Annotated in this window: 711 protein-coding genes, 1 tRNA gene, 3 pseudogenes, 2 riboswitches and 1 other annotated feature (2 of these 718 cut by a window edge); of the genes and pseudogenes, 598 read left to right on the plus strand and 117 right to left on the minus strand. The window is 45.9% G+C overall.

Translation table 11 applies throughout. The features are described from left to right. Positions 1-117, plus strand: the 3' portion of a protein-coding gene (locus MKY92_RS10120; protein ID WP_017689382.1) for a DUF1499 domain-containing protein. 276 nt of this gene lie to the left of the window's left edge; only the last 117 of its 393 coding nucleotides appear in the window; the start codon falls outside the window, past its left edge; it ends in the stop codon at positions 115-117. 72 nt (positions 118-189) lie between these two features. Here the strand turns inward: MKY92_RS10120 and tpx are convergent, their stop codons facing one another. After that, positions 190-708 carry a thiol peroxidase gene (gene tpx / locus MKY92_RS10125; RefSeq protein ID WP_339300510.1) on the minus strand — a complete coding sequence of 173 codons (519 nt, stop codon included), beginning with the start codon at positions 706-708 and terminating at the stop codon, positions 190-192. A gap of 148 nt (positions 709-856) precedes the next feature. Between tpx and MKY92_RS10130 the strand changes: the two genes are divergently transcribed. Then, positions 857-1,483: a rhomboid family intramembrane serine protease gene (locus tag MKY92_RS10130; protein ID WP_036609651.1), complete on the plus strand. Its 627-nt coding sequence runs from the start codon at positions 857-859 to the stop codon at positions 1,481-1,483. 69 nt (positions 1,484-1,552) lie between these two features. Then, entirely contained in the window at positions 1,553-2,464 is a 912-nt protein-coding gene (locus MKY92_RS10135; protein ID WP_036609648.1) for a LysR family transcriptional regulator, read from the plus strand. 43 nt (positions 2,465-2,507) lie between these two features. On the opposite strand, the gene MKY92_RS10140 is transcribed toward MKY92_RS10135, so the two are convergent. Both MKY92_RS10140 and MKY92_RS10145 read right to left on the minus strand, forming a co-directional pair. Then, on the minus strand, positions 2,508-3,188 hold the full coding sequence (locus tag MKY92_RS10140) for a zinc metallopeptidase (RefSeq protein WP_036609646.1): 681 nt from the start codon (positions 3,186-3,188) through the stop codon (positions 2,508-2,510). A gap of 28 nt (positions 3,189-3,216) precedes the next feature. Next, positions 3,217-3,645 carry a MerR family transcriptional regulator gene (locus MKY92_RS10145; RefSeq protein WP_076209500.1) on the minus strand — a complete coding sequence of 143 codons (429 nt, stop codon included), beginning with the start codon at positions 3,643-3,645 and terminating at the stop codon, positions 3,217-3,219. A 352-nt stretch (positions 3,646-3,997) separates the two neighbouring features. On the opposite strand from MKY92_RS10145, the gene MKY92_RS10150 reads away from it, so the two are divergent. The 3 genes from MKY92_RS10150 to MKY92_RS10160 are packed head-to-tail and all read left to right on the plus strand — an operon-like array spanning position 3,998 to position 7,259. Next, positions 3,998-5,398 (plus strand): ammonium transporter, encoded by a 1,401-nt coding sequence (locus tag MKY92_RS10150; protein ID WP_221823363.1) that lies wholly within the window; start codon positions 3,998-4,000, stop codon positions 5,396-5,398. A gap of 38 nt (positions 5,399-5,436) precedes the next feature. Then, positions 5,437-6,525, plus strand: a complete 1,089-nt coding sequence (locus MKY92_RS10155) for a DUF294 nucleotidyltransferase-like domain-containing protein (protein WP_339300511.1) — start codon at positions 5,437-5,439, stop codon at positions 6,523-6,525. Then, on the plus strand, positions 6,522-7,259 hold the full coding sequence (locus MKY92_RS10160; RefSeq protein ID WP_339300512.1) for an exonuclease domain-containing protein: 738 nt from the start codon (positions 6,522-6,524) through the stop codon (positions 7,257-7,259). Before MKY92_RS10155 ends, MKY92_RS10160 begins: the two co-directional genes overlap by 4 nt. Here MKY92_RS10160 and MKY92_RS10165 read toward each other — a convergent pair. Next, positions 7,245-7,736 (minus strand): M67 family metallopeptidase, encoded by a 492-nt coding sequence (locus tag MKY92_RS10165; protein ID WP_339300514.1) that lies wholly within the window; start codon positions 7,734-7,736, stop codon positions 7,245-7,247. The genes MKY92_RS10160 and MKY92_RS10165 overlap by 15 nt on opposite strands. Before the next feature lie 226 nt (positions 7,737-7,962). Between MKY92_RS10165 and MKY92_RS10170 the strand changes: the two genes are divergently transcribed. Next, positions 7,963-8,514 carry a TlpA disulfide reductase family protein gene (locus MKY92_RS10170; RefSeq protein WP_339300515.1) on the plus strand — a complete coding sequence of 184 codons (552 nt, stop codon included), beginning with the start codon at positions 7,963-7,965 and terminating at the stop codon, positions 8,512-8,514. Positions 8,515-8,596: 82 nt separating this feature from the next. Here the strand turns inward: MKY92_RS10170 and cimA are convergent, their stop codons facing one another. Further along, on the minus strand, positions 8,597-10,216 hold the full coding sequence (cimA, locus tag MKY92_RS10175) for a citramalate synthase (RefSeq protein ID WP_339300517.1): 1,620 nt from the start codon (positions 10,214-10,216) through the stop codon (positions 8,597-8,599). A 532-nt stretch (positions 10,217-10,748) separates the two neighbouring features. On the opposite strand from cimA, the gene MKY92_RS10180 reads away from it, so the two are divergent. The 3 genes from MKY92_RS10180 to MKY92_RS10190 all read left to right on the plus strand — a co-directional run bounded on the left by MKY92_RS10180 (position 10,749) and on the right by MKY92_RS10190 (position 14,071). Next, complete coding sequence (locus MKY92_RS10180; RefSeq protein WP_339301749.1) at positions 10,749-12,050, plus strand: DNA polymerase IV; 1,302 nt, start codon at positions 10,749-10,751, stop codon at positions 12,048-12,050. A 117-nt stretch (positions 12,051-12,167) separates the two neighbouring features. After that, a complete protein-coding gene (locus MKY92_RS10185) occupies positions 12,168-12,410 on the plus strand; it encodes a ferredoxin (RefSeq protein ID WP_090924741.1) in 243 nt (80 codons plus the stop codon). Positions 12,411-12,628: 218 nt separating this feature from the next. After that, positions 12,629-14,071 (plus strand): L,D-transpeptidase family protein, encoded by a 1,443-nt coding sequence (locus tag MKY92_RS10190; protein WP_339300518.1) that lies wholly within the window; start codon positions 12,629-12,631, stop codon positions 14,069-14,071. 42 nt (positions 14,072-14,113) lie between these two features. On the opposite strand, the gene MKY92_RS10195 is transcribed toward MKY92_RS10190, so the two are convergent. Then, entirely contained in the window at positions 14,114-14,251 is a 138-nt protein-coding gene (locus MKY92_RS10195; RefSeq protein ID WP_017689367.1) for a hypothetical protein, read from the minus strand. 254 nt (positions 14,252-14,505) lie between these two features. On the opposite strand from MKY92_RS10195, the gene MKY92_RS10200 reads away from it, so the two are divergent. The 3 genes from MKY92_RS10200 to MKY92_RS10210 all read left to right on the plus strand — a co-directional run bounded on the left by MKY92_RS10200 (position 14,506) and on the right by MKY92_RS10210 (position 17,022). Continuing rightward, the gene (locus MKY92_RS10200) at positions 14,506-15,603 is read left to right on the plus strand and encodes a quinone-dependent dihydroorotate dehydrogenase (protein WP_339301751.1); all 1,098 of its coding nucleotides are present in this window, start codon (positions 14,506-14,508) and stop codon (positions 15,601-15,603) included. A 134-nt stretch (positions 15,604-15,737) separates the two neighbouring features. Beyond that, positions 15,738-16,553, plus strand: a complete 816-nt coding sequence (locus MKY92_RS10205) for a GTP pyrophosphokinase family protein (RefSeq protein WP_036609636.1) — start codon at positions 15,738-15,740, stop codon at positions 16,551-16,553. Then, entirely contained in the window at positions 16,540-17,022 is a 483-nt protein-coding gene (locus tag MKY92_RS10210; RefSeq protein ID WP_339300520.1) for a DUF309 domain-containing protein, read from the plus strand. The genes MKY92_RS10205 and MKY92_RS10210 overlap by 14 nt, the downstream gene beginning before the upstream one ends. A gap of 220 nt (positions 17,023-17,242) precedes the next feature. Here the strand turns inward: MKY92_RS10210 and MKY92_RS10215 are convergent, their stop codons facing one another. Then, the gene (locus tag MKY92_RS10215) at positions 17,243-17,791 is read right to left on the minus strand and encodes a thioredoxin family protein (RefSeq protein WP_339300522.1); all 549 of its coding nucleotides are present in this window, start codon (positions 17,789-17,791) and stop codon (positions 17,243-17,245) included. Positions 17,792-18,011: 220 nt separating this feature from the next. Here MKY92_RS10215 and MKY92_RS10220 point away from each other — a divergent pair, with 220 nt between their 5' ends. The 6 genes from MKY92_RS10220 (at position 18,012) to MKY92_RS10245 (ending at position 24,415) form a co-directional block, all read left to right on the plus strand. After that, positions 18,012-19,709 carry an RsmB/NOP family class I SAM-dependent RNA methyltransferase gene (locus MKY92_RS10220; protein WP_339300524.1) on the plus strand — a complete coding sequence of 566 codons (1,698 nt, stop codon included), beginning with the start codon at positions 18,012-18,014 and terminating at the stop codon, positions 19,707-19,709. Further along, a complete protein-coding gene (locus MKY92_RS10225; RefSeq protein ID WP_339300526.1) occupies positions 19,706-20,452 on the plus strand; it encodes a pseudouridine synthase in 747 nt (248 codons plus the stop codon). The genes MKY92_RS10220 and MKY92_RS10225 overlap by 4 nt, the downstream gene beginning before the upstream one ends. Positions 20,453-20,497: 45 nt before the next feature. Next, positions 20,498-21,301: a Cof-type HAD-IIB family hydrolase gene (locus tag MKY92_RS10230; RefSeq protein ID WP_076209498.1), complete on the plus strand. Its 804-nt coding sequence runs from the start codon at positions 20,498-20,500 to the stop codon at positions 21,299-21,301. A gap of 96 nt (positions 21,302-21,397) precedes the next feature. Then, positions 21,398-22,438 carry a hypothetical protein gene (locus MKY92_RS10235; protein ID WP_339300529.1) on the plus strand — a complete coding sequence of 347 codons (1,041 nt, stop codon included), beginning with the start codon at positions 21,398-21,400 and terminating at the stop codon, positions 22,436-22,438. Between the two features lie 106 nt (positions 22,439-22,544). After that, complete coding sequence (locus MKY92_RS10240; RefSeq protein ID WP_339301752.1) at positions 22,545-23,093, plus strand: GNAT family N-acetyltransferase; 549 nt, start codon at positions 22,545-22,547, stop codon at positions 23,091-23,093. 191 nt (positions 23,094-23,284) lie between these two features. Next, complete coding sequence (locus tag MKY92_RS10245) at positions 23,285-24,415, plus strand: glycosyltransferase family 4 protein (protein ID WP_339300530.1); 1,131 nt, start codon at positions 23,285-23,287, stop codon at positions 24,413-24,415. A 135-nt stretch (positions 24,416-24,550) separates the two neighbouring features. Here MKY92_RS10245 and MKY92_RS10250 read toward each other — a convergent pair whose 3' ends face one another. Next, complete coding sequence (locus MKY92_RS10250; protein ID WP_237176053.1) at positions 24,551-25,606, minus strand: hypothetical protein; 1,056 nt, start codon at positions 25,604-25,606, stop codon at positions 24,551-24,553. A 203-nt stretch (positions 25,607-25,809) separates the two neighbouring features. Here MKY92_RS10250 and MKY92_RS10255 point away from each other — a divergent pair, with 203 nt between their 5' ends. From MKY92_RS10255 to MKY92_RS10270, 4 genes are all read left to right on the plus strand, one after another. Then, entirely contained in the window at positions 25,810-26,391 is a 582-nt protein-coding gene (locus tag MKY92_RS10255; RefSeq protein ID WP_036609617.1) for a xanthine phosphoribosyltransferase, read from the plus strand. A 97-nt stretch (positions 26,392-26,488) separates the two neighbouring features. Next, positions 26,489-26,818, plus strand: coding sequence for a hypothetical protein (locus MKY92_RS10260; RefSeq protein WP_036609615.1), 330 nt, complete (start codon positions 26,489-26,491; stop codon positions 26,816-26,818). Positions 26,819-26,937: 119 nt separating this feature from the next. Next, positions 26,938-27,156, plus strand: coding sequence for a hypothetical protein (locus tag MKY92_RS10265; protein ID WP_036609613.1), 219 nt, complete (start codon positions 26,938-26,940; stop codon positions 27,154-27,156). A gap of 142 nt (positions 27,157-27,298) precedes the next feature. After that, positions 27,299-27,628, plus strand: coding sequence for a carboxymuconolactone decarboxylase family protein (locus MKY92_RS10270; protein ID WP_017689352.1), 330 nt, complete (start codon positions 27,299-27,301; stop codon positions 27,626-27,628). Positions 27,629-27,701: 73 nt separating this feature from the next. Here MKY92_RS10270 and MKY92_RS10275 read toward each other — a convergent pair whose 3' ends face one another. Continuing rightward, on the minus strand, positions 27,702-28,166 hold the full coding sequence (locus MKY92_RS10275; RefSeq protein ID WP_036609611.1) for a C40 family peptidase: 465 nt from the start codon (positions 28,164-28,166) through the stop codon (positions 27,702-27,704). Between the two features lie 5 nt (positions 28,167-28,171). After that, positions 28,172-28,303: riboswitch (cyclic di-AMP (ydaO/yuaA leader) on the minus strand. Positions 28,304-28,721: 418 nt separating this feature from the next. On the opposite strand from MKY92_RS10275, the gene pelA reads away from it, so the two are divergent. Both pelA and MKY92_RS10285 read left to right on the plus strand, forming a co-directional pair. After that, entirely contained in the window at positions 28,722-29,684 is a 963-nt protein-coding gene (gene pelA / locus MKY92_RS10280; RefSeq protein ID WP_339300532.1) for a pectate lyase, read from the plus strand. Positions 29,685-29,858: 174 nt separating this feature from the next. Further along, positions 29,859-29,943: transfer RNA gene (locus MKY92_RS10285), tRNA-Leu, on the plus strand. A 145-nt stretch (positions 29,944-30,088) separates the two neighbouring features. On the opposite strand, the gene MKY92_RS10290 is transcribed toward MKY92_RS10285, so the two are convergent. Beyond that, complete coding sequence (locus MKY92_RS10290; protein ID WP_339300534.1) at positions 30,089-31,774, minus strand: carbohydrate-binding protein; 1,686 nt, start codon at positions 31,772-31,774, stop codon at positions 30,089-30,091. 418 nt (positions 31,775-32,192) lie between these two features. Between MKY92_RS10290 and MKY92_RS10295 the strand changes: the two genes are divergently transcribed. Beyond that, on the plus strand, positions 32,193-33,032 hold the full coding sequence (locus MKY92_RS10295; RefSeq protein WP_339300535.1) for a divergent polysaccharide deacetylase family protein: 840 nt from the start codon (positions 32,193-32,195) through the stop codon (positions 33,030-33,032). Here the strand turns inward: MKY92_RS10295 and MKY92_RS10300 are convergent. Continuing rightward, complete coding sequence (locus MKY92_RS10300; protein ID WP_339300537.1) at positions 33,007-33,750, minus strand: N-acetylmuramoyl-L-alanine amidase; 744 nt, start codon at positions 33,748-33,750, stop codon at positions 33,007-33,009. The two genes, MKY92_RS10295 and MKY92_RS10300, sit on opposite strands and share 26 nt — an antisense overlap. 194 nt (positions 33,751-33,944) lie before the next feature. Between MKY92_RS10300 and MKY92_RS10305 the strand changes: the two genes are divergently transcribed. Beyond that, positions 33,945-34,163, plus strand: a complete 219-nt coding sequence (locus MKY92_RS10305) for a YqzE family protein (protein ID WP_036609606.1) — start codon at positions 33,945-33,947, stop codon at positions 34,161-34,163. Between the two features lie 133 nt (positions 34,164-34,296). On the opposite strand, the gene MKY92_RS10310 is transcribed toward MKY92_RS10305, so the two are convergent. The 3 genes from MKY92_RS10310 to MKY92_RS10320 all read right to left on the minus strand — a co-directional run bounded on the left by MKY92_RS10310 (position 34,297) and on the right by MKY92_RS10320 (position 38,418). Further along, positions 34,297-35,247 carry a hypothetical protein gene (locus MKY92_RS10310; RefSeq protein WP_339300539.1) on the minus strand — a complete coding sequence of 317 codons (951 nt, stop codon included), beginning with the start codon at positions 35,245-35,247 and terminating at the stop codon, positions 34,297-34,299. 210 nt (positions 35,248-35,457) lie between these two features. Next, positions 35,458-36,651: a YqhG family protein gene (locus tag MKY92_RS10315; protein ID WP_339300540.1), complete on the minus strand. Its 1,194-nt coding sequence runs from the start codon at positions 36,649-36,651 to the stop codon at positions 35,458-35,460. Between the two features lie 3 nt (positions 36,652-36,654). Next, a complete protein-coding gene (locus MKY92_RS10320) occupies positions 36,655-38,418 on the minus strand; it encodes an SNF2-related protein (RefSeq protein WP_339300542.1) in 1,764 nt (587 codons plus the stop codon). A gap of 342 nt (positions 38,419-38,760) precedes the next feature. Here MKY92_RS10320 and MKY92_RS10325 point away from each other — a divergent pair, with 342 nt between their 5' ends. Continuing rightward, positions 38,761-41,400 carry an adenosylcobalamin-dependent ribonucleoside-diphosphate reductase gene (locus tag MKY92_RS10325; RefSeq protein ID WP_339300543.1) on the plus strand — a complete coding sequence of 880 codons (2,640 nt, stop codon included), beginning with the start codon at positions 38,761-38,763 and terminating at the stop codon, positions 41,398-41,400. Positions 41,401-41,482: 82 nt separating this feature from the next. Here MKY92_RS10325 and catA read toward each other — a convergent pair whose 3' ends face one another. Next, complete coding sequence (gene catA / locus MKY92_RS10330) at positions 41,483-42,130, minus strand: type A chloramphenicol O-acetyltransferase (protein WP_339300544.1); 648 nt, start codon at positions 42,128-42,130, stop codon at positions 41,483-41,485. A gap of 231 nt (positions 42,131-42,361) precedes the next feature. Between catA and MKY92_RS10335 the strand changes: the two genes are divergently transcribed. The 9 genes from MKY92_RS10335 (at position 42,362) to MKY92_RS10375 (ending at position 55,546) form a co-directional block, all read left to right on the plus strand. Beyond that, entirely contained in the window at positions 42,362-42,922 is a 561-nt protein-coding gene (locus MKY92_RS10335; RefSeq protein ID WP_339300545.1) for a flavin reductase family protein, read from the plus strand. A 574-nt stretch (positions 42,923-43,496) separates the two neighbouring features. Continuing rightward, positions 43,497-45,590 (plus strand): acyltransferase family protein, encoded by a 2,094-nt coding sequence (locus MKY92_RS10340; RefSeq protein WP_339300547.1) that lies wholly within the window; start codon positions 43,497-43,499, stop codon positions 45,588-45,590. Positions 45,591-45,848: 258 nt separating this feature from the next. Beyond that, complete coding sequence (locus tag MKY92_RS10345) at positions 45,849-47,162, plus strand: extracellular solute-binding protein (RefSeq protein WP_076208995.1); 1,314 nt, start codon at positions 45,849-45,851, stop codon at positions 47,160-47,162. 105 nt (positions 47,163-47,267) lie between these two features. Continuing rightward, a complete protein-coding gene (locus MKY92_RS10350; RefSeq protein ID WP_339301753.1) occupies positions 47,268-48,149 on the plus strand; it encodes a sugar ABC transporter permease in 882 nt (293 codons plus the stop codon). Positions 48,150-48,185: 36 nt separating this feature from the next. Continuing rightward, positions 48,186-49,040 carry a carbohydrate ABC transporter permease gene (locus MKY92_RS10355; RefSeq protein ID WP_339301754.1) on the plus strand — a complete coding sequence of 285 codons (855 nt, stop codon included), beginning with the start codon at positions 48,186-48,188 and terminating at the stop codon, positions 49,038-49,040. A gap of 30 nt (positions 49,041-49,070) precedes the next feature. Continuing rightward, on the plus strand, positions 49,071-50,852 hold the full coding sequence (locus tag MKY92_RS10360; protein ID WP_339300549.1) for a sensor histidine kinase: 1,782 nt from the start codon (positions 49,071-49,073) through the stop codon (positions 50,850-50,852). After that, positions 50,849-52,435: a helix-turn-helix domain-containing protein gene (locus tag MKY92_RS10365; RefSeq protein WP_339300550.1), complete on the plus strand. Its 1,587-nt coding sequence runs from the start codon at positions 50,849-50,851 to the stop codon at positions 52,433-52,435. Before MKY92_RS10360 ends, MKY92_RS10365 begins: the two co-directional genes overlap by 4 nt. 90 nt (positions 52,436-52,525) lie before the next feature. Then, on the plus strand, positions 52,526-55,102 hold the full coding sequence (locus tag MKY92_RS10370) for a glycoside hydrolase family 2 protein (protein WP_339300552.1): 2,577 nt from the start codon (positions 52,526-52,528) through the stop codon (positions 55,100-55,102). Between the two features lie 216 nt (positions 55,103-55,318). Further along, complete coding sequence (locus MKY92_RS10375) at positions 55,319-55,546, plus strand: hypothetical protein (RefSeq protein WP_047842410.1); 228 nt, start codon at positions 55,319-55,321, stop codon at positions 55,544-55,546. 113 nt (positions 55,547-55,659) lie between these two features. Here MKY92_RS10375 and MKY92_RS10380 read toward each other — a convergent pair whose 3' ends face one another. Continuing rightward, positions 55,660-56,775 carry an FAD-dependent monooxygenase gene (locus MKY92_RS10380; RefSeq protein ID WP_339300553.1) on the minus strand — a complete coding sequence of 372 codons (1,116 nt, stop codon included), beginning with the start codon at positions 56,773-56,775 and terminating at the stop codon, positions 55,660-55,662. Positions 56,776-57,043: 268 nt separating this feature from the next. On the opposite strand from MKY92_RS10380, the gene MKY92_RS10385 reads away from it, so the two are divergent. Beyond that, positions 57,044-57,526: a MarR family transcriptional regulator gene (locus MKY92_RS10385; protein ID WP_076208988.1), complete on the plus strand. Its 483-nt coding sequence runs from the start codon at positions 57,044-57,046 to the stop codon at positions 57,524-57,526. A 97-nt stretch (positions 57,527-57,623) separates the two neighbouring features. Here MKY92_RS10385 and MKY92_RS10390 read toward each other — a convergent pair whose 3' ends face one another. Further along, positions 57,624-57,923, minus strand: coding sequence for a hypothetical protein (locus MKY92_RS10390; protein WP_339300554.1), 300 nt, complete (start codon positions 57,921-57,923; stop codon positions 57,624-57,626). Between the two features lie 214 nt (positions 57,924-58,137). On the opposite strand from MKY92_RS10390, the gene MKY92_RS10395 reads away from it, so the two are divergent. The 5 genes from MKY92_RS10395 to MKY92_RS10415 all read left to right on the plus strand — a co-directional run bounded on the left by MKY92_RS10395 (position 58,138) and on the right by MKY92_RS10415 (position 63,087). After that, positions 58,138-60,162 carry a Na+/H+ antiporter gene (locus tag MKY92_RS10395; RefSeq protein ID WP_339300556.1) on the plus strand — a complete coding sequence of 675 codons (2,025 nt, stop codon included), beginning with the start codon at positions 58,138-58,140 and terminating at the stop codon, positions 60,160-60,162. Between the two features lie 108 nt (positions 60,163-60,270). Further along, positions 60,271-61,209: an aldo/keto reductase gene (locus MKY92_RS10400; protein WP_339300557.1), complete on the plus strand. Its 939-nt coding sequence runs from the start codon at positions 60,271-60,273 to the stop codon at positions 61,207-61,209. Positions 61,210-61,275: 66 nt separating this feature from the next. After that, on the plus strand, positions 61,276-62,064 hold the full coding sequence (locus tag MKY92_RS10405) for a polysaccharide deacetylase family protein (RefSeq protein WP_339300558.1): 789 nt from the start codon (positions 61,276-61,278) through the stop codon (positions 62,062-62,064). 214 nt (positions 62,065-62,278) lie between these two features. After that, entirely contained in the window at positions 62,279-62,485 is a 207-nt protein-coding gene (locus tag MKY92_RS10410) for a YwbE family protein (protein ID WP_339300560.1), read from the plus strand. 2 nt (positions 62,486-62,487) lie between these two features. Continuing rightward, positions 62,488-63,087: a DUF4269 domain-containing protein gene (locus MKY92_RS10415; protein ID WP_339300561.1), complete on the plus strand. Its 600-nt coding sequence runs from the start codon at positions 62,488-62,490 to the stop codon at positions 63,085-63,087. Between the two features lie 184 nt (positions 63,088-63,271). On the opposite strand, the gene MKY92_RS10420 is transcribed toward MKY92_RS10415, so the two are convergent. Then, the gene (locus MKY92_RS10420) at positions 63,272-64,714 is read right to left on the minus strand and encodes a hypothetical protein (protein WP_339300562.1); all 1,443 of its coding nucleotides are present in this window, start codon (positions 64,712-64,714) and stop codon (positions 63,272-63,274) included. A 342-nt stretch (positions 64,715-65,056) separates the two neighbouring features. On the opposite strand from MKY92_RS10420, the gene MKY92_RS10425 reads away from it, so the two are divergent. From MKY92_RS10425 to MKY92_RS10520, 20 genes are all read left to right on the plus strand, one after another. Further along, positions 65,057-66,856: a sensor histidine kinase gene (locus tag MKY92_RS10425; protein ID WP_339300563.1), complete on the plus strand. Its 1,800-nt coding sequence runs from the start codon at positions 65,057-65,059 to the stop codon at positions 66,854-66,856. Continuing rightward, on the plus strand, positions 66,831-68,444 hold the full coding sequence (locus MKY92_RS10430) for a helix-turn-helix domain-containing protein (protein ID WP_339300564.1): 1,614 nt from the start codon (positions 66,831-66,833) through the stop codon (positions 68,442-68,444). Before MKY92_RS10425 ends, MKY92_RS10430 begins: the two co-directional genes overlap by 26 nt. 185 nt (positions 68,445-68,629) lie before the next feature. Next, positions 68,630-69,616 (plus strand): ABC transporter permease subunit, encoded by a 987-nt coding sequence (locus tag MKY92_RS10435; RefSeq protein WP_036670214.1) that lies wholly within the window; start codon positions 68,630-68,632, stop codon positions 69,614-69,616. A gap of 17 nt (positions 69,617-69,633) precedes the next feature. Continuing rightward, the gene (locus MKY92_RS10440) at positions 69,634-70,542 is read left to right on the plus strand and encodes a carbohydrate ABC transporter permease (protein WP_017689303.1); all 909 of its coding nucleotides are present in this window, start codon (positions 69,634-69,636) and stop codon (positions 70,540-70,542) included. A 133-nt stretch (positions 70,543-70,675) separates the two neighbouring features. After that, positions 70,676-72,205 carry an ABC transporter substrate-binding protein gene (locus MKY92_RS10445; protein ID WP_339300565.1) on the plus strand — a complete coding sequence of 510 codons (1,530 nt, stop codon included), beginning with the start codon at positions 70,676-70,678 and terminating at the stop codon, positions 72,203-72,205. Positions 72,206-72,386: 181 nt separating this feature from the next. After that, positions 72,387-73,085, plus strand: coding sequence for a hypothetical protein (locus MKY92_RS10450; RefSeq protein WP_339300566.1), 699 nt, complete (start codon positions 72,387-72,389; stop codon positions 73,083-73,085). A 297-nt stretch (positions 73,086-73,382) separates the two neighbouring features. Continuing rightward, positions 73,383-75,137 carry a sensor histidine kinase gene (locus tag MKY92_RS10455; RefSeq protein ID WP_339300567.1) on the plus strand — a complete coding sequence of 585 codons (1,755 nt, stop codon included), beginning with the start codon at positions 73,383-73,385 and terminating at the stop codon, positions 75,135-75,137. 73 nt (positions 75,138-75,210) lie between these two features. Further along, on the plus strand, positions 75,211-76,839 hold the full coding sequence (locus tag MKY92_RS10460; RefSeq protein ID WP_339300568.1) for a response regulator: 1,629 nt from the start codon (positions 75,211-75,213) through the stop codon (positions 76,837-76,839). A gap of 123 nt (positions 76,840-76,962) precedes the next feature. Further along, positions 76,963-78,654, plus strand: a complete 1,692-nt coding sequence (locus MKY92_RS10465) for a sugar ABC transporter (RefSeq protein ID WP_339300570.1) — start codon at positions 76,963-76,965, stop codon at positions 78,652-78,654. A gap of 192 nt (positions 78,655-78,846) precedes the next feature. Beyond that, entirely contained in the window at positions 78,847-79,737 is an 891-nt protein-coding gene (locus MKY92_RS10470) for an ABC transporter permease subunit (RefSeq protein WP_076326911.1), read from the plus strand. A gap of 29 nt (positions 79,738-79,766) precedes the next feature. Next, positions 79,767-80,645 carry a carbohydrate ABC transporter permease gene (locus MKY92_RS10475; RefSeq protein WP_091032085.1) on the plus strand — a complete coding sequence of 293 codons (879 nt, stop codon included), beginning with the start codon at positions 79,767-79,769 and terminating at the stop codon, positions 80,643-80,645. A gap of 32 nt (positions 80,646-80,677) precedes the next feature. Next, a complete protein-coding gene (locus MKY92_RS10480) occupies positions 80,678-81,763 on the plus strand; it encodes an arabinogalactan endo-1,4-beta-galactosidase (protein ID WP_310334245.1) in 1,086 nt (361 codons plus the stop codon). A 131-nt stretch (positions 81,764-81,894) separates the two neighbouring features. Beyond that, on the plus strand, positions 81,895-83,967 hold the full coding sequence (locus tag MKY92_RS10485; protein ID WP_339300572.1) for a beta-galactosidase: 2,073 nt from the start codon (positions 81,895-81,897) through the stop codon (positions 83,965-83,967). Positions 83,968-84,177: 210 nt separating this feature from the next. Then, positions 84,178-85,617 (plus strand): NAD-dependent malic enzyme, encoded by a 1,440-nt coding sequence (locus MKY92_RS10490; RefSeq protein WP_339300573.1) that lies wholly within the window; start codon positions 84,178-84,180, stop codon positions 85,615-85,617. Position 85,618: 1 nt separating this feature from the next. Next, positions 85,619-86,341, plus strand: a complete 723-nt coding sequence (locus MKY92_RS10495) for an HD domain-containing protein (RefSeq protein WP_339300574.1) — start codon at positions 85,619-85,621, stop codon at positions 86,339-86,341. A gap of 300 nt (positions 86,342-86,641) precedes the next feature. Further along, complete coding sequence (locus tag MKY92_RS10500) at positions 86,642-87,709, plus strand: aromatic acid exporter family protein (RefSeq protein WP_017689291.1); 1,068 nt, start codon at positions 86,642-86,644, stop codon at positions 87,707-87,709. 286 nt (positions 87,710-87,995) lie between these two features. After that, positions 87,996-88,487, plus strand: a complete 492-nt coding sequence (locus tag MKY92_RS10505; RefSeq protein ID WP_339300575.1) for a pyridoxamine 5'-phosphate oxidase family protein — start codon at positions 87,996-87,998, stop codon at positions 88,485-88,487. Between the two features lie 244 nt (positions 88,488-88,731). Next, entirely contained in the window at positions 88,732-91,107 is a 2,376-nt protein-coding gene (helD, locus tag MKY92_RS10510) for an RNA polymerase recycling motor HelD (protein WP_339300576.1), read from the plus strand. A 311-nt stretch (positions 91,108-91,418) separates the two neighbouring features. Then, on the plus strand, positions 91,419-93,278 hold the full coding sequence (locus MKY92_RS10515; RefSeq protein WP_339300577.1) for an adenine deaminase C-terminal domain-containing protein: 1,860 nt from the start codon (positions 91,419-91,421) through the stop codon (positions 93,276-93,278). A 385-nt stretch (positions 93,279-93,663) separates the two neighbouring features. Next, complete coding sequence (locus MKY92_RS10520; protein WP_339300578.1) at positions 93,664-94,584, plus strand: hypothetical protein; 921 nt, start codon at positions 93,664-93,666, stop codon at positions 94,582-94,584. A gap of 155 nt (positions 94,585-94,739) precedes the next feature. Here the strand turns inward: MKY92_RS10520 and MKY92_RS10525 are convergent, their stop codons facing one another. Further along, positions 94,740-95,660 (minus strand): AraC family transcriptional regulator, encoded by a 921-nt coding sequence (locus MKY92_RS10525; protein WP_339300579.1) that lies wholly within the window; start codon positions 95,658-95,660, stop codon positions 94,740-94,742. Between the two features lie 172 nt (positions 95,661-95,832). Between MKY92_RS10525 and yicI the strand changes: the two genes are divergently transcribed. The 4 genes from yicI (at position 95,833) to MKY92_RS10545 (ending at position 103,669) form a co-directional block, all read left to right on the plus strand. Next, entirely contained in the window at positions 95,833-98,151 is a 2,319-nt protein-coding gene (gene yicI, locus MKY92_RS10530) for an alpha-xylosidase (RefSeq protein WP_339300581.1), read from the plus strand. Between the two features lie 75 nt (positions 98,152-98,226). After that, entirely contained in the window at positions 98,227-99,237 is a 1,011-nt protein-coding gene (locus MKY92_RS10535) for an aminoglycoside phosphotransferase family protein (RefSeq protein WP_339300582.1), read from the plus strand. A 19-nt stretch (positions 99,238-99,256) separates the two neighbouring features. After that, positions 99,257-102,208, plus strand: coding sequence for a glycoside hydrolase family 3 C-terminal domain-containing protein (locus MKY92_RS10540; protein WP_339300583.1), 2,952 nt, complete (start codon positions 99,257-99,259; stop codon positions 102,206-102,208). Positions 102,209-102,367: 159 nt separating this feature from the next. Then, a complete protein-coding gene (locus tag MKY92_RS10545) occupies positions 102,368-103,669 on the plus strand; it encodes an MFS transporter (protein ID WP_339300585.1) in 1,302 nt (433 codons plus the stop codon). Positions 103,670-103,827: 158 nt separating this feature from the next. On the opposite strand, the gene MKY92_RS10550 is transcribed toward MKY92_RS10545, so the two are convergent. Then, a complete protein-coding gene (locus MKY92_RS10550; RefSeq protein WP_339300586.1) occupies positions 103,828-105,141 on the minus strand; it encodes an MFS transporter in 1,314 nt (437 codons plus the stop codon). 30 nt (positions 105,142-105,171) lie between these two features. Continuing rightward, on the minus strand, positions 105,172-105,594 hold the full coding sequence (locus MKY92_RS10555) for a MarR family transcriptional regulator (RefSeq protein ID WP_076208963.1): 423 nt from the start codon (positions 105,592-105,594) through the stop codon (positions 105,172-105,174). A 255-nt stretch (positions 105,595-105,849) separates the two neighbouring features. Between MKY92_RS10555 and MKY92_RS10560 the strand changes: the two genes are divergently transcribed. Further along, positions 105,850-106,323, plus strand: coding sequence for an RbsD/FucU domain-containing protein (locus MKY92_RS10560; protein WP_339300587.1), 474 nt, complete (start codon positions 105,850-105,852; stop codon positions 106,321-106,323). 4 nt (positions 106,324-106,327) lie between these two features. Here MKY92_RS10560 and MKY92_RS10565 read toward each other — a convergent pair whose 3' ends face one another. From MKY92_RS10565 to MKY92_RS10580, 4 genes are read right to left on the minus strand one after another with little or no spacing between them, the layout of a single operon-like run. After that, on the minus strand, positions 106,328-107,446 hold the full coding sequence (locus MKY92_RS10565) for a GerAB/ArcD/ProY family transporter (RefSeq protein ID WP_339300588.1): 1,119 nt from the start codon (positions 107,444-107,446) through the stop codon (positions 106,328-106,330). A 15-nt stretch (positions 107,447-107,461) separates the two neighbouring features. Beyond that, on the minus strand, positions 107,462-107,668 hold the full coding sequence (locus MKY92_RS10570; protein WP_339300590.1) for a hypothetical protein: 207 nt from the start codon (positions 107,666-107,668) through the stop codon (positions 107,462-107,464). A gap of 36 nt (positions 107,669-107,704) precedes the next feature. Continuing rightward, the gene (locus MKY92_RS10575) at positions 107,705-108,853 is read right to left on the minus strand and encodes a Ger(x)C family spore germination protein (RefSeq protein WP_339300592.1); all 1,149 of its coding nucleotides are present in this window, start codon (positions 108,851-108,853) and stop codon (positions 107,705-107,707) included. Further along, positions 108,850-110,295: a spore germination protein gene (locus MKY92_RS10580; RefSeq protein ID WP_339300594.1), complete on the minus strand. Its 1,446-nt coding sequence runs from the start codon at positions 110,293-110,295 to the stop codon at positions 108,850-108,852. Before MKY92_RS10580 ends, MKY92_RS10575 begins: the two co-directional genes overlap by 4 nt. Positions 110,296-110,537: 242 nt before the next feature. Between MKY92_RS10580 and MKY92_RS10585 the strand changes: the two genes are divergently transcribed. After that, positions 110,538-110,996 (plus strand): GNAT family N-acetyltransferase, encoded by a 459-nt coding sequence (locus tag MKY92_RS10585; protein ID WP_339300595.1) that lies wholly within the window; start codon positions 110,538-110,540, stop codon positions 110,994-110,996. A gap of 85 nt (positions 110,997-111,081) precedes the next feature. Beyond that, positions 111,082-111,702 carry a TraX family protein gene (locus tag MKY92_RS10590; protein WP_339300597.1) on the plus strand — a complete coding sequence of 207 codons (621 nt, stop codon included), beginning with the start codon at positions 111,082-111,084 and terminating at the stop codon, positions 111,700-111,702. Positions 111,703-111,788: 86 nt separating this feature from the next. Here MKY92_RS10590 and MKY92_RS10595 read toward each other — a convergent pair whose 3' ends face one another. Together MKY92_RS10595 and MKY92_RS10600 are read right to left on the minus strand one after the other, a co-directional pair. Further along, positions 111,789-115,496, minus strand: a complete 3,708-nt coding sequence (locus MKY92_RS10595; RefSeq protein WP_339300599.1) for an amino acid adenylation domain-containing protein — start codon at positions 115,494-115,496, stop codon at positions 111,789-111,791. A gap of 46 nt (positions 115,497-115,542) precedes the next feature. Continuing rightward, positions 115,543-117,285, minus strand: a complete 1,743-nt coding sequence (locus tag MKY92_RS10600; RefSeq protein ID WP_339301755.1) for a methyl-accepting chemotaxis protein — start codon at positions 117,283-117,285, stop codon at positions 115,543-115,545. A 505-nt stretch (positions 117,286-117,790) separates the two neighbouring features. On the opposite strand from MKY92_RS10600, the gene rpiA reads away from it, so the two are divergent. The 13 genes from rpiA to MKY92_RS10665 all read left to right on the plus strand — a co-directional run bounded on the left by rpiA (position 117,791) and on the right by MKY92_RS10665 (position 131,905). Further along, the gene (gene rpiA / locus MKY92_RS10605) at positions 117,791-118,462 is read left to right on the plus strand and encodes a ribose-5-phosphate isomerase RpiA (protein ID WP_339300601.1); all 672 of its coding nucleotides are present in this window, start codon (positions 117,791-117,793) and stop codon (positions 118,460-118,462) included. Positions 118,463-118,487: 25 nt separating this feature from the next. Beyond that, on the plus strand, positions 118,488-119,087 hold the full coding sequence (locus MKY92_RS10610) for a GNAT family protein (protein WP_339300602.1): 600 nt from the start codon (positions 118,488-118,490) through the stop codon (positions 119,085-119,087). Between the two features lie 15 nt (positions 119,088-119,102). Beyond that, positions 119,103-119,564, plus strand: coding sequence for a MarR family transcriptional regulator (locus MKY92_RS10615; protein WP_017689273.1), 462 nt, complete (start codon positions 119,103-119,105; stop codon positions 119,562-119,564). A 285-nt stretch (positions 119,565-119,849) separates the two neighbouring features. After that, positions 119,850-120,938, plus strand: a complete 1,089-nt coding sequence (locus MKY92_RS10620) for a cobalamin-dependent protein (protein ID WP_339300603.1) — start codon at positions 119,850-119,852, stop codon at positions 120,936-120,938. A gap of 15 nt (positions 120,939-120,953) precedes the next feature. Further along, entirely contained in the window at positions 120,954-122,663 is a 1,710-nt protein-coding gene (locus tag MKY92_RS10625; RefSeq protein WP_339301757.1) for an ATP-binding protein, read from the plus strand. 36 nt (positions 122,664-122,699) lie between these two features. Then, complete coding sequence (locus tag MKY92_RS10630) at positions 122,700-123,680, plus strand: alpha/beta hydrolase (RefSeq protein ID WP_339300604.1); 981 nt, start codon at positions 122,700-122,702, stop codon at positions 123,678-123,680. Between the two features lie 132 nt (positions 123,681-123,812). Continuing rightward, a complete protein-coding gene (locus MKY92_RS10635) occupies positions 123,813-124,526 on the plus strand; it encodes a class I SAM-dependent methyltransferase (RefSeq protein WP_339300605.1) in 714 nt (237 codons plus the stop codon). A 116-nt stretch (positions 124,527-124,642) separates the two neighbouring features. Next, positions 124,643-125,581 carry a BadF/BadG/BcrA/BcrD ATPase family protein gene (locus MKY92_RS10640; RefSeq protein ID WP_339300607.1) on the plus strand — a complete coding sequence of 313 codons (939 nt, stop codon included), beginning with the start codon at positions 124,643-124,645 and terminating at the stop codon, positions 125,579-125,581. 63 nt (positions 125,582-125,644) lie between these two features. Then, positions 125,645-126,082, plus strand: a complete 438-nt coding sequence (locus MKY92_RS10645) for a GNAT family N-acetyltransferase (RefSeq protein ID WP_339300608.1) — start codon at positions 125,645-125,647, stop codon at positions 126,080-126,082. A 219-nt stretch (positions 126,083-126,301) separates the two neighbouring features. Continuing rightward, a complete protein-coding gene (locus tag MKY92_RS10650) occupies positions 126,302-126,760 on the plus strand; it encodes a MarR family transcriptional regulator (protein WP_221824248.1) in 459 nt (152 codons plus the stop codon). After that, a complete protein-coding gene (locus MKY92_RS10655) occupies positions 126,757-129,924 on the plus strand; it encodes an MMPL family transporter (RefSeq protein WP_339300610.1) in 3,168 nt (1,055 codons plus the stop codon). Before MKY92_RS10650 ends, MKY92_RS10655 begins: the two co-directional genes overlap by 4 nt. A gap of 198 nt (positions 129,925-130,122) precedes the next feature. Beyond that, entirely contained in the window at positions 130,123-130,749 is a 627-nt protein-coding gene (locus tag MKY92_RS10660; protein WP_339300612.1) for a GDSL-type esterase/lipase family protein, read from the plus strand. A 91-nt stretch (positions 130,750-130,840) separates the two neighbouring features. After that, positions 130,841-131,905, plus strand: coding sequence for a phosphotransferase (locus tag MKY92_RS10665; protein WP_339300614.1), 1,065 nt, complete (start codon positions 130,841-130,843; stop codon positions 131,903-131,905). Positions 131,906-132,018: 113 nt separating this feature from the next. On the opposite strand, the gene MKY92_RS10670 is transcribed toward MKY92_RS10665, so the two are convergent. The 3 genes from MKY92_RS10670 to MKY92_RS10680 form a co-directional block, all read right to left on the minus strand. Then, positions 132,019-132,696, minus strand: coding sequence for a tetratricopeptide repeat protein (locus tag MKY92_RS10670; RefSeq protein ID WP_339300615.1), 678 nt, complete (start codon positions 132,694-132,696; stop codon positions 132,019-132,021). Positions 132,697-132,710: 14 nt separating this feature from the next. Next, positions 132,711-134,699: a translation factor GTPase family protein gene (locus tag MKY92_RS10675; protein WP_339300617.1), complete on the minus strand. Its 1,989-nt coding sequence runs from the start codon at positions 134,697-134,699 to the stop codon at positions 132,711-132,713. 141 nt (positions 134,700-134,840) lie between these two features. Then, positions 134,841-135,767: an AraC family transcriptional regulator gene (locus tag MKY92_RS10680; RefSeq protein ID WP_339300618.1), complete on the minus strand. Its 927-nt coding sequence runs from the start codon at positions 135,765-135,767 to the stop codon at positions 134,841-134,843. A gap of 141 nt (positions 135,768-135,908) precedes the next feature. Between MKY92_RS10680 and MKY92_RS10685 the strand changes: the two genes are divergently transcribed. Then, entirely contained in the window at positions 135,909-137,426 is a 1,518-nt protein-coding gene (locus MKY92_RS10685; protein WP_339300620.1) for a tagaturonate reductase, read from the plus strand. Continuing rightward, complete coding sequence (locus tag MKY92_RS10690) at positions 137,423-138,937, plus strand: altronate dehydratase family protein (protein ID WP_339300621.1); 1,515 nt, start codon at positions 137,423-137,425, stop codon at positions 138,935-138,937. The genes MKY92_RS10685 and MKY92_RS10690 overlap by 4 nt, the downstream gene beginning before the upstream one ends. A gap of 101 nt (positions 138,938-139,038) precedes the next feature. Here MKY92_RS10690 and MKY92_RS10695 read toward each other — a convergent pair whose 3' ends face one another. From MKY92_RS10695 to MKY92_RS10705, 3 genes are all read right to left on the minus strand, one after another. Continuing rightward, positions 139,039-139,758 carry a hypothetical protein gene (locus MKY92_RS10695; protein WP_339300622.1) on the minus strand — a complete coding sequence of 240 codons (720 nt, stop codon included), beginning with the start codon at positions 139,756-139,758 and terminating at the stop codon, positions 139,039-139,041. 1 nt (position 139,759) lies between these two features. Further along, entirely contained in the window at positions 139,760-140,716 is a 957-nt protein-coding gene (locus MKY92_RS10700; protein ID WP_339300624.1) for a YafY family protein, read from the minus strand. A gap of 440 nt (positions 140,717-141,156) precedes the next feature. Continuing rightward, positions 141,157-143,184, minus strand: coding sequence for a beta-galactosidase (locus tag MKY92_RS10705; protein WP_339300625.1), 2,028 nt, complete (start codon positions 143,182-143,184; stop codon positions 141,157-141,159). A 128-nt stretch (positions 143,185-143,312) separates the two neighbouring features. On the opposite strand from MKY92_RS10705, the gene MKY92_RS10710 reads away from it, so the two are divergent. The 16 genes from MKY92_RS10710 (at position 143,313) to coaD (ending at position 163,358) form a co-directional block, all read left to right on the plus strand. Further along, entirely contained in the window at positions 143,313-144,146 is an 834-nt protein-coding gene (locus tag MKY92_RS10710; RefSeq protein WP_339300627.1) for an AraC family transcriptional regulator, read from the plus strand. A gap of 143 nt (positions 144,147-144,289) precedes the next feature. Then, positions 144,290-145,078, plus strand: a complete 789-nt coding sequence (locus tag MKY92_RS10715) for an alpha/beta hydrolase (RefSeq protein WP_339300628.1) — start codon at positions 144,290-144,292, stop codon at positions 145,076-145,078. Positions 145,079-145,162: 84 nt separating this feature from the next. Continuing rightward, the gene (locus MKY92_RS10720) at positions 145,163-145,828 is read left to right on the plus strand and encodes an SGNH/GDSL hydrolase family protein (protein WP_339300630.1); all 666 of its coding nucleotides are present in this window, start codon (positions 145,163-145,165) and stop codon (positions 145,826-145,828) included. A gap of 12 nt (positions 145,829-145,840) precedes the next feature. Beyond that, positions 145,841-146,722, plus strand: coding sequence for an SMP-30/gluconolactonase/LRE family protein (locus MKY92_RS10725; protein WP_339300632.1), 882 nt, complete (start codon positions 145,841-145,843; stop codon positions 146,720-146,722). A 433-nt stretch (positions 146,723-147,155) separates the two neighbouring features. Continuing rightward, positions 147,156-150,206, plus strand: coding sequence for a X2-like carbohydrate binding domain-containing protein (locus MKY92_RS10730; protein ID WP_339301758.1), 3,051 nt, complete (start codon positions 147,156-147,158; stop codon positions 150,204-150,206). 271 nt (positions 150,207-150,477) lie between these two features. After that, entirely contained in the window at positions 150,478-152,025 is a 1,548-nt protein-coding gene (locus MKY92_RS10735; protein ID WP_339300634.1) for a response regulator transcription factor, read from the plus strand. A gap of 18 nt (positions 152,026-152,043) precedes the next feature. Further along, entirely contained in the window at positions 152,044-153,813 is a 1,770-nt protein-coding gene (locus MKY92_RS10740; RefSeq protein ID WP_036670305.1) for a sensor histidine kinase, read from the plus strand. A gap of 349 nt (positions 153,814-154,162) precedes the next feature. Further along, the gene (locus tag MKY92_RS10745; RefSeq protein WP_256719978.1) at positions 154,163-155,446 is read left to right on the plus strand and encodes an extracellular solute-binding protein; all 1,284 of its coding nucleotides are present in this window, start codon (positions 154,163-154,165) and stop codon (positions 155,444-155,446) included. A gap of 141 nt (positions 155,447-155,587) precedes the next feature. Beyond that, positions 155,588-156,478, plus strand: coding sequence for a sugar ABC transporter permease (locus MKY92_RS10750; RefSeq protein WP_036610887.1), 891 nt, complete (start codon positions 155,588-155,590; stop codon positions 156,476-156,478). Then, the gene (locus tag MKY92_RS10755; protein ID WP_036609483.1) at positions 156,471-157,301 is read left to right on the plus strand and encodes a carbohydrate ABC transporter permease; all 831 of its coding nucleotides are present in this window, start codon (positions 156,471-156,473) and stop codon (positions 157,299-157,301) included. The genes MKY92_RS10750 and MKY92_RS10755 overlap by 8 nt, the downstream gene beginning before the upstream one ends. 157 nt (positions 157,302-157,458) lie before the next feature. Continuing rightward, entirely contained in the window at positions 157,459-160,506 is a 3,048-nt protein-coding gene (locus MKY92_RS10760; protein ID WP_339300635.1) for a glycoside hydrolase family 2 TIM barrel-domain containing protein, read from the plus strand. A gap of 171 nt (positions 160,507-160,677) precedes the next feature. Next, entirely contained in the window at positions 160,678-160,983 is a 306-nt protein-coding gene (locus MKY92_RS10765) for a hypothetical protein (protein WP_339300636.1), read from the plus strand. A 184-nt stretch (positions 160,984-161,167) separates the two neighbouring features. Beyond that, positions 161,168-161,377 (plus strand): hypothetical protein, encoded by a 210-nt coding sequence (locus MKY92_RS10770; RefSeq protein ID WP_339300637.1) that lies wholly within the window; start codon positions 161,168-161,170, stop codon positions 161,375-161,377. A gap of 127 nt (positions 161,378-161,504) precedes the next feature. Then, a complete protein-coding gene (locus MKY92_RS10775; protein WP_339300638.1) occupies positions 161,505-161,939 on the plus strand; it encodes a hypothetical protein in 435 nt (144 codons plus the stop codon). Between the two features lie 302 nt (positions 161,940-162,241). Continuing rightward, entirely contained in the window at positions 162,242-162,850 is a 609-nt protein-coding gene (gene rsmD / locus MKY92_RS10780) for a 16S rRNA (guanine(966)-N(2))-methyltransferase RsmD (protein ID WP_339300640.1), read from the plus strand. A gap of 1 nt (position 162,851) precedes the next feature. Next, a complete protein-coding gene (gene coaD / locus MKY92_RS10785) occupies positions 162,852-163,358 on the plus strand; it encodes a pantetheine-phosphate adenylyltransferase (RefSeq protein ID WP_339301759.1) in 507 nt (168 codons plus the stop codon). Here coaD and MKY92_RS10790 read toward each other — a convergent pair. Beyond that, entirely contained in the window at positions 163,336-164,673 is a 1,338-nt protein-coding gene (locus tag MKY92_RS10790; protein ID WP_339300642.1) for a nucleoside recognition domain-containing protein, read from the minus strand. The genes coaD and MKY92_RS10790 overlap by 23 nt on opposite strands. A gap of 251 nt (positions 164,674-164,924) precedes the next feature. On the opposite strand from MKY92_RS10790, the gene MKY92_RS10795 reads away from it, so the two are divergent. Then, positions 164,925-165,965, plus strand: coding sequence for a SepM family pheromone-processing serine protease (locus tag MKY92_RS10795; RefSeq protein ID WP_339300644.1), 1,041 nt, complete (start codon positions 164,925-164,927; stop codon positions 165,963-165,965). Between the two features lie 283 nt (positions 165,966-166,248). Here the strand turns inward: MKY92_RS10795 and MKY92_RS10800 are convergent, their stop codons facing one another. Further along, entirely contained in the window at positions 166,249-167,481 is a 1,233-nt protein-coding gene (locus MKY92_RS10800) for a nucleotidyltransferase (RefSeq protein WP_339300645.1), read from the minus strand. 288 nt (positions 167,482-167,769) lie between these two features. Then, on the minus strand, positions 167,770-169,005 hold the full coding sequence (hmpA, locus tag MKY92_RS10805; protein WP_339300648.1) for an NO-inducible flavohemoprotein: 1,236 nt from the start codon (positions 169,003-169,005) through the stop codon (positions 167,770-167,772). A gap of 463 nt (positions 169,006-169,468) precedes the next feature. Here hmpA and MKY92_RS10810 point away from each other — a divergent pair, with 463 nt between their 5' ends. From MKY92_RS10810 to MKY92_RS10910, 21 genes are all read left to right on the plus strand, one after another. Continuing rightward, on the plus strand, positions 169,469-169,975 hold the full coding sequence (locus MKY92_RS10810) for a DUF177 domain-containing protein (RefSeq protein ID WP_221824203.1): 507 nt from the start codon (positions 169,469-169,471) through the stop codon (positions 169,973-169,975). 187 nt (positions 169,976-170,162) lie between these two features. After that, positions 170,163-170,336 carry a 50S ribosomal protein L32 gene (gene rpmF / locus MKY92_RS10815; protein WP_017689233.1) on the plus strand — a complete coding sequence of 58 codons (174 nt, stop codon included), beginning with the start codon at positions 170,163-170,165 and terminating at the stop codon, positions 170,334-170,336. Positions 170,337-170,708: 372 nt separating this feature from the next. Then, the gene (fapR, locus tag MKY92_RS10820; RefSeq protein ID WP_047842457.1) at positions 170,709-171,257 is read left to right on the plus strand and encodes a transcription factor FapR; all 549 of its coding nucleotides are present in this window, start codon (positions 170,709-170,711) and stop codon (positions 171,255-171,257) included. Further along, on the plus strand, positions 171,254-172,249 hold the full coding sequence (gene plsX / locus MKY92_RS10825; protein WP_017689231.1) for a phosphate acyltransferase PlsX: 996 nt from the start codon (positions 171,254-171,256) through the stop codon (positions 172,247-172,249). The genes fapR and plsX overlap by 4 nt, the downstream gene beginning before the upstream one ends. Before the next feature lie 8 nt (positions 172,250-172,257). Next, positions 172,258-173,247 (plus strand): beta-ketoacyl-ACP synthase III, encoded by a 990-nt coding sequence (locus MKY92_RS10830; protein WP_036610885.1) that lies wholly within the window; start codon positions 172,258-172,260, stop codon positions 173,245-173,247. Between the two features lie 25 nt (positions 173,248-173,272). Next, on the plus strand, positions 173,273-174,214 hold the full coding sequence (gene fabD / locus MKY92_RS10835) for an ACP S-malonyltransferase (protein WP_339300650.1): 942 nt from the start codon (positions 173,273-173,275) through the stop codon (positions 174,212-174,214). A gap of 248 nt (positions 174,215-174,462) precedes the next feature. Continuing rightward, positions 174,463-175,212, plus strand: coding sequence for a 3-oxoacyl-[acyl-carrier-protein] reductase (gene fabG / locus MKY92_RS10840; RefSeq protein WP_017689228.1), 750 nt, complete (start codon positions 174,463-174,465; stop codon positions 175,210-175,212). A gap of 152 nt (positions 175,213-175,364) precedes the next feature. Then, complete coding sequence (acpP, locus tag MKY92_RS10845) at positions 175,365-175,598, plus strand: acyl carrier protein (RefSeq protein ID WP_024630176.1); 234 nt, start codon at positions 175,365-175,367, stop codon at positions 175,596-175,598. Between the two features lie 163 nt (positions 175,599-175,761). After that, the gene (gene fabF, locus MKY92_RS10850; RefSeq protein WP_062833763.1) at positions 175,762-177,000 is read left to right on the plus strand and encodes a beta-ketoacyl-ACP synthase II; all 1,239 of its coding nucleotides are present in this window, start codon (positions 175,762-175,764) and stop codon (positions 176,998-177,000) included. A gap of 13 nt (positions 177,001-177,013) precedes the next feature. Further along, the gene (gene rnc / locus MKY92_RS10855) at positions 177,014-177,718 is read left to right on the plus strand and encodes a ribonuclease III (RefSeq protein ID WP_036670338.1); all 705 of its coding nucleotides are present in this window, start codon (positions 177,014-177,016) and stop codon (positions 177,716-177,718) included. A 218-nt stretch (positions 177,719-177,936) separates the two neighbouring features. Then, the gene (gene smc / locus MKY92_RS10860) at positions 177,937-181,506 is read left to right on the plus strand and encodes a chromosome segregation protein SMC (RefSeq protein ID WP_339300651.1); all 3,570 of its coding nucleotides are present in this window, start codon (positions 177,937-177,939) and stop codon (positions 181,504-181,506) included. Between the two features lie 108 nt (positions 181,507-181,614). After that, the gene (gene ftsY / locus MKY92_RS10865) at positions 181,615-182,628 is read left to right on the plus strand and encodes a signal recognition particle-docking protein FtsY (RefSeq protein WP_339300652.1); all 1,014 of its coding nucleotides are present in this window, start codon (positions 181,615-181,617) and stop codon (positions 182,626-182,628) included. 147 nt (positions 182,629-182,775) lie between these two features. Then, a complete protein-coding gene (locus tag MKY92_RS10870; protein ID WP_221824199.1) occupies positions 182,776-183,423 on the plus strand; it encodes a hemolysin III family protein in 648 nt (215 codons plus the stop codon). A 262-nt stretch (positions 183,424-183,685) separates the two neighbouring features. Then, the gene (gene ylxM / locus MKY92_RS10875) at positions 183,686-184,036 is read left to right on the plus strand and encodes a YlxM family DNA-binding protein (protein WP_339300654.1); all 351 of its coding nucleotides are present in this window, start codon (positions 183,686-183,688) and stop codon (positions 184,034-184,036) included. A gap of 62 nt (positions 184,037-184,098) precedes the next feature. Beyond that, positions 184,099-185,478 carry a signal recognition particle protein gene (gene ffh, locus MKY92_RS10880; RefSeq protein ID WP_339300656.1) on the plus strand — a complete coding sequence of 460 codons (1,380 nt, stop codon included), beginning with the start codon at positions 184,099-184,101 and terminating at the stop codon, positions 185,476-185,478. A gap of 53 nt (positions 185,479-185,531) precedes the next feature. Beyond that, positions 185,532-185,804 carry a 30S ribosomal protein S16 gene (rpsP, locus tag MKY92_RS10885; protein ID WP_017689219.1) on the plus strand — a complete coding sequence of 91 codons (273 nt, stop codon included), beginning with the start codon at positions 185,532-185,534 and terminating at the stop codon, positions 185,802-185,804. A 23-nt stretch (positions 185,805-185,827) separates the two neighbouring features. Next, a complete protein-coding gene (locus tag MKY92_RS10890) occupies positions 185,828-186,058 on the plus strand; it encodes a KH domain-containing protein (protein WP_017689218.1) in 231 nt (76 codons plus the stop codon). A gap of 301 nt (positions 186,059-186,359) precedes the next feature. Beyond that, positions 186,360-186,872 carry a ribosome maturation factor RimM gene (gene rimM / locus MKY92_RS10895; RefSeq protein ID WP_047842461.1) on the plus strand — a complete coding sequence of 171 codons (513 nt, stop codon included), beginning with the start codon at positions 186,360-186,362 and terminating at the stop codon, positions 186,870-186,872. Between the two features lies 1 nt (position 186,873). After that, on the plus strand, positions 186,874-187,641 hold the full coding sequence (gene trmD, locus MKY92_RS10900; protein ID WP_339300659.1) for a tRNA (guanosine(37)-N1)-methyltransferase TrmD: 768 nt from the start codon (positions 186,874-186,876) through the stop codon (positions 187,639-187,641). A 186-nt stretch (positions 187,642-187,827) separates the two neighbouring features. After that, positions 187,828-188,202: a VOC family protein gene (locus MKY92_RS10905; RefSeq protein WP_339300661.1), complete on the plus strand. Its 375-nt coding sequence runs from the start codon at positions 187,828-187,830 to the stop codon at positions 188,200-188,202. 154 nt (positions 188,203-188,356) lie between these two features. Next, on the plus strand, positions 188,357-189,604 hold the full coding sequence (locus MKY92_RS10910) for a hypothetical protein (protein WP_339301760.1): 1,248 nt from the start codon (positions 188,357-188,359) through the stop codon (positions 189,602-189,604). Between the two features lie 3 nt (positions 189,605-189,607). Here the strand turns inward: MKY92_RS10910 and MKY92_RS10915 are convergent, their stop codons facing one another. Then, entirely contained in the window at positions 189,608-190,573 is a 966-nt protein-coding gene (locus MKY92_RS10915) for a polysaccharide deacetylase family protein (RefSeq protein ID WP_339300662.1), read from the minus strand. Between the two features lie 350 nt (positions 190,574-190,923). Here MKY92_RS10915 and rplS point away from each other — a divergent pair, with 350 nt between their 5' ends. The 9 genes from rplS to MKY92_RS10960 all read left to right on the plus strand — a co-directional run bounded on the left by rplS (position 190,924) and on the right by MKY92_RS10960 (position 199,641). After that, the gene (gene rplS / locus MKY92_RS10920) at positions 190,924-191,265 is read left to right on the plus strand and encodes a 50S ribosomal protein L19 (RefSeq protein ID WP_017689212.1); all 342 of its coding nucleotides are present in this window, start codon (positions 190,924-190,926) and stop codon (positions 191,263-191,265) included. 304 nt (positions 191,266-191,569) lie between these two features. Continuing rightward, positions 191,570-192,190 (plus strand): signal peptidase I, encoded by a 621-nt coding sequence (lepB, locus tag MKY92_RS10925; RefSeq protein WP_017689211.1) that lies wholly within the window; start codon positions 191,570-191,572, stop codon positions 192,188-192,190. A 30-nt stretch (positions 192,191-192,220) separates the two neighbouring features. Then, positions 192,221-193,084 (plus strand): ribosome biogenesis GTPase YlqF, encoded by an 864-nt coding sequence (gene ylqF, locus MKY92_RS10930; protein WP_017689210.1) that lies wholly within the window; start codon positions 192,221-192,223, stop codon positions 193,082-193,084. Between the two features lie 464 nt (positions 193,085-193,548). Beyond that, on the plus strand, positions 193,549-194,250 hold the full coding sequence (locus MKY92_RS10935) for a ribonuclease HII (RefSeq protein ID WP_091017327.1): 702 nt from the start codon (positions 193,549-193,551) through the stop codon (positions 194,248-194,250). A gap of 60 nt (positions 194,251-194,310) precedes the next feature. Further along, positions 194,311-196,338 (plus strand): DNA ligase, encoded by a 2,028-nt coding sequence (locus MKY92_RS10940; protein WP_339300665.1) that lies wholly within the window; start codon positions 194,311-194,313, stop codon positions 196,336-196,338. After that, on the plus strand, positions 196,335-196,646 hold the full coding sequence (locus MKY92_RS10945) for an EscU/YscU/HrcU family type III secretion system export apparatus switch protein (RefSeq protein WP_036609395.1): 312 nt from the start codon (positions 196,335-196,337) through the stop codon (positions 196,644-196,646). The genes MKY92_RS10940 and MKY92_RS10945 overlap by 4 nt, the downstream gene beginning before the upstream one ends. Next, positions 196,640-197,038, plus strand: a complete 399-nt coding sequence (locus MKY92_RS10950; RefSeq protein WP_339300667.1) for a YraN family protein — start codon at positions 196,640-196,642, stop codon at positions 197,036-197,038. Before MKY92_RS10945 ends, MKY92_RS10950 begins: the two co-directional genes overlap by 7 nt. Positions 197,039-197,581: 543 nt before the next feature. Next, positions 197,582-198,805 (plus strand): carboxypeptidase-like regulatory domain-containing protein, encoded by a 1,224-nt coding sequence (locus MKY92_RS10955; protein ID WP_339300668.1) that lies wholly within the window; start codon positions 197,582-197,584, stop codon positions 198,803-198,805. A 284-nt stretch (positions 198,806-199,089) separates the two neighbouring features. Continuing rightward, the gene (locus MKY92_RS10960) at positions 199,090-199,641 is read left to right on the plus strand and encodes a nitroreductase (RefSeq protein ID WP_221824188.1); all 552 of its coding nucleotides are present in this window, start codon (positions 199,090-199,092) and stop codon (positions 199,639-199,641) included. A 239-nt stretch (positions 199,642-199,880) separates the two neighbouring features. Here the strand turns inward: MKY92_RS10960 and MKY92_RS10965 are convergent, their stop codons facing one another. Continuing rightward, positions 199,881-201,491, minus strand: a complete 1,611-nt coding sequence (locus MKY92_RS10965) for a YifB family Mg chelatase-like AAA ATPase (RefSeq protein ID WP_339300670.1) — start codon at positions 201,489-201,491, stop codon at positions 199,881-199,883. Positions 201,492-201,972: 481 nt separating this feature from the next. Between MKY92_RS10965 and MKY92_RS10970 the strand changes: the two genes are divergently transcribed. From MKY92_RS10970 to MKY92_RS11485, 104 genes are all read left to right on the plus strand, one after another. Beyond that, positions 201,973-202,428 carry a MarR family transcriptional regulator gene (locus tag MKY92_RS10970; protein WP_076208912.1) on the plus strand — a complete coding sequence of 152 codons (456 nt, stop codon included), beginning with the start codon at positions 201,973-201,975 and terminating at the stop codon, positions 202,426-202,428. Positions 202,429-202,671: 243 nt separating this feature from the next. Then, entirely contained in the window at positions 202,672-203,832 is a 1,161-nt protein-coding gene (gene sucC, locus MKY92_RS10975) for an ADP-forming succinate--CoA ligase subunit beta (protein ID WP_036609384.1), read from the plus strand. A gap of 63 nt (positions 203,833-203,895) precedes the next feature. Then, positions 203,896-204,825 carry a succinate--CoA ligase subunit alpha gene (sucD, locus tag MKY92_RS10980; RefSeq protein WP_074094556.1) on the plus strand — a complete coding sequence of 310 codons (930 nt, stop codon included), beginning with the start codon at positions 203,896-203,898 and terminating at the stop codon, positions 204,823-204,825. 243 nt (positions 204,826-205,068) lie between these two features. Next, positions 205,069-206,199 (plus strand): DNA-processing protein DprA, encoded by a 1,131-nt coding sequence (dprA, locus tag MKY92_RS10985; RefSeq protein ID WP_339300671.1) that lies wholly within the window; start codon positions 205,069-205,071, stop codon positions 206,197-206,199. Positions 206,200-206,315: 116 nt separating this feature from the next. Beyond that, the gene (topA, locus tag MKY92_RS10990; RefSeq protein ID WP_339300672.1) at positions 206,316-208,415 is read left to right on the plus strand and encodes a type I DNA topoisomerase; all 2,100 of its coding nucleotides are present in this window, start codon (positions 206,316-206,318) and stop codon (positions 208,413-208,415) included. Between the two features lie 57 nt (positions 208,416-208,472). Then, positions 208,473-209,810 (plus strand): FADH(2)-oxidizing methylenetetrahydrofolate--tRNA-(uracil(54)-C(5))-methyltransferase TrmFO, encoded by a 1,338-nt coding sequence (trmFO, locus tag MKY92_RS10995; protein ID WP_339300673.1) that lies wholly within the window; start codon positions 208,473-208,475, stop codon positions 209,808-209,810. A gap of 26 nt (positions 209,811-209,836) precedes the next feature. Further along, positions 209,837-210,379 carry an ATP-dependent protease subunit HslV gene (gene hslV / locus MKY92_RS11000; protein ID WP_017689194.1) on the plus strand — a complete coding sequence of 181 codons (543 nt, stop codon included), beginning with the start codon at positions 209,837-209,839 and terminating at the stop codon, positions 210,377-210,379. Positions 210,380-210,495: 116 nt separating this feature from the next. Further along, positions 210,496-211,896 carry an ATP-dependent protease ATPase subunit HslU gene (gene hslU / locus MKY92_RS11005; RefSeq protein ID WP_047842474.1) on the plus strand — a complete coding sequence of 467 codons (1,401 nt, stop codon included), beginning with the start codon at positions 210,496-210,498 and terminating at the stop codon, positions 211,894-211,896. Positions 211,897-212,878: 982 nt separating this feature from the next. Continuing rightward, the gene (gene flgB, locus MKY92_RS11010) at positions 212,879-213,286 is read left to right on the plus strand and encodes a flagellar basal body rod protein FlgB (RefSeq protein ID WP_076208905.1); all 408 of its coding nucleotides are present in this window, start codon (positions 212,879-212,881) and stop codon (positions 213,284-213,286) included. A 6-nt stretch (positions 213,287-213,292) separates the two neighbouring features. Then, positions 213,293-213,742, plus strand: a complete 450-nt coding sequence (gene flgC, locus MKY92_RS11015; RefSeq protein WP_017689191.1) for a flagellar basal body rod protein FlgC — start codon at positions 213,293-213,295, stop codon at positions 213,740-213,742. A gap of 57 nt (positions 213,743-213,799) precedes the next feature. After that, complete coding sequence (gene fliE, locus MKY92_RS11020; RefSeq protein ID WP_017689190.1) at positions 213,800-214,111, plus strand: flagellar hook-basal body complex protein FliE; 312 nt, start codon at positions 213,800-213,802, stop codon at positions 214,109-214,111. A gap of 137 nt (positions 214,112-214,248) precedes the next feature. After that, positions 214,249-215,832, plus strand: coding sequence for a flagellar basal-body MS-ring/collar protein FliF (gene fliF / locus MKY92_RS11025; RefSeq protein ID WP_076208903.1), 1,584 nt, complete (start codon positions 214,249-214,251; stop codon positions 215,830-215,832). 11 nt (positions 215,833-215,843) lie between these two features. After that, entirely contained in the window at positions 215,844-216,860 is a 1,017-nt protein-coding gene (gene fliG, locus MKY92_RS11030; protein WP_036609368.1) for a flagellar motor switch protein FliG, read from the plus strand. After that, the gene (locus MKY92_RS11035) at positions 216,853-217,716 is read left to right on the plus strand and encodes a FliH/SctL family protein (RefSeq protein ID WP_221824183.1); all 864 of its coding nucleotides are present in this window, start codon (positions 216,853-216,855) and stop codon (positions 217,714-217,716) included. The genes fliG and MKY92_RS11035 overlap by 8 nt, the downstream gene beginning before the upstream one ends. After that, on the plus strand, positions 217,703-219,022 hold the full coding sequence (gene fliI, locus MKY92_RS11040) for a flagellar protein export ATPase FliI (protein WP_036609365.1): 1,320 nt from the start codon (positions 217,703-217,705) through the stop codon (positions 219,020-219,022). The genes MKY92_RS11035 and fliI overlap by 14 nt, the downstream gene beginning before the upstream one ends. Before the next feature lie 11 nt (positions 219,023-219,033). After that, complete coding sequence (fliJ, locus tag MKY92_RS11045) at positions 219,034-219,486, plus strand: flagellar export protein FliJ (protein WP_076208901.1); 453 nt, start codon at positions 219,034-219,036, stop codon at positions 219,484-219,486. Positions 219,487-219,529: 43 nt separating this feature from the next. Beyond that, on the plus strand, positions 219,530-220,471 hold the full coding sequence (locus MKY92_RS11050) for a DUF4088 family protein (protein ID WP_221824181.1): 942 nt from the start codon (positions 219,530-219,532) through the stop codon (positions 220,469-220,471). A gap of 39 nt (positions 220,472-220,510) precedes the next feature. Then, positions 220,511-221,899, plus strand: a complete 1,389-nt coding sequence (locus MKY92_RS11055) for a flagellar hook-length control protein FliK (RefSeq protein ID WP_339300674.1) — start codon at positions 220,511-220,513, stop codon at positions 221,897-221,899. Positions 221,900-221,918: 19 nt separating this feature from the next. After that, on the plus strand, positions 221,919-222,476 hold the full coding sequence (locus MKY92_RS11060; protein ID WP_221824179.1) for a flagellar hook capping FlgD N-terminal domain-containing protein: 558 nt from the start codon (positions 221,919-221,921) through the stop codon (positions 222,474-222,476). After that, complete coding sequence (locus tag MKY92_RS11065; protein ID WP_047842481.1) at positions 222,473-222,856, plus strand: TIGR02530 family flagellar biosynthesis protein; 384 nt, start codon at positions 222,473-222,475, stop codon at positions 222,854-222,856. Before MKY92_RS11060 ends, MKY92_RS11065 begins: the two co-directional genes overlap by 4 nt. Positions 222,857-222,937: 81 nt before the next feature. Next, positions 222,938-223,753: a flagellar basal body rod protein FlgG gene (gene flgG / locus MKY92_RS11070; protein WP_339300676.1), complete on the plus strand. Its 816-nt coding sequence runs from the start codon at positions 222,938-222,940 to the stop codon at positions 223,751-223,753. A 69-nt stretch (positions 223,754-223,822) separates the two neighbouring features. Continuing rightward, positions 223,823-224,044, plus strand: a complete 222-nt coding sequence (locus MKY92_RS11075; protein ID WP_076208897.1) for a flagellar FlbD family protein — start codon at positions 223,823-223,825, stop codon at positions 224,042-224,044. After that, entirely contained in the window at positions 224,044-224,505 is a 462-nt protein-coding gene (locus MKY92_RS11080) for a flagellar basal body-associated FliL family protein (protein ID WP_211081647.1), read from the plus strand. Before MKY92_RS11075 ends, MKY92_RS11080 begins: the two co-directional genes overlap by 1 nt. Positions 224,506-224,545: 40 nt before the next feature. After that, positions 224,546-225,544, plus strand: coding sequence for a flagellar motor switch protein FliM (fliM, locus tag MKY92_RS11085; protein ID WP_339300679.1), 999 nt, complete (start codon positions 224,546-224,548; stop codon positions 225,542-225,544). Then, positions 225,534-226,817, plus strand: coding sequence for a flagellar motor switch phosphatase FliY (gene fliY / locus MKY92_RS11090; protein ID WP_339300681.1), 1,284 nt, complete (start codon positions 225,534-225,536; stop codon positions 226,815-226,817). Before fliM ends, fliY begins: the two co-directional genes overlap by 11 nt. A 28-nt stretch (positions 226,818-226,845) precedes the next feature. Beyond that, positions 226,846-227,211: a response regulator gene (locus MKY92_RS11095; RefSeq protein WP_017689175.1), complete on the plus strand. Its 366-nt coding sequence runs from the start codon at positions 226,846-226,848 to the stop codon at positions 227,209-227,211. Between the two features lie 11 nt (positions 227,212-227,222). Then, positions 227,223-227,759 (plus strand): flagellar biosynthetic protein FliO, encoded by a 537-nt coding sequence (locus tag MKY92_RS11100; protein ID WP_100529395.1) that lies wholly within the window; start codon positions 227,223-227,225, stop codon positions 227,757-227,759. After that, positions 227,756-228,511, plus strand: a complete 756-nt coding sequence (gene fliP, locus MKY92_RS11105) for a flagellar type III secretion system pore protein FliP (protein WP_036609355.1) — start codon at positions 227,756-227,758, stop codon at positions 228,509-228,511. The genes MKY92_RS11100 and fliP overlap by 4 nt, the downstream gene beginning before the upstream one ends. 25 nt (positions 228,512-228,536) lie before the next feature. Beyond that, positions 228,537-228,806: a flagellar biosynthesis protein FliQ gene (gene fliQ / locus MKY92_RS11110; RefSeq protein WP_017689172.1), complete on the plus strand. Its 270-nt coding sequence runs from the start codon at positions 228,537-228,539 to the stop codon at positions 228,804-228,806. A 10-nt stretch (positions 228,807-228,816) separates the two neighbouring features. Beyond that, positions 228,817-229,605 carry a flagellar biosynthetic protein FliR gene (fliR, locus tag MKY92_RS11115; RefSeq protein ID WP_036609353.1) on the plus strand — a complete coding sequence of 263 codons (789 nt, stop codon included), beginning with the start codon at positions 228,817-228,819 and terminating at the stop codon, positions 229,603-229,605. 23 nt (positions 229,606-229,628) lie between these two features. Beyond that, the gene (gene flhB / locus MKY92_RS11120) at positions 229,629-230,711 is read left to right on the plus strand and encodes a flagellar biosynthesis protein FlhB (protein ID WP_179088479.1); all 1,083 of its coding nucleotides are present in this window, start codon (positions 229,629-229,631) and stop codon (positions 230,709-230,711) included. A 25-nt stretch (positions 230,712-230,736) separates the two neighbouring features. Next, positions 230,737-232,770: a flagellar biosynthesis protein FlhA gene (flhA, locus tag MKY92_RS11125; protein ID WP_339300684.1), complete on the plus strand. Its 2,034-nt coding sequence runs from the start codon at positions 230,737-230,739 to the stop codon at positions 232,768-232,770. Then, a complete protein-coding gene (flhF, locus tag MKY92_RS11130; RefSeq protein WP_339300686.1) occupies positions 232,767-234,119 on the plus strand; it encodes a flagellar biosynthesis protein FlhF in 1,353 nt (450 codons plus the stop codon). The genes flhA and flhF overlap by 4 nt, the downstream gene beginning before the upstream one ends. Then, entirely contained in the window at positions 234,116-235,003 is an 888-nt protein-coding gene (locus MKY92_RS11135; protein ID WP_076208891.1) for a MinD/ParA family protein, read from the plus strand. Before flhF ends, MKY92_RS11135 begins: the two co-directional genes overlap by 4 nt. A gap of 32 nt (positions 235,004-235,035) precedes the next feature. Beyond that, positions 235,036-236,478, plus strand: coding sequence for a chemotaxis response regulator protein-glutamate methylesterase (locus MKY92_RS11140; protein WP_339300688.1), 1,443 nt, complete (start codon positions 235,036-235,038; stop codon positions 236,476-236,478). Positions 236,479-236,510: 32 nt separating this feature from the next. Beyond that, on the plus strand, positions 236,511-238,598 hold the full coding sequence (locus tag MKY92_RS11145) for a chemotaxis protein CheA (protein WP_339300690.1): 2,088 nt from the start codon (positions 236,511-236,513) through the stop codon (positions 238,596-238,598). A 41-nt stretch (positions 238,599-238,639) separates the two neighbouring features. After that, complete coding sequence (locus MKY92_RS11150; RefSeq protein ID WP_036609340.1) at positions 238,640-239,101, plus strand: chemotaxis protein CheW; 462 nt, start codon at positions 238,640-238,642, stop codon at positions 239,099-239,101. Between the two features lie 10 nt (positions 239,102-239,111). Continuing rightward, positions 239,112-239,732, plus strand: coding sequence for a chemotaxis protein CheC (locus MKY92_RS11155; RefSeq protein ID WP_091034987.1), 621 nt, complete (start codon positions 239,112-239,114; stop codon positions 239,730-239,732). Next, a complete protein-coding gene (locus tag MKY92_RS11160) occupies positions 239,725-240,222 on the plus strand; it encodes a chemotaxis protein CheD (protein ID WP_017689162.1) in 498 nt (165 codons plus the stop codon). The genes MKY92_RS11155 and MKY92_RS11160 overlap by 8 nt, the downstream gene beginning before the upstream one ends. A 4-nt stretch (positions 240,223-240,226) precedes the next feature. Further along, positions 240,227-240,670, plus strand: coding sequence for a hypothetical protein (locus MKY92_RS11165; protein ID WP_339300692.1), 444 nt, complete (start codon positions 240,227-240,229; stop codon positions 240,668-240,670). 15 nt (positions 240,671-240,685) lie between these two features. Next, positions 240,686-241,474 carry a FliA/WhiG family RNA polymerase sigma factor gene (locus MKY92_RS11170; RefSeq protein ID WP_339184077.1) on the plus strand — a complete coding sequence of 263 codons (789 nt, stop codon included), beginning with the start codon at positions 240,686-240,688 and terminating at the stop codon, positions 241,472-241,474. A 62-nt stretch (positions 241,475-241,536) separates the two neighbouring features. Then, a complete protein-coding gene (locus MKY92_RS11175; RefSeq protein ID WP_133384327.1) occupies positions 241,537-242,946 on the plus strand; it encodes a FapA family protein in 1,410 nt (469 codons plus the stop codon). A gap of 52 nt (positions 242,947-242,998) precedes the next feature. After that, positions 242,999-243,313, plus strand: coding sequence for a hypothetical protein (locus MKY92_RS11180; RefSeq protein WP_339300693.1), 315 nt, complete (start codon positions 242,999-243,001; stop codon positions 243,311-243,313). A 65-nt stretch (positions 243,314-243,378) separates the two neighbouring features. Next, positions 243,379-243,963, plus strand: a complete 585-nt coding sequence (locus MKY92_RS11185) for a hypothetical protein (protein WP_339300695.1) — start codon at positions 243,379-243,381, stop codon at positions 243,961-243,963. Between the two features lie 3 nt (positions 243,964-243,966). Next, positions 243,967-244,593, plus strand: coding sequence for a hypothetical protein (locus MKY92_RS11190; RefSeq protein ID WP_339300697.1), 627 nt, complete (start codon positions 243,967-243,969; stop codon positions 244,591-244,593). Positions 244,594-244,889: 296 nt separating this feature from the next. Continuing rightward, positions 244,890-245,588: a 30S ribosomal protein S2 gene (gene rpsB, locus MKY92_RS11195; protein ID WP_017689155.1), complete on the plus strand. Its 699-nt coding sequence runs from the start codon at positions 244,890-244,892 to the stop codon at positions 245,586-245,588. A 115-nt stretch (positions 245,589-245,703) separates the two neighbouring features. Continuing rightward, positions 245,704-246,354 (plus strand): translation elongation factor Ts, encoded by a 651-nt coding sequence (gene tsf / locus MKY92_RS11200; protein WP_036609326.1) that lies wholly within the window; start codon positions 245,704-245,706, stop codon positions 246,352-246,354. Positions 246,355-246,586: 232 nt separating this feature from the next. Beyond that, positions 246,587-247,315 (plus strand): UMP kinase, encoded by a 729-nt coding sequence (gene pyrH / locus MKY92_RS11205; protein WP_076208883.1) that lies wholly within the window; start codon positions 246,587-246,589, stop codon positions 247,313-247,315. Further along, positions 247,315-247,869, plus strand: coding sequence for a ribosome recycling factor (frr, locus tag MKY92_RS11210; protein WP_017689152.1), 555 nt, complete (start codon positions 247,315-247,317; stop codon positions 247,867-247,869). The genes pyrH and frr overlap by 1 nt, the downstream gene beginning before the upstream one ends. Before the next feature lie 89 nt (positions 247,870-247,958). Then, positions 247,959-248,726 carry an isoprenyl transferase gene (locus MKY92_RS11215; RefSeq protein ID WP_017689151.1) on the plus strand — a complete coding sequence of 256 codons (768 nt, stop codon included), beginning with the start codon at positions 247,959-247,961 and terminating at the stop codon, positions 248,724-248,726. A gap of 16 nt (positions 248,727-248,742) precedes the next feature. After that, entirely contained in the window at positions 248,743-249,537 is a 795-nt protein-coding gene (locus tag MKY92_RS11220) for a phosphatidate cytidylyltransferase (RefSeq protein WP_339300699.1), read from the plus strand. 70 nt (positions 249,538-249,607) lie between these two features. Beyond that, complete coding sequence (locus MKY92_RS11225) at positions 249,608-250,747, plus strand: 1-deoxy-D-xylulose-5-phosphate reductoisomerase (RefSeq protein WP_339300701.1); 1,140 nt, start codon at positions 249,608-249,610, stop codon at positions 250,745-250,747. Positions 250,748-250,860: 113 nt separating this feature from the next. Further along, the gene (gene rseP / locus MKY92_RS11230; RefSeq protein ID WP_339300703.1) at positions 250,861-252,132 is read left to right on the plus strand and encodes an RIP metalloprotease RseP; all 1,272 of its coding nucleotides are present in this window, start codon (positions 250,861-250,863) and stop codon (positions 252,130-252,132) included. Positions 252,133-252,194: 62 nt separating this feature from the next. After that, a complete protein-coding gene (gene proS, locus MKY92_RS11235) occupies positions 252,195-253,649 on the plus strand; it encodes a proline--tRNA ligase (RefSeq protein WP_339300705.1) in 1,455 nt (484 codons plus the stop codon). A gap of 152 nt (positions 253,650-253,801) precedes the next feature. Next, positions 253,802-258,121: a PolC-type DNA polymerase III gene (locus MKY92_RS11240; protein ID WP_339300706.1), complete on the plus strand. Its 4,320-nt coding sequence runs from the start codon at positions 253,802-253,804 to the stop codon at positions 258,119-258,121. Positions 258,122-258,377: 256 nt separating this feature from the next. Beyond that, complete coding sequence (gene rimP / locus MKY92_RS11245) at positions 258,378-258,839, plus strand: ribosome maturation factor RimP (protein ID WP_047842499.1); 462 nt, start codon at positions 258,378-258,380, stop codon at positions 258,837-258,839. 123 nt (positions 258,840-258,962) lie between these two features. Then, positions 258,963-260,060: a transcription termination factor NusA gene (gene nusA, locus MKY92_RS11250; protein WP_047842500.1), complete on the plus strand. Its 1,098-nt coding sequence runs from the start codon at positions 258,963-258,965 to the stop codon at positions 260,058-260,060. 25 nt (positions 260,061-260,085) lie between these two features. Continuing rightward, the gene (locus tag MKY92_RS11255; protein WP_339300708.1) at positions 260,086-260,391 is read left to right on the plus strand and encodes a YlxR family protein; all 306 of its coding nucleotides are present in this window, start codon (positions 260,086-260,088) and stop codon (positions 260,389-260,391) included. Next, positions 260,384-260,713 carry a ribosomal L7Ae/L30e/S12e/Gadd45 family protein gene (locus MKY92_RS11260; protein ID WP_017689142.1) on the plus strand — a complete coding sequence of 110 codons (330 nt, stop codon included), beginning with the start codon at positions 260,384-260,386 and terminating at the stop codon, positions 260,711-260,713. The genes MKY92_RS11255 and MKY92_RS11260 overlap by 8 nt, the downstream gene beginning before the upstream one ends. Then, the gene (gene infB, locus MKY92_RS11265; RefSeq protein WP_339300709.1) at positions 260,706-263,291 is read left to right on the plus strand and encodes a translation initiation factor IF-2; all 2,586 of its coding nucleotides are present in this window, start codon (positions 260,706-260,708) and stop codon (positions 263,289-263,291) included. Before MKY92_RS11260 ends, infB begins: the two co-directional genes overlap by 8 nt. Positions 263,292-263,316: 25 nt before the next feature. Further along, entirely contained in the window at positions 263,317-263,676 is a 360-nt protein-coding gene (gene rbfA / locus MKY92_RS11270; RefSeq protein ID WP_017689140.1) for a 30S ribosome-binding factor RbfA, read from the plus strand. 19 nt (positions 263,677-263,695) lie between these two features. Beyond that, a complete protein-coding gene (locus tag MKY92_RS11275) occupies positions 263,696-264,673 on the plus strand; it encodes a bifunctional oligoribonuclease/PAP phosphatase NrnA (RefSeq protein WP_074094582.1) in 978 nt (325 codons plus the stop codon). Beyond that, on the plus strand, positions 264,667-265,590 hold the full coding sequence (gene truB / locus MKY92_RS11280) for a tRNA pseudouridine(55) synthase TruB (RefSeq protein WP_339300712.1): 924 nt from the start codon (positions 264,667-264,669) through the stop codon (positions 265,588-265,590). The genes MKY92_RS11275 and truB overlap by 7 nt, the downstream gene beginning before the upstream one ends. 82 nt (positions 265,591-265,672) lie before the next feature. Further along, positions 265,673-266,599 carry a bifunctional riboflavin kinase/FAD synthetase gene (locus tag MKY92_RS11285; protein ID WP_339301762.1) on the plus strand — a complete coding sequence of 309 codons (927 nt, stop codon included), beginning with the start codon at positions 265,673-265,675 and terminating at the stop codon, positions 266,597-266,599. A 159-nt stretch (positions 266,600-266,758) separates the two neighbouring features. Beyond that, positions 266,759-267,028, plus strand: a complete 270-nt coding sequence (gene rpsO / locus MKY92_RS11290; RefSeq protein WP_339300714.1) for a 30S ribosomal protein S15 — start codon at positions 266,759-266,761, stop codon at positions 267,026-267,028. Between the two features lie 259 nt (positions 267,029-267,287). Then, the gene (pnp, locus tag MKY92_RS11295) at positions 267,288-269,390 is read left to right on the plus strand and encodes a polyribonucleotide nucleotidyltransferase (protein ID WP_339300717.1); all 2,103 of its coding nucleotides are present in this window, start codon (positions 267,288-267,290) and stop codon (positions 269,388-269,390) included. A 175-nt stretch (positions 269,391-269,565) separates the two neighbouring features. Next, positions 269,566-270,561 (plus strand): polysaccharide deacetylase family protein, encoded by a 996-nt coding sequence (locus MKY92_RS11300; RefSeq protein ID WP_339300719.1) that lies wholly within the window; start codon positions 269,566-269,568, stop codon positions 270,559-270,561. Between the two features lie 99 nt (positions 270,562-270,660). Then, on the plus strand, positions 270,661-271,944 hold the full coding sequence (locus MKY92_RS11305) for a pitrilysin family protein (RefSeq protein WP_062833834.1): 1,284 nt from the start codon (positions 270,661-270,663) through the stop codon (positions 271,942-271,944). Continuing rightward, on the plus strand, positions 271,904-272,350 hold the full coding sequence (dut, locus tag MKY92_RS11310; RefSeq protein WP_339300721.1) for a dUTP diphosphatase: 447 nt from the start codon (positions 271,904-271,906) through the stop codon (positions 272,348-272,350). Before MKY92_RS11305 ends, dut begins: the two co-directional genes overlap by 41 nt. Positions 272,351-272,507: 157 nt before the next feature. After that, the gene (gene dpsA, locus MKY92_RS11315) at positions 272,508-273,407 is read left to right on the plus strand and encodes a dipicolinate synthase subunit DpsA (protein WP_076208873.1); all 900 of its coding nucleotides are present in this window, start codon (positions 272,508-272,510) and stop codon (positions 273,405-273,407) included. Next, a complete protein-coding gene (locus MKY92_RS11320; RefSeq protein ID WP_076208872.1) occupies positions 273,404-274,000 on the plus strand; it encodes a dipicolinate synthase subunit B in 597 nt (198 codons plus the stop codon). Before dpsA ends, MKY92_RS11320 begins: the two co-directional genes overlap by 4 nt. A 303-nt stretch (positions 274,001-274,303) precedes the next feature. Next, complete coding sequence (dapG, locus tag MKY92_RS11325) at positions 274,304-275,521, plus strand: aspartate kinase (RefSeq protein ID WP_017689129.1); 1,218 nt, start codon at positions 274,304-274,306, stop codon at positions 275,519-275,521. Between the two features lie 47 nt (positions 275,522-275,568). Further along, on the plus strand, positions 275,569-276,447 hold the full coding sequence (gene dapA, locus MKY92_RS11330; protein ID WP_221824148.1) for a 4-hydroxy-tetrahydrodipicolinate synthase: 879 nt from the start codon (positions 275,569-275,571) through the stop codon (positions 276,445-276,447). 475 nt (positions 276,448-276,922) lie between these two features. Beyond that, entirely contained in the window at positions 276,923-278,602 is a 1,680-nt protein-coding gene (locus MKY92_RS11335) for a ribonuclease J (RefSeq protein ID WP_076208870.1), read from the plus strand. 292 nt (positions 278,603-278,894) lie between these two features. Then, positions 278,895-279,596, plus strand: a complete 702-nt coding sequence (locus MKY92_RS11340) for an ATP-dependent Clp protease proteolytic subunit (RefSeq protein WP_339301764.1) — start codon at positions 278,895-278,897, stop codon at positions 279,594-279,596. Then, complete coding sequence (locus MKY92_RS11345) at positions 279,593-279,823, plus strand: YlzJ-like family protein (RefSeq protein WP_339300723.1); 231 nt, start codon at positions 279,593-279,595, stop codon at positions 279,821-279,823. The genes MKY92_RS11340 and MKY92_RS11345 overlap by 4 nt, the downstream gene beginning before the upstream one ends. Before the next feature lie 90 nt (positions 279,824-279,913). Continuing rightward, on the plus strand, positions 279,914-282,652 hold the full coding sequence (locus MKY92_RS11350; RefSeq protein ID WP_339300725.1) for a DNA translocase FtsK: 2,739 nt from the start codon (positions 279,914-279,916) through the stop codon (positions 282,650-282,652). 198 nt (positions 282,653-282,850) lie between these two features. Then, entirely contained in the window at positions 282,851-283,678 is an 828-nt protein-coding gene (gene sleB / locus MKY92_RS11355; protein ID WP_339300727.1) for a spore cortex-lytic enzyme, read from the plus strand. Between the two features lie 126 nt (positions 283,679-283,804). Further along, positions 283,805-285,085: a pitrilysin family protein gene (locus tag MKY92_RS11360; RefSeq protein WP_339300729.1), complete on the plus strand. Its 1,281-nt coding sequence runs from the start codon at positions 283,805-283,807 to the stop codon at positions 285,083-285,085. A gap of 3 nt (positions 285,086-285,088) precedes the next feature. Next, the gene (locus MKY92_RS11365) at positions 285,089-286,369 is read left to right on the plus strand and encodes a pitrilysin family protein (protein ID WP_339300730.1); all 1,281 of its coding nucleotides are present in this window, start codon (positions 285,089-285,091) and stop codon (positions 286,367-286,369) included. A gap of 1 nt (position 286,370) precedes the next feature. Continuing rightward, entirely contained in the window at positions 286,371-287,141 is a 771-nt protein-coding gene (gene fabG / locus MKY92_RS11370) for a 3-oxoacyl-ACP reductase FabG (protein WP_150367656.1), read from the plus strand. Between the two features lie 163 nt (positions 287,142-287,304). Continuing rightward, entirely contained in the window at positions 287,305-287,568 is a 264-nt protein-coding gene (locus tag MKY92_RS11375) for a DUF3243 domain-containing protein (protein ID WP_076208865.1), read from the plus strand. Positions 287,569-287,765: 197 nt separating this feature from the next. Beyond that, positions 287,766-288,533 (plus strand): DUF3388 domain-containing protein, encoded by a 768-nt coding sequence (locus MKY92_RS11380; protein WP_024630282.1) that lies wholly within the window; start codon positions 287,766-287,768, stop codon positions 288,531-288,533. A 66-nt stretch (positions 288,534-288,599) separates the two neighbouring features. Continuing rightward, positions 288,600-289,661, plus strand: a complete 1,062-nt coding sequence (locus tag MKY92_RS11385) for a RodZ domain-containing protein (protein ID WP_339300732.1) — start codon at positions 288,600-288,602, stop codon at positions 289,659-289,661. A 67-nt stretch (positions 289,662-289,728) separates the two neighbouring features. Further along, positions 289,729-289,899, plus strand: coding sequence for a hypothetical protein (locus MKY92_RS11390; protein ID WP_017689116.1), 171 nt, complete (start codon positions 289,729-289,731; stop codon positions 289,897-289,899). A gap of 156 nt (positions 289,900-290,055) precedes the next feature. After that, positions 290,056-290,547, plus strand: a complete 492-nt coding sequence (locus tag MKY92_RS11395) for a YajQ family cyclic di-GMP-binding protein (protein ID WP_339300733.1) — start codon at positions 290,056-290,058, stop codon at positions 290,545-290,547. Positions 290,548-290,867: 320 nt separating this feature from the next. Continuing rightward, a complete protein-coding gene (pgsA, locus tag MKY92_RS11400) occupies positions 290,868-291,455 on the plus strand; it encodes a CDP-diacylglycerol--glycerol-3-phosphate 3-phosphatidyltransferase (RefSeq protein ID WP_221824136.1) in 588 nt (195 codons plus the stop codon). Positions 291,456-291,562: 107 nt separating this feature from the next. Next, the gene (locus tag MKY92_RS11405) at positions 291,563-292,819 is read left to right on the plus strand and encodes a competence/damage-inducible protein A (protein WP_091017238.1); all 1,257 of its coding nucleotides are present in this window, start codon (positions 291,563-291,565) and stop codon (positions 292,817-292,819) included. A 243-nt stretch (positions 292,820-293,062) separates the two neighbouring features. After that, complete coding sequence (gene recA / locus MKY92_RS11410; protein ID WP_036609261.1) at positions 293,063-294,127, plus strand: recombinase RecA; 1,065 nt, start codon at positions 293,063-293,065, stop codon at positions 294,125-294,127. Positions 294,128-294,410: 283 nt separating this feature from the next. After that, positions 294,411-295,148: a regulatory protein RecX gene (locus tag MKY92_RS11415; RefSeq protein WP_074094594.1), complete on the plus strand. Its 738-nt coding sequence runs from the start codon at positions 294,411-294,413 to the stop codon at positions 295,146-295,148. A 310-nt stretch (positions 295,149-295,458) separates the two neighbouring features. Beyond that, positions 295,459-297,000, plus strand: coding sequence for a ribonuclease Y (gene rny, locus MKY92_RS11420; protein WP_036670418.1), 1,542 nt, complete (start codon positions 295,459-295,461; stop codon positions 296,998-297,000). Between the two features lie 154 nt (positions 297,001-297,154). Next, a complete protein-coding gene (locus tag MKY92_RS11425) occupies positions 297,155-297,949 on the plus strand; it encodes a TIGR00282 family metallophosphoesterase (protein ID WP_017689109.1) in 795 nt (264 codons plus the stop codon). 117 nt (positions 297,950-298,066) lie between these two features. Then, complete coding sequence (locus MKY92_RS11430) at positions 298,067-298,327, plus strand: stage V sporulation protein S (protein ID WP_007430104.1); 261 nt, start codon at positions 298,067-298,069, stop codon at positions 298,325-298,327. 85 nt (positions 298,328-298,412) lie between these two features. Then, entirely contained in the window at positions 298,413-299,414 is a 1,002-nt protein-coding gene (locus MKY92_RS11435) for a dipeptidase (protein WP_339300735.1), read from the plus strand. Between the two features lie 194 nt (positions 299,415-299,608). Further along, a complete protein-coding gene (locus MKY92_RS11440; protein WP_017689107.1) occupies positions 299,609-300,181 on the plus strand; it encodes a phosphate propanoyltransferase in 573 nt (190 codons plus the stop codon). Positions 300,182-300,492: 311 nt separating this feature from the next. Next, positions 300,493-302,049: a tRNA (N6-isopentenyl adenosine(37)-C2)-methylthiotransferase MiaB gene (gene miaB, locus MKY92_RS11445; RefSeq protein ID WP_339300736.1), complete on the plus strand. Its 1,557-nt coding sequence runs from the start codon at positions 300,493-300,495 to the stop codon at positions 302,047-302,049. Between the two features lie 274 nt (positions 302,050-302,323). Beyond that, a complete protein-coding gene (locus tag MKY92_RS11450) occupies positions 302,324-302,773 on the plus strand; it encodes a YlbF family regulator (RefSeq protein WP_091031814.1) in 450 nt (149 codons plus the stop codon). Positions 302,774-302,982: 209 nt separating this feature from the next. After that, entirely contained in the window at positions 302,983-303,387 is a 405-nt protein-coding gene (locus MKY92_RS11455; protein ID WP_339300737.1) for a PaaI family thioesterase, read from the plus strand. Between the two features lie 78 nt (positions 303,388-303,465). Beyond that, the gene (locus MKY92_RS11460) at positions 303,466-304,269 is read left to right on the plus strand and encodes an NUDIX domain-containing protein (RefSeq protein ID WP_036609248.1); all 804 of its coding nucleotides are present in this window, start codon (positions 303,466-303,468) and stop codon (positions 304,267-304,269) included. Between the two features lie 67 nt (positions 304,270-304,336). Then, positions 304,337-304,894: an isochorismatase family cysteine hydrolase gene (locus MKY92_RS11465; RefSeq protein WP_339300738.1), complete on the plus strand. Its 558-nt coding sequence runs from the start codon at positions 304,337-304,339 to the stop codon at positions 304,892-304,894. 197 nt (positions 304,895-305,091) lie between these two features. Beyond that, positions 305,092-306,546 (plus strand): nicotinate phosphoribosyltransferase, encoded by a 1,455-nt coding sequence (locus MKY92_RS11470; protein WP_091017227.1) that lies wholly within the window; start codon positions 305,092-305,094, stop codon positions 306,544-306,546. A gap of 274 nt (positions 306,547-306,820) precedes the next feature. Further along, positions 306,821-307,474, plus strand: coding sequence for a hypothetical protein (locus MKY92_RS11475; protein WP_339300739.1), 654 nt, complete (start codon positions 306,821-306,823; stop codon positions 307,472-307,474). A 111-nt stretch (positions 307,475-307,585) separates the two neighbouring features. After that, positions 307,586-308,605, plus strand: a complete 1,020-nt coding sequence (locus tag MKY92_RS11480; protein WP_339300741.1) for an oxidoreductase — start codon at positions 307,586-307,588, stop codon at positions 308,603-308,605. A 74-nt stretch (positions 308,606-308,679) separates the two neighbouring features. After that, positions 308,680-309,234, plus strand: a complete 555-nt coding sequence (locus MKY92_RS11485) for a hypothetical protein (protein WP_339300742.1) — start codon at positions 308,680-308,682, stop codon at positions 309,232-309,234. Between the two features lie 75 nt (positions 309,235-309,309). Here the strand turns inward: MKY92_RS11485 and MKY92_RS11490 are convergent, their stop codons facing one another. Further along, complete coding sequence (locus MKY92_RS11490; RefSeq protein ID WP_339300744.1) at positions 309,310-309,828, minus strand: MogA/MoaB family molybdenum cofactor biosynthesis protein; 519 nt, start codon at positions 309,826-309,828, stop codon at positions 309,310-309,312. 170 nt (positions 309,829-309,998) lie between these two features. Here MKY92_RS11490 and MKY92_RS11495 point away from each other — a divergent pair, with 170 nt between their 5' ends. The 8 genes from MKY92_RS11495 to MKY92_RS11530 all read left to right on the plus strand — a co-directional run bounded on the left by MKY92_RS11495 (position 309,999) and on the right by MKY92_RS11530 (position 316,809). Then, positions 309,999-311,102 (plus strand): GTP-binding protein, encoded by a 1,104-nt coding sequence (locus MKY92_RS11495; RefSeq protein WP_339300746.1) that lies wholly within the window; start codon positions 309,999-310,001, stop codon positions 311,100-311,102. Between the two features lie 73 nt (positions 311,103-311,175). Further along, a complete protein-coding gene (locus MKY92_RS11500) occupies positions 311,176-311,511 on the plus strand; it encodes a four-helix bundle copper-binding protein (protein ID WP_036609230.1) in 336 nt (111 codons plus the stop codon). Positions 311,512-311,633: 122 nt separating this feature from the next. Further along, a complete protein-coding gene (locus MKY92_RS11505) occupies positions 311,634-311,768 on the plus strand; it encodes a hypothetical protein (RefSeq protein WP_339300747.1) in 135 nt (44 codons plus the stop codon). A 279-nt stretch (positions 311,769-312,047) separates the two neighbouring features. Then, the gene (argS, locus tag MKY92_RS11510) at positions 312,048-313,778 is read left to right on the plus strand and encodes an arginine--tRNA ligase (protein WP_339300748.1); all 1,731 of its coding nucleotides are present in this window, start codon (positions 312,048-312,050) and stop codon (positions 313,776-313,778) included. A 6-nt stretch (positions 313,779-313,784) separates the two neighbouring features. Beyond that, positions 313,785-314,840 (plus strand): ATP-binding cassette domain-containing protein, encoded by a 1,056-nt coding sequence (locus MKY92_RS11515; protein ID WP_339300749.1) that lies wholly within the window; start codon positions 313,785-313,787, stop codon positions 314,838-314,840. Beyond that, positions 314,837-315,547, plus strand: a complete 711-nt coding sequence (locus MKY92_RS11520) for a hypothetical protein (RefSeq protein WP_339300750.1) — start codon at positions 314,837-314,839, stop codon at positions 315,545-315,547. Before MKY92_RS11515 ends, MKY92_RS11520 begins: the two co-directional genes overlap by 4 nt. 99 nt (positions 315,548-315,646) lie before the next feature. Beyond that, positions 315,647-316,192: a hypothetical protein gene (locus MKY92_RS11525; RefSeq protein WP_053061520.1), complete on the plus strand. Its 546-nt coding sequence runs from the start codon at positions 315,647-315,649 to the stop codon at positions 316,190-316,192. After that, positions 316,189-316,809: a YdcF family protein gene (locus tag MKY92_RS11530; RefSeq protein ID WP_339300752.1), complete on the plus strand. Its 621-nt coding sequence runs from the start codon at positions 316,189-316,191 to the stop codon at positions 316,807-316,809. Before MKY92_RS11525 ends, MKY92_RS11530 begins: the two co-directional genes overlap by 4 nt. Before the next feature lie 190 nt (positions 316,810-316,999). On the opposite strand, the gene MKY92_RS11535 is transcribed toward MKY92_RS11530, so the two are convergent. After that, complete coding sequence (locus MKY92_RS11535) at positions 317,000-319,090, minus strand: ABC transporter ATP-binding protein (protein ID WP_339300754.1); 2,091 nt, start codon at positions 319,088-319,090, stop codon at positions 317,000-317,002. 12 nt (positions 319,091-319,102) lie between these two features. Beyond that, complete coding sequence (locus MKY92_RS11540) at positions 319,103-320,848, minus strand: ABC transporter transmembrane domain-containing protein (protein ID WP_339300755.1); 1,746 nt, start codon at positions 320,846-320,848, stop codon at positions 319,103-319,105. Between the two features lie 486 nt (positions 320,849-321,334). On the opposite strand from MKY92_RS11540, the gene MKY92_RS11545 reads away from it, so the two are divergent. Further along, a complete protein-coding gene (locus MKY92_RS11545) occupies positions 321,335-321,631 on the plus strand; it encodes a HesB/YadR/YfhF family protein (protein WP_036609218.1) in 297 nt (98 codons plus the stop codon). Between the two features lie 99 nt (positions 321,632-321,730). Continuing rightward, a complete protein-coding gene (locus tag MKY92_RS11550) occupies positions 321,731-322,180 on the plus strand; it encodes an NUDIX domain-containing protein (RefSeq protein ID WP_210107808.1) in 450 nt (149 codons plus the stop codon). A 99-nt stretch (positions 322,181-322,279) separates the two neighbouring features. On the opposite strand, the gene MKY92_RS11555 is transcribed toward MKY92_RS11550, so the two are convergent. The 3 genes from MKY92_RS11555 to MKY92_RS11565 all read right to left on the minus strand — a co-directional run bounded on the left by MKY92_RS11555 (position 322,280) and on the right by MKY92_RS11565 (position 324,617). Further along, positions 322,280-322,792: a hypothetical protein gene (locus MKY92_RS11555; RefSeq protein WP_036609214.1), complete on the minus strand. Its 513-nt coding sequence runs from the start codon at positions 322,790-322,792 to the stop codon at positions 322,280-322,282. A gap of 377 nt (positions 322,793-323,169) precedes the next feature. After that, positions 323,170-323,613: a DUF441 domain-containing protein gene (locus MKY92_RS11560; protein ID WP_036609212.1), complete on the minus strand. Its 444-nt coding sequence runs from the start codon at positions 323,611-323,613 to the stop codon at positions 323,170-323,172. 5 nt (positions 323,614-323,618) lie between these two features. Then, positions 323,619-324,617, minus strand: coding sequence for a YpdA family putative bacillithiol disulfide reductase (locus MKY92_RS11565; protein ID WP_339300756.1), 999 nt, complete (start codon positions 324,615-324,617; stop codon positions 323,619-323,621). Positions 324,618-324,795: 178 nt separating this feature from the next. Here MKY92_RS11565 and MKY92_RS11570 point away from each other — a divergent pair, with 178 nt between their 5' ends. From MKY92_RS11570 to MKY92_RS11595, 6 genes are all read left to right on the plus strand, one after another. Next, positions 324,796-325,389 carry a metalloregulator ArsR/SmtB family transcription factor gene (locus MKY92_RS11570; protein ID WP_083669797.1) on the plus strand — a complete coding sequence of 198 codons (594 nt, stop codon included), beginning with the start codon at positions 324,796-324,798 and terminating at the stop codon, positions 325,387-325,389. A 342-nt stretch (positions 325,390-325,731) separates the two neighbouring features. Further along, the gene (rsgA, locus tag MKY92_RS11575) at positions 325,732-326,949 is read left to right on the plus strand and encodes a ribosome small subunit-dependent GTPase A (RefSeq protein WP_339300758.1); all 1,218 of its coding nucleotides are present in this window, start codon (positions 325,732-325,734) and stop codon (positions 326,947-326,949) included. 56 nt (positions 326,950-327,005) lie between these two features. Continuing rightward, positions 327,006-327,344, plus strand: coding sequence for a L,D-transpeptidase (locus MKY92_RS11580; RefSeq protein ID WP_076249779.1), 339 nt, complete (start codon positions 327,006-327,008; stop codon positions 327,342-327,344). A gap of 162 nt (positions 327,345-327,506) precedes the next feature. Further along, positions 327,507-328,046, plus strand: coding sequence for a GNAT family N-acetyltransferase (locus tag MKY92_RS11585; RefSeq protein WP_339300759.1), 540 nt, complete (start codon positions 327,507-327,509; stop codon positions 328,044-328,046). A 168-nt stretch (positions 328,047-328,214) separates the two neighbouring features. After that, complete coding sequence (locus MKY92_RS11590) at positions 328,215-329,690, plus strand: aldehyde dehydrogenase family protein (protein WP_339300760.1); 1,476 nt, start codon at positions 328,215-328,217, stop codon at positions 329,688-329,690. Positions 329,691-329,880: 190 nt separating this feature from the next. After that, positions 329,881-330,087 (plus strand): hypothetical protein, encoded by a 207-nt coding sequence (locus MKY92_RS11595; RefSeq protein WP_339301957.1) that lies wholly within the window; start codon positions 329,881-329,883, stop codon positions 330,085-330,087. Between the two features lie 122 nt (positions 330,088-330,209). Here MKY92_RS11595 and MKY92_RS11600 read toward each other — a convergent pair whose 3' ends face one another. Next, the gene (locus tag MKY92_RS11600) at positions 330,210-330,449 is read right to left on the minus strand and encodes a hypothetical protein (RefSeq protein WP_074094612.1); all 240 of its coding nucleotides are present in this window, start codon (positions 330,447-330,449) and stop codon (positions 330,210-330,212) included. A 422-nt stretch (positions 330,450-330,871) separates the two neighbouring features. Here MKY92_RS11600 and MKY92_RS11605 point away from each other — a divergent pair, with 422 nt between their 5' ends. The 11 genes from MKY92_RS11605 to MKY92_RS11655 all read left to right on the plus strand — a co-directional run bounded on the left by MKY92_RS11605 (position 330,872) and on the right by MKY92_RS11655 (position 345,596). After that, positions 330,872-331,192: a hypothetical protein gene (locus tag MKY92_RS11605; RefSeq protein ID WP_074094613.1), complete on the plus strand. Its 321-nt coding sequence runs from the start codon at positions 330,872-330,874 to the stop codon at positions 331,190-331,192. 54 nt (positions 331,193-331,246) lie between these two features. Then, positions 331,247-335,251, plus strand: a complete 4,005-nt coding sequence (gene essC / locus MKY92_RS11610; RefSeq protein WP_339300762.1) for a type VII secretion protein EssC — start codon at positions 331,247-331,249, stop codon at positions 335,249-335,251. Between the two features lie 16 nt (positions 335,252-335,267). After that, the gene (locus MKY92_RS11615; RefSeq protein WP_339300764.1) at positions 335,268-336,098 is read left to right on the plus strand and encodes a hypothetical protein; all 831 of its coding nucleotides are present in this window, start codon (positions 335,268-335,270) and stop codon (positions 336,096-336,098) included. Positions 336,099-336,104: 6 nt separating this feature from the next. Then, positions 336,105-336,653 carry a WXG100 family type VII secretion target gene (locus MKY92_RS11620; RefSeq protein WP_017689072.1) on the plus strand — a complete coding sequence of 183 codons (549 nt, stop codon included), beginning with the start codon at positions 336,105-336,107 and terminating at the stop codon, positions 336,651-336,653. A 189-nt stretch (positions 336,654-336,842) separates the two neighbouring features. Continuing rightward, positions 336,843-337,118: a WXG100 family type VII secretion target gene (locus MKY92_RS11625; protein ID WP_017689071.1), complete on the plus strand. Its 276-nt coding sequence runs from the start codon at positions 336,843-336,845 to the stop codon at positions 337,116-337,118. Positions 337,119-337,276: 158 nt separating this feature from the next. Further along, positions 337,277-339,355 (plus strand): hypothetical protein, encoded by a 2,079-nt coding sequence (locus MKY92_RS11630; RefSeq protein ID WP_339300766.1) that lies wholly within the window; start codon positions 337,277-337,279, stop codon positions 339,353-339,355. 34 nt (positions 339,356-339,389) lie between these two features. After that, positions 339,390-340,142, plus strand: a complete 753-nt coding sequence (locus MKY92_RS11635; protein WP_017689069.1) for a vWA domain-containing protein — start codon at positions 339,390-339,392, stop codon at positions 340,140-340,142. A 10-nt stretch (positions 340,143-340,152) separates the two neighbouring features. After that, positions 340,153-340,995, plus strand: a complete 843-nt coding sequence (locus MKY92_RS11640) for a hypothetical protein (RefSeq protein WP_221825183.1) — start codon at positions 340,153-340,155, stop codon at positions 340,993-340,995. Positions 340,996-341,178: 183 nt separating this feature from the next. Next, entirely contained in the window at positions 341,179-341,985 is an 807-nt protein-coding gene (locus MKY92_RS11645; protein WP_339300770.1) for an SDR family NAD(P)-dependent oxidoreductase, read from the plus strand. 153 nt (positions 341,986-342,138) lie between these two features. Next, positions 342,139-344,658, plus strand: coding sequence for an ATP-dependent helicase HrpB (gene hrpB, locus MKY92_RS11650; RefSeq protein WP_339300771.1), 2,520 nt, complete (start codon positions 342,139-342,141; stop codon positions 344,656-344,658). Between the two features lie 332 nt (positions 344,659-344,990). Next, positions 344,991-345,596: a general stress protein gene (locus tag MKY92_RS11655; protein ID WP_339300772.1), complete on the plus strand. Its 606-nt coding sequence runs from the start codon at positions 344,991-344,993 to the stop codon at positions 345,594-345,596. Positions 345,597-345,767: 171 nt separating this feature from the next. Here the strand turns inward: MKY92_RS11655 and MKY92_RS11660 are convergent, their stop codons facing one another. After that, positions 345,768-346,160 (minus strand): DUF202 domain-containing protein, encoded by a 393-nt coding sequence (locus MKY92_RS11660; RefSeq protein ID WP_339300773.1) that lies wholly within the window; start codon positions 346,158-346,160, stop codon positions 345,768-345,770. A gap of 72 nt (positions 346,161-346,232) precedes the next feature. On the opposite strand from MKY92_RS11660, the gene MKY92_RS11665 reads away from it, so the two are divergent. The 7 genes from MKY92_RS11665 to MKY92_RS11695 all read left to right on the plus strand — a co-directional run bounded on the left by MKY92_RS11665 (position 346,233) and on the right by MKY92_RS11695 (position 352,630). Next, a complete protein-coding gene (locus tag MKY92_RS11665) occupies positions 346,233-347,381 on the plus strand; it encodes an acyltransferase (RefSeq protein WP_339300774.1) in 1,149 nt (382 codons plus the stop codon). A gap of 501 nt (positions 347,382-347,882) precedes the next feature. Beyond that, positions 347,883-348,257, plus strand: coding sequence for a helix-turn-helix transcriptional regulator (locus MKY92_RS11670; RefSeq protein WP_105598241.1), 375 nt, complete (start codon positions 347,883-347,885; stop codon positions 348,255-348,257). 2 nt (positions 348,258-348,259) lie between these two features. Then, entirely contained in the window at positions 348,260-349,267 is a 1,008-nt protein-coding gene (locus MKY92_RS11675; RefSeq protein ID WP_339300775.1) for a Gfo/Idh/MocA family oxidoreductase, read from the plus strand. Positions 349,268-349,535: 268 nt separating this feature from the next. Further along, positions 349,536-349,976 (plus strand): ribonuclease, encoded by a 441-nt coding sequence (locus tag MKY92_RS11680; RefSeq protein ID WP_289392080.1) that lies wholly within the window; start codon positions 349,536-349,538, stop codon positions 349,974-349,976. Positions 349,977-349,990: 14 nt separating this feature from the next. After that, positions 349,991-350,266 (plus strand): barstar family protein, encoded by a 276-nt coding sequence (locus tag MKY92_RS11685; RefSeq protein WP_339300776.1) that lies wholly within the window; start codon positions 349,991-349,993, stop codon positions 350,264-350,266. A gap of 248 nt (positions 350,267-350,514) precedes the next feature. Continuing rightward, entirely contained in the window at positions 350,515-351,804 is a 1,290-nt protein-coding gene (locus MKY92_RS11690) for an MFS transporter (protein WP_339300777.1), read from the plus strand. A gap of 133 nt (positions 351,805-351,937) precedes the next feature. Next, positions 351,938-352,630 (plus strand): helix-turn-helix domain-containing protein, encoded by a 693-nt coding sequence (locus MKY92_RS11695; protein ID WP_339300778.1) that lies wholly within the window; start codon positions 351,938-351,940, stop codon positions 352,628-352,630. Between the two features lie 191 nt (positions 352,631-352,821). Here MKY92_RS11695 and MKY92_RS11700 read toward each other — a convergent pair whose 3' ends face one another. After that, complete coding sequence (locus tag MKY92_RS11700) at positions 352,822-353,388, minus strand: TraR/DksA C4-type zinc finger protein (protein ID WP_036609176.1); 567 nt, start codon at positions 353,386-353,388, stop codon at positions 352,822-352,824. Between the two features lie 199 nt (positions 353,389-353,587). Here MKY92_RS11700 and MKY92_RS11705 point away from each other — a divergent pair, with 199 nt between their 5' ends. The 22 genes from MKY92_RS11705 (at position 353,588) to MKY92_RS11810 (ending at position 371,127) form a co-directional block, all read left to right on the plus strand. Beyond that, positions 353,588-353,965, plus strand: a complete 378-nt coding sequence (locus MKY92_RS11705) for a DivIVA domain-containing protein (RefSeq protein ID WP_017689054.1) — start codon at positions 353,588-353,590, stop codon at positions 353,963-353,965. Between the two features lie 42 nt (positions 353,966-354,007). Continuing rightward, complete coding sequence (locus tag MKY92_RS11710) at positions 354,008-354,442, plus strand: Rrf2 family transcriptional regulator (protein ID WP_339300779.1); 435 nt, start codon at positions 354,008-354,010, stop codon at positions 354,440-354,442. A 256-nt stretch (positions 354,443-354,698) separates the two neighbouring features. After that, positions 354,699-355,196, plus strand: coding sequence for a metallophosphoesterase (locus tag MKY92_RS11715; RefSeq protein WP_339300780.1), 498 nt, complete (start codon positions 354,699-354,701; stop codon positions 355,194-355,196). Positions 355,197-355,536: 340 nt separating this feature from the next. Further along, positions 355,537-356,451, plus strand: a complete 915-nt coding sequence (locus tag MKY92_RS11720; RefSeq protein WP_339301765.1) for a sugar phosphate isomerase/epimerase family protein — start codon at positions 355,537-355,539, stop codon at positions 356,449-356,451. After that, complete coding sequence (locus MKY92_RS11725; protein WP_339300782.1) at positions 356,448-357,620, plus strand: Gfo/Idh/MocA family oxidoreductase; 1,173 nt, start codon at positions 356,448-356,450, stop codon at positions 357,618-357,620. The genes MKY92_RS11720 and MKY92_RS11725 overlap by 4 nt, the downstream gene beginning before the upstream one ends. A gap of 62 nt (positions 357,621-357,682) precedes the next feature. Next, positions 357,683-358,780 carry a Gfo/Idh/MocA family oxidoreductase gene (locus tag MKY92_RS11730; RefSeq protein WP_339300783.1) on the plus strand — a complete coding sequence of 366 codons (1,098 nt, stop codon included), beginning with the start codon at positions 357,683-357,685 and terminating at the stop codon, positions 358,778-358,780. 327 nt (positions 358,781-359,107) lie between these two features. After that, positions 359,108-359,737 (plus strand): DUF1643 domain-containing protein, encoded by a 630-nt coding sequence (locus tag MKY92_RS11735; protein ID WP_339300784.1) that lies wholly within the window; start codon positions 359,108-359,110, stop codon positions 359,735-359,737. A 298-nt stretch (positions 359,738-360,035) separates the two neighbouring features. Continuing rightward, the gene (locus MKY92_RS11740; RefSeq protein ID WP_339300785.1) at positions 360,036-360,374 is read left to right on the plus strand and encodes a hypothetical protein; all 339 of its coding nucleotides are present in this window, start codon (positions 360,036-360,038) and stop codon (positions 360,372-360,374) included. Between the two features lie 221 nt (positions 360,375-360,595). After that, positions 360,596-361,315 carry a ferritin-like domain-containing protein gene (locus MKY92_RS11745; RefSeq protein ID WP_339300786.1) on the plus strand — a complete coding sequence of 240 codons (720 nt, stop codon included), beginning with the start codon at positions 360,596-360,598 and terminating at the stop codon, positions 361,313-361,315. 236 nt (positions 361,316-361,551) lie between these two features. After that, on the plus strand, positions 361,552-362,196 hold the full coding sequence (locus MKY92_RS11750) for an HAD hydrolase-like protein (RefSeq protein WP_339300787.1): 645 nt from the start codon (positions 361,552-361,554) through the stop codon (positions 362,194-362,196). A gap of 211 nt (positions 362,197-362,407) precedes the next feature. Then, positions 362,408-362,812 carry a DUF4259 domain-containing protein gene (locus MKY92_RS11755; protein ID WP_036609153.1) on the plus strand — a complete coding sequence of 135 codons (405 nt, stop codon included), beginning with the start codon at positions 362,408-362,410 and terminating at the stop codon, positions 362,810-362,812. A gap of 184 nt (positions 362,813-362,996) precedes the next feature. Beyond that, complete coding sequence (locus MKY92_RS11760; RefSeq protein ID WP_339300789.1) at positions 362,997-363,623, plus strand: Type 1 glutamine amidotransferase-like domain-containing protein; 627 nt, start codon at positions 362,997-362,999, stop codon at positions 363,621-363,623. Positions 363,624-363,680: 57 nt separating this feature from the next. After that, on the plus strand, positions 363,681-364,448 hold the full coding sequence (locus tag MKY92_RS11765) for a nucleotidyltransferase domain-containing protein (protein ID WP_339300790.1): 768 nt from the start codon (positions 363,681-363,683) through the stop codon (positions 364,446-364,448). Positions 364,449-364,568: 120 nt separating this feature from the next. After that, on the plus strand, positions 364,569-365,033 hold the full coding sequence (locus MKY92_RS11770) for a VOC family protein (protein ID WP_339300792.1): 465 nt from the start codon (positions 364,569-364,571) through the stop codon (positions 365,031-365,033). Positions 365,034-365,210: 177 nt separating this feature from the next. Beyond that, on the plus strand, positions 365,211-365,843 hold the full coding sequence (locus MKY92_RS11775; RefSeq protein ID WP_339300794.1) for a hypothetical protein: 633 nt from the start codon (positions 365,211-365,213) through the stop codon (positions 365,841-365,843). 162 nt (positions 365,844-366,005) lie between these two features. Beyond that, a complete protein-coding gene (locus MKY92_RS11780; protein ID WP_339300795.1) occupies positions 366,006-366,395 on the plus strand; it encodes an inositol monophosphatase family protein in 390 nt (129 codons plus the stop codon). A gap of 380 nt (positions 366,396-366,775) precedes the next feature. Then, positions 366,776-367,896 (plus strand): IS3 family transposase gene (locus MKY92_RS11785; protein ID WP_339298637.1). Its coding sequence is split into 2 segments (ribosomal slippage): positions 366,776-367,025 and positions 367,025-367,896, totalling 1,122 coding nucleotides; the frame shifts between segments, so codons are not numbered across the junction. Between the two features lie 56 nt (positions 367,897-367,952). Continuing rightward, positions 367,953-368,414 carry an NUDIX domain-containing protein gene (locus MKY92_RS11790; protein WP_339300797.1) on the plus strand — a complete coding sequence of 154 codons (462 nt, stop codon included), beginning with the start codon at positions 367,953-367,955 and terminating at the stop codon, positions 368,412-368,414. A gap of 227 nt (positions 368,415-368,641) precedes the next feature. Beyond that, positions 368,642-369,184, plus strand: a complete 543-nt coding sequence (locus MKY92_RS11795) for a GrpB family protein (protein WP_339300798.1) — start codon at positions 368,642-368,644, stop codon at positions 369,182-369,184. Between the two features lie 266 nt (positions 369,185-369,450). After that, the gene (locus MKY92_RS11800) at positions 369,451-370,131 is read left to right on the plus strand and encodes a lysozyme inhibitor LprI family protein (protein ID WP_339300799.1); all 681 of its coding nucleotides are present in this window, start codon (positions 369,451-369,453) and stop codon (positions 370,129-370,131) included. Positions 370,132-370,368: 237 nt separating this feature from the next. Next, on the plus strand, positions 370,369-370,590 hold the full coding sequence (locus MKY92_RS11805; RefSeq protein ID WP_179086413.1) for a helix-turn-helix transcriptional regulator: 222 nt from the start codon (positions 370,369-370,371) through the stop codon (positions 370,588-370,590). Between the two features lie 135 nt (positions 370,591-370,725). Continuing rightward, positions 370,726-371,127: a GNAT family N-acetyltransferase gene (locus MKY92_RS11810; RefSeq protein ID WP_150367609.1), complete on the plus strand. Its 402-nt coding sequence runs from the start codon at positions 370,726-370,728 to the stop codon at positions 371,125-371,127. Positions 371,128-371,274: 147 nt separating this feature from the next. Here MKY92_RS11810 and MKY92_RS11815 read toward each other — a convergent pair whose 3' ends face one another. Further along, positions 371,275-371,562, minus strand: coding sequence for a hypothetical protein (locus tag MKY92_RS11815; RefSeq protein ID WP_339300800.1), 288 nt, complete (start codon positions 371,560-371,562; stop codon positions 371,275-371,277). A 171-nt stretch (positions 371,563-371,733) separates the two neighbouring features. Between MKY92_RS11815 and MKY92_RS11820 the strand changes: the two genes are divergently transcribed. The 16 genes and pseudogenes from MKY92_RS11820 to MKY92_RS11895 all read left to right on the plus strand — a co-directional run bounded on the left by MKY92_RS11820 (position 371,734) and on the right by MKY92_RS11895 (position 383,415). Continuing rightward, positions 371,734-371,937 carry a helix-turn-helix transcriptional regulator gene (locus MKY92_RS11820; protein ID WP_339300801.1) on the plus strand — a complete coding sequence of 68 codons (204 nt, stop codon included), beginning with the start codon at positions 371,734-371,736 and terminating at the stop codon, positions 371,935-371,937. Positions 371,938-372,142: 205 nt separating this feature from the next. Continuing rightward, entirely contained in the window at positions 372,143-372,667 is a 525-nt protein-coding gene (locus MKY92_RS11825; protein ID WP_339300802.1) for a DNA topology modulation protein FlaR, read from the plus strand. Positions 372,668-373,006: 339 nt separating this feature from the next. Next, entirely contained in the window at positions 373,007-373,318 is a 312-nt protein-coding gene (locus tag MKY92_RS11830; protein WP_339300803.1) for a hypothetical protein, read from the plus strand. Positions 373,319-373,610: 292 nt separating this feature from the next. After that, positions 373,611-374,897 carry an IS110 family transposase gene (locus tag MKY92_RS11835; protein ID WP_339301766.1) on the plus strand — a complete coding sequence of 429 codons (1,287 nt, stop codon included), beginning with the start codon at positions 373,611-373,613 and terminating at the stop codon, positions 374,895-374,897. A 409-nt stretch (positions 374,898-375,306) separates the two neighbouring features. Next, positions 375,307-375,708 (plus strand): NUDIX hydrolase, encoded by a 402-nt coding sequence (locus tag MKY92_RS11840; RefSeq protein ID WP_339300804.1) that lies wholly within the window; start codon positions 375,307-375,309, stop codon positions 375,706-375,708. 222 nt (positions 375,709-375,930) lie between these two features. After that, entirely contained in the window at positions 375,931-376,458 is a 528-nt protein-coding gene (locus tag MKY92_RS11845) for a YfiT family bacillithiol transferase (protein WP_339300805.1), read from the plus strand. 125 nt (positions 376,459-376,583) lie between these two features. Continuing rightward, positions 376,584-376,856, plus strand: coding sequence for a hypothetical protein (locus MKY92_RS11850; protein ID WP_339300806.1), 273 nt, complete (start codon positions 376,584-376,586; stop codon positions 376,854-376,856). Between the two features lie 126 nt (positions 376,857-376,982). Continuing rightward, positions 376,983-377,534: pseudogene (locus MKY92_RS11855) on the plus strand (helicase). Between the two features lie 40 nt (positions 377,535-377,574). Then, positions 377,575-378,231, plus strand: coding sequence for a hypothetical protein (locus tag MKY92_RS11860; RefSeq protein ID WP_339300807.1), 657 nt, complete (start codon positions 377,575-377,577; stop codon positions 378,229-378,231). A gap of 30 nt (positions 378,232-378,261) precedes the next feature. Then, positions 378,262-378,744, plus strand: a complete 483-nt coding sequence (locus tag MKY92_RS11865; protein ID WP_339300808.1) for a DinB family protein — start codon at positions 378,262-378,264, stop codon at positions 378,742-378,744. Positions 378,745-378,798: 54 nt separating this feature from the next. Further along, positions 378,799-379,317: an AAA family ATPase gene (locus MKY92_RS11870; RefSeq protein WP_127546045.1), complete on the plus strand. Its 519-nt coding sequence runs from the start codon at positions 378,799-378,801 to the stop codon at positions 379,315-379,317. 590 nt (positions 379,318-379,907) lie between these two features. Continuing rightward, positions 379,908-380,294, plus strand: a complete 387-nt coding sequence (locus MKY92_RS11875; RefSeq protein WP_339300809.1) for a DUF5662 family protein — start codon at positions 379,908-379,910, stop codon at positions 380,292-380,294. A gap of 134 nt (positions 380,295-380,428) precedes the next feature. Next, the gene (locus tag MKY92_RS11880; protein WP_339300810.1) at positions 380,429-381,229 is read left to right on the plus strand and encodes an AAC(3) family N-acetyltransferase; all 801 of its coding nucleotides are present in this window, start codon (positions 380,429-380,431) and stop codon (positions 381,227-381,229) included. Between the two features lie 38 nt (positions 381,230-381,267). Continuing rightward, positions 381,268-381,747 (plus strand): DinB family protein, encoded by a 480-nt coding sequence (locus MKY92_RS11885; RefSeq protein ID WP_339300811.1) that lies wholly within the window; start codon positions 381,268-381,270, stop codon positions 381,745-381,747. 87 nt (positions 381,748-381,834) lie between these two features. Next, a complete protein-coding gene (locus tag MKY92_RS11890; RefSeq protein WP_339300812.1) occupies positions 381,835-382,770 on the plus strand; it encodes an acetamidase/formamidase family protein in 936 nt (311 codons plus the stop codon). Between the two features lie 48 nt (positions 382,771-382,818). Continuing rightward, the gene (locus tag MKY92_RS11895; RefSeq protein WP_339300813.1) at positions 382,819-383,415 is read left to right on the plus strand and encodes an HAD-IA family hydrolase; all 597 of its coding nucleotides are present in this window, start codon (positions 382,819-382,821) and stop codon (positions 383,413-383,415) included. 39 nt (positions 383,416-383,454) lie between these two features. Here the strand turns inward: MKY92_RS11895 and MKY92_RS11900 are convergent, their stop codons facing one another. Together MKY92_RS11900 and MKY92_RS11905 are read right to left on the minus strand one after the other, a co-directional pair. After that, positions 383,455-383,904: a DUF1569 domain-containing protein gene (locus MKY92_RS11900; protein ID WP_339300814.1), complete on the minus strand. Its 450-nt coding sequence runs from the start codon at positions 383,902-383,904 to the stop codon at positions 383,455-383,457. A 41-nt stretch (positions 383,905-383,945) separates the two neighbouring features. Beyond that, the gene (locus MKY92_RS11905; protein WP_076216291.1) at positions 383,946-384,419 is read right to left on the minus strand and encodes a MarR family transcriptional regulator; all 474 of its coding nucleotides are present in this window, start codon (positions 384,417-384,419) and stop codon (positions 383,946-383,948) included. Between the two features lie 347 nt (positions 384,420-384,766). On the opposite strand from MKY92_RS11905, the gene MKY92_RS11910 reads away from it, so the two are divergent. From MKY92_RS11910 to MKY92_RS11930, 5 genes are all read left to right on the plus strand, one after another. After that, a complete protein-coding gene (locus MKY92_RS11910; RefSeq protein WP_339300816.1) occupies positions 384,767-385,594 on the plus strand; it encodes a methyltransferase domain-containing protein in 828 nt (275 codons plus the stop codon). Between the two features lie 34 nt (positions 385,595-385,628). Beyond that, positions 385,629-386,576, plus strand: a complete 948-nt coding sequence (locus MKY92_RS11915) for a hypothetical protein (RefSeq protein ID WP_339300817.1) — start codon at positions 385,629-385,631, stop codon at positions 386,574-386,576. Between the two features lie 173 nt (positions 386,577-386,749). Next, positions 386,750-387,196 carry a GNAT family N-acetyltransferase gene (locus MKY92_RS11920; RefSeq protein ID WP_339300818.1) on the plus strand — a complete coding sequence of 149 codons (447 nt, stop codon included), beginning with the start codon at positions 386,750-386,752 and terminating at the stop codon, positions 387,194-387,196. 45 nt (positions 387,197-387,241) lie between these two features. Then, positions 387,242-387,565 carry a hypothetical protein gene (locus MKY92_RS11925; protein ID WP_339300819.1) on the plus strand — a complete coding sequence of 108 codons (324 nt, stop codon included), beginning with the start codon at positions 387,242-387,244 and terminating at the stop codon, positions 387,563-387,565. A gap of 38 nt (positions 387,566-387,603) precedes the next feature. After that, positions 387,604-388,128 (plus strand): GNAT family protein, encoded by a 525-nt coding sequence (locus tag MKY92_RS11930; protein ID WP_339300821.1) that lies wholly within the window; start codon positions 387,604-387,606, stop codon positions 388,126-388,128. A 135-nt stretch (positions 388,129-388,263) separates the two neighbouring features. On the opposite strand, the gene MKY92_RS11935 is transcribed toward MKY92_RS11930, so the two are convergent. Genes MKY92_RS11935 through MKY92_RS11945 form a run of 3 tightly spaced genes read right to left on the minus strand, consistent with a single transcriptional unit; the run spans position 388,264 to position 392,628 of the window. Continuing rightward, positions 388,264-389,229: a substrate-binding domain-containing protein gene (locus MKY92_RS11935; protein ID WP_339300822.1), complete on the minus strand. Its 966-nt coding sequence runs from the start codon at positions 389,227-389,229 to the stop codon at positions 388,264-388,266. Further along, positions 389,222-390,811: a response regulator gene (locus MKY92_RS11940; RefSeq protein WP_339301767.1), complete on the minus strand. Its 1,590-nt coding sequence runs from the start codon at positions 390,809-390,811 to the stop codon at positions 389,222-389,224. Before MKY92_RS11940 ends, MKY92_RS11935 begins: the two co-directional genes overlap by 8 nt. A gap of 5 nt (positions 390,812-390,816) precedes the next feature. After that, positions 390,817-392,628: a sensor histidine kinase gene (locus MKY92_RS11945; protein WP_339300823.1), complete on the minus strand. Its 1,812-nt coding sequence runs from the start codon at positions 392,626-392,628 to the stop codon at positions 390,817-390,819. 243 nt (positions 392,629-392,871) lie between these two features. Between MKY92_RS11945 and MKY92_RS11950 the strand changes: the two genes are divergently transcribed. The 32 genes from MKY92_RS11950 (at position 392,872) to MKY92_RS12105 (ending at position 422,622) form a co-directional block, all read left to right on the plus strand. Beyond that, positions 392,872-393,894 (plus strand): ABC transporter substrate-binding protein, encoded by a 1,023-nt coding sequence (locus MKY92_RS11950; protein ID WP_017689009.1) that lies wholly within the window; start codon positions 392,872-392,874, stop codon positions 393,892-393,894. An 84-nt stretch (positions 393,895-393,978) separates the two neighbouring features. Beyond that, a complete protein-coding gene (locus tag MKY92_RS11955; protein ID WP_339300824.1) occupies positions 393,979-395,490 on the plus strand; it encodes a sugar ABC transporter ATP-binding protein in 1,512 nt (503 codons plus the stop codon). A gap of 4 nt (positions 395,491-395,494) precedes the next feature. Then, a complete protein-coding gene (locus MKY92_RS11960; protein WP_339300825.1) occupies positions 395,495-396,538 on the plus strand; it encodes an ABC transporter permease in 1,044 nt (347 codons plus the stop codon). Continuing rightward, positions 396,528-397,502 carry a galactofuranose ABC transporter, permease protein YjfF gene (gene yjfF, locus MKY92_RS11965; protein ID WP_017689006.1) on the plus strand — a complete coding sequence of 325 codons (975 nt, stop codon included), beginning with the start codon at positions 396,528-396,530 and terminating at the stop codon, positions 397,500-397,502. Before MKY92_RS11960 ends, yjfF begins: the two co-directional genes overlap by 11 nt. A 109-nt stretch (positions 397,503-397,611) precedes the next feature. Then, the gene (locus MKY92_RS11970; RefSeq protein WP_339300827.1) at positions 397,612-398,664 is read left to right on the plus strand and encodes an ABC transporter substrate-binding protein; all 1,053 of its coding nucleotides are present in this window, start codon (positions 397,612-397,614) and stop codon (positions 398,662-398,664) included. A 219-nt stretch (positions 398,665-398,883) separates the two neighbouring features. Continuing rightward, complete coding sequence (locus tag MKY92_RS11975) at positions 398,884-399,948, plus strand: polysaccharide deacetylase family protein (RefSeq protein WP_339300828.1); 1,065 nt, start codon at positions 398,884-398,886, stop codon at positions 399,946-399,948. A gap of 191 nt (positions 399,949-400,139) precedes the next feature. After that, positions 400,140-400,664 carry an AAA family ATPase gene (locus MKY92_RS11980; protein ID WP_339300829.1) on the plus strand — a complete coding sequence of 175 codons (525 nt, stop codon included), beginning with the start codon at positions 400,140-400,142 and terminating at the stop codon, positions 400,662-400,664. Between the two features lie 25 nt (positions 400,665-400,689). Continuing rightward, on the plus strand, positions 400,690-401,175 hold the full coding sequence (locus MKY92_RS11985; RefSeq protein WP_339301769.1) for an N-acetyltransferase family protein: 486 nt from the start codon (positions 400,690-400,692) through the stop codon (positions 401,173-401,175). A 12-nt stretch (positions 401,176-401,187) separates the two neighbouring features. Then, entirely contained in the window at positions 401,188-401,718 is a 531-nt protein-coding gene (locus MKY92_RS11990; protein WP_339300830.1) for an AAA family ATPase, read from the plus strand. A 121-nt stretch (positions 401,719-401,839) separates the two neighbouring features. Further along, positions 401,840-402,385, plus strand: coding sequence for a GNAT family protein (locus MKY92_RS11995; RefSeq protein ID WP_339300831.1), 546 nt, complete (start codon positions 401,840-401,842; stop codon positions 402,383-402,385). Positions 402,386-402,951: 566 nt separating this feature from the next. Continuing rightward, positions 402,952-403,830: a methyltransferase domain-containing protein gene (locus tag MKY92_RS12000; RefSeq protein ID WP_339300832.1), complete on the plus strand. Its 879-nt coding sequence runs from the start codon at positions 402,952-402,954 to the stop codon at positions 403,828-403,830. A gap of 34 nt (positions 403,831-403,864) precedes the next feature. Further along, the gene (locus tag MKY92_RS12005) at positions 403,865-404,224 is read left to right on the plus strand and encodes an NIPSNAP family protein (RefSeq protein ID WP_339300833.1); all 360 of its coding nucleotides are present in this window, start codon (positions 403,865-403,867) and stop codon (positions 404,222-404,224) included. Positions 404,225-404,247: 23 nt separating this feature from the next. After that, positions 404,248-404,745 (plus strand): GNAT family N-acetyltransferase, encoded by a 498-nt coding sequence (locus MKY92_RS12010; protein ID WP_315936194.1) that lies wholly within the window; start codon positions 404,248-404,250, stop codon positions 404,743-404,745. Positions 404,746-404,747: 2 nt separating this feature from the next. Then, positions 404,748-405,290, plus strand: a complete 543-nt coding sequence (locus tag MKY92_RS12015) for a GNAT family protein (protein WP_339301771.1) — start codon at positions 404,748-404,750, stop codon at positions 405,288-405,290. A 504-nt stretch (positions 405,291-405,794) separates the two neighbouring features. Further along, on the plus strand, positions 405,795-406,310 hold the full coding sequence (locus MKY92_RS12020; RefSeq protein WP_339300834.1) for a GNAT family N-acetyltransferase: 516 nt from the start codon (positions 405,795-405,797) through the stop codon (positions 406,308-406,310). 91 nt (positions 406,311-406,401) lie between these two features. Continuing rightward, a complete protein-coding gene (locus MKY92_RS12025; RefSeq protein WP_145147046.1) occupies positions 406,402-406,878 on the plus strand; it encodes a GNAT family N-acetyltransferase in 477 nt (158 codons plus the stop codon). An 82-nt stretch (positions 406,879-406,960) separates the two neighbouring features. After that, positions 406,961-407,794, plus strand: coding sequence for a serine hydrolase (locus MKY92_RS12030; protein ID WP_339300835.1), 834 nt, complete (start codon positions 406,961-406,963; stop codon positions 407,792-407,794). Positions 407,795-407,814: 20 nt separating this feature from the next. Beyond that, a complete protein-coding gene (locus tag MKY92_RS12035; RefSeq protein ID WP_339300836.1) occupies positions 407,815-408,282 on the plus strand; it encodes an NUDIX domain-containing protein in 468 nt (155 codons plus the stop codon). A gap of 354 nt (positions 408,283-408,636) precedes the next feature. Next, complete coding sequence (locus MKY92_RS12040) at positions 408,637-409,176, plus strand: GNAT family N-acetyltransferase (protein ID WP_339300837.1); 540 nt, start codon at positions 408,637-408,639, stop codon at positions 409,174-409,176. An 80-nt stretch (positions 409,177-409,256) separates the two neighbouring features. Next, positions 409,257-409,808 carry a hypothetical protein gene (locus MKY92_RS12045; RefSeq protein WP_339300838.1) on the plus strand — a complete coding sequence of 184 codons (552 nt, stop codon included), beginning with the start codon at positions 409,257-409,259 and terminating at the stop codon, positions 409,806-409,808. Positions 409,809-409,858: 50 nt separating this feature from the next. Beyond that, positions 409,859-410,887: an alpha/beta hydrolase gene (locus MKY92_RS12050; RefSeq protein WP_339300839.1), complete on the plus strand. Its 1,029-nt coding sequence runs from the start codon at positions 409,859-409,861 to the stop codon at positions 410,885-410,887. Positions 410,888-410,913: 26 nt separating this feature from the next. Continuing rightward, a complete protein-coding gene (locus MKY92_RS12055; protein WP_339300840.1) occupies positions 410,914-411,330 on the plus strand; it encodes a hypothetical protein in 417 nt (138 codons plus the stop codon). A gap of 208 nt (positions 411,331-411,538) precedes the next feature. Beyond that, positions 411,539-412,726, plus strand: a complete 1,188-nt coding sequence (locus MKY92_RS12060; protein ID WP_339300841.1) for a glycoside hydrolase family 5 protein — start codon at positions 411,539-411,541, stop codon at positions 412,724-412,726. A gap of 204 nt (positions 412,727-412,930) precedes the next feature. Then, the gene (locus tag MKY92_RS12065; RefSeq protein WP_339300842.1) at positions 412,931-413,470 is read left to right on the plus strand and encodes a GNAT family protein; all 540 of its coding nucleotides are present in this window, start codon (positions 412,931-412,933) and stop codon (positions 413,468-413,470) included. Between the two features lie 164 nt (positions 413,471-413,634). Continuing rightward, positions 413,635-413,910: a hypothetical protein gene (locus MKY92_RS12070; protein WP_339300843.1), complete on the plus strand. Its 276-nt coding sequence runs from the start codon at positions 413,635-413,637 to the stop codon at positions 413,908-413,910. Positions 413,911-413,921: 11 nt separating this feature from the next. After that, on the plus strand, positions 413,922-414,722 hold the full coding sequence (locus tag MKY92_RS12075) for a phosphotransferase (protein WP_339300844.1): 801 nt from the start codon (positions 413,922-413,924) through the stop codon (positions 414,720-414,722). 237 nt (positions 414,723-414,959) lie between these two features. Beyond that, positions 414,960-415,841, plus strand: coding sequence for an AraC family transcriptional regulator (locus MKY92_RS12080; RefSeq protein WP_339300845.1), 882 nt, complete (start codon positions 414,960-414,962; stop codon positions 415,839-415,841). 22 nt (positions 415,842-415,863) lie between these two features. Further along, positions 415,864-417,135, plus strand: a complete 1,272-nt coding sequence (locus MKY92_RS12085; protein WP_339300847.1) for a sugar ABC transporter substrate-binding protein — start codon at positions 415,864-415,866, stop codon at positions 417,133-417,135. A 90-nt stretch (positions 417,136-417,225) separates the two neighbouring features. After that, a complete protein-coding gene (locus MKY92_RS12090; protein WP_339300849.1) occupies positions 417,226-418,131 on the plus strand; it encodes a sugar ABC transporter permease in 906 nt (301 codons plus the stop codon). Next, the gene (locus MKY92_RS12095; RefSeq protein WP_339300851.1) at positions 418,131-418,955 is read left to right on the plus strand and encodes a carbohydrate ABC transporter permease; all 825 of its coding nucleotides are present in this window, start codon (positions 418,131-418,133) and stop codon (positions 418,953-418,955) included. The genes MKY92_RS12090 and MKY92_RS12095 overlap by 1 nt, the downstream gene beginning before the upstream one ends. Before the next feature lie 53 nt (positions 418,956-419,008). Continuing rightward, positions 419,009-421,516 (plus strand): hypothetical protein, encoded by a 2,508-nt coding sequence (locus MKY92_RS12100; RefSeq protein ID WP_339300853.1) that lies wholly within the window; start codon positions 419,009-419,011, stop codon positions 421,514-421,516. A gap of 35 nt (positions 421,517-421,551) precedes the next feature. Further along, positions 421,552-422,622, plus strand: coding sequence for a glycoside hydrolase family 88 protein (locus tag MKY92_RS12105; protein WP_339300855.1), 1,071 nt, complete (start codon positions 421,552-421,554; stop codon positions 422,620-422,622). 59 nt (positions 422,623-422,681) lie between these two features. Here the strand turns inward: MKY92_RS12105 and MKY92_RS12110 are convergent, their stop codons facing one another. Next, a complete protein-coding gene (locus MKY92_RS12110; protein ID WP_339300856.1) occupies positions 422,682-424,931 on the minus strand; it encodes an FAD-dependent oxidoreductase in 2,250 nt (749 codons plus the stop codon). Positions 424,932-425,083: 152 nt separating this feature from the next. On the opposite strand from MKY92_RS12110, the gene MKY92_RS12115 reads away from it, so the two are divergent. From MKY92_RS12115 to MKY92_RS12175, 13 genes are all read left to right on the plus strand, one after another. Beyond that, a complete protein-coding gene (locus MKY92_RS12115; protein WP_339300858.1) occupies positions 425,084-425,851 on the plus strand; it encodes an AraC family transcriptional regulator in 768 nt (255 codons plus the stop codon). Between the two features lie 198 nt (positions 425,852-426,049). Next, positions 426,050-427,870 carry a histidine kinase gene (locus MKY92_RS12120; protein ID WP_339300860.1) on the plus strand — a complete coding sequence of 607 codons (1,821 nt, stop codon included), beginning with the start codon at positions 426,050-426,052 and terminating at the stop codon, positions 427,868-427,870. Between the two features lie 182 nt (positions 427,871-428,052). Then, the gene (locus MKY92_RS12125; protein ID WP_339300862.1) at positions 428,053-428,904 is read left to right on the plus strand and encodes a helix-turn-helix domain-containing protein; all 852 of its coding nucleotides are present in this window, start codon (positions 428,053-428,055) and stop codon (positions 428,902-428,904) included. 169 nt (positions 428,905-429,073) lie between these two features. Then, the gene (locus MKY92_RS12130; RefSeq protein WP_339300865.1) at positions 429,074-430,390 is read left to right on the plus strand and encodes an extracellular solute-binding protein; all 1,317 of its coding nucleotides are present in this window, start codon (positions 429,074-429,076) and stop codon (positions 430,388-430,390) included. 208 nt (positions 430,391-430,598) lie between these two features. Next, complete coding sequence (locus tag MKY92_RS12135; protein ID WP_074094700.1) at positions 430,599-431,480, plus strand: sugar ABC transporter permease; 882 nt, start codon at positions 430,599-430,601, stop codon at positions 431,478-431,480. An 82-nt stretch (positions 431,481-431,562) separates the two neighbouring features. After that, positions 431,563-432,393: a carbohydrate ABC transporter permease gene (locus MKY92_RS12140; protein WP_036671041.1), complete on the plus strand. Its 831-nt coding sequence runs from the start codon at positions 431,563-431,565 to the stop codon at positions 432,391-432,393. 279 nt (positions 432,394-432,672) lie between these two features. After that, positions 432,673-433,041 carry a hypothetical protein gene (locus tag MKY92_RS12145; RefSeq protein ID WP_339300866.1) on the plus strand — a complete coding sequence of 123 codons (369 nt, stop codon included), beginning with the start codon at positions 432,673-432,675 and terminating at the stop codon, positions 433,039-433,041. A 140-nt stretch (positions 433,042-433,181) separates the two neighbouring features. Continuing rightward, complete coding sequence (locus MKY92_RS12150; RefSeq protein ID WP_339300867.1) at positions 433,182-433,730, plus strand: glutathione peroxidase; 549 nt, start codon at positions 433,182-433,184, stop codon at positions 433,728-433,730. 65 nt (positions 433,731-433,795) lie between these two features. Next, positions 433,796-434,659 carry an AraC family transcriptional regulator gene (locus tag MKY92_RS12155; protein ID WP_339300869.1) on the plus strand — a complete coding sequence of 288 codons (864 nt, stop codon included), beginning with the start codon at positions 433,796-433,798 and terminating at the stop codon, positions 434,657-434,659. 136 nt (positions 434,660-434,795) lie between these two features. Further along, positions 434,796-435,050: a hypothetical protein gene (locus MKY92_RS12160; RefSeq protein ID WP_339300870.1), complete on the plus strand. Its 255-nt coding sequence runs from the start codon at positions 434,796-434,798 to the stop codon at positions 435,048-435,050. 148 nt (positions 435,051-435,198) lie between these two features. After that, entirely contained in the window at positions 435,199-435,798 is a 600-nt protein-coding gene (locus tag MKY92_RS12165) for a nitroreductase family protein (RefSeq protein ID WP_074094703.1), read from the plus strand. 215 nt (positions 435,799-436,013) lie between these two features. Continuing rightward, positions 436,014-437,645, plus strand: a complete 1,632-nt coding sequence (locus tag MKY92_RS12170; RefSeq protein ID WP_339300872.1) for an S-layer homology domain-containing protein — start codon at positions 436,014-436,016, stop codon at positions 437,643-437,645. Between the two features lie 181 nt (positions 437,646-437,826). Then, positions 437,827-438,744 (plus strand): NAD(P)/FAD-dependent oxidoreductase, encoded by a 918-nt coding sequence (locus MKY92_RS12175; RefSeq protein ID WP_339300874.1) that lies wholly within the window; start codon positions 437,827-437,829, stop codon positions 438,742-438,744. 112 nt (positions 438,745-438,856) lie between these two features. Here the strand turns inward: MKY92_RS12175 and MKY92_RS12180 are convergent, their stop codons facing one another. Then, positions 438,857-439,072 carry a hypothetical protein gene (locus tag MKY92_RS12180; RefSeq protein WP_076216209.1) on the minus strand — a complete coding sequence of 72 codons (216 nt, stop codon included), beginning with the start codon at positions 439,070-439,072 and terminating at the stop codon, positions 438,857-438,859. A 246-nt stretch (positions 439,073-439,318) separates the two neighbouring features. Between MKY92_RS12180 and MKY92_RS12185 the strand changes: the two genes are divergently transcribed. The 5 genes from MKY92_RS12185 to MKY92_RS12205 all read left to right on the plus strand — a co-directional run bounded on the left by MKY92_RS12185 (position 439,319) and on the right by MKY92_RS12205 (position 442,697). Next, a complete protein-coding gene (locus MKY92_RS12185; RefSeq protein WP_036609024.1) occupies positions 439,319-439,672 on the plus strand; it encodes a DUF3243 domain-containing protein in 354 nt (117 codons plus the stop codon). Positions 439,673-440,208: 536 nt separating this feature from the next. Continuing rightward, positions 440,209-440,775 carry a hypothetical protein gene (locus MKY92_RS12190; RefSeq protein WP_339300875.1) on the plus strand — a complete coding sequence of 189 codons (567 nt, stop codon included), beginning with the start codon at positions 440,209-440,211 and terminating at the stop codon, positions 440,773-440,775. Positions 440,776-440,932: 157 nt separating this feature from the next. After that, positions 440,933-441,790, plus strand: coding sequence for a heme o synthase (gene cyoE, locus MKY92_RS12195; protein WP_339300876.1), 858 nt, complete (start codon positions 440,933-440,935; stop codon positions 441,788-441,790). A 197-nt stretch (positions 441,791-441,987) separates the two neighbouring features. Continuing rightward, the gene (locus tag MKY92_RS12200; protein ID WP_339300877.1) at positions 441,988-442,470 is read left to right on the plus strand and encodes a tetratricopeptide repeat protein; all 483 of its coding nucleotides are present in this window, start codon (positions 441,988-441,990) and stop codon (positions 442,468-442,470) included. A 29-nt stretch (positions 442,471-442,499) separates the two neighbouring features. Beyond that, entirely contained in the window at positions 442,500-442,697 is a 198-nt protein-coding gene (locus MKY92_RS12205; RefSeq protein ID WP_339300878.1) for a hypothetical protein, read from the plus strand. Positions 442,698-442,742: 45 nt separating this feature from the next. Here MKY92_RS12205 and MKY92_RS12210 read toward each other — a convergent pair whose 3' ends face one another. Beyond that, positions 442,743-443,618 (minus strand): LysR family transcriptional regulator, encoded by an 876-nt coding sequence (locus MKY92_RS12210; RefSeq protein WP_339300880.1) that lies wholly within the window; start codon positions 443,616-443,618, stop codon positions 442,743-442,745. Between the two features lie 164 nt (positions 443,619-443,782). Between MKY92_RS12210 and MKY92_RS12215 the strand changes: the two genes are divergently transcribed. The 10 genes from MKY92_RS12215 (at position 443,783) to MKY92_RS12260 (ending at position 455,769) form a co-directional block, all read left to right on the plus strand. Continuing rightward, positions 443,783-444,730 (plus strand): DMT family transporter, encoded by a 948-nt coding sequence (locus tag MKY92_RS12215; protein WP_339300882.1) that lies wholly within the window; start codon positions 443,783-443,785, stop codon positions 444,728-444,730. Between the two features lie 187 nt (positions 444,731-444,917). Then, on the plus strand, positions 444,918-445,949 hold the full coding sequence (locus MKY92_RS12220) for a LacI family DNA-binding transcriptional regulator (protein WP_339300883.1): 1,032 nt from the start codon (positions 444,918-444,920) through the stop codon (positions 445,947-445,949). A gap of 247 nt (positions 445,950-446,196) precedes the next feature. Beyond that, positions 446,197-448,746 (plus strand): glycoside hydrolase family 2 protein, encoded by a 2,550-nt coding sequence (locus tag MKY92_RS12225; RefSeq protein ID WP_339300884.1) that lies wholly within the window; start codon positions 446,197-446,199, stop codon positions 448,744-448,746. 167 nt (positions 448,747-448,913) lie between these two features. After that, on the plus strand, positions 448,914-449,339 hold the full coding sequence (locus MKY92_RS12230) for a stalk domain-containing protein (RefSeq protein ID WP_339300885.1): 426 nt from the start codon (positions 448,914-448,916) through the stop codon (positions 449,337-449,339). A 77-nt stretch (positions 449,340-449,416) separates the two neighbouring features. Continuing rightward, positions 449,417-450,121 carry a response regulator transcription factor gene (locus MKY92_RS12235; RefSeq protein ID WP_074094715.1) on the plus strand — a complete coding sequence of 235 codons (705 nt, stop codon included), beginning with the start codon at positions 449,417-449,419 and terminating at the stop codon, positions 450,119-450,121. After that, a complete protein-coding gene (locus MKY92_RS12240; RefSeq protein ID WP_339300886.1) occupies positions 450,118-451,158 on the plus strand; it encodes an ATP-binding protein in 1,041 nt (346 codons plus the stop codon). The genes MKY92_RS12235 and MKY92_RS12240 overlap by 4 nt, the downstream gene beginning before the upstream one ends. A gap of 34 nt (positions 451,159-451,192) precedes the next feature. Then, positions 451,193-451,918, plus strand: coding sequence for a cytochrome c biogenesis protein CcdA (locus tag MKY92_RS12245; RefSeq protein ID WP_339300888.1), 726 nt, complete (start codon positions 451,193-451,195; stop codon positions 451,916-451,918). A gap of 18 nt (positions 451,919-451,936) precedes the next feature. After that, positions 451,937-452,518 (plus strand): redoxin family protein, encoded by a 582-nt coding sequence (locus MKY92_RS12250; protein ID WP_339300889.1) that lies wholly within the window; start codon positions 451,937-451,939, stop codon positions 452,516-452,518. 16 nt (positions 452,519-452,534) lie between these two features. Next, positions 452,535-453,623: a peptide-methionine (R)-S-oxide reductase MsrB gene (gene msrB / locus MKY92_RS12255; protein ID WP_339300890.1), complete on the plus strand. Its 1,089-nt coding sequence runs from the start codon at positions 452,535-452,537 to the stop codon at positions 453,621-453,623. 235 nt (positions 453,624-453,858) lie between these two features. Further along, positions 453,859-455,769: an AraC family transcriptional regulator gene (locus MKY92_RS12260; protein ID WP_339300891.1), complete on the plus strand. Its 1,911-nt coding sequence runs from the start codon at positions 453,859-453,861 to the stop codon at positions 455,767-455,769. Positions 455,770-455,899: 130 nt separating this feature from the next. Here the strand turns inward: MKY92_RS12260 and MKY92_RS12265 are convergent, their stop codons facing one another. Then, on the minus strand, positions 455,900-456,571 hold the full coding sequence (locus MKY92_RS12265) for a hypothetical protein (protein WP_339300893.1): 672 nt from the start codon (positions 456,569-456,571) through the stop codon (positions 455,900-455,902). Between the two features lie 43 nt (positions 456,572-456,614). Further along, on the minus strand, positions 456,615-457,136 hold the full coding sequence (locus MKY92_RS12270; protein ID WP_339300894.1) for a hypothetical protein: 522 nt from the start codon (positions 457,134-457,136) through the stop codon (positions 456,615-456,617). A 228-nt stretch (positions 457,137-457,364) separates the two neighbouring features. Between MKY92_RS12270 and MKY92_RS12275 the strand changes: the two genes are divergently transcribed. The 5 genes from MKY92_RS12275 to MKY92_RS12295 all read left to right on the plus strand — a co-directional run bounded on the left by MKY92_RS12275 (position 457,365) and on the right by MKY92_RS12295 (position 461,393). Beyond that, entirely contained in the window at positions 457,365-458,042 is a 678-nt protein-coding gene (locus tag MKY92_RS12275; protein WP_091016984.1) for an SOS response-associated peptidase, read from the plus strand. Positions 458,043-458,229: 187 nt separating this feature from the next. Then, positions 458,230-459,360: an NADH-dependent flavin oxidoreductase gene (locus tag MKY92_RS12280; protein ID WP_339300895.1), complete on the plus strand. Its 1,131-nt coding sequence runs from the start codon at positions 458,230-458,232 to the stop codon at positions 459,358-459,360. A 137-nt stretch (positions 459,361-459,497) separates the two neighbouring features. Further along, positions 459,498-460,265 (plus strand): DeoR/GlpR family DNA-binding transcription regulator, encoded by a 768-nt coding sequence (locus MKY92_RS12285; protein ID WP_036608860.1) that lies wholly within the window; start codon positions 459,498-459,500, stop codon positions 460,263-460,265. Positions 460,266-460,285: 20 nt separating this feature from the next. After that, on the plus strand, positions 460,286-460,744 hold the full coding sequence (locus MKY92_RS12290) for an OsmC family protein (RefSeq protein WP_338594104.1): 459 nt from the start codon (positions 460,286-460,288) through the stop codon (positions 460,742-460,744). A 58-nt stretch (positions 460,745-460,802) separates the two neighbouring features. Further along, entirely contained in the window at positions 460,803-461,393 is a 591-nt protein-coding gene (locus MKY92_RS12295; protein ID WP_074094725.1) for a DUF2062 domain-containing protein, read from the plus strand. Here the strand turns inward: MKY92_RS12295 and MKY92_RS12300 are convergent. Beyond that, positions 461,371-462,300, minus strand: a complete 930-nt coding sequence (locus tag MKY92_RS12300) for an AEC family transporter (RefSeq protein ID WP_339300897.1) — start codon at positions 462,298-462,300, stop codon at positions 461,371-461,373. The two genes, MKY92_RS12295 and MKY92_RS12300, sit on opposite strands and share 23 nt — an antisense overlap. A 214-nt stretch (positions 462,301-462,514) precedes the next feature. On the opposite strand from MKY92_RS12300, the gene MKY92_RS12305 reads away from it, so the two are divergent. The 13 genes from MKY92_RS12305 (at position 462,515) to MKY92_RS12365 (ending at position 478,568) form a co-directional block, all read left to right on the plus strand. Then, positions 462,515-463,597 carry a lactonase family protein gene (locus tag MKY92_RS12305; protein ID WP_339300898.1) on the plus strand — a complete coding sequence of 361 codons (1,083 nt, stop codon included), beginning with the start codon at positions 462,515-462,517 and terminating at the stop codon, positions 463,595-463,597. Between the two features lie 381 nt (positions 463,598-463,978). Further along, positions 463,979-464,611 carry a 3-hexulose-6-phosphate synthase gene (hxlA, locus tag MKY92_RS12310; RefSeq protein WP_036670570.1) on the plus strand — a complete coding sequence of 211 codons (633 nt, stop codon included), beginning with the start codon at positions 463,979-463,981 and terminating at the stop codon, positions 464,609-464,611. A 4-nt stretch (positions 464,612-464,615) separates the two neighbouring features. Continuing rightward, on the plus strand, positions 464,616-465,179 hold the full coding sequence (gene hxlB / locus MKY92_RS12315) for a 6-phospho-3-hexuloisomerase (RefSeq protein ID WP_145318341.1): 564 nt from the start codon (positions 464,616-464,618) through the stop codon (positions 465,177-465,179). 267 nt (positions 465,180-465,446) lie between these two features. Continuing rightward, positions 465,447-465,806: a helix-turn-helix domain-containing protein gene (locus tag MKY92_RS12320; protein WP_062833989.1), complete on the plus strand. Its 360-nt coding sequence runs from the start codon at positions 465,447-465,449 to the stop codon at positions 465,804-465,806. 366 nt (positions 465,807-466,172) lie between these two features. Then, entirely contained in the window at positions 466,173-467,975 is a 1,803-nt protein-coding gene (gene pepF / locus MKY92_RS12325; protein ID WP_339300899.1) for an oligoendopeptidase F, read from the plus strand. 112 nt (positions 467,976-468,087) lie between these two features. Next, a complete protein-coding gene (locus tag MKY92_RS12330; RefSeq protein WP_339300900.1) occupies positions 468,088-468,603 on the plus strand; it encodes a DUF2500 domain-containing protein in 516 nt (171 codons plus the stop codon). Between the two features lie 235 nt (positions 468,604-468,838). Beyond that, complete coding sequence (locus MKY92_RS12335) at positions 468,839-470,332, plus strand: rhamnulokinase family protein (RefSeq protein ID WP_339300902.1); 1,494 nt, start codon at positions 468,839-468,841, stop codon at positions 470,330-470,332. Between the two features lies 1 nt (position 470,333). Beyond that, positions 470,334-471,095 (plus strand): DeoR/GlpR family DNA-binding transcription regulator, encoded by a 762-nt coding sequence (locus MKY92_RS12340; RefSeq protein ID WP_339300903.1) that lies wholly within the window; start codon positions 470,334-470,336, stop codon positions 471,093-471,095. Between the two features lie 270 nt (positions 471,096-471,365). Beyond that, positions 471,366-472,094, plus strand: coding sequence for a (Fe-S)-binding protein (locus tag MKY92_RS12345; RefSeq protein ID WP_091031478.1), 729 nt, complete (start codon positions 471,366-471,368; stop codon positions 472,092-472,094). Continuing rightward, complete coding sequence (locus MKY92_RS12350; RefSeq protein ID WP_339300905.1) at positions 472,091-473,611, plus strand: LutB/LldF family L-lactate oxidation iron-sulfur protein; 1,521 nt, start codon at positions 472,091-472,093, stop codon at positions 473,609-473,611. The genes MKY92_RS12345 and MKY92_RS12350 overlap by 4 nt, the downstream gene beginning before the upstream one ends. Continuing rightward, positions 473,601-474,326: an LUD domain-containing protein gene (locus MKY92_RS12355; protein WP_339300906.1), complete on the plus strand. Its 726-nt coding sequence runs from the start codon at positions 473,601-473,603 to the stop codon at positions 474,324-474,326. The genes MKY92_RS12350 and MKY92_RS12355 overlap by 11 nt, the downstream gene beginning before the upstream one ends. A 216-nt stretch (positions 474,327-474,542) precedes the next feature. Beyond that, positions 474,543-475,097, plus strand: a complete 555-nt coding sequence (locus MKY92_RS12360) for a glutathione peroxidase (RefSeq protein ID WP_339300907.1) — start codon at positions 474,543-474,545, stop codon at positions 475,095-475,097. A 297-nt stretch (positions 475,098-475,394) separates the two neighbouring features. Further along, positions 475,395-478,568 carry a bifunctional cytochrome P450/NADPH--P450 reductase gene (locus MKY92_RS12365; protein WP_339300908.1) on the plus strand — a complete coding sequence of 1,058 codons (3,174 nt, stop codon included), beginning with the start codon at positions 475,395-475,397 and terminating at the stop codon, positions 478,566-478,568. A gap of 199 nt (positions 478,569-478,767) precedes the next feature. On the opposite strand, the gene MKY92_RS12370 is transcribed toward MKY92_RS12365, so the two are convergent. Then, the gene (locus MKY92_RS12370) at positions 478,768-479,190 is read right to left on the minus strand and encodes a hypothetical protein (RefSeq protein WP_339300910.1); all 423 of its coding nucleotides are present in this window, start codon (positions 479,188-479,190) and stop codon (positions 478,768-478,770) included. Between the two features lie 124 nt (positions 479,191-479,314). Between MKY92_RS12370 and MKY92_RS12375 the strand changes: the two genes are divergently transcribed. Continuing rightward, positions 479,315-479,659 carry a hypothetical protein gene (locus MKY92_RS12375; RefSeq protein WP_215075235.1) on the plus strand — a complete coding sequence of 115 codons (345 nt, stop codon included), beginning with the start codon at positions 479,315-479,317 and terminating at the stop codon, positions 479,657-479,659. A 173-nt stretch (positions 479,660-479,832) separates the two neighbouring features. Here the strand turns inward: MKY92_RS12375 and MKY92_RS12380 are convergent, their stop codons facing one another. Continuing rightward, a complete protein-coding gene (locus MKY92_RS12380; RefSeq protein WP_307537314.1) occupies positions 479,833-481,122 on the minus strand; it encodes a Gfo/Idh/MocA family oxidoreductase in 1,290 nt (429 codons plus the stop codon). A 127-nt stretch (positions 481,123-481,249) separates the two neighbouring features. On the opposite strand from MKY92_RS12380, the gene MKY92_RS12385 reads away from it, so the two are divergent. The 18 genes and pseudogenes from MKY92_RS12385 (at position 481,250) to infC (ending at position 500,203) form a co-directional block, all read left to right on the plus strand. Further along, the gene (locus MKY92_RS12385; protein ID WP_339300911.1) at positions 481,250-482,152 is read left to right on the plus strand and encodes an AraC family transcriptional regulator; all 903 of its coding nucleotides are present in this window, start codon (positions 481,250-481,252) and stop codon (positions 482,150-482,152) included. After that, the gene (locus MKY92_RS12390) at positions 482,149-482,595 is read left to right on the plus strand and encodes a RidA family protein (RefSeq protein WP_339300912.1); all 447 of its coding nucleotides are present in this window, start codon (positions 482,149-482,151) and stop codon (positions 482,593-482,595) included. The genes MKY92_RS12385 and MKY92_RS12390 overlap by 4 nt, the downstream gene beginning before the upstream one ends. A gap of 8 nt (positions 482,596-482,603) precedes the next feature. Next, a complete protein-coding gene (locus tag MKY92_RS12395; RefSeq protein WP_339300913.1) occupies positions 482,604-483,194 on the plus strand; it encodes a GNAT family N-acetyltransferase in 591 nt (196 codons plus the stop codon). Between the two features lie 13 nt (positions 483,195-483,207). Further along, positions 483,208-484,041 carry an aminoglycoside phosphotransferase family protein gene (locus MKY92_RS12400; protein WP_339300915.1) on the plus strand — a complete coding sequence of 278 codons (834 nt, stop codon included), beginning with the start codon at positions 483,208-483,210 and terminating at the stop codon, positions 484,039-484,041. 30 nt (positions 484,042-484,071) lie between these two features. Next, positions 484,072-486,294 (plus strand): class I SAM-dependent methyltransferase, encoded by a 2,223-nt coding sequence (locus tag MKY92_RS12405; protein ID WP_339300916.1) that lies wholly within the window; start codon positions 484,072-484,074, stop codon positions 486,292-486,294. Positions 486,295-486,314: 20 nt separating this feature from the next. Further along, positions 486,315-486,869 (plus strand): histidine phosphatase family protein, encoded by a 555-nt coding sequence (locus MKY92_RS12410; RefSeq protein ID WP_339300917.1) that lies wholly within the window; start codon positions 486,315-486,317, stop codon positions 486,867-486,869. Positions 486,870-486,929: 60 nt separating this feature from the next. Further along, on the plus strand, positions 486,930-487,592 hold the full coding sequence (locus tag MKY92_RS12415; protein ID WP_339300919.1) for a 3'-5' exonuclease: 663 nt from the start codon (positions 486,930-486,932) through the stop codon (positions 487,590-487,592). A 22-nt stretch (positions 487,593-487,614) separates the two neighbouring features. After that, positions 487,615-487,989 carry a hypothetical protein gene (locus MKY92_RS12420; RefSeq protein WP_076249601.1) on the plus strand — a complete coding sequence of 125 codons (375 nt, stop codon included), beginning with the start codon at positions 487,615-487,617 and terminating at the stop codon, positions 487,987-487,989. A gap of 177 nt (positions 487,990-488,166) precedes the next feature. Continuing rightward, positions 488,167-489,165, plus strand: a complete 999-nt coding sequence (locus MKY92_RS12425; RefSeq protein ID WP_339300921.1) for an ABC transporter substrate-binding protein — start codon at positions 488,167-488,169, stop codon at positions 489,163-489,165. A gap of 213 nt (positions 489,166-489,378) precedes the next feature. Then, complete coding sequence (locus MKY92_RS12430) at positions 489,379-490,932, plus strand: helix-turn-helix domain-containing protein (RefSeq protein ID WP_339300922.1); 1,554 nt, start codon at positions 489,379-489,381, stop codon at positions 490,930-490,932. A gap of 128 nt (positions 490,933-491,060) precedes the next feature. Further along, on the plus strand, positions 491,061-491,378 hold the full coding sequence (locus MKY92_RS12435; RefSeq protein ID WP_339300924.1) for a hypothetical protein: 318 nt from the start codon (positions 491,061-491,063) through the stop codon (positions 491,376-491,378). 89 nt (positions 491,379-491,467) lie between these two features. Then, positions 491,468-491,650, plus strand: a pseudogene (locus MKY92_RS12440) (hypothetical protein); the annotation flags it as partial. Positions 491,651-491,911: 261 nt separating this feature from the next. After that, positions 491,912-494,257 (plus strand): putative PEP-binding protein, encoded by a 2,346-nt coding sequence (locus tag MKY92_RS12445; protein WP_339300926.1) that lies wholly within the window; start codon positions 491,912-491,914, stop codon positions 494,255-494,257. A 115-nt stretch (positions 494,258-494,372) separates the two neighbouring features. Then, positions 494,373-496,310: an LTA synthase family protein gene (locus MKY92_RS12450; RefSeq protein ID WP_339300928.1), complete on the plus strand. Its 1,938-nt coding sequence runs from the start codon at positions 494,373-494,375 to the stop codon at positions 496,308-496,310. Positions 496,311-496,545: 235 nt separating this feature from the next. Then, positions 496,546-497,553, plus strand: a complete 1,008-nt coding sequence (locus MKY92_RS12455) for an LLM class flavin-dependent oxidoreductase (protein WP_339300930.1) — start codon at positions 496,546-496,548, stop codon at positions 497,551-497,553. Between the two features lie 99 nt (positions 497,554-497,652). After that, a complete protein-coding gene (locus MKY92_RS12460; protein WP_339300932.1) occupies positions 497,653-498,405 on the plus strand; it encodes a metallophosphoesterase family protein in 753 nt (250 codons plus the stop codon). Positions 498,406-498,659: 254 nt separating this feature from the next. Next, positions 498,660-499,592, plus strand: a complete 933-nt coding sequence (locus MKY92_RS12465) for a manganese-dependent inorganic pyrophosphatase (RefSeq protein ID WP_076217128.1) — start codon at positions 498,660-498,662, stop codon at positions 499,590-499,592. Positions 499,593-499,711: 119 nt separating this feature from the next. Continuing rightward, on the plus strand, positions 499,712-500,203 hold the full coding sequence (infC, locus tag MKY92_RS12470; protein WP_017688902.1) for a translation initiation factor IF-3: 492 nt from the start codon (positions 499,712-499,714) through the stop codon (positions 500,201-500,203). A 183-nt stretch (positions 500,204-500,386) separates the two neighbouring features. Here infC and MKY92_RS12475 read toward each other — a convergent pair whose 3' ends face one another. After that, positions 500,387-501,211: a protein-glutamine gamma-glutamyltransferase gene (locus MKY92_RS12475; protein ID WP_339300933.1), complete on the minus strand. Its 825-nt coding sequence runs from the start codon at positions 501,209-501,211 to the stop codon at positions 500,387-500,389. Between the two features lie 210 nt (positions 501,212-501,421). On the opposite strand from MKY92_RS12475, the gene MKY92_RS12480 reads away from it, so the two are divergent. Next, positions 501,422-504,169: a PAS domain S-box protein gene (locus MKY92_RS12480; RefSeq protein ID WP_339300934.1), complete on the plus strand. Its 2,748-nt coding sequence runs from the start codon at positions 501,422-501,424 to the stop codon at positions 504,167-504,169. Between the two features lie 50 nt (positions 504,170-504,219). Here the strand turns inward: MKY92_RS12480 and MKY92_RS12485 are convergent, their stop codons facing one another. Both MKY92_RS12485 and MKY92_RS12490 read right to left on the minus strand, forming a co-directional pair. Beyond that, positions 504,220-504,432, minus strand: coding sequence for a hypothetical protein (locus MKY92_RS12485; protein ID WP_339300936.1), 213 nt, complete (start codon positions 504,430-504,432; stop codon positions 504,220-504,222). Between the two features lie 117 nt (positions 504,433-504,549). After that, positions 504,550-505,305, minus strand: a complete 756-nt coding sequence (locus tag MKY92_RS12490) for a hypothetical protein (protein WP_339300937.1) — start codon at positions 505,303-505,305, stop codon at positions 504,550-504,552. Positions 505,306-505,910: 605 nt separating this feature from the next. Here MKY92_RS12490 and MKY92_RS12495 point away from each other — a divergent pair. From MKY92_RS12495 to MKY92_RS12565, 15 genes are all read left to right on the plus strand, one after another. Continuing rightward, positions 505,911-507,605: a M3 family oligoendopeptidase gene (locus MKY92_RS12495; RefSeq protein ID WP_339300938.1), complete on the plus strand. Its 1,695-nt coding sequence runs from the start codon at positions 505,911-505,913 to the stop codon at positions 507,603-507,605. 244 nt (positions 507,606-507,849) lie between these two features. Further along, positions 507,850-509,001, plus strand: coding sequence for an iron-containing alcohol dehydrogenase (locus MKY92_RS12500; RefSeq protein ID WP_339300939.1), 1,152 nt, complete (start codon positions 507,850-507,852; stop codon positions 508,999-509,001). A 574-nt stretch (positions 509,002-509,575) separates the two neighbouring features. After that, the gene (locus MKY92_RS12505; protein WP_339301772.1) at positions 509,576-510,745 is read left to right on the plus strand and encodes a glucose-1-phosphate adenylyltransferase; all 1,170 of its coding nucleotides are present in this window, start codon (positions 509,576-509,578) and stop codon (positions 510,743-510,745) included. A gap of 26 nt (positions 510,746-510,771) precedes the next feature. Beyond that, complete coding sequence (gene glgD / locus MKY92_RS12510; protein ID WP_339300940.1) at positions 510,772-511,875, plus strand: glucose-1-phosphate adenylyltransferase subunit GlgD; 1,104 nt, start codon at positions 510,772-510,774, stop codon at positions 511,873-511,875. A gap of 336 nt (positions 511,876-512,211) precedes the next feature. Next, positions 512,212-514,644 carry a glycogen/starch/alpha-glucan phosphorylase gene (locus MKY92_RS12515; RefSeq protein WP_339300941.1) on the plus strand — a complete coding sequence of 811 codons (2,433 nt, stop codon included), beginning with the start codon at positions 512,212-512,214 and terminating at the stop codon, positions 514,642-514,644. Between the two features lie 264 nt (positions 514,645-514,908). After that, positions 514,909-515,778 carry an AraC family transcriptional regulator gene (locus MKY92_RS12520; protein WP_339300943.1) on the plus strand — a complete coding sequence of 290 codons (870 nt, stop codon included), beginning with the start codon at positions 514,909-514,911 and terminating at the stop codon, positions 515,776-515,778. A gap of 41 nt (positions 515,779-515,819) precedes the next feature. Then, positions 515,820-516,278: a VanZ family protein gene (locus MKY92_RS12525; RefSeq protein WP_339300944.1), complete on the plus strand. Its 459-nt coding sequence runs from the start codon at positions 515,820-515,822 to the stop codon at positions 516,276-516,278. Between the two features lie 372 nt (positions 516,279-516,650). Continuing rightward, positions 516,651-518,342 (plus strand): alpha-glucosidase, encoded by a 1,692-nt coding sequence (locus tag MKY92_RS12530; RefSeq protein ID WP_339300945.1) that lies wholly within the window; start codon positions 516,651-516,653, stop codon positions 518,340-518,342. A 98-nt stretch (positions 518,343-518,440) separates the two neighbouring features. Continuing rightward, positions 518,441-519,133: a metal-dependent hydrolase gene (locus tag MKY92_RS12535; protein ID WP_339300947.1), complete on the plus strand. Its 693-nt coding sequence runs from the start codon at positions 518,441-518,443 to the stop codon at positions 519,131-519,133. 238 nt (positions 519,134-519,371) lie between these two features. After that, positions 519,372-520,727: a C4-dicarboxylate transporter DctA gene (gene dctA, locus MKY92_RS12540; RefSeq protein WP_339300949.1), complete on the plus strand. Its 1,356-nt coding sequence runs from the start codon at positions 519,372-519,374 to the stop codon at positions 520,725-520,727. A 374-nt stretch (positions 520,728-521,101) separates the two neighbouring features. Then, positions 521,102-522,823, plus strand: coding sequence for an alpha,alpha-phosphotrehalase (gene treC / locus MKY92_RS12545; protein WP_339300951.1), 1,722 nt, complete (start codon positions 521,102-521,104; stop codon positions 522,821-522,823). A 28-nt stretch (positions 522,824-522,851) separates the two neighbouring features. Further along, positions 522,852-524,870: a PTS system trehalose-specific EIIBC component gene (gene treP / locus MKY92_RS12550; protein WP_339300952.1), complete on the plus strand. Its 2,019-nt coding sequence runs from the start codon at positions 522,852-522,854 to the stop codon at positions 524,868-524,870. 225 nt (positions 524,871-525,095) lie between these two features. Next, positions 525,096-525,944, plus strand: a complete 849-nt coding sequence (locus MKY92_RS12555; RefSeq protein WP_339300954.1) for a chemotaxis protein — start codon at positions 525,096-525,098, stop codon at positions 525,942-525,944. Positions 525,945-526,039: 95 nt separating this feature from the next. Beyond that, positions 526,040-526,303, plus strand: coding sequence for a YkgJ family cysteine cluster protein (locus tag MKY92_RS12560; protein WP_237175690.1), 264 nt, complete (start codon positions 526,040-526,042; stop codon positions 526,301-526,303). Positions 526,304-526,385: 82 nt separating this feature from the next. Beyond that, entirely contained in the window at positions 526,386-526,550 is a 165-nt protein-coding gene (locus MKY92_RS12565; protein ID WP_339300956.1) for a hypothetical protein, read from the plus strand. A gap of 166 nt (positions 526,551-526,716) precedes the next feature. Here the strand turns inward: MKY92_RS12565 and MKY92_RS12570 are convergent, their stop codons facing one another. From MKY92_RS12570 to MKY92_RS12580, 3 genes are all read right to left on the minus strand, one after another. Then, positions 526,717-526,875: a hypothetical protein gene (locus MKY92_RS12570; RefSeq protein WP_339300958.1), complete on the minus strand. Its 159-nt coding sequence runs from the start codon at positions 526,873-526,875 to the stop codon at positions 526,717-526,719. Positions 526,876-526,900: 25 nt separating this feature from the next. Continuing rightward, positions 526,901-528,211, minus strand: a complete 1,311-nt coding sequence (locus MKY92_RS12575; protein WP_339300960.1) for an MFS transporter — start codon at positions 528,209-528,211, stop codon at positions 526,901-526,903. Positions 528,212-528,289: 78 nt separating this feature from the next. Then, complete coding sequence (locus tag MKY92_RS12580) at positions 528,290-529,000, minus strand: O-methyltransferase (RefSeq protein WP_339300962.1); 711 nt, start codon at positions 528,998-529,000, stop codon at positions 528,290-528,292. A 132-nt stretch (positions 529,001-529,132) separates the two neighbouring features. On the opposite strand from MKY92_RS12580, the gene MKY92_RS12585 reads away from it, so the two are divergent. Beyond that, positions 529,133-530,029, plus strand: a complete 897-nt coding sequence (locus MKY92_RS12585) for a LysR family transcriptional regulator (RefSeq protein ID WP_339300963.1) — start codon at positions 529,133-529,135, stop codon at positions 530,027-530,029. 117 nt (positions 530,030-530,146) lie between these two features. Here MKY92_RS12585 and MKY92_RS12590 read toward each other — a convergent pair whose 3' ends face one another. Both MKY92_RS12590 and MKY92_RS12595 read right to left on the minus strand, forming a co-directional pair. Next, a complete protein-coding gene (locus MKY92_RS12590; RefSeq protein ID WP_339300964.1) occupies positions 530,147-530,863 on the minus strand; it encodes a YoaK family protein in 717 nt (238 codons plus the stop codon). Positions 530,864-530,949: 86 nt separating this feature from the next. Continuing rightward, the gene (locus MKY92_RS12595) at positions 530,950-531,834 is read right to left on the minus strand and encodes an alpha/beta fold hydrolase (RefSeq protein WP_339300966.1); all 885 of its coding nucleotides are present in this window, start codon (positions 531,832-531,834) and stop codon (positions 530,950-530,952) included. 245 nt (positions 531,835-532,079) lie between these two features. Here MKY92_RS12595 and MKY92_RS12600 point away from each other — a divergent pair, with 245 nt between their 5' ends. After that, positions 532,080-532,823, plus strand: coding sequence for a GTP pyrophosphokinase family protein (locus tag MKY92_RS12600; protein WP_036608962.1), 744 nt, complete (start codon positions 532,080-532,082; stop codon positions 532,821-532,823). A gap of 6 nt (positions 532,824-532,829) precedes the next feature. Next, positions 532,830-534,065 carry a multidrug effflux MFS transporter gene (locus MKY92_RS12605; protein ID WP_339300967.1) on the plus strand — a complete coding sequence of 412 codons (1,236 nt, stop codon included), beginning with the start codon at positions 532,830-532,832 and terminating at the stop codon, positions 534,063-534,065. Between the two features lie 137 nt (positions 534,066-534,202). On the opposite strand, the gene MKY92_RS12610 is transcribed toward MKY92_RS12605, so the two are convergent. Next, on the minus strand, positions 534,203-534,853 hold the full coding sequence (locus MKY92_RS12610; protein WP_339300968.1) for a hypothetical protein: 651 nt from the start codon (positions 534,851-534,853) through the stop codon (positions 534,203-534,205). A 232-nt stretch (positions 534,854-535,085) separates the two neighbouring features. Between MKY92_RS12610 and MKY92_RS12615 the strand changes: the two genes are divergently transcribed. The 6 genes from MKY92_RS12615 to MKY92_RS12640 all read left to right on the plus strand — a co-directional run bounded on the left by MKY92_RS12615 (position 535,086) and on the right by MKY92_RS12640 (position 543,049). Beyond that, positions 535,086-536,084, plus strand: coding sequence for an ABC transporter substrate-binding protein (locus MKY92_RS12615; RefSeq protein WP_339300970.1), 999 nt, complete (start codon positions 535,086-535,088; stop codon positions 536,082-536,084). Between the two features lie 166 nt (positions 536,085-536,250). Further along, the gene (locus MKY92_RS12620; protein ID WP_076217035.1) at positions 536,251-536,871 is read left to right on the plus strand and encodes a flavin reductase family protein; all 621 of its coding nucleotides are present in this window, start codon (positions 536,251-536,253) and stop codon (positions 536,869-536,871) included. A gap of 234 nt (positions 536,872-537,105) precedes the next feature. Continuing rightward, positions 537,106-538,260 carry a type III polyketide synthase gene (locus MKY92_RS12625; RefSeq protein ID WP_339300971.1) on the plus strand — a complete coding sequence of 385 codons (1,155 nt, stop codon included), beginning with the start codon at positions 537,106-537,108 and terminating at the stop codon, positions 538,258-538,260. 108 nt (positions 538,261-538,368) lie between these two features. Then, a complete protein-coding gene (locus MKY92_RS12630; protein WP_339300973.1) occupies positions 538,369-540,615 on the plus strand; it encodes an MMPL family transporter in 2,247 nt (748 codons plus the stop codon). A gap of 190 nt (positions 540,616-540,805) precedes the next feature. After that, a complete protein-coding gene (locus MKY92_RS12635) occupies positions 540,806-541,825 on the plus strand; it encodes an alpha/beta hydrolase family protein (protein ID WP_339300974.1) in 1,020 nt (339 codons plus the stop codon). 108 nt (positions 541,826-541,933) lie between these two features. Continuing rightward, positions 541,934-543,049: a GDSL-type esterase/lipase family protein gene (locus MKY92_RS12640; protein ID WP_339301773.1), complete on the plus strand. Its 1,116-nt coding sequence runs from the start codon at positions 541,934-541,936 to the stop codon at positions 543,047-543,049. Positions 543,050-543,176: 127 nt separating this feature from the next. Here the strand turns inward: MKY92_RS12640 and mnhG are convergent, their stop codons facing one another. From mnhG to MKY92_RS12670, 6 genes are read right to left on the minus strand one after another with little or no spacing between them, the layout of a single operon-like run. Then, positions 543,177-543,569 (minus strand): monovalent cation/H(+) antiporter subunit G, encoded by a 393-nt coding sequence (gene mnhG / locus MKY92_RS12645; RefSeq protein ID WP_339300976.1) that lies wholly within the window; start codon positions 543,567-543,569, stop codon positions 543,177-543,179. After that, on the minus strand, positions 543,553-543,837 hold the full coding sequence (locus MKY92_RS12650) for a Na(+)/H(+) antiporter subunit F1 (protein WP_017688855.1): 285 nt from the start codon (positions 543,835-543,837) through the stop codon (positions 543,553-543,555). Before MKY92_RS12650 ends, mnhG begins: the two co-directional genes overlap by 17 nt. After that, positions 543,837-544,313, minus strand: coding sequence for a Na+/H+ antiporter subunit E (locus MKY92_RS12655; RefSeq protein WP_339300978.1), 477 nt, complete (start codon positions 544,311-544,313; stop codon positions 543,837-543,839). The genes MKY92_RS12650 and MKY92_RS12655 overlap by 1 nt, the downstream gene beginning before the upstream one ends. 6 nt (positions 544,314-544,319) lie before the next feature. After that, entirely contained in the window at positions 544,320-545,798 is a 1,479-nt protein-coding gene (locus tag MKY92_RS12660; protein WP_339300980.1) for a Na+/H+ antiporter subunit D, read from the minus strand. Continuing rightward, complete coding sequence (locus MKY92_RS12665; protein WP_036670645.1) at positions 545,791-546,129, minus strand: Na(+)/H(+) antiporter subunit C; 339 nt, start codon at positions 546,127-546,129, stop codon at positions 545,791-545,793. Before MKY92_RS12665 ends, MKY92_RS12660 begins: the two co-directional genes overlap by 8 nt. 1 nt (position 546,130) lies before the next feature. Then, positions 546,131-549,085: a Na+/H+ antiporter subunit A gene (locus tag MKY92_RS12670; RefSeq protein ID WP_339301775.1), complete on the minus strand. Its 2,955-nt coding sequence runs from the start codon at positions 549,083-549,085 to the stop codon at positions 546,131-546,133. Positions 549,086-549,386: 301 nt separating this feature from the next. Between MKY92_RS12670 and MKY92_RS12675 the strand changes: the two genes are divergently transcribed. Together MKY92_RS12675 and MKY92_RS12680 are read left to right on the plus strand one after the other, a co-directional pair. Next, positions 549,387-551,027: a diguanylate cyclase gene (locus tag MKY92_RS12675; RefSeq protein WP_339300982.1), complete on the plus strand. Its 1,641-nt coding sequence runs from the start codon at positions 549,387-549,389 to the stop codon at positions 551,025-551,027. Positions 551,028-551,098: 71 nt separating this feature from the next. Beyond that, positions 551,099-551,620, plus strand: a complete 522-nt coding sequence (locus tag MKY92_RS12680) for a hypothetical protein (RefSeq protein WP_076217028.1) — start codon at positions 551,099-551,101, stop codon at positions 551,618-551,620. A 103-nt stretch (positions 551,621-551,723) separates the two neighbouring features. Here the strand turns inward: MKY92_RS12680 and MKY92_RS12685 are convergent, their stop codons facing one another. Beyond that, positions 551,724-552,863 carry a GGDEF domain-containing protein gene (locus MKY92_RS12685; RefSeq protein ID WP_339300983.1) on the minus strand — a complete coding sequence of 380 codons (1,140 nt, stop codon included), beginning with the start codon at positions 552,861-552,863 and terminating at the stop codon, positions 551,724-551,726. A 233-nt stretch (positions 552,864-553,096) separates the two neighbouring features. Between MKY92_RS12685 and MKY92_RS12690 the strand changes: the two genes are divergently transcribed. The 7 genes from MKY92_RS12690 to MKY92_RS12720 all read left to right on the plus strand — a co-directional run bounded on the left by MKY92_RS12690 (position 553,097) and on the right by MKY92_RS12720 (position 564,956). After that, a complete protein-coding gene (locus MKY92_RS12690; protein ID WP_339300985.1) occupies positions 553,097-559,807 on the plus strand; it encodes a hypothetical protein in 6,711 nt (2,236 codons plus the stop codon). Then, a complete protein-coding gene (locus MKY92_RS12695) occupies positions 559,804-561,495 on the plus strand; it encodes a hypothetical protein (RefSeq protein ID WP_339300987.1) in 1,692 nt (563 codons plus the stop codon). The genes MKY92_RS12690 and MKY92_RS12695 overlap by 4 nt, the downstream gene beginning before the upstream one ends. Before the next feature lie 153 nt (positions 561,496-561,648). Next, positions 561,649-561,906: a YolD-like family protein gene (locus MKY92_RS12700; RefSeq protein ID WP_036608707.1), complete on the plus strand. Its 258-nt coding sequence runs from the start codon at positions 561,649-561,651 to the stop codon at positions 561,904-561,906. A gap of 100 nt (positions 561,907-562,006) precedes the next feature. Continuing rightward, entirely contained in the window at positions 562,007-562,126 is a 120-nt protein-coding gene (locus tag MKY92_RS12705) for a hypothetical protein (RefSeq protein WP_017688846.1), read from the plus strand. Positions 562,127-562,282: 156 nt separating this feature from the next. Next, positions 562,283-562,786: a ferritin gene (locus tag MKY92_RS12710; protein ID WP_017688845.1), complete on the plus strand. Its 504-nt coding sequence runs from the start codon at positions 562,283-562,285 to the stop codon at positions 562,784-562,786. A gap of 473 nt (positions 562,787-563,259) precedes the next feature. Continuing rightward, positions 563,260-564,000, plus strand: coding sequence for a polysaccharide deacetylase family protein (locus MKY92_RS12715; RefSeq protein WP_339300990.1), 741 nt, complete (start codon positions 563,260-563,262; stop codon positions 563,998-564,000). 44 nt (positions 564,001-564,044) lie between these two features. Beyond that, positions 564,045-564,956 (plus strand): hypothetical protein, encoded by a 912-nt coding sequence (locus tag MKY92_RS12720; RefSeq protein ID WP_339300992.1) that lies wholly within the window; start codon positions 564,045-564,047, stop codon positions 564,954-564,956. Positions 564,957-565,135: 179 nt separating this feature from the next. Here the strand turns inward: MKY92_RS12720 and MKY92_RS12725 are convergent, their stop codons facing one another. The 3 genes from MKY92_RS12725 to MKY92_RS12735 all read right to left on the minus strand — a co-directional run bounded on the left by MKY92_RS12725 (position 565,136) and on the right by MKY92_RS12735 (position 568,026). Then, entirely contained in the window at positions 565,136-565,735 is a 600-nt protein-coding gene (locus MKY92_RS12725; RefSeq protein ID WP_036608692.1) for a response regulator transcription factor, read from the minus strand. Then, positions 565,732-566,880 (minus strand): sensor histidine kinase, encoded by a 1,149-nt coding sequence (locus tag MKY92_RS12730; RefSeq protein WP_339301776.1) that lies wholly within the window; start codon positions 566,878-566,880, stop codon positions 565,732-565,734. The genes MKY92_RS12725 and MKY92_RS12730 overlap by 4 nt, the downstream gene beginning before the upstream one ends. 87 nt (positions 566,881-566,967) lie before the next feature. Continuing rightward, the gene (locus MKY92_RS12735) at positions 566,968-568,026 is read right to left on the minus strand and encodes a fatty acid desaturase (RefSeq protein WP_091016855.1); all 1,059 of its coding nucleotides are present in this window, start codon (positions 568,024-568,026) and stop codon (positions 566,968-566,970) included. A gap of 374 nt (positions 568,027-568,400) precedes the next feature. Here MKY92_RS12735 and MKY92_RS12740 point away from each other — a divergent pair, with 374 nt between their 5' ends. The 11 genes from MKY92_RS12740 (at position 568,401) to MKY92_RS12790 (ending at position 583,259) form a co-directional block, all read left to right on the plus strand. After that, a complete protein-coding gene (locus MKY92_RS12740) occupies positions 568,401-569,240 on the plus strand; it encodes a YitT family protein (protein ID WP_017688839.1) in 840 nt (279 codons plus the stop codon). A 661-nt stretch (positions 569,241-569,901) separates the two neighbouring features. Next, entirely contained in the window at positions 569,902-571,107 is a 1,206-nt protein-coding gene (locus MKY92_RS12745; RefSeq protein ID WP_339300994.1) for an ROK family protein, read from the plus strand. Between the two features lie 35 nt (positions 571,108-571,142). Next, the gene (locus tag MKY92_RS12750) at positions 571,143-572,195 is read left to right on the plus strand and encodes an ROK family protein (RefSeq protein ID WP_339300996.1); all 1,053 of its coding nucleotides are present in this window, start codon (positions 571,143-571,145) and stop codon (positions 572,193-572,195) included. 49 nt (positions 572,196-572,244) lie between these two features. Continuing rightward, entirely contained in the window at positions 572,245-573,468 is a 1,224-nt protein-coding gene (locus MKY92_RS12755; protein WP_339300998.1) for an MFS transporter, read from the plus strand. Positions 573,469-573,489: 21 nt separating this feature from the next. Then, positions 573,490-575,733 (plus strand): helix-turn-helix domain-containing protein, encoded by a 2,244-nt coding sequence (locus MKY92_RS12760; RefSeq protein ID WP_339301000.1) that lies wholly within the window; start codon positions 573,490-573,492, stop codon positions 575,731-575,733. A 234-nt stretch (positions 575,734-575,967) separates the two neighbouring features. Continuing rightward, complete coding sequence (locus MKY92_RS12765) at positions 575,968-576,342, plus strand: hypothetical protein (protein ID WP_339301002.1); 375 nt, start codon at positions 575,968-575,970, stop codon at positions 576,340-576,342. A 395-nt stretch (positions 576,343-576,737) separates the two neighbouring features. After that, entirely contained in the window at positions 576,738-578,339 is a 1,602-nt protein-coding gene (locus MKY92_RS12770; RefSeq protein ID WP_339301004.1) for an extracellular solute-binding protein, read from the plus strand. Positions 578,340-578,451: 112 nt separating this feature from the next. Continuing rightward, positions 578,452-579,354: an ABC transporter permease subunit gene (locus MKY92_RS12775; RefSeq protein ID WP_062834078.1), complete on the plus strand. Its 903-nt coding sequence runs from the start codon at positions 578,452-578,454 to the stop codon at positions 579,352-579,354. A gap of 38 nt (positions 579,355-579,392) precedes the next feature. Beyond that, entirely contained in the window at positions 579,393-580,265 is an 873-nt protein-coding gene (locus MKY92_RS12780; RefSeq protein WP_339301006.1) for a carbohydrate ABC transporter permease, read from the plus strand. A gap of 22 nt (positions 580,266-580,287) precedes the next feature. Beyond that, on the plus strand, positions 580,288-582,006 hold the full coding sequence (locus tag MKY92_RS12785) for a hypothetical protein (RefSeq protein ID WP_339301008.1): 1,719 nt from the start codon (positions 580,288-580,290) through the stop codon (positions 582,004-582,006). 287 nt (positions 582,007-582,293) lie between these two features. Further along, positions 582,294-583,259, plus strand: a complete 966-nt coding sequence (locus tag MKY92_RS12790; RefSeq protein ID WP_339301010.1) for a TIM barrel protein — start codon at positions 582,294-582,296, stop codon at positions 583,257-583,259. 588 nt (positions 583,260-583,847) lie between these two features. On the opposite strand, the gene MKY92_RS12795 is transcribed toward MKY92_RS12790, so the two are convergent. Further along, positions 583,848-584,432: an AAA family ATPase gene (locus MKY92_RS12795; protein WP_339301012.1), complete on the minus strand. Its 585-nt coding sequence runs from the start codon at positions 584,430-584,432 to the stop codon at positions 583,848-583,850. A 283-nt stretch (positions 584,433-584,715) separates the two neighbouring features. Here MKY92_RS12795 and MKY92_RS12800 point away from each other — a divergent pair, with 283 nt between their 5' ends. Together MKY92_RS12800 and MKY92_RS12805 are read left to right on the plus strand one after the other, a co-directional pair. Beyond that, positions 584,716-585,051, plus strand: a complete 336-nt coding sequence (locus MKY92_RS12800) for a helix-turn-helix transcriptional regulator (protein WP_017688825.1) — start codon at positions 584,716-584,718, stop codon at positions 585,049-585,051. Beyond that, positions 585,048-586,397 carry an FtsW/RodA/SpoVE family cell cycle protein gene (locus MKY92_RS12805; protein ID WP_339301014.1) on the plus strand — a complete coding sequence of 450 codons (1,350 nt, stop codon included), beginning with the start codon at positions 585,048-585,050 and terminating at the stop codon, positions 586,395-586,397. The genes MKY92_RS12800 and MKY92_RS12805 overlap by 4 nt, the downstream gene beginning before the upstream one ends. 61 nt (positions 586,398-586,458) lie before the next feature. On the opposite strand, the gene MKY92_RS12810 is transcribed toward MKY92_RS12805, so the two are convergent. After that, the gene (locus tag MKY92_RS12810; protein WP_339301016.1) at positions 586,459-588,243 is read right to left on the minus strand and encodes an ABC transporter substrate-binding protein; all 1,785 of its coding nucleotides are present in this window, start codon (positions 588,241-588,243) and stop codon (positions 586,459-586,461) included. Between the two features lie 134 nt (positions 588,244-588,377). Here MKY92_RS12810 and MKY92_RS12815 point away from each other — a divergent pair, with 134 nt between their 5' ends. From MKY92_RS12815 to MKY92_RS12880, 14 genes are all read left to right on the plus strand, one after another. Beyond that, complete coding sequence (locus MKY92_RS12815; protein ID WP_339301018.1) at positions 588,378-589,997, plus strand: DUF4173 domain-containing protein; 1,620 nt, start codon at positions 588,378-588,380, stop codon at positions 589,995-589,997. Positions 589,998-590,088: 91 nt separating this feature from the next. Beyond that, positions 590,089-590,439, plus strand: coding sequence for a hypothetical protein (locus tag MKY92_RS12820; protein WP_336759800.1), 351 nt, complete (start codon positions 590,089-590,091; stop codon positions 590,437-590,439). Continuing rightward, positions 590,376-591,257 (plus strand): membrane protein insertase YidC, encoded by an 882-nt coding sequence (gene yidC, locus MKY92_RS12825; RefSeq protein ID WP_339301021.1) that lies wholly within the window; start codon positions 590,376-590,378, stop codon positions 591,255-591,257. Before MKY92_RS12820 ends, yidC begins: the two co-directional genes overlap by 64 nt. 370 nt (positions 591,258-591,627) lie before the next feature. Further along, positions 591,628-592,464 (plus strand): undecaprenyl-diphosphate phosphatase, encoded by an 837-nt coding sequence (bacA, locus tag MKY92_RS12830; RefSeq protein WP_256704411.1) that lies wholly within the window; start codon positions 591,628-591,630, stop codon positions 592,462-592,464. A 169-nt stretch (positions 592,465-592,633) separates the two neighbouring features. Beyond that, positions 592,634-593,377: a hypothetical protein gene (locus tag MKY92_RS12835; RefSeq protein WP_221824842.1), complete on the plus strand. Its 744-nt coding sequence runs from the start codon at positions 592,634-592,636 to the stop codon at positions 593,375-593,377. A 15-nt stretch (positions 593,378-593,392) separates the two neighbouring features. Continuing rightward, positions 593,393-594,073, plus strand: a complete 681-nt coding sequence (locus MKY92_RS12840) for an MBL fold metallo-hydrolase (protein ID WP_339301023.1) — start codon at positions 593,393-593,395, stop codon at positions 594,071-594,073. A 20-nt stretch (positions 594,074-594,093) separates the two neighbouring features. Next, positions 594,094-597,387, plus strand: coding sequence for an ACP S-malonyltransferase (fabD, locus tag MKY92_RS12845; RefSeq protein ID WP_339301025.1), 3,294 nt, complete (start codon positions 594,094-594,096; stop codon positions 597,385-597,387). A gap of 29 nt (positions 597,388-597,416) precedes the next feature. Continuing rightward, positions 597,417-601,373: a beta-ketoacyl synthase N-terminal-like domain-containing protein gene (locus MKY92_RS12850; protein ID WP_339301027.1), complete on the plus strand. Its 3,957-nt coding sequence runs from the start codon at positions 597,417-597,419 to the stop codon at positions 601,371-601,373. After that, a complete protein-coding gene (locus MKY92_RS12855) occupies positions 601,370-607,579 on the plus strand; it encodes a type I polyketide synthase (protein ID WP_339301029.1) in 6,210 nt (2,069 codons plus the stop codon). The genes MKY92_RS12850 and MKY92_RS12855 overlap by 4 nt, the downstream gene beginning before the upstream one ends. A gap of 47 nt (positions 607,580-607,626) precedes the next feature. Continuing rightward, complete coding sequence (locus MKY92_RS12860) at positions 607,627-614,319, plus strand: beta-ketoacyl synthase N-terminal-like domain-containing protein (RefSeq protein WP_339301031.1); 6,693 nt, start codon at positions 607,627-607,629, stop codon at positions 614,317-614,319. Between the two features lie 13 nt (positions 614,320-614,332). Beyond that, positions 614,333-626,005, plus strand: a complete 11,673-nt coding sequence (locus MKY92_RS12865) for an SDR family NAD(P)-dependent oxidoreductase (RefSeq protein ID WP_339301032.1) — start codon at positions 614,333-614,335, stop codon at positions 626,003-626,005. Next, entirely contained in the window at positions 626,002-636,027 is a 10,026-nt protein-coding gene (locus MKY92_RS12870) for an SDR family NAD(P)-dependent oxidoreductase (RefSeq protein ID WP_339301034.1), read from the plus strand. Before MKY92_RS12865 ends, MKY92_RS12870 begins: the two co-directional genes overlap by 4 nt. A gap of 111 nt (positions 636,028-636,138) precedes the next feature. Next, a complete protein-coding gene (locus MKY92_RS12875; protein ID WP_339301035.1) occupies positions 636,139-656,142 on the plus strand; it encodes an SDR family NAD(P)-dependent oxidoreductase in 20,004 nt (6,667 codons plus the stop codon). A gap of 10 nt (positions 656,143-656,152) precedes the next feature. After that, positions 656,153-668,347: an SDR family NAD(P)-dependent oxidoreductase gene (locus tag MKY92_RS12880; protein WP_339301037.1), complete on the plus strand. Its 12,195-nt coding sequence runs from the start codon at positions 656,153-656,155 to the stop codon at positions 668,345-668,347. An 80-nt stretch (positions 668,348-668,427) separates the two neighbouring features. On the opposite strand, the gene MKY92_RS12885 is transcribed toward MKY92_RS12880, so the two are convergent. Beyond that, complete coding sequence (locus tag MKY92_RS12885) at positions 668,428-669,663, minus strand: cytochrome P450 (protein ID WP_339301777.1); 1,236 nt, start codon at positions 669,661-669,663, stop codon at positions 668,428-668,430. 222 nt (positions 669,664-669,885) lie between these two features. Between MKY92_RS12885 and MKY92_RS12890 the strand changes: the two genes are divergently transcribed. The 10 genes from MKY92_RS12890 (at position 669,886) to MKY92_RS12935 (ending at position 721,116) form a co-directional block, all read left to right on the plus strand. Further along, on the plus strand, positions 669,886-685,719 hold the full coding sequence (locus tag MKY92_RS12890; RefSeq protein ID WP_339301039.1) for an amino acid adenylation domain-containing protein: 15,834 nt from the start codon (positions 669,886-669,888) through the stop codon (positions 685,717-685,719). 170 nt (positions 685,720-685,889) lie between these two features. Next, positions 685,890-693,701 (plus strand): amino acid adenylation domain-containing protein, encoded by a 7,812-nt coding sequence (locus MKY92_RS12895; RefSeq protein ID WP_339301040.1) that lies wholly within the window; start codon positions 685,890-685,892, stop codon positions 693,699-693,701. A 69-nt stretch (positions 693,702-693,770) separates the two neighbouring features. Continuing rightward, positions 693,771-712,994: a non-ribosomal peptide synthase/polyketide synthase gene (locus MKY92_RS12900; protein WP_339301042.1), complete on the plus strand. Its 19,224-nt coding sequence runs from the start codon at positions 693,771-693,773 to the stop codon at positions 712,992-712,994. A 192-nt stretch (positions 712,995-713,186) separates the two neighbouring features. Further along, positions 713,187-713,894, plus strand: coding sequence for a response regulator transcription factor (locus MKY92_RS12905; RefSeq protein ID WP_076214661.1), 708 nt, complete (start codon positions 713,187-713,189; stop codon positions 713,892-713,894). Beyond that, positions 713,887-714,927, plus strand: coding sequence for a HAMP domain-containing sensor histidine kinase (locus tag MKY92_RS12910; protein ID WP_339301045.1), 1,041 nt, complete (start codon positions 713,887-713,889; stop codon positions 714,925-714,927). The genes MKY92_RS12905 and MKY92_RS12910 overlap by 8 nt, the downstream gene beginning before the upstream one ends. An 86-nt stretch (positions 714,928-715,013) precedes the next feature. Then, entirely contained in the window at positions 715,014-715,931 is a 918-nt protein-coding gene (locus MKY92_RS12915) for an ABC transporter ATP-binding protein (RefSeq protein WP_076214666.1), read from the plus strand. Further along, entirely contained in the window at positions 715,924-716,661 is a 738-nt protein-coding gene (locus MKY92_RS12920; RefSeq protein ID WP_076214667.1) for an ABC transporter permease, read from the plus strand. Before MKY92_RS12915 ends, MKY92_RS12920 begins: the two co-directional genes overlap by 8 nt. Before the next feature lie 334 nt (positions 716,662-716,995). Further along, on the plus strand, positions 716,996-718,963 hold the full coding sequence (locus tag MKY92_RS12925) for an AraC family transcriptional regulator (RefSeq protein ID WP_339301046.1): 1,968 nt from the start codon (positions 716,996-716,998) through the stop codon (positions 718,961-718,963). A 117-nt stretch (positions 718,964-719,080) separates the two neighbouring features. Next, positions 719,081-720,106: an iron ABC transporter permease gene (locus MKY92_RS12930; RefSeq protein ID WP_339301048.1), complete on the plus strand. Its 1,026-nt coding sequence runs from the start codon at positions 719,081-719,083 to the stop codon at positions 720,104-720,106. Beyond that, the gene (locus tag MKY92_RS12935; RefSeq protein ID WP_339301049.1) at positions 720,103-721,116 is read left to right on the plus strand and encodes an iron ABC transporter permease; all 1,014 of its coding nucleotides are present in this window, start codon (positions 720,103-720,105) and stop codon (positions 721,114-721,116) included. The genes MKY92_RS12930 and MKY92_RS12935 overlap by 4 nt, the downstream gene beginning before the upstream one ends. A gap of 236 nt (positions 721,117-721,352) precedes the next feature. Here the strand turns inward: MKY92_RS12935 and MKY92_RS12940 are convergent, their stop codons facing one another. Then, a complete protein-coding gene (locus MKY92_RS12940; RefSeq protein ID WP_339301051.1) occupies positions 721,353-722,462 on the minus strand; it encodes a LuxR C-terminal-related transcriptional regulator in 1,110 nt (369 codons plus the stop codon). Positions 722,463-722,591: 129 nt separating this feature from the next. Between MKY92_RS12940 and MKY92_RS12945 the strand changes: the two genes are divergently transcribed. The 11 genes from MKY92_RS12945 to MKY92_RS12995 all read left to right on the plus strand — a co-directional run bounded on the left by MKY92_RS12945 (position 722,592) and on the right by MKY92_RS12995 (position 734,608). After that, entirely contained in the window at positions 722,592-723,299 is a 708-nt protein-coding gene (locus tag MKY92_RS12945) for a class I SAM-dependent methyltransferase (protein ID WP_339301052.1), read from the plus strand. Continuing rightward, a complete protein-coding gene (locus tag MKY92_RS12950) occupies positions 723,283-724,380 on the plus strand; it encodes a saccharopine dehydrogenase NADP-binding domain-containing protein (protein ID WP_339301054.1) in 1,098 nt (365 codons plus the stop codon). Before MKY92_RS12945 ends, MKY92_RS12950 begins: the two co-directional genes overlap by 17 nt. A gap of 74 nt (positions 724,381-724,454) precedes the next feature. Further along, positions 724,455-724,748, plus strand: coding sequence for a hypothetical protein (locus MKY92_RS12955; RefSeq protein ID WP_307537158.1), 294 nt, complete (start codon positions 724,455-724,457; stop codon positions 724,746-724,748). A 78-nt stretch (positions 724,749-724,826) separates the two neighbouring features. Continuing rightward, entirely contained in the window at positions 724,827-726,119 is a 1,293-nt protein-coding gene (locus MKY92_RS12960) for an amidohydrolase (protein WP_339301055.1), read from the plus strand. Positions 726,120-726,384: 265 nt separating this feature from the next. Continuing rightward, complete coding sequence (locus MKY92_RS12965) at positions 726,385-728,349, plus strand: ATP-binding cassette domain-containing protein (protein WP_339301057.1); 1,965 nt, start codon at positions 726,385-726,387, stop codon at positions 728,347-728,349. A gap of 29 nt (positions 728,350-728,378) precedes the next feature. Beyond that, the gene (locus MKY92_RS12970) at positions 728,379-729,047 is read left to right on the plus strand and encodes a response regulator transcription factor (protein WP_339301058.1); all 669 of its coding nucleotides are present in this window, start codon (positions 728,379-728,381) and stop codon (positions 729,045-729,047) included. After that, complete coding sequence (locus MKY92_RS12975; protein WP_339301060.1) at positions 729,044-730,387, plus strand: HAMP domain-containing sensor histidine kinase; 1,344 nt, start codon at positions 729,044-729,046, stop codon at positions 730,385-730,387. The genes MKY92_RS12970 and MKY92_RS12975 overlap by 4 nt, the downstream gene beginning before the upstream one ends. Positions 730,388-730,600: 213 nt before the next feature. Further along, the gene (locus tag MKY92_RS12980) at positions 730,601-732,436 is read left to right on the plus strand and encodes a UbiD family decarboxylase (protein WP_339301061.1); all 1,836 of its coding nucleotides are present in this window, start codon (positions 730,601-730,603) and stop codon (positions 732,434-732,436) included. A 276-nt stretch (positions 732,437-732,712) separates the two neighbouring features. Then, positions 732,713-733,798: an HD domain-containing phosphohydrolase gene (locus MKY92_RS12985; RefSeq protein WP_047842713.1), complete on the plus strand. Its 1,086-nt coding sequence runs from the start codon at positions 732,713-732,715 to the stop codon at positions 733,796-733,798. 160 nt (positions 733,799-733,958) lie between these two features. Beyond that, on the plus strand, positions 733,959-734,414 hold the full coding sequence (locus tag MKY92_RS12990) for an SRPBCC family protein (RefSeq protein ID WP_339301062.1): 456 nt from the start codon (positions 733,959-733,961) through the stop codon (positions 734,412-734,414). A 32-nt stretch (positions 734,415-734,446) separates the two neighbouring features. Beyond that, positions 734,447-734,608 carry a hypothetical protein gene (locus tag MKY92_RS12995; RefSeq protein WP_169481673.1) on the plus strand — a complete coding sequence of 54 codons (162 nt, stop codon included), beginning with the start codon at positions 734,447-734,449 and terminating at the stop codon, positions 734,606-734,608. 1 nt (position 734,609) lies between these two features. Here the strand turns inward: MKY92_RS12995 and MKY92_RS13000 are convergent, their stop codons facing one another. Further along, entirely contained in the window at positions 734,610-735,830 is a 1,221-nt protein-coding gene (locus MKY92_RS13000; RefSeq protein WP_339301063.1) for an MFS transporter, read from the minus strand. Positions 735,831-736,116: 286 nt separating this feature from the next. On the opposite strand from MKY92_RS13000, the gene MKY92_RS13005 reads away from it, so the two are divergent. After that, positions 736,117-736,698 carry a TetR/AcrR family transcriptional regulator gene (locus MKY92_RS13005; RefSeq protein ID WP_339301065.1) on the plus strand — a complete coding sequence of 194 codons (582 nt, stop codon included), beginning with the start codon at positions 736,117-736,119 and terminating at the stop codon, positions 736,696-736,698. 79 nt (positions 736,699-736,777) lie between these two features. Further along, complete coding sequence (locus tag MKY92_RS13010) at positions 736,778-737,746, plus strand: D-2-hydroxyacid dehydrogenase family protein (RefSeq protein ID WP_339301067.1); 969 nt, start codon at positions 736,778-736,780, stop codon at positions 737,744-737,746. A 140-nt stretch (positions 737,747-737,886) separates the two neighbouring features. Here MKY92_RS13010 and MKY92_RS13015 read toward each other — a convergent pair whose 3' ends face one another. After that, entirely contained in the window at positions 737,887-738,924 is a 1,038-nt protein-coding gene (locus tag MKY92_RS13015) for a LacI family DNA-binding transcriptional regulator (RefSeq protein WP_339301069.1), read from the minus strand. A 387-nt stretch (positions 738,925-739,311) separates the two neighbouring features. Between MKY92_RS13015 and MKY92_RS13020 the strand changes: the two genes are divergently transcribed. The 14 genes and pseudogenes from MKY92_RS13020 to MKY92_RS13085 all read left to right on the plus strand — a co-directional run bounded on the left by MKY92_RS13020 (position 739,312) and on the right by MKY92_RS13085 (position 756,213). After that, positions 739,312-740,361 (plus strand): 2,3-butanediol dehydrogenase, encoded by a 1,050-nt coding sequence (locus MKY92_RS13020; RefSeq protein ID WP_076249528.1) that lies wholly within the window; start codon positions 739,312-739,314, stop codon positions 740,359-740,361. A gap of 181 nt (positions 740,362-740,542) precedes the next feature. Further along, complete coding sequence (locus tag MKY92_RS13025) at positions 740,543-741,856, plus strand: hypothetical protein (protein WP_339301070.1); 1,314 nt, start codon at positions 740,543-740,545, stop codon at positions 741,854-741,856. Positions 741,857-742,124: 268 nt separating this feature from the next. Continuing rightward, positions 742,125-742,909 (plus strand): annotated as a pseudogene (locus MKY92_RS13030) (IS30 family transposase). A gap of 190 nt (positions 742,910-743,099) precedes the next feature. Then, a complete protein-coding gene (locus tag MKY92_RS13035; RefSeq protein WP_339301072.1) occupies positions 743,100-744,203 on the plus strand; it encodes an NADH:flavin oxidoreductase in 1,104 nt (367 codons plus the stop codon). 399 nt (positions 744,204-744,602) lie between these two features. Then, positions 744,603-745,931 carry a beta-N-acetylhexosaminidase gene (nagZ, locus tag MKY92_RS13040; protein ID WP_339301073.1) on the plus strand — a complete coding sequence of 443 codons (1,329 nt, stop codon included), beginning with the start codon at positions 744,603-744,605 and terminating at the stop codon, positions 745,929-745,931. A gap of 41 nt (positions 745,932-745,972) precedes the next feature. Further along, the gene (locus MKY92_RS13045; protein WP_339301075.1) at positions 745,973-746,677 is read left to right on the plus strand and encodes a response regulator transcription factor; all 705 of its coding nucleotides are present in this window, start codon (positions 745,973-745,975) and stop codon (positions 746,675-746,677) included. Continuing rightward, positions 746,674-747,657, plus strand: a complete 984-nt coding sequence (locus MKY92_RS13050) for a sensor histidine kinase (RefSeq protein ID WP_339301076.1) — start codon at positions 746,674-746,676, stop codon at positions 747,655-747,657. The genes MKY92_RS13045 and MKY92_RS13050 overlap by 4 nt, the downstream gene beginning before the upstream one ends. A 312-nt stretch (positions 747,658-747,969) precedes the next feature. Continuing rightward, a complete protein-coding gene (locus MKY92_RS13055) occupies positions 747,970-748,740 on the plus strand; it encodes an ABC transporter ATP-binding protein (RefSeq protein ID WP_339301078.1) in 771 nt (256 codons plus the stop codon). Further along, complete coding sequence (locus MKY92_RS13060; RefSeq protein ID WP_339301080.1) at positions 748,715-750,673, plus strand: ABC transporter permease; 1,959 nt, start codon at positions 748,715-748,717, stop codon at positions 750,671-750,673. Before MKY92_RS13055 ends, MKY92_RS13060 begins: the two co-directional genes overlap by 26 nt. A gap of 173 nt (positions 750,674-750,846) precedes the next feature. Next, on the plus strand, positions 750,847-752,292 hold the full coding sequence (locus tag MKY92_RS13065) for a 4-hydroxyphenylacetate 3-hydroxylase N-terminal domain-containing protein (protein ID WP_339301081.1): 1,446 nt from the start codon (positions 750,847-750,849) through the stop codon (positions 752,290-752,292). Between the two features lie 234 nt (positions 752,293-752,526). After that, positions 752,527-753,234, plus strand: a complete 708-nt coding sequence (locus MKY92_RS13070; protein ID WP_339301082.1) for a response regulator transcription factor — start codon at positions 752,527-752,529, stop codon at positions 753,232-753,234. Continuing rightward, positions 753,212-754,669, plus strand: coding sequence for a HAMP domain-containing sensor histidine kinase (locus MKY92_RS13075; RefSeq protein ID WP_339301083.1), 1,458 nt, complete (start codon positions 753,212-753,214; stop codon positions 754,667-754,669). The genes MKY92_RS13070 and MKY92_RS13075 overlap by 23 nt, the downstream gene beginning before the upstream one ends. A 36-nt stretch (positions 754,670-754,705) precedes the next feature. Further along, positions 754,706-755,785, plus strand: a complete 1,080-nt coding sequence (locus MKY92_RS13080; RefSeq protein WP_339301084.1) for an AI-2E family transporter — start codon at positions 754,706-754,708, stop codon at positions 755,783-755,785. A 29-nt stretch (positions 755,786-755,814) separates the two neighbouring features. After that, positions 755,815-756,213: an Asp23/Gls24 family envelope stress response protein gene (locus MKY92_RS13085; RefSeq protein WP_339242167.1), complete on the plus strand. Its 399-nt coding sequence runs from the start codon at positions 755,815-755,817 to the stop codon at positions 756,211-756,213. 79 nt (positions 756,214-756,292) lie between these two features. On the opposite strand, the gene MKY92_RS13090 is transcribed toward MKY92_RS13085, so the two are convergent. Next, positions 756,293-757,138, minus strand: coding sequence for an AraC family transcriptional regulator (locus MKY92_RS13090; RefSeq protein ID WP_339301085.1), 846 nt, complete (start codon positions 757,136-757,138; stop codon positions 756,293-756,295). Between the two features lie 201 nt (positions 757,139-757,339). Here MKY92_RS13090 and MKY92_RS13095 point away from each other — a divergent pair, with 201 nt between their 5' ends. The 3 genes from MKY92_RS13095 (at position 757,340) to MKY92_RS13105 (ending at position 761,528) form a co-directional block, all read left to right on the plus strand. Further along, on the plus strand, positions 757,340-758,344 hold the full coding sequence (locus MKY92_RS13095; protein WP_339301778.1) for an aldo/keto reductase: 1,005 nt from the start codon (positions 757,340-757,342) through the stop codon (positions 758,342-758,344). 268 nt (positions 758,345-758,612) lie between these two features. Then, positions 758,613-760,211, plus strand: a complete 1,599-nt coding sequence (locus tag MKY92_RS13100) for an acyl--CoA ligase (protein WP_339301086.1) — start codon at positions 758,613-758,615, stop codon at positions 760,209-760,211. Between the two features lie 72 nt (positions 760,212-760,283). Continuing rightward, the gene (locus MKY92_RS13105; RefSeq protein ID WP_339301087.1) at positions 760,284-761,528 is read left to right on the plus strand and encodes an aminopeptidase; all 1,245 of its coding nucleotides are present in this window, start codon (positions 760,284-760,286) and stop codon (positions 761,526-761,528) included. A gap of 88 nt (positions 761,529-761,616) precedes the next feature. On the opposite strand, the gene MKY92_RS13110 is transcribed toward MKY92_RS13105, so the two are convergent. Next, positions 761,617-762,075 carry a GyrI-like domain-containing protein gene (locus tag MKY92_RS13110; RefSeq protein ID WP_339301088.1) on the minus strand — a complete coding sequence of 153 codons (459 nt, stop codon included), beginning with the start codon at positions 762,073-762,075 and terminating at the stop codon, positions 761,617-761,619. A gap of 167 nt (positions 762,076-762,242) precedes the next feature. On the opposite strand from MKY92_RS13110, the gene MKY92_RS13115 reads away from it, so the two are divergent. Next, positions 762,243-763,403, plus strand: a complete 1,161-nt coding sequence (locus MKY92_RS13115; protein ID WP_339301090.1) for a leucine-rich repeat domain-containing protein — start codon at positions 762,243-762,245, stop codon at positions 763,401-763,403. A 273-nt stretch (positions 763,404-763,676) separates the two neighbouring features. Here the strand turns inward: MKY92_RS13115 and MKY92_RS13120 are convergent, their stop codons facing one another. From MKY92_RS13120 to MKY92_RS13130, 3 genes are all read right to left on the minus strand, one after another. After that, on the minus strand, positions 763,677-764,309 hold the full coding sequence (locus MKY92_RS13120; RefSeq protein WP_076214767.1) for a nitroreductase family protein: 633 nt from the start codon (positions 764,307-764,309) through the stop codon (positions 763,677-763,679). 504 nt (positions 764,310-764,813) lie between these two features. Continuing rightward, a complete protein-coding gene (locus MKY92_RS13125; RefSeq protein WP_339301091.1) occupies positions 764,814-765,587 on the minus strand; it encodes a M15 family metallopeptidase in 774 nt (257 codons plus the stop codon). A 458-nt stretch (positions 765,588-766,045) separates the two neighbouring features. Next, positions 766,046-766,408: an iron-sulfur cluster biosynthesis family protein gene (locus MKY92_RS13130; RefSeq protein ID WP_017688778.1), complete on the minus strand. Its 363-nt coding sequence runs from the start codon at positions 766,406-766,408 to the stop codon at positions 766,046-766,048. Positions 766,409-766,575: 167 nt separating this feature from the next. Between MKY92_RS13130 and MKY92_RS13135 the strand changes: the two genes are divergently transcribed. The 7 genes from MKY92_RS13135 (at position 766,576) to MKY92_RS13165 (ending at position 773,352) form a co-directional block, all read left to right on the plus strand. Further along, positions 766,576-767,160 (plus strand): TetR/AcrR family transcriptional regulator, encoded by a 585-nt coding sequence (locus MKY92_RS13135; protein ID WP_339301093.1) that lies wholly within the window; start codon positions 766,576-766,578, stop codon positions 767,158-767,160. Between the two features lie 130 nt (positions 767,161-767,290). After that, a complete protein-coding gene (locus MKY92_RS13140) occupies positions 767,291-767,737 on the plus strand; it encodes a nuclear transport factor 2 family protein (RefSeq protein WP_339301095.1) in 447 nt (148 codons plus the stop codon). Then, positions 767,727-768,587, plus strand: coding sequence for an ergot alkaloid biosynthesis protein (locus tag MKY92_RS13145; RefSeq protein ID WP_339301096.1), 861 nt, complete (start codon positions 767,727-767,729; stop codon positions 768,585-768,587). The genes MKY92_RS13140 and MKY92_RS13145 overlap by 11 nt, the downstream gene beginning before the upstream one ends. 220 nt (positions 768,588-768,807) lie before the next feature. Beyond that, entirely contained in the window at positions 768,808-769,782 is a 975-nt protein-coding gene (locus tag MKY92_RS13150) for an ABC transporter ATP-binding protein (protein WP_339301098.1), read from the plus strand. Beyond that, complete coding sequence (gene opuFB, locus MKY92_RS13155; RefSeq protein WP_339301100.1) at positions 769,775-771,289, plus strand: osmoprotectant update ABC transporter permease/substrate-binding subunit OpuFB; 1,515 nt, start codon at positions 769,775-769,777, stop codon at positions 771,287-771,289. The genes MKY92_RS13150 and opuFB overlap by 8 nt, the downstream gene beginning before the upstream one ends. A gap of 50 nt (positions 771,290-771,339) precedes the next feature. Beyond that, entirely contained in the window at positions 771,340-772,686 is a 1,347-nt protein-coding gene (locus MKY92_RS13160) for an NAD(P)/FAD-dependent oxidoreductase (RefSeq protein ID WP_339301779.1), read from the plus strand. Between the two features lie 57 nt (positions 772,687-772,743). Beyond that, on the plus strand, positions 772,744-773,352 hold the full coding sequence (locus MKY92_RS13165) for a DUF1349 domain-containing protein (protein WP_339301101.1): 609 nt from the start codon (positions 772,744-772,746) through the stop codon (positions 773,350-773,352). A gap of 224 nt (positions 773,353-773,576) precedes the next feature. Here MKY92_RS13165 and MKY92_RS13170 read toward each other — a convergent pair whose 3' ends face one another. Further along, complete coding sequence (locus MKY92_RS13170; RefSeq protein WP_339301103.1) at positions 773,577-774,050, minus strand: SET domain-containing protein; 474 nt, start codon at positions 774,048-774,050, stop codon at positions 773,577-773,579. A gap of 196 nt (positions 774,051-774,246) precedes the next feature. On the opposite strand from MKY92_RS13170, the gene MKY92_RS13175 reads away from it, so the two are divergent. From MKY92_RS13175 to MKY92_RS13195, 5 genes are all read left to right on the plus strand, one after another. After that, entirely contained in the window at positions 774,247-775,803 is a 1,557-nt protein-coding gene (locus tag MKY92_RS13175) for an ABC-F family ATP-binding cassette domain-containing protein (protein ID WP_017688769.1), read from the plus strand. Between the two features lie 454 nt (positions 775,804-776,257). Then, positions 776,258-781,483: an S-layer homology domain-containing protein gene (locus MKY92_RS13180; RefSeq protein ID WP_339301104.1), complete on the plus strand. Its 5,226-nt coding sequence runs from the start codon at positions 776,258-776,260 to the stop codon at positions 781,481-781,483. A gap of 340 nt (positions 781,484-781,823) precedes the next feature. Next, the gene (locus tag MKY92_RS13185; protein ID WP_339301106.1) at positions 781,824-783,659 is read left to right on the plus strand and encodes an assimilatory sulfite reductase (NADPH) flavoprotein subunit; all 1,836 of its coding nucleotides are present in this window, start codon (positions 781,824-781,826) and stop codon (positions 783,657-783,659) included. A gap of 53 nt (positions 783,660-783,712) precedes the next feature. Continuing rightward, a complete protein-coding gene (gene cysI / locus MKY92_RS13190; RefSeq protein WP_339301108.1) occupies positions 783,713-785,434 on the plus strand; it encodes an assimilatory sulfite reductase (NADPH) hemoprotein subunit in 1,722 nt (573 codons plus the stop codon). A gap of 279 nt (positions 785,435-785,713) precedes the next feature. After that, positions 785,714-786,430 carry a YebC/PmpR family DNA-binding transcriptional regulator gene (locus MKY92_RS13195; RefSeq protein WP_036608916.1) on the plus strand — a complete coding sequence of 239 codons (717 nt, stop codon included), beginning with the start codon at positions 785,714-785,716 and terminating at the stop codon, positions 786,428-786,430. Positions 786,431-786,516: 86 nt separating this feature from the next. Here the strand turns inward: MKY92_RS13195 and MKY92_RS13200 are convergent, their stop codons facing one another. The 4 genes from MKY92_RS13200 to MKY92_RS13215 all read right to left on the minus strand — a co-directional run bounded on the left by MKY92_RS13200 (position 786,517) and on the right by MKY92_RS13215 (position 789,505). Continuing rightward, complete coding sequence (locus MKY92_RS13200) at positions 786,517-787,005, minus strand: DMT family transporter (protein WP_339301110.1); 489 nt, start codon at positions 787,003-787,005, stop codon at positions 786,517-786,519. 14 nt (positions 787,006-787,019) lie between these two features. Continuing rightward, complete coding sequence (locus MKY92_RS13205; protein ID WP_036670692.1) at positions 787,020-787,718, minus strand: cyclic nucleotide-binding domain-containing protein; 699 nt, start codon at positions 787,716-787,718, stop codon at positions 787,020-787,022. Between the two features lie 45 nt (positions 787,719-787,763). Continuing rightward, positions 787,764-788,189 (minus strand): DMT family transporter, encoded by a 426-nt coding sequence (locus MKY92_RS13210; RefSeq protein WP_036608521.1) that lies wholly within the window; start codon positions 788,187-788,189, stop codon positions 787,764-787,766. Positions 788,190-788,707: 518 nt separating this feature from the next. Beyond that, a complete protein-coding gene (locus MKY92_RS13215) occupies positions 788,708-789,505 on the minus strand; it encodes a Nif3-like dinuclear metal center hexameric protein (protein WP_339301112.1) in 798 nt (265 codons plus the stop codon). A 340-nt stretch (positions 789,506-789,845) separates the two neighbouring features. On the opposite strand from MKY92_RS13215, the gene MKY92_RS13220 reads away from it, so the two are divergent. The 18 genes from MKY92_RS13220 (at position 789,846) to MKY92_RS13305 (ending at position 825,370) form a co-directional block, all read left to right on the plus strand. After that, a complete protein-coding gene (locus MKY92_RS13220) occupies positions 789,846-790,439 on the plus strand; it encodes a biliverdin-producing heme oxygenase (protein WP_339301114.1) in 594 nt (197 codons plus the stop codon). A 314-nt stretch (positions 790,440-790,753) separates the two neighbouring features. Next, positions 790,754-792,331, plus strand: coding sequence for a TerB N-terminal domain-containing protein (locus MKY92_RS13225; RefSeq protein ID WP_339301115.1), 1,578 nt, complete (start codon positions 790,754-790,756; stop codon positions 792,329-792,331). Positions 792,332-792,337: 6 nt separating this feature from the next. Next, on the plus strand, positions 792,338-793,681 hold the full coding sequence (locus MKY92_RS13230; RefSeq protein ID WP_339301117.1) for an ATP-binding protein: 1,344 nt from the start codon (positions 792,338-792,340) through the stop codon (positions 793,679-793,681). Further along, a complete protein-coding gene (locus MKY92_RS13235; RefSeq protein ID WP_339301119.1) occupies positions 793,678-795,897 on the plus strand; it encodes a DEAD/DEAH box helicase in 2,220 nt (739 codons plus the stop codon). The genes MKY92_RS13230 and MKY92_RS13235 overlap by 4 nt, the downstream gene beginning before the upstream one ends. 147 nt (positions 795,898-796,044) lie before the next feature. Then, positions 796,045-796,155, plus strand: a riboswitch (purine riboswitch). 106 nt (positions 796,156-796,261) lie between these two features. Beyond that, positions 796,262-797,215: a DMT family transporter gene (locus MKY92_RS13240; RefSeq protein WP_017688752.1), complete on the plus strand. Its 954-nt coding sequence runs from the start codon at positions 796,262-796,264 to the stop codon at positions 797,213-797,215. Between the two features lie 432 nt (positions 797,216-797,647). After that, positions 797,648-798,073, plus strand: a complete 426-nt coding sequence (locus MKY92_RS13245) for a cupredoxin domain-containing protein (RefSeq protein ID WP_165980157.1) — start codon at positions 797,648-797,650, stop codon at positions 798,071-798,073. A 96-nt stretch (positions 798,074-798,169) separates the two neighbouring features. Next, the gene (locus MKY92_RS13250) at positions 798,170-799,192 is read left to right on the plus strand and encodes an SDR family oxidoreductase (RefSeq protein ID WP_339301121.1); all 1,023 of its coding nucleotides are present in this window, start codon (positions 798,170-798,172) and stop codon (positions 799,190-799,192) included. A gap of 155 nt (positions 799,193-799,347) precedes the next feature. Next, a complete protein-coding gene (locus tag MKY92_RS13255; RefSeq protein WP_339301123.1) occupies positions 799,348-806,850 on the plus strand; it encodes a fibronectin type III domain-containing protein in 7,503 nt (2,500 codons plus the stop codon). Between the two features lie 125 nt (positions 806,851-806,975). Beyond that, positions 806,976-807,686, plus strand: coding sequence for a trehalose operon repressor (gene treR, locus MKY92_RS13260; RefSeq protein ID WP_076249494.1), 711 nt, complete (start codon positions 806,976-806,978; stop codon positions 807,684-807,686). Positions 807,687-807,859: 173 nt separating this feature from the next. Next, complete coding sequence (locus MKY92_RS13265) at positions 807,860-811,195, plus strand: DUF5107 domain-containing protein (RefSeq protein ID WP_339301124.1); 3,336 nt, start codon at positions 807,860-807,862, stop codon at positions 811,193-811,195. 51 nt (positions 811,196-811,246) lie between these two features. Beyond that, on the plus strand, positions 811,247-813,574 hold the full coding sequence (locus tag MKY92_RS13270; RefSeq protein ID WP_339301125.1) for a beta-galactosidase: 2,328 nt from the start codon (positions 811,247-811,249) through the stop codon (positions 813,572-813,574). A 383-nt stretch (positions 813,575-813,957) separates the two neighbouring features. Continuing rightward, a complete protein-coding gene (locus MKY92_RS13275) occupies positions 813,958-814,938 on the plus strand; it encodes a glycoside hydrolase family 5 protein (protein WP_339301126.1) in 981 nt (326 codons plus the stop codon). A gap of 182 nt (positions 814,939-815,120) precedes the next feature. Next, complete coding sequence (locus tag MKY92_RS13280; protein WP_339301129.1) at positions 815,121-817,190, plus strand: bifunctional aldolase/short-chain dehydrogenase; 2,070 nt, start codon at positions 815,121-815,123, stop codon at positions 817,188-817,190. Positions 817,191-817,209: 19 nt separating this feature from the next. After that, positions 817,210-818,481, plus strand: a complete 1,272-nt coding sequence (rhaA, locus tag MKY92_RS13285; protein ID WP_339301131.1) for an L-rhamnose isomerase — start codon at positions 817,210-817,212, stop codon at positions 818,479-818,481. Between the two features lie 152 nt (positions 818,482-818,633). Next, complete coding sequence (locus MKY92_RS13290; RefSeq protein ID WP_339301133.1) at positions 818,634-820,313, plus strand: ribonuclease J; 1,680 nt, start codon at positions 818,634-818,636, stop codon at positions 820,311-820,313. Between the two features lie 242 nt (positions 820,314-820,555). Then, positions 820,556-821,539 carry a LacI family DNA-binding transcriptional regulator gene (locus MKY92_RS13295; protein ID WP_339301135.1) on the plus strand — a complete coding sequence of 328 codons (984 nt, stop codon included), beginning with the start codon at positions 820,556-820,558 and terminating at the stop codon, positions 821,537-821,539. A 346-nt stretch (positions 821,540-821,885) separates the two neighbouring features. After that, positions 821,886-823,361 carry a sucrose-6-phosphate hydrolase gene (locus MKY92_RS13300; protein ID WP_339301137.1) on the plus strand — a complete coding sequence of 492 codons (1,476 nt, stop codon included), beginning with the start codon at positions 821,886-821,888 and terminating at the stop codon, positions 823,359-823,361. A gap of 26 nt (positions 823,362-823,387) precedes the next feature. Then, entirely contained in the window at positions 823,388-825,370 is a 1,983-nt protein-coding gene (locus tag MKY92_RS13305) for a sucrose-specific PTS transporter subunit IIBC (RefSeq protein ID WP_339301139.1), read from the plus strand. A 186-nt stretch (positions 825,371-825,556) separates the two neighbouring features. Here the strand turns inward: MKY92_RS13305 and MKY92_RS13310 are convergent, their stop codons facing one another. After that, positions 825,557-826,456, minus strand: coding sequence for a manganese catalase family protein (locus MKY92_RS13310; RefSeq protein WP_101313990.1), 900 nt, complete (start codon positions 826,454-826,456; stop codon positions 825,557-825,559). A gap of 128 nt (positions 826,457-826,584) precedes the next feature. Further along, positions 826,585-828,312, minus strand: coding sequence for a cellulase family glycosylhydrolase (locus MKY92_RS13315; RefSeq protein ID WP_339301141.1), 1,728 nt, complete (start codon positions 828,310-828,312; stop codon positions 826,585-826,587). Positions 828,313-828,572: 260 nt separating this feature from the next. On the opposite strand from MKY92_RS13315, the gene MKY92_RS13320 reads away from it, so the two are divergent. The 5 genes from MKY92_RS13320 to abc-f all read left to right on the plus strand — a co-directional run bounded on the left by MKY92_RS13320 (position 828,573) and on the right by abc-f (position 836,611). Further along, entirely contained in the window at positions 828,573-829,403 is an 831-nt protein-coding gene (locus MKY92_RS13320) for an amidohydrolase family protein (RefSeq protein ID WP_339301142.1), read from the plus strand. Between the two features lie 464 nt (positions 829,404-829,867). Then, positions 829,868-831,310, plus strand: a complete 1,443-nt coding sequence (locus MKY92_RS13325; RefSeq protein WP_339301781.1) for a 6-phospho-beta-glucosidase — start codon at positions 829,868-829,870, stop codon at positions 831,308-831,310. A 424-nt stretch (positions 831,311-831,734) separates the two neighbouring features. After that, on the plus strand, positions 831,735-832,565 hold the full coding sequence (locus MKY92_RS13330; RefSeq protein ID WP_215075086.1) for a PRD domain-containing protein: 831 nt from the start codon (positions 831,735-831,737) through the stop codon (positions 832,563-832,565). Positions 832,566-832,776: 211 nt separating this feature from the next. Further along, on the plus strand, positions 832,777-834,666 hold the full coding sequence (locus MKY92_RS13335) for a beta-glucoside-specific PTS transporter subunit IIABC (RefSeq protein WP_339301147.1): 1,890 nt from the start codon (positions 832,777-832,779) through the stop codon (positions 834,664-834,666). Between the two features lie 475 nt (positions 834,667-835,141). Continuing rightward, positions 835,142-836,611 (plus strand): ABC-F type ribosomal protection protein, encoded by a 1,470-nt coding sequence (abc-f, locus tag MKY92_RS13340; protein WP_339301149.1) that lies wholly within the window; start codon positions 835,142-835,144, stop codon positions 836,609-836,611. Between the two features lie 145 nt (positions 836,612-836,756). Here abc-f and MKY92_RS13345 read toward each other — a convergent pair whose 3' ends face one another. Beyond that, positions 836,757-837,347, minus strand: a complete 591-nt coding sequence (locus MKY92_RS13345; RefSeq protein ID WP_339301151.1) for a biotin transporter BioY — start codon at positions 837,345-837,347, stop codon at positions 836,757-836,759. Between the two features lie 112 nt (positions 837,348-837,459). On the opposite strand from MKY92_RS13345, the gene MKY92_RS13350 reads away from it, so the two are divergent. The 6 genes from MKY92_RS13350 to MKY92_RS13375 all read left to right on the plus strand — a co-directional run bounded on the left by MKY92_RS13350 (position 837,460) and on the right by MKY92_RS13375 (position 843,459). Continuing rightward, positions 837,460-838,314 (plus strand): ATP-binding cassette domain-containing protein, encoded by an 855-nt coding sequence (locus MKY92_RS13350; protein WP_339301152.1) that lies wholly within the window; start codon positions 837,460-837,462, stop codon positions 838,312-838,314. Next, entirely contained in the window at positions 838,299-840,068 is a 1,770-nt protein-coding gene (locus MKY92_RS13355) for an ATP-binding cassette domain-containing protein (protein WP_339301153.1), read from the plus strand. Before MKY92_RS13350 ends, MKY92_RS13355 begins: the two co-directional genes overlap by 16 nt. A 155-nt stretch (positions 840,069-840,223) precedes the next feature. Beyond that, positions 840,224-840,523, plus strand: coding sequence for a hypothetical protein (locus tag MKY92_RS13360; RefSeq protein ID WP_017688728.1), 300 nt, complete (start codon positions 840,224-840,226; stop codon positions 840,521-840,523). 164 nt (positions 840,524-840,687) lie between these two features. Continuing rightward, positions 840,688-841,263, plus strand: coding sequence for a GNAT family protein (locus MKY92_RS13365; RefSeq protein ID WP_339301154.1), 576 nt, complete (start codon positions 840,688-840,690; stop codon positions 841,261-841,263). Between the two features lie 121 nt (positions 841,264-841,384). Continuing rightward, positions 841,385-842,842 (plus strand): S8 family serine peptidase, encoded by a 1,458-nt coding sequence (locus MKY92_RS13370; protein WP_339301156.1) that lies wholly within the window; start codon positions 841,385-841,387, stop codon positions 842,840-842,842. 35 nt (positions 842,843-842,877) lie between these two features. Next, a complete protein-coding gene (locus MKY92_RS13375; RefSeq protein ID WP_339301157.1) occupies positions 842,878-843,459 on the plus strand; it encodes a GNAT family N-acetyltransferase in 582 nt (193 codons plus the stop codon). Between the two features lie 115 nt (positions 843,460-843,574). Here the strand turns inward: MKY92_RS13375 and MKY92_RS13380 are convergent, their stop codons facing one another. Then, positions 843,575-843,934, minus strand: a complete 360-nt coding sequence (locus MKY92_RS13380; RefSeq protein WP_150367413.1) for a MerR family transcriptional regulator — start codon at positions 843,932-843,934, stop codon at positions 843,575-843,577. Between the two features lie 103 nt (positions 843,935-844,037). Between MKY92_RS13380 and MKY92_RS13385 the strand changes: the two genes are divergently transcribed. Continuing rightward, positions 844,038-844,748, plus strand: a complete 711-nt coding sequence (locus MKY92_RS13385; RefSeq protein ID WP_339301160.1) for an SDR family NAD(P)-dependent oxidoreductase — start codon at positions 844,038-844,040, stop codon at positions 844,746-844,748. Positions 844,749-845,006: 258 nt separating this feature from the next. Then, positions 845,007-845,477, plus strand: a complete 471-nt coding sequence (locus MKY92_RS13390; RefSeq protein ID WP_339301162.1) for a GNAT family N-acetyltransferase — start codon at positions 845,007-845,009, stop codon at positions 845,475-845,477. A 271-nt stretch (positions 845,478-845,748) separates the two neighbouring features. On the opposite strand, the gene MKY92_RS13395 is transcribed toward MKY92_RS13390, so the two are convergent. Together MKY92_RS13395 and MKY92_RS13400 are read right to left on the minus strand one after the other, a co-directional pair. After that, complete coding sequence (locus MKY92_RS13395) at positions 845,749-847,266, minus strand: ATP-binding protein (protein ID WP_339301164.1); 1,518 nt, start codon at positions 847,264-847,266, stop codon at positions 845,749-845,751. Continuing rightward, positions 847,266-847,949 carry a response regulator transcription factor gene (locus MKY92_RS13400; RefSeq protein ID WP_339301166.1) on the minus strand — a complete coding sequence of 228 codons (684 nt, stop codon included), beginning with the start codon at positions 847,947-847,949 and terminating at the stop codon, positions 847,266-847,268. The genes MKY92_RS13395 and MKY92_RS13400 overlap by 1 nt, the downstream gene beginning before the upstream one ends. Positions 847,950-848,153: 204 nt before the next feature. Here MKY92_RS13400 and MKY92_RS13405 point away from each other — a divergent pair, with 204 nt between their 5' ends. The 6 genes from MKY92_RS13405 (at position 848,154) to asd (ending at position 855,599) form a co-directional block, all read left to right on the plus strand. Further along, positions 848,154-850,340 (plus strand): glycosyltransferase family 39 protein, encoded by a 2,187-nt coding sequence (locus MKY92_RS13405; protein WP_339301167.1) that lies wholly within the window; start codon positions 848,154-848,156, stop codon positions 850,338-850,340. Between the two features lie 277 nt (positions 850,341-850,617). Continuing rightward, complete coding sequence (locus tag MKY92_RS13410; RefSeq protein WP_339301169.1) at positions 850,618-851,604, plus strand: glycosyltransferase family 2 protein; 987 nt, start codon at positions 850,618-850,620, stop codon at positions 851,602-851,604. Beyond that, positions 851,597-851,992, plus strand: a complete 396-nt coding sequence (locus tag MKY92_RS13415; protein ID WP_339301171.1) for a GtrA family protein — start codon at positions 851,597-851,599, stop codon at positions 851,990-851,992. The genes MKY92_RS13410 and MKY92_RS13415 overlap by 8 nt, the downstream gene beginning before the upstream one ends. 17 nt (positions 851,993-852,009) lie before the next feature. Then, the gene (galU, locus tag MKY92_RS13420; protein WP_339301173.1) at positions 852,010-852,882 is read left to right on the plus strand and encodes a UTP--glucose-1-phosphate uridylyltransferase GalU; all 873 of its coding nucleotides are present in this window, start codon (positions 852,010-852,012) and stop codon (positions 852,880-852,882) included. A 148-nt stretch (positions 852,883-853,030) separates the two neighbouring features. Beyond that, positions 853,031-853,876, plus strand: a complete 846-nt coding sequence (locus MKY92_RS13425) for a class I SAM-dependent methyltransferase (RefSeq protein WP_339301174.1) — start codon at positions 853,031-853,033, stop codon at positions 853,874-853,876. Positions 853,877-854,068: 192 nt separating this feature from the next. Next, positions 854,069-854,345: a binding site (T-box leader), on the plus strand. Positions 854,346-854,513: 168 nt separating this feature from the next. Continuing rightward, entirely contained in the window at positions 854,514-855,599 is a 1,086-nt protein-coding gene (asd, locus tag MKY92_RS13430; RefSeq protein WP_100528950.1) for an aspartate-semialdehyde dehydrogenase, read from the plus strand. A 219-nt stretch (positions 855,600-855,818) separates the two neighbouring features. On the opposite strand, the gene MKY92_RS13435 is transcribed toward asd, so the two are convergent. Next, positions 855,819-856,787 (minus strand): bile acid:sodium symporter family protein, encoded by a 969-nt coding sequence (locus MKY92_RS13435; RefSeq protein WP_339301176.1) that lies wholly within the window; start codon positions 856,785-856,787, stop codon positions 855,819-855,821. 135 nt (positions 856,788-856,922) lie between these two features. On the opposite strand from MKY92_RS13435, the gene MKY92_RS13440 reads away from it, so the two are divergent. The 5 genes from MKY92_RS13440 (at position 856,923) to MKY92_RS13460 (ending at position 865,203) form a co-directional block, all read left to right on the plus strand. Continuing rightward, positions 856,923-857,399, plus strand: coding sequence for a DUF6376 family protein (locus MKY92_RS13440; RefSeq protein ID WP_076211738.1), 477 nt, complete (start codon positions 856,923-856,925; stop codon positions 857,397-857,399). Positions 857,400-857,695: 296 nt separating this feature from the next. Beyond that, positions 857,696-858,451 (plus strand): SDR family NAD(P)-dependent oxidoreductase, encoded by a 756-nt coding sequence (locus MKY92_RS13445; RefSeq protein ID WP_339301178.1) that lies wholly within the window; start codon positions 857,696-857,698, stop codon positions 858,449-858,451. Positions 858,452-858,939: 488 nt separating this feature from the next. After that, the gene (locus tag MKY92_RS13450) at positions 858,940-859,737 is read left to right on the plus strand and encodes a sulfite exporter TauE/SafE family protein (protein ID WP_339301180.1); all 798 of its coding nucleotides are present in this window, start codon (positions 858,940-858,942) and stop codon (positions 859,735-859,737) included. 186 nt (positions 859,738-859,923) lie between these two features. Further along, positions 859,924-862,305 (plus strand): polyprenyl synthetase family protein, encoded by a 2,382-nt coding sequence (locus MKY92_RS13455; RefSeq protein WP_339301181.1) that lies wholly within the window; start codon positions 859,924-859,926, stop codon positions 862,303-862,305. 270 nt (positions 862,306-862,575) lie between these two features. Next, positions 862,576-865,203 carry a PAS domain S-box protein gene (locus tag MKY92_RS13460; protein WP_339301183.1) on the plus strand — a complete coding sequence of 876 codons (2,628 nt, stop codon included), beginning with the start codon at positions 862,576-862,578 and terminating at the stop codon, positions 865,201-865,203. Positions 865,204-865,281: 78 nt separating this feature from the next. Here MKY92_RS13460 and MKY92_RS13465 read toward each other — a convergent pair whose 3' ends face one another. Further along, entirely contained in the window at positions 865,282-867,048 is a 1,767-nt protein-coding gene (locus MKY92_RS13465) for an ABC transporter substrate-binding protein (protein WP_339301185.1), read from the minus strand. 145 nt (positions 867,049-867,193) lie between these two features. Between MKY92_RS13465 and MKY92_RS13470 the strand changes: the two genes are divergently transcribed. The 3 genes from MKY92_RS13470 (at position 867,194) to MKY92_RS13480 (ending at position 872,544) form a co-directional block, all read left to right on the plus strand. Then, complete coding sequence (locus tag MKY92_RS13470) at positions 867,194-868,429, plus strand: MFS transporter (protein ID WP_339242305.1); 1,236 nt, start codon at positions 867,194-867,196, stop codon at positions 868,427-868,429. A gap of 603 nt (positions 868,430-869,032) precedes the next feature. After that, entirely contained in the window at positions 869,033-870,778 is a 1,746-nt protein-coding gene (locus MKY92_RS13475) for an ABC transporter ATP-binding protein (RefSeq protein WP_339301186.1), read from the plus strand. After that, positions 870,775-872,544, plus strand: coding sequence for an ABC transporter ATP-binding protein (locus MKY92_RS13480; RefSeq protein WP_339301188.1), 1,770 nt, complete (start codon positions 870,775-870,777; stop codon positions 872,542-872,544). Before MKY92_RS13475 ends, MKY92_RS13480 begins: the two co-directional genes overlap by 4 nt. Positions 872,545-872,660: 116 nt before the next feature. On the opposite strand, the gene cyoE (MKY92_RS13485) is transcribed toward MKY92_RS13480, so the two are convergent. Beyond that, the gene (gene cyoE / locus MKY92_RS13485) at positions 872,661-873,590 is read right to left on the minus strand and encodes a heme o synthase (RefSeq protein WP_339301190.1); all 930 of its coding nucleotides are present in this window, start codon (positions 873,588-873,590) and stop codon (positions 872,661-872,663) included. Between the two features lie 469 nt (positions 873,591-874,059). On the opposite strand from cyoE (MKY92_RS13485), the gene MKY92_RS13490 reads away from it, so the two are divergent. The 3 genes from MKY92_RS13490 to MKY92_RS13500 all read left to right on the plus strand — a co-directional run bounded on the left by MKY92_RS13490 (position 874,060) and on the right by MKY92_RS13500 (position 878,961). Further along, complete coding sequence (locus MKY92_RS13490) at positions 874,060-874,980, plus strand: NAD(P)/FAD-dependent oxidoreductase (RefSeq protein WP_339301191.1); 921 nt, start codon at positions 874,060-874,062, stop codon at positions 874,978-874,980. Between the two features lie 296 nt (positions 874,981-875,276). Continuing rightward, complete coding sequence (locus MKY92_RS13495) at positions 875,277-878,510, plus strand: cytochrome P450 (protein WP_339301192.1); 3,234 nt, start codon at positions 875,277-875,279, stop codon at positions 878,508-878,510. 136 nt (positions 878,511-878,646) lie between these two features. After that, the gene (locus MKY92_RS13500) at positions 878,647-878,961 is read left to right on the plus strand and encodes a hypothetical protein (RefSeq protein ID WP_339301194.1); all 315 of its coding nucleotides are present in this window, start codon (positions 878,647-878,649) and stop codon (positions 878,959-878,961) included. A gap of 112 nt (positions 878,962-879,073) precedes the next feature. Here the strand turns inward: MKY92_RS13500 and MKY92_RS13505 are convergent, their stop codons facing one another. Continuing rightward, positions 879,074-880,633 (minus strand): collagen-like triple helix repeat-containing protein, encoded by a 1,560-nt coding sequence (locus MKY92_RS13505; protein WP_339301196.1) that lies wholly within the window; start codon positions 880,631-880,633, stop codon positions 879,074-879,076. 259 nt (positions 880,634-880,892) lie between these two features. On the opposite strand from MKY92_RS13505, the gene MKY92_RS13510 reads away from it, so the two are divergent. The 4 genes from MKY92_RS13510 to MKY92_RS13525 all read left to right on the plus strand — a co-directional run bounded on the left by MKY92_RS13510 (position 880,893) and on the right by MKY92_RS13525 (position 885,038). Further along, a complete protein-coding gene (locus MKY92_RS13510) occupies positions 880,893-881,480 on the plus strand; it encodes a TetR/AcrR family transcriptional regulator (protein ID WP_339301198.1) in 588 nt (195 codons plus the stop codon). A gap of 69 nt (positions 881,481-881,549) precedes the next feature. Next, entirely contained in the window at positions 881,550-883,031 is a 1,482-nt protein-coding gene (locus MKY92_RS13515; RefSeq protein ID WP_339301782.1) for a DHA2 family efflux MFS transporter permease subunit, read from the plus strand. 296 nt (positions 883,032-883,327) lie between these two features. Continuing rightward, positions 883,328-884,155: a lipase family protein gene (locus tag MKY92_RS13520; RefSeq protein ID WP_076211769.1), complete on the plus strand. Its 828-nt coding sequence runs from the start codon at positions 883,328-883,330 to the stop codon at positions 884,153-884,155. 37 nt (positions 884,156-884,192) lie between these two features. Beyond that, complete coding sequence (locus MKY92_RS13525; RefSeq protein ID WP_339301200.1) at positions 884,193-885,038, plus strand: lipase family protein; 846 nt, start codon at positions 884,193-884,195, stop codon at positions 885,036-885,038. Between the two features lie 80 nt (positions 885,039-885,118). On the opposite strand, the gene MKY92_RS13530 is transcribed toward MKY92_RS13525, so the two are convergent. Continuing rightward, positions 885,119-886,096, minus strand: a complete 978-nt coding sequence (locus MKY92_RS13530; RefSeq protein ID WP_339301203.1) for an alpha/beta hydrolase — start codon at positions 886,094-886,096, stop codon at positions 885,119-885,121. Between the two features lie 200 nt (positions 886,097-886,296). Between MKY92_RS13530 and MKY92_RS13535 the strand changes: the two genes are divergently transcribed. Then, on the plus strand, positions 886,297-887,274 hold the full coding sequence (locus MKY92_RS13535) for an MBL fold metallo-hydrolase (protein ID WP_339301205.1): 978 nt from the start codon (positions 886,297-886,299) through the stop codon (positions 887,272-887,274). A 51-nt stretch (positions 887,275-887,325) separates the two neighbouring features. Here MKY92_RS13535 and MKY92_RS13540 read toward each other — a convergent pair whose 3' ends face one another. Further along, the gene (locus MKY92_RS13540) at positions 887,326-887,907 is read right to left on the minus strand and encodes a LysE family transporter (RefSeq protein ID WP_339301207.1); all 582 of its coding nucleotides are present in this window, start codon (positions 887,905-887,907) and stop codon (positions 887,326-887,328) included. Between the two features lie 131 nt (positions 887,908-888,038). On the opposite strand from MKY92_RS13540, the gene MKY92_RS13545 reads away from it, so the two are divergent. After that, positions 888,039-888,593 carry an XRE family transcriptional regulator gene (locus tag MKY92_RS13545; RefSeq protein WP_339301209.1) on the plus strand — a complete coding sequence of 185 codons (555 nt, stop codon included), beginning with the start codon at positions 888,039-888,041 and terminating at the stop codon, positions 888,591-888,593. A gap of 137 nt (positions 888,594-888,730) precedes the next feature. Here MKY92_RS13545 and MKY92_RS13550 read toward each other — a convergent pair whose 3' ends face one another. Next, positions 888,731-891,142 (minus strand): family 43 glycosylhydrolase, encoded by a 2,412-nt coding sequence (locus MKY92_RS13550; RefSeq protein WP_339301211.1) that lies wholly within the window; start codon positions 891,140-891,142, stop codon positions 888,731-888,733. Between the two features lie 385 nt (positions 891,143-891,527). Here MKY92_RS13550 and MKY92_RS13555 point away from each other — a divergent pair, with 385 nt between their 5' ends. Continuing rightward, positions 891,528-895,265, plus strand: coding sequence for an alpha-L-arabinofuranosidase C-terminal domain-containing protein (locus tag MKY92_RS13555; RefSeq protein ID WP_339301212.1), 3,738 nt, complete (start codon positions 891,528-891,530; stop codon positions 895,263-895,265). A gap of 137 nt (positions 895,266-895,402) precedes the next feature. Here MKY92_RS13555 and MKY92_RS13560 read toward each other — a convergent pair whose 3' ends face one another. Together MKY92_RS13560 and MKY92_RS13565 are read right to left on the minus strand one after the other, a co-directional pair. Further along, positions 895,403-896,800 carry a TrkH family potassium uptake protein gene (locus tag MKY92_RS13560; protein WP_339301214.1) on the minus strand — a complete coding sequence of 466 codons (1,398 nt, stop codon included), beginning with the start codon at positions 896,798-896,800 and terminating at the stop codon, positions 895,403-895,405. After that, positions 896,784-897,449: a TrkA family potassium uptake protein gene (locus tag MKY92_RS13565; RefSeq protein WP_339301215.1), complete on the minus strand. Its 666-nt coding sequence runs from the start codon at positions 897,447-897,449 to the stop codon at positions 896,784-896,786. Before MKY92_RS13565 ends, MKY92_RS13560 begins: the two co-directional genes overlap by 17 nt. Positions 897,450-897,757: 308 nt before the next feature. Between MKY92_RS13565 and MKY92_RS13570 the strand changes: the two genes are divergently transcribed. The 5 genes from MKY92_RS13570 (at position 897,758) to MKY92_RS13590 (ending at position 905,070) form a co-directional block, all read left to right on the plus strand. After that, on the plus strand, positions 897,758-898,663 hold the full coding sequence (locus MKY92_RS13570; RefSeq protein WP_221819504.1) for an ABC transporter permease subunit: 906 nt from the start codon (positions 897,758-897,760) through the stop codon (positions 898,661-898,663). A gap of 15 nt (positions 898,664-898,678) precedes the next feature. Further along, positions 898,679-899,569: a carbohydrate ABC transporter permease gene (locus tag MKY92_RS13575; RefSeq protein WP_127545810.1), complete on the plus strand. Its 891-nt coding sequence runs from the start codon at positions 898,679-898,681 to the stop codon at positions 899,567-899,569. Positions 899,570-899,651: 82 nt separating this feature from the next. After that, positions 899,652-901,400 carry a histidine kinase gene (locus tag MKY92_RS13580; protein ID WP_339301217.1) on the plus strand — a complete coding sequence of 583 codons (1,749 nt, stop codon included), beginning with the start codon at positions 899,652-899,654 and terminating at the stop codon, positions 901,398-901,400. A 4-nt stretch (positions 901,401-901,404) separates the two neighbouring features. Beyond that, entirely contained in the window at positions 901,405-903,084 is a 1,680-nt protein-coding gene (locus MKY92_RS13585) for a response regulator (RefSeq protein ID WP_339301218.1), read from the plus strand. A gap of 342 nt (positions 903,085-903,426) precedes the next feature. Beyond that, positions 903,427-905,070 (plus strand): extracellular solute-binding protein, encoded by a 1,644-nt coding sequence (locus MKY92_RS13590; protein ID WP_339301220.1) that lies wholly within the window; start codon positions 903,427-903,429, stop codon positions 905,068-905,070. A gap of 81 nt (positions 905,071-905,151) precedes the next feature. Here the strand turns inward: MKY92_RS13590 and MKY92_RS13595 are convergent, their stop codons facing one another. Continuing rightward, positions 905,152-905,412: a hypothetical protein gene (locus MKY92_RS13595; RefSeq protein WP_047842808.1), complete on the minus strand. Its 261-nt coding sequence runs from the start codon at positions 905,410-905,412 to the stop codon at positions 905,152-905,154. A 95-nt stretch (positions 905,413-905,507) separates the two neighbouring features. Continuing rightward, the gene (locus tag MKY92_RS13600; RefSeq protein WP_339301222.1) at positions 905,508-905,636 is read right to left on the minus strand and encodes a DUF4023 family protein; all 129 of its coding nucleotides are present in this window, start codon (positions 905,634-905,636) and stop codon (positions 905,508-905,510) included. A gap of 205 nt (positions 905,637-905,841) precedes the next feature. On the opposite strand from MKY92_RS13600, the gene MKY92_RS13605 reads away from it, so the two are divergent. From MKY92_RS13605 to MKY92_RS13620, 4 genes are all read left to right on the plus strand, one after another. Then, positions 905,842-906,594, plus strand: coding sequence for a TrmB family transcriptional regulator (locus MKY92_RS13605; RefSeq protein ID WP_169479612.1), 753 nt, complete (start codon positions 905,842-905,844; stop codon positions 906,592-906,594). 126 nt (positions 906,595-906,720) lie between these two features. Next, on the plus strand, positions 906,721-907,884 hold the full coding sequence (locus MKY92_RS13610; RefSeq protein WP_339301224.1) for an MFS transporter: 1,164 nt from the start codon (positions 906,721-906,723) through the stop codon (positions 907,882-907,884). A gap of 228 nt (positions 907,885-908,112) precedes the next feature. Further along, entirely contained in the window at positions 908,113-908,679 is a 567-nt protein-coding gene (locus tag MKY92_RS13615; protein WP_339301225.1) for a sugar O-acetyltransferase, read from the plus strand. A gap of 155 nt (positions 908,680-908,834) precedes the next feature. Continuing rightward, complete coding sequence (locus MKY92_RS13620; RefSeq protein WP_339301226.1) at positions 908,835-909,173, plus strand: DapH/DapD/GlmU-related protein; 339 nt, start codon at positions 908,835-908,837, stop codon at positions 909,171-909,173. A gap of 218 nt (positions 909,174-909,391) precedes the next feature. Here the strand turns inward: MKY92_RS13620 and MKY92_RS13625 are convergent, their stop codons facing one another. Continuing rightward, complete coding sequence (locus MKY92_RS13625) at positions 909,392-910,825, minus strand: glycoside hydrolase family 1 protein (protein ID WP_339301228.1); 1,434 nt, start codon at positions 910,823-910,825, stop codon at positions 909,392-909,394. A 346-nt stretch (positions 910,826-911,171) separates the two neighbouring features. Here MKY92_RS13625 and MKY92_RS13630 point away from each other — a divergent pair, with 346 nt between their 5' ends. Together MKY92_RS13630 and MKY92_RS13635 are read left to right on the plus strand one after the other, a co-directional pair. Then, complete coding sequence (locus tag MKY92_RS13630) at positions 911,172-912,140, plus strand: LacI family DNA-binding transcriptional regulator (protein WP_339301230.1); 969 nt, start codon at positions 911,172-911,174, stop codon at positions 912,138-912,140. A 204-nt stretch (positions 912,141-912,344) separates the two neighbouring features. Continuing rightward, a complete protein-coding gene (locus MKY92_RS13635; protein ID WP_076212121.1) occupies positions 912,345-912,638 on the plus strand; it encodes a DUF3817 domain-containing protein in 294 nt (97 codons plus the stop codon). Positions 912,639-912,717: 79 nt separating this feature from the next. On the opposite strand, the gene MKY92_RS13640 is transcribed toward MKY92_RS13635, so the two are convergent. Continuing rightward, positions 912,718-912,855, minus strand: a complete 138-nt coding sequence (locus MKY92_RS13640; protein ID WP_339301232.1) for a hypothetical protein — start codon at positions 912,853-912,855, stop codon at positions 912,718-912,720. 119 nt (positions 912,856-912,974) lie between these two features. Here MKY92_RS13640 and MKY92_RS13645 point away from each other — a divergent pair, with 119 nt between their 5' ends. The 6 genes from MKY92_RS13645 to MKY92_RS13670 all read left to right on the plus strand — a co-directional run bounded on the left by MKY92_RS13645 (position 912,975) and on the right by MKY92_RS13670 (position 919,580). Beyond that, on the plus strand, positions 912,975-913,319 hold the full coding sequence (locus tag MKY92_RS13645) for a thioredoxin family protein (RefSeq protein WP_339301233.1): 345 nt from the start codon (positions 912,975-912,977) through the stop codon (positions 913,317-913,319). Between the two features lie 180 nt (positions 913,320-913,499). Next, positions 913,500-914,522 carry a LacI family DNA-binding transcriptional regulator gene (locus MKY92_RS13650; protein ID WP_339301235.1) on the plus strand — a complete coding sequence of 341 codons (1,023 nt, stop codon included), beginning with the start codon at positions 913,500-913,502 and terminating at the stop codon, positions 914,520-914,522. 115 nt (positions 914,523-914,637) lie between these two features. After that, positions 914,638-915,627: an ABC transporter permease subunit gene (locus MKY92_RS13655; RefSeq protein ID WP_200868492.1), complete on the plus strand. Its 990-nt coding sequence runs from the start codon at positions 914,638-914,640 to the stop codon at positions 915,625-915,627. Positions 915,628-915,642: 15 nt separating this feature from the next. Beyond that, positions 915,643-916,530: a carbohydrate ABC transporter permease gene (locus MKY92_RS13660; protein ID WP_017688674.1), complete on the plus strand. Its 888-nt coding sequence runs from the start codon at positions 915,643-915,645 to the stop codon at positions 916,528-916,530. Positions 916,531-916,567: 37 nt separating this feature from the next. Beyond that, a complete protein-coding gene (locus MKY92_RS13665) occupies positions 916,568-918,211 on the plus strand; it encodes a sugar ABC transporter substrate-binding protein (protein WP_339301237.1) in 1,644 nt (547 codons plus the stop codon). A gap of 22 nt (positions 918,212-918,233) precedes the next feature. Continuing rightward, on the plus strand, positions 918,234-919,580 hold the full coding sequence (locus MKY92_RS13670; RefSeq protein ID WP_339301238.1) for a glycoside hydrolase family 30 beta sandwich domain-containing protein: 1,347 nt from the start codon (positions 918,234-918,236) through the stop codon (positions 919,578-919,580). Positions 919,581-919,693: 113 nt separating this feature from the next. On the opposite strand, the gene MKY92_RS13675 is transcribed toward MKY92_RS13670, so the two are convergent. Beyond that, on the minus strand, positions 919,694-920,101 hold the full coding sequence (locus tag MKY92_RS13675; RefSeq protein ID WP_339301239.1) for a hypothetical protein: 408 nt from the start codon (positions 920,099-920,101) through the stop codon (positions 919,694-919,696). 209 nt (positions 920,102-920,310) lie between these two features. Here MKY92_RS13675 and MKY92_RS13680 point away from each other — a divergent pair, with 209 nt between their 5' ends. Beyond that, a complete protein-coding gene (locus tag MKY92_RS13680) occupies positions 920,311-921,402 on the plus strand; it encodes a hypothetical protein (RefSeq protein WP_339301240.1) in 1,092 nt (363 codons plus the stop codon). Positions 921,403-921,463: 61 nt separating this feature from the next. Then, positions 921,464-922,549: a glycoside hydrolase family 99-like domain-containing protein gene (locus MKY92_RS13685; protein ID WP_339301242.1), complete on the plus strand. Its 1,086-nt coding sequence runs from the start codon at positions 921,464-921,466 to the stop codon at positions 922,547-922,549. Between the two features lie 26 nt (positions 922,550-922,575). Here the strand turns inward: MKY92_RS13685 and MKY92_RS13690 are convergent, their stop codons facing one another. Next, on the minus strand, positions 922,576-922,746 hold the 3' end of the coding sequence (locus tag MKY92_RS13690; protein ID WP_339301244.1) for an AraC family transcriptional regulator. The gene runs 675 nt beyond the window's last position; only the last 171 of its 846 coding nucleotides appear in the window; its start codon lies beyond the right edge, outside the window; it ends in the stop codon at positions 922,576-922,578.

Raw genomic sequence — 922,746 nt, forward strand, 5'->3', positions numbered from 1 at the left:
GATATGTATTCAGCTTCACGTGGATCACTTGGAGACTTGGGTTCCAATTATCGCACGATTATGAACTTATTCTCTGTACTGGATAAAAAGCTAAGCAAGTATAAAGCAAATGATTGAAATAGATGATAAATAACAAAAAGCGAGTGAAGGTTAACCTTCCTCGCTTTTGTTCTGAACGTATGACAACTTCTACAGCAGAGCTTTTACAGCAGCAATCGCTTGTTCGAAGTTAGGGGAGTCTGTCATTTCAGGCAAATACTCCACATATGTAATCCGGTCTTCGGCATCCAAAACAAAAATGGAGCGCATGTCGAGTTGGAATTCTTTGATCAGAACGCCGTAGTCTTCACCGAAAGAACGTGTTTTGTAGTCTGACAATGTAACTACGCGGTCAACACCAGCTGCTCCACACCAACGAGCCTGAGCAAACGGAAGGTCAACGCTTACTGTCAAGACAACAACATTGTCTCCGAGTTCTCCGGCTTCCACGTTGAAACGACGAGTTTGCGCATCGCATACGCCAGTATCCAGGGAAGGAACAACGCTGATTAATTTGATTTTGCCTGCGAAGTCTTTCAGGGAAGCATCCTCAACCAGGTTCTTGCTCAGTGTAAAATCAGGTGCTTGATCGCCCACTTTCAGTTCGGGTCCGATCAATGTAATAGGGTTGCCTTTAAATGTGGCTACGCCTGTACGTTCTTGTGTCATAATAATGTTCCTCCTTATAAATTGGTGATCCGTGCCAAAATCCATTATAATCTTTTATGAAAGGCATTGTCCAATTCGGACATGTACCATTACGATGGATCAGAGATGTGAGTCCGATCTGAACAGGGTGGAGTGAAAGAAGAAATTTATGATATTTATTCGCTATGAAAACTGGAAAGGTTATTTGAAGTATTTCCCTTTGACGTCGCTTTTTTTAATTGCCAATGTAGTCATGTTTATTGTGTTAACGGTGAACGGTGGATCAACGAACAATATGGTGCTGCTGAAATTTGGGGCACTTACGAATCATGAACTGTTCGCACATGAGTGGTGGCGTTACATCACATCCATGTTCCTGCATGCGGGCTTCAGTCATTTATTGTTTAACAGCTTTGCGTTAATCGTATTTGCACCACCGATGGAGCGGTTGCTCGGGTCGGTAAGGTATGGTGTATTGTACCTGGGTGGTGGTGTATTGGGTAATATTCTTGCTGTTGCGTGGTACAACTCGGTTGGGAGTATTACGATCTCGGTAGGTGCTTCAGGAGCGATCTATGCCGTCTATGGTGCATTCCTGTATGTAGCGCTGTTCCAGCGAACGATGATGGACGAGGCTTCGCGCAAAACGATGTACACATTGCTTTTGTTCGGGATCATATTCTCCTTCGCCATGTCAGGCATCAACTGGATGGCTCACCTTGGCGGATTGTTGGGTGGATTCTTTATTTACGGACTGTTGATCAGATTGTGGAAACCCCGCAGCTTAAAGCGGTAGTCAGAACGTTCTCAAGATGGAATGCAATCAAGGATAAGTAGGGTATAACAGATTGGAGCGATCAGGCAAGTGGAATTAAGACAGTTGCATTACTTTTTGAAAGTGGCACAGAAGGAACATGTAACACAGGCTGCTGAAGAGTTGCATGTGGCACAGTCGGCGGTGAGTCGTCAGATTCATCAGCTGGAAGAAGAACTGGGCGTGGACCTTTTTATGCAAAAGGGACGAAACCTGCAGTTGACTGCAGTAGGGCAGCTTTTTTGCAAACGAATTGAAGGTATATTAAAGGATTTGGACAAGGCGGTCGGGGAAGTTCATGAGTTTTTGGACCCGGAGCATGGAGAGATTCGAATTGGATTTCCGCATAGCCTGGGGATTCATCTCATTCCTTCCGTGGTGGCTGCTTTCCGTCAGCGCTACCCCAACGTGAAATTCAGATTTAAGCAGGGGATGTTCCCTACGCTGATTCGTGATGTGTTATCCGGAGAGGTAGACTTGGCATTCATTTCTCCTTTTCCAGAGAAGCATGATCAAGTAGATGGCGATATTGTACTCACGGAAGAATTACATGCCATCCTTCCTCCTAATCACCCGTTAGCTGGTGAGGAGACAATTGCGCTTGAACAGCTCAAGGATGATAAATTTGTATTGTTTAGCAAAGGTTATTCTCTTCGTCCTATTGTGTGGCATGCCTGTCTGGAAGCTGGTTTTACACCCAAGATCGCTTTTGAAGGGGAAGAGACCGACACCATCCGCGGATTGGTCGCTGCGGGCATGGGGGTCAGTCTGCTGCCTGAGATGGCGTTATTCCAGACGAACCCTTTGCAACCGGCACATGTGGCTATCTCCCATCCAAAAGTAACGCGAACTATCGGGTTAATTCATCGTGCACATGATAAACTGCCGCTGGTTGCTCAGTCTTTTCGTTCATTCTTGCTTGATTATTTCGGTTTACAACAAAACAATACCCCATCCGATTAACGGTGGGGTATTGTTTTTTGTTTTTGTTGTATTAGGTATCCAATTAATCGCGGCTGTTGAAGATTCCGATGTAACGAATCAACTCAAGCAGTGAAATCAACGCTGCAGCAACGTAAGTCAAGGCTGCGGCATTCAGAACTTTTGCAACACCTTTTTCTTCTTCATTACGGATGTACCCTTCGGATACCATAATCTCTCTAGCACGATTACTTGCATTGAACTCAACCGGTAAAGTGATGAGTTGGAATGCTACAGTTACGGAGAAGAAGATGATACCGATACCTACAAGGTTCATGGCATTGAAGATGAATCCTGCAATCAACAGGAATGGAGCTAATCCGGATGCAAAGTTCACAATGGGGAAGATCCGGTGACGCAGTGCCAGCATAGGATAACTTTCTTTATGCTGAATGGCGTGGCCAACTTCATGACACGCTACCGAAACAGCTGAGATTGAGTTTTCGTAATATACTGGTTCTGATAAACGTACAACCCGATTGATCGGATCATAGTGGTCAGAAAGCGTGCCGCGTACAGGTTCAATTGGAACATCATGCAGGCCGTTAGCATCAAGCATCTGGCGAGCGGCATCGTAACCAGTCATTCCGTTCTGGTTCGGTACCTCCGACCAACGTCTAAACGTACCTTTAACGCGAAATTGCGCCCATAAAGAGAGCAAAAAGGCGATAATGATCAATACGAACATACCGTTATTAAAACTCATATTCATTCCTCCGCTTTCTAAAAGTAAGCTACATCATGGTGTTCTCAAGCAAGATTTTTAGTGCCTCCATTGTACCGGCACTTTTGGTGAGGAGTCCTGCCATCATTTTACGTGCTTGTACAGGTTTCATCTCTCCAAGTAGCGGCTTGAGCTCGTTAACCTCTCGCTCAAGTTGTTGTACATGAAGCTCCAACGTTGTCAATTTGCTGGCAACTTGTTCTTCTGTACTAACCAGACGCCACTTCTCAAGAGATTGCTTAATCTCGTCGAGACTATACTTCTCTTGTTTCATCTGTACAATACGTTCAAGCCTCGTTAAAGTTTCATTACTATAGAGACGATAATTTTTTTGTGTACGTTCTTCGGGAGAGATTAGTCCAAGCTTTGTGTAATAATCAATCGTCCGTTCACTAACACCAGCGGTCTTGGCAAGTTCGCCAATCCGAAAAAGTTTCATATCCCCAATGATATTCACCTCGCTTGCAAGTTCAAATGTAGGGAATTGTAGTTTCCACTTGTGAATTTCTAGACTACGCCCAATTTTTCTTACTAATAAGTATGATACATGATCTTTAACCGTACAGTCAAACGTTATGCTTTGGCAATCAGCATACTGCATTTCTATATCTATGTACTCATAGAATGTGATTATGTACTTAAGTGCAAGAAAAAGACGTATGACTTTATTCCCAGAAATAATTTTCAGTTTTGATGAAAATACTCTTGTCAACTTTCCTCTCTTCTGCTTATAATGACATTAAGAGTTTCACGTTATGTGAAGAAACTTAACATAAGAGGGAGTGGGGTATATGAGAAAGAAATGGTTGGTTTCCGTGTTAGTAATGCTTACTTTGTTCGCTTTTCCGGTCAGCGCATTTGCGGCTGCGGAGGGTCCGACTAACATTGAACTTCAAAGTGGTTTGAACTCAGCCTTTACGTTTTTGGCTGTTGTACTCGTGTTCTTGATGCAAGGGGGATTTGCTTTACTCGAAGCGGGTTCAACACGAATGAAGAATGCAGGACACATTGCGGGTAAGACCATCCTGACATTGGGGATTTCAGTTATTGCCTTCTGGGCTTTGGGCTTCGGTCTTGGTTTCGGTAATGGTAACAGCTTCTTTGGAACAACAGGATTCTTCCTGAGTGGTGACAAGATGGCTGCTTCCTTCGAATCACTGGCTTTCTCCGATGTTCCACTGACTATTAAATTCGTATTCCACCTCGCTTTTGCGGCGGTATCTCTGGCCATTGCCTGCGGTGGTATGGCTGAACGTGCAAAGATGAGCGTATATATTGTTTTCGGTACACTGTATACCATTATCATGTATCCGGTTGTTGCTCACTGGGTATGGGGCGGCGGCTGGTTGGCTGAGCTGGGTATGCAAGACTTTGCAGGATCGACAGTTGTTCACTTGACTGGTGCGACTGCAGCATTGGTAGCGACCATCTTGTTGAAACCACGTATTGGTAAATATAATAAAGACGGCAAACCTAACATCATTCCAGGTCACAACCAAGTGTATTCCGTACTCGGGGTTATCATCCTCTGGATCGGTTGGTTCGGATTCAACCCAGGTAGTACATTGTCTGCCATGGGGGATGGATTCTTCGGTTATGTTGCATTAACTACTAACGTAGCTGCTGCAGCCGGTGGTGTTGCTGCGCTGTTGATCTCATGGGCAGTACTTGGCAAGTCCGACATTCCTAGCATGTTAAACGGTGTGCTTGCGGCACTCGTTGCGATTACAGGAGCATGTGCATTCGTTGAACCTTGGGCAGCGCTGGTTATCGGTGCTCTGGCGGGTATCATCACATTCTTCACAGCACAGTACTTCGATCGTAAAGGAATTGACGATCCAATCTACGCTTTCTCTGTACACGGTATTGCTGGTATGTGGGGTGCGATCTCCACGGGCTTGTTCGCTACTCCTGAACTTGCCGAGAATGCGGGTGTAGGTCAAGCGGGTCTGTTCTATGGCGGTGGATTCCACCAATTGGGTGTACAACTTTTAGGTCTGGCAGGTGCTTTTGCCTTCGTACTGGTAATGTCCTTCATTATTCTGGGCGGGATGAAAGCGATCATGGGCATCCGTGTTACTGAAGAAGAAGAAACAATGGGTCTGGATATCAGTGAGCACGGTACTTACGGATACCCTGAACAAATGAAAAATGCAGATTCTAAATCCAATGGTGGTACGTTCAGCTCCTGAAGTGAATGATGCTGAATCATGCTTCAAGGAGGCTGGACATGATGGAACCCATCTCGTATACAAACTATTCCTGGTCTTATCAGGGAATGGATGGTGCGGTGTCTTCTCAAGAGCTGCGCCAGGCACGTGTGATATTACAGAACGAGCTCCAGGAATTGTTGTCCGCTTCCTTGTCGCCGATCGAGTGGTACCAAACGGTAAATGAACTGCATGACCGGATTGCACGGAAAGCAGTAGAGTTATGCATTCAGGGGATGGTTGAGGAAGGCTTCGGCCAACCTCCCGTCCCCTATGCCTTTATCGTATTTGGCAGTTCCGGCAGGGAAGAAGCAACGTTATGGAGTGATCAGGATAATGGCATGATCATTAGCGATATTCCGCATGAAGGGAAAGAGGAATATTTTGCTCAGCTCGGACAGCGTATGACGGATATGTTGGAAGAGCTTGGTTACGCCAAGTGCGAAGGCAAAGTCATGTGCTCTGAGCCCCTCTGGAGAAAAACGCTGGCGTCATGGAAGCAACAATTAGCAGATTGGAGCTCGGATCTGAATTGGGAGCCTGTTCGTAATCTGATTATTGCTTCAGACATGCGTTTTGTTGCAGGTGAGCAAAGTCTGGCGGAGGAATGGATCACTATTTTTTATGAACAGTTCAGACTGGTTCCTGAACTTTCGGATGCCGTTCTTCGCAATACGGTTAAACATAAAGCTACATTAAATGTACTTGGACGTGTGGTCACAGAACGATTTGGTGAACATGCAGGCGGATTTGATGTCAAGTATGGTTTGTACATTCCGCTGGTGAACAGTGCCCGTTATTTGGCTTTGCAACATGGGATCAAGGAGTCATCGACGTTAAAAAGAATGGAGAGATTGACTTCACTTGAAGCTGTTCCATTTACATTACTGGATGCATGCCAGCGGGCCTTCTTAGCTGCTTTGAAATTTCGCAGAAGTACACCGGTTGTCATCCAAGGGGAATTGCAACATAGTAGTGGGTTCCTGGATGAGAAACAGATGAAACAAAAACAGATTCATTATGAGCTCAGGGATACGCTCGGATTGGTACGACGAGTGCATCGAGCTCTGCAAAGACAGTTGCGTTTTGCAGAAAGGAGACGTCCATGAGAGAGCCGGCAAGGGGCAATACAGGATTCTGGAATTCGCTGCGTCAGGGAGGGGTTCCTTCCGCCATCGCTTCCATTATGGGAGCCCCTACGGCGCAACACATGGCGTTTATCCGCTCTATGATGAGAGAACAGCGCAGACCTGAGGTTCTGCATACACCTCTAAATGAGCTGGACGCAGTTGTATTTGACCTGGAAACGACGGGTTTTTCGCCCCAGCATGGGGATGAGATTATCTCATTTGGTGCGGTCCGTATACATGGTGGTGTGGTAGTGGAAGGGGAGCAGTTCTATACGGTGGTGCAGTCCAAGACTGCGGTTCCGGAACATATTACTGAACTTACAGGTATTACACAGGAGATGACGTTGGACGCACCAACTTTGCTGGAGGGACTGCATGATTTCATGTCTTTTGTAGGTGGAAATGTTCTGATTGCACACGCGAGTGCGCATGACCGAGCCTTTCTGAATGCTGCTCTGTGGCGGACTTCAAAAGTAAGGCTGACACATCGTTTAATTGATACGATGATGTTGGCCCGCTGGCTTGAACCAAGCAGGCCGGGGTATGGTCTGGATGAATTGCTGGAATCCAGAGGAATTCCGATCTATGGGCGTCACCATGCACTGGAAGATTCGAAAATGACTGCGCAGTTATGGTCCTGTTATCTGGAGGATATGACTCGTAAAAATGTGGAAACCTTGGGTGATCTGTATACCCAGCTAAGTCACGCATAACGGAACGGGAAGCAGATTGTATGAAGGTACAACGCGGTGTGCCGGATCCTGCGATTCCATCGAGGATTCAATCAGATAACCGTTCAGCTGCATATGAGATCGCAACCCGCTTGTTAGGTCAGGTGAGCCGATGAGGTACATTTGAAGCAAACCGGCGAAGGCCGGAAGAGCTTGCATGTCCTCTAAGGAAGGAACAGGACTTGTCTGCGGATGAGAATGGAAGATGCCAATGAGCTTAGGCTCGGAGAATACGCACCGAATCCATTCGGCATCGTCCAGGGTAAAATGGTGCAGCGGGTCAGGTGCTACGTTACGAATGGGCTGAAACCGACTGATTCGTATACCGCCCGCTGCGGTTTCACCCAGCATAACCCCGCAGGCTTCTTGCGGCAGCGAAAGGAACATGTGCTTTGACATCTCTTGTTCTACGGAAGAAGGGATGTAGAAGGTGTTTTGCTGCCCATGAAGTGCTGCCATTTGTATTCACCCCTCTCTCTTTGGCTCCTGCTATGGCAGGAGTCCTTTTTCATTTTATTTTCTGTAATGCGGATTGTAAAATTTTAAAGGAAAAGGGTACAATAATAAAGAGAACATTGGGGAATCAGGTTCTGGTGAACTGTGATAGAGCATGATAAACACTTAGCATGTGCAGAAATTACGGTTTCAGTTTCAATATGCTAATTATATAAAAGGGTGGCGGGTTATGAAACGAAACATATACATACTCCTTGGTGTTGTCTTGCTGGTTGGTATTGCACTGGCCCAGAATGCGGGTGACGGCATTGCAGCCGTCTTTAAGCAGGAAGAACCCATGCCTACAGAGACGGGACCTCGTGCGGGTCTTCTGGCGCCTGCTTTTTCTCTGACAGCAATGGATGGAAAGACGTACAGTGTGGGTGGTGCCAAAGATAAGGCCACGTTTGTCAGTTTCTGGGCGTCCTGGTGTGAGCCGTGTAAGCAGGAAGCACCAGAGCTGAACAGAATGGCTGCGAAATACAAGGATAAGCTTGACATGTATGGGGTTAATGTAACATCATACGATAAACTCAAAGATGCTAAAGCTTTTGTGGATGAGTACCAACTGACGTTCCCTATTCCCTTGGATGAGAAGGGGATAGTGTATGCTCAATACAATGGGGTGGCTTTTCCAACGAATGTTCTGATTGACTCCAGAGGAGTTATACAGGAGATTGTTCTGGGCATTTTGCCCGAGAAAGAGTTGGAACGTAAGATTAAAAAGTTAATTGCGAATTAATTTTCATGTAAACAAAGAAGCCTTTGCATCCATGAATCATGGGTACAGAGGCTTCTTTATATTTTCCGGGAAATAAGCGTTATTAGTGGTTGCTTATCCCATGAGCAGGAATAGGGAATGTGCCCGGCTCATCCTGCAATTTTTCTTGAAGCAAAGCATAACGGAAACTGTGTACGAGTGCTTCCCAACTTGCTTCAATTACGTTCTCGGATACACCAACAGTGTTCCATGTGTTCTCCGTATTTTTGGATTCGATCAATACACGAACTTTGGCGGCTGTGGCATCTTTCTCATCCAGTACACGTACTTTGTAGTCCGAGAGGTGCATATTGGCAAGTGAAGGGAAGTATTGCACCAGTGCTTTCCGAAGCGCGTTATCGAGTGCGTTAACTGGACCATTGCCCTCAGCAGCGGTATAAGCGCTTGTTCCAGCGATATTCACTTTGACAAAAGCTTCAGAAACAACGGATTTGCCTGCCGTTTTCTCCACAAGCATTTTGAATGATTCAAACGTGAACAATTCTTTCATGTCACCGTTTGCTTCACGAATCAACAATTCGAGCGAAGCATCTGCGCCTTCGAACTGGTAACCCTGATGCTCCAGATCTTTGATCTTCTCAATAATCTGACGTGAATTGGCACTGCTTGGATCGAACTCAAGCCCCAGTTCCTGTGCTTTGGATACAATGTTACTTTGTCCGGCAAGTTCCGAGACCAGCACACGTTGCTTGTTACCGACCAGTTCGGGCACGATGTGTTCATAGGTACGTGAATCCCGCAGGATGGCAGAGACGTGAATCCCACCTTTGTGAGCAAAAGCAGCATTGCCGACGTAAGGCTGATTAATCGGCATATTCACATTGGCAATCTCGCTAACATAACGAGCTACGTTTGTAAGTTGTCTCATGGAATCCTCAGTAACACATTCATAGCCGAGCTTCAGTTGCAAGTTCGGGATAATGGATGCGAGATTGGCGTTACCGCAACGCTCTCCATAACCGTTCATCGTTCCTTGAACCTGACGGGCTCCGGCTTGTACAGCGCTGAGTGTGTTGGCCACAGCCAGTTCACAATCATTATGTGTATGGATGCCGAGATGTGCGTGAGGCAGGCTTCTATGCAGTGTGGATACGATCTCGTGTACCTCGTTTGGCATCGTCCCGCCGTTGGTATCACACATAACGAGCCAGTCCGCTCCAGCTTCATGAGCTTTGGTCAAGACCGCTTGAGCATACTCCGGGTTATGTTTGAATCCATCAAAGAAGTGTTCTGCATCAAAGATTACTTCCATACCATTTTGTTTCAGATAGGCGATGGAATCATAGATCATGGACAAGTTTTCTTCCAATGTAGTCTGCAAAGCGGTGTGCACATGGAAGTCCCATGATTTACCAACCAGAGTTGCAGCCTGAGCACCAGATTCGATCATGCGCTTCAGGTTGGCATCTTCACTAGCAACACTGCCTTTACGGCGTGTACTGCCAAAAGCAACAACCTTTGCGTTCAGGTTTAATTCCTTGACTCTTTTGAAAAACTCAATGTCCTTGGTATTGCTGCCGGGAATTCCGCCTTCAATATAATGGACACCTAGGTCATCAAGCTTCTTGGCAATTTTGAGTTTGTCGTCTGCCGATAAGCTGACACCCTCCCCTTGTGTGCCGTCACGTAAAGTCGTATCGAAGATGGAAATGGCCTTTGACATGAAGATCCTCCTTTGAGATAAAGCGCTCTTTTAAAAGATTGGATTGTAAGTTGGGAAAAGCTGTTAAGTACGTTAGTGGACGAATCCTTCGATTCGGCAACGCTACACTGTGTTAAACTCGATGCGCTGATTTGTCCTAATGTCGTCAATTTGTATAATTAATTATTATAGCACCATTATAGCCAAATGCTACATAGAAATCGCAGTTTCATGTAACAATTAACGGATTTTAGAGAAAAAAGAAGGATGTTAATCATAAACCGGATGTATGTTATAATCTATAATTGAGTTTTATTTGGAATATATGGAAGAAAAGGAGGGGTGATTTTGACTTTTTTATGGGGAAATACGATTATTGCCCTGATTACTTTGATACTATTTGTGAGTGTAGGATGGTTAATTATTCGATCTCTGATCAGATCTCGGAGAAAATAAAAGCCGGTGACTGAATTAACATAACAGGTTTGATATACTATAGAAGAAAGTGATTTAGTTTCATTAATTAGTTTGCATGAAAGGGCGGGGGTTCATGATGTCTTCAGACGGCAATCCTCCAGCAAATGTGGATCAATATTACCCTGCAGCCGGACGAGTGATTCTGCATGTCGATATGAATGCTTTCTACTGCTCTGTACATGAAGCCGAGGAACCAGATTTATATAGAGGAAAAGCAACGGCCGTTGCGGGTAGCAGTGAACTGCGCAAGGGTGTCATTGTAACCTGCTCATATGTTGCTCGTAATCGAGGCATCTCAACAGGCATGGTTGTACACCAAGCCATGAAAAAGTGCCCTGATCTCATTGTGATTCGTCCTGATTTTCATTTATATCGTCAATATTCAAGAGCTTTCATGCAGATTGCGTATAGTTATACCCCTCAACTTGAGGCAACATCCATTGATGAATGTTATCTTGATATCACAGGTTCAAGGCAATTCGGGAATCCAATGGAGATTGCGGAGAGCATTCAGCGTAGAATCAAGGATGAATTGGGGTTGCCATGTTCCATTGGCATTGCGCCCAACAAATTATTGGCAAAAATGGCTTCGGATCTGAAAAAACCGAACGGTATTTCCATTTTACGCATGAGGGACGTACCCCGGATTCTTTGGCACAGACCATGCAACGAGATGTTTGGCATTGGCAAAAAAACGGCTGAAAAGTTGAAAAAACTGGGCATTGAAACGATTGGTCAATTGGCCAAGTCGGATGAGAACATGTTGACCGAACTATTCGGAGTTAATGGAGCATGGCTCAAAAATTCCGCGAATGGCATTAACCATTCCGCAGTTCACGCGGAACGTGAGGCCAATAAATCCATTGGGCATACAACCACTTTACCGGCGGATGTATCGGATATGAATGAGATTCATCGGGTATTCCTCAATATAAGTGACCAGGTAGCCAGAAGATTGCGCAAGCACGAAATGTTCAGCCAGGGGATTCAGATTACGATCCGCACACCGGATATGAAGACAATCACCCGATCACGTCTAATGGAAGTTCCTACGGAGGATGCAACGGTCATATACCGTGAGGCCTGTAAACTATTTGAGAAGCATTGGGGTAATGGCAAGCCTGTACGCATGCTGGGTGTGACACTTCAGAACCTGATTCCAAGAGAAGAATCCGCTGTACAGATGGACTTGTTTGAATATGAGCAGAAGCCCAAGAAGGACAATCTGATTCGGATTATGGATCAGTTACGTGATAAATTTGGTGAGAATGCTGTTGTGACCGCAGGCATGCTTGGAGATGATCCTTCCGTACTGCTTCGTAATCATAAAGTGCGCGGTACTTCCCTGCAAAAAGATAACTTGCAAAGTCTTGATTAAATAAGGGATAATAAAGACTTGTGGTTGCAAAATGATTTGTAATTATCCTTACTTTGGTTTAATATGTTTCTAGATAAAAACACTGTACGTTTCGAATTTTAGGAGGAGAGAATGTAAATGAGTAAATATACTTGGGTTGAAAAAGACACATGCATCGCATGTGGCGCTTGTGGAGCAACGGCTCCAGACATCTACGATTATGATGATGAAGGTTTGGCTGAAGTTATCTTTGACGGCGATGCTAACAAAGGGATCAAAGCGATTCCAGACGACTTGTTTGACGATATGCAGGATGCATGCGATGGCTGCCCTACAGACTCAATCAAAGTAGCGGACGAGCCTTTCAATAAAGAGGGATAAGTATTTCTCACTTGAACAAGAGCACTTTCTTTTGTCTTAACGACAAGGGAAGGTGCTTTTTTTGTCTTCATTCAACTGTGATGATCTGATCAGTGGATCAAGGACGAACATTGTCGAAACCCCCTTTTTCCACCGGGTACTCAAGTCCTATGGATTCAACGCCTGGTTATGCCGATATATAATGATATACGGAAAAAGGCGAAATAGTGGAGGATCGGATGCAAAATACTCATCTAAGAACATATGTCAAGAAACATCCAGACAATAAAATGGCTTGGTACTTGCTCGGAAAGGAGTACTTGGGCGAAGGGCAGGAGGCCAAAGCCAACTATTGCTTTCAGCAAGCGGGCGAGGTTTACGAGGCATTTGAACGCAGTAAAGCTCCTGCGGACATCTGGGTGGACTATCAGGAAAAATTGGTGGAGATGTCTGAGCAAAAAGAGAAAAAACAACGTAGACGCAAAATGTGGCTTACGTTGTTCATGCTGCTGGTGCTGGCAGGTCTGCCACCTGCGGACGCTCCGGGTTTTAGTCGTGAAGCAGCCGACGCACTGTCAGCAGCACTGGAATCCACAGAGGATATCGCAGCGCCTGTAGAAGCGGATCAACAGGCTGGGACTGCATCCATTGCGCCAAGCAATGTGTTCACCGCTGCGGCATTTGGTGGAGGCAACCATGGCGAGGGTGCGCTCGCAGCTGCCTGGTCCGGGTCTGGCCCGAAAGTAGAGACCTCTGCTGTACTGGGTATGCAAACCTCGGATGACTGGTCTTTATGGAAGCGAAATATGCCTGTGAAATACATAGTACAAACCAATACAAGCGGCAAATTAACTGCACAGAGTTATGATGCAAAGCAATGTAACTGTGAACCTCCTGAAATTACACCGAAAATCAAAAAGATGGCCTTGGCGTGGACCGCCAGGCAGGAAGCTGCTGCATCATTATCAAGTGCAATCGTGGCCTATCGCAAAAAAAATGATGCTTGGCCCAAGAGTGTAACGCAAATGGCCCAGCCATTTCCGAACAATATTCTGGGAGAGACTGCGCCAGGGATGACCGAGATGTTTCCGAAGCTGTTAGCTCTGCATCAGAGAAAGGCACAAGAAGGAAAGAGCGATTCAAATGGTAAAGAGAGCGGTTCAACATCTTTGGATTCGTCTCAAGGCAAAAATACCGCTTTTGCAGATACGCTGGGAGGTCAGCCTTTTTTGCAGGAACCGCTGGAGATTGTCATTGATAAGGATAAACATAAACTTGCATTAATCAGTGGGGATACCATTGTTCGTATGTATGATGTGGGACTTGGAGGTAATCGAACACCGGAGGGTTCATTTGTCATCACGGATAAAGTGGTCAATCCGAATGGGCGCTCGAACGGTGAGTTTGGAAGCAGAGGTATGCAGCTCTCGAATACGAATTATGCCATCCATGGGACCAACGAGCCAGACAGTATCGGACTGGATGAGTCCCTTGGATGTGTGAGAATGCGTACAGGAGATGTAGAAGAGTTATTCGCTCTTGCTCCGCAAGGCACTCCGGTACGCATTGGAGAAGATGTACTGCCAGATCTGACGCTTGTTCCAGAAGCAAAGCAGCGTTATCAGCATACACTTGTTCCAAAGCAGAATAATCCGAACAAAACGTATCACTGGCTGAATTGATCTGTTTGATATGTAGAATCAGATGGATTCAGCCTGAATCATCTACATGTTGGCAATAATGATAAGAGCACCGATGATGATGATCAAGCCGCCTACACTGGCTGCTGTCCATGCAATGGCTTTGCGATTCACTTCTTCTTTCTTTTGCTGTAATGCAGGTGGTTTACGTTTGGGAGCCATGAGTTATTCCTCCTTATTTGGAATAGAACTGGTGTAGAGTAACCATGCTCTCATTGTAAAGAATTCAACTCGTCATTACCAGTGGGCGGGTGGATTTCTTGTGAGCATTTTGTATTATTCGATTTGTGCTGTCTATGCGCAAACTACTTTCCTTTTTAATAAGAAACAGATAGACTTGTGTGTAGAGTGTTTTTTACATATGAAAAGACGGAAAGCGGCTTTTTGGCGTACCGGACCAGAACGGAGTGAGTGATTTGTTATACAGAAGTCTTGCTAAACCTTTGTTGTTCAAAATGGACCCTGAACAGGCCCATCATCTGATTATTGGCGGCCTTAGTGGCGTGGGTAGCATCCGTCCGGTTCCTTCCGGACTGCGAGTGATGTACGGCGTTCGTGAAACGTCTGATCTGGCTGTTGACATGTTTGGGTGTCATTTCCCTACACCTGTTGGTCTGGCTGCGGGTCTGGACAAAAACGGACAGGCCGTAACGGGCTTTTCTTCCATCGGATTTGGATTCATGGAAGTGGGAACCGTGACACCACTTGCACAACCAGGTAACGATCAGCCACGGCTGTTCCGTTTGCCACCAGATGAGGCTTTGGTGAACCGAATGGGCTTCAACAATCTTGGTGCGGAAGCGATGGCAGGTGAATTGGCACGTCTACAGGATCGGCGAATTCCAGTGGCTGTTAACATCGGCAAGAATAAAGCAACGTCTAATGAGGAAGCTCACTTGGACTATTCGAAGTGCATTCAGGCACTATACGATTATGCTGATCTGTTCGTGGTTAATATCAGTTCACCAAATACTCCGGATTTGCGTAATCTGCAACATGGGAATGAATTGAAGGAACTGCTCGCTGCGGTTATGAACGAGATGAACGTGCAGCATGCACGAGCGGGTGGAGCGACCAAATCCGTTCTGGTGAAGATCGCACCGGATGTGAATGATCAGGAACTTGAATATATGGTTCGCACAATTGCAGATAGCGGTGTTGCTGGCATTATTGCAACGAACACAACCATCAGTCGTACAGGACTTTCCCACCAACATGCAAAAGAGACTGGCGGTCTGAGCGGTAAACCTCTGCGTGAGCGTTCTACGGAGATTATTCGCCAGATCTATCATCAGACCGAAGGCAAACTTCCGATCATCGGTTCAGGTGGTATTTTCACAAGTGTGGATGCATACGAGAAAATTAAAGCCGGAGCAAGTCTGGTCGAAATATATACAGCATTGATCTACGAAGGACCTGAGGTGAATCGGCGTATTCATGCCGGACTGCGTGAGTTACTTCGCAAGGACGGTTATCGTCATATCTCTGAAGCGGTTGGTGCGGAGCATCGTTAAGAAGGAATGTGGATCCCCGGATTGAAAATATAGAAGCATGGAAGAGCGTAAAATGGTTCAGGACTCTTCCCCCCACCAAACATCATGTATAATGGAATAGAACAGGGGACGCTATAGAGACAGGAGGCATAAGCATGGACGGTAGAGACTGGGGTACATTTTTACTTCCTTATGAACAAGCGGTAGAGGAATTAAAAGTCAAGTTTAAGACAATGCGGGCGGAGCTGAAAAAACGGGAAGAGTATGCCCCGATTGAATTCGTTACCGGTCGTGTCAAAAAAATATCCAGTATTCTGGAGAAATCCAGACGACTGAATGTGTCGCTTGATGACGTGGAAACAGGCATTGAGGATATTGCAGGTATCCGCATTATGTGCCAGTTCGTGGATGATATCCGTCGGGTTGCCGAGTATATTCGAGGTCGTAAGGATCTCACGGTACTCATTGAGAAAGATTACATTACGAATTTCAAAGAGAGCGGCTATCGCAGCTTCCATATGATTATTGAGTATCCCGTTCAGACGGCTCTTGGACAAAAGAAAGTTTTGGCCGAGATACAGATCCGGACGCTTGCCATGAACTTCTGGGCTACCATTGAACATTCGCTGAGTTACAAGTTTAGGGAAGGGTTACCTGATGAGATGAGAACCAGGCTGAAAAAAACGGCTGAGGCTGCGTTTATACTGGACAACGAGATGTCTGCAATTCGTCTACAGATTTTGGAGGCGCAGAAGGCATTTGAGGATGATTCCAATATCGTGTCAAGAACATTGAATATCATTCATCAATTATACTTCTACCATCTTGTCAGTGAAGCAATTGAAGCACAGAAGCGATTTAACGATTACTGGGAACGGCATGATATGGAAGGGCTCAAAGACTTGCTGGATGACGTGAAGAAACTTCTGAACAACGCCAGAAAGGGCGAAAACCCGGATGAGCATCTATGAGCCACTGTACGTTGACTACTTAATCTACTTCAATCGTGATCAGGATTATTTCGAGTGCCATGAGGTGCTGGAAGAATTGTGGCTTGAATGTAACCGGGATTCTCTCTATAAAGGGTTGTTGCAAATTGCAGTTGGTTTGTACCACTTCAGGAATGGCAATCTCCGCGGAGGAACGATGATGTTACAGAGCTCACTTGATCTTCTGGAACCTTATCCTGCTACGATTCTGGGCATAGACCTAGGGGCTTTGGTACGGGATGTACAGGAAATCGTGAAGCAACTGTCCCAATCAGATGTTCAGTCTGTGACTTACAGGGATTTGTCCATACGAATTGTTGATGAGGTCTTGGAACAAGAGATATCTAGAAGATCGCTTGAGCTAAAACCTAATATTCCGCAGCGCCGGAGTCCTACCAGAGGGCGAATATACGAAGAGAAGATGAAGGCGATGGATCAGAGTAAAAGTTGAACCGTAATCTGCGTTAACATTCAAATGAGCATCCCATGGATATGAAGTTACATGGTTATGAAACACCCCGACGATTCCTGTAAAGGGAAAGATCGGGGTGTTTTTGAATGTTGCGTCATATTCAGATGATTGCATGTGGCACAGCCTGTCCTTCAACAGAACAGTGTCTGGTGATACAAGTGCCTGATTGTAGATACTTGTGGAAACGGACCTAGAGCAGTTAGCTTGCCGAAGGAGCGGTACTGCCTTTATATTTTTGGAAAAATTGTTTGTAATCATCCAGTGTGTAGCCTTGGTCACTGCCATTCTCTTTCAGTCCGCCAACCATACGGTCTTTCTCGACACCAGCCTCATAATAGACGAGTGTAGGCGTGAACTCGATATTGTAATCGGTCCATCCTGCTTCGAATTCACGCAGATTGAACTGTGGAAGCTCAATACCTTCACTGTCAACCAGTGGCATCAACTGAGGTGTTGTGGCACGGCAGTGCGAGCAGTCGGAAGCAAAAAAATAAACAAAAAAGCTGTCTTTGTTATCGATTTTGGCTTTGAGATCAGTGGGAACAATAATTTGTTGATAGTTGGGATCACTAAGTAGCTCCCTTGTAGCTGGATTAAGCTTGGAAGCAGCGATGCCATAAGCATTTTCCACTGAATCCATCTGTTTCTTGGATTGCTGGTCTACGACAACCAGTGCTGCAATCATAATGATTAAAATACCCAGGAAAATAAGGATCGCAGCACTTTTCTTTTTCTTCTTGGATTTCATTGGACATCCCCCATCGATCATATCGAAATATAGTTTGGGCAAAAATAAGGTTGGGATAATATGCATAAACACCCGAATTTTTGCTCAGGAATCAATCTACTTGCCATTATACTACATTACACGCTGTAGTGGAATAGATACGATATGATAGGAAAGCAAAGCTTGGATATGATAAAATAAAACGATATTGCAATCTTACCAAGACAGGATGAGTGGGAATATGGGTGTAAAGTTACCTTTGATATTTGCTGAGCGAATGAAAAGTTTGCTGGGCGATGAGTTTGAACAATTTATGAAATCTTATGAACAGTCTCCTCATGCGGGACTGAGAGTGAATACGCTAAAAATATCGATGGAACAATTCGATGAGATTACTCCGTTTGATCTAAGACCTATTCCGTGGTGTGAGACAGGATTCTATGTACCTCATGGTGTTAAACCGGGGCTGCACCCTTATTATCATGCAGGCTTGTATTATATACAGGAACCAAGTGCAATGGCTCCCGTTGAATTATTGCAGGTGGAGCCTGGGGATCGGGTGCTTGATCTGTGTGCTGCTCCGGGAGGAAAAACAACACAGATTGCTGCAAAGCTGCAAGGCAAGGGTGTGCTTGTCACGAACGATATCCATGCGGAACGCACCAAAGCGCTGGCCAAAAACGTGGAATTGTACGGGGTGCGTAACGCCGTTGTTTTGAATGAGTCGCCAGAGCGGATCGCGAATGCATTTCCTCATTATTTTGACAAAGTATTAATTGATGCGCCTTGCTCAGGTGAAGGCATGTTCCGCAAGGATGAAGACATGGTGAAATCGTGGGAACATCATTCGGTGGATAAATGTGTGTTAATGCAGCGTGATATTCTCGAAACTGCGGCACGATTGCTAGCCCCGGGAGGAACCATCGTATATTCGACATGTACCTTTGCGCCGGAGGAAAACGAAGCGATGATTGCGGAGTTCCTGAATGTAAACCGTGATTTCGTAGTCATGGACATTCCTGAAGAGACAGGATTTGCTCCGGGACGTCCGGAATGGGTACGTCAGATGATGCCGGAGAAGGCTGAAGAGACGGAAGCTATACTGGATCAAACGCGTGGCACCGCAAGATTGTGGCCTCACCTTTTGGAGGGAGAGGGACATTATGTCGCTGTATTGCAGCATCGTGCAGGGCAAGGATTAGAAACAGATCAACCTGGAGTAGTTAAAGAAGGAGCAATGGAGTATGGACAGGTCGTGGATGTGTCCAGGATTGAAGTAGAAGGGAACAAGGATCACTCTATTGCTGCTTCTTCAATTGCTATGACCAAGGCTGATCGCAAAAAGGAACGTTTGTTGCGAATCGAATCCAGAGAGTCCCATGACAGGCAGGCTGGTGGCGGCAAGAATTCGGGTAGACAGAGCAAAAAAGGTAAAGATCACGGTGGACGCAAATCGGAACGGGGTCAGGGACGCGGAGCTGATCCGGCAAGTATTGATCCGGTTGCGATCTATACTCAGTTTATGAAAGAACAATTGGAGATTGAGTTAACTGGAGAGACGGTATGTTATGGAGATCGTGTGTATCAATCATCGGTTGGTGCAGCTCGGTTGGAGGGACTGAAAGTCATTCGTCCAGGCTGGTTTATGGGCACGATCAAGAATGGACGATTTGTTCCGTCCCACCCGCTTGCGTGTGCTCTGAATGCATCTGAAGCACGGCGAAGCGTAAATCTGTCATCCGCTGATGGCGAAGCCGTGAGATACCTCAAGGGTGAAACATTAAATATGGCAGAAGAACGAGTGGTGCTCAAGGCGGATACGATTGCCAAAGGGTACGTTCTTGTATGTGTAGATGGTTATGCTGCTGGCTGGGGGAAATGGCTGGATGGTGTACTGAAGAATGAATATCCGGCAGGGTGGAGGTGGACATCGGTATGAGTGGAAAAGGCAAACAAACGCTGCGTCTGGATAAAATATTAAGCCATATGGGTGTGGGAACACGGAGTGAACTTAAAAAGATGGTGAAACAAGGCAGAATCCATGTGGACGGCAAAGCGGTGAAAGACAGCGGTGTACAGGTGAACCCTGAGGTCAACGTCATTGAAGCCGATGGCGAGCGGATTGTGTATCGGGAGATGATCTATCTCATGCTGCATAAACCTCCGGGTGTCGTGTCTGCTACCGAGGATAACAGAGATAAGACGGTACTGGATCTGCTGCACAAAGAGGATCGGGTGTTCAATCCTTTTCCTGTGGGACGACTGGATAAGGATACGGAGGGACTGCTCATTCTCACGAATGACGGTCCACTTGCCCATGATCTGTTATCTCCACGCAAGCATGTGCCCAAAACCTATGAAGCCCGTGTACTGGGAGACGTGGATGAAGCGGATGTGCAACGTTTCAAGGCGGGCATTCAATTGGATGACGGATACGAGACGCTGCCGGCCGAACTGACTATACTTGGTCAGGAAGAAACGGAAGAAGGTACGATCTCGTCGATCTCGCTTATTATTCACGAAGGGAAGTTTCACCAAGTGAAACGTATGTTTCAGGCGGTAGGAAAGCGAGTGATCTATCTGAAACGCGTTGCCATGGGTGAGCTGGAACTAGCTTCCGATCTTACTATTGGAAGCTATCGTGAACTAACTGCAGATGAGTTGAGCCTTCTGCGGAAGTAAGGTTTTGGGTGGGTGCGACTACTAACAGATGAGGATGAAGCCAGAATGACTTATAAATTAATTGCACTTGATGTAGATGGAACACTGCTGAATGATCATCATGAACTTACCGAATGGACTCAGGAGACCTTGATCCAAGCTTCCCGTCAGGGAGCAGAGATTGTCCTGTGTTCAGGTAGAGGTCCTGCCAACACGATTCCTTTTATGGAGCAGATGGGACTGGATGGATATGTGATTACGCATAATGGCGCCGTTACCGCGCAAGTCGATACCCGTGAGGTGGTTCATCATTTTGCATTAGATGGACAAGGACTGGAGCCAATCATATCCTACTGCCGAACCAATGGAGTACATTTTGACATCAATACAGCATTTGGTCTGTATGTGGATCAACCGGAAGGTTTGGGTTTGCAGGTGCGCGAGATGTATTACAACTTTATGGCAGAGCCACTGAAGTTACCCAAGTGGGTTGACATGACAGAACCGCTGGCGAAGTTCACTGCATTTGGTCCGATTGAACAGATGGATGCAGTACTTCAGGAATGGTCTACCTGGAATCTGCCTTATTATATGACACGGAGTGGTGACTTTTTTATTGATCTGATGCATCCCGAAGCGTCCAAAGGCGCTGCGCTTAAAAGGCTTGCCGAATCGAAGGGAATCATGCCCTCGGAGATCATGGCGATTGGCAACTACTTCAATGATATTACGATGCTGACCTTTGCGGGCAAAGGCATTGCCATGGATAACTCACCGGACGAGGTGAAAGCTGCTGCGGACGAGGTTACACTCTCCAATAACGAGCAGGGTGTGGCACACGCAATCCAAAAATATGTGTTATCCATCTAACCTACATCTTATTTTTGAAATGCACGCTTCCCTCATAATCTACCGTCTTTAGGGGCATCCTAAGAGAATAACGTTAGGAATGAAGGAGGACATGTGATGAATTATGATGTGGAATTGGTTGCAGACCTGCGGACATCAGGTGGAGAAGTACAGGACGTGATGGTCAATGGACAATATGCAGGCTCACTTTTCCTTGTGTACAGAGAAGGAGATCGTTTATCAGGTAGTCTTCAGATCGAGCAGGAGTCTCTGCCAGATGGTACAGAGGAACGTATCGTGGAAAAAGTGCATGCCTATGTCCGATCTCTTGCAGATGCGTTGGAAGCTGCTTATTTTGAAGTGCTGGTTAGTTGTGGTTCATTACACTCGGTTCTGCATAAGCCTGAGTCAGAGACCGTGTGGCCGTCTGAAGATATGAATCATGACGAAGGCAGTTATGACGATATAGACAGCAGTGGAAGTAAGCTAATCCCTGTTTCACAAGCCGAATCGTTTACATATGAAGATCGGGATCAGGTTCTGGAGATGGAAATGGTAAGCGCGGGACGCAACATATCGACGTATTTATTCAACGATGTCGAAGGGCAGGAACTAGCAGAAGCTTCCTTAAAACAATATGGCGCTGATGTACAAGGTGAAATACACTGGTATGACGAGCCGGAAGAGAATCAATTGGAAGCTGCGGCAGAGTTGCTGGTCAGAGAGCTGGATGAAGATATCATCGATACGATTACGATCCGCATGTGGCATCAGGGCAACGAACTCGAGACGCTAGAGTGGGTACATCGCGATTTCTCCGAGGATTTTGAGGATACCGATGAATCGGATCTGGATGAGCTGGAAGCTGCTGAAGAAACATGTTATGTCATGCTGAAGCGTAAGGATCGGGAGTTCCGGGTATATGAGCTGTTTCTTCAGGAACGAGGTGGATTACCTGTGGGAACAGCAACAATAGACACTTCTCATTCCGATCTGACGGGATACATTGATTACGAGGTTCCTGGTACCAGCATTCAGCGAAAGAGCCTGGTCGAAGTGTTGATGCAGGAGTTGGACAAGGAAATGGAGTTTGATACCTTGCACCTGACGATGTTGTATCGAAATCAGATTATTGATGAAGCCAGAATAGATGGGTAAAGGGCAACCGCCTTTTACCTTTTTTTATGCTCATTTTGACGAAAAATTCATTTCCCGGTATAGTACCATTAGTTTAACAGAGATCAGGAAGCGGAGGAGAACAATGATGCACTCATTCAGGATCAGTAGCGAATATATTAACGATGGTTTTCAAGCGGTTCAGGCGAAGCCGGAAGATACGGAGGATGTGATGTCGCTGCTGGTGGAGACAGCCGAATGGTTACAGAGCCAAGGTTCTTCCCAATGGAACGCTTTGCTTAAAGGTGAAGATTCACATGATACGGCAGGGGCAATCCGGCGTGGGGATGTGTTTGTATTTAAAAAAGGAGCGGACGTAGCGGGAATGGTCATCCTTTTGGTTCAGCCAAGCCCTTGGGATATTCATCTTTGGGGTTCAAAAGCTCATGCCGAGGATGGTGCAATTTATCTGCATCGGCTAGCGATTCGAAGAAAATATGCTCAGAGCGGTCTGGGACGGTCCATTTTGCAATGGTCCAGCAGCGGCATACATTTTGAAGGCAAACATACTGTTCGGTTAGATTGCGGAGCGAGCAATGCTACGTTGAACGCCTTTTACGCGCGGAACGGGTATACTTTTTTGGGAGAGACCGATGGTTACAGTACATATGAGAAGCCCGTGGAGCTACGGAGCTGAAATTCTGGTTATCCATTGAATATGTTGACGACAACGCGAGCGATTGACTGCTGGATTAAAGCTTTTACTTCTGAGGGGAACGTTTCATGAATATGTTGTATATACGAGTTATCGTAATATAGATGTTCCGGCTTCCCTATGTCATAATGGATAGTAGAGCAGTACGTAAGTTAGAAAGGGGGAAACTAACGGTGAGATTGCTGCAGGCGCTTTTCTTTCCTCCGGAGCAGCCCGGAGGTGTATCCTCTATGATTCCGTATATGCAAGAGAGATTTACAACCCCGAGGTGGGAAATGGAACTATTCTCGTTGCCAAAGCGAATTCGCAATAAGGGCAGAGAGGAAGTTCAGTTCGAAACGTTTGACTGGACGGAATATCAGGATAGTCCTGTTGTCCAAAAATATATTCAAACCTATCGTGATTATCTATGGTGGACCAAACTGCGTATTCAGAAGCCTTATGATCTGATCCATGCCCACCATCCAATTGCAGGACTTGCGATGAAAACGGTTTTCCCGGATACACCTCTCATTCAGACGATACACTCCAGTTATGAACGAGAATTAATCCTTAATGGACGCATTGAAACGGATGGACCGGAGCATCGATTCCTGCTTGCGATATATGGTGAGCTCGAACACCAGGCAGAGCGCCTCTTAACGGTGTCAGATTCGTTCCGTCGTTATCTGGCTCCCTACGTGAAGGAACCTGATGTCATCGGTGTGATTCCTAATGGATTTGATGAGAAGCGGTTTAAGCCGATTCCTCATGATAATGCGATACCACAACTGGTCACGGTATGTCGGCTTGTTCCGGCAAAAGGGTTGGATATTCTTTTCAAAGCTTGTGCTGAACTGAAGGGCCGAGGTCATGATTATGTGTTACATATTATTGGAGATGGACCGATTCGTCCTGATCTGGAAGAATTGGCGCAACGATTAGGGATCTATAATGAGACCATTTTCTATGGTTATACACTGCACCCTGAGGAATTCATGCCATTCTTTGATATTTTTGTACTTCCTTCACGGGCAGAAGCATTTGGTTCTGTCTTCGCTGAAGCGGCACTGAGTTGTCTTGCCCTTGTGGGTACGGATGTAGGTGGTATACCTGAACAGATCGAGAACGGTAGCAATGGGTTGCTTGTACCGGCAGAAGATCCTTCTGCATTAGCTGAAGCGCTTGAAAAGGTGATGCTGGACCCGGCTTATCGTTATGAACTTGCCCGTTCGGCGTGTGAAAAAGCCAAAACACATTACTCGCTTGGCAGATCGGTCAATGAGTTAAAAAAGATGTATCTACAGTTTCCTAGCAAAGCTTAAAACGTAGAGCAAAAAGTGCGAGCCGCTGTGATAAACAGCGGCTTTTTGTCATGTTTAAGGAAAGAGTACCTGCGATGACTTGTGGTTATGAGGCACACAGATGCTCATATTCATGAAGTACATGGACCGTGAGATTTATATATTGTTGCGTCTACGAAAGGCGCCCCAGCGGTTCAGTACCAATTTGGCAGCCCAGATTAATGCCATACTTCCAAAGATGGGGTAAAGGATGGACAGCAGGGAACTGAATCCAAACTGACTGAGTGAGTAACACAACAGCATAATGGTTAATGTAATGAAACGGGGATGAACACGTATATGTTGCCTGAGTTGCAAGGTCATTCCATAGATATCGGCTACAAAGGTACTGAATATTTCCATGAAAATAAGGGATACATATACAGATTGCACTGCCCATCCAAGTTGAAAGGCAATGCTGCCCATCGGGATTTCGAATTGAATGATGCCGGGCATCTGGGCTGACATGGCAAAATGAGCTGCCATCAGCATGAAACCTACGCCAATTCCACCCAATACTCCACCCCACTTCAGCACATTCCGACTACGAATCTGGTTACCTACAGGCACAAGAACAGCTTGAGCCAACACCAGATTGAATGAAGTATACAACAGTGGAGACAGCCACACTTGAATAGGGTTTGAATCTGTCGTCAGTGTGATGAATCGGGAAGCACCTGGATGATGGATGGTACTGGTGATCATGAGCAGAGATAACAGGAGCATCATGGGCACGACAATGCTATTCATTTGTAGGATGGCCTGAATGCCTCGACCGAGAAGCAGATATGACCCTACAAGTGTGACGATCAGACCTGTCTGATAATGCAAACCCAGATGTTCAACAAAAACGGAACCTGCTCCGGCAAGCATGACACTGTTCACGCCAATGAGAATGAGAAGGGTCACCCAGGTGATCCATTTGCCCGCCTTATGGCCGAATAAATGTTTGTTCAGATCCTCATAAGAGCGGGACCCGGTATCGTGAGCGATCAGCATCATTTTGGTACCTAACCAGACAAAGAGCATGGTGGATAAGCCTATGGTGATGGTGGCCCATTTGCCATACTGGGTAAAAAACTGCAAAATTTCCTGCCCTGTAGCGAAGCCGGCTCCGACAACCGTTCCGATGTATGTAAATGCGATCTGCAGCACCCGAAATGCCTGTTTCATGTGTTTCCCCTCTCAGGCCCCTGTATAGTTTGGACATGCGGGTACCATGGTACAAGGTATGCTTGACCCACGAAAGTCATGACAATCGATAATAGCTTTGGCTTGAAATGCGTCCCAAGGACAGCGCCCAGGCAATTTCGCTTGAACTTATAGATAGATATATGATACTTTTACCTCATAGGATAGGCTTGGGAGGTCAAATCATGGAATTATTGAAACAACGAATTTTACAAGAAGGTGTGGTTATCTCGGATCAAGTATTAAAGCTGGATGGTCTGTTGAACCACCAGATTGATCCTGCATTAACGATGGAGATGGGACGTGAGTTCGCTGCCCGTTTTCGTGAAAGTGGAGTAACTCGGGTAATCACGGTAGAATCCTCAGGCATTCCGGTTGCTTTTGCAGCAGCCTATGAACTGGGGGTGCCCCTTGTATTCGCCCGTCGTAAAAAAACACTTCTGGCTGATCCTGATGCTTACTGTGAACGTGTACCGTCCTTTACCAAAGGAATTGTAACTGACATTATGGTATCCCGCGAGTTCATTCATGAGAATGACCGCATTTTGTTCATTGATGATATTATTGCCAATGGAGATGCCGCTCGTGGCGTCATCAAAATTATCGAGCGTTCCGGTGCGGAACTCGTCGGATTCGGCGTTGTGGTCGAGAAAAGTTTCCAGGCAGGAGCACGCACAATTCGTGAACAGGGTATTCCGGTGGAAGCCTTGGTACGCATTCGTTCCCTGAACGATGGAACAGTACAATTTGACGATAACGAAATGTGACATTTTAAAGGAATAGGGCCTATTTTTTGAACTATGCCTTTGCATGACCGCCGATTTCATTTATAATGGGGTTATGTTAGGGAGAGGAGGCAACACCATGGGGAACCAACCGGCAACAGAACAATTTTTTAATGATAAGCTGGCGGAATCGAAAGTTCATTTTGAACGTGCCCTGGATTGTAAACATACGGAATTCGATGACCTTTATCCCTATATGATTGAACATCCTCAATTTTTCTGGTACAAACGCTATGTTGCCTGGTCAGAATTACTGACGATTGTAGGCTTGTGCGAAGAGTTGTCCTTCTCTTGGAAAGAACAATTTACACCGCATCAAGTGGAGTACCTTGAAGAACGTGTGATGTCCGCCAAAGTGCTTGATTTTTGGTTCGAGAAGAACGACAGCAAAGAGCACGCGCAGCGGTAACTTTCAGTCGGGACATAATTTCGAATGACATAACAGTCCAATACAGTCACGTGAGACCTAAATGACATTTCATTTAGGTCTCTTTTTGTAAATAAATTTGAAATATAGGAGCCATGAAGATGATTAGTGATACAGAATTGGACGCCCTGCGTCTGTCAGGTGAGAAAGTAAGAGTCGTACGGGACGAGCTGGAATCGAACGACGTGAAGGGGATTGTGGTTGCCTGGGATGGCGAGCAGGTACTTATCCGTCGTCAGAATCGACGTGTCGTTAAGCTGGACCGAGGTTACAGCTATCAGCTGTTCAGCGAGCCGCGCCAGAGTCCACTTAGTGAGTAACAGCTTATAATTATGGCAGTGGCCATGAGCGTTAAATGTTTGGAATTACCATGATTTCTTGGCATAATTGGCTCACTCGGGAGAGAAGATAGGTACAGTGAGGAAGATCTGTAACTATAGCCGAGAGGGTGTGCTACAAGCCATGACATTGATGAATGATAAAGTTCATGCCTACAAGGATCAGATTGGAGCATTAAGCGATGTGCTGCCAGGTGTGGTGAAGTCCTATCATGAGTTTACCGGAGAATGCTTCCAACCTGGCGTGATTGATGCGAAGACAAAACAGTTAATTGCGCTTGGGATTGGATTATTCGCCAACAATGAGGTATGTACCTTCTACCATGTAGAAGAAGCCCGTGCTAAGGGCGCAACAGATCAGGAGATTATGGAGACCGTAGCCGTGGCTGGAGCTGTTGGTGGAGGACATGCCCTGTCTCAAGGTGCGATGCGAGTGCAGAAGGCGCTGCATTAGTAAGCAATGCAACATACATTTTTAAGTGCAAAAAAGGCATCCGGTTAATAACCGATGCCTTTTTGTATGTGAATCACATTTTACCTAACATTTTATCATACATAAACTGTCCAGTTACCCGACGTGCTGTTACGTAACGATCATTGAAGTATGGATTCGATAACTTCGTGATGCTTACACCTTTACTGCTGGAGGCATGAGCGAATTGTCCGCCGCCGATATATACACCTGTATGTGAAATGCCTTTGCCTGTTGTATTAAAGAACACCAGATCACCTGTCCGAACATTGCTCTTAGATACGGGAGTACCTGCTTTGGCTTGCTGCTGCGAAGTACGTGGTAATTCAATGCTGTATTTGTTGAAAAGATATCTCATAAAACCAGAACAGTCGAAGCCGGCTACAGTTGTGCCACCCCATTTGTAAGGAATACCTGTCATGTTGTTCACTACGGAGTTGATACTGCTTGCCTCTGTGCTTGTTGCCCCGGATGTAAATAATACAGCTGCTCCAAAAATGGAGATAATCAGTTTTTTCAAAATCAATGTTCTCCCTTCGATGCCTACGGAGTTAGCTAAGGGTTCGGTAGAAGGTTCCCTATATTTCCTATGTATAAGAATAATTCACCCAAATTGGTTCCCCCGTTTTCAAACATGAAACTCGGCAATGAATAATTAAGTTTTTGTAACTATTTGAAACTATATTGCATAAATGCGTAATTGTCAAACCTATTTAAAACCCTTCGTAATACCTCAATGTTAGCGGAATTAAGGTTTTTATATGAAAGAAGGGATCAAGTTTGGGTATCATTCATGACAAAAACGTCATTATTGATTCGTTTAAGACGAATTTGGATAAATAAATAGGTTTGTCATGAGTTAAAAGAACTATCCCGTTATGTAGAATTAGAGAGATTATATTCATTAAGTTGCATATATTGACAATGATCGATTTTTTGCATATTATCTGATTATCCAATCCACATATTGGATTAAAATTGATTTTATTATGAGATAAATACAAATAAAGGAGGTTTAAGGACGCGTATCATAGGTAAGCAGAAGTGGAAGATTTATAAAAACAAACATAGGAGAGTGTTACATTTGAAAGCGAAGAAAATAATTACTTTTGTCCTGGCATGTACGATGGTGTTCTCAGCAGTTGGAATGGCAGTTCTTCCTGTAGGGACGGTATCTGCTGCGGATGCATCGGGTACTACAGCGAGTATTTCTGATATTTTGAAGAGCCAGCTGCCGGATGGGGGTTGGAGAAAAGATTATAAACAGACAAGTGGAGAGTGGGCGAAGTCCACGATCGACAACAAGGCTACATACTCAGAAATTAGAAGATTGGCGAAGGAATTTAAAAAGACGAATGATCCGCGTTACTCCACAGCTGCAATCAAAGGAATTAACTTTTTGATCAACATGCAGTATTCAAACGGCGGATGGCCACAAGTTTACCAAAGCTCCGGATATCACAAGCACATCACTTACAATGATGATGCCATGATTAATGTAATGATCATGTTGGATGAAGTAGCGGCACGTAAAGGTGATTTCTCGTTTATCGACAGCACTCTTGCTAACCGCAGTAAAAACTCAGTTGCCAAAGGTGTGGAGGCAATTCTGAATACACAGGTTGTTTCAGGCGGTAAGCTGACAGCATGGGGACAACAACATGATTCCAGTTCTCTTAAACCGGCAAGCGCAAGAATCTATGAAGTACCATCACTGACGGCTGGAGAGAGTGTAACGATTGTTAAATTCCTGAAAACCAGACCTGCTACCGCTAAAATTACGGCATCCATTAAGGGAGCTGAGGCATGGTTTAACAAAGTGAAGATTACGGGTTACAAGTATGAAAGAGCAAACGGAGACAGCAAAATTATCGCTGATTCCAAAGCTGCACCGATCTGGGCTCGTTTCTACGAAGTGGGAACGGATAAACCGATCTTTATTGGTCGTGACGGGGTCGTTAAATACAAACTAAGTGATATTGATAAAGAAAGAAGAGGCGGTTATGCATGGTATGGCAACTGGCCTTCCAAGCTGTAACTTGAAGTATGCTTCCGTTATAATGAACTAAACTATTAGCTGTTAAAGGTAAAGCCCGAAAACGACATGGACGTCTGGTTCGGGCTTTATTGTTATTATTTTCAGTGTTGACATGATAGATTTCACATGATATATTATCTCTTGTCGCCGATATTGATCACGGAGATACAATATGCGGTCGTGGCGGAATTGGCAGACGCGCACGGTTCAGGTCCGTGTGGGCTAACCCCCCGTGGAGGTTCGAGTCCTCTCGACCGCATCTAAAAAAAGACTCCTTAAGCTAACGCTTAAGGAGTCTTTTTTTGCATTTTTTGATATAACACTAACTTTAGACTTGAGTATCCAAGAGGTTAGTGCTTAGCTGCACGTACAGCAAATGGTCTTCCATCAGCCATACGGAACGTTTATTGCGCTGCGGTAACATTAATGCTGTCAATATTCGGTCCTTCCGATCCAGTGGTGACCACTTTCAATGTATTGGTCCCCGTGTTCATGGGGACCTGTATTGTTTTTTCAACCCAAGTGGACCAGCTTCCCGTAGCTGGAAAGGGCTCGTTGCTGATGACTTTGGTTCCGTTCACAAAAATGTCGAGGTTCCGAGTGCCGCTTTCCAGCGCATAACGAAACTTTACGTTTTTGGTACTTGTTGTAGTGTTATTAATGCTGTTCCATTGAATGGCCGAACCAGTCATCGCATTGAAGTTAACATACCCGGAGCCAGTGTAACCGGGGTAGATTGTTTCAATGGCAGCTTCCGTAAGTGACGTTCCGGTCTCGGCTTCATACGTAGTGCCACTGCCTGTATTCCCGCCGTTATTTCCGCCAGTAACGTTGGCAACAAACGTTGTTACGCTCTGAGGCGGGAGCTGTGCCGTGAAGGCTCCATTGGATACGGTAAGCGGGGTTCCGCTTGCCAGGTTTCGACTGCTGTCCGTAATCCATGAGGACACAGTGGAGGCATTACCATTCTGCAGAACGAATTTTTGGCTTGTGGCTGAAGTTCCACGGTTAATTGCCACAACGACGACTTTGTTATCACCTTTGTAGGCTGAGACAAATGTGTTCGTATCCGGATTTTTCGTTGCATCGACTCGCAGGTAGCCTGGACGCACGAATTTAGAGAAATGAGCCATATTATACCCGCGTTTGCTTATGGTACCGTCCTCTTTCATCGGACCATACTGTCTGCGGATGTACCACCACACATAGGCCTGGAAATCACCTTCTACCATGGCATTGTGCATGTGATAGGAAACGTCTAGTGCTTCAGGCCAGCGATCTGCTGAGTTGTTGTCACTATTCGGAACATACACCTCAGTCATCCACAGTTCTTTACCGGCTCCTTTTTGTTTAAAGAGAGGGTAGGCAAAATTCGAAATCTGTGTTCCATACGTATGCGCTCCCAGAATGTCCATGTTGGCAAGCGCCTGCGGATCATTCAGGATTGGGTCGGATATGTTCTTTAAGTACTGGAAGGATTCAGGCGCCATGACTTTGGTACCTTGAATGGACCCGGCATTTTCTTTCATGAATCGAAGGATCTCTTGTGGAGTCCACCAGGTCCAGTCATGAGCATAATCCGGTTCATTCTGCACAGAAATGGAATATAAATCTACGCCGTTATTTTTCATGTAGGTTACAAAGTCGTTCAGATGTTGCGCATAGGCGGCATATTTGTCGTATTTCAGGCGTTTGGCATTGGTGTCCCCATTGCGGTTGAATGTTTCAACCATGCTGCTCGGAGGATTCCATGGGGATGCGAATACGATAGCACCCTTTTCGATAGCCCGTTTGGCTGTGGCAACTTCACGGTACCAGTTATTAGAATCTGGATCGACGTAAATCCTGAGAATTGAGAAGCCTAACTGATTCTGATCGTTACCAAAAGCAGTTTCACGTTGAGCGGGAGTCAGATCACCAATCCAGGCAGGAAGGTTAATGCCCCCAAAGCCCTTGATCAGCTGTTTTTCCGAGGACAAATTAATGTTTGCATCGCTGGCTGCTGACACATTTGTCGGGGTTAACATCAAAGGCAGGGCTGTTAAACAGGCCAAAAGAACATTAATCGTCTTTTTTAGTTTGAATTTCACTACTTTCATCCTCCTCGATAATGGTAAATGTTACATAGAGAAACCGCGACCAGGGATAACAAACAAGAATAGCGGATTGTCTGGCATTTATTTTATGTAAACCCTTTCAAAACCTCCTTCCATAAATCATAGGAATGAAATGAAGCACATAACCTCTTTCATTTGTTGATTCTACTAAATAACTCCTAAACTGAAAACCTGACAAATTACAGTATTTTTTCTAATTAATCTCTATTTTCTTAACTGTTCAATGACAGTTCTTGTCTGAATGCAAAGGAGAAAACGGGAATGATGAGGATCTTCGCTTGAGACAGAGGTCTCCAATGGCGGGGATATTGTTATTAAGGAAGGCTTTGGCTTACATAATCCTCCCTTCATTATCAAACAATGAGATCACAGAAGTTACGGGGAGGGAATCATGATGAAGGAACAGAGAAAGAATTATCGATTCATTGCAGGTATCATGGCATTTTTGATTGTGTTTTACGCAGGCATATCGGCAGGAGGGCCTACAGCGGCAGCTTCAGAGTCCCCATCGAATGACAAACGGTTAGCGATTATCATCGATGATGTTGGTAATGACATGAGGGGTACGGCAGAGATCCTGGCGATGCCAGTTAAACTAACGGTAGCGGTCATGCCTTTTTTGCCAACAACGAAGAAAGATGCGATAGCTGCACATGAAAAGGGGATGGATGTGATTGTGCATATGCCCATGGAACCCAAGAAAGGACGACCTGAATGGCTGGGCCCGGGTGCAATCACATCCAGTCTAACAGATGAAGAAGTCCGCTCACGCGTGGAGAAAGCGATTGATGATGTGCCCCACGCCATTGGCATGAACAATCATATGGGTTCCAAAATTACTTCGGACAAACGCATCATGTCCATTGTGCTCGATGTATGCAAGGAGCGGGGCCTCTTCTTTGTAGACAGCCGTACGAACTTTCGCTCCGTGGTGGGGGAACTGGCCGTATCCAAAAATATGCCACCTGTAGGTAATGACATTTTCTTGGATGATCAAAATTCTAAGCAACACATTCGCAAACAACTGGATCTGGCTGCTCAGCGTGCGATCGATAAGAATATCTGTGTTGTCATTGGTCATGTCGGTCATTCGGGGATGAACACATCCGCAGTCATTCGTGAATCCGTCTCCCGTCTGCAAGATCAGGTTCAATTTGTAGGGATCGGTGATCTGGTTCGAGATGTGTGGCAATGGCATTCTGCTCCTACACTACCGACAGATAATAAATAATGCCATTGGCAATGGACTGGGCGATTCGTTTTTGCTCAGCGGGATCACTCATTCTGACTCGATCTGTCGTATTGCTCAAAAATCCGGTTTCGACGATAACGGCAGGTTGTTTCACGTAATTCAATAAATAAAAGGGCTTGCCCCATACGACCCTGTGCTCCGTTCCGTACAACTTGTTCATGGCATCCTGAATGGATTGGGCCAGCAAATAACTCCTGCCTTCCTTCTGGTGTAGTACCACCGGGCCGTGTACATTCGATCGGGGACTCCAGTTCGCATGAATGCTGACCACGATATCTGTACTTACTTCTTCGCTAAGGCTTTTACGTTGGGCAAGATCTCTGGTATGACGTGAGCGGCTGTTCAGCCAGCGGTTCTCATCACTAAGTGCATAATCACCAAGTCGATTGATGATAACGGCATAACCTTTGCTGCGAAGCAGCAGATAGACCTTTTGGCTAATGGCCAGGTTGATATCTTTTTCCAACACACCTTGGGCTGACGTACCACCGTCAATACCGCCATGGCCTACATCGAGCAGGATAACTGGTGCTGCAAAGGCATGATGACTTGAGCGATATGCATCTCCATCGGTCACTGGCAGCATGGATGGACTGTTCTGGGACGGGGCTGCTTTTCCATAAGCCACATGGGGCAGCATGAGAAGGCAATGGAAGCTGATTAGCAAGGCTACCGAAGCGGTCAGCAACTTATACATGGGAATACACACTCCTTCATGGAATAGGTATCGAATTTCAGATTAATGACTCGATGGATACCTTTGGCATTAGACTGTGCATTCTGAGGGTTTTCATACTTCTTTCAATAAAAAATGTTTAACCAGTCCACATCCTGCACACAATAGAACTATCGTAAGCTCCGCAAATGTGCAGGAGCGAAGGAGGCAGAATTATGGCCAAAAGTGATGAGTTGGTAAAATACATTACGCAGCGTGTTGTTCATTATATCGATACACCGAAGGATGAGCGGAAAGGTCGCACCAAAAGGAAAGAGCCGTGGGCGATGAAGTGGTTTGGTATGATCCCTTTTGCTGTATCTCTGTGGGTGGGAAAAAAGGAAAAAGAATTCGATACACAGTCTCATAAACGAAGTTCTTCGGGTAAAGGGTGACTATCGCTTACCTATTTCACTAATGGTAAACCAAAAGACGCAATCCCTTAATATAATGGGAAGGCGTCTTATTTGTTGTGGATGTGTATAGTTTTACAGGTTATCTGACTGTATGTTAAGAATTTGCTGATGATCAAGGATTTACGATGTAAAAATGGCCATCTTGCTGCAATTTGCTCAAAGGGACAAATCGTTGAATGGATGATTTTCCACCTAGCGCTACATATAGAATAGACTCTGCTTCCTGATCAGTATGCCACAGCTGATAACCGCTAACAGGTAGAGGACCGCCATATACAACGTTACGATCACCCGCTGAGAAAACAATCTCTTGATTCTCCCCGTGTTGTATCACATCTTTTGCCCGGTCGGCAGCAACAGGTTTGGAGGTAAGCCACAACAGATTGTCAGCCGGATTGAAGACGGGTCGGAGATGAAGTGGGTCGACTGATAAAGATGGCGTTGTGGATAAATCAGTTATGCTGACAGAGTTCTGTTTGGAATCAGCCTCCAGCAGGTTCAGAAACTCTGACGGTAGTACATCTCCGTTGGTAGCATCAATATAAAGTGCAGGATGATTAGGTTGTTCCACTTTCCAATAAGCCAGCAGGGGAAGAGCATAACCAAGATGAAGCTCTCCTCCGCCAGCAAGTAATGCCTCAAGGTTCATATGTTGTCGATCCAAGGCTTGTCCAAGAAGTTCATTGTTGTATGGTGACTGTTCTCCATGACCGTATTCACTAAGCATCAACTGGCCCTGCTCTGTGGCCGTAATAATCATATATCCGATAGGTTTGTCTTCAAACTCAGCTTGCACGAGCCAGCTATGTGTACCCGGCCCCAGAGGGTAGAAGTTCAGGTCGGCGTTCTTCCAATGCGCTTCGCCGTTAGCTGTACCAAGTGTAACAGCTTGTTGCTCTGCAAACCGTTGTACAGCAGCTGGAGCTAGCATGTCATTCTGAATGGCATGATGTTCGGGACCATACTCTGTTGATGATGCAGGAAATAGTGAAGACGTTTCTTGTTCCTCTGCATTGGCTATCGACCAAAAAGAGAATAGGGCAAGACAACTGAGCAAGCCCAAGGTTATAAAGGTTGTTTTCCGAGCGTTGTTCCAACACGTATGAAAGAATCGTTTCAAATTTACACCTACTTTTCATTTATCCGTTACCTGAGCGGGTCCTAGTTTCATTCTAGGGGACAGGCTATGCAAAGGTTGCCGCAACCTGTCGGGCAGCCGATCATAAATAAACACTACTTTTGCCAGCATTTGCAGGAAAAGTAGTGTCTTCGTCTATCTTAAGTGAAACATGCCGCTGCTAATGGCAGTCACTTTCACTTTGGGTTCATATTGCCAGATCATCTCGGTACGGCGTGTCTCATACTGCAATTTCATAGCTTCACGATCGATTACCGCCTGTTTTGCTTTTTCTTCTTCGGCATCTGTCTCGAAGTCGATCGGTACTGCGGCTTCTGCCGCCAGTTCTACATCTGCTCCAATGGGTTTAGCGTTAGTGATATCCAGAACTTTTTTCAGTGGTACAGGTGGCGTGCGGTTAGAATGGACATTCTCCGTGTCTGAGGTTATCTTACTTGGTGATTCTACCTCAGGCGTATCTTCTCGGAGTACCGCTTCATAGTAGGTGTCCAACACGTCCAGCTCCAGATCAAGCCGCTCTTGGGCTTTCTCGGCCCAGCTATAATCGAGTTCCAGCAAGCGGTTCGTCAAATGAGATTCCAGAGCAGCTCCGGCGTCAAAAATCGAAACTTTAGCTGTCTGCACATGCATGTTCTCCGCAAGTCTCGGACTGAGATCACGTCGGTTCAGCTTGGTGCCGAATTTTTCTATAATTTCACCCGAGCGAAGGGAGATGCCGAGAAAATGCAATTCCTCCCGTTTCAAATCACAGGCGAATTCCACCTTGAAACACACACCAAGCCAAGGCTCATATACGGCTGGCGCTGTAGCCCGCAATTGCCGTTTGGCAGCCTGTTCGAACAGGTTCACGAAGGCACCGCCTTCACGGGCAGCGCCGAAAATCTGCTGGAGTCTGCGACTGCCGTACACCACTTCTTCACGTAATATTCGTCCTGGCCCCAGCTGTGGCAGTGATGGCGTAATACCGAAGTAACGGCCTAGAATAGTTTCTTTTGGTGGCTCGCCTTGAGGACTGCCGTTGGTTATGCCATTCGTTTCAGCAGGGTTAGGCACAACAGGAGGTGATGCTTGCGCAGCTTTGGCTTCTGCTGCTTCAATGGCCTGCTGATACCTGTCAGGATCAAATATAAATGTAAAGGACATCGTCTCAGCGGGTGCTCCGGTTCGTTCCACGAATCCCCAATAATAGGGACGATTGGTCAACGCTTTGTCCGCCTCAGGCGAGAGTTTGACTGTAACATGGGCAGGGGAACGTTCCATGATCTGACAATCGAGTGCTTCCAGATAGGTGAGAACATATGCCTGCACTTCATGGGGAGACATGGTCATGAGTTAGCTTCCTCCTTTGCGAAGATCTAACAACCCGGATACGGCAGGGCCTTCATCGGCAACCTCACGTTGAATGGAGTTCAGCGATTGTCCAAGTGAGTCCATTTTACTGCGAATATCTTCATCAGTTTGTGATTCCAATATGATTTTGTACAAACTTTTCTCAATAGACTCCTTCTTCTCCAGCCGTTCGAGAATGACATCCAGCCCGCCGATCACCATTTCAAACATATTGATCTTCTCATGCAGCAGACTCAGAATATGTTCCTCAATGGTTCCAGTCGTAGATAAATTGAAGATGTTCACGTCATTTTGCTGCCCAAGCCGGTGTACCCGGCCGATCCGCTGCTCTACCCGCATAGGGTTCCAAGGCAGATCAAAGTTGATCATATGATGGCAAAATTGCAAATTGATGCCTTCACCACCTGCTTCGGTTGCAATCATGGCCTGCACACGCCCGCGGAAGAGATCCATCATCCAGTCTTTTTTGCCACGATTCATGCCACCCCGATAAGGTACAGCCGTAAGCCCGTTGTTGCGGAAATAGTTTAGCAGATACTCCTGCGTGGCCCGGTATTCGGTGAAGATAATTACTTTTTCATTCATGTTCCGAATCAGTTCCATTGTTTTCTCGGCTTTGGTATTTTCCTTGATCGCTTTAATATGGGCAACGAGTTCCCAAATCTTGTCCCGAAGGGGAGAGTCCAGCGGAAGTTTCTTCGACAGATTAACCAGCGTCACGAATACAGCATCCCGACTGCTGCACACCTCACGCTGCAATGTAACAAGGGAGAGCATGCTGCTCAGATTGCCGCCAGCTTCCTGGTACTGGTCTTTGACAAAGGAAGTCACACCATCATAAAGTGCTTGTTCTTCGGGCGATAATTGCAGATTCACGTTGGAGACGTTCCGTTTGGTAAATTGGACGGGGCCTTCGCCGCGGCGGTTACGAATCATGACTTTGGATAACTCGTTCTTAAGCTGTTCCTGATTTTTCGGAACCCGTTTGTCTACAACAAAGTTGGCCGCAAAGTCACCCTGACGACCCAGTTGACCGGGCTTCAACAGGTTGATCAGATTGAACAATTCACTCATATCGTTCTGCACAGGTGTAGCTGTGAGCAGCAGACAATACTTTTTGCGCAATTTCAGCATGAATTGATAGTTGGTTGTTTTCTTGTTTTTGAGCTTATGAGCCTCGTCAATAATAATCATGTCGTAATCGGTATTCAGCAGCATATCTTTGTGCGGGTCCCGTTTGGCTGTATCCATGGAAGCAACAACCACTTCATTCTGCCAGGAATAGGCCTTTTTCTGGGCAATAGCAGGGATGCCAAATTTCGAATTCAACTCCCGTACCCATTGCAGCACAAGAGACGCTGGCACGAGAATGAGTACCTTGGATACGAGACCTCGAACCATATATTCTTTCAGAATGAGACCGGCTTCAATGGTTTTGCCAAGACCCACCTCATCGGCGAGAATGGCCCGGCCTGACATTTCAAATAATACTCTGCGTGCAGTGTCCATCTGGTGAGGAAGTGGAGTAAGGCCTTGTAGATGCTTCAAACACTGGATCTCGTCAAAATTGGGAATCAGATTGGTTTCTTCGGCTTGAATGCCCAGTTGAAAGAGTCGATAATCCCCCCAAGGACCTCCTTTATCCAGTCGTGATTCCAACTGACTGATCCAGCTCCGATCAAATTCTAACGGAACGGGCAGTTCGGCTACAGGTTGATTCGTGTGGTGCGGGTTTTTCCGGTTCATGGTGTTTCCTCCCCTGCCATACGTGATGACGTTTTATTCGTAGGTAATAGTATGGACGAATGAGAGTCAGTTCATAACTATGTGGGTTCAAATAAGGAATATTTACACTTGTCACTCCGATGACAGAACAACCTTCCAATCGCTGTTATCCCCAGATTTTTTTGATTCCCTTCTCCAAAGGGGAAAACCCAGGGGGTCTATGAAGATGGACTGTGATAAAAGTCTTATGGAAAATCAATATATGGTGTAATATACTGGTTTTATATCACTATATGTGGTGTTTTATCATAATTTACTCTTATAGTGAAAATGGAGATTTATTTCGGGAGGTTGAACGTAGCGATGAAATCGAACCAACGATCGTACCCATTAGAAGGACTCAGCGAAAAAATATTTCTGGACCGATACGCCTGGAAGGACGCTGATTCGAATCATGCCAAGGTCGGAGATGTGGTATTGGTATTAACGAAGGATGATCCGAAGTTCCCAACCAAGGAAGTGGGCGAAATCATAGAACGTAAGGGTCAGCTTGTACAGGTAAGAACTCGAAGCGGAGAGATGATCGAGACAAACGTGGAGAAATTGACACTCAACATAGAAAAAACACCGGAAGAGATGTGGGACCGTCTTGCCAAAGCGATGGCTTCTGTCGAATCCACAGCGGATCAGCGGGCAACGTGGGAGTCCAAGTTCCGCTCCGTGTTGGAAGATTGGAAGTTAGTACCCGGAGGCCGCATTGCTGCGGGCGCGGGGGCAAGCGATGAGTTGACACTTTTCAATTGTTATGTCATTCCGTCTCCACAAGACAGTCGGGGTGGCATCATGAGAACCTTGACCGAGATGACGGAGATTATGGCACGAGGGGGAGGCGTGGGTATTAATCTGTCCTCTTTGCGTCCTCGCCGAGCGGTGGTGAAAGGTGTCAACGGATCATCCAGCGGTTCCGTATCGTGGGGCGGATTGTTCAGTTATACGACTGGACTGATTGAACAGGGCGGAAGCCGCCGGGGTGCGCTCATGCTCATGATGAATGACTGGCATCCGGATGTGCTTGATTTTATTACCGTGAAACAAACGATGGGGCAGGTGACCAATGCCAATCTGTCTGTATGTGTGAGCAACGCATTTATGGAGGCTGTCAAGCAGGACAGTGATTGGGACTTGGTTTTCCCCGATACAAACGATCCAGACTATGATACCGAGTGGAACGGGGATATGCAGCAATGGAAAGCCGCAGGTCATTCGGTGGTACACTATCGTACACTGAAGGCTCGCGAAATCTGGCATACCATTATTGAATCAGCATGGAAGTCGGCAGAGCCTGGTGTGGTATTCATGGAGTACTATAACCAGATGTCCAACAGCTGGTACTTCAATCCGATCATCTGTACTAATCCGTGCGGGGAACAAGGCCTGCCTGGCTGGGGTGTATGTAATCTGTCTGCGATCAATCTGTCCAAATTCTACGATGAAACAAATCATGATGTGGCATGGGATGAACTGGCGGAAACCACTCGCATCTCGGCTAGATTTTTGGACAATGTCATCGATGCAACACCATATCATTTTGAGGAAAATAGACTGAATCAGCAGCGTGAACGCCGGGTTGGGCTTGGCACGATGGGACTGGCAGAGCTGATGATTAAGCTGCGTATTCGATACGGCAGTCCTGAATCTCTTGCATTTCTGGATAAACTGTATGGATTCATGGCGAAGGAGGCCTATCTGGCATCGGCAGAGATTGCAGCAGAGAAGGGGGCTTTCCCAGCTTTCGAAGCTGAACCGTACTTACAGAGTGGATTCATGAAAAACATGGTTGCGACGTACCCTGAAGTGGGAGAGGCCATTCGTAAACAGGGCATTCGAAATGTCACACTGATCACACAAGCGCCAACGGGAAGTACAGGTACAATGGTTGGAACATCAACAGGTATTGAGCCGTACTTCGCCTTCAAGTATTTCCGTCAAAGCCGTCTAGGTTATGATGAACAGTTCGTACCGATTGCACAAGACTGGCTGGATGAACATCCGGGTGAAGCTTTACCAGATTATTATGTGACGGCAATGGATCTGTCGGCTGAGAATCACATACGGGTGCAGGCTGCCATTCAGCAATGGGTGGATAGTTCGATCTCGAAGACCGCCAACTGTCCGGCTGATTTTACAGTGGAGGATACGGCTGAGCTGTACGAACTGGCCTTCGACCTTGGCTGCAAGGGAGTAACGATATACCGCGACGGTAGCAGGGATGTGCAGGTGCTGTCCACGTCGAAGAAGGAAGCGACCCAGGCTAAAGATCAGAACACGGCTGAAGCTGAAGAGAAGACAGTCGTATCTGCAATAGAAAACCCGAATAATGTTGAAGTGCAGGCAAGTGATGGGAATTTCAATAGCCAGGTTGGTGTTAGCACGCATTCTTCCGATCAACCCCCTTCCTCTTCTACAGTGCTGGATAAACAATATAGAAGCCGTCCTCAAGTACTGCGCGGTGCGACATACAAAATCAATACGCCATTCGGTATGGCTTACATTACGATCAATGATCTGGAGGGAACCCCGGGTGAGATCTTCCTGAACGTGGGCAAAGCGGGATCGGACGTGTTTGCCATGGCTGAGGCACTCGGTCGAGTATGCTCTCTGTTCCTTCGATACGGAGATCATGGGCACAAGGTTGAACTGTTGATCAAACATCTCAAGGGAATCGGTGGTTCGGGAGCGATTGGCTTCGGAGCCAACAGGGTTGAATCGATTGCTGATGCAGTCGCCAAAGCATTGGAAAGTCATGTACAGAGCAGTGCTCTGGAGAACGAAATTGGAGCAGTACAAGAACAGAACCAAGTGGAGAGCACGTATCCCAAAGTGGAGGATCAGAAAACCTTTATCGAATCGAGAGATTTATGCCCTTCATGCGGCTCGGCATCCCTGATGAATGTGGAAGGATGCAAAACATGCAGCAACTGTGGGTACAGTAAGTGCAATTAAATAGCATTTGGAAAAAGTAAAAAAGAAAAGGCATTCCTGACTCCATTACGAAGTCAGGAATGCCTTTTTGTCATTTAGCTAATTAACACCAATCCTGGCATCGATCTGCAAGTGATTGCAATTCATTAAATAAAACGCCAGCATGGTAGCCGTCGCACACGGCGTGATGTAACTGAATGGATAAGGGAAGATAAACTTTATCGTTTTGTTGAACATATTTTCCCATCGTGAATATAGGCAACAAGTAGGTTCCCTCATTGTAAATATTCAGATTAAATCCCGTAAAGTTCACCCAGGGAATACTGGAAACGGGAAAAGTATTTGGTGGTTCATCAGGTTTGGCAACAAATTGTTTGTAATCTTTGTAATTGTTCATATCTTCCAGATAACGATTGTGGAACGTCTCAAAATCTTCATGGAATGCTGTCCAGATCGTTGAGAAACTTTTGTCGTCCTCATGAAAAATCGTATAACTCGGAGACATTTCGTCCCAGTAGCCCAATCTCCCCTCGGCATCAAAACAGGTTCGAAACTCCCTATGTGCATTGACGACTGTAGAGATCATATGAATAAGAGCCGGATAGAACTTCAATCCTTTAAACTTGAGTTCGGTGATCAATAGCGTGATATCCAGATTAGCAGTTATGCTGTAGGTACATCTGACCTGATTCAAGTAGTGGTCAAAGTATGGCTTTCGATCCCACTGATCTAACACGATTGAATTAAACATAAGTTATAACCTCCTAAATTTGAATAATGTCTTTATTTAGGAGGTATATTTGACTGATTTGACCATATCCTATCACATTCCCAGTATCGTATTTTTAGAAATTGACCATCTCAGTATAACATGATACTGAATGTGTCGCTTATAGCGAAATCCTCTGCAAAACGCTTTTTCAACCTGCTTCTTTACTTTATAATTAAAATTGTCTTTATAACGAAGAAGAGAGGGGATTAGATGCGTCAGCCGATAGAAGAACCTATATTTTATTCTTATCCTGGAATGGTAGCGGTAGTGACTTCACGTCATGAGGGAGTTCAGAATGTGATGGCGTCCGGATGGCATACATACATCGGATCATTACCAGGTGTATACGGCATCTCCCTTCGTAAGGAAACATACTCCTATGAACTCATCGAGAAGAGTGGCGTATTCGGTGTTCATTTCCTGCCAGGTCATCGATCGGAGTGGATTCAAGCTGCAGGAACGTTCAGTGGAAGAGATACGGATAAATTCACAAGATTCGGCATTCCATATGAGGAAGGAATCAAAGTGAGTGTACCCATTTTGACAGACGCTTATTTTGCCTATGAATGCAAGGTTATGGAGATTACGACATATGGTGACCATGAATGGATTGCAGGCGAAGTGTTGCAGCGATATCAGGATCAGAAGTACTTTCTGGAGAATGGAATGGTTGATCTGGAGAAGTTACAAATCCCAATGTACACAGGGCGTTCAGCATACCGGATCATGGATGCGAGGACAGAAGAAAAGATTCACCCGTTCCACCTCTAGGGTCCTAGGCAAGAAGAAGCAATTATAAGCAAAACTTTCAATCCGGTCTGACATAGGTTTATAATGGATATTGGCTGCTGAGCAAGTCGGCAGCCTTTTGTTATGAATTCAATTGTTTCAATCGATGTGTGCGTGGGTATGCTGGTTTGCGCAAGCGGGACAGGTAATTTTAGCCACTCGATGAAAAGTACTATATTTAACGACAAAATTAGAGTATGATTTTACAGCTATATGAGCTGGCAGGAAAGGTTACATCGGTTTAATCGTTTGTAAATATTCCTGTAAAGTATGAGGCTTATTTCGGGCGTATAATGCTAAACGTGAACTCACGAATGAATATAAAGAATATTTTAATAATTAAACTTAATGGACAGGCAAATCGTCTTCTTTAAGATTATAGAATTCACACAGAATGTAGCATCATCAGATCGTGCTTCAAACAGAGGCTTTTCTTATGTTGTAAATGAAAGATGGAAGGTGCAATACGTATGTTAATGACAACCAGAACGATCAGGAGTTCCTTTATGCCCCCAACACCGATGTTGTTGACTCACAGTAACAAGGAGGGGCATGCATGTCACAATCGTTAAATCGTAAGAGACATATGAATGGACTTGACGGCTTGCGAGCCCTCGCTGTACTTGCGGTAATCGCGTATCATCTGAATTTGGATTTTATTCCGGGTGGACTGCTCGGTGTAGGTATATTCTTTGTTCTCTCGGGATATTTAATTACAGATATTCTCGTGTCACAGTGGCAGGAACATGGACGCATTTCACTCGGTGATTTCTGGGTAAGACGGGTAAGGCGTTTGCTTCCAGGCATGCTGACCATGACAGCTGTGGTGATGATCTGGTTAGCGTGTACAGACCCATCCCGGCTTGCTGCGCTTCGTGGTGATATCGTTTCGGGTGTATTATACATAAGCAATTGGTGGTATATCTTTCACAACGTTTCCTATTTCGAAAGTTTTGGCCCTCCATCACCGTTTGGACATTTCTGGTCGCTGGCTGTGGAAGAGCAATTTTATCTTATATGGCCTCTTCTACTGATCGCAGCAATCGTAGTGTTCAAAAGAAAGGGATGGCTGGTCGTTTTCATTGTCGTCGCAGCTGAATTATCTGCTGGCGCAATGGCCATCATGTATAATCCGGATTTGGACCCGAGCCGTGTATATTATGGAACAGACACGCGGGCATTTGCACTGCTTGCTGGTGCTGCTCTTGCCGTGGTGTGGCCTAGTCGCAAGTTGTCGAGCTCTCTGTCTGGCTTGAACCGGCTTGTGCTCGATGTGTCGGGACTTGCTGCGCTTGCTATGTTAATCTACATGATGCTGAACAGCAGTGAATATGATCCGTTTCTGTATCAAGGGGGCATGGTGCTTCAGGCTGTTGCAACAACGTTGCTGGTAGCGGTGTTGGCTCACCCATCGTCTTTCCTGGCACGTATCATTGGCGCGAAGCCATTACGCTGGATCGGAGAGCGATCCTACGGATTATATCTGTGGCATTATCCTGTTATTATGCTAACCAATCCCGCGGTGGATACGGGAGGAGCACATCCTGTACGAATCATTTTACAGGTTGCTGCAACGGTTGTACTGGCCTCATTGTCTCTTAAATATATCGAAAATCCGATTCGGTACAACGGATTCCGTGATTCTTGGTCCCGATTATGGGGAAGAGGACGGTCATCGATCGGTATACGTAATGTATGGTGGAAGCGTGCAGGTCTGTTGATGACGATTCTGCTGTTGTCCTATACGGTATCTCAGATGATGGTCTCACATGCAGCGAACTCCGACTCCCATTCGGTATCGATGTCCAACACATTGAATGGAGAGAATTCCGTAGCGGAGGAACAGGGACAGGATGTGTTGCCAGCTATTACAGCAACGTCAGGCTCTGGCCAAAAGAACGATGCTCATACCCATAAACCGGAAGCAGGAACGAAAGATGATCCGGGGAAAAATGAGAAGCCAACAGGAGAGCCTGCACCAGATTCAAAACCTGACGAACAAGACAATTCAGTGAATCCTGGCAAAGACGGTCAGTCTGAAGATAAGCCGGCTGATGAATCCGTGACGAACGAGAATGATACACCGGATGACGCCGGGGCGAATCAATCCGATGACACGGATCATACGGAAGACACACCTGATTCATCTCAGGACAATGAAGAAACGGCTCCTCCTGCCCAGGATGGCAAGGTTCATTATACCGTCATTGGAGATTCGGTGATTTTGGATGCAAAACCGTATCTGGAGCAAAGTATATCGGGAGTGTATGTGGACGGACATGTCGGTCGTCAGATGTGGCAGGCAGGTGATGTATTGGAAGGTCTGAAGCAAAACAACCAAATGGGCAGCAAAGTGGTGCTGGAGCTCGGGACGAATGGTTCCTTTAACTCCAAAAACTTGAATGCTGTGCTTGATTATCTGAAGGATGAGGATCGGGTATATCTGGTTACCGTGCGCGTACCTCGTCCGTGGGAACGAACGGTGAACAGGGCTTTGAATGAGGCTGCATCCAAGTACAGCAATGTCTCGTTGATTGACTGGAACAGTGCAAGTGAGGGACATGACGAATATTTTGAAAAAGATGGCGTACATCTCACTACGCAAGGGTCCGAAGCTTTTGCAGAACTGGTGAAGAACAGTATCCAATAATACGCAATCCATATTTAATACGATTTAGCACTTATTCATTATATATAGCCTGGGGTGAAGCTGCCGACGGCTGCAACAAGAAAGAGCTCTCATTATGAGGGCTCTTTTTATATGTTGTGAACAAATAAGTCAGCAAAGTAAGTTCCAAATAGGGGAACCGATATTTTTCACCCCTGCATCCGTGGATCGTCACCTTACGGTATGATAGCGTTACCATTTACAATAAGTGTATTCAAATCGCCGAGGGGGATTATAGAGATGTTGAAAAAATGGCTTTCGGGTTTCCTGGCAATAACATTGTTCTCCATTATTCTGGCTGGCTGTGCTGGCGGGGACACTTCAGAAGGAGGCAGCGGCAACGACAAAGTAACCGTCACACTCTGGCACAACTGGACCGGACAGGACGCAAAGGCGGTTGCGATGCGCAAAATAATTGAAGATTTTCGCGCGGCGCATCCAGATATTGAAGTTGTGGATGAAGGCTTGCCAACAGATGGTCTCAAAACCCGACTTCGCACGGTGGCAGCTGCCAATGAGATGCCAGATCTGTTCGTGATGTGGCCGGATGCCATGACTAAGGAATTTGTCAAAGGGGATCTGTTACAGCCCATTAATGCAGAGCTGGATGCAAAGCCGGAGTGGAAAGACAACTTTATCCCGAATGCACTGGACGGATACACCGTAGACGGGAATATCTACTCCGTGCCCATGAATCTGGCGCCAAGTTCCTTCATTTATTACAATGAAGCTCTTTTCAAACAGTACAATGTGAAAGTGCCTGAGACGTGGGCGGAACTGGAACAAGCGATTGCTACTTTTAATCAAAATAAAGTCATTCCCATGGCACTTGGCAACAAGGCCAACTGGGTAGCTCAATCAACGATATTCAGTACACTGGCTGATCGGATTACCGGTACGGACTGGTTCCTGAAAGCGGCAGCACAAGATGGTGCAAGTTTTACCGATCCGCAATTTATTGAAGCCTTGAACAAGATGCAAGAGCTTGGCAACACCAAGGCATTCCAGGATGGATTCAACAGTATCGATGAGACACAGATGATGCAGCTTTATTTCCAAGGTAAGGCAGCGATGGTCATGAACGGCGGATGGGCCTTGGCTAATCTGGTGAACAATGCACCTGAAGAGGTATTGAACAACACACATATTACGATTCTTCCTCCAGTGGACGGAGGTCAGGGTGAACCGAGAACAACATCCGGTGTTGTAGGAACCGGGTTGGGTGTAAGTAAAAAGCTGAGCGGCGCACAAAAAGAGGCAGCGATGGAGCTGTTCTACGCACTGGCAGGACCTGATGGTCAGAAGGCCACATTGGATAGCAGCACATTGGTGAGTTACAAGATTGATCTGGACAAAACCAAGGCGCATCCATTGTTCGTTGAATTATATGATCTGATGCAGGAAGTGAAAATCACGCCAGTATACGATTCCAAGTTGGGATCGGCGACGGTTGAGGTTATTAATAATGCATTGCAAGAGCTACTAATGGGCGGCAAGGCCGAAGACATCGCAGCCAAAATTCAGGCGGCTCAAGCCAATGCAGTTAGTCAGTAATCATTCGTTAGAACCCCTTCCCGGCAGGGGAGGGGTTTTGAGTCTGGACGAGATAGTCAGTTGCAAGTTGAGAAAGGCATTCATTCAAGGAGGGGAAGTGAACAGATGAACGCACTGCGAAGTCGGCGTTTTATTATGCTGGGGCTGGCCCCGGCAGTCATCATTTATGCATTGTTTGTATTTGTACCGGTCGTGTGGTCAGCGTACTACGGGTTCTTCAATTGGTCCGGCATCGGGGCATCCAAATATATTGGTGTGGATAATTACATTGAGATATGGCATGATCCTATATTTTGGCGGGCACTGAAAAATAACGTTATTTTTGTGCTGGCATCGGTTTTTGGACAAATTCCGTTAGCGCTGATGTTGGCGGTCATCTTACACAAAAGCAATCCATTACAGCGGTTTCTGCGTTCAGCCGTATTTCTGCCGATGGTGTTATCCACTGTAGTTATCGGTATGATCTGGCAATATATTTATCATCCGCAGATCGGGATATTGAACTTTCTGCTGGACGCACTGGGGCTGGAGAGTTGGAAGCTGCAATGGCTGTCCGATGACAAGATTGCAATTTTCTCATTGGTACCGCCGCTGCTCTGGAGCTTTGTCGGGTTGTATCTGATTATCTTTATCTCGGCACTACAGAATATTCCAGGCGAGATTCATGATGCTGCCAAAATAGATGGTGCTTCAGGAATCCGGAAACTGGTATCCGTTTCTCTGCCCATAATCTGGGGTACGGTTCAGGTTGCGATTATTCTATGTATTTCGGGTAGTCTGAAATCATTCGATCTGGTCTACATCATGACCAAGGGTGGTCCGGCACATGCGACGGAACTGCTTGCAACGTATATGTACAATTCAACCTTTACAACATACCGATATGGTTTTGGTAGTGCAATCTCAACAACCATCGTATTGATCTCCCTGCTGCTGATCGGAACAAGCCAATGGGTGACCAGTCGCAAACGAAAAGAGAATCAATAGAGAGGAGGAGTTATCATGCGCGTGACACCTGTATCCATGCCATCACCACAAAGCGGCTCGGGCCATCCGATTCGCCGTCTCCGTAGCGGAATTGTTTGGACGCTGCTAACGGTCTATGGTATTTTAACATTGTATCCGTTCTACTGGCTCGTGATTAGTGCATTCAAAACAAATGAAGATTTCTATAGCAGGCCCTTTGGTCTGCCGGAAAACTGGAATGTTGCCAATTTCAGCAATGCATGGGAAAGCTCCAGGCTGGGGACCGCTTTTGGCAATTCACTAATCGTATCGGTGGGGTCACTTATTCTGATGCTGTTTATTGCAGCGCTGGCTTCATTCATCCTGGCTCGTTTCCAGTTTCGTTGGAAAGGGTTAATCATGACCTTCTTTGTTGTGGGGATGCTCATTCCGATCCATAGTACACTTGTCCCCTTATTTATTTTAATGAAACAGATGTCCCTGCTAAATACGTACTGGGCATTAATCTTACCCTATACGGCTTTTGCACTGCCTACGGCAATTTTTGTGCTTACGGCTTATCTGACAAGTGTTCCACGTGACATTGAAGAGGCGGCTTTTATTGATGGAACAGGCCTGTGGGGGCTGTTTACCCGAATTATGCTGCCGATGTCTGTCCCTGCATTGTCCACGGTTACGATCCTGAGTTTCCTGCATGCGTGGAATGACTTTTCATTTGCACTTGTGTTCATCAACAAAACTGGATTGAAAACGTTACCGCTGGCCATTGCGAACTTTGCGGATGGATATCAGACGGATTACGGATTAACGCTTGCTGCCATGACCCTGTCGGTCATTCCAACCATTATTCTGTATCTTATATTCCAGGAACAGGTTATGAAAGGCATGACCGCAGGAGCTGTTAAAGGGTAAGCGAAAGCGCATCCAGAGGAGGAGAAACGTTTGGCACGCTGGCTCACATCTTCGTTACAAAGGAAGCTATCCGTCGTTGTGACGGCTTCAATGATTGTGCCTTTGCTGGCCTTGGGCCTGTTCGCCTTTCTGATCTCTTCCCGCATCACAGAGCAAAAAACAAAGCTGTCCGGCATGGATACGCTGAAACAGGTAGAAGCAAATCTTCGTTATATGCTGCAGGATGCCGAGAATCTCTCCATTTTCCTGATTGGAGAACGGGACATCCAGCAGTATCTTAGCCACAATGAAGATCATGAGCTGGACCGGGTGGATATCCTGGGCAGGATGACCAATCTGGCGGCTTCCAAGAAATATATCGCCAACATCGCCATATATCCGGGACGTTTTGATGCTATATTGTCAACCGCTACCTGGTATGAATCCAATGAATCGAACCTTTCGTATCCCTCTGTTCCCAGCGGTGAAGCAGTCAAACAATGGACGGGAGTATACCCGGTTCAGAATTACGCGGGTATTCAAAATGTGATCACATTGGTTCGGCCGATTCGTAGTATCCATGATTATCGACCCATCGGCTGGTTAGCCATTAGTCTGGATGAGAAGGCCATATCCAAGGGATGGGCCGCTCTGGGATTAGGCAGAGGGCAAGGCAGACTGGAACTCATCGGCAGTTCTGGAGAGATTCTGTCTTCGATGGACAAATCCCGGCTTGGGCTTAAGCTGGAAGGTGTCGAACCAGGGATTACAACGTTGATTCAGGATGGCGGTAGCGGAACCACCACGTATGGCAGTGGTGACGATAAACGGACGCTGCTCTATTACCCGGAAGAACTGACGGGGTGGACGTTGGTTGGAACGGTTCCTTATGACCAGTACAAGTCGGAGAATCGGTACATTCTTATTCTAACTGGCTGCGCCGTTGCCATGTCTGCTGTGATCAGTGCTGGATTGGTCTGGTTTACGGTACGGCGTGTGACGAGGCCGCTTCGTGTACTTACCCGGCATCTGTCTCGAATTGACCCGGAACGCCCGCTTCCTTTGTTTCGATCAGAAAGTGATGACGAGATTGGCAGGCTTGGGGAGAGTTACAATCTGCTCGGTGCACATATTCAGTTATTGAAGGAAGAGGTTATTCGAGGTGAAGCTCGCAAAAAAGAAGCGGATCTTCGGGTGCTTCAGGCGCAGATTAACCCGCACTTTCTGTATAACACACTCTCTTCAATTCATTGGATTGCCTTGATGTCTGAAGAGAAGCGGATCGCGGATATGGTTGAGGGCTTGAGTGACTTTCTACGCATCAGTTTAAACAATGGTCAGGATTATTGCCTTGTGGAACAGGAGATTGCTCATATTCGCCATTATGTGCGTGTGCAGTCGATTCGTTTCCCTGATCAATTTGTTTTGCATTATATCGTAGATCCAGCGCTTGAGAAGCGAATGATGCTGAAGCTATTGCTGCAACCGCTTGTTGAGAACGCCATGATTCATGGCATTCAGCCGAAATCAGGCGTGGGCACCATTACCATAATGATTCGCAAGGACCCGGATAATGAAAAGATGAATGTGCTCGTGCTGGATGATGGTGTCGGCATGGAGCCGGACAGGCTGGAACAATTAAGGATAAGCATTAGGGAATGGAAGGGAAAACAGCCGGAAAAACAGCTGAACCAAGGCGGTTATGGGCTCTGCAATGTGAATGAGAGGCTGCTGCTCCATTATGGAGCGGATGCACAGCTTGAAGTAGACAGCAGGGTTGGGGGAGGTACCCGGATTTCGTTTTCCATTCCAATCTTGGAGGGTTCGCCATGAGACTATTAATTGTTGATGATGAAGTGATTATCCGTACAGGGCTTGCCAGCGTTATCGCTTGGCATGACCTCGGAATTGAACTTCTTCAACCTGCTGCCTCGGCAGAGGAGGCGTTAACACGCATGGCTGAGGAACGTCCACATATCCTGATGACGGATATTCGGATGACAGGCAGATCGGGACTGGAACTGGCAGAAGAGGGCTTGCAATTGCTACCTGAGCTGGAGGTCATTATTTTGTCCGGATACGATGACTTTTCTTATGCGCAACAGGCGATTCGCCAAGGCGTCACAGATTATCTGCTCAAAACAAGCAAGCCGGAAGAGATCATCAAGACCGTATTACAGGCCAAACAGCGAATCACGGAACATTGGGCAGAGAAGTCCAGAGAGGGCCAGCTTATGCGGGAGAATCGGGAGCGGTTATTTGCCGGGTGGATCATTGATGGTGATACCGCTTCGGGACATTTTCCTTCATTCTTGCGATCTGATGCTGGAAAAGAGGCAGGGGTTGGTGGCCTTGATGATGAACAGATTCTCAGACAAGTCATTATTCTTCGAGCGGAGGGTTGGGATCGATCCTCGGATGCGCTATTACGATTTGCGGTGCAGAATACTCTGGAGGATATGTTACCTGGTGCCATTGCTCATGTAGAGAAACAGCAAATTATTTGTGTAGTTTCATGGCCGCCGGTGGAACATGAAACTACGTTCAGGCTGGAGAGTGCATTACGTCGGGTGGAGCAATTATTGAAGTGCACCCTGCGCGCAGCCGTAGGTCTGCCTGTGCGTGGATATGCAGATCTGCACGAAAGCTACAGAACTGCTTCAGCTGCATTCCGATATCGGGGTTTGATGAATTACAAAGTATGGCATTATGAGCACGTTCAGGTTCGCCAAGGCGGTAAAACTGTACTTACGCACGAAGAGGAGACCAGACTTGGTACAATATTGCTGGATAATGATTCAGTCACGTTAACGACATGGACGCGGGAACTTGTGGCTAATCTTGTTACGGAACCGGAGGTCACACCAGAATCGTTCAGTGCTTGTTTGCACTCAGCCGTCATTGCAGGTCATCGCTGGCTAACTCGCACAATGCGAGCCACAGGGCGTGAAGAACCCGCAAGGCTCGAGCCCTGGTTGCCGGAACCGGATGCCGAAGCTGCGGATCTCGGGGATATGTTGTTCCATCATCTGTATGGTCTGATGCATGTCTATCATAGCCGAATGGGTCAGGGACAGGCTGCCCATGTGCAGAAGGCTATCGGTTATATTGAATCTTCATTGGCGCAGGATATTAATCTGCAGCAGGTAGCTGGACATGTTCATTTGCATCCGGGTCACCTCAGTGAACTGTTTAAAAAAGAAATGGGTGTGACCTTCGGAGATTTTGTCATCGATATGCGTATACGAAGAGCGATGGATATGCTCGCGGTGTCTCCAGCGAAGGTCAGTGAAGTCGCTGCCATCAGCGGCTACGAGGACGTGAAATATTTTAGCAGGCTGTTCAAAAAACATACGGGTAAAACCCCGAGTGAATATCGCGAGGAGGCAATGTCGTTTAAGCCTTCGGGAAGTTAGAAATGAGGAGATTGGGAAACATGTCTTGCATTTCTGCAAACGTTTTCGATATGGTATTACTCAGAGATATTGGAGAGTGAGGGCATACTGATGAAGACCCATAGTTCAAGTCAGGATTTATCGGGACAATGGAAGATACAGCATTTTGAAGTTGGAGAGAAGCGGGCAATGGATGTGGCAGCAGCTACACTGGATGACCGTTTCTGGATTGGGGCTGAAGTGCCTGGCGATGTACACGCTGCACTGGTTGAACGCAGTATCATTGATCCGCCCTATTACGGACATAATGATGCCAAAAGTCGCTGGATTGAGCAAAAGGAATGGTGGTACCGCACAACCTTCAATCTGGTGAAAGATGCAGAGACCGAGGAGCACTTTGAATTGGTGTTCGAAGGATTGGATACGTTTGCAACGGTATATGTCAATGGCCATGAAGTTGGGAAAACGGCCAATATGCTTATGTCACATACGTTTAATGTAACGTCTCTGGTACGCAGCGGCTGGAATGCGATTGCTGTCAAGTTTGATCCGCTTCACCTGCATCACCGGGACAAAGAAACCTTCGACTGGTCCTCGTATACGAAGGAACGACCATGGTTGCGCAAAGCAGCGATGAACTTTGGCTGGGACTGGGGTCCACGTATGGTTACGGTGGGGATCTGGGGTGCTGTACGGCTGGAAAAACGAACAATCGCCAAGCTGGAAAGTGTGTATGCTCGTACGGAATCAGTCAGTTCAGAGCTTGCTGTATTACGCGTCACGGCGGATGTGAAGTCGGTCTTGTCTTACCGTAGCAGACAGAAACGTGAGCAGGCTGTGGTTGCGACCTGTAATATTCGTCTGTTGGATCGGAGCGGACACGAAGTGGCATGTGCCACTGAACTACCTCTAGAAGGTGGTAAGGCAGATACCACATTAAACGTTACGTCACCTCAGTTATGGTGGACTCATGATCTGGGTGAGCCGTATCTGTATACCCTGGAGGTTACATTATACGCAGATGGCATTGAGGTGGATCGTTATAACGAGCCTTATGGGTTACGAACGATAGAGCTGGCTCTTCACAATGAACAGGGTGAAGATGCATTTACTTTTATTCTGAACGGAGTCAAAGTATATGCCAAGGGTGCCAACTGGATTCCGGCTGATCATCTGATTGGAGCCATCCCAACCTCCCGATATCGTGAGCTTGTGGAGCTGTCGGTGGAAGGTCATATGAACATGCTGCGTGTCTGGGCTGGTGGTATATATGAGAAGGATGTCTTCTACGATGAGTGTGATCGGCAAGGGGTGCTGGTGTGGCAGGATTTTGCATTCGCGAACGCATTGTTCCCGGATTTCAATCGTGATTTCATGGATAATGTACGGCAAGAGGTAGAAAACAATGTCTTGCGCCTGCGTAACCGTGCCTCGCTTGCCATCTGGTGTGGGAATAACGAGATTGACTGGCTCTATGATATGAAGTCGGCGAGTGGAGATATTACCAGTCCGTTCTACGGCGAACAGATATATCATGAGCTAATCCCTGAAGTGCTGGAGCGCTTGGATTTGTCTCGTCCGTACTGGCCTTCTTCGCCGTTCGGGGACAGCAACGGTCAGGATGCGAATGACCCGGATGTGGGGGATCGTCACAACTGGCAGGTATGGCATGGTTCGGTCTATCCAAGGAAGCATGGAGAGCCGCCGTTGCTGGACTACAGTATTGAAGGTGTAACGTTCAAAAATTACAAAAACGATCATGCGTTGTTCAGCAGTGAATTTGGCATGCATGCCTCGGCCAATCGTTACACGCTGGAGAAAAATATGCCTGCAGGGCAGTTTTACTGGGGTAGTCCGGAGATGGCCTATCGTAACAAGGATACCAATCACCAGAAAGGCATTTTGCTAATGGAGGGTTATACAGGGATTCCGCAAAATATAGAGGAATACATGAACTATTCCATGCTGACTCAAGCAGAAGGATTGCGCTATGGAATTGAACATTTCCGACGTATTAATCACCGTAACAGCGGTGCGCTTGTGTGGCAATTGAATGACAGTTGGCCAGGGACAAGTTGGTCCATGATTGATTATGAACTGCTGCCGAAGGCATCCTTTTATTACGGGAAAATATTCTTTCATCCTGTCCTGTTGTCACTGGAGCATGAGCCGGGGGAGCCGCTTGCGTTGTGGGTTGTGAACGATACACGTGACGTCTTGAAGGGGGAGCTTCGACTCAATGTCTATGCATTGAATGGAGAGAAGATCTACTCCAGCTCACATGCTGTTGAGGTAACATCCCAATCCTCACGGTGTATTGCTGAATTAACTGAAGTAGAGGTGTTACAGGGCAGACGTGCGGAGGAAGTAATGGTTGAGTTGGTATCTGAAGGGTTTGCGGCACCGAGCAATCGATACTTCTTGCGTGATCCCAAGGATGTGACGTTGCCAGAGTCGCAATTGAGCGTACATGTGAACGAAGAGGAGCAGTCTGTAACGGTTACGGCCAGTGGAGCGATTGCACGATTGGTGAAGCTGGAGCTTCCCCTTGGGCGTGTCCGATTCAGTGACAATTATTTTGATCTGCTCCCTGGTGAGAGTCGAACAGTAAGGCTTGGTCATCCAGAGCAGTCGTCTCTGCCTCTGAAGGAACTTCGAGTGAGTGCCATGAACGGCAGAGAAGGATAAAATAATAAGAATAGACTTCGAATCTTATTCGAGGTTCAAGGTGGTGATCCTGAACAGGGATGCCACCTTTTTTACTTTTGCAGCAGGTGAGATCATGTCGTCGTGTCAAGGTAGTTTTGTCCTTAGTCCACAAGTGGTACTTCCCATCGGGTTCACATCTTGGATCATTAAGGGTAGAATGATAGAAAGAAATCGTTTTCAAAAGGAGGTGGATTCATGTCATTTGTCTTTTATCCCGAAATGGTCATATTCATTCTGATGTTGATCCTGCTGATTATTGGTATTGTATATATCGTTCGTAAAAGCAAACAAGTATTGCGCCGCTTAAGCAATCTGGAGAAAGCAGTATATGAAAAAGATAACATCTCATCCTATCCGAAGGACGTCGATACTGTACAAGAAGCACCCAGAGAAGACACGTTTGCTCCACGCAAACGAAAATGAAGATACGGAATTACATAAAAAAGATAAACCAACAAGCCAAACAGCCGATTCTTCTCTATGAGGGAGTGATCGGCTGTTTGGGCATATAGGCATTTAATCCGTATTAACTGGGATTAGAGAAAGGATTCATAACGCTGTTGGAAAGAGGATTCCATCTCCACTTGCCGAGCAAGCTGCTGCTGTACCTTTGCACCGCGAATCGTCTGAAGTTCCTGAAGTTGTGCAGTGGAACGGAATTGATCTGCAGCCATTTGGACAAGTAATTCGGAGAGCACATCCGCATCTTCGAGCGCAGCATTAAGTCCAAACGCACCGGTTGGTGTCATGGTATGAGCGGCATCACCAATGAGTACAACATTGTCCTGTGCCCACGACTTGCAATAGCTGCTTTCAACAGATAACAGAACAAAATCACTCCAGCTCTGGATGTTGGCTGCTACTGAATCAGACAGGCAAGGAAAAGCAGATACAAGTTTATCTACAAAAGGAGCAATCGGCTGCTCTCGCAGCTTGGAGTAAGCCCCCTCGGGAATGTTCCATCCAATCTGAACATAACCGCCGAACTGTGAGAACAGGGCGAGCTGTTGACCATCCATGCTGGCCATTCGAACAGCGGGTTCCCAGCCTACGGGTGCCGGAATGCGCGCCCAGAGCAGATCATACCCGTGCTTGCGAATCTCCGGGGTCATATCGGAATGTTTGCGTACAGCAGAGTATCTGCCATCAGCACCCACAATAACAGATGCCTCAATGGAGGCAGGAACGCCGTTCTTCCGAATGTTAATACCCACGACCTGGCCGTTCTTGTCTCGTAACAAACCGGTCATAATCGTATTGAACAGTACTTGTTCATATGAACTGTGCTGCTGAGCATGCGACACGATGGCTTCCAGGAGATGATCTTGGGGTACATGAATACCAACATGAGATTCTCCATTGCCCGGTGATACCGTATGAATAATCTGCCCATTTTCCCAATACTGAATCTGTTCCAAGAGCAGTGCTCCGCGTTCCTGGATGAGGGAATAGAGGCTGTGTTTATTTAAAATGGCTTCGCCGTCCACATTGAGCAACTCCCCGCGAAATGACTTGTGCAGATGGGGCTGCCGTTCAATGAGCATCGTGGAGATTCCTTTTTGATTCAGTAAATAAGAAAGCAAAGCACCGCCAGGTCCAGCGCCGACGATGCAAACATCTGTTTTGAGTTGAGATTGTATATTCTGATTCATGTGCATAAGTCCCTTGCAGTATAATGGTGATGCTTTATTTACTTTATAACAACAGATTTATTAAAATCATTAAGTAACTAAAAGTAACTTTAGATATAGGTTATTATAAACAAACCCGTTGCCATAATGCAATAGATGAAACCCAAAATAAAACAAGAGTCATGCAGTCAACGATAGGGTGTCGGATACAAGCGGATTTTTCACAAACATCATAGTGTAAATATGTTACAATATAAGGTAGGTTATGATGAAAGGCGGAGGAACGTTTATGAGCCCGGATACGGAGCGAAACTCTCAATTGGCAAATGTAGATCAATTGTTGGAGGCCTTCTTCAGATATAAAAACAAAGTATTGGATCAGCAGCAGAAGACCGAAACCAACTGTAAACTGAATCCGACAAAAAGTCATATATTGGGCATGATTTTACGTGAAAAACGCTGCATGGCGGTTGATGTGGCCAGACAACTCAGTTTGTCTTCCGGCGCAACCACCATTGTACTGAATCAACTGGAGACGGAAGGGTTGATCCAGCGGGTGCGCAGTGAAGAAGATCGGAGAATTGTGTGGCTGTCCTTAACGGATGAAGGCGTGCAGCTTGCCAAGACACTTAATGCGAATCGCGGCCGAATGACGTGGGAATTGTTGCAAGCACTTTCCGAAGAGGAGCAACAGCAGATGTTTGGCATGCTGAAGAAAATTGAACTGAAACTGCTGGAGAACATGAAGTCGTTTGAGCAGATCCACCGGTAGTCCATATATGACTTGATCCTTGAAGACGTCAGTCCTCATGAGTTCGTCCCTAATTGCGGGGGGATGAACCCTTGAAGACTGGCGTTTTTGAGTTGGTTTACAAATGAAAGCGAACCACATGATCCGTAAAGCCTTCCTGGATCAAAACTTCTTTTTGTTTGCTGCCCATCAGGTCAAAGTGGGGAAATGGCTGCCGCCGATGAATGTATCGCGGGTTCAGCGCATGATCATTGCACCAACGCTCGAGACGTTCCAGATCTGCACAGCCAACTTTGGTGACACTGGTGATACCAGGGAATCGGTTGTCAATCCAGAAATGAGTGAGGTACGCAATCTCACCACGAGCCACTTGTTCCTTCCACGCAGCAAGCTCCTGTCGTTTAATTCCAAATGCCATAGATGCAAGTTCCTTTCCAAACGGGTATTGTCCTGAGCATATTGTAACATCTTATATACAGAATCCATCAGAAATCTTTCATTCAGAGTGGTCTGAGGGCAGTTGAATGGGAATATGAATATGACAACATTTCTATAACAAAGGTTGGATTATGTTAAAATAAACCTATACAACAAAGGTTTCACCACTTCTATAGCGGAAAGGGATTGTCATCATGGAAATATTTATTGCCGTACTTGTGTTACTGGTCCTGATTGGTTTATCCAATATTTTAAACCGGTTTGTACCCTTTATTCCCATTCCGCTCATTCAAATCGTGCTTGGTGTAGCTATAGCTTTGCTTCCCGCAGGTGTTCACCTGCCGTTGAATCCGGAATTGTTCTTTGTACTGTTCATCGCACCTTTGTTATACAACGATGGTAAACGAACGCCAAGGAATGAATTATGGAATCTGCGCGCACCGATACTTCTGCTTGCACTAGGGCTTGTATTCGTGACGGTGGTTGTGGCGGGATATGCCATTCACTGGCTGATTCCTTCAATTCCGTTACCTGCTGCTTTTGCTCTTGCAGCCATACTGTCGCCGACAGATGCAGTTGCCGTTGGCGCCATGGCAGGGCGGGTACATTTGCCCAAAGGCATACATAGGCTTCTTGAAGGTGAAGCGTTAATGAATGATGCATCCGGCTTGGTCGCCTTCAAATTCGCGATTGCAGCCACGGTTACAGGTGTGTTTTCCCTGGCGCAGGCAACCTTCAGTTTTATTCTGATTGCGATTGGTGGACTTCTTGTCGGGGCATTGTTATCTTTTCTGTTAATCAGGCTCGGGGTATGGATCCGTAGACTGGGCATGGAAGATGTGACCATTCACATGTTGCTTCAAATCCTGACGCCATTTATCATCTATCTGGTGAGTGAAGAAATTGGGGTATCAGGTATTCTTGCGGTAGTGGCAGGCGGTATTATCCACGCCATTGAGCGTGACCGCGCTGAATCGGTTCAGTTGAAAATGCAGGTGGTATCTGCGAGCACTTGGTCAGTCATTTTATTTATACTAAATGGTCTGGTGTTTGTTATTCTGGGTGTACAGGTCCCGGATGTGTTGAGTACCATTTTTGAAAATGTTTCGTTTAATAATCTGCAGGTGTTGGGATATGTGGGCTTGATCTCGGTGTTACTGCTGGTTCTGCGCTTCCTCTGGATCTATCTGTTCTGGCAAGGGAATGAATTGCTGCGTACGAAATCCTCTATTGGCAGGCCCAGATTCAAGGATATTACGATCATTTCCCTCTCTGGGGTGCGGGGGGCTGTAACATTGGCGGGTGCGTTCTCCATTCCTTATGTGCTTCAGGATGGATCACCTTTCCCTGAACGGGATCTGATTATTTTCCTGGCGGCAGGGGTTATCCTCTTCTCTCTGATTGCGGCGAGCGTGTTTCTTCCAGTTCTGGCCAAGGACGATGGGAAATCCACAGAAGAAACACCGCAGAAGTCAGAACGAAAAGCGCATGACATTATGCTGAATGCGGCAATACGAGCTGTCAAATCCGAAATGAACGATGAGAACAAAGCTGCGGCACTCGCGGTCGTCTCAGATCTGTCCAAATACATCAGGCAGGCCGCAGGTCAGCTCACCGCCGGTAAACGCAAAGATATTCAGAAACAAGAAACGGCTATTAACCTGATTGCCACCCGGGCGGAGCGTAAAGAAGTTGAAGTAATGCTGGACGAAAATGCAATTGCTTCTGATGCGGCCTTCAAATGTGACAGCTGGCTGGATCGCAAGGAAATGATGCTGGCGAATCGGGCAAATACTCAGTTCATGACGTCGATCAGCGAGATCGGGCGTGTGTTAGGACATCTGTTCACCAAACGGTCCCAGAAACCGAATCAACCATTTATGCTTGAAAATGCAGAACTGTTTCGTCAGGTGAAGCTGCGCACCTCTGAAGCAGCCATTAAGGCCATTCGTGCCCATATGAATGATGGGAATCGAGTCGTCGCACTGTCGGTCATTGCCAAGTATGAGCGTGTAATTGCCAAATTGCGTACCTGGAACCAGGGGAAAACGGAAGATCCGTTTAATCAGGAGAAGCTGGAGTTGCAGATGGTGGCCATTCAGGAGCAGCGCAATACGGTTCAGCAACTGTATGAGAACGGCGAAATCACACGTGATGTGGCTGCCAAACTGCGCCGGTTTATTAACGACGTTGAAGCGACTGCGCTGAAAAATACCTAATCCGATAAATCCGATATTTTATATATGCTAAGCGGTTTGATATAATATGGACAAGAAAGACGTCACAACTAAATTGTACTTATTCGATCAGTGAAGGAGAGATGAGACATGGCAGAACAACAAATTCGGTTGGGCAAGACGGATCTGATCGTGAATCCCATTGGATTGGGTGCGAATGCAGTAGGCGGACATAATATCTATCCGGAAATGCTGAATGATGAGACGGGTAAGGAAGTGGTTCGTACAGCTTTGAAACAAGGCATTAACTTTGTGGATACGGCATACATCTATGGACCTGAGCATTCCGAACGACTGATTGGTGAAGTACTGAAGGAAACCGGTCAGCGGCAGAATACCATTATTGCAACCAAGGCAGCTCATAAATTAGTGGATGGCAAGATTGTCATGGATAACTCACCTGCTTTTCTGAAAACATCCGTGGATGAGGCGTTGAAACGTCTGCAAACCGATTACATTGATCTGTTCTACATCCACTTTCCGGATGAACATACGCCTAAGGATGAAGCGGTAGATACGTTAAAACAATTGAAAGACGCTGGCAAAATTCGTGCCATTGGTGTATCCAACTTCTCCATCGATCAGTTGCGTGAAGCCAACAAGGACGGGCATGTAGACGTACTGCAATCTGAATATAATCTGTTCAAAAGAGATGCCGAGAAAGAGCTGTTGCCGTATACGGCTGAGCATGACATTTCTTTTGTGCCCTACTTCCCACTGGCTGCGGGACTGCTGGGTGGTAAATACAATCGTAATACAACCTTTCAGGATGGACGGGCAAAGAACCCGCTGTTTACAGGTGAAGCTTTTATTGGAAATCTGGATAAAGTTGAGCAACTGCGTAGCATAGCACAATCCAAGGATGTTGAGGTCGCTCATCTGGTTCTGGCCTGGTACCTGACTCAGCCTTCTATTGATGCATTGATTCCGGGTGCCAAGCGACCGGAGCAGGTCATTAACAATCTGCAAACATTAAATGTGGAATTAACTGCTGAGGAAATTGCAGTCGTGGATCAGATCTTTCGTTAATGAGTTCGGGTGAATCGGGAAATGCTAACAGGGAGTTTACGTATGAAGACAAAGTGAGGACACCACATGAACCTGAAGGCAGCCCGAGTCATCGGAATGTTCACGCTAATTATTTTGCTGGGTAGCAGTTCTGCCTATGCAAAGCCTGTACAGAAGAACCGTCAGTATTATGAGGAACGAGGAGAGATCGTGTGGGAAGTTCCCACACAGGATAAACTCATCGCCCTTACCTTTGATGATGGACCAGATCCGATTCAGACTCCGCAGATCCTGGCTTTGCTTCAGCAATATCATGCCAAAGGAACTTTTTTTGTACTTGGCAAATGGGCAGATAAATTTCCTGAACTGATTAAGCAGGAACAGCTCGAAGGGCATGAAATCGCCAATCATACGTATGCGCACACGTATGCAGTTCGATCAACTAGTGCGGACAAGTACATGAAGGATATGAACGAAGCAGAAAGTTCCATCATTGAAGCAGGTGCGGAGCGTCCCCTGTTGTTCAGGCCACCGGGCGGCTATTACAATGACATGGTCATCCAAGCTGCCAAACAAAAAGGGTATACGATTGTACTCTGGTCTTGGCATCAGGATACACGGGACTGGGCTTCTCCAGGTGTATCGGCCATTGTTAAAAAAGTACTGAATAACGCGCGAAATGGGGATATTGTACTCTTCCACGATAAGGTGGAGGGCAACTCCCATACGGTAGCTGCACTCAAAACAATCTTGCCGAAGTTACAGCAGCAGGGATATCAATTCGTGACGGTGTCTGAGCTGCTTGCTGTGAAGGCACGCGAAGCTGCGAAGGATGGAACTTCGCCTTCGTCTATTTTGAAGCATGTGCAGCCCTGAACATGGTAATCCAATTAGAAACCGTAGGTCTCAGATGAAGAGACCTGCGGTTTCTTTATCTTGGTCTTCATATCAACCATGGAACCAGCCTTAGGAGGTTATTGCCGTGTCCCTTTTGTTTTGAAACCAAAACGTCTACAATAGATGGAGCTTTGTGTTTAAGGGTTATATAGTATACAAGATATGAATTACGACATAGAGGAGAGTGAACATAATGAATGGACAACAACGCGTAAATATTAAGCCAGGTCTGGAAGTGGACATTGTGCTGAAGCAGGACCAAGCTACAGGAAAGCTGACACGTGGCGTTGTGAAGGATCTGTTAACCAAGTCACCTACGCATCCACACGGAATTAAAGTACGACTGACGAGCGGTCAAGTGGGACGTGTGAAACAGGTCATTACAGGAGGCTCGAACTAACTATGGCCCAAGGCGGGGAGATGAGTACTACCGCAGAAGTAATGGCACATCTGGCTTCGGGTAATGCACGTCAGCAGGACGCCTATCATGTGTTACAGAGCAGTGGCTTGCTCGATATATTAGCTGACTATCACCCATATCCATCAGGAACGGTACCGATTGATATTGATGTTCCGGGCAGTGATCTGGATCTGCTGTGTTATGCAGAGGATCTGGATATGTTTGAAGCCGAGATATACAATCGAATCGGAGCCGTTGCTGAGTTTCAATGTTTACGTGGTGGTGATCTTCCAGACCAACGTCCTTATGTGACTTGTAATTTGCAAGTGGGACATTGGCCTGTGGAGATTTTTGCCCAATCCGTGCCAGTTAACAGGCAGAATGCATACCTACATATGATCGTAGAGTGGAGATTGTTGCAACTGTGGGGAGACGCAGGACACCGTGAGATCCGCAGACTCAAACAGGCAGGGTGGAAGACGGAGCCTGCATTTGCTTCTGTACTTGGATTACAGGGAGATCCATATGTGGACATGCTGCATCTGGCCGAGATGAAACGTGAAGATCTCTGGAACTGGGCACGTTCACGCACGTCTTTTTAAAATGTCTATTTGAGATGAACTAATTATTTACACGATAACGGAGAGGACAGAAAAAACCTGAAAAAGCGAAGCGTTCGCCTTTATTACCGGATTTCCCCTTGGGAAAGGGGATCAAAAAAATCTGGGAATAACAGCGATTGGAAGGTGCTTCTGTCATCGTAGTGTCAGTGTAAATAACCTTTGGTCAGATTAGAAAGATGGCTACAATTGTTGTTACCGTAAGTCCCAGCAGTACAGGCTTCAGGTTGCGTCTTGCAAGTTCAAAAGGATTGACTCCGCAGATTGCAGCAGCAGGAATCAATGCCCATGGAATCAAGGTTCCGCCACCTACCCATATGGCTGCAACCTGACCTAATGCTGTCAGCACAGGTGCGGAATCTTCCGATCCTGCAAACATGGACGCAATCGAGCCAACCAGGGATATCCCCGAGAACCCCGAACCATCCATTCCTGTGACCGCTCCGGTCACCGTCATTGTAATGGCCCCCACCGTATCATTCAATGGCACCAGTCCAGCAAGCGCAACCCCAAGATCATTCACGATCCCGTGTGAACCTTCAGGAAGAGGATTGATGAACAACTCCGTAATCGCAGCATCTCCCAGATAAAAAAATGCGGCTATGGGAATAACCGGTCCAAACACCTTGAAACCAAACTGAAATCCTTCTATTAAATAATTGGTCGTTTCCTCTGGTCCCGCATGTCGGTGTGCGGCAAGGGTAACGGCGATCAGTATAACCACAGCGGTTCCGCCAATCAGAGCTGTTGCATCGCCGCCTTGCAACTTCAATACAAACATCAGAATCACATCAACTGCGAATAACAGAGGGATAAGTAGAGCGAACGCCTTTTTCAGACGGGGCGACATGACTTGACGTTCAACAGGCAAATTGCCAGGTTGAGAAGTGGACACAGCCTCTGATGAGGAAGAAGGTTCCGTGCTCATGGTACCTGATATAACGTTTGGGGAATGAACAGGTGAGCCTGATTTCATCTCTTTGCGCAGCATCCAGAAGGCTGTGAGTGTAGATACGGTTCCCATGACAATGACCAGAGGAATGCTGGCCGTCATGACGGAAGTAACGGGTAGACCCGCTGCATCAGCTGTGAGTTTGGGAGCCCCTTGGATAATGTAATCCCCCGACAGTGCAATCCCATGTCCGAACAGGTTCATGGCAATGGCAGCTCCAATCGGAGGAAGACCTACACGCACGGCTACAGGAAGCAGTACTGCACCGACGAGTGCTACGGCTGGGGATGGCCAGAAAAATAGTGATACTACCATCATGATCAATCCGATACCCCAATACGCGACCTGAGGAGAACGGATAAACCGGGTAACGGGTGTTACCATGACCTCATTAATGCCTGTTCTGATCAGAACACGGCTCATTGCCACAATAATCGAGATGATGAAGATCGTACTTAACAATTCTTTTGTTGCATAGATAAAACTGCTGAAGATCCCAGCAACTGACCCGCTTAAGGTTTCGGTTGCCAGAAGTCCAATGGTCATAATACCCGCGACACAGATGATGGTGGTGTCCCTGCGCCGGATCATTACAGCGATGATCAAGACGATAAATGCCAGATAGATATAGTGTAACGCAGTGAGTTGAATATTCATCGAACAGGCCTCCCTACATCCTGGTGACTAACCCGAGGAGTGATATATCGTATGCATGTCAAGATCGGGCGTTCGTGGAGTCCGGGGCTTGCCGCAGCATTTATTTCTAGGGAGAAGCTTCTGAGTTATAAATGAAGGATTTATTTTACAACTGGAGAATTTATTACAACATGAAGCTTGTTACTCTTGAAATTGGAGCGGATGAAAGTCACCAGAATTGATATGTGAAGGTCACGTGACCCCATAGACAATGGCAAGCAGGGGTGATTACAATAAACATGCCATCATAAGGAAGAAAATAGAAAAACTATGTTGAACTAAAAGGGCGGGAATCCATAATCCATGAATTTTATCCGTTCACTTCGTTTTAAATTTATAGTGGGTCTTACATTGATCATGCTGCCATTATTCTTGCTGCTTTATTACAACAACGTCTACGCCATGAAAGTTGTACGTGACAAAGTATCTCTCACCAATATGAATCATCTCGCCAAGAGTGTGGAGCAAAATGAACGTGTATTACAGGAGACGAATCGGTATTTATATAGTCTGGGCGAGCGGGACCCGGATATTATCTCTCTGTTTTTTCTGAAATACGGTAGCGGTGATTATATCATTGCAAAGCAACGGATTATGAACAAATTCATGACAGATATCGGTTTTTATAATCTAATCGATTCTTTTTTTCTATACGATGCCGTGAATGATGATCTGCTGCTCGCCACTTCAGGCAATTATGATGTCAAAAAGTCGGTTGTGCAGGAGAGTATGCCAGTCCAGATGCAGCAATTGGAAGGGGATATCCAGAAGCCTGAATGGAGCATCGTGCGTGGTGGGACGTGGAATGCGCTGGTGAAAACGGTGCGAATCAACCAGCAGTTCTATGCAGGTGCACTTGTTGATATGAATGCACTGAATCATACACAACAATTCACTGAATCCGGAGATCGGGGAGGCGCAGTCATTGTTGGAACAGACGGTGGGGCACTCTCGGATTCCACATTAAATACTGCACAGATTCAGCTGGCTGCAGCGCATATTCCCGGCCTAAAGAATCCGTATCAGGTTATCTCTGAAGTTGTGAACAAGGGAGAGGCACGTCAATATTTGATGTTAGGTATTGCCTCGGCCATGTCCGAGATGAATTATATCGTGCTGCTGCCTGAGGAAGACATGATGCGTAACCTCCCGTTTTTCCAGCAGATCATTCGTCTGCTTCCCATTGGTGCGGCAGTAATTCTGGTTACTGCACTGATCTTTTTGCGGCATCTGTTATTCCGCCCGATGAATGCGTTAATCCGAGGCATGAGAAGGGTGAGCCGTGGAGATCTCGATGTGAAGCTGGACCCGCCATCTTCTTCGGAGCTTGAATTTATGACACGAAGTTTCAATCAAATGACCAGTGAGATCAGGCATCTGAAGATTGATGTGTATGAGGAACAACTCCGGACGCGGGAGGCAGAGTTCAAACAACTGCAGATGCAGATCAATCCTCACTTTTACCTGAATTCACTCAATATTATTCATAGTCTGGCTTCCTTGCAAAAACATGAGTTGGTGCAGCAGATGGCTGGTCATCTGGCCGATTATTTTCGATTCAGTCTGCGTGCAGGCAAACGTGTTATTCGTCTGGATGAAGAGCTCGAGCACATTCGTCATTACTTAGAAATTCAAAAGCTGAGGTTTCCAAGCAGATTCGATTTTGAACTGGATGTTGAGCCGAATCTGGGACATTATGTGATTCCGCCATTAACCATTCAGCCTTTTGTGGAGAATGCCATTATTCATGGATTTCAGCGCCGGACACAAGCCTTTGTCATTCGGATCGTGGCGCGCCTCGGTGAGAAGTCGTCCGGTCAGGTCGATGGGACGGTGCTTCAACTGATGATTGTGGACAATGGTGTCGGATTTGAAGAGGAATTGTTGGGGCGTCTGCAACATGGACAATACGCTGAAGACCCGAGTGGACAGCATATCGGTATATGGAACGTGGCTCATCGGCTTTTAGTGAAGTATGGTGATCAAGCCAGTTTGCAGTTTGGCAATGAGGTGGATCATGGCGCCAAAGTCATCATTGATTTACCCGCTCAGACCGAAGAGGAAGAAGGGGGAGCCTATGCGGAACCTGTTGATCGTGGATGATGAAGTGTATGCATTACAAGCAATGGTGGAAGGAGTCGATTGGCAAGCAGCAGGCATTGACCAGGTATACAGTGCTGGTGATGCCGAAGAGGCACGAAAGATTTTAAAGGCTAATGCTATTGATATTATGATCTGTGATATCGAGATGCCTGGTGAAACAGGGCTTGACCTGCAAAGTTGGGTGTTAAAACATGATCCAGGCATACTGACCATTTTCCTGACAGGGCATGCTTTATTCGATTATGCTCAGACAGCCATTAAGCTAAACAGCTTTGATTATGTGTTGAAGCCGGCTCCAGCGGATCAATTGATTAAGGTAGTCACCCAGGCGGTGGAGAAGATCAAGGATGGAGAGCAGCGTACCCGTACCAACGAAGTTTATGAGACCGTATACAAACGCTGGAAAACCCATAAACCGCTACTGACGGAACGCTTCTGGAAAGATGCCATCTCTCAGCGTATCACGTTAACCGAACAACGGTTGCAAGAGCTCGCAGAACTGTATGGTGCCGAGATTGATCCGCAGGCTCGTGTGTTACCCATTGTGATCTCAGTAGAGGAATGGGTGCGTGATTTTGATTTGCGTGACGAAGAGGTATTGGAATATGCCCTTCGTAATGCAGCCAAAGAGATGCTGCTTGGCGACAAGCCCGGTGAGGTGTTTCAGGATCAAAGTGGATTAAATATTGTGCTTGCTTATGAGCAAGATGGCATCATTCCGAGTGCGAGCGAAGTGGCACAACGTTGTCAGGGGTATATTCAGGAATGTGGTACGTATTTCTACTGCCGGTTGTCCTGTTATGTTGGAGCCCCGGTTGCTGTAACTGAGCTGCAAGGCATGTTAAATGAACTGATGGATATGGAGCGGCGCAATATTAAGGAGCTTGAAGAAGTTTTTGTCTATGATGAGCGGGGAAGAGATCAGGAAGATCGCTTTTTGCCTATTCCATGGTTTTCGGAATTATCTATTCTTTTTGAGACGGGTAAAGTAGGGGATTTGCGAGAACGTGTGGATGAGATTTTTGAGTTGCTTGCTGCCCAGGAGGGTTTGTCTCCTGAAATGCTGCATCTCTACTATCATGCCATGCTGCATGTGGTCTATCCGTTGCTTCATCAGAAAAACGTGTCCATACGCAGTCTGTATCCGGGTGAACGGGAGCCGGAAGAGAGTATGGTGACAAGGTCGTTGCCGCAGTTGAAGCAGTGGACGTCTGATCTGATTGATCGTGTTATCCCGGTGTTGTACCCGGACGATCATAGCCCCATGACCATTGTGGATCAGTTGTGCGTTTATATTGAAACTCATATTGGTGAAGAACTTATGCGAGAGGAACTTGCAGCTTTTGCCGGATTCAATCCCGCTTATCTATCACGTCTGTTTCGGAAAGAAAAGGGGATGTCCCTATCTGAGTTTATCCTGCAGGGCAGAGTAGCCAAAGCGAAGACATTGTTGTCCCAGTCCACCGTCAAGGTGACGGATATCGCTGGCAAGGTGGGGTACTATAATTACTCGCATTTCACCAAAATGTTCAAAAAGTGCACGGGTATAACGCCACAGGAGTTCCGAAAACAGTCACGTACCGTATAGTTCAGGGCGCAGCATGCTGCGCCTTTTGATTTGTTTATTTTGGCACTAAAGTCATAATTTGATAAGTCAACAGGTCACCACAGCAGATAGAGGTCTTACTCGCCCCGCCGTATACTTGAACCACAGGAGCCGCAACGGAGCTTCATCCTGAGGAAGAATTCAAGAGGAGTGAGGGAGAACAAGTTATGAAGACACAACCCCAGGCGGGTAAGGGAGTACGGATATCGGAAATACCGGGAGAAACAGTCCGAAAGCGCAAGTCGGTGTGGCACAATCTTGGCAAATTCAAGGTGCTGTATCTCATGTTCTTGCCAGGTGTCCTGTTCCTGCTGGTGAACAACTATATGCCGATGTTCGGCGTTCTGATCGCATTCAAAAATGTAAACTATGCTGATGGTATTTGGGGTAGCCCATGGAGTGGATGGGACAATTTTAAATATTTGTTCTCAACCAGTGATGCATGGGAAATTACCCGAAATACACTCGCGTATAACACGGTGTTTATTGCACTAAATCTCTTAGTAGGTGTCGGGCTTGCTATTCTGCTCAATGAAGTGAAGAACAAGGCAATGTCCAAGTTATATCAATCACTTATGTTATTACCGTATTTCCTGTCCATGATTGTGGTCAGTTATCTGGTACTGGCTTTCCTGGGCAAGGATTCAGGCTTCATGAACTCAACGGTTCTGCAGATGTTCGGCGGTCAGCCGATCGACTGGTATTCAGAGCCGAAGTATTGGCCGTATATTTTGCCACTGGTGAACACATGGAAGAATATTGGATATTATGCCGTCATTTATCTGGCAGCTGTCGTGGGCATCGATGAAGAATATTATGAAGCAGCTGTGCTCGATGGAGCAACCAAATGGCATCAGATACGCTTCATTACCATTCCGTTTCTCGTGCCATTAATCGTCATTATGACGTTATTGCAAATTGGTCGTATATTCTATGCAGACTTCAGTCTGTTCTATCAGGTTCCATTGGAATCGGGAGCGCTGTTCCCTGTAACGAATGTACTGGATACCTACGTATATCGTACGTTCCTTATCGGTGGAGATATCGGGATGTCATCAGCAGCCGGTCTATACCAAGCAATCGTTGGATTTGTGCTGGTTCTTGTATCCAATACCATCGTAAGGCGAATAGATAAAGATAATGCATTATTTTGAGAGGAGGCAAGTCAGCTGTGAAATCACGTGATCCACTAGCCGTATCGAAGCGTTCCGCATCCGTTATTCATGCGATGTTTCTATTCTATGCCATTGCCTGTATCGTGCCGATCCTGCTTGTCTTCGCCATCTCATTTTCGGACGAGACAACCGTAATTGCCAATGGATATAAGCTTATTCCAGAGAAATTCAGCCTGACGGCTTATGAGTTTCTGTTCAGAGATATGGATCAGATCATTCACTCGTATGGTATATCCTTTATCGTTACCGTTGTAGGCACCATTACAAGTGTTGCGCTGACTGCATTGTATGCGTATCCGCTCTCACGGAGAGATCTGCCTTACCGTGGCTGGTTCGCCTTTTTCATCTTCTTCACAATGTTGTTCAATGGGGGTCTGGTACCTTGGTACCTGGTCTATGTCAACGTATTGGATCTGAAAAACTCCCTACTGGCACTCATTATGCCGCTACTGCTATCCCCTTTCTTTGTACTGGTCATGCGTACATTCTTCGCGAACTCCATTCCGGTGTCTATTCTGGAATCGGCTCGGATTGATGGTGCGGGAGAATTGAGAACGTTTGCACGTATTGTGCTTCCGCTCTCTCTTCCCGTAATGGCAACCGTCGCGTTGTTCAGTACACTGAATTACTGGAATGACTGGTACCTTAGCATGATTTTTATATCAGATAACCGGACGATCAGCCTTCAGTACCTTATGTACCGGACGCTGCTCGATATTCAATATTTAACAACCAACTCCAACGTCTCTTCACAGATTTCGTCGCAGGGTGGATTGCTGAATCTGCCTAACAAAACTCTGCAAATGGCGATGGCTGTAGTCGGTATTGGTCCAATTGTACTGGCATATCCGTTCTTCCAGCGTTATTTCATCAAAGGTCTTACGGTTGGCGCTGTGAAGGGTTAACTCTGAACCGGTTAGCGGAGTGGGCAAGGTAAATGAAGATGGACTGAAAGGGCATATACAGAAGTAGTTATCGGTTTAATTGTGAATTGGGGAATTCGGTTGTATGGTTCAACACATGACAGGAGGGGTTCAATTGGTTAGAACATTAAAGGTATGGTCACGCATGATGGCAACGGTGATGACGCTGAGCCTGGTGCTGGCAGCTTGCTCATCAGACAAAGGTGGAACAACAACACCTGGCGCAGAAGGCGGAGGAGCAAGTGAAGGTGGGGGCAAACCCTATGAAGTGACACTGTTCTACCCAGGGACACCACAGAAGGATGTCGCTCTGGTGGAAGCCGAGATTAACAAAAAGATGGAACCAAAGATCGGAGCCACGCTTAAGATCAATGCGATTGACTGGGGACAGTGGGATAACAAGCTGAATCTCATGATTTCCTCAGGTGAAAAATCAGATATTATCTTCACAGCAGCTTGGCAGAACTACACGGTGAATGTAGCTAAAGGCGCATTCTTGCCGTTGAATGATCTGCTTGATGCACATGGTCAGGATATCAAGAAAAACCTGGACCCTGCCTTTCTGGAAGGTTCCCAGGTGGACGGCGTGAATTACGGCGTTCCTACGAATAAGGAACTCGCTGCCACACGTGGTGTGTTGGTACGTAAAGATCTGGCTGACAAGTATAAGCTGGACCTGACAGCTGTAAAGACATGGGCTGATCTGGAGCCCCTGCTCAAAACAATCAAGGAAAACGAGCCAGCCATCACACCATTCTATATGTCCAATACCAACGGTAACGGGCTGTTGGAAAATCTGGATTGGGATTATCTCGGTGATGCTTCCGTACCTGGAGTCATCTCCAAAACAGCAGGCGGAACAACGGTGCTGAATGAAGTGGAGACCCCTGAATTCAAAGAAGCGGCTGAACTCGCTCGCAAGTGGTATCAAGCGGGATATATCAACAGTGATGCTGCTACGTCCAATGTGTTCCCGAAAGACCAGGCGAAGGCTGGAAAAGCGTTTCTCTGGACAGATGGCATGAAGCCAGGCAAGGATAAAGAAGAAGAAGGGTATGTGGGTTTCCCACTCACTCAGATCGAGATGACACAGCCAACAATCACGACGGGTGATGCGTCTGGAGCGATGCTTGCAATCTCCCGTTCTTCCGAGCAACCGGAGAAAGCGATGCAGGTCATTAACCTGCTGCATTCGGACAAGGAAATTAACAACTTGCTAAACTTCGGAATTGAAGGTACACATTATGTGAAAAAAGACGGACAGGATAATATCATTGCTCTCCCTGATGGCGTAGATGCCAACAGTCGTACCTACAATCCAGGTGCACAATGGCAACTGGGTAACCAATTCCTGAACTTCCTCTGGGATAATGAAGATCCACAGAAATGGGAGAAGTTCAAAGAGTTTAACGCCAAAGGTGTGAAGTCGCCAGCACTGGGCTTTACGTTCAACAGCCAATCTGTCAAAAATGAAATTGCTGCGGTCAACAACGTAAACAAACAGTTCAAGCCGGGTATGACATCGGGTGCCGTTGATCCAAATGAGATGATTCCGAAATATCTGGAGAAATTGAAAGCAGCGGGTATTGATAAAATTATTGCAGCCAAACAGGAACAACTTGATGCATTCTTGTCTAAGCAATAAATGATCGTCAGCCATGACAGAGAGACCTGTGTTACTACAAGCTCTTGTCAACGGTGAAAATGGAGGACGTTTTCGGTGAATAACCGAAGACGTTCTTTTTATTGTTGTTTTTTGATTTGGATTGTTAATCATAAATAGGAAAAATATGATATAATAAGGTGGTTGATTAGGGGGTGTTCGTGTGTCGAGAACCAGACTTGTGTTCTCAGGGGCTTTATTGCTATTTGCTATCATCTTTACATTTAACCATCATCTTGGTTTTTCTGTTGGGGATACCATGCTGTCAGCAATAGGTATATCACCGTATACTACGTCTTATTTAAGTGGTGTACATATCACACTTTTCCTCGGATTGGGGATCTTCGCCTGCGGCTTCTACCTTACACGCAAAGAAATCGGGAAATCATTCCCCGGTCTTGCAAAAGGGTTATGGATCGTAGTTATCGCTATCATTCTCAGTTATTCGTACATGACGGACAAATTCATGTATGTAGCCAAGTGGGGAGCTACAGGCATTGATGCGGTATCCTATGTACAGAATGCAAGCTCCTGTACCTTTAACGTGCTGAAAACGGGTGAGACCCGAGCCACCTGTGACCTGACACTCAAAAATTACGGCAGAGATTCCGTATCCGCCGTGTTATTGCCTGATCTCGCACGCAGTTATAAGTTTAAGGACGATCCACTGTTGGAAGCCTTGCAGTCTGTCCAGTTAAGGCCGGTACATGTTGAGATTGAACCCCATGGAACGTTTACAGGCAAGTTGGAGTTTTACGGGAAAGCGGAATCCCCTCTGTTCGTCAATGGGAAACTTATGGATATTGTGCTGGATGTAGGCGTGGATGGAGCGAATACGGTATTTGATTATGATATTCCATAGTTGATATTTTTATAGTAAAAAAGAATAATTACATAAACAGAAGTGGAATAAGGTTTGAGTAGAATAGAAAGATCAAAAGCATATACTGAAATTAGAGAGAGCTGGCTAATCGCTGGCTCTTTTTGTGCGTGGAAGTTGCAATTAGTGCAGAAATGTTGGTTTTATCTCCTTCCCCCTTGAATTGGGAACGCTTACGCTAGATAATGAATCGGTTTGTCTCAAAAAAATAGTTGGTCTTTAGTGCTTACATCATTACAATTAATGTCACGACAAATTTAGACAAGGTGAGATGAAAAGATGTCATACCGGACAAACCTGTTTTCCAAAATGGTCATTCTTATTCTGATTATGCTGATTCCTGTAGTGCTTCTGTACTGGTACTCCAATCACAAAACAACAGCTGTTCTCAGAGATGAGTTGAATCGTTCGAATAGTAACCAGCTTGAATTTTTCCAAAATCAAGTGAACACACACATCGAACTGTTATCCTCATGGCCGAATCTGCTCATACATGATCCTGATATTGCCAGCTTCCGCCGAATCTATGCGGACAGTAATTATTTTGACCTGGATGCGATCAACCTGGTCAAACGTATTCAGAATAAGCTTAGTATTCAGGAAAGCTCATCCAATTGGGCCACGAAATTATATCTGTACTCCCCTTCGCTAGGCAGGGTAGTTTCCGAAAGGGACGCACGTTCTTACGATAAACAAGCGTTAAGGGAGAATATCAGTTCCGGCTGGGATGTACGCAAAATTCAGGATGGGGAAGATGATCGGTTCATGTTTAGCTGGATTACGGTATCTCCGTACGGCATTAAAGACCCGGCTAATCATGCTGAAACGATTATTAAACTGGAGTTTGATAGTGACAACATTCGAGATATGCTCGACAAATTCAAAGACGATGGCAGGCATGATCCCTTCTATTTCCGAGAAGAGTCGGGGGTTATCTATAATCGGACTTCAGATCGTTTATTAACGAATCAGTTGATGGAGGAACTGTCCGCCCATAAACTTCAGGACGTTGATAATCGTACAGTAGTGATTGGGAACGAGCCCTACATGGTCAATACCGTGAAATCCAGTACAACAGGCTGGTATTTGGTGGACTACATGCCCCTGTCAGATATTCTGAAGCCCATTCATCAATCCAATATGCTGTTCTATTCTTCCATGATTTGTTTGTTGTTAATGAGTTTTGGTGTGGCGTACTTGTTCTATGTTCAGGTGCAGGTACCAGTGAAACAACTCATTCGCGGGTTCCAGCGGTTGAAGCAGGAAGATTATTCCGTGAGGATTAAGCCAAAGGGCCGCAATGAATTCAGTTTCCTGTCCGAACGTTTCAACTTGATGGTGGAGCAGATCCAGCAGTTGTTTGAACACGTTTACTTGGAACAGATTCATGTGCGTGAAGCCCGGTTGAAGCAGCTGCAATCGCAGATTAACCCGCACTTTTTCTATAATTGTTTCTCCTTCATTACGAGTATGGCGAAGCTGAAGCGTATGGACGCTGTTGTAGCGATGTCGCATAACCTATCGCGATATTATCGGTATACGACAAGACAGGAGCGGGACGTGGTACCGTTGACAGAAGAGATTGAATTTGTCAGCTGTTATCTGGAGATCCAACGGATGCGTATGGACCGGATTCATTACAAGATTGATCTGTCTGATGAGATGTTAAGACAGGAGGTACCGCCACTCATCGTGCAACCATTGGTGGAGAATGCAGTGATTCACGGCATCGAAGCGGACGCGGAAGCCGGAGAAATAAGAGTATCCGGGGAAAAACAGGGCGGTGTCATGGTTCTTGTGGTAGAGGATGATGGGCAAGGCATGACGCAGGAGGCACGTGAGGCGCTTCTGAATAAGCTTAGGGGAACGATGGATCAGGAGATGGGCTGTGGCCTGTGGAATGTGAATCAGCGACTCCAGCTTCGATATGGGGAGCAGGCTGGGCTTGATATAACGGAATCGGAACTTGGCGGGTTACGCGTTACACTGTCATGGCCTGCCGAGCAGGAGTTTCTTCTGGAGAATGAAGGATAAGCACTTGGAATGTGTAGCGCATGATGCACGATGGAATCCATTGGCAGAATGAACGAAATAGGGAGTGAATCACTTGATTGATATATTGCTGGTAGATGATGAGACATACGTAACAGAAAGTCTGGAACTTACGATCCCCTGGGGAGAGCTTGGAGTAACGACCGTGCTGCGTGCCGCATCCGGTAAGGAAGCGTTGGAGATTATGGAGGAAAATGCAGTAGACATCGTAGTTACCGATATTCGTATGCCTGGCATGTCCGGACTGGATCTAATTGCAGAGGTAAGCAAGCGCTGGTCTCATATCCGCTGTATTTTACTAACGGGTCACAGCGATTTTGATTATGCTAAAAAAGCCATTCAATTGCAGGCAGCGGATTATATCCTGAAACCCGTAAACGATGATGAGTTTATGGGATCGGTGTCGGCAGCCATCACATCTCTTCGCGATGAGTGGGATGAATTCGATAAATATCACCGGCTTTTATACAGTCGGAAGTCTGACTATAAAATTTTACGGGAAAATCTCATGCATGATCTGCTGCTGGGGCGTGAGATTACGGCGCGGGCACTTCGGGAACAACTGCAACAATATGAGATTCATATCGATCCAGAACAATCGGCTGTGATGATGCTGATTCGTCTTACAGGACGCTTCTCATCAATGGACCAGCAGTCTCTGGATCTGATGGATTTTGCGGTAGGTAATATTGCAGAGGAAGTACTCGGAGAGCAATTTAACGTGTGGTTTGGTCGCGGACCCCATGAGTGTCTTGTTATGTTCTTGCAGAATCAAGATCAGATCGGAGCTCCGCAGATGGACTTGGAGACGTTGAGAATCTCAGCTGAAACTTTCCGTGAGCATGTCATTCGATATTTACAGGGAGATCTATCCATGGTAGTTACACCGTCATTTCCCTTTAATGAGTTGACAGCAGCTTATCGAAAAAGTCTGGGTTCGCTTGTCCTTTCAGGACCGGAAGAACACAAGATTATATATATGGACGTGGATCAGGCACTCAGCAAAAGACCGGAGAATGATGCAACGCAGGCGCTCGAAGAGCTGTATAAACCACCTGTACTTCCGCAATTGCTTGAGACCAAGCAATGGGAAGCGGCAGCGCGTAAGCTGAACATGGTCTTTGACGCGGCAGAACAGGTACGGTTGTCCAGAGAACATGTGTATGAGATGTATCTGTCGGTAACTAATGCATTTATGTATATCGCCCATAAACAGGGGCATCTGGTGCATGAGATTGATCATGCGGGATTTGATCTGCTCCTTGCTCACCAGTTGATTCAATCCCCCGAGAAGCTGCGGCGTTGGGCCACCGAGATGCTGGCGAAGCTTCAGGAAGAGTTGTCCGATCAGGAAGGTGTGCAGAGCCGCAGACATGTGATCAAGCAGGTTCAGGAGCTGGTGACAAGAGATACAGGACAGGATCTGTCGGTGAAGATGATTGCGGACAAGGTATATTTACACCCTGTATATCTATCGAAAATTTACAAGGCAGAGACAGGGGAAGGTCTTGGGGATTACATGATTCGTATGCGCATGGAGCGTGCTCTGTATCTGCTTAAAAATAGCAACAAAAAAATATACGAGATTACGAGTGAGCTTGGCTATCAAAATCCGCAATATTTCAGCAAAATGTTCAAAAAACATTATGGTATGACACCAAATGAATTTCGGGATCAGGCATAATTACAACAACATTCCAGAATATAGGTTGGCAAAGGTGCAGAAATCTTGATTTCGTATCATAGGCTCAAAGGCCTGGTCAGCCTATAATGAAAGGGTAACCAAAACGATTTAAGGGGGAACAACATGAGAGCGCAATCAACGAAAAAGAGATTCTTGACGCTTCTCGCTACAACGCTGAGTCTAACTGTCGTTCTTGCAGGATGTTCAGGAGGCAGTGGGGGCGGAGATAGTGCAACACCAAGTACATCTGGAACCCAAAACGAATACAAAGAAAAGTATGATCCGGCAGTTACCATTACTACAGCATGGGGAATCGATCCTGAGTTGAAATTTAAAAATGGCGAATCCATGGAAAATAACGTGGCAACCAAGTGGGCCAAGGACAAATTCGGAATTGAAATCAAATCCTTGTGGTCCGTGACAGATACGAACAGTGCATTTGCGACCAAGCTTCGTCTTGCTATGTCCTCCGGCCAAGAAATGCCGGATATTGTGACAATAGGGCAGCCGGATAATTTAGTTGCTCAAGATTTAATTGACTCCGGTATGTATCAGGAAGTCGGACCACTGTTCGACAAATACGCTTCCGACACATGGAAAAAAGCAATGGAGCAGGACCCTAATGTATGGAACCCGTACAGTCGTGATGGCAAAAGAATGGGTGTCCCTGTTCTGGACTATGCCTACAACAATGACTACCTTCTCTGGATTCGTCAGGACTGGCTGGACAAGCTGAACATGAAGGCACCAAAAACCATCGACGAACTGGAAGCAGTGATGGAAGCATTTAAAAATAATAACCCTGACGGCTTGGCTCCAGATAAAGTCACTCCGCTCAGCGTTGGCTTCAAAACATCCATGAATACATGGATGGGAGATGTATCCTGGATCTTTGGTGCATATGGCACCTTACCTCAACAATGGAATCTGGCTGCGGATGGCAAGCTGGAGTATGGTTCTATCAATCCAGGTATGAAGCCAGGTTTGACCAAATTGAGCGAATGGCTCACAAAAGGTTATATCCCGCAGGAAGCAGCGTTGTGGGATGAAAACAAAACGGCAGAGCCAGCAGTTGCAGGCACAGCTGGCATTATCCCGGGTCCATACTGGATGAGCGGATGGCCGCTGAAGGATACGGTAAAAAATGCCCCAGGTGCGGTTTGGAAACCGATTGAAATTCCAACTGGCCCTGAAGGCAAAGCGATGCGTCATGGTACACATTTTGTTAATGGTGTAACATTGATCAAGAAAGATATGAAAAATCCGGAAGCATTCTTTACTTACCAAAACTACCTTTATGATAAATACGCAGACCCGCAACCAGGAAGTGAATATGATAACGGTCTATTTGCAGGCTATGACTATCAATTGGATGGAAATGGTAAACAAATGCCGATTGAAGAAATTGATGGCGGTTATGTAAACGTTGTGCGTTATTTGCTCGTGCGTGATGGCGCTCGTATTCCGGACGCCCAGATGAAAGCTCTGATGAATTTGGCGGACGGCAAAGAGCCGGAAACCAAGCTCGAAAAAGATGTTGCCGTGAACTATGGTAAGGAAACCCCTGCTGCTGCGAAAGTATTGCTGAGCCAAGAAGAAATTTCCTTCAAAAACATGTTCACAGGTCCAACAACGCAGACGATGAAATCCAAGCTGGACTATCTGAACAAAATCGAGAATCAAGCATTTAACGAAATTATCTATGGCAAAAATCCAGCGGATGCGTTTGATACGTTTGTACAAACGTGGAAATCCGGTGGCGGTGACCAGATCACTCAAGAGGTCAATGAATGGTATGACGGTGTGAAAAAATAGTTTTAAACGGCGCACAGACGGTACTCGTCTGTGCGCTTTTTTTTATGTGTATTTAGGATGAAGGGAAGTGGTTGAATTTGTGCCATTTATATTGCTTTTATGTGCTGTTTGGACCCCGTAAAAGGTTGATATAATCGCATTATAAGCCACTCAGGGAGTACTTGAGTAGGAAGAAATACAGGGGGAGCAATCATGAGAACTTTGAAACGCACTTGGCCATTCCACGTTATGCTGTTGCCAGCCATTATCTTTCTGATCATTTTCAGTTATGTGCCCATGGGCGGGATCGTTATGGCATTCCAGAACTACAAGCCATGGCTTGGGATTAGCGGTTCTGAATGGGTTGGACTGGACAACTTTAGATATCTGTTTGAACGTGAAGACAGCTTACAGGTCATCTGGAACACATTGATTATTGCTGTACTTAAACTGATTTTCAATTTATTTGTTCCATTTGTTTTTGCCATTCTTTTGAATGAGGTTCGCAAGATGGCTATACAGCGAACGATTCAAACACTCGTATATTTACCTCACTTCTTGTCCTGGGTCATTCTGGGCGGGATTTTGATAGATCTGTTGTCAACAGGCGGCTTGGTTAACCGGGTTCTGGGAACCTTCGGACTCGGGCCATATTTCTTCCTGGGAGATAACAGTTGGTTCCGATCTACGGTCATTCTGACAGATGTGTGGAAAGAATTTGGCTATAACATGATTGTCTTTCTGGCTGCCCTTGCCGGAATTAATCCAGCATTGTACGAAGCAGCGGAAATTGACGGAGCAGGACGCTGGAAACAGACACTGCACATTACAATCCCTTCGCTTGTGCCGATGCTGATGGTTGTAGGAACACTGGCGCTTGGTAACGTACTGAATGCCGGATTTGACCAGATATTCAACTTGTATAACCCGCTCGTATATCAAACGGGTGACATCATTGATACATTCGTATATCGTTCCGCAATGCAGAATGGTGAGATGGGCTTTGCAACCGCGATCGGATTATTCAAATCGGTCATTAGTATGATCTTGATTCTTGTATCGTACAGCTTAGCCAAAAAATACGCTGGATATCGCATATTCTAAACGAATGAACAGAGAAAGAAGGGACCACGATGTATCATAAATCATTGCCTTATCGCGTGTTTAATATAGTCAATACCTGCTTTCTGATTTTGATCGCCATTATGTGTATCATACCGATGGTTCATGTACTGGCTGTATCCTTTAGTACGAAGGCAGCTGCCGACGCCAATCTGGTCAATCTCTGGCCCGTAGGATTTTCACTTGAGGCTTACAAAAAAACGATGAACAATCCAATTTTCTTGAACTCGCTCTGGATCTCACTTCTACGTACAGTAATTGGTACAGCTATTACCTTGCTGATTACGTTCCTGGCAGCGTATCCGTTGTCCAAAGAGAATAGTGAATTCAAAGGCAGAACGATCTACTCCTGGATTTTTGTATTCAGTATGATTTTCAATGGGGGACTGGTGCCATTCTATATGGTTATCCAGAAGATCGGGTTGATGGATTCCTTCTGGGTACTGGTACTCCCAGGAGCAGTTAACACATTCCTTGTCATTCTGATGCTGAACTTCTTCCGCGGTATTCCAAAAGAGCTGGAGGAAGCGGCGCTGATGGATGGAGCTAACCATTTCAGAACATTGTTCAGTATCTTCCTTCCCATTTCGATGCCGTCCATTGCAACAATTGCATTGTTCAGTATGGTGTTCCACTGGAATTCCTGGTTTGATGGATTGCTCTACATGAATAACGCCAAGGATTACCCACTTGCTACATTTATGCAAACCGTCATTATTGGACGTGATATGAGTAGCATGAGCATGAATCCAAAAGAAATGGAAGCTCTCTCTCAAACTACGGTAAGGGCAGCTCAGATTTTCATCGGAAGTGCACCAATCTTGATTGTGTATCCTTTCCTGCAACGTTTCTTTGTTAAAGGTATGACGTTGGGCTCAGTTAAAGGCTGAGCCTGTACCCCAAATTAATGGAGGTTGATACAGTGAGCAACTTGACGGAAAAGACATTCATTCTGGGAATGGATGTGTCCTTTATGGATGAAATCGAACAGCATGGCGGGAGTTATAGTGATGTGGATGGCAAGGAACAAGACTTGCTGTCCATCCTGAAGATTAATGACGCTAACGCGATACGACTTCGAATCTGGAATGATCCTGTTGGTGGATTCTGCAATCTGGAGCGGACGGTGGAGGTAGCCAAACGGATCAAGGAACAGGGATTGAAATTTTTGCTTGATTTCCATTATTCCGATCGCTGGGCTGATCCAGCCAATCAATGGAAGCCGAAAGCATGGGAGAATCTGTCCTATGAAGAGCTTCAACGTGCGGTATGCATGTATACGGCTGACGTTCTGAGAACGTTGAAGGAACACGATGCGCTTCCGGACATGGTGCAGGTGGGCAACGAGATTACACCAGGCATGTTATGGAATGAGGGACGTGTCGGTGGAGAAGAGCATGATACGGATGAACAGTGGGAGCGTTTTGCGGGGCTCGTGAAGTACGGAATTGCTGCGGTCAAATCCGTTGACGCGGATATTCAGATTATGATACATATTGATCGTGGTGGAGATAACGCCGAGAGCCGCAAGTTTTACGATCGCTTTGAAGCACTGGGTGTGGAGTTCGATATCATTGGTCTCTCGTATTACCCTTGGTGGCATGGCACACTTGATGCGTTACGTGACAATCTTCATGATCTGGCTGAGCGTTATGGCAAACCGATCAATGTAGTTGAAACCGCTTATCCCTGGACGCTGGAGCAGCCGGAAGGCATTGAATGGATTTTGAATCAGGAAGATATGTTGTTACCAGGATACCCTGCAAGTGTAGAGGGACAGACCAAATATCTGAAGGATCTATTGCAGATTATTCGCGAAGTTCCTGGTGGTTTGGGGCACGGATTCTATTATTGGGAACCTGCCTGGATACCAAGTAAAGAAGAATGGTCCGTCGGACATCCGAATAACTGGGGCAACCTCACCATGTTTGATTTTAAAGGTCGCAAGTTGGAATCGTTTACAGCGCTCGCTACTGCAGAAGAATCAGATGTCGTGACATACGTGTAATATCATACAGGTTCGCAAGTTGTATCTGATAAAACACGTGAAGTCATGCAAGATGATGGTTTCTAATTTGAGCCTTGAATATTGTTGTATTAAATAAAAATTGTAATTCAAAAAGCAAGGGAGTTGTCCTTATGACATACAAATTTCCACCTGTAAGTTCCAAAGCCCCACACATGTTGCATGGCGCAGACTATAACCCGGAGCAATGGCTCCGCTATCCTGAAGTTCTGGAAGAAGATATTCGCTTGATGAAGCTTGCCAAGTGTAACGTGATGTCCATTGGTATCTTCTCATGGGTATCCCTTGAGCCGGAAGAGGGCGTATACACGTTTGAATGGCTGGATCAGGTGTTGGATCGTTTTGCAGCAAACGGTATCTATGCATTCCTCGCTACACCAAGTGGTGCTAGACCTGCCTGGATGTCCGCGAAGTACCCGGAAGTGCTCCGCGTATCCGAGAAGCGTGTCCGCAATCTGCATGGTTTCCGTCACAACCATTGTTATACTTCCCCGGTATACCGTGAGAAGGTTACTGCGATCAACACAAAACTGGCAGAACGTTATTCGGATCATCCGGCTGTAATCGGCTGGCATATCTCGAACGAGTTCGGCGGAGACTGTCACTGTGATTATTGTCAGGAAGCGTTCCGTGGTTGGGTTCAGAAGAAGTATAAAACACTCGATGAACTGAATCATTCGTGGTGGACCACATTCTGGAGCCATACGGTTACAGACTGGAGTCAAGTGGAATCTCCGGCTCCACACGGTGAGACACAGGTACACGCGATGAATCTGGATTGGCGCCGTTTCGTTACAGATCAGACAGCTGATTTTATCGTGCATGAAACAAAACCGTTGAAAGCTCAGAATCCCGATCTGCCAGTCACAACCAACCTGATGGAATTCTATGGCGGTCTGAATTATTGGAAGTTCGCCGATATTCTGGATTTCCTCTCTTGGGACAGTTATCCGACTTGGCATGATGCAGATGACGACGCGAAACAGGCATCCCGGATCGCCATGATGCATGACATCGTTCGTTCCATCAAAGGCGGTCAGCCGTTCTTGTTGATGGAGAGTACTCCAAGTTCGACGAATTGGCAAGATGTCAGCAAGCTGAAAAAACCGGGCATGCATTTGCTCTCTTCTCTCCAGGCTGTGGCACACGGCTCTGATAGTGTTCAGTACTTCCAATGGAGAAAAAGCCGGGGGTCCAGTGAGAAACTTCATGGTGCGGTGGTAGACCACGTAGGAACGGAACACACTCGAGTGTTCCAAGATGTCACCGACGTAGGAACGGCTCTTGAAGGTATGGAAGCTATTGTAGGAACAGCGGTTCCGGCAGAAGTTGCAATCATTTTTGATTGGGAAAACCGCTGGGCCGTTAATGATTCCCAGGGTCCGCGTAATATCGGTGTGAAGTATGAGCAGACCGTGGAAGAGCATTACGAAGCGTTTTGGAAAAAGGGAGTCGCTGTAGACGTTATTGATATGGATGCAGATCTGTCCAAGTATAAGTTGCTGATTGCTCCAATGCTCTATCTGGTACGTGAAGGTGTCGGGGAACGCATTGAGAAGTTTGTAGAACAAGGCGGTACGTTTGTAGCAACTTACTGGTCTGGAATTGTTAACGAAAACGATCTGTGTTTCCTGGGTGGATTCCCAGGCCCACTGCGTAAGACACTTGGCATCTGGTCCGAGGAAATTGACGGATTACATGATCGTGATCTGAACGGAATTATCCCGGAGAAGGGTAATGAGCTTCAACTCAATACAACGTATGATGCAATTGAACTGTGTGATCTGATTCATCTGGAAGGCGCGAAGTCCCTGGCTACGTACCGTTCTGACTTTTATGCCGGACGTCCGGCATTGACGGTCAACCAGTTGGGTTCAGGGAAAGCATATTATGTAGCGACACGTCTGAAAGCACCATTCTATGACGATTTCTATGCGAAACTAATCGCTGACCTCAACATTGAGCGTGGACTTGAAACAGAGCTGCCTGCCGGAACAACGGCACATACGCGTACAGATGGTACAGCTGACTATGTGTTTGTACAGAACTACACACCAGATGAGAAGCTGGTTGAACTAGATGGACAGTCCTATACCGATCTGCTCAGTGGTGATGCTGTGGAAGCAAGACTCAGCTTGAAGCCATATGACATTTGTGTTCTGCGCAGACCGGCTGCCCGGAAATAATATAGATTTTATATGTTACTAAATAAATGAAGTTAGTATTAAGAAGAGATTGCCCTGAACGCCTGCATTGGTGTTCAGGGCATCTTTTTTATTTTATGTATTTGGCTGTTGAACCACTTTTTCTGGACAAGATAAAGGATAAACGTGTCCGCGCAGCGAAGACAAACACGTAACATGTAACTCAAGACTTGCAGTCTGGGAGGAATGGAAATGAATCAAAGAAATCTGGATGGTAACAGCATTATTATTCGACTGGAAATGACAACTAAGGATATCAAGTTTGGCGAAGTGGCTTCGGCCATCTCGGAAGCTGGGGGAGACATCATTGCCATCGACGTGATTTCCACCAATCAGGATGTAAGCGTGCGCGACTTGACGGTCGCAGTTACAGATGCACAAGATAACAGTAAAATTATAGAAGGGGTGCGCCAGCTTAAAGGTGTGTCCATTATTAATGTATCGGATCGGACGTTCCTGCTTCATCTGGGCGGTAAGATCGAAGTAACACCAAAGACCCCGATTCAAAACCGGGAAGATCTGTCACGTGTGTACACTCCGGATGTGGCTCGTGTATGTTCAGCCATTTCAGAAGAACCCGGCAAAGCCTTCTCATTGACAATCAAACGGAATACAGTGGCCGTCGTATCTGATGGCAGTGCGGTACTTGGACTGGGCAACATTGGTCCCCGTGCAGCAATGCCTGTCATGGAAGGTAAAGCGATGTTATTCAAACAGTTTGCAGGTGTGGATGCTTTCCCAATCTGCCTGGACACACAGGATACCGAGGAAATCATACGTACTGTGAAAGCGATATCACCTGGTTTTGGCGGCATTAATCTGGAGGATATCTCGTCACCGCGTTGTTTCGAAATTGAACGTCGTCTGAATGAGGAATTGGACATTCCTGTATTTCATGATGACCAGCATGGCACAGCGGTTGTGTTATATGCCGGTCTGATCAATGCGCTCAAACTGGTGGGCAAGTCCATTGAAGATGTGAAGATTGTGGTCTGTGGTATCGGTGCAGCAGGTGTAGCATGCAGTAACATCTTATTGTCCGCAGGAGCCAGTCGACTTATAGGCGTCGATCGTGAGGGTGCGATTGTACGGACACAAACCTATGAGAATGAAGTCTGGAGTGACTATGCAGCTCGCACTAATCCTGAACTGGAGACTGGCTCGCTGCGTGATGTCATTCGCGGAGCCGACGTGTTCATTGGCCTGTCCCGAGGGAATCTGTTGACTCGCGAAGATGTGCAGACCATGGCGGAAGATCCAATCGTGTTTGCAATGGCAAACCCGGTACCAGAGATTATGCCTGCCTTGGTGGAAGACATTGTGGCTGTAATGGCAACAGGACGATCCGATTATCCGAATCAGATCAACAACGTATTGTGTTTCCCGGGCATCTTCAGGGCAGTTCTGGATTGCCGAGCTACCGAAATTAATGAAGAAATGAAGCTGGCAGCCGCTCAAGCGATTGCTTCGGCCATTACAGATGAAGAGCGTACACGCTATTATATTATTCCGAGTGTGTTCAATGATAAAGTGGTCAAATCGATGCGCAGTCGCGTGATTGAAGCAGCTGTTAAGACGGGTGTAGCTCGGCGTATTCCTCGTGAACAGGCCCGTGAAGGCGGGGAATCGTAAGATGCCAGAGAACCCTCTTCAACCTGGTGGGAATCTGCAAGAATCAGGGCACATGCATAATATAGATGGAATAACGGCAGGAGAGGCTGTTCTGCGCGCCGCCCGATCCTTTGTTCAAGGGGACTTATCCAAGCATAGTGATGGTCATGACTGGCCGCACATTGAACGGGTAACGGCACTTGCGGTTGAACTCGCTCACCGCATGGGTGCAGATCCATTTGTCTGTGAACTGGTTGCATTATTACATGATGTACCGGATGAGAAGCTGAATGAGAGCTTGGAAGCCGGGATGGCCAAACTGAATGACTGGATGGATACCCAGCCTCTTGACCCGGATATTCGTAATAAGGTTGTGGGTATTATTAGCACCATCTCATATGCGGGAGGTGAGCGTCCTGCGGTCAGTTCGCTTGAAGCACAGGTTGTTCAGGATGCAGATCGACTGGATGCACTGGGTGCGATTGGGATCGCGCGAACCTTTGCCTTTTCAGGAGCCAGAGGGCGCGAGATGTACGATCCGTCCCTTCCCCCACGGGAGCAGATGACCCGTGAGGAATATCGCAATGGGCGTAGTACAACGATAAATCACTTTTACGAGAAGTTGTTCAAGCTCAAGGATCTGATGAATACCTCCTATGGCAGGGAGCTGGCGGAACAGCGTCATGATTATATGGTGCAGTTCGTGGACCAGTTCAAAAGGGAATGGGAGGGCACGGACCGTTAGGCAGGCATAATAAGCATGAGTATTCCACAGGGGTACAATTAGTAACCGAGGCGAATCTTTGAAGTGGCGAAAATCCATTTTGAAGATTTGCTTCTTTTTGGGTTAATAATGTGTATTAACATACATAAAGAAATCAATTTCACAATAGCTCTGACTTATGACATGGCAACGGAAGACCTTACATGGTACAATAAATCGTTCTCCTGAATGAATTCAGGCAAAAAAAGAAATATGGGGTAATAATGAACATGATTATCAAATGTAAAATTTCAGGTTCGGTAAAGAGGAGGGGTCATCACCATGTCGTTTGGTGCACGTGTACTTAAGACGGGGATCGCGGTCACGCTTGCCTTGTACCTAAGCAGCCTGTTCTTGAACCCGCAATCTCCCGTGCCTGCCGCAATCGCGGCTATATTCGCCATGCAGCCTTCCATCTATCGTTCCTGGAAATACTTCCTGGATCAATTGCAAACAACCACGCTGGGAGCTATTGTGGCCCTGGTGGGGGGCATGGTGTTGTCCAATGAGCCAATCGCTGTTGGATTAATTATTGTACTTGTCATCATGATCTGTCTTAAATTGAATATGGGGGAGACGGTTGGCCTGACACTGGTCACGGTTGTATCCATTATGGAAGCATCGGGTGACTGGCATTTTGCACTCAATCGTTTTCTGTTGACACTGGTTGGTATTGTATCGGCGTTTCTCATCAACATTACGGTATTTCCTCCGAAACCGAAGGTTCAGTTCGTGAAGCAGATCCATAGTGTATTCAGCGGTATGTCGTTGCTTCTGCGAACCTCGATCTCGGATGAGATCAAGGAAGTTGTATTCCGGGAGGAGAAAAGCAACCTGGGCGGTTCAATTAAGTCTTTGTCCGACAAGTATAACTTGTTCGAAGAGGAACAGAAAAAGATGAAACGTTCGAAATTCAGCGAAACTCGTCAGATGGTGGTCTACAAACAAATGCTGCTTAGTCTGCAAAAAGGGTATGAGGTGCTGGATTCGGTGGAACGCCACTATTTCCAGGCACCGCGGACAACGGCCATGGATCAGTTTTTTGACTCACATCTTGAACTGGTTATCAAATTCCATGAGCATGCACTGCTCAAGTTCGAGGATAAGCTGAAGCCTAATGGGGAAGAGGCCGCACAGTTTGTATTGGATAATGACCGTTTCATGGAGCAGGCGATCACGCAGTTTGATATCGACAAGGAAGGGATGTTACGATTGTCCATCGTGGCTGCTGCGATCTATGATTACGGATATCAACTGGAACGTTTGAATCGACTTGCCGAACATGTGCACAGCGCAAGTGAAGACAAAGAATCACAGGATAAAATTTTGAATTGGCTTAAGTGGCCTTAAATTCAAGTTCAAAAAGTCTGGTTTTCAGTACCAAGAAGATGGAATGAAGATAGAAATGGAGTAGCGGAGCGTAGGAAAACTACGTGAGCAACGGACATTTCGGCTGAATTTCATATTCGATGCTGATGATGCCGTTAGGCATGATTCGTAATCAAAATTAGACTTTTTGAACAACCTCTAAGTGCGAATTGCGCATCTGCTTGGCGATCATATACAATGTAGTTACAACATTGCCCGGACCATCGTGTCCGGGTTGTTTTGTCATACATACGGCTGAAGGGCATGAATGAATATTAACGAACTGAGGGATAGAGACATGATTATTGAGGAATTGGACGCTGAACTAATGGAATGGTTGAGTGGGACAAATCTGGCGCATAAACAGCATGAAGCCATGCAACTGCTGACCGTATCCGAGGATCAGTGGCCGCATCAGGCGATGATCAGTATGGGGGAAGTGATTGCGATAAATCCGCATCAGCTTAGAATGGCTTTATGGCAGGGTACACAGACAAGTATGAACATGAGCAAAACAGGCAAGGCTACCTTGATTGCGGTTCAAGGACATCGATTGCTGCATATCCGTATAGAAGTAGAACGGCTGCCTGAGATTAAGGGGGCTGTTCATCCGAGAGATCGTTTTGAAGCACAAGTGCTTCAAATACGTGTGGATCAGGCACCATATGCGGAGATCACTTCAGGAATAACCTTTCAATTAAAAGATGAACTTGGAGCAATTACACGCTGGAAAGAGACGATTGAAGAATTACGAAAATAGGCAGAAGTAGCTAAGTCAGATGAGGGCCCGGTGATTGGGTAATAATGAAGAAGAAAACAACAAAAAACGCCTCTGCTTGCATCGGGACGTTGTCACTGGTACAATAAAAAATGGTTTTCAGAAAATTAGAACTAATTAACATATAATTAAAATGTTTACTTTCTAATAATTATACCATTGCCTTTTCGGGCTTGTCAAATGGGATTTTGAGGACACAATCCGGGGAAAGAGGGGCTATTAACATATGAGTACAGAGCAGCAGTGGAGTGAAGAACAACAACGGGTCAACACGGTGACCGATCAGATTGAGCGCAAGATCACAACGTTGGAAGATGAAGTAGGTTCCTTCCGGGACGAAGTGGTTGGCATGAGAAAAGACTTCTGGGACGAAGTTACGATGAACTTTAGCGAAGCGGATGATGTCGGGGAGACTTCAACCAGTATGCGGCAGCAGTCACAGGTACTGTCCGATCGGGAGCGCAGTCATCTCAATACAGCGGCTGCGTTGGACAAAATGAAACGACTGCATCATTCACCGTATTTTGGCCGCATTGATTTTAAGGAAGACGGGTATCCAAATGCAGAACGCATTTATCTGGGCATTGCCTCGTTGCTGGATGAGAAGGAAGAATCCTTTCTGGTCTACGACTGGCGTGCACCAATCTCTAACCTGTATTATGACGGAGCGCCGGGTCCAATTACGTACCAGACTCCAAGCGGGGAGATCAGCGGTGATATAGAGATGAAGCGGCAGTTTGTCATTCGGGACGGACGTATCCGTTTTATGTTTGACACGGGGGTTACGATTGGTGATGAGTTGTTGCAGGCCGTGCTCAGTCGAACTTCGGATGCACAGATGAAGAGTATTGTAGCGACCATTCAGAAGGAGCAAAACCGGATTATCCGTAATGACCGGACACGTATGCTCATTGTGCAAGGCGCAGCCGGCAGTGGCAAAACGTCCGCGGCGCTCCAGCGTGTGGCATATCTTCTCTATAAATACCGCGAGTATCTGCAAGCGGATCAGATGGTTCTTTTTTCACCAAATCCCATGTTCAACAGTTATGTCTCCACGGTACTGCCTGAGCTTGGGGAGGAAAACATGTTGCAAACGACCTTTCAGGAGTATCTGGAGCGTCGTTTGGGTCGTGAATATCAACTGGAAGATCCGTTTATTCAACTCGAATATGTACTTACGGGGACGGAAGATCCCGATTACGATGTGCGTATGTCCAGCATTCGCTTCAAGTCATCCGAATCTTTCCTGAAAGTTATTACACGTTATAAGGAGAGCATGTTGTCAGGTGGTATGAAATTCAAGCCAGTACGCTTTCAGGGCCGAGCGATTGTCACCTCAGAGGCTATGGCTGAGAAGTTCTACAGTTTCGAGTCGTCCGTCAAGCTGGTGAGTCGACTGGAGATGTTGCGGGACTGGATGCTGAAAGAACTGTCTGCCTTTGGTAAAGGTGAACTGGATGCGCCTTGGGTGGATCAGCAGCTTGATCTGATGGAGCCGGAGGATCTGCAACGAGCGTATCAACGGTTGAAGCGCAAGCAAAAAGGAAAGACCCATACGTTTAATGACTTCGAGCAGGAAAGAGAAATTCTGGCACGTATGGTGGTCAGTGACCGACTCAAACCGTTGCGTAAATGGATTAAGTCCTTACGATTCGTTGATATAAGACAATTATATGCACAGCTATTCAACGATCAGGCTCAGATGGAGCGATTGCTGGGTGACAAAGCGTTGCCTGCTCAATGGAATGAAATCTGTAAGATGACTTTACGCAGATTGAAGCTTCAGGAGTTGGCATATGAAGATATTACGCCATACTTATACTTGCGTGAGCTTATGCTTGGATTCCATATTAACTCGAATATTCGCCATGTCATCATTGATGAAGCCCAGGATTATTCTGCGTTTCAGTTGGCATTTATGAAGAGGTTGTTCCCACGGGCGAAAATAACAGCACTTGGTGACTTTAATCAGGCAATCTATGCCCACTCTTCAGTACTTAGTGGAACAGGACCCTTGACTAACCTGTACGGGCCAGACAACACGGAAGTCATTGAGCTGACCAGAAGTTATCGATCTACCCGGGAGATCGTGGAGTTTACCCGTGGCATGGTGCCTGGTGGGGAAGAGATTATTCCATTTAACCGTAGCGGCGAGAAACCTAAAGTTATCGTTTCTTCTGATTCCGAGCGTCATATAAACGTCATCACGACAGACTTGAAGCACTTGATTAAGGAAGGGTATGAATCGGTTGCAGTCATCTGCAAGACCGCCGAAGAGAGCAGAAACGTCCATGCTGCATTGAGCAAGGCACTGCCCACAGCACCGAAGTTAATCAAGAAAACGACGCTGGCTTTTGAGCAGGGTGTTCATGTCATCCCGGCGTATCTGGCCAAAGGCGTGGAGTTCGATGCTGTTCTGATCTATGACGGCTCTGCGGAGCAGTATGCCCAGGAGCATGAACGCAAGTTGTTCTACACGGCTTGCACACGAGCGATGCATCTGCTTCACGTTTACTGTGTCGGCACACCGAGTCCGTTTATTACTGCCCAGTCGGAAGAATGGTATGATCTTGGCAAGGTGTCTGCTGCGCAAGTGGACTGATCTAACACTCATATGCATGAAGAAGGCTTCCGTTCAATGGAACGGGAGTTTTTCTGTATATGATACATATCTCGGGAAGAAGCTAGCTTAGCGAGACAAGTGTACATGATGAGGTTTCGGCCATATATAGTTGATCGTATGAAATGGAAATACCTAACGTGAATCCGTAAGGATTGGGTCCCGTGAATAAATACGACAGCATAATTTGTATTGAAGCACAATGGATGTGATTTTTCTTTACACATGAGGTCCGGACTCATATAATCGTAACAATATATTTTTTTGGATCGTTTATTAAAGGAGGCAACAAAATGAACAAACTATCATTTGAACGGCCACTTATGGCCGATTGTGTACCTGAACTGGTCGCTACAGCACGGGGAGATTTGCCAGCGACTTTGGTCATTCGGGGAGGTACGCTGGTAAACGTGATATCGGGTGAGATTTTGCCTGAGATGTCCATAGCTGTACAGGGGGCTCGAATCGCTTATGTCGGTAAAGATGTAAGCCACACCATAGGAGAGCATACCCGGATTATTGAAGCGAACGGTAAGTATATCGCTCCTGGTCTGCTGGATGGACACTGCCATATCGAAAGTACACAGATGAAAGTAACCGAATTTGCGAGAGCGGTGTTGCCTTCAGGCACGACCGGAGGTTTCTTTGACCCTCATGAGATTTCTAACGTGCTTGGTCTCAAAGGACTGAGACTGATGCTGGATGAAGCACGGACCACACCGATGGCTGCTTATATGCAGGTGGCTTCCTGTGTGCCTTCCACTCATCCAGGACTGGAGACAACAGGTGCTTATATCGGGCCTGAAGAGGTAGCGGAGGCTCTTTCCTGGGGTCCGGACATGATTGGTCTTGGTGAAGTGATGAACTTCCCTGGGGTAGTCTATGGGGACGAGACGATGATCGGTGAGATACAGGCGACCCTCCGGGCAGGTAAAGTGGCAGACGGTCATTTCACCTGGGCTGCAGATGACTGGCGTCTGCCAGCGTATGCAGCGAGTGGCGTTACAGGGGATCATGAATGTGTGACCAAAGAAGATGTGGTTGAACGTCTGCGACTCGGAATGTACGCGAAGATGCGCCAAGGTTCGGCATGGCATGATGTAGCAGAGACGATCAAAGCTTGTACTGAGCTGGGTCTGGATACACGCCGGATGATGCTTGTGACCGATGACCGAAGCTCTGAATCCCTGCTCAAAGAAGGACATATGGATTTTGTTGTGCGTCTCGCAATTTCCCAAGGGGTGAGGCCGGTTACGGCTTTTCAGATGGCAACCATTAACACGGCTGAGCGCTTCGGAGTTGCGCGCGACATTGGTGCGGTCATTCCGGGCAATATAGCCGATATTATTCTGCTGGACGGCCGGTTGGCGGATGTACGCGTGGGCATGACGATTGCTGCCGGGCAAGTTGTAGCTGAGAATGGGAAGATGACGGCGGTATGGGACAGCTTCACGTACCCTGAGGAAGCGTTGAACACGGTGAAATTAGAAGCTAATATTCAGCCGGAAGATCTGGAGTTGGCTGCACCGATTCAAGAGGGGATGATTGGTGCCAAAATCATTCATGTCACAGAGAACCATGTGGATACAAAGGAGAAACATCTGCCTGTTACCGTAGAGAACGGCAAGGTTGTGGTTTCAACTTCAGGGGAAGTATGCAAAATTGCGGTATTGGAGCGTCACAAACAAACCGGGAATCGAGCGGTAGCGCTTGTTGGAGGCATCGGCTTCACATCACCTGCAGCGATTGCGATGACGGTTGCTCATGATAGTCACAACCTGTTGATTATCGGTAATGATGATGCCCTGATGGCCGAAGCCGGTAACCGTGTCATTCGAATGCAAGGTGGGGTGGCCGTGGTAACGGCAGCAGGTGTAACCGAATTTCCGCTGCGAATTGCAGGTTTGATGTCAACCGAGCCATTCGAAGTCGTTGCAGCCCAATCGGCAGCAGTCAGTGAAGCTTTACAGTCGGCAGGATGTACGTTGAATAATGCGTTCATGACGCTTTCGTTGCTCGCGCTGGTTGTGATTCCAGAATTACGTTTGTCCGACAAGGGGCTTGTGCGGATCTCGGCAGAAGGTATTGAACTGGTTTCTCTTTTCGATAAAGTGGTTGACAATACACTGGTAGCTCCATCGGGTAATGAATGAACGGAAATGTCGACTAGACATCATTATATAGGGTTCCATATAAAGCCGCCTTAGGGCGGTTTTTTGGTGTGTTTTGAGAGAAAACGCTTTCTAGGTCTTCTGGAGCTTGGTGTACATATGGCAATAATGACTGAAGTCATGCTGAAATAAGGATTGAATTTGAAAATAATGAATAATTGTGACTTTTGAACTATACATACAGAACTACGAATTCCCGAAATATAGTTATATGATTCTTTCGTCGTAAGTCTTAAAGATGATATTGCATATAAAAGCAATCCAAATACGTCGTACCTAATAAGTATCCATTAAATGAATATGAAACGACACAATTTCATCCAGATTTGCACGTCAGAGCTGATAACTTCAGAGGGAGTGTACAAATATGAAAAGCAAAAGGGGTTACCGTTTTATCTTATTACTGAGTTGTTTGATCCTGTGTGTGAGTACAGCCTGTTCTTCCAAAGCCATTGCGGATGGTTCAGTCGACAGTTATGCAACGATTCATGGAGAACTTGATGTGCCGGTGAGAGCGACTTGGGTGTGGGATACGACCCAGATCCGAAGTAATCCTCAAGAGGTGTTAAATTACGCTACAGCGAACAAGATCAATACGATCTATCTGCAGATGAACCGGGATATAAAGATTCCTGAGTATAAAAGTTTTATCCGCCAGGCGAGAGCCAAGAACATGGCGGTTGACGTCATGGACGGAAGATCAGCCTGGGGTTTGACGGAAAACCGGGAGCAGATTGCTTCTTTCCTGGACTGGATCGAGGCATATCAGGCGCAGGCGTTGCCTAATGAGAAATTTGCTGGTATCCATCTGGATATTGAGCCACATGTGCACCCGCAGTGGAAAATCAATCAGGCTAGTGTGATTACGCAGTGGCAAGGCAATGTGGAGTACATTGTTGAGCGAGCATCACGGATGAAGATGCCGGTAGCGGCTGATCTGCCTTTCTGGCTCGATAACTACAAAATCCCGGGTTCCACGATGGCCGTAAGCAGTTGGATGATTCGCAAATTTGACTCCATCACCATTATGGCTTACCGCGATACAGCTGCTGCAATCTATAGTGTAGCGAAGGATGAACTTGCAGAAGCAGCTCTGCTTGGCAAGACGATCTCAATCGCCGTGGAAACTAAGCAAAGTAAGGAAGGCGACTTCATTACTTTTTATGAGGAGGGATCTGCTTATATGGAAACACAATTAAAGTTGGTCGAAAAAATGGCTTCAGTTCATACGTCCTTTAACGGTTTCTCCGTACATGAGTACACTTCATGGAAAACCATGAAAAAGTGAGACACCAATAAGCTCCTTAGCGCAATGCTTGAGGTGATATATGAAAGAGTTCTAACTGAGAGACGTGTCTCAGAGCGTTACGTTGTTAGTTCTTGGGAATTGGAAGTTGATAAAGAAGGTGTTTGCAGTTGAATAGCTGCGAGCACCTTCTTCTTTTACACCTGAACCAGGGCAGAATCCATGGCCACGTTCTCATAGAACATTTTGCGATACTGTGAAGGTGTGGTGGCTTTATGCTTTTTAAATGTAGTGATGAAGTAGCTTAGATGCTCAAAACCCACATCCATGGCGATATCAACAATCTTGTGATCCGTATTCTCAAGCTGAACGCAGGCCTGTTGAACACGGTAATAGTTAATGTAATCTACAGGGGTTTTCTGCACCATCTGTTTGAAAAAACGGCAGAAGTGTCCCTCGCTCATATTGGCTTCATCGGCCAGTTCTTTCAGCTTTAATGGTTCAGGATAACGTTTGTGGATATAACCGAGCACGGATTTCAGGCGCTCTACCTTGTCATGACTCCCTGTAGCCACGGTGCCTTTGAGCGGAGCAGGTCTCATATGTTCGAACATTCGGGAAAATATGAGGTACAGGTACGCTTTTGTTGACATTTCACACGTTTTGGTTCGGGTAGCATGGTCTGCGAATATACGTTTCAGGAGATCCAGAATTTCTTGTCCCCAATCCTCATCTGCCTTGATATGACTTGGGGGAATCACGTTTTTGCGTACCAGTGGACCGATGAATTTCTCTTGAACCGTATCGAAGGTACGGCTGCCAAGCAACTCGGGATTAAATACAATGGAAGAGAATACACAGGGAACATCGCCCTTCAGATACCCCGCATGAATCTCGCCTCTATTGATGAAAATGGCTTCTCCAGCTTGTACCTCAACGGTGTTCATATCAATCTGGAAGACGGCGCAGCCCTTGGTCACCATGGTGAACTCCATCTCATCATGCCAGTGGCAATCGAGAATGCTATCCCCGTTCAGTTGTTGAATATCCGGGTACACACTGACGGGATACATGGCATTGCCGTGAATCCGGTCTTCCCGTAATCGTTCACGTTCCATATCAGATTCTCCTTTTGTATCATTATTAATGTAATCGTTTCCATAGATTGGTGTTGATGTTCAAGAATCGGATGGTTATTATCAAAATCGTGATATATTTGGTCAAAATAAGACAAGAAATTCGTTATTAATATCAATATTATTATAATATAACCAAAGGGGGAAAGAAAACATGAAATTTACTGATGGATTCTGGATGACTCGTGAAGGGTACCAGATTCAAAACCCGACTGACATTCGTGATATTGTACAAAAAGACAATTCTGTGACCGTATATGCGGCAACTAAATATATTCGTTCCAAAGGCGACACGTTGAACGGTACTTTGCTAAAAGCAACGTACAGCTCACCAATGCCTAACGTTATTCGTGTAACCTTGAATCATCATAAAGGCGGAGTGAAAAAAGGGCCTGTATTTGAGCTTAACACACAAGAAGCCAACGTTGAGATCGCAAAAAATGAACAAGGTGCTGTTTTGAAAAGCGGCAATCTGGAAGTTCAAATCGACAAAACAAATGGTTGGGACATTAGCTTCCTGTATGGAGGAAAACGGATTACAGGAAGCGGTCAAAGAGCTGCTGGTTATATTACAGGTCCAAGCAAGGAAGCATACTTCCGCGAGCAGCTTGATCTCGGTATTGGTGAATACGTTTACGGACTTGGTGAGCGCTTCACGCCGTTTGTTAAGAATGGCCAAATCGTCGATACCTGGAATGAGGACGGCGGTACAAGCAGTGAGCAGTCTTATAAGAACATTCCGTTCTATTTGTCCAATAAAGGATATGGCGTATTTGTAAATCATCCTGAACGCGTATCATACGAGATTGCATCCGAGAATGTATCCAAAGTGCAGTTCAGCGTAGAGGGCGAGACGTTGGAGTACTTCATTATCGGCGGTGACAATCCTAAGGATGTACTTGATAATTATACAAAATTAACAGGTAAACCAGCGCTTCCACCGGCATGGACATTTGGTCTGTGGCTGACAACATCATTCACAACGGATTATGACGAAGCAACGGTTAACCATTTTGTAGATGGCATGGCTGAACGTGATCTTCCGCTGTCTGTATTCCATTTTGACTGCTTCTGGATGAAGGAATACCAATGGTCTGATTTCGTATGGGATGAAGCGATGTTCCCGGATCCGGAAGGCATGCTTGCACGTCTGAAAGAAAAGGGTCTTAAAATCTGTGCTTGGATCAATCCATACATTGCAGAAAAATCCTACTTGTTCGATGAAGGTATGGAGAACGGTTATCTGGTCAAAACAGCCGATGGTAGCGTATGGCAATGGGATATGTGGCAAGCAGGTATGGCTCTGGTTGATTTCACGAATCCGGATGCTGTGAATTGGTATAAGAGTAAGCTTGAAGTCCTTCTGGATCAAGGTGTAGATTCCTTCAAGACCGACTTTGGTGAAAGAATTCCGACTGATGTTGTGTACTTCGATGGCTCTGATCCGGTTAAAATGCACAACTACTATACACAGCTCTATAACAAAGCTGTATTTGAATTGCTTGAAGAGAAGATTGGCAAAAACGAAGCTGCCCTGTTTGCTCGCTCTGCAACAGCAGGTGGTCAACAGTTCCCGGTTCACTGGGGCGGTGATTGCTCTTCCACGTATGAATCCATGGCTGAATCACTTCGCGGTGGCCTTTCACTGGGTCTTTCCGGTTTCGGATTCTGGAGCCATGATATCAGTGGTTTTGAAAGCACGGCGAGCCCTGACGTATACAAACGCTGGGTACAATTCGGACTTTTATCTTCTCACAGCCGCCTGCACGGAAGCACTTCGTATCGTGTGCCTTGGTTGTTTGACGAGGAATCCGTGGACGTTGTTCGCGACTTTACCAAACTCAAAATCAGCCTGATGCCGTATCTGTACAATTCTGCGGTGGAGTCAACGGTAAAAGGGATTCCGATGATGCGCGCTATGCTGCTGGACTTCCCAGAGGACCCAACAACATACAGCCTGGATACGCAATATATGTTTGGTGATTCGATTCTGGTGGCTCCAATCTTCAACAAGGAAGGCGATGTTCGTTACTACCTGCCTGAAGGAACTTGGACGAACTATCTGACAGGAGCGAAAGTACAAGGTGGACGCTGGATCAGTGAAAACCATGACTTCAAAACACTGCCCATGATGATTAAACCAAACAGCCTGATCGCTGTAGGTGCGGTGGATAGCAAACCGGATTACGACTTTGCGAGTGATGTGTCCTTGCACTTGTTCGAACTGGCTGATGGTCAAACGGCTCAAGCTGTCGTTGTGAACCAAGCGGCTGAACAGGAGCTGACAGTTAACGTTACACGTAATGGATCAGTGCTGGATGTTCGTGCAGAAGGTGCGGGCAAACCATGGAGCTTGGTGCTTCGCGGCATTGAGAGTGTATCCAGCGTTGAAGGCGGTTCCCAAGTGTCTGGTGCAAATGGTGTTGTCGTTACGGCAGCAACAGGCTCAAACGCGCTTACAATCCAACTGTAACATGATATAGTAGAAGAAAAGGACGGTGCCGAAAGGTGCCGTCTGTTTGTCTACGATGATAGGAGATTGAATGAAATGAGTACAATAAATTCGGGTTTACACTGTACGATATCAGCAGAGATGCTGCATCAACTGGTAGAAATTCATTTTGGAAGCGATACCAAAGTGAAGGAGTTTGGTCTTCTGCAAGGTGGACTTTTTAATACAACCTATCGGATTCACCTTGAACATACATCCTATACGGATGTGATTTTACGTTTGGCTCCAGAGCGGGGAGAGATGGCGGCTGGTTCTGCAGGTGATCCACTATTTTCGTTCGAACGCACGATGATGGCGGCTGAACCGATTGTATATGAATATTACCGCAAGGCAGGCATTCCTGCTCCCAACATTATCGCCTGTGATGACAGCGGGTCCATCATTCCAAGAACGTACATGTTTATGGCGTTTATCCCGAGTAAGCAGCTGGATCACGCATCAATTTCAGACATAGACAAAGAGCGATTGTATCATCAGCTTGGCGAGTATACCGCCATCATGCATCAGATCGAGGGTACATCGTTTGGCTGGCCGCAGGGGGATGGGACGATTAAAGGCTCGGATCAATGGTCCGAGGTGCTGCACTCTTTTGCAGAAGAAACGGCACTAAAAGCGGCACAAGCCGAGTATATGCCAGGTGTAGGGGAAGAGATCGCCGCTATTTTCATCAAAAATAAAGACTTATTTGATCAAGTGACCCGCCCGGTGCTCGTTCATAATGACCTCTGGGAAGCGAATGTACTTGTTCATCAGGAAAAGAGTGAGCTGAACATTGCGGCAATCATTGACGGGGATCGATCCATGTTTGCCGACAGGGAGTTTGAAGCCATATTGTCGACAGAGTCGGTGGCTTTCCATGAAGGATATGATCGTCCTCTGGACTCATCTATTGAAGGACAGGCACGCAGGCTTGCCTACCGAATACTGTCTTCGTATTTTAATGCCTACGTTCATGAACATCAGGTTAATCAACCTGAAGATGGTCAGAAGTATCGCCAGCGCACGCTGGATTTACTGGAGCAATGGAAGCAACTTGGACTTAACTAATTCGCAGGGGGAATGAAGGATGAAGGAGTATCATCAATACCCGATGTGGGATGCGTCACTTTCACTTGAGGAAAGGTTGGATGACCTGATTGCACGATTGACAACGGAGGAGAAGATCCGACTAATTCCTACACGCGAAGCAGCTGTACCAAGACTGGGCATTCCAGCCTACAACGTTGGGGGCGAAGCTGCCCACGGGGTTGCATGGAAGGGGGAGGCAACGGTATTTCCGCAACCTCTCGGTCTATCCAGTACCTGGAATACAAGGCTCATGCGGGAGATTGGTTCAGTCATTGGCGATGAAGCGAGGGCATATCATCACCGTGATCCTGAAGTTCACGGATTAACACTGTGGGCACCAACGGTTGACTTGGAACGTGACCCACGTTGGGGCAGAACAGAAGAAGGGTATGGTGAGGACCCAGTCCTCACGGGAGAAATGTCGGCAGCTCTCGTCAAAGGAATGCAGGGAAATGATCCTTTTTATCTGAAAATGGTCGCGACATTGAAACACTTTTTTGCCAATAATAATGAGAAAGATCGGCTGAATTGTTCATCCAGCATCGATCCGCGGAATCTGCGGGAATATTATTTGAAAGCATTTGAGACGCCATTTGTAGAAGGTGGAGCCTTGTCCATGATGACAGCTTACAATTCCATTAATGGTACACCTGCTATTGAAAGTCCATACGTGAATGATGTGGTTAAGGGTGAGTGGTCGATGCCAGGTTTCATTGTATGTGATGGTGGAGACCTGTCACAGACGGTTAACTATCATGGTTATCACACCAGTCATGCCGAATCAGCAGCAGGTGCGTTGAAGGCAGGAGTGGATTGTCTTACAGATGAAGTTGATCTTGTTGTATCTGCTCTGGAGGAGGCTCTTGACCAGAATCTGTTGGAAATAACTGATTTGGACCGAGCGATTCGTAACATCTTTGGTGTGCGGATGCGACTTGGACAACTGGATCAGTCGGGGAAAAATCCATATGCGTCTATTCCCGAGTCGGTATTATGTGCACCGGAGCACGCCAAACTCAGTTATCGTGCCGCTGCCGAATCCATTGTTTTGCTCCAAAATGATGGATTGCTTCCATTGCAGCCAGAAGCGTTGCAGAAAATCAGTGTGATTGGACCACTTGCGGATGTTGTCTATACCGATTGGTACAGTGGCACACTGCCTTATCGTGTATCCGTCCTCGATGGACTGCGTAATCGACTACCTCAATCAGACATAACGTATGCAGATGGGAATGACCGTATTCAGCTGAAGACAACAGATGGACAAGTTGTAACTCTTGGTGCGCAAGGTACACTCGTCGCTGTACCGGAAGCCAGTGCACCTCCAACCGCCGAATTTGTACATCAGGATTGGGGTTGGGGAAGTCATACGCTGAGAAGTGTGAACAATAATCGATACGTTAGCTTAACCGAGCAAGGTATCTATCAGGCAAATGCACCGGAGATTGGTGGCTGGTTCGTGAAGGAAGTTGTTCGCATAGATCCTCTAACGGATGGAAGTAACACCTTGCGGGCGTGGAACGGTATTCCTGTTGGGCTGAGCGAATATCAGGGACAGTCTGCTGTATCTCCACTCCGGCCACAAGGAGAACAGACTACAGCTACAGGTACAACTCCGAATGATATTGGTGACTCTGGACACGCAAGTCAATCACCTGGCAATACACAGATACCTTCTGCATTCAATATTGAAATTGTGACAAGCGGAATACAACAAGCTGTAGAAGCTGCACGTAGCAGTCAGGCATCTGTCGTTGTTGTTGGCAACAGCCCATACATCAACGGCAAAGAAGAAATTGACCGCCCAAGTCTGCTGCTTCCGCCGAGTCAGGTCGAACTTGTCAAAGCTGTGTGTGAAGCCAATCCCAATACAGTGGTTGTCATTATGGGCAGTTATCCATTTGCCTTGCAGGAGTTGAAAGGTATTGCCCGCGCAATCGTTTATATGACACATGCAGGTCAGGAATTGGGGAACGCGCTTGCAGATGTGCTGTTAGGTCATTATGCCCCAGCAGGCAGATTGAACATGACATGGTATGAAGATGAATCACAGCTTCCTGACATGATGGATTATGACATCATTCAGAATGGCATGACCTATATGTATCATGAAGGACCGGTTCAATATGCATTTGGTCATGGCCTGACGTATTCGGAATTCGAATACGAAGCGATTCGTGTAAGTCGCAGTGCTACAGAGGAATCCACGACCACAGATCAATTGAAAATTGAAGTGGAGGTACACAATACAGGTCAACGTGACAGTGATGAAGTCGTACAGATCTATGGATCTTCGCATACCTCCCGAGTGAAACGTGCTCAGAAGCAACTCCTTGCTTTCCGCCGTGTTCATGTCAAAGCAGGGACACGTGTTACGATAAGTCTAGAAGTCCCTGTTCAGAAGCTGGCGCTATGGGATGTTACCCGAGATCGATACTGCCTGGAGACAGCAACCTGGGCCATCCTGGCAGGGCGCTCTTCCGCAGATATACGTCAGTCGGCTGATACTGAAATTGAAGGTGAGACGATTCCTGATCGTCCGCTGCACTTGCTTACCTTTGCTGAGAATTACGATGCTTGTGCAGGTGTTCTACTGGATGAATGTCTGGAAGGGCGTTCGGCAGTTCGGGCAATCATTCGGGAAGAACCCTTATATCAAGAGACTCAGTTGTCCTGGATCGCTTTCAACCATAATGCTGTTCAAAAAGTACAAGGATTTGAAGCCAGAGTGGCAGCTTTTGGGGAAGAGGGCAGTCTGGAGATTCGTTCCGGAGGACTGGAGGGCGAACTGCTCGGTGTATGTGAAGTTTCTGGACCTGGAGGCAGTGTGAATGGGAAAGATATCAAGTGGACAACAGTCCAGTGTTCACTTGAGGCGCCACATAAGGTGAATGAGCTGTATATTATTTTCAAAGGTGGAGCAGCGTTACGGCACTTTAGATTGTTGTAGTTGTAGCCATCAGTGAACCGAAGAAGCTGTCTTGCACGAATACGTGCAGGCAGCTTTTTGGTGTGAGAAACGGTAACATCCAACATGTCCTGAATAATCAACCTTCGAAACAAGCACAATAATGCTGTTGTGTGTAGAATCTGTAAAGGTGGTTGTGGTATGAATGATAAAAAGTGGGACCTCGTCGCACTTGCTTCCATCCCTTTAATTATGACCTTGGGTAACTCCATGCTTATACCGATCTTGCCACAGATTGAACGTGAATTGAAGGTATCTGCATTCAAGGTCAGTATGCTTATTACAGTCTACGCTGTAGTTGCCATCCTGCTTATTCCAATCGCAGGGTATTTGTCTGATCGTTTTGGCAGAAAAGCAGTCATTATTCCCAGCCTCATCATTGCAGCCGTCGGGGGTGCTGTAGCTGGTGTAGGTGCATGGATGCTGGATGGAAATGTAGCTTACTGGACCATTTTGGGTGGCAGGTTATTACAGGGGGTTGGAGCAGCCGGCGCATTCCCTATTGTCATTCCATTGGTTGGGGACATGTTTAATGATGAAGATCAGGTTAGCAAAAGCCTGGGAATCATTGAAACCTCGAATACATTTGGTAAAGTGTTAAGTCCGATTTTGGGTGCAGCACTGGCTGTTTGGCTATGGTTTTTACCATTTATGGCTATTCCTGTATTGTGTTTAATCTCGGTGATTCTGGTTATTTTCCTGGTGAAGTCTCCCAAGAAAAAAGAAAAGCCACCCACCTTTACGGAATTTGTGGCTTCCATTCGGGACGTATTGAAAGAAAAAGGTCGATGGTTATACGCCTTGTTTGCAATCGGTGGAATTTGCATGTTTATTCTTTTTGGTGTGCTTTATTATCTATCCGAGACGTTGGAGAGCGAGTTCGGCATGAAAGGGGTCGTAAAAGGTCTTGTACTTGCGATTCCGTTGGCAGCCTTATGTCTTTTTTCCTTTTTCGGAGGAAAGTGGATTGGAAAGAGTAAGCCTCGCATGAAATGGCTCGGATTCGCAGGACTAGTTCTTGTAACCGTTTCGCTGGGTGTTATTGGGATTTTCGATAATATCTACGTTGTGTTGGGACTGTTCACATTAGGAAGTGCCGGAGTAGGAGCAACCTTACCATGTCTGGATGCTCTTATTACTGAAGGTGTGGATAAGAAACAGCGTGGTACAATTACAGGTTTGTTCAGCAGCATGCGATTCATCGGTGTATCGCTTGGTCCTCCTGTTGTGTCCCTGTTGATTGGCACACAACATTTTTGGCTTTTTGGTGTGCTCGCCGCATCTGGAGCTATAGGGGCATTGCTCACCTTATTTGCGGTCAAACCCAATAAGGGAGACCAACCTACTTCAGGAAGCGGACATAAACAGGATGAACGGCATATCGATCGGATTGAGACGAGTCGAGGTTATGCTCCTATACGGCGCAAGAAAAGTCCACTCTAGGTGGATGGTATTAGCCGACAAATCATTCTTATCTTTAATTGAATACCATAAACCATAAAAAACGCGTTTACGCCTGAGAAAGTATGCATCCTCGGTGTAAACGCGTTTTCTTGATCATGAGAATAAACCACGTAATCGTGTCACTCCCATTGACGGGTTTATTTTTTATTTTTGGTATCTTGCGTATCGTGTTCCGAATCCTTGGGCTGACCTGTATTTGTTGCAGGTATATGCGTATGAGCGAGCAGAGCATGAGGTTCTATGGAGAAGCTGCCGCTTCGTTTTCCCTGAATCAGATAGATAAGCAAGAACAGAATCATAAACATCACGGAATATCGGTACATATCGGTATAACTGGTTATGGCCGCAATGGCGCCAAGAAGAAGGGCACCGGTTGCGATACCCAGATCCAGCGAGTTCAAAAACATACCGTTAGCCATACCCCGCTGAGATGGAGATACAACTTGAATCATCCAGGTCTGCAGAGATGACTGCATGGAACCATAGCCGATCCCGTAGATAAAGGCAGCAATGAACAAGATGGACATGGAGGTTGCATACGAGAGCAGAAAGAGGCCAACAGCAACGAATATTGCCCCTGGAATAAGCAGTGCTTTTGGACCCTTAGTGTCATAGATCCGTCCTGCAAAGGGTCTAACCAATAACACGGCGAGTGCATTGAACAAAAAGAACAGCGCAGGATTGGCCAGATTGGCTTCCTTGCCATACAGAACGATGAATCCGACAAGTCCACCATAGGTGATGGATAACAGGCAATTCAGCACACTGGGCAGAATCAACTTGCGGTTGAAAGGTGTCTTCTGTTTTGGGTTGGACCCTGAAGCACTTGTTGTGGCTTGTGGCATGATGGTTGTACTGTTATCGGTTCTGACTGCTTTCTTGCGTGTCAGCGAATAACTCAGTGGATAGATCACAGCGAGGACACCCGCAGTACATAACATGAGGGTTACAAATCCAGCACCCTGTAGCAGAGTGACCCCAATAATTGGCCCCATAGACATAGCCAGGCTAGTCGATAGACCAAAGTAACCCATACCTTCACCCATTCGTTTGACGGGCACAATGTCCGAGGCCATCGTTGGAAAAGCGGTACTGCTCATACCAAACCCGATACCAAACAACATTCTCAGCAACAAGAGCACAGCTATACCGGCAGCAAAATAATAGCCGAGCGTTGCCAGCAGGGCTACGGACAGGCCTATATAGATCATGGCGTTACGAAGGCCCTTCTCCAGTGCTTTCGCGGAATAGAGACGGGCTGCAATGGCACTTAGTGCAAACAGACAGGTGAATAAACTTACTTCAAAAGCATTGGCGTGAAATCGCTCCTGAACGTAGGACGGAAGCGGAGAGACGATCATGTGCAGTTGCAAGAACAACAAGAAGTTGCACAGCATCAGCAGAATAAAATCGGTGGTCCATAGTCTAACTTGTGTAGATTGTTCTTTCATGATGATGTATTCCCCCTGAGTTGTGATTCATTACAAGTTGCGGTTAATGAGGGAAAGAGTATGTTTAAATGCTTCCATCTGGTCTTCGGGTATACCTTCAGCAAGTTCTTTATTCATTTCTCTTTCAATCGGAACGAGGATATCAATTAACGCTTTGCCTTCTGTGGTGAGATATAACAGATAGGCTCTGCGATCCTGTTCACTGGTCCGGCGTTCTACCCAGCCTTTTTTCTCAAGCAGATCAATAATCCGCGCAGTGGTGGGTTGGTCTTTGAAGACACGTGCAGCGAGCTCCTTCTGATTCACACCTTCACCGCGGTCAACATTAAAGAGAACAGAAAATTGCTCTGTCGTAATATCATAAGGTTTGAATCGCGTTGCAAGTAAAGCTACAGCTTTACGATGTGTGAAACCCAGCATGAATCCAACAGATTGTTCCAGTGTATAGTCCATGTGATTGCTAGACCTCGCTTCCTTAATAAAATGTTCCAATCAATTAGTTGTTATAACAACTATATGTTAAACAAGTATTTTTGTCAAAATGAAATATTCTCATATTGAACGTACGGGTGCGCTGTGCAATGATCCGAAAATACTGTTAGAATAGTAATGAAACCGCTTTTATGGAATCGATGTCTTGCGTGCTTGAAAAGTGTAGAAAACCAATTTGCTCTAACTAATGTTGGAGATGACCAAGGAGAGCTGTGCATGCTAAAGAATATACCCGCAATAATACCTCCAGAGTTACTCAAAATCATGTCCGAAATGGGCCATGGAGACGAGTTGGTTCTGGCGGATGGCAATTTCCCCGCAGCCAGTCATGCCAAGAGACTGGTACGCTGTGATGCACTGGGAGTCGTTGAACTGCTGGATGCCATCCTGCAATTATATCCACTGGACACCTATGCTAAGCGTCCCGCTGCTGTCATGCAGGTTGTGGAAGGGGACCAGGTGATCCCGATCATATGGGAAGACTATCGCCGGTTGATTGAAGAATATGAAGGCATAACGGATGCTTTTGATCATGAAGAGCGATTTGATTTTTATAAACGTGCTTCGAATGCCTATGTGATTGTTGCAACTGGTGAGCGAGCGCAATATGCCAATCTGATTTTGAAGAAAGGTGTCATTTTCCCCGATGCTGATCCTGGTCAGGAACAGCAGAATGCTGAATCGAACTGAATAATTACGGCGACGGAGCAGTGGATGCTCTGGTCGCCTTTTTATTTTTACCATTGCGGAGCCAGTATACCAGAACGTACAGAATGGGCATGGATTCGATAAGTACCGTGTACAAAGGTACAGCGTAAGAGCGGATAGCCAACTCGTAAGAGGCGGCATCTCTGGCATATTGAAGTACAATGGCAGCAGCCGTTCCCCCAATTAGATACACAACAGATTTTTGCTGCCTGATCCCGCTGAGTTTGGAGAGACAGACGGAAGCGACATACAACAGAAATGAGCTGCGAGTGAACATCGTTGTTGACCAAATTGCGATCAGAACAGGGTCCAGATTATCCAGAAAATCTCCGTATCGCGCAAAGCGTACCATCTCAAGTAAAGGATAGCGAAGCCCGGCGGCAACATACGGACCAAAATTCATCAAGATGAATATCCAGAATACAACGATGAATATAACAACGGTGATGCCGGCAAATAACATGCTTTTCAGCATAGGACGCCTGAAAGCAACGACCGGTGCGAGGAAGAGGAAAAACATCCATTCGGAGAACCATGGCATGGTGGACAAAGAACCCATCATGATCTCACCCAGATCATGATGGGTTGCCATCGCAAGCAGCATGCCAGTATTGCCCCCACCCCCAACCGCCGGAATAAGTAAGCCGGAAGTGAGAAGCTGTACCAGAAAAATACCTTCCGACATAAATACAATGGTAACCAATCCTGAACGCGCAGTCAGGCAGATGCACAGCAAAGTGAGGGTTGATGTTAACCATATCGGAGTCTGTGGCAGATACATCGATTGCAGGAAGATAATGAAATTCTCCACATCAATGGACAACAAGTAGATACACAACATTAGAATTAACCCGATATAAAAGCGATGCACAACCTTGCCCACGATATCTTCTCCATAGGAAATCCAGGGTTTGTCGGGGTTAATGGAACCCAAACGGTATGTAAAGAACAGAAAAATCAGACTGAGTAAAAAGCCGCCGATGGTTGATAACCATCCCTGATAGCCACTCATTTTGAATAAACGTTGCAGAAGAAAGGCAATGGGTTCGGAATACAGGTAAACAAACATGAAGCGGTAAGCCTGCCCCGCAGTCAGATGGTTCATGGTTAATCTCCTTTCTTATTTAATCATGTGATCAACCCAGCCAAAGACCAACTGGATTACATCATTGGGATTAGGCCATGCTGACCAGCTTACAGCGAGCGTGTTCCATACGAGAAATAGGCCGAGCAGTATGAAATAGGCACGTCTGATTGCTTTTTTGCTTGTTTTTACAGATGACCAATCCAGTAAATACAGTCCCGCAAATACTAAAACGGCTAACACGTATGTAACCTCCTTAAAAAGCCATTCCCGTGCAAGCTAGAAGCTTGACTCCGAGCCAACAAATTGAATGTTGATATTTGTGTTGACAGAAAACTGAAGATCATTCTTTACATAGTTGATCCATGTAGGCCGCAGCTTCTTCCATACCTTCGGATATCTCCATTCGAGCCGATATCCAAGCATGAGTATGTCGGAGCCTTGGTGTTTCGCGGTTTGAATGGCCTGAGTAAGATGAGCACTCACTTTTTCATTAGCAGCTTGTTCAATGTCCTTAATCCCAACAATATCTTCGGCCTTTAATACAGGAATGACCGAATTCAACTCCGCTTTGCCCGACAAATTGATTACAAAATGTGGTTCACCATTCTGGAGCTTTACATGTATATCCGAATGCATGCGGTATAACTTCATGCTTGCTTTTTGTTTTTTGGTTCTAACCGAAATGGTCATCGAATCCAGGTTTTGTCCTGCCCAGGCAACAGCGCGTGCTTCATCCGCCGAGAGTGTTCCAACCATCCGCATCTGACTGAATATGGAGCCACCGATTTGACTGACCCACTTTTTGGATTCTCCCTCTTCGCTGACCATGTTGGTTTGTTTGCTGCCTAACATCGATGAGGCAAATCCCTGATTCATTTTATCGGATGTAAATATGCTTAACACCTGGGTTTTTAATAGGTTTTCCTCGGTGGAGAATTCCCGAAGCACGTCACTTGGCGTTTCTTCGAATACCGGAGTCAGATCAGAAACGTCCTTGGCTTTGCCATTCGCAACCATTACGTAGCTGCTCAGGTGGAAAAGGGGCTGACGTGCAATCCATTCCATCGTGTCTTCAATCCCCTCACGTGCATAAGCTTGGCCAAAGACAATCACTCGCGTATGTCCCCAAGATATTTTACGTGTCAAGTCTGTCTGGATACGCTCTATCGCATCGGCAATTGTCGGTGCAGTTGCCGAAACCGCTGCATATGGATCTTTGCCTGTACCACCACCTTCTGGAGAAAGACGATTGGGGAGCGGCATGCTGAGGGTGACCTCGATCTCTCCAGGGGTATCTGCTTTGTCCACGTACATGGCCGTAATAAAGGTGCGCTCATTAATCTCGACTTTCGACCAGCATCCGGTACATAACAGACAACAAATAATGACGACCATAAGTGGAAGGCGAGACTTTCGAAATATCATGATGTATCCTGCCTCCTTTCATTATCGGTCGCATAGGCTTTAGTTCGTTTTTTCATCAAGAACCAAGGTACCCGAATAAACGTATCCTTAAAATCACGCAGGACGAGTGGGGCAAAAGGCTGCATGTACGGAACACCAAATGAACGCATGCTGACCATATACCAGTACAACAGATAGATAGAAATGACTACACCGAATAAGCCCAGTGTTCCTCCCATCAACAGAACAGGAAAGCGGAGCAGTCGGAAGGCCAGACCTAACTCGAAATGCGGAATAATAAAGGCTGCAATGCCTGTAATGGACACCACAATAACCAATGGAGCAGAGACAATACCTGCCTGTACAGCGGCTTGTCCAATGACTATACCGCCAATAATAGAAACCGTCTGTCCAAGCGGCTTGGGAATACGTATTCCCGCTTCACGTAATCCTTCGAAGGTAATCTCCATGATGAAGGCTTCAATTAATGCCGGAAAAGGAATGTTCTCTCTCGCGGAGGCAATTGTAATGAGCAGATTGGTTGGAATGATCTCGGGATGAAATGTAGTAACTGCTACATATACGGAGGGCAGCAGGAGAGCAATGACGGCAAACAGCAAACGGATAATCCGGATAAATGAAGCCGAATGGAACCGCTGATAATAGTCCTCGGACGACTGCATCAAAGAGAAAAATGTGACTGGAATAAGCAGGGAGAAGGGTGTTCCATCCTGCATGACCCCGATTCGTCCTTCTACGAGAGCAGCTGCAACGGTATCTGGTCTTTCGGTATATTGATACTGTGGAAATGGAGAAAGCGGATGGTCTTCCAGAAACTCTGATAGATAGCTGACCCCAAGACTGCTGTCCATATCAATCTCACCCAGACTGGTTAATACATTTTCCAAAATCTCAGGTTTGCATAATCCTTGAATGTAAATAACAAAAACTTCGGTTTTGGTATATTTGCCGATGGTAAATTTGATCATTTTAAAATCGGGATGTTTGATTTTGTGTCGCAGCAGAGACATATTTACATTAATATCTTCGATAAATGCTTCCTGGGGGCCAACGACGACGACTTCATTTGTTGATTCAGGTACGGAGCGCTTCTGATAATTTTGAATTGAAAAAATGATCATGCCAGACATGCCTTCGATATAGAGTGCTGCGTTACCGGTTACGATATCATCTACCACCGTTTCCGCTGAATCCCTGTGCTCGTTTTCAAGAGAAAAAAAGGTTCCGCTCACGACTTGCGTAATGAAATCGGGACCGACCTCGTTCCGTGCAGCCTCCTCGAGCAGGGGCTTCACAATAGCTTCGCGCATGATCTGTGTATCAACAATGGATTGAATATAGAGCAAAGTGCAATGGAGCGGCCCGATCTGAAGGGGTTGATAGATCATATCTGCCACGCCGATTAGACGTGATTGCACCTGTATCAGAATGCTTTCTTTCATAGATCCCTTCCTCCTAAATCAATGAATGGTTCAGTTCCCTGTCCGCTGAGCGATACTATAGTGTGCAACGCTTCGACTGAAATATACTCCGAACGATGAATGTTCGGTATCTCTAGAGAAAAGTTCCTGGATACTACAAACTTTGATACAGATGATGAATGGGGAAAGGGAGGGGACTGTTTTACAATTGAAGAAATACAAACGATGAGACGATGGTCTCCATCCCAGAGGAGTTGAGTGAAATGCAGCATCGAATCAGACAAGCGGGTCTTTCAGATTGTAACGAAGTGGGACAATTGTTCAATGAGTACAGGATGTTCTACAACCAAAATGCTGACATTGAGGCAGCACGTCAGTATATTAGAGAACGAATGGAACGCCATGAATCGGTGATTTTGGTAGCAGAAAAGCCACTCTCGGATGGCTTAATTTGTACTGGATTCGTTCAGTTATATCCCAGTTTCAGTTCGGTATCGATGGGGCCTGTCTGGGTGCTAAATGATCTATATGTGCATCCGAATTATCGTCAGCAAGGCATTGCGAGGAAGCTCTTGCAAGTAGCCAAGCAATTGGCATTTGAGCGTGGAGTTCTTCGTATATCACTCTCAACTGAGTTAAGTAACAGGCAAGCCCAAGCTTTATATGAATCCGAAGAATATGCACAGGATACCAAATTCATGTATTATGAACTTAATGTATAAAGGGATGCTCCAAAAGGCGCAATATATAAGCACTATATAGATGAATGGCAGACTCGTGTCGTCGGGAACAAGGGGGAGTCGCAACATGATGCAGTGGATTGCCATGATCACGATGTTAATTGATCATATAGGAGCTGTCTTTTTTCCGCATATTATAGAGTTGAGGATCATAGGTCGTATCGCTTTTCCAATCTATGCATTTGCAGTGTATATTGGGTATAAACATACACGAGACGTGCAAAAATACATATGGCGGCTGTTCTGGCTCGCGATCATATCACAGGTGCCGTTCATGGCTGCGTTTAATCATTATTCTCTGAACGTGGTATGGACATTATGGTCAGCCCTTTTGGTATTATTCGTTATCGATAAATTGCCATCCCGCCTACTGGGTATTCCGATTGTAATTGGAGCAGGTTGGTTCATGGAAATTAGCCAAATGGATTACGGGATGTACGGGTTGGTATTGGTCCTGTTATTCCGTTATTTCCAGGGTCCTGTACTTGTCGTGGCACATGTCTTGTTAAATGCACTATATCTTCTGCTGCATAACAGCTCTGTGCAAATGTATAGTGTGCTCGCAACCGCCGGCATTGCTATTGCTCAGTATTACCAAGCGGGATTCCGTATGAAGGGGCCACGTTGGGTGTGGCGCTATTTCTATCCTGCGCATCTCGCCATTATTGCAATTATCCGATGGGTCTAAAAGAATGATCCAAAAATGCGAAGTAAAGAAGCCATCTTATCGTCAGTGAGTGACGATAGATGGCTTCTCTTCGTGATAGTGTGAACTTACTCCATTGCTGTAGAAGTGCCGTTATGGTGGCGGATTGCAGACGGGAAATATCCAATCTGAACGGCGTAGTCCAACATGGCGGAGATGAAGCGATCATCTGTTCTCGCACATGAGATTCCGGCAGGCTCCACATAAGCCGTTGTGACAGGGCAAGCATAGACATATGCTGAATCCTTCGCACCGTCGCCTTCAAGCTGTGCAATAGCCAACTGAAGAGCTTCCGGCTCCTTGCTGATGCTCGAGTCGAACAACCAGCGTGTGTAATCCGCGAATGGTAGCGTCTCGACTTCGTAACCAGCCCGATTCACAGAACGGATCAGCTCATCATAGCGGATAGGCTCCGGATTACAGATGTGGAATACACGACCGGCGGTATCCTGACGTAAGGCCAGATGAACGATCGCTTCACTTGCATAGTTAATCGGTGTGAAATCAACCATCCAGTCTGCCGCAGGAGCCTTGCCGAGCAATAACATCGCTTTGATCATACGATAGAAGGCGTTGCTGTCAATATTGGACTGGAAGCGTCCAGTCTCAGAGTGGCAAGTGAGGTTACCTGCACGATAGATGCTGACAGGTACTCCTTGCTCAGCGGCAATCATGAGCACTTTCTCGGCTTCAAGCTTGCTGTCCGAATACAGGTTGTCCACATGCAAGTCAGCCGGGAACCGATCATATTGCAGGGAAGATTCCCATTGTCCGCTGAGTGCCAGATCTTCCGGAATACCCATCGTGGATACATGGTGGAAGGAAGCACCTGGTTTGCTGCGAATCAAGTCTAACAATGCGACCGTTCCTTCCACGTTTGTTTTGGCGAACTGATCGGCATCTCCGAAATGACGTACGTCTGCAGCGCAGTGGATAACACGGTCAATTCGATCCTGTACATAAGCCGTTTGTTCAGCGGACAGACCGAGATTAGGTTGTTCGAGATCCCCTTCAATAATCTCCACACGAGTGGAGAGCTGGTCAGTCAGTTGTTTGCCAAAATAACCTTCCAGTACGTTAGTCAAACGTTCCATTGCAGTTATTCCATTGGATGGTCGACGAACAAGGGTGTAGATTCGTGTACTGGAATTCAGAATTAACTGTTGCAGCACATGAGAGCCCAGATAACCAGTTGCTCCGGTCAGTAACACATGCTCAGGTTCACGAATGAGCGGATACCCCAACTGGGATGTTAGCTCCACAGGGTGTTCGGATAATTGTGTAATCATACCATCGGTCACCACTGAATCCGTAACTTCTCCTGCACTGAGGGACAATACTTCCACACGACGAGCGAGAGCGCGGACTGTTTTCTCGGCAAAGAAGTCGGCAATTTTCAGTTGCGGATAATGTGGCTTCAGAATGACCAGTACATGAATGACTCGGAGTGAATCCCCACCGATATTGAAGAAGCTGTCTTCGACACCGAAGTCATCATGCTGAAGGATTTCTTTCCATGCGTCCAGGATGATGGATTCCGTCTCCGTCTCAGGCATGACCCGGTCAGGACGATCTTCATGTCGTTCCACATGAGGCAGGGATACCATCGCTTTGCGATTGATTTTCCCAGTCGGTGCAATCGGCATTTCATCCAGCTGACAGATCCACTTCGGTACAAAATAAGAAGGAAGTTTCTCCGTCAGTTCTGCCTTGATGTCCGAAACAGAGAGGGTACTGCCATCTTTCGATGTAAAGTAACCAACCAGCATATTTTGTCCGTCGGATTCTTTCTTCGGAATGACGGCAACGTTCTGGATCTGATCAAGCCGTGCAAAGTGATCTTCAATCTCCCCAATCTCAATCCGGTGACCGCGAATTTTTAGCTGTGAGTCACTGCGACCAACATATTCAAGCAACCCGGAATCCAGCAATTTGGCAATATCGCCAGATTTGTAGATTTTCTCACCTATCGCAAACGGGTTCTCAATGAATGCTTGCTCTGTACGTTCTGGCTGATTCAGATAACCTTTGGCCAGTGCAGGGGTAGAAATATATACCTCACCAGGTACACCTGCGGGACAGAGCTGTTGTTCTTCATTTACAATGTATACTTTGTAGTTATGAATCGGTTTACCGATAGGGATGTTCACCACATGTTCGGGAACCTGCTCACTGATGCGGTGAGTAGTTGTGGCTACTGTACATTCGGTAGGTCCGTACACATTAACAATATCAATCTGGTTTCCAAATTTACGCTGGAAGGCACGAACTTGTTCACCATATAACGCTTCTCCGGCTACAGTAATGATTTTGACTTTGGCCAGCTTGTGGAAACCTTCATCGGATAAGTAGGAAGCAAGCTGATTGAAGAAAATCGTAGGCAGTATCGTAATGATGGTTGTTCCTGTCCGTTCAATTGCACTTGCGAACTCTTCAACGGATACACGTTCTTCCGCAGACAACAGATATAATTCTGCTCCATAGAACAAGGCGCCAATGGTATCCCACACGGATGCATCAAAGCTGTATGTAGCAAACTGGGTTAATACATCACCTGGTTGAATGTCACAATCACGCTGAACCACACTGCCAAGATTGGTTACACCCCGGTGGGCAATCAGTGCACCTTTGGGTTTACCGGTCGACCCTGACGTATAGATAATATACGCAAGATCATCTGGGTGAATATCTAGATTGGGATTACTTGCTGCAAATCCGGCTAAACGACCATCCACAGCGAGAATCTGACGGACCGTAGCTATACTGGAGAACAAGCTGGAAGCTTGGGCATAAGAAGCCTCCGTTGTCAGCACGAATGAGGACGCCGTATCTTCCACGATATAACTGTTACGTTCTTGTGGATGCTCAGGGTCGATCGGAACATATGCACCACCTGCTTTCAGAATACCAAGCAGAGAGATGATGGTCTCCAGACTTCGATCCATAAAGATACTGACGAATTCACCTTTCTGCAATCCATTGGATAACAGAACACGTGCAACCTGATTAGCTCGTTCATTCAATTCCCTGTACGTATAACTTTTGGATGGCGATGTTATCGCCGGTGAATCCGGATATGCCGCTGCCGTTGCTTCGAACCAGCCATGAACCGTTTGGTTCTCTGGTTCGAGAACAGAAGTATCGTTCATTTCACGGTAAAGCAATCGATCTGAGGCGGAAAGAATATCTACCGTACCGATTGCTTTTTCACCGTCACGCACTAGGGCGAGTAGAAGAGTCTGGTAATATTCTGCATATCTCAGCACGGTAGACTCTTTCAACAGTGAACTATCATAGAACAGATCGAGAATGAGCATGTTCTGATCATCTCGAACGTTCCAGTTTAATATTTGAGGAGCTTGAGGCAACTGCACACTATTCAGCATAAAAAACGTTTCAGGGTATCCACCGTTTTGCAACGTGTATTCAATCTTGAGCTGCTCTGACACCTCATGACATAGTTGGCTGAAGGTCAATTTTCCCTGAATCTGCAATGAAAGATAGGAAGCTGCCTGATCTGGGGAAAGTATACCTATGGCAAGTTCCTGTTCAGCTGACAATCGGAATAACAAGGCTGCATAAGCTGAGAGGAGTACCGGGTACACCATCTGTTCTCCATACTTCTGTTTAAGTTCACGGCTCAGAGAAGCATGTAATGTGATTTGAGCAGACTGATAAGAGAATGATTGTTGACGTCGCCCAAAATCCAGTGGAATCTGCAGAACTGGCAAGCTAGATTCCGTGGAATGGGAAGAAGATGCTTGGTTTTCAATCACTTCAGTTATTCCTCCTTGGTTCAAACCGAATGTTTGTGGATTTGAATTATTGTTTGCTTACATTGAAATGAGAGATCAATTCTTGGAGTTCCTCAGACATGCTGTTAAGACGTGTGGAGGAGTCTACCAGTGTAATCAAAGATGCTTTTTGCTCATCAACAGATGAGGAAATCTGTTCACTGCTGTTTGCTGTCTTACTTACGCTTGAAGACAAGTCGTCTGCTGTAGCGGTCATTTCCTCCGTACTCGCAGAGATTTCTTCCGTCGCGCTTGATACTTCCTGAATCTGATTAGATACCTTTTTCGCTGCTTCTAAAATATCTTCGAACAGTTGTCCTGTTTGATCGGCTACGCTGAGCCCTGTATCTACTTCTGAAGTACCTTGTTCCATAGCACGTACAGCTTGTTTAATTCCAGCTTGAATCTCTTGGATCAATACGCCAACCTGGCTGGTTGCTTGTTCAGACTGCTCGGCAAGTTTGCGTACTTCACCTGCAACAACTGCAAATCCTCTTCCTTCTTCACCAACACGAGCTGCTTCAATGGATGCATTAAGAGCAAGCAAGTTGGTCTGGCTGGAGATTCCCGAGATGATATTGAGAATATCGCCGATTTCCTGTGAACGACTCTCCAGAACCTCAATGGCAGAAGCGGTATTCTTAACCGATTCCGTAATCAGATTCATCTGTTCAGATACCTGACGGACAACGCTGTTACCTTGTTGTGAACGACGTTCCATCTCATAGGCTTCATCCGCTACACTTGCCGAGCTGCTGGCAATCGTCTGGATTACGGTAGCCATCTCGGACATGGCACGTGCACTATCCCGGGTTGCCTGTTCCTGTGAACGAATGTTGGAAGTAATTTGAGTCACATTATTATTAATAGAATCTGCATTCTCACTGTTGCGCTCGGAAACTTCATATAGCTCTTTGGCAGACTGATTTACTTCTTGTGATGTGATTTGCACTTTTACGATCGTATCGTTGATTTTGCGAACCATGGTGTTGAACTTCTCGTTAACGAGTCCCAGATCGTCTTTGCCTGTCGGAATGTTGACATTCAAATTACCCCGACTAACGTCATCAATTCCTTTGATCAAGTGACGGATAGGGGAAAGTGTGTTTTTAACGACAAGGTATTGGATAATCAGGAATAACAGCAAGAAGGCCACAAGGATGATAATTCCGTTTTTGAGCAAGGAGTTCAGTCCCGCGGGTACGGCTGATGCATCTGCATCAACGGCAAAATATGAGAAAATCTTACCGTTGCTGTCTTTGATAGGATATGCAATGGTTGTCCATGTACCGAAATCATCAGAATAAAATGTTGTGAATGTTGGGCGATCTGTATTAAGCATTTCTTTCAGTGCATTGGCTACAACGACTGGCTGCTCATACATGTCACCAATATTTACGTTCTCACTTTGAAAAGCCTCTCTTAGGTTGGTCGGCATCGCTACAAGGGAAGTTAATCTCTTGTTATCGCCACCGAGCTCAACACCGAAGATGTAGGCTTGTGCAATGTTAGGATAATATTCTTGCATTTCATCGAAATACGCTCGTAATTTCGTTTGTGTTGCTCCATCATAGCTACCTTCCGTAATAGCAGCTTGTACCTCGGCAGGATTGATATCTTCAGCCCACTTCTTGGTAATTTGCTCCACCTGTCCATGCAGTTGATCAACAAGAACTGTTTTTTGAAAATAGTAACTGCTTGCGATAAGTGCTACCCCGATGATAACGATATTAGTAAATGAGAGTAACAAATTTTTGGAGAAAAACGACATGCTTTTCCAACTTAATGATTTCACTAAATTCCACTCCTGATCTTCTTTAAATTAAGAAACGTTAGCTTTGGTACAGTGAACTAGATCATTCCTTGATCCCCTCCAAAGGAAATTTATGCGACCATGGTCTTGGTTTATCAGTCGCTTTCGTAGAGACTTATGTACCGTATGAACCATAGGTGTCTAATTATTAAAACACATCTATAATTAATATGTCGTATAAAATGTCGTTAAATTGAATAGTATCGTTAAAATTTTTTTAATATTTTACGTATTTATGGACATATCAGATGGTTTATAGGTATTTAGAACTGTTTATTTTAAAATTTCCCATTTTTTAGCTTCATTCTGTATTCTATAACATGGTGGGTAAAAATACATCCTTCAACCAAACAAAAATATGTTGGCAAAGATGCAACAGAAGGCACGGATATACATCGGAAGCGGTTTTATCTATAATAACTACATATGCATTTCTCAAATTATGAGCAGCGGGGGTTTATAGATGAATCTTAAACAGATAGCAGCAGAGCGTGCGGCAGAATATGTTGAGGATGGAATGAAGGTTGGATTGGGTACAGGTTCAACAGCTTATTATGCCATCTGCCGAATCGGTGAGCGGGTACGCGATGGATTGAACATTCAAGCGGTTGCCACTTCAGAGGCTTCGGACAAACTTGCCCGTGAATGGGGGATTCCCATCGTCCCATTTGACCAGATTGGGCGTCTGGATCTGACCATTGATGGCGCTGATGAAGTAGATCCCGAATTTAACCTGATTAAAGGGGGGGGCGGGGCTCTTTTGCGTGAGAAAATCGTGGCAGCCAATAGTGACAAATTGATTATTGTGGCGGATGGCAGCAAAGCTGTGCAAAAGTTGGGGAAATTCCCGCTTCCAGTTGAGGTGGTTCCATTTGCTTCTGAGTGGACCTTCCAGACGCTCGAAAAATTGGGGTGTCATCCACAGTGGCGGATGGATGGACAGCAACGTTATCTGACAGACAACGGAAACCTGATAGCAGATTGCCACTTGGAGGCGATTGATCACGCTGCGGATCTTAATGTTCAATTGAATATGTTACCAGGTGTTGTTGATAACGGACTATTTGTGGATATGGCTAGTACAGTCATTCTTGCCAATGCGGACGGAAGTATCGAAGAGCTTCATCGTTCTTAATATGGAAGAGGGTGCTTTTCATCGTATGAAAGAACTGCCAATCGTTGATGGTGAACTTGTAATCAGGTGTGTGGAGAAACAGGATCTGAAAGAACTCTATGAATTGATCTACAGTGATGACGTACCTGAATGGAAGCAATGGGATGCACCCTATTACCCACTTAAACACGAAAGTTATGAAAGTTTTGAACAAGGTATGCTCAAACGTATGGACGTAGATCCAGGCGATTCCAAACCCGTATCAATCCGTATCATTGAATCCGACAGACAAATTGTGGGTACAATCAGCTATTACATAGAAGATGAGTTATCCATGTGGCTGGAAATGGGGATTGTAATATACAGATCTGTTCAGTGGGGACGTGGGGTTGGCACACGTTCACTTGTCATGTGGTCAAGTCATTTGTTCGAACAGCTGCCTTTGGTTCGGGTTGGATTGACTACTTGGTCTGGTAATGAACGAATGATGCGTGCGGCTGTGAAAGCCGGATTTCAGGTGGAGGGGCGAATGCGGAAGTGTCGTATCGTTCGTGGGCAGTACTATGATTCAATTCGTATGGGGATGCTCCGTGAGGAGTGGGAGCAGAAGCTGGCCCCCCATACGAGCCGAAATGTAAACAACTGATGGAGGATTATTGAAATGCTGAACACGGAGGACAACCGGGAACTGTCTTTACAATTATTCGTGGTTCTTGTTCGGGCCTACAATTCTGTGACCTCACGTTCCAATCGGGACATCCAGAGTCACGGACTGAATACGACAGAATTTGGTGTGCTTGATTTGTTATATCATAAGGGACCGCAGGCATTGCAAAAGATTGGTGAAAAGGTCTTGATGTCCAGTGGTAATATTACGTATGTTGTAGATAAGTTGCAAAATAAAAATCTGCTGTTTCGTCGACCATCCAAGGAAGATCGGCGTGTCATTTACGCTGAGTTAACCGAGGAAGGAAGAGAATTGTTCACACAGATATTTCCTCAACATCATCAGGTCATCATTGATGCTTTGGAAGGACTTGATCCTTCTGAGAAAGTGGATGCGATTAAGATGTTGAAGAAGCTGGGACTGGCTGCAGAAGGGAAAACTGACTTGCGTTCATAACGCAGGTCAGTTTTTTTGTGGAACTCGAAAAGTACAGGCATATACTGGCTGACTGACTTGCAAGGCCCTCCATAATATAGGAAGATTGTTCTATACATCCATCGTGTGTAAAAAATGATTATCGAAAGTTCATGTATAATGGAACAGAACAATTAAGAGCGGAATGGATGGATTGGAATAAGTAGAAGAACCTATCCCGATTGCAAGTTAGCTAACATTGATCTCATTCTGGATTAGCCACGAATGAAGATTGAGTGTGATGCGGGTATGAGGAGGGGGGCATCTATGAGTCATCAAGAAGCAGGAGAACGATTGCTCCAAGAATCTGCAAACTTAGCTGATAAAATAACGGAGAAACAGTATCTCAGACAGCCTGATTTACTTGAGCGATTTGGCGAGAATGGAAAAATGCGAACCAAACAGGATTCGGAGTATAGCTTGAATTATTTGGCAGAAAGTGCGCTCGTACAGAGTCCAGGTCTGTTTACTCATTATATTGCCTGGCTGAAAGTTCTACTTGAGGGTTATAAGGTATCACCAGAAGATCTTATTATTAATCTCAATCTGATCAAAGAGACATTGGAAGAAGAATTTGACCATCCGTCAAAGGCACTTCTGCTTGAGTATCTGGAGATGGGAATATATAGAGCAACACACATGGAGTCACAGGCGGGTTACATCAACGAATCCATGCCATATGGAGATGCCGCGCAATCGTACTTACAGTGTTTGCTGGAGAATAAACGGAAAGAAGCCTTCGAGATCATTGAAGCCCAGTTAGAAGCTGGGGTGACGATTCGTGATATTTATCGATATATCTTTCAGCCCACCCAATATGAAATTGGACGATTGTGGCAATGCCATCGTATCAGTGTGGGGCAAGAACACTTTTGTACGGCAGCGACCCAGTCATTCATATCACGTCTTTATTCTCGCTGGTTGATTCATACAGGTCAGGATAAAAAACTAGTGGCTACCTGTGTAGGCAGTGAACAACATGAGATCGGACTGCGTATGCTCACAGATGTGTTCGAGATGGAAGGTTGGGATACGCACTATCTGGGAGCCAATGTTCCCAATGGAAGTGTAATAGAGGCTATAGAGCGGCATCGGGGCGATGTTGTTGCGATTTCAGTTACGATGACGTATCACCTTCATCTGGCCAAAGATTTGATTCATCTGATCCGTCATCATCCGGTAACGGCACATGTGAAAATTATGGTTGGGGGATATCCCTTCAATATTGATCAGGAGTTGTGGAAAACGATAGGAGCTGACGGTTATGCTCCAGGAGCCGATGAAGCGGTAGCGGTTGCAGAACAATTACTGGCTCAGCCAGCTGCATGTAATCATCTTGATATGGTTAGGGATTAGGAGAGGGATGATGTGATGTCTAATGAGAGCGGAGAGATACAGAGGCTACGCAGAACGATTGAGCAGTTATCGGATCAGATGATCCGGAGTAAAGAGCAAGAGGAACGGACACTCTCGGAATTCTCGGATATGAATAATGAACTGGTGACACTCCAGCGTCTGCTTGCGAAGAACAATAAAAGTCTTGAAGCTGCACGTCAGCAAGCAGTAGATGCAGGTGATTCAAAAAATGCATTTATTGCAGGCATCAGTCATGATTTTCGCACGCCATTAAATGGAATATTGGGGATGGCTGAGATGCTTAAGTTGTCCCCCTTGTCTGAAGAACAGGAGAATTCCGTTTCCGTTATACAGGATGCTGCCAAACTGCTGCTTAAGCTGATTCAGGACCTTTTGGATCTGTCCAAACTTGAGGCGGGTCAGATGCGACTTGAACTGGGAGAAGTGGATCTGCAAGAGACGATAAACTATATTATCCGTTTGCTCGAACCCCAAGTCAGAAAGAACGGAAATCAGTTATCGATAGACTGTGACCCCAGAATCTCTACTCTTCTTGTAGGGGATTCAACGAGGATTACACAGATACTGATCAATCTAATTCAGAATGCGAACAAATTCACATCAGAAGGTACGGTGCGGATAAGAGTCACCCTTATGAAAGATGATGAAACTACACAAATGATCCGCTTTGAAGTGGAAGACACGGGGATTGGTATCCCGGAAGAAGATCAGCACCAGTTATTTCAACCCTACATGCAGACTGAACGAGGACGCTCAAGTGAATATGGAGGAACGGGCCTTGGATTATCGATCTGCAGGTCGCTCGTAACACTGATGGAAGGTCAGATTGGAGTAGACAGTCAGGAGGGTGAAGGCTCAACATTTTGGTTCGAACTTACACTTGGTAAGAAAGACGGTAACCAGTCCACTAACCCGTCTGTTGCTTCCACTCAAGAGCATCAGGGGCAGAATATGGATGATGAAGCTCCTTCTGTATCTGTATTGCTGGCCGATGATAATGTCATCAACCGGCAGCTTGTTATGTTGCAGCTCAAGAAACTGGGAATAACCCAAGTGGACGCTGTAGTGAATGGGGAAGAGGCAATAGCTGCTTTTCTCAGCAAAAAATACAGTTTGATTCTCATGGACTATATAATGCCATTGATGGACGGTTTGGAGGCAACACGCAAAATCCGTTCGATAGAAATGGATGAAATGCGCCATACCACACCCATTATTGCAATGACAGGTAATGTGATGCAGGAAGAGAAAGACAAGTGTATGGAGGCCGGGATGAATGACTTTATTGGCAAACCCTTCACGCTGGAAATTCTGAGAAAGATGATCGAGAAGTGGCAGCAATCCTCCGAACCAACCGAGGTACTAAATATGAGCATCGTACATGAGATTGCGGAATTAAACACCGATGGCGATCGTACACTCCTCGGTATATTGTTGGACATGTATCGTACCGAAACACCCGGCAAGATTGAGGTGCTGCGTAGACATATTGTGTCGGGCGACCATGTTGCTGCAACCGAGGTAGCCCATGATTTGAAATCAGGGAGTCTGAGTCTGGGGATTCGTTATTTATCAACTTTATTTGCCCGGATAGAGCAGTTCGCGAAGGAAGGTCAATCACGGAAAGCAGAACCTTTGCTGGATGCTTTGTTACCCGCCTATCAAGCAGCATGTGCATCACTGCAACAAATAAGTAAAGATTGAACATATCTTAATGAGGAAAGAGGGTAGGACTCGTTCATGTTATTCTACGTACTTGCAGCACTGGTACTGATCGTTCTTGCTCTTCTGTGGACAGGTGGGCTTTATTTTTTCAAAACGGCCATTCGCCGTACGCCAAAAACATTTTTGGTGGATAATCCGAATCTGATGCCTGAACCGGACAATGAAATCATTAGCAGTGCTTCTGATCTGAAGTGGCTGGATGCTCAGCCTACTACAGAAGAGATATCTCTTCAATCACATGATGGATTAAAACTGTATGGTACATGGCTCGGTTCCAATAAAGGGTCGGATCAGACGGTTATTCTGGCACATGGTTATTCGGGGAGAGGCAGAGAAATGGCTGGTTTTGCCCGGTTTTATGCGGAAAAGCACGGTTATAACGTACTCATGCCAGATGATCGGGGTCATGGCCGGAGCGAAGGTGATATCATCGGTTTTGGTTGGTTAGATCGGAAGGATTATGCCCAGTGGACCAACTGGGTGCTTGAAAAAGTGGGTACACAAGGGGAAATCCTATTGCACGGCATATCCATGGGAGGAGCAACCGTACTGATGACAGGTGGTGAAGCCCTGCCGACTCAGGTTAAAGCGATTGTCTCTGATTGTGCATATACATCCGTGGAAGAAGAACTGACGTTCCAGTTAAAGCAATTATACAAGCTTCCTGCATTTCCGTTTATACCTGTCACAAGTCTAATCTCCCGATGGAAAGCAGGGTATTCCTTTAGAGAGGCTTCGGCTCTCAAGCAGCTTGCCAAAGTTAACGTTCCCGTGTTATTCATCCACGGTGAGGCTGATACGTTTGTACCAACGGAAATGGTGTACAGGTTGTATGAAGCTTGCCCAACCGAAAAGGAATTGCTGACCGTCCCCCGTGCGGGCCATGGCACAGCGTTTCAAGTCGATCGCACTGGATATGAGGTGGCACTGGAATCCTTTATGAAGAAGAATCTGTCACCTTCGTGCTTCGTACCTGTAAGTTCAGAGGCCAAGTAAAGCGATGGCCTTGTGTTTATAGGTATGCCCATGATTAAAGGGGGGCGCCGATTTTGATTGATTTTCTTTTGTGACAATCTGGGGTATTAAGTAGAAGATGCAAATCATTTTCTAAACGATGGGGGTTTCTTGATGGGAAACGAACAATTTGAGGCTGCGCGAAAAGCAGAGGCAGGTTATCACTCCAACTTCTATCAGAATAATGAATTATTTGCCTCCGGTACCTGGATGTCGAGGCCCATGCCTATGGTGATGGATATGCTGGAACGTCTACTTGCTCACAAGGAGGAATTGCGTGTCCTCGATCTGGGATGCGGAGTGGGAAGGCATACGATACCGATTGCACAGCGTCTTGCTAAAACGAACAGTGAAGTCATCGGTGTGGATTTGCTGGATGAGGCAGTAGACGGACTTCGCAAGTATGCGAAAGAATATCAGGTTGATCATATCGTGCAGGCAGTGAAAGCAGATGTTGAACATTATGCTGTGGAACCAAACTATTTTGATTATATCGCTGCTTGTTCTTGTCTGGAGCATGTCTCCAATAAGCAAGCCTTCATGGAAGCGATAGACCGGTTACAGGCCGGAACTCGCACAGGTGGTATTCATTGTATTACCATGAGTACCAGTGTGGAGGAAAAAGAAATCAATACAGGCAAGGAGATTGAACCATTAATTGAACTGAACTTGTCGACAGTTGAAGCGATCGCATTGCTGGAGGATGTCTACAAAGGCTGGAATATTCTGCTTCAGGAACATGTTACACAGACGATTGAAGAGGAAAAGTATGATGAACCGACACAATTTCGTTGTGAACTGCTTCGTTTCGCTGTACAAAAGCAATGAATTCTCTGCCGGGACCTGACCATGGACCCGGCACTCTTAATGTGTGGTCTGAAGGGAGATCGTTAAGGATGAATACATATGTAATAGGGATGGATGGATGAGGGAGCCACACGCGTGTGGCTGTCGCAGATCAGAACGGGAAGATTGTATCCTATGTGCAAAAGAATGGTTGCAACCGTTATCACGATACCAATGCTGAGCAAAATGTGCTGGAGGGTATCGCTGAAGCCATAACTCAGGCTGGACTCCAATCAGATCAGATCGCTGCCATTCAGGCCGGAATGGCGGGTCTGAATCGACCTGAAGATACAGTTTGGGCGGAGGCATTACTCGCTCGTACGGGGATTACAGGCAGGATCAGTGCGGTAAACGATACGCACATCGCCCATACAGCGGCCTTCGACGGTGAGCCAGGTATTGTCGCTATTGGAGGAACAGGATCTCTGATCCTTGGTAGAACCGAGCAGGGTGCTTGGCTCCGCAATGATCAGTTCGGTCATTATGCGCCGACAGCAGCACGTTTTCTGGCTTACGACACGGTTCATTCCATACTGGCTGGACGTTATGAGTTGCAGGATCAAGAATGGATTGAGCAGGTTTTAACGTATTGGAATGTTGCCTCAATTCGAGAGCTCGCTGCGTTGGGGATAGCCGGTTTTGCCGAAAATAAACAGGCGACCAACCGGAAATTTGGTCAGATGGCGTCTATGGTGACTGAAGCTGCTGATCGGAATATTTCCCTTGCAGTTAGGGTGTGCGACTCGGCTGCCGATACGGCTGTTGTGGGAATCCTCATGCTGGCATCCTGTTTCGATCAGCCCACAGTGTCCATGACGCTTACCGGAAGCTGTCTGAATTCACCCTATATGGTGGAGGCTGTTCAGAAAGGACTGGATGCTGCCTATATGCGCGAAGGGAAAAGAATTCAATACATACCCAGTAACTTGCCGGCAGTTGGGGGCGCACTGCTGGATGCCTACCATTTGGCGCAGATCAACGTATCGGATAACATCTCAACTGTGCTTCAATCGGAGCTGAATCGGCACACGACTTGAACTTTTAGAGGCTAACGACTACAATACGATAACGGAAACAAGCAAGGTATAGGAGGAATCAAGGTGTTAATTAATCTGAAATCACGCATACAGGAACCGGAAGTACAGGAGCTGTTGTCCTACTCGGTCTTCCCTGATCCGGATCACTTGAACCGTGCGTTGCAACAATATGTAGAGAGAGACGAACTGCAAATGGGCGGTTACGAAGATGAGGGACAATTGATCGGTCTGATTGGATATGAGAAGACAGGAACAAGTGAGGTTACCATTCATCATATCTCGGTTTTGCCTGAAAACCGCTTCAAAAATTATGGACGTGGTATGATCTCACAACTGCTGGCAACATACAATCCCGATAGACTGATTGCTGAGACCGAGCTGGAAGCCGTCGAGTTTTATCGGAATACGGGGTTTGTGGTATATAGTCTGGGTGAATTATACCCAGGTGTGGAGCGATTCCGTTGTGTGCTCGAAAAAGAGGAAGATACAGACGAAGAGTAGCACAGAGGCCTTTTATTACTTTGGGAATATATGGAATATAATCATTACAGGATGTTGGATTTGGCAATGAGCTGAGTCGGACGTCCTGTTTTTTTTGTCGTTTTCATCAAAAAAGCAGGAAAAAAGTATTGCTTTGTGAGATTGTTTCATTATAGAATAGTTTCACAGAAGAATAGTTCGTTAAGTGAACTATATAGATTCGGGAAAGGAGAATGAAGAATGACTACACCGGATGCAAAAAGTTTGGTGAACCGCTATTTGGATGCTTCCTTTATGGTCAATAAGCGGTTTGATACGCGGATACGCGAACAAGTGGGGCAGACCATAACGACCGATCAGTTCTGCGCACTTCGTCTGATTGAAGAGAAACCTTTCTGCACCCCCTCTGATCTGGCAGAGCTTCTGTGCATAGGCAAGAGCAGCATTACTGCTTTGGTCAACAAGCTGGTGGATCGCGATTTGGTCCATAGAGCCGGGGATGAACGCGACCGCCGCGTTGTATATCTGACACTGACGGATACCGGACGACAGGTATACAGGGAAACAGAACAGGAAATACAGCAGATTCTGGAGCCGTATCTGGTTCATTTTAAACCGGAAGAGGTTCGGATTTTCATTGAATCTTTTGAGAAGCTTGCAGCTTTGCTAACGCATGAAGGAGGACAGGAGAACGAATGAGAGCGATACTAAAAGCAAGATGGTGGTTAATGGGGCTATGGGTTGTTGTAGCTGCCGTGTTGATGTTTACTGCCCCTAACATGAGTGAACTGATTCGGGAAAAGGGACAGTTTTCGGTTCCGGAAGGGTATTCTTCCACCCAAGCCGCAGCGATTTTGAATGAAGCTGCAGCACAAAAGGGAGAGCAGCAAGGCAGCCAGATCGCTCTTGTATTTTATAATCCGGAAGGTCTGGGTACCGCGGGGAAACAAGAGGCAGAGAAGGCCGTTAAAAACTTGGAGGCCGACAAGGAGAAGCTGGGCATTCTGTCCATTCTGGAACCTTTCTCTCAGCCTGAATTGTCAGAGAAGATGATCTCAGCTGATGGCAAAACGATTCTAACATCGCTATCCATTGATCAGGGAGATCGTACGGTCAAGGAAATGCGGGAAGACCTGAATGAAGCATTGAAGTCCGTCAATGTGGAGCACTACATAACCGGTAAAGGTCTGATTGATGAGGACACCATTGAAAGTTCACAAGAGGGGCTTAAGAAATCGGAATATATTACCGTTGTCTTTATTTTACTTATTCTGTTCCTGGTGTTCCGTTCGTTTGTAGCTCCGTTTGTCCCGCTGCTGACGGTGGGGATCAGTTATATTGTATCGCAACAGATTGTTGCATTCCTGGTGGATGGGCTGGACTTCCCGATATCCACATTTACACAGATCTTCATGGTCGCCGTTATGTTCGGGATTGGTACGGATTACTGCATCCTGCTGATCAGTCGGTTCAAGGAAGAACTGGCTCATCATGAGAATACGTGGGATGCCATCATTGCCACCTATCGTACTGCCGGTAAAACGGTACTCTTCTCAGCACTAGCTGTGCTGGTTGGATTCATTGCAATCGGATTTGCCCAGTTTATGTTGTACCGCTCTGCGGTTGCCGTAGCTGTAGGTATTGCTGTGATGATGCTTGCCTTGGTGACCATCGTACCATTCTTTATGGCAGTGCTGGGCAAGAGGTTATTCTGGCCGTCGAAGGGTTCACTTGAACATGCGGAGAGCAAGATCTATGGTGCAGCTGGACGCTTTTCACTGAAACGTCCATGGGCTGCGCTGCTCATCGTTGCAGCTGTCTGTTTGCCTCTTCTGGCAACCTACGATGGCAAACTTTCGTTCAATAGTCTCGATGAGATTGGTGAGAAATATGATTCCGTAAAAGCATTCAACATTATCTCTGACAGCTTCGGTCCGGGTGAATCACTGCCGGGTCAGATCGTCATCCAGAACGATGAAGAGATGGATAATGCAAAGTATATGGCCGTTGCCGAGAAAATTAGCCGGGAAGTAGAGAAAGTAGCCGGAGTCTCTGGTGTCCGCAGTATGACACGACCTACGGGGGATGAGATTAAAGATTTTGAAGTTACACAGCAAGTGGGAACATTATCGGATGGGCTGGGTGAAGGCAAGACGGGTCTGGATAAAATCCGTGATGGCCTGAGTGAAGCCAGCAGTCAGCTAAGTAAAAATGAACCTCAGTTAAAAGAAGCTGCTGATGGAGCAGGTGAACTTACCAAAGGAACCTCCCAGTTGCAAACGGGTATCACGCAGCTCAGTCAGGGACTTGGGCAGATTGAAAAAGGCATTCGAGATGGTTCTGCAGGTGCAGGGGATCTGAAAGCTGGACTTCAGCAAGCCAAAACAAGTGCAGATCAACTTGCGCAGGCGAACAATCAGTTGCTTGAAGCCTATCGTCAGGCGGGAGCAGGGGTCGCTGCACTGGGGGATGGAACCCGCGAACTGGAACAACAGCTGAACGGGGTTTCATCAGCTCTAACCAGTCTCTCCGAATCCTTCACAGCACTTGAAGAGCGTTATCCTGAATTGGAGCAAGATGCTGATTACCAGCGTATCAAAGGTACGATTGGTGAAACAGGTTCTGGTACAGCGCAGCTTGCGCAAGGTTTGGGGCAGATTCAGACCAAGCTTGGAGAAGCCGCTGCTGGAATTAATCAGGCCAATGAAGGGTTTGCCTCCGCAGCAGCCGGACAAAAGGCGCTTGCCGATGGCCTGGGTCAAATTGTAACAGGAATTGGTCAGTTGCAATCCGGTCTCAAACAGGCTGCAGATGGTCAAGGCAAAGTGATTAGTGAAATTCCTTCCATTCAGGATGGACTTGGCCAGCTTCAGGGTGGTCAGGAGAAAATTCAGCAAGGCTTCTCGGATCTGAGTGGTCAACTGACACAACTGACAGATGGCTTGAATCAGAGTGTCGATGGTATTAAACAGGTATCCGGGGGACTGGATTCAGCGCAGGACTACCTGACGCAATTGCAAAATTCACCAGATTCCGATCTGGCAGGCTGGTACGTTCCTGAAGAAGCACTGAACAGCAAAGACTTCACACAGGTATTTGATACGTATCTGTCTGAAGATCGGAAAACGATGACAATTGATGTTATTTTCGCCGAAAATCCATACGGAACAGAAGCCATTGATCGTGTTCCTGACATTGAGGCGGCAGTACATCGCGCGGTACAAGGCAGTACGCTTGAAAAAGCAGACATCGCCATAGGCGGAGTTACCAGTACGTTTGCAGATCTGCAGGAGATCTCGAATAACGATTATACACGTACTGTAATGCTGATGCTGGCAGGCACATTTATTATTCTGGTTGTGCTGCTCCGCTCAGTCATTATGCCACTGTATCTGATCGTTTCCTTATTACTTGCTTATTTCACATCGATGGCGTTAACCGAAGTGATCTTTGTTAATATCCTCGGATTCGCAGGTATCAGCTGGGTTACTCCGTTCTTCGGATTTGTCATGCTGATTGCACTCGGTGTGGATTATAGCATCTTCCTGATGGACCGTTTCAATGAGAACAAAGGCATGAAAGTACAGGATGCCATGTTGTACGCGATGAAGAACATGGGAACCGTTATTCTATCTGCCGCGGTCATTCTGAGCGGTACATTTGCTGCCATGTATCCATCCGGTGTTCTCTCGATGATGCAGATTGCCACAGTAGTTCTTAGCGGATTGATCTTGTACTCTCTGCTGTTCCTGCCATTCTTCGTCCCAGTGATGGTGAAGATGTTTGGCCGGGCCAACTGGTGGCCGTTCCCGAACAAGGAACAATCAGATTCCGTTGATTCGGATCGGACCATAGGCATGTAATGCATTGCAATGAATCTGGCTCTGCCGCGTTATGTGGCAGGGCTTTTTTATTTTTTGCCTCTACAGGAAAGCTGCAACTTGTGCAAAAGAAAGGTGCATGCCTAAGGACATCATCCCGCGCTTTGTCATCCCACTCATCATAAGATATAGAGCAGTTCATTATTGTTCAGAAAAATCACAGCAGAGAGGGGCGACGGGATGGTATATCGATATGTGGCTATAGGCGATTCATTAACGGTGGGTACAGGAGCGTTGCTGGGCACCGGCTTTGTTCCTTTATATCGGCGAATGGCGGAAATGAATGTTCGTACGTTTGTATCCATGGAAAATATGGGCGTGAATGGACTGACGTCGGGGGAAATGTTGCAGATGATCTCTTCGCATCCCCGTGTACGGCAATCGCTCCGTGAAGCGGATATCATTACCCTATCCATTGGCGGGAATGATCTGATTCGTACGTTTAAAGCAAGTAATGGCATTCCAAATGCCAGCAAAATGACACAGGTGCTCGGAGAAACCCGCAGTAATGTATCCCAGATCATGCGGCACATTCGGCAGTTAAAGGGCAACCATGAGTATATGATCCGATCCATCGGATTGTACAACCCGTATCCACAAGCGACGGAAGCTGCGTACTGGGTGCGCCAATATAATTCGTTTCTGAATGGAGCGGGATCGGGCAACTATGCATGTGCTCAGGTATATGACAGGTTTGAAGGTCGTGAGCGTGAACTGTTGTTCTGGGACAGAGTACATCCCAATGCAAGAGGATATCGTGTCATTGCAGAGCAGCTTAATCGGACGGGATATTATCCATTCTCTTGATCACTTTGGAACAAAACTAGACCAAGCGATGGACTTCCTTTAAGATAATAGAAGACCGTTCCATTTTGTGAGATAAAGGGGTTAATTTTTGGTGCAAAACATCGATTCCGGTTCCCTCCATCCTTCAGAGCAGCAGCGTATATCCGAAGTGTTGGCCTTATATGGCTTTACATCGGATTGGAAAGGCGAGCGTGGAAAGGGTGGAATGAATAATTCTACTTACATGCTCCAGGTAGACGGGACTAATTACGTCATGAGACAATATGAAACACATAATGATCCGATGAAAATCACCTTTGAACACGAGGTGCTGGAAGCCCTCCAACGTTCGAACTTTAAGCTTGATACACCTTCACCTGTAAGGCGCTTATCTGGTGAGGGCGGTACATTCCTTCCTGTAAAAGATACCCTCACAGGTCATACCAAAATCGTGACTCTGTTTCATTATAGGGAAGGCGTCAATCCCATCTGGCTTACACCAGATCAATTGATAGGGCTTGGTAAAGCGGCGGGGGCCTTGTCTTCTGTTCTGGCTACGCTGGATATGCGACTTGAACCTGTATATCCACCATACTATCGAATTCAGGATGCGTATCCACTCTGTTCACCAGAACGATTATTACAGCTATGCACATTACCACCCGAGCAATTGTCCGCATGTGCGAATGAGCTGAAGCAACTGAGAGATGCGCTGCCAGATCTTTTTGAAGCTCTGCGTGGTATGGAACATCTGCCGCATCAATTGGTTCATGGGGACGTGAATGCCTCGAATGTATTGGTAGATCATCAGCTGGATGGTGAAATCTGTGCCATTTTGGATTTTGAATTTGCGACATGGGATTTGCGGGTAATGGAGCTGGCTGTTCCGATGTCTGACCTCCTTACCATGGACAAGAGTGAAGATTGGATGTGGCAGGCACAGGAGGGACTGATCAGGGGATTTCGGGAACAGGTCAGCCTGAAACCGGAAGAGTTACTGGCCATACCTCGATTGATTTTACTGCGTAGTCTGGATGTGGTCATGCATTTCATCAGTCGGATGTTCGAGGGTACAGATGAGCCGGAAGTGGCTGTGGAGCAGATTGTGAAACTCAAACAGCGGATTGACTGGATGCGTCTTCATGAAGAACGACTGCGTGAGATATTGGTGTATTAAATATCGTTGTTAAGAATAAAGTGCACTGTTTCTGCTCATACGAGGGCAGAGATCAGTGCACTTTATTCGTTAGAAAAGTGATATATGAAGATTACAGCGTATAGCGAATGACATTACAATCCACGTTTGCGGAACCAACTGCGGACAGCCCAGCGGCGCTCCTGACGTTTTTTGTATTTGGGCAACGAACGATAAACGTTCAACGATTGCTCGTATGCCTGCTTCGCGTCTGCATTGCGTCCGAGGGAACGGTGAACCGAGCCGAGCAGATAATAAGCTTCACTGGAAGAGGAATGAATCTCCTGAAACTGATGCACATAATCCAGCGCTTTGTCCTCACGCGTATCTTTGAAGGCTCCAGCAAGGGTTAGGTACGGGCGTCCGTACTTGACTCTGGGATTGATCTCTAGGGCTTGTAATATATGACGTTCGCCTTTTTCGATGTTACCGAGGTGAAGCTCAGTCGTCCCTAGTGCCTCCCAGTACTCAGCCGATTGTTCGTATGGGCGCTCCAGTTCAAGCAATAACGCATGTGCCTCACTGTAACGTTTGCGCTCAATCAGCAGGCGAGCCAGCTCCAACTTGGATGACACTTCGTTGGGGCTCATAGCAAGCTGTTGCCGAAGTCGGGAGATGTTACGCATACGTTTGATAGGTTTCGTGAAGCTTGGGAACACCCCAACGTAACGACGATCCAGGAAATACAGTATAACGAGCAAAATGAGGATGGCAATGAACGGATTACCTACAATCCGCCATAGAAGTCCAAAGATAAGAAATTTAATAAGCACAGGTTCAACTCCATTTATGATGTAATCGCGTTTCGTACACTTAAAATATACTTCGACTGATCCAGCGGGTTAACTCCTCTGCGTTTGCGAGCATGATTCACATCCGCAGGACAATCCTGGTATCCGGCAAACGAAGTTGTAAGCACCCCGCGTCCGCTTGTCTCGGAACGCAGTTTCACCGGATAATCCATTGAGGTGGCAAGAGGCATAACTCCTTCAATAATACAACGTCCGCTACCAATGACGGGGGCTTCGAAGGTTGCCCGCATATGTACCAGATCGCTAAGGGCCTTACCGCCGTATTCTTCCGGGACCGTCAGCCGGAACTGAAGAAGGGGTTCCAGCAACGTGGTACCTGTTCTCGACAATCCGTCCATGATTCCCATAGGCGTGGCTACAACAAAATCCAGCGGATGTGTATGCCAGACATGATGTTCCCCTTCCACCAGCGTGATGCGCAGATCGGTGACTTCCCAACCGAGCATACCTTGAGACAAGGCTTCCGGAATTCGTCGTTCAACTTCATTCTGATAACGTACCAGCAGGTGATCGGCTCTTACGGTCGAGGTATAGATCAGACCGCTTCCGCGAGGCAAAGGTTCGATCCTGAAACGGAGGATGGCCCAGCAGGGCTTTGGCATCGTATAGGCAATGTAACCTTCTCCCGCTACACGAGGGGTCTCCTTGTAGATGACGGATGGTGGATCAAACACGACATCCAATCCGAAACGACTCAGCAACAGGCTGGATAAAATCTCAAGCTGAATGGTTCCCATGACCTTGAGATTCAGTTCTCGTTCCTCTGGCAACCATTGCAGGTCGAGTAAGGGGTCTTCATCCGTCAACTCCTGCAATGCTGCCACAAGATCGGGGTAACGTGCCGGGTCTTTCCCATGTACTTGCACCGTCAACAAAGGTACAGCCATCTGTGGCAGAGGAGGTACACCCTCAGGATTGCCGATAACGTCACCCACATGTGTGTCACTCAGTCCGTACAGCATAGCAATCTGCCCCGCGTGAACGGCACCGGTATCCGCCCATTTCCGTCCATCCATGCGGCGAATCTGCGTCACTTTCTCTTCAAGCTCCCGCGTCGAATTATGGATGATATCCCGATTGTGTAAGCTGCCACCGTACATACGGACGTAAGCCGTGCGTCCCATCGTACGGTCACGTTCAATCTTGAATACAACACCCGATACGGGAGAATCCACTGGTTGTGCAGGTGGGGGCAGGAATGCAAGGACAGCGTCCAGCAATGCCGTGACGCCAATTCCTTTGCCGGAAGCGCCATAACACACAGGAAACATCTCACCCTGATGTACATACCGCAGGAATGCATCATTCAGGTCCTTTTGCGATAACGGTGTTTCCTGGATGTAGGCTTCCATGACCTCTTCGTCCAGCTCGGCAAGGATCTCGACCAGACCTGGAATGGAAGGTGTGTCATCTGACAGAGAATCTTGATTCGGGTTCCATAGGGAGTCGATGCCATGAAAAGAATCTTCCTGGAGCCGATACGTTTGGATTTCGCATGCGAAAGGGGACAGGCTGGAACGAATCTGCTCCATTACCGCTGGGGCAGATGCGCCAATCCGATCCATTTTATTAATATAAATGATGGTTGGGATGCGAAGTGAACGAAGGGCATGCCAGATGGCTTCACTCTGGGACTGAATGCCTTCTACTGCCGACAGAATGAGAATAGCGCCATCCATTACCCGTAGCGTTCGCTCTACTTCGGAGCTGAAATCAATGTGACCAGGCGTATCAATGAGGTCAATAATAGTGTTCTTCCAGATCAGAGAGGTCATGGCTGCCTGAACGGATATGCCACGTTCTTTCTCAATATCCAGGGAGTCTGTGGCTGTTGTTCCGTCATCTACACGTCCCGGACTGCGGACGACACCACTCTCAAATAACATATGCTCGGTGGTGGTTGTTTTCCCCGCATCCACATGAGCGAAGATGCCAATATTCCTGCGATTCAATTCGTTTAACATGGAATGCTAAGCTCCTCTGACAACGGAATGCAATGTTTCCGACAAGTAATAATCCAGATTATCATACCACATCTTCCATATGGAAGAATATGTGGATATATATGATTAGACCCAGGAACCTACGTCCATTCTGGTTCTATTTTAACGAGAAATGTTCATGGTTCTGCGATAAGATGCGGGCGTTGTGCCGGTTAATTTTTTGAATTGACGGTAAAAGTGGGGCAGGCTGTCGAACCCGCAAGCATCGGCAACGGCTGCCATCGTCTCATCACCTTGCACCAGATGCTCTTTTGCCATAATAACCCTTCGTGCTAATGCATAATCCGTTAGAGTCATTCCCGTGTATCGTTTGAAGGCACGACTGAAATGGGCAGGGGATACAGAGGCGTACTGCGCCAGTTCAGGGAGGGAAAGGCCATTCCGAAGGTTATCGTCAATATGAGAGATCGTAGAAGAGAGCCATGAGGGACCCGGAGCGGATTTACCCGGATTCGCAGGTCCCGCAGCTTCCAGACGTTCCAGAAAAATGAGCAACAGTTGCAGCCTTAACAGGGCCGCATGTGCGCTTAGATGATGACCGAGCTGGAATTCGGTCTGAATATCATCAATGAGGGCGGCCACCTGTAATTGCTCCTCTGTGTTCAGATGCCTCTTATACACACGTTGTTTACGACAACGTTCAAACAGGCTTAGCAAAGAAGAAGCAGCACCTCCGGCGGTGGATGCCAGCAAGCCCGGGCTGAAGAACAGTGCGGAAGATGTGACAGGATTGCCTGCATCCGGCAAGGCTCGATGAACCGTACTGCCAGGTATAATGAACAGATCTCCTTCCTGCATATTCTCAAGTCCCGTATCAATAAAGATGCTTCCCTGACCCCGATATACATAGATAATTTCATGCCAGTCGTGAAGGTGATCTGGCAACTCGTTCTGAGGGGATTTGGTGTCGCTGTACACCAGGCGGAACGGAATACCGGATTCTGCTTGAATAGTCGTACGAACAGGTGAACGTTCCATAAAGACTCCTTTCCAGACGATCGTCTTCAACGAGATGTTATACCTGGTCATGAGAGAGTATATTTACCGCAATATAAGCAATTTAATTTCCTTTTATTGATGATACAATGAATTTAAAGCGTTTACAATAAAAGGGTGCAGAGCCTTCGAGCTGCATTCCGACAGTACAAATAATCGATGAGGTGAGTGTCCATGTCGGCAAGCACGAAACGGCCAAGGTTGAAGCTGAATTTACTGGGGAGCGATGGTCAGCGCAAGTGCAAGGAGATTATGGAGCGTCCCGTGAAGGTTTTGCAGATTGGAGAAGGTAATTTCTTGCGGGGATTTGCAGACTGGATGCTTCATGAGAGTGCCAGACAAGGCAAATTCCATGGAAGTGTAGCCGTTACCCAACCACGACCGGGAGGCAAAGCCAAGCTGGAGCAGATTCGCGATCAGGACGGATTATATACGATGATTACGCGAGGGCTGTCCCAAGGAAAGCCGGTTGAGCGGACAGAGTTGATCTCCATTTTCTCACAGTGTATCAATCCGTATGAGGAATGGGATGCCTTTCTGAACTTGGCGGAACTGCCTTCACTTGAGTTCGTTATTTCCAATACAACCGAATCAGGATTGAAATATACGTATGCGGATTATATCGAGGGTGAACCCGTCCAATCATTTCCGGGGAAATTAACGGTTTTTCTGCATCAGCGATATTTGAAATTTGATGGTGACCCATCCAGAGGTTTGATTCATCTGCCATGTGAGCTGCTTGAAGGCAATGGGAATGTGCTGCGCAGTTGTGTCCTCCAGCATAGTGAGGATTATGGGTATTCAGATGGTTTTCGTTCATGGATCGAGAACCATAATCATTTCCTGAACAATCTGGTAGATCGAATTGTGACAGGTGCGCCGACCCAGGAGGAAGCCGATTCCCTGACAAATCGTTGGGGGTATGAGGACCAGTTGATTAATACGGCAGAGCCATATCATTTCTGGGCCATTCAGGGTGATGAATCATTGGACAAAAAACTTCCTCTCAAGCAGGCAGGTCTTAATGTACATTGGGTGAAAGATCTGAAGCCTTTTCAGGTACGCAAGGTTCGTATTTTGAATGGGGCGCATACCTTAATGTCTTCCCTCGGCATTCTGCAAGGCAAGCAGCATGTGAGAGAAACGATGGAAGATCCACATTTTGGCTCATGGATCAGGGAAGCTGTGCATCAGGAGATCGTCCCTGCTCTGGATATGCCCGATCATCAGCTGGACCAGTATGCAGAAGAAGTATTCGAAAGGTTTCTTAACCCGTATATTGATCACAAATTGCAAGATATTGCTTTGAATACGATCGGAAAATTCAAGGTGCGTGTGCTGCCTACACTGTTGTCTTATGAGCAAAATCAGGGAAGTTGGCCAGAACGTTTAATTCAAGGATTTGCTGGATTATTGTGTCTCTATCGTCCGGTAAATACGCCAGAAGGTTACAAGGGACAACGACTGAATGGAGAGGACATTCTGCTGCGGGATGACCCGGATGTCCTGGCTGCTTTGGCTGCGCACTGGGACGGTTATGACACGCTTAACAGGGATCAGAACCAATTGGATAACCGCGTAGCGGCTGTGTTGTCGGATACCCTGATCTGGGGCGAAGATCTGGATGCAAGAGAAGGGTTGCGCGCAGCACTTGTTCGTGAAATCGGATTGTTGGAAGGTGAAGGGAAATGAACACAACAAGTACAATCAATGACTGGATTGCCATTCAACCACAGGATGATGTCATTATAGCGCTTAGGGATTATGCCAAAGGAGAATGCATTACCCTGCAAGACGGAGTTTCTTTTACCTTGCTGGATGACGTGCCCAAAGGGCATAAGATTGCTGTGCATACCCTGGCACCGGGTGATGATGTGATGAAGTATGGTTTCTCCATCGGGATTGCCCAAGAGCAGATTGAGCAGGGAAGCTGGATTCATAGTCACAACCTGAAGACGGGTCTGCACGGATTGCTTGAATATGAGTATCAGCCGGGAGCTCAGATTCAGACGGACATGCCTCCGGAACATCTGCGCTCATTTGATGGATATTTGCGTCCCAATGGTGAAGCAGGTATTCGTAATGAGATCTGGATTGTGAATACGGTTGGATGTATCAATAAAGTGTGTGAAGCTTTGGCACGTATGGGGCAGTCCCAGTTCGGAAGCCGGGTAGATGGTGTATTTCACTTTCCACATCCATTCGGGTGCTCACAGCTTGGCGATGATCTGAAGTATACACAACAGTTGCTGGCCTCCTTGGTGGAGCATCCGAATGCAGGAGGCGTGCTCGTCATCGGTCTGGGCTGTGAGAACAATCAGGTCGATGAATTCCGTGAGTGTATTGCTCCCGAATACCGAGGTAAAGTACGGTTTCTCAAAGCACAGGAAACGGATGACGAGCTTGAGGAAGGGCTTCGACTGATGGAAGAACTTGTGGAGATCGTTGAACATGAGCAACGGCAGCCGCTTCCGCTCAGCAAACTCAAAATTGGTTTGAAGTGTGGCGGTTCCGATGGTTTATCTGGCATTACAGCCAATCCACTGGTCGGTGCAGTTGCTGATATGCTGGTTGCTGCCGGGGGTACGGCTATTCTGACGGAAGTCCCGGAGATGTTTGGTGCGGAGACGATCTTAATGAACCGGGCTGCCAATGAGCAAGTATTTCACGATTTGGTGGATTTGGTGAACGGCTTCAAGCAATATTTTGTGAACCATGGCCAGAACATCTATGAGAATCCTTCACCTGGTAATAAGGCAGGTGGCATTACCACACTCGAGGAAAAGTCACTTGGATGTACGCAAAAGGGAGGGCGTTCTTCAGTCGTTGACGTTCTGCGCTATGGCAAACGTGTATCTCAAACCGGTCTGAACATTGTAGAAGCACCAGGTAATGATCTGGTGTCTGTCACGGCACTGTCTGCAGCAGGTGCACATATCGTGCTCTTCACAACAGGACGGGGCACTCCATTCGGAGGCCCGGTACCTACCGTCAAGATTGCGACTCAATCCGATCTTGCAAATCGCAAAAAACACTGGATTGACTTCAACGCAGGCCAGCTGTTGGAGGGGCGCACGATGGATGAGGTGAAAGTGCAGCTGTTCAGCCAGCTAATTGATATTGCTTCAGGACGGTCCCATACACTCAGTGAGCAGCATGGATTCCGGGAGATTGCCATATTCAAGGATGGCGTAATTCTCTAAATCCATTGTCGATGGGGGCTGTTGATCGTCTGGGTTGCATTATATGGTGAACCACAGCCAATTCCGGTTGAAATTTGCACTACAACCGGGATTGGCTTTATTTAGATTCCACGGATGCCAAGCGCTTTGGCGATGCTTGATAATGCGGCTGGTGAGGCATGTTGTTGCAGTTGAGCAACCAGCAGTTCACCCGCCTCTGTAACGCTACCTTCAAACGGCTTAATGCCATGACGTTCCATCCAGTGATCTGCGGTCTCATAGGCGGAGCTGTTCCATGCGACTTTGCCTTCTGCGAGCCCCTCTTTTTCTTTGGTTCCACTGATCACAATGGCTGCACAGCCCTGAAGGTCCAGAAGTCCACGGTCAAATGTTTTTTTGTCCTCTTTTGCCCCGAAACCGGCTTGTGATCGCAAGGCACGTCCATCGATGCCTTCTTGTTCTGCAACTAACGCATGAAGTTTGAACGCTTCACGGGAGAGTAGACCCGCTTCATACTGTTCCTTGATGGTTCTGGAGTCGGCAAGCAGTCGGTGTACCCAAGGGAAGTATTCAGATGAGACCAGAAGCGCTTTCTTTTTGACAAATTTTCCATAGGCAGCAATGCCCTCCTCAGCCAGGCGTGAACGCCATAACCAGGGATCGAATTCATCATCCTTGTGCCAATGTTCTTTGGGGGTTAGCGATGATAGAGAAGGATATTCGGCAAATAGTGGTGCCAGAGGCAGCAGCCCTATAGACTGGATACGCTGTACTGCTTCTTCGTATGTTATAACGGCTTCATATGTCATGATATCAGTAGGCTCCTTTTTGTGTGTAGTCAAGCTACGACTTGGTTGAAGCAAGGTATCTCCGGCTCACTTCCTCGGCATGCTGACGAATCTCACTGCGAAGTTGGAGGGGTTCAATCACTTCGGCTTCACGTCCCAATCGGTAAAAGAATCGTACGGCCCAGTCCCATTCCCCTGGTGGACAAAGGAATGATAATTCCCAGAGATCCGGGGCAATTTCAATCATCTTTTCACCAATATGCTCGTCCTGTTCAGCTTCAATCATTCCCCTATAGCTGAGTTGTGCCTTAACCAGGGTTGGCGGCTGTTCTGGAGGGATCGGCTTGCTCTGCTGTTGCTCCGCCTGTTCGTTAAGCACCAATGCATCCTGTGGTTCGATCTCTTTGACATCGGTAATTCGGTCAACCCGGAACAGACGCTGTTCACCATGTTCGAGGGAATATGCTTCACAATACCAGAAGCCGGAGGAAGCATATACCCGTGAGGGACAGATATGCAACCATCGCTGACGCGATACGGAGCGATACAGCACACTGAGCCACTCGTGTTCGGGTATGCATGCCAGCAGTGCGTCCAGATGAGGAAGAATGTAATTGCGATCTGGAATATGATGATACAGCTGTTTGAGCATAGGATCAATTCGCGACATAATATCATCCGGAATGATGGCCTTAACTTTGTTCATCAGGGTCCAGCGTTTCTCATGAAAGGGTGTGTCGGCGTAGCGACTTAGACCTTCAAGAGCGAATAGGAGCGTCGCTGCTTCTACCGGGTCCAGCTGTAGTGGGGGTAATACGTAACCCTCCATAAGTCTGAAACCGCCTCCCGGACCGGAAATGGCAATAATGGGCACATTCATCTCGGAGAGGGACTGAATATCCCGGAGAATTGTGCGACGGGAAACCTCAAATTTCTCGCCTAATGAGTGTGCCGTTTCGTGACCATGCTGTAATGCCATTACAATGGCAGCAAGCCGATTTGTTCTGTTCATGTCAGCCACTCCGTTTCGATCTGCGCCGCCGGAAAGTGATGTCGTAGTTATATTTCTATTGTAACAACGAATAAGTGACATCATGAGTGTCACCAATATATTCTCAACTGTTCATTATTTTATAATGGATCAGCATCAGGATTCACAAGTATGTTCCGGCAGGCTTTGTTAAAATGTGTTTCTCGTCCAATTCGCTTTGCATACTGATATTTCCTTCTATCAAAAAGACCACAGATCATGCCAAAAACCCGTATCCGGTGTAGACGGATACGGGAAGTAGCAGCTTTTGGCTTACAGAAGACGATAAAGGTCTGAAATCTATACCAATATCCTCGCTGAAGACAATAACAAGTATAAAAGGAACGAATATGTGACACTTTGTATCACGGGTATTTTATCACATTATATTATTCCAAATGATTCGAATTAAGCGAAATCGCTTATTTCATCTCGAGTAATTGCACCCCACGGGCTTCAATCTCAACACTTCCCGAAAGCTCACGATTGGTGAGCAGATCATGTGCTTTAGCTGTTCCCAGATCATAGGATTGTGCGGTTGCGTTATGGTTCATGACGAACAGGTAGGGTTTGCCGTCTTTGGTTCGTGCACTTACTTCAACACCTTCCGGTGTCGCCAGCAGGGACTCTACATTCTTGGCTGCTGCAAGCTGTCCCAGCAAACCATCCAGGAAACGTTCATCCGGGTCGGATGCAACGTACCAGGCTTCACCTTGACCAAAGGTGTTACGTGTCACAACAGGCATGCCTTTATAAAAGTCGTCTCCATATTCTGCGATGACTTCGGCTCCTTCACTGTGCAGCAGGTCACACAGCATGCCGCAGCCATACTCTCCTTGAAGATCGCCGTAGGCTTCTTTGAGGACAATGCGGTTCTTTTGCTCAGGCAGCAAGGCATCAATCTCTTCCACCCAGATTCCGAGCAACTTACGGAGTTCTCCCGGATAACCACCGGTTGTCACGAGATCGTTCTCATTGACAATACCGCTGAAGAAAGTCGTCAGGAATGTTCCACCTGCTGCAACATACTTCTCCAGTTTGGCGGCAAATCCTGGTTTGACCATGTAGAGGACAGGGGCAAGAACGATGTCATATTTGCTAATATCCGTATCCACACTGACGATATCCACCTGGATGTTACGGCGGAAGAACGCTGCATAGTATTTATGGATCTGATCCACATAGTTGAGGGCAACCGTAGGTCCGCTTGATTTTTCGATGGCCCACCAGTTATCCCAATCAAACACAATCGCTACTTTGGATTCTACAGTAGCATCCAGCGTAGTGTCGCCAAGGATCTGTAACTCCTTGCCCAGCTCAGCAACTTCGCGGAATACACGTGTATTCTCGTGACCGGCATGCTCAATAACTGCACCATGATACTTCTCACAGGCACCGATGGAGCGGCGGAGCTGGAAGAACATGATGGTATCTGCCCCGTGTGCAACAGACTGGTAACTCCATAGACGCATGACGCCAGGACGTTTCAATGAATTATACGGCTGCCAGTTCTGCTGGCTTGGTGTCTGTTCCATCAGCATGAACGGTTGACCATCTTTCAGTCCACGCATGAGATCATGAGCCATTGCCGTGAAGCTGACGGGTGTGGCGAGACCGGGATAGCTGTCCCAGGAGACAATATCCATGTATTTTGCCCATTTGAAATAGTCCAGTTGCTTGAAGAATCCCATCAGATTGGTTGTAACGACAGAGTCCGGAATATGTTTTTTGATCGCATCGTATTCCAGACGGTAACAATCCAGCATGCTGTCGGAGTTGAATCGGGAGTAGTCCAGCGAGATTCCCTGGAATGTTGAATTATTGTTACCCCAGTGTTCGCTCAAGTTGCTTGGTAATACAATCTCATCCCAATCGTAGAAGGTATGTCCCCAGAAATTAGTGTTCCATGCTTTGTTGACCTGTTCCAAAGTCTGATAGCGCTCTTTCAGATATACGCGGAACGCTTTCTCACAGTTGTCACAGTAACAGTCACCGCCGTATTCATTGGAGATGTGCCATACGAGAACTGCGGGGTGATCCTTGTATCGTTCGGCCAGTTTATCCGCAATTTTCTCGGAGTATTTACGATAGGTCGGGCTGTTGGGACAGGAATTATGCCGCCCACCAAATTTGCGTTTGCGTCCATCGGCATCTACACGAAGCACGTCTGGATATTTCTTTGCCATCCAGGCCGGATGTGCAGCCGTGCTTGTTGCAAGGCATATATAGACACCATTTTCATATAAACGATTAATCAGTTGGTCGAGTTCTTCAAAACGATAAGTAACTTCATCAGGCTGAATCAGTGCCCATGAAAATACGTTGATTGTGGCAATATCAATGCCTGCCAATTGGAACATGCGCAGGTCTTCAAGGTGGGTTTCGTGATCCCACTGTTCCGGGTTGTAATCGCCCCCGTAGAACATTTTGGGCAGTTTGCTGCTAATCAATGTGTTCACCTCTTGTATAAGAATAATCCTATATTATATGATACATATGACTTTTAAAATATAATAAAAGTAATGACTGATATAAGAATACGGAAGTGTGTTTCAGCTTATACCCAAGGAGGCATCCCATGTTAATCTCCCCCCGACATCAACGATATTTCATGACATCACGTGATCAGCCCTTGCCCCTTTATATTGAGAGCCTGGGTTATAACGGCAATCAGGAGAAAGTGTCCAGACCTGTGGGGTATCCCTGTTACCATTGGCTTCAGACAGTAAAGGGAGCCGGAGAATTCAAGTTTGCCGGGTCCACGGTCGTACTGGGGGAAGCATCAGGTATTTTGCTGCCGCCGAATGAACCGCATGAATATGTGCGCGCCCAAGGAGAGTGGGAGACACTTTACATTACATTTGGCGGTTCCCAGTGTCCGGCAATCTTGGAGTCACTTAGTCTGGGTGAAGCGGCGTTCTATCAGTGGGAGCAGAGCAGTCCGTTCAATGATTACGGCCAGGAAGTGCTGGATTCGATCAGAAGTGATCAGGATTTGTCGGGACTCGAGGCGTCAGCGGATATATACCGATTTCTGATTTTGCTCAAAAAACATGGCATGACCGGCAATCGGTCTTCGATCTCTCATGCCGTGGAGAGACTCGCTCCGCTCATTGCATTCATGGAACAGCATTATGCGAATCCCGAGATTGGTCTCGAACATATGGCTGACCTCACAGGGATCTCATCCAGACATCTGAATACCTTGTTCAAGCAGTCCTTTGGCATGACAGCCTACAGTTATTTCATTTTGCTGCGCATTCGCAAAGCCAAGGAAATCATGACCGGGGATACCGCCCTGACGATTAGGGAAACTGCAGTTAGGGTAGGGTTTCGAGATGCAAGCCATTTTGTAGCAACCTTTCGCAGGATTGAGGGGGTGACTCCTGAACAGTTCCGTAATTTGTACTAACATGTACCCAAATGATCAAAAAGTGATGCCAGGAAAGTATTGATGCGTTAGGGTCATTACCGTTATGATGGTATCGATTCCTGAGATTCGAAAACGTTTAAACGGACCCATGGTTCCGTTCTACTTGGAGAGGATGATTGAAGATGACAACAACTATACCTTTATGGGATCATGCTGCACCTTATGCAGCCCAGGGCCATGAAGACGAGATGCCACATTTGATTCCATTTATTCAGCCCGGTTCAGAGAGCGCTGTCATTGTGTGTCCAGGTGGCGGTTATGGATTTTTGGCTGATCATGAAGGTGCTCCAATAGCTGAATTGTTGAACCGTGCAGGTATAAGTGCATTTGTCCTGAAATATCGGGTGGCGCCTCACCAGCATCCTGCACCGATAACAGATGGTCAGCGTGCCATACGTTATGTTCGTGCTCATGCTGAGCAGTATGGCATCAACCCTGCCAAGATTGCAGTACTCGGTTTCTCCGCAGGCGGACATCTCACGGCAACATTGGGAACGCTGTATGATGAGGGACAACCGGATCATGAGGACCTCATTGAACGCCAGAGTTCACGCCCGGACCGAGTTATTCTCTGTTATCCGGTCATTACGATGGAGTCCTATGGACATGCCGGTTCCCGTGAGAATTTGCTTGGGTCTGATGCGTCTGCCGAGCAGATCAAGGCTTTCAGTGCGGAGCAGCAAGTGAGAGCGGATGCTCCTGAAGCGTTCATCTGGCACACCAGCGCTGACCAGGCAGTGCCTGTAGAGAATAGCTTGCGTTACGCACTTGCATTGGGCGAGCATGGCATTCCCTATGATTTGCACGTTTTTGAGAAAGGTTCACATGGTCTTGGATTGGCTGAGGACAACCATGCGATTCGGGTATGGTCGGATCTGTGTCTCACATGGCTCAAGAATCAAGGCTGGTAATTTTTCTGGCTGGTATCAAGTGAACGGTCCTGACTAATCGAGTAATCCGTATATTAGCGCTTTGAAGCGAAGGAGAAAATAACGATGAAATTGCAGAAAAATGACAAGCTTTTGTTTATCGGGGATTCGATTACAGATTGTGGTCGGGAGCATCCTGTAGGTGAAGGCAGTTCAGGTCTGGGCCATGGTTACGTAGCGCAAGTGTATGCCCTCTTGCGGTCCATCTATCCGGAATTGATGTTGCTTGTCCAGAATGTGGGTAATGGTGGAAATACGATTCGTGATCTGAAACAGCGCTGGGATCGTGATGTGCTGGACCTTAAACCGGACTGGCTGACGATCATGATCGGCATTAATGATGTATGGCGTCAGTTCGACAACCCATTGTCAACAGACTCACATGTGTTTCTTGAAGAATACGAATCCACATTGCGTGAACTGGTGGCTTCGGTTCGTCCCAACCTGAAAGGTCTGGTACTAATGACGCCTTATTATCTTGAGGCCAATCCGGAAGACCCGATGCGGGCAACGATGGATATCTACGGAGAAGCGGTACGCAGGGTAGCGAGTGAGTATGACGCGGTGTATGTGGATACACAGGCTGCATTTGCTCCATTTTGGGATCATTTCTATACGTCTGTGCTGACTTATGACCGGGTACATCCGGATGCAACGGGCCATATGGTATTGTCCAAAGCATTCTTGGATGCCATCGGATTCGAATGGTCAGGCGGCGTCAAATCTGAATAAGGACGTGAGGGCATGAGCGACGTAACTGTAGCAGTACAAACCCCGGCATTACTGGGGGAAGGTCCAAGCTGGGATGCGGAGAACAATCGATTGTTGTGGGTAGATATTGAAAGCTTCAAGGTGCATGTGTATGATCCAGCTACAGGGCAGGATCAGGCTTATGATGTCGGTGAACATGTCGGGGCTGTTGTTCCCTATCGTGGTGACGAAGTTGTGGTTGCTTTACGCAGTGGATTCCATACGTATCACTTGCTTACGGGTGAGCTGCAGGCTATTGAAGACCCTGAACAAGATAAGGATACCAATCGTTTTAATGATGGAAAATGTGATGCGAAGGGCCGCTTCTGGGCAGGCACGATGAGCATGAATAATGAGAGCAAAGCCGGATCATTGTATTGTTTGGAGCAAGGGCAACCCGTTCGCACAATGGTACAAGGTGTGTCTACATCCAACGGTCTGGGCTGGAGTCCGGATCGGCAGACCATGTATTACATTGATACCCCGACACGTTCTATTGACCGGTTTGATTTTGATCTGACGGCAGGTACGATACAAAATCGGACAAGTATCATTCACATACCGGAGGAATTCGGATTTCCGGATGGGATGACGGTTGATGGTGAGGGCATGCTGTGGGTTGCGCACTGGGGCGGAGGAAGAGTCACTCGTTGGAACCCGCATACATCAGAACTGTTGCAACAGATCGAGGTGCCGGCAGATCAAGTAACATCCTGCTGTTTTGGTGGACCGGATCTCGAAGAGTTATACATTACAACAGCACGTATAGGGATTAAGGAAGAACGTCTGAAAGAGACACCGGATGCGGGCTCACTTTTTGTTTTCAGACCGGGAGTTAAAGGGCAGGAGACTCACGCTTATGGTAGCCAGCAATAAACAGGTGCCAATTATGTAGTGAACCTTAGTGAACCTCTGCCTGGTTTGCCAGGAAAGAAACGATTCCATTTTTTTACTCTTATATAAAATGTCGAAAGGTGCTGTTCTAACAGCATCTTTTTTTGTTGTATAACCAGTTTAAACACTGAAAATATTTTACAAAAATCGGAATTTCGACAGAGGGGTTTGGATATTTCCAGCGAATGTTATTTATTGAAAGTATTATCCAGATAACCGCGAATCAAGAACAATTATGTAAGCGCTTAACAATATGGCTGGAAGGGGGTGAGGCTTCTTGTATCAAGGGATGCATTGATTCGTCTGGCACGCCATCATCAGCACGATGAGACAGCGGGGATAGACCGAAATGCAGTAACGAAGTAGAAGAGGAGGATAAGTTGATATGAGAACGTTTATGGGGAAATTGCGAATGATGAGCCTGACGGTTGCCGTAGTAACCGCTTCGCTGGGGGGACTTGCTGGAACAACAGCGGCGGCACCAAGTGAAGCCTATGAGTGGAAAAATGTGGTGACGGGTGCAGGTGGCGGGTTTGTGCCGGGCATTATTTTCAACGAGTCGGAAAAGGATCTGATCTACGCTCGTACGGATATCGGGGGAGCCTATCGCTGGAATGCGGCTGACGAGAGATGGATACCCTTAACGGATTTTGTCGGCTGGGATGGCTGGAACAAGAATGGTGTGGATGCACTGGCTACGGACTCGGTTGATCCCGATCGGGTGTATATGGCAGTTGGGACGTATACGAATTCGTGGGACCAAAACAATGGCTCCATCTTGCGCTCTACGGACCGGGGAGATACATGGCAGACTACAACACTTCCCTTCAAAGTGGGTGGCAACATGCCGGGACGTTCGATGGGAGAACGCCTGACCGTGGACCCAAATGATAACAGCATCCTGTATTTTGGTGCACGAAGTGGTCATGGGTTATGGAAAAGTACCGATTACGGTGTGACCTGGAACGAAGTCACAAGCTTCCCGAATCCGGGAAATTATGTGCAAGATCCTTCGAATGAATATACCAGTGACATTGTAGGTCTGGCATGGATTACGTTTGACAAAACAACAGGTTCTGCAGGGCAGGCAACCCAGACGATCTATGTTGGAGTTGCTGATAAAGCGCAAAGTGTATATCGCAGCACAAATGGCGGCCTGACCTGGTCAGCTGTTGCTGGTCAACCTACAGGTTATATTCCGCATCATGGCGTGTTTGATTCAGACGGAAGCCTCTATATTACGTACAGCGATGGTGTTGGACCGTATGATGGGGAAAAAGGTGACGTGTGGAAACTGAACACATCGACAGGTGTCTGGACCAATATTAGCCCTGTTCCAAGCAGCAGCACGGATAATTATTTTGGATATGGCGGATTGGCTGTTGATGCACAGAATCCCGGTACATTGATGGTTGCGACATTAAACTCCTGGTGGCCTGATGCCACTTTGTTCCGCAGTACAGATGGCGGAGCGACGTGGACACGCATATGGGAATTTGAAGGATATCCGAACCGGAAGTTACGTTATACACAGGATATTTCGGCAGCGCCATGGCTCACATTTGGCACCAATCCTGCCCCACCGGAAACAACTCCAAAACTGGGCTGGATGATCGGTGATCTGGAGATTGATCCGTTTGATTCGGATCGGATGATGTATGGAACAGGTGCTACGATCTATGGAACGAAGAATCTGACAGACTGGGATGATGATGAAAAAATCAATATTTCAGTGATGGCGAAGGGGGTTGAGGAGATTGCCGTACTGGATCTGATCAGCCCGCCAAGTGGTGCACATTTGTTAAGCGGGGTGGGGGATGTCTCCGGATTTCGTCATAACAATCTGGACCAGGCGCCAGCTACCATATTTACGAGCCCGAACTATTCTTCCACAGAAAGTCTGGATTTTGCAGAGTTAAGTCCCAATACGATGGTTCGCGTAGGTAAAGCAGATTATGCTGCTGATCCAAATGCAAAATCCATTGGTTTGTCCAGTGACGGAGGTACTACGTGGTATAAGGCCAATGCAGAACCTGCTGGCACAACCGGAGGGGGAACCGTAGCCATCTCTGCGAATGGTAACCGACTCGTATGGAGCACGTCAGATAAAGGCGTACATTATTCGACTGGCGGCAATTCATGGACGGCAAGTACGGGGATACCTGCACAGGCAAAAGTGATTTCGGATCGTGTCAATCCAAACAAATTCTATGGATTTGCAGCGGGTAAAATCTATGTAAGTGTGAATGGTGGTGCTACCTTCACAGCATCACCTGCGACCGGACTCCCGATGGAAGGAAATGCCGATTTGGATGCCGTTCCAGGTGTTGAGGGCGAACTCTGGTTTGCAGGTGGCAGTGAGGAAGAAGGTCCTTACGGATTATGGCATTCCACGGATTCAGGAGCAACATTCACAAAGCTTGCCAATGTAGAGGAAGCAGACAGTATCGGATTTGGTAAAGCGGCCCCTGGGCAGAGCGTTGTTGCGTTATACACGGTTGCACAGATCGATGGAACACGTGGATTCTTCCGCTCCGATGACGGTGGAGCCAATTGGATTCGGATCAACGATGATCAGCATCAGTATGCTCGTGTAACTACAATTACGGGTGATCCGCGTTTGTATGGAAGAGTATATCTCGGAACAAATGGCCGCGGAATTTTGTATGCTGACCGTGTTGGAGGTGACAATGGCGGAGGAGACGGCGGGGGTACACCAGTTACCAACTCTGCGATTACACCGGTTACAGCCGAATTTGATCGCAAAGCAGGCAATCAGGTTAATATTCCAGTCACGTTAACACTTAATGGCAATACACTTGCATCCATTCGCAACGGGAATGCAACGCTGGTTTCAGGTACAGATTACACGTTAACAGGCAATGAGGTCGTATTAAGTAAAAACTACCTGGCTTCACTGCCAAATGGCACAGCGACGCTAACCTTTCAATTCAGCGCAGGCGCTCCTGCGACCTTGAATCTGCTCATTAAAGACACGACAGCTGCACCTGTTGGAACCATAGGCATTGAGATGTTTAACAGCAACACTTCAGCAACGGGCAGCTCGATTAGTCCCAAATTCAAACTGACAAATACGGGTACTACAGCGTTGAATCTGTCTGATGTGAAAATCAGATACTATTACACGATAAACGGTGAACAGCCTCAGAACTTCTTCGCTGACTGGGCGACGGCTGGCAGTTCGAATGTAACAGGCACGTTCAGTGCACTCAATCCAGTACGGACGGGTGCTGATCACGTGCTTGAGATCGGATTCACAGCTTCGGCTGGAACACTGAATGCGGGACAAAGCACGGAAATCCATACGCGCATCTCCAAGAACAATTGGACCAACTATACGCAAACGGATGATTACTCTTTTGCAGGTAGTCAGACTTCCTATACGGATTGGTCCAAAGTCACCGGTTATATCGCGGGAAGTCTCCAATGGGGAATTGAACCATAAGTGAGTGATTTAACGAAATAAAGGATTGAAAAAGGGGTCCTGATTCGCCAAATGATCAAATGGCGAGTCGGGGCTTCTTATTTTGTCGAAATATAGTGTAAACTATAGATAGTTACCATTGCTTAAAGGATCGTTTTAGGATATAAAAAGATGTACAATTAATTTAGAATTAATGTAACCGCTAACACTGGAAAGTGTTTATAACCGATATATAATAGTTGGTATAGCCTGTACAGATATAGAGGAAAGATTAGACAAGGGGGTCGCGATCATGAACCGGTTGTGCAAGGTGCTGATTGTTGACGATGAGTTTCTGGTAAGACAGGGCATAAAGCACCATATGAACTGGGAAGCGGAAGGATTTATCATTGTGGGTGAAGCTTCCAACGGTGAAGAAGGATTACAGCAGGTGAACCTGTTAAAACCGGATATTGTGATCACCGACATTGTCATGCCTGTCATGGATGGCGAAACGTTTGTCCGTACATTAAAAGCCAGTAATCCGCAGATTGAAGTTATTGTACTTAGCAGCTTCAGTGAATTCGAGTATGTACGTTCTACGCTTCAGCATGGGGCAGCCGATTATATACTGAAACCAAAGCTGGATACAAATGAATTATTGCAGGTCCTTCAACGCACAGCGGGTAAAATTCCGGAGTTACAGTTCGAGCCGTCGCATGATGGTTGGAGACTTGGGCAACTGATGGAGAAGATGCTGTCCGGATTCACACTGGATGAAGATAGCGAAATGCCGATCATTCGAGATACCTTTCCGTATGAATCCTTTCGCTTGCTGGTGTATAAACCCGTGGGTGCTGGAGGGAATCCACTGAAGATGGATCAGGAACAGATTGAATCCAAGCTCCGCAGTGATCTGCCTGAAGTAGAATGTGCAATGGTTCCCGCAGAGGGTACATTACCTGTGATGCTTCTTAATGTCGATCCTGCGAGAGATGAATGGATGCTTGAACGGATCAGACAGTTGGCCAGTGAAAATACAGCAGGAGAAGACAGTCCTGGTTGGGTGCTTAGTGAAAGCTTTACTTCATTTGAACAGATGGGTGTTGTTTACCGGGAACGCCTGATTAAGCTGATTGAATATCGCTTCTATTATAAGGATCGACCAATCCTGGTGTATGGTGAACTGCCTCCAATGCATCCTGCAGGTTACCAGTTTAATGTGAATATGTTTTTGCAGCATGTGAAGCGTAACCGGGTCGAAGCGGCAAGGGAGTATTTACATGATCATGCAAAAACACTTGGACGGGATTATATTGCCGATGTGTTTGAGATCAAATCATTTCTCGGTAACTTGATCTTCAACGTGACCATTACCCTCGCGGATATGGATGTTCAGTCTGCCGGGCTGGAAGAGAGCAAATATACGTATTTTAAAAATGTGGACGGGGCTTCAAGCCTGGACGAAGTCATGACTGTACTTGACCAATTCATGACGGAAGTTCAGGAGTGCACCGTTGGTGCGGGTGCAAAACGAAGTGATCCCAACATGAAGATGCTGCTGGATTACATGCATGAGCACTTTGATCAGCCGCTCGGGCTGGCTGAAGTAGCCAAGCATTTTCATTTTAATCCATCGTATTTATCCAGTTATTTCTCATCTCACAAAAAAGAAGGATTTAATGAATACTTAAATAAAATTCGGATTGAAAAAGCCGAGGAACTGCTACGTTCCGATGATGTAACGATCTCTGAGATTAGCAGTATGGTAGGTTATTCCGATCATAGTTACTTTTGCAAAGTGTTCAAAAAATTCACCGGATTATCACCAAGCCGATACCGGCGCAAATTCTGGGCATAAAGTCAGAAGGATAAGATCATGAAGAAATGGATGAACCAATTATCACGTCTCGGATTGTTTCCCAAGTTGTTTCTGGTTATGGTGGTCAGTATTGTCCTCGTTTCTGTACTCATCTTATGGACGACCATTCACATGTCAACCAATCTGTTTACTGAGACGTTCAGTATCACAAACTCCAAGGTGCTTAATCAGATCAAAACAAATTTTGAATCTTTTAATGAGGCCATTGCTGCCGTATCGAATAATGTGACGCAGAGTGGATCGATCCGAGGATTCCTGTCCGAAGGAGATGCCGATTCCCTCACGATGGCCAAATCCTTCTATAATATGAGGGAAACGATGGATCGAATTCAATCCATCACAGAATCCTACGAAGTCGGGATAACAATTATCGGGATTAATGGACGGAGCTATTCCACGAATCGTGCTCACCTTCAGTTGTCCGTGGATGAATTGAAGCAGGAGCCAATTACGATGGAAGCAGCTGAGACGCCAAGTCGTCTTATCTTTGATGTTTACCAAAACGAGGCAACGCTTGGGAGTCAGCAGATGATCTCTGCGACGAAAGCGTTGACGGACCGAACACGCAGCCGGATATACGGTACGCTCTATGTCACGATGAGAGAAGACATATTCCGGCAATTTTACAGCAGCTTTACAAGTCGTGGCAATGATGTGGTCATTATGAATGAAAAAGGTGAGATTGTATCATCGAATCGTGAAGACTGGATCGGAACAACTCAGCTGGATTTGCTATCGTATGCCCGGGATATGAACAATAACTCTCCGAGAAGTATTAATGCTCGTGTGATGGATCAGGATAGCGTTGTGTTATCCGAGTATTTACCGTTCTATCGGTTTTATATTGTCAATGTAGTGGATAAGGATCTGGCGATGGGTCAACTTATCGACATGAAGACGGTTGCCCTGATCTGTGCAGCTATCGTTGTGGGGGCGCTCATCCTTGTGTTTCTCATCACCAGCCAGATTACCAAGTCACTGCGCAGACTTGTGAAGCAGATGTCCAACATTACAAAAAGTGATCTGGACAACTATATTCCGGTGAGCGGAAGCTACGAGAGCAGGCAGCTTGGTCATGCTTACAATTACATGCTTGATGAACTGCATGATTATGTGGATCAGTTAGTACAGACACAGCATGAACAACGGAACGCAGAGCTTGCGGCATTACAGAGTCAGATTAATCCTCACTTCTTGTACAATACACTTGCATCTGTCAAAGTTCTGGTGCAACAAGGCAACAAAGACAGGGCTGCGGAGACCATTAATGCTTTAATTGGATTGCTGCAAAATACGATTAGTGATGTGAGTCAGACGGTTACCGTGGAACAAGAAGTCGAGAATTTGAAAAATTATGTCTTCATTAATCACGTCAGATATGGTGGCCGGATTAAAGCAGCTTTCTACGTGGCTCCGGATTGTACACACTATCATGTACCCAAACTGGTGATCCAGCCGTTTATCGAGAATGCATTTTTCCATGGATTCATCAAGAAAGAAACGGGTACAATTCATGTCATGGTTTCCAGAGCGGGAGAATCACTCATCTGTGAAATTATGGACAATGGTGATGGAATTGAAGGGCTTGTCATGGGAGAAACGCTGCCCAATCCAAAGAACAATCGTCAACTATTCAGTGGTATCGGTATTCGCAACGTACATGACCGTATTGAGTTATTATATGGTTCACCTTATGGTGTCACCATTATGAGTACGGTTGGGGAAGGAACGAGAGTCACTGTTACACTGCCTTTAATCACGAGTTGAATCGAAACACGATTCGATTGAATACACTTGAAATCGAGATCCCTCACTTCTGTTTTCTACAGAGGCGGGGGATTTTCGCGTGTCAGAGGTAAAGCAAAATACATATTTGTACTATTTCAAGATCAAGAAATTACAAAATCAAAAGAAATTACAAAAAACCAAATTTAATGCAAACGGTTTCTGTAAAGGTTTTCATTGTGGCAATAAGATGACAAATCCGTACAAAATTATTACTAACGAATGGAGATATGGGAATGATAAGATGAATACATCGAAAGCAACCGCTTTCAGAAAACGCAAACAAATTACACACAAAGAGGTCGAAGGGGAGTTGAATGTTTTGAAAAAAATGTGGGTATTGATGCTCGTTACAGTACTGCTGTTGTCCGCATGTTCATCCGGTGGCGGAGGTAAATCCGCTAGTGGTGGTGACGAAAAAACAAACGAAATTACGGTCTGGGCTTGGGACAAAGCTTTTAACGTAGCTGCAATGGAAACAGCAAAAGAAGCATATCAAAAAGCAAATCCTGATGTGAAAATTAACATCATTGAATACGCTCAAGCTGATATCATTCAGAAACTGAACACAGGTCTTAACTCCGGAACTGCCAGCGGTCTTCCAAACGTAGTTCTGATTGAAGACTATCGTTCACAAAGCTTCCTGAATGCATATCCTGATGCGTTCAAAGATCTTTCTTCCAGTATCACGGCTTCCGATTTTGCAGATTACAAACTCGGACCAACAGCGTTTGATGGCAAACAATACGGAGTACCATTTGACTCCGGCGTTGCTGGTTTGTACTACAGAACAGATCTGCTGGAGCAAGCTGGCTACAAAGCAGCTGACCTGCAAGACATCACTTGGGATGACTACATCCAAATTGGTAAAGACGTAAAAGCTAAAACAGGTAAAGAGCTTCTTTCTCTTGACCCGAATGACCTTGGTTTGATTCGTATGATGATCCAAACTGCAGGTAAATGGTATTCTGCAGAAGATGGTAAAACACCTGACATTGCTAATAATGCTGCTCTGAAAGAAGCGTTTATTACTTACAAAGCAATGATGGATGCCAACATTGTTAAATTGCACTCTGACTGGAGTCAATTCGTTGCCAACGCCAATAACGGTAGCGTAGCAACAATTCCTACAGGTAACTGGTTCTCACCATCTGTACGTCAAGAAGCTTCCCAATCCGGTAAATGGGCTGTAGCTCCAATACCGAAAATGGCTGGTCAAGCAAACTCTGTTCACGCATCCAACTTGGGTGGTAGCTCTTGGTATGTTATGAACAACGTTCCTGGTGCAGATCAAGCAGCTGATTTTGTAGCAAAAACATTTGGTTCTGACAAACAATTGTATCAAGATCTGTTGAACAACATCGGCGCAATTGGTACGTATAAACCAGCAGTTGATGGTGACGCGTATGCCAAAGAAGACGAGTACTTCGGCGGACAAAAAATCTTCACAGACTTTGCGAATTGGACGAAAGAAATTCCAAGCGTAAACTATGGTATCAACACTTATGCCATTGAAGATATTCTCGTTGTAGAAATGCAAGCATTCCTGAACGGTAAATCAATCGATGACGTTCTGGCTGATGCACAAAAACAAGCTGAAGCACAATTAAACTAAGATACCCAAGGTAACTTATAGAACCCTAGGAAACATCGGAGCCGTCTCCCACGTCCGGCGCAAGTCGAACCGGATATGGCGAGAGGCTCCGTGGGTTCTACCCATGTTCCATGGAGAGAGAGGAGCCATACTGTGAAAGCCATGAATACAGGAGACAGTCTCCAAAAGAAAAATAATTTGACTGGATGGGCTTTTGTTTTGCTGGCTGTTGTCGGGATTGTTGCATTTTACTTCTACCCGATGATTCAAGCGCTGCTCTTATCGTTCAAGTCTGGTGTAGGAGCCAATCTTGAATTTTCGGGCCTTTCTAACTACAAAAGATTGTTAGTTGATACAACGTTCCGTACAGCATTATCGAATACATTTATCTACTTGATTATTCAAGTGCCTGTAATGATTATTCTTGGTTTGTTTATTTCCGTATTGCTGAATGACAGCACACTACGTTTCCGGAGCTTCTTCCGTACAGCGATTTTCTTGCCTTGTGTAACTTCATTGGTAGCGTACTCTGTTGTATTCAAATATCTGTTCGCACCAGATGGAATGGTGAATCAATTCCTGATGGGCTTGCACATTATTGGCGATCCAATTCAATGGATCACAGACCCGTTCTGGGCTAAAATTACGATCATAATCGCCGTTACTTGGCGTTGGACCGGATATAACATGATTTTCTATCTGTCATCCCTGCAAAACATCGATCAATCGATCTATGAAGCTGCAAGAATTGACGGAGCGAATGCTTTTACACAATTCTTCAAAATCACAGTACCTTTGCTTAAACCGATTATCCTCTTCACGTCCATCACATCAACGATTGGTACATTGCAAATCTTTGATGAGATCATGAATATTACCAAAGGTGGTCCAGGTAATGCGACCATGTCGATTTCACAATACATCTACAACCTTTCGTTCAAATATTCACCGGACTTCGGTTATGCAGCAACAGTGTCGTATTCCATCGTAATCTTGATTATTGTATTGTCCATCATCCAGTTTAAAGTGGCAGGTGATAATAAAAATGGCTAAAGCTAAAGCAAAACGGATTTTCACGTATGTGTTCCTATCCATCGTCGCCTTTGTATCCATTTTCCCTTTCTTCTGGATGCTGGTCAGTTCAACGAATGCATCTGTCGATGTAACCAAAGGCAGATTGTTACCGGGTTCAGCTTTTATTGATAACTTCAACAAACTGATTGATTCAACGAATCTGGTACAGGCTCTCGGAAACTCGGCGATTATCTCTGTAGTCTCCACTCTCTTGGCACTGTTTATTGGTTCCATGGCAGGTTATGGCTTCGAGGTATATCGCACGAAGTCTCGTGACATTGTGTTTAATATCCTGTTATTATCCATGATGATCCCGTTTGCGGCGATTATGGTACCACTGTATCGTATGTTTGCAACAATCTCGGGAGTTGCACCGGTTATCGGTATTAACACCATGGCAGCAGTGATCTTGCCAACCATTGCAACAGCGTTCCTGATCTTTTTCTTCCGTCAGAACACCAAAATGTTCCCGAAAGACTTGCTGGAAGCTGGACGTATTGATGGTTTGAGTGAACTCGGGATCTTCCTGAAAATCTATATGCCAACCATGAAAACAACATATGCAGCGGCAGCAATTATTACCTTCATGAGTAGCTGGAACAACTATCTGTGGCCACTCATTGTATTGCAAACACCTGACCAACAAACGATTCCACTGTTGATCTCGAACCTCGGTGCTGGTTATTCTCCGGATTACGGAGTAATCATGACAGCGATCGTTATTGCAACACTACCTACAGCAATCGTTTTCTTCATCATGCAGAAACACTTTGTTGCAGGTATGGTAGGTTCCGTGAAGTAATGAAAACAGCATAATCCGTGCGAATGACGGGTGCAGGAAAGAAGAGAGGGCGCTGTTATGGCGTACCTCTGTCTTTTTTGTTCATGTAAAGCAAAAGGAAATCCAGCGTAAACCTTGAATAAGTCAAACTATAACGTTTTAAAGGGAGAGAGAGCCGATGAAAGCAACAAAGGCAGATATCAACTGGTTGGGGGACGTAAGTGTATTTGAGGTGAACCGTCTTCATGCCTATTCCGATCACCGTTATTACCAAACGATGGATGAGGCTGTAGGTTCAGGCGCGATGTCCATGCGTTATGATCTGAATGGTACGTGGAAATTCAACTATGCAATTCGTCCGGACAGCCGTTCTGAGTTTTTCTATACATCCGATTTTTCCAGTGAAGGCTGGGATGATATTGAAGTTCCGGGACACATCCAGCTTCAGGGATACGGACAGATTCAATATGTAAATACACAATATCCTTGGGATGGCTTGAACGACATTCGTCCGCCGGCATTGCCACAGGATAAAAATCCGGTTGGAAGTTATATTCGCACATTCCACCTGCCGACAGGTTGGGAGTCGAATCCGGTATATATTTCTTTCCAAGGTGTAGAGTCTGCATTTTATGTATGGCTTAACGGACAATTCGTAGGATACGGGGAAGACAGCTTCACGCCATCTGATTTTGACCTGACGCCATTCCTCCAGGATGGAGAGAACAAACTCGCGGTTGAGGTGTATCAACGCAGCACAGGCAGCTGGCTGGAAGATCAGGATTTCTGGCGTTTCTCCGGTATTTTCAGAGATGTGTATCTGTATACCGTCCCAACCGCACACGTTCGTGATGTTCATGTTCGCACAGATCTGGACAAGTCCTATACCAACGGTACATTGCAACTAGATTTGAAACTGGAAGGAAAAGCGGTTGCTGGAGCGCGAGTAGAGGCTGAACTTCGTGATCGTGAAGGCAATACCGTTAAAACGTTTGAATCCAAAGTTAATGATGGGCAAGTAAGTCTTCGTGAAGATATCGGTATAGTGAACCTGTGGAGCGCAGAGATTCCATACTTGTACCGTCTCTATATTCGTGTATATGATGCTGCGGGTGCACTGGTTGAGGTAGTTCCTCAAGCCGTTGGTTTCCGTACATTCGAAATGATTGATAAAGTGATGCACATCAACGGTAAACGTATCGTATTCAAAGGTGTGAATCGTCATGAGTTCAACCCGCGTCGTGGACGTGCGGTTACGAAGGAAGACATGCTGTGGGATGTTCGTACCATCAAACAAAACAATATGAATGCCGTACGTACGTCACACTATCCAAACCAAAGTCTCTGGTATGAGCTGTGTGATGAATACGGACTCTATGTTATTGACGAGATGAACCTGGAGACACACGGATCTTGGCAGAAGCTTGGCGCCGTTGAGCCTTCATGGGTTATCCCAGGGGACAAACCGGAATGGCATGATATCGTTATGGATCGCGCTGTATCCATGGTGGAGCGTGACAAAAACCATCCGTCCATTCTGATCTGGTCTTGTGGTAATGAATCACATGGTGGTGAAGTCATCTACAAAGTATCCCAATACTTCAAATCGGCTGATCCAACACGTCTGGTACATTATGAAGGTGTATTCCATGATCGTCGTTTCGATGAAACAAGTGATATGGAGACTCGCATGTATGCCAAACCGGCGGACATTGAGGAATTCCTGAATGCAAACCCGACGAAACCTTATATTAGCTGTGAGTACATGCATGCCATGGGTAACTCTATTGGCGGTATGCACAAATATACGGAGTTAGAAGACAAATATCCGATGTATCAAGGTGGATTCATCTGGGATTACATCGACCAATCCATTTATAAAAAAGATCGTTACGGCAAAGAATTCCTCGCTTATGGTGGAGATTTCGGTGATCGTCCATCAGACTATTCGTTCTGTGGCAACGGTATTGTCCATGCTGACCGTAAAGTAACTGCGAAAATGCAGGAGGTTAAATTCCTTTACCAGAACATCAAGCTGTTCCCGGATCGTGAAGGTGTTAAAATTGTGAACGGTAATCTGTTCGCAGATACATCTGCACTGGAACTTGTATACAGCCTGGAGCGCGAGGGACATGAAGTGCTACGTGGAACATTGGAAGTGAACGTGGATGCCCAAAGCGAGACGGTAGTGAAACTTCCGCTGGGTGCAGAAGCTCTGGCTGGCGGCGAGTACGCTGTGAACACTGCATTTGTGTTAAAAGAAGCTACAATGTGGGCTGACAAAGGCGAAGAAGTGGCATTTGGACAGTTTATTTTCACACAGGATCAGGTGAATGATGCAGTTGAAGTCGACTTGAACCTTGTAAGTGATGTACAAGTTATCGAAGGTGACGTTAACATCGGTGTTCGTGCTGGCAAGACACATGCGCTGTTCTCCAAACAGTTTGGGACACTGGTTTCCCTGAAATTGTCTGGTCGTGAGACGATTGCTGTACCACCTGCACCGCTCTTCTGGCGTGCAATGACGGATAATGACAAAGGTATGGCGATGGGCTTCGAACTGGGCGCCTGGTATGCGGCGAGCCTGATGCCACGTTCTGTAGAGTGGAAAGCGGAACAAAAACCGGATCAATACCGGATCGAGTTCACGTACAAGCTCAACATTTCTGAGGATGTACTAGTGAAAGTGGTATATACCGTTCATGCAGATGGAAGCGTACGTGTGCATAATACGTACAAAGGTACAGCCGGATTGCCAAACCTGCCAATTCATGCATTGTCCTTCAGAACATCACCTGACTTCGAAAACGTGGAATGGCTCGCGATGGGACCCGAAGAAAATTATGCAGACCGCGCTTTTGGCGCACGTCTGGGTATCCATGGCAGCAAGGTAGCTGATACTGTAGCTCCATATCTGGTACCACAGGAATCAGGCAACCGTACGGGCGTACGTTGGGCCAAATTGACAGACAACGCGGGACGTGGCTTCAAAATTGAAGCATCCGGAACCCCGGTTGAGCTGAATGTATCACCATATACGGCATTTGAGCTGGAGAACGCACAACATGCGTACGAATTGCCTCCTGTGCACTATACGGTCGTGACTGTAGCAGGTAAACAAATGGGTGTTGGCGGTGATGACAGCTGGGGTGCTCCAGTTCATCCGGAATACCTGATCCCTTCAGACGGCGAACTGACATTTGAATTTGTCATTCGTGCACTGTAAGTAAAAGAATCGTACAGAATAAAGAATGTATTCTATAAAGAACAGAGGTCTTCGCTCATCGGAGGCCTCTGTTTTGTTATGTCAACGAACAGCTTGAGAGGCATTGTATGAAACCGTTCTCTCTCCAACCTCGTAATGTACGAGACAGGAAACATAAGAGGGGGGTTCAAGATGAGTAAAAAAGCAAAGACAGGTATATGGGTGACGGTGTTAGTCTTCTTGGGCATCATAGTTGGATGTTTCATATGGTATTTCAATACCGCTTCAGGTGAACGTGCACTCAAAACGATGAGGTCCAATAACTCGGGTGGCCTGGAGAGGGTTGTTAAAGTGTACAGCGATAATGGTGAATTGATTCAGACCTATGACGGCAAAATTGACGTGGAAGATACGGAATACGGCAATAAAGTATTATTTGATCTCAATGGGAAACGTGTTGTGATCTATAATGCAACGATTGTTGTAGAAGAGAAGTAAAGCGCGTAAATCGCAGTCTTGAAGGAACGCTGGTGCGGAATTTGGAATGACACCCTATTGCTTATATGGTAAAATTAAGAAAAATATATAAGAGTCGGGTGAGATTTTTATGGTGGATATGTACCTCATAATCCTTGTTGCTATCTTGGGAATGGTCCTGTTCTATAGCTTGATCGCTTATTTCTTGATTCGTTTCATTTCGAAAAAAGCTTTCAAGCTGACGTTAACCAAATATGAAATGATGGAGATTATAACCTGGCTCGCCGTGCTGTTTATTACCTTCATGATGATTAAGACGGGTTCGATAAATCTTCTCTTGCCGGTTGTTTTACTTATCATTCCATTGATCAATTTACGGCTTTCCAATCGAAAACATCGAGAGCTGAACTCGTAAGGTCTTGCTACGTTGGGGTAAGGCACAAGAAGGATGAACATAGGAAAGGTTGACGGAGATTACATCACTAGTCAGCCTTTTTTAGTTTCATTACGAATGTTGAAAATGAACAAGGAGGAGTTTAGTGATGATTCTGGGCCGATCAACTGACACTTCAGGTTTAACGCAAGTTGCCAATCTTTCGGATGAGTTGCAGTCTGTTTTTGATCAAGCAGAAAGCAAATATCAAATAGTTGATATTGAACTCTTCTTTGTTTTCAGGTGTCTTCCTGAAGAATATGAGAGAAGGTCCACGGTCAGGCATGTGAAGAAAGATAATGTTATATATTTCGATCTGGTGATCAGCGAGGATCGTTATAAGACATTAAGCAAAAGCAAACAACGGTATGTCTTAAGCCATGAGTTTTATGCTTTTTTGAGTGAAAAGATCCAGAAATACAAGATTGAACATTTAAACACCAAGCAATTTATAGCAGATATGGGCATGTGGCTGAGGGAGATTGGATGGTTGCAGACTGAAGAGGAAGCCGACATAAGTGAATTTGAAGAAATGTATAACTAGCAAAATAAATGAAAACATAAACAACAAAAAGAAGCCCTCTTTCGAGAGCTTCTTTTTCATGGGAGAGGAGAAACCGGACGAAGAGCTTATGGGGAAACGTAAGTCTTCTCCGCGGTTGTCTACGACACTTGTGATGTCGATAATTATAGAATCGCCCGATTGTTTCCTTTTTATACATATGCGTCAACAATTCGTCAACAATTTTCCAAGGGAAATGAAGACCGCACATTTTTCAAACTGAACCCGAGTGTGGTACGATAGTCGTATCAATAAACTTACATAGAGAAAAGGTGACTCGTCAAGTGAGAGTGGTATCTGGGAGTGCAAAAGGCAGGCCGCTGAAGGCTGTTCCTGGCACGGGTACGCGGCCAACCACCGACAAGGTGAAGGAAGCGTTATTTAGCATGGTTGGTCCTTATTTTGAGGGCGGCACAGCATTGGATCTGTTTGCAGGCAGTGGAGGTCTCGGTATTGAGGCGCTGAGCCGCGGCATGGACAAGGCTGTTTTTGTTGATTTGGAATCGAAAAGTATTGAAGTTATCCGCATGAATCTGAAGGCGACCAAGCTTGAAGACCAGGCGGCCGTATATCGTAATGATGCAGGTCGGGCATTGAAGGCACTCGCCAAACGAGGCACAACGTTTGATCTGGTGTTTCTGGACCCGCCATATCGCATGAAGAACGGGCACGAGTTGATGTTAACCATGCACGAACTGGAACTTTTGGAACCCGAAGCAACCATCGTGCTTGAATATGAATCCAAACATGATTACCCTGAGCAATTCGGCCCGTTTGAACAAACGCGCAAGGCTTTATATGGGGAGACGGCAGTATCCATCTACTATTATGCACCTAAAGCAGTTGAAGATGGAGAATCCATTACACCGGAAGAGGAGGCTCCTCATGACTGAAATGATACATCGACAGGAACGGATCGCCGTATATCCTGGAAGTTTTGATCCCGTAACGATGGGGCATCTGGATATTATCGCCAGAGCGTCAAAGCAATTTGATCGCGTCATTGTGGCTGTATTGAACAATATGAGCAAAAATCCGCTGTTTACGGTGGAGGAACGCAAGGAATTGATTACGGAAGTAACCCGCCATTTACCAAATGTGGAGGTGGACAGTTTCCGCGATCTGACAGCCAATTACGTCCGGCAAAAGGAAGCTCAGGTCATCGTTCGTGGTATACGCTCGGTAACTGATTTTGAATACGAGTTGCAATTGGCATCAACCAACAGCAAGTTGAACCCGGATGCGGAAACGATATTTATGATGACAAATCCGAAGTATTCCTATTTAAGTTCCAGCATCGTCAAAGAAATCGCTCATTATCATGGAGATGTTACAGATCTTGTCTCACCTGAAGTGGAGACTGCGCTCCGTCAGAAAATCAGCGAGAAAACCGGCGGTTAAACCAGAAGGTAAGACCGGATAGGCTAATCATGACTGCAAGAAGTAACGCAAGACCCATGCATGCAACAGGGAAGACACTCCAAATGGTGTTGATCGTGTATGTGTTACCTGGACTATGTATGAATAGCCAACCGAATGGTGCCGAGAGGTCCTGCTCTGCATTCGTCTGTAATGTGGCCCAGACTTCTGTGCTATAACGGCTGAACGGCATCCATAGGAACAGACTGATGAAAAAGGCGATTAATCCATGAGTCAGACGAACTCCAGCAAAGTACAACATAGATTTGCTGCTTGGACCAGTCGTTTTCAGGACAGCAGAGACTTGCAGATGGGAGCATAAACCACCCCATCCCAGAACGGCTGCAAGTAGAGACATGAGCAGCATGGGTGTAAGTGAAGTCTGGCTCAAATGATAGGTGCCCAGATGAAGCTCAAAGAAGGCTGGCCACAGCGCAGCAGAGGACCCGGGCGTCAGATAAAGGGAGACCAACCGGATAAACACGGCAAAACCGATCATGTATCCTCCAGTCATCATCAAGGTCTGCACAGCTTGGGATACGGTGTCACCTAACAGTTTGCCAAATCCCCTTCCATCACGACGATGAGCTTCCCTGGCTGCAATCATCATATCAGACCATATACTGCGTCGTTTGTTCGTAGCGTGGTGGGGGGCAGATGAGCGACTTGTGGAACTTGCAGGATTTGCAGGCTGAGAATTAAGAGAGTTGTTATCTGCTTGCACGGCTGTTGAGCCAACCCTGTCTTTCTGGTTACCCGGTGCTGGCAGGAGACGCGTGGCAAGAATGGCAGCAATCCAGCCGCTGATCCAGTGAACCACGAGTAGAAAATATCCGACCGCTGGCTGGTGGAGAAAAGCAGCACCAACGACCAAAATGATCATCATTGGATTGGCAAAATGAGATGCCGCCGCAAGGACAACCGCCTGCTTGGCGGTAATTTGTCTATCCTGAAATAAACGGGATACCGCATCCGCTCCTGCGGGAAATCCGCCGCACATGCCTACGGCAATCGCCAGACCTGCGTTGCCTGGAAGTCTGAACCAGCGTTGCATTAACGGTCCGAGCAAGGCGCCGATCGCGTGGGTGAAGCCAAACGCAGTGAGCATTTGGGATAACATGAGGAACGGGAGCATGGCAGGGAAGATGATTTTCCACCATATATCCAGACCTTGAATAGAGGCATCAAACGCTTCTTTGGGGGACATAACTACCGCAATGACCAACATTAAAGCCCCGGTACTTAGGATTATCGTTCGTAACGGGCCAGAATCTCTAACCTCGCTCTGTAATGTCATCGTTTCACCTCATATCAGATAACGCCAATTCGGCATCTGAATCGTTATGGACGGCCGAATGACGCCCGAAGGGCGGTTCGGCCTTGACCGGACAGGCTATTGTATACAGCGGCCTATCCGGCCTGTACCATTGTATGCACAAGGACCAGAGTGTTAGACTTGAAAAAAATGATTAAACAAGATGGAATTACGATTGCTGATTAGTGTAGAGTTCAGCTTATATAGAGATACAAAGAACGGAGGCTCATGCGATGAATCGGATTCGGAAATCTGGCGGATTCAGAGCTTCGATCTTTGTGATCGTGGTGGCTCTGGTCGTCTATGTTGCCGTGTACATGCCAACGCCGTATATCATATATATGCCTGGCAGTGCAGATGAAGTAAAACCAATGGTTACCGTTAAGGGTGGAGACCAGAAAGAACGTGGTGTGTTCATGATGACAACCGTGTCGGCAACATATGCCAATGTGTTTTTGCTTGGAACCTCTCTGTTCAATAAAAATGCTCAAGTGGATAAAAAGGAAGACCGACTGCGCGGCAAAAGCGAAGCGGAATACTCTGCCGAACAGGTGTGGTTCATGAGTGACTCACAGTCCTCTGCAATGGAGGCTGCATATGAGCAGGCTGGTGTGACCTACTCTATTGTACCTGAACATATCTTTGTATTTGGACTGTCCGAAGACCCAAAACCGGAAGGGGATATTGCTCCGGGCGATATTATTCTGGGAGTGAACGGAACAGCTACGCCGGATAATACGGTGCTTTCTGCCCAGTTAAAAGATAAAAAGGTCGGAGATACGGTCGAAATGCAACTGGAACGTGGTGGGGAGACCATTAGCCGGGACGTGAAACTGATTCAGGTAAAAGACAGTAAAACGGGTGAAGCCCGCCCGGGACTCGGCGTTATGATTGGTGCGGTTCAGAAGGTGAAAGCTGAAGACCCGAACAAACAGATCTCTTTCACAGATACTCAGGTTGGTGGTCCGTCTGCCGGCTTGATGTTTACGTTGGAGATCTATAACCAGTTAACACCTGGAGATCTGACCAAGGGTCATCGAATTGCGGGTACAGGCACCATTACCAAGGACGGTGTGGTGGGTGCCATTGGTGGTGTAGTGCACAAGATTGTAGCCGCTGACCGAAAAGAAGCCGAGATTTTCTTCGTGCCGAAGGATAACTATAAGGAAGCAGTAGCCAAGGCTGAACAGATTGGCACCAAAATGAAACTTGTACCTGTGAGCACGGTGGAAGATGCGCTGGCTTATTTGAAAACCTTGTCCGTGAAATCATAGGTTATCATCGGGCGGGAAGAGATCGAGCCAACGTTGAACCGAATGGATAAATAACGGATGAATTCGAATAATTGATTACAGTGGAATGAAGTGTGATCAAGAGATTTGAGAAGATCAATAGAAGTTAATAAGGAAATCCCCTTGTCGCGAGGTGCCTGAGTGGCGCGCAGCAAGGGGATTTTTTAAAATTGAATAGTTGAGTGTCGAATAGTGGATATCAATGATCTGTTTGATAATGGAATAAAAAGCTCCATAGAGATGAAGCCTTATGGTCACAAGCGGATTACAGTCTCACAGGCGACTCATAGTAGTCACTGAACATCTTCCGTGTGTCCCTTTGCTCGCAAGCGAGCCCATACGCAACCTGAGCTTGTATATCCAGTTCAAGTTGATTGTGTGTGAACGTCGACGGTTTCAGCACAACAGGCAGTGACGCGGTCTTCTTCATTTGTTTAAGCAGGCTCTGCCCTTGAGCATTAAATCCGAGGACTCGGAGATATCCGGGTCCGGCAGCCAATTGCTCTGGTGAACACTCGGCTTTGGTGTGATTCAGGAGCAAGTGGGCGAGCATACGCTGGAGTTTGGTGCGTGTGTATCGTTTGGTCTTCATTGCATTCAGGAGTGTTTCGACTGAAGGCTCCGGGAGCTGAGCGAGTGCACGGCTCAGCCTGTGTTCCAGGCCTTCCGTGACTTCGGCGATGCGTTCCAGCTCGGAGGCACGGCGGGTGGCCGCGAGGTGCAACAGCGGCTGTGCAAAGCGCTCCCAGTGTATGGGGGCGCGCCCTTCCTGCCATTCGCGATGCAGAATGGCAAGGGTTGCCGCCGGCACGTATGGCGCGGCGGCGTTGGGTCCGTCCGCCATCAGCAGGCGGCGGACGGCTGTGGCACTGGCGATCGCCCCCGGCCCGGGCGTCGCCTCATGATACGCGGCACCGGTACGCGCCGCCGTAAAGGGCTGGATCGCGCTGCCAAGTCGTTGCAGCGCGATCAGGTAGTGCAGCCCAAGCGAATTGTTGGGCTGCTCCAGCAGTGCAGCGGCGTCGTGAGCATCGACGCCGCCGGGCGCCAGCGCCGCCGCCGCGCCTGCGTACGCGGCGGGGTAGCTGGCGCCTTCCCGCAGGCGGCGCGCGATGTCCTCGCGCATCCCTGCGGGCTCCACAGCCAGCACGCGCGCAATGCGCTGCAGGCTGTCCAGGTCGCCGGACTCGCTGCCAAAGCAGAGCGAGTCCACAATGCCGGTGCGGTGCAGCAGCGATACCGCACCGAAGGCAAACCACTCTGCCGGTTGGACCGCGTACGCAACCGGCAGTTCAAGCACCAGATCGGCGCCTGCGTGCAGCGCCATCTCGGTGCGCGCCCTTTTACCCACGATGGCGGGTTCGCCACGCTGGAGAAAAGGGCCGCTCATGACCGCAACAACGGCGTCTGCGCCGCTTAGCCGCCGAGCTTCCTGCAAATGATAAACATGCCCGTTGTGCAAGGGGTTATATTCAACAATGACGCCTACGGCTTTCATGATTAGACGCACTCCTTTCGATCGGATAACCGAGTATGTATAACATCCATTCCATCATAGGGGATGTCATGTATTAGATCAAATCATGTAACAATCAAGACAAGAAAAAGGCACAAATCCAACATCAACGGATGTCAGACTATGTGCCTGCAAATCTATTGTATAGTACACATTTTGATATTCGGAGAACGACCTCTTCACCTTGATAAATCATCATGATAGGATACGTACCCATACAATTATACATTTAGGAAGTTAGGCTAATCACATTTCACAATTTCAGAACGTTTAGACACTTTCCGGTGCGGGAGAAAGACTTGCTTTGGGCCCGAAAAATTCATAATGAATGTTGTCCGCTGCAACACCAAGCGCCTGAAGCTCCGAATACACTGCCCGCATGAACGAAACGGGTCCGCACAGATAATAAGTGGAATCCAGTTCATCGATCACTTGACGAAGCCAGGCCGCATCGATATAACCTTCCTTATGAAAATGACTGTTCGTACGATCAGAACCATCAGGTTGAGTATAACAATAATAAGCTTTAACGCCCTGATTACGTTCGGCCAGACTGTTCACATGATCACGGAAGGCGTGAGATTGACCATTCGGACTTGCATGTAAAAATGTAATTGCACGGTTTTCGTTCAAGTTAACCAGCGTATTTAACATGCTGATCATGGGCGTTAGACCGACACCACCACTCAGGAGAACAACAGGTCGTTGATTGTCTGCATTCAGCGTGAAGTCGCCAGCAGGAGCGGATATCTCCACCTGACTGCCTTCTTCAATGTGATCGTGTAGATACGTCGAGATAACTCCGTCAGGGCGCTCTAACACACCTCGTTCACGCTTAACGGAAATGCGATAGTGGGGTTTACCCGGGGCATCTGAAAGGCTATACTGACGAATCTGGGTAAATGACTGTGCCTCTGGCTGAATTTTGATGCTGATGTATTGTCCTGGTATAAAACTGGCAATGGACTGACCATCGGCTGGAACGAGATAAAAGGACGTGATGACTTCGCTTTCCTGCACTTTCTTGGCAACTTTGAATGTCCGGAATCCTTCCCAGCCACCTGTCTGGTTTTCCGCTTCTGTGTACATATCCTGTTCGATCCCGATAAAGGCGCCTGCAATGACATTATAGGCTTCGCCCCACGCCGTGATAATTTCATCCGTTGCCGCATCTCCAAGCACATCTTTGATGGCTTGAAGCAGATAGGTGCCGACAATCGCATATTGCTCGGGAACGATACCCAGGCTGCGATGTTTATGCGCAACTTGCCGGACGGCAGGCAGGATGGAGGACAGATTATCGATATGAAGGGCGGCGGTGTACACCATATTGGCGAGGGCGGCTTGCTGCCGGCCCTGTTTCTGATTTGCATGATTGAAAATATTCAGTAGTTCCGGATGAGCTGTGAACATCGTTTCGTAGAAGTGGCGTGTGATCGCTTCGCCGTGGACTTCAAGTACGGGGACTGTAGATTTAATGACTCTGATTGTGTGCTCACTTAACATATAGTTTCCCTCCCGATATGATATGAAATAGTTGAATAATAAATCGGTCATGGAGCTGATCGTGCCTCGGTTTATAGCAAGTATAGATAGGGAACAGGTAGGTCTGTGTGATATAGATCACACTAAACGTTAACGAAATGTGACCGATGTTTGCAAGGAACCACAACTAAAATGACGACTTGTAGTTTATCTTGAAGTGAGTCTATAATAGACCAGATGGAGTAAATGGCTGTGTGGTCAGTGTTTTTAAAAAGGGTGTAAAGTTAAAAGTGTTGACAAACGTCTTGAAAAATCGGTATAATGATTTTTGTTTGTTAAGTCAATTTCATAATACTTTTAACGATGAAGCGTCAGAATACATACAGTCAGGATTTACTGCTTTACAAAAGAAGGCTTGACCTGTATAACTGTCGTGATACGTTTGATACGAATTATGAAATTGGTTTCGTTTGGAGTGATGGAAATGTTAATGCCATTTCGCAAAGTGGCTACCAGTGATGGCCCGCTGAAGTTTAACGAACAGTGGGATATCAAGGAACTGGTTTCTAACCGACAAGATATCACAGCCGTTACCCCGCTGACTGCGGATTTATCTGCAGAATTCAGAGAAGGTGACGTTGTGGATGTTCATGGCAAGCTGACCATAGGAGTGGACATGTTGTGCTCCCGTTGTCTCAAGCCGATCAATGAACATTTTCATATTGATTTTCATGAGCAATTCAAGCAGGGAAAACAGCCAGAGGGATTACACGAAGACGATGATACGCTCTATGTGGATGGAGATAGCGTTGATCTGAAGGGTTATGCCGAGGAAGCTTTTCTGCTGGATCTTCCGTTTATACCGCTATGCAGCGATACATGCAAAGGGTTATGCCCCAAGTGTGGCCATGAGCTGAACGAAGGTGACTGCGGTTGTGATAACCAGGTTATCGATCCGCGGCTTGCAGGGCTCAAGGATTTTTTTAAATGAGCATGATTGAAAATCGAACATTGTAACAACGCGGTATTTTGCATAAATCAAAAGAGCGACTTTCAATCAGCAAAATATGGATCGAAATGGTTTAGTTCGTCCATATTTTGTTCCCGTAAGCGTATAGATCGAATTATGCAAAATACTACTACCTGCAAAGGTTGATTTTGATAAGGAGGTGGGAATAATGGCAGTACCTCAACGGAGAACGTCCAAGACGCGTCGCGACAAACGTCGCACTCACTTTAAATTGGCTGTACCGGGCATGGTGAAATGTGAACAATGTGGCGAACTTAAACTTAGTCACCACGTGTGCAAAGTGTGCGGAACGTACAAAGCAAGAGAGATCATCTCTCAATAATAGTTGGACATTAAGTAGCACTTCATTTCGATGAGGTGCTACTTTTTTTGGATTAGAGAGTGGCTATAGAGCGAGTAGGCAGGCATGAAATCCGTGCTTCACAGGGGTGTATTGTTTTTGTTAGGCCAGTCTTTCTTTTTGACACGGGATGAGATATACTATAGTTTAGTACCAGGTTCTAAGATTTGACGTTACATATAGATGAACCATAATCCGATTGAGAACGACCCTGGTGACCAGGGATGCAACTATAGAAGCAACACGAAAGAATGGTTGAACTGGCCGGACGGGACGGTTCCGTAAACGATACAGCGGGGGGTGTCAGGCATCGAACGTGTACCGAAGAGACAGAGGCAACAGCAGTTAACCAAAATGATAGAAGAGAACCCGTTTGTGACGGATCAGGAACTTACACGCCAATTGAAGGTGAGTATTCAGACGATTCGTCTTGACAGGCTGGAACTTGGAATACCTGAACTTCGGGAGCGGATGAAACTGATGGCAGAGCTCTCGTATGATCAGGTACGCTCGTTGCCCTTGCATGAGATTATCGGTGATATTGTGGATCTACAACTGGATAAAAGCGGGATTTCCCTGTTTGAGATTAAGGAAGAACACGTATTTTCCAGAACAGGGATTGCACGTGGGCACTATGTTTTTGCACAGGCTAACTCCTTGGCTGTAGCCATTATTAATGACGAGATCGCGTTGACTGCATCAGCAGACATTCGCTTTGTTCGTTCGGTTCATTTGGGAGAGAAATGCATTGCAAAGGCTTATGTGAGATCGATTCCGGGTCAAAAGGGCAAAGCCAAAGTGGAAGTTTTCACTTATGTAGGTGAAGAAATGGTGTTTCAAGGCAACTTTGTAATCTACCATTCAGGTGGAGAAGACAGCGGAGAAGGAGGTCATTTGGAATGAAAATCGTCATTGATGCCATGGGAGGCGACAATGCACCTGCATCAACGGTAGAAGGTGCGATTGCCGCAGCCACGGAATGGGCGGATACACAGATCGTCCTGATCGGCGATGAAGCCAAGCTGGAACCTCTTTTGAGTCAGTCAGGGGTGAGACCTGCCAATCTTACGGTCCGGCATGCTTCCGAAGTTATTGGTTCGGATGATGAACCCGTCAAAGCAGTGCGCCGCAAGAAGGATGCCTCCATGGTGGTCGCAGGCCGCATGCTGAAAGAGGGCGAAGCAGACGCGATGATCTCGGCGGGCAATACTGGAGCGTTGATGACAGCGGGTTTGCTTGTTGTAGGTCGCATGGAAGGCATTGAACGTCCGGCGCTTGCGCCCATGATTCCAACGATTGATGATGTAGGTGTACTTGCGCTGGATCTGGGAGCGAATATGGATGCCAAACCGGAGCACCTTGCACAATATGGCCTGATGGGCAGTTTGTATCGTCAAAAAGTACAGGGCATTGAGTCCCCACGAGTGGGCTTGCTTAATGTAGGAACAGAGCCAGGCAAGGGAAATGAGTTAACCAAACATGCATACCCTTTACTGGAACAACTCCCAATTCGTTTTGTCGGTAATGTTGAGGCACGTGATGTGCTGACTGGTGCTTGTGATGTGCTTGTATGTGACGGTTTTGCAGGGAATATCCTGCTGAAATCGCTAGAGGGCACAGCAGGTGCCATTTTCGCCTTGCTTAAGGAACAATTTTCATCTTCTCTCAAAAGTAAACTGGCTGCAGCTGTACTAATGCCTGAGCTGCGTGGGTTGAAACGAAAGCTGGATTATACGGAGCATGGCGGAGCGCCACTCCTCGGTTTGAGCAGACTGGTTGTGAAAAGTCATGGATCTGCTGATGGCAATGCCATCAAAAATGCTGTGCGCCAAGCTCGGATTGCAGTGCAGAATCAGCTGGTAGAGAGCATATCTAAGGAAATTAGCGGGAAGTGAGTGACGATATGAATAATTTGCGCCCAGTAGGGATTATTGGTACAGGGAAATATGTGCCTGAGAAAATTTTGACAAATAGCGATCTGGAGAAAATGGTCGATACCAATGACGAGTGGATCGTCAGTCGTACAGGAATCAAAGAGCGTCACATCGCTGCACCCGATCAGGCAACTTCTGACCTGGCATATGAAGCGGCTATTAAAGCCCTTGAATCTGCAGGCATGACAGGCAGTGATCTTGATCTGATTATTGTTGCAACCATTACTCCGGATTCTTCGTTCCCATCGACAGCCTGCATCTTGCAGGACAAATTGGGTGCAAAAGGTGCCGCGGCATTTGATCTGTCGGCTGCTTGTTCCGGATTTGTATACGGTTTGGCTAGTGCTACGAGCTTCATCCAAAGCGGTATGTACAACAATGCACTTGTAATTGGTGCGGACTGCTTGTCTCGTATTACGGATTATACAGACCGTAACACTTGTGTCCTCTTTGGTGATGGAGCAGGCGCGGTAGTTGTTGGTGAAGTTCCGGAAGGTCGCGGATTCAAAGCATTCGATCTCGGTGCCGAAGGTGCTGGCGGTAGTCTTCTTCAGATGGAAGGCGGCGGTTCCCGTCTGCCTGCTACTGCAGAGACTGTTGAAAATAAAAAACATTACATCAACATGAACGGTCGTGAAGTGTTTAAGTTTGCGGTACGTGTCATGGGGACGGCTACCATTGAGGTATTACGCAAGGCTGGTATGGAGCGTACGGATGTGGATCTGTTTGTTCCTCACCAAGCGAATATTCGGATTATCCAATCTGCGATGCAACGCCTTGAACTTCCTGAAGAAAAGGTTGTAGTCAACGTGGATAAGTATGCAAACACATCGGCTGCTTCCATCCCGCTTGCTCTGGTAGAAGCTGCGGAGGAAGGTCGCATGAAAGCCGGAGATACCGTTCTGATGGTTGGATTCGGTGGCGGTTTGACATGGGGTGCATCGGTACTCGTTTGGTAAAATAGACATCTGGGAGATGAATGAGATGGGTAAAATAGCATTTGTATTTCCCGGACAGGGATCACAGGCTGTAGGCATGGCCAAGGACGCGTATGAGTCCGTGCCTGCGGCAACCGAGATTTTTCGCACAGCAGATGAAACATTGGGTTTCTCGCTGAGCAACCTTGTATTTGAAGGACCGGAGACCGAGTTGAAACAGACATCAAATACACAACCGGCTCTGTTGACAGCAAGTATTGCCTTGCTTGAAGCTTTCAAAGAAAAAGGAATTCAGCCTGACTATACGGCTGGACACAGTCTGGGAGAATACAGTGCACTGGTGGCAGCGGGCGTTCTTTCGTTTGCTGACGCAGTGAGCACTGTACGGGCACGTGGTCAGTATATGGAACAGGCAGTACCGGGTGGACAAGGAGCGATGGCTGCTGTGTTGGGTGCGGATCGGGAAGCGCTGGGGGTGCTTTGCCGTGACGTATCTGAAAGTGGTCATGCGGTTGAACTTGCCAACATTAATTGTCCGGGACAAATCGTCATTTCTGGTGTGAAGGAAGGCGTAGCTGCTGTCGCGGAACGAGTGAAAGAAGCAGGCGGTAAACGCGCCATTGCATTGGAAGTAAGCGGTCCGTTCCACTCTTCATTGATGAAGGGTGCAGCTGAGAAGCTGGCAGAGAAACTGAAATCCGTTACGTTCTCACCGGCAGCGGTCCCTGTAGTCGCTAATGTGACTGCAAGACCTGCAGAGGATGGACAGATTCAGGATTTGTTGACAGCTCAGGTCTATTCTCCTGTATTATGGGAAGACAGTGTGACATGGCTTATTGAGCAAGGCGTAGATACGTTCATCGAGATTGGATCTGGCAGTGTATTGACCGGTTTGATTAAAAAAACAGATAAAACCGTAAAACTGTACAATGTGAACAGTCTTGAAACGCTCGAAGCAACGGCAAGTGAATTAGAAGGAGTTATATGAGTTAAACTAAACTTTTTACACGAGAACGGAGAGGACAGAAAAAAACTGAAGAAGCGGAGCGTTCGCCTAAAAGCTTTCTGAAAGAAAGCTACATCGGAAGCATACGCTATCACCGGATTTTCCCTTTAGAAAAGGGAATCAAAAAATCTGGGGATAACAGCGATCGGAAGTTTATTCTGTCATCGGAGTGGCAAGTGTAAACATTCTTTGGTTGAACTGATATAGATTTGGGGAAAGGAGGAATGATTATGTCTAAACCATTAGAAGGTAAAAATGCACTCGTTACCGGGGCATCCCGGGGCATTGGGCGCAGTATTGCACTGGCACTTGCTGAAGCTGGGGCGAACGTAGCCGTGAATTATGCGGGTAGTCAAGCGGCAGCTGAGGAAGTGGCGGAAGCAATTCGTGCCAAAGGAGTCAAAGCGATTACACTTCAAGCCAATGTTGGCCTGATGGATGAAGCTGAACAAATGGTCAAAGCTACACTCGAAGCATGGGGAAACGTTGATATACTGGTGAACAATGCCGGTATCACCCGTGATAATCTGATCATGCGTATGAAAGAGGAAGAATTCGATCAGGTTATTGAAACCAATCTCAAAGGTGTGTTTAACTGCCTTAAGGCGGTTACACGTCCAATGATGAAACAACGGTCGGGAAGAATTATCAATATCTCCTCGGTTGTAGGTGTGCTGGGTAATGCTGGACAAGCAAACTATGTTGCTGCCAAAGCAGGAGTCATTGGACTGACTAAGGCATCTGCTCGTGAACTGGCTTCTCGTGGAATCACAGTTAACTGTGTTGCACCAGGTTTCATTGAGACAGATATGACAAAAGAGTTGTCCCAGGAGCTGGTGGACGGTATGCTAAGTGGTATTCCGTTGTCCCGTTTGGGTCAGCCGGATGAAATCGCCGGTGTAGTCACTTTCCTGGCTTCACAGGCTTCATCTTATATGACAGGGCAGACGCTGCATGTCGATGGTGGCATGTACATGTAATTCTTCCCGGACTTGAACAATAGTCGGGGAACAGGCGCTGGACGATCCGAAATGCCGGAAAAAGGCCGGGTTCCCCGGCCGGGAGCCGCATATGTCTTCTATGGCATTTTGCCTGCGATTCTCGTATAATACCAAAGAAGGAGGTGAACCGGATGTCCGATGTATTGGAGCGTGTAAAACGCATCGTCGTCGACCGCTTGGGCGCAGACGAAGCTGAAGTTACACTTGAAGCATCTTTCAAAGAAGATTTGGGTGCTGATTCTTTGGATGTAGTGGAATTGGTCATGGAATTGGAAGATGAATTTGATTTGGAAATCTCTGATGAAGATGCAGAAAAAATCACGACCGTAGGTGAAGTTGTAAACTACATACAATCTCATACCTAAAGTCATTTTTAGTCCCGCACATGTTTTCGAACAGGCGGGACTTCTCATCATTCATTGGTTTTTCTCATTCCGCAAGCAGGCCTGTCTTGGTTGAATAGATGTCTGTTTGCGGATATTCCCACAAAATACTTGCGTAATGCAGTCGATATAGAGGTGACTCGGTTTGAAACAAAGAGTAGTAATTACCGGAATGGGCGTAATGACATCGCTCGGAAAAGATTTGGAAACGTTCTGGGGCAGTTTAATGGCAGGAAAGTCCGGAATTTCTCAGATTGAGGCGTTTGATGTTAGTGAATACACGACACAGATTGCAGCCGAGATCAAGGATTTCAACCCGGAAGAATATATGGATCGCAAGGATGCTCGCAAAATGGACCGTTTTGTACAGTTCGCTGTGGCAGCCGGCTTCAAAGCTGTTGAAGACAGTGGTCTGAAAATTAACGAGAATATTGATGCAGAGCGTTTCGGTGTATCCATCGGATCAGGTATTGGTGGATTGGGTACGTGGGAGGACCAACATAATGCATTGTTGCAAAAAGGTCCAAAACGGGTAAGCCCATTCTTTATTCCCATGATGATCTCCAACATGGCTTCAGGCCAAATGTCCATTTCTCTTGGTGCCAAAGGTCCTAACATTAACGTTGTTACGGCTTGTGCAACAGGTACACACTCCATCGGAGATTCCTTCAAGCTGATTGCGAATGGTGATGCAGATGCCATGATCTGTGGTGGTGCGGAAGCAACAATCAGACCAACGGGTCTTGCAGGGTTCTGTGCGATGCGCGCAATGTCTACACGTAATGATGATCCTGCGAAGTCCAGCCGTCCTTTTGATACAGAACGTGATGGTTTTGTTATGGGCGAAGGCGCTGGTGTTCTGATTCTGGAATCCTTGGAGCATGCTCAAAAACGTGGTGCACGCATTTATGGTGAAGTGATCGGTTACGGTCTGACAGGTGATGCACATCACATGACAGAACCAGATCCGGACGGAGCAGCACGTTGCATGAAGATGGCACTTCGTAATGCGGGTATAGAGCCTGAAGAAGTGGACTACATTAATGCACACGGAACTTCGACGCCTGTAGGCGACAGATCCGAAACGCTTGCGATCAAAAAGGCATTTGGTGATCATGCGTACAAGCTCGCCGTGAGTTCCACTAAATCCATGACGGGCCACATGCTTGGCGCTGCTGGTGGTGTAGAAGCGGTCATCTGCGGATTGTCACTGACACATCAGACACTGGCTCCAACGATTAACCTCGAAAATCAGGACCCGGAATGTGATCTGGATTATGTACCAAATGTTCCACGTCAAACCAAAGTTAATATTGCCATGTCCAATTCATTTGGATTCGGCGGTCACAATGCCACCATTATTCTCAAAAAATTTGAAGCATAAGGGGCTAGTTCGTTTGAGTGAAGATCTGAAGCAGTTACAACATAAACTTCAAATCAAATTTGACAACAGGCAGCTTTTAAAACAAGCGTTTACCCATGCTTCTTATGTAAACGAACACCGGTTCAGTCAGCATCAGGACAACGAGCGTCTGGAGTTTCTGGGCGATGCCGTGCTGGAACTGACTGTATCGGAATACTTGTATCATTTGTATCCTAACCGTCCGGAAGGTGAATTAACTAAGCTGCGGGCATCCATTGTCTGTGAGCCTTCCCTCGTCAAATTTGCTGAAGCGTTGGGTTTTGGGCAGTATGTACTTCTTGGTAAAGGTGAGGAACTAACTGGAGGACGGACACGGCCGGCTCTGCTGGCAGATGTGTTTGAATCTTTCATTGGTGCATTGTATCTGGATCAGGGGCTTGCACCTGTCCGGACATTTCTCGACCAGCATGTCTTCCCATTAATCGTATTGGGCAGCAAGCTGCAAATGAGTGATTATAAAACGGAACTGCAGGAACTTACTCAGCATCACAATATGGGAGCTTTGGAATACCGTATCGTTGAGGAACGGGGACCTGCCCATGAACGTGAGTTTGTCTCGGAGGTCCATATGGGTCAAGAAAGGCTTGGCAGAGGTACAGGACGTTCCAAAAAGGAAGCGGAACAACAGGCTGCATCTGCAGCACTTGATCGACTGAAGCTTCCGGAAGCCGGAGCTTAACCGATAGCGCATAGACAAACGAAGAGCAAAGAGCAGCCCGCGGGTCCGCCCCGGCGGAAGTAATCGGCCGGACTGCTTTTTGCTCTTTTTTTTGTAAAGAGGTTCAGGAGAAGGTTACCTGATCGTTAACTAAATAAGTGAACTTTATTTTAGTTCAATTTATTTAGGCGCTGGAATGCAATACTTGAAATTTGCAAGAGGAGGTGACGAGAAACCCTATGTTTTTAAAACGGATTGAATTGGGTGGATTCAAGTCATTCGCCGACAAAACGGAGATGGAATTCGTTCGTGGCATTACGGCTGTTGTAGGTCCGAACGGAAGTGGCAAGAGTAATATATCGGACGGAATCCGTTGGGTTCTGGGGGAACAGAGTGCCAAGTCGCTGCGTGGTGGCAAGATGGAAGATATCATCTTTGCAGGCAGTGACGCACGGAAGGCCGTTAATTTCAGTGAGGTGTCGCTAACACTTGATAACGAGGATCACGCACTTGCATTGGATTTTGGTGAAGTGACGGTGACTCGTCGTGTACATCGTAGCGGAGATAGTGAATATTTTATTAACAAGCAATCTTGTCGTTTGAAGGATATTACGGAGTTGTTTATGGATACCGGCATCGGTAAGGAAGCCTACTCGATTATTGGACAGGGGCGAATCGAAGAGATTCTGAGTACCCGTTCAGAGGATCGCAGAGGCATCTTTGAAGAAGCTTCAGGTATCGTTAAATATAAATCCCGCAAGCGGGATGCGACGCGCAAACTGGATGAGACAGAGCAGAATTTGCTGCGGATTCATGATCTGGTGACTGAACTGGAAGATCAGATTGGACCGCTAAAGGAACAATCGGAGAAAGCGATCCACTATAAGGAACTTCGTTCACAGCTCAAATCACAGGAAATTTCCATGTATGTGTACCAGATCGAACAGATCCATGCGTCCTGGAGTAAGGCGAATGAGCGACTGCAATCGCTAAAACAGGAAGAGGTTGGACTGGCAGCGATTGTCTCTACGCATGATGCCAAGCTGGAAAATGATCGGAATGCGCTGCGTATCCTGGAAACAGAGACAGAGCAACTGCAAGCCGCTTTATTGCAATTCAGTGAAGCGACAGAGAAAAGTGAAGGGCTTGGGGAATTGCTCAAGGAGCGCTCGCACCATCTGCAAACGAATCAGGAGCAGCTCAAAGTAACGCTTGCCGCCAGTGAAGAGAGACATCGCGAACGGGAAACTGAGCTGCTTGCACTGCGTGAGAAGTTTGGCAAACTTGAGCATGAACTGAATGATGTGAGAAATCAGTTGTCTCAGGAAGAAGCCAAACTCATCGGTGTTACAGGTGGCATTAGTCAACAGCAAGAGGAAAGCCTCAAAGGCAATTTGCTGGAACTGATGAATCAGATGGCTCAGACACGAAATGAAATTCGTTATGTGGATCAGCAGAAAGAAACGCTGGAACGCAGGATGAATCGCGCGGCTGAAGAATCAGGCAAATGGGAAGATCAGAAAGAGACACTGGAAAGTCGCAAAGCGGACATTGAGAAAAAAGTTGTTCGTTTGGGCAAAGAAATCAGTGATCTGCGTGGTGGTTACATTACGGAAAGTGAACGACTTCAGTCGCTGCAGAAGCTTCTCGAAGAAAGTCGAGGCACGGTCCGTAAATGGGAACAGAAGCGTGAAGCTCAAGTCTCCCGCCGCGATACGATGAAAGAGATGCAGGATGATTTTGACGGATTCATGTTGGGTGTCAAGGAGGTCCTGAAGGCTTCACGTAAAGGTACGCTTAATGGTGTTCATGGAGCTGTGGCTGAACTTGTTAAAGTTCCCGAGAAGATCGAACTTGCCGTAGAGACTGCAATGGGAGCATCCTTGCAGCATGTGGTCATGGAAAATGAATCAGTTTCCAGACAGGCAATCGCTTTTCTGAAGCAACGCCAGTTGGGGCGTGCAACGTTCCTGCCTCTGGATGTCATTCGTCCTCGTGCCATTGGAGCGGCTGAACGTTCCATGATCGAAGGTATGGAGGGTTTTGTGGGGATCGGTGCTGATCTTGTACAATTCGAATCCAAGTACGCTTCAATCATTGGCAGTCTGTTAGGTAATGTTATTATTGCCGAAACGCTGGAGGTTGCCAATAAAATTGCGGCTCGCTGCCAGTATCGTTTCCGGGTTGTGACGCTTGAAGGTGACGTGGTCAATGCGGGTGGTTCCATGACAGGTGGTAGCCAGCACAAGAAAAATGTGAGTCTGCTCAGCCGGAAACGGCAGCTGGACCAGCTCGACCAGGATATTTTGGATACGGAAAATCAGATCGTGAAACTGCATCGCAGTGTGGATGATGTAAAAGTTCAATTGGAGCAGTGTCAGGACAAACTGGATGAACTTCGTCAGTCCGGGGACGATACCCGAAATGCAGAACAGCAGGCTTCGATGGAAATGAAACAGGTAGAGCATGAGCTTCGCCATGTGCTTGAACAGGTTGCCGTTGCCGGGCAGGAGAAGAGCGGCTTTACCGAAGAGATCAAAGAGCTGGATACGGCTCGCATCGTCGCTGTGAAGAAGCTGGAGCAGCTTGAAGAGGAAGAAAAAGCGACTCATCGTGCCATTCATGCAGCTGAGTTTGCTCGGAAAGCCAATGAATCCGCGAAGGAAGAATTGCAGAGCCAACTCACCGAATTGAAAGTGCGCGAAGGCAAGCTTGATCAGGAGCGATTCTCCAATGGAGAACAATTGCGACGTCTGGAGCGGGAAGTGGAGTCGCTGGTGAAAGATCTTCGTCAGAATCGCACGTTGCTGGCTTCGATGGAAGCAGATCTCAAGAAAACACAGACCGAGAGTGTCAAGCAGATTGAAGATCTGAACCAGTACAAGCTGAAAAAAGCAGAAGCTTCCCAGGAGCTGGACTTCAAACGTGCTGCCCGAAGTGAGTTGTCGAAAAAGCTTGAGCTTGCCGAGAGCGAAACAAAGGAACAGCGTACGCAGTTAAAAGCTGTGGAAGAGCAGATGCGACAGACGGAAATTTCCGTGAACCGGCTGGATGTTGAGCTGGAAAATATACTGCGAAAGCTGACGGATGAATACGAACTGGGCTATGAACTGGCCAAAGAGCGTTACCCTGTGCCGGAAGATGTAGAGCATACACAGGCAGAGGTACAGAAGCTGAAGCGCAGTATATCCGCCCTGGGTGATGTTAACCTGGGAGCGATTGAGGAGTTCCAGCGAGTCAATGAACGATACGAGTTCCTGAGTGAACAAAAGAATGACCTGGTGGAAGCCAAAACAACGTTGTATCAGGTTATTCGGGAGATGGAAGACGAGATGGCGAAGCGATTCAAAATCACGTTTGATGCCATCCGCCGTGAGTTCGGTACCGTGTTTACCAAGCTGTTTGGCGGGGGACGTGCTGACCTTGTTCTGATGGACCCGGAGCGCTTGCTTGAAACGGGAATAGATATCGTGGCTCAGCCACCAGGCAAGAAACTGCAAAACCTGCAACTGTTATCCGGTGGGGAACGGGCTTTGACGGCGATGGCTTTGTTATTTGCCATTCTGCATGTCAAACCTGTACCATTCTGCGTGCTGGATGAAGTTGAGGCAGCACTGGACGAAGCTAACGTGGTACGTTTTGCCCAGTACTTGCGTGAATTCTCCGAACAGACACAGTTCATCGTTGTTACCCATCGTAAAGGTACGATGGAAGAAGCGGATGTGCTGTACGGTGTTACAATGGAAGAGGGCGGAGTATCCAAGCTTGTTTCGGTTAAACTGGAAGATGAGGAAGCTGTAATTGCCTGATCTGATCCAAACCTGCGAGACACATGAACTCATTGTAATCATTGAAAATCATTCAGATTGAGCATTTTTGCAAAAGCGCTTAGATTATGTACACGATGGAGGGGCTTTATGAGTTTTTTTAAAAAGCTGAGAGACAGCATTGCAAGCAAAACGGAGTCGGTCACCAAACAGTTCAAGGATGGATTGGAAAAGACACGTAAAGGGTTAGTGGAAAAAGTGTCGGATCTCGTAATCCGCCGCAAAAAAATCGATGAAGAGTTTTATGAAGAACTGGAAGAGATTTTGATCGGCGCAGACGTTGGCGTGAATACAGTCATGAATCTGATCGAAGACCTGCGCGTTGAGGTGAAAAAACGCAAAATTGAGGACGCGGCTGAGTTGCAGCCTGTATTGTCCGAGAAACTGACGGATCTTCTTCGCGGTGAACAGAATAACGAATTGAAAATGAATCCGGATGGCATTACCGTCATTTTGTTTGTTGGCGTTAATGGTGTTGGTAAAACAACAACGATTGGCAAGCTGGCACATCGATTTAAACAGCAAGGTAAAAAAGTCATCATGGCAGCTGGAGATACGTTCCGTGCCGGAGCTATTGAACAGCTGGAAGTATGGGGACAACGTGCTGGTGTCGATGTGATCAAACAGCAATCTGGTTCTGATCCGGCAGCAGTTATGTATGATGCGGTGCAGGCAGCGAAACAACGGGGTGCGGATGTTCTCCTCTGTGATACAGCAGGTCGTCTGCAAAACAAATCCAACCTGATGGACGAGCTTAACAAGATCTATCGTGTCATTCAGCGTGAGATTCCGGATGCTCCGCATGAAGTACTGATGGTACTGGATGCAACAACAGGTCAAAATGCTTTGAACCAAGCCAAACTTTTCGGTGAGAAAAGCGGCGTAACTGGCCTTGTACTGACAAAACTGGATGGAACAGCCAAAGGGGGGATCGTTGTTGCGATCCGTCAGGAGCTGGACTTGCCAGTGAAACTCGTTGGACTTGGTGAGAAAATTGATGATCTGCAGCAGTTTGACTCGGAGCAATTTGTGCATGCTTTGTTCGCCGGATTGATCCAGGAACAGCCAGCTGAAAGTGTTGAAGAAGAGGAAGCTAATTCCTAGAACCATTATTAATTAGGATAAATGAATAGCGTTATGCGCAATTGCCAGTGATAGACGTGATAAGTGTCACGTGTAATGTCACTGGCAATACGTGTATAATAGAGGAATAAAGCAGGCATGTTAAAGGGTTAGAAAGGACGGTTGAAAATGGCCAATACGTATACCTATTCTCGCCGTGAAGAAGTCGCCAATGCGGTGACACATGGAATCGGCGCTGCACTCAGTGTAGCTGCACTGGTGATATTGATTGTATTTTCAAGTATGAAAGGCACGGCCTGGCATGTGGTCAGTTTCACGATCTACGGGATCACCATGCTGCTGCTCTATACAAGCTCTACACTCGTGCATGCATGGAAAGATGGAAAAGTGAAAGATTTATTTGAGATTTTCGACCATTCTTCCATATATTTGTTTATTGCCGGATCATATACTCCGCTTTTGTTTATTGCTGTTCGCGGTACACTTGGATGGACCCTGTTCGGTATAATCTGGGGAATCGCATTATTCGGCGTGATCTTTAAGGCATTTTTTACGAAAAGGTTTCTATTCATGTCCACGATTTTCTATATTGCGATGGGCTGGCTCATCGTTATTGCCTGGCAACCGCTTATGGCTGCCATTCCTACAGGCGGCATTGTGCTGCTGGTTGCTGGAGGCCTGATGTATACACTGGGTACGCTCTTTTATGTATGGCGTGGATTTCCGTACCACCATGCGATTTGGCATCTCTTTGTGCTAGCAGGCAGTATTCTTCATTTCTTTATGGTACTGCTGTACCTGACACCACTTCGTTAGAACACCATAAACGGATGCATCTCCACGGACTGAGACGCATTCGTTTTTTCTTCTACATAGAGGTGGATCGCAGAGATACAGATCGAATTTGCTTGTAGTGAAAAAGGGCATAAACCACCCGTTAAACATCGAAATAACATATCATCAGAGCTGTTTTTATTGTGACAAGTATTTTTGCTTGACAACCTGATTTGTTTTAGGTATTATTAGGAACGTTGCAAGAGTGTAAAGTGTTTTTCCTTGACGAAGGGAGTGCCCCGATGTGAGTCAAGAAAATCGGCTTGAGAAGACAAATCGGATTAACTTGCTGTTTGCTTTTTATGAATTGTTACTTACCGAGAAACAGCAGACTTTTCTAAAGTATTACTTTCATGACGATTTCTCACTTGGTGAAATTGCAGCCGAGTTTGAGATCAGCCGCCAGGCGGTATACGAGCATATCAAGCGTGCCGAACAAGTGCTGGAAAATTACGAAAGCAAGCTGGGCTTGCTGGAAAAGCATGAACGGCGTAATCGCAATCTTGAAGATTTGCAAAATGCATTGGAACGCGCAGGCGTCTCCATTGATAACAACAAACAAATACACGATATCGTTACTCAGCTTAGTGAATGAAAATTGGCTGAGCGGAACGTATCGGTCTTGAAAACAGTATTAAAGCTTAAGGAGGTGGGATCATGGCATTTGAAGGATTAACGACCCGATTACAGAATGTGTTCAGCAAGCTGCGCGGCAAAGGCAAGGTGTCTGATGAAGATGTAGCCGAGGCTATGCGCGAGGTACGTCTGGCATTGCTCGAAGCGGATGTAAACTTCAAAGTGGTCAAGGAATTCATCGCCAAGGTGAAAGAGAAGGCTGTTGGCAAAGAAGTGATGGAGAGCTTCACGCCAGGAATGGTCATCATCGACATCGTTAACAAGGAACTAACGGATTTGATGGGTGGAAGCCAAGCGAAACTGGCTAAAGCGAACAAACCGCCTACGGTGCTGATGATGGTTGGTTTGCAGGGTGCTGGTAAAACAACCACATCCGGTAAATTGGCTAAAATGCTGCAAAAGCAAAACAGCAGACCATTGCTTGTTGCAGGAGATATTTATCGTCCGGCAGCGATCAAACAGTTGCAAGTACTTGGTGAGCAGATCAAAGCGCCGGTATTCACACTGGGAGATCAGACAAGCCCTGTTGAGATCGCACGTCAAGGTCTTCAACATGCCAAAGATAACGGTAATGACTATGTTATTATCGATACAGCTGGACGTCTGCATGTTGATGAAGAACTGATGGAAGAACTTCGCCAGATTCACAGCGTAGTGAATCCGGATGAAGTACTGCTTGTCGTAGACAGCATGACAGGTCAGGATGCGGTTAACGTAGCAGAACACTTTAACCAGCAGCTTAGTCTGACAGGGGTTGTCCTGACCAAGCTGGATGGAGATACTCGTGGTGGTGCTGCGCTTTCCGTCAAAGCAGTTACGGGTTGTCCAATCAAGTTTGCTTCCCTTGGAGAGAAACTTGACGCTTTAGAGCCGTTCCACCCGGAACGTATGGCTTCACGGATCCTCGGTATGGGTGATATGTTATCTCTGATTGAGAAAGCACAATTAAACATTGATACCGATAAAGCCAAGGAAATGGAACGGAAGATGCGTAATGCAGAATTCACGTTTGAAGATTTTCTGGAGCAGATGGATCAAGTGAAAAAGCTGGGACCAATCGATCAGATCATGGATATGATCCCCGGCATGGGCAAGATGAAACAAGCCAAGGATCTGAAGGTTGATGATAAACAGATGGGCCGGATCGAAGCGATCGTTTACTCAATGACGACCGAAGAGAAACGTAACCCGGACATGATCAACCATAGCCGCCGGAAGCGTATTGCTACCGGAAGCGGAACATCTCTGGCTGAAGTAAATCGTCTGATCAAGCAATTTGATGAGATGCGCCGCATGATGAAACAGTTCTCGGATATGATGGGACCTAAAGGCGGCGGTAAAAATAAAGCGATGAAGCAGCTTAAAGGTATGGGTAAAGGAATGAAGTTTCCTTTCCGTTGATTTAAGCGAAGCTGGATCATATACAGATTTCATTGAAGGAGGTGAATTTTCAAATGGCAGTTCGTATTCGTCTGAAACGTATGGGTGCTCACAAAGCTCCTTTCTACCGCGTAGTGGTATCGGATTCCCGTTCCCCACGTGACGGTCGTTTTATCGAGGAGATCGGTTACTACAACCCGGTTGAACAACCGGCTGTTGTTAAGATCGATGAAGATAAAGCATTGGCATGGCTTCAAAACGGTGCACAAGCATCTGACACTGTCCGCAACTTGCTTAGCAAAGCGGGCGTGATGAAGAAGTTCCACGAGTCTAAATTATCTAAATAAAGTGCTGATTCGGAGGGTCATCTATGGAAGAATTAGTAAGCATAATTGCTAAGGCTTTAGTCGATCATCCGGAAGATGTGACGGTTCGGACGGTTGAGAAAGACCGGCTTGTCGTTTATGAGTTAACCGTTCATCCTGACGATGTCGGGAAGGTAATTGGTAAACAAGGACGAATCGCGAAATCACTTCGTACGGTCGTCACATCAGCAGCAGTTAAGATGGATAAACGGGTTACCGTTGATATCATATCTTAAAGATATACGAAAGGGGGTTAGGATGCATGTCCTAGCCCCTTTTCGTGCATGCTGAACTTAATAGGTTGGATTAGATATTGAATTAAAATATTTTTGGGTATGAGTGACTTCGGAGCAGTGTAGGGGACGGGATCGATTCTGGAGAAGCGTTAGCGTTCGCCTTTATCACCTCATTTTCACCATTTAAATTAAGTTCGAAAAATGAGGGGGTAACAGCGATCGAAAGAACGAACCGTCGCCGGAACGACCATACGAGAGTCGAAGTAGCAGTTTAGTTTGATTTAATTTCGTAGGAGGAAATATGGCAGAGTTTATGAATGTAGGTAAAATCGTCAATACGCATGGAATTCGCGGTGAGGTGAGAATCATGCCTATAACCGATTTCCCAGAAGTGCGTTTCGCGAAAAATGCAGAGTTGTTTTTCTTTACCCCAGATAATCATCCAGTCATAGTTAACGTGGAATCTGCACGTTTGCATAAGAATATGTATATTCTTCGTCTGAAAGAGTATGGCAATATTAATGAAGTAGAGAAGTTTAAGGGCGGCATGGCCAAAGTGTTAAAAGAGAATCTGGCTGAATTGGAGGAAGGTGAATACTACTTCCATCAAATCGTTGGGTGTTCGGTTATCACCGAAGAGGGTGAAACGCTTGGAACCATCTCTGAAATTTTGACTCCGGGTGCCAATGATGTATGGGTTGTCAAAACACCAGCAGGTAAAGAAGTGCTGATTCCCGTTATTGATGATGTAGTACTTGATGTGGACATCGAACAGCAGCAAGTGAAGATTCACCTGATGGAAGGGCTGCTGTAACATGAAAGTGGATGTATTAACACTATTCCCGGAGATGTTTGACGGTGTATTCGGAGCAAGCATTTTGGGGAAAGCCCAAACGAAGGGGCTGGTGTCCCTCGGTGCAACCAACTTCCGTAATTATGCGACCAATAAACATAATACAGTCGATGATGCTCCATACGGCGGAGGCGGAGGTATGGTGCTGAAACCAGACCCGATCTTTGCTGCTGTAGAAGATGTTCTGGAGCAACGCGGAGAAGCCTCGGCAACGATGAAAGCTCCACGTATCATTCTAATGTGTCCGCAAGGTGAGACGTTTACACAGAAAAAAGCAGAAGAACTTGTGCAGGAAGATCATCTGATTTTTATATGTGGACATTATGAAGGTTACGATGAGCGAATTCGCGAATTTCTCGTGACGGATGAACTATCCATTGGTGATTACGTACTCACGGGTGGGGAGTTACCTGCTATGGTTGCGATCGACAGTATCGTACGTCTTATCCCCGGAGTGCTTGGCAATGAGACAAGTGCTGTGACGGATTCATTCAGTACTGGACTACTCGAATATCCACACTACACACGTCCACCCGAGTTTAGGGGCATGAAAGTACCGGATATGCTGTTGTCGGGACATCATCTGAACATTGAGGCATGGCGCAGAGAACAGTCGTTGCTTCGTACGCTGGAGCGCAGACCGGAGATGTTGGATACGGCCGATTTGACGGATAAAGAACGTATTTGGTTGAAAAAGATACGCTCAGACCTTAAACATAACACAGAGTAAGTATATGTATCGTATAAACACGTAAATATTATTTTCCAAAGTTCGAAAGGGCCTACCTTGATACTAAAGGTTGGCTTTTTTGTGTACATTGAAAAGAATACTGGATTTTCATTAGTATATTTTATAAAATACAAGTATAAATAATGAAACTAAGTTTCATCAAATGAAACAAAAGGCGGTGTATGAATGACTTACAATATTATTGGTCTTGATCATATTCAGCTCGCAGCACCTGAAGCTTGTGAAGCGGAGGCACGTCATTTTTTCAATAAAGTACTGGGCTGGACGGAGATTCCCAAACCTGAAATTCTGAGAAAACGGGGTGGTGTATGGTTCGAGTGTGGCAGACACCAAGTGCATATTGGCGTACAAAAAGATTTTATTCCCGCTACAAAAGCTCATCCGGCATTTCATGTACAACATTTGGATCAGTTGCGTGATCATCTCATTCATAACCAAATTCATATTGTCGATGACGAAGCAAGGGCAGATGAAGGTGTAAGACGTTTCTATATAAATGATCCTTTTGGCAATCGCCTTGAGTTTTTAGAGTGGGTTTAAAATCATTTGTTTAAATCGTTTAATTACGCAGGCACTTTTTTGCAGCTTTGAACTTTTTTGCATGACCACATAATAGGGTTGTAAAAATAAGGGGTTTTCTTTATGGTGAACTCAGCTGGATTTGAATAACAACGATAAGCCGAGGAGGAAGATGATGAGCAATCAGCCTTATGAAATCGCCAGAGTAGATATTAGCCAAGCCGGAGAACGCTGCAAAATGGTTTTGGGAGATCTGAATGGGGACGGCAGACTTGAGATGTTGCTGGTACAGGCAGATGGGGGTATAGACGATCGGTATGTTCCGCATCAGGTATGTTGTTTGACTGCGTTTGATCTGGAAGGAACATTACTATGGCAGGTAGGAACTCCCGATCCCGATGCAGGTGGTCCGGGTTCAGACTATCCCGCTCAGGTCGCAGATTGGGATGGAGATGGAAATAATGAAGTATTGTGTGTGATGGACAAACAATTTCTCGTATTGGATGGCCGGACCGGAGCGATCAAAGAAACACGTGATCTGCCAGGTGATGAAGCACATGACTGTATTATTCTCGCCAATCTGACGGGTAACCAGCAGAGAATGGACATTATACTGAAAGACCGTTATAAGACGTTATGGGCACTTGACCATGATTTTAATTTGTTATGGAAGCATGAAGGGAATCCAGGACATTTTCCATGGGTATATGATATCGATGGAGATGGGAAAGATGAAGTGATGGCCGGATATGACATGCTGGATCATGATGGGACATTATTATGGTCTTGTCATAATCTCGATGATCATGCTGACTGTATATGGTTTGGAGACGTTGACGGTGATGGGGAAGTTGAGGTTGTTATCGGTGGCAGTGTTACGGTCATGATGGACCGCTATGGTAATGAGAAGTGGCGTTATGAAGATTCAATTGAATCACAGCATATTGCGTTAGGCCATTTTTGTACTGGAATGGAAGGTTTACAGATTGCAGGTCTGGACCGGATTGTCCGGGGGGATGAGCATGGTAAGGATGGAATGTTCATGCTGGATAGCGCTGGTAAAGAAATATGGAAAGAAAACCGCACAACTCGGGGCTGGTTAACCATTATAGAGCCTGTGTGTAACTGGGATGAGGGTGGACTCGATTATATGTTGGCATATCGCCGAGGTGGAGATGTGTTGCCTTCTTTGGTGGATGGAAATATGAAAACGGTTACTGAATTCCCGAAAGAGGGATATGCGGTGCATGCAGACCTGGTTCAGACGGGGAAAGAACAGATCATCATTTATGACGCAGAGGAAGCAGTGATTTATTCCAGTTCTCCGATGGCTTTATCACTTACCGATGCAAAAAGAGCCAAGCCACAGCTCAAAAGGCTGTATAGCTCGACTCTGTATCCAGGCGGTGAAGTTAAACTCTAGGTTTCACTGGTCATTCTCCGATGCAGGTAATTCGTTCTGCGGACTGGATTCGGGTTGAAGCAAGGACGCCAGATCAGTACCTGTCGTGACCGTCAAGCGAGGCAGCTTCATGGGATGATCTCCTGGATGCACAAATCCAGACTTTACGGTAAATGCCATACGATATCCATGTTGTTGTAACTTGTAGATCATCTGTGTGCTGGTATAACCAAATGGATAGGCCAGATAAGGTGTGTCGATTCCGGTTTGCTTCATATGCTGGATATCATCATCCAGAAGGCTGGTGTCCAGACCGACAGGCACACTGTTACCACAGCGCATAAATCCCTTGTGATGCAGGTTATAGGTGTGGCTGTTAAATTCAAATACGTCAGTTGATGCCTGCATCTCTGGCTTGGAGATGAAACTGTTAATGGCGGGCTCAAATTCCGAAGGTTGATCTTGAATTTTACTGCCTATGACAAACAGCGAGGCGTGAAAATTATATTTCTGAAGCACAGGGTAAGCTAATGTATAATTGTTCTGGTATCCGTCATCAAAGGTAATCACAATGGACTTCTGTGGTAGGGAAATTCTCCCGTTAACATATTGTTCAAGCTGATTCAGTGTAATCGTTTGGTAGCCTTCATCATGCAGGTATTTCATATTTTGCTCAAAATCCTCCAGATTAATGATGGATTTATTATCTGTCTCGTGATTATTCAATTTGGGCTCTATGTAATGATACATCAGTACAGGGACTTCTGTAGCCGTACCTTGTTCAATCTTGAAGGTAGAACGATCCAGCGCAGATTGGTTAGAGAAGTCAGTGTGTGACAGCTCGAATGCTTTGCGTTTGACTATGTCCCAGGATGTGCAGGCTTTGTGTGACACTGCATTCGTTGGATGAGTTACGGCATATGCATATAGTGTAATGGAGCATGTGAGCATGGCAAGTAGGGCAAGTGTGATCTTTTTCCAATATTTCATGAGTCTTTGGATTCTCCTTTTAAAGTGGTCAATAAGTTATATCATAGACGATATTGCTACACGGGAAGTTACAGTATTTTTTCTTGCATCAGGTTGACTTGCAGATGAGAACGTTGATTCATGATCCATATGAGAGAATGTATTTTAGAATGAAGTCATCATGAGATGGATGAGTATCAGCGTTGCTGATTGAACAATAGGCATTCTGTCTAATTTCTCTTGTGTTTTGATATGCTGCGTGATACAATAAGTCTGTTATGTGGAATACGGCGGTCCTCTATGGATAATGAAGGAGACAAGGTGATCTCTGGAAGAAGTATGAACGCCTGTATGGAAGGAGGGAGTCATAGATGAATATCGTTCAAGCGATTACACAAGAACAACTTCGCAAGGATCTTCCGAGTTTTCGTCCTGGTGACACTTTGAAAGTGCACGTTAAGGTAATCGAGGGAACTCGCGAGCGTATCCAATTGTTCGAAGGTGTTGTGATTAAACGCCGTGGTGGTGGAATCAGTGAGACTTTTACAGTTCGTAAAATTTCTTACGGTGTAGGTGTGGAAAGAGCTTTCCCGCTTCATTCCCCTAAAATCGATAGAATCGAAGTGGCTCGCCGTGGTAAAGTTCGTCGTGCGAAGCTTTATTATCTTCGTGAACTACGCGGTAAAGCAGCGAGAATTAAAGAAATTCGTTAATATAACGGATACCGGGAAGGGCTTGGAGACAAGCCCTTTTCGTTTTTGTCCGGGAAAAGTTGAACCGGAGGTACACTTCCGAGTAAAATGGTATGGCAACACATGCGGGGAATAGTCCGGGAGGCTTGTAAAATCAGTTATTGATAACATTTGAATTGTGGATTAAATGTACTGTAATGCTTGGTGAAAGATTACATAACTGATGTGAATGTTTTGTATCCATCCATTGAGTTATTGGAACGATACAGAATGCTGGATGTGTGTACTGCTATAAACATGTACTGTGAAGAGAGGAAGATCTTGAATGGAACAAGAAGTTCAACATGACCGGGGCAATCCTGCCGAAGAGAAAAACAGTCGGTCCAAAAAAGCCAAAAATGAAATTGTTGAATGGCTTAAAGCCATTGTTATCGCATTAGTTCTCGTCATTCTCATTCGGTGGTTGCTCTTCAAACCGTTTGTTGTGGACGGTCCGTCCATGCAGCCGAACTTTGAAACGGGTGAACGTGTGATCGTCAACGAAATCTTATATGATATCAGAGAACCGAAGCGCGGTGAAGTTATCGTCTTCCACGTACCATCCGAAGGTCGAGATTTCATTAAACGTGTTATTGCTGTAGAAGGTGATACCGTTGAGGTTCAAGACGATACCGTGATGGTTAACGGTAAAAAGGTTGATGAAACGTATATTCAAGGAGCCATTGATGCAGCTGAAGCAAATGGTGGAACCTATAACGTGAAGGATTTCCCGAATGAACAGTTCCCTGATGGCAAAGTGCCGGCAGGTCATGTGTTTGTCATGGGAGATAACCGTCCAAACAGTACAGACAGCCGTATGATCGGTTATGTTTCGTTAAAAGATATTATTGGTCGTGCAGATGTGATTTTCTGGCCGATCGGTGAGATTAAGTGGATCAACCACTGATATTGAAGTAAATAATGAGGTGAAGACAAGTTGACGATACAATGGTTTCCAGGTCATATGACTCGAGCCAGACGCCAGATTCAGGATAAGTTAAAGCTCATCGACGTGGTCATCGAACTATTGGATGCCCGTCTGCCTGTCTCCAGCCGTAATCCAATGATTGACGAAATATTGCTGGATAAACCCCGGATGATTTTGTTGAACAAATCGGATTTGGCAGATGCAAAAGTGACGCAAGAATGGATTGAATATTTCAAAAAAGAAGGAATTACCGCTTTTCCTGTAGATGCTTCGACGGGGACCAATGTTAAAGATATTCCCGTGCAGGCCAAGCTTCTTCTTAAAGAAAAAATTGACCGTCAAATTGCTAAAGGGATTAATCCTCGTGCGGTTCGCGGGTTGATCGTAGGGATTCCCAATGTAGGTAAATCAACACTGATTAACCGACTGGCTGGACGGAGTATTGCGTTAACAGGAGATCGTCCTGGTGTGACGAAGGGGCAACAGTGGATCAAGGTAGGCAAAGAAATGGAGTTATTGGATACTCCAGGTATTCTTTGGCCTAAGTTCGAAGATCAAAATGTAGGTTATCGTCTTGCCGTAACAGGTGCAATCAAAGAGGAAATTTTGAATGCAGAGGATATCGCCTTTTTTGGAATCAGTTACCTGATGCGTTATTACTGGGACGCCCTTGAAGAGAGATACGGACTTCAGGAGTTTTCCAAGGATGCAGATGATTCAGACAGTGTTATTGCGATTATGGAACAAGTCGGTCGTATACGTGGTTGCATTGTAAGCGGTGGACGTATTGATCTGGAAAAGGCATCACGAGCATTTCTGCGTGAACTGCGAGCGGGTAAAATGGGACGTTTCTCTATGGAAGCTCCCTATTAAAAAAATGGACTCTACACGATGGAGATCATTATCTTTATCTGTTCATTTCATATATACAAGTGCCGAAAGAAGCGGCCGTTACCGGATTACCGGGAGCGGTCGTTTTTTTGTGTATACAAACGCGGAAGTAGAGCTGGAACATACGTCGAAAACGATAAAATGGAAGAGGATTGAAGAACAGTACGCTTTATGGAATTGGCTGACCTATATATCAGGTGCATCTAAATCGTGCTATGATAAATGGTGGTGCAATTTAAATTAGACGAGGTCTGATATATTCAATTTAAACCATCAAATACCGATAAATGAAGACATCACTATCTTTATATTGTAAATCTCAAGGAAAAATTTTGCTGAGAGAGACAGGTTGTACAGAACAAAAGACAGAGGATCTACGTCTATATTATAAAAAAGTTGTAAGTGATACGCATGCTGAAAAAGCGTGGGTAGAGGAGATGAGTATTATGTTTGAAAATAATGAAGAGATCGGGTTGAATCTACTGGATACCCCGATTGGACCAAAGAAGAAAAAAGAAGCCAGTGAACCTCGAGATCTGTTGCTCTATGAGCGGGAGTATTGGGACAGTGGATTTGAACGTATTGCTGGCATTGATGAAGTAGGACGGGGCTGTTTGTTTGGGGATGTTGTCGCAGCGGCGGTTATTTTACCGAAGGATCTCATTCTGGAAGGCGTGAATGACTCCAAGAAATTAACGGAGAAAAAACGTGATGCATTATATGACATCATTATGGAAAAAGCGCTGGCGGTAGGTATCGGGTACGCGGATGCAGAGACAATTGATCGGCTTAACATCAAGCAGGCTGCGAGACTTGCGATGAAACGTGCGGTTGAAGCATTGGGAGAAACTCCTGATTATATGCTGGTGGATGCCGAGAAGGTGGATGTGAATGTACCTCAACTGTCCATTATTAAAGGGGATGCTAATAGTCAATCGATCGCAGCGGCATCTATTATTGCCAAGGTAACGCGAGATCGGCTGTGTAAGGAAGAATGGGATACGTTATATCCGGAATATGGTTTGTCGATACATAAAGGATATGCAACAAAAGTTCATCGGGAGCAAATTATGGCATTGGGGGCAACCCCGATGCATCGGCGCAGTTTTCTGGGCAACCTGCTTGGAGAGCAGCAATCTTTGTTTTAACACAGGTTTGAAGAAAGGAGGGGGAGAGATTTGAATATCGGTTCCATGATAAAGGGGTTAATGGGAGACAGTAAGCCCGGCAATGCCAAACCGCTTGAATTAAAGGAAGGTCAGGTGGTTCGTGGCTCCGTCGTTAGTGTATCCGATGATGGGGGAGAAGCAGTTCTGCAGATTCAAGGTGTGCAAGTGCGCGCCAAGTTGGAGACTCCACTCCGTCCGGGTGAGACCACGTTGCTTCAAGTGCAGCCTCCAGGTGAAAATGGCATAACGGTAATGAAACCTATGACGGGTACACTTGCTGAGCTGCCACAAGCTTCGCTGAACAACCTGCTTAAGGATGTAGGACTGTCGGATACAAAAGGGAACCGGGAACTGTTGCTTGCCATGCAGCGTAGCGGAGTGCCGCTAACGAAAGATAATGTGGCAATGGTTCAAAATATGATGACTGCCAAACCTGCACAGGTCCCTGTGGAAGAATGGGTGCAGGCGACAGGGATTGCTTTTCAGCGTGGCCTTCCGGTTACGGCGGAAACAGTAAAAGGACTACACCAGACGGTGTTTGGCCCCCCTCTGCATCAGTTGTTAAGCGGGTTGGCTGATCAGTTGGAAACGATGCTGACACAAACAACAGGTAAACCGGTACTGACTGGAGAACAATCTGGTACGTTGAAACCAGCAGTCATGGCTGGTGCACCTGTAGTACCGAATGCATCACAGACAGAAGAAGGACTGGCTGCATCAGGCAATAGTCGTCAGGTGACTGGAACCGGAACACCTACTTTGTCAACGCAACAAGGACAAGCGGCATTGGCAGGATCTATATCCATGACTGATAGTGGGGCAGAGGATGCAGGTACTGCGGTGAAAGGAAACATGCAGACTGTCGGAGGCACAGGAAATGCTGAAGCCGGGGCAAAGGCAGTTGCCAGCAACGTTGAAACGGCTGGCAAAGGAGGTGCCGGTATTCCGTCTGGAACCGGAATACCTGGCGAGAGCCCGCGCGGGGCTGACGCGGGGCAAGCTGGGAGCCGCCAGGGAACACCGGGGGCGGCTACAGAATCTGTGGCTGGCCGTGCAAGTGCAGGCCAGCCTGAAACAGGCGCAGCCGGGCGGACTGACGGCCGCGCTGAAACGCCTGCTGCTGCGGGGACTCCGTCCGCAGCAGGCCAGGCGGCGCCAGTAGCGCCTACGGCAGCGCAGCTGGCGCCCAAGCTGCTGGCGCTGCTGGACGCTCTGCGCAGCGCGTCCACTGCCGCACCGGCACAGCCTGGTGCGGCAGCACTGGCCGCCCCTGCATCGCAGGGCGGCCAGGCGGCTACGGCTGCCGGAGGCGTGCCGCAGCCGTTGCCAGCCGGCGCTGATGCGCCGCCGGCTGGCGGTAGTGCCGCAGCACCTGCGGGAGCTGCGGCAGTGCACGCGCCTGTCACCCACGAGGGGGACCCGTGGGTAGGGCGCGTGCTGAAGCTGCTCGGTGCGGAGCACGAGCAGCAGGCCGTTCACGGCGCGGTAGCGCAGCCGCGCGTGGGGGATGCGGCGAGTCCGGCGAATGCGGACACGCTGAAGGGTTTGCTGCTGCAGCTTGCCAGCAGCGAAGGGGCACCAGCGGCGCTTAAGGATGCCGCCGGACAGGCCGTGCAGTATCTGACAGGTCAGCAGTTATTGCTGACGACAGATCGCAGTGCTACTTTTGCACAGATGCACTGGTTTATTCCGATCACTGGACCGGACGGGGAAGAAACGGCGTCGGTTCAGATTCAATCACGTCGTGGACCTCGTGGAGAGCTGGATGCGTCCAACTGCCGTCTATGGTTTGATCTGGACATGAAAAGTCTTGGGCCTACTCTGGTAGATGTCCATGTGGTTAATAACATTGTCAGTCTGCGTGTATTGAATGATCGCGAAGGAATGAGACCGCTCCTGGAGAGTGGACGAGAGGTAATCCATCAGGCAATGGACAAGCTTGGCTATCAACTGCTGACCTTCAAGGCGGAACCGTGGCCTGCGGGCCAGGAGCCGTGCGCGGAACGAAAAACGAGGGCCTCGGACTATAGTCCTGAACGATACAAAGGGGTGGACTTGAAGGTATGAAAGACGAGTCGTCACAACCGGACCTGCTCTCCAAAAAGGCGGTTGCCCTAAAATATGTCCCTGGAGAGAGCGAAGCGCCTGTTGTTGTAGCTAAGGGGCGCGGCAAAGTGGCAGAAGCCATTCTGGATAAAGCCAGAGAAAACGGCGTGGCTGTTCAGGAGGATGCAGCACTTGTGGAGGTACTCTCCAAGTTGGATCTGGATGAACAGATTCCGGCAGAACTGTATCAACTGGTCGCAGAGGTGCTAACGTACGTCTACCGTGCAGATCGCATGGCCTCAGGACGTGAGGAAAATGAGTCATGGTAGAACGTAGATTGGGTCAGGAGCCAGGAATGAAGCTCACACGACAGCAGAAAGGCCGATTAGGTGAAGAGGCTGCCTGTCAATGGTTGCGAGAGCACGATTATCGGATCATTAGACAGAACTGGCGTTGCCGTAGCGGTGAGATTGACATCATTGCTTCCTGCGAGGGCCTGATTGTCTTTGTGGAAGTAAGAAGCAGAAGTGGAGCCGCTCAATACGGTACACCTCAGGAATCGGTTGATATGCGTAAAATGCAGCAGGTGCGTTCAACCGCATCCGTGTATTTGCAAATGACGGGAGAGACGGAACTTCAGATCCGTTTTGATGTAATTGCTGTGATGCTTGATCAAGCGGGAGAAATTGTCTCCGTAAATCATATTGTTAATGCATTTTGAGGTGTACGCTAAAATTTTTACTGTATTGTAAGTTACGAAACGTATCTTTTCGGTGTGACTCTATAGCTCTTCTCAAAGTACAAGTTTTATTGTGTTTTTTCATGCATCCGATTTTGTTTTGTAAGCAGTTGGATCTAAAGCCGCCGTTTCTCTCTACACAGGAACGGCGGCTTTTTTTGATTCAACTAAAGAAAGCACAAAACTAATCATATAGCAACAAAATAAAATCAGTCTATTTCAGGAATTTTTAGATACAAATTGTATCATTTGTAATAAAATAAGAGCGTTGAAAATTAAAGAGAGGTTGGTGGGATGTATGGAAGAGCTTCAGAAAACTTCGAACAACACAGTGAAAAGAGTCTGGGAGTGGCCGCGGATGGAAGTAATGGATGTTAGCCAGACCATGAATGGTGGGCAGGGTATTTGGCAATATGTTTGGGATGGAGAATTTTGGAAGCTTGAATTACTTGTGAGCTAGAAAAAGAACGAATTAAAGAATTAAACAATCTTACTAACTAATTTGGATGAGGAGAGGTTTTAGTTATGTCCATTCGTTCCCCATGGATAGCTCGTTCTGTAGTGTTATTTTTAGTTTCTGTTTTGTTTAGTGTAATGCACACTGGAATTGTCAGTGCAGCCAAAGAAAACGATACTTTTAAGTTATCGAGTCGTGACCAGAGTCGGCCCTCCGGTTTTGTAGGAAAAGTTATAAGTGAAGGAATGAATGTGAAAAATGCAAAGATATCGTATGAATTACATCATTATGGTGATGGAGCTGAACAACAGTCTGGGAGTGTAGTTAGTGATGAAAATGGAAATTATCGTATTGACGTGGTACTCCCCAACTCAAAAGATTATTTCACAATGGATTTTACTGTAGAGGCAGAAGGTTATCTGTTATACAATCATAGAGGTAGTGAGTCTTTAGAAGCGGACAAAGTAAGAACCATTAATTTTTATATTTATGAACCATCAACAATTGTGGGCACAGTCACAGATAAGGAAGGAAAGCCTGTGGCTGACGCGTTAGTTTCAGTAACCGCTTTGTACGGCAAGCCCGTAAAAACAAATCAAAGAGGCATATATATGGTAACGGGCATTGATTTTGAGTATCCAAACATTGCAATCAAGGTAGATTCTGCAGATTATATGATTTATGAACAAGATCGGTTAGAACTTTGGGCGGGAGAAACCATAAAATGGGATGTTGTTTTGACAGAAGCAGCACACGTACGGGGAAAGGTTGTAGATGAGGCGGGCAATCCAGTAAGTGGAGCTAAAGTGAATGCCGGAGGCTCGGCAACAACAACGGATGCTCAAGGAAATTATTTCATAAAGCGCGTGCCAACAGGCACCAGAACAATAACGGGGGAAGCAGCAGGATACTTAAAATCTACTCAGAACGTTACCCTCGTACAAGGAGATCATAATACGTTTAATATCGTACTTAAGACAGATGCAGATATTACACCTCCAGTAACCAAGTACAGATTAGTTCCTATTACAGATACTGTGAACGGGAAAATATACATCAAAGGATTTACATTCAGACTTCAGGCAACGGACGAAGTCAAAGGTTCGGGTGTAAAAACAACGCAATATCGAATCAATGGGGGAGCATGGGAAACATATGAGGGACCCGTCAAGTTTTATGCCCCTGATGTCAAAGTGGTAGAGTACTATAGTACAGATGTTGCAGGTAACCAAGAGAAGTACAACAAAATGGATTTTGTTAATGGCACATTTGAAGGCGCAGGCTCATATTGATTCATCATTGATGTGATAGTGTGATTTGTATAAGATGCTAATCTAATTAGACGGCTCCGACATGATGATCGCCCTCGGTAGATCATCATGTCGGAGCCGTCTTTACCATTTTTAACCTGTAGCCCTAGGAGTCGACGCCTTTCCTTTGAATCTCGTGAACAGAAGGGTGTATAATCAAGGATGTAATCTGGAGTTTTAATCTTTGATTTGTCATAAACGAATTGTTCCAGACCGTAACCCATCGTAGGGTTACAAATCATATAATAATCAGGGAGGTACGGCCGATGAGTAAAGCTACGAAAACAACAAATGAAGTCAGAAATGCGATTCAAAACCGTCGTACGGTGAAAAAATTCAAAAAAGAAGCTGTTCCTACACAGCAGATTATAGAATTGCTGGATACGGCAGTCTGGGCTCCTAACCATAAACTGCGTGAACCTTGGAGATTTTTGTTGTTTACCGGGAATGGACGGAAGAAACTGGCGGAGGCTATTGACGCAGAAATGGGAGAAGACAACAAATTCTCACCCAATATTATGCAAGTTCCATCCGTTATGCTTGTTGTGCTGGAAGAAGATCCAAGACAGAATATCTGGGACGAAGACTTCGCTGCGGTCAGTGCATTGGTTCAGAACTTTATGCTTGCAGCCTGGAGTGAAGACATTGGAACGTTCTGGGTGACTAAGCCATTCTTGTACGCTCCCAAATTCCGCAAATCGCTTGGAATAGAGGCGGGAGAGAAGATTGTAGGTATGATTTATATGGGATACCCTGATGTTATTCCTTCTGCCAAAGAACGCACACCAGCTAAGGAGAAACTCACTCTTTTCGAATAATAAATTATTAAAAACCTTAGCTATCTACGATCCCTTATGTTTCAGGGAAATCCACGTACAAGTACCTTTCTTCACAGAAGAGAAGGGCTTGTACGTTTTTTGTCGTGTTGGCGTATCCGCATTGTAGAATTTGCATAAGGAATTCTTCTCGATCTTCCTCTGCTGTTTACAGTTTCATGCCGTTTCACTGCTTTGGGTAAATCGGCCTGTTTTTTCCTCCATATGCTTCTAAAATAGCTTCAAAATAAATTAAGATCCAGTTGGCGATACTGAATGGCTTCAGCCACATGAGCTGTCACAATTTCACCATCATGATCCAGATCGGCAATCGTCTGTGCCATCTTGATAATGCGATCATGTGCACGCATGCTCAGGTTTAACGTTTGCAGCGTTTGCTCTAACAGTTGTTCTGCCTCTTGGGGGAGATGGATCGTTCGTCGCAAAAGCGTGCCGGAAAGCTGGCTATTCCAACGAACCGAACTTTGGGCATAACGTGTAGCCTGAATTTGATGAGCGTGGATCACTTTTGCCTGCATTTCTTCAGAGGAAGGGGAAGCAGCAGACTTGCGCCACTCGCCTGGTGGAGGAACCTCAACCTGAAGATCAATACGGTCCAGCAGTGGTCCTGAAATTTTGGCTCGGTATGCGGCAACACGGGCTGGACTACATATGCATCGTTGTTCCTCCGAATGAGCGGACAAATATCCGCAGGGACAGGGATTCATGGAACATGCGAGCATAAATTGGGCCGGAAAGGTGAATGCAGCGCGAGCCCGACTAATTGTCACTGTGCGATCCTCTAACGGCTGCCTTAATACCTCCAGCACTTGACGCTGGAATTCAGGTAATTCATCCAGAAACAATATGCCCCGATGGGCAAGGCTCACTTCACCCGGTTTTGGAATACCACCACCTCCAATCAGACCAGAGGTGGATATCGTGTGGTGAGGGGAGCGAAAGGGTCTGTCTGCAATCAGGCCTTGAGGCGCTTCTTTCAATTTGCCTGCGGCACTTAATACTTTGGTGACTTCCAACGCTTCATCTTCTGACAAAGGAGGAAGGATGGAGGGCAAACGTTTGATTAACATCGTTTTGCCCGTGCCTGGCGGTCCAACGAGCAGTATATTATGCATGCCTGCTGCTGCAATCATAAGCGCGCGTTTTACATGATGCTGCCCCAGAACATCGCTATAGTCATCTGCAAATAATGGTGTTTGTCTCAGCTTCCTATCCGCCATCTTATGAGTCTTATCCGTTATAGGCACAGCGAGGTGTGCATAATTTTCCAACACAACTGTTCCTGCATTTGAATTATTGGGTATTCCCACTGAACTAGCGGGTTGATCTGGGTTTTCCGGAGCAATATCCTGTAAATGTCGAATGCCAAACACCTGGATACCTCGAATCAGTGACGCTTCCTCTACGTTATCCAAAGGCAGGAGCACGGAAGTAAAGCCTTGTCGTTTGGCCAGATCCACCATGGATAAAATGCCGGGCACGGACCTGATCGAACCGTCCAACGCCAGTTCGCCAACCACTAGTGTCCGTTCCTCGGGAGGAAGTACAAGCTGGCCGCTTGTCATGAGTAAAGCGATAGCAATGGCTAGATCAAAGGAAGATCCTTCCTTGCGCAGATCAGCGGGGGCCAGATTGATTGTGATCCGCTGTAACGGATACTGATATCCGCAGTTTTTAATCGCTGCACGGACACGTTCAACGGCCTCACGAATGGCTGAATCCGGTAAACCGATGATGGATGTCTGCGGCAGACCATTGGATAAATCGGTCTCCACCTCGATCAGAACACCATCAATTCCGTACAAACACGCACTGTGCAATTTTCCGTACATGACAAAGAAACACCTCACTCGATTCTTGACTCCGCATAATACGGGCCAGTCTACGAATTAAGGTGCTTCCTCAGCTTCTATTAAGCATTTTATATAAAAGGAATCATGGAGTCAACCTGTCATTCTCATTGCTGTAGTCATCTTACCTGATCCCTGAATTTTATTTTTGGAAGGAAATCATTAAATAGTTTTGGCGAAAATGGTTACGTATTAAACTTTCATTATGATTATCAAATTTGGCCCGAGAAAACGCGAATGTATTCCATGGACCTTATGTAATACTTTTATCAAATTATGAGATGTGCTTACGGGTCATCCATTCGTATTTATATTTTACACAATCTAATTTATCCTAATTAAATTGAAAAGTAAAATCATTTGTGCTCAATTATTCTGTTTTTTTTCTATTTTGTGATAGTATAGATCTATAGTTCCTGTATTATTAGGAATAGATTGCACAATAGGCAGGTGAGAAAGACATATGCAGACTGACAGTTTGAAGCTGGATAACCAATTATGCTTTGCCATATATGCTTGTTCACGTGAGATTACGAAGATGTACCAGCCTTATCTGGAGGTACTTGGCGTAACATATTCCCAGTATCTGGTTCTTATGGTATTGTGGGAACGTGAAGAATGTACGGTTAAGGAGATCGGGGAGGCACTCTATCTCGATTCGGGAACGTTGACACCACTTCTCAAACGGTTGCAGTCAGCAGGACTTATTAATCGCGAACGCTCTGCTCAGGATGAACGAAAAGTATTAATTACATTAACCGACTCCGGCCGTGAGCTGCGGAACAAGGCATTGTCCATACCTGAATCCATTCAGGGAGATGCGTGTTTGAACAGTACAGAGTTTGAAGCTTTGCTGGGTCAGTTCAAAGGGTTGCTGGAGAAAGTTCACCAAACCAACACGAACGCAGCCAAAAAATAAAATGTAGTTTTAGATCAAGGAAACCTTAGCTTTTAGCTGAGGTTTTTTCCATATATACCCAAGCATTCACAATATGGGATCATACTCATATCAAAATACTGTCTATTAACCATTAATTTTTTAAGGAAAGCGTTTTAAAAACGTGTTACAATGAATTGGGTTTAAGTGAAAATAGTCAACATTTGTCTTTTGTTAGTCTACCAACCCGCCTTGTTGCAGTCATGTTGATAGGAGGATTCGAGAATGAATATCCATGAATATCAAGGAAAAGAAGTACTGAAACAGTATGGAGTTACCGTTCCAAACGGAAAGGTTGCTTATACAGTCGATGAAGCGGTTGCGGCCGCAGAGGCACTGGGCAGTCCGGTGACTGTTGTTAAAGCGCAAATACACGCAGGTGGCCGGGGTAAAGCCGGCGGCGTAAAAGTGGCGAAGAGTACGGATGAAGTTCGTGCCTATGCTTCCGAAATTCTGGGCAAAGTATTGGTAACACACCAGACTGGACCAGAAGGCAAAGAAGTGAAACGTCTTCTGATTGAAGAAGGATGCGATATCCGAAAAGAGTATTATGTGGGTGTTGTTGTGGACCGTGCCACAGGCCGTGTAGTTATGATGGCTTCCGAAGAAGGCGGCACTGAGATTGAAGAAGTAGCTGAAGCTACACCTGAGAAAATTTTCAAAGAAATTATTGACCCTGCTATTGGATTGCAAGTGTTCCAGGCCCGTAAACTGGCTTACAGCATTAAGATTCCGAATGAACTGGTGAACAAAGCTGTTAAGTTCATGCTCGCGCTGTACACTGCATTTGTCGAAAAAGATTGCTCTATTGCCGAGATCAATCCTCTCGTTGTTACCGGAGATGGAAACGTTATCGCGCTAGATGCGAAATTAAACTTTGACTCCAACGCCCTGTTCCGTCACAAAGACATTTTGGAACTGCGTGACCTGGATGAAGAGGATGAAAAAGAAATCGAAGCTTCCAAATACGACCTCAGCTACATAGCACTTGATGGCAACATCGGCTGTATGGTCAATGGTGCGGGACTTGCGATGGCAACGATGGACATTATCAAATACTACGGTGGAGACCCGGCCAACTTCCTTGACGTTGGGGGCGGTGCAACAACAGAGAAGGTGACTGAAGCATTTAAGATCATCTTGTCCGATGCCAAAGTAGCTGGGATCTTTGTTAACATCTTCGGTGGCATCATGCGCTGTGATGTTATCGCCAATGGTGTTGTTGAAGCCGCGAAGCAGCTTGGCCTGACCAAACCGCTGGTTGTTCGTCTTGAAGGAACTAACGTGGAGCTTGGCAAACGTATTCTGGGTGAATCTGGCCTGAATATCGTTCCTGCTGATTCCATGGCCGATGGTGCACAGAAAATTGTTGCCCTCGTAAAATAAGTTCATTCCTTAGTACCGGAGCTGTCCGGGAATTGAAAAATAACCGTAAGGATGTGAAGCAACGTGAGTATTTTGATCGATAAAAATACAAAAGTCATTACGCAAGGCATTACGGGTTCAACGGGAATGTTCCACACGAAGGGCGCATTGGACTACGGAACCCAGATGGTAGGCGGAGTTACACCGGGTAAAGGCGGAACTAATGTGGATATCACGTTGGAAGACGGTACAGTAGCTAGTCTGCCGGTGTTCAACACTGTGCAGGAAGCGAAAGAAGCTACAGGCGCAACAGCGAGCGTCATTTACGTTCCTCCTGCATTTGCAGCAGATTCCATTATGGAAGCTGTTGATGCTGAGCTGGACCTCGTCATCTGTATTACAGAAGGTATTCCGGTTCTTGACATGATCAAGGTTGACCGCTTTATGGAAGGTAAAGATACTGTCCTGATCGGACCAAACTGTCCAGGTGTCATTACACCAGGAGAATGTAAAATCGGTATCATGCCTGGTTATATCCATATGGCAGGGCACGTAGGCGTTGTTTCCCGTAGTGGAACACTTACCTATGAAGCCGTTCATCAACTGACGACACGTGGTATTGGACAATCTTCTGCTGTAGGAATCGGGGGAGACCCTGTAAAAGGCTCGGAGTTCATTGATATCCTCAAACGGTTCAATGAAGATCCACAGACTCATGCGGTCATCATGATTGGTGAGATTGGTGGTACAGCTGAAGAGGATGCTGCAGATTGGGTACGGGAAAACATGACCAAACCGGTTGTTGGCTTTATCGGTGGCGTAACAGCGCCTCCAGGTAAACGGATGGGCCATGCTGGCGCTATTATCTCTGGCGGTAAAGGTACAGCCAAAGAGAAGATTGCGAAGCTGGAATCATGTGGAATCAAAGTAGCACCAACTCCTGCTGAGATGGGTTCAACTTTGGTGAGTGTACTTGAGGAACGCGGTATTTTGAATTTGTGCACGACACATTAATTCTTTTTCGTTATAATAGAAGAAACGGCTCGGAAATGATCTATTTCTGGTAGACCGACTATTATGGTTACGGAAAAGGTAAGCAACCTTTTGTCCTTGAACAGGGCGAAGGGTTGCTTTTTTGCGTTTTTTTACGGGAAAAGGGGGAGGAATTGTCCCTCATCTGCGTAAACGCTTGCATTCCGTGGTCACTTAACACACAATATGAGGGAAGATCTCTTCCCGCTTTGGGAGGTTTATGGTATGGAAGAACGATGGATCTTGTTTGGGTTGCATGAGATGGAGGGCATTGGCAAGAAAACAATCTCGAAACTGATTCTGGGACAACATGAATTACCCGATCTATTGAATTATGGGGAAAGCGACTGGGTCGCAGCAGGCTTGCGCAAAGATCAGGCTGCACGTTTGGCTAGCCAATTTACTATCGACTGGATTGAGAGTAAAAGAGAACACGTTTACAATCAGGGGATAGAGGTTATTACTTATCTGGATCAGAATTATCCCATATTAATGAAGGAAACCGTTCAGCCTCCCTGGGTAATGTATGCTCGAGGGGATGTTAGTTTGCTACACAATTCGTCTATTGCCATGGTGGGAACTCGTATGCCAACCGTGTATGGGCGCAAAGTTGGAGAAAAGCTGGCAGAGCAATTATGCAATGCAGGACTGACGATTGTAAGCGGGCTTGCCCGCGGTATTGATAGCGTATGTCATGAGGCAGTACTACGTGCAAAAGGAAAAACGATTGCCGTATTCGGAACAGGGATTGATCATATATACCCACCCGAAAATACAAGTCTCGCTGAGCGAATCGCGGAGACGGGGCTGCTTTTGTCGGAATATCCACCAGGTACGAGAGCGCGCCAGGGATTATTTCCGGAACGGAATCGAATCATTGCCGGTCTGACATTGGGAACATTGGTTGTTGAGGCTGACATTCGCAGTGGTTCACTCATTACAGCAGATGCTGCGCTTGAAGCAGGCAGGGATGTATTTGCAGTCCCTGGACCTATTACATCGCCGAAAAGTCGGGGAGCACACAATCTTATCCGTCAAGGGGCCAAATTGGTCACTTGTGCAGCAGATGTGTTGGAAGAGTATCGATTGGGCTTGCCAAATGCAGAACAACTTCCTTACAATAGAGGACGTTCGACCGAAACAACCGAGCCTTCCGGGCGAGGGATATTCGCTGAGGTTAAGCTCTCTACAGATGAACAACGTGTGATTTATCTGTTGGAACAGGGAGAACAATCATTGGATCAAATGGTTGAGCTGCTTGGTTGGGATTTTGGACATTTGCATTCAGTTCTGTTATCTTTAATCATAAAAAAGCAGATTAGCCAATTACCAGGCACTAAATACGCGAGGGTATGACGAAGCTACAACCTACGTAGTGCGTGGAAATATATAATTAGCAGAAGTTATTAACTATGCATAAGCTTACAGAAACAGTTTCATGACAGTTTCATGACTGAGAGGAGGATGAACCTATGGCGGATGCACTCGTAATCGTGGAGTCGCCCTCAAAGGCGAAGACGATAGGCAAATATTTAGGCAGCAAGTTTATCGTAAAAGCTTCGATGGGGCATATTCGCGATTTGCCAAAGAGTCAGATCGGCGTTGAGGTAGAGAATGATTTTAATCCGAAATATATTACGATCCGCGGCAAAGGTTCAATTTTGAAAGAACTGAAGGATGCACGGAAGAAAGTGAAAAAAGTGTATCTCGCAGCTGACCCGGATCGCGAAGGTGAGGCTATCGCATGGCATTTGGCCCATGCCCTTGAACTGGACGATACGGCAGATTGCCGGGTGGTATTTAATGAAATTACAAAACAGGCGGTCAAAGATGCGTTCAAAACGCCGCGGAAAATCAATATGGATTTGGTTAACGCGCAGCAGGCAAGACGTATTCTGGATCGGCTCGTTGGATATAAAATTAGTCCGTTATTATGGAAGAAAGTGAAAAAAGGTTTGTCTGCAGGCCGGGTTCAGTCTGTGGCTGTTAAAATCATTTTAGATCGTGAAAATGAAATTGATGATTTTGAGCCGGAAGAATACTGGAGCATTACCGCCAAACTGACAGCAGACGGCAATCCGTTTGAAGCCAAGTTTCATAAACTGAACGGGGCCAAAACAGAGCTGGGCAGTGAAGCGGAAGTGCAAGCGATCCTGAAACAGATCGAAGGTGCAGACTTTACGATCAAGGAAGTTAAAGAGAAAGAACGGAGCCGTAACCCTTCCGCCCCGTTTACGACGAGTTCTTTGCAACAGGAAGCGGCACGTAAATTGAATTTCAGAGCTTCCAAGACGATGTCGGTTGCCCAACAATTATATGAAGGTGTAGACCTTGGAAAAGAAGGCACAGTAGGTCTCATCACGTATATGCGTACGGACTCCACACGAATTGCGGCATCTGCACAAGAAGAAGCCAAAGAATATATCGTTGGTAAGTATGGTGAGCCATTTGCACCTGAGACTCCACGAAACTATTCCAAAAAAGCAGCTAATGCTCAGGATGCGCATGAAGCAATTCGCCCAACTTCAATTCTGCGTGATCCTGACTCAATCAAGTCGTTTATGAGTCGCGATCAGTTCCGGTTGTATAAACTGGTATGGGAACGTTTTGTAGCGAGCCAGATGTCTTCGGCTATCCTGGATACACTCTCTGTAGATATTGCTGCGGGGGACACCATTTTCCGTGCAGCAGGTTCGAAGGTGCGGTTCCAAGGTTTCATGAAGGTATATGTTGAAGGAAACGACGATGGTACAACCGATGAAGATCGTCTGCTGCCTCCGTTGAAAAGTGGAGATGTGCTTGATAAGCAGGAGATTGAGCCAAAACAGCATTTTACACAACCGCCACCCCGATATACGGAGGCAAGGTTGGTTAAGACGCTTGAGGAATTGGGTATAGGGCGTCCGAGTACATATGCGCCAACACTGGAGACCATTCAGAAGCGCGGATATGTTGCGATAGAGGAAAAGAAATTCATGCCAACCGAGCTTGGTGAACTGGTCATCGAACAGATGGAAGAGTTTTTCCCGGAAATCCTGAATGTAGAGTTTACCGCAAACATGGAAGGTGATCTTGACCATGTGGAGGAAGGTTCCGAGGATTGGGTCAAAGTACTCGCAGAATTCTATGAATCTTTTGAGAAACGCCTTGAGTTTGCGGAAGAAGAAATGAAAGAAATCGAGATTGAAGACGAAGTATCGGATGAGATCTGTGAGAAGTGCGGCAAACCGCTGGTTTATAAACTCGGGCGTTTTGGCAAGTTTCTTGCGTGCTCTGGCTTCCCTGATTGCCGGAATACCAAACCGATTATCAAGGATATCGGCGTGACTTGTCCGAAGTGTAAGGAAGGTCATGTTGTTGAGCGTCGTAGCAAAAAAGGACGTATTTTCTACGGTTGTGACAAATATCCTGAATGTGATTTTGTCTCATGGGACAGACCTTCAGCCAAACCATGTCCAAGTTGCGGATCGCTAATGATTGAAAAGCGGAACAAAAAGGGAGCACGGCTGCAGTGTACTTCATGTGATCATCAGGAGCCGGTGGATGAACCGGATGACGAATCAGCAGATTAGTATATATGTGAATCAATTTTAGTGAATTTTGAAATTGTTTTATGGGGGTAAATGATTTTGACGAATGAACAACAAGTAACCGTTATTGGTGCCGGGCTGGCAGGAACAGAAGCGGCCTGGCAGATTGCAAGTCGCGGCGTACGCGTAAAATTATACGAGATGAGACCTGTTGTGAAAACGCCAGCTCATCATACGGATAAATTTGCAGAACTGGTGTGTAGCAACTCGCTGCGTGCGAATGGATTGACCAATGCAGTGGGTGTGTTAAAAGAAGAAATGAGAATGCTCAATTCTCTCGTATTGTCAGCAGCAGACAAACATGCAGTTCCCGCAGGTGGGGCACTTGCTGTGGACCGGGATGGATTTTCAGGTGAGATTACATCTACGTTGCACCGGCATCCGCTCATCGAAGTGGTGAATGAGGAACTAACTTCTCTGCCGGAAGATGGCATCGTTGTTGTTGCAACGGGGCCGCTGACCTCACCTGCATTGTCTGAGCAAATCAAGGCACTAATGGGAGAAGAGTATTTCTACTTCTATGATGCAGCTGCACCGATTATCGAAAAAGATTCAATTGATATGAACAAGGTTTATCTGGCTTCCCGTTATGATAAAGGCGAAGCGGCATATCTGAACTGTCCCATGACAGAAGAAGAATTTGATGTCTTCTATGAAGCTCTCATTACTGCTGAGGTTGCTCAATTAAAAGAGTTCGAGAAAGAAATCTACTTTGAAGGCTGTATGCCAATCGAAGTGATGATGAAACGCGGAAAACAGACGGCTCTGTTTGGTCCAATGAAACCGGTAGGTCTGGTTAACCCTCATACAGGAGAGTTACCACATGCGGTTGTTCAGCTTAGACAGGACAATGCAGCTGGAACCCTGTATAACTTGGTTGGCTTCCAGACGCATCTGAAATGGGGAGAACAGAAACGGGTCTTTTCCCTTATTCCTGGACTTGAAAATGCAGAGTTCGTTCGTTATGGCGTAATGCACCGTAATACATTTATTAATTCTCCTAAACTGCTTCTTCCGACGTATCAGTTTAAAGAGCGTCCTAACTTGTTCTTTGCAGGTCAGATGACGGGTGTAGAAGGTTATGTAGAATCTGCTGCATCAGGGCTTATTGCCGGCATGAACGCAGCCAAAGCAGCACTTGGGCAGGAACTGGTGGTATTGCCCGTAGAAACAACACTTGGCAGTATGGCTCAGTATATTACAACGGCTGACTTCAAGCACTTCCAACCAATGAACGCAAACTTTGGTTTGTTGCCGAAGCTGGAAACAAAGATTCGTAACAAAAAGGAAAAAAATGAAGCTCTTGCACAGCGTGCCCTGGATGGCATCACCAGTTTTGCTGCGGCAGAAGGTCTAACTGTTCCGGAACGCGTATAAATTATTCGTGGGAGGATGCTGATATCATGGATATGTCATTTCATGCTACAACGATCTGTGCTGTTCGTCATAATGGTAAGGCTGCAATCGCAGGAGATGGTCAGGTGACCATGGGCCAAAGCGTTGTGATGAAGAATACAGCCAAGAAGGTAAGACGTTTGTACCGCGGACAGGTTGTTGCTGGCTTTGCTGGTTCTGTGGCGGATGCGATCACCCTGTTTGAGAAATTCGAAGGTAAGCTGGAGGAGCACCATGGTAACTTGCAGCGTGCTGCTGTAGAACTTGCCAAGGATTGGCGTCAGGATCGGATCTTGCGTAAGCTTGAGGCTCTCTTGATTGTGATGGACAAATCAGGTATGCTGCTCATTTCAGGCGGCGGGGAGATTATCGAACCGGATGATGACGTTATTGCTATTGGATCAGGTGGAAACTTTGCCTTATCTGCTGCGCGTGCGTTGAAACGTCATGCAGTAAACCTGGAAGCGAAAGATATTGCGCGTGAATCACTTCAGATTGCCTCGGAGTTATGTGTATATACTAATAATAATATTATTGTAGAAGAGTTATAAGCCAAAGAAATCTCCCGTAGTGGAGCATGATTCTGTAATCTGCTCCAGGACGTCTAGGGGATTCTTTGTCCTTGTTAGGTAAAATAAATTCAACATACTGGTAGGAGGGAAGCAATATGAATACTCAAGCGTTAACACCGAGACAGATTGTTGCAGAGCTTGACAAGTATATTGTAGGTCAAAAGAAAGCTAAAAAATCGGTAGCTGTAGCCCTTCGTAATCGTTATCGGCGTAGCCTTTTGCCTGAGCACACTCAGGACGACATTGTGCCTAAAAATATCTTGATGATTGGACCTACCGGTGTGGGTAAAACGGAAATCGCCCGTCGCCTTGCTAAACTGGTAGGTGCGCCATTTGTGAAAGTGGAAGCTACCAAGTTCACTGAAGTAGGTTACGTTGGCCGTGACGTTGAATCGATGGTGCGTGATCTGATTGAGACATCACTGCGGATGGTGAAGCTGGAGCGGACTGAAAAAGTGAAGGACAAAGCTGAAGAAGCTGCCAATGAGCGAATTGTACATATTTTGGCTCCTTCACAGTCTAAGTCCAAGAGTCAGCGTAATCCCTTTGAGATGATCTTTGGTAATAATGGCAACAACGTTCAGGAACAGGATGAGCCAGAACCGGATACCGGGGTTGCCGAACGCCGCCGTAAGATCAAGTTTGATCTGTTGTCCGGCAAGTTGGAGGATGACATCATTGAGATTGATGTCGAAGACACTGCGCCTAACATGATGGACATGTTTGCTGGTCAAGGTAATGATCAGATGGGCATGAATATGCAGGAGATGTTTGGCAGCCTCTTACCTCGTCGTACGAAAAAGCGCAAGCTCGCTATTAAAGAAGCGCGCAAAGTGTTGATCCAGGAAGAAGCAGGAAAATTGATCGATATGGATGATGTTACACAAGAATCCATTCGTCGAGCAGAGCAGACAGGTATCATTTTCATCGATGAAATTGACAAGGTCGCCAGTCAAGGGCGCGGTAGTGGTCCTGATGTATCCCGTGAGGGTGTGCAACGTGACATACTGCCTATCGTAGAGGGCTCTACAGTAATGACGAAATATGGCCCTGTCAAAACGGATTATATTCTGTTTATGGCAGCTGGCGCATTCCATGTCGCCAAACCCTCTGATTTGATTCCTGAGCTTCAGGGACGCTTCCCAATTCGTGTGGAACTAAGCAGTCTAACACTGGAGGAGTTTGTATCCATTCTGACTGAACCCCAAAATGCACTGACCAAGCAGTATGTTGATCTGTTGCGCACAGAGAATATTGAAATCGAGTTCTCGGATGAGGCCATTCGCGAGATTGCCAAATTGGCTGAATCCGTCAATCAAAATACAGAAAATATAGGTGCTCGTCGATTGCATACGATTCTTGAAAAGCTTTTGGAGGATTTATCCTTTGAGGCACCTGAGCTTACATTGGAACGTATGGTGATTACTCCGGAGTATGTCCGTGAGAAATTGAATGATATTGCACTTGATCGTGATTTAAGTCAGTATATCCTGTGATATAGGCTTGTAATGTAATTGCTAAAAGGTTGAATGAACGATATGCACTGGACCGTAGAGAACACTTACGAGATCGACGAAGGATAATCATTCCTTAGACGAATCGTAAAAGGTTCTCTCTCCGACCGGTGACATATCGTTTATTTTTGTTTCTATCTAAAGGATTTCCATGAGATAGCCGATAAAAGATGTGTGGTTGTTGTCTGGATCGACAAAACCTAGGACTTGTGCCGCATGCAAAGCGTGTTAAAACCTATCGGAGTGGTAGTTATTTCTAATTTTTATATCCAGTCATTCCCATTAAAAGAATGTTTCTTATTCCAAGTCTGGGCATCGGTTTAGTTGACAGATTGGTAAATGTTGCGCAAATGCGCAAAAAAAGAATTTATAGAAAAGTGTGAAGTCACCAATTGTTTTCTTGGGATTAGAATACGTCAACCCTACTTAATTGTTAAGAAAGTGTTGTGTAGAAATGGTGAGAAATCTTAATTCGTGAAAGATAACTTGTCAATTGATTAATACACAGCTTCGTATGTATACCTATCATGTAGTCGCTAAACCCTTAATCTAACGGCAAAAAATTCTAACATTATCAACGATGAATATTTCGAAAATATACATAATTACGGGATTTATACAGTGCTGCCGAGACGAGAAAGGTTTTTTTTATTTTAAGAATGTTTAAGAACAATCAGGGAGAGTATTAACATACTTTTGTTTTGGGCCTGAACATTTACGAAAAAATTCATAATTTGCAGAAAATACACAAAAAGCCCTGTCTTTCAGAAAAGATAGGGCTTTTTTCTTATTGTAATATATCCCAAACTCGAAGAAACTTATGTTATACGACAACATCAGAGTTAATTCTACTTAAGTCCTAGAAAACCGTGTAAAGACGAATGTTTTTGTCGAAAAAACATTAGGGTTTTCAAGGAAGAAGATTCAATCTTTTTCCATAAATTCTAAAGAGAGGAGGGGGATTGTGAATCTTTTAAACGATATCAGTTTTAAAAGATTGCAAGGTGCACTCGATGCGTCCAATATCAGACAAAGAACGATTGCTGACAACATCGCGAACGCCGATACCCCGTATTTCAAGCGCTCGAACGTTTCTTTTGAAGAAATGTTACAAGGGCAAATGAATGGAGATATGCCTGTTCTTAAGGGTAAAGTAACTGATGCAAGGCATTTTGTCATAGGTCCTTCCTCTTCCGTACCAACGCCAGTAGTTAATATGGACCAGTCAACCTCCATGAATAACAACGAAAACAATGTCGATATAGACAGAGAAATGAGTCTTCTGGCGGAGAATCAGTTGCGTTATAACGCTTATATTCAGCAAGTGAACGAACAAATTAAAATCATGCGTGTTGGCGTGGAAGGGAGATAACCTAAATTGAACATTAGTAATAGTTTTAGTATCAGTAGCTCAGCTCTGACAGCCCAACGGTTGCGGATGGACGTTATATCTTCCAACATTGCCAACGCAGAGACGACGCGCGCGAGCGTATCCAATGGTGAAGCGGTCCCTTACAAACGTAAAATGGTTGTGCTTGAGCCGAATAAAACGTCATTTGGTACGATGCTGCAAAATCAGATGAGAGGTAGCGGTTCAGGAGATGGCGTGAGAGTAACGGAGATTCGCGAGGATCAGTCACCTTTGAAGCCTGTGTATGACCCTTCTCATCCGGATGCCAATGCAGAAGGATATGTATTTATGCCTAATGTGGATATTGCGAAAGAAATGGTCGACATGATTTCTGCTTCCCGTTCCTATGAAGCTAACGTAACAGCACTGAATTCAACCAAAGCAATGATCTCCAAAGCTTTGGAGATTGGAAGATAAGTTGCTTTGAAATGAAAATAAGAAAAATACAAACCAGGATGAAGGGGAGGGACATTAATGATTCAGAACAACATGTTTAGCACACAGGGGATACAACCGCTACAGATGAAGAGTGCAACCGAAAGTAAGCCTTCTACACCAGCCGAAACCATTCAGAGCTTCGGTACATACTTACAGAATGCATTAGGGTCCGTTGCAGCACAGGAGGCTCAATCGCATGAAATGTCGAATCAATTTTTGGTCGGCAAAGCGAATGTGGATCAAGTGATGATTGCTTCAGAACAGGCCTTGTTAAGCCTACAACTCACAACTCAAGTCCGAAACAAAGTGGTTGAAGCATACCAGGAAGTTATGCGAACGCAGTTATAAAACAACCTACTTGCGCTTCGATAGTAGCGCTGATCATTACAACAATGCAGCTGCGATGCTGCTCCTGATCGTCAACCTATGAAACGGCTGGGGTTGAGTAAGGACAGACTAAGCAAAGTTTCGGATGGGGTGACAGAGTGAATGAGAGAATCGCCCAGTACAGGGATAAGGCATCCCAGTATTGGAATAGTTTTAGCAAAAAGCAAAAAGTATTATTTATATCCACCTTCCTGTTTCTGATTTTGGCTGCAGTTGTGCTCACGATGCAATTGTCCAAGACGGAATATGAAGTTGCTTTTACAGATTTGAATGCAAGTGATTCAGCGGGCGTGATCAGTTATCTAGATTCATCTAGCATTCCATACAAATTAAGTTCAGATGGCAAGACCATATCCGTACCGAGTACAAGTGTTGCAATTGCAAAGGTCAATGTTGGATCTCAAGGGATTATTCAGAATGGTTCATTAGGGTATAAGTCATTCGAGGAGTCATCATCACCTATCGGGATGACAGATAAAGAGTTTGATGTAAAGTACAACAACGCTATAAACGGAGAAGTTGAACAGTTACTTCAGCGGATGCAAGGAATACAGGATGCTAAAGTACTCGTTAATATGCCGAAAGATAACATTTTTGCTGGTTTAGAAGAACAAGACAAAGCTTCAGCATCGGTAGCTCTCCAATTCAAACCGGGTTATCACCCAAATCAGGCAGCGGTAGATGGCTACTTTAACTTGGTTAAGACTGCAATTCCTAATCTGCCTGTTGAGAACATCACGATTACGAACACAGATGAAGCAGAATTGATTCCAACTGCCCGAGGTGGCAGTGGCGGGTTGTCTTCCGAAGTTCAAGAAAACATGGCATTACAGAAAAAGTTTGAAAACGATGTCCGGAATAACGTAAAGCAATTCCTTTCCCAGATTGTAGGGGAGGACAAAGTTAATGTTTTGGTAGCCTCCAAGCTTAATTTTGACAAAGAAACACGTAAGGAAAATCTGGTCACACCTGTTGATGTAGATAATATGAAAGGCATCGAGATCAGTGTGCAGGAGATTCAAAAGAGCTACACTGGCGCAAGCAACCCAACAGGTGGTGTTGCTGGCACAGGACAAGAGGAAGTTCCGGGTTACCCATCATCTGATGCAACCGGTAATTCTACCTCTGAAGAATCATCAAGCACTATAAACTACGATGTTAATCGAATCGCCAAGGATATCATTTCCAGTCCATATACTGTAAAAGACTTAACCATTAACGTTGCAGTTGAACCACCGAATGGAGAAACAGAATTACAGGGACCGGTTCAGGACGCAATTGAGAACATTTTGGTTAACATTGTTCGTGCTTCACTGGCAGACTCAGGCACTGTAATAAGTGACGCCGATCTGACAAAGAAAGTTTCAGTCATGTCACAAGGATTCCAGTCTGCCTCTGCAGACAATACAGGTTTCCAGCTCTCCTCAACGATGATGTGGGGTGGGGGCGCACTCATAGCGGCATTGATCGCAGCGGTAGTTATTTTGTTAGTACGCCGTCGCCGCAAACAAAACGAAGTCGAAGAAGAAGAGATTCCTCTTCCAATAGCAACAGAGTTCCCGTCCATTACGCTGGACAGTGTAACGAACGAAAGTCAGGTGCGCAAACAATTGGAGAGTTTGGCCAAGAAAAAGCCAGACGAATTCGTCAATCTGCTGCGTACATGGCTGGCTGACGAATAGAGGTGAGCGCATTGGCAAAGGCAAGCAGTCAAGGTTTGACTGGCAAACAAAAAGCAGCAATATTGTTGATTACATTAGGTCCGGAAGTATCGGCTCAGATCTTCAAACATCTGCGTGATGAGGAGATTGAGCAACTTACGTTGGAGATTGCCAACGTTCGCAAAGTTGATTCTTCCGAAAAGGATATGATCATGGCCGAGTTTCACCAGATCTGTCTGGCGCAGGAATATATCTCTCAGGGCGGTATCAATTACGCCAGAGAAATCCTGGAGAAAGCTCTGGGTTCATCAAAAGCACTTGAAGTCATTAATCGTTTGACAGCTACGCTGCAAGTCAGACCATTTGACTTTGCGCGCAAAGCAGATCCGAATCAAATTTTGAACTTTATTCAGAATGAAAGCCCGCAAACGATTGCCCTGGTTCTGTCTTACCTGCAATTCGAACAGGCAGCAGCGATTCTATCATCCTTGCCACAAGAGAAACAGGCAGATGTCGCTCGCCGGGTGGCTGTTATGGATAGTACTTCGCCAGAAGTTATCTCTCAAGTGGAGCGGGTTCTGGAACAGAAGTTATCTTCTACCGTAACGCAGGATTACACCAATGCGGGTGGTATCGAATCGATCGTTCAGATTCTGAACGGAGTCGATCGGGGTACAGAGCGTACCATTTTGGACTCGCTTGAAATTCAGGATCCAGAGCTTGCAGAGGAAATCAAAAAACGTATGTTTGTATTCGAAGATATCGTCAATGTGGATGATCGTTCGATCCAGCGTATTATCCGGGATATCGACAACGCAGATCTGCAACTCGCACTCAAGGTGGCAAGCGAAGAGGTTCGGGATGCTGTGTTCCGGAACATGTCGAAGCGGATGTCCGAAACATTCAAAGAAGAGATGGAGTTCATGGGGCCTGTGCGATTGCGTGATGTTGAGGAAGCTCAGACACGTATTGTAGGAACGATACGGAGATTGGAAGAAGCCGGTGAGATCATTATCGCACGCGGTGGAGGAGATGATATCATTGTCTAATTTGATTAAATCTTTCCAGTATGTACCGGTTGATGACCGCAAAAAACTTGAAAATCACCATCATTATGGTGGTGCTGAGGAGTCTGAAACGGAATTATACGGTGATAGTGCTGAAGGTTCTGAGGCAGAAACGCTTCAAGCACGCGTGGACGAAGAAACACAACGTCTTACCGCAGAAATGCTGGAAGATGCCAAGGAGTTTGCAGAAAAGCAAGTACGTGAAGCTTCAGAAGAGGCAGAGCGCATGCTTCAAGAGGCCCGTGAACAGATCGACAGCTGGTGGCAGGAACAACGACAACAGGATGAACATCTGACAGAAGCGCTACGTTCACAAGGTTTTCAACAGGGTTTTGATGAAGGCAAAGTACAAGCTGAACTGGATCTCCAGGTGCAGATCGAAAAGATGATGATTGAAGCCCAGGAAGTGCTCAAGGAAGCTTATGTAGCTAAAGATCAGATCATTCAGGAAGCTGAACCATTCCTCGTGGAGCTCGCTTGCGGGATCGCTGAGAAAGTCATTGATAAGCAACTTACCATTGAACCCGATCATACATTGGAACTGATTCGTCAGAGTTTGTCACGTAAACGGGAGCAGGGTTTGATCACACTCTGTGTGGCACCTGATCAGTTTACATTTGTACAGGCAGCTCGTGAAGAATTGTCTCTGTCTATTGACTCTCAGGCAGAATTGCAAATTTTGCCTGATTCAACGGTCAAAGATAAGGGATGTGTCATTCGTTCTTCGTTTGGAAGTGTAGATGCGAGAATTGATACACAGCTTGCTGAGATTAAAAAAGAACTGGTCCGCATAGCACTTGAGGATGAGGAGCGAAGAAATCAACATGAAGGTTCTTAGTTCACAGCGATATATGGAACATTTGCGCCAATTCGATCCTGTTCGTATTAACGGAAAAGTTACTCAGGTCATTGGTCTTATGGTGGAGTCAGAAGGGCCAGATGCAAGTATCGGTGACGTATGTTATATCTATCCTGGTAAATCGGCCAAGCCTCTTCAAGCCGAAGTTGTTGGGTTTCGAGATAACAAAGTGCTGCTTATGCCACTGGGTGAACTTCAATCGATCGGCCCTGGTTGTGATGTAGTAGGTACGGGTAAGCCACTTGGTGTTCAGGTAGGCTCCGAATTACTCGGTAAAGTATTGGACGGACTTGGACAACCGTTGGACGGTTCCCTCCTTCCATCCAGAATGCCGATGTATTCTACCTCCAATACTCCGGTCAATCCAATGGATCGTCCACGTGTACTTGAAACGATGGGTGTTGGTGTAAGGGCTATCGATGGATTGCTGACCGTAGGTAAGGGACAGCGTGTGGGTATTTTTGCCGGTTCTGGTGTTGGTAAGAGTACTTTGATGGGCATGATCGCTCGTAATACCGCGGCGGATGTCAATGTCATCGCGCTTGTAGGTGAGCGTGGACGTGAGGTTCGCGACTTTATTGAACGGGATCTGGGTCCGGAAGGATTGGAACGTTCCGTAGTCATTGTTGCAACATCAGATCAGCCCGCCCTGATTCGGATTAAGGGAGCAGTTATTGCAACCACCATTGCAGAGTATTTCCGAGATCGTGGAATGAACGTGATGCTTATGATGGATTCGGTTACTCGATATGCGATGGCTCAAAGGGAAGTCGGTTTGGCTGTAGGTGAACCTCCGGCAATGAGAGGATATACGCCATCGGTATTTGCGAGTTTACCCAAACTGCTTGAACGGGCAGGTACAGGGCCTACGGGTTCGATTACAGCCTTTTATACCGTTCTGGTTGATGGGGATGACATGAACGAACCGATCGCCGATGCGGTGAGGGGTATATTGGATGGCCACATTGTGTTAAACCGATCCATTGCGAATAAAGGTCATTTTCCAGCGATTGATGTACTTGCCAGTATAAGTCGTGTCATGAAGGATATTGCTCCGGAAGAGCAGCTGGAAGCCGTTAATAATATGAAACGTTTGATGGCTGTGTACAAAGAGTCGGAGGATTTGATCAATATTGGAGCTTACCAGCGGGGATCAAATGCAGCGATTGATGAATCCATAGACCAGATTGATAGTATATGGAACTTTACCAAGCAGAAAGTCGACGAGAAAGTCACCTTAAGTGAAGTGCAGGAACGTTTGATTCTTGAATTTGCAAGGAGATGAATGGTTAAGCGATGAAATTTCGATATCATTTCCAGAAAGTTGTTGACCTGAAGAGTAATGAAAAAACACAGGCAGAGTGGATGTTATCCACAGCGATCGGTAAACTTCAGACGGAGGAAGAGCATCTGATACAACTTCTGAACGATAGAAATAACCTGGTCGGGATTATCCAATCTGCTACGGAAAATACAGCGTCTGTAAACAGTCTGCAGGAGATGCAGCGATATGTACATCATCTTGACGAGTGCATTTCACGTAAAAACAATGATGTTAAACATGCTCAGGTCAATGTGCAGCGGAATCAGACGTTTCTGAACGGTAAGATGGTTGATGAAAAAGTATGGCTTGGAGCGAGAGACAAGGCCAAGATCAAATTTCAGCAGGATATGCTCCTCCGGGAACAGAACGATCTGGACGAGATGGCTACTGTACGCTTCGCTGCCAAAGCCGGACGCGCGAATTGATGTGAGCCGGACGCGAAGTTGTCTCGTGAAGGAGGAATGAACGATGGCTGTTAAAGACGATAGCGACATGGAAAAAGAATCGGGAGGCGGCTGGGAAAAATTTCTCATGATTTCCATCCCGATTGTATTCACCGTAGTATTGCTGGGCGTATTGCTTACGCTTTTTAATGTAGATATTCGTAATAATTTGTTCGAATTCGCCAACAAGATCCCGGTAGTTAAGGAATGGGTACCTGATCCTGTGCTGGACCCTGAGAAAGATAAGCTGGAGAAAAGTGAGCAGCAGGTTGAAAGTGCTGAAGCCACAATCGAAAAGCTGAAATCCCAAGTAACTGCCAAAGAAACAGAACTTAAGGCAGCACAGGAAGCGACAACAACTGAAGCGAAGAAGGCCACGGACCTTCAGAAGAAGTTGGATGATGCGGAAAAAGCGGCTGAAACAGCTACGGCAGCAACGCCAGAAACGGAATCCGATTATCAAAAGCAAATCAAAGATTTAGCTAAAATGTATGCGGACATGAGCCCAAGCAAAGCTGCACCGATTTTGCAAAATATGACGAATGAGGAGATGGTATTGTTGTTGAATGCCATGCAGTCATCTGCTCGGACCAAGGTGCTTGAAAAGATGGACCCGAAAACAGCAGCCGATGTCACCATGATGATGAAGGATGCCAAACCGTCCGGGGATCTGGCGCTGGATGCGCTGCAATCCAGATTGAAGAAAGAAACCGCAGCAACTTCAACTGCATCCACAACCACAAGCAAAAACCTGGATAAAAACCAGCTTAGTCAAACATTTGCTTCGATGTCTGCTTCAAGTGGTGCCAAGCTATTATTGGAAACATACAAGCTAAGTCCTGACAAAACATTGACCATCCTGAATTCAGTAGATGATGCAACACGCTCTCAATTGCTTGAGAACATGTCTTCAGAGGACTCGGTTGAAACTGCAAAAATTTTGAACAAATTAATGGGCAACAAGTAGAACTGATTACACTGTAGAACCGAGAGGAGGTGAAAATAAATGTCGATTGTATATCAAATGGCATCCACAGCATCTGCAAAAGCAACAGGGGCAGTTCAGATAACCGGAGCACAAGCGAAAGGTTCGGCTGCAGGTGCTAGCGGTGAATTTCTCCAAACTCTTGCACAATCGTTATCTGGAGGAAACACAGAAGGTGATAGTTCAAGCGCTACTGGAAGCTTAACTGCCAATCCGTTGGTGTTTTCCTTTGCTACAAATGAAGAAGGAGAAGCGGCATCAATCACAGCTATACTGAATTCGTTGTTCACGGACTTGGATTCACTTGACGAAGCTTTGGAAAATGACCCAGCTCTACTTGCAGGTTTGCAAACTCTGATTCAACAGCTGTATACACAATTAAGTAAACCTTCAGGTACTAATGCAGAAGGTTCCGACGAGTCTTCGAACGGAGCGGAAAGCGCAAAAACAGTACCCGCAATTGAACTGTCGCAGCATCCGGCAGCAGTACGTTTTGTTCTGCAAGATATGCTTACACAATTAGTAGCTGGAATGAATGAACCTGAGAGTAATGTTGCGAAGAACGCTCCTGAATTCAAACATCTGTTACAATCTCTGCAGAGTCAGCTTCAAGAGGCTGGAGTGGATACCACTAGTAACAAAGGATGGACTGAACTGAAATCCATACTGGATACATTGACTGCAGTTAAGGATCAGACTGCACAAGTCGCTACAAGTACTTCGCTTCAAACATCTAAACAGGATTCTGTTGTGCCACAAGTTATTGTTGCGGCAGTGGCGAATTCTGGAACCCAGGTGAAAGCTGAGGCTGAGACAACATCTGCTTCAAATGCAGGTGGAGAAGCGGAACACTCAACCATCATTACTGCAGGAGAGCTGTCTTTGCGTTCATCAGGTACAACAGCAGGAAAGCCGGCTGAACCTGTAATGCAAACATCACAGTTTGCCAAGGAAATGACACAGTTTGTTGTTAACAAGCTGGATATTGTCCAGCAAAAAGGATTTTCCGAGGCGACCATCTCACTTCGGCCTGAGCATTTAGGTAAGTTGGACGTTCAAATTACCATGCAGAACGGGCAGTTGGTTGCACGGTTTATGACTGAACATACGATGGCTAAAGACATGCTTGAACAACAAATGACGCAGCTACGTTCTTCACTTCAAGCCCAGGGAATTCAAGTGGAACGACTTGAGGTTACTCAGAACAGTTCAATCGGATCACAGATGTATCAGGACGGAGGCCGTCAGCCGGGAAGTAATTCTCAGCAACAACGCCGTTCGCGTGAGCGTGAGGAACAATCGGATGATGCTATAGCTACAGCAGGAATTCAAGAAGAATTGCGTAACTGGCGTAGCGAGCAAGTCGAAGGAAATGAATTACAGAGAGATACATTTAGTGCTAAGGCTTAAACAGAAATGAGGTGAGCAAATGGCTAATGAAATTGTTTCAACGAATAATACCTGGCCGAACTATTCGGCAGCCAATAAAGCAACCACAAGTGCTGCAACAAAAGAATTGGGTAAAGATCAGTTTCTAAAAATCCTGATTACCCAGCTGCAAAATCAAGACCCGATGCAGCCGATGGAGGATAAGGAATTTATCGCTCAAATGGCACAGTTCAGCTCAGTGGAACAACTGGTCAATATTTCTACCCAGCTTAAAACATTGAACCAGTCACTTGGTGCTGTATCCGGCATGATTGGCATGGAGGTAAGTTGGCTTTCTTCTAATAAAGATGATAACGGAACTCTTCGCCAGGGTATTGTAGATTCCATTATTGTGAGAGATAGCGTTCAATACGCAAAAGTGGGCAAAGACGAGATTAAGCTGGATGAGATCATTCAGGTGAATTATCCAAAACAGGCAGAAGAGAGTCAAACTCCGGTACAGAACGTTCAGGATGTAACCCCTGAAACGAACGAGAGCCAGCCAGTTGAATCATCCACTGAAACGGGTGACACGGAAGATAGCGGGAAAACGATATGAGTGATCGTATAACGGTTGGACAATTATATGCAGGCCCAATTACACCGAATATGCTTCAAAGACCCAAAACGGGAGAAGCTTCGGCCATACCCGAAAAACCTTTTGCAAAGGTGCTGGAAGATAATCTTCTGAAATTGAGCAATCATGCTGCCAAACGATTGGAACAGCGTGGCATTGAGCTCAAGACCGAGCAAATGGAACAGATTGGTTCTGCTTTGGACAAAGCTGCTGCCAAAGGAGCCAAAGAGTCATTGATTTTAATGCAGGATATGGCTTTTATCGTCAATGTCAAAAATCGTACTGTGGTTACAGCTATGGATAGTGAGAGCATGAAGGATAATGTGTTCACTCAGATTGATAGTGCCGTAATCATTTCTTGACCGGCTGGCCCTTCTCGGGAGCCGGAATGCCGCTGACCGATTGATGCGGTAACCAAATGAAGACTGGGAGGATTTTTAAAAATGATAAAATCAATGTACTCAGGCGTTTCCGGGATGCGGGGTTTCCAAACAAAACTCGACGTAATTGGTAACAATATTGCGAACGTAAACACGGTTGGCTTCAAAGGCAGTCGGGTTATGTTCAAAGATATTATGAGCCAAACAACGGCAGGGGTAACTGCCCCTGGCGATGCAAGTGGTGGTGTCAATGCGAAACAAATCGGTCTTGGTGTAACGGTAGGTTCAATTGATACGCTGCATCTGGCAGGTAGCCCAATGACAACGAATAATCCAACAGATCTTCGGATTAATGGAGATGGATTCTTCTTGGTACGTTTGAGTGAAGATCAGGAAGTACCTTACCTGACTCGTGCAGGGGATTTCCATGTGGATGCTGCACGTAACCTTTTGACTTCGGATGGATTGTTTGTTCTGGATAACGGTGGTGGAAATATTACGATACCGGATGATGTTGTTTCCTTCACAATAGGTCAGAATGGAACAATTAACCAAACCATGGCAGACGGAACCATCGAAGCGGGTCCACAGATTGGAATAGGTAAAGTTGTCAATCCAGAAGGCCTTGAGAAAATTGGGGGCAACTTGTACCGTATGACAGCAAACGCGAATCCGGATGGGGCGCTGGAACCATTAACAGCGAACAGTGCTGAGGACGGAACAGGAGCAATCATTGCTGGACAGCTCGAGATGTCTAACGTGGATTTGACAGGAGAGTTTACTGAGATGATCGTAGCTCAACGTGGATTCCAGGCAAACTCCCGGATCATTACAACGTCGGATGAAATACTTCAGGAAGTTGTTAACCTGAAACGTTAATAGCTGATTAAATGAATTTTTAAAACGTGGGGGAGCTTGCTCCTCCCACTCTGATCAAGGGGGCTTAGCATGATTTCGGTTACGCGGTTAAATGGTTCTCCCATGTGGTTAAATGCGCTGATGGTTGAAATTGTGGAAGAGACGCCGGATACGTATATTACTCTGGTAACTGGAAAGAGACTGATTGTGCTTGAAAAAGCCGATGACGTTATTTCCAAGATTAAAGATTACAACCGTGAAATCGGGGTTCAGGCAGCCACTATTAAAGTGCAGCAAACGGAGGAATCCTGATGAAAAAAATGATGCCCTGGCTTGCAACAATGTTGCTGGCGATAACACTCATTGTGGTGGTTGTGTTTGTATTTATGCAAGGACAGAACGGGAATAAGGACGACACACATACGGCGGCAGCTTCAGAAGCCAAGAAGATGACTGCGGATGAGATTGTAGAGGTTTCTTCTGAGCTTGGAGAAATTAAAACCAATTTGGCTGATACGGATCATGTTGTAGTTGTCAGCTTTTCATTCAAGTTGACTGACAAAACTGCAAAAGAAGATTTTGAGAAAATCAAAGAAATTGTTGTAAAACCAATCATTATTCAGACGCTTGCAGATACGAAGTCTGAGGAACTGGCTACAGCGAAGGGCCGGATATTATTTAACGAGAAATTAACCGGTCTTATTAATGAAGCTTTACCAGAAGGTAATCTAAGTAGTACGAGCTTTTCATCCATTGTGATAGCAACGATGTAAATGAACAGAACATGCTGTAGACCTGTAAGGGGGTGAGAACATGGTGGATGTATTATCACAAAATGAGATTGACGCCCTATTAGCAGCCCTTTCTTCTGGTGAAATGGACGCAGAAGAATTGAAGAAGGAAGAAACTCAGAAGAAAATTAGATCGTACGATTTTAAGCGGGCAGTGCGTTTTTCCAAAGACCATATCAGAAGCTTGACTCGTATTCACGAAAACTTTGCACGCTTTCTCACCACTTATTTTTCAGCCCAACTGCGGACGTTCGTTCAAATCAATGTCGTTCAGGTCGAACAGTTGCCTTATGATGAGTTTATCCGTTCTATTCCTAAGATGACGATATTGAACATTTTTGAAGCGGAGCCACTACAGGGACGAATGGTGATGGAAGTCCATCCAAACGTGGGATATGCGATGTTGGATCGCCTTCTTGGTGGAAACGGGAGTGCTCCAACAAAGATTGCATCCATGACGGAGATTGAAACGACCATTATGGAACGAATATTCAGTCGTGCATTTGAAAGTTTGCAAGAGGCATGGAAGACCGTGTTGGATATTACCCCGAGGATGGAAGCGCTCGAGACCAATCCGCAATTTATGCAGATTGTATCTCCCAATGAGACCATTGCTCTGATCTCGCTCAGTACGAAAATTGGTGACACGACAGGCATGATCAATCTATGTATACCACATGTCGTTCTTGAACCTATTATGTCACGGTTGTCAACTCATCAGTGGTTTGTTTCGGAGAAGAAAACAAGAGCTCCTGAGGAGTATGATGCTCTAAAAGAGCGTGTGAACAAAGCCAAGTTACCCATCGTTGCGGAATTGGGAGAATCGAGAATTTCAATTGCAGAATTTCTGGGTCTGTCCGTTGGCGATGTCATTACGTTGAACAAACCAGTTGATGAGGGACTTTCCATTAAAGTGGGTGACAAATTGAAATACATGGGCAGTCCGGGGACAATCAAAGACCGTGTGGCTGTGCAAATAGACGAGATTGTCACCGAAGGAGTTGAAGAATTTGACGAGTAAGGATTATTTATCCCAAGAAGAAATCGATGCTTTGCTCAGGCAATCGGAATCGATAAACAGCTCGGAACCCGCCGAAAAAACGGTTGATGATTTTTTGACCGAGCTGGAGCAGGATGCCTTGGGGGAGATTGGTAACATTACATTTGGTAGCGCGGCAACAGCCTTATCCACGCTATTAGGCCTCAAAGTAGATATTACAACACCTAAAGTTTCTATCATTAGTCGAACGCAGTTTGAAGAAGCTTTTCCTAAGCCGCATGTTGCCGTTCATGTGAATTACGTGGATGGATTCGAAGGCATTAACTCACTTGTTATCAAGAAGAGAGATGCTCAAGTCATCGCTGATTTGATGCTGGGTGGCGAAGGAAATCCGGTCGATGAAGAACTGAATGAAATCCATATTAGTGCGGTACAGGAAGCGATGAACCAGATGATGGGTTCCTCTGCAACCTCAATGTCCACGATCTTTAATCGTTTTGTGAATATTTCCCCTCCGGGTATCGATATTCTCAATCTGGAGAGTGGAGAGGGTGTAAGTAATCTTCCAGCAGATGAGACGCTCATCCAGGTTTCATTTCGCTTGTTAATCGGGGATCTGATCGATTCCAATCTGATGCAGTTGCTACCAGTGCATTTTGCCAAAAGCATGGTAGATATGCTGATTGGAGGCGCTCAGGAGTCAACTGCCAGCGCACCAGTGGCATCAACACCTGAACCTGCGCCAGTAGCTGTACCAGCAACGCCACCACCGGTTGCGGAGCAGCCGCCCGTTCAGCACCAACAGGCTCCACAGGCTCCACAGGCTCCACAACAGCCTGCTCAGGACTATAACGGATATGGACAGGCCCCGATGGGTATGCCTCAAGGAATGCCGCCACAGCAGCCGTATGGCATGCCACCGCAGCAACCTTATGGTGCACCTCAACATTACGGTGGAATGCCAAATAGGAATGTCAACGTACAACCAGTTCAATTCGCCAATTTGCAAAATGGCGCGTATGGTCAGGTAGACGAAAACAATTTGAATTTATTGATGGACATTCCCCTTAAAGTCACCGTAGAATTAGGAAGGACCCAGAAGCAAATTAAAGATATTTTGGAACTGTCACAGGGTTCGATTGTCGAACTGGATAAGTTAGCCGGGGAACCTGTCGATATTTTGGTGAATAACAAACTGATCGCCAAGGGAGAAGTTGTCGTTATTGATGAAAACTTTGGTGTTCGTGTTATAGATATCGTTAGCCAATGGGACCGAATTCAGAAATTACAATAAGCACAATTTAGGGAGGACTTGAATCAAGATGGCAAACCGAATTTTAGTCGTAGACGACGCTGCATTTATGAGAATGATGATCCGGGACATTTTGTCCAAAAATGGATATGAGGTTGTTGGTGAGGCACAGGATGGCTCACAAGCAATTGAGAAATTTAAAGAGCTTCGTCCGGATCTGATCACAATGGATATTACGATGCCTGAGATGGATGGCATTGCAGCTTTGAAAGAAATTAAGAAGATTGATGCTAACGCTAAAGTAATTATGTGCTCCGCGATGGGTCAACAAGCGATGGTAATCGACGCTATTCAAGCAGGTGCCAAAGACTTTATCGTTAAACCGTTCCAATCTGACCGGGTTATCGAAGCGATCAGCAAGACACTGGGCGTTTAAGAGACATGATGATGGCTCAGGGTGATATTCCAGGAGGAGCTGGCGTGGGAAGTAATTATTATTTACAGCTTGTATGGGTGATTGTTGTCCTGGCCGTCATCCTGGCCCTTATTGTTTATCTGATCCGTTTCTTAAACAAACGGAATCAGCAAATGTTCCGGCACGGCACAATTCGTACCCTGGGCGGAGTTGGACTGGGGCAAAACAAGTCGTTGCAAATTATGGAAATTGGTGGATGTGTATATCTGCTTGGTGTAGGTGAAGACATCCAGTTGATAGATAAGGTTTCGGATCTGGAAGAGGCCCAAAGAATCATTGATTCCTTCGAACGAGATGCTGCTGCTCAACAAGGAAATCTCTCACCTCTCATTGCCAAGCTCACAAAACGTTTCCGTAAAGAAGAACCGCCGCGGGAAATGGAACTAGAGGACACAACTTCTTTTCACGAAATGTTTGAATCCAAACTTCGGCAGATGCCTAACCGTAAAGAGAAGATGGAAAAGCTCCTGGATAAAGACAATACTACAGATCGGTCGAGGGATTCATGAAGAAAAAGATTTGGTTAGCGTGTTGTTTATTAGGACTTATCAGTCTGGCATCTGTAACGGTTGCCTTTGCCGAACCCATTCCGAATATTGATATTCAGATTGGAAACGGTGATGGAGGAACACCAAGCACAAGTTCACTGTCCATCATTCTGTTAATTACGGTGCTTAGTATTGCTCCAGCAATGCTTGTACTGATGACCAGTTTTACTCGGATTGTGATTGTGCTCGGTTTTATACGTACATCTTTGGGTACACAACAAATGCCACCCAATCAGGTGCTGGTCGGTTTGGCGCTATTTCTGACACTTTTCATTATGTCGCCAACGTTGTCTTCCATAAATCAGGTAGCGCTTCAGCCCTATCTCCAGGGAGAGCTTACGCAAACCGAGGCACTTGAAAAAGCAGCGGATCCCATGAAGAAATTTATGTTTAGTCACACCAGAGAAAAAGATCTTCTGCTGTTTATGAAGTACAATCAGACTGAACAACCAAAGACCTATCAGGATATTCCAATTACTGTTATGGTGCCGGCATATGTAATCAGTGAGTTGAAGACAGCATTCCAGATGGGGTTTATGATTTTTATTCCGTTTCTGGTTATAGACATTGTTGTCGCGAGTACACTCATGGCAATGGGGATGATGATGCTTCCGCCGGTCATGATCTCATTACCTTTCAAAATACTGCTCTTTGTCCTTGTGGACGGGTGGTACCTGGTAGTCAAGTCACTGTTACTGAGTTTTAACACTTGATCCGGAAAGTTAAAGGAGGACGGTCATGACTTCGGAATTTATTATCGGTCTGGCCGGGAAAGCGGTATATACGTCATTGCTGGCCAGTGCACCCATGCTTATACTAGCTCTGGTTGTAGGACTTGCAATCAGTATTTTTCAAGCGACAACTCAAATTCAGGAACAAACATTAGCTTTTGTACCCAAGATTGTTGCCGTACTTCTGTCAGTACTTTTGTTTGGACCTTGGATCTTAAATATCTTGGTCGATTTTACGTTTAACATTCTCGATAATCTATACAGATACATAGGGTAGGCTTTAGCAGATGGAGACATTGTTGCAAAGTTTCCCTGTCGCTCTGCTTATGTTTTGTCGAATCACATCATTTTTTGTAACTGCACCAGTTTTTTCGGCTCGAAATGTGCCGGCTTCAGTTAAAATTGGTATCTCTGCATTTGTCACATTATCTGTCTATCTGATCTATGGAATAGACCAGACCGTGCCTACAGACCTGAGCTATGTCTTATTGATCATCAGAGAGATATTAATTGGCCTGCTTTTAGGTTTTGTGGCTTATCTGTTGATGACGGCTGTTCAGACTGCGGGGACCTTTATCGATCTACAGATCGGTTTTGGTATGGCTAATGTATATGATCCAATGACAGGTGCTTCAGCTCCACTTACGGGTAACTTGAAGTATGCATTTGCAATGCTTCTGTTTCTGACGATGAATGGACACCATTATTTGCTGGATGCGATAGTTTACAGTTACCGGTGGGTACCATTATCGAATGTGTTTTTCCTACGGTTGGCAGATGGAAGTATTGCTGAATTTTTGATTCAGACCTTAGGGCAATCATTTATGCTGGCTTTTCAGATGTCGGCTCCAATTGTAGTTGCGTTGTTTTTGACGGATGTTGGATTGGGCTTTTTGGCCAAAACTGCTCCTCAATTTAATGTATTTGCAGTTGGCTTGCCGCTTAAGTTACTCGTTGGTCTTGCTATTTTGCTTTTGCTGGTTCCCAGTTTCTCCTTTGTATTTAGTCAATTGTTCGAAGCGATATTCAGATCGATGGAAAAATTGCTTGGAACCATTGGACAAAGGCCCGGCTGAGTGAAACGGAGGAAAAGACACGGATGAAACTTCAACTCGACCTCCAGTTGTTTTCAGGGGAGAAGACGGAGAAAGCTACCCCGAAAAAGAGACAGGATACACGAAAAAAAGGACAGGTTGTAAAAAGTGCTGAACTATCTGGCGCATCCATTCTCCTAATCGCGTTTTTGATCATGATGGTATTCAGCAATTTCTATAAAGAACGTATAGTTCGTCTGTTTACAGATATCTTTATCAATCGATTGAGTATGGATATCACCGGAGAGAATGTGATGGCGCTAATGATGCGCTATGGCATTGAAGTTTTGTTATTGATCGCTCCCGTTTTGCTGGGTGCGTTATTGGTTGCTTTGATCGTTAACTACATGCAAGTTGGTTTTCTTCTTGTAGGGGAAGGTTTGAAGCCAAAACTTGAGAAACTGGACCCGATTAAAGGTTTCAAAAATATATTCTCTCTCCGCTCATTAGTGGAATTTGCTAAATCCATTTTGAAAATGTCGATTATCGGTTATCTCGTTTACAGTACAATTAAGGGCTACCAGTCAGATATTGCTTCACTTTCTCATTTTTCATTGGATGCTATTTTACATTTTGCTGCGTCGATCACTTTAAGTCTTGGTATCAAGATTGCAGTGGCATTAATGATACTTGCGATATTTGATTACATGTATCAGAAGTATGACCATGAGAAGAAGATTCGCATGTCCAAGCAGGACATTAAGGATGAGTACAAGAAAATGGAAGGCGATCCGCTGATCAAAGGTAAAATCCGGGAACGTCAGCGTCGTATGGCAATGCAGCGTATGATGCAGGAAGTGCCGAATGCGGATGTAATCATCACGAACCCGACCCACTTCGCGGTTGCGCTAAAGTATGAAGGTTCCGAGATGGAGGCACCGCAGATTATTGCCAAAGGTCAGGATTATGTCGCCTTGCGTATTAAGGAAATTGCCAAAGAAAACGGTGTTATTACGATGGAAAACAAGCCGTTAGCACGAGCATTGTTCCAGAGAGCCGAGATTGGTGACGCTATACCGGCCGATTTGTTTCAAGCGGTAGCCGAAGTGCTGGCTTATGTATATAAACTAAAGGGCAGAACGAAATAAAAGGGGATCGGAGGCCGTACATTCATTGAAGATTAAAGATATAGCTGTCCTTGCGGGTATCATTGGCATTGTGTTGATGATGATTCTCCCGATCCCGCCCTGGCTGTTGGACTTGTTGCTGGTCGTGAATATTTCAATTGCTCTGATGATACTCCTTGTTGCCATGAACAGCAAAGAAGCGTTACAGTTTTCTATTTTTCCAGCTTTGCTGTTGATCACTACACTATTCCGACTGGCACTGAACATTTCGACAACCAAGCTAATCCTTGGTGATGGGGATGCCGGAGCTGTAGTTGCTACCTTTGGTAGCTGGATTGCTGGTGGGCAAATTGCGATTGGATTTATCGTGTTTTTGATCCTCGTTGTCGTTCAATTTATCGTTATTACAAAGGGGTCTGAGCGCGTAGCTGAAGTTGCTGCCCGATTCACCCTCGATGCGATGCCTGGTAAACAAATGAGTATTGATGCGGATCTGAATGCGGGTCTGATCAACGAGCAACAAGCTCGTGAGCGTCGTTCCAAAATTGAACGTGAAGCCGATTTCTATGGAGCGATGGATGGAGCAAGTAAATTCGTAAAAGGTGACGCAATTGCAAGTATTATCATCCTCCTGATCAATCTCATTGGTGGATTTATAATCGGTATGACTGTGCATGGGATGGCTTTTGCAGATGCAATGTCAACGTACTCTGTACTGACGATCGGAGATGGATTGGTAAGCCAAATCCCTGCTCTGCTTATTTCCACAGCAGCAGGACTTATCGTCACCAGAGCGTCATCCGAAGGAAACCTGGCAGATGATATTACAGGGCAACTGTTTACATATCCAATACTTATTTATATCGTAGCTTTCGTTATCGCCATGCTCGGTTTCTTCACACCCATTCATGTTATTACTACGCTTCCGTTGGCAGGTGTGTTGGCATATGCCGCGTGGCGTATGCAGAATAATCTGAATTTGAAACAAGTAGCGGAAGAACAGTTGGAAGAAGAACAGCAGATTGAAGAGGTTAGAAGTCCTGAAAGTGTAATTAACCTGCTTCAGGTGGACCCTATTGAGTTTGAATTTGGTTATGGTTTAATCCCGCTTGCTGATAATCAGCAGGGTGGGGACTTATTGGATCGGATCATTATGATTCGGAGGCAGTGTGCTCTTGAACTGGGGTTGGTCGTTCCGGTCATACGGATTCGAGACAATATCCAGCTAAGACCCAATGAGTATGTTATCAAAATCAAGGGTAATGTGGTAGGCGGAGGAGAACTGTTGCTGAATCATTACCTTGCCATGAGTCCTGGCTATGATGAGGAATCTGTGACAGGTATTGAAACGACGGAGCCTGCTTTTGGACTTCCGGCACTATGGATTGATGAAGTAACCAAAGACAGAGCGGAACTTGCAGGATATACGGTCGTTGATCCGCCTTCCGTTGTGGCTACACATCTGACGGAACTGATTAAGAAACATGCGCATGAGTTACTTGGAAGACAAGAGACAAAAGCACTTGTGGATAATCTCAGAGAGAACTATTCTGCCCTTGTGGATGAACTGATCCCTTCGCTACTTTCCATTGGTGATGTACAGAAAGTGCTTGCCAAGTTATTGCGTGAGAAAATATCTATTCGGGATATGGTTACCATCTTCGAGACACTGGCTGACTATGGTACGTATACGAAGGATCCTGATGTGCTGACTGAATACGTCAGACAATCCCTCTCACGTCAGATTACGCAGCAGTTCTCTCAGAAAGGTGAGACACTTCGAGTGATCACGGTTGGACCTGGTCTTGAGAAAAAGATTGCTGAAAGTGTGCAACAATCGGATCAAGGAAGTTATCTTGCGCTAGACCCTGTATCTACACAAAATGTATATCAAAAGCTCAGTGAACAAGTGAACCGTTTGATTCAATCAGGTCAGCAACCTGTTGTATTAACTTCTCCAACCATTCGGATGTATCTGCGTCAGGTTATTGAACGTACTATGCAGGACATTCCTGTGCTTTCCTACAGCGAGTTGGAGCCGAATGTTGAAATTCAAAGTATCGGGGTGGTGAACTTATGAGAGTAAAACAATACGTTGTTGAGACCATGCCCGAAGCTATGCTTCAAATTCGCAAAGACCTGGGAAGTGATGCCGTTATTCTGTCCACCAAAGAGATTAAGGTGGGCGGTGTGATGGGAATGTTTCGCAAAAAACGGATCGAAGTTGTAGCTGCAGTGGATAAGGAAGAAAACAAGCAAACAACAAAGCCAGTACAAAATCAATTCACACCTGTACCTCGTGCATTTGTACCTGAGGCTTATCGGCAAACAGCTCGTTCGTTTGTTGCGGCTTCTGATGAGTCGGCGACAATGAGTACAGCTGATCAAAGTGTACAGGACCAATCTGCGGCTGCGCCGTCTGTGTTTGAATCGCGTAATATCGGTTCAGACACAGACAGCGGCTCTGGTTCTTCGAGCACCGATCATAAACCGCGACCGCAAGGGGCGGATTTTTCGGGTTCAACAACTGCTCCGAAGCCAACAGGCTCAGACCTGCAGCAGGACAAGTTGATGACTGAATTGCAGGATCTTAAACAGATGGTGACCAGGCTTTCAAAGCAAGGTACTTCTGTGGACCCTGTGCCAGAGGAACTGCATACGATCCGAGAACGTTTGACAGAACAAGATGTGTGGCCTGAAGTATGGGAATCCTGGTTTGATTCAATTCAAGCAAAATGGTCTGAGAATGGATTGAAAGAACAGGATGTAGAGCAAATAGTGAAACTTGAGGTTATGCACTTTTTGGAGCAACGTATTGAAGAAGGCATTCTTCCTACCACGCGAATCGTCTATGTAGCTGGACCAACCGGTGTAGGGAAAACAACGACAATTGCAAAATTGGCTGCTGAACAAATGTTTAAAAAACAGCGTAAAGTAGGATTCATTACATCAGATACGTATCGGATCTCGGCGGTAGAACAGCTTAGAACATATGCATCTATACTGAATGTTCCACTTGAGGTGGTACAATCACCCGGTGATACACAACGTGCCATTTCTCGATTAGAGAATTGTGATTTGATTTTTATGGATACAGCGGGTAGAAACTACAGAAATGAATTACTTGTTTCGGAATTGCAAAGTTTGCTTGCTCCTGTAGAGAATAGCGAAACCTTTCTGGTCATGAGTATGACTTCCAAAAGTGCTGATATGGTTCAGATCACGGAACATTTCAGTAAATATGGTCTAGATAAGGTGATTTTCACCAAAATGGATGAGACTGGGAGTTGCGGTCCGCTATTTAACTTGTTACACCGTTTTCCACTCAAGCTCGCATATGTGGCAAATGGACAAAATGTTCCGGACGATTTGTTGAAGCCGGATGAAGATTCGTTGTCTAAACAGTTGCTGGGAGAATGGTCACAATGAAGGATCAGGCAGCTGCACTTCGAAGTATGGTCTCCGCGCCATTGGAATTGGAAGGCATTGAGCGAGATATTCGATCCTCGAAAATCATTACTGTGGCCAGTGGTAAGGGAGGTGTTGGTAAATCCAATTTCACACTGAACTTTGCCTTGGCATTGCAGGCTTTGGGGCAAAAGGTACTTGTATTTGATGCTGATATTGGAATGGCTAATATTGATGTTCTTATGGGTACGTCTTCTTCCTATAATCTTTACCACCTGTTGTACCGACATAAATCCATAAGGGAAATCATACAACTGGGTGCTAGTGGCTTGCCTTACATTGCTGGGGGATCAGGCATGAAAGAGTTGTTCTCATTGTCTGATCGTGATCTGGAGTTCTTCGCCAGTCAAGTCGAGGATATTGCCCAGGAAATGGATTATGTCATCTTTGACACTGGGGCAGGACTCTCCAGAGAGAATATGAAGTTCATCGGTGCTGCTGATGAATGCCTGATTATAACTACACCTGAACCAACTTCAATAACCGATGCTTATGCTTTAGTCAAAGTTATGCACGGCCAGGAAAATGCTACGCCCTTTCGGATGATCGTTAACCGGGTGGAAGACGAACGAGAAGCGGAACGGGTGGCAGATAAAATAGCTGGAGTGGCGAGGCGGTTTTTGCAGACGGATATTCCGCTGCTTGGGTATATTTCAGAAGACGCCCAGGTAGTCAAGGCGGTAAAAAGGCAAATGCCCTATAGTCTGGCTTATCCGAATGCCAAAGCCTCCAAAGATATAGAGAAACTTGCTCTTCGTTATCTGGCTGTACCTGCAACTCCGGGATCCGGAACCTTGACAGGAATCAGGGGATTTATGAATAAGTGGCTTAAACGGACAACATGATTTCTGAATAAAGGAAACAGGGGTGACACAACATGGCGGCGTATCAAGTTTTGGTTGTCGATGATTCCGCTTTTATGCGTAAGATTGTTACGGATTTGATCCAGGCGGATCCGGAATTCAAGGTTACGGCAACGGCATCAAACGGTAGAGAAGCGATTCAAAAATCACTAGAATTGAAACCCGATATTATTACAATGGACGTTGAGATGCCCGAAATGAATGGGTTGGATGCATTAAAATCAATTATGAAGGAATCCTTCGTTCCTGTGATTATGCTCTCTGGTATCAATGAACAGGGCATGAAAGAAACCATTATGGCGCTTGAAGCAGGGGCATTTGACTTCATTCGCAAACCATCTATTTCACATGACCAGGATATTGCTCAAGTTGGTAAAGCCTTGGTTGAGCGCATGCGTGCTGCGATGAATGAGATCAAAAGAAAAGCTGATCGTGAGTTATCCATGAAAAATAGAGACATGTTGCGAGGAGCAGTTGCTCCCCCAACTCAGCCAGTGCAGAAAGAACTGCCGGCTAGGGATCGAGCGGAACCTGTGAAAAAAACGATCGAACCTGTCCAGACGAGTCAACACTCTCTTCGAGAGCGGACTGAAGCTTTTCAGGCCAAATCAAAGAAACCAATTGAACCATTGTCACCTTCAAAACCAAGTCGCGTAGAGAACAAACCAGAGCCTTTGCCGAAGGCTGAGCGTAATTTGGGGACGAAGGCAGAAAAAGCAGTGAGGTCAGCTAATCCGGTACAGACTCCAAAGGAAGTTCGACTACCTAATGCAGCTAGAGTGGCAGCCGATCAAATAGCGGCAACTTCTGCCTCTGCAAAAGCCAAGGATGTAATCAAGCCTAATCCTGTCCCCAAAGGTGGAGAGGGGCTGGAGGGACCATTCAACAAACTTGTGGCAATAGGTTGTTCTACGGGTGGACCGAGGGCTCTCAAAACATTGCTTGAGCAGTTGCCTGCTGATTTGCCTGCACCGGTTATTATTGTGCAGCATATGCCGCCCAACTTCACACGTTCTCTGGCTCAACGATTAAATACATTCAGTCCACTGCATGTGGTTGAAGCTGAAGAGGGCATGGTTCTGAAAAAAGGAACCGCCTATATAGCACCCGGCGGATTCCATGTGAAAGTTAACAAAACAGCAGACGGGAAGTTTATCGTGAAGCTGACTGAAGATCAACCAGTGAATGGCCATAGACCTTCAGTGGATACGATGTTTGAGTCACTTCTGCCGTTTACATCTTTACAAAGGCATCTTGTTTTGCTCACGGGAATGGGAAGTGATGGAGCACGTATGATGAAGAGATTATACGAAGCTGGAGTTACATCAACCTTTGCCGAGAATGAAGAAACATGTGTTGTATATGGTATGCCGCGTTCTGCTGTAGAGCTGCAATGCGTTCGTCATCTTCTGCCATTGCAGGAGATTGCGTCTAAACTTGTTCAAGCAGTGAAATAACGGAGTGTAACTCACAGAGGAGGTGCCTCACAATGGACATGAACCAATATTTATCCATGTTTATTGATGAGTCTAATGATCATCTGCAATCGCTTAACGAAAACATGCTTCAACTTGAAGGCAATCCGGAAGACCTGGGCATAGTTCAGGTTATATTCCGCTCTGCTCATACCTTGAAGGGTATGGCAGCAACTATGGGCTTTGAAGATTTGGCATCACTGACACATAAAATGGAAAATGTGTTGGATCTGGTTCGTAATGAGAAGTTGAAAATGCAGGATTACATTTTTGATACCATGTTCAAGAGTCTGGACGCTTTGGAAACCATGGTTCAGGATATTACCGAAGGTGGACAAGGTAAAGCAGATGTGTCGGCAATCGTAGCTTCACTTCAGGCCATTGAAAATGGTGAAATGACAAATGGAGACGGACCTGCTACAGAAACAAACAAGCCAGCTAACGCTTCAATTTCTTCGGCTGTGGAGCTGGATGAATTCCAATATTCAGTGCTGGATCAGTCGATCGCCGAAGGTCATCGTGTGTTCTACGTGGATGTGCTTGTTAGCGAGCATAGCCAGTTAAAAGGTGTACGGGCTTATATGGTCTTTGATATGCTGGAACGTTCAGGTGAAGTCGTTAAGGCTTACCCATCCGTTCAGGATATTGAGCAGGAGAAGTTTGAGCGCAGTTTCTCGTTGTATTACATAACAACTAAAGAGGCGCACGAACTGGAAGAAGGCATCATGAGTATCTCTGAAATTGAAAGTGCGAAGCTCATTCAACTGGATCAGGAGACTCTTCAGCAGATGGCCAATCAGGTAGCAGCTACAGTTGAAGCGCCACCCGCACCAACAGCTGTAGCTGAGGTTGCTTCGCCGGATAAGAATTCTGTATCGAAAGAAGAAGCCACAACGGCACCAGCTAAAACAGCTGCACCGAAGCAAGCTGCACCGAAGCAAGCTGCTGCACCTTCACGTACCATTCGTGTGGATATTGAACGTCTCGACGTATTGATGAACCTGTTCAGTGAATTGTTGATTGACCGTTCACGTCTGGAGCAACTGGCCAGTGAAACAGGCAACAATGATTTATCCGATACAGTAGCTCATTTAAGTCGAGTTAGCACAGATTTGCAAAATATTGTACTGAAATTACGGATGGTTCCGGTAGATACTGTATTTAATCGATTCCCGCGCATGATCCGTGATCTGGCTAAGACACTTGATAAAAAAATCGATCTGGTGATTACAGGTGCTGAGACGGAACTGGATCGTACGGTAATTGATGAGATTGGTGATCCGCTTGTGCATTTATTGCGTAACGCGGTTGACCATGGTGTGGAATCCATTGCAGAGCGTGTAGCTGCAGGTAAACCAGAGATGGGAACAGTAAACCTGCGTGCCTTCCACAGTGGGAATCACGTATTTATCGAGATTGAAGATGATGGTAAAGGTATCTATCGCGACAAGCTTTTGAAAACCGCGATCAAACGTGGTGTTGTAACCGAAGAACAAGGTGCCAAGATGAGTGACGATGAAGTAAATCAACTGTTGTTCGCACCTGGTTTTAGTACTGCTGATATTATCTCGGATATCTCTGGCCGTGGCGTTGGCTTGGATGTAGTAAAATCGAAGATCACTTCGCTTGGCGGTAATGTAACCATTCATTCAACTCCAGGCAAAGGCACGAACTTCTCTGTTCAGCTTCCATTGACTCTATCCATTATTGCTGCAATGCTTGTACGACTTGGTTCAGAGAAATACGCTGTTCCGTTGTCCTCCATTGTAGAGACGGCCATTGTACAACGTGAGCAAGTTCGTAATATTCACGGCAATAAAATGATCACGTTCCGTGAGTCACTGATTCCGTACTTGTCCTTGAGCGAAGTTTTCTCCGTACCTGATTTCAACGACGCTGATGAGCCAGAAACAGAAATTGTCGTGATTCGCAAAGGCGACCGTCTTGCAGCCGTAGCTGTTGAAGAATTTATTGGACAGAGTGAGATTGTTCTCAAATCAATGGGAACCTATCTTCCTGCTATTGAAGGAATCTCTGGAGCAACCATTCTCGGAGATGGACAAGTAGCCCTGATTCTTGATCCTAATGCATTTATTAAATAAGTATAGAGCTAAGTCTTACATTTAATAGGGAGGTTTTTTACATGGAAGAAGAGTTGAAAGTCATCGTCTTTAAATTGGGTTCCGAAGAGTATGGTATTGAGGTAGATAAGGTTCAGACGATTGAGCGCATGATGCCAATTACCCGTGTTCCCAAGACACTTTCCTTTGTAAAAGGAGTTATTAATCTACGCGGTGTTGTAATTCCGGTCATTGATCTACGCGGTCGTTTCTCCCTTCCGGAAACGGAATACACGGATCAGACTCGTATTGTTATCGTAGGTGTAGACGATATGCAAGTTGGCTTTATCGTAGATTCTGCCAATGATGTTATTGATATCAAGAGCAGTGCAATCGATAGCCCACCAGAAGTGGTTGGCGGCGTCAAAGCAAGATACCTGCGAGGTGTTGCTAAATTGGAGGATTCACGCTTGTTGATTATGCTCAACCTAAACGAAGTATTAAATAAAAGCGAGATTGTACAGCTGGAAAGTGTTGAGGGCTAGTACCGTGGAGATGTTCAACCGATTTGAGGTATTCCAGATGGATGTGCTCAAAGAGGTCGGTAACATTGGAGCAGGCAACGCCGCAACGGCGTTGTCTCAACTCCTCAACAGACCGATTGACATGGGTGTACCTACAGTACAAATGCTCCCTTTTGAAGAAGTTGCCGAAAAAGTGGGCGGAGATGAACGCATCGTGGTTACCGTGTTTCTTCGTGTAGAAGGCGAAGCACCGGGAAATCTTTTCTTTATGATGACACCAGAGGCTGCTAAAATGTTGTTGAATAGACTTGCCGGGTTTGATCTGAAAGAAGGACTCGCTTTTACAGATATGGAACAATCAGCGCTTTCCGAAATTGGAAATATTTTGGCTGGATCCTATCTTTCTTCTTTGGCAGATTTCACGAAGTTGTCTATGTATCCAACTGTTCCTGGACTTGCCATCGACATGGCGGGTGCCATTCTAAGTTATGGCTTGCTGCAATTTGGCGAGATGGGTGACGCTGCATTGTTGATTGACACATCTTTCTTTGAAGGTGAAGATCAAGTTGAGGGTCAGTTTTTCCTCATTCCGGATCCACCATCCTTTGCAAAGATATTTGAATCGCTAGGGGTGCCACTGAGCCATGATTGAGGACAAAAGCGTCGTTAAAGTCGGTATGGCGGATTTAAACATCGCTCATCTTCCTGGTGTAATCCGTACGACGGGCTTGGGCTCGTGTGTGGGATTAACAATGTATGACCCACATTTGAAGCTGGCTGGAATGGCGCATGTCATGCTTCCTACTTCAGAGATCGCCCGTGAAGGGAAACTGAACACTGCGAAATATGCGGATACGGCGTTGCCTGAGCTTTTGGAAAAGATGATAAAACTAGGCGCTTCTCACTCACGTATTGTGTCTAAAATGGCCGGGGGCTCTCAGATGTTTGCCTTTGCTGGCGCTGGAGATACAATGCGCATTGGACCAAGGAATGCAGATTCTTGTCGAGAGTGGCTTCAAAAACTCAATATCCCTCTTCTAGCAGAAGATACGGGTGGGAATTATGGACGAACGATTGAGATGGACTGTGAAACTGGACTTTTGACTATTCGAAGTGTACAAATGGGTGTAAAGGAATTATAAGACTATGATAGGAAACTACCGCATTAATCTTGGAGCAGGCATCGTTGGGTTTATTCTTACTTTTTTTGTAGCGTACAGCAGCAATGTGCTGATGACCAGTTTAATTCGCGGATTGATCGGATTCGTAGCCTGGTTTGTCCTTGCATATGGTTTACGCTGGGGATTGGGATTGCTGCTGAACCCTCAGATCGAGGGAAATGGGTATGGTTATGATTCACCAAATGCTCAAGATCAAAGAGGTTCACAGGTGGACATTAAAATCGAAGACAATGGACAAGAGCTGAATGATTTGCTCAAGAGTGGACAGAACGCTTCATCTGGGGACGATCTTCCGCCATCTGAGACGAAAGCTCCAACGGGATTCGCCCCTTTGGATCCGCCTAAACTTGTCCGGACCAAGGATCCGGAGGAATTGGCGCAGGCCGTTCGTCACCTGACAGACAAATAAGGAGGGTGAAAGCAATTGAACGAGCGTAAAGCTTCACATTTGAACCATTCTGATCTGTGGGAAAAGTGGAAAGAACATGGAGATCTTGATGCCAAGAAAACGTTGATTGAAAAGTATCTTCATATTGTAAATTATGTATCCGGTCGACTGGCTGTTGGTTTACCCAAAAATGTTCCCAAGGATGACTTGGAGAGCAATGGCGTTATGGGGTTAATTGATGCATTGGAGAAGTTCGACTATGAACGTGGTCTGCAATTTGAAACTTATGCATCATGGAGGGTCCGCGGAGCCATTCTTGACGGTCTGCGTCAAGGTGATTGGGTTCCGCGTTCTGTGCGGGAGAAGGCCAAGCGAATTGAAGACGCCTACCAACAGCTGGAACAAAGTTATCTCAGGTCTGTTAGTGATGAGGAAATGAGCGAGTACCTGGACGTGTCCACTAAAGATTTTCAACATATGCTTCAGGAAGTGGCAGTCATGTCACTTTGCTCGCTGGAGGACCCAATTCGTGAGGAAGAGTCTGAGACTCGTCTGTCTTTGATGGTGGATGAGAAAGCCAAAAATCCGGATTATAAAGTGAATGAGTTTTATTTGAAGGAAGCTTTGGTGCAAGGGCTTGACAAGTTGACGGTAAAAGAGAGAACGGTTGTTTCACTCTTGTATTACGAAGATCTTTCTCTTAGTGAAATTGCTGAGGTTATGTCTCTTTCTCCGTCTCGTATATCCCAGTTACATTCCAAGGCAATATTACGATTACGCGGCACGTTGGACAAACAGAAAGATTTGTTGATGCGTAAAGATTAATAGAGAGAAGTAATATCATTGGAGTTTGGGGAGTGGAAAGTATAAAAGGGGGAAGAATTGCGGTGACACAGCGGACTGCTTTGGAACAATGTTTAAACATTGTTTTATCGGACGACAAATGCACAGCCTACCTTGAATTTTCCAAAGAGGAAGAAGGCTTTGCCTGCACGATCGATGAACTTGAACAATTTGTGGCGGACAAGGGCATCAAACAAGGTGTATCGCGAGAGGCACTATTACTTTTTGTGAGCAACCCTGAAACCTATTTGAAAGATAAATACAAGATTGCAGAAGGTGTCGCTCCCATTCAAGGAACAGATGGCTTCATCAAGGTCCTGGTTGGGATGGACGATACGAATGAACGACGACCATTGGAATCGGAAGATGGAACCGTCGATTACAAAGAAGTGACCCGGTTAAACAATGTCCGTAGTGGTCAGATCATTGCAGAGCGGATCGCTCCTAGCGATGGCATACCAGGCAGAGCAGTAACGGGTGAGGAAATTCCTTATCGTCCGGGAAAAGAAGCTCGGTTTAAAGTTGGGAAAAACGTTGTGATTAACCCGGATGGTTCTGCGATGTATGCTGCACTGGATGGGCTGGTTACCAAAACGGACGGTAACAAACTGAATGTGTTTCCGGTTTATGAAGTCAATGGTGACGTTGACTACAATAACGGTAATATTGACTTTGTAGGCACAGTTGTCATACGAGGCAATGTACTTACCGGATTTAAAGTAAAAGCAGCAGGTGACATTCGTGTCGTCGGAGGTGTCGAAGGAGCTGAACTGGAAGCAGGCGGCTCAATCGAAATTACTGGTGGTATTATTGGTTATAACAAAGGACTGGTACAAGCAGGCCATAATGTTAAATGTACTTTCATTCAAGAAGGTAACGTAGATGCCGGTGAAGATGTTCTGGTTTCCCAAAGTATTATGCATTCCAATATTCGTGCTGGCCATGGTGTCATCTGTGCGGGCACCAAAGGTCTAATCGTTGGTGGCTCCATCCAGGCTGGTCAGAACGTCTCAGCGCGTGTTGTAGGCAACAGCATGTCCACGGTCACTTCCATTGAAGTTGGTGTGCTACCAAAGCTGCGTAACGAACTCAATGATTTGCGCAAGGAAGTCAGAGAGCAGATGGATTCCTTGGACAAAACGAAGAAAGCTTTGACATTGCTGGATCAATTAGCTGCCGCTGGACAACTCACTCCAGATAAGATGTCGATGCGAATCAAGCTGAATGCTACGCAGAAATCTGCTCTTCGTATAAGTGAAGAAACGAAGATGCGTATCTTTGAAATTGAAAAGGCACTTGAAGATACAAGTAAGGCTCGTGTTGATATTCTGAAGATGATTTATGGAGGCTCTAAAATAGTTATCGGCAGATACACGAAATTTATTAAAGATCCAGTGAGTCGAATTTCATTTTATTATCACGATGGTGATATTACGATGGTTCCATACGTTTAAGTACAGCATTCAGGCACAGGAAGAAATCCATTCGAAACCGTGAGGTGAGCGTATGAGTTTCAAAGCAGTGGAGTTGCAGATTGCGGTACCACGAACAAGTGAAGCGGGACGTTATCAAAGTGAAGCCCAGCAACGACCGATTACGGATCAGAATCTTTTGGCAGAGCAAACATCGAAAGAAGCAAATGAAGCAAGGCAACGAAGTGAAGCAATGGACGAAACTTCACAGACTTCGGTGCGTGATGGTCATAATCATGATGGGGAACAGCAGAGTGGTTTCGATGGACAGGAGTCTGCTCAGGCTCAAGAAACTGTCAAACCTGCAGAGCACCCGTACAAGGGAAAACACATAGATCTGTCTTTATAATAAATGGTTGTTATGGACATGGAGTCTTGCGCACCGATGGTTGAATCAGAAGGAGAGAACCCAATTTGTCACCATGGATCATTATTGTCATATTAGGGGCCTGCGCCATCGCCTATGCTTGTATTATGCCTCGGAAAAACAAGGCGCAAGAGCCTGGGCATCAACTGGTGCAGGAGATGGAATCTACGCTTGAACACTACATGACCGAGATCGAAAATGATAATGATGCTCTTATTCAACGTGTGGCTGAAATGAAGGGAGAAGCGACAGCAGCCGATCAACGTATGCAATTGCAACTTCAGGAATTACAGCAGCGGTTGGATCAGCTGGAACAGAGCAAAAAGAACGAACCTGTCGCTTCGCCTGTTCCACACTCCGGTAATGTATCCGTACCATCTTCCGAAGGTTTGCAAGCACAAGCGCTCGTGAAAAGTGTACAAGCAGAGGCGGCCCAGCAGGCGTTAGAAGCAGACGAACAGACCAGTGAAGTCGAATCTTTGCCTGGGCGTGAGTCGATTAAAGATCGATATGCAGAACTCTTTAATCTACATGCTGAGGGTAAGTCGATGGATGCCATATCCAAGCAGACAGGCATTCAGCGTGGTGAGGTACAGTTAATACTGCAACTGGCAGAACGGGAGGAAAGCTAAGTCATGGACAAGCGATCCTTATGGATTGGTCTGGGGAGCGGCTTGATTATTGGTGCGGTTTTGCTACAACTGGCCACAGTTGGACAAAACGCATTATCGGATAGTAATCTGGACCCCGAGCAGACCGCCAATATGACCAAAGAACAGCTTGAAACAGCCGCAAAAAGCCTGGATATGAAGGTGGTCGGTTCTGATGAGGGATTGTTCACAGAAGCTGAGTGGGTAGAGAAGAAAAAGCAAGAAAGCAGTGAGTTGCAAGGGAAAACAGCAACATCGCCTGAGACAGTAACCTCTACGGAAGCACCCGCAGAGCCTGAGAAGCCACAAGAGCCTGCTGCAAGTGAAGGTGAAGGACAAAAAGAGATAACTGAGCCGAAGACAACAGAGCCTGTAACGCCGAGCAATCCGAAAGGCGCAACAGTATCATTCAAGGTACGTTCAGGCAATAGTCTGGCGATCGTTGCAGCAAACCTAAAAACTGCGGGAATCGTAGATGATGCTCAAGCGTTCATCAAGGCTGGCAAGGCTGAGCGAATCAATACGAAAATCCAAGTGGGTACCTATGCGCTTGAAAAAGGCGAAAGTTTCAAATCCATTATCGCAAAAATTACGAAAGAACCGTCAAACTGAGCATGCTCGGACAGGACGGTTTTTGCGTATTAAACGGTGCATTTTCAAAGCTTGATAATAATTAGCGCCTGAGTTACATATCAAGTTTAAAATGATTCGATACTAGCAAAAAACGAAAAGTAGATTTTAGCTTTAAAGACTGTTGCATCGGACAGTCAGTTATGCTATATTAGATAACGGTGTTAAAACACACGCATGTGCTAATTTTGTTGAGGGTGCTTTCCTTATGGAGAGTCTTGGCGAAAAATGATGCCGGCGGAGGACACAATAAAAACCATATTAGGAGGTGTGTGAAGATGGCAGTAATCTCCATGAAGCAGCTTCTCGAAGCTGGGGTACACTTCGGTCACCAGACTCGTCGTTGGAACCCAAAAATGGATCGTTATATCTTCACTGAAAGAAACGGAATTTATATCATCGACTTGCAAAAGACGGTGAAAAAAGTCGAAGAGGCTTACAACTTCGTTAAAGGAATCGCAGGAGAGAATGGTAAAATTCTTTTCGTGGGTACTAAGAAACAAGCTCAAGATTCCGTTAAAGAAGAAGCTGAACGTGCTGGTCAATTCTACATTAACCAACGCTGGCTTGGCGGTACCCTGACTAACTTCCAAACAATTCAAAAACGTATTGATCGTTTGAAACAGTTGGAAGCTTGGGAAGAAGACGGTACATTCGCTGTATTGCCTAAAAAAGAAGTTATCTTGCTTCGTAAAGAAAAAGATCGTCTGGAGAAATTCTTGGGCGGTATTAAAAATATGAAAGGCCTGCCAAGCGCCCTGTTCATCATCGATCCACGCAAAGAGCGTATCGCTGTTGCGGAAGCTCGCAAATTGGGTATCCCAATTGTAGGTATCGTTGATACTAACTGCGATCCGGACGAAATCGATTATGTTATCCCAGGTAATGACGACGCGATCCGCGCTGTTAAATTGCTGACAGGTAAAATGGCTGACGCAGTAATCGAAGCTAACCAAGGCGAAGAAACTTCCGCTTAATAGATTCGAACATATGTTATAAACTAAATGAAAAGGGTGGTTGGCAGGTGGATAACCTCTCACTGCCCTTTTTTTAGAGTGTACGTACAATACTTAATGTTGGAGGGAATTTATAATGGCAGTTAATGCGAGTGCGGTAAAAGAACTTCGCGAAAGAACGGGCGCTGGTATGCTCGATTGTAAAAAAGCACTGGAAGAAGCAAATGGTGATGTAACAAAAGCAGCTGAATTGTTGCGTGAGAAAGGTCTCTCTGCAGCAGCAAGCAAAGCAGGCCGTGCAGCCACTGAAGGCGTTGTAGAATCTTACATCCACGCTGGTGGACGCATTGGTGTCTTGGTTGAAGTTAACTGTGAAACTGACTTCGTTGGTAAAACGGATCAATTTAAGGATTTCGTTAAAGATGTAGCTATGCAAATCGCTGCAGCTAATCCTAAATTCGTTACACGCGAAGAAGTTCCTGCAGATGAGCTTGAAAAAGAAAAAGAAATCCTGAAAGCTCAAGCTCTTAACGAAGGCAAACCAGAGAAAATCATTGAAAAAATGGTTGAAGGCCGTATCGGTAAATACTACGAAGAGTACTGCCTGCTGGAACAAACTTTCGTAAAAGATCCAGACAAAACGATCTCTCAATTGCTGAACGAAAAAATCAGCCAAATTGGTGAAAACATCTCCATCCGTCGTTTCGTTCGTTACGAACTGGGTGAAGGTCTTGAGAAAAAAGTAGACAACTTCGTAGAAGAAGTAATGTCCCAAGTAAACAAATAAGACGGTTTCTATAAACCGGCGAGCAAAATTGATTTTCGAAGATATAAGAATGATGAAACTTCGAAGCGTAAACTCCCTTATATCTCAGGAAAACAGTGCCTTACCGGTTAAACGTTTTTCCTAAAAGAGCGGAACACAACTGTGTTCCTTTCTTTTTAAGCAGGAGGCCATGCGCGAGAAGTTTTGTTGGTTGAACACCAAGCGTGTTCAATTCAAAGTGGAGGGTGAATAATTGGAACAGCCAGTATTTAAACGTGTTGTCTTAAAGGTCAGCGGAGAGTCTCTTTCCGGTCAAAACGGCTACGGTATTGATGCAGATACGATCTCGTCGATTGCCCAACAGGTAAAAGAGGTTGTTGCACTTGGTGTACAGGTTGCTATTGTATGTGGCGGCGGAAACATCTGGCGTGGAATTGCCGGTAGCGAAAAAGGCATCGATCGTGCAACTGCCGATTATATGGGTATGCTGGCGACAGTGATGAACTCGCTGGCACTGCAGGATGCTTTGGAACAGATTGAAGTGCCTACGCGTGTACAGACATCTATTGCAATGCAACAGATTGCAGAGCCTTATATTCGTCGTAGAGCTATTCGCCATCTGGAGAAAGGCCGGGTCGTTATTTTTGCAGCAGGTACAGGTAACCCGTTCTTTTCCACGGATACAACAGCAGCACTGCGCGCAGCGGAGATTGAAGCAGAAGTTATCTTGATGGCCAAAAATAAAGTTGATGGTGTATACTCAGCAGATCCGTTTAAGGACAGCACAGCTGTGAAATTTGATCAGTTGACTTACATGGATATTCTTAACAAAGACCTTGGTGTAATGGATTCAACGGCATCCTCGCTTTGTAAGGACAACAACATCCCGTTGATCGTATTTGCCATTACAGAACAAGGTAACATCAAACGTGTTGTTCTGGGCGAACGTATCGGAACAATCGTTAAAGGGAGTGTAGATTAATGCCACAAGCGGTTAAACAACATGCCGAAGAGCGTATGGAAAAAGCAATTCAAGCATTGCGTCGTGACCTGGCTACTTTGCGTGCAGGCCGTGCAACTCCAGCTCTTCTGGACCGAATCCAGGTAGAGTATTATGGAGCAATGACGCCATTGAATCAACTCGCTAATATCAGTACTCCGGATTCCCGTACACTGATGATTCAGCCTTGGGACAAATCCTCCATGGGTGACATCGAGCGTGCCATCATGAAATCGGATCTGGGTCTTACTCCAGCCAATGATGGTAGCATGATCCGTTTGTCTATTCCGGCATTGACGGAAGAACGTAGAGCGGAACTTGTTAAGCTGACGAAAAAGTTCGGTGAAGAAGGTAAAGTAGCGATTCGTAACATTCGCCGTGACGCGAATGATGACATCAAGAAAATGGAAAAGTCAGATATTTCCGAGGATGAATCCCGGAGACATCAGGACGATATCCAAAAATCGACCGACAAGTTTATTGCTGAAGTCGATAAGGTACTCGCTGCCAAAGAAAAAGAAATCATGGAAGTGTAAGACAAGCGCAGCCCCTCCAATACGGTGGGGTTTTGTCTCTTTTTCCAAGCTTCAGATAAAGAAACTTCAGGGATTTTGGAGGAACAGGAATGATCAAACGGGTTCGGTCGTGGTGGAATGGGGCTGACAAGCAGGAAACGCTGACTATATCCGAGGACAATATCCCGCAGCACGTCGCCATCATCATGGACGGCAATGGACGATGGGCCAAACGTTTGGGACTCCCGCGTATAGCCGGGCACCAAAATGGCATGAAGGCAGTCAAACGTGCGACCATCGCGGCGGATGAACTGGGCATCAAATATCTGACGATGTACGCTTTTTCGACAGAAAACTGGACGCGTCCAAAAGAAGAAGTGGATTTTCTGATGCGACTTCCGCAAGAATTTCTAGCCATAGAGCTGGATGAACTTATAGAAAAAAATGTGCGCATTCGCATGATGGGTCAAGAGGAACATTTACCTTCTCATACCATTAATGCCTTGCGGGAAGCCATTCGTCTTACGGAACATAATACAGGTCTCGTTTTGAACTTTGCAATGAACTATGGAAGTCGTCGTGAAATGACGGACTGTGTTAAACAGATCGCTCTGCAGGTGAAATCGGGGGAACTATCGGCAGAGGACATAACACCTGAACTCATTGATAGACATATGCTGACGGTTGACATGCCCGATCCGGATCTGCTGATCCGGACGAGCGGAGAGTTGAGATTAAGCAACTTTATGCTCTGGCAGCTTGCATATAGTGAATTATGGTTTACGGATATATACTGGCCCGAATTTGGCAAAAAGCATTTGCTTGAAGCAGTAGCCGAATATCAGCGCAGAACAAGGCGTTACGGCGGTTTGAAATAGATGGAGGATGAAGCCGTTGAAACAGCGATTAACGACAGGAATCATAGCAGGTGTGTTGTTTTTAGGTTTTTGCATGCTGGGCGGACCCTGGTACCATGGTTTGGTACTGCTTATGGCTCTCATCGGTTATTATGAATTTGTTAAAATGACCGGGGTGATGCCTTTTTCAGGTGTGGCCCTGATTGGATATGCTGGTGTTTTTGCCATTGTGTTTCCTTGGGAGATGCTTTGGGAGGCAAGACCGTTATCCTTATTTCAGGTCATCTGGATAGTAATGCTTGTGCTGATGACAGCTTCGGTTGTCACCAAAAATAAGCTTCCCGTGAATACAGTGGCGATGCTTTTCATCGGCGTGTTGTATATAGGGATCGGTTTCTATTACATTGCAGAATCCAGACATCTGCATCATGGATTGTTCTGGACTTTCCTGTTGCTGGGCTCCATATGGGCCAGTGATGCAGGAGCTTATTTTGTAGGGAAACTAATTGGTAAAAACAAACTGTGGCCTTCCATCAGTCCAAACAAAACCGTGGAGGGTGCGCTGGGTGGCATCGTGATTGCAATTGTTACTTCTGTTATTTTTGCATTAGTATCAGATGGTTTGCTTTCGTGGCAAAGAGCGATTGTGATCGGAATTGCCTGTGCAGTTGTAGGTCAGATGGGTGACTTGATCCAGTCTGCATACAAACGTGTATATAATATCAAGGATTCAGGCAGTCTTCTCCCAGGGCATGGAGGCATTCTTGATCGGTGCGACAGCTGGATTGTTGTTTTTCCATTCGTACATATACTAATGCTATTGCCCTACTAAAGAAGAACTTGAGTCTGAGATAACAGCATTGTTTGCCGTAGGCATTGGATAATTAAAAATGAGGTGCAGCATGAAAAAAATTGCGATTCTCGGGTCAACCGGTTCCATTGGAACCCAGACACTGGATGTAGTTGACATGCATCCAGAACTCTTTCAAGTGGAGGGACTGGCTGCCGGAGGCAATACAGACCTGCTGGTCGAACAAACCAAACGTTACCGGCCGAAGAAGGTATCGGTGGGGTCCAAAGAACTGGCGGAGAAGGTAGCTCCACATTTGCCAGCAGGAACGCAACTGTTTTATGGCACTGAGGGACTCGTAGAAGTTGCGGCAGGAACCGATGCGCATACGGTTGTTACAGCGGTGGTGGGGAGTGTTGGATTGGAGTCAACGCTTGCTGCCATAGACGCAGGCAAACAGATCGGGCTGGCCAACAAGGAGACATTGGTTACAGCGGGGCATATTGTTACTACAAGAGCGGCTGCCAAAGGAGTCTCTTTGCTACCCATCGATAGTGAGCACTCTGCGATATACCAATGCTTGAATGGTGAAAACAGAGAACGCTTGGCAGGCATTACGCTCACCGCTTCAGGCGGATCATTCCGGGATCTTACCCGTGAACAGTTGAAGAGCGTGACTATTGAGGATGCGCTTAAACATCCGAATTGGTCAATGGGGTCCAAAATTACGATAGACTCGGCAACGATGGTTAACAAGGGTCTCGAGGTCATTGAAGCACATTGGTTATTTGGTCTTCGATATGATCAGATTAATGTATTGCTTCACCCAGAGAGTGTTATTCATTCCTATGTGGAATTTGATGACACCAGCATCATCGCACAACTGGGGAATCCGGATATGCGCGTTCCCATTCAATATGCACTGACTTACCCTGACCGCTTGCCATCACCAGCACAGCGTCTGTCTCTTGCTCAAGCTGGAAAATTACATTTCCGTGAGATGGATATGGAACGGTTCCCGTGTTTAAGAATGGCGTATGAGTGTGGTAAAATGGGAGGAACCGGAACAACGGCGTTTAATGCAGCCAACGAGGTTGCTGTAGCCCGTTTCTTGCGTAAAGAGATTTCATTCCTTAAAATAGAAGATATTATTGCTTCTGTGCTGGAAGCACACCACAATGTGGACGAGCCTGATCTGCAGGAGATCGCGCGTTGTGATCAGGAGAGCCGTAAGCTTGCGGCCAGTCTGTAATCTCTTTTTTCATAACAAATTGGAAGAAGTGATTCTCTTGTGCGGCATCAGAGAATAATGATAATCTAGAGGGACAGACTGCGGTATGTGCCGTGAAGGAGGATGGATAGGGATTGGAAACCATACAAGTGGTATTTCTAACGGTGCTCATGTTCTTTGTCATCGTGACGGTTCATGAATGGGGGCATTATTATTTTGCCAAACGCGCCGGTATTCTTGTACGGGAGTTTGCGATCGGTTTTGGTCCAAAATTGTTCTCATATAAAAGAAACGAGACCCAGTTTACATTGCGTTTGTTGCCTTTTGGTGGATATGCACGAATGGCAGGGGAAGATCCGGAACTGGTAGAGATCCAGGAAGGACAGACCATTGCGGTAAGATCAGTGGATGACCAGGTGAAGATGATCTATCTGGACCAGCTGGATAACCGTAAAAATGTAATACGTGGTGAAGTCATCTCCATTGATATGGAGAGAGCGCTGAAGCTTCAACTCGATGTAGATGGAGAGATTCAGGAGTATCGTATTCATCCTCAAGCAATGTTGGTAAGTCGTGGTAAACAAACGCAGATTGCACCGAAAGATCGTCAATTCGGCAGCAAAACTGTTGGACAGCGTGCATTGGCTATTTTTGCGGGCCCACTCATGAACTTTATCTTGGCCTTTGTGCTGTTTGCTGTATATGCGCAGATGGCAGGAGTTCCGGTGGAAAATCCAAAAAATCTTCAAATTGGTGAGGTGCTTGAAGGTGGGGCAGCCGATCAGGCGAACCTGCAAAAGGGCGATATTATCGAAACCATCAATGGTACTGCAATTGGTACGGATTCTCAAAAAATGGTGTCGATGATTGCCGATTCCAAAGACAAGCCGATGGAATGGACGCTGCGCCGGGGTTCGGATACGTTTAATATAACGATTACTCCACGTGCTGTAGAAGGACAAGAGGGCGGTAAAGTGGGGATCGTACCTACGTTACCAACCCGATCTGTTGGATTTGTAGAGACATTTAAAGTCTCAGGCGTGGCCATGGTTGATACAACCAGAATAATATTTGAAGGTTTTAAACATCTGATCAATCAATTCAACATGGATGATATTGGTGGCCCAGTTCGTACATTTGAAGTGACAGGGCAAATTGCTAAACAAGGGATTGAACAATTAACGAGATGGGCAGCAATTTTGAGTCTGTATCTTGGGATATTTAACTTGCTACCAATACCTGCACTGGACGGCAGCCGTCTGGTATTTTTGGGAATTGAAGCGCTGCGCGGCAGACCTGTTGATCCCAATCGCGAAGGCATGGTGCATTTCATCGGATTTGCGATGTTGTTTGTGTTGATGCTGGCAGTAACTTACAATGATATATTACGTTTAATTAACGGATAATTACGGTTGGACTACGCTCTGGACATTCAGAGATAGTCGTTATGGGAGGACGCTGGAGTCTTATGTCAAAGGAAAATGATAAACAGTTCGTGACTGAAATCACACCACAGGGTGAGGATTTCTCACGCTGGTACATTGATGTTATCAAAAAAGCTGATCTCATGGACTATGCACCCGTACGCGGTTGTATTGTGTTCAAACCAGACGGCTTTGAAATCTGGGAACATATTAAGGATGAGTTGGATCGTCGTTTCCGGGAAACGGGCCATCGCAATGCGTACTTCCCGATGTTCATTCCTGAGAGCTTCTTTCAAAAGGAAAAAGAGCACGTGGAAGGTTTTAACCCTGAATTACCATGGGTTACTGAAGCTGGCGGAGAGAAGTTGGAAGAACGTCTGGCAATCCGTCCTACATCCGAAACGATTATCGGTCACATGTATTCCAAGTGGATTCAGTCTTATCGGGATCTGCCGGTACTGATCAACCAGTGGGCTAACGTAGTTCGTTGGGAAAAAAGAACGTTGCCGTTCCTTCGCACAAGTGAGTTCCTGTGGCAGGAAGGTCATACAGCGCATGAGACGGAAGAAGAAGCACGTGAAGAAACGATGAAAATGCTTGAGATTTATCGTGAAGTGGTTGAGGAATACTTGGCTATTCCTGTAATTGTTGGTCAGAAAACCAAATCCGAGAAGTTTGCGGGTGCGGTGGATACGTACTCGATCGAAGCCATGATGAAGGATGGGCGTGCTGTACAAGCAGGTACATCTCACTATATGGGGACGAACTTTGCAAAAGCATTTGAAATCCAGTATCTTAGCCGCAATAATGTGCTGGAGCTGGCTTACACTACTTCATGGGGAGTAAGCACTCGTTTGATCGGTGCATTAATTATGGTTCACGGAGATGACCGTGGTCTCGTACTTCCTCCTAAAGTGGCACCAACACAAGTGGTCATGATTCCAATTGGGCCTCCGAAAACGCGTGATGCTGTTGTTGGGCGTGCAGATGAGTTGTTCACTGAGTTGAAAAAAGCTGGAGTTCGTGTGAAAATGGATGACCGCAGCGATGTTCGCCCAGGTTGGAAGTTCAATGAATACGAGATGCGCGGTGTTCCGATTCGTCTGGAGATTGGTCCACGTGATATGGAAAATGGCGTTTGTGTACTCGTATCACGGATCACAGGTGAGAAGAAAGTGGTAGAACAAGCGAACCTGGTAGAAGAGATCCAGGCTATGCTGACACAGATTCAGGCAGATATGTTAGAGCGTGCTCGCACATTTATGTCGGATAACTTCTACTCCGTGGATACACTCGATGCGATGAAAGAACTGATGGAAAATAAACGCGGGTTTACACTGGCTGGATGGTGCGGTTCAGAAGCTTGCGAAGATAAAGTAAGAGAAGTCACAGGTGCAACAAGCCGGAACATTCCGTTCAAGCCTGCGGAAGAAAAGCATACGTGCCTGGCTTGTGGTGAACAGGCAGAACACACGGTTGTGTTTGCAAGAGCATACTAAGTCAGGATCACTTGACGAAAAGCACTTATTCACCGTTTAAGTAATGAATGGAGAGCTTCTGTCGGATAAAATGAGTCGGTGCGAGTTCGGATCGGTGACATTTTTGAATGCAGGGGCTTTTCATGCTTTAAGGGGGTACAAGGAGGAACACGATGAGCGGATTCGAGGAGAAAAGAAAACGGTTTGAGTTGTTGATGAAACAGGCAGAGCTTCCGGCTGGTCTGTTAGAGCCCTATTTTTTGGATGGATGGATTGAACAAGTAGAGACCAATCGAAGTAATCGGGAATGGAATATTCTGATTGCAAAGGATACGTTGGTACCCGCTCCAATCTATCGCACATTTTGCCTGCATATCCAAGAGAAAATGAATCATATCGCCAAAATTTCATTTGGCTTCAAATACACGGACCAAGTACAAAATGGTGATATCGTCAGTGAATATTGGAATCTGTTTCTGGAGTGGGTTACCCGTGAGATTCCATCTGTAAATGGTTGGATGAACCGGACAACCTTTGAATGTGAAGAGGATCTTCTACAACTGACAATGAGTGATGCAACGTCGATGGAATTGGCTCGTAAGAAACAGATTGATCAGGCTATTACGAAATTCTATGAAAATTACTTTCATCTACCTCTTCGCATCAAGATGCAAGTGGGTGAAGTGGGAAGTAATAAAGAGGCCATGGAACAGTTCCAGGCCCAAAAACGTGTAGAAGAACTTGAGGTCATCGAGAAGATGATGAGTGAAGTGGACACAGAAATCCCGGTGGATGAGGAGCAGGGTGATCTGCGTTTGCAAATGGGTTATGACATCAAGGAGCCAGCAGTACCCATGCAGGAAATCCAGGATGAAGAGAAAAAGGTCACGCTTCAAGGTACGGTATTTGGACTGGATCGTAAAGAATTGCGAAACGGAAATACGTTGTTTACCTTCTACCTGACCGACTTCACGGACTCCATGCAAATGAAGATGTTTGCCAAAACAAAAGAGGATGTAAAAATTCTCAGTTTGCTGGCTAATGGTAAATGGGTAAAAGTGCGTGGTCGTGTAGAATATGACCGGTTTATGCAAATTCCTGAACTCGCTATGATTCCTTCGGATTTGATTGAAGTTAAAGCACCGCCGTCTCGTAAAGATAATGCACCAGAGAAGCGGGTGGAGTTCCATTTGCACTCTACGATGAGTACGATGGATGCTGTAACTTCAATCGACAAATACGTGAAAATGGCAGCAGAGTGGGGACATAAGGCGATTGCTGTCAGTGATCATGGTGGGGTGCAGGTCTATCCCGAGGCTTCCAAGGCTGCTAAGAAAAACGGGATTAAAATGATCTACGGCCTTGAGGCCAATGTCGTGAATGACTCTGTTGCAGTTGTAATGGCTCCTCAGCCATTGGATCTCCAAACAGCAACATACATCGTATTTGATATCGAGACCACAGGTTTGTCGGTAACACAGAACAAAATTATTGAGATTGCAGCCGTGAAGATGCAAGATGGTAAAGAAATCGACCGGTTTGCAACGTTTGTAAATCCGCATGAACGCATTCCCTACAACATTCAGCAATTGACCAATATTAATGATGACATGGTAAAAGACGCACCTGAGCTGGAGCCTGTTATTCGTGAGTTTGTGCAGTTTGCTGGTGATGGTGTGCTTGTTGCGCATAATGCACGTTTTGACATGGGCTTTATCCAGGCTTCCCTGAAGCAAATTGGATTGCCAGAGCTTCCTAACCCGGTCCTTGACACATTGGAACTGGCGAGATTGTTATTTCCAAAAAATAAGAATCACCGTCTGAATACGATGGCGGATAAATATAAAGTTGGACTCGAAAGTCATCACCGTGCCATTGATGATACGGTTGCACTCGCGGGCATACTGATCGGATTATTAAATGATGCTGCCCAGATGAAAGGGTTAACTAGGCTTGATCGCTTGAACGATTATGTAGGTGTCGACTTGTCGAATACAAGACCTTTCCATTGTGGAATCTATGCATTGAATGATGTCGGTAAGAAAAATCTATACAAGCTGGTATCTCTCTCTCATACGGAACATTTCAAGCGGGTACCGTGCATTCCCAAATCAAAACTGATTAATTTGCGTGAAGGCCTTGTTATTATATCGGGCTGTGAAAAAGGGGAGTTTTTCGAAGCGGTGCTTAACAAATCGCTCGAAGAAGCGGAAGAGATCGCTGAGTTCTATGACATTCTGGAGATCCAACCACTTACCATGTATATGCATTTGGTGGATAAAGGGTTGGTGGCTACACCCGAAGAAATCAAAACAGCGATCCGTAAAGTCATCGATATAGGTGCAAAACTTAATAAACCGGTCATAGCCACAGGTAACGTGCACTATTTGGAACCGCGTGACAAGTTATATCGGGATATCACCATTCACGGAATTACAGGTTTTAGTCCACTGAAAGATCAACGTAAACCGGATGCACATTTTAGAACGACAGAGGAAATGCTGGAAGAGTTCCAGTTCCTGGGCCAAGATAAAGCTTACGAAGTCGTTGTTACAAATACGGTAGAGTTATCTGATCGATTTGAGGAAATTAAGTTATTCCCGGACAAACTGTTTACTCCAATTCTGGAAGGTGCGGACGAAGAAATCCGTAATACCTGTTATGAAACTGCCAAGTCCATCTATGGCGAGGAATTACCAGAAGTAATCGTTGCACGACTAGAGAAAGAGCTCATTCCAATTATTAAATATGGTTTTTCTGCCAACTATCTGATCTCGGAACGCTTGGTTAAAAAATCGAATCAGGATGGTTACCTCGTAGGTTCGCGGGGATCGGTTGGCTCCTCTGTTGTTGCTACATTCCTGGGTATATCCGAGGTTAATCCACTACCTGCTCATTATATTTGTGTGAATTCAGAATGCAAACACAGCGAGTGGTTCCTGGACGGCAGTGTTCGGAGTGGATTTGACCTTCCAGAGAAAGAGTGTCCGGATTGTGGTGGCACACTTAAAGGAGAAGGCCAGGATATTCCGTTTGAGACCTTCCTTGGGTTTAAAGGAGATAAAGTTCCCGATATTGACTTGAACTTCTCTGGTGATTATCAGCCTCACGCACATAACTACACGAAAGTGCTATTCAGCGAGAAAAGTGTTTTCCGTGCGGGGACCATCGGTACGGTGGCTGAGAAAACAGCATTTGGTTTTGCTAAGAAGTACGAGGAACATCATCAGAAGAAATGGCGTGGAGCTGAATTGAATCGTTTGGCCTCTGGCTGTACTGGGGTGAAACGGAGTACTGGTCAGCATCCCGGTGGTATTGTCGTAGTACCTGATTATATCGAGGTCGAAGACGTTACACCTGTTCAGTTTCCGGCTGACGACGTTAATGCGGAGTGGAAAACGACACACTTTGATTATCATGCTTTTGAAGAAAACTTGCTGAAACTTGATATTCTGGGGCACGATGATCCAACTATGATGCGGATGTTGCAGGATTTGACAGGGGTCGATCCAACGACCATTCCGATGAATGATCCGAAAGTCATGAGCATGTTTAACTCAACCGAAGCTTTGGGTGTTACACCGGAACAGATTAGGTCGCCAGTCGCGACGTTTGGCGTGCCGGAGATGGGAACGAAATTTGTACGTCAGATGCTTGTTGAATCCCAGCCGACGTCTTTTGCCGATTTGCTGCAGATTTCCGGATTGTCCCATGGTACAGGGGTATGGCTTGGAAACGCTCAGGATCTGATTAAGAACGGAACGTGTAACATTAAGACGGTAATTGGGTGTCGGGATGATATCATGTTATTCCTGATCTATAAAACGGGAATGGATGCAAGTCTGGCATTTAAGATTACCGAGAGTGTTCGTAAGGGACGGGGCCTGCCGCAGGAATGGATTGACGAGATGAAGAATTGTAAAGTGCCTCAATGGTACATTGATTCGTGTCTCAAAATCCAGTACATGTTCCCGAAGGCACACGCGGCCGCTTATGTTATTTCGGCAGTACGTACGGCGTTCTTCAAGCTGTATCATCCGATTGAATATTACGCAACTTACTTTACCGTTCGGGCGGATGAGATTGATATCGAACTGATGTGCCAGGGATATGACGCGATCTATCGCAAAATTACGGAAATTGAGCAATTAGGTTTCCAAGCTCCTCCAAAAGAGAAAAACATGTTACCTGTTCTGGAAATGGGTCTGGAAATGGCAGCACGCGGATTCTCGCTGAAATCCATTGACTTATACCGTTCGGAAGCGACAAAGTTCATCGTTGACGGAAAATCACTAATCCCTCCATTTTCGGCGTTGGCAGGAATCGGGGATAATGCTGCTCGCAACATTGCTGCAGCAAGAGATCATGGTGAGTTTCTATCGGTTGAGGACTTCCAGCAGAAGTCGAAAGCAAGTAAGACCATTGTTGAACTCCTGTCCAATATGGGATGTTTCCGTGGCTTGCCAGAGAGCAATCAGCTTTCTCTTTTCTAGGATTGAATTTGGATCTAAACATCGCGATTGCTGGGGGAACGTAATTTTTCCTTCATTAGTAAGTAAACTGCCTGAACCATCGCTTACTTGTCACTATTACCAGACTATGTTATAATTTTTGAAGTGAACGAGATAGTACGAATTTCTAAAGAGTGGGGAAACCCACTCTTTAGTCTTTGGTATACAAGAATCTTGGGTATTGAATAATCTGCCAGTGCTTTTTTGCTGGTGTAACCTAAGTTGGAGGTTATTGGTTTTGAGCACAACGAACATTAAATCTACCGTGGAAGAAATGATCCAACCCTACTTGAACGAACAAGGCTTCGAGCTGGTTGACATCGAATACGTCAAAGAAGGCAGCAACTGGTTTTTACGGGTGTATGTCGACAAAGAGGGTGGCATCGACATCGACGATTGCGTCTTGATCAGCGAAAAGCTGAGCGCCAAGCTGGATGAGAACGATCCGATTCCAACCATCTATTTCCTTGAAGTGTCTTCTCCCGGTGCGGAGCGTCCACTGAAAAAACCTGAGGACGTTACCAAAGCTGTAGGCAAAAATGTTTTTGTTACAACCTACGAGCCGGTGAACGGATTGAAGGAATTTGAAGGCAAGCTGCTTTCCTTTGATGACGAGGAACTCGTGATCGAAGCAGGCAAAAAACAGCATGCCATTTCTTATGATAAGGTTGCCAGTGCGCGCCTAGCTATTTTGTTTTAAGTGCCTTGTTCACTTTATTAATGAAAAAGACACATCTCACGATAACGGCAAGGTGCTCATGAGTTCAGAGCCTTTCGCCGTTTTACGTATGAGATGCCATGTTTGAAAGGGGGATCAACATTCATGAGTATGGATTTTATTGAAGCAATGAATGAATTGGAACGGGAAAAAGGGATCAGCAAGGATGTGCTATTTGAAGCGATCGAGGCTGCACTAATTTCCAGCTACAAGCGGAATTTCAACACGGCCCAGAATGTGCGTGTTGACATGAACCGTAATACGGGAGTTATTCGGGTGTATGCCCGTAAATTGATCGTGGAAGAAGTCCTAGATTCACGTACCGAAATTTCATTGCCTGCTGCACGAGAAATCAACCCACACTTCCAGCTGGAAGATATTGCGGAGATTGAAGTTACGCCGCGTGATTTCGGACGTATCGCGGCACAAACTGCCAAACAGGTAGTGACCCAGCGGATTCGTGAAGCCGAACGCGGCCTGATCTACAACGCTTTCGTAGATAAGGAAGAAGATATCGTTACGGGAGTGGTGCAGCGTCAGGATTTGCGCAATATCTACATCGATCTGGGCAAAATCGAAGCGGCTTTACCGCTGACCGAATTGATGCCGAACGAGAAGTTTGTTCATGGTGACCGTATTAAGGCGTATATCACCAAGGTCGAGAATACGACGAAAGGGCCGCAAATCATTTTGTCCCGTACCCATCCGGGCCTCTTGAAACGTCTCTTTGAACTGGAAGTGCCTGAGATCTTTGACGGTGTAGTTGAAATTCGCTCCGTCGCTCGCGAAGCAGGGTTCCGCTCCAAGATTGCCGTTCACTCCCGCAACGAGGAAGTTGATCCAGTTGGATCTTGTGTAGGTCCTAGGGGAATGCGCGTGCAGACCATTGTGGGTGAGCTGCGCGGTGAAAAAATCGACATCGTTCGTTTCTCCGATCAGGTAGACGAATATGTTGCTAATGCACTGAGTCCTTCCAAAGTATTGGAAGTTCATGTATTTGAGGAAGAAAAGATGGCTCGGGTTATCGTTCCGGACTATCAACTGTCGCTCGCAATTGGTATCAAAGGCCAAAATGCCAGATTAGCAGCCAAATTAACCGGCTGGAAAATCGACATTAAGAGCGAGAGCCAGGCGGAACAGGAATTCGGCAGAGAAAAAGATTCTTCTTCTGAAATGCATCAGGATTCCGTCTCCGTCGACTAAAGTAAAGTACGGGGGGCGCTGACGTATGAAACCAAAAAAAGTGCCGCTGCGCAAATGTGTGGCATGCCAAGAAATGATGCCCAAAAAGCAGCTGATTCGCATTGTTAAAACGCCAGAGGATGAAGTGCTGATCGATTTGACTGGCAAAAAATCCGGACGTGGTGCCTATTTATGCGGCAAAGAGTCCTGTTTTAAGCTCGCACTCAAAAACCGGGCCTTGGATCGGGCGTTAAAAGGCAAAGTCTCACCTGAAATTTACCAGCAATTAGCAGCTGACTTCATCGCAGTTGAGGATGAATTCAAAGCAGCACAGGAGCGTGAACATGACTAATATTAAAACGCTGTCTTATTTGGGACTCTCTATGCGTGCAGGTAAACTTGTAACAGGTGAAGAAATTGTACTTAAAGCGATCCGTTCTTCCGAAGCTAAAATGGTTATTGTTGCGGGTGACGCCTCAGCCAATACACAAAAGAAATTTCGCGATAAATGCGGAACTTATAAGGTTCCTCTGTTGATCGGATTTGACCGGGATAGCCTGGGTTCAAGTATCGGAAAAGACACGCGTGTTGTTCTTGCAGTAACGGATCGAGGGTTTGCAAAAATGATCTCCAAGCAAGTCGGTATAATGTCGGAGGTGGAGTATATTGAGTAAACAGGAAAACAAGGATAAATTGCGAGTTTATGAATATGCGAAGTCCCTTAATATGAGTAGTAAAGAAATTATAACCATTCTTAAAAAGCTGGAAATTCCCGTAAACAATCATATGAGTGTCATGGAGAATGGTTCAGTCGGTAAGGTGGAACAATTTTTTAAAGATATAAAATCTACTGCTGCTTCCAAACAAGGCAACGATGCAAAACCAGTTGCTACTTCGGCAGTGCGCAGTGACAAACCAGTGGACAGCAACAAGCCGGCCGGCGGAGTGAACACGCCGAAGAGCAGTAACCCATCCGGTAGTCCCGTACAAACAAAAATACAACAGGAAAAGCAGGTAGGTATGAACAATAGACCAAATTCCAACAATAACAATGGCACCCAAAGACCCAGCGGCCAAGATAGCCGCAACAGAACGAACTCTTCCCAAGGCTCAAGCCAAGGGGGACAATCAAGTAACCGCCCAAGACCAGCTCAAGGTGGACAAAGCAGTACTGCATCCCGTCCGCAAAGTACGGGACAACGTCCAAACAGCACTGGTGGCGGTCAAGCAAGACCTTCAGGACCTAATACTGGTGGCAACACTGGTACTGGCGGCAACCGTAGCGGTGGCCAAGGTCAGAGCCAAGGACAAGGCCAACGTAGAAGCGGCCCAGGTGGCACTACTGGCAGCAACAACAATAGTGGTAACCGTTCGAACAGCGGTGGCGGTGGACGTCGTTATGATGACAACCGTGGCGGCAACTTCCGTGGTAACCGTGGTGGCAAGAACAACCGCAACAGAAATCAACAACAGTACCAACAACGTGAGAAAATTGATAACACACCTAAGAAAATCATCGTTCGTGGTGATATGACCGTTGGTGAAACAGCGAAGTTGCTCCATAAGGATGCTTCCGAAGTTATCAAAAAGCTCATCGCTATGGGCGTTATGGCAACAATCAACCAAGAGCTTGATATCGAAACGATCCTTCTGCTTTCAGGTGAATTCGGTGTTGAGGTTGAAGTGAAGATTGTGCTTGAAGATGACCGTTTCGAAACACTGGAAGAGAATGATGATGCTGCTGACTTGCAGGCTCGTCCACCAGTAGTTACGATCATGGGTCACGTTGACCATGGTAAAACAACTTTGCTGGATGCGATTCGTTCCACGAATGTATCCGATGGCGAAGCTGGCGGAATCACGCAACATATCGGTGCATATCAAGTTGAAATTAACAACAAAAAAATCACGTTCCTGGATACTCCGGGTCACGAAGCGTTTACAGCGATGCGTGCACGTGGCGCACAAGTTACGGATATGACGATTATTGTCGTAGCTGCGGATGACGGTGTTATGCCACAGACCATTGAGGCGATTAACCATGCCAAAGCTGCTGGGCTACCAATCATCGTGGCTGTCAACAAAATTGACAAGCCGGGCGCTGATCCAGACAAAGTGAAACAAGAATTAACCAGCTATGAACTCGTTCCGGAAGAGTGGGGCGGAGATACCATCTTTGTTAACGTGTCAGCGAAACAAAGAATGGGTCTGGAAGGTCTGCTTGAAATGATTCTGCTCGTTGCAGAAGTGAACGAATACAAAGCGAACCCGGACAAACGTGCCCGTGGTACAGTGATTGAAGCCGAGTTGGATAAAGGACGTGGCCCAGTTGCACGTATCCTCGTACAGCACGGTACATTGAAAGTCGGCGATGCTTTCGTTGCAGGTAACTGCTTCGGTCGTGTTCGTGCGATGGTCAATGACAAAGGTCGCAAATTGAAAGAAGCTGGACCTTCAACACCTGTAGAAATCACAGGTCTGACTGAAGTTCCAGGTGCGGGAGATCCATTCATGGTGTTTGAAGATGAGCGCAAAGCGCGTTCCATCGCTGACAAACGTTCGATCACGCAACGTGAATCCGATCTGGGTACGCATACTCGTGTGACGTTGGATGATCTGTTCCAGCACATTAAAGATGGCGAGATCAAAGATCTGAACGTAATCATCAAAGGTGATGTACAAGGTTCGGTTGAAGCATTGAAAGGTTCCCTTGCGAAGATCGAAGTTGAAGGTGTACGCGTGAAAATTATTCATAGCGGCGCTGGTGCAATCACAGAATCCGACATCATTTTAGCTGCAGCATCCAATGCTATCGTGATCGGTTTCAACGTTCGTCCTGATAACCAGGCGAAATCAACTGCAGATCAAGAGCAAGTAGACATTCGTCTGCATCGCGTGATCTACAGTGTTATCGAAGAAATTGAACAAGCGATGAAAGGTATGCTTGATCCGATCTACAAAGAAAAAGTTATCGGTCATGCTGAAGTTCGGAGCACGTTCTCCATCAGTAAAGTGGGTACCATCGCTGGTTGTATGGTTACCTCGGGTAAAATTACGCGTTCTGCGGAAGCACGCCTGATTCGTGATGGCATTGTCCTTTATGAAGGTAAGCTGGATTCCCTGAAACGTTATAAAGATGATGCCAAAGAAGTAGCACAAGGTTACGAGTGCGGTATCACACTTGATAAATATAATGATCTCAAAGAAGGCGACGTTATCGAAGCTTTCATTATGGAGACAGTACAACGATAAGCAAGGAAGCATGAGGTGAACAACGATGGCTAAGATTCGTACAGGTAGAGTGGGCGAACAGATCAAGAAAGAAATAAGTCTGCTCATCCAGTCTGAACTGAAAGATCCACGTATCGGCTTTATTACGGTAACGGGAGTCGAAGTGACAGGAGACTTGTCGCAAGCCAAAGTTTATCTGAGTGTCTTCGGTGAACAGGAACAAAAAGATAACACGCTCAAAGCTCTGGCAAAAGCAAATGGATTTTTGCGTTCCGAGCTGGGCAAACGTATCCGGTTCCGGCATGTTCCCGAGTTGATATTTAAGATTGACGAATCCATCGCTTATGGCAGCCGAATTGAGAAGCTGCTTGGCGATATTGGTTCCGACAAGAACGAATCCCAGTAACAGAATAGAGGAGACGGCAATGCACACTTATGAACAGGCGCTCCAGGCCGGAAAGCAATTTCTGCTGGAGCATGATGATTACCTGGTCGTGTCGCATGTACAGCCGGACGGTGACGCAGTCAGCTCGACGGTAACGGTGGGCTGGCTGCTGTCATGTCTGGGTAAGACATTCACGATGATTAATGAAGGTGAAATCCCCGGGCGCATGCAATTTTTGTGGGAAGCAGGCAACATTGTGAACATGACCGAACAACCACCGCAGCGAAAATATAAAGCTGTTATCTGTGTGGATTGTGCAGACTTTGCCAGAGTAGGTTTGACACGTCATTATTTCGAAGATGATGCTGTTATCTTGAATATTGATCATCACCCTACAAATGACGGTTATGGTACAGTCAACATCATTAAGTCTGATGCTGCTGCAACGGCTGAAATCTTGTTCGATTTTCTTAACCTGTTCCAAGTAACATGGGATAAAGATGTTGCGACGGCAGTTTATACAGGATTGCTTACCGATACAGGTGGATTCCGTTATGCCAACACCAGCCCAAATGTAATGACAACGGCCTCCAGACTGCTTGAACATGGCGTGGATGGACCCTATCTCGCCCAGACCTTGTTGGAACAGGTGACTCTTCCGCAAGTTCGGATTTTGAATCAGGCACTATCAAGCCTGCAGATGACAGATGATGGAAAGATAGCCTGGGTTGTTATTACACCAGATGATATGGTGGCTTGTGGAGCAGCAAATGAAGATCTTGAAGGGGTAGTGAACTATCCGCGCAACATTCAGGGCGTGGAAGTTGGTATCTTTTTCAAAGTCATCAACGAGAATGCGGTCAAGGTTTCTTTGCGTTCAGCTGGCAAGATTGATGTTGCTGCACTAGCCCAGACCTTTGGCGGAGGCGGGCATGTGCTCGCAGCCGGATGTCGTCTGGAAGGCAGACTTGATGATATTGTCGCAAAAGTACTGAAGCAGGTGAACTCACAATGGTAAAGCCATTTGAAGGTGTACTTCCGGTATATAAACCGGCGGGATTTACTTCTCATGATGTTGTAGCCAAAATGCGTCGCATTCTCAAAATGAAGCGCATTGGGCATACGGGCACACTTGACCCACAAGTTACAGGCGTTCTGCCTCTCTGTCTTGGACGGGCGACACGTGTGGTGGAGTACATGCAGGAGCTTCCGAAGGAATATCTGACTACGCTCAGATTGGGACTCTCTACTGACACAGAGGATATGACAGGGGAAGTCATTGAGCGGGCTGAAACGACTGTCGAAGTAACACAGGAACAGGTTCAACAGGTGCTAGAGCAGTTTCTGGGCACGATCTCTCAAGTACCACCCATGTATTCTGCGGTAAAGGTAGACGGCAAACGTCTTTATGAGCTTGCTCGTGAAGGTAAGACGGTAGAGCGTAAGAGTCGTGAGGTCACAATCTATGAGCTCGAACTTACTGGGATTGAGACTCAGGGTGAGACCACCGATATATCCTTCCGGGCCTTATGTTCAAAAGGTACTTATATTCGGACATTGTGTGTAGACATTGGCCGGGAACTCGGATATCCATCAACCATGGTTCAACTGGAGCGTACGATATCGGCAGGTATCTCTGCGGATCGTTGTCTTCGTATTGAAGAAGTGGAACAACTCATGGCTGACGGGACTTTGGCGGAGGCGCTGATTCCTGTTGACGAGGCTATTGCTTCAATTCCAGCCCACAAGGTTGGAGAAGAACAGACCAAAGGAGCACTGCAAGGTCAGAAACTGTCTGCGCGTCTTCTGGAACCGCCTGTGGAGCAACCTGGTTTGCTGCGGTTGTATGCTCAGGATGGTACGTTTCTGGGGATATTTGAGCGGGATGAACTAAAACCAACGGTGAGGGCAGTTAAAGTCTTTTTGCCGGAATAAAGAGGTTTCGGGCTTGGAGTTGTGGTGATGCTCTAGCTTGGCCTATCTAGTGAAATGCAGGTGAATGATTGTGAAAACCGTAATGCTAACCTATCCGCAGACGTTACATTCGACTGAGCTGAGCACACTGCCCCAAGTGCTTGCGATTGGTCAATTCGACGGACTGCATCTCGGACATGCAAGTGTCATTTTATCAGCTGTCCGCATTGCGCGGGAAACGGGCATGCAGGCAGCGGTCATGACCTTTCATCCACATCCGAAGGAAGTTATGCGCAAAGGGGATTACGAGGGTTATTTAACTCCCTTGAGAGATAAAGAAGACATCTTGGCAGGAATGGGCGTTGATGTACTCTATGTGGTGGAGTTCAATAAAGATTTCTCACGGTTGACGCCGCAACAATTCGTACACGACTTGTTGATTCCTCTTCAGACACGAACAGCGGTGGTGGGTTTTGACTTCCGTTTTGGTCACAAGGGTGCAGGGGATGAACAACTTCTTCGTACTTTGGGAGAAGGAGAGATGACGGTGGAAACTGTTCCTCCTTTCTTGTTAAATGGTCAAAAAGTGAGCAGTTCTCTCATTCGTGGCCTGTTGAAGCGTGGGGAGATGGATGAGGCCAGTCAGTGGCTTGGCCGACCTTACAGCATCAGAGGAACCGTCATTCACGGGGAGAAGCGTGGACGAACGATTGGATTTCCTACAGCCAACCTTGAACTCACGGATCATTACGTTACCCCGTCGAAGGGAGTTTACGCTGTTCGTGTGCAGTATGGCGAGCAGGAACTGCATGGCGTAATGAACCTTGGTGTGAAACCTACGTTTCACGAAAGCGGGATGAAACCTACGTTTGAAGTGCACCTTCTTGATTTTGATGGACACTTGTATGACCAGGAACTAAAGGTTGAGCTCGTTCACTATATTCGTCAAGAACGAAAGTTTGACTCCATTGATGCATTGATTAGCCAGATTCGTGAAGATGCATTAACTGCCGGCCGCCTGTTATCTTAAAGGTTCAGGATTAAATGCATGTTTACATTTACTTTAACTAGGCAATTATGATATACTGTACTACGTTGTCGATTAAGACAACATTAACCTTGGCTTGGTTGCTTGCTCTCACCGGCGGTGACGAGGCTAATGGCGATTATATTGAAGGAGGTGAACAGGATGGCATTGACTCAAGAACGTAAACAACAACTGATCGACGAGCACAAAACTCACGAGTCCGATACAGGATCTCCAGAGGTGCAAGTTGCTATCCTTACGGAAAACATCACAAGTTTGACAAACCACTTGCGTACGCATAAGAAAGACCACCACTCACGTCGTGGACTTTTGAAAATGGTAGGTCAACGTCGTAAGCTTTTGGCTTACGTGAAAAACAAAGATGTTAAACGTTACAGCGCACTGATCGAAATACTCGGATTGCGTCGTTAATTATCGTACATGTTTTCAAAATCAACCTGGCTGTTATCCGTCATTCTTTTGTCTAAAAGGACAAGCGGAACTTACAGCCGGGTTGTTTTGTAGATGAACATGTTGCCATATATTTGTAGATGGGGCTCCGTGAGGAGCTTTTGTTGTGCAGGTTAGCATGTTGAAAGATTCATACATAGCTAATGAATGCAGGACAAGCAGGAAATACTGTGAATATGCAGAATCCATTGAATTAGGAACGAATAAAAGGAGGGGTTTCATGGAACAGCGTGTTGAAATGCAGCTTGGTGGAAGAAAGCTTACGCTTGAGACCGGGCGTTTGGCCAAGCAGGCTAATGCTGCCGTTAAGGTAACATACGGGGATACCGTGGTATTGTGTACCGTGACAGCATCAAGTGAGCCGAAAGATCTGGACTTTTTCCCATTAACGGTGAACTATGAAGAAAGATTGTACGCCGTAGGTAAAATCCCGGGAGGATTTATTAAACGTGAAGGCAGACCGAGTGAGAAAGCCATTCTTTCAAGCCGTCTGACAGACCGTCCAATTCGTCCTTTGTTCCCGGAAGGCTTCCGGAATGATGTACAAGTTCTGAATATCGTTATGAGTGTGGATCAGGATTGCGAACCGCAAATCGCTGCAATGATTGGTACATCAGCAGCATTGAGCATTTCGGATGTTCCATTCAGCGGACCGATTGGTGGCGTGAAAGTTGGACGTATTGATGGCGAGTTCATCATTAACCCAACGATTGCACAGCTTGAAGTCAGTGATATTGAACTGGTCGTTGCAGGAACCAAAAATGCCATCATGATGGTTGAGGCCGAAGCAAACGAAGTGCCGGAAGAAGTGATGCTCGAAGCAATCATGTTTGGACATGATGAGATCCAAAATATTATTGCTGTAATCGAACAACTTGTTCAAGTTGCTGGAAAAGAAAAAATGGCTGTTAAGTTGCGTACCGTTAATGCTGAAGTTAACAGCAGTGTGCGTGAATTCGCCAGCGCTCGTCTGGTCGAAGCGGTTAAAATCGCCGAGAAGCATGCTCGTCAAGATGCAATCGATGTAGTGAATGACGAAACCGTTGCTCACTTTGAAGAGAAATATATTGAAAGTCCGGAATTGTTCAAAGACGTGAAGGAAGTTCTGCACGATATCGTCAAAGAAGAAGTGCGCCGTTTGATCACGCATGATAAAGTTCGTCCGGATGGACGTGGACTTGCTGAAATTCGCCCAATTGAATGTGATACATCTCTGCTGCCACGTGCACATGGTACAGGACTGTTTACGCGCGGTCAAACGCAAGCACTTAGCGTTTGTACACTTGGTGCACTGGGTGATGTTCAGATTTTGGACGGAATCAGTCTTGAAGAAACGAAACGATTCATGCATCACTATAACTTCCCACCATTCAGCGTAGGCGAAGCGCGTCCATTGCGTGCTCCAGGTCGTCGCGAAATCGGACATGGTGCTCTGGGTGAGCGCGCTCTTTCCAAAGTGATCCCTTCCGAAACGGATTTCCCGTACACGATTCGTTTGGTATCTGAAGTTCTGGAATCCAACGGTTCTTCATCTCAGGCAAGTATCTGTGCCAGCACTTTGGCTATGATGGATGCAGGTGTTCCAATCAAAGCTCCGGTTGCGGGTGTAGCTATGGGTCTGATCAAAGATGGAGATCATGTATCCATTCTGAGTGATATTCAGGGTATGGAAGATCACCTCGGTGACATGGACTTCAAGGTAGCAGGAACACCAGCAGGTGTAACTGCAATCCAAATGGACATCAAAATTGCTGGTATTAATCGTCAAATTTTGTCTGATGCATTGGCGCAAGCCAAAGAAGGTCGTATGCACATTTTGGGCAAAATGAACGAAATTTTGAAAACTCCACGTGAGCAGTTATCACAATATGCGCCTAAAATTACAACGATGCATATCAATCCGGACAAAATCCGTGATGTTATCGGTGCAGGTGGTAAAATTATCAATAAAATCATCGAAGAAACCGGTGTTAAAATTGATATTGAACAGGATGGACGTGTCTTTATCGCTTCTTCCAACCAGGAGATGAATGATAAAGCTAAATCGATCATCGAAGGAATCGTACGTGAAGTACTGGTCGGCGAGATTTATGTCGGTAAAGTAAAACGTGTTGAGAAATTCGGTGCATTTGTTGAAGTTCTCCCGAACAAAGAAGGTCTGGTACACATCTCACAACTGTCTACAGAACGTGTTGCCAAAGTGGAAGATGTTGTAGCTATTGGTGATTCCATTACGGTAAAAGTAACGGAAATTGACCCACAAGGTCGAATCAACTTGTCCCGTAAAGCAGTTTTGACTGCTGAAGCTCCGGCTCAATCCTAGGATACCGAAGCGACAGGTTATAAATGGATAGATTGAATGAAGAGACAGAATGTGAATTTCTGGCTCTTTTTTTAACGTTTAAATATGTAAAGCAAAGATGAAAACATGGCTTAGCATTCATATTCTTGCCCTTGTCCTCATATGATGGGGACAAAGACGGCGGGAGGATGGAGCTGTGGGAAACCAATCCAAAAAGCTGGCGGCTGTTCTGGCGGGTGTGACTGCGGTCATATTGATCGGACAAGTTGGCAGTGTACGTACATACATTACGGAGATCCGTGATGGGCCAGGTACGCAAAATGCTTTTGACATGTTTAAGGAAGCAACTGGAGAAGATGCGCTGTTGTCTGCGATTCGGGATAAAGCGGCTGAAACGAAAATTGCTCCGGTGAATGCCAGAGTGGATCGGGTATGGAAAGCAATTCCTGGTTATAATGGCATGGAGATTGATGTGGAAGCGACATATCGTAAGGCGCTGAGTGGAACGTTGAATACCAAAATAGCGTATGTCTACCGTCAGATTGAGCCGGAGATTCAGCTTAAAGATTTGGGTGCACATCCGATCTATCGGGGAAATGCAAACAAACCGATGGTTTCTTTTATGATTAATGTTGCCTGGGGGAACGAATACATTAAACCGATGCTGGATACACTCGATGCCGAGAAAGTAAAGGCTACTTTTTTTCTGGATGGAAGTTGGTTAAGCAAAAACGTTGAACTGGCCAAAGAAATTCAGAAGCGTGGACATGAGATGTCCAATCATGCGTATTCTCACCCTAATATGAGTCGATTGAGCGCAGAACGGGCCAAGCTGGAAATTAGCAAAACCCAGGATCTGCTCCATAAAACACTGGGTGTAGAGAATCGTTGGTTTGCTCCGCCTTCCGGTGACTTTAATCAGAAGACCGTTGACATTGCTTCATCCATGGGACTGCAAACCGTGTTATGGACAGTAGATACTGTGGATTGGCGTAAGCCAAGCCCGGATGCCGTTGTTGCTAAAATCGCAAAAAATACCGAGGCAGGCACGTTAATTCTAATGCACCCTACAGCTGCTTCTTCGGGAGCTTTAAAGGGCATGATTCAATCCATACGGGCCAAAGGTCTGGTGCTCGGAACAGTAAGTGAGACGCTCTCTTCGGAACGTGTAGATACCTCTGCGGTTGAGTGAACGTTGTTTTTTTGTTAATATCAAAAAGTTGGAACCAAATGTCGATTTCAATTTCAAGGTTGAGATCAAGGCAATTATAGAGATGTAGGAGGGCCAACCATGAAAAAAATTCAGCTGGGCAATGGCCTCAGAGTTGTCATGGAACAGATACCGACCTGCCGTTCTGTGTCTTTCGGAATATGGGTCAAGACAGGTTCGCGCAATGAGCAACCTGCAAGTAACGGAGTATCACATTTTATTGAACACATGTTGTTCAAAGGAACAGATCGTTATGATGCCAAGGCGATTGCGGAGCAGTTCGATGCGATTGGCGGTAACGTGAATGCGTTCACTTCCAAAGAATACACGTGTTATTATGCTAAAGTGTTGGATGAACATTTGCCGATTGCGGTTGATGTATTGTCTGATATGTTTTTCCGCTCCAAAATGGATGATGGTGAATTGATCAAGGAGAAAAACGTCATTCTGGAAGAAATCTCGATGTATGAAGATACGCCTGATGATATGGTTCATGATCTGATGGCCTTGGCCGCCTATGGTGAGCATCCACTCGCATACCCAATCCTGGGTACGGAAGAACGTCTCAAAGCGATGGATTCCAGTCATCTGCGTGCATATATGAAGGAGCACTACACGATTGAGAACACAGTCATTAGTATCGCGGGTAATATTGATGACAGTGTAATCGATTTGATGGAGAAGCATTTTGGTGCTTTTGATGTAAATGGAGTAACAGAAGCAGTCACGATGCCAGCCTTCCAAAGCGGACAGCTCTTTCATAAAAAGAAAACGGAACAGAATCATATCTGTATTTCGTTCCCGGGCTGTAAAATCGGAGATCCGCTGCAATTCGCTATGGTTGTTCTGAATAACGCCATTGGTGGAGGCATGAGCTCCAGACTGTTCCAGGAAATTCGTGAGAAACGGGGTCTTGCGTACTCCGTGTATTCCTATCATAGCTCTCATGCAGACAGCGGACTTTTCACGATATATGCAGGTACAGCACCAAAACAGACCAAAGAAGTGCTCGATCTGACCAAAGAGGTTCTGCGCGACCTGGCTGTAAACGGCTTGTCCGAAGATGAACTTCGTAAAGGAAAAGAACAGCTGAAAGGCAGCTTGATTCTGAGCTTGGAAAGCACAGGTAGTCGCATGAATCGTCTGGGTAAAAACGAGCTGATGCTGGGCAGACACCATACGCTGGATGAGATGATCACCAAAATTGAGCAAGTTACCATGGACGATATTAACGCGGTACTTGATCTGATGTTTGCTGAGCCTTTTGCACTTGCTATGGTTGGCGCTTCAGATAAGACGATCGCTGGATTAAGAAGGGATGATTTTGTTGCATTACGTTCAAATACAGAAACTGCCGGGCAATGAAGATATTAAACTGCCTCAAAAAATGTCGGAGCTGGCATCCGGCTTTGATGTAGTAGCTGCACTTCAGGAAGATATTGTATTGCAGCCGGGTCAGCGTACGCTGATTCCTACCGGACTTGCGATGGCAATGCCAGCTGGATTGGAAGCACAGATCCGTCCTCGGAGCGGACTGGCTTTCAAACATGGTATTACCTGCCTCAACACACCGGGGACCATTGATGCAGATTATCGCGGAGAAGTTAAAGTGCTGTTGATTAATCTGGGTCAGGAACCGTTCACGATTGTACGGGGAGAGCGCATCGCACAGATCGTCTTCCAGACCGTACCTGTGGTTGAATTGACGGAAGTGAATGAACTTTCTGAAACGGTACGTGGCGAAGGCGGATTTGGCCACACCGGGAAATAAGCAGCGAAAATATACCTATTCTTTAGAGTCGTCCCTGACAGGGGCGGCTCTTTTTTACATTCGAGAAACGGACGGTGGAATGCAATTATTGTTTTCACCCCCCTGTGGGCCCCTGCATACGATAAGGCATACATGTGGTGAAAGGAGTGACGTCCCGATGCTGACCGGAGTCCGGATTGTAGTCCTGGGCGGAGATGCGCGGCAGCTTGAAGTCATTCAAAAGTGCGCTGAGCTGGATGCAACGGTAAGTGTGGTGGGTTTCGATAAAATAGAGCGTTCCATTCCAGGGATCGAGCACCAGGAACTGGAGGATGAAGTGTTTGCTTCTGCAGATGTACTGGTACTGCCTGTCGTCGGTTGCGATGACCAGGGAAAAGTAAGTACTTCATTCAGTGACACACCGATCTATTTGAAAAAGGAACATATTGCAGCATTACCAGAGCATTGTATTGTGTTCACAGGTATGGCAAAGCCGTTCCTGCGCGAACTTTGTCTTGAAAATGGGCTGCGACTTGTTGAAGTACTTGATCGTGATGATATTGCACTTTACAACTCTATTCCAACAGCTGAGGGAGCCATCGCCATAGCTATTCGGGAGACGGACTTCACAATCCATGGTTCGGAATGCATTGTGCTTGGCATTGGTCGAACAGGATTCACAATGGCCAAAACATTGCAGGGACTTGGAGCAAATGTACGGGTGGGAATCAGGCGGGAAGAGGATGCTGCCCGCGCTACAATAATGGGCTGGAAGCCTTTCATGACAACGGATTTGGCCGCTCAAACCGGGGAAGTTGACTTGCTTTTTAATACGATACCGACTATGATAATCACAGCACAAATCCTGTCCAGAATGCCGCAAAAGGCTGTCATTATCGACCTCGCATCCGCTCCTGGCGGCTGTGATTTCAGGTATGCTGACAAACGCGGTATCAAAGCGCTACTTGCGCCTGGCCTCCCCGGCATTGTTGCTCCCAAAACGGCTGGCGGCATTATTGCCGACGCGTTGATCCGTTTGCTTTTGGAAGAACAGAACGCACGGGAGGTTAAATCATGAACTGGCAGGGAAAAACGGTAGGTTATGCAATTACGGGTTCTCATTGTACGTTTGAAGAGGTTATGCCGGTAATTAGCCGCTTCGTAGCTGAAGGTGCCAACGTCATTCCGATTATTTCGAATTCGGTTCTGACGACGGATACACGCTTTGGTACGGCGCAAAATTGGCAAAAACAGTTGAAAGATATAACAGGTAATGATATCATTTCTACAATTGTTGAAGCGGAGCCATTAGGGCCTTCCAAGCTGCTTGATGTGCTGGTGATTGCTCCATGCACAGGGAATACAACAAGCAAGCTGGCTAATGCGATGACCGACAGTCCAGTGCTAATGGCCGCCAAAGCACAGATGCGCAATCAGCGTCCGCTTGTGCTCGCGATTTCCACGAATGACGGTCTGGGCTTGAATGCTGCGAATATCGCCAAATTGCTCGTGGCCAAATATTTGTATTTTGTGCCATTTGGGCAGGACGATCCAATGAAAAAACCAAACTCGTTAGTCGCCAAAATGGAATTGATTCCAGAGGCTTGCTGGAGTGCTCTTGAGGGCAAACAGTTGCAGCCGATGATTGTGGAGCGTTCTTCACAGGCTTGATGGAACAATGATTCGGTGACAACGTTTATGCGCTTGGAGAAATGAAGGGGTTCGAGAGACAAAGAAAATCATGGGGGACGATATGCTGGATTGAACAGCTACTATGTCCACGTTCCTGTATATAAGGCATTCCTGCTTGCGGGCAGTACAGGTTAAGCAAGCGGGAGAGGTCTATTGTGAATGTATGCGTCATGACCTCGTATAAAATGCTGAAATTATCGCATCAGAACGCTCCCTAGAGTGATCCATTTGTTGATTTGACCCGTGTCCAGTCTTCTTGCGTACACAAATGGAGGAATAAAGATGCGTATCATGGTACAGAAATTCGGAGGCACGTCTCTCTCCACTGTTCAGGCGAGAGAGCATGTGCTCCGTCACGTTAAACGTGAACTTGAAGCAGGATTGAGTCTGGTCATCGTTGTGTCTGCGATGGGCCGCCGCGGCGAGCCATATGCGACTGATACATTGCTGGACTGGGCTGCACAGAACGGAAACGCACTATCCGCACGCGAAAAGGATTTACTGCTGTGCTGTGGTGAAATCATATCGGCGACAACGTTGAGCAGTTTACTCGAACATGAAGGCATTCCAACTACAGTGCTGACCGGCGCACAAGCAGGTTTTGTGACGGACGACAATTTCGGGAATGCCCGGATATTGGATGTCCGTCCTGTTCGTGTGTTGGAGCAGCTTCAGCTCGGCCGTGTCGTTGTTGTAACCGGATTCCAGGGGCAGACAGAGAACGGAGACTTCACGACACTGGGTCGTGGGGGAAGTGATACGTCTGCTACAGCTCTCGGTGCAGCATTACGTGCTGAAATGGTGGATATCTACACAGATGTGAACGGGATACTTACCGCTGATCCGCGAATTGTTGAGGATGCACGTCCACTGACTGTTGTGAGTTATGCAGAGATCTGTAACATGGCCCACCACGGGGCCAAGGTAATCCATCCACGTGCGGTTGAGATTGCGATGCAATCCCAAATTCCAGTGCGGGTAAGATCTACTTTTGCAGACACGGAAGGAACGCTGGTTACGCATCCGGAAGGATTTCAGGATGTGCAGACAGGCATTGTTGACCGTTATGTAACAGGCATCGCCTACGTGAGCAATGTAACGCAAATTACGGTGGATGTGCCTGGTGGTGCAGATCGATTGCAACTAAAAGTGTTCAAAACCATGGCAGAGAATTCAATCAGTGTTGATTTTATTAATGTTACCCCCTCGGGAGTTGTCTATACGGTTTTTGACAGTGATTCCGAGAAAGCCATACAGGTATTGCAGGAGATAGGTCTCAAGCCACAAAGCCTGTCCGGTTGTGCCAAAGTGTCCGTCATTGGCGGAGGCATTAATGGTGTACCTGGAATTATGGCTCGAATCGTGGAGTCCTTGACACTGGCAGACATTCAGATCCTGCAATCGGCAGATTCGAATACAACGATCTGGGTACTCGTAAAAAAAGAAGATATGGTTCAGGCCCTGAGGGCACTTCACGCCTCATTCGAACTTCATTTGTAAATAACTGAAGTTAGAGGAGCCAAACCTGTTTTGAAGGAGGAATCGAATTGGACTTTGGAAGATTGATTACAGCAATGGTCACTCCGTTCAATGAACAAGGAGAGATTCATTGGGAGGAAACGGCACGTCTAATCGACTATCTGATTGCAGATCAAAAGTCGGAGACGCTTGTGGTTTCTGGAACAACAGGGGAGTCTCCAACACTTAGTGATACTGAGAAAGTTCAATTATTCGAATTTGCAGTGAAACATGCGGCCGGTCGGTGCAAAATTATAGCCGGAACGGGAAGCAATAACACGGCACATTCCATCCATTTGACACAGGAAGCTGAACGTGCCGGAGTGGATGGCATATTGTTGGTTGTTCCGTATTACAACAAACCTAGCCAAGAAGGTTTGTTCAAACATTTTGAAGCGATTGCAGGCTCTACCAAGCTGCCAATTATGCTCTACAACGTGCCTGGGCGTACTGTAACCAGCCTGTCAGCAGCGACAACACTTCGTCTTGCGCAGATACCTAATATCGTCGCTACGAAGGAATGTGCGTCTATGGAGCAGGTTACGCTGATTGCAGCAAGTGCTCCAGAGAATTTCAGAGTCTATTCCGGTGATGATGCTTCAGGCTTACCAGCCATTGCGGTTGGAGCACATGGAATTGTCAGTGTGGCCAGTCATGTCGTAGGGGCAGAAATGAAGAAAATGATTGACGCCTTCTATGGCGGAGCACCTCTTGAGGCTGCTCAGATTCATCAGCAGTTGTTCCCAGTGTTCAAAGGCCTGTTTGAGTGTCCACAGCCTCTACCAAACCCGGTAGCGGTGAAATATGCGCTGACATTGCGTGGTCTAGACGTTGGTTCTGTACGGTTGCCCCTTATTCCGCCAACGGAAGAGGAGCAGGTTTATATCAAAGGTTTGCTTAATTTGTAATCATTTTGGCTGTATATGGACTATTTTATTAATCATGGGAATATCCTTCAGATCAGCAAAAGAACCGCTCCTCTTCGTAGAGGCTGCGGTTCTTTTTTTACGAGTAATGTGAGGTTTCTTTTCGAATGCTAAGGGGAAACCTACAGGTTAACGAGAGAGTGACTTGTTTTTTTTGTTTTTAATCATGTATAATGATGTCAAGTGACTGGGTGCGGTATTTTTTTGAAATTGAAAGCGACATCGTTTCGTGGTGTAGCTTTGCGGTGAAAAAGGAAGGAACGGCTAAGAGGGAATTTCAAATCCAACTTGTTGGTCAAAGGGAATAACTTCGAAGAACTTCTTCCAAATATCGTGAATAAAGGTGTTCTTTTGCATTCATCCCGATAGGTGGGTATGTGATGTATGGACTACTTTTCTTAACTTACAATAAATAATAAGGTACGACGTCCAACTACCATAGGAGGTTTAGATTCATTTGTCTAAGAAAAATAATAACGATAAACTGATGATTTTTGCTTTGGGCGGCGTAGGCGAGATTGGTAAAAATATGTACGTCATCCAATACGCCAACGACATTGTAGTCGTAGATGCTGGTCTTAAATTCCCGGAAGAAGATATGCTTGGTATTGATATTGTCATCCCTGACATTTCTTACCTGACTGAGAACCGTGATAAAGTAAGAGGAATTATCCTTACTCACGGACATGAGGATCACATTGGTGGTCTGCCATATGTTCTCAAACATCTGAATGTTCCTGTATACGGAACAAGACTTACGCTTGGACTTGTAGAAAACAAGTTGAAAGAAGCGAATCTGCTGGGTGAAACAAAACGTATTCTGATTGATGCTGATTCCGAGATCCAACTTGGATCTGTTCTGAAAGCATCGTTCTTCGCTACTAACCATAGTATTCCGGATTCTGTTGGTGTATGTGTCGAAACACCGGAAGGTGCAGTTGTTCACACAGGTGACTTCAAATTCGACCATACTCCAGTCAATGGTCAATATGCAGATCTTCAGCGTATGGCACAGATCGGAACAAATGGCGTGTTAGCGCTGTTGTCCGACAGTACAAACGCTGAGAAACCTGGATTCACACCATCGGAGAAAAATGTGGGTATCGTTCTGGAAGATATCTTCCGTAAAGCGAGTCAACGTGTTGTTGTAGCGACATTTGCTTCCAACGTACACCGTATCCAACAGGTGATCAATGCAGCAGAAGTGACTGGACGTAAAGTTGCAGTTATCGGACGCAGCATGGTGAATGTGGTTGGTATTGCTTCAGAACTGGGTTATCTTGAGATTCCGGATGGCATGATCATTGAACCTGAAGAAGTAGGCAAGATGGCAGCCGATCGTGTCGTAATTCTCTGCACAGGAAGTCAAGGAGAGCCAATGTCAGCACTGACACGTATGGCTCGTTCTACACACCGTAAAGTGGACATCCTGCCAGGTGATACCGTTATTATCGCAGCAACACCAGTTCCAGGTAATGAAAAATATGTAGGCCGTACGATTGATGAACTGTTCCGTCTGGGTGCTAACGTGCATTACAGCGGTGCTAACAGTGGCGTCCACGTATCTGGTCATGGTAGCCAGGAAGAGCTGAAACTGATGCTCAACCTGATGAAACCGAAATTCTTCTTGCCAATTCACGGTGAATTCCGTATGCAGCGTCGCCACGCGGTTCTTGCTGAATCTGTAGGGGTAGAACCTGAGAACATTTTCATCACGGATATCGGTGAAGTGATTGAAATTCAAGGTGGAGCAGCACGTAGAGCGGGTAAAGTTACTGCAGGTAATGTGTTGATCGACGGCTTGGGTGTAGGCGATGTGGGTAACATTGTACTTCGTGACCGCAAATTGTTGTCACAAGATGGTATCCTTGTTGTTGTGGTAACACTGAGCAAACAGGATGGAAAAATTGTTTCCGGTCCTGACATCATATCTCGCGGATTTGTGTATGTACGTGAATCGGAAGGACTACTGGATGAGGCCAACCGGATCGTTAGCAGCACATTGCAGAAGTTGATGAGTGAGAACGTTAACGAGTGGGCTTCACTCAAAACGAATGTTAAAGATGCACTGGGACGCTTCCTGTATGAGCAAACTCGTCGTAGACCGATGATTTTGCCAATCATTATGGAAGTTTAAAATAAGCTAAACAAAAACATATATTCAGGCACACAGTCGCCCCTTCTCTACGAGTAATATTGGACGGTTCCTCGTAGAGAAGGGGCTTTTTTGCGTTTTCAGGAAGATCTGCACTAGCGTCAATATGTGAAGCAATTTGATGTAGCGGGTATAAGGCGGTTGGAAAAATCCCCATACTAAGGAAATACATTAAATGTTTCTGGAGAAGGGGATTATTGAAATGAATGAACGTATGAATGACAAACAGGCGTCAAGATCCAATCAACCGGAAGTTGAAGCGCCGGAGATTCCGATGCAGGAGGAAAAGGCCATCTCTCCCGTGACAGAGACTATTCAGCAATTTGGGCAGACACAGTCGCCTGCAGGGGAATCGAATATTTTCTGTATGACCATTATTGGACAGGTCGAAGGGCATTTGATTTTGCCGCCACAAAATAAAACAACAAAGTATGAGCATATCATTCCACAGCTGGTGGCTGCGGAACAGAATCAGCGTATTGAAGGTATACTGATCATTTTGAACACGGTAGGTGGAGATGTAGAGGCGGGTCTGGCCATTGCAGAGATGATTGCTTCTCTAAGCAAACCTACGGTTACTGTGGTCATTGGAGGCGGGCATAGTATTGGAGTACCGATTGCTGTAGCTTCAACATATTCCCTGATTGCCGGAAGTGCAACGATGACGATCCATCCGATTCGGATGAACGGCCTTGTCATTGGTGTACCTCAAACGTTTGAGTATATGGAGAAAATGCAGGAGCGGGTTGTTCGGTTCGTGACTTCGCATTCGAATATCTCTGAAGAGATGTTCAAAGAACTGATGTTTAAGACCGGTGAGTTAAATCGGGATATCGGTACAGCTGTAGGAAGCGCAGATGCAGTGAAATATGGATTGATGGATGCGGTAGGCGGAATTGGACAAGCCATTGCTCAGTTAAATCAGCTCATAGGAGACAAGAGACAGACTCTGCAAGCGGGAGGTTATACCCAATGACATTATATACCGTGATGCCCCCGGAACAACTCTGGTCGGGAATGTGGAAAGAGGGAGAAGATACAAAGGAGATCAAGATGAATGGTTTATTAATGCAGGTGAGACCTGTTAATGACAATGAAGCCGTTATTGTACGTTTGCTGGATTGTCCACTTGAAGCCTATCTGAATCCTGCTAATATGCCCGGTTCGACCATTCCGCTTTCGGGTAACTTGGGACCAGCATAACGCGACGAATTCAGACAAATTGAGCAGAAAAAGAACATATGTACGGATTATATTTGTATGGTATAATATTCTTCTGGGGGTGACCTGATTTTGGCCAGAAGAAAAAAGAGGAAAAAAAAGGGCGCTGGTTTTAGCGGCGTTTTAAAATATGAAATTTACGGGATTGTGCTTATTACCCTTGCTGTCATAGCATTATCGGGTGAAGCCACCGTTGGACGTTCGCTTTCCAAGATGTTCGGACTGATGCTTGGTAAGTTTTATTTTGCGATTCCACTTGTTGGTATTTATTATGGTCTCATGGTGATGATTCACCGGAAATGGCCGAGTGGCTGGACGACACGCAAAACAGGACTGGTATTGCTGGTCTTTGCCTTGACCTTGATGAGTACTGTCTCTGCAATGCACCAGAAGCTCATTCCGGTTGGTGCGCTTGAGCCTGGTGCTGTGATTACGCAGGTACATAATGATATGCAAACCGAGTTGCTAACCCCTGCTGCGCCAGGGGAGAGGGACTCCATGCTTAACAAGGATATCAGCGGTGGTTATCTCGGAGCTGGGCAATTTGCTCTTTTCCTGTGGTTGTTCGGCAGCCTTGGGGCGAGACTCATCATGATTGTCATGTTTATCATCAGTTTTATGCTGATTACAAATCTATCTTATGTGGATCTGATTCGAATATTCCGAACCAAGATCTGGGATGCCGGGAGTTCGATGTACAAGAAGCTGGAGTCGAGGCCCTCTGCACGTTCTGCTTCAGCATCTGATGGAAGGAAGAAAGGTAACGCTCGTAAAGTGGTGCCTGTTCCTGTTGAAGATGACGAAGACGAGTATGAGGATGAATTAGAGGAACAGCATCTGCCAAAACGAAAAGCGCCAATATTCTTCCAACTTTTCGGAAAATGGGGAGCTAAACGGGAACAGGCGATATCAGGACGTGAAATGGATGAGGTCGAATCGGCAGAAACAGAACAGATTGTTTACCGCGCCGAACAAGATCACAATCTAGAGGCGTGGCAGGATGCAACCGAAGACGTAGTGAACAAATCAGGTTCATCACGTGTTCCTGTTCAGGCTAAACCTAACTCAGCGCCGATCATTCGAGACTTTTTCGAGCATGTCAGAGCAGAAGAGGCAAGCATTGAAGATGATCTGGACGATGCTTATCCTTTCCCGGATAATCTGGTCGATCCGAACGTAGTACAACAGGGCGAGCATGCCATTAAAATAACGGATGAACTGGTAGAGACAGAGTGGTCTGCATCCGATGCGGGTACAAACGGGATGAATGCTGTGGATGACATTCAGAGTGGAGAAGAAGTACCTGACGATGCCATGCAGGGAACAGTTACTCCAACTCCTGAAGGGCAGGACACACCACCGGTGAAACCACCACCGCCACCTCCTAAGCCGTACAAGCTGCCATCATTCCGCCTCCTTGCCAAGCCAAACAATGGGGGCAAGGCGGGTGACCAGAAGGATTATATGCAGACAGCACGCAAGCTGGAAGCTACACTGGAGAGTTTTGGTGTTCGCGCCAAAGTGCTTGAAGTGGTCCGGGGCCCGGCCGTTACAAGGTATGAAATTCAGCCTGATATTGGTGTTAAGGTCAGCAGGATTGTCAGTCTAACTGACGATATCGCATTAGCTCTGGCAGCAAAGGATATACGGATGGAAGCACCGATTCCCGGAAAGTCTGCTATAGGAATCGAAGTACCTAATGGCGAGGTATCGGTTGTAACGATGCGTGAGGTAATGGAGACGGCTACGTTCCAGGATGCAGAATCCAAAGTGACCATTGCATTTGGCCGAGATATCTCGGGACAGACAATCATTGGTAACTTGGCTCGTATGCCCCATTTGCTGGTCGCAGGTGCTACAGGTTCCGGTAAATCGGTGTGTATTAACGGGATTATTACCAGCATATTGTACAAAGCCAAGCCGGATGAAGTGAAGTTCCTGATGGTCGATCCCAAGATGGTTGAGTTGAACGTATATAACGGAATTCCACATCTGATGGCGCCAGTAGTAACTGATCCTAAACGAGCGTCACTTGCTCTCAAAAAGATTGTGGTTGAGATGGAGAAACGATATGAACTGTTCTCCAAATCAGGCACGCGTAATGTCGAGGGTTACAATAATCTGATGAAAGATAATCCTGCGGCTGTTCTGCCTTATATCGTTGTCATTGTGGATGAGCTTGCAGATCTCATGATGGTTGCAGCCGGAGATGTTGAAGATGCGATTGCGCGGCTTGCCCAGATGGCTCGTGCAGCCGGAATCCATCTGATTATTGCCACACAACGTCCATCTGTTGACGTTATTACCGGGGTAATTAAGGCTAACATTCCGTCGCGGATTGCCTTCGGCGTATCCTCCCAAGTCGATTCCCGAACGATTCTGGATATGGGTGGGGCCGAGAAACTGTTGGGTCGCGGAGACATGTTATTCATGCCAATGGGTGCATCGAAACCGGTTCGTGTACAAGGTGCTTTTATGAGTGATGAAGAAGTGGAAAATATTGTTAATTATGTACGTGGTCAAGGTGAGGCACAGTATGATGAGTCCCTTGTACCTGAGGTGGACGACTCTATTCAGGCTGAAGATGAAGTACAGGACGATTTATACGAAAAGGCAGTACAGATTATTTTGGAGGCAAAACAAGCTTCAGTCTCCCTGTTACAACGTCGTATGCGGGTTGGTTACACACGTGCAGCGCGTTTAATTGACTCCATGGAAGCCCGGGGTGTAATCGGTCCTTACGAGGGCAGCAAACCAAGGGAAGTACTGGTTTCACTTGAACAGTATCAGCAGAATAAAATAAGCTCGTAGTGTAACATGTAACATGGATACAACGAATCGTTTAAGCCTTCAACCTTATTGGTTGAGGGCTTTTTGCTTGCTCTGCAGACTGAAGTTTTGCCATCTACTCCAAAGATCGGATGATTTGGTGCATAGGAAACAAGCAGGCTTGTCATAATAACCTTAGCGATTCTGTTAATCCCACAAGAGAAAGGTAGAGCACAGTCGATGCGAAAAATGAACCTATGGCTTTTCACTGCTATTTTGCTGATATCCGCATTGGGAATTCGTTATTTGCTTCCTGGGAATACAGCAACTGAAAGTTCAGCCGAGCGTACACCGCAGATAGAAGAGAAGGCCTTGCCTACGTTTAGCAGCAATACAGTGAAATATGGAAGTTACGGTCAGGATGTATATGAGCTTCAGGGACGTCTGAAGTACCTGGGATTTTACAATGGTAAAATCGACAGTAATTTTGGCAGCAGCACGCTGAAATCCGTCAAATGGTTTCAATCCGAGTTTGGCATGAAGGTAGATGGTGTGGTTGGAGCTGAGACCAAGCTTAAGTTGTACAATGCGTCAACCAAATGGTCGCCAACAGAGCCGCCGCTACACAAGGAATCCTCAGGTGGGGGTGGAGGCGGCAACAATACGGCAGATAAAGAGCAAGATAATATGGGATCTGCCAATGCCCTTGGTCTCTCAGAGAATGAACTCAAGATTATGGCTAACGCTGTATATGGTGAAGCCCGGGGTGAACCCTTTGAAGGTCAAGTCGCAGTAGCAGCAGTAATTCTGAATCGCGTAAATTCACCAAGTTTTCCAAGTACGCCTTCTGGTGTAATTTTTCAACCAGGTGCATTTACGGCTGTAGCGGACGGACAGATCTATCTGGAACCAAACGCACAAGCCAAAAAGGCAGTTGAGCAGGCCCTGAATGGATGGGATCCGTCCGGTGGATGTCTCTATTATTTTAACCCGAAGACAGCAACATCCAAATGGATCTGGACCCGCCCGCAAGTGAAAACAATCGGACAGCATATCTTTTGTATGTGATGATGTTGGAAGCAACCAGAAGGCGTGACTTCGGTTGCTTCTTGCCTTTTGAATGGGTTAAAATGGTTGTTACGTTTAGCATAATACGATTGCATGATAAATGACGCCGTAAAGGGGTTTTGACATTTGAATACATCAGGATTCGAACGAGGTAACAAGAGAGAGTTTCGTATACATGTGCTTCCGACTAAACGTTTCAAAACGTTTGCTATATCGCTATATGCAGGAGTTCCCTTACGGGAAGATACAGTAACCAAAGTAGCGCTGACACCTTTTGTTCTGCGACGCGGCACGGAATCCTATCCGGAAACAACGCAATTTCGTGAGCAACTGGAGCATCTGTATGGAGCAGGTTTTGGTTTTGATGTCTATAAACGCGGGGATTATCAGATTGTACAGTTCCGAATGGATACCATTAATGATTCCTTTGTTGGTGGGGATGAGCAGTTACTGGATCGTTCATTTTCCTTCCTTGGAGAGGTTCTTACACGACCTGCACAGGAGAATGGACATTTCAGGACGTCTTATGTACAAGCAGAGCGAGAGACTGTTCGTAAAAAGCTGGAGTCCATCGTGAATGATAAAATGCGCTATGCCGCTGAACGCAGTATTGAGGAAATGTGCAAGAACGAGCCGTACCGTCTTCACCCACTGGGTGAGCGAAAGGATCTGCCCGGAATTGAGCCTGACACACTGACTGCGTCTTATCAGGAGTGGCTGCAGCAGGCGAGTATGGATCTGTACGTGGTAGGGGATACGACACTGGAGGAGGTCGAGAACCTTGTTCAGCGTCATTTCAATGTAGATCGAACGTCCTCCTCTGATTATCAGACACAGGCAGCGATTCGAGGAGATAAGGAAGTTGAGACCGTTGTGGAGCGACTGAATGTGAGTCAGGGAAAACTCAATATGGGACTCCGTACATCTATCACTTATGGAGATCCTCAGTATGCCGCAGCACTAATGTACAACGGGATTCTCGGTGGGTATCCTCATTCCAAACTGTTTGTTAATGTTCGTGAAAAAGAAAGCCTGGCGTATTACGCTTCTTCGCGATATGACGGACATAAGGGCATTGCCACGATTCAATCCGGAATTGAAATCCCTAATTATGAGAAAGCTGTCACCATCATCAAGCAGCAGCTGGAAGAAATGAAAAGCGGTACAATCAGTGATCTGGAAATGTCCCAGACCAAAGCAATGATCCGTAACCTGCTTAAGGAGATGCAGGATTCTGCTTTTGAGATGATCGCTTATGATTTCAATCGACAGTTGTCTGGCAAAGAGAGAACGGCTGAAGAACTGTTGGCTCAGGTAGAACATATTAGCAAGGAAGATGTTCGTGAGGCGGCAGAACAATTCCGTCTGGATACGATTTATTTCTTGCGGGACGAGAAGGAGGAATAATCGGTGGAGAGCATTCGGTATGAGCATTTGCAGGAGACACTATATTACGAAGTAATGGATAACGGACTGCATGTCTATATTTTGCCTAAACCGGGATTCCAGAAAACGTATGCTACGTTTGCAACCAAGTATGGATCGGTGGATAATCATTTTCAGGTTGAAGGACAGGAAGAAGTAAAGGTCCCGGATGGGATTGCTCATTTCCTGGAGCATAAAATGTTTGAAGAACCAACAGGTGATATTTTTGCAACATTTGCGTCTCATGGTGCTTCAGCTAACGCATTTACGAGCTTTGATCAGACGGTTTATTTGTTTTCAGCGACCGAATATGTGAATGAAAATATACAAACATTAGTCGACTTTGTGCAAAATCCTTACTTCACGGATCAGAACGTGGAAAAGGAAAAAGGCATTATTGGACAGGAAATTGACATGTATGCTGATAATCCAGATTGGCGTGTTTATTTTGGATTGATTGAGGCCATGTATCAGAAACATCCGGTGCATATCGATATTGCAGGAACGGTGGAATCCATCCGTACAATCACCAAAGAGATGTTATATGAGTGTTATAACACCTTCTATCACCCGAGTAACATGCTCTTGTTTGTGGTGGGTGGTGTAGATCCGCAGGAAGTTATTGATATGGTTCGATCGAACCAGGAGCAGAAGGATTATAAGCCACAGGGGAGTATTCAACGTTTCTTCGAACCGGAGCCTGTGCAGGTAGGCGAAGCTAGACGGGAAGCAAAACTGGCTGTTTCACTGCCCAAATGTCTGTTTGGATTCAAGGAGACGGACGTTGGAATTACCGGAGAACAATTGTTACGGCGAGATATGACCACACAGCTGATGATGGATCTTTTGTTTGGCTCAAGCACACGATTATTTCAGAAGCTTTACGATGAAGATCTGATCTCGGACAGCTTTGGACATGAGTATAACAGTTCACCGCAATATGCGTTTTCAGCCATTGGTGGGGATACCAAAGACCCGGATCAACTGCTCGCGCGTATACGTGAAGAAGTGGATGCCATTGTAGAAAAAGGGTTCGAATCTACGGATTTTGAACGTGCACGCAAAAAGAAAATAGGCGGATATTTGCGTATGCTCAATTCTCCGGAGAACATTGCGCATGAATTTACACGTCAGCAATTCCGTGGCGGTGATTTTTTCAATATGCTCCCGCTCTATGAATCGATTACACTGGAAAATGTAAATCTCAGACTGAGAGAGCATATTCGCTGGGATCAACTGGCTGTATCGCTAGTCGTGAGTCCTTGATATGGAGAGGGGAACAGGACAATTGAAGGCAATCGGGGAAATGACTGTACTGGTAACTGGCGCAAGCGGTGGCATTGGAGCGGCGATCGCAGAACGCTTCGCCAGAGTGGGAATGAATGTTGTTATACACTATATGAAATCGCATGAAGCAGCCAATGAAGCTGCCAGACGGTGTATGGAACAGGGGAATGGAAAAATCATGACCGTGTCTGCGGATCTTCGCAGCCGGGAACAGATTGAACGCATGCGTGAGAAGCTCGAGTCGCATAATCTCATGCCAGATATCCTTGTGAACAATGCAGGAATCTCGCACTATGGGATGTTGTCTGATGTTACAGAGGAGATCTGGGATGAAGTGATGGCGATTAATCTCAAAGGCACGTTTATGTGTACACAGGAAATGATGCCTCACATGATCTCTCAAAGGTATGGCCGAATCATTAATGTATCGTCGATCTGGGGACTGTCTGGTGCTTCTTGTGAGGTGCTGTATTCCACAACCAAGGGTGGGGTGAATGCATTCACCAAAGCACTTGCGAAAGAACTCGCACCTTCCGGAGTAACCGTAAATGCCGTTGCTCCTGGCGCCGTTCAGACATCCATGCTGAACCATCTGGATCAGAGTGAACTGAAGATGCTGGAAGAGGAAATTCCGGCAGGAAGACTTGCTCAACCTGATGAAATTTCATCACTGGTTTATTTTCTGGCCCTCCCTGAATCGGGTTATATCAATGGGCAGATTATCAGTCCAAATGGCGGTTGGTTAACGTAAAATAGCAAGAAAACTTGATTGGCTGTGAACGAAACAGGTGAAGGTTGCTGAGAAGCAGCCGTCTTCCGGATTATTTTCAAAATGTTCGTATATAAAATGCCTCGAAAGCACATATTACAACTGTTGATTTTAAATCTCATGCGTCATCTAAGGAGGATTTATCATGTCAACAGAAAAAACAGTGCTCTCCAGTTTTGACACATGGAAGAAGTTCCTGGGTGACCGCGTACTGCAAGCAGAGAAGATGGGGATGAGTGAAGAAACCATCAACAAACTTGCGTATGAAATCGGCGACTTCCTTGATGAGAAAGTCGATCCGGCGAACCATTCCAACCGGGCATTGAAAGAGTTATGGGATGTCGGCGATGCAGATGAGCGTCGTACGATTGCGACCCTGATGGTCAAATTGGCCAAACAAAACGCATAAGATTACAGATGAAGAGCTCCCGCATGGGGGCTTTTCTCTAATGATTACAAACGGATTACAGAGCTGTTCTTGTAATTCATTTTCATTTTATATATCATTAACGTGACCCATTTTTAGAAGATGTCTCAGATTGTTGTCCAGTGGACACGTTCTGTTGCTGTCGAATAATGTGGAATAATGCATTACGGGGTGTTGAAATGGAATCTAAACAATGGTACATGGAATATAAAATACATAAGAACAGACCCGGTTTGTTAGGCGATATTGCGTCTATGCTGGGGATGCTTGAAGTGAATATATTGACCATTAACGGTGTTGAAGGCAAAACTCGAGGCATGCTGCTTGAATCGGATGATGATGAAAAGATCCGTTTGCTTGGTGAAATGCTTGGCAAAGTAAACAGCATCACCGTCTCGGCTTTGCGTCAACCTAAATTGGTGGATATTCTGGCCGTGCGTCATGGCAGATACATTGACCGTGACTCGGATGATCGCAAGACATTTCGTTTCACACGAGATGAACTTGGGTTACTTGTGGACTTTTTGGGTGAAGTATTTAAGAGGGAAGGCAATCAGGTCATCGGTTTGCGCGGAATGCCTCGTGTTGGCAAAACGGAGTCCATTATTGCGGGCAGCGTATGTGCAATGAAGCGATGGACGTTTGTTTCCTCCACACTTCTTCGTCAGACGATAAGGAGTCAAATGTCCGAGGACGAATTGAACCCAAACAATGTGTTCATTATCGATGGTATTGTTAGCACGATTCGCTCCAGTGAGCGGCATTATAACCTGTTGCAGGATATTATGACCATGCCTAGCACCAAAGTTATTGAACATCCGGATATTTTTGTTCAGGAATCCGAATATGATTTTAATGATTTTGATATTATTATTGAACTTCGCAACAATCCGAATGAAGAAATTATTTATGATACGTTTACGGCTAGCTACACCGATGAATTGTAAGGAACCGTACGGAATCATGGAATAGATTAGCAACAACTCAAGAGATAAACATAAGGAGGAGATGGCATGTCTGAACTGGGTCAGCAGTTAAGGGAGGCCCGGCTGCAAAAAGGGATGAGTCTTGACGATGTACAGGAAATGACAAAAATTCGCAAGAGGTATCTGGAGGCCATAGAAGCAGGAGACTATAAAGTGCTGCCGGGCAGCTTCTATGTGCGTGCTTTCATCAAAACCTATGCGGAGACCGTGGGACTGAACCCTGATGAGCTGCTGGAGGGACACAAAAAAGATGTACCCGCAGAAGAGACGGAAGCAACGATGGAACCGGTTATTCAGAAGCGTTCCAGCCGTCCGGTTGAGCGTAGTAATCGGTGGATGTCTGTTGCGCTGATGTGGACATTCCCTGTTTTGATCGTAGTGCTGTTGTATGTATACGTGGTGTATAACAATGGTGATGAATCAGATAATCAGGGGCTTGATCCAGTCAAAATTACAGACAGTCAACAACAGCCTGAAGATAAACCGGATCAACCTGCCGACAACGGACAGGCATCTAATCCGCCTGCGACAGATTCAGGTACTGACGGTACTGGTGAAGGTGACGCTGGCGGTAACGGTGGCGGTACTGACACAGAAGGACAGACGGACGGTCAAACTGATGGCCAAACTGATGGTCAAACGGACGGACAGACGGATGAAACTGAGGAAGAACCAACTGACAATTCACCGTCTAGTGTGACTGTTGCAGAAGATGGGAAATCAGGGAATATTACGAACTTTAAAGTTAACGGTAGTGCAGGGCAACCTGTAACGGTTACGATCAAAGCAACAGGTAATAGCTGGCTTGAAGTGTACAAAGGCGAAAACTCCAGTGGAGAGAAGTTGGAGTATGGTAACACAGCCGAAGGTGACAGCTATACCTTTGAGTTGGATAGTGCAGGTATGTATATTAAGTCCGGTTACGCTGCAGCGACCACGATTGAGGTTGGCGGGCAAGTTGTAACGGATGGCAAGGCGACCAATCGGATTCGTTTGAAGCTTGGTGAAGACAGTAGTAGCACTACTTCTTCCACAGGTGTTGAAAATGGATCAACGGATGCTACAGGGGGGACCACGGGTAGCGAATAACCCGGTCAACTGCAGGAGACAATAATCGTGTCTTAACTTGCAGTTAACTTTTGGTGAAGTGAGGTGGATGGCTGTGACAGTCAGCTGGATCGTAACAGGTTTAGGGATCATTGTCAGCCTCCTGGGTTATTACCTGACTCCAAGTGCTTGGGGTTACGGAATATTGGGTTTTGGACTTGCACATGTACTTTTGGGTGTGCTCGATATGTTCAGACAGCCCAACCGGAGCCGCTACTAGTTGGAAGATGGACCAGCAAAGCATTTTTGGCAGCCACTTCAAGTGGAAGCCCAAAATGCTTTTTTTCTTTGTCTAAAACAGCTTGAAATTAGACTTTTGCTTAAGGTATCCTCTATAATGTTACAGAACATACGATTAACTGAAAGGGTGACTGGTTTGAGCTCAGAAAATTCATTTGATATCGTGTCCAAAATGGACTTGCAAGAACTGACAAATGCCGTTACACAAACCGAGAAAGAAATTGGCGCTCGTTATGACTTCAAGGGCAGCAAGAGCAGCCTGAAACTGGAAAAGGATGCGTTAACGATCGTATCTGATGATGAGACCAAACTCAAGGCTGTCATTGACGTGCTTCAATCCAAAATGGCGAAGCGTGGTCTACCATTGAAAAACATTGATTACGCAAAGGTAGAGCCAGCGTCTTCTGGTACAGTCCGCCAGCGTTTGAATTTTAAACAGGGGATTGATCAGGACATCGCCAAGAAAATCAATATCCTGATTCGAGATTCCAAGATGAAGGTGAAGAGTCAGATTCAGGGAGATCAACTTCGGGTAACTGGTAAGAGTAAAAATGATTTGCAAGCTGTCATGCAGTTGCTAAATGGTGCTAACCTGCCTCTGGATTTGCAATATACAAATTTCAAGTAATAAAGGCCTTTTTGTAGCAAAAGTGTTTTTTGACACGGTATTGGGCGTATATTATACTAAGTGTGCATTGCTGGCAGTCAAGCATCAAGTCCAGTCCTCATCGTTTGCTGACTTTGTGAAAAGCAGTACATCTTCTGGAAGTCACCGGAACGTTTAAAGCGTTTTGCTTTTGAGCGGTTGACTTTATTTTTTGCGTTTCTACATAGTGGGATCATGTTAATATGGATTGACATTGAAACTGTACATTTCATGTTCCGGATGATGATAACGGGATTATGATGATTGTTTGGAGTAATGGAGGATATGAGGGAGGGCGTCTTGTGAATTTACCCAACCGGATTACGCTTGCACGAATTTGCTTAATCCCTTTTTTGATGGTGTTCCTGCTCGTGGATTTTCCATTTTATCCAGAGCCGTTGCAGCTTGGAAGCTTGTCGCTTCCGTATAATCAACTGATTGCTGCTGTTATCTTTATCATCGCCGCAAGCACAGATGGAATTGACGGATACCTTGCGCGGAAAAATAACATGGTTACCAATCTGGGGAAACTGCTCGATCCACTCGCAGACAAGTTGCTGGTTACTGCAGTTTTGATCTCGCTTGTGGAGATGGGCAAGCTGGATTCCTGGATTGCAGTTGTGATTATTAGTCGTGAATTCGCAGTTACCGGCTTGCGTCAAATTGCATTGTTGGATGGTTCGGTTGTTGCCGCCAGTGCTTGGGGCAAGCTGAAGACTGTAGTGCAGATTGTGGCGATTGTGCTGTTGCTGTTGAACAATTTCCCGTTTTCATACACGGGTATTCACGTCGATATTATCGCGGTATGGGCAGCAGCGCTTATTACTATCTGGTCGGGGATCGATTACTTTATCAAAAACAAAAACCTGCTTCATTTTACAAAAGCATAATGGTTTGTTCTTAAATGGGTAATCATGAAGGAAGCATTGGGTCAGGGGCAATAGGAAATTATCCTATTGCCCTTTGATCACTCACCACGTGTACAGGAGGATGCTCAATGAAGGCAGAAATCATTGCAGTTGGCACAGAGCTACTGCTTGGACAAATCGTCAATACCAATGCCAGATACCTATCCCGTGAATTGGCTGCGATGGGGATCGATGTATATTTCCAAACGGTGGTTGGGGATAACCTGAACCGGCTTAGTGAAGCTATTCGCATTGCGCAGGGCCGTGCAGACGTTATTTTATTTTCCGGTGGTATCGGACCTACCCAAGATGATCTGACCAAGGATGCGCTCGCAGCTGTTCTTAACCGAAAACTGCATACAGATCGAATGGCAATGGACAAAATTGAGAGCTTTTTCAGAGATCGTAATGTGGATATGACAGAGAATAACCGACGTCAGGCGATCGTTATTGATGGCGGAACACCTCTGGCCAATGAAACGGGCCTTGCGGCAGGAAATGCGATTTCTGACAATGACAAATATTATGTTGTGATGCCTGGACCACCTAAAGAGTTGATTCCAATGTTTGAACAGGAAGTCAAACCTTGGCTGTTCCAGCATGTACTCACTGAAGAGATGCCGATCTATTCCCGAATGCTGAAATTCGCAGGTATTGGTGAATCTGCTCTGGAAGATCGACTTCTGGATCTGATTGACGCGCAGACAGACCCTACGATTGCTCCTTACGCGAGTGAAGGCGAAGTTACGGTACGTGTCTCCACAAAGGCTGCGAGTGAGGGAGAGGCGAAGCTGAAGCTGGATGCGATGGAGGTTCAGATTCGGGAACGTTTGACAGAACATCTCTACGCGAACGAGGATGTCCCTATAGAGTACACGATAGTAACCATGATGTCTGACATGGGGCTGACGCTCAGCGCTGCTGAGAGCTGCACAGGAGGGCTTGTCATGCAAAGTCTGACTTCTGTACCCGGAAGTGCATCAATGCTCAAAGGTGGAATTGTTTGTTACTCCAATGAAATTAAAGAAAAGCTGCTGAATGTGCCTCATGATTATCTGGAAGGTGAAGATGCACCTGGGGCGGTAAGTCCTGAGGTTGCAAAAGTGCTTGCTGAGCAGATCCGCATGATTGGCGATGCTGATTTTGGCTTGGCTGTTACCGGTGTAGCTGGACCGGGATATTCGGAACGCAAGCCTCCCGGACTTGTCTTCATCGCTCTTGCTGAACGTGGAAAAGAGACGGAAATTCATGAGCTGCGTATTAATGGTAATCGCGAGACGGTTCGCATTCGTTCAGCCAAAGCGATTCTCTATCGCTTATGGCAAAAACTTGTGGCGATGGATTGATTAGTTAATCGCTTCGATTGCATTTACAGTTCCAAGCAAGTATAATTAAGGAAGACGGAAGAACCGTAGAATTAGGCTTTACAGCCTTGTTTACGGTTCTTTTTTCTGTTTAATGGAAAGTTTCTTTGAGGAAGAGGCGCCTCGGCCTTTACAAAAAAAACGAATGTATGTTCGAAAAAAAGCTTGGCAAACGTGTTAAAACAAGGTATCATTATCTTATAAACAGTAAAGGGTGTGAGCTTATTGTCAGACCGTCGTGCCGCGCTTGATATGGCGCTCCGTCAAATAGAGAAGCAATTTGGTAAAGGATCCATCATGAAACTGGGTGAGTCCACTCATATGAATGTGGAAATTATTCCCAGTGGTTCCTTGGCTTTGGATATTGCATTAGGAACAGGCGGCTTGCCTAAAGGCCGTATTGTTGAAATATATGGACCCGAATCCTCTGGTAAAACAACCGTAGCATTGCATGCTATCGCTGAAGTACAAAGAGCGGGTGGACAAGCTGCATTTATCGATGCAGAGCATGCTCTTGACCCACAATACGCAAGCAAACTTGGTGTTAATATTGATGAATTGCTTCTGTCTCAGCCAGATACGGGTGAGCAAGGGCTGGAAATTGCAGAAGCTCTTGTACGCAGTGGTGCAGTAGATATTGTCGTTATTGACTCTGTAGCCGCATTGGTTCCAAAAGCAGAGATTGAAGGCGAAATGGGTGATTCACACGTTGGTTTGCAAGCGCGTTTGATGTCTCAGGCGCTGCGTAAACTGTCTGGTGCAATCAGCAAATCCAAAACAATCGCAATCTTCATTAACCAGCTTCGTGAGAAAGTCGGCGTTATGTTTGGTAACCCGGAAACAACACCTGGTGGTCGTGCTCTGAAGTTTTATTCCACAGTACGTCTGGATGTGCGTCGTATTGAGAGTATCAAATCAGGCAATGACATGATTGGTAACCGTACTCGTATTAAAGTTGTTAAAAACAAAGTGGCACCTCCGTTTAAACAAGCGGAAGTGGATATCATGTATGGCGAGGGTATTTCGAGAGAAGGCAGTATCATTGACATTGGTACAGAGCTGGACATCGTTAATAAAAGTGGTGCATGGTACTCCTACGAAGGCGAGCGTTTAGGACAAGGCCGTGAGAACGCAAAGCAGTTCATGAAAGAGCATAAAGATATTGCTGACATCATTGAACAAAAAATTCGTGTAGCCAGTAACTTGGTTACTGCAGTTCCTGCGCCAACGAGTGAAGAGCAACAAAAAGAAGCAGCAGAAGAACAAGAATTGTTTGAAATCAACGAGTAATCTCTCCAAACCTCTCTTGTAGGGAGGAACCCTGAGGGTGTTTCCCACTGGACTCCGTAAACTTATCTGATTGAGCTTGGATCAATCTGGATAATGGATTGTAGTGGGAATACTCGTGCTGTCTAACAGCCCCTGTCCCAATGGACAGGGGCTGTTAGCACGCTAACTGTGGAGTAAAGGCCGGGCAGAGTTCCCGGTCTTTTGTATTATTGGTGTTCTTTGTCTTATGTGAAGGTGTGTTTGGCGTAGTCAGAATGAAAATGTTATGAAAGGGGAGACCAGAATGGATCAACATGACGAGGATTTATATGAAGAAGCAGAACAGGATGGCCTATCCCAATTTCCGGACAACGAAGAACTTATTATTACACGTGTAGAACGAACGAAGAGCAGGCAAGCTCGTTATCGAATCACTTTTGGCATCCACTCCATTACGGTTCTTGAAGATGTGATGATTAAATACAGGATGACTCAAGGTAATACGTTTATGAAGAAGGATCTGGAAGATATCATTCTAGCTGACGAGCGACAGCGGACGTATGCACAGTCTCTGCGCTTTTTGGAGCATAAGCCACGTACGCGCCATGAATTAAGTCAGAAACTTCGTCAGAAGGAGTTTGCTGCACCATTGATTGAAGAGGCACTGGATCGGCTTGAGCGGGAGAACCTGGTGGATGACGATCTATTTGCGAAGGAATGGACAAGACAGCGTATGGAGGGCAAGCGGAAGGGAAAACTGTGGATAAGGCAAGAGCTGCGTCAAAAGGGCATTGCCAATGATCTCATTGTTGAGGCACTAGAAGGGATCAGTACAGATGCGGAATTTGAGACTGCTTTGAGTGCCGGACGCAAAAAATGGAATCAGGTCAAAGGGGACGTCAAAGAGAAGAAAAATAAAACGCTTCCCTTCCTAATGAGACGTGGTTTTTCAATGGATATGGTGCGCCGGGTTGTGAATTGTTTAATTGAAGAAGATGAGGCTGGAGACCCTGAAGATGACGAAGCGTTGTTATGGGATTAGCAGGCTAGAGTCTCTATACGGCATTCTCTTGACAATTTCTTTCGTCAAATACTAAAATGGACATGAGTCTGTAAGAAATGGACAACCCTTTTTCCTTCCAAAAAAGCGGTTTCGGTTTCTTAAGATTTATACCATTCTTAATTATGGGTTCGCTGGAAACAGTGAATAGTACGTGGAAACATGTACATGTGAAATGAAAATCGGCGGGGGATCGCCGTGAGTATTCGTTATTCCCAAACATATGTAAGGTTTGAAAACCGCAAATTGACCCAAGGAATGCCTTGGAGGAACCAACGAGGAGGTGAACAGTATGGAAATTGCAATCACGATCGCTCTCGTTGCAGCCGCGCTATTCATTGGGTTCGGAGTAGGATATTTTATTCGCAAATCTCTTGCAGAGGCTAAAATCTCTAGTGCGGAACAAGCTGCCGTACAAATCGTGGAGAACGCGAAGAAAGAGGCAGAAGCACTGAAGAAAGAAACGGTGCTGGAGGCGAAGGACGAAATCCATCGCATTCGCGCTGAAGCTGAAAAAGACACTCGTGAACGTCGGAATGAAATTCAACGACAAGAAAGACGATTGTTGCAAAAAGAAGAGTCGCTGGATAAAAAATTGGAATCACTCGAACGTAAAGAAGAGCAAGTGGCTAACAAAGAGAAACGAATTGATGAGACTCAGCAGCAGATCGAAATGATTTACAAAAACCAGGTGACAGAGTTGGAACGTATATCCAACCTCACCATGGAAGACGCACGCAGTATCATACTGTCCAACGTAGAACAGGAAGTTCGTCATGAGACGGCTCAAATGATCAAGGACATTGAACAACAAGCGAAGGAAGAAGCGGACAAAAAGTCCCGCGAGATTATTACACTCGCCATCCAACGTTGTGCGGCTGACCACGTAGCGGAAACAACGGTATCTGTTGTTACCCTGCCAAATGAAGAAATGAAAGGCCGGATTATCGGTCGTGAAGGACGTAACATCCGTGCGCTTGAAACCCTTACAGGGATTGACCTCATTATCGATGATACGCCAGAAGCTGTTATTCTGTCGGGCTTTGACCCGATTCGCCGTGAGATCGCCCGTACTGCCCTGGAGAAACTGGTGGCTGATGGACGGATTCACCCGGCACGGATTGAAGAGATGGTTGAGAAATCCCGCAAAGAAGTGGATGAGCGCATCCGTGAATACGGTGAGCAAGCTACCTTTGAAGTGGGCGTGCATGGTCTGCATCCGGATCTGATCAAAATTTTGGGCCGGTTGAAGTTCCGTACAAGTTACGGTCAAAACGTCTTGAAACATTCCATGGAAGTCGCTTATCTGGCTGGACTGATGGCTGGCGAACTCGGAGAAGACGTAACTCTGGCAAGACGTGCAGGTCTATTGCATGACATCGGTAAAGCGCTGGATCACGAAGTGGAAGGATCACACGTCGAAATTGGCGTGGAACTGGCGAAGAAATACAAAGAACATCCGGTTGTAATCAACAGTATCGCGTCCCATCACGGAGATTGCGAAGCGACTTCGGTCATTGCCATGTTGGTTGGCGCAGCAGATGCGCTATCCGCAGCAAGACCAGGCGCACGCCGCGAAACGCTGGAAACGTATATCAAACGACTGGAAAAGCTGGAAGAAATCTCAGAGTCCTTCGAAGGTGTCGAGAAATCGTATGCCATTCAGGCCGGACGCGAAGTTCGCGTTATGGTACAGCCTGAGAAGATCGATGATGCTGAAGCCTTCCGCTTAGCCCGTGACATCACGAAGATGATTGAGAATGAACTCGATTATCCGGGTCACATCAAAGTCACCGTCATCCGGGAAACCCGTGCGGTTGAATACGCAAAATAGAGCATTACGGAAAAGTGGCCGCAGTAGTGGGCCACTTTTCCTGTTGATAGCCTGTTAAAAGGCAACTACACATCATGGAGCATGAGATAGAGTCCTGCAAAGGTTCAACATTTGAAGTAAGAGGACTTTGCAGGAATTGAGGAGGCAGTAATCAATGAAAGTTTTGTTTATTGGTGACATTGTAGGTAACGTGGGACGTAAGGCATTAAAGGAAAATTTACCATATCTGAAATCGAAGTATAAGCCACATGTGGTGATTGTGAATGGTGAAAATGCGGCAGCAGGTCGCGGCATTACCGGTGCAATCGCAAATGAGTTTTTCAACTGGGGTGTACATGGTATTACACTTGGTAATCATACTTGGGACAATAAAGATATTTTTGATTTTATAGATGATGAGCCCCGCATGATTCGTCCAGCGAACTTTCCACCAGGCACACCAGGACGAGGATACACGGTTGTCAAAGGCGAAGGGAAAGAACTGGCGATTGTCAATCTTCAAGGAAGAACGTTCCTGCCTGCTCTGGATTGTCCATTCCGTGTAGCTGATGAAATTGTAGATGAGCTGCGCCAAGACCATAAATGTATTTTGGTCGATATGCATGCTGAAGCGACGTCAGAAAAGATTGCCATGGGATGGCATCTGGATGGACGTGCGTCTCTCGTTGTAGGTACACATACGCATGTACAGAGTAATGATGATCGGATTTTACCTGGAGGAACAGCTTACTTGACGGATGCAGGCATGGTAGGGCCTCGTGACGGCATATTGGGCATGGAGCGTGAGGCCGTGCTGCGTAAGTTCTACACTCAGCTACCTGTACGTTTTGTTGTGGATGATGGCAAATGGCACTTCCATGGTGTTTTTGTTGAAATTGATGAAGCTACAGGTGCGGCAACACGCATCGAAAAAATTCGTCTGATGGAGGACGAGTGGCGCATGGAATAGGGGTATTGTCCCAATTTGCAGGGAAACCCGTCTAAAAAGAAGGAATTTTTTTGCCTCCCGCGAATAACATCTAGTAAGTGGAAACAAACTTTCAACATTCCCAGGGAGGTACTTACCATGGATGTATTAAAAGTTTCAGCAAAGTCCAATCCTAATTCTGTAGCCGGCGCTCTTGCAGGGGTTCTTCGTGAACGTGGAAATGCTGAACTGCAGGCAATTGGAGCGGGAGCACTGAACCAAGCCATTAAAGCGGTAGCGATAGCCCGGGGATTTGTAGCACCAAGCGGAGTTGACCTGATTTGTATTCCAGCTTTTACAGACATTGTGATCGACGGCGAGGACCGAACGGCCATTAAGCTGATTGTGGAGCCCAGATAATACATGCAGTATGCATTGAACCTGTTTACGATGTAGACAGGTTTTTTTGCGTTTTTTTGCAATAACATATTGAGGAGGGTTTAAGATGTCCATGTCTGATTGGCGTGTAGCTGATTTTCACTGTGATGCACTGAGCAAAATTTTGATGCAGCCTGCTCTTTCATTTGAAAATGCTCCACAACTGGATGTGAACTTGCAACGTTTGAAAGAAGGGAATATAGGGTTGCAGGCGTTCGCCATCTATTTACCCGAAGTGCTGGGCAGAGGCAAGTTTGAACATGTGATGGGACAGTTGGAGATTTATCGTAGACGTGTAGAGAGAAGTCAGGAGCGGCCTGACGGCACACAGACGTTGTTATGGCGGGAACAGGTGGCTCAGGTGGGGCAAACAGAGGGTCCGTGGGGATTAATCACACTGGAGGGTGTGGATGGCCTGGAGGGCAACCTGTTCTATCTGGAGTTATGTTATCAGATGGGCGTTCGAATTATTGGACTAACGTGGAATTATGCCAATTGGGCGGCTGACGGAGTCATGGAGAAGCGTGGAGCAGGTCTGACGGAGAAGGGGAAAGAACTGGTGCGCCAGTGTAATGAAATCGGAATGCTGCTGGATGTGTCACATCTGACGGAGAAAGGGTTTTGGGAACTGGCTGATTTGAGCAAACGTCCGTTTATCGCCTCCCACTCCAACAGCTACAGCGTATGTCCCCATGTGCGTAATCTGAAAGATGATCAGATTCAGGCTATCATTGCCCGGGAAGGGCGGATTGGACTGACGTTTGTACCCTGGTTTGTAAAGCAGGAGGGGGAAGTACGTATAGAAGATCTGCTGCCTCATATTGAGCAATTCTGTTCTCTCGGCGGGCAGCATCACCTGATGATGGGGTCTGATTTTGATGGGATTTCAACGTATATTCAGAAACTTGAACATTCAGGACATTACCCGAGACTGACGGAAATCCTGCTCAAGCATTACGATGAACAACTGGTACGTGGCTGGTTGTGGGGGAATGCGATGAGTTATCTTGGGGAACACTTGCCAGAGAGCAATCCGAAGATGCAAATGAAGGGCAATTCCATGAAATAGTGAACTGGTGTGTGCGTTGAATGGGTTGAATTGAAACTTGTTTTCCAAATAAAGGAGGGGAATGATGGCGAAATAAGTGTATTTCATGAATTTTCACCAGTTCGTTTTCATTTCACTCCAAAAAGGGGTATAATACCATTGGATTGTTAAGAGCCTGAGTACAGGCCATAGATAAACAAGGAGTGAAATTTACAATGAGTAAAACAGTACCTGTGGGCGTATCTGCCCGTCACATTCATGTATCCCAAGAGCACGTTGAAATTTTGTTTGGCAAAGGTTATGAACTGACTGAATTTAAACCTCTGTCCCAGCCTGGCCAATACGCTGCTAACGAAACTGTAGCGGTAATTGGTTCGAAAGGACAGTTTGATAAAGTGCGTATCCTTGGACCTGTTCGCCCTGAAACGCAACTGGAGATCTCCATGACAGATTCATTTGCGATTGGTGTTAAAGCACCTGTACGTGAATCTGGAAGCATTGAAGGTACACCAGGAATCACAATTAAAGGTCCTGCTGGCGAAGTAACAATTGATAAAGGTGTTATCGTTGCTGCTCGTCACATTCACTTCCATACTTCTGATGCTGCTAAATGGGGTATCGAGGACAAACAAATGTTGAAAGTTCGCCTGGGCGGAGATCGCGGTCTTGTACTGGAAAATGTACTTGCTCGTGTATCCGATTCTTTTGCACTGGACATGCATATTGATACAGATGAAGCTAACGCTGCTGGCGCTCGTAATGGCGACACTGCTGAAATCATCGATTAATTACATGTAATAGCTTCAGCCGCCAATTGGGGCGGTCTGAATAACATATAAACCTGAGCACAGCCATCAGGGCCGGTTAATTCCAGCCCTGATGGCAAGGCTTAGGTTTTTGTGTTTTCTGAGTGTTCTTCTGCGCATGGCATGTTTCGGATTAGACGAAGGGACATACGGTTTGGATGTGGAACTACAGCCCAATTCATGCTATAATTTGCTGTAATGCTCTTTTAATGTTCCACGCAAGAAATTCATGTGGAACAGGGATGAATGTACGATTTTTTATTAATAGAGGCTGTAAGGAGTGACCGAAGGAAATGGCTAAAGACTCAAAAAAGGATTACTCCCAATATTTTGATTTCTCGGATGCCAAAGTAATTTCGCAAGATGAATTCAGCAAAAAGATAAGAATCCGGGGCCGTGAGATTAACATCAAATCGGAACCCAATCATCGTCAGGAGAAACAGCGGGGCAAGGAAGACGTCCAGGTGCTTTACGAAAATGCCGTTCCCGATGAACTGAAAAACATAGGGAAAGGCAAACATTATATTGTATATACGTATGGATGTCAGATGAACGAGCATGACTCGGAGACCATCAAAGGACTGCTCGAGTCTATGGGATATCAGGCTACAGAGAATCGCAAAGAAGCTGATGTTATTCTGCTCAATACGTGTGCCATACGGGAAAATGCGGAAGATAAAGTATTTGGTGAGCTTGGTCACCTGAAAACGCTAAAACTCGAACGTCCGGGATTGTTACTTGGCGTATGCGGTTGTATGTCCCAAGAAGAAGGCGTCGTCAACCGAATTATGCAGAAGCATGGGTTTGTGGATATGATCTTTGGTACACATAATGTGCATCGACTGCCACATCTAATCCAGGAAGCGCTGTTCAGCAAAGAAATGGTTGTTGAAGTGTGGTCCAAGGAAGGCGACATCATTGAGAACCTGCCGAAGAAACGTGAGGGTATGCGCGGCTGGGTGAACATTATGTATGGCTGCGACAAGTTCTGTACATATTGCATCGTTCCGTTCACACGGGGCAAAGAACGCAGCCGTCTTCCTGAAGATGTCATTGCCGAGGTTAGGGATTTGGCACGACAAGGCTTTAAGGAGATCACGTTGCTTGGTCAAAATGTGAATGCGTACGGCAAGGATTTTACCGACCTGAATTACAGCTTTGGTGACTTGATGGATGCTATTCGCCAGATTGATATTCCAAGAGTACGGTTTACAACCAGTCACCCACGTGACTTCGATGACCGCTTGATTGAAGTGCTGGCCAAGGGCGGAAATCTGGTGGAGCACATTCATCTTCCGGTGCAATCTGGCAGTTCGGAAGTACTCAAACGAATGAGCCGCAAGTATAACCGGGAACACTATCTGAAACTGGCTGACAAAATTAAAAAGGCCATCCCGGATGTTGTGTTGACAACGGATATTATTGTTGGTTTTCCGGGGGAAACGGAAGAACAGTTTGAAGATACACTTTCCCTTGTCCGTGAAGTAGGGTATGATTTTGCTTATACCTTTATTTATTCCCCACGGGAAGGTACACCGGCTGCGGTGATGGAAGACAACGTACCGATGGAAGTGAAGAAGGAACGGTTGAAGCGCTTGAACGAAACGATCAACGAATACAGCCAGCGAAGCAATGAACAGCAACGCGGCAAAATCGTTGAAGTACTCGTTGAAGGCGAGAGCAAACGGAATTCTGAAGTTCTGGCAGGACGTACGCGCAGCAACAAGCTGGTGCATTTTGAAGGACCCAAAGAATTGATCGGTACTTTTGTACAAGTGGAAATCACCGATCCGATGACTTTTTATATTCGGGGCAACCTGCTCTCCGAGCCGGTAGCTGCCAATCAGTAATAGTAATACACACACCAATAAGATGAGAATTTTGGGGTTCAAGATCAGGTTCGGACATTTGCGCAAGTAGCGGAGGGGACGGAATCGGTCTGTAGAAGCGAAGCGTTCGCCTTTGTCTCCGGATTTTAACCTTGAACAGTTGTAATCAGAAAAATCTGGAGACAACAGCGATCAAAAGAACGATCCGTACCCGCAGCGGTCATGGAGCAGACGTTTGAACTCATTTGAGCCCAGGTTCTCATCTTATATCATCTCATAGAATGGAGCGATTTCAGTGGCGCAGGAAGAAGTGCAGTACAACCATTATGGAATGCCAACCTACGATACGCGCAATCTGGTCATACGCGACGACATTATGGGAAAAGCCAAAGAATTGGCTGATATGCTCGGAACGAGTGAGGAAGTTAGACAGTTTCAACAGGCTGAAACCAAAATTCGGGATCATGAGCGCATCCAGCAGTTGATTGCAACGATCAAGAAAAAACAAAAAGAGATTGTTGCTTTTGAAAGCTTCAAAAATGTGGAGATGGTCAGCAAAATTGAACAGGAAATTGATGATCTGCAAAGCGAACTGGACAGTATTCCATTGGTTACGGAATTCCAGCAGAGCCAGAGCGACATCAACTATTTGCTTCAACTAGTGATCTCCGTAATCCGGGATACAGTTTCTGAAAAAGTAAACGTGGAGGCTGGAACGGATTCACCTCCGACCAGTTGCGGTTAAATGACGGAAGGGTGCGGACGCTGTCCGCGCCTTTTTTGACATTACATAACCGTTAACGTGGAGTGGCTATCGCCAAGTACTCGGAATATAATTCCAAGCAAAGCTCCACGCTGTGGGGTTATTTTGTGTGGCGCAGCTGATTTTTAATGATAAAGGCACATGACATCAAGAGAGCTTGATACGTACAGTGAATAAAGGAGAAATGAATAATGAGTATTTTGGACAAAATGGTGGAAGACGGAGACGGACGATTCTGGGGATTTCTCGGCTGTCGTTATATTAAAGGAGACGGCAAAGAAGTACAGATCGCGTTGACAGCAGGCGAACATCATACCAACTCCATGGGGATTATCCATGGGGGTGTATTAACTTCACTGATGGACCAGGCGATGGGTATGGTTGCAACAGCAGCAATGGAAGTGGACGGCTGTGTGACAACGAATCTGAACGTACATTTTCTCGCACCAATGAAACAAGGGGAATTAATGGTGACAGCTACGGTACTGCATCAAGCAGGACGCAGTGTGACGACTCAATCGGAGGTTCGTGATGCATCGGGCACGTTGGGATGTATGGCTACGGCGACATTCCGCATAGCACGCCCGAGAACGTAACGCACGAATCCTGCGGTTGACAAAAGATATTATTATGTCATAATGAAATTATCAAAATGAAAATAGTCGGTGGTGCCCATGAGCGAAAACTACGAACACTTCAATGCAGAGAGCGACGAACAAGCAGCACGTGCTTATAGTTCCCAAAAATATCGTACCCCCGATGGTGTTCCTGCGGATATCGTTATGTTTACCTTGACCAAGCGGGAGCGCAAGACGGTGACGAAGACACTTCCCATTCGGGAACTGAAAGTGATGCTGATCAAGCGCAAAGGCTGGCCTTTTGCAGGCAGATGGGCATTACCCGGTGGATTTTGTCAGGAGAATGAGTCCATCTACGGTGCAGCTAAGCGTGAGCTGATGGAAGAGACAGGTGTAGATGGTGGACATCTGGAGTACTTGAATGTATACAGTCAGCCGGGTCGTGATCCAAGGGGCTGGATTATCTCTCACGCATTTTTCGCGCTTGTGGAAGAATGGATGCTGGATCAACGCCAAGCAGCAGATGATGCTGAGGATGTTGGATTGTTCACCATCCAGGAGGCGCTGCAAGAACTGGAACTGGCTTTTGATCACAGAACAATCATTGAAGATGCTTATCGACGTATTCAACAGCAGATGCTGGAAACGACGATTGCTCGTCAGTTCCTGCCACGTGATTTTACATTAAGTGAATTATATCAGGTTATTCAAAGTGTTGTGCCGGATTTTGAAGAACCAAACTTCATTCGCAAGATTACGTCTACCCGCAGCCGTAAAGGCATTGTGGAAGAAGTACGGGATGAAGAGGGGAACCTCGTGAGTTCCAACCAGTACTCGCAGCGTCCGGCGCAGTTATATCGTTTTACAGAATTGGTACCACGCCTTTCCATCTATACGTAATAAGGTGTAGATGTGTCAATTGGATTGAATCAGGATCAACCATTTCTGGGCTAAGGGAGTGTTGACGATGAAAGCACTGATTGTCATTGATTTTACGAAGGATTTTGTGACAGGTTCTTTGCCAGTAGGTCAGCCGGCAGTAGAGATTGAAGAGACGATTGCGGCTGTAACTGAGGCCTATTGTAAGAATAAACATGAAGTGATTATGGCTGTGGATCTGCACGAAGAGAATGATCCGTATCACCCGGAGACTGTACTTTTCCCACCTCATAACATCCGTAATACGGAGGGAAGACAGTTATATGGTCGTCTTTCCCAAGTGATGGAAGAACGGATAACGGATATACAGTGGATGGATAAGACGAGATATAGTGCATTCTGTGGGACCGATCTGGAACTCAGACTGCGTGCACGTGGTATTACGGATATTGCACTCATAGGGGTATGCACGGATATTTGCATATTGCATACCGCAGTGGACGCTTACAATAAAGGTTTTCATATTACGGTATATGAAGATGCCGTTGCCAGCTTTAATCCGGCAGGGCATGATTGGGCACTTGGACATTTTCGTTCCAGCCTGGGTGCTTCGGTGGTTAGGGCGAGTGAGACAGTCTTGGCTTAATTTTCTCCATAGTCATGTTTGGTTGACTCCATGTTAGGAACCGGATGAATGTGGTGAATGGTGTATAGAGTTTTTCACGGGAGACTTGTTTGTTTAATACGGATGAACAGAATTATGAAGAATAAGTCTCCATATGTTAACCCGTGTCCACAGGTGAAATCTGCGAACACGAGCGGAAGTCAGAGAGGATGAGACAAATGCAGACAACTAGCCTGGCTTTACATACGGATAAATATCAGATCAATATGATGTACGCCCATTGGGTGAATGGTACTCACAAGCGGAAAGCGGTATTTGAAGCCTATTTCCGCAAACTTCCTTTTGGTAACGGATATGCGGTATTTGCCGGATTGGAACGCATTGTGAACTATATCAGCCAGCTTCGGTTCACGATGGACGACATCAAATTTTTATCCAAACAAGAGGAAAATTACGATCCGGTCTTTCTGGAAGAGTTGCTCCAGTTTTCATTTCAGGGAACGATTCATTCCATGAAGGAGGGTGCAATTGTTTTCCCTGACGAACCGCTCATTCGGGTAGAAGGCTCCATTATGGAGACTCAATTGGTGGAGACGGCGATACTTAACTTCATGAATTATCAGACGTTGATTGCAACCAAGGCTTCGCGGATCAAACAGGTAGCACAGCAGGATACGTTGCTCGAATTCGGCACACGACGTGCACAGGAAGCGGATGCTGCCATCTGGGGCGCACGTGCCTCGTATGTGGCAGGTTTCCATGCAACGTCCAACATGCTGGCCGGAGAGCGCTTCGGGATCCCAACAGCAGGTACACATGCCCATTCCTGGGTACAGAGCTTTATGAGCGAACAGGAGGCGTTTGACGTGTATGCCAAAGTGTTGCCTGATCAGGTTACGCTGCTGGTTGATACCTTTGACACGTTGAACAGTGGAGTACCTCACGCCATCAAGACAGCCAAGAAGCTGGAGAGCCAAGGCAAAAAGATGAATGCTATTCGTCTCGACAGTGGTGACCTAGCGTACTTGTCGATTCAGGCACGTCAGATGCTGGATGAGGCTGGCCTGGATTATGTGAAAATTGTTGCATCCAATGATTTGGATGAAAATACGATTTTCAACCTGAAGGCTCAAGGAGCACGGATTGATACATGGGGTGTTGGTACACAGTTGATTACCGCTTCTGACCAGCCATCTTTGGGTGGAGTATACAAATTGGTGGAGCGTGAAGTGGACGGTGCCATGCTGCCTACGATCAAAATATCTGCCAATCCTGAAAAGGTGTCCACTCCAGGTAAAAAGGAAGTGTTCCGGATCATTGATCCGAAACATGGCAAAGCGATTGCAGATTATATCTGCTATCCAGATGAAGAGCAGCCGCTACAGGGCGGACCGCTCAAGCTGTTCAACCCGCTACACCCTTACCTGAAAAAGACGGTTACCCGCTACGAAGCGGTAAATATGCTGGAGCCAATCTTTGTAAATGGACGTAAAGTGTATGAACTGCCTAATTTGGATGAGATTCGTGCGTATCACCGGGAACAGATGAACCTCTTCTGGCCTGAATACCAACGGAAGCTCAACCCAGAGATATACCGTGTGAACATCAGCCCTGCGGCATGGAATATGAAGCAGAAGCTCATTGCGGAACATGTGAAATCCACAGAGGAATGATCTACACATAAGAATTACAGAGAGGCATAACCAGTGAGGTATACTGGCTTATGCCTTTTTAATATGATCCGAATGAGATGGACCAGTGATGTAAGAAATCTCATGGACAGACTGCCAAGGTAACAGGCTATACTGGAAATAGTCATGCCCAATTCAAGAGGTTGTAGGGGGAAAGCAGTAATTATTTCTCGGGAAAGCGCAGGAGACGCCAAATTCTGCAACTATTGTTTCAATCCCACAGCTGTAGGGGATGAAAGTAAGAGGAGGTGCAGGCATGAGATGGATACTAGGATTGGTCTGGATCGCTTTTATTGCCTATGCATTGTTGTTGGCACCGGGGCAGTCACCAGGAAGTGATCCGATATTCAAAGAACTGATCACCCTGCAAAACAAAGAGCCTTGGTTACTTACGGTGTTTTCGTGGTTGGGTATTTTCCCGGCAGTTTATGCCTGTATGCTGTTAAGAACATCTGTGAAAGAACGAGGTGGCCGTGTACCGGCTTGGCCTTTTGTTATCCTTTCTTTCGGACTGGGTGCATTTGCCCTGCTTCCCTATTATGCATGGTCATCATCCGCAGATAGAGCTTCGGGTTACGCAACCTTACATTTTGGTCGTCAGCGGGAGTCGGGAATTGGACGGGTAGCCGCCAACAAGCTGACGCATGTAGTCCTTTTGCTGTTGACGCTGGGGACATCATTTTATGCGGTGACGCAGGGTCATCCGGATGTATATTCGGAAGCCTTCAAGCAATCTGCCTTTGTACATATCATGACGATTGATTTTGTACTGTTGACCTTACTTTCCATGATTGCGATATACAGGGATGCCAAAGGCAGTCGACGTTCACCAGCTTGGGCCGCGATAGGGATCATCCCCATTGTGGGTCCACTAATCTATCTGTTGACACTCAGAAGAGACAGAGCTTAATCATCAACATCTGAAGAATGCAGAAGTAAAAGGTAGCCGTTAAGCCTGAATGCGAACAATTCATGTGCTTAATGGAAAAGTATATAAAACCCAAAGAAGGAGTAGCTCTCGATGAAAAACCATTTTAACGCATATGTGGTCCGTAAAGAAGAACAGGGCGGAGTGAAAGCTGCTATAGAGCAACTGAAGAAGGAAGATCTGCCAAATGGAGATGTAACGGTACAGGTGCAGTATTCCAGTGTCAATTATAAAGACGGGCTCGCTACCCTTGAGAAGGGTGGTGTCGTTCGTGAATACCCCATGGTACCGGGGATTGATCTGGCCGGAACGGTAGAAGAGTCGGTAAGTGGACGTTTTGCACCAGGAGATCGGGTGATCAGTACAGGATTTGAACCTGGCGTATCCCATTACGGAGGGTACAGCGAGTATGCTCGTTTGCGTAGTGAATGGCTGGTGCCTCTGCCACCGGGTCTCAGTGAGAAAGAAGCCATGGCAATTGGAACCGCAGGATTTACGGCTGCACTTTCGGTTGATGCGCTGTTACAGGCTGGAGTGACACCGGAGATGGGCAAGGTTCTCGTTACGGGTGCAACGGGTGGTGTTGGCAGTATGGCAGTTGCCATTCTGGCGAAACTGGGCTTCGAAGTAACAGCCAGTACAGGCAAGAAAGAACAGGAGGAGTCATTGCTCCGAAACTTGGGTGCCTCAGAGGTTATTACTCGTGAAGAAGCTGATGCTCCAGCTAAAGGAGCCATGGGGAAACAGCTATGGGCGGGAGTTGTTGATCCAACAGGAGGACCAGCTCTTGCGGAGCGATTGAAACAGATTCAATACGGAGGTGCGGTAGCGGTATCCGGCTTAACCGGAGGCACAGCTTTTGAGTCCACGGTACTTCCGTTTATTTTGCGTGGTATCCAGCTTATGGGTATAGACTCTGTATATTGTCCGATGGAACGTCGGGAACGATTGTGGAAACTGCTCGGAGGAGAATGGAAACCGGAGCGTGCGCTGGAACTGGGAATCCGGGAGATTTCTCTAGACCAATTACCTCATACACTGGAGACGATACTCCAAGGTGGTGCAGTAGGTCGTACGGTGGTCAATACAATATCAGACCTGCCATCCGCATAAGATTCTAAGTCCTTAGACATGCTAATTCTACCTGATTGGGTCACAGTACACGTGGCTGGAAAGGAAGGATTGGCATGTGGTTTGGTAGAAAAGGGCGAAGTCTGGTTGGAAAAACAATGAAGTCGGTACTTGTAAGTGGCGTGTTAATCACAAGTATCTGGTCCCTGGTGGCTTGTTCGGCATCATCCATTGAACAGGAGCGGAAGGTCTATACCCGCGAAGCGACAGATGAAGGAAATATGCGGGCACAGAATCAAGGACACGGATTAAACGGTGAATTGGTGAGTGAGATCAGTAAGAGTTTTGAAGCAAAAGGCATTCAGCTGATGAATAATATGTCTGCCGATGACGGCCATGGTGGGATCTCTTATATGTATTTGTTGAATGGAAGTGGCAGACACATTGTGAAAGTTCATATTTTCAGTGATAAGGCTGCACGAGCTGCCAGCATGAAACAAATGTATAGTGAGGATCGGGATGAGGCTGTCTTGGAGAATGCGCTTGGACGGACAACGATTCGCAGCAAAGGATATGTATCACTCGTTTATACAGCTTCTGGTGGAGAAAAGGACAAGTATGAACAGGATGTTATGCAGGTATTCCAACATGTGTTGGAGCAATTAAGGTAGGAGAAGATGGGAGCACAGAAAACTTTCAATCCTTACCGTACAGCTGAAAATAAACCCTAAAACCCGTCTGATATTTCAGACGGGTTTATATATTTCACGCATGACATGTCGCAGCTCGGGCAAAATGAGTTTTTCCATGGCCAATTTGACGGCTCCTTTGGAACCCGGCATGGAGAATACGGCTGTGCGTCCAATCGTTCCAGCGACGGCTCTACTCAGGATGGCAGCGGAACCGATATCTTCGGTGTAACTGAGAAAACGGAAGATCTCACCGAAACCCGGGAGTTCCTTGTCCAGTAGTGAGGACACCGCTTCGTAGGTTGTATCTCGGGGTGCAATCCCTGTTCCGCCGCTAAGTAACACGGCTTCGACATCATCACGAACGGCTGCATCTTGCAGGATGCTTCGAATGTTCTCCGTTTCATCTGGTGTGATGATGTATTCAACGATCTGATAACCCGCTTCATTCAGAAGCTGGTGCATGAGCTGGCCACTGGTGTCAGTGTCTTTAGTGCGTGTGTCCGATACTGTAACAATCATACACGATACCGTGGTCGGAGCTTCCTGGCGATGTTGTTCCACTGAATTAGTCATGAAACTTCCTCCTTCAATCAACATGTCCTCATAGCATAGACCATCCGTTAGAATCAGGCAATGTACTGGAGAAGAGTTGAACGTTATTGCACAACGAATGCGGGATGGTGTACACTCGCTAGATATAGATAGATCAGGTTACAAGAAGGACAATAGAGAGGTGTATACGCATGAATGAAACGATTTTAAAAGAACAATCCATACCTGTATATATACTGTCAGGTTTTTTGGGGAGTGGCAAAACAACACTGCTTGTTCAGATGATCGAACATTGGCAACAGCAGGGTTTGCGTCCCGCAGTGGTTATGAATGAGTTAGGCGAAGTCAATCTGGATGGTCAGATTGTGGATTCCACCGTTCCTATGACAGAGATGTTAGGTGGATGCATCTGTTGTACCGTACGTGGTGACTTGGGATTGCAACTTGCTGATCTCGTTCAGGAGGAATCACCTGATGTGATCGTTATTGAAGCAACCGGTGCGGCGAATCCAATGGAGATTCTGGATGCGGTGACGGAGACCTCACTCTACATGCGACTGGAACTGAAAAGTCTCATTACTGTTGTGGATGCAGCACATCTATCTGGTCTGTATCAGGAGCAGAAAGGGCAGACCTTTAAACTGATGCAGGAGCAGATTCGCTGTGCGTCTGTACTTCTCTTGAACAAAACGGATCGGGTGAGTGCGCAGGAGCTGAAGGATCTGGAACAGCTTTTGGCAAAATGGAATGGCTTCGCACCTGTAATCCCTACAGTCAAATGTGAGGTGGAGATGGATCTGTTGCTTCGCAGTGGGGCAGACGTGCATGTGCATGATTCAGCTTCTGAAGCAGGTAAGCCAGCCCACCATGAGCATACTGAAACCTGTGGTACACATGGCTGCAATCATGGACATGAACATCAGGCGGTTCAAGGCGATGCTACGAATAATGACGCATCCTATAGCCATATTCATGACCACAGTCACGAGCATGCTGCTCCCCATGCCTCACACGAACATGTCATGGTATACACGCATTATTTCAGTCAACCGGTGAACAGCGAGGCGTTTGAACAATTTGTATCCGCATTGCCACGTGATGTGTATCGAGCAAAAGGCATTTTATCATTTAGTGATACGGCGAGCCGCTTCTGGTTCCAGTATGCCTACCGTGAGTCGGACTACATGAAGATCACACCTCAGGGAGATGTCCCTAATGTTGCTGTGTTTATAGGTGAACATTTTGACCAAACTGTCATTCGTGACCAATTACTGGAATTGGAAGCGATAAAGTAGGTTAGATGATTCAATATTCCTCCGAACTGGGTATTAAGATGCATAGCAAACTTTGCCTGGGAGGTAACTTTAAATGACACAACAACAATATCAACAATGTATCGATGCTTGCCTGGAGTGCATGAATGCTTGCAACGTATGTTACATATCGAGTCTGAAAGAATATGATCTGGCGATGCTGCGTGATTGCATTCGTTTGAATCGGGAATGTGCGGAGATCTGCAGTTTTGCTGCACAAGCGATGACACGTGGAAGTGATTTCATTGCTGAAATATGCGAATTGTGTGTGAAAGCTTGTGAAGCTTGCGCCGCAGAGTGTGGCAAACACCACCATGATCATTGCCAAGCGTGTGCAGAGGCTTGCCGCAGATGTGCAGAAGCTTGCCGGTTGATGGCAGCAGTAGCGTAAATATTATTTCACTGGAATATATAATTAAAACCGATAATGACCGTTGTCCTCTAAGGGAAGGCAGTGAACACAGGCATCTGAGACGATGTGCCTATGTGTTGCCTTTCCCTAGGGGATTTTTAATGCAGGTTGCCAAGTCTGATCGTGGTATGTATAATGATGGCAATGAATCGAAACGAAGAATATCGATGATCGGGAGAGTAGCCAGATCCATACATGACAGCGAGCCGGAAAAGGTGGAAGCCGGTATGACATGACCTGAGTGAACCGCACCCGTGAGATGGTTATCCGAAAAGATGTACTTATCCCGATTGGGGATAGGCCATATCTGTCTGAGGGTAACCCGGCTTGCGACCGTTATACGCATCGAGCGGAACAGGTTCTACAGGTATGCATGTTGATGTATATTAGGAGTAGCTGTTCACCTAGAGTGGTACCGCGGGAACTGTTAAGGCAGCTCTCGTCTCTTATTTAGAGACGAGAGCTTTTTTTGTGTTTATTTTCAGCCAATAATGAATGGATAAGGAGTGTTTGACATGTTGATGAAGAAGGCTGCGGCCGATATTGCCCCTTTAACGGGATTGAATGAACAAGAGGTTCTGAGATTACTGGAAGTCCCACCACAGGCGGAGATGGGGGATGCAGCATTCCCTTGTTTTGCATTGGCGAAGTCATTAAAAAAAGCACCGGCAGTCATTGCGACCGAGCTCGCAACAGGTCTGCAGGCATCTGGAATTGAAGCGACTCCCGCTGGGCCGTATGTAAATATCCGATTCAATCGGGAGGAGCTTGCGCCGAATCTGCTGAAAGAACTGGGGCATGCCGCATTCGGTAAGCTTCAGATTGGCGAAGGCTCACGTGTTGTGATTGATATGTCTTCCCCTAACATCGCAAAACCCTTCGGAATTGGACATTTGCGTTCTACTGTAATCGGTGCAGCACTGTATCGGTTGTATAACGAAGCGGGTTATACCTCTGTAAGTGTGAATCATCTGGGAGACTGGGGAACCCAGTTTGGCAAGCAGATCGCAGCGTATAAACGGTGGGGCAATGATGAAGCATTGCAGGCAGACCCGATCCGTACGTCTCTTGAGCTGTATGTGCGTTTCCACGATCAGGCGGAGAATGATCCTTCTCTGGAGATTGAGGCACGGGATTGGTTCCGCAAGCTGGAGCAGGGAGATGATGAAGCACAGCGGTTATGGGCGTTCTTTGTGGAAGTTAGCATGAAGGAATTCAACCGGATGTATGAACGTCTGAATGTACAGTTCGACCATACGCTGGGAGAAAGCTTTTACAATGACAAGATGGGTGCAGTGGTTGAAGAACTGAAGGCAAAAGGTTTACTTGAAGAGAGTGATGGAGCACTCGTGGTACGTCTGGAGGATGAGAACATGCCCCCGTGCCTGATTATCAAAAAAGATGGAACAACAATCTATCCTACACGGGATTTAGCTACGGCGGTTTATCGCCATGAGGTGATGAAGGCAGATCGGTTGTTATACGTGGTCGGAGGCGAGCAGAAGTTACATTTCCGTCAGGTATTTGCGGTCCTATCCCGGATGGGTCATGAATGGTCTGCGAAGTGTGAACATATCCCGTTTGGATTAATGCGTTTTGAGGGACGGAAAATGTCTACCCGCCGCGGGAAAGTCGTATTTTTGCAGGAAGTATTGGATGAGGCAGTCGCTCGTGCTTTGCAGATTATCCAGGAGAAAAACCCGAATCTGGAGAACCCTCAGAAGGTGGCTGAGGCGGTTGGTGTAGGTGCCATTGTCTTCGGTGATCTGCGGAATAGTCGGTTAAACGATGTGGACTTCTCCTTGGAGGATGCGGTGAGTTTTGAAGGAGAGACCGGACCTTATGTGCAGTATACCCATGCCCGGATTCAAAGTGTGCTTGCTAAGGCAGAAGAGGCAATCCGCGTGGAAAATGAAAACCCTCTGTCTAACCCCAGTCTTGCGGATGGTGAGATTGACACAGTGACCACTCCATCCTGTATCGGAGATACCTCATGGGCATTACTGAAACTGCTTGGTGATTATCCCGAGTATTTGGAAAAAGCAATTCATCGGAATGAGCCTTCGGTCATTGCCAAATATACAATAGATGTCGCTCAAGCGTTCAACCGCTTCTATCACGCCGAACGGATTGCGGATGCGTCATCTGATGTAAGGTCCTTCCGGATGGCATTGGCCAAACGGACTGCCGAACGCCTCGCGTACAGTTTACATTTGCTAGGTGTGCAAGCTCCAGAGCGGATGTGATCCCAGGTGATATGGAGTACACGTGGACTTTTCAAAAAAGCCAATCAAGATGTACCAGACTCATCAGGTCGAGGTATGTTGCTTCAACAAGTGAGCAAGCGATTAGGTAATGCTCAAGTACTTGTTGAAATTAATCTGGAAGTGAAGCAGGGAGAATGTGCTGTGCTTGTTGGCAGAAACGGCTCGGGCAAAAGCACGTTGCTACGTATGTTGGCAGGTATTTTGTTACCCGATACAGGATCGATCCAGCGCACAATGAAGGGTTCTCATGGGTATGCAGTAGATGGCCTGCCACGTTTACCCTTTACCTCTGGAGAGTATTTGTGGGACATGGGACGGATTCGGGGCATCCGCCCCGAAATACTGCGTGAGCGGATTAGAGAACTTAGTGAACTTTTATATCTGGATACCGCGTTCGATCAAAAGTTACCCTTATTATCGAAGGGCACACTGCAAAAAGTAAATTTGATTCAGGCCCTGTTACCTGGACCGGGTGGTCTTTTGCTGCTGGATGAACCTTTATCAGGCTTGGATATTCCAGCTCAAGAGGCAGTTGTATCCTTATTGGGACAATGGAAGGGTGAAGGGACATCCATCGTTACAGCTTGCCATGAACCGTTGCTTATTGAACGTTTGGCAGACCAGGTGATTGTGTTGAAGAAAGGCGGCGTGCTCCGCTACTGGAGTCGTGAAGATATACTTCAAGCTGGCGAACCCGTTGTACGTATTCAAAGTCAGACGAAAGCTGGAGAGGATCTGGCTAACGATCTATCTATTGTACAACAACCGGAAGTACTGTCTTTAGTTCGTAATACGAGCTCAGGGATATCCAATTCTTGGTTGTGGGATTGGAAAGTAGTTCAACAATCAACAGATGATGTCCTCAGAATGATCCTGGCATCCGGAGGTTCGGTTGTGTCTGTACAACAGGAAGAAAGTCAATTACATATGGAAAGTCTGCTGGAAGGACAACATCCAGCTGTACATGCGAGTCGTGGAGGTGTCACAGAATCTGTGGACTTAAGCTCTTCCATGGATGATGCGGGGGGAGAAGCCGAATGATCTATCTGACCCGATATTTGTTAAGGCATCACATTCGTTCACAGAAATATTTTGCACCGGTTATCTTTTATATCATCGCCATGCTGCTGATCTATTCCTACAAACCCAACCCTATTGCGGACAGTTACAGTGTCACGGCTATGCTGTTATTTCTGGCAGCTGCTTGGCTCGGAGTAATGGTGATGAATACCGAACCTGCAAAGCAGGTTCAATTACTTGTCCTTCATACAGGAAGCAGGCGTAAGGTTGTAACAAGTCAACTCATCTGTGCCTGGATAATGCAATTCATGCTCACCGCAATCACTGTGCTGTATCCCGTGTTCGCGGGAATGTTCGAGAGACAACCTACAGGTGAGGAGTGGATGATGACTTGGTTAGGACATCTGGGGTTATCGTTGCTGGGATTGGTCATTAGTGTATTTTTTCAAAAATCGTACATTCCCTTGCTTAGTCGAAGTATGCCTGCCCTGATTATTGTATTATTACTATCGTTTATCCAAGGTTCCTTAAGTGAACGGTTGCCTGAATCGTTAGAATGGCTTGGCCGCATTCTTCCACCAGCCTTTTATCTGGTTCGTGAGATGATGTTATTTGATGAATCAAAGATGGACTCTTTTGTCTGGGTTATGCTGTGGACTGTGCTCTATGCATTAGGGTTACTAATCATCCATGTGTGGCTGTCCGGAAGAAGAGATCTGCGGAGTTAGGAGACGCGCTTCCCGATAACTTGAATGTTGCTCTTGGTTTGGTTAGGATAGAGGGACATGGAATGGTTAACATTGTACGGTTGAAGGGGGCGCTCGCATATGCAAAATACAGATATCCAGAATGGTGACATGCTGGACAGCGAACACTCCAGGGAATTGTTTGCCTATTACGGATTGGCAGTGTACTACGGGCAGGCGCTTGAACAGCAGCTGGTCAATCTGATTTTATTAATGAAAATGTCTCAGGGCAAAGCCGTGTCTGAAGAGGATCTGGAAGATCTGTACGAACGAAAGATGAGCAGTTCACTGGGGCAGCTCATTCACGAAGTGCGCCATCATTTTACATTCTCTGAGGAAGAGACTCGCCAGTTGAATGAGTTATGGCAGCAACGTAACCGTATTGTACATCATTATTTCAAGGAACGAATTCACGAGACATTCAGTCCGGAAGGACGATCACGCATGATTAAGGAATTGGAGGATTTCAAAGACCGTGCACAGGAGTTGGAGATCCGTCTTCAGCAATATACGGGTGCCTGGATCGCAGAGCTTGGTCTGGATGCCGAATCCGCAGCAGCTCTGCAAACGCTGGAGCGTATGCATACCGAGAGTATGCAAGCAAGGGCTTTGGAAGAGGATGAATGACAAGCAAACGGATAACGAAACGCTGGATATTAATAACGGCTCTGGCTGTAGTATTAGTTGGAATCCTGTGGACTGTTGTTACGGCAGTACGTATATCTGCATATACAGATGAGGATTCATCCAGGATATCGGATACAGCAATCATTCTGGGCGCAGCTGTGGCGGGGGATAACCCTTCACCTGTATTTCGCGAACGTATTGAACACGGGATTAAATTATACCGTCAGGGTACCGTTCGTAATCTGCTTTTCACAGGCGGGTCAGGTGATGATGGAGAACATACGGAAGCTGAAGTGGGTCAGAAGTATGCCATCGCACATGGAGTAGATCCTGCGGACATTCGCATAGAGACCAAATCCAGAATTACCGAGGAGAATCTGGTCAATTCAATTCCAATTGGTGAACAGGCCGGTTATCAAACCTATACAATTGTGAGTGATCCGTTACATATGAAACGGGCCATGAAGCTGGCTGCCGGACTGGGTATGGATGCCGTACCCTCTCCGACACGAACTACGGCGTATCGAACCTGGCGCAGCAAGTTTCCTTTTCTCGCAAGAGAGACCGTGATGTACATGGGATATACGATCAAAGGATGGATAGACAATCCGCAGTAGCCATGAGGTTGCACGCGGATTGTTTTTTTGTCTGGACGAAATAAACAGTAACGGAATTTGAATCCCGATGAAAATACAAAAAACCGATCTACACCGCAAACCCTGAGGTAGCTGTGTAGATCGGTTTTTGTGTTGCCGTCGAGTACATCATTTTTGATTGGTTACTTAAAGAGCTTTCTGTTTTACTCTGTTATGCATTGCCTCCGGCAAAGGAGGTGGAGGTTGGAACGGAATCACCTGACGGATTCTCGAGAGTTGCGACCGCTGCTGCTTGCGTACCTTGCTGGAGCTGATACATTTTATAATAGCGGCCTTTAAGCTCCATCAGTTCATCATGTGCACCTTGCTCAACGATACGCCCACGATGCAGAACCAGAATCTGATCTGCTGAACGAATGGTGGAGAGACGGTGAGCAATGATGAAGGTGGTACGTCCTTTTTTGAGGACTTCGAGTGCGTTCTGAATTAAAGCTTCTGTTTCCGTATCGATATTGGCTGTCGCTTCATCCAGAATGAGGATGGCCGGATCAAATGCCAGTGCCCGAGCGAAGGAGATCAATTGACGCTGTCCAGCGGATAATGTGCTTCCTTTTTCGATGACAGGTTCGTCAAAGCCTTGAGGCAAATGAGCCAGTATACGTTCGGCTCCTACATCACGCAACGCCTGTTCAATTCGTTCACGGGAAATCTTCTCATCGCCAAGACTGACGTTGGAAGCAATGGTGCCTGTGAACAGATACGGGTCCTGCAATACAATCCCCATATGCTCGCGAATCCACTGTTTAGGCAGATCTTTGACGTTCTGACCGTCAATCGTGATCTTGCCTTTTTGCGGATCATAGAACCGGAACAGCAGGTTGATGATTGAGCTTTTACCTGAACCGGTGTGACCGACCAGAGCGACGGTCTGACCTTGGGATGCTTTAAACGAGATATTGTTGAGCACATAATCCTTTTTATAGGCAAAGGATACATCGTCGAAGACAACATTCCCTTTGTATCTTGGCATGGAGCCATCCGTTACAGCTTCTCCCTTTTCATCCATCAGCTCAAAGACGCGACCAGCAGATACGAGGGAGGAGTCCAGGTTGGCGAGTTGATTCACCATACCGGTGATTGGCTGGAACAAGCGACCCAGAACATCAACGAAGGCATACAGAACACCCAGTGAGATAATACTTGTGCCATCCAGCACACTGGAACCGAAGTACCACAGGACCACCGCAAAGGCAATATTCCGTAATACGTTAACCAGGTTGTGTGAGGTGAAGGCATTCAGGTTCAGCATTTTGTTCTGGTGTTTCATATAGTCATCATTCAGATCTTCGAATTCCTGTTTGGTTTGTTTCTGATGGCGGAATACGCGTATAATGGACATCCCCTGAATGGACTCGTTAATGATTGCATTGATCTCACTCAGTCGTGATCGAATGATCGTGTTGTACCGAGTGGCGAATTTGCGATAGAGCACAATCCATGTAATGAGCATCGGCACAACGAATAACGAGATAAGACCCAGGCGAACATCAAGCAGGAAGAGTGCAACATACACACCTGTAATCGTGATGATTCCTGAGAAGAAGTTCGAAAGAACGGCAACGAACAGATCCTTGACGGCTTCTGTGTCGTTCGTGACCCGAGATACAACTTTACCTGCGGGCAGGTTATCAAAAAAGTGCACCGGCAGTCGCTGAATATGGGCATACACATCGTTACGCAGTCTTTGAATGACCTTGTTGGCCGAGGACTGCAGCCAGAATGTTTTACCAAACTCCATAATGACCGAGATCACGAGGAAGATCATGTAATACACAATTAATTGATAGATGCTGGGCATCTCCGGTTTGTAAAAAGCAAACAGTTCACCAGCGGACAGCGGTGTTGCCGCATATTGGCCTGTCACTTCACCTGCGCGTGTAACCGTGAGGGTTCCATCCGTATATGTGCGGTCTCCGTCAGGTGCGCTTACCGGTTCGTTTACAAAATAAAAACTTCTGCCGGCTTGTAAAACCCGCACTTCGGAACCTTTGTTTTCATCCGGTTCGAACAAGCCTTCGCGTTTGTAGTTTTTACCGTTGTAGACTGCGGCTTCATCTGAAGCTGTTGTCTCATAGAAAGGCTGCTCAATCGCGAGCAAGTGATTGTCGATCATGGATTTGGCGATGAACGGCCCGGCAAGCTCGGCCGCAACACCAATGGTAAGCATAATTAATGCAGCGATAAATGTTCCTTTGGCTTTCAAGGCGTAATCAAGCAGCCTTTTGCCTGTATTAGACTTCAATGAATTGACCTCCTACGTGGACAGATTGGACTCGACCTGTTGCCGTTCATACTGTTCACGGTACCAGCCGTTCATGGCTAACAGTTCCTGGTGAGTGCCTTCTTCCGTAATTTTCCCGTGCTCCAGTACGATGATTCGGTCAGCATGTTCAATAGCAGACAGGCGATGAGTCGAGATCAGCGTGGTTTTGCCCGAGCGTTTGTTGCGTATATTTTCAATGATTTTGGCTTCAGTACGTGCATCGACAGCAGATAAGGCATCATCCAGGATCAGAATATCAGGATTGGCAATAAAGGCACGCGCCAGCGATACCCGCTGTTTCTGTCCACCGGACAGAGAGATTCCTTTTTCACCAACTAGTGTATCCAGTCCATCGGACAAGGTTCCCAGATCACCGTCAAAAGCGGCGGTACGAATGGCTTCCATGATAACTTCATCACTGGCCCCAGGTTTACCAAATTGAATGTTCTGACGAACTGATTTGGAGAACAAAACTTGTTCCTGTGGTACGTACCCAATCCAGCTGTGCAAGTCATCTTTGGCGATATCCTGAATTGGATGACCCGAGATGCTTAATGTGCCCGAACCGGCAGGGTATTCATGAAGCAGTTGTTTGAGCAAAGTAGACTTACCGCTACCCGTACGGCCCACAACACCTAATGTTTGACCCCGTCGCAACGAAAAGCTGATGTGACTGAGATTGTCCACAGTGGAACTTGGGTAACGGAATGTAACATCCTGCATCGCAATTTCTTCCGGATTCGTAACGTGAGCAGGTTGATCCACATCTTGTACGGCAGGTTCTACCGATAAAGTCTCGTTGACCCGATCAAGCGAAGCGCTACCACGTTGCATCAGGTTAATTAATTCGCCGATGGCAAACATGGGCCAGATCATCATCCCCAGGTACATATTGAACGATACGAGATCTCCCAGGGTAATTTCATTATGAAATACAAGATATATGCCGTAGGCAAGTGCAATCACATAACTGAGTCCAACGAAGAGGCGGATGGTAGGTTCAAATAGGGCATCCATTCTGGCAACAGCCAAATTTTTGCGATACACATCTTCGGTCACATCGGAGAACCGTTTCTCGTCCAGACGTTCCTGCACATAGGCACGCACGACGCGAATACCGGCGATGGATTCCAGTACCTGGTCATTCATATCTCCGAATGCATCCTGTGCCAGGGTGTAACGTTGATGTACAGCTTTACCATAGATCATCATGGCAATGGCGATAAAAGGTAATGGCAGGATTGCCGCCAAGGTCAGTTTCCAGCTGACCAGGAAACCCATGGCGAACAATACGGTGGCCAGAAAGGCTGTAGAGTCTGTTAAAGTCAGCATGCCGAAGCCTGCTGTAGTAGCAATGGAACGAAGATCATTGGTGGCCCGAGCCATCAGATCTCCTGTTCGGTTTTTCTCAAAAAAGGGAGGAGTCATCCGTAACAAGTGGTCCATGAAGCGTGAACGAAGCAGTCGTTCCACCAGATTGGCACCACCAAACAGTTTGTGCATCCAAACATATGTAACCAGATAGATAATGATGACCGTTCCCAGAATAAGCAAAATATAACGGGTAAGTGAGGTGCCAGTAATGGAACCGCGCACAATCTCGTCGATGGCATTACCAAGAAGACGAGGAGGCAGCAGTTCGGCAATGCCCACCAGAATAAGCAAAATGACACCGGTTAGGTATCGTTTGCGTTCCAGCCGGAAGAACCAGGCCAGGTTTTTAAGTACAGAGAACAAGTGTTATCCCTTCCTTTCGATGTCCGAGAAATGCAGATTCCGTTCATGTATGCTGAAAAGTACCCACAAAAAAAGACATACCGCACGCAGGCGGTATGTCTTCATATAATCATACGGCAGCATGGCTCAGAGAACAGAGCCGTTACCATATATAAGTTCGATTGTGAGTAAACATCACAGAGGTTCTAATGAAAGAACGCCTTGTCATGCCGACTTATGAACGGAATAATGATTTCGGGTGTGCTCCGGTATTTAGTTGTGTGCTGAATTGACCAATCATATGTTTGTTAAACACCGTAATCACCCTTTCTTTTTTTGGAAATAAATACAATGTAGACCTCGTATGTTTGCATCTTAACACCAGCTTTTACAATCTGTCAAACATTTTTCACAACTTATTTTGTCTTTATGTGGTCACTCGGGTTTGTATTCAAGTCCCTGTCGAGATATGATGGAACATATATATACAGAAGGAGCTGACACCAAATGAGTACCATACATGTATCCGATCAAGCTGCTCGCTGGTACAAGGAAGAACTGAATTTGAACGAGGGAGACAGTATTCGATTTTTTGCCCGTTATAGCTCTGGCGGAGGTCTTCACCCTGGATTTTCGCTAGGTATTGCTGTGGAGAAACCAAGACATCCTGCGGATCAAACCGAAGTGTCGGGGATTCAATTCTTTATGGAAGATCACGATTATTGGTATCTGAAAGGGCACCAACTGCATGTGGATATCGTTGATGAAGGTCAGGATATTGAATACCGTTATACGGAAGTCTAGGGCGATTTTGAGACATACCCTAATCCTTGAAGTATTCTGCTAAGTAATAGATGGATTACAGGTCGCCACCGGCTTCCGAGTAGGAGGAGGGGATAAGCAGTGAATCTGCCAGCACGAGATTTGGCCCAGTATATCGCAAAACGCTCTCATATTGTTGTAAAGGCGGCTGTGCGGGCTGAGAACGAACAAGGTGAATTACTGCTGATTCAGCATGCTGAGCACGGTCACTGGCGGTTGCCAGCAGGTGAGATGCGCCCGGGTGAGGCCATTGAAGATGCTGCACATCGGGAGTTATGGGAAGAGACAGGTTGGACTGCTGATACCATGACACTGGAAGGTCTCTATTCGGGGCCTGATCTTCGGTATCTGCATTCAAGCGGAGATGAAGAGTATTATGTCATTGCCCTGTTCCGGACAGTGATCATTCAGGATGACCTTGTAGAGTCGCGTGTAAATAGTGATGCAGGTCTGAAGTTTTTTGCGCTGGAGTCGTTACCACCTCTTAATCAGATTAGCCGAATCCTGTTAGCGCGGGATATTGCAGAATAAAATAAGTGTTGACCGCAAAAAAATGACCTTGGCATGCACGATAAAGTGGATGCCAAGGTCATTTTTTAAAAAATCCGATTCAGGTGCTCAGAGCATGAACTACACTTGATCCAGTGGTTCATCATCCATCGCAAAATCAAAATCATCAATATCAAATACCTGTACAGGTGATTCAGACTCAATTATGCGTGCAATCAGTTCAACCTGATCGGTGAGAATCGGGATACTCAGGCGCTGAGATGTCAGCAGCAGTTCGGTCTCAATGGGATCGAAATACTCCCCGTACTGTGCCGTATCTATTGCATTGATAATGGCAATGGATACTTGGTCACCAAATAAAATGGAGGGGCTTTTGGCCCATGGAACAAGTAACGCACGCTCTATTTTTTTCTTATTCAGCGGTTCCTCGAAATAAGAAATCATTTCATTGATTTTGGATTTCACATGCTGATCATCTGCCGGGTTATCCATCATGGGATCAGGACTGGTCTGGAATTCATATAGCTCAAGGATGGTGGTATAAGGAACAATATATTCAACAGGCGCGGGCGGCGCTAACAATTGACCGTAAATGGCCACCATCACGGCTTCTGTAATAAACTGACGTGACATGGTTCCTGAATCCTCCTGCGCCATTAATAGTTGCAAAGTGAATCTATACGTTTATGCAACAGCATAACCACAATAGAACGTGTTCAAAAAGGACGGTTTTCAGTACCGAGAAGATGGGATGAAGCTAGAAATGGAGTAGCGGAGCGTAGGCAAAACTACGTGAGCAACGGACATTTCGGCTGAATTCCATATTCGATGCTGATGATGCCTCTAGGCATCCTTCGTAATCAAAAGCGGACTTTTTGAACAACCTCTAATATGGATTATTCTGCTGTAGACTCGTGTACATAATTTGCATGAATAGAAGTATATCACACAACGGTGGGAAATACAGCCAATCTGCATAGCATGTCAGGTCACAACCTTCACAACTTCAATCAGGATTTGCCCAGCAGCAATGATAAAATTCCCGCCGCAATCAATGGACCCACAGGTACACCCTTGAACAGGGCAACCCCAAGTACCGTTCCGATTAACAGCCCTGCAACGACAGTTGGCTGTGTACCCATCAGCGTAGCGCCACGTCCTCCGAGATATGCCACCAGTAATCCTACGCCAATGGCGAGCAGTGATTTCCAGTGCAGGAAAGACTCGCCGATCGTCTGCAGACTCATCTTGCCACTGGCAAGAGGTGCCATCACACCAATGGTCAGAATGATAATGCCCAGTGTAAGTCCGTATTTTTCAAGCCATGGAAATGCCTGATTCAGGTTCAGGACTCGTAACAACAACAGAAATACCATCGCTACGGTCACAGGTGTGTTACTGCTGATAATCCCGAGAGCTGCAAATACGAGCAGCAGCAGGGAAGTCATATCCATTGTTTTCATTTCCCTTCAGTCTGTCCACGTTGTTTGCTAACGATATGTTCCGCAATATAACGTCCATGCCAGCGCCCGGATTCAATAAAGACTTCATTGGCATTACGACCCGAAGCGATGACTCCGCCTACATATACACCAGGTACGCTGCTTTCCATCGTTTGTGCATCATATAGAGGTTTATCCATATCATCAGACATCTCCACACCTACCGAAGTGAGTAGCTGACGATCCGGGCGGAAGCCGGTCATTGCCAGTACGAAGTCATTATCCAGTTCCCGAGTGGAACCATCCGTGTGTATCAGACGAATCGAATCATCGAGTATTTCATTCACGCGTGATTCCAGGTGCAGTGTGATACGACCTTTTGTCACCATGCTCTCGAATAGCGGACGTACCCATGGTTTAATATGCTGGGACAGACCACTGCCGCGATAAACCATATCGATATGTGCTCCGACCCGAACCAGTTCCATGGCCGCATCCACGGCTGAGTTGCTTCCGCCAATAATGGCGACACGTGTACGGGTATAAGGGTGGGCTTCCCGGAAGTAGTGGGTTACTTTATCTTTATCTTCTCCAGGGATGCCCAGATAGTTAGGATGGTCAAAATAACCGGTAGCTACAACGACATTGCGTCCAACATGTACGATGGCCTCCCCGCAGCGATTGAGCGTATGTACCTCAAACGTACCATCATCCTTGCGTTTAATTTCACGGGCTTCCTCATAGTTATGAACACGCAGACCAAAATGTTCGGCTACCCTGCGATAATAGGCAAGTGCTTCATAACGAAACGGTTTATCATTAGGTGTGCTGAACGGAACGTTTCCGATCTCAAGCAGCGGGGCTGTGCTGAAAAACTGCATATGGGTTGGATACAGATAAATAGATTGAACGATATTGTATTTCTCAACGATCACAGCGGACAGTCCCAGCCGCTCACATTCAATGGCAGCAGACAGACCGCATGGGCCTCCGCCGATAATAATGACATCTTCCATGTTCTTAATCCTCCTTATTTCAAGCAATATAATCCTACCGTAAATAACGAGCCAATGCCAGTTCAAGCGTGGAGTTTAATTAGACAAGCTTACTTGAAACCAAAGGAGTTGACGTGTAGAGAAGAAAATACTAATATCAAATTAGATATATATCTAAATGAAAGCGAGATGAACGATGATGCAGTTGGAGAAAATTGTGGCTTATCATAAAGCGTTGGCTGACCCGACCCGGCTTCGCATGCTGCTGTTGTTGGCACAGGGTGAACTGCACGGACAGGCACTTGCCGAGCGGCTGAATCTGTCACAGCCAACCGTGACACATCATGCATCCAAGCTGAGAGAGGCAGCGCTGATTAAGGAACGACGGGAGAAAAATACAGTGTATTTCACACTCAATCCTTCGTTTATCCGCGAGAATGCACAGGCTTCGGTTGATTTTATCTTTAATCGAGAGGAGGTAGCGGATATGAGTGATGTGAACGAAACATTGAAAGCGTCGGTCATGAGAAATTTTTTCTCAAAAGATGGACGACTGCGTCAGATTCCGGCTCAATACAAGAAAAAACTGATTGTACTTGGTCATCTGGTCGAGCAGCTTGAATTTGGTCGGAAGTATACGGAAAAAGAAATCAATACATTTATAAAGCAATACCATGAAGACTTTGCCACGATTCGGCGGGAATTTATCATGCATCAGTTCATGTATCGGGAAGAGGATATCTATGAATTGAATCCGAAGGAAATGTGGACACGCTGGGATCAGGTCAAATAAAGTGGGCTGGTGGTAAAAATAATTTGGGCTTGACAACTGTAAAGCTCAGTGTGTAACATAATGGATAATTCTACAAGGGAGGCGATTGTTTATGACAAACTTAAATGCAGTATACGTTAATTTGAATATGAACAGCGTCTCCGGAACGGATCAAAGCATGTAATTTTGCGTCAGCTGGATAGCAATATCCATTGTAACGTGAAGTATCACATGCTCAGATGAAGCCACGGGTGACGCACCCGTGGCTTTTTTTGTTTGCCGATAAAAGGGTGTTCCTGAATGGTTTATATCGGATGGTTAAGTATTCTGTCCGGTAGATCTACAAGAAGGGATGATCTTGATTTGGCTAACTACTTATTGCCGCGGGTGTATTTCTACTCGTGGTTTTTTTGTTTTGATCTGAACCGGAGATGTTTGTTCACTCGGCTTGAACGAAGTAAACAACTTATTTTGGGAGGAATTTTTATTTTAGATAACCATATTGAGAAGTACGGCTGGTCTGCAAAGTGGCAGGAACTGTGGCAAGAGACAGGGATGGAAGAGCAGGAGAGAAAACCAGCCAGAATTATCGCAGACCATGGACATCTGCAACGTTTGATTACAGAAGAGGGCGAATGCTGGGGAAGGATTTCGGGTCGATTGCGTCATGATAGTCTGGAGACCAGCTTGGTTCCGGCGGTTGGCGATTGGGTGGCGATTACAGGTCAGGCAGGTGAAGAAGCTATTATTCACAATCTGGTGCCACGTCGGAGCAGGGTATCGAGACAGGCGGCAGGTCCAGTGACCAAGGAACAATTAATCGCCGCAAACGTAGATACACTGTTAATCGTGGCTGCACTTAATCATGATTTCAACCTTAGACGACTCGAAAGATACGTGATGATGGCTTGGAATGGTGGCGTGAGGCCAGTCATTGTCTTGAGCAAAAGTGATCTGTGCAACAATGTGGAAGAACAGATCCGAAGTGTAGAAGGAATTGCTCCAGGCGTTGAAGTGCTTGCGATATCTGCAGTGGAGGGTCAAGGGAAATCCTTACTGGAAAGATATTTGCACCCAGGGCTGACTGTTGCGCTCACAGGATCTTCTGGCAGTGGCAAGTCTACGCTGGTGAACTGGATGATGGGTGAGGATGTGCAGCTTACGCAATCCGTCCGCGAGGGAGACAGCCGTGGGAGACATACGACAACACACCGGGAGATGTTTGTACTTCCACAGGGCGCCGTATTAATCGATACTCCAGGAATGCGCGAGCTTAATCTCTGGGATGAGGGCAATGATGGGCTGTCACATGCGTTTGGAGAAATTGAAGAACTTGCCGCCACGTGCAGATTTCTGGATTGCAGTCATACACGGGAAGCTGGATGTGCAGTGAAAGAGGCCATACAGGACGGTTCATTGGATGAAAAAAGGCTGAATAATTATCTGAAAATGCAGAAGGAATTGCAATATCAGCAGCGCAAGGAAGAAGTGGCATCCAGAAGGCGTACCGCCTCCAGCAAACCGGCCAATAGTCGCAAACCCAAGCACTCCCGTAGTGTGAAAGAGTGGGAGGAAGCATGAAATCAGGCGGGCATCATCCAGTATCTTGCATAAGATAGGTCAGGAGGGATGTCATTATGCCAGATTACAGGATTATTGTAGATCTGTCTGACCACATGTTATATCTTCTGGATGGCAATCAGGTGATTAAAGGTTATCCCGTAGCCACCGGCAAGATGCTCACGCAGACTCCAAACGGGGAGTTCACTATTATTAACAAACAATCTAATCCAGGTGGGCCATTTGGCGTGTTCTGGATGGGACTGTCTGCTCCCCATTATGGGATACACGGAACCAATGAGCCTTGGTCTATTGGCAAATCTGTCTCCCATGGTTGTATACGCATGTACAACTCGGATGTACTGGATCTGTCTTCCAAGGTATCTGTAGGCACGAGGGTAACGATCCGGCCGTAGGGCCGGATTTTACTTTATAAGAGTTAGTTCAAAAAGTCCACTTTTGATTACGAATCATGCCTAGCGGCATCAGGACTGAAGTGGATAAATTTGGAATTATTGGAAAAGGAACATATAGTATGGTAAAGCTACGGCAGTTACGAGAGAAAAGAAGTGATAGCTATGCTGATCAGGCCGGCGCTTGAAGGGGATGCGCAGGGGATAGCCCGTGTACATACAGAGAGTTGGAAAACAACGTATCGGGGAATTGTGCCTGACGATTTTTTGGATCATTTGACTATAGAATCAAGATTGTCCCAGTGGGAAAAGACCATTCGTTCTGGCGAAAAGGATCAGATCCTGGTAGTAGCTGAACAGCATGATGGGAAAATTGTCGGATTTGCCTGTGGGGGTAGGGAGCGTGAAGGCAAATTAGCTTATGATGGAGAGTTGTACGCCATATATTTGCTGAAGGAGATGCAACAAACGGGGATAGGTCAACAACTGGCTACACATGTCGTTAATCATCTGCGAAACCATAATATGAAAAGTCTGATCATATGGGCTTTGGAGCGTAATTCAGCGTGCCGCTTCTATGAAAAGATGGGAGGCTTTCCAGTCCATACACAGTCCATCCGCATCGGGGGTCAAGATTTGATTGAAGTTGGCTACGGATGGGAAGACTTGGGCCTCTTTGGAGAGAAGAGCCTGCCTGACAGGTGAAAGGCATACAGGGAGTGACAGAATTGGTACATTGTATTGTTTCCTTAAGCACTAGGAATGGAAAAGTTAATTCAGGTCTGCACGTTTGCGTAATTCTGAACAAGGTTAATGATGTATTACACTGTTTTGCAGGTGTGACATTCAATCTTGATCAGGAGGCGTATTCAGATGACTTTAATGGAAACCGAACATACAACATGGACGAAACAATATATTAATGGCCAATGGGTAGATGGCTCCGGCGAGAAAACTATGGAGAATATCAATCCTTATTCGGGAGAAGTTATTGCCACATGGCGCTCTTCCAATAAGAAAGACATAGATAAGGCTTATGAGTCAGCTCAGAAAAATTCAATTGAATGGGCAAAGTCATTACCTGCTGCGAAAGAAGAGGTATTACGTAAAGTTTCATCCCTGATGGTAGAGCGAAAAGAGGAGATCATTCAACTGTTGACCACGGAATCCGGCAGTACCCGAATCAAATCGGAGGCGGAGTTTGCAGCAGCTAAACGAATTGTGGACGAAGCAGCATCTTTTCCTTATCGCATGAAGGGTGAGATTATCCCGTCCAATACCCCTGGCAAAGAGAACCGTGTGGCTCGTGAACCGAAGGGTGTGATTGGTGTTATCGGGCCATGGAACTTCCCTTTGCATCTATGCCTGCGATCTGTCGCTCCAGCGATTGCTCTTGGTAATGGTGTGGTGATTAAACCGGCATCAGACACTCCGATTACGGCAGGTTGGCTCATTGCCGATTTGTTTGAACAGGCTGGTCTGCCAAAGGGCGTGTTAAATGTCGTTGCCGGAAGTGGCAGCGAGATCGGAGATTACTTTGTCGCTCATCCGGTTCCCAAAGTAATTTCATTTACGGGTTCCACAGAAGTTGGACAAGGGATCGGTAAACTGGCGGGTGAACATTTAAAAGAAACGACACTGGAGCTAGGCGGCAACAACGCCATGGTTGTGCTGGAAGATGCGGATATTGAACATGCTGCCGAAGCGGCGGTCTTTGGCAAGTTTCTGCATCAGGGACAGATCTGTATGGCTCTGAATCGTATCATTGTGCATGCCGATATTTACGACCAATTCGTCGAATCATTTGTTGCCAAAACGAAGAATGTCCAGGCAGGTGATCCAGCGGATGCTAACACACTCGTGGGTCCTCTCATTCGGGGAAAAGAGGTAGAACGATTGCTGGAGCTTGTAAACAAAACCAAGGCCGAAGGCGCACGGTTAATGCTCGGGGGGACCAGTAAAGGCAGCGTGCTGTATCCTACTGTACTTGCCGATGTTAAACCTGAACAGGATATCGTGCAGCAGGAATTGTTTGGCCCAGTGGCAGTGATCATGAAGGCTCATGATGAGCAGGAAGCTGTACGTTTGGCGAATGATACGCCTTATGGACTTAGTGGTTCCGTATTCACAAGAGATCTCAATCGAGGATATCAGGTTGCTCAGCGCATTGAATCGGGTATGGTGCATGTAAATGATCAGTCTGTGAACGATGAAGCGCATGTGATGTTTGGCGGTGAAAAAGCTTCGGGGATTGGACGTTTCGGTGGTGATTGGGCCATTGAGAAGTTTACACGTACGCGTTGGATCAGCATTCAGCACCAATATCGGGAATATCCGGGAGTGAAATAAGTCGAAAAAGGGTGAACTAGCAGGTTCATTTATAAATGATTAGAGTGGGTTGCAAAAAGATCGACAAATCATGCGAAAGTCCGTCTCCAGCTTGGTGAGACGGGCTTTTTGCACAATTTTACACCTCAGCAAAATACGGCTTAATATAAGAGCGGAAAAGCTGTTTGGGGCTGACGCTATCTGGTTATTTATGGATACACGGAAGAATCGATCCGTAAATCCAATGGCAAAGGGGCTTTTATTCATGTCCATTGACCGCTTTATTCTAAGGAAACTGAATACCTGTCAGGAAGAACATACACGTGCCAATTTGGTTCGGCTGTTTGTCATTCGTATTCGTAAAGCCGAGATTGCGGAAGAACATGATGCCGCCTATGTCCTGAGCAAACTGCACTGAGCGATGGCGGATAACAATTGCGATCCGCTGTTAACGTGTATACAACTCAAAAAAGGAAGCTTGTCTATAACGACAGCTTCCTTTTTCATGTCTTGTAATGAATGTGGCTTGACTGACTCCTTTTAATATAAGGATAAAGCAAGGGAGTCGTTTTCACTTCGACTGTGGAGAATGGCTTCTCCATTAACAATCTCAATACTAATTAAAGAATGCAGACATTTTTGAATGGCGCGTTTACCGTTGCTAATTTTATGCTCAAGAGCACTGCTAAGCAATCTTAATGTCTTCTGCATAGGTTGTTTGTTTTCTTGATTAAAATATACAGGGATTGATTTGTTTTGAAAGGTTATTAGGGTTCTCACTTGAAATCACCTCACGGTTGTTATTTCATACAGCTAATAATAAATTCCAATGCTTAAAATTACCTTAAAATCAGCTTATGAAAACATAAAGGTGGGTAATGTTTGAAAAGTGTTCACAATTCAATTGTGAGCGAAGGAATAAAAGTCCTGAAAAACGTAACTTAATTACCATTTAAATGGAACGAAAAACGATAATTTTCGTATCCTCGCAATATTTAATTGCATAACTGCCACGAAAGTTCTGAGTCTAATGTACGATATTTTAATATATACGTGGGTCATATGTAACAAAATTACAGGTGGTACATTGCAAACAGGGTGTTTATGTAAGAAAATAGGGTTGATATAACGATGCATTCTCTTTTTTTTGATTTAATCTGACATTAGGACAATTTACATATGAGACCATGGGAGGGATTCGGATGATTCTAACCGTGTATTCCGGCCGCGAGGAAGGAGAATGGTTCGACATCGATGTTCCGGACGAATGTACCATTGAACATTTGAAGACATTACTCGGCGTTCGCATTTTTGGACAGGCACCGGGAGACGGCATTCAGTACATCCTTGAAGCCAAGTTTCCGGAAGGTCTGTGGTTTTCTCCGCAGAACGCACAGCAGTTAATGGAAACAGGGCTGCGACAAGGTAGTTGCGTACGTGTCCAGCGGGCTTTTTCAACGACTTCGGAAGAAGCGCCTGTATATGGAAGACGTTCATTGTTTCAGCAGGACAGCAACGAATAGAGCTTTTGAACGTATACATTCATTATTGAACGAACTAAAGGAGGTCTTCTCTTCGTGAATGTGTTATATCAGCGTTCTCCAAGAATGACACCGGTTCTCAAGGAAGAGAGACTCGAAATACTCAGGCCTCCAACAGAACCGAGCAAACCCACGTTTTCCATGATATCCATTATTGTGCCGATCATGATGACCATGGTCAGCATTGGTTTCTACGTATATATCAATATGACCGGCAAAATGAATAACAGCAATTATATGATGTTTCAGATGATGACGGTCATGATGATGCTTACTTCTTACACCATTCCATTCTTCGTGTATCTGAGCAACAAGAAATCATATCGCAAAAAATTGGAAGAACGAAAAATAATGTATCTTGCCCAACTGGACAAACACCGGGAAGAACTGAAAGAAGCTCAGGCGGAGCAAGTGAAGAGCCTGTACGAAATTCATGGTGATCCGGGTGTGTGTCTTCAAGTGGTGAAGAACCGGAACAGTTCCTTGTGGGAGCGTTCACCAGAGGATGATGATTTCCTTCAGGTACGCATTGGTACGGGAGAGATTCCATTCCGCATCAAACTTCAGGTTCCGCGGATTGATGGTTACGAGAAGGATGAGTTGATTGAAGCGGCCCATGAACTTGCGGCTGAATTCCAGACGGTACCGGATGCTTCCATTACATTGCCTTTGTTCCAATCGAAGGTTATGGGACTTGTCGGTGATCGGGAGGAAGTGCTTGCTTCCCTGCGAGTCATCATCTCACAACTGACGGTACGCCATTCCCCGGATGAACTGAAGCTTGCTGCTTTCTATGAAGAGAAGGACAGCAAGGAATGGGACTGGCTTCGCTGGATGCCCCATATCTGGGATGAAGATCAGGGACAACGCTATATGGCCGACAGGCACAGCGGTGCGCATCAATTGGCGGACAGCTTGTTTTCCGTGTTGAACCGCCGCCGTAACAATAAGGAAGACCGCTACAAGAAAAGCATACAAACGCCATGTTACGTTGTGATTCTCTCCGATACGCAATTGATTGAAGAAGAACCGTTACTTCCGCTGCTGCTGGAGTCGGCTCAGGACATTGATGTATGCACCATCATACTGGCTAATCGCAAGGAGTCTCTACCGATGCATTGTCAGTTGATTATGGATGCCTCCAAAGGCAAAGGGGTGTATATCAAAAAAACGGAAGATGCAGATGTTATTCAACAAACGTACAAGCCTGATGTAATCTCGAAGGAGATGGCAGAGGCGCTTTCCCGATATATGTCACCGATTCGTTTGAAGCGTTCATCTGCGTCGGATATCCCGCAACTGCTCCCGTTATTCGATATGCTGAGCACATCACGTGTGGAGGATCTGGATGTGGTCTCCAGGTGGGGACAGACAAGATATCCTGACACACTTCCCGTACCTATGGGCGTAAGAGCTGGTGGCAAAAAAATTGCTCTTAACCTGCATGATAAAATCGAACGTCAGGGTCATGGTCCCCATGGTCTGATTGCAGGCACAACTGGTTCAGGTAAAAGTGAGGTCATCCAGTCCATCGTAGCTTCACTGGCTGCTGAATTCCATCCACATGATCTGGCGTTTATGTTGATTGACTATAAAGGTGGCGGTATGTCCAACACATTTGTCGATCTGCCTCATGTGGTAGGGACGATCACCAATCTGGATGGGAATCTGATCGAGCGGGCGAATATCTCACTTCGTGCTGAACTGGTCAGAAGGCAAAAAATATTAAATGATGCGGGAAACCTCCAGCATATTGATGAATACTACAAAATTCTGCGTTCCAGACATGAACAGCCACTGCCACATCTGGTTATTATCATTGACGAGTTTGCTCAATTGAAACGGGACCAGCCGGAGTTCATGGATGAATTGATCAGTATCGCGGCCATTGGCCGGACACTAGGGGTTCATCTAATTCTGGCAACCCAAAAGCCTGCTGGTGTTGTGGACGATAAAATATGGAGTAATTCGCGCTTCCGGATCTGCCTTCGCGTACAGAGTGAGGGAGATAGCAGGGACATGATCAAGATTCCAAATGCTGCCTGGATTACAAAGCCTGGTCGTGGATATTTCCAGGTTGGTAGTGATGAAGTGTTCGAAGAAATGCAATTCGCCTGGAGTGGTGCACCATATAACCAGCAGGAGGATTCAACAACAGTATTGCCTGTTATGGAAGTGCGCCTGAACGGTAAGCGGGAGCCTCTGTTAACTGGAGAACGCAGAGCCGTTCTCAAAGGGGAAGATGTTCCGAAACAGCTTCAGGTATTTATTGATTATGTTGCACAGTCTGCAGCGGATGCGGGTATCCGTCGTTTGCCAGGACCATGGTTGCCACCTTTACCAGAGACACTGGAATGGGAAGGTCTTCAGGACTGGCAGGAAGAAGAGAATCGCGATTTGCTGCTTGATGGTGGAGCGAGTGGTCTGAAACCACTGGTGGGTTTGCTGGATGATCTCCCGAATCAGCGCCAACAACCGCTCGCATTGCCTGTGGATCAAGGACATCTGGTCGTGTACGGCATGCCAGGACTGGGCAAAACAACATTTGTTCAGACCTTGCTTATGTCCCTGGCACGTTCCCATAGAACTGAGCCTTGGAATGGTTACATTATCGACATGGGCCGTATGATGAAGGATTTTGCAGCACTACCTCAGATCGGTGGCGTGATGATGGCTGAAGAGGAAGACCGGATCAAGCGATTATTCCGCTATATTCTCAAGCTGTCAGCACAACGTAAAGATATCATCTCGGAGGCGGGTGTTAAAACGATTTCGGCATACCGCCGTTCAGCTCACGCCGCAGTCCCGCAGGTTGTGGTCGTTATTGATGGTTATCTTTCATTCCGTAATGCCTATCCGGAAGAAAATGAACTTCTGGAGACGATCCTGCGTGAAGGCGGAAGTCTGGGTATCACTTTTGTGCTCACCGCCAATCGGGTAACAGATGTATTTGAAAAATTCAGAAGCAATATTCCCAATGCGGTTTCATTTGAGTTATCCGATCCAAGCGATTATTATTATGCCGTGGGAAGACCTTCCAAGGCGCCAAGTCAACTTCCGCCTGGAAGAGGTCTGGTCAAAGGGCAAGTGCCTCCGTTAATGTTCCAGGTGGCATTACCTTCTTCCGGGGCAGATGAGGGCAAGCGTTCATCTGTACTGCGCCGTACGATTGCTGAGATTCGCCAAGGCTGGACAGGCGAAGAAGCGCCGCAGATTGCCCCACTTCCGGAAGAGATCAAACTGAAAGATCTGCTCATTCAGACAGGATCTTATGGTCAGGCTTGGGATACATCGTCTGTAACTGTTCCTGTGGGACTGCTTACGGATGATCTGGAACCATTCGAGCTTAATCTGCGTGAAGGTCCGCATTTCATGGTAACGAGTCCGATGGAAGGCGGCAAAACGACATTTTTATTGACATGGATGTTATCACTGGCTTATCATGCTTCTCCGGAAGATGTGCAAATATACACAGTAGATATGCGTTACGGCTCAGGTGGGCTGGGGGAAATCAGCAGTTTGCCCCATGTCCGTGGACATGTATCGCGAGAAGAACAGCTTGCACCTGTGATTCAACAGTTGTACGATGAAGTTCTGAAAAGAGGCGAGATTTCCGGTGGACCGGAACTTGTGCTCGTTATCGACGATGCGGACACCTTGTCCAAGCAACTAAACGATTTTAATGTAAAAGATCAATTGGGAGCGATTGTTCGTCAAGGAAGGGATCGCGGTGTACACGTGATTCTGTCCGGAGTTCCGGCAGACTTCCCAACCTTTGGTTCTGACTGGGTAACGGATGTGAAGGCTTCCCAGAGCGGAATGCTGTTCGGGACTTTAGACCCTAACGATCTCTCGTTCTTCCGTATACCTTATTCCGAATCTGGAGGTAGTACAGGTGGGCTGAAGGTACTGCCTCCGGGTCAAGGTTATTATGTAAAACGTAAATATTCCAGGGTTAAAGGTGCAGTTCCATGTGATGACAGCTGGAAAATGACCGATTGGATTTCTGAAATTCGTGACCGATGGCATGTTGTAGTTTGAGGGGAGGTGGCTCATAATGTTGACGGTTCATGATTCTAAGCAAAAGATAGTCACGTTGCAAACAAAGGAACTTTTTTTCCTGGCTGGTATTCTCGGTTCAGACCGACTGCTTGGTGTGGAAGATCCGTTTCGCGGCTATATGGCGGAGGATATCGCGATGGAGTGGGAGCGTGTCAAAACCTCCCTGCTGGACAAAGGATATCTGATTCGGGATCAGGATACCGATGAGCTGATCATGACACCGACCGTTTTCTCCAGGGTAGCCATTGCCGGATTGTCCGACAGAGCTTGTTGGATTCGCTACACGATCAACGGAAAGGCGTATGAGAGTTATATCCATTGCACGGATGAGCGGGTCGTTGAAGTTTCCCGTGTTGACGACGTACCGGACTCGTTCCGGCTCAGCGATCTGGGAAGTGTTCGTGAAGCCATTGATGTTCTGATAGAGCGGATGAAATGGAGCGGCCATTCTCCTGCGGAGAAACCGGCCCTAATGTGCTCCAAGAAAAAATTTTATGATGTCATGAATGAGCTCGAAAACAGCGGGATACAGACCGTAGCAAAGGAGCTCGAGCAGGAGACAAGTGATCCTGAGGGCTCACTTGCACTGGCACGCTGTCTGGTGGGTAAGGAGTCAGACGGGGAGCTTAGGTTGCTTGTATGGAATGAAGATGGGTGGAAATCACAGTCGGCAGCATTTGCTGCAAGTGCGGTCTCCAACTGGTTGTTCCGGATGAGCACTGCGGCTTCAGATGATTGGCTTGTTGCAGCACTGACGACTAGAGAACAGTTTCACGAGATGCTGCTGGACTGGCTTAAACAGCCTGCAGGGGAAGAGGAAAGGTGATGGTAAATGCGCATTCGTGTGGAACCGGATGTGCTTCGGGCACTGAGCAAGCAGATTCAGTATGCAGCGGAGCAAATACAGCAAAAGATGACAGTGTTGGATCAGGCGATTCATTCGCTGGAGTGGGAGGTTGAATCCCGCGCAGCGGTGATGAATGAATGGAATCACAGTAAACGACTGGGCGAGGATGCGCTGCGTCGATTAATGGACTTAAGCGTACAGCTGGGACGCAAAGCGTTGTTATTCCAGCAGGCAGACATGGAGTATCGTTCCGTGCTGAGTCATGTGAACACAGCCTATGGTAATGCGGTCAATATGCTGAATGTTCTTCAGAACAATCGTACAGGAGAAATCATGCCTGCACATTCTGCAACTGTAGCTGTAGTATCCGATCCCCTTTCCGCAATGGCGGCCGTATATCGTGTACAGGATGCCGCTCCGCCTGATGGCTCCCCGGCTACACTGGTGCAGGCTATGCAGCCTGAGCCTGTAGCATGGAGATTCACAGATCCTTCCTTTCGGGGGAGAAGAGGGACCGAGCCTGTGGTTTCCTGAGCAGAGTAAATGAAAGTAACAGCAGAAAGTGAATTTTTTTTTTTGTAAATAGGCTGTTAGGAGAAGTTTCAAATGCTGAAAATGGGGTAAATAGGATTAGGTCCTTCGGCTTTTGTCCGATCGATCCTGGTATAGTACAATTTGAACAAGCTAAAAATTTAATTGCACAAACCAAGGAGGAATTTACAAATGGCAGGACGTATTTTAGTTACCCCAGAGCAGCTTGATCAGGTTTCCAACCAATTTAAACAAAGCGGTGAGCAAAGTCAGCAAATCGTATCTACATTGACTCAATCCATCACAAGCATGGAAGGACAATGGGAAGGTATGACAAAACAACGCTTCTTCCAGGAGTTCCAGGAAGCTAGCAAACAAATGCAATCATTCGTTCAAACGCTGAACAGTATCAGCGCTGAACTTACAGCTATTGCTAACAAATTCCGTACAGCTGACCAAGCTCGTTAATCTGCTTTACATAGATCAGGCCGATGTGAAGTCTGAATTCGTCCTGAATTATAGGTGGATAGCAAGCTGAAGATGTACAACTACAGCAAAAACCGGGCGTTTTCACAACACCCGGTTTTTGCTGCAACTATGACACTAGGACAGAGAGAGGGATAAGCATGTCTTTTCAACCAAATCCCGGGGATGAAGTGGTGATTAACGACATTGCCTATACGATTGGGCAACATCCGGCAGCGCCGGGTCTGGCTTATGCCCAAGCCGGAAGGCAGGGGATTGTTTATCAGTTGATACCCCGAAATGGTTCCATTCATGGGGCCAAAGCACTAAAAGTCTTTTTTCCTAAATTCCGTATTCCAGCTATGGTATATCAGTCTGAGCATATGGAGTCTTATAGTGAACTGCCAGGTTTGCAGGTATGCAAGCGTGATGTGCTCACTCCGGAAAGAAACGGAGCGCTCATTGGAAAACATCCCGATCTGTTATATGCGGTGTTGATGCCATGGGTGCAAGGTCAGACCTGGTTCGATGTGATCAGTGATCAGAGACAGTTGACGGCTGAGGAGAGCCTGAAGCTGGCTAGAGCGCTTGCTGGAACGGGTTCGGCTATGGAACAACGTGGGCTGGCTCATTGCGATATATCCGCTCCCAATGTAATGATTCCGTTTTTTTCCGAAGTGGAGAACCTGGGGAAGACGTCTGCGGTAGAACTTGTGGATGTCGAGCAGATGTACGGTTCCAAGATGGATCGTCCGGATGCCCTGCTTGCCGGGTCACCCGGTTATGCAGCCCATCGAACAGTGCACAGTGGTTTGTGGAGTTCATATGCTGACCGATTTGCCGGAGCTGTTATCATTGCTGAAATGTTAAGCTGGTCGGACCCTGTAATTGTAGAGAAGGCGTGGGGCGAAAGTTATTTTGACCAGCATGAAATGCAAACGGTGAGTGAACGGTATTATGCGATGAGGGAGTCCCTTGAGAAGCGTTGGGGTTCCAAACTGTCCGATCTGTTCATTCGAGCTTGGGAAAGTCATGATCTGAGCAGTTGTCCGACGTTTGGTGAGTGGTATGTTGCATTGGCTGCGATAGACGTGGATCAGGCCAATGCTGCTGCTGTTGCTGCGACATCGGAAGAAGAAGCTGCCAATCCGTCCGAAGCTGATGTGAATCTGAAAAAGAGTTCAGAACCAGTAAATGAACCGGTGAATAGGCAAGACGGGAACATTTCCCAAACGCCTCACTCTCCCGATCAGGAAGCGGTTGTGAACCGTCTGTTCCTGCAAGCAAGAGCCCTAGAGGATGAAGATAAACCGGCTGCAGCACTGGAAGTGTACCGCTCGCTTTATCATTTTATTCCTCATAACAGCGCGATGCAGATGGAAGTGGAGGCTGCAATCAAGGAACTGGATGCCAAGCTTAATCCAAAAGAAGACACAGACAAACCTGTACCTGTGCCATTCTACAGATCCAAAAAGTTCATGATATCCTCCGCTGTTCTTATTGTATTGCTTGCAGGTGGCGTGCCAACGGTCAAAATACTCGCCGATCAGGCAGAGGTGAAACAGAAAGAACAGCAGGAAGCCATACGACTGGCAGATATCAAAGCTGCGGAAGAGGCTGAAGCAGCAAAGGCAGCTGCGCTCAAACAGCAGGAAGAACAAGAGAAGCAAAAGGCCGCAGAGGCTGCAAAACTGGATGCAGAGGAAAAGAAAAAGCTCGCTGAAGCCAAGCAGAAGGAAGCTGAAGCAAAGAAAAAAGAAGAAGAACGTAAGGCGTTACAGGCCAAGTACGACAAACAGGCGAAATATGAGGCCTTTCTGGTGAAGCAGGAACAGCAGAAGAAAGAAGCCGCTAAGAGAGCGCAGCAGGAGAAGTACGATAAACAGGCAAAATATGAAGCTTATCTGGTCTGGAAAAAAGAGAATGATGCGAAGCTTGCAAAACAGGAAGCGGAGCGTAAAGCGGCAGCTGAAGTTAAACGCCAACAGGAGATTGCTCAAAAAGCAGCTCTGAAGAAAAAACGTGCCCAGAATGTGGTCACGCTGATTGCTCATTACAATAAGACGTATAACGCGCAAAAAGGCAGAAAAATTGAAAATGCGGAAGCATATGCCCGTGATTTCAAAAATCTCTACAATACCGATGCTGCTTATTTCAAAGGGGTCGGCAAAGTGGCTGCTCGAATGAGTGCCATTAACAAATTCCTGAGCAACAACAGCTACACGTTGCCTAACTTATAAAATAACACGTGACGATGGAGGTGACTCACCCTAGATGAACTACACGATTCAAGCATCACAGCGTACACCTGCACTTATTATATATTTAATTGATATTAGCGCCTCCATGAACATGGTTCTGGAAAATCGTCGACGGATTGACGTCGTCTATGATGCCTTATCTCTCGCGATCCGGCAAATGGTATTTCGGTCTACTAAGGGAAATCGTCTGACACCGCGCTATCGTATAGCCATATTGGCTTACAGCGATGATGTATATGATTTGTTGAACGGTATCAAAGGGATTGACGAGATTGCCGCAGTTGGTTCTTTGCCTGACCTGACTCCGAGACGGTTTTCAGATTCTGCGAAGGCTTTCCTGCAGGCGGAAAAGATTCTACAGGCCGAAATTCCGAATATGCAGGATTGTCCTGCGCCGCTTGTATGTCACATGACCGATGGGGTGGCTACAGGTGAAGATCCCGAGCCGATTGCCAAAAGAATCATGGGCATGAGTGTGCCGGACGGCAATGTGTTGGTCGAGAATATTTTTATATCGGATCATCTGCTGGAAGGGCCAATTGCTGAACCTCGAAGATGGAAGGGAATCTCTTCGGAAACGAATCTACAGGATGAGCATGGAGAGAAGCTGCGGAATATGTCATCCGTTCTGCCCGAAAGTTATCGGGAAATGCTTGTTGAAGCTGATTATTTGCTTGCTCCCGGTGCACTCATGATGCTGCCAGGTACCTGTGCAGAATTGGTATCGATCGGGTTCCAGATGTCCGCTGCTACGCCTGTGAGATAGGAGGGGAATCATGAGAGCGATACGATTGGCAACATTGTCTGCTGGTGATAAGGGGGGCCATGTCGAGCAACGGCATGGCAACTTTCGCTATGTGAGTGTGCAGACCGGAGAACAGCCATTAACTCGTTATCAAGGTGCATTCAAGTGCAGATATGGTTACGGCAGAGCCGCAGAGACGGTTAATCAGGGTGATTCCGGACAGGATTTTGCTGCGGTCCGCATGAATGGGAATGTCTGCAATTTTGTATTATGTGATGGAGTAGGCATGAGTTATCTGGGCGACTTTGCAGCACGGTTTCTGGGAAATGCTTTGCTGGATTGGCTGGAAACGACGCAGCATCCGACGGTTGAGGCCGTGGAACGTCTTCTTCATGATCTGACCCTTCCTGCATCCGAGCAACTGGAGAAATTACAACCACTGGAAAGCTCCCCTCTGTTACTGCGTGAAGTATTAATGGAAAAACGAAGCCGTGGGAGTCAGGCCATGTATGTCTGTGGGCGGATTGAGCTCACGGGAGGAGGACGCAAAAGCCGTGTATGGTTAGCGTGGCAAGGAGATTCACGTATTCGCCTTTGGCGCAATAATCAGGAACAGTCTGACATGTTCCAGGCACATTGCAAAACGAATGAGCGTTGGTCTACACTTGATGGTCCCGTGGGTGGCAAGCCGCACATCTATGAGACAAAAGGTTCAGCAGGTGATTCGCTGCGGCTCCAGTTATATACGGATGGACTGAACGATCTGGATGCCATTCAAGCCTATGTCCCGGATGAACACATTCAGGTACTGCTGGATGCTACACATACGGGCGGACTTGAAGATGATGCCGCTTTCATTGAGCTGGAATGGTGAGTGCCAGTTATAAAGTTGTGGACTGATCCTGAAGTTGCTGTGAGGTTGGTGTAGATCAACGGTGAAAAAACTTGCTGGTGTTGATTTAAAAGACACTCTTTTTGGGTAATCTTGTGAAGAATTGACTTTGAGCTTGAACGTACATTCTTACATAATTGCTAAAATGAAGGAGTGGGATGGATAATGACACAACATAACGGCAAGTCACGGTTCCAAGGCAAGGTTGCAATTATTACCGGAGCAGGCTCCGGGATTGGGAAAGCCACTGCGGTTAAGCTGGCTAAAGAGGGTGCGCATGTTGCATTGTTTGATCTGGTGAATGATCGGATCTCGGAAACGGAAGCAGAGATTAATGCGCTGCACCCTGGTGCGGCAAGAGCATTTGATGTAGACATTGCCGACCCAGCACGTGTGGAAAAGGCTGTACTGGAAACCGTTGAGTTATTCGGCGGTTTGGATATTGTTTTTGCCAATGCGGGCATTAACGGTGTCTCGGCACCCATTGAGGAAATTCAGGTTGAAGATTGGCAGCAGATTATTACAACCAACCTGAATGGTACATTTTTCACGATTAAATATGCATTGCCTCACGTGAAAAAACGGGGTGGCGGCAGTATCATCATCACGAGTTCGATCAATGGCAATCAACGTTTCTCAAGCTTTGGCATGTCGGCGTACAGCACGTCCAAGGCAGGACAGGTAGCTTTTGCCAAGATGGCTGCGCTTGAGCTGGCGAAGTTCAAGATACGTGTGAACGTGATCTGCCCCGGAGCGATTGCGACAAATATCGATCAAAGTACGGTCAAAACGGATGATCTGCAACAGATCATTATTCCGATGGAGTTCCCGGAAGGACAGCAGCCGCTTGCAGATGGACCGGGCCAGCCGGAACATGTTGCGGATCTGGTAAGCTTCCTCGCATCGTCCGAATCCAGACATATTACCGGAGCAGAGATCGTCATTGATGGTGCCGAATCATTGCTCAGCTAAGTGAGCATTCTGGATAAATTTCATTTTTACTAAGGCGTGTCTTAGGGTGTGTCCGCGATAGTCGTTCCTCTGGAACGGCTTTTTTTGTTATAATGCTAACATTCGAATAGAGATACTGAAGCGCATTAGGGTACATTCATTAGGAGCGATCATATGCATATAGAGTTACCGATACAAGAGATTATTCCTGAGTTAAAACAGTTATTTCGGGATCAAGATACAGGTGTGTTAATCGCTGAGCCGGGGGCGGGTAAAACAACTGTTGTACCGCTGGCTTTGTTGGACGAGCCATGGGTTGAGGGACGGAAAATCATAATGCTGGAACCCCGAAGGCTGGCTGCACGTTCGGCTGCGTCTAGACTGGCGGCTACGCTAGGGGAAAAAGCGGGTCAGACCGTAGGATATCGTGTACGCATGGATACCCGGGTGAGTCAGGCGACTCGTATTGAAGTTGTGACGGAAGGGGTATTGACCCGGATGTTGCAGCAGGACCAGGGTCTTGAGGATACGGCGATGATTATATTTGATGAATTCCATGAGCGGCATCTACATGGGGATTTGGGTCTGGCTCTGGCCTTGGAATCGCGTGCGATGTTACGTCCGGATCTGAAACTGTTGATCATGTCGGCAACCCTTGATCCTGTTCCGGTTTGTGCATTGCTTGGAGAAGGCACAAGATCAATTCATTGTCCGGGCCGTACATTTCCTGTAGAAACACGTTACTTGCCTAGACCAGCAGCCATGCCATTGGAACAATTCACGGCTCAGACGGTGACCAGGGCATTAGCTGAACAGGAAGGGGACGTGCTTGTTTTCCTTCCAGGGGCTAGAGAGATACACCGTACAGAGCGGGAGTTATCAAATGGTTCTCTTCCTGGACATGTGAAAGTTCATTCCCTGTATGGCAGTATGCCGGTAGAACAACAGGATGAGGCCATACGGCCGGCCCCTGAGGGCGCGCGCAAAGTTGTGTTGTCCACCTCCATTGCGGAATCCAGCCTCACACTAGCTGGAGTCAAGATTGTGGTAGACGCAGGGCTGAGTCGTGCATCGGCATTCTCGCCGCGTACGGGTATGAGCCGACTTGTCACCCTGCCGGTGTCCAAGGCGTCAGCCGATCAACGGCGGGGGCGTGCAGGGCGAATTGCCCCGGGGGTATGTTACCGGCTATGGAGCGAAGAGGTTCACGGGGGACTGCCTGAGGCAGCACGCCCGGAGATCACCTCCGCGGATCTTGCGCCGCTGGCGCTGGAGCTTGCCGTCTGGGGTGTCCAGTCCCCAGCAGAGCTGCAATGGCTGGACACCCCGCCTGACGCCGCCTACGGCCAGGCACAGGCGCTGCTGCGCCAGCTGGGCGGCCTGGACGACGCAGGCCGCATCACGCCCTTCGGGCGGCGGATGAACACGCTTGGCGTGCATCCGCGACTGGCCAGCATGCTGCTCCGCGCGGCGGAGCTTGGGCTGGCCAGCTACGCCAGCATGCTGGCGGCACTGCTGCAGGAGCCTGCCGGCATTCGCAGCAGTGGCAGTGCAGGCGCGGGCACGGACCTCCGCCCGCGCGTAGAGGCGCTGCTGACCGCGGACAGCAGCGGCATGCCGCAAGCGGCAGCGGCTGTCGCAGACGGCGCGGCCGTGCGGCGCATGCTCCAGGAGAGCCGCCAGCTGCGCTCGGCGCTCGGCCCGGCGGCCGATCCGGTGCGGCCGGATGAGGACAGCTGCGGATTGCTGCTGTCCTTCGCCTATCCGGACCGGATCGGGCAACGCCGGGAGGACGGCCGCTATCTGCTGAGCAGCGGCCGCGGCGTACGGCTCGCAGCGACAGAATCGCTGAGCCGTTCAGCGTATCTGGTCGCAGCCGAGGCAGACGACCAGGGCGCAGATGCGCGCATCCTGCTGGCTGCGCCGTTGCAGGAGCAGACCTTGTTGCAGGCAGGTCAGCACTTGCTGCACAATGAAGTGCAAGTCGCCTGGGATTCCAATACCCGCAGCGTGCGCGCACATAAGAGACTTCGGATTGGAGCCCTTGTGATGAAAGAGAGCAGTATTGCACAGCCACCTGAAGATCAGGTGCTGGAAGCACTGTTAACCGGAATACGAATGGAAGGGCTGGAATGTCTGCCCTGGACAAAAACATCCAGGCAACTTGCGGACAGGCTGAGGTTCCTGCATCTCTATCTACCTGAGTGGCCTGACCTGATCGAAGATGATCTGACCGAAGAGCTGGCAGAACATCTTACCCCATATCTGACAGGCATGCGTTCGGCAGCAGACCTCAAGAGATTGTCGATGCAGGATGTATTACTTGGTGGCCTGAGTTGGACCCAACGACAACAACTGGACGATGAAGCTCCGACGCATATACAGGTGCCAAGTGGTTCGCGTATTCCTGTGGACTATAGTCGTCCAGAGGACCCGGCGCTTGCGGTAAGATTACAGGAGATGTTTGGACAACAGGAGACACCGCGTATAGCGGGTGGGCGAGTCCCGTTGACCATCCACTTGTTATCGCCAGCACAGCGACCTGTACAGGTCACACGAGACTTGGCGAATTTCTGGCGAGAGACGTACTTTGACGTCAAAAAAGACCTGAAAGGTCGTTATCCGAAGCACTACTGGCCGGATAATCCACTTGAGGCGGTCGCCACAAATCGGGCCAAACCACGGGGCAAGTAGATGAATTACTTCATTTTTTAAGACATCAACGATTCCATATAAACTAAAATGAAGACCCGAAGGCTAAATAAGCCGTCCCCGGTTCCTTAGAAAATCGTCTGGACACTTCACCAGGATCAGCCAGTCTGGACTTCAAGATGATTTGGACGCCGACGTCCTTCAATTTATCACATGCCTGAGTTTGAAGGCACACCCCGATGAGGATTAAAAAGGAATGAACCTCAGCAATTATTTGCTATCAACACATAGTATATTGACTTGCGAGCGTTTAAAAGAAACTTAGGCGGGTAATAACATAGCGAACCACTCAATAATATGAGGAGGAATTCACTATGCAGAAGAAAATCGTAGGTGTGTTTAATACAGAACGTGAAGCATCGCAGGCTATCGAGGGTCTGAAAGCACAAGGATTCACTTCAGACGAAATCTCCGTTGTTACACAGGATCGGGATGAACTGAAGGCAATTCGGGAAGAGACAGGTACCAAAGCCCCTGAAGGCGTGGCTGCTGGTGCAGCAACAGGTGGTGTACTTGGTGGCGTAGCCGGTTTGCTCGCAGGTATAGGTGCACTAGCCATACCCGGCATAGGACCGATTCTGGCCGCAGGCCCTATCGCAGCAGCATTCACCGGTGCAGCTGTGGGTGCAGGAGCTGGCGGATTGGTGGGTGGACTTGTGGGTCTTGGTATTCCGGAAGAGGACGCTAAACAGTATGAGGAGTATGTACAGAATGGTAAAATCCTGCTGCTCGTAGATTCTACGGATCGGGACTCCGATGTGTACGATGTGTTCAGTGGCAACAGCCAGCTTAACCGAGACAGAGCCGAAGCAGCTCATCGCGGAGATGTGCCAGCCGAACGTCCGGATCTGGATATGGAAGAACGCAGATTGGAAGCCCAAACCAAGGCAGCACGATTGGGTAACAATACATTCCTGTAATCTTGCCGCATTCTGGTGATATGAAATAGAACCTAATGACTTAATATCTGCAAAATGGAATGACATATATGATCCACCAGATGGTCATTAGCCGGTTTCCTTAAGGGAAGCCGGCTTTTGTCCCTGTGTTGCATGTGGGTGTCAATAATGGCAGATGGTGTTTTTACCCAGTCAAGCAGGGAATAACAATACATATAACAGTACAGCCAAAGCGAGTCCAATCACCAGTAACATCATGGTAAGAAACCGGATTAATCCGGTCGATGCCTGAAATGTCTGTTCATTGATTTGTGTACGCTTCCGATGATAGGCCGCTGCCGAATATAAAATGATGGATATGCCGCCAATCAGAGAAGTGATACCGGTAATAATCGCCGCAATATGTGCAAGCCGATCATACGCCGACGAATTGAAACCAAATCCGGCAGCAAGAAAGCCGATACCCGCCATGGCAATACCTGTGCGTACCCAGGCCAGAAAAGTTCGCTCGTTAGCCAGATGTTGTTGGACATACTTGGAATCAGTAGTGGTTACGTCTTTGTCTGTGAAAGAAATGTGTATCAACTCCGTTCATTAAATATACGGCTTCATTGTACTTTGTTTGTATCGCAAAACCAAGAAAGGATGACTGAGTGTATGCCTCGCAAAGAACGAATTACAGAAATAGAGAGCTTAAGGGGAATTGCATTTGGAGCAGTGGTTCTCCAGCATTCTATCGCACATTACTCTGTGGTGCCGGAAACGAGACTGGAGGATGGCGTGTTACTGGCCATACTGCTGATGCTCTCCAAATTTGCCGTTCCTTTATTCATATTCATAACAGGTATGGTGCTGTTTTATAACACGGGAGACAAGCTGCATTATGGCCAGTTCATGAGAAAAAGAGTAAACGATGTCATCGTGCCTTATCTAATTTGGTCACTCATATACTTTACACTTGCACCGCGAGGCTGGACCGGATTTGGATGGAATGACATCCCTGACCTAGGCCTGAAGTTGCTTACGGGCAAAACGACTTCACACTTTTGGTACATCATTATGTTGATTCAGTTTTATCTGTTATTTCCGCTCTTCTTGCGAGCCATTCGTTATGTATATAACCGATATGAGGCCAAGGGACGCTTGATCGCATTATTGATTTCTGGTGTGGTGTATCTGGTGCTTGCGGACCAATTAAGAAACATCGCCAAATTCATGGAACGGCTGAATATACCGGTGCTGACAGATGCTTTTACAACGTATGCAGACCGCAATTTCCTCTATTTTTTTATTTATTTTGTCCTAGGTGCAGCCGCGGGGTTATCCGTCCAGCACTGGAATGAATGGATTCATCGATTGCGCTGGATATACTGGACAGTGTTTATTGTTCTGGGTCTGCGGTTTACTTATTTATTAATGCTGGAGTTTCAGAAGCCGGAAGGAATCAAAATTACATTCTATACAGTCAGCTTGATCCGCCCTGATATGGCACTCTTTCTGATCGCTTCCATTATGGTCATGTACCAGCTGGCCGGGAAACTGCATAACCTCAGGGCTACACGATTGCTGGGATGGATTGGTGGTGTATCGTATGGCGGTTATCTGATGCATATGTTGATGCTGCGGTATAGCTACATTCCGGATGAGTTGTTGTACGTTGCTATGGGCTGGAACCCTGTCGTCCGAATGATCATCACCTGGTTGTTGGCTCTTGCATTATCCTGTGTACTGACATGGCTTATCTCGCGTGTAAGCTGGGGCAAATGGATTGTGGGGTCTGTACCCAAGCCTGCCCGAAATAAATGAATATATCAACATATGAAAAATTCACAACAGAATCACAATTGTGCGGAATGTACAGGTGTACGAGAGTGTAATCACAAGATACAGGAGCATAGGTATTAAAGCTTTTGCACAGTCGTTCTTATTATTAAAATTCGATCACACGACTCTCGGAGCTCTGAAATAAACAACTTATGAACTGATTTCATAACTCACTAAAAATGAATTTCTGTAACTGGATATAGACAAATTGAACCGTTTCGATCTATATCCAGCCTTTGATTGAAGCAGCTAAAAGGTATTATGAAATTGATTCTTTTGAATAAAAATTAAAATTTCATTACCTGAAAAATTCACAACAGAAAACCTTTTTTGTGCTTCCCCAGGCTATCCCATATTCACACGATTTCTTGTTCGCCCTCCTTGAAGATAGATAAAAGGGAGGCAAAGCGGAGAAAGATGGCAGAACACGAACATAAGTTTTATAATACTAGATATATAGGTTCTGACAGGAGGGGAATGAACGTGGCTTTTATGATTGCACAGCGGGCATTTATCAAGCTGTATCTGATTACGATGGTTGAACAGCATAGAGGGTATGGTTATGAGATGCTGGAGGCGATGAAGCAGGAATTCAAAGACTACGGTTATGTACCACCCCAGAGCGAGGTCTATCGGGCACTGCATGAATTGGTACAGCAAGGTGTTTTTTATCGGACGAAGAAGCTGAAGGGTAATGATCCAAAAGTCGATTTTCAGGAAATCGTTTTATATCATTTTACGGATGATGGTGCGGAAAAAGCTGAGTTATACAAAAAACAGGTCAAAACGGATCTGGATCGTTGTCTCGGCATGTTACACAAGGCAGATGAGGACAATTACGGTACGAAAGGAAGATGAGCATGAACAGACAGTTACAGTGGGGTGTACTCGGTACGTCAACCATTGCCAAAAATGCAGTCATTCCGGCGATCCAGCAGTCTGAACGTGGTGAGGTGTTGGCGATTGCCAGCCGCAGCAAGGAAAAGGCGGAAACCCTTGCCGAAGAACTGGGCATTGCCAGATCGTATGGCAGTTATGAAGAGCTCATCGCTGATCCGGACATTGAAGCCGTCTATATTCCTTTGCCTAACCATATGCACAAAGAATGGACCATCAAAGCGGCACAGGCTGGCAAACACGTGTTGTGTGAGAAACCTGCTGCCCTGAATGCAGATGAATCGGCAGAAATGATTGAGGCATGTGAGCAGCATGGTGTTCTTTTTGCAGAAGCAATTATGTATCGATATCATCCCAAGCACAGACGTGTGCAAGAGATTATAGCCAGTGGGGAGATTGGCACCGTCAGAGCCATCCATGGTAACTTTACCTGTAATACCGCTGATGACAAGGAAAATGTAAGGTTCAAAAGAGAGATGGGCGGAGGATCATTATTCGATCTTGGCGTGTATCCGATCTCGGCAGCCCGGATGTATCTGGGACAGGAACCGGAAGCGGTGACAGTACACGCTTTATTCTCGGACGAGCATGATGGAGTGGATATGATGGCGTCGGGATTGGTAGAATTTCCGAATTCGGTAGCTTTAACTTTTGACTGCGGCATGTGGGCTTCAGGACGAGCGGAGATGGAGATTCTAGGGACGGAAGGGCGGATTGAACTGCCAAAAGTATTTGGCTGGGAGAATAGTGATATTCCACCTCAGATTATTGTACACACCGATTCGGTCAGCCGTGAGGAGCGTGTATCGGTGTCGAATTCCTATGTGCTTCAGGTAGAGACATTTGCAACGGCTGTGCTTGAAGGAGAGGCCTTACCTTTCAGTCCGGAAAATACCATTCAAAACATGCGCGTTATTGATGCATGCCTGGAATCGGCTCGAACTCGTCAACGTGTGCAATTGATCGATTAGATTAGGTCAGGTCAGTTTAAACATACTAGAAAAGTAGACTCCATCTTCAGGGATGAGAGTCTTTTTACTGTATTAAAATGTTACAATTATAATATTTTACAATTTAAACGTCTTCATTTGATATTTCTACCAAAATGATGTGATATAAATAGTCATGAGATGACTTGTTTACTATAATCTAGCAGAACGCACAACTAGAAAGTTACAGCTTGCAGTATGCATATCGTGACAACGTTCATCTACTTTGAGGGATCGGGAGGCCGGATTGATGAAAAAGTTGATATCCACCGCATTACTGGCATTGTTGTTAACGTTTGTTTTCCTCACAGGTTCACAGTTCACTCCAGTCGCACAGCAGAAGGCATCTGCTGCAACATGTACCATCATCAATACGTTTACGGGTGTAGCTAACTATTTGAGTGCAAACGGAACGTTGCCATGTAACTTTATTACCAAATCACAGGCAACAGGACTTGGCTGGGTAGCGTCCAAAGGAAACTTGGCTGTAGTGGCCCCTGGGAAAAGCATCGGCGGAGACGTATTTGGCAATCGCGAGGGGCTTCTGCCTTCAGCAAGTGGACGTACATGGCGCGAAGCGGATATTAATTATACTTCGGGCTTCCGTAATTCGGATCGGATTGTGTACTCCAATGATGGACTCATCTACAAAACGACAGATCACTATGCATCATTTACACGTTTGAAATAGAGGATGGAGCAGCCATGAATACCGTGATTCTGGATGGAGAAGACTTTGCGAGTAGCGCTGAACTTCATCAACAATTAAAGGATAAGCTGAAGCTACCGGATTTTTATGGCGGTAATCTCGACGCTCTGTGGGATTGCCTGACGGGTACGATTGAACTTCCACTAGAGCTAAAATGGACCAACTACCAAATCAGCGAAGAACGACTAGGGAATGAAGCAGGCCGGGTTCGTGATTTGATGTTGGAGGTACAGGCTGAACAGGCTGGATTTCAATTGCGTGTTGAGAAGTAGGCAGCAAAAAAAGGCAGTTCTAATACAATCCGTCCAGCCGAGCAGACCACTTGTGGTCTGTTTTTTTGTGTGTTATAGAAGGTTGTCCCAAAATTCCCTGCGTTGATTACGAATCATCTGAAAGTAGAGCGAGATTTTACTTTTTTCCTTATCGTTAAAATTATTTTCACGGAGGTATTGATTTATGCGTAACTTACGTTAAAATAAAATTAACATGAAAAATATTTTAACGTTGAGGAGTGAAAGGGATGAGCGATAACACAGCAGTTGGCAAGCAAGGTATGGGTGAGTTAATACGAATCAGACCGTACATGCAATTTATGCTTAGTAAAGTTGTATCCAGATTTGGTGATTCCATTGACTCGATTGCTTACAGTTGGATGGTGTACATTCTAACCGGTTCGAAAGTGTTGATGGGTACGTTGCTGGCGGTGAATTTTTTGCCCAATATCCTTCTGGGACTGTTCGCCGGGGCTTTGGTTGATCGCATGTCTCCCAAAAGAGTGATTGTGATTACCAATACTGGTCGCGGGTTGTTTGTGGGGATTACAGCTCTACTGTTTGGATTGGGCCAACTTGAAGTCTGGCATCTGTTTGTCATTACAATTCTGAATTCTCTGCTGGAATGTTTCACTACTCCTGCGGAAGTGTCCAGTGTCCCCAGATTGCTTCCCCCATCGATGCTGCTTTCGGGTAATGCCATGTCCTCTTCCGCAACCAGAGTGGCCGAACTCGCAGGACTTGCAGTGGCGGGTGCCCTTATTGCTACAATAGGGATTGCCTGGACGATCTTGATTGATGCGGGGTTGTTTGCGCTAAGTGCTTTGATTATGAGCCGAGTAGGCTACCCTGAAGTCTTAACATCTGCTAACAATGAAGATAAAACATCAATTGAAATGAATTCTCTTCCATCCGACAAAAGTAGTATATTTTCCGAAATGGCGGAAGCTTTTCATTTTCTCCGTAAACATGCCTTATTGTTAATTGTCTCCATCCTGTTTGCCTTCGTTAATTTCTGCCTGATGCCGTTTAATGTTCTTCGTACACCCTATGTCATTGAAACACTGCATGCTGGCGCTGGGGGATTAAGTCTGCTTAGTGGGCTGATGGTGGGAGGTATGTTGCTCAGTGGTGTATGGTTGACACAAAGGGGAGCGAATTATCGTAAAAGTGTGCTGGTCATCAGCGGTATTGTCATGTTGGGTCTCAGTTATGCGATGACGGCACTACCCGCTTATATGACTTCCTTCCAACTGCCGGTTGCAGCGGCCTTTTGTCTACTGATGGGTATGGGGATTCCGCTGGCTACAACACCGCTGGCCACCTATCTTATGGAAGTTACCCCTTCGGAGATGCTGGGCAGAGTGTATGCCCTTCAGGGTATGCTCGTCTTGAGTGTTTCACCCCTTGGGAGTCTGGCTTCGGGAGCACTTGCAGATTGGATGACCATGCCGGTTCTGTTTATCGTTTCTGGTATTATGCTTGCCATGTCCGCAGGTATGCTGTTATTTAGCAAAAGTTTTCGAAGTGTTCTGTGAAGATATTCAGAAGTGATCCTTAGCCGATTTTCTGTATCAAGTCATTTCTGGCTCGTTTTGACCGAAGTCCTGACGCAGCGGTATAATAGAGACATCGATGGACAACAGGTACCCCGGAAATGAGGATACAGGGATGGAGCACAAGGTTCTTTCAACAATTGAAGAAATTAAAATCTACTCCGATCCGTATCGGATACAGATTATGAATATGTTTAACAAGCAGGGCAGACCATCCACTGTCAAAGAGATCGCCGACCAGATGGGTGAGGTGCCAGCCAAAGTGCACTATCATGTGAAAAAGCTGGAGAAAATTGGTCTGCTGACCATCGTTTCCACACGTGAGATTAATGGGATTATCGCAAAATACTACGAACCATACACCGGAGAGATCCATCTCCGTCACGAAGATGAAGATAAGGAAAACTCTCCATTGAAACAGGTGTTTCGGTCCGAGACGCTCAAATTATTAAATGAAATGTTCGAACAGAGTCGTCAGCGATTCATGCATCAGGCGGAAAACGAAGATCGGATGTTTCTCTCGGACATCACGCTGTATGCAACCCGTGAGGAAGTAGAGCAGCTGTATAAAAATATCATAAAACTCTGTGAACCCTATACAACAAAAGAGAATCGACAAGGGGAACATGAGGTCTTTCAGTTATTTTCAGCGCTCTCTAAACCTATAGTGAAAATACCTGCTTCTAAGACAAATGCAAAAGAGAAAAAGAAAGCTACGTCTGATAAGGGCAAATCAACTACGAAAACGTCTCGATCCGTGTCTAAGCGGCAGGAATCTGCATCATCTGGTAGTGAGTCGGAAGAATAAACGGTTGGAATACATGGGGTCTACGTTATCGCTGGAAGCAAGTACCGGCAAACGTGAGAGACTGTTATGGAGAAAACTAGAAAAAGCCGCCCAATGGCGGCTTTTTAATGCGTGATAAGGAAGGCTAATGGTGGAGCAGCCTATTGAATCCAATTCAATTTTGATGCATCCCGTTTCAGTTCATAACGAAGTTACATGTTCTCATCGTAGCCCTTCACATCACGTTTGGCTGCGGTTGCGGGGGAGTTGGATGTGCCATATTCTTCAACTGCTTCCCAGGCATCTGCGTTGTCGAACTTGCCCGCTCGCTGCTGTCTTCCTTCTCCAGCACCACTTGGAGGCATGGTCATCACTTCTTCTTCAACGGGCCGATCGTTGCTGATTTCCCGATTAGGTGTGTCGTCAATACAGTAAGCGGTATAGGGGATAGCCTCAAGTCGTTCGAAGGGAATATCTTCGCCGCACGTTACACAGGTTCCATATGTACCTTGCTCCATACGTTCCAATGCGTCGTTCACTTGATTGAATTCGTCTGTTAATGTATCGTCAATCGCCAGATCACGGCTACGTTCAAATGTTTCCGTACCGGCATCTGCCGGATGATTATCATAGGAGGACAGCTCACCGGTTGAATCTTTCAGCGACTCGACTGGAGCACCGTCTTCCATGCTGGATTCAAAATGACGCTGTAAGTTTTCACGTTGCTCCAAAAGGGCGTTTTTCAGTATTTGATGTTGATCTTTAGTTAATGTACTCATAAGGACATGCTCCTTTCCCGTTGTGGGGTGTAGTGAGTCTTTACCCGAATTGGATGAAAAGCAATCATTTTCGTGAGGAATAGGGCTGTATCGTTTTATATCTGACGGATTATGTGTTATAAAAAATAGAGAGAGAAATTGCCGTGTGTTCTTCCCAGGAAATAGAACTACGGCTTGGCTTATAATGGAGGTTGTCAATATGGATGAACATATGAAACGAAGATTGGATAAACAAAGACAATTGTTCAAACAATTGGGTGTGCAGCTAGATGCGTTATCGATACATGAAAAACAATTTAATTATAAACTTCGTGGTTATGATCCGGATGAGGTAGATGCTTATCTTGACCTGGTCATCAAAGATTACGAACGTTTCTATGCCAATATTGCAGATCTAATGGACAAATGGCAAGAACAGCAGTTAACGATCCGCGATCTCAAGTCGTCCGCGAAACCGGTGGAAGATCCAACCAAGATTGATCGCAAACAGCTGGATGATATTGTGAAACAACTGGAATACAGTGTGCGACAGCTCAAGATCAGAGCACGTCCCGAAAAGGATCTGTTCTCTGAATAAGGTCAGCATGTCTTGGATTATATTAAATAAAGGTGGTTAATCATGAGTACTCATTTTTCGGTCAGTGTGCATTGTTTGTTGTTATTGTCACTCAGCGCGCCTGAACGAATCACGTCTGCACATATTGCAGGTAGCGTGAATACCAACCCTGTCGTCGTCAGACGTATTCTGGGCGGGCTGAAAAAGGCAGGATTGGTGAACTCCTCTCCTGGAACAAGAGGCTTCTACTTAGCGAAGCCATATAATGAAATCACATTAGCCATGATCTATCAGGCTGCCAAGGACGAAGGTCCATTGTTCCCGATTCACGGCAATTGTAACCCGGATTGTGAGGTAGGCTTGCATATAGACGGCTTGCTGACCAATCTGTATCAGGTTGCTGAGGCGAAGGTGGAGCAGTTCTTTGCATCCATTACACTCGAAGATATGGAACGTTCCTGTACTCAGATGCAAGCTGTTCCATCACAGACAGAGTAGATTGCAACAAAGACTTAAAGTGCATGTTCAAAAAGGGTGGTTTTCAGTACCGAGAAGATGGGATGAAGTTAGAAATGGAGTAGCGGAGCGTAGGAAACTACGTGAGCAACTACAATGTTTCCTAAGGAAACAACCTTCGTAAGCATATGCTTATTTCGGCTGAATTCCATATTCGATGTTGCGATGCCGTTAGGCATCCTTCGTAATCAAAAGCGGACTTTTTGAACGACCTCTTAAAGGAAAGGTGGGTTGTTATATGAAAATTGTAGTCATCTCCGACACACATTGTTCACGTAAATCACGGAAGTTACCGGCTAGGCTCTTGGATGTATTGCCGAGTGCCGATCTCATTCTTCATGCCGGTGACTGGTCGGATTGGAGCGTATACCCATTGCTTAGTGAGTATGCACCAGTTGAAGGGGTAGCTGGTAATACGGACCCGTCCGAAATCGCTGAAAAACTGGGATATTCCCGTATTGTTGAAGTGGAAGGACTTCGTCTGGGTCTCGTGCACGGTCATCTGGGATCAAAGGGTACGGAGCAGAATGCAATTCATACCTTTGCAGGCCAGCATGTGGATGCTGTGATCTACGGACACTCACACATCCCGGTGATGCATACCGTGGACAACACACTGGTATTTAATCCGGGGTCGCCTACGGATAAACGTTTTCAGAAGCAATACTCATTTGGCATCATGACAATAGATCAGGGGAAAATACAGGCTGAACACGTGTTCTTTGATCGGGATTAGAAGATATGCGCGCTGGTTGCAAGCTGGACGAGTACAAGAGCCAGAACCAGCTACTGAAGTGGCGACTTGATAACTGATAGGGAACCTTTTCATCAAATTTAAACCTATATACAATTATTGTACAAGGCATCTTTGAGCAGAATTCAAATCTGTTCCAGGGATGTCTTTTTTGATTTTTGATCACATCATTCTCTTGGAAGTTATCTCTGAATGGGGAATGTGCCCTGTTCGTTATCTGTCATTCATCTGTTGGCGTTTTCCCCTATGGTGACGTTCAGTGGAGTGGTACAATGCCTTTACGACATGAAATGAATACGTTTACATAAGGAGATGGATCATGATGAAACTGTCTGTATTCACGGTGGCTACCCCTGATCTGAATGCAGAAGAACTGGCATCGGCTGCGGCAGCAGCGGGAATTGATGGAATTGAGTGGAGATTCCGTGGAATTCCTGAAGATGCTATGTCTGAAGAGCCTTCTTACTGGAGAAATAATCGATGCTCGGTAGATCCGAGCCGCTGGGAGGAACAGGTTCCTGTTTTTCGTGAAGCAGCGTTAGGGCAGGGTAGAAAATCCATCGCACTTGTACCGTATCTGAACTGTGAAGATCTGTCTGCCACCAAGCAAGCGTTTCAGGCTGCGGCTGGGTTAGGAGCTTCAATGATGCGTGTAGGTGTTCCTGGATATGATCGCAAGACCAGTTATCCTGAGTTGTATCGTAAAGCCGTTGATTACCTGAGTGAAGTACAAGATCTGGCCAAACAGTACAACATCAAGGCGATTGTAGAGACACATCATCAGACGATTGCACCGACGGCATCGCTGGCCTATCGGCTTGTACAATCGCTCGACCCGCAGCATGTGGGTGTATTGTACGATCCAGGCAATATGGTGCATGAAGGATATGAGAATCATCGAATGGGACTTGAGTTGCTGGGCCCTTATCTGGCTCATGTACATGTAAAAAATGCCGGGTGGTTTGAAGCAGAAGGGAAAGATTCGCAAAAGGCTAACGTGACTGAGAAGAGCAGCGGAGTGGCTCTGAATACAGCCTGGAAATGTCACTGGACGCCGCTGACTGAAGGCATGGTCGATTGGGTACAGATGGTGCGGGATCTTCGTGCCGTTGGATATGACGGATACTACGGAATTGAGGACTTTAGTGGTGCCTTGGAATCCAAGGCGATGTTACAGCATTTTGCAGACGTTTTCGCCGAAATTGAGCATCGTGTGGACGAGGAGGAGCAGTCATGAGTATCGTACGAGTAGCGGTGATTGGTATAGGAAACATGGGAGCAGCACATGCCAGAACGTTGGTGGCTGGAGAAGTACCCGGTGCAGAGCTGGTCGCCGTATGTGATGTAAGAAGAGAGATGGAGAGCTGGGTATCCAGTCATCTTCCGGCAACGGTAACTTATTGGCAGGATGCTGAGCAGATGATGGCTTCGGGTACGATTGATGCGGTCATTATTGCAACGCCGCATTATGATCATCCGGAACAGGCCATTCAGGCTTTCCAGCATGGCTTGCATGTCATGATCGAGAAGCCGGCCGGTGTATATACGAAACAGGTACGCAAGATGAATGAAGGGGCCGCAGCCAGTGGCAAAGTCTTTTCCATGATGTACAACCAGCGGACCAATCCACTATACATTAAGCTGAGAGACTTGATTGCTTCGGGCGAACTGGGTGAGGTACGGCGTACCAACTGGATTATTACGAACTGGTATCGATCCCAAAGTTACTATGATTCCGGCGGCTGGCGGGCAACATGGGCAGGTGAAGGGGGCGGTGTACTGATTAACCAGGACCCGCATCAACTGGATCTGTGGCAGTGGACCATCGGCATGATGCCGGTGCGAATGCGTGCTTTCTGTTCGTTTGGCAAGTATCGGAACATTGAAGTGGAAGATGATGTAACAGCTTATGTGGAGTATGAAAATGGAGCAACGGGTGTCTTTGTAACGACTACTGGCGAAGCACCGGGTACGAACCGATTTGAGGTCAACGGAGACCGAGGTAAAATCGTGATCGAAGACGGAAAACTTACGTTCTGGCGACTTCGGGAATCTGAACCTGAATTCAATCAGCGGTTTACCGGAGGTTTTGGACAGCCAGAATGCTGGAAATGTGAGGTTCCGATTACAGGTGTGGAAACGGGGCATCCGGGTCTGATTCGCAATTGGGTAGATGCCATTCGTACAGGCGTACCACTTATTGCTCCCGGTGAGGATGGTATACACGGATTAACATTGTCGAACGCTATGTTGCTGTCCACCTGGACGGATAACTGGGTGGATCTGCCGATCGATGAGGATCTGTTCTATGAGCATTTGCAAGAACGTATTGCTGGTTCCACGACAAAGAAAGACAAGGCATTCAGTGGCAGTCAACCTGCTGATTTGAGTCAGACGTTTAAATGAAGACAATTTCTTATATAGACGAGTTCATTGTAATCAACATTTTATAATAAGGATGGGATGACATGGCTAAAGACGGAATGTTTTATGCACCAAAAAGTGTTACAAAAGAGGTCGTATGTGGTCCGGGTGAGTTCACTATTGCTGCTGTTGCGCTGGATCATGGGCACATCTACGGCATGGTTGGGGGATTGTTGGAGGCTGGAGCTACCCTCAAGTGGGTGTATGATCCGGACCCGGCGAAGGTAGAGGCATTTCGGAAGCAGTTCCCACAGGCTCAAGTTGCTGGATCTGAAGCCGAAGTGCTCGCCGATGATGAGGTGTTATTGGTGGCAAGTGCAGCGATCACTTCAGATCGAGCGCCGCTTGGCATGAGAGTTCTGGCCGCAGGCAAGGATTATTTTACAGACAAAGCCCCATTTACCACGCTGGAGCAATTAAAGCTTGCACGAGAAGAAGTGAAGCGAACAGGCAAAAAGTACATGGTGTATTACAGTGAACGACTGCATGTAGAAAGTGCGATCTATGCGGGGCAGCTCATCGAACAGGGAGCAATCGGCAAAGTAGTGCAAGTTATGGGTACAGGCCCGCATCGCTTAAATGCCGGAGGAAGACCCGACTGGTTCTTCAAGCATGAGCAGTATGGCGGTATTCTCTGTGATATCGGGAGTCACCAGATCGAACAATTTCTGACGTTTGCATCATGTACGGACGCTGAGGTAGGTTTCAGTCGTGTGCATAACTTCAATCACCCACAGTTCCCGGAATTGGAAGACTTCGGCGAAGCTTCTCTGGTCGGGGACAACGGAGCGTCCGGTTACTTCCGAGTGGACTGGTTCACACCGGATGGTCTGGGCACATGGGGCGATGGGCGTACAGTTATTCTGGGAACGGACGGTTATATCGAGCTGCGGAAGTACATTGATGTAGCGAGAGAACCGGAAGGAGATCAGGTCTATCTGGTTAACCATGAAGGCGAGTTTCGCTACAGCGTGAAGGGCAAGGTCGGTTATCCTTTCTTCGGCCAACTTATTCGCGATTGCCTGGACCGGACCGAGACAGCCATGACACAAGAACATGCATTCAAAGCGGCAGAACTCTGTCTGATTGCACAGCACAAAGCCATGAGCGAGCGCGTGGTGCGGAGTAGCGGAGCGAAGTAAATGTTTTAGGTGAAGGGGAACAAAGGTTGATTACTGAAGGATATCTGTAATCTTCTATTGTTGAGTGAAGAAAGAGCAGCCCAAATGTTAAACTGCATCCAACAGGTTAGTCTTTTCTAACGAATGGAGCAGTTCATACTGGGGCTGCTTTTTTGAGTATGTTCGTGACTTCGCAGATGGATTAATATGGGTTATATTATATGTAGTTCGGATATTCGTTAAAAAGAAAAGTAGTTACGAAGTTCGTATATATGATGTTATAGGAAATCAGCGAGTAAATCGAAAAAAAGTCGCTAAAATGCGTATACAAGGAAGGAGAAGATCGAATTGTTGTTTGCTCAACTGGCTGAAAAAAATCAGTTACATTTTAAATCTGGTTCAATTAACGGGACTTCAGGAGTTGCTGTTTTCAATACATCGTGTACTAATCGATATTTTTTAGAGAAACGTTGGGAACAAGGTGAAAACATTCTGACTGCAATAATGATGAATCCAAGTACGGCTTCACACAATGAAACTGATGATACGGTTGATCAGTTAATTAGTGTTGCAAAAACGCAGAATTGTCATGCACTATTTGTTGTTAATGTTTCTAGTCATATTCAAGGTACCAGTAGTAAAACAAAAGTTTCACACTTTGATTATGAAGCCATTAATTGGTTGTTTGTTTCTAATGCTATTTTAGAAGCTAAAATCGTTTTCCTTGGATGGGGGATGAAGGGGCAGAAAGGAATTAATAAACAACAAAAATTATATCCTGCTATAGTAAATACTTTTAAGACTTCGATAGATAAATTGTATAGTTATGAAGTATTAAAATCGGAAGATAAGAAATTCATTGAAAATCCTATTTTTTATGTACCTCATCCACGGCCTCAGGGGCAGAAAGATAAATATTTAAATATATCAATTCAAAATATTAGTAATGATGATTTCAACTGCTTATTTGTTAGATAAATAAGATATCTTTAAATTAAATAGGATCTAATGCTTGTAAGTAGTTCAAAGAGGGCGTTGACATCCTATAACATAATATTCAAGCTGCGGCTCCTTTTGGAGTCTTGGTCTGCAAGTTGGATTTCGGAGAAGCATTTCAGCAGACAACCCCTTCGGGGTTCATGAATACCGGAACGTTATCCGAAATACCTGAAATGGGGAATTGACAATGAAGTACTTGAATACAAGAAGAAAAAGGTTTATGTTTGCATGTTTGCTCATCGTAGTAATTTATTTTTCTCTTTCTGGATGGATAAGCATGGAAGTGAAAAAAACAGTAAGAAGTGTACTGCTAACTGAAGATTTTATAAAGAATGAAAAAAATATAAAGAAAGTAGCATTTGATAACTTTTTGAGATTTAGCGGTAGGGAAGTTTATCCGTTATATAACAAAAATGATGTTGAGATAGATGTTGTTGTAAGTCAACCTATTTCAATTCATTATTTTGTTGGGGGATATGCATGGATGACTTATAGATATAGAGGAATTGACAAGAAGACTAATGAAATACTATTTGGTGCAAATGCTCCAATAAGAATAAAAGTAGATCTGGTTAAGGGTCGATGGAAAATCATTAAGAAATGGGAAAAACCGTGAATGAGAGTAATTCAATGAAGTCAGGTACATAGGATAACAATACATTCCTACTGTGGGCATTCGCCCTTGATCGCTTAGAAGGATTTTCAAGAAGATTATTCAGGCGATACATTCAACCGGCTAAGTCTGACGACCCGTTCCCTGCGGTCACTTAAGCTGCTTGAACGTCAGGAATGCCAAACGTTATCTGACATAAAACTATTACATTTTAGGAGCAAATAATGAATATCACTTTCTCGAAATGGGTGCAATATTATCGAAGAAATAATCAAAACCTCAAATATATTCATTGGGATGACAACTATAAATTAACAACTAATGAAAGAGAAATAATCATTAAGTCAATTCAACAGTTTCAATTAGGAGAAAACTCTGAAGGTACACATCTAATTAAACGTGCGCAAGAATATGTACATCAGACACAAGATCAGGATTACTATGAAGCGCTTATAGAATTCATTAAAGAAGAACAGAGGCACGCTAGAGATCTAGGCAGATTTATGAAGGTACAGGGAATCCCACTCCTTCGTAGACATTGGGTGGACAATGTATTTAGAAGATTACGTCGATATGCGAGTTTAGAACAATCAGTCATTGTTCTATTAACTGCTGAGATCATTGCTAAGTTGTACTATAAAGCCTTGCAAAAATCTACAAAGTCAGAAGTATTAATCGATTTATGTAATCAGATTTTAAGTGATGAGAAGAAACATGTTCAGTTTCAATCCGAAACACTTCATAAATTTGCTCAAAATAGAAACGTTCTCTTTAACAGAATAGTTTATATCCTTCGTAGAATCCTTTTTGAAGGAACGCTAATTATAGTGTGGTATCAACATAAGCCTGTATTTAAAGCTGGGGGATATAAACTCAAAAGTTATTACTATGAATGCCGTCATGAGTTTAACTTAACAAAGAAGATTATAGCTAATTCACAGTAGAGGTTTACGTCAGATAACATTACATCCAAGCTTCGGGTCCTGACGCTCCCTGGGTCAGCCCCTAGGAATTGGCAGGGAAGTGGAATCAGGCGGACACATCCGCACGGATTAACCGCATCGCAGTCGCCCCTAACGTGGCTTAAGTCGGTGGGGGTCGTTGGATACAGTAACGTTATAGGGAATCAGCGTATAAAAATACAAAATAAATTATTCAAACTCTGAATAGGAGTGGAATCATGCTGGAAGCGGTTATTTTCGATATGGATGGTACAATATTTCAAACAAACAAAATCTTAGAGTTATCGTTAGAAGAAACGTTTTCTATCTTGAGGTCTCGTAATGAATGGTCGAGTGAGACTCCAACTCAAAAATATCGTGAAATTATGGGAGTTCCTCTACCAGTAGTTTGGGAAACGTTATTACCGAACCATTCAAACGAAATCAGACGGATTGTGGACGAGATCTTCCTAGAGAAGCTAATTGCAAATATTAATTATGGCAACGGTGCGCTTTATCCGCATGTCAAAGAAGTTTTTGATTTTTTAAAACAGGAAGGCTGCTTAATTTTTATTGCAAGTAATGGACTAATCGAATACCTCAATGCCATCGTTAACTGTTACAAGTTAAATAATTGGGTGACAGAAACCTTTAGCATCCAGCAAATAGAGACTCAGAATAAGGATGACTTAGTTAGATACATCCTTATGAAATATCACATCAACAACGCTGCTGTAGTTGGCGACAGGATCTCTGATATCAATGCAGCAAAAAACAATGGATTGAAGGCTATTGGTTGTCGATTTGACTTTGCCCAAGAATGGGAGCTTAAACAAGCGGATTATATTATTGATGATTTACTTGAATTGAAAAAATATATTTAACATCATGGGAAGTGGAATATTTGTGTAAGTATTTTCGAAGAAGACGCTGACATCATATAACATCATATTCACGCAGCGGCTCCTGACGGAGCCTTGATCTGCAAGGATTTCGGAAAGAAATTTCGGCAGACCCCTTTGGGGGTTCATGAATACAGGAACGTTATGTCCCTAAGAGCTTGAAAACATAATGACACTTTTTGGAGGTTAATTGATGGGAGCATGGGGAACTGGAATTTTCGAGAACGATGATGTATTAGATTGGAAGGCAGATTTACTTGATTCTGATGACATCGAATTAATTGAAGAGACGATTGAAGAAGTATTAGAAGAAGATTATATTGAGTCAGATTTAGCTTCCAATGCTTTAGGCGCAATTGAGATCCTTGTAGCATTACAAGGTAATCCTGGGAAAGAAATATTGAATAATCAAAGTAATACAGAGGATCTATATGACTGGATCGATAAACATAAAGGTAAAGGAAAAAAACTCATTTCAAAAGCTAAACGAGCAGTTAAGAAAATTAAGAAAGATTCAGAACTAAAAGAGCTATGGGAAGAATCCGAAGAATACCCAATCTGGTTAAATACAATAAATGACTTAGAAAATCGATTGTAAAGAAATTGGAATTGATAGCTTTTGGAGAAGAGGGAACTTCACAAACAAAATATTCAAGCTGTGGCTCCGTTCGGCAGACAACCCCTTTGGGGTTCATGAATAAAGGAACGTTAGCAGAAATCAGGGGAATGCTTAATTCAATTATAAAGATTAGATAAACTATTAGTTAAGGACGGGGATTTCAATGAGTAGCTTGTTACTAACCTCTTGTGGTTTTTATACTGAAGATATTAAAAATCAATTTCTGGATTTTATTGATGGAGATATTTCTCAATTAAAAGTCTCAATTATTACAACAGCATCCCCTAGAAAAGAAACTAATAGATATGCACAAAGAGCAATGCAAGAGTTTAAGGATATGGGATTTCAGCATATCAATTTTGTAGATATTGAATTTGATGACCCGCAAATTCTCTTACATAGAGATGTTATATATATCAATGGTGGGAATCCATTTACATTATTGTATTACGCTAAGAAAAGTGGTGCTGATGAAATTATCAGAACACTGGCCGCACAGAATGTAATTATAGTTGGAGTAAGTGCAGGAACGTTATTACTGGGGCCGAATATTAACATCGTCGATTTCTTTACTCCACAGATGAATACAATGAGTTTAACGGATTTTAAGGCATTAGGTGTAACCGACAAGCTTATTTTTCCTCACTATGATCGAGAGGACGTATTTAAAGATCGTACTAATAAAACAATTGAAGAGAGAATAGTAGAATTTGAATCCAATGAGAACTGTAAGGTGACAAGGCTTAAAGATGAAGAGTATATCTCAATCTTAATAAACGAAGCACATTGAAAGTCGTAAATTCATTATAAGGAGCTCGAAGAAGCTCATAGTTTAGGAGGAGTCTATATGAAATTAGAAAAAGTTATAAATAGAATTGAAATACAAAGTGAATATAAGGATTTGGTTGATAAGTATATAGATCATATACTTAACGAATTTAAAGGTAAGATTCATAGCATTTATATGTGTGGCTCGATTCCAAAAGGAACAGCTAAACCTTTTAAGTCAGATGCAGACTTTACTATTGTATGTGCAAATCCCCAAGACATTGATTACGAAAGATTGTCAAATATCAAAGACAGGCTTTTGGAAGAATATCCATTCGTCACTAAGATGGATACGATCATTTGCTCGATTGATGATGTATTAAGTAGACCGAACGAGTGGGGTTTTTGGGTTAAGATCATTTGTGTTTGCATACATGGGGAGGACATTGGTGAAAAAGTACCCCCGATCATAATTTCTCCAGAATTCATTTTAGACTTAAATACAGATACCAAGGAGGAAGTAGATCGTGTACATCGTTCACTTTCTAATGTTAGTGATAACTCAATGAAAACTAGATATATTAAAGGTTACTCTAAGAGATTAATTCGTGCATTATACTCTTTGGTTTTAGAAGATACAGGGGTATGGGAAGATGAAATCATTAAGATGAAGAATGCCATATTAAACTATTGTGAGATTGACTCCGCTTTAGTTGAGTATCTGTATGCTTGTTACTTGGATAGCGATGTATCTGTTGAAGAGTTTCTGGAAATTGCAGATGAAGTATATCACTATTTTGAGACCGCCTTACATACAATGGCTGCCTCCAGAAATTCATTTGGATAACAAAATATTAACGATCGTAATCATCTTGAGAAGCGAGTGACCACATCCAGTCCCTAAGCCCGTCGGGACATCGCCAATACAAAACGTTATCTGAAACTGGCAAGATTGAAAGGAGAAAATATGATACTTGGGTTGTATGAAGCACATTTACCAGTGAGTTACTTAAGTCAATCAATCGAATTTTATTCTAAATTAGGATTAGAGCTGGCCTGGAGAGATGAAGATACAGCTTTCTTCTGGATTGAAAAAGAAAAGAGTTGGGTCGGTCTATGGCAAGGCGAAGAGTATCTCACTTCTTATCATCCATCATTAAGGCATATAGCATTTCGAGTTAGTTATGAAGATCTTAGACATAGTGTGAAATGGCTTCAAACCATTGAAATAGAGCCTGTCCCATTTGGAAAAAGAGATTCAATAGATCCATTTGTTAGGCCTAATCAGGGGAATGCTTCAGTCTACTTCGATGATCCAGATGGAAATAGTTTAGAATTAATGTGTTTTGTAAGTGTCCCTGAGAACTTAAAGAATATATCCAATAAATTATCAATCGAAGAATGGGAAGATCTTTTGAAAGATAAAAACTAAGAATGTATTCGGATATTTTAAAGAAGTATCAGCATCAGATAACATAATATTCACGCTGCGGCTCCTTCGGAGTCTTGGTCTGCCAGATGAAAGCGCTTCAGAAGACGCATTTAATTACGTTGAACGTAGGAATACAGAAACGATATGCGAAATAATTGCTAGTGGAAGGAGATTTAAATGCATATTAGAGGAATAATTCTTGAAGGATACTCAAATGCTGGGAAGACTTCAGTATTAAAAGCAATTAAACGTTATCAATCACAAGAAGAATCCTCAGAACGGAGCGTAGTTATTCTTGGAGAACATTATTCTCAAATTTTGAATAATAATCATGGAGAATATGTAAGTCTAACCCGAGAAGGACACATTGAGTTACTTAAAGAGCGGGTTGAAATGCTAAAGAAACTTAACGAATGGGCAATTCAACTTGGTCCTGCATCTAGAGGATCTAGGGGACTATTTTATGTTCTGGAAAGGTTTCATTTAAATCATAGAGCTGCATTTGTAGATTCGGATTTGGAAGAGATAAATAAAATAGAAGAACAGCTTGAGTCTTTAAACGCCAAGTGTATTTTGCTTACAATCTCGCCCGAAGTTGTAGAAGAAAGAATTAAAAGTAGACAACCCGAAGAATGGATCTATAAAACAGAAGAAGAAGTAAGATCGTCGGTAAGTGAATTATTAAGAATTCAAAATGTATTAAGACATCAAGCTTATATCTCAAGAGTGCCAACAATAGAAATCAATACAGATGGTAAGGATTGGGATGAGTATGTAATGGTAATCATGGAGGGCAACGACATCGCCTAACCAGATGTTCAAGCATCGTCGCTAGTGCTCCTTAGTCGGGTAGAAGCTATAAGCAGAAGAATTTATTTAGCCAGACGTATCAGGCATACGCCGGTTGTCGTGAAAACAAAATGTTAGACGAAATCAGTTAAAATCAAAATCAATATCAATATGAGGTGCGTAATGGATCGTAAGATTATTCAAACCGCAAAAGAGATAGCAATAAGAATTATTCGCGAAGCAGGTCTAATCTCTAAAGAGAAGTTTGATAACTTTGTTGAACTGAGATCTAAAGATGAATTTGGGGATGTGGTTACTGAAGTAGATCATATCTGTGAAGAAATCATTATCAAACAAATACAAGACGTATTTCCAAATCATCAGATACACAGTGAAGAGGCAGGGCTTATCGGAACTAGGCACGATTGGTTATGGTTAATTGATCCTTTAGATGGAACTAATAATTTTGCAATTGGTTTACCTGTTTTTTCAATATCAATTACCTTAATGTACAAAAGAGAGCCTGTTATTGGAGTGGTCTATGAACCTCTAACAGAACGTTTATTAGTTTAATGGAATGAAAGAAGAACCTTATTTAATTGCATGTCACCCAGACCACAAAGAAGAATTATTGCAAATTGTAAGAGAAGGATTGAGTTAACCACCTAGAAGCAACTGACTACATCTAACATTATATCCACGCTTCGGAGCCTGACAGCTCCTCGGTCCGCGAGAAACGATTAGCAGGAAAGTGAACTCAGCGGCCACATCCGCCCTGACTAACCGCATCGTGGCCGGGACTCTTTAGGGCCTTAAGTCGGTGGGAGGTTGTGGTACAGGAACGTTATACGACAATCTCTAATTATATTTATGTGGATCGGCTACACTTAGTTGGACAGAAAAAATAAGGGCTTGTAGAATAAAATTATCATGTTAAGGAGCGGATCTCTACAATGCCTAAACAACAACGACGCACATTCACAACCGAGTTCAAAAAACAAATGGTGCAACTCTTTGAAAACGGCAAATCCAGAGCTGCAATTGTGGAGGAATACGACCTCACTGCTTCGGCTCTAGACCGCTGGATCAAGCAATCGCAGGCAACGGGCTCTTTCAAAGAGAAAGACAACCGTTCACCTGAAGAAAACGAATTAATGGCTATGCGTAAAGAACTCCAACGTTTACGGATGGAGAACGACATTTTAAAGCAAGCCGCGCTGATCATGGGACGAAAGTAACTATCATCCAGAATAACCGTGATAAATACTCAGTATCAGCAATGTGTAACGTCCTCGAAATCGCCAAAAGCACCTTCTATCATGAAGCGAAGGAAAAGCCAAATGAAGATGAGCTCACGGAAGCTATTGTGGAGATATTCCACAAAAATCGAAAAGTCTATGGTACACGAAAGATAAAAGCCAAGCTTCAGGAACGAGGACTCATCGTATCTAGACGTCGCATTGGTCGAATCATGCAAGAGCAGAGTCTCGTCTCCACGTACACCGTTGCGCAATTTAAGCCTCATAAAACGGCCTATAATGAGGAGGAAACAGTGAATGAACTGGGTCGGGAGTTTAATCAGACGGAAGCAAAGCGCTTCGTGGTCAGCGATCTCACGTATGTGAAGGTCGGTCATCGGTGGCATTACATTTGTGTGCTCATGGACCTGTTCAATCGAGAAATTATTGGCCACAGTGCAGGTCCACATAAGGACGCTGCTCTGGTTTCGCGTGCCTTTGCAACGGTAGAAGGCGACTTGAGCCAAATCCAGTGGTTTCATACGGATCGTGGGAGTGAGTTTAAGAACCACGTGATGGACCAGCTTCTAGGCACGTTTGGTATTGGTCGATCACTCAGCAAGAAAGGATGTCCCTACGATAACGCTGTGGCCGAAGCCACCTACAAGGTCATGAAAACGGAGTTTATTTACCAAATGGAATTCCGAAACCTCCGTCATTTGGAATTGGAATTATACGACTACGTTAACTGGTTTAACAGGCACAGAGTTCATGGATCACTGGGGTATTTGACGCCTGTTCAGTATCGCCAAGAAGCCCTTAAAAAAGTTGTCTGATTTAATGTTGACAATCCAATGTGGGCTAATTGCATAGAAGCAGGGAGGACATATTAATGATTAGAACAGTTTCACTTTGTGTTATCCGAAGAGGGGAAGAAGTACTGTTAGAAGAGTTTTTTGATGAGGCTGTAGGCATAACTTATTATCGACCTATTGGGGGAACAGTTGAATATGGAGAAAGTAGCAAAATCACTGTAATTCGTGAAGTCAAAGAAGAAATTGATGCAGATATTTCAGAACCTACCTTGATTGGTGTAATTGAGAATATATTCAACTACCAGGGTCAAATTGGACATGAAAATGATTTTATTTATGAGGCTGAACTTATGAATAGATCACTTTACGATTTGAAAGAAATAGATGGAATAGAAGGAAGTAAACCCTATAAAGCAGTATGGAAACCACTTAATTATTTTAAGGGGAATTTGACAGTAAAACTGGTACCAGATGGGTTACTAGAGTTGCTTCAAGACGGAACAGATGGAAGATATATTAAACGTTTAAGTAAACGATAGCTTGAGGGGATTTGAAGAGAAGGGGGGCGTATAACAACGTATTCACTCTGCGTGCTAACACCTTATGCCCGGCCGAAGTTATGAGCAGGGAAGTGAACAGCCGGACAACCCTGCGAGCCTAAGTCTGGACCTGTTCCCTTCGGTAACTTAAGGCTCTCGGGTTCGTAAATACAGGAATGTTATTGGAGATATTCGTGAATACTTTATTTTTTGGGGGCATCTCAAGGATGAGTAAAAAAACAATAATTATTGAAGATTACAACAATGAATGGTCTGAAATGTTTTCTGATCTGAAATCCATCATAGAACAAAGACTCGGGGATCTAGTACTTAGAATTGAGCACGTTGGTAGTACCGCAGTACCTGGACTAGCGGCAAAACCTATTTTAGATATTGATGTAGTAATTAATTCTATGGATTTGTTTCCAGATGTAATTCAAGGATTAGAAAGTTTAGGTTACTATCATGAAGGGAATTTGGGTGTTGAGAACAGAGAAGCTTTTGCAAGAAAGGATGCAAATGTGCCTTATAGTATAGTAAAAATACAGAAACCTGAACATCATTTATATGTTTGTAATAAAGAGAGCACAGAGTTATTAAGACATATATCCTTCAGAGATGCATTAATTAGCAGTCCCGAATTTGTAGTCGAATATGCCAATCTAAAGAAAGAACTTGCTATTAAATATAGAGAAAATCGCCAGTCTTATACGGATGGGAAGACCGAATTTGTAAATAAAGTACTTAATGAATATGGAAAGAACTTGTAGGTTGCTCAATGGGACTAAAACATCCGATAGCAAATTATTCACGCTGCGGGCTAACGCCCCTTGGTCTGTCGAGGGAGTTTCTAACATCATATCCGTGTTTCGGCGCCTAAAGGCTCCTCGGTCTGCCGAAGGGGAATAGAAGGGAAGTGTATCCAGCGGACACATCCGTACCGACTAACCGCATCGCGGCCGCTCCAATTGGTCGCTTAAGTTGGTGGGAGGGTCGTGGATACAGGAACGTTATGCGCCATTAAAGGAGATCATTTATGAAAGGTAAGATACTCTTATTATTTTTTATTACAATATTGTTTTCATCTTGCCAAAATAGTAGTCAATTGACTACCTTGAACAGCGAAACTAAATCAATAATGAATTCTGAACTGCCTCCCGATGTAGTGAGTAGAGGTGATGGAACAGAATCGAAAGAAATAACTGAAGGTCAATCAGATGCTTCTAACAATGAAGTGTTATCCATGAGCATTGGGAACTATGAATTGAAAGGAGAATTTTATGATGAAATGCTTCAAAATCCTATAGATCATGATTATAAAGTGGAATTTGATGAGGCTCAAAATTCAAAAGAGACTATTACAACAATGGGATGGGGGGCGTTGGAAAGCAAATATACAGAGATTTGGGATAAAGAGTTGAATCAAATATATGAAAAGCTTCGTTTTAAGTTGGATAGAGAACCAAGAGAAGCACTAATCGAATCTCAGAAAGAATGGTTACAGTATCACTTAAAGGAAACAAAATTTGTAGAGAAAACATTTATTAATAATGGTTACCTTGGATCAAAAGGATCGGTAAGCCTAGGCACGGTTATACGGGAGAGAATTAGGGAAAGAACAATGCAATTATTTGAATATCGATATTTGCTAGATGGTGAAGTTGAGTTTTTATACGAAAGTAAAAATAGAGGTGGAATCTGGATCAAAGGTTTTTAGGTGATGCTTTGAAGTCATTAACGGCACATAACAATATATTCAAGCTGTGGGGATACCACGCCTTAGCGTAAGATGTATATTCATGGAAGAACACTCAGAAAACACGAGTCAGCCCAAGATAAGAGCTATCCAAGGCTAGGTATTTTCGTGAACATGCAGGACGTTATACGACAGAATCAAAAACAATAGAAAAAGAGAGTTTTATAACCCCGGAAGATAGAATTATGGAGGGGAAAGATGAACATAATCAAGTGTAATATACGAGAACTCATGGCAGAACATCGAATAGATGATATAACAGAATTGATGGCAAAATCGGGTTTAAGCCGGAATTCGATCAATAAGCTCTATAGGGAAACAAATATAGAAACAACAAAGCTGGAAACCTTATTCAAGCTATGCGATACATTTAATTGTAAATTATCTGATTTGATTGAATACGTACCAGGAGAAAAATAAATAGTGAAGGTCCGGAGCCTTGGTCTGTGGATGGATTTCGAGAAGATTTTCAGCGGATAACCCCCTTTGGGGTTCATCATTACAGAAACGTTATCCAATACTCCCAATCAAAACAACAAGCATAGGAGCAATATTATGACAATTATTTTCAAAGAAATAAAAGACATTGATACACAGGCAATTCAAGAACTATTTCATTCCGTGGACTGGAAATCAGGAGATTTCCCAGAAGATCTGAGACAAGCAATAAACAACTCGCATACGGTTATTACTGCATGGGATGATACCAAATTAGTTGGTTTAATAAATGCATTGTCTGACGGCGTGATGACAGTATATTTTCATTACATGTTAGTACACAAAGAATATCAATCATTAGGAATTGGAAAAAGAATGATGGAACAAATGCTTAGTCGATATTCTAATATTAAAACAAAAGTGCTTATATCTTATGATAGTGCAGAAAAATTCTATGGATTATTCGGATTTAAACCAGAAGAAGGAACTAAAGCCATGTTTATTTCAGATATGGTATAGCATGAAGAGGAATTTCAGTAGCAAGGAATCATAGTCATCGGACACATCCGCACCGCAGCCGAATTCTAGCGGGGATTTAAGTCGGTGGGGCGACGTGAACACAGGAACGTTTCGACAGACTCAAATGAAAAGAGAGCCATTTGGCTCTCAATTAGATAATATATTTAATTCATTATGTAATTGAAGAGCATCCTTAAAACCTTGTAAGTAGATTTCACGTTCTAAGATTGCTTGAACAGAAAGGTCTGCGTCATCGTAAAGAAATAGAGTTTTATGCATATCCTGAGGTAAAAGCTCATGTAACTGTTTGAAGTAAAGATTCCGATCGGAGGAGTATTGATTATAAATGGAGTTATTTTTGAGAAGATCCATATATAAAGCTTCAATCCGATTACGTATCAAAGAATCAAGTAGGACTTCTAAAGAATTGTGCATAAATGATCACCATCCGTTGTGTTTTATTTTACGAATAAAAATTTAATTTATTAAATATTATTTTATCATAATGAAGATCATAGTCAAGGCATGTCAAAGATATTTTTGATTAAGAAAATATAATTTCATATAATTAAAGAAAAATTCAATTCGGAAATGAAGGGATACCAGATGATAAGTTATAAACCATTTCAAAAATTATTGATTGACAGGGAGATTAAGAAGCAGGATTTATTGAAAATGACGGGGATTTCATCGGCAACGATGGCAAAACTCAATACGAATGAGTATGTATCTTTAGAAGTAATTGATAAATTATGCACGGCATTGGGATGTCAGCCCGGAGATCTATTGGAGCATAGAGAAGATCAATGATGGGATGAGAACATTTTCTGGTTACTCAAAGATGAGATTCTGTCGTATAACATAATATTCAAGCAGCGGCTCCTAATGGAGTCTTGGTCTGCTGAATGGATTTCGAAGATGATATTATGGTAGACACCTACGAGTTTGTTGAACTGCATAAAAACAGGAAGGTGATTAGAAATCACTGCAATAAATTAAAGAGGAGAAACTAATTATGTCTAGACCTTTAAGAATTCATATTATAGGTTCAACTGGTAGCGGAAAAACATATCTTGGTCAAGTTTTATCAGAGAAGTTAAATATTAAATTCTACGAACTAGATACAGTCATGTGGAGCAGTAGAGTGGAGTTTTCAGGAAAAAATCCTCCAGACGTGAGAGATAAATTACTACATAAAATAATTGATAATGATAGTTGGATTGTAGAGGGAGTATATTATAAATGGCTTTCTGATAGCTTTTCAAGAGCAGATGTAATTTATTACCTAGATACTAATGTGTTGATTCGACATTTTAGAATTATCATGAGATTTGTTAAACAAAGAATAGGCTCCGAAAGATCTATATACAAGCAAACATTAAGAGGACTAATTGAAATGCTTATCTGGAATCATAAATTTAATAGTACAAATCGAAAAGAGATCTGTAGTTTCTTGTCCCCGTATAAAGACAAAGTGATAATCTTAAAAACCAACAGGAAAATGATTAGTCTACTCAATGAAGGTAGTGAAATCATATAACTCCGCATTCACACATCGGGATATACGTCCCTCTGTCAGCAGGAGTTTCAACAGAGAAGCAGGAGACATGTATATCAAGGATTTATTCTGTCCCTTGTTTAAAGTGAATAAAGGATATTGGGAAGATCATAAGGAATTAAAGATTGAATTAGATGAAGCGATTAGAACATATGAACAAGCTAGAAACATGATAGAAGATCACATAAGTGAATACAGAAGTAGTGACTTGTAACAGGGTGCAAGAATCTCGACATTCATCCGCATTACACCCAGCATACGCTGGGGCTTATATACAGAAAAGTATGTGAAATCGACGAAATTATTTAACGAGGGTGAACAATGAAGATAATAAGAGATCGGGAAGAACTTGAAGGAACTGGTTATATTGAAGTTTTACCCGGGAAGTACCTTGGGCATTGTTGGAATGAAAACTCAATTTACTTTGATGAAGAAGTATTCGGCTATATAGAGAAAACAATAGAAAGTATATTTTCTGGATATGATCATTATGCGTTCAATGAAATACATCGAAAAACGTGGGAGGTGATCCTTGAGGATTTGAAAACGTTCGCTAATCTCCTTGATGAAAAAGTAACAATGGAATTAATAAATGAACATGTGTATTTCTTCTTTGGCAGTTGGCAGTTCTAAAGATGAGTTTCAACAAGATTTTCTCAATAGTGTTCAGAGACTTCGTGAATTAATTATAGAGTTTGGTGTATGGATTAAAAAGCAATTAACAACTCAAGATTATGTTTCAGTTCTAGGCATTTAGCTATTCCATTCGAGGAAGAGTGGTTATTTAAACCAACATAGGAGCCATTCCTGTAATGAAGTAATTTGAGCTTTGAATGAAAAATGCGCCTTTAGTATACTGGGAATCGTTGTTCCGACCAAAGAACAATACCCACATACGAAAAGAGGCGCACAAATGAAGTATAAGATGAAACAGAAACAGAATCAACGTATTACGCGAATTACAGAAGATACGCTAGTCATTGGAGCAGACATTGCCAAAAAGATTCACGTAGCTAGAGCGGTAGATTTCCGTGGCATTGAATTAGGAAAAGACTGCGTGTTCCACAACGATCAGGAAGGGTTAACAAAGCTAGTAACATGGATGAAAGAACTTCAGGAGGTTCATCTGAAAACGGACATTGTTTTCGGAATCGAGCCTACCGGGCACTACTGGTTTCCGCTAGCCGCTTTTCTGGAAGCTCGAGATATCAAGATCGTCATTGTGAATCCGCATCACGTAAACAAGAGCAAGGAACTTGAGGATAACTCGCCGACGAAGAGTGACTATAAGGATGCCAAAGTCATTGCAGATCTCATCCGAAACGGGAAGTACTTGGAGCCCAAATTGCCGGCGATGGAATATGCCGAATTACGCATCCTCATGAATTTCCGTCAGAAGGTTATGGTGAGTTTAAACCAAGTCAAGGCCCGTGTGCATAACTGGTTCGATCGCTATTTTCCAGAGTATTTGAGCGTGTTTAAAGATTGGGAAGGCAAAACTTCCTTGATGACAATGCGCCAGTTTCCGACACCGGAAGAGATCGTCTCTACAGGCGCCAGAGGCGTTCTCGCACACTGGAAAACGGAAGTGAAGCGTGGAGTCGGTATCAAGAGAGCGGAAAAGCTCTTTGCGACAGCCGGGATATCCATCGGACTTACCGAAGGGTTACGAGCTGCGAGACTGGAGCTTCTGAGCTTGCTCGACCAGTATGAGCTTTTCTCTAAACAAGTGGAAACGACCATGAAACAGGTCATGGACATCTTGAGTGAGATACCGGGAACGACACAGATGTTGAATATCCCAGGCGTTGGCGCGGTTACCGTTGCAGGATTTCTGGCTGAGGTTGGCGATCTGAGTCATTACGACCACGGACAACAAATCATCCGGTTGGCGGGCTTGAATCTAAAAGAAAATAGTTCTGGTAAGCGTAAGGGTAAAACCGGCATTACCAAGCGTGGACGATCTCGACTAAGAGCCCTATTGTTCCGTTGCGTCATGCCAATGGTAGCGAAGAATGAGGAGTTCAAGGCCCTTCACAAGTATTTCACAACACGAAGTCAAAATCCGCTGAAGAAAAAACAGTCGCTAATCGCGCTCTGCGGCAAACTGATACGCGTCCTGCACACACTGGGGACGAAGAAAATAGAGTACAACGCAAACGAAGTTCTTGGTCCTGTACGACAAGCGCAGTTACAACAGATCGCACCTTAGTTCAAAGAATCAATAGCCTGAAATCTCGACTCGTTCACAGATGTATAACGAGACAATTGAAGCACCGGAGAAGCCGAAGAATACCATTCCATAAGGGCAACGACCCCGTTTAGGAGCAAGAATTGGCCTCCACCCTTGGCAGGTAGAACGAAGGAATGTAAGGGCAATGACCCCGCGTGACATGGGAGGGTAAACCCCGAGGGAGATGTGGAGATCCACTGTGCGATCATAAGCATGACCACAGTTTGGATAAAAAATGAAGTCCAAGCTCTGTTCCCGCCACCGGTCATTACAGCAAAATCTGGTTCTGAACCAATATTCCTCCATCAAACCAAGATGTCGAAGTAATAAATCTACGAATGGACGAGAAAACAGGCGAAAACATTACTTTATAGTGGGAGGAATAAGAATGAAATTTATCGTTTCTGCTAGTGTAATCGTTCTCAATGAACATAATGAGATTTTACTTATGAAAGGTCGAAGAGGTTGGGAAATGCCTCAAGGTTGTGTTGAAGAAGGAGAGACTATTAGGCAGGCAGCAGTTCGAGAAGTGAAAGAGGAGACAGGGATTGACATTGAATTAATTAAATTTTGTGGATTGTATCAGAACATAACGCGAGGCGTATGCAACAATATATTTACTGGAAAACCGATTGGTGGAGCTTTGACTACCAGTGATGAAAGTGAAGAGGTGGGCTACTTTACTTTAGAAGAAGCTGGGCAAATGATAACTTGGGGGAATTTCTATAACAGAATTCATAATGCATTAGATGAGAAAAACCATCCTTTTTTGATTGAATTTTCAGAATAAGGTCACTCATTATGGTAGACTCCACCTTAAAGTCGCTCGTAACTCAGGTTTAATTGTACTAGTTTTCTAATCAAAATACAGATATGAGAGTAGTTTAATATAAGGAGCAGCCCGGGAACGAGGTTGCTTCTTTTTTTGCTTTTACACTTCGCAAATGGAACATTGTGGGTTATATTGGATATGATTTGGTTCTATAGTAGAGAAATGGAGAGGTGGCCAACCTTGGATGAAAAAATACGCTTTCCGATAGGACACTTTGAGCCAAGTCTTCAATTCTCTAATGAGGATCGAATCCACATCATTGGTCAAATTCCCGGAATTACGAAGACCTTAAGAGAGATTACACTACATCTCAATGATGATCAACTTTGTACTCCTTATCGTGATGGCGGTTGGACAATCACACAGATTGTGCACCACCTTGCGGACAATGACATGAATGCTTATATCAGGTTCAAGAGAGCGTTAACTGAAGAGGTACCGATGGCAAGCTCATATCGAGAGGATTTATGGGCATCTTTACATGATTACAGGAGTATGCCCCTCGAAGATTCAATTTTGCTGATGGAGATACTGCTCAAGCGATTTCTCACGCTGTTGTATGGTTTACATCCCGATCAGTTTAGACGAACACTCCGAACAGAAGTGTTAGGTACAATTACACTGGATATCGCGATTCAAAGATTTGTATGGCACGGGCAGCATCATATTGCTCAAATTAAATCTTGTGTAACATCGCAGAGGTGGTAACATATGGAAAATGGGAGGATTCTGGGCATAGCATATAATGTAATTCCAGTGAAAGATATGGAAGTGTCAGCCGCCTGGTTTGTAAACATTTTGGATTTAACATTCGCCACCAACGCGAAGGATATTTGAGTTTATTTCGGGGTGATCGTCCAATTTTGGACTTGATTCAAAGCGACAATGAAACACGAGCGACATTTGAAGTACATCAGAAAAAGAGATGGGTCATTACATTTTTCACCGATGACATTGGTTCTTTACATGACTACTTAACATCAGAGAATGTGAAAGTAGGGGCTGTTAGTGATGAGGGACAGTATGGGAAGTTTTTTGTGTTAGAAGATCTGAACGGTAACTTATTTGATGTGTGGGAACACCATGATTGTGAATTGAATTTCTAATGAGGAGCCTTGATCTGCTGCTCTCAATTACCGAGGATCTGTATGTAAACGGGTTCAGAACTAGGTGAGTGACTGCATTTGATATATAAAGTCAAATAGATGTGAATCTAGATTAGGGGGATACAAATGTTAATTGAAGATGAAAAAGTATACCCTGATTGCGCAGTTGAAATAAGAATAGTAGACGTTGGCGGGTAAACAAAACCACAGCGTATACAGAAACTGGACCAATACTCTATTTCATTGAATAAATATGGAGAACAGTTGTTAAATGATGAGAGATTTGTAGTTTCCAGTACAAAGCAAAGCTTGCAAACGGTTGAGTTGACCCTCAGACAACTTGGATTTTCGGATGGTGCTACGACTTTTCAGCTCTTTCGAAGAGCCAATGATCTAGGGTTGGAATGTTGTCCGGTCGAGTTAGGACCTTATCTAAGAATGCAATATTTGGATCAGCCCGAGATATGTTCTACCAATATTTCAGAGGGTAACAAAGCTCCGTCCGGCTCCATTACCATAGCATCTGCAGCCCTTACGGAGAATCATGATTTTCCAAAAGGTTTTTATCTCAGACGAATAAACGACAAGTTATGGTTACGAGGATATTGCGACCATTTGCATATTTGGAGTCCTCATGATCGCTTTATCTTCTGTAGGGTTCGGCTTTCTATTATATGAGGATCAGGAAGATGTTTTGAAAGGAAAGGAGTGAAGAACAATGGATATCAAAAACAAAAGCGGAGATGTGCTTGGAAAGATTCAAATTGAATCCTTACGCAATGATCATGTGATTGACCGAATCGTCTTTGACTTAAAGCCTGGTGAGGGGAAGGCGATTTATACCGCAGATGTTATAGAGAATCAATTCACGCAACAGACCAATTATGCACCCATTCCATGGGAAGACGGTTTGAAACAATTGCAGAAACATTATTCTCCATGGCAGCCGAAATTTCCGATTGATTCTGATATCGATGCCATTCATGTATTTTATGGATTTGATAATTTAACTCCGCAAGAAATTGATGAAATGATTGAAGAGAGTAACAGGTCAGGCAGAAATGTAGTGATACGCGACTTGAAGCCCAATAAGAGGGTTGTGGGCATCAGCATCACCTATAAAGAATACGGTGGTTATAAACTTAACATTTTCGGGACAACAAAGAGCCGGATCGCATTGCCTGATCATGGTGGTACTACGGTTAAACAAACAGCTATACGTGGCGTCCAAGCATTTTATATATTCAATAATGAAACTTCCCAATTGATATGGATCGAAGAGGATGTGCATGGGAAGGCGCTGCAATACGAGATCATTGGTAGAAACATGTCAGAAGATCTTGTGATGAAGATTGCGAATTTAATGACCGAATAAATTTTATATTAATCTGAGTGAGGTGCAGCGATGAGTTACAAAGCTATTCTCATAGACCAATTAAACGCCTGTTATCATGACAAGAGCTGGTTTATACCGCTTCATGATATTTTGACAGACCTCAATGCGGCGGAGGCCGCTTATGTAAAGAATGAGGGGGAGCATTCCATTTGGGCGATTGTCAATCATCTTATTTTCTGGAATGAGAGGTGGCTTGAGAGATATATTGCCGAACAGGTCGACGGGCTGCATTCAGTGAATAATGAGGATACATTTGACATAGATCCGTCTACCCTGAACGATGTGGAGTGGCGCAAGACACTACATAGACTGAAAACCGTTTTTAGTGATTGGAACAAGGCACTCGAAGATAGCGAAGAACATAAATTGACCCGTGAAATTCCTTCCTATTTCAACGCGCCATGGTGGGGAGTTGTATCGAATCTATGTATTCATAATGCCTATCATATTGGCCAGATCATGCTGCTCAAAAAATCAATGAAACATACGTAATACACGCTGTATTAGGTTTATAAAATTATACTTAAGCAAAGGAAGATGACTTTCATGGAAAAAGGCAAAATTATATTTTTGAACGGTGTAACCAGCTCTGGTAAAACTTCAATTGTAGAGGCGATGCAATCATACGATGATCCGTTTTTCTATGTTGTGGCTAATGATTTATTTGAAAATACGATTGGTGATAAACATCTTCAGACGGATTACTGGAAGTATCTGAGTGAAGCGATTGTAATGATGTATCATACGGCAAAAGTATTTTCAGACCATGGAAAGCATGTTCTGATTGATGGCATTCTTGTGGAAAGACCGGAGCTCGCGCCGCATTATGAACAAGTCAAACAGATTTTTGAGGGGTATCCACTGGATATCGTTGAGTTATATTGCCCGCTCGACATCTGCCGTCAGCGGAACATCGAACGTGGGGATCGAAGAGAAGAGCAATCGGATGAGCAGCATCAAATCATGGCTTCCGACATTCAGTATAGTTACTCGGTGGATACGAGTCTGCATACACCTGAGGAATGTGCCGAGATGATTATCAATACGCTGTTTAAAAGTGAATAAAGCTTCACTGTATGAATTGAAGAGAATGAAAGAAAGAAGCTGGGGCGTCTATAGCATGATGTTCTAGCTTTTTGACTGTAGGGCACGACTGCTTCTTCATGACAGCCGAGATATCATCCATTGACAGAGCAGGCAATTGATGAGCAACATGAATTTACCTATTATTTTCCGAGAGATTGTCCTCGAATTGTATTGAGTAGAACAATTGAGACCAGTGATGAAAACAATGAGTAGTTTTTTATCACACGGATGCAGGCAGCATTGTAACTGTTGAAAGAGAGTGATATTCAAGGATCGTGCAACAAACGTTACATCGATACCATCTGGATGAAGCGTCTTTTCAACTTTTTAATAAAACAGCTGGGTATTATTTTTCCGATCAGGTGATTACACCAAGCTACGTAGAGAAAGTAGTTCACTTGGTAGAAAGGCTTTTGCAAGAGGAGTTCATCTGCGATTTACAACGCATTTTATCCTTTAAGGGAGGGTGTAGGGTTCGAAAATAGTAGGTTAGGGGGGATGACATTGCTTTCTGCATATTGGAGGTACTTTTTATATGTAACTGAACATAAATTGAATGTTTTAATCGAGTGCTGCATGAAGGTTTATATGCACAGGGGTTGCTTCATGATTTATCCAAGTTTTGTCCTCAAGAATTTATTCCTTATGCAATCAAGTTTTATGCCGGTCGTAAAGATGAAGATACAGAACTAAGATGGAAGAACGCATGGTTACATCACCAGAATCATAATAAACATCATTGGGAGTACTGGATTGTAAACAGAAATACAAAAGAAGCTCTGCCTATGCCACAAAAATATTTTATAGAAATGGTATGTGACTGGAGGTCTTTTTCGAGAAAATGGGGCCGCAGAGTCAAAGATTCCAATTTGGCAGAACGCATGATGAACTCGGAAGATGTTATTCTACATCCAATGACGAGAGAAGCGCTTATACAGTACTTATTAGAGAGGTGAATAATGATGATCCAAGATGATATGCGGTTTTTGGAATTGGCCATAGAAGAGCGGGATGCCGTAAAACGAAAAATGCGGAAAGAATGGAATGTTAGACGGGGAATTATCAATACAGCGTGGGATGAAAAGTTCATATGATAACAGTTGGAATTACAAAAAGTACGCTCAGTAATGATTTAAGACGATTAGGTGTTAAGAAGGGCATGACGGTAATCGTGCATTCCTCCTTCAAAGCAATAGGTAAGGTTATAGGCGGCCCGGTAAGTGTTATTTTAGCTCTGGAAGAAGCCGTTGGAACCAATGGAACCATTGTCATGCCCACTCAAACAGAACATCTTTGTGAACCTTCAGAGCATGACGCGAACTTGTCTTCAGAGGAAATTGAGTTCATCAAAGACAATATGCCTATTTATTATCCTGACTTAACACCAACCTCGTATATGGGCATCATTCCTGAGGTGTTTCGGAGGCAAGATGGTGTGTTTCGAAGCTCACATTCGCACATGTCTTTTGCTGCCTGGGGGAAAGAGGCAAAACGGATAACGGAAGATCACAACTTGCATTATGCATTAAATGAGAAATCTCCGTTAGGAAAAATCTATGATTTGAATGGACACATTCTGTTACTTGGTGCACCTACAAATAGTAACACCTCCTTGCACCTGGCCGAGTACAAACAGCAGAATACATTTGTTAAGCCAAAAGTCTGGGGAGTAAAAATGCTGGTAGATGGAATTGAACAATGGACTACATACGATGATATTAACAATGAATCAGATGATTTTGAATTGATTTTTAATGAGTTTAAGATCCAGACTAACGCTGTTACCGAAGGAATGGTAGGGAAAGCTGTGAGTTATCTGATACCCCAAAGAGAGATGGTTGATTATGCTTTGGGATGGATGAATCGGAACAGAAGAGAACATATAGAGTAGTGAACCATTTCAAAAAGAAAGAAGGGGGAAATGTAATCATGACCAAAGAGATTGAGCATTTGCTTCAAACTTTTGAAGAATGGGCGTTGTTTGTCAAAACGATGAATCATCTTGAAGAGAAGACCTGGAATTCCAGCATGGAAGAAGGGAAATGGACGATAAAATCCATCGTCAGTCATATCATGTTATGGGACCGATATTTTTACAAGGAAGCGATTGAGAAGATTGCTCTGAAGCAGCCAGTTACGTTGAAACATATGAATTTTGAAGAGTTTAATCGCAAAGCTATTGAATTTGGTAACCGCACAGAGACGTCCGAAATCGTAAACAAGGCTATCACGTACCGCCATAAAATTATGAATGACATTCGAGGGTTATCGGAGGAACAGCTTCATCAGACGTATTTGGACGCAGAGGGGAACGTATTTTATATTCCCCAATACCTTAAAGATTTTATATGGCATGACCAGCATCATATGGAACCGTTGAAGAAATATCTTGCCAACCTTGAAGCGTAAAGGATTTAGCAGGCAGAGGGTGACACGGAACACAGCATGTTGCTTGCTTTGAATATAATATGTATCCCAAACCAGGGAGGGATTGTAGTGAGTACTCATAAGATTGAATTAACTCAGGAAAATCTTATTGGTTCATTTACAAATGAGGTAATCCCCATTTTGAGCGTGAAATCTGGTGATTCCATTCGTTTTCAGACGCTAGATGCGGGCTGGGGAACAGGTGTGAGTTATGTGGAACGCATGAAACCTTTTGATCGTCAAGGTGAAAAAGATGGAGGTCATGCATTAATCGGTCCGATCTATATCGAAGAGGCGATGCAAGGACAGACGTTGGAGATTATTTTCAATGAGATCGTACCCGGGAGATACGGGTTTACTTCCGCTGGCGGATATCCGAACTGGCAGAACCAGAAGTTACATCTAACAGAGGTTGAAGAACTGTCGCTGAACTGGACACTTGATAGCCAAACGATGAATGGAACCTGTGAAATAAAAGGAAAGTCCTTCACTGTATCTCTCTCGCCGTTTATGGGTGTAGTGGGCATGCCGCCAGAGTCAGGTGGAATTCATACGACTTGGCCGCCTCGCTATTGTGGAGGGAACATCGACTGCAAGGAACTGGTGCAGGGAAGTAAATTATATTTACCTATCCCCGTAGACGGGGGTTATCTCGCGATTGGTGATGGTCATGCACGGCAGGGGGACGGTGAAGTCAGCTGTCAGGCCATTGAATGTCCGATGGAATTGGTGGATGTCACGCTTAATGTGATTGATGATATGATTTTGATCAATCCTCGTGCACATACGCCATCCGGCTGGATTACCTTCGGTTTTCATGAAGATCTGAATGAGGCTACGGTTCAAGCATTAGACGGGATGCTCAATCTGATGGGTGAGTTGTACGGACTAGAACGAGTGGAAGCGATTGCACTTGGAAGCGCGGTATTTGACCTGCGTATCACCCAAATTGTGAATGGCGTTAAGGGTGTACATGCTGTCCTTCCACATGACGCTTTTAAGTGACTTAAGGCCTTTTATACGTCGTATTAGATGAACTTGGGGGTCGATAAAATGAAAGGCAGACCACAGATCGTTTTAGATATCGCAGGGGTTTTGTTAAGTAATATGTCGTTGACGTGCTGGAAAGATATGAGTGAGGAAACCAACCTATCGGCAGAATCTTTGAAAGTACATTTTGCAGGAATCAAACGAAAGCTCTGGACAGGAATGATGAGGGAAGAAGAGTTCTGGCAATCGTTGAAGGAGATGTATCCCGAATTATCAATAAGCCGAGCGAAAGACATCTTGTACAATTCAATTGTTCCCTTAACAGCCGCTCAATACCTTGAGCGATGGAGTGAGTCCGCCGATATCCATCTGCTCAGCAATCATTGTAAGGAATGGATTGAGCCGAATCTTAGCCGTTTAAGCTCATTTACCAAAAGTGTAACCATCTCTAATCAAGTGGGTTTATGCAAACCTGAGATTGAGATATATCAACGGGTTGGAACCTTCCTGGCAGCTGGAGAAGAGGTTCTATTTATAGATGATCAAGAGAAAAATTTACATTCCGCTAATCTACTCGGTTGGAGGACTTTACTGGCTGACGAAGAGGGGGATTGGGTTAATGAAGTTGAGTCATTGCTAAGAAAGTTCATCAATGAATAACAAGTATAATCCACAATTCAAAAAATGTTCGTTTACGAATCACACTCCAAATTGCTTTAGATGATGATCTAAATGTTTATAGATGCCTATACCCCATTGCTCAGGTGTTAATTTTCCGAAAAAAGGATGGGGGTGGGAGGAGCAATTTTTTGGACCACCACTTTGGAAAGTTGTAATCTTTTGTTTCAGTTTCTCTTTCTCTACGATAAACTCTCTGTTGTCTTCTATGACAATTGTTGGGATGGTCGACATATTATGCGGTAATGGCTTTTCATTATAAAACATCGGTTTGGCCAACCTTCCAACGAACCTTCCCAGCAATCCTCTAGGTGGAAAAGCATTCCCCATGGGAATGTCTTGAAATGCCGAACAGTGAGCCAGCATTTGAGGGACCTGCATGGTTCCCCATTCGGGCTTGGAATTTGCACTGAGTCTATCAATACGCTCTACGATTTCCACAGTATGCGTTTTATTGAAAATACTTTTCATAAGAACACCCCAATCATGGTTTTGGATAAGATTAAGCTTCTCTACTCATTCACCTTATCGCTAAACTGTGTAATTTCCTTTTCTAAAATTTGCCCGACTTGGCCGAGAGCATTCGTTATATCTAATAATTGCTTCGGATCAAGGTGAGCCATAATATACTGGTTCCATTCATCGTACTGTGTATAGATCGCTTCCAGCACTTCTTCTCCTTTCGCCGTTAATTCAAGTAACTTGGTTCGTCGGTCTGTCGGATGGTCTTTGTACATAGTGAGCCCTTCATCGGTTAATACATCTGCAATGCGCTGTACACTTTGGCGGGCTAGCCCCATATCACGGGCGATTTTGGCTACTGTCGGTGTACCATGTCCAATGCGACCCAGTACCTGCCATCGGGCACTGCTCTGATGGAGTGAACGTGTAACGATGTCCCCCGAACGCATCAATAATCCATGAATGTGAAAGATGTGAAGGGAAAACTTGCTTAGTGGATCTTCTATATTTTGGTTGTATTTCATATGTTTATCTTAATTCATTGACAGTATGCTGTCAATATATTCGATATATCCTTATTACTTCTGAGATATAGAAGGTTGTTCATGCTAAAATCAAGAATAGAAAGATAGGGGAATTTTCGTTAATCCAGAAGAGTTATATAAAATTTGAGCTATAAATAGATCAATTACGTCATGATCCAAACCATAAGGAGACGAGTTATCTATGACAAAATTGCATGTTCGTGAAGCCGTTTCTACAGAAGCTCAAGCAGGGGAACAATTGAATCATAAGGATGCTTTTTTCTAGGCAAGAAAAAGGTCTAAGAATATATGTTTTTATTATTCTACTGAAGAACAGGAGAGAATATATGAGTGATCCGCGTTCAACATACAGTATCCAAACGGCAGTGTTAAGTTTACAAGAGGAATTAGAGAGGTTAAAGATGCAGGCGGTCATGGGGTGGTCCAAAGAATTTCGAAATCTAGAGTGGTATGGTTTGAAAAATGGAATGCGTGTATTGGAGGTCGGAAGCGGACCAGGTTACATTACAGAGCAACTATTGAACAGTCTGCCGGACAGCGAGCTTACCTCGCTTGAAATTGATCGTTCACTGCAAGCACAAGCCAAAGAACGGCTGAAAAATATTTCTTCCAAGCGATTACAATTTGTAGAGTCTTCCATCTACCAGATGGATCTGCCTGATGATTCTTTTGATTTTGTCGTGGCAAGACTGATCTTTCTTCACTTGAACAATCCAAACGAAGCTGCACAAGAGATATATCGTGTACTGAAGCCTGGCGGCCGTCTTGCCATTATTGATGTGGATGACGGCGTTTTTGGAGCAGTGAATCCTGATGTTCCTGCTTTGCATACGGTATTAATGAAAATTTCGGACTATGTAGCACAACACGGTGGTAATCGCTTAATTGGCAGAAGTCTGCCGCGTCTCCTTTCTGAGAGCGGATACATCGATGTTGACATTGATTCTGTCCTTCAACATAGTGATCTGTTAGGCATAGAAGGGTTTAAGCAGCAGTTTAATCTTAATCGTTTTGTCCATTTTGCTGAAAAAGATGTGATCAGTTCGGAGGAATTTGCTCAGCTGCAACAAGCTTCTGAAGCGATAAATCATTCGCCGGAAGCCTATGCCATGATGAATTTCATTACAGCTTGCGGCACGAAGCCATTGACATAGCTGGGTCGAAACTAATTAGGGACGGAGGATGGGGATGAATATCGTTCATTCTTTTCAGGAATTAGTAGTTCAAGGGGATCATCAGGGTATGATTGAGTTACTGAAAAACTACGAACAATCCAGGAAATTATCTGTTAATGAACAGGGCTGGGTCTACTGGAATGTTTCCGATGGTTATGCCTTGTTAAGAGAGCCGGAACTGCTTTATGCCAATCACCGGGAATTCTTCGAATGGGGAAAAGAAAATCTCGCCCCGGAGCAGTTACACTGGATCGTTTCGGATTCAACACAAGCGTTGTCATTATCTCTGGGGAACTACTTTAATTATTGGATTGATTGGTACCAATATGCTTGCGATCATGCTCCGAAGTTGGATACCAACCGAGGTGTTCGATTCGAGAGCCATCGGGCTTTGGGTGGTTCGCTTTGGGTTTTGGAGAGATACAGTGAAATGGACAGTGCGCTTGAAAATATGAACCAGCTCATACAAGAAGATGAGTCATGGTCCAATATTCTTTTTGCCCGGATTACATATAACAAACAGCGTCTGGCCTATCTGTATCATGCCGGGCATTTCGCGGGAGTTGAAGCTCTTGTAAACGAAACGATGGACTGGATTGATGAAATCAATGATGGAACACTACCCATTTCAAGAAAAGATGAAGTGGTCGGAAGCTGGGAGGATATTAATGTCTCCAGAAATTCGCAAAGAGATATCAACATTGCGTTGAACAATTTTGCCTGTATTTTAACGGATATCGAAAGGTATCAGGAAAGTGTGAAATTGTTCATGCAAATACAGGAACGTGGTCACCACATTAATGCATATGGTTTTTCCAAATGGATATATTCGATCTGGAAGACAAGAGGGGCTAAGGCAGTTAAAGATGCATTAGCAGCTAATGCATCTTATGAAATAGCGGACCTTGTGAAACATACTCCTAAATTATCAGAGATCCAAGGTTTAACTTCAGGTGATTGAAGTCGCAAGAGGCCTGCACAACAACATGAAAGGAGTGATGTGATATGAGAAACAATATGAATATGAGTAGAAGAAATGAAGTTGCCAGAGGTGTTTTTGTCTAGCGCAGAGGACCCAAGGAAGGGTTCCAAGGGATTCCTCTGTGTAATTTTCACGAGGAGGAATTTCAAACAATGATTCATTTAAGAAGTGTGTCAGTGGATAATTGGTATGCATGTACCCAACTGAATGTCACTGAAGAACAGAAAAAAAGTTTTCCCGCGCCGGTTGTATATTGGATTGCTGAATCCAAGGTCGTGACCGATTTTCGACCGATGGCCATCTATTTTGATTCGGAACTGGTTGGATTTGCTGTGTACTCAGATAAGCCGGATCATGAGGATAACTACTGGCTTCTTGCTCTTATGATAGATACAAAATATCAGGGCAGAGGTTATGGAAGAGAAGCGCTTAAGAAGTTAATTGATCTAATGAAAGAATCGCTGAATTGCAAACGCATCATGATTGGACACAGGCCGGAAAATGGTATCGCCGGAAATCTGTATGAATCACTTGGTTTTCAGAGAGTAAGTGAAGGGCAGATTGATGGCGAAGTTGTTCGGCTTCTAAGATGCAAGTAGTGCCAAATCACACGTGATTTGGATTGTAAAGGAGGTAACTTGTCTTTGAAGCATGTACACATTGTTTTCTCATTACTCTTTATCATGTTAGGAATTGTGATTATTACGCTCTCGAAAATGATTGAAGAGGTGATTCCCAAGTTAGGGTATGCAGCATTCCAGTCAGCAGCAGCGGGTAGTTATACTCCGAGTGATTATCAAGTGAATTTTGAACTGAATTATTGGATAGGCGCGATATGTATATTGGGTGGAGTTATCTGTTTATTAGCTAGAATGAATTGGGTTCAGAACTCCATTCGTGAAATGAATATAAGAAACAAAGCGTTTGATGAAACTCATAATTATGACGACACAAGAGAACTGAAATAGGTTATGATATGACATAAAAAAAGAAGGGGCGGATATACATGATTACATTCCAATACTTTGAACCGGAAGATTTTGATCAACTGATCGAATGGAGTGGGGATGAAGCATTTCTGCTCCAGTGGGCAGGCCCTCAGTTCCATTATCCACTTTCCAGAGAGCAGCTATCGGATTATCTGCATGGTGCCAATGATAAAAACACTTCAAATAAGTTCATTTATAAAGTGATGGATGAATCGACTCAGGAGATTGTAGGTCATATTGCTCTTGGCGGTATCGATCGATATAATCGTTCAGGGCGTATCGGTAAGGTGCTTGTTGGCAAGCCTTATCAGGGTAAAGGTTATGGGAAGCAAATGATCGATGAGGCACTTCGAATTGGATTTGAAGAGGAGAAGTTGCACCGGATCAGTCTGGGCGTATTTGATTTTAATGTCTCAGCCATCCGATGTTATGAAAAAGCGGGCTTTGTACAAGAGGGACTTATTCGTGATGCGAGAAGATATGAAGATACATTCTGGAATCTTATCGAGATGAGCATATTAGAAAATGAATGGAAAAAATGAATTCTCAAAAGCGATCATCATACTTGAGAGTCATCTTTCTTGAGAAACACCTCGATGAACGGATGTAATAACTACGTGTACGGAAATTTAGATGGGGATGTCCTCCAGTCATCAGAATGACACGAGGACATCCCCTTAATTACTTCCTTCCTGGTTTATTTCAATGATCCCCGTGTCAATAAATTCCTTCACAGGCACACCTTCGCTCGCGAGTAACAGGGTCTCCATCATTTTGGCACCCCAGACTCCTTCATTCTGCGAAATAACGGCAGACAATTGACCGTTGAGCAACCCGTTTTCACTAGTGGGACTGTCACCGAACGCGATTAAATGCCGGTTAAGGCCTTTTGCTTTCCAGATCAGGATAGAGGCAGAGACAGAAACAAAATCGAGCCCGATAATCGCATTGAAGTGAGGGTGAGCCTGAATCATGTTCTCCATATCGGACATGGCTTGATCTTCATTCCCTTGATGATAACGTACTTCCAAGATTTCGATGTCTGTTTCACTGCGGATATAATCAATGAATCCATTAAGCCGCTGCTGCAAACCTTGCATCTCCTCCAAGCCATTCTCGACAAGAATCATGCCTTGATTATGCAGGAGTCGTGTAGTTGTCATCGCGAACTGCTCGCCAGTGCGATAGTTATCGGCGCCAACATAAGCGATTCGATGACTGGATGGGACATCTGACTCAAATGTAATGACAGGAATACCTGCAGCTTGGGCTGCATCAATAACGGGTGTAAGTGCAGCAGCATCCACAGGAGATATAGCTATCCCGTCCACATGTTGTTTGATCATATTCTCCATGATACGGATCTGTTGTTCGGTATTGGCTTCATCAGGTGCGTTTACAATTAATGTAATATTGTGTTTCCCTGCATATTCCGTTGCATCCTTCGTGATCATCTCATAGGTTGGATACGTCATGGGATAGATAATACCAAAAGTTTTGCTCGCTACAGATTTCTCTACAGGTGGAGTCGTAGGAAGTATTGCAGCCATCTGCTGTGGGCGAATGTGTGCCGAACCGGATGAAACGATCATCGGGAACAGAAGGCTTAGTGTAAGTAAAAGTGCAAATCTGGCTTTATTCATACATTGACTCTTTTCTCATATCTGATGGTCTGGCCTGCGATTCCTCGGTTCCTTGAGTACGGTATTCTCTTGGCGTAAAACCTGTTGTTTTCTTGAATATATTAGAAAAATAGTGAGAGTCATTGTAACCAACTTTGTAAGCAATCTCAAAGGTTTTGTTGTTGGTTGTTTTCAGCAGCTCCTTGGCTTTGCCGATTCGAATCTGGGTTAAATACTCCGTTATCGTTTGACCAGTTTCCTGACTGAAAATCTTGCTTAGATGACTTGGACTGATTCTGACGTGTGCAGAAATCATCTTCAACGAGACCTGTTCGTTATTGTATTCACGGGATACATAGGCTTTCACCTGATCAATGACATCACTGTATTTCCCGGAGCACGCTGCTCTTCTCTGCCATAACAGGTTAAGCAGGGAACACAGATATTGGGTGCAATCCTCCCAGCACGTAATCTTCCGGATCGTCTGCTGTAGGGAAGTAATGTTCTCATCCGAATGGTCACTCATGCGGAACAACTGATTCGCGAGCCGAAACGACTCCAGCGTAAGATCATTCAACAGATAGAAGCCATACGAGGAGGACTTCCAGTCGAAGGGCTGTAATGGAGCGGCAAACTCCTGCACAAAATGGTCACGCAGATTGGGGCTGCCGATTTTGAGGAATTCAAGAAATGAATTCCTGTCGAGAAAAAGAGTCGTTTGCTCATCCAGGTTAATTTCACGTAGAGAAGCTCTGTTCTGAAGGGTGAGCCGGGTAATATATTTATCCTCCTCCGCTTCCAGATATGAGACATGAATGCCTTGCAGCCGCTCCTGTTGACTGCCAATGCCCAGAATAATATTACATTTGAACGTATGCTCAAGCTCCATACGAACCCGCCCGCGAAGCTGCTCCAGATATACGGATATGTTCTCATCGTCATTATACTTGAGCAGAAGCACGAGCTCCGTCCGGCTTCGAATATAAGGTAGAAGTTCTACGTGGGGATCACGAGTTTCCTCCAGTATGGGAAGCAGCTTCTTCATCATGGATTCCGAGTCCGGGGAATCCTCTGTTAATCGAACGTCGATAATGACAATGGTGTAATACCTGGCTGAGAGAGGAAGTGAGAGTTGTTTGGCTGATTCAATCGCATCGGTTGTACCGATGAGTCCCCCGCACAGATCGGCCAGCAGTTTTTCTTTGGTGATCGTTCGGTTTGTCATGCGTTGGTGTTCTTCATCCATTTGTTTGCTGACCTTATGCAGTATTTGGATTAGCTCTGCTGCGCTAATGGGCTTTAGACAGTACTCGGTCACACCAAGTCGGATGGCCTCCTGGGCATAGCTGAATTCATCATGACCACTCATGATAATGATTTTGATGTCAGGGTGTTGCGTGCGAACGATGGAGGTCAGTTCCAATCCGTTCATAAATGGCATTTTGATATCCGTAATCAGAATATCCGGAGCCCATTCATGAATTAAAGGTAACGCAAGCTCACCGTCGGGTGCATCCCCGCAATAGTGAAAACCTTCCTTTTCCCAATCAATGCAACTGCGTATATTCTCCCGAATTCCAATTTCGTCATCCACAATCATCACCTTTTTCAACGGTTAACCTCCTTGCTTTTGGGGATACGAATCATAAATGTGCTGCCTTCCATATACGTACTTTCCATTTCAACACCATAAGCTGGTCCGAAATAGAGTCGAATCCGGTGATGTACATTGAGCAGACCAAATCCGCCTTCCTGCTCGTCATCTTGGGGTGAACGGGAATCTGCCGGCTTCTCCAGCTCTTCACGTAATTGTGCCAATCGATCCGCAGACATGCCAATTCCGTTATCCTGTACGGTGAGAATGATGCTATTGTCCTCTACATACCCGTGTATGGATATCAGCCCTTGACCGCGTTTGTTCTTGATCCCATGATAGAGCGCGTTTTCAATCAGGGGCTGCAGCGTCATTTTCAAAATGGGATAATCCTGAAGTTCACGATCAACGCTGATCTCGTAGGTGAGAATATCGTGGTACCTCATCTGTTGAATAACCAAGTAACTCCGCGCATGTTCAAGCTCGGTTTGAATGGATACCCAGTCGAATCCTTTGTTCAGACTCAAACGAAAGAATTTCGAGAGGGCTTGCACAAGTTTAATTACATTTTCTTTTTTCTCTGCTTCAGCCATCCATAGGATAGATTCCAACGTGTTATACAGGAAATGAGGGTTGATCTGAGCTTGCAGCGTACGTAGTTCAGCTATTTTTACCTGTTCATTCTCTCGAATGCTCTTTTCAATTAGTGTTTTGAGCTTATCCAGCATCACATTGAAGCTTTTGCCCAGATCAGCAATTTCGTCCGAGCCGTGTGGTGTGACTTTGGCTTCCAAGTAACCGTTTGCAGCTTTACGCATCTTGTTCATCAGAATCCGAATGGGAAAAATCAGTCGATTATTCAGGAAAAAATATAACGATATCGCAAAGAAAGCACTTAACAAAACCGTAATGATGATCAATTGGCGAATGCTATTGGCCTCTGCAATGATTTCCTGATAAGGAGCTACCCCGACCATTTTCCATCCGGTTTGTTTTGAGGTGCTGTATACAACAAACTGGGGCTTGGATCCTGCAGACAGGATAAAGCTGTCGTGCTGTAGATGTAAAGGAACCGATCGGATCTGATCCATCATGGTTATGGATGCCGGGGTGACATCCGGCCTGAAGAGTGTATTTCCGTATTGATCACTAATATAGAAAAAACCGGAATCCTTAATGGGGGTATTCGTCAAAAAATCATCAATGAATGAATCATTCAAATCAATCACTATGAACCCGATGACCTCATGTGTAATTCGCTCTTTGACCGTGGTTATAATTGAAAGCGCATTCTGTTTAGGGTAAGCAAACCCATCCAGCCTGTTATATTCGGCATAGGCTGCAGAATGAGGGATGCGCAGAATGGCATCCGGATACTGTATTAGATACTTGAAGTACGGGTTACGCAGCGGATTTCGTTCCAGCTTGAACACGCCTTTTCGTTCACTTATGCCTTTTCCATAGAAATTCACGAATGAGATATTAAGTACCTTGTCATACTTGTAGGTTTCCCGATAAAGATTGTATGTCTGAAGGATGGCTTTGGCTTCCGGGTAGGACTCAGATTGAGAATACAAGTATTGAAGCACTTGCGGGTTCTTGCCCAGTTCGAGCAGCCGTTCCGTATCCTCAAACAAGATGTCAATGTTCCTGGCAAGCTGGTCGGCAACCAGCTGTGTCGAGGCCTTATTATGATTGGATACGACCGTATAGGATTTGTGGTAAGAAATCAATCCAACCACGATCAGTGGCACTGAACTGAGGATAATAAACATGCTGAGTAATTTAAGCCTGAGGCTTGAAGCAATCCATTGAATGAGTTTCAACGTATTCCACTCCATCTGAAGGGATCAAAAATGTATCATTAGTATAACATGATTTTCTAATATGTAAGAGAATCGCTAAATACTACACAATTAAACAAAGAAATTACACTTTTTAAACTCCATTTTTTGAAATTACTAAATTATTACATAAATAAAGTATGAGACTCCATATAAGCTCGGAATGAAAGCGTTCTATAATGTGGTCACACCACAAGGTGAAACGAAAAAAGGGAGGATCACAACATGCGAACCAAAAAAAAGTGGGGACTTGCCATAACATTGGCTATGGTGATGCTGGTCAGCACGGCATGTAGCAGTACCAATGGAGGAGCAGGCTCCGATAATGAAACTTCAACGAGTGGGAATGGCAGTACACCTGCCAGCGCCAAAACAATTACGCTTGGTTTTTCGCAGGTTGGTGCGGAGAGTGGCTGGCGTTCGGCGAATACCAAGTCGATTCAGGATTCAGCCAAAGAAGCGGGTTATGATTTGAAATTCTCCGATGCGCAGCAGAAGCAGGAAAATCAAATTAAAGCTTTGCGATCCTTCATACAACAGAAGGTGACGGTGATTGCTTTTTCCCCTGTTGTAGAATCCGGTTGGGATACCGTATTGAAGGAAGCGAAGGATGCAGGCATTCCCGTGATTTTGACGGACCGTGCTGTGGATTCGCCGGATAAAACCCTCTACAAAACCTTTATTGGTTCCGACTTTGTAGAAGAAGGACGCAAAGCAGGTCAGTGGCTTAGTGACCAATACAAAGACACACAAGATGAAATCAACATTGTTGAGCTGCAGGGTACAACAGGCTCCGCACCAGCGAATGACCGTCAAGAGGGCTTTATGGAATTGATTGCTTCCAATTCGAAGCTTAAAGTGATTGCTTCACAATCGGGTGACTTTACACGTGCCAAAGGCAAAGAAGTCATGCAAGCTTTCCTCAAAGCACATAAAAAAATAGATGTTCTCTATGCACATAATGACGATATGGCACTTGGGGCAATTCAGGCCATTGAAGCGGCAGGATTGAAACCAGGCGTAGATATTACCATTATCTCTGTGGATGCCGTGAAGGATGGTATGCAGGCTGCTGCTGATGGCAAAATCAACTTTATCGTTGAATGTAATCCGTTGTTAGGACCTCAATTAATGGAAGCGGTTCAATCGGTAGTGGACGGGAAAGACATCGAACCCCGAATCGTTACGGATGAGACGACCTTCACATCGGAGCAAGCCAAAGAAGCATTGCCAACACGTGAATATTAAAAGCAGATTCGTATAACACCGAAAAGTCATTTTTCGACCGGCTGTCGCTAAATGACTTTTTTCCATAACAAAGGAGAGGGTTATATGGCCGAGCAAGCACCCATTTTGCAAATGACAGGCATCACCAAACAATTTCCTGGGGTTAAAGCGCTGTCCAGCGTCAGCTTTCGCTTGTTTCCGGGCGAGATTCATGCCTTGATGGGTGAGAACGGAGCGGGGAAGTCGACGCTTATTAAAGTTCTGACTGGCGTTTATTCCATTGATGAAGGAACGGTAACCATGGATAACCGGCATCTTTCGATCTCCGGTCCGCTTGAAGCGCAAAAGGCGGGAATCAGTACCGTTTATCAAGAGGTCAATCTCTGCCCGAACTTAACAGTCGCTGAAAATATTTTCATCGGGCGGGAGCCGATGCGATTTGGCAAAATCAATTGGAAGCAAATGAACAAAGATGCGGAGAACATTCTGCGAGACAGATTACATCTGTCCATCGACGTTAAGGCTCCTTTACAGACCTGCTCGGTCGCGATGCAACAACTGATTGCAATTGCAAGAGCACTCAGCATCTCGGCAAAAGTGCTCATATTGGATGAACCCACATCCAGTCTGGACAAAAACGAGGTTCAGCAACTGTTTCGTATTATGCACAAATTAAAGAGTGAAGGTCTCGCGATTCTTTTTGTTACTCATTTTCTTGATCAGGTATACGAAATGTCGGATCGTCTAACGGTGCTCCGTAACGGGGAATTGGAAGGAGAGTACATAGCCGCAGAACTTCCACGCATGGAACTTGTGCTCAAGATGATCGGCAAGGAGCTTGAGGTGCTTGAGGAGCTTCCGAAGGAAGCGGAGGCTGCCCAGGCGGAGTCGGGAGAACTGTTAATTACCGCTAAGGCACTTGGACGCAAAGGAGCAATTGAGCCTTTTGATCTGGACATTCGCAAGGGAGAAGTCGTGGGCTTGGCTGGGTTATTGGGGTCTGGTCGTACCGAGATCGCTCGCCTTTTCTTTGGTGCAGATCGTTCAGATGTAGGCAAGCTGCTCGTTGTAGATACAGGAAGTACGGTCAAGTCGCCGCGTCATGCAATTGATCAGAATATTGCTTTTTGCTCCGAGAACCGTAAAACCGAAGGCATAATCGATGATTTGACCATTCGGGAGAACATTATTCTGGCTTTACAAGCGACACGAGGCTGGTCCAAACCCATCTCACGCAAGAAACAGGATGAGATCGCCGAAAAGTACATCAACCTGTTAAATATCCATCCGAAAAACCCGGAGCATTTAATTAAAAATCTGAGCGGCGGTAATCAGCAAAAGGTGTTGCTTGCACGGTGGCTGCTGATGAACCCCGATCTGTTGATTCTCGATGAACCTACGCGTGGAATTGATATCGGTGCAAAGACTGAGATACAGAAGCTGGTGCTCTCTCTGTCGAAGCAGGGCATGGCCGTGCTGTTCATTTCGTCCGAGCTGGAAGAAGTGATTCGTGTCAGCCACCGGATTGCCGTAATCCGGGACCGCAAAAAAGTGAAAGAACTTAGCGGGGATCAGATCCATCAACAGCAAATCATGAAAGCAATGGCAGGAGGTTAAAGAGATGGCGGGCAAGATGCGTAAACATCATTTGTTTTGGCCGTTATGTATGCTTGGTTTACTTTTAATCTTTAATTTGCTGTACTCTCCGGATTTCTTCTCCCTCGTCATGCGTGAAGGGAATCTGTATGGCAGCTTGATTGATATTCTCAATTTTGGAGCGCCTTTAATTCTGGTATCGATCGGTATGACACTGGTGATTGCGACCGGAGGTATCGACTTGTCCGTGGGCTCCATTGTAGCGATCTCGGGTGCTGTGGCTTGTATGAGCATCAGCAGAGGAGTGGATCAGAGTTCGCTCTGGCTTGTGTTGGGTGCACTTGGATTATCTATAGGTCTCTCACTGATCTTGGGCATATGGAACGGGGCGCTGGTTTCGGTTGCCCGAATCCAACCCATTATTGCAACGCTTATTCTGATGGTAGCTGGACGTGGGATTGCGCAATTGATTACGAGTGGACAGATTATTACTGTATCCAACGCGAACTACGCCTATATCGGGGCAGGCTCGCTTGCAGCATTACCTTTCTCCATCTTCATCGTATTAACTGTGCTGCTTGTTGCCTCATTGCTGACGAGAAAAACGGCACTGGGACTGTTTATCGAATCGGTCGGAAGTAACGCAAACGCGAGCCAACTGGCAGGTATTCGTTCAAAAACGGTTATTCTCACGGTATATGTCTTCTGTGGTCTGTGTGCTGGCATTGCCGGGCTTATTCTCAGCTCGAATGTATCCAGTGCGGATGGAAATAACTCAGGTCTATGGTATGAACTTGATGCCATTCTTGCTGTAGTCATCGGGGGTACTTCACTCAATGGTGGTCGTTTCTATCTAATGGGTACCGTCGTTGGAGCACTCATTATCCAAACCTTAACAACGACGATCTATATGATTGGAGTCCCGCCAGAAGTTACACTGGTTGTCAAAGCCTTTGTTGTACTGGCCGTATGTTTGATTCAATCCGATTCATTCCGCAATTCCATGGTGATCCGTTGGAAAAAACGGAAGTTTCCAGCCGAACAGGGGGTTAACCGCCATGTTTCTTAATCGTAAGTATCTCCCGGTCTTTGTCACCTTCGGCTTGCTGGCCGTGATGTTTGCCATAGGCTCTTTCCGGTATACGGGGTTCTTTTCCACACAGGTACTGCTTAATCTTCTCATTGATAACGCATTTCTGATTATCACGGCAATTGGCATGACTTTTGTGATTGTATCGGGAGGAATCGACCTGTCAGTAGGTTCTGTCATTGCGCTGACGACCATCATTAGCGCAAGTCTGGTCGAGAAGCAGGGCTGGTCGCCTGCGATTGTTATACCTATGGTGCTTGTCATGGGTGCGCTCTTTGGCACAGTCATGGGGGCGATCATCCACTATTTCAAAATCCAGCCCTTCATCGTGACATTGGCAGGCATGTTTTTGGCGCGGGGGCTGTGTTATGTCATCAGTCTCGACACCATTACCATTACGAATCCATTTTACACACAGGTTGCGCAGGCGAAAATCTCCCTGCCAGGGGGCAGCTTTGTCTCCATTAATGTGATTATTGCTCTGGTCATTGTACTGCTCGCGATCTACCTGGCACATTACACCCGGTTTGGGCGCAACGTTTACGCCATCGGCGGAAGCGAGCAATCCGCGCTGCTCATGGGACTGCCGGTTGCACGTACCAAAATCCTGGTGTACACGTTCAGCGGTTTGTGCTCCGCGCTTGCCGGTGTTGTCTTCACCTTCTATATGTTATCCGGTTATGGATTACACGCCATGGGTCTTGAACTCGATACCATCGCCGCTGTTGTAATAGGAGGCACCTTGTTAACAGGTGGTGTAGGGTATGTGGCGGGAACCTTTATTGGTGTATTGATCCAGGGAGCTATCCAAACTATAATTAGCTTCGAAGGCACGCTCAGCTCATGGTGGACCAAGATTGTGATTGGCCTGATGCTGTTTGTCTTTATTTTGTTCCAGCGACTTCTTAGCGGGCGGCGAGTATCCTCGAAATCACTGCATTAAGTTGATCGAATTAAAATGATATTGAACACGGATACCGAAACAATGATATAACAATATGCGCTCTGCATTGGTGAATGCTGAGCGTAACATGGAGATGGGGGATGCGTGAGTGAGAAGACATGTGAACGGGTTGTGTTTGTTCATTCTACTGCTGCTTGTCGGCTGCACAACCCCTGATTCTGAATCTGTTCCTTCTCCCATCTCGTCTAACAACTTGGAAACTCTTCCCTCCGTTGAGGAATGGATGGAGTCAGCGGTAGCAAGGGATACCTCTACGAAACCGATTGTCTTGGGTTTTTCACAACTGGGCAGAGAGAGTGCCTGGCGTCTGGCAAACTCCACGTCTATTCGGAATGCTGCGGCTGAATCGGGAATCTCCCTTGTCATAAAAAATGCAGAACAGTCTCAGACGAAACAGTTCGAGGCTGTTCGGTCGTTCATCAGGCAAAAGGTGGATGTCATTGCTATTGCACCGGTCGTGGAATCGGGCTGGGATGGTATTCTTCAGGAGGCCAGGGATGCAGGTATACCCGTAATCATCGTAGACCGGTCAGTTGACGTCAAAGACACTTCACTTTTTGTGACAACGATTGGATCGGACTTTTATGAGGAAGGGGTGAAGGCCGGGAAGTACATTCAGGATCGGATGCGAAATCATCCGGGTTTGATACGGATTGCCGAACTGCAAGGCACGAGTGGTTCTACGCCTTCCATCCAGCGTGGCGAGGGCTTTAGAAGCATTTTCGACACCAGAACAGACATCATCTTCTCACAAAGTGCTCCTGCCGATTTTACGGAGGACAATGGGAAACAAGTGATGAAAGAATTCCTTCAGGTCCCGGAAGACAAACGGCCGCAGGTTCTTTTTGCCCATAATGATGAAATGGCTTTTGGCGCGATACAAGCGATAGAAGAAGTTGGACTGAAGCCGGGAGAGGACATTATCATTGTCTCGGTGGACGGCTCCCGCAAAGCACTTGAAATTCTGGCGAGTGGGAAAATCAACGCTGTGGTGGAATGTAACCCGCTGCTTGGTCCTCAGCTTATGCAGGCTACAAAAGAAATTATTGCAGGGCGTACACTCCCGAAGCGCATGGTGCCCCCGGAGGACATTTTTACACAGGAGAGTGCTAGACGGGAGATGTACAATAGGCGATTCTAGAACTCGTGAAAAAATAGAACATTTTGGATAAAATTCAATTTACTTTAAATGGAGGTATCGTTTATACTGAACTCACCTTGAACTAAAGCTCTTATTTATCAGAAAGGACGCAGCGGATTACATACTTTTGAAAGCGCTTTTTTTCGAGGGGGAAAGTTCGATAAAGAGAGGGAGTGTAGAAGGTATTATGCTGTGAATATATTATGAGGAGGTAATTTTATGTTCAAAGTAAAGCTTGCAAAGGTGGTAATGTCTCTCGCACTTTTCGGTACCTTGTTTTCTATTCCGGCGGTGCCCAATGCTGGTGCTGCAGATGCAAGTTGTCCGAATGGTTATGTAGGTCTGACGTTTGATGATGGCCCATCTGGAAATACAACAAACATGCTTAACGCGTTGAAGCAGGCTGGCTTACGGGCAACGATGTTTAATGTTGGACAAAATGCGCAAAATAATCAATCTCTGGTTACTGCACAGGTGGCAGCTGGAATGTGGATTGGCAATCATTCCTATACACATCCGAATATGACAACATTAAACAGCTCTCAGATGTCGTCAGAGATTACTCGGACACAGCAGACGATCCAGTCCATTACCGGAAGTTCACCTAAACTGTTCAGACCTCCTTACGGTGCGACAAATGCGACCTTGAAATCCGTTGTGAGCCAAAACGGCCTGAAGGAAGTGCTGTGGAACGTAGATTCCCAAGACTGGAATGGTGCCAGCGCAGCCCAGATTGTAGCAGCTGTGAACACGATGAAAAGTGGTGACGTCATTCTAATGCATGATCAGTATCAGACGACACTTCAAGCCATTCCGCAGATTGCACAAAATCTGAAGAATCGTGGCCTTTGCTCCGGCATGATCTCATCAACGACCGGTCGGGCAGTTGCACCCGATAGTAGCACTACGAATCCGCCAAGTAACGGAACAAAAGTGGAAGCTGAGAATATGACCAAAGGTGGGCAATACACCGGCAATATCAGTTCTCCTTTCAATGGCGTGGTCCTTTATGCTAACAATGATTTGGTTAAATACACTCAGAATTTTGCAACGAGCACTCACAATTTTTCACTTCGTGGAGCTTCAAACAATGCCAACATGGCTAGAGTTGATTTGAAGATTGGTGGACAGACGAAGGGAACCTTTTACTTTGGCGGGAGCTCTCCAGCGGTCTATACCCTGAATAATGTCAGTCATGGGACGGGAAATCAGGTCATTGAGTTGGTTGTAACAGCCGATGACGGGACATGGGATATCTATATTGATTACTTGGAAATACATTAACAAGCTCAAGGTTGATTGAAAAATAATTCACTTTGATGAAATCCCGTTGGGTTGTCCCAATGGGGTTTCATTATGTTTTTTGCCATTTTGTAACACAAAAGTGGAAGGAAAACATTTATAATGGATGAAATTGTATATGAGAAAAATTGTTTCTATTGAAGAATTTCATTGAATGGGAGTGAAAGGATCAAATGATTATTATGATTAACGGAGCGTTTGGTTCGGGAAAAACTTCTGCAGCAGAAGCACTTCAGCCCTTAATTGCAAACAGCATGATTTACGATCCTGAAGAAATAGGTTATATGCTCAGAAAACTTCTTCCGGAGAATTGTAGAGAGGAAAGGGAACGGACGGATGATTTTCAAGATATCGATCTATGGAAAATTCTAACCGTAAAGACAGCTAAAGAAGTAAAGCAGAAATACAACAAACACTTAATCATCCCTATGACCATCTATAAAGAGGAAAACTTTAATTACATTTATAACGGGTTGAAAGAGATCGATCAGGACATTCATCATTTTTGCCTTACGGCTACAGAAGAGACGATTTATCATCGTTTGGCTAAACGCGGAGATGAATATGGAGGCTGGCAGTATCAACAAGCACCAAAGTGTGTTGAAGCTTTCAAGGATGAACAATTTCAAACTCGCATTATTACCGATCATCTGGATACTAGTGAAATCATAGAAATTATTTTGAAGAAAATGAACTGAAGAGGATGGAACCTAATTGACGACTGTGACTTTTGAAGAGGTAACCGAACAACACCTCCCTGAAATTAGAGTGATTTATAACTATTATGTAATGAATACAACGATTTCATTTCATACGGAGGAATTAGATCATGATCAGATTAAATCCTCTGTCATGAACAAGGATACGCGGTATAAAACTTATGTAATTCTTGAATACAATCAAATGATGGGTTATGTTCTGATCACCCAATATAAGAGTAAACAGGCATATGACATTTGCGGTGAAGTCACCATATATTTAAAGCCCGATATTTTGGGAAAAGGCTTGGGGAAACAAGCACTACATTTTATAGAGAAGATTGCAAAAGAACAAGGATTCCATACCTTAATTGCGACGATTTGCATGGAGAATACAAGAAGTAAATCATTATTTGAGAGAAATGGTTATGAACAATGTGCTCTGTTTAAAGAGATTGGATATAAATTCGATAGAAAACTGGATATTGGAAGTTTCCAAAAAATATTGTAAGGAGAATACAGAATGAGTAAAAATCTATATATTATATCTGGACCCCCTGGAGTGGGGAAATCAACAACTTCAAATCTGCTAGTTCAGACTTTAGATAAGAGTGCTTACATTTCAGGAGATGTGGTTAGTCACTTTCCGGTCAAAGGGCGAGGTAAACCCTGGCTTGATAAGGATACAAATGACTTAACTTGGAAAAATATATCTAGTCTAGTGAAGAACTTATTGGATTATAAATACGATGTAGTTCTGGACTATGTGGCCTTTCCGGAAGACATTGATGGATTATTGACGGAATTGGCAGACTATGATGTTCGCATAATCTATGTTGTATTAATGGTTGATCGTCAAACCATTATTCGCAGAGACCGTCTAAGAGCAGAAGAATATCAAATGAAAGAAAGAAGTATAATTCTGCTGGATGAGTTTGAAAATCATCCGGACCTGAAAGTAGATAACAAGCTGTATACTAATCATTTTACAGAAGAACAATTACCTGAAATAGTAAGTGAAATTATAAAAAATGATAAATATCGGGTGAAATAACTGTACTGTTATTATGCTTCGAATTGAAAATGATAAGAGGGTTGAATAACTAATACAAGGTAGAAACAAGCATTAGATTTTAGGAAGGTTGCATAAGGAAAAAATCGTGGGGGGATTATCGATGTCTCGTATTTATGGTGAACGGATTGTGTTAAGAGAATACCAGGATTCTGATTTGGATTACATCAAACAATGGGTGAACGATCCGGAAATCACAGGGACATTATCAGATAATTTTTTGTATCCTCATTCGAGTTATGAGACGGAAGTCTTTTTCAGGACAATGGTTGAAGGCAAGTCTTCAAATAAAAGTTTTATTATCGGGTTAAAGGATTCGCTAGATTATATAGGCCAGATCGATTTGTACAAAATTGATTATAAAAATCGCTTTGCATGTTTAGCAATTGTAATAGGGAGAAAAGAATTTTTAGGTAAAGGTTATGGAAGTGAAGCAATCCGTGTACTACAGAAGTTTGTCTTCGAAGAGCTAAATTTAAACAGATTAGAACTTGAAGTGTACGAGTATAATGAGATTGCTTACAAATGTTATTTAAAATGTGGCTTTAAAGAAGAAGGAAGATACAGAAAGAAGATATATAAAAAGGGGAAATACTGGGATAGTGTTTGCATGAGTATATTAAAAACTGAATATGAGCAATTGGGTTGAATGATCTCTCAAATATATAACGGAGGAGAATGATACGAGGACAAAACTATCGATCTGGTGATAAAGGGGCTTGGGATTAACTGCTAAGGTTCGATAGACATCTCATGCTTTCGCAGTACACCTTATGTAAGTGATTGGAATATTTGGTTTTGAAGCAACTGTATAGAGGAGACGACAATATTAATCATTGCATACGTTGATATGCATTAACATAGCGTTGCATCCTTGAATGTGTGAGCAAGCGCTAACGAACCTGACACGTCTTATTCGGGAATTTGAAACGTCCTCCGAAATCTAAGGAATCTGAGACACGCTATATCAGAAAAAATAGCCTTTTGTAGCGTTTTTGTCAGATGATTTTGGGAAATAAGATGTCCTGTGTTCCTTAGAAAATCGCCTGGCCATTCGCCAGCATCAGTCACCCTGAACTTCAGCAATTTTCGGACAGTAAGCTGGCACCCATCATCGTTTACTTGCCTGAGTTTGAAGACACACTCTAGTCCATTTCCCCATGATATTTGAATGTTTATGAATACGATTACATCTTATGAGGGAGGGAGTTCACCTTGTCTGATTACTATTGGGATGACCAAATTGAATATCTGAGAAATACGCGGTGGCTATATTATAACGATGATTATCTTGAGTTTTTGGTTCAACGTGTATGGAAGATTGAAAAGTCGGTAGATATGATCGACTATGGATGTGGTTTTGGCTATCTCGGCCTGAAGCTACTTCCTTTATTACCCGAAGGATCAACCTACACCGGATTAGACAAGGGGGAGGAATTGATTAAGCAGGCCAAAGAGATTTTCTCAAAGACCTCTTATCAAACGACTTTTATAGTAGATGACATTGAAACGGTGCAAGTGAAACGTCAATACGATATTGCGATAAGTCATGCCTTCTTATTACATATGACAGAGCCTATCATCGTTCTTCAGAAGATGACCGACAGTGTAGTAGATGAGGGTAGAATCATATGTTTTGAACCCCATTGGATCGCTAATATGTCAAACTATGAATTACATGGACTTGAACAATCCAAGATTATTCAGCTAGGTATTCTCCAAAAATTGTTCGAGGAGGATGCCAACCGCAGTGGTAAAGATGGAAATATTGGTATGAAGATTCCAATTCTGCTTAGCCAACTTGGCTTGCGAAATGTAGAATGCCGGGTGAGTGACAAAGTTAACTTCTTAGATCAACACATGGCAGATTTGGATAAGGGAAAGCTTTTTCATGCATTAAAAGAAGAAGGACTGGGACAAGAACCGAATGCAAGAAATGAAGTAGTTGCTCAACTGATGGAAAGAGGACTGAATTCAGAAGAAGCGAATAGAGAATATGAAGCAGAGAGTGTATTTGCTAGGAAGTTTAATGAAAACTCATGGTTAACCTATGCTCCAAACATGAAAATTACATCGGGAATCGTGACGAGATAGGTGTATAGCTTCTATCACACATAAGGAGGTACACATGATGATATATAGGAGAAAAACCTATATTATTGCGACTTCTTTTGTAGAAGAGTTTAATGCTCTATTTAATGATATTTTGCTGCCATCCCAATTGAAATACGGATCAAGACTTATTGGGAGATGGCACACACCAATCGATGATGAAACCAGCGAAGTTTTTGCGATGTGGGAATACGATACCCTTGAACAATACGAAGAAATTGAGAAAAAGATAAAATCAGATACAGAACACGTAAAGCGAGTTCAAGCCCGTTTTGATCAGATTGGAAGACATCGGTATAAAGAAGTATTTCGAGAAGAGATTAGGCAAGCGTTTTTCACATCGACAGTAGAGCGCGAACAAACGATTTTGAAGTGAATGAAGAAGGAGTTGAGAGAAAGATGGAGACAGAACGACTTATATTTCGGAAATATACCAAAAATGATTTCGATTTACTTTTTGAGATGACACGTGAGCCAAATATGATGAAATTTATAAGACATGGAGGACCCTGGACCAAGGAAGAAACCATGCAAAGCCTGGAAAAGTACATCAACTGGAATAAAGACGATAAGGGGCTGTTCCTCGCATTCAATAAAGAGGATAACAAGTTAATTGGAACCTCTGGACTGATTCCTCAAATCATTGAAGGCAATGATGAGCTTGAAGTTGGTTACTGGGTTATAGAGCAATACTGGGGAATGGGTTACGGATATGAACAAGCAAAAGCATGGAAAAAATATGGCATGGATCACTTGAAACAGAGACGATTAATATCGTTAATTCAACATGGCAATGTGGGTTCTATGAAAGTCGCGCAAAAGAATGGCATGAAACACGAGAAGGACGTAGACATCATTGGGAAAAATGTGGCAGTGTACTCGATTGAGGTGAAGTGAATATGACTCCATTTCCTGAACTAGAAACCAAAAGATTGCTGTTAAGAGAGATTAAACAGAGAGATTCCCAAGACATATTTCAATATTTTTCGTCAGATGAAGTTACAAGATTCTACGATGTAGAAAGTTTTACGAATACAAAACAAGCAGAAGAACTCATACAAAGATGGACTGAACGATTCGAAAATGGTCAGGTCATCCGCTGGGGAATTGCTTTGAAATCGGACAACAGAATTATTGGAACATGCGGATTTCATGGTTGGATGAAACAACATCATAAAGCTGTGATGGGATATGAGTTAGCACCGGAGTTCTGGCGGCAGGGTTACATGACCGAGGTAACTCAGAAAATCGTTGAATATGGATTCAAGAACCTTGAATTAAACAGAATTGAAGCATTTGTAGAGCCAGAGAACGCGGGATCAAGGAAGTTGCTTGAGAAAATTGGTTTCAGTGAAGAAGGCATATTGAAAGAGAATTTTATTTGGAAAAATCGATTTGTTGATAATGTCATCTATGCATTGTTGAAGAAAGATTATGTATGAGAATTCGAATTATTGGATCTTGCGGGAGTGGGAAATCAACATTAGCCAAAGAGTTGTCGGATCAATACGGTATTCCTTGCTATGAATTAGACAATCTCATCTGGGACAGAAGTGCCGAAAATCTGAGATATCCTGAACATGTTAGGGATGAATCTCTCCAATCTATTGTCAGTTCAGAAGCTTGGATCATAGAAGGAGTACAGTGCAAAGATTGGACAATTAAGTCCATCCAGGAAGCAGATTTGATTTTTGTATTAAATCCAAATGTGTTCATTAGAGATTATCGGATTATAAAGAGGTTTGTATTGTCCAGAATGGGCTTGCAACCGTGGAATTACAAGCAGTCATTCAAGAACTTATGCAAGATGATCGTGAAATGGAACCATCAATATAATGTAGAAGAAGTTATATGTACAATTAACAAAAACCGTAAGACTGCAACAATCACGAAGAATAAAAAACAAGTTATACAATTGATCGAACATCATTTGGAAGTGGTTGTGAATGAGAGTGAAAAGAACGTTAGAAGTAATCAAGGATTATCGAAGAGGAGATACAGTGAGGAATATTAAAATTCAACCAGTCACACGAGAGAATTGGGAAGAGGCGCTGAAGATCTCTTTGTATGAACATCAAGCGTCATTAGTTCCATCCGTTATTGAGGGAATCGCTTATGCCTATATAAAACCGTGGGATGAAGCATTTGATCCTTACGTACTTGAGATTGATGGGAAGGTATTTGGTTTCTTTTATCTGAGTTATACTCCAGATAGTACAGATAATTACTGGATTGGTGGTTTTCAAATCGATAAAACTTATCAATGTAAAGGAATGGGTAAGCGCGCTTTAAGAGCCATTCTAGATTACATTACAAAACAGCATCCGTTGTGCAAGGTTATTTCATTAACGGTTGAACGTGATAACGAAATAGCACAGAACTTGTATAAGAGCATGTTGTTTATCAGTGAGAATAGAACCAATTCAGATGATGAAGTGATCTACAGATTGGAAATAAAATGATAGACTCAACATCTATATGAAGAAGGCTATAGAGCATTTGGTAGGATAGATGAATATCTGGCTGAACAAAACACAACTAGGAAGTGATAAGATGATTAGTTTGAGAAAAATTACGCTGGATAATCGTCGTGCCATATTTAATCTGGAGGTCTCGGATGATCAACGGCAATTCGTGGCCTCCAATCTGTCGAGTGTAGCCTCATGTTATGTTCTTTCGCAAAATGGAGGTCATCCATTTCCTTTTGCTATATATATGGACGATCAACCGGTAGGATTTGTGATGATTACCTATGGCATTACTGGATATGATCTACCCTCTATCGCGGATAGTAGTTATTGCATTCTGAGACTGATGATTGATCATCAATATCAGAACCGCGGATATGGACGACAAGCTATGGTAGAAATTTTGGAGTATATTCGTACATACCCAGCTGGACCTGCACAATATTGCTGGATTTCCTATAGTCCCGAAAATGTCAGTGCGAAAAAATTATATGAAAGCTTTGGTTTCGTAGACAACGGCGAAATCTGTCATGATGAGTTAATAACCGTATTGGAGCTTTAAATCATAGGAGAAGGGAGTCTTTTATATCACTGAATTTAATGATCTTGAAAGAGAGATAAAACGAAATAAAGCGGAGAGCTGCATGATATACCGAGAAAACGCAATTCAATATGAATTTTATCGGAATCGAAAAACGAAAGAAAAACAACATAAAGTGAATTCAATTACAAAAAGTGTGCTCTCCGCATTGGTGGGAATAGCTATAGAACAGGGCTACATTGAGAATGAGGATATTCCAATTGTGAATTATTTTAACGATCTGGATGACAGCAAAAAGGGGATTACGATTAAGCATCTGTTAACGATGTCTTCGGGCTTGCACTTTCCAGGGAATGAAGCGATGATTCCATCTAGGAATTGGACAAAATTTGTTCTTGAACAACCTGTTGAATTCGAACCTGGAATCCAAATGAAATATAGTTGCGGGAGTTCGCATATACTTAGCGCCATATTGCAAAAAGCTACTCATATGAACACTTCGGAATTTGCAAAGAAGAACTTATTTGCACCTCTAGGTATTAACGATCTCCATTGGTATCAGGATACACAAGGGATTGCCATAGGTGGTTTTGGTTTGCGAATGAAGATCGAAGACATGTTGAAGTTTGGGGTGTTATACGCTCAGAATGGGGAGTGGAATTCGAAACAACTCATCTCTGCTGACTGGATTGCTAGAAGTGTAAGTCCTTCTCTCACTTCCGAAACCTTATATAGCTACCACTGGCGCATAATGAAAAGCATCAAGGAAGAAGACGCTGAAAATAAAACGTTTTATGCTATGGGTATGGGCGGTGGAAGAGGGCAATATATCTTTGTTAACCAAAAGCGAGGATTGGTTGCGGTATTCACAACGATTATATCCGATGATAGCTTGTTACCACTTCAATGGTTTAACAATTATATATTGAAAGAATAGTTGTTTATGGGAGAGATAACATGAGCCACTGGTTTGATCTAGATGAACTTGATCCGGAGTTAATCAAATTTGCAGTTATGATCGCTAAATACAATAATAAATTCATCATTATAAAAAATAGGAAAAGAGGAGGTTGGGAGATCCCAGGAGGCAACAAAGAAATAGGGGAAACCATTTTACACACGGCAAGTCGAGAACTCTATGAAGAGACAGGGGCAGTACAATTCGAATTAATACCTTATGGTGTATATGAATGGAATGGGAGCTTTGGTATGGTTTCTTATGCTGAGGTTAAATTGCTGGAGAGCTTACCGGAGTCTGAAATCGATGAAATAAAGCTTGTGGATGTATTACCTGAAGGTATGAACTTCGGAGATATGTTTTATCGTTTCTCAGACAGATGGGATGGACTTGAGAACCATAAGCTTAAGAAATACACTATCGAAATAAATCATTTGAATGAGTTACCTGAAATTAAAATAAGCTAGTTTTAGTTGGAGGAACTCTGTTTTGAAACTAAAGGAGATGAAAAGAACTAGTGAATAAGAATAAGGGACTCATCATGTCACTATTACTTTTATTGCTTTTAATTTTGTTATGGAATTCCTTTCGAACTTCAATTTTTGAAGCAGTTACTGTTCAAAAGATTAGTGAAAATGAAATGACTGTAATTAATTTTAATAATCGCGAAAGAACAATAGCCGTTCCAATGGATATGTCAAAACTAATTGAAGAGAACAAGGAATACACTATTTTGTACGATAAAAGGGTCTTTGATAAATACAGACTTCGATCTATAAAGCCATAGGATCTTAGAAATAACATGGGAAGGAGAGATGGCAATGACCATGATAACGTATAGAACGTTGACCCTTGATGATGTGAATCAGCTGCAGGAAATAGATCGCTCGGAACATATTGATCTCATCTATGAAATGAGAGGGAACCGATTGGTTGAGCTTGAACAAAATCATGAATGCTCAAACTGGGATGAGATGCTTTTGAAAGAGATTCAAAATCGATATGTGTACGAATTAGAACAAGGTGGCATGGCATATGGCGCGTTTGCTGACGATCAATTAATCGGATTTGGTGTGCTGGCACATCAATATAGAGGAAAAGAACGAAATCAATTACAAGTTGACTTGATGTATGTCTCACGCGGGTACAGAAGACAAGGCGTTGGAAAATGTATTCTAAACGAGTTAGGTGAAAAGGCTAAGAAACGTGGCGCACAGTATCTGTATATCTCCTCCACAGAGACGAGATCAGCGGTATCCTTTTATAAAAGTCAGGGCAGTCAGATTGCAAGCGAGATTGATCAAGAACTTTATGACAAAGAGCCGAACGATATACATATGATTAAGGAGCTGGGCACATGACAACGGTTGGGATACTTGGCACCATTCATAATCCTGAACTCAGGGAGCGATATCATTGTTCCCTTTCTCTTTACAAGAATGTGATAACTGAGTTTAAACCAGATCTCATTTGTGGTGAAGTTCATCCGCAGAGTTGGTTGAGGTATCTGAAGGACAAACATGATAGAGGATACTGGGGAGAACCAGCCAGTGAGTATTGGGAATTGGTCTTCCCTTTATGCGAGGAGCATAACATCCCTTTTGTCCCTATTGACTGGTTTGAATTGGATGTGTGGAATGCTTTTGATCCATTCAACGGTTATTCGGACGTGGAACGCAAAGAACTTGAACAACGGGATGATCATTGGTTTGCAGAGCAAATGGAGACGTATCGGTTTGGAGAGATTCCTTTTAATTCAAAGGAGTTCGATCGCGTAACCAGACAAAAATATGAATGGTTGCATCAGGTAAACGCGAAGGCACAGAACTTTCGCTGGGTGGTCCGTAATCAGATTATGGTTCAAAGAGTCAAAAATACAATTGAAGCTCATCCAGAAAAACGAATTCTTTTTATCGTTGGAGCCGATCACAATTACATCTTCCAAGAAGAGCTGATGATAGAACCCGTTGAATTGTTGTATCCTTTACGATAAAAGAACCGTTGGTAGAATTACAAATGAAACTTATATTTAAGGAGCATTACATGCGCAAAAAAATACGTGAAACACTCAAGTACAGCATATTCAGTATTATTTTAATGGTTATAGTAGCTCTGATATTTCCCACATGGACACCCAAAATTAAAGGTGAAAACAGCATCAGCATGTTAGAGCAGGTCGAAATTAACGGTACAGGACATGAAGTCATGATCAGGGGTGTTGATCGGACTAACCCTATCCTGATTTTTGTGCATGGCGGGCCGGGATGCTCGGAGATTCCATACGTAAGGAAGTATCAGAAAGAGCTTGAGCAACACTTCACGGTGGTGCATTACGATCAACGTGGGAGTGGGAAGTCCTATCACTTTTTTGAGGATTACTCGAATCTGACAACAGATGTATTAGTAGATGATTTGTTAGCGTTAAGGGATTACGTATCTAAGGAGTTAGGTCAAGAGACGGTTATATTAATTGGTCATTCATTTGGTACATACATCGGGATGAAAGCTGCGGCTAAAGCACCTACTCAGTTTCACGCTTATATAGGCATTGGACAGATGGCTAATACACTTCAGAGCGAACTGGAAAGTTTGGAGTACACGTACGAGCAAGCGAAACAAGCCGGTAATGAAGATGATGTTAAAAAACTGGAGCTAATCCGCAGCTCGATCGAGCAAGGAAAGGAACTTACACCTAGAATTTTGTTGCAAAAGTACGGTGGTGCAGCCAGGCTCATCCATGAGAATAGAGATTATATTTCAGGATTCCTTTTAAATCCCGAATACAATGGACTGGATATGATTCGCTTTTATTCAGGGATGTTCAGTTCACAAGACATCTTACTGAGGGAAGCATTTGATCATAATTTACCTGATATTGTTGATCATCTGGAGATTCCTACCTATTTTGTAACGGGTAAATATGATTATATGACTACTGCGAATGCAGCACGTGATTATTTTGATGTATTGGATGCACCAATCAAAGACTTCATTGTATTCAACGAGTCGGCGCATTACCCACAGTTTGAGGAAAAAGAGAAATTCGTAAAGTGGTTAAAAGAGCTATTTTAATATGCATTGAAAGGAGCAAGATCATATTGTTAAGTGAATTCATTGAGATTAAAGAAGAGAGTGATGAGAGTTACCGTTGTTACACTTTGCAAAATACTGTGCAAATCTTTAAACATTGCATACAGGATGAGGATTTAAATGACGTCCGAATATATGTGTCCACTAATACACCGTTAGATTCAATTGTTCATAAAATAGAAGACTACATCAAGTGGTTTTCAACTTGTGAGACTGTCTTTCGAGAATATTATGAAAATGAACTTCATGAAAAGGTACATCAGAATTGGTTTAATGAGATTGAAGTCTATCGTGTGGATATCACATTTAACAGTATAGCCGACTACGGCGCAACAATATCTTGCGGAGATCATATTTTGCGCGATCACATCATGATTATTGATTTTGATAGAGAACAAATTCAAGCAATCCACTTAAATGGATAGATGGATTATTTTGTAGTAAATAGTCACAAAAAACAATAAAGATATCGCTTTATTTTCCATAAATGTGTTATTATGTTGGTGGTAGACGACAAATTTCATTTGTTTGATCGATAGAGAGAGGAGGCACGTATTCTCGAATCATTCAATCTGTATGGATAGATTAACTGCACTGCTTGTTAAAAATAATAGAATAAGCGGAGGTATGGTTATGTTCAAAAAATGGAAGAAATTTGGCATCAGCAGCTTGGCACTGGTATTAGTGGCTGCGGTAGCCTTTACCGGATGGAGCGCTAAAGCATCAGCAGCGGACGCTTCGCAAATAGTGTCTGAGATGGGTGCAGGATGGAATCTGGGTAATCAGCTGGAAGCAGCGGTGAACGGTACACCGAATGAGACAGCTTGGGGTAATCCTACAGTAACTCCAGAGTTAATCAAAAAGGTAAAAGCAGCAGGCTTCAAATCCATTCGTATTCCCGTCTCCTATTTGAACAATATTGGAAGCGCTCCCAACTATACAATCAATGCGGCATGGCTGAATCGAATTCAGCAAGTCGTGGACTATGCGTACAATGAAGGTCTGTATGTGATCATCAATATTCATGGCGATGGGTACAATTCCGTTCAAGGTGGATGGCTGCTTGTGAATGGTGGCAATCAGGCTGCTATTAAGGAAAAATATAAGAAGGTGTGGCAGCAGATTGCCACCAAGTTTAGCAACTACAATGACCGTCTTATTTTCGAATCCATGAACGAAGTTTTTGATGGTAATTATGGCAATCCAAACTCGGCCTATTACGCCAATCTGAACGCATACAACCAAATCTTCGTGGATACGGTTCGTCAGACTGGAGGTAACAACAATGCCAGATGGTTGCTGATTCCAGGCTGGAATACCAATATTGACTTTACCGTTGGTAATTATGGATTCGTGCTCCCGACGGATAATTTCCGATCCTCAGCAATTCCTAGTTCGCAGAAGAGAATCATGATCTCGGCACACTATTACTCTCCGTGGGATTTTGCAGGTGAGGAAAACGGTAATATCACGCAGTGGGGTGCAACAGCAACGAATCCTGCCAAAAAGTCTACTTGGGGACAAGAGGATTATCTGGAATCGCAGTTCAAGTCCATGTACGATAAATTTGTGACTCAAGGCTATCCTGTAGTGATTGGTGAATTCGGTTCGATTGATAAAACGTCTTACGATTCAACCAACAATGTATATCGCGCTGCTTATGCCAAAGCGGTTACCGCAAAAGCCAAGAAATACAAAATGGTTCCTGTTTATTGGGATAACGGGCATAACGGTCAACATGGATTCGCATTGTTTAATCGTTCAAACAATACCGTGACTCAGCAAAATATCATTAATGCGATCATGCAAGGCATGCAATAATTTACTGTCTATCAGCATCCGTGCAAACGGTGTGTTCCTGTAAAAGGGACATGCCGTTTTTTTGTGCTACCGGAGGTGAAGATGAACAACATTTACCAATGCATTTTACATAAGCCACATACAGAATTCATTAAATCCCACAATAGCTTTTATATACTTAATTTGCTTGATATAGCGAACTAAAAGGACTAGGTGGTAGACAGAATGTTAAAAAAACGTGATTTGCAGGAATGCCATTCACTGTACAGCTTAATGATGGACCCCGCAGTTTTTCCCTACGTTCGTTATGCATGCCAATCGTATGAGGAATATCTATTCCTTACTAAACAATTGATGGCTGAAGAAGAGCAAAAGACAGTGATTTCCCGAACGATTTTGAATGAAACAGGGCAGCCTATTGGAACCATTGATCTATATCATATCGAGCATCAAACCGGTTTTTTAGCCACATGGATTGGATCACCGTTTTTTGGAAATGGGTATAGCCAAAGAGCCAAATCAGCCTTCTTTGTTGAATTGTTTCTGGAACATGGGATTGAAACGGTATTTATGAAGATACGCAAGCAGAATATAAGATCCAGAAAAGCGGTAGAAAAACTGTCTTATGTGAAGTTAGCCAATGATGTGTATCCAGATGTATATCAACGGATTAATATGAACGAACAGATGTATGATCTGTATCATGTAGAACGGTCAGCCTTTTTCGAAAATAGTATGAATCTGCACCAAGTAGTAGCTACGTAACTTATACAGAGAGCGTTAACAGCGGCGTCAGTGATGACGCCGCTATTTGATATATGATATAGGAACGGACCGTTAATATAAATGCAGGAATATGGAATAGAGAATCGAAAGACATTAAGTAGATAACCTCATAAAAAGTGGACGGTTAATCAAGGAGGCATGAAATGAATAATATTAACAAGATTTTGGGTGTAGTCCTCATGCTTGGCAGTGTGTTCATTTCGACAATGGAGAGAATTTCAATACGAGTATCTGTCGCTATAGTCGAAGCAGGATATGCTTCAGGAGGGACCAATGTGCCCCAGTTTGCTCAGACGAACGAGCATCCAACAGGTTTACTCGTATACTTCATGTTCTTTGTTGGATTCATACTATTGGTCGCGGGATTCCCAGGGAGTTATAAGAAAAATCGTAATCATAGGCATAACAAGGAAGTTTAGCTTGAGGAGGGATGGAAGTGGCCAAGCAGGAGGAAGTGTTATCGGGAGGTAATGTGAATCAGGTTGTCCGAATAGGTGAGACGGTTCGCAGGCATGCGAAACCAAATCCATATGTGATTGAATTGCTTTTACATCTCGAAAAAGTTGGTTATGATCATGCCCCTCGATTTCTGGGAATAGATGAACAGGGGCGAGAAGTACTTTCTTACCTCGAAGGCATCGTTCCAGGCAATGATTATCCTGATCTAGAAGAGTATATGTGGTCAGACGAATCTTTGATTGAAGTCGCAAAACTGTTGAGAAGTTACCATGATGCGACCGTTGGATTTACAACAACATCAGTATCAACGAACAGATATCCAGGCATAACTAAAGATGAAGTTGTATGTCATAACGATTTTGTGCCGTATAATGTGGTGTACAAGGATGGCCGTCCTCAAGGCATTATTGATTTTGATATGGCGGGTCCGGGTCCGCGAATGTGGGATATCGCCTATGTTTTGTATACCTCCGTTCCACTCGCAGATTTCTCACCAGAGATGGATGGAACAGGTGTAATGCCATACACCAGTCAGGCGCACGGAACTGTTCGAAAAGAACGGATTGCCTTATTCATGGCAACGTACGGGCTGAGTGTTCCAGCAGATTTGAAGGATTGGGTCATATCCCGTATCCGTTTTATGTGTAAAACACTGACTGATCGTGCGGCTGATGGAGATGTCGCTTTTATGAAGATGGTCGAAGAGGGTCATCTGGCCCACTATGAGAAAGAAGTCATTTTTCTTGAAAACCATTGGGATGAATGGGTTTGAAAGGTAATGCTAATGGACCGCGTGATAGCCTACGGGCTGGACAGCGGTTTTTTTGTTTCCATCTTTCGAATCCCTATGAATTCCTTTCTATTCATTTTCAACAATTGTGATCAACAATACAGCAATATAGTTCAGATTAGATCGAAATAACTGTGATACAATTCATTGTAAAGCGCTATCATTGTAAATTATTAAACTATATTGCTTTTTATATTCTGGGAAGGGAGATCTTTACTGATGCTAACCATACACACCCCGACGAATATTGCTTTGCAGGAAAATGAAGTTTATGTGCGATCAGAAGCAGATAATTTTCAGGATGAATGGCCTGTTCATACGCATAATGGGTATGAGATACATTATTTTATTCAAGGAGATGCAACCTTTCTAATCGGTGACCGAATATATAAGCCGCTGCCTGGAGATATGTTTATATTCAGAGGCGGTGTGCCCCACCGAATCAATCCTTCAAGAGAAATCGTGTACAAGCGAAGTTTTGTCAATTTCACGGAATTATTGCTTTTGGACATGCTTGCTGTCAGTCAGTTGGAGAATCTGATGTCCATATTCCGTCATCCCAATGGGTTATTGGTGCATTGGCCTCCAGAGGAGCGTGAGCATATCACAGGTATATTTAAGGGAATCAAGGAGGAGATGGGGGCAGGAAATACAGGATACAAAACAATGGTCAAATTAAGTCTTACCCAATTGCTATTGCGGATTTACCGGAAAACGACCAGTGAGCAATCCGCCAATCCTATCTTATGTTCTTCCCAGAAGCAAACAAGCGTAAGCCGGGTTCTTCATTATTTAAACCAGAACTATACGGAGAATGTTTCATTGGATGAACTGTCCAAAACACTCCATTTGAATAAATACTACATTTGTCATTCTTTCAAAGAGACGACGGGATATACCATAAGCAACTATGTTATACGGAAAAGAGTTGCAGAGGCCAAAAAATTGTTGCTGTCTACGGATGCACCGATTTTGTCCATATCTGAGAGGCTAGGTTTTAACACACCTGTATATTTTAGCAGGGCCTTTAAACAATATGTGGGTGTATCACCACAGTTATTCCGTAAAAGTGAATTGCTCAACGAAGCCAAAATTCATTAGAACCTTCCAAGGAGATGTTGATATGACAAGAAGAACAACGTTTAAGCTCATCACTAGCATGGTATTGGTCATGTTACTCATCGTATTGACTGCTTGCGGAAATTCAGGTACCAATGCTAATCCAAAACAAACAACCCTGGATTTCCTGTGGTTCTCTGACGGAAAAGAAGGAGAAGTCATCAAGGAAATCATTAAAGATTATGAGCAGACCAATACCAAGGTTAAAATCAACCTGATTGAAGTTGGTTTCAAGGATATCCAAACCAAATTAAAAACAATGTTATCCGGTGGAAAGGCACCTGCCCTGAGCCGGGTCACGGATACCGGATCATTTGCTAATCAGGCGGTTGATCTGACACCTTACGTGGACAATGCGGACCAATTCGAGGATCAATTTATTGACTCACTTAAACCTTATTATGTTATTAATGACAAGCTGGTAGCGGCGCCTATGGATGTTACAGCGAATGGGCTTATTTATAACAAAACCTTATTTGATAAAGCTGGCGTCAAAGTACCGACCTCTCCTGACCAGGTATGGACGTGGGATGAATACACAGCTGCGTTAAAAGAGGTTATGGACAAAGGCGGAGCACGTTATGGCATGGTATGGGATGTCACACCGCATAGATGGTCCACTCTTTTGTATCAGAATGGCGGAAGCATCTTAACAGAGGATGGCACTGCAGCAGCGATTAACAATGAAGCCGGAATCCGTAGCATGGAGCAGTTCAAGCAGCTTCATCAAGAAGGGATCATGCCCGAATCCGTATGGCTCGGAGGGGAAAATCCGAACAACCTGTTCCGTTCCGGGACGGTGGCTACCCACTGGGCTGGCAACTGGATGATCAGCAATTACAAGGATATCACTGATTTTGAATGGGGAGTCACCTATATGCCAAAAGGAACACAACGTTCTTCAGTGCCAGGCGGGAAGTTTCTGATGGCATTCAAAGGCAGCGGATATGAGCAGGAGGCGGCAGAATTTATTGAATACTTAACGTCCAAAGAAGTGAATTCAAAATATAACCAAGAATCATTGTTTATGAGTCCGCGGAAGGACAGCTCTGTATTGAATTATGAATTCGGCAAGGAGATGTTTGAAATTTTCGCAGATGAACTGAAGAACAGTTCGCCTCTTGCAGCTAATGACTGGTCCAGACAGACCATTATATCCAAAATTTCAACGGACCTGAAAAATAATATTGTTGAGGTTTTATCCGATAAGGCAACTCCGCAGGAGGCATTGGATCGAACAGCCAAGCTGATTAACGAGGCTATTGGCAGTCAATAAACGTAAAGCCATGTGGTTAATTCGTATACGGGGGCTTAGCGATTCCTGTAAGCCTCCCTTTGGAATAACGCATAAGGAAGGGGCAAGCAGATGAGTGAAGGACAACGATTAAACAGGAATACGCTGGCAAAACAGAACAGGAAGCTCGTTATTGCTCCTTATCTGTTTATATTACCCAACCTCCTGATCTTTGGAACTTTTATCGTATTTCCCTCTTTATTGGGCCTCTATTATTCCTTCCATGTCTATGATGGATTGAACCCGATGAAGTTCAACGGGCTGGATAATTATATCAAAATTATAGGAGATCGGGAATTTTGGTCGACCATCGGACGAACGGGGATTTATGCAGCAATTGTTGTCCCGCTAATATATGCAGCAGCGTTAGGCATTGCTTTGCTGCTTGCACGCGAGATTAGAATGCGCGGGTTCTTCAGGGCCGTATTTTACTGGCCGACCATGATTTCTTACATTATCGTTGGATTGACCTGGAAGTGGATTTTCGGAGATTCATTTGGCATTTTGAATCATCTGTTAACCGTGGTTGGTGTGGAACCTGTAGGTTTTTTAACCTCTTCCTTTTGGGCAAATACGGCTGTAATCATCGCGACAGTATGGTCACGTGCAGGCTTTTTCATGGTCATTTTTATCGCCGGTTTGCAGGCTATACCTACGGATTATTATGAGGCTGCCCGATTGGACGGAGCAACGGGAATGAAGGTGTTCCGCTATATCACGCTCCCGCTTTTGAAGCCGACAAGCTTGCTTGTTGTTATGCTGACTCTGATTGACGCGTTCAAAGCATTCCCACTTATGTTTGCGCTTACAGGTGGTGGTCCGGGCAAAGATACTACCTATATTGTTCAATATATTTATGAGATTGGCTTTAACAGACAGGAGCTCGGTCTGGCCAGTGCCATGTCGGTGATACTGTTTATCCTTATTGGTGGATTCTCGGCTCTGCAATTCCGTCTATCAAAAGGAGGGGCTACGTAATGGTAATGAAGCCTATGGTCAAAATCTTCATCTACAGTCTGTTAAGTGTTGCCGCAGTGGTGTGGCTCCTGCCTGTCCTGTGGGTCGTGATTTCTTCTCTGAAAACGAATAGCGATCTATATAGCTTCCCTCCCAAGTTGTGGCCGCAATCCGTCACCTTTGAGCATTTCAAGGCGGCATTCAGCAAAGGTGATTTTGGCTTATATTTTATGAATAGTACGATCGTAACGGTGTCCTCAACGCTACTGCTGTTATTGATTAATTCCATGGCCGGCTTTGCACTCGCGAAGTACCGCTTCCGCGGAAGCTCGATCATATTAATTGCTTTTATCTCAACACTTATGATTCCGATTGAGGTAATCATGATTCCTATATTCAAGGTGCTGAGCGCACTGGGGATGTATAATAGCCTGCTCGCGATTATTATCCCGCCAGCAGCAACCCCGACAGGTGTGTTCCTTATGCGCCAGTATTTGTTGAGCGTACCGGACGAGCTGTTGGAAGCTGCCCGGATGGATGGAGCGGGCGAATGGAAAATTTACTGGAGCATTATTCTTCCGATAGCGAAGCCGATTCTTGCAGTGCTCGCAATCTTCTCCTTCATGTGGAGATGGGATGATTTTGTATGGCCGTTAATTGCGATTAGTGACCCATCGAAATATACGATCCAGCTTGCGCTTTCTAATTTTATTGGTGAATACAACGTGGATTGGGGAAGTTTGCTTGCGATGTCCGTCATCACGATGCTTCCGGTACTGATTGTTTTTATGGTTTTCCAGCGGTATTTTGTCAGCGGTATGATTACTTCAGGAATGAAAGGATGAGTTGAATGTCAGATACCACCCGGAGTGGGATGGATACCTTGAATTATAAACCTATGAAATTAGGTCACAATCAGGTCATTAATCATTGGATGATCAGCGGCATATATACGAAGCCTGTTGCCTTTGTTCCAACAACGATGGAGGGAGATATTAATGATTGGCTAATCGATGGTTTTGCCATTCATGAGAATCCATGCAGAAAGGAATTTGTAGAACATAGGAGAACGCAGCCTGTGAACCGATTTTTTGATCAATGGAGCGAGTTTCCTAGCCCGGGAGACGACTTCGTTGGAGAAGAAAACGGAATGCCTTGGGCACTGTATTCTCCTTGGAATAATCCACGGGTGGAGCAATCAGGATTTTGGTTTGTACCGACACATCTGCGCAGTTACGCGGCGACAAGACTCATTTCTCCGACTGCTCATACCGCCTCTTTGCGGATTAAGACCTATGGCAGTCTGACGTTGTGGGTGAATGGGAAAATGGTAACGGACTTTGCACCACTCACGCGTAACAAGGAACAGGAAATCGTTATTAAAGCTGAACTTGTAGCCGGAATCAATGAGATCTATGCCTGCTGGGAGGATCTGGCTGAGCGGGATACGATGTATGCTTTTGCGGTGGAATATCTGGGAGACGAGGAATTGGTGATTTCCCTGCCTATTGCTGCTCATTTGGCGGAGTCTGTAAAATCCGCAGAGCAAGCCCTCGAACAGGCTTATTTTCCTTCGGATATCTTCAAAGGTGAGCAGATTAAGCTCAAGCTACCGCTTCCCTTGCCGGACATCGTTAGAGAGGTTGATATTCAGTATGGCAATTTTTTTGACGGTACCGAAAACAAGACGATACACATCGCCGAAAAGGAAACGGACCTGGTCCTGGCACATACGAATCAACTCGGTCATCATTACGTATATTTCACGCTGGCTATTTCAGTTTCAAATGTTGTACTAACCAAGAAGTTTGGCTGCCAATCCTATGATACCAGCTATGATGAGGCTGCTCAGCAAGCTGCGGATATTGAAGCCCGCAAATCCCTGGCTCTGCGATGCATTGCCGAGAAGGGCAGTCCCAATATTCATAAGGCCATCGCCATGCTCAAAACAGGAGGCAATCTGCAAGAAGCGGAGAACATTTTGCTTGAGGGTGTGGAAGGGATTGAGCAACGGAAGGATTGCAGTGACTTCTATCTGGTGGGACTGTTCCGTCTTTGGAGAGATGAGCGAAATAGCGGTCTGTTCAGTGAACCGTTCTGGGATCGGGTAAAAGCAAGCATTCTGGGCTATCGATATTGGATTGATGAACCTGGCGATGATGTGATGTGGTTCTTCAGTGAGAACCATGCCTTATTGTTCCATACGAATGAACTGTTAGCCGGACAGCTGTTTGGGGATGAAATGTTCAGCAACAGTGGTGAATCCGGTGAAGTACACCGTCAAAAAGCAGAGCAGAGGCTTGCATTATGGTTTGAGCGCTTTTTGGATGAAGGATTGGCAGAATGGAATTCAAGTGCATACATTCCGATTGATGCGGTTGGGCTGTTGCATATCTATGAATTTGCCCATAATGAACAGCTCAGACAGCAAGCCAAAAAGGCAATGGACCTGTTATTCTATTATATTACCGTTCAGATGCATCAAGGAGTCTTGTCCACAACGTTTGGGCGCAGCTATGAGAAGGAACTGCTGGGTGGTTATGCAGCGGGAACCACTTCAATGTGCTGGATCGCTTATGGCGTTGGCAATGTAAACAATTATTCAATAAGCAATGTTGCCTTGAGTTTATCGGATTACAGTCCTCCAGCAGCATATCAGGAGCATCTGTTGCTTGGGGAGAATCAGCAATTGGTGTTTGCCAATCAGCAGGGCAAGGGAGGTTACGCCAAGCTCTATCATTCTCGGACCAGGGAATACTCCTTATCCTCAATCATTCGCTTCCGCCCAGGCAAGCCAGGTTATCAGGAGCATGTCCAGCATTTATCTCTGTCACCTGAGGCGCTGATCTGGGTGAATCATCCGGCAGAAATATACAAGCATGGGGATGGTCGACCTTGCTTCTGGGCTGGGAATGGGATATTGCCCGATGTTGTTCAGCATGAGGGGATCGCTTTGATGATGTTTGATATTCCTGCGGATCACAACTCTGACTGGACACATGCTTATTTTCCTACCCACTCCTTCACGGAATGGATAAGGCATGAGAACTGGAATTTTGCTCGTTTGGATAAGGGGTATGCAGCTATATATGCGGCCAACGGGATGAGTATGGAGAGCAACGGGGTGACAAGAGAACGTGAGCTTATTTCACCTGGCTTGCGTAACGCCTGGATTATAAGAGCAGGAAGCGAGCAGCAATTCGGGTCATTTGAAGCTTTTATCAACCAAGTTTGTTCTGCAAACCCGCAATTCGATAATCAAGCTTTAACTCTCACTCTAACAGACCCGGTATATGGTCCAATTCAATGGGGAATGAACAAGCCTTTTCTTATTAAAGAAGAGGAAATTATACACGAAGGTTATGGAGTGAAGGGACAACTGAAGTTACTGGACATGGAGCGCTGAATCGTGTGTAAGAAACCAAGGGAGTGATAACCAACATGTTGAATCAAATGGTGCTGCAAGAGAGAATAAGCAAGGTATCCCAAGCGATGGAGTCTATGAAAAACACAAGCATCAATGAACAGTTTCCCATCGGACTAATCGACATACATCTATGGGAATGGCCGCAAGGTGTCGGTCTGTATGGCTTGCTTCAGCTCCATGAGGCAACGAAAGATCCCAAAGTGCTAGAATTTCTGGAATCATGGTATAATGCAAGGCTGATGGAAGGGGTACCGGAAAAAAATGTGAACACCTGCGCTCCGCTCCTTACTTTGATCTCATTATGCGAGCTGACCGGAAACAAGGAGTACGAACAGGTCTGTGAGGAGTGGAGCAGTTGGATCATGGATGGACTGCTGCGAACCGGAGATGGTGCGTTTCAACATATGATCACGGGAGATGCCAATGATGGTCAAATTCTGATTGATACCCTGTTTATGACGGTGCTATTTTTGGCCAAGGCAGGGGTATACTTCAAGAAACCCGACATGGTGGAAGAAGCCAAACGACAGTTCCTTGTGCATATCAAATATCTATATAACAAGAAAACCGGATTGTTCTATCACGGCTGGGATTTCAATGAAAATCATAACTATGGTGCTGTTCATTGGGGAAGAGGCAATGCATGGTATACGGCGGGAGTTATGGATTTCCTGAATATCATTCCGATCGAAGACGGGCTAAAAGCCTATCTGTTGGATACAGCAACCGCTCAAGTCAGAGCACTGAGCAAGCTTCAGGGTGAGGATGGCATGTGGCACACCGTGCTGGATGATCCAACCTCTTACAAAGAAACCTCAGCAACAGCAGCGATTGGATACGGCATTCTCAAGGGAATACGGTATGGATACCTGGATGAATCCTATCGCCAGAATGGCTTGAGAGCCCTTGAAGCGGTGTTGAAACATATTGATGATCACGGAGTTGTACAGCAGGTGTCCTATGGTACACCTGTGGGGCAGGATGCTCAGTTTTATAAAGATATAGCGATCAGTCCGATGGGTTATGGACAAGCACTTACGCTGTTTATCCTGATTGAGGGCTTGCGGGTTCCAACCGCCGAATAGAATAAGGCGGACTTGTAAGGAGGATGGGGGATACAGTTTCCTGTATCCTCCTTTTGGTTTTAGTAAGCTCGAATCTCGATTAATTCGGCATATCTGCTGCCATTTGTGGCATCAATTATGATTCTCAGAGCCTTAGCTGACACAGGGACATCCGGGGAATGAATAACTTTTCTTTTGTGATTTTCTTGCACGCTTGCGACTTGTATCCATTCGCCAGCCGGAGTCAGTACATCCACGCGATAATCACGCACCAGCTCAGGCATCACGCGGAATGTTGTGTGATGGTGATGTAAATTAACCAGATCCTCGTTCACATCATCATTAAACGTCAAGTGCAATTCAGCCAAGGTTTGTGGCTCTTCCCATGTCAGTTGTACCCATTCCGGCTTGCCAGACTGCATCGGCTGCGACATCCACTGTTGCGGCCCACCGTAAGGGCGATGGTAACCGTTGATCGTGTTGTCCGCTGAATAGGCCGTGGTCTCAGAGAGGGTACGACAGCAGAAGGGCTGACGCGCCAACCCCTGCATGGACCATAATACGACAGGCTGATCCGTGGCATGATCCTCCAGATTTTTGGACACGTGGTTTTCTTCTGTTTTGAAGAAGATCAGCACCCCGCTGTGTGCTTCTGTCGAATGGTAGAGTGAGACGGCTTTATTGGAGCGGATGATCATAAAAGCATTCTGTGGTTCTTCCGGTCGCCATTCGAGCGGAAGCTTCACCCACTGCGCAGTTCCTGTTGTAACGTTAACAGTCGCCGTAACTTGTAACGAATGCGGGACGTAGTTCTCCTTACGCCCCGTATCCCACAGCTCTACCGTCAGCGCGGTATCGCTGGATGCATCCAGCAGCAGCTCCAGGCCGCTGAGCACTGGATGCACAGGCAGCAGCAGGGCAACATCCGTACCCAGCGGGTACGTCTCGCCAGGCTGCTCAAGGGCAATGCCCGTCAGCGTGCTGGAGGCTGTAGCCTTGGCACGCCGGGCCAGATCCAGCTCATCGTGGCTGCGCACCCCGATGATGGAAGCGTCCTGCCGCAGCAACGTCTGCTGCAGGACCGCCAAATGCCTCGCGTACAACTCGCGCGGCGACACCCCCATGGCCGCGCAGAGCGCCGCGCCCGTACCAGCGGCTTCGCCGATGACCGCGCATGTTGCCATGACGCGGGTCGTGCCGAAGGCGACATGTGATGCACTGATGTCGCGCCCGGCCATGAGCATATTCCGCACATTTGCGGAATACAACGAGCGGAACGGCACGTGATATACGCCATCGGCATGCATATGCTTCGAGCCACTCGCTTCGGCGTACATGCCCTGCGGGGGATGCAGGTCAATGGACCAGCCGCCAAAGGCAACGGCATCCGGGAACTCCCGCTGGCTGATAATATCATTCTGGGTGAGCACATAGTCACCCGTGAAGCGGCGGTACTCCCTTTTGCCAGGCAGAGAACCAATCCACTCCAGCGTCATATTGTCGGCATCAAACTTGCCGGAATTCTTGATATAGTCCCAGATCCCGTAGATCACGGACCACAGTTCATCACGGATCAGCTCATTGTCATGAACGGTGTCATGTTCACCGCCCCATTCAATCCACCAGTAATGACAACCGGAATCCCCGCTGCGAATGACCCGGCGAATCGGAATACTCGTCTGCGTGATATCCTTGGCAAAAGAAGGCGGGATATAACGGACAGGCGCACCAGCATCCTTGGTATAAAAGAGAAGTGTACTGCCCAGCGTGATCTGATCAGCCACCTCAGGTGCCCATTCTTCACCATATTCGCTGCGGGCTTCCCGGCCGAGTGCAAACTTGGCTCCAGCCAGAAAGCCAACCAATCCATCGCCCGTACAGTCCAGATAGATCTGACTTTCGAATCGGATTTTGCGCTCAGATCCCATCATCCACCCGGTAACGGAGGTGATCATACGTTCATCCCCATCCCCAGTGGCCTCGACTTCATGTACATCCGTGTTCAGGTACAGGCTGATGTTGGATTCAGCTCGAACGGCTTCCAGAATGATCAAGTCCCAGAGATAGGGGTTGCCCTCTGGATTACGATACTGATTCTCTACAAATAGTTCCCCCATGATACCCGTCTCGCGGGCATAGCGATTAATTCCGTGGGCGGTAGCGCCGCAGACCCACACGCGTACTTCACTGCTTGAATTGCCACCGAGTACAGGACGATTCTGTACCAGAGCCACCTGTTGGCCCAGCCGGGCAGCAGATATGGCAGCGCATACGCCAGCAAGCCCGCCCCCGATGACGGTGATATCCGGTTTAACGAGTTCGTGCTTCATGTGAACACCTCTCTCATTGAATATGGATGAGCCTAAGCTCAGATTTCATATTTCATATCTATAATTTCATATTAGTTCTATATATTTACTTTTCAAATACACTATATTATCATCGAGCATATACTTTATTTCATAACAAAGGCAGGTGTGTCATGGACCTCCTTAATCACATCTACTGGAAGAAGAAAGCTGAATTTGCTCTGGTAGAAGATATCTACGACGCTTGGGTGGTCTTTGCCGTTGAAGAGGGCGTATTTCGTTACGAGATTGATGGGCAGAGCGGAGAGGCGGGTTTTGCTGATCTGGTGTTATGTCCGCCCCACGTTCCTTTTCGCAGAGAGACGGTAACCCCGCTGACGTTTCACTATATGCTGTTCCGTTGTAACTCCACAGAAGATGAGCGTCTCCTACCGCCAATCGGAAAATCCCTCATTAATGATACGAAGCGTCTGGCTTCAACATATGCCTACCTGCGTCAGGCGAGCGAGGACAACGATGAGGCTACAACAGGTTGGAAAACCCATCTGATGTTGGATTTGTGGCGGCTGTATCAATGGGAGCGCAGACAGAGCAGGCTAATGGAAACCAAGTTCACGGAGGATGCCCTCATGGCTGAAGCGGCAGTATTGTTGGAGGAGTGGGCAGGAGAGGCGGTCAGTCTTCGAACGTTGGCCGAACAGTTGGCTTTGAGTCCAGTCCAGCTCACCCGAAGGTTCCGGGAGGCCTTTCAAGAGACACCATCCGATTATCTGAAAGCGATTCGTCTCAAAAAAGCAAAAGCTTTGCTGGCAGATAGCCGTCTGACCCTCACGCAGATCGCTGAGAGATGTGGATATGAGAACGGATTTTATCTGAGCCGTGTATTTTCGTCCACCGTAGGAATCAGTCCCTCAGAGTATCGGAAACGACATCAAGTATGAGGTAAGGGTCTCGTCCATCTAGCCTTCCATCCATTCACTCATTCATTTCTTGCTTACACCAATAGAACATATCTGTGTAGTTCACATGGATGCAGGCAGCGAATATCACAAATCCATGCAAATCATTCGACTCCGGCTGTAAATGGCAGGCAGGTGCTATAATGGGGTCATTAATTGTAGGGGAGCGAGCACTAAGGAATGAAGATGCCAAATTGGAAGAGTTGGTTGCCGCAGCGGCTCAGATACCGCCTGTTCGGTGCATTTGTGGTGTTGATTCTTTTGCCGTTCAGTGCATTGAATGTCTACAATTATCAGCAAATTGAATCCCTGGTCGAGCAGAAAATCAGTGAGCAGAGTCATGAGCAGCTAGTCCAGATGTATCGCTCTCTGGAGGACCAGATGAGCATTGCCTTCAAAACGCTCATTTTTCTGGAACAGGATTCCGCGGTAAGAAATGTGCTAACCTCCCCGGGCAGTCGTACGCCGCTTGAGAACAAGTCGCTGGTAGAAGAAAAGTTCAAGATGATCAACAACAGTTTCTTCCTATATAATCCTTCGGTGTACTTTACCTTACTGGATTTTCATGATAGCGTTTACACTTCGTATTTGCCCAAAAGAGCACTGACGTATGGCCCCTATCTGGAACAATTCCGTGAGCGTCTGGGGGAAATAACCATTCCAAAAGGCGGTGCGGATTCACACTCGCTTCAACCGGAAGAACTCTTCTATCGCTGGGATGCACGGGATTCCAACCCTGTGCTCAGAGAGTTATCCTCCAGCCCATATCTCTTGTCGCTGTATGCTTATATGAAAGATAGCGGCGGCAAGCGATACGGGCTGGCACGAATTAGCATCGATTATTCCTACTGGTTCCAGACCATGCTGAAGGATTCACAGAGTAACCAGGAGTATTATCTTATTACAGGTAGTGGAGAGACCATAGCCAGTTCATCCAAAACAGCGGTGCTTTCACCAGAGGTTACGCGTGAAATAGCTCTTCATCCGGCACAGGCTTATCTGACCGATCCAGCCTCGGATACGCTGATTAACTACGTGTACATCGAATCACTGGACTGGTATATGGTGAATCGTATTCCACTTTCCATCCTGTTTACAGAGATATCCGAGCTTAAACAGCGTTACTTTCTGACCTTTTTTGGTTTCACAGGAGCATTTGTAGTGATGGCTTTTATGATCTCGGCAACGTTCACGCGTCCCTTGTCACACTTACAGAATAAGATGAGGGAGGTTGTCCGCAAAAACCTCAAGATTCGTATTCCCGAAGGCCGCAGCCGAGGGGAAGTATTGGAATTGACACGCACGTTTAATACGATGCTGGATGATGCCAATCAGATGATCAACAGACTCAAGGCGGAGGAACGCCAGAAGGAAGCGGTACATTTTCACATGCTCCTCGCCCAGATGAATCCGCACTTTCTCCTGAATACATTGAATACAATGAAATGGAGTGCGATCCGCAGCGGGAATGAAGAGATCTCCGAGATGTGTGTTTCCTTGGGCAAATTGCTGGAGGTCAGCCTGAATTCACAGGTCGAATTGGTATACCTGAAGGATGAGATCGAGTTGGTTCAAGCCTACCTTCATATTCAGCGGATTCGTTACCGCGATAGCTTTGAGGTGACTTGTGAATTTGACGATAAATTGGAGTATGCGCTGGTGCCCAAGCTAAGTTTGCAGCCGCTGGTGGAGAATGCCATTCACCACGGTGTCGGGCCACTGGAGCAGCTTGGTCAGATCCGCATCGGAATTTATAGGCAAGACACAGGCGTGCTGATGCTGGAGGTGGCAGACAACGGAATTGGAATGGAGGAATCCCGGCGTCAGCAGATGACCCGCACGCGTCCAGGGATCGGTCTATCCAACCTCAGGGAACGATTGCGGTTATTGTTCAAAGGCCAAAGTGAACTTGAAGTGATTGATACCAAGCCGGGGACATTAGTGAGGTTCAGCATTCCTTTTTTATTGTCGACGCCGTACGTACAGAAGCGGTCAGACTAGGGCGTGTCTGAAAACTCCGAAGGAAGCAGATTTTGCTGAATTTTCGTTCCGAGCAAGGAAGTTTTCCGCAGGCGTGCCGAGGCACGTCAAGGGAAAGTGACGAAGCATGGGGCGAAAAGGCGGTAAAAGATGCACTTCGCGAGTTTTGAGAAACGCCCTACGACTGGAGAGGGGAATCTGGCATGTGGAAAGTATTACTTGTAGAAGATGAGGTGTTTGTACGGGAGTCGGTACGAGAGATTATTTCCTGGGAAGAGCTGGGCTTCACGGTCATCGGAGAATCCGGTAATGGGACCGAAGCGCTGGCGATGATCATACAGGATACACCGGATCTGGTACTGACCGATATTGTTATGCCAGGTATGGATGGTCTGGAATTACTCAAACAGACCCGTCAGGCCGGGTTAAAAACCAAGTTTGTGATGCTCACCTGTATGGGGGAGTTCGAATATGTACGTCGTGCGATGGAATACGGAGCTTCCAATTATATTCTGAAGCTGTCGATGAGTGTGAATTCACTGCGTGATACACTTCGTAAAGTAAGTGCAGAACTGGGAGCTTCGGCGGAGGTCCGAACGGAGGCAGACCATCATGAAGTGCCACCTTCCACACCGGTTCTCACATCAATGACTGATTTGCCTAATTCTCTTACGGTCTCTTCTGCGCCCTCACCTGAACCTGATCTTCCATTTACACCTGTTCGTGAGCCGATTGTGAAACACCCGGAGATTAGCAAAATAATTCAGTACATCGGACAGCATTACGACCAGGACATTACCGTCAAATCCATGTCACGATATGTGATGATGGGCGAGAATTATGTGAGCGCTTTGTTCAAAAAGAAAACCGGCCATACCTTGATTCATTACCTGCATGGGGTACGGATGGAGAAAGCGGCTGAATATTTGCGCGAGACGGACCTACCTGTACAGGAGATTGGTTACCGCGTGGGATTCGGAAGTGATAATTATTTCATCAAAATATTCAAGCGTTGGACTGGTTGCACGCCCAGCCAGTATCGTCATCGTTCGTGACTCACAGGATGAGTAGAAGGAATATGTGTACCCAGTGCTTAGACAAGGTAGGGTAAATCCGTATTTTTGTTCAATCCGAATCATGGATATGTATCTTATGAACCCAGCAAGGTCCCTGCTACGATGTAACGGAAGGTATCACTTCAATTCAGGGAGGTCATGTGACCAGATGAGAATCAAAAAAGGATTAACGGGATTAATCGTAGGTGCGCTGATGCTGGGCTTGCTTGCCGGCTGTGTAGGTAAAAATGAGACGAACGGTGGAGATAACGGAGGTGGAGCGGCAGAGGGAAAAGTGAAGCTCACCATGTGGGGCGCGGTGCCGCCTGAGAATGGTCCACAGGAAGTGGTGGATACCTGGAATGCGGAGCATCCTGATATTCAGGTGGAATATGTGCGGTTTGTGAATGACGATGATGGCAACCTGAAGCTGGATACGGCGCTGTCCACCGGACAGAACGTTGATCTGTATGTCAACTATACCCTTACAAATCTGGATAAACGCATCAAGGGCGGGACAGCACTGGATCTGGGCGAGTTCACTGACTACAACATTGATGAGAAAATGGGAGAGGATGCGGCTTCCTGGAAAGTGGATGGAAAATATTACGGGATGCCAACCAAGAAAAACGCTGCCTTCTTCGCTTTAAATATGAAAGCGCTTGATCAGGCCGGACTGAGCGTTCCAACAGCCTGGACTTGGGATGAAGCCCGTGAATATGCACTCAAACTGAAGACGGCTGGTTTCAAGTACGGATTGGTTCAGCATACCGCTTCCTATGTAGACCCGCTCGATTCCGTTCTGGTGAAGAACGGCTATGTTAAGGCGGACGGTACTTCCAATCTCGATGATCCGCTTGTCACTAAATGGCTGGAGACATTGAACGGAATGATGAAGGAGGATGCAACTACGCCACCACTTGGTGAGCAGCTGACTTCCAAAATGCCGGTGGAGAACATGTTCCTTGCTGGTGAGTCTGCCATGATTAATATCGGAGAATGGCTGATCCGCACATCCAACAATATGACTGAGTTCCCTCGGGATTGGAAAATCGCCTTTGCCCCTGTACCGAGACTGGCTGCACAAGAAGCAGATATGGTGAAGAGTGGAGGACTTGGTGACTTTATTGCGATCAATTCCAAGTCGAAAAATAAAGAAGCCGCATGGGAGTTCCTGAAATGGTACGCCGATGGGGGAATGATGCCGATGGCTGCGGGTGGACGTCTTCCTTCCTCCAATGCGGTTGATCAACAGACTGCGATCGATCATCTGCTGGGCGATTATGCCGATTCTTATGACAAGGAGTCACTGGAATTTGTGTTGTATGGTGACGAGACACCTACGTTTGTCCGCAGCATTGCGCAGGAAGTGGTCGATCTGCGTGCACAGGAGTATGAAAAGTTCTTCCTCGGTAACCAGACTGCCGAAGTAACGGTACAGAACATGGTCAAACGCCATAATGACTGGCTGAAGCAGAATCAATAGAAAGCGAAAGCAATGAGTCCAAAGGCCGTCCCAATGGGGCGGTTTTTTCTATATAAGCAATAGAACAATTCCATGTTGTTTTCCTCCCGAAAGTCACTGCCGAAATACATATATCTGTGATATCAGGTACAGGGTTATGTTCCTTAAATGTTAGAGGACATCTTGTTATGCTTAATTCCAGAACAGATGTTAAGGAGTGGGGGAGCATATGCATAAATCCTGGATGAAACGGCAGAGCAGGCTCGGGTATCTGTTTATTGGGCCCAATATGATTGGCGTGCTGTTGTTTTTTATTATACCGGCTGTCTATTCGTTCTATCTCATGTTCACCGATTACAAATTCATGAGCCCGGAGACGAATTTCGTAGGGCTGGACAATATCCGCCGGATGTTGAATGATGATCTGTTTGGCGTGGCGCTGCGGAATACATTTGTATTTCTGTTAGCGGTTCCGGTATCGATGGGGTTGGCTTTTATCGTGGCGGTAGCGCTGAACAAGTCGGTGTATTGGCAAAAAACGCTGCGTGCTCTCTATTTCATGCCCTATATCACCAGCGGCGTTGCCATCGCCTTTGTCTGGATGCTGTTATTCCAGCCAACATCTGGGCCCATTAATGGCTTCTTGCGGGGAATCGGTATTACGAATCCACCCGGATGGTTATCAACAACCGAATGGTCCATGTATGCGATTGATATCATCTGGATTTGGTTCATGTTGGGTTACAACATGATTATTTATCTGGCCGCTTTGCAGGAAATTCCGGAGGAACTGGTTGAGGCTGCACGGATAGATGGAGCCCGTCCTTGGCAGACGATACGCCAAGTGATCTGGCCGCTTGTGAGTCCGACTACCTTTTTACTACTAATTACCGGGCTGATTATGACGATCAAAAACTTTGGTATTATTCAGGCCATAACTCAGGGTGGGCCGGGAAACAGTACAACAGTGTTGTCACTTTTTATCTATCAGAATGCCTTCCGATATTACGAGATGGGCTACGCTGCTGCCATTAGCTGGGCACTCTTTGCCATCATTATGGTCTTCACTGTATTGCAGTGGCTTGGTCAGAAACGTTGGGTTCACTACTAGGAGAGGAGGGATCGTTATGGAGAAACAAATTGCCGCGAATGCAAAGCCCACAGCTCCACATTCACCTAAAGTTAAAGTCCGCATGGAGTCCTTGAGCCAGATTCGGAAAATCATACTGACACTTCTGATGTCCGGGTTTGCCCTGCTGATGATTATGCCGTTCATCTGGATGATCAGCACATCATTCAAATCTCCTGCGGACGTATTCACCTATCCCATCCAGTGGATACCCTCCAGCCTGAACTGGGAGCATCATATCAAGGTTTGGAGCGGGGCGGATACTTTTGCGACTTATTATCTGAACTCGTTGAAAATATCGCTAATAAGCACGATCGGAGCTGTATTTCTCTCGGCTTTTGCCGCCTATGGCTTCGCACGGATTCAATTCAAAGGTCGGGAGACGCTGTTCCTAATCTATCTCTCGATGATGATGGTGCCACCGCAGGTGCTCTTTGTCCCGAAGTTCCTGATGTTTGAATGGGTTGGCATATATAATACGCATTGGGCATTGATCCTGCCTGGAATGTTCACGATATTTGGCGTGTTTATGCTGCGGCAATTCTTCCTGTCCGTGCCTTCAGAGATCTCGGAAGCGGCGTTCATCGACGGTGCCGGTCACCTGCGCATATTCTTCAGGCTGATTCTGCCCTTGGCGAAGCCAGCGCTGGCTACCCTGGCGATCATTGATTTCTCCTGGCACTGGAATGACTATGAAAATGCGCTTGTGTTCCTCATCGACAAAGACCTATACACCGTGCCGCTCGGACTGCAGAACTTTATTCTGGAGAACAATGTGGACTATAACGGCATGATGGCCGCTGCCACGGCAGGCATTATTCCGATGATTATCGTTTTCCTCGTGGGTCAGCATTATATCATCCAGGGCGTGGCCGGAAGTGCTGTGAAGGGCTGAAGCTGCTGTTACTGTGATCCCATAAAATAACCCTTTTGCTGAACGAAGAGATTTTCGTGGCAGAAGGGTTTTCTGTTGTAAGGGAGAATTAATCCATGATCTGAGTTTATCCATTGGAGGAGATTCTTTATCGGGATTCATGAGACACTTTTAAATAAGGAAGAGGATGTCGTTGAAGCTGAGTATAATCATATTTATTGTTTTTATATTGGTTGGTGTTTCTTCGTTCTTTCTAACCTTTTTCCTAGTTGGATCTTTTTAAATTTGATTGGAGTAGTAATGGGCGTATTTACACTTGGTATGGGGTTGTTTCATGGCATGAAGCAATTTAAAAACATCGTAAAACGAATATCTTTCAAGTGCTGTTGTATCATTATTGGTATCAGCTTGATATGGATTTTTGCTCCTAAAACAGTGTCGGGTATCCAGGATATAGGTCCTTATCTCTCTCAAGATTACGAAACAGTAACAGGTAAACCGAACTACATAGGATCCATGGGCAGGAAATGGAGGGAACAAACCATCGAAATAAATCAAATGGAAGTGATTAACACTCGGGATATCGCCTGGGAAAATCGAGATAAAACACTGGAAATAAAGTATCTGCCCAGAACCAAATATGTTATGAGTATTAGAGCACTTGAGTAATAGATATATTTTCAAATATCTCTGAGTCTAATCTGAACGATCAATATCTTCTCCAATACAATAGTTTAAACTTCGTATATAATTAACAATGACATATGATGCTGTATGACTACATAACTATCGCGAGGTGCACTAGACTTATGCCAACTATCTACGACTTTACCGTAACCAGAACCAGTGGAGAGCGTTTCCCGCTCTATCAATATGAAGGAAAACCTGTGCTCATCGTAAACACGGCAAGTAAATGTAAATATACGCACCAGTTTGATGACATGCAGAAGCTGTATGACCAGTACAAGGATCAAGGGCTTCAGATTATTGGTTTCCCGTGTAACCAGTTTGCAGAGCAAGAGCCTGGAAGCAGTTCGGAAGCGGAATCGTTTTGCCAGATTAACTATGGTGTGAAATTTCCGATGTTCTCCAAACTGGATGTGAATGGAGAAGCGGCGCACCCGCTCTACGACTTTTTGAAAAGATCAGGGCCTTTTGCTGGCTTTGATGAAACAGATATACAGGCCAAACTATTGAAATTAATGGTGGCTGAGAAGGCACCGGAATGGTTACACGGCGATGCAATCAAATGGAATTTTACTAAATTCCTGATTGATGCTGGAGGCCGTGTGGTCAGACGTTTCGAACCTGTTGACTCCATCGACGAGATTCAAGAGAGTATTAAACAGCTTTTATAATTTCACTTTCATATATCCTACAGGGGCATGACACAAATCGTTTCCCTCTCCCGAACAGGAGGTGCATGGATGTGCCAAGCTTGATGCAATTTAGTGCTTCACTGGAGTATAGTTACCGTTCCACCAGCACGTTTAACCCGGGCAAGACAGATGGATTCCACTCACATCCACATTATGAGATATATTATTTTCATGATGGAGAATGTACTTACATTATAGGAGACCGGGTATATAACCTGGAGCCGGGTGATCTGGTGCTGATGCATGGCTTGACTCTTCATCGACCACATCCGAAACCCGGAAGTGCTTACGAGCGAAGCACATTGCATTTTGATCCGTCTGCCATTCGCAGCAGCCTGCATCCGGACCGTATGGCTGAGGTCTTGAGGCCATTTGAAGAACTCAGAAATTGCCGGGTCAACCTGAAGGGGGATAGCCGCTCTGAATTCGAAGCTCTATTGCATGATCTTCATCGTCTGTCTCAAAGTCAGAGCAATTTCAGGCAAGAGCGAATGAATGTCAGACTGTGTGATCTGTTGTATTTTGTAGCAGAGATCTGCCAGGGTGATGTCCAGGAGCAACTTCCCTCATCGGAGAGGGAGCGGCATGTGCAGCACATTATCCGTTATGTCGATACACATTATATGAAGGATATTGGTCTGGATGATTTGGCACTGGAATTACATCTTTCCAAGCCATATCTGGCAGGCATGTTTAAGGAAATGACAGGTTTGACGGTATTCAAATATCTCTATGACCGTCGCATCAATCAGGCGAAGCTTTTGTTTCAGTTCCAGCCTGAGATCACGGTGACAGAAGCAAGTCGATTGTCCGGTTTCAAACGCCTTTCGCATTTTAGTCGGATGTTCAAACAAAGTGTGGGATGTTCGCCTGACCTGTACCGTACCCAATTGCATCGTCAATCATAGAAGTCTTCTGTAAGCTGACCGGCTTGTCTGGTTGGCCTTTTTTGTTGATTTTCGTTCGGGGAATGCGTATCACTGTGTTTAGAGCACACGCAGAACAGGTAAAGAAAGGTAATGAAACCACAGGAGGCGATTATGAATGAAACAGCGCACACCGGACCAGAATAACAACGATACCCGTCAGGAACAATCCCGAGACAATCCTGAACAATATAAGACAGAGCACGAAAGTCTGCTTGACCGTTATGAAGAAGAACAGACTGTAGATCCAATTCCGATGGAAGATCTGAATATGGAGGCACAGGAAGAGAAGAATAAGGATCAGACCAAAAGCAACTCGTCGACCGAAGAGAAATACCGGGCGGATTATCGCAAAAAGACGGGCGAAGGATAATTCCAATTGTTGTTTTGGGCAAACTTGTTGAAATGTTTTCGGTGAATGTATATTTAGTGAAAATAAATTAGTTTGTTGACTAATGTAGGTTACTATATTATAGTTACTATGTTGGCAATTGAAAAAAAATTTTGGGAGGCGAATAAGCATGACAACTTTTTTTGATGCGTTGAAAAACAGAAGATCTTATTATGGAATCAGCAAGGAATCTACAATTTCGGATGCTAAAATCCAGGAAATCGTAGAAGAAGCAGTGAAATATACACCAACTTCCTTTAACTCACAAACATCCCGTGCCGTTGTATTGCTCGGTGAACAACATGATAAATTGTGGAATCACACAGAAGAAATTTTGCGTGAAGTGGTAGGCAATGAAGAAGCCTTCAAATCCACAGCAGAGAAAATGACTGGATTCCGCAGCGGATATGGTACGGTTCTCTTCTTCGAAGATAACAACGCGATCGCACAGCTTCAACAAAATTTTGCAGCCTATGCAGATAACTTCCCAATCTGGGCTAACCAATCCAACGGTATGTTGCAACTGGTAATCTGGACTGCTTTGGAACAAGAAGGTCTGGGTGCATCTTTGCAGCACTACAACCCGTTGATTGACGAGAAAGTGAAGCAAGAATGGAGCATTCCTGAGAACTGGAGATTGATCGCTCAGATGCCATTTGGTAAACCAACGGCAGCACCGGGTGAGAAAGAATTCCAACCCATTGAAGAGCGCGTAAAAGTACACAAGTAAATCAATTTCATAATACCTTTAGCTGCTTCAATCAAGGCTAGATATAGATCAAAACGTTTCAATTTGTCTATATATAGTTACACAAATTCATTTTAATGAGTTATGAAATTGATTGAAGTAAGCTTCGCATTTCCCAACATTTAACCACATACGGCCTCGCTTCAATTTGATACGATGATAGTTGATCGTAATCCAATGAAGCGAGGCTTTTTGATGTGAATAATAGATTAAAAGACATAACAAACCAACGGATATGGAAAATGGCTTTATGCGGGGTATTAACACTTGGATCAGTGGCTGGATACAGCTCTACCGTTCAGGCCGCAACCGTGCAGCAACAATTTCAGGATACGCGTACCAGTTATGCCAAGGATGCCATTACACATCTGGTGACCAAAGGCATTGCTGCCGGTACGTCAGAGACTACGTTTGAACCGAAAAAAGCCGTTACTCGTGCAGAGTTTGCGACGTTTGCGGTGAGATTGCTAGGTTTGAAGCCCGTTAAAAATAATATAAATCCCTATCAGGATATAAGCATGAATGCTTGGTATTACGGCAACGTTGCTGCCATGACGAATCTTTTTATTTTGGAGGGTAAGGGTCAGGGAACGTTCCAGCCTAATGCTTCCATTACGCGCGAAGAAGCGGCTGCCCTTCTTGTGCGAATGCTGAAACAACAGCCCGTAGAGACATCACTCTTATCTTCAACGTATTTTGACGCAGCGGATATCTCGGACTGGGCACGTCCTTATGTGCAGACAGTATATCAACTTGGACTAATGCGGGGAAGCGGAGGCGTGTTCCGACCACATGACCAGGTAACGCGAGAAGAAGCAGCCGTAATGCTCGATGCCATTTTACAAAAGAAAACATGGTCTGAGCAGTTACAACGTGGGGATGAACTTGGCGTTCAGATGGGCTGGCAATATAACTCCACTACCGCTGAATTCAAGAAGCAAGTGGAACAGTCTGAGGTCAATACGCTCGTCCCGCGCTGGTTTTTCCTGAACAGCAGTATGAAAGTAACAGATCACGCCGACCCGGCATTGATCTCCTGGGCATCCGCCACAGATAGACAGCTATGGCCATTGCTGGGTAATCGTTCCGATTCGGCACTTACGCATCAGATGTTATCCAGCTCAGCCAACCGAGCGGCAGTGATCTCACAGGTAGCCGCTTATGTCAAAACCTATAAACTGGACGGCATTAATGTAGACTTCGAGAATGTTGATCCTGCGGATCGTGAAGGGTTAACGGCATTTGTGACCTCTTTGACGGCTACATTGCACGCACTGGGTGCTGTGGTGTCCGTGGACGTTTCGCCAGACCTGGGTACTGATTGGACGGATGCATTTGATTATGCCAAACTGGGCGCTGTATCGGATTATATGGTGCTGATGGGATACGAGGAACACTGGAACGGTGATCCGAAAGCAGGATCAGTGGCGTCTCTTCCATGGGTGGAAAAGGCTTTGGATACCATGCTCTCCGAGGTGGTACGTGCCAAAACAATTTTGGCCCTTCCATTGTATACACGAGACTGGTCTTCCGTGAATCCAGCAACCAGCTCTTGGGACATTACACTGGCAGACCAGGGAATGCGTGCGCATGCTACGGGATCTGTAAGACGATGGGATGCAAGTCTGGTTCAATATATTATCGGGTACAACAGTAATGGTAAGCCTAGATATATTTGGGCAGAGGATAGTCGTTCGTTATCGGCCAAAGTGTTGATGAGTGAGCAACGGCAGATTGCTGGACTGGCTTACTGGTATATGGGCGGCGAAACAGCGGATGTATGGAACGCGATTTCGAATGCATCGCGATTTGAATCGTATAACTTCTAAGCAATCATGAATTTTATAGACCCAAACTCACCGTGATTCCGGCGGATGGTTTGGGTCTGTTTGTTTTGGTATAAGATAAGCAATATCAGGAATCGTTTAAGCTTGGCTGAACAGTTTAATGTATATAAGGACAAACTGTTTAATTAAATTAGATAAATGGAAGTTCAGGAGGAGAAGGAGCATGCGAGAGGTTGATTGCATAATTGTAGGTGGAGGGCTCGCAGGGCTTCAGGCAGCCATTCAGCTTGGACGTTATTCAGCTCATCAGGTGTTGGTAATTGACGCGGGAGAAGGCAGATCGACGTTATGCCGGACTTATCATAATATCCTCGGTTTCCCCGATGGGGTATCCGGTGAAGAGCTTAGAGAACGAGGCAGGATGCAGGCAGAGCGGACTGGTGTATCTTTTGAGAAAGACCGTATCGTTAAAGCAGAACGTAAGGGAGAACATATTCAATTATTCGGTACTTCCGGATCTGAATATAGGAGCAAAACCGTGTTATTGGCAACGGGGCTCACGGATAGAGTTCCGGACATTCCGGGACTAACCCCTACGCTGGGCCGAACGGTGTATGTCTGCCCTGATTGCGATGGTTATGAGATTCAGGATCAACGTACGGTACTATTGGGATCTGGCGAAGCAGGTGCCAATATGGCGATGATTTTGATTCAGCGTACGAATGATCTGTTATATATCAATCATGAGCAGGCTCCCATATCTGCTGAGCTGCATCGCAGCATGAAAGAGGCGGGCGTTCGTTATCTGGAAGCGGCTGTCCAGGAAGTGCAACAGATTGAGGATGGCCATATTACCGGTGTGCTGACCGAAGATGGACAGATCTTTGAGTCGGAGCGTGGATTTATCGCATTTGGAGGCAACCGGGTACACTATGAACTGGCGGAGCAGCTGGGAGCTGTGATTGCAGATAACAAACATGTAGAAGCTGATCCACGCAGCTTGCAGGCAGCGAATAATGTATGGATAGCAGGGGATCTGGGCCTGCACGCAGAACAAGCAACCGTTGCGATGGGTGAAGGTTCCATTGCCGCGATCTGGATTCATAAGGCGTTACAGCAGATGACCAAGGATTCACGTTGAAATGTACCTCTGGATAAGAGGCTGATTATTCAATTATTACCAAAAAGTCCTCCCAAGCCATGCGTATGGCAGGAGGACTTTTTAAGCTAACTTTTGCTATGGAGAAAAGGATTTACGCTTGTTTATCCGATGAATCCGTTGACTTGGAAGAAGACTTCTCATCCTTTGAGTCATGTGAGAAATCTTTGCGAATGTTGTCCACGATATCACCAACCACGCCTTCGATCATATCGGTTGGTCCGGGATTATTTTTGTCTGGATGGATAACGGTATTTACTCCTGGTTCAAGTTCATCGTTTGTCTTCTCATGTTTGGTTTTATCACGCATGGGAAATCCCTCCTGGTTCAATATTGTTTAAGGTGTTCATTAACATATCCAAACACCGTTACGTATATGTAAACGATTAACCGCTGTAGTTCTTTTGAAACGTGTACTTGCTCATATATAGAAGATATATACAGAATTGAACGTACTGATTAAAGTTCTGCAATACGTTTATATTATAGATAACCAGTGAGTATTAAGTTTAAAGTTCCAAACCAATAAACAACTATTATGCAGGAGGTTATTCAGATGAATGAAGAAAATCATGTAATCCATAAAGATGGCCAGGTTTCAACGGACAAGGTGGACAATGCAATCGAGAAGATTGCGCCGGAAGAAAGAGAACAGATTTTACAGAACTTTGATGCATTCAAAGAATACCTGGGTAAGCGAATTGCCATGGGAGAATCGATTGGACTAAGTGAGGAGCAGATGGCCAAAATTGCCGAGAAAGTAGCGGATTATCTGGCAGCTCGGGAGGAACCCCGTAATCGTGAAGAAAAACTGCTTCAGGAGCTGTGGAATGTCGGCAAGGAAGATGAACGTCACATGCTGGCTCATATGCTCGTTCGTTTGGCACAAAGCTCCACACCCAATCATTAAGATTAGTATCTATGCGGGAACTTGTGACGTCTTATTCAGGGGTTAGAAAGTCCCGCAGCAATCTAAGGAATCTGACACACGTTATAAACAGCCGTTGATAGCGTATTTTCAGGAAATTTTGGCAAGTAACGTGTCTCATGTTCGTTACAAAAATAAAAGGAGCGCCATAAGGCCAAATAAGTCCTCGGTTCTTTAGCCGTCTGAACCATTCGTCACGACTAGGCAACTTGGACTTCAAGATGTTCTGGACACAGACATCCTTCATGTATCACTTGACTGAGTTTAAAAGACACACCCTAGTAAAGAACCTCTGAATGGCGATGCCTTCAAGGGTTCTTTGCCGTTTATGGAGACTACAGACAGAAGTGATGACGCGCGTTGTAACTATTTTTAATCTGGCTGATACTTTTATAATCCCTGTTCCAAGTATGATAGGAAAAGAAAGAACGTTGGAATCGATAGTTCACATGAGCGTTTGAGAAGCAAGACTTCCGGTTAAGGAATAATAACGTTCATATTAAGGAGAGGTGTTACCTATGAAGAACGCGACAAAACAATGGAAACTACGAATGATCGGTGCAGTTGTTGCTTTACTTGGCATGATTGTGCTGACTACATATATACTTACCCCTGCGAATGCTCAAGGTAGTACGGACGCTCAACAGCCTTCTGGCAAAGAAGCACAGGTTGCCAACTCCGAGATGTTTACAGCCTATGTTGAAGGTATGCATATAGAAGACGGCAAATTGTTTATGACAGTGGACAAGATTGGCTGGTATCAGGGTGAAGAAGCCGATGCGATTTTTGCACAGCGCAATCCGGAAGCTGGTATAGACGGTGCTCCAGATGGTTACTATATTGTTAACGATAGCAAAGAGCAGGAACAAGTTGAGGTTAGTGCCAATGCTGAAGTGTTGATGCAGTTGTATGATCGAGATGGTACAATGCAGGGCGTAGACATTCAGTGGAATGAACCCATGACATTATCCAAGTTCGAATCGTTGTATGAGAATACCCGTATCCTTGATCTGTCCGTATTCCCGTATCATCTGACGGTGCAGGATGGAAAAGTGACTAAAATTGTGCAACAATACATCCCATAAAATAAGCTGAAATTCATCAATCAAGCATTCCTCCTGTCCATTGGAACGGTGAGGGATGCTTTTTGGTTATGACAAATTCATGAAAGCGATTGTAATTAATGGTAGCTACATGTATCATTATTGGAATGGCGTTTTTACATAGTTCAGGAGGAGCCTCATGCTTAAAGACATGATTGCATTAACTAAGCCCGGACTACTAAGGTTAAATGTGTTTGCGGTGGCGGTAGGATTCTGGGTAGCTTCAAAATGGGATATCAACTGGTTATCTCTGCTCATGGTCGTAATTGGATCAACTTTGGTTATTGCTTCAGCTTGTGTAATCAACAATTATTGGGATCGTGAATTGGACCAAAAGATGGAGCGCACCAAAAAAAGGATGGATTACATCAACCATCTGAAGCCAGGGTTTGTACTTGGTTATGGCATTATCCTTGGTGTTGTGGGACTAGCAGTACTGTATCTCCTGGTGAATCCGTTATCAGGCTGGATGGCACTGCTTGGGTGGTTCGCTTACATCGTGATTTACACGATGTGGTTGAAACGCAGTTCGACGTGGAGCACGTCGCTGGGTGGAATTGCGGGAGCGATGCCGCCTGTCATCGGTTATACGGCTGTAACCAATGAGATTGATGCAGGTGCCTGGTTGCTGTTTGCACTATTATTCTTGTGGCAACCACCACACTTCTGGTCATTGGGTATTCGCCGGGTAGAGGAGTATCGCGCTGCGGGCTTCCCGTTGTTGCCAGTAGTTAAAGGGGTGAAACGCACCAAGTTTCAGATGATCCCTTATGTTTTTCTGCTGCTTCCTGCTGTATTTCTGTTGTATTATTTCAACTACGTAGGTCTGGTATTTCTGATTGTATCTTTGGTCGGTGGACTGATCTGGTTTGTGCATACCCTTAGCGGACTGAAGACACAGGATGATGAGAAGTGGGCAAAAGTAAACTTTTTGATCTCGGTGAACTATCTCATGCTCGTATTTATTGTGATGGTCGCGAATACGGTATGGTCTTAATCAGGTAATGAACAGATCCTTTTTCAGAGAGATTTCACCTTAAGCTAACAGGCTGCATCGAATGAAAAAGCACACTATGGAATAGCGTTTGGACAACCTTGAGTTGTTACAACATATTCTCTGGGGTGCTTTTTTGGTATAATAAAACAATTGAATCATATAAGTGGAATTTATAATGCAAGATGGGAAGTGACAGCATGAGTAATTTGGAACAGGCCGTGCGATGGAGACAAGAAGGCAAGGTACAGGAAGCGATTGAACTACTGCAAGAGATTACAGTCCAGGAACCCGAGAATGCCAATGTCTGGTATCAGCTGGCTTGGGCGCATGATTCGCTTGGGTTAGAGCGGGAGGCTGTCCCGCATTATGAGAAGGCACTAAGTCTTGGACTTTCTGGCGAGGACAGAGCAGGTGCAATACTTGGACTAGGCAGTACATATCGAACGCTTGGACAGTATGAGCAGGCAAAGGTTTGGTTTGAAACGGGCATGAAAGAATTCCCGGCGTACCGGGAATTTGAAGTTTTCTATGCCATGGTGCTCTACAATCTGGGTGAACATGCAGAAGCGATCCAAAGACTGCTCGTGCAACTTGCGGACACATCAAGTGACAAGAGAATCAATGACTATAACAGAGCAATCCGTTACTACGCAGATCAGCTCGATCGTGTGTGGGAATAGATCGAATACACAGAAAAGGGGATGTATGAATGAACTCCAATCAAGAACTGAAACAGGTGAATGAAAGGTTGGATCAAATTGAGCAAAAGCTGGATAACCTGGGAGAGAGCCAGCAGGGCAAACGCTCACCTGGCGTGCGCTTCCTGATTGGTTTTGGCATCACGATTGCGATTATATCTGTACTGCTGCTGACTCTCGGTGTTATCCAATTTGTGAGTAACGGATAGGAGAAAAGGATCATATCGACAAAGGTAGTGATTCTCCGAATTTTCTTACATAGCCTGGCCGAGCCACTGTTGCACCTCTTCAATAAACCGCCGCGTAGCGGGCGATAGATTGCCCAAAGATGGGCAGGCCATGCCAATCGTACGATAAGGATCTCCAGTGAGTGGCACGAAGGCGAGTGAATCGGTATGATTTTGAAGAACCATTTCCGGAAGCAGGCTGATACCGAGGCCATTACGGACCATCGCCATGATGGCTTGATCCTCTGCGACTTCATAGACGACATTAAGCTTGGCTGCATGCTGCCGGATCAGTCGTTCTATCTCGTTATCTCCGCCCCACTTGGGCAGAATAAAGGGTTGCTCCAGCAGAACATCAAACGAAACAGTTTCCTCTGAGGCGAGAGGATGATCCAGAGGCAGGATGCACATCATCCTGTCTTTTTGTAATGAGATCGTCTCAAAAGGTGATGAATCGCCGAGGGACAGAAATCCGAGATCGATGGCACCTCCGGCCAGCCAGCCCTCAATCTCAGCATAATCGCCCTCCCACAGCTTGATCTCAATTCCGGGATGACGCAGGCGAAATTGTTTCAGGATGCCGGGCAACCATTGTGTGGAGACACTTGCGAACGTACCGATACGCACCGTACCAATCTCCGCGCCACGAATGAGAGAGATCTCCTGATTCATCAGTTCCGTCCAGCGCAGAATCTCACGGGTGTATCCCAGAATACGTTCGCCTTCAGCGGTAACCCGTACACCGGAGCGGCCGCGATGGAGCAGTGAAAAACCACATTCTGTCTCCAGACTTGCGATGGCATGGCTGACTGCGGATTGGGTGATATTGAGCGCTTCTGCTGCTTTGGTGAGACTGCCATGTTCCACAATGGTATTTAATATTTCGTATTTGATCAATGACATGAATGGTTCCGTTCCTTCCCATTTTGGATGCATGAGTTTATTTCATATAATCCATTATAAATATTCATTTTTATAATGCAAAGAGATCATTTATACTTGCCAAGGCAGTTAGTTTGACGCACGATCACACAGATCAGAATACATAGAATGAAGGTTGAAGCAAGATGAATGGTGTACAAGTTAATCAAGGTCAGACAGCAAGAAGAGCGGATATACAGATGCTGCTCGCAACGGTTATATGGGGATCTTCCTATCTGTTTATGAAATCGGGCCTGGAGTCCATGCAAGAATTGAATCTGGTCGCATTTCGTTTTGGAATTGCCTTTATTGCCGCAGGACTTCTTTTTCATCGGCGGTTGTTTAAGATGGATCGCAGAACACTTGTGGCAGGAGCGATTATGGGGACAGCTTTATTCGCTGCATTTGTATTCATCACCTATGGTGTGCAACGAACCACGACATCCCAAGCGGGATTCCTAATAAGTTTGGCCGTTATTTTTGTACCGATCCTGACGACGATCCAGCATCGTCGTATGCCGGATAAACGATTGACACTCAGTATCCTGGTTGCCGTTACCGGGCTTGGCTTGCTGACGCTTCAGCATCAGCTTAGTCTGCACACGGGAGATATTCTCTGCATACTAGCAGCACTTGTGTATGCCATCTATATCATGATTGCTGGCAAGTTCACACCGAAGCATGATCCGTTAACATTGGGGACAGTTCAATTGGGTGTTGCAGCGATGTGGGGAATTGCAGCTACATTTATGCTGGAAACGCCACGTATGCCCGATACGGCTGAATCCTGGGCAGCCATTTTTGGCTTAGGTGTTTTGTGTAGCGGCTTGGGGTACATTCTGCAGACACTCGCGCAGCGCCATGCCTCTCCCACAAGAACAAGTCTGATTTTTTCACTCGAACCACTGTTTGCAGCAGCCTTTGCATTTACCTTTCAAGGGGAATCGCTAACGTTGCAAGGGTATGCGGGAGCAGCTTTGATGTTGGTTGGTGTTCTGATCACAGAGATCAAACTTCCACAGCCTATCTTCTGGCGCAGAAAACGCCCGGTTTTACAGTCGGAACTCGGCGATCAGGGAGCACCAAGTGTATAATTGGAGGACTAAGGGTCCTTTCGTCATCTTCTATGAAGGTGGGGAGAGGGCCTTTTTGGTTATGTCCTACACCTTGTGTAACAGATAAACAACTACCTAACAAAAACAAAATAACATAACCTTGTTTTGTTGATTTTTGTTTTTTATGCTACACTGAATGGAAAATTAGGAAAAACGGGTGAGTAGGATGGCCAAAAGAGTAACGATGCAGCAGATTGCGGATGCTGCGGGGGTGTCCAAATTCGCAGTCTCCCGTGCGCTGACGGGCAAGCCAGGTGTCAGTGATCATACACGCGAGATGATTGTCAGAACAGCGGGGCAGCTCGGGTATTTCAGAACTGAGCCTAAGCGTTATCCGGGTGAAACACAGATATCAACGGAGATGAAGCCAGAAGCGGAGCGACAAGGCACGATATTGATTTTGTTTCCCAACATTCGTTCTCAGAATCGATCTTCCTTATACTGGGGTCCAGTGTTTGATGGCATTTCTGAGAGGCTGAATGAGAAGGGGATGGATATTCTAACGCTGACAGAACCCTCTTCAGATCGGATGTTCTCGGTCCTTAATCCCGACGCAATCAGCGGAGTCATTACCGTGGGCACCATCTCAACATCGGTATTGCTGGAGATTTACAGGCTGCGTATTCCGCTTGTCATGGTGGATCATGAAGACCCTGCCATATACGCTGACTCGGTTTTTACGGACAATATGAAGTGTATGAAAGAACTGGTTCTGATGCTCGTTGGAAAAGGGTATAGAAAGTTCCAGTTTGCCGGGCAACTGCCCGATGCGGCAAGTTTTAGAGAACGCTGGCTTGGATATCGTACGGTGCTGGAAGAGAAGCAGTTGGAGGGGGGACAGCAAGAAGGCTTGCTGGGACCAGAGTATGATCAGATCCGGAGATCCATTGCTGAAATGGAGCTGGAGGATATCCCTGAAGTTATTGTATGTGCAAATGACCATACAGCTGTTATTGTCATTCAGGCACTCCAAAGTCGAGGCATTCAGGTGCCTGAACGCTGTGCTGTAACCGGATTTGACAATACGCAAACGGATGAACCCATTCTTGCTTCGGTACATATTAACAAAGAGAATCTGGGAACAAGAGCAGTAGATCAGCTATTGTGGCGGATCATACATCTGGATGAACCATATGAACGCAAGCTGATCTATTCGGAATTAATTATTCGTGATGAATACAACGCCAGTATACTGTAATGGGATATGAATTTACGGGCTCATTTTAACAATGATCATACGGGTAAATGAAATCAGGTGAAAGACATGGAGAGGTTAGAGCTTCATGTCTTTTTGTTATGCAGAGATTGTTTAACAAATTAAATCACAAAACAGATTGACTATAAGAAGCATATCGTGTTAATTTTGTTTTGTAAGTTATTTGTTTTTATAATAACAAAACCTAACAAAATAATGTTTACCAACTCTAACAACAATGGAGGCTGTCATGAGTACAATACAATCACATGTTTTTCAGAATTGGACGTTCAAGGCTTGCGAAGATCAAGAGTGGATGCCGGCTCAGGTGCCCGGCTGTGTGCATACAGATTTGCTGAAGCTGGGCAAGATTCCAGATCCTTTTTATGGAACAAACGAGAAGGAAGTACAATGGATTGATAAGATAGATTGGGAATATCAGACGGAATTTGACGTTGCCGAAACGTTGTTCTCGCAGGAACATCTGGAACTGGTGTTTGATGGTCTGGATACATATGCGGATGTGTATGTGAATGAGGTGCATGTGTTATCAGCAGATAATATGTTCCGAGTATGGAAGGCAGATGTAAAGGCTGTATTGAAGGGGAAAGGCAACATTCTCCGAATACGTTTTCGGTCACCAATTCAGGAAGATCTGCCGAAGCTGGAGAAGCTCGGATATGCATTACCGGCATCGAATGATCAGTCCGATGTTGGCGGACTTGGCGACAAGAGAGTAAGTATTTTTGCACGTAAAGCCCCGTATCACTATGGTTGGGACTGGGGTCCGCGTTTTGTAACCAGTGGGATCTGGCGTGAAGCACGTCTTGAAGGTTGGACACAGGTACGAATCAATGATGTGTATATCCAGCAAAATGAAGTAAGCGCTACCTCAGCTTCATTAACTGCTGTTGTGGAAGTCGAGACATCACAAGCGGTAGATACGATTATTCGTATCGGCGCAGATGGACAGAGATGGGAAAGATCCGTATCACTACAACCCGGAACACAGACTGTGGAGATTCCAATCTCCATTGATGAACCAAAACTGTGGTGGAGCCGTGGGCTTGGTGATCCGCATATGTACACTTTCCTTACCGAAGTGCTTCAAGGTGAAAGAGCTGTGGCTGAATCTACAGTGAAGACTGGGCTTCGTTCCATTCGGTTGGTACGTGACAAAGATGAAGCGGGAGCATCCTTTTATTTTGAACTGAATGGTGTTGCGGTCTTTGCCAAAGGGGCCAACCACATTCCGAATGATAGCTTCATCACCGAAATTACTCATGAACGTTATCGCCATGAGATCGTATCCGCAGCCGAGTCCAATATGAATATGCTGCGCGTGTGGGGTGGCGGAATCTATGAGCAGGATGTGTTCTACGAACTGTGTGATGAATACGGAATCCTGGTATGGCAAGACTTCATGTTTGCTTGCAGCATGTATCCAGGAGATGAAGCATTCCTGAACAGTGTGAGACATGAGGCGATTGATAATGTGAAACGTCTGCGTAACCATCCAAGTATTGCACTCTGGTGTGGGAACAACGAGATTGATTCGGCTTGGGCTCACTATGTTGAGAATGGTGGCTGGGGTTGGAAAAAGGAATTTACTGCCGAGCTGCGTGAAAGCATCTGGGCCGATTACGAAGCCATCTTCCATGATCTGCTGCCAGAAGTGGTTGAAGCGTATGCGCCAGGTGTGGATTACTGGCCTTCCTCACCACTGGTATCACTGACAGGGGATGAGACGCAGCATGCGCACCCATCCACAGCTGAAGGGGATATCCACTACTGGGGCGTGTGGCACAATGTAGAACCATTCGAAAACTACAACGTGCATGTGGGTCGTTTCATGAGTGAATACGGATTCCAGTCTTTTCCGGAGTATAAGTCAGTACGCACTTACGCAGAAGAAGAGGATCTGGCTCTGGAGTCGGAAGTCATGCTGGCACATCAGAAGAATGGCGCTGGTAATCGTCTGATCAAACAGTACATGGATATGTACATGCATGAATCGAAGGACTTCCCATCGTTCCTGTATATGAGCCAGGTGCTTCAGGCCGAAGCGATGAAGACAGCGATCGAGGCACACCGTCGCCGCAAACCATTCTGCATGGGCACACTTTACTGGCAAATGAATGATTGCTGGCCGGTGGCTTCATGGGCAGGTATGGACTACCTTGGTCGCTGGAAAGCATTGCAATATTATGCGAAACGCAGCTTCAGCGATGTGTTGGTATCGGTAGATGGAACAAAAGAAGATACAACCGATATATATATCATTTCGGATCAATTACAACCTGTAAAAGGGCAGTTACAGATTCGTTTGCTCGGGTTCGATGGAACGGTGCATCGTAATGAAACACATGACGTGACCTTGGCATCTAATACAGGAGATCAAGTGCTGTCATTACGTAACGCGGAGTGGCTTGAAGGTCATGATACAGCTAACACGCTGCTGCGCCTGGATCTGAAACAGGAAGGTGCGGCGAATATTGTACAGGAACACTATTTTGTACCCTCCAAAGACCTTGCTCTACAACCTGCAAACATCAATGTAAGCGGGGGAGCGGATGAGAACGGCGTTCATCTGGTACTGGAAAGTGATGTGCTTGCTAAACAGGTATGGCTATCTTCGGATGTGGAGGGTGTCTTCTCGGATAACTTCTTCGACCTGATTCCTGGCATTCCGGTGAAGGTGCACTTTACGTCCAGAGAGGGAATGCAGTCTAATGATGTGATATCAAATCCGGGACCGATCGAGGTTCGATCCATGATTGATTTTATTCGTTTGACCTAGAAGACACGGTTGGAGTCTCTCGTAAGAGAGATTTCAACCGTTTTTTTTATTGAAACCTGATCCCATTTATATATCGTAATGGTTTCGTAATACTTCGCTTAGAGAATCGTAAGCTGTCTTGCTTATTGTAATCCATGTAAGAAATAAACCAATGGAGAGTGATAAGAATGATGAAAACAAATAAGAGCAAAAAAGTGATGGTAGCAGCGGTATTGATGATGTCTATGGCCTTTTCTGGATTGGCAAGTGCTGCAGATATGAAAACGATTAAAAAGGATGGCATGGAGCTGGTTCAATTGAGACAGGCAGCCAAAATGTATGATTACAGCATTATGTGGGACAGCAAGGATAGATCTGTAACTTTGATGTATATGGGCAAAATGGACGACATGATGATGGAAGACGACATGATGATGGAAGAAACGATGATGCCTGCGGGAAAAACAATTAAATTGTGGATTGGATCGAAAAAAATCATGGTAGACGGTATGCAAGTTAACTTGAAATCGATGCCTGTCATCCATGAAGGGAATTCGTATGCGGCTGAGTCTGTAATTAAACAATACATGATGCCAGCCATGGGAATGAAGTAATTTAAGGGCTAAGCATCGCCATCACCATATGATATGATTGGCTCAAATGTATTTTCTGGAATATGGGGTGGGTTCGTTTGAATGAATGTGTACTGGTTGCTGATGATGATACAAATATTACGGACGTTTGTCGCAGGTATCTGGAACGGGAAGGTTATCTTGTTGTGACGGCCAAGGACGGTTTGGAGGCTATTGAGCTGTGGCACAGCCAAACGCCAAGCTTGATTGTGCTCGACCTGATGATGCCACATAAGAATGGCTGGGAGGTTTGCAACGAGATTCGGCAAACTGAGGATGTGCCCATTGTAATGCTGACGGCCCGGGGGGAGGAACAGGACCGTCTGATGGGACTCACGATGGGGGCGGATGATTATCTGACCAAACCATTCAGTCCGAGAGAACTTGTTTTGCGTGTAAAGGCAATCCTGCGGAGAATGCGAACTGCGCAGGCATCACCTGTTACAACTTCTGAATATACGATCAATTATGAAGGGCTTACCATTGATTTTACCAAGCGTGAAGTGCACATCAGCGGGCAGGCCATTGAATTGACCGTTACAGAGTTTGAGATGTTGTATTTGCTGGCAAGTCACCCGGGTCAGGTGTTCTCCCGTAATCAGATGTTAAGCAAGATTTGGGATTTTAGCTATGAGGGAGATACAACAACGGTGACTGTACATGTTCGGAGATTACGAGAGAAGATCGAACAGAATCCTTCGGATCCAAAATATATTAAAACAGTTTGGGGTATAGGCTACAAGTTTGCGGGTGGTAGTTCATGAAACTTCGCACATACTTGGTGTTGTCCAGTCTCACAGGCATTGGCGTATTATTAATTTGTTTGTTCATCAGTTATTCCAAAATGCTGCTTACGATCGAACAATTGTATTGGTTATCGGCTATAACGGCAGGGGTAGGCTTGCTTTCGTTTATTCTTCAATATTTGCTGACTAAGCCATTAGAGAAATCAATTGCGCGAATTACACAGCAGACAATACGAATTGCCGAAGGGGATTTCCATACGGAAGTCCCTCTCATCGGTACACAGGAATTTAAGCTCCTGGCACAGCAATTTAATGAAATGAGTTCCAAGCTGAAGGAAAGCTTTGATCATCTGCATCACTCAGAAACCGCCAGACGAGAGTTGATCGCCAATGTATCCCATGATTTACGGACTCCATTGGCATCTATTCAGTCCTTCGTCGAAGCGTTGGAGGATGATGTCATTAAGGATAAAGAAACCTTTCAACGTTACCTGAACACGATACGACTTGAAACAAAGCGTTTGGGAGGGCTTATTCAAGATTTGTTTGAATTATCCAGCCTGGAAGCGCAAGGTGAAGTATTTGACCCTCAGCCTTGTCACGTCGATGAGTTGCTGCTCAGTACGTTGGAGAGTTTTTCATTTCATCTCGCCGAGAAAACGCTGAACGTTGAAATCGATTTGCCCGATAAATTGCCAGCCGCGGTCATGATGCCTGCACAAATGAAGCGGGTCCTTTCCAATTTGCTGCAAAATGCCATTCAATACTCTCCTATTGAAGGAAAAATCATTCTGGCTGCCGAAGAAAAGGGGCCGTTTATACGAATTTCAGTTACGGATGAAGGGGAAGGCATTGAAGCGGAGGAAACTTCGCGTATATTTGAACGTTTTTATCGAATTGACAAATCACGTAGCAAGAGCAATGGGGGGGCCGGGCTTGGCCTTGCTATCGCTCAATCGATTGTGGAACTCCATGGTGGCGAGATCGGGGTTCAGAGTACAAAAGGAGAAGGAAGCTGCTTCTGGTTCACACTTCCGATCTACGTCAGTTGTTAACCTTGGTTTGTCATGCGTAGTATATATTCAGGTGGTGAATGACTTGACCAGTGATTTGGTTTTCCTTTTCGGCGTTTTTGGTGCAGGATTGTTATCGTTTTTTGCGCCATGTATTCTGCCGCTGATCCCGGTATATGTGTCTTATCTGTCCGGAAGCATGGTCAACGGTACGAATCAGCAGCAGTCCGACACCAATGCGGTTCAGTTGCGGTCTACACTTGTTTTGCGGACATTTTTATTTGTTCTTGGGCTGTCCCTGGTATTTGTATTACTTGGTTTTGGTTCCGGTATCGTTGGTAATATGATCTCGAGTCCTGTGTTTATTGCCATCTGCGGAGCCATCGTGGTGCTTTTTGGGATTTATCAAACCGGGTTGATCCGACTATCCTGGCTGGAACGGGAGAGAAAGCTGTCGAGTGATCAAACCAAACGGGGAGGGTATGTCGGTGCGTTCCTGTTGGGTCTGACGTTTAGTTTTGGCTGGACGCCTTGTATCGGGCCAGTGCTGGCGGCCATTCTTGGTATCGCGGCAGGTGAAGGCTCTCCACTGTATGGCGGGTTTCTCATGTTCCTGTATACCCTTGGATTAGCGATTCCTTTCCTGATTCTGTCCGTTTTTTCGGAATATGTTATGAAGCGGATACGTCGTTTATACAGGTACATGGGTGTCATCAAAATAACTTCCGGCTGTATTCTTATTGTCATGGGACTATTGTTAATGACAGACCGACTAAACAACTTGGTGACCTGGTTTCAATAATCATTGGAGGAATTTGGTATGAAGACGGCACGGAGATGGATGGTATCTGTAATCGTATACGCTGGAGTCCTGTTGATCTTGAGCGCATGTGGATCACAGCAAACTGAATCAAAACAAACGGGGTCATCATCAACCCCAGCATCAACATCCGATATGAGTTCATCAACCATGATGAACAAGGGTGAGACGGCTCCTGAATTTTCATTGCTTGATCTGAAAGGAAACACGGTTGGACTCTCTGATGTTCAAGGTAAGAAAGTGTATGTGAAATACTGGGCTTCCTGGTGTTCCATCTGCCTTGCGGGTTTGGAAGACCTGAACAATCTGGCTGGTCAAAACAATGATTTTCAAGTCATTACGATTGTGACGCCAGACTACAAAGGAGAGAAATCCTCCCAAGCGTTTACCGAATGGTTTGACCAACAGCCGTATGATAACATAACTGTTCTTTTGGATGAAAAAGGTGTATGGGCCAAGAAATTTGGCGTAAGAGCATATCCTAGTTCCTTTTATATTGGCTCTGATGGTATTTTAACGAAATCGCAGCCAGGGCATGCATCCAATGAACAGATCATGAAATCATTACAAGAGATTTTGTGAGAAAGGAGGAAGTGTCATGAAAAGGACGTTGCTGGGCCTGTGCCTCCTTGTTATAGCGATAGTTGTGTCTGCTTGTGGAAACAGGGCTGAGAGCCATTCAGCTTCATCTTCGATATCCACTCAACCTGTCAAGGCATCGAGTGTCTCCGAGGAAAACCTGAGTAACCTGTACTTGGCAGGAGGTTGTTTCTGGGGTGTGGAGGCATATATGGCTCGTATTCCGGGGGTTCAGGATGTGACTTCCGGTTATGCCAACGGTGAAGGAGAGAATCCAACCTATGAGGATGTTATACGCGGGGACCAGGGGTTTGCGGAGACCGTTCATGTGAAATATGATCCGCAGCAAGTATCTTTGCAGAAACTGCTTGAATCTTATTTTCGAGTTATTGATCCTACCAGCTTGAATAAGCAGGGCAACGATCGTGGCGTTCAGTATCGGACTGGCATATATTATACGTTGCCTGAAGATGCCAAAATCATTGAGCAGGCTGTAGCGGTAGAGCGAGAAAAATATGACCAACCCATTGTAACGGAAGTGATGCCTCTGCAGAATTATTATTTGGCGGAGGAGTACCATCAGGATTATTTGGAAAAAAATCCGAACGGATATTGTCACATTGATATGACTGTCCTGGATGACCTGGAGATTGGGATTGATCCCGCTCAATATCCACGTCCAACAGATGAACAATTAAAGAAACGATTAACAGACGAACAGTATGCGGTCACGGTAAACAATGATACGGAGCATGCGTTCAGTAACGAATACTGGAATAATGAAGAGCCCGGTCTGTACGTTGATATTGCAACGGGAGAGCCGTTATTCACCAGTCAGGATAAGTATGATTCCGGTTGCGGGTGGCCAAGTTTTACAAAACCGATTGTACCTGAGGTTGTTACCTATACAACGGATACGAGCTTTGGTATGGATCGCACGGAGGTACGAAGCCGGGCAGGTGACATCCACCTCGGTCATGTGTTCGATGATGGTCCCGAAGATCGCGGCGGCAAACGTTACTGTATTAATAGTTCATCGATCCGGTTTATTCCCTTAGACAAGATGGAGGAAGAACGATACGGATATTTATTGTCATTTGTCGAGTAGAGAAGGGCAGCTGACTTTATCAAAACATAATAAGGCCATAAGTTAGAACGGTTGAGATCTCTCTATGAGGGGGTTCGACCGTTTTTTATTTTGCGGCATCTAACAAAAACGGAGGTAGGCTTCTAAGATGGTTCCATCATTGTTATAATTGATAATCATTATCAATTATAGGCCGGTTTTTAGTCACAATGCCAAGGTATTGTGCATGTTTGATTGCTTAGGAGAGGGAGTTTATATGGGAATTCAGAATGACATCAAGCTGTGGGATCAGGTACAGGTTCGCGTGCTTGATGTGCGTCTTATATCACTCGCAACACACGAGTTCATACGCAATTATGTGTTACCAACCAGTGCATTTGTGTATGTTCAAGGCAGGGGGCAGGTCGGGCTGGACGAGGAGGTATGGACTACAGGCCAGTTCTTGCTGCTGCATGCGGGAAAAGGAAGACGTCTGACACTTGAAGCGACAGGGGTTATGGAGGTACATCTGATTTTGTACAAATCAACCTTGCCCTCCAACGTGCTTGTGGAGTACCGAATGATGTTGAACCAGCGTAATCCGTTTGAAGAGTCCTGGGCGACAGTGCCGGATCATACACTTGAGCTACGTGAGCTTGTGCGGAATATACATGAATGCTGGTCAGGGCAGGAGCGAGTGAGCAAAATTCAGGTCAAAGTGTATTTCTTTCAACTGGTACAGCTTGTCTTGTTACAGCGGAGTCGCATGTTTAACGAAGTTCAACAGCCTTCGCTTACCGATCAGGTTTTGCGATATATCAAAGCTCATTACCGGGAATCGATCTCACTTGATTCGCTTGCCCAGTCCTTGAGTTACAGTCCGCAATATGTATCACGCAAATTCAAGGAACAGACGGGATGTACACCGACAGAATATGTGATTCGGTTACGGATGGGTGAGGCAAGGAGTCTGCTTGCGTCCACAGAAGCTTCATTACAGGAGATTGCTGCGTATGTGGGTTATATGGACCCGTTTTATTTCAATCGTATATTCAAAAAAGAGACCGGTATCACACCAGGGCAATATCGGTTGAAACAGCAGGAAAACTCGAAATCAGTTTCGAAAAGTGCATTAAATGCAACAAATGAATCCATTGTAACAGGAGGGGATGAACGTTATCCTTTAATTGATGATGATAATCATTATCAATATAAGGGAGATGAGGAAATCAACATGTTTAACCATTTTAAATCAGCGATTATGTCGCTTGCGCTTGTACTCACATTGAGTGCTTGTGGAACAGCCCAGCAGGGGGCAGAAACATCCGAAGTTGCGGCTGAACCCGAACAACCGGCAGTCGTGGAGACCCAAATGGTAAATACGACCTTTGGTGAGGTAGAAATTCCTGCACATCCGGAGCGAGTTGCTGCTATTGATTATCTGGGAACGGTGCTTGCTCTTGGTGTCAAACCGATTGGTGGAGGACAATTTCTGATGAACAGCCCTTATCTGGAAGGCCACTTGGATGGTCTTGAGACAATAGGGGATTCCGTTGAACAATTGATGGAGCTGGAACCTGATCTTATTATTACATTGAATCCGGACAAGGCGGCTTATGAGAAATATAGCAAGATTGCTCCAACCGTTTCGATCGCATCCATCACTTTTCCGACACTCAAGGACGAAGTAAACTATTTCGGTAAAGTCCTTGGCAAAGAAGCGGAAGCAGAGAAGTGGCTGGCTGATTTTGATGAGGAGATTGCTAAAATCAAGCAGGAGGTGCAGAGTGTTGTTCCAGCTGATGCTACATTCTCCGTTATGCAGGAATATGATCGCCAAGTCTTCATTTTTGGCAATCAGTCGGGCCGGGGAGGGCGTAACATCTATGAATTGCTTGGTTTGCAAGCACCAAAGAACATTCCATCCGAGTTGATGCAGGGCGCCTATCATGAATTCTCCATAGAACTGCTCTCCAAATATGCCGGAGATTACATTGTGCTGACCAGCAAGTCTCAGTTGAAGGACCTTCAGGCAGATCCGATCTGGGGTTCATTGCCTGCTATCAAAAATGGAAAAGTATACATATGGACGGAAGAACAATCCTGGTTCCGTGACCCTATCGCCTTGTTGAAACAGACACAGGATCTGGCTGAATGGATTATTGGACTTAATACACCGTCTAAATAAGGAACTTCAAAAAACCGTGCCGCCCAGTTTGCTGAGCAGCACGGTTTTCATATTCGTATGTATGACTGAACAGTAGGAGGGGATTAGCTGCCTGTACGGAGATGAAATAACAGGGTGATTACCTAAAAGTTTATTCGCTCTTTTGTTCGTTCTGAATTTCTTGCAGATCCTCCAGCTGGAGTGTGAGGTCATTCTCGGGGTTTGCGCTTACAATGACTTCTGACTGTGATTGTTGCTGACCTGGCTGATTCGACTTGGCCTCAGGTTTGATCACGTAAAGACTTTGAACGGAGTTGAGCAGGCTGGCAGGGGTGTCTTCATACGTTTCCAGGAAGAGTACATAGTCTTTGGTAGGAATCAGCTTGAGGTTGTCATCATTAATAATCTCGGTGTTGCCTAGTTGTCCGCCAAGTTGCTTCACTTCAAGTTTTTCCCCGGCAGTGTAACCGCCTTTATAGGATTCAGCGACCTGAATCGTGTGGATCGTATAGATTTTGTCAAAAGAAGATGGCTCTCCGCCCGGATCGGACGCGGGGTTTAACTCGTTTTCATTGGCAGCATCAGTAACTTGTACAATATCGTTTATAGCTTCCACACGAGTCTCAACAACACTGCCTTTCACAATGGTATTTGCTCTCTCGGACAGGTCGCCAATGCTGGCATAACTCGGGTAATCTTCAGAAGCAATAATGGTCATGGGTGCATCGGATGGGGACGCGGCAGGTGTAACAGAAGAACATCCAACAGCAGATAAAATGAAAATGGAAGAGAGAAGCAGCGTTAATACTCGATTTTTGTTCATGGATAGGAATCCTCCTTGGATTTTAGAATAAGTTCGTAGCGGATTAGTACTTGGATCTTACGTTATTGATATCAAAAGTTTGGGGTTTGGTCATGGAGTTGCGGTTGCGGGAGTAAGACATAATGGAAGGACTGCTTGTTGTTGGGTTGTCACCGAGCCAGATGGAGTGTCCGAGTTCGTGGACAAATACGCTTTGAATGAAGTTGGATAAGTTGGTCGCGTCAGGGGTGATTGTGGATGCATTGAGTTCGATGCGGAAGCTTACGACTTGACTGCCGGATACGGAGGCGTAGTTGACACCATATGCTGTATTATTGAAGTTTCCTGCGGTGATGGTGTTTGGGGAGTTACTTGTTTTGGTGAATTTAACTTTGGCACCTGCATTGTTCCAGTTGGTAAGGGAAGCGTCCATGGGGTTCTGCCATGCGGAGGCGTAATTATACGTACGAATGGGGATGGTGGTGCTGGGATAACCGTAGGTTAGAAAGGTTGCCGCATAGATGGTACTGCCAAACATCGCAATCGCTGAGAACAACATGAGGCTCGTCAAAAACTTCCTTTTCATACTTAAAACCTCCAATAAATGTATTTTATTCTCTATTATAGTAACAAGTAATATTGGAGTTGAAATGAGTCCGAGGTCGTTGTTTTTGTCGTGAAAAACATGAAATATATCTTGATCCGACCCTAATGGTGTCAAAATAAGTCATTTTCTGTTCAATGTTCATGCATAATTTCCCTGAAATAACAAACAATACGTTCAACTTCTCACAGGGAAAGGTAGTGCTTGAACATGTGCAACCGTTTTTCATTGGCAGCCGATTTGGACGAAGTCAGAGATCATTTCAAGATTCAGCGAGTGATGTATTATTACAAAAACCGATACAATATCAGCCCAACCCAGCATACGCCGATTATTTTGCATCAGGATGGTGAGCGTGTACTGGATGAGTTCCGATGGGGGTTCATTCCATTCTGGGGTCGTGATGCCGTTAACGCGAATCTCATGACCGTGCATGAGAATCCTTCCTATTACAAACTGGTAGAGACCAAGCGCTGCGTCATTCCCTGCAATGGATTATATTACTGGCGGCAAGAGGGCAAGAAAAGTTATGCGGTTCGTGTTGTCATGCCGGATCGCGGTCTGTTCGGCATTGCTGGATTATACGAAGTGTGGAGAGATACACGGAAAGAGCCGCTTCGTACCTGCACGATGCTTATGACAGGCGCAAACATGGTTACACGTGAATTTGGCAGTAAAATGCCAGCGATCCTCTCTGAAGAAGAGATCAACACCTGGCTTGATCCGGCTAATACACGGGTGACTCAGTTGTTACCGCTATTGAAATCGTATAATAGTACAGAGATGAATCTGTATCCAGTCACCCCAATGGTCGCTAACGATGAACACGATTGTTACGAATGCGTGGAAGAGATGGATCAGAAGCTGGCCTACGTCCGGAGTTTCTGAATATCCTTTGCATGATGTGAAGAAGATGAAGAGGGCTGAGAGTCTGGAGACACTCTGCTCTTTTTTTCCTTTCTGAAAATGAAAAGTTGCAATTGCAGTGAAACGTAACTATAATCATTACAGTAAGTGAACGCATATATTCATATATCTATTAAAAGAGATATTTATAATCAGGAGGGAACCACGAATGAATACAAAGTTTAACCAGATGTTTGAACAAGTTTCACTACCGACTGGCATTACACTGAAAAACCGTATCGTGCTCGCTCCCATGACTCATATGTCCTCGAATGCTGATGGTACGATATCCGACGCAGAACTTGCTTATTATGCACGCCGCACCGGTGGTGCTGGCATGTCGATTACGGCTGTAGGGCATGTAACAGAGCATGGCATTGGTTTTCCAGCTCAGTTTGGGGTATATGATGACCGCTTCATTCCTGGTCTGAAGAAACTGGCTGACACCATGAAACAACAAGGCTCCGTTGCCGTATTGCAAATTTTCCATGCGGGCCGTCTGACTCCTGAACAAGCTGTACCTGCGGGTCAAGTAGTTGCTCCTAGTGCGGTTGCAAGCGAGCGTCCGGGATCTCCTGAACCAAGAGAGTTGACGGATGCCGAGATTACTTCCATTATCAAAGACTTTGGTGAAGCGACACGTCGTGCCATTGAAGCCGGATTTGATGGTGTTGAGATTCATGGTGCTAATGGTTATCTGATCCAGCAATTCTTCTCCCCGCATTCCAACCGACGTGAAGACCGTTGGGGCGGAAGTGTCGAGAAACGTCTGACTTTCCCACTTGCTGTAGTGGATGAGATCCAGAAAGTGGTTGCCGAACATACCAAACTGCCGTTTATCATTGGTTACCGTTTCTCCCCGGAAGAACCGGAAACACCGGGACTCACAATGGAAGATACGTATGCACTGGTGGATGCGCTTAAAGATAAAAACCTGGATTACCTTCATGTCTCTGTGAACGAGTTCTGGTCCAAGCCAAGACGTGGCGAAGCAGACACGCGTTCGAGAATGGAATTTATCCTGGATCGTGTGAACGGCAAATTGCCTGTGATCGGCGTAGGTTCAATTCATACGGCAGATCAGGCCGCTGAGGCGCTTCAAACGGGAGTACCTCTACTTGCCATTGGACGTGAGCTGATTATTGAACCGGATTGGGTTGAGAAAATCGAGAGCGGACGTGAAGAAGATATCGAGACGGTTCTGACCAAATCCGATCAGGAACGTCTGGTTATCCCTGACGGGTTGTGGAATGCAATCATCCACACACCGGGCTGGTTCCCTATGGCAGAAGATAAATAAGATACACTTCAGAACTGGAATGGAGGGGGCGAAAGCTCCCTCTTTTTGCACATGGGTCAAATTCTCCTTGTCATCGCTCTGTGGTATGATGGATGAACAGGATCAACTGGATAATCAACGGTTTGGAGTGAAGGAATATGCTCGTAGCTGAACGGTATGAGAAAATAGTGGAATGGGTGGATACGCAAGGCAGCATGCGTGTGACCGAACTTAGTGAGCGCTGCGGGGTGACGGAAGAGACGATTCGTCGTGATCTGGACAAGCTCGAACAGGCGGGCAGGCTCAGACGGTCCCATGGCGGGGCGGTCAGCGTAAAATACAAGGATGAGTTACAGTCGGAGATTCCGTATCCGGAACGGGCTGTAGCCCATGCAGAAGAGAAGCGCAGAATTGCAAGCGAAGCGGTGAAAATGGTGGAATCCGGCGACCGGATCGCCCTGGATGCAAGTACAACGGCGTGGTACATGGCGGCAGGATTGCCGAACATTCCACTGACGGTATTAACCAACTCGATTAAGGTCGCCGCAGAGCTGAGTAACAAGGAGCAGATTCGTGTGATTGCCACAGGTGGGCAATTGGCTTCGAAGTCACTGTCTTTTGTAGGACCGCTGGCGGAACGTTCGCTTGATGCCTATCATGTGGATAAAGTATTTCTGTCTTGCAAAGGAGTGCATCTGACCAAAGGCATCAGTGAATCCAATGAATTACAGGCCTTGGTGAAGCAGAAAATGATCCATATTGCGGATGAGGTCATTCTACTTGCAGATTCCAGCAAATTTAACATACAGGCGTTTACCAGAGTTGCTGAGATGAGCAGTGTGGGCAAAGTGATTACAGATCAGGGTGTAGATGAAGAGCACGTTAGCGCATTGATTGAGCAGAATATTACGTGTATACGTGTGTAAACAAGAAAGGAATGAATGTCATGAAACATCCTTTTCATCTGAAAGCGGTATGGAATGGTGGGCGTAACAGTGAGGGAACAATCGATGCAGGTGGATTAAAAACGGTCATATCGATTCCTCAGGAGATGGGCGGACCCGGTACGGGAACTAACCCGGACGAGATGCTGCTGGGTGCAGCCTCCACCTGTTACCTGATCACGTTGGCAGCGATGCTGGAGCGTTCGGATATTACGCCGGATGAATTAACGCTTGAATCGGAAGCAACGGTAGATGTTACGAATAACGTATTTACGTACGAACGGATCGTACATAGACCTCGGATTGTGCTCAGCGCAGATGCTTCAGAGGCGGATCTGACCAAGGCTGAGCGCTTGGCGCATAAGGCTGAATCCTCCTGTATGATCTCCCGAGCGGTGGCAGGTAATGTCCAGATGGAGACACAACCGGTCATTGTTACTACAGGTGCTAACGCGGTGTGATATACTGAAGAATAGACGATTCAAATTGTCATTTGTGTAAAATAAGGAGTAATTCGGTATGAACACACAGAAGCGCAAGACTAACCGCTGGGTACGTTTAACACGTGTTATGAAGCTGAATTTTCTCAAATTGTTACGTGCTCCCGGAGGTGCCCATAAAGTATCTACCGGATTTGCCATAGGGTTCGGACTGGAACTGATCGTGATCTCGACGGCTTCCCTGATCTATCTCGTATTTTATCCGATTGTGCGACTGTCTGGGGGTTCGGTGCCAGCAGCCATTGTTGGTAATGTGATCGGGAAACTTACGTTTTTACCTATTATCCTGATGCCGCTCGCCAAACAAATTGGCTCATGGATATTGCCTGCTCACAGCATGGGACAGGGACCGGTACATGAGAGTGCATTCATGGAGCTGTTTCGGGGGAACTGGTCGGCCGTGAGTGAATTGTTGCTTGGTGGACTGGATATTCTGGCAGGCATGTCCGTGTTTGGTGTCATTCTGGGTGTGATTTCGTACTTTGTCGTGAAATTCTTCTACGTCAGAGCGCTCAACCGGCGTTATGAACGCCGGTTGGAGAAACGCCGACAAGCGGATATCGCTTCGGTATCACCTCCGGTATTAATCAGGAAGCCATCACAATCATAATGGGCAGCATCAACATGGATGCAACGGTGGTCCACAGAATGCAGCGGGATACAAACTGCGGAGAAGCATTGAACTGTTCAGCCAAAATAACGGCGTTCACTGCTGTCGGCATCGATGCGAGGATCAGCAGCACACTGAACAACGTGCCTTCGACCTGAAGAGCGGTCAGTATCAGCCAGGACAGGATTGGCGCAGCTGCGAGACGGACCACAAGCCCGGTCCAGAAAGCTCGGCGTACATTAGGAAGCCAAGGCACCGTTGCACCTTTTGGTCTGAGCATCTGTGCTCCCAGAATGGCGAGAACGACAGGAGAGTAGCCCGCTGCCAGCATGGAGATTCCTCCATCCAGCGCTTCAGGCAGGCTCAGATTGGACGCACGCAGCGAAATGGCGATGCTAGCAGCATAAATGGATGGCATGCGGAAAACGGACAGGATCGCATCTTTCACCGTGAATTCGGATCTCGCGGCAAAAAATATACCTACCGTATTAACAATAATCATCTGTCCAATAACGTAGACAGAAGCCTTGTCCAGTCCAAGCTGACCAAAGGCAAGCAGTACAAGCGGGAGCCCGTAATTCACGCAGTTCGTAAACGTGGAGACAAGGGTGAGACCCGCTTTTTCGCTTGCACCCAGACGGAAAATCCGGCTTAACAGCTCGGCGAGTGCCCACAAGGCAATCAGATTAATAATAGAGAACCAGAACGTGCTGGTGACGTCCGTCCAGGTAATCTCGGCATGCAGCAATGTATTGAAGATGAGCGCAGGGCTCAAAATATAAAGGGAAAAGGTCGAGAGCGACCGGGTATCCCAATTTTTGAAGCGTTTTAACAGAATACCTCCAATCACGGGAAGTGAGATCGGCAGGAACACATGGTATAACGTGAGTAAAAATGAGTGAAGCAATGCGATTCAGTCCCTTCTGGATGAAAAACCTATCTTATCATAGCAGAAGATGCATCTCATATGAATGGATTTCAGTATGATGATGTGTAGTAATCGCCTTGTTTAACTAAGGATTTCCCTGCTGGGCAACGACAGCGGATTGCTATTTTGATATGGCAGATTTATTATAGAAGAGGTGCAACAAGATTACATACACATAGAGGAGGAAACTGTAATGAGTGAATCAAAACGCTTGCTCGTACTTGCTGGCTCTTACGCTGAAGCGGAAAATGAGGGCATTTATGCATATGAATTGAATGAGGATACAGGCAGCTTGTCCAAGCTTGACGGCATCGCGGGTGTGAAAAACCCAACGTTTGTCAACGTGGATGCTGAAGGAAACAAACTGTATGCGATTGGTGAAACAGCGTCAGCTGAAGGCAACAAAATGTCTGAAGCGGTAGCTCTGAGCATTGATCCTTCTACAGGAAAATTAACGTTGCTGAACCGGAATGACTCCATTTCAGCTCCACCATGTCATATCCAGCGTGATCCTTCTGGCAAATACTTGATTCTCTCCAGCTACCACGGTGGCCTGGTTGGTCTGCAAGCCTTGACGGATAACGGTGAAGTTGGAGCGCTTCTGGACGAGAAGAAACATGAAGGACAAGGTGCGCATCCTGAACGTCAGGACAAGCCACATGTGCACTCCGCATTCTTCAGCCCGGATGGTAAATACATGATGGTACAGGATCTGGGCGCAGATAACATCGCGATCTATTCCATTGATGCAGACAAAAATGAACTTGTGCTGCACAGTGAAACCAAAACACATCCGGGAGCAGGCCCACGTCACTTGGCGTTCCACCCGAATGGTCAATTCGCTTATGTCATCAATGAAGTGGATTCATCCATTACTTCGTTCCAATATGATGCAGCAGCGGGCACGTTGACTGAGTTGTCTACGGTATCCACACTGCCTGATGGATATGATGGCAAAGAGAATACAACAGCCGAAATCACGGTTTCCAATGATGGACGTTATGTATATGGTTCTAACCGTGGACATGACAGTATCGTTGTATTTGCAGTAGATGCAGACCAAGGTCACCTGACACTGGTTGAGCATGTATCTGCTGAAGGTGAGCACCCGCGTCATTTTGCGCTGACACCTAACGGCAAATTGCTGATCGCAGCTAACCGTGATACGAATAACCTCGTGACATTCACGGTAGATCAGGACAGCGGACGTCTGAAATACACAGGTCACAGCACAGGTGTATCCAAGCCGGTATGCGTGAAACCTGTATATCTGTAAAATGATAAATTTCTAAACCAGCCCTGACTGGATTGAAATGATAACGATAAAGATAAAGACCCTGTCATGTGGCGGGGTCTTTTATATTGCATATCTAATGGGATGATTAGGCTGCTGTTCTGCTGTAAGCAGGCGTATTGGAATAGAGGGTTAATTCTATATTTAATTCATCTAACAACGAACAATTATCAATAGTATCCCCCAAGTAACTACCCCACTTCAAAGTGCGTACTTCCTGAATGGATAGTCAGGGTCTACAATGAGTGAGTAGCCAAAACAAACACTGCATGCATCTGAACAGACAAATTGGTGCAGGCTAAATATCTGATTATTATTTTTACAGGAACGAATCATACTTGAACAACAAAGGAGAAATAAATGATGAAATTGCAATTGGCGCTTGACTTGGTAAATATCCCTGAAGGTATCGCACTGGTTAAAGAGGTTGAACAATATATTGATATCGTTGAGATTGGTACACCAATCGTTATTAATGAAGGTTTGCACGCGGTTAAAGCAATGAAAGAAGCATTCCCTAATCTGCAAGTTCTTGCAGACCTTAAAATCATGGACGCTGGTGGTTATGAAATCATGAAAGCAGCTGAAGCTGGTGCGGATCTGATCACTGTGCTTGGAGCAACCAATGACAGTACAATCAAAGGTGCAGTAGCAGAAGCGAAGAAACAAAACAAACAAGTTCTAGTGGACATGATCAACGTGCCTAACCTTGAACAACGTGCTCGTGAAATTGATGCGCTTGGCGTAGATTACATCTGTGTACACACAGGTTATGACCTGCAAGCTGAAGGACAAAGCCCGTTCGAAGATCTGCAAACGATCAAAGCTGCTGTGAAAAATGCTAAAACGGCTGTTGCTGGTGGAATCAAGCTGGAAACATTGCCAGAAGTAATCAAAGCACAACCGGATCTGGTTATTGTAGGTGGCGGTATCACAGGACAAGCAGACAAAGCCGCAGTTGCAGCTGAAATGCAACGTCTCGTCAAACAAGGGTAAGCGAATGACCAAAACACAATACGCAGCTGACATCTTGAAGGAGCTGGAACGCACGTTAAGTCAGATCGATGATGCAGAGATGCAAGCGATGGCTGAACATATTCTGGCTGCAGAACAGATTTTTGTAGCAGGAGCAGGCCGGTCGGGACTTATGGGAAAGGCTTTTGCCATGAGACTGATGCAGATGGGGCTTCGTGTATATGTGGTGGGCGAGACCGTTACACCTGGGATCAGCTCGAAGGATTTCCTCTTGCTGTGCTCTGGCTCAGGAGAGACAGGCAGTCTGGCAGCCATGGCTCAGAAGGCCAGTCAAGCAGGTGCACCTGTAGGACTCATTACAATTAAGCCAGAGTCCACGATTGGGAAATTGGCGACTACGGTCGTGCGCCTTCCGGCTTCAGCCAAAGAGGACACAGCAACTTCCGGAGCGGCAGTAACCATTCAGCCGATGGGCTCGTTGTTTGAACAAGGACTATTAATTGGCATGGATGCTCTCATCCTTACGATGATGGAAATGAAAGGTATGACCGGAGCGGATATGTTTGGCCGCCACGCGAACCTGGAATAGTGAATAGATGAAAGACCGGAATCCTTTGATCATGAAGGGTTCTGGTCTTTTCTGCGATACATAATCATTCATCTGTATAGGTTTTATCCGTGATTTACAGTTAAACTTTGCATCCCGACCAGGCTGTAGTAGAATTAATAGATAGCTGTATCGAATGAATGTACTTATTACATCATGCATGGAGCGGAAAGCTTCCCTCGTGTGAAGTGTCCCCGTGATATGCGTAATATACGCGATATAAGATTGAAGATGAGGGGGCTCGGAGCCATGGCAGCCGAAGTCAAGGAACGGATTAACCTGAAAGAAATCAACTGTGAGAAGGAATTGACCCTTGCGGTGATCGGTGGCAAATGGAAACTGATTATTTTGTGGCATTTGGGTCTGGAAGGCACCAAACGTTTCAGTGAGCTGAAACGCCTAATCCCTCATATTACCCAGAAGATGCTGACCAACCAGTTACGTGAGCTGGAGGAAGACAAACTGATTGAGCGCAAGGTGTATGCAGAGGTACCTCCTCGGGTGGAATATACGTTGACCGATCACGGTCAGAGCCTGATGCCCGTCCTGCACGCAATGTATAACTGGGGTAAAAATTACGGTGAAAATGTAATCTGGAAAGAAAGCTAAATAAGTTATATTCACAGCGAACCGCCGGGTAAATGGATTCTTCCATAACCAGCGGTTTTTTAGTTACTTTCAAATTTGGTCACATGATCAATAGTTTACTCCTAACGCAGCGGGCAGAAATAGACTTAAGAAGCGAAGCGTTCGCCTTTATCACCGGATTTTCACCTTTTAAAAGTGAATCAAAAAATCCGGGGATAACAGCGATCGAAAGGCTATTCTGCCAGCGGAGTAATATGGAGTAACCCGTTTGTCTGCTCGACCTTAAATCTATACCAAAAGTCTCATTGTTCGCAGATGTCATGTATAGATAAGCGTAATATGATACGATGAGAGATATTGGAAATGCAAGGAGGATGACAACTAAAGATGGAAAAAATACGCACACGTGCTGAGGTAAACCCAGAAACCACTTGGGATCTGAAAGACTTGTTTGTAACCGATGTAGAGTGGGAGCAGGAGCTTCGATCACTTCCACTGGCTGCTGCCCAGATCGAAACGTTCAAAGGACGTCTGGGCGAAGGCGCTGAACAATTGCTGGCTTGTCTGGATGCGCGTGAAGCTTTGCAGGAGCGGATCGGCAAGACGGCTTCTTATGCCCGCTTGAAGCAGTCCGAGGACAGCACCAATCCGGTCAATATTGAGAATTCAGCTAAAGCAGGAGATATCCTATCAAATCTGTCGTCGTCCTTGTCTTTTATAAATTCAGAGATCGTTGAACTTCCGGATGGAACTGTAGAGCGTTATATTCAAGAGCTTCCGGATCTGGAACCATATGCGCGAAGTTTGGAGCGTTTGATTCGAGAAAAAGCACATCGGCTCACACCGGAGACCGAGAAGGTACTCGCCTCACTCGGAGAGGTGCTGGATTCACCATACCGTATCTATCTGCGCGGTAAACTGGCAGACATGACGTTTGACGATGCTCTTGATGGAGAGGACAATAATCGTCCACTGTCCTGGTCGTTCTATGAAAATAATTATGAGATGTCGTCTGACACAAAGCTGCGCCGCTCTGCTTATGCTGCATTCAGCTCCACATTGAATGAGTACAAAAATACGTTCGCAGAAGGTTATGCAACCGAAGTGAAGAAACAGGTTGTTTTATCCAGGCTGCGTGGTTACGACGATGTTACAGATATGCTTCTCAGCCCACAACAAGTGAGCAAAGAGATGTACAATAATATTCTGGATATTATCCAGCAAGAACTCGCACCTCATATGCGCAGACTGGCGGCTCTCAAGAAACGTGAGCTGGGTCTGGACAAACTGATGTTTTGTGATCTGAAGGCGCCGCTTGATCCTGAATTTAGCCCTGCCATTACATATGATGAGGCGTGCATACTCATTCGAGAAGCGCTTGATGTGCTTGGGCCGGAGTACGGCGAGATCGTAGAGCGCGCATTCCGTGATCGCTGGGTGGATTACGCAGATAACGCAGGCAAATCAACAGGGGCATTTTGCTCCTCTATATATGGTTCACACTCCTATATCTTAATTTCATGGGCAAACAATATGCGCGGAGCATTTACGCTTGCCCATGAAGTAGGACATGCAGGCCATTTCATGCTTGCGGGACGTTACCAACGGCTCACGAATACACGGCCATCTCTTTATTTTATTGAGGCACCGTCGACCATGAATGAAATGCTTCTGGCAGATCATCTATTGAAGCGTTCCGATAATCCGAGAATGCGTCGCTGGGTCATTTTGCAACTGTTGAACACGTATTACCATAACTTCGTTACACATCTGCTGGAAGGTGAATTACAGCGCAGGGTGTATGCACGCGCAACCAATGATGAGCCCATTACGGCGAAGACGTTGAGTCAGCTCAAAGGAGACATCCTTTCCGAATTCTGGGGACCTGATCTGGTAATTGATGAAGGGGCGAAGCTCACATGGATGAGACAACCTCATTATTATATGGGACTATATCCATATACCTATGCGGCAGGCTTGACGGCTTCCACCGCGGCAGCACAGCAGATTCGGGAAGAAGGACAGCCTGCGGTAGATCGCTGGCTTAATGCACTCAAAGCTGGTGGAAGTCTCACACCACAGGAGTTAATGAAGCTTGCGGGTGTGGATATGTCCGGACCTGAGCCGATTCGCTCTGCGGTTGCTTATGTCGGCAGTCTGGTCGACGAACTTGAACGTCTGTATTCCTGATCTGGTTCATATAGTATACGGACAAGGCAGAACGGGTTGTCTGCATGCACCGCCTTCCTTGCGTGGGGGGCGGTGCATCTTTATTTTTGCAAGGAGAAAGGAACGATGATGAATGGCGTTAACGAGCGTGTCCTCATCGATGGGCCGATTAAGCGTAGACGGTTTTGGTGTGTTTGACGACATGAATGGAGTACCAGGTTTTGAAGGCAATCAGGGTGGTTTTTTCTCGGGATTTAATGAATTTGCTACAATGAATGCATTTGCTTCGATTTTCATTGGCGCCATATTTCTCATCATTGCGGGAGTTATTGTTTTTGTTATTATTTCAGGCATACGCTCAGGGATGTCAAATAACGCGGCAGCTTTGTTAACCCTGCACTCAACGGTGGTGGCCAAACGAACGGAAGTCTCAGGTGGCAGCGGCGATAGCAGTGCGATGACCCGGTATTATGTTACATTTGAATTCGACAATGGGGAGCGCACTGAACTGATTGTTGGCGGAAACCATTATGGCATGATGGTGGAAAATGATCGAGGGATGCTGACGTATCAGGGGACACGCTTTAAGCATTTTGAGAGAGATGTACAGCCCCAGATGGGGGTAAGCAAAGGTCAATTTTATACGTGAAAGAAGAACTGCGGCTCCTCCCAGGTGGGAGAGAGTCGTTTTTGCTATACCCAAAAGAAAGAAAAACCGAAGGGTATTCAAACGCTTACAATGGTGATATACTCGTTAAATAAAGTAAAACAGTATTAAACAAAAACAAACAAACAATTAATACAGAATAAAGTACAGGGTTACGGACTGAATCAAGGGATACCGTATGGAAAATAGGATGGGTTCGAAAGGTTGGTGAAGCACGGTGAGTGTGCTGGCTTATGATTTGGGCGCTGGGAGCGGGAGAGCGTTACTGGGACAACTGAATGATCGAGGGATCGAAACGAGCGAAATTCATCGGTTCAAGAATGAACCAGTGAAGGTTGGCGAGCGGATGCACTGGGATATCCTGCGATTGCATCATGAATTGTTGCAAGGGCTTACACTTGTGAAACAGCAGGGAGAAAAACCAGAGAGCCTGGGGATCGATTCGTGGGGCGTTGATTTTGGTCTGCTTGGCAGTAATGGTGAGTTGCTGGGTAACCCGTATCATTACCGTGATACACAGTTTAACGGCATGATGGATCAGGTGCGCCAAGAGCTGAGCTCCCAGCGAATATTCGAACGTACAGGGATTCAGTTTCTTAGCTTTAATACCTTGTATCAATTGGCGACACTTCAACGCAGCGGTTCCCCGTTACTTCATGAAGCAGAGCGTTTTCTCATGATTCCGGATTTGCTACGTTATTTCCTGACCGGAGAAGCGGTGAATGAGTTCACGAATGCAACCACAACCCAATTATACAATCCATCAGCGGGGCAGTGGGATAGTGAGTTGCTGGCGCATATTCGTATTTCGGAGAAATTGTTTGGTGAAGCCGTGCTGCCAGGTACCCTTGTTGGACAATTGCGAAGCAGTATCTGTAACGATCTGGGATTGTCCCCGATTCCCGTGATCGCTGTTGCGGAGCATGATACGGGTTCAGCCGTTGTGGCTGTTCCTGCAACGGAACGTTCATTTGCTTATCTGAGCTGTGGAACCTGGTCCCTGATGGGTACGGAGATAGATCATCCTGCGATAAGTAGCCAGAGTCTGGCCTTGAATTTCACGAATGAAGGCGGGGCGGGGGGAACATTTCGTCTGCTGAAGAACATTATGGGACTGTGGATTTTGCAGGAAAGCATGCGGGAGTGGGAGCGCCAGGGGCAGGGAATTAGCTATGATGCGTTATTAGCAAAGGCTGAACAGGCACCTCCATTTGCCAGTTTGTTTGACCCGGATGATGAACTGTTTATGCCCGCAGGAGATATGACGACGCGTATACGTCAGTATTGCCGTGAGACAGGGCAAGTGGTACCAGAGGATCAGGGGGCTATTGCCCGGGCAATTCTGGAGAGTCTGGCGTTGAAGTATAGGAGAGTCCTGGAATGGACGGAACAATTATCGGGACAGACGTTCAACGGATTGCATATGGTCGGTGGAGGCATCCAGAACCGCCTGTTATGTCAGTGGACTGCAAATTCCATTGGCAAGCCGGTATGGGCAGGTCCGGCAGAGGGAAGTGCCATCGGCAATATGGCTGTGCAATGGATGGCGAGCGGAGCTTTTAAAGATATTTGGGAAGCCCGTAAGGCCATTCGTGATTCATTTCCGGTAACTGCGTATGAGCCGCAGGACAGGTCAATCTGGGAAGATGCTTATGGCAGATTTCTGCGTGTGACGGTTTCATCTAATTCACAAGCGGGGAGTGAGGTGTAACATGCTGGCAGCCGAGCGATATGACCGAATTGTGGAGATGGTGAACGTAAAAGGCAGTATGCGTGTATCCGAGCTTAGTGAACGCTGCCGGGTGACGGAGGAAACCATCCGGCGGGATCTGGATCGGCTGGAACAGGCAGGTCGATTGCGCCGATCTCACGGTGGTGCAGTGAGTGTGAAGGAAGATCAACCGGAGATCCCATACCGGATCAGGGAGACAACCCATGCGGAAGAGAAAAAGCGGATTGCACAAGCGGCACTGGCGATGATTAATCCGGGTGATCGCATTCTGTTGGATGCGAGCACAACGGCAGGTTATATGGCAGCGAACATGCCGGATTTTCCGCTGACGGTCTTAACCAACTCGATCCAAATCGCCACTGAACTCAGTAGCCGTGACAAGGTTGAGGTCATCTCAACAGGGGGCCAGTTGGCATCGCGCTCGTTGTCTTTTGTTGGGCCGCTCGCGGAGCGTTCTCTGGAAACGTATCACGTGGATAAAATGTTCATGTCGTGCAAAGGTGTACATCTCGAAGGTGGCGGAATCAGTGAATCCAATGAACTCCAGGCAAGGCTGAAGCAGAAGATGGTTGGCATAGCCGATCAGGTCATCTTACTTGCAGATGCCAGTAAATTTGGTGTCCGTGCTTTTGCCCGAGTATCCGGGTTAAATGCAGTCCATACGATTGTTACCAATCAGCCATTGGAGGCTGAACAGACCGACCGTTTGAGCGGATACGACATTGGTATCATCACGGTTTAATCTTTTAGATTTTATCTATATAAATTGAACTAAACATTTACACGAAACGTAGAGGATAGAAATAACTTGAAGAAGCGAAGCTAAAAGCTTTCTGAAAGAAAGCTGCATCGGAAGCATATACTGCGTCTTTATCCCCGGATTTTACCCTTTAAAGAGTAAATTAGAAATCTGGGGATAACAGCGATCGGAAGGTTATTCTGTCATCGGAGTGTTTAGTGTAAATACTCTTAGTTAATTCATCTACTAATCAGTTAATAGGAGCGTGTAATTATGAAGGTCTCCTTATTCATTACCTGCCTCAGCGATGCCATCTATCCCCGAGTGGGGGAAGCCATGGTCAGATTGCTCGCCGCTCATGGTGTTCGGCTGGATTTTCCGCCGATTCAGACCTGCTGCGGTCAGCCTTCCTACAATAGCGGGTACTGGGATGAGACTCGGGTAGCGGCCAAAACGATTCTTGAAGCGTTTGACGACAGTGATTTTGTGGTATGTCCATCCGGATCGTGTACGTATATGATTCATCATTATCCCGAGCTGTTCGCGGATGAACCAGTATGGTTGGAGAAGGCAAAACGATTGGAAGCCAAAGCTTATGAGTTTACTCAATTCCTTGTTCAGGTACTCGGGATAACCGATCTGGGCGCACATTTTCCGCACAAAGTAACCTATCATCCATCCTGCCATGGCAGCCGTCTGCTTGGTGTGAAGGATGAGCCGATGGCGCTGCTCTCTCAGGTAAAGGGACTGGAATTGGTTCCACTCCCATTTGCTGAGGATTGTTGTGGGTTTGGGGGTACGTTTGCCATTAAAATGTCCGATATTTCAGGAGCGATGGTGACGGAGAAAGTCGATCATGTCAAAGAGACACAAGCCGAAGTACTGGTTGGGCTGGACATGGCCTGCCTGATGAATATCGCAGGGAATCTGCGTTATCGGAATGAACCGGTGCGTGTGATGCATCTGGCGGAACTATTGTATGAGGGGGTGCGAACAGGATGAGCCAACCGGGAGTTATGGATACGACGGTCAAAGAACGTGCCGGACTGGCCTTGAATGATGATTTTCTGCGTAAAGCGGTCAAATTCACGACAGAACGATTGCGTAACGGAAAGAAGTCTGCCTCAGAAGAACATGGAAATTGGGATGAATGGCGGGAGCGTGGCCGTCAGATTCGTCTGCATACGATTGCGTATCTGGATTATTATCTGAATGAATTTGTGAATAACGCCCGTGCGAACGGGGTTCATATTCATTTTGCAGATACATCGGTGGAAGCAGCGGCAATTGCACTGGATATTGTGGCGCACAAACAAGCTTCAACGGTGGTGAAGTCCAAATCGATGGTGTCGGAGGAAGTACATCTGAATCATGTGCTGGAGTCGGCGGGCATTGAAGCCATCGAGACGGACCTGGGTGAATATATCATACAGTTGGCAGGCGAAGCCCCATCTCATATTGTCATTCCAGCCATCCATAAGAACCGCTATCAGATTGCAGAGTTATTATCCAAGGAAGCGGGTGAGATTCTGGAGCCGGACACAACGGTGCTTGCCGGATTTGTTCGCAAAAAGCTGCGCGAGAAATTCCTCGAAGCAGATATCGGCATGACCGGCTGCAATTTTGCGATTGCAGAGACAGGTTCCATGGTTTTGTTCGAAAATGAAGGTAATGCCCGTATGGTATCCACTGTTCCCAAAACGCAGATTACACTGATGGGCATGGAGCGAATCATCCCGTCGTGGACGGATCTGGAGGTCATGGCAACCTTGTTACCACGCTCCGCAACAGGTCAGAAACTAACGATGTACATGTCAGGCATCACAGGTCCGCGTCGTACAGCGGATGGAGATGGACCAGATGAAATGCACATTATTATCGTGGACAACGGTCGATCCCTACAGCTTGGTGATCCTGAATTCCAGGAGTTACTGAATTGTATTCGCTGCGGTGCTTGTCTGAATGCTTGTCCAGTATATCGTCATATTGGAGGTCATGCCTATGGTGGCACCTATAGTGGTCCGATTGGCGCGGTACTGACACCTGCACTCAATGGCAACATTGATGAATGGAACGATATTGCGGGTGCTTCGAGTCTGTGCGGAGCCTGTTATGAAGCATGTCCAGTTAAAATTCCATTGCATGATATGCTCGTTTATCTACGTAGGCGTAAAGTGGAAGACGGCCATGGAAACAAAATGGAGAGCATGGGCATGAAGGGATTTGCCGCTGTTGTATCCAATTCCAAACGTTTCAGAGCGGCCATACGTCTCGGACAGATTGGGCAGAAGGCAGTTGTACGCAACAACGGCATTTCTCTCAAATTGGGTCCACTTAAAGGCTGGAACAAATATCGGGTTGCGCCAAGCCTCGCCAAGAAATCCTTCCGGCAACAATGGAACAAGCTGGATCAGGAACTGAACCAGGAGCAATCGGCCATGGATTCTTCCGTTCGCAGCCGTATGGAGCAGATTATTCGTGAACGAGAAGAGGGGGAGGGTACTAAGCATGGTCACTGAACATCAGCAATGGCTCGCACAATTGGAGAAGAAGTCCATGGAGAAACAGGAGCAGTTTATGAATGACATTGCTTCGAAATTGAAGAGACCAAGGCAACGCCATGCGCCGACCCAACCCTTTCGGGGAGCACCCGACTTTTGGACTGAACTGGAATGGGATGAAGAGAAGCGTATTCAAGCATTTACCGATAACTTTGTGAGTGTAGGCGCACACATTGCCCGGGTTCAGAACATGGAAGAAGTATCTCAATTCATTGCCAACAAATCTCATGAACTGAGTGCCAGATATATCATTCGGCAGAATGAACAGGCGTTACAGGATCTCGGATTGGAAGAGCAGTTACCGGATGTACAGATCTCAGTGTGGAATAGTCAGGCGGATGAGAACTGGAAGGCCCGGGCAGCTGAAGCTGATATCGGTGTGGTCATGGCGGATTATGCAACAGCATACACAGGCTCGGTTACTGTACTTTCTTCACCGGAAAAAGGTCGTTCAGTCAGTCTCTTGCCTACGGTACTCATCATCATTATCCCAGTGGATCGACTGTACACCAGACTGGGTGAGACGCTGGATCGATTTGACGAAGTGGGAAGAGAGAATCTTCCGGCAGGCATCCACTTTATTTCAGGGCCAAGCCGCTCTTCCGATATTGAAAATGATTTAACCATTGGCGTACACGGACCAGGCATTGTATATGGTTTAATAATGGGTTAACGGTGTGTCGAAGGTGATGGGCGCATCATGATTTTGATAACTGTCCGAGATGCAGTGTGTGACTGCTAAGGGCAGTTTTTTATTTTGTCTACTATAGTTAAAAACTATTAAAATTATATTAATTATATATTTCACCTATTAATGATAGGGGTGTATAATCCATCTCAAGAGAGAGTTCATATGAGATACAAAAGTGAAAGAGGAGGATGAATACAGATGAGTATATTTTCTTACCAAGTTCCGTTTATGGATAGACACAAGGGTGATTTTTCTGCTTTTAAAGGGAAGGTGCTACTTATTGTGAATACAGCAAGTCGGTGTAGCTACTCGCGGCAATTCAGTGAACTTCAGCAGATGTATGAGAAATTTAGTGATCAGGGGCTGGAGATTCTGGCGTTCCCGTGCAACCAGTTTAACGACAAAGAACCTGGTAGTAGCGCTGAGGTAGCTGAGTATTGCAGAAGTCAGTTTCAGATATCCTTTCCGATTTTGGAGAAGGTTGAGGTCGTTGGGCAATCGATGCATCCGTTGTTCCGTTATCTGATTGAAGAAGCCCCATTTCAAGGTTATGATCTGAACACGAAGGAAGGACAGTGGATGGACACCTTTGTGAAGGAGAAGCATCCAGAATTGTATCAAGGAGACGGGATCAAATGGAATTTCACCAAATTCCTGATTGACCGCAGTGGGAACGTCCATGGCCGTTATGAAACGACAGTTGCTCCATTAGAGATGGAGTTGGCTATTCAGAATCTATTAAAGAATTCATAAGTATACCTTAATCCCTGTCCTGAGGTCCTATGACTTTGGGACTGTTGAAGATTGGAACTGGAAATGTTAGGGTAAAAGAAGATAACGAAGTCATCCATTTTTTTTAATCAAAAATGACCAATATACCATTTCAGTCAGTTGGTTCTTTAAATGGTTTATCGTTATCTGGATGAAATATGAAAATGTGCAAAAAATAACTTGAATCTGTTGATCTGAAGAGTAAGTGTAATCGCGTCTGTAAATCAAGTCATTATTTTAGTTGTAGAACTCTTAACTTGGAAAGAAGGAGTGAGTGTCATGCCACCAATTTCAGTGCCTCAACCAAAAACATTTGGCCCACTGGGCAATCTGCCGCAATTGAATTTTGAAGAGCCGGTGCAATCCTTGGTAAAACTTGCCGAAGAATATGGACCGATCTTTCGTATGGAGTACCCCGGGCGAAGTGAATTGTATATTTCAGGTCACGAACTGGTCGCCGAGGTAACGGATGAATCCAAATTCGACAAACGGGTGTGGGCACCCCTTGCGAAGGTTCGTGCTTTTGCAGGAGATGGACTGTTTACGAGTTGGACCGAGGAGCCGAATTGGAAAAAAGCGCATAACGTGCTGCTGCCAAGTTTCAGTCAACGTGCGATGCAGGGATATCACAACAAAATGATTGATCTGGCTGTGCAGCTGGTTCAGAAATGGTCACGATTGAACCCGGATGAGACAGTTAACGTTCCGGATGATATGACACGTCTTACGCTCGACACGATTGGACTGTGTGGTTTCAACTACCGGTTTAACAGCTTCTACCGGGAAGAACCACACCCATTCATAACGAGTATGGTAAGGGCATTGGATGAATCCATGAGTTCATTGCAGCGCCTGCGTCTGCAAGACAAGCTGATGATTACCAAAAAGAAACAGTTTGAACAAGATATCCGTTCGATGTTCTCGTTGGTGGATCACATCATTGCCGAGCGCAAAGAGAAACCGCAGGAAGGGGCAGACGATCTGTTGTCCCACATGCTCAGCGGCAAGGACCCCGAGACAGGAGAAACACTGGATGATGAGAACATCCGTTATCAGATTATTACCTTCCTGATTGCAGGACATGAGACCACAAGTGGTCTGTTATCCTTCGCCATCTATTATCTGATGAAAAATCCCGATACACTGGCTAAAGCCCAAGCTGAAGTGGATCAGGTCCTGAAAGATCCGGTTCCAACGTACAATCAGGTCCGCAATCTGAAGTACGTTCGTATGGTTTTAAACGAAGCACTAAGGTTATGGCCTACAGCTCCGGCCTTTTCTCTGTATGCCAAGGAAGATACAGTGCTTGCGGGTCAATATCCTCTGCAGAAAGGTGACAGCGTCAGTGTACTTATTCCCAAGCTGCATCGCGACCGCGAAGCATGGGGAGACGACGTAGAGGAATTCCGCCCGGAACGGTTCGAAGATCCGAGCAAAGTGCCGCATGATGCTTATAAACCTTTTGGTAATGGTCAACGGGCCTGCATTGGTCAGCAGTTTGCACTTCAGGAAGCAACGCTGGTACTGGGCATGGTGTTGAAGCATTTTGACTTCATAGATCATTCTGATTATCAGTTAAAGGTGAAAGAAACACTGACACTCAAACCGGATAACTTCACAATTCGTGTACGTGCGCGTGGCGGGCAACCAGTCATGGCCGTTCCGGGTGTAGCGGTCGAAGAACCAAAGCCGGTTGCCAAAAGAACAGAGCCGGATGCAGCGAATGCCCACCACACACCGATGCTTGTTCTGTACGGTTCCAATCTGGGCACCGCTGAAGGCATTGCTCGTGAAATTGCGGATACCGCCAGATATCAGGGTTTCCGGAGTGAGGTCGCTGCGCTGAATGATCGTGTTGGCAAACTGCCAAAGGAGGGTGCCGTCATTATTGTCAGTGCATCCTATAACGGTCAGCCGCCAAGTAATGCCAAGATGTTTGTCGAGTGGATTGAACATGCGGATGCCAATGAATTCAAAGGGGTGCGTTTCGCCGTTCTTGGATGCGGTGACCACAACTGGGCCAGCACCTATCAGCGTATTCCGCGTTTAATTGATGAACAGTTATCTTCCAGAGGAGCAGAGCGGTTATCACCGCTGGGTGAGTCAGATGCCAGCGGTGATTTCGAGAAACAGGTCGGGGATTGGACGGAGCAATTATGGCCGGATCTCGCACGAACGATGGGACTAAAGCTAAATACAAGCTCCAATAGCGAACGCAGTTCACTATCTGTACAGTTTGTCAGTGGGCTTGCCGTAACACCGCTTGCGGATACGTATGATGCCCATGTAGCGGAAGTACTGGAGAACAGAGAGCTTCACGACGCAGGCAGTGAACGCAGTACACGTCACCTGGAGATCAAATTGCCTGAAGGCATAACCTACAAGGAAGGGGATCACCTGGGCATTCTGCCGCAGAACCCACCAGAGCTGGTGGAACGTGTATTGCGTCGTTATGGATTCACCGGAACGGAGCATCTCGTTCTGGATGCATCTGGTCGAAGTGCCGCGCATCTGCCGCTGCATCAACCGGTTAACCTGTATGATCTGCTTAGTCATAGCGTTGAGCTTCAGGAAGCGGCAACTCGTGCGCAACTGAGAGAAATGGCAGCATACACCGTATGTCCACCGCATAAGAAGGAGCTTGAAGCGCTGCTTGATGAATCTGTGTATATGGATGAAGTGCGGAACAAACGGATCTCCATGCTGGATTATCTGGTGAAATATGAGGCATGTGAACTGCCGTTTGAGCGTTTCCTTGAATTACTGCCTTCATTAAAAGCCAGATATTATTCGATCTCCAGTTCACCGCGTGTTCAGCCCGATCAAGCGAGTATTACGGTCAGTGTTGTGCGTGCCCCGGCATGGAGTGGGCAGGGAGAATACAAAGGTATTGCGTCCAACTATCTGGCTAACCTGAGGTCGGGTGACGAGATCGTGATGTTTACGCGGACACCGGAATCTGGGTTTCAACTGCCGGAGGATGCACAGGTTCCCGTCATCATGGTAGGTCCGGGTACAGGTGTTGCTCCATTCCGAGGTTTCTTGCAGGCAAGGCATGTATTGAAGGAACAAGGCCAAGAGGTTGGCGAAGCCCATCTGTACTTTGGATGCCGGAATCCTGAGCATGATTATCTGTACAAAAATGAACTGGAAGCAGCCCAGCAAGAAGGGCTTGTGAAACTTCATACGGCCTTCTCCCGTGTAGACGGGGAGGAGAAATGTTATGTACAACATCTGATGAGAGACGATGCCCATCATCTGATTCCTTTGTTTGAAGAGGGTGCGCATCTGTATATCTGCGGTGATGGCAGCAAGATGGCACCTGATGTGGAAGCTACACTCCAGCAGGCATACGCTGATATTCATGGCAAGTCCGCGAAGGAAGCAGAAGATTGGCTCAATCAGCTTCAGCAGGAAGGTCGTTATGCCAAGGATGTATGGACAGGAATCTGATGTACACATGTGAAGGGTCAGCTTGATCCGTAACTGGCTGAGCTGTGAGATACAGAAGCAGTTCTGTTCTCACCGCTTTTTGACATAAAATGATTCTTCAGCAGATGAGTGGTTGCATGGGTTATAATTATATATTGGAAGGGAGCACCCGTATGCAGACATTTGGGAACCATTGTATGGCTTGCGATAAGAACCAGCTTTACTTCCGGGTACACGGCCGTTTCAGTTTTTTTCTTCCGGCGGTTGGCCGATAGATCGACTCAACGCTGGAGAGAGGAAATAAAATACGGGAAGGGGCTCTGCCTTTTCCCTGGAGTTCAAGATAATCCAGTCCCACGCCCACAAGTCTGATATTGTTAAATGCATTCCTGGAAGGGAAAGTCGTGCGGATTCCCACTCTGACGCCCTGCCGTGTTCGAGGAATATCGAATACCCGAATGGAATTCAGACTGAGTGGAATGAATAACTGCCGGTTTACTTTGATAAACTGCCTTGGATAGACACGACGAATACGTCCCGGTTCCAAGCCGGAGAGTGGAGTATTCAGTTCTGCAAGGTGCCCCTGGAGTTCTGCCAGACGCTGCTGAAGTGTTTTTCCAGTATGGAGATGCTGCCAGCTCATAAGTATTCCTCCGTTCGCCATTTGTACCTAGTATATGAAGGAACGGGGTAGGAAGGTGTACGTTTGATAGCCCATGTTCGTTACGGCTAACGGGGTTTCATTTTATAATAGAGGAGTGATTCAAATGATCGTAGAGATGTATAAAGACCTCATTCAGGATGAGCGTGGCAATTATTATCTGGCAGTACAGATGGATGGTAATGAGCTTACGCTTGTTAATGCATTCGTTGAAGCGGCATTCACACCTGAACTGATCTACAATGAAGAGTTTCGTACCAAACATAAAGAGATGGAAGGCGGGTTTGTAGGCAAAATTGCGATGGACCTGCTCAGGCACGATGTGGTCATGGGGATGAAGCAAATCGACCGCAAGCTGTTGAACCTGTCGGATGTGGAACAGCAGTTCACGGTGAATTATATTGATACGATTGAATTTTATCGTCACCCGGCGTGGAACCGGAAGGTGTAAGGCGAAACTCATCTCTCCTTTGTAACCAGAGAGAGGGTTCTTCTCCAATCCAATTGGCCATGATCTTACTTATACCAGCAACAGAATATATTGAGATGTAAAAGCGCAAGTGCAGGGCAGTAAGCCTTCGCAACTTGCGCTTTTTGACGTATATGGTCAACAACGTGGGAGACTTAGAAACGAACCAGATTATTGACGTTGACAGGCAAGCCCGTCGCGATGGCGCGATTGGCCGCAATACCCGTCAGAATGGATCTGGCACCGTCCACGTGGTTAGCTGCACGATGGAACGGATCTTCTACAGGCTCTCCAAACAGATCGTTCAGCAGAACCGGGTCACCTCCGCCATGCCCACCTGCTTTTTCTTCCACTTCAACCTCATATGGCGCATCGAACATGGGAAGAACCCGCAACGTTTTACCGATCAAGGCACCTTCTTTACTTTTGTCACCCAATGAATTGACATAGGATTGCTCCACAATGTTCATTTCAATCCGGCCTTTGGTGCCATTAATGGCAATGCGGTAACCTTCCCATGGCTGGTAGGCAACGAGGGAGTAGGTCAGAATGGCTTTGTTCCGATACTTCACCAGAACACCCATCGTATCCTCAATGTTGATGCCATCCCCAAATACGCTTTGATCCCGCTGATAACCATCTTCTGATTCAGCATCCAGATACATGGACTTCATATGAGCATCCGAATCCAGATGAAGTGCAAAAGGATCTTCTTTTGCGATCGGATTGCCGGTTGCCCGATTGTAGAACTGCGTTACACCGCGTTCCTCGGCATTTTCTCTGCCATAATACATGAGATCTCCGAATGCAAACACAGTATCAGGTTGTGAGCCAATCCAGAAATTCACCAAGTCGAAGTGATGGGTGGATTTGTGCACGAGCAGTCCGCCGCTATTACGCTTGTCCCGATGCCAACGGCGGAAATAGTCTGCCCCGTGGCGGGTATTCAGCAGCCACTCGAAGTGAACGGAAGTAACTTTTCCAATGGTATCATTCAGAATAAGCTCGCGTATTTTGGTATGGTGCGGAGCATAACGGTAGTTAAAGGTAACTCTTACGTTCTGTCCGGTCCGCTTCACGGCATCCAGAATCTCCTGACATTTCTCCTCATCGATGGTCATCGGTTTTTCGGTGACAACGTCACAACCCAGTTCCATCGCACGAATGATATACTTGTGATGGGTACGGTCAACGCTCGTTACGATGACATAGTCAGGCTTCTCCTTCTCAATCATCTGGTCAAACTGATCTGCAGGATAAGTAGGTACCTCGGGATAATTGTACTTTTCTTTCAACAGTTGATTTGCGTAATTCATGCGGACTTGATTTATATCACAAAAGCCGACAAGCTCGGAAGTATCCCTGTAATCCCGGGTCAAAGCACCATAAAAAAATTCGGCGCGGCCGCCGGTTCCAACTAATACATAACGTTTCTTGTTACTCATGTCTATCGCCTCCTTGAATATAGCTCTAGACTATAACAAGGGAGTACTTCTTTCGCCGCATTTTATGCGTAACCGCTTTCAAATGCCGCATATTTTGCTATAATTTATGGAAAGGAGAGAGGCCGACATGACAGAACCTTTCAGTGCAGATTTTCATGATCCCACGGATTTACTACATATCGAATATGATCGTCGCATTGGATACTTCTCGATGACGGATGACCACCTGCATGATCATTATGAGTTGTATTACCTGTTGTCTGGCGAGCGTATTTATTTCATTAAGGACCGGACCTATCTGGTAAAGGCTGGCGATCTGGTATTTGTTGACCGAAATACGGTTCACAAAACATTGGAGAGTGGCATGCCCGACCATGAACGGATGGTGCTGTATTTGAAGCCTGAGCTTTTTGCAGCCATAGCTATTTCCGCGGAGTTAGTTGAAAGCTTAAAGGAACCCTTCTGCTGGGACATTCCTATTGTAAGGTTTCCTTCACAGGTCACAGAGGTTCTAGAACGGATGGTTAGCGAGATGGTGGATGAAATGCTTTGTCCTCAACCTGGAAGCAACCTGTTGCTTCGTCACCGGGCTATTGAATTGTTGCTGCATGCCTATCGTAATCAACACTTGGGCAGGTTAAGCTCCGATGATCGTGAGCCGGTTCTTCATCCCAAGACACAAGCAGTTGTACGTTACCTGAATGAGAACTATCAGAAACCACTGACATTACCGGAGGTGGCGGGCATGTTTCGCATTAGTCCGCATTATCTGAGTCGATTGTTCAAACAAACGACGGGATTTACCTTCAGTGATTATCTGAATCTGTTACGGGTGAAGGAAGCACAGCGTTTGCTGCGAGAAAGTGAAGAATCCATTACGGACATCGCCTGGCTTGCGGGATTCAGTAACTTCTCTCATTTTGGCAAGATGTTCAAGCGTACCGTTCAGGTATCACCAAGAGTCTATAGGCAGGAATACAAGGAATCGGGTTCCGTGAGGACCTTAAAAGAGGGAGAGAATATACGATGATTGAAGCGAGATTAAATGAACTGGGGATCATTTTGCCGGAGGCAAGCGCCCCCGCAGCGAAGTATGCCAATGCCGTTATTGTCAATGGAATCATGTATGTATCCGGGAAAGGGCCTGATACGTCCGAACGAGGTAAAGTTGGAGCAGACTTCACAACAGAACAGGGATATGATTTTGCCCGAAATGCCGGACTGGAGGTGCTTGCTGTCGTTCAAGATGTGCTGGGTTCTCTGGATCGGGTGAAGAGAGTGGTTAAAGTGCAGGGGTTTATCAATGCGTCCGCTTCGTATCAGGAACATCATAAAGTGCTAAATGGATTCTCGGATCTGATGATGGAGGTATTTGGGGATCAGGGGGTACATGCACGTTCCGTATTCGGTGCAGTGTCCGTAAGGGATAATTTGCCGCTGATCATTGATTCCATATTTCAGGTGGAGGAGTAGATGTATATATGACTGATTCATCTTCATTTAATCCGATTATGTTAACGATACCCGAGAGTTTCCATACGGAACGCCTCACGATTCGAGCACCACAGTGGGGGGATGGCGCAGCCGTTAATGAAGCCGTCCGTGAGAGTGCGGAGCAGCTGCGGTTGTGGTTACCTTTTGCTGAGAAAATCCCTTCATTGGAAGAGTCTGAAATGACTGTTCGCAAAGCAAGACTGCAATATCTGGAGCGTACCGACATGATGTTACATTTGCGTGATAGATATACCGATGAATTCGTAGGCAGCAGCGGGTTACATCGCATCGACTGGAATGCACGCTGTTTTGAGATCGGTTACTGGATTCGAACATCGCGAGCTGGTGAGGGTTTGGTGACAGAAGCGGTGAAAGGGATAGAGCAATTTGCCATTACTCATCTGGAGGCAAACCGGCTGGAGATCCGCTGTGATGCCCGCAATGTGCGAAGTGCCAAAGTAGCGGAACGAGCGGGTTATACACTGGAAGGTATATTGCGCAAGATGCGGCGGGACAGTACGGGTACGCTGGTTGATTGTATGGTTTTCTCCAAAGTCAGAGGCAGTGAGTTCGAGTAAAGGGAGGGTAGATATGGAGCGAATCGGTCAAGGAAGAACTGCGGAAATCTATGCCTATTCGAACGAGCACATTATGAAGTTATATCGAATGGATTTTCCTCACGAAGCAGTTCAGAATGAATTTAGAATAAGTGAGTTGGCATACAAAAAAGGGCTCCCCGTCCCACAGGCAGTATCCTTGATAGAACATACTACGTCGCGTGCTGGCATTGTTTTTGAGCGAATCCAGGGGATTACCCTGTTATCACTTATCATTCAGCAACCGGAGTTACTAGAGCAGCTGGCGTTTAAAATGGCTGACTGCCATTACAGACTTCATTGCGAGCGAGATGATGAAGGGACACTCCCCTCCCAGAAGCAGATTTTATCTGGAGCGATTCACAATATTCAATTATTATCGGAGGACGATCAAGCGCAAGTCCTTTCTTACTTAACAATATTGCCTGATCAACAGCAGATCTGTCATGGCGATTTTCACCCTGATAATGTTATGCTCAGTGAGGCTGGCGATCAATACTGGGTCATTGATTGGATGACTGGAATGTCCGGTGATCCTGCGGGTGATGTGGCTCGAAGCTGGGTAATATTAATGAGTGCCACATTGCCGGAAGATACAGATCCTGCTATACGAATGGGTTTTGAAAAGGCTCGTGAATCGCTGGTCGAATTTTACATCCATCATTATATGCAACTTTCCGGGATTACACGTGAAGCAATAGAGTCCTGGATGCTGCCAGTTGCTGCCGCGCGTCTTGACGAGGATTTGCCCGCTCAAGAGGTGGAACAGCTGCTCAAGTTTGTTCAGGAACGAATTCGTCTGTTAGACGAATCTAACTATATTATATAAAAAGGGTAGAGAAAGAGAGGGGACTTATTTATGCTGCATTCATTAAAGGCCATACAATCATACAAGTCAGGAAACACGCCGGAAGCCCAGCAATTATGGCTGCAACTGCTGGCAGCAGCAGAGAAGCCCCATATTAACCTCGAACGCATTCATTCCATTGCCGAACTTGAGGGAACAAATCCGGTGCTGGACTACACAGAGCGTACACTTCACGTGCTGGAGGAGCTTCAGGTTTCTTTTTGGGTGCGAGAAATTCTGGAGGAAGTATTAATCTGGTCAGAGACGGCGAAGGCCGGATCATTGGAGCAGCGGTGGGTATGGCAAAAGCAGGGCGTTAACTTGTTTGTACATAATGTGGGGTCCGCTCAGTTATATGATCTATACGCAGGGGCAGACCACCTGGATAATGACATCGGTAAGAGCAGGGAGACGAGTTTAAATCAACTTGGATCTCCGGGCGATGCCTTAAGTAAGAATGCGGATATAAACGAGCATGATGCGCTGAATTCACACACACCAAGACATGAAGTTATTCGTACTCTAATTGCTACGCATGGACTTATTGGTCAATACATACGCGGCGAGATTCCATTTGCCGAGAATGCTTCGCTCCACGCCTTGATTGTCAAAGGATGGCTTACTACAGATGAGTTGCACACCATACTGATGGCATTAAATGAATGCATTATTGCAGGCGTTGATCCAGCTTTATGGAATCAGGTTCAGGCTGAGGTACAGCGAATTGTAGGCTGGATTATCGCTGGACCTGTTCATGAAGACTGGAGCGTGAAAGAACGGTTATCCCGCTTAAGAAGTTCATCTATTCGGCAGGGAGAATCTATGGATACGGCGTACGCCAAGCTCCAAACCGAACTGGATGTAGAACAGGCGCTGGCTCCGCTGGCTCATCGCACATTATGGTATGTGGAGTCGGCCATGCAGGATTTTTCGTTGCAGGAGATGGTGAAAGTGTTCCTGTTGACGCTTCGCAGCGAAAGTATGAATCCAACATCCATGGAGAGTCGATCTGAAATCGTTCGACATATCAGCTTCGAACCATTGATGAATACGATGTATTACGACTACAAGGGCGTTAAGAAGCTCAATATTTACAAGAAACGAATGATTGAAAAGTATTTGGAACAGTATGCATGGGAACAGATTACCGCAGGAGAGCAGATTGTTTATCCTCATCTAACCCATCGCATTGAGCGTCATGCGGATCTGCCGGATACACTGTTTGTGACCTTTGAATTTTCTCCAGCGGCGGAGAAGCTGATTGCATTCTGTATTGAAGCAGAAAAGTCGCCGTTATACGAGAAGGCTGTACTGCTGTTATTTGACCTGTTCGGATTACGCCGGGATGCCTATGACCGCTTCCACAACGAAGAGACGTATTTGTCCGATATGAACAGCTCCGGTGATTACAAAAAAGTACTGCTCGACTATATCGTTGGTAAACGGGTACTGGATATCGGTCCAGGTGGAGGAATTCTACTGGATCTGATTGAGCAGGAAAAACCGGAAGTGGAGCCGATTGGTATCGATATCTCAGCCAATGTCATTGAAGCGCTGGAACGCAAAAAACAGCGTGAGGGACATCGCTGGCAAGTGATGAAAGGCGATGCCCTGCAATTGGAGCAATATGTGCAGCCAGGCACAGTGGATACGGTTATTTTTTCATCCATTCTGCATGAATTATATTCATATATTGAACTGGACGGTCGAAGATTTAATTCCGACACGGTTGTAGCAGCGCTGAGAAGTTCATTCCGTGTGCTGTCACCTGGAGGAAGAATTCTGATTCGAGATGGCATCATGAGTGAACCGGAGGCACAGAAGCGCCGGATTCGTTTTCTGGAACCAGATGGGATGCGCTGGCTGGAGCGGTATGCAGAGGATTTTCAGGGACGTGCAATTCAATATGAGCGGGTCTCAGAAAATGAGGTCGTATTGCCGATCAACGATGCAATGGAGTTTCTCTACACCTATACGTGGGGTGAAGAGGCATACGTGCATGAAATTCAGGAGCAGTTCGGTATATTCACGCCGACAGCCTATGAGAACTGTATTCGAGAAGCGCTGGGTGAACAAGCCGAAATTATTACTCTCCGATATTTCCTTCAAGAGGGGTACACGGAAGCACTTGGAGAACGAATGATCTTCATGAACGAAGATGGCGAGCCTGCGCCTTTGCCAGATAGCACCTGCCTGATTGTCATTGAGAAGAAGAAAGGGTTGGCGGATGGATGATGAGCGAAGCCAGCACAGTTTTGTATTTTGTTAGACATGCGGAGTCTCGGTATGTTGAAGGACAGGAACGCGAGCGTGGGCTGACAGAGCAAGGACATCAAGATGCGGGAACGGTTGCCAGTCTGCTCCATGGGGAGCAGATTCAACTGTTCTATTCTAGCCCTTATAGGCGAGCTGTGGATACGATTCAGATTCTGGCAGATCGGTCAGGTGGAATTGTGGTGACAGAGGAAGATCTGCGTGAACGCCAGTTATCGAGTTCAGATGTGAAGCATGATAATTTTCGTGAAGCCAAGCAGCGGTTGTACCGTAATCCTACGTATGCGTATCCAGGTGGAGAGTCTGGTGAACAGGCTCGCTCAAGGGCAGTAGCGGTGATCGAGAAAATTTTGCATAAACATGTGGGTCGCAAGGTAGTCATCGGAACCCATGGAGATGTCATGACACTTATTTTACAACATTATGATTCTTCCTACGGTTATGATTTCTGGGAGAAGACTACGATGCCGGATATCTATAAGTTACAGTTTGATGGAACGCGCAAGTTGGTCCAGGTCACCCGATTGTGGGAGTAACAGAGTTATATATGAGAAAAGCATTAGCCAGAATGATAGTGGGGAGAGTGAGTTGAACGGATGAAAATTACGCTGTTGCCTGATACATACTTTATTGAAAATCTAAGCGTATCTTCATTACAGGATAGAATGTACTGCATATTTGATCTCGAAGGGACGGGCATTAATCCCGTGGTGGAGAGTGTGACTCAATTTGGTGGGATGCACTACCAAAGAGGTCAACGGTGTAACACAACATTTTCTTCACTTACACGTGCGAACAAACCTATACCAGAAGCTGTGGCAAAATTAACAGGCATTTCGAATGAGGATATGATAGAGGCTCCATCGTTCGTAGAAACATTTCAGGAATTTCTGAAATTTATTGGGGATAATGTGCTTGTAACACAAGCAGGATATGAATATGATCTGCCCATCTTGAAGCGGCATTGTGATGAGTATGGTCTCCCGATGTTGACTAACCCGGTACTCGATACAAAAGCGATGTTCACCTACATTCATCCTGAGGTTAATGAGGTCGTCTCTACGGATTTTTTGATTCGGTATTACGATCTGAATACGGATGGAATACACAGGCACAATGCTTTGGCAGATTGTGGTGTGATTGCTCGTATCTTTGAAAGTATCCTTAGCGAATACGAGGAACTTCAATTGGATCATTTTACAGCCGATCCTAATCGAATGATGAAGCGGTTTGTTATACCTGAGATGTATCTGACATGATGATGAACTGGAGGGGAGATCAATGAGTAAAACGGATGTGGAGAAACTACTGTTGGATCTTAACGAGGGACGGATTCTGACCCAGCAGACATTCGAAGGGTTGGATGTGGAAATTTACCTGGATGAAAGGGATGCCTCTGCATTTGCTGACGAGTGGATGCAAGCTTTTGAACGATGGGCTCAAGATACCGCGGTAGCTGAAGAAGAGGTGCTGCGCGCATGCAGGGAACAGGCGTTCAAACAGACCTTGGCTCTCACCGGCGAACCTGAGTTAGCGGGGTATGTGAGTGATGATATGGGTTTAATTGGTGCTGCATTGTTACAGGGTACGGCGAATGATTCCTTTGTGGATCAGCTGTTGGAAAGTTATCGACAAGGTAGGTTGCCCCTGCGATAAGCGGGGGAGGGCCACCAGGGTTGTTTCGTTTGTATAAAAAAACAGCATCAAATGTACATTGTGGGTCGGCTGAGGCATAAGGTACAATTCACCTAAGCAATCGATGAGAATGATAATCATTATATGTGAAATATTCTCACGGTTACATCAACAGATCACATAGGGGTGAAGGGTAACATGGTAGGTTTAGTTAAAGGTTTCAAAGGGTGGACGATTACATTACTGCTCATGGGTCTGGTTATTTCAGGATGTAGTACAAATACCGCTACGGATGCGGAACAGACTCCTGCAACTGAAAGTGCAGCCTCTGGAGAAAATACTACTGAAACCGAGACAGAGCCTGCTACACGGGTTGTACAGGATGAATTTGGAGATGTGACGATTCCGGTTCAGCCACAGCGGATTGCTGGAATATATGTGGAAGATTATCTGAAGGCGCTCGATATTAAACCTGTAGTGCAGTGGTATAATCCGATGTGGGGTGTACAGGATTATTTAGCACTGGATGTTCCTCAATTTGATACTACAGGGAGTATTGAAGCTTTGTTGGAGTATGATCCGGATCTCATCATTGTAGATGGTGGGGTAGATATGGAGAAATATGAGATGTACTCCAAGGTGGCACCGACGTATCGTCTGCCTGAGAGCGTACTGCAGGATTCAAATCAAATTTTGAAAACCATTGCCGATGTTGTAGGTAAACCCGACAAGGGTGAAGAAGTTGCTGCGGCATTTAAGGCCAAGATTGCAGATGCCAAATCGAAGCTGCAGGAAGCGGTTGGAGACGAGACGGTCGCAGTTGTCCGGCTGAATGTTAACGATGACACACTGGCTTTGTTCGGTGTGAAGAATCGATTTACCGGATTTATTTATTCCGAGCTTGGTCTAACACCTCATCCTCTGGTTAGCAAGATGGAAGAATATCAGGAAATTCTGTCTGAAGAGGCCGTGCCGCAGCTTGATGCAGATCATCTTATTATTTTCCCTTCCAATGGAGAATGGTCTTCTCCTGAGAACAAGGAAGCCTTGAAGGTACTTGATAGCAAATTGTGGAAATCTCTTCCGGCCGTTAAGAACAATCAGGTATATATAATGGAAAGATCACATTGGCAATCAGGTGCGATTACAGCGAATTCCATGAAAATTGATGATCTCTTGGAAAAAATGACTCCATAAGTATAATCTCATAAAGAAAGTTCTTCAGCCAGGGTTGAAGAGCTTTCTTTTTTCGTATACACTATTTTAAATGATAATAATTCTCAGTTGAGGACGATGAACATGTGCCACATCATAATACAATTGATCCCCAAGCCCTGGCTATGCTCACTTCAGCATATGGAATACGTAGATCACCATAAGCCTCACATCGATAAACGTTTGTTATACAGAATGTCGTCTTCACACGCCATATTTGTTGTAACGTCTGGGAAGGGGTCAATAGTTTGCTCAGATCGGGAATCTCATTTGGAAAAAGGAATGATTATGTTTGTTCCGGCTGGAACATCCGTTAAAATAGAAGGTTCGCCTTGGACAGAAAGTGAATTGCAGTATTATAAGCTTGATCTTATGGTGGCTGAGTTAAGCGAAGAGACTTCGAACGCTTTGTCTAGAAGAAACACGGAGGAGCAGCAGGAATTTTCACAAAGTCCAGTTTCTCCGACATTATTACCTCTTATGCAACTCAGTTACAGCCCGTGGAGTTCCTGTCTCGAAGCCTTGGAACAAATACTGCGTCAACAGATCTCCGGCGATTGGCTAGAGCAATGGGAGGTACAGCTTCGTTTCCAGGAGTGGTTCCGTGCCTTGCTTCGCCAGAGTGCTCCCGAAACTGAAGTACCCGATGACCGTGCCCGTCTTCAAAGTTCCATTCGTTATATTGGCGACCACTATGATCAGACCATAACCGTGGATGAGCTCGCAGCAGATATTGGTCTAACAAGAGCCAGCTACACTCGGCAATTCAAAAAAATTACAGGCAAGCTCCCGCTTGAATATGTAAATGCGGTTCGGCTGGAGCGCTCGAAGCAACTATTGCAGCTCACGGATGATCGCATCCATGAAATTGCACAGAATGTGGGATTTAGCAGCGAGTATTATTTTGGTCGTCGTTTCAAGCAATATGCTGGTATTTCACCTGGACTATACCGCCGTCATCACCGTCAAGAGGTTCGTGTCTTTGCTCCTTATCTGGAGGACTTTGTGTTGGCTCTTGGCGTAAAACCTGTACTGCAATGCTCGCATCATTCTTGGGGGAGACAGCATTATTTGGGATTGGATGACGTACCCGAATTCGACGTAAGCGAGCAGGATGCTCAATTTAATGTGGGCAATATACCGGACTTTATCATGCTGAACAAGGGATATGATCGATGGAATCTGGACCGCTTTGAGCAGGTAGCACCTACGTTTTACGTGGATCATCTGGGAGAAGATTGGCGCTCTATTTTAAGATCGACAGCCGATGTGTTAGGGAAGGTGAATCGGGTTCAAGATGTAATTGGTGCGTATGAGGACAAGGCAATGGAAGCTAAGAGCCGGTTAGCACGATATATACGTGGTCAGACAGTGGCATTTTTGCGTATATCCGCTTCGGATATTACTCTCTATGGGGATCAGCAGGGTTACGTTGGACCTGTAATTTATCAGGATCTTGGAATGACTCCACACTCCCGTGTGCAGCAATGGACAAGACACGAGCGGAGGATTTTCATTGGATTGGACCAGTTAAGTCAGCTTCATGCGGATCACTTGTTGATTACATTTGACACTGGAAATTCTGCCAAACCTGGAGATGAGCGCGAACTGCTCGACAGGGACGAATGGAAACGTCTGCCTGCGGTGAAGAGTGGCAATGTCTATGAGGTGGATTTTATGAGCTGGATGAACTACGGTGTGATCTCTCATGGGAAGAAGATTGAGGATATATTGCGGTTTATGGCTTGAGGATTGGAGCTAAAACTACAAACTAGCTGGTTTCAATATTAAATTAAACTCGAAGAAAAATAAAAAATATTCCACTAATCTGATTTACTGTATAATATAGGAAAAATGAACTGGAGAATAGACATCCTATGAATAAAAAAATATGGGCCTCGCTTTTAGTAATAGCTGTTATTGGAATGATTCCTGTTAGAGCAATATCGACGACTACGGTTGCCGAATCGCATGAAATTTCGGGTGAAGATCTTCCTGAAAGCTTACCATATGATTCTAACCATCCAGATATAATTTATGTGAAGGATTGTGGGGTCTTCGAGAAAGTTGATTCGAGTTTAGTAGATTACGGCGAAGAAGAAGTTGTGTTCGATGATATACAAAAGGTAACAGATAAAACGAATGTAATTGTTGCTTATGATGCAACTTACATCAAAACAGGTGAATGGGAATAGCTAATTCATTAGATTTACAATCTGGAAGCGCAAGGAGAGATTTATTCTTCTTGGGCTTTTTTTATATCCAATAAAAATATAAAATTCCAGAATTCGACCTAAGCATGAAAGAAGTAAATGATTTCATCAACTGGTATGAAGCCAAACAAGCTGGAAGTGGCAAGGCATCGTATGCGATAGATAAACACGACAATAACAAAGGACCTTTTAAAAGTCGGAAGGATTATATCCTGTTTGATCGGGTGCTGACGTTTGAGGTAAGTGAATACTAGAAAATGTGAAGTTCCTCCAGCTTAGCTGAAGGGGCTTCTTTGTTGTTTACTTTGATGAATGAGCCAATGCAACTACTCGAAAGGCTTGTTTGATCTTATTTTAGTGTAGCGTTTACAAAAAAACAGGATAATGAGCACAAAATGCAAAAGCGAATGTCCTTGACTGAACGATTGCGACATACCATTAGAATGAAGGCTGATCTGTAACTCAGGGTTTGAAGTCTTCAAGCATAGCCATGAACGGCGGATGGGAGAGCTGTAATGACAAAACGGGTAATTCTGTTGGAAGAAGGTACGGCAGAGATGAAAGGGCTAATGGGCAGTAAAGGGGCTGATCTTGCAGAGCTAATCCATGCAGGGTATTCTGTGCCGGCCGGATTTGTAGTCACTACGGAATGCTGTCGCGAGTTCTGTACCCGTCTTGGACATCTTTCCAATGAAGGAGAGAAAGAGATTATTAACGCGATCCGGCATCTGGAACAGCAAACCGGGAAGTTCTTCGGACACTCGGAGAACCCGCTACTACTCGCGGTACGTAAGGACCAGGATCCAGCCACAGCAACTGTGACACGATCACTGCTCAATGTTGGTCTGAATGATGTTACTGTGGAAGGACTCGCACGTCAAACCGGTGACCGGTTGTATGCACTCCAATGTTATCTAGATTACTTAAAGGAATATGGACAGCTGGTATATGCAATTCCGTCTGAATTTTTCACAGAAATATCGAGTCATGTCAAGGGTCGGGATGAAACGGAACTTGAATTAAGCATTACCAAATTTAAATATTTAATTGAAGGGGAGGGGCGTAACCCTTTTCCTCAAGATGTTCAAATTCAATTCAAAGAAGCAGTACGTGCGGTATATCATTCACAGCGTATTATAGCATCCAGATCTCAGGACGAGATTGTGCGTAAACCATATTACATCTCTTCGGAGCAAAGCGCTCCTGTTCTTATACAGACGATGATGCATGGAACATGCGGAGAATCAAGCGGGACCGGAACAATATATACATGTAACCCACTGACAGGAGAGAGGGGAATTACTGGACAATACGTCATAACCGGGACCTACCATCAAACGGATCAAGGTCTAGAGCGGTTAAGAGATGACGAACCTGAGCTGTACACAAGTTTGCTGGAGATTGGAGACCAGTTGGAGACGCGTAATGGAGAAGTGCAGGAAATCACCTTTGTGATTGAATCCGGCGCGTTGTATGTTGTGCAGACCCAGCCCGCACGATTATCCTCCACAGCCACACTGAGGAATACTGTATATTTTGTGCATGAAGGACTCATCACCAAAGAGGATGCTCTGTTACGCATTGAGCCTGGGTATATCGCGGAAGTGTTGGAGCAACACTACACAGATTCTAACAGCGAAGCGAGCAATGGACATCTGCCCATACTGATCCAACCATTAGCTAATGATGAATGTCCACCTTTATCAGCAGATCTGCAACTACTGCTCGATTGGGCTGATGAAGTGAAAGAGCTGAAGGTACTGGCCAATGCTGATCGACCACAGGATGCCCTGACAGCACGGTTACTGGGGGCAGAGGGGCTAGGTCTGTGCAGGACCGAGAACATGCTGTTATCACATGCGCGGTTCCCATTTGTACAAAAAATGATCCTGGCAGACAGTGAATCCGAACGCAGGCGTGGTTTGGAGCGTCTGTTGCCGATGCAACAGTCTGATTTTGAACAGATATTCGAAGCGATGGATGGATACCCGGTAACGATACGTTTGCTCGATTTGCCGTTGCATGAACTGCTACCGGATCTGGGAGTGTTGGAGAAACGACGTGAGTGGTTACAAGCAGAGGAGTGGCAGGAGCAAAAAGACCATCAGATTGAACTGGAAGAACTGGAGCGTGTAATTCGCAGAGTCTGTGAATTGCATGAACATAATCCGACATTGGGGCAACAGGATTGTCGACTAAGTACGGTGTTCCCGGAAATCGTTGATATGCAGCTGGAAGCGATATTCCGCGCAGCGGTGATAGGCATCCGGCAAGGCTGGTGGGTGCGTCCCGAGATTATGATCCCGCAGATCGGTCATGTACATGAACTTCAGGTGATGAGAGATCTGGTGGATCATGTGGCTGACCAAGTGCTTGGTGAGGAGAAGCGGCATTGTCTCTATAGAGTGGGAGCGATGATCGAAGCTCCGAGAGCAGCGCTGACGGCGACTCACATTGCTCGCCAGGCAGACTTTTTCACGTTTGGCGCGGATGAGCTGACAGAGATGACATTTGGATATACTCGCCAAGAAGCCGAGAAGCGATTCCTTCAACGTGATACGGACTCTCGTACGGTAACGAATAATCCATTTCATGTGCTGGACATTGAGGGAGTTGGACAACTGGTGGAGATGGCTGTAGTCCAAGGTCGAATTCGAAAACCTCATCTGAAGACAGGGATCTGTGGAGAAAATATTGTGGATTTGGAGTCGATTACGTTCTGCCACCGCATTGGTCTGGATTACGTAAGCTGTTTGCCTGAACAGATCCCTTATGCACGAATTGCTGCTGCACAAGCAGCCATTAAGGGACAGAGAGAGGGAGCGGACACGCAGAACACGGATATATCTACAATTGCGTAACGCTCACCCTGTCTTACACGGAACTTCCATGGAATAGCAACCAGAAAACTGTTATACTGAAATATGCGTTTTGTAAAATGAACGTAAAATTTCAGGGTAAGGGTTGAAGGCGACCATGTATAATTCCAAAAATGAACGAACTCCATCACGGACCTTATTCGCCGTGTTATTCATTCTTATGCTGTTGAAGCTGTCACTGCTGCGGTATTTCTTTTTCCAAGGTCTGTCCGGCATCGGTCTGTTAACTGACGCATTAGGCGCACTAACTGTGGTATGCCTGCTGGATCTGATCGTGCTCAAAGGGTGGAAGCAAGCAGTATACGGAGGATTCAATGTTCTGTTTTCTCTGGTGCTGTTCGCGGCTACGCTGTATAACGTTCATTTCAGTTCGGTACCCACCTATACTGTGCTTAGTGAACTGGGGCAAGTTGCTCAAGTGCGGGGAAGTATAGGGCCTCTTGTACGACCAACGCACTTTCTGTTTTTCGTAGACATTATCCTGGCGTTGCCAATATGGCTAATTATGCGAAGACGTTCAGCCGGGCGTAACCGCAACAGTTATCACGATAGCGGGTTGACGTTTGGCAGAATCCGGAGACGTTACTGGGGCAAGCTCGGCGTTGCGCTTACCGCCGCATTCTGCATCGTGCTGTCTGGCAGTTTTATTGTCAAAGGTGAAACGATTGATAATGAGCTGGTTCGGGCCGAGAATCTCGGTTTCCTGAACTATCAGGTATCGTCTGCCATTCTAACGAGTAAAGAAAATGAGGCTATTGCGAATGGCAATATTACCGAAACGATCGCCAAGATCAATGAGCTGGTTAGCCAGTATCCGTATCAGGATAAACCAAGTGATGGTACAGCCGTGAAAGCCAAATACTTTGGTCAGGCCAAAGGTAGTAATCTGATTGTACTGCAACTGGAGTCCTTTCAGAATTTCCCGATTAATGCTTCATTAGACGGTCAGGAGTTAACGCCGGTACTCAATGATCTGGCCGAAGAAAGCTATTATTTCTCTCATTTCTTCCAACAGATCGGACAGGGAAACACATCAGACGCGGAGTTCATGTCGAACACGTCTATCTATCCAACTGGCGTTGTTCCCATGTCAGCCGGGTATAGCGATCGTGATCTTCCAAGTCTACCCAAGGTACTGGCGGAAAAGGGATATGAGTCAGAGACGTTCCATGGGAATGACGTTACCTTCTGGAACCGGAACAAAATGTATCCGGCACTCGGATTCACTCGTTACTTCGACAAGCCCAGCTTCGAGAACGACAGATTCAATGACTTTGGACCATCGGATGAAGAGTTATACCGTGTAGGTGTGGAAAAAATGACTGCGCATCAGGCTGCGAATCAGCCGTTCTATGCTCAGTTCATTACGGCTTCGAGTCACTCGCCGTTTACGGTTCCAGCTGATCGTGCACGGATCACGATTCCTGCGACCATCACGAATAAACTGCTTCATGATTATCTGCAAGCGATCAACTATACGGACTACGCGGTCGGTCAGCTCATTAATGAGTTGAAGGCGAACGGATTATGGGATAATACAACTTTAGTGCTCTACGGAGACCACTTTGGTCTGCCTGCTGATGAAGAGATTACACAGCAGATTCAGGCCAATCTGGGCGTCCCTTATGACGGTAAAGTAAGTCGATTCAACATTCCGTTAATGATTCATACGCCGAAACAGACCAAAGGACAAGTGATTGAGCAGCCAGGCGGTCAGTTGGATATGTTGCCAACGATCATGAACCTGATGGGTGTTTCCCTTCAAGATGAGAAGTTCACTGCCTTCGGACATGATCTGCTCAACATGGACCACAATGCCTTCGGTATCCGGTATTACTTGCCGACGGGTTCATTTGTCAACGATGACATTATGTTTATCCCGGGTGCGGGCTTTGACGATGGAACAGCCTATTCGCTGAAGACTTACGAGACGGTAACGGATTTGGAACCGTATCGTTCCGATTATGAACATGTGCTCAGCTTGATGAAACTGTCTGACGAGTATGTGAAGTTGTTACCAAAACGTGCACCATAAATCAATATTTCTGCAACAGGTCAGATCAAAAACGTCACCAGTTCAAAAGCTGGTGACGTTTTTTTGCATGTTTCTTGCACAAGTGTGGTAATAAAGAGAATAACTAAAGTTTGAAACTGTAATAATTAATGTTACAATGAAATGAGCAAGAATGAAGCGAGCAAAAGCGCGTAATATTCGCAGATCTCATATTCAAAGTACTTATGAACCTAACAGACGAGAGGATTGAATATATATGAAACTGAGTGTACTTGAACATGGACATATCAACGAAGGACGAAATGTACAGGATACGTTGCAGGAAACGGTCAAACTCGCACAACATGCGGATCAATTGGGGTACTCCCGTTTCTGGATGTCGGAGCATCACGGTAGTGGTGCGCTGTCTTTCTCCAGTCCTGAAGTTATGATTGCACATGTGGCTGCCCATACGGATCGAATTCGCGTAGGTTCCGGTGGCGTTATGCTACCTCATTATAGTGCCTACAAGGTTGCAGAGAATTTCCGTCTGCTGGAAGCTCTTCATCCGGGACGGATTGACCTTGGGATTGGCAGAGCGCCAGGAGGCATGCCGATTGCCAGCAGAGCGCTGAATGAGGGGAAATCTTCGAATGTACACTTCTTCCCCCAACAGATTGCGGATCTCGGCGGATACTTTCATGAAGAATTGCCTGAGGATCATCGATTCGCATCCCTTGTGGCGGGACCATCAGTTCCCACGGTACCAGAAGTGTGGTTGCTGGGTTCCAGCTCTGAAGGTGCAAGAATTGCTGCAGCGCAAGGGACGTCATATGCGTTTGCCCAATTCTTCGGAACACCAGGCGGCGAAGAAGCGATGAAGCATTACCGCAGACATTTCAAGCCGTCCATCCTGAATGACAAACCACATTCAATGATTGCTGTCTCGGCATTCTGCGCGGAGACAGAGGAAGAAGCTGCTGAACTTGCGCGCAGCAATGAACTTTTCTTCTTACGTCTTGGACGAGGTCTTGAACAAAGTTCATTCCCATCTCTGGAGACGGTGAACAACTATCCATTCACAGCGATGGAGATGGAACAGATCCGCCAGCGCCGTTCTTTTTCCATCGTGGGTACACCGGATCAGGTGAAAGACAAAATTACCGCAATGGCTGAACGTCATGAAGCAGATGAAGTCATTATTGCGTCAGCGATCCATTCGTTTGAAGCACGTCTGCGCTCATTCGGCTTGATTGCAGAAGCCTTTGGACTTAAGCAGGACTAATGGTGAGCAAGCGGGAATAACTACTCTGAACAGACTGGAATCTTGCTCTTGCAAGGTTCCGGTTATACTCTTGCGTGATCAGGGAGAGGAGAGATTCACATGCGCAGATGTGTCATTAGTGATATTCATGGCTGTTACGATGAATTTAATGCACTTCTTAAGCTTGCAGATTATAATCCGCAGCAGGATGAATTGATTTTACTCGGTGATTATGTGGATCGCGGCCCAAGCAGCAAACAGGTCATCGAACAGATTATGCAGCTTCAACAACAGCACCATATTATGGTGATCAAAGGTAATCACGATGCCATGATGGTCAAGGCGCTTACCCAGGATGTTGAGCAATATGATCAACACTGGATTCGTAATGGCGGATTACAAACGATGGCAAGTTATCTGGACCTGGAGCTTACTTTTGATGAGAAACAGATAGATTGGGAAGCTTATGCTGAAGCTAAAAAGTGGATACGTACACACTATGAACACCATCTACGCTTTCTGGAACAGCTTCCGCTGGTGTACGAAATTCCGGGTTATATTTTTGTGCATGCCGGGATCAACCCGGATATCGAGAATTGGAGAAGCCAGTCCGAGCGGGACTTCATCTGGATTCGTGAATCATTCTATTCCAGACCAACGACGATTAGAGAGACGGTCGTATTTGGACACACCCCCGTGAAGCATTTGCATGATGAGACAGGCATTTGGTTTGACCCGAGCGGAGACAAAATTGGCATTGATGGTGGTTGTGCCTACGGAGCGCAATTGAACCTGCTGGAGATTAGAGAAGACGGGAGTCTACAGACCTTTTTTGTACGGCAAGGGCAGAGCGCGGAAGAGCCTGAGATCTAATGTTTTCGTTGCGTGTCAGAGTTTCATATGCTAATTTATAAGGTTGTACGATGGAATAAACAGGATACATATCATATCGACTTGAGGGGTATGACCAAGTTTGGCTATTTTCAAAATGACTTGCCTGAGAATGATTTGCAATTAATTCGCTGTAAAGGGATTGGAATTTAGCCTTATTAGCGCTATAATCAGTAGGGTATGATTGAAATATGACATGTATTATTCTAAATCAGAATTGACGGAGGGCTATGAATATGGAAAAAGCGTTAATCTTCGGTCACAAAAATCCCGACACGGATACGATCTGTTCGGCAATTGCCTATGCGGATCTCAAAACAAAATTGGGTCAGGACGTTGAAGCTGTTCGTCTCGGCGAAGTCAATGGTGAAACCCAGTTTGCACTGGATCAATTCAAAATTGCAGCACCACGTCTGATTAAAACAGCTGCAAATGAAGTAAACAAAGTTATTCTGGTTGACCACAACGAGCGTCAGCAAAGTGTAAGCGATATTGAGGAAGTGACTGTTGTTGAAGTTATCGACCATCACCGTATTGCTAACTTTGAGACAAGCGGACCTCTGTATTTCCGTGCAGAGCCTGTAGGTTGTACCGCAACCATTTTGAATAAAATGTACAAAGAAAATGGCATCGAAGTGAGTGCACCGATTGCTGGCCTGATGCTGTCTGCAATTATCTCCGACTCCCTATTGTTCAAATCCCCGACTTGCACAGAGCAGGACGTAGCCGCTGCACGTGAACTGGCTGCCATTGCTGGTGTAGATGCAGACACATATGGTCTGGACATGCTGAAAGCCGGCGCGGATCTGAGCCAAAAAACAATTGCTGAACTAATCTCCCTGGATGCCAAAGAATTCGTAATGGGTCAATCCAAAGTGGAAATTGCACAGGTTAATGCCGTTGACGTGAATGATGTTCTCGTGAAGCAACCTGAGCTTGAAGCAGCTATTGAAGCGATCATTTCCAGCAAAGGTCTCGATCTGTTTGTATTTGTCGTAACAGACATTCTGAACAACGATTCCGTAGCTCTGGCATATGGTACATCCACTAAAGCAGTGGAGAAAGCCTACAATGTAACGCTGTCTGATAGCAGAGCTATCTTGAAAGGCGTAGTATCACGCAAATCACAAATTGTACCGGTCCTAACGGAAGCATTCAACACGCTGTAACTCAAACCGATTGGCGTATTTCTACGCTGATATGTATTACAAATAGTAGCAACACCATCCTAGCCTGCTCTGATCCGTAAATGGTCAGGACAGGCTTTTGATGTAGAGGAGGAAGAATCATGATCAAAAATGAAAAGATCAAAGCGGCCGAAGTGCAGCTTACGGGTCTAAATGGTGAAGATCTGGGTGTGATGTCCACGCAGGAAGCACTTCTACTTGCGAAGCAGCATAAGGTAGATCTAGTGTGCTTGTCCTTGATGACGAGTCCGCCACCGTGCAAGCTGATTGGAGCTGGAGCGGCCAAAGCTGAAGCGCAGCAGGCGAAGAAAAAAGCGAGTAAATCCCCCGATAAACGTAAAGTAAAGGAAATTCGCTTGAACCTTGCAATGGAGGATCATGACCGGGATACGAAGCAATCTCAAGCGGAGCGAATTCTGAAGAAGGGGGATTCGGTAAAACTCGTCATCCAGGTGCATGGAGCCAAAGAAGGAGTTGCAGGCAAGGAGTGGGCTGAGCAACTGAGTAAATCGTTGGCTGAATTCGGTAGCAAAACGACAGGTGTTCAGGTAAGTGGTAAACAGGTTGTTGTGCAACTGGACCCGATTGCTTAAACTGCCAGGGCGATCCTCGATGTAGCACAAAGGTAAGGCGAATATTGATACCGTAATGATCTTTTGAATGTAAAGAAGCCCAATGAGGTGGCAGGTTAACTGCTGCTGTATTGGGCTTGTTTGTCATCACTTGGATTGAAGTATCGTGCAATTTAATGTAAAAGCCGTTTCTGTTCCAGTAGTTCAGCTGCGTAAATAACGGCTGCCACCAAGTCGTACATATAACTGTCCGGGTAATACAGGCGTAGAACCAGCGGCCATATTATTCTGGTTGTTTTTGGCGAATCGGGATAAATAAAAGAAGTCCGGATAGATCACCATATCCATCAAGTAGGCGGAGACCCGACTACCTGGAACGCGGAACTGATTCAGGGTACGTATAATATCTTCGCCGCGTGCAATACCAATGCCGTGTCCGTAATACCAGTTCTCGCGCAGCATGAACGTATTCTCTCCCTGCCACTCGGGAGTTTCCGGAGAAACATCCGGATTCTTGAAATACAGCACATCTCCTGGCAGGGCGGTTTCGCTACCGTTTTTTTCGGTTAATCGCAGGTCACTGTCATAATGCCAGTCGAAGAGTAACAGATTGCGAAACAGGGAATTAAAGGCGTCTTCGCGAATGCTTCCCAGCACGCCACCATACAGCACAATAACGGTAGCTGTTGCACATTCAAAGGCATATAAGTGTCCATTCCTCCAGATATCCCGGATACCGTCGGCGGGGGTCACGTTTGATCTTAGTTCGAACCCACCTTCCGCATTACGATTCCAGTAGGCAGGATTACATCTGGACTTTTCAAAGGATGCAAAACTCACACCACTTCGATCCAATCCTTCCGCTGCATCTACGAGAGAGCCCCTCAAGTCCCACTCAAAACGAAGATGATCCATGGATTGGTACACATACCTTGTAGGACGATCCTGGAGTTGTTGTAACCAATACCATTCAAAATCAGACCATTCCGAGCGGTTCAGCTGGGCGAGTTGATTAGCAACAATGATCATGATCCATAACCTCCGTTCCTATTCGAATATTCAACATTGTATAATCGGGAGAGCACGGGTATTGTGTAGTATATGTCGATTTATGCAGGAATTTTATCCGATCTCGTTTATCAATCCTTGCATTTGGGGTAGTACTCTATAGATGAAGTTATGTTCAGGTCGATCTATTCATACGGAATACATTCAGATTCTCATAAAGGAGGACATGTAATGTCGAAATCCATTACAGAGAGCCGATCTCTGTTTGAACAATTGTATACGCACGCACCAATCGGCATTGCTGTCGCATCGCATGTAAATGGACGGTGGTTGCAGCTTAATCCTGCATTTTGCGAGATGCTTGCATACAGTGAAGATGAACTGATCGATACGTCGGTCATACATATGATCTACGAAGAAGATCTGCACATGGAGGATTTTCGCAGCAAGTTTTGGGAAATGACCCATGAAACAAGTCCGATGTACGAGACAGAGGTTCGTCTGAAACGAAAGGACGGTTCGTTATTATGGGCAACCATTAGTGCCTGCATTGTTAGGGATGAAACGAATGGTGAGCCCTTGTATTTGCTGGTACAAGCTGCTGATATTACGAAACAAAAAGATGCAGAGGAAATCCTCATTGTGCAACGTAAACAATTGGAAGAGAGCAGTCGCATCTCTCGGCTGTTGGCGGAGTCTTCACTAGACCTGATTGCAATACATGATGCCGATTCTAGTCGTACATTTAAATATGTATCAAATGCATGTAAAAGCATGTTGGGCTATGAGCTGGAAGAAGTTATAGGTAAGCCGGGAACATTTGTTATCTATCCGGAGGATGTCCCTTTGGTTGAAGCGTACGTAGAAGAGCAGAGAAAGGGTCTGGCTCCCAAACGGCTCAATTATCGCCTGCTACATAAGGATGGATCTACGGTATGGGCAGATACGATTACGCACTATGTATATGACGATTCAGGTGAATTGATGGAGATGATCGCCGTAACCCGGGATATCACAGCCAGCCAGCAACAACAGTTAAGCATGCAGGAGTACAGATCGTTATTTGACTGTAATCCCCTTGGTGTGGCTTCTCTTGATCTGGAAGGCAATCTGCTGAAAGCCAATATGGGTCAGGAACAGTTGACGGGACACACCAAAGAGGAGCTGCTGAGTCGACCTTTTGATCACCTCATTGATCCTGTGGATCTGGAGAAGACTCGATATCATTTTGAGGAGACGGTGAAGGGCAATGCACAGAGTTACGAGGTAGGCCTAATTCACAAAAATGGGCAGCGAATTGAAACAAATGTGATTAATGTTCCTATTATCCTTGAGGAGAAAGTTGTCGGGGTCTATGGGATTACCAGTGACATTACAGAGTCCAAACGTTACGTCGAGGAGATCGAGAATCTTAGTTATGAACGGGCATTGATTTTGAATGGCATGTCTGAGGGGGTTATTGGACTGGACTTGGATGGGAATCTGAACTTTGCCAATCCGGCCGCTGCGGAGATCATGAACTTCTGTCCAAGTGAAATGAATGGCAAACCATTAGAGCAGATGATGATCCAAATGCAGAGCGATGGCATCCCATACCCATCCAAGGATACACCTATTCTACAGGCTGTTCGTGAGGGACGAGGTCTGCCGCGTACCGAATCTGTATTCTGGAGACAGGATGGGTCCAGTTTTCTGGCGGAGTTCCAATTGAAGCCGATTATGGATCAGGGTAGAACCCGCGGAGCAGTTCTGGTCTTCCGTGATATGACATCTGTTAAGGACATCATACGTGCCAAGGAAGCAGCAGAGCATGCAGACCGAGCCAAGTCCGAGTTTCTCGCCATCATGAGTCATGAGCTTCGTACGCCATTAAACGGCATCATGGGCATGGCCCATCTGTTAATGGAAACCGAGCTGGATGATGAACAGAAAGGTTTTACGGAAATTATGATTGATAGCGGGGAATCCCTTTTGTACATTTTGAACGAAATTTTGGATTTCAGCAAAATCGAAGCTGGCAAAATGGATCTTGAGCGCGCACCTGTAGATATTAAGGCGATGCTGGGCGGGGTGATCGAGCTGTTTGCACTGAAGGCATCAGAGAAAAATATTGAACTCTATTGTGAAATGTCGGATCACATTCCTGAACGCATTCGAGGGGATGAGACACGAATCCGGCAGATTTTGATTAATCTGGTGGGTAATGCCGTTAAATTCACAGAGCAAGGCCGCATTAAGGTGAGCGTAGGTGCTGATTTCTCAGATGAGCATGGTCAGGATAAACTGATGTTGACCTTTAAGGTGAGAGATACAGGGATCGGCATTCCAATAGAAAAGCAGCATCAATTGTTTCAATCCTTCTCACAGCTTGATCCGGCCATCAATCGCAAGTTTGGCGGGACAGGTCTAGGCCTTGCGATCAGCAAAAAACTGGTTGAGTTAATGGGCGGAGCGATTGGCGTACAGAGTGAGATCGGTGAGGGGGCAGAATTCCAGTTCACCCTCGTAGTGGAGCGGTGGTTAGAGGAAAGTAATGATCCGATCAAAATCACCGCGAATGATGAACTGCAATTGGATCGAGCTAGTCTTGCCCATGACATCAAAATTTTGATTGCTGAGGATCAAACGGTCAACAGTCATCTGTTGGAGGAGATGCTGCGCAAGTTTGGCGGAGTATGTGATATCGTTGAGAATGGTGCACAGGCCGTCGATTCTTTGAACAAGGTTCAATATGACTTGGTGTTTATGGATATTCAAATGCCAGTTATGGATGGGATTGAAGCGACCTGCCACATCAGACAGAGCCACCCAGAAATACCGGTTATTGCAGCGATTACAGCTTTTGCAGGCGCCGGCGACCGTGAGAAGTGTCTGAAATGTGGGATGCAGGACTTTATCAGCAAACCGTTCCATTCCACGGAGATTAGCCGCGTACTGAATACATGGGTTCCATATATTCGTTCTCAAAGGATAACGTAACAGAAAAATAACCTGTGCCTTGAAATTCAAGGTACAGGTTATTCTGTCATTTACGACCAGCCTCCGATTAACCCGGAGAGAGTCACACATTCGTCATCTTCCAAATCTGCAATCAGAGTGAGTTCTTCGTTGTCTTGTGGATCAACGGAGAATAATTCACGGCGTCCGTCCTCATGCACAATAATGACTAACTGATGGCCGCTCTTTGTATCAAACTGGTACTTAACTCCGATACCAGGTAGTGGGCATTCGCGGATATTCATGAAACTTGTCACCTCTTTAGCTTTGCTTAATAAAAAATTAACCGTTCACACAGTACGGATGTATTCTACTATCCATAACACCGTTTGGCAAGTCACAAATAAAATTGGTGTGAAGAATTAATTTTTCCCGCGATGTGACCTTGCACTTTGGTGCTGTCTGGCCCGTCTGCGACGAACAAAAAACCAAATGAGCAGAGCAGCGATTATTAGTAGGCCAATGACTGCAATGATAATGATGTTCCGAATATTGGGAACCTGTACAGTCAGATCCAGTTTATTCATCTGGAGGGGTGAAACGTGCCAAATCAGCGTTTTTCCGCCATCCTCTACCTGATCTGCATTGGAATCAGCTGCCTTGATGGGCAAAGACAACTTAAAGTCAAAGTTAACATCCTTTAACAAGAGGTTCTTAAGAAATCTGGGTACCTTGTTGATCTGATTTTTGATCTCACCATCGGGCATGGACTCCATGAGATCGGCTTCTGCTGTAATATGCATTTTGGAAGTGAAGAAGCCAGGTGAAGTTGATTGTTCAACCTTGATCCCTTGTGGTAACTTGGACGTATTAAAGCTGGTTTTATTGCTTTTTTCATAATGGGTGGTCGCTGTGAGTTGCTTCTGATCTCCCTGTTCCGAAACCTCTGCATGGAAGTTATTTCGATTCAATGCATCTGCGATCAGAGGCATGAGATTTTCTTGCCCGATCTTTCCAAGAGCCGAGTTCTTTACGTTGAGATTGAGATCCAGATCCGTTGATCCATCCATATTCACCGTTAGATGGGCTTCTCCATCCGCACAGGCGGATAAAATAGATAACATAAGGGTTAGTAGAACAGTAAGCATTAGCTGACGTAAGGGAATGCGAGTCGACATGTCTTTCAACCTTTCTACGTAAAATCCAATTCCAATTCATAGAAGTATAGTATACACCGTAAGGTTGGCGGATGAAACTTTGAACAGTGTAGCAAGATGAGAATGATACAGTATGATTGTGGAAATAATTGATTTATTAAAATTAAAGATTTCGTATTTTTGTCAATGTTCGGTCAATTCAAACGGAGCTTCACAGTGTACACTAGTAGTAGTGTGATGAATATACGGAAGCAGGGAGGTTACATTCATGACATATATCATTATTATGGCTGTTATTATGGTCGTAGGCATGGTCGGAATGGGCTGGTTCTATCGGATTATGGACAAAGACCAAAGCTAGTATTCCTTAAAATGTGGAACAGAAGAGACAAGCCTATAAGCTGGCTTCGCTAACGCGAGGCGGGCTTATTTGTGTTGAAAAACTCCTCGATTACGTGACCTTACATTGGCGCGTAATATATATAACCAATGATGTTGCGCAATTTGACCGATGGACAAATATTTTTCGTAAAGATGGGATTTTTTAGCTGCTCTTTTGTATAATAGGGGGTAGTTTAACTCGGGATACTCCCGAAATTCTGCCAAACAGGAAAGGGTGTACATAAATGAAATTTAGTGAGTATACGTATACACGTCCGAATCTGGAACACATCAAGACATCTTTCCGTGAGCTGTTGAGCGGTTTTGAAGCTGCAGCAACGGTTGAAGAACAGAGTGGGTTCATGGATCAGATTAACGCGCTGCGCAGTGATTTTGAGACACAAGCCCAATTGGTCTACATCCGTTATTCCATTGATACCAATGATGAGTTTTACAAGGCGGAGAACGAATTTCTGGATGAGAATGCACCCATTGTGCAGGAATATATTACGGATTTTTACCGTGCACTGGTTAACTCCAAATTCCGCAATGAGTTGGAACAAAAATGGGGTTCACAGCTGTTCCAACTGGCAGATCTTTCACTGAAAACATTCAGCCCGGAAATTATTGAAGAACTCCAGAAGGAGAACAAACTTTCCACAGAATACAATCAATTGATCGCATCCGCCAAAATTCCGTTCGAAGGTGAAGAACGCACGTTGCCACAGCTTCATCCATTTGAACTGTCCACGGATCGCTCCATGCGTGAGCGTGCTTCGGAAGCCAGATACACTTTCATGGCTGAACATGAGGCTGAATTCGATCGCATTTACGATGAACTGGTTAAAGTACGTACGCAGATCGCGAAGAAACTGGGCTATCCAAGCTATGTGGAACTCGGCTATGATCGCATGAACCGTACAGATTACAACGCCGAGATGGTTGCCAACTTCCGTGCACAAGTTCGCGATTATATCGTGCCTGTGGCGACCAAGCTCAGAGAGCGCCAGCGTAATCGGATCGATGTGGATACATTGTATTATTACGATCAGGGCTTCAGCTTCAAGACGGGTAACCCGACACCTAAGGGTGACGCGGACTGGATTATCGAACATGGTAAAAAAATGTACGCTGAATTATCGCCAGAGACGGATGCATTTTTCCAGATGATGACCGAAAACGAGCTTATGGATCTGGTAAGCAAAAAAGGTAAACAGGGCGGCGGATATTGTACGTTCCTGAACGATTACAAAGTGCCGTTTATCTTCTCCAACTTCAACGGTACATCCGGTGATATCGATGTATTGACGCATGAAGCAGGTCATGCTTTCCAAGTGTATGAGAGCCGTGATTTTGCAGTGCCTGAATACAACTGGCCGACATATGAATCGGCTGAGATTCATTCCATGAGTATGGAGTTCTTCACATGGCCGTGGATGCAGTTGTTCTTCAAGGAAGATACGGACAAGTACAAGTTTGATCACCTGTCTTCCGGTCTGTTGTTTATTCCGTATGGTGTAGCTGTGGATGAATTCCAGCATTTTGTGTATGCGAACCCGGATGCAACTCCAACGGAGCGTAAGCAGGCATGGCGCAACATTGAGAAGACCTATCTGCCACACATCAATTACAAAGATAATGCGTATTTGGAGCAAGGTGGTTTCTGGCATAAGCAGGGTCACATTTTCTCATCGCCATTCTATTACATTGACTATACCTTGGCACAAATCTGTGCATTCCAGTTCTGGAAACGCAGCAATGAGGACATGAAGTCCGCATGGGCCGACTATTTGACATTGTGCAAAGCGGGAGGAAGCCTGTCCTTCACTGGATTGGTTGAACTGGCTGGATTGAACTCACCATTCGAGGATGGCTGTGTATCCTCCGTAATTGGCGATATCGAGGCATGGCTTGACGGCGTGAACGATAAGGCGCTGTAAGCCTTCGTAAGGATGCTTTTAGTGAAAGTACCCAGTAAGGTATAAGTAGTGGATAAAGCTTTAAGATAGATAAGCAAGACGGCTTGGAGACCTTCGGGTGTCTGGGCCGTCTTTTTCATTATAGGTAAAAATCAACCTTCAGTGTAACATTTATCGGACTCATTGTGATTTATTTCACTATATCTGAAAACGGATTCAGTTACAATGGAGATAGTAAATCAGGGGTTACAGGAGGCTGGTTCAAATGGCAACACATGCATATTATGTTCCGCCCGTGAACTTGATGGGTAGAGGTTGTTTACAGGAAGCAGGTCAGATGATTGAACAGATGGGTATCCGCAAGGCGCTGGTTGTAAGTGATCGTCAATTGATTACTTCAGGTGTTGCAGAGCAGGTACTGTCTATACTAAGAAAATCAGGGTTAGACTATGTAGTATATGATGAGGTTCAGCCTAATCCAACATGTCAGAATGTACATGATGGACTACAAGTATTCCAGGATCATGGCTGTGACGCCATTATATCGATAGGCGGAGGTTCACCGCAGGATGCTGCCAAAGGGATTGGTATTGTAGCTACGAACGGTGGGCATATCCGTGAATATGAAGGACTGCATCAATCGAAACATAAGTCCGTACCACTTGTGGCTTTTAACACAACAGCGGGCACATCGAGCGAGGTGACAATTAACTACGTGATTACAGATGAGGAACGTAAAGTGAAGATGGTGATGGTAGACCGCAACAGTCTGGTCTCCCTGTCGGTTAATGATCCGGAGCTGATGCTCAGCAAACCTGCAAGTCTCACAGCGGCAACAGGAATGGATGCCTTGACCCATGCCGTAGAAGCGATGGTTACACCGGGTGGATTTACAGTGACAAGTGCGACAGCTGCAGCAGCTGTTGAACTGATCTTTGAATATTTGCCAAGAGCCGTGAGAGACGGCAGTGATCTGGAAGCGCGGGAACATATGACGTATGCGTGTTTCCTTGGCGGGATTGCGTTTAATAATGCGGGTCTGGGTTATGTTCATGCGATGGCACATCAACTGGGTGGCGTATATGATCTGCCGCACGGTGTGTGTAACGCAATGTTACTCCCCTACGTGGAAGAGTTGAACGCCAAGCATGTACCCGGCAAATTCCGTCATATTGCTAAGGCAATTGGTATGGATGTGAAAGGCAGAAGCGATGAGGAGTGTTCAGATTACGTCATTGAGGCCATACGTCAGCTATCGAAGGAAGTCGGGATCCCTGAGAAACTGTCTGAACTGGGTGTAAAAGATCCCGATGTGGAACTGCTTGCCGATAACGCGATGAAAGATGCCTGTGCACCAGGCAATCCCTATCAACCGTCCAAGGATGAAGTGATGGATCTGTTCCGCAAAATTATATAGACTGTTTCAGAAACGGATACACCAAAGTACGATCCTGTTGAAGCTATAGGATCATGGACCAAGCATGGTCAGAAAATAACAGACAAAATGAGCCGGGATCGAAGATCGAAAGGTCGGCTTTTTTGTCATGTGAACTCATTCTTTTTACTTATTTTTCCACTTAATGATTGCACAAAAACTAAAGGATTTTGCTTCCCTTTTATCGAATACAATATAAATAACAACGGCACGAGTAAGGGTAATCTTACCCGCAACTTGATGTCGATGTTTTCCAGTAAGATTCCCCAGTCCGTTTCGTGTTTAATGTAAATAGGAGTAGTCTATTTCATTGTTCACGAGCTACACCTTAAGTCTGCATCTAACATTCACCTCTGTAAGACAGTCAAGCAATTCTACACCAGCATCATCTCTATTTCAGGCTTTACAATCCAAGAAGTTCAACTGCAATAAGATTCATTCAGTTACACATCTGTACAGCATGCTCCTAATCATGACAACAGTGTCCACACAACAGAATATCGATTATGGGCTCTGAAATGAATCAGAACGAATGCACGTGGAGGAGGCTGTAATGATGGCGAAAAAAGAAGTTGTAGCGATGCTACTTGCCGGAGGGCAAGGTAAGAGGTTAAAAGGATTGACCAAATCACTGGCTAAGCCGGCAGTATATTTTGGCGGCACGTACCGGATCATTGATTTTCCGCTGAGTAACTGCTCTAATTCTGGTATTGATACAGTGGGTGTATTAACTCAATATGAACCACTTGTCTTACATTCCTATATTGGCATTGGCAGTGACTGGGATCTGGATCGGAAAAACGGCGGGGTATATGTACTTCCTCCACATGAACGTGAAGACGGTAGCAACTGGTACCGGGGTACAGCGGATGCGATCTTCCGCAATCTGAACTTTATTGAACAATTCGATCCTGAGCATGTGCTCATTCTGTCAGGGGATCATATCTATAAGATGGACTACGAAAAAATGCTCCAGTATCACAAAGAAAAAGATGCGGATTGCACCATATCGGTCATTGATGTCTCATTGGAAGAAGCCAGCCGATTCGGGGTGCTGAACACCAACGATGACTATAGCATCTATGAATTTGAAGAAAAACCTCCTGAGCCCAAGAGCACACTGGCTTCGATGGGTATCTATCTCTTCAAGTGGGATGTACTGAAACGTTTCCTGATCCAGGATGAACAACAGGCATCCACCTCCTATGATTTTGGTAAAGATATCATTCCGTTATTGCTTGAAAATGAAAAATCCTTATACGCATATCCGTTCGAAGGGTATTGGAAAGATGTAGGTACCATTCGCAGTCTGTGGGAGTCGAATATGGATTTGTTGGACGAAGATACCCCGTTTAACCTGAATGACCCGGACTGGCGTATTTTCACACGTAATCCAAACCAACCTGCACAATACATCTCGCCTTCGGCCAAAGTGCGGAATTGTATTATAAGTGAAGGCAGTGTGGTGCATGGAGAGGTCAATCATTCCGTTCTATTCTACGGAATTGAGGTTGGGGAGAACAGCGCCGTTATAGATTCTGTCATCATGCCAAGGGTGAAGATCGGGCAAAATGTGCGTATTCACCGAGCAATCATTGCAGAAGGATTGGTTATTCCGGATGGAACACAGATATCGCCTGCACCGGAAGATGAGAGTGATATATTGCTCGTGGATCAGGAAGAACTGGAACGTCAGCTTCGCCAAGGAATAACCAGCAAGGCCTAATTGAAGTCAAAAGGACGGTGCATGCGATGAAACAATTGATCGGAGTTATTAACCTTGACCATGAACTTGAAGAATTGAAGGAATTGACGTACTTTCGCTGCGGAGCCGCGGTGCCTTATGCCGGGCGTTACCGTCTGATCGATTTTGTTCTATCTAATATGATGAATGCCGGAATTGAGAGCATAGGGGTATTTGTCCGTCGTAAGTATCGCTCGCTGATGGACCATCTCGGTGACGGCAAACCTTGGGATTTGGATCGTAAGCATGGGGGCATGTTTATTTTGCCACCAGACTGGAACGATCCAACAGATACATCACAGGGGGACTTGCAGCATTTCCATAACAATCTGGACTTCTTCCGCAGAGGTGCAGGGCAATATGTAGTGCATGCGGGCAGTCGCCATGTGACCAAAGCAGACCTCCAGGATGTCTACAGGTATCACATCAGTAAAGGAGCGGACGTTACACTGGTCTGCAAAAAAGTGGAACAGCTGCTGCCTGAGCATGACGCCTGTGTCAAAGTTGATCATGACGGGGACGGTAATGTGGTGGACATTCACCAAAGCGCTAATCACCCGAATATATATACAGAAATTTTCATCATGGAAAAGGAATTGTTCCTGCGCCAGGTGCAGCGCTGCATTGATCATGGCGAGAGCCATTTCTTCCGGGATGTGATTCAAAAAAATCCGGATGGATTGAATATCGCTGCGTATGCATATGATGGCTATCACGCAGTTATCAATTCCATTGACAGTTATTATCGGAACAGTATGGATCTGCTGAACACAGGGCAATATGAACAACTGTTCAAGGAAGACCCGATCCAGACCAAAATTAAATACGAAGCACCTGCCAAATACCTGGATACCGCCGATGTTAAACATTCACTTCTCGCGAATGGCTGCATCGTAGGTGGAGAGGTGGAGGACAGCATTCTGTTCCGTGGTGTACAAGTGGCCAAGGGTGCCAAAATCAAAGGTTCCATCATCATGCAGAAATGTTACATTGGTGAGGGGACGGTCCTTGAGAATGTCATTCTCGATAAAGACGTGAGGTTGACCGGAGGACAGACGCTGATTGGTGACCCGTCAAATCCATACATTTTAGCGAAAAGTACTATTATCTAATACCCGCACGTAACCGATATCTTCTATAAATATATATAAAATAAAAATCCTGTAGGATGGATTTAAGGTTCATACACTTTCGACGCATGAATTGCATCTTCGAAAGTTCTCACCAGCATGCAAACGTAGTGTAGGGGACGAAATCGATTCTGAAGAAGCGTAGCGTTCGCCTTTGTCTCCAAATTTCAACCTTTTCAAAGTTTAATCAAGAAAATTTGGAGACAACAGCGATCATAAGAACGATTCGTAACCGTAACGGCCACTTTGCACAATGTTGAGCAACTGAGTGTATGAACCGCCACCATCCTGCAGGATTTCCCTGGGAGGAACCTACTTTTGTTTGACAACAAGGAAACGTTCAAGAGTATATTTACACGGAATCTGGTCAGCAAATTGGGCAAACCGATTGAAGAAGCAACAGAGGAAGACGTATACCACGTACTGGGAAGCATGATTCGTGAATATGCAGGCCAGGATTGGGCAGCGTCGAATCAGGGGTTCAAGCAGCGCCAGGATAAACAGGTCTATTACTTCTCGCTGGAATTCCTGATTGGACGTCTGCTCGGCAACAATCTGTTGAATGTGAATGAATTGGAATTGGTGCGTGACAGTTTAGCTGAGCTGGGCTTCTCCTTGGAAGAGATAGAAGAACAGGAGGCGGATGCAGGACTCGGTAATGGAGGTCTAGGACGACTCGCTGCTTGTTTCCTGGATTCACTCGCATCACTACGATATGCAGGACATGGTTGCGGGATTCGATATAAATACGGGTTGTTTGAGCAAAAAATCATCAATGGTAATCAGGTAGAGTTACCCGACAATTGGCTGGATAAGGGCAATGAATGGGAAGTCCGCCGTCCAGACAAAAAGGTGGAAGTACAGTTCTGGGGCCGAGTAGAAGCTCATGAGCAGGATGGAGATTATCAGTTTGTTACAAAAGATGCCGAATCGGTTGTCGCCATACCCTATGACGTGCCTGTCATCGGTTATGGTCAAACCCATGTGAATACATTGCGTCTATGGAGTGCCGAGCCAAAGCGCGAGACTTCACTCGACACCCCTTCGAACTACTACGGTTATCTGGATTATAGCCGATCGGTTGAATCAATCTCGGAATTCCTGTATCCGGATGACTCTCAGTATGAAGGAAAGCTACTGCGATTGAAGCAACAATACTTCATGTGCTCAGCAGGTGTACAGAGCGCCTTGCGTACGTTCAACAAGCTGGAGCTACCGTATGATCGTTTGCCTGATAAAGTGGCCTTCCACATTAATGACACGCATCCAACCTTGGTTATTCCAGAACTGATGCGCATCCTGATTGATGTGAAGGGTTACGGCTGGGATGAAGCATGGGATATCACAACCCGTACTGTATCGTATACCAATCATACAACGCTTAGTGAGGCTCTTGAGAAATGGCCTGTATCCATGATCAGCAGGCTACTGCCACGAATCTACATGATCATTGAAGAGATCAACAAACGCTTCTGTGGCATGCTGCTGGACCGGTATCCGGGAGATCAGGATCGTATAGGGCATTTGGCGATTGTTGCAAATGATCAGGTACGGATGGCACATTTGGCGATTGTAGGCAGTCATAGCGTGAATGGTGTTGCTGCTCTGCACACCGAGATTTTGAAAGAGCGCGAGATGGCTCCGTTCTATGAACTGTATCCAGAGCGTTTCAATAACAAAACCAATGGTATCACCCATCGCCGCTGGTTGATGCATGCCAATCCGAAACTGTCGGATCTCATCACGGATACAATCGGTAACGAATGGATAACAGAGCCGGGCAAGCTGGACCAGTTGGCTGGTTTTGCGGATAATACATCATTCCAGGAGCAGTTCCGTTCAATTAAGCGGGATAACAAAGAGCGGCTTGCTGCGTATATTCTGGATCATACGGGGACAGCAGTGAATCCGGATTCCATCTTTGATGTACAGGTGAAGAGACTACACGGGTACAAACGTCAACTGTTGAACATTCTGCATGTTATGCATCTGTATAACCGGCTTAAGAATGATGCTTCGTTTGATATGGTACCACGTACGTTCATCTTTGGTGCCAAGGCAGCGCCGAGTTATTATTTTGCCAAGAAAATTATCAAGTTGATCAACACCGTGGCTGACACAGTGAATCGGGATGCGGCCGTGAATGACCGCTTGAAGGTATTTTTCCTCGAAAATTATTCCGTCTCTCTCGCAGAGAAGATCATTCCCGCTGCGGATGTTAGTGAACAGATCTCAACCGCAGGTAAGGAAGCTTCCGGTACGGGCAACATGAAGTTTATGATGAACGGTGCTTTAACGATTGGCACGATGGATGGAGCCAACGTGGAGATGGCGGAGCAGGTTGGGGAAGAAAATATGTTCATCTACGGTTTGCGTGCAGACGAAGTGCTTGAGTATTATCGTTCGGGCAGCTATCGTCCGAATGAGATTGTGCATCACGATGAACGCATTCGCGAGGTTGTGGAGCAATTAGTGCATCCAGGTGCATTCTGTTATCGTGACGGGGAGTTCTGGGATATTTATGACTCCTTGCTGGCCCATGGTGACGAATACTTTGTATTGCGTGATTTTGCTGCTTATGCTGACGCGCATGCTGCGATTGACCAGGCGTATCGGGATATTCCGGGCTGGACCCGGAAAGCGATATTAAACACGGCTCATTCCGGCATATTCTCCAGTGATCGTACCATTAGTGAGTATGCGACAGATATCTGGGGTATTCACCCCGTGTCCGGGAACTGGAAAGGTTAAGAATAGATTGTTAAACAAACAAGTCCCCTTGTTCACAAGAGCCATCTCTACTGGTAAATTAACCAGCGTAGAGAGTATCTCCTTGTAGAACAAGGGGATTTTGGCATAGAGTGTATCATAGTGTCATTCAGCATGAAGAGAACCGCAACTCGCGTATCTTTCATCATACAAGTTCGCACACAAAATCAAAAAAAAGATCTGGATCTCAGTCATACTACATAAGAAATTGTTTGATATTTTGAATTAGATAGGGGAGCCGTCACTATGGATCATTACACAAGAATTCAGCTTGCTATTGAGTATTTGGAACAGCATTTGCAAGATGATTTTAATATCAGAGAGACGTCCGCTGCTGCGAGCTTTTCGGCGTTTCATTTTCAGCGTTTATTTCAGGCGATCACGGGATTCACGGTACTGGAGTACGTGCGCAGACGCAGATTAACGGAAGCTGTAGGGATGCTGCGGGGCACATCGGAAGGCATATTGGACATTGCGATGAGCTTTGGCTATCAATCTCAAGAGGCATTTACCCGTGCATTTTCAGCCTACTTTGGAATGACACCGGCGAAGCTGCGTAAGCTGGAAGTGGATCAGTTGTCTCTTCTGAAGATGCAACAGAGCATTGATTTTAACGATTATCGAACTTCGCTTGGTGGAACTTTCCACATGAACACACCCCGTCTGGTCACACGGGAGCCGAACTGGATTGTCGGCTATGAATATAAGACCAACCTGAATGACAATCAGCATTATGTTGAAATACCCGGATTTTATCACGATTTTGGCATGGAACAGAAATTCATGGCGATCCCAGAGAGGACACGCCCTGATATGGCTTATGGTGTGGCCTGTCATTTTGAAGAGGATGGAGCATTTTCTTTTATTGTGGGTGAAGAAAGCAGTGGAGCATCGCAGGTACTTGAACCCGGTTTTACTTCGATTGAAATTCCGGGCGGCTTGTATGCAGAGTTCACCGTGGAAGGCTCCGGGCAGGATATTCGGAAAATGATCTATGGCAGCTGGTTGCCGCAGTCTAACTATGAACGGAGGGAAGGACCAGACTTTGAAGTGACGGATGTCTGGAAATCGACCCCTGAACAACTGGACATGAAGATCTATATCCCGTTAAAATAGACCTTACCGCTTCGCGGAAAACAAGGTCGGAGGACGGATGAATGAGCGAAAAGTCGTGGCTCCACTCCAAGTGGATGCTGACCATTGTTGCTTGCATGGCAGTGCTGTACCTACTGATTATGGGCATTTTACTGTTTGTCAGTGGACGAACACCTAGCATGTATTATCAATATAATCTCGTACCCTTCGAGACGATTCGTCCACTTCTTATGGAGAGGGAGAGGTACAATACAGATACCTGGGTCAAAAACCTGTTTGGCAATATCGTATTGTTCATTCCGCTGGGTATCTGGATTCCATGGTTGTTTCGGTGGTGTCGTTCGTTCCTGACTTTTACATCTACAGTTGTTTTGCTTCTGCTGGGTGTTGAGGTCACACAATTGATTACACGTGTAGGTTCGTTTGATGTGGATGACATTATTCTGAACACGATTGGTGCCTGGATAGGTTACGCTGGATTTAAGTTAGTCTTATATTCACAAAAAAGGACTCGGAATTGAACCGCAGATCGCGGTCCATGACCGGGTCTTTTTGCATAAGAACCCTTTCAAATGTTTACAAGGGAATCATTTCGGATAAAACATATTAACGGCTTATTTATATCGTGAGCAGAGATTATATATAAATTTAACAACTAAACATTTACATGAAACGGAGAGGACAGAAATAACCTGAGGAAGCGAAAGCGTTCGCCTAAAAGCTTTCTGAAAGAAAGCTGCATCGGAAGCATAAGCTATCACCGGATTTCCCCCTTATAAGGGGAATTCATAAAATCTGGGGATAACAGCGATCGGAAGGTTGTTCTGTCATCGGAGTGTCTAGTGTAAATATTCTTTAGTTCAATTTATATAGTACACAAAGATGAGAGCGAGGTGGGCGATATCGTTTGGTGGAAAGAGAGTGTGGTATACCAGATTTACCCGAGCAGCTTTAAAGATTCGGACGGGGATGGATATGGCGACTTGCAGGGAATCTATGAGAAGCTCGATTATTTGGAGAATTTGGGCGTGGATGTGATCTGGCTCTGTCCCATTTACGATTCACCAGGACATGATAACGGATATGATATCCGGGATTACTACGGCATTTTACGTAAGTATGGCACGATGGAGGATTTTGATCGATTATTGGCAGAGGCACACAAGCGTGGTCTCAAGATCATGATGGACCTGGTGCTGAATCATACGTCAGATGAACATGCGTGGTTTGCTGAATCGCGTTCATCAAAGGTGAATCCGAAGCGGGATTATTATATTTGGCGTTCAGGCAAAAATGGGCAGGTGCCGAATAATTGGGAGTCCTATTTTGGGGGTTCGGTGTGGAAGCATGATCCGGAGACAAATGAATATTATCTGCATCTGTATTCGGAACAGCAACCGGATCTCAACTGGAACAATGCACAGATGGCAGAAGAGATGTATGAGATGGTGCATTGGTGGCTGGAAAAAGGGGTCGACGGATTCCGTTTCGATGCAGTAGCGCATATCGCCAAGGCAGAGGGTCTGCCAAGTGCCCACAATCCGGATAATCTGCCGGTGGTTCCAGCGTATCAGCTCTTTTCCAACTTGGAACAGGTACATTCCATCCTGAAGAAACTGAATAACATGATCCTCAAACCTTATGGACCCATGACAGTTGGCGAGACTTCAGGACTTGGGCCTGAGCAGGCCTTGGCTTATGTGGGGACGGATCGTGATGAGCTTAATATGGTATTCCAGTTTGAGCATATGTTTATCGATGCTAAATCCTCCGGAATTGGTAAGTGGAACTATAAGGAATGGAAATTGACAGATCTCAAAGAAATCATGAGCCGGTGGCAAACGGTTTTGCATGGTAGAGGCTGGAACGCCAATTATATGGGCAACCATGATCAGCCACGTCCGGTTTCCCGTTTTGGTGATGATGGTAAATATCGGGTGCGTTCTGCTCAGATGCTGGCGACATGGATGCTTACACTCGAAGGGACCCCCTACATCTATCAGGGAGAAGAGATCGGCATGACCAATGTCGCTTTCCCGGATATCGAACAATACCGGGACATCGAGACGAAAAATTATTACAATCATTACATTGGTCAAGGTAAGTCGAAGCATGAAGTCATGCAGGCGATCTGGCTGAAGAGTCGCGATAATGCCCGCACGCCGATGCAATGGGATGAGACGGGACACGCAGGGTTTACTCAAGGGCAGCCGTGGATTCAGGTGAATGATAATTATCCTGAGATTAATGTGGCTGATGCCGAAAGTGATCCGCAATCCATTTTGCATTATTACCGTAAGTTAATTGCCCTTCGCAAACAGCATAAAGTGCTTATCTATGGCGCGTATGAACTGTTACTGCCGGATGATCCGGATATCTATACCTATACACGAACACTGGATGATGAGCAGATGCTGGTCATTCTGAATTTCCGTGGGCATGAACCGGAGATGCACTGGCCGGAAGGCTGGGATTCCGAGCATGCCAAGCTGATCATCAGCAATGTAAGCAGACGTTATTCTACCGATGAAGGCGCGATTCAGCTTCAGCCGTATGAAGCAAGGGTATATCGTAAGCAGCGGTGAGACGGAGGCTAGCGTAATTTTGCGTTGGTGAAGAGCTATGATTTATAATAAATAGTGGTTTTCAAAATAATCAAAACATATGTCGGGAGGAACCCAACTTGTTGAATATTACGTACCATGGTCACTCCAGTGTACAGCTGGGCACAGAAGAAAAGTCTCTGATCATTGATCCCTTCCTGCGTGGCAACGAGCTTGCCGTCACGAAGCCTGAAGATATTAAGACAGATGTTGTGTTGCTGACACATGCACATATGGATCACATCCTCGATGCTGAACCGATTGCCAAAGCAAATAACGCCAAAGTTGTGGCTATTGTGGAATTGGCTACATATATGTCTTGGAAAGGTCTGGATACACTCGGTATGAACATGGGCGGAACGGTAGATCTTGATTTTGCTCAAGCCAAAATGATTCAGGCGTTCCATACTTCGGGGATTGTGCTCGAAGAAGAACAACGGATCATGTATGCAGGGTTGCCTGCTGGATATATCATTAATATTGGTGGTAAAACGATTTTGCATGCCGGAGATACAAGTCTCTTCGGGGATATGAAAATGATCGGTGATCGTCATGATATTGATGTAGCCTTCTTGCCTATTGGTGGACATTTCACTATGGGACCTGAGGATGCGCTGCAAGCGGCCGAATGGTTTAATGCCAAACTGACCATTCCGGTTCATTATGATACGTTCCCGGTCATTCGTCAGGATGCGGAACACTTCGTGCAACAACTGGCTGCAAAAGGATTGGAAGGACGTGTGTTGGCCCCGGGAGAATCTATTACCCTGTGATGCACATTTAACCCCTGTTCAATAATAAATGGATTTATGGATAAAGACGAATATCACGTCAAGATAACTGACGCGGTATTCGTCTTTTTTCGGTTTTAGGTTCAATTTTCACCAATAAAGTTGGTACAAATGACAAAAACGTTGAAATTCCATTGTTGAACTCCCTTTTAGAATGATATAAAAAGTTACACGGAAACCAAACGGAAATCCGAATTGACCGCAAACAGGGGGAGCGTTCATGTCATTTATGAAATCATTATTTTTTCAAATTATTGTAGCGGTAGTCATCGGGATTGGCGTAGGCATCCTGTGGCCGGATCTGGGTAGCTTGCTGCAACCACTCGGAACAGGTTTCATCAAATTGATCAAGATGATCATCGCACCACTGATTTTCATGGTGATTGTGACAGGTATTGCCAAGATCGGTGATCTGAAGTCGGTAGGTCGCATCGGACTGAAAGCCATTGTGTGGTTTGAGATTGCAACTACAGTGGCGCTGGTACTTGGATTGGGAACAGCTAATCTGCTTCGCCCAGGTGCCGGAATGAACGTGGACCCTTCAACCATAGATGCAAGCGGCATTGAAGCAAAAACCAATGGTTCCGAGTTGCCGCATACGGTAGACTTTATCATGAATATTATTCCGACAAGTGTTGTAGATGCCTTTGCACAAAATGCACTTCTGCAAGTATTGCTCGTGGCATGCTTGTTCGGGGTTGCTCTGGCAGCAACAGAGAGTAAGGCAAAAGAGAATGTACTGACGCTGATTGAGAACTTGCTCGGCATTGTGTTCCGTATCATCGGTTATATCATGAAACTTGCGCCGATTGGTGCATTTGGAGCCATGGCCTACACGGTAGGTGCCTATGGAGCTTCCACATTATCATCCTTTGGTCTGCTAATTCTGGCCTGTTACGGCGCAGCGCTGCTGTTTCTGGTCATGCTGGCATTGGCTGCCTGGTGGATTACCGGGCTGAATTTCCTGCAATTTGTGAAGTATACCCGTTCTGAAGTGATGCTGGCGATTGGAACCGGATCATCAGAAGTAGTGATGCCACGCATGATGGACAAACTAACCAAGGCGGGTTGTGATCGTGCGGTTGTGGGGCTTGTGGTGCCGACGGGGTACTCGTTTAATCTGGATGGCGCTTCGATCTATTTATCCTTGGCAACGGTTTTTGTTGCTCAGGCCGTAGGGATTGAACTGACATTGATGCAGCAAATTACGATTTTGCTGGTGTTGATGTTAAGTTCCAAAGGCATGGCAGGAGTACCTGGCTCCGCATTCTTGGCCCTGTCCGCAACGGCAGTGGCTGTTAATGCTTTTCCGGTAGCAGCGGTTGCTCTACTGCTTGGTGCAGATCGTTTCATGGATACAATGCGTGTATTCACCAACCTGATGGGCAACTGTGTCGCAGCATTTGTAGTGGCAAAATGGGAAGGTCTGCTGGATCAGAAGCGAATGCGTGCCGTACTCTCTGGTGAGATCAGTGCTGCTGAACTGGAAAGGGAAGAGCAAGCTGCACTATCTCTATTGAAGTTGAATATGCAGGATAAACAAGGGAAAGCCGTAGTTTCACCGGAGATGTCGTAAGAAGCGTGGCTCCGCTGTGGTGATGAAGTCAAGTGACAGCAACCCTATAATAACAATCCATTACAACAGTAAAAAACAGTAGAATACATCTAAAGTTCAACCAAGTTCAACCAAATTAGACCGTCTGTTGCCCGCACCAATGGTGGGAAGAACAGACGGTTTTTTGTTGTCCCAATACAGATATCATTGGGTTCACGAACGCAGGTTCCAAAATAAATGTTACAGAGGAAAGATTTATGGGGAATGTGTAGAAGAGGCGAAGAATATACATATTATAGTTTCAACTTGTATATACATGTTTACTTATGTAATATAGATATGAAGTTAACCAAGAACATCACATAAGAGCATTACAATTTATTGGAGGCGTTAACATGAGTTCTAATAACACCACTCCGTCATCTTGGTGGAAGACATCAACGGTGTATCAGGTATATCCGAAGAGTTTTAATGACACAACCGGATCGGGTACTGGAGATATTCGTGGATTAACCGAGAAGCTTGATTATTTGCAGCATCTGGGTATCGATATTGTGTGGTTACAGCCGGTATATGTATCTCCGCAGCATGATAATGGATATGACGTAGCGGACTATTACCGGATTAATCCGGATTATGGGACGATGGAGGATTTTGACGAACTGCTGAAAGGTCTGAAGGCTCGTGATATGAAACTGATGATTGATATCGTGGTGAATCACTCCTCGACCGATCATGAGTGGTTCCAGCAATCCCGTTCTTCCAAGGATAATCCGTATCGGGATTATTATATTTGGAAAGATCCTGCCCCGGATGGCGGTGTGCCGAATAACTGGCAATCGAAGTTCGGTGGACCTGCTTGGCAGTTCGATGAACAGACGGGACAATACTTCCTGACTTTATTTGATAAAACGCAGGCAGATCTGAATTGGGAGAATGAAGAAGTACGCAAAGCTGTACGCGATATGATTAAGTTCTGGGCGGAAAAAGGTGTGGATGGTTTCCGTATGGACGTGATTAACCTGATCTCCAAAGACCAGCGTTTCCCGGATGATGATGGTAGCGTCTCACCGGGTGATGGACGCAAGTACTACACGGATGGACCGCGTGTGCATGAGTACATCACCGAGATGTATGAAGAAGTATTCGGGCCTTACAACATGGTGACTGTAGGGGAGATGTCCTCCACAACACTGGAACATTGTATCCAATATTCGAACCCGACTTCCCGGGAGTTTTCGATGACGTTTAACTTCCATCACCTGAAAGTGGATTATCCGAATGGTCAGAAGTGGGAACTGATGCCGTATGATTTTGAAGCGATGAAACAGCTCTTCAGTGAGTGGCAGACAGGCATGCAGGCCGGTGGAGGTTGGAACGCACTGTTCCTTAATAACCATGATCAGCCACGGGCGCTATCCCGATTCGCCGATGATGGTGATTATCGTGCCGAGAGTGCCAAGATGCTTGCAACAACGATACACGGAATGCAAGGTACGCCTTACGTCTACCAGGGTGAAGAGATCGGAATGCCGAATCCAGTCTGGAATGACGTTAGTGAGTTCCGCGATATCGAATCGACGAACATGTACCGCTTGCTTCAGGAAGAACGAGGCAAATCCGCTGAAGAAGCATTCCAAATCGTGAAGGAGCGTTCCCGGGACAACTCCCGCACACCGATGCAGTGGAATGGAAGTAAGAACGCCGGATTTACTACCGGAACACCTTGGCTGAAGGTGGATGAGCGGTATCCTTCCATTCACGTGGAACAGCAGCTGGCTGATCCAGATTCGATCTACTACCACTACCGCAAATTGATTGCCCTGCGTAAACAGGTTAACGTGCTGATCGACGGTCTGTATGAACGCCTGGATGATGCACACCCGGATGTATTCGCGTACGCACGGACCAATGGAAGTGAAACTCTGATTGTTGTATCCAACTTCAGTAAACGAGACGTTACGTTTTCGCTTCCAGAAGTGGTCTGGAATGATCATATTGCAGGCAAATCAGCAGAGTTACTCATAGGGAATACGGAGGCAGCCCCTGCGCTGACGCAGGAAATCTCTCTCAGTCCGTATGCATCCTATATGTGGCTTGTGCCACAACAGGACTAATCACATTTTATAAATAGGAAGTGACACTATGGCAATCGATAAAAAACAGGTTGAGGAGATCGTCCGGGCAGTTGGTGGCAAAGAGAATATTGAAGCTGCTACACACTGTGTTACACGACTCCGGTTTGCCTTATACGATGAGAGTAAAGTGGATACTGAAAGTCTGGATCAGAATGATTTGGTTAAAGGACAATTCTCTTCCCAAGGGCAATTCCAGGTCGTTATTGGGCCTGGTCTGGTAGATAAAGTCTATGATGAGATGATTCAGATTACCGGGGGAGATCGTTCTTCCAAGGATGATGTGAAGGCCGTTGCTGGTAAAAAGCAAAATCCAATTCAGCGAGCGATCAAAACACTCTCGGATATTTTCATTCCGATCTTGCCTGCAATCATTACGGCAGGTCTTTTGCTCGGGATTAACAATATTCTGACAGGTCCAGGCATTTTCTTTGATGGAAAATCATTGGTGGATGTTTATCCAGCCTGGAAGGATCTTGCGTCCATTATTAATACGATTGCAAGTACAGCCTTCACGTTCCTGCCGGCGCTAATTGGTTGGGCAGCTGTAAAAAGGTTTGGCGGCAGTCCGCTGCTCGGCATCGTGCTGGGTCTCATTCTGGTACATCCCGATCTGCTGAGTGCATATGGTTACGCTGATGCTGTGAATAATGGCACGGTGCCAACATGGAATCTGTTCGGTTGGGAGATTGAGAAGATCGGTTATCAAGGGCAGGTTCTGCCAGTACTGGTATCGGCCTATCTGCTTGCGAAGATGGAAATTTTCCTGAATAAAAGGGTACATGATTCGATCAAACTGCTGGTCGTTGCACCAGTTACGTTGCTGATTACCGGATTCCTCGCATTTACGATTATTGGACCAGTTACATTTGCTATTGCAAATGCAATCACATCCGGCTTGATCTATGTATACGATTCATACGCGGCACTGGGTGGTCTGATCTACGGTGGTCTCTACGCTTTGCTCGTTATCACCGGTATGCATCACACGTTCCTTGCGGTAGATGTTCAGCTCATCGGTAGTCAGGGTGGTACGTTCCTGTGGCCGATGCTGGCATTGTCTAATATCGCACAGGGTTCAGCGGCACTTGCGATGATGCTTGTCCTGCGTGAGAAGAAAATGAGAGGACTTGCAGCAACGTCCTCGGTATCGGCCTTCCTCGGGGTAACTGAGCCGGCGATCTTCGGCGTGAATATCCGTTATCGTTATCCGTTTATCTTTGGTATGGTCGGTTCCGCGATTGGCGGTGTGTTGCTGACGATGAATAATGTTCAGGCAACATCCATCGGTGTAGGTGGCGTACCGGGATTCCTGTCGATTTTCCCTAACAAATGGGGTGTCTTCTTCATCGGCATGGCGATTGTCCTAGTTGTACCGTTTGTACTGACCGTCCTTTTTGGCAGAGCCAAACTGAGAAAAGAAGATCGTAGTGCAAGCAATGAAACCATTAATGAGCCTAAAGCGGTTACGTCGCAGTCTGCTTCGGGTGTTACCTCTTCAACTGCAAAAACAGATCCAAACCAGCGCACACGTAGTGCAGCTCAAGTAGGGGACGAAGCCGTGAATACACTGGAAATCATGGCGCCATTAACAGGCCAGGCCGTATCACTGGAGCAAGTACCAGATCCGGCTTTTGCCGAGAAACAGATGGGTGAGGGTGTAGCAATTCAGCCTTCCAGCAACGTTGTTGTTGCTCCGTTTGATGCTCAGGTAGCTCATGTGATCAAAAGTAAACATGCGGTGATTCTTGAACACGCGAGTGGATTACAGGTTCTGATCCATGTCGGGATTAATACCGTATCCCTCAAGGGTGAAGGCTTCAACATGCATGTGGAAGCTGGCGAGCATGTAAAGGCTGGACAAAAGCTGTTGGAGTTTGATCGTAAGGTCATTGAAGATGCGGGATACCCGCTGATTACACCGATTATCATTCCAGATGGTCAGGATATGGTTGAACGGGTGGAAGTCACGACAGGTGATGTTACATCTAATCAGAATGGTGTGCTGAAGGTTCATCTGAAAGGTTAATTGAGAATAACAACAAGAAGGGGCTGCGTGATGTGCAGCTCCTTTTTGCTGTATGATCGTTATTTTCATGACGATCATGGTAAACTGTATATAAAATGGAAGAATCACATTTTTAAAATAATGGTGGTTGGAAAGGTTCTTCTGACAAAGTAAGCTTCAGGCATGTTCGAGTCGTGGCGTTCATATGGTGGAGAAAGAGTTCCTAGATCGATGAGGAGGAGAGCCATGACACGTATTGCGGTGATGGTCATTCATGGGCTGGGTATGCGGAAGGATGGGTACGCGGACAAACTGATTGCTTGTTTGCATAAGGAATTGGACAAGGTGATGGTCTTGCCTGGCGCCTCCAAACAGATGCTGGATATCGAACCTGTATATTGGGCGGATGTATTTGAGAAGCGGGAAGAGGCACTCTTTCAACAGCTCGTCAGCTCTCCGGGATTGAACTTTCAGGCGTTGCGCCGATTTGTCATCCATTACCTGGCTGATGCGGTTGCTTATCAACCGGTGGAAAATCAAGGCCATAACTACGATGCCGTACATCGAACGTTGAATCAGGCGATGCATACTCTTGCACAGCGTAATGGACCGGAAGCTCCGCTCTGTGTGATTGCCCATAGTTTAGGCGCCGTAATCGCCAGTAACTTCTTCTACGATCTGCAATATCCGTCCAGTCGTATTCCTGAGGTTGTGGATGTGAACTCGGCTCTGGAGCGGGGCGACACGCTGACCCATTTTTACTCGTTTGGTACAACCCTGCCCTTATGGAGTTTGCGTTACCATGACTTTAGTTGCCCAATTCAGGTGCCCTCTTCCCATGTGAATCAGTATTATGCCGGGCTGGAAGGGGAGTGGGTGAACTTCTACGATCGGGATGATATTCTGGGTTATCCGTTACGCCCCATTGATCCTGCTTATGAGAAAGCGGTTAAAGAAGATATTGAAGTGAACTCTGGCGGCGTGGCGATGAGTTGGAATCCGCTAAGTCATGGGGGGTATTTTTCCAATCGAAGCATGAATCGGAGAATTGCTCAGGGGCTAGCTCGAACCTGGACCTGGGTAAATCGTTCATAATTAAGAGGTTCTAGCTTCATCCCATCTTCTTGGTACTGAAAACCGGTCTTTTTGAACATGTATTGTAAGTGTATTGAAATTAGGAGGGTATATGTATGGAATGCAGGACAGGCTGTGCCGCATGTTGTATCGCGATTTCCATATCATCACCGATACCGGGCATGGCTCATGGCAAGCCGGCAGGTGTACGTTGTGTGCAGCTTACCGATGATAATCGCTGCGGAATTTTTGGCCAAAAAGATCGTCCTGCGGTATGCAGTGGATTGCAAGCTGAGGAAGAGATGTGTGGTAGCACCGATCAGGAAGCATTTGATATTCTAACCTGGTTGGAGCATGAAACTGCACCGAAGGTAATATGAGTAGGTTGTTTTAATGAATTGAATTGGGATAATTATACTTAATAGGGAAAAAGGTTGATTAGAGAGGGGAGACGCGAATACAATGGGGCTTGTTAAACGTTTTGTATTGGTTGTAGTGAATATGATCGGAGAGTTATGGATGGGATTTTACCGACGTAACTCGGATTATTATGACCATCAGACTTCGGAGTCCAAAGTAAGATTGGCTATTATGCATTTATTATTGGGGCAACAGTTGTTACGGTAGGCATTGTGGGTTGGATGTACAACCGAATTTATTCATAAGTAGTCATTATGCTTAAAATTGAATGAGGCCAAATGTTGAAGATGAGTCTGTACAAATAAAAGAGAGTATCCGCAGGATGTGACATCAAATGGATACTCTCTTTGGCATGGGATCAGACAAAATATGATCATTGAAGTGAGGGCTTAACTTTCTTTTCTTTCAACATATGTACAAGAATCATCTTCAGTACGGAAGAGACGATAAAAAAGATAAACAGGATGCGGAACAATTGATACCCGGATACAACCGAAAGATCGGCATTCACTTCATGTGCCATGATACTCATCTGATCCATCCGTTTAGTCTACCGGTTAAGATCCTGCGAGAGCGGTAGCGGAAGGTTTGGGTTCTCTAAACATGACAAAGTACATCAGTGATGAAATAACGTATAGACAGCCTGTGATGCTGAAAGTGATCGCATAACCCCAATACGTTCCGTACGTGGTGACCAGATAGGATTGGACAGGCCCCATGGTCGCCCAACCAATCATGAACGAGGTCTGCATCAATGAATTGGCAATCCCGCGGCGTTTGTCCGAGATCCGATCCACCAGTATGGCTGAATGAATGGGATTGGCTGCGTTCATCAATGCTTGTCTGAATAAGAAACTGAGCGAAGCGATGAACAACAGATTGGTGAAGCCTGTTAATAGAAGGAAAGGTAGCGACATGACCTGGAAAATGACAACGGCTCTTACGCTTCCGACCTTTACCGCCAGGGTAGGACCAATCAGCATGGATACAATCGTCATAATCTGACCAAGTGCGATCAGTAAGCTCATGCCGCTCAGAGAAACCGAGAACCGATTGGTGAAATACAGATTCAGATACGGTACAACCAGTCCGGAACCTAATCCAATTAACAACTGAGTCACTATAAACTGACCAATCAGTCGGGAATCTTTTTTCTTGGTGATCGAATCGTCCGTGCTTGGGGTATTCGTTGAACTTTCTTTTAGATCCGCATTGGGTTGAAGAACGGGTTGCGCCGGGATTGTTGTCTGCGGAGCAGCCTTGCCTTCGGTTACAAATAACAGTGGAATAAATGCAGCTAGTGTTGCTGCACCACCGACAAATAAAACCGTCTGCAATCCGGTCACTTTGGCGAGTCCTGCTGTATGTAACAAATCTGCGAATACACCGCCACCCAGGCTACCAAGCACCTGGGAAGCGAGCACAAGAGATGAATAATAACTGAACATCTTCAGCCGCTGGCTTTTCTTGACGTTTTCCGCCAGATAAGGAATGGCCAGTACTTGGAATACCCCAGCGAAAAGGCCAGAGAATACCGCGAACCAGATCAGCCCTGTAGCCGAATAATCGAAGGAGCGTCCGATCAGAAAGATTCCGCTGAATAACGCCCCTGTAATGAGTAATCGCTTGCGGCTGAACAGATCACCACATAGACCGATAGGAACAAACATAATGGCTGTTGCGAGTGATTGAATACTTACAATCTGGCCGTTCATTGTATCATTATAGCCCAGACCCTGAATGTACAGATTGTACAAGACAGAGAACATGCCATTTCCGATCTGATACAGAATGCTAGCCAGGAAAAACAGTTGAATATTGCGGGACCAGCCGCGAATTTCATCATTAATATGTTGTAAAACTCTCAAGTGGTTCCCCCCCAGTCTGCCTGTGCAGTGATTCCAGTTTAACAGGAAAGGGGAATTTGCGGAAGAATTGACCACTGTTTATTTTGGTTCAGGGGCATCAATCACACGAGCAATGACGAATCCATCGTAACCTTTGCTACCAACCGTTTGCAGTGCTGTAGCTTCAAGCCGAGGGTGATCCGAGATCAACTGCAGGAATGATCGAACGCCCTGAACTCTGGGGTCTGTGCTGTCTATGCGGATCACTTCACCGTCCCTGACGATATTATCACCAATAATAAGACTCCCCGGCCGAGTTAGTCGCAGGGCCCATCTCAGATAATCGGGATTACTCGGTTTGTCAGCATCGATGAAGAGCATATCAAACGGTTCCCTGTATTCTTCCTGAACATCGGGAAGGGTGGTTAGGGCAGGGCCAACTCTCAGGTCAACCTTGTGCATCAGTCCTGCTCGTGTGAGATTGGCTCGGGCCAAGTCTGCATGGTGTGATTCCGATTCCAGTGAGACGATGCGTCCGTGTTCAGGCAGCGCTCTTGCCATCCAGATGGTACTGTATCCACCCAATGTGCCGATTTCAAGTACACGGGATGCGCCTTGGATTTGCAGCAGGAGATGAAGTAACTTTCCTTGATTTGGTGTTACGTCATGAGCAGGGAGTCCAGCTTCGGCATTGCTTTGCAGGGTATGTTCCAGCAGGGAATCGGATGGAATCAGCAAATCATTCATGTAGTCGTCAACTTGAGTCCAGGTATGCTGTAGGTTGGTCGTATTTATATTTTTCATCTTCATATGTTCCTTTCCTTGTTCCTTGTATTGGATTTCATATTTCAACTATAAATGGAGTAGATATATAAATAAAATATATATTATGTATGATAATATAACTTTAGATTATGTATTTGACGTGGAAGAGGTGTAAACATGAATCTACATGGATTACGATTATTTCATGCCATCGTGAGATATGGCGGGGTCACTCGTGCCGCAGAGGAACTAAATATTAGTCAACCTGCGGTATCTTCTCAGGTGAAGAAGTTTGAACGTGAATTAGGAATCCAGCTTTTTGTTTCGGAGGGAAGAAGACTGGTGCTTACGGATGCGGGGATACAGTTAACAGGTTATGCGGAACGTCTGTTCATGCTGGAGCAGGATGTCGAGAATTTTGTGCAGGATTTTCGGGAGGGCAAGAAAGGGTTGATCCGTCTTACGGCAACCTACTTGCCTTCGAATTTTCTGCTGCCTGGCTGGATTGCGCGGTTCAAGCAAATGCATGAGGATGTGGAGATTGTTGTGAGCACAACCAACACCCGGATGGCTTTTGACCAATTACTTCGTTATGAGGCAGAGATTGCTGTGTATGGTGGAAGTGGTATTACACATGCAGGTGTCCAATGGGATGAATTGTTTGACGATGAGATGTGGTTTGTTGTGCACCCTGACCATCCGTATGCGGGAAAAGAAATCGAGTTGCATGAGATGGTGGCAGAACCGTTCATCATGCGCGAAGAAGGCAGTGCCACGCGTGAGCGACTCGTTTCCCTTTGCACAACAAATAACCTTGCCGCTCCCCGCATTGCACTTCAGTTCAACGGGCTGAACGAAACGATCAGTGCGGTGAAGGCAGGTTATGGGGCCAACTTTATATCTTCTTTGGTTGTGAACGAAGATGTGCAGCAAGGCAGGCTGGCACGTGTGTTTGTTCGAGGTGTACAGCTGAGAAATACGGTTGCCGTATGTACACGAGCCGGGGAGGTATTATCACCTGCTGCACAGCATCTGGTCAAGCTTATCCGCCAAGAAGCTGCTTTGATGAAATAAATAGCGTGATTGTACTTAAAACAACTTAAAGTCCATGTTCAAAAAGACCAGTTTTCAGTACCCTAAAGCGGACTTTAGAACAGCTTCTTGAAAATGAATAGGTTGCTTCTCCAACTATTAACTTTCGCTTTGTTGTGAAGTTCCCCATGCATGTAATCGGGCGTATAGGGTTACGCCGCCAATGATCAGGACAGGAATCCAGACTGCAATCATGGGCACACGGTGGAATAACAATGCGGCTGCAATGACGCCGATCAAATAGATGACAACAGCACCTGCACGAAGGTAGGAATCTGTGGGCAAGGCTTTGGTTAACGATCGGATATTGGCATGTCGCAGCTTTTTGAGGATGTTCACGGTATCCTCAACCACAGCGGCCAAATTATTGGTGAGCACGGTTGTTGAGATGCCAGCAATGCCAATGCGGCGTGCCGCAGTTGTTTGCATCCCCATTGCAACGGCTAGGATGACAATTAACAGATAGGACAGTTGTTCTGAAAATGGACTAATCATGGCGATCGCGAACAGCAGCAGCAATATGCTTTCAACAGTAAATACAGCTGTGACCTTAGAAGACCAGCCATTTTTGGTCTGCACAGGTCCCACCATATGTGCTGCAATGGCATTGCCGGCAATAAAACCGATGAGAGCAAGCAATGACCGCAGCACGACAAATTCCTGAGCACGGGCAATGGCAATACCGAGCAGTACAATATTTCCCGTCATATTGGCTGTGAGCACATGCCCCAGTCCCAGATATCCGATCAGGTCCCCCATTCCGGCAGACATGCAGAGAAGTAACATGGCGTATTTTTGGAGGGTGCTTTGATTCATCCTATCCGTCCTTTCAAAAAAACGTAGCCCCTCCAGTATACAGCCATAACCCACGCTTCTTCAAAATGAAATTCATTGCGCAAGACTTAAGGTGCAGCGAGCCAATCAAACATATTGTTAACCGCTGACTGATGTATCTTCTCGTGAAAATGATGATCCTGCCCGCCGTAGGCGTGAAATGTGACATCCGCACCTCGGCGCTTAAGCCAGTGATACATTCGGGTTCCGTGACTATAATTCACCTGTGTATCTGATGTACCATGCATGATTAGCACGGGACAAGATAATTTGTTCGCTTTTGACAAGGGAGAACGGGCGAGGTAAGCTTCCGGAACTGCGCGTGGTGAGCCACCCAGCACCCGTTTCAATGTACGTCTCAGGTCGGTTCGCTCATGGTACGTGCGTTCCACATCGGCGACACCGCTCCAAAGAACTAATTTATGTACTTTGTCCGGTCCCTCATTATAGGTAGTTGCGGTATGTACAGCATTAATGGCTCCACGGGAGAACCCCATTAACGATATCCGAGTTGGGTCGACAAAAGGTAATCGTTGCATTAACCGATAAGCGGCATGCACATCTTCGGCATCTCTTCCGCCATACTCGTCACGCCCCTCACCGCCTTCGTTGCCACGATAGGATGGGGCGAACACGATATAACCTTTATGTACAAATTGCTCAAGCCAAACAGTATTTACCCCGCCATAGCTGCCAAGTCCGCCGCGACAATAGATCAGTACAGGCCACTGTTCCGGTATGTTATCCGTATCATGCATTGTTGCAGCAGGGTAATGGCTGGCGAGTGGTTGCAGATGAAGATGTAGAGGCTTATGTATGGAAGCGAAGTCTGGAAAGGCAGAGGAGATAGAGCCTGGATGAGAAGTTTCATATGTTGTGATATCAGGTAATGAACAACCTTGTGGCAGGTATAAATAAGCTTTAACTCGAAGTGTATCGGATGAATACGTCACTTGATAGAGCAGGAAAATCCACCTCTTTTATTAATAATAACAGGCCAAATGACAGGGATGCTTCTATAGGATGCGCGTAAAATAAGTTCCCATACCTTCCAGGGTAAATCGCCATCCTGAATGTGAGAAATTCGTTTATTGGCTCCATATGATTTATAATGGTTCAGGAGACATGTGGATTGACCGCTTGTTCTCATATTCATAAAACTAATTTTAGTGTGTAGAAAGAAAGGGAGAAAGCCATGATGAACGCTCCACATCCAATTGATCAATTCAAGAAATTCAAATATGAAATTACCAGATTTATGATGATCTATAAATTTGCTCTGGATCAAATGGAGACCAAGATTGAAGTCCTGAAGGAAGAATTCCAGTCTTTGCATGATTACAGTCCAATTGAGCATACAAAGTCCAGACTGAAATCACCTGAGAGCATTATGAACAAGATGTTCCGTAAAAATCATGAGTTAACGTTTGAGAGCATCAAGCAAAATATCAAGGATATCGCCGGGGTACGGATTACATGTTCCTTTATCTCGGATATCTATCGCATTAAGGATATGCTGTGCAACCAGAGTGATCTGCGTGTACTGGAGGTCAAAGACTACATCGAGAATCCAAAGCCAAACGGTTACCAAAGCCTTCACCTTCTGGTGGAAGTGCCTGTGTACATGTCCAATGGTGAGGAACGAGCATGTGTGGAGATCCAGATCCGTACAATCGCGATGGATTTCTGGGCGAGTCTGGAACATAAGATTTTTTATAAATACAATAAGGATGTTCCCGAGCATTTGACCAGAGAGTTAAAGAGTGCGGCAGATTCGGCAAATGCGCTGGATCAACAGATGGAGCGACTTCACCGGGAAATTCAGGAGATCAAGGACGCCGATAACGAGCGGGATGAAGAAGAATTACGCCGTATTATTATTAACAATCAACAGTTCACACTGCCGTCCAACCTGCTCAAGCTGCTGGGTAGCGGGGAGTAGTATTTGATGAAAAGTACAACAGCTTCATTAAACACGAATTCCACATCTCGTGTACGGATGGCTTTAATTCTGGGGACACTGTCGGCCTTTGGGCCGTTGTCCCTGGATATGTATTTACCCGCATTGCCCACGCTGGCTGATGAGTTTGGTTCATCTACTTCGTATGCTCAACTCAGCCTGACGGCGTGTATGATTGGACTTGCGGTTGGACAGTTGCTTGCCGGACCTCTAAGTGATGTACGTGGTCGGCGAACACCGCTCATTGCAGGGCTTGTGCTCTATACGATCGCCTCCATACTTTGCCTGGTTAGCCCGACGATGGGCTCTTTTGTTGTGCTGCGGTTCATTCAAGGTGTAGCTGGAGCGGCAGGGATTGTCATCTCGCGCGCAATCGTCAGAGACGTATATTCGGGCCCGGAACTGACACGGTTCTTCTCTCTGTTAATGCTGATTAACGGCGTAGCCCCGATTGCTGCACCAATCATTGGTGGACAATTGTTGACGTATACGTCGTGGCGCGGCGTATTTATTTTGCTTAGCCTCATCGGTATACTGACGTTGTTGGCTGTCATTTTCGGTCTTGGAGAGACATTGCCTTCCAACCGCAGATCAAGCGGGGGATTGAAACAGACATTAATTACGTTTCGCCAAATCGCAGGGGATCGTCAGTTTATGGGTTATGCGTTAACCCAGGGTTTCGTGGCAGCAGGCATGTTTGCCTACATATCAGGTTCACCGTTTGTGCTTCAGAAGATATACGGGGTATCGCCGCAAATGTTCAGTGTTTGCTTCGCCATAAACGGACTGGGTATTATTCTGGCCAGTCAGATTGCCGGCAGACTTGCAGGAAAGGTATCAGAGACTCGCCTGTTAATCGCGGGGCTGCTAACCGCGGCGCTCGGAGGAACTTCACTGCTCATCGCCATTCTGGCTGGAGGTAATCTAATCTCTGTACTGATTCCGCTATTTTTGGTGGTATCCAGTGTTGGGTTAGTCAATACTGCGTCCTTCGCCTTGGCGATGGCCAATCAGGAGAAGTCGGCAGGCAGTGCGTCTGCGCTTATTGGTGTGATGACGTTCCTGTTCGGAGGTATTGTCGCTCCCCTTGTAGGTCTCGGGGGAGAAGGCACAGCTGTGCCAATGGGAATCGTTATTGCTTGTGCTGATCTCGGTGCCTTGGTTATTTACTTCCTAATGGTCAGTAGAGGCAGGAAGCGCCAGAACGATCAAGTGTTGAGTTAAGTGTACTGATTCTGTAGACCTTGCGTTTATGGAGTCTTGATAGTGTAAAGTGACTTTGAGTTTAAAGAACGAACAAGAGCCTCATTTGGAAGGAATCATGCTTCCAAGTGAGGCTCTTGCTGTAGGTAAGGACAGGTTTAGCAGAGCGCAAATAAAATCTGTGTATTGGACAGTATCCCTGGCGTGAGGAATGGATAGAAATATCCCACCACAAAACCAAACAGATTAATCGCAGGCCACATCAGGTAGACATCATTGTATGTGAACACAAGGGACCATCGATTGTAACAAAAGTTGGGCAACGTACGTTCTTCGTTATCTCGTGGTGCCGCTGTACCAGTCTGTGCAAATTGCACAGCTTGAGTGAGGTTTTGCGGCTGTTGCTGGAGGAAGAGCGGGAGCAGACCCGGGCTGCTTTTGATCAGGTTATACAGAAAAAGCATTTCTGCCGGAGGCTGACCTACCGGACGAGGATAGGCACTAAGCAGGGTGGGCAGGTTGCCTTGAGTCAGTTGCGCAGGTACGCCCGGTGCTGTACCCGGGATTGTACCTGGAATGCCTCCGGGGATATACGGACCGGGTACTCCGCCTGGAATGTATGGAGGATAGGAGCCTTGACCGCCAGGTATACCCGGAAACGTCGGACCACCCGGGATGCCGCCACCGCCACCTCCTGGGAACAGTGGAGGCAATTGAAAGGAACGGTCTTCTCCATAACTTAGATAAGGGTTATATTCGTAATACATGTACAGAACATCCTTCCTGTCGTCGTATTCTGCATTCAGCATATGGCGGCATCCGCCTATAGGTGAATGCCGTCAAGAAGATTTATATGATCACCTCGTCGCATAATCGGATTGACAACTGAACTGATAACAATTATCATTGTCAATGAAATCGGACAAATGTACATACGGATATTATATGTATCAATAGTAGTGTCAATATTTTTGAACGTTGATATCTGTCACAATAATGCCGAATAAGGTTTTCATAATGAATTGAAAGGGGATATATCAAGTGTTTAAGAGAAATAAAAAGATGATCATGCTTCTGATTACGGTGATGGTTATGTCCATCTGGTTGGCCGCGTGTGGTACAAAAACGGCAGAGAATGGAGCAGCAGGAGAGAACAATACAACAACGGAGACAGAGACACAAACAGAATCCGCTACAGAGCGCACATTAACAGATGCAATGGGACACGAGGTTACCATCCCGGCTAATCCGGAGCGCATCATCGCCTCTTATCTGGAAGACCATCTTGTTACACTCGGTGTTAAGCCAGCAGCACAATGGGCCATCAACAACGGCAGTGGTTTGCAGGATTATCTGCAAACCGATCTGAATGGCGTACCTGGTATTGCAAGTGATCTACCTTTTGAAGCCATGGCCAGTTTCTCACCAGACCTGATTATTATGGGTTCTGAAAGTACAGTTGAAGGGGAGAAATACGAACAGTACAACAAAATTGCCCCTACTTATGTACTCGGAGATGAGGTCAACAAGGACTCGCGTCAGGCTCTGCTCAAGATCGGCGAGCTTCTGAACAAATCGGATGTAGCGCAGAAGGCGCTTGACGATTATGATGCCAAGGCAAAGGAAATCAAAGAAAAGGTAACTGCTGTTACTGGAGGAACAAAGTCGGCCGCAGCGTTGTGGTTGTTCAATAACAAGTTTTATGTTGTAAGCAACAATGTTTCCAGTGGTGAAGTGATGTACAACGAACTTGGACTTGCAGAGCCTAATGTTGTGAAGGAAGCATCTGCGAAGGCAACGGGTAACTGGTCTGAGATTTCATTGGAGAAGATCGCGGAAATGGACACAGACTATCTATTCCTGGTGAACAGTGACAAGGGGGCAGGCTCAGAAGCGCTGAAAGATGCCGTATGGCAGAGCATTCCTGCTGTAAAGACAGGTAATGTCTTTGAATTCACCCGGTCCAGCAGCTGGTTGTACAGCGGAGTTCAAGCGAACCTTCAAATTATGGAAGACATTCAGAACAGCATTGTTAAATAAGAAATAGTCGGTATGAAAAAGCATGTTCCTACTTCCTGGTGCAATCGGCACCAGGGAGTTTTTTTGTTAATTCAGCATTTTACGTTATATAATAAATATGAGTGTGTTATCGTGTCCTGAAGTGAAATTGACACTTGTTACACGAGCAGGGAAGGGGATATTACATATGTATACATTGGATCCACGTGAAATAACGGGAAGAGATAACTATAAACTGATGAGTGGTTCGGTGGTACCACGTCCAATTGCTTTTGTGACGACACTTTCAGATGAGAATGGTGTAATTAATGCGGCGCCGTTTAGTTTCTTTAATGTGGTTAGTTCGGACCCGCCGCTGTTATCCATATCCATTGCACGTAAAGACGGTATCATGAAAGATACTGCACGTAATGTGCTTGCTCATCAAGAACTGGTTGTGCATATCTGTGATGAAGCAATCATAACAGAAGTGAATGAGACAGCAGCCATACTGGAACCCCACGAAAGTGAGCTTGAGCGGACAAAACTTACTACAGTGCCGAGTACCAAGGTTGCTGTGCCAGGAATTCAGGAAGCACTCATTCGGATGGAGTGTGAACTGTATCAACACATTCCCATCACGAATGATGAGGGCAAACCGGTGAGTGACCTGCTGCTGGTACGCATTGTACAGTATCATTTCAGCGAACAAGTCTACAATCCGGACAAGGGCTATATCCTGATGGATCATTTGAAACCAGTCAGCCGACTGGCGGGTAATGATTATGCCAAGCTTGGAGAGAGATTCACGGTGATTCGACCTGAATAGTTCTGACAGATCGAATATGTAATATAGGAATGGGTTTAATCCTGTAGCAAAGGCGGACAGCACGTGCGAAACTCGCATATGTTGTCCGCCTTTGCTTGTTAATATGAACATAAACAGGACAGGGAGTGAATAGACTTGTACTATATCCTGCACACATGTCATATGAACCTATTTTACATATAGGTTGTTTAACAAGCCTGCTTTTGAACACGTACGATATAGGAGGTTAAGCCGATGAACCAGCTTGAGGCAACTACTGGGGCAAGTATTATGGGAATAGGAACGGCATGGCCTACCCACCGTATTGAGCAAAAGGATGTGTCTGCCCGTCTCGCGCAAGCGCTGGAACATGAGCCGGATGCGAGAAGGTGGGCCAAACGAATCTTTAATCAGTGCGGTGTGGAGACTCGGTACACGTGTGAACCGAATCTGCTTGAGCCTGTTGATTCTTGCCGATATTTACCCTTTACCAATGCGGAGGAGGTTCCGACTACATCCGAGCGTATGGGCAAATACAAAGCTGCTGCTGTTCCACTTGGTCTCGAGGCGGCCGGACAGGCCATTCAGGATGCAGACGTAATCTCCTCGGAAATTACACATCTCATTACGGTGAGTTGCACGGGGCAATTCCTGCCCGGACTTGATGTTCGGCTGATCCAGCAGCTTGAACTGTCACCGCAGATCAACCGGATTCCACTGGTGTTTCAAGGATGTGCAGCCGGTCTGAAGGCGATCCAACTGGCGAATTCAATCGTAACGACAGATCAGAAAGCTACGGTTCTCATCGTGTGTGTGGAACTATGCACACTTCACTTTCAGCCATCTGCCAAACGGGACGACCTGTATGCCGCATCGTTTTTCGGAGACGGAGCCTCTGCCTGTGTTATTGGTGCATCCGGAACAGACCGCCATGAATGTTTTCGACTAGGTCGTGGGCACTCAACGCTGCTCCCGGATTGTGCAGAAGAAATGATCTGGGAAGTGGGCAATACAGGCTTTGATCTCTACCTGTCACCACAGATTCCGAAGCTGCTTGGTTTGCATCTCGGTCCAGAGGTAGAGCGGTTGCTGGAGGGGAGCGGTTTACCGGACATATGGGCAATCCATCCGGGAGGCAGAGGTATCGTGGATGCCGTTCAGAAGTTGTATCAGTTGACAGATGAGCAGGTCTCCTACAGCCGAAACATCCTGCGGGATTATGGGAACCTGTCGTCCGTGACGATTCTTTTTGTTCTTCAAGCCATCCGCGAGGATTACAGACAGAAGGAAGGGCATTCCAGTGGGATAGCGCTGGCCTTTGGCCCGGGATTAACAGCAGAGTTACTTCCTTTTACATACATCCCTGCCCCCATAGCGAACAGAACACCTGTGAATCATGGCATCCAATAGTTCGCGAACCCGAGTGAAGGAGATATACACCGCAAGTGGTTGAATGTGCTTATGATCTTACCGATGAACATAATCGAATGACTAATCTGATCGCAGAGGAGCTTAGGTATGGGTTATCGCAGACTTGCTGCCTTCATCAGCCGATATCCGCGGTTCATTATTCTCTGCTGGGTATGTATCATCGGGATGTCAGCGGTCTGGGCATGGAAGTTACCTGACATTGTTCAAGATCACGGATTAAAGCGGGTTCACGGGGATGCGCAAGCGGTTGAACTTCTACTGGAGGACGAATTCAGTTCTCCTGCTGATCCGGTTATTCTGTTGTTTGAGAAAAAGGAAAATACCTCGCCGTTACAGTTCCGACAGTGGATCAAGGATCGTTTGACACAGGTTCAAGTGCTGCCTGCGGTAACTTCTATCAAGTCCCCTCTGGATGCTAGCGAAAGGGTGACGCTGCAAGACCAAAGGGCATATGCCCTTGTGAAAATGGATGTGCCCGCGCATCAGATGGGTCCCCCACTGGAGCAGTTGCGCGCCGTGCTTGCAACAGACGGTCCAGGTACGGTGCAATTGACGGGAAAGGCAGTCGTCCAGCAGGATGTCAATCATCTGAGCTTTCGTGATCTGGAACGGGCAGAGATGGTGGGCCTACCGATTGCCCTGATCGTTTTGTGTTTTGCATTCAGGGGGCTATATGCTGCGTTGATTGCTGTCATGATGGGGATCAGTGCTGTGATTACCGCGATGGGAGTCACGTCACTCCTTGGTTACAATCTGGAATTGTCCAACTTTATCATTAATGTGATTCCAATGGTGGGCATGGCACTAAGTATAGACTTTGCCCTGATCATCCTGAGCAGGTACAGGGAAGAACTTCAGCGGGCCTATGAAGATAAAGGCAAAGCTAACGTTACGGGCAGCAGCCTGGATATGCAGAGCGAGGTTTTGCGGAGCGAGATTCTTCAGCGAACATTACGTACAGCAGGCAGAGCAGTGTTGTTCTCGGCAGCTTGCGTGCTCCTTGGACTGCTGGGTCTGCTCTGGATTAGACTGCCGATGTTTCTGAGTGTCTCTTTGGGAGCCATTATTGTTCTGCTCTTATCGCTACTGTTAAATGTTACGCTGCTGCCAGCTCTGCTGTCACTGTCTGCGGATCGGGTCTTCAGGCGAAAGTCAGTTCATTCGTTACCTAGAGGTTCAGTCTGGCATCGATGGTCAGCAATGGTCATGAAACGACCCGTCAGTATGGCCATTGGAGGTACGGTTGTGCTGCTCCTGTGTGTTTATCCAGTGACCCGGCTGGAACTGTCCGTCCCGGATGCCTCTTCACTGCCAGAGAGAATGGAGTCCCGCCAGGCAGCAGAGCAGTTGCAACATGATTTTGGGCAAAAGAATACCTCCGCCATCGAGATCGTGATTGGCGGACAGCAGGAAATGTTGACTGCCTCTCACTGGCAGTTGGCCCACAACAAAGCCCGTCAACTACTGCAGGACTCAGACATATTGAGCATTGTTTCACCATGGGGCCTATTACAGCCGAATCAAAATGACTCGCAGAGCCTTTTTCAAGTTCCAACGTCGGCGCTCACTCCTTCCATAGAAGGCAAGGAGTCAACAAGGACGGCATGGCTGCGTTCAACGGTCTCTGACCATTCCATACGATTGATAGCCAACGTGTACGGGGAACCCGGGTCGGAGCAGGTCGCAGACTGGCTGGAACGAATGAGGAATAGCGATCATGCACTAGGTTCCAATAACGTAAAACTACGTTATGGGGGGGAAGCTGCCAAGCAGTATGAAATAATGCAGGAAGTCACAAGTCAACTGCCCAAAGTGCTGGTATTTGTAGTGGTCACCAATTATCTTGTGTTACTGGCGGCATTCCGATCGATGCTTATTCCAATTAAGGCAATTGTGATGAATCTGCTCAGCTTAGCCGCTTCATTTGGCATATTGGTATGGGTGTTCAATCAAGGACATCTGGGTATGGAGCCGTCAGCCATTGCCATTATGATTCCTGTATTCATTGCAGGATTGGTGTTTGGCATATCCATGGATTATGGTGTGTTTATGCTGAGCCGTATTCAGGAAGTGTATAGACGAACCGGAGACAGTGATGTGGCTGTCCAACAGGGATTGGCTTCCACAGGCCGTCTGGTTACCTCCGCAGCGGCAATTCTGCTTGCGGTGACCGTGCCGTTTGCTTTTGCCGAAGTTGCAGGTGTGAGGCAGTTAGGGATCGGAATCACGGCAGCGGTGTTGATTGATGTTACATTAATCCGTCTAATATTGGTACCTGCATTGATGAAATTAATGGGCAGGTGGAACTGGTGGCTGCCAGGTCAGACGAAATGAAGGGTATTTCCGTAACCTGTCTTCAGGTTGGAGATATCCTTTTTTTGGCTAGAAATCGTGTGATTCTATTCAAAACAGGCAAACATGTTCAATTCATGGGTGACATAGATGTTCTATAATGGATGGGATTAATTCCAACTGACAGTCTTTTATCTACGTTATCCTACGAAAACAGGAGGGACACAGGCCCATGTTTGATATTGAAGCCTATCTACAACAACAAACGAATCTCAGTGGTCGTTCCGCGTATCATGCAGATCAACCCCTGGAGTTATGGCGCAGTCAGTTACGTACTCGTGTGAAAGAACGGCTGGGCGGTTTTCCAACGATGGCGGCCGCACTGAATCCTGTCTTACTGGAGCGCATTACATGTGACGGATATATCCGGGAGCGGATTGAAATCACGACCTATGCAGGACTTCGCATGCCTGTATATTTATTAATTCCGGGTGATGGAAGCGTTACTGATGCAAAGAGACCTGCTATTGTTGCTTGTCATGGGCATGGCTACGGTAGCCGAGAGATATCGGGCATGGAACCGGATGGATCGCCACGGACAGGAGAGCCCGGATTACACAAGGACTTTGCAGTAGCTCTTGTGAAACGTGGATATGTGGTTGCGGCTCCAGAGTTGCTCGGATTTGGTGATCGAAGATTGGAAGAGGACTGCGATGCGCCACCAGGGGTAAGCTCCTGCACGAAGATTGCTGCGCATCTGCTCATGGTGGGGAAGACCCTCGCCGGTCATAGGGTGTATGAAACAACACGAGTATTGGATTATGTATCTACCCGGCCAGAAGTGGATTCGGAGCGAATTGGAAGCATGGGTATCTCGGGTGGTGGGCTGGTGACCGCATTTACAGCCGCGTTGGATGAACGGTTCCGGGCAACTGTAGTAAGTGGTTATGCAAGTACATTCCAGGGCAGCATACTGGATCGGAACCATTGTCTGGACAACTATGTGCCAGGTATCCTGCGTGAAGCGGAGTTGCCGGATCTCATCGGCCTCATTGTGCCTAGGCCACTTTTTATTGAAGCCGGAAGTGATGATCAGGTGTTCCCAATCCATACAGCGAGAGAGGCGTACGCGCGTTTGACCCACATATATGAGCAGGCGGGAGTACCAGAATCACTGGATGCGGATTTCTTTACAGGTGGACATGAAATTAGCGGTGCGAAGGCTTATGAATGGCTTGATCAAGTGCTGTGAAGCTGTGGATCGCGCACCAATTTAATTCTGATTCGAGAGGAGAATTCAGTGATGAAATGGTCAATATCGGTAAAGCTTCTGCTCTGTTTTGTTCTGTTTGCGAGTACAATGGGCATTGGCCTGGGAAGCAGTGGAGGGCAAGTCGCCGAAGCGGCAACGGACAATTACAGATTTGATTTTGGTTCGGGTGCTGTTGAGAGCGGTTACACAGGCGTGTCCGCAGGAGATGCCTATACGCCTACGAAAGGTTATGGCTTCAACACACCTGCACAGATGAGGAATGTGTCTGCCTCAGGAAGCGGGGTTAAGAGTGACGCTGTGCAGTTTCTGACGTACGGCACCAAGAGCACCAATACCTTCAATGTGAATCTGTCCAATGGCCTATATGAGGTCAAAGTGGTTCTGGGCAATACAGCGAGAGCGAGTGTGGCTGCAGAAGGTGTGTACCAGATTATTAATATGACGGGCAACGGGGCAACGGACCAATTTCAAATTCCGGTGACTGACGGGCAATTAAACCTGCTGGTCACGGAAGGAAAGACAGGCACCGCCTTCACACTTAGTGCACTCGAAATCCGGAAGTTATCCAATCAGACTGTTACCAACCGCACAATCTACATTGGTGGTGACTCAACGGTATGTAATTACTATCCACTGGGTAGCAGTGTACAGGGAGGTTGGGGACAGCTATTTCCGTCCTATGTGAACAATTCCACCTTCCAGGTTCGAAATATGGCATCAAGTGGTCAATTTGCAAGAGGATTCCGCGATGATGGTCAGATGGAAGCGATTCTAAAGTATATTAAGCCGGGAGATTATTTTATTTTGCAATTCGGAATTAACGATACCAATGCCAAGAATAATACAACGGAGGCTCAGTTCAAAGAGATTATGAGGGATATGGTCCGCCAGGCGAAGAACAAAGGAGCAACGGTCATCCTCTCCACGCCTCAGGGCCGGGCAACAGACTTTAATACAGCCAATGTACATCAAGCGGAGAACCGCTGGTACAACCAATCAACCCGTGCACTAGCTCAGGAAGAGGGGGTCACCCTGGTTGAACTGAATAAGTTGAGTTCGGCTTATTTCACATCCATTGGTCCGGCGGCAACACTCGCTCTGTATATGACAGGGGATAGTCTGCATCCGAATCGTCAGGGTGCTGCCGAGCTGGCTCGTATTGTGGCTGCCGATTTGAGAAGACAGGGACTGAATGGATTCTGACGTACCTTATCGTGCTCTAATCATGGCTGATATGATCCGTGTATGAAAAATAAAAAAATACTCCCGGGAACAAACCGCGAAACGGGCGGTTGGTCCTCGGGGGTATTCGTTATGCCTAGGCTGGGGATTACTCCATCATATCCTTGGCTTCATGGTTCACTTTTTTTCCTTTTAACAAGGGTTCCAGTTCATCTTGAACGCTCTGTTCCCAGAGCGGTACATCTGTACGATAGGCAGCCCGTCCGTTCAGATGTCCGGCGACCGGAGCCGTGATGAATACAAACAGGATACCTAACAACAAGCGGGCACTGATATAGTTATCGAAGTACCAGAAGTAGAAAAATGTAGCACTTAATACACAGAACACACCAAGTGTCATACTTTTGGTTGCGGCATGGGCACGTAGATATACATCAGGCAGACGAATAAGTCCGAATGCACTGAGTGCACTGAGTAGTGCACCGAGCAGTACGAGTAGACCTATAGCGGTTTCAGCGGTTACTTTAGCGATCTCCATCATTTTTGAATACCGCCCCCCGTTCAATATAACGTGCAAATGCCACTGTACTTAAAAAAGCCAAAATGCCAATCAGCAAGATAATATCCAGATAGGCTTGGGTTTGCAGCATCATCGACAGAACGGCAACGATGGCAATCACATTGATACCGATGGTATCCAGTGCCGTGATCCGGTCAGCCATGGATGGTCCCCGAAGCACCCTGTACAAGCAACCCAGAATGGCTAAGGAGAGAATGAGCAATGAGATGAACAACAGTGAGGATAACATTAACGCGTCACCTCCATAATTGCTTTTTCGAATGTATTTTGGATATTATCTCTCATTTTCTGTTCATCCTTGATATCCAGTGCGTGAATAAACAGTTTGCGTTGGTTACCGGAGATCTCAAGCGGCAGAGAACCTGGTGTCAATGAGATGAGTAAGCAGAGCAGAGTAACTTCCCAATCCGAGGACAATTGAGTTTTATACGTAAAAATACCGGGCCTTATATCTAACTTTGGCTTGATAATCTGGCGTATAACCTCAATGCTGGCTCGCACCAGTTCCTTGAACAGCAGAGTAATCAGTTTGAAGATGGCCCAGACTCGCACAACATAGAAGCGCTGGGGGAAGAATCTGCGCATCCCCCCGATGAGAAGCAGTCCGAGCAGGTAACCTATGAGAAAACCAACACCATTCCAGGCGTTGTTCAGAAACATCCATACAAAAGCAATGATAAGATTCAGTACAATCTGAAAGGCCATAGACATCTACTCCTTCAATACGGCATCAATATAAATATTGGGATGCAGTAGAATATCGCCTGCGCGGGAGGTCAATTGGAACATGCCTTCAGCCCCCACACCCATTACGATGATGAATACAAACAGAATTCCGGCAGGAATCAGCAGGCCGTTCACCGCGTAAGGGCGTCTTGCAACCCCGGCAGGTGGTTCGCCCCAGAACGCTTGTATGAAGATGCGTAGTACCGAATATAACATCAACAAGCTCGACAGTACCGCAATGCCGGTCAGACCATACAAGCCTGCCTGCAACCCGCCTTCAAAGAGAAGTAACTTCCCCGGAAAACCACTGAATGGCGGTAAGCCTGCCAAGGCAAGTGCGCTAATGAAGAACATCCAGCCGAGCAGCGGATAGCGATGGATCAGCCCGCCCATGTTGTCGAGTTTGGATGTTCCGGCAACAGCGATCAAGGCACCGCCGAGCAGGAAGAGCAATGTTTTGATCAACATATCATGCAGCATATAGAAGAGCAGACCTTCCAGTGCAGGGCGACTGGCCGAGGCCATACCAAAAGCAACAAAACCCACACCTGCGACCACGTTGTAGATGAGAATCTTGTTCACATCGCGGTATGAGATCGCACCGATAACACCAAGGACCATTGTTGCACCAGCCATCCATCCGATCAGTGCATGGAAGAAATCCGGATCATGATAGAAGATCAGTGTGAATGTTCGCACAATCGCGTACAAGCCAACTTTGGTCAGCAACCCTGCGAACAATGCAGTGACAACAGCAGGTGGTGCCGCATAAGAGCCCGACAGCCAGAAGAACAGGAACAGTCCGGCCTTGATGCTAAATACGATCAGAAAAAGTAAGGCAATCAGGGTAATGACCCCACTTTGTCCCACTTCAGCAATCTTTACAGACAAGTCTGCCATGTTCAGTGTGCCAGTAATGGAGTAGAGGAAGCCGATGGAAGCGACAAACAGTGCTGAAGAAACGATGTTAATCAGGACATATTTGATCGTTTCCCGAAGCTGTCTTTCCGTACCTCCCAATACGATCAGTGCATAAGAAGAGATGAGCATCAGTTCAAAGCAAACAAATAGGTTGAACAAATCTCCGGTTAAGAATGAACCGTTAACTCCTGCGATCAGAAAATGAAAGAAAGGATAGAAGTGATGTTCTTCCCTCTCCTTGTTTACACTGCGGAATGCATACAGCAGACAAGCCAGCGCAATGATGGAAGCAGCAACAACAAGCAACGCTGACACCATGTCAGCAACAAGCACAATACCATAAGGAGGTGCCCAACCGCCCATATTCAGCGTTAGAACTCCAGTTTGAGTCACACGAGTAATGAGTATGGTTGAGACCGCTGCTGTAAACAAAAGTCCGATGACACTAATGATCCGCTGGATATTTGTTTTCCGGAAAAAGAGCAAAGTCAGAACGCCTGTAATTAAAGGCAACAGAATCGGTAGAACGACAAGATTATTCATATGGGCGCCCCCTTACTTCTTCCATATCGTCTGTTTTCAGCTTCAGATAAGAACGATACGAGAGAACAAAGAAGAACGCAGTGAGTCCAAAATTGATAACAATCGAAGTGAGTATCAAAGCCTGAGGAAGAGGATCGACATAGCGTTCAGCCATCTCCCCAAGCAGGGGTGGTGCCCCGGTTTTAAGTCGTGACATGGTGATTAAGAGCAGATGCACGCCATGGGTTAGTATGGACATGCCAAGTACGATTCGGAGCAGGCTCCGCGACAAGATTAAAAAGACGGCAACCGCAAACAGAATGCCAACGGCTACACACATCAATATTTCCATATCAGCGATCCTCCCCGATCTGTAGAATGATGGTCATGGTGACACCCAGGACAGCGAGATACACGCCAAGATCAAACAGCATGGCCGTAGCGAGTTCTGTCTCTCCCAGCAAAGGAAGTTCGAAATAACCGAAGGTTTGGCTTAGGAACGGAACTCCGAATATAAATGAACCCGCACCTGTCAGTAACGCTATACCTAATCCAATTCCTGTGAGAACGCGGAAGTCTATGGGTAACGCTTTGCGTATCGTATCTGTACTGAATGCCAGGGCAATCAACACAAGCGCTGCCGCTGTTACCAAGCCGCCGATGAAACCTCCGCCCGGATTGTGGTGTCCTGCAAAGAACAAGTGCATGGCAAACGTCAGAATGATGAACACAACGACCTTGGTGGTCGTTTGCAGCAATACATCATTACTCTGCAAGGGGACAGTATCCCACGAGGATGAGCTGCGTTCCCGGTTACCATACTTTTTCGTATTGTCCGCTTCATCATCCAGAGCAGGTTCGGTATCTTGACTCTCGTCCTTCTTACGGAACTTCAAGCGCGCTCCGAGGTCTTTCGCTTCGAGGTTCAGATTAATCATGGAGTAGATGGATAATGAAGCAACGCCAAGCACCATAATCTCCAATAACGTATCGAAGCCACGGAAATCTACCAATAAAACGTTCACGACATTTTTACCACCAGCCGAGTCATACGCTTCCTGAAGGAAAAAGGTTGAAATGCTGTCCAGTGATGCTGTTCCGCTTGCGGCCAATGCAACAAAAGTCATGACGATCCCGACTGCAATCGCTACGATCATATTTACCGTGAGATAACTGCGGCTTGATTTGCCACGTTGAAGCTCAGGCAGATGGTAGAAGCAGAGCAGGAACAATGCAACAGATACCGTCTCAACAATCATCTGTGTTAATGCCAGATCCGGGGCCCGGAACAGAACAAATAGCAGGGTTACAATGTAACCAACCGCTCCGGTCATAATGACTGCTGACAGCCTGTTCTTGGCAAAAGGAATCGAAACTGCAGCACCGATGAGCGTGACGAGCAGAACGACCTCATAAAATGAGAAAGGTGCATTACCCTGCAGATTCCAGGTAATATTTTCTCCTGAACGGAAGAAGGCATAGACCAGCAACGCGACCGTGAATGAGAAAATGTAAACGAGATAATTACGAACCGAGCCATTCATATAGGCTTCCGTCCATTTGCGTGCATAATGCTGGAGATTATCCAGTACGACATGGTACATATTGTTAATCGTTAATCCTTGTGGATAGTGCTCATAAATATTCCTCCATCGTGGCAACAGCTTGTAGAGAGTGATTCCGAGAATCACAACTCCGATCGTCATAATCAGTTCCGTAGTCCATCCATGCCACAGGGAGAAATGTACATCGAAGCGCTCATTCCCATTCAAGAGGGATGGAAGCACAGCGGCCATTGCCGGTTCAATCAGTGATCCGGCCAGCAGATTCGGGAAGAGTCCGAATACAACGACAAGAACACCTAGAACAACAGGCGGAATGAGCATGCCAGCGGGCGCTTCGTGCAGCTTCTCGGCAGGAATCTCGCTTTGGCTACGACCGAGGAATGTTTTGAACACGATAATAAGCGCATAGATCAGGGTAAACACACTTGCAAGCCAAGCGAATACCGGCAATAGAACACTCCAGGACCCAAGTCCAAAGATTCGCAGATGCGTGACTTCGACCATCGCCTGGAAGAATAACTCCTTGCTCAGGAATCCGTTGAACGGCGGAATACCCGCCATGGCAAGTGAACCGATCAAAGCCACGGTGAATGTAATTGGCATGAATGAAGCAAGTCCACCGAGCTTTCGAATGTCACGTGTACCCGTTTCATGATCGACAATGCCTACGACCATAAACAGAGCGGCCTTGAAGGTCGCATGATTAAACAGGTGAAGCAGTGCAGCGGTTATTGCCACGGTATACATCGCAGAGGATTCGCCATATCCGAAGTAGAGAGCAGCAGATCCAACCCCTAAGAGGGACATGATCAGACCGAGTTGAGAGATGGTCGAATAGGCGAGAATCGCTTTGAGATCGTTTTTTTTCACCGCCAGGAATGATCCATAACACAAAGTCAGAAGACCAACGCCGGTAACGAGCCAGAACCAGAGTCCTTGTCCACCGAAGATTGGTGTAAACCGGGCTACAACGTACAGTCCGGCCTTAACCATGGTGGCTGAGTGAAGATAGGCACTAACAGGTGTCGGAGCTTCCATGGCATCCGGCAGCCAGATATGAAATGGGAACTGAGCTGACTTGGTGAAAGCTCCAATCAGGATCAAGGCAAGTGCGGGTAGAAATAATGCGCTCTCCTGAAACTGACCCAATCCTGTAATGGTTGCACGAATACTGAATGTTCCGGTAATGAGATACATCATCATGAATCCGGTAAGCATGGCGAAACCGCCAAATACCGTAATCAGGAATGATTTTTGTGCTCCTGAAGTCGAGGCTTTACGTTTGTAATGGAATGCAATCAACAGGAATGACGTAATACTGGTCAATTCCCAGAATCCGTAGAGCACGATCATATTATCAGACAGCACCACGCCCAGCATGGCTCCCATGAACATCAACAGATACAGGTAGAAACGGTTCAGCGCTTCTTTCATATCCATGTAGAAGATGGAGTAGAGAACAACGAGGACACCAATTCCGGTGATTAGCAGTGTCAACATGAGGCTCAGACCGTCCAGATACAGATTAAATCCAATGTCCAGTGAAGGAATCCATGGGATATTTCCAGATACGGTATTGCGCTGTGACACAGCGGGTATGAGACTCGCAAAGTATACAAATAATAGTGCCGGGACAAGGAGAACCGGCCATCCCAAATGGTTTTTACGGAAGAAACGATGCAGCATGGCAAGAAAAATGCCAGCGGCAAAAGGTAGAATAACAGCAACATGAAGCAGGCTCAACATTACACCCCCAATGTTTAGTATTTCGATTTCTCTCTCTGTGACATACAGGCGCATGATCCTTTGAAGGATATGCTTGCTCTCTATATTCATAACCCAAGTATGTATATACAGAATCGTGTCTATTCTTTGAATGGAAGAAACACGGTGAAGATTTCAATGTAATATTGTATGGACACGTATAATAAAAAAACATACAAGTTCCGATAAATATGAAAACGATTAGGTGACATTCCGTGTACTCTTTGCAGCATAGTTATGTTGAAAAGCAAGATGGTTTCACCGTGTAATGGAGGAAGTAATGTCATTCAAAATTAGAACTGTGCTCACAGTCATCTGTGCTATGTTATCCTTGCTGGTTACCCTGACGATTGGGTCTATTTTTAGCCAAAAGTCATTTGTTGCTGTAGAGACTGAGATTGGTCACTCGCTTACAGGCACGGCCTCACAGGCTTCGGACAAGCTGGATCGTTTTATGTCTGCTCGCGCGGGTGAACTGGACCTGTTGGGCCGAATGGCTTCGTTGGAAGATGGATTCCAACCTGATGAGATTCAGATGCTACTGGATCAGTTACAAGACAGCTTTCCCTCATTCTCATGGGTTGGATTCATGGACCCGAAGGGAAAAGTATTAGCTGCCACGGATGGAATTTTGCTTGGGGAAAATTTATCAGAGCGACCTGTGTATCAGGAGGGAATCAGGGGTAAATTCATTGGAGATGTGCATAATGCAGTTCTTCTAGCCAAGCTGCTTCCGAATCCAACGGGAGAGCCGTTGCAATTTGTCGATATCAGTTTTCCGCTGAAAGATAGCAAAGGAATGATTCAAGGTGTGCTCGCTGCACATTTAAGCTGGGAGTGGGCGAAGGAAGTTGAGGAATCTGTACTTGCCCCATTGAAAAGGGAAGAAAAGGACATTGAGTTTTTTATCGTGAGCAAAAAGGAACATACCGTGCTGCTCGGTCCGAAGGAATGGGTCGGTAAACCGATGGTATTGCCCGGCATTGAAGAGGCCCAGCGCAACAAAAGCAGTTGGTCCATTGAAAAGTGGCCTGACGGGAATGAATATGTGACAGGGTTTGCCTACAGCCAGGGTCATCTGGATTATCCCGGATTAGGCTGGACCGTAGTCATTCGTCAAGTCAAGTCATCTGCTTTTGCTTCTGTGTTTGACCTGATGTGGTTTAATGTGTGGTCTGGACTCGCCGTTACCGTGCTGTTTGCACTGATTGGCTGGTTTGTCTCACGTCTGATCTCTGCCCCACTTGTGCGTCTTACCAGAGTAGCCAATCGACTGCGTGCAGGGGAAGAGCTTGAGATTCCTGCGATTAAGGGGATTAAGGAGATTGAAGTGTTGTCCCGTTCGCTTCGGGATATGCTGACCTCTCTTATGAATAAAAACTCAGAGCTGGTTGTGATGCAGAATCTGGCGCATTTTGATCAGTTGACTAGACTGCCGAACCGCACTGCCCTAGAAGTGTATCTGGAGGAGTCTCTGGAGACCGAGAGTGAAAATCACACGCTGACTTTTCTCTATCTGGATCTCGATGGATTCAAACGGGTCAACGATACACTTGGACATCAGACGGGAGATGTGTTGTTACAGAAAGTGGCCCAGCGGCTGTCTGCTCTTGGTCAGGAGAAGGGGATAACGGTCCGGTTGGGTGGAGATGAATTCCTCATTGTACTTCAGTCGATTGGAAGTCATCCGAGGGAAGAAGCCATGGCTTATGCAGAAGCCATCATTCAAAGTCTGAACAAGCCGTTTATTATCGAATACGAGCGAATTCGAATTGGATGTAGTATTGGAGGTGCTGAATATCCAACCAACAGCGACAACCCAAGTGAGATTATTCGGATGGCGGACGAAGCTCTATATGAGTCCAAACGTGCAGGCAAGAACAGAATGACATTTTATTCCGAGTTGAAGCAGGATCGTTAGCGTATAATAACATTAGCGGGGTTATCCCAATCATCTTTGTGCGAATATGCGTATAGACAAGGAGGGGTGAAATGTCTGGAAAATATACATCTGTACCTTATGGTTATGAGCCACCTGCGGCCAGCCACAAAGGTACACTGACTTTTTATGACTCGTTTGAACATGTGACTGATGAGCAACTCGAGCGAGCCGCTGCAACGGTGGGTACCCGCTCATTCACACAGCTTGTGCTGTATCCTTTACACGAGAGCACATTTAAACGAATGAGCAAGGAACCGATACGGGCATATTACAAAAGAGAAGATCGCCTGCATGATTGGCGGCGGGAACATCCAACTTCACGTATACGTGTGGAGGGGCTTGAGGGCAAGAGAAAAAAATATACACCTGTGGATAGCGCGCTGCGCCATATCACTGCGGAATATCCAGCCCCTCACTTTCTGTATTTGACGATAGAGATGGCGAATATGTTTGCTTCATTTGATTCCTTCAAGGATTGGATCAAAGAGTTGCGTCTCATCATTGACGGATCGTCCGAATACCTGCATCCGATGCTGGAGCAAAATCGTCATCGCTGGGAATGGGCGGAATGAAAACATAGACGTATGAAAAAGATCGGCCTGCTGATCGTATTCAAACCCAAAAAAAGTTGTGTTGTACAAACCGGAATTCCGGTGTACAGCACAACTTTTTTATTTACATTTTCTCTGTCAAGGACGAAGTCAGATCAAGTGATGTTACGGTTTTATTTTTACCTGTTCGTTTAGCGGCATACAGACAGGCATCCACTTCCTCGAACAGTTTGTCTTTGGTTAGATTAGGACTGTAGCTTTTGAGACCGATACTCACCGTGACGGAAGCTCCTTCAAGTTCAAGATGGCCCATCAGGGCAATCTTCTGACGAATCTGTTCCACCAAGGCATAGGCCTGCTTGAAAGATTGCTCAAACATCAATAAGGCGAACTCTTCGCCCCCGTACCGTGCTGCAATATCACTTGAGGTAATGGTTTCCTGAATGATCAGGGACACTTTCTCCAAAATGATGTCTCCAGCCCGATGACCATACGTATCATTAATGGATTTGAAGTCATCAATATCGATCAGGGCCAGGTGCAGACTCATGCCACTGTTGGCATACTCAAATGCTTTTTCATAATAATCCTTGAATGAGCTTTGATTATAAAGGTTGGTTAAACCGTCTGTTTTGGACTGTTTGGTCATAATGGCATTTCGCACAATAAGGTCCTGCTTGGCAAGCATGCTGGCCTGAAGATCATCGAGCACCTCAACGCCGCTGGTTACGATAACCTGTGCTACATATGTGCCTAAGATTAGAAAAGCAGGAATGGATACCATGTCAAATGAAGACAGGTAGGATCGGTAGGCAGGGTCGAACAGAACGAGAAGGTAACCGATCATCTGCATCAGGAAAACAATCCAGATTCTCTTTTTGCTGAAGAACAGAACTGAAGCGAAGATGGGCAACAGACAGATTGCTAATATAATCCGAATGTCATAATTGACATGAATAATCGTCCAGGCGATAACCGTGCTGGCTATAGACATGGTGTAAAAGGAATATGAGCTGGAGCGCCGATCAACCCAACTTGCGAACAAAATGCATGAACTGCTGACGGCCGTAGGCCAGAACAGGACATTTATCAAGAAATCTGTAGGTGTGCGATCATACTCCAGAAACAGGAAACAGCCAATCTGAATGGCGAAATGTGCAATAATAACAACCCAGTAGGCATGGAGCATTTTTTGAATCCATTTGGAATGTTTGAACTCGTATTCTGTTGGAATATGACTATTGTGAGTATCGAAACCTTTCATATATCACCGCTGACTGCATCATAATGGTACGACAGGATTACTCTCGTATAAGATGATTATAAATCACAATGAACAAAACGCAAATGTATTTAACTGTTCTATGAAAACAAGACTTACAGAAGTATCGCGTTGTCACAAACTTTTTATGGAGGACAAACAAAACTCAATGATACACTCATAGACTATATAACATGGCTCCGTTCCATATGTAGGAAATCATTGATGAAGGGGAGGTGATCTTCATTCCTCTTGTCGTTCGTTCAACCGTTAATGCTACGGGAGCAATTACATTTACAGGAAATACGCTTGGACTGAGTCGTTCGGAAACAGCGGGGGTACCCGGAACACAGGACAGTATTGGAGGTTTTATCACAACCAACACCAGCCTCCAGTACGGCACCTACCCTCTTGGAACTACAAGCTTGTATCAGAGCAACAGTTCAGCAGCCATTCTTACACTCCCTGCTGGAAGTACCGTTCTGTATGCAGAATTGATCTGGGGCGGCAGTTACATCAATGGTACAGTCAATCTGAGTTCTGCCATCAACAATCCGGTTACGTTTATTACACCAGCAGGGACTTCCAGTGTTATCCCAGATCCACTTACCTACAATCAATTCGATCTTGGGGGCGGTGGTGCTGGCTATGTGCGTTCAGCCAATGTTACTTCACTTGTACAAAATGGGGGAGCAGGTACATATATCACCGGAGCAGTGGTAGGGACTATTGTTATTACAAATGATTCCACGGCCAATCATGCGGGATGGACACTTGGGGTTATCTATCAGAATCCCAATCTGCCTTTTCGCAACATGTCTTTGCGTGCAGGGGGCGTACTCGTTCAATCCACTTCACCACCTGTCGTTACCACACTGACTGGATTTGCCACTCCGCTTTCGGGTGCATTGGGAGGGAGAGCGCTGTTCAGTGCGCAGGAGGGTGATGCGAACCGGACCGGGGATCAGGCATTGTTCGGTCCGACCTCAGCAACATCGGTTGCCTTGTCCGGGCCCAATAATCTGGCTGCGAACTTTTTTGCTTCCCAAATCAATGGTGATACGGGAGCGCTTAACACAACGGGCACTTTCGGAACTCGAAATCAGATCAACGGGGCTCCAGGCACCAATATTATCGGTGGTCGTCAAGGCTGGGATATTACCAATGTGGATGTTTCAGCAAGACTGATCAATAACCAGTCATCTGCGGTGTTGACATTAACAACTTCAGGTGATGCATACATTGTGAACGCGAATGCAATACAAGTTGATATTAATGCACCCAGGATCACATTGGCTAAGGCAACGGTCGCCACCGGTGCAGTTGCCGGAGATAGTATTCTATACTCGGTTACCGTTACCAATGCAGGCACTGCGAGTGCGGCCAGCGTTGTGTTATCCGATTCACTGCCTGCAGGTCTTACCTTTATTCCAGGCAGTGTCACGGTTGCAGGTGTGCCACGTCCAACACTTGATGTGACGGCAGGCATTCCGCTGGGTTCGTTAAGTTTATCCAGCAGTGTCGTTGTAACCTATCGAGCACTCATCGGTCAGGATGCAAGCATCCTGCAACTGGTGAATTCGGCCAATGCAGCCTTTACATTTCAAAGTGTAGCAGGGGGGCCGATCATTACCGGAGTTATTCCGTCCAATAACTCCACCCTTACTGTTTATTCGCCAAACCTGTCCATTGTGAAATCGGCGAGTACCACCAATGCCACGGTGGGTGACCTGGTAACATATACACTCCAAGTGAACAACGGAGGGAATGTTGCTGCCAACGTTACATTGAGGGATAACATTCCAAGTGGTAGCTCATATGTAGCAGGTAGCTTTCGTCTGAATGGAAATGTGGTTGCTGGCGCCAATCCGGTTACCGGCGTTAATCTGGGGAGCCTCGCGGCAGGAAGTACAAATACCGTGACCTTTCAGGTACTTGTAACAAGCTTGCCGACACCGCCGACTCTTGTGGATCAGGCTACGGCTTCTTATTCCTTCAATTCACCTGATGGTCGGACGATCACAGGAAACATCGCCTCGAATACCTTAACAATCCCGGTAACATTGCCCAATGTGAACACGGTAAAATCAGCATCAGTTACCGATGTTGCTGTCGGGGAGACCTTCACGTACACCGTAGTTACGACCAACAGCGGTATTCAGGTGATTAACAATGTGGTACTTACAGATGCGCTCCCTGCTGGAACAACTTTTGTTCCTGGCAGTGCAACCGTAAGGGGAACTGTCGTACCGTCTGCGAATCCGAGCAGTGGCATCTCTATTGGGGCATTGGCGGCCGGAAGTTCTGCAACGGTGACGTTTCAGGTGAATGTGCAGTCTCTGCCTGCTTCAGGTTCGTTAGTCAATCGAGCGGTAGTGTCCTATAGCTCTGGTTCGTTCACGGGTATTTCCAACTCCAATTCCATTACAACCCCTGTATACCAAGCCGTAGTCGGTATCAGCAAGTCGGCAAGCCAAACCAATGCGACACTGGGGGATCAGATTGCATACACACTTGCGGTCACGAACAGTGGAAACATAACGACTCAAGTGAATGTGACCGATACCATTCCAGCGGGGCTGACGTTTGTCCCGGATTCGGTAACCGTGAATGGTACTGCACGTCCTGGAGCCAGCCCGTTAACCGGAATAACACTGGGCAGCCTCCTGCCAGGAGTTACAGCTACGGTGGTGTTTCGCGTTACACTCACCACACTTCCTACTCCCCCAACACTGGAGAATCAAGGGACTGCAAGTTATACGTACCAGCTTCCAAGTGGACGGAATCTCTCCGGCAGCAGCTTATCCAATATCGTTCGGATACCTGCATCGGCTCCCAATGTTTCTATTAGTAAAACAGTAAACACACCGGATGCAACAGTAGGAGATGTGCTTACGTATACCGTTGTTGCAACAAACGCGGGTATTAGTGCAGTACAGAATCTGGTGATTTCGGATGCACCATCCGGCTCTGAATTTGTCCCGGGTAGTGTCACGATTAATGGATCTGCTGTTACGAGTGCAAGCCCCCTTGCGGGAATTGCAGTGGGTACATTGAATAGCTCAAGCAGTGTAACTGTGACCTATCAGACCAGAGTGAATTCTGTTCCATCCACGGGTCTGGTTAGTAACCGGGCCAATGCAGCATTTACATCAGGCAGTTTTAATGGTGTTTCTTCTTCTATATCAGTAAATACCCCCATATTTCTGCCAGTGATCCAAGTGGTCAAGTCAGCAAGTACAACAAGTTTGACGGTAGGCGATACGTTTAATTACACCATCCAGATAAACAATACAGGTAATATAGCTGCAACGGTTACCTTGACAGATCCCATTCCAGCAGGAGCAGTATTCAGCACAAATAGTGTCATTATTAATGGCGTACCTACACCTGGGGTCAGCCCGGAGTCGGGGATCAGTCTAGGAGAGATTGCTGCGGGCTTAGGTGCAACGGTCACCTTTGTTGCGACGGTTACCAGTTTGCCAGATGCAAGGCAGTTAATTAATCAGGCGGTTGCTTCATTTGCCTACACGCTTCCAAGTGGGAGAACGGTTGCGGGTCTCTCGTCATCAAACACCATCACTATTCCAGTGTCTCTGCCCAATGTTACGGTTGTCAACAGTGACAATGTAGAGTACGGCGTAGTCGGGGATGTCATTCGATACACATCTGTTATTCGTAATAACGGCACAGTAGCCGTTAATAATGTGGTATATGTCAATCCTCTTCCTTCGAATACCCCATTTGTACCCGGAAGTGTCATTGTGAACGGGACTTCGTTCCCGCTCTCCAATCCGACAGCCGGCATTCCAATCGGTACGTTGGCTCCAGGAGCCGAGGTTACCGTAACTTTTGAGGTGACGATTACCATGCCGATTCCTTCGCAGATTAACAATCAGTCGACGGTCAGCTTCACATCCGGTTCATTTTCAGGGTCATCATCGTCCAATACCACTCAGACTCCGGTCATACAACCGCAGATTTCACTTGTCAAAACGGCAAATACCGTAAATGCAACTGTAGGTGATACGGTTGTATACACGGTAACAGTCAGCAACACAGGCAATCTGGAGGCAAATGTTACCGTGACAGATACCATTCCTGCTGCGACTACTTTAGTAGCCAACAGTGTTGTGGTATCTGGTGTACCACAACCTGGAGCGACGCCAGCAGCTGGCATTCCGGTAGGCATTGTAGCAGCGGGGGCGACGGCTGTTGTCACGTTTGCCGTTGTTGTGGATTCACTTCCATCTCCGCAACAACTTAGTAATTTTGCTACATCATCCTTTACATTTACACCCCCAGATGGGCGGACGTTAACTGGCTCAGCCACATCGAATACACTCACGTTCCCGGTCTCGTCACCAAACGTCGCTGTTGTCAAAAGCACAGCTTCCACTGCGGCAACTGTAGGTGATACGGTGACCTATTCCATTCTGGTGACCAACAGTGGAATTGCACCGGTGAACAATATTCAGTTTTCGGATCCGATTCCAGCCGGCGCCTCCTTTGTTACAGGGAGTGTCACAGTGAATGGGGTTGCGCAACCTGGAGCCAATCCGGCAGGTGGGGTATCCCTTGGGACATTGGGGCCCGGAACGTCCGCGACGGTGACGTTCAGTATCCGTGTCGACGTGATCCCGCCAAGCAATCAGTTGAGCAATCGCTCTACGGTCAGTTTTACCTCAGGTACATTCTCAAGCACAACCTTTTCAAATACCGTGGTCACTCCGGTGTACCAGCCTATTGTTTCAGCACAAAAAACAGCCAGTACACAAAATGCTACCGTTGGGGATACGGTCAGCTACACGATAACCGTGAGCAATCAGGGAAACTATGGAGCCCAGATTAACCTGACAGATAACCTTCCAGCCGGAACCATCCTTGTTCCAAATAGCGTTATTGTGAACGGTCAACCACTGCCAGCAGGAAATCCGGCAACGGGCATCCCCGCAGGCAATGTGGCTCCCGGAGCTACGACCACCATTACCTTTTCAGTGGTTGTTGATACGCTGCCAAGTCCGCAACAACTGGTGAATCAGGCTACGGTAGCTCTATCATATACATTGCCGGATGGGCGGAACATCACGGAGTCTGTTCTATCCAATGTGCTGACTATTACTGTATCGGCACCGGATGTCGATGTCGTCAAATCAACAACTTCGACGGCGGTATCTGTTGGTGATGTCGTAACGTATAGCATCGCGGTAACCAATAACGGAATTGCAACGGTGAACAATGTGGTTTTCACGGATGCAGTGCCGACAAGTGCCGTTCTTGCGCCAACCGGCGTGTTTGTCGATGGTGTTTTGCGCCCTGGTGCCAATCCTTCTACGGGAATAACGCTTGGTTCCATCGCACCTGGCGTTACGGTAACCGTTGTATTTAGTGTGCAGGTTACGGCGCTCCCGGCGAGTGCAGTGTTAAACAATCAGTCCACGGTCAGCTTTACATCAGGGGCTTTCTCAGCGACCACATTTTCCAACACAGTTACAACTCCGGTCTATCAACCTATTCTGGCTGCAGTCAAAACGGGAGATCAGACAGTAGCCACAGTGGGGGATACCGTTGTGTACAGCATCGCCATTTCCAATACAGGGAACTATGGGGCATCTGTCACGTTAACGGATACCATTCCGGCAGGAACAGAGCTTGTTCCAAATAGCGTTATTATTAACGGGGCTTCTGCGCCAGGTGCAGATCCAGCTTCGGGTATTCCGCTTGGTGTCGTTTCCACAACAACTCTAGTTACCTTTTCCGTGGTGATTGTGACGTTACCTTTGAGCCAGTCCATTACCAATCAGGCTTCTGCGACATTTTCGTATACCCTACCTGATGGAAGAACACTTGGAGGCACGATTACGTCCAACGCACTCAACATTCAAGTATCTGCTCCGAATGTGAGTGTAGTCAAGACGGCTTCGGTAGTCGATGCCGTGGTAGGCGACACGATTGTATATGAAATGGTTGTGACCAATGAAGGAATTGACCCGGTAAACAACATTGTGATCACCGATCCGATTAACCCAGCCACCACATTTGTTACAGGCAGTGTTCTGGTGGACGGCGTCCCACGTGCCTTGGCCAACCCTGCGCTGGGCATAGCCCTTGGTAGTTTAGCCCCTGGAGCATCGATAGCGGTATCGTATGCAGTGCGGGTCAATACACTGCCAACACCACCGGAAGTAAGCAGTCAGTCTTCCGTAAGTTTCACATCGGGTGTTTTCTCGGGAGCAGCGTATTCCAATACGGTTGTAACACCAATCTATCAGCCGATTATTGCCTTAACCAAAACAGGGAGCACTTCCAATGCAACGATTGGTGACACCATCACGTATTCTTTTGCCATTATTAATAGTGGGAATCTTGCTGCTAATTTGACATTAATCGACAGTATACCGAACGGAGCGGTGCTGCTTCCCAACAGTGTTCTGATTGATGGTGTTCCACAGCCAGGTGCCAATCCGGAGACGGGCATCGTTGTGGGTACCATACCGTCCGGAGGTACGGTTACTGTAACGGTTACCCTCGAAGTGACTGTAGATTCGTTGCCGCAGGATCAGCAACTGGTTAACCAGGCGGTGGCCAACTATACATTTAGCCCACCCGATGGGCGTCTGTTGACGGGGACCGTATCTTCGAATGTTCTGGTTATCCCTGTATCTGCACCAAATGTTGTTGTTGCCAAAAGCACAAGTGCCATTGATGCAGTTGTTGGTGATGTAATCACCTATACGGTTGTAGTAACCAATAGCGGCATTGAAGTGGTGAATAATGTGGTCATGGTTGACCCGGTACCTGTCGGTACAGTATTTGTGCCAGGAAGTGTTACGGTGGATGGTGTGCCAAGACCAACAGGCAATCCGAATACAGGCATCACGCTTGGTTCGATTGCTGCGGGTGCTTCCGTTACGGTTACATTCAGAGTAGAGGTTGTGGTGATATGAGCCAATCTTCCGGTCCGTTGTCCCATTGGCTAAAGAATCAGTCCCTGGTTCGATTCAGCTCGGGTGCGACTGAACTGGAACAGGTATCCTATTCGAATACGGTTGTAACACCGTGGATCGGCCCCAGGCTTGAAGTCAGAAAAGTCTGCAATGTCACAGAGGCTGCCTTGGGGCAGTCTCTTATCTACCGTGTTGAAATTGTTAACACCGGAAATCTTACGGCCCTAGTGCACCTATTGGATCAGCTATCTGCAGAGACGGCACTGCTTCCCAACAGTGTATTGCGTGATGGTATTCCATTACCGGGAGCATCACCGGAGAGAGGATTGCCTCCAGCTGAAATCGCGCCGGGAGCCACGTTGCGATACCACTTCCAAGTTGTAATCTTGCGTTTACCTGAGGCACTGAAGCTGCTGAATCAGGCACAGGTTAACTATGAGTTTTTGACACCGGAAGGCAGAACGGTTACGGGTATGGAACAATCCAATATCGTGGAGGTCAATCTGGTCTCATCCCGGCTGGAGATATCCTTGCAGGCGGATCGCATTTATACCTTCTCAGGGGATATTGTCATGTACACCGTCATCGTGAGCAATCCGGGTTTTATTGCAGCCACGAATGCCCAAGTAACGATTTCTTTGCCACGAGGTATTGTTTTTATAGCTGCCAGTGTCATCGTAGATGAAATGTTTGCGCCACAAGTAACGCCTGATACGGGCATACAACTTGGAGAGATTTTGCCTGGAAGCTCAATTAGGATCCAATATCGGGTTCAGGTTATGTCGGGAAGCGATGCGAACGGAATATCAAGTGTAGCTGCACTGACGTATATCTCGGCAGGGCAGCAGGAAACGGTCTACTCCAATCAGGTTACCCTGGAAGTGATACAGCCCCAGGTCTCTGTGCTGAAAAGTGTACTCCCGCTAACGGCCACATTGGGTGATGTCGTCCAATATAATATTACCGTCTCCAATGCAAGCAGTTATGCGGTGGATGGAACTCTCCTGGATGTACTGCCAACAGGTGTGACATTTATCGAAGGCAGTCTGGGCTGGAATGGGGTTAAACGTCCCGGATCCAATCTGGCTAAAGGGCTTAATCTGGGGACGTTGACAGCACGGTCGGTTCTGAATATTCAGTTCGAAGCGAAGCTTCCAGATCGAGATGAATCGATGCCTGATGACTACAGGTATGTGAATCATGCTAGCCTAATGTATATATTTCGATTGCCAGATTCACGATCAGTGCAGCGGATGATTACATCCAATGAAGCTGTGGTTGAATTAAAAGCGCCGATAATTCAGGCTTCTGTTCAAGTGACACCCACTTTGGTCGAGCAGGGAGGTACGGTCACTTTTCAGGTACGTGTGGAGAATACGGGCAATTTGCCGGCACGTGTACAACTTGGGAGCATTCTACCTGAGGGTGCCAGATGGCTTGGGCAAGCTACGGGTGAGATCCAATTGAGCTTACCAGAGTATTCCACACCACGGGTTCTGCATGTGGGTGTGATTGAGCCTGGAACGGAAAAGAACATCTCCTATGTAGCGAAGTTAGCTTCTGAGAAGACGGGGACGCTCCAAGGAGCCTTGATTGCTAGGTACACGTATGAATGGAATGGACAAAAACGGGCTGGCGAAACCCGTTCGAATGAGTACAGCATCATTGTGGAGTATGGAGAAGAATAGGAGGTATCAAGGTTAACGGTCACTTGCCTGAGGAATTCGCTCATTCTGGATGCCATGAGATTACACGAACGTAAATGAATGGTATACTAATTGAATATGAACTCGGCAATCAACCCGTGGAATCGGGACGTCGGAGTAGAGGAGGCAGCCACATTGGCAAAAGCAAAAGTAGCAAAAAGACCTACACGGGATGAGTTTGAACTTGAAGAGTTGGGAAACCAGCTGGTTGAAGCCTTTCGGGAACGTTCGGAAGTACTGTTGACGGTATGGGGCAAAGAAGATCAGGTGCAAGGAGTCATCGTCAAAATGGACTCCCGTACACGACTCGTGCATGTAGAGTATACCGAAGAAGAGTTCACGGCGAAGGTGCCTTTTCTGGATATCATGCGTGTGCAATCTCCCCGGTACTGAACGAAAAAAACAGCAAATTGAATAATTAGGGCATCCGCCCTGTCAAAGTCGTTCTTCCTGCATAAGATATCCCATACCTGTTGCAGAGGAGGTACGGTCAATGAGCGAAGTATTAGGTGGAGAAACAAGAGGCTACGGATACGGAGGTTTCACTTCTGTAGGTGCCATTCTGGTTCTGTTCATCCTGTTGGTTATCATCTCCAAAGCGTTCTTGGTATAATTGCATATCTCTAAAGAATGAAAGAAGCTCTGCCATCGCGGCAGAGCTTTTTTGTACGTTCAGTCATTGGCGAATTTTGTAGAAAATCGGTGTAAGTCCTGCTTACGTTATGTTAGAATATAACCATCCCTAGAGAAAGAAAGAGGTGTTTTGATTATGAGCCAAGCGTTAACAGAATCTTTAAATGAACAGATGAATTTTGAGTTTTATTCCGCTCATGTATATCTGGCTATGGCAGCCTATTGTTCCAGCAAAAGTCTGGATGGATTTGCGAACTTCTTCATCGTGCAAGCGGAAGAAGAGCGATTCCATGGCATGAAAATATACAAATTCCTGAATGATCGTGGACAACGTGCCACACTTGCGGCTTTGCCAGAACCGAAGAATGAATATGCTTCGATGCTGGATGTATTTGAACATGGTTATGCTCATGAACAGCAAAACACGAAAAAATTCTACAATCTGGCTGACATCGCTCTGAATGAACGTGAACATGCAACGATGTATTTCCTGAAATGGTTCATTGATGAGCAGGTTGAAGAGGAAGCATTGTTTGACAACATTATTCAGAAGCTGCGCCGCATTGAAAAAGACAGCAATGCCTTCTACATGCTGGATGCCGAGTTTGGCAAACGTTCGTTCACTGCTCCTGCTGAATAAATGCATGTAGGGAGTCAATAAAATTCAAGCGTCAAAACACCATTTACATACAGCATGAGGTTATGATTCTGAAAGAGCAATGGGGGCAATCCCATTGCCAGGGATGATGGTTTGATGCCATATGCTGATTGAAGACAAAGAAGCCTGCACTTGTGCAGGTTTTTTTGCATGCAACGATATTTAATGATTGTATTGATTTGCTTGAATTGGAGTAAAGGTCTATCAAAATTCTGAATATGGGTAATAGAGGATATGTCACAATTGATCTATCCTGACGGGATCTTATTTTGCGCAAATCTATCAAATTCGTATTAAATTTTCGGTTTATCTGACAAAAGTGTAACTCTACCGTAGCCTTTGGAGCGAGAACAGGAGCCACTATTTTTGATAGTATTAGGATTAATCGCCAAGGGATGAAGGTAGAAAAACATGGACACCCGGGGAAATATAACACATAAGGGAGACTTTAAATTATGCTACATATTCGCAAATCTATCATGGTCACACTTGCTATTCTACTAATCATTCCACTATTATTGCCGCAGTCGGTATCTGCCAAATCTGCTTCATCCAAGGATAGTGCAAGCAAAGCAAATTCCAAAATCATATACCTGACGTTTGATGATGGCCCAACCGCTCATACGGGTCAGTTACTGGATATTCTGGATCAGTATCATGCGAAGGCAACGTTTTTCATGCTGGGTCCTCAGATGGAGCAATTTCAGAAGGCTACCAAACGAATCGTAGCTGACGGGCATGGATTGGGTCTGCATGGTGTGACTCACGTTCCAGGCAAATTCTATAAATCTGCATATAGCGGTTTGAAAGAGATGCAACAGGCCAATGTAAGTCTGAACAAGGTTGCCGGAGCTAAAACAAGTCTCGTGCGGACACCATATGGTAGTAAACCGTATCTCAAACCGGCATTCCGGAATGTACTGCTGGGCCAGGGGGGATTCCACCTATGGGATTGGAATGTGGATTCGGAAGACTGGAAATACAAGAAAGATCACCAGAAAGTCTATAACAGTGTAATGAAGCAGATCCACAATGTGCAAAAGAGCGGAACAACACCTGTTGTGCTTATGCACGACCAGGAAGCAACGCTGAAAGTATTACCGCAAGTATTAAAAACATTGAAGGCAGAAGGGTATCGTTTCGAAGTATTGAGCAAAAAAGTGCAGCCGGTTAACTTCTGGAACGACAAGCGTTAATCTTTTTAATTTTTCGATTGGCTACAACGAAGGAGGTACACATCATGAAGAAACAACCATTATGGATCACGATTCCAGTAACGACAGCCGTTTTACTTGCTCTGGCAGGATGTGGCGGACCGGATTCAAATGCAGCATCATCAGAGAATAGTTCTTCACCAACGACAACCGTGGGTGAGCAGACCGAGACTGGCAGTGGTGGTGCTGATTTCTCTAATGAAAATGAAACGGGAACCAAAGAGAATACGGGCACAACCGATAATGAAAACACATCAGGATCCAAGGCAAACGACAACCAGGTTGCCACTGGTCAATCAGGTGTGAATGATGTGATCAAGCAAGTTCGCAACCAGTTGAAGATGAAGGATGCAGCGTTACCCACTTCATTCACATTGGACAAGGGTACGTCTTTGGGTGCGGCAATACTGTCCAATACTGCTGATGCATTTAAAGTAAACTTCTACGCTACCACTCAGTCTGTTGCCATTAATGATCAATCTTTAACTGCATCCGACAGTAAGATACCTGTACTGGCTTCCTATGAAGTGAAGACCTATAAGGACCCGAATCAGCCAGAAATTTTCCCTGAGACGGACCTGAAAGATATTCCAGCAGATATGGCTGTGGATCTGGGACATGGCATTAAAGGTATGAGTGAAGGTGCCGCAGGCAGTCAATATCTGACTTGGCAGGAAGGTAGATGGACGCTGGAAATTCGTTCGGTATCCGAAGATGAAATGAATAATCCGGGCATAGCGAAGAAAATGGTGGAGTACCTGGAGTCATATACCTTGCCTGTACCCAAAGATAAAGGATATATTAAAGTTGAATATCCAAGTGGTGGAAAGTCTGTTCATGTAACGATCTCATGGCAGGACGGTAACCAAATTCATCAGCTTAAGACCGATCAAGTGCCACTAGAGGCTCTTGGCATGGCTGTATCTGTGAAATCTTGAGTGTTTTACGGATATTCTGCAAAGAAGAAGAGATGAGTGTTGGATTATTACGATACACATAAAAAAGCTTGGCCCAGGAAGAAATTGCTGGGCCAAGCTTTTTATTTTGAGCATGTTATCGCAGCTTATGCAGCCGGGTTAAATGCTTATTTTTGTTTCAATGGGTTAAAGCGGTACTTTCATTTGAACCACCCTTTTTCCTTGGAGCGAGTGATGGCCTCAATGCGATTACTGGCATTTAACTTGTTGAGAATAATGGAGATGTAGTTACGTACCGTGCCCGTTGTGATGAACAGATGCCCGGCGATTTCCTTGGTGTTCTTCCCATCTGCCATGAGGCCTAGTACGGCATTCTCCCGTTCTGTCAGAGGGTTTTCTTCTACATAAGCTTCATCTACCAAGTCCGGAGCGAAGATGCGTCTGCCATTCATAACTTGGCGGATCGACTCGGCAAGTTCTTCAATTGGACTGTCTTTGAGCAGGTAACCACGGACACCGCCCTTTAGGGCACGTTCAAAATATCCGGTCCGGGCAAAAGTGGTCAGGATAATGACCTTACAGCTCATTCCTTTGAGTTCTTCTGCGGCTTCAAGGCCGCTTTTCACGGGCATTTCTATATCCATCAGACAGATGTCTGGTGCAAGCTCCTGGACAAGGGCAAGGGCTTCCTGGCCGTTGCTGGCACGTCCGACGACTTCCATATCTTCCTCCAGATTGAGGAGTGAAGACAAGGCGCCGAGCATCATGCGCTGATCTTCCGCGATTACAATTCTAATCATGATTCTGCCTCCTTTATCGGTTTGCGGACGAGTTTGGGAACATGAATGATGATCGCTGTGCCCTGGATGTCTGTTGCAGAGCGAATATCCAGACAACCATTCACAAATTCAAGTCGTTCTTTCATGCCCAAAATTCCTGTTCCGCGCCGATCCTGTTTGCGAGTTCGTTCTATTCCAATACCGTTATCTTGAACGGTTAATACATTATCCGCTAGGGTTTCCTTAATAATGATAGTACAGGCTGTTGCCTGACTGTGTTTGACGACATTGGTAACAGCTTCTTTCAAGCACATACCGAGCACATTTTCATTCAATTGTGACGTATCCTGTAACTTCGGATTACCTTCCAGCACAAATTCAATCGAAGCGGCCTTCAGAATCTGCTCCGCCCGGAACAGTTCATCAACCAATTGTGTACCACGCATGGTGGTGACCATTTCTCGGACTTCCTTCAGAGCTGTACTTGCCGTTTGTCTGAGGTCGTTCAATTCGATCTCGGCCTGATCGGGATTACTGCGGAGCAACCGTCTCGCCAGATCGGTTTTCAGACCGATCAGAGAGAGCTTCTGTCCAAGTGTATCGTGCAGATCACGAGCGATACGCTGGCGTTCTTCCATTTTTACGAGATCATCAAGTCGCTTGTTCGCATTCTCCAATTGGCCTTCCAAATGTTCAGTTTTGTTTTTGTTATACGTACTGATTGGGAGCAGGATGGAGGCCATTAAGCTGATGAATACAAACGGGAGTTGGCTCACCAACAGAGAACTCTGATTAATGAAACCGTAATTAATGGTTACGAAACTGGCTCCCAGGTTCACCGAGTAGAGGGTGAAGAATCCGGCTTTATTTTTAATATTCCCAATAAAAAAAGCAAGAAACAATGAGAAATACGCATAATCATAGGCGATCGTCATCGTAATGGATATGGCAATAAGCATTCCAATCCACATGTACACCTGCCAGCCCTTGGTGATGAAGGCGAGCAGGTAACAGACGAAGAAAACGAGGATAATGATGATGCCGGTTACCATCGTCCATAATTTAGAATATTGCGATATAAAATAGAATGGCAGGATGAAAAAGGCGAGCCATACATAAAGGTTCAACCCTGTTTTTTTATAAAAATTTTGCATCCACTTTTGAATGTAATTCTCCTCCTTGCACTTGTACTCAACTTTAGCATGACTGTAGCATGACTATGGCTTGAACACAAGAAAACGAATCCGACAGAGTTAAGGCTTCTCTGTCAGACCCGCTGGATTGGTTACTCGGATAGGCGGTTGAACATACGGCTTGCGGGATAAGTTTTTGAGCTGTCTGAAGCTAATAAACTGTTTGGAATCTTCATCCCACAGACGGAAGCGCAGGGCAACCAGACTGGAACGTAGTGTAATAGTTGTTGCTTTTTGCAAAGGTGGTGTTGCGTTATGTGCTTCTTCCAAGAAATAGTTAGGTACACGTGGGCTCAAGTGATGCACATGGTGGAACCCGATATTACCACTGATCCATTGCAATAATTTTGGCAATTTGTAATAAGAACTGCCTTCAACAGCTGCTTTTACATAACTCCATTCATCTTCATGTTCAAAATACGTCTCTTCGAACTGATGTTGAACGTAGAACAGCCAGATCCCAAAGAAACCGGAGAAGAAGAAGATAGGTGCCTGCACCATTACAAAAGCTTGCCATCCAACTAACCATGACATGAATGCATAGAGCACTACGATCAATACGGTAGTCAGGTGTGTATTGATACGTTCTTTACGTCTAGCACCTTTGCGGTTAAAACGGTAAGCCAACAGAAACACATAAATGGGTCCGATACAAAACAATACAAACGGGTTACGATAAATCCGATAGAAGAGACGTCCCCAAGGAGAAGCTGCTTTGTATTCGTCAACCGTCATAACCCAGATATCACCTACACCACGTTTATCAAGATTACTGCTTGTTGCGTGGTGGATGGAATGCTCGTTTTTCCACTGCTGATAGGGTGTAACTGTTAATACACCAGTAATGGTACCGAGAATATCATTGGCGCGTTTGCTCTTGAAGAATGAACCATGACAGCAGTCATGGAAAATAATAAAGGTCCGAAGTACAAATCCGGATGCCACCAAGGCAATCGGGAAGGTCAGCCAGTAGGAGACCGATAAGCTAAAGTAAGCTGCAGCCCATAACAAGAAGAGCGGGAGCAATGTATTGATTAACTGGCGGATACTTAATCTGAGATCATTTTTTTCGTAGGGGGTAACTTCTTTTTTTAAGGCCATTTCTTTTGATCTGTTCATAAAATTGTGTCCTCCTTCAATCGTTATAACTGTAATCAGCTACAACTTGGCGTTTCCCGCTAGACTTTCCTGTGGGAAGCGTTTTTATCATTGTAAAACAATCCGAACATGACAGTAAGTCATAAACGTCAGCCTTCTGTAATGATGAATATCAATGATGGACCATGACATTTGTCATGGGTGCATGATGCTCAATAGCTCTGTAGAAGACAGAAGAGCAGGTTTTACTAATTCCTTTGCACAAATTACGCAACAATTTGTATTATGTATACAAATTTTGTTGGGAGCATGGTAAAATCTATCCTTGAGTGGTTATGACAACTTATGAGACGGGTCGATTAGGTTGATTTCTGATGGATTGGATGGAATGCATAATGAAGAAACGAATTACGGATATCCTATTTATTATGGCAGGTGCATTTCTGTTTGCACTGGCGGTGAACCTGTTTGTCATCCCGAACGATTTGGCTGAAGGTGGCGTCACGGGTATCACGATTATTTTGTATTACCTGTTTGAATGGTCCCCTGGACTGATGAACTTGATCCTGAACGGTATTTTGTTAATTGTGGGATATCGGTTTCTTGATAAAACGACTACGGTATATACAATTATTGCAGTGGTATTTAACTCGTTGTTCCTGCATCTGACGGAGAGTTGGACGATTGCATCGGATGAACTCTGGATCAATACCATTTTTGCTGGATTATTTGCCGGTCTAGGTATTGGCTTGATTGTTAGAGTGGGTGGCACAACGGCGGGAACAGTGATCCTGGCCCGACTTGCCAACAAATATCTGGATTGGAATATCAGTTACGGACTTCTGTTCTTCGATCTGATTGTGGCTTTCTCCTCATACTTCATCATTGGACCACAAGGATTAATGTGTACAATTGTCTTGCTGTTTGTTGGAACCAAAACAATGGAGTTCATTATTGAAGGGCTCAATCCGAAAAAAGCAGTCATGATTATCTCTTCCAAACAGGATGAAATCGCAAAGCAAGTCATTGAGAAGATGGATCGCGGAGTAACCGTCCTGTCCGGTCATGGCTATTACACAAAAAATAAGAAAGAAATTCTATACATTGTGATTAGCAAGCAGGAAGTTTCTATGCTGAAGAAGATTGTACGAGCAGAAGATGAGATTGCATTTATCACCATTCATGACGTTCGTGATGTTTTTGGTGAAGGATTTATTGAACTCTCCAAAACTTGATGAATATATGTATATAAGGAAGAAAAAAGTTGCGGTGAAATATCACCGCAACTTTTTTTGATAGGATAATGGTATACGGTATTAATCTAGTTCCAAAAGAAAGAACCCTTCTCTATAGAGAAGGGCAAAAGAGTATTAATAATGTCTTCTTTTTTTGACTCCACAATATTCAACAGTGACATGACAGTGTTTTTTACACTTTGTAGGGACATATTTAACTTTGGTAACACAAGTTTTCGTAATTTTTTTGTAAAAACACTTTGGTCTTGGATGATGACATTTATGATGCTTTCTGTACATATTAAAACCTCCCTGATCGTGATAAGGTATTCTATGAACAGGTCACTGTTTCGGAAATGTATAAACGTCTATTATTGTATAATAATTCCTTTATTAGGCTTTTGTGTTACAGGTGAAGGTATGGTCCGTTCTACTAAAAGAGTGCAATGACAAAAAGCTGTACACCTACCAAACACGATGATATATTGAATTTAATTAGTTTGTTAATAAACTTAACTAACTAAATATTTAGCATAATTTCCAAGAGCGTTTTACAATCAGCAAGATATAGATCGAAACGGTGTTGTTCGTCTATATTTTGTACCCGAGAGCGACTTTAATCGAATTATGAAAAATGCTGACTATAAGAGGAGGCGATAATATGGCTGGCACACCGCAATATATTCGCAATCTGAATGAAAATCTCATTATGGATGCCCTCATAACTCAGGGAACCATGTCGAGAGCGGATATCAGCCGTCAGACCGGACTTAGTAAACCCACGGTGTCTTTGGCGGTCGAACATCTGATTGACCGTAATCTGGTGAGGGAAATGGGGCGAGCTGACAACGCTCAGGGTCGAAAAGCAACCCTCATTCGTTTCAATGAAACGGCTTATTATGTCTGTGGTATAGATATCGGCGCAACACGTATTCGGATTGCATTATCCGATCTGAATGGAGAAATCATCGCCTATCGAACACATCCCATGGTTGTCCAAGAAGCTCATGAGCCAGCAGAAGCGACAATGCTGGAGCTTCTTCGAAGCCATATGAACGAACTGCTTGATGAGAATCATCTGAACTGGAATCAGATTCAGTGCATCGGGTTCGGTATACCAGGAGTAGTGCTGCCTGATTCAGGGCGTATACATCGTATTGTGGACCCGTTAGCGGGTCTGGAAGAAGCTTTCTCTCTAGAATCGTTGTCAGGAGCTTTTCCCTGTGAAGTAATCCTGGAAAATGATGTGAATCTTGCGGCGCTTGGGGAGTACCGGAGTGGTGCAGCAGCAGGGTATCCCTTGTTTGTTTTTTTCTCCATCGGTACAGGGACGGGCGCTGGCATCATGGTACATGGCCAATTGCTTCGAGGTTTAGGTGGCTTAACTGGAGAGATCGCAGAGATGCTGGTGGATGATGGTCGACGTCTGGAGGAAGTGCTGTCCGCTGATGGTCTGATGCAACTGGCGAAAGATTATCTAGATCAGCATGATGAACTAGTATTGGAAGCTGCTCATTCGGGTGAAGATGATCTTCACAGACACCTGACTCCTGAGAAGTTATTTGAAGCTGCACGCAGTGGAGAAGTAGAGGCTGTAGAGATTCTACAACAATACAGCCAGAAGATTGCTTCAGCTCTGCGTCAGATTAGCGTTGTGCTTGCTCCAGATCTCATTGTGCTTGGCGGAGGTGTAGGAGGAAACGGTGATGTGTTATTGCCTTTACTGAGGCAGATCATCTCTGAGCAATTCCCGGTGCAACCACAGTTAATCTGTTCCAAGCTTGGTGAGCAGGCTGTTGTCACTGGCGCGGTACAAGTAGCCATACAACAAACGATGCTGAACCTTCAGCAGGAAGCCATGGAATAAGAGATTGGATATACAACTTGTGAGGAGGGAAAGGCATGACAGAATCCGTAAAAAACGTAAGTAATGATTATCAGTCCAATCAGAATGGTACGGTTGGAGGGGATCCATCCGGCTGGATTGCAGGTATTGACATTGGAGGCACCAAAACATTAATGCTCTTGTCATCACAACAGGCTGGAAATGAAGTTCATGAACGAATCTTGCCTACTCTTGCCAGTGATCAGCCGGATGAGTTCTTCCGATGGTTATTCGCTGAATTGGAAACATTCTGCCGCGAAGTTGGATGCAGTCTGGATCAACTTAACGGTGCAGGCTTGGGATTCCCTGGTGTGATTCTGCAGGAGGAGGGAATGCTGCGAAATGCTCCAGCTTTTCAGTGGCCTGAGCAGGATATTCGTCCTGTGATTGAAAAGTATTATAGCGGAAATATCATCTTGGATAATGATGTGAATCTGGCCGCAATGGGAGAATATGATCAAGGGGCAGCGCAGGGACATCAACACTGTGTGATGGTCACGGTTGGAACAGGCATTGGAGCTGCTCTTATCCTGAATGGACAGCTCTACAGCGGCCAGAATGGAGCAGCAGGTGAGATTGGGCATTTCATTGCAGGAGACGAAGGGCTTCATACCGGTTACGTTGCAGATGCGGATTCCTTTGGCGTATTTGAACAAGTGACTTCAGGTACGGGAATTACCGAACAGGCGAGGCGTTATTTTGCTGACGGAAAGGGAAGTTCCTTATCCCTGATCATGAGTCTGGCAGGAGGGGAATCGGAACAGATTGAAGCCAGGCATGTGTTCAAAGCAGCGGAATCGGGTGATCTTGCTGCCCTGGAAATTCTAGAATTGCCCATGCGTTATATGGCTAGAGGTCTGGCCAATATTACGGCTTTACTCAATCCTTCCATTATAGTGATCGGTGGTGGCGTGGCTGCATCCAACCCATCCTATTATCTAAATGAAGTGCGCACACGCCTCCAACGTTATACTGTTCTGCCTACACTTTTAGCTGTAGCTGAACTGGGGAACAAAGCAGGAGCAATCGGGGCATTGGCTGCAATAAAGTCGAGTCTGACACGCACATAAAAATAGAGAATAGGCGAAGCAACTACAGACATAAAGGATGGAGATCCGGATGAGAAGTAGACATATGAAGGCTTACACAGAGAAAACAAAAGCCGATTCCAATGATGCAAAACGTGTTTTACTCCAATTGCAGGGGCTATATCTGTTTATGGGGCTTGCCGGGGGGATGTTTAATCCGTACATTAATCCCATATTGGTAGCACAAGGGTTTTCCAGTAAAGAAACCGGATTTATTATGGCGTTTGGCACACTTGTATCCATTATTCTCCAACCTATATGGGGAATTCTGGTAGATAAGTTTAAAAAGACACGGTTCGTACTGATGATAAGCCTGCTTGTTCCTGCATCGTTAGCGTACTTCTACAATATTCAAGTGTACATTATATTAATATTGATTTATACTTTATGCACTATATTCCAAGTGACTCAAATACCCGTGGCTGACTCCTATGCGGTTACCGCCGCGAGAGCAGCCAATACCTCATATGGCATGATCCGACTCTTTGGCAGCATAGGAACGGGAGTTGGTGGATTTGCCGCAGGGATGTATCTCTCCCAGTTTTCCATTCACATGTTATGGCTGCCATTTCTCCTGTTTAACATTCTGAGCGCTATACTGGCAAGTACACTTCCCCGGCAGACGAGCATATCCTCGTCCTCGGTAACCTTCTCCGTAGGTTTGGCAAGATTGCTCCGAAACCGGACATTCCTTCTATTTCTAACAGGTTGTTTCCTGGTTAACCAAACGCTCACTGCGTTTAACTCCTTTTTTGTTATTTCATTTCAGATGGCTGGTGGTTCTGTGACCATGACAGGTACAGCGCTGTTGCTGGCATCGATCACCAATGTTCCATCCATGTTGGCAGCGGCATTCATACTCCGAAAATGGGGACATGAACGGACGATGTTGCTTGCAGCGGGGGCGTATATGTTACGTTGGGGGATACAATGGTTATGGCCGACACCTGAGGTCATGATTGGCGTTCAGGTGCTGCATGGGTTATCCTTCGGATTCTTTTATATCGCAGCAGTGGAATATGTGGCTTCCGTTACGGGACGGGAGATGCAGGCCACAGGACAAAGTTTATTTAACATGGTGTTTGCTGGCCTGGGTGGAATTGTTGGTAATATGCTTAACGGATATTTACTCGATTCCGGCGGTCCATCACTGATGTATCTGGCTTGCACGATCAGTGCGGCACTAGGATCAGTGATTCTGTATATCGTCAGCAGGCAGGCCAAAGAACAGAGAAGAGCATACTCATTAGAATAGAGATGGAAGGAGTTGGAGCCTATGAAAGTAAATCTGAAGCGGAATTGGCACACCAAGTTGATGTATTCGTATTTTCCTATTTTTCTGCTTACGATTTCCATTCTGATCTTTCTCTCCTTCCTGATTGTCAACGAACTCTCACGTAACGAAACACAAAAAGCCGACATGATCTCCACCCGCTATATCGTGGATACACTGGAGCGCTCGCTAAGTGACATTGAGCTTCGGTTGCTTGAAGACATTGGTGCAAACAAGACTTATAGTCGATTTCTGGAAGCTGGACAGGGACAATTATCGAGTCAGTTCATCTATGATGCGGCAAGTGGACTGGGACGTATGCTGGATCAGCAGGATATGATTCAATCCATTTATCTCTATCGTATGTCCGATTCCCAGATTCTTACGCCCAGAGGCATGATGCGTTTGGAAGATTTCGAAGATCGTGCCTATATTGAGCAAGCCTTGAAAGATCGGGAGAACCTCGGTTGGAACCTGCCACGTGATTATAAGGAACGTTCCTTCGACGTACCCTCACAGGTGATTAGCATGAATAAGTGGCTTCCGTTACCGTGGGGCGGGGAAGGTCTGCTCGTCATTACCATCCGTATGTATGCAGTGGAACGGCAGATTGATAACATGACCAATGAAAAGTTATCTGTTCTTCAGGTTCGGGATAAGAGCGACAATCTGATCTATACCGCGCATCAAATGGACCCTTCAGCAGGTGAAATCCTTAATCGTGTGACTGCGGACAAGCTTGGTCTGATCTTCGAGAGTGGTATTCAATCCGGACAGCTGTATTCATGGGTATCCCTTGTTTCTTATGTGTGGATCGGTATTGGTTTATTAACGATTGTTGGTGCGGTGGCGGGACTAATCTACATTACTCGCAGAAACACACGCCCCATCCAGCTGATCATGAATCGAATTCAGGCGTTACAGCCACGTGCCGAGGAGGATGAAGCAACTCCATCCGTCAAAGATGAACTGGCACTCATCGACCGTGCGCTGGAACATCTGATTGCTCAGACGGTTGACTATGAGAGACAACATCATGAAAACCTGTTGATTCACCGTAGACAGTTGCTTGTTGATCTGATGGAAGGGGAGCGGATGGATTCGTTCCGTCAGCGACTTCGCCATCTGCAACCGCTAGAGGAACGATTCATGGAACCGAAGAGTGTTGCTGTCCTCATAGCGGAGATGAATGGTGACGATCTCTCGACCAATCAGAATATTCTGAAGATTGCGCTTATGAACGTAGTGGAAGAACTTGTGCAGAATGAGACCCAGTTTGGCGGTTGGGCTGAATGGTTTGGGAACCGGAGGCTTATTGTGGTGATTGCATCGGATGAGCAGGAAGGACTGGACCGTGAATTACTTATGGATCTGGCTAAGCAGATGCATATGTGGATTGCGGAAAACTTCCGCTTACGGTTTACGTTCGGGATTGGACGAACCGTATCGGGCTGGGAGGAGATTACTCGTTCCTATGCGAGTGCAGATGCGGGTTTGCAGCATAGACTTACCCTTGGTAAAGATGCCATCGTTCTCAGTGAGCAACTGCCGGATCGTATTGAGCTGCAATCGTACAAGTATTTGCAGATGCTCGCAGACTTTGTCCGTGAATTCAGACTAACCGGTGATGGTTGGCGAACGCAGCTGGACCAGATGTTTGTTGCGTTCAGCGAAGATCAGATTACAGATCACGATATTCGCATGTTGCTGCAGGCGTTAATCCAGATGTTGTCCCGTGAATTCGGTGAACTGTCTGAGCGGCTGCAAAGCCAATTTGCCGAGGGAATCCTGACTCGTCTTCGTAGTGATATCCAGCAGGTGGAGACACTGGAGGGCATTCAAGAGATTTTGCAGGAGTGGCTGAAAGAGGTTTATCGCAATTATGTATCTGTAAATGAAACGAAAAGTCATAGAGCGATGATCAACGAGCTGCGGATCTATATTGAAGAGCATTTTGATGATCCGGATCTGTCGCTGAAACATCTGAGTGATCGGTTCCAAATCTCGGGCAAATATGCGAGTTATCTGTTCAAGGAAGAGTTTGAGATGAAGTTTGTTGATTTTCTGGTAAAACTGAGGGTAGAAAAGGCCTGCCGTCTGTTGTCTGCATCAGATATGGCTATTCAGGATATTGCTCTGCAAGTGGGTTATGCCAATGCCATCTCTTTCGGCAGAGTATTTAAACGGATTATGGGCGTGACACCAGGGGACTACCGCAAGCAGAGTGGAAAACAAGGAGATCAATAACGGAATTGCACGTGTTAGAACATTCGCGTATCGGGTAAAATCCAATAATCCTAGAGATATCTATGAAATCTCCTGTATGAGGGAATAAGGTCCTTAACCTTATCGTCCTTTGCAGGAGATTTTTTGGCTGTTCAAGCACGATCTTAGGCCAGTCTAGCTGGTGCGTTAAGGAATTTTACAAATGTCCTATACTAGCATTATGACAATCCATAGATTAATAGGGCAGGAGTGAAGATGGTGTACAAACACGGACAGCAAGTGTGGGGATCGGTAGATATCAGTAAACAGGTTACCATTACAGCAAGCAACAACACATTTACATTTCATGTAGATGACTCGTCATATACGATAACTATACCTGTTGGTACCTACACGACAAGTCAACAAAGGCATGAATCCGAACTTATTCAGGCCATTTCGAAGGCAGGGGCGGCTCAGAACATTCCTGTACGATTTATTTTGGGCGGAATGCATTATGATGAGAAGTATAATGTATTGATTTTGGAACATACGGACACAAGCAACGAACATGTAATCGATCAATTTGCGGGAAATGCGATCGATACGTTGTTTGGTCAAGTGAAGTTTAATCTTCCGCCAAGGAATTAGTGCGTCGAATCGTTCTACACATGTTGCTAAACAAGGAGATCACATAAGATGTGGTCTCTTTTTCATTTTTTGAAGAGAGATTTAATGGAAAAAAGATTATTGCAAGCTGGGTGATGCCAGATTGTGTATGAGAAATCAAAATAAATACAACATTATATGTTATTATAGTTAACATAAAAGGCATGAAAATTGTATATTGTCAGGAAATATGTTTATATATCGCGGTATTTAACGTAAAAAAAGTGAATTTCACATTTTGAAAATAGTTTATTGTCCAAATATCAGATCATATGTAATGATTAGTGACATTCACAGGTGCAACAAAATGGGATGAACAAAGTGGAGTGGCAATCATGTGAATCCATTCAGAGAGTGTGCGAAAGGGGAAAGGTCAAATGAGATTATTTCAAAGACGTAAGGCAGGCAAGGCAAGTTCAATCCTCGCAGTGGTAACAGCATTCACTCTATTATTATCTGCATGTTCATCAGGAAGCGAATCAACATCTTCATCAGGAGAGTCGGGTTCGGGGGAAAAAACGACTTTGAAAGTAGAAATCTTCGACCGGGGAAACACTCCAGCGGGCTACACCATTTCGGACAGTTATCTGACTCGCTTCATTCAAGAGAAGTTTGGCGATCCAAACAACATCGACGTTCAATTTGTTCCGGTACCACGCTCGGAGGAAGTACAGAAGCTTAACGTTCTGATGGCGAGTGGCTCTGAAGTACCTGATATCGTCTTTACCTACGATTCGGGAACATTCAACCGGTATGCAGAGCAAGGAGGTCTCACCGAACTTACGGATCTGATCAATCAAAGTGGTCCTAACCTGAAGAAGTTCCTGGGAGATGAAACGCTGGCCTACGGTCAATATGATGGACAACAGTTCGCGGTTCCAGGTAAACGTCTTGTACTTGGCAAGTACGCATCCTATGTTCGTCAGGACTGGCTGGACGCACTTGGACTGCCTTCCCCTGAGACAGCTGAGGAGCTGCATACTACACTGAAGGCGTTCAAGGAAAAAGATCCGGGTAAAGTCGGCACAGGACTTATTCCGATGGGGATGTCCATTGCCTCGGCTCAATATGAACCACTGATCTGGTCATTCATTGAACCGTTGACGGAAGAACAAAAATATACATTAACGCAGCAACTGGGTTCCAATGACTATCCAACGTTGTTGCCTGGTTTCAAGGACGCCCTGAAATATATGAACACACTTTATAATGAAGGATTAATGAGCAAGGACTTTGGACTCGACAAAGACAAGAAAAAGCTGTGGGAAGATGTATCTAACGGGAAAGTTGGATTCTACACTGAGGATGCAGGGGAGATTTATATCTCTGGTACGTACAAAAACCTGCAAACCAATCAACCGGGTGCAGTGATTACACCCATTGATGCATTCAAAAACTCCGAAGGCAAATTCGCCAAACCGGCGTATGCACCCAATGCAATGTATGTCATGATTCCGAAATCGAGCAAAAATGCGGAAGCAGCGATGAAGTATCTGGATTGGATGGCTTCGGGCAACAACCTGTTCGACCTGCAATTCGGTGTTGAAAACGAGAACTATGAACTTGTGGATGGGGTACCACTGATCAAAGATGATGCTTCTCCCGAAATTGCAGGCCGTATCTATAATTCCGGTGACATTGCCATTATTGTCAATGGTAAATACGTTGGGGATGACAAGAAAAATGAAGAGGCCTATGTCGTACAGGTAGAGTCGAAGTATCGGGATGATATGCGTAAGTCGGTAGCGATCTCTAACACGGATACGATTCAACCAGTGCGCTTCTCCAAACCGATTGATGCAGAAGCGCGCTACGGTAATGGTTTGAAAGACAAGTTTATGGAGTTCTTCGTGAAAACAACCATTTCCAAACTCGCTGATTTTGAAGCCACGTATGACAGCATGATGAAGGACTACATGGCGAGCGGTGGTCAAGCAATCCTGGATGAGCGTACAGAAGCTTACAATGCAATGAAATAAGTAGAGTAGAGATCACATCTAATGCATATCGCAACAAAGAACAGGGATTCCATTAAGGTGATGACAACATCACCTTAATGGAGACATCCTGTATGACATGGGGGGAAGGTTTATGAAAACAAGCATCTATTTCCGCAGAAACTGGCAACTATATGCGTTGCTCCTACTGCCCATGATCTACTTCATTATTTTCAAGTATGGGCCAATGTATGGCGTGCAGATTGCGTTCAAGGATTTTAACTTCTTTCAAGGGATCTCTGGTAGTGAGTGGATTGGTTTGGATGCATTCAGAGAAGTTTTTCAAAATCAGGGATTTTACACTGCATTACGCAACACGTTAGTGCTAAACATGCTGGATCTACTGGTTTCCTTCCCGGCACCACTTATATTAGCCATCTTATTGTTCGAGCTGAAGAAGGCCTGGTTCAAAAAGTTGGCACAGACTTTACTGTACATTCCTCACTTTATTTCGTGGGTCATTATTGGAGGGATCGTACTTCAGGTATTCGGTACACAATCCGGTTTCATTAACAATATCTTAATGAGCATGGGGTTTGATCCATTACCTTTCCTTTCAGACAAAAACTATTGGCTCTTTACGTATCTTGCGGTAGGTGTGTGGCAGAGTGCAGGCTGGGGTACGATTCTGTATCTGGCATCCCTGACAGGGATTAACCGGGAGCTGTATGAAGCGGCAGAAGTGGATGGAGCAAGTCGGTTACGCAGAATCTGGCACATCTCCTTGCCAGGCATCAAAACAACGATTGTTACCTTATTGATCATCAATGTCGGCAACATGATCTCCATCGGCTTCGACCGACCGTTTATTATCGGAAATGTGGCTGTACGTGAATACTCGGATGTGCTCAGCACGTTTGTCTATCGTGTCGGTTTACAATCCGGTCAGGTCACGCTTGCAACAGCTGTAGGTTTGTTCCAGGCATTAGTTGGACTTGTCTTCATACTGGGAGCGAATTACACGTCCAAGAAATTAACCGATGAGAGCATTATGTAGTGGATTGAATCACATATGATCTGTAAGGAGTGAGCGAGATGTCTGAAAACACGGCGAATCGAATATTCAACATGGTAAACGTCATTCTTATTATCATTACGATGGTGCTGTGTCTTGCACCATTCATTCATATTATTGCGATCTCGCTCAGTTCCAACCGAGCGATCGGTTCAGGAGAAGTTTCCTTTTTCCCCAAAGAGCTGTCCTTTGAGGCATACACCAAAGTATTTGCAGATGGATCGATGATTCGTTCCCTCATCTATACCATTTGGCTGACCGTCCTGAGTACGGTGCTAAGCATGGTGATGACCATTGCAGCGGCATATCCACTGGCGAAGAGTAATCTGAAAGGGCGCAAGTGGTTCATGCTTGTCATTGTGGTGACAATGTTCTTCAGCGGGGGCATTATCCCCGAGTACATTCTGATCAAAAATCTACATTTACTCGATAGCACATGGGGACTTATTCTGCCTGGATTGATTAGTCCGTTCTATATGATCATCCTCATTACCTTCTTCCGAGGGATTCCCGAAAGTCTGGAAGAAGCAGCAGGCATTGATGGAAGCAGCCACTTCGGAACACTTATGCGCATTATTTTGCCACTATCCCTTCCGGTTATGGCAACACTGAGCCTATTCTACGCGGTAGGACGGTGGAATGGTTTCCAGGATGCACTCATGTATATTACGAAGCCTGAGCTATACCCTTTGCAATTGAAGTTGTATCAGATGATTCAGCAAAACCAGATTACAGAACTAATGCAGAACGAAGGCATTGGTGCCGTTCAGGTCCTGCCTGAGAGTCTGAAAGCAGCCAGTGTTATATTCTCAACGTTACCGATCCTGCTTGTGTACCCGTGGTTGCAGCGGTACTTTATCAGTGGCGTAATGGTAGGTGCTGTAAAAGGTTAACAATCTCGGGAGGTCGCATGATATGACACAACGAATGGTAGAGAAGATGTCGAAAGAGCAACAGTATCTTATAAATCAGTCCATGACGATGATGGATAGTTTTTATGACAAGGAAATGGATCTGCTTCGGAGTTTTGAAGAGGAGGATTCATCGCAGCACAGCACACGAGCCAGTGCACATTATGCACTCGGGTTGTTGATTCGAAATGAGCCTGGTGATGTGGAACGCGCGATAGGAGTGTTCCACAAGGTGCTCGATGTTCAATATGACGCTCCGGATGAGATCTATCACGGAACCTTCGCGACCCGACCCAATGATGTGCATCCACCAGCGGGTCACTATGCTTGGAAATCTTTTGCGCCAGGCACGGCCTATTTCCTGGAACGCACCTTTGAGAAGGTGTCTGCGCAGTTTATCCATAAACTACAGGAAGAGGGTTCTCTGCTCACAGAGGCCGCAGACCCCAAACAACTGAAACACCTTTTTTATTCGGCAGTGAATCAGGTTCTGCCACCGGTCTGGATCAGTTATGATCCCAACTGGCGCGAGTTTATCGCTTGTGTCTGTGTGGTTGTAACTGCCGAATTCGCCGAACTACTGCCGGAGACACTCATGAAACGGATGGATTATGCGATGGAACTGGCAGTTCAAGGATCAATAGAACGCAGGTTATCCGACGTAATCCCGATGAACACCAATATTGAGTTAATGCATATTTTCATCACCCACTACTATGGCCATCGCTTGAACCGAACAGATTGGATTCAGCATTCGGATGAACAGGCGGAGGGGTTGATGAAGGAGTTTGAACAATACGATGGTACATTCGCGGAGTTCAATACGACAACGTATTACGGGGTGGATCTCTCCGTGCTTGGCATGTATCGAAAGTATGGACTCACCCAACGTTTAGTTGAAATTGGACACCGGATTGAACATGGGCTGTGGAATAACATTGCGCTATATTACAATGCCAACCTCGAAAATCTCTCCGGCCCGTTCTCTCGGGCGTACGACATGGAGATGCGAGAGCATAGTTCAATCGGCGTGTTTATCTATCTCTTGCTTGGAGAAGGGTATGAATATCTGGCAGGAATCAACTGTGAGTCAGGCCATGATCCACTGATTGCGCTCCTTGGGGTGGATGTGCCCGTGGAAGCCGTGCCGTATTTCAAGGCTCATCAAGAAGATCGGCTTGTGCAGAAACAGTTCATGGAACTGTGTGAGCGCAATGATCCAACCTCCAATCGGAATTTGTGTACAGCCAAAGCTTGGATCGGTGAGGATCGGATGATCGGGGCCATGTCGGGAAGTGTGAATACGAATGGACAGATGCATCCAGCTACGATCCACTGGCAGATAGAGACGGGGGAGCGTTATTATCTTCGCTTGATCCGTCGTGAGGTGGGTGAGGGCTGGAACAGCCATCTGCGCGGAATAACGTTTGATGCGGACCTCACGCCAGATTCGTTAACCATTGATGTGGAGCTGGATACGGCGGAAGAGATCGATGTTTATTTTGAAATCAGAGGGCCATCCCTTAGTCAGCAGGATATTACACCAGCGTTATGGCAGTTCCCTGGACTTACGTGTGCCGTAAAGGCTGAGGCGCCTGAACCATCTGTGTTAATGTACGTAAATCATGCGGAGATCATCTATCGTTATGTGCCTGGGAAGACGGCAAACAAAATGAGATTTGAATTGACTCTCCGTGAAGACAACGGTTTGAGGAATAAATAGGTATATAAGATGAACTGAACATTTACACGAGAACGAAGAGTGCAGAACGGATCTGAAGAAGCGGAGCGTTCGCCTGAAAGCTTTCTGCAAGAAAGCTGCATCGGAAGCATAAGCTATCCCCGGATTTTTCCCTTTAGAGAAGGGGATCAAAAAATCTGGGGATCACAGCGATCGGAAGATGGTACTGCAATTGGAGTGATCTAGTGTAAAGTTATTGGTTCAACTTATATAGATAGAGATAAATGGAATATGAATGGGCGATAGATTGAGAGACAGGAGGACCAAGTATGTACACAGACAAACAAGAATATTCGTTCTCAACATGTTGGAATATCAAACGTCATAAGACCGGACAAGGCATGATTGAGGAGATCAAGTCTCTCGGATTCAAACAGGTTGAACTGAATTATAACGTGACGGAAGAGATGCTGCAGACGATAGAGCCGATGATTGAACGGGGAGAGATCGGTGTATCCAGTGTGCATAATACATTTCCGCATGTGGCTGATCCGGATTACGGAACGGATTCCGTCCTGCTCGGATTTGATGATGAACCGCGCCGTAAACGGGCGATTGAACTGTTACTTCGCTCAGCCGAGTACGCACATCGTTATGGTGCCAAGGCTGTTGTTGTACATCCCGGTGAGGTTCCGTTCGAATACAATATAGATGAAGCGTTGAAAAAGATATACCACGATCAAGGACCGGATTCAACGGCATATCAATCTTTATGGCAAGAGATGCTGGAGAAGCGGGAAGATGGCAGCGCACATTATCTGAGCCGGATTCAGGAAAGTCTCGAAGAGGTATGCGACTTGTCCGAGCAGCGAGGATATGGGGTGAATTTTGGTATTGAGACCCGTTCACGCTGTTATCAGATGCCGACATTGCACGAAGCGGGAACGATTATTGAACGCATGAAGGGCGCGCCGCTTGGTCTCTGGTACGATATTGGTCACGGCATGATGATGGATCGTATGGGGCTGTACGATAATGTACGTGAGGCTAACGCGTTGATTGATCACGTGGTTGGCGTGCATATTCATGAAACTGTAGGGTTGGCAGATCATTGGTGTCCATACATTCATAGTAAAGACATGACCTTCTTTGATTCATTTTTGGATATTATCGACCGTTCTCCGGTGAAAGTATATGAGCTAAAAGCCGCGTGTACGCCGGAAGAAATCGATGAGAGTCATGGAATAATCACGGCTCGTATTGCTGAACGTCATGCGGCGCGTCAGCGCGAATAGGGTGAATTGGTATATTTTCAGCTAAGCGCTTAGATGGGTAAATGATAGGGCAATGTAGAAATGTGAAGCATCATTTCTGCTGATGTCTGACGTCCACTGGAGTGGAAGATATCGGCAATCCATGTGTTATGCGGGGATGTTTAATGAAAAAAAGGATCGGTTTCATCAGCCCGAGGGTTTGGTGAGACTGATCCTTTTTTGATTTTATTTGATATATATATGATCAGTGTACAGCTTTCATCCAGATCACATTCAGAAAGCGTTTTGGAAAACACTTCGTTTCATCAAGGTGCACTCTTTGAAACGCTAACGAACCTGGCACACCCTATTTCAAGTATATGAGCCATATTTATATCGCAACGAATCTGAGACGTCTTAACTCTTCGTTTTTAGCAGGTTTTTGCCCATTTCCACTCGTATGCTCCCGTTTAGCGTTGCTGAGATTCGTTAGAATTTTCATACTAGTCTAAACAAGGCAATAAGGTGTCTGAGATTCATTAGAGTTCAAGAAGTGAGTCACAATTTGGAGAGAAGCGTTGATACACTATCTATCATCACAGATTAGGTGAGTGAGCAAGTGATTTCTTTTTATTCGTACATCCGTCGTTCAAGTTCAGCATAGGCAATCGCAGGATCATCACTGGAATTATCAATATAAGCGACGGATGCAGAAGGGAGGGGCCAGGCTATTTCTTTTCGGACGAGAGAAGCTCTGAAGGCATCCCAGTTGGCTAACTTCCATTCATCTAGTGGGGATTTTCTTGCTGAGATCCGCTTGTGATACAATGCTTCATTCTCTAAATAAATATAGGCCACACGCACATCCGTATCTTTCAGAGAACGTCCAATCCCTGCGAGCTCCTGCTCGATCCAGCCAGGGGTACCGATTTCCTTGGTAAATGGCCCCACAACGATCGTATCGATACCCAACTGAACGTTATCCAGAGCGGCGTCCATCGTAATGCGGTACCCAAGATCACGGCACAACCTTTTGTATTCAGGCGAATCTCGGTCGGATGGATCAAGTCCCTGAAGGGTCATGATCGCCTCAGCCGCGGGACGAAGCAGAATATCCATATCAAAGAAAGCCGCTTTATGTTTACGGGAAAGGGCTTTGGCAAGGGTGGTCTTGCCACTTCCGGCCCCGCCGAGAAAAAAAATTAGTTTGTTCATGAATGTAATGCCTCCTTAAATGTAATGAAAAAATAGTATATGTAATTGAAAAACACACGAATATATAGAGTCATCATTAGAGTTCGTGAATGAAAGGACTTGTTTATTTTAACATAAATAAAGAAGGTTGTTGGCTAGACAGAAAAGGAAGGATAAGGTAATATCATACCTAGTTGTACTATGCATAGGTTTCCGATGTATGTGAAAAGAAGAGATTTAAAAGTGTATTTTTCGAAATCTAAAAATTCTTGCTAAATGAATTGAAAAGGAAGGAGTGAGCGCGTTGCAGGTTAACAAACAAATGATTAAAGGCAGTACCGAAACATTGATTCTGACCCTGCTTCAGGAACGACCGTTGTACGGATATGAATTAATCAAGGAACTACATCGTCAATCCGAGGGTGTGTTTAATCTGAAAGAGGGCACGTTATATCCTATTTTGCATGCTATGGAGATTGAAGGTTGGGTAGAGTCGTACTGGATGGAGGTTGAAGGTCGTAAACGGAAATATTATTCGATTCGTGACAAGGGGATGGAGGCCTTACAAAGTAAAAAAGCAGAGTGGAATTTGTTCCGTAGAGCTGTGGATCGGGTGCTTGGGGAAGGAGGCCTGACATGACGAATCGACATGAGCGAATTCAGCATTATCTTGATCACATGTGTGTTCAGGTTAAAGCTCGCGAAGTACATAACGACCTGCGTAATGAGTTGGGAAACCACATGGAAGAGATCATTTTGGACAAAGAACAAGAAGGTTATACAGAGGAAGAAGCAATTGCATATGCCATTGAACAGATGGGTGATCCTGCAGTGGTAGGCAAGAGTATGCACCGATTGCATCGCCATCGAATGCACTGGGGGCTGTTAGTTGGATTAATTGGTTTGTCTATAATTAGCCTGTTGTTAATGTGGATTTTTACAATTAATGTAGCAGATGAAAAGTATCAGTTCTTATATCGCGGTCATGTGTTGTACACCGCTATAGGTGTAATGATGATGTTGTTCTTTATTTACTTTGATTATCGTAAGTTGAAAAAAGCTGCTTGGTGGATCTATATTCTGCTTAATGTCATGTTGTGGATCAGTCCAATGATAACTACAGATATTTACGGTAATAGCAGATATTGGAGCTTATTTGGCTTAACACTAGACCTTACCACAGCTTCAGTGTGGATTTTGCCACTTGCTATAGGTGCCGTTATGCTGGACAAGCTTCGTTCCAATTGTAATATGCAATCCATACTGACCTACATTGCGATGGTAACGATTCCCGCAGTGCTATTATTTCAAACGTTGGACTGGGTTCGCTTGTTTCTGTTTGGCATAATGTCCATTATTTTATTTGGCTGGCTCACGCGAAAATGGCTTTATACAGTCATAGGTGCTCTTATAACAGGAATTATTTTTGTATTGTTATTGTTCTTTGCAGATCAATACGGACGACTGGAGAGGCTCACTGTCGTTTTGAATCTTCAGGATGACCCTTACGGCAGTGCCTATAGTAACTATTCCATTATTGAAATTATTCGATCATCGGGTTGGTGGGGTAACGGGATTGATACAACGTTTGACAGGTTTAAAACGAGTTATTTCAATTACCCAGGTGTGCTACTCATTGATGTGTTTGGCTGGTCTGGCGGGATACTGCTATTGGTGGCGATCATCTGGTTTGTTGCCAATATGGTGAAAATGCTTCCTCGTATATGGGATGATTTTGGCCGTATGATTATTGTGAGTATCACAGCTATGTTTGCAATGCAAATCATCTATTCGCTGGCTATGACTACCGGAAAAGCACCTATTATCAGTATCACTTTTCCTTTTATTGGATACGGAAATCACTTGATGTTTGATTACGCCATGCTCGGTGTACTTCTCGGTGTGTACCGCCGGAAGGATACTATTTCGATGAGAGATGGAAAAATACGGAAGAAGATGGGTGCCGACTTGCTGACCGATTCATAGGCATCCAAAATCATTACCGCATCATGAAATGAAGGTATTCTTATGCTCTTTTAACGAGCATTCACGGAAACCAGATATGACGCAGGTTCACCCAGCCCTGGCTGTTGAAAGATAGGCCGCGCACCGAAGGCAGATAAGCGGTTTCTACTGGCTTTTCGGATAAATGGAATAGTAAATTTTGATCAACCAAAAATTGCTCAATTCGATCTAATTCATAAGTTCGATCTTCTGCGATGGGAGAGGCGACGATGGTTTGCAAGATCTCATGGATCGTTATACGAGCAGAATCTTCCAGATGCTCAGACAACGTGGAGTAGAGATCATATCTTCTCAGTTCTTCGTCCCTGTCCCGAATCAAAGAAAAGAGAATCAGATCAGATTCCAGCCGCAGATCTCCTTTGAACTGCTCCATTGTGCCTGTGCGGACGGTACAGGAAAAACCGCACTGCTCCAGTATGGACGCCAGATGTTGAGCATCCCTGCGATATTGTGGAATGGTTGCAATGTGCAAGGAGATGGGACTGGAGGATACTGAACTTATAGGTATATCGCTAAAATTCTCTGGGTGGACAGCCCCGGTACTCACGGCATCAGAATTGAAAACCTTGATTTCAGAGTCATCTGCATGTCCGACATCTCTATACATTCCAGCAAGGCATGACTGAAGGTGTGCTCTTACTTCCGGATCGTTTAACGGTCCGGTTTTTTGCGTATTACACGTGAGTAATTTATGAACCATCACCCCTGCACTTATCTGTGTCCAGTCTGCACCCGCAGACGAAGACGGATTATGAACAAGATGAAAGAACGGAGTTTCGATATCTTGGCTATCGTCCATTTTTGCCGAGGCACTCCACGGAATCTGCAGGATATCTACCCGGTCCATATGTGCTCTACCTTGAAAATACGATGAAAAGGCTTCAAGTCTGCACAAGTGATCATCCCAGGCGGTGACCTTGAACGGTCCGGTCCCAACAGGTTTTTGCATCCCATGCACATCACTCGAATGCTTCATCTTATGTTCGTTTGTTCCTGGTGAGGGTACAATCGCCGCACGACTTGTTGTCAGGAAGGACAAAAACAATTCATGAGGATCTTTAAGCTGGAAACACACGGTTAAGGAATCGACCGCTTCAATTGACAGAATCTGTTTACTTACATCACGGTACAGTGTCCGGCGATCTGTAGATTGCAGCCGTTCGAACGTATGCACAATATCATGGGCCGTCAACAACTGACCATCGTGAAATGTAATCCCTTTTCGCAAATAAAAGATCCAGGTCTTTCGGTCTGCACTGACATCCCAGGTATGAGCGAGACATGGGAGAATCTCTCCCTGTTCACCCCGCTGAACCAACCCGTCAAAGACATGGCTGGTAACAAAGGATTCAGCTAATAGATTAATGAACAGCGGATCAAGGGCATGAAGCTGTTGGCGCAGGGGCAACCGAAGCGTATCAATCTGCTCATTATTGGTGCCGGCTTCCGTATGATGTCCTGAATACCCAAGCAACCACTGGTTTAGATGATCCTGCATGATTGTTGAACTGGAGAATGCGCTCACCTGCTCGGCAGCTTCCTGTAACTCCCGGCGATTCATGGCCTGCATCATATATTCTGCGGCGATTTGATCAGCCGGAACAAGCAAGGTCAGTGAAGAACGCCGACCCCGGCCACGCTGGGAAACCCAACGAATCCAATCATGGGCAACCATCTTTTTGACAATCGTTAACGTATTGCGGTGTGTACAATTTAGCAACTCAGCGAGATCGGCGAGTGTAAGTTCATGTTCTGTATGGTGACCGTAATGACGATGTAACAGCAGATATTGCTGATGTAATTTCAAGTGTTGATTCCCTCCTGGAGGTGAACTCTGACTTATTCCTCTAAAATAAGAAGTTTTGTCGATTTTAATTTCTATTTATATTCCTATTTTATCATCTAGAATATAGCATAGAAAGGTTAATGGAGGTTTTTCCCATGATTGATAAAATAATGGCTTCACCGCAACGCGCTCTAATCACGCTACTGTCTGCATGGATGCTGGCGATCATTCACCAGTATTTATTCTATGGTAATGAGATTGGCGTATCGTATCCTATCTTTGTAATTCTCTTTTATGTGTTCATGTATCTGTTTGCAAGGGACCGCATGAGGTCTTTCAAGTTAATTGATGCTTTTGTAGCGGCTGTAGTGCTATTGTTGTCGCTAACGTTCCTGTTATGCGACAATGAACTGCTGTATGTTCTTAATTTTCTGGTCATACCTGGCGTAGTTATCTTACATATGACGTATCTGATGGGCAGAAAACAGAAGCAGTGGTGGGAGATTGGCTTGATTGGTACGGCTATTGACCACTTGCTGCCTCAAGCCATACGTCATTGGGGGACTGTTGCTGCTATTGCTGTGAGAGCACGCGCGCGTGGCATGGGCAAATCCCAGAAAACAGTTGTTTTCAAAGTACTCATTGGTCTTGTGGCGTCCTTGCCTATCCTCATTGTAGTCGTTGCATTACTGTCCTCTGCTGACGGGGTCTTTGATCAGTATTTAGCCGGTTTTCCGGAGTGGCTGAATCAATTGGCTTTTACTCCAGGGATACCGAGAATCATCTGGATTGTCATCGCAGGTGTATTGCTGTTCGGTTATGTATGGGGATTTGTACAGCCAATGCAATATGAGGCAGAGAAGAGAGCGAACGCACATTGGAAAAATGGAGCAGCATCCACGGTTGATAAGCGTGATCACACCTATATATTCTCTCCTGTGGACCCGGCCACTGAAGGTCAGGTTACCAATAAGATTACACCCGAGTCCGAACGCACTCCGGTTCATCGGGAACCATTCAGATTGGACCCCATCATTGTGGGGACGATGCTGATTGTCATTAACTGTGTGTACGTTTTGTTTGTTCTTGTACAGTTTTCGTATCTGTTTGGTGCAGGAGAGGGGCATCTTCCGGTAGATCTGTCTTACGCAGATTATGCGAGAAGTGGATTCGCAGAGTTAATTCTCGTCACAGGTATTAACTTCTTTATTCTTATTGTTGCTTTGCAGTATACCCGTTCGAGTGGCAAAGCGGGTTCCATCGTGCATCAGGTACTTCTCCTGATTCTGGTCAGTTGTTCAGCAATTATGTTGTATTCCGCGTTTATGCGCCTAAATCTGTATGAGCAGGCATATGGATATACGTACATCCGCTTCCTGGTACACGCATTCATGATCTTCCTCGCGCTCCTGTTGCTGATTGCCGGCCTTCGTATACGGTACACATCAATACCGCTGATTCGCTGGTATATTGTGCTGGCGCTCACAGCTTATGTTGCAGTCAACTATGTGGGCATGGATAAACGGATTGCCGAGCTGAATATTGAACGTTATCATCAGACTGGCAATATTGATGCAACCTATCTGGCGAGTCTGTCAGCAGATGCAGTTCCGTTACTTCATGAGTTTGCTCTGGAGGAGTATCCGGATCTCAAGAGGGAAATGCTGGAACGTCAAGCATATCTGGATATGGATACATCAGATCGTTCCTGGCCTTCTTATAACGTGGCAAGACACCGAGCTGAGCTAGAGTTGTCCAAATTGAGAACGGAATAGCTGAATAGTAGTTTTTTCACGTACGGATTTATGCAAAAGCAATATGTAAGTGTTATAATATAAAAACTAACCTATAAAGGGGGTGAATCCCTTGTTTGAACTTCAGGAACTATTACCGTATTTATTCTCGATTGGACTCATCTTCACCGTCAGTTATGCCTATATCGCCCATCTTCACTGTGGCATGACAGAGTATTGGATGGAAGGTAGCGCCGGTGGTGGACTTGAACCAGTACTTCCCGCTTTGAGTTTGGACAGACAACACAGACAGGAAGTCTGGAGCCGCATGATCAGACGAAGAGAAGCTCCCGATGAAGATGATTCAGATTGTCATTCCTCGTTGAACGATTGGTCTACAAATCAACGAGGAGGATATATATGGAAAACAAGACCAACAAGGGATTCACTTTTAGATCGGGCAAGGGACGGATCTATGGCCTGATTGCCATTTTGTTTGCAGTCATGCTGCTTGCCGGATGCAGCAACAACGTGTCGGAGATTACTTCGTCGACACCGGGATTTTTTAATCACTATATCGTATTTCCACTGTCGTACCTGATTCAGCACATTGCAACTATATTTAACGGAAGCTACGGGGTCGCGATTATCGTGATTACGCTGGTCATTCGTTTAGCGCTGTTACCCTTGATGATGCGTCAAGCCAAGTCCCAGCAGGGAACACGAGTCATTATGAACGCCATGAAACCCGAGATGGATGCGCTCAAGAAAAAATATGAAGGCAAAAATGACCCTGCTGATAAGCAAAAGCTGTCTCAGGAAACGATGGAGCTGTACAAGAAACATAAGTTCAATCCACTGAACATTGGTTGCTTGCCGATGCTCATTCAGTTGCCTATACTTTCAGGTATTTACACAGCCATCCGACTTACACCGGAGTTATCCTCCCACTCGTTCCTGTGGTTCAAACTGGGAGCGCCGGACTACGTACTCGCAGTGGTGGTCGCGGTCATATATCTGATTCAAGCCAAGGTATCACAAGCCAATATGGCGCCTGAGCAGCGAAAACAGTTCGCTATTATGGGTTATCTCTCCCCATTGATGATGGCATTCTTTTCTCTTACAGCTCCGGCAGCAATGCCGCTCTACTGGACAGTTGGGGGTTCATTCCTTGTACTACAGACATTATTGTTCCGCAAAATGTACCCGGTGGAACATCCACAGGAGCCTGCTACGATTGAGGTGAAAAAGATCAAGTCTGTGCAACATAACAAGTCCAGAAAACACGCCAAGTCACAGTGACTTGAGGCGACATCACAACTACGCTATTTCACCCTATGGAGCAGACACGTCGTCTACTTTATAGGGTGTTTTCGTGAGAGTGGAAACGAGTGATCAAAGAACAATTCTCATCACTCAACAGGCTTTAGTATATAAGGTAAGGGGTTGACATATTTATTGTATAAGGGGGTTTCAGGTCAAGTCCAGTTTGAACATGATGAGGTAGATATATGGAATAAAAACAAATAAAATTTATTCATTGGATTTATTGACAAAATTTGATGCATCCATTACCATTTTGTTTAAGAGTTTTGGGGAGGAGCGAATCTAGTGTAAATGTTTATCAAAATATAACGTTTTTTGTGAATTCATACCACGATAAATTTAATTCATTGGATCTGGAGGAAAATTAGTGGATATTATTATCGGGCTTATACTAGGTATAGTGGAAGGACTTACGGAGTTCGCCCCAGTGTCATCTACAGGTCATTTGATTTTGGTGGGACATTTGCTAGGTTTCGAGGGTACTGTGCGTGCTTCGACATTTGAGATTGTAATCCAACTCGGTTCAATCCTGGCTGTGGCTTTTCTGTTCTGGAAACGAATTCTCAGCATCCTCGGTATTCATGTTGGAGAAGATCGGAAAGCGACTAAGTCTACGGAAAAATTAACACTTATTCATATCATTATTGGTGTTATCCCTTTTGGTGTTGGGGGCGTATTTTTTTACGATTACATAAAAGAGGTTTTGTTCAGTGCTCAAACGGTTGTTGTAACGTTAATCCTTGGCGGGATTCTGATGATTGCAGCCGAAATATTCAAACCAAAAAAGCCGGCTGCAGAAACATTGGATCAAGTCACTTACCGGCAGGCTTTAATCGTAGGTCTGTTCCAGTGCTTTGCACTTGTTCCCGGTTTTTCGAGAATGGGTGCTACGCTATCGGGAGGTTTGCTAGCAGGCATGAGCCACAAAACAGCCTCGGAATTTACGTTTATAATGGCACTTCCTATTATGTTCGGTGCTTCACTGAAGGATTTATACGAGAGCTGGGATTATCTGTCGGTTGATGATCTTCCCTTATTTATTACGGGGTTTGTGACTGCTTTTATTGTAGCCATGATTGCAGTTAAATTTTTCCTGAAGTTGATTAACCGGATTAAACTGATTCCTTTTGCAATCTATCGTTTTGTATTGGCAGCCGCTTTTTGGATCTTTTTGCTAAACTAGAGCATTCTTATTATCTATTACATGTGAATAAATTAACCGTCGCCGGGAGTCTTATCCATGATCAGTGTTTTTATCAACTCACATTGAAAAGGAAAGATTCCCTTTTGCTTTTTTTTGGAAATAGGTAGTTATCAAGGGAGATTCATCTACTGGGGTGGGAGCGCAAAATATGACACCATTCATCATAAAGCAAAGCATCATGTTTGTCATACTGTATGGAATCCAATTTTTGATCGGTACGATTGTACTCAAATATCAGTTGCGTGTGAATTACGCTCGTAAAATTGTTCATTTCATGTCTTTTATTACACCAATGGCTATTGAATTGATCGTGAGTTCCAGTACAGGATATACCGGGCCCATTTTTATCGTCGGAATGCTGATGAACTGCGTTATTATGCTCATTTATATTAAGCCAATTCGCGAGAAAAGTGTATTGGTTCAACGCATGTTTGCTTCTTTTGATCGTCCAGAAGATCGTCCTCATACTTTGCTGTGGATGAATACGCAATTAATTGCCGGCTACGTCGTTCTGGCACCCTGCTTTCTGTATTTTCAAAGCATAGGTTATGGTACGCTGGCCTTTATTCCCGTTATCATCAATGGACTAGGAGACGGGCTTGCCGAACCGATCGGTATTCGCTTTGGAAAACATAAATATCGTGTTCATGCCTTATTTTCGAAGAAAAAGTTTACGAGAAGTATCGAAGGCAGTTTATGTGTGTTCCTATCCGCAGTATTGATCCTTTTGGTGTTTGCAAGCAGTTTTACAGTTCCACAATTAGTTGTTGCACTGCTGGTTCTTCCTATAGCTGTAACTCTAGCTGAGGCATTCTCACCCCATACTGTAGATACACCGTTTATACTTATCGTTGGTTTTGCGTGTTTGTACATGATCATTTCATTTGTTTAACAAGGAGAACTTCATATGACAACCAGTGAATACAAGGTGATTTCTATTAAATCCAGTTATGAAGCATTCATTAATTATAGCTATATTGTCGTTGATGAAACGACCCGGGAGGCAGCGGTTATTGATCCTTCCTGGGACCTCGAAGCCATTCTGGATTCCCTGGAAGCTGAGCAGGCCAAACTCACACACATCCTGTTGACACATTCCCATACGGATCATGTACATCTTGTGGGGGCATTGCTTGACCGTTTTAATCCTCAGGTTTATATGGGGGGTGCCGAAATTGATTTTTTTAGGTACCACTGTAAGAATTTGAAGCCTATAAAGGATCGAGATGCCGTTTTGATGGGCAATACGCTAATATCCTGTATAAACACCCCAGGACATACGCCGGGCTCTATATGCTATTCATTAACAAATCATATTTTTACAGGAGATACTTTGTTTGCAGAGGGATGTGGCATATGCTCCGAACGCGGAGGGGATCCAGGTGCGATGTATCAGAGTTTGCAAAAAATACGGCAGCAAATAAACCCTTCCGTCAGGGTATACCCTGCACATTCATTTGGCATTGAACCGGGTCAGACACTTCAGATGCTGCTTGAGAGAAACATATATTTTAATATTTTCGATGAAGAACAGTTTATTGCTTTCCGGATGAGAAGGAATCAGCCGGATGCCAAAAGCTTTGTGTGAAGGAACAAGAGGAGTGGCATATGAAAGAAAACATTGTTTTTATGTTCTCCGGTCAGGGTTCACAATATCTTCAAGCGGGAAAAGAATTATACCGGAGTTATTCGGTATTTCGCCGATGGATGCAGCAGATGGATCGTTGGGTTCAAGACATCGGCGGCAGATCCATTATACAGGAATTATATGATTCAAATCGGCCTTATTCTGATAGTTTCGAAGAAACTCTAATTACACATCCCGCCATTTATATGCTGGAATATGCGCTTGCAAGGACATTAATGGAGAACGGGGTTATACCCACAACCGTTGTTGGTACCAGTTTGGGGGAGTTCGCTGCAGCGGCTGTATCCAACGTAATAACTCCCAAGGCGGGACTGGAAGCAGTGTATAGACAAGCTGAAATTATACACAGGACTTGTATTCCGGGAGGTATGCTGGCTGTATTGCATAGTCGTGACATCTATGACACTAATCCGGAGCTACATGCGGAGTGTGAGCTTGTTGCTGTGAACTCGTCAAATCATCTGGTCATCTCGGGGGAGTTGAAAGGGCTTACAATAGCGGAGAATTGGCTAAAAGGCGAAGGGATTTCTCATGTCAGACTGTCTGTTACTCATGGCTTCCATTCAGCCTGTATCAATCCTGCGGCCAAAGAGTATTTAGCCTATCTGGACAAGCTGTCTTACGATGCACCCCAGATTCCGCTTGTCTCTAGCTTGACCGGACAAGCTGTCACCAAGGTATCAACCGATCATTTTTGGCGAGTTGTCAAGGAACCGATTCTTTTCTCTCAGGCGATATCTCATATAGGAGAAAAGAAACCGGATAGTATATTTCTGGATTTGGGGCCTTCGGGTACACTTTCCAGCCTCATAAATCAGATTAGCCACAGGAAGGAACGAACATATATAACCATGACTCCCTTCCATCAGGATGCAAAACATGTGGAAGAGATCATTAGTCGTTACGCCAATTCGCATGAAACTGGAGGGGATGAACCTTTGTGGGCATATGTATTTCCAGGGCAGGGATCACAAAAGTTGGGCATGGGTGAAGGATTATTTGAGCAGTTTCCAGAGTTGACCCGGCAGGCGGATGATATTCTTGGATTTTCCATTCAGGAACTGTGCTTGTACGATCGGTCTCAGCAATTGAGCCTGACAGAATATACGCAGCCGGCTTTGTTTGTTGTTAATGCCATGATGTATCTACATAAAATCAAGGAAACGGGCAGAAAGCCAAGTTTGGTTTCGGGCCACAGTCTGGGAGAATACAATGCGCTTTTTGCCGCAGACGTATTTGATTTTGCTACAGGATTGAAGCTTGTACATAAAAGAGGAGAAATCATGAGCATGGCCCCTAAAGGGGGGATGGCCGCGGTTATCGGTTTAACCGAGAGTGCATTGAAGACAATCCTTCAACGATTTGGACTATATCAATTGGATATCGCCAATCTGAACTCCCCGACCCAAATTGTTTTGGCAGGGCCTCAAGAAATCATTGATCAGGCCAAACCAATTTTTGAACAAAACGGTGCACAGATGTATATCCCTCTCAGGGTCAGCGGCGCATTTCATTCGCGTTATATGGAAAAATCAGCCAAACAATTCGATCAGCATCTCCAGCGTTATACATTTTCCGCTCCTACGATGACCGTCATCTCAAATTATACAGCCCGACCCTACCGTACAAATGAAATTCATGCCAATTTGGTCCACCAAATTACACATCCGGTTCGCTGGTCTGAAACGGTACGGGTTCTGATGGGCATGGGCGTAAACACAATAGAAGAGATCGGTCCAGGCAATGTGCTGACTAAGTTGGTTACCAAGATTCAGACAGAGTGCGAACCCATCGTATATCGTCCTGAAGACATGTCTGTCAAACCATTATCGTCAGCAGTCCACCCCGATACTCCAACTCCAATATCATCCGTTGTACAGCCTAGCAACCAAGAAACTCGACTGGCCGAGTCTCTTGGCTCGAAACCCTTCAAAAAGGACTATAATCTGAAATTGGCCTATTTGACAGGTGCAATGTACAGAGGCATTGCTTCGGCGGAGATGGTTGTTAAAGTGGGGCAATCGGGAATGATGGGCTTTTTGGGCACAGGGGGGTTAAGCCTGAAGCAGATCGAAGAAGGAATCGATTATATACAACACCATTTACAGGATGGACAGGCATATGGGTTAAATCTTCTTCATCAAATGACACATCCTGAACGTGAAGAAGAACAGGTTAACTTATTACTACGTAAAGGTGTAAATACAGTAGAGGCTTCTGCCTTCATGGGTGTTACTCCGGCATTAATCAAGTACCGTGCCCATGGACTGAAGCGTTCATCAGACGGGCGGGTATCCGCAACCAATCGCATTATTGCCAAAGTATCCAGACCTGAAGTGGCTGAAGCATTTTTAAGCCCCGCTCCGGAATTCATGGTTGAGAAGATGTTGAAGGAAAACAAGATTACATCTGTTCAGGCAGAACTCCTGAAAAAAGTACCCATTGCAGAGGATCTGTGCCTTGAGGCTGATTCGGGTGGACATACAGATGCGGGTGTGGCGTATGTCCTGCTGCCTGCCATGGTTCGTCTTCGCAATACAATGATGGAAAAGTACGGTTATTCGAAAGAAGTCCGCATTGGTGCTGCCGGTGGTATTGGTACACCTGAAGCAGCAGCAGCTGCTTTTTTGCTCGGAGCGGATTTTATCGTAACAGGTTCAATCAATCAATGCACGGTTGAAGCAGCTACTAGTGACGCTGTCAAAGATTTACTACAGGATATGAACATTCACGACACGGAATATGCTCCTGCTGGAGACATGTTTGAGATTGGAGCCAAGGTACAGGTTCTCCGCAAAGGTGTATTTTTCCCCGCCAGAGCGAACAAGCTCTATGATTTGTACCGGCAGCATGATTCTTTAAATGACATTAGTGAAAAAAACAAACAGCAGCTGGAAAACAAATATTTCAAAAAAACCTTTGAAGAAGTATATCGCCAGGTCGTTCAGTATAGATCTCCGGAGGAAATACAAAAAGCCGAACAGAATCCCAAATACAAAATGGCATTGGTGTTCAAGTGGTATTTTGCCCACAGTACGATGCTTGCAATGGAAGGAACAGCAGGTCATCAGGTCGATTATCAAATCCACTGTGGTCCTGCCTTGGGAGCTTTTAATCAATGGGTGAAAGGCACACCGCTGGAGGACTGGAGAAACCGCCGCGTAGCTGAAGTGGGCATAAAGTTAATGGAAGATACGGTTTTGGTTATGCAAGAGCGCCTGAAACAATTGGCTATGGCCGTTGAGATGAACTAACTTTTAGCATTGTGGGGACAGGGGGTGTGATGATGGGACAAAAGAAGAACATGGAGCCAACATCCGATATTGATCCAGGATTTCGCCTTACAGATATTGCAATTGTTGGTATGGCATGCAGGTTTCCGCAGGCTGATCATTATACGACGTTTTGGGATAATCTTGCGAATGGAGTGGATTCTGTCAAGGAGATTCCTCCAGATCGATGGGATGTATCGAAGTTCTATTCTCAAGATATTGACGCCCCGAATAAGAGCATTGGTAAATGGTGCGGTCTGATTGATGATGTGTATTCTTTTGATCACCGCTTTTTCAGTATCTCTCCCCGAGAGGCCAAAAATATGGACCCACAGCAACGAATGATGCTTGAAGTTTCCTGGCAATGCATTGAAGATTCCGGGATTTCACTTCAAAGGTTACAGAATCAGATCACTTCCGTTTATGCCGGAGTAATGACGGTAGATCACCGCCAAATGGCGTGCCTCCCCGAATTGGAGATTGATAGCTACGCTTGTCTTGGAAATTATGAAAGTATTCTTGCCAATCGAATTTCTTACATTATGGACTTCAAGGGCGCGAGTATATCAGTAAATGCAGCTTGTGCATCTTCATTAGTAGCCGTGCATGAAGCCAAACAAGCCCTGCAACGAAAAGAGTGCAATTACGCCTTAGCTGCATGTGTAAATCTAAATTTGCATCCCTGGAAGTTTATCTCATTTTCCAAGTCAAGAATGTTAAGTCCGGATGGACGTTGTAAAACCTTTGATAAGGAAGCCAATGGTTATGTACCAGGGGATGGAGCAGGCGTGTTGTTGCTTCAAAGGCTTGAAGATGCGTTAGCAGAAGGTAATCATATCTACGGGGTTATCAAAGGATCTGCCTGCAATCATGGTGGAAGAAGCGCATCCATAACTGCTCCGAGCATGAGGGCACAACAAGACGTCATCTTGGCTGCTTATCAGGATGCAGATATTTCCCCGGAAATGGTCACTTATATTGAGGCACATGGAACGGGAACGTCTTTGGGAGATCCGATTGAAATTGAAGCGCTTAAAAATGCATTTGCTGCCTATACTTCCCGAACCCAATTCTGTCGGATTGGCTCGGTAAAAACCAATATTGGCCACTTGGAGAGTGCTGCGGGCATGGCTGGTATTGTGAAAGTGATCATGATGATGAAACATGGTAAAATACCTGCCAACCTTCATTTTAACGATCCTAATCCGATCATAGATTTTAAGAATACTCCTTTTGAAGTGGCAGGGGCTCTAACTGATTGGAACAGTGCTGGCGAAGGTTTACCTTTAAGAGCGGGCATAAGCTCTTTCGGTTTTGGTGGAGTCAACGCCCATCTGGTGATTGAACAGTGGTGCACTGCACCCTCGAACAAACAGAAGGATGCCGTCGCCGCCCGTTCTCAGCTGTTCACGCTATCAGGCAAATCAAAATTGCATTTGGAAAAACAGCTTGAATCGTGGAGAGCATTCTCGCTAACATCCGAGTTTGAAGAGTGTACGCTGCGTGATATTAGTGGAACATTGTCCACGGGAAGAGTGGCTTTTCCTTATCGTTATGCTGTGATGGTAGACAATTTACAGCAGTTGAAGGAAGAGTTGCATTCGGAATCAAGTCGTCCTTTCATGCCCAAGCAGCAAAAGTGGGCAATAAGAGTGGGGCACTTTTCCTATATAAACTATGAGCAATTTAGCAAGTTAACCCGTGATTTACCGCATGTGGAGGACATCATCCAATCCTTACTGAATCAAATTGCCGATAGTGATCGTCCACTTGCCGATGACTATCGGCAGATGTTCTACAATGAACCATGGGAGCAAGAGACAATTCCGTGCTGTCAGTTCATTGCTGGATATGCCGTACTTCGATGTTTACTTGATGCGGGCTTAAAAGTGGAATGGATGACAGGGGAGCATACAGGGATGTGGGCTGTTCTTGCCGTAAACCAAATGATCGCTCCCGAAGAAATTCTTTTGAGGCTTTCAGGAAAAAATGAAGCAGATTTCATTAAACTACATCGTCCGTGTCTGCCTTACTATGATCCAACATTGCAAGATATTTTGTATCCGATTTCCTTTGGCGAGTCTTATCTCCGGCGTTTGTTGGGTAGCTCGCAAATTGAAAGTGTGGACTCTGGGAATAGCGGGCATGATCGATTCGAATATCCAATGGTAAGTGATCACGAACGGGTTAAATATTATCTGACTAAGGGTCAATCACTCATCGCTCATCAGTTCACCTTCAGAAAGTATGTAGATGAATGGTCGAATCTTCTAGGTAAAGTAAGTGGGGACGATTGGAATTTGGAGGAGTTGCTTGGAAAGCCTGTTGATGTCTTGATGTTTACGGAGCTTTCCACTCAGCAGTTGTTCATTATAGTTACGGTTGTGGCTTATTCGCTAAGGAAGTTGAACCGCAAATGGAATTTGACGATAATGGCTGAGCCCGATCCACGATTCGAAGAAATGTTGGATCTGATGAACGATCACATCTTACTTCCTGAAATGGTCGCCCGGCTTGTTTTGGATTCCAATGTGGACTATAAGGTTGTTGCCGAATCCATGAACCTGAAACAGCGAGAAAGGGATATGGAGCCCAATGACAACCGATTATGTGCTCGAATTGATAACGTGCCCGAAATTGTAAATGTTGAGCAATGGCTGCATCAAACACAAGAAAGCCAAGTTGATCTGGAGAAGATTTCGTCAGACATCAAGATCATTGACATCGGAGTAGTTCAATCGGCCGCACCTGATACGCTGAAACTTGCTTTAAAAGAGGATGAAGCGGGATATGACTTCTGGAATATCCTCGGTCAGTTATGGCTCCATGGCGTGAATGTGAGGTGGGACCTATGGTTCCCTTCAGGAACATTTAACAAGCTTGCCCTGCCTACTCAGCGTTTCGAGTCTGTAATACATCGATTACATGACCATAATGATACGGTAGCTCATGTAGCTAATCAATCGGTTAGCGATGTATATATGCTTACAAGTGTATATGAGAACAGCTTGGATAGGGCGTTGCACCCGATGATCGGCCGAAATACCTCAACCTTGGATGAATTCAAGTATCAAACGTTGTTTACAGGCAAAGAATTTTTTCTGAATGATCACCGCGTAGACGGTAAACGAACATTACCAGGTGTTGCTTATTTGGAGATGGCATTAGCCGCTGTGCAGAATGCAGGCATCCAGGAGGTCATCGGTTTTGGTGATGTGGTGTGGTCAAGACCCCTGATAGTCATGGAGCAACCTGTTGAAGTAAACATTTCGTTGTCTAAAACCCATGAAAAAATTCAGTTCCACGTATGGACCGGCGACGATGTGAACTCTAGAAAAGTTTATGGGCAAGGGACGTTGTATGGAATAAAGACAGATGGCAACAAACAGGACACACGACAAGGCAATCCATATAGGGTTAAACGGGATATCGATGCGATTAGAGGAAGATGTGTTGACCCTATTTCAGGAGTATATCGCAAACTTGAAAAGAGTCATCTGGTCTACGGTCCTTCCTTCCAATCCATTATGGACTGCTGTATGGGCGAGAACGAAGCTATTGCCAGGTTTGCCCTTCCAATCCCTTGTTATGAACAGTTACACGCGTATACGCTTCATCCTGTAGTGATGGACAGCGCACTGCAGACAGCGATGTTACTTGCCCAAAAGGTGAGCTCTGCTCCTTGTATGCCCTATTCCATAGGTGCGGTCAAATGGTGGAAGCGGCTTCCAGACAAGGGAAGTGTATATGTCAGGCAGCAGGGTATGCAAGGGGAAAAAGCATTCAAGTTTGATATTGTACTGCTTGATGAGCAGGAACTAATATGCATGGAAATGAGCGACTTTACAGTAAGACAGGTTCAGGACAAAAAGAGTCATGCGAAGGACCCATTGAAAACACTTTTGCGAAAATTGGAAGCCGGAGAGGTTGAACCTATTGATGTCTTAACTTATATGGAGGAACGATGAGAAAAGATCAGATGTTATCACTGGATCAGATTCTTGAAATGGTGAAGGGACGACGTCTCTCATCAGAGACAGCCTACCAGCTTATACAGGAAATAGAGCGGCATGATACTTCGGCTTCCAATAAGAATAACCTGCATCAGAGTACGTACCTGTATCCATCCTGGGAAATTCAAGACCTTCAACGTACCGTTTTCAAAAGTGAAAGGCTTCTGTTATTTGTTTCTGGTGAAGAACACATGCAGCAATGGAACCAGAGCACTTCCGTAATTCGTGTGTTACAGGGAAATCAATTCATTGAGCAGGATGTTAATACATTTATAGTCCGCCCGGGACAGGAAGAGGATGTTGACCGTTTGTTCAACAGGCTGTCCGAATTACAGTGGATTCCTGATACTGTCGTTCATGGATGGAGTGGTACGGTACTTCCTGAAAATGAAGGGACCCTATTGAACAAGTGGCTCGCCCAGGGTGTGTACACCTTATTTTATACATGCCGATGGCTGGCGAAATGTGCTGACAAAAAGAAAGTACATCTTTTATATGCTTATTCCAGCGATCGTAAAGAAGAACCGGCAAATGAAGCTGTAAGCAGTTTCATGCGCAGTGTGAAATGGGAACACCCGCAATGGACATGCCGTACATTGGACATGGGAAATGAACCAGTCGATATGTTTCACCTCATCCAACAGGAGATGGAAGCTCGGGACCAGGCGGTAGAGGTTCGTTATCGGGGCAATCGACGTTATGTGAAGAGATTGCTATCGCTGCCGAAAACAGAATATTCACAAGTAGAGTGGAATAAACAAGGCGTTTATTTGATTACAGGTGGGATGGGTGGTATCGGCCTCCAATTTGCCTCCTTTCTTGCCCAATCCGCTCGAGTCATTGTTTTGTCTGGACGTTCCATTCTGAGTAGGGATCAGGAACAACAATTGTGTGATCTAGGGAAGTTTGGAGCTGAAATAGTGTATATTGCGGCGGATGTATCGCAACGTGAGTCTGCTTTTAATCTCATCCGTGAGTGCAAAACCAGATTTGGGGGCATTCATGGTCTGATTCATTGCGCTGGCGTATTAAGAGACTCAATGCTTCAATCCAAAAATAAAGTGGACATGGATGCTGTTATCGCTCCTAAAGTATACGGAACGGTTTGGCTGGACGAAGCTTCTTGTCATGAACAGTTGGACTTTTTCATCGTTTGCTCTTCCGTCATGTCCATTCTGGGCAACGCTGGACAATGTGATTATGCCTTTGCCAATGGCTTTATGGACAGTTTTTGCCGTCAGCGGAATCGGTTGAACAAAGAGGGGATGCGTTCGGGTCAAACGCTCTCTCTGAATTGGCCTCTGTGGTTGGAAGGAGGGATGGGAGTAGATTCAACCCATCGTCTTTTTTTGGAAAATACGCTCGGGGTTTCATCGATATCCAGCGAACATGCTATACAGGCTTTTGAGGATGCTTTTCATTGTAAGGAAAGTCAGATAGTGATTGTTGGCGGGGATGCAACCAAATTTCAGAAGGTACACGAGAAAACGTCGTTTGCGGATGTGGACTCGGTTCCAAAAGAAATGTTGTTAGAGAACAGCATAAATGAGGAGGTTTTACTAAAAAGGGCTTCAGAAATCATGTTGTCCATATCCTCACAGATTCTCAGTGTTGATATACATGAAATGGATCTGGATGCGGATAAAAGCGACTATGGGTTTGATTCCATTTCGACGACTGACTTTGTCAATCGACTCAACGCAACGTACAACATTGATCTAACGCCCCCTGTTGTGTTTGAATATGCGACTTTAGGGGCCTTTGCAACCTACCTAATCGGAGCTTATGGCGAAGACATCGCCCGATATCATGGAATGAGTGGCGGGCACGTTGAACTCGAAATGCAGACTCCGCATATGGTCGGTGATGATGAAACACATGAGATTGCAAGTGAGCCTATCGAACTCCATAGGAGGAATAAAGAACCCATTGCAATTATTGGAATAGGCGCTCACATGCCTCAATCCGAGAGTATGGATGAACTATGGGAGAACTTGGTTTCCGGGAAAACATTCATTTCCGAAATCCCTCCTGAACGCTGGGATTGGCATCAATATTATGGGGACCCAATAAAAGAAGTCAACAAAACCAACATCAAATGGGGCGGATTTATGAAAGCCATTGATCAATTTGATGCTTCGTTTTTTGGGATTTCGCCTCATGAAGCTGGGTTGATGGACCCGAGACAGCGCATTTATTTGCAAACTGTATGGGAAGCCATTGAAGATGCCGGTTACAGGCCATCGGAGTTGTCCGGGAGTAAAACAGGTATGTTTGTCGGGGTGGTTAGTTCAGATTATTATGACCTGATGCACCAATCAGGCATTCCAACTGAAGCACATACAGCTTTGGGCATATTTCATTCCATTCTGGCTAACCGAATTTCATATCTTCTAAATCTGCATGGACCTAGTGAACCCGTGGATACAGCCTGTTCCGGTTCATTGGTCGCCATTCATCGGGCAGTGGAATCGATACACAACGGAGAATGTGAACTGGCAGTTGCCGGAGGCATCAGTGTTATCGCAAGTCCACAGCTGATGATTGCCTTTAATCAGGCAGGCATGCTCAGTGTGGATGGTCGCTGTAAAACCTTTGATCAAGGTGCTGATGGGTACGTTCGTGGCGAAGGTAGTGGGGCATTGCTGCTCAAACCGTTGTCCAAAGCGGAAGCGGATGGAGACCATATCTATGGAGTAATTCAGGCAACGGCTATAAATCATGGGGGACATGCCAACACTTTGACATCTCCAAATCCTAATGCACAGGCAGAACTTATTGTTGAAGCGTGGTCCAGATCCGGAATTGATCCGAGGACAGTAGATTATATTGAAGCACATGGTACGGGGACCCCATTGGGTGATCCGATCGAGATAAATGCGCTTAAAAAGGCTTTCTCTCAGATGGTTCAAGACTGGGATGAGTTGCATGGCAAGCCGAGCGGTTCTGCCTCGGAGTCCTCCGTTCCGCACTGTGCAGTCGGAACGATAAAAACCTATATTGGACACTTGGAGGCAGCAGCAGGAGTGGCGGGAGTCCTCAACGTGGTACTCAGTATGAAGCATAACCGATTGTTGCCGAATTTGGAGCTAAATGAAGTTAACCCTTACATCCAGTTGGAGAACAGTCCGTTTTATATCGTAAAGGAAGGGCAGACCTGGAATCGTAAACATGATGCTGTCCCAAGAAGTGCAGGCGTAAGTTCATTTGGCTTTGGAGGTGTCAATGCTCATATTGTCATCAGCGAATACGTGACTAAGCATGACAGTTCCCTGATTATATTCAATCGCCCCCAGTTACTCATCGTTTCTGCAAAGAACAGAGATCGATTGAAAGCATATGCGAGGCGAATCGTTGAATTTCTGAGTCAAACGGATGGGATTACCCTGGCTGATGTTGCATTTACAATGCAAACGGGCAGGGAAGAGATGGAGGAAAGACTTGCATTGGTGAGTTCAAGCATCGATGACACCGTGGAAATGCTTAATCGGTTTATTGCAGATGAGACAGAAAATCTATCTCCATGTTGGCAAGGGAGCGTAACCAAGCGCAAGCCCTCACAAGATGAACAGGCTATAGCTTACCATCAGCCTTCCACAGATCAGGATTTCATGGTTGAAGCAGAGCTCCATAAACTTGCTCAGCTCTGGGTAACTGGCAACCGGATTGATTGGTCTTCAATGGATAAAAGAGAACGGAAACGGAAAATTTCCATCCCGACTTATCCGTTTGCAGAGACACGGCACTGGCTTCCTAATCCAGTCAAACGGATAGAAAGCCAAGAGATTCATCGGTCGGGAATGGACAACAGATTCATGATGAAGCTGGAAAATAGATCAGATTTTCGCGCATACAGCTACGAATTTGCATTTACTGGTCAAGAATCCTTTTTTCAGGATCACGAAATAAACGGATATAACGTATTGCCTGCCTCAGCTCATATTGAATTGATCAGAGCCGCTGTCATGATGGCTGCTCAACCTGGAGAGGGCGAACAAATCAGCCTTAAAAAGCTCGTATGGCTCAAACCTGTTGTCGCCAAAAAAGGCATGGGAAGACTTCAAATACATCTTAAACCATCTTCGAATGGATTTATTGAGGTCACCGTTCATTCTCCAACTAGTTCTCAGGGGGATGAGACAAACACCGTGGTTTTTAGCCAAGGGACTGCTGTGATAACCAAGCGTGAAGTACGCAAAACATACGAAATGGAGACTATCCTAAGCAACTGTAGTCTGGGAAATTTTACATCAGAGCAATGTTATTCCTTTTTTTCAGCCAGGGGTATGCAGTATGGTCCAGACTTCCAGGGTCTGAAATCTGTAGCGGTGGGTCATGATCAAGCTCTGGCCAGAATTGCCTTGCCTTCGGGTATTATGGATGGATATCAGGACGGCACCATTCATCCAGGACTTCTGGATAACGCTTTTCAGGCTGCAATCGGGATCTGGCTAAGTACTTCGGGAAGTATTCAGGGCGAGCAGCAAGATACGCCTTTGTTGCCCTTCTCTATACAACAAATTCAAATCATTGGCTCCTGTGAAGCTGAGATGTGGGCTCATGTCCGAGTCCATCAGGAGAGTGGCAGCGCTGCTGTGCACGCGGATACCGAATATGACATAGATTTGTTTAGTGTGAAGGGTGATGTACGGGTATCCGTTAGGGCAATGCGTTTTAGAAGACCTGAGTCGAAAGTTCCAGATCTTGAAGAAACTAAAGGTGTGGAGACTTACGAGTTACAAATGTTGGCCCCTGTATGGAAAGAGCAGACAATCGGCTTGTATGAACATGAACGTGTACTCAACGATCTCCCGGGAGAAATATGCTTGGTAGGTACGAAGAGCTCGTACTTGACCCAGCTGCTCAAATACCTGCCACATGCCGAGATGATCGTTTTGAATCCACAGGATTCGATCATGCGGATCTCTGAACAACTAAACCTAATCATGAACCTTCGTCATATGGTGTGGATATCTCCGATAACCGCTGGAAGCTCGCCTGATGTCAAGGGAATGGTTGAGGCTCAGGAAGATGGCGTGTTTCTTCTTTACAGACTGATTAAGGCACTTCTTCAGAATGGATATGGGAATCGGAGCATGGAATGGACTGTAATCACGATGCGGGCAAACGCCATTCATACACTTGATTCGGTTGATCCCACTCATGCCGGGATACATGGTCTTATAGGAGTACTGTGCAAAGAACGACCCGGATGGAAGGTTAGACAGGTGGATTTGGATCAGTTGAATGATAAGAATATGTACGAATTGTTTTCGGTTTCTGCTGATTCCTATGGATTCCCATATGTAAACCGACAAGGCGAATGGTTTCGTCAACAACTTGTGCCCGTTACATATTCTCCTGTGAGTTCCGAACAGTCTCATTCCTATCGCCATGGGGGTGTATACGTTGTTATTGGAGGAGCAGGCGGAATCGGAGAGGCATGGAGTGAATATATGATCCGGCATTACAAAGCCCAGATCATCTGGCTGGGAAGAAGGGAGCTGGATGCTGATATTCAAGCGAAATTGCAAAGGCTGGGCGAGCTTGGCCCCGCGCCCTGTTACATGGCTGTTAATGCAACGGATTCAGAAGCAATGCGTCAGGCATGTATAAATATTAGGCGGAATCATCAAGCCATTAATGGTTTTATTCATTCTGCCATCGTGTTGGAGGATCGCAGTCTGGAATATATGGACGAAGCTTCTTTTCGGAAAGCTTATTCCACTAAGGTAGACATCAGCATCAATATAGCCAAAGCGTGTATCGGAGAGTCGCCTGACTTTGTACTCTTTTTTTCGTCCATGAATTCCTTTTTGAATTCGGCCGGACAGGCGAATTACGTAGCCGGCTGTACGTTCAAAGATGTATTTGCCCAATTTTTGAGACAGTGCTGTGATTTTCCTATCAAAGTGATGAACTGGGGATATTGGGGAAGTGTGGGTTCGGTACGTTCTGAATATTATAAGACACGCATGGCGAAAGCAGGACAAGGTTCAATCGAAGCTCCTGAAGCGATGGAGGCTCTAGATGTACTGATGAATGGTGTGCTGGATCAGATTGCATTGATAAAGAAACAGTCTTTGGTAGATATACAGATCTTAGATGAAGAAGAATCCATTATGGTCTATCAGGGGGCTGTACCGTCTCAGGTTATATAACAGGGGTCTGAAGAGCGGGGATTATCAGACGGTGGGGGGAACGTGTAATGACAGAACTGAAAGAGTTGTTGGGTCAATTATTATGGGGCAGACTGCATGCTGCAGGACTTTTGAACAATTTCCGGGGTGAAGATGCAGCTGTAGCAGAAATACCTGATTCATTGATCGAGCGTTACGAAAGATGGTGGCGGGAGAGTTTTCTTTATTTGCGAAAATACGGTTATTGCACCTCTACTGACGCTGTAAATCCCTTGATTCAGACCAACGATACGGACCTGGCTCATGCATGGAAGGAATGGGATAGGAAAAAATTGCTGTGGCTATCCGATCCAAATGTGTCTTCCTACATTCCACTGCTGGATGCCACGCTCCGAGCACTGCCGGACATTTTGACTGGTCAGAAGTCCGCAACCGACATTATTTTTCCGAATAGTTCCATGCAACTGGTGGAGAACATTTACATGAACAATCCTGCTGCCGATTATTTCAATGCCGTTTTGGCAGATCGGGTTGCAGCTATTATAAAACAGCAACTTGTGCGGGAGCCGAGTGCACATATTCGCATTGTGGAGATCGGAGCTGGAACGGGAGGCACGAGCCAGGCGGTTTTTAACCGTCTGAATGATTTTTACCCCCATATTCTGGAATACTGTTATACGGATCTTTCCCAGGCTTTTTTAAGTCATGCCCAAAAGGTATATGGCCCGCGTTATCCGTACCTTACATACGGAACGTTTGATTTGTCCAAACCGGTGTCCACCCAATCTTTGCAAGCGGGGACCTATGATATAGCGATAGCAACTAATGTCATGCATGCTGCTCCTAATATTCGCCTTGCCTTAAGGAATGTTAAGGCATTGCTCCGTTGTAAGGGTGTCTTTTTGATTAATGAAATTACCGAAAATACCCTTATGAATCACCTTACGTTTGGGTTATTGGATGGGTGGTGGAGCTATGTGGACCCTGCTCTGCGTATTTCCGGAGGACCTTTGCTTGAACAGGAAACTTGGAAAAACGTATTGTTATCCGAGGGGTTCGGGGAAGTTCAGTTACTGGCTCACACTGACGAATTCAAGGGCCAGCAAGTGATAATGGGGACAAGCAATGGCGTGGTACGTCAGCAAACCTTGAAACATGAGCAAACGGTAAAACATCAGGTCCAAAGTCAAACGAGCCGCAATTCGCAGAATATGCAGGAAAAACCGTCAGAAATCCGGTTACCTGAATTGGAGAGTTCACGTTCATCCGAAGAAAAACTGAAGTACATAAAGGAAGTGCTTGTTCGGACACTATGCGAATCTTTGAAAGTGGAGGCACAGCTTATCGACCATGAGGAGGCTTTTTCCGATTATGGGGTTGACTCCATAACGGGTGTTCGATTAATTCATTCGATTAATGAACGATTGGGAACGGAGCTGTTCACCACTGATATTTTTGATTTTCCTTGTGTCAACCAGCTTGCACAGTATATTGCCCCTATGTATCAGGAGAAACCGCTGGAGCCAGAACAACAAATGGAGTTTCATGGAGGTTGCAGTACCGAGAAGCCCGACGTTCAACGAACTGAACGGATTAGTGAAGAGCGAGAGTTCACGTTGGATGATGCCATGGAGAGTCATTCCGATGGTGATATAACATCCCCCGGTTCCAACAATAGACACAAGGATATTGCGATCATTGGCTACAGCGGCAGATTCCCACAATCGGATAATGTGGATGAATTATGGGAGCATTTGGCCGCAGGTCATGACTTGATTCAGCGTGGGGCGCGGTGGACTTCGGAACAGACAGGATCATCCGTAGAGAAAACGGAAAATAATCATGGAGCTTTTTTGGAAAATAGCGACTGTTTTGACCCCTTGTTTTTCAAAATCTCCAATGTTGAAGCAATGCATATGGACCCGCAGCAGCGATTGTTTCTGGAGGAATCGTGGAAAACCCTTGAACACGCTGGATATGCAGGGGAACTGATTCATGGCCGCAAATGCGGAGTCTACACCGGATATTGCGGAGGAGACTATGAGAAGTTGATCGGTGAACAGGCACCTGCACAAGCTTTTTGGGGTAATGCTGCATCCATCGTACCTGCCCGGGTATCCTATTTTCTGAATTTACAGGGGCCAGCTATCGCAGTGGATACCGCATGTTCTAGTTCGTTGGTTGCCATTCATCTGGCTTGTCAAGCTCTATGGTCAGGGGAAGTGGAGCTTGCTCTGGCAGGTGGAGTGTTTGTGCAATCCACGCCTGATTTTTATAATTCTGCTAGTCGGGCGGGCATGTTGTCCCCTGCTGGAAGGTGTCATAGCTTTGATGAACGTGCAGACGGTTTTGTACCGGGTGAAGGTGTTGGAGCCGTGTTGCTCAAACGGCTGGAGGATGCCATCCAAGATGGAGATCATGTACACGGGATCATCAAAGGCAGCTGTATCAATCAGGATGGGAGTACCAATGGTATCACAGCCCCTAGTAGAGCTTCGCAGGAAAGACTGGAACGCCAGTTATACGACCAGTTCGGTGTTAATCCGGATCAGATCCAATTGGTTGAAGCACATGGTACTGGAACGAAGTTGGGTGATCCCATTGAATTCGATGCGCTGAATCGAAGTTTCCGGAATTATACAAGTCGTTCACAATATGCTGTACTAGGTTCGATCAAGTCCAATATGGGACATTCGATTGCAGCAGCGGGCATAGCCGGTGTGATCAAATTATTATTGGCCTTGAAACATCAACAGATTCCGCCATCCATTCATTATTCCAAAGCGAATCCCGATATTGATTTTTCGAAAAGTCCATTCTATGTCAATACTCAATTAATTCCATGGCATACACCCCCCGGACAAAAAAGGGCTGCACTTGTAAGCTCATTTGGCTTTAGTGGAACCAATGCTCACCTTGCCATTGAGGAGCCTCCTGGAGAGTTGTCTCCTTTAATACATAAACCGGGTTATCTATTGGTGTGGTCTGCACAATCGACAGGACAGTTAAGGGAACAAGTGAGACGAATGGTGCAACATTACGGGAAAGTGGCTGCCCGGCTTGATTTTGCTAGTGCAAGCTTTACTTTGATGACGGGGAGAAGGCATTTGGAGCATCGGGCAGCCTGTGTAGTCCAGCATTCGGACGATCTGGCCTCCATTTTGGAACAATGGCTGGACACCGGAGGCTCATCACAGATCTACACGACGGATTTATCAGGCCAGCCTTCCCAAGAGCAATCCGTTCTTCGACGTTTTGGCAATGAATGTATCCAACAAATAGCTACCGAATCATTAGATGATTCGCGATATGTTGAAAACCTGCATACTATTGCAGAACTGTATGTACAAGGGTATGAATTGGATTATAACCGGCTTTATTTGACAGAAAAGGTTAAAAGAATACCTCTGCCAACGTATCCTTTTGCACGGGAAAAATATTGGGTGAGGTCTGGGATAGCGACGAGGTCCGTTGAAACAGATGTAAAAAGTGAGATTTCGAATGTTGCTTCTGACAACAAAGAGGAGAGAATAGCAAAGCTTCTTTTGAAGCAATGGAAGCATTCGGCAGTTACAAATCCTGATCCTGGGCATGGAAAAGTTGTGGTTGGATCTACACTGGAAACCGTTGGGCTTGCCAATAAACTTTCACAAATAATACTGGGCAGCCAGGTTGTGCTTGTGAGTGAGGAGGAGCAGGACTCTGGACGTTTGCTCGATGTTTTGATGAATTGTGATGCTTTTATAGATCTGTCAGGCTGTGGCCGAAAGATGGAAGCAGAAGAAATGATGCTGGACAAACTGATCTACTGGTTAGCAAGGCTTCAACAGATGATTGATACCCGTGGACACAAAGAATTAAAGCTGCTTGGAGTCACTATGGGGCTGGAGTCTTTCCCAAATAAATCGATTTATCTAGGTGGAGCAGAACGGGCTGGGCTCTACAGGATACTACAAAGTGAGTACAGACATATTATTTCGCGGCATATCGATGTGGACCCGGCAGACAGTGAGCTTGATGTCGCAGCACAAATCGTTCAGGAGTTAACTCATACGGGTAAGGAACAGGAAGTCTGTTATCGTGAAGGACAGCGGTACAGTGCTTATCTTGATACAATCGAAAACATCAATATACAGCAGTTGAATCAAAACCGACTCGCTTTTCCCTCCAATCACGTTCTTTGGGTCACTGGAGGGACACGGGGTCTAGGCATGCTTTGTGCGCAGCATGCCGTCCGACACTACGGGGTCCGTAAACTTGTTCTGATGGGTCAGACCCCATTTCCATCTCGACATGAATGGGGGACACGACGCGAGGACAAAGATGAGATCGGCAGTAAAGTTAGAAGTATCCTGGAATTGGAGAAGCAGGGCGTACAGATTGAAGTACTGTCTTTTGATATAGGTGATAAAGAGAAACTTCTGGAGGCTGCAAAACACATACGTTCAACGATGGGCGTAGCCGGAGGAGTAATTCACGCAGCTGGCATAGCCGACATGGAAAATCCCGCCTTTATTCGTAAACCACTGGAGTCGATTCGGAACGTATTGTCTCCCAAAATATTAGGCACTGTAGCACTCTATGAATGCTTCCGTCACGATCCTTTGCAATTTTTTGTCCTGTTCTCTTCTGTGGCTGGAGCCATTTCGAAACTTGGTGTCGGACAAAGCGATTACGCTATGGCTAACACCTACATGGATTATTATGCTGCAGCGAATGCCCATACCAGTCCACTTATCAGTATCCAATGGCCGAACTGGAAGGAATCCGGAATGGGTGAGTTTCCAAGTCAAGCTTATAACGAAACCGGTCTGCTTAGCATCACGGATGAAGAAGGATTGAAGCTGCTGGACTGGGCATTAATCACTCAACCAGGTGCAGTCATGCTTCCGGCAATCGTGAGCAGCGAATTCATTGACACTGAGGGGGAATCGGGAATTTCCAGAGTGGTGAAAGCAGAAACGATGTCCGAAATACCTATGACAAGTGGTGTTTCTTTTTCTGATACATCCGATATATTACAGATGAAATTAAGTTCCATATTCGCCGAGGAATTGTGTATTGAACCCGAGAAAGTGAACCCGGACCGATCCTTCGAACATTTCGGGATGGATTCAATCTTGATTGCTCAGCTGGCACGCCGGATGGAACGCGAACTTCAAATTCCTGTGGTGGAACCTGGTCTTTTTTTGGAGTATCCAACGATTGCAGGACTGACAGGGGCTTTGCTGCAAAAATACGCAACAAGTCCACGTACATCTCCCGAAAAGATCAACAGACATGAGGCTCGACAGATTCTCCAGCCGCCCAAAGATCGTTCTCGATCCCGAGTGGCCATCATTGGAATGGCCTGTCATTTCCCGGATGCGGTGAACCCGGAACAATTTTGGAACAATCTAAAAACAGGCAAAAACAGTATACGTGAAATTCCGTCATCCCGGTGGGATTGGAGAACGTACTACCATCCTGATGGCAAAGCCGGGAAAAGCATGAGCAAATGGGGGGCTTTTCTCGATGAGCTGGAATGGTTTGATCCCGATTTTTTCGGAATGGATCATTCCCTGGCAACTCATCTGGACCCTTTGCAAAGGCAGTGGCTTGAGGTTAGCGCTGAAGCACTTGCAGATGCAGGATATGGAAAGAGTCAGCTTGAGTCGCTTGAGGTTGGTGTGTTTGCAGGGGCAAGAACAGGTCATTTCATGAACAAAATACGTCGGGACAACAAACAAACCATTATTGGCACAGGTCAAAATTTTATTACGGCACATTTGGCTCATTTATATAACCTCAGAGGTCCCAACATGGTCGTGGACACCGCTTGTTCCAGTTCCCTAACAGCCATCCATCTGGGTGCCCGGAGTTTGCAGAATGGGGAAGCAGATCTGGTGATCGCTGGTGGGGTTGAAGTTTTATTGGACGAGACCCCTTATCTTTCCCTGACTGCATCAAAGGTGCTGTCACCAGATGGACAATGTAAAACCTTTGATGCCTCCGCTAATGGAATTGGGGTTGGGGAGGGCTGTGGAGTAATCGTCATGAAACGATTGGAACAGGCCATAACGGACGGTGACAAAATCTACGGAGTGATTGATGGCTCTGCGATTAACAATGATGGTCATACAATGGGCGTCACCACACCGAACCCCCAGGCTCAGCAGTCGTTAATCGAACGTGCCATCAAGGATGCAAATATTGATCCGGCTTCAATCAATTATGTAGAAACACATGGAACAGGCACGGTCATTGGAGATCCCATTGAGCTTAAAGCGTTAACCCAAGTGCTGGGAACCAGTATGAAAAAGGGGGATCTTTGCGGTGTGGGAAGTGTCAAAAGCAATGTGGGACATCTGTTGAGTGCAGCAGGGGCAGTTAGCATGATCAAGGTTTTGCTGAGTATGGTACATGGTCAGATCCCGCCCAGTTTAAATTGTCCGCATCCGAATCCGAGATTTCGGTTTGAAGAAAGTCCGTTATTCCTTGTTCAAGAACTTACACCTTGGACCAATAAAGTGTTGCGTGCGGGTGTCAGCGCGTTTGGACTCGGAGGAAATAACGCTCATATCCTTGTCAGCAATGAAGGTGTACCAGACCCAAATAAAGCAACACTGGAACCTCGTTTCAATCGCATTATCTGGAACAGAGCCCGGTTTTGGCCGGATGAGGTTGAGGAGAAAAACTTGGTGGTCGGATCGTCTTCAGGACAAACCCATCGTAAGCCTGAGCATATGCTGTCTTTCTTCACACCGAAAAAATTGCAGTAAGGGGGAACTGTCGTTGATAGGTCGCAATCAAGAAACATACGTGCAACGTTTAAGCCACAGCAACGCCATCGTTCAGGATCATCGTGTACACGGAATTTGTACGTTACCCGGGGTCACCCTACTGGATATGATCTATCGTTTGTCGGTTTTATATTTAGAGACACACTCTGTCGAATTGCGGCATATTTTGTTTACAACGCCCATTGTGACATCAGAGCAATTTGATCGCGAGATTGCTGTGACGTTCTCACCTGTACCTTCAGAGTTGCAATGGAGGGTAACCATTACAAGCAACAAAGTGATGAATGGTACCATCGATCAGGGCAGTGAAGAACAACATATGCAATGTACGATGTTTCTTGTTGATCCTGAGTTTAATCCACCCGTGATCCATGTTCAGGATCTGAAAACTCAATCCCGAGATCAGTGGAGCATGGATGAGGTTTATCAATTGGCGCGGCAGGTCAACATCGAGCATGGGCCATTTATGCAAACTTCAGGGGTCGTCTACCAATATGAGAATCAGGAGCTTATGTGTCTGAATCTCAGTGAGCAGGCTTCCGTTTACTCCAATGAATTTTATGCACATGCAGCTTTTTTGGATGGGGCAACTTTTGCGGGCTCCTCATTTCGTTTAAAGGAAAAAGCACAGGGGATGTTTGATGATCAGACTCCCTATATTCCTTTTATGATTGAACGCTTCTGTATTTATGGTCCGTTACCTGACACCATTGGTGTGTACTCGCTCGCTCGACCATTGATAAACGATAATTCTGTCTCATCACCAGATCTGATTTCTACAGATATTAGAGTGGTTGATTCTGCTGGCAAGTCCTTGGTTGAATTTGAGCGTTTAACCGCTAAACGTATTCGTAATCCTCATTTGATACAGAAATGGGCCGAAGTACATCAGAATCCAAATGGGGTAGAAGGCTCAGGTTCAGAGGATACATCTGTACCAGAGCTGGCCACACAGGTCAATATACAAGATTCACCTGTCAGCATAGATGATACATCCGAACTATCGAATCAGCGAAGAGGTGTTCCAGAAGGGAACACGAAGCAGGTTGCGGGCTACTTAAAGGTAGAGATAGGCAAAGTGCTTGGAACATCTGAAGCGAATTTGGACACAGAGCTGGGATTTTATCAGATGGGACTGGATTCCTTGCAGCTTATCAACCTTTCAAGGACGCTGGAGAACAAAGTGAAGGAACAGCTTTACCCCACGCTGTTATTTGAATATTCCAATATTAAGTCTCTTGCTGCATACCTGCACCAACATTGGCCTGAGGCATTTACTGAAAATCAGTACACGGAGAGCAAAGCTTCGGCCAGCAAGGCAAGCATCAAAACATCAGAACTCAATCATGATCGGGGAAAGAGCGATGATTACTCATCTGTCATGCTCGAACCCTTCTGGGAAGAGGCCACGCTGCGTATGCGTAACACCTCCAACACAGTGCGGAGCCACGTTATTATTCTTTGCGAGCAGGCAATTGGACATGATCAAATGATCAAGGAATGTTTTCCGCAATCAGAGGTTGTCACACTAACCAGTGAACGTACCATGCCACAGTCATTTGAACAAATGTGCGAGCAATGTATAGTCTGGCTTCAGAATTACATGCAGCAGTTTCCCAAAGTGGAGACCCATATTCAAATAATTGGTCCGTCAGGAACGGGCACTGATTTTTCAGGCGCGATGGGAGCCCTTTTAAGAACAGCTCATGCAGAGAACCCTCATCTGCATGGACAGATCATCACGGTGAATGATATTCATAACGTTACAAGAACCCAATGGGCGGACTGGTTGGATAAAGAGCGAGTAACACATTCCTCGGGAGTCAGTGAAGTGTGTTACACCGGAAAATCTCGTGTGCGGATGGTGAAAAAATACCGTGAGAAGCCGATACCGATGCTGCAGAAAAGCCAGTATGTTGCAAAAGATGGTGTTTATCTGATTACTGGTGGATTGGGTGGATTAGGCTTGATGGTAGGTCGCCATTTGGCTGAGCAAGGGAGGGTTACATTGGCGCTGGTGGGGCGTTCTTCTCTTGGCAAAAAAGAGTCCGATAAGATATCGGAGTTGAAGAGTCTGGGAGCGGATGTTCATTATTTTCAGGCAGATCTAACGCATAGCGAGCAGACGAGTCATGTCATCCAGCAGATTCGGACCAGTCTGGGAGTTATTCGGGGAATCATACATTGTGCAGGAGTTACCCGGGACCAATTCATTTTACAGAAAACAAAAGAGAATATTTCGGAAGTGCTAGGCCCTAAAGTGAGCGGACTTTGGTACCTGGATGAATATACTCGTGATCAACCACTGGACTTTTTTATTTTATTCTCTTCACTATCGGCTGTGCTCGGGAATATGGGACAAGCAGATTATGCTTGTGGTAACGCTTTTATGGATCGGTTTGCAGAGCGGCGTCAGCAACAGGTTGTGGCAGGACAGCGATCAGGCAGAACCCGTTCAATTAATTGGCCTCTATGGGCGAATGGAGGCATGTCGATCGATCCAGTTTACGAGCAGCAGTTGGAAGTCAAAACGGGATTGGCCCCGCTGCCTCAAGACGAAGGAATGCAACTGTTCGATTCGCTTATGATGAATGCATCAACGCAGACTGTTGTGATGTATGGTAAACCTTCGTTTATCCGAAGTTTTGCACAAACTACTATCCATGTGGAGGGCCCTTCTGCAGCAAAAGTTTTAAATCATGAGGTTCCTCGAAAAGAAAAGCGACCATCGGAAATGCATACAGAAGATATAGCCATTATTGGTGTGGCTGGCCGCTATCCGATGGCTCGGAATGTGGATGAATTTGCTGCCAATCTGTTATCAGGTAAGGATTGCATTACAGGTTTTCCCAGAGATCGTTGGGAACAGGGGCGGTTTTTGTATACGCCGGATTCATATTATCAGTTTGGGGGATTCATCGATAAGATTGATGAGTTCGATCCACTATTTTTTAATTTATCTCCCCGTCAGGCGGAGATGATGGACCCCCAGGCAAGACTTTTTCTGGAGACGGCATGGGAAGCCTGTGAAGATGCGGGATTTCGCGTTGAACGCAGTCAGCACCAGGATACTTCAACAGGTACCCGGAGTGTGGGTGTATTTGCCGGCGTATTCTGGAATCATTATGAGCTGTTTGCATCGGAACTGACAGATCGCGGTGTACCTACATCCTTGGGGGTCAGCGCAGCATCCGTTGCAAATATGGTATCGTATTGCATGAATTTCCATGGTCCTTCTCTTGCGGTAGATACCATGTGTTCCTCCGCATTAACGGCCATTCATCTGGCCTGCGAAAGCATTCGAAATGAGGAATGTGAGTATGCTCTTGCAGGCGGAGTCAACGTCATTACGCATCCGCATCGATACATGTTTTTAAAAGAGGCACAGCTGTTGTCATCCGATGGACGTTGTCGCAGTTTTGGAGAGGGCGGAGATGGATATGTGCCGGGTGAGGGAGCCGGAACGGTGTTGCTGACCAGTCTGAGTCATGCCGAAGAGCAAGGCTATTCCATCTATGGTGTTATTAAAGGGTCTGCAATCAATCATGGAGGAAAAACATCAGGCCCAACGGTGCCAGACTCAACAGCACAGTCGGAAGTTATTAAACATGCATTCAAACGTTCAGGGGTTGATCCTCGAACGGTCAGTTATTTTGAGACACACGGCACAGGAACGTCCCTCGGAGATCCGATCGAGGTACAGGGACTGAACAAAGCATTGGCGGACTGGTCACTGCCGGAACAGAGTTGTGCAATTGGTTCACTGAAGTCCAATATCGGGCATTTGGAAGCGGCTGCGGGTGTGGCTGCGTTAACCAAGGTACTGTTACAGATGAAACACAATCGGATTTTTCCTTCCTTACATGCGGAACGTCTGAATCCGTACATTCCTTTTCAGAACACTCCTTTTTATGTGGAGAGGGAAGGAAGAGATTGGAGAAATGTGAAGGCAGATCGTAACAATCCAGAAACGGGACCTTTGCGAGCAGGTATTAGTTCCTTCGGGGCAAACGGCAGTAACGCCCATTTGATTGTTGAAGAATATGCATCAACAGCAGTAAATTCCAGTTCGGATTCCGAGTCCGAGCTTCCAGTCATTGTTCCGTTATCTGCCAAAAGTCAAACAAGTCTGCTTGATCATGTGCGCGACATGATGAATTATCTCTCCACCAGTAAGGAACATCAAAATTCCGCCGCCACACTGGGAATCAAGCTATCCAATCTGGCATACACGCTGCAGGTGGGCAGAGAGCATATGCGATACAGGGTTGCCTTTGTTGTCAGTTCTCTTGAAGAGCTGAGAAGGAAATGTACAGAGTATGTGCAAAGCAAAGACCAAGGCCAGCGGATTGGATCTTTGAACAGTCGGGTTGGTTATGAGGGAGAAGTCAGGCTTCAAGAAGATGCGATCACAGAACTGTTTCAATCAGATGAAGACATTCGGACAGCAATCGAAATATGGATGAACAAAAGAAAGATGGCTTCAATCGCTGAAGTATGGGCCAAAGGAATAACCATTGATTGGAACAGCATGTACCAGAAGGACAGCAGGCCTACTCGAATCAGTCTCCCTACCTATTCATTTCAAAGAGAACGCTATTGGGTCCCCATGGTCCATGCAAAAAGGGAGAGCGGGACTGCAGGTTTCGGCAAAAAGGTTACAGTTCTGCACTCCATGCTGCACCATAACCGCTCAGATCTGCTGCGGGGCCAGTGGTACAGTAGTCAGTTCAATGGCAATGAGCCTTTCCTAAGCGATCATGTGGTACAGGGGCACAAGCTGCTTCCAGCTGTTGTTCAGCTGGAGATGGCCCGGGCAGCAGCGGCGCATGCAGCGAATTGGCCTCCGCTCACACACAGTCTGCTGCTGCGGCATGTAATGTGGAGCAGGCCGCTCGTTGTTGGAGAGGAGCCTCTGGAGGTTCATCTGGCGCTTGAGGCTGAGGCAGATGAGAGCTTGTCCTATAAAATATCGGCAGCGTCATCAATTGAATCTGGAGAAGCGGTGTATAGTCAAGGGCGTGTAAGTGTGGGACGACCTCTCGCAGAAGCCGTGCAAACCTTGGATTTGCACGCTGTGCGCAGCCGGTGTACAGAGGGACAGGCCAGTGGAGCAGTTTGTTATGAAGCATTCCGAAAACTGGGTCTGGAGTACGGTCCGTCCCATCAGACCATTGCCGAATTGCAATGGGGGGCAAACGAGGCCTTGGCGCAGCTGCGTCTGCCACAAGCGCTCTTCGAAGGGCAAGGTGACACCGTGCTGCATCCCGGTATGGTGGATGGGGCCTTGCAAGCATCCATCGCCCTGCTGGCCGGAGATCAGATCGCGGAAGTGCTGAGATCCACTACTCTGGAGGGTGCAGTAAGCTTGGAGAGCACGGCCCTTGCGAGCACAACAGAACGACATGGGAACCCGCCCGCTTCCGCTCCTTTGCCTTTTGCGCTGGAGGAGGCGGAAGTGATATCTCCTTGCCAGGCGCACATGTGGGCGGTGGTGCGTGTTCGCCCCGAGCGAGCGGCATCTTCCGCTGCGGAGGCTAGCGTCCGTAAACTGGATCTGGAGCTGTGCGATTCAGAGGGACAGGTTTGCATTCGACTGCGGGGCGTGACCTCGCGTGTGCCCGAAAGCCGGGAAGGTGTGCTGCTGGTGCAGCCCGAGTGGCAGGAGCTGCCGAAGCGCTCCCTACCGGCTGAAGCTGTGGGGGTTGAACCCGCGGTGCTGCTGTGTGATTGGGCCCCGCAAGACTTCGCGGCTGCGGATGTGTCCTGGAAGCAGATGGTGTTAACGGGGGCGTTGGAGGCGCGGTACGGACAGGCTGTTCAGGCCATTCTGCACCATGTGCAGCAGCAGCTTGCGATGCAGCGAAGCCACCGGATGGCTGTGCAGGTCGTCGTGGCGGGAGATGAACAAGGGAGACGGTTCGCCGGCCTGAGCGGGCTGCTGCGGACGGTGCGACTGGAGCATCCGGGCTGTCTGGCACAGCTTGTCGAAGTCCGGCCAGAGACATCGGCCGCCATATTGACCGAGCAGTTGCACCAGTGTGCGCTCCATGCGGAGGAGAGCCACCTGCGTTGGGAAGCGGGTGAGCTGAAGCGAGCGGGCTGGCAGGCGGTTGACGTGGACATGGATACGAATGTGGATATGGATATGGATGAGATGACGAATGGGAATGCAGAGACAGAGGTGAAGACAAAGCGGAAGAGCGGCTTCCCACTGTTGTCTCCTTGGAGAGACGGAGGCGTGTACGTCATTACAGGCGGAGCCGGTGGCCTGGGACGGATCTGGGCCCGGGAGATTTCAGCCCAAACGGAAGGCAGTACGCTCATATTGACTGGTCGATCCCCGGCGATGCCAGAGGCGGTACAGCGAGAGATGGCGCAGCTTCCTGCCCGGGTGCTTTATGAAGCAGTGGACGTTACCGATCGGGAGGCGGTCCACGGACTGTTCGGGCGTATCCGTCAGCAGTATGGCTGGGTGAACGGGGTGCTGCATTGTGCCGGAGAAATCCGGGACAGTCTGATACGGTACAAAACGGAATCCGACTGGCAGGCCGTGCTGGCCCCGAAAGTAAACGGTATACGGAATCTGGAAGAAGCGATCGGGACCGAAGCGCTGGATGTGCTGTTGCTGTTCTCCTCGGGTGCAGCGGTGACGGGGAATGCAGGGCAGGGTGATTATGCCGCCGCGAATGGGTATATGGATGCGTATGCGGTGAACCGAAATGCGCGGATGAAACGCGGGGAGTGTCAAGGGCGAACCTTGTCCATTAACTGGCCGTTGTGGGAAGAAGGCGGAATGCAGCTGGAGGAAGAGGGGAAGCAGCGTCTGTGGAAACAGCATGGACTGAGACCGCTGGGAACCGCGTCGGGAGTAAAGGCGTTGTATCAGGCCTGGGAGAGTGGAAGCAGTCAGGTAGCGGTGGCGGAAGGCAAGCTGTCGGTGCTGCGAAGAAGCCTGCTGGAGCCGGGATATTCGGGGTCGGGCCAACCGATCGAGCCGGTAAAGTCAGACAAGCTTGAATCGATGTCGGAACCGTTATCCACCAAGCTTGGAGCCCCTCTGGCGGGAGGCATGACCCAACAGGAAGCTGTATCTGTGCTCACGTTGGAAGTGGCCGCTTTGTTGAACGTAGGGGAGCAGGACGTGGACCCGGACATGGACTGGAGTGAATATGGTTTGGACCCGGTGCAATGGAGTGAACTTTCCCGCAGACTGCTGGCCCGGCATGGATGGGATATTTCTGCAGAGACACTGTTGGAACAAATGAGCCTCCACGCAACCGCTGAGCAGTTCGTGGGTCCATTAAACCTTTCCAAGAGTTCAACAGCAGATATATCTGTGAGTATCGAGGATACGGAAGAGGTTACTGGACTTGAAGGCAATCTGGAGGATCAAACCATCCTTTGGTTAATTAAAACATTGGCACCCGTGATTGGCTTGCCAGAATCAAGGATTGAGCCGGATGTCCCGCTGGAGCAGTATGGTATCGATTCGCTGCTCATTATGAAGATGACGGACGTATTGGAGAATGAATTGGGGTCTCTGTCCAAAACGCTGTTCTTTGAATATCAGACCCTGAGGGAGCTAAGTCATTACTTTATGAACATTCATCAGGTGCGTTTGGATAAGCTGCTTCAGCAACGAGGGATGAAACCAGCCGGAATGACACAGAAGAATGTGCTAGCGAATTTACAGAATGTGTCGGACTCCCAAACACACGCACCAACACACGCCGTGATGTCGAAACGAACGCTGCTGACAGGAACCCCATTCGAACCCGAAGCCGAACCTATTTTGAAAAAAACGGACCCGGACCTGTCCATTCATATGGACTCACCTTCTGATGGTGAAAAGGGCAAGAATAATCAGCATCAGGATATTGCCATTATCGGAATGGCGGGCAGATATCCTGGTGCCCGTAATATCGGTGAATTCTGGCATAACCTGCGTAGTGGTATGGACAGTATTACCGAGATTCCATCTGAACGTTGGGATCACGGGCAGGTGTATAACCCAGAGCCAGGAATTCCAGGCAAAACTTATGGCCGTTGGGGTGGTTTTTTGGATGGTGTGGATGAGTTTGATCCGTTGTTTTTCAAGGTATCTCCTCGTGAAGCCGAAACAATGGACCCTCAAGAACGACTTTTTTTGCAGTGTGTATATGAAACACTGGAAGATTCGGGATACACAAGACAAAGCTTGAGCACGGAGAAAGTGGGCGTCTATGTAGGTGTGATGTATGAGGAGTATCAGCTCTATGGGTCCCAGAACTTCATGGCATTCAACGGTAATCCTTCTTCCATTGCCAATCGGGTTTCGTATTTCTGTAATTTTCGCGGACCAAGCATGGCCGTGGATACAATGTGTTCGTCGTCATTAACATCCATTCATTTGGCCTGTCAAAGCCTGAGACAGAACGAGTGCCAGGTAGCTGTAGCTGGCGGTGTGAATGTGTCGGTCCATCCCAACAAATATATTCTTTTGTCTCAAGGGAAGTTTCTGTCCAGCAAAGGACGGTGTGAAAGCTTTGGCCAAGGTGGGGACGGCTATGTTCCGGGTGAAGGTGTCGGCGCGGTTCTGTTGAAACCGTTGGCGAGAGCCATAGCGGATGGGGACCGGATTTACGGTGTGATCAAAGGATCGGCGCTGAATCACGGGGGGAAAACCAATGGATACACCGTGCCAAATCCCAACGCACAGGCTGAGGTTATCGGTGACGCCTTGCTTGAAGCAGGTATTGATCCGCGAACGATCAGTTACGTGGAGGCGCATGGAACAGGAACCTCGCTCGGGGACCCTATTGAAGTGGCCGGTTTAACAAAAGCATTTCAGCGGACGGTCCAATCCAACTTCAAGTGTGCCATCGGTTCAGCCAAATCCAACATTGGTCACTGCGAGAGCGCAGCAGGCATTGCTGCGGTAACCAAAGTGTTGCTGCAGCTGCAGCATGGGGAACTCGCGCCATCCTTGCACGCGGAAGAGACCAATCCAAACATTGATTTTACCCAGAGTCCATTTGTGGTTCAGAAGTTGCTCGAACCATGGAAGCGCCCGGAACTAGATGGAGTGCAGATCCCAAGACGTGCAGGCGTATCTTCATTTGGAGCTGGGGGTGCCAATGCACATATCATCATTGAAGAGTATACCCAGACAGGTATGGACTCGGAACAGATAACAGTTGGCAAAGATCACCCTAAATCTCCTGTTATCGTTGTGCTGTCCGCAAGAAATCAGGAACGACTCTTGGCAAAGGCCAAAGACTTACTTGAGGCGTTATACACCGGAATATATGTGGATTCGGATATGAGGGACCTGTCCTATACTTTGCAAGTTGGACGTGAATCGATGGAAGAGCGTCTGGGCTTGCTGGCGGCGTCCATAGAGGAACTCATTGCGAAACTAAAAGAGTATGTTGAACAGGCAAACAATCTGGAAACACAAACTTCGCAAATGGTTTTTTATACCGGTCATGTGAAAAAGGGTAAAGAGATGCTTTCCATCCTTAGTCGGGATGAGGATATGGAAGAAATGGTGAACCGGTGGATTCAGAAGGGCCAGCATGAGAAATTACTGGATTTATGGGTGCAGGGTCTGAACCTGGACTGGAATACATTATATGGTGCTGAGGGTAAACCCCAACGGATCGCCCTACCGACCTATCCATTTGCAAGAGAAAGATACTGGATCCCACAGCAATCTCAGGGCAACACGATAAGTGAATCAAAAGTTAAGCAGGAGGAACCTCCTCTTGCAAACCCATCGGAGCCATCGGACCATAATCTTATGCTGACCCCAATATGGGAAGTAGTCGAAAAGACTGAAAAGTCCGAATTCAATCCTGGAAATAAACGATGGCTGGTCATTGGAGGTACAACGGAGCAATGGGAGATGGTTCATCAGATCCATGCAAAATCAATCCGTATGGATGCGGAAACTGCTGTAGATCCCGTCAGTCTGATGAATGCCTTGAAAAAGGTCGATACGATTGATCATATCATTTGGTTATCCAATCATATGTCTCTCCCTCCAACGTCACTGAATCATATGATATTGGCACAGAATATGGGCGTGAAAAATGTGTTTCGAATCATTAAAGCCATGATTCAATTGGGATATGGTCATCGTCCGTTGGAATGGTCATTCTTAACCTGTCAGACACAATCCGTATGGTCTAGCGACCCGGTTAATCCTGCGGATGCCGGAGTTCATGGTCTTGCCAGCTCAATGGCGCAGGAGTTTCCACAATGGTATGTGCGTCTTGTGGATTTGCAAGCTGGTAACATCAATGAACGTTCCATTCGTGGAGCGCTCTCACTGGAACCGAAAAGTAAAGGGGATCTCCAGGTCCATCGAAACAACCGCTGGTACAGTCAGGAACTTGTTCGCCTGGAGAGCAATGCCCCTCAGGACAACAACAATTATCGTTATGGTGGAATATATGTTGTCATTGGCGGGGCCGGCGGGATCGGAGAAGTATGGAGTGAATATATGATTCGGACCTATCAGGCGAGAGTGATATGGATCGGGAGAAGTGAATACAACGACGAGATACGGAATAAACAGAATCGTTTGTCAGCTCTGGGGGCTGCTCCCGAATATATTTCGGCCAATGCAGCCAGTGAAGAGGAATTAATGAGTGCGTATGAAACGATCAAAAGCCGGTTCAAGACCATAAATGGTATTGTGCATTCAGCAATTGTTTTGCAAGATGGCAGTCTGGAGCAGATGACAGAGGAACAGTTTCAACATGTATTTGTCGCCAAACTGGATGTAAGTGTTGGGATGGCAAACATATTTGCGAAAGAAAATCTGGACTTTGTCCTTTTTTTCTCATCTATGAACTCTTTTACCAGACAACCAGGCCAGAGCAATTACTCGGCGGGCTGTATGTTTAAAGATTCGTTTGCGCATTGGTTGCGACAATCCTGGACATGTCCGGTCAAAATTATGAACTGGGGTTTCTGGGGGAGTGTAGGCCGTGTGGCTTCATTGGAATACAGGGAACGCATGAACCGGATGGGTGTGAGTTCAATTGAGGGGCCAGAAGCGATGGAAGCCTTGGAGATGCTCATGAGCATAGATCTTACACAGGCTGCCTTGTTAAAAACAAAAACAAATTTGATTCCTGGAATCAATATGCAAAAATCTGTACAAGTCTATATGTCGGATCAGCCTCTAAAGGCAAGCAGGCCAGTGACTCGTGACCTCGTGCATACCTCTCATCCAGACAAGAATCCAAGCCATTTGCTCCAAGAGATGGAGCCATTGCTTGCAAAACTGATGTGGGTGCAGCTGCAAGCCTCCGGTTGGTTTGAATCCGATGTTAGCTCCGGCACTCTGGCTGAATTAACACAGAATTTGTCGGACACCTATGCGCATTGGATCAGAGGAAGTTTGACCGCGCTAGTCCGTTACGGCTATCTGATGAAAACCGATTTTGGTTACAGGGTATGCAATTACGACGAGCCGAATGCCGAAACGGCTTGGCAGGAATGGGAGCATAACAAACCCGGATGGATCAAACACCACGGCGCGGAATCACAAATCAGATTGGTTGAAACGATGCTGAAGGCGCTGCCAGATATTATCGGCGGAAAATGCCTAGCAACCGAGATTATGTTTCCTGATTCCTCTATGGAATTGGTCGGGGGGATATACACGTGAAAATAAACCGTTATAACGAAGTGCTTGCTGAAACAGCACTACATTATGTGCAGCATAAAATCCAGTTGGACAGCTCTGCTCTCCGCATGATGGAGATTGGGGCGGGAACCGGAGGAACAAGCGCAGCCGTTTTGCACAGACTGAAACCGGTGGAACAACATATTCAAGAGTATGCATATACGGATGTATCCCAAGCATTCCTTTTGCATGGTGAACAGAAGTATGGAGCAGGCAGGTCATTCCTGAATTATCGTATGTTTGATGTTCGTTATGCTCCGTCTGCCCAACAGATAGACACCGGTGCCTATGATGTGGTCATCGCAGCCAATGTGCTGCACGCAACTCCCGATTTGCGGACAACACTGCGTAATGTGAAGGCTCTGCTAAAACAAGGCGGAATGCTGTTAATTAACGAGATTAGCAGCAATTCCCTTTTTACTCACCTTACCTTTGGTTTATTGGATGGATGGTGGCTGTATGAGGACCCCGAGCTTCGTCTAACCGATTCTCCCGGAGTAGCACCTCATGTATGGGAACAGCTGTTACTGGAAGCGGGTTTTCATTCTATCGAATTTCCTGCACAAGATTGGCACGAGGAAGGGCAGCAGGTCATTGTGGCATACAGTGACGGCATAGTAAGGCAGATCGACGCGGAAGTTACTCCAGTTGGATCATCCAATCAGGCACGGTCTGAATTACAGTCCAATGATTCGTTCTCTCCAGGAAGCCGTCCTGAACTGCAAGAAAAGAAGCCGAGCAAGTCATCTCTTGGTTTGGAGAGCACTTCAGCAACCACATTGAAAGCACATGTAAGAGAGATCGTTACAGATATGCTGTCTGCTTCGCTTAAAGTGAACACCACCATGATTGATTCAGAGGAACCCTTCTCCGAATATGGAGTGGACTCCATTACAGGCGTGCGGCTTATTCAGTCGATCAACGAGGCGTTATCCATATCTTTGCAGGTCTCCATCCTGTTTGATTATAGCTCCATTGAGTTGTTATCCAACCATATCGTTGAAAAGTATAGGGACGGCCTTGTGCAAACCATCGAAAAGATTTCCAAATCTGTAGATCCGGTGGAGTTGAGCTCTAAAGCTACTGCCCCGCATGCATACAAAACAGAAGGTTCATCCGAACACAATCATGACCAGCATTTTGTGTTCCCAGAGTCTTATAGTCCTTTAAAGGTGGAGCGGGGAGATATCGCTATTATTGGGATGAGCGGGCGATTTCCGCAGTCAGATGATATTCATTCCTTATGGGGGAATTTAGTCACAGGAAAGGATCTGGTCGGGAGAGTTACGCGTTGGGATCTATCATCTTATTTTGAAAAGGATACTTCCTTTTGCAGCCATGGTGGATTTTTGGAAAACATAGATGAATTTGATCCTCAATTTTTCAACATTTCAGGTACGGAAGCTGCTCATATGGACCCGCATCAGCGAATTTTTCTTGAGGAATGTTGGAAGGCGCTGGAGGATGCTGGATATGCAGGGCAGGCAGTTGCCGGGCTGAAGTGTGGTGTATACGCAGGATTTAATGAGCTTGATTACCGGACACTGCTTGGAACGAATCCTGTTCCGCAGGCATTCTGGGGTAACTCGGGTTCAGTCATTCCTGCTCGAATCGCATATTATCTGAATTTGCAGGGCCCTGCTATTGCAGTGGATACGGCATGTTCAAGCTCACTCGTATCGGTTCATCTGGCTTGTCAGGGATTATGGTCTGGGGAGACGGAAATGGCGCTTGCCGGAGGAGTCTTTATACAGTCCACCCCAGGTTTTTTCATTGCATCCAACCGGGCCGGCATGCTCTCAACGACAGGAAAATGTCATACCTTCGACCAGCGGGCAGATGGATTTGTGCCTGGAGAAGGTGCAGGAGTTGTAGTTCTGAAGCGTTTGAGTGATGCTTTGCGTGACAGGGACAACATCCATGGGGTTATTCGCGGTACAGCCATTAACCAGGATGGAGCCTCGAACGGGCTCACCGCGCCGAGTGCGAAGTCTCAGGAGCAGCTCATGAGAGAGGTCTACAATCGTTTTGACATCCATCCTGGAAATATCCAACTGGTTGAAGCCCATGGAACGGGAACTAAATTGGGAGATCCCATTGAATACAGTGCGCTTGTGAAAGCGTTCCGGTCGTACACCGAAGAGGAAAATTACTGTGCTCTTGGTTCAATCAAAACGAATATTGGACATGCTGCGGCCGCTGCCGGTGTAGCTGGACTGATTAAAATTTTACTTTCCTTAAAACATGCAAAAATTCCAGCTTCCCTTCATTTTCAGGAAGGCAATGAACACATTCCGTTTGCAAGCAGTCCTTTTTACATCAATACAGAGACAATCGATTGGATCACACCGCCAGGTATTAAAAGGATGGCCGCAATCAGCGCTTTTGGCTTCAGTGGAACGAATGCGCATATGGTCATTGAACAAGCACCTGTCATGGGAAGTCAGAAGGTCAATCGTCCCGGGAACCTGATTGTTTTATCGGCTCAGTCACAGGAACAATTGGAAGTTCAAGTCAAGCAACTGGTTAGCTTCTGCAAAGAACAATCCGATGTGAGCTGCTGGGATATGAGTTATACATTGCTCATGGGACGAAAACATCTGAACTACCGATTGAGCTGTGTTGTCCGTAATGAGCAAGAGTTGATCAGAATATTGGAGAAGTGGCTTGAAAAGGGAGCCGCAGCAGAAGTTCAGGTGGTGGAACTGTCACATACACTGCGCCCGCAGTCTTCATTAATGCGTTATGGAAATGAATGTTTGCAGAATTGTTCGGAATCACCGAATTCGGCCGAATTTACGGAAAAATTAGCAGCAGCAGCAAGCTTATATATGCAGGGATATCATCTTGATTTTGAATTGTTGTTTAAGCATGCGCCCGCAGGACGAATCTCACTGCCCGTGTATCCGTTTGCCAAGGATAAGTACTGGATTGATGCTGGTCACCTACCAACAAATGATCATACGATCCAACAACATGCTAACCAGAGCATAGAGGACTCAAACCAGTTGCTTCATCCTTTGCTGCATCGTAATACTTCGAATTGGGCTGCCCTCCAATTCAGTTCCACCTTTGATGGTGAGGAGCTTTTCCTGAAGGATCATGTCGTGCAAGGGGAAAGTGTATTTCCGGGTGCAGCCTATCTGGAGATGGCTCGTGCTGCAGTGGAAATGGCTCATACGCATGATGATCTAGAACGGATATGGATAAGTCTGAGCCATATCGGCTGGTATGGTCCACTACAGGTGAACAATGAGCCTGTTCAGGTTGACGTCTTGCTTCATCCGCTTGAACGGGGAGCAATCGAGTTTCGGATACAGAGCCAAGGTGCGGAAGAGACTGTTGTTCACTGTCTTGGGCAAGCGGCAATGATGGAGCCGCAGGAAGTTGGACAGACAGATCTGACACAGATCAGAGCCCAATGCACCGAAGGGTTTTATACAAGAGAGGGTTGTTACAACCAGTTTAAACAAATGGATCTGCAATACGGGGATTATTATCAGGGAATTGAAGAGTTGTACATCGGGACCAATCAGGCGCTTGCCAAACTGAGCCTTGCAGGAGGGTTTTCCCATGAATATGGCGGAGGTCAGCTTCACCCTGGTCTTACAGACAGTGCCTTACAGGCATCCATTGGACTTCTGTTGGTGGCAGCAGGAGGTCCACCTGTTACAACACCGGTTCCGTTTGCCATGGAGCAAGTGGAGATTTGGGGAAACAGTGCATCATTAATGTGGTCGCATGTTCGCGTCTGTACTCCGAATGACGCTCTAGTTGAAACGAAAAAGGTTGATATTGATGGATATGACGATAAGGAACAGCTTGTCCTTCGAATCAAGGGGCTGACGTTCCGCGAGCTTCCTAGACAGGTAGAGCAGCATGGGGATGAAGGGACTTTGCTGGCTGAACCCTACTGGAGAGTGGCACCTGCTGACACATTTGCCGGAGGTGTTTCCGGGAATGAGACCTTAACCGTGGACAATCATGTGGTGCTTTTATTCGAAGATAGCAATCACAGTTATCCAGGAATTGAGAAATATTTACAGCTATTTTCCATTCAAAGTGTACGTATTCCGTCAACGGATTCCAAACAGTCTTGGGACAAATTATTTACCAACAGCGCATTGCGGGTGCTTGAAGAGATCCAGCTTCTTCTGATGCAGGCAGTGTCCCATGTTAACGATGAAAAATGGCTGCAAATTGTCATTCCTGGCGAATTGTCGTTGTATCAGGGATTTGCTGCTATGTTAAGAACGGCCGAGCTGGAGAATCCATTCTTTCATGGTCAGGTTATTGAAATTTTGAATGAAACGGAATCGGAGATGCTGGCAAACATGCTCGTAGATAATCGGGCCTACCCGGAGCATGGTTTAATCCGTTATAAGAGTACACCAGGGCAATCAGGTATTGGGCTTCGTCATGTTCAGAACTGGAAAATGATTGAACATGATCCATTTGAAAGTGCATTCGACATCCCATGGAAACCCGAAGGGGTCTACGTTATTACCGGGGGAGCAGGTGCTCTCGGGATTATCATGGCTGAAGAAATAGCGCTTCATGCACCCTCCTGCACCATTGTTGCTGTAGGGAGAGCATCCTTGTCAACCATTCGGAAGCCATTGGATGCTTTACGTGAGAAAGGAATAAACCTTCTTTACAGACAAGGGGATATTTCGGATCGACAGACCGTGCAAGAATTAGTGAGTTCATTCAAGATGGAGTTTGGTAAGTTGAACGGGATCATTCATTGTGCAGGAATTATACAGGATGACCCCATTTTTGCTAAAAGAGAGGACGATCTTCGCAACGTTTTTGCACCGAAGGTGTCCGGTATTGTTTATTTGGACGAAGCCACTCGGGAGGACAAACTGGATCTGTTCATCGTTTGTTCGGCTGTTGCCGCGATGTTTGGCAACCCTGGACAAGCCGACTATGCGGCAGCCAACGCTTTTATGGATTCTTTTGCATCTGAACGGCACCAGCGAGTGCAGAAGGGTGAGCGGTACGGGCGGACCTTGTCCATAAACTGGCCGCTGTGGACTGAAGGGGGTATGACGATACCTGAAACCGTTCAGCAAAGGATGTTCCATCGTTACGGTTTGGCGGGAATGGAAACGTCAAGCGGCATACAGGCCTTCTATCGGGCTTTGGCAACAGAAGCTGGACAGATTGCTGTTTTGTCGGGTGATATGACCCGGATCAGGAGGCTTCTACATTCCAAAAACCAACAGGGATCCCTGGTTTTTAATGGTGAGAGCGAAAGACTGGAAACGATGAAAGAAATAAATTCTCCTGTGGGGGAATCAAACCGATCACAGGCAGCTGACAAACCCAAACGAACGGTTCAATTTTTGATCCAAACTCTTGCCGAAGTTATTGGACTGCCCGAGTCTCGCGTTCGAGCGAATGCACCTCTGGAGCAGTATGGAATCGATTCAATCCTGATCATGCAGATGACAAACAAACTGGAAAGTTTATTTGGACCACTGCCCAAAACATTATTTTTTGAATACCAGACAATCGGGGATTTGAGCAGTTACTTTCTACAGGAGCAAGGCGAAAAACTGGACAGGTTGATAAGGGAGGGATATCCCGACACAACTTCAGATGCAGCATCCATACCTTTGGAAGCCAAGCATGTCAAAGTACAGCAGACCTTAGTGCAATCTGTCTTATCCATCCCTGGAGAGACCAGATCGCCCTATCTAACTTTTGGACAGACTCAAACGACTGCACCACGGATGAATGAATCACAGACTAATGTCTCCAGACAGGACACACCTGTCGATACGAAGCAGGATATCGCCATTATTGGTGTGGCGGGAAGGTACCCGGGAGCGCGGAACATCCATGAGTTTTGGGAGAATCTGCGCAGTGGAACGGACAGCATTACCGAGATTCCATCTGAACGCTGGGACCAGGAGCAGGTATATGATTCAGCGCCGGGCACACCGGGCAAGACCTATGGACGTTGGGGCGGATTTCTGGACGGTGTGGACGAATTCGATCCGTTGTTCTTCCAGATTTCTCCTCGGGAAGCCGAGATGATGGACCCGCAGGAACGATTGTTCATGCAGTGTGTGTACGAGACGATTGAGGATGCGGGGTATACGCGGGAGCGTTTGGCTGCCGACATCGTGGGTGTGTACGTCGGCGTCATGTACGAGGAATATCAATTGTATGGGGTCGAGTCCTCAATTGCGCTCTCCGGTAATCCAGCGTCCATCGCCAACCGGGTGTCGTATTTCTGTAATTTCCGCGGACCGAGTCTGGCGGTGGATACGATGTGTTCATCTTCGCTGACCTCCATTCATCTGGCGTGCCAGAGTTTAAGACAGAATGAGTGTCAGGTTGCGGTCGCAGGCGGGGTGAATGTGTCGGTCCACCCGAACAAATATATCATGTTGTCTCAAGGACGATTCCTATCCAGCAAAGGTCGCTGTGAGAGCTTTGGTGAAGGGGGCGACGGGTATGTGCCGGGGGAAGGCGTGGGCGCGGTCCTGTTAAAACCGCTTGCACGAGCCGTTGCAGACGGGGACCGGATTTACGGCGTGATCAAAGGGTCGGCCTTGAATCACGGTGGAAAAACAAACGGATATACCGTGCCGAATCCCAACGCCCAGGCGGACGTCATCGGCCGGGCCTTGCGTGAGGCGGGCGTTGACCCGCGGACGATCAGTTATGTGGAAGCCCATGGCACGGGTACGTCGCTCGGTGACCCCATCGAGATTGCGGGGCTGAGTAAAGCTTTTCAGCAAGATCCGTCGGAAGAGGCCTACTGTGCGATTGGTTCAGCGAAATCCAATATCGGACATGCAGAGAGCGCAGCAGGCGTCGCGGGAGTCACCAAGGTGCTGTTGCAATTACAGCATGGAGAGCTGGCGCCGTCCCTGCATGTGCAGCAAACCAACCCGCATATTGACTTTAGTCAAACTCCATTCACGGTCCAGCGGGAGTTAGATGTTTGGGAACGTCCGAGAGTGGACGGTCAGATTGTACCGCGACGGGCGGGGATTTCCTCGTTTGGTGCAGGTGGAGCGAATGCTCATCTCATTTTGGAGGAATACCGGGAACCCGACCTGACGCGTGAAAAGATGAATGAGCAAAACAAGCAAAACAAGCAAAACGAGCAAAATGAAGTGCCAGGGATGATCGTGCTGTCAGCGAAGAACGAGGAACGGCTGGTCGTGCAGGCCCGTCAGCTGCGAGATGCACTCCGTACCGGACAGAGCAGCTGGAAAGTGAGGGAGATCGCCTATACACTGCAAACCGGACGTGAAGCAATGGAGGCACGGCTGGGTGTGCTGGCGCAAACAATGGAGGAGCTGCTTGCCAAGCTGGACAGCTATGTGGAACAGGTGGGTCAGGCGGAACCAGCAGGCAAAGGAAGCTTGTACTATCAGGGGCATGTGAAGCAAGGGCAGGAGCATCCGGGTTGGTTAACCGATGAGGAAGACATGAAAGAGAATGTGAAACGCTGGCTGTCCCAGGGTCGTTATGAGCATGTACTGGACGCGTGGACACGAGGGGCAGTGATTCAGTGGATGGAGCTATACGGGGACAACAGACAGCAGCACCCGCGCCGAATCAGTCTGCCGGCGTATCCGTTTGCAGCTGAACGTTACTGGGTACCTGAACCCCTTGTCTCAAGAGAACAGAGGAGCAAAGTAATACAACATACAAGTGTACCTATTTTACATCCGCTCGTACATTGCAATACATCCAGCTTTGGTTTGCAACGATATGCCAGTACGTTTACGGGCGAGGAAACGATTTTGGCCCATCATCAGGTCCATGGAGAGAAATGGCTTCCGGGTACAGCCTATCTGGAAATGGCCAGAGCGGCGGTTCAGCAAGCTGTTGGACTTTTCGATGATTCGTTGCAGGTACGGTGTATTCAGAAAGTCACATGGATGACACCTCTACAGGTGGATCAGCCGGTTGATGTTCTCATCGAACTTAAACAGCAGAATGATGAAATCGTAGGTTTTGAGGTCTATAGCTTCACTCATGGATCTGAGCAACTCAAACGAACACATTGCAAGGGTTCCGTTCTGCTGGGGGGAATACAGGCATCCGTTCAACCAAACGGAAACAAACCTTGGCTGGTTGAGAAGGCAGAACGTGTCCTAGCAGGTAAGGAGTGTTATTCCTTGTTTGACGGATTGGGTCTATCCTACGGGTCCGCCTTTCAGGGACTTACACAGCTGTTCATCCAGGATCATCAGGTTTGGGCACAGTTGCGGTTGTCTCCGGCAGTCGGACATACAGAGCCATATGTAATGAATCCATATTTGCTTGATGCGGCGTTCCAGGCCTCCATGGGTCTTTTGCTGAAGCAACATGTGGAGGGGGGCCGAAGTCCTGATTCAGTGCCACTGCCGTTTACACTAGATCAGCTGGAACTCCTGTATCCTTGCACAGAAGAGATGTGGGTGCGTGTCCAACGGATGGATCACTCTTCTGGGGCACAGGGGCTGATCAAGTTTCAGATTGAGATGTATAGTCCGGACGGAAAGTTATGCATTCGGATGACAGAATTGGCATGTAAAGCTCCCACAGCGGATAAGCTTCCTTTATTTCAAAATCCGTTGACGACCGGGGGGACATCTCCTGTTGGACATGTTCTGATGACACCCATATGGAGTGTATTTACGCCGGAGGAGATAGCGCTTCCGCTATCCGTTGGTAACAAGGTGCTCATCATTAGTGACAACGATACAAGTCATAAGCAAGCCCTGAAACTATATCCGGGCGCAATGCATATGTTGCCCCATAACAGCGTACTTGGTTGGAAGGACAACCTGTCGGAGTTTGCCATTCTGGATCACATCATATGGCACGCTCCTACCACCGGTAATGTTTGCATGGCAGATGATTCGATTGTTGAGGGACAGGAGCAGGGGGTTCTTCAGCTGTTCAGAATGATCAAGAGTCTACTAGAGCTTGGATACGGTAATCGAAGCTTGAGTTTGACCCTCATTACGACAAATGCGATCCCATCCTCTCCAATGGATGAAATTAATCCTACCCATGCAAGCATTCATGGTTTTGCGGGCTCTTTGGCCAAAGAATACTCCCGGTGGAGCATAAAACTGCTCGATCTGGAGCATGAGGTTGAATGGGCGGAGACCCAAATGCAAGAACTTCCTTGGAATGGGCAAGGAAACGCCTATCTGTATAGGGATAACGAGTGGTTACGCCAGGAGTTGATCCCGGTAAATGTGCACAATGAACATGCAATTAAGGATGCTTATCGCCAAGAGGGAGTATATGTGGTCATTGGTGGGGCAGGTGGCATTGGACAGGTGTGGAGCGAATACATGATCCGGCAGTACAATGCACGTATTATCTGGATCGGGCGCAGGGAACCTGATTCAAGCATTCAACGTTGTATAGAACGTTTGGAGTCCCTGGGCAGTGCTCCCGAGTACATTGTGGCAGATGCGACAAATGGAGATTCCCTCCAGAAGGCCTATGAGCAGATCAAGCGAAGACATCCCCATATTCATGGTGTAATTCATTCTGCGATTGTATTGCAGGATCAAAGTATCGCCAATATGGAGGAGGATCGTTTTCAAGCTGTCTTATCTGCAAAAGTCGCTGTAAGTGCACGCATGGCTCAGGTATTTGGACAGGATGACCTCGACTTCATGTTGTTTTTTTCATCCTTTAATTCGTTTACCAGGTCTCCTGGGCAAAGCAATTATGCGGCTGGCTGCACCTTCAAGGATGCGTTTGCTCATCAGCTTGCGATGGAGCGTTCCTATGATGTCAAAGTCATCAATTGGGGTTATTGGGGAAGTGTGGGAAGTGTAGCCTCGGAAGAATACAACACCCTTATGAGCAATGCCGGTATCGGTTCTATTGAAGTAGCTGAAGCGATGAAAGCACTGGAAATCCTTTTGACAGGATCACTGGATCAACTGGGGCTTGTCAGAACGACCAGACCTCTTTTTATGCAAGAGCTGAACTTGAACAAAGTTGCATCCCTGAATGGTTAACAGAACGATGTGTTGACAGGGTGCATGAATCTTTTTGCACGGTACGGGAGAGCAGCGGAACATAAATGTTTCCAATGAATGGGCATCTGCCACCACAGGGAGGTTAAAACAATGGATGATCAGGTGTATATTCCGATTACAAAACATATTCCCGAGGGACTTCGCAGAGAGACAGATCAGTTACACGGGTGGCTTGTCGCATTATTGTCAGCGGAATTAAAGGCAATGGGGTTATTTGAAAAAAGCTATTCCAACACCAGGGAATGGTTAGAGAAAAACGGGATACCCGTTTTGTTTCATCGCTGGATGGAAGAGACACTTGCTGTGTTAGCCAAAGAAGAGGGGAATGGCGCTGAGGGCGGGCAAACCGCTACTACCTTCGAAAATGTGTGGCAGAAATGGGATGAAGTTAAACAGCAATGGCTGCAAAAGGGCCACCTTCGATCCCAGGTCCTTTTGGCAGAAACGGCATTAAAACACCTGCCTGATATTCTTCGGGGACACAAGCAGGCAACGGATGTTCTTTTCCCCAATTCAAGCATGACACTTGTCGAAGGCATATACCAAAACAATCCCATCGCCGACTATTTCAATGAGGTTATGGGAGCGCAACTTATAACAATTATTGAAGAAAAAATAAAAAAGAATGCAACCATTCGGTTGAGAATCATTGAATTTGGCGCGGGTACTGGCGGAACCAGTACCCCTGTGCTTGATAAGCTCAGACCGTATGAGCAGTACATTGAGGAATATTGTTACACGGATATCTCTTCCTCTTTTCTATTGCAGGCAGAGCAGCGCTATGGAAATGAACACCCATATTTGACCTACAGAAAAATAGATGTGACCAAACAACTGCAGGGTCAATCCATTAATGAAGCTGTCTATGATATAGCAATCGCGGCCAATGTGCTGCATGCTACACCTAATATCCGTCAAACCCTCGGACATATCAAGGCAGCGCTCAAAAAACAGGGGCATTTGCTCCTGAACGAGATAACCGATAATACACTTTTTGCCCATATTACGTTTGGTTTGTTGGAGGGCTGGTGGTTATACGAAGATGAGGCACTGCGTATTCCGGGCTGCCCAGGACTTACACCTAATACATGGAAAAAGTTGCTCGCCAAAGAGGGGTTCAGAAATGTTCGTTTTCCGGCATTAAATGCTGAAGAGTGGGGACAACAAATCGTTGTATCTCAAAGTGACGGCATCATTATACATGAAATAAAACAGAGTCCTGTATCTCATCCTGTACAGACACAAACCAGAGCGATTCCTGACGTGGAATGGAGACCCAATTCATCCCCGGTTATGGAGACTGGAAACATTCAACCTACAACAGATATTCCTGACCACCTGATCCGGGATCATATTATTACGGTCATCCGGGACAGCATAGAAACTTCACTTAAGATGAGTCAGAACCGGATCGATAATCATCAAAGTTTCTCTGAATATGGCGTCGATTCGATTGTTGCCGTCAATCTGGTCAATCTTATTAACGAGCAATGTGGAATAGTGATGCAGACTACAGTGCTGTTCGATCATAACACGGTCCATGCCTTAAGCAAGCACATGCTGGAGCAATATCGACAAGAGATTGTGGCGTACATGCTGCCTGACCCGGCTACATCTCCACAGAGGAAAGACGAACAAGCCATCAACATTTTGGACATGAGCAACGATAATCGTAAGGCTGATAAGCCTGCTGTGCATAGGAATGAGGATCGGTTGCCAGTTGGGCATGAGAGGCGTAATCCTAATGCGACTTGGACAAGCACAATGGTTAATAACGAAAAGCTGGGATCCATTTCGGAAGGTTCATATTATCGATTGCTGCTGGAGAAACCTGGAGAATCCGATGAACTTAAACTGATTCAGGATCAATCGCGTTCACTCCAGTCAAACGAAGTGCAAATTGCTGTACATGCTTTTTCACTTAATTTTGGAGACCTGTTATGTGTAAGAGGACTCTATCCAACCATGCCCGCATATCCGTTTACCCCTGGCTTCGAAGTCAGCGGGGTCGTTGTTCAAACAGGTTCCGAGGTTACAGACCTTCGACGTGGTGAAGAAGTGGTGGCCATGATGGGTGAGCAGATGGGTGGTCATGCCAATATGGTGATCTGTCCGGCAGCTCATGTAGTTCCCAAACCGAAAAAGTTAACATTTGAAGAAGCCTGCTCACTGCCGGCCGTCACTATGACCATGCTTGATGTGTTCCACAAAGCCAAACCACAGCCAGATGAAAAAATATTGATTCAGACGGCGGCCGGAGGGACAGGTCTTATTGCCGTACAGCTGGCGCAGCATTATGGTCTGGAAATCTATGCCACAGCGGGTTCAGATGTGAAACTGAACTATCTGCAACAACAGGGTGTGCACCATACCATTCAGTATGTGGAGCAGGATTTTGCCGAGGAGATCCACCGTCTTACGAATGGGCAAGGTGTAGATATTGTTATCAATACTTTATCGGGTGATGCGATTCAAAAGGGGATGGCTTGTCTTGCTCCCGGTGGCAGATATATTGAAATTGCTATGACTGCCCTCAAATCAGCCAAAAATATTGATTTATCCTTGTTATCGAACAATCAGGCATTTTATTCGGTAGATTTGCGACGCATGGCCTTCCGTGATCCTTCTATAATTCGAACCTATATGAAGGAAATGGCGAACCTAATTGACCAGAACATCGTTCGTCCGACGATATATGCCACTTATCCTTTTCAGCAAGTGAAAGAAGCATATAAGGCTATGGGAAACCGCAGTAATATCGGCAAAATTGTGGTACATATCCCTGAAGAACAACGGTTTAAGCCATATTCTGCTAAGCCATGGGAGCAAAACGTTGTGGTAGAAGAGGCCATAATGAATCAAGAAACACCGTCAGTCAGGGAGGAAATAGCGATTATTGGAATCAGTGGCCGATTTGCACAAAGTCGCAATCCTGAGGAGTTATGGCAACATTTGCAAGCCGGGAATGATCTGATTGGAGAGGTAAAACGTTGGGATCTGGACGCTTATTACGCGGATCAGCAGTCCTATTGTCGACATGGCAGCTTTATAGAGGATTTTGATCGTTTCGATCCTCTGTTTTTTAATATATCCGGCGTGGAAGCCACCTATATGGACCCACAGCAGCGCATTTTTTTGGAGGAGTCCTGGAAGGCGCTTGAAGATGGCGGTTATGCTGGCAAAAAGGCCGAGGGCCTTCAATGTGGTGTCTATGTAGGCTGCAGCGGCATGGATTATCAAAGCATATTTGGACATGAGGGCCCTCCGCAGGCTTTCTGGGGGAACGCCAATTCTATTGTGCCTGCTCGCATAGCCTATTACCTGAATCTGCACGGTCCGGCCATTACAGTGGATACAGCCTGTTCCAGTTCATTGGTGGCCATTCATCTAGCATGTCAAGGATTATGGTCAGGCGAGACGAATATGGCTCTTGCCGGAGGTGTATTCATCCAGTCCACCCCTGGATTCTACATTGCCTCCAATCGAGCGGGAATGCTGTCTTCAACAGGACGGTGTCATACCTTTGATGAAGCTGCAGATGGTTTTGTTCCAGGAGAAGGGGCAGGGGTTGTTATCCTGAAAAGGCTTAGCGAGGCGCTGGATGACGGTGACCAGATTTACGGAGTCATTCGAGGGAGCGGAATAAACCAGGATGGGTCCACCAATGGAATTACGGCTCCCAGTGCGAAATCCCAGGAACGGCTTGAGCAGAACGTATATGAGACTTTTAATATTAATCCTGAACACATCCAGCTGGTCGAGGCTCATGGGACAGGGACCAGGCTGGGAGACCCGATTGAGTTCAATGCATTGACGCAGGCGTTCAGAAAACATACGGACCAAAAACAGTTCTGTGCGATCGGCTCGGTAAAAAGCAATATCGGTCATACGGCCACGGCAGCCGGAGTAGCGGGTTTGTTTAAAATTATGCTGGGGATGCGTCATCAAAAAATAGCCCCCTCCATTCATTTTCATCAAGCCAACAGCCAGATTGCCTTAAATGACAGCCCGTTCTATATCCCTACAGCCACGATGGAATGGAAAGCCGGGTCAAGTGGCAGAAGATGTGCTGCAATCAGTTCATTTGGTTTCAGTGGTACGAATGCACATATGGTCATTGAGGAGGGACCGCTGCAATCCAGAGCGTCAGAGCCGATGCCGGGATATTTGATTGCACTTTCAGCCCGTACCGCCGAACAATTGCGTCAGCAGGTTGAACAACTCATCGCCTACGGAATACAATTGCCGGAACTGGATTGCGGTAACTTGAGCTACACGCTGTTATTGGGACGCAAACATATGGATTTCCGCCTCGCCTGTGTGACCCGAAGTCTGAATGAAGCGATGACTATACTTCAACGCTGGTTGGATAAGGGAAGTGCACCACAGGTTCGGGTTTCACAAGGAACACCGGACACTTCACATGAGCACTCCTCATTACAGCGATATGGGAATGAATGTTTGCGGAGTTGTCAGAAGACGACACATGCAAGCGAATATTTAGAACATCTGGGTACTGCAGCGGATCTGTATATCCAGGGATATGAACTTGATTATGATCTGTTGTTTGAGCAGGGTCACTATTGGACCATATCCTTACCCACCTATCCTTTTGCCAGAGAGCGGTATTGGGTGGAGCACGAAGAAATGAATTGCTCACCATTAATAGAAAAACCAACAATAGTTAAACCATCAAATGAGAGCATATCACTGCACTCCATGCTGCACCACAACCGTTCGGATCTGCTGCGGGGCCAGTGGTACAGTAGTCAGTTCAATGGCAATGAGCCTTTCCTAAGCGATCATGTGGTACAGGGGCACAAGCTGCTTCCAGCTGTTGTTCAGCTGGAAATGGCCCGGGCAGCAGCGGCGCATGCAGCGAATTGGCCTCCGCTCACACACAGTCTGCTGCTGCGGCATGTAATGTGGAGCAGACCGCTCGTTGTTGGAGAGGAGCCTGTGGAGGTTCATCTGGCGCTTGAGGCTGAGGCAGATGGAAGCCTGTCCTATGGAGTCTCGGCAGCGCCAGCAAATGAGTCTGCAATTGAATCTGGAGAAGCGGTGTATAGTCAAGGGCGTGTAAGTGTGGGACGACCTCTCGCAGAAGCCGTGCAAACCTTGGATTTGCAGGCTGTACGCAGCCGGTGTACAGAGGGACAGGCCAGTGGAGCAGTTTGTTATGAAGCATTCCGAAAACTAGGTCTGGAGTACGGTCCGTCCCATCAGACCATTGCCGAATTGCAATGGGGGGCAAACGAGGCCTTGGCGCAGCTGCGTCTGCCACAAGCGTTCTTCGAAGGGCAAGCGGACACTGTGCTGCATCCCGGTATGGTGGATGGGGCCTTGCAAGCATCCATCGCCCTGCTGGCCGGAGATCAGATCGCGGAAGTGCTGAGATCCACTACTCTGGAGGGTGCAGTAAGCTTGGAGAGCACGGCCCTTGCGAGCAGAACAGAACGACATGGGAACCCGCCCGCTTCCGCGCCGCTGCCTTTTGCGCTGGAGGAGGCGGAAGTGATATCTCCTTGTCAGGCGCACATGTGGGCGGTGGTGCGTGTTCGCTCCTCCGCAGCGGAGGCTAGCGTCCGTAAACTGGATCTGGAGCTGTGCGATTCAGAGGGACAGGTTTGCATTCGACTGCGGGGCGTGACCTCGCGTGTACCCGAAAGCCGGGAAGGTGTGCTGCTGGTGCAGCCCGAGTGGCAGGAGCTGCCGAAGCACTCCCTACCGGCTGAAGCTGTGGGGGGTGAACCCGCGGTGCTGCTGTGTGATTGGGCCCCACAAGACTTCGCGGCTGCGGATGTGTCCTGGAAGCAGATGGTGTTAACGGGGTCGTTGGAGGCGCGGTACGGACAGGCTGTTCAGGTCATTCTGCACCATGTGCAGCAGCAGCTTGCGATGCAGCGAAGCCACCGGATGGCTGTGCAGGTCGTCGTGGCGGGAGATGAACAAGGAAGACGGTTCGCCGGCCTGAGCGGGCTGCTGCGGACGGTGCGACTGGAGCATCCGGGCTGTCTGGCACAGCTTGTCGAAGTCCAGCCAGAGACATCGGCCGCTATATTGACCGAGCAGTTGCACCAGTGTGCGCTCCATGCGGAGGAGAGCCATCTGCGTTGGGAAGCGGGTGAGCTGAAGCGAGCGGGCTGGCAGGTGGTCGACGTGGACAGGGATGAGAACGTGGACACGAATGCAATGACAAATAGGAATGCAGAGACAGAGGTGAAGACAAAGCGGAAGACCAGTGTCCCACGGTTGTCTCCTTGGAGAGACGGAGGCGTGTACGTCATTACAGGCGGAGCCGGTGGCTTGGGACGGATATGGGCCCGGGAGATTTCAGCCCAAACGGAAGGCAGTACGCTCATATTGACTGGCCGATCCCCGGCGATGCCAGAGGCGGTACAGCGAGAGATGGCGCAGCTTCCTGCCCGGGTGCTTTATGAAGCAGTGGACGTTACCGATCGGGAGGCGGTCCACGGACTGTTCGGGCGTATCCGTCAGCAGTATGGCCGGGTGAACGGGGTGCTGCATTGTGCCGGAGAAATCCGGGACAGTCTAATGCGATACAAAACGGAATCCGACTGGCAGGCCGTGCTGGCCCCGAAAGTAAACGGTATACGGAATCTGGAAGAAGCGATCGGGACCGAAGCGCTGGATGTGCTGTTGCTGTTCTCCTCGGGTGCAGCGGTGACGGGGAATGCAGGGCAGGGTGATTATGCCGCCGCGAATGGGTATATGGATGCGTATGCGGTGAACCGAAATGCGCGGATGAAACGCGGGGAGTGTCAAGGGCGAACCTTGTCCATTAACTGGCCGTTGTGGGAAGAAGGCGGGATGCAGCTGGAGGAAGAGGGGAAGCAGCGTCTGTGGAAACAGCATGGACTAAGACCGCTGGGAACCGCGTCGGGAGTAAAGGCGTTGTATCAGGCCTGGGAGAGTGGAAGCAGTCAGGTAGCGGTGGCGGAAGGCAAGCTGTCGGTGCTGCGAAGAAGCCTACTGGAGCCGGGATATTCGGGGTCGGGCCAACCGATCGAGCCGGTAAAGTCAGACAAGCTTGGATCGATGTCGGAACCGTTATCCACCAAGCTTGGAGCCCCTCTGGCGAGAGGCATGACTCAGCAGGAAGCTATAGCGATGCTCACGTTGGAAGTGGCCGCTTTGTTGAACGTAGGGGAGCAGGACGTGGACCCGGACATGGACTGGAGTGAATATGGTTTGGACCTGGTGCAATGGAGTGAGCTTTCCCGCAGACTGCTAACTCGGCATGGATGGGACATTTCTGCAGACACACTCTTGGAACACTTGAACATGAGTCAAACTGTCCAGCAAGTTACCGGTCAGATCCACCCGATGGGGAAGGAGCGAATGGACCTGCATAAAAAAGAAGAGAACCTTGGCCTTGTTCATAAGAATGATGCTGATTTGCGAGTAAAAACAGTTCAATTTCTGCAAGAGCGTTTAGCCCGTGTCATCGGTCTTCCGAAATCAAGGATTGACGTAGATACTGCAATGGATCGATACGGGATAGATTCGTTACTTATTATGCAAATGACTACCAATTTGGAAGAACAGTTTGGTCTCTTGCCCAAAACACTTTTTTTCGAGTATCAGACCCTTCGGGCTCTGAGCGAATATTTTCTTGAGCACCATCATGAACCATTGCGACTCATTTTAGGGGAAGAACTTCCTGAGGAATCCGATGGTATATCTCGTGCTTCGGTTGCTGTACAGAATCCGGGGATAGAGGACGTTAAATCTAAGGGCATTTTACGCCAAAAGAGGACGTTAAAGAATCAACAAGCTACTAATCCAGAGTCGAAGAACGTTGGTTCATTGAAATCTTTGAATCCAATTGAATCATCCAATCGGGTTCAAGAGGATGAGGAGAAGCAGGATATCGCCATTATTGGTGTGGCGGGAAGGTACCCGGGAGCACGGAACATCCATGAGTTTTGGGAGAATCTGCGCAGTGGAACGGATAGCATTACCGAGATTCCATCTGAACGCTGGGACCAGGAGCAGGTATATGATTCAGCGCCGGGCACACCGGGCAAGACCTATGGACGTTGGGGCGGATTTCTGGACGGTGTGGACGAATTCGATCCGTTGTTCTTCCAGATTTCTCCTCGGGAAGCCGAGATGATGGACCCGCAGGAACGATTGTTCATGCAGTGTGTGTACGAGACGATTGAGGATGCGGGGTATACGCGGGAGCGTTTGGCTGCCGACATCGTGGGTGTATACGTGGGTGTGATGTACGAGGAATACCAGCTGTACGGGGCCGAGTCCTCGATTGCACTCTCCGGTAATCCGGCGTCCATCGCCAACCGGGTGTCGTATTTCTGTAATTTCCGCGGACCGAGTCTGGCGGTGGATACGATGTGTTCATCTTCGCTGACCTCCATTCATCTGGCGTGCCAGAGTTTAAGACAGAATGAGTGTCAGGTTGCGGTCGCAGGCGGGGTGAATGTGTCGGTCCACCCGAACAAATATATCATGTTGTCTCAAGGACGATTCCTGTCTAGCAAAGGTCGCTGTGAGAGCTTTGGTGAAGGGGGCGACGGGTATGTGCCGGGGGAAGGCGTGGGCGCGGTCCTGTTAAAACCGCTTGCACGAGCCGTTGCAGACGGGGACCGGATTTACGGCGTGATCAAAGGGTCGGCCTTGAATCACGGTGGAAAAACAAACGGATATACCGTGCCGAATCCCAACGCCCAGGCGGACGTCATCGGCCGGGCCTTGCGTGAGGCGGGCGTTGACCCGCGGACGATCAGTTATGTGGAAGCCCATGGCACAGGTACGTCGCTCGGTGACCCCATCGAGATTGCGGGGCTGAGTAAAGCTTTTCAGCAAGATCCGTCGGAAGAGGCCTACTGTGCGATTGGTTCAGCGAAATCCAATATCGGACATGCAGAGAGCGCAGCAGGCATCGCGGGAGTCACCAAGGTACTGCTGCAATTACAGCATGGAGAGCTGGCGTCGTCCCTGCATGTGCAGCAAACCAACCCGCATATTGACTTTAGTCAAACCCCATTCACGGTCCAGCGGGAGTTAGACGTTTGGGAACGTCCGAGAGTGGACGGTCAGATCGTACCGCGACGGGCGGGAATTTCCTCGTTTGGTGCAGGTGGATCGAATGCTCATCTCATTTTGGAGGAATACCGGGAACCCGACCTGATGCGTGAAAAGATGAATGAGCAAAACAAGCAAAACGAGCAAAATGAAGTGCCAGGGATGATCGTGCTGTCAGCGAAGAACGAGGAACGGCTGGTCGTGCAAGCCCGTCAGCTGCGAGATGCACTCCGTACCGGGCAGAGCAGCTGGAAAGTGAGGGAGATCGCCTATACACTGCAAACCGGACGTGAAGCAATGGAGGCACGGCTGGGTGTGCTGGCGCAAACAATGGAGGAGCTGCTTGCCAAGCTGGACAGCTATGTGGAACAGGTGGGTCAGGCGGAACCAGCAGGCAAAGGAAGCTTGTACTATCAGGGGCATGTGAAGCAAGGGCAGGAGCATCCGGGTTGGTTAACCGATGAGGAAGACATGAAAGAGAATGTGAAACGCTGGCTGTCCCAGGGTCGTTATGAGCATGTACTGGACGCGTGGACACGAGGGGCAGTGATTCAGTGGATGGAGCTATACGGGGACAACAGACAGCAGCACCCGCGCCCAGTCAGTCTGCCCGCGTATCCGTTTGCACGAAATCGCTACTGGGCTCCAAAGAAAACCGAGTTGGTATCGTCCAGCGCGGTTGGTACGAACGGATCAGCCATGCTCCATCCACTTTTGCATAGCAATACTTCGGATCTTCAAGAGCAGCGGTACACTTCACTCTTTACAATGGACTCGCCTATGCTTATGGATATCAATAAAGAGCAAACAACAAAATTATTGCCCGACTTGCTTCATCTGGAAATCGCCTATGCAGCTCTGGATTTGGCCATACCTGATAATCATGATTCAGCAGAATCGGCATTATCGATCCAATTGCAGGATGTGATATGGGACAACCCTATTTATGTGTCTGATCAGCCACTTCCGTTACACATCTCATTGCAATCCGAATCACACTTAACAGTGGGATACGTCATATATGGTGAAAATGTAGGGGGATTTCAACCCGTATATAGTAGCGGAATGGCCAAAAAGGTGGCTTCAGAGTTCACAGGATCAGATGCTCTGGAGATTGATTCTATCGATATGCTCTACACCGCTGAGCTGGATTCGTCAATCACTGCTTTTGCGAACCATGCTTCGAAGTCAGCCTTGTCCTCATCTCCTTATGCGGTAGAACGTATATACGGGGGGGAAGACCATATTCTGATCAAGTTTGAAGATGCAACGGATGTGTTATCTATACCACCAGTGTACAAACTGCCAGTAGATGCAATTCACCTTGCCGTTTATGGGGGGCTAGGCTGGACAGAAATTGAAAATGAAGCAAAGCAGCAGTTGGATATGTCTGCTTCACGTCCTGTTTACATTCAATCCCTTCAAAGACTTGATGCAATAGGCGCATCAAATATTTCTTGGGCGAGAGTAGACAGAAGAGAACGGATGAATGGGGCGTCAGGACTTGAAGTGTTGGACATTCGTTTGTATTCATCAGAAGGACGCGCAGTGTTGAAGATTCAGGGATTAGAAGCAGGCTTTACAGCCATGTCGCAGGGGACAGAAAACGACGGAATAGCGGTACATTCGAATGCTGCAACTACAAGTGCAGGTGCATTTGTACTTGAATCTTCATTCGGTGAATCCGAGAAAGAAACCGTGATCCTCTCCAAAGAAGTTTCATCTGCTTCCATGGCTTCTCGCCGGAGGCCGGAGCTCCTGGGCCTAACAACGTCTGAGTGTGTAAGGTGGGAGTTAAAAGAACTGGCAGGCCAAACGTTGAAAATTCCAAGGGAACTGATTGATGGCAATGAAAATCTTGCCGAATATGGATTTGATTCCATTAGCCTGACTGAATATGCAACGGTTCTTAATCAGCATTTTGGAATGGATCTGGCACCATCCATATTTTTCGATCACACCACACTTCATGAATTGGCTCATTATCTGGAGCGAGAATTCGAGCAGACCATCACGGATCAATATGCAGATCACGACATTCAAACGGGAGAAAAACATACAGAGCAAGCCGCACCGTTAAAAAGCAAAGTGGCACAGCATCGTTCCAAAGCCCGAAAGCCTAACGCCCAGAGACAAGTATCTGGCAAGTACTGGCGTTTGGGAGATACACGACGAATGCAAGCGGCTGATGAACCTGTTGCCATTATTGGTATCAGCGGACGATTTCCCGAAGCGCGCAATGTAGATGAGATGTGGTCGATTCTCGTAAATGGGCAAACGGCTGTTAAGACCGTTCCCTCGGATCGATTCACCAGCAGTAAAAAGGATGCTACTTGGAAATGCGGTCTTGTGCCAGGGATACGAGAGTTTGATCCCCGCTTTTTCGAAATCTCTCCACGCGAGGCCGAGAGCATGGACCCACGTCAGCGATTGCTATTGCAAGAATCCTGGAGAGCGCTTGAGGATGCCGCTTATGGCAAAAAACAACTTTCCTCCGGTCGGGTCGGCATGTTTGTAGGAGTGGAGAATAATGAATATTTGCAGTTTGTCGGCCTGGATGGACCGCTTACGTCCAATCACAATGCCATTCTGGCCGCCCGGTTGGCGTATCTGTTGGACCTGAATGGCCCGAATATGGCGATCAATACCGCTTGTTCTTCGGGTCTCGCGGCTGTTCATCAAGCTTGTGCCAGCCTGCGGGCGGGAGAGTGCGACACAGCTCTTGCGGCAGGAGTAAGCCTGCTGCTCACTGAGCAGGGGTTCGAAGCGATGTCCCAAGCAGGCATGTTGTCTGAGGATGGTCGCTGTTATGCGTTCGACCAGCGTGCCAATGGCATGGTGCCGGGAGAAGCGATCGCGGTTGTTGTATTAAAGACTTTATCACAGGCTGAGGCGGATGGAGATTCGATCTACGGGATCATTCGGGGCAGTGGCCTGAACTATGATGGCAAAACGAATGGAATCACCGCGCCAAGTGGTGTGGCACAGACGGCGTTAATGAATGAGGTATATGCCCGGTATGGCATTCGGGCGGAGGACATGCAGTACATTGTGACCCACGGGACGGGAACACGCCTCGGAGACCCGGTCGAAATCAAGGCTTTGCAGGAAGCCTATAAAGGACGGAATATGGCGCCAGGTTCCTGTGCGTTAACATCGGTAAAAACGAATTTGGGTCATACCCTCGCTGCATCCGGTGTGGTGAGCCTGATTAGTCTGGTACAGGCGATGCGTTATGAGACGATCCCGGCAAGTCTGCACTGTGAGGAAGAGAGTGAATATATCCGGTGGTCGGAGGGGCCGTTTTATGTAAACAAAAGCAAACGGCCTTGGCCACGAACGGAGCAGGGCAGGTTGGGCGCGGTAAGTGCTTTTGGCATGAGTGGAACCAACGTGCATGTCGTGGTGGAAAGTTATGAAGGCAACGGGCAAAAACAAATGGCTGGAAATACAGCGCCTTATTATTTGCTGGCACTGTCCGCCAAAACGGAAGAGGCACTACATCGCAAGGTGGAGGACATGATCGCCGTGCTGGAACGTGAAGAGGAGCCGGATCTGGCGGCAATCAGTTACACGCTCCTGGAGGGACGACAGCATTTCCGTCACCGTTGTGCGGTGGTTGTACAGTCCCGGGCGGATGCTATGCATGTCTGGAAACAGTTCGGTACGAAAGAAAATAACGGGAAGATGTTTCGCGGGACAGTGGGCCGGGAGTTCACTGAACAGCGCATTGTTCGGGAACACGGTCATGAGCTTTTGCATCAACTTCAGCATGGAACTCAAGCGATCGCAACCGGGGCATACCGTGACATTCTTCATGTGCTGGCGGATTTATACTGTCAGGGTTACGCATTGGATTGGATGAATATGTACGGTGAGTCTGTTCCTGAACGCATTCATTTGCCTTCATATCCGTTTGCCCAGGAAGAATACTGGGTGACCCAGTCATCACCTGAAGCAAGCCGGTTGAACGAGCAGCTTCTTACAGCAAAGCTCCACCCGCTTGTACACCGGAATACGTCAACGCTGCGCGAACAGCGTTATAGCTCTGTTTTTGCACAGGAAGATCCGTTGTTACATGACCCTATGGAATCGGGTTACCAATGTTTGCCGGATTCAGCCCACTTGGAGATGGCCCGGGCTGCTGCGCAATATGCGTTAAAGGGAGCGGGCGAGATGAACCAGGCCCCGGTCCGGATGAAGCTGACCGAGCATCAATGGGTCAATCCGGTTGTGGTGACAGAGCAGGCGATGGAAGTTCATTTGGCCATTATTCCAGAATCAGATCAATCTTTAATCTATGAAATATTCAGTGAACGAGCTGACGGTGATGAAGAGTTGTGGAGCAGGGGCCGTATTGAATATGAATCACAGGAATTCGTGAGTCCGCCTATGGACATGCAGTCCATCACTGAAAGATGCACACATTTGGAGACTGCAAACCTCTCTTCAGAACTTAAAGGATCATCCATTGTTTGTTGTTATACCGGCGAAAATGAAGTGTTAATAAAGCTTTCAGCTGAAATTAATGCTCAGGATCGGACTTTGTTATATACTCCAAAGTTACTGACTGAAGCTGTATCACTGGCAGCAAACATCTTTGAGACAAGATCAGTAAAGGCAGCAGATTATCTTAACAAGGCCATGCTAGCAAGAGAGGCCGGCGAATCGAGTGTACATGAAGTGCTGAGTAAAGAACAAAAACATACTTGGCTCTCTATGGAATCCATGGAGTTTACGGCAGATCACTTGCAGCATCCGTTGTGGATGTGGATCAGGGAGTTGGATTCCGGGCTGGATGTTACTTTCTGTGATGAGAAAGAACAGGTAGTTGCACACATGGCTGGATTACAGGTCCAAAAGAATTTGATGACAAAAGATATGCCGGAGGACATGAAAAGAAAGGAGATAGAATGTAAGGTCGCTGATGATAGCCTTCTGATGGCTTTTGAGGAAATCTGGGAAGAATCGGAGCCAGAACTTTATCATGAAGAGAACCCACAGACCATATTATGTGTACTTTCCCGTCAGGAGAATCAGGAGAGGTTCATTTCACTGATGAAACATCACAATCCTGAGATCCAGCTGGTCTTCATCGATCCGGGAATGTGGGAAAAAGAGACGGATCTTGATCATCATGCGAAGTACAGGGAAGCGCTTCAGGAGATCAGCCAGCAATATGGGAATGTGGATACGGTACTACATTTGTCGGCACTGGAGGAGCCACTACTGCTGCAAGACACGAAGCCAATTTTACTTTTGCTTCAGGCATTGGCAGCAGAGAAGATCAAGCCTGGCCGAATTCTGCTCGCCGGGGAATATAGAACAGGAATCGAACGTTGTTACCTAGATGCATGGATTGGTTTTGAGCGTTCACTTGGGCTTGTTATGCCCCATACGAAATTACAAGTGATCAGCAGCGATAAACCATCCAGTAACGAAGTGAACTGGAAAAGGTGGAGTGAACGGCTGTGGCAAGAATTAAGGTCGAACCAGCGGTGTAGCGTGCGGTATGAGAATGATCTGCGCAAAGTAAGCCGTATCAGACCAATCCCGCCTGCCGAGCATTACAAACAGGGGACAGAATACGTGTTGCCAGGAAAGACATATTTGATAACGGGCGGATTGGGAGGAATTGGCCTCGCTTTTGCCAGAGCATGGGCTCCGCTGGGAGTAAATCTGGTGTTGATGGGCCGATCTTCTCTGGATTCCGTGAAGCAGCATAGGCTCGATGAATTGATCGAGGCGGGAAGTCAGGCTATGTATGTTCAGGCTGATGTTGCCGTACTGGAACAAGTCGAAGAAGCGGTGCGGGCTGTCAAAAGCAAATTTGGCACTATTCACGGACTGATCCACGCCGCCGGGATTGAAAGTCGGGTAAGTGTGCTGGATAAATCAGCAGCTGATTTTGAACGTGTGCTTGCTCCCAAAATTTGTGGAACATTGGCATTGGACAAAGCACTGGGTAACGAATCGCTGGAGTTCCGCAGTTATTTCTCTTCTTCATCGGCTATTTTGGGTGACTTCGGCTCCTGTGATTATGCTGTGGCGAATCGATTCCAGATGGCCTATGCTCAAGAACAGCATCGCACGGGTCCTATACACACGGTATCTATCAACTGGCCGCTTTGGAGAGAGGGCGGAATGGGCACAGGCGAAAAGAATGCTTCGGCTATGTATCTCAAAACCAGCGGTCAACGTTTTCTGGAAAAAGACGAAGGGGTGGCATTATTTCCAAAAATTCTAAATGAACCTTACGCTCACCAACTCGTTATGGCGGGGAAACCGGAACGCATACATCGTTTTCTGGGTGTTGAATTCACACCTGAGGAGCCGGCCAGCATATCTCATACTTCGTATGAGGTCGGGAATCCAGTCTTGAATGAGGCGGCCCCTGCGTTAGGGCTGCGTGTGGAGTTGCGTGGTAAAACGGTAGCTGAGTGCGCTCAATGGGAGCTAGGAGAAATAGCAAGCGAGCTATTAAAGATACCTCATGAAGAATTAGACCCTCAAGCCAATCTTGCAGAGTTTGGATTTGATTCCATCAGCTTGACTGAGTATGCAGCACGGTTGAGCCGTCATTACGGAGCAGAATTGACACCATCCATTTTCTTTGGACATTCCACATTGAAAGGATTGGCTGCATATCTGGAAAATGAACATCGGGATGTTCTAGTTGGCATGTACGAGGAAAGGAAGGCCGTGACCGACATGAAATCCAATGTCGCGGACCGAGGTTACCGATCCGGACGTTCCGGAAGATGGGCTGGCGGCAAATCCTTCCCTGCATCCGATCTTCGTCCAACTGCACGTAATCTGGATAAAATGGATCAATTCACGGAACCTGTTGCCATTATTGGTATTAGCGGACGTTTCCCCGAAGCACGAGATGTGGACGAGATGTGGTCCATGATCAGTCAGGGCCAGGAAGCGATAAGAAGGGCACCGGAGGACCGGTTTTCCACCCACAATGGGCGTGAACCTTGGAAATGCGGTCTTGTACCAGGAGTACGGGAGTTTGATCCACGCTTCTTCGAAATTTCTCCGCGTGAGGCCGAGAGCATGGACCCGCGGCAGCGATTGCTATTGCAGGAATCCTGGAGAGCGCTTGAAGATGCTGCTTATGGCAAAAGACAGCTTTCCTCCGGCCGGGTAGGTATGTTTGTCGGGGTGGAGAATAACGAGTATTTGCAAGTTGTCGGTCTGGACGGGCCGCTTACATCCAACCACAATGCTATTCTGGCCGCCAGATTAGCCTATCTGTTGGACCTGAATGGTCCCAACATGGCGATTAATACGGCTTGTTCTTCGGGGCTGGCGGCTGTTCATCAAGCTTGTGCCAGCCTGCGAGCCGGAGAGTGCGACACGGCTCTTGCGGCAGGGGTGAGCCTGCTGCTTACCGAGCAGGGACTCGAAGCGATGTCCCATGCGGGCATGCTGTCTGAGAATGGGCGCTGTTATGCGTTTGACCAGCGTGCCAATGGCATGGTTCCGGGAGAAGCGATAGCGGTTGTTGTATTAAAGACCTTATCTCAGGCTGAGGCGGATGGAGACTCGATCTACGGGGTCATTCGGGGCAGCGGCATGAACTACGATGGCAAAACGAATGGAATCACCGCGCCGAGTGGTGTAGCACAGACAGCACTGATGAATGAGGTGTATACCCGGTACGGCATTCGGGCGGAGAACATGCAGTACATTGTGACTCACGGGACGGGAACACGTCTTGGAGACCCGGTTGAAATCAATGCTTTGCAGGAAGCCTACAAATCAAGAAATATGGAGCCAGGCTCCTGTGCGCTGACGTCGGTAAAAACGAATTTGGGTCATACCCTCGCCGCTTCGGGAGTGGTGAGCCTGATTAGCCTGGTACAGGCGATGCGTCATGAGACGATCCCGGCAAGTCTGTACTGTGAAGAGGAAAGTGAATATATCCGGTGGTCGGAGGGGCCGTTTTATGTGAACAAAAGCAATCGGCCTTGGCCACGAACAGAGCAGGCGAGACTGGGAGCGGTAAGTGCCTTTGGCATGAGCGGAACCAACGTGCATGTCGTGGTGGAAAGTTATGAAGGCAGCGGACAAAAACGAACGGCTGGTTATGCGTCACCTTATTATTTGCTGGCACTGTCGGCCAAAACGGAAGCAGCACTACAACGCAAGGTGGAGGACATGATCGCTGTACTGGAACGGGAAGAGATGCCGGATCTGACGGCAATGAGCTACACGCTGCTGGAGGGACGACAGCATTTCCGACACCGTTGTGCGGTGGTTGTGCAGTCCAGGGAAGATGCCGTATACATGTTGAAACAGCGGGGGCAATCCAAGTCAGGGGTTTTGTTTGAGGGCGTGGTTCCAAGAAGGTTTACTGGACAAAAGCTGTTACAGGAACATGGGGATGAATGGATTATCAAAAGCACCGAAAGAAGTTTGTCCTCGGAGAAACAAAGGGATATACTCCATGTGCTGGCTGATCTGTATGCCCAGGGCTATGATCTGAACTGGGGACAGATGTATGGCGATGTACCACCATTACGCATCATCCTGCCAACGTATCCTTTTGCCCGAGAGGAATATTGGATGGCGTCAAAGGAAAGAGAGCAAGAGGAAGAGCAGCCATCGCGGGAGCGCTCATGGGCTTCTCTTCACCCCCTGGTGCAACAAAATACGTCTGATTTCACTGAGCAAAGGTTCAGCTCGGTCTTCAATGGAAGAGAATTTTTCCTTAAGGATCATATTATTCATGGAATCTCCGTACTTCCAGGGGTGGCCCAATTGGAAATGGCTCGGGCTGCATTGCAGCTTACCGTTGCCGGCACAAGACCTGTTTTTCTGCAAAATGTGGTGTGGATCAGTCCCGTAGTCATGGATGGAGATGCAGCAATCCCTAACAGCATTCAGGTAGAAATCGGATTACATCCTGTCACAGAAAATCCTCAACGTATAAGTTATGAGATATACCGGCAAGACCAGCAGGTTGAGGGGAAACGTCATGTATACAGTCAAGGACAGCTGGGATGGAATGAAGAAGCTGAATCCCCTCCAATTCATGACCTGAACGAACTCATGGCTGCATGCAGCCGATCGACCTGGACGGGTGAAGATTGTTACAACGTATTTAGGCAAGCCGGTATCCAGTACGGACCTGCATTTGAGGGAATACAGCAATTGTTCATCGGTGAAAGGGAAGTTTTGGCCCAACTGAAGCTGCCTGAGCATTTGTTGCCGGAAATGAACTCATATGTCCTTCATCCCTGTATATTGGACTCCGCGTTGCAGGCCTCTATTGGCATGATGCTGGAGCATCCTGAAGTGGATGGGAAAAAGGCGGGACATGGTTCAGGTGGACCACAGCCTTCGGTTCCTTTTGCGTTAAAGAAAGTTCGGATCTATAAAGCTTGTGCTCAAGACATGTGGGCATGGGTGCGCTACAGCTCCGATTCCAGTTCGGATGGGAAAGGAATGACGTTTGATATTGATTTGTTTGATCAAGAAGGAAGTGTCTGTGTTCGTTTAATTGGCTTTTCCTCTAGACAGCTTCCCGATCCAGAATCCACAGCGCCAGGTGCTGACACAACCGCTCGGTCTGAAATGCTGCTGTTAAAGCCGTACTGGCGGGAGATGGAGGTGGAAGGAGCCGGTCGGAGCCGGAAGACTCCAGACGCTGAGCATATCGTTATTTTATGTGGTGCACTCGCTTGCAGGTTGAGTGAGATGCAGCTCGAATTTCCGTCAGCATCGTTTATACCGATTGGGTTGGATCAGGGAATGGCCACAGCCGAAAAGTGGTTTGAGGATGGTGCCTTGCAGGTGTTTGGTAAACTTCAAACGATACTGTCCAGTGAATCGAATAAACCGCGAATTATACAGGCCGTTGTGCCTAATGATGGAGAGCAGCGTTTGTATGCTGCGCTGTCGGGTATGTTGCAAAGTATTAAACTCGAATATCCGGCTGTTGCGGGACAGTTGATTGAAATGGACGAACAGTTGGATAACGCAGATATTTTACAGCTATTGAAGTTGGACGTTTACGAGCCTAAAGATAACTGGATTCGTTATACGGGTCGTCGACGGGAATTGGCAGACTGGCAAGAGATTGAACCGTCCACTGTTCTTGAACAACGGTTTTGGCGTGATCATGGTGTTTACCTCATTACAGGTGGTATGGGAGGGCTTGGACTTGTATTTGCGCAAGAGATCGCCACACAAGCCAAGCATCCAACACTTGTTCTCGTGGGCAGATCACCGATGGACGGTCTGATGGAACAATCCCTTGAAGTATTGCGAGAGCAGGGAGCACGGGTGGACTATTTGCAGGTTGATGTAGCGGATGGTGAAGCCGTGGAGAACCTTGTTGGTAGCATCAAACAAGTCTATGGCGCTATCCACGGCGTTATTCATGGAGCAGGATTAATCAGAGACAGTTTGTTTCTTGCCAAGACAGAGGAAGAATGGCGTCAGGTTATGAAACCCAAAGTGGCGGGCACTATACACCTGGATCGTTCTACACATAAGGAAGCATTGGATTTCTTCATTCTGTTCTCCTCTGGAACTGCCGTGCTCGGCAATATGGGGCAGAGTGATTACGCTACAGCCAATGCATTCATGGACCTATACGCAACATACCGGGAAACGATGGTGAGTCAGGGCAAACGAAGCGGCAGGACACTGTCCTTAAACTGGCCACTATGGGAAAATGGCGGCATGAAGGTGGACTCATCTGTCAAACAAATGATGTGGCGGCAAATGGGAATGAGACCCCTGCATTCGAATCAGGGAATAGAGGCATTAACCCTTGCACTATCATCCACTTCTTCCAGAGTGATGGTCATGGCAGGGAACCCTGAACGAATTCGGGGCAAGATCAGAACTGTAAAATCACAAACACTAGGTATTTCCTCCCCAATGTATACAGCTTCTCCCAAAGGGGATAAGCCCAGGGACGACCGATATTCGGAACTGGTTAATCGTGTTCTGGACGGGGAACTAACGGAGTCACAATTTGTTGAAGCGTTCATGAAGGAATAGGAGTGATCGGATGAAAGACGACTTGTATCAAATATACAATGATATCAGAACACGTAAACTAAATCCGCAAGATGCTGCCAATCAACTAACCTCTTTAATGGCGCAAAATCAACACACCCAGACTTCCGGCGAGTCTCAGGAATCCGGGAACACGCTTCAGGCTGATACCGAGTTACATGAAAAGACACGCAGAATGTTGACTAAGGCTGTGGCTGATCAATTGAAGGTACGACCGGAGGAAATTGAAGCCGATGTGGAGCTCAGTGAGTATGGATTTGATTCCATTATGTTAACCGAACTGAGTAACTCCCTGAACAAGAACTACAGACTGAATCTGACCCCGGCCGTTTTTTTTGAACATTCAACTTTAGCGCAATTTACAGACTATGCTTTGGAAACCTATGTTGATCAATTTGCAGAACTGTGGACATCTCCTGCCTCGGCAGGAGATGTCCAGAAACCACATATTTCGTCTGAGTCCACAATGAAGAACAGATTTAAGTCATCCGAAAATTTTGAAATGGCTCACCAGTCTGAGAACGCTGAGAATGCTGGAACTTCCGTAAATGATGAAAGCTTTCATCAAGCTCAGAAAAGAAACTCTCCAACCTTGCAGCGAGCAGACAAGGCGATAACAACGTTTGAACCTGTTGCGATCGTAGGCATGACAGGAAGGTTTCCGATGGCAAAGGATACGGATGCGCTGTGGGAAAATTTAATCGAAGGAAGAGACTGTATCACCGAAATTCCATTGTCACGCTGGGATTGGAAGTCCATTTATGGAGACCCCCTAAAGGAATCGAATAAAACCAACATTAAATGGGGCGGATTTATAGATGGTGTGGATGAATTTGATCCTTCATTTTTTGGCATCTCCCCGCGGGAAGCGGAACTTATGGACCCACAGCAGCGTCTGCTGATGCTCTATGTATGGAAGACCATTGAGGATGCGGGCTATGCTGCTCAAAGCTTGTCTGGAAGTAACCTGGGTATATTCGTGGGTACCTCCGGAACGGGATACAGCAGTCTGATTTCCCGTTCCGGAATGGCTATTGAGGGGTATAGCTCAACCGGAATTGTTCCATCCGTAGGACCCAATCGAATGAGCTATTTTCTGAATGTACATGGTCCAAGTGAACCGATAGAGACGGCTTGTTCAAGCTCGCTAGTTGCTATCCATCGGGCAGTAACAGCGATGAGAAATGGGGATTGTGATGCAGCCATCGTTGGCGGTATTAATACCATCCTGACCCCGGAAGGGCATATCAGCTTTAACCGTGCAGGGATGCTGAGTGAAGACGGACGCTGCAAAACCTTTTCCGAACAGGCTAATGGGTATGTTCGCGGTGAAGGTGTCGGCATGCTGATGCTAAAGAGGGTGAAAGATGCAGAACAAGCGGGAGATCACATCTATGGGCTGATTCGGGGTACAAGCCAGAACCATGGTGGACGGGCCAACTCCTTAACGGCACCTAATCCGAAAGCACAGGCTGACCTATTGATCCAGGCCTATCGCAAAGCCGATATTGATCCAAGAACCGTCGGTTATATCGAAACCCATGGAACGGGGACACCTCTGGGTGACCCAATTGAAGTGAATGGGCTGAAGGCCGCTTTTAAAGAGCTGGCTCGTCAATCAGGAGATGAACCGCTTGGAACACCGCATTGCGGTTTGGGTTCTGTAAAGTCTCATATTGGACACCTTGAGATGGCTGCTGGTGTGGCGGGTGTCATGAAGGTATTGCTTCAGATGAAGCATCGTAAACTCGTGCCAGGCTTGCATCTGGATCATATTAACCCTTATGTCCAATTGGACAACAGCCCGTTTTATATTGTGCGCGAAACAAGAGAGTGGGCTGCCCCGAGAGATAGCGATGGCAGGGAAATGCCTAGACGTGCGGGAGTGAGCTCCTTTGGTTTTGGCGGCGTGAACGCACATATCATTTTGGAAGAGTATATTCCGAATCGGGAGAATCTTGAAAAAAATACAACAGCAATCCCCGGACAATACCCTGCGATCGTAGTGTTGTCTGCCAGAAACGAAGCACGATTGCGTGAACAAGTGAATCTACTGCTTCAGGCCTTGCGTGAAGGAAAGTATGCAGAGAACGATTTGGCTAATATGGCCTATACGTTACAGATCGGACGAGAGCCTATGGAGGAGCGATTGGCACTGATTGTGGGGACTATGGCTGAATTGGCGACTGGCCTGACTCATTACATGCATGAAGGAGCAGTCACAGGTCATGACGGGATTGAAATGTACAGAGGGCAAGCCAAACGCAAGGATACACTCCTCTCACTAACAGAAGATGAGGAAATGCAGGATCTGGTCCATAAATGGTACCTGCGTGGCAAGCTGAGCAAAGTAGCAGAGATCTGGACAAGAGGGTTCATTGTCCAATGGTCAGCTCTGTATGATGGGAAGAAACCAGCCAGAATCAGTCTGCCAACGTATCCGTTTGCCCAAGAGAAATATTGGGTTCCGATCCCGGATTCCCAAATGCCGCGGCCATTCGAAGATGAATATTCGAACTCGGCAGGGGTTCTGCATCCCCTTCTACACAGTAACATTTCTAATTTATACTCACAGCGCTATAGCTCCATTTTTACTGGAACCGAGTCATTTTTGCAAACTTCTGCTACATCGGGCAAACGGACTTTTCCCGATGTAGCCTGTATGGAAATGGCTCGTGTGGCGGCGCAGCATGCCATGGAGTCGTCAGATGGGGATGGGCAATCGGTGATGAAGCTCAGATTATCCGAAGTGAAGTGGGTGCAGCATGACACAAATATCCTGAACACGGAGTTTCCATTACAGATTCAAATTGAAATTTACCCTGAAGAAGATCATAAAGAACTTTTTTTCGAAATCAGCAGTGCTGGCGACAAAAAGGAACGGCAGTTATTAACGACGGGAAGAGTCTCCAGACCGGAAAGCTCTGCCTACGACCTAACAAGGTTTGACTTGCAAGCTGTACGTAAGCGGTGTGAGTTGGACTCCAACTCAGCTAATTCGGACGCGTATAATGCATGGTCTGGCGGACAGACGACGGGCCGTGTGAAACAAAGTTATAAGGGGAATGGAGAAGTACTGCTACACATCTCCAGTTCCGAAGAAACTACAAGATCTACCAACATGTTCATTGATCCAGAAATGCTAAAAGACGTCATTCAAGTTGGATTATGTGAACTCTGTGGGCAACAGGGTCAAGTGAACCTCGGGGGAGCCATTACCATAAAATCAGTCCATTCCTTGGAGGTTTTGCAGGATGGGCAACCTGTTTGGGTATGGATTCGCCTGGGCACGCCGCCACATCATGATTCGACTGGAGCGGTTAGATCCGATCTTAGACTGGACGTAGTCATAGCCAATGACGCTGGTCAGGTTCTGATCTGGATGGAACAAGTCACCGTGAGTATGCCCGAGGTAGAAGGCGTAATCCTTCTGGAGCCACACTGGGAAACGGCCCCGAACCGCACGTCTTCTTCCGTACCGGTTTCATACAGCGAACATCGGATTATCCTGTGTGGTGAGTTGACAAATTTCACGATGACCGAAATGTTGAAACAGGAAATGCCAGGGGTTTCCCTGATACAACTCGGTTCAGCAGGAACCCTTGTACAACGTTACGAAGCATATGTGCTTGCCCTGCTGGAGCAGTTCAAAGGTGGTGAGAGCCTTCGTCATGAAGGAAGCAAATTCATTCAGGTTGTCATACCTGACGATGCAGAACAATCCAGACTGTGGACAGGGCTGTCTGGCCTGCTCCGTACCGTTCAGCTTGAACACCCGCAGGTACGCTGCCAGCTTGTTGAAATGCAGCGTGATACGTCACTGGAACAATGGGTGGAGCGGCTTAAGTCCTGTGCAAATTTGCCGAATGAGGATCACTTGCGATATATGGAGAACCAACTGTACCGTGCATCATGGAAGGAACTGGTTCAGGACGTATCCACCGAGGCAGTGAGTTCCATCAGGGAGCGTTCTAATCGAGAAGGCCATGAGCATCTGCCCGCCCATCCGTGGCAAGATGGGGGCGTATACGTTATTACTGGAGGAGGCGGTGGTCTCGGACCCATTTTTGCACAGGAGATCGCATTCAAGGCGACCGGGACAACGATCATCTTGACGGGAAGGTCTCCAGCGTTGCCAACTGCCGTCAGGCAGAGGATACAGGAACTGCCCGCCAATTTTCAATACATGACCATGGATGTAGCGGATGAAGAAAATGTTCAGACAGTGCTGGCGATGGTCCGTCATACGTATGGGAAAGTAAACGGCATTCTGCATGGCGCAGGCATTACCCGGGACCGTCTGCTTGAAAATAAAACAGGTGCAGAGTGCAGAGAGGTGCTGGCATCCAAAGTTGCAGGGACGGTTTATCTGGATGAAGCAACACGGAGGGATGACCTGGATGTCATGATTTTATTTTCTTCCGGTACAGGTGTGACGGGTAACATTGGACAGGCAGACTATGCGGCTGCCAATGCTTTCATGGATCGTTATGCTGCTTATCGCAATACGCTTGTCCACAGAGGAGAGCGGACCGGACAAACGTTATCGGTGAACTGGCCTCTTTGGGAATCGGGAGGTATGCAGATCAATGAACAGCAATTACGCAATTTGAAAAAACAGACGGGCATGCATCCTCTGCGTGAAGAAGAAGGAACGGCAGCCCTGTATCAGGCGTTGGCAAGTGGAAGAAGTCAGGTACTGGTTGCGGCAGGTGAAGTGACTCGATTGAAACTGAAGTTTTTGTCTTCCCCCGATGCTCTTGACTCACGGAATGCGGGGCAGCCAGCAATCCCAGAGGAACAGACGGATACAGCCTGGCTTGAACATAAGGTCAGGGAAACGATGGCTTCTATGATTTCGTCACTTCTTAAGGTGCAGGTTACACACATTGATCCCGAGGTTGAACTTGGGGAGTATGGACTTGATTCCATCATGCTGACGGAACTGACCAACACACTTAACGAGAATTTCAACATGAGTCTTACCCCGGCACTGTTTTTTGAATATTCGACGCTGCAAGCCTTCTCGCAATATGTAACACGTACCTATCAACAACAATTTTTGACGAGATTCTCATCCAAGATGGTTCCCACACAAGCAAAGAGTGGGATTGAACGAGCTGAACCTCTTGTTTTCCGACAATTAACAAGTAAACATGCCTCGGACGTAGGAAGGGTGAAGCCAACAAACGTCATGGAGGATCAAGGCATTGCAATCGTAGGCATGAGTGGTATTTTCCCGATGGCTGCTGACCCGGATGAGCTGTGGGACAATCTTGCAGCCCAGCGGGATTGCATTACGGAAATTCCTCGGTCTCGGCGGGAAAAGTATGCTTATCAGAAGGATTCTTTTAACGAGACTGGGGAGCTCGACATGATCTGGGGAGGGTTTATTGAGGGTGTGGATCAATTTGATCCCGGATTCTTTGGTATTTCTCCCCGTGAGGCGGAACTTATGGACCCGCAGCAGCGGCTGCTAATGCTGTATGTGTGGAAAGCGATTGAAGACGCCGGATATGCTCCGCAAAGCCTTTCTGGCAGCAAGATGGGCATATTTGTGGGAACGGCTGGTACGGGATACAGCAATCTCATCGCGTCTTCAGGCATGGCTATGGATAGCTATACGTCAACGGGAATTGTACCTTCGGTTGGACCGAACCGGATGAGTTATTTTCTTAACGTCCATGGCCCGAGCGAGCCGATTGAAACCGCATGCTCCAGTTCGCTGGTTGCGATCCATCGCGCAGTCACGGCGATGAGGAACGGGGATTGCAATGCAGCCGTTGTAGGCGGTATTAATACCATTTTGACACCCGAAGGATATATAAGCTTAACTAAGGCAGGTATGTTGAGCAGTGATGGTCGGTGTAAAACGTTCTCAGCTCAGGCTGATGGATATGTTCGAAGTGAAGGGGTCGGCATGTTGATGATCAAACCTCTCAAGGATGCAGAGGAAGCAGGAGATCATATCTATGCCGTTATCCGTGGAACAAACGAAAACCATGGAGGTCGCGCCAATTCATTAACGGCACCCAACCCCAAAGCTCAGACAGAATTGTTATTTGAAGCGTACAAAAAAGCGGGAATTGATCCGAGAACGGTAGGTTATATTGAAACACACGGCACAGGAACTCCTTTGGGCGATCCGATCGAGGTTAATGCGCTTAAAGCGACGTTTAGGAATCTGTATGAACACACAGGGGATAGACAAATGGGTGAGGCGCATTGCGGACTAGGCTCGGTAAAAAGCAATATAGGACATTTGGAGATGGCTGCTGGTATTGCAGGTGTAATCAAAGTGCTACTGCAATTAAAACATCAAAAACTGGCTCCAAATCTTCATCTGGATGAAGTGAATCCTTACGTGGAACTGGAGGATAGTCCGTTCTACCTTGTTCGTGATCTGCAAGAATGGAAGCCGATTACAAACGCGGACGGAAAGGCGATGCCAAGACGAGCGGGGGTCAGTTCGTTTGGTTTTGGCGGTTCCAATGCTCACGTCATTCTTGAAGAGTATACGGGAAAATTGGATGAAAAAGAGGCGAATCACTCAGCGGCACCTGAATATCCGACAATGATTGTTCTGTCTGCACGGAATAAAGGTGAGCTTCAGGAGCAGGTTCGTTTGTTGCTGAAGAGATTGCAGTACGATTCATATATGGATACTGATCTCCGCGATCTGGCCTATACGTTACAAGTGGGACGTAATGCGATGGAGGAGCGGTTGGGTGTGCTGACTTCCGGCATCGCCGATCTGAAGGAAAAGTTGAGCGCAGCACTGGATGGAGGCATGGAACAACTACCAGAAGGTTTAATGTACCAAGCGGGTCTGCAAGGTGGCAAAGAAGCATTATTGTTTAACATGGACGAAGGCACAGAGGAAATCGTAAACCAATGGATGCAAAACGGTTCCTATGGAAAGGTGCTGGATCTGTGGACCAAGGGATATCCGGTTCGTTGGGAGCATTTATATAAAGATGATCAAGATAAACCTTCCAGGTTAAGCTTGCCCACGTATCCATTTGCTAAGGAAAAGTATTGGGTGCCGTATCAGTTCGCCCAAAAATTCGAATCGGGTTCCCCGGCCGAAAGACAACAATTTGGTTCTGAGAGTCAGCAAGTACCATCGGAAGAAGCAACGGAACTTTTTTCTTTCCAGGAAATTTGGGAAGAATCCGCTCACCTTGACTCAGATTCGGCCAAGCTGGACAGAGAAAATGTCAGGGGACTGATATGTCTGTTATCGGATAAAAACAAACAGTCCATCATTCGCGAAATGTTGGCTCGGCGCAGTCCGGGCACAAGGGTCTATTTTGTTGAAGAAGCAGGTCCGAAAGCTGGAGAAATGGATCGGGAGGCTTACGGTCAACAATTTCGCATGATCGCCAAGCAAGAGGATGATATTGATGCGGTTCTGTATCTGTGGCCGTTTGATGATGCCCAATATATACGTGAAACGAGTCCTATTGTGCATATGATCCAGGCGATGGCTAAGGAGAACATACAGCCCAAACGTATTATACTGGCTGGAGAACATGGCACTGCGCTGGATCAATGTTACCTCGACTCATGGATCGGCTTTGAACGTTCAATTAGTCTGAGTATGAAGAAGACGAAATTAACCGTATGCAGCTCGCAGGCACGACAGAACTCGGATATGTTGGCATTTGCGGACCTGTCGAACCTGCTGTGGGATGAACTTTTATCGGAATCGCCACAAAGTGTTCGTTTTGAGCATGGACGTCGTTTGGTAAGTCGTATGAAGCAAATTGATTTAACGGAACATGCTGATGAGTATACCCTTTATCCGAAGCCTGGACAGACTGTATTGATTACTGGTGGACTTGGCGGATTGGGTGTTATTTTCGCAAAAGTCTGGGCTTCAAAGGGAATCAATCTTGTTTTGATGGGGCGATCTCCGCTGGATGAAATGAACAGGCAATTGCTCAAGGACCTTGGAAAAAATGGCAATAAGGTCATATATGTTCAGGCAGATGTGAGTGAAGCGGCGGAAGTAACAACGGCTCTGGAATCCGCAAAAATGCAATGTGGCGATATCCACGGATGGGTCCATGCCGCCGGAATGGAAAGTCAGGGAACCTTGCTGTCCAAAAGCATAAAAGAGTTCGATCAAGTGTTACGTCCCAAGGTTAAAGGATTACTAGTGATGGAGGAAGCATTGCAAAACGAACCTCTGGCTTTTCGTTGTTATTTTTCATCCTCGTCGGCGCTGCTGGGGGACTTTGGTTCCTGTGACTACGCTGTGGCCAATCGTTTTCAGATGGCGTACGCCCAGATGCAGGATCAGAATATTCGTACAATCGTCATTTTATGGCCACTTTGGAGAGAAGGTGGAATGGGCTCCAGAACGTCAGAAGGTACGGACATGTATCTGAGAACAAGTGGATTGCGTTTTCTGGAAAAGGATGAGGGGATCGCTTTTTTTGATCAGGTGATCAGACAATCCGGTACACATCAGCTTGCTCTGGCGGGAAGGCCAAGCCGGATACATCGTTTTTTGGGCTTGGACATGCCGGTTTCCAAGCAGTCTTCCCCTGGATTGCGCATAAAAGCGACAAAGCAGGATCAGGCCCAAATAAGGAATTCACATTCACCATTAGGGAAGACTTTACAGGAATGTGTAGGGCAAGAACTGAGAGACTGGGCTGCCCAACTGTTGAAAATGGAAGTAACCAAGTTGGACCCAGACCGGAATCTGGCGGATTATGGTTTTGATTCGATCAGTCTGGCAGAATTCGCTGAGCTTATGAGCCAGCAATTCCGGCTTGAATTGTCACCGACCGTCTTTTTTGCACATGCCACCTTGAACAAACTTTCGCAGCATCTGATCACGTCCTTTTCCGAAGAAATGGAAGCAAGGTACAGCATGATGTCAACCGCATATCCAACACAAATACAGGATCACTCCCATACAGACAGAAACACCAATCCATCTGTAATGGAGGAGCTTGATGGATCTATGGATCATCCTGTCCCTGAACCTACTGAACTTCACAGGGAAGAACCCATAGCCATCATCGGCATGAGCGGAAGGTTTCCGCAGGCAGGCAACATCGAGGATTTGTGGACAAATGTTGAATCAGGTTCTTCATGTATATCGAGATTGCCCCGCAGTCGTTGGACCGCAAAAGGCGGGAAGGATATAACCAATGAGGATGCTGATATTCCTGCATGGGGAGGTTATTTGGCGGATATCGATCGTTTTGATCCGATGTTTTTCCAGATTTCACCGAACGAAGCAGCGATGATGGACCCCAGACAACGTCTGTTTCTGGAAGAGGCGTGGCATGCTCTGGAGGATGCCGGTTATATGGGGGATCGTATTCGTGGCCAGAATTGTGGGGTATACGTTGGGGTTGAAGAAGGTGAATATGGTTATTTGACAGCAGAGAAAGGATCGATTAACGGTAATCAAAATGCCACACTTGCGGCCCGTATTGCATATGTTCTGGATCTGAAAGGGCCCAATATGGCGATCACCGCCGCATGTTCTTCAGGGCTGGTAGCTCTTCATCAGGCGTGTCAGGCGTTAAGGAGCGGAGAGTGCGACACAGCCTTGGCCGGGGCTGTGAGTCTGATACTGTCTCCCATGCTGCACACAGCTCTCCATCGGGCAGGCATGTTATCCCCCGATGGCCAGTGCCGCGTATTTGACGAACATGCTAACGGAATGGTGCCTGGTGAGGCTGTGACCGCGTTGATGCTCAAACCTTTGCAACAGGCCATTCGGGACGGAGACCATATTTATGGCACGATTAGAGGCAGTGGTGTTAATTACAGCGGACGAACCAATGGATTGACTTCGCCTGATCCTGAGTCACAGGCAGAGTTGATGAAAATGGTGCACAAACGGTATCGGATTGATCCACGCAGCGTGCAGTTCATCATGTCGCAAAGTGTGGGATCACCGATAGGAGATGCAATTGAGATGCAGGCATTATCCAACGTATATGGTTCTTACAACGATCAGGACATATCCGTGGCGATTGGCTCCGTCAAACCTTTAATCGGACATACTTTTGCGGCATCCGGTTTGGTTAGCCTCATAACGATGTTGATGGCCATGAGGCATAGAACAATTCCGGCTTTGCATTCCTATGAAGAGCCTAATCGGCATATCAACATGAGCATGGGCAGCAACCTCAATATCAATAAAGAAAACAGACCGTGGAGAACGTCGTTGAATGTATCAAGAATGGGAGCGATTAGCACCACAGGCATCAGCGGGACAAATGCACATGTGGTTATCGAAGAGTACGTTGCCGCTGAAACAGAGCAAAATGATGCAGTGAGCGAAGATTCGGTGGCCCAAGTTGTCATTCTATCGGCGTTGAACAAGGAACGCTTGCAGGCCGCTGCGCAGCAACTCCTGAATACAGTCATATTAAATAACGAGATGAGCCTGAGGGATGTTGCGTACACGCTACAAGTGGGCAGAGAAGCGATGCCGGATCGCTTGGCTCTAATTGTGAGTGATAAAAAAGAGCTCATTACCGGGCTGAAGAAGTTTTTGAAAGCGGAAAAGCCAAATAAAAACTGGGTTGATTCTTGTCCGATGTTTACCGGAAGGGCAGAAGAAGATTCGGCAGTGAAGGAGCTGTTGTCAGGAAGGGCTGGCGAAAAAATATTGAGAGCTTTCATGGCTGATGGCAGCCTTGATAAAATTGCACTGTATTGGTCCAAAGGAGGCAACGTTTCATGGGAAGGTCTGCATGAAGGAAAGCCTGCTCAAATCATTTCATTGCCTGGGTATCCATTTGAAAAGAGAAGATGCTGGGTTGACCTTACTCATGCTAAATCTGTAGTCGTTTCCAGCCTGGAGGAAGGAGCTCCTGATTCCAGTATAGATGTAGCCGGGAATACATCACTGGAACACAGGATCACAGCCATCATCCTGAATCTGCTTGGCTTGGAAAGCGGTGAGATTCAGGAATCAACACCTCTTGTGCAATATGGAATGGACTCCATCGTGTTTATTCAGTTGATTCAACGATTGCAAACCGAGCTGAATCCTGAAATCAATGCAGCAGATTTGCAACATTGTTTGACTTTGGCAGACATCATAGCAAGTCTGACAGACAGAATAAATCAGACCCCTATGCTTCAGGGCAAGCCAACAAGTTATAGCGTCATCGGACCGGAGGAGAAGACAAATGGCTCTTTGAATTCGATTGTTAAGTCGTGGTCACAATTCCCCGAACTTGTTCGGCTGAATCATGCTTCTGAAGGTCGACCCATCTTCTGGTTTCACGCCGCAATGGGTGGGGTGGAAGGTTATCAGGTTATTGCATCCCGGTGTACGCGGCCCTTCTACGGGATCCAGGCAAGAGGCTGGATGACTGACCGCTCTCCGTTATATGGGATCGAAGGCATGGCAATGTATTATGTGCATGTCATAAAAACCGTTCAGCCGGAAGGGCCGTATGATCTTGGCGGTTATTCTCTTGGCGGCCTGATTGCATATGAGGTGTGCAGGTTACTTCAGAATCAGGGTGACCAGGTAAACAGCGTGGTGATGCTCGATTCCATCCAACTCTCTGATGAAGACGAAATGACTTCGTCGGACAAAGGTTATATTTTACAATCCGTGAATATGTCGCTAATGTCTTCGATTCTTCATCAACCGGAGAAAATTGCAGACACGTTAATTCACCGCGATGAAATCAATATGGAACTAAGTAATGAGGATTTTCTTAAACACTTAACAGAAATTGCGAAATCCAGAGGGCTTTTCAAAAATGAGAAGCATCTACAGCAGCTCATTGAGCAATGTGTCAAGGTTCAGCAGGCATATCAGGCAGATCAGTACCAAGTTCAATCGCTTGCAGATCGAGATGCTGTGGCATGTTATTATTTCCGCAATCAAAGGGGACATTTCTTGGGTGAACTTGAGCCTTACTTTGTCACGGAGGAAGATTGCATCGAACTGAACAACTCAACCTATTGGAGCATATGGGCGGAGAACATTCCGAATTTTAATTTGTTTGACATCGATGTATCCAACCATATGTTACTGTTGTCCAATCCCGCAAGCTCTGATCGAATAGGTGCTTTCTGCAAGCAGTTGTATTCAAGTGAAGGGGTTACGGAAAAAGACATTCAATCCTTCAAAAAAAGTACCAAGGCAAGAATCCCACGCAAGAGTTCCAAAAACCAGATTAAATAAGATCATCAAAAAAAGCGTTGCTCATGAATGAGCGACGCTTTTTTTTGATGATCTTACGATCTTACGATCTTACATAATGGTCATCTATTGTTCAAGCGGACAAGCAGTCGTTGAAGACCACGAAAGCCTACATTGGGAAGCCATTCGGGCTCATCCTGAATCCATTCCATATGGGGATACCTTGCGATTAAGCGGCTCATGGCAATCTCTGTTTCCATCATCGCCAACTGGGCACCGATGCAAGAATGAATTCCTACACCAAAGGCCAGATTTCGCGCTTCATTGCGTTCAATATCAAATAGATGAGGATCGGTAAATTTTCGCGGATCATGATTGGCTGAACCGAAGCAGAACATGATCAATTCTCCCTTTTTAATCTGCTGATCCAGAATTTCCATGTCTTCAAGGGCGGTTCTTACGGTAATCTGTGCAGGGCTTTCATAGCGAAGGACTTCCTGAATGGTGCTTTTAATCAGACCTGGAGAGTCTTTCAATTTTTGAAGTTGTTCCGGATGTTTCATCAGTGTAAACATGCCATTCCCAATCAGATTACGTGTGGTCTCATGTCCTGCGAAGAGCAGCATGGCACATTGCGCATGAATTTCTTCAATTGTCAGGTGCACACCATCATCATCAGTTGCTTCTATAAGATAAGTAATAAAATCTTCCTGAGGATGTATTCTTCGTTCTTCAATCACATCTGTCAAATAGGCAGTCAACAGAACCAAAAGATTTTGTGCACGCGTGACATCCTCATATGTAACCGTCATGGAACCGAACAAGTGAACGAGACTATCTGCACATTCGGCCACACGTTCATACTGTTCCTCAGGCAGACCCAGCAGTTTCATAATGACTTTGGTGGGAAGCGGGTAAGCATAATCCCGAATCAAATCCACCTCTTCTTTTCCTTCCATTTCATCAAGAGAGTCGTCGATCAGATCCATAATGTAGGGAGCCAGATTTTTGACCGACACGGAGAAGGCCTGGGTTAACATTTTGCGATATCTGATGTGAGAAGTGCCATCCTGAAGGGACATCCACATTGAAAACAGACGAATAAACTCCAGAATTCCATAGAGCTGTTGCTCCGAAAACTGGACTGCCCAATATTGTTGTGCCGTGTTATGGGAAATGCGTGGGTCTGCAATGTACTTGTTTACGGTTTCATATCCACCGATGTACCAAAGTCCTCCATACAGATTCACTTTGTGAATTTCGCCTTGCTGAATCAGCTGTCGATACACGTCATACGGATTACCGAAGAAGTTCTCATTATAGAATGTGGTTGGATCATTTACATCAATGACAGGCATTGACAAGTGGTTTCCTCCTTTTATCACGCGCTTTTTTGAAAAATAAAGGAAATTATACAAAAATAGAGTAGCATGTATACTAGAATCTGTCGAGTTATGCTCAGAATATTCGCCAAATTTTACTTTCATTTTACTTAATAAAGCAAATAAGTAAATAGATTGACATGGAAATTTTAGGATAATATAATAAAAGTATTCTGCTTGCAAAGGAAGGATATCGTTATGATTACTGGACATTCCAATATCAGAGAGAATCCGACAGTGAACGAGAATAGAACAGACTATCCCCGCAATCATACCATCCATCAGTTATTTCAAGAACAGGCCCGCTTGCATCCCGATGCCATTGCGGTAGCCTCAGACACCATTCAATATACGTACAAGGAAGTAGATCAGTATTCAAACCAGATTGCCGCACTTCTTCGTCAGAAGGGAGCAGACCGCGACAAAATAATCGGTATTATGTTAGAGAGATCCCCTGAAATGATAATTGCTTTAATAGCCGTTCTCAAATCAGGGGCTTCTTATTTACCAATTGATTCCGAAACACCTGGGGAACGAGTGAATTATATGCTCAAGGATAGTGGGGCATGTATGCTGCTGACATCTCATCCTAAAGAGAATTACATAGAATGTATCGGTTTGGAGGTTATTCATCCCACCATTGAGGATTATTGTGACTTTCCATCCGATGCATTGACGGATATTAATCAGGCAGAAGATCCGGCTTACATCATTTATACATCGGGATCAACGGGTCTCCCCAAAGGAGTGGTGATCTCTCATCGATCAGCCATTCGTGTTGTATGTAATACCAATTACATCACCATTACGGAGCAGGACCGCATGCTTCAGATGTCCAACTATTCATTTGATGCATCGGTGTTTGAAATATTTGGAGCCCTACTGAACGGAGCAAGATTGGTCATTATTCAGAAGGAAGAGGCACTTCACATGCCCAGCCTGGCCCGGTCCATTGAAAAAAATGGGATTACCGTTATGTTCATCACAACTGCTTTTTTTAATGCTATCGTGGAACGTGAAATATCCTGCTTCCAATCGGTTCGCAAAGTGCTCTTTGGCGGGGAAAGAGTTTCGTTAACACATGTAAAAAAAGCGCTTGATTATATGGGGAGTGATAAGCTTATTCATGTTTATGGACCTACGGAAAGCACGGTTTTTGCCACATATCATCCTGTAAATGAAATTGAAAAGGAAGCGCTTACAGTGCCAATTGGCACTCCAGTTGCTAATACCTCCGTTCTGGTATTGGATGAGCATGATCATCCCGTCCCTGTTGGAGCAGCCGGTGAATTATGCATATCCGGTGATGGACTTGCGCTCGGTTATTTGAATAACGATGAACTCACAGAACAAAAATTCATTCCGCATCCCTTCTTTACATCAGAACGGATGTACCGCACGGGTGATTTGGTTCGCTGGACGCCTGAGCATACCCTTGAATTTTTGGATCGAATGGATCAACAGGTGAAGCTTCGTGGTTTTCGGATCGAGCTGGGTGAAATTGAAACCCATTTGTCCCGGCATGATGCGGTAGCAGAGGCATTTGTCATGATGCGAACAAACGATGCAGGCCATGCCTATCTGTGTGCATATATGGTGTTGAACCAAGAAACCTCGATTGAGGAGCTGCGTCTTTTCCTGGAACAGAGAATACCGGAGTATATGGTGCCAAGCTATTATGTCAAACTGGAGCTGCTTCCGCTGACTGCTAATGGCAAGATTAACAAAAGTGAATTACCCGAGCCGGATAGCAGCATCCATTCAGGCAGGGAATACGTTGCTCCGACAACAGAGTTGGAACAACATCTGTCCATGATTTGGAAGGATGTACTACAGATCGAGCAATTGAGTGTAAATGACAGTTTTGCACATCTGGGCGGTCATTCCCTTAATGCCATTGAAGTGATTGCACGGATTAAGGAGGATTTAAGTGCAAGTCTGCCATTAAACCAGCTTTTCCGTCTTGGAACGATCCAAAATATAGCAACATTTTTGGAAGAAAATAATGATGAGGATAACACGGAGGCTTACTTTACGGATCAAGGTGATCCTGCCAATATGCTTGAGCCATTTGGTCTTACGGGTATTCAGCTGGCTTATTTGATTGGACGTGACCCTGCATTTGAGCTGGGTGGAGCTGCAACCAATTTTACGGTCGAATTCGAGGCCGAGGCGGATATGGATTTAGTTAATGCAACTTTGCAGAAATTGATCAATAGGCATCCTATATTACGAACAGTTGTGTATGAGAACGGGACACAGCAAATATTGAAAAGTCTACCGTTATACACGGTAGAAGTGATAGACGTGTCAGAATGGGATACGGCATATCGTAGCTCGCAAATGGAAGCAGAGAGACAACGAATGATGACAAAAGTGATTGTTCCAAGCGATTGGCCATTATTTGAAATGAAAGCTTACCGGATGTCAGAGAATCAATATTATTTTTATCTGAATCTGGACCCGCTTATCTGTGATGACAGCAGCTTGAAACTGCTCATCAAGGAGTTCAAATGGCTCTATGCAAACGGGGATCAGGAGCTGCCGGAGCTTCAATATAATTTCAGGGACTACGTTCAGGCAATGGCACGTTTCAAACAGTCTGCACGTTATTTCAAGGATCAGCGCTACTGGATGGACAAGCTGGAAGACTTTCCGGGTTCTCCGACTTTGCCGCTCAAATGTAATCCGGCAGACATAAACGTGCCCCAATTCAGCAAATTCTCGAACTTTATAACGGGTGAACATTGGAACAAGCTTAAACAGCAGGCAAGGCAGCATAACGTTACCCCAACTTCCATTTTATGCGCAGCCTATGCCTATGTACTTGCGCATTGGTCAAACCAGGAGAGATTTGGGGTCAACCTGACCGTATTTAATCGGATTCCGTTTCATGAAGATGTGAAGAGGATGGCGGGAGACTTTACAACGCTGATGCTGCTGGATATTGATGCCCAAAAATCTCTGAATTCGTTCTGGACATTTACAGAGTCAGTGCAACATTCATTGCTGGATGCATTGGATCACAGACATTATGATGGCGTTGATTTTATAAGACAATTGGGCAAAAAACATGATATTCACAAAAGAGCAGTCATGCCAATTGTATTTACAAGTGTCTTAAATGAAAATGTGGAAGATTCATTTGACGCTTTGTTTAACTTTGACCAGATCAAGTATTTCAGTACAAGAACCTCACAGGTTTATATTGATAATCAGGTCTATGAAATCAATGGCGGTTTGTATATCACATGGGACTTTGTGGATCAATTGTTTGAACAAGAAGTGATTGAATCTATGTTCCAGCAGTATCTGAACATTCTGAACCAAGTGATCTCTGCAACACAAGTTACCAAGCTTGAGTTGAGTCAAGCGAGCAGGCAACTCATCAAACAGTATAACGATACGAGCAAGCCTTTTACTCTGAAGCCTCTGCATGACCTGTTAACTGCAACAGCGACCAGATTAGGAGATCGGGTGGCGATTCAGCATCATGAACGTTCCATTTGTTACATAGAGTTGGAACGCAGATCGAATCAGATAGCTAGGTATTTGATCGATCACGGAGTACAGCGGGGCGATTATATTGGTGTGTATGGCAAGAGATGCATTGACACCGTTGTGAATATATTCGGTGTGCTCAAAGCGGGAGCAGCGTATATTCCGCTTGATCCGGACTATCCAGAGGAACGTAAGCAATATATTCGGGAAAAGGCTAACTGTAAATTTTTCATCATGCCAGAGCTATATGAGACGGAATCGTTAGAAACCTACTCTGCGGAATCCATAAACAGCGGAGTGACGAATGATGATATGGCCTATGTTATTTTTACTTCTGGCAGCACAGGTAAGCCCAAAGGTGTGCAGATCAAGCACGGCGCAGCAGCCAATACGATTCTGGATATGAATGAAAGGTTTAACGTAACCTCCAATGATCGAATGATGGGCATATCTTCATTATGTTTTGACTTGTCCGTCTATGATATTTTCGGCGCAGTCAGCTGTGGGGCTTGTCTGGTTCTTATTGATGATCAGCGTGACATGTTTCAGCTCAAGAACGTGATAGAACAAGAAAAAATAACCATTTGGAACTCGGTTCCTGCTCTTATGGACATGTGTGTTGATCTGTATTCACCGGGAGAGAAGAACAACGATCTTCGTCTGGTATTGCTTAGTGGTGACTGGATATCTCTGCGGCTTCCTCAGAAAATAGTAGACGTATTTCCTGAATCTGAGGTGGTTAGTTTGGGAGGAGCCACTGAGGCATCGATATGGTCCATCTATTATCCAATCACGGCAGTGTCAGAGCAATGGAAGAGTATCCCTTATGGCAGACCACTAGCCAATCAACAGATTCATGTGCTGAACAGACTACTTCAACCCTGCCCTGTAGATGTTGAGGGAGAATTGTACATTGGTGGAAGCGGTGTAGCAAGCGGTTATCTTCACGACGAGGAAAAAACAAGACAGTCTTTCATTGTCCATCCACAGTTGGGGTACATCTACAAGACAGGAGATTTCGGTGTCCTTCGATCTGAAGGTTATGTAGAGTTTTTGGGTAGAAAAGATAGCCAGGTCAAAATCAAAGGTTATCGGGTAGAACTCGGTGAAATTGAGAATGTGCTTCTGCAAGCCGATGACGTGCAAAAGGCAGCTGTTATTGATGTTGCTGACGAGAACGGAGTCAAGAGCCTCTTTGCCTTTGTTGTTACAGATCAGGATGTGGACACACTGCCACTGAAAGCCCTTTTGCAAAGTAAATTACCAAATTACATGGTTCCGTCCATGTTTCTGAATGTAGATGAAGTTCCGCTTACTGCCAATGGCAAGGTCAACAAAGCGACACTTGAACAAGTGGCAAGGCAGCATCAACTCACTGTTCGTGAACATGCTGTAGTGGATACAGAGCCTGTCAATTCCATTCAGGAACAGCTGCTTCAGATCTGGAGTGATGTGTTTGGCTTGAAGCAGATTGGCCTGAACGTAAGCTGTTTTGATCTCGGCGGAGATTCGCTGAAAATTATGGCAATGGTGGCTGAAGTGAAGAAGCGTCTTCATGTTGAAGTTCCCATTGGCGAAATGTTCCGAAATGATACGATATACAGCTTGGAACAATACTTGGTTACCAAAGCACATGTCAAACCTGCTGTGATCATTGAGAAGTTAAGTCGCCGTGACCGGTATAAGGCTTCTGCAGCCCAGAGAAGCATGTACACCCTCTCGCTGCTTGAAAATAATAGGGGAGCTTATCACATTCCCATGGCGCTGCTTATGGAAGGAGAAGTACACTTCGTACGTCTTGAGAGAGCGCTTCAAACGTTTATTGAGAGGCATGAAATACTGAGAACTGGATTTGAAGTGATAGAGGATGAGCTTGTTCAGACGGTTCATACAAACGTAACCTTTGAACTTGAATATGATGATCTCGGAGAACTCGATACAGATGACCATGAACTCGTTCGTTTGACAAGCAACCTGTGCAAACAGTCCACTCAAGCTTTTGATCTCCGCCAGCCTCCTTTAATGAGGGCAAAACTGGTGAGAATTGGTCATGGACGTCATTTGTTTATTATAAATTTCCACCATATTGTGGCTGACGGTACATCTCAAGGCATATTGATGAACGAATTGCTGGAGCTCTACAGTGGCTCAATTCTGCCAGACGTTGATGTGCATTATCAGGATTATACGGCATGGCAGGAACAGTACAGTCATTCGGATGAGATGGCGAAACAGGAGGCGTACTGGCTGGATATATATAGTAGTACCCCGCCAACACCTGAGCTTCCGTACGACTTCAAACGACCTGAAGTTAACAGGTATGAAGGAAACAACATTTACAATCACTTGGGCGAGAGCCTGACCCGCGACATCAGGCAGCTTGCCAAGGATACCGGATCAACGTTGTATATGGTGATGCTTAGTGCCTATTTCCTCTTACTGCACCGGTATACACATGAGAAAGACCTGGTTGTGGGTACGGCTGCCTCTGGCCGTCTGCATGAGCCGTTACAACATATGTTTGGAGTATTTGTGAACACCATTGCATTGCGAAACCAGATGAACGAATCGGATACGGTCAGACAGTTTATTGAGCAAATCAAACAATCAACCGTAGTATCCTTTGAACATTCAGAGTATGCATTTGATGAACTGGTGCGAAAAACAGGTGCACAGCGTGAGGTCAATCGTAATCCGTTGTTTGACACGATGTTTTCGCTAGAGAACGCTTCGCTGTTTACTCGTGAAAAAGAGGGTATGCAGGTGTCGCCTGTCATGTTTAATCTTGATAATGCAAAATTTGATCTGACATTCAACATCCTTGAGTTTGAAAATGAAATCGTGCTTAACGTGGAGTACTCCACCGATTTGTTTGGTCAGGAAACCATTCAGCGCATGAGTGACAACTATATTGCCTTAGTAGGCAACATGATATCCGGTCTGGAACAGCCGCTTAGCGAGATTGAAAGTGTGTCTCCGAGAGAAAGAGATCAGCTGATTCATACCTTTAATCCACCATCTATGGAGTATCCGTTGCATCAAACTGTGGATGAGCTCTTTGAACAGCAAGTGAGACGTACACCGGATCATGTTGCTCTGGTGATGGGCGAAAATCATGTAACCTATCGCGAGTTGAACCAACGAAGTGAACAGCTTGCTGATCTACTACGGAAAAAAGGAGTGCGTGATAACAACATCGTCGGGGTCCTCACAGAGCGTTCAATCGATGCGGTGATCGGAATGCTGGCGGTTCTAAAAGCAGGCGGAGCATATTTGCCCATTGACCCAGCCTATCCAAATGATCGTATCCATTACATGCTTGAAGACAGTCAGACCCAATGGGTATTAACACCGAAGGAACGGTTTGAACATGTCGTTCAGGGAAAAGAGAGCTCTGTCCATCTCATTGATTTGCAGACTGAACTTTTGCAAGCGGACGAATTTCTGGTCTCCTCTTCCTTGGTACCAATAAGGGGGCAAAGCCGGGATCTGGCTTATGTCATTTACACATCAGGTTCCACAGGTCAGCCCAAGGGAGTGATGGTTTCACACCAATCGCTTGTTCATTTGTGTACATGGCATCGTAAACGGTATCAGATCACCGATGCTGATCGCAGTGCCAGCTATGCAAGCTTGAGCTTTGATGCTTTTGTGTGGGAATTGTTCCCATACCTGTTGTCAGGAGCTTCCGTACATCTGATTCAGGATGAAATTAGGCTGGATGTGGTGCGCATCAATGATTACTTCCATCAGCATCAGATTAGTATTGCGTTCCTGCCTACAGCGATTTGCGAGCAGTTTATCCGGCAGGAGAATCGTTCCCTTCGAACATTGCTGACGGGGGGAGACAAGCTGAATTATTTTGAATCCCAAAACTATGAGGTTGTAAATAATTATGGACCAACTGAAAATACAGTCGTCACCACAAGTTTTACCATAGATCAGATGTATTCCAATATTCCTATAGGTCGACCACTGCCGAATACCAACGTGTTTATTCTGAGTGGCAGTGACCAGCTTTCGCCTATAGGGGTTCCGGGTGAATTGTGCATAAGCGGAGCCGGACTTGCAAAAGGGTATTTGAACAGGCCCCAGTTAACGGCAGAGAAGTTTGTTCAACATCCGTTTAATCCAGAACAACGGATGTATCGGACCGGAGATTGGGTGCGTTGGCTTTCGAATGGCAATATTGAATATTTGGGTCGCATGGATGATCAGGTGAAAATACGTGGATTCCGTATTGAGCTTGGAGAGATTGAACATCTGCTTTTGCAGAACCCAGGGGTGTTAGAGGCGACAGTTGTCGCGCATACAGATCCGGCAGGTTCGACATTTCTTTGCGGCTATGTGGTTTGTCATGAGAGGTATCCTGTGGGATTCATCGATGAGATTAAAGAAGAATTGACTCGGTGTTTGCCTTCGTATATGGTGCCTGCCCATCTCGTCATAATGGATCGTTTGCCTTTAACAGCTAATGGTAAAGTGAACCGCAAGGCATTGCCGATTCCGACACTATCGGACAACCGAACAGCCATCGCGTATGAACCACCAAGGAATCCGGTTGAAATTGCACTGGTCACTCTTTGGCAGGACATTCTAAAGATTGGAAATGTGGGTGTCCATGACCGGTTCTTTGATATTGGCGGACATTCCCTGCTGGCGACCATACTAATATCCAGATTACACAAGGAGATGCAGGTAGAAATGCCACTGGTACAGATTTTCCGTACGCCTACAATCCGTGGCATGGCCCAATTCATTCTGGATCATAAAAAAAGCAAATATACATCTATTCCCCATGCGCCATTGCAGTCCTTGTATGATTTATCAGCAGCGCAGCAAAGAATTTATATTTTGAGCAATCTGGATCCTACGGATACAGCCTATAATATGCCTCTTGCTATGAAATTAAAGGGAAGCATAAATAAAAAACAATTGAATGAGGCGTTCTCCTGCCTGATTGCAAGACATGAATCGCTTCGAACTTCATTTGTCATGAATCAGGGTAAGCCTGCTCAACGAATTATGCCAAGCGTCGACTTTGAAGTTCAGTACAGTTCCCTCCATACCGCAGGGGAACCACCTGTTCTATCCGAGTGGGTACAACCTTTTTCATTAGAAAAAGCTCCGCTGATGCGGGCTGAACTTGTGCAAACCAAAGCAGATGAACATGTCCTTTTGTTTGACATGCATCATATGATTTCAGATGGAATTTCGATCGGGATTCTATTGCATGAACTGGCCGAGTTCTACAATGGCAAAAAATTGCCACCTGTCTCTACACAGTACAAGGATTATTCACTCTGGGTACACGAGCGACAATCTAGCAGTGACTCGATGCGGCATGAGAAATATTGGGCTGATGTTTTGAAGGAAGAGGTTCCGGTTCTTGACCTGCCTTTGGATTTTGCACGGCCGAAGACTAAGACGTTTAATGGTGATCAGATTCGTTTGCATCTGGATGAAACACTGACGGTTGCGCTTGAGCAGCTGGCCAATGATCAGGGAGCCACCATGTATATGCTGTTTGTCTCGGCATTTACAACACTGCTCTCCAGATATACCGGACAGGAAGATATCCTGATTGGTACGCCGGTATCAGGTCGGAATCATGATGATCTCAACCGTGTTGTCGGCATGTTTGTAAACACAATAGTTCTCAGAAATGCGCCGCTGGGCCATTATACCTTCCAGCAATATCTGGAACAGGTGAAGGAAAATACACTTCAGGCCTATGAGCATCAGGAATATCCATTTGAACGTTTGGTCGAACAGGTTGATGTGAAGCGTGATCCTTCACGCAATCCACTGTTTGACGTCATGCTTGTTCAAAATACAGATCATCTTGATCTCCAGATGAACGATGTAGAGGCCGTTTTGCTTGAAGATGGCATCCAACGTTCCAAATTTGATATGACGGCCAGAATGAACAAAACCAACCTGAGCTGGAATCTCGAACTGGAATATAACACGGATGTGTTCCGGGAGGAGCGTATTCAGCGCTTTGCTGAACATTTTGTCGAGATATTGAGACAGATCGCTGCTGCTCCAGAAGTACGACTGGATCAATTGGATATTCTGACGCAACCAGAGAAAACCGTTCTGACAGGGTTCAACCCGCCGAGACAGGCCTATGAACGGGACAAAACATTGGTCCAGATGTTTATGGAGCAGGTTGAACACAATCCGGACAACATCGCTTTAGTTTTCGAGAATGAACAGCTGACCTACCGCATGTTGAATGAGAGGGCGAATGTCCTGGCTTGCGAGTTACGTCAGGAAGGAGCAGGACCAAATCACATTGTAGCTGTGATGGTTGAGCGCTCCATAAATATGATCGTTGCGATTGTAGGTGTGCTCAAATCAGGTGCGGCTTACATGCCGATCGATCCTGAACTTCCTACTGAGCGTAAGCGTTATATGCTGACTGACAGTGGTGCGCGTTTATTATGTACAGCAGATCATTCCATGGTGGATGACCTTGTGTTTGTAGGTACAGTTATTTTATTGGATGAATTGGATCGTTCAGGGCTACGTGAACCAGTACGTGAACCGGACATGATCAACCATTCCAGCGATGCGGCTTATGTCATTTATACTTCGGGTTCTACTGGCAAACCCAAAGGCGTCGTTGTTGAACATTACAATGTTCACAATCTGGTGGACGGATTGGTGGAAGCGATATATCAGCACTATGAGACCCCTTTGAATATTGCATTGATTGCGCCATATATCTTTGATGCCTCGGTGAAGCAGATTTTTGCTGCTTTGCTGCTGGGACATGCACTGCATATCGTGCCTAAGAGCACAGTCTGGGAAGCAGATCTTTTGCTGAATTATTATGCTCATCATCATATTCATGTGTCCGATGGTACGCCTGCTCATCTGAAATTGCTCACTCTGGCCTCGAACGGATGCAAACAGCAGTATGAACTGCAAGAGCTGATCATTGGTGGGGACGTGCTGACCTTCGACCTTCTCGATGAAGTATATACCACGCTCCCTGGAATGAGAGCAAACGTTACAAACGTATATGGACCGACGGAATGCACGGTGGACGCGGCTTGGAACAGAATCATGTATGGGATAGGCGAGCGATCAGGAACGATTCCGATTGGTAGACCGATCCGGAATACAAGTATTCTGATTATGGATCGTTACAATCGTCCTCAGCCGGTTGGTGTACCCGGTGAGCTGTGTATTTCTGGTGAAGGTGTAGCACGCGGTTACTTGAATCAACCGGATCTTACGGCAGAGAAGTTTGTGGACTCACCTGTAGACAACGATCGGAAAATGTATCGTACAGGCGATACCGCCAAATGGCTACCGGATGGAACCATTGAATTTGTTGGCAGACAGGATGATCAGGTTAAAATCCGTGGTTATCGAATTGAACTGGGGGAAGTGGAGTACCAGTTAACCCGCCTGGAGGTAATTCAAGAGGCATATGTTAATGCAGGTCAGGATGACAGTGGTAATGATTATCTGTGTGCTTATATTGTGATCACTGATCCGGGGATCTCCATTATGGACGTGCGTGAGAAACTTGAGTTACAGGTTCCTTCATATATGATACCAGCCCATTTTGTCAAAATGGACCACTTGCCGAGAACGGTAAGCGGAAAAGTGGATCGCTCCCGTCTCCCTGAACCGGGCAACAGCATACTGGATGACTCGAAGTATGAATCGCCGAGGAATGACAAAGAGCAAAAGCTTGTTCAGATATGGGAGAACATCTTGAATCTGGATTGTATTGGGATTCATCATAACTTTTTTGTCATGGGTGGAGACTCCATCAAAGCACTCCAGACGATTTCGGGATTGTCCAAACTGGGTTTAAAAGTAGAGATGAAGGATCTTTTTGCCAATCCGACCATCCGGCAGCTTAGTCCATATGTCAAACAGTCACAGTTCCATTCTACTGGGAATGTTGAGGTGACAGGTGAGGTTTTCCTAACACCTATTCAGCAGCGCTTTTTTGCGAGAAATCATACAGAGCATAACCATTACAATCAGGCTTTTATGTTATTCAGGCAGGAAGGGTTTGATGAGAACACCATTCGACTTAGTTTCGAGAAACTGATGGAGCATCATGACGGTTTAAGAATGGTTTATGAATACAACTCTTCTGGAGAAATGACACAGACCATTCGGAGTTATAGAGAGGGTATGTTTGAGTTCAGCGTTGTGGATGCCAGAGGCGTAGCACAACCGGAAGTATTCATTGAAGAGCAGGCATCGTTGTTGCAAAAGAAAATGCGGATTCATGAGGGACAACTTGTTAAACTCCGGCTCTTCAGGCTTGATGAAGGAGAACACCTGTTAATTACTATTCATCATTTGGTCATGGATGGTGTGTCCTGGAGAATTTTGCTCGAAGATTTTGAATGGTTATACATGCAAGGGGTTGAACAAAAGCCGTTTGATGTGGGACCCAAAACCGTCTCGTACCAGCAATTTGCTGCTGCATTAAAGTCTTATTCCAAACATCACCTTTTGCAAAAGGAGCAGGCCTTCTGGAACAAAGTGTCTAGTGTGTATACGCCATTCCTGGATTCTCAGAGCCAAACAACGTACACGGTCAATGACCATGGTCATAGCGCTACCCTTGTATCTGAGCTTGATCGTGAACAAACTGGCTGGCTTCTTCAACAGACAAACAGAGCCTACCAAACCGAGATTAATGACATTCTGTTGACTGCACTTATGCTAAGTGTAACCGAGATGACTGCTCAAGCCCGGTTTAAAATTATGCTGGAGGGACATGGCCGACAAGCACTCGCAACCGAGATGGATCTCAGCAGAACGGTGGGGTGGTTTACATCCGTATATCCGGTGGTATTTGACCTGTTTCAGGAGCCGGAATTGCCCGAGGCAATTAAAACAGTCAAGGAAACACTGAGAGCCGTTCCCAATAAAGGCATCGGATACGGAATTCTCAAGTATATGGCTGCTGATCAGCATGGTTTTGCAGATGAAAAGGAAGCACCTATTTTGTTCAATTATATGGGTGAACTGGACAGCAGTCTGGAACGGAGCTTGTTCAGTTCGTCATATATCCCGGTAGGACAAACGGTGGGTGGGCAACTCATCAGAGCGCATGATTTTGAAATAAATGCAGTTGTAATAGATGGGAAGTTCACCATTCATACGACTTACAGTGATGGAGTATACGAAGCTGGGATTGCTGAAAAGCTTAATCGGTTGTTCATGTATAACTTGTATCAAATCGTTCAACACTGCCGGAACAAGCAGGGCGCAGAGAGAACCCCATCTGATTATGGGAAGCATCCTGTATCCATAGCGGAGTTGGAAGCCATACAAAATAGAGTTGATCCACTTGTGATCAGCAAAATTTATCCGTTGACCCTTATGCAATCCGGCATGTTGTACCATTCGCTGGAGCAAGAAACATCACACGCCTATTTTGAGCAGGTATTTGTGGAATTAAAGGGTAACGTTGATGTGGAGATATTGAAATACAGCTTAGGGCGGGTGATTCAGCGTCACGAAGGGCTTCGTTCCATATTTGAATATCATCTTGTGCAGCAACCTCGCCAGCTTATTATTGACCAGCAGCAGGTTGAATGGTTGATGCTGGATTGGACCGGAAAGAGCCAGGATGAACAGCTTCAACGGATGGAGCAGTTCATGACTGATGATCAGGAAAGAGGGTTTGATCTCAGCCGGGAGTTATTAATCAGATTTTGTCTGATCTCCAGAGGGGCGGATGCGTTCACGCTGGTCATCAGTCATCATCATATTTTGCTGGACGGTTGGTGTCTGGACATCCTGATTCGTGAGATGTTTGAGATTTATGCCAGTCAGCAGGCTGGGCAGCCTGAAATGTTGGAAGAAACCAGGCCGCTGGGGGACTACCTCGACTGGCTTGATCAACAGAACAAGGAGGAAGCACTGGCGTATTGGAAACAGTATCTCCAAGGCTACTATGAACGAGTCTCTTTGCCCAAAACAGGGACTAACCTGGATACAGCAGCGCCAACGTTGCGGGAGCAGGGAATTCAATTCCCGCGTGAACTCACAAGTCGGCTGAAACAATTCGCTGTGAACAATCAGGTTACATTTAATGCGTTGATTCAGGCGATATGGGGCATGGTTTTGTGCAGATACAGTGGTACAGAAGATGTCATATACGGCACAGTCATTTCCGGGCGAGACGCTGACGTTGAAGGAATAGAGAACATGGTGGGGCTATTTATTAATACCATTCCTACCCGGATTAAGCTTGAACCGGAAGAGCTTTTTGCCGATGCTCTTCGCAGGGTTCAACAGGAAGGGATGGAAGGCCAAAAGTATGGCTACGTACACCTGGCAGATATACAGGATCAAAGTGAATTAAAAGCCGATTTGCTTGACCATGTATTGGTGTTCCAAAATTTTGGGAATGAACAGGCTGCGGGTCTTGTAGCGGAACAAGGGACAGGAGTCACGCTGGAGCGCGTTTATGGCAATGAGCATACACACTATGATTTGAGTGTGACTGCTGTTCTGGACGATACATTCAGACTTAAATGGTCTTATAACAGTAACGTACTGGATTCAGATCTGATGAATGGTCTGGGTAATCATGTTCTCTATGTGGCGGAGCAAATTAGTGCAAACCAGAATATTCGTGTAAGCGAAATTGCTCTTATTGGCGAGCAGGCCCGCCATAAGATGGAGTTGTTATCCCATGGCCCGATGACACCATTTCCCAAAGAAAAGACATTATCTCAGCTATTCGACGAACAGGCAGAGCGAACTCCAGATGCAGTTGCACTGGTAATGCAAGAAAAACAGTTCACCTACCTGGAGCTGCAAGAGAAATCAAATCAGATGTCGGAACGTTTGCGCATGCGAGGCATTCAAAATTCATCCATCGTAGGACTGATGGTACAACGCTCTTCCGAGATGATTATAAGTATTCTTGGAATTCTCAAATCCGGAGCAGCCTATTTACCGATCGATCCCGAATGGCCAAGAGCACGAATTGTGCACATGCTGCATGACAGCGCTGCAGCCTTGCTACTTACGGAGGAACAATGGATGGAGGATTTCACAGGCGTCACTGAAGTCATGAATGTACATGCGAATGTTGAAGACACCATCCGATTAGAGAGCATAGGCATGAAGGAATCAGCACCAACCTTGGCATCCGAAGATGAGGCTGGAGACGATCTGGCCTATATTATCTACACCTCGGGCTCTACGGGGAAACCAAAAGGTGTAATGATCTCCCATGCCAATGCCATTCGGGTAGTGAAAGATACGAATTATATTCAGATCTCTTCCTCTGATTCAATATTGCAGATCTCAAATTATGCTTTTGATGGCTCGATATTTGACATCTTTGGAGCGCTATTAAACGGCGCGAGGCTGGTCATGATTGAACAGGAGACCCTGCTGGATATCAACCAATTGTCTAAAGTGATGACAGAGGAGAGAATTACGGTCTGTTTCATGACGACTGCATTGTTTAACTTGCTGGTTGATCGTGCGCCTCATTGTTTGCTGGGACTTCGGAAACTTCTGTTTGGAGGGGAGCGGGCTTCTGTCTCCCATGCCCAGAGAGCTCTTGTCCATATGGGAACAGATAAACTGATCCACGTATATGGTCCTACGGAAAGTACAGTATTTGCAACAAGTTACCCTGTACAAGCTATAGGTGACAATGATGGAATTCTTCCGATTGGCAAGCCCATTGCGAACACATCTGCATGGATTCTGGACGACAATCAACAGTTTGTTCCAAATGGAGTACCTGGAGAGCTCTATCTCTCAGGTGATGGATTAAGTCTCGGTTATCTGAACAATGAAGAGCTGACCGAAGCCAAATTTGTCAACAACCCTTATCAGCTCCATGGACGAATGTACCGCACTGGAGATCGGGTGCGTCGACGGTCTGACGGAACGATTGAATTCCTGGAGCGGATGGATCATCAGGTGAAACTGAGAGGTTATCGGATCGAACTTGGGGAGATCGAACAGGTCCTGATTTCACATGAGCTTGTCCGTGAAGCCATGGTTGTAGCTGTCAAAGATTCGGGTGGGCAGGATGCATTGTGTGCTTACCTTACCGTCCTGCAGGAAGTCAGCCGGATGGATATGCAGTCCTTTATGGAAGCCCGTTTGCCAGGTTATATGGTCCCATCCTATTTCAAGGTATTGGAGCAGTTTCCGCTTACGCCAAACGGGAAAATAGATCGCCAAGCGTTGCCTCGACCTGAGATAGCAGTCAAATCAGAGACAACGTATGAAGCGCCTTCCAATTATGTGGAGGAACAGTTAATAAACATATGGGAAGAGGTACTGAATGTGAAGCCAATTGGCACCGCCCACCATTTCTTTGAATGCGGTGGGAATTCCCTGAAAGTGATGCATGCAGTTCAGCTGACTAACCGAAAGTTCCAAATGGAATTGAAAATCAGCCAATTTTTTGAATATCCAACGATTAAACAACAGGCCATTCATATATTGAGCGGTAGTACAGCTGGCCCTGATGTGAATGAATATGTGGAAGAAGAGATTTAACAGTTCGTTCTTTAAATTCAATAAATGACTCAATGATCCGAGAGAGACTGCATCACGTATTGATTGCCCCTTCATTAGACGAGATGTAAAGGTGCAGTTTCTCCCGGAATTCCATGTCTTAGGCGTCATACTGAAAGGAATGGTGAATTCCTATGAACATTGCGGAGTTTATGAATCTTTTACAGAGAAGAAATGTGAAATTGTACCATCAAGACGGGAAAATCAAAATGATTGGACCGCGTGAGGAAATCAATGCTGATCTTAAAACACAGATTAAAGAACACAAACAGGCTCTAATTCAGTTCCTGGTCCATCAGGAAGAAGTGTGGAATGCGCCTATTCCAAAGGCTCAAGAATCGACCAACGAGATGTACCCCCTGTCCAGAGCTCAGAAAAGAATGTATATTCTGCATCAAATGAACGATCAGGGAATTGCTTATAACATTCCAATGGCGGTGAAGCTGACGGGTCATCTCGAACTGGATTTACTTGAAGAAGCGATTGGGCGCGTGATGGAGAGACATGAAGCACTTCGAACGTCATTTGTGGATGATCGGGGTGAGCCTGCTCAGAAGATTCACCCTAAAATTCGGTTTAAGCTTGATTTCAGTGAACGGAATGATTTAGATATTTTGGTCAAGATCAAACAATTTATTCGACCTTTTGATCTAACGCAGGCTCCGCTGCTGCGGGCGGAACTGGTTCGCTTGGATCAAGATCAGCATGTACTGCTCATGGATATGCATCATATTGTATCCGATGGGATGTCATTTGCGCTGTTTTTGAATGAACTGGCTGAACTGTACAGTGGAAAACCGTTGACACCTGTTTCCATCCAGTACAAGGACTATGTAGCATGGGAGAAAGCCAAAGAACGTTCAGGTGATCTGAAGAAGCAGGAGACATATTGGCTGGATACGCTGAGTGGGGAACTGCCACAGCTTCAAATGCCTCTGGATTATGCCCGCCCGCCAGAGCAAAATTATGCCGGTCAGCGAATGGTTACCCAATTGGATCAGGAATTAACGAGAAATTTGCAGCGTCTTGCCGATGAGCATGACGTAACGATGTACATGCTGCTTTTATCAGCCTACGCAGTCCTTTTATCTAAATATACTGGACAGAAAGACATTATCGTGGGTACCCCGATCGCAGGCAGGTCGAATGAACATCTCAAATCAGTAATGGGTTTGTTCACCAATACAATAGCAACAAGACATAACATCGACCCGGAGCAGACATTCGTCGCGTTTTTGAATCAGGTGAGAAGGCATACCTTATCTGCATATGAGAATCAGGATTATCCTTTTGATGAACTGATTGAAAAACTGAACTTACCCATGGATCGGAGCAGACACACACTGTTTGATACAATGTTTGATTTGCAGCACGCCGAGGATTATGTGTTCCAACTTGGTCAGCTTCAAGCGGAAATGTGTGAATTCGATCTACCGGTCTCCAAATTTGATCTCAGTCTCACCGTAATTCATTACGGAAGTCACATGAAACTGGATCTGCAATATGCTTCCGAATTGTTTGCCAAAAATAGCATGGAACGTTTTTTAAGTCACTTGATGAATGTATTGAATGAGATTGCGTTGAACGCCACGCAAAAGGTAAGTCAGCTTCGCATGTTGTCCAGTCAGGAAGAGGATCAGGTGTTGCTGCAGTTTAACAGCAAGCGAGTGGATTCGTACCAGGGTACCTTAAATGATTGGTTTGAAAAACGCGCTGTATCTACACCTGAACGGATCGCAGTAGTCCACGGGGAAAAATCCATGTCGTATAAGCAGCTTAATGAACGAGTAAACAAGCTGGCACGCCTGCTTCGAATGAGAGGGGTAAAGCCCAATTCGATCGTTGGTGTTATGGTGGAGCGTTCCTTGGATATGATTGTTGGGATACTTGCAGTTCTTAAAGCGGGGGCTGCATATATGCCGATTGATCCTGAACTGCCTGATGACCGAGTATTATACATGCTCAGGGATAGCGAGGCCGTGTTGCTTTTGAACGGGTGTCCTTTGAGAGACAAGCTCCACATCACATCCGAGCTGGCGATGGACGACCCGGAAATTGAACGTATGGAACCACACAATCTGGAAGGTGTTAATGAGCAAGAAGATTTGGCCTACGTGATTTACACTTCCGGTTCAACGGGTGCACCTAAAGGGGTCATGACCACTCATGGAAATGTATTGAACTATATTTCTACATTTTTGGACAGAGTACCGCTAACAGAGGAGGATGCGGTTCTCCAGGTAGTGTCCTTTTCTTTCGATGCGTTCACTGAGGAAGTATTTCCGTTGCTGGCTGTATCCGGGCGTATTGTCCTGAGTGACAAGTTAAACGAAACGCATGTGGATGACCTGGTTATGCAGATTGAAAAAGAGAACATCACTGTCTTAAGCTGTTCCCCGCTCCTTCTAAACGAGTTGGACAAAAACAGGCATCTGCGTCCACATGCCAACATGAAATTTATCAGTGGCGGGGATGTCCTGAAATACGAATATGTCCGGAATATGGTAGGTTCGGCTCAGGTGTACAATTCATATGGACCTACCGAAGCAACGGTATGTGCTACATATTATCGTGTGATGCCACAGGACGAAGGAAGAGTGTCAATTCCCATAGGCAGTCCTCTTGGTAACTATGAGGTGTTTATACTTGATGAACATCAACAACCCGTTCCGATTGGTGTAGCAGGGGAATTATATATCGGCGGAGCAGGGGTTGCTAAGGGATATCTCAACCTTGCCGAGCTCACACAATCCCGTTTTGTAGATCATCTGCTTGCATCGGGGAACAAAATGTACCGCACCGGGGATATGGGGAGATGGCTTCCGGATGGAAATATCGAGTTTCTTGGAAGAAATGATGAACAGATTAAAATCAGAGGATATCGCGTTGAAATTCGGGAAGTGGAGCATCATCTGGCAGATCATCCCGATGTAAGCGACGCTGTAGTTATAACTCAAAAAGACCAACAGGGTCAGCTCTGCCTATGCGCGTATATTGTCTGGAATTCGCCAGAACATGGACATGGCTTTGATGAACTGAAAACACATGCGAGAGAACGATTGCCAGCTTACATGATTCCTTCATGGTTTGTAAGATTGGAGCAAATTCCGCGTACCCTCAATGGTAAAGCGGACCGTAACGTTTTGCCCCATCCCGATGTGGACAGCATGGCCAATACGACGTATGTGGCCCCAAGCAATGAGCTGGAATGTATATTGGCATCCATTTGGGAAGAGATATTGGAACTTCGGCCGATTGGTGTAGATCATAGCTTTTTTGAACTGGGTGGTCAGTCTTTGAGAGCATTTGCCATGATGTCAGCCATTCAGAGAAAGTTAGAGCTTCGGATTACACTCAAGGATATCTTTAACATGCCTACAATCAGGCAGCTGGCTGCATGGCTTCTAACAGTGGAGACACAGCGCACTTGCCCAATCCAAAAGGCAAACGAAAAGCCGTATTATCCATTGTCCGCAGCACAGCGCAGACTTTACATTCTGGATCGGGTGCAGCAAACGGGTTTGATGTATAACATGCCACTTATTATCCGTTTATCCAAAGAAGCTGAACAGGTACGAATGGAGCAGACATTGCTTGAAATGATTCATAGACATGAAGGGCTGAGAACTTCTTTTACAGAAATCGATGGTGAGCCCGTGCAGCGTATTCATGCCCAAGTGAACTTCAATCTTCTTGTAGGCAGCGGGTTGCAAAAGGATTTCGATCCGTTCATACATTCATTTATCCAACCCTTTGATCTGGAGAAAGCCCCTTTGTTCAGAGCTGCATTATGGCGAACAGAGACCAGCCAATATTTATGTCTTGATATGCATCATTTGATTTCAGACGCGGTGTCCATCGATAACCTTATCCAGGAAATAGGGCAAATCTATGAACATAAACAATTGGCACCATTAACCCTTCAATATAAAGATTATGCTGAATGGTCTCTGGCCCCGGAACAACAGGAACAAAGGCAAGAGCACCAGCAATACTGGACAGACATGCTTAAAGGTGAATTGCCCGTGTTAAATTTGCCGCTTGATTTCTCCCGACCTGCGATTCAGAGTCATGAAGGAAACCGGCTTCAATTTGCAGTGGATTCCGAACTGACACAAAAACTGCGTTTGCTGGCTGCCGAAAACGGTGTAACGCTGTTTGTTTTGCTGTTAACCGCATATACGATACTTCTTGCCAGGTACACTTCCCAGGATGACATCATTATAGGGACTACGGTGGCAGGACGAGAGCATCCGGAATTGGAAGATATGGTGGGTATGTTTGTTAATACGCTGGCATTACGCTTCTATCCTGAACCCGATATGTCCTTGCAGCAGTTGCTTCATCATATTAAGGATACTACGCTTGAGGGCTTTGCCCATCAGGACTATCCGTTTGATGAACTGGTAAGCAAACTTGAAGTGAAAAGGGATGCAAGCCGGAGTGCGCTATTCGATACACTGTTTACTCTTCAGGCTGAACAGACAACGGGAATGGACGCTAATGATTTGCTGGCTGAATACTATCCGTTCAGTCATCCCACCGCCAAGTTTGATCTGAGCGTAACCGCGTTGGAGACAGCGGAGGGTATAGAGATGTTTTACGGGTATGCCTCCAGGCTGTTCAAAGAAGAGACCATTGAGAAACTGGCCGGGCATTATAACGAAATTTTGAAAGAGATTGTAAAAGATACTCAACGCACCATTGGTAAGATCAACCTGGTGACGGAAAAGGAAAGGGAGCTGCTGCTGTACCAGTTCAACAACAATGTTCGGGACTACGCCCAACGAAAGTCCGTTCCGGAACAGATTGAAGACCATGCAATTCATTTTCCCAATAAAGTAGCTGTTGTATATGATGGGCAACAACTAACCTATAGCGAACTGAATGAACGGGCTACCGATGTTGCGGAAGCTCTGCTGGATCTTGGATTGCATAAAGAAATGCCTGTAGGCATTATGATGGATCGTTCATTGGAAATGATGGTTGGTTTACTCGGTATTCTCAAATCGGGTGGGGCATATATGCCTTTGGACCCTGCCTTTCCCGAGGAACGTATTCGCTACATGCTGGAGGATAGCGGTGCCAGCGTGGTTGTAACTCAAGCACACTTGTTATCCCAAGTGAACAGAGTCGGGGTTTCCTGTGAAACCTTGGTGGTTGACGATCATTGCTCACCAATACAGAGCATTCGGGAGAAGGGTGGAAGATCGGCTCGGCATGGCGTGTCAAAAATAAAACATGATGAACATGATCTGGCCTACATCATTTATACTTCAGGCTCAACCGGATTGCCAAAAGGTGTATTAATTGAGCATGGATCATTCGCCAATTTATGTTATGGCTTCAGTGAATCTCAGCAGATCACGGAGCGAGATCGTGCAGCTAATTATTTGCAAATTACTTTTGATGGGTCTATTATCGATATTTTTCCGACATTGGTGATGGGGGCCGAGCTGCACATCATCCCATCTCAGCTGCGCCTGGATATGTCACGGCTAAATGCATATTTGAATGCACACTCCATTACATTGATCACGTTGCCGCCTAAGGTGTGTGAAGTTTTTATCCATCAACCTAATACCTCATTGCGTTTGCTAATTGCTGGAGGAGAACAGCTGAAACTTTCGTTTCTTCCTGACTACCCCCTGATTAATGCATATGGGCCTACCGAGAACACCGTCGCTACCACCTACCAACGGGTAGATCAGGTTCACGGCAATATTCCGATTGGCAAGCCGCTCCCCAACATCTGGACGTACGTGATGAATAGTGATCATCAACTGTGTCCAGTTGGTGTAGCAGGAGAGTTATACATTGCCGGCAACAGTGTAGCCCGGGGCTACCTTAATAATCCGGACATGACTTCGGAGAAATTTGTGGACAACCCGCATGAACCCGGCGGCAAAATGTACCGGACAGGTGATCTGGTGCGCTGGCTGCCTGGTGGCCAACTGCAATTTATGGGGCGTACCGATCAACAGGTGAAAATCCGTGGATACCGGATTGAGCTTGGCGAGATCGAGCAACAACTGCTGAAACATCCGGCCATCCGGGAAACAGCGGTTCTGGCTCATCAGGACCCGCAGGGAAATGGGGCGCTGTGCGCCTATGTTGTAGCCGAAGGTGAAGCAGTGTGGACAGCTGCTACTGTTCGGGACTGGCTGGAAGCGGAACTGCCGGATTATATGATCCCGGCCTATGTGGTGCAACTGGATCAGCTGCCGCTGACGTCCCATGGCAAGCTGGACCGCAAGGCGTTGCCGGAGCCGGACCACCATCTGCCTGCCGGGCCGGAGATGGAAGCACCGCGTAGCGAGGTGGAGCGCATACTGGTGGAAGTTTGGCGTGATGTGCTGAACATGGAGGAGCTGGGCATCAATCACCAGTTTTTTGTCTCCGGGGGAGACTCCATCAAGGCACTCCAGATCGGATCACGTCTGGCCCGAGCGGGACTGCGGATGGAGGTTCGGGATTTGTTTGCCTATCCAAAGATTCGGGATCTCTCCCCGTATGTGAAATGGGATCACCGTGAGCGCCAGAGCCAGGAGCCTGTGGAAGGAGATGTGCAGCTGACCCCGATTCAGCAGTGGTTTTTTGCGAACAACACGACGGAACGAAATCACTTTACGCAGTCCTTCATGCTGCATCGGGCGGCCGGGTTCAAGCCGGACGTGCTGGAACCAGTGCTGGACCGATTGCTGGAGCATCATGATGCGCTGCGCATGAGATATGAGATACAACCAGATGGGAGTATCCGCCAATTCAACCGTCCGGTTCACACTGGAGAGCGGATGTATACCTTGCACCGATTTGATATACGGGACTGGAATGAACCAGAGCGTCAGGTCTATGAGGCGGCTACCCGGGTGCAGCAGGCATGTAACCTGGAAGAGGGCAAGCTGGTGCAGGTTGGGTGGTTTGAAGCCGATGACGGAGACCATCTGCTGCTGGCGATTCATCACCTGGTCGTGGACGGGGTGTCCTGGCGAATCCTGCTGGAAGACCTGGAAGTGCTGTATCAGCAAGCGGAGCGGGGAGAAGAGCTGGATGTGGGCGAGAAGACTGACTCTTACCAGCGTTTCGCAGAAGCCGTGCAAGATTACGCGAACAGCCCGCATGCCGCCAAGGAGCGAGCTTACTGGGGTAGACTTGCAGCGGAAGGGGCTGGACTGAACCTGGGAGAGCGGGGGGAAGCGGATCGATTTGCGGACAGCCATACCCTGCATAGCACCCTGAGTACGGAAGTCACCCGGCAGTTGCTGCGGGAGAGCAATCGGGCCTATCAGACGGAGATCAATGATCTGTTACTCAGTGCGCTGTACCTTGCGGTGCGTAAGCTAACGGGTGAGCTGAAGCTGAAGGTGAACCTGGAAGGCCATGGACGGGAGGATGTGCTGGAGGGTATCGATCTCAGCCGCACCGTGGGCTGGTTTACGACCCTGTACCCGGTTCTGTTGGAGGGAGAAGCGGAGGACGAACTTTCGACCACCATCAAACGGGTGAAAGAGGGATTAAGGAAGGTACCGCATAAAGGCTTTAGCTATGGAGCGCTGAAATATGTGGCCCGGATGCCGGAGTTACAGGCGGAGAAAAAGGCTCCAATTCTGTTTAACTATTTGGGAGAGATCGGAGCATCCGCAAATTCCGGGTGGGTTCATGCTTCGCATTTTAAACCGGGAGAAAGCATGGGCGAGCACATTGCACGCATGAACCCGATTGAGCTGAATGTAGCCATCTATAACGGAAGCCTGGCCCTTAGCACAACCTATACCAAGTCTGCGTTTTCAGAAGAAATGATTCTTAATTTAAACCATTATTATATCGAAGCAATTGAACAAGTGATTAATCACTGTATCAGCAAAGAACATACGGAGAAGACATCTACCGACTATGGATTTAGTGACTTGTCATTAGAGGATCTTGAAGATTTATTAAGCGAATATGAGCTGATTGAGGATTAATATTTGTCTATTTTCATCCCATGTTTAGGACAGCTTAGGTACGATCCAATAAGGAGATGATATCGGTCCATGAAGGCAAAAGTCGAGAAAATATACCCATTATCCCCGATGCAAAAAGGAATGCTGTTTCATGCGCTCGAAAATCCGTCTGAAGATGCTTATTTTGAACAAACGGTACTGGATATACGCGGGGAGATTGATCCCGAAATTCTGGAGCAAAGCTTCAATCAGTTGCTTGAACGACATGAAATATTGAGAGCCTCGGTTCATACCAAATTGGAGGAACCCGTTCATGTTGTTCTTGCGAGGCGGACGATCGGGTTTACCTTTCACGATCTGAGGGGCAGGTCAGACGATGAAGTCGCTGCCTTAATGCAAGATTTTATGGAGAAAGATCGTGTAAAAGGATTTAATTTGTCCAAGGATAACCTGCTTCGAATCGCTCTTGTTTGTAATGGTGAACAGCATTTCCAGATGATCTGGACGTTTCACCATATGATACTGGATGGCTGGAGCATGGGCATTCTCTTCAATGAATTGCTGGATATATATGCTGATAGATCCAATGGCCTACCGTCTAAAATGGCAGATACCCGTCCTTATAGCAATTACATGAAGTGGCTCCAGCAGCAGGAACAAGAATCCGGCCTTGGGTACTGGGAGCATTATCTGTCAGGATACAGTGAGAAGACCGGCTTGCCTTCGATAAACCGATCAACAAGTGAGATGTCGTTCTCCAGAAGAGAGAAGAAAATAGAGTTTTCTCAAGCTCTCACCACAAAAATGAAAGAGATGGCGCAGAAACATGCCGTGACACTCCACACCGTCATTCAAGCGATATGGGGGTTTCTGCTCGCCAAATATAATGATAACGAAGATGCTGTCTTTGGGACCGTTGTATCCGGGAGGGATGCAGCCGTTGATGGCATTGAAAATATGGTTGGTTTGTTTATCAATACCATTCCTACACGTGTTACCTTTTGTGGAGAGCAGCCATTTGTGGAGCTTATGAAAAAGATTCAGTCGGACGCATTGAACAGTCAGGCGTATCAATATTTAAGTCTGGCCGAGGTGCAGGCCCGCACTGAACTCAAACATGATCTGATTGATCATGTCGTTGTTTTCGAAAATTATGCTCTGGATACGAGGAAGATGGCAGAGCGGTCCAATCTGGGTTTTGAAATCAACGAGATTACTGGAGAGGAACGAACCAACTATCCGTTTACAATGGCTGCTGGACTTGGAGAGAAATTGACGCTGCTGCTCATTTATGATGAACATGTTTATGAACCGGCTCTGATGGATCAGATTGAGAAGCATATGAAAGCGGTTGTCCATCAATTTACATCCGATGAGAGTATCCAGATCCAGGACATTACGCTGGTTGGAGACGATGAAATTACGATGCTTGAGAGGGTTTCAAATGGGGATGTGACTAATTATCCTCAATGGAAAACCATATCCCAGCTTTTTGATGAACAAGTCCAGAAAACACCTCATGCCACCGCCCTTATTATGGATGACGTGCATATCACCTACCGTGAATTGCAGGAAAAAGCGGATCAAATGGCATCCCGGTTATACGAATTTGGGCTACCCAAGCAGGCAGTGGTAGGACTGCTGGCAGACCGCTCGGTAGAGATGATTGCGGGCATACTCGGGATTCTGAAAGCAGGGGCGGCTTATCTTCCCATGGACCCGGGTTGGCCGGAAGAAAGAATAAGTCATATGCTTCAGGACAGCAGGGCTGCGGTGCTCTTGACACAGCCCGAATGGATCAGCCAGGCACCGCTGAATTTTCCAATGTTACCGCTGTATGTGGACTACATGGATCATATGCCAGCGGTCATGGAGATGGCGGCTGCCACACAGGTAATGGAAGTGAAACCTGACAAGGAGAGCCGCATGGATGATCTGGCCTACATGATCTACACGTCTGGCTCTACCGGATTGCCCAAAGGAGTGATGATCTCTCATGCAAACGTAATTCGGGTTGTATGTGAGACGGATTACATCGATATTTGCCCGGAAGACCGGATTTTGCAGCTTTCGAATTATGCGTTTGACGGATCTGTCTTTGATATTTTTGGCGCACTATTGAACGGAGCCAGTCTGGTTCTGCTCAAGCAGGATACGGTTCTGGACACCCAAGCGCTCGCCGAAGTTATCGTTCGTGAGAAAGTCACGGTTTCTTTCATGACGACCGCACTGTTTAATCTGCTTGTTGATCGTGAGCCGGAATGTCTCCGTGGCTTCCGCAAAATATTGTTTGGGGGCGAGCGGGCATCCGTGGCCCAGGCCAGGAAAGGACTGGATATTCTCGGAGCGGATCGCCTGATTCACGTATACGGACCCACAGAAAGCACGGTTTTTGCTACAGCTTATCCCATCAGGTCCATCGAAGCAGCGGTTACCAATCTTCCCATCGGAAAACCAATTGCCAATACTTCGGTCTGGGTTATGGACCGGTACCAGAATCCCGTTCCAGCTGGTATTCCAGGAGAGTTATGTATCTCCGGAGATGGTTTGAGCTTGGGGTATTTGAATAACAAGGAACTAACCGATTCCCGATTCGTCCCACATCCCTTGCTTGAGGGAACACGGATGTATCGAACAGGTGATCGGGTACGCCGGCTCCCAAACGGAGATATTGAGTTTCTCGAACGCTTGGACCACCAGGTTAAATTGCGCGGTTACCGCATTGAGCTGGGAGAGATTGAGCATGTTCTGCTGGAGCATGAAGGGATTCGTGAAGGGGTCGTAGTGACGAGAAAAGATGCAGCCGATCAGGATATATTGATTGCATATCTAAAGGCTGATCCAGCGCTGACAACCACTGGAGTTCGTACGTATGTATCGGAGCGCCTGCCGGACTACATGGTTCCTTCCTATTTTATCCTGCTCAATGAGCTTCCCTTAACAGGAAATGGGAAGGTTGATCGCAGGGCGCTGCCTGAACCGGCAGAATGCATAGAACATTTGAAGCATGACCAATATGAAGCACCAAGTACGGTGCTGGAGAATCGCATTTGCACCATATGGAAAGAAATTTTGGGAGTGCAGATTGCGGGGGTTCATGATCACTTCTTTGAGTCCGGCGGTCATTCACTCAAAGCGACAGCACTGGCATCACGAATTCACAAAGAGATTCAGGTGATGGTGCCGATCCGACAGCTTTTCCTTGCTCCAACCATCCGAGGTATTGCCAATTACATTGAATCTGCTGCCAAAGAGGACTATCTTTCCATCCAACCGGCCGAATCAAAGCCCTATTATGCACTCTCGTCTGCTCAACGCAGACTTCATATGCTGCATCAGATTTCGGATACCGGAACTTCATACAATATGCCTGCAGTGATGAGAGTATCTGGAAAACTGGACGTGGCGCGATTTGAAGAGGCATTCCGGCAATTGGTACAGAGACATGAGTCATTCAGGACGTCCTTTGTCATTGTGGATGGCGAACCCGTCCAACGGATTCATTCACATGTTCCGTTTGCTGTTGAACATATTGAACCAGGAAGCCGATCATTGGAAGAAACGCTCTCGGATCGAATTCGTCCATTTGAGCTGGGCAAGGCTCCATTAATGCGGATCGAACTTGTGAAAATCAGTGAACAGGAACATGTAGTCGTGATGGACATGCACCATATTATCGCAGATGGTGTGTCAACAGGTGTGCTTGTTCAGGAGTTTCATGAATTGTATGCGGGGAAATCTCTGCCTGAGCTGAAGTTACAGTACAAGGATTACTCCGAGTGGCAAAAGGATTGGTTTAATAGCGAAGGACTGAAGACACAGGAAACCTATTGGCTTAATCGATTTGAGGGAGAAATTCCGGTTCTTCAATTGCCAACAGACTGGCCAAGACCGCAAGTGTACTCTTTTAAAGGAAACCGGGTGCGATTTGTTTGTGACGAACAGCTCACACATGACCTGCATCAATTGGCCAGAGATCATGAAGCGACATTATATATGGTACTGCTGGCGGCTTATACAACTTTACTTTCCAGATATTCAGGACAAGATGACATTGTCGTGGGATCTCCGATTGCGGGCCGCAAACACGCAGATCTCCAACAGGTGATCGGTATGTTTGTTAATACACTTGCCATGCGGAATTATCCTGTAGCGGAACGGTCCTTCAATGATTTCCTTGGAGAAGTGAAGGAGAATGCATTACAGGCTTACGAAAATCAGGATTATCCCCTTGATGAGCTCATCAACAAACTTCATGTTTCAAGAGACAGAAGCAGAAACGCATTGGTGGATACGATGTTTGTGTTGCAAAATCTGGAGCTTGAGCGTACATCTGAACAACAATGGGGTGATTTACACGTTGAGCCTTATGAGACGGAGCTACCCATTGCCAAATTTGATCTGACTCTTGCTGCTGTTGAACAGAATGGCCAACTTGAGTTTGAACTGGAATATTGCAGTGATCTATTTTCCCTTCAAACGGTTGAAAACATGGGCAATCACTTTATTCAATTATTAAAAGGGATATTAAGCAATCCCCAAGGCAAGCTGGGTGAGTTTGAAGTCGTATCTGAGGAAGAAAAGCAGACGCTGCAGTATGTCTATAATGATAACACCTGCTCTTATCCGCTGCACCAGCGGGTATACGAGTGGATTGAGCAAAATGCTCTGCGGACACCTGATCAGGTTGCTGTTGTGCATAACGGCAGAAGCATGAGCTATCATGAGCTGAATGAAGCGGCGGATTTACTCGCAGCTCGTCTGCGTCAGCGTGGTGTAACCAGAGAAACGGTCGTTGGTATTATGATGGATCGGTCTGTAGAAATGATTGCGGGCATTCTCGGTATTATGAAATCAGGAGGGGCTTATTTACCACTGGACCCATCAACTCCGGTTGAGCGAATCCGATATATGCTTCGGGACAGCGGAGCAAGGTTGATAGTGACCCAGAACCATTGGTCAGATCGGCTCAGGGCTGCTGATTCCGAATGTGTGACACTCATTCTGGATGAGGCAGCGTTGAAGGATTGGAATGCTGCGGCATCACTCCAAATTCCGTTTGTAGCTGATTCGGCAACGATGACAACAAACCCTGATGATTTGGCCTATATCATCTACACGTCGGGCTCTACAGGTATGCCAAAGGGGGTACAAGTTGAGCAATGCGCCTTGACCAACTTCTGTTGTGGATATATAGATGCTCTACAGTTAACAGAGAGAGACCGGGTGGCAAACTATCTCCAAATGACCTTTGACGCTTCGATTAGTGAAATTTTCCCTGCACTAATGTCAGGGGCTACACTTCATATCATTCCGACCGAGCTGAGATTGGATATACTGAGGCTAAATGAATACTTATCGGAGTATGGAATAACGGCTGCAACGTTCTCTTCCAAAGTATGTGAATCATTTGTTGAACTGCCAAATTCCTCTTTGCGTTTGCTAGTTTCGGGGGGAGAGCAGCTTAAACTTCATGCCCTTCCGAATTACAGGCTGATCAATGCTTACGGGCCAACGGAAAATACGGTGGTTACCACTCTGCATGAAGTTGATTCCATAGACGGTGTCATTCCTATAGGGAAACCTTTCACGAATACAAGAATTTTTATTCTGAATGATCATCTTCAATTCTGTCCGACAGGTGTGACCGGGGAGATGTACATTGCCGGTCAAAGTCTGGCACGGGGTTATTTAAATAATCCAGAACTGACAGCCGAGAAATTTGTAGACAACCCGCATGAACCCGGCGGCAAAATGTACCGGACAGGTGATCTGGTACGCTGGCTGCCTGGTGGCAACCTGCAATTTATGGGGCGTACCGATCAACAGGTGAAAATCCGTGGATACCGGATTGAGCTTGGCGAGATCGAGCAACAACTGCTGAAACATCCGGCCATCCGGGAAACAGCGGTTCTGGCTCATCAGGACCCGCAGGGAAATGGGGCGCTGTGCGCCTATGTTGTAGCCGAAGGTGAAGCAGTGTGGACAGCTGCTACCGTTCGGGACTGGCTGGAAGCGGAACTGCCGGATTATATGATCCCGGCCTATGTGGTGCAACTGGATCAGCTGCCGCTGACGTCCCATGGCAAGCTGGACCGCAAGGCGTTGCCGGAACCGGACCACCATCTACCTGCCGGGCCGGAGATGGAAGCACCGCGTAGCGAGGTGGAGCGCATACTGGTGGAAGTTTGGCGTGATGTGCTGAACATGGAGGAGCTGGGCATCAATCACCAGTTCTTTGTCTCTGGGGGAGACTCCATCAAGGCACTCCAGATCGGATCACGTCTGGCCCGAGCGGGACTGCGGATGGAGGTTCGGGATTTGTTTGCCTATCCAAAGATTCGGGATCTCTCCCCGTATGTGAAATGGGATCAACGTGAGCGCCAGAGCGAGGAGCCTGTGGAAGGAGAAGTGCAGCTGACCCCGATTCAGCAGTGGTTTTTTGCGAACAACACGACGGAACGGAATCACTTCACGCAGTCCTTCATGCTGCATCGGGCGACCGGGTTCAAGCCGGACGTGCTGGAACAGGTGCTGGATCGGTTGCTGGAGCATCATGATGCGCTGCGCATGAGATATGAGATACAACCAGATGGGAGTATCCGCCAATTCAACCGTCCGGTTCACACTGGAGAGCGGATGTATACCTTGCACCGATTTGATATACGGGACTGGAATGAACCGGAGCGTCAGGTCTATGAGGCGGCTACCCGGGTGCAGCAGGCATGTAACCTGGAAGAGGGCAAGCTGGTGCAGGTTGGTTGGTTTGAAGCCGAGGACGGAGACCATCTGCTGCTGGCGATTCATCACCTGGTCGTGGACGGGGTGTCCTGGCGAATTCTACTGGAAGACCTGGAAGTGCTGTATCAGCAAGCGGAGCGGGGAGAAGAGCTGGATGTGGGCGAGAAGACTGACTCTTACCAGCGTTTCGCAGAAGCCGTGCAGGATTACGCGAACAGCCCGCATGCCGCCAAGGAGCGAGCCTACTGGGGTAGACTTGCAGCGGAAGGGGCTGGACTGAACCTGGGAGAGCGGGAGGAACCGGATCGATTTGCGGACAGCTATACCCTGCATAGCACCCTGAGTACGGAAGTCACACGGCAGTTGCTGCGGGGGAGCAACCGGGCTTACCAGACGGAGATCAATGATCTGTTACTCAGTGCGTTGTACCTTGCGGTGCGTAAGCTGACGGGTGAGCTGAAGCTGAAGGTGAACCTGGAAGGCCATGGACGGGAGGATGTGCTGGAGGGTATCGATCTCAGCCGCACCGTGGGCTGGTTTACTACCCTGTACCCGGTTCTGTTGGAGGGAGAAGCGGAGGACGAACTTTCGACCACCATCAAACGGGTGAAAGAGGGATTAAGGAAGGTACCGTATAAAGGCTTTAGCTATGGAGCGCTGAAATATGTGGCCCGGATGCCGGAGCTGCAGACGGAGCGTCCAGCGTCCATTTCGTTTAACTATCTCGGTGAGATGGACGGAGGCATGATTGGGGAAGCCATGTTCCGGGAGTCCCGTTTCTCCACGGGACAAACGATTGGTGGCCATATCGCCCGAAATAACCCGATTGAACTGAACACCTTCGTATCTGGTGGGAAGTTACATCTCAACGTAACAGCAAACCAAACTGCTGTGGACATGCCGCTTGTAAGTCGATTTGCAGAGACGTTTTTGGAGCAATTAACGGAAATAGTGGACCATTGCTTATGTCAGCGTGAAACGACATATACGCCTTCCGACTATGGTGATCCAAGTCTGGCACTTGAGGAGCTGGATCTTATCAGATCTGCCTGTCCGGGCGTGATCATTGAACGGATTTATCCGTTAACCAATATGCAGCAAGGCATGCTCTTTCACGCAATGGAAGATGAGACATCAACTGCGTATTTTCAGCAAACGGTCATGGAGATTCGCGGGGAAGTGAACCCGGATTACTTGCAATCCAGTTTCAATGAGCTCATGAACAGACATGAAGCATTGAGAGCTTCATTTATGCATCATGATTTGGAAGAACCGAGGCAGGTCATTATGCAAAACCTCACCATTGAATTTGAATTTCAAGACTGGACTGTTTTGGAAGCACATCATTCAGCAGCTCAGTTGGAAACTTTTACTCAGCAGGATAAGGCTCGCAGTTTCCGTTTGGATACACAGCCACTTATGCGTGCAGCTCTTTTTCGCACCACAGATCAATCTTACACCCTTGTATGGAGCCATCATCATATTTTGCTGGATGGATGGTGTCTGGGAATTATATTATCGGAGCTGTTCCAGATCTATAAGGCCAAACTTGAGAATAAGGCGCACAACCTGAAGGACCCGAAACGATATCATCATTACATTGAATGGCTCATTCGTCAGGACAAGGATGAGGCCCAAGCATATTGGAGACGTTATCTGGAAAATTATGATACGCAGTCGAGTGTTCCAGGTTTACTTCTTACAGAGCATGATGTTCCATATTTGCGAAAAGAACAGATGATATCTTTGGGTCAGGAGGTAACCCGCCAATTAAATGAAATAGGTGTTCGTTATGGTGTGACGTTGAATACCGTCATTCAATGTATCTGGGGCCTGGTGCTGGCCAGATACAATGATACGGAGGACGTCATATTTGGAACCGTAGTCTCTGGCAGAGAAGCGCCAGTTGAAGGCATAGAAGAGATGATAGGGTTGTTCATCAATACGATTCCTGTTCGGATTGGTTATCCGCATCAAAAGCATTTTGGCGATGTACTTCAGGCCGTTCAGAAACAAGCCGTTGAAAGTCAGCGATTCAATTATTTGAATCTGGCTGAGGTTCAGGCATTGAGTGATCTCAACAAGGAATTAATGGATCACGTCTTCGTATTTGAGAACTATGCCCTGGATCATGGAGCTGTTCATCAATCCAGCACGGGGGTTGGTTTTGAAATTACCGGACTGCATGCGGAGGAACAGAGCAACTACGGATTCCTGATTTCGGCAACACCTGGTGACAGCCTGACCCTTGTGATTACGTATGATGGTAATAAATATGATTCATCCATTATCGAGCATATGGATCAACATTTTAGGAGTGTGGCAGAACAAGTTACTTCAGCTGATCATCAGCAGCTTGCTGACATTCAACTTGTAGGTTGTGCAGAGCGTGAGGTGCTCCTGAATTCTTTCAATAACTCTGATGCGGATTACCCGCGAAATATGACCATTCATGAGCTGTTCCAGCAGCAAGTTCGACGTACGCCTGATCGAATTGCTGTCCGGGATGAGCATCGTCATATGACGTACATGGAGCTGAATCAGCGTTCCAATCAACTGGCCCGTACATTGTTATCTCTTACAGGAGGAACAGAGCAATTCATTGGAATTATGGCGGATCGGTCAGTCGATATGATCGTTGGCATCATGGCAGTGTTAAAAGCGGGAGCTGCATATATACCTGTTGATCCCACCTATCCGGATGACCGTATTAGCTATATGCTGGAGGATTCAGGCATCCACCTGCTGATGGTCTCTGAAAAAGGAATGGATCGCGGACTTCACCGGGGTTTATGCGTTGTCTTGGAGGAAGAGAACTCGTATCACCTGGATGCAGGAAATCTGGAGACATCCGTTCAATCCCATGACCTCGCCTATGTCATTTATACCTCAGGTACAACCGGGAATCCGAAGGGAACATTGATTGAACATAAAAATGTCGTGCGTTTGTTGATCAATGACCGTAATCGTTTTGATTTCAGCGAGAACGATGTATGGACGATGTTCCATTCCTTCTGTTTTGATTTCTCGGTGTGGGAGATGTATGGAGCATTGTTGTACGGGGGCACATTACTTATCGTTCCACATCTGGTCGCCCAACAGCCTGGAGAATTCCTGCAATGGTTAATCCGTGAAAAGGTAACTATTCTGAATCAGACGCCATCTTACTTCTACCGATTGATGCATGAGGAGGCAAAACGTCCGAGGAAGGAATTGAGTTTGCGAAAAGTCATTTTTGGTGGAGAAGCGTTAAGTCCGTCTTTATTGGCAAAATGGTACAAGCGTTATCCGTCTACAAAGTTAATTAATATGTACGGCATTACAGAGACTACGGTTCATGTTACCTACAAGGAGATTACGTTGTCTGATATAGAAATGGGCAGAAGTAATATAGGTCAGCCCATCCCTACACTCAGGGCATATGTACTGAACCAGTATCGTCAATTGCAGCCTGTAGGATGTGCAGGTGAGCTATATGTTGCAGGAGAAGGGCTTGCCAGAGGATACCTCAATCGATCCAGTCTTACGGAAGAACGATTTGTCGAAGATCCGTTCTATCCTGGTGAGAAAATGTATCGTTCAGGCGACTTGGCCAGATGGCGTGCAGATGGAAACATGGAGTACTTGGGCCGGATGGATCATCAGGTCAAAATTCGGGGATATCGAATTGAATTGGGTGAAATCGAACATCAATTGCTTCAGCTTTATATCGTAAAGGATGCATTCGTTGTAGCCAGGGCGGATGAAGAGCATACACAATTTATATGTGCATATATCACCCTGAACGAGGCAGCAGATGATGCGGTTACGCAACAGATCAGACAACAGTTGTCTCTTCAATTGCCGGATTATATGATGCCAGCCTACATTGTGAAGATGGATCAATTGCCACTGACCTCCAACGGGAAAGTGGATCGTAAAGCGCTACCAGCCCCGGAAGCGGGCATGTCTGCACTTGGGGGTTATGAAGCTCCGGGAAGCAGGGTGGAAGCGGAATTACTTGTACTCTGGCATCGGCTTCTAAATAATGACCGTATTGGCGTAAACCACAATTTCTTTGAAGTTGGAGGACACTCGCTGAAGGCTTCGGCTCTCGTATCTCGCGTCCACAAGGCATTCGGTGTGGCCATACCATTGAGACAAGTATTTGCAACGCCTACGGTCAGAGCCTTGTCCAAGTGGATCGATTCTGCTCGTTCCAGCAAATATGTGACCATAACCAAAGCGGAAAGCAAGGAGTACTACCCGCTCTCGTCAGCACAAAAAAGACTTTTTATTATGCATCAACTGGAAGATTCGGGCCTGGCCTACAATATGCCTTATGCTATGAAAATAACTGGCAATCTGGATGTATGCCAATTGGAAAGAGCCTTTCAGGATCTGATCAAGCGTCATGAATCATTCAGGACTTCTTTCCATATGGTTGATGGACAGCCTGTTCAACGAATTGATCAACAGGTGGAATTCAGGATCACATCCCTCGAGCTGGGTGAACAGAATTTAGAAGCGTGGCAGGCGAGATTTGTTCGTCCATTCAATCTGACTCAGGCTCCGTTGCTGCGGGTGGAACTTGTGCAGATGGGACCTGCGGAATACAGTCTGATTATGGATATGCATCATATTATTGCGGACGGTGTATCCATGGGCGTCTTGACCAGGGAGCTAAGCGCCTTGTATGAAGGACAAACGCTTGAACCACTACAATTGCAATACAAAGATTATGCCGAGTGGCAGGCACTATCCAGGACAACGGAAGTGATTCAGGCACAGAAGGACTACTGGCTAAGGGTCTATCAAGAAGAAGTCCCGCTACTGGATATGCCAATCGATTATGCAAGACCACAACACCGTAATTATGAAGGTGAACTGTTCCCATTCGAGTTATCTGAGGGTGTGTCGCAACGGTTGTCTCAATTGGCTCAACGAGAGAGCGTAACCTTATTTATGCTTCTCCTTGCTGGCTATACAGCACTGTTACATCGATACACCGGGCAAGAAGATATCATCGTGGGGACACCGGTAGCAGGTAATTCACAGCCGGAGCTGCAAGATGTAATCGGTTTGTTCATTAATACACTGGCACTTCGGAATCGTCCGGTAGGCACGTTTACGTTCAAGGAGTATCTGAACAAAATCAAGGAGAATACACTTCAAGCCTATGAAAACCAGGATTATGCATTTGATGAACTGGTTGAACAGCTTGCCTTGACAAGAGATATGAGCAGAAGTGCCTTGTTCGATACGATGCTGGTATTCCAGAATTATGACAGTGAGGAGCTTGCAATCGAGGGTGTGCAATTCAGTTCACTTCCTCCAAGTAACATCCGATCCAAATTTGATCTCACCTTAACCGCAATGGAAGCTGAGGGCCGGATCAAATGTGTGTTTACGTACTCTACGGAGTTGTTTAAGCCTGAAACAATAAAGCGTATGGCAGGCCACTTGACTGAATTGTTGGATAATATCAGTAATGATGCCACGTTGCGGTTGCAGGATATTCAATTCATCCCATCAGAAGAGACAAAGTCCATTATGCAGCTATCCTGTGGTCAGCCTGTGCAATACAGAACAGAGGCAGCCCTGATCGAACTATTCGAGGAGCAAGTAAGGAAGTCATCCGGGCAACGGGCAGTGGTGTCAGGGGAAAACGAATTATCTTACGAAGAGTTGAATCGCAGAGCTAATCAACTGGCTCGCTCGCTGAGATCAAGAGGGGCTGCACCGAATTCGGTTATCGCAGTAAGCATGAATCCATCTGTGGACTTGATTATAAGCATGCTGGCCGTTCTTAAAACGGGAGCCATCTATTTACCGATTGATCCTGAGCAGACTGTGAACAGGACCAATGTTATTTTGAATGATAGCCAGGCTATCCTTGTGTTGACGGATCATCCGTTGTCCAAGGAGTTATCTTTCAGTGGGGATGTGTGTCAGGTTAACGACAGCAGTATCGAAAGCTTTGACTACACGGATCTATCTCTGCCGATTTCGCCTGAACAGCAGGTCTATATGATCTATACTTCAGGTTCAACAGGTACTCCGAAAGGGGTAATGGTTCGCAACCGAAATATTGTTAATTACACACAATGGTTCATCCGTGAAGCGGGAGTTTCTGCGGCAGATCGAACGATGCTGATGTCTTCCAGTGCTTTTGATCTGGGATACACAGGTATATTTTCATCCTTGTTGCAAGGCGGTGAGCTTCACGTTCCAAGCAAGGAAGACTACACCAATCCGGCTAGAGTATTACAAATGCTGACTCAACAGCGTATCACTTTCATCAAACTGACCCCTTCATTATTCAATCTGCTGCTCCATGATGCTGCATTTGCAGAATGGCAGCCTGTGCTGAGGCTGGTTGTGCTTGGTGGGGAGAAGACAAATACAACGGATGTGGAAAAGTACCTTCAAGAGTTTCCAAACAGCCGGATCATGAATCATTATGGTCCAACTGAAACGACGATTGGTGTAGTTTTTCATAACATATCGTCTGTGAATGTTCGTTCCTTTATAGATCATCCGATTATTGGCAGACCGATTGATAACACTGTGGTATACGTGCTAGATAAGCATAACCATCTGGTGCCCCGGGGTGTATTCGGTGAAATTTGTGTTTCGGGTGAGGCAGTGTCTAGCGGGTATTTCAATCAGGTTGAAATGACCCGGGAGAAGTTTGTTGAAGATCCATTCCAGCCGGGGCAGATCATGTACAAAACAGGAGATCTTGCCCGTTGGACACATGATGATGAGCTGGAACTGGCAGGTCGGAAGGATAATCAGGTGAAAGTGCGTGGTTATCGGATTGAGCTGGATGAAATCAAAAAACAAATGCTGCTTCTGGAAGGTGTACGGGAGGCCGTTATCGTACCTGGAGCAAACCAGGAACAGGCTACCGTGCTCTGTGCCTATTTCACCGCAAACAGATCGATACCATTGGACGAAATTCGCGTTCATCTAGGTGTCGAATTGCCTGAATATATGATTCCTACGCATTTTATGCAATTGGATACCCTGCCGCTGACCGGCAATGGGAAATTGGATGTACGTGCACTTCCCGAACCGGATGCAAGCATGGGTGGAGAGATGGTCTATGAGCCCCCGAGAAACGAGGCAGAGAGCCTGCTCGTTTCCATATGGGAAGAGGTGCTTGGCTTCAAGCCAATCGGCATCAACCATCACTTCTTTGCTTCCGGTGGTGATTCCATCAAAGCATTGCAAATTATATCCAGACTGTCCAGAGCTGGCAAAAAGCTGACCATGAAAGAGCTATTTGCTAATCCACAGATCAAGTTGCTGGGGCGTTATGTTAGAGAAGATTCCCATGTAGACCGGATGAAGCAGCGTGTGACGGGTCCGGTTGATCTTACACCCATCCAGAAGTCTTATTTCTTGCAGCATCAACGTACAGGAATGAACCACTTTAATCAGTCCTTGATGTTGTACCGCGAGGAGGGATTCAATCCAGAGATAGTCCGGCAGATCATGGAAGGGTTAATGATGCATCACGATGTCTTGCGGATGTCTTATCGTGAGGAACAAGGTAAGGTGGTGCAGACCCATCTCGATTATGAAGCAGGTCTTTTCCAGTTGGACGTACAGGACATGAACGGTCTTGATGAGCAGGAACTGTACACCAGGGTGCAGCAGGCAGCCTCCAAGATACAGGAATCCATCGAAATTTTCGAGGGACCTCTGGTGCGAGCCGTCATATTCAGAACCGATCAGGGAGATCATCTGCTCATTGTAATCCATCATATGCTGATTGATGGGGTATCTTGGAAAATTCTGTTGGAAGACTTGGCCATAGGATACCAGCAACTTCTGGAAGGACAAGATCTTTCTTTTTATCCGGTTACGGATTCGTACCCGTACTATGCAGCTTTCCTGAGCGACTATGCGAAGGGAGGTCGTCTCGCCAAGGAGCGTGCGTATTGGATCAAGACGGATCAAGAAGAAGCCGGCTTTCTTCCTCGGAATGAAGTTCATCTGAACGAATATCGATACGGAGACAATCGAATGAGCAGCGTATCGCTGGACCGAGAGATGACAACTCAGCTTTTGAGAGAGACAAACCAGGCCTACTATACTGAAATTAATGACATTCTGCTGGCTGCTCTAGCTCTCTCCATCAAGGAATGTGCAGGAGCGAGCAAAGTTAAGGTAACGATGGAAGGTCACGGTCGCGAGCTTATGGGAGACGAATTGGATATCAGTCGTACGGTTGGCTGGTTTACAAGCAAATATCCGGTATGTATCGATCTCGGGAATGAGGAAGGGCTTGGTACAACGATCAAGGAGGTAAAAGAGCAGCTAAGAAGGGTTCCAGCGAAAGGAATTGGTTACGGAATATTGAAATATATGACTACTGAATTGCCAAAGTTGAAAGAGCAGACACCACTCCTGTTGTTTAATTATTTGGGACAAATGGATCAGGATATCAACAGTGGTCTGTTTCGTTCGTCCTGTTTGCCAGCGGGCAATTCGGTTGGTGATGATGTCATTCGTGCCAATCCAATGGAAGTTATTGCCTATGTGGCTGAAGGTCAATTGATGATTAACATCACCTATAACCACAAGTTGTTTGATAACTCCATCGTAGAGAACTTTGCGACATCCTACCAAAAAATGCTCCAGCTGATCATTGAACATTGTGTGCAGCAACAGCAGGCCGAAAAAACGCCATCCGATTATGGAGATCCATATGTAACTGTGCAAAATTTGAAAGTGATTACGCAAAAGTTCGGCCCAAATCGAATTGAAAAAATATATCCTTTGGCCAACATGCAGCGAGGTATGCTGTACCATGCACTTGAGAATCGCGGAGACAGGGTTTATTTTGAGCAGTTGATCATGAACATCAGAGGAAATCTTGACATTGACCGGCTTCAGGAGAGTCTGAACCTGTTGATGCAACGTCACGAAATGCTTCGTGCGTCCATTGAGTACCAAGTTACAGAAGAGCCGCGGAATATTATTTGTCAAAACCGAGAAGCTGCTTTTGTATACCGGGATCTTCGAGGTTTGCCAGAACAGGACAGAGGCACTCGTGTATTGTCAATTGCTATGGAGGACAAAAGAAAAGGCTTTGATCTTGGCAGAGATACACTGGTTCGATTCGAACTGTTGCAGACCGATGAGGAGCAATACTCGTTAATCTGGAGTAACCATCATATCTTGCTTGATGGCTGGGCAAGAGGCATTATTCTTGCAGAGTTGGTCCATCTGTATGAATGCAAACGTACTGGGGAAAACATTCAGCTCCACGAGCCTGTACCTTACAGTGAATATGTGGAATGGTTGCAGGCGTTGAACAAGGATGAAGCCATCTCGTACTGGAAGAATTATCTTGGCGGATATGAGAACAAGGTTCAGCTTCCAGCAGGAACTTTTTGTTCATTGAACGAGGGGGTCACTTCACAGGAGCATCAATTCCGCATTTCCAGACAGCTTACGAAACAAATGAATGATCTTGCTAACCGGAACCATGTTACATTTTATACGGTTATGCAGTGTGTCTGGGGAATCATGCTTGCCAAGTACAACGATACTTCGGATGTCGTATTTGGAACGGTGGTATCCGGGAGAGACGCGCAGGTAAGCGGAATCGAAAACATGGTAGGTTTATTTATCAACACCATTCCTGCACGGATTCAATGGGATGAGGGGCGCACCTTCAAACAACTGGTTGGAGATATGCAGGCCTTATCCATTGAAGGAAGTCAGCATCACCATCTGGGTCTAGCTGAAATTGCATCTTTGAGCAGTCTAAAAAGAGATTTGATCGATCATATCATGGTTTTTGAAAATTACTCGGTGGATTCAAGTCTTGTGGAACAGGGCGCGAATGATATTGGGTTTGTCATTGAGGACGTCCATAGTCAGGAACAGACGAATTATGGATTCAATCTGATTGTAATACCTGGTGAAGAGCTAGTAATCAAGTTTGCCTATGATTCCGGCAAGTATGATGAATCCTTGATGAAAGTCATGGAAACCCATATGCTGACTCTGTTGAAACGAATAGTGACAGATGAAAACATGCGGGTCGATGACATTCAAATCATGACGAAACAAGAGCAGATCATCCTGTTGGATCAGTACAACGATACGGGTTCAGCCTATCCGAAGGGCAAAACGATGCATCAGTTGGTCAGTGAACAAGTCCTCAAAACCCCTGAACATGTCGCCGTAGCGTTGGGCTCAGATGTGCTGACCTACAGACAGCTTGAAATAAAATCGAATCAGTTGGCAAGACATTTAAAGGCTATCCATGTTGGTCCAGGTTCCATGGTTGGTATTATGGTTGAGCGCTCACTCGAGATGATTGTTGGCATTCTGGCTATTATGAAGGCGGGCGGAGCGTATGTGCCCATTGACCCGGAATATCCCGCAGAACGAATTACATTTATTCTGGAGGATAGCGGTTCACCGATCATATTGGAAAGGGGAGAAGGCCATACCGGGTCGGGCAGAACATCCGTAGCGATTGATGCGGATTATAGCCATTATTCAGCAGAATCATTGGAGCAGCATGCTGGACCAGAGGATGTAGCGTATATGATCTATACCTCAGGATCGACCGGGAAACCAAAAGGCACAATGATTCCGCACAGCGGTCTGATCAACTATATTTTCTGGGCGAAGGACGTTTATTTGCAGAATCGGGAGCTTGATTTTGCCCTGTACTCCTCGTTTGCGTTTGATTTGACGATCACTTCGATCTTTACACCGTTGGTTACTGGAAATAAAATAGTGGTATATCCAACCAGCGGAGATGAACCGGTGATCCTGAATGTATTCAGGGATCGGCAAGCAGGCGTAGTTAAATTGACACCATCACATCTGAATCTGATTAAGGATATGGACAACACTCGATCTAGTATCAAGTGCCTGATTGTAGGCGGTGAGGACCTGAAATCGGAATTGGCTCGGGAAGTATATGAGAGTTTTGGAGGCAAGGTTCAGATCTTTAATGAATACGGGCCAACGGAAACGGTTGTAGGCTGCATGATCCATCCGTACAACCCCGAGACGGACACGAGAATCTCAGTACCTATTGGGAAACCTGCTGCAAATGTGCAGTTATATGTGCTGAATAAACATCAGCAACTGCTTCCGGCTGGTTCGCCAGGGGAACTATACATTGGAGGTGACGGAGTATCCCGAGGATACTTCGGACGTCCGGAACTAACGATGCAGAAGTTTGTACCCAATCCGTTCAAAGAAGGGACCACTCTATACCGGACAGGTGATCTGGTGCAATGGTTGCCAAACGGAGACATGGAGTTCCACGGTCGAATTGATCATCAGGTGAAAATTAGGGGATACCGTATTGAGCCGGGAGAGATTGAACATCGTTTGCTGCAACAACCGGAAGTTAAGGATGCAATTGTGACCCCGCGGCAAGACGATTCTCAGCAAAGCTATCTCTGTGCGTACATCGTACCTGTGGACCTGAGTAAAAAGATGGACATCGTTCAACTGAAACAGGGATTGGTTGACGAGCTTCCTGCATATATGATACCTGCATTCTTTGTTGTGATGGATCAGCTTCCATTGACGGTGAACGGAAAAGTGGACTTGAAGGCATTACCTGAGCCCGAGGACAGTGTGACAGCTCTGCAATCATATACACCACCGGAAACGGAACTGGAACGACACATGACAGATATTTGGGAGGACGTTCTTCCAGTGAAGCCGATTAGCATACATGCAAATCTGTTTGAGCTGGGTGCGAATTCGTTAAATGTGATGTCTTTTGTATCCCGATTGTACAGTCTGTTGAATTTTAGAATCCCGTTTAAGGATATTTTTGAAAAACCGACCATTGCTGATCTTGCGGCCTTTGTTGAGAAAGCCAAAGATCTGCTGGAGGACTACACCGAAGATTGCATGCAGCTAACCCGGACAAGTGAGGAAAATCGGATCGTTTTCTGTTTTCCTCCCGCTGCTTCCATGGGGATTGCCTACATGACACTTGCTCAGCATCTGGACTCGTTCGGAGTTTACAGCTTTAATTTCATCACTTCAGAAGATCGGATTGCTCGTTACGCTCAAATGATGATTGATATTCAAAAGGAGGGCCCATTCACGCTGATGGGTTACTCCTCGGGTGGAGTGCTGGCCTTCGATGTAGCCAAAGAGCTTAACCGCAGAGGATATGAAGTGCGTGACCTGATTATACTGGACTCAAAATACCGAACAGAAGTGGAAGAGCATCGTCTGACTGAAGAAGAAATCAGGCAGGAGATTCAGCAAAAGTTCAACATGAGTCAATATCAGGACCTTGAGAAATTGGCGAATGAATATTTGCTGGAGCTGATTACGAAGTCTTACCTGTATGTTCATGAAGCCATAACCTTTGGTACGATTGATGGTAACATCAGTTATGTGACTTCAGGACTTTTGGATGCCAATGCTTCGATTGCATTGTGGGCCCAATCCACCACAGGACAATTCAGACAAGTGAAAGGTTACGGCAAACATATGGAGATGATTGACAAAAATTATCCGGAGATTGTGAAACAGAATGCAACGCTCATCAACGAACTCTTGCTGACAAGCACTAAATAATATTTCAAGGTTGGCGTTTCGTGAGTCAGAAACGCCAACCTTTTTTTACACATGAGCATTTTGCATAAATCCAAAGAGTGTCTTTCAATCACCAAGATTTAGATCGAAATGCTTCTATTCGTCTAGATCTTATACCCGGGAGTGAATTGAATCGAATTATGTAAAATGCTGACATGAAAGAAGGTTGAAATCATGCAAAATATTCGTGTACTCATTGCGGATGACGATAAGGAGATTCGAGACCTGATCCGAAAATACCTGGAGCGGGAGATGTATACCGTAGATACTGCCGCAGATGGTGAACAAGCGCTGCAGCTGTTTCAACAGCACAAATATAATATGGTCATTCTTGACCTGATGATGCCTCAGATGGACGGTATGGAGGCTTGTCGAAGAATTCGCAGTATCAGTAATGTACCCATCATGATGGTGACAGCCAAAGACCACGAAACAGATAAAATTATAGGTCTTGGCATCGGTGCAGATGATTACATTACCAAACCATTTAGCATTCATGAACTGGTTGCTAGAATTAAGGCACTCATGCGTAGATTTATGGTTCTTGGGACGGAGGTTCCTGACCATAGTGAGGTCATTCGCTTCAAAGGATTGATGATGAATTTGAAAACATACACAGTTGATGTCCAGGGAAAAGAGACCGATCTGACTGGCAAAGAAACGGAATTGCTCAAATTTATGATGTCCAATCCTGGCCAGGTGTTTACCAAAGCCCAATTATTCAGGAATGTATGGGATAATGGGTATTTGGATGATGACAATACCGTCATGGTACATATCCGAAAGCTACGAATGAAGATTGAATCCGATCCTTCGAATCCACAGTTTATAAAAACCGTTTGGGGTATCGGTTATAAATTTGTAGGTGAACGGGATGAATAGAGATGCCATCTTGATTTTATCCGGTCTACAGTTGATCATCGGAGCTGGGGCACTTGCCCTGGAATACTACACGAGCTTGACGCATGGTTCACGAATGTGGTTGTTTGCAGCGTTTGTTTTCACCAGCATCTGGGTACTCGTTAATCAATATCAGATTCGAAGCAAGCAGCAATCGATTGCTTCTGAACTGCATCGGGCGGTCAATGGAGAAGGAAAAAGAAGAATATTAAGCAAAGGGAATGTACTGCTGGATGAGATCGTTTTTGCTGCAAATGACCTGATGGAGCAGCTTGAAGGCGTAAAGATCGAGGCCCAGCGCTCTCAGGCAGTAAGAAAGAGTCTGCTTTCCAGCATTTCTCATGATATTCGCACACCTCTAACTTCAATGATTGGTTATGTGGATGCGCTCAAGGATGACATTGCTTCTACAGAAGAAGAGAGAAGAGACTATATGGATATTTTGTCGCGAAAATCGAAGGACTTGAAAAAAATGATAGATGAGATGTTCACCATGGCCAAACTGGATGCAGACGAGATGCCCATGCAGGCTGAGCCGTTGGATCTGGCCGAATTGGCCAGGGAGATTTTGATTGAATTTATACCCAGTCTCAAAAAAGCAGAGATGGATCTAAAGATTCAGATCCCGGATTACCCTTGTTTCGTTATGGCAGACAGGCTGAGTATCAATCGCCTCATCAGTAATCTGATTCAAAATTCTATCCAGTATGGACATGAAGGGGGCGTTCTGGGAATTGAGATAACATGTTATCATCTTAATTTCCAATTAACCGTATGGGATCAGGGACCAGGGATATCGGAGAAAGAGCTAAATCTGGTGTTTGAACGTATGTATCGCAGTGACCACTCACGTAGCCCTGTCTTTGGGGCAAGCGGGCTTGGTCTTTCAATTGCCCGGACATTGGCTGAGAAAAATGAGGGGTATTTGCAGGCAGAGAGCAAACCTGGCGTGAAAACATCCTTTATATTCACAATCCCCAAGTATAAGCGGCTGTCAAAGTCACAGCACAATTAAGAGATAGTTAAGATTTGGATAAGCGCTATTTAAAATCTGAAACCTAGAATGAAATTATCAGTTCTTGGAAGGAAGGTGCGCTAGACGTGAGTGTAATTATCAAAACAACAAATCTTACCAAACAATACGGGACTCAAAAATCAGTTAATTCACTGAACATGACCGTTCAACAAGGTGGGATATACGGCTTTCTTGGGCGCAACGGGGCAGGGAAAACGACGACAATCCGTATGCTGCTCGGTCTAATCAAACCAACGCATGGTGAGATTGAGATATTTGGAGAGAACCTATTTACCAATCAAAAAGAAATATTAAGAAGGACCGGTTCGATTGTAGAGGTACCCGGGTTTTATGAGAATCTGACTGCCCGCGAAAATTTATCCATCAACGCTCGAATTATGGGGATATACAAAAAGAATGCCATTGAGGACTCGCTCGAAATCGTAGGTCTGCAAAATGAAACCAAAAAATTGGTTGGCAAATATTCTTTGGGAATGAAACAAAGGTTGGGCATTGCCCGAGCCCTGTTGCACTATCCAGAATTGCTGATTCTTGATGAACCTACCAATGGACTTGATCCGATTGGGATCAAAGAAATTCGCAGGCTGATTAAAAATTTGGCCACCGAGAGAAATATTACCATCTTGATCTCAAGCCATATTTTATCGGAAATTGAACAACTGGTTGATTACATGGGCATTATTCATGAAGGGAACCTGCTGGAGGAAATTTCATTTGAGCAGCTTCGGAAAAGGAACCGTAAATACACCGAATTTCAAGTTTCAGATGATAATAAGGCTGCGGTCATTCTCGACGGTTTGGATCAGGCTGAATATGAAATTCATGATGAACGCAATATCCGGGTGTATTCCCATTTGGGACAACAAGGTAAGTTAAACAGAATCTTTATGGAGAATGACATCAATGTAACCAAAATTATGGTGAGTGAGGATCGTTTGGAAGATTATTTCACCAAGCTGGTTGGAGGTGGAACCATTGGTTAATTTGCTTTACACTGAACTTCTCAAGCTGAAACGCTCCAAAATGTTTCTGCTTAGTATCATCGGAGCGGCCGTTGCCCCTTTGATGGTAGCTGCTGCCATGTTTGTGCAAATGAAAACAAAGGAGCCTTATCTTGTCGCACAATTCAGTGTGCTTATGTCCAACACAAGCATATATGCTGTACTGGTCATTGGAGTTCCGTTGTATGGTGTCATTACCGCTTATCTGTATAACAGGGAATATGCGGAGGATACAATGAAGAATCTGCTGACCATTCCAGTTTCCAGAGTCGCCCTGCTAATGTCCAAATGGATTATGTTGCTGGGATGGATTATGTTGCTTACATTATCAGCGTGGGCGCTGGCGATCATTTTTGGTTCGCTGGGTCAATTTGCAGGTCTTACTCCACAGTTTGTGCTTAACTCGCTCAGCAATTATGTAGTGGCAGGACTGCTGTTGTTTCTGTTGTCGACCCCGATCATTCTGATTACGCTCGTATTAAAAAGTTTTGTGCCAGCAATTATTGTAACCATTATTATTACACTGGTGAATGTGATGCTGGCTACAAGTGAACATCGCGGACTATTTCCATGGACCGCAGCACTGGATATCGCGAATGGAACACTGGAAGCCAAATATCCTCCAGAGTATTCATATATTTCGATCGCTGCGACGTTCATCATCTGTCTTGGACTGGCCATTGGTTATTTTAAGAAAATAGATATTCATTAGATCTTGTCTTCAAACTCATCCAAACCTTCTCCGAAACATGCAAAATCCTAATCAATTCGGTCACATATGACTGCGAAAAACATAATGGAGAAGCCCTGATCAGTATGGATCAGGGCTTCTTTTTCAATGATCAGGTTAACCCGTAGTTACGGTTGGCCTTTTTTGTTCTCGTTTTACGATAGGGGAAGCTGGGTTAAAAAGCATAACGTCCACTGCCTGTTCCCCAATATCACTTAATGATATATACTTACCTGATATAATATGATATTGATAATCAATATCAATTATTGAGTGATGTATACATTGGAAAAAGTGAAACGAGGAGTGCGGGTAGATGCAAGAGGAAGAAGCAAGGCAGGGATTTACACCAGAGATGATTGATATGATGGCCAGTATCTGGACACGTTCGATCATTACATTAATAGATGTACGCTTTCAGAATGTAGCATCACAATACCCGTTGGAGCACTATAAAATGCCTAGTAGCATGTTTATCTATGCATATGGGGGAGAAGCGCAAATTCAACTGAATGAGACCACATTTGGAATGGAACGCTTCGGTTTAGTTCACGGTGGGAAGGGGAGCCTCCTCAGTATTACGCCTAAAGAGGAGATGGTGAAGACCTTTATGGTTTTTTATAGAGCAGAATCACCTCTCTTTTTCAAGAAACATCTGCAGCAATTACTGGAGCAAGTAAATCCATTTGTGCAACAGTTTGGTTATACGCCAAGTAATCCCATCTTGCTACGTGATTGGTTCCAACGGATGATGAATGGCTGGAAACGTGGCAAGGCGATGGATCAGCTACAGGCCAAAAGTTTTTTATATCAATTGATTCATGAGGTGTACAGGGATTTGGAGGGTGGTGAGATTCGGTATCTCCAGCCAGATCCAGCTTGTTCTGCCAAGATATATCTCGATAAACATTACAGGGAGCCGATTATGTTCCAACAAATTGCCAATATGTTTGGGATCAGTGGTGGACAATTGACGCGGTTGTTCAAAAAAAGGGAAGGGATGAACTTACAGGAGTATCTCATTCAGAGAAGGATTGAAGCTGCCTGTCATGACTTGAAACATACAGAAGCGACGGTTAAAGAAATCGCAACAGGAGCTGGTTTCACAGATGAGAAAAACTTGTTCCGAATGTTTAAGAAGCATTACAAGATGACACCAAGTGATTATCGGAAAATAAACGCACTATCCATGCAGGTTGACGGTATTGATAATGATTCTCATCTCCCTTACGATGAGAGGGAACTAGCAAGTCTAGTCAAGTCTTATAGAGATGGGGAATCAACGATGTTTGGAACATTAAGAAATAAAGAAATGATTTTGGCGGCGGCGATAAGCATGATGCTCTTATTGACGGCATGTACGTCGGGGACGCCAGCGAATAATGGGGGAACGGCAAATACAACACCTGCGCAGACACAGCAGGCGACACAACAAGAAGGGTCGGAGACAAAAGCTTCAGAAGCAGTCTCGCAGACCAGAACGATATCCACAGTTAAGGGTGATGTTGAGGTACCTAACAACCCTCAGCGAGTTGTAGTTGATTATTTGGTTGGTGATGTGGTGGCCCTAGGTGTAACTCCTTTAGGTGTGGCTAGAGCTGCACGGGGAGAGACAGAGCCTGTTTATGCTAACCAGATTACAGACTCCATAAAAGTAGCCATGGAGCCGGAAGATATCATGACGCTTGAGCCTGATCTTATCATTTTGGCATGGAGCGATGAGTCGTATGATGATTTATCCAAAATTGCCCCGACCATTTATGTTCCCTATGGTGATATGACTACAGAAGAGCGGGTACAATTTATTAGCGATGTTTTGAACAAACAGGAAGAGGCTAAGGATGTTTTGAATGCTTATACCGGAAAAATCGAAGAAGCAAAGCTAGCCTTTCAGAATGCGGGCCTATCCGATGTAACGATTACGGTTGGAGAATTCAGTGATAAAAGTAACTACATAGCTGGAGCCAAGCATGCCGTTGGCGAGCTTGTTTACGATGAACTTCAATTACAGGCACCATCAAAAGTCCAAACGGATATTATCGACGCAGATAAATATTGGGGAGATGTCTCCATGGAAGTATTACCCGCTTACTCTGGGGATTATATGATCTTCTTAGGAGATGGGAACGTTGCTTCTGATAATGCAGTGTGGAACTCCATACCTGCTGTGCAACATGATCGGATCGTAAAGGTGGATTCTTCGCTATCTTGGTCTACGGACGTAATGACTTCCAGTGCATTGATTGATTATATTGTTAGTCAATTGCTGGCATTAGCTAAATAAGAGTTGGAACGAAGTTTTAATTGAGAACTCCAAATTTTCAAACATGACCAGTCGAATTTATGGACGTTAATATCCATATGCGTTTGGATTGTAAATAGGTGATGAAAGGGAAACGAGATGAAAAGCAGGCCTGAACAAAAACGCCGTGGGGCGATGAACTTCACCATGTACATGCTAGTAGGGCTTGGATTAACGGTTCTCATGTCGGCGGCATCCATTATGTTTGGTGCTGCTGATATGAGGTTAGCAACGGTATGGGAGGCTATTTTCCGATTTGATCCAATGCGCACTGAACATCAAATTATTCAAACCATGCGTCTTCCGCGTACCGTAGCTGATCTGATCGTTGGGTGCAGCCTTGCGGTATGTGGCGCTATCATGCAGGGGACGACGCGCAACCCGCTGGCCGACTCCGGGCTTATGGGAATTAGCTCTGGCGCAGCATTTGCAATTGCACTATGCCTGGCCTTTCTGCCAGGTTATTCGTATTGGCAGATGATGTTGTTCGCTTGTCTGGGAGCAGCGATCGCCACCGGTATGACTTACTTTACCGCGTCACTGGGAAATCGCGGAATGACACCTCAGAGGCTTGTGCTGGCAGGTCTGTCCATTTCAATGTTGTTTGGGGCACTCAGTCAGTATTTGGCGATCAATTATAACCTGGGTCGAGCATTGACATTCTGGACGGCGGGTAGTACAGCGGGGGTTAAGTGGGGGGAATTGCTGATTATCTCACCGCTCTTTGTTGGTGGAATACTGCTTGCTCTGGCGCTAGCCCCTTCCGTTACACTGCTCAGTTTGGGAGATGATGTGGCAAGTGGACTCGGCATTCGTAGCGGATTGGTCAAGATTTTATCGACAATTATTGTACTTGTGCTGACTGGATTGGCTGTTGTTGTGGTTGGCCCGGTTGGTTTTGTGGGTCTGATCACCCCGCATATTGTGCGATATATGGTAGGTGTCGACTATCGATTCATTATTCCGGCAGCTGCGTTATATGGTGCGTTGCTAACCGTATCGGCCGATTTGGCTGGACGTTTGATCAATAAACCGTTCGAAACGCCGATTGCCATTATATTTTCTATCATTGGTGTACCGTACTTTCTCTTCTTGGCTCGAAGACAAAGGAGGGAATACGAATGACCAAACGGCGTTATACGGTGAAACGAGGTATTATCATCAATGTAGTGCTTATGGTGCTCATCCTTGTGTTAGCTATCATTAGCATGAATTCTGGCAAGATGAATCTTTCACCGCTAGAAGTGCTGAACGTTCTCATAGGAAACGGTACCGATAAGCAAAATCTGATTGTGTTCGATTTTCGTTTGCCACGAATTGTACTTTCGATCTTGGTAGGTCTGGGAATGGGAGCGGCCGGGGTCGTGATGCAGAGTTTGCTGCGCAATGACATGGCTAGTCCGGGGACACTGGGGATTAGTTCGGGATCGGGTTTGTTTGTCCTGTTCTTCGTTGTATTCATTGCATCCACAGGAAAGAGTTCCTTCATTGCTCTGCCTCTGTTGGCTTTTGTTGGCGGACTATTGGCGGCGGGGTTGATCTTCTTATTATCGTATCGCCGCGGACGAGACATCTCACCAATCGGTTTGATCTTGACCGGGGTCGCGCTAGGAAGCGGATATGGGGCGCTGACGACCTTCTTGACACTCAAGCTGGATGATTCGCAGATGAACTTCATGCTGTATTGGCTGGCTGGGAGTTTATGGGGCGATGATTGGGGCTATATTTCCATACTGACACCATGGGTCTTGATCTTACTCGGCTATATTTTTTACAAGGCTCGCATACTGAATGCTCTCCATCTGGGTAATCAGACAGCACAGGGGCTTGGTGTTTCCGTGAAACGGCAGTTTTTGGGGTTGTCAATCGCTGCTGTTGCTTTATCCTCTGGAAGTGTGGCCGTGGGGGGAAGCTTCTTTTTCGTTGGTTTGATCGCTCCGCATATGGCGAGAAAACTGGTCGGTCCCGATCACAAATTGCTCATTCCGGCTGCCAGCTTGGCAGGGGGACTAGTCGTGGTGTTGGCTGACACGATTACGCGTACGGTTAGCCTCGTAGGAGATGTGCCGACAGGAATCGTCATTACAGTTATAAGTGTTCCATATTTTCTTTATTTGCTAGCAAAAGCTAAATAACACAATTAATGATATGATCTGAATATTTTGTGGAAAACGGGTTGGTAGGACTGTGCGTTGCGTTTTAAGCAGAATGCACGATATGAAGTTCAACGATCGAAGCTACCCTACATTACCGTATGCTTCTTAATCAAAGCATAAAAAAAAGATGCCAACACGAGGATTCGTATTGGCATCTTTTGATTTTTCTCAATTGATAGTCAAGTTGAAGTTGATACTGGGAAATTACTCAGGATTTATATGGCAGGCTCATCCGACAGCTGAAAACGGGAAACGAAATACCAGATGAGCTCGCGACGTGAGGATACCTTGGTTTTGACGAAAATGGATTTTAAATGATCCTGAACCGTGTAGACGGAAATATGCATCGCAGCAGCAATTTCTTTGGATGAATAGCTGCGGAGCACATATCCGAGCAGTTCCCGCTCTCTACTGGATAATCCATGGCTTTCAGCGAGCAAGGGCAGCAAATCCTGCGGCATTGCCTGCTCCAGGCGGATAGCAATCTGATCCGGTCCCGTAAGCTGTTGCATGAGACTGGCATGAAGTATGAGGTAACGCCCATCCGGGAGTTGGATGCAAACTTTGGATGGTGAGTCGTGAGCGATCTGAGTGTCGTGAGCACGTTCTGCCTGATACTTGCGCTGCAAGTGGGAACTCACTGCACGTACCGGACGGGGCAGAACATCCGGCCCTACATGTTCCAGCATGCGCAATTGGGACAGCCAATATTGAGCCGGGGCGTTCAGCGATAAGAGCTGGAACGTGTCTGAGGTGATCAAAATTCCGGGTTCCTCGGGACTTCCGCTCGTGATCTCATCCACAAGTGTCAGGCTCGTGGACCGCAGCATCGATGCAATAGAAGCGGTCCAGGACTGAATCATCAACCGCTCCTCCTCTGTAAAGATAGCACTTTCTTTCTTACGATATAGGGTCAGATATCCCCAGCAAGCGTCTCCACTGACCAATACAGCGCGCAATTCATCACCGAAACCCGCTGGCTGAAGAATGTTGATATAACGTGGACTTTGTTCAGGCTGTGCGTTCATGGACGTATGTAGTGTAGCTGTATGTTTACCGCTACGAATTAATTCAGCGTATTTATGTATATCTTCTTCCATGTATTCATTGATGAATAACCGATCATGAATGACTTCAATGCCATCTTCTGTCACAGCTCCTGTGGAGAGAAGAGTCAGAGGATCAACGGTAGTGAAACAGTATGCGTCGTAAGTTACAACCCTATGGATCTGCTTGAGAACAGCTTCCCGATAGGTACGTGAGGTCCAGGTTCCTTTTTCAAGAGAAGTGATAAGTCTGTGGTTCCGATCAATACGTGATGTCAACAAGGGTACTCCTCTCTCTGTGCGCATATCCCAATGTTCTGGGATTGTAGGCTCGCCGTATCCTTCTATAATGAAATTAGACGAACAACGAGTCAAGTCTAACTTCAATTCAAGAGGAGTGCGGTGCCCATGAATCACAATCCATTACCGATGAGCTGGGAAACAGCAGATGTTCATCGTTACGAACAATCGATAGCCCTGAAAATTCCGGGTTATTCTCATATGCATGATCTAATGGAACGGCTGCTTTCAGCATCTTTTGCGGATAACAACGATATTCATATCCTTGTTGCCGGAGCGGGAGGGGGAAAAGAGATTGCTCTGCTCGGATCACGTCATGCCGGTTGGACACTGACTGGAATAGATCCTTCACAGCCCATGCTGCAACTTGCTGAGAAACGAGTCGCGGAAGCAGGCATCGGTTCCAGAGTGAAGCTGCAACCTGTCACGGTTGAAGAATTGCCGGAGGACATTGTATATGATGGGGCGACAAGCATGCTCATGTTACATTTCCTTCAGGGGATGGAGGCCAAGAGAACGTTTCTTACTAGCCTCGCATCGAGACTTAAACCGGGTGCACCACTGATCATTGCGGCTGTAAATGCTGATCTTCGTTCACCTGCACATCCAACTATGATGCAAGCTTGGAAGGATCACATGTTGAGTGTGGGCGTCCTTCCTGAAGAGTGGGAGCGTTTTGCTGCTTCCCTGGGCCGTGAATCCGATCCAATATCCTCTGAAGAGATGACTCAGCTACTGACCGAATGCGGTTTCTCACATATTACACGTTACTTCGGGGCGTTCTGGGTGGAGGGGTATTATGCAATTCGAAACTAACGTGAAACCTATGAAAGATCAGATCTGGGTGGTTGGCGGTTATGGTCAAGTGGGGCAGATGATATGTACTCAACTGGGGAAATTGTTCCCGGGTAAAGTATGGGCTGCGGGTACACGCATGAACCGTGCGGAAGAATTCAGCAGGTCTACTGGTGGTGCTGTGCTGCCACTTCAACTGGATGTAACACGACCTGTAGAGCCATCCATGTTAAGGCCTGTGAAGCTGGTCATTATGTGTGTGGATCAGAGCGATACCCGGTTTGTTGAAGCCTGCGCACAAGCCGGAGCCGATTATATTGATATTTCTGCAAAATATGATTTTCTCGCCCAGGTTGAACAACTGCACACCAAAATGCAACGTTCCCAATCGACCGCGATCCTCAGCGTTGGCTTATCACCCGGAGTGACTAATCTGCTTGTACGTGAAGCGACGTTGCATATGGATCAGGTGGAGGAAGCAGATATTACCGTAATGCTGGGACTTGGAGAGAAACACGGGAAAGCTGCCGTGGAGTGGACCGTTGATCAGATGAATGCCACCTACAAAGTGATGCAAAAGGGCAAACCTGCTGAGGTACAAAGTTTTGGAGATGGCAAAAGGATTGATTTTGGAGCAGAACTGGGGAACCGGAAGGCATACCGATTTAACTTTTCGGATCAGCATGTGGTTGCTCGGACGTTACGTATTCCAACCGTATCTACCAGACTCTGTCTGGACTCCCGCTGGATTACAGGTTCCATGGCGCTTTCCAAAAGTATAGGATTGTTTTCCTTGCTCCGTATCCCGTCTATTCGGAATGGAACAGTCAAGGCATTTGGCCTTATTCCCGGAGGAGAGCCAATGTATGCGGTCAAGGTCGATGCCGTAGGATGGGAAAAGGGTGAGCAAATCCTCGTCGAACAACTACTGGTTGGCGCAAAGGAAGCAGATGCAACGGCGGCCGTGGCAGCAGCGGTGGCGGAACGCGTGTATAAAACAGAGTTACCTCATGGTGTATTTCATATTGAACAGTGTCTCTCTTTGCAGGACATTCAGGATGCACTTCCTACGCCGCTAAGCGTGACGACCACGATTACCTGAGTTCATATTCTTTTGTTAGGACCCTCCGATCTGCTATGATGGAACAATAATCATGGCATGAATGGAGGGAGATCATGAACTGCGTTGCTGTATTACCTTATTACAAAGTGCAGAGAAAAGTGACGGGTCTCGCCCAGGAGATTGAGATGAATGCCCGCTCCATGATTCTGTATTCCGATAAAATCGTGACCAAATACCGCGAGTTCAACATCACGGAAGTGTTTGATATGTCATTTCGCCGTATGGGTGATGAAGGTGGATTTTTCTATCTGCACACAAGCACAGGAGTATATCCCTATATGGTCGAAATCGATCCCAAACCCTTTATACAAAGTTTCAGAAAGATGACGATCCAAAAATTAAAATGACTTGACCTTGCCGTTAAGTAAAGGCTTACCCTCGGATAGGGAATGAACGATAACCAATCCAGAGGAGCCGTGAACGTCATGAGTATATTGATTCAGCAAGCTACGATTCTAACGATGAAAGATGCCGATGCCCCCTTTATGGGGGATATTCGTGTTGAAGGAGATCGCATTGTACAGATTGCGAACCACATTCCTCCTCAACCTGAAGATGAGATTATCGATGGCCGCAATAAGGTTGCCATGCCGGGCCTCATCAATGCACACCAACATACACCAATGAGCCTGCTCCGGGGATTCTCGGATGATCTGAAGCTGATGGACTGGCTCGAACGCAAAATGTTGCCTGCTGAAGCGCGGATGAACCCGGAAGACATCTATTGGGGTGCCAAGTTATCCATCGCCGAGATGATCCGTTCGGGTACCACTGCGTTTGCAGATATGTACATTCATATGAATGAGATTGCAGAAGCGGTTAAGCAAACGGGTATGCGGGCATCACTTACACGTGGGATGGTATTCATGGAGGATGATGGGGGACGCAGGTTGCAGGAGGCGATTGATCTTGTACAACGCTGGTCTGGAGCGGCCGATGGACGGATTACAACCATGTATGGGCCCCACTCACCCTACACTTGTCCCATGGAGCCGCTACGTGAAGTCATTGCTCTGGCTGTCACGGAGGATATTCCGCTACATATTCATCTGGCTGAGACGAAGGAAGAAGCTGTGAAGATTCGTGAGCGCTATGGCATGACACCGACAGAGTATTTGGAAGAGGCGGGTATGTTCGGACAGGCACATGTGTTGCTTGCACATGGTGTGCACCTCAATCGCAGGGACATCGGCAGATTGAAGGGCATGCGCGGCGGTGTAGCACACAATCCGGTCAGCAATTTGAAGCTGGGGTGTGGAATTGCTCCAATTACCGAGATGTTGGCACAGGGGATTAACGTGGGAATCGGAACCGATGGAGCGGGAAGTGCCACAACCGTGGATATGTTCGAGGAGATCAAAGCCGCGACCTGGCTGCAAAAGCTGGACTATGGCGATCCCACTCGCTTGCCAGCCAAGGACGTACTAAGCATGGCTACACGCGGAAGTGCTAGTCTGCTTGGTCTACAGGATGAAGTGGGTATCCTTGAGGTGGGGTACAAAGCTGATCTGATCCTGATCGATCTGGCGAAACCACATCTTCAACCGGTACATGAGGTAGAATCGTTACTGGCTTACAGCGTAAATGGGGCGGATGTGGACACCACGATCGTGAATGGTCAGATCCTCATGAGAGGCAGAAAGCTGCTCACGATCGATGAGGATGAACTTTACCGTGAGGTGAAGGTTAGAGCCAAGCGGATTGTTGAGGGAATTTAATTTTAAGAGGTAGCGACAGCGCTAGAGTTGCAGGAATGGGCGGCAGAGTCGATTTTGAAAAGACTGCTTTCAAAAGCCTGATTAATCTAATAAAACTTCTGGAGACCTACACTTACTTGGAATGATTCATTCATTTCAAATAAGTGTAGGTGTTTTTTTGCATATAGGATGATAGTTCAGTTCATTATCAGTTCATACTGATTTGTTACGATATGAACATCAAATAGATAGATATTGTGCATGATCAGGAGAGGAAGAGATCCATATGAAAATACTAGAAGTTAAAAATGTGAAGAAATCATACACCCTATATGGAAAAGAAAAAGTTCCCGTACTCCACGGTCTGAACCTGAGTTTTGAGACAGGGGAATTTGTCTCCATCCTTGGCGAATCTGGCTGCGGTAAGTCGACACTGATGAATATCATTGGTGGCATGGACTCCGACTATGAAGGGGACGTCGTTGTTCGTGGCAAGAACTTAAGTGCCATGACGGAGAAGGAAATGGATGATTACCGGAAGAATAATATTGGCTTTGTCTTTCAAAACTTCAATCTGATCCCACACCTGTCTGTCCTCGAAAATGTTACCATTGCGATGCAAATGACGGATACGAATGAGAAGGAACGGAACCAACGTGCCGTTGATATATTGACGGAAGTCGGACTGAAGGATCATCTGAATAAACGTCCCAACCAGCTGTCCGGGGGTCAGAAGCAACGGGTTTCCATTGCACGGGCTTTGTCCAACAATCCGGATATTATTCTCGCGGATGAACCGACGGGTGCTCTGGATAGGGAGAACGGAGATCAAATCCTCGCTCTGCTCGATAGCATTGCCAAAAAGGGAATGCTGGTGATTGCCGTAACTCACTCGCAGAAAGTCGCTGACTCCGGTACACGTATTGTGAAGGTTGAAGAGGGGCGCATTAGTGACGATATTCATCTGAAAGATCCTTCTACGGCTGTTTACGAGAGTGGTCAAGATTCTTCCCGGAGCCTGAGCTTGCTTGCTTCATTCAAGATGGCACTTAAAAATATGAAACTCAACGGCAAGCGTAATGTATTGGTCGCTTTAGGTGGATCTATAGGTATATTAAGTGTACTCCTGATGCTCTCCTTGGGGAATGGAATAACGACGTATATGAATGACGAAATCAATTCAAGTATGGACCCTTTGCTCGTGGATATAACCAAGCCGAGTGAAGAAGCCAAGGATATGCAGGGCCCCGAGGCTTTGATGGCACCAGGTGAACCGTTCACGGAAGCTGATATTGAGACGATTCGTAATTTTCCTAATGTGGATTATGTAGAGACGATCACGACCATTACAGGCAAATCCACGATGGTGAATGAAAAACAAAGTGTAGGACTCACACAGTTAACAACGTTAACGGATGCTTTTGATTCAGCACTGATGACAACTGGTGTTCTGCCGGTAGAAAATCAGATGCTGTTACCTCTCGATACGGCGAAACAATTAAGCGGAAATGACCAGGCTGAATCCATGATCGGCAAGTCCGTGTTTCTATATATCAACGAGATGGATAGCACTAATAAACCAGTGACTTTGGAGAAAGAAGTAACCATCTCAGGGATCTACGAAGCGGCAGATCCGCGATCTCCAATGCAACAATCCCCGGGGTACATTTCATCAGAGACGCTGGAGCAAATGTATACAGACAATGGAATAACGATCGGGCCGATTCAGGTTAACGCCTATGCAACAGATATGAAATATGTAAATGATATCAATGAAGCTGCTGTTGACGCTGGTTTCGCAGGCTCCCAAATGGCCAAGGTCATGGAGAATATCACGACATATGTAAGTATGGCTTCCATTGTACTCGCGGGTATTGCAGGCATTTCGTTGATCGTATCCGGTATTATGATATTGGTTGTACTCTATATTAGTGTCGTGGAACGGACAAAGGAGATCGGCATTCTTCGGGCGATTGGAGCAAGAAAGAAAGATATCAAGCGAATATTCTTCTCTGAATCTGCCTTATTAGGCGTATTTAGTGGTATTATTGCGGTAATCTTTGCACTGATCATCAGTTATGTATTAAACATTCTTTTGGACAATGCGTTTGGAGCCAAACTCATTAATCTCTCGGGATATTATATCTTGTTTGGTATCGTGGTAAGTACAGCGATTAGTATTGTTGCCGGTTTAATGCCATCATCAAAAGCGGCGAAGCTGGACCCGATGGAATCCTTACGATACGAATAAATATCAATTTTGGAAAGGATAATGGCTACATGAACACAATTCTGGTGGTGGACGATGATTCCCATATCCGCAAATTAATCCGAATTTATCTTGAAAAGAATCAATTCTCCGTGCTGGAAGCACCAGACGGTCAAGAGGCGTTAGATATCCTCTCGCATACGAAAGTGGATCTGGCGATAGTAGATGTCATGATGCCACGAATAGACGGTATTGAACTGACGGAAGATATTCGGTCTTATCTGGATATTCCCATCCTGATGGTGACAGCCAAGGGAGAATCCAAGGACAAAGTCAGAGGATTTAATGCCGGGTCAGACGATTACCTGGTTAAACCGTTTGATCCTGTGGAGTTAATCCTGCGTGTAAAATCGTTGCTGAAACGATATAACAAAAGTTCATCAAACATGATTCAGATCAGCGGTGTAACGATTGATTTGGGCAATCTGATGGTTGTTTCGGATGGACAAACTATCGAGTTGAAAAAGAAGGAATGTGAATTGTTATTTTCTCTGGCAAGCTCGCCAGGGAAAATATTCACACGTACACAGCTTATAGATGACATATGGGGCATCGATTACGAAGGAGATGAGCGTACAGTTGATGTACATATCAAACGGTTAAGGGAACGTCTGGAGCATGTTCCTGAGTTAGTGATCTCAACGATAAGAGGACTCGGTTATCGCCTGGAGCGGGCATGAAAATGTTTAGGAAAAGCCTGCGACTTCGCATCGTAGCTACGTTTATCGGGATTGTTCTGGTGAGTTTGATTCTCTCCTTTATGCTGAATAGCGGGTCTCAGGAAAAGACACCGAATCGTTTTATGGTTACTTTTGCTGAAGACATCGCTACACTGATTAACCTGATCGATGATCCGGAAAAAGTGAAATCCAGCATGGATATCTTTGCACGGTACGGTTTGAACATCGCTCCGGTGAATGAACAAAGTGAAGTGTTATCTTCCTTGCCAAAGGACAAAGTTCATTCGTTATTTGATTCGGGTACAACGGATGCCATTTTTCTGTCCAGTAAAGATGGAATCGCGACCATAGGTGTTCCCGGAACAAACGAGGGGATTGGCACATTTCTGATTCGAAGTGATTTCTCCTCTCTTTTTCATACACTGAGAAACACGCTCTTAACCTCACTGTTAACGGTTCTGGTCATTGGCAGCTTATTAATCCTGTTCATGTCCGGGTATATTGTGAAACCGATTAAGAGATTAACGGTTGCGGCGAAGGAGATGTCATCAGGTGACCTGTCGGTCCGCCTGAAACATAACAATAAGGATGAGTTTGGGGAACTGATGGAGAGTTTTAATCATATGGCCAGTGAGTTGCAAAAAATCGATTCGGTTCGTGATGACTTTGTCAGCAACGTCTCTCATGAAATGCAGTCTCCACTCACATCGATCAGAGGATTTACCAGAGCACTACAAGATGGTGTTATTCCATTAGAAGAGCAGAAAGAGCATTTGGATATTATCTATGAGGAAACGCTGCGCTTATCGAGGCTCAGTGATAATCTGCTTCGGCTAGCCTCGCTGGATTCGGAGCATCATCCGGTTCATTTCACCACATTCCAGTTGGATGAACAATTAAGAAGGGCGATTTTACTGGCCGAGCCGCAGTGGTCACAGAAGGACATACAGATCGAACTGGATTTGTTGCCCTGCGAGATCACACTGGACAGAGATTTGTTTGATCAGGTCTGGCAAAATTTAATAAACAATGCGATCAAATACACCGGTCCTAAAGGTACCATTCATGTCGAAATTGAGACGTCATCTTCACATGTGAAGGTATTGATTAGAGATTCAGGACAAGGTATACCTGAGGACGCCCTTCCGTATATCTTTGATCGATTCTACATGGTGGACAAAGCAAGGAGCAGCTCGCTTCGAGGGAATGGATTAGGGTTGTCCATTGTGATTAAAATATTGAAGTTGCATCAATGTACAATTGATGTAGAGAGCGAAGTAGGAAAAGGAACGCAGTTTATTGTCACGATTCCCAGATCGACCATTACACCTACACCTTAAGGCAAGCCAGAACAGAGAGAGCAATATGGAAACAATCGGTCCCTGTGCGTTCAGGATTCAGATTGCTGCCATATTGCTTTTTTTGATATCTGTATTCGCGACAAAATTTCACATATAGTTTTGTTTAGCAGTGGATCATTTGTTAAAATAGAAGAGACGTTATGTGAATCTATGAACTTAATCAATTTATCATACACAGAATGGAGCCATCCAATGAAATATCGCAACATGGAAGATTGTATTAACGATCTGGAGCAGCACGGTCATTTGATTCGGGTCAAAGAAGAGGTTGATCCTCATCTGGAGATGGCAGCGATCCACATGAAAGTGCACGAGGCTAAAGGCCCGGCGTTGTTATTCGAAAATGTAAAAGGCTCAAAGTTCCAGGCCGTATCGAATCTGTTCGGCACGGTGGAACGAAGCAAATTCATGTTCCGCGGTACGCTGGAAGGCGTACAACGGGTCATGGCTGTTCGTGACGACCCCATGAAGGCGCTTAAGACGCCATTTCAGCATGTCCGCACAGGTCTAGCTGCGTGGCAGGCGCTGCCAAAACAGAAATCTATCAGCCTACCCGTGTCGGCACAAGAGATTCAAATCTCGGACTTGCCGCTCATCAAACACTGGCCAATGGACGGTGGGGCATTTGTGACCCTACCACAGGTTTATTCGGAAGATCCGGACAAACCAGGCATCATGAATTCAAACTTGGGGATGTACCGGGTTCAACTAGATGGCAATGATTTTGAAATGAACAAGGAAATAGGGTTACACTATCAGATTCATCGCGGAATCGGTATACATCAAGCCAAAGCCGTTAAAAAGGGAGAAGCACTGAAAGTCAGTATTTTCATTGGGGGTCCACCCGCACATACGCTTTCAGCGGTGATGCCTTTGCCTGAAGGACTAAGTGAGATGACATTTGCCGGTCTGCTCGCTGGACGTCGCTTCCGGTACAGTTACAAGGACGGATATTGCATCAGTAATGATGCTGATTTTGTCATCACAGGTGATATCTACCCAGGCGAGACAAAACCTGAAGGTCCGTTCGGTGATCATCTGGGTTATTACAGTCTGACACATGAATTCCCGCTAATGCGTGTGCATAAAGTCTATGCCAAACCTAATGCGATCTGGCCGTTTACGGTTGTTGGTCGTCCACCGCAAGAGGATACGGCTTTTGGTGATTTGATACATGAGATTACAGGAGACGCGATCAAACAGGAGATTCCAGGTGTTAAAGAAGTGCATGCGGTCGATGCGGCAGGAGTCCATCCATTACTGTTTGCCATTGGCAGTGAACGTTACACGCCGTATCAGACTGTAAAGCAGCCGACAGAGTTGCTTACGATTGCCAATCGTATTTTGGGTACGGGGCAGCTCAGTCTGGCGAAGTACCTGTTTATTACCGCTGAGGATCAGCAGCCTTTGGACACCCATAAGGAAGTTGAATTCCTGACCTATATCTTGGAGCGCATGGATATGCAGCGGGATATTCATTTCTATACGCATACAACGATTGATACACTGGATTACTCGGGTACCGGGCTGAACAGCGGTAGCAAGGTTGTTTTTGCAGCGTATGGCGACAAGGTTCGGGACCTGTGCTCGGATGTGCCGGAGTCTTTGAAGAACATTCGCGGTTATGAAAATCCGCAGCTCATCATGCCAGGGATGGTTTCGATTCAGACATCGGCTTTCACAAGTTATGAGGATACAGCACAGGAGATGCAAGCATTCACGTCTCTATTGAAAGAACAGGGAGGTCTGAACTCGTGTCCGATGATCATCCTCTGTGATGACAGTTCGTTCCTGAGTGCTAATCTCAGCAACTTCTTGTGGACAACCTTTACTCGCAGCAACCCTTCACATGACATGTACGGGGTTAATAGCGGATATGACCACAAGCATTGGGGCTGTGATCAGGTGATTATTGATGCACGTACCAAACCTCACCAGGCACCGCCGCTGATTCCCGATGCTTCGGTCGAGAAGAGCATTGAACGATTTTTTGTTAAAGGTGCTAGTCTGGGTTCGATCAAAATCTAATTTGAGATGTCTTGAAGAAGTTCAAACGCAGCGTTTGAACTTCTTTGGCTTACTCTCAATGAGGCACAAAAGTGTGCAAAAGTTTAAAACCGGGACTAATTTGGATATTGGAGTGAGGATAAAGTCTTAGGTATTCGTATTTACCATTGTGATTAAGGTCGTTTGAACTATGTATGAAATGAAGAATTATAACGATATAAAGAAGTATAGGTATTTTTGTGGCCCCGTTCCGTTGGGTGCTGTTACTATAATGAATTGTTCAGGGGGAATACCGATTTGAGAATCCATATTATGAACCTGCAAGACGGAGACCGTCTAACTGCAGATACATTCAGCGATGCAGGATTACACGTTCTCGGGAAGGGAACTGTGATCAAAGGTGAGGATATCACCTTGCTTATGCAGCACCGTGTAGATTATGTAGATATTGAATCACGCGAAGAAGAAATCACTGAAGCAGAATTTTTTGCTGCAGCGGCAAAACATGCTTCCGGGATAACTACGAAGGAAGAACCGCCTGAAGAAGAGCTGAAGTCCCAGTTTATTCAGACTGTACATAATTATCAAAATGCTTTTCTCGAAGCTCTAACCGTTGGCAAGTTCAACGCCACCATGGTGGATGATGCACTGCAACCGATGGTTGAGGGACTGGATGAGCAGAAAGATGTCGTTCATCTCCTGATGATGCTGGAGCGGGATGACGTCAATAACTATACACATTCAATTCAGGTAGGATTGTTGTCCTTCTACCTTGCGAACTGGCTTGGATATTCTCAGAAGGAGAGTTATCAGATTAGTCGCGGTGGTTATCTGCATGACATCGGAAAGTGCAAAGTATCCCACCGGATTCGGAACAAAACAGAACCGTTGACGGCTGATGAGCAGCTTGAGATGCAGCGTCACACCATATATGGCCATGAAATTATCAAAAATTCGATGACGGATGAAGCGACAGCACTGGTCGCTCTGCAGCATCACGAACGGGAAGATGGGTCGGGTTATCCGATGCAACTGGAGAAAAGTGAAATTCATCCATATACACAGATTGTATCTGTAGCGGATATCTATATCGGTATGAGATCAGGGAATCACGGAGGAAGCAATCCAAATCTGATCAACAACCTTAGAGATATCTATGGAATGGGATTTGGTAAATTGAATGAAAAACCGGTTCAGGCATTGATGCAGCATTTGCTTCCTAATTTCATCGGGAAACAGGTTCTGCTCAGCAATGGGGAAAAAGGTGTGATTGTCATGAACAATACGTCTGATATTTTCAAACCACTCATCAAAGTGGAGTCTGAAGAATATCGCGATCTCTCCAAAGAGCGTACGCTTGCCATTGATGAATTGCTTATTTAATCTAAATATAATCTGTATTCCTTACTTATATTGAAAACGGGCCTCCTGTACTAAGACAGGGGACCCGTTTTTTGTTATATCATCTAGATGTGTTGTTCGACCAAGGAAGCAAGCGTATACTTTGCAAAGACCTTATTATTCCTGCCAAGGAGTGATCGCCATGATTGAAGTTTCAACCGAGATTACGATACATGCCTCGATTGAACGATGCTTTGACTATGCCCGGAATATTGATGTACATACTCAGACCGTCTGGCAACATACGAGAGAGCGAGCAGTTGCAGGGGTAACCACAGGAAGAATTGGAGCAGGGGATACCGTTACATTTCAGGCTACTCATTTTGGAGTCAGACAGAAGCTGAAGTCCCGGATCGTGCAGTTTGAACGACCTTTCCTCTTTGTGGATCAGATGGAGAAAGGGGCTTTTAAGAGCATGCGACATGAACATCATTTTAGCGTAATTGGGGATCAGATGACTTGCATGAGAGACACACTTCGATTCGAAGCTCCACTTGGATTGCTGGGATGGGCAACGGAGCGACTTGTGCTGAAGAGATACATGCAGGCATTTCTGGAGGATCGTAATCGTAAGCTCAAAGATATGCTTGAGCAGTAGCCAGAATTGAAAGGATAGAGGAGAGAAGACGTTTGATGGATAATGAATATTATGTAGGTTGGGGCACACTTGCCTTGATTAATGCCGGACTGGCTCAGGGAAAAAACAGAAGTGGTCGGAACTGGTTTCTGATTTCCCTGTTATTTGGTCCGTTGGCAACCCTTTTTATAGTTGTCTGGAATAAACTGGACTAATTCAACGATCGAGATTCCGATGCATATAACAATCGATTATCCAGAACACAAGGGCTGCTGCACTAACGCCAGCACCTAACCAGCATACGGCTGTCCAGCCCGCCCATGCATACACTTGGGTAGAAACAATGGAGCCAATCGCACTGCCGATGGAATAAAAGATCATATAGGCTGCCGTCAGGCGGCTCTGTGCTTCGGGGCGAACTTCGTAGATCAGGCTCTGGTTGGTAACATGTACAGCCTGCACGGCGAGATCGAGCAGGATAACACCCAGGATCAAGAACCAGAGAGAATGATGGACATAACCGATGGGCAGCCAGGATAAGAGCAGAATGACAAGGGCAACACCGGTTGTTTTCTGCCCAAGGCCCCGATCGGCGAGTTTACCTGCACGGGCAGCGGCCAGTGCTCCAGCTGCTCCTGCCAGACCGAATGCACCTATGACCGTATGAGACAGGGACAGTGGAGGGCTACTTAGTGGCAGAACCATGGAAGTCCACAAGATGCTGAAGGCTGTAAAAATCAGCATGGCGAGCACACCTCGTACTCGTAACACACGCAACTCACGGTACAGTTGCAAGACAGAACCGAGTAACTGGATATAACTTTGTTTTACTTGAGGAGATTGTTGCCTTGGGAGAACAAGATATAAGGCGACAATTCCGAGTAATGTAAGGCTGGAAGAGAAGAGATATACCGATCTCCAACCGAGCCAATCGTTCAGCGTACCTGCAACTGTTCGTGCAAGTAAAATGCCAATGACGATTCCGCTGGTTACCTGTCCGACAATGCGGCCACGTTCGGAAGGGTCTGCCAAGTGTGCAGCAAAGGCAACGAGCGTTTGCGTAATGACGGCTAATAATCCAACGACAGCCATCCCCATGAACAACAGGGAACTGGATTGTGCGGTTCCTACGATAACCAGTGCAAGTACGGACAAGAGCATTTGAATGATGATCAGCTTGCGGCGATTTAAGAGGTCACCAAGCGGAACGAGAAGGAACAGCCCCAAGGCATAACATATTTGAGTCACTGTGATGACAATCCCTATGGATGATGGAGAAAGGCTGAATTCTTGAGCGATGGAGTCCAGCAAAGGCTGAGCATAATAGATATTGGCGACCGCAAGTCCGCTGCACACGGCAAAGAGAAGAGCAACTAACCGTGACATGGCTGGACGATCCTTATTGGATAATTGTGCATCTGAAGAAGAAGTTTGCATGAGTAGTTGTCACCTTTCTTTTATGTACTGATCGGTATGTTATGTTTCGGGATAACCATACTTTATTTGCGTGAATTCTGTCAACAGAGATTTAGTTGAGGGTTAAACTAAAGATTATTTACCCAGAGAATACGACGACAAAATAACCATGTGATCACTTCTGTTCCAGATTTTTCGAATCATTTATAGCTAAAAAGCTCCTTTCCGGTTATTAGGTTTTGATTTTGTAATATAAGTGAGATTACAATATAATAAATACTGATCGATACATAAAGAGGTGGATTGTATGGTTAGACAACGGGAATTTGATACGGATAAAGCACTCGATGCAGCGATGCATACGTTTTGGGACAAGGGATTCGAAGCGTCATCTTTAAATGACTTGACGACCGCAATGGGCATACAACGTCCCAGTCTGTACGCGGCTTTTGGCGATAAAAAGGAATTGTTTGAAACAGCACTTCGCAGGTATACCTCTCAGCATGCGGCTCAAGTCAGAGCCAGACTTCAACAGGGCTCCTCCGTGCGGGAAGCCTTTCGTGGATTGTTTGAACACATTGGAGCAGAGGGGAGTGTGACCGAGCCTAGTCACGGCTGTTTTTGCATTAATACGATGGTTGAGCTGGCTCCCCATGATCCCAAATTCGCTGTCCTTACACGGGAGCATCAGATGTACCTGGGTGTACTTTTCAAAGAAACGATAGAACGAGGGCAACAGAGCGGGGAGTTGTCTACTGACATGAACGCGAGTACGGTCGCACAGTCTCTGGTAGTATCCATGATTGGACTGACTGTCTTGATGAAATCAGGACCGGATCGCTTGTTTGTGGAGCAGAGCATCCAGGTTACGCTGTCTTTGTTACAGTAATCGGAATGATACTTTTGAAAGTGATGCGGAGTTGCTACAATATGTTTAAGAAATGAGCAGATATAGGAGGAGATTAGAAATGAATACGAAGTTGCGCTGTGCTGTTTTGGATGACTATCAGAACGTTGCGCTGACGTCGGCGGATTGGGGTCCGTTGATGGATCAGGTGGAGATTCAGACATTCAACAACTATATGGGCTCGGAAGATAAAGTCATTCAGGAATTGCAGGATTTCGATATTGTGGTGCTGATGCGGGAACGTACACCGTTTCCGGAGAAGGTCATTTCACAGCTTCCTAGGCTAAAACTTCTGATTACAAGTGGTATGCGCAACGCGTCGATAGATCTCAAGGCTGCAGAGAAGAACGGGATTATTGTGTGTGGAACCGAGGGAAGCTCTAATCCGCCGACGGAGCTTACATGGGCACTGATTCTAGGTCTGTCCAGACAACTGGTTACGGAAAATAATGCACTTCGCTCCAATCGAAACTGGCAGAGCACTGTAGGGCTGGATTTGCATGGGAGAACACTTGGATTGATCGGTTTGGGCAAAATAGGTACTCGCATGGCTGAGATCGCACAAGCATTCGGCATGAATGTGATGGCCTGGAGCGAGAATCTAACACAAGAGAAAGCCGAAAAACATGGTGTAACTTGGTCCGAGACCAAGGAGCAATTGCTTGCACAGAGCGACATTGTATCCATTCATCTAGTATTGAGTGATCGTACGCGGAATCTGATCGGACAAGCCGAATTTCAACTAATGAAATCGAGTGCGCTACTCATCAATACGTCACGAGCGGGCATTGTTGATCAGGAAGCTATGGTGGAGGCATTGCAGCGTGGTGTGATTGCTGGTGCGGGTCTGGATGTATATGAGCAGGAACCACTACCAGTTAACCATGTGATGCGAACATTGCCCAACGTTCTTGCCACACCGCATCTGGGTTATGTGACTCGTGGCAATTATGAAATCTATTATAATCATACCGTAGAGAATATAGCGATGTTCCTGAAGGGAACACCAATCAGGCAACTGCATTCTTAGAATGAACGTATGCGGAGTATGACTCGGCTATAATTATATAGAATCAACGATAACGACAAATAAGGTGCTGCCAGGAAAGAGTTAGTCCTGAGCAACACCTTTTTAGTATATCTGTGTAGTAGAACAAATGAAGGAATAGCTTAACTGTGTGGTCCTCGCTGGGAAGAATGAATCATGGCGACGCTTGATTCACGAACGATTAAGCGTGGTTCAAACTGGATGTGTTCGTAATCGGTCGTATTCATCTCCCGAATTCGTTTTAACAACAGCTCGGTAGCAAGTCTGGCGACTTCTTCGCCCATAATGGACACGGAACTGATCTGAGGAGACGTGACAGTCGTCCATTGATTGTTATCCACACCCACAACAGCCACATCTTCAGGTACACGAATCCCTAACTCCTTGAACCGATTAACCAATCCGATGGCAACCATATCATTAATGGCATAGACCGCATCTGGCATATGCGTAAGTCCATAGAAATAATCTGCAGCATTAGCGCCTGTATTTAATGAAAAGTCCTCACCAAAGTAGACGAGAGAAATGTCCACATGGCCTACGGCTTGCTCATACGCACGAAAGCGTTCTTCAATAATGTCCTTCGGTGCACCGGCATATGCGATTCGAGTCCGGCCGATTTTGAACAGATGCTCCATCACCAATTTGCCTTCAGGTTGAGACAAAGAGACGATATCTGCCTTCATGCCAGGTTCCAGTTTTTTGCCGTAATTAATCATGGAGATAGGGAGCGGCGCTTTATCAATCAGTCCGGGTAACGTTTTGGGGTACGCCAGAGGCATGAAGATCAGTCCGTCCACATGCAATTTTTTGACATTACGAATGGTTTCAAGCTCCGTTCTGGCATTGCCTGCCGTATTGATCTGCACGACATGGTACCCATGCTGCTTCGCCGTTTGCTCTACAGACCAGGAGATTTCCGGAATGATGGCGTTACGTATGTCGGGTACCACGAGCGCGATCTGGTGCGTTTGCCGGATTTTCAGACTCTGTGCCGAGGTGTTGGGTACAAACCCCAGTTCTTCAATGGCCTGCATCACTTTATCTCGTGTTTTACTGCTGATGCCTTCTGAATTGTTGATGGCCCTGGATACGGTAGCGATGCCCACGCCGGCACGCTCTGCAACGTCCTTGATCGTAAGTTTCTGTTCTTTCCTCAATGTACAGTTACCTCACTTTATCGGAAACGATTCCGAATTATTAGGAATATGTATGAACTTCACGATAGTTATATAACTTGATTATAACATTTGAACAATGAAGTATCCCGTGAAAGAGCCGGATTTATGGCGAGGCCTGATTAAATTTCAATGGGACTACCATAATATTTGCCATAATATATGTTAATAACAAGGATTACATCGTTTGTAATACTGCTAAGATCACTTGAATTATAGTATAAGCATTCTTAAAGTGAACTCGATATGATCACGAAATAGACATATTAGTGGAGAAATATGTTTGACAGCGTATCTAAAATGTGACATATTTAATTTACGGAAACGTTTCCGATTATATCAAAACTTATGATCTGGGAGATGAAATGAATGAAAGCATTACGTTGGCATGGAGTCAAAGATTTACGTCTCGAAAATATTAATGAACCTCACCCTGAAGAAGGCAAGGTCAAAATAAAAGTGGAATGGTGCGGTATCTGCGGCAGTGATTTGCACGAGTACACAGCAGGTCCAATCTTCATTCCGGCTCAAGCGCCGCATCCGCTAACAGGGGAACAAGCGCCTATAGTTATGGGGCATGAATTCTCAGGACAGGTGGTTGAAGTAGGGGAAGGTGTTACACGTTTCAAGGCAGGCGATCGTGTTGTGGTAGAACCCATCTATGCATGTGGACACTGCGAAGCTTGTAAACAGGGCAGATACAATCTGTGCGATCAGATGGGTTTCCTTGGACTCGCTGGAGGCGGAGGAGGATTCTCCGAGTATGTAACTGCTGCAGAAAACATGGTACATGCCATTCCGGATTCAATCTCGTATGAGCAAGGTGCGTTGGTTGAACCTTCAGCAGTAGCACTTCACGCTGTGCGCCAAAGCAAGCTGAAAGTGGGAGATACGGCAGCCGTGTTTGGCGCAGGCCCAATCGGACTACTGGTCATCGAAGCGCTTAAAGCTTCGGGAGCGTCAGATATTTATGTGGTGGAGTTATCGGATGAACGGAAAGCAAAAGCCGAAGAGCTCGGTGCCATTGTGATTGATCCAATGCAGTTTAATGTCGTGGAAGAGATCCATCAGCGTACACAAGGTGGCGTTAACGTAGCCTATGAAGTAACTGGTGTTCCACGTGTTCTGCAACAAGCCATCGATTCAACACGTATTGGTGGAGAGTTGATGATCGTCAGTATTTTTGAACAGGAAGCACCGATTCACCCGAACTCGATTGTCATGAAAGAACGTACAGTTAATGGCATTATTGGTTATCGCGATGTGTTCCCGGCGGTTATCAGTCTGATGGATAAAGGTTTCTTCCCGGCTGATAAGCTGGTGACCAAACGAATTTCGTTGGATGAAGTAGTAGAGCATGGATTTGAAGCACTGTTGAAAGAGAAAAATCAGGTTAAGATTTTGGTAAAAGCTGAATAGAAATCACAGATAGTAAGAACAAGTAGACAGCACATCAACAGATGTGATTGTCTACTTTTTTTGTATAAATAGGGCGGAATTTGTTGCATGTGCGGGTGGTTTTACATAGTATAAAAAGATACAAATTGTATCATCTTGGTGTGAAGGTATTAATGATGAAAAAATGAAGGAGGAAGCGGACATGCAGAGACAAACAAAATGGACAGCCGTAATTTTGACCATTGTCGCAGGAATGAGCTGGATGCTTATGGGGAACTCCAAGCCGAAAAACACCACGTCAACGAGTCAACCCCCTGCGACGGAACGTGGGCTTGCCAAGGTGTCGAATGCACCGATTAGTTCAGCGGATGTAACATCGAAGATCGAACTGCTAGGTAGACCTTTTACCAAAACACCATATGCTAATAACGTCTGGGACATGCAACTGTACAACGGCAAAATATATTTGGGCCACGGAAATAGCAGCAATCTGGGCGTAGCTCCAAATTCAGGCCCTATCCCAGTCATTTATTATGATACAGCGAATGCAAAATTCAAGACCCAATCGGTGACTAACAGTAACCCGGGCATTTTGCCATCAACGAAGATGTATGTGGATGAGGAACAGATTGATATCTACAGAGTACTAAACGATAAGTTATATATTCCTGGCAATGATTCCGATAGTGAACAGTGGGAACTGGGCAACTTCTACCGTCTGGATGGAGAAGTGTGGACCAAATATCGGAATCTGCCGCTGGGTGTACACGTATACGATTTGGCATCTTATCAGGGCAAGATGTTTGCCGCGCTGGGGACAGATTCCAAACCAACAATATTAATCTCTCATAATGAAGGTGAAACTTGGCAGAAATATGCGACCATTAATACGTTTGGTTTCCGGGCCTATACCATGTTCCATCTTAATGGCAAGTTATATGCATCTGGCATGATGTATCCTGCCAATAAAATATGGAATGACAAAACCAATATTCTGGAGATTAACGAAAAGCTTGAGAAACGGGATGTTGTCATTTATGGCAGCAAAATGCTGCCTGGACTAACCTATCAAACGGGCACGATTCCTTATAATAAAATAGGCAAAAATGTTAACTTCAATAACAAGTTGCTCTATATAGCGGGAGGCGTGTTCAATGATGGGCAGCTGCTGCCCAAATCTTTGAATGTCATGACCGACATCAATCAGGCAAGGCGAGTTAATCTCCCAGATGCCAAGGCGCTCCCAACCGATGTGCTGTTGCGTGATGGCAAGGTGTATGTGCTTACGTACACTCGTCAAAGTGCCAATCTGTATATCAATCGGGTCTACCAATCCACTGATCTGACCACATGGAATGAGATTTTACGTTTTAACCAGGACACCTATGCCAAGTCTTTCGAAGAGAACGAGGGTGACTTCTACTTTGGTCTGGGTACCGATCCGGATGTGTTATCAACTTCATCAGGGAAATTGCTTCGAGTGAATCGGAGTGATATCCCCGTGAATGCTAATTAAATTGGAAGGAAGATTATGGATTATATACTATGCTACATCCACATTATTGGTGACCGGGAAAATACTTTAAGATGTAGTAGAGTGCATGTCAGACTGCTTCGGCAGTTTGATCAAACAGAGGCTGCCGTAAGGTAGCTTTCTTTTTTTTTCTATAAGACAGATTGTAATATGAAGTGCGACACCTACTGGAAATAAAAAAATGGCTCATAGCCTGATTCGTGTAGAATGAAAGTTACCACACAAGCATTCACACAAGGAGAATCAGTCCATGAGTTATTCACATCTTAGCATAATCGAACGCAGCAAGCTAGAAATCCTCCACAGCCAAGGTCAAAGTTCGAGAGCCATTGCAAAAGAACTGGGGAGGCATCCGTCGACGATTTGTCGTGAGTTAGATCGTGTTGCTGCATCGCAACCCTATCAGGCAGAACAAGCTCAAAACGCTTATGAGGAGCGTCGTAAGGCTTCTGTCTCCCTAGGTAAATGGTCAGAAGACTTGGCTGCTTCCTTGGAGAAGAAGCTTCAGGCGACGTGGTCTCCAGAACAAATCACTGAACGTTTCCGCATGGAAGGCCTGCCAACCGTCACCTTCAAAACCATCTATCGCTGGATCTACACGGGGCGCTTGGTTCAAGGCGTATTACAGATTCTTCGGCACAAAGGGAAGCGTCAAAAACCCGCAGAAACTCGTGGTAAATTTGCCATTGGTCGATCCATTTCGGATCGTCCCAAAGAGGTACGTTCCCGTGAAACGTTTGGGCACTGGGAACTGGATACCGTCGTATCGGGCCGTGGGAAAAGTAAAGGCTGCGTGGCCACGTTGATTGAACGTAAAACACGCCTATATACCGCTGTTCTCATGCCCGACCGTACCGCGTTGTCGATGGAGATTGCACTCGGTGTAGCCATCTCACAGAAGGTACAGATTTCGCTCAAGTGGAGGATGAAGAACTCGCACACTCACTCGATCTAATGAATCACAGACCACGAAAATGCTTGGGTTGGAAGACGGCTCACGAATCTTTCACAGAGGAACTGTCGCACTTGGTTTGACAATCCGTCATAAGATTAGTTTGAACGCCCAATTCGAAAATTTGAAAATAAAATTAAGAAACTATAAAATGGATAGAGAAATAATCCTAAACCAGTCAACTGGATTACAAGTGTTACAATATACAAAAGCATGTCGCATTTCATGTGGATGCGGAGTTCCACACTTCCAATTGCAAAGGAGCAATGTACTATGAACGTACCTTCAGCATTATTCAAACCTTTCACCTCGGACAAGCTAACATTGTCTAATCGAATCGTTATGGCACCCATGACTCGCGGATTCTCACCAGAGGGTGTACCTGGACCAGAAGTTGCTGAATACTATCGTCGCAGAGCAGCAGGTGGAGTGGGACTCATCATAACAGAAGGTACAGGCATTAATCATCCATCTTCGGTTAGTGGAGCGAGTATTCCATTATTCCATGGTGAGGATTCGTTGCAAGGATGGGCTAATGTAGTGAAAGCAGTACATGAAGCGGGTGGCAAAATCATGCCACAATTGTGGCATGTGGGTACAGCACGTCGTTCCGGTGACTTGCCTAACGCAGAAGCTGAGCCTGTAAGTCCGTCAGGGGTTAGCATAGCAGGTGAACCATCACGTGAACCATTAACGGAAGAAGAGATTCAAGGTCTTGTACAGGCATTTGCCCAAGCGGCAGCGGATGCACAGCGAATCGGGTTTGACGGCATTGAACTGCACGGAGCCCATGGATACCTGATTGACCAATTCTTCTGGGAGCAGACGAATCGACGGACCGACAATTATGGTGGTGATTTGGTACGTCGAACCCAATTTGCGATTGAAGTGATTGAAGCTTGTCGTGCGGCGGTTGGTCCTGATTTCCCAATTGTGCTCCGGTTCTCCCAATGGAAGATGGGGAATTATGAGGCACGTCTGGTGGAGACGCCAGAACAATTGGAGCAATTCCTGGCCCCACTCAGTGCTGCTGGCGTAGATATATTCCATTGCTCTACACGCCGGTTCTGGTTGCCTGAATTCGAAGGATCTGAGCTGAACCTTGCGGGTTGGACGCAGAAAATCACTGGCAAACCAGCCATTTCGGTTGGATCGGTAGGACTTGAAGCTGAATTTGTAGACAGAGCAACCGAGAACCCGGGAACAGGGGATGCCCACTTGGATCTATTAAATGAGAAGCTGGAGAACAATGAATTTGACCTGATCGCCTTGGGTCGTGTTCTGCTTAGTGATCCCGAATGGCCTGCCAAAGTTCGTGAAGGTCGCATATCCGAAATCATTCCATTTACAACGGAAGTGTTGCAAACACTCCATTAATAGAAGCCTAAGAACGTTTGGTGAAAGGTGAACTAACGCTGAACGGCAACGATTTACAACGAAAATTAAAACAAAAACGAACAAATAGGCCGCCTTTGGGCGGCTTTTTGATCTACCTATACTAATAATTTCAACATATGAAAAATTCACAATAGAAAATCATTTCCTGCACCGTTACTCCTTTTTACTCTCCACATACATCGCACACGCGCCTAGTCACAACACCATTAAGTTCCACATCTCAGGTTCCAGTGCAACCACTTTTTTTCGCTGTAACTATATCTGCACTACGATTTTAATTTCATACATGACTCATTTTGAAAATCCCCCACCTTATGATAAGGTTATGCCTGGACCCAAGGGTTGCCAAGATGACATTACATAAGGAGGAGAATATCCTTGCACAACTATAGGTACAACTCGAACAATAAATGGAGAAAACCACTGTATATGATGTGTCTTCTGCTGGGGATCGTTCTGCTTTTATCCGCATGTGGCCAAGCACAGAAACCTTCCTCCGCAACGGACTCGAATTCCGGCTCCAACGCTGGCTCTAACTCAGGGCAATCTTCCTCATCGCCGGAGCAGAATACCGCTCAACCGCAGGAAGAAGTACCAGAAGAAGTCGATCCGGTGCAGGAGCAACTGGGTTCATTAACGTTGGAAGAGAAGATTGGACAGATGATACTGGCCGGTGTTCAAGGGACAACGTTGGATGATCAAGCCAAACAGATGATTACGGATCAAAAGGTAGGGGGCATTATTTTCTATGCCAACAATGTATCGACACTTGAGGGAACAGCCAAGTTTGTGCAATCCATCAAGGAAGCAAATCAGTCCAACCCGGTACCGATCTTCATGAGTGTGGATCAGGAGGGCGGCAAAGTGAGTCGTATGCCGGAGACGGTGGAATCCATTCCTTCCAGTAGAAAAGTAGGCGAGACGAAAGATAGTGCGCTTGCTGAAACGATGGGTGAATTGTTGGCGAGACAAGTTCAGCTTGCGGGTTTTAATGTGGACTTTGCTCCTGTGCTGGATGTGAATAGTAATCCGAAGAACCCGGTGATTGGAGATCGTTCATTCGGTAGCTCGGCAGAACTGGTGTCACGTATGGGGATTGCAGAGATGAAGGGACTACGTAGTGAAGGGACTATTCCGGTAGTGAAACATTTTCCGGGTCATGGGGATACGTCCGTGGACTCCCATCTTGATCTGCCTGTCGTGAATAAAACGGAAAAACAACTGGCCGAGCTTGAATGGATTCCATTCCAGGCCGCAGTGAAGGAGCAGGCAGAGGCGGTCATGGTTGCACACATTTTGTTCCCGAAGCTGGACCCGGATCATCCGGCTTCCTTATCGGATGTCATTATTGGTGAACATCTGCGCGAGAAGTTCAACTATGATGGTGTGGTCATCACAGATGACCTGAGTATGGGAGCCATCGCGAAGAACTTCAAGTTGGACGAAGCAACCCTAGCAACGGTTAAAGCAGGAAGTGACATTCTCTTGGTCGCTCACAGTTATGAGAGTGCCAAGACGATTTTTGATACGCTAATAAGTGCAGTGAAGTCAGGTAAAATCACCGAGTCCCGAATTGATGAGAGTGTATATCGTATCCTGGCATTGAAGCAACAATACAAGTTATCGGATGATCAGAAAGCTTCCGGAGACCTGAAGCAATTGAATGCAGATATTGTGGATTGGCGTAAGCAAGTCGATGCTAGATAATAAATCCTGTGTTATGATTTTGCCAGAGGTGAGATCCAATAATGTATACCATTATGATAATAGAGGACGATCCCAAGATTGCGGGGTTATTGAAATCACATATTGAACGCTACGGGGATCGGGCCGTTCTGGTCGAGGATTTTGAGATGATTGTGCAACAGTTTGAGCAGGTACAGCCACATGTGGTACTTCTGGATATCAACTTGCCCAGTTACGATGGTTTCTATTGGTGCCGCCAGATTCGTACGCTGTCCACATGCCCCATTTTGTTTATCTCCGCGCGGAGTGGGAAGATGGATCAGGTCATGGCACTGGAGAATGGGGCGGATGATTATATCACGAAGCCATTTGAGCATGAGATTGTTATAGCGAAAATTCGAAGTCAGCTGCGCAGGGTATATGGGGATTACGCTGCACGTGACGAAGAACGCAAGGTGGAACTGGACGGCTTGGTCGTGTACTTGGAGAGACAGGAGATTCAGCTCGGTGATCGCAAAGTGCAGCTGACGAAGAAGGAAACGATTCTACTGGAAACGTTACTGCGCCGCAGTCCCAAGCTGGTGAGCAGAGAGACAATATTGGAGAAGCTGTGGGATGATTCTTTTGTGGATGACAACACACTCAGCGTTAACGTTACTCGGGTGCGTAAGCGATTAGCCGAACTTGGAATTACGGATGCACTGGAAACGGTCAGAGGTTCGGGTTATCGACTGAACAATAACTGGAAAGCCGCTTCTCCATCATGAGATTGTTTATACGAGAACATCTCGCTTTAACGTGCTGGGTTGTTGCCATCTTGTTCACCGTTGTTGCAGTATTCTGGTATGACGGTTACAACGATTGGGTCACGGCTGCTTATGCCGTAGCGTTGGGATTATTTTTATACATCGGATATTTGGTGTATCGTTATTATTCACATCGCTCCTTTTATACCCGGATGTCACGATCAATGGATTCGCTGAAGGAATTTGTACCATTGAACGAAACAAGTCCATTATCACTGGCGCTGGAGAAGCTGCTGGATTCACAATACGGACAGTATCATGCTCATCTCCATCGGCTGGAACAACGGCAACAAGAATATCTGACATTCATGAACCAGTGGGTCCATCAGATGAAGACACCTTTATCCGTCATCGAGTTGACTGTGGAAGGTCAGGAAGATGACGATCCCAGGCTCATAAGTATTCGAGAGGAAGCAGACCAGATGAGACGGGGATTGGAGACTGTGCTGTATGTGGCCCGGTTGGATACCTTCGAACAGGATTTCAGTGTGGAACCTGTGATACTGAAGACCGCTGGGGAAGAGGCGATCCATGAGCTCAAGCGATTCTTTATTCGCAATCACGTCTATCCAGAGATGCATATCGATTCTGCGCTGGTTGTACAATCCGATGCCAAGTGGATTCGTTTTGTCTTGGTACAGTTACTGTCCAATGCAATCAAGTACTCTGCGGGCAGTGGACAAAAGATTCATCTGCGTGCGTATGAAGCGGAACGCTCCATCGTACTGGAAGTCGAGGATCAAGGCATCGGGATTCCGAAGTCTGATCTAAACCGGGTATTCCAGCCTTTCTTCACTGGGGAGAACGGGCGGCATTTCAAAGAGTCCACTGGCATGGGGCTGTATATTGCCAAAGAAGTGTTAACACGCATGAATCATCGGATTGATCTTGAATCCGTGTACGGCGAAGGAACGACTGTCCGAATTACATTCAACTCCTGAAGTGACAGGTTGAAGATAAGATTGGAATGTGAGGTCTGTATTTTTGTTGAAGAAGTTTGAGTGGAGTATATATTACAGTTTAAGTATAAGTGTAGACGTCTATTGCCTGATCGGGGCGAAGGCGTCTTTTTGATTTTCATGATGCAACCTTACAACATTGTCATGTTGATGAAAGGTTAAACCATAGGAGAATGGCCGAAACTTCGATAGACTGTAGTCATAAGAGTACAGGAAAGGCCACGCACAATACACATGCACACAGCATGAAAGTAACTTAATTTTGAATTCATACATCACTAAGGAGTTGTAACCATGGAGATTTGTTCTGTGAAACAGATCAGTAAAATCTACAAAGGCATCGTATCTTATGAAGCGTTATCAGGAATTGACCTCAGTATTCAGGAAGGTGAGTTTGTTGGCATCATGGGACCATCGGGTAGTGGCAAAACAACACTGCTGAACATGATCTCAACCATTGATCATCCAACATCAGGCGAATTGCGGATTGCAGGGAAGAATCCGTTTGAATTGAATCAGGACGAACTCGCGCTGTTCCGGCGCAAAGAGCTTGGTTTCGTTTTTCAATCGTTCAATCTGTTAAATACCCTGACAGTCAAGGAAAACATTGTGCTGCCACTGACTCTTGACGGTGTTTCGCTAGCAGAGATGAACACACGTGTGGAACAGCTGGCAAGCAAGCTCGGGATCGAAAGTATTCTGAACAAACGGACATATGAGATATCAGGAGGACAGGCACAGCGTACGGCCATTGCCAGAGCGCTTATCCATTCCCCGAAGCTGATTCTGGCCGATGAGCCAACAGGCAACCTGGATTCGAAGGCGGCAAGAGATGTGATGGAGATTCTCGAAACGCGCAATCAGGAGGATCAGGCTACGATGCTGCTGGTCACTCATGATGCAGTAGCTGCAAGTTATTGCAGTCGGGTTGTCTTTATCAAGGATGGCAAACTGTATAATGAAATTCACTACGGCGATAATCGCGCAGCCTTTTACCAGAAGATTATTAATGTATTATCCCTAATGGGAGGTTCAGGACATGAATTTTCGCCAGTTCGCCATTAATAACGTTGTTCGCAACAAACGAATTTATCTGGCTCATTTTCTGAGCAGTACATTTTCCGTTATGATCTTTTTTACTTACGCATTGCTTCTGTTCCATCCCGATTTGAAAGCGGGGTTAAAGGGATCGAGTGGGACGGTAACGTTGCTTGCGAATCAAGGATTTATGATTGCAGAGATCATTATATTCATCTTTTCATTCCTTTTCCTGCTCTATTCCGTTGGTTCATTCCTGAAGACGCGCAAGAAGGAATTTGGTATTTTCCTGATCATTGGCATGACACGTAAACAGATGAACAGGCTTCTGTTTATGGAGAACATGTGTATCGGATTAGCTTCGATCATTACCGGGATCGGACTCGGAATTATTTTCGGCAAATTGATCCTGCTGATCTGTGGCTCCATGCTGGCTGTTGAGAACAGCCTTCGATTCTATTTTCCACTGAAAGGCATTGCCCTGACGGCTGGTGCATTTCTGCTGCTGTTTGTTGTGATCGCGATGTCATCATCCTTGCTCATTCGCAAAGGAACTCTCATTGACCTTGTGAAATCAGAGGAAAAACCGAAACCGGAACCCAAAGCATCACGTCTACTCGCCTTGTTATCGGTATTGTTCATTGGCGGGGGCTATGCAGGAGTATTCACTTTTGTATGGATAAGCTTCTCGTTTCCGTTATTACTCGCAAGTGTCGTGGTTGTTATTGCAGGTACGTACTTTTTGTTCACACAGCTCAGTGTATACATCATTCGGGCACTGAAAAGAAATCCCAGGTTGTTTTTCCGTAAAACCAATCTGCTCTTCCTATCTGAACTTACCTATCGAATGAAAGATAACGCGATCATGTTTTTCATGGTAAGTATCATCTCGGCTTCTTCATTTACGGGAATTGGCACCATGCTTGCTATTGCTGACCCGGGGTTGTCGTCCATGTCGAATCCGTACGCATTCAGTTATATGAATAACTGGGATACTCCCAACTCCGAGCGACATATTCGGCAAATTGAAGAAACGTTGATTGATCATGAAGTTCCCTATGTCAAAGGTAGCTATGCTCCGCTCTATGAAAATAATAATGGAAATATTATCAAGCTAAGTGATTATAATCGTTTGGCGAAGGCACTCGGGTATGAGGAACGCACGTTGAAACAGATCGATGAGTCATTTATGACACCAAGCAATTTGGCGGTTCGTAAGAAGTACCGTGATCAGGCCGAAAAAGGATTCTCAGGGACGGAGGTCAATCTGGAGATTGATAATCGGCGCGTACCTGTTCAGCTATCGACCCCCGGTACCGAGATTGTTATCCCTTTTCAAAATGAAATTAACCTCTACGTCGTAACTGACGAATTGTTTGGGGAGATGAGACCAGCGTACAACGAGGAAGTGGGGATGCCTGAAGATTTCTATTCCATGCGAACGACCCAATTTATCGTAAAAGATTGGATGAGTACACGCAGCTTCGCTCCTGAGTTAATCCAATCCATTCAAAATGATAGATCCGATCGAGGTTATTTCGAGACCAGCGCGCTTGTAGTGGACTGGCTTAATTCCAAACAAACAAACGGGATCATTCTGATCTTGAGCGGTCTGATTGGCATTGTTTTCTTCACCTTTGCAGCAAGCTTCACGTATTTCAGACTATACGCAGATCTAGAACGCGATGAAGCGCAGTATCGCATGATTGGCAAAATGGGACTGAGTCGTCCCGAACTCCGCAAGATCGTAACAAGGCAGCTATTGCTTATGTTCTTCCTGCCGATTCTGGTGGCGGTCATCCACAGTTCGGTTGCCTTTGTGGCGTTGCAGCAACTGGTTGATTTCTCGGTCTTCGGATACAGCCTGCGTATCTTCTTGGTGTTTGCTTCCATGCAGATCCTGTATTTTGCACTCGTGCGCTGGCGGTATCTGCGTCATATGTATTCCAAATTAGTCTAAAATAGCATGGCCCAACAGACACCGGACTCATCGCTCGGTGTCTGTTGACTTTTCTATCCCAGGCACAGTACTATTTCGTTAGATACATATTGTATCATTACATAGTTTCTCAAGCAGTTAGACGGATGGAGTTACAGAAATGTCAGGCCGGTGCCTGAGAGGGAGGACATATCATGAGTATCACGATGTCTCGTGGACAAGCTTACATTCAACGTTTGAATGATGAGCGGAATGTATGGCTGGACGGAGAGCGTATCCAGGTAACTGGGCATCAGGCCTTTCAGGGAACACTTCAAACCATAGAAGGATTGTTCAATCTGGTAGATGACCCGGAGACAAGGGAAACCGTGGCCTATTGGGATGAACAGACGGGAAGTTACGTGCATCGCTCTTTTCTTGTGCCTCGTTCAGTTCTTGACGTGAACAGCAGGGCGGATGCTTTTCGGTTATGGGCCGATCGGACGTATGGGGTGATGAGCCGACTGTCTGATTATGCCCGATCCCGCCTGACGGGTTGGTATGCAACACGACATGAGATGACATCACATGACCCGACATTTGCAGACAAAATATCGGATTATTTTGCACAAGCCAAACGAAACGATGCATTCCTGACAATTGTCCAGCGCGACCCGCAGATTAATCGGTCCTTGCCTGTTGGTGAAGATGAGGATGCCATGCTGCGAATTGTCAAAAGGAATACAGAGGGCGTTGTGATCCGCGGGGCCAAAATGGTGGCAACAGCTGCGCCTTATGCCGATGATATCATTGCTTATCCCGTTCAACGAATTCCAGGCCACCTGCCAGAGCTGGCCCATATGGTCATTGTAGCCGCGGACAGTCCGGGCTTGCACATGATGTGTCGTGAATCTTTTGCCACAAAAGATACAGATAAATCACATCCACTCAGTGCGCAGTATGATGAGATGGATTCTGTATTATTTTTTGACGATGTATTTGTGCCCTGGGAACGTGTATTACTGCACAATAACCCTGAAGCCGTATGGCAGATTCGCTGCAATACAGCTTCGGCCAGTCTGGCCTACCATCAGAGTGTCATTCGATTACACTCGAAACTGGAATTTATTACAGCCGTGACCTCATCCATTGCCAAGGAGATTGGGGTGGACTCTTTCCTGAATGTGCAGGAACAACTCGGAGAGCTGATCAGTCAGATACAGACCATCGAGGGACTGATTATTGCTGCTGAAGCACAGTCCAAACCGGACGCATTTGGCAACTGGCTGCCGGAATTCAAATATATTGAAACCGCACGTAATCTGGGCAATCGCTATTACCCCCGCGCGGTGGAGATTTTGAAGACCATTGCTGCGGGTGGTCTGATGCAGATTCCTTCGGGTACGTTTGAAATGAATGAAATGATGGGTTCCATGATAGGCAAATATCTTGGTGGAGTAACGATGCAAGCCCCGGAGAAGATTCGGCTCTTTCAACTCGCATGGGAGCTGACCGGAAGTCCACTCGGAGCAAGGCATGATCTATATGAACGTTTCTACGCGGGTGATCCGGTGCGCAATCGGGCGAACCAATATGTGCAGTATGACAAGGAACGTTTATTCGGAAAAGTGAAGCCGTGGCTACGCTCGCTTAAGGACTGATCTGATGGTCAAATAAAATGGTCCGAATGAAGAATGAAAATCCTGAATGAAGAACGAAAAGCTTGAACGGTAAGCTGAAAACAGCTCTTTTTTAGTTACTGCCTTGGCCTGAGCCAGGGCTCTATTTCTATTTATTTAGATTATCTTTAGAAATGATTTAGGTTGAATTAAGAGACGTAGTATATAGTAATAATGTAGAGATAGGCATAGAGTATAGGAAATGAGAGGAATAACATGAGATACACCGTATTAATTGCAGATGACGAACCAGAGATTGTTGAACTGCTTCAACTATATCTGGAGAAGGACTATACCATTAAGACTGCGGTGAATGGAGCCGAGGCGTTACAAACCATACGTTCAACACAGATCGATCTGGTCATACTCGACATCATGATGCCTGTAATGGATGGATTGCAGTTGATCAAACAGATCAGAGCCACACATCACATGCCTGTACTGTTCCTATCCGCTAAAAGTCAGGATCACGATAAAATCCTTGGATTGGGACTTGGGGCAGATGATTATATAGCGAAGCCATTCAACCCGCTTGAGATTGTCGCCAGGGTAGAGGCGTTGCTCAGAAGAGTCAATCATTTTGATGCAACGGAGATCCCTGAAGCGAAAGAACAGAATCTGGTTTTAGGTGATCTGACGCTGGATCGATCCCAATGTATCCTTTTTCGTTCAGGAAGTCCTGTAACATTAACCTCTACAGAGTATAAAATTATGGAATTGTTGCTCGATCAACCTGGCCGAGTGTTCACCCGTAAAAAAATATACGAAGCGGTCTGGGGCGATTATTATGCGCACGAGGACAGCACGATTATGGTACATATCAGCAACATTCGGGAGAAGATTGAACGTGACTCCAGACAACCGGAATATCTCAAAACGATAAGGGGACTGGGATACAAAATTGAAGCGCCCATGGAAAGCTAGAGAAAAGCGACTGTTACAGACATCCCTGACACTGGACTTCTTGCTGTTCAACTTCTTTTTGCTGTTACTGGTTTTGATCGTGTACCTTATGGTTTCACTGGATGTCGTGGATTTTCGCATTTCGGATCAGGTGGTTGATCCAGATCTGAATGTTGAAGCCCACGTGTATGTAGCAGAGCTGGAGAACGAATTTTATTCCGATGGAGGTTCGGTGTCGAAAGGCAAAGACACAGAGATTCAACGTCTCAAGGATAGCGGCGGCTGGATTGAAATTCTGGATGCCAATCGCAACGTCATTCATCATGTGGGTGACAAGCAAGATGCGTTCACGCAATACAGTGAAGCCGATCTGTATGATGGACTGGAAAATCGGAGTGACCAGGAATACTATTATTCGATCACTCCTCTCTCCACAGAAGGAGCGGCAGCGTATGTATTGCTCAAAATCCCGCGTGATCTGGTCAGCATAAGAATTAATGATAACCAGTTGATTACCAATCTGAAGCATCCATTATCCTTTTACATTATGATTGGCATCGGTTTGGTTTTATTGTTGATCTTTGTCTATAGCTATTGGGTCGCACGGAGAATCAAAAAACCACTCAGCATCCTCTCCTCGGGTCTTACGCAGATGATACAGGGGAATTATAGTACACGGATGTCGATCTCGGCCGAGAGAGAATTTGTCCAGATTGGTGAGACCTTTAACTACATGGCGGACGTCATTGAGAACACCTCTGCAGAGAAACGTTATGCGGAAGAGAGCAAGCAGCGACTGATTGTAGACTTATCCCATGATCTGAAGACACCGATAACATCTATACAGGGATATGCTCAGGCTTTGGTGGAAGGACGTGGAGAGGACAAGGACAGGCAGCAAAGATATCTGGGATACATCTATAACAAATCTGTTCAAGTTGCACGCATGATACAGAATATGCTGGAGCTGCTCAAGGTGGATTCGCCTGATTTCCACATGCAGATTGAGAGAAGAGAAATTGGAGAGTTCGTGCGCGAGATTATGGCAGATACGTATGGGGAGATTGAGCAGAAACAGTTTGTCCTTCATGTGCTTGTTCCTGAGGAAGAGATCTACGCAAGGTATGATCCGGAGCTGCTATCCAGAGTCATTCAGAATCTAATCACCAATGCCTTATCGTATAATCCGCTCGGGACAGAACTGCGTGTGGAACTCATTCCGCTGGATACCCATGTGGTGATTGAAGTGGCAGATACCGGGGTGGGCATACCCCAAGAACTGTGGTCAACGATCTTTGACCCGTTTGTACGAGGGGATGAGGCGCGCACAGCGACAGGAGGTACGGGACTGGGATTGTCCATCGCACGGCGTAATACGGAGAAAATGGGCGGGCGGTTGATCCTTTCCGGGCGTGGACGTGAGACCACCGTGTTTACCATCCAGATTCCAAATTAAATTAGAGAAGAAATGTCCATGTGGAGGGGAAACGACTTGTTAAAAACAAATTCATTTGTCAGGTTCAGTATCGCACTGGCGCTGATATTGGTTAATATCTATTTATTATCACGTGTGAGCTTCATCTTTCAGCCGCTCGTCACCATGATCACGGTGATCACCGTGCCGATGATGTTGTCGGTGTTCTTTTATTATCTGTTAAGGCCACTTGTGAATTATATGGAGAAAAAGAAAATCAATCGCACACTAAGTATTTTGCTAATCTACTTGGTTATTGCTATTCTGGGAGTGTTCTTCATCATTGGCTTATGGCCATCGTTACGTGAGCAACTGTTCAATCTGGTCGATAACGCACCGAATCTAATCAATTCATTAAGTGAACAGCTGAGAGAGCTGGAGCAGAATGGTGCCATTCAAGCCTTGTTCCCCGAGGGCTCAACACCTTTCTCTCAGATTACGGAGTATATCAACAAAGGATTTAACTTTGTGACCAACTATGTAAGTGGATTTTTCTCACTCGTTTCCAGTTTTGCGATCATCTTGTTTACATTACCGATCCTATTGTTCTACATGCTGTTACAAGGTGAGAAATTTGGCCGTAAACTGGCACATATTGCTCCAAAACGTTTCCAAAATGACAGCCGTGAAGTTGTGCTTGAGATTGATCAGGCCCTGAGTGGTTTTATTGTGGGCAGAGTCCTGGTAAATCTGGCGCTGGGTGTACTGATGTATATTGGTTTCCTGATTATTGGACTGCCGTACGCATTACTGCTCACAGTAATCGCGGTCATCATGAACTTTGTTCCGTTTATCGGAGCAATTGTGTCGTCTGTCCCTATTGTGATCATGGGTCTCGTGGTATCGCCATCCGTTGCCATCTGGTCTCTGATTATTATTCTTGTCGCTCAGCAGATTCAGGACAACCTGGTTGCACCGTACGTATTTGGCAAAAAGCTCGATATTCACCCGCTTACGACGATTATTCTGGTCTTGGGTGCAGGGGACCTGGGTGGAATTATTGCCATCCTGATTATTATCCCGGTGTATATGATCGTTAAAATTCTTTTGGTTCGAATCTATACTATGTTCTTCAAGGACAAATGGCAGAATGCCTAGCATGTAAATTATTCGAAGGAGTGGAGCACATGTCTGAAATTATAGAAAAACCATATAACGAACCTGAATATATTGCACCTCAATCTGTTCAAATGGGTACCATTCACATCTCGAACGATGTGCTGTCCAAGATTGTGGGGATGGCCGCGCAGAGCACGAATGGCGTATCCTCCATGTCTGTGGGGCTGACTGAAGGGATTGCCAAGAGCATCAGCGGCAAGAGTCTGCAAAAAGGGATTGATGTGCATGTCAAAGACGATCAGGCGACCATCCAGCTGCGCATTAACATTCAATATGGCAACAAGATGCATGAGGTATGCCGTGAACTTCAACATAATGTTCAACAGGCCGTGGAGCAATTAGCGGGTGTTATGGTCAATGAAATTAAAGTGCAAGTCGTCGGCATATCCATGCAGGAGACGGTATAAACAAACGTAAGGATTAAACGAATGTAAGTATTGAACAAATGCAAGTGATATCGATTGGCAAAAAAACAGCACCTTCCCATTAGCAACTTAACTGGGAGGGTGCTGTTTTATGTTTGCGGTAGTAGGTGGGCGCTTCGCCCATCACTTTTTTGAACATTTTGGAGAAAAGCAATTGATCCGTGTAGCCCACCGAGCGGGCAATATCACCAATGGTCAGACCGGGATCAAGGGTCAATTCGGCTGCCCTGCGCATCCGGTAATGGACCAGATACGACTGAATGCTGCTCCCCATCTGGTCTTTGAAGAGAGAACACAGGTAACTGCGCTGCAAACCGACATGGGCCGCGATGGATTGCACGGTAATGACATTGGCATAGTTCATTTCAATGAAGTCCATTACCTGTGTTACATACGTTTCCTTCGAATAATCCGGCATGGGTTGAATATGCTCTGAATTAGCCTGATCAATTAAAATGGAGAAGAATTGATACAGCAAACCCGTCATGCTAATCTCCCAGCCTTTGTGAGTATTGCGGGAATTGATCATTCGGTGCAGGCAGGATCGCATCTCGTCATCCTCATTACCCAGCTCAAAAATTGGGTGATACTCTGACAGACAGGCTTGCTGTAAAAAGGAAGAACTATTGCTGCCTTGAAAAGCAACCCAGCTGTACTCCCATGGATCATCCTGATCTGCTTCGTAATGCACGACGGAATGCGGAACGATCAGAAATCCTTGCCCTTTGTGCAGGGTATACGTTTTGCCACCAACTTCGAAGGTACCTTTGCCATTCAAAATATAATGAATTTTATAATAGTCTCTCATGGCAGGGCCAAAGTGGTGACCTGGTGTACAGGCTTCGGTTCCATAATGAAGGAGCTGAAGCTCCTGAAAATGATTGTTTTTGAACATATACGTAATCAAGGGTATTCACTCCTGTACGATTTCGTCTCATCTTGCATTTTAACATATAAAATAGCTAAAAAGATTAATTATTTAACATTAGTATATATAGATAACAATCATTTTTCCATATGATTATAGCGAAATTCCATATCGTTTTGGTAGAAAAATGTCTAAGATGAAAAGGAATTCAACAAACCTTACAGGAAAGTGAGAATAACGATGCCCTATACTGCGAGTGAACAACGATATGATGAGATGAAATATGTGCGCTCAGGCAAATCAGGAATCAGACTGCCGCAAATTGCGCTGGGATTATGGCAGAACTTTGGTGGTAACCGTACATTGGATATCCAGGAAGAGATGATTTTGCGTGCCTTTGACCTCGGAATTAACCATTTCGATCTGGCGAATAACTATGGTCCACCTCCAGGATCAGCGGAAGAGAACTTTGGCGTGATTTACAAAAAACATATGCGTCCTTACCGGGATGAGCTGCTTATCTCATCGAAGGCAGGTTACCATATGTGGAGTGGACCTTACGGCGAGTGGGGCTCCCGCAAAAACCTGATTGCCAGTCTGGATCAAAGTCTTGGTCGGATGGGGCTGGACTATGTGGACATTTTCTATCATCACCGTCCGGATCCGGACACGCCATTGGAAGAAACGATGTCTGCGCTGGATCATATCGTGCGGCAAGGTAAGGCACTGTATGTGGGCTTATCCAATTATAATGCAGAACAGACGCAAGAAGCGGTAACCATTCTTCGTCGTCTAGGTACGCCATGTCTGGTTCATCAGCCAAACTACTCGATGCTGAATCGCTGGATTGAAGACGGTTTGCAGAATGTACTGGATGAGCAGGGCGTAGGTTCCATTGCGTTCTGTCCACTTGGCCGCGGTCAGTTAACGAATAAATATGTCGACAAGATCAAGGAAGAACGAGCCAATCCAACAGGCAATTTGAAAAAAGAAGCTTACACGGACGAACGGATTGCCAAATTCGATGCACTTCAGGCGGTTGCTGAGCGAAGAGGGCAGACGATCTCCCAACTGGCTCTGAACTGGATTTTGCGTGGTAACCGTGTAACTTCTGCATTGATTGGAGCAAGCCGTGTGTCCCAGATTGAAGAAAACGTCGCTGCGCTCCAAGCACCGGATCTGACAACGGAAGAGTTGAATGAGATCGAAAGCATTTTGGACGGCATGGGTAATTATCCGTGGTAACATACACAGTATAGCTGGTGTGAAAATTGTAGTTAGGTAAAACTAATGTAATATAAATGAAGAATGAAATGGCGCCTACCTGATCAATCAGGAAGGCGCCATTTTGTATATGTCATTTTCTTTATAGGATAAGATCTATTATAATAGTTCATTAATTGACCTATGTTTATTTTTTTTCAGAATGAACCTAGTTCATAGCACCTGGTCCTAGGATTTAGGGTATAATATATAGAAGCTATACAATTGAACTACGAAGGAGAGGCTCCATTTGAACTTTGAACAGTGGATTTCGCCTGAAAGCTATAACCTGACATCCGAGATGGAGAATCATCCATCAGACCGGATTGCACTTAGATGGCTCAGCGATCAACGAGAATTGGAAGAGATCACGTATGGTGATTTATTCAAGCAGGCGAATCGTCTTGCTGGAGGATTGCGTGAACTTGGATTAGAGAAGGGTGATCGGGTGTTGGTCATGGTACCACGCCGTATTATTGCCTATGTCATTTATATCGCTTGTCTGAAACTGGGGATTGCCGTTATTCCTTCCTCCGAGATGTTACGGGCAAAAGATCTGGAATATCGTCTGCGTCACTCTGAGGCGCGGGCTGTTATTGTATGGTCCGAGACGACCTCGGAATTGGAAAAGATGGACGCGGATCTGCCGTCACTGGCACATCGCATCGTGGCATCACCGAATGGTGAAGTTGGCGTACCTGCCGAAGGTTGGGTGAATGTGCATCAGTTAATGCAGAATCAACCCGATGAGATGGCTGCGGTGGAAACACACCGTGATGATACGGCTATCCTTGCTTATACTTCGGGCACAACAGGTAATCCCAAAGGAGTTGTACATAGCCACGGTTGGGGATATGCCCACCTGCGGATCGCTTCTTCATTATGGCTGGATATTCAACCTTCAGATACCGTATGGGCAACGGCTGCACCTGGCTGGCAAAAATGGATCTGGAGCCCATTCCTGTCGGTACTCGGAAGAGGCGCGACTGGCTTGGTCTACAATGGATCATTCCAGCCCAAGCGTTACCTGGAACTGATGCAAGAACATCAAATTAATGTCCTTTGCTGTACACCAACGGAATATCGGTTGATGGCCAAAGCCGATGATCTTGGACATTATGACCTGTCTCATCTGCGCAGTGCAGTTTCAGCAGGTGAACCGCTCAACCAGGAAGTTATTGAAATCTTCCAGCGTCACTTTGACCTGACTATTCGGGACGGATATGGACAGACCGAGAGCACGTTGTTAATCGGCAGTCTCAAAGATGCGCCTGTACGTATTGGCTCGATGGGTCAGTCGATTACACCTGGGTTGATTGAAATTATTGACGATGAGGGACAACCTGTGCCTCCGGGTGAAGTAGGAGATATCGCGGTACACAAAGAGATGCCAGCTTTGTTCCGGTCCTATTATCAGGATGAGGGACGTAAGGAAGCGAGTCAGCGTGGCGATTATTTTGTAACAGGAGACCGTGCACGTAAAGACGAAGAAGGTTACTTCTGGTTTGAAGGCCGCAGTGACGATATCATCATTAGTTCGGGTTACACGATTGGACCATTCGAAGTGGAAGAAGCACTTATGAAACACGCTAGCGTTAAGGAATGCGCGGTGGTTGCGAGTCCGGATGAGATCCGCGGTAATATTGTCAAAGCTTTTGTCGTGTTGAGAGACGATTCACTGGCTTCACCGGAACTGATGCGTGAATTGCAACACCACGTCAAAGAAATCACAGCACCTTATAAATATCCACGTAAGATCGAATTTGTTACAGATCTGCCAAAGACCAACTCTGGTAAAATCCGCCGGATCGAGTTACGTGAACAAGAAAAACGTAATGGTCATGCGTAGTGAAAGAGAAGGAATCGATTCTGCAGAAGCGAAAGCGTTCGTACAATATATGAAACAGGAGTGAACACAACCATGAGTCAATTTGAACAAACCTTTGAAAAGTCATTGGAACAATACGCAGAGCTGGTTGTTAAAGTTGGCGTGAATATTCAAAAAGGACAGGATCTGCTCGTCACTGCTCCCATCGAAACGCTTGAATTCACACGTCTGATTGTGCAAAAAGCCTATGCGGCTGGTGCAAACTATGTACAAGTAGACTTTGATGACGACAAAATTACCCGCAGTCGTTTTGAACATGGCTCCAATGACAGCTTTGACTACTATCCAGCCTGGAAAGCGGATATGATGGAGAAGTTTGCGGAAGCAGGCGGCGCTACCTTGACGATCAAAGTTCCAGATCCTGAACTGTATAACGGAATTGACTCCGACAGCGTTTCCCGTGCTACTAAGGCAGCTGCACACGCACGTCGCGGATATGCCAAATACACACGCAACCATGAAATTAGCTGGTGTCTGATCAAAGCACCGACCAAGGCTTGGGCGAACAAAGTATTTGCTGACATCCCGGAAGAAGACCGAATCAGCGTGATGTGGGAAACCATCTTCAAAATGAACCGTGTAGATGGCGGAGACGCCGTACAAAATTGGAGAGAACATCTGGATACCTTGAATACCATGAGTGATCTCCTGAACAAAAAGAACTATAAGAGCTTACATTACCGTGCGCCAGGTACAGACCTCAAAATTGAACTGGTCCATAACCATATATGGGGTGGCGGTGGTAGCGAAAATAAACAAGGCGTGTATACGGTCGCCAATATGCCAACTGAAGAAGTATTCACCATGCCTAAGCGCAGCGGAGTGAATGGATATGTCAGCAGCACCATGCCTTTGAACTTGAACGGGCAGCTGGTAGACCAGATGAGAATCACATTCAAGGATGGACAGGTTGTAGCGTTTACGGCAGCATCCGGTGAAGAGCATCTGAAGAACCTGTTTGCCACCGATGAAGGTGCACGTTATCTGGGTGAGGTCGCACTTGTACCACATGACTCCCCAATCTCCAACCTGAATCGTATTTTCTACAATACGGGTATTGACGAAAATGCATCCTGCCATTTGGCTGTGGGAAGTGCGTATCCATTCAACATGAAAGATGGCACAACGATGTCTAACGAAGAGTTGCTGAAGCATGAGTGCAATGTGAGTTTGACTCACGTCGATTTCATGATTGGTTCCGCTGAACTGGATATCGATGGTGAGTTACAAGACGGTACAATCGAGCCGGTATTCCGTAAAGGCAACTGGGCATTTTAATTTTTAATCTAGTTAGCAGTAATAGTACTGAACGAAAAAAGTGACTTCAACTTTGAAGTCACTTTTTTTTGTTTCCTCATAACATGAATTACACGGGTCTTACAGGCACACATATTTCACAATAATGCTGATTAAGCAGTTCCCAACGATATCTTTCTATAACCGGCTTGTTGTCCATCCGATAACCACTTGTTTGTAAATGAGGGATGATCATATTCCATGCCTGCTGAATAGCTTCTGCCGTGTGCTTCACTTTACAGATGAGATAATCTCCCCCTGATAACTCGCCAATCTCAACAAACTCATCTTCCAGACGTTCAGATTCAGTGATAACAATACAGGCATCATATCTACATTTCTCGGGCGGTGTGGTAGCTGGGTCATCTTGGGGTATACCCAGTAATGTTGCTGATTCATGAAGCAATTGATTTTTGTCTGCCCATTGTTTCAGCGTATTCATCGCTTGAGCATTAGCGGGACCGTAAGGACCGACTTGTCGAACATAGGCGATACGGTATGACGGAAGGTTTTCGATAACCATTTCCATGAAAATCATCCTCTCTATATGGTTTTCTCTTACATGTTGGATGCTAACATGGTATAAAAGAATTTGCTTAGGTATTTGTTGAATCCCGACGACGAAACTCATAGAATAGGGATAATATGTTGGAAGACTGTTCCAATAGAGCAAAACGAGAGGGGGAGGTGTCAGATATGGATATTACTTATGCCTTCACGGATGAACGTTTCAGGCAAGTTGTGTTGGATCGTTTTTGTGATCAGCGGGATTTCATTCAGGAGAGTGACGTGTGTGAGGTTGAGATATTGCAACTTCCAAATCACAATATTAGCAATCTTGACGGCATCGAGTATTTCAGGGATCTTCAAGAGTTGGATTGTGCCTATAATCAATTGACAAGTGTGGATCTAGCTCAGAACCACATGCTGAGGATATTACGTTGCAGAGAGAATCAACTTCTTACACTCGACCTCAGTCTCCATTCGGAATTGCAGGTGCTGGACTGCAGCTTTAATCGACTTCGAAAATTAGACCTTTCTCATAATTCCAAACTTATAACGGTGGAGTGTCATTGGAATATGTTGTCGAAGCTGGCTTCAGAGCCCCTTGAGCAGTTGGAGGAACTTAGTTGCAGTTATAACGCTCTTTTCTCACTTGAACTTGAACACAATAAACAACTGCGGCGACTTGATTGCGCCAACAATTACATGTTGGAACTTGATGTAACCGGTTGTCCAAACTTGATTGAACTTCGTTGTAACCACAACCATATCAAACAGTTGGGTTTTCGTTCAAATATGGTTTTGGAGAGTGTCCGTTGTTCTAACAACCATATTAGCAATCTGGATATTCGGCATAACGTACAACTAAGAGAGTTGTACTGTTCCGAGAACAAATTGACCGAGTTGGATTATACCGCTAATCCCAAGCTGGAGAGACTGCAATATGCAGATAATTTGATTTTTGAATCCAATCATGAAATTCAGGGGATGGGTGTGTTTCAGTATGACGCATCGATGTCCAACTATCAGATGCGCTTACTTGTTCAGGACAATGAGTTTGTAGTCACTGCACAGGTTTCAACCAAGACAGAGATGGAAGCCTTATCCCCGTATATGGAAGCGACGTGGAAACGGTGGGACATGCTTGGTGAGCAGGCGCTTAAAACCATTGCAGAGGCTCATCCGGACGAGGATATTAATGCCTTGATTTTGGCTGATGCAGAATTTCAGGGAGATCAATATTTCCGATTGGGTTATGATGCGGGGGATACACCTGCTGGTCGACTGTACATATATGCGGAGTTTGACGATGAATTTCACATGTTGGATACATTGATCTATGAAACGTATTAAAAGCCACGAGATCGTGGCTTTTTTGTTGTGTTGAACTAAAGATTATTTACACTGACACTACGACGATGACAGAACAACCTTCCAATCGCTGTTATCCCCAGATTTTATTTCCATTCCTTTTCTAAAGGGGAAAATCCGGGGATAGCGTATGCTTCCGATGCAGCTTTCTTTCAGAAAGCTTTTAGGCGAACGTTTCGCTTTTTCAGTTTTTTTCTGTCCTCTCCGTTATCGTGTAAATGTTAGTTCAACTTATATAATTTGTTATATTATATGTTATTCAGCGTGCATTTTGTTGAAGCTAACATATTCGTTAATCGGTTTACGGTAACCGCGTGGGCGCTGTTTGGCTTCCGACTTTTTGCCGATGGTGATCAGCATAACCGGTACGTAATGGTTAGGGATTTCCAAACTCCGTTGCAATTCTTCCGAGTCAAAGCCAATCATTGGACAAGTGTCCCAACCGCGATCCTGAGCGATCAGCATCAATTGCATGGCAGACAGGCTGGCATTGCGAATCGCATCCTCACGTTGGAAGAATCTGCCGCGAGATTCGTAAAATTCGGTGACACTTTGGGATTCCTGCTCGTATTGGAACGGAGTAAGAGCGCCCAGGTTCAGCAGGCCTTCGTTAATCGTGCGGATATGATGATGCGCGTTGACGTCGCCCAATACCACGATGACCGCAGAAGCTGTTTTTACCTTATATTGCTGGGAAGCTTCATAGACTTTCTCTTTCTGTTCCTCGTCTTTAATCACAAGATAGTGCGTGTGTTGCAGGTTAAAGGCAGATGGTGCAAATTTGTTGAGGGCAAACATTTCTTGCAGTTCCGAATCCGAAATTTCAATTCCTTCTTCAAAAATAACGGCTGATCTACGGTTTTTGACTAGATTCTCCAACTCACTCATGGTAGTTTCCCTCGCTTATGTATGATTTATAAACTGACTATAACACACTTAGTTACTTTATGTAAGTATTATTTTAGAATAAGACAAGGATTGTCTGCCATACGCTAAAATAAAACACTAGAGGTGATTCATGAAAGCATTGATCGCAAGGTATATGGGAGGACATGACCCTCATGAATTTCGGGTATATGTAATCCAATCTTCGACGTTAAAACGTTTTGTAGTAGTGGAGATTATTCTAGGCCCCATCGTGTACAATGTCGCACTTTATTTGTGCCAAAATGCAATACTTGCTGGAGTAGGCTCTTGGGCTGGAACAGAAGGTCTGAAGAGACTGCCACTGGTCTTTAGAAAAATCGTTGGGACATGATGAAGTGTGTAAATGAAAAATTGAAGCAGAAGAGGGCCAGTTGCGGCCCCATCTTCTCCTTCAGTCATGTTATCTATAGTCACGCTTCTTTTATCTAATCCAATAACTGTCTAGGCTTTGGGCTCAAACCTGCCTTATTTGGCACGTTCCAAATACTGCTCCAGCGTAAGTTTCTGGTTGGTAATCTCACCAGCAATATACACCCCTACATAACGTACATGCCATGGCTCATAGGAGTAACCAGTCAATTTCTCCTGATCTTTGCCATAACGGATGATGAATCCGTACTTGTGGGCATTGGCTTTCAGCCATTTGCCTTCTTTGGTATTGCCAAAGCTTTGCTGAAGATCATAACCAGCCGAAGCGCTGGAGATATCCATGGCTAGACCCGTTTGATGTTCGCTTTGTCCTGGCCGAGCACTTGTTTTATTGGCAACAGCTTCACCTTTGATGCTGGCATTACGGTCAAAGATTGATTTCTGGGTCGCATAAGAGCGATAGCCCGACACCGCTTTGATATCGATGCCGTCTTTTTTGGCAGCCGCAAATAGTTTCTCTAGCGCTGTTGCAGCCACTTTACGCATTTGTTTCTTCGGACTGGAGCCTGAGAAGCTAAAAGGAATATTAGGCACAACCAAATCTTGAGGTGTATAAGTTGAAGGCAGATTTCTCTTTTTATTGACAAGTACTACTGTACTGGACACATTGGTCACGGTTGCCACATTTTTGATGGTTTTGATCGTACGACCAGGTGCATTATCATGCAGAAATTGAGTGAAGCTAGAGCTTGCCGCAGACGCGACGAGAGTCAGGCTTGAAGTGATGGGAAACGTAGTAAATGCAGAACCTGCTACAACAGAGCCTACGAGAATTGTAGATATGATGGATTTACGAGTAAAAGATTTCATGATGTGTGTTCCTCCTCGGAATATATGAATCTATATACCGAGTATACTAGAGGATTATATCCATAGGTTCTCCAATTGTTTCCGAGTTGTAAACAAAGTTTGTTATATAAGTTGAACCAAAGATATTTACACTGGACACTACGATGATAGAACAACCTTCCGATCGCTGTTATCCCCAGATTTTTTGAATTCTCCTTATAGGGGAAATCCGGGGATAGCGTATGCTTCCGATGCAGCTTTCTTTCAGAAAGCTTTTAGGCGAACACTTCGTTTCTTCAGGTTTTTTCTGTCCTCTCCGTTTCGTGTAAATGTTTAGTTCATCTTTTATAGAGTCTTTTTTGCAACTCTCGTAGAGGCATATAAAGAAAAGAACATTAAAAAACCGTTGCATTAGATGCAACGGCTTTTGATGTGAAGAGAGATAATGCTAGATTACTTCAAGTATGCTGGAGACTGTGTTACAACATGCAAGCATCGGATCCACCGGAGCTTCCCACAGTTACTGCACGGGTGTCACGAACGCGAACGTTGGCGCTGAGCACACCAGAATCACTGCTTAATTTGAAAGAAGGATAATTCTCTTCTGTATCCAGCTTCATGTGTTGTTCTAGGTTCAGCTGCTGCTTCGGATCAACATAGAACGGAACCAGATTGGTTTCAATCTGTGCGTCGAGAGCCGCAAGTTCATCAACAATGATAATAGCGATAACTCCGTTACATCCGCAACCTTCCAAGTCATAGATCACTTTGAAATATCCAGGTTGGTCATTCAAGCTTTCCGTCAATCGTTTTGCAGCCAAATCTGTAATCTGAATATACATATAGGTACACTCCTTTATATGTGGTCATGGTTGTAAGTGATAAAAGAATTCATTCAACTTCTATTCACATTATACCACTTTGGCAAAAATCAAAGCATTTATTTTCTTGACTGATCAGTCTGGAAAAGGTATTCTTTATTTAATGAATAGGGAGGTGAGGTCTGAAATTGGGAAGAGCCAAGGAGTTTGACACGGAGACCGTTCTAAGAAAAGCAACGTCTGTATTTGGAGCGTACGGTTATGAAGGTACATCTTTGAGCTTACTGCTGAGTGAACTTGGCATTGCGCGGCAAAGCCTGTATGACACCTACGGAACTAAACATGATTTATTTGTCTCTGCTCTTAAATTCTATATTCAGCAGAAGACAGAGGCGGGGATTAGACTATTAAACGAATGCACAAGTGTGAGGCAAGGCGTGACCGAGTTGTTCAATGAAGCGGTTAACGTGTTGACAGACAACGAACGTCGTAATGAATGTTTCATCATTAATAGCGCGGTTGAACAGGCACCACAAAATCACGAAATCGCAGCCTTTATTCAAATCACTAACCAACAAATGGAAGATGTTTTTCATAGTGCATTGTTACGAGGCCAGAAGAGTGGCGAATTGAAGCACACAGAGGAAGAATTGCCCGGGCTTGCCCGTTTTCTAAATTATTCCCGACTCTCATTGACCTTTACGGCGAAGAGTGGTGCAAGTGCAGAAGCGCTGCGGGATTTTGTACAGATGACCCTAAGGGCTATGGATTAAGGTTTTACATGATTTGAGTAAGAATTCTTTACGTTTTCTTGAAAATAGACGCTTAAGGCGTTTATTTTTTGACTATTATAGACCGATTGGTCTGGAAAAAGCGCCAAACAAACAGAAGGAGGATGTAAGGATGACACAATCTCAGCAATTGGAAGCGGGCAATAGTATACCGTATCGAATCATGCATGGATTTACTCAATTGCTACTGGAGGGAAAACTGGAACAATGGTTGGAGCTGTATACATCTGACGCTATCTTCGAATTCCCATATGCACCAGCAGGATATCCTCAGAAACTGGAAGGCAAAGCCGCAATTACGAATCATCTTCATAATCTGCTGGGGATGCTTGAAATCCAGCAGTTTTCTGAACCGGTAATCTTGGCTGATTCCACGAAACAACAGTTTGTGGCTGAATTTACTTGTAAAGGACGTTCATTAGTTACAGGCAAGCCATACAACCAAACGTACATCTCTGTAGTGAGCCACTCTAATGGGAAAATTACACATTATAAAGACTATTGGAATCCAATGGTCGTACTCGAATCGGACTTAGGAGGAAACAAGCATGATCAATGATAAACCGTTGACACTTATTACAGGGGCAAGTGGAAAGACAGGAAGCCGTGTTGCGGCCATACTTCAAAAGCATCATTATCCGGTGCGTTTGGCAGGAAGAACTAAACCATCTCTTTCTGGTTCTGCCGGTAATTATGTCTATTTTGATTGGTATGATTCCGAGACTTATGCGCCGGCGCTGAAAAATGTGAACCAGGTGTACCTTGTCATGCCAGTCATGGACATGACTCCAGAAGACGTCATGATTCCATTCATCAAGGAAGCATTGTGGAACGGTGTTAAGCGATTTATCTTGCTTGGCAGTGCTTCAATTGATGAGGATGGTCCTATTTTTGGCAAAGTACATCATTATTTAAAAGCCCATGCTCCTGAGTGGGCTGTATTGCAGCCTTCCTATTTTATGGAGAACTTTACGGAGGGGCCGCATCGGGAGACGACGAAACAACTTGGGAAAATATACAGTGCTACGGGTGACGGGAAAATTGGATTTGTTAGTGCAGATGATATCGCGGCAGTTGCGTTCCATGCTCTGACGGATATTGTTCCTCATAATACGGAGCATATTATTACAGGGCCGGAGACGTTGTCCTATGGACAGGTTGCAGACGTCTTGAGCCGTGTACTGGGTCAGTCCATCCAGCATGAATCTTTGTCCGATGATGAATTGAGGAACAGCATGATTCGCGCAGGAATGTCAGAAGAATACGCTGCTGCCCTCGCAGGACTGGATGTGCCTATCCGTGAGGAGGGGAGAGAAGATCAAACGACGGATACGGTGAAAAAATTAACGGGGAATAACCCGATTTCATTCGAGCAATTTATTCAGAATCATATGGAAGTATGGAAATAATGGAAGAAACATTTTCATATTATGAGAAGACGGTGCCTAGTGCCCGTCTTTTTGCATGTCTACCAGCATGTTGACATCGTTGATTCGAATATGGATCTCTCCCTAACAAGGGACACTAAGGAAAGCAGTGATTATACGAACACACTTTTGGGGAAATAGATGAAGATGAATGTTAGGGCGTGTCTGAAACACGCCCTAGATAAAGGGGCGAAGAGAGCGAATGATTCAGTTCGAAAATGTATCGAAACAATATCCTGATGGAACAACGGCTTTGCGTCAGGTTAACCTCAACATTAACAAGGGAGAATTGTTTGTCATGATTGGTCCGAGTGGATGTGGCAAAACCACCATGCTCAAAATGATCAATCGCCTGATTGAACGAACAGATGGAACAGTGCGCATTAATGAACGCCCAATCGATGAATACAACATTCACGAATTGCGCTGGAATATCGGATATGTGTTGCAACAGATTGCACTATTCCCGCATATGACCATTGCCGAAAATATTGCGGTTGTTCCTGAACTGCGAAAATGGAAGTCAGATCAAATCAAGGAGCGTGTACATACGTTACTGGACATGGTGGGTTTGCACGGAGATACGTACAGTGAGCGTAAACCGTCCGAGTTATCCGGAGGACAACAGCAGAGAATTGGTGTGTTGCGTGCACTCGCTGCCGATCCTGAGATCGTTTTGATGGATGAACCGTTCAGTGCACTCGACCCAATGAGTCGGGAGAAATTGCAGGACGATATTCTGGATATCCAGCGTCAGATGAAAAAAACGATTGTGTTTGTCACCCATGATATTCAGGAAGCGATGAAGCTGGGGGATCGCATCTGCATTATGAAGAATGGACAGGTTTTGCAGGTAGGCACCCCGGAAGAACTGATCCGACAGCCAGCTAATGATTTCGTACGTGAATTTGTTGGAAGTCCTAACACCGATACGAGTTCACAATCTGATTTTGATCTCGAATCCATCATGTCACCACTCTCACCGGGTCATGTGCCAAAATCAGCCAAAACTGCCGTTCCTGTATCCATTACGTTGACGGAGTTAGTTGATATCATGGCTTCCCATGACCATCTGCTGGTTGAACGTAACCGCCAGATTATTGGCGAGATCAGTCGAGTTGATCTGATGAAATACTGGTCTGGTCAGTTACAGGAACGAGGTGAAGGACATGAGTAGATTCACGGAGGTGTTCAGTGAGCGCAAAGGTCAGTTGTTGTCTGCTCTGCTGGAACATATTCAGATCTCATTTATCGCCTTGTTCTTTGCTGTTCTCATCGCTATTCCGCTTGGTATATACCTTACACGCAAACCAAGAGTGGCTGAACCAATTATCGGGGTTACGGCTGTGTTGCAAACTATTCCATCCCTGGCGCTTCTCGGATTGCTCATCCCGTTATTCGGCATAGGCACACTTCCTGCAATTATTGCATTGGTGGTGTATGCGCTGCTTCCCGTACTTCGCAACACGTACACAGGCATATCCGAAGTTGATCCTTCCATGGTTGAAGCGGCGAATGCGATGGGCATGAATAGTCGTCAACGGCTAATCAAAGTGGAACTGCCACTGGCGATGCCAGTTATTATGGCCGGAATTCGAACCGCGATGGTCCTGATTGTAGGAACGGCAACACTTGCTGCCTTGATCGGCGCAGGAGGCTTGGGTGCATTAATTTTGCTGGGCATTGATCGGAATGATACGGCACTGATCATCCTTGGAGCCATTCCGGCCGCCTTGTTGGCTATTTTGTTTGATGTACTATTGCGTCAATTCCAGCGTTTATCCTTCAAGAAAACCCTGGTTACCCTTGGTTCGCTGGCAATAATCGCGATACTTGTGATTACCATTCCCTTCGTGGCACGTGGTGGACAGAAGGATCTTGTCATTTCCGGGAAATTGGGAGCGGAACCGGAGATTCTGATTAACATGTACAAATTGTTGATTGAAAAAGACACAGACCTGACCGTTGAACTAAAACCCGGATTAGGCAAAACGCCATTCCTTTTCAATGCACTCAAGTCGGGTGATATTGACATCTATCCCGAATTTACCGGGACAGCGATCTCCGAATTCATGAAGGAAACAGCAGTCAGCACCGATCGGACCGAGGTGTACGAACAGGCAAGAGATGGAATGCTGAGCCAGTTCAACATGGTGCTGCTGAACCCTATGGATTACAACAATACGTATACGTTGGCCGTTCCAAAGAGCATCGCAGATCAATACAATCTCAAGACCATTTCGGATCTCAAACCGGTAGAACAGCAAATGAAGGCAGGATTCACGCTGGAATTCTCGGATCGGGAAGACGGTTACCTTGGCATTCAGAAGAAGTATGGGATTGAATTCCCGAACGTTGCAACAATGGAACCGAAGCTTCGCTATGGTGCTGTTCAACGCGGCGATATCAATCTGGTAGATGCCTACTCCACAGATAGTGAGTTGAGACAATATGAACTCGTTGTGCTGGAGGATGAGCAGGAGTTATTCCCACCGTATCAAGGCGCGCCGATGCTTCGTCAAGAAACGGCAGATCAATATCCACTACTGGTTGAGGTGCTGAATCAGCTTGCTGGCAAAATTACGGATGATGAGATGCGTCAGATGAACTATGACGTGAACGTAGAGGGAGCGAATCCTGAACAGGTTGCAGCAGAGTACCTTAAACAGGCTGGATTGCTGTAACTTCAGGCATCCCTGCAATAGATGTACCAAAAGGATGAGGAGGAACCATGATGACACAAGAAACGTATGACTTGATTGCAATTGGAACAGGAAGCGCGGCAAGCTCTGTAATCATCCGTTGCGCTGAAGCTGGCTGGAGAGTTGCTGTAATTGATGAACGTGAGTTCGGCGGAACGTGTGCACTGCGTGGCTGTGATCCCAAGAAAGTGCTGGCTGGAGCGGCTGAACTGATTGACTGGAATGAACGGATGCAAGGGAAAGGTATTCAGGGACAGGCGACCATCAACTGGTCTGAACTTATGGCCTTTAAACGCACCTTTACCGAAAGCATACCTAGAGCAAGTGAAGATCAATTCAAACAGGCCGGAATGGATACGTTCCATGGTAAAGCTTCATTTGTCAATGAAAACCATATTCAAGTGGGAGAAGAAGTGCTCCATGGCAAACACATTCTGATTGCTACTGGTGCAAGACCTGCGCCACTTGAGATTGAGGGATCAGAGCATCTGATATATAGTGATGACTTTCTGGATCTGGAACGGTTGCCGGATCGATTAGTTCTGGTAGGCGGTGGATACATTGCATTTGAGTTTGCGCATATTGCGGCCAGAGCCGGGACGGAAGTCCATATCCTGCATCGGAGTGAACAGCCTCTGAAGTCGTTTGATGCGGAGCTTGTAGAATGTTTGTTGCAAAAATCAAAAGAGATTGGCATTCATGTTCACTTGAACGCGGAGGTGAAGTCCATACGGCAAGAGGGGAACGCCTATGTTGTTCATGGCACACGCAATGGTGCAAATCACCAGTGGCAGTGCGGACTTGTCGTTCATGGAGCGGGGCGTGTTCCTAATGTGGATGGGCTGGAATTGGAGAAAGCCAACGTCAGCTACAGCAAAAAGGGGATTACGGTGAACGAGTACTTGCAAAGTGAAAGTAATCCGAGAGTGTATGCTGCTGGCGATGTAACGGATACAAAAGGTTTACCTTTGACCCCGTTAGCAGGTCAGGAATCCCGGGCTGTATCGTTCAATTTGTTGGAGGGAAATCAACACAAACCTAATTATAAAGTGATGCCTTCCATTGTGTTTACTGTCCCTGCCCTTGGAGCTGTAGGTATGAGCACGGAACAAGCCAAGAAAGAGGGCTACGAGGTGCAGGTAAATGATATGTCGAAATGGTATACTTACAAGCGAACTCATGAAAAATTTGCCATGGTCAAAGTGGTGATCGATAAATCAACCGGGCGTATTCTGGGCGCGCATGTGCTCGGGAGCAAAACAGAAGAATTGATCAACCTTTTTGCAATGGCGATTCAGTTCAATCTGACTATCGATCAGTTAAACACCATGAATTTTGCATATCCTACTGCTGCATCGGATCTGGGTTCTTTAATTTAGAAGTGATGAAGTGAGGATGAACCCCCCTTTGGGACGGAAGAAAGGATGAAAATAACGATGTCATCGGATTTTATTGGGCTTCATGAAGGCAAGTGGACTAAGGAACCCGTTGCTGCACGGATGGATGGGGATCGTTTCGTTGTGGAAGCTCGGGAAGGCAGTGACTTTTGGGAGAACACATTCTACGGGTTCTGTCATCGGGATGGACACGCCATGCTTGCTCCATGGGACGGAACGGAAGCGATTGAGGTATCGTTTGATCTAAGCTCATTCACCGAATTATATGACCAGGCGGGATTAATGTTATGGTACGGAGAAGACCAATGGATCAAGGCCGGTGTTGAGGTCAATGATGGCGTGGCACATGTTGGAGCCGTCGTGACGGATACGTATTCGGATTGGTCACTCTCTCCTGTGCCAGAGTGGGGTGGACGAATCGTAACAATCAGAGCCTCCTACAGTAATGAGGCTGTTGTCATTCGTGCTTGCACAGATGAGCATCCTTGGCGTACGATTCGGGTTGCACGGTTTGCCTATCCGACGAACAAACACGCTGGTCCATTTCTGTGTTCACCAAAGCGTGCAGGGTTCGAGGTAGCCTTTACCAAGTGGAGATCCACGACACCCGATCAAGACTTGCATACAGATCCGCCGATTACGGATTAAAACAAGTTAAGATGCAGGATAAACCATGAAACATGAACACGTGTACCTGGCTTAGAAAGCAAGACAACACAAATAAGCAAGTCTTCCATTAACGGAGGACTTGCTTATTTGTGTGTTTAAACTTTGGACTGTGAAGAGTACTACAGGTACTCATTTCAACATTCACCGGGTTCAGTGAGTTCTTTTCGCACATACAACGGGAGTGCTTGCGAACTTTACTGAGTTTATTTACTCGTGTCCGTCTCCAGGGACTGGGGTTCGGTCTCTTTTTCACCCTCATCATCATTGGACTTATTGAACTCAAGCATACGCTCCTCGTAATCGTCCAGGAACCATAATGGGTCCATACTATCTTCCTCACCGTTGTAATTGATCACGATTTCTTCGCCAGCCTTGATGTCTGTATACGCGTAGAAGTCAAAGGTGTGGTTATCAAAATTGATATCATAGGTAGCGTTGGGTTCATAGGAGTGGTTGATCAGACTGCCGTAACCGAGCAGAATCGCGGTATGATTCGCCCCATATTCGAACACGTAATCTTCCAGAATCGTTTTTTCCACATGCTCATGATCTTCATTTGGGTAAGGCACAACGGGTGCCTGATGAATAAGCGTTCCTTTGGCAATATCAACGGTAGCAAATACCCCGCGGTTAAACTCACCACCATCACCCAACTTGGATTGTTTCACTTCAATCATATTGTTCACCTGATGCTCTTCGAAGAGCTCCGTTCTATATAATAGTAATTCGTTAAGGCAAAATTTTAACCCATACTTTCATATAAGGCAAATTTCAGACAAAAAGGTGCAATATTTTTAATATGGCGTTGAGTTGTGCAGGATATAACGCTTATAATATACAAAGAATTAAGTCTATATAGAAAAGGTGTCATGAATGAGCATATTAAATGTAGAAAAATTAAGTCACGGTTTTGGTGACCGTGCTATCTTTAACGACGTTTCATTCCGCCTCTTGAAGGGCGAACATATTGGTCTGATCGGGGCCAATGGTGAAGGTAAATCCACCTTCATGAACATTATTACAGGAAAACTTCAGCCGGATGAAGGCAAGGTAGAGTGGTCCAAACGGATGCGTGTTGGTTATCTGGACCAGCATGCTGTATTGAACAAAGGCCAATCGATCCGTGACGTACTTCGCGGCGCGTTCCAGTATTTGTTTGACATGGAACAGGAAATGAATGATATGTATGGCAAAATGGGCGATGTTACCCCGGAGGAACTTGAACAACTTCTTGAAGACGTGGGTACGATTCAGGATACGCTGACAAACCAGGATTTCTACATGATCGATGCCAAAGTGGATGAAACCGCACGTGGTCTGGGTCTGACGGATATCGGTCTGGATAAAGACGTCAATGACCTGAGTGGTGGACAGCGTACCAAAGTCTTGCTTGCCAAGTTGCTGCTGGAAAAACCTGATATTTTGCTCCTGGATGAGCCTACGAACTATCTGGATGAATTGCATATCGAATGGCTGAAACGTTATTTGCAGGAATATGAGAATGCTTTTATTCTGATCTCTCACGATATTCCGTTCCTGAACAGTGTTATCAACTTGATCTATCACATGGAGAACCAGAATCTAACTCGTTATGTGGGCGATTATGATCACTTCCAGGAAGTGCATGAGATGAGAAAACAGCAGCTGGAGTCGGCGTACAAACGCCAACAACAAGAGATTGCTGACCTCAAGGATTTTGTAGCGCGGAACAAAGCAAGTGTTGCTACACGTAATATGGCGATGTCCAGACAGAAGAAACTCGACAAGATGGATGTTATCGAGATCGCCAAGGAGAAACCGAAACCGCAGTTCAACTTCCGTGATGCAAGAACATCTGGCAAGCTCATTTTCGAAACCAAAGGTCTTGTAATTGGATACAACGAACCGTTGTCCAGACCACTGGATCTGCGTATGGAGCGTGGACAGAAGATCGCCCTTGTTGGTGCGAACGGAATCGGTAAAACAACCCTAATGCGTAGTATTCTGGGTGAAATTCAAGCTCTGGAAGGAACCGTTCAACGTGGTGAACATCTGGAGATTGGTTACTTCCAGCAAGAGATGAAGGATGCCAACTACAATACATGTATTGAAGAGATCTGGCAGGAGTTCCCTTCCTATACCCAATTCGAGGTGCGTGCTGCACTTGCAAAATGTGGTTTGACTACCAAACACATTGAGAGCAAGGTAGCTGTACTGAGTGGTGGCGAGAAAGCTAAAGTGCGTCTCTGTAAGCTGATCAATAATGAAACCAACCTGCTTGTGCTCGATGAGCCGACAAACCATCTGGACGTTGATGCCAAGGAAGAGTTGAAACGTGCGCTCAAGGCTTACAAAGGCAGTATTCTTCTGATCTCCCACGAACCGGAATTCTATCGTGATGTGGTTACGGAGACGTGGAACTGTGAGTCGTGGACAACAAAAGTATTCTAAATAGAGGTTGTTCAAAAAGTCCGCTTTTGATTACGAATCATGTGCGAGCTTGCGAACAAGCTCGGAGGGTGAGAAAAGGCGCGAATTTTGCTTGCAAAACAAGCAGAACTCGCGCCTTTTTTGCGTGGTTTTAACGAAAAATGTTTGAGCCCAATTCACAGTTGACAGCTTGAATAAGGCAATAATATAATTAAAGAAAGCGATTACATTTATATAATAGAAACCTGTTTCACTGCATAGGGGCAAGAAAGACACGGTATTCCGTATGGGTATCATTGCACTTAGAAGGGAAGAAGGGTCTTTTTTTTGCACTCCAATGAAACCGGTTTCATTAAAATGAGGAGGTGGATAAAAGCTCGTTACTGACCACTGGTTGCTGAGGATAGGCTGAACAACAACACCGCGCATACATGAACCATGCTTTCATCTTTCATGCCAAAGGAGAGAATGAACATTGGATAAACTCAGGAAACCCATGATATTTATGTTATCTGCAACACTTGCGCTGTCTTCCGGACCGCTGATGCTGCCGAGTAAGGCGTATGCCGATCTAAGCAGTATACCCGCCACGTTGTTGCAGGACGATTTTTCGGATGGGAATTACACGGAATTACCTGCGTGGAACGTAAGCTCAGGCAATTGGGAAGTACTCGCGGACCCGACAGATACGTCCAACTCCACGCTTTTCCAGAGCGATACCAATGAAGGCATCATCTCTACTGGAGACTCCATCTCGGACATGACCGTGTCCATGCGCTTTTACACGGGAGCCGGTCAGGGGTATCCGGGAATATTACCGCGGTTCCAAGATAAGAGCAACTATTATTATTTTCAAATGCAGGTGCCTAACAATAAATTGGTCTTCAGCAAAAAGGTGAATAACGGCGATACAACGTTGAAAACGGTGGACTATGCGTTTGCCAAAGATACGTGGTACACACTCAAAGTAGTGCTATCAGGCACGTCCATTCGCGGTTATATTGTTGAAAATGGATCAGATCGGTTGGTATTTGACTTAAATGATACTTCCATTGGGTCAGGTACCGTGGGCATTCGGAATAAGTGGCAGTCGGTACATACAGATGACGTGATCATTGCCGAGCAACCGGCTGGGAACGATATTCAGCTCTCCATTGCTGAGCAGACGGCGTCTTCAGTTTCACTGCAATGGTCTGAAATCGCGGGAGCATCAGCCTATCGCTTGTATCGTTCCTCTACGCCTGAAGGCGGTTATTCCCTGGTAACCAATACCGGGACTTTGGGACACACGGATGAAGGATTAAGCGGGGATACGGTGTATTATTACAGGCTCGCTTATGAATACGGAGGCCTAACCGAATCATTATGGACTGCTCCGCTGGAAGTTCGGACGACTGCGTCGGCACCACAGGCTCCTGGCGAATTAAAGGCCGAAGCACTCAATGCTACAAGCGTGAAGTTATCTTGGTCCGCCGTGGACAAGTCAACTGGTTATCGCGTGGTTCGGGCGGAAGCTGGCAGTGAGCAATACGAGCAAATCTATGAAGGTAAAGGGCTCACATTCACGGATAATGCACTTGAGCCGGGCACCAGCTACAGCTATCGTGTGACGGCCTTTAATGCAGCTGGTGAGTCAGCGGCCGCTGTTGCTGAAGCTACGACGTACTCCATTGACTCTCCAGCAGAGTTCGCTACCACAGCTGTGACGGACACGTCAATCTCTCTTGAGTGGAATGTCCTGCCTGGATCTGATGTAACGTATACCGTGTCCCGTGCAACCAGTGCTACGGGTACGTATCAGCAGGTCTATAGTGGCAATGAAAACACGTTTAACGATAGCGGTCTGACGATGGGCACAGGATATTTTTACATCATTCAGGCGACTGTGGACGGCGTAACTTCTCCAGCATCCGCACCGTTGGGTGTTGCCACAGTTCGCACAAGCATTACACCGGGTCAATTGTGGCCAGATCTGGACGGGAAACCGATCGATGCTCATGGGGCTGGTTTTTTCTATGATGAACAGACGGAGACCTATTACTGGTATGGCGAATATCATAAGGGAGGCTGGCCAGCTGTTGGTGTGCGTGTGTATTCTTCCAAGGATCTGATGAACTGGACAGATGAGGGCATGGCTCTATCGACACTTCAATCCATGGATGATTTTGACCATGACCCGTTGATCTCCGAATTGTATGCGGGGCGTGAAGACCGCGTGGATATCTGGGCAGATATCCGCAAAGGACGGATTATTGAACGACCAAAGGTCATCTACAACGACAAAACAAAGAAATACGTGATGTGGGCCCACATGGACGGCGACAAAGACCCCTATAACGATAATGCGAATTACGGTAAGGCGAGGGCCGGTTATGCGATCAGTGACTCTCCAACAGGGCCTTTTGTGTATCAGAAGAGTTACCGGATGGACAGAGCTCCCGAAGGGGAGAAAGATTACTTCCCAAGCGATAAGGGCATGGCACGTGACATGACGTTGTTTAAGGATGATGATGGTACCGGTTATCTGATCTACTCCAGCGAAGAAAACCTGACGTTATATATCTCCAAACTGAATGAAGACTATAGTGACGTAACAGGGTGGCATAAGGAAGGACGAACGGATGACAAAGGCAATCCGGTACGAGATTCCACCTATCAGGCGGAATACGGCGTCGATTACGTGCGAGTGTTCCCTGGAGGGCAACGTGAAGCACCGGCGATGTTCAAGTATCAGGGGAAATATTATATTTTGACTTCCGGAGCTTCCGGTTGGGCCCCTAACGAAAACAAAGTGACGGTAGCGGATAACATCTTTGGCCCGTGGTCAACGCAGACCAATCCGTTCGTACGTACGCTGCCAACCGATCCCGATCCAGGCAAGGCATTTGGCACACAGACCACATCCGTCATACCGGTCGATCCGGAAAAAGGCAAATTCATTTACGTAGGGGATACGTGGAATGGTGGCAATTTCTCGAATGATGCTGCAAAATACGTGTTCTTGCCAATTGAGTTTGGAATAGGCTCCGACATCGCGATTAAGTGGTATAACAGCTGGACACCTGATCTTCTGAATTCGATGGGCAAGGTAGATATTGCTGATCCGTTGCCAGAAGCCGTGGCGCTAGGCAAAGTACCATCCCTGCCAACAACATTGAATGTGCGCGAGGGTGGAGCACTGGTATCAACGCCAGCAGTCTGGACGATTGATAACCGGGCCATGACGGCAGAAGATTTTGCCAAGCCAGGACCGCTCACATTACAGGTAACCACACCGGAATATAACAACAAAAAGCAGGCAGTTCGCGTAAACGTCATTCCGGAGAATACACTATATTTTGTGAACAGCGGAGGTTACGAAACGGCTGATTACAGTCTCATGGGTGCTTATATGAAAGGAACGCTTGCGAACCCGGAAACGGCGGATCAGATGTACGCTCCTGCTGAGGGACGCAATTGGGGTTATGTCAGCGCAGATGCACTGGCATCCGGTTCGAATGGCGGGGATATATTCTCGACCGTACGTTATCTGAACGGTGGAAATGTCAGTAATTCTCCTAAAGGCACTGACCTAACCTATAGATTTGATGTGCCAAACGGGACATACGATGTGTATGCCGGATTCAACGATCCGTGGACCAATACATCGCGCAGAGCGAATTTAATCATCAATGGCACCAATACCGGTGCAGTTACGTTTACGCCTGCCAGTGTTAGAGCCCATAAAAGCATCAGCGTGTCGGACAACAAGCTGGAGTTGACCGTGCGCAATACGGCATCACAGGACCCGATGATTAGCTGGATTATGATCGTTAAACCTGACGCCGCGCCACCTGCAAATGATAGTGCTGGCCTTAATGCTGATGCGTTAGATTCAACGAGCGCCACGCTTCACTGGGATGCTCATCTTGGTGCAGCAAGCTACAAGCTCTACCGCTCAGATCGTGAGCAAGGAGAGTATAAGGTGGTCTATAACGGCAATGGAAGGGAGTATACGGACAGTGAACTGAACCCCGGCACAGAATATTATTACAAAGTGGAAGCTTTGGATGCGACGGGGCAATCGGTGCGAGGTGTATCTTCCGCTTATCAGGTGCACACGGTTCAGCAGAGCGCTGCCAATGTAGCTTCAGGCATTGCAGCATTGGAACAGCCTTCGGCAGGTGCGAAAAAACTGAAGTTACCATCCGTACCGCAAGGTTTCACGGTGAAGATCGCTTCCAGTTCGGCACCGTCTGTCATACAAACCGATGGAACGATTGTTCCACCATCTAAGGAAACAACGGTAACACTGGAGTTGGAAATTACTCGAACTTCTGACGACAGTAGAGCCTTGACTATACCGTTGACAGTGAAGGTGCCGACATCTGTTCCTTCCCCTGGAGGCACGGACCCTGGTTCGGGCGGTAGTCCAGGCGGCAATTCCGGTGGAAATCCAGGAGATGGTTCTGGTTCATCCAGCAATGGCGGACAATCAGGAAGTGGTAACCCAAGTGCAGAGAATGCGGTACCACAACCTAAACCGGACAAGGACCGTTCTGTTCTGGAGTTGCAGGGACAGTCAGATCAGAAGGGTGTAGTGCAGTCCAACGTGGATGTTTCAACGATTAAAGATGCTTTTAAAGTTGCCCCCTCAACAGATGCGGGCCAGCGCTTGGTCGAACTTCGGCTGAAGCCGGTTTCGGGAGCAACGGTATATGAAGTATCTCTGCCTGCCTCTGTGTTAATAGATCAGGGTGAGTCACATGTGTTCAACATTGTTACAGAACTGGGAATGTTGGAGCTTCCCGCGACACTGTTAACAAAGGATATCGTTGGTGATGGGATTGCATCAATCCGATTGGTCAGAACGGAGTTACCACAAACAGTCGCAGATCAGCTTGGCACGAAATATGGAGTCCAGCTTGAACTTCAACTGGATGGTCAACCATGGCCATCGGAAAGCCAGTTAATAGTTCGTCTACCATTCCAATCCTCACAAAATGCTCAGCAGGATCGGATTGTAGCATTTGCCATTGGCTCGAACGGTGTGGCAACCCCATTGCCGCAAAGTTACTACGATCCAAAAAGCGGGCAGCTTGTATTTTCCGTAACATCACTCACAGGAAATTATGCTGTTGTATCTGTGGAGCAGACATTCACAGATCTTGCAGAAGTGCAGTGGGCCAAGAAAGCAATGGAGGCTTTGGCTGTCAGAGGTGTAATTGATGCAGAGGCAAGCGGTGCTTCCACGCAGTTACATCCAAAACAGGAGATGACCCGCGGTCAATACGTGCAGTGGTTGATGACTGCGCTGGGTTTGAATGCTTCTTCCGGGAATGCGTTCTCTGATGTAAACGAAAATGCTCCGTATTACGAAGCAGTTACAGCTGCTCGTTCGCTAGGTATCACCAGTGGTACCGGTGACGAGCGCTTCTTGCCAGAGTCGACGATCACTCGTCAGGAGATGATGACATTGACAGTTCGGGCACTTGTAGCGGCTGGACTGGTTGACTCCGAGAAGGCTGGAACAGATAAGCTTACTCGTTTCCGTGATGCTTCCGAGATTCGCTCTTATGCCCGGGATAGTGTGGCATTACTTGTGGATCTGGGCATCGCCAACGGGTACAACGGTGAGGTGAAACCACTTGCCGAAGCGACCCGAGCCGAATCGGCTACGTTGTTATATGCGATGATAAGCAAACTGGTATGGCAGAAATGATGATACACCAGAATCGTAGCGTGTGAAAAAGAAGGCTTACTTTGGACCTGGAACCCAGGTTGGAGTAAGCCTTTTGGAGTGAGCTTTGTTCATATATTCCACTTTCCACTTCAACTTGAGATGGCCGCCAAATTTAAAAATAAAACAAAACCGTCCTTGATTTGAAAAAGGAGGGTTTTTGTTGTTTTTTTGTCCTTTATCAGCGAAACTGATAAATGCTATAAAATCATTGAAATTGACCCTCAACAACCGGTGTGTTAGGTTTTAGAGAGAAGAAATTAAATTAATGTGATGATTTTAGTCGGAATTAAAATCGAAGCAATGCGCGAGGTGGCAAACAGTGGAACTTCAAGTGACAAACAGCCCTTTTAACCAAGAACAAGTTGAACTACTTAATCGTCTTATTCCTACATTGACCGATGGACAACGTACTTGGTTGAGCGGATATATTGCAGCAATTCAGGCAAGCGCGACAATAGCAGCTCCAGCTAACCTGGTACAGGCTGCACCAACTACAGGAATTACACCTGACAGTGCTCCGCCAGTATCCCGGGAAGTTACCGTGCTTTTTGGTTCACAAACCGGGAATTCCAGTGGCCTATCGAAGAAGCTGGCTAAGAAACTTGAAGAGCAAGGTCTTCAGGTAACGTTGTCATCGATGGGGGATTTCAAACCGAACGGACTCAAGAAAATTGAAAATCTCCTCATCATCGTCAGTACGCATGGCGAAGGCGAACCACCGGATAATGCGATTCCGCTGCATGAATTCCTGAACAGCAAACGGGCTCCAAAGCTTGAAGGACTTCGTTACTCGGTGCTGGCTCTGGGAGATACCTCCTATGAGTTCTTTTGTCAGACAGGTAAGGACTTCGATAAACGATTGCAGGAATTGGGTGGTACAGCCCTTGTACCGCGCGTGGACTGTGATGTTGATTTTGATGAAGCAGCTGCGGAGTGGATGAATGAAGTACTGGCATCCTTAAGCAGTACATCTGCTGGTGCGAGTACGGTAACCACTGAGGCTGTCACAGCTGCGGTGAGCGGTGGGGAATCTGAATATGATCGCACGAATCCATTCAAGGCTGAAGTGTTGGAGAATCTCAATCTGAATGGCAGAGGATCGGACCGTGAAACACGCCACATTGAGTTGTCTTTGGAAGGCTCCAGCCTGGACTACGAGCCAGGTGACAGCCTTGGGGTATTCCCTGAGAATCATCCGCGCCTTGTGGAGGAATTGATTGCAGCCATGGGATGGAATGCCGATGAACGCGTGACCGTGAATAAAAACGGCGATCAGGCATCTGTGCACGAAGCGTTGCTGCGTTATTTTGAAATTACAGCTGTGACGAAACCGGTCGTGGAACAACTTGCGAAACTGAATCCTGGGAGTGGCTTATCAGCATTACTCGCAGATGATTCCGAATTCCGTACAGTCATGAATAGCTGTGATCTGCTGGATCTGGTTCAGGATTATAATCTGAAAGGGATTCCTGCTGCAGATTTCGTAGCTTCTCTTCGCAAAATTCCGGCGCGTCTTTACTCCATAGCGAGTAGTTCGAAGTCTTTCCCGGATGAAGTTCATCTTACCGTTCGCTCCGTACGTTATGAAGCGCGTGGCAGAGAACGTTACGGTGTATGCTCGGTACATCTGGCTGAACGAATCGAAGCTGGCGACACCCTGCCTGTATATATACAGCATAACCCGAATTTCAAGCTGCCTGAGAACCCGGATACACCGATCATCATGATTGGCCCAGGTACAGGTGTAGCACCGTTCAGATCTTTCCTTGGTGAGCGTGAAGAAACTGGAGCAGAGGGCAAGACATGGCTGTTCTACGGAGATCAGCATTTCGCCACTGACTTCTTGTACCAAACGGAGTGGCAGCGTTGGCTCAAAGATGGTGTGCTCACGAAGATGGATGTAGCCTTCTCACGTGATACGGAACAGAAAGTGTATGTACAACATCGCATGCTGGAACACAGCAAAGAACTGTACCAGTGGCTTCAGGAAGGGGCAAGCTTGTATATCTGTGGTGACGAGAAAAAAATGGCACATGATGTGCATGCTGCGCTCACCACGATTCTTGAACAAGAAGGCGGTTTATCGTCTGAGCAGGCATCGGAATATCTGACACGGTTACAGCAGGAGAAACGTTATCAGCGGGACGTCTATTAATTACCGGCCCAGCCGGACTGCAGCATCCCGCAGAGACGAGAGGAGAAAGCAGCATGGTTTATAATAACTTACTTAACCCACAGCGCACGAATAGCGATGTAGAAGATATAAAGATCAAAAGTGATTACTTGCGCGGAAGTCTGACCGAAACGTTGGCCGATCGTATCACGGGGGCTATTCCAGAGGACGACAACCGTCTGATGAAACACCACGGCAGTTATATGCAGGATGACCGTGACCTGCGTAACGAGCGTCACAAATCCAAGCTGGAGCCTGCATACCAATTCATGTTGCGTGTACGTGCTTCCGGTGGGGTTGTAACCCCGGAGCAGTGGTTGATGATGGATCGGGTAGCGCATAAATATGCGAATGAGACGATTCGTCTAACCACACGTCAGTCTTTCCAACTGCATGGTGTACTGAAGTGGGATCTTAAGAACACCATTCGCGAAGTGAACGATTCGTTGTTAAGCACACTGGCTGCATGTGGTGACGTAAACCGTAACGTGATGTGTAACCCGAATCCGAATCAATCTGATGTGCATGCTGAAGTGTATGAGTGGGCATGTCAGGTGAGCAATCATCTGGACCCTCGCACGCGGGCTTATCATGAGCTGTGGCTGGACGGAGAGAAAGTGGTTGATTCCCAGGACTCGGACGAAGAAGTTGAACCAATCTATGGCAAAGTGTATTTGCCACGGAAGTTCAAAATCGGTATTGCTGTACCACCATCCAATGATGTGGATGTCTATTCACAGGATCTTGGCTTTATTGCTATTGTGGAGAACGGCAAGCTGCAAGGCTTCAACGTTTCCGTTGGTGGCGGCATGGGGATGTCTCATGGTGACGCCAAAACCTATCCTCAGGTGTCCAAAGTCATTGGTTTCTGTACGCCGGAGCAAATGATTGATGTTGCAGAAAAAACAGTTATGATTCAGCGTGATTATGGAGATCGTGCAGTTCGTAAACATGCTCGTTTCAAATATACGCTGGATGACCGTGGTGTGGAGTGGTTTGTCGAAGAGCTGACCAGCCGTCTGGGATGGAAGCTGGATGCGGCACGTCCGTATCATTTTGAGACGAACGGAGATCGATATGGTTGGGTAAAAGGTAATAATGGCAAATGGCACTACACGCTGTTCATTCAGAATGGTCGTGTAAAAGATGTAGACGGCTATCCGCTCATGACGGGTCTACGTGAAATTGCCAAAGTGCATACGGGTGATTTCCGACTGACTGCGAACCAGAATCTGATCATCGGTAATATTAGCAGCCAGAAAAAGAAAAAGATTGAAGCGTTGATTCAGCAATACAATCTGACCGATGGTGCACATTACTCTGCGCTGCGCAGAAGTTCGATGGCTTGTGTTGCGCTTCCGACTTGCGGTCTCGCCATGGCTGAGTCCGAACGTTATTTGCCGTCCCTGATCGATAAACTGGAGCCTGTACTCGACGAAGCTGGGCTAAGAGACGAAGAGATTGTCATTCGGATGACCGGCTGCCCGAACGGATGCGCAAGACCGATGCTGGCAGAGATTTCATTTATCGGTAAAGCACCTGGGAAATACAATATGTATCTCGGTGGCAGCTTCACCGGACATCGCTTGAATAAGCTGTATAAAGAAAACATTGGTGAAACCGAGATTCTGGACACGTTAACTCCGATGGTGAACCAGTATGCCAAAGAACGCAATGAAGGGGAACATTTCGGAGACTTTGTCATTCGTGCGGGTTATGTTCCTGAAGTGTTGGATGGTCGACAATTTCACGCTTAATTGACTGGGTAACATGAACTGAAATTAGGACTGATTTAGGGCGGAAGCATTCCTTTAAGGGGTGCTTCTTGTCTGTTATATATGGAGTGAATAGAGGTAACGTTAGTTGCTGCTGAGAGATTTATGAGAGGATAAACTGAGACTAATCTTCAAATGGAGATGGATAATCACCGCAGTTAATCCCATTATTTCGTGTGTATTAACTTGTTGAAGTACGCTCAACAAGATATAATGGCATAGTAGAAAGCAGATTACATGTTGAAAGTGAGCGGAAACGATATGGGTCGTAAGTGGAATAATATCAAGGAAAAGAAAGCTTCAAAAGATGCAAACACGAGCCGGGTCTACGCTAAATTCGGCGTTGAGATCTATGTAGCTGCCAAGAAGGGCGAACCAGACCCGGAAGCGAACCGTGCACTGAAAGTCGTGCTGGAACGTGCCAAAACGTATAATGTACCCAAAGCCATCATTGATCGTGCGATGGAAAAAGCAAAAGGCAGCGGGGATGAGAACTATGAAGAGTTGCGTTATGAAGGCTTCGGACCGAATGGTGCGATGGTCATCGTTGATGCACTCACCAACAATGTGAATCGTACAGCGCCGGAAGTTCGCTCTGCGTTTAACAAAAACGCGGGTAACATGGGTGTCAGCGGTTCTGTTGCTTACATGTTTGATCCAACAGCGGTTATCGGTATAGAAGGCAAAAACTCCGAGGAAGTACTGGAACTTTTGCTTGAAGCAGATGTGGATGTACGTGATATCGTGGATGAAGACGATGCTGTCATTGTATATGCAGAACCGGATCAATTCCACGCTGTACAAGAAGCATTCAAAGCTGCGGGTATTACTGAGTTCACAGTAGCTGAGCTGACGATGCTTGCGCAAAACCATATTGAACTTCCAGAGGATGCACAAGCTCAGTTCGAGAAACTGATCGATGCGCTTGAAGACCTTGAAGATGTTCAACAAGTCTACCATAACGTAGAGTTCGTTTAAGAGAACGAGGCGATACGTGGTTTGATTGCAAAAAAAGAGTGTCTGACCAATCTACAGGATTGGACGGACACTCTTTTTTTGTTCGTTTATGAGTTGGACTGTAGTGTTCCAGGGGACTGATCTGATTTTTCCGATTTACCTCCACCGAACTTGAACAATACAATTCCGCCAACGATGACAAGTACACCGAGCAGCTGATTCCACGAAAAAGGAATTTGCTCCAGACCAAGCCACCCCATGGAATCAAACAATAGAGCAAAGCTCAGTTGGGATGTTAGCACGATCGAGATGGCATACGTGGGACCAAGCAACTTCATCCCTTGCACAAGACAGAAGACCACGCCAACGCCGATGGCTCCACTGAGCCAGTACCAGGGTTGCATATGCTGGAAGCTGAATGTATTTTTGCCCTCTACCAGCAGAGAGATGAGGAAAGAAGCAAGGAATCCGGTGAAAAGCACCATCGTTGTTGTGGACCATGAACCAGTGCGCTCATTGACTTTGCTATTAAAAATCGTTTGTAGACTGACAAGTGAACCTGCCAGTAGTGCAAGCGAAATACCTGTGATTAACATGGTTGTCGAACTCCTTATTCATAAATATTGTGACCTGTTATTTCCCTTAGACCGGCTCGATCCTTGATCATAATCAATCCCTGATGTCGTTCAATTAACCCGTCTGCACAGAGCTTCTGGATGACCCGGTTCAGGTGTCGGTAACTGGTGCCGATCAGATTCGCGATGTCGGTCAGATTGAACGCGTCCAGCTCTTCATGAACGACGTTGCCCGCTTCTTCTGTTGAGATGGAGAGCAGGTAGCTGACTAGACGAACCTCAACGGGATACATCAGGTTGAAATTGGAAAAGTTCGAGTCAATGTAGAATTTGTGAGAGATGATTTTAAGCAAAAATTTAAGTAAAGGTGCATAATCGCTGGCAAGCTCAGCGAGCCATTGATAATGAATGCGAAGCATCACCACAGGTGACACGGCCTGAACCGTATTAACAATATCGCTTTCACGGACATACTCTATGTCACCGACGACTTCAAGCGGTGTTTTGAAACAAAGCACCAGCGTTTTGTCCTGTGCGGAGGTGGTGAAAATCTTGATTTTACCTTCGACCAGTACGTACAAATATTCGGAAGTTTCCCCTTCACGACAGATCAGTTCACACTTCTCGAAGTGGCATAACGTCATATGTGTACGCAGGGGCTCGTGAAATACAGTTTCGAGTTGATATTGCTTCAGATATTGTATTAATTGTTGCTCGTTATGGATCTCTTGCACGCTGTTATTCACCCCCGACGATATGTTTCAATCCTTCTCCAAAAACTATAGTTTCATAATAATGACTCCAGTCACCATTAAGGCAATGCCCAGAAATTGCGGCAGTTTCATCTTTTGTTTCACGACACCGAACCATCCGTTACTATCCACCAGAAAAGTCAGGAACAACTGGGCAATGAGCAGAGCCGAGATCGTGAATGTAACCCCGATTTGCTGAATGGCCGTCACTTCGCTGAAAATAATGACGGCGCCAAAAGCACCTCCAGCCAAGTACATAGGTTTTACTTGTTTGAGTCCTTGAAGGTTGGTGTCTCTAACAAACATTAGGATCAGCGCCGCTAAGATGAATCCTGTCAGTTGTGTAATCGTAGCGGCCTGCCATGTGCCCATGTCGGTGCTAATCCGAGTATTGGCAACCCCTTGGAGCGTGATACACGCGCCGCCCAGTAATGCAAAAATAATTCCTCTCATATGTACGCTCCTTATTCAATCACTTCGACTTCTATTATTAAATGATAAATTGACTCTGAACGCCAAGGACAAATGTCCTGAGCTTTGAAGTCACAGCATCTAGAGTACTATAAAGAACTCGGTAAATCCAGATGGGGCAAGCAGAGATGCGTGGCATATGTGCTCAGTACTCATTTTTCATCATAATCTAACGAAACAGTGACACCTTATTGTACTGATTCGATTGAACTGAGAAATCTAACGAATCTCAGCGACGCTAATTGAGTTATGTTGGGTAGAAATGGACGGTAAACAGGGGGGAATGGAGGAATAGGGTGTCTACGATTCGTTACAATTGAAAATCGTCAAATATTCGCTCAATAGAGTGTGTCAGGTTTATTAGCTATCCAAGAAATGTAACGAGAGTCTACCCAGTGTACCCCGGAGCATGGAAAGTATCCAAAGCTCCGGGGTAGGATAGGCAATGAGATTAGAAGGAATCAACTTGAGATCCTCTCCGTACAAATCCAATCGTATTATCAGATCACAGTGTACACAGGCTTCTCGCCTACAAAACGAACAGACAGTTCAGGAAAACGTTCTGCCAACCTGTCTGCCAATAGCTTCATTCCCGGAGCTTCGCTCTCGGCATGTCCCATCATGATCAGTGCCTGGGACTTGCCTTGTTGCACAGCATCACGGATATATTCCGGTGTCTCCCATTCGAATCCTTCTCCAGCGATGATGAGATCCAATTGCTCATTCTGAATCAAGGGAATCGTCACATGTCCATTACCACGAAAACCTACCAGTACCGCTGCGCGTCTACAGACTATTTCCGCATTGCCTGCAACGCGTACATAATCGATGCCCAGGGAACTTTTCACATGGTGAGCAATAGCTTGGGCGGTGCTTCCTTCCGGAAAAGAAAGAATGTCTGCTTCCGCTAGTCTTTGTTCCACATAAGAGGACCACCCCAATGCCCGAATCAATCCTTCAGTAATGCCATCCGGTTGGAAGCGGTGGATGATATCATGACATCGATAGATGGAAATGCCTGCTTCGTCGATCAACTTTCTTTTGTCCGCATAAACCGAATCATTTGCAAGCCAATCCGTATGACTGTGATGGTTGTAGAAGGGGGATTCATGCGCAATGATCAAGTTCGCACCTTGCTGTATGGCTTGTTCAATAACATAATGTGTGGGCATAAAAGCAATGATAATGCCTTTGACCTTACGATCAAGTGAGCCCGTAATGAGCTGATCTACCGTGTTTTCTGGCAATTCAATGTTATCTGTGAGATGAAGTACAACGTCTTGAACAGTAAGATCCATAGAATGCATTCCTCCAATGACAGGATATAAAGTTAGTGTACCATGTTGACATTTGAAATCTACTGCCTTCCAGATTACAGGGTCGTTTTTATTGTTTTCGGTTAATACTTAAACATACAGATTACAGTCGGTTAAACGGAGCAATGAATTGGGCTGTACACGGATGTTGGATTCATATAGTTTTCTCAAACAAGAATAAGTATACTTACATAGAGCCTTTGTTTGTATTAAATGGAGCTGAGTGCAAGGAAAGCAGTTTCCATTTCAATATACTGAGAATCAGTTGAGGACAAGCGTTCATTTGCAACAATAGAACAGATTGTGAAAGGGGATAACTACGATGACAGCAACTATTATGGAACGTCTGAAGAGCGAGACAGCTCATTATCACAGACAAGTAGAACAGAACCCTTATGCAAAAGCCATTATGAATCAAACCGTGACTATAGAAGAATATAGAACATATTTAGAGAAATTTTATGGATTCCTGAAACCGCTGGAGGATCAGGCTGTACAGCAGCCTTTCTGGGAAAGTACGGGACTGGATATCGAGATTAGAGGCAAGGCTGGACTGTTGGAAAAAGATTTACGAAATCTGGGTGCAAGTGAAGAAGAGATCACTCAACTTCCGCTCTGTGAAGAATTGCCGGATATTTCAACACCTGCCCGTTTGTTCGGATATCTGTATGTAATTGAGGGGTCCACGAATGGTGGACAGATTATGACCAAACGTTTGTCGCAGTTCCTGCCGATTGAGGCCGATCGTGGATTGGAATATTTCAACGCCTACGGCTCAGAGACAAGAACAAGATGGAGCGAGTTTACAGGTTTGCTGCAGCAGTCTATCAGCATCCCAGAAGATCATGACAACATGGTACACAGTGCATCAGAGACATTCCGTCTATTGGATCACTGGATTAATACGGACAAGTAACATCCCTTATATAACATCATGAGAGGGGATTTTCCTGGCCATGACCGAACCGAAGTCCAAGAAAGAACAAAAAGTGAAGGGAAAAATCGTGTAATAGTCGTGTGATTACGTCTGTTCAACGTTCGATTTGACCAAGATATCATCAATTTGTGAAAAAGTTAAAAATACTTGATAAAAAGAGGGCAGAAATGCCTTCTTTTTTGTGTCCAGGAATGTCTAAATTTCGTCACCGCAGACACAGGACAAGTGATATAATGATCCCTATGGATACACTTGTTCGTATTCTGTCTTGGAGGAGGGTGAGATAACGTTCTATGAAAGACAACTCAAGACAATTGGAATTTATGGAGATAGATCTGAGTGAAGAACCTGAAACAGCAGCAGTGCCGGTTCCTGATCGTTCAACCATTGTGCAGTCTGCACATGATACGATGCAGCATCGTGGAGGCATATTGTCCTCAGAGAACCGTTTTGTAGAGGAAGCAAAGCGGTGGGCAGAGATGGAGGGGGATGTATCCCCGTGGGTTCCCTTTATGAGTTACTGGCCAACGTATGGCGTGATGAATGATGCCCAGCGCAAGTGGTATATGTTTTGGAGGAAGGAAGTACGTCAGGGGAGATACCCGGATACCGATCTGTCCTATCTATTTGTTCATATCTACGAGTTACTTAACGGCATTGGCTGGCAGAATCCTCAGGATGGTTATGATCAATTGAAGCAGCTATGGGTGAACTACCGTGAACGGCTGCCCCAATTAAATATATATATGCAAGAGTGGATGGTCGATTATGTGCTGGTCCATCAGATGGAGATGTCCTTATCCGAGGTTATGGGCCTTTCAGGCGGATACCTGCCAGCAGAGATGCTAGATAGGGAGTTGCAACGTATTTTACAGGATAAGGTATCGGATATCTCGCTGAATATGCTGCAAAGATATTATGATTACGATATTACACTCAGTAAATTTTATAGAGATGGCGGCAAAGAAGTGATGGAGCAGTACATCCCACGGGTCATGGCTTTGGTTGATTCGTACCTGGAACGTACGCGACTAGTTGGACTGTTGCCTGAGTGTGATCCTAACGATGAACGCACGATGGAGCGCATCCTGTTTCGCAAAGCAGTCTATGATGATTCGATCTATGGAAGATCGGTATCGTTCAGATATATGCCCATAGGTGAACAGGCTGAATTTGTGCAGATGGTCACGCGGATCTATCGATGTACTGAAAATAAACTTCGTGAACTGCTCGGATTCAGAGGCCGATTGCGAGGACAGACTCTTGAACCCGAACTTGCAAATCTGATTGAACGTTACCTGGACAAAACATATGCGATCGAGCAGGCGGAGTCTGTGGAACAACCGGTGATTCGTATTGATTCAGAGAAACTGGCATCGTTACAGCAGGAAAGTGAGTACGTGCGATTGGCGCTTACAATTGAGGATGAGCACCCTTCTGAAGTGAAGGATGAAGAGGATAACAACGCAAATGTTACAAGTAATCCATTCGATGTACTGGAAGCAAGGAATGAGATCACTCCAACTGAAGGTTCCATGGAGTCGGAGCCATCCGCAGTAGAGATTGCAACAGGAGCGCAAGTAGAATCTATTAGGTTGCAGTGGGACGAGTCTACTGAGGCTGATCTGGATGAAGAATGGTTGCTTTTTGCCCAGGAACTTTCCCCTCAGCAGGTGCAAACGATTCATGTTTTACTTGGTGCAAATTCTGATACGGAGCTGATGCGTCTGGCTGAGCAATATGGAACGATGCCTACGCTTCTACTGGATGAAATTAATGATGTAGCTATGGAAACGATCGGTGATCTTCTGATTGATGGTGATCGGATTGTTCCTGATTATATAGATGTGTTCGAACATGTGAAGAGGTGATAGGCAGTGACAGAACTTAAAATACCAAAGCGGCTGACCACCGCACTTGTAAATTCATTAACGGCGGGTGTTGTCCCGCGCATAGGACTGGAGCAGATTGCTGTTGGTCGGAAACCGGAAGTGGAAGCCATCTTGCGGGATATGGACAATATTGCGGAGGGTGGCGCTGCGTTTAAACTCATTACTGGCCGTTACGGTAGCGGTAAAAGCTTTCTTTTGCAGATGATTCGTAACTATGCGATGGACCGTGATTTCGTTGTGGCAGATGCGGATCTGTCACCTGAGCGACGATTGGTGGGAACCAAAGGGCAGGGACTTGCTACATATCGCGAACTGATGACTCGTCTGTCTACACGCACACGCCCGGATGGGGGAGCGTTGGAGCCAATTTTGCAAAAATGGATCGCAGGGTTGCAACAATCCACGATGCAGAGTCAGAACCTGCGCCCGGATGATCCCGCTCTGCCGCTTGAGGTAGAGAAGCAGATCTATGCAGTGACGGGGGAAATGCAGAATCTGGTCCACGGCTTTGATTTTGCCAAGGTACTGGCGTCATACTGGAACGGGTACAAGCTGGCAGATGATGATCGCAAACAGGCGGCGCTTCGCTGGCTTCGAGGAGAGTTTGCAACCAAAACGGAAGCAAAAAAAGAACTGGCTGTTGGGGTTATCATTGACGATGACAACTGGTATGACTACTTCAAATTGTGGTCTGAATTCACAGCACGCATTGGTTACAAAGGATTGCTGTTGTTCATTGATGAAGCGGTGAATCTGTACAAAATTACAAACAGTGTCTCCCGTCAAAGCAACTATGAGAAATTGCTGACCATGTTCAATGATACGATGCAGGGCAAGGCAGAGCACCTGGGCATATTTGTAGGCGGTACGCCGCAATTTGTGGAGGATGAACGGCGCGGATTATACAGCTATGAAGCGCTTCGCTCCAGGCTTATTGATGGTCGTTATGCAGCCAAAGCGTATGCGAATTACACAGGTCCGATCCTGAAGTTGGCGATGTTATCGCATGAAGAGATTCTGATTCTGCTCCAGAAGCTGCGACAGATTCATGCCCTGCATTTTGGATACAGCGCAAGTCTGACGGATGAACAATTGGTTGATTTTATGCAAACGGCGGTGAACCGGCTGGGTGCGGATGAATTGCTGACCACGCGTGAAGTGGTACGCGACTTTATGGATGTATTGCACACGTTACACCAGAATCCCGAAGTGACATATACTCAATTACTTGGCGAGCGGGTTGCCCAACCTCAGGAAACGGGTAAAGGGGAAGATGCTTCAGCAAATACGGATGATCTGGACGATTTCCTGGCGGAGTTTGAATTATGAGTGATAATCCGTTCTATCGGCTGGCGCCGTTTGTTCAGGAATTTATTTATAAAAAAAGATGGGAATCGCTTCGTCCTGCCCAGATTGAGGCATGCAATATCTGTTTTCATACCCCGCATCATATGCTGATTGCGGCGGGAACGGCCTCTGGCAAGACGGAGGCGGCTTTTTTTCCTGCATTGACCGAGCTGTATGAGCGGCCTTCCAAATCGGTTGGCATTTTGTATATTGGACCTCTGAAAGCCCTGATTAATGATCAATTCGAACGTCTTAAGGATCTGTTATCTGAAGGAAATATTCCGGTTTGGCATTGGCACGGGGACGTACCTCAGGCGGAGAAAACAAAACTGATGAAAAATCCGTCCGGTGTGCTCCAGATAACGCCTGAATCGCTGGAAGGTCTGCTCATGAATCGACCAAATGCAATCCCGGCACTGTTTCATGACCTGCGGTATGTCATTATCGATGAGGTGCATGCTTTCATGGGAGCGGATCGGGGGATTCAAGTACTCAGCGAACTGGCCAGAATCGAGCGTATGGCTGGCTGTGCACCGCGAAGAGTGGGCTTGTCCGCTACACTTAGTGACTATGACGCGGCTACATCTTGGCTTGCTGCCGGAACGCAGCAGGGGGTGGATGTGGTCTCTTCCCCGGGCGGTCGCAAGCTGCGACTGCGGGTGGAACATTTCTCTTTTCCAGATGCGCAGGACGAGGAGCAGGCGGAGCAGCTTCATAACGCACGCAAAGCCTACTACGACTTCATTTATGAGAGCACACATCGTAAAAAAGCGTTGATCTTCACCAACAGCCGCACAGATGCTGAAGTCACCATTCTTGAGATGCGACGGGTCGCGGCTCGCAGGCAGGAACGTGATGTGTTCCATGTGCATCATGGAAGTATCTCGGCCATGCTGAGGGAAGAGACGGAAGCTGCCCTACGCACCGGATCGGGGCCCGCGGTTGCTGCGGCAACGGTCACGCTTGAATTGGGCATCGATCTGGGCGAACTGGAACGTGTGGTTCAGCTCGGTGCACCGTATAGTGCTTCGAGCTTTGTACAGCGTCTGGGACGTTCAGGGAGACGAGAGGATATGGCATCAGAGATGCTTTTTGTATGTCCGGAGGAAGAGGACGAGGAAGCGCAATTGCCAGCACGTATGCCCTGGACGTTGATGCGTGCGATTGCTGTTATCGAACTATATGTAAAAACGAAGTGGGTCGAGCCGCTTGAAGCTCGCAAAATGCCCATAGGTGTGCTCTACCATCAGACGATGAGCATGTTGAAAAGTATGGGGGAGGCGGAGCCGAGAGATCTTGCAGAAGCCATCCTTTCATTGGCTCCATTTGCGTTGATTAGACCTGATCAATATCAGGTTTTCCTGAATTACCTGATTGAGACGGATCATCTGCAATGGACAGAGGATCGAACATTGATTATCGGTCTGACTGGTGAGAAAATCGTGAATAATTATCGCTTCTATGCGGTGTTTAAGGATGATGAGGAACATAAAGTACTAAACGGCTCGGAAGAGATTGGTTCGATTACAACCGTACCCCCACCGGGCTATTGCTTCTCGCTCGCAGGCAAACTGTGGAAAGTGGAAGAGGTCGATCACAAGCACAAGGCTGTGTATGTGAAGTCAGCAAAAGGTAAAGTAGATACGTTATGGCTTGGAGCGGGAGGAGATATTCATACGTCGGTGGTACAGAAAATGCGTGAAGTGTTGTCCGACTCCGTGATCTATCCCTACCTGTCGCCACAAGCCGTCAATCGACTTGAACGGGCACGCCGCCTAGCTCGTGAAAGCGGACTGTTGAAGCAGGTCGTCATTCCGGCAGGGGGAGATTCGATGTACGTTCTTCCTTGGGTGGGGAGTAAATCATTCCGTACATTGGAGCGCCTGATGAAGCATAATCTGTTCAAGAAACTTGCCTTGCGTTCGGTTGTGCCCATGGAGCCATATTATTTTGTAGTGTCCGGCAAGGTAGATGAACGAACATTGTTAGCCGAGATTATGAGTGAGTGTCGGACGGCTGAAGACGCATCTGCGTTACTGGCTGAAGATGAAGCGCCTTATCTGGGCAAGTATGATGAATTTGTCGCGCCGCCTTTGATCCGTGAGGCTTTTGCCGTAGATGGGCTGGATCTGGATGGATTGAAGGCAGGTTTAAAGCAAACATTGGAGTGGGACTCCTCAGGCTCCAACCGGATATGACGTTTTTACGTAATCAGAGTACTCGAAGAATGGTACAGCGATCGAAGCGACTCGGTGTAATAATTCAGTTCAACTTTTTATACGGAATAGGGTTGACACCATCTCACCTCCCATGTAATATATGAAAAGTCGTCACACACGAATTACATCAAATTGCATATATCATTTCGTATAACCTCGCAGGCCGAAAGTGTACACAGGGCGAGGGTCTCTACGGGAAGCCTATACTTCCTAACTACGATGCCAAGGAATCAATGTATTCCTTGCTCGTAGTTAGGATTTTTTGCATTTAGATGGTGTCTGTGACCTTGGCATGAACCAACATGCGGGCGTATTTTTCTTATCATCAGGAGGTTTATTCACAATGAAATATTATCTGTCCGTTCTCGCGGGAGCGATGAGCTATGGCATATTATCCACGATTGTGGTTCTGGCGTACGGCGAAGGATATAAACTTGGAGAGGTTGTGGGAGCACAGCTGATCACAGGTTTTCTTCTATCCTGGATGCTGGCGCTATACACAAAATTTAGAACAAAACGTAAGTCACAGGCAAATGGCAAAGCATCAGGAGCCGTGGCACAGGTATTCAAACGGTTGACGTGGAAACAACGTCTGATATTGATGGCTGCTGGAACACCAACGGTAATTACTGGTCTCGTGTATTATCAGTCTTTACGTTATATCCCGGCTTCACTTGCCATTATCCTGTTGTTCCAGTTCACATGGATTAGCGTATTGATTCAGGCGATAAGCAAACGTCAACGTCCAGACAAAGTCACGTTCCTGACGTTGATCATTCTGTTTGGTGGAACCTTGCTGGCAGCGGGTTTCCTGGAACAAGGATTGGGTGAGTTCAACGGTCTGGGTATTGCTCTTGGTCTAATGGCAGCCGTAAGTTATTCCTTGTTTGTATTATTCAGTGGCAAAGCGGTTCCTTCAGCGCATCCAGCCTTCCGCAGTGCGTGGATGGTTACAGGCGGATTGATCCTGCTGTGCATTTTGTTCCCACCGACATTCCTCTTTAACGGATTGATCTGGAGCCAGTTGCTTGTATTTGGATTGCTGCTTGGATTCTTCGGGGCTTTCATTCCACCAGTACTGTTCGCTATCGGCGTTCCGCATATTGGTGGTGACATGGCCGGAATCCTGGGTGCAGTGGAGCTTCCAATTGCAGTATTGTTATCCTCAATCGTGCTCCATGAGCATGTCAGCGGATTGCAATGGTTCGGAGTCATTATTGTGCTCATTGGTGTAGCCCTGCCAGAGTTGTATAAATTACGAATGAGAAGAAGTCGGAATACACCGATCTATTCCTGAGTTATACAAAAAGGGATATTGCGAAGCATGAACGGGAATACCCGTAGATAAGCCTGAGAAATCAGGCTTTTTTGATTGAAATATTCTATATAATTTGAACTAACATTTACACGAAACGGAGAGGACAGAAATAACCTGAAGAAGCGAAGCGTGCGCCTACAAGCTTTCTGCAAGAAAGCTACATCGGAAGCATACGCTATTCCCGGATTTTACCCTTTGAAAAAGGAAATCAAAAAATCTGGGGATAACAGCGATCGAAAGGTTGTTCTGTCATCGGAGTGTCCAGTGTAAATATTCTTTAGTCCCACTTATATGGCTCAACCGCAATAGCCCAGAGGGGTCATTTTCATTGTCATGCGAATCAGGTATGCTTAAAGAATACATCCGTCTGTGGATTGAATATTGATGGGACATCGAATGAGGAGTGTTTATATGAAAAGCTGGTTTGGAAAAACATGGCCTTGGTTAACACTGGGCCTGACCGTTGTTGTATTGCTTGGATCATTTTTGGTTTATTTTATGGGCAAAGACCTATCCCCGGGATCGGGAAGTGCTGTAACTGCACAAGCCGAGACAGCGGAGGATTTGAAGGGATATGAAGTCATTGATGTGGACGTGAGCAACGATGGTTTTGGACCAGACGTTATCGAGGTGAAAGCTGGCGTACCGACCAAAATCAACTTTATTCTGACCCGGTCGGTGACACATGTGAAATCAGTGGGATCACAAAAGCTTGGCATGGATCTATACATGCAAAAGGGACCCAATTATTATACGGTCGACAAAGATCTGCCCAAGGGAGAATATGAGATCCATTGCGGCATGTACATGATATATGCAACGATTAAGGTCGTATAAGCAGAAGGAGCAAAGTTTCGGGTCACCGAGCTTTGCTCCTTTTTTTGGTGCGTGATATCATGAGAAAGTGGGTAAAATCGATCAGGAGGTGGCTAAATGAAAGCGCTATTTATTGGAGGGACAGGCACCATCAGTACGGCCATTACGGAGATGCTTGCACAGCAAGGCTGTGAACTGTATTTAATTAATCGCGGCAATCAGAACGTTGACTTACCTAGTGAGGTCAACGTACTTCAAGCGGACATTAATGACGAGACACGTGTAGCGGAACTGATAGCTGATCTGGAATTTGATGTTGTGGCGGATTTTATCGCTTTTGTACCGTCTCAATTGGAGCGAGATTACCGTTTGTTCAAGGATAAAACCAAGCAGTTTATTTTTATAAGTTCAGCATCCGCGTATCAGACACCTTTGGCTGATTACCGGATTACGGAAGGTACGCCCTTATCGAATCCATATTGGGAGTATTCTCGCAACAAGATTGCCTGTGAAGACTATCTGATGAAACAATACCGCGAGCATGGGTTTCCTGTGACCATCGTGCGTCCGAGTCATACGTATGGCGACAAATCGGTACCTCTCGGTGTTCATGGTGCTCAAGGCAGCTGGCAGGTTCTCAAGCGTATCCGTGAAGGCAAACCCGTTATCATCCACGGAGATGGCACCTCACTGTGGACCATTACGCACAATACTGATTTTGCCAAAGGGTTTATCGGGCTTATGGGAAATATTCATGCCATTGGTGAATCGGTACATATCACCTCGGATGAATCCGTCACCTGGAATCAGATTCATGAGATTATAGCTGACGTGTTGGGCGTTAAGCTTCATGCGGTACATGTACCCTCTGAGTTCTTGGCAGCATGTAGCGATCAGGATCTTCGCGGCGGATTGCTGGGTGACAAAGCCAATACCGTTGTGTTTGATAACAGCAAGCTGAAGCGGCTTGTTCCGGATTTTGTAGCAACGACAAGAGCAGATCAGGGCATTCGACGTACGATTGAGCATATTCTGGCGCACCCTGAATTACAGACCGAAGATCCGGAATTTGATGGTTGGTGTGACAAGGTCGTTGGCGCATTGGACGAAGCGTTATTAAAGATCAGAGATGAGAAATGAGAAGTAAGGCGTTCATGATCAAGTGTTTACATTCATGCGCTTAATCGTTATAATCAAGAAAAAATGACACTTGTTAGGGGAGGCACCCCAACTTAGGACATCGTTCCTTTGTTGGGGTGCCTCCTTTTTTTGTGTGCCAAAAAGGAGAGTAGACGTTGAAGAAATCAGGAAAACGTGTGAAGAAACAAGCGGAACAGCTAACCAAAGTGGTACTGGCATTTGCGTTATTATCACCTCAAGCCCTTTTGCTTGAATGGGGCGCAACGACGGTAATGGCTGAAACGGTTGAAACGATCGGGATTGTATCCGATACGTCCAGCATGAAGGCTGTACAGTCCTCCAAGGTGAAAGTGGAGATGAACAGTGACGGTAAATACAGAATTGTATTACTACCAAACACAAATGTATTTTACGGTGGTGATACAGGGAATGTATCCACCATTATCGACCACAACGGATCTCCCGTGAACTTCAAAACATTGCCGCTAAATTATTATCGAATTAACAATAATGTGATTGAAATGTCCCGGCAAAAGGACAATGTCGAATATATTTTGCGTGTATCTATCGTTAATGCTACCTCACAAGGTGGATACATGAAGGTTGAACTGGAAGCCATCAACCGCAGTGGATCGGCACTGAATTTGGGTGGAACATTTTATTGGGATACGATGGTGAATGGCAATGATGCATCTCCGTTTGAAGTCATCGAGAATGGATGGCGCAATTACAGCGGCGGTGTTCAGGTGACGGCTTTTTATGCGAATACGTACAATGTTGTGAATGCAGATCGCATATATATGGGCCAGTACAGTAGTCCAGACAGCGCCCAACTCACGGGAGGGTCTTCACCTTCAGCGTTCACTCCAGGCCAGACCGTTACGGCGAGTGATACAGCTGCACAATTTTGGTGGGACGCCAAGACAACAGCGAATCAGGCTTCACGTAAATTTTCAACCATTGTGGGGATTGGCCCCAAAAATGCTCCGCCTTCATTTACACTAACGGCTCCTTCTTCGGGGCAAACGTATTACAAAGGCGAGCAACTTCAGATCTCTGGTACAACACGAGATACGGATGTAGGCGACCTGTTGACTGTGAAATGGTCCATTGATGGTGGGTCGGAGAACATTCTGACCCAGATGGCCGCGACGGGTTCCGATCAATCTTTCAACACCAATTACACGTTGCCTGATACCCTGCCAGATGGTACGCATACGTTGCAAGTATGGGTCATGGATGACAAAGGTGGGGTGTCCTCAGCAGGAACCGTTAACTTTACAGTAAGAAGTTTTGTTGTGCCCGGAACGCCGACATATACATTGATTAATTCTAATAACTTGACGGTAAATTGGGAAAAGAAGGCGAATGATGCATCCGTTACGTATGAACTGAAGAATATGACGACGAATCAGATCGTGGATACAGGTATATCAAACAGTCGGCAGGTGACTGGACTCACTCCGAATACCAGTTATTCTTTTGCTGTACGAGCAAAAAATTCAAGTGGTTCCTATACGGGTTACTCCAGTCCATCCACCAAATATACATTGGCGAATCCACCCGCTGCTGCGGCTGTGACACAATCAGGCAACTCAGTTACAGCGAGTTGGAATAATAATAGCAATCCTGCGGGCACCCAATACAAAACGGAAATACGCAGTCCAGGCGGGCAAGTCCTTGCAACAGGAACAACAACGTCCACACGTACAGCGTTTGCGCTGACCGGGCTCGCGGACGGAAAATATGAAGTGTTTGTGGCGGCGCTGAATGGCGAAGGGATACAGACCCCGTATATATCCGCTGGAGAGATGATTAAAGATACGACGGGTCCAACTGCTCCTTCCGTTACAGTCACTCCATCCTTATGGACCAAGGAAGATGTTCTCGTCACGGTTGAAGAAGGAAAGGATGCCTTAAGCGGAACTCAGAAGACTGAAGTGAAAGTTGGTCCGGTAGGAGAATGGCGTGAATACAGCGCTCCGTTTACCGTAAGCAGTGAAGGCAACACAACTGTTATGGCACGCAGTATTGATGCGTTTGGTAATACGGGACAGGAAACGGTTGTGACAGCCAGGGTAGATCGGACGGCGCCAACGCCACCTGTCATCTCGCTGAATCCGCCCGATTGGACAAAAGCGGCGGTAATCGTGACATTAACGGAGGGTACGGACGAAGCAAGTGGCATTAGTCTGACACAGTACAAGCTGGGAAGTGAGGGAGAATGGATCGATTACAAGAATCCTTTTACACTGAATGAAGAGGGGATAACCGAGATTTACGCACGAAGTGTTGATCGGGCCGCCAATGTCAGTGCTTCCACTTCGGCAACAGCCAGAATCGACAAGACTGGGCCTGAGCAACCAACGATTACGTTAAGTGAAGAGGATTGGACGAATCAGGATGTAACTTTTGCGATAAACAGTGGTGAAGATACGGGCAGTGGGCTTGCCAAGAGTCAATATCGACTTAACAAAGAAGGTCCTTGGATCGATTATACGGGCGAAGTGACGGTTACCGATGAGGGAGAAACGATCGTATATGCACGCTCACTTGACCGTGTAGGCAATATAAGCACGTCCGCTCAGGCTACAGTTCGAATTGACACGACAGCTCCAACCGAGCCGGTGATTCGTTTAAGTCCTTCTGGATGGAGTAAAGAACATGTGCAATTCACTATCGCTGGAAGTGTGGATGAACAAGCGATATCCTATGAATACAGCATGAATGATGCCGCGTATATGACAGGAAATACAGGTACAGTTAGTACAAACGGCGCTACCACCATTCGGGCCCGAGCAAGGGATACCGTTGGCAATGTAAGCAAGGAAGTGAGTCGAATCGCCTATGTGGATCAGATGGCTCCCACGATTACTTTTGCACCGAACGGACATGGCTGGACGGACACGGACATATCCACTACCATTCAGTATGCCGACGCCCACTCAGGCATTCAGGAATTGGAACGATTCTATCAAGTTACGAACAGTGCAGAATCACCGGATCATTGGCTTGAAGCTCGCTCTGACCAGCATCAAATATCCATCGAATCGGAAGGCATATGGTACATCCATGCCAAAACCATGGACAGAGCAGGGAATACATATGAGACAACATCTTTGCCTTATCAGATTCAACGCAAGCCTGAGCAACCAAGTCATGTGAAAATAACACAGATTGGTGAGACATCAGCTGAACTTACAGTGGATCTGCCAACGGGGGAAAGGTATACCGATGGATATCAGTATGAGATAACGAATAAAACAACAGGACAGTCATGGACACTGGATTATCCTAATCACAGTATAATCGATCACTCCCTAAGCGGTGGTCAGGTCTATGAATATGAAGTTAGAGTGAGAAACCATACCGGAGTAAGTGATGCAGTAAGCGTTCAAGTATTAACTACCCCGGCAGCTCCCGGAACGTTGCACGTTCGAAAAGTAGATTCACAGCCCAATTTAGCCGAAATTCAATTTGATTCAGTACGAGGAGCAGATGCTTACCGCATCATCGCGACTACTTCGGACGGTGCCACCGTATTTGATCAGACGGTATCTGATCCTGGTAGCCTTCCCTATGTCAGCAACCTCGTTCCAGGAACCATTCATAACATCTCGGTAACGGCAATGAATGAAAGTGGCGCAGGTGGTAGCAGTAGAGCCGGATTTCTCACACTGCCGGCAATGCCCGGTGAGTTTATGGCCGTTCAAATTCAGGAGCATGATATTTCATTAGAATGGGAGACAGTGACTTCTGCAACGTATTATGGTCTTTCACGCGATGGAACAGCCATATATGAAGGAGAGCAGACGGAGTATCTGGACTCGGGTCTGGATAGCGGAATGGAGTACAGCTATGCGTTAATTGCCGGAAATGAGACAGGACCAGGAGCGTTGGCAGCATTACCTTTGCTAAAGACGTTACCTGGACAGGTGTCCGGTTTACAGGTATCAGATGCTTCCACCGCGAGCCTTCGTCTGAATTGGGAGGCAGTACGAGGAGCCGATCGTTATGAGTTATGGTTGAATGGAGAGAAGTCGGGAACGGTTCCTGCTGGAACCCAAGAATGGGTCTTTGCGGGACTGAGTTCAGGAACATCTTATCAACTGGATATACAAGCAGTGAACGGAAGTGGACAGGGGATGCGCAGTTCGGTATCAGGAACAACGTTACCAGAAAGCCCGTCGGGACTTCACGTTGTTCAAGTAACTGAACAGGTAGCAATCTTGAGCTGGAAGCCTGTTGCTGGGGCAACGAAATATCGGGTGGTCATCGATGGACAGAGCCATGAGATATCAGATACACAACTCGCAGTTCACCACCTGTCAAGCAGTCGTGAGTATACCTATGAAGTACAGGCGGGCAATGCTACCGGGTACGGTGCATCCACCAGTAGTACAATTCTTACGCTACCTAGCAGGCCGGAAGGACTGAATGTCTCATCGACTGGTGAGACAAGTATAGGACTTGCATGGCAAGCTGTAGATACGGCGAATCTCTATATTGTGAAAATCAATGGAACAGAAGTGGGCAGAACATCAGAACTGGCCTACACGGTTGAGGGATTATTGCCAGGTACAGAGTACACTTTGGAAGTTCAGGCTACGAATGCTTCTGGTACAGGTGAGACAGCGCAGCTCATCCGATTGTCTAAACCTGTGTCGCCTGCCGAAGTACTTGTTGATCCAGGAGTACATCATGCAAAAGTGTCCTGGTCTATGGTGGAAGGTGCCGCTGAATACGTGATTGAGCAGAATGGCAAGGAGATCTATAGAGGAATGGAGAATGGAGCAACGATTACAGGGCTCCAGGATGGAACGTGGCATCGCTATCAACTATGGGCTGTCAACAGACAGGGAACTCGTTCTGAAGCGACGGATGTATCTCTGCTGACTTTGCCTGAGAAACCCGTTAAGGTTGCAGTATATGATGTGGCAAAAAACAGCCTGGGTCTGGATTTCAGTGACACTGATGTTCAAGGGGCAGATCATTACGTCATTGAACGGGATGGAAGAGAGATCACTCAGATGGATTCAAGTGAAACCAAATTTGTAGACAAGGATCTGTTGCCAGGAACGAAATATACTTATGCGATTCGGGCAGTCAATGGGAGTGGAACAAGTGCGCCGCTTACTTTCAGTGTAATGACTCAAACATTGCCATTGGTTGCAGAAAGTATCACAGTGAAAGCCAAAACACATGCGGTGGATCTGGCTTGGGATGTTGTTCAGGGAGCGGCTGCATATGAAATTCGTAATCGGGTAACGGGAGATGTGCAGAGCGTGTCTGAACCGTCTGTACATCTCAATAGCATGCTGGATGGCACAGCGTATGAATTCGAACTTGTTGCGATTAATGAAGATGGTTATCGGTCAGAGCCTATTCAGATTCAGGTTTTAACGAAACCCATATCACCTCAGACGGCAGGCATAACACACATCACAGATCAGACTGCGGTATTGGACCTGACTGGAAGCTCCACACGGGGAGCAGAGCAATTCATTATTATGCGGGATGGTGTTGAAGTCGCTAAGGTTCCAGCAGATCAAACTTCATTTGAAGATGATGGACTGACACCAGGAGCGCATTACACATATACCATCAAAACATCCAATGCAACGGGAGAGAGTGATTCCGGTTTCGAAGTTTACTTACGAACGTTGCCTGCGACCATTCATGAACCTTTACATGCAAGTATGATTGGGGAAAAGGAGGGATGGATCTCTTGGACAAAGGTACAAGGTGCGGAGGGATATACCATAGTTATTGGAGATCAGATCATCACCACGATTGAAGAAGGGGATATCACAGAGGTGAGATTAACTCATCTGGAGAGTGCAACCCAATATGATCAGGTACAGATTATTCCTTATAATACGGCTGGTTCAGGAAGCCCAATGACCGTGACTCCTTTTTACACCTTGCCTCATGTTGATTCACTGGAAATGATGATATACCCCGAGACTGATCATGCCAAACTGGAATGGGACTTCCCTTATGGGAACGAAACTTTCGTTATATTACTGGATGGTACAGAAGTATACCGAGGTAAACAAAAAGAGTTTATTATTGATCAACTGGATGCAGGCAAGCAGTACCCGATTGAAATCTACACAGAGAATGACCAGGGAGATGCATCGGAGAAGCTCGTGTATTCTGTCCTGACCAAGCCAGCTGCTCCTGTCAAAGTAGAGTTTAATTCAGCGAAGGACCACATTCGTCTTATATTGGAACAGAGCCGGGTCGAAGGTGCCGAGTTGTTTATCATTGAGCGGGATGGTGCGGAGATTGCTCGTGTTCCTGCAGACGAACTGTTCTATGACGACAAGGAACTCGAACCGGGCGTGAATTATATCTATACAGTGAAGACCATGAATGCCTCGGGCAGTAGTGATGGTGGTTATTACCTTCATGCAATGACTTTGCCCGGTAGTGCTTCTTCTCCTCCTGTAGTAGAGGGGCGTTCCATGTATGGTGCAGACATCGTATGGGAACTGATTCCTGGTGCTGCGGGTTATCGAGTTTATCGAAATGAAGAGCTTGTGGGAACAACAACGGAGACATCCATACATGTGTCTGAATTAATCAGTGCAGAGCGTTATACTGACTTTGCAATCATTCCATTTAATGAGGCAGGGGAGGGTGAGGCGCTCCAGGTTCCGGAATTCGAGACATTGCCTTCCGAGGATCTGACAGTTGCAGCCGTAGCGCAAGACACAAGTGCGATTAAGCTAAATTGGGAACTGGATTCCACGAATGAGGTGGTTGTGATCACCCATAAAGATCGTGAGATCTATCGTGGCACGCAGCGAAGTTATGTATGGACAGGATTGAATGCCGAGCAGCATTATGAAGTGGAAGTATGGACGGAGAATTCAGCGGGTGAAAAAAGTGAAAGCAAACGGGCAGCAGCCATGACTTTTCCGTTTTCACCATCCGCCTGGAGCGGTAGTGGTACAGCTTCAAATCCAGCAGATACTTCGGAACAAGCCGATGAGGTGAGTTCACAACCTGAAACCTCTGAGCAACCTGATGTACCTGCGAAAAAAAATATAAAATTTATTGATATCAGCCAAACATTCAATAAAGATCAGATCACCTGGCTGGCGGAACAAAATATCATTCAAGGTGTAAGTGAAACTCGCTTCGAGCCACGTCGTCCGATCACGCGTGCAGAATTTACCGCATTAATCGTGCGTCTGATGGGTGTGGACACAACGGTTAATGAACAACATGGATTTCAGGATGTGAACGATGAGGATTGGTTTGCTCCTGAGATTAAGGCAGCCGTTCATCATGAGATGGTTCAAGGAATGGGGAACGGCAAATTCTCTCCACATGCGCTGGTGACACGGGAACAGGCATCCAAGATTATAGCAAATGTTGTTCGTAAAATCAGAACGGAACCGCTGACTTCCCCAAGAACGTTTACCGACCAGACTGATGTATCTAATTGGGCCAAAGAAGAAGTGCAGGAACTTGCAGGTTTGTACATGATTACCGGATATGAAGACGGCAGCTTCCGTCCCATGCACCACTTAAGCAGATCCGAAGCTGCAGCGCTGATCTTCCGTTTAAATAAGCTGATTCAAGTCATGGATGAGAAGCGCATAGATCAAGTGGAGAAAGCGTCAGCGTTCGATCGTCATATCTAGATTGAATTGATTCTACATGTGATACTGCAATCATCGGCAGTAACGACATTACCGCTTGATTGGTTTTTAATGTTATAATAGTTGCCAATATGATAAAAAAGGGTAATGAACAATGGTGATGAATAATGAATAATAAATTTATCCGGATATATGAAGATATTGCAGATCGTATTCGGACTGGAGAGATTGAGGCAGGTACGCTGCTTCAATCGGAACTGGATCTATCGGAAAGTTATCAAACGTCTCGAGAGACTATTCGCAAAGCATTGAAAATGTTGTACGAAGAAGGTTACATTCAGAAGATTCAAGGCAAGGGCTCGATTGTACTGGATATACGCAAGATCGATTTTCCCATCTCAGGTCTGGTTAGCTTCAAGGAATTGGCCAAAAAAATGGGACATCGTGCTCAAACGTATGTGAAGGTTTTCGAGGAGCAACAGGTGGATCAGGCGTTGCACAAGAAGATTAACTTTGGTCTGAATGAACAGGTCTGGGAGATCAGACGTGTGCGCAAAGTGGATGGAGAGCACGTCATACTGGACAAAGATTACATTAGCCAGCGGCTTGTTCCTGGGCTCAGCAAAGAGATCTGTAATGATTCCATCTATCAGTACATTGAGCAAGAGCTCGGGCTTTCCATTTCGTTTGCCAAAAAAGAGATTTTGGTGGAAGAACCCACCGCCGAGGACAGGGAACTGCTTGACCTTGAAGGTTTCCACAATGTGGTTGTGGTGAGGAGCCAGGTGTACCTGGAGGATGCCAGTCAATTTCAGTATACGGAGTCGAGGCATCGACCGGACAAGTTCAGATTTGTGGATTTTGCACGACGCAGATAAGTTAATCAAGATCGATCAGAGAGTACCTTTCACTGTATTATTCAGTGGACAGGTACTCTCTTTGGTTATGGGGGAATCCGAAGATCGTCCATCAAGAACCGCTTAATGTCAATGTTCTTCCTGCATAACGGAGGGTATGATCACAATATATACGAGGCCGAGGAGTGAGGGAATTGAATCACGTGACAGCGAAATCAAATGTTCGCATATGGGAAGAAACCAGAGATATTCCAACCTATGGTACAGGTAAACCGGACAAAAATCCGATGTTTCTTGAAAAGCGAATCTATCAGGGAAGTTCGGGTAAGGTGTACCCGCATCCTGTGATCGACAGCATTGAAGATGATGCCAAAATGAAGTCGTATCGATTAGTTATTCTTGAAAATGAATATGTACGTATCGAGATGATGCCCGAACTGGGGGGACGGATCTATCGTGCGCTGGATCGGACCAACAACTACGATTTTGTATATTATAACCGGGTGATTAAACCTGCACTTGTGGGTCTGGCAGGGCCATGGATTTCCGGAGGAATTGAATTCAACTGGCCACAGCATCATCGGCCAAACACTTTTGGTCCAGTCGACTATACATTTGGCAGTAATGAAGATGGAAGCGCTACCGTGTGGGTGGGTGAGATTGATCGCATGTATGGTACCAAAATGACCGCTGGCTTCACACTACATCCTGGCAGAGCCTATCTTGAAATCCATGCCGAGGTATACAATCGCACCAGCGCACCTCAAACTTTTTTATGGTGGGCCAATCCGGCTGTAGCTGTCAACGATCATACGCAATCTGTGTTTCCACCTGATGTAACGGCTGTGCTGGACCACGGAAAACGGGACGTATCCCGCTTTCCCATCGCAACCGGAACCTATTACAAGATGGACTATTCTGAAGGTGTGGATATCTCGCGATACAAAAACATACCGGTTCCAACATCCTATATGGCTTATAAGTCGGATTATAATTTTGTGGGGGGTTATGACCACGGGGTTCAGGCAGGTTTGTTGCATGTAGCCAATCATCATATTTCTCCGGGCAAGAAACAATGGACCTGGGGGAACGGGGAATTCGGGCAAGCCTGGGATCGCCAGTTAACGGACGAGGACGGGCCTTATATTGAATTAATGACCGGGATTTATACCGATAATCAGCCTGATTTTACGTGGTTACAGCCCTATGAAGCGAAATCATTCTCGCAGTATTTTATGCCGTATAAAGGAATTGGTATGGTCAAAAATGCAACGATTGATGCAGCGGTTAATCTGGAAATGGACGAAACGACCGGAATGGTAACCGTGATGGTATATGCGACGTCGGTTTTTGAACAAGTGACCGTTGAAGTGATAGGATCAACCACGGTATATCTCCATGAGAGATGTAATATCTCACCTAGGGAACTATATAAATCTTCATTCCCGTGGAGCGGACAAGATGAATGGCATCAATTGAAGTTAAGTGTTCGAACTGCGGAAGGAAGACAGCTTGTGGCCTATCAGCCTGAACGTTCTGAGATTCAGGAAGTTCCAGACCCGGCCACACCACTCCCGCTACCATCCGAGATTCGTACGAATGAACAACTATATCTGGCGGGTCTTCATCTGGAGCAATATCGGCATGCCACGTATGAACCGGAACCTTATTATCTGGAAGGTTTAATGCGTGATGCAACGGATATTCGTCTAAACATTGCGTATGGCACATTGCTGCTGCGTAGAGGGTTGTTCCAAGATGCAGAGAAGCATTTCAGACAGGCCGTACAATCGCTGACATGGAAAAATACGAATCCGTATGATAGTGAAGCTTTTTACCAACTCGGTCTGAGTTTGAAACTACAGGGGAAACAGGAACAAGCCTACGCAGCACTGTATAAAGCCGTATGGTCTGCACAGTATCAGGATACGGGTTATTACATGCTTGCTCAGATCGATACGGCGTTACATCGGAACATCGAAGCGTTGAATCACATCGAACGTTCGCTGATTCGTAATACCAGAAATTATAAGGCTCGGCATCTGAAGGTGGCTCTGTTACGTAGATTGGGTCAAGATAAACAGGCGATCCAATATGCGCGTGAGACACTGGAACTGGACCCGGTTGAATTTGGAGCTGCACATGAATTAGTCCTGATCTATAGCAGAGCGACTACACCTTCAGAGAGAGAAGCGGGGCAAACACATGAGCATTTCCATCGTCTGATGCGAGGAGACGTTTATAATTATCTGAATCTAGCCGCAGACTACGCGGATTGTGGATTGTGGGAAGAAGCACTGACGGTACTCTCTTATGTTGAATCCGAAATTGCACAGCCGTATCCTATGGTTGGTTATGCTCGGGCTTACTTGTATCGTCAGCTGGGGGATGTGGAGCAGGCCCGGGAGTGTCAAAAGCAGGGGAAAGCTGCTCCAACGGATTATTGTTTTCCTAATACGTTATTTGAATTCATGGTGCTTCAGGATGCATTGGCAGTGGATTCGAATGATGCGCGTGCTCACTATTACCTGGGAAATTGGTTATATGATCATAAACGATACGAGGAAGCAATCACCCATTGGGAAACTTCACGCGAGGTGGATGCTGCATATTCGACTGTACATCGGAATCTGGGACTGGCTTATTATAACAAGTCGAATCGTCCCGATCTTGCACTGGCAGCATTGGAGGAAGCTTTCCGATTGGATTCACAGGATGCCCGAATCTTCTACGAGTTGGATCAGCTGCGCAAGAAGATGGGGTATTCCTGCGAGCATCGAATCAAACAGCTGGAAGATCACATGGAGCTGGTTCATCATCGTGACGACCTGTACATTGAGTGGGTAACTTTATTGAATATGCAGGGTAGCCATCAAGAAGCATGGAATGCCCTTCAGACCAGGCGATTTCATCCATGGGAGGGTGGAGAAGGCAAGGTAACAGGACAATATGTTACGGCACTGACGGAACTGGCAAAGCAAAATCTGGAGAAACAACAACCTGAACTAGCATTGGAATTGTTGAAGAAGGCTTTGGTTTACCCGGAGAACTTAGGTGAAGGTAAATTGGAGGGAGCCGGAGACAACCCCGTTTACTTTTATCTTGGCTGTGCCTACCAGCAACTGAAGAGTAATCAGGCGGCAGAGGAAAGTTTCCACAAAGCATCCATCGGTTTGAATGAACCGGCAAGCGCGATGTTTTATAATGATCAACCGCCGGAATCCATCTATTATCAGGGTCTGGCCTGGCAGAAACTTGGCAATGTGAAGGAAGCAAACCGACGCTTTAACAAACTCATTGACTATGCGGAAAGACATATGCATGATCACATCCGAATGGATTATTTTGCGGTATCTCTGCCCGATTTTCTAGTATTCGACGACGATCTCAATCAGCGAAATGAAGAACATTGCAGGTATATGCGGGCATTGGGTCTTCTGGGACTGGATCGAACGAGTGAAGCCGAACTTGAGCTGGAGCGGGTACTGGAGAAGAATCCCAATCATCAAGGGGCAATCATCCATCGTTAATTGATAATCGTTTCAACACATCCCATTTATATCGAAGGAGTTATATAATCCATGAATGATATAGCAGGTAGCCAGATTCGCTTTATATTGGACGCGGAAGACAAAGAGATTCGTGCGGGTCGCATGACTGGCAGTGGCGGCAAAAGCCCACGAGGGGAATCGTACGATTTTACCAACTATTATATGACTCGTAATGCTAAACCCCATATTCCCGTGGTAGGTGAATTTCATTTCTCCAGATTCGCTTACTTGCAGTGGGAAGAAGAATTACTGAAGATGAAGGCAGGCGGGGTGAGCATTGTCGCTTCGTATGTTTTCTGGAATTTTCACGAGGAGCAGGAAGGCGAATTTATTTGGTCAGGAAATCTGAATTTGCGGCACTTTGTGGATCTGTGTGGCAAACATGAGCTGCCGCTGATTGTGCGAATTGGTCCATTCTGTCATGGGGAAGTGCGTAATGGGGGGATGCCGGATTGGCTATTCAGTTATCCTTTCGAAGTCAGGTCGAACGATGAAGGGTATCTATATTACGCCAAGCGATTATATCGGGAGATTGCCCGTCAGCTCAACGGCTGTTTTTATCAGGAGGGTGGCCCTGTGATCGGGGTACAGTTGGAAAATGAGTATATGCACGCTGGCGCACCCATGGATGCCTGGGGGTATACCCGCGAAAAATACATTACCTCCGGCCGGGATGGACGAGAACATCTGAAGATGCTTCGCCATATTGCCGAAGAAGTCGGTATGAAGCCGATGTTCTATACTGCCACGGCCTGGGGCAAAGCTGCGGTGCCTGAAGAAGGAACGTTGCCTATGCTCGCGGGGTATGCATACACACCATGGATTCCCAATCAGCCTCCAAGCCGGGAGTATTTATTCCGGGATCTGCATATGAATCCTGTGGAAGAAGTGGATTATGACAGTCTGGAGTATCCTGCTGCGTATTGCGAGCTTGCTGGGGGCATGCAGGTCAGTTATCACGCTCGTCCGGTTGTTGATGCGGACAGTGTCGAGGCGATGACCATTGTGAAACTTGCGAACGGAAGCAATCTGGTTGGGTATTATATGTATCACGGAGGGACCAATCCGATAGGCAAAAATTCACATATGAACGAACAGGCATTGCCGAAAATGACATATGATTACCAATCTCCACTCGGGGAATTTGGACGTATTGGTGAATCGTATGACCGCATTCGTACCTTGTCCATGTTCCTCGAGGCATACGGTGAGTTGCTTGCGCCAATGGGTTGTGTTGTACCGGATGGTCAACAATTGATAACCCCGGAGAACACGTTGGATTTGCGCTGGTCTGTTCGGCAACAAGCAGGCTCTGGATTTCTGTTCATAAATAATTATCAGGATCATGTGGGGATGCCTGATCAAGATATCCAATTGGAACTGCATACCAGCAAAGGGACTGCTTCTTATCCCAGAGAAGGAACGATGCGGCTGAAATCCGGCATGGCGGCCATTCTGCCTTTCCATATGAATCTGAATGGAATGAAGATCATTAGTGCTACCGTTCAGCCACTGATCCGATTCATGGTAAATCAGGAGCTTACAGCTGTCTTTTATGCCCATGAAGGTATGGCGCCTGAGTATGTTGTTGATGCAACATCTGTTACAAATGTGGATATGCCCGAAGGTACAGTATCTGAGCAGGGAAATGAGGTTGTGATACACCCGATTGCCGGCAAGGACCATCATCTACGAATCACGACATCGGATGGGGTGGGAATACGAATCATTACGTTGACCCGTGAAGAGGCCTTGAATGCCTACCGTTTCCGTGTGGACGGAGAAGAAAGGCTTGTAATTAGCAGCAGTCATCTGTATATGCAGAATGAGATGCTCATATGTACATCTGTGGAGCAATCAGAGATCGAGGTATCCTTCTATCCGGCTCCAGAGCATGTTTCAGCTTCCGAATATGCTGTGTCATCACAGTCGAAGCCGGGAATATTCGGTACGTATACATTCCAAGTTTCGCCTTACGAGCCTGCTGTAGAGGTTGATTACCCCAAAGAGTATGCAGCAACACTGAGATTGGACACAGCGTGGCCGGAACAAGTAGATGACGTGTGGGTTGAGATTGATTATGAAGGAGACGTTGCAACAGCACATATTCATCATCAGATGTTAACGGATCATATTCACTATGGACACAGCTGGATGCTTGGTTTGAAGCAATCCCGTCATTTGCTGGCTGATCACGCGCTTCGTCTGTCTATAACCCCAATTCGAAAAGGGACGACTGAGAGTTATGTTAATCAGGCTTATGTGGAGCGGTTTGAGGGCGTGGAGATCGGGAAGTTTAATGAGATTCGGGTGAGACCACAGTATCGGGTTGGGTTGGTACTGACGGGTGTTAGGTGAAGACGCTTATTCAAATCAGGAGTTAAACAACAGATAAATAACAGATAAACAAGACTTAAACAACAGTTAACTTTCGTTAATAATACAGAGGGTTCTTTCTCCGAACGATGGTGAGGGGAGAGAGCCTTTTTTGCTGTGTTATGTAAAAACAAATGATTCCTAAAGATGGTAAAAAGATCTTGACTGGTAAGCGTTTTCAATTTATTATAATTTCATAACCTTAACGATAAAGTTTATTTAAACTAAATAACGTAAATTAAATAAAGTTAATTTTTATTTATTTAATAACCAAAAAACTTCTATTACCAACGATTTTAGTTAACTTCTTGCCTACTAGCAGGGTTAATTGAAATAAAAAAACAAATACAGGAGGTTCCAAACGAATGGTTAATCTGAAAAAGTGTACAATCTTCACGGTTATTGCTGCTCTCATGTTCATTGTATTAGGGAGTGCAGCACCCAAAGCATCTGCTGCTACAGGATTTTATGTAAGCGGTAACAAGTTATACGATTCCACAGGCAAGGCTTTTGTCATGAGAGGTGTTAATCACGGACATTCCTGGTTCAAGAATGATCTGAATACCGCTATCCCTGCCATCGCCAAAACAGGTGCCAATACGGTACGTATTGTTCTTTCGAATGGTAGCCTGTACACCAAAGATGATCTGAACGCTGTTAAAAATATTATTAATGTGGTTAACCAAAATAAAATGATAGCTGTACTCGAGGTACATGACGCCACAGGGAAAGATGACTATAATTCGTTGGATGCGGCAGTGGACTACTGGATTAGCATTAAGGAAGCTTTGATTGGCAAAGAAGATCGGGTCATCGTCAACATCGCCAATGAATGGTATGGGACGTGGAATGGAAGTGCATGGGCTGATGGGTACAAAAAAGCCATTCCGAAACTCCGAAATGCGGGAATTAAAAATACGCTAATTGTAGATGCAGCCGGATGGGGACAGTTCCCTCAATCCATCGTGGATTATGGACAAAGTGTATTTGCAGCCGATTCTCAAAAAAATACGGTCTTCTCCATTCATATGTATGAGTATGCTGGCAAAGATGCTGCAACGGTCAAAGCCAATATGGAAAATGTGCTGAACAAAGGATTGGCTCTGATCATTGGTGAATTCGGGGGATATCACACAAACGGTGATGTGGACGAATTTGCCATCATGAGATATGGTCAGGAAAAAGGGGTAGGCTGGCTTGCCTGGTCGTGGTACGGAAACAGTTCCGGTCTGAACTATCTGGACATGGCTACAGGTCCGAACGGAAGCTTGACCAGCTTTGGTAACACCGTCGTTAATGACACGTATGGTATTAAAAACACTTCCCAAAAAGCGGGGATTTTCTAATCCGCCAATGAAACAGGAACACTCTGACGGTTACGTCAGGGTGTTTTTTTAATAAAATAGCTCAATCTATAATGACTTTTGAATTTTTCCGTTTATATTTAAAATCTTTTGTTTTCAAAACAAAACAAAGATGATAAACTCGGATTAGGAATAAAACAAACATTATCGGAGGGAAACGAATAATGGTACAGAGTTTATGGGATGCATCACAGGCTTCTGAGAAAACAACAGGACTTGAGCAGTTGGTTTACCGATCCAATCTGATTGGATCTGATCGCAGTGTATGTAACATCTACGGTGGTAATACGTCTACCAAAACGACAGTGAAGGATTTTCGTGGTCGTGATGTAGAAGTAATGTATGTGAAGGGAAGCGGCTCTGATCTGGGTTCGATGGAAGCGAAACATTTTACCGGACTTGGGCTCGAAGACATTCGACCATTAATTGAACGTGAATCCATGTCGGATGAAGAGATGGTTGAATATTTGGGACATTGCATGATTGATGCCAAGCATCCGCGCGCCTCTATCGAGACTCTGCTGCATGCGTTCCTTCCATATAAACATGTGGATCATACACACCCGGATGCCATTATCAGCCTGTGTTGTGCGGATAACGGCAAGGAATTAGCGAAAGAGATCTACGGTGATCGATTTGTATGGGTGCCTTACGTACGTCCAGGTTTTACGTTATCTAAAATGATTGCTGAAAGCGTATTCTCGAATCCCAATGCCGAACTCGTATTGATGGAAAAACACGGACTTGTCACTTGGGGTGAAACATCCGAAGAATGTTACGCTCAGACAATCAAGATTATCAATGAAGCGGAAGCATTCATCGAAGCACGGGTGGACGAAGGAAGTTTGTTTGGTGGTGTGAAACACCCGGCACTTGCCGCTGATGTTCGGCGTCAGATCGTATCACGTGTAATGCCAACGATTCGTGGAGCGGTATCGGATAGCAAAAAAATGATTTTGTCCTTTGATGATCAAGAGGACGTACTTGCTTTTGTGGGCGGAGCAGATTCCCCGGAATTGTCTCAGGTGGGCGCAGCTTGCCCGGATCATCTGGTACATACCAAAGTGGTACCTCTGTTCATTGATTGGACACCCAATGCGGAAGATATTGAAGGTTTAAAAGCCAAGCTGGTAGAAGGTGTGGCTGCCTACAAAGAGCAATATCAGCAGTATTTTGAGAGCAACAAAAACGAAGGTGATGTCATGTTCGAAGCGGCACCTCGCGTAATCCTCATTCCAGGTGTGGGCATGATCAACACAGGTAAGAGCTGGGCGCTTTCCCAAGTAAGCGGAGCGTTGTATCATAGAGCGATTGCCGTTATGCGTGGAGCTACTAGCCTGGGTCAATTCGTATCACTCAGTGCAAACGAATCTTACAATGTGGAATACTGGCCGCTGGAATTGTACAAATTGTCTCTGGCTCCGGCCGAAACGGAGTTCTCACGCAAAGTGGCGTTTATCACAGGTGGCGCAGGCGGGATCGGAAGTGAAACAGCACGCAGATTGGTATCTGAAGGCGCACATGTGGTGCTTGCTGATCTCAACCTGGAGGGCGCACAGAAAGTAGCACAGGAAATCAATGATCAGTACGGTACGAATCGTGCTTATGCCCTGAAAATGGACGTCACCGATGAGGAAGCCGTTCAATCTGCGTATGCTGATGTTGCGGTGCAATATGGCGGAGTGGATATTATCGTGAACAATGCCGGATTGGCCACATCCAGCCCATTTGACGAAACGTCCCTGAAGGAATGGAACCTGAATATGAATGTTCTGGGTACAGGATATTTCCTTGTGGCTCGCGAAGCATTCAAGCTGATGAAACAACAGGGCATTGGGGGAAGCATGGTATTTATCGGGTCCAAAAACTCGGTGTATGCAGGTAAAAGTGCTTCTGCTTACAGCTCAGCAAAAGCGCTGGAAGCACATCTGGCACGTTGTATTGCAGCAGAAGGTGGAGAGTATGGCATTCGTGTCAACACGATTCTTCCAGATGCCATTCTACAGGGTTCAGCAATCTGGAACGGTTCCTGGAGAAATGAACGAGCAGCTGCATATGGAATTGAACCGGATCAATTGGAAGAGTATTATCGCAAACGGACGACATTGCTCGTGAATATCTATCCAAGAGATATTGCAGAAGGAATTGCATTCTTTGCTTCTTCGAAATCCGAAAAAACAACCGGTTGCATGATGACCATTGATGGCGGTGTACCGGCAGCATTTACACGTTAAAATAGGAGGGTTCTTGCGGATGGATAACCAAGTCAAGCAAGCGTATGAAGCAGCCAAGGCGTTGTATGCCCAGCACGGAATTGATACAGACGAGGTGCTGAACAAACTTGCGGAGATCAAAGTATCTGTACACTGCTGGCAAGGCGATGATGTCAAAGGCTTTCTGAATAAAGATGGGGAGTTAACAGGTGGTATTTCCGTTACAGGTCAATATCCGGGGGCTGCGACCACACCTGCAGAGCTTCGTAATGATCTGGAGCAAGCTTTTGCTCTGATTCCCGGCAAACATAAGGTCAATCTGCACGCGATCTACACGGATACAGACGAGCAGGTTGAACTGGATCAGATTGAACCGAAGCATTATGAGAACTGGGTGAAGTGGGCCAAAGAACAAGGACTCGGTCTGGACTTCAACCCAACATGTTTTTCCCATGAAAAATCAAGTGACGGGTTCACGCTCAGTCATCCAGATCCTGAAATTCGCAAGTTCTGGATTGATCACTGCAAGGCATCCCGCCGGATTGGTGCTTATTTCGGGGAACAGCTTGGTCAGACTTGTGTAACCAATGTATGGGTCCCGGATGGATTCAAGGATAATCCAGTTGACCGGTTGACACCACGCAAACGTCTCAAAGAATCGCTGGATCAAGTATTCGCCGAACCGCTTAATCCAGAGCACAATCTGGACGCGGTAGAGAGTAAGCTCTTTGGTCTGGGTTCGGAAGCATATGTGGTGGGCTCTCATGAATTCTATATGGGTTACGGTTTGCAAAATGATACGTTAATCTGCCTGGATGCGGGTCATTTCCATCCAACTGAAGTTATTTCCAATAAACTGTCTTCCTTGTCTTTGTTTACAAGTGGCATTCTGCTTCACGTAAGCCGACCGATGCGCTGGGATAGTGACCATGTGGTAATCATGGACGATGAGCTGCTGGAAATTGCCCGTGAACTGGTTCGACATGATCTGCTTGCGACCACACATATTGGACTGGATTTCTTTGATGCAAGTATTAACCGTGTAGCTGCATGGGTTGTGGGTACTCGCAACACGATTAAAGCCCTTCTCCGAGCGATGCTCGAACCTGTGGATGCCTTGAAACAAGCCGAGTTGGAAGGGGATTACACGTTGCGCCTTGCCTTAACGGAAGAGTTCAAATCTTATCCGTTTGGCGCGATCTGGGACTACTATTGTGCTCAGCAAGGCGTTCCAGTTCGTGAAAAGTGGATCACCGATATCAAAACCTATGAACAAGACGTATTACTACAGCGTGATAAATCATTGGTGTAACTGTATTTAAGTTTCGTATAAACCACTATGGAATGAAAATTCCGTGGTGGTTTTTTTGGCATAATCACATTGAAATGCATAAGTAAGGCGATTGCTTCCATACTAGGAATATGGATCTGTATCGTATACGATTGCCACGCAGAGGAGGAATAATGGAGTTGAATCTATCTCACAACAAACTGTATATCGCTGCACTTGGCGGCGTGAATGAAATAGGGAAGAATATGTATTTCATCCAGTACAATCAGGACATCATCGTGATTGACTGTGGTTCGAAGTTTCCCGATGAGACATTGCCTGGTATTGATCTGATCATTCCGGATGTAGCGTATCTGCTGGACAATCTGGATAAAGTAAGGGGTCTTGTGGTTACTCACGGACATGAAGATCACATTGGTGGTATTCCTTATTTGTTAAAACAAATGAACATCCCGGTGTATGCATCCAGGCTCACTCGTGGGCTAATCGAGCTTAAACTGAAAGAGCATGGGCTGCTACGCAAGGCGGACCTGCATACGATCGATGCTCATTCCAGCATTACGCTGGGAGGAATCGAGGTTTCCTTTTTCGCAACGAGTCATAGTATACCGGATTGTCTTGGTATCTTTTTTCAGACCCCAACAGGCAATGTTGTGCATACCGGAGATTTCAAATTTGATATGTCGCCTGTACATGGACCTTTCCCAGATCTGCACCGCATGGCCGAGATTGGCAAACAGGGTGTCCATATTTTGCTCTCCGAGAGTACCAATGCAGAAAGACCCGGATTTACACCTTCCGAGCGTGTTGTGGGAGACCACATTCTGGATGCCTTTATCCGTGCAAAACAAAAAGTATTTATCTCTACCTTTGCGTCGAATGTCAGCAGGGTACAGCAGATTGTGAATGCAGCATTCGAGACGGGCCGCAAACTGGCACTGTTGGGCAGAAGTATGGTGAATGTGGTATCGGTGGCCAGTGAATTGGGGTATTTGCAAGTTCCTGACGGATTATTGATTGAAGCTATCGATTCGGATCAGTTTCCACCTGAACAAGTTGTTGTATTATGCACTGGTAGCCAGGGAGAAGCGATGGCAGCCTTGTCACGTTTGGCATCCGGTAAACATCCTCACGTAAGAATTAACGCCGGGGACACGGTCATTATTGCTGCCGGTGCCATTCCGGGTAATGAACGGAATCTTGCACATGTAATTGATAACCTGTATGTTCTTGGAGCACGTGTGATATATGGTTCAAGTGGTGCAGCTGGGATGCATGTATCGGGACACGGCAGTCAGGAAGAACTCAAATTGATGCTTACCCTGATGAAACCGGATTATCTGATTCCGATCCACGGTGAGTTTCGCATGTTGTATCAACACAGACTGCTTGCTGAATCCGTAGGTATAGACCGTGATCATGTGTTTATCGTGAATAATGGGGATATGGTCCAGTACAAAGACGGCATTGCTTCGCTGGGTCCCAAAATTGCATCAGGGAATAGTCTCGTAGACGGTCTGATCATGGGTGATGTCGGCAATATTGTACTGCGTGACCGCAGGCAATTATCCTCCGATGGCATGCTGGTGATCGTAACCACACTGAGCAAAACGGAGAAACAGATGGTCACGTCACCCGAAATTATCTCCAGAGGGTTTGTATTTGTTAAGGATTCGGAAGAATTCATGCGTGAGATCCATGAGCTTGTTCTAAACCGGATGGATGAGTTGACCGGGGCTGGGGTGAATCAGTGGAATGTGATCAAAAGAAAGCTGAAAGACGAGATCGGTCACTATATTTACGCGCAAACAAAGAGAAGACCTATGATCTTGCCAATTATTATTGAGGTCTAAGTCAGCAGGGATAGGGATTATTCTTGCCCTAATGGTCTGTGCAAACGTGTATATGGAAGCTTAACAGCCTGATGAATGTGGATCATACTTCGGTATGAAGTCACATTGCCATCGGGCTTTTGCTATTACATCGGGAATGTACCATAGACGTGCAATAAATGGAGTTGAATCAAATTCGCCATGGGTTTGCGATTCGAAGTATAATAAAAGGTAAACCAGCTAATGAAATAAGAGGAGTCTTTATGAATAAAACGATTTCTGATATCGCTCAGATGGCAGGTGTGGCAAAAAGCACGGTCTCTCGCTTTCTGAACGGCGGTTCGGTTAGTGAAGATACACGCCAGAAGATTGAGCGCATCATCAAACAATACAATTATGTTCCCAACACATTTGCACAGAGTCTCAAGGCAAAGAAGACCAGTATTATCGGTACGGTAGTGCCGCGACTGGATTCTTTTGCAACATCACAGACATTGATCGGAATTGATGAAGAACTGCGGAGTAATCAGTATCAGATGCTTATCGCAAATACGAGTCAGGACATGCAGCGCGAGATTGATGCCATCTATGATTTTGCACGACAGAAGGTGTCGGGTATTATACTGCTGGCTGCTGAAGTGACTGAAGCACATCTGAAAGCAGTGGAGGACATACGTATCCCCGTGTTGTTGGTGGGGCAGCAGCATGAGCAACTACATAGTCTGGTTCACAATGATGACCAGGCAGGTTATGAGATGGGCAAATATGTCGTCGAACAGGGTCATCGCAAGATCGTGTATATGGGGGTTAGCGAGAAGGATCGGGCGGTAGGGGTCTATCGTAAACAAGGATTCCAGAGAGCAATCGCCGAGTGTGGTGGATGTGAAGTGAAGTATTATGAGACAAGCTTCAAGATGTCTGAAGCCATCATTACCGCTGAAGCCATTCTGAAAGAAATCACACCAACGATCATCGTGGGGGCTACGGATAATATTGCACTGGGTGTGATGAAGATTGCATTCTCCAATAAAATCCGCATACCGCAAGATTTGTCTGTTACCGGATTTGGCGGATATGATATTACGGAGATGATTCACCCCACGCTGACGACTGTGAAATATCATTATTTGCAGGCGGGCAAAGTAGCGGCGAATCACATTATTCGTCTGGTCAAAGGCGAGTCGGTGGAGGAACGAACAACACTGGACGTAGAACTAATTCCTCGAGAAAGCGTTGACAAATTATAAAAACATCCTTTATGATAATTCCATCGAACCGGTTCCAATGCGAATGTAAAATTCGGATAAGCAAATTGGTCAGGCATTTATGCCATATGGAATTATTTTTTTGCGTCTAATGGAACCGGTTCCTATAATTTGATTTTCGTATAAGTTAAATAAGAAATAAACATGTACGTAGAGGGCAGAAAAAATCTGAAGAAACGTAGTGTTCGCCTTTAGAACCGGATTTCACCCTATAGAAAAGGGATCAGGAAATCTGGGGATAACAGCGATCGGAGGATTGTTCTGCCATCGTAGTCCCAGTGTGAAATTTCTTGGTCTAACTTATATAAGCAAGGAATGGAGAACAGCTATGAAAATGACTAGAGAGCAACGCTACAGACGAATTGAGCAAGCAGAGCCTGGAGAGGTTGCGAAGCTTGAAGCACAGATCTCCGTATGTCCTTGGCGACAGAGTTATCACATTCAGCCGATAACAGGTCTGCTTAATGATCCTAACGGCTTTGCATATTATCAAGGCTATTATCATCTGTTCTATCAGTGGTTTCCACTTGGAACAGAACATGGCATGAAATACTGGTATCATACCCGCTCGAAGAATCTGGTGAACTGGGAAAATGTCGGGATTGGAATCGAACCGGGTGGCAGGTATGACTCACACGGGGCTTATTCAGGCAGTGCGATTGAAAAAGACGGCAAGTTGCACTTGCTATACACGGGCAATACGAGGGATGAGGCTTGGGTCAGACACCCGTATCAATGCTTGGCAGTTATGGATGAAAGCGGTTCAGTATCCAAACTGAATGATCCAGTGATCTCATCTGTGCCAGACGGATACACGGAACACTTCAGAGATCCCAAAGTGTGGCAACAAGGAGACACGTATTATGGTGTAATTGGTGCGCAGAGAACAGACGAGACGGGATGTACAGTGCTGTATCGCTCCATTGATCTGAACAACTGGGAGTTTCTTGGTGAAATTCGTACGCAATTAACCTCCTTTGGCTATATGTGGGAGTGCCCGGATTATATGGAGATGGACGGGAAAGGTGTACTTGTCTTTTCCCCACAAGGCATAGACGCTGCGGGAGATCATTATCAGAATATTTTTCAATCCGGTTATCTGATCGGTGAGCCGCTCAATCTCCAGACAAGAGAGTTCAATCATGGTGAATTTCAGGAGTTGGATCGTGGATTCGACTTCTATGCTCCGCAGACGATGCTGGCTCCGGACGGAAGACGTATTCTGGTTGGTTGGATGGGACTTCCCGATCTGGCGTATCCGACCGATGATAGCGGTTGGGCTCATTGCCTGACCATTCCTCGGCAGTTGTCACTCCGAGACGGCAAGCTAATCCAGCTACCTGTTACAGAGATGGTGCAATTGCGTCTGCAAGAGGAAGGGACTCATATTCGCGCAACGATTGACAATGAAAGCCGATCTTTCACTGGTTTTAATGGGATTGCCTATGAGCTGAAATGTGAGATAAGCCATGTAGATGCAGAGATTGTAGGCATCGAACTCCGGGCAAATGGAACTGAAAAAACGGTTCTTCTGTATGATCGGATTCAGCAGAAAGTTGTCTTGGATCGGACGATGTCTGGTGCCAAGTTGGCAGAACAGAACGGTGTTGTACGACAGTGCACACTTACTGCGGAAGTGATTAAGTTCCATCTGTTCGTAGATGCATCTTCAGTCGAGGTCTTTGTGAACGATGGTGAGGAGGTCTTTACCAGTCGTATTTTCCCAAGCCGGGACAGCGTGGACATTCGTTTTTTTGCACACGGAGGCAAAGCTGATTTTGAAGCAACTCAATGGAATTATTAAGTATTACGTGAGAGGAATGAGATAACATGTCGGAGAATCAACGCATTGCCCAGGAAGTCATTCATGCCATCGGGGGCAAAGAGAATATCGCATCATTTGCACATTGTGCAACACGTCTTCGCATCATGGTGAAAGATAAAGAAAAAATTGATCAGAAAACGGTCGAGAACATCGAGAAGGTGAAAGGCGCTTTTTTCAACTCAGGTCAATATCAGATTATCTTTGGTACGGGAACAGTGAATCGAATCTTTGAAGAGGTTGAGAAGCTGGGCATCGAAGGAACGTCTAAGGATGATGTAAAGAGCCAGGGGAAAAAAGAAGGAAATGCTTTTCAACGGGCGATCCGCACGTTTGGTGACGTATTTGTACCCATCATTCCCGTTCTGGTAGCTACAGGGCTGTTCATGGGATTGCGCGGATTACTTACCCAGAATGAAATTCTGGCGTTATTCGGTGCAACACCTGATGATATCTCGGCCAATTTCCTGTTGTTCACTCAAATCCTGACGGATACGGCCTTTGCATTTCTACCTGCACTTGTAGCGTGGTCCGCATTCCGCGTATTTGGCGGAAGTCCGGTACTTGGTATCGTACTGGGGCTAATGCTGGTTAATCCCGCTTTACCCAATGCTTACGCGGTGGCAGATGGATCAGCACAGCCGTTGCATATGTTCGGTTTTATACCTGTCGTGGGTTATCAAGGATCGGTTCTGCCTGCGTTCTTTGTAGGTTTGATTGGAGCCAAGTTTGAAAAGGTATTAAGAAGACGGGTACCTGAGGCACTGGACTTAATTCTGACTCCTTTTATTACGTTAACGGTTATGATTACGCTTGGACTATTCGCCATTGGTCCCGTGTTCCATTCCCTAGAAGAGTGGGTGCTGCATGGAACAACTGCTGTATTGGATCTTCCGTTTGGCATCGCAGGTATTATCATTGGATTCTTCCATCAGATTATTGTCGTTACCGGTGTACATCACATCTTTAATTTCCTGGAGATTCAGCTACTGGAAAAGACAGGATTCAATCCGTTCAATGCCATCATTACCTGTGCCATGGCAGCACAAGGAGCGGCTTGTCTAGCAGTCGGTCTGAAGACCAAAAATATGAAACTCAAAGCACTCGCATTACCTTCTTCCTTGTCCGCATTTCTGGGCATTACCGAGCCAGCCATCTTCGGAGTTAACTTGCGTTATATGAAACCCTTTATTATGGGACTGGTTGGTGGTGGTGTAGGTGGTTTCATCGCTTCCTTGTTCCATCTGCAAGGTACAGGTATGGCTGTAACGGTTATTCCAGGAACATTGCTTTATCTGAACAGCCAACTGCCGTTGTATATTTTGTCCAACGTGGTTGCCATGGCTATTGCATTTGCACTTACCTGGTTCTTCGGATATAAGGATCAACCAGTTGCAGAAGAATCAGTGAGCCATGAAAACAGTGGAGTAACATCAACTGAAGTTAAAGCAGAGCAATCTAATCCGCATATTAATTCAGTTACCGTTGCCGTTACAAGCAATCGTCTTAAGGTAGATTTTCTCGAAATAGCTTCGCCAATGAACGGTACCGTCGTTGCTCTGGAGCAGGTTCCTGACCCGGCGTTCTCGGAAAAACACATGGGTGAAGGCATTGCCATTGAGCCATCAGAAGGAAAAGTGTACGCACCGTTTGATGGTGTCATCGCACATGTCATGAACAAGAGTAAACATGCGGTGATTCTGGAGCATGAGACAGGTGTACAGATGCTGGTTCATATCGGAATTAATACGGTTGGACTGAAAGGAAACGGTTTTACCGCGCATGTGAATACCGGAGATCGTGTAACTGCAGGACAGTTGTTGATTGAATTTGACATGGATGTCATTCAGGCAGCTGGTTTGCCTTTGATTACACCCGTGTTGATCCCAAGTGGAAACGAATCGATAGCAACGGTTACAGCGACGTCAACAGGTCATATTCAAGCCAATGGGGAAGCGGTACTTGTAGTGAAATTTACTGAGCCACAATAGCGGCGTGTAAAGTGGGAAGCGGGGAGAGATTCATCTCACCCGTTTCCCTTTTTTTGTGTACAATCGTATGAAATTAAAGAAACATCATTGGTGATCTAAGTAATCCAAGTGAGTTAGCACGCAAGAGAGCACCATTTTACGATTATCCAATCGACGCCCTATGAAAAACAAACGTTAATCGTAATCCTACAGACCAGCGTGACGTTTCAGTCGCTCTGCAATCTGCATCAAATCTTCCGCAGATATCCCTGGCGCAAATTCTTCCGGCAGATCAGGTAGCTCAGGCACTGGCCCTCCATAACCCGGCAAGCCGGCAAAAGCCTCCAGTTTACCACCATCGGTTGGGTGTGTTCCTTTCCAAATTTGGGCAATGCCCTGATAATCCTTGTCGCTGAACGTGTACAACCTGCGGTGCTCACCCTTCGCTTCCCACTTACGTGTCGTTTCAAAAGCTTTGTTATCCAGTCGTGGAATAGGAAACATCTTCGTTACATCCACACCCGTTGCAATTTCCAGTGCCTTGGCATACGCAAGAACATGCACACCGCCGCGTACAAGCAGATAACCTGTCATTTCTCGGGCTGTTTTGTTGTCGGTCATTTCGTAGACTCTCATTTTGTGAGTTCTTGCTCCGCACTCAAGAAAGAAATTATGCAGCAGATCAAAGATCAGATTGCCACTGCTCACGACATATGAACCATTCCAGGGTCTTCCCATGGAGTCATACGGGAGCGCTGTCTGAGCCGATTCGATAAAATGTGAAGTCATCCGTGCGTCTTTGCCTACACGTAGCGGGGTAGAGTCCGGGGCGCCTGGTGAAGTGGAACCTTCAAGCATGAGGTTAATCGTATTGGCGACAAGTTCGACATGGCCGAATTCCTCTGCGGTAATACTTGCAACAATGTCATAAAAAGGACGCAGCTTGGATCTGCCTCTGAAATTGAATGACTGAAACATATAGTTGTTTAATGTTGACATTTCCCCGAACTTTCCACCAAGCAACTCCTGAACTGCACTAGCTCCATTAGGGTCCGGATTATTGGATATGGGTAATTCGATGGCAAGACGGTCTACACGTTTAAACATGACATTTCCCCCTCAATCCTAGTTACTGTAAAAGTATGAAGGGTTACTTGTACGTTATTCGGTCGTTGGTGAAACAAAAAAACGTTCTGCCAGAGCTTAAAGCTCTGAACAGAACGTTAGATGAGTTCTTATTTGGAAGCTACGCCAACAACGCTTGTTCCATTTTTCGTGATTTTGTACGTCAGCACATCTCCGTTCCAGAAATGGAACTTAAGCGTGACTTCGCCATCATTGGTTTCATTGAAGAAGTTAGGTTTCAGTTCAATCACATTACGTTCGTAGTCTGGGCTAAATGTGTAGGAGAATTCCTTGAACGAAGTCCAGTTCTGTGGACCGGCGTTCTCTCCGTTTGCATATGTTGCTTCCATCGTGGCGAGCTGATTGCCGTTAAACGTAGTCGGAATGGCAAATGCACTGGTTGTGCCTGTTGCATCGTTCAACTTAGGTGTGTCATATTTAATGATATTAAAGTTCCAGTCAGCACCTTCATTGAATCCAGCTGTAAGTGTGGCATTGACGCCCAAATCACCAGAGGCTGTCAATTTGGTTAACAGATTGGATTTTAACGTAAGTACATCTTTTTTGATCGTATAGTCTTTACCTCTGACAAGAGGAGAAGTACCATTTTTCAACGAATTGAATTTGTTCCCATTCAGATTGAGTTTTACCTTCTGATCTTGAATGGCTTCATTTTGTTTAAGATATACGAGATCCGTTTCGGCTGTGGATGAACGACCTGTCCAGCTGGCTTTCATGGTATCAAATAATTCCTGATCAGACCAAGTAAAGCTTGTGCGACCGAAGTGTTGTCCGTTATCCCACAACATCGTTGTCATCTGTTTTTGACGCAGATATTGTCCAACAAATTCGAAAAATTTCAGCTTTTCGCCTTGCTCAATAACACCTGTGTGCTGGTCAAAACCAAGCAAGCCATACTCACCGACGATAACCGGAATGCCTTTCGCTGTAAAAGCATTGTATACCCGATCAAATGTGTCGGTAACGTCCTTCTGTACTTCCTCGTTATACTTGGTGTAACCTGCGATGTTCACACTGAATGGCCAGAACCCGTAGTAGTGAACGGTTGCAATAATATTGCTGTCATTCAATTTTTGAATGGTCTTATTCAGTTCATCCAGATCAGGTTGAGCGGAAGAGGTATGCATCGTTGGAAGCACAAGTGGACGTGTCTCGTTGTTTCCACCCGAAGTTCTTACGATCTTGTGAAAAGAAGTATTTAACTCGTCCAGCATGCGATATCCAATCGCTGCATCCGTTGTGCCGCCTTCGGAGAAACGTGGTTCGTTAACACTCTCGAACATGAGTTTATCGGATGCATCTTTGAATTTGTCCGCAATCTGAGTCCAAGCAGCGTTGTAACGTGCAAGCACGTTGTCATGGTCTTTCTCCATGTAACTGATCCAGCGCCAGGAATCATGGTGAAGATTGATCATGACGTAGAGATCGGCATCGAGGGCCCAGTTTACTACTTCTTGAACCCGATTCATGTAAGCGGAATCAATTGTGTAGTTGGGTGCGTCACCAATGTGGGCTTCCCAGGTCACAGGAATACGGATACTGTTGTAGCCCTCAGCAGCGATCGACTGAATTAGTTCCTTCGTAATGCGCGGGTTGCCCCAGGCTGTCTCATCTTCACCAACGGCATCCAGAGAGTTACCCAGATTCCAGCCAGGCTCCATGGCGTTCACGTAGGCCTGCATTTTGCTTGGCGCGGCTGAGGTATTGGCCTGTTCGCTGTTGTCAGTTGCAGCTGAAGCCATAGCAGAGGAGAATAGAGATAGAATCATGGCAGTCACGAGCGTAAGAGATAAGACTGATTTGCGGGTTTTTTTCATTAATATAGTCTCCTTCGAATAGAGAATGGTTGAACATGAATAGCGGTTAAGCAGGGTGGAAATAGAGTTCAACGCAAACAAAAGTTCACTTGTGTAATACTGGAATCACCACCGATTTATGTACTGAAAGCGTTTTCGTAATTTACTATATCATGATTTAATATTGGACAATACCTGCACAATTGGAATAAAAATCATGTGAAAATCAGTGATTGCTTTTGAATGATAATTAGATTTAAATACCCTGGGAGGGATCTAATATGAAGCTGGATGCACATCAACATTTCTGGGAATACAATGTCGCCGAGTACGGATGGATTGGCGAAGAGATGAAAGCCATTCGTCAATCTTTTCTTCCGGAAGATCTTGAACCTTTATTGGTCCAATCCGGACTGGATGGATGTATTGCGGTACAAGCCAGACAATCACTGACAGAAACCGAGTGGCTTCTGCAGTTGGCAGATCGGCATGAATGTATCAAAGGTGTTGTTGGATGGGTGGACCTTTGTTCAGATGAAGTTCGGAAGCAGCTTGAACTGTTCGCGTCCAATCCATATCTGAAGGGCGTACGTCATGTCATACAGGATGAACCTGATCTGGATTATGTATTGAGAGAAGACTTTCAGCGCGGAATTTCATTGCTTAAGGAGTATGATATGGCCTATGATCTGTTGGTGTCCAAGGAGCAACTGCCTTATGCCGTTGAACTGGTTAAGACGTTTCCTGAACAACGATTTGTACTTGATCATCTAGCCAAACCCGACATAAAATCAGGTATACTCTCACCATGGAAAGAAGCGCTTGAGTCATTGGCCGCACAACCTAATGCGTACTGTAAACTTTCAGGGATGGTGACGGAAGCAGACTGGGCAAATTGGACTCCGAGCGACTTTACAGCCTATCTGAATATCGCCATAGAAGCCTTTGGTGCGAAACGGTTAATGTTCGGATCCGACTGGCCCGTGAGTAACGTTTCAGCTACGTATTCTGAAGTATACGGTCTCATTATGAATCACATTAATGCCCTACCCATATCAGATCAACAGATGATTCTTGGCGGCACATGTGCTACGTTCTATCAAATATCGTAGTAGGCAATTCGAAGCTAAACCGGTTTCAAGAAGTTGACAACTGTTCTGATTCTTGCTAAAGTTTTATCCAATCCGCATAATCATGACCTGGGAATGTTACCGATATGGGCATAACCTGAGCTGGCTTGTTTACACAATTTCGTGTATCCAGGCTGGTTCGGGTTTTTTCTATTTAAGTTGAACAACCGATTTTACACGAGACGACTGCGCGGCCAGAACAATCTTCCAATCGCTGTTATCCCCAGATTTTTTGATCCCTTTTTTAAAGGGTAAATCCGGTGATTAAGGCGAGTTTATGCTTACGAAGTAGCTTTCCATTGAAAGCTTTTAGCTTTGCTTCTCCAGATTTTTTCTGTCCTCTCCGTTTATGTGTAATTGTGTAGTTTAACTTAAATATTTTGTCTTTTTAATATTCTAAGGATTTGAGCGGATAGCTGAATTACATATTTGGAAGGAGAATGATGATGACGAATTTTACATTTCCTAAAGACTTTCTGTGGGGTGGAGCGATTGCTGCCAATCAGGCGGAGGGCGCGTATCTGGAAGATGGCAAAGGGCTGAGTATCGTTGACTTGCTGCCTACCGGAGAGAATCGCAGAAGTATTATGAAAGGTCATGTTCCGGCCTTTACGCCGCTCGCTACCGAGTTCTATCCTTCACATGAAGCGATTGACTTCTATCACCGTTACCCCGAAGATATTGCTCTATTTGCAGAAATGGGATTCAAAGCACTGCGTGTCTCCATTGCTTGGGCACGGATTTTCCCGACAGGAGAGGATGCACAGCCCAATGAAGCGGGATTACAATTTTACGATAACCTATTTGATGAATTGTTGAAAAACGGAATTGAACCTGTGGTTACATTGGCTCACTTCGATGTGCCTGTGCATCTGATCGAGAAGTATGGCAGCTGGAGAAGTCGTGAACTGGTAACTCTTTTCGAGACTTACGCTACAACGGTATTCACTCGCTACAAAGACAAGGTGAAATACTGGATGACATTTAATGAGATCAACATGCTGTTACATCTTCCGTTCCTTGGGGCGGGACTGGCGTTTAATGAAGGGGATAACATCAAGGAAATTCAATATCAGGCTGCTCACCATCAACTGGTTGCAAGTGCATTGGCAGTCAAGGCATGTCATGAGATTATTCCCGGTGCCATGATTGGGTGTATGCTCGCCGCAGGAAGCTTCTATCCGTATACCTGTAATCCGGAAGATGTGTTCCAGGGCATGGAAAAAGATAGAGAGTCCTATTTCTTCATCGATGTGCAGTCACGTGGGGAATATCCGGGTTACGCCAAACGTTTCTTCAAGGATCACGGGTTGAACATTGTTATGCAGCCGGGTGATGCAGAAATCTTGAAGAATCATACCGTAGATTATATCGGGTTCAGCTATTATTCAAGTCGTACAACTAGTACCGATCCGGAAGTTATCAAAAATATGACCAGTGGTAATGTATTTGGCTCGGTTGCCAATCCATATCTGGCGAAGTCCGAGTGGGGCTGGACGATTGATCCCAAAGGATTCCGTATTACCGCCAATCAACTACATGATCGTTATCAGAAGCCGCTGTTTGTTGTTGAGAATGGATTTGGCGCCAATGACGTGGTTACACCGGAAGGTGAAGTAGATGATGCGTACCGGATTGACTACTTGAAACGACATGTAGCTGAAATGGGTGAGGCCATTCAGGATGGGGTTAACATCATCGGTTACACCAGCTGGGGACCTATTGATATTGTGAGTGCATCCTCAGGTGAGATGAGAAAACGTTATGGCTACATTTACGTGGACCGTAATAATGAAGGTCAAGGTGAGCTGACACGGCTGAAGAAGAAAAGTTTTGAGTGGTATAAAAATGTGATCGAATCCAACGGAACAAACCTGGGTGACGCTTAGTTTATATTTTTCTGAATTAAAATGGTTTGTACGGCAATAAAACATCGGAAGTTTCATCTATATAAATTGAGCTAAACATTTACACAAAACGGAGAGGACAGGAAAAATCTGGGGATAACAGCGATCGGAAGGTTGTTCTGTCATCGGAGTAGCTAGTGTAAATATTCCTCTAGTTCAATTTGTATAACCATGGGACTTCCGATTGTCCTCACATTGAAAGCGTTGACATATAGTCAGGTTCGCGCTATACTTGACGCAATTATATCGTTTCTGGGATTGTTACTACTCGAAGTAGGCAAAACCTAAGCACCAAAAAAAGCAGACCACCATGTCTTGTTTATTTTGTGATGCTTCAGGTTTTTTTTGTATGCCCAAAAGACGATGTATAACTGCCAAGAGAGTGGAACGTGACGGGGGGATTGAAGTGAAAATAGCAAAGGTTATCAACAATAACGTCATTAGCATCTATCAGGCGGATGGAGCAGAGCTTGTGGTGATGGGACGTGGGATTGCCTTTAAGAAAAAGCCGGGGGACAAAGTAGACGAGACCCGCATCCAGAAAGTATTTGCATTGAAAAACAAACAAACATCGGATAATTTCAAAATGCTGCTGCGCGAAGTTCCGATGGAACTGATTGAAATTGTGGAAGAGATCATCACGTATGCGCGTGAGAATCTGGGCCGAAAGCTGAATGAGAACATCTATGTATCCCTTACGGATCATATTAACTTCGCGATTGAACGCTATCGGGAAGGGGTGGAGATCAAGAACGCATTAATGTGGGAGATTAAGCAATTGTATAAGCCCGAATTCGAACTGGGACTGAGGACGCTTGAACAGATCAACACCCGCATGAATATTGAGCTTCCACCCGATGAAGCCGCTTTTATTGCCCTTCATATTGTCAACGCAGAGATGAACGAAGAAGTTATTACAACGATGAATATTACGAAGTTTATCCAGCAGATTATTAATATAGCGAAATATCATTTCAAAATGGAATTTGATGAGGACTCTCTCAGTTATTTTCGCTTTATCACACATCTGAAGTTCTTCTCCCAGCGTGTGCTCAGTGGTACGCATTACGACAACAACTATGATCATTTCTATGACATGATTAAGGAGAAACATCCGGATGCCGCAGCGTGTACGGAGAAAATTGAGTTGTTTGTCAAAAAGGAATACAACCATGAGCTGACCAATGAAGAAAAATTGTATCTGACGGTTCATATCGAACGAGTGGTTAATCGATAATATTTAAATGTTGACAAAAATGGTTTAATTATAATAATATGTGATTAACAGGATTTGAATACGATTTAACTGGGATTGTTACTGGTTATGCAGGCAAAACCTAAGTCATGAGAAGGTCAGGACCATTGTGCCCCCTTGCTCAAGGCTTAGGTTTTTTGCGTGCAAAAAAATCGGTAAAGGGCCTGTTTGAGAAAAAGTGGGGGTGCAGATTATGAGTCAAGAGAAACTGGCCAAAGAGATTGTAGAACTGGTTGGCGGTGAGAAAAATGTGGAATCACTGGTTCATTGTGCAACACGGTTACGTTTTGTATTGAAGGACGATGCCAAGGCAGACAAAGCCAAACTGGAGAAAACAGAAGGCATCATCGCAGTCAAAGAAAACGGAGGACAATTCCAGGTGGTTGTTGGTAACAAGGTGCCTGAAGTCTATAGTGCCATTGGACAGATCAGTAACATTCTGGACGATTCGTCAGATAAAGAAAAACCTCGCAAAGCAGCCAAAGGGCTCGGGGGTATTATCGATATCATATCCAGCATCTTTGCGCCACTTCTGGGCGTTATGGCGGGAGCCGGTATTCTAAAAGGGTTATTGTTGATTGCAAGCAATATCGGATGGCTGGAAACGACAGAAACAACATATACGATCCTGTATGCAGCAGCAGATAGTCTCTTCTACTTCCTGCCTCTGTTGTTAGCGGTTACAACAGCACGTAAATTCCAGGGGAATATGTTTGTCGCGATGACGATTGCAGGAGCACTGATCTATCCGTCCATCGTCACGTTGAAATCAGAAGGAACACCAACGGATTTCTTCGGTATCCCTGTCATCTTGATGAACTATTCATCTACAGTTATCCCTATCATTTTAGCTGTCATTGTCATGAGCAAGTTGGAAAAGTTCTTTAATAAAACACTTCACGATAGTGTGAAAAACTTTGTTACGCCATTGTTTTTGCTAGTGATTATGGTACCACTGACATTGTTGGTATTCGGACCATTTGGCGTATACGTTGGTAATGCAATTGCAGCTGGACTCGTTGCCGCATTTGGATTCAGTCCATTGCTCGCTGGAGCCGTTATGGGTGCAAGCTGGCAGCTGCTCGTTATCTTCGGAATACACTGGGGTCTTATTCCGGTATTTATCAACAACGTTGCCGTGTATGGACAGGATGGCGTTAAACCGGCTGCGACAGCTTCAATCTTTGCTCAAACGGGTGCTGCTTTTGGGGTTATGCTGAAAACCAAGAACAAAAAACTGAAAACGCTGGCTGGATCATCCACGTTGACCGCATTATTCGGTATTACGGAACCGGCCATCTATGGGGTAACATTACCACTGAAACGTCCATTCATTGCAGGGGTAATCGGTGGTGCAGTTGGTGGAGCTATCATTGGTCAAGCGGGCACATTGGCATTTGCATCCGGCGCACCAGGGTTGCTGACCTTGCCGATCTTCTACGGACCAGGTGGACAAGGTTTCCCAGGATTGATTCTGGGTATCGTAGTATCGTTTGTTGTTTCGGCTGTACTGACGTACATCATGGGCTTCAAAGATCCGGTTGAAGAAGAAACAAAAACCGAATCTACGACATCCGCTCAGCAATCTGTTCGTGCAGCGAATGCTTCGGACGAAATTGTATTTAGCCCAATCGAAGGCACGATTGTGGAATTGTCGGAAGTTCCAGATCCGGCCTTTGCATCGGGAGCAATGGGTAAAGGGATTGCGATTGAGCCAACTGTGGGCAGAGTCGTAGCGCCTTTTGATGGTACAGTTACCGTTGCATTCAAGAAAAAACATGCCTTGGCTGTAGTATCAGACACCGGGGCTGAGATATTGGTTCACGTGGGAGTTGATACCGTTAAATTGGACGGACAGCATTTTGTTTCCCATATCAAGGAAGGGGACAGGGTCCAAGCTGGAGATCTGTTGCTTGAGTTCGATATTGCACAGATTAAGGCTGCTGGTTATCACACGGTAACGCCGATTATCGTAACGAATTCCGCCAACTACGAGGAAGTAATTCCACAGGCTACAGGTCAGGTTCATAGCCAGGAACTTCTATTGAAATTAACTAGCGGTAGTGACCAGGAACAAAAGTAGTTTGATGTACTAATCTGATGGTATCGTGTTTTCATCGTTCCGTTGACATGGTGGAATTGGAAAATTATAATTAGAATTGTACATCTATACATGATAATGAAAGGTGGATTATTGAACATGACACATGTAATGAGACTGCGCTTCCTTCCTTTGAATCGGTAATTGAATACGTTCAAAGGCTCTGACTATCGGTTCAGAGTAAACGGGATCAGTCTGTCATTTTCAATCATCCTGACCTTAAGATAAGTGTTATACTCGCTTTCCCGTTTACGTTGAATCACAGGCCGTTGCCTGTGATTTTTTGTTTTTCTTCTGATTATCTTAATCAGGTAAAGGCGCTCAATACAGACTACTGGAGGTAAACGCTATGATGACGTTACTGTTCTATTGATACGAGCTGGCACGATAAGCTCGTATCGATAGAAGCGTGCTTCGCTATCGATACGAAATAAATCTTATTTCGGAGGTAGCGAATATGGAAAAGATATGTTTTGAATTAGAACAGGTTGAGATGACCTATATGGATAAAGTAATACTGAACATTGAGCGACTGGCTGTGCATCAACTGGATCGCATTGGTGTAGTGGGTGGTAATGGTCAGGGTAAAAGTACACTGTTGAAACTCATTGCAGGACAGATCCAGCCAACAGCCGGAAAGGTAAAACGTTTTGCAGAGTTTGGTTATTTGGAACAAGTGGAACCACCCCAGCCTAACGAAAATCTCGAAGTTGACGGGGCTTTACTGAGTAAATTAGCCATTCCTCAACACGACCAGCCATGGAGTGGCGGTGAACAAACCCGTCTAAAACTCGCTCAAATGTTCACCCAATATCATGAAGTACTGTTACTGGATGAACCAACAACACATCTGGATCAAGAGGGCATTACATTTTTGCTGGATGAATTGCGCTATTACTATGGGGCAATTGTGCTAATTAGTCATGATCGTGCGGTACTGGATGAACTGGTAACCACGATTTGGGAAATTCATCAGGGAGAGGTTCGCGTATATTCCGGTAACTATAGTGATTATCAGGCACAGAAGAGGCTGGAGCGTGAACAACAAAACCAGGCCCATGAGCAGTTTTCCAAGGAGAAAAGGCGATTGGAGCTGGCCGCTCGGGAAAAGATGAAGAAAGCCGAGAAAATAACGCAGTCCGGAAGCATGTCCAAAAAAGAATCCAAGGCAAAAACAAACCGTATGGTTGAAACAAAATCCAAAGGCACCAGTCAAAAAGCGGTCCACCGCGCAGCTAAAGCGATTGAACAGCGAATGCAACAACTTCACGAGGTAAAAGCGGTGCAAGAGGATCGGCCTATGATCTTCCGTCAGCCAAAGATACTGGAGCTGCACAATCGATTTCCAATTATGGCAGATCGTCTTACGCTTGAGGTAGAAGGCCACGTATTGCTGGAGGATGTAAGTTTTCAAGTTCCATTAAAACAAAAAATAGCGATAACCGGAGCCAATGGCAGCGGGAAAAGTACATTGCTTAACCATGTTTTCCATGCTGGGAATCACATCACAATGTCTCCAAAAGCAAAGCTCGGTTATTTTCAGCAAATGAGCTATCGATTCACAACAAAAGAGACCGTATTACAATTCCTGAAAAATCGTTCGGAATATGAGGAATCAGAGCTCAGAAGTGCGTTGCATGCGATGCAGTTCACAGGGAATGACTTACTGAAGAATGTTGGGGTATTAAGTGGTGGGGAAGCGATTCGTCTTCAATTATGTCACTTGTTTCTTGGACAATATAACATTCTATTGTTGGATGAGCCAACGAATTTTCTTGATATGTATGCATTGGAAGCGTTGGAGCGTTTTATCAAGTCCTATGAAGGAACGATTCTGTATGTATCTCATGATCAGAGGTTCGTTGAAAATACAGCGGATCAACAATTTCAGATTACAGAGCGTCAATTAATTCAGGTGAATATATAAGTTGAACTAAAGAAGATTTACACTGGACACTACGATGACAGAACAACTTTAGAGGAAGAGAAGTAACAAAAACAGCCAAAGTGATTTTGGCTGTTTTTGTTTTAGAATATGGAGGCTCGTAATCTAATAGGATATGTAGCTTCTATTAAGAATCCGCTTTTATAACCGTTGAATGTATGTTACCTGTGAGCCGTTGAGGTGGGAACACCATGCGCACGGGCGCAATGATGATGGCTGCAAATACAGCTTTGATCAGATCCCCAATTATGTAAGGATAAAACCCTTGAATCATGGCCTCAGGTAGGTCCATTTTGTAAGCATAAGCAAGCCAAGGGACGCCCGATACATACACGAGCAGTGATCCAAATAGTTCAAATACAACAAAAGCGAGCATGAATCCTGTGACACCTCTGATGTTGATTCGTGCAAGTAACAGTCCAATTAATAATGCGGAGATCGGCCACATCATCACATATCCTCCGGTAGGTCCAAGAAGTACTGCAAGTCCTCCGGTCCCGTGTAGCAAGGGGAATCCAAGAGCGGTGAGCAGAACAACCATGGTAACACTTAGAAAACCATAGAGTGGACCAAGTAATCCTCCGGCCAGCATGACAGCCAAGGTCTGTAATGTTATCGGTACTGGGGAGAAGCCAATGGGAATGCTTATGTAACCAAAAAGTACTAAAATTGCGGCCATAAGTGCGCTGAATACAATGCCTCGCAAAGATAATTTCATGTTTGAACAATCCTCTCCATTTTGGTAATATGATTGTTAACCAATTATATAAATGTGGTTAACGATTAGGATCGTACCACATAACAATAGAAAGGGAAAGGACTAATTTACGATGCAAGGCAACCTGCCTATAATTACATTAGAAGATGTTCGGGTGCATTATGCTTCCGAAGGTGGTCAGGTGAGGAAAGCGCTGGATGGGGTCTCACTTATGCTGCACCAAGGAGAATGGATTAGTATTGTAGGGGCGAATGGCAGTGGAAAAAGCACACTTGCTGGACTATTAATTGGATTCATTCCACTATCTGGAGGGGTACGGGATATCTCGGATGAACTTACCGTTCGGGGTGTATTGCAGCAACCGGATGCACAGGTACTAGGCGATACGATTGAAGAGGAGTTTCATTTTGCGCTGTCACCATTGATGGATTCTGTAGAAGAGCAATTGGAGCGCAGGCAGGATGCATTACATACCGTAGGACTTCAATATCCCCCGGAGAAGGCTGTCTCACAATTATCCGGTGGACAGAAACAACTGCTTAATATTGCTGTAGCGCTCGCAGCCAAACCGGATATATTGATTCTGGATGAGCCAACAGCCATGCTTGATCCCGGAGCAAGAGACCGTATCGAGGCCATCGTTCAGAAGATTACCCAGCGAGGGACAACGGTGATCTGGATTACACACCATCTGGAGGAAGCAACCCTGTGTGATCGAATCATTGCTATGGAGAGGGGACGTTGTGTGTACGACGGGGAGCCTGAGTCCTTTTTCTATGTAACAGAGTTGAATGAGAAGGCTACTCGGGAAAATGTACAGCTATCCCCCTGTGAATGGTTAGGGTTGGATCCTCCTTTTACTGTAAAAACTGCGTTATTGCTCAAGCAAAAAGGTATGATGCCAGAATCCATGCCACTGCGACCCGAGCAACTGGCTAAGGAGGTCGCACGTTGGAGATTGAGCTGACCGATATACGTATAGAAGCATCAGAATCGGGCAAACGTGCACTGCTTGAAGATGTGAGTGTACAGTTAACCAGTGGGGAAATCACCTTGCTGCTGGGCTGTACGGGTTCAGGAAAAACAACTTTACTACAGACGTTGGCTGGTCTGAGACCGCCCGATGCAGGAAGTATCACATTGGATGGCACACCTTTCTGGAAAGAAGGAAAAGTGCCGCAGTCGATTTTATTGCAAATGGGACTACTGTTTCAATTTCCGGAACAACAACTGTTTGCCCGAAGTATTCAGCGTGAATTCACATATTCTCTGCGTCCCTATCGACTTTCAGAGAAACAGCAACAAGAGCAGATCACAAAAGCACTGAACCAATGGGACCCACCAGTGTCCTCGGAGTTGGGTCGACGTTTTCATCTGGATAGGTCGCCATTTGCTCTAAGTGGGGGAGAGAAGCGCAGGTTAGGTCTTGCTCTCGGAAGTGTGACCAATCCGCACTGGCTTCTGCTGGATGAGCCAAGTGCCGGATTGGAAGCGCAAAGTGTCGGGCTTTTGCTGGATGTATTGGAGCAACATCGTCTGGTAGGTGGTGGGGCCGTGGTAGCAACCCATGACCTGGATACATTCTTGCCTTGTGCGGATCGAGTATTGTTGTTGCAGGAAGGCCGTCTAATCGCAGATCTTACGCCGAGAGAACTTCACAAAAGACCTGAACTGCTGGAGCAGACAGGGATTGGACTGCCACCATCGATGAGACTGACACAGCAGTTTAGAGAAGCGGGTCTTGAGCTGCCTTTGACCGCGATGACGCCAGAGGAGATGGCTGAAAGTATTGTTCAGTCCAAGTCAGTTGAAGTACAGTTTCAAAACGAATCGAAAGAAGCATCAGGGACGGTAACGATGGAAGTCAAGAGCGATGTAATGAAGTATGAAAAAGAAACACTGATGCTATCGTCCATTAAAACGGAGGATGATCCAAAGCTTTTTCCGAACACATGGACTCATTCAGGCGGATTATATGGCTTTATGGACCCGCGTCTGAAATGGATTTTGTATATTTTGCTGGTCACCGCAGCTATGCTTCAACAGCGATGGCTGGGATTGACGTTAACACTGGTGCCGGTAGTGGCCGCACTTGCCGTGCTTCCGCGTCAGACTTTGGCTGGATGTATGAAGTTAATGAAGCCATTATTATTCTTTTTCATCATATCAACGGTGTTATCTGGGACCACTCTTTCAACAGAGGGAGGAGGTCTGCACTTTGGCTTTTCCCTGATGCAGGCGGAGGGCACTTTGCTGAATGTGTATCGTTTGTTTATCGTCACATTGGCAAGCCTTTGGTTTTCGTTGACGACACCTTATGGGCGAATGGTAGAAGGGCTTAACTGGGTACTCGGTATGGGTAAAAAGATCAGGTTGCCTGTAGCTTCGTTTGCTCTTGCTGTATCGTTAATCTTTCGGTTTATCCCGATGATCTGGAGTGAGTGGCAGCGATTCTCACTGATCGTACGGGCACGTGGAAAGGCAGCTTTAAAACCAAATACCGTTCGAATTCGTGACCTGGGTCCGATGGTGATTCCCTTGTTAATGGCACTGTTCCAACGTGCAGAGGATATGACCATTGCGATGGAAATGCGTAAAGTTAGAGAGCATTCCATGCTCGGAGGACGTTCATCGTTATTGGTATGGTCCAAACGTGATACCTGGATTAGCCTCGCTGGCCTCATTGTTTTTGTACTTTTAATATGGATTCGCCAACTGTGATGGCGATGATTAAAGTGATTAATCCGATGATGAATATAAGACGATGGATTAGAACCATAAACACAGTGTTTTCCAAAGATCATGCATAAATGTGTTTGTCCTCGCTCACAATAAGTGGACGTTGATCATATGAAGTGGATCAGGAGGGATAAACGATGAAAGATAAGTTTTTGCGTGAAGAACGGCAAGAATATACCGATGTGTCTACGGTGGAGTCGCAGCGAAACGATATCACACTCGAAGAATTCCCGGAGGGTCCTTACGGTTCATCTCTGTTATCCGAGTCTCTTGGAAAAAGTTCTCCGTGGCGGGTGGATCAGAGGTCTGCACATCGTTTTGATTATGAAAATCATGAGCTTCACGAGGGGGAAGTACGGGATTATCCTGGTCAGGATGTTTTTGACGAAACGGTTCCGGATAACGTGTCCAAACCTCAATATACGGAAGAATCGTAATGACATATTGATATAAAATAGAGCGTAGCCTCCGACAGTTTTATCTTGTTCGGGGGTTATTTTCGTTGTGTTTAATGAAAACAAATCTCCTCCAATTCCACATTATGGGTTATTATGTTTGTAGCTCGAAGTAAAAATCTGGTTAAATAGCGGGGGGACTTGGGATGAGAGAGATCGATTATAGTCAATATTTCTGGCAGGATGATAAGGTCAGATTACGTGCTTTGCGTGAAGAAGATTGGGAGGATCATTATTATAACCGCTTTGATACACCTGCCCGTCGGTTATTGGAGTGTGCAGTAGAGTTACCGCCAACTCATGTTGAGGCTAAGAATTTCACGGAAAACTTCTCTGATTTTTCTTTAGGCAAAGGACGGATCATGTTTACAATTGTAAATATGGATGGTGAAAATGTCGGAGGTGTGAATCTGAACAGCATTGATGAAAGGAACGGTACCTTTAGCATTGGCATTCAAATTGACAGGGATCATCGAGGAAAAGGATACGGAACCAGAGCCGTACGAATCTTGCTGAAGTATGCCTTCTTCGAGCGCAGGCTCAACAAATTTAATGATTATGTACTCCAAGGAAATGAACCTTCCGCAGCCATGATGAGAAAACTTGGATGTGTTCAGGAAGGTGTCCGTCGTCAGGTGATTTATACGGATGGGAAATACCAGGATCTGATCCTCTTTGGATTAACCAAAGATGAGTTTATGGAAAAAGAGGGGCTTGTTTGATTCCAGTATAAATAAGATCGCCAGGGTGCTCGAAATCTGCCAATTTTAGTTGGATAAATGATAATGTACATTAAGCGGAAGGCGATAGTATTCTAATGAGATCAAAATCTGAGGTGATCGTATGGATAGAGCAATACCCGATCCGACATGGAAAAGGTTAGGTTTTGCTGAACAACCTGATTTTCATACTTCTGGTCTGGGTGTGGGGATTGTAATTATCGATTCAATTAAACAACATCATCTCATAAATCACTTAAATACACGAATCAAATGTGTTGCCGTACATGAAAATATGACTGTCACTGTGCGAGACATTTCATCAATGAAGAGGGAGGAGGATGATCGGAAAGGTGAACATGGCCTTATGAGTATACTGGCTTTAGCCCATGAACCTATTCTGTTAGAGGAACAAATTCATGTCGGGATTGCACCAGCAGCAACATTTATCGTTTTAGATCATGGCGCATTTACAACTGGAGAAGGAGAACGTCTGAAAAAAGGAATGGAATGGATTCTTGAACATGGGGTCGAATGGAATATAAAAATTATTTTAAGCACTGGTTGGCAGGCATTAGATAATGAAGTTCATCTTAAAAATACGAGTGAAAACTCAACGGTTAAAGCATTGGCGGCAGCTGTGCAACAGGGCATTTTGGTTATTTGTTCGAATGGAAATACACGTTTAAATAACATCATGCCTCCAATACAGTATTTAGCAGTAGGGGGCTACGTGGATCATGGAAAGGCCGATCGTTCATTACACGTCCCTTTCCCTGATGAACCTTATGGCAGAAATGGAGATGGTCACTTTAGGCCAGATATATTAGCGCCCAGACTACACCTTACAATCCCCTCTTATGAAACTGAAGATTCTGGTAAGCGCGTATATTTTTATGGGGGGACCTCTGGAGCGGCTGCGCTTGTGGCTGGTGTTGCGGCCCATTTGTTTTCCCAATTTCCGAGTTTAAGTTCCGAGATGCTGAGACACTTATTAGTCGAGCATGGAGAACCACTTGAGGGTGATGATAACCTGGCTCCTCGAATTAACGTTGAGAATACAATTCGTTGTATGAACAGGGCAGATAAGCCAAGGTACATATCAAAAACTTTACCCATGATAAGTATAAAAAAACAAAATCCATACAGCGCAATTCATTCAATGGATGATATCGAAAGAGCGCTCTCTTTAACCGTTTTAGTTGAGAGGGGCGAATTATCACGTGAAGAGTTATGGAACTTCACGAAGGATTCATCCGCTATTGTTCGTAAAATTGCAGTATCGACCCTCGGCGAACCGATGAACGAACAAGAGCGAAAGTTGTATTGGGTGTCCTTAATGCTTGAAACAGAAGGAGGAGTGCGTGGATGGTATATGCATGGATTATTGCAAAATGCTCCAAAGGAGGAAATACACAATTGGATAAAATGGTCAACAGATATTAACTGGTCAGTTCGATGGTGTGTTAGCGAATATTTGGCTCAATATCCAGAGTATTTTCCCCAACTTGAAAAAACCCAAGACCCTGACGCTATACATATCAAGGCATTGCCTTTAAGGGAATGGTACACGGCTCTATAATGATGTAATGTAAATTAAAATGTGGAGGCAACCTTATGAACCAACCCATACAAACTGATGAATTAATCATCGATTGCAAGGATATTTATTTGCGTGAGTATCGAATTGAAGATTTGGAGAAACTGCAAGAAATTACATGGCAACCTGAAGTGTATGAATTCCTTCCGGGATGGAACGCTACGATTGAAGACAGGACCCTGTGGCTCACCGAGTATGAAATCCCTGAGAATCAGCATTTTAAACAAGCTGTGATGGCGGGAGGGGATATCGGAGAGTTATATTTACGTATGGCTATTGTACTCAAAGAAACTGACGAGTTTATCGGATGGTGCTGCTCAGGAATTAAGGATGAGTTATCAGCACCTAATCGGGAGATTATGTACGGTATTTCGAAACACTTCAGGAATCGTGGCTATACAACGCAGGCGCTCAAAGGAATGACAGATTATTTATTTGAACATACAAATGTGGAAGTGTTAAATGCCATCGCTTTGACTACCAATCAAGCATCCAATAAGGTGATACAGAAATGTGATTTTGAACGGGGCAGTTCGATTGTGATCGAAAATGAAAAGTATAACCATTACCACCTGCGTAAGCAACAAGGCCAATTTTAATAGAACGTAGTCCCATAGCGAAGCGCTGTAAAATGAAAGTTTCGGATCAGGTTAGGCAATTATTGCTCTGGCTACCTGATCTTTTTTGTGTTTATTTTATTGGACAAGGCTTATGTTAATAATTTTCTCCACGATAATAGCGCTCCAGTTTGTTGTCCAAATGAACAAGCTGCGCTTTTTTCTCCTCGATATCATTCAGCAACTTTTGCTTTTGATCCTCAATCAGCTTGGTTCTTTCCTTCAGCGTGGAAGTTCCTTCATTGACCTGATCATAATACTTTTTGATGTCTTCCACACTCATTCCGGTTTCACGAAGGCATTTGATAAAAACCAGCCAGTTCAGATCATCCTCCCAATATAGACGGTTATTCTGCTCATTTCGTGCAGCAGGTTTCAGCAGTCCCTTTCTTTCATAAAAGCGAATCGCTCCAATGGAAATTTCAACTTTTTTGGCTACTTCTCCAATCGTTAACATGTTAATCCCTCATTTTATAAAAAATAATTTGACCTACACTAAGTGTAGCATAGTAACTTATACATTGTTAAATATAAATCAAATTATGGAAAGAAGGATTCGCTTGAAAAAGACTGTTTTTGTAACCGGAGCAAATAAAGGAATTGGATATGAAATCGTAAAGCAGTTGGGTGAAGCAGGTTGGAAAGTTATCCTCGGCGCACGTAGTGTTGAACGGGGTGAAAGAGCTGTTTCCGAGTTAACTTCTAAGGGGATAGATGTTGAATTTGTACAGATCGACATGTCCGACTTGAAGAGCATTGAGCAGGCAGCCGATACAATTCAGAAGACTTATCCCACAATAAACCTTCTGATCAATAACGCGGGTATGCCGGGTGCTTTCTCTCATTCCTTCACGGATACAAAAGAGGAAGATCTGCGGAACGCCTTTGAAGTGAACTTTTTCGGCACCTTCCGTTTGAATCAGCGATTGTTCCCGTTAATCAAAAATAATGAAGGCACAATCATTAATGTATCAACCGACATGGCTTCTCTGGACCATATGCAAAATGCGGAGTTTACTTTAAATGCCTTCGACTATAACTCATCCAAAACGGCGAACAGTGCCATGACACTTTCGATGGCTTATGAAGTGAAAAACAGCAGGGCTCAAGTCTTTGCAGTAACGCCCGGATTCACATCAACAGATCTTAACGGTAATGCCGAAGGCGGTAAATCAAAAGAAGCCGGCGCTGCGATTATCGTGTGCTATGCGACGGATGGTAAACGCCATAACGGGGAGTTCCTAGATGAAAATGGCGTGTACCCTTGGTAATCCTCCGTTCATACTGGATGATCTTGTCCCCCGGATGATAGCGGAAAGTTAGATGAAGTATTGGCTTGGTACCGTTACTTAGATATCAAGGAATATGAGAATACAACGTCGAATAAAAAAATGATAGTTTATCTTGTTTGTATGCTGTAAATGAAACAAAAACCAAACGTAGACGAACATCTTTCTTGTACTAAGTTAACAGAGCAAGTACTATAAATCGTATTTCTAACAAGCGTATCAAACGGAGGTATATATTTAATGGAGGTTTTACTATATAAAGTAGATTTAAAAGATGCAGTGACTATTCATGAAATGAAAGTCAAAGCATTTATGCCCTTGTTGGAAAAATATCAAGATTTTGCAACAAGCCTCGCCAATGAAACCGTAGAAAGAATTATTACTCAAATCAATCAATCTTTTTCAGATTATTTTATAATTCATCATTTTGAGGTTGCTGTTGGTGGAATTAGAGTCGTGAAAAAAGATAATCAAATCTATAGTATTAGCCCAATTTTTATACTGCCAGAACATCAAGGAAAAGGAATTGCACAAAAAGTCTTTACAATGGTTGAGCAGATATATGATGATGCAAAGTCATGGAAATTGGGTACCATCTTACAAGAGAAAGGGAACTGTTATTTGTATGAAAAGATAGGCTACAAAAAAACGGGTGCAACAAAAGCAATTAACGACAAAATGACAATGGCATTTTATGAAAAGCATTTATAAGTTTCAAAATCTTTGAATATGATGCCTCAGATTCGTCAGCTAGCTGAAACCCATTGGGCTTCCACTATACTAATCGGATACAAAAAAAGAATCCCCCATTCATTTCTAAACCGAAATGAATGGGGGATTCGTCATGCAATGAAAAGCCAAAATTAAAATGGAAGAGAAGCAGCGTTTGGAGAGCTTGACTAGTGCATGAGTAATGATCAAGTAGATCTTACGTAGCGCTGCTTATAGCCACCTTTTAGCTTGCGTAGAGCCGAAGCTCAGCCTAGACATCAGCCTTATGCAGCGGCAGCAAAATCATAAATTCAGTCCCCAATCCTACCTGACTTCGTACCGTAATTTTTCCGCCATGCGTCTCCACAATCGAGCGGGTAATGGCTAGGCCGAGACCTGCGCCACCTTGTTTGCGCGAACGAGAACTGCTTGTGCGGTAAAATCGCTCAAAGATATGGGGCAGATGTTCAGGTTCAATGCCTGTGCCGTTATCCTTCACGGACAATTCAGCCTTATGATGCGTGGCATATAACGTTATGGAGATGGCTCCATGCTCAGGATCGGTGTGCTGCACCGCATTATGGAACAGATTCAGCACAACCTGCTTCAGCTTGTACGGGTCAGCCAGTACATATACCTCAGCCGTCAGATCAAGATGAATGGACCTCCGCTGAGCCATCATGGCAAGTTGTGGTTGCATTTCGAGCAGCAGACTGTCTAGCTGAAAGACCTCCCGCTCCTGCTTAGGAGCCTGATCGAGCTTGGTTAATAACAGCAAATCTTCAACCAGCTTGTTAATTCGGACGGATTCGCCGTGCATGCTGTCCAGTGCTTTATATAATTGATCTTGATTGGTCGCTGCACCCCGCTGCAGAACTTCAATGAAGCCGTGAATGGAGGTGAGCGGGGTACGAAGTTCATGAGAAGCATCAGACAAGAAACGCTGCATCTGTTCTTTTGATTCCCGCTCCGCTTCAAACGAGTTCTCCAGCCTTTCAAGCATGCCATTGAATGAAACTGCGAGCTGATCTACTTCTTCTTGTCCCTGAACGACGGGAAGGCGTTCTGCGAGACTTCCTGCATCAATCTGCTGCACTTTATTCACCATGTTGGATAGAGGAACCAGCGTCCGGCGTAATACCTTAGTGTATAGAATAAGACCGGCTACCATGGCTAACAGCGATAACATGAGGAAGATTAGAAGCTGTTTAATAATCAAGTCTCTCAATGGCTTTGTAGCCGTACCCATCTGGACCATCGGTAAACCGCGATTCCGTGGACCGGGTGAAGCGAATACAATCAATTGCTCATTCCCTTGGCTATCCGTGACGATCCGGTAGGGAATGTGTTTTTGTTCTTTCAACTCATCTGTAATGTCCTGATATTCAGCGGTTGATAGTTGAGGGGCTTTCAAACCGTCTTCTCCAAAAACATCCTCGAACGTACCTTGGTTATCAAACAGGGCCAGTGAACGGTCAGGAATAAACAGTACCCGATTACCAGACCCGTTTCCTGCCTGTCCACCAAAAGGATTGTTGGAAGAGCCGTTACGTGACTGGATTCCGAGCCAAACCGGGGGCATGGACATGAGCTGTTCTTCCATGGTTTTTGCCTGATTCCGGTAGAGAAAGCTTTCCATGATCCAGAATTGCAGGATACCGATTAACAATAGTAACCCAGCAAGCACGAACAGTGAACGTGAGAGCAATTGAGAACGTAATGAACGAGGCCATATCCATTGGTGCAGACGTCTTAAACGAAGTTTATTTTTCTTAGGTAGCGAGTTCATCAGAGATCCACCCTGTATCCGACACCTCGAAGTGTGCGAATGAGTCTATGCTGTTTATCCCCGAGTTTGTCGCGCAAGGAGCGAACGTATACCTCCACAATATTTTCTTCCCCGCCAAAATCATACCCCCACACCCGGCTTAGAATGGTCGCTTTACTCAGCACAATCCCATGATTAAGCACTATAAATTTTAGCAGTTCATATTCAGTTGGAGACAGTTCCAGAACCTGATCCTGATAAGTAATCTCTTTGCGCTGATCATCAATTCGGAAGGAACCATGTGTAACGGCTCCTATTAATAAAGGAAATTGATTACGTAATCTGGCCTGAATCCGGGCGAGCAGCTCGTCGAAGGCAAAAGGCTTGATCATGTAATCGTCAGCACCTAGCCAAAGGCCCTTAACCCGATTCTCGACTTCGTCCTTCGCTGTCAGCATAATTACGCCAACCTCGGCACCGGTCTTACGCAGACGCTCGACCACTTCGAATCCATCCATCTCTGGCATCATGACATCCAGAATAGCCATATGCGGCTTGAATTCAAGCGCCAACTCAAGCGCAGCCGCTCCATCCGGTGCGGTGCGCACATCGAAGCCCTCATTGCTTAATCCAAGCTCCAGAAATTGCAAAATATGTGGTTCATCATCAGCCAATAGTATTTTAATTCCGCTGCTAAGCTTCATAATGTGCCTTCTCTCCTTGCCTGATCCATCTAGATTTCTCCCTCAATTGCGAGGGACTGTATGTTGTATTATCGCTTGCCAAACTGAAATTTAGCTGAAAGGATGGTGAATTATCCTCAGACAACATTCAGCGGGTACTCATCCCAGTTTTATTTTGGCATGTCACAATACTAGACATGAAGAACTTTGAAGGAGTGATTAACTTTGAATAACACCAAAAGAAGGATGGATCTTGTCCTTCTGCCGATTGTATTACTGGCGGCATTTCTGAATGGGTACGGTATCTGGAACGATCCATATGCCAATTCCTATTATACGACTGCTGTTGGGAGTATGCTCAGCAACTCCCATAACTTTTTCTATGCTTCACTAGACTCGGCAGGCTCGGTAACTGTTGATAAACCACCGGTTGTCTTCTGGATTCAGACGGCCTTTGCCTATGTATTCGGATTGCATGGATGGAGCGTTATTTTGCCGCAGGTATTAGCGGGAGTCGGTTCGGTGCTCCTGATTTATTTCATGGTGAAACCTACATATGGTCTTGCAGCAGCACGAATCTCGGCCCTTACGATGGCGACCGTGCCTGTCGTGGCGGCAGTCAGCCGGACCAACAATATTGACAGCATGCTGGTGTTTACACTATTGCTGGGTTCATGGTTTTTGTTCAAAGGCTGCAAACAAGGCAGTGCTTGGCGCATTCTGGTTGCCTTTGGGTTAATAGGCGTAGCCTTTAATATGAAAATGCTTCAAGCCTACATGATTCTCCCGGCTTTTTACTTGTTCTATCTGCTCGCATTTCAGGCGAAATGGAGAATGAAGATCATCCTGCTGATCGGCAGCACAGCGGTTCTGGCGGTCGTTTCCTTATCCTGGGCGGTCACTGTGGATTCTATACCCGAAGACGAGAGGCCTTATATCGGAAGCAGTGAAACCAACTCGGTCATGGAACTCGCCTTTGGATACAATGGTCTGGCTCGTCTAACAGGTCAGCAGAATACCGCAGGCAATGCAGGTATGCCAAATGGTATGGGACAGGGAAATAATCGGGACAATCGAGGAGACTTGTCTTCAGGCCCTAATCAGACAGGCAGTGGTGTTCCTGGCGCTGGGCAAGATGTCAATGCACCAGATAACGATAATACGAATGGTTCGAATGGCTTGAACACCATGGGCGGCATCAGTGGGCCGAATGGCAATTTCCCGAACGGGCAGATGCCGAATGATATGGAAATGTCCAACGGAAGAAATTTCGGCGGTAATGGTGGCGGAGGCATGGGAGGAATGTTTGGTACAGGGGTGAAAGGTCCTCTGCGTCTGTTCCAGACTGAACTGTCAGGTCAAGCCAGCTGGCTTCTGCCCGTTGTGCTACTTGGATGCATTGCCATATTTGCAGGGTTAAGACGGAGCAATATAACGAACAAACACAAGGAGGCTTTGTTCTGGCTGGCCTGGCTGCTTCCCGTTGCTGCCTTTTTCAGTGTGGCAGGTTTCTTCCATCAATATTATCTGATTATGCTTGCACCTCCAATTGCGGCGCTGACTGGCGCAGGCTTTGTAGCAATGTGGAAGTCATATCGTGATCGCGATGGATGGCAGGCATGGTTGCTTCCAGTGTCTGTGCTGCTGACGACTCTGTTCGGCTGGTATATCATGCAGGTGTATAACGATACGATTGGTGCAGGCTGGTCCATTAGTGAATTGATCGCAGGCATACTGATTACGGTCATCCTGGTCGTTATACTTCATCGCACACATCAATGGAAACAGGGCTTCATTATCGCGGGATTCATGGTGATGCTGATCGGTCCAATCTACTGGGCATTCACCCCAATTACTTATGGTGGCAACAGCATGATTCCGGCAGCAGGACCGACTGGTTCCAATGGTATGGTTGGTGGAGCAAGAATGGGCATGCCAATGGGTAACGGTGCAGGAGACACAGAAATGCCTGCAATGGGTGGACGTGGCGGAATGGGTAACCGTAATGAAGAAGTGGATACAGCCACATTGAATTATCTGAAAGAGCACAATACAGGCGAAACGTATCTCTTCGCCACAACAGACTATAATCAGGCAGCACCTTATATTATCGATGAAAGAGCAGCGGTCATTACGCTTGGAGGTTTTTCCGGATCAGACCCGGTGTACACAACAGAGGAACTTGAGCAACTCGTCAAGAGCGGGCAAGTGAAATACTTCATGGTTGGTGGCATGGGTGGCCGCGGAGGGAACTCGGATATTAGCGATTGGATCAAAGAGCACGGAACCGAAATTCCAGCCTCAGAATGGCAGACAGGCACCGACAGCGGATCTGCGGATAACGGAGACACCGGAAACAGAGCCGGATTTGGATTCGGCGGACAGACGACCTTGTACGAAGTGAAATTGTAGCTATATAAATTGAACTTATCATTTACACGATAACGGAGAGGACAGAAAAAACCTGAAAAAGCGAAGCGTTCGCCTACAAGCTTTCTGCAAGAAAGCTACATCGGAAGCATACGCTATCCCCGGATTTTCCCTTTATAAAGGGAATCAAAAAATCTGGGGATAACAGCGATTGGAGGGTTGTTCTGTCATCGAAGTGTGCAGTGTAAATATTCTTTATTTCAATTTGTATAGAGTGAAAATCTCGGACGAAGTCCATTGGAAAAGGGAGGGGACAAACATGGCTCACGCGTACCGATACAGCATTATTATTCCCATGTATAACGAGGAAGCGGTGATCGAGGAGACTTATCGGCGTCTGAAGAAGGTCATGGGCAGCACGGGAGAGAGTTATGAACTGTTGTTTGTTAATGATGGCAGCGTGGATCGAAGTGCACAGATGATCCGTGATTATGCCCGTTGGGACGAGAGTGTAAAACTGATTGATTTTGCCCGTAACTTCGGTCATCAGATTGCGATAACAGCAGGTATGGATTATGCAGCGGGGGATGCGGTCGTTATTATTGATGCGGATATGCAAGACCCTCCCGAACTGATACTGGATATGATCGCCAAATGGAAAGAGGGCTATGAAGTCGTATATGCACGTCGCACCAGACGAAGCGGGGAAACTCGCTTCAAGAAATGGTCGGCAAGTCTGTTCTATCGTGTCCTTCGCGCTTCAACGGATACGGATATCCCGGTAGACACCGGAGATTTTCGCCTGATTGATCGCAAAGTATGTGATGAGATGAAACGTCTTCCAGAGAAGAACCGGTTCGTGCGCGGGTTGGTAAGTTGGGTCGGATTTCGTCAGACTGCGATTGAATATGAACGCGATGAACGTCTGGCAGGTGAAACAAAATATCCGCTAAAACGCATGCTGAAGCTAAGCCTGGATGGTATTACTTCATTTTCGTATAAACCGCTCAAACTCGCAGGTTATGTAGGGGCGATCCTGTCGGTTGGCGGATTTATCTATATGTTAACGGTTATTGGTTCGGCGATCTTTACGGATTCAACGATTAAGGGATGGCCATCCATTGTGAGTATCATGCTGATGTTTAACGGATTCATCCTGATCATGCTGGGCATTCTGGGGGAGTACGTGGGCCGCATCTATGATGAGACCAAGTCGCGTCCGCTATACATTGTGAGAGATGTGGTTCATGCCGAGGGCCAGCAAGCGCAATCTCAATTGACAGCCCGAGTTGCTCATCATGACTAAGCGTTTGATGACACTCTTCAAGTTCGGTATTGTGGGTGTTGCAAATACGGCAGTGGATGCGGTGGTGTTTGCTTTGCTTGCAGTGGTTGGTGTACCGGTTCTGATGGCTCAAGTAGTCTCGTACAGTTGCGGTGTTGCGAATAGTTATTGGCTGAACGGAAGGTGGACTTTTCGAGATACGGCACGAGGAGGTGGCGATAGAGCGAAACTTATTCGTTTTGTAATCACCAATCTTATCGTTCTCGCGTTATCCGCCCTCATACTGATGACTTTGCACGATATGCTGGGTTGGAGTCTCGTGATGAGCAAGATCCTGGCGACCTTGATGGGAATGGTTCTGAACTATATGGCCAGCAGATATTGGGTGTTTCGTACAACAAAAATATGAAAGGAGTGTATGATGAAATGCGAATTAAAAAAGCAGTTATTCCGGCAGCGGGTCTCGGAATCCGTTTCCTGCCAGCGACGAAAGCACAGCCCAAAGAGATGTTACCGATTGTAGACAAACCGGCCATCCAATACATTGTTGAAGAAGCAGTGCAATCAGGCATTGAGAATATCCTCATTGTGACCGGACGCAACAAAAAATCCATAGAGGACCATTTTGATAAATCGGTTGAACTTGAACACTCTTTATATGCCAAGGGCAAACAGTCTTTACTGGAAGAGGTGCAGGCTATCAGCGAGCTGGCAAATATTCATTTTATTCGTCAAAAAGAACCGCTGGGTCTGGGGCATGCCATTGGGTGTGCACGGCAATTTGTAGGAGATGATGCCTTCGCTGTATTGCTGGGAGATGACATTATGGTGTCTGATCCGCCTGCACTTGCACAGATGGTCCATCTCTATGAAAAGACAGGCAACCAGATCATCGGTGTCCGTCAGGTAGACGCGGCAAATGTGAGCAAATATGGCATTATTGATTCGAAAGGTGCAGAGGACCGGGTTCACCGAGTCACCAATCTGGTCGAAAAACCTTCCCTTGGAGAAGCGCCATCCCGAACAGCTGTAATGGGACGATACATTCTGAAACCTTCCATCTTTCCTATTCTGGATATGATCGAGAGAGGTGCTGGAGGGGAATATCAGTTAACGGATGCCTTGAAAGAAGTGAGTCAGGTGGAGGAACTGTTGGCCCTTGAACTGGAGGGGCGTCGCTACGATATAGGCGATCAATTCGGATATATTCAGGCGATCTTGGAGATCGGACTGATGCGCAAGGAATTACAGCCCATGCTAACACCATATCTTCAGAAGCTTGCAACCGAGTGGGCATAGGAAATGATATATAGTAGAGGTTTAAATCTACTGTAGGACGGGGTCTCCTTCGTGCCATGGTTCTGTCAAGACTCTAACATTGTACAATGCTGCCTGTAACGCTACAATAAGCAAGAAGTTTAAGTTGCTGTTTGAGGGGTGAGGAATCATGAATGAATCTATCATCAGGGACATTATTAAGTATATGGACGTGGAGGACAACGCCGCCATTCAATACATTCAGACCGAGCATCGGATGAAACTGGGACTCTTTTGGGGGATACAGGAAGGCAGCCGCGTTCTGGAAATCGGATGTGGTCAGGGAGATACAACGGCCGTGCTTGCACATCTGGTGGGGGAGAATGGGTACGTTCATGGTGTAGATATTGCACCAGAGGATTATGGTGCACCACTGACCGTAGGCGAAGCGGCAGCCAAGCTGCGGAGATCTCCGCTGGGTGATCGGATTCGAATGGATTATGACTACGACATTCTAAGTGATCAGGTTCAATTCGCTGAGAATGAGTTTGATGTGATCGTACTTTCCCATTGTTCTTGGTACTTGAGATCGTTTGACGAACTTGCCAAGATTCTTAGCAAGGTTAGGACATGGGGACATCAGTTATGTTTTGCAGAATGGGATGCGCGAGTTACAGATGTGAGCCAGCTCTCGCATTGGTTATCCGTTCTAATTCAGTCCCAGGTCGAATGTTACAAGGAGAACAGCTTCTCCAATGTGCGCACGCTTTTTACACCCGAGGATATCCAAGAGCTTGTCTCTGCAGCAGGCTGGACGATTAAGGAAGAGACTTCGATCCATTCTCCAGAGCTACAGGACGGTCACTGGGAAACCGAAATGACACTGGCAGAAGCGCCTGTGGAACTGCAAATGCTCCCGATCCCGGACAAAGTTAAAACACTTCTTCTGTCCGAACTGAAATTACTTAGGACACATCATGCCTTGGGGCCTGGGAGTCCTCTGGGAACATATGCGATGGTTGCCAAAAAGCAGTAAGGAAATAGCTATTTGCAGTATATTATAATAAAAACGTCTATCACGTACTTTTCACAGAAGACAGACCGCATTTAGCTGAAGTTTTTCTTGCGATAATACAATGGTTCAGCTCTGCTGGAAACATATAAATTCCATGATCTAAAAAAAATGTGTTTACTTCATCACAGTAATTTTGATATTATAATCGCAATATCAAATGCGACGAAGAGACGAGTAGATAAAATTCATTCTTTCAAAGAGAGCTCCGGCAGCTGAAAAGGAGTAAAGAATCTTTTATTGAATAAAGACTCAGAGCAGCACATCGGAACTTAGCATTAAGGGATGGTGTGACAGGAGCTCCTGTTACAGAGCTAGAGTATGAACGGTCTACAGCTAGCAACATGGTTGTAAACCTTTACTTGAAGAGGCGGATATGGTGACATATCGGCGAATCTGGGTGGTACCACGAGAGTTCAATCTCGTCCCTGAGACTATTGTCTTGGGGATGGGATTTTTTGGTTTTTCCGGGGCTGTGACTACACGCTTTGGAATTGCCTGAATAGTGTTAATTAAGGAGTCCATTTCATAATACGTTTTAGTGAGTTATGATATTGATTCAAGAGAAGAATCACTCAAACCGAAAGGAAATGATGATTGAATGTCAGCAAAATTGAAAGTCGGTATCGTCGGAGGAACGGGAATGGTAGGTCAGCGTTTTGTGGACCTGCTCGATCAACATCCATGGTTTGAAGTAACAGCAATTTCTGCAAGCGCCAATTCGGCAGGTAAAACATATGAAGAATCCGTACAAGGCAGATGGAAACTGGCAGTTCCTATTCCGGAAGCTGTGAAGAAAATCGTTGTTCAGGATGCTTCCCAGGTAGAGGCTTTTGCCAGTCAGGTTGATTTTATTTTCTGCGCGGTTGATATGAAAAAGAATGAGATTCAAGCGCTCGAAGAAGCTTACGCTAGAACAGGCACACCTGTCGTGTCCAATAACTCGGCTCACCGCTGGACAGCAGATGTACCCATGGTAATCCCTGAGATTAACCCGGGACATCTGGACGTGATTGAAGCTCAACGCAAACGTCTGGGTACGAAAACCGGATTCATTGCAGTGAAACCTAACTGCTCGATTCAGAGCTATGTGCCAGCACTGCACGCCTTGCGTGAGTTCAACCCGACTCAGGTTGTTGCTTCCACGTATCAAGCAATCTCCGGAGCAGGTAAAAACTTTACCGACTGGCCAGATATGCTCGATAATGTCATTCCATACATCGGTGGCGAAGAAGAGAAGAGTGAGCAGGAACCACTGCGGATCTGGGGTAGCATCGAGAACAACCAGATCGTCAAAGCATCTGCCCCATTAATTACAACACAATGTATTCGTGTACCGGTAACGGATGGACATCTGGCTACGGTGTTTGTAAACTTCGAGAAAAAACCAAGTAAAGACGAAATTCTGGAGCGTTGGTTGCAGTTCAAAGGCCGTCCACAAGAGCTGGCTCTTCCAAGCGCACCGAAACAATTCATTACGTATTTTGAAGAAGAAAACAGACCACAGACTAAACTGGACCGTGACATCGAACGCGGAATGGGTGTCTCCACAGGCAGACTGCGCGAAGACTCACTCTATGATTACAAATTCGTTGGATTGTCCCACAACACGCTCCGTGGAGCGGCAGGTGGTGCGGTTCTAATCGCAGAACTGCTTAAAGCTGAAGGATATATTCAACCGAAATAAGTGTACTAAGTACCATGAGCAACAGCAGATTTTTGAAAAAAATGATTAGAAAAATAACCATCACTCGTTGATGGTTTTTTTCTATTGTGGACAGGAACCAGGATGGGCAGAATTAAATTAAAGAGACTACAGAGAGTACGGCAGAGATTCCAGTAGAGGGTTATAGTAACGAAAAACGCCGACAATTGTGTCGGCGTTTTTTTACATTCCAGTATTTTGTTAGGCCGCAGATGTCTTATCCGACTTATGCAGAAGCTGAGAGCGACGACCGAGCAGATAACCTGTTAATGAAGCAAGCATCTGTTGGAATACCATGCCAAGCACGACTGGGACAGCAACAGGTGGCGGAAAATAAGAAACAGCGAGTACTGCACCTGCGCTGATATTACGCATGCCTCCATTGAACACCAGAGCGACCTGATCGGCCTCATTCCAGCCTAGCAATCGGGCGATGAAATAACTCAGCGCATAACCGAATGATGCCAGGAAAATAATGATGACCGCAAGTCCAGCGAGCTTCCAGTTGAAATCGGCCAAGTAAGGTGCAACGACAGATCCGTTAATCGCGACGACTGATGCCATGAACAATTTGGACAACGGATTCAACCTCGGTCCCCAGACCGGGACAATGGCGCCTTTGCTCCACTCATTCAGCAGCATACCGAGCAGGGATGGCAACACAATCATCCAGAACAGACTGCTCATCATGGCTGCCGTATCCAGTGTGACACTGGTTCCGATTAACAGGGATAACACTCCCGGCACTACGAAAGGAGCAAGCATGGTATCAATCAGGATGATGGAAAGCGTAAGTGCAATATTGCCCCGATAGATGCTGACCCAGATGAAGCTGCTGATTCCTGTCGGAATCACGGCTGCCAGAACAAGGCCCGTTATGGTGTACGCATCTGTAGGGAAAACCAGATGACCCATACCAAGAGCAATTAGAGGCATCGCCAAATGCAAAATAAACAGACATACAAACAAGGGGAACGGCTTCTTCAGCACGTTCACAAAATCCCGTATCCCTAGACTGATACTTCCAGCGAACGTCATGAACGCAAAAAGCCAAGGGGATAAAAAGGTATAAGAAGAAAGAAAACTCCCGCATAACACGCCAATAATAATGCTGATTGGGGTAATCAGTGGCATGATGCGGTTCAAGCGTTGGTTCAAGGCTTGAAGCATAATCATGACATCCCTTTACCGTGTGATTTTACTATTATACATGTTAATAACGTTGGCTGCAGACCCATTTGCAATGCAGCAGTCTGAAAAGGTATCATGGACTTGGAACAAGGATTCCGATCAGGAGAAGGGGAGATGATCATGTTTATAAGAAAAAGAAAGCACACATTAATGATGACAGGCCTTATTGCATCAAGTATTCTGCTGATTTCAGCCTGTTCTGTCGTGGAACAAGCCAATCAAAGTTTAAATTATGTGAGTGGGGCTACTGATTATATAGAACAGGTATCAAACGCCGGGGCTGATCTGCAAGAGCTCGCATCGAGTGCGGTGAATAATCCTGAGATTACAACGCAGATTCAGGAGAAAATCGATCTGATCCAAGCAGAAGCAAGTGAATTTTCTCAGTTGACTGCTCCTGCAATAGGAGAGAGCATTCATGAAAATCTGGTTAGTTACAATACTCAATTAACAGAAGTTGTAGACAATTTCGAGAATACAATTGCAGAGCAAGGTTTTACGGCAGAAAATTGGGAGAAGACGGGCATTCCTGAACTAATCACCAACATTAATAATTTGAAAGATCCGCTTAGCGGACTTCAGGGTGAATAAGTTAAATTAATTTTCAATATTTTATAAGGGCGAGATATCGGAATGATTGAATTACCGTTATGCTCGCTTTTTTTATTTTCCGAAAACGGATGCATATTTAATATCACTGGAGCTAGACTATATCATGTAAATATAAGATCTATATGACATTTATCTCATATTTATGTGAAGATGATCTATGGTTTGACAAGGTTGGGACAGAGGCGTATGATATGTATATAAGTTAATAAAATATAGTTACTTACTATAAGTTATGTAATAAACCTAAATATATTTTGCCAAAGGAGAGCTGAGTCATGACTGAGCACAATGGAAAAGTAATCATTATTACAGGTGGAGCAAGTGGTATTGGTAAAGAGACAGCACTTCAACTTTCGGATCAAGGTGCGACTATTGTTGTCGCTGACTATAATGAAGACGGAGCGAAGAAGCTTGCGGCAGAGATTGAAGGAGCTGGCGGAACAGCGGGCTCATACAAAGTGGATGTATCCAAAGGGGACGAGATCAAAGCCCTGATCGACTGGACCGTAGAGCAATATGGTACGTTAAGCGGTATTTTCAATAACGCAGGTATTGGACTTGTGAAGCCATTTCTGGAGATGGACCCGGAATCCTATCACAGAGTCATTGATGTAGATCAGCACAGTGTATACTACGGTATGTATTATGGCGCGAAAAAAATGGTTGAATTAAATGTACAAGGTACTATTGTAAATACAGCTTCGATCTATGGAAGTGTTGCTGCAGTAGGCAGCTTCAACTACAACGCAGCCAAGGCTGCGGTTGTTATGATGTCCAAATCCGGTGCATTGGAACTTGCTGAGCATGGAATTCGTGTAGTTGGGGTAGCACCTGGCTTTATCGAAACACCGATTCTGGGTGATGACCAAGCCATGAAGGATGCGCTTGCTACTCAACATATGCGTGGAGAGCTCATTCAACCGGAGAAAGTAGCCAGTGTGGTTACCTTCCTGTTCAGTGATGCAGCAAGCGCAGTGAACGGGACAACCGTAGCCGTAGATGATGGATTCCTCAGCTTCAAAACCAAATAAGTTCCCTTTTATAATTAAGGCAACTTATCTCAAAAAAAACAGAAAAAAACGGTGCAGAACGATTTATTCGTTTTGCACCGTTTTTGTATTTTCATTATAAAGTAATCGTAGCATGTGAGAGGGAAATAAGTTTGTCGAATTATCCCGAAAATTCAGAGATCGTGATACAATTAACAAGGCTATAGCTTTTTATCATTTTGTGGTGTCATATACAATTCGAACGCCAAGAGAGCCATAACTCTCTTCTTTGTAATGACATTGAGAACAGGTTTTGGTCGAACATAACGCATCGTTATGAACTTGTAATTTTTCGTTGCACTGTGGACATTTATTTTCAAAAAGAGTCTTCAACACGTTAAACATGCTTAATCACTCATTTCGGATTAATTTACTTGGTTTTCATTATAACGGATAATATTCGCTGTGTATAGCACTTTTGAGTGGTATCGAAATGAGCTTTATATTGCACGAAAGGAAGCGCATAACCGATGGATCTTCTGCTTTTTTTCATCATGTTTATACTGGGTCTGGTCGGTTCATTCTTCTCCGGTTTGTTGGGTATTGGTGGGGCCATTATCAATTATCCGCTACTGTTATATGTTCCATCCTGGATGGGACTGCAGCCATTCTCAGCACATCAGGTATCTTCGATTAGTATGTTTCAAGTATTTTTTGCTTCACTTGCCGGTGTGATTGCATTCCGCAGAAAAGTACGAACGGGTAGAAGTGGTGGGGCGATCGTTCACCGAGGATTGGTGCTGTACATGGGTTCCAGCATTCTTGCAGGCAGTCTGATTGGCGGGTTCATATCCGGTCATCTGGACGGAAGGGTTATTAATCTGATCTATGGCATTCTGGCGATCATGGCGATTGTGCTTATGCTGATTCCCGGAAAGGGAAAGCTTGATACTTCAGCTCCACTGGTGTTTAACCGATGGATTGCAGCAGGCACTGCTTTTGCAGTAGGCATTGTATCAGGAATTGTTGGTGCGGGTGGTGCCTTTATCCTTATTCCCATCATGCTGACGATTCTCAACATCCCCGTACGAACGACGATTGCTTCTTCACTGGCGATTGTATTTATCTCCGCAATCGGCGGCGTTATAGGAAAAATTACGGGTGGAGATATTCCGATGGAACCCATCATCTATACGGTGATCGGCAGTCTACTGGGGGCATCCCTTGGTTCACGGGTTAGTTCGATGATCAATGTGAGGGTACTTCGATATGCATTAATCGTACTTATCGCCATCACAGCGGTCAAAGTCTGGTCTTCCATTCTGTAAAATCACGTATATGGAATGAACAGTGACGATTTCGTAACCAAACGGTTGGATCGCCGTATAAAGGTTATGAACATGAGCTGAAGCGTTGGATACACGATCAAATGAGTTCAGTTTTCGTCCATGGAGCACCTCATCTCCTTTCATGGATACATGTTTAACATTAATAGAATTTGAGGTATCCACCCTATGAATAACGTACTTACAGAACAGGCTGATGCAGGATATCGGCTAGCTGAGCAGAAAGCATCTCAGTATTTTACTTCTCTTAGGCAGCAACTTATGGATAATACGTATACAACAGCACTTACCCAAGATATTCATGTATGGCAAAAAAAACATATTCATCGTTTTGCCTGGCTTTCTCTTTTATCACCTAGCAAAAGAAAACCGGATCCTCGGGATGTTCATAGATATATCCACTGGCTGAATACGACAGGAAAGCTGGATGATTACCTGGATCGGAGTATCTCCTATATTTATATGCGAGATCTGGGGCAAGCCCTTGATTCTCCGGGTACGCAGGCCCGAATTCAGCACGTTGTCCAGAATACCAAAAAATACTTTATGGGCTCCGCTACTGGGCGCAAAGGACAGCCTGATTATATCAGTCTGGCTGCGTTGTACCGCTGGGGACAGAAGGAGCACATTGAAACGGCTGTCATCTGGGTGATGAACAAATTAAAGAATGTAGCATCCAACATCCCGAAGGAGCTGGATGCAGAGCAAGCACAGCGAAAGCTCATCAAGATCATTCTCGGCGTTGTCCTTCATGTGGACGATGAGATGAACGAGCAGACACCACCAGAAGAACGGGCGCGGAGATTTGATGCGGCGATTCGACTTGGTTATTCTTACGGTTTGACATATCCATTTGTGGATGACCTGTTGGATTCTCAGGCTTTGACTGTTCAAGAAAAAGAACAATATTCCCTGATGATACGCGATGCACTTCTTACTGGGGTCGTACCTGATCTGGGAAAGTGGAAAGGTAGCAATCTGGAAGTGATCGAATATGTACATTCCGAGCTTCGGGAAGCATTTGATTACATTAAGGACTATCAGCATCCAGAGAAACAGCGCACTTTTTTAGAGCAATCCTATGTGTTCTTTCAGTCTCAGGAGATCGATCGCAACAAGAAATTAGCCAATGCGAATTATACGAATGAAGAATTGTACATTCCGATTATTATCAAATCTTCTTCTTCCCGATTAATCGTCCGGTCAGTTCTCAGTGCGCCGGAGGATGAGGGATTTGATCTGCGGACGTTCTATTACGGAATATATAATCAGTTGGCCGATGATTTTGCCGATATGTTTGACGATATGGAAGAAGGGGCAGTAACTCCATATACGTACTATTTGAAGTATCGAGATTTGCGTCCCGATTTGATTAATCCTTATGAATTGTACTGGGCAGTCATCTCACATCTGATCCATGATGTTTACAACTCGGATGCCAAGACCCGTGAGGTTATACTGGATCGTGCGATCAACGGGCTGAAGCGTTGTAAAGAACGGTTGGGGCAGCAAAAATATGATGAAGTGATGATGATTTTTGCCTCTGGGCAGCCTGAATTCAATCAACTGGTTCAACAGATGGTGCGAAAAGCGGATGACGTTGATTTCCTTGATAAATTGTTACGGGATCAGGTCGTGCTTCAATTGAAAAATGACAAGCAGGAGAAAGAGGAGTTCAAACAGACCATTCGAACGGTTCGCGAACAGATTAATGTGGAGTTGCAGATAGCCAAGCCAGGTGGACTTCATGAGATGAAAGAAACGCTGATCGATGCGGCCAATTACAGCTTGCAGGGCGACGGAAAAAGACTACGTCCGATATTAACTTGGGTTATGGGTGTACGCGAGTATGGTTTACCTGAAGCCTCCATCGTTCCACTGCTTAGGTCGCTGGAGTACATGCATACCGCTTCCCTGATCTTTGATGATCTGCCTACGCAGGATAATGCTTCGACAAGGCGTGGACGTTCCACGCTGCATCAGGTACACAATAGCGCCACAGCGGAGCTCACGGGTCTGTTTCTCATTCAGAAGGCAATTGGAGAGCAGTCATCATTGGATCGCTTTGATGCGGCCACCGTGCTCACGCTCATTCAATATTCAGCTGAAAAAGCAGAGGATATGTGTATGGGGCAGGCGATGGATCTGAACTCCAAGGGCAAGGCATTGACGCTGGAGCAGTTGAACATGATCTGTTTTTACAAAACTGGCATTGCCTTCGAAGCTGCCCTGGTCATGCCAGCGATACTTGCCCAAGTGAGGGAACCGGAGATGGCTGCGCTGAAAAAGTTCGCTTATCATGCAGGAATCGCCTTCCAGATCAAGGACGACTTGCTGGATTTCGAGGGAAATCACCTCATTCTTGGGAAACCTGCAGGTCAGGATGAGCTGAACAACAATTCAACCTTTGTGTCTATTCTGGGTGATGAAGGCGCGAAGAAAGCGATGTGGGAGCATTATTGTCTTGCTACAGATGCATTGAACGAGATGCCGAAACCTATTCCCTTCCTGAGACATTTATTGGATTATCTTATTGGTCGCGAGCGCTAATCCATTTTTCTCGCGATTCCTTGCTCTATATGACTTATAATGATATATAATGACAAAGGTCGGGATTCCATTGGATGGATTCCAGGCCTTGTTTGACTTTGTAGACACCAAACTTTTGAAAAGATATGTTTCAATAACTCAATTTTTGGGTACTAAGCTGGTATTGTGGTTTTAAAACAAACCGATCCTTTGTGGAACAACTTCCTTCCAATTAAAATTAACTTTCGACTATTTATAACATGAGTTTATATGCCAAAAGGAGAGTTTACAATGCAGGTTCAAAAGGTCGACCATCACGAATTGTTCGAGCAGATATACAACCAAGCACCTATTGGAATTGCACTCGTTGCTCCGACAGGAGAATGGAGAAAAGTGAATCCCGCATTTTGCTGTATGCTGGGTTTTACGTATGAGGAGTTAACGAAGCTCACCTACCAGGATATTACGCATCCGGATGATTCACCACAAGATGTGATCTATAACTGCGAGCTATTCGAAGGTAAATCGAAAGAGTATCAATATGAAAAACGTTATATCCATAAAAATGGTAACATCTTATGGATTTCATTGCATGTTTCATTAGTTCGTAGGGAATTTACGGATGAACCTCTTTACTTCATTTGCCATATTGTTGATATAACTGACCGCAAAATGTCTGAACAAAAACTTCTGCATAGTGAAGAAATGTTCAAACTTATTACAGATCATGCTCAGGAGATCATCTATATTGCTGATCAGGAGGGCGTTTGTCGGTTCTGCTCTCCCTCAGTCCAACGTTTGTTGGGTTATTCGCCAGAAGAAGTAATTGGTCAAAATAATGATGCATATTTCCACCCACAAGATGTGGAACGGATCTCACAGATGGACTTGACTAAAGGAAATCTGTTGAATATCAGGGTCCGTCATAAAGAGGGACATTATATGTGGTTCGAGACCACATACAAGGTCTTTGGTGATGCTGAGCATGGACAGCAGATTCTTTCGATTGGACGAGATGTATCCGAACGAAAAAAACATAAAGATATCAGTGCAGAGGCTGAACGCATCGCTTTGATTGGCAGCTGGGAGTGGGATATGGTCAAAGACCAGATCGCACTTTCCGATCAGATTTTTGAAATTTTTGAACTTGAACGCACCCGTAAATCATACTGTGCAAATGATGTTTTTAAAGTTATGAATGCTGCGGACATAGCCTCTTTGCAAGAACAAATGGAATGGGTAAAACAAGGAAAACCGCTTGATTTTGAATACAAGCACAGTAGCTCTGATGGAAGTGAGAAGTATCTTCACTTACGCGGGCTGATCACGCTCGATGAATATCAGCAGCCAGTTCAGCTGAACGGAACACTACAGGATATCACTGAACGTAAACGTATTGAATTTAAATTGCAGGAATCTGTGGAGCGATACACTTCACTTAAGAAATATAATCATGACGCCATTATCTCGTTTAACATGGATGGTAATATTATGAATGCGAATCCAGTAGCGGTGAAACTGACGGGTTGCCCCGTGGCTGAAATGATCGATACAAGCATAAGCAGATTTATTGGAGCGAGTAATCTCGGTCTGATCCTGCGCAGTAATAATGAGTTGGCTGAAAAGGAAATCAATGCTGTTCGCCATACGGATGGAACCGAGACAGAAGTCTTGGCTACGCTTGCTCCGATCATTATTAATAACTCTAATGTCGGGTACTACTTGATTGCAAAGGATATTACGGAGCAGAAAAAGCTGCTAGTTGCCAAAGAGACAGCCGAGAGAATGAATAAGGCCAAAAGTGAGTTTCTTGCGATGATGAGTCATGAAATTCGTACACCAATGAACGGTGTAATTGGGATGACGGATTTGCTTCTGGATACCCCTGGTCTTAGCGGGGAACAGAAGGAATATATCGAAATCATCCAGAAGAGCGGAGATTCCTTACTCGCCATCATTAATGATATTCTTGATTTTTCCAAAATTGAGTCAGGCAAAACCGATCTGGTAGATGATCCTTTTGATCTCGCAGAAATCGTCACAGAGACCGTGCAAATCGTAAAACCACTGGCTCGCGAAAAGAAGTTGGATGTTCGTATGTGCGTAGATGACGCCATTCCGACTCCTGTGTATGGCGATGCTTACCGTCTTAAACAGGTACTTACCAATATCATTGGCAACGCGGTTAAGTTCACTTCAGAGGGCGGCGTTGAAATTGACGTTGGCATTAAGGAGAAGTGTGGCAATACCGTACAGCTTTATTTTAAAGTGAAGGATTCGGGTATTGGGATTCCGGTTGAGAGAAAACAACAATTATTTGAGCCATTCTACCAACTGGAGAATTTCATGACTCGCAAACCTCAGGGCACGGGTCTTGGCCTTGCCATTAGCAAAAAATTGGTGGAGCTTATGCAAGGAGATATCTGGATCGAGGAATCGGATGAGCCGGGTACAATATTTGTATTTACTGCACGCTTTAAATTAACGAACGGTGAAGAGGGCAACAGGTTAGATCAACAACAGAAAAAGAACAGAACATCCGCTTTGCGGATTCTAATTGCAGAAGACAATGAAGTGAACCAACTCGTCCTTAGCAGAATAATTGAGAAAAAAGGACATGTTGTGGATCATGTCGTGGACGGTGTTGAAGCGGTTGAGGCGGTCAAACACATTGCATACGATATTGTCTTCATGGATGTGCATATGCCAAGGCTGGATGGATTCGAAGCGACAAAAATGATTAAAGAATTGAAGTCCTCTGAGGATTGTCCATATATTATTGCGGTGACTGCAAATGCCGTAAGAGGAGACATGGAAAACTGCTTGAAGGCAGGCATGGATGCGTATGTCAGCAAACCGATAAAAATTGAGTCCATTATGCAAGCATTGGAGACCTATTACATCAAAAATAATCTTTGAGCGCGCTAAAAATGGATTCATGAGCAAAAAGTTGCTAGCTTATCTAAATAGGCTAGCAACTTTTTTATGCACAAATCTCTAAGGATTTTTGATCCACAATTTGGAGATGTCCAGATAACCGAATTCTGCTACCTGCATGCCGAAGATGCTCTGATCCAGTTCGGCCTGCTTGTTCATGTGACAGCCATGCAAGATCCAACAGTGATCACGTAGCAAGGCTTCAGCTTCATCCAGGAGCGCAGTACGGTCTGCCCGATGAAGCGTTGCGAAATGATCCAGTTTGTCATCCAATTGAGACTGGAATACAGGAGACATACACATATGAAAATGGTTGGACAGGTTTTTGAAAAAGTGAATCATGCCGTACTGCCAATCTTCCTCCAGGATCTCTTCAGCGAGGATCAATTGCGCGTTCGTGGTTTCCTCTGAGTTGAAATAATCCACAACGGCCTGCATGTTAATGTTCAGACCGATGGACGCTGCTCGACACTGGAACCACTGCGCAACGTCTGCCTCCTTATTATGTTTATACGATAATGTTACCGTCTCACCCTGGTACCCACAGTTATGCAGCAATTCTCGAGCATGCTCAAGAGAGGCAGCGGTCCAGTCTTGGGCTGCACTTTTCCAGGGTAAAAAGCTGCTGGCTGGTGTGATCCGATTGCCACCGAGATCTCGGACAAGTGCAACCGAATCATAGACGATACGCAGGGCTTGTCGAAATAAGGGATGATGATGGATGCCTTCCTTGTGAAAATTGAACAGCATATACTGACAACCCAGCGCCGGATAATTGATACTGTTCGTCTGATCACAGCCTGTTGCGAGACTCAATCGATCTGTACCCGGTAGCTCATAATAGCGATCATTTGGACTCAGGTCAGGCACAAACCAAAAATGGACTTGATCCAGATGTGGCCGGATGCCGTAGTAAGCATCAAAAGCAGTAAGCTCCAGCACATCCTCATTCAGCTCAGAGATCAGAAAAGGACCGGTACCAATTAATGTATTGGTTACATTGTAATCATAGGGCAGGATTGTCATCCGAATACAACTGAACAGATGCAAGAAGAATCGATTAGGACGATGTAGAACAAACTTGATGCAGTAATCACCAGCTACTTCCGCACGTTCAATATCCCGATATAACCAGATGGACGGACTATGTACATCAATCAATCGTTGAGACGTCGCTTGCACATCCCGGGAAGTCATGACACGGCCGTTGTGGAAACGTACACCTTTTCGGAGATAGAAGGTCCATAAGCGATGGTCCTCGCTGCACTCCCACATGTGAGCCAGTGCTGGCAGGAATGATTCCGTCTTGGCATCATAAGTGATCAACGTATTACAAACCTGGCTTAATAGGTAGGTTTCAAATGCAGTATATACAAAGGCTGGGTCCAAATCACCTAACTGGCGTGACCTCATGATGCGCAGAATATCCTGACCAGAGGCAGTTTCATCGTGACTATGAAATCCCATCTGTTGATGGAGGGAGAGCATGAGCTGTTCTCGCAATGTATCATCCACCTGAACAGTTCCGATGAGTTCAATAGCATTTTTCATTTTGCCTTTACCTAAAAGTTCGGTAAAACTCGCTTCTAGCGCTTCATTCATGCTACGCAGCATCGTTAACTCCGAATGATGTCCACGACCACGCCCGGGGTGCCAATGGATAAAGCCTTGTTCCTCCAATTTTCTAAGAATGAATTTCACATTACGAGGGGTGCAGCACAAGGCAGCGGACAGGCTATCAATCGTTACCGCTACAGGTTCATGAAGTTTGAATGAAAGTTGTTCGGCACCTGCGAGCCTTATAAAGTGTGTATGCAGGGTATCCATGGTCATGACTCCTCTATTAAAGGTGAAAAGTGTGATCATATGTTTACACTTTTCTTTCCCCCTTTTATCCTTACAATTATACATTAGAAGATGTAGTTCAAAAAGTCCGCTTTTGAAGCACTTAGAAAGAATAGGAGAAGTTCATATGAAGCAATATTTAAGACAAATTCACCCTTTGGCATGGACGATCATTATCGGAACCATGTTTGGACGTCTTGTAACGTCAATGAGTATCCCGTTTCTATCCATCTATTTGACACGTGTACTAGAGGCTACACCGACCCAGACCGGTATTACTGTGGCCGTTAGCTCGCTGGCAGGTGTCATGGTCAGCTTTTATGGAGGTTATATTTCGGACCGGATCGGTCGCAAAATTGTGATGTTAATCTCGGTATTTAGCTGGGCAGGTGTGTTTTTCATTTTTTCAGCAGCAGAGCATCTATGGGTGTTCTTTGTTGCCAATACGTTAAACGGATTATGCCGTGCAGTATTCGAGCCTACCTCCAGAGCCCTGTTATCGGATATTACTTCTCCGCAGAACAAATTGCTGGTGTTCAACCTCAGATATGCTGCAATTAATCTCGGCGTGGTCTTTGGGCCAATTATCGGATTTCAACTGGGATCGTCTGAATCGACATTTCCATTTGTGATTTCCGGCTTGGTATACATAGCCTATGGACTTGTACTGTTTCTGCAATTCAAGCTACAGCATGCCAATTTGCCAGAGCGTCATCAGGCAACCGCACCACGTTTGCGTGAAGCACTCATGACCACTGGTCGCGACCGGGTGTTTCTGCCAGTATTGATCGGTACCACATTTTGTGTTCTGGGTTACGGACACTTCAGTTCTACATTGGCACAGTACTTGGCGAGGAGCCCGATCTTTGAGAATGGAAGTCAGATGTTCTCGTACATGCTTTCCCTGAATGCCGTGACGGTATTGATTATTCAGTATCCGCTTGTGCGAACATTCCGAAACTTTCCACCGCTTGTTCCTCTGATTGTGGGTAATCTGCTGGTTGCAACCAGTCTGATGATGGTTGGAATCGCTGAAGGTGTACTCATGATGATGATGAGTGTCATACTATTTACCATTGGGGAAGTATTATTGTTCACGATGATGGATATGCTCATCGACCGGATTGCGAAGCCGGAATGGAAGGGAACGTATTTCGGGACCATCGGCTTCAATAATATTGGTAGTGTCATTGCTCCTGTAATGGGAGGGGTGTTATTAAGTCAATTTGGAGCGGAGAATGGGCTGGCTGTCTTTGTACCGATTGCACTGACAACAGCACTGGGAGTGCCTTTTCTTCTGATCGCACATAGACGCCTTGTTGTTAGAGAGAAGCAAACGGAGTCCACATCATTGGGTATGTAGCAGGAATTGAAAGATTAATGACATGAATTAAATAACAATTCAGTTAAAATTATCTTGACGGATGTTAAACCAGCGAATACAATAAACAACAAATATGTGAAACGGGTGGGATGATGATTATGTTTATGCCTATACAGATTTCGAATCGATAACTGAATACGCATGAGCATAGTGACATTAATCCAATTTTTTTGCAATGATCGCGTTGGGACAGTCATGTTTGTGCACCTCTGTCGTGGACGCTCATCATTATTGCGATGCAGAGGAGATACGGGAAATGCTTTGCATTTCATTCGATCTCTTTTGGCTACAAGCTGTAGATGAACATTAGTTCATCTATGGCTTTTTTGCATGCATTCCACCCAATTTGTTCACATGGAAAGGAGCGTTTGGAGCGTTATTTTATAAAAAACTAACTTGTTATAAAGGAGAATGTACAATGGTCAACATATGTTCTACATATCAATTATGGGCGGGAAATCCCGATTTTAATGTCATTATGTATGACTCATCCTAGTAAGAAAAAGTTGCTGTGTCGATAAGACTATCAATAAATTGGAATAGGCAAGAACAATTAAATAAACCGATAAAGAGGTGGGACTTGTGCCCAAAACAGAGAAAATCTCCATGTCATGGCTGCTGCGTTATCTAAAACCAGTTAAAGGACGGCTGGCCTTACTTTTAATCATGTTGCTCACATCAACGGGGCTTCAGCTCTTGAATCCACAGATTATCAAACGTTTTATCGATACAGCAGCAAGTGGGGGAGTCCTCACCAATCTTGTTCAGCTCGCAGGAATATTTCTGGTTGTTGCCGTGTTTAATCAACTCATCACGGTAGCGGTCAGTTATTTGGGGAACGACGTGGCCTGGCGGGCCACGAATCAACTGCGCGGAGATCTGCTGAAGCACTGCCTGCGTCTTGATATGCGTTTTCATAATGTGAAAACACCTGGAGAGATGATTGAACGTGTGGATGGAGACGTAACGAGTATCTCCAATTTTTTCGCGATGTTCATTGTGCAAGTGATCGGGAGTTTTGTACTGCTGGCCGGAATTCTCGGGTTCATGTTCAGTGTCAATGTACCCATTGCTTTGGTTATGACCGTGTTTACATTGTTATCGATCCTGTTCATGGTGTTCATACGGAATCTGGGAGTTGACTCTTCCAAAAATGAGCGGGCGGCCAGTGCTTCCCTGTTCGGATTAATTGAAGAACGCATTGCCGGGATTGAAGATGTGCAAGCGAATGGTCATGTGCCGTATGTGATGAACCGCTTTTACCGCACAATGCGCACGGTATTCCGTAAGGGGAGAAAAGCCTGGCTGCTACGGGTTATTCCGTGGAATACCACCGTAGTTCTGTTTGCTCTGGCGGTCACTGCGGTGCTTTTGCTGGGTGTGCATTATTATATGGAAGGTCTAATTAGTATCGGAACGTTATTTCTGATCTACCAATATACACAGATGCTGAATGATCCGATTGAGATGCTTGGAGATCAGGTACAGGAGTTTCAAAAAGCAAAATCAGGCATGTTGCGCTCCAGAGAGCTGTTGTCCATGCATAGTGTGATTGAAGAGGGTACAGAGGAGCAATTGCCGGAAGGACCTCTTGGATTGGAATTCAGTCAGGTGCACTTCAGTTATAACCAGGATAAACCGGTATTGCAGGACATTACTTTTGCTATTAAGCCTGGTGAACGTCTGGGAATCATCGGTCGCACAGGGAGCGGCAAATCGAGTCTTAGTCGTGTTCTTCTCCGGCTGTATAATCTGGATCGGGGTACGATTCGTGTAGGTGGAACGGATATCACAAAGCTTTCGTTACAAGCGCTCTATCGCCGGGTGGGTATGGTGACACAGGATGTGCAGCTGTTTGATGGCACGCTGCGTGATAACCTTACGCTATTCAATGGAGATGTATCGGATCAGATGATCAAGGAGACGACGGATCGACTTGGACTTAGCCAATGGATTAATTCACAACCAGAAGGGCTTGATACGTATCTGGCAGCAGGTGGAGCTTCATTGTCGGCAGGGGAAGCACAGTTATTTGCCCTAACCCGCGTATTCCTGACCGAACCGAGTCTGGTTATTCTGGATGAGCCTTCATCGCGTCTGGATGCTGCGACCGAAGGAATGCTTCAATCTGCGATTGACCAGTTAATGAAACAATCCACCGGAGTGATTATTGCTCACCTACTGGCTACGCTGGAGAAAGTGGACCGGATTATGGTGCTCGGGGATGGGAAGGTACTGGAATTTGGAGCGAGAGAAGAACTTGCCAGTAACCCGGCATCTCACTATGCCAGACTGCTCATTACAGGCCGAGAGGAGGAATTGGCATGACTGTAGCAGGATTTATAGGCCGTTTGTTTCGATTCAGGCCTTTGTTATTTGTAATCAACGGATTGTTGTGGTGTATATTTCATTCCTTGCCGTTAGCTATCGGGATCGGGATGCAGTGGTTTTTTGATCGGACGACAGCGGGTTCCAATGACTACATGTGGCTTGCTGTGCCGCTCATCTTTATTGCTTTGGTCCGAATGGCAAGGGTGGGCACATTTTTTGTAGCCTTCTATGCATGGGTTACGTATCTGTATCATGTTCAGGCGATTTTGCGAACCAACATGCTCGCAGCGATCATGCGCTGGCCGGGACGTAATCTTCCAGCTTCACCAGGGGAAGCGATGAGTCGCTTTCGGGATGATGTGGATGAAGTCGTCGAGTATGTAGAATCATGGGTAGACTTCTGGGGACGGCTTGTATTTGCTGTTGTGTCCATCGTCATTATGGCAAACATTAATTGGCAGATCACATTGGTTGCCGTGTTACCATTGGTGGTCGTGACCTTACTCAACAACCTGTCCGGGAATCGGGCTCGGAAGTATGCACAGGTTAATCGCGAAGCGACTGGGCGTATTACCAGTTTTATTGCGGAAACGTTTGGAGCCGTTCAAGCCTTGAAACTGGGTCAGGCCGAAGAGAATGTCTCTACACGTTTTAACCAGTTGAATGAAGATCGTCGCCAGGCTGCACTCCGAGACAATTTGTTCAAGCAGTGGATGAGATCAATGAATCAGCATGTTCTAAGTATCTGTACCGGACTGATTCTACTGATGTGTGCAGCTGAGATGAAAGCAGGGAACTTTACCGTAGGTGATTTTGCCTTATTCACCAGTTATCTGGCCAATATCGGATTTAGCATTTCACTGTTTGGTTATATGGTATTTCAGCACAAAAGGCTCAAGGTATCCTATGATCGTATGCGTAAGCTATTCCGCCCAGGGGAAGAAGACCAGATCATGGATTCGAGGGAAATCTATCTGTATGAAGATCCACCGGAGCTTGTAAGTGAACAGAGGGACCCTAAGGAGAAGTTGCAATCTCTTGAGGTGAATAAGCTGACTTATCAATATCCGAATTCTGCAAATGGCATACAAGAGATCAGTTTCCGTTTGAAACGCGGACAATTTCTGGTCATTACGGGACGGATCGGGTCAGGTAAATCAACGCTGGTACGAACACTTCTTGGACTGTTACCCAAGCAAAAAGGGGACATTCATTGGAATGGAGCAGCTGTTGATCCAGCCACATTTCTGATGCCGCCTAGAGCCGCGTATACCCCGCAAGTGCCGAGATTGTTCAGTGATACGTTGAAAGAAAATATCGTCCAGGGCAAACAGGGGAACACCGAGCAAGCCCTTGAAAAAGCCATTCGTCTGGCTGTGATGGAGAAGGATATCAAACATCTGGATCAGGGGCTTGAGACCCCGGTTGGTCCAAGAGGGGTGATGCTGTCAGGCGGGCAGATTCAGCGCGCGGCCACAGGACGCATGTTAATGACGGAGGCGGACCTGTTTATCTTTGATGACCTGTCCAGTGCACTGGATGTGGAGACAGAACAACAAGTATGGGAAGGGCTGTTCCAAGAGCCGGATGTCACCTGCATCGCAGTTTCTCACCGCAGGGCAGCACTTTCCAAAGCAGATCACATTATCGTGATGAAAGATGGACGCATTGAAGCCGAGGGAAGCTTGTCCGAATTGCTTGCCACCAATGAAGAGATGCAGTTATTGTGGCAAGGAGAACAAACTCCCGCCAAAGTCGGATAGCTTTGAAAATTTGGAAAAGATAATAAGAAAGCAAAAAAGCCTTACAGACGACTCCTTGAAAGAGTACAGTCTGTAAGGCTTTTTATCGTTATATCGAGTGGAAAGATGGAATATTTTTATCTCATCATTTGAGCAATCAAGGAATACGCAATGATGACCAGGAAGATAATAGTGATATGGTTAATGGAGAAGATAAACATCCGTTTGGACCATTTCTCTGTTTCTTTCTTATCAAAGGTAGCCACACTAAGAATGAGCCAAGCCAAGCTAACCAGAAATGCCGTAATAGCGACAAATGGACTCATCGGCCAGAATAAAAAGCTGGAGATCAGTAACAGTACCAGATACACATTTGTCTGAATGTAAGTCCGTCTGATGCCTTTAACAACGGGTAGCATGGGAACACCAGCAGCTTTGTACTCGTCAAAACGACGAATCGCAATCCCGTAGAAGTGAGGCATTTGCCATAAGAGCATCGTAACAACCAATGCCCAGATCTCGAAATGACCCAGTTCCGGTGAAATGGCTGCCCAACCGATGAGCGGAGGCACAGCACCCGAAAGACTTCCCACTTCCGTGTTGTAGATCGTTGTACGTTTGGTCCACATCGTGTAAGGGAACACGTAAAGCAACAGACCCAAAATACCGAATACAGCAGCGGATGGGGAAGCGATGTACAACATGATGCCCCCGATGATGGTGATTGCAATACCGAGAATCAGACCCGACTTGGTATCTACGCGTCCCGTAACGGTAGGACGTTTCTTCGTACGTTCCATGATCGCGTCAATATCACGATCATACAAGTTGTTAAACACCCCTGCAGCTCCAATAATGAGAGAAGACCCAATAAAGGAAAGGATGATTGGTACAATATTAGCTAAGATTGAAGCATCAAATACATATAAAGCCAAACTTAAACCCGCAAACATGGCGATCAGGTTGGACTTGATGATTCCGATTTTGATCGTATCGAAGAAAACTTTCGGAATCGAGCTATACTCCAGGCTGATATTGGTCTGTGAACCATTGTTCAATGTTTTCAAGAACTCACTTCCTATATCTATACTTATATATTATGTCGCTATTATACCATTCAATACACTGTGTGATTTAATTAACGTTTTAGTATTTAAAATAATGTCATTTGATTGTGAACAATTTAAAAACAAGGTTTTTTTTAATTGTTAAATAATTATTTCTGTGTTACAGGAGAAAATCGAAAAATCCGGGTAAACCAACGATGTGAAACTTGCTCTGTCATTGTAGTGTAAGTGTAAATAATCTTTTATTCAACTCACACAGGCTGGATTGAAGAAAGTATTTAAAGATATATGTTGCAAAATGCTTAGGTTTTGTTTATTGTAGATATAAGATATCTTTAATAGTTTTATTAAAATATGTTCTGATATCTTGTAAATCTCCAATATTACTTTCTTAAGCGAAAGTGGAGGTTATTTTTAAAAGTCAATTAGAGATATTAAATGTCTGGAAAGGGTGTATAATGTGAGTAATATGAATCAACTTTTGGATGTACTTATTATTGGTGGAGGACCAGCGGGGCTTAATGCAGCCCTAGTACTTGGCAGGGCCCGAAAGAACGTTGTGGTCATTGATGATGAGACACCGCGTAACTGGGTTACAAGGGAGACTCATGGGTTTGTGACAAGAGATGGGGCAAGTCCACGTGAATTCCGGAAAGCCGCCAAAGAACAGATTGCAGCTTATCCTTCAGTTCAATTTGCATCCGATACGGCAACGGAGATAACAGGTAGCGATGGTGATTTTGTAGTTAAGACTACTCAGGGGGTAAGCTATCGCACGAAAAAGATTTTGTTTGCGGTAGGTAAGAAAGACCTTCCCTTGAATATTAACGGATTAACAGAAGTTTACGGTAAAAGTGCGTTTGTGTGTCCATATTGTGATGGATGGGAGTTAAGAGAGCAATCGCTGGTCATCATCGTTAGTGGAGTTAACGCATTACATATGGCAAAAGTCATATCCGGCTGGACAGAACGTTATACGATCTGTACGAATGGATCAGATTCCTTAACCGATGAGCACCGTGAAGAGCTGAAGCAGCATCATGTTACTGTATTCGATGCACCGATTCAATCCATTGACTCTGAAGAAGGGATGGTACAGCAAGTTGTACTACAGGACGGTACTGCGATTCCATGTACAGGGGTTTTCTTCCAACCGAAACTGTTTACCGGATCAGAACTGCCAAAGGCCATCGGTTGTGAAATTTCAGAGTTGGGAACGGTTATCGTTGATGCTTCCGGCAAAACATCTGTAGCGGGTGTATACAGTGCTGGTGATGCAGCATCCGAGATATATCAGGCAATCACGGCTGCGTCTCTGGGGGCATTGTCTGCGGTAAGCATTAATAATGAATTGAATTTCGAGAACTGGGATGGGCCAAGTCATCATTAGAATAAATTAAAAAGTTTCATAGAATCATAGCGTCATTGCTTCATTCAGTAGGGGATTGCATATGCAATTCTCTATTTGTTGTTATTCAACTTAAACGTTGAACGGTTCAAGTGAAAGTTTCCAGCCGGAAGAAAATTTGATATTAAATTTATTATGGTTTATTGTATTATCAAATGATACATTTAACTATCATATATAATTATCAAAGGAGAGATCACTTATGAATAAAAGCAGAACAGCCATCATATGGCTAACGAATACCTTGCTTCACGGCGTACAGATAAGAGGTGATCATCATGAGTGATGCAGCTTACATTCCACAGCCCAAAATGTATGGACCACTTGGCAATCTGCCCTTAATTGATAAAAATAAACCAACGTTGTCGCTAGGTGAGCTGGCTGAACAGCATGGACCAATATATCGAGTTACCGTTCCCGGTTATTCCGGTTTAATCGTATCTGGGCCAGATCTTGTGGCTGAGTTGTGCGATGTGTCCCGTTTTGATAAATATGTATACACTGAACTCGAAAATGTACGTGCCTTTGGCGGCGATGGTTTATTTACAAGCAGAACATCGGAGCCCAACTGGAAAAAAGCCCATAACATCCTGCTTCCCACCTTCAGCAAACAGGCCATGAAAGGTTATCATCTCATGATGGTTGATATTGCCGAACAATTGATCAACAAGTGGGCACGCCTCAATTCCAACGATACGATTGATGTTGCGGATGATATGACACGCCTTACGTTGGATACCATTGGACTATGTGGATTCAATTATCGGTTTAACAGTTTTTACAGACAGGACCACAGTCCTTTTATTGAAAGTATGGTTCGGGCTTTAAATGAAGCTATGCAGAAGAGTTCCCGTTTGAAAATTCAGAATCTGCTTATGGTGAAAACCAAACGACATTTTCACGAGGATATTCAGACGATGTTCTCTCTGGTAGATCAGATTATAGAGGAACGTAAAGCGAGTTCAGCACCTGAAGAGGTCGACTTGCTCGCACGTATGTTGAATGGCAAAGATCCGGAGACTGGGGAAATGCTGGATGATGAGAACATACGGTATCAGATTATTACGTTTCTCATTGCCGGACATGAAACCACGAGTGGTCTATTATCTTTTGCTCTTTACTTCCTACTGAACAATCCAGAATCGCTTCAAAAGGCGTATGACGAGGTGGATCAGATATTGGTTAGTGACTCACCACAGTACGAGGAAATTCTTCAGCTTCCATACATTCGCATGATTCTCAGTGAATCGCTTCGTCTATGGCCAACCGCTCCGGGATTTGACGTATATGCCAAAGAAGACACCGTCATAGGTGGCAAATATCCCTTGAAGAAAGGGGAAAGTTGCAGTATTCTTCTGCCCCAGCTTCACCGTGACAGAGAGGCCTGGGGAGAGGATGCGGAACTTTTCCGTCCTGAGCGATTTGAAGATACGACGAAAGTGCCTCATCATGCGTATAAACCTTTTGGTAATGGGGAGAGAGCATGTATCGGCATGCAGTTTGCTTTATATGAAGCAACACTTGTGCTTGGCATGGTCCTCAAACATTTTGAGCTGATCGATTATAGCAACTATGAGTTGGATGTTAAACAGACACTGACATTGAAGCCGGGAGACTTCCGGATCCAGGTGAAAGCGCGCGAGGTGTCACAAAAGATGAATAAGTCTACCAAATCTGTGGAAGAGAAACCTGCTCCTGTTGTTCATATAACAAGTGACAGCCAGAGGGGAGAAATCCTGGCCGTTGAAGCAGATGGTAAGCCTTCGCTCCTGGTGTTATATGGTTCCAATCTGGGAACGGCAGAAGGCATTGCCCGAGAGCTTGTGGAGAAAGGGCGTTCGTATGGAATCCCAAGTGAAGCAGCCACTCTGGATGAGTGGGTTGGCCGCATACCTCGCCAAGGTGTCATTCTCATCGTCACTGCTTCGTATAACGGTAAACCTCCGCAAAATGCTACGGCATTTGTAGACTGGTTGAAGGGAACAGAGCCAGAGGAAGCTCAGGATGTGAACTATGCCGTTCTGGGCTGTGGAGATCGGAGTTGGTCCGGGACGTACCAGAGCATTCCTCGATGGATAGATGAGAAGCTTGAAGAATGGGGAGGTAAAAGACTGTTATCCCGCGGTGAAGCAGATGCCGGAGGTGACATGGAGAAACAAGTCGAGGCGTGGCAGCATATGTTGTGGCCTCAGGTGGTGAATGCTTTGGGGATCAACGCGGAAGTGGTAAAGGTATCCATACCAAGCACAAGCAGACTTCACATGGAGTTTGTCCGCGAGAAAACGGATATGCCACTTGCACGAACTTATGATGCCAGCTATGCCACGGTTGTAGTCAATAAAGAGCTTCAGACGCTGGGAAGTGGAAGAAGCACACGTCACATCGAAGTGTTACTGCCTGAAGGCATGAGTTATAGAGAAGGTGACCATCTCGGCGTGTTGCCTGGCAATCAGAAGCAGAATGTGGATCGGGTACTCACTCGGTTCGGACTACGTGGGGATATTCAGATCCAATTAACTTCGGACGTCAGCCATCTTACACACCTTCCACTGAACAGACCCGTCAAGATTCATGAGTTGCTCACTCACTGTGTGGAATTGCAGACACCAGTTTCCAGAACACAGTTGCAGGAGTTAGCTAATCATACGGTATGTCCACCTCATAAGCGTGAACTGGAAGGCATGTTGGACGAAAACAGCTACAGGGATTATATTCTTGCCAATCGAATCACCATGTTGGACCTGCTAGAAAAGTATGAGGCGTGTGAACTGCCATTCGAAAGGTTCCTTGAACTATTGCCGCCACTCAAGCCCAGATATTATTCAATATCCAGCTCGCCAAGCCAGAATTCCAAGCAAGCGAGCATAACCGTATCGGTAGTAAGAGAGCCTGCATGGAGTGGCAAAGGCGAATACCAGGGAGTTGCTTCATCGTATCTCGCCGGTTGTCCATCCGGAGCACGTATTCTGATGTTTGTAAGTAAACCTGAATCCGAATTTCATCTGTCCGAAGAGGTTGATGTTCCGATGATCATGGTGGGACCGGGGACGGGGGTTGCACCTTTCAGAGGTTTCCTCCAGGCGAGAGCTGTCATGAAACAGAGAGGTTTGCCACTGAGTGAAGCGCATTTGTTCTTTGGGTGCAGGAATGAATCAGATTTCATATATCGTCAGGAGCTTGAGCAATACGAAAGGGAAGGGATCATTAAGCTACACACTGCTTTTTCTCGTGCGGATGGCAAGCCCAAAACGTATGTACAGCATCTGATGAAGGAGGATTCCGAACAGTTGATTCACATGTTAATGAACAAAGGAAAGCTCTACGTATGCGGGGATGGAAGCCAGATGGCTCCTGCGGTAGAAGAGACTTTGCAGCAAGCATATCAGGAGGTGCAGGGAGCAACGATGCAGCAAGCGAAAGACTGGCTCATTCAGCTTCAGGCCGAAGGCCGCTATGTGCAAGACGTGTGGGCAGGTAAACGAACGGTTGAATCCTCTCAACGTATCTATTAAAAATTAAAAATGAAAAATGAAAGAGTAGTTCTCATAAATTACATCAAATATTTTCACTATATGACAAATATTACATTTTATTGAGGTGTTATTCTATATGATGAAAATGTACTTAAAATACGAAAGGAAGATGAAGATGAAAAAGAAACTTATGGTCGGACTTTTAACTGTCGTTGCATGTTTCACGCTTGGCTCCACATCTTTTGCGGCTAGTGTACCTTCAACTTCAATCAGTAGTTTACCAGAAAGTACACAAGTAGTACCTTACGCACAAAAGTATATAACTTGGCAAATCATTCTACCTAAGTCTCAATTTCCAACGCTTGGTGATATTCCGATGACAGCAAGTTATAATGTTGATCCATATCGGGGACAACTTACACTACAATCCGTTGATGGTCAGACAGGTTATACATGGACCGTGACCTACGGAGGTTATGTAACCTATTAATTAATAATGGAATAATGCTCTACTCATCCAAAAACAGCCGTTCGATCTGGAGTTCCACATCCAAATCGGCGGCTGTTTTGATTAGGCGCTTTGTAAGAACGAGTATTGATTCTTATCTGGAATCCTGAATCGTTGCTGTACTGTTGTTGGCGCTCAGGGCGGAAATCGGATCGAAAGGGGGCCCTGTTATTGTACCTACGAGCAGTGCAATATCCACCGCATTGACCGGGCTGCCCCATGAATTCCCAGAGAAGACCATGACGGCCCGGTCATTAACAAATCCTCGGGTATTATAAACAACATTGCTAATAACTTCTCCAGTCGTATTAGGGTTAAAGTAGGCTGGCTGACGTAAGGAATAAAAAATATTATTTTGTACAAGCAAACCAGTCATATTTCCAGTCTGGGTCACGAGACCACGATTGACAACCCAACCTGAAGAAGGGCCAGCTTGAGGAGGACCGAATATCGTATTATTTATTACGGTGTGGTTGGTTCCGCCTAATTGAATAAACTCAACAGCATAAGGATTATCACTCGTGATCGTTAATCCGTCTACAATTACTCCGCTTCCAATGATAGTGAAAGGGATAACAGCAGCTTGTAACAGGATGATTGTACTAGGATAGCCTTTTAGAGTTATTCCTGCTTTATTAATGGTAATGTTCGCAGTGATTGGGTATGTGCCACCAAGGATATGAACGGTTCCTGTTGGAGATACCGCGATTACACCTTGTTGAATCGTTCCAAAAGGACTGGCCTGTGTTCCATTTCCGCCCACTGCGCCTTGTAAAACATATACATCAAAAGGATTTGGCTGGACTGCGCCCGTGGCTCCGGTTGCACCCGTGGTGCCAGTAACACCAGTCGCTCCAGTTGCTCCAGCGAGGCCAGTTGTTCCAGTGGCACCTGTATTGCCCGTAGTCCCCGTCGCACCTGTAGCTCCGGTAGGGCCCTCGGGACCGCCAGATGGTCCTGTGTCACCCGTGGTTCCTGTCGCGCCTGTGACTCCGGTAAGTCCAGTGGAGCCGGTAATGCCCGTAGCCCCGGTAGGACCTGTCGCGCCAGTGTCACCCGTGGTTCCTGTTTCGCCTGTGACTCCGGTAAGTCCAGTGGAGCCGGTAATGCCTGTAGCTCCTGTAGGACCTGTCGCGCCAGTGTCACCCGTGGCACCTGTCGTCCCAGTAACTCCACTGATGCCCGTAGCACCTGTAAATCCTGTAATGCCCGTGACTCCTGTATCGCCTGTAGCACCGGTGAATCCTGTGGCACCTGTGGAGCCAGTGCTACCTGTCGTCCCCGTAGCTCCATTAAAATTCTCGCTGCCAAATAATTCGGAATAAACGAGTCGGTGAGCAGCAACCAAAGAGCCGGCACTGTTTTTCCCCCAAAAAGAAACCAAAATGTCCTCAGGGGTTGCTCCTGTAACTGTAATAACGTATTCGAAACTGTTAAGATCGGCAAAATAAGTTCGTGTAGCAACCGCACCGGGTAAGATTGTGAATTGCTCACTTACGTATAAAGCTCTGCTTGTAATTAATGAATATCCCTGGACAAGTATAGTAGCGGCGTTCACGGCACTCTGATTTTCAATTTTAATGGAAACGATCTGAGTTGGCCTTACCCCATTTACGGGGCTATTATCAATAGGGCCAGTTAGCAGGATTGCCAAGTTTCTCACTCCTTTTCTCAAAAGTCGAAATTAAGTGTGACTCACACTGATGTATGTTTATTCGAAGACAGGGAAAAGTTCCCTACTTTCTCAGAATCAAATGTATAAAAGGTAATAATTAAAAATGAGGATGATATGATGACTCTGATATGAAAATGCTTTCAAATAAATTTGAAATAAAAATGATTGACAGTGCCGATCTGAGCAGGTTTAATTATATAGACCGATTGTTATAATTATTTGAAGGAAGTGGCTTTCGTTGAGTGAAAAGTCTAATGCTAGAGAGTCTATTGTCAGCACAGCAGCGAGACTGTTTTTTTCACAAGGATATCATGCGACCGGTCTGAATCAGATCATCAAAGAGAGTAGTACGCCGAAAGGATCGTTGTATCATTATTTCCCGCAAGGCAAGGAAGAGCTCGCGCACGAGTGTATTCAAAAAGCCAATGAACATATCCTGCAGACATTTGAGAAAACATTTGCAGCCCATGACAATACGGGGGACGCCATTCAGAGATTTATTCATGATTTGGCTCATGAAACAGAAGCAGCCGGGTTTACCGGATTTCTGCCATTCAGCTTCTGGGCAGCTGTGGAGACATCGTGTATTAGTCAGCAGTTGCGTATTGCATGTCAGGGTGTATTTGCAGATTGGCAGGATGTCATTAAGAAACATCTGATTCTGGATGGCGTTGGTGAAGAGAAGGCGCGGGAGACGGCACTTCTGATCATTTCTTTGATGGAGGGAGCACTGATTATCAGCCTGACGAATCAGGATAAACAGCCTCTGCTGACGGCTGCTGATTATTTGTCGGTTGTGACGAAGAACGCCAAACAGGTTCAATAATTTATACCAAGAGACAGAGAAAAAGAAAGTTCGATATTGTTTGAGGAGGATGGGATCGTGGAGGTTTCCATGAAGGCTGATTCTGCACAGAATCAACAAGAAACACAGCAATACAAGGTATTTCCGATTTTGTTCGCGATGCTGCTGAGCGGCTTTATTGGTCTGTTTGGAGAAACGGCATTAAACGTGGCATTGACGCCACTTATGGCTCTACTGGAAGTAGGTCCTACAACGATTCAATGGTTAACTACAGGTTACTTGCTTGTGTTGGGAATCCTGGTACCGGTATCCGGTATGCTGCTGCAGTGGTTTACCACAAGACAGCTGTTTACAACATCTTTGATTTTCTCGATTGCAGGAACATTTGTTGCTGCACTTGCACCTAGCTTCGAAATTCTGTTGGTGGCACGGGTGCTACAGGCGATAGGTACAGCGCTGTTATTGCCACTGATGTTTAACACGATATTGGTTATTTTCCCGATTGAAAAACGTGGTGCTGCCATGGGATTAATCGGTTTGGTTATCATGTTCGCACCAGCGAGTGGTCCGAGTATCTCTGGTCTGATCTTGGCTAATCTGAGCTGGCACTGGATCTTCTGGATCTCCTTGCCGTTCTTCCTGATCTCACTGGTATGCGGCTTGTTGTTCTTGCCGAATATTTCGAAATTGACCAAGCCCAAAATTGATGTACTCTCCATTATTCTATCTACAGTTGGATTTGGTGGTATCGTATACGGCTTCAGTAGTGCAGGAGGACATGGAGAATCTGGCGGTGGCTGGACAAGTCCAGTTGTTATCTCGACAATCGTCATTGGCGCACTGTCCTTGTTGTTATTCAGCATCCGTCAGTTGAGAATGAAGCAGCCGATGATGGATCTGCGAGCGTTCAAATATCCGATGTTTACGATTGGTTTGATCCTGATTTTCATCTGTATGATGATGATGCTGTCATCCATGCTGATTCTGCCGATGTATCTGCAACAAGGTATGGCCGTTACAGCGCTAACCGCTGGACTGGTTCTATTGCCAGGTAGTTTGCTGAATGGTCTACTGTCTCCGGTTATGGGTCGACTGTTCGACAAGTTCGGTCCGAAGTGGCTTGTAATCATTGGTCTGGTTATCGTAACGGTTGTACTCTTCATGTACACTGGCATTACACCAACAACGACACTGGCCAAAATTATTACGCTGCATGTGTTCATGATGGTCGGAATTTCGATGATTATGATGCCTGCACAGACGAATGGTCTGAACCAATTGCCACGTGAGTATTATCCTCACGGTACTGCCATCATGAATACGTTACAGCAGGTATCCGGAGCAATCGGTACCGCTGTTGCCGTAAGTATACTGAGCGCAGGACAATCCCGCTTTCTCAGTGGAGTGGCGAATCCGGAAAGTCCGGAAAATCAACTGGCAGGTTTCACGTCAGGTGTACAGAATGCGTTTGTATTCGCATTAGTTCTGTCGATTATCGGTCTGATTACTTCACTCTTTGTGAAACGGGTCAAAGTAGGATCAACGCCGGGACAACAAGGTCCTATGCATTAATCCATTAACTAACAATAATAATTTGATATTGTATAAGAGCGATGTGTCCCTTAACTTTAAGGACGCATCGCTTTTTTTGTATTTATTCATCCTGCGGTTCTACTGTTCTGTAACACTTGCTATGCTGATATACTCGCTTCTCGCCAGTCTGCGACATCATCTAGGCATGAGTTTCATATTAATAATCAAGGAACAGCTCCCAGCACAAATGTTTTACAACTGTCGATACGTCACGGATTGTTCAAGCAGAGGAAGAAAACGAAGAATAAGCTCTCATGGGGAAAGGAGTTGTACAGATGGGTATAGCTTATAAAACAACTGTTTTTAACAGCAAAACGGCCATATTCCTGGCCGCAATGAGCTATCAGACGTACCCGTTATTTTTTGAGGGAAAGCTGGTCTTACCGAAAGGATTTAAGCTTCGATCTACGATTCGCGCTTCTGCCGACGTCGAGAATCCTACGGAACTTGTATTCGGATTTATTGCCGAGTCACGGGATCAAATCGTTGTTGCGTTTAGAGGGTACGCTTCGTATCCGGCGGACCTTCTTGCTTCGTATGATATCTTTCAGATCGCGTATCCTTTCGTCCAAAACGGAGGGAAAACCTCGCGTGGCTTTACATGCTTGTATCGCTCAACCCGAAACGACTTGATCCGTGAATTAAAAAAGTTCTCGACAGCTAAAAGGCTGTATATTACCGGCCACAACTACGGCGGAGCTTTGGCCACGCTTGCCGCTTTGGATATTTCGGTAAACACCGGGTTTAAACATCCGTTCGTTTATACGTACGGCAGTCCGCGCATCGGAGATCCCAAATTCGTTTCCCGCTTTAACAGTACAGTTAAACACAGTGCGCGAATCGTCAACATTCATGACACTTTCCCGACGTTCCCGGCCCGCAGGTATCCGCCTCCCTTTACAAAGAGAGGGATTACTTATCAGCATGTAAAAACGAAGGTACCCATCTCTTTTCAACTGAACAATGTGTCGCGCAACGACTCGATTGCTTGCTATTTTAACAAGCTCAGCCAAAAGAATCTCGAATTTGCCAAAGCGCTATGCCACAAAAACCCGGGCTTCTGTCCCGATACCGGTATGTGCTTTCCGTATCAGGGATGCTAGAGTTTGAAGCCTTGAAATATAAGGAGGAGCTACATTTATGGAACTTCCAGGCAAGTACAGTAGCGAGGATGCGATTTTGCTTGCGGCAATGCTCAATCAGGCGTACCGACTTTTTGAGAAGGAAAAGGTTATTCTGCCACAAGGCTATACTCTTCGATTCAACATTCTCGCACTGGCCGGTGTCGAGGAGCCCGAACTAGAAGTATTCGGCTTCATCGCGGAGTCGAAAGACAAGGTTGTGATTATTTATAGAGGAACCCGAACCTTTAAGGACAATGAGTCAGATCAAGACCTTTTTCAGATTCCGTATCCTTTTGTCAGAAATGTTGGAAAGACTCATCGCGGATTTACATGTATTTACCAATCAGCAAGAGAAAAAATGATCGAGGAATTGAACAAGCTTTCTACGAACAAACGACTGTTTGTTGCAGGCCACAGCTTGGGAGGAGCTTTAGCCGTATTGACTGCTTTGGATATTGCGGTGAACACCAGGTTTAAACATCCGGTCGTGTATACATATGGCAGCCCACGTGTCGCAGACCCGGAATTTGCATCCTCTTTCAACGAAACGGTAAAAAACAGTTTTCGTATAGTGAATGTGCACGACATCATTCCGACTTTGCCAGCTAAGACCTATCCGCCTCCACTTACAAAGAACGGACTATTTTATCGGCATGTGAATACAAAGGTTCCGCTCTCGTTCCAGCTGAACAGTTTGCCCGTTCGCAATCATGAGATTGTCTGTTATTTCAAATTCCTCAGCCGGCAGAATCCTGGTTATACCGAGGCGTTATGTACGGATAACCCGGGGTTTTGTCCTGATACGGGATTATGTGTTCCATTTATAGGGATATGCAGTGCGCAGGAAGAAGACGAAGAATAAGTCCAAAACCCCAAAGATATTGGAGACTCTTTGGGGTTTCTTTCTTGATATAGAGCAGTTGTACTTTAATTGGGTGTAAGTTACTTCTTCACCAGGGCCAATATCTCATCCGCAACGAGGTCAGGGCGATATTGATGGATGTAATGGTCGGTATCTTTAATGGTTACCTGTTTCGAATCATCTGACCAAGATTTGAATTCTACTTGCGTTTTATCCCATTCGGGCTCACTTGCACCAAAGTAATCAGCCGTCAGTATGGTGAGGGGAAACGGTAACTTTTGCTTGTGATCTACAACCACTTTGCCATTTTCAGCTATTTCACGTAATTCATCCAACGTGTTAGCATTACCATAGTTGTACAACAGCGCAGTTGTATCCAATTTTTTTAGAACGTCGGGTACAAGTTTCAATTCATTACGATTGGCATTGGAAGTTTCGACAACCAAGTCAGATTGCATCGAGAGGCGGAATAGTCCGGTTTGGATACGTAATTTATTCGCAAAACCACCAATTGTGTCTGCCAAAGAGTCATCGTCATTCGAATAATATTCGGGACTTCCGCCATCAATCATGACGATGCCTTTCACGAGATCCGGGTATTTTTGTGCAAAACGGATGGTCTCCAGGGAGCCGAGCGAATGTCCAACTAATACATAAGGCGGCTTCTGTCCAGATACCTGCAACAACTCGTGTAATTCTTCAGCTACGGTATCGACATCACGTTTCTTATCGGTCTGATCACTATATCCATAGCCAAATCGATCATATACAGCGAATTTTGTGTTGGGAGCAAGCTTTTCATATAATGGATAATAATCTACATAGGGATTAGCAGTACCCCAGCCGGAGGCGAGCACGACTGTTACATCGCCTTCTCCACCAGTATATAGATGCATATTGTCTCCATGGACTTTGTAGAGCTTTCCAGGGGGTACGAGTATTTTGGCATCCTGCCTTAAACCCACTTGTTGGTAGATCACGCCAGTACCCAGAAGCAACAGAACTATTGCCAGGTCAAATATCAAAAACTTAACTAATCTTTTGCGCCATTTCTTCATGTTCTCTCACATACTCTCCATGTATTTTCTCTATCATATATGCCTAATCTTATACGAGAGAAAACAGAGTCTTAATTCTATCTTAATTAACCGAAAATTGTATATCAACGGCCAATGAATTAAGATATAGCTACGATATAAGTTGATATTATCCAAAAGTTGAACCATAGATTGATTATATAGAACAGAAGGTATGTATAATGACAAAATACGAAAATCAGCTTCCGACATCAGCCGGCATGGACTTCAAATCCCTGATCAGTATATTGAGAGATTCCATGCGTGGCAATGTAGAGCGGAGGCCATCGGGCATGATGCCTATGGAGATATGTGAACCTGCTGAAACCATGAACGCATCCGACAATCCACAGGTTACATGGTTCGGCCATTCGGCTTTTTTACTTGAAATTGAAGGTCACAGGTTGCTGTTCGATCCAATGTTGGGCAATCGTCCATCCCCCGTATCCTGGGTAGGTACCAAACGTTATAGCACGAATCTACCGATTCAACCGGAGGATTTCCCGGAGCTTGACGCAATCATTATATCGCATGACCATTATGATCATCTGGACTATGACTCCATTCGTAGATTGAAGGACAAAACAAAGCGATTTATCGTGCCACTTGGTGTACGTCGTCGACTGATTCAACTGGGTGTACCTTCAGAGCAGATTACCGAGCATAACTGGTGGGATGAGTTATCATTCAAAGGTTTAACATTCGCTTGTACACCAGCACGACATTTCTCAGGCAGAGGATTATTCGATCGTAATTCTACCTTATGGTGTTCATGGGTTATCGCTGGACAACATACAAAGGTATTCTTTAGTGGTGACAGCGGATACGGTCCTCATTTCAAGGAAATTGGCAGTAAATACGGTCCATTTGACCTCACCATGATGGAATGTGGGCAATATGACGAGCGGTGGTCCAACATTCACATGATGCCGGAAGAGACGGTGCAAGCCCATTTGGATGTAGGGGGTAAGTTGCTTATCCCGATTCATTGGGCCGCATTTACGCTGGCCTATCATGCCTGGAATGAACCGGTTGAACGAATTACGAAGGCCGCACATGCTATGAATGTGAAGATTGCAACACCCAAGATTGGCGAGAAGGTTGTGCTTCATACGGAGCATTACCCTACACATCCATGGTGGAGACCAGAATTAGGATAAAAGTAAAAGCGTTCAGCTCATCGAATGAGTGGACGCTTTTTCTGTTGCATTTTACATCAGGATCGATAGTGCGCTGTATATTAACAACATACCCATGACGATATTAACAGGCCGCTCGTACCTTAATAGAAAGCTCTGAAATAACATGCCGCCAAACGCCCAGGTCATATTGGCACTAATACCGATGAAGGTGAGCAGTAAGGAAAATACAATTAAATGGACATGGGACTGTCCTAGAGGCAGAACAAAAACGGATATGGCCGTAAGCCCATACAAAATGACTTTGGGATTGATGAATTGCAGGGTGAACCCAAATAGAAATGAATAATGATTGACCTTGTTGTCTTGCGAATCTGCAGGTTTACTTCGCATGACTTTGAGCGCCAGATAGAGCATATACACACACCCTAACACGTTCAATACGGGGGCGATCCTGGGAATATATTGATGAAGAATAAGGTTGAAATAACTGGACAGAAACATAATAAGCAGGCAGCCGGCTGCAACTCCACTAATAAACGGAAGGGTCTTGCGGAACCCCTGATTTCTGGCATGCGTCATGGAAATGATATTGTTGGGTCCGGGTGTAAATGAAGCGATGATTGCATAGGTCACTAAAGGTATAATGTTCATGATTCCTCCACGTTTTCTTGGTTGTATGATATAATGACCTGAAATGTACGTTATAACGTACGGTCTTTATTATTGTACAATATGTACGTTATATAGCACAACACACAAATATAAAATGAGGAGGATGGATTTTGAAAAACATTAATAGTATTCTTGCTCAGAACCTGAAACAGCTTAGGGAACAAAGAAAACTCAGCCTGGACAAGGTCGCCGAAATGTCTGGTATTAGCAAGACCATGCTTGGTCAGATTGAACGTGGTGAATCCAATCCATCGATTGCAACCGTATGGAAGATTGCTAATGGCCTGAAAACCTCCTTTACTGCTTTGATTCACGAGCCGAAGTCAGATACTACCGTTGTAACGGGGGATGATATTCAAGTATTGATGGAAGACGAGGGCAGGATTCGAATATATCCGCATTTTCCTTTTGAAGAAGGACGTCGCTTTGAAATGTACATGATGGATATGGATATGGAATCTTCTTTAAGTGCTGAGCCGCATATCGAAGGAACTGAAGAATTTATTACGGTCTTTGAAGGAGAAGTTACGATTCGGGTAGGGACGGAAGAATATAGGGTGAGCCAAGGGGAGTCGATCCGTTTCCGAGCAGACAAGCCCCATGCCTATATTAACTCCGGTGCTAAGTCGAACAGATTGAACATGGTTATTCATTATTCAAAGTGACAATAAAGCAGCCTGATGTAATGAACTGCAACTCCCTTGTTAGTCGTGTCTCACAAAGGGTTCGGTTCAAAACATTGGCTGCTTTATTGATGTGTCACTATGATGGAGCTCAACTGCTTGCGATAGGGGACGCTAAGTTAAGGCTTTTCTTTGGCCTGACGCTGGATTTCCTTGGCTGTTAAAGCTTTATCATATACTTTTACATTATCCAAGCTTCCTTTGTAGAACGGATCAGCCGTATAACGACTCTTGCCTACATAAGCTTCCGTTACCTGCAGATCTTTCGGGTTAAAAGTAATCTCAGAGCTGCTTGCAACCGATGTACCATTCACATACAGAGTTCCTACATCGCCCTGAAGGGTTACAGCGACATGAACCCACTCTTTGGAAGGCAGTGGACTTGCTGCAATCAGGCTCTGATCCCGTCCCTCATTATGAATGGTGAATTGTAATGCGCCATTCTGCTGGGAGGGCGTGAGGAACATATGTCGGGTTAACCCATTTCCAAAGTCGAAAATACGCTGCCAAGACCCGCCACCGTCCCAATTGATCCAGGCGCTAAACGTGAAATCCGTTGTATCTGTAATGAGTCCAGGTAACTGAATGTAACTGTCGGTTCCGTTAAATGTGGAAGCCTGATTTTTGCCACTTGCAGCAGAACTGACCACGTTAAAGGCTTGTCCGTGATATTTGTTTTTACTGGAATCCTGTGCGACTTTGGCAAGTTTCTTGTGTTCAAAAGTATACTCCCCGAGCAATGGGCTTACCGCTTGCTGTGGAATGATAACGTTAAACGTTTTGGAGCTTATCGCAGTTCCTTTACGAATCGTGGCGGTTAATTTAACTTTGGCATCGCCCTTACCAGCGCGTGGTCGCTGCACTACACCTGTAGCGGATAGAGCCGAAGCATTGGAGCTTTTCCACGTAATGTCTGCATCACTTGTTCCCCTTGTAGGCAGAGACAGATTGAAGAATACGTGATCCGTATTGCTAATGCTCAGGTCCTTTTTCACCGCATCTACAATGTCCTGATCACTCCGTTCAACACCTTGACTTCCCCAGATGGCAATTCCGGAGGAGGAGAGGGCGCTAAAGGTCAGAACCGTACTTTGAGATTCCGAGTTCCATTCATGTGTGAAAAGGCCTTTGTACACAACGTTATTCGAAGTGATCTGAACCTTGTTGTCTGCACCAAGACTCCATGTTCCTGTCACGGCACCATGAATCTGCCCATCTGTCGTGAACTGAACGGTCTGGGATGGCTTGATGTCCGCCGTGATGTCCTTACCATGATTCACCCATTGGTACTGACCAGCGATCTCCTGAGTTGTCAGTTGCGTGGTATCTTCTCCCAAAGCCGCATAGCGATATGGAGAAACAACGGGCCAACCATCTGCATTCATATGCATCTCATGTACGCGAACTTCATGTTCTTCGCCACGCCCTGGAAAGCGGGTATGGAAGATGAGAAATTGTTTGCCAGTCTCCGGATCAACATAAGCAGAGTTGTGTCCTGGCGATACATAGCCGCTACCTAGGCCTGTGCCCGGATCACCGATCTGTCTCTCGAAAAGGAAGTTCCCCATTAATTTGACTCCAAACGGTTCAATAGAACGATCATCAAACAATGGTTTATCCTTGTCAGCTTTAACGTTGATCATATCGTTTCCTTCCGCATCGAGGAAAGGCCCATCCGGTGTTTGGGAGCGAGCAACACGAATGTTGTATCCTCCATCAGCACCTAGTCCACCGTAAGACAGGTACAGATAATAATAATCGGTTTCGGGACTGTAGAGCATATAAGGTGCTTCAATACGACTATGATTGCCTCCGGTCAGCTTTTTGCCATAACCTTGATTCGGCAGTGGTTTGCCTGTCGTTGCATCCATCTCCAGAATGAAAATCCCCCCGGAGTATGAGCCATACACCATCCATAACTTGCCGTTTTTATCATAAAAGACATCCGGATCAACCACATTGGGATGAATCGTTGCATCGTAAATGGTACCATCCTCACTGATCTGATCCCACATGCCGGATTTCAACAGAATGCCTTGATCCTTATAAGGGCCTTCGATGTTGTCTGCGACAGCAATGCCGAGCGCTGATCGCGGGGAGTCCCCTTTACAAGCATTGTAGTACATATAAAATTTGCCGTCCGCGAGCTGAATGACATCTGCCGCCCATAACGTATCCGTCTGCGCCCATTCCAGCGCTTCAGCGAATTCCTTGGTTACATTGGGGACAACAGGGTTGTTATCTGTAACGCCGGATGCAACCAAATCCCAGTTCAAAAAGTCTTTGGACTTGGCTACTTGCAGATGAGATCCAAAAATATAAAACGTATCATCCACTTTAATGACAGAAGGGTCATGAACGGAAACATTTTTGAATGATGGAGTTGTGATAGATGTGGTGGAGGTCTGCGAGTCACCCACAGTTGTCCCTGAAGCATTTGCAAACACCAAGACCGGCGCCAAAGTTGTTGCAGTGATTAATGCGGTGCTTAGTACAGAAATGTTAAGTACACGTACCCAATAACGTTTCATACGTTTCCCCTTTCCTAATCCCCGGAATGAAAAATTAACCGATACTTGGCAACACACGATATAAGGTTTGGCAGCCCTCCTTTGGATCGACTCCTAAATCAAGCGCTTTCATTTGTTATATTATCAATTGGTTTATATGTTTGTAAACCATAAATATAATGTTTATAAGACTAAAATGAATAATTAAAGAGAGACGGGAAGAGCCCATACGGCTCATTACACTCAAATAAATCAGTTGTCTTTCTCAAATTAGGATTGAAATTGGGATCGATGATGCGATATTATTACGTTTAAGTAATGTGTTTTAACTATATATCAATCATTTTATATTAATACGAATCAAAAGGGTAAACCGACAATCCCCAACTACATAGGAGGTAAGAACATGAGCACATATCAAAATCAATTAATCGCACAATACACGTTCGAGGATACCGTTCAGATCGGAAAGGACAGTTCCGGTAAGGGACATGATGCTATAGCCAAAGGTGAAATCCTGCCTGTGGTATCCGAGGTGAAAGGTAGATCAGCGGTAACTTTTAACGGGGGAGCGAATGGAACTTCTTATCTGCAATTACCTTCGGATCTGCTTCGGGATGTAAGCGATAACACAGGAATTACGATTGCCACTTGGGTGTTTCTGGGCAAGGGGTCTAATGTGTGGGAACGTATTTTTGACTTTGGTAAAGGGGAGAAGGGGCCGTATTTATTTCTGACACGTCAGCTTCTGGGTACGTTATATGCTGGTGATAATCTGGTTGTCCACCCAAGTCGTGGAGTTACAAGCGGAGAATGGTTGCATATCGCACTCTCGGTGGCAGGCAGCCAAGGGGGGACGTTGAGCAGTGCAGGGCCAATTGTATATGTAAACGGGGAGAAGGCGGCAGATGGATCGATCAGTCAGACGTCCAGTGGCAATTATGCCAAATTACGCGAATGGTTTGACTCTTTCACCGATTCTGAGAATTATAGCCAGAATTATATTGCACGTTCCCAGTATGCGGCTGATGTGGATTTTGCAGGTTCGTTATCCGACTTTCGGATCTATCAAGCAGCACTTACCATGGATGAAGTCATTGAAGTCATGTGTGAATCGCTGACCGATGAAGCGATTGTGAAGCTAGCGGCAGACAAGTACTTGTCCTTCCCGAACCGAATTATCACCAAAGATGTGTCACTGCCCGCAGATTTGCTGGGTGGTAAAGTGAGGGTTCAGTGGAGTTCCAGTGCTCCAGAAGTTCTGTCTGAGAACGGAGAGGTCCAGGCAATCACATCGGCACAAGAGGTTACGCTCCGTGCGCTTCTGAACAGAGGTGATAGTGAGCAGAGTCAACGCTTTGACGTGTCTGTTGTGCCCGCGCATCTCCCGCCTTATACGGTCACCATCCATGGAGATCAGAAGGTAGCTGATATCAGTGAAGTCATGTATGGGCTGTTCTACGAGGATATTAACAATGCGGCAGATGGCGGAATCTATGCAGAGCTTGTTCAGAATCGATCATTTGAATCTTTTGCATTTGATACGTACTCACATGACTCTGGAGAATGTGGTTGTTCGACAGGTCGAAATCGTGAACCTTTGTTTGCCTGGTCAGGCGATACGGAGAAAATGCTCGTACAACATACGGACGGACTGAACGTTCATTTTAACGTGGAAGACCCTGAAGTAAATGCTTATTATGTAACGGTTCAGGATGGGGCAGCGATTCGAAATCGTGGATTCTCCGACTCCAACCAGCATTGTGCCATGTCCATCAAGCAGGGTGAATCCTATGACTTTACCGTATGGGCAAAAGCAGAATCGGCAGGAACAATTACCATTCAATTGCAGGATGGAAGGGACATATCCATCAGTGATTCGGTAACGCTGCATGTTGAAGGCGGGAACACATGGAAGAAATACGGTTTGTCTCTGACCGGAACGGAGACTGTACTTGGTCAACTGGTACTTACGTTTGCAGGTGACATCTCCATCGATATGGTGTCCTTGGTCCCTCAGAATGTATGGGGAGCTGACCCGACAGAAGAGGGAATATCGGCTACAGCACATGCCAACTACACAGGTAATCCGAACTATCGATTGAGAAAAGATCTAATCCAGGCACTGGCAGATCTGCATCCGAAGTTTTTGCGTTTTCCGGGAGGATGTATCTCGGAAGGATCATTTATTTGGGACAACGTATACGACTGGAAGGATTCTGTGGGTCCGGTTGAGCTCCGCAAAGAGAATTATAATGTCTGGGGTTACATGATGACGATGGGCCTTGGTTATATGGAGTACTTCCAATTGGCGGAAGATCTGAATGCCGCTCCGGTTCCAGTCATGGCTTGCGGTGTGTTGTGTCAGGCACGCTCGGATTATGCACACCCTGCGGGTGGCGCTTTAAGAGATTATTATATCCGTAACTTTACAGATCTGATTGACTTTGCGCTCAGTACAGACTTTGAACACAACGAATGGGCAGCGGTACGAAGCCAGATGGGACATCCTGAACCGTTTGATCTTCGTTATCTGGGCGTAGGCAATGAGAACTGGGGCACTGAATTTTTTGCCAACTTCGAAGTATTCAAACGTTCGATAGATGAGTACATGAAACAGAACTATCCTGATCATGAGCTGCACATTATCTCGACGGTTGGTGCTCAGGCAGATGATGATGCGTACCAGGAAGGATGGAAATTCCTCAGCGGAAATCTGACGGGGTCAGCTCAGGTTGCTTTTGCCGATGGTACTGAGGTGATTGAGGAGACCGTAACCTGGTATGAGAATCAGGACAATTACATGGACACCATCGCAGATGAGCACTACTACCGCTCCAATGAATATTTGCTGAATAACGTAGATCGATACAACTACTATGACCGAGCTTATCATGAAGATGGCAGTATCGATTGGAAAGAAACATCCAAAGTATTTGTTGGAGAATATGCTTCCACGGACAAAAATACGCTGGCAGGAGCGGTCGCAGAAGCTGCGATCATGACCGGATTTGAAAATAATGCAGACGTTGTTCGTTTGGCTGCCTATGCGCCATTGTTCAACAAAGTACTAACGGACGGTACCTACCGCTGGACGCCGGACTGCATCTGGTTTGATGATGTCACGGTATGGTATACACCGAACTATTATGTACAGCAGCTTTTTGCAAAACATGTAGGAGATCAGGTGCTTGAGACTTCGTTCTCCACCTACAGCAAAGGTAAACCGTTGAGTCTCATTCCGCGTGGCGGCATCGAGATTGCAACAGGTGATGCAGACATCGTGGTGAAACGAGTCACGGTCACGTCCAATGTGGATGACAGTTTGATGTTTGATGAAGATTTCAGGGTACGTACAGAGCCTAGTGAGGCATGGAACCAGATTCCCGGATCGGAAGGATACACGTTGGCCGAAGGAAAAGGACTCATTTTGAAGGCACAATCAAGTGGATTGAATGGATTGTACCTGTTGAATGACGAATGGACTAACTACAAGGTGCAGGTTGAGGCTGAAAGAATTTCAGGTGAGGATGGTTTTTACATCGGCGTGGGACTGACAGATATCTCGTCCGAGAACAAGGATGTCATTGAGTACGCAATCAGTTACGGGGGAAGTGCCACAGCGGTGAAGGTGTACAAACAAGGGATTGAGGGTTACACCTTAGGAGACTATTCATCCAGTTCGGCAGCGGGTAACCTGAGAGCGGCCAACTATGAACCACTCGAGAATGGGACCGATTACACAATCACGGTTAACTATGGTGGTGATACAGGAAAGAATCTGATCTGCTCCTATACAGACGGACGTAATATCAGCAAGGTTCTGGAGTACAAGCTGGAAGCTTACAACCGGGAAGTATTCCACTCTGTTACGAAAGACGCACGGCATGTATATGTGAAACTGGTCAATGCAGATGGCGTGGATAAATCAACCCGGATTTGCCTTCAGGATCTGAAGGTTGATGCTTCAGCCAGATTGATCACACTTACTGGAGAAGATCATTTGGTGCATGTGCCGAATGTGAATCAGAAGAATGATGAGAAAGTGGTTCCCCAAGAACAGGAGATCAAGTTGAATGGTGAATCAGTGATCGTTGGTTTGTCAGCTCATTCGGTAAATGTTCTTATTATGGATCTTCTGTAAGCAAAATATATAAATAAAGGCCCCCTTAAGCAGACATCTGTCGTTTGCGATAAGGGGGCGTTTTGCTATTGAACTTCTTTTGAACTAAAAAGCAATTACTTTTCCACAAAAGGATTAACATGTCTTTAGTCCGTATGTTAACCAATGAGGACATGATCCTCTGCATAACCGATCTTGGATGTGCGTTTCTTCTGCGCCAATGCAAAAGCCAGTGTTAGTGGTCCCAGTCGTCCTGCAAACATCGTAATGGTGACGATAATTTTACCCGCAACACTCAACTCACTTGTCAGACCCATCGATAGTCCTGTGGTGCTAAATGCTGAAGTGGCTTCAAACAGAACATCCAGAAAATGATTTTCAAGAATGCCTTCGGATATGGATAACAAAATGGAGATTCCAAGTACAAAGGCAAGGGCACTTAAGACAACAGCGAGTGCGCGCATCACTGTTTCTTCTGCAATTTTACGCTCAAAAGCATGAATTTGCCCACCGCCCCGAAATGTTTGAATGGTCGCAAGAACAAGGACCACAAAAGTATTGATTTTAATTCCTCCACCTGTTCCGCCGGAAGAAGCTCCAATGAACATCAGGATAATAATGAAAAATTGGGATGTGGCCAACATACTTCCAATGTCAATGGTATTAAATCCGGAGCTTCGAGGGGCAGTACCCTGAAATAGAGAAGCCCATATGCGTTCACCGAAAGATAAATCAGCGAACGTAGAAGGATTCCAACTCTCGATTAAGAAGATGGTGATGAATCCAAACAAGTATAGAGAAAAACTGCCGATTAATACAATCTTTGAATGCAGGGAGAGCTTTCTCCATGAACGCTTGCGGAAAACATCCACAACCACAATATAACCCAAACCGCCAATGACAAAGAGCGTAATGACCGTAAGATTAACAACAGGGTCGCCAACAAATGGAGTAAGGCTGTCAGTCCAAAGGGAGAAACCCGCATTATTGAAGGCAGAGATGGAATGGAATATGGCATAATAGAAAGCTTGTCCCCACCCCAAATCGCTCTGCCAGCGTAATGTAAGAATCACTGTAGCCAGAGCTTCAAATGCAAAGGCTATAAGCACAATATACATGGATAGCTTAACCAGACCTTGAGCAGAGGATGTATTAGTGGCTTGTTGAATAAGAAGCCTCTGTTTCAAGCCAATCCGTTTCCCTAGAATTATGGCTACCATTACACCTAGTGTCATAAACCCCAACCCGCCAACCTGAATCAAAATCATGATGATGATCTGTCCAAATGTAGAAAAGACAGTCCCTGTATCCAGAACAATCAGCCCGTTTACACATATAGCAGAGGTTGCTGTGAACAAGGCATCAAGTAAACCAATAGATGCCCCGGTACTCGAAGATACCGGCAGTGCAAGTAATAAGGCCCCGATCCAGATGAGAGCGAAGAAGATGATCATGATAAGTTGAGGAGGACTCATATTGTTTTTCAGCTTGTTTACAATCAATTCAATGTTATGTAGAGCTGAAGTTCCCGGTGTTCGTTTATTTCTTTTGTTCATAGTCACTCTCCAGATTCCGAATGTTTTCATTACTTCCAATTAACAAGAGCATATCTCCTGAATGGACTCTGTCTTCTGCCATTGGAGATATATTAAGACTATTTCCAGTTTTGATGGCAATCACGGTACAGCCGTAGTTTGCGCGAACGTTGAGTTCTAACAGCGTCTTCTGATTCATACTTTCGGGAGCTTTGATCTCGACCAGATTATAATCTGAAGACAATTCAATGGAATCAATGATGTTGTCTGAGCTAAGCTGATTCCCCAGCCTTGTGGCCATGTCACGTTCAGGATAAACGATCTGATCCGCACCGATCTTGCTAAGCACACTACCGTGGTTATCATTTTTGGCCTTGGCTGTTACTTTGGGCACATTAAGTTCTTTCAATAACAGAGTGGTCAGTATACTTGCTTGCAGATCTTCGCCGATCGCAACAATGGCGTGTGAAAAGTTGCTTGCCCCAAGCTCCATAAGGACTGATTTGTCAGTACAATCTGCTTGTACGGCATGGGTTGCCACCGTTGAAATTTCCTGAACAAGAGTTTCGCTTTTGTCTACTGCGAGCACTTCATGCCCATTTTTAATGAGTGTGTGTGTCAAGCTTGAACCGAATCGTCCAAGACCAAGAACCATAAACTGTTTTTTCATAATATCCCTCATTGTAATCAAAATAAATAACGGTTTCCTCTATATCCTAATAGGTAAATATTACATTACGTACACAGGATTGTAAGGTTTCATATTGTAGTTACCAAACCCTGTGCAATATGTCTATGTCTAAGGATATCTCAAAAGAGTTCATTCTAATGCCTCAAGAATAGAATTGCAACTGATTCGTTTCTTTTTGGATGTTGAACTATGGAAAGCAGTCAATAAAAGATACCCAAAGTAAATAGCCCACACTATTGCGTTGATCTGGCTGCTCCTATAATAAACGTTGAAGGAGGAGTCAGCTTATGCGATCCAACTACAAACAATTTATCCGAAACGTTCCGCTTCATCTCATGATTCTGCCTGGACTGCTCATTATTATTGTATTCGGTTACATTCCGATGGCGGGGCTGTCTATTGCCTTTCAGAATTTCTCTCCCATTGCCGGATTCAAAAATCTAAATTGGGTGGGTTTGGACAATTTCAGGTATCTGTTCGATCTGCCGGGGTTCTCGCAGGTTGTATGGAATACGGTATTTATATCGACGATGAAAATTGTGTCCGGCTTGGTAATTCCGGTACTTGTAGCCTTATTGCTCAACGAGGTTCGCAAGACAGGATTTAAACGAACGATTCAGACGGTGATCTATATGCCTCACTTTTTCTCATGGGTTATTCTGGCGGGAATCATCGTGGATGTGTTATCTCCAAGCACCGGGATCGTTAATATGTTGCTGAAAGCCGTGGGCATTGACCCGATTCAATTCCTTGCCAGTAACGAGTGGTTCCCTTACATACTTGTCATCACAGACCAATGGAAAGAATTCGGATTTGGGACCATTATCTATCTGGCTGCCCTCACTAATATTGATAAATCTCTGTATGAGGCCTCTGTTATGGATGGTGCGGGAAGATGGAAGCAGACATGGCATATCACGCTGCCAGGAATTCGCCCGATCGTCATTTTGATGGTAACGCTTAGTCTGGGTAACGTACTTAACGGTGGCTTTGACCAAGTGTTCAACCTCTATAATCCATTGGTATATGAATCAGGAGATATTCTGGATACGATGATCTACCGGATCGGATTGCAGGATGCTCAGTATTCTGTATCGACAGCTTTGGGTCTGATCAAATCTGTCGTGTCTTTCATTTTTATCGGACTTGGTTATTTCTTGGCCTATCGGTTCGCGAATTATCGGATATTCTAGAAAGGAGGCAGAATCATGCACCATGCTTCAAGAGCCTATCGGTGGTTTCTAGGGTTTAACTACGTCATCCTGACGATTCTTGCCTTGTTATGCCTGTTCCCGATTGTGAATATATTAGCGATTTCATTTAGTTCAAGTGATGCGGTAAAAGCGGGTAGCGTTACATTCTGGCCTGTCGATTTCACGTTGTCCTCCTATCAATACATTCTGGAAAATCAGCAATTCCTGAACTCATTCGGCACAAGCCTTCTTCGTGTCGTTCTGGGGGTTACAACCAATCTGATCTTCACGATTCTCGTAGCTTATCCGCTCTCCAAAGAGGCTGCCAAATTCCGTTCAAGAACGTTCTATGCCTGGATATTCGTATTCACCATGTTATTCAGTGGAGGATTGATCCCGGGTTACCTGGTGGTTAAGGAAGCGGGGCTGTTGGATTCCATCTGGGCTTTGATTCTACCGGGCGCCGTTCCGATCTTCAATGTACTTCTAATGCTTAATTTTTTCCGGGGATTGCCGAAGGAGCTTGAAGAAGCTTCCTGGATGGATGGGGCAGGACATTTCCGCACCCTATGCAGCATCTATCTTCCTATTTCTCTTCCCAGTATCGCGACCATTACGCTGTTTGCCATGGTGGGACACTGGAATGCCTGGTTCGATGGCATGATCTACATGAAGAGCCCGGAAGGCTATCCGCTGGCTACATATCTTCAGTCCATGTTACAGCAGGTGACGATGATTCAGAGCGAGATGATGACGCTAGAGGATGCAACGCTCTTAAGTCAGGTATCGGATAGAACAACCCAAGCTTCCCAGATCTTTTTGTCCGTTATTCCGATTCTGCTCGTGTATCCGTTCCTGCAGCGGTATTTCGTTCATGGGCTTGTCGTCGGAAGTGTAAAGGGATAAGATCGATAGGAGGAAAACCGATCGATGGAAGGAGCCGATTTCTGGCTCCTTTTTTGCTATTGAGGAGAGGGGAGATGGAATATTGAGAGTCATCCAGGGGAGATGGAGAGAGTCATCCATTGTCGTCAAACTGATGATTGCTTTTGTACTGGTCATTCTGCCCTTGTACGGGATAAGCATTATGATCACGCAACTCAGCTCCAAACAAATGCAGACGGAGGTGGAGAAGGCACATGAGTCCAAATTGTACTTCTACCATAATCATCTGCAATTCGAATTGGAGCGAATGAGTGCGCTGGTTACCGAATTTTCATTTGATGAACCCATGTCCACGCTAAGTACACGAGCCGCGATTATGAGCAGATATGAAGTCACGTCCAGCCTGAACAACATTCACAATAAGCTGGGTCAGATTATGGTGACGAGTCCCTACATTAGTGATGTGGTGTATTATGTTCCCGCTCTGCATAAACGAGTCAGTGCCGCGGACGGGATTCGGGACGTAGAGGATACCGAGTGGAAGAATCTGCTCGCGACGATGGGGAATCTGAATGGCGAATTATCGCATTCCAATAACGATCTCTATTTCCTGAAAAGTAATCCGTATAACATGAACCATGAGGAGCCACCCAATTTCATATTAGGGATACGCTTGTCTGCTGAAGAACTGAAACACCGTTTGCAGCAGTTGTCGGAAACGGGTGAAAGTGAGATTACACTGAGTTTTGGTGAACAGCAACATGTAGTGATCACTTCTTCAGAGCAGCCAGCACCTGTAAAACCGATTCGAACAGTTTCGCCTGAAACATTCGATTCCATGCAAGTTACGAAGTTCCAATCTGATCCATATCTCTATTATTCGTTACATGATAAGGATCACTCGTTCATGCTGACAGCCACTATTCCGCAAGATGTGCTGAGCGCACCGCTGGAACAATACAACGTATGGTTATGGATGGTGACCTTCATGTCGGTTGTGATCATTATTGTCTTCTCATTTTCGATCTACAGATCGATTCACCAACCCTTAGCGGTGCTCATTCGAGGATTCAGGATGGCAGAGCAGGGCCAGACAAGCGTACATATTCCTTCATCCAGAAGGGATGAATTCGGCTATTTGTACTCTCGATTCAATCATATGATAGAGCGCTTACATATTTTGATCGATGAGAATTATGTTGCACGGATTCGAACAAGTGAAGCCGAACTCAAGCACCTGCAATCCCAGATTCAACCTCACTTTCTATACAACAGTCTATTCAGCATCAAGCAAATGGCCGAAGTGGAGAATGTGGAGCTCATTCAGGAATTCACTGACTACCTGGGTCAATATTTCAGGTATATGTCCCGTGATTCTCATACGGAAGTATCGTTGGGGGCTGAGATTGACCATGCGCTGGTCTATGCGTCCATTCAAAAAATCCGGTTTGGAACGAGGATTCAATTGGAATTGGAGGATCTGGATGCAAGGTACAGAGTTATTTCTGTTCCCAGAGTCATGATTCAGCCGATCGTAGAGAATGTGTTTGAGCATGCACTAGCCAAACGTAGCCAGGGAGGTATTCTACAGGTTTCGTACCAAAAGGATCAGGATAACCTGTCTATTCGCATCGAGGATGACGGGGATCAGTTAACCGACGCAACATTGAATTACTTGCAATCCTCCTTCGAAGAGACAGATCGGAAACATGGAAACGAAGAGATAACCGGGCTCATGAATGTGAATCAGCGATTAAGAATCAAATTCGGGGCTGTCTATGGTCTTACAGCACAGCGAAGTGAGCTCGGTGGGTTGTGCATTATAGTGAAGATTCCATGGAAAGGGGAGTAGGATTATGCAGCGGATGCTTATTGTCGATGATGAACCTGTTATTCTGGACGGACTGTATGCGTTCTTTCAAAAAGCAAATCTTCAGGACATGGAGATAATCAAGGCATACTCTGCCTATGAAGCTATTGATTGGTTGAACTCGGTAAAGATTGATATTGTACTCAGCGATATCTGTATGCCTGGCATGGATGGCATGCAGTTGATTGAGCAGATTATGGACCGGTGGCCACGATGCAAAGTTCTATTACTGACGGGACATAACGAATTCGATTATGCACACCAAGCCATTCGAAATCCTTGCGTTGTTGATTACCTGTTAAAGACAGAGGGCATGAACCACATTCGGGCTGCAGTAGAACGGGCATTAGCACAGATCTCGGAAGAGAATGATTTTCGCTACCAAGCTGCCTGGTTTCGCAGTAAATTACCGCGAGCGCTGCCCCAGTTACAGCGTCAATTGCTGCTGGATGTGCTTAAGCGAACGGATAGACATGATACCGTTTCACTTCAAGAAGAACTGGATGCTGTGCAGCTACCTTTCGAATCCGATCAACTCGTTATTCCAGTGATCATCCGGGTAGAAGAATGGAACAACTATCAATCCCAGGCGGATCGCAGTCTAATCCGCTATGCCGTTGCCAATGTTGCGGAGGAGCTGCTGCAAGACAAGGCCAGGGTGAAGGCGATTGATCTGGACACTCAGGTCATCGCGTGTTTTATTCAATCGCAAGAGGCGCATTCGTCACACGTATCTAATACGCAAGGGGAACGAGGGAGTCAGCTGGACAGCTGGAACCAGACCCTTTGTTTTGTCTATGGCACACTGGAGTCTGTGCAGCAATCCTGTGCGGACTGCCTGAACCTGTCTGTATCCATTATGGTCAGCGAGCAAGCGTTAGAGTGGAGCAGGGTTAATCAGGCGATCGCGCAGTTACGCCTGTCGATTCATGAGAGCCCCGGGTTTGGGATGGAGAAGCTCTTGCGTGTAAATATCCAGGATGAATTGCCATACACCCCTAGCATTATGAATCAACAGGGTGTTGTAACGCTGCATCTGGATCAGATCAAACAGCGAATAACCGCCGGGGATCGGGAATGGATAGAGTCCTTCCATAAATGGACCGAGGCGGCGAAGGAGGGACTTCCGGATCCATTCTTTCGCATGAAAACATATACGGGTGCAGCGAGTGTACTCATTGAAGTCCTGCATGAACTAGGGTTATATGAATCGGCAATGGAAGAAATATCGCTGTCTCGAATGTTACATTTTGATATTCATACCGCATGGACCGATCTGGTCATCTTTTATCAATCGGCATACGAATGGATGATCTCCAAACGAAGCGATGCCCGCGTGAACGACCAATCACAGATTCTGATTACGATCCATCAATACATCAAGCACCATCTGGAGGATGACCTCTCACTCACACGGATCGCACAGGAAGTCTCTCTTAACCCTTCTTATCTGTCACGATGGTATAAACGAATTACAGGTAAAGGCATATCCGACTACATCCATGACCGTAGAGTGGAGCGAAGCAAAGAGTTGCTTCTGGGTTCTTCTTGCAAGATGCATGAAATATCTGCGAAGGTTGGATTTAGTGATCAGCATTATTTTTATCGTTTCTTCAAAAAAGCAACAGGCTGCACTCCTCAAGAGTATCGGGATCAGAAAAGTTAAATGATATCTCAAATGGTAAATCAAAGATACCAGATGTCAACGGGATACACTCGAAGTGATAGCGCTTTCTTTGTAATATAAAAACATATATAAGATGAGTCAAATTAAACCATGAACGGAGAAAGCAGAAAAAACCTGAAGAAGCGGAGCTAAAAGCTTTCTTTGGAAAGCTACTTCGTAAGCATTAACTCGCCTTTATCAACAGATTTCTCCCTTGGAAAAAGGGATAAAGGAAATCTGGGGATAACAGTGATCGGAAGGTTATTCTGCTATCGGAGTGGATGTTTAATATTTAAAGTTCATCTTATATACCTCACGGGAGGAGAAAAAAGGGGGATTCGCATGAATATATCATTCAAGAAGTTCTCATTATTAACATTAACCATGGTGCTGGCCACCACGCTTGCTGCCTGTTCGTCTGGTGCGGGAAGTGCCGAGAATGAAGCAGCGCCGAACACACAGCAGGATGCGGGAGGACCACTTACGAAATATGACCCACCCATCAAGTTGACCTCAACCATGAATGAAACGAGCAATGAATCATTGGCTCAAGGGGATACACATGCCAAGAACGTTTGGACCAAGGGGTACAAGGAAGAATTAGGTATTGATGTTACCTATGAGTGGATTGTCCCGGATGCCAATTACAATGATAAGATGAACGTCACCCTGGCAAGTGGCGATTTACCAGATATTCTGAAAGTGAGTGCTGTACAGTTTGAGCAGCTGCATGAAGCGGGGATGTTGGAAGATCTGACCGGGGTATACGATAAGTACGCATCCGATCTGGTTAAGGAATTTATGTCTGCTGAGGATGGTGCAGGTTTAAAGCCGGTAACCAAGGACGGTAAAATATATGCCATGGTGAGTTTCCCAGGCTCACTTGATTCTTCGGATATGATCTGGATTCGTCAGGACTGGCTGAAGAACGTGGGACTGGAAGCGCCAAAGTCCATGCAGGACATCATTAAGATAGCAGAAGCTTTTACGTTTGAAGATCCAGATAGTAATGGGAAAGATGACACGTATGGTATTGCTTTACACAAGGATTTGCCGATTAATGCTTTCCTGCTGGGTTATCATGGTTATCTTGAAACCTGGATTAAGGATGCTTCAGGTCAGGTTGTGAATGGTACCGTTCAGCCTGAAGTGAAGGAAGGGCTTCGCGAACTGCAAAATCTGTATCAGAAGGGCGTTATTGATCCTGAGTTTGGCGTAAAAGATTTTGCGAAAATGATGGAGGATGTCAACGCGGGTAAATCAGGCATCTTCTTCTTACCCCAATGGGCTCCGTTCCAGGTTAGCAGCATGATCAAGAAGGATAAGAACGTGGATTGGATGCCTTATCCGGTTCAGTCGATTGATGATCAGCCTGCCAAAACACAGAATCACCTTAGCTTGGCCGGCATATTCGCTGTACGTAAAGGGTATGAGCACCCCGAGGCATTGATTAAGTTGTTGAATTTTCAAACCGAGAAAATGTTCGGTGAGTCTGCCAAGAAAGATCGTGCTGCGTATTTGAACGGCTTAACCGGACTCGGGTTTCTTAATGCGACTGTATCCAATCTGCCTGCCAACAAAAACGTAAAAGCACAGGAGGAGGTCGAGCAAGCACTCAAAACGGGAGAAACTTCAGGATTAGGACTTGAAGCAAAGCTGTTCTACGATGATATTATGGATTACCGTAGTGGAAATCTTGATAAATGGCATATGGAGCGAATTTTTGGTCCGGAAAGCTCGCAAGGTGTCATTAAATATTATCGGGATAACGATCTGATTGTTATGGATGAATTTATCTACGCACCGACGAGAACGATGAATACCAAACAGGCAACACTCGATAAACTGAGAGCCGAGACGTTTCTGAAAATCATCTATGGTAACTTATCAATTAACGAGTTTGATAATTTTGTAGCCAATTGGAAGAAACTTGGCGGGGATCAGATCACACAAGAAGTGAACGATACCATCGCAGCTAACCAATAAAAGGATTGAACTTCATAAGATCAAAGAAAAAATAGAAAATGGTGCGCTCCCCTAAGGAGAGGCACCATTTTTTGGGGCAAATTATTTTCGTTTCAATAACAGAACCCCACTGATTTCAGACGTTTTGTAGCGGTATACCACTTTGAATCCAATATCATTGTCCAGCAAGCAGTTCAGTGCATTGATCAGCCGTGCACCAGGAACCAGTGTGAATGTACATGGAGATGTATTACCAATCACACGTACACTTTGGATTCTGCGCGCAGAACCGGGAATGAGCGGATTTCTAGACCAGTAGATTAATACCAGATCCGGTTGTGGAACAGCATTGACACGAGCCATACTAATCATCTCTTTTCTATTAAAGGTTCTTAATAGTAGATGAAAAGTAGAGGAAAGGGTGTTAGACGGAAGACATGATGTTTAATAAATAGACTCTACTTATTCGTTGAGTGCTGTTTGGATGGCAGCTTGTCCCCTGGCGTTCCCTTGCCGTTGTTTTTATTGTGACGCTCTTTTTCGGCATTTTCGTTAACTTTCTTCACAAAATCTTGAGTACTTTCCATTGTAAATTACAGCTCCTTCCATAAGCAAAATGTGTATTCCGATTGTTAATATAACCACTGGCAAGTGATTTTATTTTGGTGACATCGCTAAATTTAATTCTGATTCCACATTCCTAGGTCAGTTGGGACATACTGGACATGGGAGGTTCATGCATCTAAACTAGATAGACCAGACACACTAAGAAGGGATGCGCAGATCCATACCATGTTGCAGAAATTCGGGTTTACACAATATGAAAGTCAGGTATACGAGGCTATATTCGCGCAGGATGAACCACTTGATGCCACATCGATTGTAAATTACTCCAACGTTCCCAAAGCCAAGATCTATGAAGTGCTTAATCGCCTGATCGACAAGGGAACGGTGCTGACAACGATGGATGGGAAGAAGAAACTATATATGGCGGTGGATCTTCAGTCCATCATTCATAAGATCAAGGCTGATTTTGAGAAAGATATTGAGGAATTGAAGAGTTACAAAATCAAACGTACATTCACCGATGAACATATCTGGACGTTAAAAGATGAGTCGTCCATCGCATCGAATATCGAACAGCTTATCGAGGAAGCAGATTCATCGATTCTTTTTCTCGCCTGGAATGAGCGAATGGAGAAATATCGTGAACTGCTGGAGCAGAAGGAAAAGCAGGGCGTATACGTTGAAGTACTTGCCGTTGGGGGCATGGAGACATCCTTAAACCGGATATACTCGTTAATCCCATTGCTAGATGCGCCGGAACCTTCACAGCTGCTTATTGTAGATCATGCATATCTGCTGTTTGCCGGTGTGGAGCATGATTCATGGCGAGCGATCAAGACGATGTCCAAACCGATTGTTAAAGCGATGACGGATTATTTCTACCATGATGTTGCCCTTACTCAGATTACCAAAAAATACGGTGACCAACTATTACAGGATGCGGAAATCGAGCGACTGCTTACCAGGTTGATCTATTAAAACTATTCTCTCGCAGGATAGTTTTTTTTGTTATATTTTTATTTGAAAAAAACATGAAAATAACTATTGAAACTTTCATTTTTATAGGTTACTATCGTAGTTGTAACTTTTTGAGGAGGATTCAACATGAATAAGAAAGTATATGTGCTCGCTATCGCAGCATTTGTGGTTGGAACCGTTGAACTGATCTTGGGCGGAATTCTGGACCTGATTGCTACGGATCTTCATCTTTCCCTGGCGAAAGCCGGGTATTTAATCTCTATTTTCTCACTTGTCTATGCGTTGTCTGCACCGATTTTATTAAATATGACGGCTAGATTCGAGCGTAAAAAAGTATATATGTGTACGCTGTTTGTATTTCTGATCAGTAATCTGGTCTCCGCGTTCAGTACCAGCTTTTATATGCTGATGGCGGGTAGAGCGCTTGGAGCCGCGACGGGTTCACTTATTTTTGTGCTCTCTCTAACCCTTGCAGCGCGCATTGTGGAACCACAATATAAAGGACGCGCCGTAGGGATTATTACCATGGGAGGTAGTGCATCACTTATCCTGGGTGTACCTCTGGGTATCTTTGTAGGCAACTTGGTAGGCTGGCGTGAGGTGTTTATGTTGATCGCTGTTCTAACCGCAGTGGTTATGATGGCCATCTGGATTGCGATGGACCGTGTTCAGCCTATTCCTGCCGTATCTCTGAAGAAACAGCTTACGGCTCTGTGGAATCCTAAAATGTTGGCAATCCATGCTACGACTTTACTTGTGCTTGCGGGTCATTTGACTTTATATGCATATTTCACACCATTCTTGCAAGAAACGCTGGGTGCCAGCGCCACGATGGTTACCTTTATCTATATGATGTTTGGGATCGCTGCTGTTGCAGGTGGAGGCATAGGTGGCATGTTATCCGATCGTCTGCATCCTGCTAAAGCCATTGTGATTGTGCTGATTCCCTTTATCGTAAGTATGGCTGTCATTCCGTTCAGTGTGGGATTGCCTTTGATCGCCTTCTTGCTGCTGTTAAGTATCTGGAGTGCACTGAGCTGGACCGTTACGCCTGTGCAGAATAGCCTCATAATCAAAACTTCGCCGGAAACAGCTGAAACGCTAATCAGCACCAACTCAGGTATTGCACATGCAGGTATTGCACTGGGTACTTATATCGGTGGCATGGTAATTGATCATTCATCGATTCTGAACACTGGATGGGTTGGTTCTATTCTGATTTTGCTTGGTTTGGTGTCTGCCATCTATGCCATTAGCGTTAAGGAAAAAACCGTTCAGGCGGTTGCTTAGAATAAAGAAATTGGAGATTGGTCAAAAGGCTTGAACCTCTGCATTCCCATAGTCTAATGGGTGTAGAGGTTTTTTTATTGTTGATACGCTAGAGTACACGTCAGAAGAATAAACCATTTTCATATGGAGCAAAACTTGCTTTATTCATGGTAATCTATATAATTAAAATAGTTTTAAAAAGTATTATTTAATGTTTAGTTACATGATGTTATTGAGGGAGCGGTGATCATGACTACGAAGACGGAGAAACAAAAAATGCTGGATGGCGAGCTGTACATGGCTTCGGATCTTCAATTGTCTGAGGACAGAGAGTATGCAAGGAAGATGACGAGGACGTTCAATCAAACGACGGAAACGGACGGTGAGCTTCGCACCAAGCTATTGAAGGAACTGTTGGGATCTACAGGTGAACACCTGGGAATGGAACCTAATATTCATGTGGATTATGGATATAACATTCATGTAGGCAATCATTTTTATACCAATTTTAACTGTACAATATTAGATGTGTGTGAAGTTCGTATTGGAGACCATTGCTTAATGGGGCCAGATGTACATATCTATACGGCTACTCATCCACTCCATCCGCATGAACGCAATACGGGTGCAGAATATGGCAAGCCAGTCACGATTGGCAATAATGTATGGATTGGTGGTAGAGCCGTTATTAATCCAGGGGTTACCATTGGAGACAACGTGGTCATTGCTTCTGGGTCTGTGGTTACAAAGGATGTTCCCGATAATATGATCGTGGGCGGCAACCCTGCTAGAATCATTAGAGAGATTGAGCTTTAGTTTATTTTAGATAGAAGATCAATGAAAGAGAAGCGTTAATCAAGAAACTGCTGGGGAAAACGACGGATCGTTTCCTGATTGAACAGCCATTTGTATGTGATTACGGCTATAATATTGAAATTGGTGAGAACTTCTATAGCAATCATAATATTGTCATGCTGGATGGAGGCAAAATCAGTTTTGGAGATAACGTTTTTGTTGCTCCCAATTGCGGATTTTATACAGCAGGCCACCCTTACGATGTTGAGCAGCGCAATGAAGGTCTGGAGATCGTTGGACCCATCACGGTGGGCAATAATGTGTGGATCGGTGGCGGTGTGACAGTTCTTGCCGGTGTGACGATTGGGGATAATACGATCATCGGTGCAGGGAGCGTAGTGACCAAGAGTATACCGTCTGGTGTGATTGCTGCGGGTAATCCTTGCAGGGTCATTCGCAAGATAACGGAAGAAGACAAAACAAAGTACAGCAGGGATGTAGTGAAGAACATCTAGTGAAGAATAAATAAATAGTGAACAACGTGATAGCAGCTAATGAGAATGCCCGATGTATATCATCGGGTGTTTCTTTTTGCAAATAAAAATAAAATCCCCCAGACAGAAAACATGCCAAGGTATCGTATAACCGACACTTTTTCATGTGATTTGTCTGAGGGATAGAAGAATGTATCTGTTACATTTGCTTAAAGTTCCTTAAAGTTCCTTAAAGTTCCTTAACGCTGCAAACTTTTCCCGTTACTGCTGATCACTTCTTTGTACCAATGGAAGGATTTCTTGCGGTAACGTTCGAGTGTTCCTGATCCATCGTCATGACGATCAACATAGATATAACCATAACGTTTTTTCAACTGGGCTGAAGACGCACTGACAACATCAATACAACCCCATGATGTATATCCCATAATTTCAACGCCATCTTCAATAGCTTCACCAACTTGAACCAGATGATCATTCAGATACTGGATTCGGTAGTCATCTTCAACGGTTCTCTCGCCGTCCGCACCCGTGATCAACTCATCAACAGCACCAAGACCATTTTCGACAATAAACAGTGGTTTTTGATAGCGGTCATAGAACATGTTAAGCACATAACGCAATCCTTGCGGGTCAATCTGCCATCCCCATTCACTTGCTGGCAGATAAGGGTTAGGTACACCGCCAAGAAGGTTACCTTCACCTGCGATTTGTTTCTCCGGGTCTGCTGTCTGACAGATACTCATGTAATAACTGAAAGAGATAAAGTCTACTGTGTTCAGCAACATTTCCTCGTCGCCAGCTTCCATCTGAATCTCAATTCCATTTTCACGGAAATAACGTTTCATATAACCAGGGTAGCGACCTCTTACATGCACATCACCGAAGAAATAGTTGCTATGTTCGAATTCCATGACTTTAATCATATCGTCTGGATTTGGTGTCAGCGGGTAGGTAGGCATACTGAGCATCATACAACCAATCTGTGCTGTAGGAATAATCTCATGACAGAGCTTCACCGCAGAAGCACTGGCTACAAACTCATGATGGATCGCCTGATAGAGATCTTGCTTGCTAAGCTTTTCCTTAGGCGTGTAGATGCCTCCACTCATGAAGGGTGCTTCAAGAATGGAGTTGATTTCGTTAAAAGTAAGCCAGTATTTTACTTTGTTTTTATAACGTTTAAATACGGCAGTTACATAACGCTCATAGAATCCAACCATTTTCCGGTTAACCCAGCCGTCGTATTCTTTGGACAAGTGAAGAGGTGTCTCATAGTGGGATAGTGTAACCAGTGGTTCAATCCCGTATTTGTGACATTCGTCAAACAGATCGTCGTAGAACTGCAGTCCTTCTTCATTTGGTTCCAGCTCGTCCCCTTTTGGGAAAATCCGGGACCAGGCGATGGAAGTACGGAATACCTTGAAGCCCATCTCGGCAAACAGTTTCACATCTTCCTTGTAGCGATGATATAGATCGATAGCGATCAGTTTCATATTATCTTCGGTGGGTTCTTCCGTGATTGGCCCCATGATGCCTTTGGGAGCTACATCCTGAGTAGATAATCCTTTGCCGCCTTGATTGTATGCACCTTCAGCCTGGTTGGCTGCAATTGCGCCACCCCACAGGAAATTTTCCGGGAATTGATAGGTATGATTTTGAGAGTTGCTCATGTGTATCGCTCCATTCATCAAATTGATATTAAGAGGTTGTTCATGTATGACATAAAAAAAGCTTAAACGTTGTAACGGGTTACACGTCAAGTTTTACTTTTGACCTCAAATTAAGGCATACTATTATTCTAAATAAGTTCAACTAAAATTTACACGAAAACGGAGAGGACAGAAATAACCAGAAGAAGCGAAGCGGTCGCCTTTATCCCCGGATTTTCCCTTTTAGATAAGGGAATCAAAAAAATCTGGGGATAACAGCGATCGGAAGGTTGTTCTGTCATCGAAGTACCAGTGTAAATAATCTTAGTTGAACTTATATAGTTCGTTAGCAAGAAGGGAGTCTCCGATGTCCAAGTTTGATGAAATAATGAAGCGGTCCGGTTACTCAAAAGCGACTGTGTCACGCGTGATTAATCATTCTCCGCATGTTAGTGATGAAGCAAGACAAATCATAACGGATATTATGAAACAGTTGAATTATATTCCCAACCGGAATGCAATATCGTTATCTACAGGGCAAACAAAGCAGATTGGAATTGTGACCTCTACCACAGGTGAAATCATTCTTACATTCATGAATCAATTCATTGATACAGCCATGGATTTTGGGTTTCAGACGATTATCTATACATCCCGTGGAGATCCGGAGATTGAATTGCAGGCATTCGAAGATCTGCGCAGTAAACGAGTAGATGGGCTAGTTATTATTGCTTGTGTCAATGACCCTCGGAAATTAAAGGCTTATATGGAGTATGGGCCCATTGTCTCCTGGCAGCGAATGGGGAATGACGAGATTCCGTCTGTTGCGATGGATCAGGCAGAAGGGTATAAGTTAGCTCTGGAGCATCTGGTATCAAGAGGGTACACTCGAATTGCGAATGCATTTGGCAGGGCTGAAAGTTTGAATACCCAGAGCCGACGTGAAGCCTATGAATCTTTCATGAAAAGCAGAGGGTTGCATGTATGGACTGAAGCATATCAATATTCCGTATTCAGCTCCTCCGATGGCGAAGAAGCGATGCGAAGAATGGCTGAAGGGTCAGAACTTCCGCAGGCCGTATTATGTTCAAATGATTATGCAGCCATAGGCATTCTGAGTGAAGCACGCAGACGGAATATTCAGGTACCGGAACAACTCGCAATTGTGGGGTTTGATGATATCGAGCTTTCCCGTGTTCTCGGAATCACGACCATACACAATCCGATTGCGGAGCAAGCCACCCAGGCTTTCCATCAGTTGTGGGCCGTATTGGGTAAAATGGAGTTGCAGACCGAACAGCTGACATACCAGCTGATTGAGCGTGAGACGACTTGAATCTATAAGACCTGATGTGGGAATCTGGTTTTATGGATTCAATAATTATTCAAATTTGAAGCATCTTCGAGTCAAACTCATACGTTATACTGAAGATGTGCTTTAGAACGACATATCTGTACAGAGATGTCGCTGAGGTTTTTGTATCATGTTACAAGTTACATATTTCACAAACGATTAGCGGGAAAGGTGAGAATGGACTTTATGAAGACAGTGACAGGCCGATTCAGAATTGCGGGCATATGGGAGGGTGTATCCTTACTTCTATTGATTTTTATTGCTATGCCTCTGAAATATTTTGCAGATATCTCTTCCGCTGTAGCCGTAATGGGCATGATTCATGGTATTTTGTTTCCTTTGTACCTTATTGCGCTTGTTCACTTGGCTCTGGTCAAAAAGTGGAAGATAACGCGCTGGCTGATGGGTGGACTCGCGGGTCTATTGCCGTTTGGAACTTTTGTATTTGAATCTTATCTTCGGAAGAGAAATTGGAAATAAAGATCAATAAGAATAAATGAAAGCAGGCGACTAATTCAGATGTTATCCGAATTGTCGCCTGTTACTTTCTGTACAAGTACTACTTTACTGTGCCTTGCTGACGATCAGACAGCAGGCTTACGTCAAAATCGCCAGAGGCATTTGACACAGGTGCATACGCCGAGAAGGAAGTAACAACTACCAGGGCAGTGAACAGAAATACGAATGATTTTTTCATACCATAACCTCTTTCATATGGGGATATATTCCATTTGATTCTAACGCACATAGGTTATACTTGAAAAGAAAAAGTTTAAAATGAGCAAGCTATTGAATGACTGAAAGGATTGAGCTTCTATGAAAGATATTCATGAGTTAACATCCATAGAAATGGTTGAAGAAGCTATTCAACAACATGAATTGGTTTTTTTGTATGTATCTCGTCCAGAGTGCAGTGTATGTCACGCTTTACTCCCCAAGATCAGGACGTTGCTTGAACCCTATCCAACAGTATACCTGGGTCACATGAATGCTAATGAAGTGGAAGAGGTTGCATCCAAGTTTCTTGTTTTCACCGTTCCAACAATGATCATGCTTGTGGAGCAGAAGGAATATATTCGAGCGGATCGTTTTGTTCGCTTGGAACGTCTGGAAGAGCAGCTGCAACAGATTCACTCCATGTATATCCAGGATGAGGAATAGAAGCTAAAGCTTCATGAACGGCGGCTCATACATAAGCCGTTTTTTTTGCGCCCGGAGTGACATATAGCTATGAATAAAGTACATGATGCCTGAACTCACAAATTAAAGTGTTGCCATGAAAACGGTTTTATGATAATTTAAACATTATAAAAACGTTTTTATAGTAAAGGAACAAAACTTATGGCTAAGATAACGATTAAAGATGTAGCAAGGGAAGCGGGCGTATCCATATCTACGGTCTCCAACGCCTTAAATGGTGTAGATGTCTTGAACCCGGAGACGAAATCACATGTTCTTAAGGTGGCAGAGCGTTTAAATTATGTGCCCAATCTGAACGGCAAGCTGTTGAAGTCCGGTCAAACCAAAATGCTCGGTTTTTTCACTACAAGTGTATCGGGTCCGTATTTCTATAAGCTGGTTGAGTCAATGTCTCGCGAATGTGATCGTCTTGGGTACGGGCTGAATGTATTTGTGACCAAGGATAAACACGTTATTATGAGTAATATTCTGGGTCGGCGGGTGGACGGTGTCATTATCTACGAAGAGCTTCGGATCGATGAGCAAGATATTATCGCTATGGAGAAAGACAAGATCAAGGCGGTTTTTCTGGATCGGGTCTATCAGAGTGATACGATGGGAAGTGTCATTTTTGACTCGTTTGTGGCGGCTTATGAAGCAACCAAGTATTTAATTGGGCTGGGGCACAAGAAAATTGCTTATATTTCGGGTGTGGACACGATGTTTGACAGTGTGCAGCGTAGAGACGGCTATTTGGCTGCCTTGCATGAATACCAGCTTCCAATCGATGAAGATTACATTATACAAGGGTATTTTGAGGAGGAGAGCACGTATAGTGCGATAAAATCTTTTCTTCATTTACACCCGGGCAAGCGGCCTGATGCATTTCTTGCAGGGAATGACTTGAGTGCAATTGGCTGTATGCATGCGTTGAAGTCTGAGGGTTTTGAAGTGCCTCAAGATGTTAGTGTCGTGGGTTTTGACGATATTGATATCGCACAGTATTTTTCTCCACCGCTTACAACGGTAAGAAATCAAATTGCAAGACAGGGTATCCTGGCCATCAATCAACTGGTGGGTATGATCAAGGAGAAAGAACAAGGGGCTGCGCAAAAATTGGCGGGTGAGCTGGTGGTGAGAGGTTCAAGCCATGTGAAGGTCGACCGGAAAGACTACCGTACATAAGTTGATTCAGCTTCTTCTCCGGTCTTTTTTTACATAAATATAAATAAAGGGGTTTTTTATGTCGAAAAATAAAAACGTTTTTATAAACATGCATGATGGAGAGGAGTAAAAAAACGTGGATAAATTAGCCGTAGAGACATCAACCGGTAAAAATGCGATCAGTCCCAATGGGAAGAAACCCATCGGACAACGGATCAAAGAATTCATAGTCGATTATCGGAGACAATGGGAGATTCAATCGATGATTATCCCGGGCATTATCTTTATGATTATTTTCTGTTATATCCCGATTTACGGTTTGACAATTGCCTTCAAAAATTACACGGTCATTGATACGCTGGCTACCGCTCCTTGGGTAGGGCTGGATAATTTCAGAATCATTTTATCAGACAAATACTTCTGGGATGCGGTCGTGAATACGCTGGGGATCAGTTTTCTGAAACTGGGTATCGGGTTCGTTATTCCCATAATTCTCGCGATCATGATCTACGAGTTAAACAGCGGACGATTCAAGAAGTTTGTGCAAACGGTTTCATATTTGCCCCACTTTTTGTCCTGGATTGTACTTGGGGGAATGCTGATCACCTGGTTTTCAACAACGGGCTTATTTAATCAGTTGTTACTTAGCCTGGGAGTAATCTCGCAACCGCAGAACATCTTGCTGGATGCAGGCAAGTATTGGTGGATTGCTACGTTATCGGATATTTGGAAAGAAGCAGGTTGGGGAACGATTCTGTATCTGGCAATCATGGCAAAGATTGATCCTACGTATTATGAAGCGGCCAAAATCGATGGTGCAAGCCGTCTCAGACAGATCTGGAATATCACATTGCCTAACATGAAATCAATTATAAGCCTAAATCTGATTCTAACTGTAAGCGGTTTATTAGGGTCGAATCTGGATCAAACGCTGGTTCTCATGAACTCCCAGAACCGCGACAAAGCGGAAGTCATCAACTCGTACGTGTATCGTATGGGGATGTCTCAGGGTGACTTTTCATATGCAACGGCCGTTGGCTTGGGTGTCTCCATCATCTCTGTCATTTTACTCGTCACGGCAAACAAAATCACAAGCAAATTAAACGATAATCAATCTGTGTTGTAGAAGGAGGTAGCCCGCGTGAATGGAAAGGTGGCAAAAGAAGATCTCGATAGTCGGATCTTTGATACCTTAAATATGATTTTGTTAATCATCTGTACGATCGTTATTCTGGTCCCGCTCTGGAATGTCATCATCTCTTCCTTTAGTTCAGGCAAAGCGCTGGCGGAAGGTGGATTCATCTTCTGGTCACCGGAATTCTCGCTGGAGAATTACAGAGCTGTATTCAATGATCAGGGCATCTGGCAGGCCTTCTTCATATCAGTTTCCAAAACAACGATTGGCGTTGTTACACATGTGTTCTTCTGTGCCATGGTTGGATACGGTCTGAGCAAAAAGTACATAAGAGGCCGTAAATTATACGTTGCCATGGGTGTTATTACCATGTTCTTCTCGGGCGGCATGATCCCGACATACCTGTTAATCAAATCACTTGGCCTGCTTAACAGCTTCTGGGTGTACATTATTCCGGCGTTATTCAGCTTCTATGATGTCGTGATTCTGATGAATTTCTTCCGGAATGTACCGGATTCTCTGGAAGAATCGGCCAAGATTGACGGCGCAGGGGATTGGCATATTTTCCTGAAAATCTTCATTCCACTCTCCATGCCTGCCATGGCGACAATTGCGCTATTTAATGGGGTGGGGCAATGGAACGACTTCATGACAACCAAGTTATACATTACCGATCAGTCATTGTATCCACTTCAGATGATGCTGTATGAGATTATCGTTCAGTCCCAGACACAATCCATGCAAAATGTCGGGGGTTCAGCTGTCATTGAAACAACGACCAAAGGTGTGCAGTTGGCCACGATTGTCATTACAACACTCCCTATTGTGCTGATCTATCCCATCGTTCAGAGATACTTTATCTCGGGAATGATGCTCGGAGCAGTCAAGGAATAGGAGCAACAAACACCCCATTTTGAGGAGGAACAAAAATATGTTGAAGTTGAATAAGGCATCAGGCAAAAAAGGAATTAAATTGCTCGCAACACTGCTCACAGCCGTACTTATGATTACAGGTTGCAGTGGTGGATCTGGGGGCTCCAGTGAAGGGAACTGGGTATCCATTGAAGATCGTTATACGGTTGACCCGGAAAAGCCGGCTTGGCAGTTGGATAAAAAGGAAGAGGCTACCGACCTGACCTGGTACGTCAATGCTGACTGGTGGAACACTGATTTTGGCAAGGACATTGTCACCAAGAAAATCAAAGAGGATCTGAACATCAATATTAAATTCATCACGGGTGATGATACCAAGTTAAACACCTTTTTCGCCGGTGGAGATATGCCAGACTTGCTTACAGTATTTGACTCGAATTCTCCTGTGGTACAAAAAGCTGCAACCTGGGCGATGCCGCTGAACGATCTGGCGGAAAAATATGATCCTTACTTCAATAAAGTTGCGGCTGCCGATACATTGAACTGGTTCCAGTTGGCAGATGGTAAAACCTATGGTTACCCGAACTATTCCAATACACAAGAGGATTATGATAGCGGTAACATTCCTGCCAAAACGGCATTTATCATTCGTAAGGATGTGTACGAAGCTTTGGGTAGTCCGGTCATTGGAACGCCAGAAGAATTCCAGAGTGTGATGAAACGAATTAAGCAAGAGTTCCCTGCGCTGATTCCGTTTGGATTCAACTCTATTGGTGAAGGAACAGGTTCACTCGGGGATACGTTGCAAGATTTCATCGGTGTTCCGCTGGAGACTGAATCAGGAGAATTCTATGATCGCAATCTGGATGAAGATTACCTCACGTGGTTGAAAACATTGAACACCGTGTACAGAGACGGCAATATCAGTGATGACAGTTTTGCCGATGATGGAACCGCTTTTGAAGAAAAAGTGAAGTCCGGTAAATATGCAACGATGCTGCTTGACGGTACACCTCAACAAGGAGGAAACTTGCAAATCTACATGAGTGCGAATCCAGGCAAAGAATATGTTGCTATCGATGGACCGCAGAGTACCAAAGGTAATGCGCCAACATTGAATCAATCCGGAATAACCGGGTGGATGATCAATTTCATTTCCAAGGACTGTAAAGATCCGGCCAAGGCCATTCAGATATTCACATACTTGCTGAGTGAAGAGGGACAGACACTTATGAATTACGGGATCGAAGGGGAGACCTTCCAAACCAAAGCCGACGGTAGTGTAGAATTGCTGCCAGCAGTGAAAGACATGCAACTCAATAACGCGGATCAATTCAAAAAGGATTATCGGATGGGTGAGTTTATGTTCTTCGGTCATGACCGCCACAAAGCACTCAGTGCAGATGCATTTCCGGAAGCGATTAAACAGATGCAGGAGTGGGGCAAAGGCAAGCTGAAACCACACTTTATTCTGGAGAATATTAGCCCGGATCAAGGTACACCTGAAGCTCGTGCGTTGTCAGCAATCAATACGAAGTGGAATACAACACTGGTCAGTATGGTACGTTCCAAGGATGATGCCTCGTATGACAATGCACTGGCTTCTTACAAGTCATTTTTAGGTGAGAACCGTTGGGAAGAGATTGTGAAGGTACGCAGTGAAAAGATGAAATTGAACAAAGAGAAACTAGGCATTCAATAATAGAAATACAAAGGAGAATCCTATGACTACATTCAAAATGTACAAATCCACGGGTGAAGAAGATTTATTCGTATCTCTATCCCAAGAGCAATTAAAGCCTCTGGATGCTGATAAGGAGACAACGACCATCCATCTGGATGATCAGCTAATGTATCAGGAGATGGACGGATTTGGTGCTTCTTTTACCGATTCATCTGCTTATCTAATCAACCAAATCTTGAATGAGGAACAACGGGATGAGGTCATGACCCGACTATTCCATCCAGAGAAAGGGATCGGGCTGTCGGTCATCCGTAATCCGATGGGCGCTTCGGACTATGCGAGAACGGTATACAGTTATAACGATATGCCAGAACAGCAGACAGACCCCGAATTAACCCAATTCAGCATTGCACATGATGAAGGGGACGTTATTCCTTTAACACAAAAGGCGTTGGCATTGAATCCTGAACTGAAGCTGTTTGCTTCACCATGGAGTGCACCCGGATGGATGAAAACGAGTGGATCAATGATCACCGGACAGTTGAAGGCTGAATGGTATCCCGTTTATGCTGAATATTTCGTGAAATACATTCAAGCCTATGCCAAGCATGGATTACCAATCCATGCCATCACACCACAGAATGAGGCGCTGTATGAACCAGGGCACTATCCTGGTATGTTGATGCCAGCCGAAGCCCAAGCAGACTTTATCAAAAACCATCTTAAACCAGCCTTTGTTAAAAACAATATTCAAACCAAAATTCTCTGTTACGATCACAACTGGGATCAACCGGACTATTCACTGACCGTGCTGGAACAAGCAGGAGAGGAAGTAGACGGAGTGGCCTGGCACTGGTACGGGGGCGATGCATCTGCTCAAACGAAGGTTTATGAAGCTTTTGCAGGTAAAGAAGTGCATTTCACTGAAGGTTCAGGTGGAGAGTGGATTCCGCCATTTGAGCAGGCCTTCTCAAATGTGATGCGAACGGGAATTCAGATTCTTCGCAATTATAGCAAGTCCTTTGTACTTTGGAATATGGCACTAGATGAGAATAATGGGCCTACGGTTCCTGGTTTTGGTCGGAGTACGTGTCGGGGTATCGTGCAAGTGAATCAGCAAACAAAGGAACTTACGTATACACTTGATTATTATGCTCTGGCTCATTTCAGTGCTGTGATCCGTCCGAAGGCTGTTCGGATTGAATCAACATCCAGTGATGATGGAATTTGTTCTGTGGCTTTTAAAAATGCCGATGGTTCCGTAGCTTTAGTCCTCTTCAATGATGGGGAGGAGACGGGCAACATACAGGTTAAGCTGCGCGACGATGTATTGATGGAGTTCCAGCTGGAAAGTAAAAGTGTCTTGTCCGTATTAATCACGGATTGATAAATGGATGAGTTATAACCAGGCTTCATCAGAAAAGAAACCAAAAGAAGCGATATCCGGAGTGTACACGGATATCGCTTCTTTTTGGTGACATTTATCTATTCAGAGTTATATTATACGGGCTGAATAGCGAGATGGGGTGTCCCGCTACTCTCATCAACGAACAGTATATATTGGTTGCCAGCAGTCCCTGTTAAGACCAGACCGGGTTGACCTGCAACACCAGGATTGTAATATCTGAACTGTTGTAGAGTTGGTAGAGACACGGGAAGAGTAGGCTGATTGAGTGCCATTAATTGTGTAGCAGCCTTGACGCTATCGCCAGCTTGGATTACTCCACCTACACCCAAATGATTGACAATCGAGGAGCTGGCGTTGATCTGCAGGCTGCCTGCTATGGTCTGACTGCCATTGACATTTAGATGGACACCAACGGTTTGATTACCATTAACCTGTAAATCCTGATTAATCGTCTGATTGCCGGTGACAAGGATACTATCAAATGTTGGCAAAGATATCATCTCCTATATAGTATTCATATATTCTATGAGGACAAGATCTGGAATGACCCGGGTGGCCACACATTATATGTCTGGGATAAAGCCCTTTTTGCAAAAGAGAGTTGGAGAAAAGCTCAATAGAAGAAACCACGCCACTATTTCGTGCATATTGTAGGCAGAGAATGTTTTCGCATGGAACAGGAGGGTTTGTTATCCGAAAGAAGTCAAGAATGCAGGTTAAGTCCACGAAAAAGAAACGTTCAGTTCAGGATGCGAACCGGTTATTCCTGAGACAGATGAATGTGGTGCTGAACAGGAAACTCAAATCCATGCGTAAACATATGGAAGTACAGCAATTGGAACTGAATCAGCAATGGCTGAAAATGATGCAGGTGGGAAGCATTCCTGCCCGAGAAGTGCCAAAAGTGATCTATAAGGAGTTAAATGTGCTTCTTATTACTCCTTGTAATGATCGAGAAATGTCATCACATTGCGTCCTGATTGAACAGAGTCTGAAACATCTCGTAAGAAATGTGAATGAGATTAAATATATCGAATCCGTGTCAGCCTGTTTGTCTTCCTATGATGTTGATCTGATTATGGTCATTGGAAGCGAAGAAAACTTGCCGGATGAGAATATCACAGCATTAAGCACATCCAACGTGAAGAAGGCAATCTGGTTGTCTACCGATCAACATGTGAATCAAAGCGAGACTATTCTATCGATTTTTGATCACGTGTTTACACAACATTCAACCCAAATAAGCGATGATCAGCATCCTATGGGAAGCACGGTTAGTCATGAACTGTTAATGCCGCCTGATCCACATATATTCTGTCCGCAAGCTGTTCCCCTGGAGTACGAATCGGATGTTTATATCATCGGGGATGCAGAACCGGATGGCATCGTCACCGCTATTGCCAAATCGGGTCTTTTGCATAACAAAAAGGTTCGGGTAGATGGAAAGGGTTGGGCACAGATCGGGGATTTCTATCCTGTTCATCCAAATGAAGCTCGTCAGATGTTATATAACGGAAGCAAACTGGTTATTCATCGTGGCGAATCAATCAAAAACGTGATGGAAATTGCTGCATGTGGGACGTTTCAGCTCATAGGACCATCTGAGAATCAGAGCACCGGGATTGACCTTAGTAACTTTCAACAATACACCTCCTGTGAAGAACTCACTCAGAAGTTTGAACATTACTGGCAAAGTGTTGATGCAAGGAGACTGGCCGCTAGCCATGCTCTGGCATACATGAAATATAATCAATCCCATCTACAAAAAACATTGCGACTGCTGGATATCATTTTCATATAAATCATCCCAAAAATCACAGGAGCGTAGGCTGCATCATGTTGCTGCATTGGAGGAGTTCTGATTGAAGGTAATTGCTCTGCATCTGCCCCAATTTCACCGGATTGAGGAGAACGACCGATGGTGGGGGGACGGTTTTACCGAATGGACGAATGTAAAAAAAGCCACGCCTTTATATTCGGGTCATCATCAGCCTAAGCAGCCATTTCAGGGGAAATATTATGATCTTTCCGATCCAGATGTACGAAAATGGCAAGCGGAAACGGCTAAACTGCATGGCATTTATGGATTTTGTTATTATCATTATTGGTTCAAAGGCAAGCGTCTGCTGGAAAAACCGGTTAATGAAATATTGAACAGTGGGGAGCCTGATTTCCCTTTTTGTTTGTCATGGGCCAATGAGACATGGACAAGAAAATGGGACGGTCAGGAATCGGATATTCTCATTGCACAAAACTATGGGGATCGAGAGGATTGGGAAGAACATTTTAATTATCTGGTAAAGGTATTTAAGGACAAACGATATATTCGAGTGGAAGGTAAACCATTATTTCTGATCTATCGGCCAGCCAGCATTCCTCAATGTGAGGAAATGATTCAGTTTTGGCGTGAATTGGCTTTGAAGCATGGCCTGAAAGGGATCCATGTTGTGCAGACCATTGGTGGATTCCCTACATTTAATCGTCAGATCTTTGATGCGAGTATGGAATTTGAACCGCATTATACGTTTGCACATGGACATATGAATGGAATCTGGATCGAAATGAACATCAAGGGACAGCAGCATATTGCTGTGAATTACGACAAGGTATGGTCCTCCATTCTCGAACGAACACCACACCGTAACGGAGAAATTGTCTATCCAGGTGCTTTTGTCAATTGGGATAATACACCGCGGAGAGGCGTTGACGGACAGAGTACGCTTGGGTCCACACCAGAGAAGTTTGGGCTGTATCTATCCAGACAGATGGAACGAGCGAGGACGCTGTACAAAAGTGAATACCTTTTTGTTAACGCCTGGAATGAGTGGGCGGAAGGGGCATATCTTGAGCCGGATCAAAACTATGGTTATGCTTATTTGAGAGAACTCAAGAAAGCAACTCAGCATGAATCGAACAGAAACAAGTCTGTAGGAGGGAGTTCCGAATGAGGGAACTCTCTCTGTTTTGAGGTTGTTTACAGACCATGTTTCGTTGTAAGTAACGTTTTTTGTTTGCGGTACTCCGTTGGAGTTAACCCTGTATGTTTTTTGAACTGCCTGGAGAAGTAATACAAATCACTGAAACCGAGATGCTCGGCGATGGCAGTTATTGTGTTCGGGGTGCAGGTTAACAGTTCCTTGGCTTT

It is taken from the genome of Paenibacillus sp. FSL R5-0623 (assembly GCF_037974265.1).
Lineage (GTDB): Bacteria > Bacillota > Bacilli > Paenibacillales > Paenibacillaceae > Paenibacillus.

Bases quoted from the DNA above. Each gene is read 5' to 3' on its own strand.
- tpx (WP_339300510.1), bottom strand. From the start codon at position 708: ATGACACAAGAACGTACAGGCGTAGCCACATTTAAAGGCAACCCTATT.
- MKY92_RS10130 (WP_036609651.1), top strand. From the start codon at position 857: ATGATATTTATTCGCTATGAAAACTGGAAAGGTTATTTGAAGTATTTC.
- MKY92_RS10140 (WP_036609646.1), bottom strand. From the start codon at position 3,188: ATGAGTTTTAATAACGGTATGTTCGTATTGATCATTATCGCCTTTTTG.
- MKY92_RS10145 (WP_076209500.1), bottom strand. From the start codon at position 3,645: ATGAAACTTTTTCGGATTGGCGAACTTGCCAAGACCGCTGGTGTTAGT.
- MKY92_RS10150 (WP_221823363.1), top strand. From the start codon at position 3,998: ATGAGAAAGAAATGGTTGGTTTCCGTGTTAGTAATGCTTACTTTGTTC.
- MKY92_RS10155 (WP_339300511.1), top strand. From the start codon at position 5,437: ATGATGGAACCCATCTCGTATACAAACTATTCCTGGTCTTATCAGGGA.
- MKY92_RS10160 (WP_339300512.1), top strand. From the start codon at position 6,522: ATGAGAGAGCCGGCAAGGGGCAATACAGGATTCTGGAATTCGCTGCGT.
- MKY92_RS10165 (WP_339300514.1), bottom strand. From the start codon at position 7,736: ATGGCAGCACTTCATGGGCAGCAAAACACCTTCTACATCCCTTCTTCC.
- MKY92_RS10170 (WP_339300515.1), top strand. From the start codon at position 7,963: ATGAAACGAAACATATACATACTCCTTGGTGTTGTCTTGCTGGTTGGT.
- cimA (WP_339300517.1), bottom strand. From the start codon at position 10,216: ATGTCAAAGGCCATTTCCATCTTCGATACGACTTTACGTGACGGCACA.
- MKY92_RS10180 (WP_339301749.1), top strand. From the start codon at position 10,749: ATGTCTTCAGACGGCAATCCTCCAGCAAATGTGGATCAATATTACCCT.
- MKY92_RS10185 (WP_090924741.1), top strand. From the start codon at position 12,168: ATGAGTAAATATACTTGGGTTGAAAAAGACACATGCATCGCATGTGGC.
- MKY92_RS10190 (WP_339300518.1), top strand. From the start codon at position 12,629: ATGCAAAATACTCATCTAAGAACATATGTCAAGAAACATCCAGACAAT.
- MKY92_RS10195 (WP_017689367.1), bottom strand. From the start codon at position 14,251: ATGGCTCCCAAACGTAAACCACCTGCATTACAGCAAAAGAAAGAAGAA.
- MKY92_RS10205 (WP_036609636.1), top strand. From the start codon at position 15,738: ATGGACGGTAGAGACTGGGGTACATTTTTACTTCCTTATGAACAAGCG.
- MKY92_RS10210 (WP_339300520.1), top strand. From the start codon at position 16,540: ATGAGCATCTATGAGCCACTGTACGTTGACTACTTAATCTACTTCAAT.
- MKY92_RS10215 (WP_339300522.1), bottom strand. From the start codon at position 17,791: ATGAAATCCAAGAAGAAAAAGAAAAGTGCTGCGATCCTTATTTTCCTG.
- MKY92_RS10220 (WP_339300524.1), top strand. From the start codon at position 18,012: ATGGGTGTAAAGTTACCTTTGATATTTGCTGAGCGAATGAAAAGTTTG.
- MKY92_RS10225 (WP_339300526.1), top strand. From the start codon at position 19,706: ATGAGTGGAAAAGGCAAACAAACGCTGCGTCTGGATAAAATATTAAGC.
- MKY92_RS10230 (WP_076209498.1), top strand. From the start codon at position 20,498: ATGACTTATAAATTAATTGCACTTGATGTAGATGGAACACTGCTGAAT.
- MKY92_RS10235 (WP_339300529.1), top strand. From the start codon at position 21,398: ATGAATTATGATGTGGAATTGGTTGCAGACCTGCGGACATCAGGTGGA.
- MKY92_RS10240 (WP_339301752.1), top strand. From the start codon at position 22,545: ATGCACTCATTCAGGATCAGTAGCGAATATATTAACGATGGTTTTCAA.
- MKY92_RS10250 (WP_237176053.1), bottom strand. From the start codon at position 25,606: ATGAAACAGGCATTTCGGGTGCTGCAGATCGCATTTACATACATCGGA.
- MKY92_RS10255 (WP_036609617.1), top strand. From the start codon at position 25,810: ATGGAATTATTGAAACAACGAATTTTACAAGAAGGTGTGGTTATCTCG.
- MKY92_RS10260 (WP_036609615.1), top strand. From the start codon at position 26,489: ATGGGGAACCAACCGGCAACAGAACAATTTTTTAATGATAAGCTGGCG.
- MKY92_RS10265 (WP_036609613.1), top strand. From the start codon at position 26,938: ATGATTAGTGATACAGAATTGGACGCCCTGCGTCTGTCAGGTGAGAAA.
- MKY92_RS10270 (WP_017689352.1), top strand. From the start codon at position 27,299: ATGACATTGATGAATGATAAAGTTCATGCCTACAAGGATCAGATTGGA.
- MKY92_RS10295 (WP_339300535.1), top strand. From the start codon at position 32,193: ATGATGAAGGAACAGAGAAAGAATTATCGATTCATTGCAGGTATCATG.
- MKY92_RS10300 (WP_339300537.1), bottom strand. From the start codon at position 33,750: ATGTATAAGTTGCTGACCGCTTCGGTAGCCTTGCTAATCAGCTTCCAT.
- MKY92_RS10305 (WP_036609606.1), top strand. From the start codon at position 33,945: ATGGCCAAAAGTGATGAGTTGGTAAAATACATTACGCAGCGTGTTGTT.
- MKY92_RS10315 (WP_339300540.1), bottom strand. From the start codon at position 36,651: ATGACCATGTCTCCCCATGAAGTGCAGGCATATGTTCTCACCTATCTG.
- MKY92_RS10320 (WP_339300542.1), bottom strand. From the start codon at position 38,418: ATGAACCGGAAAAACCCGCACCACACGAATCAACCTGTAGCCGAACTG.
- MKY92_RS10325 (WP_339300543.1), top strand. From the start codon at position 38,761: ATGAAATCGAACCAACGATCGTACCCATTAGAAGGACTCAGCGAAAAA.
- catA (WP_339300544.1), bottom strand. From the start codon at position 42,130: ATGTTTAATTCAATCGTGTTAGATCAGTGGGATCGAAAGCCATACTTT.
- MKY92_RS10335 (WP_339300545.1), top strand. From the start codon at position 42,362: ATGCGTCAGCCGATAGAAGAACCTATATTTTATTCTTATCCTGGAATG.
- MKY92_RS10340 (WP_339300547.1), top strand. From the start codon at position 43,497: ATGTCACAATCGTTAAATCGTAAGAGACATATGAATGGACTTGACGGC.
- MKY92_RS10345 (WP_076208995.1), top strand. From the start codon at position 45,849: ATGTTGAAAAAATGGCTTTCGGGTTTCCTGGCAATAACATTGTTCTCC.
- MKY92_RS10350 (WP_339301753.1), top strand. From the start codon at position 47,268: ATGAACGCACTGCGAAGTCGGCGTTTTATTATGCTGGGGCTGGCCCCG.
- MKY92_RS10355 (WP_339301754.1), top strand. From the start codon at position 48,186: ATGCCATCACCACAAAGCGGCTCGGGCCATCCGATTCGCCGTCTCCGT.
- MKY92_RS10365 (WP_339300550.1), top strand. From the start codon at position 50,849: ATGAGACTATTAATTGTTGATGATGAAGTGATTATCCGTACAGGGCTT.
- MKY92_RS10370 (WP_339300552.1), top strand. From the start codon at position 52,526: ATGAAGACCCATAGTTCAAGTCAGGATTTATCGGGACAATGGAAGATA.
- MKY92_RS10375 (WP_047842410.1), top strand. From the start codon at position 55,319: ATGTCATTTGTCTTTTATCCCGAAATGGTCATATTCATTCTGATGTTG.
- MKY92_RS10380 (WP_339300553.1), bottom strand. From the start codon at position 56,775: ATGAATCAGAATATACAATCTCAACTCAAAACAGATGTTTGCATCGTC.
- MKY92_RS10385 (WP_076208988.1), top strand. From the start codon at position 57,044: ATGAGCCCGGATACGGAGCGAAACTCTCAATTGGCAAATGTAGATCAA.
- MKY92_RS10390 (WP_339300554.1), bottom strand. From the start codon at position 57,923: ATGGCATTTGGAATTAAACGACAGGAGCTTGCTGCGTGGAAGGAACAA.
- MKY92_RS10395 (WP_339300556.1), top strand. From the start codon at position 58,138: ATGGAAATATTTATTGCCGTACTTGTGTTACTGGTCCTGATTGGTTTA.
- MKY92_RS10400 (WP_339300557.1), top strand. From the start codon at position 60,271: ATGGCAGAACAACAAATTCGGTTGGGCAAGACGGATCTGATCGTGAAT.
- MKY92_RS10405 (WP_339300558.1), top strand. From the start codon at position 61,276: ATGAACCTGAAGGCAGCCCGAGTCATCGGAATGTTCACGCTAATTATT.
- MKY92_RS10410 (WP_339300560.1), top strand. From the start codon at position 62,279: ATGAATGGACAACAACGCGTAAATATTAAGCCAGGTCTGGAAGTGGAC.
- MKY92_RS10415 (WP_339300561.1), top strand. From the start codon at position 62,488: ATGGCCCAAGGCGGGGAGATGAGTACTACCGCAGAAGTAATGGCACAT.
- MKY92_RS10420 (WP_339300562.1), bottom strand. From the start codon at position 64,714: ATGAATATTCAACTCACTGCGTTACACTATATCTATCTGGCATTTATC.
- MKY92_RS10425 (WP_339300563.1), top strand. From the start codon at position 65,057: ATGAATTTTATCCGTTCACTTCGTTTTAAATTTATAGTGGGTCTTACA.
- MKY92_RS10430 (WP_339300564.1), top strand. From the start codon at position 66,831: ATGCGGAACCTGTTGATCGTGGATGATGAAGTGTATGCATTACAAGCA.
- MKY92_RS10435 (WP_036670214.1), top strand. From the start codon at position 68,630: ATGAAGACACAACCCCAGGCGGGTAAGGGAGTACGGATATCGGAAATA.
- MKY92_RS10455 (WP_339300567.1), top strand. From the start codon at position 73,383: ATGTCATACCGGACAAACCTGTTTTCCAAAATGGTCATTCTTATTCTG.
- MKY92_RS10465 (WP_339300570.1), top strand. From the start codon at position 76,963: ATGAGAGCGCAATCAACGAAAAAGAGATTCTTGACGCTTCTCGCTACA.
- MKY92_RS10470 (WP_076326911.1), top strand. From the start codon at position 78,847: ATGAGAACTTTGAAACGCACTTGGCCATTCCACGTTATGCTGTTGCCA.
- MKY92_RS10475 (WP_091032085.1), top strand. From the start codon at position 79,767: ATGTATCATAAATCATTGCCTTATCGCGTGTTTAATATAGTCAATACC.
- MKY92_RS10485 (WP_339300572.1), top strand. From the start codon at position 81,895: ATGACATACAAATTTCCACCTGTAAGTTCCAAAGCCCCACACATGTTG.
- MKY92_RS10490 (WP_339300573.1), top strand. From the start codon at position 84,178: ATGAATCAAAGAAATCTGGATGGTAACAGCATTATTATTCGACTGGAA.
- MKY92_RS10495 (WP_339300574.1), top strand. From the start codon at position 85,619: ATGCCAGAGAACCCTCTTCAACCTGGTGGGAATCTGCAAGAATCAGGG.
- MKY92_RS10500 (WP_017689291.1), top strand. From the start codon at position 86,642: ATGTCGTTTGGTGCACGTGTACTTAAGACGGGGATCGCGGTCACGCTT.
- MKY92_RS10505 (WP_339300575.1), top strand. From the start codon at position 87,996: ATGAATATTAACGAACTGAGGGATAGAGACATGATTATTGAGGAATTG.
- helD (WP_339300576.1), top strand. From the start codon at position 88,732: ATGAGTACAGAGCAGCAGTGGAGTGAAGAACAACAACGGGTCAACACG.
- MKY92_RS10515 (WP_339300577.1), top strand. From the start codon at position 91,419: ATGAACAAACTATCATTTGAACGGCCACTTATGGCCGATTGTGTACCT.
- MKY92_RS10520 (WP_339300578.1), top strand. From the start codon at position 93,664: ATGAAAAGCAAAAGGGGTTACCGTTTTATCTTATTACTGAGTTGTTTG.
- MKY92_RS10525 (WP_339300579.1), bottom strand. From the start codon at position 95,660: ATGGAACGTGAACGATTACGGGAAGACCGGATTCACGGCAATGCCATG.
- yicI (WP_339300581.1), top strand. From the start codon at position 95,833: ATGAAATTTACTGATGGATTCTGGATGACTCGTGAAGGGTACCAGATT.
- MKY92_RS10535 (WP_339300582.1), top strand. From the start codon at position 98,227: ATGAGTACAATAAATTCGGGTTTACACTGTACGATATCAGCAGAGATG.
- MKY92_RS10540 (WP_339300583.1), top strand. From the start codon at position 99,257: ATGAAGGAGTATCATCAATACCCGATGTGGGATGCGTCACTTTCACTT.
- MKY92_RS10545 (WP_339300585.1), top strand. From the start codon at position 102,368: ATGAATGATAAAAAGTGGGACCTCGTCGCACTTGCTTCCATCCCTTTA.
- MKY92_RS10550 (WP_339300586.1), bottom strand. From the start codon at position 105,141: ATGAAAGAACAATCTACACAAGTTAGACTATGGACCACCGATTTTATT.
- MKY92_RS10555 (WP_076208963.1), bottom strand. From the start codon at position 105,594: ATGGACTATACACTGGAACAATCTGTTGGATTCATGCTGGGTTTCACA.
- MKY92_RS10560 (WP_339300587.1), top strand. From the start codon at position 105,850: ATGCTAAAGAATATACCCGCAATAATACCTCCAGAGTTACTCAAAATC.
- MKY92_RS10565 (WP_339300588.1), bottom strand. From the start codon at position 107,446: ATGAACCATCTGACTGCGGGGCAGGCTTACCGCTTCATGTTTGTTTAC.
- MKY92_RS10575 (WP_339300592.1), bottom strand. From the start codon at position 108,853: ATGATATTTCGAAAGTCTCGCCTTCCACTTATGGTCGTCATTATTTGT.
- MKY92_RS10580 (WP_339300594.1), bottom strand. From the start codon at position 110,295: ATGAAAGAAAGCATTCTGATACAGGTGCAATCACGTCTAATCGGCGTG.
- MKY92_RS10585 (WP_339300595.1), top strand. From the start codon at position 110,538: ATGCAGCATCGAATCAGACAAGCGGGTCTTTCAGATTGTAACGAAGTG.
- MKY92_RS10590 (WP_339300597.1), top strand. From the start codon at position 111,082: ATGATGCAGTGGATTGCCATGATCACGATGTTAATTGATCATATAGGA.
- MKY92_RS10600 (WP_339301755.1), bottom strand. From the start codon at position 117,285: ATGTCGTTTTTCTCCAAAAATTTGTTACTCTCATTTACTAATATCGTT.
- rpiA (WP_339300601.1), top strand. From the start codon at position 117,791: ATGAATCTTAAACAGATAGCAGCAGAGCGTGCGGCAGAATATGTTGAG.
- MKY92_RS10610 (WP_339300602.1), top strand. From the start codon at position 118,488: ATGAAAGAACTGCCAATCGTTGATGGTGAACTTGTAATCAGGTGTGTG.
- MKY92_RS10615 (WP_017689273.1), top strand. From the start codon at position 119,103: ATGCTGAACACGGAGGACAACCGGGAACTGTCTTTACAATTATTCGTG.
- MKY92_RS10620 (WP_339300603.1), top strand. From the start codon at position 119,850: ATGAGTCATCAAGAAGCAGGAGAACGATTGCTCCAAGAATCTGCAAAC.
- MKY92_RS10625 (WP_339301757.1), top strand. From the start codon at position 120,954: ATGTCTAATGAGAGCGGAGAGATACAGAGGCTACGCAGAACGATTGAG.
- MKY92_RS10630 (WP_339300604.1), top strand. From the start codon at position 122,700: ATGTTATTCTACGTACTTGCAGCACTGGTACTGATCGTTCTTGCTCTT.
- MKY92_RS10635 (WP_339300605.1), top strand. From the start codon at position 123,813: ATGGGAAACGAACAATTTGAGGCTGCGCGAAAAGCAGAGGCAGGTTAT.
- MKY92_RS10650 (WP_221824248.1), top strand. From the start codon at position 126,302: ATGACTACACCGGATGCAAAAAGTTTGGTGAACCGCTATTTGGATGCT.
- MKY92_RS10655 (WP_339300610.1), top strand. From the start codon at position 126,757: ATGAGAGCGATACTAAAAGCAAGATGGTGGTTAATGGGGCTATGGGTT.
- MKY92_RS10660 (WP_339300612.1), top strand. From the start codon at position 130,123: ATGGTATATCGATATGTGGCTATAGGCGATTCATTAACGGTGGGTACA.
- MKY92_RS10675 (WP_339300617.1), bottom strand. From the start codon at position 134,699: ATGTTAAACGAATTGAATCGCAGGAATATTGGCATCTTCGCTCATGTG.
- MKY92_RS10680 (WP_339300618.1), bottom strand. From the start codon at position 135,767: ATGACCAGGTATAACATCTCGTTGAAGACGATCGTCTGGAAAGGAGTC.
- MKY92_RS10685 (WP_339300620.1), top strand. From the start codon at position 135,909: ATGTCGGCAAGCACGAAACGGCCAAGGTTGAAGCTGAATTTACTGGGG.
- MKY92_RS10690 (WP_339300621.1), top strand. From the start codon at position 137,423: ATGAACACAACAAGTACAATCAATGACTGGATTGCCATTCAACCACAG.
- MKY92_RS10700 (WP_339300624.1), bottom strand. From the start codon at position 140,716: ATGAACAGAACAAATCGGCTTGCTGCCATTGTAATGGCATTACAGCAT.
- MKY92_RS10710 (WP_339300627.1), top strand. From the start codon at position 143,313: ATGTTAATCTCCCCCCGACATCAACGATATTTCATGACATCACGTGAT.
- MKY92_RS10715 (WP_339300628.1), top strand. From the start codon at position 144,290: ATGACAACAACTATACCTTTATGGGATCATGCTGCACCTTATGCAGCC.
- MKY92_RS10720 (WP_339300630.1), top strand. From the start codon at position 145,163: ATGAAATTGCAGAAAAATGACAAGCTTTTGTTTATCGGGGATTCGATT.
- MKY92_RS10725 (WP_339300632.1), top strand. From the start codon at position 145,841: ATGAGCGACGTAACTGTAGCAGTACAAACCCCGGCATTACTGGGGGAA.
- MKY92_RS10730 (WP_339301758.1), top strand. From the start codon at position 147,156: ATGAGCCTGACGGTTGCCGTAGTAACCGCTTCGCTGGGGGGACTTGCT.
- MKY92_RS10735 (WP_339300634.1), top strand. From the start codon at position 150,478: ATGAACCGGTTGTGCAAGGTGCTGATTGTTGACGATGAGTTTCTGGTA.
- MKY92_RS10740 (WP_036670305.1), top strand. From the start codon at position 152,044: ATGAAGAAATGGATGAACCAATTATCACGTCTCGGATTGTTTCCCAAG.
- MKY92_RS10745 (WP_256719978.1), top strand. From the start codon at position 154,163: ATGTGGGTATTGATGCTCGTTACAGTACTGCTGTTGTCCGCATGTTCA.
- MKY92_RS10750 (WP_036610887.1), top strand. From the start codon at position 155,588: ATGAATACAGGAGACAGTCTCCAAAAGAAAAATAATTTGACTGGATGG.
- MKY92_RS10755 (WP_036609483.1), top strand. From the start codon at position 156,471: ATGGCTAAAGCTAAAGCAAAACGGATTTTCACGTATGTGTTCCTATCC.
- MKY92_RS10760 (WP_339300635.1), top strand. From the start codon at position 157,459: ATGAAAGCAACAAAGGCAGATATCAACTGGTTGGGGGACGTAAGTGTA.
- MKY92_RS10765 (WP_339300636.1), top strand. From the start codon at position 160,678: ATGAGTAAAAAAGCAAAGACAGGTATATGGGTGACGGTGTTAGTCTTC.
- MKY92_RS10775 (WP_339300638.1), top strand. From the start codon at position 161,505: ATGATTCTGGGCCGATCAACTGACACTTCAGGTTTAACGCAAGTTGCC.
- coaD (WP_339301759.1), top strand. From the start codon at position 162,852: ATGATACATCGACAGGAACGGATCGCCGTATATCCTGGAAGTTTTGAT.
- MKY92_RS10790 (WP_339300642.1), bottom strand. From the start codon at position 164,673: ATGACATTACAGAGCGAGGTTAGAGATTCTGGCCCGTTACGAACGATA.
- MKY92_RS10795 (WP_339300644.1), top strand. From the start codon at position 164,925: ATGAATCGGATTCGGAAATCTGGCGGATTCAGAGCTTCGATCTTTGTG.
- MKY92_RS10800 (WP_339300645.1), bottom strand. From the start codon at position 167,481: ATGAAAGCCGTAGGCGTCATTGTTGAATATAACCCCTTGCACAACGGG.
- hmpA (WP_339300648.1), bottom strand. From the start codon at position 169,005: ATGTTAAGTGAGCACACAATCAGAGTCATTAAATCTACAGTCCCCGTA.
- MKY92_RS10810 (WP_221824203.1), top strand. From the start codon at position 169,469: ATGTTAATGCCATTTCGCAAAGTGGCTACCAGTGATGGCCCGCTGAAG.
- rpmF (WP_017689233.1), top strand. From the start codon at position 170,163: ATGGCAGTACCTCAACGGAGAACGTCCAAGACGCGTCGCGACAAACGT.
- fapR (WP_047842457.1), top strand. From the start codon at position 170,709: ATGATAGAAGAGAACCCGTTTGTGACGGATCAGGAACTTACACGCCAA.
- plsX (WP_017689231.1), top strand. From the start codon at position 171,254: ATGAAAATCGTCATTGATGCCATGGGAGGCGACAATGCACCTGCATCA.
- MKY92_RS10830 (WP_036610885.1), top strand. From the start codon at position 172,258: ATGAATAATTTGCGCCCAGTAGGGATTATTGGTACAGGGAAATATGTG.
- fabD (WP_339300650.1), top strand. From the start codon at position 173,273: ATGGGTAAAATAGCATTTGTATTTCCCGGACAGGGATCACAGGCTGTA.
- fabG (WP_017689228.1), top strand. From the start codon at position 174,463: ATGTCTAAACCATTAGAAGGTAAAAATGCACTCGTTACCGGGGCATCC.
- acpP (WP_024630176.1), top strand. From the start codon at position 175,365: ATGTCCGATGTATTGGAGCGTGTAAAACGCATCGTCGTCGACCGCTTG.
- smc (WP_339300651.1), top strand. From the start codon at position 177,937: ATGTTTTTAAAACGGATTGAATTGGGTGGATTCAAGTCATTCGCCGAC.
- ftsY (WP_339300652.1), top strand. From the start codon at position 181,615: ATGAGTTTTTTTAAAAAGCTGAGAGACAGCATTGCAAGCAAAACGGAG.
- MKY92_RS10870 (WP_221824199.1), top strand. From the start codon at position 182,776: ATGGCCAATACGTATACCTATTCTCGCCGTGAAGAAGTCGCCAATGCG.
- ffh (WP_339300656.1), top strand. From the start codon at position 184,099: ATGGCATTTGAAGGATTAACGACCCGATTACAGAATGTGTTCAGCAAG.
- rpsP (WP_017689219.1), top strand. From the start codon at position 185,532: ATGGCAGTTCGTATTCGTCTGAAACGTATGGGTGCTCACAAAGCTCCT.
- MKY92_RS10890 (WP_017689218.1), top strand. From the start codon at position 185,828: ATGGAAGAATTAGTAAGCATAATTGCTAAGGCTTTAGTCGATCATCCG.
- rimM (WP_047842461.1), top strand. From the start codon at position 186,360: ATGGCAGAGTTTATGAATGTAGGTAAAATCGTCAATACGCATGGAATT.
- trmD (WP_339300659.1), top strand. From the start codon at position 186,874: ATGAAAGTGGATGTATTAACACTATTCCCGGAGATGTTTGACGGTGTA.
- MKY92_RS10905 (WP_339300661.1), top strand. From the start codon at position 187,828: ATGACTTACAATATTATTGGTCTTGATCATATTCAGCTCGCAGCACCT.
- MKY92_RS10910 (WP_339301760.1), top strand. From the start codon at position 188,357: ATGAGCAATCAGCCTTATGAAATCGCCAGAGTAGATATTAGCCAAGCC.
- MKY92_RS10915 (WP_339300662.1), bottom strand. From the start codon at position 190,573: ATGAAATATTGGAAAAAGATCACACTTGCCCTACTTGCCATGCTCACA.
- rplS (WP_017689212.1), top strand. From the start codon at position 190,924: ATGAATATCGTTCAAGCGATTACACAAGAACAACTTCGCAAGGATCTT.
- lepB (WP_017689211.1), top strand. From the start codon at position 191,570: ATGGAACAAGAAGTTCAACATGACCGGGGCAATCCTGCCGAAGAGAAA.
- MKY92_RS10935 (WP_091017327.1), top strand. From the start codon at position 193,549: ATGTTTGAAAATAATGAAGAGATCGGGTTGAATCTACTGGATACCCCG.
- MKY92_RS10940 (WP_339300665.1), top strand. From the start codon at position 194,311: ATGGGAGACAGTAAGCCCGGCAATGCCAAACCGCTTGAATTAAAGGAA.
- MKY92_RS10945 (WP_036609395.1), top strand. From the start codon at position 196,335: ATGAAAGACGAGTCGTCACAACCGGACCTGCTCTCCAAAAAGGCGGTT.
- MKY92_RS10950 (WP_339300667.1), top strand. From the start codon at position 196,640: ATGGTAGAACGTAGATTGGGTCAGGAGCCAGGAATGAAGCTCACACGA.
- MKY92_RS10955 (WP_339300668.1), top strand. From the start codon at position 197,582: ATGTCCATTCGTTCCCCATGGATAGCTCGTTCTGTAGTGTTATTTTTA.
- MKY92_RS10960 (WP_221824188.1), top strand. From the start codon at position 199,090: ATGAGTAAAGCTACGAAAACAACAAATGAAGTCAGAAATGCGATTCAA.
- MKY92_RS10965 (WP_339300670.1), bottom strand. From the start codon at position 201,491: ATGTACGGAAAATTGCACAGTGCGTGTTTGTACGGAATTGATGGTGTT.
- MKY92_RS10970 (WP_076208912.1), top strand. From the start codon at position 201,973: ATGCAGACTGACAGTTTGAAGCTGGATAACCAATTATGCTTTGCCATA.
- sucC (WP_036609384.1), top strand. From the start codon at position 202,672: ATGAATATCCATGAATATCAAGGAAAAGAAGTACTGAAACAGTATGGA.
- dprA (WP_339300671.1), top strand. From the start codon at position 205,069: ATGGAAGAACGATGGATCTTGTTTGGGTTGCATGAGATGGAGGGCATT.
- topA (WP_339300672.1), top strand. From the start codon at position 206,316: ATGGCGGATGCACTCGTAATCGTGGAGTCGCCCTCAAAGGCGAAGACG.
- hslV (WP_017689194.1), top strand. From the start codon at position 209,837: ATGGATATGTCATTTCATGCTACAACGATCTGTGCTGTTCGTCATAAT.
- hslU (WP_047842474.1), top strand. From the start codon at position 210,496: ATGAATACTCAAGCGTTAACACCGAGACAGATTGTTGCAGAGCTTGAC.
- fliE (WP_017689190.1), top strand. From the start codon at position 213,800: ATGATTCAGAACAACATGTTTAGCACACAGGGGATACAACCGCTACAG.
- fliI (WP_036609365.1), top strand. From the start codon at position 217,703: ATGAAGGTTCTTAGTTCACAGCGATATATGGAACATTTGCGCCAATTC.
- fliJ (WP_076208901.1), top strand. From the start codon at position 219,034: ATGAAATTTCGATATCATTTCCAGAAAGTTGTTGACCTGAAGAGTAAT.
- MKY92_RS11050 (WP_221824181.1), top strand. From the start codon at position 219,530: ATGGCTGTTAAAGACGATAGCGACATGGAAAAAGAATCGGGAGGCGGC.
- MKY92_RS11055 (WP_339300674.1), top strand. From the start codon at position 220,511: ATGTCGATTGTATATCAAATGGCATCCACAGCATCTGCAAAAGCAACA.
- MKY92_RS11060 (WP_221824179.1), top strand. From the start codon at position 221,919: ATGGCTAATGAAATTGTTTCAACGAATAATACCTGGCCGAACTATTCG.
- MKY92_RS11065 (WP_047842481.1), top strand. From the start codon at position 222,473: ATGAGTGATCGTATAACGGTTGGACAATTATATGCAGGCCCAATTACA.
- flgG (WP_339300676.1), top strand. From the start codon at position 222,938: ATGATAAAATCAATGTACTCAGGCGTTTCCGGGATGCGGGGTTTCCAA.
- MKY92_RS11075 (WP_076208897.1), top strand. From the start codon at position 223,823: ATGATTTCGGTTACGCGGTTAAATGGTTCTCCCATGTGGTTAAATGCG.
- MKY92_RS11080 (WP_211081647.1), top strand. From the start codon at position 224,044: ATGAAAAAAATGATGCCCTGGCTTGCAACAATGTTGCTGGCGATAACA.
- fliM (WP_339300679.1), top strand. From the start codon at position 224,546: ATGGTGGATGTATTATCACAAAATGAGATTGACGCCCTATTAGCAGCC.
- MKY92_RS11095 (WP_017689175.1), top strand. From the start codon at position 226,846: ATGGCAAACCGAATTTTAGTCGTAGACGACGCTGCATTTATGAGAATG.
- MKY92_RS11100 (WP_100529395.1), top strand. From the start codon at position 227,223: ATGGCTCAGGGTGATATTCCAGGAGGAGCTGGCGTGGGAAGTAATTAT.
- fliP (WP_036609355.1), top strand. From the start codon at position 227,756: ATGAAGAAAAAGATTTGGTTAGCGTGTTGTTTATTAGGACTTATCAGT.
- fliQ (WP_017689172.1), top strand. From the start codon at position 228,537: ATGACTTCGGAATTTATTATCGGTCTGGCCGGGAAAGCGGTATATACG.
- fliR (WP_036609353.1), top strand. From the start codon at position 228,817: ATGGAGACATTGTTGCAAAGTTTCCCTGTCGCTCTGCTTATGTTTTGT.
- flhB (WP_179088479.1), top strand. From the start codon at position 229,629: ATGAAACTTCAACTCGACCTCCAGTTGTTTTCAGGGGAGAAGACGGAG.
- flhF (WP_339300686.1), top strand. From the start codon at position 232,767: ATGAGAGTAAAACAATACGTTGTTGAGACCATGCCCGAAGCTATGCTT.
- MKY92_RS11135 (WP_076208891.1), top strand. From the start codon at position 234,116: ATGAAGGATCAGGCAGCTGCACTTCGAAGTATGGTCTCCGCGCCATTG.
- MKY92_RS11140 (WP_339300688.1), top strand. From the start codon at position 235,036: ATGGCGGCGTATCAAGTTTTGGTTGTCGATGATTCCGCTTTTATGCGT.
- MKY92_RS11145 (WP_339300690.1), top strand. From the start codon at position 236,511: ATGGACATGAACCAATATTTATCCATGTTTATTGATGAGTCTAATGAT.
- MKY92_RS11150 (WP_036609340.1), top strand. From the start codon at position 238,640: ATGGAAGAAGAGTTGAAAGTCATCGTCTTTAAATTGGGTTCCGAAGAG.
- MKY92_RS11155 (WP_091034987.1), top strand. From the start codon at position 239,112: ATGTTCAACCGATTTGAGGTATTCCAGATGGATGTGCTCAAAGAGGTC.
- MKY92_RS11160 (WP_017689162.1), top strand. From the start codon at position 239,725: ATGATTGAGGACAAAAGCGTCGTTAAAGTCGGTATGGCGGATTTAAAC.
- MKY92_RS11165 (WP_339300692.1), top strand. From the start codon at position 240,227: ATGATAGGAAACTACCGCATTAATCTTGGAGCAGGCATCGTTGGGTTT.
- MKY92_RS11180 (WP_339300693.1), top strand. From the start codon at position 242,999: ATGAGTTTCAAAGCAGTGGAGTTGCAGATTGCGGTACCACGAACAAGT.
- MKY92_RS11190 (WP_339300697.1), top strand. From the start codon at position 243,967: ATGGACAAGCGATCCTTATGGATTGGTCTGGGGAGCGGCTTGATTATT.
- rpsB (WP_017689155.1), top strand. From the start codon at position 244,890: ATGGCAGTAATCTCCATGAAGCAGCTTCTCGAAGCTGGGGTACACTTC.
- tsf (WP_036609326.1), top strand. From the start codon at position 245,704: ATGGCAGTTAATGCGAGTGCGGTAAAAGAACTTCGCGAAAGAACGGGC.
- frr (WP_017689152.1), top strand. From the start codon at position 247,315: ATGCCACAAGCGGTTAAACAACATGCCGAAGAGCGTATGGAAAAAGCA.
- MKY92_RS11215 (WP_017689151.1), top strand. From the start codon at position 247,959: ATGATCAAACGGGTTCGGTCGTGGTGGAATGGGGCTGACAAGCAGGAA.
- MKY92_RS11225 (WP_339300701.1), top strand. From the start codon at position 249,608: ATGAAAAAAATTGCGATTCTCGGGTCAACCGGTTCCATTGGAACCCAG.
- proS (WP_339300705.1), top strand. From the start codon at position 252,195: ATGTCAAAGGAAAATGATAAACAGTTCGTGACTGAAATCACACCACAG.
- MKY92_RS11240 (WP_339300706.1), top strand. From the start codon at position 253,802: ATGAGCGGATTCGAGGAGAAAAGAAAACGGTTTGAGTTGTTGATGAAA.
- nusA (WP_047842500.1), top strand. From the start codon at position 258,963: ATGAGTATGGATTTTATTGAAGCAATGAATGAATTGGAACGGGAAAAA.
- MKY92_RS11255 (WP_339300708.1), top strand. From the start codon at position 260,086: ATGAAACCAAAAAAAGTGCCGCTGCGCAAATGTGTGGCATGCCAAGAA.
- MKY92_RS11260 (WP_017689142.1), top strand. From the start codon at position 260,384: ATGACTAATATTAAAACGCTGTCTTATTTGGGACTCTCTATGCGTGCA.
- rbfA (WP_017689140.1), top strand. From the start codon at position 263,317: ATGGCTAAGATTCGTACAGGTAGAGTGGGCGAACAGATCAAGAAAGAA.
- MKY92_RS11275 (WP_074094582.1), top strand. From the start codon at position 263,696: ATGCACACTTATGAACAGGCGCTCCAGGCCGGAAAGCAATTTCTGCTG.
- truB (WP_339300712.1), top strand. From the start codon at position 264,667: ATGGTAAAGCCATTTGAAGGTGTACTTCCGGTATATAAACCGGCGGGA.
- MKY92_RS11285 (WP_339301762.1), top strand. From the start codon at position 265,673: ATGCTAACCTATCCGCAGACGTTACATTCGACTGAGCTGAGCACACTG.
- rpsO (WP_339300714.1), top strand. From the start codon at position 266,759: ATGGCATTGACTCAAGAACGTAAACAACAACTGATCGACGAGCACAAA.
- pnp (WP_339300717.1), top strand. From the start codon at position 267,288: ATGGAACAGCGTGTTGAAATGCAGCTTGGTGGAAGAAAGCTTACGCTT.
- MKY92_RS11305 (WP_062833834.1), top strand. From the start codon at position 270,661: ATGAAAAAAATTCAGCTGGGCAATGGCCTCAGAGTTGTCATGGAACAG.
- dpsA (WP_076208873.1), top strand. From the start codon at position 272,508: ATGCTGACCGGAGTCCGGATTGTAGTCCTGGGCGGAGATGCGCGGCAG.
- MKY92_RS11320 (WP_076208872.1), top strand. From the start codon at position 273,404: ATGAACTGGCAGGGAAAAACGGTAGGTTATGCAATTACGGGTTCTCAT.
- dapG (WP_017689129.1), top strand. From the start codon at position 274,304: ATGCGTATCATGGTACAGAAATTCGGAGGCACGTCTCTCTCCACTGTT.
- MKY92_RS11340 (WP_339301764.1), top strand. From the start codon at position 278,895: ATGCAGGAGGAAAAGGCCATCTCTCCCGTGACAGAGACTATTCAGCAA.
- MKY92_RS11345 (WP_339300723.1), top strand. From the start codon at position 279,593: ATGACATTATATACCGTGATGCCCCCGGAACAACTCTGGTCGGGAATG.
- sleB (WP_339300727.1), top strand. From the start codon at position 282,851: ATGCGAAAAATGAACCTATGGCTTTTCACTGCTATTTTGCTGATATCC.
- fabG (WP_150367656.1), top strand. From the start codon at position 286,371: ATGGAGAGGGGAACAGGACAATTGAAGGCAATCGGGGAAATGACTGTA.
- MKY92_RS11375 (WP_076208865.1), top strand. From the start codon at position 287,305: ATGTCAACAGAAAAAACAGTGCTCTCCAGTTTTGACACATGGAAGAAG.
- MKY92_RS11380 (WP_024630282.1), top strand. From the start codon at position 287,766: ATGGAATCTAAACAATGGTACATGGAATATAAAATACATAAGAACAGA.
- MKY92_RS11385 (WP_339300732.1), top strand. From the start codon at position 288,600: ATGTCTGAACTGGGTCAGCAGTTAAGGGAGGCCCGGCTGCAAAAAGGG.
- MKY92_RS11390 (WP_017689116.1), top strand. From the start codon at position 289,729: ATGGCTGTGACAGTCAGCTGGATCGTAACAGGTTTAGGGATCATTGTC.
- MKY92_RS11405 (WP_091017238.1), top strand. From the start codon at position 291,563: ATGAAGGCAGAAATCATTGCAGTTGGCACAGAGCTACTGCTTGGACAA.
- MKY92_RS11415 (WP_074094594.1), top strand. From the start codon at position 294,411: ATGGATCAACATGACGAGGATTTATATGAAGAAGCAGAACAGGATGGC.
- rny (WP_036670418.1), top strand. From the start codon at position 295,459: ATGGAAATTGCAATCACGATCGCTCTCGTTGCAGCCGCGCTATTCATT.
- MKY92_RS11425 (WP_017689109.1), top strand. From the start codon at position 297,155: ATGAAAGTTTTGTTTATTGGTGACATTGTAGGTAACGTGGGACGTAAG.
- MKY92_RS11430 (WP_007430104.1), top strand. From the start codon at position 298,067: ATGGATGTATTAAAAGTTTCAGCAAAGTCCAATCCTAATTCTGTAGCC.
- MKY92_RS11435 (WP_339300735.1), top strand. From the start codon at position 298,413: ATGTCCATGTCTGATTGGCGTGTAGCTGATTTTCACTGTGATGCACTG.
- MKY92_RS11440 (WP_017689107.1), top strand. From the start codon at position 299,609: ATGAGTAAAACAGTACCTGTGGGCGTATCTGCCCGTCACATTCATGTA.
- miaB (WP_339300736.1), top strand. From the start codon at position 300,493: ATGGCTAAAGACTCAAAAAAGGATTACTCCCAATATTTTGATTTCTCG.
- MKY92_RS11455 (WP_339300737.1), top strand. From the start codon at position 302,983: ATGAGTATTTTGGACAAAATGGTGGAAGACGGAGACGGACGATTCTGG.
- MKY92_RS11460 (WP_036609248.1), top strand. From the start codon at position 303,466: ATGAGCGAAAACTACGAACACTTCAATGCAGAGAGCGACGAACAAGCA.
- MKY92_RS11465 (WP_339300738.1), top strand. From the start codon at position 304,337: ATGAAAGCACTGATTGTCATTGATTTTACGAAGGATTTTGTGACAGGT.
- MKY92_RS11470 (WP_091017227.1), top strand. From the start codon at position 305,092: ATGCAGACAACTAGCCTGGCTTTACATACGGATAAATATCAGATCAAT.
- MKY92_RS11475 (WP_339300739.1), top strand. From the start codon at position 306,821: ATGAGATGGATACTAGGATTGGTCTGGATCGCTTTTATTGCCTATGCA.
- MKY92_RS11480 (WP_339300741.1), top strand. From the start codon at position 307,586: ATGAAAAACCATTTTAACGCATATGTGGTCCGTAAAGAAGAACAGGGC.
- MKY92_RS11485 (WP_339300742.1), top strand. From the start codon at position 308,680: ATGTGGTTTGGTAGAAAAGGGCGAAGTCTGGTTGGAAAAACAATGAAG.
- MKY92_RS11490 (WP_339300744.1), bottom strand. From the start codon at position 309,828: ATGACTAATTCAGTGGAACAACATCGCCAGGAAGCTCCGACCACGGTA.
- MKY92_RS11495 (WP_339300746.1), top strand. From the start codon at position 309,999: ATGAATGAAACGATTTTAAAAGAACAATCCATACCTGTATATATACTG.
- MKY92_RS11500 (WP_036609230.1), top strand. From the start codon at position 311,176: ATGACACAACAACAATATCAACAATGTATCGATGCTTGCCTGGAGTGC.
- MKY92_RS11505 (WP_339300747.1), top strand. From the start codon at position 311,634: ATGCAGGTTGCCAAGTCTGATCGTGGTATGTATAATGATGGCAATGAA.
- argS (WP_339300748.1), top strand. From the start codon at position 312,048: ATGTTGATGAAGAAGGCTGCGGCCGATATTGCCCCTTTAACGGGATTG.
- MKY92_RS11520 (WP_339300750.1), top strand. From the start codon at position 314,837: ATGATCTATCTGACCCGATATTTGTTAAGGCATCACATTCGTTCACAG.
- MKY92_RS11525 (WP_053061520.1), top strand. From the start codon at position 315,647: ATGCAAAATACAGATATCCAGAATGGTGACATGCTGGACAGCGAACAC.
- MKY92_RS11530 (WP_339300752.1), top strand. From the start codon at position 316,189: ATGACAAGCAAACGGATAACGAAACGCTGGATATTAATAACGGCTCTG.
- MKY92_RS11545 (WP_036609218.1), top strand. From the start codon at position 321,335: ATGAGTACCATACATGTATCCGATCAAGCTGCTCGCTGGTACAAGGAA.
- MKY92_RS11555 (WP_036609214.1), bottom strand. From the start codon at position 322,792: ATGTCACGTCAGTTTATTACAGAAGCCGTGATGGTGGCCATTTACGGT.
- MKY92_RS11560 (WP_036609212.1), bottom strand. From the start codon at position 323,613: ATGGATATGACTTCCCTGCTGCTGCTCGTATTTGCAGCTCTCGGGATT.
- MKY92_RS11565 (WP_339300756.1), bottom strand. From the start codon at position 324,617: ATGGAAGATGTCATTATTATCGGCGGAGGCCCATGCGGTCTGTCTGCT.
- MKY92_RS11570 (WP_083669797.1), top strand. From the start codon at position 324,796: ATGCAGTTGGAGAAAATTGTGGCTTATCATAAAGCGTTGGCTGACCCG.
- MKY92_RS11580 (WP_076249779.1), top strand. From the start codon at position 327,006: ATGCCAGATTACAGGATTATTGTAGATCTGTCTGACCACATGTTATAT.
- MKY92_RS11585 (WP_339300759.1), top strand. From the start codon at position 327,507: ATGCTGATCAGGCCGGCGCTTGAAGGGGATGCGCAGGGGATAGCCCGT.
- MKY92_RS11590 (WP_339300760.1), top strand. From the start codon at position 328,215: ATGACTTTAATGGAAACCGAACATACAACATGGACGAAACAATATATT.
- MKY92_RS11595 (WP_339301957.1), top strand. From the start codon at position 329,881: ATGGATACACGGAAGAATCGATCCGTAAATCCAATGGCAAAGGGGCTT.
- MKY92_RS11605 (WP_074094613.1), top strand. From the start codon at position 330,872: ATGATTCTAACCGTGTATTCCGGCCGCGAGGAAGGAGAATGGTTCGAC.
- MKY92_RS11615 (WP_339300764.1), top strand. From the start codon at position 335,268: ATGTTGACGGTTCATGATTCTAAGCAAAAGATAGTCACGTTGCAAACA.
- MKY92_RS11620 (WP_017689072.1), top strand. From the start codon at position 336,105: ATGCGCATTCGTGTGGAACCGGATGTGCTTCGGGCACTGAGCAAGCAG.
- MKY92_RS11625 (WP_017689071.1), top strand. From the start codon at position 336,843: ATGGCAGGACGTATTTTAGTTACCCCAGAGCAGCTTGATCAGGTTTCC.
- MKY92_RS11630 (WP_339300766.1), top strand. From the start codon at position 337,277: ATGTCTTTTCAACCAAATCCCGGGGATGAAGTGGTGATTAACGACATT.
- MKY92_RS11635 (WP_017689069.1), top strand. From the start codon at position 339,390: ATGAACTACACGATTCAAGCATCACAGCGTACACCTGCACTTATTATA.
- MKY92_RS11640 (WP_221825183.1), top strand. From the start codon at position 340,153: ATGAGAGCGATACGATTGGCAACATTGTCTGCTGGTGATAAGGGGGGC.
- MKY92_RS11645 (WP_339300770.1), top strand. From the start codon at position 341,179: ATGACACAACATAACGGCAAGTCACGGTTCCAAGGCAAGGTTGCAATT.
- hrpB (WP_339300771.1), top strand. From the start codon at position 342,139: ATGCATATAGAGTTACCGATACAAGAGATTATTCCTGAGTTAAAACAG.
- MKY92_RS11655 (WP_339300772.1), top strand. From the start codon at position 344,991: ATGCAGAAGAAAATCGTAGGTGTGTTTAATACAGAACGTGAAGCATCG.
- MKY92_RS11665 (WP_339300774.1), top strand. From the start codon at position 346,233: ATGCCTCGCAAAGAACGAATTACAGAAATAGAGAGCTTAAGGGGAATT.
- MKY92_RS11675 (WP_339300775.1), top strand. From the start codon at position 348,260: ATGAACAGACAGTTACAGTGGGGTGTACTCGGTACGTCAACCATTGCC.
- MKY92_RS11680 (WP_289392080.1), top strand. From the start codon at position 349,536: ATGAAAAAGTTGATATCCACCGCATTACTGGCATTGTTGTTAACGTTT.
- MKY92_RS11685 (WP_339300776.1), top strand. From the start codon at position 349,991: ATGAATACCGTGATTCTGGATGGAGAAGACTTTGCGAGTAGCGCTGAA.
- MKY92_RS11690 (WP_339300777.1), top strand. From the start codon at position 350,515: ATGAGCGATAACACAGCAGTTGGCAAGCAAGGTATGGGTGAGTTAATA.
- MKY92_RS11695 (WP_339300778.1), top strand. From the start codon at position 351,938: ATGGAGCACAAGGTTCTTTCAACAATTGAAGAAATTAAAATCTACTCC.
- MKY92_RS11700 (WP_036609176.1), bottom strand. From the start codon at position 353,388: ATGAGTACATTAACTAAAGATCAACATCAAATACTGAAAAACGCCCTT.
- MKY92_RS11705 (WP_017689054.1), top strand. From the start codon at position 353,588: ATGGATGAACATATGAAACGAAGATTGGATAAACAAAGACAATTGTTC.
- MKY92_RS11710 (WP_339300779.1), top strand. From the start codon at position 354,008: ATGAGTACTCATTTTTCGGTCAGTGTGCATTGTTTGTTGTTATTGTCA.
- MKY92_RS11715 (WP_339300780.1), top strand. From the start codon at position 354,699: ATGAAAATTGTAGTCATCTCCGACACACATTGTTCACGTAAATCACGG.
- MKY92_RS11720 (WP_339301765.1), top strand. From the start codon at position 355,537: ATGAAACTGTCTGTATTCACGGTGGCTACCCCTGATCTGAATGCAGAA.
- MKY92_RS11725 (WP_339300782.1), top strand. From the start codon at position 356,448: ATGAGTATCGTACGAGTAGCGGTGATTGGTATAGGAAACATGGGAGCA.
- MKY92_RS11730 (WP_339300783.1), top strand. From the start codon at position 357,683: ATGGCTAAAGACGGAATGTTTTATGCACCAAAAAGTGTTACAAAAGAG.
- MKY92_RS11740 (WP_339300785.1), top strand. From the start codon at position 360,036: ATGGAAGTGAAAAAAACAGTAAGAAGTGTACTGCTAACTGAAGATTTT.
- MKY92_RS11745 (WP_339300786.1), top strand. From the start codon at position 360,596: ATGAATATCACTTTCTCGAAATGGGTGCAATATTATCGAAGAAATAAT.
- MKY92_RS11750 (WP_339300787.1), top strand. From the start codon at position 361,552: ATGCTGGAAGCGGTTATTTTCGATATGGATGGTACAATATTTCAAACA.
- MKY92_RS11755 (WP_036609153.1), top strand. From the start codon at position 362,408: ATGGGAGCATGGGGAACTGGAATTTTCGAGAACGATGATGTATTAGAT.
- MKY92_RS11760 (WP_339300789.1), top strand. From the start codon at position 362,997: ATGAGTAGCTTGTTACTAACCTCTTGTGGTTTTTATACTGAAGATATT.
- MKY92_RS11765 (WP_339300790.1), top strand. From the start codon at position 363,681: ATGAAATTAGAAAAAGTTATAAATAGAATTGAAATACAAAGTGAATAT.
- MKY92_RS11770 (WP_339300792.1), top strand. From the start codon at position 364,569: ATGATACTTGGGTTGTATGAAGCACATTTACCAGTGAGTTACTTAAGT.
- MKY92_RS11775 (WP_339300794.1), top strand. From the start codon at position 365,211: ATGCATATTAGAGGAATAATTCTTGAAGGATACTCAAATGCTGGGAAG.
- MKY92_RS11780 (WP_339300795.1), top strand. From the start codon at position 366,006: ATGGATCGTAAGATTATTCAAACCGCAAAAGAGATAGCAATAAGAATT.
- MKY92_RS11790 (WP_339300797.1), top strand. From the start codon at position 367,953: ATGATTAGAACAGTTTCACTTTGTGTTATCCGAAGAGGGGAAGAAGTA.
- MKY92_RS11795 (WP_339300798.1), top strand. From the start codon at position 368,642: ATGAGTAAAAAAACAATAATTATTGAAGATTACAACAATGAATGGTCT.
- MKY92_RS11800 (WP_339300799.1), top strand. From the start codon at position 369,451: ATGAAAGGTAAGATACTCTTATTATTTTTTATTACAATATTGTTTTCA.
- MKY92_RS11805 (WP_179086413.1), top strand. From the start codon at position 370,369: ATGAACATAATCAAGTGTAATATACGAGAACTCATGGCAGAACATCGA.
- MKY92_RS11810 (WP_150367609.1), top strand. From the start codon at position 370,726: ATGACAATTATTTTCAAAGAAATAAAAGACATTGATACACAGGCAATT.
- MKY92_RS11815 (WP_339300800.1), bottom strand. From the start codon at position 371,562: ATGCACAATTCTTTAGAAGTCCTACTTGATTCTTTGATACGTAATCGG.
- MKY92_RS11820 (WP_339300801.1), top strand. From the start codon at position 371,734: ATGATAAGTTATAAACCATTTCAAAAATTATTGATTGACAGGGAGATT.
- MKY92_RS11825 (WP_339300802.1), top strand. From the start codon at position 372,143: ATGTCTAGACCTTTAAGAATTCATATTATAGGTTCAACTGGTAGCGGA.
- MKY92_RS11830 (WP_339300803.1), top strand. From the start codon at position 373,007: ATGAAGATAATAAGAGATCGGGAAGAACTTGAAGGAACTGGTTATATT.
- MKY92_RS11835 (WP_339301766.1), top strand. From the start codon at position 373,611: ATGAAACAGAAACAGAATCAACGTATTACGCGAATTACAGAAGATACG.
- MKY92_RS11840 (WP_339300804.1), top strand. From the start codon at position 375,307: ATGAAATTTATCGTTTCTGCTAGTGTAATCGTTCTCAATGAACATAAT.
- MKY92_RS11860 (WP_339300807.1), top strand. From the start codon at position 377,575: ATGGATATCAAAAACAAAAGCGGAGATGTGCTTGGAAAGATTCAAATT.
- MKY92_RS11865 (WP_339300808.1), top strand. From the start codon at position 378,262: ATGAGTTACAAAGCTATTCTCATAGACCAATTAAACGCCTGTTATCAT.
- MKY92_RS11870 (WP_127546045.1), top strand. From the start codon at position 378,799: ATGGAAAAAGGCAAAATTATATTTTTGAACGGTGTAACCAGCTCTGGT.
- MKY92_RS11880 (WP_339300810.1), top strand. From the start codon at position 380,429: ATGATAACAGTTGGAATTACAAAAAGTACGCTCAGTAATGATTTAAGA.
- MKY92_RS11885 (WP_339300811.1), top strand. From the start codon at position 381,268: ATGACCAAAGAGATTGAGCATTTGCTTCAAACTTTTGAAGAATGGGCG.
- MKY92_RS11895 (WP_339300813.1), top strand. From the start codon at position 382,819: ATGAAAGGCAGACCACAGATCGTTTTAGATATCGCAGGGGTTTTGTTA.
- MKY92_RS11900 (WP_339300814.1), bottom strand. From the start codon at position 383,904: ATGAAAAGTATTTTCAATAAAACGCATACTGTGGAAATCGTAGAGCGT.
- MKY92_RS11905 (WP_076216291.1), bottom strand. From the start codon at position 384,419: ATGAAATACAACCAAAATATAGAAGATCCACTAAGCAAGTTTTCCCTT.
- MKY92_RS11910 (WP_339300816.1), top strand. From the start codon at position 384,767: ATGAGTGATCCGCGTTCAACATACAGTATCCAAACGGCAGTGTTAAGT.
- MKY92_RS11915 (WP_339300817.1), top strand. From the start codon at position 385,629: ATGAATATCGTTCATTCTTTTCAGGAATTAGTAGTTCAAGGGGATCAT.
- MKY92_RS11920 (WP_339300818.1), top strand. From the start codon at position 386,750: ATGATTCATTTAAGAAGTGTGTCAGTGGATAATTGGTATGCATGTACC.
- MKY92_RS11930 (WP_339300821.1), top strand. From the start codon at position 387,604: ATGATTACATTCCAATACTTTGAACCGGAAGATTTTGATCAACTGATC.
- MKY92_RS11935 (WP_339300822.1), bottom strand. From the start codon at position 389,229: ATGAATAAAGCCAGATTTGCACTTTTACTTACACTAAGCCTTCTGTTC.
- MKY92_RS11950 (WP_017689009.1), top strand. From the start codon at position 392,872: ATGCGAACCAAAAAAAAGTGGGGACTTGCCATAACATTGGCTATGGTG.
- MKY92_RS11955 (WP_339300824.1), top strand. From the start codon at position 393,979: ATGGCCGAGCAAGCACCCATTTTGCAAATGACAGGCATCACCAAACAA.
- MKY92_RS11960 (WP_339300825.1), top strand. From the start codon at position 395,495: ATGGCGGGCAAGATGCGTAAACATCATTTGTTTTGGCCGTTATGTATG.
- yjfF (WP_017689006.1), top strand. From the start codon at position 396,528: ATGTTTCTTAATCGTAAGTATCTCCCGGTCTTTGTCACCTTCGGCTTG.
- MKY92_RS11975 (WP_339300828.1), top strand. From the start codon at position 398,884: ATGTTCAAAGTAAAGCTTGCAAAGGTGGTAATGTCTCTCGCACTTTTC.
- MKY92_RS11980 (WP_339300829.1), top strand. From the start codon at position 400,140: ATGATTATTATGATTAACGGAGCGTTTGGTTCGGGAAAAACTTCTGCA.
- MKY92_RS11990 (WP_339300830.1), top strand. From the start codon at position 401,188: ATGAGTAAAAATCTATATATTATATCTGGACCCCCTGGAGTGGGGAAA.
- MKY92_RS11995 (WP_339300831.1), top strand. From the start codon at position 401,840: ATGTCTCGTATTTATGGTGAACGGATTGTGTTAAGAGAATACCAGGAT.
- MKY92_RS12005 (WP_339300833.1), top strand. From the start codon at position 403,865: ATGATGATATATAGGAGAAAAACCTATATTATTGCGACTTCTTTTGTA.
- MKY92_RS12010 (WP_315936194.1), top strand. From the start codon at position 404,248: ATGGAGACAGAACGACTTATATTTCGGAAATATACCAAAAATGATTTC.
- MKY92_RS12015 (WP_339301771.1), top strand. From the start codon at position 404,748: ATGACTCCATTTCCTGAACTAGAAACCAAAAGATTGCTGTTAAGAGAG.
- MKY92_RS12020 (WP_339300834.1), top strand. From the start codon at position 405,795: ATGAGAGTGAAAAGAACGTTAGAAGTAATCAAGGATTATCGAAGAGGA.
- MKY92_RS12025 (WP_145147046.1), top strand. From the start codon at position 406,402: ATGATTAGTTTGAGAAAAATTACGCTGGATAATCGTCGTGCCATATTT.
- MKY92_RS12030 (WP_339300835.1), top strand. From the start codon at position 406,961: ATGATATACCGAGAAAACGCAATTCAATATGAATTTTATCGGAATCGA.
- MKY92_RS12035 (WP_339300836.1), top strand. From the start codon at position 407,815: ATGAGCCACTGGTTTGATCTAGATGAACTTGATCCGGAGTTAATCAAA.
- MKY92_RS12040 (WP_339300837.1), top strand. From the start codon at position 408,637: ATGACCATGATAACGTATAGAACGTTGACCCTTGATGATGTGAATCAG.
- MKY92_RS12050 (WP_339300839.1), top strand. From the start codon at position 409,859: ATGCGCAAAAAAATACGTGAAACACTCAAGTACAGCATATTCAGTATT.
- MKY92_RS12060 (WP_339300841.1), top strand. From the start codon at position 411,539: ATGTTCAAAAAATGGAAGAAATTTGGCATCAGCAGCTTGGCACTGGTA.
- MKY92_RS12065 (WP_339300842.1), top strand. From the start codon at position 412,931: ATGTTAAAAAAACGTGATTTGCAGGAATGCCATTCACTGTACAGCTTA.
- MKY92_RS12070 (WP_339300843.1), top strand. From the start codon at position 413,635: ATGAATAATATTAACAAGATTTTGGGTGTAGTCCTCATGCTTGGCAGT.
- MKY92_RS12075 (WP_339300844.1), top strand. From the start codon at position 413,922: ATGGAAGTGGCCAAGCAGGAGGAAGTGTTATCGGGAGGTAATGTGAAT.
- MKY92_RS12080 (WP_339300845.1), top strand. From the start codon at position 414,960: ATGCTAACCATACACACCCCGACGAATATTGCTTTGCAGGAAAATGAA.
- MKY92_RS12085 (WP_339300847.1), top strand. From the start codon at position 415,864: ATGACAAGAAGAACAACGTTTAAGCTCATCACTAGCATGGTATTGGTC.
- MKY92_RS12090 (WP_339300849.1), top strand. From the start codon at position 417,226: ATGAGTGAAGGACAACGATTAAACAGGAATACGCTGGCAAAACAGAAC.
- MKY92_RS12095 (WP_339300851.1), top strand. From the start codon at position 418,131: ATGGTAATGAAGCCTATGGTCAAAATCTTCATCTACAGTCTGTTAAGT.
- MKY92_RS12100 (WP_339300853.1), top strand. From the start codon at position 419,009: ATGAAATTAGGTCACAATCAGGTCATTAATCATTGGATGATCAGCGGC.
- MKY92_RS12105 (WP_339300855.1), top strand. From the start codon at position 421,552: ATGTTGAATCAAATGGTGCTGCAAGAGAGAATAAGCAAGGTATCCCAA.
- MKY92_RS12110 (WP_339300856.1), bottom strand. From the start codon at position 424,931: ATGAAGCACGAACTCGTTAAACCGGATATCACCGTCATCGGGGGCGGG.
- MKY92_RS12115 (WP_339300858.1), top strand. From the start codon at position 425,084: ATGGACCTCCTTAATCACATCTACTGGAAGAAGAAAGCTGAATTTGCT.
- MKY92_RS12120 (WP_339300860.1), top strand. From the start codon at position 426,050: ATGAAGATGCCAAATTGGAAGAGTTGGTTGCCGCAGCGGCTCAGATAC.
- MKY92_RS12125 (WP_339300862.1), top strand. From the start codon at position 428,053: ATGTGGAAAGTATTACTTGTAGAAGATGAGGTGTTTGTACGGGAGTCG.
- MKY92_RS12130 (WP_339300865.1), top strand. From the start codon at position 429,074: ATGAGAATCAAAAAAGGATTAACGGGATTAATCGTAGGTGCGCTGATG.
- MKY92_RS12135 (WP_074094700.1), top strand. From the start codon at position 430,599: ATGCATAAATCCTGGATGAAACGGCAGAGCAGGCTCGGGTATCTGTTT.
- MKY92_RS12140 (WP_036671041.1), top strand. From the start codon at position 431,563: ATGGAGTCCTTGAGCCAGATTCGGAAAATCATACTGACACTTCTGATG.
- MKY92_RS12145 (WP_339300866.1), top strand. From the start codon at position 432,673: ATGGGCGTATTTACACTTGGTATGGGGTTGTTTCATGGCATGAAGCAA.
- MKY92_RS12150 (WP_339300867.1), top strand. From the start codon at position 433,182: ATGCCAACTATCTACGACTTTACCGTAACCAGAACCAGTGGAGAGCGT.
- MKY92_RS12155 (WP_339300869.1), top strand. From the start codon at position 433,796: ATGGATGTGCCAAGCTTGATGCAATTTAGTGCTTCACTGGAGTATAGT.
- MKY92_RS12160 (WP_339300870.1), top strand. From the start codon at position 434,796: ATGAAACAGCGCACACCGGACCAGAATAACAACGATACCCGTCAGGAA.
- MKY92_RS12165 (WP_074094703.1), top strand. From the start codon at position 435,199: ATGACAACTTTTTTTGATGCGTTGAAAAACAGAAGATCTTATTATGGA.
- MKY92_RS12175 (WP_339300874.1), top strand. From the start codon at position 437,827: ATGCGAGAGGTTGATTGCATAATTGTAGGTGGAGGGCTCGCAGGGCTT.
- MKY92_RS12180 (WP_076216209.1), bottom strand. From the start codon at position 439,072: ATGCGTGATAAAACCAAACATGAGAAGACAAACGATGAACTTGAACCA.
- MKY92_RS12185 (WP_036609024.1), top strand. From the start codon at position 439,319: ATGAATGAAGAAAATCATGTAATCCATAAAGATGGCCAGGTTTCAACG.
- MKY92_RS12190 (WP_339300875.1), top strand. From the start codon at position 440,209: ATGAAGAACGCGACAAAACAATGGAAACTACGAATGATCGGTGCAGTT.
- cyoE (WP_339300876.1), top strand. From the start codon at position 440,933: ATGCTTAAAGACATGATTGCATTAACTAAGCCCGGACTACTAAGGTTA.
- MKY92_RS12200 (WP_339300877.1), top strand. From the start codon at position 441,988: ATGAGTAATTTGGAACAGGCCGTGCGATGGAGACAAGAAGGCAAGGTA.
- MKY92_RS12205 (WP_339300878.1), top strand. From the start codon at position 442,500: ATGAACTCCAATCAAGAACTGAAACAGGTGAATGAAAGGTTGGATCAA.
- MKY92_RS12210 (WP_339300880.1), bottom strand. From the start codon at position 443,618: ATGTCATTGATCAAATACGAAATATTAAATACCATTGTGGAACATGGC.
- MKY92_RS12215 (WP_339300882.1), top strand. From the start codon at position 443,783: ATGAATGGTGTACAAGTTAATCAAGGTCAGACAGCAAGAAGAGCGGAT.
- MKY92_RS12220 (WP_339300883.1), top strand. From the start codon at position 444,918: ATGGCCAAAAGAGTAACGATGCAGCAGATTGCGGATGCTGCGGGGGTG.
- MKY92_RS12225 (WP_339300884.1), top strand. From the start codon at position 446,197: ATGAGTACAATACAATCACATGTTTTTCAGAATTGGACGTTCAAGGCT.
- MKY92_RS12230 (WP_339300885.1), top strand. From the start codon at position 448,914: ATGATGAAAACAAATAAGAGCAAAAAAGTGATGGTAGCAGCGGTATTG.
- MKY92_RS12240 (WP_339300886.1), top strand. From the start codon at position 450,118: ATGAAACTTCGCACATACTTGGTGTTGTCCAGTCTCACAGGCATTGGC.
- MKY92_RS12250 (WP_339300889.1), top strand. From the start codon at position 451,937: ATGAAGACGGCACGGAGATGGATGGTATCTGTAATCGTATACGCTGGA.
- msrB (WP_339300890.1), top strand. From the start codon at position 452,535: ATGAAAAGGACGTTGCTGGGCCTGTGCCTCCTTGTTATAGCGATAGTT.
- MKY92_RS12260 (WP_339300891.1), top strand. From the start codon at position 453,859: ATGGGAATTCAGAATGACATCAAGCTGTGGGATCAGGTACAGGTTCGC.
- MKY92_RS12265 (WP_339300893.1), bottom strand. From the start codon at position 456,571: ATGAACAAAAATCGAGTATTAACGCTGCTTCTCTCTTCCATTTTCATT.
- MKY92_RS12270 (WP_339300894.1), bottom strand. From the start codon at position 457,136: ATGAAAAGGAAGTTTTTGACGAGCCTCATGTTGTTCTCAGCGATTGCG.
- MKY92_RS12275 (WP_091016984.1), top strand. From the start codon at position 457,365: ATGTGCAACCGTTTTTCATTGGCAGCCGATTTGGACGAAGTCAGAGAT.
- MKY92_RS12280 (WP_339300895.1), top strand. From the start codon at position 458,230: ATGAATACAAAGTTTAACCAGATGTTTGAACAAGTTTCACTACCGACT.
- MKY92_RS12285 (WP_036608860.1), top strand. From the start codon at position 459,498: ATGCTCGTAGCTGAACGGTATGAGAAAATAGTGGAATGGGTGGATACG.
- MKY92_RS12290 (WP_338594104.1), top strand. From the start codon at position 460,286: ATGAAACATCCTTTTCATCTGAAAGCGGTATGGAATGGTGGGCGTAAC.
- MKY92_RS12295 (WP_074094725.1), top strand. From the start codon at position 460,803: ATGAACACACAGAAGCGCAAGACTAACCGCTGGGTACGTTTAACACGT.
- MKY92_RS12305 (WP_339300898.1), top strand. From the start codon at position 462,515: ATGAGTGAATCAAAACGCTTGCTCGTACTTGCTGGCTCTTACGCTGAA.
- hxlA (WP_036670570.1), top strand. From the start codon at position 463,979: ATGAAATTGCAATTGGCGCTTGACTTGGTAAATATCCCTGAAGGTATC.
- hxlB (WP_145318341.1), top strand. From the start codon at position 464,616: ATGACCAAAACACAATACGCAGCTGACATCTTGAAGGAGCTGGAACGC.
- MKY92_RS12320 (WP_062833989.1), top strand. From the start codon at position 465,447: ATGGCAGCCGAAGTCAAGGAACGGATTAACCTGAAAGAAATCAACTGT.
- pepF (WP_339300899.1), top strand. From the start codon at position 466,173: ATGGAAAAAATACGCACACGTGCTGAGGTAAACCCAGAAACCACTTGG.
- MKY92_RS12330 (WP_339300900.1), top strand. From the start codon at position 468,088: ATGGCGTTAACGAGCGTGTCCTCATCGATGGGCCGATTAAGCGTAGAC.
- MKY92_RS12340 (WP_339300903.1), top strand. From the start codon at position 470,334: ATGCTGGCAGCCGAGCGATATGACCGAATTGTGGAGATGGTGAACGTA.
- MKY92_RS12345 (WP_091031478.1), top strand. From the start codon at position 471,366: ATGAAGGTCTCCTTATTCATTACCTGCCTCAGCGATGCCATCTATCCC.
- MKY92_RS12350 (WP_339300905.1), top strand. From the start codon at position 472,091: ATGAGCCAACCGGGAGTTATGGATACGACGGTCAAAGAACGTGCCGGA.
- MKY92_RS12355 (WP_339300906.1), top strand. From the start codon at position 473,601: ATGGTCACTGAACATCAGCAATGGCTCGCACAATTGGAGAAGAAGTCC.
- MKY92_RS12360 (WP_339300907.1), top strand. From the start codon at position 474,543: ATGAGTATATTTTCTTACCAAGTTCCGTTTATGGATAGACACAAGGGT.
- MKY92_RS12365 (WP_339300908.1), top strand. From the start codon at position 475,395: ATGCCACCAATTTCAGTGCCTCAACCAAAAACATTTGGCCCACTGGGC.
- MKY92_RS12370 (WP_339300910.1), bottom strand. From the start codon at position 479,190: ATGAGCTGGCAGCATCTCCATACTGGAAAAACACTTCAGCAGCGTCTG.
- MKY92_RS12375 (WP_215075235.1), top strand. From the start codon at position 479,315: ATGATCGTAGAGATGTATAAAGACCTCATTCAGGATGAGCGTGGCAAT.
- MKY92_RS12380 (WP_307537314.1), bottom strand. From the start codon at position 481,122: ATGAGTAACAAGAAACGTTATGTATTAGTTGGAACCGGCGGCCGCGCC.
- MKY92_RS12385 (WP_339300911.1), top strand. From the start codon at position 481,250: ATGACAGAACCTTTCAGTGCAGATTTTCATGATCCCACGGATTTACTA.
- MKY92_RS12390 (WP_339300912.1), top strand. From the start codon at position 482,149: ATGATTGAAGCGAGATTAAATGAACTGGGGATCATTTTGCCGGAGGCA.
- MKY92_RS12395 (WP_339300913.1), top strand. From the start codon at position 482,604: ATGACTGATTCATCTTCATTTAATCCGATTATGTTAACGATACCCGAG.
- MKY92_RS12400 (WP_339300915.1), top strand. From the start codon at position 483,208: ATGGAGCGAATCGGTCAAGGAAGAACTGCGGAAATCTATGCCTATTCG.
- MKY92_RS12405 (WP_339300916.1), top strand. From the start codon at position 484,072: ATGCTGCATTCATTAAAGGCCATACAATCATACAAGTCAGGAAACACG.
- MKY92_RS12415 (WP_339300919.1), top strand. From the start codon at position 486,930: ATGAAAATTACGCTGTTGCCTGATACATACTTTATTGAAAATCTAAGC.
- MKY92_RS12420 (WP_076249601.1), top strand. From the start codon at position 487,615: ATGAGTAAAACGGATGTGGAGAAACTACTGTTGGATCTTAACGAGGGA.
- MKY92_RS12425 (WP_339300921.1), top strand. From the start codon at position 488,167: ATGGTAGGTTTAGTTAAAGGTTTCAAAGGGTGGACGATTACATTACTG.
- MKY92_RS12430 (WP_339300922.1), top strand. From the start codon at position 489,379: ATGTCGTCTTCACACGCCATATTTGTTGTAACGTCTGGGAAGGGGTCA.
- MKY92_RS12435 (WP_339300924.1), top strand. From the start codon at position 491,061: ATGAATAAAAAAATATGGGCCTCGCTTTTAGTAATAGCTGTTATTGGA.
- MKY92_RS12445 (WP_339300926.1), top strand. From the start codon at position 491,912: ATGACAAAACGGGTAATTCTGTTGGAAGAAGGTACGGCAGAGATGAAA.
- MKY92_RS12450 (WP_339300928.1), top strand. From the start codon at position 494,373: ATGTATAATTCCAAAAATGAACGAACTCCATCACGGACCTTATTCGCC.
- MKY92_RS12455 (WP_339300930.1), top strand. From the start codon at position 496,546: ATGAAACTGAGTGTACTTGAACATGGACATATCAACGAAGGACGAAAT.
- MKY92_RS12460 (WP_339300932.1), top strand. From the start codon at position 497,653: ATGCGCAGATGTGTCATTAGTGATATTCATGGCTGTTACGATGAATTT.
- MKY92_RS12465 (WP_076217128.1), top strand. From the start codon at position 498,660: ATGGAAAAAGCGTTAATCTTCGGTCACAAAAATCCCGACACGGATACG.
- infC (WP_017688902.1), top strand. From the start codon at position 499,712: ATGATCAAAAATGAAAAGATCAAAGCGGCCGAAGTGCAGCTTACGGGT.
- MKY92_RS12475 (WP_339300933.1), bottom strand. From the start codon at position 501,211: ATGATCATTGTTGCTAATCAACTCGCCCAGCTGAACCGCTCGGAATGG.
- MKY92_RS12480 (WP_339300934.1), top strand. From the start codon at position 501,422: ATGTCGAAATCCATTACAGAGAGCCGATCTCTGTTTGAACAATTGTAT.
- MKY92_RS12485 (WP_339300936.1), bottom strand. From the start codon at position 504,432: ATGAATATCCGCGAATGCCCACTACCTGGTATCGGAGTTAAGTACCAG.
- MKY92_RS12490 (WP_339300937.1), bottom strand. From the start codon at position 505,305: ATGTCGACTCGCATTCCCTTACGTCAGCTAATGCTTACTGTTCTACTA.
- MKY92_RS12495 (WP_339300938.1), top strand. From the start codon at position 505,911: ATGAAATTTAGTGAGTATACGTATACACGTCCGAATCTGGAACACATC.
- MKY92_RS12500 (WP_339300939.1), top strand. From the start codon at position 507,850: ATGGCAACACATGCATATTATGTTCCGCCCGTGAACTTGATGGGTAGA.
- MKY92_RS12505 (WP_339301772.1), top strand. From the start codon at position 509,576: ATGGCGAAAAAAGAAGTTGTAGCGATGCTACTTGCCGGAGGGCAAGGT.
- glgD (WP_339300940.1), top strand. From the start codon at position 510,772: ATGAAACAATTGATCGGAGTTATTAACCTTGACCATGAACTTGAAGAA.
- MKY92_RS12520 (WP_339300943.1), top strand. From the start codon at position 514,909: ATGGATCATTACACAAGAATTCAGCTTGCTATTGAGTATTTGGAACAG.
- MKY92_RS12525 (WP_339300944.1), top strand. From the start codon at position 515,820: ATGAGCGAAAAGTCGTGGCTCCACTCCAAGTGGATGCTGACCATTGTT.
- dctA (WP_339300949.1), top strand. From the start codon at position 519,372: ATGTCATTTATGAAATCATTATTTTTTCAAATTATTGTAGCGGTAGTC.
- treC (WP_339300951.1), top strand. From the start codon at position 521,102: ATGAGTTCTAATAACACCACTCCGTCATCTTGGTGGAAGACATCAACG.
- treP (WP_339300952.1), top strand. From the start codon at position 522,852: ATGGCAATCGATAAAAAACAGGTTGAGGAGATCGTCCGGGCAGTTGGT.
- MKY92_RS12555 (WP_339300954.1), top strand. From the start codon at position 525,096: ATGACACGTATTGCGGTGATGGTCATTCATGGGCTGGGTATGCGGAAG.
- MKY92_RS12560 (WP_237175690.1), top strand. From the start codon at position 526,040: ATGGAATGCAGGACAGGCTGTGCCGCATGTTGTATCGCGATTTCCATA.
- MKY92_RS12565 (WP_339300956.1), top strand. From the start codon at position 526,386: ATGGGGCTTGTTAAACGTTTTGTATTGGTTGTAGTGAATATGATCGGA.
- MKY92_RS12570 (WP_339300958.1), bottom strand. From the start codon at position 526,875: ATGAGTATCATGGCACATGAAGTGAATGCCGATCTTTCGGTTGTATCC.
- MKY92_RS12580 (WP_339300962.1), bottom strand. From the start codon at position 529,000: ATGAAGATGAAAAATATAAATACGACCAACCTACAGCATACCTGGACT.
- MKY92_RS12585 (WP_339300963.1), top strand. From the start codon at position 529,133: ATGAATCTACATGGATTACGATTATTTCATGCCATCGTGAGATATGGC.
- MKY92_RS12590 (WP_339300964.1), bottom strand. From the start codon at position 530,863: ATGAATCAAAGCACCCTCCAAAAATACGCCATGTTACTTCTCTGCATG.
- MKY92_RS12600 (WP_036608962.1), top strand. From the start codon at position 532,080: ATGAACGCTCCACATCCAATTGATCAATTCAAGAAATTCAAATATGAA.
- MKY92_RS12605 (WP_339300967.1), top strand. From the start codon at position 532,830: ATGAAAAGTACAACAGCTTCATTAAACACGAATTCCACATCTCGTGTA.
- MKY92_RS12610 (WP_339300968.1), bottom strand. From the start codon at position 534,853: ATGCTGAATGCAGAATACGACGACAGGAAGGATGTTCTGTACATGTAT.
- MKY92_RS12620 (WP_076217035.1), top strand. From the start codon at position 536,251: ATGTATACATTGGATCCACGTGAAATAACGGGAAGAGATAACTATAAA.
- MKY92_RS12625 (WP_339300971.1), top strand. From the start codon at position 537,106: ATGAACCAGCTTGAGGCAACTACTGGGGCAAGTATTATGGGAATAGGA.
- MKY92_RS12630 (WP_339300973.1), top strand. From the start codon at position 538,369: ATGGGTTATCGCAGACTTGCTGCCTTCATCAGCCGATATCCGCGGTTC.
- MKY92_RS12635 (WP_339300974.1), top strand. From the start codon at position 540,806: ATGTTTGATATTGAAGCCTATCTACAACAACAAACGAATCTCAGTGGT.
- MKY92_RS12640 (WP_339301773.1), top strand. From the start codon at position 541,934: ATGGGCATTGGCCTGGGAAGCAGTGGAGGGCAAGTCGCCGAAGCGGCA.
- mnhG (WP_339300976.1), bottom strand. From the start codon at position 543,569: ATGATGGAGATCGCTAAAGTAACCGCTGAAACCGCTATAGGTCTACTC.
- MKY92_RS12650 (WP_017688855.1), bottom strand. From the start codon at position 543,837: ATGTTATCCTCACTGTTGTTCATCTCATTGCTCATTCTCTCCTTAGCC.
- MKY92_RS12655 (WP_339300978.1), bottom strand. From the start codon at position 544,313: ATGGCCTTTCAGATTGTACTGAATCTTATCATTGCTTTTGTATGGATG.
- MKY92_RS12660 (WP_339300980.1), bottom strand. From the start codon at position 545,798: ATGAATAATCTTGTCGTTCTACCGATTCTGTTGCCTTTAATTACAGGC.
- MKY92_RS12665 (WP_036670645.1), bottom strand. From the start codon at position 546,129: ATGGAAATATTGATGTGTGTAGCCGTTGGCATTCTGTTTGCGGTTGCC.
- MKY92_RS12675 (WP_339300982.1), top strand. From the start codon at position 549,387: ATGTCATTCAAAATTAGAACTGTGCTCACAGTCATCTGTGCTATGTTA.
- MKY92_RS12680 (WP_076217028.1), top strand. From the start codon at position 551,099: ATGTCTGGAAAATATACATCTGTACCTTATGGTTATGAGCCACCTGCG.
- MKY92_RS12685 (WP_339300983.1), bottom strand. From the start codon at position 552,863: ATGAAAGGTTTCGATACTCACAATAGTCATATTCCAACAGAATACGAG.
- MKY92_RS12695 (WP_339300987.1), top strand. From the start codon at position 559,804: ATGAGCCAATCTTCCGGTCCGTTGTCCCATTGGCTAAAGAATCAGTCC.
- MKY92_RS12705 (WP_017688846.1), top strand. From the start codon at position 562,007: ATGAGCGAAGTATTAGGTGGAGAAACAAGAGGCTACGGATACGGAGGT.
- MKY92_RS12710 (WP_017688845.1), top strand. From the start codon at position 562,283: ATGAGCCAAGCGTTAACAGAATCTTTAAATGAACAGATGAATTTTGAG.
- MKY92_RS12715 (WP_339300990.1), top strand. From the start codon at position 563,260: ATGCTACATATTCGCAAATCTATCATGGTCACACTTGCTATTCTACTA.
- MKY92_RS12720 (WP_339300992.1), top strand. From the start codon at position 564,045: ATGAAGAAACAACCATTATGGATCACGATTCCAGTAACGACAGCCGTT.
- MKY92_RS12725 (WP_036608692.1), bottom strand. From the start codon at position 565,735: ATGATTAGAATTGTAATCGCGGAAGATCAGCGCATGATGCTCGGCGCC.
- MKY92_RS12735 (WP_091016855.1), bottom strand. From the start codon at position 568,026: ATGAACAGATCAAAAGAAATGGCCTTAAAAAAAGAAGTTACCCCCTAC.
- MKY92_RS12740 (WP_017688839.1), top strand. From the start codon at position 568,401: ATGAAGAAACGAATTACGGATATCCTATTTATTATGGCAGGTGCATTT.
- MKY92_RS12745 (WP_339300994.1), top strand. From the start codon at position 569,902: ATGGCTGGCACACCGCAATATATTCGCAATCTGAATGAAAATCTCATT.
- MKY92_RS12750 (WP_339300996.1), top strand. From the start codon at position 571,143: ATGACAGAATCCGTAAAAAACGTAAGTAATGATTATCAGTCCAATCAG.
- MKY92_RS12755 (WP_339300998.1), top strand. From the start codon at position 572,245: ATGAGAAGTAGACATATGAAGGCTTACACAGAGAAAACAAAAGCCGAT.
- MKY92_RS12760 (WP_339301000.1), top strand. From the start codon at position 573,490: ATGAAAGTAAATCTGAAGCGGAATTGGCACACCAAGTTGATGTATTCG.
- MKY92_RS12765 (WP_339301002.1), top strand. From the start codon at position 575,968: ATGGTGTACAAACACGGACAGCAAGTGTGGGGATCGGTAGATATCAGT.
- MKY92_RS12770 (WP_339301004.1), top strand. From the start codon at position 576,738: ATGAGATTATTTCAAAGACGTAAGGCAGGCAAGGCAAGTTCAATCCTC.
- MKY92_RS12775 (WP_062834078.1), top strand. From the start codon at position 578,452: ATGAAAACAAGCATCTATTTCCGCAGAAACTGGCAACTATATGCGTTG.
- MKY92_RS12780 (WP_339301006.1), top strand. From the start codon at position 579,393: ATGTCTGAAAACACGGCGAATCGAATATTCAACATGGTAAACGTCATT.
- MKY92_RS12785 (WP_339301008.1), top strand. From the start codon at position 580,288: ATGACACAACGAATGGTAGAGAAGATGTCGAAAGAGCAACAGTATCTT.
- MKY92_RS12790 (WP_339301010.1), top strand. From the start codon at position 582,294: ATGTACACAGACAAACAAGAATATTCGTTCTCAACATGTTGGAATATC.
- MKY92_RS12795 (WP_339301012.1), bottom strand. From the start codon at position 584,432: ATGAACAAACTAATTTTTTTTCTCGGCGGGGCCGGAAGTGGCAAGACC.
- MKY92_RS12805 (WP_339301014.1), top strand. From the start codon at position 585,048: ATGACGAATCGACATGAGCGAATTCAGCATTATCTTGATCACATGTGT.
- MKY92_RS12815 (WP_339301018.1), top strand. From the start codon at position 588,378: ATGATTGATAAAATAATGGCTTCACCGCAACGCGCTCTAATCACGCTA.
- yidC (WP_339301021.1), top strand. From the start codon at position 590,376: ATGGAAAACAAGACCAACAAGGGATTCACTTTTAGATCGGGCAAGGGA.
- MKY92_RS12835 (WP_221824842.1), top strand. From the start codon at position 592,634: ATGACACCATTCATCATAAAGCAAAGCATCATGTTTGTCATACTGTAT.
- MKY92_RS12840 (WP_339301023.1), top strand. From the start codon at position 593,393: ATGACAACCAGTGAATACAAGGTGATTTCTATTAAATCCAGTTATGAA.
- fabD (WP_339301025.1), top strand. From the start codon at position 594,094: ATGAAAGAAAACATTGTTTTTATGTTCTCCGGTCAGGGTTCACAATAT.
- MKY92_RS12850 (WP_339301027.1), top strand. From the start codon at position 597,417: ATGATGGGACAAAAGAAGAACATGGAGCCAACATCCGATATTGATCCA.
- MKY92_RS12855 (WP_339301029.1), top strand. From the start codon at position 601,370: ATGAGAAAAGATCAGATGTTATCACTGGATCAGATTCTTGAAATGGTG.
- MKY92_RS12860 (WP_339301031.1), top strand. From the start codon at position 607,627: ATGACAGAACTGAAAGAGTTGTTGGGTCAATTATTATGGGGCAGACTG.
- MKY92_RS12875 (WP_339301035.1), top strand. From the start codon at position 636,139: ATGGATGATCAGGTGTATATTCCGATTACAAAACATATTCCCGAGGGA.
- MKY92_RS12880 (WP_339301037.1), top strand. From the start codon at position 656,153: ATGAAAGACGACTTGTATCAAATATACAATGATATCAGAACACGTAAA.
- MKY92_RS12885 (WP_339301777.1), bottom strand. From the start codon at position 669,663: ATGCCTGTCATTGATGTAAATGATCCAACCACATTCTATAATGAGAAC.
- MKY92_RS12890 (WP_339301039.1), top strand. From the start codon at position 669,886: ATGATTACTGGACATTCCAATATCAGAGAGAATCCGACAGTGAACGAG.
- MKY92_RS12895 (WP_339301040.1), top strand. From the start codon at position 685,890: ATGAATCTTTTACAGAGAAGAAATGTGAAATTGTACCATCAAGACGGG.
- MKY92_RS12900 (WP_339301042.1), top strand. From the start codon at position 693,771: ATGAAGGCAAAAGTCGAGAAAATATACCCATTATCCCCGATGCAAAAA.
- MKY92_RS12905 (WP_076214661.1), top strand. From the start codon at position 713,187: ATGCAAAATATTCGTGTACTCATTGCGGATGACGATAAGGAGATTCGA.
- MKY92_RS12910 (WP_339301045.1), top strand. From the start codon at position 713,887: ATGAATAGAGATGCCATCTTGATTTTATCCGGTCTACAGTTGATCATC.
- MKY92_RS12925 (WP_339301046.1), top strand. From the start codon at position 716,996: ATGCAAGAGGAAGAAGCAAGGCAGGGATTTACACCAGAGATGATTGAT.
- MKY92_RS12930 (WP_339301048.1), top strand. From the start codon at position 719,081: ATGAAAAGCAGGCCTGAACAAAAACGCCGTGGGGCGATGAACTTCACC.
- MKY92_RS12935 (WP_339301049.1), top strand. From the start codon at position 720,103: ATGACCAAACGGCGTTATACGGTGAAACGAGGTATTATCATCAATGTA.
- MKY92_RS12945 (WP_339301052.1), top strand. From the start codon at position 722,592: ATGAATCACAATCCATTACCGATGAGCTGGGAAACAGCAGATGTTCAT.
- MKY92_RS12950 (WP_339301054.1), top strand. From the start codon at position 723,283: ATGCAATTCGAAACTAACGTGAAACCTATGAAAGATCAGATCTGGGTG.
- MKY92_RS12955 (WP_307537158.1), top strand. From the start codon at position 724,455: ATGAACTGCGTTGCTGTATTACCTTATTACAAAGTGCAGAGAAAAGTG.
- MKY92_RS12960 (WP_339301055.1), top strand. From the start codon at position 724,827: ATGAGTATATTGATTCAGCAAGCTACGATTCTAACGATGAAAGATGCC.
- MKY92_RS12965 (WP_339301057.1), top strand. From the start codon at position 726,385: ATGAAAATACTAGAAGTTAAAAATGTGAAGAAATCATACACCCTATAT.
- MKY92_RS12970 (WP_339301058.1), top strand. From the start codon at position 728,379: ATGAACACAATTCTGGTGGTGGACGATGATTCCCATATCCGCAAATTA.
- MKY92_RS12975 (WP_339301060.1), top strand. From the start codon at position 729,044: ATGAAAATGTTTAGGAAAAGCCTGCGACTTCGCATCGTAGCTACGTTT.
- MKY92_RS12980 (WP_339301061.1), top strand. From the start codon at position 730,601: ATGAAATATCGCAACATGGAAGATTGTATTAACGATCTGGAGCAGCAC.
- MKY92_RS12990 (WP_339301062.1), top strand. From the start codon at position 733,959: ATGATTGAAGTTTCAACCGAGATTACGATACATGCCTCGATTGAACGA.
- MKY92_RS13000 (WP_339301063.1), bottom strand. From the start codon at position 735,830: ATGCAAACTTCTTCTTCAGATGCACAATTATCCAATAAGGATCGTCCA.
- MKY92_RS13005 (WP_339301065.1), top strand. From the start codon at position 736,117: ATGGTTAGACAACGGGAATTTGATACGGATAAAGCACTCGATGCAGCG.
- MKY92_RS13010 (WP_339301067.1), top strand. From the start codon at position 736,778: ATGAATACGAAGTTGCGCTGTGCTGTTTTGGATGACTATCAGAACGTT.
- MKY92_RS13020 (WP_076249528.1), top strand. From the start codon at position 739,312: ATGAAAGCATTACGTTGGCATGGAGTCAAAGATTTACGTCTCGAAAAT.
- MKY92_RS13025 (WP_339301070.1), top strand. From the start codon at position 740,543: ATGCAGAGACAAACAAAATGGACAGCCGTAATTTTGACCATTGTCGCA.
- MKY92_RS13035 (WP_339301072.1), top strand. From the start codon at position 743,100: ATGAACGTACCTTCAGCATTATTCAAACCTTTCACCTCGGACAAGCTA.
- MKY92_RS13045 (WP_339301075.1), top strand. From the start codon at position 745,973: ATGTATACCATTATGATAATAGAGGACGATCCCAAGATTGCGGGGTTA.
- MKY92_RS13050 (WP_339301076.1), top strand. From the start codon at position 746,674: ATGAGATTGTTTATACGAGAACATCTCGCTTTAACGTGCTGGGTTGTT.
- MKY92_RS13055 (WP_339301078.1), top strand. From the start codon at position 747,970: ATGGAGATTTGTTCTGTGAAACAGATCAGTAAAATCTACAAAGGCATC.
- MKY92_RS13060 (WP_339301080.1), top strand. From the start codon at position 748,715: ATGAATTTTCGCCAGTTCGCCATTAATAACGTTGTTCGCAACAAACGA.
- MKY92_RS13065 (WP_339301081.1), top strand. From the start codon at position 750,847: ATGAGTATCACGATGTCTCGTGGACAAGCTTACATTCAACGTTTGAAT.
- MKY92_RS13070 (WP_339301082.1), top strand. From the start codon at position 752,527: ATGAGATACACCGTATTAATTGCAGATGACGAACCAGAGATTGTTGAA.
- MKY92_RS13085 (WP_339242167.1), top strand. From the start codon at position 755,815: ATGTCTGAAATTATAGAAAAACCATATAACGAACCTGAATATATTGCA.
- MKY92_RS13095 (WP_339301778.1), top strand. From the start codon at position 757,340: ATGCCCTATACTGCGAGTGAACAACGATATGATGAGATGAAATATGTG.
- MKY92_RS13105 (WP_339301087.1), top strand. From the start codon at position 760,284: ATGAGTCAATTTGAACAAACCTTTGAAAAGTCATTGGAACAATACGCA.
- MKY92_RS13110 (WP_339301088.1), bottom strand. From the start codon at position 762,075: ATGGAAATGGTTATCGAAAACCTTCCGTCATACCGTATCGCCTATGTT.
- MKY92_RS13115 (WP_339301090.1), top strand. From the start codon at position 762,243: ATGGATATTACTTATGCCTTCACGGATGAACGTTTCAGGCAAGTTGTG.
- MKY92_RS13120 (WP_076214767.1), bottom strand. From the start codon at position 764,309: ATGAGTGAGTTGGAGAATCTAGTCAAAAACCGTAGATCAGCCGTTATT.
- MKY92_RS13125 (WP_339301091.1), bottom strand. From the start codon at position 765,587: ATGAAATCTTTTACTCGTAAATCCATCATATCTACAATTCTCGTAGGC.
- MKY92_RS13130 (WP_017688778.1), bottom strand. From the start codon at position 766,408: ATGTATATTCAGATTACAGATTTGGCTGCAAAACGATTGACGGAAAGC.
- MKY92_RS13140 (WP_339301095.1), top strand. From the start codon at position 767,291: ATGACACAATCTCAGCAATTGGAAGCGGGCAATAGTATACCGTATCGA.
- MKY92_RS13145 (WP_339301096.1), top strand. From the start codon at position 767,727: ATGATCAATGATAAACCGTTGACACTTATTACAGGGGCAAGTGGAAAG.
- MKY92_RS13150 (WP_339301098.1), top strand. From the start codon at position 768,808: ATGATTCAGTTCGAAAATGTATCGAAACAATATCCTGATGGAACAACG.
- opuFB (WP_339301100.1), top strand. From the start codon at position 769,775: ATGAGTAGATTCACGGAGGTGTTCAGTGAGCGCAAAGGTCAGTTGTTG.
- MKY92_RS13160 (WP_339301779.1), top strand. From the start codon at position 771,340: ATGACACAAGAAACGTATGACTTGATTGCAATTGGAACAGGAAGCGCG.
- MKY92_RS13165 (WP_339301101.1), top strand. From the start codon at position 772,744: ATGTCATCGGATTTTATTGGGCTTCATGAAGGCAAGTGGACTAAGGAA.
- MKY92_RS13170 (WP_339301103.1), bottom strand. From the start codon at position 774,050: ATGATTGAAGTGAAACAATCCAAGTTGGGTGATGGTGGTGAGTTTAAC.
- MKY92_RS13175 (WP_017688769.1), top strand. From the start codon at position 774,247: ATGAGCATATTAAATGTAGAAAAATTAAGTCACGGTTTTGGTGACCGT.
- cysI (WP_339301108.1), top strand. From the start codon at position 783,713: ATGGTTTATAATAACTTACTTAACCCACAGCGCACGAATAGCGATGTA.
- MKY92_RS13195 (WP_036608916.1), top strand. From the start codon at position 785,714: ATGGGTCGTAAGTGGAATAATATCAAGGAAAAGAAAGCTTCAAAAGAT.
- MKY92_RS13200 (WP_339301110.1), bottom strand. From the start codon at position 787,005: ATGTTAATCACAGGTATTTCGCTTGCACTACTGGCAGGTTCACTTGTC.
- MKY92_RS13210 (WP_036608521.1), bottom strand. From the start codon at position 788,189: ATGAGAGGAATTATTTTTGCATTACTGGGCGGCGCGTGTATCACGCTC.
- MKY92_RS13215 (WP_339301112.1), bottom strand. From the start codon at position 789,505: ATGGATCTTACTGTTCAAGACGTTGTACTTCATCTCACAGATAACATT.
- MKY92_RS13220 (WP_339301114.1), top strand. From the start codon at position 789,846: ATGACAGCAACTATTATGGAACGTCTGAAGAGCGAGACAGCTCATTAT.
- MKY92_RS13225 (WP_339301115.1), top strand. From the start codon at position 790,754: ATGAAAGACAACTCAAGACAATTGGAATTTATGGAGATAGATCTGAGT.
- MKY92_RS13235 (WP_339301119.1), top strand. From the start codon at position 793,678: ATGAGTGATAATCCGTTCTATCGGCTGGCGCCGTTTGTTCAGGAATTT.
- MKY92_RS13240 (WP_017688752.1), top strand. From the start codon at position 796,262: ATGAAATATTATCTGTCCGTTCTCGCGGGAGCGATGAGCTATGGCATA.
- MKY92_RS13245 (WP_165980157.1), top strand. From the start codon at position 797,648: ATGAAAAGCTGGTTTGGAAAAACATGGCCTTGGTTAACACTGGGCCTG.
- MKY92_RS13250 (WP_339301121.1), top strand. From the start codon at position 798,170: ATGAAAGCGCTATTTATTGGAGGGACAGGCACCATCAGTACGGCCATT.
- treR (WP_076249494.1), top strand. From the start codon at position 806,976: ATGAATAATAAATTTATCCGGATATATGAAGATATTGCAGATCGTATT.
- MKY92_RS13270 (WP_339301125.1), top strand. From the start codon at position 811,247: ATGAATGATATAGCAGGTAGCCAGATTCGCTTTATATTGGACGCGGAA.
- MKY92_RS13275 (WP_339301126.1), top strand. From the start codon at position 813,958: ATGGTTAATCTGAAAAAGTGTACAATCTTCACGGTTATTGCTGCTCTC.
- MKY92_RS13280 (WP_339301129.1), top strand. From the start codon at position 815,121: ATGGTACAGAGTTTATGGGATGCATCACAGGCTTCTGAGAAAACAACA.
- rhaA (WP_339301131.1), top strand. From the start codon at position 817,210: ATGGATAACCAAGTCAAGCAAGCGTATGAAGCAGCCAAGGCGTTGTAT.
- MKY92_RS13290 (WP_339301133.1), top strand. From the start codon at position 818,634: ATGGAGTTGAATCTATCTCACAACAAACTGTATATCGCTGCACTTGGC.
- MKY92_RS13295 (WP_339301135.1), top strand. From the start codon at position 820,556: ATGAATAAAACGATTTCTGATATCGCTCAGATGGCAGGTGTGGCAAAA.
- MKY92_RS13300 (WP_339301137.1), top strand. From the start codon at position 821,886: ATGAAAATGACTAGAGAGCAACGCTACAGACGAATTGAGCAAGCAGAG.
- MKY92_RS13305 (WP_339301139.1), top strand. From the start codon at position 823,388: ATGTCGGAGAATCAACGCATTGCCCAGGAAGTCATTCATGCCATCGGG.
- MKY92_RS13310 (WP_101313990.1), bottom strand. From the start codon at position 826,456: ATGTTTAAACGTGTAGACCGTCTTGCCATCGAATTACCCATATCCAAT.
- MKY92_RS13315 (WP_339301141.1), bottom strand. From the start codon at position 828,312: ATGAAAAAAACCCGCAAATCAGTCTTATCTCTTACGCTCGTGACTGCC.
- MKY92_RS13320 (WP_339301142.1), top strand. From the start codon at position 828,573: ATGAAGCTGGATGCACATCAACATTTCTGGGAATACAATGTCGCCGAG.
- MKY92_RS13325 (WP_339301781.1), top strand. From the start codon at position 829,868: ATGACGAATTTTACATTTCCTAAAGACTTTCTGTGGGGTGGAGCGATT.
- MKY92_RS13335 (WP_339301147.1), top strand. From the start codon at position 832,777: ATGAGTCAAGAGAAACTGGCCAAAGAGATTGTAGAACTGGTTGGCGGT.
- abc-f (WP_339301149.1), top strand. From the start codon at position 835,142: ATGGAAAAGATATGTTTTGAATTAGAACAGGTTGAGATGACCTATATG.
- MKY92_RS13345 (WP_339301151.1), bottom strand. From the start codon at position 837,347: ATGAAATTATCTTTGCGAGGCATTGTATTCAGCGCACTTATGGCCGCA.
- MKY92_RS13350 (WP_339301152.1), top strand. From the start codon at position 837,460: ATGCAAGGCAACCTGCCTATAATTACATTAGAAGATGTTCGGGTGCAT.
- MKY92_RS13360 (WP_017688728.1), top strand. From the start codon at position 840,224: ATGAAAGATAAGTTTTTGCGTGAAGAACGGCAAGAATATACCGATGTG.
- MKY92_RS13365 (WP_339301154.1), top strand. From the start codon at position 840,688: ATGAGAGAGATCGATTATAGTCAATATTTCTGGCAGGATGATAAGGTC.
- MKY92_RS13370 (WP_339301156.1), top strand. From the start codon at position 841,385: ATGGATAGAGCAATACCCGATCCGACATGGAAAAGGTTAGGTTTTGCT.
- MKY92_RS13375 (WP_339301157.1), top strand. From the start codon at position 842,878: ATGAACCAACCCATACAAACTGATGAATTAATCATCGATTGCAAGGAT.
- MKY92_RS13380 (WP_150367413.1), bottom strand. From the start codon at position 843,934: ATGTTAACGATTGGAGAAGTAGCCAAAAAAGTTGAAATTTCCATTGGA.
- MKY92_RS13390 (WP_339301162.1), top strand. From the start codon at position 845,007: ATGGAGGTTTTACTATATAAAGTAGATTTAAAAGATGCAGTGACTATT.
- MKY92_RS13395 (WP_339301164.1), bottom strand. From the start codon at position 847,266: ATGAACTCGCTACCTAAGAAAAATAAACTTCGTTTAAGACGTCTGCAC.
- MKY92_RS13400 (WP_339301166.1), bottom strand. From the start codon at position 847,949: ATGAAGCTTAGCAGCGGAATTAAAATACTATTGGCTGATGATGAACCA.
- MKY92_RS13410 (WP_339301169.1), top strand. From the start codon at position 850,618: ATGGCTCACGCGTACCGATACAGCATTATTATTCCCATGTATAACGAG.
- MKY92_RS13415 (WP_339301171.1), top strand. From the start codon at position 851,597: ATGACTAAGCGTTTGATGACACTCTTCAAGTTCGGTATTGTGGGTGTT.
- galU (WP_339301173.1), top strand. From the start codon at position 852,010: ATGCGAATTAAAAAAGCAGTTATTCCGGCAGCGGGTCTCGGAATCCGT.
- MKY92_RS13425 (WP_339301174.1), top strand. From the start codon at position 853,031: ATGAATGAATCTATCATCAGGGACATTATTAAGTATATGGACGTGGAG.
- asd (WP_100528950.1), top strand. From the start codon at position 854,514: ATGTCAGCAAAATTGAAAGTCGGTATCGTCGGAGGAACGGGAATGGTA.
- MKY92_RS13435 (WP_339301176.1), bottom strand. From the start codon at position 856,787: ATGCTTCAAGCCTTGAACCAACGCTTGAACCGCATCATGCCACTGATT.
- MKY92_RS13440 (WP_076211738.1), top strand. From the start codon at position 856,923: ATGATCATGTTTATAAGAAAAAGAAAGCACACATTAATGATGACAGGC.
- MKY92_RS13445 (WP_339301178.1), top strand. From the start codon at position 857,696: ATGACTGAGCACAATGGAAAAGTAATCATTATTACAGGTGGAGCAAGT.
- MKY92_RS13450 (WP_339301180.1), top strand. From the start codon at position 858,940: ATGGATCTTCTGCTTTTTTTCATCATGTTTATACTGGGTCTGGTCGGT.
- MKY92_RS13455 (WP_339301181.1), top strand. From the start codon at position 859,924: ATGAATAACGTACTTACAGAACAGGCTGATGCAGGATATCGGCTAGCT.
- MKY92_RS13460 (WP_339301183.1), top strand. From the start codon at position 862,576: ATGCAGGTTCAAAAGGTCGACCATCACGAATTGTTCGAGCAGATATAC.
- MKY92_RS13465 (WP_339301185.1), bottom strand. From the start codon at position 867,048: ATGGATACCCTGCATACACACTTTATAAGGCTCGCAGGTGCCGAACAA.
- MKY92_RS13470 (WP_339242305.1), top strand. From the start codon at position 867,194: ATGAAGCAATATTTAAGACAAATTCACCCTTTGGCATGGACGATCATT.
- MKY92_RS13480 (WP_339301188.1), top strand. From the start codon at position 870,775: ATGACTGTAGCAGGATTTATAGGCCGTTTGTTTCGATTCAGGCCTTTG.
- MKY92_RS13490 (WP_339301191.1), top strand. From the start codon at position 874,060: ATGAATCAACTTTTGGATGTACTTATTATTGGTGGAGGACCAGCGGGG.
- MKY92_RS13495 (WP_339301192.1), top strand. From the start codon at position 875,277: ATGAGTGATGCAGCTTACATTCCACAGCCCAAAATGTATGGACCACTT.
- MKY92_RS13500 (WP_339301194.1), top strand. From the start codon at position 878,647: ATGAAAAAGAAACTTATGGTCGGACTTTTAACTGTCGTTGCATGTTTC.
- MKY92_RS13515 (WP_339301782.1), top strand. From the start codon at position 881,550: ATGAAGGCTGATTCTGCACAGAATCAACAAGAAACACAGCAATACAAG.
- MKY92_RS13520 (WP_076211769.1), top strand. From the start codon at position 883,328: ATGGGTATAGCTTATAAAACAACTGTTTTTAACAGCAAAACGGCCATA.
- MKY92_RS13525 (WP_339301200.1), top strand. From the start codon at position 884,193: ATGGAACTTCCAGGCAAGTACAGTAGCGAGGATGCGATTTTGCTTGCG.
- MKY92_RS13530 (WP_339301203.1), bottom strand. From the start codon at position 886,096: ATGAAGAAATGGCGCAAAAGATTAGTTAAGTTTTTGATATTTGACCTG.
- MKY92_RS13535 (WP_339301205.1), top strand. From the start codon at position 886,297: ATGACAAAATACGAAAATCAGCTTCCGACATCAGCCGGCATGGACTTC.
- MKY92_RS13540 (WP_339301207.1), bottom strand. From the start codon at position 887,907: ATGAACATTATACCTTTAGTGACCTATGCAATCATCGCTTCATTTACA.
- MKY92_RS13550 (WP_339301211.1), bottom strand. From the start codon at position 891,142: ATGAAACGTTATTGGGTACGTGTACTTAACATTTCTGTACTAAGCACC.
- MKY92_RS13555 (WP_339301212.1), top strand. From the start codon at position 891,528: ATGAGCACATATCAAAATCAATTAATCGCACAATACACGTTCGAGGAT.
- MKY92_RS13560 (WP_339301214.1), bottom strand. From the start codon at position 896,800: ATGAACAAAAGAAATAAACGAACACCGGGAACTTCAGCTCTACATAAC.
- MKY92_RS13565 (WP_339301215.1), bottom strand. From the start codon at position 897,449: ATGAAAAAACAGTTTATGGTTCTTGGTCTTGGACGATTCGGTTCAAGC.
- MKY92_RS13570 (WP_221819504.1), top strand. From the start codon at position 897,758: ATGCGATCCAACTACAAACAATTTATCCGAAACGTTCCGCTTCATCTC.
- MKY92_RS13575 (WP_127545810.1), top strand. From the start codon at position 898,679: ATGCACCATGCTTCAAGAGCCTATCGGTGGTTTCTAGGGTTTAACTAC.
- MKY92_RS13585 (WP_339301218.1), top strand. From the start codon at position 901,405: ATGCAGCGGATGCTTATTGTCGATGATGAACCTGTTATTCTGGACGGA.
- MKY92_RS13590 (WP_339301220.1), top strand. From the start codon at position 903,427: ATGAATATATCATTCAAGAAGTTCTCATTATTAACATTAACCATGGTG.
- MKY92_RS13595 (WP_047842808.1), bottom strand. From the start codon at position 905,412: ATGGCTCGTGTCAATGCTGTTCCACAACCGGATCTGGTATTAATCTAC.
- MKY92_RS13600 (WP_339301222.1), bottom strand. From the start codon at position 905,636: ATGGAAAGTACTCAAGATTTTGTGAAGAAAGTTAACGAAAATGCCGAA.
- MKY92_RS13605 (WP_169479612.1), top strand. From the start codon at position 905,842: ATGTTGCAGAAATTCGGGTTTACACAATATGAAAGTCAGGTATACGAG.
- MKY92_RS13610 (WP_339301224.1), top strand. From the start codon at position 906,721: ATGAATAAGAAAGTATATGTGCTCGCTATCGCAGCATTTGTGGTTGGA.
- MKY92_RS13615 (WP_339301225.1), top strand. From the start codon at position 908,113: ATGACTACGAAGACGGAGAAACAAAAAATGCTGGATGGCGAGCTGTAC.
- MKY92_RS13620 (WP_339301226.1), top strand. From the start codon at position 908,835: ATGCTGGATGGAGGCAAAATCAGTTTTGGAGATAACGTTTTTGTTGCT.
- MKY92_RS13625 (WP_339301228.1), bottom strand. From the start codon at position 910,825: ATGAGCAACTCTCAAAATCATACCTATCAATTCCCGGAAAATTTCCTG.
- MKY92_RS13630 (WP_339301230.1), top strand. From the start codon at position 911,172: ATGTCCAAGTTTGATGAAATAATGAAGCGGTCCGGTTACTCAAAAGCG.
- MKY92_RS13635 (WP_076212121.1), top strand. From the start codon at position 912,345: ATGAAGACAGTGACAGGCCGATTCAGAATTGCGGGCATATGGGAGGGT.
- MKY92_RS13640 (WP_339301232.1), bottom strand. From the start codon at position 912,855: ATGAAAAAATCATTCGTATTTCTGTTCACTGCCCTGGTAGTTGTTACT.
- MKY92_RS13645 (WP_339301233.1), top strand. From the start codon at position 912,975: ATGAAAGATATTCATGAGTTAACATCCATAGAAATGGTTGAAGAAGCT.
- MKY92_RS13650 (WP_339301235.1), top strand. From the start codon at position 913,500: ATGGCTAAGATAACGATTAAAGATGTAGCAAGGGAAGCGGGCGTATCC.
- MKY92_RS13665 (WP_339301237.1), top strand. From the start codon at position 916,568: ATGTTGAAGTTGAATAAGGCATCAGGCAAAAAAGGAATTAAATTGCTC.
- MKY92_RS13670 (WP_339301238.1), top strand. From the start codon at position 918,234: ATGACTACATTCAAAATGTACAAATCCACGGGTGAAGAAGATTTATTC.
- MKY92_RS13675 (WP_339301239.1), bottom strand. From the start codon at position 920,101: ATGATATCTTTGCCAACATTTGATAGTATCCTTGTCACCGGCAATCAG.
- MKY92_RS13680 (WP_339301240.1), top strand. From the start codon at position 920,311: ATGCAGGTTAAGTCCACGAAAAAGAAACGTTCAGTTCAGGATGCGAAC.